An 899096-nucleotide genomic window follows, 5' to 3' on the forward strand; every position below is an offset into this window, starting at 1 on the left:
GCATCCTCAGCTATGAACGCAGCTTTTTCAGGCCTGTACTCAAATGAACGCCTACGGCTTGCAGGCCGCCCGCACGCGGCGTGCAAGCCGCGCGAATGGTGACTAACGCACGCCAGCGGCCTTCAGCAAGAACTGCGTCACCTGCTCGACCAGATAGCGCCGGTCCTCCTCGTCGCTCTGCGGCACGTTCCTGAAGTGCGCCACCTGCGCCGCGTGGTCGGCGTAGAACTGGGTCACGGCGCAGAGGTGGAACAGGAACAGCATCGGGTCGGCCTGGTCCATCAGGCCCCGGTTGATCCAGTCCTGGATCATCAGCGTGGCGCGGTGGATGCACTGCCTGCTTGTGTCCGTCATGGTCTTGAGCACCGGCGCGCCGCGCATCACCTCGGCGGCGAGAATCCGCGAGCGCAGCGGGTGCTCGAAGGAGAACAGCATCTTGCGACGGATGAGTCCGGTCAGCACCTCGCGCGGTCCGAAGTCCTCGCCGCTGAAGATGAAGACGCCGACCATGTCGTTGACGATGTCCTTGAGCACCTGGCGGTAGAGGGCTTCCTTGCTCTCGATGTAGTAGTACAGCTGCGCCTTGGACAGCCCGGCCTTGTCGGCGATCGCCTGGGTCGTCGCGCCGGCCAGGCCCTCGCTCGCGAACTCCTCGATGGCCGCCTGGTAGATGGTGTCCAGCACCTGCGCGTGCTTGCGCGAACGCCCGGGCCGGCTCGGCCCCGGGGCCGTCGCGATCTCTGACGGCGCATCGTGACACTGAGCCACTGGCCTGGTGTTTCTCACGGCGCTGAGGAAGACGACATCCTTGGTTTGGCGCATCGGGGCCTCCGGGTGGTAGCGGCGACAACGGTTTTATCGCCGCGGCGGCGGTCATGAGTTGCGCTGCGTCAAACAGGCTTCGAGCCGTGCGCTGGAACCGGGTCCCGCATGTCCAGCCTCAGTACTTCAGGCGCGCGTACCAGGTGCGCTGCGCCGCCTCGCGCGCCTGGCCCAGCGTGTGGATTCCCTTGTCCGCCAGCAAAGGGATCAGGCGAAGGAACACCTCCGCCGTCAGGATCGCATCGCCCAGGGCGGTGTGGCGGCCCAGCACCGCGATGCCGAAGCGCTCGGCAATGGCTTCCAGCTCGTGCGACGCCTGGTGCGGGCTTGCCACCGCCGACAACAGCAGCGTGTCGAGCACCGGCTGATCGAAACGCACGCCGGTAGATGCTTCCTTCAGCTGCAGGAAGCGCATGTCGAACGCGGCGTTGTGTGCAACCAGGACGGTGTCGTTGGCGAAGGCGTGGAAGATCGGCAGGATCTCGGCGATGCCCGGCTGGCCGGTGACCATCGCCGGCGTGATGCCGTGTATGGGAATGCCGGCGGCCGGGATACTTCGACCGGGGTCAATGAGCTGCTCGAAGCTCTCCTGCCGCAGCAGCTTGCCGTTGACGATGCGCGCCGCGCCGATCTGGATGATCTCGTCGCCCTGCGACGGATCGAGCCCGGTGGTCTCGGTGTCGAACACCGTGTAGGCCAGGTCCACCAGGCGACGCTCATCGAGCTCGCGCGCCTGAATGCCGGGCTGGAACAGGTCGAAGTCGTAGTACTCGGGGCGGCTTTCGCTGCGCAGCACCGCGGCCGCCTCCAGTTGTTCCTGGGGTGGAGCGAGCGGGAGCAGGAAGCGAAAGAAAGTCGTTTGCAGCGCGCGCTCGCGCTGAAACCAGAACTCGCCACCATGGCGCTCGACCACGTCACGAACCGACAGCGGGCTGGCCCGGTCGCCCACCGTCATCGGGCTCGACTCCCAGCTCGTCACCGTTTCGGTGCTGATGGCCGTGCCGGCCCAGACCAGGTCGAGATGGGCGCGTTCGCCCGCGCGGCGCAGTCGCAATTGGACGCGCTTGACCGCGAATTCGTCCACCAGCCGGGTCGCCAGCGAGGCCAGTGCCTGGAGCAAGGCGTAGCTGTCGACCCTGAGCCACAGGCCAGCGTCGACTTCCGGCGCGGAGGCGCGCGCGCCCGAGCGCGCCTCGATCAGGCGCAGGGCGGCCTGTACCAGGTCGGCGCCGAGCATGTCCTCGAGCGGCCAGCGCGTCTTCAGGCCCTGGCTGGCGCTCGCTGCGAGCGACTGGAGGCGCGCCGTCATGGCGCGAACTTCGTCGTGCACGACGCGCAGGAAGCGCTCGCGCGTCGGCGCGTCCAGGTCGGGCAGCTCGAGCATGTCCACTGCCGCCTGCAGGCTGCCCAATGACGAGCGGCTGCCTTCGGTCAGTCCGTGCAGCAGGCGGTCCTGCTCGGCATCCTCCTCGAACTCGCGGGTGATGTTCTGCAGCATCAGAACGAAGCCCGACAGCTGCGCGGCATCTCCGGGCACGGCCGAGGGATCGCGCACCGGCGCCAGCTGCACCCGCAGCAGTTGACCGGCGTGCGAACTGGTGACGAACTGCGCCGAGGGCTGGGGTGCTCCGCGCAACAGCCGCCGTTGGACGCTTTCGAGCGCGTGGGCGATGAGCTCGCGGTCGAACAGGGCGTAGATTGAGCGGCCCAGTCCGATCAACTCCGCCCCGTCGGCCAGTGCCGGCACAGACGACAGCGCGCGAGACTGCAGCCGCGCCCGATTGTTGTAGAGCAGGATGCGGCCGTCCAGGTTGCACACGACCACGCTCTGCGTGAGCTCCGACATCAGCGCAGCCAGGCGGCTGCGCTCCTGCTCGATGCCGCGCGCGGCCTCCTGCACCCGGGCGTCGATGTCGGCGCGCAGGCCGTCGCGCTGGCGCGCGAGCTCATCGACGACGCCGGCCAGCGCCCGGGCACCCGCTCCGCATGCCGCCTCCGCGGGGGGCGCGCTGCGGTGGGGCGCGCCGCCGGCCGCCGTGGCCTGCGCGGCTTCAGCCAGCCGGGCCGGCTCGGTCACCCAGATCGCATGGGCGCGACGCGCCAGCGCACCCAGCGCGATCGCCAACACCGCCCAGCCCAGCACCAGCAGGGGCACGCGCGGCGCGATCATCTCGCCCAGCACGGCGCGCTCGTCTGGCGCAAGCGTGGCAGCGAAGATGGCGCCGAGCCCCAAGCCGAGGAGCGCCAGGAGAGCTCCCGGCGCGAGCGCCACGGCGAGTTGGTGGGCATCGATCTTCATGCGGAGCTGCTGAGCAACTGCCGCACGCGCGCGGCAAGCTCCCGGGTGGAGAAGGGCTTGGTCATGTAGGCATCGGCTCCCAGGGCCATGCCCTTCGCGACGTCGGTCTCCCGGCCCTTGGCGGTGAGCAGGAGGATCTTCGTGGCGGCGATCTCCTCGTCGGCACGCACGGCCTGCAGGACCTCGAGGCCGGACTTGAAAGGCATCATGACGTCCAGCAGCACCAGGTCAGGCTGTAGGCTGCGGATCAGTTCGAGCGCCTGCTGGCCGTCGCGCGCGATGCTCACCGCGTGCCCTTCGCGCTTCATGAGGAACTCGAGCGAAATCACGATGTTGGGCTCATCGTCTGCAATCAGCACCTTGTAGGCCATGGTCATGTCTCCAGTTCTTGCGTCTCGGGGTGCAGCGGCAGTTCGAAGCCGAAGCATGCGCCGTGACCCGGCCTGGAGTCGAGCCACATCCGGCCGCCGAAGTGTTCGACGATGCGACGGCTGATGGGCAGGCCCAGGCCGGTACCCTGCGGACGATGCGCGGCATCGCCACCCTGGCGAAACTTTTCGAACACCAGCTCCTTCTGCTCCGGCGGCACACCGGGGCCGTTGTCCTGCACAGTGATGGTGACGCGATCGACATCGCAGTGCAGGCTGACCTCGACCCGGCCCTGCCCCTGCGGCACGAACTTGGCCGCGTTCGACAGCAGATTGATCAGCACCTGCGTGAGGCGGTCGGGGTCGAGCTGCAGCGGCGGCACCGCATCGGGGAGCCTCAGCGCCACGACCGCGCCACGCTCACGGAACAGCTCCTGCGTAGTCTGGACGGCCTGCTGAACCAGCGCGCGCAGGTCGACCTCGGTGCTGCGCCATTCGGCGACGCCCGATTCGATCTTCGCCATGTCCAGCACCTGGTTGACCAGGCGCGTCAGGCGCTCGGTCTCGGTCACCACCAGGCCGAGAAAATGCTGGCGCTGTCCGGTGTCCATCGCCGGGTCGTCAAGCATCAGTTCGGCCAGCGCACGGATCGAGGTCAGCGGCGTGCGCAGCTCGTGCGTCACCGAGGACATGAAGTCGTCCTTCAGCCGATCGAGACTCTTGAGCTGTTCGTTGGCCTTGCTGAGATCTGCGGTGGCGCGCTCCAGGGAGAGCGATTTCTCCTCCAGCGCCTGCGAATGGGCGCGCAGCGCCGCCGTCTCGCGCGAGGCTTCGTCCAGGATGCGCATGACGTCATCCAGCTCCAGCGCTTCTTCTTCGACGACCGAGGCCACCACCAGCCGGGCCGAGGCGCTGCCGATGGCGCCCGCGAGCTGCGTTTCGATGAACTGCACCAGCCGCGCGTCGGCGGCGAGCTGCTCCGGCCCGGCCAGGCCGTTGCGTCGTGCGTAGTCGTTCAGCAGCCGGTCGGCAGCCGCGGCGCCCAGGAATCGCGTGGCCAGTTGGCGCAGATCGGCCAGCCTGGCGCGGCCGCGCCAGAACACCGGCCCAGCCTCGGCGGCCCCGCGTTCCGTACGCTGGAAGACGTCGACGAACATCAAGGCCTGGCTCGCTTCGCGTGCGGAAGGGCGGCTCAGCAGCGACACGCCGAAGTACAAGGCGGTGTTGACCAGCAGGCTCCAGAACAGCGCATGGGTCAGGTTGTCCAGGCCCGCGAGGCCCAGCAGCTGCTCGGGCCGCAGCCAGGCGACGCCGAACGGCCCCTGGTCGATGTATCCGGCGGGGATCCAACCCGACTTGGCGATCGACGGCAGCATCAGCGTCCAGGCCCACAGCACGAAGCCGGCGCCCAGGCCGGCGAGCGCGCCGTGCCGCGTGCCACCCTTCCAGTACATGCCCGCCAGCATCGGCGGCGCGAATTGGGCGACGGCGGCGAAACTGATGAGCCCGATGCTGACCAGCGCATAGTCCTCGCCGGCGACGCGGTAGTAGAGATAGCCCAGCAGCAGGATCGCCACGATCACCGTCCGGCGGATGCCCAGCAGCACGCCGCTCAGGTCGTGCGCTGTGCGCAGGCCGGCGCGCAGCAGCAGCGGCATCACGAGGTCGTTGCAGACCATGGTCGAGACCGCGATGGCCTCGACGATGACCATGCCCGTGGCGGCCGAGAGGCCGCCGATGAATGCCGCCAGCGCCAGCCCCGGCTGGCCGTCGGCCAGCGGCAGCGAAAGCACAAAGGCCTCGGGATTCTGCCGGCCGACACCGAAGTACAGCAGGCCGCCCAGTGCGATCGGCAGCACGAAGAGATTGATCAGCAGCAGGTACAGCGGAAACGCCCAGGTGGCGCGCCGCAGATGGCGCTCATCGACGTTTTCGACCACCATCATCTGGAACTGCCGTGGCAGGAAGATCACCGAGAGCATGGCAAGCAGCGTCAGCGCGAACCACTGGCCGCCCGCAAAGCCAGTGGCCGCTGTGGCGCCGCCGGTGTTCCCAAGGCTCAGCAGGCGGCCCAGTTCGGGCCGCGCCGCGGCGCGGCCGAACAGGTCGGCCGGTCCGTCGAACAGGTGCCAGGTGACGAAAACGCCGACGGCCAGGAAGGCCAGCAGCTTCACCACCGACTCGACGGCGATCGCCGCCACCATGCCCTCGTGCCGCTCGGTGGTATCGAGGTGGCGCGTGCCGAAGGCGATCGTGAAGCCGGCCAGCGCCAGCGCGATGTACAGCGTGCTGTCGCGCCACCAGGCCAAGGGCTGCTGCAGCGCAGCGCCGGGCGCGGCGGTGAGCAGCGCATAGCCGCTGGCGATGGCCTTGAGCTGCAGCGCCACGTAGGGCAGGATGCCCACCACCGCGATCAGTGTGACCAGCATGGCCAGCAGCGTGCTCTTGCCGTGGCGGCTGGCGATGAAATCGGCGATGGAGGTGATGCGGTAGCTGCGCGCGATGCGGATCATCTTGCGCAGCACCATCCAGGCCATCAGCATCGCGAGCGTCGGGCCGAGGTAGATCGGCAGGAACCACAGGCCCGACGACGCGGCCCGGCCCACGCTGCCGAAGTAGGTCCAGGCCGTGCAGTACACGCCCAGCGACAGCGTGTAGACCCACGCGTTGCCGATCAGCGAACGGCCTTCGCGTGCGCGCTTGTCGCCCACGTGCGCCACCAGGAACAGCAACGCCAGGTAGGCGAAGGAGGCGATGATGACCGTGGAAGCGGGCAGCATGTCAGTGCTCCCCCGGTGCCTCGGCCACCCACGCCGCCAGCGCGATGAGGATGCCCCAGCCGCCGAAGAGCGCGAGCGGCATCAGCGGCAGCCCCCAGAGCATGACCGGGCGGTCCCACAGCGTGAGCAGCGGCACGTTCAGCAGCAGCCAACCCAGTGCGAAGAGGCCGAGCAGGCGTTGCGATCTCAAGCCTTGGAACATGGTGGCCCGCCTGGACTACAAGGCGCTGAGGTGGAAGCGTTGCCGCAGCACGCCGCGAAAGCGGCGCACGATGCCCAGCGCATCACGCAGCGCATCACGTTCCAGCGCACCCAGCTCGGACAGCCGAACATCATTGCCTGGCACTTGTCCGGCCTGCTTCTGACGCAGCTGATGCGTCAGCCTGAGCGCCATCAAGTAGTGCAGCGCGTCCAGCACGTCGCGCGCCAGGCCGGATTCGATCTGCTGTTGCTCTACAAGCAAGCGCAGCCGCGCGGCCGTGCCGTTGACGCGCAGGCGCCGCTGCAGCGCCAGCGCCCGCACGCCGTGAACGATCGGGAAGGTGCCGAGCTTTTTCAGATCCATTGTCTCGTCGTCGTGACGTGCGGTGAGCCTGCGCCACCATCCCGTCGGGTGGTCGAACAGGTCGATTGCGCTGGCAAAGCGCGCGAGGAAGACGTCTGCGCTGTCGAGGACGCGCTCCAGATGCCGGCGTGCCTCCTGCAGAAGCCCCGCGTCGCCGGCCACTGACTTGCTGTCCATGAAGATGGCGAGTCGCATTGGGCCCTCGGGGTCGGATCCGTATACCCAGTCGTGCAGCGACTCCTTGAAGCCGGCCAGCGGCTGCCGCCAGAGCGGGTTGGTCAGCATGATCTGCCCGGGGCAGGGGGGATAGCCCAGCTCGGCCAGCGCGGCATTGAACTGCGTGGCGATGGCCTCGAGATCGGGACACGCGAAGCCGTCGCGCAGCAGCAGCGCGTTGTCCTGGTCGGTCTTGATGATCTGCTCGTCGCGGCCCTCGCTGCCCATGACCACCAGGCAGCTGTTGGCCACCAGATCGGGTGGCGCCAGCAAGGACCACAAGCGCGCGAAGAGGCGCGCGTTGAGCTCCCCCACGAGCCGCGCGATGCGCTCGATCTTGATGCCGCCCTCGTGCAGCAGCGAGACCATGGTGTCGATGCGCGCGGCTGCGGCCGCCAGTTCGGCCACATTGGCGGCTTCGTCGATCTGCAGCGCAGCGATCTGCGAATGGTTGGCGACGAAGCTCACCAGATCGAGCTGGTCCAGCAGCCCGAGCACGGTGTCGCCGTCGCGCACCAGCAGGCGGTGCACCCGGTGGCGCGCCATCAGCCACAGCGCCTCGAAGAGGTCCGCGTCGGGGTGGATCTCGACCAGGCCGAAGCGGGCCACCTCGCGGACCGCCAGCTCGGCCGGGGCCTCGGGACGCAGCAGCGCATCGCGCAGGTCGGCGGTGGTGAAGATGCCCAGGCGATGGCCGTCCCGCACCAGCGCGTCGCGCAGCCCCTGCTGCGACAGCACCCGGCACACCGACACCAGGTCGAGCCCGCCATCGACGTAGCAGGCCTTGCGCACATGGGCGTCGCGCACGCGCGCAGTGAGGAGCGAGAGCATCTCGCGCTGGGTTTCGACTGCGCGCAGTTCCGTCATGGTGCGGGGCACAAAAAATGAACGGGCCGGTAGACAGTGTGCCTGCCTACCGGCCCGTCCACTACCCGCTCAATGCCCGCTGGCGCCGGACGCCCCTATGCCGGTTTCCGAGCGCACCTGCTGGGCCAGGAAGCCGCGCTTGTCAACGTCGCCGCGCGCGCTGGAATCCAGCAGCGAGAAGATCCAGATGCCGAGGAAGCCGATCGTCATCGAGAACAGGCACGGCGAGGCGTACGGGAAGAACGCGGAGCCCTTCGGATAGCCCAGCGTCGCCTCCCACACGGAGGGCGAGACGATCGTCAGCGCAACCGACGAGACCAGCCCGAGGAAGCCGCCGATCACCGCGCCGCGCGTGGTGCAGCCCTTCCACAGCACCGACATGAACAGCACCGGGAAATTGGCCGACGCGGCGATGGCGAACGCCAGCGACACCATGAAGGCGATGTTCTGCTTCTCGAACACGATGCCGAGCAGCACCGCCAGCACGCCGAGCGCGACGGTGGTGATGCGCGAGACGCGCAATTCCGAGGCGCTGTCGGCCTTGCCGCTCTTGACTACCGTCGCATACAGGTCGTGCGACACCGCCGAGGCGCCCGACAGCGTCAGGCCGGCAACGACCGCGAGGATGGTCGCGAAGGCCACCGCCGAGATGAAGCCGAGGAACACGTTGCCGCCCACCGCATTGGCGAGATGAATCGCCGCCATGTTGCCGCCGCCGATCAGCACGCCCTGGGCGTCGACGAACTGGGGGTTGGTGAGCACGAAGGTGATGGCACCGAAGCCGATGATGAAGGTCAGCAGGTAGAAGTAGCCGATCCAGCCGGTGGCCCACATGACCGACTTGCGCGCTTCCTTGGCGCTGGGCACGGTGAAGAAGCGCATCAGGATGTGCGGCAGACCGGCGGTGCCGAACATCAGCGCCATGCCGAAGGAGATGGCCGAGATCGGGTCCTTGACGAAGTTTCCGGGACCCATGATCGACTGGCCGATGGCCGCGGCCGCCTCCGCAGTCTTGCCGTCCTTGAGCGCCAGGTCGGTCTTGACCTTCACGGCGCCGGCGAACATCGCTTCGGGGCTGAAGCCGAAGTGCCACAGCACCGACAGCGCCATGAAGCTGGCGCCGCCCAGCAGCAGGCAGGCCTTGATGATCTGGACCCAGGTCGTGGCGGTCATGCCGCCGAAGAGCACGTAGACCATCATCAGCGAGCCGACGATGGCAACGGCGATCCAGTATTCGAGGCCGAACAGCAGTTTGATCAGTTGGCCCGCACCGACCATCTGGGCGATCAGGTAGAAGGCCACGACGACCAGCGTGCCCGAGGCGGCGAAGATGCGCACCGGTGCCTGCTTGAAGCGGAACGCCGCCACGTCGGCAAAGGTGAACTTGCCCAGGTTGCGCAGCCGCTCGGCCATCAGGAAGGTGATCACTGGCCAGCCGACGAGAAAGCCAATCGAGTAGATCAGGCCGTCGTAGCCGGCCGCCATCACGGCCGCCGAGATGCCGAGGAACGATGCCGCCGACATGTAGTCGCCGGCGATCGCCAGGCCGTTCTGGAAGCCGGTGATGCCACCGCCGGCGGTGTAGAAGTCCGCCGCCGACTTGGTCTTGGACGCGGCCCACTTGGTGATGAACAGCGTGCCGAGGACGAACAGCCCGAACATGCCGATGGCCGTCCAGTTCGTCGCCTGCTTTTGCGCCTGGCCGAGATCGGCGCCGGCCGCATAGACGGTCGCGGACGCGGCAACCAGGGCGGCGAGCGCCAGTGCCCGGCGTGCGACCAGGGAGAAGGCCTTCATTTGAGCACCGCCTTCGCGACGGCGTCCGACAGGGTGTCGAACTCGGCATTGGCGCGCCTGACGTAATAGGCGGTGATCGCAATGGTGAACACGATGACGCCGAAGCCGATCGGGATGCCCAAGGTCATGACGCCTTCGCCCAGGCGCTGGGCGAGGAAAGGCTTGTTGAAAGCCACGAGCAGCACGAAGCCGTAATACGCGATCAGCATCAGTGCCGTCAGTGTCCAGCCGAAGCGCGTGCGCTTGGCCCTCAACTCCTGATATTGGGGATGGCCGGCGATGCGTGCAACTAGGTCGTCTTCCATGGAGGTCTCCTCGAAGGGTGGATTGGCTTCGGCGATTGGACGCGGTGCGACGGCGCACGCAGTTGCGCTAGCGCAAGGTTTGCAACCGCCATGTCGTCGACGATGCGGAACCCGCCCGAACCCAACAGGAGCTACGCATGAGCACGCAGGACAACGCCCCGCATTCCAAGCATTATCCGCCGCCAGAGGCCCTGGCGCGCTCGGCCCACGTCGCGGGCCGCGCGGCCTATGACGCGCTCGCGGCCGAGGCGCAATCCGACTATGAAGGCTACTGGGCGCGCCTGGCGCGCGAGTTTGTGGAGTGGAAGACGCCCTTCACGACGGTGCTCGACAGCGCGAAGGCGCCGCATTACGAATGGTTCGGTGACGGCACCTTGAACGTCTCGTACAACTGCCTGGACCGGCAGGTCGCCGCCGGCCTCGGCGAGAAGACCGCGATCATCTTTGAAGCCGACGACGGCAAGGTCACGCGCACGAGCTACGCCGAAATGCTGGCGCGGACCTGCCGCATGGCCAATGCGCTGAAGAGCCTGGGCGTGAAGAAGGGTGACCGCGTGGTCATTTACATGCCGATGTCGGTCGAAGCCGTGGTGGCCATGCAGGCCTGCGCGCGCCTGGGGGCGGTGCATTCCGTGGTCTTCGGCGGCTTCTCGGCGCATTCACTGCGCGACCGCATTGCCGATACCGGCGCGGTGGTCCTCGTCACTGCCGATGAGCAGATGCGCGGCGGCAAGGCACTGCCGTTGAAGGCGCTGGCCGATGAAGCCCTGGCGCTCGGCGGCTGCGAAACGGTGCGCGAGGTGATCGTCTACCGCCGCACCGGCGGCGCGATCGCCTGGCAGGCGCGCGACCTGTGGATGCACGAGATCATGGATGCGCAGTCCGACACCTGCGAACCCGAATGGGTGGGTGCCGAGCATCCGCTGTTCCTGCTCTACACCTCGGGCTCCACCGGCAAGCCCAAGGGCGTGCAGCACAGCAGCGGCGGCTACCTGGTGCAGGCCGCGGCGACGATGAAGTGGACCTTCGACATGCACGACGACGATGTGTTCTGGTGCACGGCCGACATCGGCTGGGTCACCGGCCACACCTACATCACTTATGGGCCGCTGGCCATCGGCGCGACCGAGGTGGTGTTCGAAGGCGTGCCGACTTATCCCGATGCCGCCCGCTTCTGGAAGATGATCGAAAGGCACAAGGTGACGGTGTTCTATACCGCGCCGACCGCCATCCGTTCGCTGATCAAGGCGGCGGAGGCAAACGCCGCCGTGCACCCGGACAGGCACGACCTGACGAGCCTGCGCATCCTCGGCTCGGTCGGCGAGCCGATCAACCCGGCGGCCTGGGAGTGGTATCACAAGCACGTGGGGGGCGGCCGCTGTCCGATCGTCGACACCTGGTGGCAGACCGAAACCGGCGGCCAGATGATCACCCCGCTGCCGGGCGCCACGGCGCTGGTGCCGGGCTCCTGCACGCTGCCGTTCCCCGGCATCATGGCCGCGATCGTCGACGAGACCGGCGGCGACCTGCCCAACGGGCAGAGCGGCCTCCTGGTCATCCAGAAGCCCTGGCCCGGCATGATCCGCACGATCTGGGGCGACGATGCCCGCTACCAATCGAGCTACTACCCGCCCGAACTGCGCGGCTACTATCTCGCGGGCGACGGCGCGGCGCGCGATCCGAAAACGGGCTACTTCACGATCGGAGGTCGCATCGACGACGTGCTGAACGTCAGCGGCCATCGCATGGGCACGATGGAAATCGAGTCGGCGCTGGTGTCGTGCACCGATCTCGTTGCCGAGGCGGCGGTGGTTGGCCGGCCGGACGACACGAGCGGCGAGGCCATCTGCGCTTTCATCGTGCTCAAGCGCCCGAGGCCGACGGGCGAAGAGGCGAGGAAGCTGGCGATCGAATTGCGCAACTGGGTCGGCAAGGAGATCGGGCCGATCGCCAAGCCCAAGGACATTCGCTTCGCCGACAACCTGCCGAAGACGCGCAGCGGCAAGATCATGCGCCGCCTGCTGCGTTCGGTGGCGAAGGGCGAGGCCATCACCCAGGACATCTCCACGCTGGAGAACCCGGCCATCCTGGACCAATTGTCGGAGGCGCATTGAGCGGCATGCCGTGACGGGAATGGGAAGCCCCGCATCGGCGCTGCTGGCAGCATGCGTGCTGGCCGGCGCGCTGGCGTGCGCGCCCACGGCAAGCGCTCAATCGCGCGGCGAGCTGCTCTACGCGACCCACTGCATTGCCTGCCACACCACGCAGGTGCACTGGCGCGACAGGAAGCTGGCCACCGACTGGAATAGCCTCAAGCTGCAGGTGCGGCGCTGGCAGGCGGTGGCGGCGCTCGATTGGAGCAAACAGGATGTGCTTGAGGTCACGCGGCACCTGAACGACAGCTTCTATGGATTCAAGCCGCCATCCAATACGGTGGGCGTGCTGGTGCCGGCGGCACACAGGAGCCGCAACAGGCCGGCCTCGAACTGAGCCGGCCGCGTCAGGCGTTGCACATGGCGAAGCGCATCCTCATCATTCAGGGCCATCCCGATGGCTCCACCCCCCATCTATGCCATGCCCTGAGCGAGGCGTATGCGCAAGGGGCTCGCAGCGCGGGGCATGTGGTCGAGACGATCGATGTCGGCCAGCTCGACTTTCCGCTGTTGCGCAGCAAGAGCGACTGGGACAAGGGCACGCTGCCGCAGAGCCTGATGGCCTCCCAGCTGGCCATCAAGAGTGCCGAGCATCTGGTCTTCTTCTTCCCGCTCTGGCTCGGAGGCATGCCGGCGTTGCTGAAGGGATTCTTGGAGCAGGTCATGCGGCCGGCTGTCGGCTTGTTCGCCGACGGGGGGACCAGGCCCGGCAGGCCGCTGAGCGGCCGCAGCGCGCGAATCGTGATCACGATGGGGATGCCAGCCAGCCTTTATCGCTGGTACTTCCGTGCCCACAGCCTCAAGGCGCTGAAGCGCAGCATCCTCGGCTTCGTCGGGGTCGCGCCGGTGCGCGACACTCTGATCGGTGCAGTCGACGCGATGGACGGGAGCCGCTGCGCGCAATGGATCGAGCGGCTGCACGATCTGGGGCGCCGGGCCGCCTGAGGTCTCTCAACGCAACGGCTGGCTGCGCTGGCGCTGCGCGGGGAGCTGGACCGGCACGTAGGCCAGCCTTCTGTCGCGCATCACCAGCAGCGCGATCGTCTGGCCGGGCGGCATCTGCGCCAGCGTGCGGGCGAAATCGTCGACGCGCTCGAGCCGGGTGTCGTTGATGGCGACGATGAGGTCGCCTGAGCGGATGCCTTCGCTGCGTGCAGCGCCGGTAGCTTCGCGGACCAGCAGGCCGCCGTCAATGCGCAGCTGGAGGCGCAGCGCTGCCGGGACTTCGCTCAGGCTCAGCCCCAGGCCGCCGCTGCGTTCACGCTCAACTTCGTTGCGCGCGAAAGTCCTGATCGGGGGCTGGTGGCCGAGGATGGCCCAGAGCGTGCGCTTTGTCCCATGGCGCCACACATCCAGCCTGGTTTGGGCGCCGGCCGGGCGGTTCGATACTTGCTGCAGCAACTCAGAAAAGTGCAAGATCCGGACACCGTCGAACGCCCTGACGATGTCGCCTCGGAGCAGGCCGGCCGCCTGGGCGGGGCTGTCTGCATCCACCCGCACTACCAGGGCGCCGGCCACGTCGGGCAGCGCGAAAGACTGCGCCAGCGCGGGCGTCATCTCCTGGAACTCGGCGCCGAGTTGCGCGCGCTGAACCACGCCGACCGTGCGCAGCTGGGTGACGATCCTCATCGCCAGGTTGATCGGTACGGCAAAGGACAGGCCCATGTAGCCGCCGCTGCCGCTGTAGATCATCGAGTTGATGGCGACGACCTCACCGCGGCCGTTGAACAAGGGACTGCCTGAACTGCCGGGATTGATGGCGACGTCGGTCTGGATGAAGGGAATCTCGCCGCCGCCGCCAATGAAGCGGTTCGTGGCGCTGACCACGCCCGTCGTCACGCTGCTATGGAATCCGAACGGCGCACCGATGGCGGCCACCCAGTCGCCCGGCGCCAGGTGCGAGGAGTCGCCGATGACGGCGACGGGCAGGCCGGCTGCGTCGATCTTCAGCAGCCCGACGTCGGTGCGTCTGTCGACACCGACCACGCGGGCCGAGAAGCGGCGGCCGTCGTCGAGGCGGACCTGCGCCTCGTCGACGTTGGCGATCACGTGCGCGCTGGTGAGGATCAGCCCGTCGCTCGTGAGAATCACGCCCGAGGCGAGGTCGCGGACCTCGCTGAGCCGCACGCTCGCTGGCAGCGGCCAGGCCAGCCGGTCGGCGAAATCGTTCTCGGGAGCGAATTCCAGCTCGATATCTTCGCGACCTTCGTCGCGCCCGATGCGCAGGGTACTGATGTCCACCACGGTGGCGCTGCGGCTCGCCGCGAGCGACGAGAAGACAGGCACGGCCGGTGCGGCGACTTCGCCCCCGGCGCTTGCCGCAGGCGTTGGCCCAAGGCTCGCGGCACACGCGCCGAGAAGACACGCGAGTCCGATGGCGGGAAGAAGGGCGGTGATCCGAAGCACGGGGCCGCCGGCTCAGGCGTCGGCCGGCTCGTTGCGCACCAGCAGGACCGGCACGGGGCTGCCGCGTACCACCAGGTCGGCGTCGCTGCCCAGCGCCAGGCGGCTGAAGCCGCGGCGGCCGTGCGTGCCCATGACGATCAGGTCGCAACCGGATTTCCCGGCCTCGTCCACCACGACATCTGCGACGCGGCCCTGCATGACTTCGCGCAAGACGGTCTCGGTCTCCACGCCTGCCTCGGTGGCAGTCTTCCGGCTCTTGGCCAGCAGCGCCTCGCCATATGCACGAACTTCGCGCATCGTCGTCTCGAAGCTGGAGGCTGCCGCCATGTCCATCAGCATCGGAAGGTTGTCGATGACATGCAGCAGACGCAGTTTCCCCTTCTGCTCGGCGGCGAGCCGCATCGCTTCGCGCAAGCCACGCTCTGCAGTTGCACTGCCGTCCAGGGGGACCAGAATGTGTTGGTACATGGGTGTTCCTTGCCGGCCGCATCAGGAGGGTGCTCGCCACCGGCCATGCGGGCGGGCAAACCATTCTTGGCCTGTAGCTCGCGTGGACCTTTGCGCCAGATCAATTTTCTAGGCGCACAGGCGTGCGCCTGCGCGACGCAGGCGCTGCTCCGCATCGTCGGCGATCGCCTGGATCTCCTTGGCGCTCGTCAGCCCGACCATGGTCTGCGGATTCAGGAAACCGACGATCACGCGTTCAGGCCCCTCTTCGCGCACCACCACATTGCACGGCAGCAGCAGACCGATGTCGGGTTCGGCTTGCAAGGCCCGGTGCGCGAGCCGCGGGTGGCAGGCGCCAAGGATGCGATACGGACGCGTGTTGATGTCGAGCTTGTCCTTCATCGTGCGCTGCATGTCGATGTCGCTGAGAACGCCGAAGCCTTCACCCCTGAGCGCATCAATGACCTTGGCCACGACCTCGTCGAAGGGAGTGTGGCTCAGCGTGATGGTGAAGCCGTACATGGAATATCTCGAGGAGTTGCAGATGCTTGGCTAGGTTGGACCGCGCGCATCGGAGCGCCTGAGGTGACATGTTGATCGTCCGCATGACCGGCTGTGCGTCCTCTGCGTTGCACACTGGCGTGCCATACCGCCGTGCCGAACCTCTGCAGGTGATCCGCGCAGCTGCCGTCGTTGACCTCTTGCATGGTGAGCGCGGTGCTCAGGATGGGAGCGCGACCGATGATGCGGCCGATCTCGGCAACGGCGTTGGGCGCACCGCTGCCGCCCATGACCGACACCACGGCCACATCGGGCAGGTGATCGCGCCGCCTCGTGACGAAGCTGCGCATGGGTCCGGCAAGTTGCTGTCCCCAGATGGGGGACACCAGCACCACCGTGTCGAAATGCCTGGGCGGCGGGCCGCCATACCGAATCTCCGGACAGCGTCGGAACAGGGAATCGAGTAGACAGCGCAAGTTCCCGAAGGCGCCGCTGCGCGGCCGGACCTCCGCGATCTCGGCCACCTCCCAGCCTTGCTGATCGCGCAGAAGTTGCGCCACCCGGCGGGAAGTGCCCGTATAGGAATAGCTGACGACGAGAACTTTGGTCATGCTGTCTCCGCTGCTTGATGCGTAGTTAGTATCGATCTCGAGTGCTGGAAGCGCTTTGCGCTCGATCAAGGGACAAGCGCGATGCAACCGCCGGCCATTGCCTCTTTCTCTGCTCAAGTGCCGGATCGAAGTCTCCTGCCGCCGTGCCACCAAGCTAGATGGGCGCCGCGCGAAGGCTCCCCCTGCGGCAGCATCTGTGCCGGCCGCTGCACCTGCGCGGCCTCTAGGCTCTGCTCGTCGCTCAACGCCTTTCGACCGCGTGGCGTCACCTCTAGGGCGATGGCGGGTTCCTGACGCGCGCAGTTGTCGCAATCGACGTGGACGGCTGGAATGAATGCCTTGACGTATCCCATGGCGTCAAGCACCCGCAACCGGTCAATGAGGGCCTTGTCGGCAATGGTGAGGGGGAGCTTCGCGTCAGCGAGCATTCCCAAGAGATTCGTGCACATCGCCGGGTCTCCTTCAGTCTTGAAGCCAAGGAGCGAACAACGGAAGTGCTCGGTTGCCATGTCGGCTGCGCGACCTGGGCGCCTTTCCTGTTTCGCCCCGAACGCTTGACATATTCCATCGTTGTGGCGTGCAGGTTGTTGCGCTGGATCAAGCTTCCAGTGTTCGAGCCGTCGACTCGGGCGTGCTGCGCTTTGATCGCCGTCAAGGTGGGTGCGCGAGAAGTGATCGAGGATGCGAACATCTTCGAAAGGATGACCCATGGACTTCAAGACCATCCTGGTTCACCTGGACCACACGGACAGGTGTTCCGCCCGCGTCGCGTTCGCGGCCGGGCTCGCCAGGGCGCACGGCAGCCACCTGATCGGCCTCGTGCCGACTGGTTTGTATGACGGCGTCATTCCCGCGGATGCGATCCCAACGGGTGTCACCGACTTCATTGCCGAATCGGCGGACCATTTGCGCCGGCGCGCGGAGGCGATCAGCGAAAGTTTCAAGGTCCGGGTGTCCGGGCCGATTCCCGTGTCGCACGAGATTCGACTGAGCGATGGGACGGCGGTCGATGCCATCGTGCAGCATGGTCGCTCGAGCGACCTGATCGTGCTAGGCCAGGAAGATCGCTCGGCGAGCTCGGACGCGCCGGCGCACGGCCTCGTGCCGCGCGTGATGCTGCAGGCCGGTCGTCCTGTGCTGGCCGTGCCCTACGCGGGAAGCGCCGAGCCGAAAGTGAAGAACGTGTTCGTCGCGTGGGATGGATCCCGCGCGTCGGCGGTGGCGATGCGCGCTGCGTTGCCGCTGCTGGCCAAGGCGCGCCAGGTGAAGCTCGTTTTCTGTCGCAGGCTCGGCGAGCCTCATGAGCCGGCGCGACTGCTTGTTGCCGAAACGCTCCAGTGGCTCCAGAGGCACGGCATCAAGGCGACGGCTGAGGAGGACGTGATCGAGATCGACATCGCCGCCGCGCTGCTTTCGCGGGCCTGCGATCTCGGCGCCGACCTGATGGTGATGGGCGGCTATGGCCACTCGCGCCTGCGCGAGATGGTGCTCGGCGGCGTCACGCAGCAGATCCTCGCGCATATGACCTTTCCGGTCTTGATGGCGCATTGAGCGGGCGCGTGCGACAGCGCGGCCGTGAGTTGACGTGCATCAAGGTCGAGGGGCCGCCTGGCGCTGAAACTGATAGCGAACTCTTACCGCCCCACTCGAGGGATAGTCATGTACCAACGCATTCTGGTTCCCATCGATGGCAGCCCGACCTCCCTGCGTGGCCTGGATGAGGCCCTTCGTCTGGCCAAGCTCACGGGCGCGACGCTGAGGCTCGTCCACGTCGTGGACGAGCTGAAGTATGTGACCGGCTTCGAGACCTTCGCCGCCTACAGTTCGGACGTGGTCCCGCTGATGGAAGCAGCGGGCGAGCAGATTCTCCGGCAGGGGAGGGAGCGTGCGCAGCGCGCCGGAATCAAGGCGGAAACAGTGCTCTTTACCTCGCTTGCGGGTCGCGTATCGGAACTCGTCGCCGAGCAGGCGAGGGCCTGGAACGCCGAACTCATCGTGATCGGCACGCACGGCCGCCACGGCGTCGGGCGTGTGCTGCTGGGCAGCGATGCGGAACAGGTACTGCGCATCTCACCGATCCCGGTGCTGCTGGTCAATGCCCACCAGGCAGACGGCGAAGCAAGCCGCGCAGCGGCGCCGCACGAAACGGCCGAGGTGTGAGACGGGATGCGCCAGCCAGTGGCATTGGGGGCGGGCCCCAGGTCTCGCGATTGTCAACGCGCGCCTGCATTCTGCGGAAACCCCGCCTTGCACCCGGAGGTGGATCCGCAGATTGGCCTGCCGGCTGGACGGGCGGCGCGGCGGCAGGGCCATTCCGGCAAGAATCGGCTGTCCGAGGTGACCCGCACAGCCCGATGCGGCGTGTCCGCGATCGGTTTCGCGATTTTGGGGTACTGGTGTTGATCTCGGCTGCGCTGGCGGCTGCGTCGGCGATCGGCACACGGTCGCGGCTTGCGGGAACGTGGCAGCCGCACCGGGACGCGGCTGCTTCGTGATCGATGTCGCCCTTGATGCGCGTCAAGGCTGCCATCCGGTCCTGCGAAGAAACTGGGCGATGAGACTTTCGCGCGTCGACGTTGAGCCAACAGCTTGCCATCGGGGCGACCGCCTCCTTCTTGTTCCTTCAAGCTGTCCAGGAGCCTGAGCATGCCCACAAAGATCGTCGATTTCTCTGCCCGGTCCAAAATCATTCGGGCTGAACCTTTCAATGCCCATTTCTGGGAGTGCACGCCCCTGGAATTCAAGGCCTATCTCGGGAAGCCGCGGGAGTTTCTCAGGAGGATGGGCATCGGGTTGCCGGCAGATTGCCGCATCGAAACCACCATAGAGAACCACGACTGGCTCGGCCAAGAGGCCCCCGATTTCGACGGCGAGAATGACACGGTCATCTGCAACGTGGGAAGCGGCAACGTCGCCCGCCATGCCTACCGTGTCATCAGCTACGCGCATGACAGGTCGGCGATCGGGGAGTTCGAGAAACAGTTGTTGCACAAGGCCGATCAGCAACAGGTCAAGGAGAAGGTCAGACGCGGCAAGAAGCGCAAGGCGAAGTAGTCTCGGCCGATCCCACGTCGGAACGAGTGGAGCCAGGCCATGGAGACACTGTTGGCATGAAGTCGCCGGATTCCCCAGCCGTCGCAGCAGACCGTACGCTGGTGACGGCGCTGCGCGAGCGCCTGCAGTCGGACACCGGCCAAGCGGTCTCGCTGGTGGAAACCCATATCTCCTGGGTGCTGCTGACCGCGCAGATGGCCTACAAGCTGAAGAAGCCCGTCTCCCTGGGTTTCGTCGACTTCAGCACGCTCGTGGCACGCAAGCACTTCTGCGAGGAGGAAGTGCGCCTCAACCGGCGGCTTGCGCCTTCGCTGTACCTCGGCGTGGTGCCGGTGACCGGCACCACGCAGGCTCCGCGCCTGGGTGCCGGCGATCCCATCGACTTCGTCGTCTGCATGCGGCGTTTTCCCGAGGATGCATTGCTGCAACGCCTGCTGCCGGCCGGACGGCTGGAGGATGGCTGTCTTGAACAGTTCGCGCAGCGGCTGGCTGCTTTCCACGCGCAGGCACAGGTTGCCGCGCCGGCGTCCGAGTTCGGTGCTCCGGCCCAGGTGGGTCGCCCGGCAGTCGATGCATTGGCACGTCTGCGCGCTGATGCTGGCGCGAAGCGCACAAGAGATCTGCAGGCTTGGGTTTTCGAGCAAAGGAGGGCACTGCGCACGGCCTGGTTTGCGCGGCAGCGCAGCGGTGCGGTGCGTGAATGCCATGGCGACCTTCATCTGGCCAACGTGGTGCTGATCGATGGCCATCTGACCGCCTTCGACTGCATCGAATTCGATCCTGCTCTGCGCTGGATCGACGTGATGAGCGACGTCGCCTTTCTCACGATGGACCTGAAGGTGCATGGTCGCAAGGATCTCGCATTCCGCTTTCTCGACGCGTACCTGCAGTACAGCGGCGACTACGCCGGCGTGCCGGTGTTGCGCTTCTACGAGATGTACCGGGCCCTGGTGCGCGCACTGGTCTGCCGACTGCGCGCGCGCGCAGGCGCTGATGTTGCGCCGCCCCCCGAGCCGGACTACCTGGCCTGTGCGGGACAGCTTGCGCAGACCCCGGGCGACGCGCCGCGCCTGATGATCACGCACGGGTTGTCCGGCTCGGGGAAGTCGACCATGGCCGCGGCGCTGCTCGCGGCTGCGGGCGCGATCCGCATCCGGTCAGACGTCGAGCGCAAACGCCTCTTCGGACTGGGGGCGCAGCAACGTTCAGCCGATCAGCATGCCGGGATATACACGCAGGACGCGACGCAGCGCACTTTGGCCCGGTTGGCCGAGTGCGCGCGCACGGCGCTGCAGGCCGGCTACCCGGTGATCGTCGACGCGGCCTTCCTGCGCCGCGACGAGCGGCTGGCATTCCGGGCCCTGGCGGCCGAGCTGCGTGTGCCGTTCTCGATTCTTCGTTGCCGCGCGGCCGAAACGCAGTTGCGTCGGCGAGTGGTGGCGCGCGACGCCGAGGGACGCGATGCGTCCGAGGCGACCTTGGCCGTGCTGGAGCGGCAGCTTGCCACCCACGAGCCCCTGGATCCGGACGAGTGCGCCCTCGCGCTTGAAGTCGTCACGGACGAGCCGGTGGATACGGCTGCGCTGAGCGCGCGTTGGCTTGCGCTGTCCCCGTGACTCGAGCTGGCGGCGCACCGGAGTCGGGCGCACCGGATCCTCATTCAACGTGGAGGATGGGTCGCCAGCGGCCGCCGGCGGCGACGCTCAATGTGGAAGGCTCGGAGTCACGTCCGGCCACGAAAGCTCGCGTCCCATCATGGCGCGCGCATAGAGATAGTTGTTGAGCGCACGTTCACCGAGCGAATCCATGTCGACATGGCCTGCCGCGTCGCACGGGAAGGCGTAGGCGCGTCGGTCGGCGAAGAGCGGGCGGAAGCGCAGTTCGTAGCCGCTGGATGCATGCGAGGCGTTCATCACAGTCTCCTTGGCGCGCCTCGCTTCTGGAAGAGGGTAGGAAAGCGGTGAGGCACGGCCTCAATCTAGATCGACCGCTTAGCCGTACCGTCAATGCGGCGCATCCGTAGGAAACATTGCGTGAACCGTCTGTCTCATCATTCGAACGCCAAGGCGGGCGCGAGGCTCGCGGATCTCCGAGACGGGACCCGCCGCGCCTCCGATTCGATCTCCTGAGCACGGACCCAGCAGTGCGGGCGCCGGCGAGTACGCAGAATGCGCTCCGCTCCTGATCCCAATAAGGTTCGTCGACAAGAATATAGACCACCGCGCGAATCAATGAAGATCGCCTCTCACTACTGTCCGGTTAAATGACCCGCGCCGAACCTGAGATCAAGCACTGGCGCGGGCCGCAGGCCGATTTTGTTTGGTGCCGACTTGAACGTCGATCGCGAGGAACCGCGTACTTTCCGGGGTCTGACAGCCCTGGGAAGCACGCGTGTACGTCGGCAAGACCTTGTTCGCTCAACTCATGGAGTTCGTTCCATGGACCAGCTTCGCCCGAATCGTGAATCGCTATGGTGGCAACTCGGGCGTTCGCACACTGACCTGTGGCGAGCAGTTCCGCGCCATGGCGTTCGCCCAGTTGACGTGGCGAGAGAGCCTGCGCGATATCGAGGTCAGCCTGTCCGCCAATGCCAGCAAGCTCTATGCGATGGGTTTTCGCGCGGCGGTCAAGCGATCGACCCTGGCCGATGCGAACGAGTCGCGCGATTGGCGCATCTGGTCCGACCTGGCGGCGGTGCTGATCCGTCGCGCGCGCAAGCTCTACGTGGGCGATGCGGTGCTCGGCGTGGAATTGGACAACACGGTCTACGCCCTGGACTCCAGCACCATCGACCTGTGCTTGAGCCTGTTCTCCTGGGCGCCGTTTCGCTCCACCAAAGCGGCGATCAAGCTGCACACCCTGCTGGACCTGCGCGGGGCCATCCCCGCGTTCATCCACATCAGCGACGGCAAGTTGCACGACGTGAACGTGCTGGACATGCTGGTCATCGAGGCCGGCGCGTTCTATGTGATGGATCGCGGCTACGTCGACTTCGCGAGGCTGCATGCACTGCAGCAGGCCGGCGCCTTCTTCGTCACGCGCGCCAAGTCGCCGATGGACGCCCGGCGCGTCTACTCGGCTGCCACCGATCGCAGCACCGGCATCATCAGCGATCAGCAAGTGATGCTCAATGGGCACTACTCGGCGAAGAAGTATCCGCAGCACCTGCGACGCATCCGGTTCAAGGACCCGGAGTCGGGCAAGACTCTCGTCTTCCTGACCAATCACATGGCTTTGCCGGCGCTGACGATCGCTGCGCTCTACAAGAGCCGCTGGCAGGTCGAGTTGTTCTTCAAGTGGATCAAGCAGCACCTGCGCATCAAACACTTCATGGGCAACAGCGAGAACGCGGTAAAGACGCAGGTCTGGTGCGCCGTCGCCACTTACGTGCTCATCGCCATTGTCAGGAAGGAGCTTCAACTCGATGCCTCTCTCTACACTTGTCTACAGATCTTGTCGGTCTCGGTATTCGAGAAAACCCAGCTTTCATGCGCCTTGCAGGCCGATCTGTCCCATTCGGAACCGCCTGACCTCGCTAACCAGTTGAATCTGTTCAACTTTTAACCGGACAGCAGTGATCGCCTCTCTGCATGCGCGCACTCAGACCCCGTCGAACCTGAGCCTTTCCTTGAGAAAGGAGATGAATGCCTGCACCTTCGGAGAGGGCATCCGCTCCCGTGAGGAAAGCGCATTGAGTTCCTGCGGCGGGCCGATCCACTGTGGCAGAACGCGCACCAAGCGGCGCGCCTTGACATCCATCGCCATGCTCTGTTCCATAGCCAGTGAGATGCCTTCCCCTTGGCACAAAGCGTCATAGAGCAGAGCCGGATCGCTCGCCACAACGACCGGGTCGATCAGGTAGCCGCGGGGTTTGCCGCTGCCCTTTCGCAGCGGCCACACATAGCCGACGTCGCGACGCGCCTGATGCAGCGCCAGTGTCGGATGATCGCGCAGGGCTTCGGGCGTCTGGGGTGCTCCCGCGCGCCGAAGGTATGCAGGGCTTGCGAAGGTGCCGGAAGGAAAGCTCGCGAGTCGCCGTGCCACGAGGCTGGAGTCCGGCAACTCGCCGAGGCGCAATGCAATGTCGATCTCATCCTCGACCAGGTCGAGTGTTGCGTGCGAGGCCAGGATCTCCAGCCTCACGTCGGGGTAGCTCGCGCGGAAACCGGGGAGCAGCGGGGCGAACCAGCTCACGCCGAACGAGTAGGGCATGGTCACGCGCAGCCACCCGCGCGGGCCGTCGCGCAGTTGGTGTACGGCACCCTCGGCGGCCTCGAGTGTGCTGGCGATGGATCGACATTGCTCGAAATAGATCGCCCCCGCTTCGGTCAGGCTCAGCTTGCGCGTTGTGCGCCGTAGCAACTGCGCGCCCATGTACTTCTCCAGTTCGTAGACGCGTCGACTGACCGTGGTCTTGGGGATCTGCAGTGCGCGCGCCGCGGCAGTGAAGCTGCCTTCCTGTACGACGCGGACGAACACGAGCGTGTCGTTCATATCTCTTGCCATGATCAACGTCCCCTCGACGGTTCGCACGTCCGGCATTGTCCCATCTATGGTCCAGCTCTTGCCGTCCGAGTGGGCTAATCAAAACGGCTCGCTTTCCCTATCTTCGGTGCTCCACCTTCTGGAGAAACACCATGAACCTGAGCGAATACACGACCTATGACGCCGTCAGCCTGGGACAGCTCGTCGCTGCCGGCGAAATCCATCCGGCAGAACTTGCTGCGCTCGCAAGGGCCGCGGCGGATGCCGTGAACCCCCGAATCAATGCCGTGGTCGAGCACTGGGCGCCTGAAGAATCGGATCTGGCTACGCCGGCGACCGGCAGCCCGCTCGCGGGCGTGCCGTTTCTGATCAAGGATCTCGCCATCCAGATGGCAGGCAGGAAGAACGAACTCGGCAGCCGGCTGGCCAAGGGTGTGGTCGCATCTGGCGACTCGAGTCTCATGCGCCATTTCAGGAAGGCCGGCTTGGTCACCATCGGCCGCACGACGACGCCCGAAATGGCCTTCAGCACGGAAACAGAGTCCGCGTTGCAAGGGGCGACCGGCAACCCTTGGGACACACGCCTCAGCGCGGGCGGCTCCAGCGGTGGCTCCGGCGCAGCCGTCGCGGCGGGCGTGGTACCGATGGCGCATGCAACGGATGCAGCAGGCTCGATCCGCGTGCCCGCTGCCTACAACGGCTTGTTCGGCCTCAAGCCCACGAGGGGCCGCACGTCCAACGGCCCGGCCCTCGATGAAGTGTTCGCGGGCCTCGGCGTGCAACTTGGCGTCAGTCGCACGGTTCGCGACAGCGCCGCCCTGATGGACGCGGTGCAGGGATACTCGGCCGGCGACCCCTACTACACCGCACCGCCCGCGGGCAGCTTCCTGTCAGAGGTGGGGCGCGACCCTGGCAGGCTGCGCATCGGGCTGATGGTCCACTCGTGGAACGGCGTGCCCACGTCGGAGCCTATTGCGCAGGCCACGCGCGACGCGGCGCGCCACCTCCAGTCGCTCGGCCATCATGTCGAAGAGGCCACGCCGGAACTTGGCGTGTCGTGGGAGGCCTTCGTCCATGCCAACGCGCAGATCTGGTGCGCCACGCTGGTGCGCTGGATCGACGGACTTGCCGCCGCAACCGGCCGCCCCATCGATGCGACGACTCTCGAGCCTTCCACGCTCGCGAACTATCGCTATGGCCGCAGCGCGAGCGCCGTCGACTTCGCCGCTGCGCTCGAAGTGCGCAATACCGTCGCGCGCGCCGTCGGTGAATGGTTCGTGAGGATGGACGTGTTGATGACGCCTACGCTCCCGCAGATGCCGGGGCTGCTTGCGACCTACAGCGAGGGCGCCGATCGCATGAGCGGCCTGGAGTGGACGGCACGCGTCTTCCGGCATGCCTCCTTCACGCCGCCGGCCAACGTGGCGGGAACACCGGCGATGTCCGTGCCGCTGGCGATCGCGCCGGGCAGCGGCTTGCCCATCGGCATCCAATTCGCCGCCGGCTTTGCGCGTGAAGACCTGCTGCTACGGCTGGCCGGACAGCTCGAGCAGTCGATGCCCTGGGCCGCCCGACGTCCGGCGGTTTGGGCAGGCCGGCCGTAGGCCGAAGGGTCTCTGGAGGTCAAGGCCAAGTCTTCGCGGAAATGAATCGAGGGGGCGCCTCAATCCGTCGTGCGGACAACGATGCCGCGGCTGCAGGAGGCCCGGCGCATCATGGTGGCCGAAGTCCGTCCACGGGTCAGCTTGGCGACGCGGTTGGCCTCTTCGAGTCCGCGATTCGATGTCGGGCTGCCATCGACGCGAACAGAATGCGCTGATACGCGACCCATCCTTCGTGTGTTGGTGAGGCGACGACGCGCAGCCAATCACTCGAAGGCCAGCGCGCCGGTCGGCAAGCTGACACTCGTCGGCGCCTGGACCGGTTCGCCCTTCGATTCGCCCTCCGGCGCACGAACCAGCAGAACCGGCACCGAGGCATAGCGCAGGATGTGCTCCGCGCTGCTGCCCATGACGACGCGGCCGACCCCGCGGCGGCCGTGGGTGCCGAGGACGATCAAGTCTGCGGGCCACTTGGCGGCTTCGGCATTGACCACCTGATGGACCGAGCCCGCAAAACTGTCGCACAACACCTTGTCGGCTTCGATGCCGGCGGCCCGGGCGGTGGCCGCGGCCTCATCGAGAAGGCGCCTGCCGTTCTCGCGCAGCACGTTCAGCCAGTCACCGGCGTATCCCGCGTAGGCGTCCATGGCGAGGGCGAAGGACAGTTCGTCGATCACATGGAGCAGCCGCAGCCTTCCTTGCGTGAGTTTGGCGACGCGGATGGCCTCGTCCAGGCCGTGCCGCGATGTCGGACTGCCGTCGATGGGAACAAGGATCTGCTGGTACATGACGCGCTCCTTCGGTGCAGGTTGAGACGGTCAGTATCGGAATGATGGCGCGCTGCATCTTGATTTGGCGCAAAGGATATCGATGAGCGCGCGACGAACATCAGGCCATCCGGGACTTCGATCGAAGGAACATCATGAAAATTCTTCTCGCAGTGGATGGCAGCGACTACACGAAGCGCATGCTCTCCTACCTGACAGCGCACAAGGACGGGCTGGGCGCGGGTCACACCTATACGGTTTTCCATGCGGTTCTCCCGGTACCACACCGGGCTGCTGCCTTCGCGGGGCCCGAACTCGTTCATGGCTACTACGAAGATGACGCGCGGCTGGTGCTTGAGCCGATTCGAGCGTTCCTTTCGGAGCACGGTATCGAGGCGGCCTTGGTTCACAAAGTGGGCCATCCGGCCGACGAGATCGCTGCGTACGCGGAAGCGGGAAAGTTCGATCTGCTGGTCATGGGATCGCACGGTGCCGGCGCGTTGAAGAATCTCGTGCTGGGCTCCGTCGCCACGAAGGTGTTGGCGCAATGCACGGTGCCGGTCTTGATGGTGCGCTGAGATGCTGAGCAAGCCGTTCGCGCGCGGCGTCCTGGCGGCGACGCTCGGCGCACTGGCGTTCCTGGGCACCACGCATGCATGGTCTCGCGACGGGCCCTGTCCTGACCCGTCCGACGCGCCGAGGCAGGGCGTCGACTTCGTGGCAGCGGTGGCACGCCAGGCACCGGCTGTGGTGAGCGTGCTGGCGATCGGGCCAGGCACAGAGTGGGGCGACAACGATGAAAGCGGGATGCTGGCCCGATCCCGACCGGGATCGGAGCGCGCCTCTGCGTCGGGCATTGTCGTCAGCACCGACGGGTACGTGCTGACCAGCGCGCACGTGGTGCTCGGGGCCCAGGAGACAGCGGTCCTCGTAGGCGGGCAGCGTCGTTGGCCGGCCGATGTCGTCGGGCTCGACCGACGCACCGATGTAGCGCTCCTGAAGATCGCCGCGACAAACCTGCCGGTCGCTGCCATCGGCAGCAGCGCGCGCCTCTGCGCCGGAGAATGGGTGGCAGCGCTGGGCGCGCCATTCGGATTCGAGCAAAGCGTGACCGCCGGCTTGGTGAGCGCCAATCCGCGCTTCCTGCCCGGCGGCACCGGCGAGCCCCTGATCCAGACCGACGTCGCGCTCAATCCCGGCAATTCGGGGGGGCCTCTTTTTAACAAGCGCGGCGAAGTCGTCGCGATGAACTCGATGATCTATTCCGCGAGCGGCGGGTATCTAGGGGTGTCGTTCAGCCTGCCGATTGACACGGCCATGCGGATCGCCGCCGAGCTCCGGTCGACGGGGCGCGTGACGCGCGGGCAGATTGGTGCCCGGACTCAGGCGCTCACCTCGGATCTTGCGCTCGCGTTCGGGCTCGACGCTGCGTTGGGGGCGCTGATCGTGCGTGTCGATGCCGGCGGACCGGCGGCGAATGCGGGCCTTCGCAGCGGTGACGTCGTGCTGGGCGTCGACACCAACACGGCGACGGCCTACCCGGAAATCCAGCAGCGCGTTGCGGCTGCCCGCCCCGGCGCTTCGATCACGCTGAGCATCTGGCGTCGCAAGGCGCCGCTAACGGTAAAGCTCACCGTTGCGCAAAGCGCACCCGATCTTCCGCAGCGCGTCGCCTCCCGGGACGGACGCGAGCCGCGCCTGGGACTCGACCTGGTCGAGCGCACAGCCAAGCAGACGGGCGGGCTGCTCGAGCCAGGACTCTATGTGAGATCCACTTCGGGATCCGCCCAGCGGGCAGGTCTTCGCTTCGGCGACGTGATCCTGGCTGTCAACGATGTCGGCGTCTCCGGGATCAGCGATCTGGACAGAGCGCTCGAATCGGTCCCGCAGGGCGAGACCGTGGCTCTGCTGATCCGGCGCGGTTCGATCACCACCTTCGTGCCGATGACGCCGCCCATCGGGCTCACGCGCTGAGCGCTTCGAGCCGGTCGATGAAAACGACCAGCCCCGAAAGGATGCTTTTGCGTGCTGCAGCCATCGTGAACCAAGCAGCCCGGTCTGCTTCCGCGAAGTTCTTGAAGTTGCCTGATCGCGGCGGCCATTCGAGCTCGAAGGTGTTGGATTCGAGCGCCTGCGGATCGCAATCGCCTTCGAAGGCCCAGGCCGATACCAGCTTGCCGCTGCGCTGGCGAGCCTCTCCCAGGCTCGCGTGGCGCGTGCCGGGCGTAAAGCCGGTCTCCTCGGTGAATTCCCGTTTGGCGGCGTCAAGGGCAGTCTCGACGCCACTGTCGTATTCGCCCTTCGGAAAGGACCAGGCACCCTCGTTGCGCCGCGCCCAGAATGGCCCACCGGGATGCACCAGCAGGACCTCGAGCACACCGTCATTGCGACGGTACATGAGCAATCCAGCACTTCGCTTCGCCAACTGCGCGCATTGGACCATGCGCTGGGACCTTGCGCAGGTCGAGGCGACCTTCATTTGATCTGCAGCAAGGCCGCGTCCCGAACTCTATGGGAGTCTAGAGCCTTCCAAGGATTTGTATGACTCACACCACCACCAGAATCATCCGCGACGAGCACTCGGCCCTGTCGGCCATGCTGCGTTCCGTCCTGTTGCTCTTGGCGCAGCATCGACGGCAAGGCACGCTGCCTGACTTCGGCGCGCTGCGGGCGATGCTGTTCTACGTCGACGAGTTTCCCGAGAAGCGGCACCACCGCAAGGAGTCGGAGTTGCTGTTTCCGAAGCTGCGTGCGCGGACACCGCTTTCGCGCGAACTGCTCGATCGCCTGGACGATGACCATGCGCGTGGCGAGCGAAGAATCCGCGAGGTCGAACACGCCTTGCTCGGCTTCGAGATGATCGGCGAGCCGCGCCGGCAGGCTTTCGAGGAGGCGGCAGAGCGCTATGTTGATTTCTATCTTGCTCACATGGCGATGGAAGAAAGGGAGATCCTGCCGTTGGCCGAACGGGTGCTCACTGACGACGATTGGGCAGACCTCGACGAGGCGTTCAGCATCAACCGCGATCCATTGACCGGATGCGAACCTGAAGCGGACTACCGCGCGCTCTTCACGCGCATTGTCAATGCAGTGCCTGCGCCGATCGGGTTGGGCGCAGCCAGCTGACGTCGTCCCTCGGCCAATGCGCCCGGAAGACGTCCGTCGCCGGGTGCGATGCGGGCTGGACCGCTTCGGGCGGAGAGCGCATTTCGATCGCGGACGTTGTGTCGGCGGTAGGCGATCGTGCCCCTGATTGCCCTAGCCCTCAGGTGGCCTTGCCGAACGTGGTGCTGGTGCAGTAGGGAGGTCGATGCGACCCAGGACGTCTTGCACGAGTCACCGGCTCTCGCGAGAGGAGGGCGTCAATTGCTCTTTCGCGAGTGCCTGGCCGCGCGGCCCCAGCGACGCGCAAGAGTCGTCAGATCGTCGGCCGCCGGAACTATCGCAAGCCCCAGCAGTACCAGGGCGAGAGGCACGGTCGAGACGTAGCCGACGTGCTTGAAGCCGACAGCGCCAAGCACACCGCCAACAAAGAAGAAAACAACGAGAAGCGTGAGAACGCGCAGGCGGTCTCGGTTGGCCAATACGCGCAGATGCGAAGGCGGGCCGGCGGCATTTCGATAGAACAACTTCCCAAGCTCGATGCCGATGTCGGTCACGATGCCGGTGAGGTGGGTGGTTCGAATTTCGGCGTGCGACAGCTTGGTGATCACCGCGTTCTGCAGTCCCATGATGAAACAGAGAAGCATCACCGTCACTGGAACAAAAAGGCCTCGCATATCGGACAGTCGGGCACCAAGGACGCCGAAGCAGATCAACAAAGAGGCCTCCGTCAACAGCGGCAGCGCGTACTCGCTGTGCATTCGGCGGCGCCGTGCGTAGTTGACCAGGACCGCTGAACTCGCAGCGCCTGCGAGGAACGACAACAGCCCGCCCGCCCCGCTGAGCACCACGTCGTATACGCCCAGGACAAGGTTGTCGGCCATCGAAGAGACGATGCCCGTCATGTGAGAGGTGTACTGCTGGACGGCCAGGAACCCACCGGCATTGATGGCCCCGGCCACGAATGCCAATGCGAATCCCAGGTGGCGATTCGCATTCGCGGTTCGTTTTCGGCCTGTAAGGCGCCTGGCGTAGTTGATGGGCATTTCGATGGCGAAATCCAGATGTTACGCGTCCGGCAATAGATCCCGGTGGTAGCGAACGGAAGGTCCGCACAGATGTTGCATCAGGCCGCGCGATTGATATTCGTCAAGGAAGCCAGCAACTGCAGCGAGCATGCTCTTGGCGATTGCCACCGATTTTGCATTCGCATCGAAAGGAACTGAAATGAAGAAGATGATCCTCATCACCGCAGCGCTGATGTCGCTTGCCGGTTGTTCATCGTTCCCAGGGGCGGGAGCCAAAAAGGCGGATGAACACGCCGCACATCACCCCGCGAGCACCGCAGCGAAGGCCGACACCGCCAAGGTTGACGAGCAAATGAAGCTGATGCAGGACATGCATCAGAAGATGAAGGCCGCCAAGACGCCGGCAGAGCGTGCGGCGCTGATGAAGGACCACATGAGCGCGATGCAGGGCGGCATGACCATGATGAGCCAGATGAGGAGCGGCATGCCGAGGCAAGACGGTGGCAAGTCCTCGATGCCGGCGGAGCCGCCCATGCAGAAAGACATGATGGAGCGCCGCATGGACATGATGGAAATGATGATGCAGATGATGATGGACCGGGAAGCGGCGAAGCCGCCGGCAGCCAGGTAGCGTCCTCGGTCATGGAGGCGTGGAGATGGATACGCGAAACAACGAATCGCCGACATTCTGGCGCTCGCCCGGCGGAATCGCCCTGCTTGTCGTCGCGCTCGTCGGCGGCTTCTTCCTGTACGCCGAGCACCGGGCACATTTGCTCGGAGTGCTCCCATTGATTCTCGTGCTTGCCTGTCCGTTGATGCACGTCTTCATGCATCACGGGCACCGTCATGGCGGGCATTCTCGAGGCCGCAGCCCACGGGAGCCGGACAATGAACAGCGCCAACAATGACTACGGCCTCTGGGGCCTGGTATTGCTGAACTCCTTCATCTTCGTGGGGTTCGCCTACAGCTTCTTCAAGCCGACCACGCTTCGGGACTGGAGGAGCTTCGGTGCGTACTCGGCCTTCATCGTGGCGCTCTTTGCGGAGATGTACGGCTTCCCGCTGACGATTTTCCTGTTGTCCGGCTGGCTCGGCGCCAAGTTCCCCAATGTCAACCTGTTCGGGCACGAGGCAGGACACCTCTGGTGGCTGTTCACTGGCCAGCACGGCAATCCGCACAGCGGCGTGTTGCATATCCTGAGCTTCGTTGCCATCTTCGCCGGCTTCGCGCTGTTGTCCAAGGCGTGGCAGGTGTTGTATTACGCGCAGCGGCGACACGAACTCGCGACAGCCGGCCCATATTGCTTCATCCGGCATCCGCAGTACGTTGCGTTCGTTCTCATCATGTTCGGCTTTCTGCTTCAGTGGCCGACGGTGCTGACGCTCGCTATGTTCCCGGTCCTGGTCGTGATGTACGTTCGGCTGGCGATGTCCGAAGAGCGCGATTCGGAGCGCGAGTTCGGAGACCCATGGCGGGCATACGCGGCGGTGACACCGCGCTTTCTTCCCTCATGGGGGCGTGCTCGCCATCGGCATGCCTAGCGTTTCGCCTCGCATCAAGAGCGCCGAGCTGCTGTCTGGCATCGGCGCCACCGTCCTCGGACTGGGTCTGGGGTTGCTCGCGCCGATGCCGATGCAGCGATTCGCGCTGCCCTTGCTCGGCGCCGGCGTGCTGCTGCATGGCGCGGGTATGACGCTCAAGCATCGGCTGGAGATCGGCGAGCGCGAACCGCAGTGGTGGGAGCTCGCCGTGTTCTGGGCATGCTGGGCCGGCTTGCTGGCAACTCTCGGATCGGTGGCTTACCTGCTCGTTGCCCCGTCTTCGGGCTGAAGCAAGCACCGAGGGGCGGCTTGACCTTCCCCCCGTGGGAAGGCACAGACTGCATCAATTTCGCGGGAAAGAACATGCCATCGACCTCCGACACCTCAGCCGACCTTCACGCGCACCACCACGCGACGCATCAGGGCCATCGCGACCACGGGGTGCAGCCAGGCCGAGCGTCTTCTCCGTCGACGATGACGCCAAAGGCGAACGCCAAGGACGTCGAGTACACGTGTCCCATGCATCCGCAGGTGCGCCAGATGGGGCCGGGGAACTGTCCCATCTGCGGCATGGCGCTCGAGCCGGTGATGGCCACGTCCCAGACGGGCGATAGCCCCGAGTTGAGGGACATGACGCGTCGCTTCTGGGGTGGCCTGGTGCTCACCCTTCCGGTGTTTGTGCTGGAGATGGGCGCGCACTTGGTCGATATCCATCACCTGATCGGACAGCAGGCCTCGAACTGGGCGCAGCTTGTGTTCGGAACGCCCGTGGTGCTATGGGCCGGTTGGCCGTTCTTCGTGCGAGCGTGGCTCTCCGTCAAGAACCAGAGTCTGAACATGTTCACCCTGATCGCGCTCGGGACCGGCGTGGCCTGGGTCTACAGCATCGCAGGCACGCTCGCGCCCCAGCTGTATCCTTCGCAGTTCCGCCTGCCAGATGGTGCGGTGGCCATCTACTTCGAGGCCGCGGCGGTGATTACAGTGCTGGTGTTGCTGGGGCAGGTCCTGGAGCTGCGCGCTCGCGAGAAGACCTCGGGCGCCATTCGCGCCCTGCTCGAACTCGCACCCAAGACGGCCATTCGGGTGAAGCCGGATGGGTCCGACGAGACGGTTCAGCTCGACATCGTCCAGGTCGGTGAGCTGCTGCGCGTTCACCCGGGCGAGAAGGTGCCGGTCGACGGCGAGTTGACGCAGGGCCGGGGCACGGTCGACGAGTCGATGATCACCGGAGAGCCGATGCCGGTCGCAAAAGCGCCTGGCTCCAAGGTCACCGCGGGAACGCTCAACCAGACCGGCGGCTTCGTCATGCGCGCGCAGAAGGTGGGCGTCGATACGTTGCTCTCGCAGATCGTCCAAATGGTGGCTGCCGCGCAAAGAAGCCGCGCGCCGATCCAGCGCATGGCCGACCAGGTGGCAGGGGCGTTCGTGCCGGCGGTGATGGCGGTCGCTGTGCTGACGTTTGTCGCCTGGCTCGTCTGGGGTCCTAGCCCAGCCTTCTCCTACGCGCTCATCGCGGCGGTTGCGGTGCTCATCATTGCCTGTCCGTGTGCGCTGGGGCTGGCGACGCCAATGTCCATCATGGTGGGCGTGGGCCGCGGCGCGCAACAGGGCGTGCTCATCCGCGATGCCGAGGCGCTGGAGCGCATGGAGAAGGTCGACACGCTGGTGGTCGACAAGACCGGTACCTTGACCGAAGGTAGTCCGAAGGTAGTCCAGGTCGCGCCGGCCGCCGGGTTCGATGCGGCTGCGGTGATGCAGAAGCTCGCCAGCGTCGAGCGTGCGAGCGAACATCCGCTGGCCGCCGCCATCGTGGCCGAGGCGCGGGACCGCAAGCTGACGCTGTCGTCCGTCAGCGACTTCGACTCGCCCGTCGGCAAGGGCGTGGTCGGTGTCGTTGACGGTTCACGCGTGGTTTGCGGGAGCGCCAAGTTCCTCGCGGAGCAGGGCATCGATGTGGCCGCGCTGGCCGCGCAGGCAGAGTCCCAGCGTTCGAGGTCGGCGACGGTCATCTTCGTGGGACTCGATGGTCGTCTTGCCGGTTTCGTCGCCATCGCCGACCCCATCAAGGCCACAACCCCGCAGGCTCTCAAGGCCCTGCGCGATGCCGGCGTCCGTATCGTCATGCTGACCGGCGATGGCAAGACGACGGCGGAGGCTGTGGGGCGGGAGTTGGGTATCGACGAGGTCATCTCGGAGGTGTTCCCCGAGGACAAGGCATCCGTTGTCCAGCGGCTGAAGGCGCAGGGCAGGGTGGTCGCGATGGCGGGGGACGGGGTCAACGACGCGCCCGCCCTGGCCGCAGCGGACGTAGGCATCGCGATGGGGACCGGCACCGACGTGGCAATGGAAAGTGCCGGCGTCACGCTGCTGAAAGGCGACTTGATGGGCATCGTTCGGGCTCGCCTGCTTTCGAAGGCGACGATGAGAAACATCCGCCAGAACCTCTTCTTGTCATTCGCCTACAACGTCGCCGGCATCCCGATCGCCGCCGGTGTTCTGTATCCGTTCTTCGGCCTGCTGTTGTCGCCGGTCGTGGCGGCGGCGGCGATGGCACTGTCATCGGTCAGCGTCATCGCCAACTCGCTGAGACTGCGAGCCGGAAAGGGCGACCGATGACGAAGTGAGCGAACTGGGCCAACCTTGCTCATGAACCGTGCCGCCTCATGGCACGCCGCAAGGGGACGGCGAGAGGCCGAATCTCCCAAGTGTCAAGCAGTTTGCCTGACGCAGATCATGGAGTTCGGCGCCGGGCTGGCTAGACTGCCCCTGGGTTCCACCGGATTTCGGAGGTTCAGTATGGCCAACCGGCTCGCGCTATGGCATGCCGAGCATGTCAACTTCTCCCGGCTCCTCGATGTGTTTGAAGAGCAGGTCACCAGGTTTCACGAAGGCGAAGATCCGGATGTCGACCTCATGCTCGAGATCGTCTCGTATCTGCGGGAGTTTGGGGACCGCTTTCACCATCCGCGCGAGGACGCCGCATTCGCGAGCCTGGTCATGCGCGATCCGTCGTTGCGCCTCCCAATCAATCGCCTGCTGCAGGAGCATCGCGCAATCGCCGCTGCCGGCGAAGAGCTTGTGACGCGACTGCAGGAGGTCGTCGCCGATGCTCTGATCCTGCGCGAGACCGTAGAAGCGGCGGCAGCACTCTACTTGGTTTACTACCGGCACCACCTTGCCACCGAAGAAAGGGACATCTTGCCGCGCGCGGCGCTTTTGCTCACAGCGCAGGACTGGGAGATCGTCGCCGGGGCGGTTCCATCCGGTTCGGATCCATTGTTCGGAGAAGCGCCGAGTCCGACCTATGGGAGGCTGCGCGAGTTGCTGGCGGCAAGATAACCGGCGCCTCGATCCGGCGGCAAAGCTCCCTCGGGCACCCGAACAGCGTCGCTCGCAAAGCCCGAAGCCTCTGTCTTCGAGCACAGGGGGCGATCGGCGGCGACGCCCGGAACGGCCGCAGCAGCGCAAGACCTTGTCCTGGCGCAAGGTCAGTATTCACCGCACGGGGGACACTGCTTCATGGATCAAAGCACGCGAGTCCACGTCGCAAGGCCACACCCGCTGCTGAACGACGCGCAGGGTTTCGCGACCGCGATACTGTTGGTCGCCCTGGGGCTGGCCATGCTTCGCAGCGCCCAACTGTTGACCGGCGGCATTCCTGGTCTGGCCTTCCTGATGAGCTATGCGACAAGCTGGCCTCTCGGCTGGACCTTGCTCATCGTGAACCTGCCGTTCATCGCATTCGCCTGGCGCGTATTCGGAGCGCGATTCACCTGGAAAACCATCATCGTCGTCGCCGGTTTGTCGCTCGGCGTCGAAGGAATGGGCAGGGCTCTCAGCGTGCACTCGGCGCACCCGCTGTTCGCAGCGATCGTCGGTGGTTTGCTGATCGGTGTCGGTTTGCTGGTGCTGTTCCGTCATGGTGCCAGCCTGGGTGGATTTGGCGTGCTGGCACTGTTTCTGCAGCGGCGGCGTGGATGGCGCGCGGGCACGGTGCAAATGGTGTGTGATGCCGCGATCGTTGCGGCGGCATTCGCTCTCGTTGAACCGAGCCGTGTCGTCTATTCCATCGTGTCGGCAGTGATGGTGAATCTGGTTTTGGTGTGGAATCATCGACCGGGCGAACAAGGTCTGCCGCCACGGAGCTCACCCGCGCCACGCGAAGCGCCGTTCGGCCAGGCTCATGCGGACAAGGCTCACGCCGTCGGTGATGCGTCCGGGACCGGCATACGCCATCACTTGGCGCAGGACTCGCGGCCCGGCTCGGGCAACCGGCCCTACCAAGGCGCCAGCCCACGAGTACGGAGGTCGCTGAGAGGTGCTGCAGGTGATGTGGGCGAATCGATTGATCAGTCGTTGAGCCACATCAAGGGGCCACTCGCCAGGCGCCGGTAGCCTTGTGTCTTCAGTATCAAAGGAGATCACATGGCTGCCCTGGATCGATCCGACGCACTCTCGCTCGACTTGCCCTTCATGGACCAGGCGTGCAAGGAGTTCTTCGGGCTCTTGGCGCTGGTTGACAAGGCTGACAACGCGCAGCTGCCATCGGCCTGGCGCGACCTGGTGGAGTGCGCCGCCGAGAATTTTGCGCGCGAAGACATCTGGATGCGAACGACCGGTTACGCATCGCGCAAGGAGCACGCGATCCAGCACCGCGTGGTGCTGGGGGTCATGCGCGAAGGTGCGTTGCAGGCCGAGGAAGGAAGGCTGCTGCAGGTGCGGGAGATGGCGCATCAGTTGAGAGACTGGTATGTCAAGCATGTGCAGACAATGGACGCCGCGCTGGCCCTCCACTTGCGCAGCGCACGATTCGAACCCGCGCCCGCCGACGTGCCGGCGCAGGCCTCGCTTCCCGTGTGGTCCGCGCTGCGTGCCGCCGTGGAGCACGGTGCGACGCATTGAGCGCTAGGGAGCCGCTCCGGGCAACTGCAGGCCGCCCTGGCCTGTGAGGCGCGCAGTGATCGCCGCCTTCAGCGGTGGCAGATGCTGGGCCGCGCGAAGGATCAGCTGACGTGCGAAGCGCTGCGGTGCGCCGGTGCTGGCATAGAGCTTCGCCACGGCATTCGTGCCGTGGTAGATCAGGGCCGAATCGCGACGATGCCTGCGTTCGTAGCCCGCCAGAACCGCGGCGGCGCCGATGTCCTGGTTGGCGGCGCGGGCTGCGCAGAGTGCGTGTGTGAGAGAGGTGATGCTTTGCAAGCCTAGGTTGTAGCCGTGGGCCGTGACCGGATGCATGCCGACGGCCGCGTCGCCGACCAGCGCGCTGCGCAGGGCCGCAAAGCGGCGGGCATACGCGGCAACGAGCGGGTAGGCGAAGCGCCGCCCGAGCAGTTGCATGCGGCCCAGCCGGCCGCGGAACTGGCGCTCCACCAGGGTCGCGAACGCACGTTCGGGCAATGCCAACAGCTGCGCCGCCGCGGCGGCGTCGGTGGTCACCACGACCGACGAGACATGGCCCGCAGCGGGCAGCACCGCGAGCGTGCGTTCGTAGCCGAAGCACTCATACGCGACGTCGTCATGTGGCAGGTCGTGCTGCATCCGGCACACGATCATGGTGCGGCCGAAGTCATGCATGTCGGCCGCGATGCCGAGCTGCCGGCGGGACCAGGAGAATCGGCTGTCCGCCGCGACGAGCAGGCGGCCGCGCAGATGGTGCGGCGCGCACGGTGAGGTGCCGAACTCAAGTTCCGCGTGCGTGGACAAGGTGCCGATGCGCAGCGCCTGCGCGCTATCCATCAGACGCAGTCCCGGGCGCTGTGCCGCAGCTGCAAAACTGACGCGGCGCAGTGCATGGTTCGGCACGATCCAGCCCAGAGCGTCGGCGCCGTGGCCGTGCGCGTTGAAGGACAGCGCCGAGCGCTGCCGATCGCCATCCATGACGCGCGCTTCCCGGATGCGCCCGATTTCTTCGGGCAAGAGGCGCTGCCAAAGTCCCAGTGCGCGCAACGTGGCCACGCTGGCGTGGGTCAGCGCGATGTCGCGTCCGTCCTCGGCCGGGGCGGCCAGGGCCTCGCGCGGCTGGGCGTCCAGCACGGTAGCGGTGAAGCCGGCGTCGGCCAGGGCAATGGCCAAAGCCAGCCCGGTCGGACCGGCGCCGACGATGAGGACGTCACGATCCTGCTGCATTCAGTTTCCTCCGTGGATGAGGAGCCGGATTGTGGGCGGCGCAGCAGCGCTCACCTTGACGGAGGTCAAGGGTTGGCGAAACGGGCCTTGGCGCCCGAAAGTTCAACACGCGGCGCTTCAGGTCGAGCGCCGTGGGCGAGGGCGAGTTTGGCTGCAATGCTCCAGCGTTCAGCGGGCCAGCCTGAACTGACAGGCGTGGCACCGGATGGCCGCCGGTTCGATCAGCATGCGTTCGCGCGCGATGACACGCTCGCAATCGAGGCAAAGCGCGTAGAGGCCCAGGGAGATGCGTTGGAGTGCCTGTTCGATATCCTGCAGCGTCGGCCGACGAACCTTGACGGCAGCGAAGGCCGTGACATTGCCGACTTCCCCAGCCGACGAAGGGCAGGGCTCGGAAGCCTGCGCGTCGGGCGCATGCTCGGCGCGGCCGTCGTGCAGCTGGGCGCGTTCGCTGAGCGCCCACCGCTTCAGGATGTCCAGACGCTCGATGAAGGACTGCAGATCTTCCGGCTTCATGTGGTTCATGCTGGCGGCTCGGGATGAGGTTGACTGGCCGCCAGTATCCGGATGTCCATTCGCCCGGGATTTGATCCGCGTCAAATTCCGCGTCGCCCCAAAACTCCGCGCAGCTGCCAGCGGGCGACCTTGTCCGTATCTGGCCTGACGGCGTGTGACAGCCGTTGGCCCAGGAGCAGCCCTCGGATTCTCACCTCCCAAGCTTTCCGAAAATCCGGCGGATAACCGCGTCTGCATCCGCGTCGAAGCAGCGCCCATGACTGAGCAAGATGCGGCGAGGCCGCCATGCGTGAAGTTTCGCGATGGCCGCAGCTGCCTTTTTCCGCTGCAACAACAGCGGCAGGCGCATCCCGAAGAACACCTGCCCGCGTGGGTAGTACATCCCGCTCATCCTCGTCAACGTTCGCCAAGGCTCGTCCATCTTGTCCAACTCGATGTTGATGATGGCGTCCGTCACGATGAGAGATTCTGATTCCCGGTGGAAGAAGATGAATTCCTTGAAGTAGCCACCCGGAAACAGCGTTTGGTCCAGTTCGTTCCGCCATTCGCCCGGCGGGTCCAGATCGAGGTCTCTCCCGAAACGGATCTCCACGCGCCGCGCTCTGCTCCTTCTGCGTACGCCCGGCGACGCCCATGCGACGGCATCCGGAAAGGCGTTCAACCACTCCCCAATGTTGGCATAGTGGAACTGGTTGGGGGAGATCAGATACCGGACAGTCCCGAGGTGCTCAAGCTCGTCTGCAAGCTTGCGATCGAACTTCGTCGGCGAGTGAAGGAAAAGATCGCCGTTCGAGAGGCGCACCACCGTCATGCGGGTGGTGAACGGTAGCGGCAGCCTGACGCCAGCCACGGTCAGGTATTCAAAGGGCCCGTCGACAACTCCGATGTTTGCCGCCACAGGCTTGTACACATTGATCGGCTCGTAAAGTGCTGCGCCCATGTTGCCGTCTCGGATACATCCTGCACGATTCTGGCAGCGCTTGACCCTGCCGACCTTCTTTGGGGCCCTAAGCCGCCGTACATGGCCGTTGGACGGCCCGCATACACGAAGGTCCGCAGGCGCGACACGGGAATGTTCGAATGTTCGGTGGCGCGCCGCGTGAAGATCCCGTGGCGCGCGGGCCCAAGCACCACACCGGATCAAGCACTTTCAGGACGGCTGAGCGAGTGCAAAGGGCCATGAGCGGACCCTCGTCTCGGGCTCCAACCTCCGCCCCTCGACGACGCTCTGCTGTCGAAGAATTACCCTTCGGAGCCGAATGAGCTACGCACTGCGAATATGGGAAGACCCGCAGCCGGCGCATCGTCGCCCGACATAAAGAGCACGCGACGTCCGCCGCTCGTGCGGGTCGGCGGCCATCATCTCCACCAAGTCGCGAAAGCTCAGCTTGAACCGCAGGTACCAGGGCTGGCCTTTGAACAGTTCGTCCATGCTCTGCAACCGCTGCGCCATCGACTCGCCACCGCAGGGGCGATTTGCACCGGGTGGTCGCGGGCCTGGCCTCGGCCGGCAGTGGGGTGATGCAGACCAGCAGCGCGGCGGCCTGCTCCTTGCGGGGTCGAGCTGCCTGACTACAATTTATAAGCCTACAGCCAAAACGCACGCACCGTTCCCGGCACAGCGCCCGGCCGAGAGCACGTGGCGGCGGGAGAACCGCGCAGGAAGGCCGTAGGGGTGTTTTTCAGGGGGCGGCCGGCCTGACTGGGAGAGCATCATGACGACAACGATTTCGAAACAGGTCTGCTTCCAGCTCGACAGCCGATTGACCGCGGCTGAAGCCGCGCTGGCGGCTGACGGCATAGCATGCCCAGTTCTCGTGGCGGTCGTTGCGGAGTTTCGGCGGAAGTTCGCGAAAACGCGGCCCGCGGTGGAAGGCGCCCCTGCCCCCGGCCAACGCGAGGCCGTATTCGAGCTTGAGCAGGCGGCCGATAGCGCCAAGTGGGCGGCTTTGGCCGACCCGGGTGCGTCCGAGCAGATTAAGCTGGCGGTCGTCGCCGCGCACGACTCGATCTGCTGGTTCAAGGCGACCGGCTGCCTGCTCGACCGGGAGTACGCCGAACAAGACCCGCTCGCCTGCTAACCTGAAGCGTCGTGGGTCGCTGTCGATCGGCGCCGAGGACGCAACCCCGAGGCGTGCGCATCAAGGACTTGGAGCAGATCTACCAGGTCACTTTGAACCCGCTGCGCTCCGACGGTCAGGCCGCAAACAGCCGGTTAGGCCCGCCGGCGCCGTCGAGGATGCGGCAGGATGCGGCCCAGCGGACCTCCGCCGGCAACCTTCACCATGAGCTTGCAATGAAGAATATCCAGGTCATCGACGGCGCCGTGAATTGCGTCTATGACATCCTTGCCGCGACTGACGAGGAGTTCTCGCTCATTTTCCCGGCTGGACAGGACGTCGCGTTCATCGATGAGGTCTACGAACGCAGGCTTGATGAAGCAACGCTCAACAGCGCGTTCAAAGCGCTATGGACACGGCGTGTAGTCAAAGCACAAGCCATGGAAATTCATGGCTTGCTGTTCTACCAATTGGACGAGAAGAAGCCGTATTACCCAAGTAGGCGAGATGAGGAAGCAGTAAACCCGGGCGGCTCCAGACTTCGATAGATGCACATGCCGGCAGCGCGCATGGCTGGCTGGCTGGCAGAAAGCTCTTCGGCAGAATGCGGCCATCACCTGGCCATCACCAGCCATTCAATGTTGATGCCAAAAAGCAGTCGCTCAACGCCGCTCTCGACCCATTGCTGCTGTTAGCAAATTTCGAGTCGAACGCCCGCTTGACATTTTCGAGACCGGCCATTGCCACCCGGTTTCCGCAGGGGGCACGCCGTTGGCTCCACGCGCGCCCACGCAGCACGATGCCTTGACATGGCTTTCGAGGCGAGCGCACGATGTGGCCTCCTTCGATACAGCAGGAGGAAGGCATGTCACAGCTTCCACGGCTTACGCGCGGATCGGCGTTCCTCGGCGCGGCGGTGCTGGGCCTAGTGCTCGCTGGCGCGCCCGATGCGGCGCGCGCGCAGGTGCTGATCAGCGGTTTGAGCCTCAACCCCGACGGCGGAAACCCGAACGACCCGCTCGCCGTCACCGCGTGCAACGGCGCGCCGCAGCTCGGCGTCGTCTATCGCAACAGCGAGACTGAACCCCACCTCGCGGTCAACCCGACCAATCCGAGCAACATGATCGCCGGCTGGCACCAGGACCGCTGGAGCACGGGCGGCGCACAAAGCCTCGGCGCCGCGTATACGTTCAATGGCGGGGCGACCTGGCAGCAGGTGGTCATTCCGTTCACGCGCTGCTCCGGCGCGATGCCCGGCTCGGCCGGCGATTATGAACGCGGCAGCGATCCGTGGATCAGCTTCAGCCCGAACGGCACCGCGCACTACATGGCGCTGGTCGAGAAGACGTCGGTCAACGAGAACGCGATGGTCGTCGCCCGTTCGACCGACGGCGGCGCGACGTGGTCGCCGCCCGTCGTCATCGCGCGCAACCCGGCGCAGGATCGCGGGCGCTCATTGTTCAACGACAAGAACACGCTCACCGCCGATCCGTTCGATTCGCGACTCGTATACGCGACGTGGACGCTGTTCCGCACCGGGGTCGTGTCGCTCGTGTTCGCGCGCTCGACCGACGGCGGGCAGACGTGGTCGCCGGCGATCCCGATCGCCACGATGGGCAACGCGGCGCCTGCTGAGCAGGCCGTGTTTCGCCAAGGCGCGCAGATCGTCGTGCTGCCGAACCGCACGCTGGTCAACGCGTTCTTCCGCATCCTCTTCGACCGGGCTGCGGGTCGCGTCACGTTCGAGCAGTCGATCCTTCGCTCGGTCGACCAGGGGAAGCATTGGACGCGCGTCGACGCGCGCGTCGCCTCGTTTGCGAGCGTCACCGCGGTCGACCCGGAACTCGGCATCCCGATTCGCGATGCGCAGGAGTTGCCGATCATCGCGGTCAACCGCGCGACCGGTCAGATCTACATGACGTGGCAGGATGGCAACGCCAACACCCAAGGCGGCGCCGGCATCGTAGTCGCGCGCTCGAGCGACGGCGGCGCCACGTGGTCGACGCCGGTGCGCGTCAACCAGGGGACGGCCGCCGGCGTGCAGGCGTTCCTGCCGATCGTTGCGGTCAATGCGCAAGGCCGGGTCGGCGTGCTCTTCTACGACTGGCGCAACGACGTGCTCGGCGACCCGGGGTTGAGCACAGACGTGTGGTTGTCGCTGTTCGACGCCGACCTGAACTACCTCGGCGAGCGGCGGCTCACGCCGCAATCGTTCGACATGCGGCAGATGGTGATCACCGGTCAGCGCGGCTTCTTCCCCGGCGACTACGTCGGGCTTTCGACCGTCGGCACCGATTTCGTCGCCGCCTTCACCGTTGCCAACAACCTAGGTCTGCCGGTCGTCTTCCCGCAGAACAACAATGGCGTGTTCGTCGACAGCCACGACCGCCAGAGCATCGTTTTCATCCGGCAGCCCTGACGATGGCCGTGTGCGAGCGGTTCCGGCGGTGCTTGCGATTGGGCGTCGCGGCGGCGGACCCGAGTCGTGGATCGGGCGCAAGCATCGCGGCGCGCTCGAGATGGACGATCTGCGCGCACAGACCCTTCGCGGCGCTGAACAGGCCGAGCTGGGTGTCGATGAGGGCCTCTGCGTTGAGCGCGCGGATGGCATCCGTTGCAGGGCTGCAGAGCTGACGATCGACCAGCTTTCGTGTTGTCGCCCACGGCCCACGATGCAGGTCCGCCCTGGAGAAATTCCCACGCCCTACGTCGACGTATGTCTGCTGCACTCGGGCAGCGGTCGTTGCCTGCGGCGCCTTCGGAGCACACGGATGTCTCTTGATGGCCGGGATGGTGAGTTCGAGGCGCGGCGGCGAACGGCAGCCGTCGCTGCGAAGCGGTAGTTCAAGGCGGCAGCTCGTAAGACGGCAGAGGGCCCCAACCGGCTGTTCGCGCCCGGCCGCCGTCAGTTCGTGACCGGCTCGCGCGACACGGAAAATTCAAAGATGGGTGAAAAACCCGCCCGAAGATTCAAGCTGTGTTGCGCAGCGGGTTCAAAGTAGCTTGGCAGATCTGCGCCTAAGTCCTTGATGCGCAACGCCTCGGGGTTTGCGTCCTCGGCGCCGATCGACAGGTGCGGAACGACACTGGCGAGGCCAGATCGACGATCGCCAGGTCCCAGCCGTGCGGGTGCTCGACCAGCCAGGTCAGAGCGCCGAGCTCGGTGTCGGCGCATCCCACGATGGCGAGGTCAGCGCAGTGGCTGAGGTCTTCCGTGAGGCGGACACGGGCCGCTGCGCTGTCCTCGGCCATGAATATGCGAAGCTTTGACATGATGCAGGCGTTGGGTGGCGCGAATGCGTATGGAGGTCGGCGAGCTCAGCCAGGCTTGCCGTCCAGGCGGGGGCGGGTCAGCACGGCCCAGTAGCGCACGGCATACAAGCCGAAGCCCAATGTCCAGAAGGCGCCGGAAACAAGCACGGCGGCGAGGGTTTGGGACGGTGCGACGAGCGGCACGAAAATCCGCACGAGCGCGGCGAGCAGCACCAGCACGAAGCAGGCGGTATCGACCTGGTCGGCGCGCAGGATTCGAGCGGTGTGACCTCGCGCCGTGCGGACCATCATCCCGATGATGAGCCCCCCGGCCGCGCCGACGGTCAGCGCGTGGGTAGCCAGCGACGGCGACACCCAGCCATGCAATGCCAACACCCGCAACGCGAGGTGCACGGGAATCCACGCGTAGGCCAGGTGCAGCACGAGAACGAGTGTGTTGTTCAGCGTTTTCCAGGGCCGCCAGAGCAGCCAACGCACGAGATGCACGAGCGCCGCCGGCACGGCGATGGCTGCCACGACAAGCGACGGCAGGCCCATTGCGTCGCTGATCGGCAGCGCGATCAGAGAGCCCAGCGCCACCTTCTCGATCAGGGGGTGTCGCGTCGCATTGGCGCCGGAAATGCCGTTGTTGGTGAACATCGGGATCACCCGGCCGCCCATGACCGCCATGATGAACAGCAGGACATCCAGGGCCAACTGGATGCCGATCCATGTCGGCGTCTGGATCACGCCGAGGGCCGAGAGATGGAAGGCGAATGCAGCGCCCGACAGCACCAGCAGCAATCCAATGAAGAAGTAGTTGCGGCGGTTGCGTGCAGTCACGAGAGGGATGGCCAGCGCCACCGCGCACGCCAGCGGAAACGCCGCGTTGACGACGGCGGCCGTCCAGGCGAAGGGCGTGAGAACGAGGACGCGCCCTGCCACCCACAGCGCCGCCAGGGCGGCCAGCGGCGGTCCCACGGGCGTCGGCTGGCCCGACCAGTTGCGCCCCGCGGTGAAGAGGAAGCCGACGATCACGGCGAGGGCGAAGCCGAACAGCATTTCGTGTGCATGCCACAGCGGGCCCTGGAGGTAGGCCCCCGGCAGCCAGCCGGCGAACTGCATCGCCCACAGGCCGACGGACAGCGCGGCGAAGGCGCTCGCGAGCAGATAGAACGGTCGGAAGCCGAGTTGCCACAGGGCAAAGCCGGGCCCTTCTTGGGCCGCGGGTGGTTGCGCGCGTTTGACGGCGGTGAAGGGCGCCATTACTGGGTCTTTCTGGCGCCGGCGGCGCCGTGTTGGAGTCGCCACGCCACGGCCGCGCCGGCCACGGTGGCGGCAAAGAAGCCGATCGTCGCTGCGTTGAATGAGGCGCCGGCAGCGCGCAGCGGTTCGCTGAAGGTCCCCAGGACGAGCCGCATCAGGAGCGACAGGTGCAGGGCAGCCAGCGGCAGATAGAAGAAGGCGCCGAACTGCAGCTTGACCCGTGCGATCGCCGGCAGCACGACCGGCGCGTGCCCCATCATCATGCTGACGACGAAGCCGAGTCCCAACGCGTGCAGCGCTGCGTCGCGGGTGGCCCATCCGAGCGCCGTCGTGGCCCACGCCACGCCGGCGACCCCGAGCCAGGCGTAGCCGCCCAGGAGACAGACCGCCATGTAGCGGCTAATGCCGTGCGCGAACACCGTGCGTCGCGCGACATCGAAGGTCACCAGCCACGCGGCGAGCAGCACGAGCGCCGTGCCGTAGACCAGCCCACCGGCGCGCGGCGCCACGCCCGACCATGCGGCGCCCGCCAGCAGCAGCGACAGCACGACATGCAGCGTGACGCTGGCGCTCGGGCGTCGGCGCATGAGCCGCGTCATCTCCAGGCGTTCGGCGGCGATCGTCATGACGAGAAAGGCAAACCACCAGGGAAAAACTGTATTGCCGCCATGTCCCAGCGCGAACAGAACGTTGCCTGTCACCCATGCGGCCGCGCCGACCAGCAACAGAAGGGTGTGGGCCGCGTGTTGGCGCCGCACGACGACCGCGTTGACCGCAAGGAAGGACACCGCCGCCGCCACGCCGAGCCACGCGCCGGCGGCCTGCTGCCCAAGGACCAGGCACAGCGCGCCGGAGCCCGACGCGAGCGGCGCGAGGAAAGCCGCACGATGCTTGACGGCCACTGCGCGTTCGATGCCGATGACCGTGCCCAGAAAGCCGCAGATCATGAGGGCCGCATGCACCAGCAGCACCTGGCCGGTCCAGGCGAAGGAAAGCGGATCCGGCACCGCGACGCCGAGCCGCCAAAGTCCGCCCGCGACACCTGCCACCAAGGAGACGGTCACCAGCGCACCGAACACCACGCGCGCGAAGATCCATGTGCGGGATGCCGGTGCCCAGCGGCGGGCTCGGACGGCAGGACGTTCGGCGTTCACCATCCCATGAACCGTCTGGCGTTGGCGCTCATGCGGTCTGGGGTCCAAGGCGGCTCCCACACCAGTTCGATGCAGATCCTGAGATCGGCCGGGAGGACCTTGTCCAGCTCGAGCTCTGCATCCTCGATGATGAGGTCGATCACCGGGCAGGCGGCTGAAGTCATCGTGATCAGCACGTGCGCGGTTGTGCTGTCTACGGTGACGCCGTAGATGAGGCCGACATCGACGATGTTCATCGAGACTTCCGGATCGACGACGCGTGACAGCGCGTCGGCGATCGGCTGGCGCAAGGCCTCCGGCCCGTCGTAGGGAATGGAAGCCGCCTCGAGAGTTGCCTGCTCTGGTGTACGAGCGCGACGAGAGGAGGAGGTCATGCCGCCCCCTTGGCAGCGCGACGCACTGGGGCTTGATCGACAAAGAATATTGCGGAAAGCGCCTCCCGGTTGTGAACCAGGTCCGCCAGCGTGTATCGATGCAGCACCGCATGAAACGCCGCCACGGCCTCATCCAGCACGCCGCGCAGACGGCACAGGCCGGTGATCCGACATTCGCCACCGCCTTCCCCGAAACATTCCACGATCGCGTTGCCTTCGGTGTGACGCACAACGTCGCCGATATTGATCGAGTCGGGCGCCTTCGCGAGCGACAGACCGCCTCCCTTGCCGCGGACGTTGGCGAGCCACCCGTGCTTGCCCAGGAAATGGACCACCTTGGTCAAGTGATGCTCCGACACCGCGAAAGAGGAGGCGATCTCGGCGATGGTGGCGCGTCGCTCCGGCTGCGCGGCCAGGTAGATCAGCACCCGCAGGCTGTAGTCGGTGAAGGCGGTGAGCTTCATGATCTCTCACGGGCAAGCCGCCTCACCGTTCGGCCACGTGGCCCGCCTGGACGGCCAGACCTTTGCGGCCCTTCAAGCGCGGCGATGTTTGCGGCGCAGATTGCGACGCTGGGCGGCGCAGCAGACGCAGCGCGTACCCGGCGAGCAGCACCGCGCCCAGGGCGAAGACGATGTCGCCCGGAACACGCATCCAGACCAGGATCTCCATCACGCGGGAATGCACGATCTCGGCAGAGCGGGCGTACCACAAGCCTTGCGTGACGCTGGCCCAGGCCTGGTAGATGCCGGCGGGCAGCAGCGACAGGAACACCATCATGGCAAGACCGATGTTGAGGCCCCAGAACGCGGGCTTGAGCAAGCCGTCGGCGTGCAGCTCGCGCTCGTACAGACCGCGCAGGCAGAACAGCATCAGCCCGATGCCCAGCATCCCGTAGACGCCGAAGAGCGCGGCGTGGCCGTGGGCGGCGGTCATGTTGAGCCCTTGCACGTAGTAGAGCGAGGCGGGCGGGTTGATCGCGAAGCCGAGCACGCCGGCACCGATGGTGTTCCAGAAGCCGACGGCCACGAAGCACATGATGGTCCACTTGTAGGCGGCGAGCCAGGGCATGGCCTGCGACCGCCGGTAGGTCTGCAGCGCCTCGAGGCCGATCAGGGTCAGCGGCACGACCTCGAGCGCGGAGAACACGGCGCCCACGGCGATCACCGACGTCGGCGTGCCGGTGAAGTAGAGGTGGTGCAGCGTTCCGAGGATGCCGCCGAACAGGAACACGATGGTCTCGGCGATGATCGCTCGGTTGGCGCTTTCGGTGCGCACCAGGCCCAGACGCGTGAAGATGAGCGCGACGACGGCGGTGGCGAACACCTCGAAGAAGCCTTCCACCCACAGGTGCACCAGCCACCAGCGCCAGTACTCGATCATCGAGTAGTGGGTGTGCTGTCCCCAAACCAGCGAGGTGGAATAGAAGCCGCCGATGCAGGTTGCCGACAGGAACACCATCGCGATCAGGCCTCGCGATGCCGAGGGCTTGGTCAATGCCGGCCACAGCGCGCGACCCAGCAGGAAGACCCAGAAGAGCAGGCCGACGAACAGCAGCACTTGCCAGACGCGGCCCATACTCGTGTATTCCAGGCCCTGGTTGCCCAGCCAGAAGCTGAAGTCAACGCCACGGTGCTGCAAGGTGCCGAGCCAGCCGGTCAGCGTGGAGCCGACGACGATGGCGATCAGGGCCCAGAAGAGCACATCCACGCCGAGCTTCTGCAGCTTGGGCTCGCGGCCGGACAGCAGCGGGGCGATGTACAGGCCGGTGGCCAGCCACGCGGTCGCGATCCAGAAGATGCCGATCTGCGTGTGCACCGTACGGCTGACCACGTAGGGAAGCAGCTCGGCCAACGGAAGCCCGAAGAACGACTGCCCCTCGACCGCATAGTGGGCCGTGATGACCCCCATCGCGATCTGCAGCAGCATCAGCCCGATCACCGCGAAGAAGTACTTGCGCGTGGCCTTCATGGAGGGCGTCGCGGTGGCACCGAGCAGCGGGTCCGTCTTGGGCGGCTGCGCCTCGGCTTCGTGCCTCTGGCTGCCGTGCAGCCACAGCATGGCGGCGATGGCTGCCAGCAGCAGGACGATGCTGACCATCGACCAGACAGCCGCGGAACTGGTCATGGTGTTACCGACCAGCGGCTCGTGCGGCCAGTTGCTGGTGTAGCTCAGTCCCGTCTCCCCAGGTCGGTCGGTGGCCGCAGCCCACGCTGTCCAGAAGAAGAAGGCGGTCAGTGCCTGGCGGTCGGCGCGATCGGGCAGCGTGTCCAGCGTCATGGCATATTGCTCGCGCAGCGTGGCGACCGAGCCGTCGTGGCCAAACAGGGCCTCATAGTGCGCGGCCGTTTCTCGGATCGCCTGCGCGCGTTCCAACGAAACGCTGACCACACCGCTCGTGCTGTCGTAGGTGTTGCGCCGCATCTCGTCGATCACCGTGGCGTCGAGCGCACCGCGTTCCGATGCGCTCAGCGCGGAGGGCTCCTTGCGGTAGGGCTGCGCGTGGCGATTCTTGAGCGCAACGGCCTCACGGTGCAGCCAGTCCGCGGACCAGTCGGGCGCGACGTAGCCGCCATGGCCCCACACGGAGCCCAGCTGCTGTCCGCCGGCCGACAGCCAGACCTGTTGGCCCCGCTGGACCTGCTCGCCGGTGAAGATCACCTCGCCGTTGGAGGCGGTGACGGATGCGGGAATCGGTGGGGCCGTCAGGTAGATCTGCACGCCCAGGTAGCCGAGTGCACCGAACGACAGTACGAAGATGAAGGCGAGCCAGCGCCACAGCCTGTTGTTGTTTCTCATGACATTTCCTTGGGTCATCGAAGAGGGGCCCGGCGTTCAGGCGCCGCCGCATCCACCGCAGCAACCCCCGCTCGCATTGGCGGTGAAGGCCGGGATCTTGGTGATGGCAACGCGCCACACCGAGGGACCTTCCTCGAGGTAGTTCCATGCGAAGCGGTTGGGCCACTGCGCCTGCAACTGCGCGCAAAGCGGCCTGGGATCGTGGTCGTTCACGAGTTCGATGGCGTGGCCGTCATCGAGGGCGGCGAAGGTCGAGAAGATGTGCGAATGACGAAAGCGTGGTTCCAGAACTCGGACATCGACGGTGGAGGAGAAGACTGCAGATTTCACGGGGATTCCTTGTGGATAGCGAAGGGGCTAGAAGGTGTATTCAAGATGCATCTATGCTAGGAAAGGGCCCGGCGCGAGGTGTTGATCTGCATCAAGGTCCGCATCGAAATCGAGGTCGCCTGCGAGCGCCATCGGAGCGCTGCGCCGCGTCACCGGCTTGAGCGCAGATGCAGGACATCGCGGCGATGTCTCGACGGTCCAGTTGCAGTGCAGCGTGGTTCGCCAGCTGCGCGGCGCTGGAGCAGCCGGAGCACGACCAGACCAAGGGGCTTGCGGCGGGATCGTCAAGCGGCCTATCCATCATGGTCAGGCCACGTAACGCAGCACCGTGTAGAAGTGGCAGCCGCTTCCGGCCAGCACGAACAGATGCCACAGCCCGTGGCCGTGACGGACCTTATGGTCGGTGGCGTAGAAGAGCAGGCCGACCGTGTAGCAGGCGCCGCCGCCCAGCAGCCAGCCGAAGCCCGCCGGCGTGAGTGCCCGCCAGAGTGGCCACGCCGCTACCAACGCGAGCCACCCCATGAGCATGTAGATTGCCAGCGACACGGCGCGCGCGCCTCGGGCGAGCCAGATTTCCTGGACGATGCCGGCCAGCGCCAGCCCCCACACGACACCCAGCAGCGACCAGCCCCATGCGCCACGCAGCGACACCAGCGCGAACGGCGTGTAGCTGCCGGCGATCAGCAGGTAGATGGTGCAGTGATCGAATTTGCGCAGGACATCTTTCGCGCGTCCCTTGAAGCTGTGGTACAGGGTCGAGAACAGGTAGAGCGCGACCAGCATCGCGCCGTAGATGCTGAAGCCTGTGATCTTCCAAGGGTCGCCCGCGCGACTGGCCTGCGTGATCAACCAGGCGGTGCCCGCCGATGCGAACCCGGCGCCGGCGAGATGGCTGATGCTGTTGAAACGTTCGCCGCGGTACATGCCTTGCACTGCTTATTCGCGAGCGCTGCGGCGCTCGCCCAGCAAGCGCTGGATCAGGCGGTCCTTCTCTGCCCATTGGGCCTCGACCCATTCGCGAATCCGCTGGCGGTGCGCCCTGTCGCCCGATGAATCCCCGCCCAGCAGGCTGGGCGGAATGGCACATCGACGGACGTCGACGGTGACGGCCTTCACCTTGCCGCACAGCAGCGCCCAGAAGCTGGGCGTCCCCTCGGGGTAGACGATGGTCACGTCGAGCATGGCCTCGAAGCGCTCGCCCATCGTGGCCAGCGCCACGCCGAGGCCACCCGTCCTGGGTTCGAGCAGATGGCGGTAGCTGCTGTTCTGCGCGGCATGCTTGGCCGCCGTGAAGCGGGTGCCCTCGGCGAAATTGATGACTGCCGTCGGAACGCGCTTGAACTTCTCGCAGGATCGTCGGGTCGCTGCCAGATCCCCTCGATGCGCATTCCGGCCTCGGCCGCGTTTCATGAACGGAAAGTCGAGCGCCCACCAGGCCAGCCCGATCACCGGCACCCAGATGAGCTCGCGCTTCAGAAAGAATTTGAGAAACGGGATGCGTCCATGGAAGGCACGCTGCAGCACCAGGATGTCGACCCAGCTCTGGTGATTGCTCGACACCAGATACCAGCCGCGGCGATTCAGGCCCTCGAGGCCCCGGATCCTCCATGGCGCCGGGCACGCGGGCGCGATCCACGCGTTGTTGACGGCCACCCATCCGGTGGCCAGGGTGTTCAGGATCCGGTCACAGCCGGTGCGCACGCTGCCGGCGGGCACGATCAACTTGACCAGCGCCGGTGGCACCATCAGGGTGAACGCGACCAGCGTGTTCAAGCCGAGCAGTGCAGCGCTGAGGGCACCGCGCAGCAGGGCGAGCATCGGTTGGAGGGCAGACAAGGAATGGCGTGCAGAAGGAGGAGCAGGGCGCCTGCGTTTGCGCAGACCTTCAGCCATTCTGCGTGGGCTGCACCTTTGACTTGTTGATCCCGCTCAACCTTCCATGGCTTGCCGGGCATCGATGGCTGCCTCGCGCAGCGTGGCGATCGAGCCCGTCGGTGCCGTCAGGAGGCCGCACCGCGGCGACGCCGCATCTCCGCGCCCATCGCGTCGCGCGCGCCATCGTCGAGCAGCGCGGCCGCAGCCGGATAGGCGAGCTGCTCTTCGGCTTCGATGTGAGCTCCATACAGGCGCGTGAATGCATCGATCTCCGCTGCACTGGCCGTCGAGATTGCTTGCATCTCTGCGCGCTCGAGCCGTTCGAGGATCGCGCGCACCGTGCGCCAGCGCGCATCCATCTGAAGATGTTCCTGCTGCAGGCGAGCGACCAGCGCGAGCATGGAAGGATCGCCGCGCACGACCAGCGTCGGGAACACATGCATCTCCTCGTCGAGATGGTGCTGCGGCGCGGCCATATCGAAGTAGCGCATGACGTCGCGGGCGGCCTGCCGCGCCTGTTGATCGGCGCCGTGACGCGCGACATGGGCGCGCAGCCGCTCGAGCAGCCCGAGGGTGCGCTCCAGGCGCTCATGGCAGGCTTCCATCATCTCGAAGGGTTGTTCGAATCCGGCCGCTGGCGATGCGATGAGAGAGGCCAGGCGCGAAGAGCGGTTCATGGCGCGGGGACCAGTTCGGAGACATAGCGCTCGAGGTCCGGCCGCGCCGGACCGGCCGCGTGGGCCAGCACGGTGCCCACGCTGATGAAGCAGAGCGGTTCCTCTTGTGGGTCCAGAGCGAACAGTGCGCGCAGTCCGGTGGATTGCAGCGCCTTGCCGGAGGTCAGTGCCGAACCGTAGCCCAGGACTGTCGCGGTCAGAAGCATGTTCTGGATGGCGCATCCGGCCGACACGATCCTCTCGGCGGCCGGAATCTCCTCGTTGTCGGGGCCCAGCCGCACGATCGCCAGCATCAGGACCGGAGCGCGAAAGGCCTTCTCGCGCGCCTTGCCCCGTTCGTCAGGCGTGGCTTGCTGCAGGGCCTGCGCGAATACATCAGCGAGGCGCCCGCGTTGCGGCGGCGGCACGATGACAAAGCGCCACGGGACCAGGCCGCCGTGATCGGGGGCCGCGGCCGCGGCGCCGAGGATCTGCTCGAGTTCGGACCGCTCAGGTCCGGGCGTGCCGAGCCGCTTGGGCAGTACCGTGCGGCGCGTGTGCAGGAGTGCTGCCAGTTGCCGTTCAGTGACAGGCGGATCAGCCAGGATGGCCGTCGAAGCGCAGGCGTCCGTATCAGGAGGCATGTCGAATTCCCCGGATGAGCATGAGAGCGGCTCGCGAGAGGGCAACGAGCGTCAGCATGGTCCGGCCGAGCCGGAAGGTCAAGGTGGCGGAAACACGCAGCAGCGTCGCGGCCGCCCGGGCCGCGTTCATCCGCAACTTCCGAGGTGCCCGCACTGCGTGCAGTAGTCGCAGCCGTCCTTTCGGATCATGGCGTGGGCGCCGCATTCCGGGCACTTGGCGCCCATCAAGGGCGAGGGTGCAGCAGCCGTCGGCGTCGAAACGTCCGGCGCCGTTGGCGCCGAGCCGCTTCGCTTCGCGATCAGCTGCTGAATCGCGTACGCGATGGCGCCGACTTCGGAGTCGTGCCACATGGGCACCTGGCTGCCATCGGCCTTCACGTGATGGCCCAGACGCACGGGACCGCGGTCCCATGCCACCTTGCGCATGTCAGCGAGCGCGCGTTCGAGGAAGCCCCCGCGTGCGGCCAGCGACAGCAGCCGCATGCTCGCGGTGATCCACTGCTGCGATTCGCCGCTCTGGCCCACGGGCATGAAGAACTCGATGGCCCGTTCCCGCCCGTCGGCCAGGGGCAGGAAGGACACCACCAGATAGAGCGTCTGCCGGCCCTGCTGCGTCCAGTACTCGATCTTCTCGGCGCTGGCATTCAAGGCACCCGTCGGACGGCTCTCGATCATCGCGCGCATCGGGTCGGCCGCGGCGTTGTCAGCGCGCGAGGGCGCGCCCTCTTGCGCCGTCGGCGCGACCTCCAGCACCGACCCCAGGATGCTGTTGGGCCGGTAGGTGGCCAGTCCCTTCAGGTTGGCGGTCCAGGCGTGCAGGTAGAGTCCCTTGAAGTCCTCATAGGGGTAGTCGGCGGGCACGTTGACCGTCTTCGAGATGGCAGTGTCGACGAAGGGCTGCACCGCTTCCATCATCGCCAGATGGCCGGCCGCGGGCATCGACAGTGCCGAGACGAAGTAGGCGGGTAACGCGTCGGTGTCCCCACCCAGGGAGCGGTACAGGCGCCAGGCGTAATCTTCAACCTCGTACTCGGAGATGCTGCCGTCGGCTTCGCGCTTCTTGCGCCGATAGGTCCAGGAGAACGCCGGCTCGATGCCGTTCGAGGCGTTGTCGGCGAACGCCAGGCTCACGGTGCCGGTGGGTGCGATCGACACCAGATGGCTGTTGCGGATGCCATGCATGCGGATCTGCTCCTGCAATGCCTGGTCCAGGCGGCTGGCGAAGGTGCCGCGCGCGAGGTAGCGCTGCGCATCGAATAGTGGGAACGGACCCTTCTCGCGCGCCAGCGCCACCGACGCCGCGTAGGCGGCGTCGCGCAGGCTGCGTGCAATGCGCATGGCCATGGCCCGGCCCTCGGGCTGGTCATAGCGCTGGCACAGCATGGCCAACGTGTCGCCCAGCCCCGTGAAGCCCACGCCGATGCGGCGCTTGGCCATGGCTTCGGCGCGCTGCTGCGGCAGCGGCCAGAAAGTGAGGTCCAGCACGTTGTCGAGCGCCCGAACCTGCAGTGCGACGGCTTCGTTGAAGCGCTGGAAATCGAACTGCGCCGTCCCGCCGATCCCGAACGGATGGTCGACGAAGCGCGGCAGGATGATCGGCCCGAGGTCGCAGCAGCCGTAAGGCGGCAAGGGCTGCTCGCCGCAGGGATTGGTCGCCTCGATGTGCTCGCAGTAGCGCAGGTTGTTGTCGTTGTTGATGGCGTCCGTGAACAGGATCCCCGGTTCGGCGAAGTCGTAGGCCGAACGCATGATCGTGTCCCAGAGTTCTCGCGCCGGCAGGCGCCGGTAGATCCAGTGGCCGTCCAGGGCCTGCGTGGCGCCTCGCGCGATCAGTTCGGACCCCGGCTTGGCGCTGTGCACGAGCGCCCATTCCTCGTCGGCCGCCAGCGCGCGCATGAACTGGTCGCTGACCGCGACGGACACGTTGAAGTTGTTCCAGCGCCCCGGCGTCCGCTTGGCGGTGATGAACTCCTGCACGTCGGGGTGGTCGATGCGCAGCACGCCCATCTGCGCGCCGCGGCGCGCCCCTGCGCTCTCGACGGTCGCACAGGACCGGTCGAACACGTCGATGTAGCTGCACGGGCCCGAGGCCAGCGAAGCGGTGGCGCGCACCTGGGCGCCGCGCGGTCGGATACGGGAAAAGTCATAGCCCACGCCGCCGCCACGGCGCATGGTCTCCGCGGCCTCGCGCAGTGCCTCGTAGATGCCGGCATAGCCGGCCTCGTCCTGGCCTTGAATGCAGTCACCTACCGGCTGCACGAAACAATTGATCAACGTGGCATCGAGCTCGGTGCCGGCGGCACTCATGATGCGCCCGGCCCCAATGGCTCCTGCGCGCAGGTTGGCGAGGAAGCGCGCCTGCCACTGCGCGCGTTCGCCTTCGGCCTCCACCGACGCCAGCGCGCGCGCGACGCGCGCAAACAGGTCCTCGGCCTCCTGCTCGCCGGGCTTGAGGTACTTTTCCAGCAGCACGTCGCGGCTGATGGGCTGCACCGGCAGCAACGAGCCCAAACCAAGGTCGTCACGCTTCATACGACGGTCTTCTTGGTCGCGGCGCCCGAACGGCACGAGCCGGCGCCCGGGTAGAACAAGCGGTGCTCTTCGCGAGCGCTTGAGCGGGCATCGCCGCGCGCGGCGGGCTGCTGCGAAAGGGTTGGGCTGGATATGACTGTGTGCTGATGCACGATGGGTCTCCTGAAGGGTGCTTGAGCTCGGGGATCAGACGCTCGAGCCGCCCGTGACCCGCGTCCGGCAAGAGCCAGTTGGGCCGTCGACGATTGGCGAGCTGCAGGCGAGGTGCATTTGGCAGGGCAGGGTGCGACGCAGTGGCTAGATGATTCGGGAGAAGCGAGCGCGCTTGCGATCCGTTTGCAGATAGCGGTCGAAGACCATCGCCACGGCCCGTACGAAGAACCAGCCTTTGTCGGTGACAGTGAGATCGCGGTCCGTGAGGCAAACGAGGCCGTCCGCCTCCAGCTGGCCGAGAGCGGCCAGTTCGGACGCGAAGTAGTCACGAAAGGTGATCAGGTGGGCGATGTCGATCGACTCGAAGTCGACATGGCCCTGGCACATGATGGCCATGATCACCGCGCGACGCAGCACGTCGTCGCGCGACAGCGCGAGCCCGCGCACCACCGGCAGCCGTCCCTGGTTGAGATGGTCGTAGTAGTCCTCCAGGGTCTTTGCGTTCTGGCTGTAGGTGCCACCAACCCTTCCGATCGCCGATACGCCAAGCGCGACAAGGTCGCAGTCCGGCTGCGTGCTGTAGCCCTGGAAATTGCGGTGCAGCCGACCTTGGCGTTTGGCGACAGCCAGGCTGTCGTCCGGCAACGCGAAGTGGTCCATGCCGATGTAGACATAGCCAGCGCAGGTGAGGGCGGTGATGGAGCGCGACAGCATCTCGATCTTCGTGGCCGCGTAGGGCAATTCGTCGGCGGCGATCCGGCGCTGCGGCTTGAACCTCTCGGGCAAGTGCGCGTAGGCATAGAGGGCGATGCGGTCCGGACGCAGCTCGCAGATCTGCGCCAACGTGCGGTCGAACGAGGCAGCGCTTTGACGCGGCAGTCCATAGATCAGGTCGACGTTGATGGACTGGAATTTCAGCTCGCGCGCCGAGGCGACCAGATCGAATACTTGTTGTGCCGGCTGGATGCGATGTACCGCTTGCTGGACGTCGGGGTCGAAGTCCTGGACGCCGAAACTCAGCCGATTGAAGCCCAGCCGGGCCAGGTGGGCAAGACGGCCGGCGTCGACCGTGCGTGGATCGACCTCGATGGAACATTCGGCGCCCGGCGCGAATGAAAAAGCTTCGCGCAGCATCCGCATCAGGTCGCTCAGCCCGTCATCGCTCAGGAAGGTCGGCGTCCCGCCGCCAAGGTGAAGCTGGCTCACCGGCGTCCGTGCGCTCAATTGCGCCGCGTGCAGGGCGATCTCCTTCTCCAGGTATCCCAGGTACTCACGCGCACGGGAGGCATGCCGCGTGATGATCTTGTTGCACGCGCAGTAGTAGCACAGCGACGCACAGAACGGAATGTGGACGTAGAGGGAGATGGGGGTCATGACTGCGCTGATGCCCAGCCTTCGCTGCCGCGCCGCGGCACCGTAGTCGTCGGGGCCGAAGGCCTCGACAAAGCGGTCCGCCGTCGGATAGGACGTGTAGCGAGGCCCGGCCACATCGAAGCGGGCCAGCACGTCGGCCGAGACCGAAGACGGTGAGGTTTCGTGGGGCGGAGCCAGGACAGTGGACATCATTGCGTTCAACCAAGGAAAGGCAGGTCTTCACTGTGCCTTCGTCGCGCCGGTCGTTGGTTGATGCTTGTCAACATAAGCAGCCGGACCGCTCGGCAGGAGGCATCTGAACAACGATCTGCACGAGCGCCGATGACGACGATGACGACGATGACGACGATGGCGACGATGGCGACGATGGCGACGATGGCGACGATGGCGACGATGACGCCGAGCGACTCGGCGCCCGGCGAGACGCTGGCGGGAGAGCGGTCGGATGCGGCGTCGAGGCCATGACTGCCGCGACGGTCAGGGGGCGACGTTGCGTTGTGCGCGGAGCTTGCACGCTGAAGCGCCCGCGCTGCGTGCTGCCTACGAGCAGCAGGTGGTCCAGATCAATACGGTCTCGGAGATCTCAACTTCAGCGCTCGTTCGCAAGGGCATCCACCTGGGGTTCGAGCCGGGCTCGGCAGCAAATGGATCAGCGCGCAGCGCGCCTTGGCGCTTATCAGGAAAGCGCGCGGGCCAAGGTATCAGCGCAGTACCAGCACGGGCACGGCGGAGTTCGCAAGCACATGCGCGGTTTCGCTGCCCAGGAAAGCGCGTGCCAGCCCTTTTCGTCCGTGCGAGGCCATCACGATGAGATCGCTGCCGTGCTTGATGGCGGCACCAATGATTGAATCGGCCACTCGATTCGATTTGACAGACGCCGTGCTGACCCGTACGCCGCATGCTTCGGCGCGCTTCTCGAGCGCCTCGAGCATGGTCTTCGCCTGCTCAGCGCGCCGGCACCCGATGCGGTCGATCTCCTCGGCTTCGAATTCGATGGTGCCGTCCATGTAGCTCTTGGCTTGCCGTCGTACCACGGTCACGGCCCTGAGCTCGGCCTTGTGCTCCGCAGCCAGGTCGATGGCTTTCGAGACGGCCTTTTCCGCCAGCACGGAGCCGTCAGTGGCAACAAGAATGCGCTTGAACATGAACTGTCTCCTCGGAGGTTGAGTTTCTGCAGCGTAGCCCCGCGGGGGCTTTGGAGCTTGATCCAGATCAAGCATGCACCCGGTTTCAAACGCAGAATGCGGCAAGCGAACGAGTACATGGACCTGCCGACGCACCCGAGAAGGCGACGACTGCGGGGAATGGTGAGCGCGCGTCGAGCGCGCGCAACATAGGAATGCAGCTGTATCCGAACGAGGAGCCGATCCCGATGACTGACCGAACTCGTGAGCCCGCCTGGGCCCATGGATCCCAGCAACAAGGCCGGGATCGGTGCGTCAGCAATGGGGCGCATGCGATGTGCAGCATGTCCCACTTGAGCCTCGCTGTCTCGAACGCCTACGCGCGTCGACTCGTCGGCCGGCCGGATCTGCTGCATCGAACACGCTCCACTTGTGCGGCCGCTGCCGCAACGCTGACATGCGCTCGATGAACAGATCTCGGCAATGGACGCTGGGCGCCAAGCTGGCGCTGGTCGCCATGCCGTTCCTGTTGGCAGCCCTTGGCGCCATCGCGACCTTGGTCTACATGTCATGGCAGATCGAGGGGGGCGCCGCTGCGGTCAACGAAGCCGGGCGCATGCGCATGCAAACCTATCGGATGGTGCTGTCGGCTGGCGCGGGCGATGTACGGGCGCTGTCTCAGCAGGTGGCAGAGTTCGAGCGCAGCCTCCAGGGACTGCGCCGCGGCGACACCGAACGGCCGTTGTTCGTGCCCTGGGACGACACCGTGCGTCAACGCTTCTCCGTCGTCGAACGCGACTGGGCCGCCTTTCGCCGGCGCCTGAACGATTCGATGCCGCCGGGCGTCGCGACCCGCCTCGGCGAAGACGCCGTCGCGTTCACGTCGAGCATCGATGCATTCGTCGCCGGCATCGAGGCCCATTTGTCGCGATGGACTGCGCTGATGCATTTGCTGCAGGTCGCGATGATGGGCGTGGCGCTCATCGGCGCGGCGGTGCTGGTCCATACCGGTTACCGCTTCGTCCTGGAGCCGCTGGGATTGCTCAAGCGAGCGATTCACCGCCTACAGGATGGCGATCTCGGCGCCCGCGTCGAGCGCACCAGCACGGACGAGTTCGGCACCCTGGCGGAGGGATTCAACAACATGGCCGAGCAGCTGCAGGCCATGTACCGGAATCTGGAAGGCCGGGTCCAGGAGAAGACGGCGCAGTTGGAGAAAGAGCGCGGCCGGCTGGAATGCCTCTATGAGGTGACGACGTTGGTCGCCAAGGCCTCGACACTCGACAAACTGGCGCAGGGGTTCACGCAGAGCATCGCACAGATCGCACATGCCGACGGCGTCGCCTTGCGCTGGTCGGACGAGGCGAACCGCCGGTACCTGATGCTCGCCTCACAGGGCTTGCCGCAGGCGATGACCGATGCCGAGCATTGCCTGGCGGCAGGCGATTGCCATTGCGGCTCGCCACTGGCATCGCCGGGCGCGCGTGTCATTCCGATCCGTACCATGCACCCCCTGCGGATGCGACATTGCGCCCAGGCCGGCTTCGAGACCGTGGTGTCCATACCGGTCCGGCTGCATGAGCGGCTGATGGGTGAGGTGGACCTCTTCTTCCACGCCCAGATCACGATCTCCGAAGCCGAGCGCTCCCTGCTCGAATCGCTCACGGTCCACCTCGCGGGCGCGATGGAGAACCTGCGCCTAAACTCGCTCGGGCTGGAGGCCGCCATCTCGCAGGAGCGCGGCTTCCTCGCGCGCGAGCTGCACGACTCGATTGCCCAGTCGCTCGCGTTCCTGAAGATCCAGGTCCAGCTCATGCGCGACGCGATCGCTGCCGGCGATCCGCTGAAGGTCCAGCACGTATTGGGCGAGATCGACGTCGGCGTGCGTGAGAGCTACGGGGACGTGCGGGAGCTGCTGATGCACTTCCGCACCCGGGCCAACAGCGAAGACATCGAACCCGCACTTCTCACGACGCTGCGAAAGTTCGAGCACCAGAGCGGCCTGAAGGCAAGCCTGCAGATGCTCGGCCAGGGCATGCCCTTGCTCCCGGACACTCAGATCCAGGTGCTGCACATCGTGCAGGAGGCGCTGTCGAATGTTCGCAAGCACGCCCGTGCCAGCCAGGTGTGGCTGGACGTGCAGCAGGCGCCGCAGTGGCGGCTCGAGGTGCGCGACGATGGCCTCGGGTTTCCCGACGGCCACGGCGCGCCCGACGAGACTCACGTGGGCCTGCGCATCATGGCGGAGCGCGCCGAACGCCTGGGTGCGCAGCTCGACGTGATGTCCTCGCCCGGCCGCGGCACCTCGGTCGTCCTGACCCTGCCAATGATGTCCCGCACCGGTGGCGCGGTGGCGCCACCGCAACGCCAAATCGCCTGAATCCCCATGACCGAGCTGCCCCCGAAGATCCGCATCCTGGTTGTCGACGACCACACGTTGTTCCGGCGTGGCCTGACGGCACTGCTGCATCGCGATCCGCAATTCGAGGTCGTCGGCGACGCCGGCGATGCGGGCGAGGCGCAGCGCCGCGCCCAGGAGTTGAAGCCCGACGTGATCCTGCTGGACAACCACCTGCCGGGCGTCACGGGCGTCGATGCCCTGCCAGCCCTGCGCGAAGCCGTGCCCGCGGCACGGGTGCTGATGCTGACGGTGAGCGAAGACGAACGCGACCTCGCGGGCGCGCTGCGCGCCGGCGCGAGCGGCTACCTGCTCAAGACCATCGAGGGCGATGCGCTGGCCGCGGCGATCCGTCGCGCCATGCGCGGCGAGAGCATCGTGGCCGAGGAGATGACCGGCAAGCTGGTGGCGGCCTACCGTGATGCCGCCGCGCCGCAGCCTGCCCAGGTTGTGGAGCCCGCGGCGCCGGCGTCGCCGCTGCACGCGCTGTCGCCGCGCGAGCAGGACATCCTGCGCGGTATCGCGAACGGCCAGGGCAACAAGGAGATCGCGCGCTCGCTGGGCATCGCCGAAACCACGGTGAAGATCCATGTGCAGCACATCCTGCGCAAGCTCGACGTGAGCTCGCGCGTGCAGGCTGCCGTTATCGCAGTCGAGCACGGCCTGGCTTGATCCAGCGCAAGCGCGCGGCGTTTTCCCACAGCGCTAGTTCTTCATGAGGATGCCGGCGAACGGCCGCATCGTTCTTGTGCCGCCCCGCGGCCCTCCCACCGAAGGATGTCGCAAAGCGCCGATGCTTCCTAAAGTCGGTTCATGAGCAACGAGCGGACTTCGTCATGAGCAAGAAGAGCCAGGCACTGGCGGTGCTGATGGTCAGCACGCTGGCATTCACGGTGTGCTTCATGGTTTGGATGATGTTCGGCGTGATCGGTATCCCGATCAAGAAGACGCTGGGTCTCAACGCCACCGAGTTCGGCCTGCTGACCGCCACGCCGGTGCTCACCGGTTCCCTGATCCGCGTGCCCCTGGGCATCTGGACCGACAAGTACGGCGGGCGCATCGTGATGGCGCTGCTGATGGCGCTCACCGTGCCCGCCATCTGGCTGATGAGCTACGCCACGGCGTACTGGCACTTCCTGGTCATCGGCCTGTTCGTCGGCCTGGCCGGCGGCTCGTTCTCGGTGGGCACGCCGTATGTGGCGCGTTGGTTCCCGAACAACCGCCAGGGCTTCGCGATGGGCGTCTACGGCGCCGGCAACTCGGGCGCGGCGGTCAACAAGTTCATCGCGCCGGCGCTGGTCGTCGCCTTCGGCTGGGCCATGGTGCCGCAGGTCTATGCCGCGGTCATGCTCGGAACCTTGCTGGTGTTCTGGATCTTCAGCGCGAGCGACCCGGCGCACTGCGTGCCCAGCCACACCCGCTTTTCGGACCAGATGCGCGCGCTGAAGGACCCGAAGGTCATCAAGTACTGCCAGTACTACAGCATCGTGTTCGGCGGCTACGTGGCGCTGAGCCTGTGGATGGTGCAGTACTACATTGGTGAGTTCGGCCTCGACATCCGCGCCGCGGCGCTGCTGGCCGCGTGCTTCTCGCTGCCGGGTGGCGTGCTGCGCGCGGTGGGCGGCTGGCTGAGCGACAAGTACGGCGCGCATTCGGTCACCTGGTGGGTCATGTGGGTCAGCTGGATCTGCCTGTTCCTGCTGAGCTACCCGCAGACCGACTTCACCATCGTCACCATCACCGGCCCCAAGACCTTTCATCTCGGCCTGAACGTCTACGCCTTCACCGCCCTGATGTTCCTGCTCGGCATCGCCTTCGCCTTCGGCAAGGCCTCGGTGTTCAAGTACATCGCCGACGACTACCCCGAGAACATTGGAACCATCAGCGGCATCGTCGGCCTGGCCGGCGGGCTGGGCGGCTTCGTGCTGCCGATCATGTTCGGCGCGCTGGTGGACTTCACCGGCATCCGCTCCAGCGCCTTCATGCTGATGTACGGCGTGGTCTGGGTGTCGCTGATCTGGATGTACTGGACCGAGGTGCGCGGCACCGAGGTCATGGGCCGGCACGCCCACGCCTTCAGCCTCGACGGCCGCAGCGCTTCCCCCTCCTTGCAGGAACCCGCATGAACACCACCATCGAAACCAAGGCTCCGGTGCGGCCCACGAACGGCGCCGACATCGCCGACTGGCGCCCCGAGGACGAGGCCTTCTGGGCGTCCACCGGCCGGCGCATCGCCTACCGCAACCTGTGGATCTCCGTGCCCAGCCTGTTGTGCGGCTTCGCGATCTGGGGCATGTGGGGAATCATCACGGTCCAGATGCTGAACCTGGGCTTTCCGTTCAGCCAGGCCGAGCTGTTCTCGCTCACCGCGATCTCGGGGCTGGCCGGCGCGACGATGCGCATTCCGGCCTCGTTCCTGATTCGCCTCGCGGGTGGCCGCAACACCATCTTCCTGACCACCGCCATGCTGCTGGCGCCGGCCATCGGCACCGGCATCGTGCTGCAGCACAAGGACTGGCCTCTGTGGTCCTTCCAGCTGATGGCGCTGTGGTCGGGCGTGGGCGGCGGCAACTTCGCAAGCTCGATGTCCAACATCAGCACTTTCTTTCCCAAGCGCCTGCAGGGAACGGCATTGGGGCTGAACGCCGGCCTGGGCAACTTCGGCGTGACGAGCATGCAAATCGTCATTCCGCTGGTCATGACCGTCGGACTGTTCGGCGCGCTGGGTGGCGAACCGATGACGCTCGTCAAGGACAGCGGCTGGATCTTCGGAAAGATCGCGGCCGGCACGCCCACCTGGATCCAGAACGCAGGCTTCGCCTGGCTGCTGTCGCTGGTGCCGCTGGCGGCTTTGTGCTGGTTCGGCATGAACAACCTGAAGACCGTCTCGCCGAACACGGGCGGCGCAATCGTCGCCTTCCTGAAGATCATCTGGCTCTACACGCTGTCGTTCGTTCCGGCCGGCCTCGGTCTGTACCTGTACCTGCCGCCGCCCACCGGCCTTGGGGTGCTGAATATGTGGGTCGCGATGCCGCTGATCATCGTCAGCACGCTGCTGGTGCTCAAGCTCACCGCGTTCGGCCCGATGAAGGAGAGCATTGCCAAGCAGTTCGAGATCTTCCGCAACCGGCACACCTGGGCGTTGACGCTGCTGTACATCGTGACCTTCGGCTCGTTCATCGGGTTCTCGATGGCGCTGCCGCTGGCCATCACGGTGATCTTCGGTGTCAGCCATGTACCCGACGCGACCGGCGTGATGCAGCACGTGCTGAAGAACCCGAATGCGCCTTCGGCCCTCACCTACGCCTGGATCGGGCCCTTCGTCGGCGCGGCAATGCGGCCGCTGGGCGGTTGGATCTCGGACAAGATCGGCGGCTCGATCGTCACCCAGATCATCTCGGCGGTGATGGTGCTCGCCTCGACGGCGGTGGGCTACGTGATGCTGCTGGCCTACCGCTCGGCCGCGCCCGAGCAGTACTTCCTGATCTTCATGGTGCTGTTCGTGGTGCTGTTCACCGCCAGCGGGATCGGCAACGGCTCGACCTTCCGCACCATCGGCGTGATCTTCGACCGCCAGCAGGCCGGCCCCGTGCTCGGTTGGACCTCGGCCGTGGCGGCCTACGGGGCCTTCATCGCACCGGTAGTGATCGGCGCCCAGATCAAGGCCGCCACGCCCGAGCTCGCCATGTACGGCTTCGCGGCGTTCTACGCCCTGTGCCTCATTCTCAACTGGTGGTTCTACCTGCGCGCCAACGCGTACGTGAAGAACCCCTGAGCCATTGAATTTTCCGGAGACCCTCCAATGAGCCATTTCCTAGACCGTCTCAGCTATTTCAGCCAGCCCAGGGAGTCCTTCTCCGGCGACCACGGCGTCACCACCGGCGAAGATCGCACGTGGGAAGATGCCTACCGCAATCGCTGGGCGCACGACAAGATCGTGCGCTCGACCCACGGCGTGAACTGCACCGGCTCGTGCTCGTGGAAGATCTACGTCAAGGGCGGCATCGTCACCTGGGAAACCCAGCAGACCGACTACCCGCGCACGCGCTGGGACATGCCCAACCACGAGCCGCGCGGCTGCGCGCGCGGCGCCAGCTACAGCTGGTACCTGTACAGCGCCAACCGCGTCAAGTATCCGATGGTGCGCAGCAGGCTCTTGAAGAGCTGGCGCGAGGCGCGCGTCGCACACGACCCGGTCGACGCATGGGCGTCGATCGTCGAGGACGATGCCAAGCGCCGCGACTACCAGCAGGTGCGGGGCCTCGGCGGCTTCGTGCGCTCGTCGTGGGACGAGGTCAACGAGATCGTCGCCGCGGCCAACGTCTACACGATCAAGAAACACGGCCCCGACCGGATCATCGGCTTCTCGCCGATCCCGGCCATGTCGATGATCAGCTACGCCGCGGGCAGCCGCTACCTCAGCCTGATCGGCGGTGTGTGCATGAGCTTCTACGACTGGTACTGCGACCTGCCGCCGGCAAGCCCGCAGGTCTGGGGCGAGCAGACCGACGTGCCCGAATCGGCCGACTGGTACAACTCGAGCTTCATCATCGCCTGGGGGTCCAACGTGCCGCAGACGCGCACGCCGGACGCGCACTTCTTCACCGAGGTGCGCTACAAGGGAGCGAAGACAGTGGCGGTGACGCCGGACTATTCCGAGGTCGCCAAGCTGGCGGACATCTGGATGCACCCGAAGCAGGGCACCGACGCGGCGGTGGCAATGGCGATGGGCCATGTGATCCTGAAGGAGTTCTACTTTCCCGATGGCGGCCGCGAGCGCAGTGCCTACTTCGACGACTACGTGCGCCGCTACACCGACATGCCGATGCTGGTGATGCTCAAGGAACACCAGCTGCCCGGCGGCGAAGTCGTCATGGTGCCCGACCGCTATGTGCGCGCCTCGGACTTCAACGGCAAGCTCGGCCAGGCCAACAATCCGGAATGGAAGACCGTCGCCTTCGACGACGAGGGCAAGGTGGTGCTGCCGCACGGCGCGATCGGCTTCCGCTGGGGGCCTGACGGACGCGCGGACGAAGGGCAGTGGAACCTCGAGGCCAAGGAGGCGCGCCACGGCCACGAGGTGAAGCTTCGGCTGTCGATGCTGGAGGGCGAGCAGCCGAGCACCGAGACCGCTCGGGTCGGCTTCCCCTATTTCGGCGGCATTGTCAGCGAGCATTTCCCCGGCAACGAGCAGGCCGAGGTGCTGGTGCGCACCGTGCCGGTCAGGCGCATCGCGCTCGGCAAGGCAGGCGAGCAGCGAGACGCGCTGGTGGCGACCGTGTTCGACCTGCAGGTGGCGAACTACGGCGTGGCGCGCGGGCTGAGCGGCGAGCTGGCGGCCAGCAGCTTCGACGACGACACCCCCTACACGCCGGCCTGGCAGGAGCGCATCACCGGCACCCCGCGCGCGCAGCTGATCACGGTGGCACGCCAGTTCGCCGAGAACGCGCACAGGACGCAGGGCAAGTCGATGGTGATCATCGGCGCGGCGATGAACCACTGGTATCACAGCGACATGAACTACCGCGGCGTGATCAACATGCTCATGATGTGCGGCTGCATCGGGAAAAGCGGTGGTGGCTGGTCGCACTACGTGGGCCAGGAAAAGCTGCGCCCGCAGACCGGCTGGACCGCGCTGGCCTTCGCGCTCGACTGGATCCGCCCGCCGCGCCAGATGAACAGCACCAGCTTCTTCTACGCGCACACCGACCAGTGGCGCTACGAGAAGCTGGGCATGGAAGAAGTGCTCTCGCCGCTGGCCGACAAGAAGGCGTACGCGGGCAGCATGATCGACTACAACGTGCGTGCCGAGCGCATGGGCTGGCTGCCCAGCGCGCCGCAGCTGCAGACCAATCCGCTGCAGGTGGTGCGCGACGCGCAGGCTGCCGGCATCGATCCGAAGGACTACGCGGTCCGTTCGCTGAAGGATGGCTCGCTGAAGATGAGCTGCACGGACCCCGACCACCCGGACAACTGGCCGCGCAACATGTTCGTGTGGCGCTCCAACATCCTGGGCTCCAGCGGCAAGGGCCATGAATACTTCCTCAAGCACCTGCTCGGCACCAGCAACGGCGTGCAGGGCAAGGACCTCGGCGCAGAGGAGGCGAAGCCCGAAGAGGTCGTGTGGCACGACAAGGCGCCCGAAGGCAAGCTCGATCTGCTGGTGACGCTCGACTTCCGCATGAGCACCACCTGCCTCTACAGCGACATCGTGCTGCCGACGGCCACCTGGTACGAGAAGAACGACCTCAACACCAGCGACATGCACCCTTTCATCCACCCGCTGTCCACGGCGGTGGACCCGGCCTGGCAGTCGCGCAGCGACTGGGACATCTACAAGGGCTTTGCCAGGAAGTTCAGCGAGGTCTGCGTCGGCCATCTCGGTGTCGAGCGTGAGCTGGTGCTGACGCCCCTGATGCATGACAGCCCCTCGGAACTGGCCCAGCCTTTCGAGGTCCGCGACTGGAAGCGCGGGGAGTGCGAGCTGGTGCCGGGCAAGACCGCACCCAACCTGCAGGTGGTCGAGCGCGACTACCCCAATGTCTACAAGCGCTTCACGGCGCTGGGACCGCTGATGGGAAAGGCCGGCAACGGCGGCAAGGGGATCGGCTGGAACACGCAAACCGAAGTGCGGCAGCTCGGCGAACTCGCCGGCTTCGTCACCGATCCCGGTGTCACCTGCGGGATGCCGAAGATCGAGAGCGACATCGACGCCGCAGAGGTGGTGCTGATGCTGGCGCCCGAGACCAACGGTCACGTGGCAGTGAAGGCCTGGCAGGCGTTGGGCAAGCAGACCGGGCGCGATCACACGCACCTGGCGATCCACCGGGAGGACGAGAAGATCCGCTTTCGCGACATCCAGGCGCAGCCGCGCAAGATCATCAGTTCGCCGACCTGGAGCGGCATCGAGAGCGAGACCGTCTCGTACAACGCCGGCTACACCAACGTGCACGAGCTGATTCCGTGGCGCACGCTGACCGGACGGCAGCAGTTCTACATGGACCATCCGTGGATGATCGCGTTCGGCGAGGGCTTTGCCAGCTACCGCCCGCCGGTGGACCTGAAGACCACCGCAGGGATCCAGGGCGTCAAGCCGAACGGCAACCCCGAGATCGCGCTGAACTTCATCACGCCGCACCAGAAGTGGGGCATCCACTCGACCTACACCGACAACCTGCTGATGCTGACCCTCAGCCGCGGCGGGCCCTGTGTGTGGATCAGCGAGGACGACGCGAAGCGCGTGGGCATCGTCGACAACGACTGGATCGAGCTGTTCAACCTCAACGGCGCCATCGCGGCGCGCGCGGTGGTGAGCCAGCGCGTCAAGCCGGGCATGGTGATGATGTACCACGCGCAGGAAAAGATCGTGAACACGCCGGGCTCCGAGATCACCGGCGCGCGCGGCGGGATCCACAACTCGGTGACCCGGATCGTGCTCAAGCCCACCCACATGATCGGCGGCTACGCGCAGTTCAGCTACGGCTTCAACTACTACGGAACCATCGGCACCAACCGCGACGAGTTCGTCGTGGTGCGCAAGATGAACAGGATCGACTGGCTCGACACGCCGGTCGCCGATGAACTGATCCGCCCCGTGCAGGCCCAAGGAGAAGTCGCATGAAGATCCGCGCACAGATCGGCATGGTGCTCAACCTGGACAAGTGCATCGGCTGCCACACCTGTTCCGTCACCTGCAAGAACGTCTGGACCAGCCGCCCCGGCATGGAGTACGCCTGGTTCAACAATGTCGAGACCAAGCCCGGGATCGGCTACCCGAAGGAGTGGGAGAACCAGGACAAGTGGAACGGTGGCTGGGTGCGCAAGGCCAACGGCGCGATCGAGCCGCGGCAGGGGGCGAAGTGGAAGCTGCTGATGCGCATCTTCGCCAACCCGAACCTGCCCGAGATCGACGACTACTACGAGCCCTTCACCTTCGATTACGGCCACCTGCAGTCGGCGCCGGAGATGAAGGCGACGCCCACGGCCCGTCCGCGCAGCCTGATCACCGGCAAGCAGATGGACAAGATCGTGTGGGGTCCGAACTGGGAGGAGATTCTCGGTGGCGAGTTTTCCGGGCGCAGCAAGGACAAGAATCTGGATGGATTCGAGCAGATGCAGAAGGACATGCTCGGCCAGTTCGAGAACACCTTCATGATGTACCTGCCGCGGCTGTGCGAGCACTGCCTGAACCCGGCGTGCGTCGCGTCGTGCCCGTCGGGCTCGATCTACAAGCGCGAGGAAGACGGCATCGTGCTGATCGACCAGGACAAGTGCCGCGGCTGGCGCATGTGCGTGAGCGGCTGCCCGTACAAGAAGATCTACTACAACTGGAAGAGCGGCAAGGCCGAGAAGTGCATCTTCTGCTACCCGCGCATCGAGGCCGGCCAGCCGACCGTGTGCAGCGAGACCTGTGTCGGCCGCATCCGCTACCTGGGCGTGCTGCTGTATGACGCGGACCGGATCCAGGAGGCCGCCAGCGTCGAGCACGACCGCGACCTGTACCAGGCGCAGCTCGACATCTTCCTCGACCCGAACGACCCGAAGGTGATCGCGCAGGCGCGCCTCGACGGCATCCCCGACAAGTGGATGGAGGCCGCGCGCAATAGCCCGGTCTACAAGATGGCGGTGGAATGGAAGGTGGCATTGCCGCTGCATCCCGAATACCGCACTTTGCCGATGGTCTGGTACGTGCCGCCGCTGTCGCCGATCAGCGCCGCGGCCAACGCGGGGCATGTGGGCAGCAACGGCGAGATCCCCGACGTCAACCAGCTTCGCATTCCGGTCAAGTACCTGGCCAATCTGCTGACCGCCGGCGACACCGTGCCCGTCGTGAAGGCGCTCGAACGCATGCTGGCCATGCGCGCCTACCAGCGCGAGAAGCATGTCGACGGGCGCATCAACCAGGCCGTGCTGGCGCAGGTCGGCATCAGCCAGGCGGAGGTCGAGGAGATGTACCAGGTGATGGCGATCGCCAACTACGAGGACCGGTTTGTGATCCCCACGACCCACCGCGAATACGCGGAGAACACCTTCAATGTGCGCGGCGGCTGTGGCTTCACGTTCGGCAACGGATGCTCGGAAGGAACCAGCGAAGTCAGCCTGTTTGGCAGCGAGAAGAAGCGCACGATTCCCATCCGGGCGGAGGTTTGACCATGTTCGCACTGAACTCCCCGCGCCCGATGACGAAGAGCCTGCGCGTGCTCGCGGCGCTGCTCGGCTACCCCGATGGGCGGCTGCGCAGCGATCTGCCGGAGATGCGCGAGCTGCTGCAGGACGAGCGTGCGCTGTCGCCTTCGCGCCTTGCCGAGCTCGATGCGCTGATGGACATGCTGTGGCGTGCCGACGCCCTGGAGGCTGAATCCGACTATGTCGAGCTGTTCGACCGGGGTCGTGGCACCTCCTTGCACCTGTTCGAGCATGTGCACGGCGATTCGCGCGAGCGCGGCCCGGCAATGATCGATCTGGGACAGACCTACGAAAAGGCCGGCCTGATCCTGGCCGAGGGCGAGCTGCCCGACTACTTGCCGGCCGTGCTGGAGTTTGTCTCCACGCAACCGGTGCGCGAGGCACGAGCCTTTCTCGGTGAGATGGCGCACATCCTGAATGCCATCTTCGGCGCACTGCAGCACCGCAACAGTCCCTACGCGAGCGTGCTCGGCGCGCTGCTCGAACTGGCCGGCGAGAAGGCACAACCGGTCAAGCCGCCGGCCGAGGAGGCGCTCGACGAGAGCTGGGCCGAACCGGTCGTGTTCGACGGCTGCTCGTCGAAGGGCCAGGCCAAGCCAGGCCAGGCGCAACCCATTCACATCGTGCGCAAGAGCCACGTGACACAAGGAGCATCGTCATGACAGGCGTGTATGGTTTTCTCTTCCAGGTCTATCCGTATGTCTGCTTCATGGTGTTCGTGATAGGCAGCCTGATCCGCTTCGACCAGAGCCAGTACAGCTGGAAGAGCGACTCTTCCCAGATGCTGCGGGCCGGCAGCCTGCGCTGGGGCAGCAACCTGTTCCACTTCGGCGTCCTGTTCCTGTTCTTCGGTCACATGGTCGGGCTGTTCACGCCGCACAGCGTCTACGGCATCTTCATGAGTGCGGCGACCAAGCAGATGCTGGCCGTCGTGGCAGGCGGCATCGCGGGCGCGCTGTGCTTCGTCGGCCTGACGCTGCTGCTGCACCGGCGCGTGTTCGATCCGCGCATCCGCCTCACCAGCCATCCCACGGACATCGCGGTGCTGGTGGTGCTGTGGGTGCAGCTCGTGGTCGGGCTGATCACGCTGCCGTTCTCGTGGCAGCATGCCGACGGCAGCGTGATGCTGATCCTGGCGGACTGGGCGCAGCGCATCGTCACGCTGCGGCCGGTGGATGCCACCGCGCTGGCCGCCCTGCCGTGGCCCTACCAGTTCCACATCGTGTTCGGCATGACGATCTTCCTGCTGTTCCCGTTCAGCCGCCTGGTGCATGTGTGGAGTGGCTTCGGGACGGTCCGATTCCTGTTCCGCTCACACCAGGTCGTGCGCAGCCGCCGGCTGAACGTGCCGGCTGGCCACAACCAGCCGCGTGAGCCCCGCGCCGGCGCATGAGCTCCAGGAGACATACCTTCATGAATGTCGATACTGTCAATCTCGGCGCCGCGCCCCACGCCATCGCGCCCCGGGTGGCGCGCATCAATGGCGTGGCCCTCCACGGCGCGGCCGAAGCCCTGTCGATCGAGGAACTGCGCCAGCGCGCGTGTTCCGAGTTGCTGCGTCAGGCAGCCATCCACGGCGGACTGCTGCCATCCACGGACGCGGCGCCCGGCGACGGCGTGCTCAGCGAAGCCGCCTCGCAGGCCATCGACGCCTGGCTGGAACGCGAACTGCAGTTGCCCGAGCCGTCCGAGGAAGCCTGCCGGCGCCACCATGCGGCGCACCCGGCGCGCTACCGCACGGGACAGCGCGTGCGGATGCGGCATGTCCTGTTCGCAGTGACGCTGGGCATGGACGTGGTGGCATTGCGCAACCGCGCAGAGGCCTGCCTGCTCGATGTCCGCTGCCACGACGGCAAGGCGAGTGGCGGCGCCAGCGCCGGCTTCGAGCGGGCCGCCCGCGCGCTGTCCAACTGTCCGAGCGGTGAGCACGGGGGTGAGCTGGGGTGGTTGACACCGGACGACTGCGCCCCCGAGTTCGCTCGGGAGATCTTCGGTCATGTCGAGGTCGGCGTTCTGCCGCGCCTGGTGCACAGTCGCTTCGGCCTGCACGTGGTGGAGGTGCTGGAGCGCGAGGGCGGCGAGCCGCAGCCCTTCGAGTCGGTGCGCGGCGCGGTCGCGATGGCGCTGCGCCAGCAGACCTATGTGACGGCGCTGCGCCAGTGCCTTCAGCTGCTGGCCGGCCAGGCCACGGTCGAGGGCGTGGACCTCGATGCGGCCGAGACGCCGCTGGTCCAGTAGCGCCGCAGGCGGGTGCGCGATGCCCGACGACCTGCTGCAGCGGCTACGGCGCTTCCACGACGACTATTTTCCCGGTGTGCAGGACCGGTTCCAAAGCCTGGTGCGCGACGGCCAGCATCCGAACATCCTGTTCATCGGCTGCTCCGATTCGCGCCTCGTGCCCTACCTGCTGACCGGCACCGGGCCCGGCGAGCTGTTCATCGTCCGCAACGTCGGCGCGCTGGTGCCGCCGCACGATGGCTCCGCCGGCTACCACGGAACGGCTGCCGCGATCGAGTTCGCCGTGCTCCGGCTCGGCGTCGAGCGCATCGTCGTCTGTGGCCATAGCCATTGCGGCGGCATCCGGGCGCTGTACGAGGAGAACGTGCCGCAGGCGACCAACCTCGCGGCCTGGCTCGACCTCGCGCGCGAGGCCGTACTGCCGGTGCGGGTGACGCCCGAGGCGCTGCGTCGCACCGAGCAGCGCTGCGTCGTGTTGCAGCTGGAACGACTGATGGGCTACCCGATGGTGCGCGAGCGCGTCGAGTCCGGCCGGCTCGCGCTGCACGGCTGGCACTATGTGATCGAGGAGGGCGAGGTCCATGTCTTCGACCTGCGCAGCGGAAGCTTCGTGCCGGCGTCCGACGCCGACCACAGCGGCACCGGCCCGTTCGACCACGCGCCGGTCGACGATGGCAGCGGCACCAGCATCTTCAACGAGATCGACGAAGCACTGGCGCCGGCGCGGCGCAGCGCGGCGCAAGGTTGACCTTCGTCAACACCACGTTCGCAGCGAAGCACTACCGTGCAGGGGTTTCAACACACACGCGGCGCGCACGCGCTTTGCCGCGGCCGCAATGACCACTGCCACCCACCTCGACCCCATCCCTGACACCGGCGACACCGCCGACACCGCCGCTCAACTGATGGCGTTGCTGCGCGAATGCGGCCTGAGACCGCTGCGTCTGGGTGAGCGAACCCTCCTGCCGATCGTCCAGGGCGGCATGGGCGTCGGCGTGTCGGCGCATCGCCTCGCCGGCAGCGTCGCCGCGCTCGGCGCGATGGGCACGATCTCGTCCGTCGACCTGCGGCGCCATCATCCGGACCTGATGGAGCGCACCCGCGACCTGCAGCCGGGAGAGGCCGCCACGCGCCATGCCAAGGAAGCCATCAACGCGGCCAATCTCGAAGCGCTGGCGCGCGAGATCCGTGCCGCGCGCGAGCGCTCGGGCGGGCGCGGCCTGCTCGCCATCAACGTGATGCGCGCGGTGGGCGAGTACAGCCCGTCGGTGACGCGCGCGCTCGAATGCGGGATCGATGCGGTGGTGGTCGGCGCCGGCTTGCCGCTCGACCTGCCCGAGCTCGCGCAGGACCACCCCCGCGCACTGCTCGTGCCCATCCTTTCGGATGCGCGCGGCGTGCAGCTGCTGGTTCGCAAGTGGGAGCGCAGAAAGCGCCTGCCCGATGCGATCGTGATCGAACACCCGCGGCTGGCTGGCGGCCACCTCGGCGCCGCGAAGATCGCCGATCTGGCCGACCCGCGCTTCGACTTCGAGAACGTCATCCCGCAAACGCTCACATTCCTGCGCGCGGCGGGAATCGAGAAGGAGATCCCGCTGATCGCGGCCGGTGGCATCCGCCGCTTCGAAGATGTCGCGCGCGTGCAGGCGCTGGGCGCCGCCGCCGTGCAGCTCGGCACGCCCTTTGCCGTCACGCAGGAGTGCGACGCGCACCCCGAATTCAAGCGCGTGCTGGCTCAGGCGCGCGAGGAGGACATGGTCGAGTTCACGAGCGTGGCCGGCCTGCCCGCGCGCGCCGTGGCAACCCGGTGGCTGAAAGGCTACCTGAAGGCCGAGGCGAAGCTGCAGAGCGTGGCGCACGTCAAGCCGCGCTGCACGCTCGCCTTCGACTGCCTGGCGCAATGCGGGTTGCGCGACGGGCTGGCCGGCTGGGGCCAGTTCTGCATCGACACCCAGTTGGCTGCCGCCCTGCGCGGCGACGTGAAGAAGGGCTTGTTCTTCCGCGGCGTGGGCGCGCTTCCGTTCGGCGACCAGATCCGCAGCGTGCGCGAGCTGCTGGCTCGGCTGTTGACGCCGCACGAGGCCGCGCCCTCGCTCGGCGTCAACGCGTCCTGAGCGGACGGAGCGACAGCGCTCTCTCATTCGAGCTGCACGGGCTGGCCTGCGCCGTCAAAGGCGATGAAGCCGGCGATACCGCCGGACTTGATCGACTCGACCATGCGCTGCAGCGGCACTTCGGCCTGGGCGCTGGTCGGCCCGTGGCCCGCGCTGCCCGACATCGCGGCGGCGAACACGAGGTCCCAGGCCTGGCCGAACTGCTGCGACTCTTCGCGCAGCGCCTCGAAAGAGCCCAGTTCGTCGGGCGCCTTGTCCACGCACATCAGCGGCGTCAGCGTGCCGCCTTGACCGGACTGGAAACGCTCGCGCTGCTCGGGCGTCGCGTGGTCCGGCAGGCCTGCGGCTGCGAAGACGAACAGCAGACGCTGCGGCTGTGCCTGTGCGCGCGCAAAACGCAGCAGGTCGTCGAAGCTTGAAATCATGGCGGGCTTTCGGTGTCGGGGAAATGGGTGAGGCGCTGGCCTGGGACGGCCGGTTGCCCCGTGTGCAGGAGGATCGTGACCAGCAGCGAAGCGTCCGTCAACGCGTGCACCGCGTGCGGTTCGCCTCCCTCGAGCGCCACCAGGCGGCCGGCGGCGAGATGGCAAGCGCGCGAGGGCGTCCTGACTGTCGCTTCGCCTTCCAGGCACTGCACGGTGATCGCGCCGGACACACTGTGCTGCGGTACGTCCGCGCCGGCGCGCAAGACCATGCGCATGAGCTGCAAGGCGGGCGTCTTGATCAGGCTGGTCGTGACGGCCCTGGGCAATTGGTCGCCCAGCGGGCTGATGTCGATCACGTCGAGGGCTCGGGCATGGGGAAGGGCCATGGAATCTCCTCAAGGGCGCGCGGTGTATTGTCAATGGCGCGGCGAGAACGTCGGCAGCGCGGCGCCTGCGAAGGCTTCGAGCACCGAGCCGACGCCGCCCGAATTCTGCAGCGCGCCGACGATCTTCTTGAAAAGCGGCCGGTAGGCCTCATCGGCCTCGTAGCCTGCGAGCGGATCGCGGTTCATTAGGAACGCCGCGTCGAGTTCGGCCCATTCGTCGGCACTGAGCACGGTCTCGGCCAGCGGCAAGATCTCGGCCTCCTCGACGTGCATGTGATCGAGGTAGAAGTCGGCGTACTGCTTCATCAAGGTCTCGAAGTTGTCCCGGCGGGCTTCACCCTGATCGGTCCCACTCATCATCCGAAATCCGAGCAGCGCGTGTTCGAGTTCACGGATCGCCTGCTCGCCACGCGCATGGTCGCGGTCAAGGCGGTCGAGCACGGCGTCGGTCTGCGCGTTGCGCCCGCGCAGCTTGGGAAAGAGCAGGCGGCTCTCCTTGGGGTGGTGCAGCTTCTCCGGGAACTCGTCGACGTAGAACAGCATGGCCTGCAGCGCATCGAAGTCGGGCAGCGTGCCCCGTCGCCGATGTTCACCGAGGAGCAGGGTGATCGAGCGCAGCATCGCCGACAGCGCCCGGTGTTCGTGGCGGATGATGGTCAGGCTGGGGTGCGTCATGGCGCGGTCTCCCTTGTGTTTCGACTGTGGCGTTCTGCCGCGAGCTCGCAACCCACTGCCGGGTGGTCGGCGCCATGCCGCGCCTGATATCCATACCAGAGGCTCCCGGCGATGCGGTGTGCAAGGTCGTCGGCCCGTTCCTGGAGATCTGCGTTGCCCAATGCCTGCGTGGTATCGCGAAACAGTGCGAGCCAGCGGTGGAACAGCTGCGCCGTGAGCCCCGGCAATGCAACATGCTTGGGCATTGGCGCGCCCCTGTAGCGGGCGGTGCCTCTCAGGGCAGACGACCAGAAGTCCACCATCTTCGCCAAGTGCCGGTCCCAGTCGACGATTCGCGATTCGAAGATCGGAGCGAGCATCGCGTCGTCGCGCAGCTTTGAATAGAAGGTATGGACCAGGCGGACGACGTCCTCTTCGGTACAAAGGTCAGGATCCGGCATGATGGAACTCGCCGCGTTCGAATGGGAGATCGTGCGCGATGGAACCCTGGTTCAGCGCTTGCCGGCCGCGGGCGGTGACCTCGAAGACCTTGGCCGGGTCCTGCCTTGTGCAGTCGTCAGGGTCGATGTGCACTGGCGCAATGAAAGCATTGACGTAGCCCGCCGCTTCCAGCAGTCGGACCTTGTCGATCTGGGACGGGCTGGCTGTCGTGAATGGAAGCTGCGCGTTCGCAAGCCTCAGCAATATTTCCATGCACATCCCACACCTCCTTGAATCCTGGCGGGCTGTTCAGCACCGGCACTCCAGCCTAGCGCGGCCAAGCCGTTGCGTCTTTGATTTGAAGCAAGCTTTCTGCCGGGCATCCGCTGTGCGGATCGAATCGGCCACGGGTGGATCGCGCCATCTCAGATCGGTGAGCGCCGCCGCAGATCACACTCAGCTGCACGCCGAGGCGGGCAAGCAGCCAATGTCGAGGGGCGATTGACCTACCATTCGCAGGTGCCTCCTTCGCAGTTCCCGGCAGATCGCTCCAGAGGGCTCGCTCGTTGAAGCGGCTCGAGGGTGCCATCGCAAGGCTGCTTTGGCGGGTGTTGGCCTTGGTACTTGTCGCTCTGGGCCTGCTCGGCGTCTTTCTACCCGTTCTGCCGACGGTGCCATTTCTGCTTGCGGCCGCCTGGGCGGGCGGACGCGGCTGGCCGGCGCTGGAGCATTGGCTACTCGACCACCCGCGCTACGGCGAGTCCATCCGGCGCTGGCGACAGGGGGGTGCGGTGTCACGCCGCGCGAAGTGGGCCGCGAGTTGGATGATGTTCTTCAGCACAGCCGTGCTGCTCGTCACCGACGCGCCGATCGTCGTGAAGGTCGCAGCGCCGCTCCTCATGGCGGTGATTGCGATCTGGCTGTGGAAACGACCCGAGCCGTGAACGCGTTGGCCGCAGCGGCGGCGCGGTCTGCCGACGGCAACGATTGATGTACGTCAAATGCGGGCTTGGGGAACGGCATGTACCTGTCCATGGGCAACGTGTTGGTCAATCCAAAGGTCGGGATCCTGTTCATAGACTTCGAGAAGCCCAACCGCCTGCGGATCAGCACAGAGACGTCCGTGATGAAGGATGACCCGTTGATCTCCGAGTACCCGGAAGCCCGGTTCGTGGTCCGGGTTGCCATCGGCCTTGGGCCTGCAGCCGAAGGTCAGAAGGTTCCGAGCGGTCGCAACGCGCGGTGTCGCCCCGACCGGAAGTGCAACCAGACGGCAGTGAAGGTGAAACGGTACGCCGGGGGCTGAGACAGTCGAGCCAGCCATCGGTCTCGTCACTCGAATGCAAGCGCTGGCGCGAGAGCTGCCTGTTGCCTGGTCGAGGAGCGCTTGTCGACAGCTTCTTCGACCGGCTCGGGAACCAGCATCACGGGAACTGTTGACGTTCGCAGGAAGCGCTCTGCATCGCTGCCCATCGCCCACCGCCCGCAACGCCCAGGCGTGCTCAGAACAATGAGGTCTGCCGGCCACATTCTTGCTTCGTATGCGACAGCGTCGGCGAGGGGAGTGGCAAAGTCGCTGTACAGCATCACATCCGCATGCACACCGCGAGCCTCGGCAGCTTTTTTCGCTGCTTCAAGGATCTCCCGCCCCCAATTGTGCAGCGTACCCAGCCAGGTGTCCGTATCGGTGGATCTGCGCGCGAGCGAGAGATCGTCCACCACGTGAACCAGCCGCAGCAGGCCCCTGGTGGTCCTTGCGATATCGATGGCCTCGTCCAAGCTTCTTTTGGAAGCCGGACTCCCGTCGATGAGAACCAGAATCCGTTTGTGCATGGCGAGTTCCTCTTGAGCGAGGTGAAGGAGCCATCAGTATCGAAGGAGCGAGGATTCGTGCCTTGATATGGCGCAAGAACCGGCGCGGGAGGACCCCTGAGTCCGGGCCGCCGCGAGCGCGCCCGAATTGACTTTGACGATCGTCTCGAGCAGTTCGGTTTGCATCATGCAGCGATGGTTTTCCGAACACCGAAGCACGTCCAGCGGGCCGGCCGGCCCGCATAGCGACCAGTGGGGACCATGGGTCGCATCGACCACGAAGGTCGCGTCCTCCGATCCCGCTTGCGGGCGTTCTTCGGTGCGCATCTCGAAGCCCATCGCCCGCGCAGCCGGCAGGAAGGCGCGTGCCCGCGCCGTCGTCGGGTCGCCGAGGAGCCGGATCGATGCGCCTGGCGCCGGCCGATGCTCGCAGAGCGTCATGAGATCCGCCAGCGCCCTTGCCGGATGATGGTCCAGGCCCAGTCCCTCGTAGACCGGGACGCCCGCCTCCTGCTCGATCTGGCGCACGGAGGCCGGAGCCAGCGTTCCGCAGTCGATGGCGTCGTACATGCGCCCCAGCATCCGGGCCAGGCCGCGAAGATCGTCCTTTGCCGACGCCGAGCCGGCCGGATCGGTGAACCGGACTTCGGAAACCCGCGCGCCCAGTTCCTGCGCGGCGCGATGGAGGGCCGACGTCTCCTCGCCGGGCGGGGTGTCGAGCAGCAGCGCCAGGTTCTTGCCGTGCAGCGGCTTGCCGATCGTGCCAGCTCGGGCGTCCTCGCGCAGGCGCCGGGCGGCCGCAAAGATCGCCAGGATGTCTTCCGCGGCCGGCGGCTCGCCGGCGCACCCGCGGTGAGAAGGAATGGAGAGAACGGATTCCACATCAGCGAAGGTATTGCCTGCTGCGATCGAGGCCTTGATCGCCGTCAACAATCCGTCATCCTGCAGCCGTCGATACCGGCCAGATACCAAGCATTCACCCACTGTTACCGAGGGGGCGACCGCATTGGCGCTGCTGTTGCAGTGGCCTTCTAAGCTTCAAGCCATCGATCTGCGAGGAACAAGTGATGACCGAAGCGACAAGCGCTCTCCAAGACAACCGGCGTGCCGTCCGGCGCATCGCCGACATGCTGCAACTGCTGCAGGACAGCCTGCCGATCCAGCGGCGCATCGTCCGCGCAGGCGACACGGTCTACCAGGTGGGACAGAAGTTCGGCTGCCTCTACGTCGTGAACTCGGGCTTCTTCAAGATGGTCAACCTCTCCGGAGAGGGGCGTGAACAGGTGGTCGGCCTGCACTTCAAGGGCGACTGGCTGGGCCTCGACGGCATCGCGGCCGGCCAGTACGGCTGTGACGCGGTCGCGATGGACACCGGCGAGGTCTGGGCCATCCGCTACGACGCGCTGTTGCAGGCAGCCCTTCGCACGCCCGCGCTGCTGACCGCGCTGCATGAGGCCATGAGCCGCGAACTCACGCGCGATCACGATTCGATGCTGTCCTTGTGCACGCTGCCCGCCGACGCCCGCGTGGCCGGTTTCCTGCGCTACTGGGCCGACGCGCTCGCACAGCGCGGCCTGCGCACCGACCAGATCACGCTGCGCATGACGCGCGCCGAGATCGGCAACTACCTCGGCATGACGCTGGAGAGCGTGAGCCGTGCGCTGTCGCGACTGGCGCGTGGCGACGTGATCCGCTTCACCGAGAAGGGTCGGCGCGACATCCATATCCCGCAGGTCGAGGCGCTGACGGGCTTCATGCGCGCCGTCGCGCCGCCGAGCGTCGTGGCGCTTCACTGAGCAGCGCTCAGGACCCGCGCACGCTCGAGTTCGCTGCGCGTGTAGGGCTTGCGCGGCAGGTCCCAGCCCAGCGGCTCGTCGAGCAGTCCGCTCGAATAGCCGAACATCAGCAGCATCGGCAGGCTGGGCAGCCGCGTGCGCACAGAACGTGTCTACAAGCTCGAGATCGGAAAATGGCGCTCTACCGCGGTGAAGGTCCGTATTGCGAGCGCATCCATGAGGCGGCGCTTGTCAATTTCGGTTTCCCGTGGAGGCGCGACCGCGCCATTCCTTCACAACCCGGATCGTCGTCCGGAGACAGCGTGACTGGCGAATGCGGCAAACGTTTTTGAACGGAAGGGACTTGCCCGTCAAGACGTTCCCTTGCGCCCCTCGAAATAAGCGGCCAGGCGCATCCGTTCCTGCTCGAACGCCGACATGCCGGCGAGGACCGCCTTCCAATCGCCGATGCGGCTGGCGCGCTCGATGTTCTCGCATGCGGCCGCGAACGCGAGCGCCCCGACCATCTTGCTGGCGCCCGCCATGCGGTGGGCGAACTGGGTGACCTGGGCAACGTCGTCGACGGCCACCGCCTGCCTGAGTCCGGCCGAGTCGTCCTCGCAGGTTCGCCGGAAGGCCGCAAGAACCTCGCCCACCATCGACGCGTCGCCACCGCATGTCGCCGTGAGGAGCGCCTCGTCGATCGGGCTGACGCAGGGGGCGGCCTCCGGGCTTGAGCCGGCGGGAGCGGCGGGCGGCGAGGGGGCCTGGGGAAGCGGCAGCCATCGATCGAGCTTTTCGATCAGCTGCGCCAGTTCCACCGGCTTGACCAGGAAGGCATCCATGCCGGCGGCGAAGCAGGCCTCGGCCTCCCCCTGCAGCGCGTTGGCGGTGCAGGCGACGATCGGCACGCGCTCGCGCCCCGCGTCGGATTCCAGAGCGCGGATGCTGCGCGCCAGTTCGTAGCCGTCCATGTGGGGCATGTGGCAGTCGGTGATGACCAGTCCGAAGCGACCCGACTTCCACATCTCCAGGGCCTGGACGCCGTCATCGGCGGTCTGGGCGGCATAGCCCAGCGTTCGCACCTGGCGCAGCAGCAACATGCGGTTGACGGGGTGGTCATCCACCAGCAGCACCAACGTTCCTTCCGTCTCGGCCTGCGCGGTGCCGGGCGCCATGCGGCGCATGGCCGTGGCCGCCGGAAGAGGGCGTGCGCTGTCGGCGTCGCTGCCTGGCGGGGGCTCGGCGACCGGCAGCGACAGTTCCAGGGTGATCGTCGTGCCCTTGCCCGGCGCGCTTTCCAGGCTGATCGAGCCGCCCATCATCTGCGCCAGCTGCCGGGAGATGACCAGCCCCAGGCCGGTGCCACCCGGCCGCCGCCGCGCCTCGTCACCGTCCGCCTGGCTGAACGGCTGAAACAGGCGCTGCTGGTCTTCGAGCGAGATGCCGATGCCGGTGTCCTTCACCTCGAAGCGCAGGTTGTCCTGTCCGTCTGAGCGCCCCAGCCATTGCACGTTGATGTCGATCCAGCCCTCGGAGGTGAACTTGATCGCGTTGCTGACGAAGTTGTTGAGGATCTGGCGCAGGCGCACCGGATCGACCCGCAGCGCCGCACTGATGCGCGGGTCGACCATCCGCCGGACGACCAGGCCCTTGCTGCTGGCATTGCCCAGATAGATGCTCTGCACCTCCTCGATCAAGCGCTTGATCGAGACGACTTCGGGGCGGACCTCCAGCTTGCCGGCCTCGATCTTCGAGAAATCGAGGATGTCGTCGATGATGCGCAGCAGCGACCGGCTCGATTCCCGCACCAGCCCGAGCGTCTCGCGCTGCTCGGCGTCCAACTCGGTCAGGCTCAGGAGTTCCAGCATGCCCAGCATGCCGTTCATGGGCGTCCTGATCTCGTGGCTCATAGTGGCCAGGAAGGTGCCCTTGGCGCGGTTGGCGGCTTCCACCTCCGAGCTGCGCTGCGCCAGGGCCGCGTTCAGCCGCTCGATTTCACGCTCCTTCTTCTTCCTCTCCGTCACGTCTTCCGTCATGGTCAGCACGTAGCGCGGCTGGCCGGCCTCGTCGAGGATCGGGATCTTCTTCGCGTGGAGGACGTGCACGCTGCCATCGCGCGTATGCAGGGTGCCCTCGGGGATGTCCACTTCCCGGCCGAGCGCCAGCGCTTCCTTGTCCTTGGCCGTGAAGAAGTCGGCCTCCTCTTTGGAACTGACGAACTCGTAAGCCGTCTTGCCCAGCAACTCCTGCTGGCTGCGCCCCGTCATCTCCTCCATGCTGCGGTTGACGCGGACGACCTTCAAGTCGGTGGCGTCCTTGACCATGACCTGATAGGGAATGTGATGGATCACCGAGTTCAGGAACGCGTTGGCTGTTTCCAGTTCGGCGGTGCGCAGGCGCACGCGCGCCTCCAGGTCGGCGTTCAGGGCACGCAGGTCATCTTCCACCCGGCGCAGCGCCGCTCTCTGCCTTTGTTCGGCGAGCGCGCGCCGAATCGAGAAACCCAGGCGCCGCAAGCGCTGCTTGAGCACGTAGTCCGTGGCGCCGGCCTTCATGCAATCCACCGCCTCGTCCTCGGTCAACGCAGTGGCAATCACGATCAGCGGAAGCTCCGGCTGCTGCTGCACCTGGCGCAGCAGCTCCAGGCCGCCGACTTCGTAGTCGGACAGCACCAGGTCGAAAGTTTGCCGCTGCAGGGCGGAGACGACGTCCTCCCTGGTTTGCACCCACACGATGTCACAGCCAAGGTTCTCGTCCTGCAGCCTGCCCCGGATGCGCTCCGCATCGGCCGGGTCGTCCTCGAGATGCAGCACGCGGATGGCAGCGGTCATCTCGGCCCGTCCTGTTCGCCACGCAGCGACTCGACGACGTCCTTGAACTCCTCGCGGTTGCGTTCGCTCAGTGCGGAGAGGGCCTCGTGCGCCTGCAGGATCCGCTTCTGCACCACGGCCTGGTCGCCCCCCGTACCCAGCGCGTAGAGCTCGGGCGCGGCGGGAATGTCCTCGCGCATCGCGGCCACCACCTGCTGCATGCTCAGTTCCTCGAACAGGGCGTGCACGGCCGGTGTCACCCCCGCGAGCACCACGCCGCCCCGGGCGACCAGCTCGTGCACCGTGCCGAGGCAGGTGCTGTCCATGTACTGGCAGCCGGAGAAGTCCAGCACCAGGGGGCGTCCCCCGTCCAGCACGGCCAGGGCCGTTTCATGGAAGGCATCGCAATGCATCCAGCTGGCCCGGCCGCGCAGCGCAAGGTAGGCGGCATCGACTGTTTCGCCGTAGAACACCGCCTCGCCCTCGGGCCGCGGGGCGCCGGAAGCGGCAGCCGCGGGGAGCTCGGCGCCATTGTCGAACGAGGAGGCGCCCGCGTGCGCGTCGATGAGCAGGATGGTCACGTCATCCCGGTCCGCTCCCGCCGGCGCGTCACCGTGAAGCTGCGCCATCGCCTCCTGCGCACTGGAGAGCGGCTTGGCAAGCACCTGCTGCAGCAGTTCCAGCTCGCGCTCCGACCCGGAGGGCAGGAGTCCGTCGGTGTAGAGGAGGATCCGGTCGCCCGCCAGGAGCTGGAGACGCTCCTGCGCGAAGTGCGCGTCCGGCGCCAGCCCGAGCGCGGGCCCCGTGCGGCGGATCAGGCGCGTTTCCCGGCCCTCGCGTGCGTGCAGCACGGGCGGATGGCCCGCGGATGCCAGCGTGAGGCTCGCATCCGACGTATCCAGCAGGCCGAGGACGGCCGTCAGGAACAGTCCCGGCGCGGCGTGCGTCTCGCAGATCGAGCGGTTCACCGCGGCCAATACCTCCGCCGGCGGCAGCGCGAGGCCCGTCGCCGGGTCCACCAGGACCAGCCGCTGCTTGAACAGCACCGAGAGCATTGCCGAGGTGACCCCGTGGCCGGTGGCGTCGGCCAGGTAGAAGGCGAGGTGCCGCTCGCCCAGCCGGACCACGTCGTAGAGGTCGCCGCCCACATGCTGCCCCGGGCGGTAGACCGCCTGGATGCAATAGCCCTCCATGGGGGGCGGGCTGCGCGGCAGCAAGGCGCGCTGGATCACCTCCGCCCGCTCGAGGTCGCGGCGCAGCACTGCGGAGGTCTCCTGAAGTTCGCAGACCTTGCGCTGTAGCTCCCGGTGCAACCGCTCGCGTTCAGCCAGCAGTTGCCGCCGCTCCAGCGCGTTGCGCACCGCAACCCCCATCTCTTCCGAGCGCGGCGACTTCGGCAGGAAGTCGAACGCTCCCAGCCGGATCGCGGCCACCGCCGAGTCAAAGGTCTCCAGCCCCGAAAGGACGATCCACATGGTGTCCGGCACGGCCTCGCGTCCCCAGCGCAGCAATTCCAGGCCGTCCATCCGGGGCATCATGATGTCCGTCAGCACCAGGGCGACGTCCGGGTGCTCCCGCAGGACCTCCTGCGCCGCGATTCCGTCGGCAGCCTCCAGGACCGGAGCGCAGCCGAAGCTTTCCAAAGCCAGCTTCACCATCAGTCGGGCCACCGGCTCGTCGTCTACCACCAGCGCGACGGGAGGGACAGGGTCGAGGTTCATCACATCCCCTAGCGGCGAGTGTGCCGTGCAAGAAAGAATTCTCCGAGCCGGCGGGCGCGATGGCAAGCCACTGACGCACAGGCAGCGGCGCCGCGATCGCGTTCGGATGTGGCAGCCGGCTCAGCGCGGGGCTGCCTCGAGAAGGACGGCAGAAGGGGACGCGCCAACGATCGTCATCAGCCGCTTGACATCAGATCGTCGGGTGCGCGCCGCCAGCGAGCCGCTACGAAGACTTTGTGCTTGAGGGCAGGAGCATCCGAATGGATGTGCATGATTGGCTGGCGAGGCGGCTGCCGAAGGGGTCTCTGCTCAATTGAGTTGGGTTCATGAGCGGTGCCGGGAAGTTCGCCTCAAAAGGGCGTCTCGATCGAGACGCCATTTTTCTTGGACCTCAGCTTGCGAAAATCTGCTCGGCGCTCGTTCGCGGCCTCGGCAAGTCTGGGCTCCACCTACAATTTCCATCCGCATGGCAAAGCTTCGCAAACACACATCTCCCACCCCTTGTGTCAGGGTGGCGCCCAGTGGCGTCCACGGCCTGGGCGCCTTTGCAACGCGCGCGTTGCCCGCTTTCGCATTGCTGGGCCTTTACGAAGGCCGGCGCTACTCACCGCAGGAAGTCGCCGCCAGAACCTGGGATGATCAGCTCACTTACCTGTTCACCTTGTCCAATCAGGAAACCATCGATGGTGCCAAAGGCGGCAATGGCACTCGTCACCTGAACCACGCCTGCGACCCGAACTGCGAGGCGGTCGAGGAGTACGACGACGCAGGCCAGCTGCTGCTGAAGTTCCAGACAATCGTCCCTGTAGAGGCAGGGGACGAGTTGTTCATCGACTATTGCCTGACAGCGGATGACGGCTCGCCGCCCTCAGACTATCCCTGCCGTTGCGGCTCTTCGAATTGCCGTGGCACGATGCTCGCCCCTGTCGAAACCAGCTGAATCCGGCGATCTGTCTGCCGACGCGCAGGTCATTGCCCGCGAGACCGCGCGACCAAAAAGCTTCCGAACCCCGTTCCAGCGCACGCTGAGCGGCGAGCAAGTGCACTGCCACGCAGCCTCGCATCCGCTCTTCGTCCTCGTCGAAGTGCGTGAACGAAGGCCGGTCCTCAAGGTGTCATGGCATGCCGCCGACCATGGGCGCAGCCATTCGAGTCATCACGCCCGAGCCGGTTGCGCTACCGCACATGATGGGGGGTCAAGCTTCCTCCCCTTGGCGCGTCCCGGGGGGTCACCTGCGGCGAGCAGCAAAACCGCCTTGGCTGAATGACGGCAGCGAGCTCGCCCCGTGGCGGGCACTTCGCAAAGTCTGAGGACCCTAGATTTCCTTCAAGACCTCTGCGACCGGTGGCGTCATGCTGGGATTGAACTCGGTCACATCCTTCCGAGCACCTGCGTACTGCACGAAAGGGTCAGCCTCGAGCTCCTTGCGGTCGCCCGAACGCGCGAGGATCACGCCGCCCTTGCGGGGCACTCGGGCGCAGCGTGATGATGGCGCCCGGCCGCCAGGCGCAGCGTCCGCGCATCTTGAACCTGGTGGCGGTCGACACAGCAATAGGCATGAGTCCTTTCAGGGCGCGTCGGTGATGCCTCATGGAAGTCATCAGCCGGCGCGCCAGTGCGCACTGGATGCGCCATACCCACGCGACGCGCGCCTTCGCGCGCGGGGTCGAACTGACAATCGTGCGCGACAATCTGCGCCGCGACTCGCTGGTAACTTTGACCCATGGACCTCACGCTACAGTTCGTATCTCTGGACAGCTTCACCCGGGCTGATTGCCCAACCGAGGATGACGCGTCGCTTGTGTTTCCCCACGTGGCGATCACAGAGCGAAAGATCGCCGGCGTCCACACCGCGATGCTGCAGGCCTCCGATCACCAGAGTTGGGGAGGGCAGTTCGTCCGGTACATCCGCACTGTCTACCAAGCGCAGGGAAGCTCGCCTGCCGCAGCTGGACGCTGCACCGTGTACGGATTTCCTACCGAGGGCGATCGCGACGCATTCTGCGATCTGACCAGAGCAACCCCTGGCAAGTTCTTGCGAGCCATTGCTCAGAGGCATTCGGCCTGAGCATCCGCTGCTCCAGTCAGGTCACAAGTGCGTGAATTCATTGCATTGGGAATGACCGCTTCAAAGCGACGCGAAGGCCCAAGCGTCGCGTCGAATAGACGAACCACAAGAGAAAGCCGCAACGAGAAAGCGCGCTTGAAGCCATGCGCCGATCGACAGGCTGAGTTCCGGCCCGCCGGCTGCAGCCGTGACTCCAAGAGAAGGGCATGGACTTTGTCGTAGATGTGCCGAGCGCCTTGAACGGCATCGATCTGCTGCTCCTGCTCATTGTGTCGCTCGGCGTCTGGCCAGGCTGGCGCAGAGGGTTCTTGCGCTGCGCGGCAGAGCTTGCCGCCTTCGTGGCGGCTGTTCTCATCGCTCTGTGGTGCAGCCTGCCGGCAGCGAGTTACCTTGATCGCTGGGGCCTCGTCGAAGACCCGTGGGCCGCTCCGGCGGGATTCTTGATCTTGCTGGTGCTGGGCCGCGTGCTGCTGGATGCCCTCGTTTGGCGCTGGGTGGCGTTCTCCGCTCGGGTCGCCGGTTCGAACGTGCTCGACCGAAGCATGGGCGTGCTGCCCGGAGCGGTGACAGGTCTCGTCAACGCAGCCGTCGTGGCGATGGTCCTGCTTGCCGCGCCATTTGGGAACGGTGTAAACAAGAGCGCGCAGAAGCACCCGGGCAGTCAGGCTGGCTGCGCCCGCCGACTGGATCGAAGCAAAGCTCGGTCCGATCTTCGAGCCCGCCATCAGCCGGGCCATCAGCAAATTCACGGTTCAGCCGCAGGAAAATGCTGCCATCGAGCTGCCGTTCGTGGTTACGGATCCAAGGCCTCGGCCCGACTTCGAGGCAGCGATGCTGGTGCTGCTCAACGAAGAGCGGCGCAAGCACGGACTGCGGCCGCTCAAGGCAGACCCGCAAGCGCTTGAAACTGCACGAGCCCACTCGAGCGACATGTTCGCGCGCAGCTACTTCTCCCACATCACGCCTGATGGCCGCACACCTTTCGATCGCATGAGGCGGGCAGGTGTCGATCGGCGCCAAGGACTCAACTGCGAGACGTTGCGCATCAACGACTTAGGGCAGATCTGCCAGATCACCTTGAACCCGCTGTGCAACACAGTTTGAATTTTCGGGCGGCTTTTTCACCCATCTTTGAATTTTCCGGACCTCGGAAGCAGGTCACGAGCGGCCGCGGCCTGGCCGCCAACAGCCGGCAAGGGGCTGAGCCGACCTCCGGAGTCGCCGAAAGCAGACGCACATGACAGAGAAAACTGACATTCCCAAACCATGCCTCGGGAGTGTCCGTGGATTCAATGCAGCCCTACTTTGCGTTTGCCCCAGATTCACGGACTCCCGGCTCAACAGGACGCTCAGACCCGCCTGCATGGGGTTATCGGCTGATGACCGACGATGCCGGCCTCGGAGTCGTGATCGGGTCAGCGTGCCGATGAACGAGCTTCCACGCACCCTGCTCCAACCGAAATAAGCTGGTAACGCGTACTGCGACCGCGACGAGTTCCTCGGCACCTCCAACCTTGGTTCGGCCGCGCTCTACCTCGACAACGCACGCGAGTCCGTCCGAAACATATTTCGCTACGAGTTCGACGCCGGTGCCCTCTCCGTCGCGGTAGTGCGACGCGGCGCCCTCCAGGGTTGCCTCAACCTGCTTCCGACCGCGCGCGTACGGCCCGAAAGGATTGCCCAGAGTCACGTCTTCCGTATGGGAATACAGCGCCTTGTAAAGGCTAGGGTCGCCTTTTAGGATTGCGCTCAGAGCAGCGTGGCTCTGTTCAATTGCACTGTCGAGGTCATCCGACTTCATTTCACGACCCCTGTGTGAAGGCTTGCCTCGGTTGTTCGGCTACCGCCCGAAGCATTTTACCAAACGGATCGCGTTTCGACGACCGCTCTTGTGCAAATCGCGCGTCCAGGTCGATAGACCGATTTTGGCCCGGTTCCGGCCGCTGGCGATGCCGATGCTCGAGGACTGATGACATTCGGTACGCACCTGCCCCGCGTCGCAAAGTTCTTTTCTCTTGGTGCATTCGATTGCGGGACTCCAACGCTGGGTCAGGGTTGCATGGAAATCATCAGCGCATCCCAAGGCACTACCTGGTGATGTCGCGTCAAGGTTTTCCTTTGGGCCTTCCCACTCTCTGGCTGATTTCCTGGGCGGCCGATTGAAGGATCATGTTGCGCGGATACTGGGCTGCGTACTGGTTGGAGGCCGAGACCAATCCCGCGGACGGCGAACCCAGGCGCGCGGAGGACAGAATCGAGGACGCCTCGGGCATCAACAGATAGGCCGTGATCTTGCGAGGATCGGTTCCGGGCAGGCTCAGTCTCGCAACGATCACCGCATCCACGTCGGTCCCCTGGGCGAGGCTTTCGATTTGGGCGCTGGCGCGCAGCCAGTGGGCGTATCTCACGGCATCGGTGAGGCCGAAGTCTCCAGTGGCGCTGGCAAATCGGGGCTCGCTCTTGGCGAGCAATTGCCCGATCTCATTCACCGAGTGGGTGGAGTAGCCCTTCAGGATTTTCGGATCGTCATGGATCGAGCCGGCCAGAATGTCGGCCGCATAGGAATTCGCCGAACTGCGGATCGCCGACAAAAGTTCATCCTGCACGCCCACAGGGGCCAGCCGTGCCATGTGGGCCAGTTCGCCGTAGTAGTCGTCCGCACTCAGGACGTGGGTTTCGAACGCGCTCTTCAGCATCGCATCCGATCCCGGCAGATAGCCGATGCGCGAGAAGCTCAAAGCGGCCGATCGCGCGACCTCCTTGTTGTTGTCGCCGATCAGGCTGCGCAGATCCAGCAGGATGTCGGCGTTGTAGCCGGTCGCATTGTCCGACGAGTACAGGCGGCCCAGGATGCGGGCCAGCGCAATCTTCTCGTCGTCGCTGATCCCCGCCTTCAGCAGCGCGCGCGCAGCCAGAGCCGATCGAGAGGTGAGCGGCACGCCCTGCGCGAAGATTCGATCGAGCTCATTGCGTCCCTCGATGCCGGGCTTCGGGACATACGAGGCCAGGGAATTTTGCGAATCCTCTTTGCCCCTGGCGGCCCCGATCGCCGCCGCGTACCTTGCGGCGGCTGTGGACGGGCCGCCTCGATCGTCCCCGTGGAGTGCGGGCGCGGATGTACTTGGATACGACGCCGTCGACGCAACAGGTGGCGTCTTGAACCACCCCCAGATGATCCCGGCCAAGGCGATACCCGCGACGGCAAGGAGACCGGCCTTTTTCATGCCTGCCGCGCCTCAAAACCAGCCCTTCATGGTGTTGAAGAGCCTCGACGGCAGCATGATGCCGCTCTTGAGATCGCGATTGCGGTCCAGCCAGATTTGCGGAACCGGGTAGATCGACGGAATGCCTTCGTCATCGGCCGTCTTTTCATACAGATTCACGATGAATGTGTCGCAGCGGTACAGGCCCCGTTCGGCCGGACGGCCCCACATCAGCGGCTTGGCGCTCGTGTAGTGTTGACCGTAGGTGTAGTCGGCGCCGATGAGGTACGCCTGAAAGGCACGCTTGACCAATGCCATCCTGGCCCGCACATCCTCGAAGTCACCCGCTTGCAGGCACGCCGTCCTGAAGCATTTGTTCAGCAGGTGGTTGGGATTGTTGGGAGAGGCCGTGCCCCAATATGCCGAACGCGCCTTGAAGCTGGCCAGGGATTCGTACTGGATGGCATTGCTGCCCTCATTCAGCACCTCGACGACGACACTGCCGTCGAACATGCCGGTGTGTCCCAGCGAACCCAGGCCGGAGATCGACAGGTCGCGTCCAACAACGTCGCCGGCCCATTGGGGATCGCCGGCGACGAGGTCAGCGCCGATGTGCCAGAGCGCTCTGCCGTTGCCATAGATGACCAGGTTGCCGTCATCCTGTGCTGCCAGGTACGCACCCGGGTTGCCGCTCGTTTGCGAGTTCCAGATTGGGACGCCGTTGCTGGCATACACCACCAGGTTGCCATCGCCCTGCATTGGGGCGAACGCGCCGGGACTCTGCGTCTGGCTGTTCCAGCGCGGGGTCCAGTCAGATGTCCGATAGTAGACAAGGTTTCCATCGCCCTGCATCACAAGGACATAGCGGCCGTTGTCGGAACTGATGGATTGTCCAGGTGAAAGCGCTGTGTTGGGCGCCAGAATGCCGGCGCTGGTGAGACATGCGATGAGGGCCAGCGCGAGGGCACCCAGTGCCCGAAATAACGTCGCCATCACAACCCCCCCCCCGGGCATGGCTGCCCGCGCCGCGTTGCAATGCGCCAGCGCGGATCGTCAAGGCGCTGGCCCCGGTCCCGCTTGTGAAGTGCGCCCAAGTGGGGCAGGCATTGTTCCGCGAAAAGCTGGCGTCCGCAAGCGCGACCGAGGGCAGATCAAATGGGCGGGCTGATCAAGGAGGCGGGAATCACTCCATGACCGTTCGCGCGAACATATTTTCTAGAGTGGACCCCGAAGGCATCCTCCGACACATCTGTTGGAACGTCTGCTACCCACTGACCCGGCCAAGCCCGATCAGGCTGCCCACGCTCAACTTTGACCGTCAAACCGCTGCTTGATCGGCCGCTGAAGCGCTATCTGCTATCGAAGGGCCGCACCGTCGCGACAATCACGTCGCGCCCAGCCACGAAATCCGGCTGCGTCGCCGGCCACATCGATGTCGCCTGGGTCAACGCGAACGTCGGATGCCGTGCGCGGAAATCAGCCCACACGCGGCGCGCCTCCTCCGACTGCCCGTCACGCTCCAGCGACGCGGCCAGCAGCAGCCAGTAAAACGGCAGGTGAGGCAGGCCACCGACGGTCAGGCGCGCCCGCTCGGCCGCCTCGGCGTAGCGCCCCTGCATGAAGCGGTTCATGCCGATCAAGCCGTGCCAGATCGGCACGCGCGAGTCGCGCGGGCTGATCCGCAAGGCGCGCTCGCAGGACGGCACCGATTCCTCGAAGCGTCCCAGGCGCAGCAGTGCCGAACAGCGGTGGTGGTGCGAGGTATGGTCGCTCGGAAAATGGGCGATCATCACCTCCGACAACTTGAGCAGGCCCGGCCAATCGCCGCGCCAGTTGGTCAGCGTGGCGCGGCCGTCGAGCGCGGCAAAGCTGGTCGGGTCGAGGGTCTCCAAGCGCGTCTGAGCTTGCTCGGCGCGCCGCACGGCCGCTTCGGGATCGTCGGTCCAGCGGAAGATCGCCCTCATGGCCTGGACGTTGACCACACCCCCCAACCCGCGCACCGAATCCGGGTCCTTGGCCAGCGCCTGCTCGAACAGGCGCAGCGCCTCGGCGAAGTTGTCGGGCCCGACGGCGCGAAGCATCACGGACGTGCCCTGCATCGCCAGGTCGTCCGCCTCCACCGCCTCCGGCTTCATGCGGGCAGCGCGCTGGCCAACCGACCTGCCGATCTCGACCAGCAGGGTGCGCGAGATGCCGCCGCGGATGTCGTCCACCGACTGCGCCAGCTGGGCGCGCTCGATCTGGTATTGCTCGGCCCATTGCGCAACGCCGGTGTCGCCGTCGATCAGGTTCATCTCGAGCCGGACCTGCTCACCGTCGCGCCGCACGCGGCCGTGCACCACGTAGCGCACACCCAGTTCGCGCGCCACGGCACGCGGATCGTCAGACCGGCCCTTGTAGCGCGCCGCAGTGCCACGGCCGATCACGCTGACTGTGCGCCACACTGTCAGCGCTCGCGTCAGGTCGCCGGTCAACGCATCGGCGAACCAGGCCTGCTCGGCGGCGTCGGCTTCGCTGTCCAGCGGCAGGACCACCAACGAGCGCAGCGGCACTGCAGGCGGTGCCGTGCCGCGCCATGGGCCCAGCGCAACAAAGCCGGCGATGGCCGCCGCCAGCATCAGCAGGGCGGCCGCGAAGACGATGCGCTGGCGCGCGGGTGGCGAGGCAGAAGCCGAGGCTGAAGCTGGAGATGGCGCTGCGGCGCTGTCCACTGGGTCTGGCGCTGGGCCTGGCGCTGCCTCGTCGGGTATCAACAGGTAGCCACGCCGCGCCACGGTGCGCACGCGCCGGTGTTCGCTGTCCCCCAGCACGCGGCGGATCTCGGCGATGGCCTGCGCCAGCGAATCGTCGCCCACAACCACACCGGACCAGACGCGGCGCATCAGTTCGTCCTTGCCGACCACGCGGCCGGCCTGCGACCCCAGCACCAGCAGCACCGCCAGCGCCTGGCGACGCAAGCCGGCAAGCTGGCCGTCGGCGCGGCGCAACTCGCCATCAGCCAGGTCCAGCACGAAGCCGCCCAGATGAAGGCGGGTTTGCGCGGTGTCGTCGAGCGTCTCGGCCTGTTCCATTGAGCGGAAGCCCCCCGGCATGAAGTTTCATCGTACTTCTTTCGTCCTGATTTCAGGCGTCTTTCAAGACCTGCGGCAAGGCGCCCGGCAGACTGGCCCGCCATTTGTCGCTGGAGCAAGGCCATGAACAAGTTCCTGATCACCCTCGCATTGGCGGCCGTCACCTGGAGCGGCCAGACGCCGGCCGCGTCAGCTGGCACTGAGGCCGCCCAGGCGCGCGCCGCGGCCGGCGCCGCGGCGTTTCGCCAAGGCCATCACGAGAGCGCGCTGGCGCACTTTCGACAGGCGGCAGGAGCCGGGCATGCCGTAGCGCAGTTCAATCTGGCGGTGATGCTGATGGAGGGGCAGGGCACTGCGCCGCGGCCTGCGGAAGCGATCGGCTGGCTGCGCAAGGCGGCCGAGAACGGCTTCGTCCAGGCCCAGAATGCGCTGGCCGCCCTGTTGGAGCGCGGCGAGCACGTCCCGCGGTCGCTGCCCGAAGCGACCCACTGGTGGCGCCGCGCGGCCGAGCAGGGCTCGCGCGACGCGCGCGTCAACCTTGCCACCCAGTACTTGCTGGGACGAGGCGTGGCGCAAGACGACGCGCAGGCAGCGCTCTGGTATCAGCGCGCCGCCGGGCAGGGTGACGCAGGCGCCTGCTATATCATTGCCAGCATGTATGACAAGGGCTACGGCGTACAGCAGGCCCCCGAACGCGCCGCCTTCTGGTACGGCCAGGCGGCGCTGCGCGGCGAGCCCGGCGCTGCTGACATGGCACGCGCGGCGCGCCGCAAGGCTGAGAGCCTGTAAAACGGGGACTTTTCTGGTGCTACCGATTCGATAGCCGACGGGCAAGCGGGGCGAGTTCGACTCAAGTGAGGCGCGAGATCGCAACCGGCGTCAGCGATGCCCATGTCGCGCGCTGGCACGAACTGGTCGGGACGTCCCGGATCGTGCGGAAGAACTCTGTCTGCTCCGCTGCAAAGCTCGCGTTGGCGCAAGCGATCATCGTCGAGAAATCCGCTGGGCCGGCAAATGCCCGAAAGCTCACGCTCTGCCTCCTGAGGGCTTTGAAGCGCGTACCGGGCTGGCCCAGGTTGGGCGCTACGCGCGCGCGCAGCTGCTCACCGATGCCGCCGGCATGAACCAGTCGGTGACCCCACGAACTGCTGAGCCATCTGCAGGCAACACGTGCCGCGCCATCGCTGATCGATGCTTGGGAGAATGCTTGGCACGGCGCCATGGACGGCCCCGGCGAGCCGTTACCTTGTCCTGAGTGCTTTTCTTGGGCACATGGTGTCCAAGCTTCAGCCACGACCCAGTTACAGGGATGTCGGCCAGGCCCGGTGTTCATGTTTCCAGGCGGATGACTTCACGACGGTGGCATTCCGTTGCAGACGCGGCCAACGAGGCCGGTAGCCTTCTTGCCGACGCGTCCATTCGATCTTGCTGGCCGCGCCGGAGCAAATGACTCAATGTGGCAAGACCTTCGCTTGCCCGTCCTGTTCGTCCGCGGTTTGTGGCTTTTGACAGTTCGAATGGGAGTCGCCGACCGGTGCGGCTTTCGTTTGGGCGTTCCGGCGGCCGAGCTCGGATCCTGGGGGCACTGGTTCGGTACTGGCAGCCGTCTGGTGGGCGTCATCGGTCTACTCCAACGCGGCGTTCCGGTACTCAGCCAACGTCGTGCGGCGGAATTCGATCACTGGTACCAGCTTGTCACCCGAATCCGGAAAGCGGGCGCGAATGTTGGCTTCTTCGCGGACCCAACATCCGCGGGAAGTCGTGCCATCCCACGACGTCAGGTAGCAAAGTCGATAGGGCGTGATGCATTCTTCCTCGGCATCGGTCAACTGCAGCATGTGGAACACGCTTCCGTGCGCCACGAATAAGACGCTGGGCTGCGTCTCGCAGCCGAGAACGAATGTGCAAGTGGCGACGCATGCCACGACTGAAGATGCCTTCATACCTGGCTCCAGTCGATGTCGGGGAAAGATCGATTGAGCGCTTTGGTATTAGGGTAGTCAACCCTCGATATGAGGAGCCACGCTGCCGTCGATAGTCGGGAGCTTTCGGTAACCTGGCCGCGACACCGAATAAGGCAAGGTTGCCGCATCTCGCAACGGCAACCGATCGATCTGTCACTTGCGTCCGATGCCGAGGTTCAGAGCCGAGTTCGGCGCGGTATCCGACTCCGGCGGTCCGATCGCCGCGGAAAACGCGGATGATGGTTGGATGACCTCGATCGATTCAGCAGCGGCGCTCCTGCACGCCGCCTCGCGCATCTCGGTACTCTCGGGTGCCGGTCTTTCGAAGGCGTCAGGGATCCCGACGTACCGCGATGCCGACGGCCTCTGGAGGGACGAGAACGCGGTCAAGTTTTCCCACATCGACGATCTGAAACGCGATCCCGAAGGCTTCCACAACTTCTGGGCGGCGCGGATGGCGGTGTTGTCGGAGGCCAGGCCCAACCCGGAGCACCGCGCGCTCGTCGAGCTGCAGATGCGCAGACCGGGCACGGCGCTCATCACGCAAAACGTCGACGGGCTGCTTGCCGAGGCCGGGGCTCAGGAGGTCTTCGAGCTGCACGGCAACCTGCGGCGCTGGCGATGCGACAGCTGCGGAAACCGGGAAGGGCCCTGGTTGTCGCAACGCTGCCCGCGCTGCGGCTCGCAAGCGAGACCCGACGTCGTGATGTTCGGGGAAATGCTCAACGAGGAACTCCTCACCCGGACGCAAGAGGTCGCGGCGCACAGCGACCTGTTCCTGGTCGTGGGAACCTCTGCGGCAGTTTACCCGGCGGCGGACCTGCCGACGATCGCGGCGACGAACGGTGCCAAGATCATCACGCTCAACATGGAGACGATTGATGTTGATGACGTGGCGGCCGTGGTGCTGCGGGGCCCCGCAGAGGAGCTCCTGCCCGACCTCATTCAGGCCGCCCGGCTCAGGCCGTAGGCAGTCAAACTTCGGCTTCACGAACCCGGCTGCGTTCTCGTCCGCGCCGGCTTCCCTTCGTCCGAGTGAGAGTTGGCGCTGCGAGCCAATGCCGCGATCGGCGGATTTGAGCTGGCGAGAGGACTGAAGGAAGGCCGCGGCGCCGCTAGGGCGCCAGCATCAACACCTTGAATTGGCTGGGCACGATGCGCATGCCCATGGCGTTGCTGCGGTTCTGAACCGAAAGACTCGTCATTCGAGTGGCCGTACTGCCTTTGAGCAGCGCGGCGAACGAGCCTGTCAGATGCCGCGACGGCCCCCCAGGGTGAAGTAGTGTGAATGCGTGATCACCCGGCCCCGCTGGCTGCGATCAGGATGATCGAACATCTGCACCTGCTCAACGCAACCTACGGCTTGAGCCACCCGATTGCCCGCTTCGGCTGGAGCCGGTTGATCTGAAGACTTTGGACTTCATGCCGGCATGCAGCGCTCCCAGCATGCGCGCTGACCATGGCCGGCTTCGCCAGAAACGCACGTTTTCGCTGTAGGACCGAACCCCAAAATACAGACGCGCCGCCCATCACAGCCGTACGATAAGACCCAAGTTCGAACGAGAACGCGGAGGGATTGAAGCATGAGCAAACGCAGGGAAGAACTGGAGACGGTGCCCCACGACTTGGTGCCTACTCCTTGGGGCCTAGAGTCCAAACGGACGCGAGGACGTTCGCGAACACCGTGGCCAAGTTCTGCCGCAGGAACGGCGGCGCGGACACTCCCGAGTCGATGGGCGCCACGGTCCTGCCTGCACCGGAGGTCATTCCTTGACGGGTAGGAACTCATGGCCACATCCTCGAGCTCTCTCAATTTGTTGGAAAAGGCGGTCAATGCTATTGAGCAGGCGGCCCACGAAATGCTGGACAGCGAGCCCGATGTACCGTTCACTGCATCGACCGATCTGCTTTCTCTTAGCCCGAATGAAGTAGAGCGCATCCGCAGCAAGGAGGAGGCAAGCTATCGGACACGGCCCACGCTGTCGGCCATCCATTTCTGCCTGACATCATCCATGGCAATGCTTGCCATTTGCCAGTCACTGATTGAGCAACCACCGACCCAGTCGCCGCGCGAACGCGAACGGCGGTGGAAGAAGCTGGCCTCTGACGCCAAGATAGCAGGCCGCACCGCCTACCGCGCGGCGCTCGTTCTTTCAGATCCTGGTGCGAATGAGGGCCCCGGAGGTCAAGGCGGTGCGTCCCCTAGCGGCACATAGTCTATGCCGACCTGAAGACGGGAAAGCCCACGGAAACAAGTGCCCGCAGAAGATCGTTCTGTCGCTGTCGGACGTGGGTAGTCCCTTCGTATTCGCCTGTGCCAGCTACAACGTCTGTACGAGGCCATGAAAGATGGAAGAATCAGCTTTAATGAGGGTTGCCCCGAAATCCGAAGCTCCGCGCCGCTCTTCGTCGCCGCGCCAGGAGTCCGATGCCCGGTGACATCCGAAAGCATCAACGACGTTGCCGTTGACGGCGTCGGACCGGCGTTCACGATCGCATTCCAGCCGATCGTGGACGTTGAGCGGCGGGAAGTATTCGCGCATGAGGCGCTCGTGCGAGGTGTTCACGGCGAAGGAGCGCTCCAGGTGCTCGGCAGAGTAGAAGCGCGTCATCGGTTTGCCTTCCACGAGGCATGCCGCGTGAAATCGATCGAAATGGCGTCGATGCTCGGCATGCAATCCAGGCTGAGCCTCAACGTTTCTCCCAACGACGTTGCGGGGCCCACGGAGTGTTTTCAGACCGCCATTCGCACGGCCGATCGGGTCCGCTTTCCCATCGATCGCCTGATACTCGAACTCACTGAGGGCGAACCCGTCGCCGATCTGCCCGCGCTGGCCGCGACTTTCCGAGCTTTCCAAAGCTTCGGATTCGCCTCTGCCATCGATGACTTCGGTGCTGCTTATGCAAGCTTTGAACTGCTGGCCGCTTTTCAACCGGACATCGTCAAGCTTGATAGGAGCTTCGTTCGAGACATCCATCTCAGCGCCGTGCGGTTCACCCTCGTGAAGGGGCTCGTTGCGATATGCGACGAGCTTCGGATCAAGGTGCTCGCAGAAGGCGTGGAAACTCCTGAAGAGGTCCAGGTGCTTCGTGGGCTCGGCGTGAGGCTGTTTCAAGGCTTCTTATTTGCCCGCCCCGGCATTGGCATGCTGCCGAATGTTGCCTGGAATGCGGCCTGACCCTCGCACGTTGGTGCAGCAACTGCGCATGCGCATCGCCGATGCGCGCCGCGAAAGCGATGCGGCGCCGCCCGTAGCCGAAGCCGAGAAGGCGTTTGCATGACCGCCGCCGAAACGTGGCGCACATCATCAAGCCCGTCGTTACGTGATCGGCACACGCGCATGTGCATCCCGATGGCCTGAACACTGCAACCTGCAGATCCGCCAAAACGGTATGGCGGCAGGTATGGGCATGTACCTACGACTGCTCCACGGGGCGTCCTACCTTCGCAGGATTCGGCCGATTTCTACATTGACGATGACGCCGAAGTTCAAGCAGGAACAGCGGGCTCCTTACACCCTGTCGGCGTCGAGGAAACCATCATGAAAAAGCTATTGTTGATGTTCACCATTGCGTCATCGTGCCTGGTTGCCGTCCAGACCAGCGCGCAGGTCAGCGCACCTCCAACTCCGGCAACGCTCGGTCCGGCCGACGCCGAATACAAGGCCGCCCGCGACAGGATCGCGGCCGACTCCAAGGCTGCCAAGGCTCAGTGCGACGCCATGAAAGACAATGCCAAGGACGTCTGCATCGAGGAAGCCAAGGGCAAGGACAAGATGGCCAAGGCCGAGCTCGACCAGCAGCGCAAGCCGAGCGACAGCAATGCGCGCAAGGTCGCCGAGGCCAGGGTGGAGGCTGCCTACAACGTCGCCAAGGAGAAATGCGATGCTCACAAGGGCGATGCCAAGGCCGCTTGTGTGAAGCAGGCCAAGGCCGAAGAGGCGAAGGAAAAGGCCGAGATCAAGGCCGTGAAGAAGTGAGCGGCAGGCCGCTGCGGTCCCCTCTCGCGCCACACCACACGTTTGTCACGGTCATGGCGCGTGGCAAGGACAGGCCGAGTTCCTCGGTCGAGACAGCCGCCGGCATCGAGGAACTGCCCGGACTGGGCGGTTGCCGAAGCCACCTCTACCAGCGCCGGACGACTGTCTGCCTGAAGTATGGTTCGCCAGTCTCAGAAGTCCACAAGCGCAGGCGCGCGCTGGGTACCAGAGCAGCAAGGTTTGTCCATCCGCATCATCGGGGTCACGCTCCAGTTTCATGCGGCCTTTGCCAACCACATCGACACGCTGCGCAAGCTGGCTTGTCAGCGAACCGCTGATGAAGGCCTGACAGGCCTCGCGAATTGCATCGAGTCTTTTGCGTTGCTGCTTGCCGCTGAGGCCATCAAGCTCTGCGGCATCGATGGCTTGGCCGATGTCTTCGCGGAACACCGTGATGTCGATGTCCTCAGAGAAGCGGGGGATGAGGTTGAAGGCCTTCGAGAGCGATGTCCCGCCTTTGAAGAGCAGGCGGGGACTACCGGCCTCAAGACCGTTGAACAACGCGTCGAGCGTCCAGCACACCCAAAAGTCCTTCTCGACGTTCTGCACGGCGGTGCCGAGGCGCGCGGCGGTTTCTACGAAGAGCGCCCCTCTGTCGGCATCGCTCGATGCAATCACATCGTCATAGGCTGTGTTCATCGCGGCACCGCCGGGTTGCGAGCGGATGAGGGCTTGCGCCGTGAGGCGGCCGTTGCCGGATCAGGTGGATCAGCGGGCATCGGGTCGAAGCCCGGAATGGTCCTCAGGAAGCTTTGCATCCACGCGGGCAAAACGCCGAAGCCTTGCTTCAAGTCGTTCCGGATGCTGTCACCGTGTTTCGGATCGCCGAGAAGGCGCGCCAGCGTCTTTCTGATGCGGTCGCCATCGGTCGGCAGCATGTCCTTGAGCCAGTGCAAGGCCTGGACGACCCGCATCGCCGGTCTGCCCGCCCAATAGAGGCGGCTTGGCGCTGTCGGCTTGAATTCAATGGTGAGCTTGTCGAGGTGGATGGAGCGAGGCTGCGTGTCTGTGTAGATCGTGACGCGCGCCGGAACCGCATCGGTCAGGCCGAGGTCGTTGGCTGCTGTCATTCCATCGACGAGGATGCGGGCTTGGTCGCGCCGCGCGAGCGCGTCAACGACTGCACGGTAGTCTGGTGAAGTGGGGCGCTTGGTGAGACTGTTAAGGACGGGGCGGTCATACAAGCCGCGGTCGATCCGGCGTAACGCGCCACGTGCGACCATGCGTTGCAGCGTCTTGTCGATGGCGGCGCGCGTTCCTAACGCGGCGAAGTCAGCGGGGACCCAGACATAGCCAGGCGCAGCGGCGTCGATCATGGCGGTGATGCGGTCTACGGTGTCGGACATTTGAACCCCTTGTCCGAAGTTTATATATAAATTTCGGACACTCTGGACTTCTCGTCCTGGGACAGCCACTACATCTAGCGCCTTCGTCGTCGTTCCGCCACTTATCTAGCGCTAGACTGGACGATCCGGGGCGAAGCCCCTTGCGCAAGGGCTCGGTTTGCTGACAGTTGGGGTCACCGGCGGAGCAGCGCCGCCGGCCAGCCGTTGCCCAGCGACGCAAACCAGGCACCCACAGGCCCTGTGCACCGAGCGCCGCCGGAAAGGCCAGCGCCGCCGCATTGCCGCCGCCGATTGCTGGCTGGATCGCGGTGGCGGAATCGGCCAGGCGCCAGCCAAGTTGAGAGTTCTGCTGCATCGGCGCACCCAGCCACGTGGTCACGATCCGGGGCAACAGCTGCCGGCTCGAATCGAAGGTCGCGCTGGCCTGATCAGCCCGACCAGTCCGAGTCGGTAAAGACAGATTGATCGACAACCCGGAGGTCAGTTTCCTGATGTCGCCAGGGGGGGTCAACTCCAGATGTCGTGACAAAGAGCGAAGCCGCTGGGCTGGATGCTCACCGGTTCCTGACCCAGATGACCTGTTTTTAGGTCGATGGCTCAACCACGCGGCTTTCAAGACGAAATCGCCCGTTCACTGCACTGTTATCCAATGGCCTATCCACAGCCTTATCCAATGACGTCAGGGCTGAGGCCACGTGCATACAAATGGTTTCTGGCAACGTCCACTGAGGGAGGCAACCGGGTGTGCTGCTCCACCAAATGGCGGAAGCGAAGACGCATGATCCTCGGCATGAATGGCCGATGGAAACGGAAGACTTAACGACGAACAACTGGCGGCCTCTGCGCACGTCTGGCGCCGAAAAGCATTTCACGGTGAGAAGCACGCGAGTTCCGTGGCACTGCATTTGCGCCGCGGTGGGCGATATACCAGCGACGCTCAGGTGGTGTATGGCGTCGTCGAAGCCACGCTTCCGACGATTGTCGTTAGCGCCGTAGCAGCCTTGACTTAAAGGCCGTGACAGCATGCGAAGGAATGGCTCGCCGCAGTTTGCGATTGGGCCTCGCTGTGCGTGCCTTGTCTCGATATCTTCTTGTTCCGCCTCAGCTAAAGATGGCCGCCGGAGGCTCGAAGGCGCGGATCGGCGGCAGCGCGCCGTCGTAGCGTTCGATTTGCACTGTGCTGAGCTGTCCCGCGCAGCCTTGCGCCAGCGACGAGGTGCCGATGTCGCGCGTCAGCACGTTGGGGTTGCCATGCACGCACATCGGGCGGCCCTGGTCGTCCATCGCAGGGTCGTACCAGGCGCCGGTGGGCAGTTGCACCACGTCTTCGCGCATGTCGGCACACAGGTGGGCGCTGGCCAGGCAGGCGCCGATCTCGTTGAAGAGCCGCACGATGTCGCCCTCCCTGACGCCGCGCGCCGCAGCGGCCGTCGGGTGCAGCGTGCAGACCTCGCGTCCGCGGCGCTTGCTGGCCTGGCTGTGCGCACCGAAGTCGAGCTGGCTGTGCAGCCTGGTGTGCGGTTGGTTGGCGACCAGCCACAGCGGATGCTCGGCGGTCGGCGCGAACTTCGGCGCAAGCCACGCCGGATGGCCCGGGCAGTCGGCGTAGCCGAAGGCGGCAACGGCCGGCGAGCTGACTTGCATCTTGCCGCTCGGTGTGGGCAGCGGCGCGCCGACGGGGTCGTTCCGGAAGGCGCGCAGCATGCCACCGTCGTCGTCCCGCTGCGGCAGCATGAGTTCGCCGCGCTGCCAGAAGGTCTCGAAATCCGGCGCTTCCAGGCCCAGATCCTCGAGCCCGGTGCGGGTGCGTTCGTACAGGTGGGCCAGCCATTCGCGCTTCGTGCGGCCCTCGCTGAAGGCCTCGAGCGCGCCGAGGCGCCCGGCCAGCTCACAGAAGATGTCGTAGTCGTCGCGCGCCAGGCCGCATGGCTCGGCGATGCGGTGCATCGCCACCACCATCGGATCGGTGGGCGTAGCGCCGATGTCCTCGCGCTCCAGCGTCATGGTGCTGGGCAGCACGATGTCGGCATGGCGCGCGGTCGCGGTCCAGGCGATCTCGTGCACGACGAAGGTGTCGAGGGTGCGGAAAGCCTCGGCCAGGCGCGCTAGGTTCTGGTGGTGGTGAAACGGGTTGCCGCCCGCCCAATAGGCGAGGCGGATGTGCGGGTAGGTTCGGCGCTGGCCGTTGTAGTCGAAAGGCTGGCCCGGATTGAGCAGCATGTCGCTGATGCGCGCGACCGGAATGAACGCTTTCACGCCGTTGGTGCCCTGGGGCAGCGCGGCCGCCGGCACGGCGTTGTTGCGCTTGCCGTAGTGCGCCAGCGTGCCCAGCGCGTAGTTGTAGCCGCCACCGGGCAGGCCCAGCTGGCCCAGCGCCGCGGCCAGCACCGCGCCCATCCAGACCGGCTGCTCGCCGTGCTCGGCGCGCTGCAGGGAGTGCGACACGACCACCAGCGTGCGCTTGCCGACGAGCGAGCGGGCCAGGTCGACGAGCTGCTGCGCAGGCAGGTCGCAGATCGATGCGGCCCAGGCGCAGCTCTTGGCCACGCCGTCGCTGCGGCCCATCAGGTAGTCCTCGAACGTGGCCCAGCCGGCGCAGCAGCGGGCAATAAAGTCGCGATCATGCGCGCCGTCGCTGACGATCTGGTGCACCAGGGCCAGCATCAGCGCCGTATCGGTGTTGGGCCTCGCGGGCAGCCATTCGAACTGCGCCTCCTCGGGCAGGTCGCTCCTGAGCGGGCTGATGGAGACGAAGCGGCAGACACGCGCCGCCGCTTCGCGCATGGAACCGCGCTCGATGTGGCGGCTGATGCCGCCCGAGGCCACGCGCGAATTCTTCAGCGCCATGCCGCCGAAGGCCAGTACCACCTCGGTGTGCTCGACGATCTGCTCCCACGTCACGTTGCGGCGCGCCACCTCTTCCATCGAGCCGAGGATGTGCGGCAGCATCGGGCCCGAGGCGCCGGCACTGTAGCTGTTGACCGAGCGCACGTAGCCGCCGAGCGTCGTGTTGAGGAAGCGGTGGACCTGGCTCTGCGCATGATGGAAGCGCCCCGCGCTCGACCAGCCGTAGGAGCCGCCGAAGACCGCGCCGGCGCCGTGCTGTTCCTTCACGCGCCGCAGTTCCCCGGCCAGCAGGTCCAGCACCTCGCTCCATGGCATGGCCACATACGCGTCCTGGCCGCGCATCGGATCGGGTCCCGGGCCGCGCTCCAGCCAGCCCTTGCGCACCATCGGGGTGGTTACGCGCGCCCTGTGGCGCAGCGCATCGGGAAAATTGTCGATCAACGGGTTCGGGTCCGGATCGTCCGGATGCGGCTTCACCGCGAGCGTATGGCCGTCCCAGGCGGCGGAAAAAACGCCCCAGTGGGCACTGTGCGGATGGAAGACGGGCGTGTCGGTCGGCATGGTGCGGATGCTTGCTACTCGGCCTTCAATCCACCGCGCTCGACGGCGCGCCTGTAGTTCGCAACGTCCTTGACGATGAAATCGCGGAACTGGTCGCCGGTCAGCGTGGCTTCCCGCGCACCATCGGCGCGGTAGACCTTGAGCACTTCCGGATCCTTCATGGCTTCCTTGACGGCGCGGCCGATGGTGTCGACTACCTCCCTGGGCGTGCCGGCCGGAGCGGCCAGGCCATACCACTGCGTCATCACGACGTCGATGCCCGACTCCTTGAGCGTGGGCACGTCCGGCAGCGAGGGCACGCGGCGCGGGCTGCTCACGGCCAGCAGCCTGAGCTTGCCGCCGGTGATCTGCCCCATCAGCGGCGTGTAGGGCGCGAAGAAGCTCGCCACCTGGCCGCCGAACAGGTCGTTGAGCGCGGGACCCGAGCCCTTGTAGGGGATGTGCAGGATGTCCAGGCTGGCCTGCTGCTTGACCATCTCCATCACGATCTGCGCCGCGCCGCCGGTGCCGGTCGAAGCGTAGGTGAGCTTGCCCGCCTTGGCCTCGGCCACGTAGTCCTTCATGGTCTCGATCTTCGAGTTGCCGCTCACCATCAGGCCGAAGGGCGTCTCGACCAGCTGGGCAATGGGCACGAAGTCTTGAGGCACCTTGTAGGGCAGGTTGCCGCGAATCGCGGGCGCGCTGCCCAGATTGCCGCTCATGGCGAGGATCAGCGTGTAGCCGTCGGGCCGGGCGCGCGCCACGGTCTCGGCCGCGATGTTCCCGCCGGCGCCCGCCCTGTTGTCCACGATCACCGCCTGGCCGATGTGTTTGCCGAGCGCATTGGCGATGACGCGGCCGTAGAGGTCGCCGCCGCCGCCGGGCGGAAACCCCACGACCAGCTTGATCGGCTGCTCGGGGTAGGCAGCGTGGGCGATGCCCGTCAGGGCCGTGAAGCCCGCCACGGCGAGCAGGGCCGCCGAGCGGCGCAGGAAATGGCGTCTTGGTGTTGGCACGAGGGTGTCTCCGAATGGGCGATCAGGGGATGCAGCCGGCCTCGTCAGGCTGCCGGTCCTGTTGCGATCGGCGCGCCGGGCTGTGCGCTCCATTCGCTCCACGATCCGGGGTACAGCGCCGCGCCCTTCAGGCCCGCCACTTCCATGGCCAGCAGGTTGTGGCAGGCGGTGACACCCGAGCCGCACTGGTTTACCAGGTCTGTGGCGGGCCTGCCGCCGGTGATGGCGTCGAACTCGGCGCGCAGCTGGTGGGCGGGCTTGAAGCGGCCGTCGGCGTCCAGGTTGTCCTTGAACAGGCGGTTCTTCGCGCCGGGAATGTGGCCACCGACCGGATCGATCGTTTCGTTCTCGCCTCGGAAGCGGTCGGGTGCGCGGGCGTCGAGCACAAGCTTGCGCCGACTGTCGATGTTGGCTTTCACCTGGTCGTAGGAAAAGGTCGTGACCAGCGGTTCGCGCAACGCGAAGTTGCCGGGCGCCCGCGCGGATGTCGCCTCGGTTGACACCGCATGGCCCGCGGCCTTCCAGGCCGCGATGCCTCCGTCGAGCACGACCACGGCGCGGTGCCCGGCCCAGCGCAGCATCCACCAGAGGCGCGCTGCATACATGCCGCCCGCGTTGTCGTACGCCACGACCTGGGTGTCGCCGGCCACGCCGATCGCGGCCATGGTGCGGGCGAAGGCTTCGCGGGTGGGCAGCGGATGGCGGCCGTTGCGGCCGGTCTTCTCGGCCGAGAGGGCATGTTCCAGATGGAGGTAGACCGCTCCGGGGATGTGCCCCGCGTCGTAGGCCTGCTGGCCGGCGTCGAGCTTGGTCAGTTCGAAGCTGCAGTCCAGCACCAGTGGGGGATGCGCACTGCGTTGCGCGTCGGCCAGTTGCTCGGCGGAGATGAGGGTGTCGTAGGTCATGTGGTTCATTTCCTGGAATCGGGGAGGGCGTCCATGGCGCGCAGCGAACAGGGGGTGCGGCTGGCGATGGTTCATTGGGAGACTTCCTTCATCAGCGCAGGCGTGATCGCCGCCTTGTAGCGCGTGATGTCCTCCACGATGAAGTTTCGAAAGCCATCCATCGGCAGGTCGCGCTCGATGGCGGCGTCCTTGCGAATGGCATCGCGCACCTCCGGCGTCGCCAGTGCGCGGCCGAGGTGATCGGACAGCAGCTTCACCACCGCCTGCGGCGTGCCGGCGGGCGCCACCAGGCCGTACCACTGCGTCACCGGCACGTTCACCCCAAGCTCCCTGAAGGTCGGCACCTCGGGGATCGCCGGGTTGCGCTTTTCTCCGGTGATCGCCAGCAGCCGCAGCTGGCCCTGGCGCACCTGGCCGACCAGCGGGGATGCGGTGGCGAAGAAGCTGTCGACCTGGCCGCCCATCATGTCGGTGATGGCCGGGCCCGACCCCTTGTAGGGCACGTGCAGCATCTCCACGCCGGCCTTCTGCTTGACCATTTCCATGCCGATGTGTGCGGCGCCGCCAGTGCCGGTGGAGGCGAAGCTCAGCTTCTGCGTCTTCGCGGCATCGAGCAGGTCGCGCGCCGTCTTGAAGCGCGAACCTTGGCTGACGAACAGGCCGTGCGGCGCCTCCAGGATCAGCCCGATCGCCGTGAAGTCGTCGGGCACCTTGTAGGGAATGCTCTGCGCCTTCATGGCGGGCGAGACCGCCAGGTTGCCGCTCATGGCCAGCAAGAGGGTGTAGCCATCGGGCCTGGCCTTGGCAACGATGTCGGCGGCAATGTTGCCGCCGGCGCCGGCGCGGTTGTCGACGACCACGGCCTGCCCGAGCGTCTTGCCCATGGCGTTGGCGATCAACCGGCCGTACAGGTCGCCGCCGCCGCCGGGCGGAAAACCCACCACGAGCTTGAGGGGCTGCTCGGGGTAGGCCGCCTGGGCGGCGGGCGCGGCCAGGGCCAGCATGCCGGCGCCGGCCAACGCGAGGACGCACAGACGGCGGCGGCTCGGGACGAGGGTGTGCATGTCATGTCTCCTTTGTTTGTTCGTGAGCGGGGAGGCGCTGTGCGCACCCGTGGGGATGCAATTCAGCGGAGCCAGGCCGCCTGCGCGGCCACGACACGGTCGACCGAGGCGCCGCACTGGCCCAGATAGGCCGCGGGATCCGTCATGTCGCGGATCTCGTCGTCGGTCAGCAGCTTGCCGAGGCCCGCGTGCTCGCGCATCGCGTCGGCGAACGTCAGCTTCTGCGTGATGCCGTGCATCGAGGCCTCGTAGATCCATTCGTGCGCGGTCTGCTTGCCGACGCGCTCCGACAGTTCCAGCATCACGCGTTCCGACAGCAGGTAGCCGCGCATCCTGTCGAGGTTGATGGCCATCACGTCGGCATTCACCTTCAGGCCCGCCAGCAGGTTCCTGGCCTGGAACAGCATGGCGCCGGCGATCATGCAGCACTCGGGCAAGGCCTTCCATTCCATCTTCCAGGCGATGCCGTCGCGCTCGCCCTCCTGCACCATGCCCTCGACCATCATTGCGGCGTTGTAGCGCAGCGGCCTGGACAGGCCCGCCAGGTTCTCGGCGGAGGTCGGGTTGCGCTTGTGCGGCATGGTGGACGAGCCGAGCTTCCCTTCAGAGAAACCTTCCTCGACTTCGCCGAACTCGTTGCGCTGCATGTTGAAGAGCTCGTTGCCGATCTTCGACAGCGTGCTGCCCACCATGGCGAGCAGGCTCGTGTATTCGGTGAAGCGGTCGCGCGCCGGTGCCCAGCTGATCGTGGGCACGCCCAGGCCGAGCTTCTGCAGCAGCAGGGCCTCGAGCTCGATCGCCTTCGGGCCCAGCGAAGCCTGGCTGCCCACCGCACCGGCGAGCATGCCGACCAGGACGCGCGGTGCGGCCTGCACCAGGCGCTCGTGGTGGCGGCCGAGCTCGTCGAGCCACAGCGCACACTTGTGGCCAAAGGTGATCGGCAGCGCCTGCACGCCGTGCGTGCGGCCCGCCATGGGCGTGTCGCGGTGGGCCACGGCCAGGCGGCTGAGTTCCTTGCCCACGGCCTGCAGGTCGCGCATCGCCACGGCGTGGAATTCCTTGAGCTGCAGTGCCACGCCGGTATCGACCACGTCCTGTGTGGTGGCGCCGTAGTGCACCCATTCGCCGTTCTCCCTGGAGCAGGCGGCCTGCAATTGCTTGAGTGCTGGTACCAGTGAATGCTTGATGCGGCGGATCTCGGCCGACATCGCGGCGATGTCGATGTTCTCGACCTTGGCCTTGCTCGCGATCTCCTTCGCGGCGGCTGCCGGGATGATGCCCAGCTCGGCCTGTGCGGACGCCAGCGCGGCTTCGAAGTCGAGCCACTTCTGGATGCGGTTCTCCTCGCCGAAGATGGTGCGCAGTTCATCGGTGCCCCAAAGGTGCTGAAGCGATTGCATGTCGAAGACGGAAACGGGCATGGAAGTCCTGTGGGTATTAGCGAGAGGTGAGGGAGTCCAGCAACGCGCGCGGCAGCATGCGGCCTGGGTTGAAGGTGTTGGCCGGGTCCAGCGCACGTTTGATTTGCGCCATCGCGGCCAGCGCGACCGGGCTCTTGTAGTGCATGAAGGCCGCTTGCTTTTGCCGCCCGATGCCGTGCTCCGCGGAGATGGAGCCGCCCAGCCGCGCAGCGGTGGCATGCACGACGCCGTGCACCGCCTCCTCGTGCGAACGGAAATCGGCATCGGCCATGCCGGCAGGCTTGCTCTGGTTGTAGTGCAGGTTGCCGTCGCCCACGTGGCCGAAGCAGACGATGCGAATGCCGGGCATCAGCTGCTGCAGCGCCGCGCCGGCCTCGGCGATGAAATCGGGAATGCGCGAGATGGCCACGGAGATGTCGTGCTTGATCGACGGGCCTTCCAGCCGCTGGGCCTCGGGGACGTGCTCGCGCAGCGCCCAGAAGGCATGGGCCTGGCTGTCGGAGGCGGCGAGCGCGGCATCCAGCACCAGCCCGTCATGCATTACGGCACCCAGCACGTCCTCCACCGCTGGCTGCAGGTCCAGGCTCGCGGAGACTTCGGACACGTCGAGCAGGACCGACCACGGCGTCACGCCGCCAAGCGGTGCGCGCATGCCTGCCGTGGCGTGCCGGAGCACCAGGCCCAGCGGGCCTTCGCCGATCAGCTCGAACGCGGTCACGCGCTCGCCCACCGCATCGGTCAGTCGCGACAGCAGCACCACCGCGGCCTGCGGGTCGCGCACCGCGACCCAGGCCGTGACCACCTGGCGCGGCCGCGAAAAGAGCTTGAAGGTGACGGCGGTCACGATGCCCAGCGTGCCTTCGCCGCCGATGAAGAGCTGCTTCAGGTCGTAGCCCGTGTTGTCCTTGCGCAGCGCACCCAGCAGATCGAGCACGCGGGCATCGGCCAGCACCACTTCCAGGCCCAGCACCAGCTCGCGCGTGTTGCCGTAGCGCAGGACCTGCTCGCCGCCCGCGTTGGTGGAGACCACGCCGCCCACCGTGGCACTGCCTTCGGATGCCAGAGAGAGCGGGAACAGGCGGCCCGCCGCCTCGGCCGCCGCCTGCGCCTCGAGCACGGTGCAGCCGGCCTCGACCGTGAGCGTGTTGTCCAGCGGATCCGCGCGGCGAACGGCGCGCATGCGCTCGAGGCTCAGCACCACCTCGGTCCTCGAATCGTCGGGCGTAGAGCCACCGACGAGGCCGGTGTTGCCGCCCTGCGGCACGATGGACACGCCCGCGGCCGCGCAGGCCGCGACCACGCGCGACACCTCGTCGGTGCTGGCCGGCCGCACCACGGCGCGTGCGGCGCCGGGGTAGGTGCGGCGCCACTCGGCCTCGTAGCGGGCCATGTCGGTGGCGGCCGTCAACACGTGGGCGGCGCCCACGATATCGGACAGCGTCTCGGCCAGCGTGTCGGTGACAGGGGCGGCGGGAATGGCGATGGTCGCGGTCATGCAGAAGGCGGGTGCCTCTACGCGCCGATCGTCCTGGCGCGAGAAAAACACCCGATGTCTCCGTCTCTAAAAACGCTTCTCGGCAACCCTGCACGATGGAGCAGGGCGGCCCTGCTCCATCGTGCAGGGATGGCTCATCTATGATTTGAAGTATTTCATTGATTGAAATATAGTTCAATAAACAAAATTCTAGTGAGCGTGCCCGGCACTGTCAACCGTGCCCGCACCGATGCGACGATCGAACACAATCTGCACCCATGAGATCCACCCCACCTTCGAAAAAGACATCGGACCTGAGCCCGGCTCGCAAGACGGCACGGCGTGCATCGAACGTCGCCTCGCTCGCGAAAGCGCCGGCATCCGAGGTGGAGGCCAGTGCGCCGCAGCCGCCCTCCGGCGTGCTCGAGCGCGGCCTGTCGATCCTCGAATGCTTCACCGAGGACCGGTTGCGCCTGAAACTGCGCGAGCTGGCCGAATGCACGGGCCTGGACAAGGCCACGCTGCTGCGGCTGCTCGGTGTGCTGGTGCGAGCCCGCATGGTCCACCGCTTCGACGACGGCGCCTACGCGCCCGGCCCGGCGCTGCTGCACATGGGCATGCTTTACCGGCGCACCTTCGATATCGGGACACGGCTGCAGCCGGTCCTGCAGGAGGTGATGCGGCAGACAGGCGAGACGGTGGCCTTCTACGTGCGCGATGGCGATGAACGCGTCTGCCTCTACCGCGAGAACAGCAGCAACGAGGTGCGCCACCATGTGGAAGTGGGCGCGCGGCTCAAGCTTTCGGCTGGCGGCTCGTCGTCGCATGTGCTGCGCTATTTCACGGGTGGCAGCACGCCCCAGGCGGCGGCCATAGCGCGCGACGGCTTTGCCATCACTCGCGAGGAACGCGTGCCGCAGATCGCGTCGGTGGCCGTGCCGGTGTTCGACAGCGATGGAGTCTTCCAGGGCGCGCTGGTCGTGATCGGTATCGCGCAACGGCAGAGCGCGGCGGCCCAGCGCAAGGCCGTGCAGATCGCGCAACAAGCCTTGGTGCAGCAGGGCTTCAGCAGCCGTCCGCCCCGGGACTGGCACCGCTAGCCGCAGCGGGCGGGGCGCGCATGCCCCGACGGGTCAGCCGTTGTGCCGGTTTCGCCTTCCAGGCATGAAGCGGCAGACGCTAGGTTGCGCCGAACAGCGCGCTGGCCGGCGCGAAGGGCGCTGCGTCCTGCGCTGCATCCGTGAACCTCTCGCACCAAGCCCCCAGCGCGGCGGCCTGCGCATCGTTCATCGCGGGCACGAAGATGCGCATGCGTTGCTGCAGGCCGGCCCACGTGTAGGGGTCTTCGGGATCGCCGCGGCGCAGTTCACGGTAGGCCGCGAGCTGCCTTCCATCGTGCAGCGTGATGGTCACCCGGCTTGGGCGGCGCTGTGGAAAGGCCTCTTGGAACTCGTCCTTCGGCAGCACCCACATGCGCGCGGCTAGCGCACGCAGCGTCGGGTTGTCGATGTCGGGCGCCTCGGTGTCGGCGATGCCGAGCGCGCCTTTTTGCAGCAGCACCGCCAGCACGTAGCGCAGGCAGAAGCTAGCCTCGGCCGGCTTGACGGGCCACTGCACACCAGCGATCTTGAGCGCGTGCGGGAAGATCTCGATCTTCATCGACTGCACGTCGGCGGCGCTGATGGCGTGCTCCTCGATGAGCGCGCGCGTGGCGTCGAGCGGCGTGAAAAGCATCGCGCATGCCGGCCAGGCCTTGATGCTGGCTGTATGCAGCCGCTCGGGCGCGTCCAGCCCCCCATCCACTGAGGCCAATGGCCCTTCGCCCGCGAGCGCGGCGTACATGCCGCGCCGCCCGGTAAAGAAGGCTCGCGCGCCCGGCAGGCCGACCTGAGCGGCGTATGCTGCCGTCATGCCGTTACGCACGGCGAACGCGGGGTGCAGCGACTTGGATTCGTGCGCATCGTCGTCCACCAGTTGCCAGAGGCCGGCCGCCTGCGTGGCGGCGATGCCCAGCGCATGGTGCAGCCGTGGAGCATCCAGTCCCATCGCCATGCCGGCCGCAGCGGCTGCGCCGACGGTGCCGGCCGTGGCGGTCGCGTGAAACAGGCCTGCGTGGCGCGCGCCCAAGGCCTCGCCCAAACGCAGTGCGACTTCGTAACCGGCCACGATGGCCCGTGCGGCGCGTTCGCGCGTCAGCCTGAGGGAAGACGCCAGCGCCAGCACAGGCGTGATGGCGACCACGCCCGGATGCAGCATCGCCGCACGGTGGGCGTCGTCGATTTCGCGAAGGTGCGTGATGCCGGCGTTGACGAAGCCAGCGGCCAGCGGTGTCGCGCACGCGGCGTTGGTTCCGAACAGCGCCGCTTGGCCCGCGCCGGGCATCAGCGTCTGTCCCAGGCCGCGCAGCGTCGCGGCGGCCGGCAAGTCCCGAGCCGACCAGCCGGCGGTGAACCAGTCCAGCAGTGCCTGCGCCAGTCGCGCGCGCGCAACTGCCCGCAACGGCTGCGCCGCCTGATCGAACAGGTGCGCCACCAGAGTGGATTCGGGCAGGGCCGCGTTGGCGGAAGCTGTGGTCACGGCGATCACCATATTTTATTGAATGAAATAGATATCATTATATAAAATACTGCTTCTTGCTGAGACTTCCATGAGCCTCTCCATTCAATCCTTCTTCGATACGTCCACCGCCACGTTTTCCCATGTGGTCGACGACGGCGCTGGCGTCTGTGCCGTCGTCGACCCGGTGCTGGGCTTCGACCAGAATTCCGGTCGCACCCATTCGCGTCCGGTCGAGACCGTTGCCGCGCACATCGATGCGCACGGCCTGCGGGTGCAGTGGCTCCTTGAGACGCATGCCCATGCGGATCACCTGTCCGGCGCGCCCTGGCTGCAGCGGCGCTTCGGCGGCGCGCTGGCGATCGGCGCGGGCATCACCGAGGTGCAACGTGAATTCCGCGGTGTCTTCAACGCCGACGACATGGCTGTGGACGGCTCGCAGTTCAACCGGCTGTTCGCCGATGGCGAGGTCTTCTCCATCGGCCGACTGCAGGCTCAGGCGATGCATGTGCCTGGTCATACGCCAGCTGACGTGGCGTATCGCATCTCGGATCCCGGGGGCGGCCCGGATGCCGTCTTTGTGGGCGACACCTTGTTCATGCCCGACGTGGGCACGGCCCGCTGCGATTTCCCAGGCGGCGACGCGCCCACCTTGTTCCGTTCGATCCGCCGCCTATTGACGCTGCCGCTGAAGACAGTGCTCTACCTTTGCCACGACTACCCGCCCGCGCACCGCGAGGCAACCTGCATCACCTCTGTCGCACAACAGCGCGCTGACAACATCCATGTGCGCGACGGCGTACTCGAGGCGGTATTCGTTGCGCGCCGCCAAGCTCGCGACGCCACGCTGGCTTTGCCGACGCTGATGCTGCCGTCGGTGCAGGTCAACATGCGCGGCGGCCGCATGCCGCCTTCGGATGCCAACGGCACCGCCTATCTGAAGATTCCCGTGGACCGGTTGTGAACACGCGTTGGCGGCAGAAGGACTTGGGGGGGCGGTATTCGATTGCGTCTTCGCCCCGATCTCGCGTACGCCCTTGGCCGAAACGAATGCTATTGACGTAGCTATGCTGCAACGGCTCGGCCCCCCCGCGCATTGAGTCTGAAAACGCTCACTGCGCACCAGGCTGTCGGACACGCAGCGACTGCGCCGCGGCCGAGTGGGCTTCACGCTGCCAGGTATACCCGTGGTGGCGTCGCTGCGGCCCAATTGCCGCGGCTCCGCGGCTCCTGTCTAAGGCAACGCTGAAAAAGCCGCCGATTTGATTGGTTCATCGGCGAGGGGTTTGCGCATTGCGGGATTGAGGGCCGGAGAGGAGCGATTTCGAGGCGATTGGGCGCCATGGGTGCCCGCGCAGGGGCGCTGGGCGCCCATTGTGGACGCACTCATATTCCAACCACTTGGGACATTGATAGCTGTCATGCACCAGCTTGCGATGGCTCAACCCGCCGCCCGGCACTTCGCGCGGACCGTCAAACACGGTCCCACCGCCGGCGGTGAGCCAAGCGGCCCACCGCGAGATCGACGACTTCATGACCGTCCCGCGCTCGCGCTCAAGGTGACGAGAAGCTCGTCCAATTGCTCGAACTGCTCGGGCATCCCGCCCTCCATCCCGACGATGGCACCGTCGAGAGCATCCTTCGAGGGATAGAGTTCATGCAAGACCAGCAGCGTCTTGCCACCTTTTTCCTCGAAGGTCACCGTGGTGACGGCACCATCGTCACTTTCGTCATTGGTCCAGACGAGGCGCGAGTGCGGTGTCACTTCGATATACCTACCGAAGAACGCCATAGGCTTTGAGGCTTCGTGGCCGAACTCGAAACGGTACCTGCCCCCGACACGAACATCCGCCTCGCAGGAAAGCAGGGACACGCCTGTCGACTTCGGTGCCCACCACCGCTTGAGCAGCTCGGGCTTGGTCCACGCCTCGAACACGATGCGCGCCGGGCCGTTGAAGGTTCGCGTAACGACTAGCTCACGCTCGGATTTCCGTTCCACTGTCGTGCGGTTCTTCATGAGGGTAGGCTCACTCTCTCTTCTTGCGTCCATCGACCTTCTCCTTCCGTTTCAGTTCCTCGACAACCTTGTCCAGCTCGTCGAAGCGGGCGTCCCAGAGCTGGTGGTACCTCTCGATCCATGCCGCCTCTTCCTCAAGTCGGCGCAGGCCGAGCTTGCAGGTCCGCACGCGCCCGACCTTCTCCGTGGTGACGAGCCCCGCCTGCTCCAAGACGCCGACATGCTTCTTCACGCCCGTGAGGGTCATGTGGAACTTCTCGGCAAGGTCCGTGATTGAAGCGTCCGCACCGCCGAGCTGCTCCAGAACGCCGCGTCGGGTGGCGTCCGAGAGCGCGGCGAACGAGGCATCGAAGCGGGCCCGCCTATACTGAACCACACAGTTCAGTATACACACGGATTGGCGGCATGCAAGGGGAGGCCGAGCGCGCGCTGCGCTGCCGGCCGCCTTCCCCAAATCGACCCCATCTTGATGCAGATTCAATCGACTCGGCGATCCCCAGGCCCGTAGCTTCGGAATTAAAAAAAGTCCACCACCCTTGCGTCGTTGCGTTGTAGCTGGATGAAGCAACAAACCCTTGCCGCAGCAGCCGGTCAAGGTGCCGGATTCGAACAGTACCGCCGAGCAACCAAGCGCGATGTGTTCCTTGCGACGATGAACGAGATCGTTCCCTGGCACGCACTGTGCGAGGTGATCGAACCGCACTACCCGAAGGCCGGCAACGGCCGCCCACCAATGGGCCTGGAGCGCATGCTGCGGATGTACTTCGTGCAGCACTGGTTCAACCTGGCCAATGAGGCTTGTGAAGAGGCGCTGCTGGACAGCACGGCACTACGCGACTTCGTGGGCATTGATCTGGGCCGAGAGCGCGTGCCCGACGGCACGACGTTGCTGAAGTTTCGTCGTCTGCTGGAGAAGCATCAACTGGGCGAGCGGCTGTTTGCCACGGTCGGCCAGGTGCTGCAGGCCCGGGGCCTGAAGGTGGGCACGGGCACCATCGTGGACGCCACCATCATCGGTGCGCCCAGCTCGACGAAGAACGCCGACAAGGCGCGCGATCCCGAGATGCAACAGACGCGCAAGGGCCAGCAATGGTTCTTCGGCATGAAGATGCACATCGGCGTGGACAGCGCTAACCAAGTCGCTGCCATGCCTCACGCTTTTCTTCGGCGTAGTCATGATGCAGATAGTGCCTGCGCACTTTGCTGCCTGGCAACACGTGGTTCTGGCAGCGATCAATCACGTCCGGGCTGACGCGCAGCGCCTGCCTCATCGTGAAGGCGGCTCGGCGCAGGTCATGCGGCGTCCATTCGCCGTTCTTGCCATCAGCCAGCACCAGCGAGTCATTGTTCCTGCGGTGTCGGAGAAAAATTCGCAACCTTCTCAAAGTGCCGCACTGCCGATCAACCCCAAGTTCGCCTTGAGCATGTCAAACACCTTGCGGGTACGCGGACTGATGACGTTCTTGCGGATGAACAAGTGGTAGGCCAAGTCGGGAAGGCGGGGTAGACCGTCATTTTCGCCCAGCACGCGCAGGTCCGCACCCACCAGCTCGACACCGCGCGCAGTCACGCCCAAGCCGGCACGCAGAGCAGCCTTGATACCTATCAAGCTCGAGGCGGTGTAGCTGGCCGTCCAGCGGATCCCGGCGGCGTCCAGCGCCTCACGTGCCATCTTGTGGAACACGCTGGGTCCTTCCACCAGGATCAGCGGCAGCGGCTTGACGCGGTCATGCACATAGTTGGCCGAACACAGCCACACGGTTGGCGATGTGCGCAACACCACGCCCTCCAGCGTGGCGTCGTGGCGGTTGGAGATCGTCATGTCGATCTCTCCGCGCTTGAGCGACTCCATGAGGAAGGGGCTTCGGCCCACTTGGATGTCCAACTGCAGCAGCGGTGAAGCGCGCGCCACCTGTGCCAGTAGCGGTGGCAGCATGGTGTCGGCCACGTCGTGCGGTGCACCTATGCGCAGCACGCCTTCGAGGTGGCCCTGCTGCAAGCTGCGCAGAGCCTCGTCATTGATGGTCAATAGGTGCCGCGCATATTCCAGCAGCTTTTGTCCATGTGGCGTCAGGCGTTTGTGGCGTCCGCGCTTTTCAAACAGCGGGCGGCCGATCTGGTCCTCCAGCCGCTGCATTTGCTGCGTCACCGCGGATTGCGTTTTGGACAGGCGCACAGCGGCGGCGGCGAAGCTATCTTGCTCGTCAATGGCCACCAAGGCCCTGAGCAATTCCAGATCCAGGGTGTCCATATATTAATAAGTCTAATGCATTTGCTTTGGCTTCTCGCTTGTTGGGCGTAACTGGTTTGCCTAAAGTAAGTCCAGTCAGGCCTTATTTCACTTAGGAAACCTTCATGAGCGTAGCAGAGCAGCGCAAACAAGCGGTTGCGGACAGCATTCGAAACATTAAAGATTCTGTTGGCAATGGCGAACCCACGCGCGAGTCTCTGGCCGCGGTGCTGGTTGCCCTCAACCAGCTCGCGGCGCGCAAAGAGTTGTGGAGCGCCAGTGAGTTCGCCGCGCCCCAAGGCGGCGAACTGCAGGCTCGCTACCTGATTGCCGAAGACGCTGATCAGAGCTTCGCGCTCTACCTGAATGTCATGCGCCCAGGCAAGCGGATCGTGCCCCACAACCACACCACCTGGGCCTGTATCAGCGCGGTGGAAGGGACCGAGGTCAACCGCCTCTATGAGCGCCAGGACGATGGCTCGGCGCCGGGCAAGGCTCAACTCATGCAGACCGGCTCCATGACGGTAGAACCCGGCACCGGCATCGCGTTGATGCCCGATGACATCCACTCCGTGGAGATCCCGGTCGGCCAGGTCATCCGCCACCTGCACATGTATGGCCGCGCGCTGGAGACGCTGAACGCGCGGACCGCCTACGACATGGAAAAAGGCACCTGCGAGACCATGTCCATCGGCGTGCCGACCCGACGCTCATGAACGCGCCCGACCACGCGCCAACCCTCGCAGTTGCAATGACATCCTGGGTAGAAGCGGCCACGCTCAAGGCCTGGCTGCACGACGGGCGCGAGATAGCGCTGTTCGATGTGCGCGAGCACGGCCAGTATGGCCAAGCTCACCTGTTTTACGGCATCTCCCTGCCTTATAGCCGGCTGGAGATCGAGGCTCCTCGCCTGGCGCCGCGCAAAAGTGTGCGCCTTGTCGTTCACGATGGCGGAGATGGCGGAGATGGCGGAGATGGCGGAGATGGCGGAGATGGCGTTGCGTTGACAGCTGCGCAGCGCCTGGTAGCGCTGGGTTACACCGATGTCCATGTGCTCCGTGGCGGCACGGCGGGCTGGCAGGCTGCGGGCTTTCCGCTGTTTGCCGGCGTCAATGTTCCATCCAAGACCTTTGGTGAATTGGCCGAGCAGGTCTATCGCACGCCACATGTCGGCGCGAATGATCTGGCGGCGATGCTGGAGCGCAAGGAAGACGTCGTGGTGCTCGACGGACGGCCGTTCACCGAGTTCCAGAAGATGAACATCCCGACGGCCATCAATTGCCCCAACGGCGAGCTGGCCCTGCGCATCCGCAGCCTCGTTCCGAGCGAGAAGACCCGCATCGTGATCAACTGCGCAGGGCGCACGCGCAGCATCATCGGCGCGCAGACGCTGATCAATCTGGGTTTGCCCAACCCGGTGTTCGCGCTGGAGAACGGCACGCAAGGTTGGCACTTGGCCGACCTGGCGTTGGAGCATGGGGGAAGCCGCCGCTACGGCAATGCGGACGAACCCGCCGCAAAAAGCGCCATGCAGGCAGCGGCCAGTGCATTGGCCCGGCGCTTCGAAGTGCCTACAGTCACCGCGGACACCGTGCGCACATGGGCGGTCGATCCGCAGCGCACCTTGTTTTTGTGCGACGTGCGCACGCCCGAAGAATTCGCCAAGGGCAGCCTGCCCGGCGCCCAGCACACGCCGGGCGGCCAACTGATGCAGGCCAACGACCAGTACCTGGGTGTGCGCCATGCCCGGCTGGTGGTGTTCGATTCGGACGGTATTCGTGCCCGTACGGTGGCGAGCTGGTTGCGCCAGATGGGTCATGACGCCAGCGTGCTGGACCAGGGCCTGGATAGCGGACTCGCGCTCCCTCCGGCCGAGATTGCGCCGTTGCCGCCGCTGCCGTCTATCGGCCCGAAGGCTTTGGCTGCGGGTCTGGCCGGGCGCGGCGTGGCCGCCATCGACTTGCGGCCCAGCATGCAGTTTCGCAAGGGGCACATTGCAGGCACGCGTTGGTCGATCCGTCCGCGCCTGACCGCCGCCTTGGCTGGCGAGCAGCGGCCGGTGGTGCTGATTGCGGACGATCCCGCGGTAGCGGGCTGCGCGGCCATTGACCTTGCGGAGCTCGGCCTGCACGCCAGCCTGCTCGAAGGCGGCACGGCGAGTTGGCAAGCAGCGGGGCTGCCACTGCGAGCCGGTGACGGCGCGCTTCCCGACAGCGATTGCATCGATTTCTTGTTCTTCGTCCACGACCGGCACAACGGCAACAAGGAGGCGGCGCGCCAGTACCTCGCCTGGGAGGTCAACCTGGTGGGCCAACTGGACGCGCTGGAACTGAGCGCGTTCCGTTTGCCGCCCGCTCTGCCGCCGCACCCGTCCTCACCTTCCGCTTGATCGCCTGAGTCAACTGCCCTTCACTTCACGGGAGACCGCCATGCTTGCCAAGATCAAACTCACCGCCGCCTCGCTCTGCTGGAGCCTGTGTGCCCTGCAGGGCGCATCAGCCCAGCCCATGCCGCAGGTGGGCGAGTTTCCGAACCAGCCGATCAAGTTCGTGTCCCCGTTTCCGCCTGGTGGCGGCAATGACGCCAGCACGCGTTTCGTGACCAGTCGCCTCCCGGAGATCATTGGCCAGTCCGCTGTGGTGGACAACCGCGCGGGCGCCGGCGGCAACATCGGCGCGAAGGCTGTGGCCGAGGCCAAACCCGACGGCTACACGGTTCTTACGGGACAGGTGTCGCTGATGGCCGTGAATCCCTCGCTCTATGCCGCGCCGGGCTTCGATCCGTTGAAGAACTTTGTGCCCATCACCCAGATCAATGCCGCGCCGTTGGTGCTGGTCGTGGCCAGCAACTCACCGCTCAAAACCATTGCCGATCTGGTCGAAAAAATAAAGGCGCAACCCGGTCGCGTCACCTATGCCACGCCTGGCAATGGCACGCTCTCGCACCTGGTGGGCGTGGTGCTGGAAAAGGACAGCGGGATGACCATGACCCATGTTCCGTACAAGGGCGCAGCCCCGGCGATGACCGACCTGTTGGGTGGCCAGGTGGACCTGCTCATTACCTCCACCGCATCGGTGGCCGGCTCCATCCAAAGCGGCAAGATGCGCGCCTTGGCGGTGACCAGTCCGCGCCGCATCGGTGTGTTCGAGAAGGTGCCCACGCTGGAAGAGCTGGGCTACCGCAACACGACCTTTGAAGACTGGTACGGCTTCTTTGCTCCGGCCGGCACGCCGCCCGATCGCGTTGCCTATCTGAACAGGAGCATCGTTCGAGCACTCAACACGCCCGAAGTCACCAAGCTGATCACCGACGGCGGCAGCGCCGTGGTTGCCAGCAGTTCCGCCGCCTTTGCCGCACAGCTGAAGGATGACATTGCCCGCTGGTCGCGCGTCGTGAAGCTCTCGGGCGCCCGTCTGGACTAGCACCTGCATGAGCAAGCCATTTCTTTCAAACCCAGGGAGCGCAAGCTCTACGTTGACCCGGCTGGTCCACGCCGGCAAGCAGCCGCAGTACGACGGTGGGCGTCCTGTGAACCCACCGCTGGTGCGGGCCAGCACCGTGCTGTTTGAAAGCGTGGCGCAGCAACAGGAGTTGCGCATCAGGCGCGACGGCGAGCGCTTGTTCACCTATGGGGCCCGCGGCACGCCTACGGTGTTCGCGCTCGAAGACCTGGTCTGCGAGTTGGAAGGCGGCTGGCGCGCGCGCCTGTTCCCTACCGGTCTGGCGGCCATCGCCATGGCGCTGCTGTCCTACCTCAAGCCCGGTGATCATGTCCTCATGTCGGACAGCGTCTACGAGCCGGCTCGCAATCTGGCCGACTCCTTTCTCGCGCGGTACAACATCCGCTGCACTTTTTTCGCGGCCGACGGCAGCGATGTCGAAGAGAAGTTCGAGGCTGGTACGCGAATGATCTACGTCGAATGCCCGGGATCGCTGGTCTACGAAATGTGTGACCTGCCTCGCCTGGCCGCGCTGGCGAAGGCACGCGGCGCGTTGCTGGTGGCAGACAACACCTGGGGCTCGGGCTGCCAGTACCGGCCGCTGGCCTTGGGCGCGGACGTGTCCATCATGGCTGCCACAAAATACCTGTCGGGCCACTCTGACGTGATGATGGGCACAGTGGCTACCACGCGCCAGGCCTGGCAGCCAGTGGCGGAATGCTGTGATGCGTTTGGAATGACCGTGAGTCCTGACGATGCCTGGCTGGTGCTGCGAGGCGCGCGTAGTCTGGCCGCCCGCCTGGCCATGCATGAAAACCACGGTCTGCAGGTGGCGCACTGGCTGCAATCGCGTAGCGAAGTTGGCAGGGTGTTCTGCCCGGCCCTTGCCGGCGATCCGGGCCACGCACTGTGGCAGCGGGATTGCAAGGGAAGCAACGGCCTGGTTTCTTTCGAACTTCAGCCGGACTACCGTCGTGATGCGGCCGAACGACTTATCGACAGTCTCGTGTTGTTCGGCATTGGCGCGTCCTGGGGCGGCTATGAAAGCCTGGTCGCGCTCGCAGACATGAATCGCGCCCGCAGTGTGGCTGACTGGTCTGGCTGCGGACAGGTGATCCGGCTCCATGTCGGGCTGGAAGATCCGGCTGACCTGATTGCCGACCTGGCGCAGGGATTTGCCACACTGGCCTCCTGAAGCTTCGACAGCGGTGATCAGCATGTCTGGCGTCCGCGCCCTCACGCACCCCTGGATTGCCGGGACCCGAAGCCTGTGGCCCGGCGTAGCCGCGCCGCTGCTAATCATGCTGGGCGCCACCTTCCTCTCCGAGCATTACGGTGGGCCGCAACTGCTCTACGCGTTGCTGCTCGGACTGGCCTTCCACTTCCTGCATGAGGACGAACGCTGCCGCCCCGGCATCGAGTTCTGCGCCAAATCGCTGCTGCGCATCGGCGTGGCCCTGCTGGGCGCGCGCATCACGCTGTCGCAGATCGGACAACTGGGCGCCGGACCGCTGGCGCTGGCCGTTTTAAGCATTGCCAGCACGATCGTGCTGGGCGCCTGGCTGGCGAGACGGCTGGGCTTGCGGACAGACTTCGGCCTGCTGTGTGGCGCGGCCGTGTCCATCTGCGGCGCGTCGGCCGCGCTTGCCGTGTCGGCGGTGATGCCAAAGTCGCAAGATGGCGAGCGCCACACCTTGGTGGCCGTGGTGGGCGTCACAGGGCTGTCCACCCTCGCCATGGTTGTCTATCCGCTGCTGGCCCAGCAGCTCGGGTTCAGCGACACCAGCGCTGGCATTTTTCTGGGCGGCACCATCCATGACGTTGCACAAGTGGTGGGCGCGGGGCTGATGCTGTCGCATCCCACCGGAGACGTCGCATTGATCGTCAAGCTGGTCCGCGTCACGCTGCTGGTGCCAGTCGTGGCCGCACTGGCCTTCTACTGGCGGCGCAGCAGTGGGTACACAGCAGCAGGCGCGGGCCGGCGGGCGCCGCTACTGCCATTTTTTTTAGTGGGCTTCGTCGCCCTGGTGCTGGTCAACAGTACAGGCTTCGTTACGCCAGAGGTCACTGACGTGTTAGGTCAGGTCTCGCGCACCTGTCTGGTGGTCGCCATTTCGGCACTGGGCATCAAAACCTCATTGGGGGAACTGGTGAAGCTGGGCTGGCGTCCCATGGCGCTGATGATCGTCGCCACTTTGTGGCTTGCTGCCGTCGTGTTGGCCTATCTGTGGGTATTTAGGCCGTGAGTGCCGAACGCAGCCACGGCTCTCCGAATCGGATGAGCGCGCCCCTCAGGCCACCACCATCGGACCTGCACGGGATCAATCTAGAGACCGTCCAAGTCTCGATTGCGAGCCTCTATCGCATCTCGAATATGACTCGGGCGCAGGAGCCTTCGTAGTGCAGTTCGCTCGGTGACAGTGACGCGGTGGATCTTGGACTTGAGCAGGGTGCGAAACATCGCAATAAGACGAGACAGGTGGGGAAGAGGGCAGCAGGCCCCGCTGGCAACATTCAGTTCCGGACCAATGCGCAACAGCGCCGAATGCTGGTGGCGAACCATCAGAAAGAAAATCCCGGGCCAGGTACATTGCGCTGCCGGTCTGGCTAGGGTGAGCGAGATCGACTTGCACGCGGGCGAGGCACTGACCTTGCGCGACGGGATACCCGAACCAGGGCGGCAGGTCAACGCCGGCTCCCCTGTCCGCATGGCGCGAGGGTTGGATCGTCTTCGACGCCACGCCGCTCGGCGTGGCTGCCCCCGCGTTGTTCGTGCAGGCCTGCGAACTGATGACGCAACCCGCCTCGTGCGCATGTTGAAGGCAGGCGCGAGGAAAAGCCGGGGCCCTTCACCAAGCCCAGGTTGCTGGTCCACAACGAACCGGACGCAGGCGTGAATCACCCGCTTCTCGCCATCCCTTGCAGCAGCCGACTCAGATCCCTCTTCCCTCTCGCATTGGCGCCGCGCCACGCCTGCCTCGCCGCCGCGACGAATCGCTCTTCCGCGGGGTCGGGTATGTCGGCGGCCAGATCCGCCCTGTCAAGCCATCCGATCTCGACCTCGCAGTGCCGCTCGATCTGCCTGGCGAGCGTGTCGCCGATGGGGCGTGAACTCTTGATCTGGCTCCACATGCTGGGCGACACCTCGATCTTCTGTGCGAAGGCTTGATCAAGTCCCTTGGCCGGAAGGCCTGTGGCGATGGCCTCTTCAAGAAAGCGCCGATGAAGCATGAGCGCATTGCGGCGACGTGTGACTGTGAGATTGGGCACTGTTCAAAAACAACGACAGAAAAAAAGATTGTCCGAGGTGTTGACGCAGCAGTAAAGACTATTTACAGTTCACTTCATTCGCGGTCTTGGCCGCAAGAATCTACTTACTACTTCTTCGATCACACCACGCAAGCAGGAACCATCGTGAAAGCCAGACTGACCCTCACCAACATTCGACCCGCATCGGGCCGGGCGTTCGTGCGCGTCTCGTTTTGCGGCGACCTCGGCATGCTGCCGTCGAAGCTCCATCAGCGCCCGAACCCCATGCACGCCACGCAAGCGAACTTGTGGGCTGGAGCATATGAGGATCAGGTGCCACCGGGCGGAGGTAGCGCGTAAGCGCGCATCTCCCAAGCGCTCTCAAAGAAGAGGCCCGGACACCGCAAGGTTCCGGGCCTTTTTGTTTTTCAACTTGAGCGGCACGCCGCTCGCAACCTCGCAGCGCCATGCATCGCCATGGACTGCCCTTGTAGTGATCGCGCTGCATGGCACCGCGGCTCAACCCGGTGGGTGCTCCTTAACAATTTGCTGCGAGGCACGGCCGACCACTGGAACGGACCGAAGCCTCGCATCGTGCGGACATGGCTCAGTCGGTAGAGCGCGACCCTCCCAAGGTCGAAGTCCCGGGTTCGAACCCCGGTGTCCGCTCCATTTCGGGTGTGTCTTCACCACACCACCAGGGATCAGCCGCGTGGACGGTCTGGTGGGATGTGCAGGGACGTGGACCACCCCTGTGCAGCGATGTCGACGGGGCAGCGCGCTCGAAGCGCGGCCCATCGCGTGAGGTCACAACCGAAATGGACGCCTTCAGGCCCCGATGACGGAACTGGCATACGTGTCCGCCTTAGAAGCGGAATTCTGGGAGTTCAAATCTCCCCTGGGGCACCAACTTTTTCTCTGGGTGTAGTGTCAATCTGGTAGACGGCCTGCCTTGGAAGCAGGAGGCTGCAGGTTCAAATCCTGCCACTCAGACCATTCATGCTTGTTCATGCGTGTGTAGCTCAACGGCAGAGCACTGGTCTCCAAAACCAGCGGTTGAGGGTTCGACTCCTTCCGCGCGCGCCAACCTTTCGTCTCGTTCGTCTAGTGGCCAAGGACATCGGGCTTTCATCCCGAAGATCGCGGGTTCGCCCCCCGCACGAGACGCCATCTTCAGGCCCTTCAAATCCTTGAGGGTCGGCCAGTCAGCTTTTTTCCGTGTGTGGCGCAGTTGGTAGCGCGCGTGCTTTGGGAGCATGAGGTCGCAGGTTCGAGACCTGCTACACGGACCATACCCGAGCGGGACCGGGCCATGCAGATGGCCCTCCCGCGGAAACCGGCCGCAACGATTGGGCGGCGCCGGAACCCGTCACCGGAAGCTATTTGTTGGGGAGTGGTGCGAGCGGTCCAAGCCGCCTGGTTCTGAGCCAGGATTTCGCCGGTTCGAATCCGGCCTCCCTTGCCAGTTTGTTCCGCTAACTCAGTGGCCAGAGTGCCTCCCTGTCCAGGAGGAAGCCAGGGGTTCGACTCCCCTGCGGAACGCCATCTCATGCCGCCGCGATAGCTCAGTCGGTAGAGCGTCGGATTGAAAGTCCGGGCGTCGAAGGTTCGATCCCTTCTTGCGGCACCACCCCTTTTTCTCTCCTTCCCGCGTTAGCTCAATGGACCAGAGCGCCTGCCTACGAAGCAGGGGGTTGCACGTTCGAGTCGTGCACGTGGGACCACCTTTCACGGATCGTGAGCAGCACCGGCGACTGCAGCGGACTGTAAATCCGCCTCCTCCGGAATACTTCGTTCGACTCGAAGACGATCCACCCGTCGGTCCGTGCGGGCCTGGCCGAACCACATTTTTCTCGGCGCGGTAGCAAAGCGGCCGTGCAACGGATTGCAAATCCGTCCAGCCCGGTTCGACTCCGGGCCGCGCCTCCACCATCGACACCCCGTTAGCTCAGCGAACAGAGCAGCGAGCTCCTACCTCGTGGGTCGGGAGTTTGAATCTCTCACGGGGCACCAGCACCACGTATCACCATCAACCACAGGAGCCACCATGCGCAGACGTACCACCCCGATCCGCACGATCGTCGTGCGGCCAGCCAAGCCGCGCAACCCGGTGATGCTCGCCGTGGTGCAGCGCCTTGCCACCTTCGCCGGCCGCCGGCACGCGGCGGATCTGCGCGCACGCGAGCGTCTCCAACGCATGGACCTCGATCAGCGTGTGCGAGAACTCGGCGAGTGGTGACGGCGATCGACCGCGCAACTTCAGTCCTTCCCGGTAGGTCATTGGGCAGAGCGGCGCACTGTTCATGCACCTGTCAACGTTCGATCCGTGTCCGGGGAGCCAATCCAGCCCTTTAGCTCAGAGGCAGAGCAGTCGGTCGATAACCGACAGGTCGACGTTTCGAAATCGTCAGGGGCTACCAGTCTCATGGTGCGCGTAGCTCAATGGCAGAGCTGCGGGTTGTGGTCCCGCTGACGACGGTTCGATTCCGTTCGTGCACCCCATACCCTCTCCATGGCGGAATCGGCAGACGCGCCAGCCTCAAACCCTGGAGCCTTCGGGCACTGTCCGTTCGAATCGGACTGGAGAGACCAACACCGTCGCGTAGCTCAGTCGGGCCGAGCGCTCGCCTCATAAGCGAGAGGACGGCGGTTCGAGTCCGCCCACGACGACCATTCCACGCGGGCATAGCTCAGCGGCAGAGCAGCCGGCTTTTAACCGGCAGGTCGAGATTTCGAAACTCTCTGCCCGCACCACTCGCCCCAGCGTGCCCTTAGCTCAGCGGACAGAGCGCTGCCCTCCGAAGGCAGAGGTCGGAGATTCGACTTCTCCCGGGCGCACCACCACGAATCAACACAACAGGGAGACCATCATGGAACTCATGAGGAACGTCCAGACCTGGACCGATGGCCTGGAGATCGAATACGAAGCGATCAACCAGATCCGCAACCTCTCGCGGCTGCCGATTTTGGCCGGCCACGTGGCGGTAATGCCCGACGTGCACTTCGGCAAGGGCGCGACGGTGGGATCCGTGATTCCAACGATCGGCGCCATCATTCCGGCGGCTGTCGGTGTGGACATCGGCTGCGGCATGTGTGCGGTGCGCACCGACCTCGTCGCCGGCGACCTGCCGGACAACCTGGCGCCGATTCGTGGCGCGATCGAGTCCATGGTCCCGGTGGGCTTCGCGATCCACGGTCGCGAGCTGAATCCCACGCACGAGGGGCCGCACGGCCGTGTGCTGCGCGATCGTATGGAGGTGCTTTTCAAGCGCTTCGAAGCGTTGGGCATTCTGCCGGTGCTGGGCCAGGTCGATGCGCGCCGGATCTGGAAACAGCTCGGAACGCTGGGCGGCGGAAACCACTTCATCGAGCTTTGCCTCGATGAAGTGGGTGTCGTCTGGGTGATGCTGCACTCCGGGTCGCGCTTCATCGGCAAGACCATCGGCGAAGCGGCGATCGGCATGGCGCGGGAAAGCGCGCATCGTGCCGGCGTGCCGCTTCCGGACCGTGACCTCGCTTGGTTGAGCGAGGGCACGACCGAGTTCGACCGATATGTCGAGGCATTGCGCTGGGCGCAGGACTATGCGGCGCTCAACCGCGACTTGATGCTGTTCCGTGTCATGAACGTGTTGCGGGAGGCATTCGGCCGTCCCATCGGATCGACCAAGGAGGCGATCAACTGCCATCACAACTATGCGAGCGTCGAGGAACACTTTGGCCGGCAAGTGTGGGTGACCCGCAAAGGCGCCGTGAGCGCCCGCGAGGGACAGCTGGGCATCATCCCCGGCTCGATGGGGGCGAAGAGCTTCATCGTGCGCGGCAAGGGCAACCCGGCTTCGTATTGCTCATGCAGTCACGGCGCCGGCCGGCGCATGTCGCGCGGCGCCGCGAAGCGCTTCTTCGACCTCGCGGCGCTGGCCGCCCAGACCGAAGGGGTCGAATGCCGGAAGGACGAAGGAGTGATCGACGAGATCCCCGGTGCCTACAAGGACATCGATGTCGTGATGGCGGCGCAGGCCGATCTCGTCGGCATCGAGCACGCCCTGAAGCAGGTGCTCTGCGTCAAGGGCTGACCGCCGTACTCTGCGGCGGTTTCGACTCAACGGAACCATCGCCGCGAAAGGAGGCGACATGAATGCACACGTTTTGCAACTCGACATCCAGGGAACGCCGCAGGCTTGGATCTCGCTGGAGCAGGCCGCGCTGCATTACGCCAGTGCGTCTGTGGCATGGGAGGACGGTGGGCCGCCGCTGGCGACGCTGCGCGGCGGCTTCAACGTTGCGCGCGGCGTTCAGTCGCGGATCGAGGTGGCGCCGATCATCGCGCTGCGCGGCGCGTCGAAGATCAACCTGTTCGACGTCGTACCGGGCCTGAGCAAGAGCAAGCTGCTGCGCCGCGACCGGCACACCTGCGCCTATTGCGCCGGCGTTTTCCGGGAGCGGGATCTGCAGTGCGAGCATGTCATGCCGCAATCGCGCGGCGGGCTCTGGTCATGGACCAACCTGGTGGCCGCCTGCGGAGTGTGCAACAACCGCAAGGCTGCGCGCACGCCGGAGGAGGCGGATATGCCGCTGGTCTATCTGCCCTACGTGCCGAGCCGCTTCGAAGACTTTCTGCTCGAGGGCAGGAACATTCGGGCGGATGTGCACGAGTGGCTGGCGAGGCGGCTGCCGAAGGGGTCGCGGCTCCATTGAGTTCGGGCCTTCTCAGGTACGGCCAGATCAGAAGGGCGCCTCGAGGGTCGTAACACGCTTTACACGCTGCTCGTGTTCATCGATGACGCCACCAGCCGATTGATGCAGCTGCACTTCGTGCCTACCGAATCATCCTTCGCGTACTTCGAAGCCACGCGCGCCCATCTCGAGCAGCACGGCAAGCCGGTGGCGTTCCACAGCGACAAGGCCAGCATCTTCCGCTCGACGCAAGTCTCTACCGACTTCGGCCGCGGCACCACGCAATACGGCCGCGCGCTGTTCGAGCTGAATCGACATCTGGTGCGCCAACTCGAGCCAGGCCGAGGGCCGTGTGGAGCGCGCCAACCTGACCTTGCAGGATCGCCTGGTGAAGGAGCTGCGCCTGCGCGAGATCAACGCGCGCGAGGCGACCAACGCCTTTGCGCCGCATTTCATCGCCGACTTCAACACCTTTGCGAAGCCACCTAAGCGGGACTTTGATGCCCATCGAGCGGTGCGCGCTGATGAAGATCTGGATCTGATCTTCACCTGGCGGCTGCAGCGCAAGGTGTCACTGTCGCTCACGCTGCAGCGCAAGCGGGCAATCCGAAGTCGCATCCCTCTCGTCCCTTCTCCCCTCGGATTTGCTTCGAGATCGCCCCTCGATTTGCGTAGATCGTTCGCGCTAGACCGTCTTGAGAATGGTCGGCGGGTAGTGCCCTTCCTAGACTTCGTCGACTGGGGATGAGGCACGTCCCCAGGTTAGGCCATTTCGGTGTGACCGGCCACCTCCTTATGCAGAGGGCTCGACGCGGTGCAGAACTAACATGAAAGTTCGCAACTCTTCCGATGGTGTCGACGATGCGCCGCACAGCCTGTCGCTGCGGCCGCTGGCTGTGGCACTGCTGTACCTGGGTCTCACGCCGACCGTGGCGCAGACGCTGCCAACCGGCTTCAGCGCCATCGCGGGCAGCTTGAGCGTCGCCCAGCCGAACGCTGCCACGATGAACATTCACCAAAGCACTACCCGAGGCATCGCGCAATGGAGCACCTTTTCCATCGGCGCCGGCGCGACGGTCAACGTCGTGCAGCCGGGGGTGAGCAGCGTCCTGCTCAATCGCGTGGTGGGCAACGAGCTGTCGACCATCGCGGGCAGCCTGCGGGCCAACGGGCAGGTGTTCCTCGTCAATCCGAACGGCGTGCTTTTCAGCAAGGGATCGTCGGTCACCGTCGGCGGCCTGGTGGCGTCGACGCTGGACATCTCGAACGCCAACTTCATGGCGGGCAAACAGCTCGTGTTCGAGCGCATGGACGCCAACCAGGCCACGGTCGTGAATGCGGGCAGCATCACCGCGAGCGAGGGGGGCACCGTGGCGCTGGTCGGCGCGCAGGTTCGCAACGAGGGCTCGATCGATGTCGCGCGCGGCTCGATCGGCCTGCTGTCGGGCCGCAAGGTCACGATGGATTTCGATGGCGACGGGCTGACCACCTTCCGCGTCGCGGCAGATGCGCTCGGCAGCGCGGCCTCGGTCGAGAACGCGGCGACGGGCCAACTCACCGCCGACGGCGGGCGCGTGGTGATGGTGGCCGATGCGGCGTCGATCGGCGTGCGCGTGGTCAATCAGCAGGGCACGGTGCGCGCGCGTTCGCTGTCGCAGCGCAACGGCGAGATCGTGCTGGGGGGCGGATCGGCCAACGACGTGCATGTCACGGGTGTGCTCGACGTCACCGGCCCGTCGGCCGGGCAGCGTGGTGGCGGCATCGACATTGCCGCGCAGCGCGTGCTGCTTGATGGCGCCACGCTCGACGCCAGCGGCGCCGCGGGCGGCGGCGACATCAAGATCCACGCGACCGACATGGGCGCCGTCGTCGGCGCTTCGGTGCTGCGCAGCGATGCGACGCAGGAAGGCGATGGAGGACGCATCGTCGCGTTCGGCGACGTCGGCCTGCGGGCATGGGGCCAGTTCTCGGCGCGCGGCGCGGGCGCTTCGGGCGCGGGTGGATTCATCGAAACCTCGGGTGGAGCGTTGGACCTGGCCAACGTGAGCATCGACGCCGGCGCAGCCTCGGGAATCGCGGGCCGGTGGCTGATCGACCCGTTCGACATCGTGGTCCTCCACACGCCCGATGGCGGGCCACCGGCATCGCAGCTGGAGTTTCCCTTCTCGGCCCCCGGGCCCCTGCAATCGGCCGTCTACGACTCGACCATCAACACCGCCCTCCAGGGCGCCAGCGTGACCATCGACACCGGCAAGCAGGCCGCCGGCACGGCCACGGACGGCCAGATCAGCTTCTTCGACAACGTCGCCATCAATTACACGGGCACCGAAGCGCGCACGCTCACCTTCAACGCAGCGCGCGACATCACCTCATCGCCCGCGGCCCCGCCGCAGATCCAGGCGCTCAACGGGCCGCTCAGCGTCAACCTGAACGCCGGCGTGGGCTCGGGCCTGGGCGGCTCGATCCTGTTCTACGGCAGCATCGACACCAAGGGCGGCAATGTTTCCATCAACGCGCCGGCTGCCACCGCTGCCTTCAACAGCAAGGTGGCCACCACGACCACCGGTGCCAACCTGACGGGCGGAAACATCGCGACCCATGGCGGCAACGTCAGCATCGTCGGCCAGGCCCGGGCGCGGGAGTTTGACCCGGGCGTGGTGGTCGGGGTCGCTGCATTCGTCGTCGACCCCAATCCCCCCGCCAGCACGCGTTTCGGCGTCGAGCTCAATAACTACAGCATCGATGCCGGCAGCGGGAACATCTCGGTGCGCGGACAGGGCTTGGCGGCCGAGGGTGCCTTTCCCACCGGCGAACCGACAACCGGCGGCGTGATCCTGCGCAATGGCGCGCAGCTCGTCACCACCAGCGGCAACATCGAGGTGTCGGGCTCGACCAATGCCGTCAACGCGCAGAGCGGCCTGATCATCACGGTCGCCGCCGTGGAGGGGCCCGAGTCCGGCATCAGCACCGGGTCCGGCAACGTGACGCTGCGCGCGCTTGCGCCGGCAACGGTCGATGCCATCGACATCGGCGGGTCCGTCAGCAGCAAGAGCGGAATGATCAATTTGCGTGCGGGTTCGGTCACCACGGGCGGCGGCACCTCGGACGCCAACGCGCAAGCGATCACACTGGGCGGCGCGGGCAACGGCTTCGTCGTCGATGCAATCGAGTTCGATCTTCTGTCTGCTCCGGTGGTGAGTGTCGGCGCTGGCGCCTTCAGCGGCTTCACCGGCAACATCGCGCTGGCCGGGCAGGTCAATTTGCCGGACCGCGTCACGCTCGAGACCCAAGGCGGGTCGATCTTCCTCGGCGCACCTGTCGTGGCGGGCTCGCTCGCGCTGCTCGCGGGCGGCAGCATCACGCAGACGGCGGCCATCACCGCCGACAGCGTCATGGCCAGCAGCGCCAACGGCAGCGTGCGGCTACTGAATGCGAACAACCAGGTCGGCACGCTGGCCGGTTTCGCGAGTAAGGGTGCCTTTGAATTCCTCAACACCGGCGCGCTGACCGTCGGAACGGTCCCTTTCCAGTCTGCCGCGGGGACGCCGGCCTTCGGCATCGGGGTCCAGGCCGTCGACGTCGGCCTGGCGTCCTCGGGCAATCTCACGATTGCGAACAACGTGTTCGCGGCCGAAAGCCTCGGCCTGCTGAGCGCCGGCAGCATTGCGATCGGTGCGGACATCGGCGGCGCCGACGTGCGGCTGGCCGGCGTCAACGGAATCGCGCAGAGTTCCGGCGGCATCGGCGCGACGAGTCTGGTCGCGATCGCACCGGGAGGCGATGTGAGCCTCACTTCGGCCGAGAACAAGGTCGGCACGCTCGCAGGGCGAGCCGCGGGGCGTTTCGACTTCCTCGACGCCGACGGCCTGATCGTCGGCAACATTCCTGTCGTTCCGCCGCCGCCGCAGGACGAACTTCCCGTCTTCGGCACCTTCCCACCTGCTCCCACGCTCGCTTCTGCCCTGCAACAGGTGATCGGCGCGAACGGCGTCACGGCCAACGCAGCGCGCGTGCGGACCGTGAACGGCGACCTGACCATCGCGTCCGGCATCGCCGCCGGCCAGGGCGCCCTGCTGCAAGCCGGCGGGGCCGGCAGCCTGGTCCTGCACGCCGGCGTGCAGGCCAAGGACATGGCACTGCTGGCCGGGGGCAGCGTGCTGCAGTCGGGGCCGGGCGCGGTCGCGGCGACCCAGCTGTTCGCGAGCGGACAAGGTGGCGACGTGACGCTGCTCAACGCGGGGAACTTCGTGGACACCATCGCGGGACGCGCCGGCAACGGCTTCGACTACGCGCAGGCCGGCGCGCTGAAGATCGGCAACTTCGCCGGCACCGATGCCTTGCAGCCGGTGACCGGCAGCGGCATCAGCGGCACCAACGTTCGCATCGAGACTCAGGGCGCCGACCTCACGGTCGAAGGGCCGGTCGCGGCGACCGGCAACGCGGCATTGCAGACAACGGGCACCGGCAATCTGCAACTGGCAGGCGCGGTGAACGCGAACAACCTCGTGCTCGGTGCCGCTGGCAACATCACGCAGATCGTCGGGGTCGGCGGCGCGCCCAAGCCCGGCACTGCGCAGCTCCAGGCGCCGGGCGACACGACGCCGCTGACCGCCTCCAGTCTGCTGGCGGTCTCGAGCACGGGCGACGTGTCGCTGGTCAATCCGAACAACCGCGTCGGCACCATCGCGGGCAGCGCACCCGGCCGCTTCGACTATGCCGACGCCGATGCGCTGACCGTGGGTACCGTCACGGTCTCGGACCGGCAGCAGACGCTGTCCGCCACCGGCATCACGGCGAACACAGTGCGCGTGCGCACCTTCACCGAGGACCTCACGCTGGCGGCCGGAGTGACGTCCACCGAGGCCGACCTGATCGCCGGTGCGCGGTTCCAGAATCCAGCGGGTGCGGGTGCTCCGGGCACCGGCACCTGGCGCATCTGGGCCGACACCTGGGTGGGCGAGAACCGCGGCGGCTTGGTCGGCTCCGGCATCTTCCCCAACTACTACAACTGCAGCTTTGGCGGTCCGTGCGGGGTCACCGTGCTGCCTGGCAGCAACCATTTCATCTATGCGCAGCAGCCAACGCTCACGGTGGAGATCGGCAGCGGGATCCGTCGCGCGGCCTTTCCAAATCCGCCGGTCGGATTCAGGATCGCCGACGGCCTGATCCTTGGCGACAGGGGCGTCGGCGTTACCGGGGTGGTCGACGCGCTCCCGGACGCGTCGCGTCCGCCCGGCACCTACGCCATCGGCGGCCGCTTCGCTTCAGCCGAAGGCTATGCCATCAACGTGGTGCCCGGCCGCTTCGTGATCGAGGACTTCCCGTTGTTCAAGCTGCCGGACGTGGTGCGCGACATGCCCACCACTTGGCTATATGACCGCAACATCGGTCAGCAGGCGCCGATATGCCTCGCGACTGGGCCGCTAGAGGGCGACCGCGCGCAGCAGGGCGCCGACGTGCTCGCGCGCGAATGGTCGCGCGTGCGCTCACGGCCGAACCTAGTGAGCTGCGTCGATACCGAGAAGCGCAACGGCTGCGCGGATTTCTGACGCCACAGCCATGGCTGACCTCCAGTTCCTCATCAAGAGCGATTCGCCGGCCAGCGCCGATTTGATGTTCTGGCGCGTCATCGGGCATGAGGCGCTGGCCCGGCCTTCGATGTACGAACTCACGGTTCTCTCCAAGAACAGGGCGATCGCCGCGGGGGACATCCTAGGCCGGGCGTTCGACGTCACCATGGAGTTCGAGGATGCGGACGGCGGCAAGCACGAACGGCATTGCCACGGGCATGCGGTGCGCTTCACGCGCGCGACGCAGGTCGGTCGCTTCTTCGAGTACCGCATCGTTCTGCGGTCGTGGTTCTGGCTGCTGACCAAGCGCAGCAACTCCCGCATCCTGCAGGAAATGCCTGTGCTCGAGGTCCTTGATGCGGTGTTCGAGGACAGTCCGATCAAGCGCTTCAAGAAGACCAAATCGGACAACGTGATCGGGACGCATGCGCCACACCGCTACTGCGTGCAGTACCAGGAGAGCGACTACTGCTTCCTCTCGCGCCTGATGGAGGAGGAGGGCATCTACTACTGGTTCGACGCCCACGAGAGCCCCGGCACCATGCACCTGTCGGACACGAGCGACATGGCACATGAAAAGCTGCCGGTGACCGACACTTTGACCTTCGCTGCCGAGTCCGGGGGCGAGGCGCGCTTCAACGAGATCGCGCGCTGGGTCAGCATGCATCAGTTCGATACCGGCAAGTTCGCCTCGCGCGACAGCGATTTCAAGGCCATCACCAAGCAACTCAGCGCCGACAAGGGCGATCCCGACACGCATGAGCTCGCAGACCTCGAGACCTTCGAATTTCCGGGCGGCTACTACGACGGCGACGACACCGACAACATCGCACAGGTGCGGCTGGACGAACTGGTCGGCCGTCGCCATCGTCACTGGGCCCTGACCGGCTGGCCTGACGTCGCGGCCGGACGAAGCTTCAAATTCGAAGGCGACCCCGACGGAACGCGCGACGGCGACTACATCATCGCGGCTTGCACATTCGTGGTCAGCCACCCCGGCTACGAGAGCCTGGACATGGTCGAGCCCGAGCGCTCGGTGGGCAGCGTGCTGCAGGAAGCATTGAATGATGATCCCGTCAATGCCGATACGCGCACGGTGCTGGAGGATCTGATCGCCGGCACCCCGACGCTGCGCCTTGGGCCGCGCGGGACAAGCGCGTTTCTGCTGACCGTCATGCCGTCGGAGATGCCGTGGCGGCCGCCACGGCTGACGGCGCGCAGGACCATGCCCGGACCGCAGACGGCGATCGTGGTCGGAAAGCAGGGCGAGGAAATCTGGACCGAGAAGTACGGCCGCGTGAAGGTTCAGTTTCACTGGGACCGGTATGGCAAGCGCGACGAGAACAGCTCCTGCTGGATCCGGGTGTCCCAGCCGTGGGCAGGCAAAGGCTGGGGCTCGGTCAGCATCCCGCGCATCGGGCAAGAGGTCATTGTCGATTTTCTGGAAGGCGATCCGGACCGGCCGATCATTGTCGGCAGGGTCTACAACGACGACAGCATGCCGCCATACTCGTTGCCGGCGGATGGTGTCGTAAGTGGGTTGAAGACCAACACGCACAAAGGCAAGGGATACAACGAGATGTCGATGAACGACACGGCGGGGAAGGAAAAGATCACGATCCACGGGCAGTACGACATGGCGACGACCATCGAGCACGACGACACCCAGCACATCGTCTCTGGCAACCGCAAGATCGACATCGACACCGGCACGCATACCGAGAAAATAAAGGGCGACACGGCAATCACCATCGTCTCGGGCAGTTACAAGCTGGACGTGCAGGGCAACACGCACACGCATCATGTCGCCGGCGCGGTCACGGAGAAGTACGACAGCACCCAGACCACCACCGTGGCCAAGCTGATCAAGATCGAGTCGGCAACCGCTATCCACATGATTGCGGCCGACGAAATCAAGCTGACCAGCGGCGCCAGCACCGTGTTGCTGAAGAAGAATGGATCGATCGAGATCAACGGCGTCAACGTTGCCATCGATGGCTCCGAATCGGTCACGGTGCACGGTGCCTCGGTCACCTCCACCGCCGACAAGGACAACAACACCAACGGCGACATCGTGATGTCGACCGGCACGTCGACCAACACCGTCAAGGGTGGCATGGTCATGCTCAATCCCTGAGATCGCTCAACCCGCACCGGTGCCACATGGCCAGCTTCAAGATCGTTCCCAGCCGCAACGAGCGCGGCGCGTCGATCTTCGCGGTGCTCGTCAAGCAGTCGTACCGCATTGTCGAGAGGCTGCCGCTGCAGCCGATCGAGCCGGCGCGGCCGTTCCTCGAAGTCGACCAGTACTGGGACGACGGAGATCCGACCTGGTCGACAGTCAAGCTCGAGAACGAGCTGGCGCCCTACAAGCTGGCGACCGACGTGGTGGTGATTGGCAAAGCCTACACACCTGGCGGAACGCCGGTCGAACAGATGGATGCGACGGTGCGGGTCGGGCGCTGGGGCAAGACGATCCGGGTGTTTGGCGACCGCCGCTGCATCCACCGCAGGAACCAGGCGCCGCTGTACACCGAGCCGGAGCGCTTCACCGAAATGGAAATCCGGTATGACCGCGCCTACGGCGGCCTCGATGCCAGAAGCCTTGCGGGCATCGAGCTGCACTATCCGCGCAACCCGATGGGCGCCGGCTTCGCGATAAGCAACACGAAGGAAGTGGTCGACGGCCTGCGACTGCCGAATGTCGAGGACCCGAGCGACCTGCTGGTGCCAGAGCGCCTGCTGCTCGGCGATCCCGACCGCTGGAACCGGCAGCCCTTGCCGCAGGGCTTCGGCTATCTGCACAAGACCTGGTATCCGCGTTGCTCTTTCGTCGGCGCGATCCCCGGGTACGTCGACGTGGACGAGGTGATGCGGGAAGAGGAGCTCCACTGGGTGCCCAAGCGGCAGATCGCGCTTTCGCGGGCTTTCAGGCTGCCGAGTTTCGACGTCCGCTTCAACAATGCCGCGTCCTGGGGCCTGATCCTGCCGCGGCTGGCCGGCGACGAGCCGGTGATTGTGGAGGGAATGAGCGAATCCGGCATCTGCAGCTTTCAGCTTCCCGACGACAAGCCGGCCGTTGCGCTCGACATTGGCGGCGGCCCGCAGCAGCTCGAGACGGTGCTGCACACCGTGTGCGTGCGTCTCGAGGAGGGGGAAGTCGACATGATCTGGCGCGGCGCGCAGGAGTATCCCGGCATCGACTGGCTCCCGCACATGAAGGCGCTGCGCGCCGAGGTGTTCTAGATGATGACGAGGACCGCGCCTGCACCCCCCGTGCCTTCGACCCGGGGCAGCGGCCCTGGCCAGGCGGTGCTGCTCCCGGGCCAGACGCCGGATGGACTGCCCGTACTATCGGTGCTGGTCAAGCGCAGCTTCCGCTTCGCGGACCGGCAGCGATGCGTGCGCGCCGACGTCGACCGCAAGCTGGTGTCCGGCGACCAGCATTACATCGATCCGATGAATTCCTCGGTACGCTTCGAAAGCGATTTCGTGCCCTGGAAGCTCGGCACCGATGTCGTGCTGAACGCTCGCGCCTATGCGCCGCAGGGGCGGGCCGTTCAGGAGCTGGTGGCCAGCGTGGCAGTCGGCGACGTGCGCAAGGACGTCTGCGTGGTGGGCGACCGCGTCGCGCACTTCCGTGCGGACGCCGACCCGGTGTTCAGCGAACCCGAGCCCTTCGAGGTGATGGACATCCGCTACGAGCGCGCCTATGGCGGCGTGGACATCTACTCGGACCGCAAGGTCCATTGCATCTACGGACGCAACCATCTGGGCCGCGGCTTCGTGGTGGCCAATTGCAAGGAAGCCGTCGAAGGCCTGCCGCTGCCCAACATCGAGGATCCACTCGACCGCGTCAGCCCGGAGCGGCTGTGCACCGGGCACTTCATGTACTGGGAGCGCCAGCCCATGCCCGAGGGCTTCGGTTGGTTCTCCAAGCATTGGCGGCCGCGCTGCCTGCTGGCCGGTGTATTGCCGGCGGACAAGCCGTATGAAGAGCAGCTGCGCGCCGCCTACAGGCGGCTGATTCCCGATCCGCAGCGTGAGATGTACGACCAGACGCGCCTGCCCGACATGGATTTCCGCTTCTACAGTGGCGCGTCGCGCGGCCTGACGACGCCCTACCTGCACGGCGACGAGGTGATCCGCACCCGGCACCTGTCGCTCGGCGGCGCCCTGGCCTTCCAGCTGCCGGGCGACCGGCCGTCCGTGGCGCTCGACATCGGTTTCGGCCTGACCGAGCCGGAGGTCGTGCTGCAGACCGTGATGATCCGCATGGACGAGCGCGAGGCCGACCTGGTATGGCGCGCCGCAGTGCACTACCCAGGCCCGGACTGGCTGCCGCAAATGCGCAACCTGCGCATGCTGGTCGAGTGAGGGTGCGCGGGCGCGATTTTTCTAAGGAGCTCCAGCATGCCTCTGTGGCCAGCAGCCAAGTTCATGGACAACGTGATCGGCGTGGATGTGCACGCGGTAGCCCCCATTCCGGGCATTCCGGTGCATCCGTACTTCGGCCCGATCTACCTGTGGTCCGATCCGACGTTTCCGCGCGCCAACGTCTTCATCAACGGCATGCCGGCGTGCTCCGTGGGTGCAATGGGCTACTTCGCCCACATTCCGCAGGGCGTTCCGCTCAACCCGCCCAACACGCCCTACTGGAAGCGCTACCTGATGAACATTCCGATGGCACTGTGCCTGATGACGTTGACCATCTTGGCAAACATCACGATCGCTGCAATCGCCGCGAAGATCCCCAAGCCCAAGAGCGCGGAGGCATTCATCAAGGACGTCACCGGCGTCGACACCAGCAGCTCGGCCACGACCTGGGAGTCGATCAAGGGCAGCTTCTCCGCCTTCACGCAATGGCCGACCTGGGTCAAGCTGCTGATGCCACCGCTGCCTTACTGCGGTGCCCAGGGGTCGACCGCGGTCGGCAGCCCCAATGTCACGGTCAACGGCGGTCCGCTGGCCTTCGTCGCGCCCCTGATGGCGACCTCGTGCAGCGATATCCCGATCGTCCCGAACGCCATGGTGCTGGGCATGAGCAATGTGCTCGTCGGGGTCAGCGTCGCCGCCATGGTGCGCGGCGCGGCAGTCAATGCGGCGCAGGGCGCGGTGGGACTGGGCGTCGGTGCTGCGGCCAATCGCGCCGGCCTCGGCAAGCTGTTTTGCGCCTGCAAGCTGTGAGCTGAACGCCGAAGATCATGCCGGTCGATATTGCCACGGGCGCGGTCCGCCTGGAATGCGAAGATGTCGTGATCGAAGGCAAGCTCGACCTGATCTGGGACCGGCTCTACAACACGCGCTATCTCACGCAGGCGGCCGCTCCGATGGGGCGGGGCTGGCAGTCGCGCTACTTCGCCTCGCTGACCATCGGTGCCGATGGCTACACCTTCGTCACGCCGGAGGGCGACACCGAGGACTTTCCCGATCCGGACGCGCTGGTGGCGAACGGCGGCGTGCTGCAGCGGCCTGGGACTTTCGAGGAGATCTTCACGCTCGGCCGCCGCTACATCGTGCAGCGTTGGGACGTCGAGACCGGCGAAGTTTGGCGTTACTGCTTCATGCCCGAGCCTGGCCGGCCGCGCTGCAGGCTGCAGGCCATCGAGGACGTCACGGGCAGGGGCCTCGACCTGGTGTGGGACGCCCAGGAGCGACTGGTCGGCGTGCGCCAGCGGCTGGAGCGCCGGCTGCTGGCGCTCGACTACAGCGATGCCGGCTTCATCACGCAGCTGACGTTGGTGGCCGCGAGCGGCAACCGGCACGTCTTGGCACGCTACGTGTACGACGCCGACGGCATGCTGGCGGCGGCCCACGATGCGGCCGACCTGGTGGACCGCTACGAGTACGGTGCCGATGGCCGGATCGCTCGTGAAATCGCAAAGGACGGCGGCGTCTTCACCTACCGCTACGATGCCAAGGGGCGCTGCGTGAAGACCGGCGGCCTCGACCGCTTCGCCGAGCGGCGGCTGCGCTTCTTCGAGGCGATCAACTTCACCGAGGTCGTCGACAGCCACGACAACGTCACGCGCTACCACTACCTCGCCTCCGGCCAGATGGCGCTCGAGATTGATCCGCTCGGAAACCGCAAGTCGACCGCGTACGACGCCTTCGGACGCATCGTGTCGACCACCGATGCCACCGGCGCGGCCACGGTCTACAGCTACGACGCCGCGGGCAACCGCGCCAGCGTGACCGACGCGCTTGGCAACACGACCTCGCTGCTGTACACCGCGCAGCACCTTCCGGTGGCGATGCGCAACGCCGAAGGACGGGTGTGGCGCCGCGAGTTCGACGACGCCAACCAACTCGTCGCCAGCATCGATGCGCTTGGCCATCGCTGGACCCTGGAATACGACGCGCAAGGCAACATCGCTGGCCTCCAGAACCCGCTGGGCGCGTGGAAGCGCCAGCGCTACGTTGACGGCGTGCTGGTCGGCGTGACCGACTGGCTCGGCCAGGTCACCCGCTTCGCGCACGACGATTTCGGGCGCGTGGTTGAGTTCGTGGGGCCGGTCGACGACGTCGCGCGTCTGCGCTACGACGTGCTGGGCAACCCGGTCGAGGTCGCGCTGCCCGATGGCGCGGTTCAGCGCGCGACCTACGACGGCGCCGGCAACATGATGTCGCTGACCGACGGCAATGGCGCGACCACCTATTTCCTTTTCGGTCCGTGCCGGCGCCTGCTGGAGCGCATCGATCCGCTGGGCGGCACTACGCGGTACGGGTGGGGCAGCGAGGTCGGGTGGCTGGACAGCGTGACCAATGAGAATGGCGAGATCTACCGCTTCGAGCGGGATGCGCTCGGCCACGTTGTTCGCAGCCAGGGGTTCGATGGCGCGGTGCGCCAGTTCCGGCACGACGCGGCCGGGCGTGTGTTGGCCTACACCAACGCCAATGGAGAATCCATCGACATCCGCAGGGATGCGATCGGGCGCGTGGCGGGGCTGGCGCTGCCGGACGGCGAGACGGCGAGCTTCGAATTCAGCGGCGCCGGCTACCTGGTGGCCGCTGCCAATGCCGACATCGCGATCCGCTTCGAGCGCGACGCCATCGGCAGGGTGGTGCGCGAGGTCCAGGGCGAGGACTGGATCGACAACACGCTCGACCCGCTCGGCAACCTCGTGCGCACCGCCACCAGCCGAGGCCACACCGTCGACTGCGACTTCGACGCCAACGGCTTCGTCAGCAGGGTCAGCGCGCTGGAGGGCGAGGGCTTCGCCATCGAGCGCAACGGCTACAGCCAGGAGACGACCCGGCGCGCGCCGGGCGGCCTGACCCTGCGGCAGCGCTACGACCGGCTCGGGCGGCTGCTCGAGCAGTCCATCGGCATCGTGCCGACCGCACCGGTTGGAACCGCGCCTTCGCGCCCGGGTGCGATCGTTCGCCGCGCGTTCTCGCACGACCGCGGCGGCAACCTTCTGTCGGTCCTCGATGGGCGCTGGGGACGCAACGATTTCGAGTACGACCCAGCTCAGCGGTTAATACAGGCGCTGCGCGAGAAAGGCCTGAACGAACTCTTCGATTACGATCCCGCGGGCAACATCACGCGGGCGCGCCGCAGTGACGATGACGGCAGCAGCGAGTCCGCGTGGCGCTATGCCGCCGGGAACCGGCTCGTGACCCGCGGCGACACGTTGTACGAGTACGACGCCGAGGGCAGGCTGGTGCGCAAGATCGAGGCCTTCCAGAGCCCCTCTCCCGCGGAGTGGTCCTACGAGTGGGATGCGATCGATCGCCTCCGGTCGGTGATGCGGCCCGACGGCGCGGTGTGGCGCTACCGGTATGACCCGCTTGGCCGGCGCGTCGAAAAGGCCGGACCTGGCGCCAGGCGCCGATTCCTCTGGCAGGAGGACGTCGCCATCCAGGAAATCGACGACGACAAGCCGGTCGCCGCCTGGATCTACGACAGGTATTCGCATGCACCGCTGGCGACCGTGCAGAACGATCGGCTGCTATGGATGGTCAACGATGCGATCGGCACGCCGCGCGAGGTGGTCGACCGGGACGGCGCGATCGTCTGGTCGGCCGCGTACACCGCCTGGGGCGAAGCCCTCGCGCCGCCGCCGGGCGAGGCGCTCCCATCGGCCGGCAGGCTCGTACAGAACATTCGTTTCCCCGGGCACTATTTCGACGCCGAAACCGGCTTGCACTACAACCGCCACCGCTACTACGAGCCGGCGTCCGGGCGCTACCTCTGCGACGATCCCATCGGCCTGAGGGGAGGGCTCAGCGGCTATCTCTACTGCACCAACCCCATCGGCTTCATCGACCCCTGGGGATTGACCGGCGACCCGGCCAAGGCGACGCACATCACCTACGAGGGCGTCAAGGATGGCAAGCCGTACATCGGCTACGCCAGCAAACCAGGTCTCGGACACTCCGCGGAGGATGTGCTGAAGTACCGCTATCCGGACACCGATCACTTTGATGTGCCGCCCAAGCCGTTCTATGTCGGCGACGGGCTCGAAGGCAAGCAGACGGCGCGCGGCCTGGAGCAACGCGTGTTCGAAGACCGCGGTGGTTGCGTGCCTTGTCCGCCGGGAAAGACAAACAAGACCTCCAACAAGCAGAATCCCGTAGGCGAGAACAATGCGAACCGCGACGACTATCTCGCCGCAGCCGACAAGCACCGTGCGAAGGAGGCTGCGGAGAAGGAAGAGAAGCCGCCCAAGAAAGGAAAGAAGGCATGCTGAAGAGACTTTCGTGGCAGGAAGACCTGGTGCTCAGCGTCAAGCTCGCCGATGACCTTTTCACGCTCGCGCAGATGCGCGTCGGATCGTGCATGCAGTTCTACGACATCCGCAGCGCGGACGGGCAATGGCTGGGGGTCGATCTGTCCAGGGTGCCTTCGCTCTTTTGCGCCAAGGTGGCGGAGAACCGGCTCAAGCCGCTGTTTGTCGAGAAGGTCGACGCGAGTCGCGTGCAGCCTGATCGGCGGCCGATGCCCACGCAGATGATCGACTATCAGCTGTCGGGCGATGGCGATCCGCGCGCCGACCTGATCGAACTGGACGCGAAGCATCGCTATTCCAGTGTCGGGGCTCGGATCATCAAGTCGGGCCTGACGATCGAGCAGGACCTGAACGTCATCCGCACGCATGAGCTGGTCGGCATGCTGGGCGATCCCGAGAAGCTGCGCAAGCGCCTGCTGCGGTACTTCGAGACGGGCGTCAACTGGGACGACGCCAAGGCCTTCATCTTCAAGGGCATCAGCCCGCCGCCGCCGGCACCGCGGCGTACCTGAGCGACGGGAGTAGAGCACGTGGCGACGAATCCCTTTGACCGCACTGCTGCACTCGAAACGCTCTCGGCGTCCGACCTGCTCAAAGAGGGCGACGCAGTCCTGCTGCGCAACATCCGCCCACTGCTGTCCGATCTGATCGGCGAGCTGCGCGCGCTGCCGCAGGACGCCACGCAAGAGCGCAGGCTGCAGACTTTCGAGCAGGCGCTGCGGCGCATCAACCGCTACGAGGACCAGATCGAGACGGTCGAGCGCGAAGCGATCCTCGAGGCCATTTACCGGATCGGCGCGGCTGTCGGCCTGGATCCCGATTCGCAGTTCGCCGAACGTTGGCGCGGCGACTGGTGAGATGGAGCCGTTCCGATGTATGCTGACTACAACGCGACCACACCGACCGATCCGCGTGTGGTGAACGCGATGCAGCCCTGGCTGACGCAGCGCTTCGGCAATGCGTCGAGCCGCGAGTACCGGCTGGCATGGGATGCAGCAGAAGCGGTGGAAGACGCGCGCGCGCGCGTTGCGACATCCATCAACGCCCATTCGAGGGAGATCGTGTTCACGGCGAGCGCCACCGAGGCGCTCAACCTCGCAATCAAGGGCTTCGTCGGCTACGCAGGTTGGGACCGCAAGAAGCTCGTGGTCTGTGCCACCGAGCATGCGGCGGTCCTGGCGTGCTGCAGCCATCTACATCACGCCACGGGCATCGAGGTCGACATGCCGGGGGTGGATCGCGACGGCCGGATCGATGCCGACGCGCTCGGCGCCGCGTTGTGCTCGTCCAAGAAGGTGCTGCTGGCAGTGATGGCCGTCAACAACGAACTGGGCACCATCCAGCCTCTGGCGCCGGTAGCCGCGGCGGCAGGCGCTGCCAGCGCCATCTTCCTGTGCGACCTGACGCAGGCGGTCGGCAAGATCCCTGTCGACGTCCACTCTGCGGACATCGACATGGCCGCCTTTTCCGCGCACAAGATCTACGGGCCCAAGGGACAGGGTGCGCTGTTCATCCGGCACATGGCGCCCGCGCTCGAACTGGAGCCGCTGATCGCCGGCGGCGGCCAGGAGCGCGGCCTGCGCGGCGGTACCCACAATGTCGCAGGCATCGTCGGCTTCGGCGAGGCCTGTGCCATCGCCATGCAGGAGTCGTCGACCGAGGCCGTGCGACTCGCTGCGCTGCGCGACCGCTTCGAGCGGTCGCTGCGGGCCGCGCTGCCGCAGATCTGGGTCAACGGCGCCGGCAGCGACCGCGTGGCCAATACCACCAGTATCGGTTTCGGGAACATCGATGCGCGGCGCCTGTTGCGAGACGTGGACGAAATCGATGCCGCCACGCGGTCGGCCTGCGCGAGTGGCCGCGATGAGCCGAGCCATGTTCTGAAGGCAATCGGCCTGGGCGATCAACGGTCGCGGGCCTGTATCCGCTTCAGCTTCGGCCGTTTCACGACCGACGCCGAGATCGAGTTCGCGATCGAGAAGATCATCCGATCGGTGCGACGCCTCGGGCACTCCGGGCGCGCGAGCGGATGATGGCGCGCAACGCGGCAGTGGACTCATGCCGGCCAGCCGATGGGCTGCCGTGATGGCCAGTAGCAACGCCACCGAAGGGACGATCGAACTCATTGGCGTGCGCGCTCGCTGCTTTCGCCGCTTCGCCTGGGGCTGTTTGGTGTTGCTGGTGCTGCTGCTGATCTCAGCGTTGTCCGGGCACATGCTGCTGTCGCTGACGGGGCTAGGCCTGCTGGTGCCAGTGGTCGGCTGCTTCATCCTGGCCGATGGCTGGCTGACCCAGCGCTGGCGCCGCGCAGTGCTCGAGCGCTGGTCGGCACGAGCGCTCAGCCTTCATACCTTGCGCGAAACGCTCGGCGCGATCCACACCTTGCCCGAGGGAACGCTGGCAGCGATGCTGGCGACCTTGCCGGTACCGCCCACACCGACCGCCGAAGACCGAATGGTTGGCGCGACCCGGGGAGCCATAGCACGAGTGATGCGGGTGCTTGACCGATGCCGCCTGACGGCGGCCGCGCTGTTGGTTGCCGGCCAAGCCGCCGCTGCATTGATGGTAGTGGCCTGCGCCGCGCTGCGCAGCTGCGAGCCTCTCTGGGTTGGGCTAAGCTTTCTGCTGCTGCCGCCGCTTGGAGCGCTGGCGCGGCGCGCTGACGTGGCGCGCGCCAGGCGTGACCTGGTGGCGCTGGCGCGACATGCAGATTTCGATGGCGATGTTTATCGCGCCACCCTGGTACTGCTGGACTGGCGGCCCTTATCGGCCGCACAACGAGACGATTTGGTGCATCCGCTGGCACGGGACCTGATTGCCAAGAATCGACGTGCTAGAACTTGAATGGCGCGAAGCGGCTCGCGCCGATCTGCTGTCCATCGTTGAGTACATCGCGCAGGACAACCTCGATGCGGCGCTGGCACTCGTCACGGAGATCGAGGGCCGAACGGTTGCGGGAGCAGCCCAAGCTGTATCGGCCGGGGTGCGTCAGCGGCACGCGCGAGATGGTGGTACGCCAAACTACGTGGTCGTGTATTCGGAATCAACGATTGCCGTGACGATTCTGCGCGTCTTGCACGCCGCACAGATGTGGCCGCCCGCACGTCCCTGATGGAATGTTGTAGCTCGGATTGATGCTCGACTCGAGCTCCAGCACGATGTCCATCAGGCTGGGGCCTTCGGACGAATTTGCCCGCCAGACTGCCGCACTCTCGCACTCGAAGGCCTCGAAGTCGTATCTGGCCGCGCGCCAAAGCTGCAAGCGGGCTCGGCGCCCTGACTTCCGCTGCTATCGAAGAAGATTTCAGCAATGCGTAAAGCCACAGAAAATGTGAGCATGGTGGCACGCGGCTTGCATAGCCTGTGCATTCGGCGCGATCGCTTTGCAGACGCACCAAGCTGAACCGGTTGTCTCCTCCACCCCTCTTGGTGGATTTACTCCCGGGGCGCGAGCCCCGGGAGCTTTCTCGCATCGATCCGCTGCGTGGGTGTTGCAAGCTACGCTTCGCCTGCGCCGGGGGAGGGCTTGCGTACCCCTCTTGGCTTGCGCACTGCCGCCAGCGCACCGGCGAGCAGCGCACGGGTTCCGTCATGCGATCTCTTCTCTTCATCGAACTGCCCTTGGAGGTTGTCCAGGCGCTGCTGCAGCGCCGAACCTTGCGACTGGGCCTGCGCCAGTGCGATGCCCTGGGCGGCGAGTTGATCACGCAGGGCGCGTTCGGTCTGCTGGGCAGACTGCTGTGCATCGCGCAGCGCCTGACGCTCGGCGTCGAGCAGTTCGGCCGCGGCTTCCTCGCCGCGCACGCGGCGCTGCTGCTCCTTTGAAAGGTCGCCCTCGAGCTGCTTCGTCGCCTGGCGCGCGCGGTCGACATCGGCGAGCATGCGTGTCTCATGCGCGGGGCGGCCGTTCTGGAGGTTCTGGTAGCTGCGCCTCCGAACTTGCGGACCGTCTGGAGCGCGACCTTTGGCGGATTCCCATTCGCTTGAATGCAGCCGAGACTTCGGCTGCACTTGACCCCAAAGAACGTACATGACCCCAACCCATCCCTCCCCAACCAAGGTGGCGCTACCCAGACTTCGTTTCCGCAGGGAGGGTGAGCGGCGGCCATTTCGACGTGGCGACCTGGCCATGGGCCGAAACGCGCCCCACGAATGCGCGATCGTCGTGTTGTGTGCCGGGGAGTCCGACGCACTGGATGGAAAGCTCCCTGTGAGGACGATTCGTGGGGACGACATGGATCTGGCACCTGGTGATCTGGTCCTCCTTGCGGGAGTCGACACGCAGGAGTTCGGGCCGGGGCTCCATGATCTGCTGAGGTTCATCGACACCGCCGCTGCGGGCTCCTGAGCCCTATTGGCGAGCGGTATCCAGTCGCAACGCGGTATTCGACGCCTTGCCCTCTAGCCCACACAGCTCGTGCAGGGGGATGGCGTCGCGGAAGCGGGAGCGGCCGGACGCCGCGGAATCCGCGCTCAGGCCGCGAACGCTTCGCCGTCGGCGGCCTGCACCGGGATGTGGGCGCGCTCTTCCTTGATGAAATTGGCTTCGTCCACGAACACCAGCTTGGGCCGGTGGCCACGCACCTGCTCCTCGGGCACCAGGCCGAAGGCGGCGATGATGACCAGGTCGCCCAGCGAGGCGCGGCGCGCGGCCGAGCCGTTGAGCGAGATGATGCCGCTGCCGCGCTGGCCGCGGATCGCGTAAGTCACGAAGCGCTCGCCGTTGTTGATGTTCCAGACATGGATCTGCTCGTTCTCCGCCAGGTTGGCGGCCTCCAGCAGGTCTTCGTCGATGGCGCAGGAGCCCTCGTAGTGAAGCTCGCAATCGGTGACGGTGGCGCGGTGGAGATGGTCAGATGAGGCCCCATAGTGGGGGCACGTGTGCCCCTCGCCTCTGGCAGGCCAAGTAGACCCTGTCCGGGACGTTCAGCATCAGCCGAGGCGCAGCGCCAACGCTTCCTCGCCGTGCACGAACTCAACGCGGGGTTCACCTCCGCGCAGAAAAACTTCTGCCGCGCGGACTCCTAGGTGCAGGAAGGAATTCTCCGAGCCGGCGGACGCGATGGCAAGCGACTCGAGTAGCGCCGCAATCGACGTCGGGCTACCCCCTCTGATGTAGTACTTCAGTTCGAAAAAATACGAACGCAGCGCGGGGGGACTTGGGTAACATGGTGCTGTCACATTGGTTGACAACCAGATTCAATGATGCCAGGGGAGTTACGTCTTGCGGCTCACCAAGATATCGTTCGGGTCTTTCCTGCTGTGCATCGCGAGCCTGCTCGCGTCGTCGCTGACCTGGGCGCAATCCACCAGCGTCGTCGGCATCGTCGAAGGCGGCGCCACGCTGATCCGCCAGACCACGCGCTATACGCTGGCCGAGGGCGTGGCGTTGAATGAGCAGGACATCATCGAGACAGCGCCCGGCGCTTTCGCCCAGATCGAACTTCCCGGGGGCGTCCTTGTCGGTATCGGTGAATCGACGCGGCTGATGATGCGGCCTCGCGTTGGCAAGGGGCTCGCGGCGCCGCCGCTGTATCTGCTCCAGGGCTGGCTCAAGACCAGCAGCAGCGGGACCTTCGGCTACGCAAGCCCCACCTTCGAGATCGCGACGCAAGCCGCCAACACCGTTGTCTACACGACCGGCGCGCAGTACGAGGTGTTCGTCGAAAGCGGCGCCGCCAAGCTGACGCTGCGCGATGGCGCCCAGACGATCTCCCAACTGGCCGGCGGCGACTTCGCACAACGGCGTGAAGGTGCCACACCGACGGTCGCGCGGCGTGCCGCGCCCGAGTTCCTGGCCAAGGTGCCGCGCCAGTTCCGCGACCGGCTGCCGGCGCGCGGCGAGCAGTTCGCCAAGCGCAATGTCGCGCCCAAGGCGCTCGGCGAGATCGCCTACACCGATGTGGCCGCCTGGCTGCGCACCGAACCGGCGCTGCGTCTGCCGCTGCTGCCGCTGTGGCGCTCGCGTGCAGCCGCCGACCTGAGCTTCCGCGCGGCGGCCAAGGCCGAGCTGGCGCGGCATCCCGAATGGGAACCCTATGCAGACCCCGAGGGTTATGCGCGCCGCCTGGCCGAAGAGGCCGAGCGTCGGCGCGCGCGGGAGGCCGCGCGCCAGGCCGCCCGCGCAGCCGCCGCCGCTGCGGCCGCAGCGGCAGGCACCGGCGCCGGCTCGGGTAAACCATAGTGAACCGCCGCGTGTCCAGCCGCAACTCAGCGACTACGGACAGCCAGGACTGGAGAACCACATGCGCCTCTTATTCAAGTTCAACCTGATCTTCCTGGTCGTCTTCGTCGCCGGCGTGGTCGGCGCAGGCAAGGTTTCCTACGACCTGCTGCAAAGCAACGCCAAGGAGGAAGTGCTCAACCACGCGCGCCTGACGATGGAAAAGGCGGTGGCGATACGCACCTACACCAACGACCAGATCCGCCCGCTGCTCGAAACGCAGATGAAGTACACCTTCCTGCCCCAGACGGTGCCGGCCTACTCCGCCACCGAAGTGCTGGCGACGCTGGCCAAGAGCTTCCCCGACTACACCTACAAGGAAGCGACCCTGAATCCGACCAACCCGCGCGATCGGGCGGCCGACTGGGAAGCCGACATCGTGAATCGTTTTCGCACCCAGGCCGACAAGAAGGAGTTCGTTGGCGAGCGCGAGTCGGGTACCGGGCGCTCGCTCTACATCGCGCGCCCGTTGCGCATCACGAACGCCGCCTGCCTGGTATGCCACAGCACGGTCGAGGCAGCGCCGCGCACGCTGATCGACAAGTACGGTCAGGCCAACGGGTTCGGCTGGCAGTTGAATGAAGTGATCGGCGCACAGGTGGTGTCGGTGCCCATGGCGGTGCCGCTGGCGCGCGCCGAGCAGGCCTTCAAGGTCTTCATGGCTTCGCTCATCGGCATTTTCGTGGCCATCGGCATCGTGTTGAACCTGATGCTCTACCTGCTCGTGATCCGACCGGTGACGGCGCTGTCGAAGCTGGCCAACCGCGTCAGCCTGGGCGAGCTCGATGTCCCGGAATTCGCGACGCATGGGCGTGACGAAATCGGGACGCTGGCGCAATCGTTCGCGCGCATGCGTCACAGCCTCGATCACGCCATCAAGATGCTCGACGCCTGAGGTTCACCGCGCGTATGTCCGCACCCATCCCATCCCATGTCGGTCCGTACCCGATCCGCGGCGTGGTCGGCTCCGGTGCGATGGGCATGGTGTACCTGGCGCATGACCCGGCCATCGACCGTCCGGTGGCGATCAAGACGATCCACCGTCGCCTGCTCGACTCGAGCGACGACGACCCGAGCGTGGCGGCGCGCTTTCGCGTGGAAGCCAAGGCGGCAGGGCGGCTGACGCACCGCAACATCGTCTCGGTCTACCAGTTCGGCGAAGACAACGACTGCGCCTACATCGTCATGGAGTACGTCGCCGGGCGAAACCTGCGCGATTACATCCAGGCTCCGCGCAAGCTCGAGGTGTCGCAGGTGCTGTGCCTGATGCTGCAACTGCTCGACGGCTTGCACTACGCCCACGAGCGCGGCATCGTGCACCGCGATATCAAGCCGGCGAATCTGCTGATTGCCGATGACGGGCGCTTGAAGATCACCGATTTTGGTATCGCGCGAACCGAATCGTCGAATCTGACTCGCGGCACTTCCGTCATCGGGTCGCCCGGCTACATCGCGCCCGAGCAGTACACCAACAGCGACGTCGACCGGCGCGTCGATGTGTTCTCGGCGGGCGTGCTGCTCTACCAGATGCTCAGCGGGACGACGCCATTCGTCGGCACGGACGACGCGATCATGTACAAGATCGTCTACGAGCCGCACAAGCCGCTGAGCGAGGTGACGAAGGACGCCGCGCTCGAGCCCTTCGACGCGGTGCTCGACCGCGCGCTGGCGAAGGATCCGGCGCAGCGCTACGCGACCGCCATGGAAATGCGAACCGCGCTGCTGGCGCTCGCGACGGAGGCGGTGCCGGATGTGCTCCCGGCCGACATCCTGCTCGCTCCTCGGCTCAAAGGCCCCGAGGCGAAGCCGGCCGTTGGGAAGGTGCGCGACCCGTCCGCGCCCTCCAGGCCGAGCTCGACATCGGTGCCGTCGGTACCCGACCCGGCGACGACTCCCCTGACGCCCTCGAAGCCGCTGCCCGTCACCGGCCCGCCTTCGGTCCCGGTGCCCACCGGATGGGACACCGCGGCGCTGGCCGAGGTCGAACGCGAACTGGCCCAGCATGTTGGACCGGTGGCTCGCGTGCTGGTGCGCCGCGCAGCGCGCGGGTTGACCTCGCTGGCGGCAGTGCGCCATGCCGTCGCCAGTGCGATCGTCGATTTTGAAGCGCGCGAGCGCTTCCTGGCCAAGGCCGGTGCGCCGCGCAGCGATACCGCGGTCTCGGCAGCGGCCACCAGTTTCCAGTCCACGCAGGTCGGGGGCGAAGCGCCGAGCGGCGTGCCGATGCGTGAGGGGGATGTCGAGAAGGCGGCCGCCGCACTCCTTTCCTCACTGGGACCGATTGCGCGGGTCGTCGCCAAGCGCTGCGCTGCGAAGTCGCATACCCGCGAGCAGTTCGTCGCCAGCGTGGTCGAACAGCTCATGCCGAACGTCGATGCCCGCCGTGTGCAGGCCGACTTGTGGCGTGCCCTCGGCTGAACTCGAGCGCGCCGTGATCGAGCTGCGTGTCACGCGCCGACCCGGCGCCACCGAACCCGATGCGACGGCGCTTCCGCTGCCGCCCGAGGGCCTCACGATCGGGCGCGCCGTCGATTGCGGCCTGGTGCTGGCTGACCCGCTGCGCCTTGTGTCGCGCCAGCATGCACAAGTGATCGTGGCCGACCAGGCCGCGCGCGTGCGCTGCATCAGCAGCACCGCACCCTTGTGGGTGAACGGCATGCAGCTCGACCCGGGCGGCGAACGGGCCCTCTTGGTGGGCGACCGCTTGCGCATCGGCGGGTTCGAGCTCGCCGTCGAGCCCGTGGCGGCGACGGCTGCGCAGCGCTCGCGCCTGGATCGCTGGTTCGATCTGGACGCAGCGCTCGATCCACTCGCTGCCGAATCTCCGCTGCCGGCCCTTGCACCTTCGGCCGAAGCTGCGGCAATCAGCGCGGTGGTGTCGTGGCAGACGAGCCGGCATGTCGTGCGCACCATCACATCGATAACGCCGAGTGCGCCCTCGATGCCACCGGCACCGCCGCCCCTGCAGGCCTCTCTGCCGGCAGTGACACCACGGCCCGCGCCCGCCGCGGCAGCCCATTCGCGTTCGGCAGACATGTCGCCGGAACTGCGTGAGCTCGCGGCGGCTTTCGGTCGCGGCGCCGGCCTTGGCGCCGAGGTAGCGCCGCTCACGCCGGACTGGATGGAACACCTCGGCGCGCTGCTGCGGGCCACGGCCGAAGGCACGCTTGCGCTGCTGCAAAGCCGCGCGGTCGCGAAACGCCAGATGCGCGCCGAGGGTACGCACATCACCCCGCGCCAGAACAACCCGCTGAAGTTCTCGCCGGACGCGACCGAAGCGTTGACTCGAATGCTGCAGCGTGACGCGAGCCCCGGCTTCCTCGACCCGGTGGCGGCGTTGCACGACGCGCATCACGACCTGCTGGTGCACCAGGTGGCGATGGTGGCCGGCATGCGCGCGGCCGTGTTCGAGCTCTTCTCCCGGCTGGGTCCCGAGGCCGCCGAGAACGGGGAGGGGCCGGCGCACGGTATTTCACGCCTGCCCTTGCTCCGCGCCGCGGCCCTCTGGCATCGCCACCGCATGCAGCACGCCCAGTTGCTCGAGCACCTGGATGACGACTTCGAGACCATCTTCGGACGCGAATTCCTGCGCGCCTATGAAGCCCAGTCGCGCGTCAATGCCGACGTCGATCCCGCGCCGCCGGAGGATCCATGGCCGAGCGCGCGTTGACCGTCTCGCTCGCTGCGCTGTCGCAAACCGGGCGGCGCGAGTGCAACGAAGATGCCTTCGGCTATTGGGAAGGCGCCGGTTCGCTTGTCGCCGTTCTGTGCGACGGCGCTGGTGGGCATGGCGGCGGCCAGACGGCATCGCGCGCCGCCGTGACGCATGTGCTGGAAGCCTTCGCGCTCCGTCCCGAGTTCAGCTTGAACGCGCTGCAGTGGCTTGTCCAGGGGGCCAACGGCGCAGTCGTCGCGCAACAGGTTGCCGGTACCCTGACTGCCGACATGCGCACCACCATCGTGGTGCTACTGCTCGATCTTCACAGCGGCGCGGCGCTCTGGGCCCATGCCGGCGACTCGCGCCTGTACCGCTGGCATGACGCCCGATTGCTCGGGCGCACGCGTGATCAAAGCCTCGAACAGCGCTTGCGCGACGCCGGCCTGAGTGCGACCGCCGACGCCTCGGGGCAGCTGACTTCGGCGCTCGGCTCACCGGAAGGCTTCGACTTCGAGGTCCTGGAAACGCCGCAGGTGCTCGCTTCCGGCGATGCGCTGCTGCTGTGCAGCGACGGCCTGTGGTCGGCCTTCGACGATGTGGCGATGGCGCGCAGCGTGGTCGGCTGCAGTGGCGCCCAGGCCTGGCTCGATCGCCTCGAAGCGGGCGTGCAGCAAGCCGACCGCAGCGACCAGGACAACTATTCGGCGCTCGCGATCTGGTGCGCGGCGGGTTGAATTTCGAGCAGTTCGAGCAGTAGCGCCGGCTCCGGTGGCCAGGCCGCAGCCCGGGGAATGACATCGTGCGCAGCGGCGAGCGGCCACCAGAGGCTGGCCGGCTGCGACGGCCAGGCCTCGGCTGGCTTGAATTCCTGCTCGGAGTGCGGCGGCAACGCGGCTATAGCCGCCTCGAGCGCTTCGGGTCCTTCTGCTGCCGCGCCAAGCAGCGACGCGAGCCGTGCAGCGCTTTGGTCGGGTGAGGCCGGCGCGGCAAAGCGTTCGGCCAGCGTCAACGGAAAAGCGCGTCCGACACGATCGTGCGAAGCCACGATGATGCCGCACCAGATCTCGCCGGGCGCCGGCAGCGCCAGATAGCGCCACGGCGCGAAGGCGCGAAGGCGTTCGCGCAGCGCGGCGCCGTCCACCATCGTCGCGGCGAGGGCGAGGCCGCGCTGTAGCCAACCGTCCCAGTCGCCGCGCCAGCGTGGCGGCAGGCCACGGCCGACGAAGTCTCCGCGCGCGGGCAGCTTGCCGTACCAGGACACGCGACGCGACGGCAACTTCACCATGTCGCTTGCGGGCAGCGAAAACGTGCCAGCTCCCGGAGGGTCCAGATATCGGCCTCGGGCGCGCCGGATGCGCTCGCCTCGACGTCGAGGGTGCGTGTGTCGACGACAAAGGCCAGCCGCGCTGGCGCGCCCCGCTCGCCCTTCCAGTCGCCGCGCAACAGCACCCGAAGCCAGGCGAACGGACCTTCATGAACTTCGGCGCCGACCCCGGCGGGGCCGGGCGGCAAGATGCGAATCAGCACTTTCTGCGTCGACGCCGGTCCCGGCCAGACCAGTTCCTTGGAGCGTGTCGGGCCGTTTTCGAAGCGCAGCAGCTGACCATCGACATCGATGCTGAACTGCAGCAGCTCGGCATCCATGCGCTGCGGCGTGAGGCGCAGCTTGAGCTCGGGCAGCGGAGCACCCCCGGGGAAGAACAGGGTGCCGATCGCCGCCGCCTGCTCGAATGCACCCGGCATGCTCGCATCGACGGGTGAGCTGCGCGCCTTCCAAGGCCGGCTCGACGTGTCGACGCGTTCGCTCAGCTGGTTGCGCCGGAACTCGTCGAACAGGCCGCCGGGTCCGAACAGGCGCGCGAAATCGGACGGTGCCATGTCGCGCGACGCGGCGGCGCCAAACGGGAAGCGCTCGTGCGTCAACGCGCTGCAGGTCTGCGCGAGTTCGGCCAGCGCGGCGTCGAAACTTGCCTTGGCGCCGCCGCGCGAGCGAATCAAGGTCCCGAGGCCGATGTAGACCTTGCGCAGCGCGACCGGCGCGCGGGCGGCCTCGGCGCGCAAGGTCGCGTCGAGCTCGGCATGGGCAGCCTCGTCGCGCTTGGCCGTAGCCAGGGCGTGAAGGCGGTCGAGCGCTTGCGGCCCGGCACCTGCCGCGTAGTCGCCGAGCGCGCCGAAGCGGGCCCGAAGCAGGCCATCGAAGGCGGCCTCGGCCGTGCTGCCGCCCTGGGAGGTCGCGCTGAACTCGTCGGCCAGGCGTGTCAAGAGGCGGCGCAGCGGCGAATCGGGCGCCGTGAGTTCTGTGGCCTGGCGCGCGGCGCCATCCGCATCGGTGCCGGGCGCCAACGCAAGGGCATCGAGTTGGCGCGACCAGGCGGCGATCACGCGCTGGGCCTGGCGCTTGCCGACCTGCGCGGCGATTTCGTCGCGCCAGACGCGGTCCTTCTGCAGACGCCGTACTTCGCTGCCGGTGTCGCCGAGCACCCAGTCTGCCTCGTTCGCGAGCTCATCGAAGGTCGCCTCGAGCGCCGGCACGAGCTTGCGCCGCCAGTCGCCGGCACTTGAATGCTCGGGCATCGGCCCGGCGCTCGACGCTGCGAACATGAGGGCGCCGGCCGCGCCGAGGCGCGTCGGCAGATCCTGCGCCGGTTCGGGGTCGGAAACGCGTCGCAGCAAGCGCTCGTGCACGCGCTGCGCCAGCGGCAGCGCCGCGAGGGCGCTGCGCGCCGCGCGCACCCCGGCATCGTCGGAGCGCATCGCCTCGGGCAGCCCGCTGCGCTCGAGCAGGGTCTCGACATGGCGCGCCCATTCGACGCGTTCGCCGGCGCCGCTCGCCTGAACCAGCGCCTGCTCGACCCAGGGTCGCAACTCGCCGCGGACCAGCCGCGCCGGGCTGGCGAGCATCAATGAAGCGCGCAGCGCCTCGTAACGCGTCGCGCTGTCCTCGGCCTCGCGCAGGTCGCGGCGCAAGCGCTCGATGAGCAGCGGCGCCAGACTGCGATCGAGCATCTCGCGGTAGGCCTGCTCCGCCGAGCGCGCCAGCCGCGGCCCCTGGAACAGCCCGAAGCCGAAGCCGGCGGGCGGTTCGTTCGGATCGATGCCATCGTTCGCGGCCAGGCGCTCGAGCAGCGAATAGAGCGGCAACACCTGCTCGAGGCTTGCCGACTCCAGCGAGCCGATGCGCTCGGTCAATTGCTCGACGCGCGTGCGCACCGTGTCGACATAGTCGAGGTTGCGCCGGTAGCTCTGCCACCACAGGGCAGATGCGGCGAGCAGAGCGGCGCCGGCAAAGCCGGCGCCCAACACGGCGGCTCGCCGACGCAAACGCAGCCGCTCCAGCCGCTGACCTGCCAGCGGCGCTTCGGCGATCACCAGGCGCTTCAGCAGCGAGTTCAGGAAGAACGATTTGCCGCCGGCGTCGGGTCGCGGCAGCGGCTTCAGCGCCAGGCCGTGGCTGCGTGCGAGTTCGCCGATCACCCGGTCGATCGGATTACCCTCCTGGGTGCCGCTCGTCAGCGCGATCGAGCGCAGGCGCTGCGCCGGTTCGGCGGCAATGCCGGCGAAGGCCTTGCGCACAAATCCTTCGAGAGGTGCGAGCAGGGCTTCGAACTGTGCCGCGAAGGCGTAGATCGGCAGGCGGCGCTGCGGCGTGCGTTCATGCTGCAGCGCCTCGGGGCCGCGCCGTGCCAGGCGCTGCGCGAGGTCGGCCAGGCGCGGCGCGAGATCGACCGGGATGCCGGCGACATCGGCGTCGAACACCAGGCCCCAGAGGTGCTCGCGTTGCGCGGCGTCGAGATCGCCGAAGGTTTCGACAAAGCCGGCGAGCAGGTCGGCCTTGGTCACCAGCAGATAGAGCGGAAAGGCGAGATCGAGCTCGCGGCGCAGTTCGTCCAGGCGCGCCGCGACCGCAGCCGCCTGGCGCGCGAGTTCCGCGCCGCCGTGCAGCAGGTCGGGCACGCTGACGCTGATGATCACGCCATTGATCGGCTGCACCGGCCGGTGCCGGCGCAGCAGCGCGAGGAATTGCTGCCATTCCCGGGCGTCGGCCGCGGCGTCACTGTCCTGTGTCGTGTAGCGTCCCGCAGTATCGATGAACACGGCGTCCTGGCTGAACCACCAGTCGCATTGACGCGTGCCGCCGGTACCCGCGAGCGGGTCGCGCCCGAGCCGTTCGGCGAGCGGAAAGCGCAGACCCGAATGCAACAGCGCCGTGGTCTTGCCGCCCCCGGGCGCACCGATGATCAGGTACCAGGGCAGCTGCTGCACCTGTCGCCGGCTCTGCCACCAGCGTTGGGTACCCTTCGCCTCGATGCCCTGCCGCAGCATCGCGAGCGCCTGGCGGAAGCGCTGGCTCAGTTCGGGGCTGGCATCGCCGGATTCGAGGCCCTTCAGCAGCCGCTCGTTGCGCCGCCGGGCCAGCAGCACCCGCAGCCCGCCCAGACCGAGCAGCAGGAGCGCGACCAGCGCCAGCAAGGCGACGCGTGTGCGCATGTCGTCGAAGGGATGCCAGTTGCCGAAGGCGAGCAGCGGTGCCGCGAACCACAGCAAGGCGCCTGCCGCGCCGAGGTTCACGGCGCTTTGCACGAAGCGGGTCGACGCCTTCATTCCGGGAACAGGACGATCTCGACCCGGCGCAGCGGCTTGCCGGCCGTGGCGTCGACGCGGGCCTCGACCGCGAGCCGCGCATCGCCGAGTTGCGGCCGCAAGACGTCGGCGGCGCCGCGCGCCCATTCCATCGCCTGATGCCAGGCCGAGGGCGTGCGGGCCGTCGGAGGATCGCTGCCATCGGTGTAGCCGACGACAAGTACCTTGCCCGGCAGCTTCGCGAGCGCTGCGCCGAGGCGCGTCAACGGGCCGGTGGCGTCGCCCAGCGCGTCGGCACTGACCACGACCACGCTGCGCAGCGCCTCGTCGCGGACCGACAACCGGCCGGCGTCGATGTCGTCACGCAGGTTCGGGGCCAGCCGCGGCGGCGCCGTCGGCGTGCCCGCCACTGGCACCGCCGTGGCGGTGCTTGCCGGCACGAGTTGCTGCAATGACGCCAGCACGCCGTCGACGCGCGCCGCAAGCTGCAGCTGGCCGGCGCTGTAGACGCCCAAGGCCAGCACGCCGAGCAGCAGGACCGCCGGCAACGCGACGCGTGGCGCCCGCGGCGGGCTGGCGGCCGCTGCCGCGCAGTGCCAGGGGGCGACCAACGCCGGAACCGGCGCCACCTGCTGCAGCGCGAGGTGCACGCGTGTGCGCAGGGATTCGTGTTCGCGGTTGTCGAGGACCATGCGCGCGCGCAGCCCGAGACTCAGGCAGGTGTGGAAGAGTTCGAGCAGCGCGCGGTACTCGCGCGGCTTTTCGGCGAGCCGCGTCAGCAGGCGCAACAGCTTGTCGCCGCCGTCGGCTTCGCCGTGAAAGCGCTGCAGCAGTCCGGCGCCTTGCGCCCCCCATGGCGCCGAGCCGAACTGCTCGTCGCCCCAGGCACAGAGCACGTAGCTCGCGGCCGCGATGCCGGCCTCGTCGACGCCTGCCGCGCGTGCATCCGCTTCGAAACGGTTGACCGCTGCAGCCAGCGTGCTGCGCAGCGCGGCCGGGTCGGCGGGCGTCGCGTCTCGCAAGCCGGCCATCAATGCCACGAGGGGGAGCGCCTGGGCGCGCAACGCACGCGCAGCGGCCGGCTCGTCGACGCCGTCCGGCCCGCCGAAAGCCGGCGATGCGGGCGCGGCGCCGGGCCGCTTCACTTCGCCCACCCCATGAGCAGTTGGCGCGCCTGCGCGTCGACGCGCGCGCGCGGCGCCAGCGTCCCGACGGGCAAGGGCAGGATGGCACGCCACTGCGAGTGCTCGATTTCCCGGAACGCACCGAACACCGCGACGGCACGCGCGTCGCCGCTCAGCTCGAGGGCCAGCTCGCGCGCTTCGCCAGGGCGCAGGTGCAGACTCTGGCGCACGAGCACATTCGACCCGAGGGTCGCCTCGTCATCGTCGTAGAGGCTGTCGAAACTCGCCTTCTCGAATCCGCTCGCATCGCGCAATACATAAACCCGCAGCGCCAGCGAGGCCGACGCGTTGCGTGCATCGGTGTTCAAGCTGCGCTGCGCCTGCACGAGCAACTGCAGGTTGCGTTTGGGCCCGGCCAGTACCGGTGCCGCACCGGGATTGAACATGAAATTCACGACCATCGAGGTGTTCACCCAGGGGATCTGGCGCTGAGCGGTGTCGCGCAGCACCTTGATGCGTACCGCCTTCATCATTTCCTCGACCTCGACGCCCGTGGAGCGCAGCTCGGTGGCGAGGTGGCGCGTATAGATGCTGTTGCCCCCGATCGGGCCGTCCTCGGCGACCCCGCCGGGGGCTGCAGAGAAAGCAATGAGGGCACCCGGCGCCGCCATCTCGGCCAGGCCGTTGGCGTTGCGCGATCGCCTGCGCGCCGCGAAGGGGTCGTTGCGGCAGGCGTCGATGATGAAGATGCGCGCGCGTGGACGCACCCGGTCGACATGCGCGAGCAGCGCTTCGTGCATGTCGATGGCCTCGTCGCGCACTTCGGCCTCGTCGCGCAGCGCGATATCGACCGGCAGCAGGTAGTTGCGTCCGCCGATCTGTACGCCGTGGCCGGCGTAGTAGAAAACCGATGCGACCTGATCGTCGTCCATGCGGCGCGCGAATTCCCGCAGCACGCGCTTGAAGTCGCGGGCATTGAGATTGAGATATTCGCCCACTTCGAAGTCGAGGGAACGCAAGGTCTGCGCAACCAGGCGAGCGTCGTGCTCGGGATTGTTCAGCGGAATTTCAGGGTATCGACCGTTGCCGATCACGAGTGCGACTCGGCGTTGCCTGGGGGCTTCCACCTTGGCCTGCGACTGAGCGTGGCAGACCCCGCTCCACAGCACAGGGACGAGGCCGAGGCAGGCAAGAAGGCGCCGGCGACGCATTGGAGTACCTTCGCCTTCGGCTGCGGTGCTATTCGACTTGGGAGCGGCCTGGCGTCTCATGTGTGAAGCCCTCCACTGGCGATCGCATCCCATTCTCGGCGCTGCGCAGCGGCGGCACAAGGGGAGCGCGCGGCCGCCGCGACGCGGCCGTGGTGCGGGCCCTGGGTACGCGCGATCGTCCGTTCAGGAGCCGTGGAACTGCACGCGACGGTTCACGGCGGCGTACGGATCGGAGTCTGCGATCGGCCGGTCTTCGCCATAACCAACCGTCTTCAGGCGTGCGGCGTCGATGCCGTGGCGCTGCACCAGATAGTCACGCACTGCGCGGGCGCGGCCTCGCGACAGCTCGAGGTTGTAGGCATCGCTGCCGACGGCGTCGGTGTGGCCTTCGACCGTGACAATGCTCTTCGGCACAAGCAGCTTGATGCCTTCGGCCAGCGCGTCGAGCTGGGCCCGTGCGGCCGGAAGGATGTCAGCGGAGTCGAAGGCGAAGCGTACCGGCAGGGACAGCGCCGAGGCGTCCGCGTTCGAGTCATCACGCGCAATGGGCGCAGAGGCCGAGGTACGCGCCGAGGTCTTCGCCAGTGCGACCGCCGCCGCCGCGACGAACTTCGTCGGGGCGGCAGGTGCATCATCGAGCAGGCGGATCGAACGGGTCTTGCCGAGCACCGCCGCCACGTCCAGCGGGTTCACGAGCTGGCCCTCACGATAGACGATCACCTTCTCGGCCTTCACCTGGGGGGTGATCAGGGCGGCGGCGAGGGCGAGGGCGAGGGTGCTGAAGTAGCAGGTCATTTCGGGCTCCTTGGGCGTTGGATTCGTCGATGCCCATGGGTTGCGCGCGCCGCCTGGTCGGTTCAATCTTTCTCGATCGACCCGATGCCGCGGATCGAACGTGTCACCACCGGGTCGCCGTGATAGCGCACGTGGCCGACACCCCCGATGCGCACCGCCAGCGTGGTGCTGGCAGCAAGTCGCACTTCGCCATTGCCATCGATCGTGACTTCGGCGCGCTCGCTGGCGAGCTTGGGTGCCAAATAGCTGCCCATGCCGGTGATGGCAAGTTGCTGCGCCATCACCTTGCCGCCCCCGACAGCGACTTCGCCGGCGCCGGTGATCCGCACGTCGAGGCTGCGCGCGTTTTCCAGGCGATCGAGGCGGATCGAGCCGCCGCCCGCCAGCACCAGCGCGAGCGCGTCGCTGCGCAGCGGTCCGATGCTGATCGCACCGGCCGTGCGCGACTCGAACACGCGCAGCGTCCGGACGCCGAGCTTCATCCGGATCGGCTGCTGTGTCTCGATCCGGCCGGGCGCCAGGCCGATGAGCAGGCGCCGGCCCTGAACCTCGGTCGTGATCTTGCGCAGCACCGCCGGCTCGGCTTCCAGGGTCAGCGTCTCGCGCGGGCCCTGCTCGATGCTGACCTCGCCGGCGACGGCGAACACGACCTGGTCGAAGTCGGCGACGCTGCGGGTCTCGGTGGCCGCCTGTGCCGGCTCGGCAAGAATCGCGGCAAGAACCGCGGCCGAAGCCGCGGCCCGAAGCGTCCCCCGCACGGGGAACACACGGGTGAACCAGTTCATGGTGCGGCTCCTGGGTTGCGATGAGCTGGCCTCAGCGCGGCAGCGCGAGGTTGGGTGGCGCGGGGTAGGGGCGCGCCTGACAGGTGGTCCAGCCGGCATCGGTGACGATCACCGCCCCGCCGTCGCGGTCGATCGCCACCAGCTTCGCACCCTGCCGTGCGTCGGGGCCCAGGGTGACCGGCCCCTCGTCGAACAGCAGGCGGCCGTACTGCCAGCAGCGCAGCCGATAGGTGCCCTGCGCCTTCTGTCTCGGCACCGGCGTCGAGGCCGGGGGGGCGGGCGGGAGCCCGGACCCGACGCGATCGTCGGTGGGGGCGGCCGCGGTGGCGACGCCTGCCGTCGCGCCGAGGGGCAGTTGCAGGACGCCGACGGCGGCGACCAGGGCGACCGCGCTCACAGCGGCCAGGCGGATGCCGAGCTGCTTCGCACGGCCAGGACGGGACTCATTTGGCTTGGACACGGAAGTTCTCCTGGGCGAGCGTGCCGCCGCTGGCTTTGACGAAGGCGCTGCGGATCAGTTCGAGCGTGGCGCCGGGGAGGGGTTCGAAGTCGGCGCCGACCAGCGCCTGCGGCAGCGAAGCCATCACGTCACGCTGCGTCGCGAAGCAGGAAATGGTCTCGGGCACGCCCTTCGTGTTCATCGTGAGTTGGAAGCGCATCGCGCCGGGCAGCGCGAGCGGTTGGGCCGCGGCGACGCGCGAGTCGCGGGCGAAGCGGTTGGGGAAGAAGCGGATGACCTTGGCCTCCTCGTCCTGCAGGTAGCAGTAGACATGCGCATCCTGCGAGGGCGCGAGGGCCAGGTTGATCGCCTCCCCGCGGGCGAAGCGGGTCTGCTGCTTCGGGGTCGTCAGCGAGAGCTTGAGCGCCGCCGCCTGTGCGTGGGCCGCCTCGGCTGCCGGGGTGGCTGCGGCCCTTGCGGCTGTTGCGGTCGTTGCGGCTGCGGCCACCGGGATCGATGCGGGGGCTCCGGCCACCGAGGCCGGCGCGACGTAGCGTGCAGGCTGGTCCGGCCGCTTGATCTTGGTGTGGTCGGCGGCGAGGAAGGCGTAGAAGAACTCCTCGTTGAGCACCGCCTCGCGGCTGAGGCCCAGCGCAGCGCGGTAGCTCGCGATCGCCTCGTCGATGGCCGGGTTGAATTCGCCGTCGATCGGGCCGTCGTAGAACGCGCGCCGGCGCAGCTGGTTCTGGAAGTAGGCGATCAGCTCGATACGCGTCGACGCCATCGCGTGATACCAGTCGAACATCTCGAGGCGCGTTTCGTCGTTCTTCTTCGGATCGGTCACGCCCAGGCAGGTCCAGTACGGAGTCTTGGTGAGCTTGCCGATGAGTTCGACCGCCGCGAGCTCGACCAGCCCGCGCAGCGCCTGCGTCTGGCCTTCGGCCTTCGCCAGGTTCATGCTGTAGTTGATGCCGAACTTGTGATACGCAGCATCGCCGTCGATGCCGCTGCCCTGCTTCAGGATCATCACCGAGTTGCGCGAAGTGACGCCCGCGAGCACCGCCATGTCGCTGGTCGTCAGCACGCTCAGGTCGAGCGCCAGCATGCTGGAGCCCGCATCCTTTGCCGCGCCGAGGTTGATGAAGGGCGCGAAGCCGATGCCGATGTCCTTCTGGTTCTTGACCAGGTTCTCGTCGAACTGCGACACCGAGCCCTTGATGTCGTACAGCGGGATGGCCTGGTAGGCCGACGCGCTTTGCGCCGAGGCGAGGTAGCTGATCACGTTCGCCGTGTCCTTGCCGAACGCGACCAGGCGCACCGCCCGGCTGCGCCGCGACATGTCCGACACCGACGAGATCAGCATGTCGCGCGTGCCGGCGTTCAGCTTCTTCGTTTCGTCGGCGATTTCCTCGGTCAGCATCGTGATGTCACGCACGCCGTAGTCGAGCAAGAGCGTGTCCATGCAGCGCAGCGCATGCGAGAAGCCGGTGATCGAGCGCTGGGGCCGGTCCTCGGGCCCCTTGCGGATCTCGTTGGTCTGCTCGATGGTGGGCTGCTTGACCTCGAGCGTCTGGCAGCCGGCGAGTGCGGCGAGGGCGGCGGCAAGCGCGAGGAGGCGCGCGACTTTGGGCGGTTTCATGTGAGATCTCCCTTCTGCGGGACGTCCGCTCAGCGGCACCCGCCGCGGCCGACGATGTTGATCGCGTTGGGTGCGAACACGAAAACCTCGCGCGGCGCGGCGCCGATGCGCCCGCCGGTGTCGATGTTGCCGATGCTCTGACTCCCGCAGCTGGTGGAGCCCAGGGAGTTTCCCTGTGACTTGCCTTGTTCGTCGGCCTTGCGCTCCTGGGCGGCGATGCGGATCTTTTCCTTCGCGATCTTCGCGCGGAAGCGCGTATCGACGCCCATCAGCTCCTGCCCCGCCATTGCGTGGGCGCCGGCGCCCAGCGTGACGGCGGCGAGGACGATGCGGGCGGTGAGGGCGAGGCTTGCATTCATGGTGGTCTCCTGGGTGGGGAAGCGCCGGCGGGGGAGACGCCGGCGCAGGGAAAGAAGAAGGACGAGGTCTTACTTCGCGACGCCGACGCTCTGGTCGGCGGTGGACAGGAAGCCCGCGGCGGTGTTGACTTGGGCGGTGGCGAGCACCGTCGAGTTCGTCAGCTTGCCGCTGCCTTGCGCGCCGCCGATCTGCTGGTGCGCCGAGGCCAGGAAGCCGCCGGCCACGTTGCTCACGCCGGTGGCGCCGACGAAGCTGCCCTGGACCTTGCCGTCGTTCTTGGCGAAGCCCACTTCCTGGTTTGCGGTGCTCAGGAAGCCGGCGGCGGTGTTGTTCACGCCTTGCGCGACCACGGCGGTCTGGCTGATCTGGCCGTTCTGGGTAGCGCGGGCGATGCTCTGGTTGGCCGTCGACAGGAAGCCCGCCGAGGTGTTGACCGCGCCGTTGACGATCACGGCCGTGTTGCGGATCTTGCCGTTCTGCTCGGCCACGCCGACGTTCTGCCGCGCGGTGGACAGGAAGCCGGCCGAGGTGTTGACAGCACCGGTCGAGAACACGCCGGAGTCGGTGATCTCGCCGCCCATGGCGGCACCGAAGACGAGGCCGAGCGCGGCGAGGATGGAAAGTTTGGGAGCGGATTTCATGGTGGATCTCCTGAAGGGTTGGCGGGTTGGGGATGGAGGCATGCGCTTGCTTGCCTTCCGCTCCATGGGTTGCGGCGGGTCCGCAAACGGTTCAAGCGAATTGGCATTCGCGGCGGACAAGGCGAGCTGCAGGAATGAAAAAACCCGCCGGCGCGGGTGCGCGGGCGGGCCGGGCGGCGACAGGCCGCGGGAGTAGCGGCAGCGGCTTACTTGGCGACGCCGATGCTCTGGTCGGCGGTCGACAGGAAGCCGGCGGCGGTGTTGACCGAGCCGGTGGCGATGACCGTCGAGTTCGACAGCTTGCCGTTGCCTTGGGCGCCGCCGATCTGCTGGCGGGCGGTGGACAGGAAGCCGGCGGCCGTGTTGCTGGCGCCGTTGGCGATGACCGTCGAGTTCTCGACCACGCCGCTGTCCTTGGCGAAGCCCACCTCCTGCGTGGCGGTGCTGAGGAAGCCGGCTGCCACGTTGTTCAGGCCGTTGCCGATGATCGTGCTGTTGGTGATCTTGCCGTCCTGCGTCGCGCGGCCGACGTTCTGCGTCGCCGTCGACAGGAAGCCCGCGGCCGTGTTGTTGGCGCCGTTGACGATCACGGTGCTGTTGGTGATCTTGCCGTTCTGTTCGGCCACGCCGATGTTCTGGCGCGCCGTGGCCAGGAAGCCGGCCGAGGTGTTGACGGCGCCGGTGGACAGCACCGTGGAGCCGGTGATCTCGCCGGCGATCGCGCCACCGAAGGCGAGACCGAGAACGACGAGGGCGGAAGCTTTGCGAACGAGTTGCATGATGATCTCCTGAGAGTGGTGACGAGGTTGATGGTGGGGCTTGCCGATTTGCCTGCCTTCCCGCTCCATGGGTTGCGGCCGGTTCGGGAACGGTTCAAACGATTTGTTCAGGCCTTGGCCGAGGATCTGAGAAGGGTTCAAGCGGATGTCGGGCGGGCTGCGCGCCAGCGTAGGATTGCCCGCCATGCTCGACAGGGCTCCGCCTGAACCGCCTCCGCACCCGCCACGCCTGACGGGCCTGCGCGGCGCCTTGAACGCGCTGCGCAATTTCGGGCTGGTGGGCCTCGGCACGCCTGGTGCCGGCGAGTACGACAGCTTCACGGCCAGCGATGGTCAGGTGGTTCCCGTTTACGTTCTCGGCAAAGGCCCGCCGCTGGTGCTGGTGCACGGGGTCGGGTGCTCGCATCGCGACTGGATGCCGGTGGCGCGACGGCTGGCGCGGCGTCATTGCGTGCTCGCCTGGGACGCGCGCGGCCATGGCAGCTGCCGGCCGGTGCGCGGCAGCATCACGCTGGCGCGACTGGCTTGCGACTTGGCCGAGATGCTCGATCACTTCGGGCTGCAGCGTTCGGCGTTGGTCGGGCACTCCATGGGCGCGCTGACGCTGATGCAGTATCTGCATTTGTATGGCACGCAGCGCGTCGCGGCGGTGGCGCTGGTCGACCAGTCGCCGCGCATCGTGACGGACGACAGCTGGCGTCTCGGGCTGTTCGGCGGCTGCAGCGCGACGATGCTGTCGGGGCTGATCGCGGGTGCGCGCCAGGATCTGGCCGAGACGCTGTTGAACGAGGTCGGCACGTTCGGCGGCGCTTGGCTGAAGCGCCAGCTGGGTGTCGAAGCATCGCTCGGACGGATGCTGCGCCGGCGCCTGGGACGCATCGATGTCCGGCCATTGCTCGACCTCGCCGAGTCGATGGCGCATGCCGACTTCCGCGCGTCGCTGTCGCGCCTCGATGCCCCGCTGCTCGTCGTGCTCGGGGCGCGCAGCCCGCACTACGCCGGTCTGCCGCTCGATGCCTGGTATCGCGACACGGTGAAGCACGCGCAGATCTCGGTTTACCCGCGTGCCGGCCATTCGCCGCATGTCAGTGAGCCGCTGCGCTTCGCGCGCGAACTCGAGCGCTTCTTGGACGACCACGCGTGAGCGCGGTTTGCCTACCCGCAGCGCCCCTTGTCGTCCGATTTGAAGCAGAAGTCGGTTGTCAGGCTCGACGACTCCCAGGGCACCTGCGCGCGGCCGGTATCTTCGGCCACACCGATGCGCACCCGCTTGAAGAGCTGCTCGATCTGCAGCCCCGGCGTCGGCAGGTTGGCCAGCAGGTGACGCGCATAGACGCTGTGCTTGCCGCTGGCGCCGTCGAGCGCCACGCCGTTCGGCGCGGTCGAGAAGGCCACCAGGGTGCCCACGGGCGCATCGAGCGTGGCCAGGCCACCCGGCGTCGCGCCGCGGAATCGCAGTCGCCGTCCATCGGGGCCGACAATGACGCCGCCGGCGAACGGGTTCACACGGCAGGCGTCGAGCACCACGATGTTGACGCCGGTGGGAATCGCGCTGAGTCGGTCGACGAACTCGCCGACGTCCGCACTTTGACGCTGGATGTCCGCTTCCGATTGCGGGTCGGCGTCGATCGGCACCAGGTAGTTGCGGCCCTTCACCTGAACGCCGTGGCCGGCATAGAACAGCATGCGAACCGAGGCCTTCGGAGCGCGCACCGAAAACTCGCGCAGCGACTCGATCAGTTCCGGCAGCCGCGTGTTCTGACGCAGGGTCACGTCATAGCCAAGGCCGCGCAGCGCCGCCGCGACAGCGCTGGCGTCGCCGGGCGGGTTCTTCAACGGTGCAGTGCGATACGCGCCGTTGCCGATCACCAGGGCGATGCGCGACTCGGCGACGTTGGCGTCGGCAGGGCCGCTCATGGCGGGACCGAAGGGCAGCGCTGCGGCGCCCAATGTGCAGCGCAGCAACATACGGCGGGTCAGCAGCGTGGCCATGGCGGCTACTCCCGAGGCGGCACGCCGGGCGCCATCGAGGCGGCCTGAACGATCGGGGCAGCCTGCACCCGGGCGAGCGCTGCCGCTTCGCTGCCGGCCGGCACGCGCAGGTAGTAGTCGCCCAGCTGGCCCGGACCGCCGGCCAGCTCGCCGTGAACCTGGACCACCAGCATGCGGATGTCGGCCTCCTTGGCGTCGGGTGCGAAGCTGATCTTCAGCATCGGAGCCTCTTCGACGCGAACCGCGTGCAGTGCGCGGATTTCGTTCTCGTTCTCGCGTACGTCACCGAGCAGGTTCAGGATCACGCCGCCTTGCACTGCCACGAGCGCCAGCCCGGCCATCGCATAGCTCGGGCGCATGCCGAAGTTGCCGAAGAAGGCGCCGATGCGCTCGGCCAAGGTCGGACGGTCGCCCTGGATCAGGCGCATGGCGCGCGCCAGGCCGATCGTTGCCGGCACGGCCGGGGCGTTTTCCTGTACGCGCTGCTGCAGCGAGCGATACCAGTCCAACTCGCTCCGGGCCTCGGGATTCTGTTCCAGGTAGGCGTCGACCCAGGCGCGCTCTTCGGCTCCCAGCGTGCCGTTGGCGTACCAGGGGAGCAGTTCTTCGAAGCGTTTGTTCATGATGCCTGTGCTCCCGTGGCAACGGTCGCACCCTTGCGGTGCGGCAGCGATGAAAGGATCTCGACCATGGTGACCACCCAGAATTCTTCGGCTCGTACGAGCCCGTAACTGACCCGATCGTTGTCCATGCAAGCGGCGACTGTGGTGAGATCACGCAATATAGCGCGCGCGACCGACCGCACCGAGACCCCGATCTACCTGCACGGGACATGCCCGTGTCGCCTCTGGGTTGCGCGAGGTCGGCCGAAGGTTCAGTTTATTTTTGCGCGCTTGTCACGTACACCGCAAGCTTCAGGATGCGAGCGCGCCTTTGGCGTCGGGGGCGCCGCCCTCGCTGCGCAGCAGAGACTCCAGGCATTTCTTGATCTTCTGGCGGGCGTGGAACAGGCGCGTCTTGACGGTGCCCTCGGGACAATTCTGTACCTCTGCCACTTCAGCCAGACCCATGCCCTCGTAAAACACCAGGTGCAGGCATTCGCGGTGCTCGTCCGACAGCTTGCCCATGCAGTGCTGTACGCCTTCGCGCCGTTGCTTGCCCGCCAACTCCGCGTAGCCGTCAGGCGTGTCCGAGGCGGTGATCTCGGCGATGTCCTCAAGATCTCCATGCACCTCGTCGGGCCGGCGCGCCCGATAGACCATCAGCGCCTTTCTGCGTGCGATCCCGATGAGCCACGTGGAAAACTGCGAATCGCCGCGAAAGCGCTGGGGGTGGCGCCAGACCTCATAAAGCGTGTCCACCAGGACCTCCTCGGCCCGCGCGTGGTCGTTCAGCATGTTGAGCACGTAGGCGTATACCTTTCGGCTGAACGCCTTGTACAGCTGACGAAACGCTGCCTGGTCTTCGCGGCCGATGCGTACGAGCAGCTGATTGACCTCGTCGTTGTCCATGCGGGCGGTGGCGGTGCGGCGGGGGTGACGGTGACGCAATATAACGTCATCACCCATCGGAATGAATGGGGCTGCGTGCGCCACTGGCGGCATCAGCCAGAATCGACCCGTGAAGGACACGCCAACCACACCGCCTTCCCCGCAAGCGCCGAAGGTCTCATTTGCCTCGCGATTTTTCGGTTACGACGTATTCATCTCCTTCGCGCTAGGCGGCCCGCCGCGTGGATCGCAGAGCTACGCGTCGGACCTTGCCAGAAGGCTGCGCGAGCGAGACCTGAGCGTGTTCTTCAGTGAGGACGAGGCGCGCCCCGCTGTCCGACACCCTGAGACGTGCCCTGCTGCGGTCGAAGTTGCTGGTGGTGATCATCAACCGCGACACGCTAGAGGTGCCGAATTGGCTGCGTACCGAGGTCGAAGCGTGTCGATCGAAGTGCCCGGGCCGGCGCCAGCAGCACGGGGTCGCTCATCGAAGCAAGGCCCCGCATGCGCGGCGTTTCGAACATCGACCAGAGATCGACCCGCGCGCCGCGATTGCAGTGGACGAGCGCATCGCCACGCAAGTGCTGTTGCTGTTGCTGTTGCAGTTTCCAGAGGGCGGGCGTCCAGGGCGCATCGAAGGGACGCGCGAGCTGATCGTTCGCCGCACGCCGTACATCGTGGCCTACCGGGGTCGGAAAGGATTGCGTTCGCATCCTGCGAATTCTTCACAGCGCGCAGTTGTGGCCTGGCGAACTGACAGACCTGCTGCGAAGAGGGGGTGAATGTTGTTCGCCATCCGGAGTTTGCGTGGCGAGAACGTGCGTGAGCAGAGCATGCGAGCCCTTGGATCTGCTGGCAGCTCTCGCCCATAGCATCGCGTTCGTCATAACTCACAGCGCTTCTCCTGCTCGAGGCGTAAGGCGTGTACGGACCCTACGCCTGTTGCAAGCTCTTTTCGGTGACGTCAAACAGTCTGCATGCATGTATACCGCTTGCCGGTGGGCGCGTCGATCCCGCAGCCTCGATGAGATCCGCACGCCCTGACCTCAGCGCCTCAGCGACTACTCCAAGAAATGTCTCCCTAGGACAGCGACAGAACTGTTCCAGGTCATTCAGCCGGCTGAGCGCTACGGCGCCGGCGCCGAGCGCATTCGTTCCTGCGTGACGGCGCCCTTGAGTCGTTGGAAGTCGAGCCAGGAGCGCTTGATCTCCGGGTTGAAAGACTTAGCCAGGGCGCCGCGAGATTTCGCCTCCTGGGCGCCGTAGAGCGAGCGGCCCGCGCTCGTCGTTGCGGCCTCGGCCAACCATGCCGGGTCGGGGAGCACAAGGCGCTGCAGCCTGTCAGGGGGCAGCGCATTGGCGATGACCAGCCCTGCCGGATCGAAGTCCACGAAAGCCCAGAGGGGCTCGGTGCGCGCCAGGATGCATTCGCGTGGGGCTGAAGGGGAGAGGTGGACGTCGCCGCGATAGATCGCCAGGACCGACAGGCCTTGGTAGTCGATCCATCGGTAGGTCTCCAATTCTCGGAACGTCTCCAGGTTCTCGACGAGCATGAGCCGCTGGCAGGCGATGCGCGCCGCTACGGCCCCCTTCACTACAAGGTAAGTGCCGTCGGGCGTGTGGGAACGTGCTGGTTGGAACCGGCATTGATCAGCACCATACGGTGGAGTTGGTAGTTGGACATGTTCCGTGATCCGCAACGTGGGCCGGTTGGCACTCTTCTGTAGAGATGCAGCCTCACTGGGTTGATTTCGGCGCTGCCTCCGCGATGCACTCAACCAGGTTCAGCGCCGCCAGCATAAGCATCTTTTCCGTCTCGGATTCGATGCCCAGAAGGCCGTGCTCCCCGAATTTTCCGCGGACGTATGCGAGCAACTGCTGCTCGGGATGGTCCGCGATAGCGTCCGAAATGGCTTGCGCTTGCTGCTGCGGCGTCAGGCCCTCGATGAAGCGCACGCGTGCGGAGATGCGCTTCAGGCAACGTTCCTGAACGACTTCGGAGATGACCGGCCAGGCTTTGCCGCTGCTTTTCATCGCCTCATAGAAGACGAGTAGCAGATTCAGAACCATCTCGATTTGCTCAAGGGTGGCGCCATGCAGCCGAAGGGCGAGCACCGAGAAGAACAGGTTGGGCTGTCGGGCGTGGACTTCGTCGGCAAGTTGCTCGCGTTCCTTGAAGGTCATGCGCTCGACGCTGAGCACGGCGTCGACGAGAAGCCGATTGGAGATCGATGTCATGGGGCGATTGTCCAACGCCGCCTCTCTGTTACGTGGTGGTGGCCTCTTGCCCACGAAATGAGCTCGTGCAAACCGACCGAAGTCGCTCGGCAGAGAAGTGCCTGACGGTGCCGCCCGCCAGCTCAAGACGAAGCGAGAGCCATTTTGTCAATCAAACAGAACTCAATCTGAGGTTGCTGCAACTCAGTGTCAGACAAGGAGAACGACATGGAAGACGATCGCCGCCCCGTCACCGTCATTCGTGCTGATCTGGTTCGCGCCAAAGATCAGCTTGCCGCCTTGGGCCCCAACCTCGAGGGCACCGTCCATAGCTTTGCCCGCCACCGCGTCATGAGCCTGGCCGAGGAGCTCCGCGCTGCGGAGGACGCAGCCGAGAGCCTCGCAGAGACGGTTGCATTGAAGTGGATCTATCGCTATGCCGTCGGCAAGCGCCTGCTGATCAACGAGGGCAACAGTCTACAGGGCACTTGACACGCCAGGGCAACGTCGGGGAGCGTGAGGACGCGTCACGACGAGCCTCTGGTTCAGGCAATCGCTTCCTTGGAGAGCATCCAGAAGCTGGCTCCTTGAAGGGCGCGGCTGCTCGGCCCCGTTACGACGCCGACTGCGGAATCGTGAACACCATGTTTGCCGCGCCGCGGAACTCGCCCTTCGTCACAAGGAACCACAGCGTCGCGTGGTCGCCGAACAGCTCGCCGACGTTGCCGCTCGCGGCGGCGCGGCGCGCGACCATCATGCCGTAGGTGTTGGTGCGCGTTTCGGCGGCGGTGAAGTGGTTGCCGGTGACGCTCATGAAGATGCCGGCACAAACCACCATGTCGGCCGTGAAGGTGTTGCCCGTCAGCACCACGGTCTGGAACAGGCCCCGTGCCTGTCTGACGGTCAGCAGCTTGATGGTTTCCGCGCCTAGCGCCAGCCGCGTCACCAGGTTGTGCGCGAAGACCAGTTGGCCGGTGCCGGGTTGGACCTCAAAATCACCGGGCTGCAGTGCGCGCAGCAGCGCTTCGCGCGGCACCTCGGGGTCGGGGATGCCGTAGAACGCCACGTCGCCCGCGAACTGGCAGTGCGTGATTTCGCAGACGCTGGTGATCTCCTGGAACACGGCCGCGGCCCGTATCGCCGCCGGCAGCGTGCAGCCGCGCATGCGCAGCACGCGCGCGTTGCCCACGGCCAGCCAGGGCAGCTGGCTGTCGTTCCTGCCGGCCACGTGCACGCCGTCGAGTTCGACCTGGGCGTTGTTGTTCAGCGCGATCAGCGCGCGGCCGCTCAGCGTCAGCTGCAGGTCGCGCAGTTCCAGCGCGGCCAAGCCGGCCAGGGCGATCGGGCCGGCAGCCGCGATCACCGCCGTAGGCCCGCAGCCGTGCAGCGATAGGCGCCGCGCGGGTCGCGTGTTCGCGGCGTCCAGCTGCAGGCCGGCCTCCAGGCGGTGCTGGCCTGGCAGGAAGCAGATGCACAGCGAGGGGCGCGCAGCCAGAAGCTTCTCCAGCAGTTCGCTACTCAATTCAGGGAAGTTGCCCCCCTCGCCGATGGTGATCTCGCAGCCGCCACCCCCATCGCTGGTGGCCGGTGTCGTGGCCGTGGCCGCGAACACCAGCACCTGCTCGGACACGGGGCTGCCGCCGCTGGTCAGCAGATGCGCGCGCACGCGCTGGTGCTGCGGCGTGCCCAACTGCCATGGGCATTCGGCCAGCCCCTGGGCGTTGCAGCTAGCGTCGAAGGCGTCGGCCGGCGGACTGCCCACGCTGCCGGCGCCGACCTCCACCGTGAAGCGCACGCGCGCGCCGGGCACCGGCAGTGCGCCGCGCATCACGCGCACGCGCAGCGGCTCGGGCAACGCGCCGCCGGGCGTGGTGTCCTGGCCGTCGCCACCCACATAGAGCAGTTGCATCATCCTGGTGAGCGGCGGGAACAGGTCGCGGCAGTCGGTGATGGCCGTGACCAGGCCGTTGGCATCCACCGTCACCAGGCCCAGGCGGGCCCAGCCGTCGCGCACGCCGGCCGGCGGCTCGGCGACGGGTTCGCCGTCGCCGTCGCGCGGCCATTCCACGTCGGCCGTGACGGTGCGCGCCGGGATCTGCCAGTAGTCGCCCGGCCGGTAGCTGCCGCCGGGCGCAAAACGGATCTGCACCCCGTCCTCCAGCGTGATCCAGTCGCCTTCCTCCACCGCCAGCGCGTTCTCGCCGACCGTGGCCGACGTGTGGTCCCAGCGCCGCAGTACCGGATGGCGCGCCGGGTCCTGGCCCAGCGTGCCGGAGGGCACGCCGGCCAGCACCAGTTCCAGCGCATCGTTGCCATCGTGCAGGTACTCGAAGAGCTGGCCGGCGCGGCCCTGCAACTCGGCCTCGTCGTCGACCAGTTCCACGCGGTCGTGCAGGGCCAGGTCCAGGTTGGCGTCGCGGCCGCGCGCGGCCAGACGCACCGTGGTGCGGTTGGCGGCGGTGTCGATGCTGACTTCCTGCACCGCGTAGGCGACCGAACCGTTCTCGCGCGACCACTTGAAGCTGGCTGCGCCGGTCGTGTCCACGGCGTGGATTTCCACGCGGTAGAGCTGGTTCTCCAGCCGGCGGTAGCCTGCGCTGGCGGCGATCTCGCAGACGCCGGTCGCGGCCAGCTCGGGCTCGGCGCGGGCGGCCATGCGGGCGGCGGGCGGCGCGGTCAGAGCGGTCCAGGCGGCCATGTCGGCGCCGCAGTGCCAGCCGGCGTTGTCGGGCGCGGCCGGCAGGGCGAGTGCGCGCACCTGTACCACCTGCTGTGCGCGCGTGGCCGTGTCGGGCCCGCCCAGCGCCACCTCGCGGATGCCGGGGGCCTCCAGCGCGCTCACATGGCGTTGCCAGGCGCGCAGGTAGACGAGGTGCGTGCCAGCCGCGAGCCGAAACGGCAAGCCGCCGTCGGGCTGGTTGGCCAGCGAGGCGGCCTGCTCCCATTCGCACAGCTGGCCCTGCGCGTAGTAGCGGCCCGCGCCGATGCGCAGGCTGGCCGCCGGTAGCGCCGCGGGCGCGCCGGCGCCGGTGGCGGCCACGCGCCAGGCCTGGCCGCCGCCGACCAGCCAGGGCGCCTCGGTGCCGGCCACTGCAAGCCCGGCCAGCGCCGGGCTTCCGGCCACGGGCTGCGCGCTCCAGGTGTTGCCGCCGTTGGTCGTGGCCAGCAGCGTGCCGCCGTCACCGGCGATCCAGCCGTTGTTGGCGTCGCGAAAACGCACGGCGCGCAGCCTGGCGGTGCTGCCGCTGGTGGTGGCCGTCCAGGTGGCACCGCCGTCGTTGCTGCGCAGCACGGTGCCGCCATCGCCTACCGCCCAGGCCTGGCCGCCTGTCAGCGACACTGCGCGCAGCGTTGCGGTGCTGCCGCCATCCACGCGGCTCCAGGCCGCGCCGCCATCGGTCGTACGCACGATGGCGCCGCCCGGCCCCACGGCCAGGCCGTCCTGCGCGCTGGCGAAGGCTACGGCGTACAGCCGGTCCACGCCGCCGGCGTGACGCGTCCAGTTGGCGCCGCCGTCCACGGTGCGCAGCACCAGGCCGCCGTCGCCCACGGCCCAGGCGTGCTGTGCATCGAACACCGCCGCGCCGCGCAGCGTCTGCAGGCTGCCGGCGTTCTGCACGGTCCAACTGCTGCCCGCGTTGTTGGTGCGCAGCACGGTGCCGCCGTCGCCCACGGCCCAGCCGGTGTTGGCGGCGCGTCCGATGGCGCGCAGGTGCCGCGTGCTGCCGGTGCTGGCGAGGGTCCAGGCCGCACCACCGTTGGTGCTGACCAGCAGCGCGCCATCCTCGCCGGCGATCCATACGCTGTTGGCGTCGGCCGCGTGCACCGCCAGCGCGCCCATGCCGGCCGACAGCGCGAAGCCGGCGTTCTCGGCCGGCGCGCCGCTGGCGCCGATCACATCCACGGCCAGCCGCTCGGCGCGGTGGCGCGTGATGTCGCCCTGCTCGTTGAAATCGGCATCGGTGATCACGCGGCCTTGCTGCATGCGCACGGCGGTGTAGTGCGCGCCGGGCTCGAAGGTCTCGCGCGAGAGATCGGCTTTCATGGTGTCCTCCTCAATTGGCGAAATGCACGCTGGCGGCCAGGCCCAGGCGCAGGTATTCGGTCAGCGCGTCGCGCAGGTTGGCCTCGCGCTGCGGTTGCTGCAGGTGTTCGTAGGCGCCCATCTCGGCGCCGCTGGCCGCACCGGCGCGGATCTGCCCGGCGCAGCGCAGCTCCAGCTGGCCCAGTGCCGGGTCGCCATAGCGGCGCGTGACAAACAGCGGCCGCACCGTGGCCTCGACCTCGGCGCGCACGGCGTCCTTGTCGGCCGCCGTGGCGGTGGCGGGCAGGGCGGCGAGGCGGACTTCGGTCTCGAGTTGCGGCTGGCAGCGGTAGCGCCGCGGCACCTGCGAGGCCGGCGGCACATAGCAAAAGCGCACGCAGCCGATCTGGCGCCGCTCGGCCAGCACCGGCGCGTCGAAGATGCAGTCGCTGGCATTGAGCGACAGCGCGTTGACGGCGCCGAAGAAGCTGGCGCGTTGCAGGTCCAGCGCGGCCTCGGGCGCGTCCAGCGCGGCCGTTGCCGCGCCGTCGGCGAGGCCGAGGCCGACGATGCTGTCGGTCACCTCCACGCCGCGCACCGGGCCGGCCACGGCGACCGGCGCGCAAAGGCTTTGCAGCAGCCGCAATTGCAGGCGCGGGCTGTCGGCGCCGACCGTCAGGTGTTGCGCGCCCAGCACCGTCTCGGGCAGCAGCGTGCAATGCGCCAGTTCCAGTTGCCCCAGGTGGCCGGAGGCCTGCAGCGGCCCCTGCAGCAGCAGGCCATGCAGGAACAGCGCGCCGGGGTTCGCTGCATCGGTATCGGCTGTGCCGCGCACCTGCAGCCGGCCTTCCCAATGCGCGCGCACCTGCCGGGCCTCGAAGCGGCCGGGCACGCGCTCCACGCCGCCGGGCGGTGCGCCGGGGATGGGCTGCAGTGGCCACTGGCCGGCCATCACCAGCAGTTGCGAGGCTTCGGGGATCTCGATCTCCAGCGCGGCCGCGGTGTCGATCTCCGACAGGCTGTCCATCACCACGATGACGCCGGTGCGACCGGCCGGCTGCGTGTTCCAGGCGTCGACGGCCTCGCGCAGCGTGGGGAACAAGAGGCCGCTTCCGTCGTCGGGCAGCAGGTGCGACACGCCCACCTGCCAGACCTGGGGGTCGAAGAAGCCGCCAACGTCCTCGTCGGCCGTGCTGCCATCGGCCGCGCGGTTCGTCGCGCGAAGGGCCGCGCTGCGCTCGTAGGGGCCACCGCCGATGTCGGCGACGCTGCCGTGGGCCGCATGCAGCCAGACGCGCTCCACCTCGAGCGCGGGGGGAAAGCCGATGCGGCCGCGCCGCAGGTCCAGTGCCAGCACGCGTGGCGTGGGAATCGCCAGTTCAACGGTGTCGGGGATCTCGCAGATGCAGATGTCCTCTCGCGGCACCTCCACCGGCAGGGTCTCGCCGGCCAGTTGCACGAAGCAGCGCAGCACCGGATCGCGTTCGGTCATGAAGCGCGCCGCCGGTTCGGCCTGTCCTGCCCGCAACCGTTCCAGTTCGGCATGCAGTGCCAGTTCGCGCAGCGGCGCGCTGGCGTGTTCCTCGCGCGCGGCCTGGGTGATGGCACTGCCGCCGGTCTCGGTGCGCGGGCGGTTGAAGAGCGGCGCGTCCACGCCGGCCGGATGCATGTGCCAAAAGCCCTCGGCGTGGAGGCGCGCGCTGATGAAGTCGGCGCTCGTCATGTCGGCAGGGGCGCCAGGCGCGCCGAGGCCCAGGTGCTGTGAGCGCAGGCGCCACAGGTACAGGCCGACGTTGGGGATGTTGAAGCGCCCGCCGCGCGTGTCTGCGTTGCGCACCTCCAGCGTGTGGGCGAAGGGATCGAAGGCGCCGACCGAGGCTTGGGCCAGCTCGGCCGCCGCGGCGTCGCGCACGCAGGCCGTGGCGGTGGGACGTATGCGCACATGGTTCATGTGCTGGGTGGTGCCCAGGCGCTGGAAGAATTCCACGGCCGCAGCGGGCCAGCCAGTGACGTCGCGCGCCAGTTGCTCCAGCACCAGCGCCGTGCCCTTGCGCCGGCGGTAGGCGATGGTGTTGGCGACCCAGGCGCGGGTGCTGACGCCTGCCGAGGGCACCGGCCGGATCGGCCGCGCGCCCAGCAGGTCGCCGATGTAGGGCACGGTCCATTCGTCGCAGGTCTCTATGAACCAGTTGTCGTACAGGCGCGCGGAGTCGGCCTCCACCGCTTCGAGTTCGCTTTCGATCACGGCCAGCAGCGCGCGCAGCGGCGCGCCCTGCTCGCCATCGCGCAGGCGGTGGATGACCGGCAGCAGCTGGTAGAGCCGTTCGGGGGTGAGCAGACTCATAGCGTGGCCTCCACCAGTTCGAGTGCCGCGGGGTTCAGCAGCATCAGCTCGGCTGGCTTCATCGCCTTGGCCGCGCTGTCCCAGCGCCCGCCAAACGCCGGCACGACCTGCATGTCGCTGGCGGCCGCCGCCGGTTCGCCATACGGTTGCAGCACGTCAAGATCCACCGCTACCACGCCCGGCACCTGGTGCAGCAGTGCGAGCAGTTCGGCCGCCGTGACCGACTGCGCCAGGTCGCGCGCATCAAAGCTGAAGGCCCATTGCAGCTTCGTCCTGCAAGCCGCGAGCACGGTGTCGGCTTCATAGCGCGGATCGATCGCGACACGCGCCGTGCAGCGGAAGTAGCGCAGCACCGAGGCGCCCAGCACGAAGGGCTGCGACGGATCGGACAGGTCGGCGATGGCCTGGCACAGGTTGTCCATGACCTCGGCGCCCGGCGCGCCGCCGGTGGCGCCGGCCACCGACAGCAGCACGCGCGAGCTGCCGTCGACCCAGGCCAGGTCGGCGCGCGCCTTGCCGATGCCGGGAAAGGCGCGTGCGAAGTCCTGGTAGTCCGACAGCGAGACCACGCGCTCGAAGGCCAGCAAGGTCAGCGGCGCGTTGCGGCGCGCATCATGAAGGTGCTCGGGCCCCTGGGCGCCGCTGGCCGGCAGCGGGTTGCTCACGCCGCGCAGGCCCAGCGGCATGGCGCGCAGCATGGTCAGCGTACGCGCCGCGACTTCGCCGTCCGGGCCGATGCCGCTGCGGTAGCGCGCCTGCACGTTCATCTGGCCGCTGGGCAGGCGCGCGCCGCTGCGGCCGTCGCCGAACAGGATCTCCATGCGCGCCTCGTTGTCGATGCGCGTGGCATATGCATGCTCGTCAGGCGCGGCGCCGTAGAGCGAAGGCTGCTCGGTCCACAGCAGGCCGTTGACGCGCAGTTCCAGCGTGCTCTTCACGCCGGTGGCCGAGGCCGCCGTCAAGTGCGTGGTCGGCGGCTTGCGAAGCGTGAAGCGCTGGAACGGTTCTTTCGCGTCGCCGTTGCCCAGCACCTCCTGCACGCTCTCGCCATGCGTGGCACGAACCACGTTGGCGTGGATCTGGAGGCCCTCGCGCCGGTAGCTGTACGTCAGCGGCTGCTGCAGCACCAGCATGCTGCGGCCACCGCCATGTTCCACCTCGTCGAGCAACGCGATTTCGGCCGCATCCACGCCGGGCAGGTCGTGCCGCGGGCCGACGAAGGCGAGCGGCTGGCCGTGCGCCAGGCCCAGCACCATGGTCGACAGCTCGATGCGCTTGCTGCCCGCTTCCACCGGCGACTCGATCGGCAGCTCGGCCATCGGTTGGCGCCGGCTGGCGACATGGGCCGTGGTGTCACGGAACAGGAAGGCCTCCGAAGGCGCAGTGCTTCGGGGCTGGCCGCTGCCATCGGCCAGGCGAAGCGCCGTCGCGCGCGCCGACAGGCCATAGTCGGCGCGCGAGACTTCGCGGGCGTCGAACAGGGCATAGGCGGTGGCCTTCTCGCTGGGCGCGTCGAAGACCATCCAGCTGCCGGGCGCGAGCTTGGGTACCGGGCGCTCCAGCAGCGCATGGCAGGGCGGCAGCACCGTGCTGGCCAGGTTGCTGTTGCCCTGCGAGTCGGTCCAGATGTTGCGGCTTGCGCCCAGCGAGCCGCCGCCGGAGAGCGGGTCGCCGTCGTCCCAGCCGCTCGTGTAGACCGGCTCCTTGGTGTTGGTGGCGGGCAGCGAGCCCCACTTGGGCGCGTTGTGGCCGAAGAAGCCCAGCCGCTGCGAGAAGCTGAAGGTGCCGGCCTCGGGCGCCACCGGCTTGGACGGGGGCTTGACGCTGGCCGTGATCGCCTGCACCAGCTGCAGGCTGCTCCAGCCCTGGATCGCGATCATGGCCTGCAGCTCGTTCTCCTTCCAGCTCTGGCTGGCAATGGTGCTGCCGAGCGCGCTGCTGGTGAAAGGCACGCTCTCGATCTGCGCCTGCGCGTAGCCGCCGAAGGAGAAGGACAGGATCGGCACCGCCCAGTGCAGCAGCGGCGGCGCTGCCGGCGTCACCGGGTCGGGCAGCGGCTCCAGTTCGATGCGCACGCGGCGCAGCGCGGGCTCGTCCTCCACCTCCAGCGCGCGCAGCACCAGGTGGCGCAACTGGCTGCCGTTCTTGCCGACGAAGAGCAGCAGCTCGCCGGCCTGGATGCCGCTGGCCTGGTCGGAGAGGTAGACGCGCGCGACGTCGAGTGCATCGACCGTGGGCTCCACGGCCAGGCCGGGGTCCAGCCGGTACAGGCTGCCGCTGCTCAGGGCCGGGTGCAGGCCGGCGGTCTCGCTGGCCAGGCTGCCTTCGGGATAGAGCATGACCAGTCGCCGCGTGCCCGCCACGTCGAGCAAGGCCAGGTCCGCCGGGCGCGTCTGGCGCGGACGCAGCGCATTCCATTCGGCGCGCGCGACGATGGGCTCGCTGGTCTCGAAGACCTGCGGCAGCTTGCCCTGCGGCGGCACGCTTTGCACCGGCGCGCCGGCGGCGATGGCGCAGACGCCCGGGGCGCCGGCGGCGTCCTCCACGGTGAAGACCAGGTGCACGCTGGCGGCCACACCGGGCCGCAGTTCGTAGCCGACGGCGCGCGCCAGTTCCAGCACGGAGCGGCGTTCGGTGGCGGTGCGCAGGAAGCCCTCGTTGGCGATGCGCTCCTGGTAGAAGGTCAGCACATCGGCCACGCAGGCGGACGCGTCCACCAGCGCGACGGCCGCGTCGTCGGGCTCGCGGGTGCGCAGCGCGCCCAGCGGCCGCGGCGCACTTGCAGGCACGCCGGGCACATGCCACAGCGGCAGCCGAGCCAGCATGCGCTGGTAGAAGCCGGGCTGGGTGTCGATGCGCCAAGACAGCGCGGACAGGCCGGGCGCGTTGTAGATCACGCCGGGCTCGGCCTGGCCCTCGCAGCAGTGGCAGCCGTCCAGCGGGGTGTCGTCGCTGCTCATTTCATTTCCTCCGCCGCATGCACCTCGAACTGGATGCGGCCGTGCTCGGGCGCGTTCGGGTCGTTGTCCAGCCGCGCGATCTCCAGCCGCGCCATCGCAATGCGGCCGGCGTCGATCTCACCGTCCGGTTGCCGGCCCAGGCGCTGGAAGCGCAGCGGCTCCACATGCGAGACCCCTTGCACCGCCATCGCCGCGGCGACCACGGCGCTCAGGTAGACCGGCTCGCCGAAGCTGAAGCGGTCCGGGTGGAAGAAGCCGCCCGGGGTGGTGGCGAACACGCGCAGCAGCCGGCGCTGCACGTCGGCCCCGAAATAGCCCGGCCGGGTGCAGACGTGCAGCGCAATGTCCAGCGCCACGTAGGCCGGCGCGTCGATCTCGACGTCGTGCCCGGCCAGCCGGTAGCGGTCGATGAAGGCCGCCAGGCTGTCCTCGAAGGCCGGGTCCATGCCCTCGGCGCCGCGCCGGTCCACCGTGATGAACATGGTGTGCCAGCTGCCGGTCCAGCGCCGCGTGGCCACGGCGCGCTGCACGCGGCCGTCGCGCATCGCGACCTCGGCATAGTCCTGCGCCGTCACCGCGCGCTCCTGGCGCCGGAAGGCCTGCGGCGCGTCCATGCGCGCGCGCGCCAGCGTGACAGGGTCCACGCCGCCGGCGGCCGGCAGCGGGTTGCGCACCCGCGTGATGCCATCGAAGTTGCACAGCACATGGGAGATCGCGTCGGCACCCACGTTGCCGGCGCTGCCGTTGCCCACGCGCACGCGCGCCGACAAGGCCTCGGCCGCGCCGGGGCGCAGGCCGTTCACGCCGTCGCCGAAGCGCAGCAGCACCTGGCCGTCGCCTTCGGTCTCGGCCACGAACTCGGCGGCAGCGCCGCCGCTTTGCAGCAGGTCGCGCCGGGCACTCCAGCGGCGGCGATCGCCGTCGCTGGTCACCAGCACCGCTTCGCGCGTGTCGGCCAGGTCGCGCCGCAACGCGGCGGTGGCACTGGCGGCCGGATCCACCAGCAGCGGCTGGCCGGCCGCATCGCGCGCCAGGGCCTGGCGCGTCCACGGCAGCAGCGTGGGCTGGGCCAGGCGAAAGCGCGGCACGCGGCCGCCGGGCACCGGCACCAGGGACTCGAAGCGCGGCGCGCTGAAGCCGTGGTCGGCCAGCGCGATGTTGGCGCAGGCGCCGGCCATGTCCTGCACCAGCACGCCGGCGATGACCTTGGACAGGCACAGGTCGAAGGGCAGCGCGTCCTCGGCCTGCCATTGCACTTCGACCAGCGGCTGCTCGGTGACCGGGTCGCGCCGCGGTACGGGCGAAGGCGCGCGGCCGGGGCTGGCCTCGGGGTCCACGTGCATGAGGCGGACCACGTGGCGCTGCTGCGCGTCGGCATCCTGCGCGAGGCCGTTGGTGGTGCCGGCGCGCGCCTCCAGCAGCAGCAGGTCGCCCACGCGCAGGCGCAGGCGGTTCGCCTCATCGTCGCGCAAGAAGGCGCGCGTGGCGCCGCGCGGCAGGCAGCAGGCCTCGTCGCTCCAGGTGTAGAAGCGCAGGTCGTTGTGCGCGCTGTAGAGCTGCAGGGGCATCAGCAGTTCGAAGGGCTGCGCGCCGGCCGCGACCAGGGCCTGCGCGCTGTCGGGCGAGCCGAGCCGCGTGGGCGAGCCGTGTGCGCGCGTCAGCAGCAGCGTGCCGTCCAGGCCGGTCGCGCCGTCGCAGGCGGCGAGCATTTGGCCGTCGGCCGCGGCATCGATCTCGAAGGCCACCCAGGTGCGCGCGTTGCAGCCCTCGTGCACCGCGTAGTCCAGCAGCCGCGCATGCCGGCGCACCGACACGCGCTGGCGCGCCGTGCCCAGGTAGGCCTCGGTCGCGACTGCGTCCTGGAAGTAGGCGATCTCGTCGGCGCGGAAGGCCAGCGCCTCGGACAGCGTGACCATCAGGTCGGCCGGGCTGCGTTCCTTCCAGTTCGGCATCAGCACCGACAGCCGGTCCAGCACCAGCCGGCGGAAGCTCTGGTAGTCGCGCGCCAGGTAGTCGATGTCGGGCGCGCGTTGCGGCAGCGGCGCGCAGTCGTCCTCCACGCGGCAGTCGAAGTCGCTGGGGCAGTCGACCTTGAAGCCGAATGCGATCTGCGCCAGCGCCGGGTCGATGCCGTCGGGCGGCGCGTCGGAGCCGGCCGAGGCCACCAGCCGCAGCTCGTAGCGCGAGAAGTCACCGATGCTGTCGAGCTCCACCGTCAGCACGTCGCCGCTGGCCGCCACGCCGATGGCCCGCGGGTCGCGCACGCGCACGCCGCCGCGGATCTCGATGTTGGATGCAGCGAGCGGCGCGGCCGGCGCGAAGGACAGGTCCTGCACGAAATGCAGCATCAGCCGCGGCTGGCCATGCACCACCTCCAGGTATTCGATGCCGTTGAAGGCCCGCGGTGGATCGGCCTGCGCGGCCTGGCGCACGGCGGCGACGCGTCCCGGGTTGCTGCAGAGGTATTGACCGTTCATGTGATCTCCCGCCTGAACTGCGCCTGCCCGGTCTGCTGCGTTTCCAGCACCGTGTAGCGCACCGTCACCGATAGGGTCGCGTCCTCGCTCTCGGCGCTGACCTCGTCGATGCGCATCAGGTGGCCAAGCCACTGCTGCAGCGAGCCGTGCACCAACGCCTGCACCGTGGCCGCCAGCTCGGGGCTGTTGGGCGCGAACACCAGTTGCATCAGGCCGCAGCCAAAATCGGGCCGGTTCACGCGTTCGCCCGGCACGGTGAACAGCAGCTGCTCGATCAGGTCGCGCAAGTGCGCCTCGCGCGACACCGTCGCGCTGCGGCCGCGGCCGTCGATGCGGAAGGGGAATCCGATGTCGGTGTCCATGGTGTTCACATCCCTATGACGCGGGTCTGCGCGGCCACCGCCACCAGCGGGGTGCCGGTGGGCGCGCAGATGGCCTGGCTGCTCATCAGCAGCACCGGCTGGCCGGCGGCGAACACGCGCGTGGCCGCCACGATCCATTGCGCCGTCACGCAGGGCCCGTTGCCCTGCGGCGGCGAAAAGGCGCAGCCGGCCACCAGGTAGGGCGCCGCCTGCGTCGTCACCGGCTGGCCCGAGACCAGCACGCGCGGCACGGGGGCGCTGGGCGTGGCCTGGCCGCCGTGCGCGCACAGCACGGTGGCGCCGAGGTGGAGGAGGGGGCCGGACATGCTGTTGCCTCTAGACGATGGTGAGGGCGCCGGCGTTGATGGTGACCGTGGGACCGGTCATCACGATGGACGCGCCCTTGCCGTTCTGGATGTAGATGCCGGTGTCGTTGACGATCAAGGTGGCGCCGGTCGCGCTCTTGAGCATGATCCCGCCGCTGGGCCCGGGCAGGTCGCTGATGGTCAGGCCGTTCTGCAGCGGTGTCTGCAGGGTGATGGCCTGCACCGCCGGCGGCGTCAGCCGCGCCAGCGCCGGCACCTCGGCCGCGCTGCCCCAGAAGCAGCCGACCCAGATCGGGTGGTCGATGTCGCCCTGCTCGTACTCGATCCAGACGCCCGAGCCGATCATCGGCAGCGCGAACATGCCGTTCTGGATCCCGGCCACCGGCACGCAGGGCATGGCCCAGGTCGAGGGCATCACGCCACCGACGTCGGGCACCTGCACCATCAGCCGGCCCATCTGCATCGGATCGATGTTGTTGAGCACCATGCCGCGGTACTTGCCGTAGAACTTCTCGGGCACTGGATGGGCTCCTTCAGACGGGGACCTTGGGCGTGATCGACACCAGCCCGTTGCGCGTGAGTTCGAAGCTCTGCTTGAACTCGCCGCGCTTGAGGTTGCTGGTCACGCTGCTGACGTAGTACAGCCCGTCGTAGGCAATGCCCACGCCGCGCACGCCGACCAACCCGCGCGCCTTGAGCGGCCGGCCGTAGCGCAGCACGTCCAGCGTGCCGCTGCCGCTCACCGCGTCCTGCGACTTGGCCGCTTCCGCGAGCCCGGCCGAGATGGCACGCATTGGGCTCATCTTGGCGGTGTCCTTCATGAACTTGATGTTGGACAGCGGCGTGGGCAGCGCGCCCAGCGGCGGCTGCAGCGGGTTCAGGTTGGGAATCGGAATCGGGATCGGGACGCGCGTGAGCTGGTTCTGGATGAACACGACGGGCAGCACGCCCTTCTCGGGATCGAAGGTGAAGCTGAGCGACTCGACGTTGGTCAGCGCGTCCATGTCCACGTTCAGCGCCGGCTGCGGCACGCCGATCTTGAGTTCGGGGCCGAAGTAGGCGATGTTGGTGCCTGGCGTCGGCCCCGGCTCGACGTAGAACACATAGCCCACCTGGCGCGCCAGCTCCTGGATGTAGGCCAGGTCGGTGCCCTGCTGCGCCGGGATCTTGTCGATCGGGATCTGCACATCGGGGAAGAGCACCGGGATGATCATGGGGATGAGGCCGAAGGGCGCGTACTTGGCGCACAGCAGCGCCACGCGCCCCTCCACCGGCACGGCCGGGAAGGGCAGGCCGCTCCAGTCCTGCTTGTCCATGGCCTTGGTCACGTCCTCGCCGGTCACGACCAGGCTGCCGGGTTGCCCCTGGCTGCCGGGCTGAACCTGCACATTGGTCATCACGCCGTCGAACAGCGGCTGCGCCTGGCCGTTGAGCGTCATCACCAGCAGCACGCGCAGCGCCGGCGTGAAGGGCGTCGAGTTGACGCCGGCCAAAAGGAAGATGGTGTTGAGTTCCGAGCGCGCGGTGATCGAGAACTTGAGCTGGAAGCCGCTCGCGCTGCCGGTGGCGGTGCGCACCTCGACGCTCTCGAGTGCGTCCGTCACCACCCGCGGCACCGGGATCGGCACGATGGGGCCGATCATCAGGCTGAGCTGGATGCCCTTAGCGAACATCTCCGGCTCCAGGTGCGGGCACGCCCTCGGGCAGCGTGATGGCCAGTTGGCGGCCGACTTCGGCCACCAGCGCCTCGGGCAGCATCGCGCCGTTGGCGTCGGCCAGGCGCCAGTTCTGCTCGGCTGCACCCAGGTGCTGCGCGGAAAGGTTGTCGAGCCGGTCGCCGGCCACGACGGTGGCGGTGGCAATCCGCGCGAAGTTCTCCGGCGGCGGCAGGAAGCGCCGCGTGACGAACACCATCTGTCGGCCGTCCGGCAAGGTGGCCTGCGCGATCGGCAGGCCGTGGTAGCGGCTGTCCGGAGCGAAGGCCGGCTGCGCCAGGCCGTTGGCCTGCATGAAGGCCTGGATCGGATCGACCATCACGAAATCCCCCCGATGCCGAGCGTGGAGAAGGACACCGGCTGCACCTTTGCGGCCAGCCTCTCCTTGCCCTGCAGATAGGTCATGAACAAGGACCCGCCCTTGGACGAGAAGCCCAGGTCGTCCACCGACAGCACGCGCAGGCTGAACGAGACCTTGGCGCGGATCGGGTTCAGCGCCGGGTCGAAAGCCTCCTCGGTGATCGAGAAGTCGGCCAGCTTCACCGGGACGATGCGGCTCTTGCCCCAGACGAAGAGGAGCAGCGGCGCCAGCATGGGCGCGATCTCCAGCGTGCCCGAACTCGCCTGGCTGTCCACCCGCTGCAACTGCGCCGCGCTGGGATGCGACAGCGACTCCAGCACCGCCAGTTGCGGCGCGATCCCGTGGGCCGTGGCGCTGGCGTTCTGGTCCGGGAACTCGAGCTGGTCCGTGGCGTCGATGTCGGCCTCGAAGCTGATGGTCTCCACGGCAGGCCCCTTGAAGCGCGTGGGCTCGGTGCGGTCGGTGCCTTCGCCGCCAACCGACTGGGCCTGGAGCTTGCGCGTCAGCGAGTCGGCGTTGTATTGCAGCGAGATCACGCGCTGCACCTGGGCCGATTCCGGGTCGACCAGGACCAGGCCGCCCTTGATCAGCTTGGGGGAGTTCGGGGTCGTGCTCATGGCGTGGGCGCCTCCGGCGGCGTGAAGCTCGACTTCGCGTGGAAGGCGGGATCGGACTCGGGCCGCGTGAAGTGGTTGTGCGGCGACGCGTCCAGGCTTGCGTGGTGCAGGTAGGCGATCACGCGCGTGGCGGTGACCCGTAGCTTGGTGTTGCCGGCGGCGTCGTGCTGGCGCTCCTGCGTCCACTCGTATTTGGCCGGGTTGTTGAGCGAGCCACGTGCCTTTGTGGCCAGCTCGGCCAGGGTCGGCAGCACCTTGGAGTCGATGTCGTAGGTCATGGTGCCCCCGTCGGGCATGCTGCCCTTCAGCTTGTACAGGCGCTTGCGCGCACCCTTGCCCGTGGGCTCGACGATGGTCGACGTGAACTCGCCGGCCTTGAAGCCGGGCGCGACCCCGCCGGGCATCGCGCGCTGCGCGGCCAGGAATTCGCTGGCGTCGGCCGGTTCGAAGCCTTCCTCCGTGAAGTCGTGGCGGTACAGGCGCTGCCCCTGCTGGCCATAGGTGGTGTTGAGCCTGGCCTCGGCCTCGGGACGTGGGTCGTCCTTGACCAGCCGCGCCGCCAGCGCGTTGCGCTGGTCGTCGGACAGGTGGCCATACAGGCGCTTCATGTCAGGCAGCAACTCGGCCGCGGTGAACTTCGCCTCCCCGGGGTGCTGGAACAGCGGCCCCGAGAAGCCTTCGAAGCTGCGCCCCTTGGCGACGGCAGCGCTGCGGTCCGCCTCGTGTTGCTTCTGCGCGGCTGCGATGTCGGACTTGCGCTTGGCCAATGCCTTGGCGCGGGCCTGCTGGGCCGCCAGGAGATCCTTGCCCTTGAGGTTCTTGTCGATGGCGGGGGGCTCGGGGAACTGGGCCTCGAGCTTCGCCTTGAAGGCGGCATCGCCGCGCGCGAACTCGGCGCCGGCGCGATCGGCGAGCTCGGGATCGGTGCCGTAGGTCTGCTCGTGCGTGGGCGCGATCACCGTTCCGCGCCCGCCGAAGGCCTCGTCCAGCAGGTCCAGCATCTCGCCATTGCGCCCAAGGTCGCAGCCCTTGATGCGCACCACCGTGTAGGCGTCCACCTGCGGGCCGACTTTCGCCAGTGCCGAGTTGCCCTCTGTCGGGTGCAGGGCCTTGCGCAGTTCGGTGGCGTTGAGCTTGCGGTCCGGATCGCTCGGGTTCAGGCCGAACATCAGCGTGCCGTCCTCGTTGGCATGCGAGACCAGGTACAGGTTGCCGATGGGTGCCTTGATTTTGTTGGCGACGTGAAGCAGCACGTCGGCCAAGCTGCGCTTGTCGATCACGATGATCGCCTTCGGTCGGTGCGCCTTGAAGAAGCCCAGTGCGTCGCGGTAGAAGGTGTCGCCCTGCGTGTCGCCCATGATGAACACGTAGTCCTGGCGCGGCGGGCCGGGGGCCTGCTGTGGTTCGAACGCCGGGGGCGCCTTCACCTCCGGCTCGTCGGCCTTGGCCCGGCGCAGGCTGCGCTGGCCGGCCAGCGCCGACTTGCGCCCGCCGACGAACTTCTGGTCGAAGAAGTCGCGCAGCGTGTCCTCTTCGTCGCCCTGGAAGTCGCTGTCGAGCTCGTTCGGGTTGATCGCCGCGAAGATCGCGGTGAGGTCGGCCGGCGGCGCGTCCAGCAGCAGCGCCAGGATGCCGCGCTCGTCGTCGTTGCCTGTGTAGCCGGACTGCATCTCCTGGATGAGCAGGATCTTCTGTTGCGCGCTGAGCTGCGTGAAGGGCGCCTGCTTGTTCTTCCACAGCCGCACGATGCGGCGGGCCTTGTCGTCGCTGTCGTTGTTGTCCTCGATCTTGCCCGGCCCGTGGGTCGCGAGGTAGCTCTCCAGCGTAGGCACGGCGAAGTCGTCGGTCTCGAAATCGTCGAGATCCTTCGCGCTGAGGAGCTCGCGCTGCATGAGTTCGTTGCCGTCGCCCTGCTGCACCACGTGGGCCAGCTCGTGCGCCAGCAGGTGGCGGCCGGCCGGCGTGGCCGGCTCGTACTGGCCGAGATTGAACACCAGGTCCTCGCCCACGGTGTAGGCGCGCGCGCCCACGGATTGCGCCGAGGCGGCGGCTTGCGCGTCGGCGTGGATGCGCACGCTGCCGAAGTCGTGGCCGAAGCGCGACTCCATGAATTGCCGCGTCGCCGGCTCCAGCGGCGCGCCGCCTTCGGCCAGAGTGGATTGCACCGCGGCGGCCGCGGCCGGGCTGCTCTCGCGCGCGCCGGGCGCTTGCGCGGGTTGCTGCGCTTCGCGCGCGACGTCGATCTGCGGGCCCAGCGGGTTGGGCTTGCCTGGGTTGAAGTGCTGGTAGAGCCGCACCAGGTCGAGGTTCAGCGTGAAGCGCACGTCCTGCCTGCCCGCCTGCAGGTCGGGCATGGCGGGGGTCTGCGCCATCACGCTGCCGCCCGGCTCGATCAGCGGGTAGGGCGAGATGCCGTTCCTGAAGCCACCTGACAGGTTGATGCCGTCGCTGAAGAGGCCCAGCTGGACCTGCATCGCCGACAAGGAAGGCAGCGCCGAACCCTTGGTATCGATCCGGCCGCTGCTGTCGAACTTGAGGCTGGAGAGATGCGTGTTCAGCACGCCGTCGTTGAAGGCCTCCAGCAGCGAGGTGGCGTCCAGGCCGAAGTCGAATTCGAAGCGCGTCTGCGCGCTGTCCAGGATGCGGTAGGTGAAGGTCTTGACCGGGAACTGCGGCACGAGGCCGGGCAGCATCGCGAGGTTGAAGTCGTCGAAGTTGCGGCGCATGGCCGGGTTCACCATCGCCATGCTCCAGAGGAAGGCGTAGTTGGCGCCCAAGAACACCGGCACGCCCACGCTCAGTTCCGCCGGCTGACGCATGAAGTCGGCCGCCAGCTTCTCGGTGAAGACGCCGAAGGCCGGGTTGTTCTCGCCCAGATTGGCAGCAACCACGCCCAGGCCTTCGCCGGCCGGGTCGGGCGCTTCCTTCTTGCGCTCCTCGTCCTCGCGCTGCACCGTCGGCGCGCGCAGCGGCGTCAGCGCGGGCTGGGTGCCGCCCTGCATCACGCGGTCGGCGGCCTGGTCGGCTTCCTGCTCGTGGCGGTCGCCCGGTGCGCCGATGGACAGCTTGGGTTGCAGCCAGGCAGAGGCCGGCGCGGTCGTCGACGCGACAGGTGCGGGGCCGCGGGGGGCGCGTGAACGGGTCATGGGCAAGCCCTGTTCAGCACGTCGATCATCCAGTTGGCCACGGCGATGTCGGTGCGGCGCGAGTTGATCTCGTCGACCACCCAGTCGCCGGCCTCGTTGAAGGCAGTGCGAAACGCCCGCGTGCCACGGCCGTGCTGCTGCTGCAGTTCGCGCGTGTGGACCGAGTGGATCTGCTCGTGCGCCAGCGTCAGCCTCTCTTCCAGCGGACCGCAGGGCCCGGCCACCGGCGCCACCCGCACCGTCCCGCTCGAGTCCGTGGTGCCCGCCGTCACGAGGCTGCTGCCGGCGGCGGCGGCGCGGGCCTCGATGCAGGCTTCGACCTGCGCGCCGGTGGTGTTGCCCGGGTCGGCACCGCAGGCGGTGTACTCGCCGATGAAGAAGTTGGCGTCCTGGATCTCGGACTGCAGCCGCGGGATGCAGCTGCAGAAGGCGGTGGTGATGTCCAGCAGGGCGCGGTCGGGGAAGTCGGCGATCAGCAGCGCCGCGTCGCCTGGGTTGCCCTCGGCCTGCAGTTCTTCCACCACGTAGGTCACGGTGACGGCGCCGAGCCGGCCGTCCTGCGCCAGGCCGTGCGAGGCCTGCCAGCGTGCCACGCCGAGCGCGAGGTCGCGGTCCGACACGGCCGGAAAGCGCGATACGCCGATCACGTCGCGGATCACCGCCAGCGAGTACGGGTCGCTGAACTGGCGTTGGTTGAAGCGGATCGCGTCCTCGATGTCGCGCTCGCTCATCGGGCGCTCCGTCGGTGCGGCCACCTGCGGCCCGATCGCCAGGTCGCACTGCACCAGCGGTGTGGTGGCCGACTGCTGCACCACGTGGGTCAGCTCGTGCGCCAGCAGTTGCCGGCCGCCGCGGCTCTGGGGCGCGAAGCGACCCGGCGCGAAGGCGATGTGCTCGCCCACGGTCCAGGCGTTGGCGCCCAGCGCCTGGGCCGAGCGCGCGGCTGCTTCGTCGGCATGGATGCGCACGCGCGAGAAATCGTGGCCGAAGCGTTGCTCGAAGTCCTGCCGCAGTGGCGCGTCGAGCGCACGGCCGCTGCTTGCCAGTACCTGGTCCACGCTGTCCGGCGCGGTATCCGATTGCTGCGCGCTCGCGGCGGGCGCGCTGGCGCGCTGCACGCGGGGTGGGCTGGCGAGCTGCGGGCGCGTGAGCTGGTCGGCCACACGGTCGGCCTCTTCCTCCAGCGGATCGTGGGCCGCGCCCACGGCCAGCTTCGCTTGCAGGCCCAGCGCCTTCTTGCGCTCGCACTCGCTGCAGTGGCCGGTGAGGCCCGCCGAGCCGCCGCAGGCGCACTTGCGCTGCAGCCAGCGATGCTTGCCACCGACTTGCGTGCGTTCGGCGCCGGATGTGCGTGCGGCGAGGGCGGCGGTCATGGCGCACCTGCCTTGCTGCCAGCCGGGCTCGCGGGGCCGCCCGCGATGCGCATGGCCACGGCGCGGCCTAGGGCCGCGGCGCCGGCGTCGTGGGGCAGCCGGACCTTCTCGGCCTGCAGCCCATGGGCGTTGCCTTGCGTGACCAGCGGGCTGCCGCCGACGGCCAGCAGCGTGCGCAGCTCGGCCTGCAGCGCGTCGGAGACGGCCGCGGCATCGGCGCGCTCCACCCCGCGCGTGGGCCGCGATTTGGCGCAGCACGGCCTGCTGGGCCTCGGGCAGCACCAGGTCGGACCAGCGCGCGCGCCTGTCGATGCGCTGGGCCAGGCCAGGCATGCCATGGGCGGGGCCGCGGCTGGCCTCGTGCAGCGAAGCGGCGTTGGCGGCTGCGTCGTCGCCGCTTGCCTGCGCGGCGATCTGCGCGATGCGGCGCGCGCCCAAGCGGTACTGCGTGGCCAGCGTGTCGACCACCGGCCCCAGTGCCGCGGCCTTGTCGGCCAGCGCGGCCTGCCAGAGCTGCAGCCGTTCGGGCGCCTCGGGTCGCGCGATGTTCTGGCGCAGTTGCGGCGTGTCGCCCAGCGCCAATTCGTGGCCGCTGACGAAGACCAGGCCGCTCAGGCGTTCCAGCAGGCGCGCCACGGTTGCTTGCGCCTCGCGCTCCTCGCAGTGGATCAACAGCCCGCAGCCCAGCAGCGCAGCCTCGCGCAACCACAGCGCTGCGAAAGCGGCCTGCTCGACGGCGGCCGTCGGTACGTCGGTCGCACGCAATCGATACAGGCCGGCGCCCAGTCCGCCCGCGACCGCCGCGGCCACGTCGTGCTGGCCGGGGGCATCGTCACCGTCGAGCACGATGGCGGGCAGGCGACTGGTGGCGCCGCGCAGCCGGGCCAGCAGTTGCGCGACCGCGGCCTGCTGGTCCCGGCCCATGGCGCCGGCCGGCGGGTGCGGCTGCAGCAGCGGCTGCAGGCGGTGGTCCAGCGCGTTCAGCCCGGCGATGAAGTGCAGCACGCGCTCTTCCAGGCGCAGCCTGGCGCCGGCGATGCCGGTGCTCTCGTCGACCTCCAGCAGGCGCCAGCGGCGCAGCGGCTCGTTCGGCGCGATGGCGCTCCAGTGTGGCTGCGGCAGTACCGCCAGCGCGAGGCCGAAGCTGGCCCACGGCCGATGCGGCGGGCCGCCGCCCTGGGCGCACAGGGTGGCGATGCGCGCGTCCATCTCGACGCCGGCCACCAAAAGCAGGAGGTCGCGCTCGAAGGCGCTGAGCGCGAACAGCGCCGCCAGCGTGTCGATGGCGGCCGGTGCCGGCATGGCGGCGCGCAGCGCGGCGGCCTCGGTTTCCGCCGCGGCTGCGTCGCGCGCACCGTCGCCCAAAAGGGCCGCCAGCCGCGCGAACTCCGCCACCAGCAGGCGCTGGTTGGCGTCGCTCCAGGCGAGCAGGCGGTCGGGCGCGTTCACGTGATCTCCACCGTCCGGTCCAGGAAGCGCGGCAGTTCCGGCGGCTCGAAGTCCATGTCGATGATCGGGCTGTCGATGTCGTCGATGCGCAGGCGCGCCAGATGCACGCCGACCGGCGCGTCGGGGATCACGAAGACCAGCGAATTCGGCGTGGCGCCTGCCGTCTGCGGCAGCACCTCCGCCGCGCCCAGCACCAGCACCGCGCGCTGGCCTTCGTGCAGGTCGGGCGTGAACTGGATCGAGACGCTGGCCGAGCCGTTGCCCGCGCGCGCCACGGTCTGCGGCAGGTTGGTGATGCGCGGCGCCAGCGTCAGCAGCAGCGCGTTGGACTCGTGCAGCCGGTCCTCGCCCTGCGCATCGGGCCGCGTCAGGCGCACGCTCACGCGGTACACGCCGGCCGGTAGCGCGGCCTGCTGGCCGGCCAGCGAGAAGGCGGCCACGGTGGCGGCGGGGCGGTCCGGCGCGGGGGCGAGCACCGGCAGCATCTGCGCGATGTCGAAGCGGTCGTTCCGCAGCCAGGCTTCGCGGTCGTCGCCGTCGAGCAGGCTGCCCTGCAGGGCCACGGTGTCACCGATGGCTGCCGCCGGCTGGCGCAGCGGCGGCACGGCGCGCACCAGCACCGGCACGCTGGGCAGCAGGCTGGGCTGCACGGCGATGCCGGTCTCGCGGCCCGTGTCTTCGTCGATGCGGCCGCGCGTGAGCACCGGCAGCGGCGTGCGGGCCGGGCGCAGGGCCTGGATCAGCACCACCGAGGCGCTGTAGGCCATGCTGGGGCGCAAGTGGCTTTGCGTGGCGGTCCAGAGCTTGGACATCTCCTCGTTGTTCAGGTGCTGTGGCGTGATCTTGATCAGCTCCACCTGCTCGGCCAGGCCCGATTCGGACAGCGCGCGCAGTGCCGGCGGCAAGGTGGCGCCGGTGGCGGGCGAGGGGTTGAGCGCCGTGCGGATGGCCTCGCGCGTGAGCACCGGCATCTCGTGCAGCAACTGCATGGCGTAGCCCAGGAGGATTTCGGCATGCAGGTCCCCGGCGCTGTAGGCCGACAGCAGGTAGTGCAGGTCGAGCGCCAGCGGCGGGTTCGTGAGCCGCGCACGGCCGGCGCCGTCGCGCGAGGGCAGGGCCTCGTTGCGCCAGCCGGCGTTGGGCGTCACACCGTACAGGAACAGGTTGAGCTGCGAGGCCTCGGTGCCGCCGGTGGGCACCACACGGTCGGGCGCCAGCAGGCTGACCGTCACGCTGGAGCCCAGCACGCCGCTGACGTTGCCGTTGACCAGCCCGTCGTTGAGCAGGTCGCGCAGCACGGCACTGACGCCGGCGATGGCCAGGGCTGTGCTCATGTCTTGCTCCTCGCGGCGAGGTAGGCGTCCAGCGATACGGGTTGCGTGCGCTCGCGCGGGCGGGCCTTGGGGCGGGGCGCTTCGTGCAAGGCCGTCACGTCGATGCGGCCGATGTGGATGTGGACCTCGGTCTCTTGGCTGGCGGCGGCCTGCGGCGCCGGCCGGAGGGCGAACTCTGCCGGGCCCCGCACCGTTGGGGCCAGGGGCGCGGCGTGGCCTGCGGTGCTTGGCTGCGGCGGCAGCAACGGCGCGGGTTCCTCGCGGCGTGGCGGGGGCGTTGACTGCGGCCGGGCGGGTGTGAGCAAGGACGCCATGATGGGCATGGCAGCGGCCGGAACAGCGGGCGCGCCGGGTGGCTGCGCGGGCGTCGTCGTGGCCACCGGCGTGCGCGTCGCCGCTGACTGGCGGGTTATGGGCATCGGCGCCTTCGGCGCCGCAGCCTCGGCCTCCACGGGCTGCGCGCGCCCGGCCTGAGCGGCGACGGCGGGCGATTGCACGAGTGGTGGCACGGCTTGCTCTGACCCGGCCGTGGCGAGCGAAGCTGGCTCGGGCGGCCGGGGCCGCGCGGGCACGCGGGTCTTGGACACAGCCGCTTCCATCAGCGGCGGCGCCGTGTCGTCCTGCGGCCGGTCGAGGCCATTTGCGCCGAACGGCAAGCGCACGTCCGAGCGCACTGTCCAAGCGTTGCCGGCGGCGCGCTGGGCCAGGCGGTGCAGCAGGCCCGTCATGCCGCCCCCACCATGGCCAGGTAGCTAGCCCGCCGCGTCGGCGTCAGCGCCAGGATCTGCGCCTCGCTCCAACCGTAGGCGCTGGCCAGATGGTGCACCTCGCGCAGCAGCACCAGCGCGCGTGCCTCGATCTCTTCCCACAGCAGCTGCCCGGCGTCCAACTGCACCAGGTCCGCATGGCCGCAGGCCACGCACTGCAAGGCCAGCGCCAGGTCGGCTTGCGGGTCCAGCGCGTCCAGCCCTTCTTCGACGGCCCGCAGCGCCGCCTCATCCAACCGCGCGGCATCGCCGGCCAGGGTGCAGCGTGCGAGTACCTGGCGCGCGGCGCGTTCGGCATCCGCGTCGGCCGCCACGGCCGCCAAGTCGCGCAGGCTGGGCGCGCGCACGCGCAGGCCGGCGACCTCGGCCTCGCGCGGGGCCAGGTCGTCGTCCTGGGCAGGGGCGAGCAACTCCCGCGCGTCCAGCGCAAAGGCCAGGCGCTGGCCGCATCGCGGGCAGTCGGCATGGCCGTCGATGCGCGGGCCGAAGCAGGCCGCGCGCAGTTGCAGCAAGCTGGCGTTGACCGCACCCAGCGGCAGGTCGGCGATGGCCTCGGCCGGCCAGTCCGGGCGGGCCGCGGCGGCCAGCAGCGCGCTGCGGTCGAGCGCGTGGCGGCTGGCGCCACGCTCCCACAGCGACAGCAGTTCAGAGCCGGCCAGCGCGCGCATCGCCACCTTCCGCACCGGGTCGTCGTTCAGGCAGGTTCGTTGAAGGTGGGCTCGGCCGGTTCGACCACGTCGTAGTCGCGCTCCCAGCCCTCGTTCTCGAGCTTCAGGGTCTGGATCGCGACGGCGTTGGCGTTGGCGTCCAGGTCCGGCAGCGCCTGGTACTCCGACACCCAACAGCGGAACACCTTGTAGGCGATGGCGAGCTGGCCGGCCTCGTTGTAGACCTCGATGATCAGGTCCTTGCGAAAGTTCGCCAGCGAAACCTCGGCGCCCAGCCCGGAGCCGAAGTTCCAGACCTTGTTGGCCCAGCGCTCGAACTCGACGTCGTGCGTGACGCCGCGCTCCAGCGTGATGGCCTCGAACTTGGTGCGGCCCGGGGACTTGCGCGTGGAAGACGGATCGCCCCCCTCGCGATGCTCCACCGGCTCGGTGCTGCGCTTGAGCGCGCCGACCTTGGAGATCCCGGCCACGTAACGGCCGTCCCACTTGACGCGGAATTTGAAGTTCTTGTAAGGGTCGAAGCGGGTGGCGTTGACGCTGAACTGTGCCATGTCGTTCTTCCTCGATCAGGTTGGGATCTGGCCGGCCATCTGCTGGATCTTGATGACCACGAACTCGGCCGGTTTCAGCGGCGCAAAGCCAACGACCACGTTCAGCACGCCCAGGTTGATGTCGGCCTGCGTGGTGGTCTGGCTGTCGCACTTGACGAAGTAGGCGTCGCGCGCCGAGGCGCCCTGGAACGCACCCTGGCGGAACAGCCCCTGCATGAAAGCGCCGAGGTTCAGGCGCACCTGCGCCCACAGCGGCTCGTCGTTGGGCTCGAACACCACCCATTGCGTGCCGCGGTACAGGCTTTCTTCGAGGAACAGCGCGAGTCGGCGCACCGGCACGTACTTGTATTCGTCGGCGCTGACGTCGGCGCCGCGCAGGGTGCGCGCGCCCCAGACCACGCGGCCGTTCACACCCATCGAGCGCAGGCAGTTGATGCCCAGCGGATTGAGTTGGCCGTTCTGCAGGTCGTTCAGATTGATCTGCAGGTCCTGCACGCCGTTGAGCGCCGCGTCGAGCCCGGCCGGCGCCTTCCAGACGCCGCGCGCCACGTCGGTGCGCGCCATGATGCCGGCCACCGCGCCGCCGGGCATGAAGGTGTCGACACGGCTGTCGCGCAGCGGGTCGACCATGCGCAGGCACGGGAAGTACAGCGCGGCATTGCGCGCACCGGGGCCGCTGAGGTTGAGCCCGGTGCGGCCGGTCTGCGCATTGGTGACGGCGCTCGCCGCCGGCACGGCCCAGCCTGGATCGGGGTCGACGACCAGCATGGCGCGGCGCTCCACGCACAGCGCCAGCGCTGCCTGCCAGACGTTGGCCGGCACCGGGGTGTAGGTGGACGGCAGGGTGGTGGTGTTGCGCGCCAGCGGCGGGATCACAAGCAGGTTGAACAGGTCGGCATGGGCCAGTGCATGGATGCCGGTGCGGCCGGCGGCATTGCCCAGCAGGTCCTCGGCGCGCAGCGGGGGGCCGTCGTTGCCGCCGGCGGCGTCGATCCATGTGATGGTGGTGGGCGTGACGGTGGAGGTGGGCCGCGCCGCCGGCACCGCGCCCAGCGCCCGCACCAGCGTGGATTCGCGCTCCAGCACCAGCGGCAGGTAGCGCGGGTCGCCGGCGGTGGTGGACACCGCGCCGATGGTCTCGAACACGAAGTCGTCGCGGCCCGGCCGCACGCGGTAGCGCAGGCGCAGGTTGAAGCGCGTGGTGTCGGCGGCTGGCAGGCCGCTGTCGGTGCCATGGTCCACTGCGGCCGACAGCCGGCCACCCCAGGCGCCCAGGCTTGCCGCCGTCAGCACCAGGTTGTCGCCGCCAGCCGGCAGCGTGAGGGTGGCGGCCGAGGCCGGGGCTGGGGCCGGGGCTGGGGCTGGGGCCGGGGCTGGGGCCGTGCCGACGAGTCGCACCACCAGCGCCAGCGCGCCGCCGTTCAGGTAGAAGTCGCGCACCGAATAGGACATGGGACAGTCCGCGACCAGGCCGCCGAACCGGCGCTCGTAGTCAGCGAAGCTCGTCAGCATCACGGGTTCGTCGGTGGGGCCGGAGGCGGCCCGCCCGACGAAGGCCGTGATCGAGGTGGCCACACCGGTCAGGGTGCGCACGCCACTGGGCACTTCTTCCACGTAAACGCCTGGGTAACTCAGGGCACTGGGCATACATTCCCCTCCATCAATTGATGATCAAGAGCCTGGCGGCTCCGCTTGCGATCCCTCATGGCCTGCGGGCCGGGCGGCGCGGTACACCGTCTGGCCGTCCGGGCCGAATGCGCACTCCATCTCGCCGTTGGCCACCAGCGCGGCCAGCGCCGCACCGACAACTTCTGGCGAACTCCTCGCCGTCCGCGGCTGCAGCCACCAGGCGGCGATGCCCGCGATGGTGTCGCAGGCCTGCGGATTCGCGCGCACGTAGCGGCCCAGGGCCGCTACCACTTCCGTCACCGCAATCACGTCGTCGCGCCGGGCATTCAAGTCCACCCCACGAAGTCACGAACGCATCAGCTTGCAGCAAGCGTGCCATCTGCTTCTCAATTGCAAGTGCTTGATTTGATTGAATTTTTTGACAGATCCCTGGGGTTGTTGTGCGTTCGGATGCACAGCCCCTCCATGGCCATCCGCAGACGCTGCGTTGGCGGTTTCCGCAGAGCCGCTGTGGCGAATGGGGTGCGTGTCGCGGCGGACACGGGTGTGCTTGCGTCGACATGGGGCCGCGCGAGCGGCGCGAGAATCCCATCCACCAAACAGTGGAGAAGTGCGGGGGGCGGGGAAAGGGAGGCGGCGCTAAACGCTACCGAGCGCGCGTGCCTTGACGCCGTATTTCTTGACAAGTCGACTCAGCGAGGCCCGTTCGATGCCGGTCAGCCGTGCGGCTTCGCTGATGTTGCCGGCCGTGCGCGACAGCCAGTCCTCGATGAAGCGTCGCTCGGCTTGGTCGGCGGCTGCACGCTTGGCCGCGCGCAGCGAATGCGGAGGCGTGGCGGCTGGCACAGCGGGGACGCCAACCTGGGCCAGCTCGGGCGTGCATCGGCGCAGATCGTCGACGCCGACCTCGGATCCCTGGCAGACCACGTGGGCCTTGAGCAGCACGTGCTCCAGCTGGCGCACGTTGCCGGGCCAGTCGTAGGCACGAAGCAGCGCCAGCCCGGGCTCGCCGATGCGGCGCGCAAAGCCGTCGGTCTGTCGCGCCGCCTTGGCCAGCAGGTGCGGCACCAGCAGGGTCAGGTCGTCAAGACGCTCGCGAAGCGGCGGCAGGCTGACGCGGAAGGCGTCCAGCCGGTAGAGCAGGTCGTCACGGAACATGCGCGCCGCCGCCTTCTCGTGCAGGTCAACGTTGGAGGCCGCGACGATGCGCACGTCCGCATGGTGCAACGTGTTGCCCCCCAGCGCCCGATAGCTGGAGTCCTGCAGAAAGCGCAGCAGCACGCCTTGGCCACGCGGCGACAGCGCTTCCACTTCGTCCAGGAACAGCGTCCCGCCCTCGGCCAGGCGCACCAGGCCCTGGCGCGCTTGGCTGGCGTCGGTGAAAGCGCCGCGGGTGTGGCCGAACAACTCGCTCTCGACCAGTGTGTCGGGCAGCGTCGCGCAGTTGACCGGGATGAACGGGCAGTGCCGGCGCTGGCTCTGGTAGTGCACCGCACGCGCGACCAACTCCTTGCCGGTGCCGGTTTCGCCGGCGATCAGCAGCGGCGCGGACCACGCGGCGTAGAGCTTCACTAGCTCCATGGCTTCGCGAAAGGGCGGGCTGTGGCCGACAAGATTCTGCGCCAGCGCCGTACAGGCGTGGCCGTCACCATCGGCCTCTGGACAGACTGCGGTCTGCGTGTATGAAGAGCTGTTTGTGCGCATTCTTCGTCCGTCCTCAACCCGCCGATGTGGGCAATCCCCGGATTCGCTCACTCTTACTGCCTGGCGAAAAGCTTCGCGGACCAAGTCGCGCCTGCGTTACGTTCGCGTCGTCACAGAAGAGAGCGGTCGACTTCCATCGCATGACTTTGGAGAACACACGCCCTTGTTCTTTTGAAATGGCAATAGCCCACGTCGCGCGAGATCCAGCTCCCGCGCGGCGACCCGCCTCCCCGAGTTTTTTAGTTCAGCCGAGCCAGCCGTGAACACGCCTAACGCCCGGTGACCGAATACCGCAGCGTGGATCACCCCGGCGCTGCCTGGCAACGCGCAGCAACGTGTTCGCTCCGATCGAATTGCAGCGCTGCTTCGGTGGACCAGAAAGTGCGCCGCATTGCGGCTCGAGACCTACGACACGACTCGCCGCGAACCCAACGAAGCGCGCCCATCATCCGTCCACAGGGCAGAACGCGCATCTACCAAACGAACTAGTGACGTGAGTCAGAAGTTTGACGTCTCCCGCCGAACCCGGGGCGTTTCAAAACCAGAGGTACGGCTGCTCTCCGGCAGCCCCGGAGGGGCGCGAGGAGAAGCAAAGCAAGGAGGAGCAATGAAAAGGTCGAACTTCAGCGAAGAGCAGATCGCCTGCGCGTTACGGTTGGTCGATGCAGGAGAGCATGAGCTCGCAGCTCGTGACAGACGAATTGATGATAGACGTGTGGCGCCGCGGTAAGCCCGTGACGTTGCCGCATCACTCGGACCAAGGCAGCCCATACACCAGAGAGCACTTCCATCAGCTGCTCAAAGAGTAAGGCACTACCTGCAGCATGCGCCACGCAGGAGAAGTCTGCGACAACTCGGCCATGGAGAGCTTTCCAGGTCGAACCACTCACAGCAGCGGTGGGCCAGCGCTACGGCCAGATTCGCGGCACCCTCGAGCGCAAAGGTCAGCCCGCCGGCAACAACGACCTCTGGGTCGCCGCTCACGCCCGTGCTGAAGGTCGCCAACAACGAGCGTGAGTTCTGCCGCGTCGGCGATCTGGCGATTGAGAACTGAGCTTCATGAATCCGGCGACGCCAGCCGAAGATTTTGTCAATCCCACTCTCAAATGTCGCATTCCTGGCTAAGTAGAGATGTCGCATCTCTAAGGTTTGCCCAGGGCGCATTGACTGCCTTGCCTCAGCATGCGCACAGGCTTGTCAGCCGGAGGCAGGACGCATGCCTGAAACCACCACCTTGCCTTGCAACTTCTGGTTCGTGAGGGGTAGGCGCGAGAGCCGCCGCTGTGCGGATCGTGGCCTCGGTCTGCGCCTGTGACTGTGAACTGGCGCGAACGTTTGGTGCCGGGCAGGGTCTTCTTGGCGTACGGTGCCTGGCCAGAGTTCGTTCGATGTGGCATGTTTGACGCGTGACGATCATCCCGCCTGGATCACGTCTGCAGCACATGGCTCAGGCGCTTGTTCTCCACGATCGCCCCCATGTCGACTTGCGGCAGCCGGTTGCAGCGTTTCGTACGCCAGGGGTCTGAGGATGACCCCCGTGGCATTCACAAAGCTTCTCTGCCGCAAGAGCGTCGGGCCGAAGTCTGCATAGCGTTCGCAAATCATCGAGATCGCACGCTCGGCAATGCCTGGCGCCAGCTGATTGTTGCTGGCACGCCCGCGCTTGCGTGAGACCCGCCTACCCCGGCTTGGGTGGCGGCGGATGGGTGTATGCGTAGCTGGGCATCACCCGCTGGCGCAGGAATGCCGACACTTCCGCATTGAGTTTGCGTTCGCTGTCCAAGTCGTTCGGCAGCGCCAAGTGAAGCGCCGGGTACAGGCTGAAACGGTACAGGTCGAACGCCACCTCCACCACGTTTCCGTACGCGATCGCTGCCTGCACACCGGCACGGTACGACAGCCGCGCCAGCACGAGCGAGATCAACGCCAGCCCCAGCCATGGCGGGTGGCGCCACAACAGCGCGCCGCACACCAGCGCGGCCAGAAAGAACACTGCGGCGAAGCGCAGCGTCACGTCCATCTGGTTGCGCGCATCGCCCAAAAGGCTGCGCATTGACTCGGGCAACAGCGGGAACAGTCGCGGCCAGATCACCACGCCGTCCAGTCCGTAGGCACGCTGCGGTCGGTCCTCGGCGGCGCGCAATACATTTCCGAGCGCAGTGGGCATCAACCGGTCGGCCGACGGATAGCGTTGCATCAGTGCCGCTGCGCTTGCCTGCATGCGCTGGCGGGTCGGCGCATCGGGCTGGCCGGCACCTTCGTAGCCCAGTGCCTTCACCAGTGCATCGCGTCGGCGCGCCTGGCGCGCGGTGGCGAGGCGCGCCAGATCGCGTGCTCCCGGTGCATTGCCCCAGTAACCCTCCAGCAGGCGCACCAGCGAAAGCTGCAGGGGGTGCAGCACGAGCGCCAGCGCGAGTAGCGCGGCCACCAGCAGCAGTGCCTCGCCGCCGTCCGGGTTCTTGGCAGAGGCCCACAGTTTGCCCAAGTCAGGTGCGGCCTGCGGCGCGCCGCTCGCGAGCAGCGAGGCGATCAATCCGAACAGCGCCAGGTTCGGCAGCAGGCCGATAAGCGACAAGCGCGGGCCGACCTCCTTCAAGCCGCTGTCGATCAGGCCGTCGAGTTTCATCGGTGCGACCTTCAGCCTTGCAGGACAAGCGTTTGGTCGGGGTGGCGAGCACAGTTCGGCGCATCGTCAAATACGATGGTCACGAGCGAGTAGCCGCAGTCGCGCCGCGGGCACACCCAGTTCGTGGTGCTGTAGTTCCCCACGCCCGGCAGCAGCATGGCGTCGGATGCGCCGACACCCTTCAGGCCGTCGCCGACGAACGCGATCGTCGCTTCGCGGTTCACGGTGCCGAGCAGAACTCCACCGCGCCGCACCTGAATCTCGGTGCACGAATCGTCGCCGCCGAAGGTGCTGACCAGTGTGCCGAGCACCTGCGCATCGCTGGCGCCGCTCACGTCCACGGCCACGGCCGCGCCGGCGTCGTGCGCCGCCACTTTCGCCACGATGAGCTTATCGAGTAGTCCCATGGTGTCTTCCTTTCGCGAAACGGATTTGCGGCTTGCCGACCGCGAAAAAGGCGGCCCAGTGCACCGGGTGAGCGTAAGGGCGCTCGGGCCCGCCTTGCAAGCGGGTCGCGGCCGCCTCGAGCATGAAGCGCGCTGCCGGCTGCAGGCGCTGTTCGTGCATTGCCAAGAACCGCGCGCGTGCCTCGTCGCGCGGCATCTCGCGCAAAGTGCCGGCGCTCTCGCGCAATGCGGTCACGACGTCGAACGCGTCGCCCGACGCCGCGAGCCGGCGGTAGAACAGGTCGGCGGCGAGCAGCGTGAGCGACTCGGGCACCGGCCACAAACTGCACACCACCGCGCCCACGCCGGCCAGCAAAAGGGCCGCGGGCAAGCCGCCGTATTCGTCGATCACCGGCTCGAAGCCACCGGAGGCGGTTTCACAGGCGGAGAGAAAGGCCACGCCGAGCCGGTTCAAGCGCGCGCCGACGCCGATGTCGCCCGCCGACCAGAGCTCGGCACTGCGCAGCGGCGCGCCGTCGCGGTACGACGTCCACAACGTGCCGGTAACGCTGAATTCGAGCCTGCGCTCGAGCGGCGTGCCATCGTCGCGCCGGATCTCATGCAGGCGGCCGCGCCCGTCGATGTTGGTGTGACGCCGGCCGTCCCCTTGCTCCTCCCATGCCTCGGCAGCCGCGGCCAGCACGCCGAGCGGGTCGGCGCCGGGCAAGCCCAGCGCGCCGGCGCCCGCGTGCATCAGCAAAGCCGATGCACGGTCGCGGTCGGGTTCCGATCGCCCGTGACCACAGAAGTGCAACACACCCGCACGACGCAATGCGGGTGCCACGAGCGCTTCGGTGGCGCGCTCGTGCGCGAAGCGTTCGACGGCGAAGCCGGCGCCGCCCAAGGCGCTCTGCACCGCTGCGCTTTCGGCGGCGGCGAGCGGCAGATCGCCGGTCGGGTTCTCGACGATCACCGCGCGGCGTGAGCTCGGTGGACGCGGCGCACGTGAGGCCAGCAGGTGCGCGAGGCTGGGCGCACTCGCGATCTCGATCTCGGACAGCGAGGGGAGCGCCCAGAACGGCAGCAGGTGCAGATAGCGGTGCGCGACGATCGTCAGCCGGCGCACGCCGAACTCGCGTGCTGCCTTCGCAATCCAGCGCCCGAGGTCGGCGTCGACCGCGGCGAGCAGGCCATCAAGCACCGCGGCGTGTTCGAGGCCGAGCTCCGGCGCGCCAATCGCGAAGAGCCAACCCGGGCGCGCCTCGTCGCCTGCCATCACACGCATCCAATAGCCGTGGGTCCATTCGCTGATCCATTGCGCGCGGCTCGGCTGCTCGCGGTCGCCGTGGCGCACCAGCACCGCAAGCGTGCCGCATAAACTGCTGCCGATCGAAAGCACTGCCTCGTGTTCAACGAGCACCGCTGCCACTTCAGCGAGGCCGGGCGACACCAGCGCCGACGCATCGAACTGAGGCCGCAGCCTTCGGTAGCGCTCGTACACCCGTGCATGGCGCGACACCTGACCGTGCATGCGGTCACCGGCGTCAGCGCGGTCGGGGGTGGCGGCCGTCGCCGTCGAACCAAGCGGTGCGCCGCGCTCGTGCGCATGCAGCTCGCGCTCGAGGCGCAACAGCGTTCGCCCGCGCGGGATCGTGCGCAACCATGCGCGCTGGCGCAGGCGCAGGCTGCGCGCGGCATCCAGCGCACGCAGGGCCTCGTCCCAGCGCCCAAGCGCACCGAGCGCGAAGGCGTGATGCGTGGCCAGGTTGCTGAAATGCTCGCCTCGGTCCTGAACATCGGCGTCGCGCAGCGCATCGAGGTAGTCGTCGCGCGCCGCATCGATCAGCGGTGCGAAGAGCTGCGCCGCCGTCTCGTGCTCGCCGAGTTCGAGGCGCCGGCGTCCTTCGTGGTACGCGACGATGCGGTCAATGTCGTCCGGCACCGACTCGCCGCTGCGCGCGGCAGCCCAGGCCGTCGCCGCGACTGCGGCGTTGCTCTCATCGACGTCAATCAGCATCGCGAGCAGCATACGGCTCTGGCGCAGCTCACGGTCGCTCGAACGCTCGACACCGATCGCGTCGGCGCGTTGACGCGCGAGAGCGGACTGTTCCTTGAGACGCGAAGCTTCGCCGGCGTCGCGCGCCTCGATCGCCAGCTTGGCGTGAAACTTGAGCGACGCAACGTCCAGGCGGCGCGGCAGCTGCGGCTCGCCTTCGATGGGCAGCCGCTGCCGGGCCTGCTCATAGAGCGACACGGCTTCATCCTCGGCAGCAAGGCCATGATCGAGCAAGTCGATCACCGACGAGACGAACGATGAGGGATCGTCGTCGTTCAGCGCTGCGCCAAGCCGTTGGCGCACGAGAGTCTCGGCTCGTTGCAGGTCGCGCTGAGGGTGCGACTCGGGCAGCGACAGGATCGCTCGCGCAACGATGCCGCCGATGCGTACATGGCCCTGCGCCATCAGGAGCATCTCCTCGCCCACCGCGACACGGCGCTCGTCGTCGTCGGCGCGCTTGGTGAGGCGAGCGCCGCCGATCCAGCGCAGCAAGAAAGCCCCGGATTCTTCGCTCAGCGCCGTGTAGGGCCCGGGCGTGTTCTCGAGCCTGGCGAGTTCGCCCAGGGAGTAGGCGAAGCCCATGCCGAAGCGCGCGAAGCCTTCGCCAAGCGCCGCGTCGCGTTGTGCGTCGTCCGCTGCGGCGAGCGCACGCTGCACCAAAGCGAAATGATGTTTCGCATCCGCCTTGCTCACTTTTCGTGCTTCTTCGCGAGCCATTGGTGGACCATACGCCGCATGCAGTAACGCGGCAATGCTTGTACTGTGGGTCGGCGCATCACGAGCCGTGGACTAAGGGCAACCTCGACACTGAAACAGCCCGAAGAGCAGCTCCGTTTGGTACGAGGCAGCCCATTGACAAGATCAGGCAGTGAGAGCGCCACGATGATGGACAACCTGTTCGACCAGCATGGCCTGTCCCCGTCCACCGGGCAAGAACGGGCAGCCTATGGCGAAGCCCTGATCGAACGCTGTCTGCGGACCTCTCGGCCCGGTTTGGCCGAGGATTCAGTCGGCAGAACCTGTGGCAGATGCGGCTCTTCTATACGGCCTGGCCTACAGCCCGCATTCACCAACCGCTGTCTGGTCAATCGCGCGCACGCCGAATTCCCCAGACATCGTCTGGAGAATCAGCCCTGCCCGAGAAACGCCAGACGGTGTCTGGAGCATTTCCCGACCTGCCTGCGATCGCCCAGCTGAAGAGGTCCATCCAATCTGGACGCCCACTATGTGGAGAGCGCGATCCTCCAGTGCGACCCCAGAGCACGTCGGCGCAGAACTGGAAGCAGGCCCGACGGATTGACCAGTCAGCAGGCGCACTGCCACCGATGGCCTCGCCAGCCGCAGCTGTCGTCCGTCTCGTTCGGGCAGTTCACCCGATCTTCGCGCCCGGCTCTCGGATGCCTTGACTTTGCGGCTGATCGCCAGCCCGCTGGCCCCGCACCGTGTTGGGTGTCCCCTTGAACCACGACTTCGGTCTGGCATCGCGGCCGCGGTGCCAATCGGCGAGCACGTCCACCGCAACGGAATGGCGGATATAGCGGTGCCAAATGAACGCGAGATCGAAGATCAGGATGCCCAGCCACCAAAGGTAGAGGAAGGCAACGCCCGCCAGCACCGCGGGCCAGACCGGTTCCGCGAGGCTGGGATCGAACAACCGTCCCATGATGATGAAGAGAATCATCACTGCGCCGGATGCCAGCAGTATCCGGCGTCCGAACGTCGGTCGCCGCGGCGCCAACCAGCCGCTTGCAGCCACGATCACGGAACCGACCGCAAGCGCCCACAGCCCTAGCTGCTGCGGCGACAGCTTGGCGGGCGCAGACAGACTGAACGCCTCGCCGACAAAGCCGGCTACGTCATCCGGAAGGTAGATTGCGCACGCCGCGATTCCCACGGTCAGCGCCCCAAGGGCCAGCGCAAGCCATCTGAGGTCACCTTTGCGCACGAGGCGCGGCAAGCGCGCCGCGATGGTGACACTCAGCAGGAGCAGGCCCAGCAGGAACACTTGGCGCGCGAAGTCGGGCTGAAGGACGGAAGTGTTCCCCTCGTTCGAACCCAGGAAGGCCGTCAGCGCCTTGAGCAGCACGAACACGGCCGTGACGTGCAGCAGCGCGGTTAGCGCGTAGGGCAGGGCCGTGCTGACGATCCCTCTGCCCACCAGGCTCCTGGGCACTTGCGCCGGCGCCTTACGCTTCGGCGGTGGCAAGACGACGTCGTCAATGAAATGACTGAAGACTTCAGTGTCGTTCCAGTAGTCGTTGTGGGCCTTGCCGGGCAGCCAATACCGGCTGAAGCCAAAGTCGTGCTTGAGCGTATCGAACTCGAACGCCTGACACCCCTGAAGCTGCAGGAACTCGATCGCGGTATCGAGTTTGAAGCCGATCGGATCGCCAAAGTCGTAGTAGTTCCGCCACTTGATTTTTCCCTGAAGCACGGGACGCGCCGTTCCGCCGCCGGGCGGAAGGACGATGCGCCCCGCGTCGTCCATCTGCGCGCGAATGTCAAGCTTCTCCCAAAGCTTCGGCCACAGTGCGAGATGTTTGTCGATCGGCGAGCCGATGGTCATGAATCCCCGTACGTACTGAATCCAGTCGGTTGACTTCTCAGAGCTGGGATTCATCGGGTCTGCTACCGTCGGCTTGGCGAGCGCCTGCAGCAAACCCAGAAAGCTCACCACCGTGCCCTCGCTGTGGGCGACGACGTAAATCTCCGGCGAACCTGGAAACTCCTGTTTGAAGCGCTCCACGATCTGCGCCATCGCGTCGTGGAAGCGGTAGACGATCCTGTCGCGGTAGAACTTGAAATCGGTGACAAGCTGCACATCACCGACGTAGTCGCGCAGCAGCGGCGCCAAGTCGAATTTGAAGACCCCCGCCTTTTCCGCCACGGTCAACAGGTTCTCCATCACGGCTACCGTTTCAATGATTTCCTCGACGACACCGGCGCCGAGCATGAAGTCCTCGGGCAGCAGCTGACGCTCCTGAACGTTACGCAGGTAGAGCGCATGCGCGCGGCTGACCACCGAGCTGGCCCATGCCTTGGTCTCTTCAAGTGTGTCCTCCTCCTTGACGACAGCCCGGGGGATATCTGCCCAGAAGACCTCGGCAAATCCAATGCTCGCCAGCGGGTCGGTCGGCTCCGCATCCAGCCGGCTCACATGAACCTGACCGGCCTTGCCGATGTAGAAGAACCCCAGCGGCATGACGGGCAAGGGCGGACAGCTGCGATCGCCGAAGCGCCGCGCGACAGCGCGGATCGTGCTGCTGCGCCGCTGGCTGCCTATGCCGTGGATGGCGACGATCACCTTGGTGATCGGAGGCAGGACGGTTCCGGCGGGCGAGAGCGCCCCTGCGCTCCCGGGGATACCCATCGTCGCATGGGATTCGGTGGTCGACGCATCGGACATGGAGGCCTCCTGAGATCGAGTAACGCTGCTGTGGCGATGAAGAGATTAGGCGTCCCGCTGCGGCCTCGCCTCCCCAGGAACGATGAGATCCGCACTGCGCAGCATCGATGCCATGAGGTCGTCTTCGCTGGCCGCCGCGCCAGCACGCATCCAGCCCAGCCGCACGGGTTCTTGCACGGCAGCGGACAGCAAGGCTTGCGCTTCCTTCCGGCAGCGCTCTTCGACGGGATCGCGTGCCGTCTCGCATCCCGCGCGAAAGTGATCCGACGCGCCAAGCAGCCGCGTGGCCAATTCGAAGCGTCCACGCCGCGCCATCAACCAGGCCAGTACGTCCGCGCGCGCGACCAGGATGCCGCAGCGTGCAAGCACCGGTACGGCTTCGCCAGCGACGAGTTCGGCCTCGTCGAGTTGGTCCTCAGCCGTCAGAGCCGCGATCAGGCCAGCCAGCGCATTCGAAAGCGTCAGGCCTGCGTTCGCATGGCGCGAGCGCTCGGCCAGCGCGCGGTAGCGCGCTGCAGCTTCGTGGGCATTGCCGGCCTCCAGATGGATGCGGGCGATGTCGTCGAGCAACACAAGTTGATAGCGATCAATACCCGCTTCCTGAGCTTTCTCGTAGGCCAGCGACGAGCAGCGCAGGGCTTCGTCGGATCGGCCCGCCTTGGCCAGCCAGAGACCTTCGACGCGCAGCCGCCGCATGCAGTCGGCAAGTGGCCACATCTCGTCTTCCATGGACTTCGCGCGCTCCAGCGCCTGCGCGGCACCGAGCAGATCCCCCGCATCGAGCAGCGCCTCCGCCATGTGGCGCCGGCATGCATGCACATGGCGGTCATTGCCGAGCTCGATGAACAGGCGTTCGGCGCGCCTGAACGCCTCCGAGCAGCGGGACGAGGGCAGGCGGCCGTCGAGGCCGATGCGGCCGTACCATTGCCAGTACTGGGCGACCAGACTGCGTGGGAGCGATTCACTCACGAGCGGTTCGACTTCCAGCAACCGCCTGCGCGCCTCCTGCACTGCCCCCTCCACTGCAATAACCATCGACGGCAGCGTGGCCAGCGCGACCGCGACGAGGGGATTGCGCCCGCCGCCATAGGCCCATTCATAGGCGCTTCGTACATTGCCCATCTCTGCCAGAAGCGCATCAGGGCGCCGCTGCTTGATGGCACGCTCCAGGGCGTGGCGGGTCACATCCGCATGGCGCGCGATCCATTCATCGGTCTCGCCGGTGAGCGCCAGCTGCTCGAGCGCATGTTCACGCGTCGACTCGAGCATGCGATAGCGCGGGCGAGGCTCACCTTCGGCGATGACGAGGGATTTCTCCACCAAGCTGCTGAGGTGCTCGAGCGCGGACCAGGCATCGATGGAGCCGGCGGCCGCGAGTTCCTGGGCACCTTCGAGTGAAAAGCTGCCAACGAAGACACCCAGACGGCGATAGACGGCACGTTCGTCCTCATCCAGGAGGGCATGACTCCAGTCCAGCGCCGCGCGCAGCGTTTGGTGGCGCTTGGGGGCGAAGCGCGAGCCACCGGTCAACATGCGAAAGCGTTCGCCGATGCGCTCCTCCACCCCGACTACGCCAAGCACCGGAACACGCGCCGCCGCAAGTTCGATGGCCAGGGGTAGCCCGTCCAGGCGGTGGCAGATGTCGATGGAGGCCGCGATATTGCTCGCGTCAAGCTTGAACGAGGGCTGTAGCGCGCGGACCCGTTCGACGAACAGCCGGACAGCGCCGTAAGCTGCAGGATCGGTGACCTGTGCGTTCGCGGGGACCGACAGCGGCGCCAAGCGAAAAACCTGTTCAATGGCGAGCTTGAGGGGTTCCTGTGTGGTGGCCAGGACGCGCAGCGCCACCGCATCGCAAAGCACGCGTGCGATCACGGCTGCGATCTCGTCGGTCAGGTGTTCGCAGTTGTCCATGACGAGCAGCGCGCGCCGCTCGCGCAAGACCATGCACAGCTCGTCCAGTGGCTCGCGCAATCCCGGCAACGTCAACCGCATGGCCTGCGCGATTGTCTGCACGAGCAGCTGGCCATCGTTCACCGACGCAAACTCGATGACCCAGACGCCGTCCGGGCAACTTGGCGCCAGCGCAGCCGCGACCGCCACGCCCAGCCTTGTCTTGCCAATGCCGGCGGCACCCACGATCGACACCAGGGGGTGCTGCTCCACGAGCAGTTGCAGGGTATCGGACTCGCTGCTGCGACCGTAGAGCTCCGGCAGACGAGCCGGCACATTCCCAGCCTCGGCGCGCTGCGCGGAAATGCCCACTGGCGGTCCTTGCGCGATCTGGGGCACTTCCGCCGCCTCGTCGAAGCCGCCATCGACCGGCAGCATGAAACGGTAGCCTCGCCCCGGTATCGTTGCGATGGCATTCGGCCCCAGCATCCGGCGCAGCGTGGAGATCTGTACCTGGAGGTTGTTCTCCTCGACGATCACGCCTTTCCAAACGATGTCGAGCAGTTCGTGCTTGGAGACCGCGCCGCGCCGGCGTTCGACCAGCATCCGAAGCAACCCGATGCCGCGCGCGCCCAACGGCGCGCGCTTGCCCTCGATGCGAAGCTCGTGGGCGGCGAGATCCAGCTCAGCGTGTCCAAAGCGGTAGACGGGACCTTCGTCGTCGGGGACGGGCGTGCCTGACACCATGGAGGCGCCTCATGCGAGCGCGATCTTCACTTCTGTGAGGGAGCGGAAATAGGGGTCCGGCCACCAGCCTGTTGCTTCGGCAAGGCTTGCCTTCGGGAATTCATCCAGGAATGCCGCGACCGCCGCCTTCGTCACCTCCCATGCCAACGTTGCACCGATGCAATTGTGGATGCCGTGTCCGAATCCATAGATGCGGTCGCGGTGCTCTTTACGGCGAATGTCGAACAGGTCTGGGTTCTCGAAGTATTTGGAGTCGCGATTCGCCGATCCATAGACCACGGTGACCTTGTCCTTTGCGCTGAGCGGGTAACCGCCCAGCGAACAGTCTTCTTCACAGTCCTCGGCGACCCAGCGGTCCGCCATCTGGAACGGGGCCTCGTAGCGAAGCATCTCCCAGACCGCGTTCTCGAGCAACTCTGGATTCTCTTTGAGGAGTTTCCACTGTTCGGGGTGGCGAAGCAGGTTGTAGATCCCGGTCGTGATGAGGAACTCGGTCGAGAGAAAGCCACCCAGCGCGAAATGCGATGCAGTGTTGGTGATCTCGTCCATGCTCATGGGCTTTGCTTTCATGCTCTCGTCCACGTTCCCTGTCTCTCTTGACATCGGACAGCGGCCTTGGCTTCGCATGCCCGACATGAGGGTGCAGGGTTGATCGCTGGCGCCTTGAACACTTGCCACCCCTGCGAAATATGCGTGCATTGCGAGGCTGGCGGTCCCCGCGGCGGACCGCATCTGGGGCAGTGCGTCGGGATCGTGCCCTTTCAGCATGGCACGTGCCCAGTGCTCGACGTGCAGGCGCTCAGAATCGGAGGGGATGCCCATGACCTCCATGAAAACATCCGTCGGCAATCTGGACGCAAATTGCTCGACCAGGTTCATCGTCGGCGCGCCGTGCAGTCGTGCGAGCAGATCCTTGCTCCGGTCCAGGAGAGCTGGATTGAGCCTCCCCTTCTCCGGCTCGTGCCCCAGCACGCGCTTGACCGAGTCCCCGAGCAGGCCCTCCATCACCGGCCTGACCTCGCCATGCCGCGGTGGATCCATGAAGAACAGGCCATCGGCGCTTTCGCCATTGATGCCGAAAGGCATGCGCTGTGGGGCGCGATTTTTTCCCGGCTTGAGGAACAGTTCCTTCTTCTCGCAAACCTCTCTCACCAAGTCGTTACTGAACACCCAGAGACTGTTGTGCCCGCCTGCAACCTTGTAGACGGGCTGGTGTTCCCTGAAATCCGCAAAGAACCTGTATGGGTCGTTTCTGAACGCGACCCCGCCGGGGACGAAGGCCGGAAGCGCCGCGCGCGTCCTCCCTGCCGCCGCACTGGGAGGTGCTGGGATGGCCTGGGCTTGGCTTTTCAGCCACGCACCTTGGCCAATCCATCGAAGGCCACCCAACCCGGGCATGAACAGGTAGAGGCTACCCTTGGTCCTTGTCAGCGCAGGCACTTCGACGGGGATCGCATCCCGAGGGCCTTCGACGCTGAAGCTGAAGGGTGTCGGCCTGGTGGCGATGAAGGGGTCCTGCGTCCCCCGCAATCCAGGACTGGACAGATCCTGACGTCCCCACACGGAGAGCAGGAACTCGAACTGGGACTCCAGGTCGCCGCACATGAACATGCCCACCAGCCCGCGCGGCACCGCGCGCGCGCTGTCGTCCGCCGTCGAGTCGTATGCCGGTCCATACGGCATGCCACGGCGAAGAACGAGCCGTCCCCACGGCACGCCCAGCACCATGCCGCCGCGAGGGTTGACGCGCCTCGTGTGCGCGCCGATCGGACAGCGCAGGCCGGTCTGGTCGTCATCCGTGCCTTCCGGGGTGACGTAGTCAAAATCGTCCAGTTTCTCTGCCTTGATGGCCTTCATGGCATCCTCACCACCCAAAGGCGAGGCATGGTTTGTCAATGGGGTGCCGTCCCTCCAGCGCCCGACCAATTTGGCAGCGAGCAACTCCGGATCCAGATCGCGATCCTTGGCCGTATCGCGAAGCCAGTTCTCAAAGCCGGCAACGTCCTGCTCGATGACGCGATATGCCGCATACGTTGCGTTCAGCGCCAGTTCGGCCGGCAGCTTGCCGATGTAGCGGCCCCCGCGCGAGTTCACATAGTCGGGACCGAGCAGGAAATCGCCGGGGACTGCGTTCGGCATAGGCCCACCCGGTGTCAGTTCATACGTGCCTGCGATGCGCGGCTGCGCGATTCCGTCCCGGTAGCCGAAATGAACCCTGTGGTCACCGAGGGACCTGGCTGATCGACTGTAGAGCTCCTTGTCCGCGCCATGCAATGCCTTGAGCTCGTGCTCGGTGATCAGCCGCTCCAGTTCCGCACGAGCCCTGCCGGGATTCGCGTCAGCCCGGCAGTGCAGCGAGACGACCGCATGGACTTCTTCGCCCTTTGCCTGCAGGCCGATCGACCAGTTCCGCGGCGCGCTGTCACTGTCCTCTTCGTCCAGTCGCGCAGCCCGCTTGGCGGGGCCTTCTTGAAATGCCCTGGGAAAAGCGTCCAGCACAGTCTCTGGCAACTGGAGCGCTTGAAGGCCAGCGTAGGTAAAGGCAATGTTGCGACACGATTCGTTCAGCGCCGGCTTGTATCCGCCCGGCGTGGCCTTGAATTCGGCAACAAACCGGCGGCCCTGTTCCGAGTCCGGAAAGTTCAGGTAGTAGTAAAACGCCTCGGTCGCGCCAAAGCTCCGAAGCACGTTCGCCTGCACATCCTCCTGATTCACGGTCACCGGCGGAATCTGGGGCCGCGGGGGCAGCTTCTTGCGCTTTTCCGGACCGACGATGTCGAGAACGGTCTTGTCGGGATAGGCGGAGAACAACGAGGTATTTGGCTCGATGTGTTTCTCGACATAGTCCCAGAACTCGTTCGGATACTCACTCACCGGAAGCGGCGGCCGCTCTTTCATGTAGCCCAGAATCATCGAGAACTCGCGGTCCAGCACGGCCGCGAAGTCCAATACGTAGTCGCGCATCACGCCGTCGAACTCCGTGACGATCATTAGCAAACCAAGCTCCGGCAGCGGCAGGAAGCGCGCGAAGTGGACGTAGTCGAGGGACTCCAGTGCGGCGTCGATGCGGCCTTTCGTCGACGGATTCACCAGCCGAGTCATGAGCTCTCGCATCATGCGAGGATCTTCGAGCGTCATGATCAGGCTGAAGCCGCCTCCAACCACGGGGCTGTCGGAGATTCCGTTCTCCGAAGCGTTGCGGCCTGACGCTGGCTGTCGCGGCGCGGGCGGCTGCGCGACCGCCCCATCCTCGACAATGGCCCGCACCGTCTTCTTCGGATAGGCGGAGAAGAGCGACATGTCGCCCTGGAGCCTGCCCTGCACATAGGTCCAGAACTCGTCCTGATGCGTGCCCACCGGGAGCAGTGGCCTGTCCTTCATATAGCCGAGGATCAGGGTGAGCTCGCGATCCAGCGCCGCGGCGAGCGCCCTCACAAGTGGCTCGGTTTCCCCGTCAAACTCCGCGATGACCAGAAGCGTGCCTTGGCTCCTCAGGGAGAGGAAGCGCGCATAGTGGATGGTCTTCATCTCACGAAAGGCGGCGTCGATGCGCTCCTTCGTCGGAGAACCCTCCAGGCGGGTCATCAACTCTTCGAGCTTGCCGGGATCTTCCAGCGCCATCGCCAAGCTCAAGCCGCTACCACTTTTTTCCTGAACAGCGTCGTCCGGCATGATGAACCTCCATCCGTTCTTCGTTCGTGGGGGCGGTCATCCTGCCATGCAGACTTTCTGGTTACAACACCTCTTCCGACCAAATCTCCATCTTTCAGGGTAGGCCCAAAGACCTGAAAGGTGTTTCAGCGCGACATTGCCCTGACCCGGGAACGCCCCGGCCTTGGAGGGCAACATGGAGCCGAAAGCCTGCACATCTGACTCTCAGAGCGGCCGCCACCCTGCCTTTGTTTCGCCCGCCGCGCTGAAAGGCCAGCCGCTCGCCGCCGGAACAGCGGGAAGAGGTGAGTCCTCTGGCTTGCACAGGAGCGAGCCGAGGCATGGAACCGGTGTCATACCTCGGATCAGCGCCTCGACTTCCGATGGAGGCATCGTCCTGATACGCAAGCCTATCCCTGCTCTCGTTGGCAGACGCCCCGCGCGTCACAACCTGCACCTTGGCGCCGACGCGTCAGTCCCCTGGACGGTCCTGCCCCGGAGGGGAGGCTCCAACCGATTGAGCGCCGGGCTTCAGGCACGCGAGCCTGCCGAAGGGCTCGACTTCGGCAGTTCCATGCGCTACGTCACCGTCCTGTTCACTGACCTTTGCAGCTCGGTCGGACTGGCCGCGCAGATGGACTGCCTGGATTTCGTAGCTCTTCTTCGCGATCTGAGGATCCTCTGCAGATCCACTGTTGCGCGCCACCGGGGCATCGTCGCACGACTTCAAGGTGACGGCATGCTGGCGATCTTCGGGCTGGAGGGCTCGCCGGACGATGGCAGCCAGGGGGCCATCTGCTGTGCATTGGAACTTCGCCGTGCCGTGAGTGCAATCGCCCTGAATTCAGGAGGATCCTGCGCGGCGTTGCATTCGGGTATCCATGCGGGATGGACCTATCTGGAATGCGGCGACCTGGAGCGGGGCCGCTTCGACGTGGTTGGCAATGTCCCCAACCTGGCCGCGCGACTGTCCAGCCTTGCGGAGCGCAATGACATTCTCGCGACTGAAGACGTGATCGGGCCTCGCCTGAGCCAGTTTTCCGTCGGCGAGCGGTTGTCGCTGGGGGTCAGGGGCTGGCCTGATCCGATCCAGGTGTATCCGGTCCTCGGCCATTCCTGGTCACGGCGCGCATCGCACAGCGCACTTGTGCTGGCACCGACGGCCATTCGAACACGCGACGAGAGCGTCAGCATGATCTCGCCGAGGTCCGCGCAAGCCGTTGATGGCACAAGGCCTGAAGATAGTGGACCCAGGGCAGTTCGATAGGTGGCCGTTTGGACCGACTGTCTACCTGGCCGGCCGACCGAGCCGGGCGCGGGACACGCTGCCGGGGGCGACAAGCGGCAGGGGAGTTCGATTCATGCGCATCGAGCGACCACGGCCGGGACGCCCCCAGGCGCAGGCGTTGACGAGGCGGCTCCAAAAATCAGGTCCGTCCTTGCCTCAAACCCGCACCTGGCCTCACATGCGCTGTGGATCTCCTCATCCTCGATGAGGTCCTCATCTTCGACGCTGCGCAGCACCATGAACCCAGCGAGGCGCGCGTCGTGCTCGGGCGGCGCGGGTCAGATCTGACACGCTGCAGCCTTTCCTCTCGATTAAGGATGACTGCTTCACTCTGATGGCTCCAAATCGCCAATTTCCGGACTGTGAGCGCGAAGAGAGGTGCCGATGGATGCTAGCGAAGTCGCCAGAAACTGGGAGGCCAACGCCGACGCCTGGACACAGCAGGCGCGCCGTGGCGTCGACGTTTTCCGGGATGCCTTGAACAGTCCCGCCTTCTTCAGCATGCTGCCGCCAGTTTCCGGATTGCGCGGATTGGATGTCGGATGTGGTGAGGGCTCGAACACCCGAAACCTCGCCAGGCTGGGCGCCAGGATGTCCGCGGTTGATATCGCTCCCACCTTCATCCGCCACGCGCGGGAATTCGAGAAGGCTGAACTGCTCGACATCGACTACCGGGTCGCCGACGCCATGGCGCTTCCCTTCGATTCGGGCTCCTTCGACTTCGTCACGGCATTCATGTCGTTCATGGACATGCCGGACCCAGTCCGCGCTCTTCAAGAGGCCAGTCGGGTCCTTCGACCCGGGGGATTTCTACAGTTTTCGATTCTCCATCCGTGCTTCGTGCCTCCCTATCGCAAGGTACTTCGCAACCGAAACGGCAGGGCGCGAGCTATCGAGATAGGCGGCTACTTCGAGTCAACGGATGGTCGGGTCGACAACTGGTGGTTTTCGACTCTGACGGAACAGGAACGCAGCACGGTGCACCCGTTCAGCACACCCATCTTCCACCTGACATTGAGTCAATGGTTCGATGCCATCATCGGGGCGGGCTTGGTCGTCGACAGACTGGGCGAGCCGACCGCGGGAGCGGATGTCGCCCATGCCGCCGCCGTGCTGGATGAGACACGGATTGCGCCACTATCGCTCCACGTGCTTGCATCGAGTCCGCGCCTCAAGGGACAGTCGAGCTGCCGACAATAAGCGCCGAACCGGCGCATCACGCAGGTCGACGCCGCTCCTTCCGCGGTGCTTCAGCTGTTCAGAAAGTAAACGTCCGGCGTGTCGACCGCCCCGGCCTCCTGCATCTTCTGACGCAGGTCAGTCGACTCGGAAAAAAGCCCGGGCCCGGTCGAGATCGGTCCGCACGTCCATCACGCGACCTCCGGCGTCCTCATTCAAGGGAGGGACGCCGCCAGGGGAGCTCCCCAATTCGAACGATGTGTGGGGAGAGGCGATGAACTACCGTGTTTGCATCAACCTTCGATTGATGCGAGGCACGCCATGTCCCTACCCTTCGCCGGCCAGACCTTCCAATTCACGCAACCCGACGGCAGCGCCATCACCGTGCGCGGTTGGGGAAACCAGCACCACGCCCGCTTCGAGACACCCGAGGGCTACACCGTGGTGCAGAACGCGGCCACCCGCTGGTGGGAGGTGGCCCAGCCCTCGCCCGATGGCATGAACCTGGAGCCCATGCCTGGCTTGCGCTCCAGCGCGGACGCCGCCGGCGCCGGGGTGCCGCTGTCGGTGCGGCTGCGCGCCGAGCGCACCCGGATACTTGCACGGGAATCAGCGCTGGCCATGAGCGGGCGTCGCTGCGAAGAGCGCCGGCGCGAACGCCAGATCGAAGCCCGCGCGCTGCGCCACTTGGCCGCGCGCGGCGCCGGCGTGCTGGCGGCGCCGCCGCGCCGCGGCACGGTGGGCGACTTCGTCGGCCTGTGCCTGCTGGTGGAGTTTCCCGACGTGCCGGGCACCATCACCCGCGACGAGGTGGAGCGGTTTTGCAACCAGTCGGGCTACAGCGGATTCGGCAACAGCGGCTCGGTGCACGACTACTTCCTGGACAACTCCCTGGGTCGCTGCCGCTACACGAACGTGATCGCGCCGTACTACCGTGCCAAGAGGGAGCGCAGCTATTACACCGACGAGTCGGTGGAGCAGCCCATTCGTGCACGCGAGCTCATTAACGAGGCGCTGGCGCACTGGAAGGCGCAGGGCTTCGACTTTTCCGCGCTCACGGTGGACGGCAGCAACTACGTCTACGCCATGAACGTGTACTACGCCGGCCCCACGGTCAACAACTGGAGCAAGGGCCTGTGGCCGCACGCCTTCCACATTGGCACGCCGGTGCCGCTGGCCGGCGCGAAGCGGGCCATGGACTACCAGTTCACCAGCATGGGCGACGAGCTCACGCTGGGCACCTTCTGCCACGAGAACGGCCACATGCTGTGCGACTACCCGGACCTGTACGACTACGGCGACGAGTCCGGCGGCGTGGGTGCCTGGTGCCTGATGTGCAGTGGCGCGAACATGAACCCCAAGAACCCCACGCAGATCGGCGCCTACCTCAAGCGCTTGTCGGGGTGGGCGACCCACGTGTTCACCGTTGAACACGACCGTCAGTTCAGTCTGAAGGCCGGCGCCAACGAGTTCGCGCTACTGGCCAAGGACGACAAGGAGTACTTCCTTTTCGAGGCCCGCCACAAGACCGGCCGCGACACTGCGCTACCCGGCCAGGGCCTGGCCATCTGGCACATCGACGAAGAAGGCAGCAACAACTTCGAGCAGATGAGCCCTGCGCGGCACTACGAGTGCTCGCTGGAGCAGGCCGACGGCCAGTTCCAGTTCGAGCGTGGCGGCGACAGCTGGGGCGACGCGGGCGACCTGTTCGCCGGTGCCGCGGCGCGCTTTGGCGACGACACCACGCCGGCCAGCCGCTGGTGGGACGGCACGTCCTCCCAACTGGTGGTGGACGGCATCTCGCCGGCCGGGCTGCAGATGCAGTTCCGCTGCCAGCTGGGCGGCAGCACTCCGCCAGCGGCGGCGCAGCGTTTCGAGGCGACACCGGACCGCAGTATTCCGGACAACCAGGCCAGCGGCATCACTGAAACGCTGGACCTGCCAGTTGGCCTGATGGTGGACTCGCTGAAGGTAGAGGTGGACATCACCCACAGCTGGCCGGGCGACCTGGTCGTGACGCTGGTGCCGCCGGTGGGGGCCGCCATAGTGCTGCACAACCGTCAGCAGGGCAACGTGCCTCAGGGGATGAAGCTGGTGCTGGACGCGGCCGCGCTGCCGGCACTGGCCACATTGCGCGGCCAGGCGGCGCAGGGCCCCTGGCGGCTCAAGGTGCAGGATCTGGCAGCCATGGATCAGGGCCAGCTGCAGCGCTGGGCCCTGGTGGTCACACCCGCAGCCGGCGTGGTGGATACGACCAGCCCGCAGGTGCTGGAAGACAGCGCCGGCGTCACCGTGCCGGACAACCAAAGCGCGGGCATCACTCGCAATCTGCAGGCTACGGGCAACACCACACTGGCGCAGGTCGAGGTGGAAGTGGACATCAGCCACCCCTTCATTGGCGACCTGCGCGTGAGCCTGGCTTCACCCGCGGGGACCGAGGTGGTGCTGCACGCCGGCACCGGCGGCAATGCCGATGACATCGTCGCCACGTACACCCCTGCCACCACGCCGGCCCTGGCACAGTTGGCCGGTCAGCCGCTGGCCGGCAACTGGACCTTGAAGATTGCCGATCTGGCGGCCGAGGACGTGGGCAAGCTCAATAAGTGGAGGCTGACGCTGCACCCCGCCGCAGTCTGACGGCGGCTGTTATCCAGGCGACTGAGGCGCGATTGACTGAGGATCGCCCCCTGGCAGCGGGTCTCGCCGAAGGTTCTGGGCGAACAGGGTCGATGAATATCAGGCATTGATTTGCATGGAGTTGCTGGCCCCGCGCGGCCAAGCTCGACGAGACGCCGAACGTCTCTAGCGCTGCTCGGCCCACCACTTCAGGTGAAGCCGCCTTGTCCGCTAGAGGTCAAAAAATAGACCTCCATAGCACGAGGAGTGGATATGAGACTGATCAACTTGATGTTAGTCGGCGCCGTCGTTTTCTTGGTCGGATGCGCGTCGGAAAAGCGCCGATTCGCTGCCGCTGAGGAGAAGCTCGGAACGGACGGCCCGATCACCAGTCTCTACCATGCTGCGGTCTACTATCCGTCCGAAGTCAGCCCGAAGTTCGATGGCTATCTCGTCGGCGTGGAGAAGGTCGCGAGAAGCGTACTGGGGACAGGCGACGCCGAAAAGGTCGAGAAGAATCAGGCCAGGCTTCGCGACAGCGAGTTGAAGCCGGCATCGAAACTCGATGACGGAAAGCTCATGATGGTTACCCATGTCGTCAAGACTCATCGGGATGTCTCTGCCCACCGGAACTGCTTCGTCTTCAACGCTTACAACATCGACGAGAGCGCTCGCAAAACGCAGATCGCGCCCGAATGTCCTTCGACGCCGCGAGTATGGGACCCTGCCCAGGCGTACTCGAACAGTTGGGAAGGCATGAACCTGCTCGAAGCGTCGCTTGCGGAAGCCTTGAAGGAGCCGCTGTCTCCTGGGTACCCGATGGGAGAAAAGAAATATACGCATCTGCTGGTGGTCGTGCTGGGATGGAACACCGTCCAAGAGGAGGCAGTTCGGAACATGAATTCGATCGCCTTGAACCTGATTGCTGCACGCAGAGAGCAACCGCGGGCGCAGCGGACGACTAGCGGCCGATCCGTCGACCGGTTCAGGCCGCTGGTCATCGGCATGACTTGGCCGAGCCAATGGAACAGCAAATGGGCCGACCCGGCTATCAAGCTGCTGAGCTTCGGCACGAAGGCGGACGATGCGGACGAAGTCGGAATCACCTGGCTAGGTACCCTGCTGCATCGAACGATCCCGAATGCGAGAACCAAGGCTAGCTCGGCAGCAAAACTCGTCGTGGTGGGACACAGTTTCGGGAGCAGGGCCGTCACCGTCGCGGCTTGCGCGGGGCCAGGCATCCTTCCTCATAAGGAAGACGCGCCGATCTCGCTTGCGAAGGTGGACGTCGTGGTCAATTTGCAAGGCGCTTTCATGGCCAAGCGAATCTTCGGAGCCAAAGAGGACGGGCTGCGTTTCCAGAACCGTTGCAGTCATGTCGAAAGGTTCGTGCTCACCGCTTCCTCCCATGATGGCGCGGTCAGAGGCGCGATTTGGGGCCGAATTTATGGTGAGTACGTGGGCGACTCGAGAAGCTACTCGGAGTACTGCGGGCGCAAAAACCCCGAGATCAATTGCGGCACAGCTTCGGCCGACGGCCGCGTCGCAGTGCAACGCTCCGAAGGCAGCAAGATTTATTACATCAGTGCCGACGACCTAATCTCCGAGAACGCGTTTGAGACGGGCGGCCGCGGCCACAGCGACATCTATCGCGTCGAACACGGGCGACTCATCGGCAGCGCGATCGACGGCTTTGTGAGTGAGACGAGGCCTTGACTAGCAAATCGGTGAAGCGAGTGCGCCGGATTTGAGGCGCGCGCTCACGGGTCCGGACTGTCGGCACTCCGCCTGAGCCCGTCAGCGATCGGCCCCGTCCCCGGACGGCCAATAGTCAGTCTTCATCGTCAAGGAACTCGTGCTGAGATACTTCACGAGGTTGCCGTAGATCACATCGCTGCCGACGATAGATCGGAACGAATCCAACAAGGTCATCGGTCCTGAAGCCTGCGGCTTCAAGGAACTCGTCAACGGCTTATCGGTACTCCGATATCTTGCCCATCAGCCACGCAACCCGTCAATGTCGTCCGGGTACTCCTAGCACTGCCGGGAGCGCCGCGGTAGACCTCGCCTCCCTGGACGTCGATGCATTTGTACGCGAGCGGAAGCGGAAACCCGAGTATTGTCGAACAGCTCGACGTCCGCCGAGCTCATGCCAGCGTTCCATCTGAGGTCAGCTTGAACTATTTAGCCGTAGACATTTCAATGGATGGGACGGGCGACCCACGATCGTTCCGTCCGAGCTCTGAACTTCCCAATCCATAGAGTTGCGTAGCCTGTTGCACGCCTGCGGAGAAGGTGTTGGCCGCGGTGCGTGTGTTCGCGCGCGAAAACTTCGCGCTGCAGTACCGCTATGCCCTGGTGCTCCACACCGACCAGCCGCACCCGCACGCGCATCTGGGTCAAGAGCGAGCACGAGTTCGAACCGGGCAAGCGCTCCCTACATCCGCAAGGACACGCTGCGGAAATGGCGGTAGCGCTACGCCGCCGGATGTGCATGCGCTCACGCCCGTGCCTTCAGTCCGACGGCAGGCCGAGCGCTGCGCGTGTCTGGCTGCCCACCTCGCCGTCGGAAACCAGCCCGCTTCGCATTTGGAAGATGCCCACTGCATGCGCCGTTTGGGGGCCGAAAATGCCGTCGGCTTCGCCGACCATGAGGCCGAGCTCGCGGAGGCGCTGCTGAAGGTGGCGAACCCTGTCGCCCTCCATCAAGGGAGTGGTCAGCCGGAGGGTTCCCTCCATAACGGGCTTGAGATCGACAGGCTCATCGGAGCGCGTGTAGCGGATGCCCGGCACCAGAATTCCACAGTCCCAGCGCCGATCGCTCAAGGTGCCAGCAATAACGCCGCGCAGCCTACTGTGGGCCTCTATGGTTCCACCGCGCCCGTCGGACAGCACGATGTGACCGATCTGTCCGCTCATCGGCCGGCGCAGCACCGCGGCACCGGGAATGCCGGCGGCGTCGCGCAGGTCGATGAGGCTTCCCTCTGTGCTGCGCGCCTGCTGGAGCCAGAACCCCGTGTAAGCATCGGCCAGCATCGGATCCGTGCGCGGCTCCGTGCCGAAAAGAATCTTGCCCTTCTGGTAGACGCACCACGAGACGAATTCGGCGCAGTCCCACGGACCCGTCCAGTCTGCGTTGCTCATCGGCGCCCTCGCACCAAGCACATATTTCTCGCCGATATGGAGGCGCGCGAGAGACAGCACATCCGCTCCAGTGACGCCGGAGAAGGGCAGGGGAGACGTGGCCATGCTGGCCGTGCGGCGCAGCGCTGTGGCGCCGGCGAAGCGGCTGAAAGCACGCAATTCCTCGCCTTCGTCCAACTCATCGCCTTCGTCGAGTTCTTCGCCTTCGCGCAATTCGCTGCCCTCGAGAAGAGCGGGCTTGCGCGCCTCAGGTGCGTTTTTTCTTCTGGCCATGGCATGTCTCGCTTTATTGGTTCAGGTGGCTACTTGACCGTCTCGGCTAGTGCGACCGGCGCTGCACCGCTGCGAACCGCCGCGACCGCCCCGCCCGGCGCGGGCGCATCGGCCGGGGGCACCTTGGCGATTGCTGCGCCAACGCTCTGACCGAGGTTGCGTGCGGCGACGCCGGTCGCGAAGTAGCGGTCAAGCCCGAAGCCGAGCCGCGTGGTCTGCGTGTTCGTCTTGAACTGGCCCATCACGGAGAGGACGTCGAGCGACGGCTCGCCGTCGTCGGCTTCGGTGCGGCCAGTGATTCGCACGACCTTTTTGCCGGCACCTTGCGCATAGACGGGAATCAGGGCGAGATTGCGGTTGTTGTAGCCGAGGCTGAACTGAAGACCTTGCTGCGCCAGCGAGCCACCGATGTCGATGCCGACGACGTCGGTGCGAAGAAAGAGCAGGGGCGACTGGTAGGGTCGATCGCTCGCCGGGACCGCACTTTCCACCTCGCGCTTTGCCGACTCGACGACCCGTATCGGCCGATCGGCGAGAGCCGACGCGACCTTGGCCGCCGCGCTGTTTGCCGCCCGGGCCGCGCTGGTCGCCGAAGCGGCCGCAGCATCGGCGGAGGCGGCCGACTGCAGCGCTGTGGTGGCGGCAGTCCGCGTGCATCCGGGGTCGGCATTCTCGCGGCAAACATAGCCCATCGTCAGGGACTGCGCCGCCAGACCTGTGGAGAACACCTGGCCCAGACGCACGGTCGATTCCTGTGGAGTGCCGGATGCCGGCGCGGCGCTTTCGAACGACGCAAAGACCGACATTGCGTCGACCTTGTCGCCGTTTTCGGCCTGGCCTTGCGCGTGTCCCTTGAGCAATCTGGGCGTGCCCGTTTCATCCAGGACCGAAACCGGCACGACAGCGATGCTCTGTGCCTTGTAGCCGAGAGACACAGATGCTCCGCCGGTGGCCGTATCGTTGCCTAGCCGCACGCCGAACGTCGTGGTATCGCCAAACATCAATGGCGGATTGGTCGCGCTGCAGCCTGCCAACGACGACAGCGCTAGCGCGCTCAAGTACCCGGGGATGAACGTGTTCATAGCTTCGTCTCCATTGATGCTTCCGTTCGCGCCACGCCCTCATCCTCGAGTAGGCAAACGCCTGCAGCGCGCACAAGATCGCTTCTCATCTTTTCGTCAATCTGGCCGGGCGCCAACCACACCACGGCGCGGCAGCCATTGCCGATCAACGCCCAGCGCTGACGGGTGTAGCCAACGCTCCAACCGAGCGGCGCGGCGACCACGCCGACACCTGAAAGGGATCCGGCAATTGCCTGTTCGGGATTCACCAGTTGGACATGCAGGATCCCCATCTGTCGACTGGTACGAACGCCTCCTCCCTTTTCTTCGATGTGCACCGTGACGCAGCCAGCTGTACCAACGACAAGTGCTGCGCAGAAGGCACGTGATGCAAACGAGATGAGCAACCTGACATTGGCAGCAGAGGACCTCAGTCCGATCGCAGCGCAATCCGAACTTTCGAGACTCGTCGACGAGCCTCCTTCGTTCGTGTGGCCTATGTTCACTTGGATTGCTTCGCGTAAAAAGTTTCAACAATGGTCTACCGCTTGTCCGCGTTCGGCATCACACAAAATGAGTAGGCCGTGCCGGGACGTCAGCGTTGGCGTCGCGGCCGACGACTTCGATCTGCAGAGCGCTACGACCGCGTCGACGAGTTCCTGTAGGTGCTCTACAAGCTCCGGGAAGGAAGCTGGGACGACTACGCGCGGTGCGCGCCGGCAAGGCCGTGCGCGTGTTTGCCGAGCCGGCGCGGGTCCGTAAGGTGCGGCCACGAGGGCCCGCTACTGCAACGTGGACGGCTATCACTCCAGCGAGCCTTCGCCGCAGCGCACGCCGGCGGTGTTCCAGGCCGGCAGCTCCGACATCGACTTCGCGGTCTACGGCCTCGATATACCGATCGCCTACGGCAACACGAAGCGAACGAATCCGCCGCGCACACAGCCGAGCAGCAAGGCTGGACGCGGGTCGGCTGCTGGAGCGCTTCAAGTTCGGGGGGCCCTATCCGGCCATCGTGGGCGACCCTTCGGATGTGGCGGACGCTGCAGTCGTGGATCGACGAGACCGGCGTCGACGGATTCAACCTGAGCGGCACGGTGGTTACCCGGCTTCCGGGGCTCGCCCTTGTCCGTGTCCACTGTTGGTAGCGCACCCGGCGACGAACTGGGAAGAATGCGCCTGAATTCCCGGTTGCCTACAGTTGACGGACATAGAGCGATACACTGCGGCCAGTTGCCCGTCTGTCGAGGAGAGTCCATGCTGGTCAAGACACTCTACATCGTATCGTTCGAGCGTGGTGGCGGACATTTGGGGCCCCCACTCAAGAGCGCGAAGGGCTTGTTCCAGAAGTACTCGGACAGGCCGGGCACAGATGCAGTTGTCTGGTACCACGTCAAATCCAAAGGTGTCTTTGAGGAAAAGGCGCGTTGGGAGCGTAGCGCTGCACCGCATACTCACGAAAGGCTTCGGGCAGAAGGTCTGTTGCGACCGGCACCTGTTGCCGTTCCCGCCGCAGCCGGAAACGTCCCCGCGGCGGCAGGGGTCAGCGCTGCCGCTCCGGGAGGCCTCCCCAAAGCCGTTCAACGGAAGCCGGAGGTCGGGGCGGATGATGCCGGTGCTTATGTTGTTGCACACGCATCGGATTACCAAGTGGCGCAGATGGGTGCGTATGCCATCGCGGGAATCCTTGCGGCGGATCTCAAACTGCCGATGCTGCGCAAGATTGTCTTCATTGCCTGTCATGCTGCTGAGCACGATGAGACGGCGGCCAACGACGTGCGACAACGGGATGTGAAGATCAAGGGCGACGATACGAAGCCGGGCCAATGGGTGCATGGCCTTGACCAGGCCGAACTGTCGTTCATCACTATGTTCGCGTGCTGTTACGGCGAAACGCTCAAGGACCCCAAGAAGGTGTTCGTAGCGGGTTGGGATTGCGCGGTGTCAATCGCCGAGGGGACGAAAGACGTGGCCACCGAACTCCCGGAGGACTTCAAGGCGAACGCTGCCATGGACGGAAAGAAAATCATCAATCAAGGAGGGGGATGGAAGTTCCCGACGGCGGGTCGCCATAGGAAGGCCAAGAAGATGTTCTGCTGGTCCGTCCAAGGTGGACAGACATCGACCGTATCGAAAGTGGAGCGCGCGCAGTGGTCCGACAAGGCCTAGCCAGGGCGGGAGCAGGGCCGGGCGCCATCTGTGTAGGATCATGATTCAAAGCGCTTGGGTTCTCCCTGAGTGAAATCCTGTCAGGCGCTTTCGCAGCGACGTCCCCGGCGTGATGGACCGTCGAGCACGGGCCAGCCCAGCGGCAACAACGACCTCTGGATCGAAGTTCACGCCCGTGCCGAAGGCTGGGTGCTCGTCACCAACAATGGGCATGAGTTCAGCCGCGTCGAGGATCTGGTGGTTGAGAACTGGGTTCGACGAGCCATCGAAGTCCGTCGAATATTTCGACGACACAACCGCTGAACGATGCGCTCAACCTGTCGTCGGCTCATGCCAAGCCGCTGCGCGGCCTGGCCAATCCGAAGCATCCGGTCGACCACCGCTTGAACAGTCTTGAGTCGATCGGCCTCGCGTATCGTCATTGTGATCGTCGCTGCAGCTGTCGCCATGGCCATGCCTCGGAGCTCGTGGCGGCCCAATATGCGACATCTCAACTTTGCTGGAAGGCGACATTACAACTTTGCTCCCACATCCGTCCTTTGGGCAAGCCTTGTTATGTCAAAAGCTCGATCGGCGCCACCACGCGCTTTGTTGCTGAGAAGCCAACCCCGGCTTCACCTTTGCCTTCACTCAGCCCGCGGCCCAAGGTGACGGCAAGGGCGAGCGACGCGAAGCGGCGCGCAATGTGGAAGAGCTCGTCGAAGGTGGTCGAGGCCGTCGCGATCAGACCGTAGCGCTCCGTGTGCTGGGCCAGCGCAGACAGCAGCGTGAACGGCTCGAAGGAGCTCACCGTGTGGCTGGTTGCAGCGCCTCGATCGGCATGTTGAGCACCGCGAGGTGATCGGCCATGAACAAGGCATCCGAATCGACCGCGCTCCCGCGTCTGGATCAGACGCCATGCGCGGGTGTGGATGCTGACCGGGTATGGAGGCCGAGCCGAAGCTGCTTTTGCGCGTGCTCACGTGTCCTCGTGCGTCAAGTCTATGGCCGCTGACGCGCCTGTTGAACGAAGAAGAAGCAATAACCATCCTTGCGCTCGGAGCGCCGTTAGATGGTTTGCTCATTCGGATATCGCGATTGATTCGTTGGCGCCCACGTCCTGCACTCTTAGAGTGCGGGCTCGATCTCATCATCATCGACAGCAACTGGAGGGTTCATGCTTGTTCCGACGAAGTGGTGGCGCTGCGCCGCCGTCGCCACGCTCGCTTTCATCGCCGCCGCGCCGGGCGCCTTCGCGCAGGCTTCGGCCGATGGCAGCGGCGCATTGGTCTCGACTGAATGGCTCGAAAAGAACCTCAAGAATCCGAAGCTGCGCGTGATCGAGGTCAGCGTGAACCCGGGTCTCTATGAGAAGGGCCACATCCCCGGCGCCGTCAACTTCTCGTGGCACAACGACCTCAACGACCGCGTGCGGCGCGACATCGTGAGCCAGGGCAATTTCGAGAAGCTGCTGTCGACCGGGGGCGTCGCGAGCGACAGCACGGTGGTGCTCTACGGCGACAACAACAATTGGTTCGCCGCCTGGGGCGCCTGGGTGTTCGACCAGTACGGCGTGCAGAACGTGAAGCTGCTCGATGGTGGCCGCAAGAAATGGGAGGCCGAGAACCGCACGCTCGAAGCGCGCACGCCCGAGCACGTCGCGACCAACTTCAAGGTGGCGAAGCCCAATCCGCAACTGCGCGCGCGCCTCTCGGATGTGCTCGCGGTGGCCGAGGGCAAATCGGATGCGAAGCTGGTCGACATCCGCTCGGCGGACGAATACACCGGCAAGATCTTCGCGCCGCCCGGCGCGGCCGAGCTCGCCGTGCGCGCCGGTCACATCCCGGGCGCGGCGAACGTGCCCTGGGTACGCGCGGTCAACGAGGACGGAACGTTCAAGTCCGCGGCCGAGCTGAAGGCGCTCTACGCGAGCGCCGGCATCGACGGCACGCGGCCGGTCATTACCTACTGCCGCATCGGCGAGCGGTCGAGCCACACCTGGTTCGCGCTCACCAAGCTGCTGGGCTACAACGTGCGCAACTACGACGGCTCGTGGACCGAGTACGGCAATGCAGTCGGCGTGCCGGTCAACAACCCTGCCGGGACCATCTGGGCTTCGAAGTAAGAGTGTCTCCTCGTCGAATCGAAGCGACGTTTCGCGGGCCTTCGTGGCCCGTTTTTTTCGCCTTGCTCGTCGCTGCGGCTCTTCTGTGGGCCATCGCAGTCGTGGGTGCGCAGACGGGTGGCCGCGCATTGGCCTTCGCGCTGGGGCTCGGTGCCGTGCTGGGCGCCGTGCTGCAGCGCTCGCGCTTCTGCTTCTATTGCCACGCGCGCGACTACTTCGAGCATCGGGACGCGCGCGGCCTGCTCGCGATCGTCGTCGCGCTCGCGGTGGGAACCGTGGGCATGCACATCGTGATGGGCTCCTGGCTTCCAGTGCCACAGCCGGGCCGCTTGCCGCCCGATGCGCACATCGGTCCGGTGAGCTGGGCGCTGGTGCTGGCGGGCCTCGCCTTCGGCATCGGGATGGTGATCTCCGGCTCGTGCATCAGCGCGCACTGGTATCGCCTCGGTGAAGGCTCGCCCACGGCACCGTTCGCGCTTGCAGGCAGTGCAATGGGCTTCGTGCTGGGCTTCAACAGCTGGAACTGGCTGTACACGGCGACCATCGCGACCGCGCCCGTCGTCTGGCTCCCGCACTACCTGGGTTATGCCGGGTCGGCGCTGCTTCAGCTCCTGCTGCTGGCCGTCGCTGCCGCGCTGCTGTGGCGCCGCTTGCCTGCGGCGTCCCCGGCCGCCGAACGGCCTTCGAGCTTCGGGGCCGCATTGCAGCGGCTCATTCGGGGTCGGTGGGACTACTGGCTCGGCGGGCTCGCGGTCGGTGTCATTGCGACTGTGGTGGTGCTGCGCCTGCGGCCGCTCGGCGTCACGGCCGCCCTCGGCAGCGCGGCGCGCGAATTCGGCGGCGTGCGCGGATGGGTGCCCGATCGTCTCGAGGGGCTCGACGGTTTCGGCGGCTGTGTCACGGCCTTGGTCGAAAGCCTCTGGCGCACGCCCAACTCGCTTCTGATTGCCGGCCTGGTGGCGGGCGCCTTCGCAGCTGCGCTCGCGAGCGGCCAGTTCGCGCCGCGCTGGCCGCGCGGGCGCGAGGTGGTTCGCGGCCTGGGCGGCGGCCTGTTGCTGGGATGGGGCGCGATGACGGCGCTGGGTTGCACCGTCGGGAACCTGCTCTCTGGGACGATGGCCGGTGCACTCTCGGGCTGGGTGTTCGGAGCCAGCGTGCTCTTCGCGGTGTGGGCGGGCCTGCGACTGCGCTGGGGTGGCTGAGGACGCCAGTGCGACGAACCGGCATGGGTTGGACTCTGGCCGCGACGAGTTTCGGCTTCGTCGTGGTGCAGCTTGATGTGACCATCGTGAATGTGGCGTTGCCGGAGATCGGTGCGAGCCTCGGTGCCGGCGTGACGGGCCTGCAGTGGATCGTGAATGCCTACACGCTGGCATTCGCGGCACTGCTGATGATGGGGGGCTCCTTCGGTGACCGTTTCGGGAGCCGGCGCGTCTTCATCGTCGGGATCTTGCTGTTCGGGCTGGCATCCCTCGCCTGCTCGGTCGCGCCGTCCATCGAGATTCTGATCGCGGCACGCGGTGCGCAGGGCATTGGCGCCGCATTGATCCTTCCTACCTCGCTGTCGCTGCTGTCGCATGCCAGTGCCGGCGATTCGGTGGCAAGGGCGCACGCCATCGGCTGGTGGAGCGCCATCGGCGGCGTCGTGAGCGCTGCAGGCCCGGTAGTCGGGGGCGCATTGACGAGCAGCCTTGGCTGGCGCTCGATCTTCTTCGTGAACCTGCCGATCTGCGCGTTGGGCCTGTGGGCCGCGCGCCGCCACGTTGGCGAAACCGTGCGTGTGATCACCGGGCGTCTGGACATCGGCGGGCAACTTCTGGCCATGCTGGCACTCTTCGTCTTCACGCATTCGGTCATCGAAGCCGGCGCGCGTGGCTGGACCCACTGGACGGTGCTGGCGGGTCTTGCCTTGACCATGGGGGCCGTCGCGGCATTCGTGCGCAATGAATCGCGCGTGCCCGCGCCGATGATCCCGCTCGGGCTGTTTCGAAGCAAGGCCTTCTCCGCATCGGTCGTCCTGGGAGTGATCATGAACATCACTTTCTATGGATCGATCTTCGTGCTGAGCCTGTATTTCCAGCATGCGAAAGGCTATACGCCGACCGAGACAGGTTTCGCCTTGCTGCCCTTCATCGTGATCATGGTTGCCAACCTTGCGAGTGCGCGGCTGGCAAAGCGCTTCTCCCCTCGGACGCCGGTGATCGCGGGCTTCCTGATCTCGGCCCTTGGTTTCGCGCTACTGCACGGTATAGACGACGCCACGCCCTATCTGCGCATCCTGCCGAGCCTGCTGCTGCTGGCCATCGGCGCTGGCATCGGCACGCCGGCCTTGACGTCGTCGATCCTCGGCAGCGTGGAGCCATCGCGCTCGGCCACGGCATCGGCGATCTTCAGCGCGGCCCGCCAGGTCGGCAGTGCCATCGGCGTTGCCCTGTTCGGCGCGCTTGTGGTGGGCCTGCCAGCGCAGGTCGCTGCGGGTGCGGGGTTTTCGTTCGACCTGTCGGCGTTTCTCAGGCTCGCGGGTGTGTTGCTCGCCGTGCTGTGCCTGTGAGCTGGGGCGCTTGAGCGTCTCTCGCGCCGCAGCGTCAGATCGCATGCGCCGCCTGCAGCGCGTGACGAACCTCGGCGATCGCCGCCGCCACCCGAGGGTCATCGCGGCTGCGTGCGCGCGGCAGTTCGATCGGAACCTGCGCCGCCGTGCGACCCGGCTCGGCCTCGAGCACGATGACACGGTCGCTCAGGTACACCGCTTCGTCGATGTCGTGCGTGACCAGCAGGACCGTGATGTGGTGCGCCCGTGCGACGTTCAGCAGCAGGTCCTGCAGCTTCAGACGCGTGAAGGCGTCGACCGCCGAGAACGGCTCGTCGAGCAGCAGCAGCCGCGGCTGCAAGAACAGGCCGCGCGCGATCGCGACGCGCTGCGCCTGCCCGCCGGATAACTGCTTGGGCAGCCGCGCGCCGAGTCCGGCGAGCCCGACCTCCTGCAGCAGCGCATCGACCCTGGCCGAGTCGATGGCGTGCCCGCCGAGGTCGAAAGCCACATTGCGCGCCACGCTCAGCCAGGGGAAGAGGCGCGGCTCCTGGAACACGAAACGGATGTCGCGCGTCGGCCCGGTCACGGCGCGGCCGTCCAGCTGGACCTCGCCTTCATAGTCGCGGTCCAGGCCCGCGACGAGGCGCAGCAGTGTGCTCTTGCCGCAGCCGCTGGCGCCGACCAGCGACACCACTTCGCCGGGGCGCAGCCGCAGATGGATGTCGCGCAGCACCTCGCGCGTGCCGAAGCGTTTGCGGGCGATCCGGACGTCGAGCAGCGCGCTCATGCACGCGTGTCCAGCGTGTCCCGCCAGGACAGCCATCGCGCTTCCAGGCGCTGCATGCCCGTGTCGGTGAGCTTGCCCATCACGGCCAGCAGCACGATCGCGGCAAGCACGATGTCGGCGCGGCCGGTCTCGCGACCATCGGTCAGCAGGTAGCCCAGTCCTCGCGTGGCGGCGATCAGTTCGGCCGCCACCATGAACATCCACGCCAGCGACAGCCCGTTGCGCAGGCCGGTGAGCAGCGCGGGCAGCGCGGCCGGCAGCAGCACGCGACGCGCCATCGCGAGCGGAGAGAGGCCCGCCATCTCGGCCACCTCCACCAGCTTGCGGTCGACATCGCGAAACCCCGAAGCGACCCCCATGTAGACCGGGAAGAAGGCGCCGATCGCGATCAGCACGATCTTGGAGCCTTCGTCGATGCCGAGCCACAGCAGCAGCAGCGGGACCCAGGCGAGCGAAGGAATCGCGCGCAGCGCCTGGAAGCTCGGGTCGAGCAAGGCTTCGGCGCGCCGATCGAGCCCCACCAGCACACCCAGGCCGATGGCCAGCAGTGCGCCGGTCGCGAAGCCGGCGAAGACGCGGACCGTGCTGGCGAGCACGTGCGCGCCCAGGCCGTTGGCGGACAGCTCGACCAGCGTGCGAGTGATCTCGCTCGGCGGCGGCAGCAGGTGCGCCGGCACGGCTCCGAGGCGAACGGCCAGTTCGAGCAGCAGCAGCGAGCCGGCCGGCAGCAGGGCGCCCCACCAGCGCGAAGGGCGACGCGGCGCCGCAGGTGCAGGCGGCTGCGACGCCTGCGCGACGGGCGCGCTCGGCACTGCAGGCACCAGCCCGGGAGGGTAGTGCGCGCTCATCCGCTAGCCTTCAAGCGGCGCTGCCCGCCAGCCCGCGGGCGAACTGGGTATCGACAAGATCCGCGATCGCCCTGTTGAGGTCGGTGCCGGGCTTGACGAGTTGCTCTTCCAGCAGGATGGGAGCGGCCGCCTGCAGCGCCTTCACGTGCTCGCTGGAGGGTTGGGGATTGCTGAAGTCGGTGCGCAGCTTGAGCTGCAGCAGCGCGACCTCCAGGCTGACCTTGGCCTCCTCGGCCAGGATCTTCGCCGCCTCGGCGGTGTTGGCCAGGATCCAGCGGCGTGCGCGCTCGTAGGCCGCGATCACGCGCTTCACCTCGGCCGGATGCCGGGCGAGGAATTCTTCCCGCACATTGAGGAAGCCATACGTGTTGAAGGCCACGTTGCGGTAGATCAGCCGCGAACCGGCATCGAGCTCGCTGGCCGCCATCAGCGGATCCAGCCCTGCCCACGCATCGACGCGGCCTTGCTCGAGCGCCGTTCGGCCGTCGGCATGCTGCAGCGCGACGTGTTCGATATCGCTGCGCTTGAGCTTGACGGTCTGCAGTGCGCGCAGCAGGAAGAGATATGGATCGGTGCCCTTGGTCGCTGCGACCTTCCTGCCCTTGAGGTCGGCGAGCGAGCGGATCGGCGAATCGCGCCGCACGAGCAGCGCGGTCCATTCGGGGCGCGAGAAGATGTAGGGCGCCCGGATCGGGTTGCCGTTTGCCTTGGCCAGCAGCGCGGCGAGCCCGGCGCTCGAGCCGATGTCGATGCTGTTGCCGTTGAGATATTCGAGGGCGCGGTTGCTGCCGGCGCTCAGCACCCACTTGACGCCAATTCCGTCCTGCTTGAGCGCCTGCTCGAGCCAGCCGAAGCGCCGCAGCACCAGGCTCGACGGCGAGTAGTAGGCGTAGTCGAGCCGGATTTCCCTGGGAGCATCGGCGGCTCGCACCATGGCGGGCAGCGCGAGGCCGGCGGCGCCGGCCGCCGCGCCTTGGAGGATCGATCGACGTTTCATGATTCAGCTTTCTTCGAGGGTTGTCGCGGTGGGAGCAGGCTTCCACAGCGCGGCGGCATGCAGGTCTTCGCCGAAGTCGGGCGCAACCTCGGCGCAGATGCGCTGCTCGTGCAGTTCCAGGTCAGCCAGCGCCACGCGCGCGAAGCGGTCGGGGTCGACGGGCCTGGCGTGAAGCGGGGCGGGGAGAGCGTCATGCCTCAGCGCAGCGCGATGCCGGCCGTCCTGATGGCCTGTGCGTATTTGGGACGCTCGGTCTGCAGGCTGGCTGCCAATTCGGCCGGCGTGCCGCCCGCGATCTTGAAGCCGAGGTCTTCGAGCTTCGTACGCACCTCGGCCGACTGGAGCACGGTCCGGATGTCCCGGTTGATTTTCGCCACCACCGCAGGCGGGGTGCCGGCCGGCGCGAAGTAGCCCTGCCAGCTTTCCACCGAGAAACCGGGCAGGCCGGCTTCGGCCATGGTGGGCACGTCAGGCAGCGCGGGGGAACGGTAGGGCGTGGTGACGGCCAGCGCGTGCAGGCGGCCGGCGCGCACGTATTCGGTCACCGCCGCCAGCGTGATCAGCGTCGCGTTCGTGTGCCCGGCCAGCACGTCCACGGTGGCCGGTCCGCCGCCGGGATAGGGGATGTAATTCACCTTCGCGCCGGTTTCCTGCGTGATGATCTCGTGCGCCACATGGGCGATGCCGCCGTTGCCGGGCAGGCCGAGGCTGATGCTTTCCGGCTGGGCCTTGGCGCGCGCCAGGTAGTCGGCGAAGGTCTTGAGTCCGGTGCCCGGGTTCACCACGAGGATCTGCGGATTCACCACCGCCTTGATGATGGGCGTGAAGGCCTTCTGCGCGTCGTAAGGCAGCTCGCGGTAGAGGATGGCGTTGAGCGTCAGGCCTTCGCCCTGCTGCAGCAGGGTGTAGCCGTCGGGCGCCGCCTTCGCCACCTTGGCCGCACCGATGGTGCCGCTGGCGCCGGTCACGTTCTCGACCACCACCGACTGGCCCCATAGCGCGGCGAGCCGGTCGGCCAGCGTGCGCGTGAGCTTGTCGGCGCTGCCCCCGGGCGCCACCGGGACGACGATGCGCACGGGCTTGCTCGGGAAGCTGCCCGCGTCGGGAGCGCCGAAGCTCGTGGGCGCGTGCAGTGCGACCAGCGCCAGAGCGGCTGCCGCAGCCAGGGCGCGAAGAAGGGAGCGTGTGCTCGTCATGGGGTTCGTGGAGTCAGCAAGGATGCGGCCGACTCTAGGCAGCAGCAGCGTGCGCGCGAACGAATTTCCGCGGATATGGTTAGTCGATTTGCTTCGTTGGTGCGCACGCTCGCGCGGCGTAGGGTCGCCAGCCTCCACACATTCCGAATCCCCAGCACTCACGATGACTTCGACCGCCCGCGCCTCCCACCCGTTCATCACGTCCCATGGGCTGAAGGCCGCGTTGGCCGACGGCGAGGAGATCGCCGTGCTCGACGTGCGCGAGACCGGCGTCTACACGCACCGCCACATCCTCTTCGCCGCATCAGCGCCGCTGTGGCGCCTCGAACTGCTGATCGACCGGCTGGTGCCGCGCCGCGGCACTCGCATCGTGCTGGTGGATGCCGACGAGACGCTGGCCCACCAGGCCGCCGCCAAGCTCGTGCGCTTGGGCTGGAACCAGGTGTCGGTGCTGGCTGGCGGCACGGATGCCTGGGCCGCCGAGGGTTTCGAGATCTTCAGCGGCACCAACGTGCCGAGCAAGGCCTTCGGCGAGATCATCGAGCACCGCAAGCACACGCCCTGGATCGATGCCGACGAGTTGCAAGAGCGCATCGCGCGCGGCGACAAGCTGGTCGTGGTGGACAGCCGCACGCCCGAGGAGTTCGCGCAGTTCAGCCTGCCTTTCGCGCACAGCCTGCCCGGCGCCGAGCTGGTCTACCGTATCCAGGAAATCGCGCCGGACCCCGAGACCCTGGTGGTGGTCAACTGCGCAGGGCGCACGCGCAGCATCGTCGGCGCGCAGACGCTCATCGACGCGGGAATTCCGAACCGCGTGGTCTCTCTGAAGGACGGCACCATGGCCTGGCTGCTGACGGGCCGTGCGCTGGCGCACGGCCGCAATGCCGCGCTGCCCGAGCCCGGACCGGCCGCGCTGGCCGCCGCGCGCGATCGGGCCGAGGTCGTGGCGCGGCGTGCCGGCGTGCGCCGCATCGATGCAGACGAGCTGGCGCGCTTCGAGGCCGAAGCCGCCGAGCGCTCCCTCTACCGCTTTGACGTTCGCACCGAGCAGGAATATGTGGCCGGCCATCTCGAAGGCTGGCGTTGGGCGCCCGGAGGCCAGCTCGTGCAGGCCACCGACGAATACGTGGCCACACGCCGTTCGCGCATCGTGCTGGCCGACTGGGACGGCGTGCGCGCCCTCACCACCGCCGCCTGGCTCGCGCAGCTGGGCGGCCACGAGGTGTTGGTCCACGCGCCGCCTGCGCTCGCCCCGCGGGTCACCGGTGCGGAGCCGGTGCGCGTGCTGCCGTCGCGTGCGGCCGCGCCCCTGGTGTCGCCGCAGCAGGCCGCTGCCTTGCTGGACGCGGGCCAGGCGGTCGCCTTCGACGTCGATCGGCGCGCGGCCTATGAACGGCGCCACGTGGCCCGCGCGCGTTTTGCCGTGCCCGATCGCCTGCAGTCCTTCACCGCCGAGCTGCCGCCCACGCAGACGGTGCTGCTGGTCTCGCCCGACGGCGTGCTGGCCGGCATCGTCGCGGCCGAACTGGCCGCACGCACACACCGCGACGTGCGTGCCATCGCAGGCGGCACCGGGGCCTGGGTCGCCGCGGGACTGCCCACGGCCAGCGGCGCCGAGGGCGTGCTCACCGGCGACGACGACCATTGGTACAGCCCCTATGCGCATGCGGACCCCGGCGCGCGCGATGCGGGCTTCCGCGCCTACCTGGCCTGGGAACTCGGCCTGGTGGCGCAACTGGAACGCGAAGGCGAAGTCGGCATCAGGCTCATACCGGCCGCCTGAAAACATGCACTGGCCCGTGGCTTCCCAACCTTCCTGCTCTTCATCTTCGTGAAACTCTGCAAGCTCCTGACCAGCGTCGTGCTGGCGTCCGTCCTCCTGCCCTCGGCGGCGCTTCATGCCGAGACCGTGCGCTGGGCCCGCTCCTCCGATCCGGCCACGCTCGACCCGCACGCGGTCAACCTCAACACCAACGTCACCTTCCTGCACCAGGTCTACGAACCGCTGGTGCTGCGCACCGCCGACGGCAAGCTCCAGCCGGCGCTGGCGACCGCATGGCAGGTCACGCGCGACCCCACGGTCTGGGAATTCAAGCTGCGCCCCGGCGTGAAGTTCCATGACGGCGCGCCCTTCGGCGCCGACGACGTGGTCTTCTCGATCCAGCGTGCCAAGGCGCCCACCTCGGCCTGGAAAACGCTGCTGGCGCCGGTGGTCGAGGTGCGCAAGGTCGATGCGCTGACGGTGCAGCTGAAGACCTCGGGCCCCAACCTCGTGCTGCCGCACACGCTGACCAATCTCTTCATCGTCAACGCGGCATGGTCGAGGTCCCACCAGGCCGAGCAGCCACAGGACGTTTCGGGCAAGGACGAGAACTTCGCCACCCGCAACGAGAACGGCACCGGTCCCTACCAGCTGGCGTCGCGCGAGCAGGACACGCGCACCGTCCTCAGGCAGTTCCCCGGCTACTGGGGAAAGGGCCAGTTTCCGTTGGAGGTGACGCAGATCGTGTTCCAGCCGATCAAGACGGCGGCAACGCGCGTGGCCGCACTGCTGTCGGGCGAGGTGGACTTCGTGCAGGATGTGCCGGCGCAGGACGTCGCGCGCCTGAAGGCCGATGCGCGGCTGCGCGTCACGGAGGGCCTGGAGAACCGCACCATCTACCTGGGCCTGAACGTCGGCGCCGGCGAGCTGAAGTATTCGGACGTGAAGGGCCGCAACCCGCTGGCCGACGCGCGCGTGCGCGAGGCCTTCCGCCTGGCGATCGACCGCGACACCCTCAGGACCGCGGTGATGCGCGGGCTCTCGGTGCCGGCCGGCATCATCGCGCCGCAATTCGTGCACGGCTACGAGAAGGCCTTCGACACCTGGCCCAAGCCCGATGCCGCGCGTGCAAGACAGCTGCTGGCCGAGGCGGGGTATCCGGGCGGTTTCGGCATCACGCTGCACTGCCCGAACAATCGCTATGTCAACGACGAAACGATCTGCACCGCGGTCGCCGGCTTCCTGGCGCGCATCGGCGTCAGGGTCTCGGTCGCCGCGCGGCCGATCGCGCAGCATGCGACCGCCATCAACCAGGCCGACACCGACTTCTATCTCTACGGCTGGGCCGCGCCGACCTTCGACTCGGCCTACATCTTCGACTACCTGGTGCACACCCGCGGCAAGGATGGACGCGGCTCCGCCAATGCCATCGGCTACAGCAACCCCGACATCGATGCGAAGATCGCCTCGCTCGCCGTTGAGCGCGATCCGGCCAAGCGCGACGCGACCATCCACGCGATCTGGCAGACGGTCCAGCAGGAAGGCTTCTACATCGCGCTGCACCACCAGGTGCTCGACTACGCGATGCAGCGCAAGCTCGACATTCCGGTCAATCCCGAGGACGCGATCTTCTTCAAGAACGTGAAGGTTGGCGACCCCGCGGCGGCGCGCTGAGATCTGTAGACCGGGCCGTAAATGCCCGGGCCAGGTCCGCAATGAGGTCTTGCGGATCTTCGAGTCCGACGTGCAGCCGTACCACCGGCCGGGTGCTGGTCCAGTGGCTGTGTTCGCGCAACCGCTCGGGCGCGGCGACCAGCGCAAGGCTTTCGTAGCCGCCCCACGACGCGCCGATGCCGAACAGCTGCAGCGCATCGACGAAGGCATTCGCCGCCGCCACGTCGGCATCGCGGAATTCGAAGGACACCAGCCCGCTCGCGCCGCTGAAGTCGCGCTTCCACAGCGCATGGCCCGGATCCTCGGGCAATGCCGGGTAGAACACGCGCGTCACCCGCGGATGGCGCTGGAGATACTGCGCCACTTCAGTGGCATGGCGCTGGTGCTGGGCCAGGCGCACGGGCAGCGTGCGCAGGCCGCGCAGCGACAGGTAGGCGTCGTCGGCACCAATGGCCAGGCCCAGCGCCTCGTGCGCGGTGGCGATCTTCGTGGCGAGCGCCGGGCTGTCCACCACCACGATGCCCTGCATCAGGTCGGAGTGGCCGGCGATGTACTTGGTCGCGGCCTGGATCGAGATGTTGGCGCCCAGCGCCAGCGGCTGGTGGAACCAGCCGCCGCTCCAGGTGTTGTCGGTGGCGACCGTGACGCCGCAGTCGCGGGCGATCGCGGCGAGGCGGGGCAGGTCCAGCACCTCGTAGAGCAGCGAACTCGGCGATTCGAGGTACACGAGCCGCGTGGTGGGGCGGATCTTCGCGGCCAGGTCGTCGTGCGTGGGCGAAAAATATTCAAGCGTGATGCCCAGGCGCTGCAGCAGGGTGCTGTCGACGCGGCGCACGGGTGCATAGACGCTGTCGGCCACCAGCGCATGGTCGCCGGGCGACAGCAGCGCAACGAACACCAGAGCGATGGCCGACAGTCCGGAAGGCGCGAGAAAGGCCCGGTAACCGAGCTCCAGGGTGGTGACGGCATCCTCCAGCGCACGGTGCGTGTCCAGGCCGTGTCGGCCGTAAGCCGCGACGCGTTCGCCGGCGGCGCGGCGGTGGTGGTAGTCGGCATGGGTGCCGGTGTCCTCGAAGCGCACGGTGCTGGTCCGCACCACCGGCACGTTGACCGGGCCGCTGCCGTCGCGCAGCGCGGGCGCACCAGCGTGCAGCAGCCGGGTGCTCGCGGAGAGCAGCGTGTCGGAACCCGCCGCGATTCCCGTTGCGTTCAAGCGGCCACCTCACTGGGCTTGAACTGCGTGGCGTTGTAGTTCACCACCACGCCGGTCTCCAGGTTCACCCCGATGCGGCCCGTGAGCGTCTCCAGCGGCTGGCCGTAGAGATGGAAATGCAGCGTAGGTTGGTTGCCCACCACGTGGATGCTGTGGATGTCGTCGGGCAGGAAGGCGACCGACGTGCCGGGCTGCACGGTGAGCTCGCGCACCAGTGCGAGCTGCGCCACGGCCGGATCGCTGCCGTCGTCGGTGCGGCGGTAGATGCGATTTTCCTCCTCGCCGTCGATCGCCACGATGACGGCCCAGGTCGTGTGGTTGTGCGGGATCGTGGTCTTGCCGGGATTGATCGAATTCAGATAGAGCGCGATGCCGTCGTCGCCGTCTTCGAAGTTGAGGCGATAGCGCGTGGAGGCGCCCACGCCCGCCGATTCGGCGGGCGGCGGAAAGTCGGCGCGCGTGAAGAGCGCGGTCTGCGTCGCCAGTTGTTCGAGGCGCGCGGTGATCACGGCCAGCGTCGCGCGGTCCGGTGCGTTGCCGGCGGCAATGCGCCTGATCTCGTCCAGCGCCTCGGCGATGGCGGCGCGGCGTTGCGCCGCGATGGAGGTGATGTCAGTCGTCATAGGTGTTCTCCAGTGAGGGGTGGGTTCAGAGCGCGAAACGCAGCCGCTCGAAGGGCAGCGGCACGAACGCGGGAGCGGGCTGCAGGGGCGCGGGGCGGGCGCGAGCGCCTTCGCCGAGCGCGCGGTGCAGGAAGGCGCGCGTGCGCTCGCTGGCCGGGTCGTTGAAGATGCGCGCGGCCGTGCCATGCTCGACGATCACGCCCGCCTCGGTGAAGTACACCTCGTCGCTGATCTCCTCGGCAAAGCGCATCTCATGCGTGACCAGCACGCAGGTCAGGCCGTCCTGCACCAGGTCGCGGATCACGGTCAGCACCTCGCCCACGGTTTCGGGGTCGAGTGCGGAGGTCACCTCGTCGAACAGCATCAGCTCGGGCCGCATCGCCAGCGCGCGCGCAATGGCCACGCGCTGCTGCTGGCCGCCCGACAGCTCGCCCGGGTAGGCCGCTTCCTTGTGCGACAGGCGCACCTTCTCCAGCAGCTCGCGCGCTTCGCGCTCGGCCGTAGCCCGCTCGCGGCCGGCCACGCGGGTCGGCGCGATCACCAGGTTCTGCAGTACCGTGAGGTGCGGGAACAAGTTGTACTGCTGGAACACGAAGCCCACGCGCTTGCGCAGCGCGATCAGCTCGGCCTCGGTGCGCAAGCTCTCCACGGCGGTGTCGCCCACGCGGATCTCGCCGCGCTGCGGGCGCAGCAGGCCGGTGATGCAGCGCAGGATGGTGGACTTGCCCGAGCCCGAGGGGCCGACGATCGACACCGCCTGGCCGCGCCGCACCTCGAGATCGATGCCGCGCAACACCGTGGTGGCGCCGAAGGCCAGGTGCACGTCGCGCAGCGCGACCAGCGGTGCTTCGCGTGCAGCGGCGGCGGTGGGGGAAAGAAAGACATCAGTGGCGGTCATGGCGGCGCTCCAGCGCGCGCGTGGCGCGTGCAATCGGGTAGCAGTAGGCGAAGAACAGGCCCAGCAGTGTGAAGTAGACGAGGATGGTGAAGTCGGTGCGCGCCACTGTGTTGCTCGCGATCTGCGCCGTGTCGACCACGTCGTGCACGCCGACCAGCGAGGCCAGTGCCGTGCTCATGGTGATGCTGGCATACAGGTTCATCCACGGCGGCAGCATGCGGCGCACGCACTGCGGCAGCACGATGAGGCGGAAGATCTCGCGCCGCCGGAAGGCCAGCGACTGCGCCGCCTCCCACTGCGCACTCGAGATGGACTGGATGGCGCCGCGGAAGATCTCCGCCACGTTGGCGCTGGCCGGCAGCGCCAGGCCCAGCACCACCTTGATCCAGTCGGGAAACGGAAAGCGCCACGAGGCGAGGTGCAGTTCGAAGGGGAAGACGTAGGTCGTGAAGTAGATCAGCACCAGCACCGGCGCGTTGCGAAACACCTGCACGTACCAGCGCGTCGCGATGCGCAGCATGCGCAAGGGCGAGAGAGACAGCGCCCCCACCACCAGCCCGGCCAGCGTACCCAGCGCCATGGCGAGTACGCTGATCTCGATGTTGGCCAGCAGGCCGCGCAGCAGAGCCGGCAGCCATCTCCACAGGTGCACGAAAGCCGTGGGCGTGCTGCCCGTGGCGCCCCAGAAGGCGAGCACGATCAGCGCGGCGCCGACGCCGACGAACCAGGGGTTGCGCCAGGGGCTGGCCCACGGGCCGGCGGGAACGGCCTGCGGCGCGCCATGCGCGATCATGATTTCACTGGCCATAGCCGGGCATCCTCAGGCGTTCTTCGAGCCAGCGGCCGGCCAGGCTCACGAGCCAGGTCAGAAGGCCGAAGTACAACAGGATCAGGAGCAGCAATTCCAGCACGTTGTCGCGCTGTGTCCAGATCATGATGGACTCGTAGGTCACGTCGCCTACCGCGATGGCCGAGGCCACGGCGGTCATCTTGACCAGGTCGACCAGGTTGTTGACCAGCGAGGGCAGCGCGAAGCGCAGTGCCAGCGGCAGCTCCACACACCACAGCAGCTGGCGCTGCGAGAAGCCCAGCGAGCGGGCGGCCTCGAGCGTGACGCGCGGCACGGCCTCGATGGCCGCGCGCAGCGCCTCGGCATGGAACACGCCCTTGTGCAGCGACACCACGACCACCACCCAGACGAAGGGCGTGAGCGGGTTGCCGCCGTGCGTCTGCAGCTGCTGGGTGATGAGCATGTTGAGCACCAGGAACGCGCAGTAGAGCTGCACCAGCGTCGGCGTGTTGCGCGTGACTTCGACGAAGGCGCGCGCGGGCTGCACCAGCCAGGCGCGCCCGGAGGTCAGCGCGGCGGCGATCGCCACGCCGGCGGCGAGGCTGCAGGGGATGGTCAGCAGGCACAGCTGCAGCGTCACGCCCAGGCCACGCAGGAAGGCGCCTCGCTCGGCCGGGTTGAGCACGAAGGCGTAGTTGAGGCCCAGCGGCTTGAGCGCCGCGACCGCCTGGGCCCACAGCGCGTCGCTCATCCCGAGGTCTCCAGTTCGATCGCAGCGTCGGCGCTGCCGCGATCGGCGGGGCGCATGACGACGGCCGACAGCGTCAGTGCGAGCGAGCGGAGTTTCATGGCGAAGGCCTTCAGGGGCCGCCGGATCGCAGCTCCAGGTGGATCAAGGAAAAGCGCAGGCAGGTCGTCGAGCGGACTCAGGGCGCGGCCTTGAGCTTGGCCTGCAACTCGGGCAGCAGCGGCTGCGGCGGCACGATGCCAAGGCGCTTCTCGGTCTCGATCAGCCAGCCGCTGCGATGCCATTGCTGCACCGCCTTGTCCACCGCGGCGATGGTGTCGGCCTCGCCCTTGCGGGCCCACACCACCGAGGGTGCGGGCAGGATTTCGTCGCGGATCGGCGCCGCGTACGCGCCCCATTCCGGATTGCCGCGCAGGAGCGGCTGGATCAGGATCGCGTCGTGCACCGCGGCCACGCAGTTGCCGCCGCGCAGTGCCAGCAGCGATTCGGCCGAGGTCTTGAAGCCGCGCACCTCGGCCCCGTACTGCTCCTGCAGCGGCTTCACGTAGCTGCTGCCCTGCGAGGCGCAAACGGTCTTGCCGCGCAGGTCGTCCCACTTGGTGATGCCGCTGGTCTTGAGGACCGCGGCCGTGCCGCCCACGCGGTAGAAGGGCGTGGGCGCATGGCCCAGGATCTCGCCGCGGTCGGCGTTGTATTCCATGGAGGCGATCAGCAGGTCGACTTTGCCGGACTGCAGGAACTGCATGCGGTTGGAGGGGTTCACCTGGACCAGCTCGGCCTCCGCACCGAGCCGCTTGGCCAGGTCGCGGGCGAGCTCGGGGTTCCAGCCGACGAGCTGCTGCGTGGCCGGGTCGATGGCGCCGAAGGGGCCGCCGCTGATGGCGACGCCGATCACCACCTTCCCGCGCTGGCGGATCTTGTCCAGTGTCGCGTCGGCATGGGCCAGACCGGCGGCGAGGCAGAGCACGGCGCCGAGCAGGGCGGCGATACGGTAGGAACGAGGAAGGCGGAACGTTGGATGCATGGAATCGTGACGGCAAGGCAAAGGCAAAGGCAAAGGCAAAGGCAAAGGCAAGCGGGCATCTTGCGGGCCCGCGGACACCGTCGCAAGGAAGACTTTCAGATATCGATATGCGTCGCCTCGGGCAGGCGGAAGGCCGCGAGATCTTCCGGCGCGCATTGCGCGATCAGCCCGGTCTCCCAGGCGAGGTAGCGGCGTGCGGCATCGAGGTTGCCCTCGTGCCGGTCGTGCACGAAGAACAGGTAGTCGATGGCCTCGGCATCGGTCGGCGACCCTGGGCTCGCGTCCTGCGGCCAGCCGGCGGCCTTGGCCGCAAGGGCCGGGGCCCAACTCAGGTGGTGCCAGCCGGCCTCCCAAAGGTCCTGCGCCGCCAGCCGCGCCACGATCTCCTCGGCCGCCAGCAGCAGCACGGGGCGCTGCCGGTCCCCGCGCGTCGCGGCCTGCACGTCGGCCATCAGGCGCGGGCGGATCGACCACGTGGCGCCGCGTGCATGGCGCTGTCGGTATGCCATCGAAGGCCGCAGGTCGAATACCACCGGCGGCAGGTTGCCGTTCCGCAGCGCCGTCAGGGCTTCGGGCGTCCGTTCCGGCACAGCCTGCGGCAGGGGCAGGCGAGACGGTGCAGGGATGCGCAGCGCTGCGGCGACGCCGCCCTCGACCACCGCTGCATCGAGGCCCAGGCGGCGCAGCCAGAGCGCCGCCACCGGCGCGCGGATGCCTTCGTCGTCCAGCAGCAGCACGCGGCTGCCGCGCACGCCGATCTGCAGGTCGGCAGCCTGCAGCAGCTGGCCGCCCGGCGCATGCCGCGCGCCTTGAATGCTGCCCGCGGCGAATTCGTCGGCGGTGCGCACGTCGAAGACGAAGGTGGTGCGTGCGTCGTCGTCGAGCCAGGCCTGCGCGGCGGCGGCGTCGAGCAGCGGCACCCCGGCGCGCCGGGCGGCGGCAGCGGCGTCGGCCTGCGCAGCATGCCGCTGGGAGGGAAGCGGCGCGGCCGGCAGCGTGCGTGGGCTGCCGCGTTCCAGCTCGAGCCCGGCCAGCGCCCAGCCCTGCGTGCCGTTCTCCAGCGCCAGCACCGGATTCGGCACGCCCAGGTCGCGCAGGATCTGGGCGCCGACGATGCTGCGCGTGCGGCCCGCGCAGTGCACGACGATCGGCGTCTGGTCATCGGTCACCAGCGTTCGCCAGCGCAGCGCCAGTTCGCCGTTGGGCACGGGCAGCGCACCGGGGATGGTCATCTTGCGGTGCTCTTCGAGAGTGCGGCCGTCGAGCAGCACGAGCGGCTCGCCCGACTGAAGCCGCGCGGCCAGCGCCTGCGCGTCGATGTGTGGGACGTCGAAGGCGTGTTCGACCCGCTCGCCGAAGGTCTTCGAAGGCAGGTTCACGCCCTGGAAGAGGGTGTGCCCGGCGCGTGCCCAGGCCGGTGCGCCGCCGGTGAGCAGCCATACATTTTCGTAGCCCAGGGTCGCCAGCCGCGCCGCCGCGCGCGTGGCCACAGCGGAGCCTGCGGCGCCGTCGTCCAGCAGCACGGTGCGCGTGCCCCGGCGCGGCACCAGGCGCGCGATCTCCGGCTCGAGCCGGCTGTAGGGCACGTGGACGGCGAAGAAGGGGTGGCCTTCGCCGTACTGTCCATGCTCGCGCACGTCGAGCAGCGCGATCTCGCCACCGTCGTGCAGCCAGTGCTGCAGGGTGGCGGCGTCGACGGTCGGGACCGAAGGCGCTGGGGTTGCGGATTGCGCAGGGTTCACGGCGGGAAGAGACATAGGGTGAAGAGCGGAATCGGAAACGACACAGGCGCAGCACCTTAGCCACCGCGCGCAAGGTGGGCTACGAAGCTTTGTGCATAAGCTTCTGCGCACGAGCGGACGCAAGCACCCGCGACTTGGCAGAGCCCGAGGCCCCATCTCTTAGTTGAGTTGGTTCTTAAGAACCCACTTTTCGGTTGTTTGAGATTCGATCTTCCCTTCCTACATTGATGGCCATCGCCACCAAGAGGCGAACACCAGGAGTCACCAGCAATGTCATTAGAAGTCGAAGAAGTCGCGCTGCCGGAAGCGCTCGTCGAAGCCCGGGCCCAGGCCGAAGCGCAAGGCTGGCGCTATCCCGGCGGCGTGAACCCGCGGACTGCATGGGCGCTGGTCCAGGCAGGACAGGCGGTGCTCGTCGACGTGCGTTCGGGCGAGGAGCGCAAGTTCGTCGGGCATGTGCCGCAGAGCCTGCACGTGCCGTGGGCCACCGGTACCGCGCTCACACGCAACCCGCGCTTCGAGCGCGAGTTGGAGGCCAAGCTGGCGAAAGAGGGTGGCAAGCAGGCTGTCGCGCTGCTGCTGTGCCGCAGCGGCAAGCGCTCCGCGCTGGCGGCCGAGGCGGCCGCCAAGGCCGGCTTCACGCAGATCTACAACGTGCTCGAAGGCTTCGAGGGCGAGATCGATGCCGGCCAGCATCGGGGCACGAAGGACGGCTGGCGCTACCACGGGTTGCCCTGGGTCCAGGACTGATACCTCGGTCTCTCGCAACAAAAAAAGAACGCTTCAGGAGGGAACGCGATGGCTCATTTCGAGGTGGGCGAGGTGGTGCGCGCGCTGCGCGGCGTGCGCGACGAGTGGCGAGATCTGCAGAAGCGCTCACGCGAGCTCGGCGCACGCGAATTTCCGTCGCGTGAGGCGCTGGCCGGCATCGTGGCGTCGCTGAAGGGCGCATTGTTTCCGATGCGACTCGGACCGCCGGAGCTTCGTCACGAGAGCGAGGATTTCTATGTCGGCCACACGCTCGACGCGGCGCTTCAGAGCCTGTTGGGGCAGGCAGGACTGGAGCTGAACTTCAGCACTCGCCATCGATCCGTTGCCGCGCACGAGATGGAGGAGAGGGCAGCGCAGGCGGTCCGCGAGTTCGCGAATGCGCTGCCCGGCCTGCGCCGGCTGCTCGACACCGACGTGCTCGCGGCCTTCCAGGGCGACCCGGCGGCGCGCAGCGTCGACGAGGTGCTGCTGTGTTATCCGGGCGTGCTGGCGATGATCCACCACCGGCTCGCGCACAAACTTTACCAGCTGGAGCTGCCCCTTTTGGCCCGCATCCTGGCCGAGCTCGCACACGCCGAGACTGGCATTGACATCCATCCGGGCGCGCAGATCGGCGCCGGCTTCTTCATCGATCACGGCACCGGTGTCGTCATCGGGGAGACGGCGGTGATCGGGCAGCGCGTGCGTCTCTACCAAGCCGTGACGCTGGGCGCCAAGCGTTTTTCGACCGATGTCGAAGGCAACCTGCATAAGGGCCTGCCGCGCCATCCGATCGTGGAGGACGATGTGGTGATCTATGCCGGCGCCACCATCCTCGGACGGGTGAGGCTGGGCAAGGGTGCGACCATCGGCGGCAACGTCTGGGTGACCGACGACGTCGCGCCGGGCGCCAGCGTCACGCAGGCCAGCCTGCAGAGGGCACCGAAGGGGGCGACATGAAGGTGTTCGTGCAGGACTTTGGCGTGGTCGTACGGCAGCTTCGGGAGGCACAGGGCTGGTCGCAGGAGCGGTTGGCCGAGCGCTCGAATCTGAATCGCTCCTACGTGGGCGAGATTGAGCGGGGCAGCGTGATCGCCTCGATCGTGACCGCGCAGAAGCTCGCCCACTCGCTTGGCATTCACAGCGCGGCCCTGTTCGCGCATTGCGAGGAGCTGGAGCGCCGGCGGCTGGCGCAACGCATCAATTTGGCGGCTATAGCCTGTTGAACGACCGGCCCCGTGCGGCCGACACTCGCCGTCCTCGTTTCTTTCTTCAATGTTCACGGAGCCCTCATGAGTGCAACAGTCGGTGGTACCACCGCTCTCGGCGACAACGCCGCCCGCCAGTTGGCGAATGCCACCAAGACCGTCCCTCAACTCGAAACCATCAGCCCGCGCTGGCTCACGCACCTCTTGCAATGGGTGCCGGTCGAAGCAGGCATCTACCGGCTCAACAAGGTCAAGAACCCCGAATCGATCAAGGTCACCTGCACCGCGCGTGAAGAAGAAAACCAGCTGCCGCGCACCTTCGTCGACTACGAGGAGCAGCCGCGCGAATACTTCCTCAATGCCGTGAGCACCGTGCTCGACGTGCACACCCGCATCTCCGACCTCTACAGCAGCCCGCACGACCAGATCAAGGAGCAGCTGCGCCTCACGATCGAGACGATCAAGGAGAACCAGGAGAGCGAGCTCATCAACAACCCCGACTACGGCCTCTTGTCGCAGGTGAGCGAGGAGCAGCGCATCTTCCCGCTGACCGGCGCGCCCACGCCGGACGACCTCGACGAGCTCTTGACCAAGGTCTGGAAGGAGCCGGCCTTCTTCCTCACGCATCCGCTGGCCATCGCCGCCTTCGGCCGCGAAGCCACGCGCCGCGGCACGCCGCCGCCGACCGTGAGCCTGTTCGGCTCGCAGTTCATCACCTGGCGCGGCATCCCGCTGATCCCCTCGAACAAGGTGCCCGTGGCCGACGGCAAGAGCAAGATCCTGCTCTTGCGCGTGGGCGACAAGCGCCAGGGGGTGGTGGGCCTGTTCCAGCCCGGCCTGGCCGGCGAACAGAGCCCGGGCCTGTCGGTGCGCTTCATGGGCATCAACAACCATGCGATCGCCTCCTACCTGATCTCGCTGTACTGCTCGCTCGCGGTGCTGACCACCGACGCGCTGGCCGTTCTCGACGACGTCGAAGTCGGCAAGTACCACGACTACGCCGACATCTACAAGTGAGCACATCGCTTCCTTCATCGGACACCGGCTTCGAAGCGCCCTTCGATCCGGCCGTGCTCGCACAGATGGCCTCGGCCATGTTCGCGGCGCTGCCCGGCGGCGCTGCACCGGGCGTACAGGCGCCGGTCAACATCGCGCCGCCGGGTTCGCCGCTCGCGAGTCCGGCCGGCTTCGGCCCCGGTGTGCCGGGCACGCCCATTCCGCAAGGCCTGGTGCCGGGTGCCAACCTGCTGCCCGCATCGCCCACGCCGCTGGCTTCGCTGGCGCATCGCGCCCCGGCGCTGCAGCCGCACGCGGCCGCGGCCAACGGCCTGCCGGACAGCGTCGTCAGCACCGTGCCGGCCTACGAGCCGCGCTTCGGCGGCGGGCTGCTGGGCGTGCCAGAGGCGAAGGTGGCCGCGGCCTCCCAGGCCACAGCGCATCCGGCCGTCGAGGCCTCGCCCTTCTACTTCGTCGGCGATCGCCATGGCCATCCCGCGGCGGGCGGACACGGCAGCGAAGCCGCAGCCGATCCGCTCGACGCGCTGGCTGCTCAGCCTTTTGCGCAGGCCGCACTGCCGCGCGCGACGGTGCCCCCCGGCCCGGGCATCCCGCAGACCGCGCCCTCGGTCGAGCCGAAGTTCTATTTCGTCGATTCGGTGGTGCTGGCCAGCGGCTACGTCACGCCGGCCAAGCCGGCGCTCCACGGCGGCGCCGTGCCGCCGGCGGAGCAGGGGCGGCATCCGGCCTTCGACGTGCACGCGGTGCGGCGCGATTTCCCGGTGCTTCAGGAACGCGTCAACGGTCGCCAGCTGGTGTGGTTCGACAACGCCGCAACCACGCACAAGCCGCGCGCGGTGATCGATCGCATCTCGTACTTCTACGAGCACGAGAACTCCAACATCCACCGTGCCGCGCACGAACTGGCGGCACGCGCCACCGATGCCTACGAAGGCGCGCGCGAGCGGGTGCGGGCCTTCATCAATGCCCCCGAGGTGGAAGAGGTGATCTTCGTGCGCGGCACCACCGAGGCCATCAACCTGGTGGCCAAGAGTTGGGGTGCGCAGCACGTGGGCGAGGGCGACGAGATCGTCGTCAGCCATCTGGAGCACCACGCCAACATCGTGCCGTGGCAGCAGCTCGCTTCCGCCAAGGGCGCCAAGCTGCGCGTGATCCCGGTGGACGATTCAGGTCAGGTGCTGCTCGACGAGTACCAGAAGCTGCTCAACGACCGCACGAAGATCGTGGCCGTTACCCAGGTCTCGAACGCGCTCGGCACCGTGGTGCCGGTCAAGCAGATCGTGGAGCTCGCGCACCGCGCCGGTGCCCGAGCGCTGGTCGACGGCGCGCAGTCGGTCTCGCACATGCGCGTGGACGTGCAGGACATCGGCGCCGACTTCTTCGTCTTCTCCGGCCACAAGGTGTTCGGCCCGACCGGCATCGGCGTGGTCTGGGGCAGGCGGGAGCTGCTCGAGGACATGCCGCCGTGGCAGGGCGGCGGCAACATGATCGCTGACGTCACCTTCGAAAAGACCGTGTTCCAGCCGATCCCGAACAAGTTCGAGGCCGGCACCGGCAACATCGCCGATGCAGTGGGCCTGGGCGCGGCGATCGACTACGTGAACAGGATCGGCATCGAGAACATCGCGCGCTACGAGCACGCGCTGCTGTGCCACGGCATGCAGGCGCTGGGCGCGATCCCCGGCGTGCGCCTGATCGGCACCGCGGCCGACAAGGCCAGCGTGATGTCATTCGTCCTGGCGGGCTACAGCACAGAGGAGGTGGGCAGAGCGCTCAACGAGGAGGGCATCGCGGTGCGCACCGGCCACCATTGCGCGCAGCCCATCCTGCGGCGCTTCGGCGTCGAGACTACGGTGCGGCCCTCGCTGGCCTTCTACAACACCTTCGACGAGATCGACCGCCTCGTGGCGGTGGTGCGCCGGCTGGCCGGGCAGCGGCGGGCCGGCCTGCCTTCCTAGGCCCAAGCGAAACGCGACATTCGGCGGGCCCTCGAGGCCCGCTTTTTTTACCACCGCGGATGCACCGGCTCGAACACCGGTCGGAACAGAAAGCGGCGCGCGATCTCGCCATAGCCCCGGTAGTAGAAGTGACCATTGGCCGCCAGCACCGCGGCCTTGTGACGCCGGAAGTGGATCGGGATCTCGTACCACGGCATCGTGGGCGCGCGATGGTGCACGTGGTGCACGTGGTGCAGGTTGTTGTAGAGGTAGAGCAGGCCGAACACCAGGTTCGATTCGACGATCGCGACGCGCGCGTGCGGCGTGTCGCTCCATCGGTGCTCGGCGAACGAGCGCAGGGCCCCCAGCATCATGCTCGGGTAGACGAAGCACAGCACGTAGGTGCCCAGATGCATGCCGCAGACCTGGGTCACGTAGAAGAGCACCGGTGCCACGCTGAGGGCGTGCACGAGCCAGATCCGGACGTGCGACAGGTCGTGCGCCCGCAGTCGCGCGGCCTCGCTTCGCACCAGCTTGAGCAGGCGCAGCCAGGGGCCGACCACCACCCGGAAGGCGAGCGTCTGGTTGGCGCCGAAGACCCAGCGCCGCAGTGACCCGTACGCCTCCCAGGCGTGCGCGGCATGGTAGACGCTCTCGGTGTCCTTCTGCGGATGCGTCAGGTGGAAGTTGACGTGGTGCGCGCTGTGACTGCGGTTGTAGAGCGGGTAGGGCAACCAGAGATTGATCGGCGGCCAGACCACGGCGTGGCGCAGCCAGCGCGGCAGGTGGCGCATGGCATGAATGCTCTCGTGCTGCAGCGAGAAATGGAGCTGCCCGAGGTAGCCGCCGAGCAGGAACAGCAGCCACGCCGGCAGCGCGCGGTGCCACCACAGCAGCGCGGCCCAGGCGGCGTAGAGCGCCACGGCGAGCACCAGCGTGGGGATTTCAAAGTGCCGCCACCAGGTGGCGCGCGGCGGGCGCGGAAGGGAGGGGCGGGCGGTGGTGGTCATGGCAGGGACCGCACCGATCTTAGGAAGGGCCGCGTCCTTCGCATGCGCCCATTGCGCATGTGGACATGCGCAAAGCTTCGTTGGCGCGGACGCGAAGGCGCCCTAGATTGGCGGGCTTCCAGACTTTGGCGCTCGCTGTTCCATGACTCACTTCCATCGCCGGCGCCTGCTGCTTTCGCTTCCGGCCCTCTGGCTTGCAGCGAGCCTGGCCGCAGCCGCCGAGGACTATCCCGCCCGGACCGTGCGCGTCGTCGTGCCATACCCTGCCGGCGGCATCGCCGACAAGATCGCGCGCGAGGTCTCCGAACAGTTGCAGCAGCGCCTGAAGCAGCCCGTGGTGGTCGAGAACCGCAGCGGCGCAGCCGGCAACATCGGCTTCGACCATGTCGCGCGGCAGCCGGCCGACGGCTACACGCTGCTCTTGGCGCCGGCGTCGAACCTCACGGTGCAGCCGGCCCTGTTCAAGCAGCTGAGCTACGACCCGGCACGCGACTTCACGCCCGTCTCGCTGCTGGTGCAGACGCCGCAGGTACTGCTCGTGCACCCCTCGCTGCCTGTGGACAGCGTGCAGGAACTGGTCGCCTATTCGAAGAAGAGCCCGGGCAAGCTCAACTATGGCGTCAGCGTCGGCGCCTATTCCCATCTCGCCGGCGAGCTGCTGCGCAGCCGCACCGGCGCCGACTTCACCGCCATTCCCTACCAGGGCAGCGCGCCGGCGCTCAACGACCTGCTCGCGGGCCAGACGCAGTTCATCTTCAACGAGGTGGTCACGGCGATCCCGCATATCCAGGCCGGCAAGCTCAAGCCGCTCGCCGTGGCCTACCGCACGCGTGCTCCCTGGCTGCCCCAGGTGCCGACCACGGCCGAGGCCGGCTTCGCGGATTTCGAGGTGACCTCCTGGTACGGCATCGTCGCGCGCAGCGGCACGCCGAAGCCGGTGGTGGACCGGCTCGCACGCGAGCTCCATGCGATCGTGCAGGCGCCCGACTTCAGGAAGCGCTACGACGACATCGGTGCCTTCACTGTCGGCAGCTCACCGGAAGAGTTCGGCCGCTTCATCGCGAGCGAGACGGTCCGTTGGACGGCGGTGGTCAGGCAGGCAGGGATCGAGCCGCATTGAGTAACGAAACCCTCTCCCCCGGCGAACTGCAGGCGCTGCTGCTCGGAAGCGCGGAGCTTGCGCTGCTCGACGTGCGCGAGGCGCGCTGGTTCTGCGACGCGCATCTCAACCTCGCGCGGCTGGCGCCGCTCTCCACGCTGGAATTGCAGATCGGCGCACTGGTCCCGCGCCGCACGACCGAGCTCGTGGTGTACGACGAGGCCGATGCACAGGAGGGCCCGGCCGCACGCGCGGCTGCGCTGCTCGGGCGGCTCGGCTACACGCATGTGCGGCGTCTTGCGGGCGGCTTGAACGCATGGCGTGCGGAAGGCCTGCCGGTCATCGACGGCTACGCCACGCTGGTCAAGGCTTTTGGCGATCTCGCTCGCCTGCACTACGGCACGCCCACGTTGTCGCTGGCCGAGTTCGAAGAACGCCGGCGCACGGGGCAGGCCATCACGCTCATCGACGCGCGGCCGCGCGAGGAGTACGCCTTTCTCTCGATCGAAGGCGCCCGCAACTATCCGGGCACCGAGCTGGCGCTACGGGCCTTGCACGCGAACGAGCCCGGTCACGTGTGGGTGGTCAACTGCTTCAGCCGCACGCGCGGCATCATCGGCGCCACCACGCTGCGGCTGCTGGCGGGCGGTGACAAGGTCGTCTTCCTGGAGGACGGCGTGATGGCCTGGGGGCTACGCGGGGGCGTGGTGCTCGAGAACGCGCAGCCCCTCGACGACATCCCGGCCGAGCCGCCGGAGCTGCTGCGCGCGCTGGCCGACCGGCTGATCGCGCGCCACGGCCTGTCCGTCATCGATGCCGAGGGGCTCGCGCGGCTGCAGGCCGATCGGGACCGGACCCTCTACCTGTTCGACCTCCGGCCGTCCTCGCCGCCCGCGAATGGCGTGCACCATGTTCCCGGTGGACAGCTGCTCATGCACTTCGAGAATCTCGTGGGCACGCGCAACGCGCGCATCGTGCTGATCGACGAGCCGCATCGGCTGCGCGCGGCCGTGACCGCGTTCTGGCTGGCGCAGCTGAACCAGGCCGAGGTCCATGTGCTCGCGGGCGAGCTGCCGGCGCAGCCTCCCTCGACGGCGGACCATGTGGATCCGGCGAACGACGGCCTCGCGCCCGATGCACTCGCACGGCTGATCGCGTGCGGCGAGGCCGAGCTGTTGGACGTCGGTCCCAGCCTCGACTACGAGAAGCGGCACCTGCCGGGCGCACGCTTCCTGCTGCCCGTCTCGCTCGCGCCGCTCGAACCCTTGCTCGCGCCGGGCCGCACCGTGGTCTTCAGCTCGCCCGACGGCGCCGCCGCCCGCCTCGCCGCGCGCGATGCCGGAGCACGCTGGCCGGCATCGGCCTTCGCCTGGCTGGCCGGCGGCACCGAGGGCTGGGCTGCCGAGGGCCGGCCCGTCGAGGCGTCCTATGTGCCGCAGCAACTGCTGACGCCTTTCGACGACGACTGGGGCTCGGTGATGCGCGTCTTCGGCCCGCGGCGCGACGAGGTCTGGGCTGACTACCTCACGTGGGAGCGCGGGCTGGCGCAACGCGTGGTTGCCGATCCCGCGGTGCGCTTTCGCTTCTTCAGGTGAGCCTCAAGGCGACGGCCTCACCGTCGCCTCGACCGCACTCATGCGGCCTGCGCTGCCGGCCAGAACAGCAGCGCGCGCAGCTCGATGCTGCGGCGCGGCGGCGCATCGGGCGCGTCGTTCGGATTCTCGAAGGCGGTGTGCGCGGTCAGGCGCGCGGTCCCGTCGGCGAGCGAGTCGTAGATCTTCAAGAGCAGCACTTCATCGGGCCGTAGCTTGGGAAACCAATACCAGCGATGCGCTGGGTTGTAGGTGAAGGAGTACGTCTCGCCGACCTTGTCGCGATAGACCAGGTCGCTCGGCACCAGGTCCTCGGGGACGATCGAGCGCGCATCGCACAGCGCCAGCGGCAGGCGCTCCACGGTCGCGAGCGGCCGCCATAGATTGACGATGGCGAAGCGGTGCTTGAGCCGCTCGGCCGCCTCTTCGGGCGGCAGGTGATCGCGCACGCGGCGCGGGCCGGAGAGGAAGGTCTGGTCGTTGTGCACGCGGCGCACCGGCTCGCGCAGCGACGCGGTGCCGCGCGAGCCGCGCGCGCTGTCGCGCAACGTGTGATCGAAGACCACCACCTTCTCGGCGCCGGTGGCCGTGCGCAGCAGCTGTTCCGATTCGAGATAGTAGACCGAGCGGATCGCTGCTTCGTCCGAGAAGTCGGCGAGGGCGCTGCGGTGCGCGAGGTGATGAAAGCCGCTGCGATCGAGCGACAGCTCGCCCAGCGCGGCAAGCGGGCGGCCGTCGCGGATGGTCACGCGCTGCGGCGCCAGCGCGCCGGTCGTCCATGGCAGACCGTCCGGCGGCTCGAAGGTATAGCTGACGGGGCGGCCTTCGCCGGCCTTCAAGTAGTTGAGTTCGGCCTTCACGGACGGCAGCGTGTCCGCCGACGGCCAGTCATTCAATACGGCGCTCATGGGAATTCCCTGCACGTTTGCTTGAAGGGGTGGAGGCTATCCCGGCTGGCGTCTGCGACGAACGAAGGAAAAACGATATCGATATCCGCTTCGTGTACGTGATCCGGTCGCGGGATGGCTGCCCTGCACCGATGCAAAGTGCATCAGCTAACTCGCGATCCTTCGTTGGCAAGCGTCTCGCCTTTTTTGCAGAATGCGACGGGTGAAGCAGATCGTTTATGTCTCGCCGGCCGAACAGGTCCGTTGCGTTCTTGCCATCACGGCAGTCCTGTGGCGGGTGAGGGGACGATCTGTGCGCGATGCGGCTGCCCGCGTCACGCTGCTGCACAACGAGCGTGGCGCAGCGGCGGGAAAGAGTCCGCTGCCGGATGACCCGCGACCGCCTGGAGGACGCGCTTGCGCAGAGCTGGCGCTGGGCGATCTGAGCGCCGCCAAGCCATCGCTCGGGCGCCCTCTGCCTAGCGCTGCTGCCCCCAGCGCCGCACCGTCAGCCGCTCCAGCGTCGCGAAACCCAGGTTCTCGACCGCGAGGCCGATCAGCACCACCATCGCGAGGCCCGCAAACACACGGTCGGTGTAGAGCTCGTTGCGGTTCTGGAAGATGTACCAGCCCAGGCCCCCCTGCCCCGAGGAGGCGCCGAACACCAGCTCGGCCGCGATCAGCGTGCGCCACGCAAAGGCCCAGCCAATCTTGAGCCCCGAAAGAATCGACGGCAGCGCGGCCGGCACCAGGATCTGCAGCACATAGCGCAAGCCCTTCAGGCCGTAGTTGCGCCCGGCCATGCGCAGCGTCTCGGGCACGCCCTGGAAGCCGGCATAGGTGTTGAGCGCCAGCGGCCACAGCACCGAATGGATCAGCACGAAGACCAGGCTGCCGCGGCCGAGGCCGAACCATAGAAGCGCCAGCGGCAGCAGCGCGATGGCCGGCAGCGGGTTGAACATGGAGGTCAGCGTGTCCAGCAGGTCGCGCCCGAGCCGGGTCGACACCGCGAGCGTGGTCAGCACGAAGGCCAGCAGCACGCCGGCCAGGTAGCCCTGCAGCAGCACGGCCAGCGAGATGCGGACCTTGGCCAGCAGTTCGCCGCTGGCCAGGCCCTGCGCCAGCGCCCGCACCGTGGCGCCGAAGGTGGGCAACAGCAGGTCGTTGTCCTGCCAGCGCGCCGCCAGTTCCCACAGGAGCGCGAGCGCGCAGAGGATCAACCCTTTGCGCAGCCAGCCCTGGGCCCAGAGTCGGGTGGCAGCCGGCAGCGGACGTTCGACGGCCCCGGCCGTGAAGGGTTCGAGCGGGCGTTCGTATTCGGGCCGGATGGGCGGATTGGCCGTCGTCATGCTGCAACGGCCTCTTCTTCGAACAGCAGGCCATGGATGCGCTGCGCCGCGGCCTGGAATTCGCTGCCGCCCAGGCTCGCCTGCGTGAAGCCGTGGCTGTTGATCTCGGCGCGCATGCGGCCCGGATGCGGCGACAGCAGCGCGACGCGGTTGCCGACCACCAGCGCCTCTTCGATCGAATGGGTGACGAAGAGCAGCGTGAAGCGCACCTCCTCCCACAGCGCGAGCAGCTCTTCCTGCATCTTGCGGCGCGTGAGGGCGTCGAGCGCAGCGAAGGGCTCATCCATCAGCAGCACGCGCGGCTGCATGGCCAGCGCACGCGCGATCGCCACGCGCTGCTTCATGCCGCCCGAGAGCTGGTGCGGATGCACGTCGGCGAAGCGGGCGAGGCCGACCTTGGCCAGGTAGTGCAGCGCGCGTTCTTCGGCTTCCTTGCGGCCCAGCGTGCCGGAAGCGCGCAGCGGGAACATCACGTTCTGCTTGACCGTCTTCCACGGCGGCAGCTGGTCGAACTCCTGGAACACCACGATGCGGTCCGGCCCCGGCTGCGCAACACGCCGGCCGTCGAGCCGGATCTCGCCCTCGACCGGATGCACGAAGCCGCCCACCGCCTTCAGCAGCGTCGACTTGCCGCAGCCCGAGGGGCCGAGCAGCACGAAGCGGTCGGACGCGAAGACGTCGAAGCTCACGCGGTGCGTGGCGCGGACCACGCGTTCCGGCGTGCGGTATTCGAGGCTCACGCCGTCGACCTGCAGCAGCGGATCGAGCCCGGTGCGCTCTGCAGCTCCCGACGCAGCAGCCGGCGCCGGTCCGCGCAAGGGCGCTTGCGACAAGCCATGGCGCAAGACGAGACCTGCCGTCGAAGACATCGGCTCAGTTCCCTGCCGCGTTCTGGGCGTCGTCGAAGAAGTAGTCCTTCACCGAAGCCGGCTTGTTCTTGATGGCGCCCACGCGGTGCATGAACTCGGCCAGCACGTAGGTGTTCTGCGGCGTGGTCTTGAACTGGACCTCGGGGTTCTTGATGATTTTCAGCAGCAGCTCGCGATCGATCTTCGCGTTGCCGACCTTGAGATAGATGTCGGCCGCCTTCTCGGGGTTGGCGCTGACGAATTGCGCGGCTTCGTTGAGCGCATCGATGAAGGCGCGGTAGCTCTTGGGGTTCTCGCTGCGGAACTTCTCGGTGGCGTAGAGCACGGTGGCCGAGGCCGGTCCGCCGAGCACCTGGTAGGAGTTCAGCACGATGCGCGCGTTCGGGTTGCCTGCGAGCTCCTGCTCCTGGAAGGGCGGGTTGCCGAAGTGGCCGGTGATCTCGGTGCCGCCCTTGATGATGGCCGCGGCCGCATTCGGATGCGGCACGGCCACGCTGATCCTGTCGAGCTTGTTGAACTCCTTGTCGCCCCAGAGCTTGGCCGAGGCCAGCTGCAGCACGCGCGACTGCACCGAGACGCCCACCGCGGGCAGCGCGATGCGGTCCTTGTCGGTGAAGTCGGCGATGGACTTCACGTTCGGGTTGTTCGTGACCAGGTAGTAGGGGAAGTTGCCCAGCGAGGCGACGCCGCGCACGTTCTGCTTGCCCAGGGTGCGGTCCCACAGCGTGAGCAGCGGGCCAACGCCGGCGCCGGCGATCTCGATGTTGCCGGACAGCAGCGCGTCGTTGACTGCCGAGCCGCCCGAGAGCTTGACCCATTCGACCTTGGCGTCGATGCCGGCCGCCTTGGCGTGCTTCTCGATCAGCTTCTGCTCCTGCGCCACGTTGAGCAGCAGGTAGACGATGCCGAACTGCTCGGCGATGCGGATGCGGCCTTCGGCGTGGGCGGCGAGGCTGCCCAGGGCCAGGCCGAGGCCCGCAATCAGCGCGGCGGTGGTGCGTGTGAAACGGTTCATTTTTCTTGAGGGTCAGAAAGGCGTGTCGCCCTGGATGGTCGTTCGGTAGAGCTTGCGTCGCAGTTCGTCGGGCGTGCCCGCGGCCAGGTGCATCAGCGAGCGGTTGTCCCAGAACACCAGGTCGTGCGGCGCCCAGCGGTGGCGGTACACGTACTCGGGCTTCACGCTGTGCGCGAACAGCTCGGCCAGCAACGCATCGCTTTCCTCCTGCGGCAAGCCGACGATGCGGGTCGTGAAATGTTCGCTGACGAACAGCGCCTTGCGGCCGGTTTCGGGATGGGTGCGCACCACGGGCTGAACCGCGGGCGCGACCTTGTCGATCTGGGCCTGCGAGAGCTTGGGGCGCCACGGATTCTTGGCGCGCAGTTCCTCGTACTTGGCGAGGTAGCTGTGCTCGGCCTTCAACGGCAGGATGCGTTGCTGCATCCCGAGGCTCAGGCCCTCCCAGGCGAGATGCTGGTCGGCGAAGAGCGTGTCGCCGCCTTCGCTCGGCAGTTCCTGCGCGTGCAGCAGCGAGCCGAGGCTGGGATGGGGCTTGTAGGAAATGTCGGAATGCCAATAGGCGCCTGCGTCGCCGAGGCCGAGCGGCTCGCCGTCTGCCTTCTTGATGTTGGAGACGATCAGGATCTCGGGATGGCCCTCGAGATGAAACTGGTGCAGCACATGGATCTCGAGCGGGCCGAAGCGGCGGCTGAAGGCGATGTGCTGGTCCGGCGTGATCTGCTGGTCGCGGAACACGAGCACGTGGTGGTCCAGGTGCGCGCGGTGGATGCGCCTGAAATCGGCTTCGTTGATTGGCCTTCCGATGTCGAGGCCGACGATCTCGGCGCCGACCGGCGTATCGAAAGGACGAATATCGAAACGCTGGACAGTTGTGGAACGCGACAGGACAGCCGGCATGAAGAAGACATCTGGAGCAAAAAGCGAACTGGCGACTCTAGGTGCCCGGTCCGCTATCGACAACGAACGATTCTTCGCTTGCTTATGAGCAATCTGTCTGAGGCGACTGCGCGGCGAAGGAGTGCCGTCGACTTGGAGCGGAGATCCTGGAAGCGCCAGTCGAAGCGTCCTACTGCAGGAAGCTGGGCTTGGCATAGCCCTGGAACTTGCTGTCGACCACCGCCTTGTATTCCTTCGAGCGGTAGGCCTCGCTCAAATCCTTGGCCCAGGGCGTGTCCTTGTCCGCACGCTTGACGGCCACCACGTTCAGGTAGTGGTCGGGCGTCTTCTCCAGAACCACAGCCTCGTCCAGCTTGAGGCCCGAGGAGATCGCGAAGTTGCCGTTCACGATGGCGTACTCGGTGTCGCCCAGCGAGCGCGGCAGCTGCGCGGCCTCGAGCGGGATGAACCTGAGCTTGCGCGGGTTCTCGGCAATGTCCTTCTCCGAGGCGCGGATCGGATCGATGCCGCTCTTGAGCGCAATCAGCTTGTTCTGCTCGAGCAGCACCAGCGCACGCGCCAGGTTGCTCGGGTCGTTGGGCAGGGTCACGCGGTCGCCGTCCTTCACCTCGGCCAGCGACTTGCGCTTGGTCGAGTACACGCCGAGCGGCGCGATCGGGCCCTGCACCAGCTCGACGATGTCGAGCTTCTGGTCGGCGGAGAATTTCTTCAGATAGACCGTGTGCTGGAAGAAGTTGGCGTCGAGCGAACCCTGGGCGAGCGCGAGGTTGGGCTGCACGTAGTCGTTGAACTCGACCAGCTTCACCTTGTAGCCCTTCTTCTCGAGGATCGGCACGATGCCGAGCTTGAGCTGGTCGATGTTGGAGCCGGCGGTGCCGCCGATCACGAGATTCTTCTTGGCCTCGACCTGGGCCTGCACACCGAGCGCGAGTGCGGTCAGGGACAGGGCGAGAACGGTGCGGCGCAGCAGGAATGCTTTTTTCATGAGAGTGCGAGAATGGAGAAAGAAGAAGGGAATCAGCGCTTGTCGAGACGGCGCGCCGCCGTGTTGCCGACGAACTGGAGGATCTGCACCAGCACCACGAGCAGGGCCACGGTGAGCACCATCACGTCGGTCTGGAAACGGTAGTAGCCGTAGCGGATGGCCAGGTCGCCGATGCCGCCACCGCCCACCACGCCGGCGATCGCCGAGTAGGAGAGAAAGCTCACCGCCAGCACCGTGAGCGCGAGCACCAGGCCGGAGCGCGCCTCGACCACCAGCACGCGCCAGACGATCTGCAGCTCGCTCGCACCCATCGCGTGCGCGGCCTCGATCACGCCGCGCGGCACCTCGCGCAGGCACTGGTCGACCAGGCGCGCGAAGTACGGAATGGCGGCAAACGAAAGCGGCACCGCGGCCGCGAGCGGCCCGATCGAGGTGCCGGCGATGATGCGCGTGAAGGGTACCAGCGCCACCAGCAGGATGATGAAGGGGAAGGAACGCACGGTGTTGACGAGCCAGTTCAGCACCAGGAAGGCCGGCTTGTTGTCCAGCGACTGGCCGGGTCCGAGCAGGAACAGCAGCACGCCCAGCGGGCCGCCGATGAGCACCGCAGCCGAGAGGCCGATGCCCAGCATCAGGAAGGTCTGGCCGGTGGCGACCCACAGCTCGGGCAGGATGGCGGCGATGTTCTCAGGCATAAGCCAACCCTCCAGTCGGATGATGACGCTGCGCGGGTTGCGGCAACGTTTCGCGCTCGCGCCGTCGCACCAGCGCATCGATCTCGCGCCCCAGCGCGGTCCGGCGCTCGACGCTTGGCGCATCCACAGCGAACTGCTCGATCAGCCGGCCCTGCTCGAGGATGGCGACCTGGCGGCACAGCACCTCGACCACCGAGAGCTCGTGCGTGACGATCACGATCGTGACGCCGATCTTCTGGTTGATGTCGCGCAGCGTTTCCAGCAAGTCGCGCGTGGTCTCGCTGTCGAGCGCGGAGGTGGGCTCGTCGCACAGCAGCACCTGCGGCCGCGGCGCCAGCGCACGTGCGATGGCAACACGCTGCTTCTGGCCGCCCGAGAGCTGCGCCGGATAGCTGTCAATCTTCTCGGCCAGGCCCACCAGTTCCAGGCATTCGCGCACGCGCGCATCGATCTCTGCTCGCGAGTGGCGGCCGTGGATCCTGAGTGGAAACGCCACGTTGTCGAACACGGTCGCGTTCTGCAGCAGGTTGAACTGCTGGAAGATCATTCCGATGCTCTGCCGCGTGTCGCGCAGCTCGCGCCGCGAGAGCGTGGTGAGGTCGCGGCCGCCGACGAACACCTTGCCCGCGTCGGGCCGTTCCAGCAGGTTGATGAGGCGCAGCAGCGTGGACTTGCCGGCGCCGCTCTTGCCGATCAGGCCGAACACCTCGCCTTCGGGTATGTCGAGGGAGAGCGAATGCACGGCATCGAAGACCTCGCCATTGGGCAGCGGAAAGGATTTCTGGACGGATTCAAGACGGATCACGGGCGGCTTCTTGTTCGCCGCGTCGGAGGGAGGGCTGGTCATTGCGCTTCAAAAAGCTGCCGAGTATGCGAAGAGGCGAGCTCGAAGGGAACGAACAAATAGTGGGTTGCTTATGCACACCGGTCCGTCGAAGAACGGATATCGACATGCGGCTTTCTTCGTTCCGTCGCGCGCCATGCAATGGCACATTCGCGCTCCCTTGTATTTCGCACACATCGACATGCTTTCTTCGCTCCGCCGCCGCACTGCCCTCGCTGCCCTCGCTGCCATCGCAACGCTCACCGTCCTCACCACTCCTCCTGTCCAGGCGCAGGACAAGAACACGATCAAGGTCGGCGTCTCGGTCGGCAATGCCGAGCAGGTCTTCGAAGTGGTCAAGAAGGTCGCCGCACGCGACGGACTCAAGATCGAGGTGGTGGTGTTCAACGACTACCAACTGCCCAATGCGGCGCTGACGGCCGGCGATCTCGACGCCAATGCCTTCCAGCATCAGCCCTTCCTCGACAACCAAAACAAGGCGCGCGGCTTCGACATCGTGCCGGTGGGCCTCACGATCACCGCGCCGCTGGGCTTCTACTCGCGCAAGCTCAAGTCCATCGATGCGCTGCCCGACAGCGCCTCGGTCGGCATCCAGAACGATCCTTCGAACGGCAACCGCGCGCTCCTGCTGCTGCAGTCGGCCAAGCTGATCACGCTCAAGCCCGAAGCGGTGAAGAACAACAACGCGACGCCGCTCGACGTGGTGTCGAACCCGAAGAAGCTCAAGCTGGTGCCTCTCGACGCCGCGCAGCTGCCGCGCTCGCTGGACGATCTCGCGATCGCCGCCATCAACAACGACTATGCCGAGAAGGCGGGCCTCTCGCTTGCCAAGGATGCGGTCATCAAGGAATCGCCGCAGGGCCCCTACGCCAACCTGATCGCGGTGCGCCGCGCCGACAAGGACAAGCCCTGGGCCAAACGGCTGGTCGCGGCCTACCAGTCGCCCGAGGTCAAGGCCTTCATCGAGACCCAGTTCAAGGGCTCGCTGGTGCCAGCGTTCTAGACGCCACCCGAGCAATCCAGGGCAGTGCCGCCGCCGCGGACCCGAGCGAACTGGCCAGTGCATGGACCTGGCGGCGAGAGCGCCAAGCCTGGAATCTGCATATCGATAGCTGAAATGCTTCTAGCAGCCGCGGGTGTAAAGGCCCGCCCAGGCGACACATTCGTGGTCTGGCATTTTTTCCAAACGCGAGGCGATTTCGTGAAGCTCTTCTGGTTCTTGCCGACCCACGGCGACAGCCGCTACCTCGGCACCGCGCATGGCGCGCGCAGCGTGGACCACAAATATCTGAAGCAAGTGGCGCAGGCAGCCGATCAGCTGGGCTACGAGGGCGTGCTGATCCCGACGGGCCGCTCCTGCGAGGACTCCTGGGTGGTTGCCTCCTCGCTCGTTCCATTCACCGAGCAGCTCAAGTTCCTGGTGGCCATCCGGCCGGGCGTCATCTCGCCGACCGTCTCGGCGCGCCAGGCCGCCACGCTCGACCGCTTCTCCAACGGGCGCGTCCTGATCAACGTGGTGACCGGCGGCGACCCCGACGAGCAGCGCGGCGACGGCAGCTTTCTGTCGCACGCCGAACGCTACGAGGTCACGACCGAGTTCCTGCGCATCTGGCGCGGCGTCGCTGCAGGCGAGACCGTGAACTTCGCCGGCAAGCACCTGCGCGTGGAGAACGCGAAGACGCTGTACCCGTCGGTGCAGAAGCCCTATCCGCCCCTGTGGTTCGGCGGCTCCTCCGATGCCGCGATCGAACTCGCGGGCGAGCAGGTCGATGTTTACCTCACGTGGGGCGAGCCGCCGCGGGCCGTCGCCGAGAAGATCGCCAAGGCGCGCGCCGCCGCGGCCTTGCATGGCCGCACGCTGCGCTTCGGCATCCGGCTGCACGTGATCGTGCGCGAGAGCTCGGAGGCCGCCTGGCGCGCCGCCGACAGGCTGATCTCGCACCTGAGCGATGACACCATCGCGGCCGCGCAGAAGGCCTTCGCACGCTTCGATTCGATCGGCCAGCAGCGCATGGCCGCGCTGCACCAGGGGCGGCGTGATCGGCTTGAGGTGTCGCCCAACCTGTGGGCCGGCGTCGGCCTGGTGCGAGGCGGTGCCGGCACGGCACTCGTGGGCAGCCCGGAGGAGGTCGCGGCGCGCATCGAGGAATACGCGGCGCTCGGCATCGACACCTTCATCTTCTCCGGCTATCCGCACCTTGAAGAGGCCTACCGTTTCGCCGAGCTCGTGTTCCCGTTGCTGCCGCTGGCGCGCATGCACCCGCCAGGGCAGGCCAACCTGACCGGTCCGTTCGGAGAGGTGATCGCCAATGACATCGTCCCGTCCGCGCGCGCCGCCGCCTGAGGCATCGCTTCTCCAGTTCTTCTTCTCTTCTTCTCATCTCGCCATGGCTCACAAACTCAAGATCGTCGCCGTCTCCGGCGGCCTGCAACGTCCGTCGCGCACGCTCGCGCTCGTCGAAGAACTGCTGGACGGACTGACCGATGCCTGGCCCGCCGAGACCCGGCTGATCGAGCTCAGCCAGTTGGTGCCGAAGTTCGGCAACGTGCTGCAGCGCGGCCAACTGCCGGCCGAGGTCGAGCAGGCGCTCAAGGATGTGGAGTCCGCCGACCTGCTGCTGGTGGCGAGCCCGATCTACCGCGGGTCGTACACCGGACTCTTCAAGCACTTCTTCGACTTCGCCCACCACGAATCGCTGATCGACGTCCCGGTGCTGCTCGCAGCCACCGGGGGCAGCGACCGCCACGCGCTGGCGATCGACCACCAGCTGCGCCCGCTGTTCAGCTTCTTCCAGGCGCATACCCTGCCGATCGGCGTCTATGCGACCGACAAGGAGTTCGAGAACTACCGCGTCAGCAGCGAGGCGCTGCGTGCGCGCATCGCGCTGGCGGTCGAACGTGCGTTGCCGGTGCTGCGGCAACGTGCCCACACGCCGGTCGCGGTGCCTTCCCTCGCTCTGGCCTGATCGTTCCGTGGCCGAGCACGGGATTACGGGCCTGCCTGATCCGCCGCTGCTGGAACTGGGCGGCCTGTCCGTGGCCTTTCCCGGTGGCCGAGCGGCGGTGGACGCGCTCGACCTGCGCATCGCCGCCGGCGAGACGCTGGCGCTGGTGGGCGAGTCGGGCTGCGGCAAGTCGACCACCGCGCTGGCCGTGCTGCGTCTGCTGCCGCGGCAGGCGCAGCTCTCGGGCGCCGTGCGCTATGCCGGCCGCGACCTGCTGGCGCTGAAGGAGCGGGAGCTCTTCGCTCTGCGCGGGCGCGAGATCTCGATGATCTTCCAGGAGCCGATGAGCTCGCTCAATCCGCTGCACACGATCGGGCAGCAGGTGGTGGAGGCGCTGACGCTGCACCAGCCGCTCTCGAGGGCCGCCGCGCGCGCGCGTGCGATCGAGCTGCTCGAGCGGGTCCGGCTGCCGGAGCCGCGGCGCCGCTTCGACGACCATCCGCACCAGCTCTCCGGCGGGCAGCGCCAGCGCGTCATGATCGCGATGGCGGTCGCATGCCATCCGCGCCTCCTGATCGCCGACGAGCCGACCACGGCGCTCGACGTCACCATCCAGGCGCAGATCCTCGGCCTCATCGACGAGCTGCGCCGCGAGCTCGACATGGCGGTGCTGCTCATCACGCACGACCTCGGCGTGGTCGCGCAGTGGGCCGATCGCGTGGCCGTGATGCATGGCGGGCGCAAGCTCGAGGAGGGGCCGACCTCGGAGGTCTTCTCGGCGCCGCGCCACGCCTACACGCGCGGCCTGCTGGGCGCCTCGCTGCACCTCGATCCTTCGCTGCACTACCGCGGCGCGCGGCTGGCTGAAGTTCGCGCGGACGGGCAGGGCGGTTTCGCGCTCAAGCGTTCGCCGGTACGCGCGCAAGGCAGCGCTGCCGCCGATGCGGCAGGCGCGAAGCCATTGCTCGCGGTGGAGGGACTGCATGTCGGCTACCCGGGCGGCCACGGCACGGTGCAGGCGGTGCGGGATGTCTCGCTGTCGATCGGCCGTGGCGAGACCGTCGGCCTGGTGGGCGAATCGGGTTGCGGCAAGTCCAGCCTCTCGCGCGCCATCGTCCGGCTGGTGCCGGCGCAGGCCGGCCGTGTGGTGCTCGACGGGCGCGACCTGCTCGCGCTGCCGCCGCGCGAACTGCTGCCTGAGCGCCGCCGGGTGCAGATGATCTTCCAGGACCCCTACGGCTCGCTCAATCCGCGCCATCGCGTCGACGACATCCTGCATCACGCGCTCGCCATCCATGGGCTGCGCGATCGCGGCGAACGCGAGCGCCGCATCGTCGCCGTGCTGGACGACGTGGGGCTCGGCGGCAGCGCGCGGCGCCGCTACCCGCACGAGTTCTCGGGCGGACAGCGCCAGCGCATCGGCATCGCCCGTGCGCTGGTGCTGCGGCCCGAGCTCGTGATCTGCGACGAGCCGGTGTCCGCGCTCGATGTCTCGATCCAGGCGCAGATTCTCAATCTGCTGGTCGACCTCAAGGCCGAATACGGCCTGGCCTACCTGTTCATCTCGCACGACCTGTCGGTGGTGCGCTACATCGCCGACCGCGTCCTGGTGATGAACGGCGGGCGCATCGTCGAATCGGGCGATCACGAAAGCATCTGGAAACGCCCTCGACATCCTTACACGCGCAGCCTGCTCGCGGCCGTGCCGGGTCGGCGCCGCGAAGAAGCGTCGGCCCGGATCGACGAGCCGGTGCTGCAGGCCGCGTGAGCGCCTCTTTTTCTGTTGCCCGAAGGACTCTCTCATGACGGCACCTTTCAACGACGATGCCGTGCGCCACGAGCTGCGCCGCCGCCAGCTCTTCAGCCTGACCGGCGCACTGCTGTCCAGCGGCCTGCTGGGCAGCCTCTATGCGGGGGATGCGGCAGCGATCACGCAGGCCCTGCCCAACACCGAGCAGGGCGCCCAGCGCGGCGGCACGCTGGAGGCCACCGTGCATCCCGAGCCGCCCACGCTGGCCTTCTTCATCAATACCTCCACGCCCGGGCGCACCGTGGTCAGCAAGATCTTCGACGGCCTACTCGACTACGGGCCGGACCTCAAGCCCAGGCCGCAGCTGGCCGAGAGCGTGGACGTTTCGGCCGACGGCCTCACGGTGCGGCTCAAGCTGCGCAAGAACGTGCTGTGGCACGACGGTAAGCCCTTCACCGCGGCCGACGTGAAGTTCTCGGCCGAGGAGGTCTGGCGCAAGCACGCGCCGACGGCACGCCGTGTGTTCCAGCACCTGAGCAAGGTCGAGGCGCCGGACAGCCACACGGTCGTGCTCACGCTCGCCAAGCCGACGCCGGTGATCCTCAATGCGCTCGACGTGGTGGCCGCGCCGGTGCTGCCGAAGCACCTGTACGAGGGCACCGACATTCCCAGCAACCCCTATAACAACAAGCCGGTGGGCACCGGCCCCTTCGTCTTCAAGGAGTGGGCGCGCGGCAGCCACATCGCGCTGGAGCGCAACGACCGCTACTGGGCGCCGGGCCTGCCCTACCTGGACAAGCTCACCTTCAAGATCATTCCCGACGTGGCCGGCCGTGCCACCGCGCTGGAAACCGGCGCCATCCAGTACGGCGAGCGCAACCCGGTAACCTTCGCCGATGCCGACCGCCTGGCCAAGTCGCCGAACCTGGTCGTGAGCACCGAGGGCTACAACGGCTTCGCCGGCTGGCTCTGGCTGATCCCGAACCTGCGCGATCCGGTCATCGGCAACATCAAGGTGCGCCAGGCCATCCTGCACGCGATCAACCGCGACGCGCTGGTCAAGACCGTGTGGGGCGGCTACGCGTCGCCGGCGACCGGGCCGGTGTCCTCGCTGCTCAAGACCTTCTACACCCAGGACACGCAGCAGTACCCCTTCGACCGCAAGAAGGCCGAGGCCCTGCTCGACGAAGCCGGCTATCCGAAGAAGGCCGACGGCTTCCGCTTCAAGCTCGACCACGACTTCATTCCCTTCGGCGACGACTACCGCCGCACCGGCGAATTCGTGCGCCAGGCGCTGCGGGCCGTTGGCATCGACGTCAATCTGCGCGCGCAGGATCTCGCGAGCTGGACCAAGAACGTCTTTGCCGACTACAACTTCCAGCTCGTGAGTTCCTGGGGCATCAACTGGCAGGACCCGCAGATCGGCGTCGAGCAGCACTACTGGTCGAAGGCCGAGTCGAAGGGTACGCCGTGGCAGAACGCCTCGGGCTATGCGAGCGCCGAGGCCGACCGGCTGCTGGAAGCCGCGCAGGTCGAACGCGATGCGGCCAAGCGCGTGCAGCTTTACCAGTCATTCCAGAAGCTCGCACAGAAGGACCTGGCGCTCCTGAACCTGTTCGAGTTCCGCTGGTTCGGCGTCTGGGACAAGCGGCTGCGCAACGTCACCGACACCTTCGATCACAGCCAGAACAACTTCGCGCGCGTCTGGTTCGAGTCGAAGGCATAGCACGCGGATGACGAAGCGGATCCTGCGGCGGCTGCTGCAACTGCTGGGCGTCGTGCTCGGCACCGCGGTGCTGAACTTCGCCCTGCTCAAGGCGATGCCCGGCGACCTGGTGGACGTGATCGCGAGCGAGAGCGGCAGCGTCTCGGCCGAGTACGTGGCGCAGCTGCGCCAGATGTACGGCCTGGATCGCCATGCGTTCGATCAGTTGTTGAGCTACCTGGGCCGCATTGCGCAGGGCGACCTGGGCTTTTCATTCCGCTTCGGCGAGCCGGTGCTGGGCCTGGTGCTGCACCGGCTCGGGCCCACGCTGGCGCTGGTAGGGGTGGCGTTGATGGCGTCCGTGATCGCCGGCGTTCTGCTGGGCGTGGCCTCGGCGCGTCGCCCGCATGGCGTGACGGACACCGTGCTGTCCGCGCTGGCCACGCTGGGCTATTCGGCGCCCATGTTCTGGACCGCACTGATGCTCATCGTTCTGTTCGGCGTTCATCTCGAATGGCTGCCCATCGGCGGCTTGAGCGACGTGAGCGCCGGTCACCGCGGCCCGCGCCTGTGGCTCGACTATCTGCACCACCTGGTGCTGCCGGCACTCACGCTGTCGATCTACTACGTGGCCGTGTATGCGCGGCTTGCACGCGCCTCGATGATCGAGACGCTGGCCGAGGACTACATCCGTACCGCCCGCGCCAAGGGCGCGCCGGAAGGCCGCGTGATCTTCGGCCATGCGCTGCGCAACGCCGTGCTGCCCGTGCTCACCATGCTGGGCCTGCAAAGCAGCGCGCTGCTGGGCGGCTCGATCGTGGTGGAAACGGTGTTCGGCTGGCCCGGGCTGGGCCAGCTGTCCTACGAGGCCATCAAGAGTCGCGATATCCCGGTGCTCTTGGCCGTGCTGCTGTTCAGCGGCATCCTGGTGGTGCTGGCCAACCTGCTGGTGGACGTGATGCAGGCCCGGCTGGACCCGCGCGTGCGCTTGCATGCGTCGGCGGGAAGCGCCGCATGAAGCGTTGGTACCTGCAGCCCTCGATCCTGATCGGCGGCTCGATCCTGCTCGTGGTGTTCGCTGCCGCGCTGCTGGCGGGCACGCTGTATCCCGGCGATCCGCTCGACATGGTGGGCGCGCCCTTCGTCTGGCCCGGCACCGATGCGCAGACGCCGTTGGGCACCGACCTGATGGGCCGCGACCTGGCGGCAGGCTTGCTGCACGGGGCGCGCGTCTCGCTGCTGGTGGGCGTCTCGTCGGCCGTCATTGCGCTGGCGATCGGCATTGCGGTGGGAGCGGCCGCGGGCTTCTATCGCGGGCGCGTCGATGCGGTGTTGACGCGCATCACCGAGTTCTTCCAGACCATCCCGGCCTTTCTGCTAGCCATCATCCTCGTGGCAGTGCTCAAGCCCACGCTGGGCACCATCGTGTTCGCGTTGGGCGTGACCTCTTGGACCTCCATCGCACGGCTGGTGCGCGCCGAATTCCTGTCGCTGCGCGAGCGCGAGTTCGTGCGCGCCAGCGTTGCGCTCGGTGCGAGCGATGCGCACCTGATCTTCCGCGAGATCCTGCCCAACGCCTGGACGCCGGTCATCGTCTCCACCGCGCTGCTGGTGGCCAACGCCATCCTGTCGGAGGCGGCCCTGTCTTTCCTGAGCCTGGGCGATCCCAACGCGGTGAGCTGGGGTTCGATGATCGGCCTCGGGCGCGACGCATTGCGCACCGCCTGGTACATGACCGCGATCCCGGGCCTGGCCATCGTGCTCACGGTGCTGGGCCTGAACCTGCTGAGCGACGCGCTGCATGCCGCGCTCAACCCGCGCCTGCGCCGCGCGCGCCAGGCAACGCCGCTGGTCTAGTGGCCTTTTTTCTTCCCCGATACGGCACCTCCATGTCCCATTCGCTTTTTCCAGACTCATCCGCCGCGCGCTTGCCACGCACCCTCGACCCCGCGCGCGTGCAGCGCATCGAAAGCGATGCCGAAGCGCTGGCTGCCGCGCACTGCCTCGCGGCCGAGTTCGCGCCAGGCGCTTCGCAGCGCGACAGCGAGCGCCGCCTGCCCTGGGACGAGCTCGATCGCTGGTCCGAAAGCGGCCTGGGCGGCATCACCGTGCCGCGCGCGTACGGAGGCGCCGGCGTGTCCTACGCCACGCTGGCCGAAGTGTTCGTGATCCTCTGCGCGGCCGATCCCGCGCTGGGGCAGATTCCTCAGAACCACTTCGGCGTGCTGGGCGTGCTGCGCGAGGTCGGCAGCGAGGAACAGAAGCGCCGCTTCTACGGCGAGGTGCTGAGCGGCCGCCGGCTGGGCAACGCCGGGCCGGAGCGTGGCTCCAAAACCATCCTGCACGGTGCCACCCGGCTCACGCGCACGCCCGAAGGTCTGCGCCTCACCGGCCGGCGCTTCTATTCGACCGGCGCACTGTTTGCGCACCGCATTCCAGCGCGCGCGCAGGACGACGAGGGCCGCGCCGTGCAAGTGTGGGTGCCGCGCGATGCGCCCGGCGTCGCCGTGATCGACGACTGGTCGTCCTTCGGCCAGCGCATCACGGCAAGCGGCAGCGTGGTGTTCGACGCGGTGCCCATCGACGAAGATGACATCCTGCCGATCTGGCAACTGGCCGATCGGCCCGGCCTGTTCGGCCCCGGCTCCCAGATCATCCAGGCCGCGATCGACCAGGGCATCGCCCAGGCCGCCGTCGCCGACGCGCTCGCCTTCGTGCGCGAGCGTGCGCGGCCCTGGGTCGACTCGGGACTCGAACACGCCGCCGACGATCCTTACATCATCCAGGACGTCGGCCGCCTGCAGATCGACCTGCACGCCGCGCACGCGGTGCTGTTGGAAACCGGGCGCGCGTTCGACGAGATGGCCACACAGCCGCTGACCGCCGAATCCAGCGCCCGCGCCTCGGTGGCCGTGGCCGAGGCCAAGGTGCTGACCACGCAGATCGCGCTGGAGGCGAGCGAGAAGCTGTTCGAGCTGGCCGGCTCGTCTGCCACGCGTGCGCAGCACAACCTCGGCCGGCACTGGCGCAATGCGCGCACCCACACGCTGCACGACCCGGTGCGCTGGAAGGCGCACCTGATCGGCAACTACCACCTCAACGGCATCCTGCCCCCGCGGCATTCCTGGAACTGAAGCATGGCCCTGATCCTTTCTCCTGCGCCGTTGGAGGCCGCGACCCCAACCCGCACACCCGAGCTGATCCACGACGACGCCCACGCCATCGCCGTCGCGCGCCGCCTGGCGGCCGACTTCGCCCGCGGGGCCGCCCTGCGCGACCGCGAGCGCCGCCTGCCCTGGGACGAGCTCGAGGCCTTCACGGCCAGCGGCCTGTGGGGCATCACCGTGCCGCGCGAACACGGCGGCGCGGGTGTGTCGAACGAAACGCTGGCCGAGGTGGTGGCGACTATCTCGGCGGCCGACGGATCGCTCGGCCAGATCCCGCAGAACCACTACTACGCGCTCGAGGTGCTGCGCGTGGGCGGCAGCGCGGCGCAGCGGCGCTTCTTCTACGGCCGCGTGCTGGCCGGCGAGCGCTTCGGCAACGCGCTCGCTGAGATCGGGCACAAGGACTTCCAGCGCCGCACGCGGCTCACGCGCGACGGCGAGGCCTGGCGCGTCGACGGCCGCAAGTTCTATTGCACCGGCGCGCTCTACGCGCATTGGATTCCCACGCTGGTGATGGCCGCGGAGGGCGGCCGGCACGTGAGCTACCTGGCCTTCGTGCCGCGCGATGCCGAAGGTGTCGCCATCACGGACGACTGGGACGGTTTCGGCCAGCGCGTCACCGGCAGCGGGTCGGTCTCGTTCGACGGCGTGCGCGTCGAAGCGCAATGGGTGGTTCCTTTTCTCGCCTCCTTCGAGCGGCCCACGACCATCGGGCCGTTCGCGCAGCTGCTCCACGCAGCGATCGATCTGGGCATCGGCCGCGGCGCCTTCGAGGCCACCCTGCCTTTCGTGCGCGAGCGTTCGCGGCCGTGGATCGACGCCAAGGTCGAGCGTGCCAGCGAGGACCCGCTCGCCATCCAGCAGGTCGGCGAAGTGGCGGTGCACCTGCGCGCGGCCGAGGCGCTGGTGCGGCGCGCCGGGCGCATCGTCGACGCGGCACAGCGCGCGCCCGACGAGCGCAGCGTGGCCGAGGCCTCCATCGCGGTGGCCGAGGCACGCGTGCGCACCACCACCGCTTCGCTCGACGCCAGCACGCGCCTCTTCGAGCTCGCGGGCACGGCCGCCACGCTCGACGACCTGGGCCTGGATCGCTTCTGGCGCAACGCGCGCACGCACACGCTGCACGATCCGGTGCGCTGGAAATACCACGCCGTCGGCAACTACTACCTCAACGACCGCCTGCCGCCGCGGCACGGGGCGCTGTGACTCGCCGGCATTTCATCTTCAAGGAGTCCTGATGACCATTTCCAACCTGGCGCGATCGGCATCCGCTTCGCGCCGCCGCATCCTGCAGATCGGTTCGGCCGGCGCGCTCGCCGCCGCGGGCCTGCCGTTGCACGCCGCACTCAAGGAGCAGCCCGGCACGACGAAGCTGCTGAAGGTCGGCGTCACCACCGGCCCGCACGAGCAGACCTTCGAGGTCGTGAAGAAGGTGGCAGAGCGCGACTACGGCCTCAAGATCCAGATCGTGCCCTTCACCGACTACAGCCGGCCCAATGCCGCGCTCGATGCCGGCGACCTGGACGCCAACAGCTTCCAGCACCGGCCCTTTCTCGCGGCACAGGTGCGCTCGCGCGGCTACAAGATCGTCGGTTTCGGCCGCACCTGGATCGGGCCGATTGCGATTTACTCCCGGAAGTACAAGAGTTTCAAGGACCTGCCCGAAGGCGCGAGCATTGCGATCCCCAACGATCCGTCCAACGAGAGCCGGGTGCTGTTGCTGCTGCAGAAGGCCGGCGCCATCAAGCTCAAGAGCGGCATCGACCCGATCGCGGGCATCAACGCCACGCCGCGCGACATCACAGAGAACCCGCGGAAGTTCCGCTTCGTCGAGATCGAGGCCGCGCAGCTGCCGCGCACGCTCGACGACACCGACGCCTCGGCTGTCAACGCCGACTATGCCAACAAGGCCGGCCTCAACCCCGTGCGCGACGGCATCCTGGTCGAGGACAAGGACGGCCCCTATGCCTGCCTGATTGCGGTGCGCGAACAGGACAAGGACCAGCCCTGGGTGCAGCAGCTGGTCAAGGCCTACCAGACCGAGGAGGTGCGCGATTTCATCGTCAAGACTTTCGCGGGCGGCGTGGTGCCGGCCTTCTGATCGCAGCCCATGACCCGGAAGAAAGAGATCCTGCTCAACGCGTTCAACATGAACTGCGTGGGCCACATCAACCACGGCCTGTGGACCCATCCGCGCGACCGCTCCACAGAGTACAACACGCTCGAGCACTGGACCGGCATCGCGCGCACGCTGGAGCGCGGCCTGTTCGACGGCCTGTTCATCGCCGACATCGTGGGCGTCTACGACATCTACCAGCACAACGTCGACGTGACGCTGCGCGAATCGATCCAGCTTCCGGTGAACGATCCGCTGCTGCTGGTGTCGGCGATGGCCGCAGTCACGCAGCATCTCGGCTTCGGCGTGACGGTCAACCTCAGTTACGAGCAGCCCTACCTGCTGGCGCGGCGCTTCTCGACACTGGACCATCTCACGCGCGGGCGCATCGGCTGGAACATCGTCACCGGCTACCTCGACAGCGCCGCGCGCGCGATGGGCCTTTCGCAGCAGATCGCGCACGACGAGCGCTACGACCGTGCCGACGAGTACCTGGAGCTGCTCTACAAGCTGTGGGAAGGCAGCTGGGAGGAGGGCGCGGTGCGGCGCGACAAGGCCGCGCGCGTCTACGCGGACCCGGCGAAGGTGCACAAGGTGCATCACCAGGGCCGCTATTACCAGGTGGACGGCTACCACCTGGCCGAACCGTCGCCGCAGCGCACGCCGGTGCTGTTCCAGGCCGGCAGCTCGGGCCGCGGCCAGCGCTTCGCCGGGCGGCATGCCGAGTGCGTCTTCATCTCGCCGCCGAACAAGGCGTCCGCGCGCAAGAGCGTGGATTCGCTGCGCGAACAACTGGTGCGTTCCGGCCGGCGGGCGGACGACGTGAAGGTGTTCGTCGGCACCGCGGTGGTGACGGGCCGCACCGAGAAGGAAGCACGCGAGAAGTACGAAGACTACAAGCGCTACGCCAGCCGCGAAGCAGGCCTCGCACATTTCGCGGCCAGCACCGGCGTGGACTACGCGCGCTACGACCTCGACGAGCCGATCGCCTACGGCCAGACAAACGCGATCGAGTCGGCGGCGCGCACCGCCGAGCAGCACGGCTGGACCCGCCGACAGTTGCTGGAACTCTTCGAGCTCGGCGGGCGCTACCCGGCGATCGTGGGCGATGCCGCGCACGTGGCCGACGAACTGCAATCGTGGATCGACGAAACCGGGGTGGACGGCTTCAACCTGAGCCGCACGGTCGTGCCGGAGAGCTACGAGGACTTCGTCGACCTGATCGTGCCGGAGCTTCAGCAACGCGGCGTCTACAAGACCTCGTACGCGGAGGGCAGTCTGCGCAGGAAGCTCTTCGGCGCGTCCGACCACCTGCCCGAGCGCCACGCCGGCGCGCAGTTCAGGCGCTAGCCGCGCGCTGCGGATCTCTCGTCGGAGAAAAGCTTCTTCGCCTCAGTTGAGGCGCTCGCCGCCTGCTGCATCGAACAGGTGCGCCTCGGCCGCCACCGGCCACAGCGCCAACCGGTCGCCGGGCCGTGCACCGACGCGGTCGCGAAACGCGGCCATGACCGATTGGCCGCCCAGGCGCAGTGCGACTTGCGTTTCGGCGCCCGTGGGCTCGACCACGATCACGTCGGCCGAAAGCCCTCGGCTCGGATCGATCGTGAAATGTTCCGGGCGCGCGCCGTAGAGCACGCGGTCGCCGTGCGATCCGCGCGATGCGGAAGCCAGCGGCAGGCGCAGGCCGTCGTCGGTCAGCACGTAGGGTGTGCCGTCGAGCTGCAGGCGCCCGCGGATGAAGTTCATCGCGGGCGAGCCGATGAAGCCCGCCACGAAGGCGTTGCGCGGCCGGTCGTAGAGCTCGAGCGGCGCGCCGACCTGTTCGACGCGTCCGTCCTTCAGCACGACGATGCGGTCGGCCATGGTCATCGCCTCGACCTGGTCGTGCGTGACGTAGACCGTGGTGGTGCCCAGGCGCTGGTGCAGGGCCTTGATCTCGGTGCGCATCTGCACGCGCAGCTTGGCGTCGAGGTTCGACAAGGGTTCGTCGAACAGGAAGGCCTGCGGCTGGCGCACGATGGCGCGTCCCATCGCGACGCGCTGGCGCTGGCCGCCCGAGAGCTGACGCGGGCGGCGGCGCAGCAGCTGGTTCAGGCCCAGCGTCTCGGCCGCCTGCTCGACGCGGCGCGCGATGTCGGGGGCGCGCAGTCCCTGGATCTTCAGGCCGAAGCCGAGGTTCTCTTCGACCGTCATGTGCGGATAGAGCGCGTAGTTCTGGAACACCATCGCGACATCGCGCTCGCGTGGCGCCACGTCGTTGATGCGCCGATCGCCGAGCAGGATCTCCCCCGCGTCGACGGTTTCCAGGCCGGCAATCATGCGCAGCAGCGTCGATTTGCCGCAGCCCGACGGACCGACCAGCGCGACGAACTCGCCGTCGCCGATGTCGATGTCGATGCCGCGGATGACGGGCGTGCTGCCGAAATCCTTGGCGAGGTCGCGGATGGTGATGGAAGCCATGGAGGTCCTGGATGAAGAGAAGCGGTCAGTCCTTGATGCTGCCGGCCGTGAGGCCGCGCACCAGGTACTTGCGAACGAGCACCGTGAACACCACGACCGGAAACATCACGAGGGTTCCGCTGGCGGCGATCTTGGTCCACTCCCAGCCTTCGTACTGCAGGAAGTTGACGATCGCCACCGGCGCGGTGATGGCGTTGGTGCGGGTCAGGATGAGCGCGTAGAAGAAGTCGTTCCACGAGAAGATGAAGCACAGCACCGCGGTGGCCGCGAGGCCCGGCGCGGTGAGCGGGAGCGACACGCGCCAGAAGGCCTGCCAGATGCCGCAGCCGTCCATCCAGGCCGCTTCTTCGAGCGACGCGGGCACCGCCTCGAAGAAGGTCTGCATGAGCCAGATGACGATGGCCAGGTTGAAGGTCAGGTAGACGATGGCCAGGCCGATCACCGTGTCCTGCAGGCCGAGGTACTGGTAGGCCAGGAAGAACGGAATCGTGAACGCGATGGGCGGCGCCATGCGCGTCACCAGGATCCACAGCGCGATGCGGTCGCGGCCCTTGAACTGCCAGCGCGTGAGCGCATAGGCCGCGGGCACGCCGATCAGCAGCGAGAAGCCGGCGGACAGCGTGCTCACGAGCAGGCTGTTGCCGAAGGACTTGAGGAAGTTGCCTTGTAGCAGGCTGATGAATCCGTCGAAGGTCGGCGTGAACAGCAGGCTGTCCTCGAAGATGTCGGCCGCCGGGCGGAAGGCCAGCTGCACGAGCCACAGGAAGGGCGAGAGCACGACCAGCAGCAGCACGGCTACGGTGAGCGTTCGGCCGTGGCGCGAGAGCCAGGAGCGGCGCGGGCTCGCGGCGCGCACGACGTCTGGAACGACGCCCTCGTCGTGCGCGACTTCGAGGGACTCCATGCCCCATGCGGGGCTAGCGCTTGTCATGGTCGCTCCATCCCAGTCTGCCGACCAGCCAGCTCAACACGAACACACCCGCCAGCATCACGGTCGCGATCGCGCTCGCGTAACCCCAGTAGGAGAAATTGAAGGCCTGGATGAAGCCGTAGTAGTTGGTGACCTCGGTCACGCTGCCCGGCCCGCCGTTGGTCAGCACGTAGATCAGCGGAAAGGCCTTGAAGCTGTCGATGAGCCGGAACAGCGCGCACACGACGAGCACGGGCCGGATGTAGGGGAACACGATGTAGCGGAACAGCTGCCAGCGGCTCGCGCCTTCCAGCGTCGCGGCCTCGAGCGGATCGTCGGGGATCATCTGCAGCGTCGCGAGCACCATCAGCATCGTGAAGGGGAACCACTGCCAGGTGTCGGCCAGCGAGATCGCCCACAGGGCGGTGTCGGGGTCGGCGATCAGCGAGCGCACCGGCAAGCCGATCGCTTCGAGCGTGCGGTGGATCGGACTCACGTCGGGCGTGTACATGATCTTCCAGATCAACGCGACCACAATCGGCGGCAGCACCATCGGGATCAGGAACACCGTGCGCGCGCCTTCGAGCACGCGCGACTTGCCGTTCAGCAACAGCGCGAGGCCGAGGCCGACACCGAGCTGCAGCGCGACGCTGGAAGCCGAGAGCTTCAGCTGCACCGCGATCGACGCGAGGAAGCGGTCGTCGTGCAGCAGCTGCCGGTAGTTCACCAGCGGATCGTCGAAGCGGAAGGTGCCGGACGGGTCCGTGAGTTGCAGCGGCGTGAAGCTCGCCACCAGCAGCGCGGCCGCCGGCACCAGCGTGATCAGCAGCAGGACGACGAGCGAGGGCGTGAGGCCAAGCAGAAAGGCGCGACGCCGCTCGTTCTGCCAGCCCGTTCGCTGCCAGCCGTCGGCAGTCATCGCATGCGCCACGCCTGCGCCCTCAGAGCTTCGCGCCCGCGCGCTTGAGCTCCGCGATCGAGTTGGCCTGCGCCTGCTGGAAGGCCTGCTTCGCCGACAACTGCCCGCTCGCGATCAGCTCGATCGCCTTGTTCAGCTGCTGGTCGATCTGCGGGTAGACCGACACCGTGCGGTACTTCATGTGCCCGCTCTTGGCGGCGAGTTCGATCGAGTCGAGCGAGAGCTTGGCCAGGTCGCTGCCGTTGATCACCTGCTTGCTGCGGAAGGTCGCGGAGTCGATGTCCGAGCGCCGCGCCGGCGAGCCGTAGCCGGCCGCGACCGCCTTGCCGGTGGTCTGCTTGCTCAGCGCCCACTGGATGAAGGCCCAGGCGGCTTCCTTTTGCTTCGAGCCGACCGGAATGCCGAGCCCGTGCACGGCGGTGCCCGGGAAGCGGCCGGCCGGGCCCTTCGGCACCAGGCCGAACTTGACGGTCTTGATCGTCTTGCTGGTCGCGGGGTCGCCGAGCTGGGCCAGGTGGAGCTGGCCCGCATCGGTGAAGTTGACGCGGCCGAGCTTGAGCGCCTGTGTCACCTGATCGGGCTGGTAGGTGATCGCGCCGTCGGGGCCGAACTCCTTCAGCAGGTTGGCGTAGTACTCGCCCGCGGCAATGGCTTCGGGCGTGTCGAGCGTCGGGAACAGGTCGTCGGGCGCCTTGCGGAACACGTCGCCGCCGAAGGCGTGCAGGTAGGGCACGAAGGTCCATCCGTAGTGGTTGTCGGCGACGAAGCCGGCCACGCGCTCCTTCTTGTTGACCGCGCGCAGCACCTTGACGAGGTCGTCGGTGGTGTCGGGGAAGGCGAGCCCGGCCTTCTCGACCAGGTCGAAGCGCGAGGACGCGGTCAGCAGTGCCTCCGCGGTCCAGGGAATGCCGTAGAGCTTGCCGTCGCGGCCGGTCTCCGGCGCGCGGGCGCCGGGCAGGAAATCGTTGACGTTCCAATCGGCCGGTGTGAGGTTGGGGTTCTTGATGTAGTCGTCGAGCGGCGTGAGCCAGCCCGAATTGATCCAGCGGCTCGAATAGATGAAGGTGACGTTGACCACGTCGTAGGCGGAGCCCTTGGTCGAGAGCTCGAGGTCGGCGCGCTGGTTGTAGACCGGAAAGGAGGGCGCGTCGAAGTTCACCTTGGCGCCGGTGAGCGCCTCGAACTCGGGCAGCCACTGCTGCAGCAGCTTCGGATAGGCGGCGCTGAAGGTCGAGACGTTGAGCGTCACGCCGGCGAACTTCTTGGCGCCGGCTTGCGCTGCCGCAAGGCCGGGGAGCAAGGCGGTCGCGCCGAGTGCGGCACCGGCCTGGAGCAGGCCGCGGCGTCGACGGTCGTGGGCGGAGAGTTCGTGTGTCATGGGAGGAATGAGGTTCAGGCGGTGGCGGAAATGACTTCGTCGATGCGCGCGTCGTTGGTCGCCTCGGGCCGGCTGCGGGTGCGGCTGCGCTGGCCGTCCAGCGCCACCGCAGGTTCGCCGCGCACGGTGACGCGGCGCACCAGGCGCGATTGCTTGCCGTAGTCGTTGATCGCGAAATGCTGCGTGGCGCGGTTGTCCCAGATCGCGACATCGTCCTGCTGCCAGCTCCAGCGCACGGTGTTCTCCAGCCGCGTCACGCGGTTCTGCAGCAGCTCGAAAATGCGCGCCGACTCGGTGCTCGACAGGCCGACCAGCTTCTTGACGAAATGGCCCAGCAGCAGCGCCCGCTCGCCCGAAATCGGATGAACGTGCACCACCGGATGCTCGGCCTCGTAGACGGCCGAGACGAAGACGTTGCGATGGTGGCGCAGGCGTTCTTCCTCGACCTGCACGCGGTCGGCGCCGTAGTCGTAGTCGTTGCTGTGCACGGCCCACAGGTTGTCGGCCAGTTGTTTGAGATGGGTCGGCAGGCGCTCGTAGGCCACCGCCGTATTGGCCCAGACGGTGTCGCCGCCGTAGGCTGGAATGGTCACGCCGCGCAGGATCGAGATCTTCGGGAACGCATCGACGAAGGTCACGTCCGTATGCCACGAATCGGCCCGGCCGCCGCCCTTGGACGCATCGAGCTCGAACAGCTTCGTGCCCTGCGGCGAGGGGACCGTCGGATGCGCCACCGTGCGGCCGAAGCGCGCACCGAAGGCCTGGTGCTCGCGGTCGTCCAGGTGCCTCTGGCCGCGGAAGAACAGCACCTTGTGCTTGACCAGGGCCGCGTCGAGTTGCTCGATCACCTCGGCTGGCAGATCGCCGCCGAGCCGGATGTTCTGCACCTCGCCGCCAATGTGGCCGGCCACGCGCCGGATGCGCAGCTCGCCGATGCTGGTGTCGATGGAGGAAGGGGTGTCGTCGCTCATCGGGGGATCTCCTTGGGATGTGAATGTCGTGAATCGCAGGCGTCGAACCGCCGTCGGGGCGGTCGACTCAATGCTGGGCCGACGGCGCGCCGCCGGCGCCCGGCGCATGCGCGAGCAGCTGGGCCAGCGCCGCCTCGCTCAGGGGTTCGCTCTCCTCCTCGGCCGCGCCGCTGCCGAGGGCTTCCTCGACCACGGGACGCGTGAGGGTCGGCGCGAAGGCTTCGATGAAGGCGTAGACGAAGGCGCGCAGATAGACGCCGCGCCGTACCGCGAGCTTCGTCAGGTTGATGCCGAAGAGATGACCCGCATCGACCGCGCGCAAGCGCGTGTCGCGCTCGGCCTCGAACGCCACGCCGGCGACGATGCCCACGCCCATGCCGAGTTCGACATAGGTCTTGATCACGTCGGCGTCCATCGCGGTGATGGCGAAGTCGGGCTTGAGGCCGGCCTCGACGAACGCCTGGTCGATGCGCGTGCGGCCGGTGAAGGCGCTGTCGTAGGTGACGAGCGGGTAGGCGGCCAGGCGCTCGATCGTCAGCGGGCCGTCGAGCAGCGGGTGGCCGGGCAGCGTGATCAGCGAGTGGGTCCAGCGGAAGCAGGGCAGCGCGACGAGCTGAGGGTAGTCGCCGAGCGCCTCCGTCGCGATGCCGACATCGGCCTCGCCGTCGAGCAGCATCTGCGCGATCTGCTTGGGCGAGCCCTGACGCAGATGCAGCTGCACGTTGGGGAAGCGGCCGCGAAACTCCTGCACCGCCATCGGCAACGCGTAGCGTGCCTGCGAGTGCGTCGCGGCAATGGAGAGCAGACCCTGCTCTCGCGTGAGGAACTCCTGTCCGGCCTGCCGCAGGTTCTGGCTCTCGAGCAAAACGCGTTCGATGATCGGCAGCAGGTGATCGCCCGGCGCCGTCAGACCGGTGAGCCGTTTGCCGGCGCGCGCGAACAGCGCGATGCCGAGTTCGTCTTCCAGTTCACGGATCTGGCGGCTGACGCCCGGCTGCGAGGTATGCAGCGCATGGGCTGCCTCGGTGAGATTGAAGCCGCATCGCACGGCTTCGCGCACGGAGCGCAACTGTTGGAAATTCATGGAGCCCAGACGAAATAGAGCGGTGCCGACCAGCACTCGGCGGCCGATTCTGGGGGCGTGTCTTCAGATCGCGAACTACCGATTCGTTGCTTTCAAATAAGGGAATGATCTGAGTCTCGCGCGGCTCGCATATTCGTTTTTCAGATATCGATGCGACCGAATCGTGGGTTCACCGCGTCGGGAAGAACCGGTTGACCGGGCGCGGCAGGCCGAGGTTCTCGCGCAGCGTCGTGCCTTCGTACTCGCGCCGGAAGATGCCGCGCCGCTGCAGCTCCGGCACGACCTTGTCGACGAAGGCGTCGAGCCCGCCGGGCAGCCACGGGAACATGATGTTGAAGCCGTCCGAGCCTTCCTCGTCGAGCCACTGCTGCATCTGGTCGGCGATGGTCTGCGCGGTGCCGACGAAGGCCAGTCCGCCGTAGCCGCCCAGGCGCTGCGCGAGCTGGCGCACCGTGAAGCCTTCGCGCTCGGCCAGGGCGATGACGCGCTGCTGGCCGCTCTTGCTCGCGTTCGTTTCCGGCACCGCGGGCAGCGGCGCATCGGGGTCGAATTTCGAGGCATCGACGCCGAGCGCGATGGAGAGCGAGGCGATGGCGCTTTCGTAGTGCACGAGGCTGTCGAGCCTGGCGCGGATCGCGCGCGCCTCCTCCACCGTATCGCCCACCACCACGAAGGCGGCCGGCAGGATCTTGAGGTGATCGCGCTCGCGGCCCAGCGCGGCGAGGCGGCCCTTCACGTCGGCATAGAAGCTGCGGCCTTCGGCCAGCGTGCCGTGCGCGGCGAAGATCACTTCGGCCGTTTCGGCCGCGAGCTGCCGCCCCGGCTCCGACGCGCCGGCCTGCACGATCACCGGCCAGCCCTGCACCGGCCGCGCGATGTGCAGCGGGCCGCGCACCGCCAGATAGGTCCCCTTGTGGTCGAGCGTGTGCAGCTTCGCCGGATCGAAGTAGAGGCCGCTCGCGGCGTCGCGCACGAAGGCATCGTCGGCCCAGCTGTCCCACAGGCCGGTCACCACGTCGTAGAACTCCCGTGCCCGGGCGTAGCGCTCGTCGTGCGGCATGTGGTCGTCGCGCCCGAAGTTCAGCGCGGCGTCCGGATTGGAGGTGGTGACGACGTTCCAGCCCGCGCGCCCCTGGCTCAGGTGGTCGAGCGACGCGAAGCGACGCGCGATGTGGAAGGGCTCGTCGAAGGTCGTCGATGCCGTGGCCACGAGGCCGATGTGCGACGTCGCCTGGCTCAGCGCCGAAAGCAGCGTGAACGGCTCGAACGAGGTCACGGTGTGGCTGCGCTTGAGCGCCTCGATCGGCATGTTGAGCACGGCCAGGTGATCGGCCATGAAGAAGGCGTCGAAGCGCGCGCGCTCCAGCGTCTGCGCGAAGCGCTTGAGGTGCGCGAAGTTGAAGTTGGCGTCGGCGAAGGCGCCGGGGTAGCGCCAGGCACCCGTGTGGATGCTGACGGGGCGCATGAAGGCGCCCAGCTTGAGTTGGCGGGTCGTCGGCATGGACCACCTTGTACGCGAGCGCCGATCACCTTGCCAAAGACCGATTGTTTCGATGCTTATGACCCGGCCGTCCGAGCGGTGCGCGACGCTGCGGACCCAACGGAAACCGCATCTGCAAACTCGCATTCATTCGTAGGGAAGCGCATGCCGTATCCGCAGAATCCGCCCAGGTCGTCGCTGCGAGTTTCGCGGCCCTTTCCCTTCACACCACTTCGTCGATAGGCTCTTCATGGCATTCCGCAATCCCGAACTCCTGGCGCCGCGCACGCTCTCCGTGCTGCGCATCATCTCCGCCTTCCTGCTGATCCAGCACGGGTCGGCCAAGCTGCTGCGCTTTCCTCACGTGGCCTATTTCGACAACCTTCAGCTCCTGTCCTTGCTCGGCGTTGCCGGTGTGCTGGAGCTGGTCGGGGGTGCGCTGCTGTTGGTCGGCCTCTTCACACGCCCGACGGCATTCGTTCTCTCGGGCCTGCTGGCCTTCGCCTATTTTCTCGGCCACGCGACCAAGGGTTATGTGCTCGCGCCTTCCCTGAACCAGGGCGAGGCGGCGGTGCTCTTCTCGTTCGTGTTCCTCTACATCGCCGCTGCCGGCGCCGGTCCGTGGAGCGTCGATGCGCGCCGCGCGAAGGCCGCCACGGCGACACCGCGGCCCGCTGCGGCTGCCTGAAGCACCACCGAAGTCCGCACGCTCCATGACCCTCACCGATCTTCCCCGCCGGCGACTGCTCAAGACCGCCGCAGCCGCTGCCATCGCCGCGGCTGCGGCCGCGGCCGCGGCCGCGGCCGGCATCGCATGACCCTGGCGCTCGCGCCCCCCCGCACGGCCGGACCCACGCCTGCGGAGAACGCCCGCCGCGTGCTCGCACGGACGGCGTCCGTCTGGCGCATCGCGCCGGCCTCGCCGCGCGAGGTGGCGCGCCGCGCACCGCACGGCTACGTACCGGTCCGCGTCCTGCGGCGCAATCGCGCTGCGGCCGTGGCCTCCCTCGCGCATTCCTGGTGACACCTCTTCGGACACAACGACCATGTCGAACAACTGGAAATTCGAAACCCTGTCGGTGCATGCCGGCTACTCGCCCGAGCAGACGACCCGCGCCGTCGCGCCGCCGATCTACCAGACCGTGGCCTACGCCTTCGACAGCGCGCAGCACGGCGCCGACCTGTTCGACCTCAAGGTGCCCGGCAACATCTACAGCCGCATCAACAACCCGACGCAGGACGTGCTCGAGCAGCGCGTGGCGGCGCTCGAAGGCGGCATCGCCGCGCTCGCCGTGGCCTCGGGGCAGGCGGCGGTCACCTACGCGATCCAGACCATCGCCGAGGCCGGCGACAACATCGTCTCGAGCACCGCGCTCTACGGCGGCACCTACAATCTGTTCGCGCACACGCTGCCGCAGTTCGGGATCACGACGCGCTTTGCCGATCACCGCGATCCGCTGAGCTTCGAGAAGCTGATCGACGACCTGACCAAGGCCGTGTTCGTCGAGTCGCTCGGCAACCCGGCCGGCAACGTCACCGACATCGCAGCCATCGCCGAGATCGCGCACCGCCACGGCGTGCCGCTGATCGTCGACAACACCGTGCCTTCGCCGTACCTGAGCCGCCCGATCGAGCACGGCGCCGACATCGTCGTGCACTCGCTCACCAAGTACCTCGGCGGCCACGGCACCAGTATCGGCGGCGCGATCGTCGACTCGGGCAAGTTCCCCTGGGCCGAGCACAAGCAGCGCTTCCGGCGCCTGAACGAACCCGACGTGAGCTACCACGGCGTGGTCTATACCGAGGCGCTGGGCCCGGCGGCCTACATCGGCCGTGCGCGCGTGGTGCCGCTGCGCAACACGGGCGCGGCGATCTCGCCCTTCAACGCCTTCCTGATCCTGCAGGGCATCGAGACGCTGGCGCTGCGCGTCGATCGCATCAGCGACAACGCTCTGGCTGTCGCCCGGCACCTGCAGACGAGCAAGGCGGTGAGGTGGGTCAACTACGCCGGCCTCGAAGAGCACCCGGACCACGCGCTGGCGAAGAAGTACCTGGGCGGCAAGGCCAGCGGCGTGCTGACCTTCGGCCTCGACAGCAAGGGAGGCGACGCGCGCGCCGCAGGTGCGCGCTTCCTCGATGCGCTGAAGCTCTTCACGCGGCTCGTGAACATCGGCGACGTGCGCTCGCTCGCCACGCATCCCGCGTCGACCACGCACCGGCAGCTGTCGCCCGAGGAACTGGCGCGGGCCGGCGTTTCGGAAGACACGGTGCGCCTGTCGGTCGGGATCGAGCACATCGACGATCTACGCGCCGATCTGGACCAGGCGCTGGGCGCGGTCTGAGCACGCGCGCTGCCGCCACTCAGGCGGCCAGCAGTTCGCTGGCGCGCGGCACGCCGCATTCGCGGGCGCGCCGCGCCTCGTAGCTCCTCAGGTTCGCGTACGCCACCGGCAGCAGCACGGTGTCGGCGGTCGACCAGCGCCCGCGGCGCAGCAGGTCGCCGAGGATGTGGTCGGCCTCGGTCGGCGCGCCGCGCGCGATGTCCTTGGCCATCGACGCGGTGATCGGCGAGCCTGCCGCGGTGAGCGTCGCGCGGCCGCGCTGGATCGCCGCGGGACTCGGCGCGAAGCCGTTGTGCGCGGCGATGCGCGCGCATTCGGCGAAGAGGTCGAGCGCGAGCTGCTGCGCGCCGGCCTCCACGATGTCGCCGACGCTCGCGCGCATGAGCGTGGTGATGCCGGCGAGCGCGGCGATGAGCGCCCATTTCTCCCACATCGCCTGCAGGATGGATTCGCTCGGGCGGCCGTCGAAATTGGCGCGTGCGAAGGCTTGCGCGATGGCGTCGACGCGCGCCGAGCGCCCGCCGTCGAGCTCGCCGAAGACCAGCGTGTGGTCCTGCCCCAGGTGCCGCACGGTGCCATCGGCGGCCAGCGTCGCGGAGATCATGCCGAGGCCGCCGAGCACGCGCCGGCGGCCGAAGCGCTCGCTCAGGCGGTCGATGTGGCGCAGGCCGTTCAGGAGCGGCAGCACGACGGTGTCGGGGCCGACGGCCGGCGCGAACGCGGCGAGGGTCTCGTCCAGGTCATAGGCCTTGCAGCCGACGATCACGACATCGAAGGGCGCCTTGATTCGGTGAGCGAGCACGCTCGCGGGCGAGGGCAGGTGCAGGTCACCCACGGGGCTGCGGATCGACAGCCCGGTGGCGGCGAGCTGCACGGCCCGCGCGGGCCGCAGCAGGAAGGTCACGTCCTCGCCGGCCGCGAGCAAGCGGCCGCCGAAGTAGCCGCCCAGGGCGCCGGCGCCCACCACGAGAAATCTCATGCCCAGTCCCTTCGGTTCGGTTTGCCGTGTCGATGCTGCCGCAGACGCGGTGGCGAGGGAAGGAACGAAAACGTGCATCGATATGCGCGAGGGTGAGTCGAATCGTGCCGGCCGCACCGGCGTGGCGATATTCGGAATGCGAGCAAGCGTGTGCCTTTTTCTTCGTTTCCAAGCCGCGCGCACGCCTCAAGAATCGTGGGCTTCCCGTCTCGCTGGAGCGCACGCACATGCTGCATCGTCAAACTTTCCTTCGCCTCGCCGCTGCTGCCCTGCTGCTGGCGCCTGCACTTTCCATCGCCGCGCCGGCCGCGGGCGAGCCCGTCTGGTTCGGCGTGAGCGGCCCGCTCACCGGCCAGAATGCCCAGTACGGCGCGCAGTGGAAGGCCGGCTTCGACCTCGCGCTCGACGACGTCAACGCCAACGGCGGCATCGGGGGCCGGCCGCTCGCCTACGTCTTCGAGGACAGCCAGAGCGACCCGCGCCAGGCTGTCGGCCTGGCGCAGAAGTTCGTCAACGACAAGCGCATCAAGATCGAGCTCGGCGACTTCTCAAGCCCGGCATCGATGGCGGCGTCTCCGATCTACCAGCGCGCCGGTCTGGTGCAACTCGGCTTCACGAATTCGCACCCTGACTTCACCAAGGGCGGCGACTTCATCTGGAGCCCGTCGATCAGTCAGGCCGATGCGCAGCCGCTCCTGGCCGACCTCGCGGTCAAGACGCTCGGCTTCAAGCGCGTTGCCGTGCTCTACCTCAACACCGACTGGGGCCGTACCAGCCGCGACGTGTTCGTGAGGGCGGCCGAGGCGCGCGGCGCGCAGGTCGCGATCACCGAGGGCTACCAGCCGGACGAGAAGGATTTCCGCTCGACCCTGGTGCGCGTGCGCGACGCGAATCCCGACGGCGTGGTGCTGATTTCCTACTATCCCGACGGTGCGCTGATCGCGAGCCAGGTGCGCAACGTCGGCCTCAGGCAGCCGATTGCCGCGAGCGGCTCGGTCTACTCGCCGAAGTTCATCGAGCTCGGGGGCGCCGCGGTGAACGGCATCTACACCAACACGTCCTTCTTTCCCGACGAGCCACGGGCGGAAGTGCAGGACTTCGTCAAGCGCTTCCGCGCCAAGTACGGCAAGGAGCCGGACGCCTTCAACGCCTATGCCTACGACGCGGTCGTCTATGCCGCTGCCGCGCTGCGCCACGCGGGACCCAACGGCGACCGCAAGGCCGTGCGCGATGCGTTCTACAAGATCAAGGACATCCCGAGCGTGGTCTTCGGCAAGGCCAACTTCGATGCCGACGCGCGGCGCATGATCGGCGTGAAGAGCGTCGACCTGGTGGTGAAGGACGGCAAGTGGGCGCTCGGCGACGGGAAGCCTGCCGTGGTCTCGGCGCGCTGAGCGCACGGCCCTCGGCTGCGGCATGAACTTCTCGTTCACCTCCTTCTTCGACTACACGGTCAACGGCCTGATCATCGGCAACATCTATGCGTTGCTGGCGGTCGGGCTGGCGCTGATCTTCGGCGTCTCGCACCTCATCAATTTTGCGCACGGCTCGGTCTACACGGTCGGGGCCTACATCGGCTGGGCCTCCATCACCTGGCTGCGCACGCCGCTGCCGATCACCATCCTGCTCGTGGTGCTCGGCGCCGGGGCGCTGGGCATGCTGATCGAGCGCGTGGGCCTGCGTCCGCTGCAGGGCGCGGCACGCATCGCGCCGCTCCTGGCGACCATCGGCATCAGCTTCGTGCTCGACATCCTGGTGCAGCTCGTCTTCAGTCCCGACCCGCGCGCACTGCCGACGCAGCTGCCCGACTGGCGGCTCGCGATCGGCAGCGGCACCATCGGCGCGCTCGACCTGCTGATCGCCGGCATCGGTCTCGCGACCGCGGCGGTGCTCTTCGGCTTCCTGCGCTTCACCAAGCTCGGGTGGGCGGTGCGCGCCACGGCGCAGGACCGCGACGCCGCGCAGCAGATGGGCGTCGACGTGAACCGCGTGAACCAGGCGGTGTTCGCGATCGCGTCGGCCCTCGGCGGTCTCTCGGGCCTGTTGGTGGGCATGTACTACAACAACATCAGCCCGGCGATGAGCTTCCAGGCCACGCTCAAGGGCGTGGTCGCGACCGTGGTGGGCGGCGTCGGCAACGTGCCGGGGGCGATCGTCGGCAGCCTGCTGCTCGGCCTGATCGAGAGCTACGGCGTCGCGCTGCTGGGCACGCCCTACCGCAATCTCTTCGCCTTCGCGCTGCTGCTGGTCATCCTGGTGTGGAGGCCCAACGGCCTCTTCGGCCGCAAGCGCGCGCTGCCGCCCGAGCCGCTCACCGGCACCTTCATCGCGCCGAGCAAGCCGTGGCAGGTGCCGCGCCGCGTGCTGCTCGCGCTCTTCGTGGCCGCGGCGGCGCTGCCGCTTTTCGACCCCTCGCCCTACGTGCTGCAGACGCTCACCAACTCCTGGCTCTATGCCGCGCTGGCGCTGAGCCTCACGCTGGTGGCCGGCACCATCGGGCAGATCTCGCTCGGCCACGCCGGGCTGCTCGCGATCGGTGCCTACGCATCGTCGCTGCTCGTGCTCGACCTGCACCTGCCTGTGGATACCGGCATCGTGCTCGCGGGCCTGCTGACCTCGGTGATCGGCACCGCGCTGATCTTCCCGGCGTTCCGGCTGCGCGGGCACTACGTGTCGATTGCGACGCTGGGCATCGGCGAGATCGTGGGGCTCACCATCCTCAACTGGGAGAGCCTCACGCGCGGTCCGATCGGCGTGTCCGGCATTCCGCCGCTGTCGCTCTTCGGGCGCGACGCGTCGTCGAACAATGTCTTCTACTGGGCCTCGTTCGGCGCGATGGTGCTGCTGGCCCTGCTGCAGTGGCGCCTGTTGCGCTCGCACCTGGGGCGCACCTTCCGCGCGGTGCGCGAGGACGAAGTCGCCGCGCGGGCGTACGGCGTGAGCCCCGACCGCTACAAGGCCCTGGCCTTCGGCTTCGGCGGCTTCGCGGCCGGCGTGAGCGGCTCCTTCACCGCGCACCTCTATTCGTACATCAACCACGAGACCTTCACCTCGCAGATCTCCATCCTCGCGCTGACGATGGTGATCCTCGGCGGGCTCGGGAACGTCAGCGGTGCGCTGCTCGGCGCGGTCGCGCTGGTGAGCCTGCCCGAGCTGTTCCGCGTGACGGCGGAGTACCGGATGCTGATCTACGGCGTCGCGCTGTTGTTGCTGATCCGCTTCCGCCCGCAAGGTTTGCTGGGCACCGTTTGAACGACTCCACAAGGACACACACCATGAGCCACCTCAACGACTACCTCGCCGAGAAGCGTGCCGCCGTGCTCGGGCGCAACGCCGCCATCGACGCCGGCACGGCGCAGCCGCTGCAGCTGAAGGCGCACGTGCGCGCCGAGGGCCGCAGCGGCGTGCGGCGGCTGCGCATCCGCGACCACCAGGTGATCAGCGACAGCCCACCGGACTTCGCGGGCTACAACCTGGGCCCCAGCTCGCCCGAGCTGCAGCTCGGCGTGCTGGGCACCTGCGTCACGCACATCTTCCTGATCCAGGCGGCCGAGCGGCAGGTGCCGCTGGACAGCCTCGAAGTCGAGGTGACCGGGCTCATCGATCCGCGCGGCGGCCGGCCCGGCCACGAGGCGACGCCGATCTGGCCGCACGAGATCGGCTACACGGTGCACATCGACTCGCCGGCCTCGCAGGAGGACATCGACGCGCTCTTCGAGGCGGTCGAGCGCAACTGCCCGATCCTCAACCTGCTGCGCAATCCGCAGACCATCCGCGCCGAGGTGAAGCGGGTCGGCAAGAAGGCCGCGCCCGCGAAGGAAGCCGATGCCGTCGCTGCTTGAAGTCGGCGGCCTCACGCGGCGCTTCGGCGGACTCACCGCGGTGGATGCGGTCGACCTGCGCGTGGAGGAGGGCGAGCTGGTCAGCGTGATCGGCCCCAACGGCGCGGGCAAGACCACGCTCTTCAACCTCGTCACCGGGCTCGACCAGCCGGACGCGGGCCGGGTGCTTTTCGAGGGCGAGGACGTCACGGGCTGGCCCGCGCCGAAGCTCGCGCAGCGCGGCCTCGCGCGCACCTTCCAGCACGGCCGCGTGTTTGCCAACCTCACGGTGCTCGACAACGTGCTGGTCGGCGCGCACACACGGCTGCGCGCGGTCAAGCCGCGCATGGGCGGCGTGCCGGGCCTGCCGGCGCTGGCCGAGCTCGCGCTCGCGCTGTTGCAGCCGCCTTCGGTGCGGCGTGAAGAGGAGCGCCTGCGCGCCGAGGCGCTCGCGATCATCGCGCTCTTCGGCGAGCGCCTGCAGCCGCGCATCGACCACCCGGCCCACAGCCTCTCGTACGCGAACCGGCGCCGCGTCGAGATCGCCCGCGCGCTGGCGCTGAAGCCGCGGCTCCTGCTGCTCGACGAGCCGACCGCAGGCATGAACGAAAGCGAGACCGCCGAGATGCTGCAGATCATCCGCACGCTCAAGGTGCGGGGCCAGAGCATCCTATTGATCGAGCACAAGCTCGACCTCGTGATGCAGCTTTCCGACCGCGTGGTGGTGCTCGACGACGGTCGCAAGATCGCCGAAGGCCTGCCGGACGCGGTGCGCAACGACCCGGCCGTGATCGAGGCCTACCTGGGCCATCGCCAGGTGGGCGAGCGGGCCGCGGTGGCGGCATGATCGCCACGGTCGCACGAACGGGGCTTCCGCCCGCGCCGCTCTGGCATGAGGGCGGGGACGATGCGCAGCCCGAACGTTCCGTCGCGCCTGTTCAGCGGGCGGGCGAGCAACCCTTGCTCGAGCTCCGGAAGATCAACAGCTTCTACGGCCCGGTCCAGGCGCACTTCGATCTGGACCTCGAGGTGCGCCGCGGCCAGATCGTGAGCCTGCTCGGCGGCAACGCGAGCGGCAAGTCGACCACGATGAAGGTGGTGCTGAGCCTGCTCAAGCCGCGCTCGGGCGAAGTGCGCTTCGACGGCGAATCCCTGCTCGGCCTCGGCACGCCGCAGGTGATCCGGCGCGGGATCGGCTCGGTGCCCGAGGCGCGGCGGCTCTTTCCCGCGATGACGGTGCGCGAGAACTTGCTGATGGGCGCGTACGCGCGCAATGACCGCAAGGCGGTCGCCGAAGACCTCGCACGCATGCTTGATCTGTTCCCGCGCGTGGCCGAACGCATCGAGTTCCAGGCCGGCACGCTTTCGGGCGGCGAGCAGCAGATGGTGGCGATGGCGCGCGCGCTGATGGGCCGGCCGAAGCTGCTGTGCATGGACGAGCCAACCATGGGCCTGTCGCCGCTCTACGTCGACCGCGTGCTGGAACTCATCGCGCAGATCAACCGGCAGGGCGTCTCGGTCTTCATGGTCGAGCAGAACGCCAGCCTCGCGCTGCAGATCGCGCACCACGGCTACGTGCTGCAGACCGGCCGCATCGTGCTGAGCGGCCCGGCCGAACGGCTCTTGGCCGATGCGCGCATCCGCGATGCCTACCTCGGCGGCGGCGATGCCGCGCGCACCACATCCTGAAAAAAAGACCGAACCAACACCATGCCGCTTTCGCTCGACCACATCGTCATCGCCGTCCACGACCTGGAGGCCACCATCGCCGACTACACCGCGCTCGGCTTCAACGTCCAGCGCGGCGGCGACCATCCGGGGCGCAGCACGCACAACGCGCTGGTCGTGTTCGCCGACGGCAGTTACTTCGAACTGATCGCCTGGAAGACGCCCGCGCCGGAGGAGCGCTGGTGGCAGCTGCTGCAGCGCAGCGGCGAAGGCATCGTCGACTTCGCGCTGCTGCCCGCAAGCACCGCGCAGACGGTGGCCGAAGCCGCGGGGCGCGGCCTGGCGCTCGATGGTCCGCTCGACGGCGGGCGCGTGCGCCCCGACGGCGAGCACCTGCGCTGGCAGACCGCGCGGCCGCCGTCGCCGGACCTGCCCTTTCTCTGCGGAGATCTCACGCCGCGCGCACTGCGCGTGCCCGAGGGCGAAGCGCGCGTGCATCCCAACGGCACCACCGGCGTCGCCAGTCTCGCGCTGGCGGTGCGCGACCTCGACGCCACGCTGGCACGCTACCGCGCCTTGCTCGGCGCACCGGAAGGCGAGGGCGCGACGCAGGTGGGCGGCGTGGTGAGCCTGCCCGGCGGCCGCACGCGGCTCGCACTGGTCACGCTGGGCGGCAGCACGCTGGTGCTGTCGTCGTCGCGCGCAGGTCGCGGCGCCGAAGAGGGGGACGCGCTTGCCCAGCGGCTCGCGCTGCGCGGCGACGGGCCGTACGCGCTCGTGCTGCGTGCGGATGCCTCGGAAGATCGCGCGGCGCCCGACCTCGCGCTCACCCACGGCGCCAGCATCGAGTTCGACGGCTTCCCCGCACCCTCACGCCAGCCCGCGCGCACATCGCGATGACGGCGATCCGGCGCCTCGGCTTCTTCAGCCGCCTGCTCGACGACGCTCCCGCCGCCGAACGCTATCGACTGGTGGCCGAGCAGATCGCGCACGCCGAGGCCAACGGCTTCGATTCGGCGTGGGTGGCGCAGCACCACTTCCACGAAGCGGAAGGCGGCCTGCCGTCGCCTTTCGTCTTCCTCGCGCACGTGGCGGCACGGACGCGGCGCATCCGGCTCGGCACCGGCGTCGTGACGCTGCCGCTCGAGAACGCGGTGCGCGTGGCCGAGGATGCCGTCGTGTTGGACCTGCTCTCGTGCGGCAGGCTGGAGTTCGGCGTGGGCACCGGCGGCACGCCCTCGTCCTTCGCGGCCTTCGGCCTGGCCAGCGAGGATCGCGCCGAGGTGTTTGCGCGCCACCTGGCGCAGGTGCGGGAAGCGTGGGCGGGCCGTGCGCTCGCTGGCGGCGATCGGCTCTACCCGGCCTCGCCGCAACTGCTCGACAGGATCTGGCAGGCGACCTTCTCCGTCGCGGGCGGGGCGCGCGCCGGTCTGGCGGGCGATGGACTGATGCTGTCGCGCACGCAGCCGCGGCCGGCCGATGCGCCGCACGCCTCGCTCTCCGAACTTCAGCGCCCGATCGTCGAGGCGTACCTCGAGAAGCTGCCCGCGGGGCGCGCGCCGCGCATCATGGGCTCGCGCTCGGTGTTCGTGGCCGACGACCGGCAGCAGGCATTGCGCCTCGCCGAGCAGGGCCTGCGTCGCAGCGTCGCGCGGCTGGGCGATCCGAGCCGGCCGGGACCCGACGCGACGCTGCGCGAGCTCATCGACGGCTACGACGTGCACGTCGGCACCCCGAGCGACGTCATCGCATCGCTGCAGGCCGACAGCACGCTCGCGCAGGTGACCGACATGGTGTTCCAGGTGCATTCGGTCGATCCGCCGCACCCGCTCATCCTGCGCTCCATCGAGCTGGTCGCCACAAAAGTGGCGCCGGCGCTCGGCTGGCGCCCCGCCGCCGCCCCCCTTCGCGACCCCACACCGGAGACCATCGCATGACCGCATCCCACGCACCGGACGTGATCGACAAGCTCGCGGGCCTCGCGCCCGGACACCCGCTCCAGGGCGTTCGCGCGCAGCGCGCTCAGGCGCGCGACCAGAGCCAGGAAAGCTACCGGGCGCTGTTCGAACCGGCCTCGCCGCCCGCCGGCGATTTCACGCTGGCGGAGCGCTTCGCTGTCGCCACCTTCGTGGCGGCGCTGCACGGGCCGGGGCCGGCGGTCGATTTCTATGCCGGCGGCCTCGCGGGCCACGGCGCCGCGCAGGCGCTGGTCGATGCGCTTGTGGGCGAGGCGGCCTTGGGCGCTGCATCCGGCCCCTACGGCCGCTTTCCGGCGGGGCCGTTGAGTGCGGAAGACGCGCCGGGGCCGATCTACCGCGTCAGTGATGCCGCCCGCGCGGTGCTAGGCGACCGGCTCGCTGCCGCGCTGGTGCATGCGCACCTGCTGCTCTTCCATCCGCGCGATGCGAGCGCGCCGGACCTGGCGGCGCTGCTGGACGCCGGATGGTCGCCGACGGACATCGTCACGCTGTCGCAGCTCGTCGCCTTCCTCGGCTACCAGATCCGTGCCGCGGCCGGGCTGCAGGCGCTCGCGTCGTCGCCGAGGGCCGTCCAGTCATGAGCCATTCCACCTTGAGCCATCCCGGCAACGTGCCGCCCGCCGCCTTCACGCAGGAGGAGCTCGAATGGCTGCCATGGCTGCCGCCGTTGCCCGAAGCCGAGCTGACCGACCGACATCGCGCGGGCCTCGTCGACGCCTCGCGCGCGAAGTCGCCTTACTTCATGCTGCTCGCGCGCGACCCGGACATCCTCGGCGCGCGCACGTGCACCGACAAGGACATCTTCCACAACCCCGAAGGCGGCCTGCCGCGCCCGGAACGCGAGCTCGCGGCCGCGGCGACTTCGCGGTACAACGGCTGCATCTACTGCGCGTCGGTCCATGCGCGATTCGCCTCGCACTTCTCGCACCGCACCGACGACGTGCAGCGCCTGCTCGACGAAGGCGTCGGCGCACGAATCGACGAACGATGGGACGCCATCGTGGCGGCATCGGTGGCGCTGACGTCGACACCGATCGCGTTCGGACCCGAGCACGTCGAGCGCTTGCGCACGGCGGGGCTGGACGATCTGGCGATCGTGGACGTCGTCCAGAGTGCGGCCTTCTTCAACTGGGCCAACCGCCTGATGCTGTCGCTTGGCGAGCCGTCGCGCGGTCGTCTCAGTTGAGCCGCTGGCCGCCGGCTGCGTCGAAGAGGTGGGCTTCCGCGGCTGCGGTTCAACGCCGCTGCCGTCGAAACCCTGGAGCTAGCCGGGCGCGTGCTCTGCTGCCCAGAAGACTGCTGAAACCTACGGCGCTTCCTGCTGCAGATGGCGCTCGAAACGCTCAAGGAGCGTGTGCATGTCCTGCCGGGCACGCGTGAATTCTTCGGAGGCGCCGCGCGCAGCCAAGTCGCGGTCGTAGTCCGCACGGGAATCGAACACGCACTCCCACCGCACGTCGGGGCCGCCACCTTCCAACTTCTTGAAGATGCGGCCCGCCGGCAATCCGAGTTGCGCCCGGAGTTCGCTGGCGCGCCGACGCTGCGCCAAGACAGCCTCAGCACGGCCGGGCAGCGCGTAGTAGTTGGTGATCTCGATGACCATGAAGAGGGCCTCCTTGCCCCACGCTAGCCGATCTGCAACGCACGCGTGAATCGCGCTATTGACAATCACATTATTTGATCACACACTGTGATCACAGTAAAGGTTTCGCAGATGGGCTGCGCGGACCCGATCTCCAAAGTGAGGAATTCATCGATGCCGACGATCCAGTCCATAGACACCCTGCTGGTCCAGCTCCCCACGCGGCGAGAGCACAAGTGGACCGGCCTGACCGAGTCCATTGGTCGCTACCTGCTGACCCGCATTGTCGACAGCGATGGCCGCGTCGGCTGGGGAGAGGCCCCGGCCTTGAAGGACTGGGGCGGCGAGTTCGGCCGCTACTTCGGCGAGTCCACGTCGATCGCCAAGACCGTGATCGAGAAGTACCTCGCGCCCTGCCTGATCGGCGTCGAGCTCGGCAACTTCGCCGAGATGCATGCGCGCATGGACGCGGTCATCCGCGGCTATCCCTATGCCAAGGCCGCGGTCGAGTTCGCCGCTTATGACGTCACAGGCCGCTGGCTCGGCCTGCCGGTGCACATGCTGCTCGGCGGCAAGGCACGCTCGCGCATCATGGTGACCCATTCGATCGGACTGATCCCGATTGCCGAGGCCGAGAAGGAAGTGGCGCAGGTTGCGTCTGAAGGCATCAAGACGATCAAGATCAAGATCGGCGTCGATGCGAAACGCGACATCGACATGGTGCGCACCGTCCGCGCGGCCGTGGGTGACGACGTCGAGCTTTGCGTGGACGCCAACGAAGGCTATCGCACGCCTGGCGAGGCCATCACCACGGTGCGCGCGATGGGGCCATACAGGCTCAAGTACGTCGAGCAGCCAGTGATGGGTATTGAGCGCATCGCCGAGGTCGCGCGTGCCATCGACCAGCCGGTGATGGCCGACGAGTCGGCCTGGAATGCGCACGACGTGATCCAGATCAGCGAGCATCGGGCGGCGCAGATCGTGTCCATCTACAGCACCAAACCGGGCGGCCTCTACAAGGCGATGGAGGTCGCGGCCGTGTGCCGCGCAGCCGGAATCATCTGCAACGTCAACGGCTCGGTGGAGACCGGCGTCGGCAACCTCGCCAACATCCACCTGGCCGCCGCGGCGCCGGCCGCCACGCTGTCCTGCGTGGTCCCGGTGTCGACGCCGGCCGAGTGGCAGAACGGCCAGGTCGGCGGCATCTACTACCGCGACGACCTCATCGTCGCGCCGATGAAGCTCGTCGACGGCGGCATCGAAGTGCCGACCGCGCCCGGCATGGGCATCGAAGTCGACCTCGCCAAGGTCGAGAAGTACACCGTCCGCGACTGAGCGTCGCCCTCAACATAAATCCAAGGAAGGTTCCAGATGCGCAAAGCAATCATCGAGCGGCAGGTCAAGGCGATCGCCGAACACAAGCTCGACGCCATAGTGTCATGCTCCCCCGAAAACTACGCGTACGCAACGGGCTTCGTCGTGCCGTCGCAGCCGTTGATCAGGCACCGTCATGCGATGGCGATCGTCACGGCAGACGGCCGCACGGAGCTGTTCTCCGTCGACATGGAGGCCAGCACGGTGAAGCGCCGTGCACCGGACGTGCCGACGCGCATCTGGGCCGAATTCACCGACGACGCGATGGTCGTGCTGGCCGACCAGCTGAGCAGGCTCGGGCTTGCGCGCGGCCGCATCGGCATCGAGATGGACTACTTGCCGGCAGGCGACCTGGCACGCCTGCAGAAGGCACTCCCCGAGGCGCGCTTCGAGCACTGCGAACAGATCCTCGCGCGGCTGCGCCAGATCAAGACACAGGATGAGATCGCCTTGCTGCGCCGGCTGTCGCGCATCGCCGACCAGGCGATCACCGATGCGCTCGCGTCGGTCAAGGCCGGCGACTCGGAGATGGACATCGCCGGGCACCTGACGCGCAACGTCTACGCGCTGGGGGCCGAGCACTTCAAGCTGATGATCATCGCGACCGGCGAGCGCAGCGTGCTGCCCAACGTCGGCCCCAGCGAGCGCAGGCTCAAGCCGCGCGACGTCTGCCGGGTCGAGATCTTCGCCGTGATCGACGGCTATCAGGCGGGCGTGTGCCGCACCGCGGTCGTGCACGAGACGCCGCCGAAGGCCGAAGCCATCTGGCAGCACCTGGTGGACTGCAAATACCGCATCATGGAAATGGTCAAGCCGGGCGCCAGCTGCCGTGCCATCTACGACGCCTTCATCGCCAAGCTGTCCGAGATGGACCTGCCGCCGATCTCGTTCGTCGGCCACGGCATCGGCCTGCACCTGCACGAAGATCCCTACCTGGGCAAGACACCCGTGCTCGGCCGGCCCGGGAGCGACGCGCTCATCGAGGAAGGCATGGTGCTCGGCTTCGAGCCGCTGTGCTATGAAACGGGTCACGGCTTCGGTATGCAGAACAAGGACATGCTGCTGGTGACGGCCAATGGCTGCGAACTGCTGTCCGACTACGCCAACACCGACAAGCTCCTGGTGGTCAGGGGCTGAGCGGCGACCCACAATCCAACCTGGAAGATTCCATGCGCACGCTCATCGAGCACCTTGAATTCGCATTCCTCGTCGATGCCGGCGACACAGTGGTGCGCGACGCCAGCATCCTGGTCGACAACGATCGCATCACCGACATCGGGCCCGCGGCGGAGATTGCGGCCCGACATCGCGGAGAGCGCTTCGACCACGTGATGGACGGGCGCATGCTCGGCATCTGCCCAGGCTTCGTCGACAGCCACGTCCACCTGTCCGAGACCCTGTCACGCGCCGTCTTCCCCGACAACCTGAACACGCGGGCCTGGGTCTTTCACTGGGCCAAGCCCTTCTACGCGCACATCACCGAGGAAGACGAGTACTGGGGTGCGCTGCTCGGCATCACCGAGATGCTGCGCAACGGCACCACCTGCTTCATCGACATGGGCTCGCAGTACGACCCCGGCATCACGGTACGGGCGATGGAGAAGACGGGCATCCGCGGCGTGACTGGCCGCCATGCAGCGGACAATCCGCCGCCCGAGTTGCCGCGGGGTTGGACCGAGGAGATGGCGCGGCACCACTTCTTCCCGAATGCGGAAGCGGCGCTCGCGGAGCTGGAGGCTTGCGTGCGCAAGTACGACGGCGCGCTCGATGGCCGCGTGCGCTGCTGGGTCAACATCGAAGGCAAGGAGCCCTGCACGCTAGAGCTGCATGTCGGCGCGCAGAAGCTCGCCGAGCGGCTCGGCGTCGGCACCACCTACCACCTGGCGACCTCGATCGAGGAGGCGAAGGTCTGCGAGGACAAGTACGGTTGCTGGCCGATCACCCGCATCGACCGCGCGGGCGGCATCGGCTCCAACCTGGTCATCGCCCATGGGGCTGCCGTCAGCGACGAGGAAGTGCAGTTGCTTGCGAGCCGGGGCGCCAAGGTCGCGTTCTGCCCGTGCTCGTCCTTCAAGCTCGGCAAAGGCGCGACGGCGATCGGCAAGTATCCCGAGATGGTCGCCGCCGGTGTCACCGTCGGGCTCGGCACCGATGGCGTGTCGGCCGCCGGCAACATGAACCTGATGCGCCAGATGCTGATCGTCGCCGGCATGTTCAAGGATGCGCGCATGAAGCCCGACGTGTTCACGGCCCGCCAAGCCCTGCGGGCGGCGACCATCGACGGCGCGAAGGCAGCGATGTGGGACCACGAGATCGGTTCGCTCGAGATCGGGAAGAAGGCCGACTTCATCCTGTTCGACCTCGATCACATCGAATGGACCCCGTTCCACGACCCGCTGCAGGCGCTGGTCTTCTCGGCGTCGACCGCGTCTATCTCGCAAACCTGGGTCGACGGCAAGACGCTCTACAGCGAGGGCAAGGTGCATGGGGTCGACGAGCCGGCGCTGCGCCGTAAGGCCAGGGAACTGGCAGCCGCCGCGGTGCAGCGCGCCGGCCTGCACGACGAAAACGTCGAAACAACGACCACGCTGTACGACAACGGCAACTGATGCGGGTCATCCGGTCCGTCGCGCTCATCGATCGAGCGGGCAGTTTCGACCTGGCGCTGGGGGGCGATCGCGTGCGCGCCATCTCGGCCGCCGCCGATGCGACACCTCCGCGCTGGCTGGCCATGCCGTCGCTGGTCAACCTGCATGCGCATGCCAATCGCGCCTACGCGGCGCCGGCGCAGCGCCCGCTGTCGCTCGGCGATGCGGTGGCTTCGGCGAAGCGCGAGCGCGCCAGCGCCACTGTCGAGGACATCCAATCGCGCGCCACGCGGCTGATGCGCCGGTCGATCGCGCATGGCGTCTCCTCGGTGCGCACGCACACCGACATCGACGCCATCACCGGCATGCGCGCGATCGAAGGGGTGCTGGCGGCCGCATCCGAGGTGGCGTCATCGCTCGACGTTGAGGTCGTGGCCTTCGCGAGCGCGGCGGCCGACCCCTGCCACCCCGGGACACAGGCACTTTTCGCCGAGGCGGTCGGACGTGGCGCTTCGCTCATCGGCGCCGTGCCGGCGCTGTGCGCCAATCCGGCGGCGGCCCTGGAGGCGCTGCTGGACGCGGCGCTTGCGCTGGGCGTGCCGCTCGACGTTCACCTTGACGAACACCTCGACGCGCCGAAGGCGCTGATCCACCAACTGGTGGACGGAACCGTGGCGCGCGGGCTGCAGGGCCGCGTCACGGTCAGCCATGCCTGCGTGCTTTCGGCCATGTCTCGCGACGACGTCCGCCGGTTGCTCGACCGAATGGCCGAAGCCTGCATCGTGCTGGTGGTGCTACCTGAGCTGAATCTCTATCTGCAGGCGCGCGGCAACGGCGCACCACGCGTTCGCGGGCTGGCACCCGTCGTCGAGGCGCTGAAGGCAGGCGTGGCGGTGCGCTTCGGCACCGACAACGTCAGGGACTGGTTCTTTCCGTTCGGCGATGGCGACATGCTCGAGACCGGCTTCGTGGGTGCGATGGCCGCGCACGTCGATGCCCCCGAGGAGCTCAGCTCACTGATCTGCGGCGGGCGTCGGCGCATCGAGGTCGGCGACGTGGCGGATCTGCTGCTGATACCGGCCTCGTCCCTCGACGATGCGCTCGCGAGGCGCCCGGGCGGGCGCGTGCTGCTGCGCAGAGGATGCGTGGTCGGCGCCGCCGGCGGTGCGGGTGCCGCGATCTCAGGCCAGGCTGGCCTCGTAGACGCTGCGGATTGAGTTTTCGATCGCCCGCTGCGTCAGGTCACTTGCGATGAAGACGATCCAGCCGGGCGCTGCCGCGGCGGGCGGCCATGCCGGCAGGCGCTCGATCGGGTAGAGCACGTGCTGCACACCTTGGATGACCACGGGGCGCGCATCGTCGCTCACTGCCAGCAGGCCCTTCACGCGCAGGATGAAATCGCCTCGGCTGGCGAGCAGCAACTCGAGCCACTCGACGAAGGCAGGCCATTCGACCGGTTGCTGCAGCGCGACCGTGAAAGTCTTGATGGCGTCGTCGTGCCCTTGCGCATGAGGCAGCGCCGGCGCCCCGGCTGCGGAGTGAAGAATGGGTCCGAGCTGGGCAGCCACGGGGGCTCGCCATTGCGCGTCGGCCTCCTTCAGGATCTCGCCGGCGGGCAGTTGCGCCTTGCGCGAGACGAGAAGCCCCGCAGACGGATTCATCGCCCGAAGCTTGTCACCCAGCGCATCGCCCTCGAATTCGCCGACCAGATCAGTCTTGGTCAGGATCAGCCGATCGGCCGTTGCCAGCTGCTGCCTGGCTTCTCGATGGCGAGCCAGCGTCTGCTCGCCGTTGACGGCGTCCACCGTCGTGATCACCTGGCCCAGGCGGAACCACGGTAAGAGCGTGGTCTCGCTCAAAATGGCTTGCATGATCGGTGCCGGGTCCGCCAGTCCGGTTGTCTCGACGACGACCCGGGCAAAGGCAGGAATCTCGCCGGCCCGCATCAGTCCATTCAGTTCGGCGAGCGTCGACACCAGGTCATCGCGCACCGAGCAGCACAGGCAGCCCGAGCTCAGCAGCACGACGTCTTCGGCGACCTCGCGCACCAGCAGGTGGTCCAGCCCGACCTCGCCGAATTCGTTGATGACCACAGCCGTGTCCGCCAGGCCGGGATCGGCCAGCAGATGGCGCAGCAGCGTGGTCTTGCCGCTACCGAGGAAGCCGGTCAGCACATGGATCGGTACACGGCCGTCAACCATGGGCGCGGCGTGGTCCATTGTCAGGCCAGCTCGAAGATGGCATCGACCTCGACCGCGACATTGCGGGGCAGCGAATTGCAGCCGACTGCGGCGCGCGCATGCCGACCCGCTTCGCCGAACACCTCGACCATCAGGTCGGAGGCGCCGTTGATCACCTTCGGATGGTCGCCGAACTCGGGGGTGGAATTAACGAAGCCGCCGAGGCGCACGCAGCCCGCGACGCCATCGAGGCTGCCGCCCAGGGCCGAGCGCAGCTGGGCAAGGATGTTGATCGCGCACAGTCGCGCCGCCTTCTGGGCGTTCTCGATCGAGACGTCCTGGCCGACCTTGCCCACGTACTGGTCCTTGCCGCCGGCGGTCGGCACCTGCCCCGCGATGTAGATCAGCGAGCCGCTCTTTCGGGCCGGCACATAGTTCGCTGCGGGGGCGACCGCCTTCGGCAGTTCGATGCCGAGTTGGGCCAAGCGTGCTTCGAATCCTTGCGTTGTCATTCTCTGGTGTCCTTGGGAAAGGTCAGTTGCCGAAATAGAGGTCGTCCAGCGGGGCAGAGAGCAGGTCGTCGGCGTTCGGCTCGCTGAGGGCGGGCGCAAGCGTGCCGCCCGTGGTGCGAATGTCGCGCAGCACGCCTTGCCTGGCCATGGCGGGCTTCTTGCTGCGCAGGCCTTCAAGGATCTCGACGTGCGCTGAAGCGTCCCAAGGGGTACTCGGGGACAGCAGGGACAAGTACATGGTCGGACCGAACTGGAGCCACAGCGATTCGATCAGCGGCATGACCACTTCGGTGCCTGACGCTTCGTACAGCGTGAAATGGAAGCGCTGGTTCGAGGACAGGCAGCCGAGCAGATTGCGCTTTGCGATCGCCTCGAGCAACTCGTCGTTGATGGTGCTCAGCGTGCTCAGCAAAGCCGGCGTGCAATTGCGGCACGCCATCTCCGCTGCCATGCCTTCGATCAGCTCCCGCACCGCGAAAAGCTCCTTCAGCTTCTTGGGCGTCAGTCTGGGTACGCGAACAGATCCGGAGGGAGTGGCCTCCAGCGCATTGATGACGACCAGCCGCGCCAACGCGTCCCGGACCGGCATCGGACTGGTGCCGAAGCTGCTGGCGAGCTTGCGCAGGCTCATCACCTGGCCGGGCACGAAAGCACCGACCATCAGGCCGCGGCGAATGCGCTGGAAGACTTCCTCGGGGACGCTGCCACGCGCGCGTTTGCTCGGTGCCTCCGAGGCGCGCTGTTCAAGCCGTTCGGCGATCTGTTCCATGTGACTCTCTCTTGCTTGCCGTGATGCGGGTTAACCCGATTGTGTGTGATTATAGCTGTGATCACACTCTGTGATCAAGACGAGTTTACATCTACCCCAGTCGAACCCTAAGCCCCCGGGGCTGCGAGGGCAAGGGCTGATTCTTCAAACCTCAACGTCACGGGCGGTATTCCATGCGACTCCTGCAATCCGGCATTTCCTTGAGCTGCCACCTCAGAACGGCTGCGCTGGCAGCCCTCATGGTCTCGACTTCCACCGCGTGGGCGACAGACCCGGTCAACGTTCGCTTCAGCTGGAAGCTCAAGGGTGAGTACGCTCACCTCTATCTGGCGCAGGAGCAGGGCGTTTACGCATCGAAGAACCTGGCCGTTCGCATGGGCGAGGGAGCGGGGGCGCCGGCGGCGCTGGGGGCCTTGCTGCAAGGACAGGAAGACGTGGTGGTGATGCCCGCAATCTTCGCGGTCTCTGCCATCCAGAAGGGCATGCCTGTCAAGATCGTCGCGCTCTACCATCCTCGCACGCCGGTCGTGCTGGTCTCGCAGCCCGACAAGCCGGTCGCGCAACCGAAGGATTTGGAAGGCAAGACGGTCGCACACTCGGTGGGCGAAACGGGAACCTCCTACTTGGCGGTCTTCTGCGCGGTCAACGGCATCGATTGCGCGAAGGTCAAGAAAGTCCAGATGGATGCGCAGTCGCGGGTGCCGCAGTTCCTGCAAAAGCAGGTCGACGCGGTGAGCCTCTATCGCACCAGCGATTTGCCGGTGCTCGAAGCCAAGGTCGGCACCAAGTTCACGATCCTGGACCTGGCGCAGAACGGTCTTGCGATCCCTGGTCTCGCCGCGGTCTCGAGCAATGCGGCGATCGCCAAGCGGCCCGACGTTCTGCGGCGCTACCTGGCAGCGGTCAACGAAGGCATCGCCGTAACGCGCAAGGAACCTAAGACCGCCGCGGCAGCATTGATGAAGGCCTGGCAGGGCAGCCCGCCGCAGGATGTCGTGGAGGCGCAGGTACGAGCGACGATGGACGCGGTCCCGTCCGTGCCCGGAAAGCCGGTCGGATGGATCGATGCCAAGGCCATCTCGCAGGCGCTGGATCTTCTCAAGACGGACGAAGCGATCGGGGCGCCCAAGCCCGTCGAAACCTTCTTCACCAACGACCTGCTGCCTGCCCAGTGAACCAAGCAAAGGTCCATGCATGACTCAACTCAAACATTCCCAGGCCGTTCCGATGCCCGCTGTGCGCAAGCCCAAGAAGAGAGCCGCCAGCGGCAGCTTCACGGAGCGCTACGCGTCCGTGCTGCTCGCCGCGGCCATCCTGCTCGTCTGGCAGTTCGCAGTCCCGCTGCTGGGCCTGTCGGAATTCGTGCTTCCGACGCCGCTGGCGATCGGCAAGCGGATGGTGACGGATTTCGATCTCCTGGCCGCCCATTCGTACATCACGCTGCTCGAAGTGCTCGCGGGCTTCCTGGCCGGCGTGTTCATCGGCATACCGCTGGCGCTGGCAATCTTCTATTCGAAGGCCTTCGAACGCGCGGTCTATCCGCTGCTCGTGGCGCTACAGACGGTGCCGAAGATCGCGCTGGCGCCTCTCCTGGTGCTCTACCTCGGCTATGGCTGGTGGCCCAAGATCAGCCTGGCGTTCCTGATCTCCTTCTTTCCCATCGTGATCTCGACCGTGGTCGGCCTGCAGTCCCTCGACAAGGGCCTGGTCAACATGGTGCGCTCGATGGGCTCCACCGAATGGCAGACCTTCTTCAAGGTCAGGTTGCCCGCAGCCTTGCCGAGCATCTTCGGGGGCCTGAAGGTGGCAATCTCCCTGGCCGTGATCGGCGCCATCATCGGCGAGTACATCGCGGCGGAACGCGGGCTGGGCTATCTGCAGCTGCAAGCCAACTCACAGTTCGACACGACGCTGAACTTCGCCACTGTCGTCACCATCTCCCTGCTCGGTGTGCTGCTCTATTTCGTTCTGGCGCTGATCGAGTCCAAGGTTTCCTATCAACGCGAAAGTGCCAAATGATGAAACGCGACGCCGTGCCATCCATGCAGGCCATATCCCTCGGTCAACCGGAGGGCCGCCATGAGTAATGCAGCCAATGTACGGATCGAGGGCGTGTCCAAGACCTATGAAGTGCGCGCCGGCGACGACGTGAAGGCGCTCGACCGGGTCGACCTTGACATCGCACCCGGCAGCTTCGTGGCCATCGTCGGGCCCAGCGGTTGCGGCAAGAGCACGCTGCTGTCGCTGCTGGCCGGGCTGACCCCCGTGTCCTCAGGCCGACTGCGCATCGATGGCGACGAGGTCGTCAAGCCGCATCCGAAGGCCGGCGTGGTCTTCCAGTCCGACCTGCTGCTGCCTTGGAGGAGCATCATCGACAACGTGCTGCTGCCGGTCGAGATCAAGGGGCTGGACCGGGCGGCCAGCGCCAGCCGCGCGCGCGAGCTGCTTGCCCAGGTCGGCCTGCAGGGATTCGACAACAAGTTCCCGTTCGAGCTCTCGGGCGGCATGCGCCAGCGTGTGGCCATCTGCCGCGCCCTGATCCAGGAGCCGGGGCTGCTGCTGATGGACGAGCCCTTCGGCGCGCTCGACGCGCTCACGCGCGAGCAGATGATCATGGATCTGCAGACCATGTGGCTGCGGCTGCGCAACACCGTTCTGTTCATCACGCATGGCATCGACGAGGCGGTATTCCTTGCGGACCGTGTCATCGTCATGTCCCCGCGGCCCGGCCGCGTGGATCTCGACCTGACCATCGATATCCCGCGCCCGCGCCGCTGGAGCGGCATCCACGAGAACCCGGCCTTCCAGCACCACGTGCGCCAGGTGCGGGAGATGTTCGAATCCAAGGGCGTCCTGGTCGCTCACTGAGGCACAGCATGAAAGTTTCAATTCTGGGCGCCGGCGCCGGCGGCGCCGCGGCCGTCGCCGAGCTCACGCAGGCCGGCCATGACGTGGTTCTGTGGAACCGATCCTCCGAAACGCTCGCGCCCTTTCAGGCACTCCAGGGCGTTCGCCACGACGGCGTGCTCGGCACGGGAATCGCACGTCCGCGCCTGATCACCGCCGACCTCAAGGCCGCGATCGAAGGCGCCGATGTTGCGGTCGTGACGCTTCCGACCTTCTCCCACGCGCCGGTCGCTCGTGCGCTGGCCGCTGCAGGCTGGCCCGTGAACCGGCCGGTCGTGCTGAACCCGGGCCACACCGGCGGTGCGCTGGAGTTCGCCCATGCCTGGCGCGAAGTGCGGGCCGACCTGCCGCCGATCGCCGAGTTCTCCACCCTGACCTACGTGGCGCGCAAGTACCAGGCGGACAGCGTGACCGTCACCGGACGTGCACGCCAGGTGCGTGCGGCCGCATTGCCGGGCGGGGATGCGGCATTGGCCGCCGCCTGCGCGCTGTTCCCGGGGGCCTCGCCCGTCGGTGACGTGCTCGCCTCCGCGCTCGCCAACGCCAATCTGGTTCTTCATCCGCCAGGCGCGGTGCTCGCGGCCGCGTGGGTCGAGGCGACGCAAGGCGATTTCACCTTCTACGTCCAGGCCATGACGCCCGGCGTGTCGCGCACGATGCGCGCTCTCGACGACGAACGGCTCGCGGTCGCCGCCGCCTTTGGCCATCAGCTGCCCAACCTGATCGAGGAAATGAAGCTGATCGGAACGGTCGAGTCCTCGGTCGACAACACGCAGGACTTCATGGCCGCGATCGCGGGCGGCGAGGCGAACAAGCGCATCAAGGGCCCCGACTCGCTCCAGCACCGGTATTACCGCGAGGACTTCGGGCATGGCCTGCTGCCGTTCCTGGAAATAGCGGCCATCGCCGGCGTCGCCACGCCGGTAGCGCGATCGCTCTTCACGCTGGCGCAAGCGCTGGTCGGCATCGACTACGTCAAGGGCGGGCGCACCGCTGAGGCGATGGGGATCGAAGGAATGTCCAGAAACGAACTTCTACAACATGTGAGGCAGCCATGAACTGGGATCAAGTCGTCATCGCGATCGTCGGCGGCGATCGCCGAGAACAGGAGATCGCTCGCTGCGCGGTGGCCGCGGGGGCGCAGGTGCGTGCCTACGGCTTCCCGTGGCCCGAACAGGGCATCGCAGGGGTTCGGCATACGGCCAATGCGCGCGAAGCTCTGGAAGGTGCCGATATCGCGCTCTTCCCGATTCCCGGCATCGCGCCCGACGGCGCGCTGTTCGCGCCCCAGTGCGCGCAACGCATCATTCCCGACAGCGCGATGCTCGGCGGCATGCGCCGCCCCGGCCACATCGTCCTGGGCTGGGCCGACGCCAAGCTCAAGGCGCACTGCGAGGCCATCGGCATCACGCTGCACGAGTACGAGTGGGACGAGGATCTGATGCTGCTGCGCGGGCCGGCGATCGTCGAAGGAATGCTCAAGGTGCTGATCGAGAACACCGACATCACGATACACAAGGCCAAGGTGTGCCTGGTGGGGCAGGGCACCATCGGGTCATTGGTCACGCACACCTTGCTGGCGCTCGGCGCGCGCGTCCACGTCGCGGCGCGCAATGCCGTGCAGCGCGCCGCGGCGCATGCCGCCGGCGCCGAGTCGCACGAGCTGCCAGCGCTGGCGGACGTGCTGCCCGACACGGACATCGTGATTGCGAGCGTGCCGGCGCGCGTGCTCGGGCGCGAGCTGCTCGAGAAGCTGCCCCCGCACGCCCTGCTGGTCGATCTGGCCGCGCCTCCAGGGGGCATCGACCGCGATGCAGCGCAGGAACTGGGCCTCAAGTTCGTCTGGGCGCGCGGTCTCGGCGCGCGAGCACCCATCACCGTGGGCCGCAGCCAATGGAGTGGCGTGCGACGCCGCATCGACGACATCCTGAAGGGAATCCAATGAGCCAAGCCGACCTGGTGATTCGCAACGCACGCGTGGTGCGGCACGACGGAGAGTTTCACGGCGGTGTGGCCGTGAAGGACGGAAAGATCATCCTGACGGGCGCCGACAGCGCCCTGCCCAGGGGCCATCGCGAGATCGACGCCGGTGGCCGCGTGCTGATGCCGGGCCTCATCGACCCGCACTGCCACCTCGGGGTCAAGTACCCCTATGCCGAAGACATGCGCACGGAGATGGCCGCCGCGGCTTCGGGCGGCGTGACCACGGCGCTGCTGTATATCCGCAACCTGAAGCCTTCCTATCTGCCGTTCTACGAGGAGCGCAAGGCGGTCGGCGAAGAGAACTCGATCATCGACTTCGGGTTCCACTTCGGCATTCAGCGCGAGGAGCACATCGCGGAGATCCCCGAAATCGTCGCCAAGACCGGGGTGCGCTCGTTCAAGTGCTACTTCGGCTACGAGCCCGACAACCCGATCGGCATCGTTCCCGCGACCGACGGCTGGGTGTACGCAGCGATGCGCATCCTGGCGAAGATTCCCGGCGGCGTGATCAACGTCCACTGCGAGAACACGCAGATCGCTTCGTGGCTCAAGAACGAGATCAAGGCGACGGGTCGGCAGGACCTGGGCGCCTACACCGAATCACGCCCCGCCTTCTGCGAGGTCGAGACGATCCGCCGCATGATCTTCCTGGCCGAGCGCACGGGTTGCTCGCTGCACCTGGTCCACACGTCGGTCGGCATGGGGCCGGTGCTCGCCGCCGAGGCGCAGGCCCGCGGCGTGCACGTCACGGTCGAGACCTGCCAGCACTACCTCACGCGCACGGCCTACGACAGCGACCTCGACATGCGCGCGAAGATCTCACCACCGCTGCGCGACAAGGAGGAGCAGGAGGGCCTCTGGCGTGGCGTCCTGAACGGCTCCGTCTACAGCCTCGGCACCGATCACGTCCCCTTCCTGCCGAAGAAGCTGGAAGACCTCTGGAGCGAACTGCCGGGCGTGGTCTCCTTCCCCTGGGAACTTTCGCTGATGCTGCACTTTGGCGTTCACCAGCGTGGCCTGCCGCTTTCACGGCTGGTGCAGCTCAATTCCGCCAATCCTGCGCGCCGCTTCGGCCTCTGGCCGCGCAAGGGCAACATCGAGGTCGGCTTCGATGCCGACATGGTGCTGGTCGACCTCGACGAGGAGCGCACGGTCAAGCACACCGGAAAGGGCACCTGCATCTACGAGGGCTGGAAGCTCAAGGGCTGGCCCGTGCTCACCGTGGCCCGAGGCGCGGTCCTCTACGAGAACGGGGCGATCGACGAGAGCCACTTCGGGCGAGGACGCTGCCTCTCCGTTCCCGCCTCGTGACCGCAGAACATGGAAACCGGACTTGACACGCCGATGAGGGGCAGCGCTGCGCCGGCCGCGCGCAGCCTGGGCGAGCGCATCGACGCGCTGCACGCCGCGGCGCGCGACCTCGCGCAGCGCCCGCAGCGCCTGCGACGGGAGCGCCTGTCCGGCATGCACAACCCCTGGGGCCACGGGTCCGCGCTGGTCGATCCCTGGCTGCTGCTGGACCTCTGCGAAGACCCCGAGATCCTGGACGGCGTGGAAGCCCTCATCGGTCCCGACATCGTCCTGTGGGACACCGAGCTGTACCTGGAGGCCGCGGCCTACCAGCGCTTTGTCGGTGAAGGTCGGGAGGGCCGCTACTGGCCGGCGATGCCGCTGCAGGGCGCGGTGGTGCTGGTGCCGGCGGCCAGTGCCGCGCGGCCCCCGACCTGCATGGACCTTGCACAGATGGCACGCGAGGGCTTGCCGGCGCTGGATCCGCTGTCGCCGCTCTATGTGCTGCGCTACATGCCGGCGACGAGCCACTTCGTGCGCGACGGCCGCGCGCTCGCCAACTGGGTGGCGATGGAGGAGCAGCCACTCATCAACTACACAACCCGTCCGCTCTGGCTGATGCGTGGCGAGGATCGGGCCGGCAGTGATTTCGTCACGGGCTTTTCGCCGCCGGTGCCTCGCTGGGCCGGCAACCAACCTAAGGAGAAATGACATGCCATTCGTGATCGTCGAAATGTGGCAGGGCCGCACCGTCGAGCAGAAGCGCAACCTGGTCAAGGCCATCACGCAGGCCATGGTCGACCATGCGGGCTGCAAGCCCGACCACCTGCACGTGGTGATCCACGACACGCCCAAGGACAGTTGGGGACGCGACGGCGTGCTCGGCATCGACATGAAGGAAAACTGATGACACTCGACACTCTCGATCCGCGCAGCTCGGCCCTGTTAGTCATCGACCTGCAGAACGCATTCATCCATGACAAGGGCACCCTCGGCATCTCGGGCGTTGACACGAAGCGCCTCTCGGCGATCGTGCCGACGCTCGCCGAGCTGATCCCGCGCTGCCAGGCCGCGGGCATCCCGGTGATCTGGACCGTGCAGGAACACTTCGCGGTCGATGCGAGCCGCGCCCGCAAGAAGCTGGCCGGCCACACTTCACGGCGCAAGCAGGTCTCCGCGCTCGCGGGGACCTGGGACGAGGAGATCGTCGAGGAGCTCAAGCCGCTCGCCGCCGTCAATCCGGCCTACGTGATCCGCAAGCACCGCTTCGGCGCCTTCTACGAGACGCGCCTGGAGATGATGCTGAAGATGCTTGGAACCCGGACCCTGTTCGTGGCCGGCACCACCACGAACGCCTGCGTGGAGACCAGCATCCGCGAGGCCTACCTGCGCGACTACGACGTGGTGGCGCTCGACGATTGCATCTCCGGCGTCAAAGGCGAATGGGAAGCGACCGCCAAGCAGGTCTGGAAGCAGTACTTCTGCGAGATCTCCGATTCGAAGGAGATGCGCGCATGGATCGATGCGCAGTCGGCCCCCCGCACGCTCGGTTTCGGCCACATGCTGCTGATGGTGCAGGATGTACCGCGTTCGGTGGGCTTCTATGTCGACCAGCTCGGCTTCTCGGTTCGACCGGCGAAGCCGCTCGCGGACGGCAGGCCGTTCACCGCCTTCCATCAAGGCGTGGCCGTCGTGGGCGGGCGTGCGCCGTCGCACCGGCAGATCGACCACATCGCCTTCGAAGTCAACGACGTGCGCGCGCTGCGCGACAAGCTGAAGAAATCCGATGTCGAGTTCCAGCAGGACCTGCATGACGGACCCTACGGGCTCACGATCTACGTGACCGATCCCGACGGCACGCGCGTCGAGCTGTACCAGGTGGGCGCGACCGCCTGAGCGGTCGCCAGCATACGCCCGCAGGCGCGGGCTCCTTCCGCCAGGCGATGCACGGCCATGAGGGCCGTGCATCGCCGTGTCTGATTACAACTCCAGGGGAACATCCCATGCTGATAGGCGTGCCGGCCGAAACTGCGCCAGGCGAAACCCGTGTGGCCGTCACTGCGGAGACGGCCAAGAAACTCGTTGCACAGGGCCACACCGTGCGCATCCAGTCCGGCGCCGGCGTGGTGGCCAGCGTCACCGATGCGGCCTACCAGGCCGCCGGCGCCGAGATCACGGACGCGGCGGGCGCCTTCGGCGCCGACATCGTGCTCAAGGTGCGCGCGCCGAGCGATGCCGAGGCGGCGCTCATGAAGCCCGGCACCGTCGTCATCGGCATGCTCAATCCCTTCGATGCCGCCGGCCTGCCAAGGCTCGCGACGGCCGGCCTCACCGGCTTCGTACTCGAGGCCGCGCCGCGCACCACGCGCGCGCAGAGCATGGACGTGCTGTCGAGCCAGGCCAACATCGCCGGCTACAAGGCCGTGCTGATAGCGGCGACTGGCAGGCCTGTACGAGCGTGCGCCGAAAAATGGCCGGAAGGGCCGCGTTTGGACTTTAAGCTGACCTACCCGGCACGAACGATAGGGGTAAGGACGAGTTGAGCCTCCACAAAATCCCGGGCGATTCAGGACCAAACTCACGCGCTCACTCACGTGAAATGTCGACGTCTTTCGTCTCTGGCAAAAAGAAAATGCCAACAGCCAAAGCCACCGATGCGATTACAACGGGGTACCAGAGTCCGGCGAACATTGACCTTGCCCCCGAAAAACGTATCCCTTGCTGAGTGTTTCAATACAAGCAAGGAGAGTCGAAATGACGAAGACGGCAAGAGCGCGCTACACGCTCGAATTCAAGCAGGAAGCGGTGCGCCTGGTCGAGGGCGGCCAGAGCATCGCGGCGGCAGCGCGCACCTTGGGCGTGGTCGAGCAGACGTTGTTCAACTGGGTCAAGGCCCAGCGCCAGGGCAAGCTCACCGGCGCTGACAGCAAGGCGGTGAGCGCCGAACAGATGGAGATCAGCCGGCTGCGTGCCGAGCTGGCGCGCGTGAAGATGGAGCGCGATATCCTGGAAAACGGCCCACGCGGCTCGCCGCGCCCCAGATGGATAGAAACACGCAACGGTCCTAGACTGCGATTGCGTTGGACAGAGGCCGCTCGCTTTTTGGAGACATTCATCCCGTCGGAAAACATGGCCCAGGGGAAGCTGCGGACCCAGCTGTGGTGGCACCTTGCGTGACCCCGTTTAGGAAATTGATCTGATCCGAGTCCCCGTCCGGCGTGCTCAACCGATAGGAGGTGATCATGGCAAGACGATCCATCAAGCCGGCGGGCCTTCCCGTTATTCATGACCGCGCTGCGGGCATCGACATCGGCTCGCGATTCCATGTGGTCGGTGTCGCGCCCGAGTTGTGTGAGGAGGCCGTGCAGACGTTCCAGGCTTTTACCGGTGACATCGAGCGAATGGCAGATTGGCTGATGTCGATTGGCATCGAGACCGTGGCCATGGAATCCACCGGCGTGTATTGGGTGCCCGTGTACGAGATATTGCAGAGTCGGGGCATCGAAGTCATCGTCGCCAATGCCCGTGAGGCTCGTGCGGTACCTGGCCGCAAAAGTGACGTCAACGATGCGCAGTGGCTGCAGCGGCTGCATGCCTGTGGCCTGCTTCGCCCGAGCTTCCGGCCCGAACGCGACATCGCTGCGTTGAGGGCTTACCTGCGGCTGCGCGAGAGTCATCTTGACTACGCCGCCGCTCACATCCAGCACATGCAGAAGGCGCTGACCCTGATGAATCTGCAGCTGCACCATGTGGTCTGCGACGTGACTGGCGTAACAGGAATGAAGATCGTCCGTGCCATCGTCAATGGCCAACGCAATCCAGACGTGCTCGCGACGATGCGAGACGTGCGCTGCAAGGCCAGCATGGCGACTGTGCGCGCCGCGCTGGTTGGGAACTACCAACCCGAGCACGTCTTCGCGTTGACGCAGGCGTTGACCCTGTACGACTTCTACCAACTGCGCCTTAGCGAATGCGATGCGCAGATCGAACGCACGCTGGTCGTGTTGAACGCCGACAAGCAGGACCCCGTCGAGCCGCTGCCCAAACCACGGCACAAGACAGTCCAGCCCAATGCCGTGAGCTTCGATACCCGAGGACCGCTGTATCAGCTCACAGGCGTGGACTTGACTCAGATTCACGGTATCGGGCCCTACTTGGCACTGCGCTTGATCGCTGAGTGCGGGACTGACCTGAGCAGGTGGCCGACGGCCAAGCACTTCACGTCGTGGTTGACCTTGGCGCCAGGCTGCAAAATCAGCGGTGGCAAGGTGCTGTCCGCGCACACGCGCAAGACGACCAACCGGGTGAGTGCGCACCTGCGACTCGCCGCCGTCACCGTCGGTCGAACCAACACCGCGCTGGGCGCGTTCTATCGACGTCTGGCGGCGCGCGTTGGCAAGGCCAAGGCCGTAACCGCGACCGCGCGCAAGATCGCGGTGCTCTTTTACAACGCCATGCGGTTCGGCATCCGTTACCAGGACCCCGGTGCAGACCACTACGAGCGCCGATACCGGGAACGGGTCGTCAAGCAGCTGCATCGCCGCGCCGCAGAATTCGGCTTCACCCTCCAAGAGGCAGCAACGCAGAGTGTTTCTTAGGAAAGCCACGGCGTACTTCGCGAAAGCGCAGCGGTGAAGTACGCCTTCGTCCAACGCCACCGACGAGTGTGGCCGATCTCGGTGCAATGCCGAGTGCTGCGAATCAGTTTGACGGGATATCACGAGCACTTCGTGCGCAAGGCCAGCGGCGCGCAGCGCCGTCATCTGAGCGACGATGCCTTGCTGGTGCACATCAAGGCCATCCATGCCGAGACACGTGGCGGCTACGGGTGGCCGCGCATGTGGAAAGAGCTTCTCGCACGTGGCATCCGCGTGGGCAAGGACCGGATTCAAAAGCTGATGCAACGCCACGGCATCCGCGCCAAGGGCAAGCGGCGCTTCAAGGTCACCACCGACAGTCGCCACGACCTGCCGATCTCGCCCAACCTGCTGAACCGCGGGTTCACCGTGAGTGAGCCCGACAAGGTCTGGGCGGGCGACATCACCTACATCGCCACCGACGAGGGCTGGCTGTTCCTGGCGGTGGTCATCGATCTGTTCAGCCGCCAGGTGGTGGGTTGGTCGCTGCGAGATGACATGACGCGCGAGCTCGTGATCGATGCGCTGCGCATGGCGTGGTTCAAGCGTCATCCTGGCAAGCAGGCAGGATTGATCTTCCACAGCGACCGTGGCAGCCAGTACGCCAGCCACGACTTCAGGGATGTGCTCAAGGAGTACGGCATCACCAGCTCGATGAGTCGCAAAGGAAACTGCTGGGACAACGCCTGCAGCGAAACTCTGTTCGGGTCATTGAAGGTGGAGCGGCTGCACGGACAACGCTTCGAAACCAAGCGCGAGGCCAAGGATGAAACCGTTGCGTGGCTGCTCTGGTACAACCGCAATCGACTTCACTCGACGCTGGCTTACATCAGCCCGATGCAGTTCGAGCAGGATTGGTTTGCAAATCAACCAAAGCAAGCCAACTTATGAGCTCAGCTATGGGATACGGATTCCAGGGGCAAGGTCACATGTCTCCAAAACGATCGCGAGGGCGCTTGCGGGAAGCAGTCCACCGAACCAACCATTCCCCACGTGATACGGCACGCTCATCGACGTGTAGCGGATGCGTGTAGGGAACAGTTCGATGAGAGTTGCTGCCATGGGGCCTAGATCATGGCGGCATAGATCACCAGGGGGGCGAGGATCGCTACGATGACCGGCTTGTTCATCTTGTTCGGATCCGCCTTGAGAGGATATCCGCTGCGCGACAGGGCAGTCGCTACATCTTTCTTGAAAGCGATCTAGCGGCCTTTGAGGTCCTCCGGCCAAACGCTAGCGGGACTGTACGACTCGATAATTTGATCTCCAACTGTTATCTTGGCTACCCCCGTCGACGCCACCGTGTCATAGCTCACAGAGTTGGCCGAGAGAAGCTGCTTGGCGATGTCGCATGACTTGGTGAATTTCGAAATACCCGTCATGTTGAATTGCACGGAGCAATCAGCTGGATCCGCAGTGACTGTCACACGGGATGCTGCTTGAGCTGCAGCGAGGTCAGGGTTTGCCGCTGCCGTCAGAGCCTTGAACAGCGGGAATATGGTGAGTACAGCCAGCAGAAAGCCGGCCATGATGATGGGCTTGCGACCGATCTTGTCGGACAGGGCGCCGAAGAAAATGAAGAACGGCGTACCGATTGCCAGGGCAATAGCCACCAGAATGCTTGCCGTCGTGCCATCAACCTTCAGCGGACCAAGCAAAAAGAAGAGCGCGTAAAACTGACCGGTGTACCAAATCACCGATTGCCCCATCACCAGCCCGAACAGCGCGATCAACACGAGCTTCAGATTGCCCCACTGGCCAAACGCTTCAGACAGAGGTGCCTTGGACGTGCGGCCTTCGGCTTTCATTTTCTGAAAGGTCGGAGACTCCCTCAGGCTGAGCCGAATCCAGACCGACACGGCAAGGAGCAAGATAGACGCAAGGAACGGAATGCGCCATCCGTAGCGCAGATGGGGGTGGCGTTGCACCACGCCAATGTCGATTCCATCGAGCAGCCAGTGCAGCTGTTCCACTGTCAGCGTGGGAACCACCTCGGCCGAGGGCCAGATGAACTTGTCCTCCTCGAGACGCTTCATCAGAAGCCAGAAGCCGTTGCGCTCCCACCCCAGGATCTTCACCCGATTGCGCCGGCGGTTGCTGAACACGTATGCGCACGAGGCGAAGGGGTCCAGGCCAAGGGCTTGCTCCACCAGCACTGCCAGGCCGTTGATGCTCAGGCGGAAGTCCACCGGCTCGCGGTGCAGGTACACCTTCAGCCCCTCGTCGAGGCGGAACATGGCAGTCGGCTCGACATCTGCACCAGAGTCGGTAGCTGTTGCCTGTGTCATCACCATGCCAATACCACCGATTAGGCGCGCACATAGTGAGCCGACGCTCCGATATCAAGAAGCTGACCGACAGCGCAATCATCGACTTAAGGTCCGACGCGCGTTAGAACTTTCTCTTGAATCACGGATCATCAAGCGCGTCCGATGGGCGGACACGACCCATGCGCTTCGAAAAGAAGGTCGTAGGCGAAACGCTATACCTGTTGTCAGTCCCGACGCCGAGACAGAGCCAATGCGAGCTTGCCTGAGGCAGTTGCAATACGGCCTCTGCAAAAAAATGCACGCGGGCCCTGCAAGAAAGACTGGTCGCAGGTGCTCGAATTGCACCATCATTTCGCCATGGCCTTACGCAACTGCACACTCCACCGACGATGCACGCTTTTGGTTTACTTCGGCGCGCTGGTGCTGAGCCTCACGTCTGCGAGCGCTGCCGCGCAAGCTGCATCTGCGCAGCGGCTTCGCGTCGTCGGCGGACTCGCCAGCGTGAGTCAATACACGCGGCACGAGGAGCCCTTCTGGAACCAGGAGCTGGCCCGCCTGAGCGGCGGCAAGTACAGCGCAAGCATCGTTCCGTTCAACCAGGCCGGGGTTCCCGGGCCGGAAATGCTCAACCTCATGAAGCTGGGGGTGGTTCCGTTCGGCACGGCGCTGCTGAGCCAGATCTCCAACGACCATGCCGAGCTGGGGGCGCCGGACCTGGCGGGCCTGAATGCGGACATGCCATCGCTGCGGCGTGTCGTCAGTGTATTCCGACCGTATCTGGAGAGCACCTTGCGCGAACGTCACGACGTGGAGCTGCTCGCGATCTACGTCTATCCAGCGCAGGTCGTCTTCTGCAAGCAGCAGATGAAGCATCTGACTGACCTGGCGGGCCGGCGCATCCGCGTCTCGGGTGCCGCGCAAGCCGATTTCGTCCGGGCGCTGAACGGCACGCCGGTCTTCACCGAGTTCTCAGAGCTAATGTCCAACATGAACTCGGGCAACACGGACTGCGCGATCACCGGCGCGATGTCGGGCAACACCCTGGGGCTGCATCGCGTCACGAGCTCTATCTACACGATGCCCATCAACTGGGGGCTTGCGATTTTCGGCGCGAACAAGGATGCCTGGAATGCGCTGCCGACGGAACTGAAGACGCTGTTGCGACGCGAGCTTCCGAAGCTCGAAGCCGCTGTGTGGACCGAGTCGGCGCGCGAGACCAGTGAGGGCGTGGCGTGCAACACCGGTGCCGCCGCATGCACACCCGACAGGAGAGGCGCGATGGTCGAGGCGCGCCCCTCCGCAGAAGATCAACAGCGCGGGAGGGAGATCTTCGCGACGAAGGTATTGGCCAAGTGGCTGCAGCGCTGTGGCTCCCTCTGCGCGCAGGTATGGACCCAGACCGTCGGACCGGCGACGGGAATCAAGGCGCCGGCACAGTGAACAGGCGCCTGCCTCGCCGCACCACCGCATTCATCTACGGTGTGGCGACGCTGTTTCTCCTCGGGATCCTTGCGAGCGCCACCATCATGACATGGGAAATGCGCAAGAAGGCGATGTCCGACAGCGAGCGCCTGGCGATGCGATTCGTGAGCGGATCGGAAGCCGCGCTCAATCGCGGCCTGCTCAGCATCGACATGCTCCTCGCCGTCCAGGGACAGTTTCTGCAGTCGTCCACTGCAGCAACAGTGGCAACGAACGCGCTGAGACCCGACGCCTTGCAGCTGCTGGATGCGGTCGTGCGCCAGAACCTGCTGGTGCGGCACATTGCTCTTCTGCGGCCGGACGGCGCCGTGCTGTCGTCATCCGATCGACGGCGAGACAAGCTGACGGTGCAAGTGCCCCCTGAGTTCCTGGAGCGCGTTGCGGCACAGTCCGTCTCGACGCTGGACATCAGCACGCCGACGATCAGTCAGTTCAGCTCGCAGCAGGTGCTTTACTTTGCCCGCAGCATGCGGCTGTCCGACGGGAGCACGATCGTGGCCGTGGCCGAAGTGCCGACTTCCCTGCTGACCACGATCCTTACGCAGGGTGCTGACATCAAGGGGCTGCAGGTCACGCTGGAGCGCAATGCCGGGCCGTTGCTGGCCAGCGTGCCTGCGCACGACGATCGCTCGGGTCGCGCCATCCTGCCGGCACTGAGCGAGCAGACCAGCGACGGACGCGCCATGCGAATGGCCGCGCGCCTCAGCGGCGAGCAGGCCATTGTTGTTGCACGTCCCACGCTGCACCGGAACCTGCTGATCGTCGCGAGCATCCCCCTCAGTTTTGTGCTGGAAGACTGGCGCGCGCAGCGCTCGTTCATCCTGGGAACGGCGCTGAGCTTTGCGCTGATGATCCTGCTGGTCAGCTGCTTCGCCCACATCCAACTGCGGCGCCTGTGGCGCTCCAGCGCTCAGCTTGTGCGCTCGAAATCAACATTGGACCAGGCGCTGGAGTCCATGGTGGATGGCTTCGTGCTGCTCGATGCGCAGGATCACATCGTGACCTGGAACCGGCGCTTCCTGAAAATCTTTCCCTGGGCCGAGGCGACGATCGCTTCGGGCCTGCCATTTCAGTGCGTCATCGACCAGACGGCCGCGCGCCTGGGCCGTGGGGGTCCCGAGAGCCAGCGCCACGCAGAGGGCCGCGCGGAGTCGGCTCTGGCCGGCGGGACGCAGGACGAAGAGGAGATCGTCCTGCCCGGCGGCCAGATCATCGTCTGCATCAGAAGCCGCACACCCGACGGCGGGCTCGTGTGCGTGTATCGCGACGTCACCGAGAAAAGGCGGCATACCGCCGCCATCGTGGAAAGCAAGGCGCAGTTGCAGGCGACGCTGGACGCGTTGCCAGATCTGCTGCTGGAGGCCGGGCTGGATGGGCGTTGCCATCTGTTCCATGCGCCGCGCGCCGCGCCCTCCGTCGTCGACGCCCAGGACCCCGTCGGCAGGCTGCTGAGCGAGTTCCTGCCCGCGCAGGGCGCGGCGGAGGTGATGGCAGCGCTTCACGAAGCCCATACGGTGGGCTTTTCTCGAGGCCGCCAGTTCGAGCGTCCCGCCGCGCAGGGAGCGACATGGTTCGAGATTTCGGTGTCGCGCAAGTACCTTGACGAGGAGGAGGAACCGCGCTTCATCGTCATCCTGCGCAACATCACCGATACCAAGCTGGCAGCCCGGGAGATCGAGCACCTGGCGTTCTATGACGTTCTCACGGGCCTGCCCAATCGTCGGCTCTTGCTGAATCGGCTGGAGGGGGCCATCGACGCCAATGCACGACATGGCCGGCACGGCGCCCTGCTGTTCCTGGATCTGGACAACTTCAAGCTGGTCAACGACGCCCATGGCCACGAGACGGGCAACGTCCTGCTCAAGCATGTGGCGACGCGGCTCAACGCCAATACGCGCAATGGCGACACGCTTGCGCGGCTCGGCGGCGACGAGTTCGTGATGATGCTGCAAAGCCTCGGCGAGGACCCGGACGTGGCGTTGCGGCAGACCGCGGGTGTCGGCGAGGCGATGCTCGCCGAACTCAGTCAACCCTATCTCCTTGGCGCCCACCAGTACCACGGCACCTGCAGCATGGGGGTCACGCTCTTCGATGGCCAGCAGCAGTCGCTCGAAGCACTGCTGAAGCAGGCCGACATTGCCATGTACTACGCCAAGACTGCCGGCGGAAACGCCATGCGCTTCTTCGAGGCACCGATGCAGGCCACGATCACGGCTCGCGCGACGCTCGAGCGCGAGTTGCGCTCCGCGCTCGCGGGTGATCAGTTCCTGCTGCACTACCAGTCCCAGGTGACCTCGAGCGGTCAGATCACGAGCGCGGAGGTCCTGCTGCGCTGGCAGCACCCGACGCGAGGCATGGTGCCGCCCTTCAATTTCATCGACCTGGCCGAAGAGACCGGGTTGATCGTGCCTTTGGGTTTGTGGGTCCTGGAGGCAGCATGCGAGCAGCTGGAACGCTGGAGTCATCATCCCAGTCGGCGAGACTTGGGGCTGGCCGTCAACGTCAGTGCGCGGCAGTTTCGGGAAAGCGATTTCGTGCAGAAGGTCCGGGAGGTGCTCAGCCGGACGGGCGCCGACCCGACACGACTCAAGCTCGAACTGACCGAAAGCCTCGTACACGACAACGTGACGGACACCATCGAGAAGATGAAGTCGCTCGCTGCGATGGGCATCCGCTTCTCGCTGGACGATTTCGGCACGGGCTATTCGTCACTTTCCTACATGACGCAGCTTCCGCTGAACCAGATCAAGATCGACAAGTCCTTCGTCCAGAACATCGGCATCGATCCCAAGGTCGAATCGATCATCCAGACCATCATCGGCATGGCGCGCAACCTAGAGCTGGAGGTCGTGGCGGAAGGCGTTGAAACGCGACAGCAACTCGGCTTTCTCGAGAAGCATCGCTGCACGCTATTCCAGGGCTATCTGTTCAGCAAGCCGGTGCCACTGCCGGAATTCGAAGCCCAGCTCGACCTCGAGATGGTGGGATGAACTCAGACCGCCGCGGGCCGATTTGCAACAGGAGCCGCTTCGGCCGCTGGGGCGGTCGAAGCCGGTCAACCAGGAGCGCCGGAGTGCAGGAGCTCGGACCTTGATGCTACTTTGCGTATGGATCCGGAACCATCGTAGGGCACTCGACGGGACCCATGCCTGGGTGTCATGGCCTTTGTGGTCGCAGGAGCCCCTGCAAGCCGCGCAGATCGAGGAAGGTCTCGCGCGGGACGCGATGGCGCGATGGCGCGCTGGCCGCCGTGCCGCAACGCGCGCATCACCATGAAACTTCCCCGTGTAAGAACATGCGCATCAGCCTGAACACGCGCCTCAGCCTCGGCGTCGCTGCGGTGGTACTCGCAGCCACGCTGGCGGTTGCCACGGTCGCATTGCACCTGGTCAAGTTCAGCAGGCAGTCGTCGATTGCGAACGAGCAGTTCGCCCGCGTCACTGCGATCGCCGACGCGGTGGACCAGAAGTTCGTCAGCCGCCGAACGCTGCTGAAGACCCTCGCCGATAGCACGAGGTCGCATGCCTTCGCCGATCCCGAGGCCTTGCAGGCTTTTCTCGGAGAGCACGCATCGCTGCGGGAAGCCTTCGCCAATGTCGCGTTCTTCGACACCGACGGCCGGCTGGTCGCAAGCCTCAACGCCTCGCCTCATATGGGACAGGTGAGCATCGCGGATCGGACGTACTTCAAGGAAACCGTCGCATCCAAGGCGGGCAGGATTTCGCAGCCGTACAGCAACCGCCTCAACGGCCAAGCTCAGGTTGCAATCACGCAGCCGGTGCTCGACCGCGCCGGGCAATTGCAGTTCGTGATATCCGGCGCAATCAACCTGGGAGAGCGCAACTTCCTGGGCGAGCTTGCAGACATCAAGTTCGGCGCCGCCGGCTACCTTTTCATCATCACCACCGACGGCATCGTGATCGACCATCCTCGCAAGTCGCTCATCCTGACGCAGTTCAACGCCGATGGCGGCGAGGACAGCGAGACCGACCAGGCGCTCGCCGGCTTCGAGGGCACGGCCGAAGGGTCCAACCGGGCAGGCCTGCGGGGCCTCTATTCGTTCAAGCGCATCCAGCAGACCCCCTGGATCGTCGGCGCCATGTATCCGCGCAGCGAAGCCTTCGCGCCGATCGAAGCCGTCGCGCGGGTCGCATGGGCCGGCGCGCTCACCCTCTCCTTGCTCGCAGGGGCACTCGGACTGGCCTTCGTGCGGCAGCACCTCAGGCCCCTGGCCGAACTGCACCTGCACATGCGCGTGGCGCAAGACGATCACGTGTCGGCCTCGCGTGCGCCGCCCACCTATGCCCATGACGAGATCGGCGATCTGGCCCGCACCTTCGACCAGCTGATGCAGCAGCAGCGCGCCGGCGAGGCACGGCTGTGCACCATCACGGACAACATTCCGGCGCTGGTCTCGCATGTGGACGCTTCCCTGCACTACACCTTCGTCAACGCGCAGATCAGGGCACTGCACGGCAACGAAGGGCTGATCGGAAGATCGGTGGCCGAGGTGCGGGGCGCGGAGGAATTTGCCGTCGTCGAGCCTCACTACCGCCGCGCACTCGCGGGGGAGACGGTCGTCTTCGAAAAGAACGGGGACCCGGCACGCGGCCTCGGCGATCGGACCCACAAAACGCACTTCATCCCCGACCGGGACACGGGGGGGACGGTCCAGGGCATCTTCGCGATGACCTTCGACATCACGGATGAAGTCAACGCCCAGAAGGCGCTAGGTCTGCAGGAGAAGCGGCTGCGAGACATCACCGACAGCATCCCTGCGCTGGTCGGGTACTTCGATCGCGGGGAGAATTTCCTCTACGGCAACAGCCGGGCGCGGCAGATGGCGGATCTTGGCGATGGAACGCCCGGCGGCGTGACCCTGCGTTCTTCCGTGGGCGATGCGGTATACGCGCAACACGAGCCACACCTCCCCAGCGTTCTTGCTGGAAAGCCCGTGCGTTTCCCGGTGCATGCCCCGCTGCGCGGCAAGGACGGCTACTTCCAGGTCAACCTGATCCCGGACAAGGACCCGGAGGGAAGGGTGTTGGGCTTCTACCTGATGACCTTCAACATCACGGCACTGAAGGAGGCGGAACTGCGGGTGATTGAAAGCGAGAAGCGCCTGCGCACGATCACGGACAACATGCCGGCGCTGATCACCTACATCGACCGCGACCAGAAGATCACCTTCGCCAATGGCACCTACCGGGAATGGCTCGGTGTGGAACCCTCCACCCTGGTGGGCAAGCACATCCAAGACATCGCCGGCCCCGATCTCTATCTCGTGCGCAAGGCGACGATCGAGCGGGCCTTGGCGGGCGAGCGGGTCGAGTTCGAGGCCGAGACCAAGCGCGGGGATTTCGATCGCATCACGCACGTCATCTACGTGCCGGACATCGGCGCAGACGGGAAAACCCACGGCATCTTCTCGCTCAGCCTCGACATCACGGCGCTCAAACAGGTGGAGCGCAAGCTGATCGAGCTTGCCCGCGTGGACACGCTCACCGGCCTTCCGAACCGGCTTGCTTTCAACGAATACCTGTCCAACACGATCGCGCGCGCCAGGCGTACCGGCAGCGCGCTCGCCCTGATGTTCCTCGACGTGGACCGCTTCAAGTCCATCAACGACACGCTCGGGCACGCGAGCGGCGACGAGGTGCTAACGGAATTTGCAAGACGCCTGCATGAGAGCGTGCGAAGCTCGGACATGGTGGCGCGCCTGGCGGGCGACGAATTCGTGATCGTGCTCGAGGACATCAACTCGGAGGATGCTGCGGCGCTGATAGCAGGCAAGATCGTCGAGGGAATTCGCGAGCCGGCGTTCCAGGTCGACGGCCAGCTGCTGGAGGTCACAAGCAGCATCGGGGTTGCCTTCAGCCGCCCTGGCGAGGGCCCGATCACGGCGGCAGAGTTGCTGGCACAAGCCGACGCCGCGCTCTACAACGCCAAGGCGGCGGGGCGCGATCGCTTCGCAATGGCTCGCAGTGCCGCGCATGCGACTTAGACCGGCAAGGCACGAGATGCTGGGACTTTTCGCTCTTGCCGCATGGAGCATACGCTGATGATCGCTCGGTTCCCTCCACGGACGGTGCGGCAATTGGGCTTTGATCTCCAGGAGCGTCGAAGCAGCGAGGGCGATGCGAATCCCGGGAACGTACCTGGCAGCGGGGCTACCAGAGTGGCAGGCGAGCGTTGGCCATGGCGGGAGCCTGTCCGGGGTGATCTCGGTTTTCATGCACTTTGTGGCGCCCCGGTTCCGCAGCCCTGCCGGGAAGCGCAGAATTCCGGTGCTTCGTCGCTGGCTACCCTGGCCCGGAGCCAGAACCGCAAGAGACCCCCGTGTCCAGCTACCACCTGCGTTTCGTCGGCGCCGACCGGCTTCCTCGGACCCTGTCCGAGTTCGATGTCGCCCGGTTCTTCAGCCTGCTGCCCGACGAAGCAAAGGAGATCAGGGAGCGATTCAGGGCGGACCGGGGCGCCACAAAGTGCATGAAAACCGAGATCACCCCTCATAGACCTGCGCGAGCGCCGAGACATTCGCAAGAGGAGCGAAACGTGACCTTGCCGTTCAACATGCCGGATGAGTTCGTGCAGGGCTTCCTGAAGCTCGGGCAAAGCCTGCTGCCATCAGGCCAGCAGGCCTGGGGCTCGCCCAGCGAGAGCAACCTTGCACGGCTGGTCGGGCTGCAACTGAACCACTTCCAGCAGCAGGTCATGCTGTGGTCGCAGATGATGAGCGGCGCCGGCGCACTTGCCGAGCCGCTCGTTGCGCCCGATCGTGGCGACCGGCGCTTTCACGGCAGCGACTGGCGCGAGAAGCCGGTGTACAGCCTGATCAAGCAGAGCTACCTCCTCAACTCTCGGCTGATCCACGATGTCGTCGAGACCTCCGGCCTCGATGATGCGGCCAAGTGCAAGCTGCGCTTCTACGCCAACCAGCTCATCGACGCCATGAGTCCGGCGAACTTCACGGCCACCAACCCCGACGTGCTCAAGCTGGCCATCGAGACCCTTGGCGAGAGCCTGCGCGCCGGACTCGCCAACCTGCTGGCCGATCTGCGCAACGGACGCCTGACGATCACCGACGAGAACTCCTTTGAAGTCGGCCGCAACGTCGCCGTCTCCGAAGGGTCGGTGGTCTTCGAGAACGACTTGTTCCAGTTGATCCAGTACGCCCCGCTGACCAAGCAGGTGGCGGCACGCCCGCTGCTGATCGTGCCGCCTTGTATCAACAAGTTCTACATCCTCGACCTGCAGCCCGAGAACTCGTTCGTGCGCTATGCCGCCGAGCAGGGGCAGACCGTTTTCCTGGTGTCCTGGCGCAACACCGATGCCAGCTGGGGCCACCTCACCTGGGACGACTACATCGAGCGCGGCGCCATGAAGGCGATCGCTGTGACGCATCAAGTCAGCGGTGCAGACAAGGTCAACGCCGTCGGCTGGTGCGTCGGCGGCACGATCCTGTCGTCTGCGCTGGCCGTACTGCGCGCTCGCGGCGACGTGTCCGTGGCCAGCTTGACCCTGCTGACGACACTGCTCGACTTCCGTGAGCCCGGCGACCTGGGCGTGTTCATCGACGAGCAGGGGGTTCGGCAGCGCGAGCAAGCCATCGGCAAGGGTGGCATCTACCCCGGCGCCGAGCTCGGCTTCGTCTTCCAGACACTGCGCGCCAACGACCTGATCTGGCCCAACGTCATCGACAACTATTTGAAGGGCAAACAGCCCGAGGCCTTCGACCTTTTGTACTGGAACGCCGACGCCACCAACCTGCCTGGTCCTATGTACTCCTGGTACCTGCGCAACATGTACCTCGAGAACAATCTGCGCGTGCCGAACAAGCTGACGGTGTGCGGCACGCCGGTGGACCTCGGGCGCATCGACGTGCCGAGCTTCGTGCTGGCGACCAAGGAAGACCATATCGTGCCGTGGCGCTCGGCCTACGCGACGACGCAGTTGGTCCGGCTGCGCGTCGCAATCGTGCTCGGCGCCAGCGGCCACATCGCCGGCGTCATCAATCCTGCGAGCAAGTACAAGCGCAGCTACTGGAGCGGTGGCCAGCAGCACACCGACCCCGAAACGAAGTGGTCTACTCCCGAACACCAAACACATCGCCATTCCCAAGCGTTTTGGTCGACAGCAGCGCATGCTTTCGCAACGCGCTTGCAAACAGATCCGCACGATCACGCTCGCCCAGCGCAAGTGCCAGGAGGTCTTCGTGGCTCGCAACGAATTGGGCGCTCCAGCCCGGTGCTGCAGCCGGAAGGCGGCGGAAGTATCGGCTCTGCTGTTGTTCCAGCCATGCCTGCACGACCAGCAGGCGCTTCAATTGGCTGCCTGCAACCATCGCCGCGTGGAACTGATGATGGGCATCAAAGAGCGCAGCGTGATTTTCCGGTATTGCCAAGTCGGCGGTTGCCCTGCGACGCAGGCGCTCCATCGCGGAAATGAGATTGATCTCCCACTCTTCGTCCTTGTGCAGCATCGCATCCATGGCAGCTTCGCTCTCGACGATTCCGCGACTGACTGCAATGTCGATCAAGTCTTCCAACGTGAGCGGCGGGACACGGAAGCCGCGGTTGTTGGAAAGCTCGACCAACCCTTCGGTCTTTAGCCGCGACAGCGCCTCGCGCACCGGGGTCGCGCCCATCGTGTAACGCCGGCTCAACTCTTCAACGCGCAGCTTTGCTCCCGCCTCAAACACGCTGTTGACGATGTCGTGCCGCAAGCGTTGCTCGGCGACGTCCACTAAGCTGTCGTTCATCGCTCTGGTCTCCATCAGGGCTGCGGAATTTGCCTGGCTGTCAATGCAACGCGGGTGTCCGTCGGGCACTGGGCAAAGTTCAGGCGGAATTTATTTTTATCGACAAAACAGCATTGTAACGACAGCATGGCCTGATCGCCCAGGGCATAGGGCAGACATGCTGAGTCGGCGCGGACCGAGATCAGGCCCTGTTCAATGTGGGCCTTCCATCCCGAAATGTTTGAGCACCGCGTAGGCAAGTTTGTGAATCGGCGTCGGAACGCCATGTTCCTTGCCAAGACGGACCAACTCGCCGCTTATGCCGTCCAGTTCCAGTCTCTTGCCTGCGTCGAGGTCAATTCGCATCGATGCCACGGCATCCGGTGGGAAGGACTTCAGGAAGGCGAGGGTGTTCTCTGCGGTGCCTGCTGGAAGTTTGATCCCCACAGCGCTGCCCACGTCGATCACCTCTGCAATCGACTGCTGCACGATCTCTACCAGATCGGGGTCGTGATAAATCACGCCCGCAGGCAATCTGGAAAGACAATTCATGGCGGCGCCCGTCGCCAAACCCACAAATTTCGTCCAGAGAACTTCATTGATGTCGGCTGCGATCCTTGCTTCGACGCCAACTGCCTTCCAATGTTCGACCATCTCTTCGACGACCGGCGGGAGTGCGCATTCCGGGTTGCCCAGGATGGCGCGCTCCGCTCCGCCGTAAGTCACTTCGGTGGCGGACAGCAGCTTGGTCACGGAATAGACAGACCCGATCGCAACGCGCCGGGCTGGCAACAAGGGCTTGAGCGTTCGATAGACGTTGATGCCATTCTGGATTGCGACCAGGGCACCGTTGGGCTTCAACGCCGCAAGCGCCACCTTGGCGCTTGCTTCGACGTCGTAGAGTTTGACCGCAAGCAGCACGACATCCGCAGGCTTGGCGTGTGCCGGATCCTCGACGACCTCGATCTTGTCCAATCCAAACCGAAGGCGGCCCGTGGCGACGATAGGCCCCGCGCCGCAGGGCCTCCAAACGCGCTCCGCGCGCGATGAAGCAAACATCGGCGCCGGCCTTCTGCAGCCACCCGCCGTATAGCAATCCGATGGCGCCTGCGCCCATCACGACAACCCGCATGTTCACTCTCCGGGAAATTGATGTAACGTTGTCGGCCCGCGTAATGCAGCCTGCGTTAGGCCGCCTGTTGATCCGCGATCATGTGCGCATCCCGCTTGTTCCAAGAAAGAAACACAGGCTGCCCCTTTACCCTGGGCTCAGCCGCCTCACTGGTCGCCTCGCGCACCGTCCACGTGACACCTGGGCTGCCCGCGAGTGCCACGCGATAGGTCGTGAATCCGCCCTCATAAACCCATGAGCTGATCGTCGCGGTGACTGGTTGCCCGTTGGCGGGTGCTTCGTCATGCAGGCGCACGCGTTCCGGGCGCACGTTGAGCAGATATCGGCCTGCTGCGCGCGTTTGATGGACTTCGGCGTCGCAAGGCTCGAGGGCGATACCGTCCAAGGTCGTCAAGTTCGTACCCAGCTTGACGGGCAGAAGGTTGGGCGACCCCACGAATTCCGCCACGAACTGTGTTTTCGGCCGCTCGTAGATGTCGCGTGGCGATCCGATCTGGATGATTTTTCCGCCTTGCATGACCGCAATCCGATCACTCAATCGAATGGCTTCCTCCTGATCGTGCGTGACGAACAGGGCGGTGATGCCAACAGACCGAATGACATCGCGCACTTCCTGTTGCATCTCATCGCGCAACTTGCGGTCCAGCGCACTGAAGGGCTCATCCAGCAGCAACAGTTTCGGGTCGGTGACAATGGCGCGGGCCAAAGCAACGCGTTGGCGCTGCCCGCCAGATAACTGACCGGGCATGCGTTCTTCAAAGCCGCCCAAGCGCACGCGTTCGAGTGCAGCGTTGACTTTTGGGGTTCGATCGCGCGGACTCAAACTCTTGCATTTCAAGCCGAATCCGACGTTTTCTGCAACGGTCATGTGTGGAAACAAGGCGAGCGATTGGAACACCATGCCGATCTCCCGCTCGGCCGCCGCCTTGTTGGTCACGTCATGGCCACCGATCAAGATTTTTCCCTCATCCGCGCTCGCCAGTCCGGCAACCATGCGCAGCGTCGTGCTTTTTCCGCAGCCACTGGGGCCCAGCAAGGAAAGGATCTCACCGGAAGGTACCGTGATGGAAATGCCGTCAACCACCGGATAACCATCGTAGATTTTTCCGACCTTCATCAACTCAAGCGCGGCCATGCTCTGCTCCGTACAGGTTTTTAAGTCCGAACATCCGCTCGAGAAGCAGCGCGGCAGCGACGGTCAAGATGACTTGTGCCGCCGATATCGCCGATATCGCCGGGTCAAAGTTGTATTGGAGATATGACAGAACGGCCAGCGGCAAGGTATTGGACCGGGCGTCCGCGAGGAATAAGGAAACGGGAACTTCGTCGAGCGAAATAATGAAGGCGAATACCATGCCCGCGATGATGCCGGGACGCGCAAGGGGCAGCGTCACTTCCAGCAGGATGCGCAGCTCTTTCGCCCCCAGCGTGCGCGCGGCTTCTTCAAGCGTATTGCCTTGCGTCATCAGGCATGAGTAGGTGGTGCGGATGACATAGGGCATGATGACCAATGCATGCCCAGCAATCAGCCGGCCGTGGCCAAGGTCGAAACCGGCAAGCGCGGTCGCTTCCAGAAGGCCGATGCCGGTCACAAGACCGGGCACAAGGACAGGTAAAAGCAGGACCATATCGACCGTGCTTTTCCAGCTTGAAGTCCAGCGGTTCAATCCGATGGCTGCAGATACGCCGACGACAGTTGCGACAAGGGTCGCACAGCACGCCACTAAGGCACTGGTCAAGATGCCCGAGCGGAATGACGCGACCTCCCAAGCCGCTGTGTACCATTTGAAAGTCAGGGCTTGGGTCGAACTCAGCGCGGCGTCAAATCCAAAGGACACCGCCACGATCGCCACCAGCGGCAAGAGTATCCACACCAGCAAGATGACGACGACGGCGTTGAAGGAAATCCGAAGGAAGGAAGCATTCATCTCAAGTGAGAATCTCAAGTGTTCAAGCGCAGGGCCGCCAGACGCTTCCGGTATGGGGTCGTGAGCGCAGCTGTGATGGCGACAGTGCCGACAAGTGCTGCAATGAGGAAGATCATCGCCAGCCCGGCTCCGAAGCCCCAGTCGTAGGAAACGATGTACTTCTGGTAGATGAGCGGCGCCAGGGCGCTGCGTTCGCCGCCCATCAATGCCGGCGTAACGAAGGCCGACATCGCAAGCGTGAACGAGAAGGTGGCGCCAACGGCCACGCCCGGAATCGTCATCGGCAGCAGAATGTCGGCAAAGATTCGCCAAGCGCTGGCTCCGGCCATCTGCGCAGCTTCCAGAATTTCGTCGGTCACGCGGTCCAGGGAAGCGTGTATGGACAGGGCGGGGAAGGCGACGAGCAGATGGGTCAGTCCGAATATCACCGCACCCTCGTTGAACAGGAATTTGACAGGGTGATCGACCATGCCTACCTTCAAAAGGAGCACGTTCAGCGCGCCCTTTTCACCCAGGACCAGCAACCAGCCGTAAGTTCGCGCAACCACGCTGATAAGCAGCGGGGCGACAACGATCATCATGAGCAGCATGCGCGCGCGTGGCCTGGATTTCCACAATTTCAATGCCAGCAGAAATCCGAGCACGAGCGTCAGCGCCGTGATCGCCAGAGACGACATCAGCGTGCGCGCCAGTACGCGGGGATAGAAATCATCGCGAAAAATGTCGAGGTAGTTCTCAATCGATAAATTCAGCGAGAGCTCGCCCGGCGAAGTTGCGTGATTGAAGCTGTTGACCGCAATCATCAGCAGTGGCAGCCCGAGCAGGACCACCACCATCAATAATGCGGGCGCGAGCAGGTAAAGCGCGCCACTGGAATGCCGGTTCATTTTGTCAGCGCGCGATGGTACGGTTCCACGTCTCGACGTACCTGCGCGTGTTCGGCAGAACCTTGCGCCAGTCAAAAATTATCAAACTTTCAAACGGCGTGACACGCTGAGCAGCTGTCGGTTTGAGCGCGATGTCCGGCCGTGCCGTGCCGCAAACGAGCTCATTGCAAAACGCGGTCTGGCCTTGCACAGAGAGTGCGAAGTCTATGAATTTCTCGCACTTCTCTGTGTGGGCCGTATTCTTTGCGATATGGAATGAGACCAGGGACGGGATCGCCCCCTCGGCAGGGCGTACGAAGCCTATCGGCTTGCCGGCGTCCTGCATGGCATACGCGCGAAAATCGGAAATCACGCCGACGATAGGTGCCTCCCCCGTGTCCAGGAGATTGGCGGCTTCGGTCTGATTCTTGTAGAAGCGCTTCACCCCGCCCCGAATCTTCTCCACTGCGGCGAGTCCGGGGTCGAGGTTGCTTTCGCTGCCGCCGTTCAGTTTGGCGCCCATCATCAACAATTCCCATCCACCGGGCGAGACGATGTCAGGCAGGGCAATTTGATTGGCGAAGCTTGGTGAGAACAGATCCGCCCAGGACTTGGGCGGCGCCTTGACGAGATCAGTTCGGTAAGCGATGCCGAAACTGACAAACTCGTGACCCACGCCTTTTCCGTCGTAGAGGTCTTTCAGACGGGGACGAACACTCTTCATGTTCGGGATTCTTTCCTCCGACAGGGGCTGCACGACATCTTCGGCGACAGCACGTACGGATTCCGGAAATCCAAGCCAAAGAATGTCGATCTCCGGCTTGCGCTTGTTAACGATGGCGCTGGTCAGCCACTCGCTCGGCGAGCCCAGCTTGGGTATCACCTTGATCCCCGTGGCCTTTTCAAACGGCTCAAGCAAGGCGGCACGGAAGGCACGTTCCGACGCTCCTCCATACATGGTCAAGACAATTGGATCGTCGGAGGCAGCCAGGCTGGCTCTCCCGCCCAATGCGAAGGCGCCCATTCCTAACAGCGCTGTGCGCCTCGTCTTCGAAACAATTTCTTTGCCTGTCATAAGGACTCCTGAGCGGTTGTTGAAGGAATGAGGAGGAAGTGACGATCAATGCCACCCAACAGTGCCACTTTGGTGCGGCGGGACGATCTTCATGAGGGGGCAAAGTCGGCCCGGGTACATCTCGACGGCAGTCGCTGGTCGGTGGCTCTCGAGTTCGCCCTGTTTTGGGTCATCGCGCGCGCTCAAGGTGCGCGCATCCCCGCCGCTTGCATTGCCCCGTGGGGCGCTTCTTCGCCAACACGAGGAGGGCCGGCATCGAGCGACAGGACCCTGCCCACGATGTCGCGCATCGGCCGGCCGTCGCAGCGAGCGTCTTGCACCGCTTCTGCAGGCGGACCGAACGCTGGCAAATCGCAGCGGGTGGGTCGGTCCAAGTCGGATTGTCATGGCGCTCGCCGCACGCAGGATTCGGGCCAGCTTACTCGACAAAATTCATAGTTATCGACAAAACTAGAAATCCACGATAACATGCTTGGGCGCCATAGGTAGAGCGACCCCGTCGGTCGCCCAGGTGCCGTTCAGCACAAAGGACTCGGCGATGTCGAACCGCAAGGCATTGATTGCAGGAGCAGGGATAGGGGCGCTTGCCACGGGGCTCGCCCTGCTGAAACGCGGTTGGAAGGTGCAGCTGTTCGAGCAGAGTGACGAGATCCGGATCCTGGGCGCGGGCATCTACATCTGGGAGAACGGCCTGCGTGTTCTGGAGTCGCTGGGTGTCTATGCCAAAGTCATCGAAGGCGCCATTCCGGTTCAGCGGCGTGAGCGTCGCGGCGACCGCGGCGAGTTGATGGGCTTCGAGAGCATTTCGCAGAGCGGACGCTGCTACATCCCGCTTCGCCATTCCTTGCTGACGGCCCTGCGCGATGGGTTCATCGAGGCTGGTGGCGAGATCTCATTCGGCATACCAGTCATCGGTGCCGATCCCGAGGGTGAATTGAAATTCGCCAACGGCACGTCGCTGCGGGGCGATCTGATCATTGGTGCCGACGGCATCAATTCGCGCGTTCGCGACAGTCTGGGCCTCTTGCGCTGGCGCCGTTCAGTCGGTCAGTTCGGCTATCGCATCATGATCGATCGCGAGCGTTGGGAGGCCGACGATCCGGTGCGCAGCGTCGTCAGCGAACACTGGAATCGCGGGCGACGGCTGCTCTACGCGCCGTGCACGCGGGAAAAGGCCTATGTGCAACTGACGACGCTGCGGAGCGATCCGCTCTCCGATGCACCGTATGACTGTGGCGCATGGCTGGCAACCTTCCCTCATCTCGCCTGGCTAATAGAGCGCATTCCGTCGAACGGCAAGAGCGACTGGTTCGAGGTCATCCGTTTGAAAGCGTGGTCATCCGGTCGGGTGGCCTTGATCGGGGACGCAGCCAGTGCGCAACCGCCTTTCCTGGGCCAGGGCGGCGGTGTGGCCATGACCTCGGGGCTGGCCCTCGCACACGCACTGACGCGGCACGACGATGTGGCGGCAGGTATCGCCGAATGGGAGCGCGGCGAACGACCATTCGTCGAATGGGTCCAGTCCGTTTCAAGCTGGTATGGCGAACTGGCGCGCCTGCCGCCGAAGCTTCGCCGCATGGCGATCGGCGTCATCGTGGGCAACGAATGGGTGCGTCAGCGCACGATCCGCTGCGCCGCCATTCGTCCACCGGTTGGTGCCTCGTGATGCCTGCGCATGCCGTCGTCACCTACTTGGAGTGGGCCGCGTGAAACCCAGAGCTTTTCAGTACGAATCGGTGACGACGCTTGATGAGGCCTATGCGCTTCTTGCGAAGCACGGGGATAGCGCGGAGGTATTGGCCGGCGGCCAGAGCCTCGTTCCCATGATGAATTTTCGGGTGAGCTCGCCTGCTGTACTCATCGACATCAACCGGATTGACGCCTTGCGGCTCATCTCCGAGGACAACGGTGAATTGCGCATCGGTGCGCTCACGCGCCATCACCAGATGCAGACGAGCCTCTTGGTTGCGCGCCATGCACCCTTGCTGCGACTGGCGGTCGAGCATGTTGCGCACCTGGCCATTCGCAACCGAGGCACCTTTGGCGGCAGCCTGTGCCAAGCGGACCCGGCCGCGGAGTTTCCGTCTTGCGCTGTGTTGCTGGACGCCACGATGGAGATCGGATCGGCACGCGGCACGCGACTCGTCAAGGCGCGAGAATTCTTTCACGGGCCCTTCACGACGGCCGTTGAGGCCGACGAAATCTTGCTCGCCGTGCGCATCCCGAAGGCGTTGCCAGGCGCACGTTTCGCCATCGATGAAATCTCGCGTCGCCACGGCGATTTCGCAATCGCTGGTCTGGCTGTCAGCGTTTGTCCGCGCGCGGGAGAGGACGTTTTTGAATGGGTGGCGTTCGGTATTGCTGACCGGCCGCTATTGCTCAGCGCATTGCCAGCGCTCTGGGCGAGCCGCCGAGGCACACCCGATCGCCGCGCGCTTGCGCAAGCCATCGCCACCGATTTCGCGCCCCACGTTGACGATGGCGAAGAAGGCCAGTTCAAGCAACGCCTCGCAGCCGAGTTGGTCAGTCGTTGCCTGCAGTCCCTGTCCCAGCCCATACCGCACGGAGCCCCCTGATGGACGAATTTCATGCCGTCACCTTGACGGTCAACGGCCAGGTCCGGCGTTGTTCGGTCGCCGCGCGCACGAGCGCGGCGGACTTCATCCGCCATGATCTTGGCCTGACGGGCACCCACATCGGCTGCGAACACGGTGTCTGTGGCACCTGCACGGTGGTCGTTGACGGAGAGGTCGTGCGCAGCTGCCTGATGTTCGCCGTGCAACTGGAAGGCTGCGTTGTGGAAACCATAGAAGGTGCAACGCAAAGCGGACGCGTCCGAGGGCTACAAAACGCGTTCGTCGAGTGCAACGCGCTCCAATGTGGTTTCTGTACGCCCGGAATGCTGCTGACGGCGGCCGAATTCACTGCCAAGACGCCAACGCCGACGCGCCAGCAGATCCGTGACGCCCTGTCCGGCAACCTCTGCCGCTGCACAGGCTACGAAGCAATCGTGAACGCCGTCGAGCTTGATCTGCAGCGCAGGCCATGAATCCACATCAAACCAAGAAGTCTGGCATCGGGGCTTCCCGTCCGCGTGCCGACGCCCGAGTGCTGGTCGAAGGGCGCGGTCAATATATCGACGACGTTGCGGTTCAGGGAGTTCTTCACGTCGCCTTTCTGCGTTCCCCGTACGCCAAGGCCGAGATCCGATCGATCCGTGTTGACGAGGCAGCGCAATTGGCGGGCGTCGTGCGCGTCGTCGTTGCTTCCGATGTGGCACCGCATTGCAAGTCCTGGGTCACGTCCCAGACCTATCCCGGTCTGACCACGCGCGAGCAGACCTGCCTCGCCACCGACCGAGTCGTGTTCGTCGGTCAGCCTGTGGTTGCGGTTGTCGCGGAAAGCCGCGCCATCGCGGAAGACGCGGTCGAGTTGATCGAGGTTGAATGGGAACCCGAGGACGCCGCCTGCGAACTCGAATTGGCACTCGTTGACGGCGCGGCACGCGCGCACCGTGACCTGGACAGCAACCTTGCGTACCAGGCGCACCTGGGCGACTCCATAGACGATCAGACCTTTCGCCATGCCGCGCTGGTCGTCGAAGACAACTTCCGTTTCCACCGCCTCACGGGATGCTCGATGGAGACACGGGGCGTGGTCGCAAGCTATTTGCCAGGCGACGACAGCATCACCATCCATCAAAGCCACACGGCACCGCACCAATTGCGCTCGCTCTATGCGATGCACCTTGGCATTCCGGAAGGGCGCATCCGTGTCGTTTGTCCTCACATCGGCGGATCGTTTGGCGTCAAGATTCATCTCTATGCAGACGAGATCGCGACCGCCGCGATCTCGCGCTTGCTGGGTCGGCCGGTCAAATTCGTGGCCGATCGCATGGAGTCTTTCATCAGCGATATTCACGCGCGCGAACAGAACCTCTGGGCGCGCTTGGCCTTGGACCACGAGGGCAAGTTCCTCGCCTGGGAGGCGCGCTGCCTGCTGGCCATAGGGCCGTACTCGACGCACCCGGGTTCCAGCGTTCAGGAAGGCGACGAGGCGCTGCGCATTGCCATGGCGCCGTACATGGTTCCGCGTGTCAGCGGCGACCTCGACGTCGTCTTCCAGAACAAGACCATGGTGGGTCAGTACCGGGGCGTCGGCCATCCGATGGGTGCAGCCATTACCGAACACCTGATCGACAAGGCTGCAGCGCTGCTGAAGCTGGCGCCCGAGGAATTACGCCGTCGCAACTTGGCGCCTGACGACGCCTACCCGCTGGTGACACGCACGGGCGTGCCGCTTGAAGCGTTGTCGCATCAAAAATGTTTGAGCCGGCTGTGTGAGTTGATCGATCTTCCGGCGCTGCGCGCCGAGCATGCGGCGCTTCGCGTTCGCGGCATATACCGCGGCATCGGCTTCGCATGTTTCGTTGAACGCACGGCGACCAATGCGCCCACATCGGCGCACATACGCAAGGCCACTGCGCAGGACGGCATCACGCTGAATATCGACCCGTCTGGTGCTGTCCGATGCGCCATCACGGTCACGGACCAAGGTCAAGGCACGCACGAAGTCGTCGCGCAGATCGTCGCCCAAGGGCTGGGCGTGCCTGCCGAAACCATACGCGTGGTTTCGGGTGACAGCCAGGCCACGCCTTACGGTTCGGGGGTGCGTGCCTCGCGCGGCACGGCGGTCGGTGGCGAATTGGCGCTGAAGGCTGCGCGCGAACTTCGCCAAGTGGTGCTCAGCGCGGCGGCGGGTTACCTGAGGGCTTCAGTGGACGCACTCGATCTTCAGGGCGGTGTGTTTTCAGTCGCTGGCTCGCCCGACCTGCGCCTGACGCTCGCTGAATTGGCGGAGGTCATTTACTTCAAGCCGCAGTTGCTGCCGCCGGGTCCGCAGATTAATTTCTCCTTGTCGATGCATTTGGGGCACGACTGGCCGTCGGTTGTTCCGACCAACGGCATCCAGGCCAGCCACGTTGAAGTGGACATCAACACCGGCTTCGTGCGGCTGTTGAAGCACTGGGCGGTCGATGACTTCGGCGTCGTCGTGAACCCTTTGCTCCTGTCTGAGCAAGTGCGCGGCGGCATCGCCCAAGGCATAGGTCAATCGCTCTATGAGGAATTGATTTATGCGGGGGCAGGGCAGTTGACGAACGGCACCTTGGCCGACTACCTCGTGCCGGTTGCCGGCGACCTGCCCGACATCGTCGTTGAGCACATCGAAACACCTTGGCCGCACACCAGCCTGGGCGCCAAGGGCGCTGGCGAAGCGGGTGCATCGGGTTCGGTGGGCGCGGTGATGAATGCCGTGAATGACGCGCTGCGCCCGCTGGGCGCCAGCGTGACCGACGTGCCGATGACCCCGGTGCGGATACTGAAGGCGCTGGGGCGTCTCCAGGCGCTTTGAGCTTCAATGAACAACACCTTGAACAATCTGCAATGGCCAGACGCCGGGCGCGTCCAACTGGCGAATGTGAATGTGCCGCGAGGCCTTCTCGATCCTTCAATTGAGCCGGCTGGCTGCAGCGGCCTGACGCGGGTCGATCTGGTCTTGGACCAAGGAACGATTGCCCAAATTCTGCCGGCCGGATCTCCGACCGACGGCGCCCTGGTCGATGCCGATGGCGGCCAATGTTGGCCCACCTTCGCTGACTTGCATACCCACTTGGACAAGGGCCACATCTGGCCGCGTGCACACAACCCAGACGGCACCATCGACAGCGCACGCACCCACGTGCGTGCCGACACGACCCATTACTGGCGCACCGAGGACGTCGAAGCGCGGTTCGAATTCGCGCTCATGTCGGCCTACGCGCACGGCACATCGGCGATACGCACGCACCTCGACTGCTACGTGCCGAGCCAGGAACGCATCAGCTTCGACGTCTTCCGGCGTCTGCGTGATCGCTGGGCGGGCCGGGTGGAATTGCAGGCCGTCGCCCTCGTCAGCACCGACCTCTACGACGACGGGCGCAACGCCGCACTCGTCGGCCTGGTTCAAGAGTCGGGCGGCCTCCTCGGCGGCGTCACGTTTCGCCTGAGTGACGGGGACGACACCCAGCCGCTCGACGGTCGGCTGGACCGGCTGTTCGGCCTGGCCCGGGCGCGGCGCATGAACGTCGATCTGCACGTTGACGAGAACGGTGCGGCAGCTTCGACGACGCTGGCGCAAATCGCACAGGCGGTGATGCGCGCCGATTTCCAGGGCCGAGTGGTGTGCGGTCATTGCTGCAGTCTTTCGGTGCAGGAAGACGCCGTGGCGGCGCGCACCATAGGGCTCGTCAAGGACGCCGGCATCACGCTCGTCAGCCTGCCCCTGGTGAACCAGTATCTGCAAGGCCGCCGGCCCGGGGCGACACCGCGCTGGCGCGGCATTCCGCTTCTGCGCGAGCTGCAGGCCGCCGGCGTGCCGGTGGTATTGGCCAGCGACAACTGCCGCGATCCTTATCACGCATTCGGGGACCTCGATTTGCTGGAGGTTCTGGGCGGTGGCATTCGGCTTGGGCATCTCGACACCGATCTCGCTGAGTGGCCCGGCGCGATCACTCGCCGGCCTTTCGAGGCGATGGGTGTTCAAGGTGGCGTTCTGCGCGTCGGGTCGCCTGCCGATCTGGTGCTGTTCCGCGAGCGCAGCCACAGCGAGCTGTTTGCACGGCGCGGCGCAGGCCGCGTCGTGATCCGCCACGGCAAGCGTATCGATGCGGCACCGCCCGACTACAGAACGCTGGACCACTTGTTCCGGGCGGATATCGAGAAACGTACGGCGCCCTGAAATCCCTATTGAGGAGCAATCAAAATGTCCAGTCAGAGTCTTCAGTCGGCATGGCATCACCTGATGTTGCTGAGCAAGGTCAGTCCCGAAGAGAAAGTGGTGGTCCTGGGCTCGCTCAGTGGCCGCAATCGCTACAAGGATGTAGCGCTGCGGGTGCTCGATGACATGGGTGCTGCGGTCAGCTATGTCGAAGTCGGCAATCCGCACCGTGTCTCGGCATCGGCGCTGCCGGCGCTGCGCGCCGCCGGGCTCATTGTTGACCTGACGCACAGCCACGATCCAGTGTTTCGCCAACTCGGGCGAGACGGCGTGCGCACTTTGACGGCTGTCGAGCCGCCTGAAATTCTGTTGCGCATGTTGCCCCAAGCGTCTGACAAGACGCGCGTCCAGCATGCGCAAAGTTGCATACGCGCGGCGAAAACGATGCGTGTAACCTCGCCCGCGGGTACCGACTTTGAAGTCGCTTTAGGCGAACTCAATGGCAATTGCCAATACGGCTTTGCCGACGACCCCGGTCATTGGGATCAATGCCCAGGCGCCTTTGTCGTCACTTACAGCAACGACGGCTCGGCGCAGGGCACGGTCGTGATTGACGCCGGCGACATGATCTTCCCGCAGAAGGAGTACGTGCATGCACCCATCACGCTGCACCTGGAGAACGGCTACATCACCGCCATCGAAGGCGGCATGGATGCGAAGTTGCTGAAGGCCACGCTGGATGCCTATCGCAATCCCGAGGTGTTCGCCGTGTCGCATCTCGGCTGGGGGCTCAGCCGCAATTCGCGCTGGGACGCTTTGAAATACTTTGACAAGGCAGAGATCGAGGGTCAGGACGGCCGTGGTCATCTTGGCAACTTCCTGTTTTCGACCGGTCCCAATCTCTCTGGCGGCGGTACCCGGCGCGCGCCCATGCATCTGGACATTCCTCTTGCGGGCTGTTCGGTCTATCTGGACGGCAAACCGATGGTGCTCGATGGTGACGTGGTCTCGCCTGAACAGCGCCCGAGTTGAAGTGACGACGCGATGGAACTCACCGGACAACAACTCATACCCGCTACGCTACAACGCACCTGGCAGGCGCTGAACGATCCGCACACGCTCAAGGCCTGCATCAACGGCTGCGAGGCCATCGAGGAAACAGCGCCCAATGAATATGCCGTGACGATGACGGTGAAGGTGGGCCCTGTAAGCGCCCGCTTCAAAGGCCGCCTGCGTCTGTCAGACCTGAAGCCGCCGACCTCATACACGATATTTTTTGAAGGTCAGGGCGGTGTCGCAGGGTTCGCCAAGGGGACTGCCAGCGTCGAGCTCACGCCCGAAGGCGCGGCGACGCGCCTTGCGTATCGCGCCAACGCACAGGTCGGCGGAAAGCTCGCGCAGATTGGTTCCCGATTGATTGATGCATCAGCACGCAAGATCGCAGACGAGTTTTTCGTGGCCTTCAATACGCGGCTTGGTGGCGAGCAAGCTGCGCTGGCCGGCGTGCCGGACGCAAAGTCAGACGCCGCGTCGCATCCGAACGAGACCGAGGCTGTCCAGCGGGGATGGTTCCCATCGCTGCTGGCTTTTTGCAGCCGCGTGTGGTCCCGGGTGTGGCAAGGCCGGTCACATCGCGAACCGCACCAGGAGAGCAAATGAAGGTGAACGTGAATCAACCTGCAAGCACGCAATCTGCTGGCGACGCATTTGTCGCAAAGTGCCATGAGGTTCGCGTCATCGAAGACCTGACATACGCCATGGCGGGTATTCAATACACGGTTGAAGGCGGGGCCGCGAGCTACCGGGCACTGCAACTCGACGTTTACGAACCGGTGGACGATGGCCGCGCTCTGGGCCCAGCGCTGGTGATGGCGTGCGGCGGGGCCTTTACGCGCGGCGACCGCAAGAGCGATGTGGTGCCCACGGGCGAGGTGCGAAATACGTCGGCTTCTGAATATTGCCGCGAATTTGCGCGGCGCGGCTATGTCTGCTTCGCTATCGACTATCGGTTGATGCAGGAAGCGCCAGACCCGGGCTGGACGCCGACATTGCCGCCGGGCACGCTGATCAACAGCGACCGCGTGAACTTCGTGCGCGCGCAGGAAGGCTTGATGCCCTGCACGCCGCAAATGATGAACAATACCTACGAAGCAGCGGCCGACGACATCAGCCAAGCGGTTGCGTTCGTGCGAGCCAGCGCGCTTCGTTTTCGCATCGACGCGAGCCGCATTGCATTGGCCGGATTTTCAGCCGGCGCAACCGCCGCGATGAATGCTGCCTATGCCCAAGGCGCTGGCGTCGCGGCCGTCGTCGCGCTGTCTGGCCGCATCATGCTGAGCATGGCCGAGTCGTGCATCCTCGGTGCACCGGGCGAGCCACCGCTCTTGCTCTTCGTCGGCGAGAACGATCTGCCTTCCCAACTGCAGAGCATGGTGGCCCCGGTTGAGCACATCCAGCGGGTCGGGCTTGTTCATCAACTGGTGCGTATCCCGGGAGCTAACCATTTCTATCCGCGCACAGTGGATGTCCATGCCGAAAGCGATGAGCGAACGACGCTCGAATCTTTGATGGCACTCTTTCTTCATCAACATCTGCGACTGAGTGCGATGCGCTGAAGGCTGCCGATGACGCCAGCAGGACAACAGACGAGTAGCAGCCGCACCGGCTGGCAAAGCTGGTAACCCAACTCAATAAAATTCAAGAGAATCGAGGCAGAAATGCGCATTGCAGTGATGGGTGCCGGGGCGGTAGGGCTGCTTTACGGTGGTTGGCTTCAGATGGCTGGCGCTGAGGTCACATTCATTGCCCGCGGCAGCAGGCTGCTTGCACTCAGGAATCAGCCGCTGACGGCTGTGGGTCGCGTTCCGTTTCGATTGGACAGTGTCGACGTTGTCGAAAGCGTCGCCAAACTGGCGCCAGTCGATGTCTTGCTACTGGCCACCAAACTCTACGATCTCCAGGCTGCGGCCGTCTCGGCACTGCCTGCTCTTTCCCGAACAGGTGTCGTCGTTGCAGTTCAAAACGGCATCAGTGCATACCGAGTGCTCAGTGCCTTGGTGCCTTCGACGCAGATCGCTGTCGGCCCCGTCTACGCCCTGACAAAAATGACTGGCCCGGCGTCAGTAGCGTATGGCGGCATTGAGCGTGCCATTCTCGGAAATCCAGATCACGAGGTCAAAGCGCCTGTTGCTGAGCTGGTACGGCTGTGGCGCGACGTTGGCATTGATGCCAGCTTGGCTGACGACATCAACAATGTCTTGTGGACAAAGTTCATTGGTTTAGCGACCAGCGCCGCCCTGAACTGCATCTCAAAGCTACCCGCCGGCATTGTTTATCACGAGGCCAGGCTGGTGGAGCTTGTCAAGCAGTCAATACATGAAGTGATAGCAGTAGGCACTGCGGAAGGCGTCAAATTTGCGCCTTCCGTGGCCCATGACGTTCTTGGCTATCTTCAATCCCTGCCGCCAGAGACCGTCGCATCGATGCGAAGAGACCTGGACGCTGGCCATCGGCTTGAGCTGGAGGGACTGAGCGGAGAGGTGATGCGACTCGGTCAGATGCATGGCATCGCGACGCCACTGCACACAACAACCTACGCCTTGCTGAAGCCGTTCTGTGATGGTCCGCCAGCTGCCCAAAAAGTCGATGGTCGGCCTAAGCCAGAAAGTTCAGGGCAAGACTTTTTTCCCCCCATCGTCTCAACCCTCTGAAGGAATCTACCATGAGCACCCGCAGGCAGGCCCTGAAGTCATTTGGCGCCACCGGTATCGCAGCCGGCCTGGGCTTCCCCCTGGCCGCCCATGCTCAGGCCCCGGCCGTGGAGACATTGCGCATCGTCGTGGGCTTTCCGCCCGGAGGCACCACGGACGCGTTTGCGCGGCGCCTGGCCGAAAAACTGCGCGGCAGCTACGCCGCCAACGTGCAGGTGGACAACAGGTCTGGTGCGGGCGGACAAATCGCTGTCACGACACTGCGAGACAGCGTCGCAGACGGCTCGGTCATGCTGCTCACGCCAGCGGGGATGCTGATCATCTACCCGCACACTTACCCTCGGCTGCCCTACAAGATAGACGATGTCACACCCATCAGCGCCGTGCTGTACAACTCGCATGGCTTCGGTGTCGGCCCGCAGGTGCCCACTTCGGTCAAGACGCTGCGCGAATTCCTGGACTGGGCCAAGGCCAACCCAAACCTGGCCAACTATGGCTCGCCGGGCGCCGGGTCCATGCCCCACTTGGTTGCCGCCCTGCTAGAAAAGGCTTCCGGCGTCCCTATGAGGCAAATTCCCTACCGCGGCTCCGGGCCTGGCATTCTGGAACTGCTAAGCGGTCAGATCGCTTCTTTCTCGTCCCCGCTGGGTGACTACTTGCCCTACCTCGCTAGCGGCCGGTTGCGTCTGCTCGCCCTCACCGGCTCAACACGCTCGCGCTTCGCACCAGACGTACCAACCTATGCCGAACAGGGTTTCCCAGAGCTCAACATGCGCGAGTGGAGTGGGGTGTTCATGCCGCCTCATACGCCTCCGACCGTGGTAAATCGTGCTCATGCTGCCGTGCGCGCCGCACTGGCACAGAAGGACATGATCGACTCTGGCATACCGCTTGGTATGGACGTCATCGGCTCGCCCAGTCCAGAGGACTTCGGCCGTACCCTCAAGGCAGACGCCGACCTGTGGGGCCCGTTTGTGCGCCGCGTCGGCTTCACGGCCGAATCCTGACTGGAGCGGCGACTTCATGAGCGAAAGAGCCTATCGAATCGAAGCTATCGCGGATGACGGCTCGGGTGCTGCAATACCGAGACGAAATCACCTACCTGCTGAAGGGCAGTGAGTAGTCCGTGTCAAATAAGCCCTTGTGCTGCCATTGCCGTATTGGTCTCTACACAGCAAGACTAATTTTTTTGGGAGTGTTTCCAATGTCAAACGTCACCATTCATGAAGCTGGTAGCTTCCAATTCATCCCTGGTGGCTTGTTCTCTCTGGGTGTGGCTGCACTCCCAGGATATGAACTGCACCGCGTACGATTTCGGCAACCGCAAGCTCTGGGCGCTGGCTTTCGCGTCATCGCAGACTACCTGCAGAAGCAGGGTCGACCGTTAACTGCGCTGGCGGCCTGCGAATTGCGCTCACCTGCCGCTTTGACGCGCGCAGATTTCAATAAATTTAACAATTACTATGTAGATCTTCTAACCTCACTCGGTTTTTCTGGTCAGATCCCATACCCAATTGGGCGCAGCAATCTTGCCCCGCTTTTTAATCCCCCAACGGAGTGTGCGCTGTTTGCTTTCTCGTTCACGACACCAATCCAACAAGAAAGTATTGCAAAGCCCGTTGATTTCGTCATTTCTGGCAAACCGGAAATTATTGAAGAACCGCCAGGTGGTGTCTTTGGTGGCACCGATGTTTCTGCCGAAGGCCTTATAGGAAAGGCCGCTTTCATCATGCAGGCACTGCGCCAGCGGGTTACTAGTCTGGGCGCGGAGTGGTCATCTGTGAACGGTGCGCAAATCTATACCGTGCATCCGCTTGAAGCTGTGATTTCATCCGTGTTTGCAGGCAGCGGACTAACAAATGTAGGCCTCACGCTGTTTCCGAGCTATCCACCCGTCTTGGGTATGGAGTTCGAAGTGGATGTACGCGCTGTTAGCCGAGAACTCGTTCTCTAACGGCACTCCGTGTTGATTGATCTTTCCAAAAGTAGCGACGCGGCAATCAGGTCAGAAAATGTCCTCGCGCGATCAATGCGCGGCATGGTCACCAGCCCGCATGAACTGGCCACGCAAGCCGGCCTTGATGTCTTGAAGTCCGGCGGCAACGCGGTCGAAGCCGCCATTGCCATCGGCGCCAGTATCAATGTGACCTACCCGCATTTCTCCGGCTTTGGCGGCGATGCATTCATGATCATCCGTGACCGCAACGGCAAGGTGCGAACCTTGTCCGGCATCGGCCAGGCGCCGATGGAACTGCCGCAGTACGTCGGCGCGATCCCGGTGCGCGGTGCGCCCTCGATGCTCACCAGTGCCGGCAACGTCGATACGCTGGGCAAGGCGTTTGAAATCAGCCGCAGCGAATTGGGCGGCAAGAAGAGCTGGTCCGAGCTCTTGACGCCCGCCATCACATTGGCCCGCGAGGGCTTTCCGGTGACGCCGTCGGAACGCTTCTGGATGGATTTTCGCCAACAGGAGTTGGCGAGTCTGCCTGCCATTGCGGGCCATTTCATGGTGGCGGGGAAAGCGCCGGAAGTGGGGCAGTCGTTCCGGCAGCTGCAACTGGCCGACACGATGGAGACGTTGGCGGTGAAGGGCCATCGCGACTTCTATGAAGGGGGCCTGGCGGCTCGCATCGCAAAAGGCCTGAAAGACGCCGGCTCGCCGCTGACCGCGGCCGACCTTGCGAAGACCCACGCGCGCGAGGAGGCGCCGCTGCGTGTCGCCTATCGCGACGGCGTCTTGCTCTCGCACCAGCCGCCGACGCAGGGCATCACCACGCTGCAAATCATGGGCGTGCTGGACCGCTTCGACCTCAGCAAGATCGCCGAGGGCAGTGCCGACCATTACCATTTGCTGGCGGAAGCCGTGAAGCAAGCGTTCATCGACCGCAACCGCTACGTCGCCGATCCGGAATTCGCTGACGTGCCGACTGTGAGGCTGCTGTCAAAGGCCAACCTCGACATGCTCGCCGGGCGGATCCAGATGCAAAAGGCCTTGGCCTGGCCGGACACCTTCAAGACCGGGGACACGGTCTTCATTGCCGCCACGGATGCCGAACGCAATTCGGTGGCCATGCTGCAAACGTTGTACTTCGACTGGGGCAGCGGCGTGATCGTCGGGGATACCGGCATCCTGTGGCACAACCGCGGCGCGGCGTTCACCCTGCAGGCGGGGCATCCGAACCGGCTGCAGCCCGGCAAGCGGCCGTTCCATACGCTCAACCCTGGCATGTACCTGAGGAACGGCGACCAGCCGCACATCCTCTACGGCACGCAGGGTGCCGACGGCCAGCCGCAAACGCTGGCCACGATCCTGACGCGGCTGATCGACTACCGCATGGATCCGCTGACCGCGCTGTCGCGACCACGCTTCCTGCTCGGCAAGACCTTCTCCGACAGCCGCGATTCGCTGAAGCTGGAGAGTGATGCTGGCGAGCCGGTATTCCAGGAACTGGCACGACGCGGGCACGAAGTGAGCCCGCTTCCTGCGCAAAGCCCTCTCGCTGGCCACTCCGGCGCGATCGTGATCGATCCGGTCACCGGTGCCTTCTCGGGCGCGCACGATCCGCGCAGCGACGGCAAGGCCCTGGGCGTCTGACAGCGCAGAGGCGAGCACTCTGCGTCGCAGCACCATCGTCAGCTCACCGCGCCGCAGAGCCCGGCATGAACTTTCCCGCACCCGAACAGGGTTTCCTTCCGCACGGAACGGCGACACCAGTCAGGCCGATGCCGCCATCGTTCCCCGGCATTCGACAGATGAGCAGGCGCACGGATAGGCCTCCGGTGCATGGGTCGTGTCGATGGCCAAAGCGTAGTCGATGCACAGTTCTTCGCCGGCGAGAACGTCGCACAAGGTGACGATGTCCAAGCGCAGCGTGCCGTCGGGCGCCCATGTCTCCACTGCTTCGCAGTTCGGGCTGCAGCTATGGTTGAGATGACGCAATTCATTGCCGCCCTGGGCACCATCGATGACGGTGCCATCGGACAGCCCGAACAGGTACGTGAGATGGCTTTCCCAGTCCGTCGCCTCCACTTCGGCCGGTGACATGCGCCGCCCCTCATACGTGCCCAGCCTGGTGTTCGCCGGCAGCGGCAGCATTGCAAAGAGCCCCACGCCATGGATATCGCTGGTTCGAACGTGGAAGAGGGGAGTAGGGCACGGCATCGGGGTTGGAGGTGGAAGTGGCAGTAACGCCGCCCGATTATCAAGCGATCGGGAAGGAGCGTTGGCGGCAATGACGAGCCTGACGAAGGGCAATCCCCTGGCCTTGGCGTCCGGCAGCAGAGCAAACCCACGGCAGCGCCAAAGTAGCGCAAGCTGCCTCGGCTTCGGCTTGTAGCGTCCCTTGTCGTGCACATCCCATCAATGGGCTTAAGGAGGTGCGCGTAGCTCCCGGCGTCAAACGGGCGCACCGGCCGGTCAGCGCTCTCGGTCAGCGCCTCTCGTGCGACCAATTTGAACTCGGGCGCGCTTTGCATCTCGCAGGCGGCGAACGCATTGAAGGAAGCTGCGGCCCCACGGCGCGGCCGCCCTTCCAGGGCCAACGACCCGGTCATCCATCCCGACTTCCAGCGCCCGGGTGAAGAGCGCGTGCTGGAAGTCCACTACCGACGTCGCGCACGCTCGGAGTGATTCGGCTTCCACACCGAATGCCAATGCCCCAGACGAGCTCGTGGGGGCTTGGCCATCTCCTCGGCCTCCAATGCTTGATGGCAAAGAGGTCGTCGTAGGGCGCTATGGTCTTGCGGCGGGCTTCTCGCTGGCAGCCCAGGCTGTCCACAGGTCATCGCTGGCCGCCTTGTTGTCGCATCGATGCTTCCACGCGGCCATTCGGTAGCAGGCCAACTGCGAGAGTTTGCCGGCCGGATACCTCGTCTTGCTGTCCGCAGCGCCATGCTGCTCGACGGACTCGTCTGCGTGGTCGGAGTGGTGCTTTTCGCCGTCCTGACCCTCGTCCTCTGACCCCCGCGAAGCAAGTAGTCGTGCGTCCTTGAGGTCCCATTGCTAGCTCTGCCACACGCCGGCCGAACGTCGCCACTGGTTTCTCCGATGATGCTCCAGAGGGAGGTTGACACGCCCACCGGCGTTCCGCAGTATGGGCCGTTTCCGTGTGGTTCGACGGACGTCCGCGTACAGATAAACGTAAGGAGGTGCCATGGGAGCCACCGTCGTGCAGAAGGACGGCCTGATCAACAGCCGGGTGCGGCTATTTGTGTTCGGCGGCCACGACTGACATGGGCACCGTCACGCAGGAACACCTCGGGCCGGACACGCCCATGGGCGCCACCCTGGTGGCGGAGGGGGCAACATTCCGCGTATGGGCGCCGAACGCACACGAAGTGCACGTGCTGAGCGACTTCACAGGGTGGAACCCCGCGCCCGGTACTCGCCTGCAGCACACCGGCGGCTATTGGTGGGGCTTCGTACGGGGCGCGCGCGATCGCCAGGCTTACAAGTTCTGGGTGGTCGGTGACGCCGGCGGCGGCTGGAAGCGCGACCCCTATGCGCGCGAGCTCGAATGGGGCTCCGGCGAATGCATTCTGCGGCGGCCGGATTTCTCCTGGCACGACACTGGCTTCGTCACGCCCCATTTCGAGAACTTCGTCATCTACCAGGTGCACGTCGGCGCGTACTCGACGCCGCGCTGGCCGCATGGGGTCGGCACCTTTCTCGACGTCGCGGCTCGGCTACCGTATCTTGCCGACCTCGGCGTCACCGCCCTGCAGCTCCTGCCGATCCAGGAGTTCCCCTCCACCTTCAGCCTCGGCTACAACGGGTTGGACTACTTCTCGCCGGAATCGAACTTTGCGGTGCCGGACGCCGAACTGCCTGCCTATGTCGCATCGATCGATGCAATGCTCGCGTCGAAGGGCTTGTCGCCGTATGCAGAAGCGGACCTGAAGGGCGAGATGAACCAGCTGAAGGCGCTGGTGGATCTGGCGCACGTGCAAGGGATCGCAGTGATCTTCGACGTGGTCTACAACCATGCCGGCGGCGACTTCGGCGATCAGAGCTTGTACTTCTTCGACCGGCAGCACGGGCAGCTACTACCCGTGCGGTTCGAGAATTCCCTCTACTTCGGGCTGCGCGAGCACGCCGGCGGGCGCGTGTTCGATTTCGCAAAGCCCGAAGTGCGCGATTTCCTGATCCGCAATGCCTGCTTCCTGATGCAGGAGTACCGCATCGATGGCCTGCGCTACGACCAGGTCAGCGTGATCGACCGCGACGGCCAGCCGCACGGCTGGCGCTTCTGCCAGGACCTGACCTCGACCGTGCGCTACTTTCGTCCCGGCGCGCTGCAGCTTGCCGAATACTGGGACCTGAACCCCTGGGTCGTCCGTCCCGTCAGCGACGGCGGGGCAGGCTTCGACACGACGCTGAGCAACACGCTGCGCATCGCCGTGCGCGACGTGTTGCGGGCGGCAAGCTCCCCCGGCACCGAGCCGCTGCCGATGCAGCGGCTCGCCGACAGCCTCTGGCCCGCAGGGTTCGACGAGGCTTGGCGCTTTGTCCAGGGTCCCGAGAACCACGACGTGGTGCTGCGCGATCCGGATGCGTCCAAAGGGCGTGAGCCGCGCATCCCGAGGCTGGCGGATCCGTCCAATCCCCGCTCGTGGTTTGCGCGCTCGCGCAGCCGCGTCGCAATGGGGCTGACGCTGACCTCACCCGGCATCCCGATGATGTTCATGGGCCAGGAATTCCTCGAGGACAAGCAGTGGTCCGATGATCTGGAGAACCGCCCCGAGCTGCGCCTGTTCTGGCCCGGGCTCGAGGCGCCAGACCCGGCGATGCGGGACTTTCTGCGCTGCACCCGCGAGCTGATCCGGCTACGCTGGCGCCTGTCGGCGCTGCGCGCCAACGGCTTTCGCGTGATTGATGCCCACGACGGCAACCGTTTCCTTGCCTTTCACCGTTGGGTACCTGGGGTGGGAGAGGATGTCGTCGTGGTCGTCAGCCTGGCCGACCAGCCCCGGTATAACTACCGCGTGGGCTTCCCGTCCGGTGGGCGCTGGCTGGAAGCCTTCAACAGCGACGTGTACGACAACTGGGTCAATCCGCAGGTCGTCGGCAATGCCGGCGCCGTCGAGGCGAGCCCGGTACCGATGCACGAGTTCGACCACTCGGCCGAGCTCACACTGCCGCCGAACTCCATCCTGGTCTTTTGTCGGACCTTCGCGTGAGAAGCCACTGCTGCGGAGGCTCGGAATGGCCAACGTTGTACACCGCGGCAAGTTCTGGCGGACCGCCGATGCCGGCCGGACTTGAGCGGCGGCTTCGGCCCTTCATCCTCCAGGTCTGATGCAATGCGGTCTCAATCGAGGTTCTGCAACCGGTCTAGCTAGTCACCGGGCGACTCAACGCACCCTCTTTGATCCGTTGTAAGCGTCGCAAGCGGCCGCGTCGCCGGGCAGGTGTCGGAAACCCTAAACCGCAGCCCATGGCCCGCGACCGGCTACAGTCGGCCAGGAGCGGTCCGTCGTTCTTGCGGCGTATGGCTGTCGCTCGACCTGGGCGACGGGCCTATGGCATACCGTCGGCCCTCCAACTGTGAGGTCCGAAAGCGGACTCTCGGTGGCGGCGGACAAGTGAACGTGATCTTGGCCAACGTGCATTCCTATGGCGGCGCCTCGACGGCCCGTTTGCGCTTGGATACTCAGGAGCGCATGATGCTTTGGCGCCCACGACGCAGTCTTTCTGTACCGTGACGGTAGGCTCCAACCGAGGAACACAATGGCGAGCGCCCCGATCCTGCCAAAGCTTTCAGCAGTTCTGCTCGCGGCATGCATGGCCGACGCCGCGCAAACTCAGACTGTGCAAGAGATCTCAGGTGCCGCTCTGGTTGAACTGGTCAGCGGGCGAACCTGGGGACTCTCTATCTATGGGACCCCGGAACGCCCTTCGCACACCAACCTCTTTGACTTTCGCAAGGACCGGTCGGTATGCGCGAGAGCGGTTGGGAGCAAGCATACGGACAAGTGCGCGGACCAGGGCAAATGGGAAGTTAAGAACAACGTGCTCTGCTGGGAACTGACATGGATGGGTGCTGAGTCAGGCTTGAAGGCTTCCTGCGTGTCCGTGAGGCAGGTCGCCGGCAACCGGTTTGAGCTGAGAAGCGAGAAGACGCCGGACCTGGTGTTCGCCGTAATGCAGGTCATGTGAGACTCGACGCGACAGCTCCATTCTCGGCTCCCCGCAGCGACGCTGGTACGGTAGATGAGTCAAAGCCGTGGAGGTTGAGCGCTCCACCGCGCTCTGCATTGAACGTCAACGCCTTCAAGCGGAGTCCCGGCATCCCTCGAACCTCTTGCGGATGCGACGGTTCACGATCGCGAACTGGAACTGTCGGCCAACTCCTGACGTTCGTGAATGGCGGGTTTGCGGAGGTGCGTGAGCGGCGTCATCATCGACGTCAACGGCCGACTGCGAGCGCCAAGGCACGACCCACGCTATTTGCCGCACTGAGCAGGCTGGACGGCACCGTGATCTCCAAGTGCCAGCCTCGCCTCCGGCACGAGGAGTGGCTGACGTCCTGTGGTGACGCCGTCGATCCCGCCCATTACATGCCGCAACCCGTCCACCGAGAAATGGGCGGACACGAGCGTTGCTCATTCATTGCCAACCTGGACGCTTGCATTGCAGCTACGGGCGACCCTGATCCGGTCTGCTGTAGTCGCATACGCCCTGCGGGAAGATCTGCTTGAGCTTCGCGATGGATGCGGGGTCGGGAACCCACGGTTCATAGATGCCGTCGTGTAGCGCCGTGTCCACACTCTTCAGCGCGCATTTGAAGATGCCTCCTTCGAACGGCGCGCCGGCGACGATACGCGAGGTGCTGAACAGCGGGAACGCGCGCGTGCAGGCGCCACTCGGCTTGCTGTCGAGAATCCCGTCCCAGACGTTTGGCCCAGAAGCGATCAGATTGCCGTTGACGTCGAAGCAGCTATCTACCGCAGCGGCCGGCCGGCTCTCGCCGACGCTCAAGTTCGGGTTAGCGCGGATGTTGGCCATCCACTGGTCCATAACGTCGACCACGACGAAGTTCTTATCGACCTTCGGCACTCCGGGCATCGTGTCAGTGAACCAGATCACCAGGTGATCGCTGGTCCCCATCTTCTGCAGCACGCGCTTGCGCACCGCGAACGACTGGTGTGCGTTATGCATGTCGGCCTCGCGCTCGAGGTACTGACGACTGTCGATGGTGGGGAGCGGAATGTTGCCGCCGAACACGAGGCCGGAGGTGTAGGCCGCTCGCATTGCCTCGAGGTTGCCCTCGGTACGCGGTGCTGGCACGTCTGCGGCTGGGGAGAGTGTCATATTGCGCCGGCTCCAGGGGTCGAACAGCGTTGGGTCCGCGAGAACCATCGCCAGCGTAATGCCAGGAAACAACGGATAGACCTCCTGAACCATGTCCTTGGGCCTCTTCCAGCCGCCCACCTTGAAGTTTAAGTCGAGGAACTCCGTCGGCGTGATCTTGCCTTCCTTCATCGACTTCAGGCCGTACTGGACGCCGATGTTGTCCCACGTATGGCGCGCGTAGCCGTCAGCGTCGAGGCCGTAGATGTTGCGCGCGTCGCTGTAGTGCGTCCACTGGATGGTGGCGATGTCGCTCTGCGGTACGTGGTTCGCCGAATTGGCTGCACGGCCGTACAACGGGTTCATCACCAGCGGGTGGACGCCGCGCCAACCTTTCACGCATTCGGTCGAGCCGGTGCTCATGCTCGGACCATCCAGGCCGAGGTATGGCTTCACCAGTGACATGGTGTCAACCACCGCCGGTTCGCCATTCATGCCCACCAGCAGCACGCGATTCTTGACATTCTTCCACCGCTCGTTGTTTCGGTCGGTCACGTCCATGTAGTGCTCGAGCAGCTCACAATCGCCGACATGGGTCACCTGCGAAATCATGTCGGGGTAGGACTGAATTGGCAGCGCGGCGTCCAGAACGCCGGGGTTGTTCTGCGCCAGGATGTACTGCGCGATTGCACCGCCCGAGCCGCCCAGGCCCACGGTGTACAACGGCACGCCGTAGCGTTCAATGAAGCGCTCCTTGGTCATCATCGCGGTCTCGCCGGCCAACTGGAGGTTGTAGTGGGTGCTCGTGACATTTCCGCTCGAGTGCGCAATAGCGTAGCCTCGCTTCAGCACTTCAGGCTCGAGCGAACGGCCATGAACGGCTCCTTGCGAATGGCCGACTCCGACGCCGCCCTGGAAGTAGTAGTTGAGGCGGCCGTTCCACAGACTCGTGTCCGGGTGAGCTGGATCTTCTCCGCGCGGCGCCAGCATCGCGAGGCTATAGAGGAAGCGATTGATGGTGCCGACTTCACGGCGCACGATGAAGTCCACCGTGCGTCCGTCCGCCAGCGTCACCTGAGTCATGTCGGCCGGCACCGAGCCATCGGGGGGCAGCGCCTTCCAGCTGTTATCGGCCGCCCAGTACAAATAGGCAACGACTGTATCGATGGAGCAATTGCGGCTGTAGCCGGCGATGGTGACCCCTTCGCCGCGCACAGCGTAGCCAGGCGGGGTGTCCACGTCGATCTTCGGCTGCAGTCCAAACTGGTTCGTGGTGCAGACGAAGGGATGCTGGTGAGGCCCCGAAGACATCGGACCCTCGATCGGGTGATTGGTGAGGCGGAGCGACGCTGACACGCCTAGGCCTTGTCCGTGCGCGTGACGGACCTCGAGCGTGTTGTCGCCGACATCAAAGCCGCTGACGACGCCCTCCAGCCGGTCTCCGCGGGAGACCAGCGTCTGCGAAGTCTTCCGGCCATTGATCCAAATCTCCAGCTCAGCCTGCAGGTCGGGAGCCGCCCGCACCTCGATGCGAGCGTCGCCACCAGATACCCACTGTGGCGCACTCGATAGAAGCCGAATGGACACCGTCATCGGGGTCGCTTTGGCAGGGGTGGTCTGGCCAGCTACGGTCGGCTTGTCCACGGCACTCACAGGTGAACCACCACCACTACCGCCACCACCACATGCGATCAGCGAAACGAAGCCTACACAGGCAATTAACGATTGCATCGCCCTAAGCGAGCCAAAAGTACCGGACGCGTAGCATTCGTGGTCGGCGGGGACAGACGGTTCGAACATGGCAACTCCTCATTGTTGTTGAGGTAGCCGTGCTGACCTTAGTCAGTAGCTGTGGGCCTGTAAATACAACTTCGAGCGTATTGCGCTCAGGTCCTGATCACGGGATTCTCTGATGACGCAATGAAACGCGCCGGCGAAATTGCATCAACGACTGTCGATCCTGAAGCAGGCGGCCTCGCGATCATCGAGCAGATGCCAACTTGCGGGGCGCCTCCAGCAGCCGGGGGATGACCACCAAAGTCCCTTCACCTACTCTTGGCGACAAATCAGCTTGACAGGAGTTCACAATGGCATCGCCTCGGTGGACGTCCTGATTTCATCCAATCCGCCAACATTCCGAAGTGCGCTTGCGGAAATGAAATGACTTTCTACGCACAACTCGACTCCATCAATGATGAGGTCGTGCTCGCCGACTGCGGAATGATCTACGTGTTCGTCTGCTTCGACTGCTTCGAAACAAAGTCGATACTGCAGTCTTGCTGAGGTCGGGCAGATGCGAGGCGGCGTCAGTTCACCTTGCACCACGGTCGCTTCTGGAGTAGAGATCCATTCCGGAACCGTCGTCCTGATCCAAGCGGTAGTGCCTTGACGCAGGGCTGCGGGTCCGCTTTGCGGATGAACGTGATGGTGTGGGCTTGGATTGGGTGACCATGGTGGATACGATCTTGTCGATCTAGTTAGCTCAGAAAACCCATCTCGCGACTCATCGATGCAACGGAGACAACAATGAGACACGTAGTCTGGCTCTTCTTCGTCTTGCTGGCTGTTGCCATCATCGGTATCGGATCAGCAATCAAGTTGAGTGCCATCGGGCCCGAAGTTATGAAGTATGAGAAGGAGTGGGTGACGGCTCTCCTGCAAGCCGGCCTTATCGCGGTTCTAGGAGCTGTAACCACTGCGGTCCTAGAACTGTTCAAGTCGGGGCTTCAGCAGAGTAAGGACCGTAGCAAGCTACAACTTGACGCTCACTCGGAACTCCGCAGCCACTACCAGAAAGTGAAGCTCATTCGACGCAGCTATCAGGCCACACAAACTCTAACCGCCCGTGACGTCCAGGCGCTCAACGAGGTTCAACTAGCGCTGGAAGGCCTTAGGGATGACAGTGGCTTGTTTGGGCGGAGTTCTGCGCAAGTCCGTGATGCCCTCTCACGTATGGAACGATACCTCAATCACCTCGCAAATGACGCCGCGTCTGATGAACGCACTAATTTCCAAAATAACAAGCCACCGGATCAGTCGTTCAAGGTGTTCTCGCATGCGTACTCAATGGCCTCAACAGCTATGCGCCTGGAGATCGCGCCCCCTTCACTCTGGGCTCGTATTCGTTTCAAACCTTAGTCTTTTCGCGTATGTCCAAAACTCACGCCACTTCGTGCCGGGTCTGACTGTGCGGGTCTTGTTTGAGCGCCGCGCGATTTCACTTGGGCAAGCCGTTGTGTCTTTCCGCACGCCAATGAAGATCAGTGCACTCAACGTGGCGCAAGAATGCGGGAGGAGTCCATCCCATCATTCAAGCCGACGGCCCTCGGCAAGCCTCGGTCTGCGGCTCAACTCGGCTGTTGGGTGGCTGCTTTTTGCCCTTCCAATCGAGCCCTTGGTAGACCGCTTGGGGCTCCAGAGCCGACTCAGCGGACGTCACCATCGCCGGGAAGCAGCCATTGGGAGACCGGCCCCGCCATCGCCCGTGTACCGTTGAACGAGTCGCTCAAGCTGTCGTCGGCTCAGGCCCAGCCGCTGCCCGGCTTGACTGACGCGTACCATGCGATCCATCACGGCCTGGATCGTCTTGAGGCGGTCTGCTTCGCGCATCGTCATCGTGATCGTCGCCGCAGGTGTCGCCATGGCCGTACCCTAAGCCCAGAACCTGGGTCGGGCGACTTTGCGACATTTGAAATCGGCTAGAACACGACATTACTAAATCGCTCCCACAGTCAGCTGTCAACGCTAAGTTCAGATGTCGCATTCCTGGCCAAATAGAAATGTCGCATTTCCTCTTTCTTGATGGAGCCCGGCGAACTCGGTGACCGCCTTGCCTTTGAACTCGCACAGGCCTATCAGCCGAAGGCCGGCGCGTTCGTCGTGCACGCTGTTGAATTGATTGGGCTATCGCGCCTTTGAAGGACGCGTTGCCGTGGTCGAAGCAGTCGACAAGGGCGTCATCGATTTGCACGCCTTGCGCAGGGCCTGCTCGAAGTCCTGGACGTTGAACTGCCTCGGGTTACGCGTGCCGGGTACTGCCGCCCTGGGCCGTGGAGGCTGCCCCTGATTCGTTCGCGATGGCGTGCAGCGCCGGTCATCTCGCTGCGCCTGGATCGCCTGCGCCGCGCGCAGCGCATGACCCAGGCGCTTGTTCTCCACGACGGCAGCGGTGTCGATCTGCGGCAGCTTGTCATAGCGCACGTAGGGCAGGGCGCCGCCGCCCGCGCGCACCTCGATGCGCCCATCGGGATACTCGTACACATCGATGTACCGTTGGATCAGCCTCCGGTTGCCTGCCGTGTCCGCCAGCATGTAGATCTCGCGCGCATAGTTCAACGTCAGCGACAGCGACACCTTGCGCAGCTCCCGCCAGGTGAAGGTGAGGTCCAAGTCCTCATCCGCGCGCAGCGGCCGGTGTGCGTTGAAGTCGCGCCGCGGTGACTTGGCGAACCGGCCGTTGAAGTCGGCCATGAAGTGGCCCGCGAACGCGTTGCCCGCCTCGAGCGTGCTGATGCCACGCAGCCTCAGCTCCTTGACCAGCCTGTCCTGCAACGTCTGGTTGGCACGTTCGACCCTGCCCTTGGCCTGGCTGGAGTTGGCGCACATGATGTCAATGTTCAACTCGTACAAGGCCCGGCCGAACTGCGTGACACCACGCTCGCCGAACTCCGGCTTGGTCACCGGCCGGAAGATGCTCGCCTTGTCGCTGTAGAACGCCACCGGCTTGCCGTGGGCCTCCAGGTAGCCACGGGTCGCCTCGAAGTAGGCAAAGCTCGATTCGGTGGGCACGAAGCGCAGCTGCATCAACCGGCTGGTGGCGTCGTCGATGAACACCAGCAGGGTGCACGCTGGCGATCGCTCCTCGAACCAGGCGTGATCACTGCCATCGATCTGGATGAGCTCGCCCAGGCAGTCGCGGCGGTTGCGCGGCTGGTGGATCTTGGGGGCGCGCTGCCTGCGCGGCGTCCACAGGCCCGCCGCCATCATCAGCACCCGCACGGTCTCCTTGGCCAGGATCAATCCATGGCACTCACGAAGCTTCTCGCACGCAAGCGTCGGACCAAAGTCGGGGTAGCGTTCGCGGATCAGTGCCGTGGCTCGTTCGGCGGTACCTGGGTCCAGTTGATGATTGCTCGGCCGCCCACGCTTGCGCGATACGAGCCCGGCTACACCATCGGCCGTGTATCGCTCAACGAGCCGCTCCATCTGTCGCCGGCTCAGGCCCAGGCGCAGCGCGGCCTGACCAACGCGCAGCATCCGGTCCACCACGGCTTGGACCGTCTTGAGTCGATCGGCTTCGCGCATGGTCATCGTGATGGTTGTCGCCGTCGTCGCCATCGCCGTACCCCAGCCCCAGAAACTGGGACGGCAGACTTTGCGACATTTCTACTTGGCCAAAACGCGACATTACTATTCAGCCGCTACAGTCAGCTGTCAACGCTAAGTTCAGATGTCGCATTCCTGGCCAAATAGAAATGTCGCATTTCCTCTTTCTTGATGGAGCCCGGCGAACTCGGTGACCGCCTTGCCTTTGAACTCGCACAGGCCTATCAGCCGAAGGCCGGCGCGTTCGTCGTGCACGCTGTTGAATTGATTGGGCTATCGCGCCTTTGAAGGACGCGTTGCCGTGGTCGAAGCAGTCGACAAGGGCGTCATCGATTTGCACGCCTTGCGCAGGGCCTGCTCGAAGTCCTGGACGTTGAACTGCCTCGGGTTACGCGTGCCGGGTACTGCCGCCCTGGGCCGTGGAGGCTGCCCCTGATTCGTTCGCGATGGCGTGCAGCGCCGGTCATCTCGCTGCGCCTGGATCGCCTGCGCCGCGCGCAGCGCATGACCCAGGCGCTTGTTCTCCACGACGGCAGCGGTGTCGATCTGCGGCAGCTTGTCATAGCGCACGTAGGGCAGGGCGCCGCCGCCCGCGCGCACCTCGATGCGCCCATCGGGATACTCGTACACATCGATGTACCGTTGGATCAGCCTCCGGTTGCCTGCCGTGTCCGCCAGCATGTAGATCTCGCGCGCATAGTTCAACGTCAGCGACAGCGACACCTTGCGCAGCTCCCGCCAGGTGAAGGTGAGGTCCAAGTCCTCATCCGCGCGCAGCGGCCGGTGTGCGTTGAAGTCGCGCCGCGGTGACTTGGCGAACCGGCCGTTGAAGTCGGCCATGAAGTGGCCCGCGAACGCGTTGCCCGCCTCGAGCGTGCTGATGCCACGCAGCCTCAGCTCCTTGACCAGCCTGTCCTGCAACGTCTGGTTGGCACGTTCGACCCTGCCCTTGGCCTGGCTGGAGTTGGCGCACATGATGTCAATGTTCAACTCGTACAAGGCCCGGCCGAACTGCGTGACACCACGCTCGCCGAACTCCGGCTTGGTCACCGGCCGGAAGATGCTCGCCTTGTCGCTGTAGAACGCCACCGGCTTGCCGTGGGCCTCCAGGTAGCCACGGGTCGCCTCGAAGTAGGCAAAGCTCGATTCGGTGGGCACGAAGCGCAGCTGCATCAACCGGCTGGTGGCGTCGTCGATGAACACCAGCAGGGTGCACGCTGGCGATCGCTCCTCGAACCAGGCGTGATCACTGCCATCGATCTGGATGAGCTCGCCCAGGCAGTCGCGGCGGTTGCGCGGCTGGTGGATCTTGGGGGCGCGCTGCCTGCGCGGCGTCCACAGGCCCGCCGCCATCATCAGCACCCGCACGGTCTCCTTGGCCAGGATCAATCCATGGCACTCACGAAGCTTCTCGCACGCAAGCGTCGGACCAAAGTCGGGGTAGCGTTCGCGGATCAGTGCCGTGGCTCGTTCGGCGGTACCTGGGTCCAGTTGATGATTGCTCGGCCGCCCACGCTTGCGCGATACGAGCCCGGCTACACCATCGGCCGTGTATCGCTCAACGAGCCGCTCCATCTGTCGCCGGCTCAGGCCCAGGCGCAGCGCGGCCTGACCAACGCGCAGCATCCGGTCCACCACGGCTTGGACCGTCTTGAGTCGATCGGCTTCGCGCATGGTCATCGTGATGGTTGTCGCCGTCGTCGCCATCGCCGTACCCCAGCCCCAGAAACTGGGACGGCAGACTTTGCGACATTTCTACTTGGCCAAAACGCGACATTACTATTCAGCCGCTACAGTCAGCTGTCAACGCTAAGTTCAGATGTCGCATTCCTGGCCAAATAGAAATGTCGCATTTCCTCTTTCTTGATGGAGCCCGGCGAACTCGGTGACCGCCTTGCCTTTGAACTCGCACAGGCCTATCAGCCGAAGGCCGGCGCGTTCGTCGTGCACGCTGTTGAATTGATTGGGCTATCGCGCCTTTGAAGGACGCGTTGCCGTGGTCGAAGCAGTCGACAAGGGCGTCATCGATTTGCACGCCTTGCGCAGGGCCTGCTCGAAGTCCTGGACGTTGAACTGCCTCGGGTTACGCGTGCCGGGTACTGCCGCCCTGGGCCGTGGAGGCTGCCCCTGATTCGTTCGCGATGGCGTGCAGCGCCGGTCATCTCGCTGCGCCTGGATCGCCTGCGCCGCGCGCAGCGCATGACCCAGGCGCTTGTTCTCCACGACGGCAGCGGTGTCGATCTGCGGCAGCTTGTCATAGCGCACGTAGGGCAGGGCGCCGCCGCCCGCGCGCACCTCGATGCGCCCATCGGGATACTCGTACACATCGATGTACCGTTGGATCAGCCTCCGGTTGCCTGCCGTGTCCGCCAGCATGTAGATCTCGCGCGCATAGTTCAACGTCAGCGACAGCGACACCTTGCGCAGCTCCCGCCAGGTGAAGGTGAGGTCCAAGTCCTCATCCGCGCGCAGCGGCCGGTGTGCGTTGAAGTCGCGCCGCGGTGACTTGGCGAACCGGCCGTTGAAGTCGGCCATGAAGTGGCCCGCGAACGCGTTGCCCGCCTCGAGCGTGCTGATGCCACGCAGCCTCAGCTCCTTGACCAGCCTGTCCTGCAACGTCTGGTTGGCACGTTCGACCCTGCCCTTGGCCTGGCTGGAGTTGGCGCACATGATGTCAATGTTCAACTCGTACAAGGCCCGGCCGAACTGCGTGACACCACGCTCGCCGAACTCCGGCTTGGTCACCGGCCGGAAGATGCTCGCCTTGTCGCTGTAGAACGCCACCGGCTTGCCGTGGGCCTCCAGGTAGCCACGGGTCGCCTCGAAGTAGGCAAAGCTCGATTCGGTGGGCACGAAGCGCAGCTGCATCAACCGGCTGGTGGCGTCGTCGATGAACACCAGCAGGGTGCACGCTGGCGATCGCTCCTCGAACCAGGCGTGATCACTGCCATCGATCTGGATGAGCTCGCCCAGGCAGTCGCGGCGGTTGCGCGGCTGGTGGATCTTGGGGGCGCGCTGCCTGCGCGGCGTCCACAGGCCCGCCGCCATCATCAGCACCCGCACGGTCTCCTTGGCCAGGATCAATCCATGGCACTCACGAAGCTTCTCGCACGCAAGCGTCGGACCAAAGTCGGGGTAGCGTTCGCGGATCAGTGCCGTGGCTCGTTCGGCGGTACCTGGGTCCAGTTGATGATTGCTCGGCCGCCCACGCTTGCGCGATACGAGCCCGGCTACACCATCGGCCGTGTATCGCTCAACGAGCCGCTCCATCTGTCGCCGGCTCAGGCCCAGGCGCAGCGCGGCCTGACCAACGCGCAGCATCCGGTCCACCACGGCTTGGACCGTCTTGAGTCGATCGGCTTCGCGCATGGTCATCGTGATGGTTGTCGCCGTCGTCGCCATCGCCGTACCCCAGCCCCAGAAACTGGGACGGCAGACTTTGCGACATTTCTACTTGGCCAAAACGCGACATTACTATTCAGCCGCTACATCAGCTGTCAACGCTAAGTTCAGATGTCGCATTCCTGGCCAAATAGAAATGTCGCATTTCCTCTTTCTTGATGGAGCCCGGCGAACTCGGTGACCGCCTTGCCTTTGAACTCGCACAGGCCTATCAGCCGAAGGCCGGCGCGTTCGTCGTGCACGCTGTTGAATTGATTGGGCTATCGCGCCTTTGAAGGACGCGTTGCCGTGGTCGAAGCAGTCGACAAGGGCGTCATCGATTTGCACGCCTTGCGCAGGGCCTGCTCGAAGTCCTGGACGTTGAACTGCCTCGGGTTACGCGTGCCGGGTACTGCCGCCCTGGGCCGTGGAGGCTGCCCCTGATTCGTTCGCGATGGCGTGCAGCGCCGGTCATCTCGCTGCGCCTGGATCGCCTGCGCCGCGCGCAGCGCATGACCCAGGCGCTTGTTCTCCACGACGGCAGCGGTGTCGATCTGCGGCAGCTTGTCATAGCGCACGTAGGGCAGGGCGCCGCCGCCCGCGCGCACCTCGATGCGCCCATCGGGATACTCGTACACATCGATGTACCGTTGGATCAGCCTCCGGTTGCCTGCCGTGTCCGCCAGCATGTAGATCTCGCGCGCATAGTTCAACGTCAGCGACAGCGACACCTTGCGCAGCTCCCGCCAGGTGAAGGTGAGGTCCAAGTCCTCATCCGCGCGCAGCGGCCGGTGTGCGTTGAAGTCGCGCCGCGGTGACTTGGCGAACCGGCCGTTGAAGTCGGCCATGAAGTGGCCCGCGAACGCGTTGCCCGCCTCGAGCGTGCTGATGCCACGCAGCCTCAGCTCCTTGACCAGCCTGTCCTGCAACGTCTGGTTGGCACGTTCGACCCTGCCCTTGGCCTGGCTGGAGTTGGCGCACATGATGTCAATGTTCAACTCGTACAAGGCCCGGCCGAACTGCGTGACACCACGCTCGCCGAACTCCGGCTTGGTCACCGGCCGGAAGATGCTCGCCTTGTCGCTGTAGAACGCCACCGGCTTGCCGTGGGCCTCCAGGTAGCCACGGGTCGCCTCGAAGTAGGCAAAGCTCGATTCGGTGGGCACGAAGCGCAGCTGCATCAACCGGCTGGTGGCGTCGTCGATGAACACCAGCAGGGTGCACGCTGGCGATCGCTCCTCGAACCAGGCGTGATCACTGCCATCGATCTGGATGAGCTCGCCCAGGCAGTCGCGGCGGTTGCGCGGCTGGTGGATCTTGGGGGCGCGCTGCCTGCGCGGCGTCCACAGGCCCGCCGCCATCATCAGCACCCGCACGGTCTCCTTGGCCAGGATCAATCCATGGCACTCACGAAGCTTCTCGCACGCAAGCGTCGGACCAAAGTCGGGGTAGCGTTCGCGGATCAGTGCCGTGGCTCGTTCGGCGGTACCTGGGTCCAGTTGATGATTGCTCGGCCGCCCACGCTTGCGCGATACGAGCCCGGCTACACCATCGGCCGTGTATCGCTCAACGAGCCGCTCCATCTGTCGCCGGCTCAGGCCCAGGCGCAGCGCGGCCTGACCAACGCGCAGCATCCGGTCCACCACGGCTTGGACCGTCTTGAGTCGATCGGCTTCGCGCATGGTCATCGTGATGGTTGTCGCCGTCGTCGCCATCGCCGTACCCCAGCCCCAGAAACTGGGACGGCAGACTTTGCGACATTTCTACTTGGCCAAAACGCGACATTACTATTCAGCCGCTACATCAGCACAGCAACAAGCCCTTGTTATGTTTATTTCATTCTCTCGCGCCCTGAAAGGCCGCCCGCGCAGGGCAGAAGAGGGCGCCACCGCATCGCGACAAACTGACACTGCCTGCCGGGACGGCACCACCGCCGTCTCGCCTTTCGCAGGAGCTTTGCCCATGCCATTCCTCGCGCCCACATTTGCACGGTTGCCGCCCCTGGCCTTTCTGCTCGCCGACCAGATGGAATCGCGCAAGAAGATCGCCCGCCATCTGGGCGTGAGCCTGCGTACCCTGCAGCGCTACCAGGCCAGCGGCAACGCACCCCGCGCCATCTATCTGGCGCTGTGGTTCGAGAGCCGCTGGGGCATGGCCGCCCTGCACGCGCAGGCTTTCAATGAAGCGCAGCACGCCCGCGCCTGGGTCGGCTCGCTCGAGCGCGAGTGCGAGCGCCTGCGCGGCGTGATCCGCGCCCTCGAAAACGCTCAGGGGCAGGCTGCGGCCAACTCGGCGGTGTTTAACGCGTTCTAAGTCTAAGCAGGGCAGGGCGTTGGGGCAGGGGCGCGGGAGCTCGGCTGGGAGGTGGGGGTGCAGGCCGCGCTGCCACCGCCACCACCGCCCGCGGTCATCGTGAGCATGCCCGCCCAATACGAGATGACCGGTGGTGCGGGTCTGCGGCGCACCAGCGTGATGAGCTGGCAATGCAGTATGGGGGGGAGGGCAGTTGCCCGTGAAAATGATGGCGCGCGACAGCCTGCTTCGCAGCGGAAGCCGCCCTTAGCATTCGCACCGCCTACGACTCAGGACGGCCATCTGGAGTCGTTCGCGACGGTCAGCTATGCAGCGCCGAGAGACGATTCGGGACAAGAAGATGCGCCGCCCGTCACCGCACCCAGTGCATCAGCGCCAAAGTCAAAACGACCAGGAAGACCGTCTCGCCGACCATCAGCAGCACCGGCTTGAGGCCGACGGTGATCAGTTCCTTGAGTTGCGTCTTCATGCCGATGCCCGCAATGGAGGCCACCAGGAACCAGCGCGAGAAGTCGCTGCCGGTCTTGGCGACAAGGTCCGGCAGCCAGCCGGTGCTGTTGACGGCCACCAGGACCGCGAAGCCGACCGCGAAGCCCGGCAGCAGCGGCGGCCGCGGCCCACTGGCCTCGCCGGCTTGCCGGCGCGACAGCACGACGGCGAACAGGATCACCGGCACCAGCATCGCCACGCGCATCAGCTTGACGACGGTCGCGATGTCGCCGGTTTGCTGCGACATGCTGTAGCCGGCGCCGACGACCTGTGCGACATCGTGGATGGTCGCGCCGAGGAACACGCCAGCCGCGCGCGGATCGAGCCCGACCATCTGGGCGAGCGTCGGGTAGACGATCATCGCTAGCGTCGACAGAGCCGACACGCCGACCACAGTGAACAGCGTCGCGCGCTCCTTCAACGGATGGTTCGGCAATGCCGCGGCCAGGGCCATGGCGGCCGAGGCGCCGCAGATCGCCGTTGCGCCGCCGCTGAGCAGCCCGAACAGGGTCTGGAATCCGAGCAGCTTCGCCGCCAGCATGGACACCCCGATCGTCAGCGCGACCGTCAACAGGACGATCACGATGGGTTGCCATCCGAGTTCGGTGATCTGGCCGATGGTGATACGCAATCCGAGCAGCGCGACGCCGATGCGCAGAAGCCTGCGCGCGGTGAATTCGATGCCCGCCTGGCAGGCGCCCTCGCCGGAGAGGAAGTTCATCGCCAGGCCGAGCAGCAGAGCAAACAGCATCACCGGCGCGCCGTAGTGCTCCGACAGGAACGTCGCGGCCGCGGCAACCACGCCGCAGGCCAGCACGCCGGGGAAGAGGGCGCGGGCCTGCCCGGGGATGACGCTGATCGAAAGTGCGGTCATGGCGAGGCTCGGTCGCTCAGGCCGTGGGCACCCTGTAGTGGGGCTTCTTCATCACCACCAGCAGGGGCCGCTCGTCCCACTTGAGATGCCGGACGCCGATGCATGCGGCCATCGCCACGGCGGGGCGCGCCATCGCGACGTTCTCAAGGTCGATCGAGCCGATCCATTCGCCGCCGGACTTGATCACGTTCTTGTTGCGGGTCGGCTCGGCATGGGTCAGCAGGGTCGAGATCAGCAGCGGCTGCTGCATCATGTTTCCGTTCATGGGAATTCCTTTGCAATGAGAGTGGATGGGGCGCTCGGCGAAGGGTCGTCCTGAACAACGCCAGGTCGAGCCCGGCCTTGCAGACCCGCCGGCCCTGCCCTCGGGCAGCTCGCTCAGCTCCAACCACGCCAAACGCGGCCTTCCACCCCCAGTGCGCCGCGATCAAGCCGCCTCATGCGTGTTTCCAATGCGGGTTCAATCCGGTTTGAAATTGATCGATTTCAGGAGCGCGCCTTGGCGCTCGTGAGCGACGCGCAGCGACTTCGCCAGCTCGTCAGGAGTCGCGGGCTGACCGGGCTCCATGCCCAAGCCGCTCAGGCGTCCGCGCACCGCGGGCTGCTGCAGGGCCTTGAGCGCTGCCTCGCGCAGTCGGTCCTGCACAGCGGCCGGCACGCCGTTCGCGACCCACAGGCCGACCCAGACATCCTGCGTCATGGTGGGGAAGCCCTGCTCGGCGAAGGTCGGCACGTCGGGCAGCGCCGGCATGCGCTGCGACGAGGTGACCGCGAAGGCCTTGACTTTGCCGGCCTTGACCATCGGCACTGATGTTCCGGGGCCGTCGAACATCAGCGGCACATGTCCGGCCATGACGTCCTGCAGCGCCGGGGCAGCGCCCTTGTAGCCCACGTGCTGCATGTCGAGCCCGGCCAGCGCGTTGAGCTCGACGCCCAGCGTGTGCGACACCGTGCCGGTGCTGTACGACGCGATGCTGACCTTGCCGGGGTTGGCCTTCACGTGGGCGATCACCTCCTTGAGCGTGTTGGCCGGCACCTGCGGCCCGCCAACGAACAAAAGCCCGCTGCGCGCGAGTTCCGCGATCGGCTTGATGTCCTTGAACGGGTCGAACCGCGACTTGGTCAGGTGCGGAATCTCGGACACGGCGCCGTTCAGGTGCATCATCACGGTGTAGCCGTCGCGCGGCGCTCCCAGCAGCTCGTTGACGCCGAGCATCCCCAGGCCGCCGGGCTTGTTGTCGACGATGATCGGCTGGCCGAGACCGGGCTGCATCGCATCGGCCATGATGCGCGCGATCACATCAATGCTGCCGCCCGGCGGTGCAGGCACCACGATGCGGATCGGCCTATCGGGCCAGGTTTGGGCGGCCGCGAGGGTGGCCACGGCGCACAGGCATGCGGCCAAGCCGGTCCGCAGGGATTTGATGATCATGAATGTCTCCTTCTATGTATGGCAGTGACGCCAAAAAAATGAACTGAGCCGTTCGGCTTTGAGCCGGTGGCGCCTAGTTCGGCAGCCGGTAGTCGCGGAACGTCTCGCGCAGTTGGTTCTTCAGCATCTTCCCCGTGGCGCCCAGCGGAATGCTGTCGACGAATGCCACGTCGTCCGGCGTCCACCACTTGGCGATCCTGCCGTTGTAGAAGGCGAGAAGTTCCTCGCGCGTCACCTCGGCGCCCGGCTTCTTTGCCACCACCAGCAGCGGGCGCTCGTCCCACCTCGGGTGCGCGACACCGATGCACGCGGCCATCGCCACCGCCGGGTGGGCCATCGCGATGTTTTCGAGGTCGATCGAGCCGATCCACTCGCCGCCGGACTTGATGACATCCTTGCTGCGGTCGGTGATCTGCATGAACCCGTCGGCATCGATCGTCGCGACGTCGCCGGTCGGGAACCAGCCCTCATCTCCGAAATACGCCAGTGGATCACCGCCCTCGCCCTTGAAGTAGGCGGCAATGACCCAGGGACCGCGCACCATCAGCTCGCCCGAAGTCAGGCCGTCGCGCGGGAGTTCGCCGCCGTGCTCGTCCACGATCTTCATGTCGACGCCGTACGGCGACCGTCCCTGCTTCGCTTGCAGCGCCCGGCGTTGCACCGCGTCCAGGCCCGCATGCTTGCCCTTGAGCTTGCCCAACGCGCCCATCGGGCTCAGTTCGGTCATGCCCCAGGCGTGGATGACCTGAACGCCGTACGTGTCCTCGAAGGCGTCCATCATGGCCGGCGGGCAGGTCGATCCGCCGATCACGGTGCGCTTCATGGTGCTGAATTTCAGATCGTTGGCCTCGACATGCGCCAGCAAGCCCTGCCAGACAGTCGGCACGCCGGCCGACATGGTCACGCCTTCGGTTTCGAACAGCTCGTGCAGCGACTTGCCATCCAGCCAGGGGCCGGGGAACACGAGCTTGGCGCCCACCATGCAAGCCAGATAAGGCAGGCCCCAGGCGTTGACGTGGAACATCGGCACCACCGGCAGGATCGTGTCGCGCGAAGAGCAGTCGAACGAGTCCGGCAGTGCGGTGGCGTAGGTGTGCAACACCGTGGATCGGTGGCTGTACAGCGCGCCCTTGGGGTTGCCCGTGGTGCCCGACGTGTAGCACAGCGAGGAGGCCGTGTTTTCGTCGAACACCGGCCAGGTGAATTCCGGGGAATGCGCGTCGATCAGGTCCTCGTAGCACAAGAGGTTCGGGATCGTCGACGACGCCGGCATGTGGTCCCGGCTGGTCATTGCAACGAATGCCTTGATGGTTTTCACGCGCGAGGCGATCGCCTCGACCAGCGGCAGGAAGGTCAGGTCGAAGAACAGCACCTGGTCTTCGGCGTGGTCGGCAATCCACACCACCTGGTCCGGATGCAACCTGGGGTTCAGCGTGTGCAGCACGGCGCCGGAACCCGACACGGCGTAGTACAGCTCCATGTGGCGGTGGCCGTTCCATGCGAGTGTCGCGACACGGTCGCCGAAGCGGATGCCGTTCGCGACCAGCGCGTTGGCCATGCGGCGCGCGCGCTGGGCGAGGTCGCCGTAGGTCTGGCGATGCAGGTCGCCTTCGACGCGACGCGAGACGATTTCCTGGTCGCCATGGTGACGCTCGGCATGATTGAGGAGCGTCGAGATCAGCAGTGGCTGCTGCATCATGTTTGCGTTCATGGTGGGTGCCGTGGGCGTGGCTTGTGGAGCAGTGTCTTGGGTTAGGGCGGTGGCTGTCATTGGTGTCTTCAATCTGTGCTTATGCGGCGGCGAAGGCGACGTTGCCGAGCAGCATGTTGCGGTCGGTCGGCTGCGCCCAAGCGCATGGCGCAGCCCGCCGCCGTGGGCCCGCGGCTGCGCACGGACCCGCGGGGCCGGCGCACTCAGACGCTGAAGCTGCTCACGTCGACCGGCTTGACGCCGTTGGCGCGGCAGAAGTTCAAGTAGCGCTCGACCATCGACTTCCAGTTCTCGATGGCGAGCACCGCACCCTCGGGGCTCATGAGGTCCCAGTCGCCCTGGACGATGTTGAGCGTGATGACCTCGTCGTCGCCCACGCTGATGGGCGTGTGACGCGAGCCGGCGGTCTCGAAGACGTAGCTGCCGGGGCTGGCGACCCAGTCGTGCTCGATGTACTTCCAGCGGCCGGCGATCGTCCAGACCATCACCGTGCCCGAGTGGTGGTGCATCGGCAGCGCGATGTTGGGGGGCGCCTTCAGCAGCGCGGTCCACTCGCCGCGGATCGGGTCGACCTTGATGAGCTTCAGGAAGACATTGTCGGCGTAGGGCACGAAGGGCATCCAGGGCAGCGACTCGACGTCAATCAGGGCGGTATCGATGGTTTCGTAGAACATGGTCATGTGGTCTCTCTTGGTGGGTATGGAGGAGGTGGTGAGGGGACGGGCAGCGTTGCGGCGGCGATCGACTTCGCCGAAGAATTCGAGCAGGCGCTCGACGACCCAGGCGGGCCGTTCCTCGGGGATCCAGTGGCCGCAGCCTTCGGCCACGCCGCCGCGCACGTCGCAAGCGACGCGCTGCCACGAGTCCATCGCGTACAGGCCGCGGCCGACGTTGGGCGCGCCGCCGCCGTACACGAGGATCGGCATCGCGAGCTTGCCCTGCTTGATGAAGGCCAGGTTGTCCTTGGCGTCCTGCGCCCACTCCCGGTAGTAGTTGAAGCCGGCGCGCATCCCGCCGGGCTGGGCGTAGGTGCGTAGGTACTCGCGCTGCGCCTCCTCGGAGATGGCGTCGGGCCGCGCGCCGCCCTTGCGGTACATGTAGCGCAGGTAGAGCTCTTCGCGGCCGGCCACCAGCGCCTCGGGCAGGTCGGCCTCGGCGTGGAAGCCGAAGTGCCAGCGGCCGAGCGCGGTGAGCACCGAGCCGTCGCCCGGCACCGGGGCGTCGAAGATCGCCATCGACGTCACCGCGACGCGGTGCTGGGCGGCCAGCGCATAGGCCACCGGGCCGCCCCAGTCGTGGCCGACGACGTGGAAGGTTCGCTCGCCCAGCACGTCGTGCATCAGGCGCCAGACGTCCTGCGCCACGGTCTTGGTGTCGTAGCCGGCCGCCGGTCGCGACGACTCGCCGAGGCCCCGCAGGTCCACCGCGACGACACGGTAGCGCTGCATCAGCCCGGGCAGCACGTCGCGCCACATGTACCAGGTCTGCGGCCAGCCGTGCAGGAACACGATGGCCGGGCCCTGCCCGCCGCTGACGTAGTGCAGTCGCACGTCGCCGAGGTCGGCCCAGTCGTGCCGGAGGTTCAGTTCGAGAGCGCGGTCCATTGCTGCCTCCTTCAGAACGGCCGGTCGCCCACGATGGTGGCGCGGTTCATCTTGCGATGGCACGGCGCGTAATCCATCACCGCGTAGTGCTGTGTGCAGCGGTTGTCCCAGATCGCCACGTCGTTGGCCTGCCAGCGCCAGCGCAACTGGTACTCGGGAATGAAGGCCTGGCTGATCAGGTACTGCAGCAACTGGGACGCACCGGGGTGCCAGTCCTGGCCGACGCGGACGTTCCTGGCGGTGTGGAAGTTGGTCAGGTGCGTGACGAAGCCGCCGACGAACAGGCTTTTCCTGCCGGTCACCGGATGCGTGCGAACGATCGGATGCTCGGGGTCGGGGAAGCGCGCCTTCATCGCCAGGCGCTCCTCGATGGGCTTGGCAGCCATGAACAGCGCTTCCATGCTGTGGCGCGCACGCAGGTCGGCGATGGTCTCCTTGATGTGCTCGGGCAGCCGCTCGTAGGCCAGTTCCATGTTGGCCCACATCGTGTCGCCGCCCACCGGCGGGCATTCGACGCAACGCAGCACCGCGCCCATCGGCGGGCACTCGCGAAAGGTGGAATCGTTGTGCCAGACGTTCTCGTAGCGCTCGGGCGGGCTCTCGGGCGTCTTCCAGATCTGGATGATGCCGGGCTCGCCCTCGGCGCTGTCGACCAGCGGATGGTCTTGGAGCTCGCCGAAGTGGCGCGCGAAGGCGGCGTGTTCGGCGTCGGTGATCTGCTGATTGCGCAGGAACAGCACCTTGTGCTCGAGCAGCAGCGCCTTGATCTCCTGGGCCAGGGGCGAATTGCGCGAGGCCTCGGCCAGGCTGACGCCCTGGATCTCGGCGCCAAGGGCGCAGGTAAGCGGAATGACGTTCATCGTGTGTCTCCAATCGGGGTCGGTGGGCGCCGGCCCTTGCCGGACCGGACAGTCGCCGGAGTCTCATCGCGGCGTGAGTGGAATTGTGTGCTCCGCCGACCCGCGTGACTTGACGTTTCGGGAATTTCGCTTGACATTTCGGGAAAGGAAGCCGAGCCCATGACGATCCTGGTACGCGCCGCGACGATGACGAACTTCGAGCAGGTGGCGTCGGCCTGCGGGCTTGATGCGCGGGGGCTGCTGGGCGAGGCCGGGCTGCCCGTGCAAAGCCTGGCCGACCCCGACTTGATGGTGCCGGCGGCCGCCGTGGGCGCGCTGCTCGAACTGGCGGCGGAGCGCGCGGGCGAGCCCGCCTTCGGCCTGCGCATGGCCGCCTCGCGGCGCCTGTCCAACCTCGGGCCGCTGGGCCTGCTGTTGCGGGACCAGCCGACGCTGCGGCAGGCCCTCGAGGCGCTGATCGCGCGTATCCACCTGCACAACGAGGCGATGTCGGTCTCGGTCGTGCCGGAGGGTCCGATCGTCGCCATTCGTGAGGAGATGGTGTACGAAGGCGGGCAGTCGGTGCGCCAGCCGATCGAACTTGCAATGGGCACCACCTTCCGCCTGCTCGGCATCTTCCTCGGCGAGGGCTGGCGTCCGCGCCTGGTGACCTTCCGCCACCCCGCGCCGTCGAGCAGGGCCTGGCACCGGCACGTGTTCGGCGATTCGGTCGCGTTCGGCGAGGAGTTCAACGAGATCGTCTGCAACGCGGCCGATCTGGAGGCACCGAACCCGGGCGCGGATCCGGTGATGGCGCGCTATTCGAAGCGGCTGTTGGAGCGCGATCCGGGCAAGATCGCGTCAATGTCGGACCGAGTCCGTCGCCTGATCGTGCTGCTGATGCCGCGCGGCCATTGCCGGGTGGAGAGCGTCGCCCAGCACCTGGGCGTCGACCGCAGGACCGTCGCCAACCACCTGGCTGCGGAGAAGACCACCTTCAGCATCCTGGTCGACACGATGCGGCGCGAACTGCTGGCCCACTACCTGCGGGACGCCTCGCGGCCGCTGTCGGACGTGGCGACGCTCCTCGGGTTCTCGGAACTCAGCGCGTTCTCGCGCTGGCATCGGCGGCAGTTCGGCGTGGCGCCGCGAACCCGTCGCGCGGGCGTTGCGCCGGGTCCTTGAAATTCCCCGGCGCCCCGTCTTCTGATAAGCGCTTGCGATCACGCGAACGCGGACCCTGGTCGAAGGATTCCGGCGTGTCATGCGCACCGCCGTTCGACCGGCGCAAGGCCGATCGAGAAGTAACTGAACGTCGGCTTTGCGGTGCGCCGCCAATATGAGTCTCGAATGACTCATGTGGGCCCATAGCCGCTGTACGCAGTGGCTCGCACGCGAATCTCCGCTGGCGTACCCTGGGAATTTGCGAAGGTTCTGTGGCGCGCCGGGCGAAGCTTGGATGGCGCTGAGCGGGACACAGTGGCGCTCAGCAAGAACGCGAGCAATTTTTAGCCGCTAAAGATTCGTGGCGTTCCGCAGCTAGAGACGCCAGGAGGGAAACGACGGCGGGTCGTCCACCAGCAGCCCCAAGCGTGGGTTAGCCGAGGTCTAGTCATCACGCCGATTGCGTTCGCGATCGACCTGAGCGCGCCATTCCTTGACCAGTTGCCGGCGGTTTCGCGTGTAGCGCTCTTGCAGGAACTCCAGCTTCACGATGCGGTCACCACGGAACAGACGGAAGTCCTGGCGAAGTTCGCACCATCCCGCGATGAACCGCCGCGACTCCACGAAGCCCAGCATGATTGGCCAGATGGTTCGCTCCGAAGCCGCCCCGGCCTGATCGGTGTAGCCGATGCGCATCTTGCACTGTTCGCGCATCGCCTGACGGACGCGTGCCAGGTCAAGCCCTGAGGTGTCTTCTTTCTTTCGGGCGATGTAGAGCGCGTCGTCGTCCAGCATCCTCCGCATGTCGGAGGGAAGTACACCGCCAATCTTGGCGAGCGCATTCTGAGCGGCGAAGGCGAGCGCATCATCCGTCTGGCGGCTGACCCACTGTGCGCCCGCGACCAGAGCCTGGAGCTCTTCCTCGGTGAATGACAGTGGGGGTAGAAGGAAGCCGGGCCTCAGGATGTAGCCGACGCCAGGGGCACCATCGATCTCCGCTCCCAGCGACTGCAGGGTGGCGATGTCACGCCGTATCGTGCGCAGCGACACGCCCGACTCACTGGCGAGCACTTCGCCGGACACCGTTCCACGGTGTCGGCGTAGCACCTGCATGAGGTCGAACAATCGCTGGCTGCGGGACACGTCAATCCATCACAACGAGGCCTTTCCCGGCCAGCTTGTGTCCCTGTTCAAGCTCGGTGAGAAGTCGGATGGCTTCGCTCAGCGGCACGGGCTTGGCAACCGGGAGCCGGAGTTTCCCTTCTGCGGCAGCACGTGCCAGGCCGTCGAGGATGTCCGATCTCGCCTTGCAGATGATTGGTTTCAGCCTGTGATCGACCATGGAACGCATGAACTTGCCCAGCGTCGGATTGATGTCGAGGAACACACCTCCGTCGCGAAGCATTCCGAGGCCCACGGCGGTCGTCATCGTGGCCGCGGTATCGTAAACAACATCGAAGCGCTCGCTGATTGTTGTGAGATCGGTTGTCCGATAGTCGTAGACGCGCACGACACCCAGCGCATGGGCGCGTGGCATTGCTTCAGCGCTGCAGCTGCCCGAGACCCTGGCCCCTGTCATTCGTGCAAGCTGAACGGCTGTTTCGCCAACGGCCCCGGTGCAGCCGTTGATGAACACATGTGCGCCAGGCTTCAGTCCAGCCTTGTCGAAGAGGCCATTCCAGGCGGTGACGCCAGGAGTGCCGAGGCAGGCGGCGTCCTCGAAGGAAACGTTGTCCGGTTTCTTTGCCAGGAAATTCGCGTCGGTGAGCAAGGCATGGCCGCACGCGCCGCTTTCCTTGAGTCGTGCAAGGCCGAACACGGCATCTCCAGGCTCGAAGCGAGTGACGCCCGGGCCGACGGCCATCACGGTGCCGGAGAAGTCAGACCCCATTGCGCGTGGGAAGGACTTTCCCGTGACCATCTTGAGATCGCCGTTACGCACTTTCCAATCGATTGGATTGAGGGCAGCAAACTTGATCCTGACGGCCACCTCGCCCTCGCCAGGGGTTCCCAGGTCGAACTCTGTCAGGCGCATCACCTCGGGGCCGCCATAGCTGTCGAATTGAACTCGCTTCATTACGGGCCCGGTCGTTCAGTGAGGCTGAACCGTCTTCATGAAGGCAGCGAAGGGCGTGGCGTCATAGATCACATCGGTCGATGCAAGTTTGCCCTCCTTGACCTTGACGAGCTCCGCCACGAGCGAGCGCGGCACCGGGTGTGTCTCGGCGAGGTAGACCACAACGGCCTGTTTGTCGTCCCCGTAAACGGCGAGGACGGTCAGCTTCGTGAGCATCTTGGTAAAGCCTTCCTGGAAGGCGCGGAAGTGCTCGAGGCCGGTGGTCTGACCGATGGGCGAGGTACAGACGACGTCCTCGGCCGAGATGGAGACGATGGTCTCGACGTCCTTGTTCGCGAGCGCTTTGGCATAGACCTGAGCAATCTCAAGTGCCTTGCTAGTGTTCATGGTGCTTTCCTTCAGTTAGTTGGAAGCCCAATGTAGGTCGGCATAGTGACAGATTTTGTCACCATTCTTCTAAGACGTCATCGCTCGCGAGGTCGAGCTTGGCCTAGCCACATAATCGGCCGCACTCGCAGCCACAACCAGACGTTCGCGCCTCCCTCAGAATTGCCCGCACGGACAGGTCAGATTCGATGCTTTGATGGGAACACGATGCAGTCATCCACGTTGCAGTTCACTGCCGGCCAGCTGGCGACGACCCGCGCGCTGCGCAAGTTCTGTGAGGTTCACGGCCATGCGGAGGGTTGGCTTCAGCGGCTGGACGCGGTTCTTCATGCCATGGAGGCGCAGGATGCGCCCGGCTTGGCGGGCGTGCTAGCGCCATTCACTGGGGGTGGCATGGGCTCCATTGAATGGTTTCCCCAGTCATCGTCGACAACAGAGGACGACGGGTACGTCGAAGTTCTGTGGAACGCCCTCTACGGGCATTGGCGGGAACAGATGAGGCCGCACTGGCCAGCGAAAAGGGCCTGATGAAGCCCAACGCCGGTTCCGGCCAGCAGCGGACATTGCCGACGGGCTTTCAATCGCTTGCCGCCAGATTGCTTTGCTGTCTAGGATGAGGATGAGGAGAGGATGAGCATGAACATTCCCCCAAGCATCGCCCCGTTCTGGGACGCCTTCTGCGCCCAGGTTGAAGCGGATTGCTCCGACCGGTTCTTCGAAGCGTTCCACTTCGATGACAACGAAACCGATGCCAACGCACTTGCGGACCTAGTACTCGCAGGCATCAAGCGGGCAACTGCCGGTCTTGTCTGGGCCCTTGAGAACGCAGGCGGCGCGCCACCAAAGCCGGGAGCTCTCAGTGTCGTCACCTATTGGGACGGAACGCCTGTTTGTGTCATCGAGACGCTGGAAGTCGACGTGTTGCCGTTCGAGCAAGTCAGCGCCGAGTTCGCCGCCACCGAGGGTGAAGGCGACGGGTCTCTGGAGTACTGGCGCCGCGTTCACTGGGCTTACTTTGGCCGAGAGTGCGCGCGCGTGGGTCGACAACCAAGTCAGGTCATGCCTGTCGCGTGTGAGCGGTTCAGTGTCGTCTACAGAGCCAGCACTTGAAGGTACGGCCTCAGAATGTCCGCCGAGGGCCGCGACCGGCAAAAATCGGCCACTACCGGACCTTCATCATCGCCGTTCAGTTCGAGACCGGACCGCATAGCTCAGACGCATCGCGCCGACTGAAGCGCTCGGCTTTGTCCAGCAGCAAAGCGCTACAGAACGCGACTTCCCGCTTGGACAGCGGAGAGCGCATCGCTTACCGACCTGGCCGAGCTGAGCGCCGCAATTGCAGCAGCCTTCTCTGCGCTTTGATCTTGGCACTCGCCCCAGCTGGAGAAACACAGGTGCTGGCCGCAAGGCGTGCCGGTTCGATCCCGGCCCCGGACATTCAGCACGTCTCAGTACCGATAGTCCCGGTCGCCGCGGTCGTCCCAGTCGCGATGGTGATGGCGATGGTGATGGCGCCAACGTTCACCCCGCCAGTAGCCCGGGGCTGGCTGCACGTCGTACACGGGCGCCGGACGGTAGTAGACCGGCGGCGGCGGGCGGTAGTACGCGCGCGGTGCCGGCTCGTAATACACGGGCGCCGGCGCCGAATAGACCGGTGCGGGTTGGTAGTAGTGCACCGGGCCCGGTTCGGCAACGCCGATTGCAACGCCCGGCAGGTCGATGCCGACAGACCAACTCGTGCCGGCATTGGCCGAGGCTGCGGCGAAGAGCGCACTGGCTGCCACAGCACCAACTGCGGCCAGTTTGAGAAAGAGAGAACGATTGAGGCTCACTGTGGGGACTCCTTGTCGGGGCGAACACCGCCCTTGCCAACCTACAACGCACTGCGCCCATCGAATGTCGCGTCGCTAGCATGAAGAATGTTGCGAAACGTAACTAGATGCCCAGTCGCCCCAGCGAAAATGCACTCCGCTTCCACTTTGCAAGCCCCAGCCGCATCCCAGGTGTCCCACGATCCGACCAGCCGATGTCGGCCAAAACCGGAAGTACGCTTTCACCTTCCAATTCAACTATTCCATGAACGTTCGCCAGGTCAAGTAATCTGGCTCGCGCCTATTTTCATTGCTTGCTGTCCTTGATCACGAACCGAGGAGCGGCGCGAAGGAGTTCGGCGGCTTCGCCGATGATCCGATCAACCAGTTGGCCGACCGGTGGCAGATCGTGGATAAGTCCCACGGCCTCTCCAGCAATCACTGCGGCCGTCTCGAAGTCGCCAGAGGCCCTGGCGGCGGCGTATCGCTCGCCCTCTGTCCCCAATGCACGCATCAGCTCGAGTTCTCGCCCTGCCCAGCGCCGGAGATGCTCGTTCTGAAGGCATCGGCCTGTGAATGGAGCAGGCCACACGTTCCTGCGCGAGATGTCGAAGACAATACTGCGCAGGCTGCCGTCGCCGCTGGCCTCGACAATGCGTTTCTTGGCCGCCTCGAATCCGGCAGCCTCGACGGAGGCATAGAAGCGCGTGCCGAGCGCCACACCGCCGGCGCCAAGCATCAGCGCAGCGGCCAGGCCGCGTCCGTCGGCGATGCCACCTGCCGCAGCCACCGGCACGCGAGGTCCTGCGAGATCCACGATCGCCGGTACCAATGCCAGCGTTCCGCGGCTGACACCATGACCACCGGCTTCAGCGCCTTGCGCCACCAGGATGTCAGCGCCCGCGTCGAGGGCCTCCCGAGCCATCGCCTCCGTCTGCACCTGGCAGACCAGCTTTGCGCCGGACGACTTGATTCGTTGCGCAAACGGACTGGGATCTCCAAACGACAGCCATACTGCGCTCGGCCCCTGTTCGAGCGCGACATCCAGTAGATGCGGCTGGCGCGCCAGGCTCCAGGTGATGAAGCCGACGCCGAACGAACGGCCACGCTCGCGAACCGCCGGCGCGAGTATCGCGAGCTCTCGCGTCAGCCACCCTTCGTCACCGTAACCAGCTCCCAGGAATCCATAGCCGCCCGCCTCGATGACGGACATCGTCAGGCGTGCGTCGGCCACCAGATCCATCGCAGCCAGCAGGATCGGATGCTCAAGGTCCAGGGATTGCGTGAGGGCTGTCTGGAGTTGCATGGCAGGCTTTCGTTGGATGCCTTTACCTTAGCTCCGCGGTGGCAATTTTTAAAACGAATAACTAAGATACCTGCATTCACGAACTCAGATGGCAGCGTCATGGATACGACCGCTCTCGCGACGTTCCTGGCAGTGGCGCGGCACGGCTCCGTCACCGCCGCGGCAGTGGACTTGCACACTGTGCAATCCAACGTCACTGCGCGGCTGAAGCAACTGGAGACGGATCTCGACGCGACGCTCTTCCTGAGGCACAGCCGAGGCGTCACGCTCACCGCCGCGGGGCAACGGCTCGTGACCTATGCGCAGCGGTTCACAGCGCTCGCGGCAGAGGCGAAGGCTGCGGTTCGTGACGACGGCGTCGTTCGGGGCAGTCTGCGCGTGGGTTCGATGGAGACCACGGCGGCGGTGCGCCTGCCCGACGTGCTGGGACGATTCCATCGAGCCTATCCCGATGTGCAACTCGAAATCCGCACGGGGCCGACAGCAGAACTGCTAGAGCATCTATTGGCGGATCGGCTGGACGGTGCATTCGTGGCTGGCCCGCTCAATCACCCGGAACTGGTCGCGCGGCCCATCTTTCATGAGGAGCTTGTCCTGGTCGCTGCACGAGAGAGCGGCAGCTTGAGCCAGCGATTGGATCGGGGCGGGCTGACCGCGATCGTATTTCGTCAGGGTTGCTCGTATCGGCAGCGTCTGGAAGCCCAGTTCTCCGCGCGAGGGTGGCTGCCGTTTCGTCGACTCGAGTTCGGCACGGTCGAAGGCATATTGGGCTGCGTCGGCGCCAATGTCGGCGTAACAGTGTTGCCGCGCAGCGTAGTCGAGGGTTATCGTGGACAGGAAATGCTTCGGATCGAGTCCTTCGCTCCGGAGCCGCTGTGGGTCGACACGCTGTTTGTGCGCCGCCGGGATGCCTACGTAGGCGCTACGTCACGCGCCTTCGACATCGTGCTCAACGGCATTGCCGAACGTAGCAGCGGCACGCCGTCAGCGGTCGTCGAGAGCGTCACTCAATAAGTTTGCCAGGGGACATGGCACCGAACCTCATGGAGTCACTCATGTCGCCGACCAGGAGCCTCGTCTACGCCGCGCTGCTCGCCACTGCAACGCTCTTGTCGGCCTGTGCCACGGTGGAGAACCGCGGCTACGTGCTGGTCCACGCACCATGAGCGCCGAGGTTTGCCATGACCGACGATGGAACCGATGACGATCGAGAGGCGCTAGATCTTCTCCTCCGAGGATTCCAGGTCTCGCGGATGCTCCGATTGGTGGCTGATCTCCGTCTCGCGGACAAGCTTCCGAAAGACGGCAGCCGTAATGTGAGCGACCTGGCCACGGACTGTTCAGTGCTTGCCGTGCCGTTGCTCCGCGTGTTGCGCGCGCTTGCCGCTTTCGGCGTCTTTCGAGTGGGCGCGGACGGAAGCGTCGCCCACTCTCCGCGCTCCGTGCTCCTGAGGACCGATGAGCCGAATAGTCTTTACTATGGAGCCAAGTTCTGGACTGCGCCCGGCTCATGGAACGCCTGGTGCTTTCTGGATGCGGCACTTGCTGGCGGGAATCCGCATCAAGCCGCTTGGAAGACGGGCCGATTCCAGTACCTTCGTGAGCACCCTGACGAGGCTCGAAGTTTTGATGCCTTCATGGCGAACTTCCCCGATCGCCGGCACCAGGCCCTCGCCGCCAGCTTTGATTTTTCCGGTGCGAAGCTGATCGCCGACATCGGTGGTGGCAACGGAGAGGCGTTGCGTCAAATACTCGCGCGGTTCCCCGGCCCACGCGGATTGGTTTTTGACCGCGAGGACGTCGTGGCAGCCATACCGCCAGAAGCGCGATCGGACGGAAGAATCGACATCGAGGGCGGGAGCTTCTTTGATCACATTCCTCCAGGCGCGGACATCTACCTCCTGATGCGGGTGTTGCATGACTGGCCTGACGACGATTGCATTCGAATCCTGCGCAACTGCCGTGCCGCAATGACTCGCAGCGCGCGCTTGCTGATCGTGGAGCAGATCCTCGAGCCCGACCCGGCGGTCGGACGACCGTCGAGCTATTTGGTCGATATGCAGATGATGGCCATGTTCGGTAGCGCGCGCGAGCGTACCGAAGCTGAATTCCGCGCGCTGCTCCACCCCGCAGGTTTTGCGCTTGACCGCACAATTGAAACCGCATCGCCGGTGTGGGTCATGGAGGCTATCCCGGTGTGAGCGGGTGCAGCGTCTTTGCACGGTCCGCTTCGGAGAAAAACGGAAGCCCGGTTTGGGCCCATTGCAGCCGCTCAGTGGACCTCAAAATCGCTTGAAAGCAACCATCGGCTGAGGCGCTCATGGGGAATGAAGATCGCCACGCCCCCACGCCGCCAACGCGGTTCGCTTTCGCCACCAACCCACCTCTGGCCACTCCTATATCGCGACGTTGATGCATGCCAGGAGCCCCCGGCTACCAGATGAGTTGTCTTCGGTACTCATCGAACGACCCGCACACGCGGGCACGCCAGCTGTCCGAGCGCTGCCGCATGTAAACGGACCTGCAGACGTTCGTCGGGCTCCCAGGAGCCACCTTGAGCGATGAAGCGCCTGGCTGCGTCGACCACCACGCCTGCCGGCGGCGGTGCCGGGCTCTGCGGCATCTGTGCCACAAAGTCCTCCACCCGCGCGAACTGCTGGAGGTTGAGCCGCTCCACATCGAGTAGACCTTCAGTGTCGAAATCGAGGATGCAAAATGTTCGGTGCACCACTTGGGCGGGCTTCCGGTCCACCACCTCGACGATCAGGTCCGCTTGGCGAACGCGCTGGCCGGCGAAGTCCGGGATCCGACAGTTGTCTTCCTTGCGCAGCATGCGCATGAAGGCGCTGCCGGCCAACGCGTGCAACGTGTCGTCATCCGAAAGCAGGAATATTCTGGAAGACAGGCCCATCTTCTTCAGCGACGCCTCGGTCGGTCGCGCAGATCCCAAAGGGTACCCTGCCAGTTCGAAGTTCGGCCTTCGACGCCGCAGTTCGGACAGATCCAGACAATGGCATTGTCACGGGCGACGATGGCTTCGACCTCGTCTTTCTTGCACTTGAAGCATTTCGGCGCGGCCGGGGCTTCTCCCGCCGCGCTCGACGCATGGGCGACCAGGTCGGTGTGAAATTGCGCCATCGCGCGCGCGGCCCCCTTCGTTGGGCCGATAGCCCCGCGTGGATCGAGGAAGTGCCTGAGGTCGGTGATGTACATGCGTTTCGGTTGTCAGTCTGGGCGGAACGCCTTGGGGGTCCGCGTCCGAGGCGCAGACCACCGAGGGAGGGCCAAACGCTCACCGCGTCTTCATATAGGCCGCATACAGCGACGGATGGGCGTCGCGCAGCGCCTTGCGGCGCGCAACCACGTCATGGTGCCGGCCCTGCCGCTCCAGGCCGAGCATCTCCAGCAGCAGTCTCATCGCCTTTTCGGGCTCTGTGTGAAGCGATCGCTGCGCCTGACTCAACTGGCGTGACAACGCGGGCTTTTCCGTGAGGATCCAGGCGGGAAACCAGGCCAGGTCGCGCACGTCACCATGTCCCTCGAACGTCGCATCGAAGCGCTTGCGAAGTCTCTCCAGCAACGGGTCGGCGAGCCGCTTCGTCAGCTGGTCAAATCGATCACATGACAGCCATGCGAGTTCGGCGAGCAGGCCCCACGCATCGTCGAGATCGTGCACGCGGTAGCGCGTCTCCGCCATCCATGCCAAAGATGCCGGAATTCGGCGCCACGATTCGATTCGCGCCACGGCGTCGCTCGCCGCGGCCCAATCTCCGGCGCGCAGCCATAGCGCGGCGGCGTGGTCATCGCTGCGCTCAGGGCGAAATGGAAGGGACGAGGCCCGCTGCGCCAACGCGCGCCACAGCGTGACCAACCATGCCGAACCTGAGCGCGCCCCAAAAATACGCAGTGCTGCCGGTTCTATCACCTCGCCCAACGCACGACGCGCACGGTGCGCGGATTCGTGATCCTGGAATGGCGTCGCCGTGCGTTGCTCGAGCGCATCCACCAGCACGCGAAGCGGTGCCAGGGAGTCGTGGTCAGGAAATTCTTCGGCGAACTTGTCCCACGCTGATCTGGCGCTGACGGCTTCGCGACGCTCAAGGGCGGCCGCGACGTCGTTGCACAGCACGGTGTCGCGACTGTGATCGAAGATGTCGAGTTGCTGCGGGTGCATGGTCCCGTCCGATATGGCTGTTCCTCCCTGGAACTGTAAATCAGCCCGACGACGCCACGATCACGGCAAATTGAGAACTCCTGCCTTCAGGCACTCGACTCCCTCGCCGTGATCACCCTCCGCATCTGAGGTGACGCGGCTGCGTCTTGCGCCACCCGCGCCCAGATGAAGGTCTCGAACAGTGCTGGGCGCCAGTGCTAGGCCGGCTGCGAAGCTGCGAATCCTTGGGGACCAGTTCACGTGCCACCTCTAGACCGAAGTTCCCCGCCCTCTGTAGTCACTCCAACGGCGGCAAGTACTTGTCGCCGCTGATGAATCCTCCTCCGTGGAGGATTTTTTTGGGCGATACATGTAGTCACTAAAGTGACTTGCAAATTTCACATTCGTCGACTAGATTTCTCTACATGGCAGCCCGCACCGGTACCGCTCACGTCGTCACTACGACGCGCACCTACAAGGACCAGGTCTATCGCACCCACCTGCTGCGTCGCAGCTATCGCGAGGACGGCAAGGTCAAGAACGAGACCCTGGGCAATCTGTCGCACCTGCCCGATGAACTCATCGAGATCATTCGGCGCTCGCTGCAGGGCGAGACCTTCGTGCCCGTGGCTTGCGCGTTCGAGATCACGCACTCGCGTCCCCATGGCCATGTGCAGGCGGCAGGCGCCGCGATGGCCAGCCTGGAGATGGCCTCGCTGCTTGCCTCCAAGCCCTGCCGCGAATGCGAGCTGGTACTGGCGATGGTGGCCGCGCGCATCGCAGCGCCCCACACCAAGCTGGCCACCACGCGCTGGTGGCACACCACCACGCTGGCCGAGGACTTCGGCGTGGCAGAAGCCGACGAGGACGATCTGTATGCGGCGATGGACTGGCTGCTCGAACGCCAGGATCGCATCCAGAAGAAGCTGGCCTCGCGCCATCTGAGCGCTGGCGCCCTGGTGCTGTACGACCTGTCCTCGAGCTACTTCGAGGGTAGCTGTTGTCCCCTGGCCAAGCTCGGCTACAGCCGCGACGGCAAGAAGGGGTTGCTGCAGGTCAACTACGGCTTGCTCACCGATGCGCGCGGCTGCCCGGTGGCCGTGTCGGTGCATGAGGGCAATGTCGCTGACAGCCTGACCTTGCTGCCCGAGCTCAAGCGACTGCGCGAAGACTTCGGCGTCGAGCAGCTGGTGATGGTGGGCGACCGCGGCATGATCTCCAACAAGGCGATCCAGGAGATGCGCGAGTGCGAGGGCGTGGGGTGGATCAGCGCATTGAAGAGCGTGTCGATCCGCGCGCTCGTGGAGCAGGGGCAACTGCAACTCGACCTGTTCGACGAGCGCAATCTGCTCGAACTGAGCTCGCCGGACTACCCGGGCGAGCGCCTGGTGGCGTGCCGCAATCTGGAACTGGCCAAGCTGCGCACGCACAAGCGCGAGGAACTGCTCGCGGCCACCGAGGCCAACCTGCAGAAGATCAAGGCCCGCGTGGACGCGGGCAAGCTCGCTGGGAAGGATGAGATCGGCTTGCGCGTGGGCAAGGTCGTCAACCAGTACAAGGTCGCCAAGCACTTCGAGCTGGCGATCGGCGACACCACCTTCACCTTCGCGCGCAAGCGCGACGCCATCGCTGCCGAGGCGGCGCTGGACGGCATTTACATCATCCGCACGTCGGTGCCGCCCACACAGATGGACTCGGCCGACTGCGTGCGCAACTACAAGTCACTGGCCAACGTTGAGCGCGCGTTCCGCTCGCTCAAGACGATCGACCTGAAGGTGCGCCCGATCCACCACCGCACCGCCGATCGGGTGCGCGCACACATCTTCCTGTGCATGCTCGCCTACTACGTCGAGTGGCACATGCGCGAGGCCTGGCGCGAGTTGATGTTTGCCGACACCGAGCAGCAAGCCAAGGCTACGCGCGATCCCGTGGCGCCGGCCACGCGCTCCAAGGCGGCGCTGGACAAGGCGGCCCGTCACACACTGGACGACGGCACCCCCGTGCACAGCTTCTCCACCCTCATGGCCGAGCTCGCCACCATCGTGCGCAACACCTGCCGAACCCCACAGGCCGGGCCCGAGGCGCCCACCTTCGAGCTCCTCACCAACGCGCAGCCGCTGCACCTGCGCGCCCTCGCGCTCGTGCAAAACATCAAACCGTAGACAGAAAACTTCCTCGCCAACTCAAGCAAGTGCTTGAGTCACAAGGGAATCTCGTTCGTCGCTTCGGGGAACTTCGGTCTAGAGCGAGGGACCGGCATCGCGCCAAAGAAAAAGCCCCATGCATTGCTGCGCGGGGCTTGAAGCGGATCCTTACGGGGATCCGAGGAGACAGGGTCGATTATAGGGTAAACCCTAGAAACCTATGTGGGGTGGCCTCGGAATACCCCACACGAGCCTTGTCCGCGCGCGGCGCGGCTGGACGGGAGGGGCCCTATGGCGAACCTTGAACATCGAAATGAACTTTGCCGTTGACACTGAAAACAACCCCACAATGGTGGTGCCCACGCGCATGCGCCGGCCCTGGACGATCTTGTGCTCCTGAGCGATGCCACCACGCGCCGATGGATCTGCTCGACCACGACCGGCCCCAGCGCCATGCCCAGCTTGCCCAAGGTCTTCGCCGCCCGCGCTCGCAGAAAGTCGCGCGAGTGCGGATGAGTGGATGCAAACCAAACGCGCCAAGCAGAGCTCATCTTCATTGCTCACGCTGTGGCCCAGCGAGATTCCTCTCGGGCCAAGCTCATCAGGATCGGCGCGGTCCGTTGCGCGGCGGCGTCCCGATGCCGAGCGTACTGCGCATCCATTGCGCCATCGGCCGCTCGGGTGCAAGCACTCGCCCGATGATGGCCTCGGCATCGGCAACCCGTTCTGAAAGCCGCGCCGCATCGGTCGCCAGACGACACGCCTCGATCACGTCCCCCCCGGTGACTTCGTACCCGTGGCCCGTCGAGATCCAGTGCAGCGCCGCCAGGGCCGCTTCCATGGCAAACGCCGGGCGACTGTCCAGGTGATCACGCGCTGCACGCGTCAGCGTCTTCGGATCGCAGGGCGAGGCCCAGGCAAGCGACGTGGCTTGGTCGAAGAGCTTCAGGGTCTTGGCGGTCGCAAACCATTTGCCCGGCTCCCCGGGTGTGGAAGCGATGAGGTGGCCCAACAGCTTGTCCGGAGCCAGCTCCGGGTACCTCCTGGCGATCGCCCTGAACGTGGACAGGTTCGAGTTGGCCTGGTTTGCCAACAGTGCATAGCGATCGAACGCTTCGGCGCGACGGCCTGCTTTGAGCAATGCGTCTTGCGCAAACCGTGCGACTGTCTCCTCGCTGGTCGAACTCCCGGCGCGGTCCTGGACGAAGGCGATGGCTTCATCGACCTGGCCTCGTGCCACAAGCACGTGACCGCCCCAGACCAGGTACGGCCAGATCGGGTGCGGGTCCATGGCGACCAGTTCGAGCAACTCGTCGTGGCGGCCGGCCGTGAACAAGGCGCTGTAGCACACGCTGGTGCCAGAGAAGGAGGCGTAGGTGCCGGTCCTGCGATCGTCTTGGACGCGCCGCAGCGTCGGCAGCAACGTGTCGGCCCAACTCGATGCCAGCTCGGGCGTCACGCAGAGATCGCCCCACCGATCGCCGAGGGATTCGATGTACGACGGGTCGTCCTCCTGGATGGCGTCGAATAGCCGCTCGAGCCACTTCCCGCGAACGGCAATGCCCACCGTGGCGCCGGCAATGAGGGGCACCAGCGCCTGGACTGCCGAGTACGTCGCGCTGCCCAGCGAGCCGGACGAACTGTCCACGTGGGCCAAGGCCGGCGAGAGCTTTTCCAGCAGCACGACGGCGCCTTCGCCCGCAGCCGCCGGATCGTGCCGCGCGACCGCCCGAATCTCGGACAGCGCCTCGTTGATGCGGGAAATCGCGAGCTGGGAGCCGCGCCAACCGAAGACGCCACGGCGAAAGCGGGCGCGAAACGCCCAAGTCGTTGCTGGTGTCGCCTCGCGTTTCATCCAATGATGGCTCGACCGGGGTCGACAGCCCGTGCTGATTCCCCGGAGACGGGGGGCGCCTTTGACTTCGTGATGCGAAACGGTGGCAGTCCCGCCAGGATGTCCCGGCCGTAGCGCATCGTGACCAGCCGTGTGTCGCACACCGTGATCACCGCCCGGTCCGTCACGGTGCGTATCCCGCGGCCGGCCCACTGGGCCAGCTTCATCCCGGCGCGCGGAACGGCGATCTCGGCAAACGCGTCGCGCCCCTGGGCGCTCAGCCACTCCGCCAGCGCCTCCTCAACGGGCGAGTTCGGCGGGGTGAACGGCAGCTTGTCGATCACCACGTGCTCGCACAGCTTGCCCGGCAGGTCGATGCCTTCTCCGAGGGACTGGAGGCCGAAGATGATGCTGCGCTCGCCGCGCGCCACGCGGCGGCCGTGTTCCGCGAGCAGGTCCGTGCGCGAGCGCTCGCCCTGCACCAGGACCCGCTCGTGCAGGTCTGGCGGCAGGGCAGTATGACAGGCCAGCAACTGGCGCCTCGAGGTGAACAGCACCAGTTTCCCATGCCGGTGCTCGCGCAACAGCATCGGCAGCGTTCGGCAAAGTTCGTCCGAGAACTCCGGACCTTTGGGCGAACTGGCCATCGGCGCAATGTGCAGTTCGCCCTGCCTTGCATAGTCGAAGGGCGAGGCCACCGCCAGGGCGCGTCGGTCGGCAAAGCGGTTCATTCCGCTCATGCGGTCGAAGAAGTCGAAGCTGCCGCAGGCGGTGAGGGTGGCCGACGTGCAGACTGCCGCGCTGACGTTTTTCCAGAGAGTGCGTGCGAGGTGCTGCGCCGCCGTCATCGGACTGGCGCACAGCATCACATCGGCGCCGGCCGCACCCGTCGCGCCCGTCGTTCCTGTCACGCCTGCCGAGCCCGCTGTGGCAGGCATGTTGGTGATCGCGGTGTTGGCGCAATGCTGCAGCCACTTCGCCCAGGGCACCGTGTCGTGGGTAGCCCAGGCGCCGAACAGTCGCTCCAATGCTTCCAGCCGGGCGAGGTACACACCCAGCTCCACCCCGGCGCGCGCGTGCTCTTCCCGTTCGGCAGGCGACCGGGACTCGTCAGGCTCGGTCAGCGCGGCCGCGATGCCCGCCACCACGGCAGAGATCGAACGCAGGAGGGTGCCCAGTTGCTCGCATTCGGGGATCAAGGCCTCGGGCACCTGGCCCCGGACGAAGCGGTGGACGGGCTTGTCGGCGCTGACCAGTCGGCCCTCGGTCCACCAGTCTTCCAGGATGGCCAGCTTGTTCGTGCATTCGGTGATCGCCTCTCCCAGAGTCACGAGGTCTGGGCGGCTGGAGGCAGGCAGGTCGCGGCTGTGGCGATGGGCGACCGTGCGCAGGCCGGTGAGGAGGTTGGCGCTGGTGCCCAAGCGTGCCCGATATGAGAACTGCTCCGCGGCGATGCCCGGAAGATGGTGCGCCTCGTCGAACACGAACAGCGTGTTGCCCGGCTCGATCAGGGCGCTGTCGCTCTGCAGCGTGGCCAGGATCAGCGCGTGGTTGGCGACCTGGATCGTGGCGCTGGCGGCGCGGCGGCGGGCCCTGAAGAAGCCGCAACTCTTGAAATGCTCGCACTGGCCGCCGTTGCAGGCGCTGGCGTTGGCCTGCACCCTGCGCCAGTCCTCGGGGTCAGGGGGTTTGGCGAGGCTGTCGATGTCGCCGTCCCATTGGCCGCCGCGCAGTTTCTTGGCGACGCTCTTGTACCAGCGCATGGCCTTGCCAGTGTCACGTTCCGCGCCCTTGGCTTGCCAGCTCGTGCCAGCGAAGCCGTCCTGGAAGCCATCGCCCGGCAGGCTCTCCTGGGCCTCGTCCTTGAGGGCGCCTTCCAGACGGCTTTCGCAAAGGTAGCGCCCGCGGCCCTTCAAAAGGTCGAAGCACAGATCCGGAACGACCTTCGCCAGGCGAGGCAGGTCCTTGTGAAAAAGCTGTTCCTGCAGCGCGACCGTGGCCGTGGAGACGATGACGGTCTTCTTCAACAGTTCCGACGCTACGATGGCCGCAAGGCAGTAGGCCACCGTCTTGCCCGTGCCGGTGCCGGCCTCCAGCTGCGCCAGGTTGTTGCCTGGGCGTCGCTCGTCGTCGGGCGATCTGGCGCTGAGGAAAGTCAGCAGCGCCGCGTGCATCATCTGGTGCTGGCCGGGGCGGGCGATGAAGCCGGGCCAGGTGCGAGCGACCTCGCTGTAGAGGAACTCCAGGCGCTTGCGAGCCTTCTTGAGCAGTTCGGGCGCAATGCCCTCGGTGCTGGCGTGGGCGGGCGTTTTCACGAAGGCATCCCGCTCCTGGGCAATCATACGGGTGCGCTGCGGCGCGGAAGAGGCCATGGGATCGATTATCGACATGCCGGCGACTGATTCTCGCGCTGACCGAGGGCGGCCGGTTCACCATGCGCCGGGCATAGCGCCGCACCAGGACGTCGTTGAGATCGCCCAGGTGTAGATCGATGCCCAGGTCGGTCAGGAATGCGACGCGCGTAGCCCCAAATGTAGGTTCTCTTGGCCTTGCCCGCACCGGAATCGAGCAGCGCCATCGGGCTGATCAGCACACCGTTTCACGACCCTCGCGCAAGGACAAGCCAACAGCAGATCAGGCCGTGGTCACCGTCGTTCCCCGGCATCCCACAGATGCGCAAGCGCACGGAGAGGGCTCCTGCGCATGCGACGCGTCGATGGACAACGCGTAATCGCGCGTATGGGCCGTCTCGCCTCGGCGACGAGGAGAGGAGGCGTCGCTCGGATAAACTTCCTCAATCCACTTTGATAGTCGCGGGACGTGTACCGCTTGGCGTTGCGCGGGTTTCGGCGTACAGCCCAGATCACCCCTTAGACTCGCTCGGCATGAGTCAAGGCAGCAGTAACAGGTCTAGCAAGGCCCGCGTGAAAGTCCGCGGCCAGGCGCAAGTGCCAGCCGATCCGGGCTTCGCCGAGATCGTTACCTTGATCCAGGCCGCCAGGGATCGGGCGTACCACGCGGTCAACACGGCGCTGATCGACCTCTATTGGCAAGTTGGGGAATACATCAGCCGCAAGCTTGCAGCTGCGGAGTGGGGCGACGGAGTTGTCACGCAGCTGGCGGCCCACCTGGCCAATACGCAGCCGGGACTGCGAGGCTTCACGCGCGCCAACCTCTTTCGCATGCGGCAGTTCTACGAAACCTATCGCGATGACGAGAAAGTCGCACCGCTGGTGAGACAACTGCCGTGGACCCACAACCTCATCATCCTGAGCCAGAGCAAGCGACCTGACGAGCGCGAGTTCTATCTGCGCGCCGCCGCCCGTGAGCAATGGAGCAAGCGCGAGCTGGAGCGGCAGTTCGCGATCGCGCTTTTCGAGCGTGCAGTGTTGACCCCGGCAAAAGTCTCACCGGTGGTGAGACAAAGTCACCCCCAGGCTCTCAGCGTCTTCAAGGATGCCTACCTGCTCGAGTTTCTCGGCCTGCCGGAAGGGCATAGCGAGGCCGACCTGCATCAAGGGCTGCTCGCCCGCCTCAAGACCTTCCTGATCGAACTCGGGCGCGACTTCTGCTTTGTCGGCTCGGAGTTTCCGGTCCAGGTAGGCAAGCAGGACTTTGCGCTTGACTTGCTGTTTTTTCACCGCGGGCTGAACTGCCTGGTTGCCATTGAACTGAAGGTCGGGCGCTTTGAGCCCGAGTATCTAGGCAAACTGAGCTTCTACCTCGAGGCACTGGATCGCAATGTCCGCAAGCCGCACGAGAATCCAGCCCTGGGTGTGCTTCTTTGCGCCAGCAAGGACGACGAAGTGGTCGAGTACGCTCTGAGCCGCACCGCTTCACCCGCGCTAATTGCGCAATACCAGACCCAGTTACCTGACAAGGCAATGTTGCAGGCCAAGCTGCACGAGTTTTACTTGCAGGACTTGGCCGCACGTGGCAGCAATCGCGAGGAAGGCCGCGGGGGCCCACCATGAGCGCAGCAGCGTCGGGCTGAGACTCGCTCGCTCGTTTTTTTCCTACAAGTGTGTGTGTGTCAACGCTAAGTTCAGATGTCGCATTCCTGGCCAAATAGAAATGTCGCATTTCCTCTTTCTTGATGGAGCCCGGCGAACTCGGTGACCGCCTTGCCTTTGAACTCGCACAGGCCTATCAGCCGAAGGCCGGCGCGTTCGTCGTGCACGCTGTTGAATTGATTGGGCTATCGCGCCTTTGAAGGACGCGTTGCCGTGGTCGAAGCAGTCGACAAGGGCGTCATCGATTTGCACGCCTTGCGCAGGGCCTGCTCGAAGTCCTGGACGTTGAACTGCCTCGGGTTACGCGTGCCGGGTACTGCCGCCCTGGGCCGTGGAGGCTGCCCCTGATTCGTTCGCGATGGCGTGCAGCGCCGGTCATCTCGCTGCGCCTGGATCGCCTGCGCCGCGCGCAGCGCATGACCCAGGCGCTTGTTCTCCACGACGGCAGCGGTGTCGATCTGCGGCAGCTTGTCATAGCGCACGTAGGGCAGGGCGCCGCCGCCCGCGCGCACCTCGATGCGCCCATCGGGATACTCGTACACATCGATGTACCGTTGGATCAGCCTCCGGTTGCCTGCCGTGTCCGCCAGCATGTAGATCTCGCGCGCATAGTTCAACGTCAGCGACAGCGACACCTTGCGCAGCTCCCGCCAGGTGAAGGTGAGGTCCAAGTCCTCATCCGCGCGCAGCGGCCGGTGTGCGTTGAAGTCGCGCCGCGGTGACTTGGCGAACCGGCCGTTGAAGTCGGCCATGAAGTGGCCCGCGAACGCGTTGCCCGCCTCGAGCGTGCTGATGCCACGCAGCCTCAGCTCCTTGACCAGCCTGTCCTGCAACGTCTGGTTGGCACGTTCGACCCTGCCCTTGGCCTGGCTGGAGTTGGCGCACATGATGTCAATGTTCAACTCGTACAAGGCCCGGCCGAACTGCGTGACACCACGCTCGCCGAACTCCGGCTTGGTCACCGGCCGGAAGATGCTCGCCTTGTCGCTGTAGAACGCCACCGGCTTGCCGTGGGCCTCCAGGTAGCCACGGGTCGCCTCGAAGTAGGCAAAGCTCGATTCGGTGGGCACGAAGCGCAGCTGCATCAACCGGCTGGTGGCGTCGTCGATGAACACCAGCAGGGTGCACGCTGGCGATCGCTCCTCGAACCAGGCGTGATCACTGCCATCGATCTGGATGAGCTCGCCCAGGCAGTCGCGGCGGTTGCGCGGCTGGTGGATCTTGGGGGCGCGCTGCCTGCGCGGCGTCCACAGGCCCGCCGCCATCATCAGCACCCGCACGGTCTCCTTGGCCAGGATCAATCCATGGCACTCACGAAGCTTCTCGCACGCAAGCGTCGGACCAAAGTCGGGGTAGCGTTCGCGGATCAGTGCCGTGGCTCGTTCGGCGGTACCTGGGTCCAGTTGATGATTGCTCGGCCGCCCACGCTTGCGCGATACGAGCCCGGCTACACCATCGGCCGTGTATCGCTCAACGAGCCGCTCCATCTGTCGCCGGCTCAGGCCCAGGCGCAGCGCGGCCTGACCAACGCGCAGCATCCGGTCCACCACGGCTTGGACCGTCTTGAGTCGATCGGCTTCGCGCATGGTCATCGTGATGGTTGTCGCCGTCGTCGCCATCGCCGTACCCCAGCCCCAGAAACTGGGACGGCAGACTTTGCGACATTTCTACTTGGCCAAAACGCGACATTACTATTCAGCCGCTACAAGTGTGTGTCAACGCTAAGTTCAGATGTCGCATTCCTGGCCAAATAGAAATGTCGCATTTCCTCTTTCTTGATGGAGCCCGGCGAACTCGGTGACCGCCTTGCCTTTGAACTCGCACAGGCCTATCAGCCGAAGGCCGGCGCGTTCGTCGTGCACGCTGTTGAATTGATTGGGCTATCGCGCCTTTGAAGGACGCGTTGCCGTGGTCGAAGCAGTCGACAAGGGCGTCATCGATTTGCACGCCTTGCGCAGGGCCTGCTCGAAGTCCTGGACGTTGAACTGCCTCGGGTTACGCGTGCCGGGTACTGCCGCCCTGGGCCGTGGAGGCTGCCCCTGATTCGTTCGCGATGGCGTGCAGCGCCGGTCATCTCGCTGCGCCTGGATCGCCTGCGCCGCGCGCAGCGCATGACCCAGGCGCTTGTTCTCCACGACGGCAGCGGTGTCGATCTGCGGCAGCTTGTCATAGCGCACGTAGGGCAGGGCGCCGCCGCCCGCGCGCACCTCGATGCGCCCATCGGGATACTCGTACACATCGATGTACCGTTGGATCAGCCTCCGGTTGCCTGCCGTGTCCGCCAGCATGTAGATCTCGCGCGCATAGTTCAACGTCAGCGACAGCGACACCTTGCGCAGCTCCCGCCAGGTGAAGGTGAGGTCCAAGTCCTCATCCGCGCGCAGCGGCCGGTGTGCGTTGAAGTCGCGCCGCGGTGACTTGGCGAACCGGCCGTTGAAGTCGGCCATGAAGTGGCCCGCGAACGCGTTGCCCGCCTCGAGCGTGCTGATGCCACGCAGCCTCAGCTCCTTGACCAGCCTGTCCTGCAACGTCTGGTTGGCACGTTCGACCCTGCCCTTGGCCTGGCTGGAGTTGGCGCACATGATGTCAATGTTCAACTCGTACAAGGCCCGGCCGAACTGCGTGACACCACGCTCGCCGAACTCCGGCTTGGTCACCGGCCGGAAGATGCTCGCCTTGTCGCTGTAGAACGCCACCGGCTTGCCGTGGGCCTCCAGGTAGCCACGGGTCGCCTCGAAGTAGGCAAAGCTCGATTCGGTGGGCACGAAGCGCAGCTGCATCAACCGGCTGGTGGCGTCGTCGATGAACACCAGCAGGGTGCACGCTGGCGATCGCTCCTCGAACCAGGCGTGATCACTGCCATCGATCTGGATGAGCTCGCCCAGGCAGTCGCGGCGGTTGCGCGGCTGGTGGATCTTGGGGGCGCGCTGCCTGCGCGGCGTCCACAGGCCCGCCGCCATCATCAGCACCCGCACGGTCTCCTTGGCCAGGATCAATCCATGGCACTCACGAAGCTTCTCGCACGCAAGCGTCGGACCAAAGTCGGGGTAGCGTTCGCGGATCAGTGCCGTGGCTCGTTCGGCGGTACCTGGGTCCAGTTGATGATTGCTCGGCCGCCCACGCTTGCGCGATACGAGCCCGGCTACACCATCGGCCGTGTATCGCTCAACGAGCCGCTCCATCTGTCGCCGGCTCAGGCCCAGGCGCAGCGCGGCCTGACCAACGCGCAGCATCCGGTCCACCACGGCTTGGACCGTCTTGAGTCGATCGGCTTCGCGCATGGTCATCGTGATGGTTGTCGCCGTCGTCGCCATCGCCGTACCCCAGCCCCAGAAACTGGGACGGCAGACTTTGCGACATTTCTACTTGGCCAAAACGCGACATTACTATTCAGCCGCTACAGTGTGTTTGGGAGCATGCCTTGTTATGTTAAGTGCTCCGAGCGGAGCGATGGACGGGCCTTGCGGCGTATCGGCCTTCAGCAGCGAGCAGGTCCGTCCGTTTTGGTCAAACGAGCATCTGCGCTGCTGATCGCTACCTGATCCGACGAACCTTGCTTATGGTTCATACACTTTACGCATTCCACATTGATCGTTCACCTCCGATGTCACTTTCCGACGTTCTCACCTCAGCATACGGCGCCACATTCGTACTACTCGTCGCGTTCGTCAAGGCGGTCAAGACGCTGTACGAATTTCATGACGAGTACCTTATCAAGCGTCGCTTCAAACACCTCAACTTTCTGAAATCTGAAGCGATGGGCAATGAAGACCTCATTCGGTTTGTTGATCTGGCGAAACAAGAACTGGTGTTCGCCAGCGCCTTGGGCCGCTCAGCTTCCCCCCGGCTGTCGTTGGCGATCATGGAGCTTTACAAGACCAGGCTCTTTTCAGTTTGGGAGCTCCGGACCAGTCGTTACTACATACATCTCGACGATCGAGGTCTCATCGAGGTTCGGCCTGGTAGGGTCGGAATTTTGCTGGCAGCATTTGCCTTTCTCTTTTTGGTTGGAATCGCTGCCTATGTCGCGCCCATAGTGCTCAAACTTGTCGCGACGAAACAATTGACGGCGATCGCGACGGCCGCAGCGATGTTGCTCGGATTCTTCCTGATGGGCCTCTATCTATTGCGGGACGCAATTGAAGTTGCCATCGCGTGGAGAGTCGGGAGGCAGCTTAAAAAGCATCAACGCCATACATCCGCTGCCGCCTCGGCCGCGCCCGCCATCGAAGCTGCATCATTGCGCGATTAACGCTGGGTCCCTGAGTCCGAGCAATGCGCTCCGCGTGGGGCAGGTCTTTCACGGAGCCGCTGAAATTGAAGCAGAGACTTCTTGAGCGCGCCTCGCCGCCGCGGCTCACGGAGTCCCATGCACGGCGAAGTAGTTCCGGCGCATCGTAGAGCGGTCCCGCAAGGTTGGGCAATCCACCAAACGGTGGAGATCGGTGCTGGTCAGTACCCCCGTCGGCGTCCCAACACGTGGTCCGTACTATCCGAGGCGGCCGCCGCCGCAGGCGATACAGCGCGCCAGATTTTCGACAGTTGCCGCCCACGCGCAGACCGTACCCGCCTCAGGGTCGGCCCTCCGTGCGTGCGCGCGGCCTTGTCTTACAGCAATCAGTGATTCACCGCACAAGGCCGCCTCAAAAATGCAACGCCCACAACCGCCGGACTGTCAAGCCCCTAAGTGCGGATGCTGCGCTGGAACGGCTGGTCCTAAATTCCGAGCGGGAGCACCACGATCCGCAGACCAACGAGCCGGCGGACAGACCGAGAGGAGACAGTGATGGCTGAATACTGCGTCAATCGTCAGCAGCAAACGAACGGTGACCATGAGGTCCATGAGCGGGGCTGTCAGTTTTGGCCGAGCCCGGCGAACGCTCTATCGCTCGGCTATTTCTCCAGCTGCGCCAGTGCGGTCCAAGCGGCTCGCCAGCACTATCACCAAGTGAACGGCTGCCGAACGTGCAGCCGACCTTGCCATACTCAGTGAAAGAAGGGGTGTCCTGCGATCCGCGGACACCCTCTTTCCGTCAGGCGCTGCGCCGGGAGGGGCCGAACACTGAGGTCGACCTGTCGGGCACTCTGCGCCTGTGTCCGCTGACCGATCCTTCGATGGATGGAGATGTTGACGATCGGCCGCAAGCCGCCATCAGCCGACTTTGAGGTAGTCGTACTTTGTTGGCAGATCGGTGCGCATCGGCTTGTAGAGATAGGGCAGGGCAGGCTCACTTCTGTACTTTTATTAACCGTCTTCTCGAAGCCTTCAGCCAGCCTTCCAAGTCGCAGGCTTGCTGGTCGGCGTAGACGTTTTTGGTTACACCGAGGGCCAGCCGCCACGTAGCACCTAATTCGCGCCACTACTTTCTCCAAAGAAAATCACGCGCTGAAGAAAAACCTGCAGTCCAAATCTGCAAACCGAGTGCATGCTCTGTCCCCTAGACGGAGAGAGGAAGAAATGAAAAGAATTCTGATGGCCATGGTCGCCTGTGCCACAAGCTTCGGAGCGATCGCGCACTCTGGCGGCCTGGACAGGAACGGCTGTCACCACGACCGTTCGAGCGGAACGTACCACTGCCATCGATAGCGCTGACGATGCCGAATTGAGCAGCACGTCATGGCGCTTCGCTTTCGCAAGTCGATCAAGCTTGCCCCTGGCGTGCGCTGGAATCTCAGCGGTTCCGGCTCAAGTTGGACTTTTGGGCCGCGCGGTGCGTCAGTCAACGTGGGCAGTCGCGGAACCTTCCTGAACGCCGGCATTCCGGGCAGCGGCCTTTCATCGAGGACACGGCTTTCTGCTGAACGGCCTGCCCACCACCAGGCGGCACCTGCCGCGCCACAGGTCGCTTCGGCCGTCACGTCCCTGACCTGTTCAGTGCAGGACGATGGGCAGCTGGTCTTCACAAACGCCGCGGGGCAACAAGCAACTGAAGCGCACATCGCGCTCGCGAAAACGCAGGCCAAGGATGTGCTGCGAGGTCTAATCGCCGATGCCTGCGAAAAGGTGAACGGGCAGATTGAAGCGCTCGCACGCCTGCATCTGGAAACGCCAGACCCGCGGGAAAAGCCGCGTTTCCACGCCCCGCCGTTTCCGGAGCCCCAACCTGCCATGGCTGCGACGCGCCTTCCGAAGTGGTGGGAACGCTGGGTTCCGGGTCGGCTGGCGCAGATCGCTGACGGGAATCACCACGCTCGTGAGTTGCACGACGAGGAAATGAACGGGTGGACGGCCGCGAAGCTGGCGTACGACCGCGAGTGCGCCAGGCGCAGAGTGCTCGTCGAGATAGACATCTACCGCGATCCGTCAGCAATGGAGGCATTTCTGGAAGCCCGCCTCCAGGAGGTAGTCTGGCCACGGGAAACGCAGGTCGCGCTGGAGGTGAAGGCATTGGGCGAGCTGGTGATGCTGGACGTCGACTTGCCGGAGATCGAAGAGATGCCGACGCAATTGGCTGCGGTGCCGGCTCGAGGACTTCGGCTATCGGTGAAGGAACTCTCGCGCACCAAAGTTCAGAAGATGTACATGTCGCATGTCCATGGCATCGCGTTCCGGTTGATCGGGGAGGCGTTTGCGGCGCTGCCTCTGGCGGGGGAGGTCGTACTGTCGGCCTTCACGCAGCGGCGCAATGCGGCCACGGCCCAGCTTGGCGACGAGTACCTCATCTCGGTGCGCGTGCAACGCAGCGAATGGAACGCCATCGACTTCCAGCAGTTGCAGGCTCTGGACGTGGTGGAAGCGCTGGCGAGGTTCGAGCTGCGCCGGGATATGAGCAAGACGGGCGTCTTCAAGGCGATCGCGCCGCTCGACGGATCGAGGGCATTGCCCGATTTCACAACGGAGCGCTGAACAGGCATGGCACGACGGAAAAAGAACGGCACTGCGGACGACGTGATCGAACTGGTGGCAATGCTGCCGTGGTGGGCTGGCGTGGGAACGGCGCTGGTGAGCTATGTCGTGCTGCACGCACTCGCTGCGCCGGCTGCCGTCGTGGCAGCGCGTCCTGATCAGCTCGCGCAGATGGTGACGAGTAGCATGTGGAAGGCTTTGGCCTATGTCGGCCAGTTTCTGGTGCCACTGCTCTGCCTGATCGGCGCGCTCGTCTCTGCATTGCGCAGACACAAGCGCAGGACGTTGGTCGATGGCGTCGTGGCGGGTGGTGCCGCGGACATCCTGGAGGGGATCAGCTGGCGTGAATTCGAGATGCTGGTAGGGGAGGGCTTTCGGCTGCAGGGCTACCAGGTCCTCGAAACCGGCGGCAAGGGGGCCGACGGAGGCGTGGATCTCCGGCTGCGAAAAAATGGCGAGAAGTTTCTGGTGCAATGCAAGCAGTGGAAGGCCTTCAAGGTCGGGGTTCAGGTGGTGCGGGAGCTGTATGGCGTGATGGCGGCCGAAGACGCCGTAGGCGGGATGGCGGTGACCTCCGGCCGATTTACCAGAGAGGCAGAAGCATTTGCGAAGGGGCGCAACATCCAATTGATTGACGGGCCGGCTCTACTCGGTCTGATCCGTTGCACTCAAGAAACGAAGTCAGCTGGCACATCGCAGATGCCGCATGGTGGCAATCCAGCGCGGACGAAGCCATTGGTTGGAGTGCCCACGTGTCCAGTTTGCGCCGGAGCAATGATACGCCGCACTGCGAAGCGAGGAGCGAATGCCGGGGGTGAGTTCTGGGGTTGCGTGAGCTACCCGGCTTGCAAAGGCACGCGGTCATAATCTCGAAGGGATCTGGTTTGTCTTCATGCTCACGGATCCAAAAACTTCAACAACTCCGAATGACTCGGAGACAAAAGCCTATGACAGACTAAAAGTGTCCACAACCCCAGATCATTAATACTCCGCCCTGCGGCAGATTATCAAGCAACGGCGCAAGTGCCTGGGGTTCCTTACCGCGCAGGAACTCCACAGCAACGCGCCCGCGTCACAACCAATCATCGATTCATTGAAGGAACGCATGAACAAGGAACGATACGAGATCCTGAATCGCCTCTACGAAGCCGAAGGCGGACTGAACTATTCACTTGCTGTCTTCGGTGACTTCATTGCCAAGCGAGAGAAGTACAAAGATCCTGCGCTAAATGGAATTGACGCGGTTCGTTACTACCTCATTCACAAGTTCGGCTGGCTCCCACGCGATGCACGCTCAATGACATTTGAGGATATTCGGCTTGTTCTCTCAGAAGAACTGCACGGATGGACTCTGCCGGAGGATGCTCGGTCGCCGAGGTAAATGCAACGCTTTGAGCAGCTCACCGATCGGTCCGGCTTTGCCGTCGAACAACAGGCGCAAACCGTCACCACGTGTCCGGAAGAGGAGCGATGAAGGCGTTTTGGCGAAGCCGGGAACTTTCGACTGTGTTCGGCGCCTCGGGCATCGACGAGAACAGCGCGACGGCCGCCTTGGGCTGGACGCTCGCGCAGTCGCCGACCTTTGCGCGAGCTCTGCTGGAAGACTTGTTCGGCGAGAAGGTCGACGCGTCCGAGCTGCGGGTGGACATGCAGCGGCACGAGCCGGGGGCGGGCGGATTCACCGACATCGAGCTGCGCACTGGGTCCGAATGCCATGCAATCATTGAAGCCAAGGTTGGCTGGGTCATTCCGACTGAAGCGCAGTTCAGGCTGTATGCCGAACGCATAGACCCGAAGGCTTCGCGGCTCACCAAGTTGGTGAGCCTCACGGCCATGAACCGCAAGTTCGTGAAGTTGCCCTCCAAACTCGCGGGCGTGCCAACAACGCATCGTTCGTGGGAGGACATCGTCAGGTTGGCGGCACGGTGCCGCGTGAAAACGCGCCAGGTCGTCGAACGCCTTTGGCTGGAGCAACTGGGCAACCACTTGGAGCGCTATATGCAAATGCAGGACATCCTCAGCAGCATCGTCTACCTCGTCCCGCTTGGAACCAAGGAGATCATCGAGGGGCGCGGCTACACATGGATCGACGTCGCCACGGGCGATCCACCGCAGTATTTCCACCCCGTGGGCGGCCCCGCGTATCCGCGCTTCCCGAAGGTTCCTCAGAACTACATCGGCTTCCGATATCACGGCAAGGTGCAGAGCGTGCATTTCGTGGAGAAGGTCGACGTGGTGGTGAACCTCAATCGCCTCAACAAGAATTGGCCGGTTGGGCAGGACCCGGTCTTTCTCTACACTCTGGGGCCCGCGATGACCCCATCCAAAGAGGTCCGGTCGGGGCGCAACATCTGGCCGACGGATTCGCATTACTGCGCGCTCGACACGTTACTGTCCGGCCGCTATGAGACCGTCGCCGACGCCATCGCCGAGACCAATCGTCGCCGAAGGCTCATGAGGCTCGACGAAGCGGAACCGCTTGAACTGCAGTAGTCGCATGCCTTCCGTTGTTCAATGCGCTGTCAAGTCGCCTCAGGCGTGCTCGCAAGGGAGCATTGTGCAGCGGAATCGGTCATCGAGGTTAGCGTGAACGACGGCTAGTGCAATGTCCCGCTCAATTGCCGACGGCGGCCAGCTAATGCAGATTGAAGTATGAAACGGACAGTCGTTCGCCGGCATGCAGGCGCGCTGGCGAATTGAAGTAGGAGTCGATCTCCGTTACGCGATCGGCCGCATCAACAGGCGCTAGCTCAGAAACCTCTGAGACCCGAGTAAGTCCAATTGAATTGATTGAACTTCCGAGTCTCAGCCCTGAACTAGTAGAAACGACCCAACGATCATGAATAGGATGCGTGCCGCCCGTACCAAAGCCCACTACCCCAATCTGCGTAGTTGGCGGTTCGATATCAAAACGGTCCTGCCACGCGTCAAGAAAACTATCTTCCGGGGCCTCAATCTTGCTGTTCTTCATATGCCCTTTACTTGTCAGAATGCGAAACTGGGCGTTCGGCGCAGCCTGGTGTAGGACGCGCAGGAATTCGAGGTCACTTGGTGCGAAGTACGGATCGGAGATCCAGATGGTCTGGCCGTCGTGCCCGGCGGCCCACTCTGCCACCCGAGCAATAAACGCGTCGCGGTCTCCCGCCCGAAAGATGGTAGACCCGGCGTCCTTCGACAGCGTGTCAGGCAATCGGCCAGCCAGTTGCCCAACAAGCCCTTGGGCGATCTCTGCAATTCGGCAGGTCGCCTCAAACAGCTTGATGCTGGATACATCCGCGCCGCGAGCACCCGGATTCTGTATGCGCACTGAGTTCTCGACAATCCATTCCCATATCGGCATGGACTCCTCGATGGTCATGGTTCGAGCACGTCCGCTAAGCTCGCGAAACTCCTCCATTGGCCGAGCGTTAATCCTCCCTGCCATGAGAGATCCAAGGTTGCCGCGACATATCTCGACGAGTTGCTCGTCATCGAGTTCGGCGACTTCCAAAGCATCCGGCTTGGAGGCAAGGGCCTTGCGCTTCGTGCTGGTCTCTAGTTGCTTTCGCAACGACACCTTTCTAGCCTCGTCGGCATCGAATGTCTCTACGAGGTCATTCGCAAGACGCGGATCGATAACATGAGCGAAATCGAGGAGGCGCTGCTGCTGCTTGACCACATCGTCCTCCGGACGCTGATAGCTACTTAGCTTTATCGCGTCTGATATAAGCGTACGCGCCGCGACCTTGTCTCGTTGCTGCACAATTTTAGCAATCCACTCAAAGCGGTCGAGCTTGTCGTGCGCTGCAGGAATTTCACTCAGATCTTTTCGAACGTCCTGAAGCCAACTCTTCACGGCGCTTTGCGGAACCACATGAGCGTTGACACCTACTATCGCCGTTACGACTGCACGGTCCGCCACATTTGGAACCGCTCGAGCGCGCGAGTAGAGTGACTCCCAGTTCTTAGTAACTGCACTGGCGGAGTCACGCTGCACTTTGGAGCGAGCGAACTGAATCAATGCACTCGATACGACTACGTACCCGTCATGCTTGATGTTGCGCGAATCCGGTAGTGTCGCCGACACGGTTTCTTCGAGCGCACGCAACGACTCTAAAACCATGTTTCGTTGCAGCCTAGTTCGATTCTGGTCGGCAGCCAAGCTTCGGCAGAGATCCCCCAGCATTCCAAAGAATGTGCTATCCGTCTTGATTTGACGAATGATCGCAAGCAGATCTGACACTGTATTTTGGTCTAGAGAGTACTCGATCTCTCGATCAATCGGGTAGGGCTCCCAATGAGGGCATTTTTTCAAGAGGGTGACGAAGACATTCCTGCGCGCTTCGTCCTTCGCGAACTCCGAACGCATTGAGTCCACTCGAAACACTGCGCTGGACTGGTGCACTAGATAGAGTGCGGGCGCCGCTTCGGAGACCAGAAGATCTTGCAGACTTTTGTTGTTCTCATAATCTCGGTTTAGGATCGGTGCAAGTTGGCGATCAACAACGTCTTTCGCGAGAGGCAGATGCCCAGCAAAATGCAGTCTGATAGCCAATCCAGTCCAAATGGACACCTGCAGCTCCGGCACCGGGATTGATGATATGAGCATCTCTAGTCGCCTGATTGCCTCATAGCTTTGCTCTTTGCCTTGTACGACGACGGTCATAGGTAGCATCCGCGTGGCGAGACGCACCGAGTAATACAACGCGTTGATCGCGGCCTCAGAACCGACGCGAGCCGTACTAACTAGACTTTCGGTCTTCTCGATCCATTGTGTGGCTGTCACCCTATCGGCATTCGCAAGTACTCGAGCAGCCATATAGCCAAGCTCGACCTTGGCGGAGCCATCTGGGATAGCAGACCATATCGCATCAGCGGCCCTCCGAAGTTCAAAAGCGCGGTCATGACGTCCCGCCTCTACCTGATAAGCCATCGTGATCACGGCCGCATGGAAGCGAAACAGGTCTACGTCAATATTTCTCCAGATCTCCAGCAACTCGGGGTCAATCGGATCCTCGGACCCTTCCTCTTCCTTGAGCCACCGGATGGCGCTGAGCGCGTTCACCGTGGTGCGATGCCGTTTAAGATCTTCCTCAATGAGGCTCAAAGCCCGCACGATTAACTTGCCGTTCTTACTGTGGCGGGGAACCAGATCTCGAACGAACGCTTCGTAGGCGGCATCTCGTGAGCGCACAGTATTAAGCTGCGAGATGAATTCAAGCGCAAGCTCTGGGTTGAAACGATTCAAAGCGTGCAATGCGTCGTTGGAAACCTTGAAGTGGTCAGCCGCTGACGCTAGAAGCTCCTCCATTGTGCGTTGTAACTCGCGGGAAGTGAGTGTCGGGAGTTCCGTAGTCGACTCAAGCTGCTCCACGTTCTTAAACGCCGAAAGGTGTACTAGCATCCAAGCCCAGCAAGTCGCCCGTGTACTAAGCTCGCCTAAGGATTGAACCTCAACAAAGAGATCAATCAGATCGAGTTCAGTGGTCTGTGGACGGCTTGCATAGCGAGCGCGGTGCAGCTGCATTCGCAGGCGCACCGAATCCACACTCGTACCGTGGTGACCAAGTACTCGATACTGCGTTTCAAGTCGACCACAGAGGTTCTCCGACTCACTGGCATCGTTAAGGCTTGGCAAGATTCGCCCGATCTCAACTAGATCCTGAATGCGCGGCGTTCTTGATGTATCAGCAAGCATGCTGTCCAGTGCGGCGTCCGCTACTTTCGCGCAATCCTTACTACCCTTGTTGCCATGTAGCCACATCGTGCAGAGCGACATCGCAAATGCGGGAGGCTCGTCTTTCAGACTTCTGAGGAGCTGTTCGGCCTTGATGCGCCGAAAACGGCGTCTTGATTGACGCCAGAACTGGGACTGCTTGTGAGGGGGGATCTCAAGGGAGTCTCGCTTTGCACTTTTAGATGTGTCTTTCTGGCTGGCGTCCGTGCCGTGTAGCCCATGAGGAGCGGCTTCGAGCGATGCCCCTTCTGAGACGAGGCGCACAGAGCCGTCGACAACGCGGCGCAGAAATGATTCAGCCAGCTTCACATCCACAGAGAGTAGATCGCACGCAATGTCGATTCCCAACTCACCCAACGCCTCTCCGCCAACTTCTTCCGCCAGCTGCTTCAATTGCGCGCGTATACCTTCAGAGATCGGATAGTCCTTTGCATCAAGGCCATTAGCAGCGCGCGCGAGTTGGTGCAGCTTTTCCTCGGCGGTCGGTGCTGTCGCCGCGATCTCTAACGCAATCTCATGCAGACCTAGTCCAGTCAATGCTTCGATCTGCTGAACTCGCCCTACCGCGAGGGTCAGTCCTGTAACTAACGAGGACATAAGAGAGAAGGCCACCTCAGTATGTAGTTGGCCGAGCTGCCTGGCAGCCTCCCTGCCGAAGTCTGCATGTCTTCTTAGTGAACGGAGTGTCTGCTCGATCTCAAGGAGTCGAAGAAAGTGTTTTGGATCCAGTCTCTCTAGCAGCTCCGCGTGACGCCCGGCCTTCACCAGCTGCGCGGGAAGGTATCTCACAGTCTCCTTGGCATCGGCGGCCGAGAGAAGCCTCTCGATGCTTGCCCGCCGAACACCTTCCTCAAGGCTCGCAAGTTTTGTGGCCGCAAATCGTCGATGGGCTCTGGATGACATCGACACAACAGCGCCTTGTGTCGTAGCTGCGGTCGAAAGAATTCGCGACGCCGCGATCTGGCTCTGAACAATGCCTTCTTCTAATTGCAGCTGTAGTGCGATCTCTCCAACAGTGATCGGTCGATCTGAGAATAGCACGATCGCAATGGTGCCGTGGACCTCTGGCGTGCTCGGTATCTTTCCCCATTCGAGCTCAAAAAGCGACTCCAAGGAGCCATTCCGCCTATCCAAAAGCGTTTCGAGCGACGAACCATCAAGCAAGAATGAACGAACCATGGAGATTCGGCCAACGCTACTCCGACATAGTGTGCGCACCTCTTGGATGTCCTTGTCATCACTTAGCAGATCCGACAGATAGTTGCGAGCTTCATCAGGGCTGACGAGCATCATGTCCATGACTTTCGGTGGCCGATGGCATGCCTTCATCTGGTCTGCAATATCGGATTCCGCGGATAAGACGAAGTTGAACTCGCGCGCTCCCAATGGCAGGAGTGCCAAGAGATCACGAATGCCGTGAGAGTCCGAGGACTGAGCCGAGGAGAGACCATCGACGAGCCATGTAATCTTGTTGCGACGAGAATGCTTTTGTAGTCTGTAGAGCAAGCGCCTATACAGATCCTCGCTAACGGCGTCCTCGACTAGTGGTTTGCGATCTACGATCCAAGAAATTTGCTCTGCAACTACGAGTCGAACGTACTCCTTGGATCTAAAAAAGGTGTCCGCACCGAGAAAAATTCCGATTGAGTCGTCGGGTTCTCTTCTGTATAAGTCGGCAAGCACTTCACTCTTTCCTGTGAGCGCTTCACCAACAATCAGGACAGCAGTCGATGCTCCATCTAGTGCTCGCTTGATCTCCTCGATGAGGTGGTCTCTAGGAATTGAACGGTCCGGTCTAACGGGAAGATTCCGACAGTAATCAAGCGCCGTTGCAAGGCCACTGCTGTCCTTTTTATCGTGAAGCATCTGCGTCATCGGGGTTGTGATGTCTCTTGAGCAGTTGGTAGACGTGCGCAAGGCGGAGAAGATCTGCGCTGATGGGCCGACCTCCAGCGTTCGATTGCCGTTTTGGATCGGGGCTTCGAGAAGCATGCCGCATTCCGAAAGTCGTGCCAGCCGACTTTCCTCGCATCTGTGACAAATTTGGGAAAATGGGTAGCTTAAGTCGGTCTCTCGCATGCATTTCACATGAACCGGTAGTTCGTTGCGTGGTTGGCTCGGCGCAACCACTGTGATGCCGATGGCGAGTGACCCCACTTGTGGAGGCCGGCAGTACGGCAATGGATGCAAAGCAAGGCCGGCCCATCATCGGACAACGGAAGGCAGGCAATGGCTGTTGGCACGCCGAAGGATTGCAAAGGGCCCGAATCAGCCGACCGCGACCTCGCCATGGGCAGCTCCCGACCAGCTAGTGTCCTGTCCCATTAATTCGTAGGCACGCATCGTGCGTGGTTTGAGGCATTCTTCAAGGAGTGCCCACCATGGCGAATGCCACCATGAAGAGCGCAATTGCGCTGAGCGAATCCGAGCGCGCTGAGCTCGTATCCATAGCGCGTTCGCGCTCGCTGCCGGCAGCGTTGGCATTGCGGGCTCGAATCGTTCTGGCCTGCACAACAAGCGACGCGCCCGTACTTGGCGTAGCGCGGGAGCTTGGCATCCATCGCGGTACGGTGACGAAGTGGCGCGATCGCTATGCCCAGTACCGTCTCGCCGGGCTGTACGACGAGCTGCGCTCAGGGCGTCCTCGCACGGTGGACGACGAGCGCGTTGCTCAACTGATTGCCACCACGCTGCACAGCAAGCCCACCGACGGCGGCACGCACTGGAGCACGCGCGCCCTGGAGGCCAGCACGGGCATCAGCAAGAGCACGGTGCAGCGGTACTTGCGAGCCTTCAACCTCAAGCCGCACCGGGTGGAGACCTTCAAGCTGTCGACCGACCCGTTCTTCATCGAGAAGCTCAGGGATGTGGTCGGTCTGTACCTGAACCCGCCGGACAATGCGCTGGTGCTGTGTGTTGACGAGAAGAGCCAATGCCAAGCCCTGCAGCGCACGCAGCCGATGCTGCCGCTGGGGCTGGGCTACGTGGAAGGCGTCACGCACGACTACGTGCGCCACGGCACGACCACCCTGTTCGCAGCGCTGAACGTGATGAGCGGCCAGGTGCTGGCGCAGTGCCGCCCGCGGCACCGTCATCAGGAGTTCCTGGCCTTCTTGCGTTCTATCGACAAGGCCGTCCCGGCTGAACTGGATGTCCACTGCATCGTGGACAACTATGCCAGCCACAAACACCCGAAGGTGCGCGCATGGTTGGCCGAGCGGCCGCGCTGGCACATGCACTTCGTGCCCACCTACTCAAGCTGGCTGAACCAGGTCGAGCGCTTCTTCTCTGTCATCACCACGCGAGCGATCCGCAGAGGCTCGTTCAACAGCGTGAAAGATCTGACCGAGAAGATCGACCGCTTCGTACAAACCTACAACCAGTCGAGCAAGCCCTTCGTCTGGACCGCTACCGCCGACTCGATCCTAGAAAAGCTCGCTCGCCTGTGCGGGCGTATTAACGGGACAGGACACTAGCGCGCCCCGAACTCGAAACTTCTGCGCAACTGCGCCAGGAGCTGGGCAATCAGCGCGCTTCCGGCCCGCCTTTGGGCTTCGCTGCCGCCAAAGCAGCGATTGCCGCTGCTTCCATGGCCATGCGCTTCTGAAAGATCCCGTAATTTGAGAAGTGCAGGTGCTGGTACACGGTGGTGGCACCCACCTTATGCAGCACAGGAAGGACCTGGTTCGCGATCGGCTTGCGAAGCCACCGGAACCGACCACTGCGACGCATGAGCCTAACCACCTTGTCTGAGAGGAAGACATTCCGCCTGCTGCCGCCCAGAATGAGCGCGTTCAGTTCGTCGAGGTGCCGCGGGTCAAGATCCTTCACAGCCAAGTCGCTGCCGCCGATCGTCGGAACGTTTAGCAGCTCGACGAACGATACCCGGCCCGCGTCTTCGGACCTGAGCCCTACTTTCGCAAAGTTCTGGTGATAGGGCTGACCGTCGCCGCTATAGCCGGGCAGCAGGAACGGGTGGTGCACTCCGTGGCGCCGCCAGAATGCCACTCCGTCAGCGTGATATTCGAGGACACTATCGAACGCCCGGCCGCGCTCAATGTCCGCGTCGCAATTCGCATCGAGCCCCATGAAGACAAACTCCGCGTCCCGAGGCCGTGTGCCCTGGTAGGGCTTAGCTCGGAAGAGATCAGTGAGCCGCTGGCTGGGGTGTGGCTGATACATGCCCGCAGATTAGCAGTGCGGCCGGTCCCCGCCAACGTCTGGGCCATGTCAGGCGGACCGGAAAATTCAAAGATGGGTGAATTACAGCCTTCTGAGGTGAGACGGCCACTTTACGCTGGCGGCCGTGTTCGGCTGACAAGCGCAGCTTGAGCGGGATGTCGCGAACCGCTACTACTCAGTGCTGAGTGTCGGCGCCGGCTGAACTTTGGTTCACTCCGGCCAACATCCTACGTGTTTTTCTTGTCCGTCTTATAGAACTGGTGTTCGCCATCCAGGAATACCACGTAGAAGACGCTGCCAACCAAATGGCCTGCAACGACCGGTTCGCCTTTAACGTGGAAACGCGCCCATACCGCATCTTCAGGAACGTGCTTTGGGTGCTTGAAAGCAGTCTTCTTCGGAAACTCGGCGTATATCGAGAACGCGCTGTCCTTAGTGGACCTGAGCTCGTTGATCGTCCGCGAGCTAAGGTCTTTCATGCGCGTAAGCATCTCGCACAAGAGGTCCCGCTCACGCCAGCCGTCAAAGTTGTGACCTTGCTCGAAATCAAGTTGCTTGAAATTGAACGACAAGAGATCGGACGCCTTGCCCTGCTCCGCAGTTGCCTGGCCCTGAAGTGGCTTGCGTTCCTTCCCGTGGCCTTCTTGAAGCCGCTTCGCGTACTTACTCACCGGCTGGAAATGCGCGACGCATAGTAACGGCGCGTCGTCTCCTTGGATATCCGAGCGTTTGAGGCCTCGTAGGGCGGCGTTCCGCCGCGCGCCTCAATCCAAGGCGCTTCGGAGTGCGTCAAGTTCTCCAGGTGATATGCCGTGTGACCACCATACTCCTCGAGCAGATCGCCAAGGAACTCAAGCTGGTCCGCGGTGATGGACCCCTTGGTGCGTTCCGCAAGCTTGCGGTCAATTCGTTCCGCGGGGATGTCGTTGTTCAGGACGCTAACGTCCCGAAATTCGCTCCACACCGAGCGAAGGACTGGACCATGCACCCACGCTTCAAACGGCTCCTCGACCAATGGTACGTCGAAGAAGACGGAGTGCCATGCGTCGACGTAGAACAGCAGCTTTTGAAGCTTCAGATGCGGCATAGGCCCACAAGTACTCAGCACTAGGTGGGCGAGGTCATGCCCCGTCATCCGCGGTATGTCAGCAATGTGTTGTTCGCTTGCCATTTTGTTCTTCCTTGTCACCGATAGCCACGAGCTCGGTAAGCAACTGGCCGCTCAGTGAAGTTCGTGAAATGCGCCGGCGGACTTTCGATTTGGTTCCATCATCAAAACAGAGTCGACAACCTGCAGTTGTTGTAACCGTATCGCCATGGCTTGCTCGCTCACAGCAAACATCGATGCGAGCGCCGAAACATCGAGTTCGTCCCAAAGATCGCGTTCCTTCGCCGCTTGCTTGAGCAATGGCGCCGGCATCAGAAGAGCCGAAGCAAACTGATTGGCTTCCCGCTCCTCTTGAGGAGTGGTTGCCGAGCCAGGTTCAGTGTAGACCTTTGAGCTTGGTGCGCCGACGCGCTGGTACAGCTTGATGTGCGTATCCACGAAGAGGCGGTCGCCGTCCTTGTGGTGTAGTACCAAATGGCCAAGTTCGTGCGCGATAGAAAAGCGCTGACGATTCGGGTGATGCGCTTGATTGACCAAGATATGCCTCTCCGGACCTTTGATGAGCAGGACGCCGGAGACCTCGTCTTCCAGCGTCTCATGATGAACTGATACTTCGAGCAGCCGCGCCACCTTGACTAGGTCTATGGGGACGGAGAGGGCATCAGCTCTGCGTAGAAATCCGAGGGCATCGTTCTCGATGCTTTCAGTTCGATGTCGTGACATGTCACTTCCCCGTGTTCAACAAAGCAGTAACCGCCTGCTTCACAAGCGGCGTCACTTTAACCGTTTCGCTCGAAAGTGAAACGTCTTCGAGAGCAGCCTGTTGCTTGACGATCTGAATATCCGCAACGCTTGGCAACGCATCGCTCACGGATGCTCTAAGTACTTCGCAAATTCGGAACAGGACGTGCAGGGGAACCTTCTGGTTGCCGCGCTCAATGTTTGTGATCGAAGTCCTCTCCAATCCAACCAAGTCGGCTAGCTCCGACTGAGTCATCCGTCCACGAGTGCCCGCTTGCGACTCGCGAAGCTTTTTTACCTTGTCACCAAGCGCCTGATAGAGGCGCCTTTCATCAATCATCGAGCTAGCTCCTCGTGTTCCACCTTTGAATGTTAGCTGATGCTCGCAAAATGTCAACAATACTGACATCGTGGCCGCATGAGAACGTTTGCATCATTGACATCGTTTACCGAGTTGACATTCGGCGCAGCACACGGTAACCTTCCTCCATCGTCAGGTAGCCCGTTCGGGAAGGAATTTCAAAATGACGCAAGAAAACCACCATCCGCGCAAAACGTACTTTTACTTTGTCGGCAATGACCGATACGAGTCGGAGAGCGAGAGCATCACCGGCGCTCAGATCAAGGCGAAGATCCCCAATCTTCCGCCGGGTTCCGGCCTGTCCCTCGAGGGCCACGGCAACGATCCCGACCAAATGATTGCGGATGACGAGTCCGTCTTGCTCGAGATCGGCCACGGCGAAGGCGGTCCGCGCCACTTTACGCTGGTACCGCCTGCTACCTTTGGTTGAACCGCCATGGGACCGCTCGAATTGCATGTCCAGGGCCTGCTGCGGCGCATCACCGATGCTGCCGTACGCGAGGTGCCCGGCACGGGTACTTTGGTGACGCTGCCGTCGATGGCTCTGCCGGGTGGTTGGAACAAGCAGGCGACCGCCGTCCACTTCATCGCCCCGCAAGGTTATCCCTTCGCGCAACCCGATTGTTTCTGGGCCGACGAAGACCTGCGCCTCGCGTCGGGGTCTTTGCCGCAGAACGCAAACTGCGGCAATCCTATGCCGGGGCTGAACAAGTCGGCGCTATGGTTCTCATGGCATCTTCAGCAGTGGAATGCCAACCGAGACAACTTGCTGACATGGGTGGCGTCGATCAAAGACCGCCTGGCGAGGGCGTGTTGAGAACGCTCACCTTCACCCAACCTGACGTTGAGGCCTTGCATGCGGCAGCGCGAGAGCGGTCGGTTGAGACAGCCGCAGTCGGGTTCGTCTGGCCGGCCGGCGGCCGGGTCGATCAAGAACGCTTCCTCGTGCGCGATTTGCATGAAGTGCCCGCGGCTGCATATACGCAGCGCACCGCAGCGTCGGCCGTGCTTGCGCCGCAGTTCTGCCTCGAAATAGCAAACGCCGCTCGCAGTCAAGGCTGCGGCCTGCTGCTTGCCCATACCCATCCGGGTGAGTCAGGCCTGCAAGGTTTCTCGATAGTTGACGATGACGGCGAGAGTCAGCTTGCGCCTTACTTCGCTCGGCGAGCTCCGCACGGCGCTCATTTCGCCGCTGTCTTCACCCATGACAAGCTTTTTGCTCGCCCGCTCGCTGGCCCCCCGGTCATCGAGGCAGCTGTTGTCGGTCGTTCGCGCGTTGCCACGACCGCGTCGGCACATACAGCGTTATCGCAATACGACCGGCAAGTTCGTGCCTTCGGCATCGATGGCCAACGCGTGCTGCAATCGCTTCGGGTGGCCATTGTTGGACTTGGCGGAACGGGCTCGCTTGTCGCCCAGCAGCTCGCCCACCTGGGGGTTCGCGATTTTCTGCTCGTCGACCCGGACGTGGTGGAGCCGACGAACCTGAACCGAGTCGTCGGCGCGACGCAAGATGACGTTGGTATGTGCAAGATCGCCGTGGCGGCCAGACACATTCGAGCCATCAACCCGAAAGCCCACTGCGAGCAGCTTGCTCGTGACGTCGTCAAGGCAGAGGTGGCGCGCCAACTGACGGGCGTCGACTTCATCTTTGGATGCACGGACTCGATGGCAAGCCGCGCGGTCATGAACCAGCTTGCCTATCAATACTTGATCCCATGCGTCGACGTTGGTGTCGCGATTGGCGTCGAGGGTGATGAGGTCCGCTACATTGCCGGCCGGGCACAGATGCTGGGCCCGGGACTGCCGTGCCTCGTGTGCACGGACCTCTTGAATGGCGAGCAAGTGCGCCGAGAGATGATGACCGAAGAACAGCGCCAGCAAGATGCCTACATCGTGGGTGCGGCCGTTGCGCAGCCGGCAGTGATTTCGCTGAACTCAACGGTTTCGTCGGCGGCGGTGACGATGTTCCTTTCGGCAGTTACCGGGCTTCCGGCGAGCGCCCGCATGCTTATCTACGACGGCATGCGAGGCAGCGTGCGGCCGACCTCCATGGCGCCGCGGGCACACTGCATCGTCTGCTCGACCGACGGCGCGCTAGCGCGAGGCGAAGCGTGGAAGTTGCCCACACGCGAAGAGGTGGCAGGTGAATAGCCGGCCGCAAATTCTATGGTTCGGCCGCTCGCCGACAGAAGACGATCGCCGTGAGGCTAAGAACCGGCAACTGTCGATCCATGCGGTCGCACCTGGCGAGGCCGTGGTCTTCCGACATGCTACGGCAGCTGTGTTCTGGGGCACATCTCTTGATTTCCGTACAACGCTCGCAGCGCTTGAACGGCATCTGACAGCGGCCTTGGACGAAGGTCTCTTCGTGCACGTCGTCGTCTCGAACAACGCGGCGCACGAGGAAGTGCAGCGTGTCATCGACAAAGAAGTGCGCAAGGATAGTCCGACGCGCAGCCACTTGCTCGTGCGCATCGGCTCGGACGGCGCGTACGAAGCGCCCGAGCTGGCCGCTCGGCATCCTGGAGGCCCGTTTGCGAATGATGCCCTGGAGATCATCATTCCCGTGGCAGTCAAACTGACACCGGAGCAGGTCTTCATACTTCGCCGGGCGTTCAGCGACTGCAAGGCGATCGTGCTGCGTGAGATCTCTGGTGGCAAGTCGGGCGCGATGACTTTCATTGTGGAAGCTACGTTGTCGGCATCCTACGCAGGTCCGAACCCGACACCCTTCTTCGCGAAGCTCGCACGTCCACACAAGCTCGTCGAGGAACTGCAGCGCTACGCCCGCTTCGCCGAGCACCACATTCCATGGTATTTAAGACCGAACTTCCTACCCGAGCGGTGCCTCTACGGCGTCCGCCAGGGCATCTTGGTGGGCAACTTCGTAGAACCGTCAGAGTCGCTGTGGAATGTGGCACGTACGCAGGCGGGCCCTGACGCCATTCGATCGTTGTTCGAGATGACCATGGCCGGTTGGCGTCGCGAAGAGCACACCAACAGGCTCGATCCCTCAGAATCGGTTGTCTCCGAGTTGCGGCACTTCTGTGACCACACGACGGTGCCCCCCAAGCGGGTGGAAGCCGCAAGGGCCTTCGGTGACGTGATGCAGCCGCGGGACCTGTGGCATGCGCTGCTTGATCTCCCGCCAGAGCAATGGCGAAAATCCGTTGTGCACGGTGACATGCACGGGGAGAACGTTCGCATTCGCAACGCGGACGCCATCGTCATCGATTTTGCCCATGCCACGACGGGACCCATGAGCGCGGATCTCGCGAGTCTCGACGTCTGGCTCGCCTTCCAGGTCCCTCCTTCGGAAGTCCCTGCACGTGACGTCTGGCGTAAGCAAGTGGACGCACTGTACAGCGCCTCGACACTTGATGTGAAGAGGACGGCCCAAGCTCCATCTACTTCAGCTGGCTGGCTGGAACATTGTCTGATCGCGATTCGCTCCATTGCGGGCAAGGTCTGTCACGGAAATGAAGAGTACAAACGCGTGATCGCGGTCTATCTGCTTCGCCACGCCTCGTTCCCCGCCGAGCCAAAGTTCCCGGAAGAAGATGAGTACCGTCGGACGATCGCCTATTGGCTGGCCAGCCGGCTAGTCGCGTCGTTAAGTGCGGCAGATGTAGAGCAACTCGAGGCAGCATGACGGCAAGAGCAAAGCAGGTCAAGTTCAAGGGACAGGTCTCCCACCGCCATGAGGCCAACCCTGCATTGACAGAGCCAGGTGCCGCAGTACTTGTCTTCAGGGGGGTTGCCCGCTCGTTGGCGATGGCCTGTCCAGACGGGTGCGGTGAGCAGCTCACCATCAATCTGGACCCGCGCAGCGGGCCGGCATGGCGATTCTATGAAGCAGACGAGCAGGGCATTTCGGTCTTCCCGTCAGTCTGGCGTGACACTGGCTGCGGCAGTCACTTTATTGTCTGGCGCTCCAAAATATTCTGGTGTGACTGGCATGAGCCGCTTGATGAGTCGCGCGAAGACGTGAAGCAGCGCACGCTTTCCGCGTTGTCGCATGAGTTCGTGCCGTACCTGGAAATTGCCGATGCCCTCGACATCGTTCCTTGGGCCGTGCTGTCGGCATGCGCAAGCCTGACGCGGTCGGGCTTGGCGGAGAATGGACGGGGCAAGCAGCAGGGACACTACCGGCGCATTTCGCCATGAATCCTTGGTTCGAGTCCTTGCCGTCCGGGCACCGCTGGAGCAGTCTTTGGTACGGACTCGTACTATGCGGGTGTGGTGCTATTAGGAAGCCAGAGGTTTGCAAGGTCTGCAACGGCAAAATATCATCTGAGCCGGTCGTCATTGAAGTTGCGCCTGGACGGTTTGAGCGGATCCTTCCAGCAATGATGGGCGCTGAAGGTCGCTACGAGGACTACTTGTATCTTGAACTCATTGAGCGCGAGTGGAAGCGGCCCGTTGCTTCGTCCGCTGCAGGGCTGCTTCAAAATACATCGATATCCGAGCGGGCGAGTGTGGTCATGTTGTTCTGGACCTACTTCGAAGGACGCATCGAACGACTGGTTCGGCTGGGCCTCGCCACTGTGCCCGAAGCGCTGCGAGAAGACGTATTGGCAAAGTACGCTTCCGTCGGGTCGCGCATGGATCGGCTATACAAGCTCATCTTTGGCACTACATATTTCAATGACCTAAGGGCAGTGGGTTGCGCCAATATGGTGGACTTTCTCGGGGAAGTGCAAGCTCGGCGCAATGAGTTCACTCATGGCAAGCCGTCCGCCATCAATGACTTGCTTGCGGCGCAGGTCGTGCGCCAACTTAGAGATGAGCACTTCGCCTGGATTGAAGTTTTTAACCACCGTGTGAAAGCGCTGGGATAGTGCCGCGAAGCAGCGACACTTGCACCAAAGCCTGAAGCGTCGCCCGCTTTCAAACCGCAAGATGCACCGCCCATCGAACCGATTTAAGCAGCGGCGGTGGTCTCTCGATGACGGAACGAGATCGAAAGTTCGAACTGTTCAGGCCCGCTCGGCAGTCCGGGTCCGCCCCAATCGAGCACTGGCAGCGGACGTGTAAGCGGCTCGCCGTCCCACCTTGACGGCAGTTGGCGAAGCCCGGTATGCGCTGTGCTGATCAGCCTGCGGGCTGCCAGTTGTGTGGGAGCAGTTCATCGATGCGGCTGTTCAGATGTGTCGGCAGCCGCGTGAGCACGTCCTTGAGGTAGGTCCACGGATCGTGGCCATGCAACTTGGCCGACTGCACCAGACTCATCACGACCGCAGCACGTTGACCAGCCAGTTCGCTGCCGGCGAACAACCATGCTCGCCTGCCAAGAGCCCATGGACGGATTTGATTCTCGCAATGGTTATTGTCGACGTTCACGTCGCCATCCAGCAGGTTTTGCGTCAGCGCCGTCCAGGCGTTCAGGCTGTAGTTCAGCGCCTTGGCCGTCGAGCTGCCGTCAGGCACGCGGCTTCGCTCAAGGCGCAACCAGGCTTGCAACTTCTCCCACAGCGGCCTGGCGTCCGTTTGCCTTCTGGCCAGTCGCTCTTCGGCCGTCAAGGCGGCCAGCTCACGCTCGAGCCGGTAGATCTGCGCGATGCGTCGCAACGCCTCATCCGCGACCGCGCTCCTGCCCCCGTCGCGCAGCAGCTCGTCGAACTTGCGTCTGGCGTGCGCGAGACATCCTGCAGGAATGCGTCCGGGCTGGGCGATCATCACCTTGTCATAGGCAGTGTATTCATCACGCACCAGCGTGCCGCGCCACGCCGGTGCGCCTCGCCCGTCATCCTCCGGACCGAGGAAGGCCACGGGGTACTGCGCACCCCGCCCGACACAGAAGTCGTAGATCACCCCCGGCACCGCATCGAAGGCGCCGCGCGCATAGGTCCAGACATAGGCCCGTTTGGTCTTGCCCCGGCCCGGATCGAGCATGGCCACCGGGGTCTCGTCGGCATGCAGCACCTGTGCCGACAGCACGAAGCGCTTGTGCGCGTCGTACAACGGCATGAGCGCCGCACCGCCTTGCCCGGACCAACTCGCCAGCGTGGAGCGCGGCGTGTGCACGTTCGAGCGTGCGTTGATGGACTCCATCCGGTAGTACGGCAGATGGTCCACGAAGTGGCTGACCATCGTGTGCGCGATCAGGCCGGCCGCCGGCATGCCGCCGTCGATGATCTGCGGTGCAACTGCCTCCTGCACCAGACATTGGCAGCAGCGGCAGGCCCACTTGCCGTAGATGTGCCGGTGCACGAAGAACTCCGCTGGCACGATGTCCAGGCGCTCGCTGATGTCCTCGCCCACGCGCACCATCGGCTTGCCGCACCCCGGGCTCGGGCAAATCGTGTTCTCGGGCTCGTGGTGGTGCTCCTCTCGGCGCAAGTGATCGGGCAGCCGTCGACGATGTGGCTTGCGTTGGTTGTCGCCCGCCGCTGGCGGTGTCGCCGGCGCGCCCCTGGCTCGCGCCAGCTGCGCTTGCAAGCTGGCCTCGTCCTCGGCCAGCGTCTCCTCGAAGAGCCGGCGCTGCTCGGCGCTCATCGCCTCGGTCTTCGCGCCGAACTTCCAGGCCTTCAGCCGTGCGAGCTGGAAGGTGATCTTCTCGATCTTGGCGTCCTTGAACTTGATCTCGCTGTCCTGGCGGCGCAGGCGCTGAAGCATCTGCTGCGCGAGTGCGGCGATGGCCTCGGGAGCCAGACCTTGCAGGTCTTCGTCCTTGAGGTCGTGCAACTCTTGCATGCGTGAATCATGCAGATTCCAGCGGCCCGCCGCCACTCGGGGATGCGCTGTCAACGCACCTCTCGCGAGCTAATCGTCAGAGTCGCGTGATCGCGCTCATCTCGGGCAAACGCTGCCAGGGCAGCCCGACCACGAGTGCGTCGAACTGGGCTTGCGTCAGCGCGATCGGCTTGGTCGCATCGATCTCGCGTGGCCACACGAAGCGCCCAACGTTCAACCTTCTCGCAGCGCACCACACGCCGAATCCGTCGTGCACGAGCATCTTGATGCGCGTGGCCCGCGTATTGGCAAACATGTAGCCGTGGTGGGCGTTCGCGCTGCCGAGTGCATGGACCACGTGCGCGAGCAGGCGCTCGGCGCCAGCGCGCATGTCTACTGGCTTCGTGCACAGCCACAGCGCGTCAATGCGGATCATCGCAACACCTCGCGCAGCCACGCTGCGCAGTCGGCGGCGGCCGAGACCGGCCATGTCACGCTCACACCGAGCGCACCACGCTTGAACTCAAGAAGGATCGCCTCGACAGCGACAGCAGCAATCGCTGGCGCTGGCGCCGGAGCTGAGGTCGGTGGTGACAAGGGCAATGACAGCGCGATGAACTGGGGGGCCGACTCGGCAACCGTTGTCGATGTTGACGATGGCACTGGACTCGCCCCGCGTCCGCGGCGCCATTGATGCACCAGGTTGTCGTTCAACTTGTACGACAGCGCGACTGCTGCGACAGATGCCCCCGGCTCTGCGCAGGCAGCGAGGACCTGCGCCTTGAACTCTGCGCTGTGACGGCGCCGCTGCTTCGGGTTGACGTGCATCGATGATGTCCAGCTAACTTAGATGGACAGCATCGTCTCCGGCTCAAGGGACAGTCTCAAGGTGGGCCGACTGGCCGCTTACGCGGACGTCGCCGGTACCGCAAGATGACGTGCCACGACCTGACTTCAATCCATGGGAACCCGGCCGCCTGGAACGCCGCCTTCTTGCGACCGGAGACGGAATGAGTGTGCCAAAACTCGATTACCAGTAGGATCCGGCCTGTCCGCGGGCACCGCACGACCAGATCCGGAGCGAACCGGCTGTGACCGATTTTGATCGACTTCTCGTGCTCGACGACCACTGAGTTGCTCAGATTAACGGGGCCAGCTCTTCTAGCCTGCCGGCCAAGTGCGGCCTCCTTTGGCTCATGGCCCGGGCGTACCTTCTGCTTACCCGCGCACAGCCATGAAAACAGCCACCCGGGCCGGGGTGGGCTAAGTGGCCGGCGATGAAAACCTCCCTCGCTCTTCCCGCCTCAAGGCTTCCGCCGTCGACGAACGGAGGTATCGGTCTTCGCAGCTGACTTGCTGATCAGGGCCTCGGCCAACATCCGCCGCGTCTGCTCGTGCGAAGCCTTCTCATCGTCGATCCGGCCCTGGAGCGCTTCGACGCTCGCTCCGAGCGCTTCGGCCTGCGTTCGCGCCTGCGCCAGTTCGATGCCTTGGGCGGCCAGTTGCTCGCGCAGTCCAGCCTCGGCGTGCCGCGCCGCTTCCCGGACCTGGTGCAGCTTCTCTAGCTCTCCCTCCAGCCGCTTGGCGGCCGCTTCCTCGCCTTTGACTCGCCGCTGCTGCTCCCTGGCCAGCTCGGATTCCAGCGCCTTGGCCGTTTGCCTGGCCCGATCCACTTCGGCCAGCATGCGTTTCTCCTGTCCTGCGTGGCGTTCCTCGGCCTGGCGCAGATCCTGGTCCCGCACCACCATCGCCTCGGTGTGTTCCCGACGCGTCCTTTCCTGGGGTAATCGTATTTTTCCGGCAAATTGACACGGTCTCCCCGAAAAACGTCAATCACGACAAGCACTTGCAAATTTCCGATCGGAGGAGGGGAGTGCGACTGGTGCAAATTGACACGGTCGATGAGCCGGCGCCCGTGGGACGAGAGATCCATGACTTGCTCGGTAGGGCGGTTGTGCTTCCGCGCCAAACTTGGCGTGCGTGTGGTCTCGCACTGCTCGGGCTCAGGTGATGGCTCAGAGCGCCGCCTTGCCCGAGCGACGCTCGACCAGCAGATGCCCATACTTCTCGAGGTTGAACCGGTACGTCCCGTGGAAGTTGATGTGCGAGAAGTGTGCGGGTCCGATCCGGCGAAGCCAATCGTCCTCCATCGGCAAGCCGGAGGCCCTGAGACGGGAAACGACGCCGTCCATGCGGCTGGTGTTCCAGGCGAGCACGATGTTCGTGAGCAGGGCGTGCGCCCCGGAGATGGCGACCATCTCCTGCCTGCGCCGTCCTCGGTCCTGCGCGATCTGCCCGCCGTGGATCGCACGCTGGAGTTGATGCACCGATTCGCCCCGGCTAAGCAGCGTCAGGATCTCGCGGCCGGAAGTCGGCAATCGTCAGGTAGTCGCACAGGAACAGCGTTCGCAGCAGACCTCCCAGGTGATCAGCCGCACTATGCAATGGATCGCCGATAGCGGCCGAACCCAGCCGATGAATGGCGTGTACCGCGGACACCTTGCCAGCGCGAATGGACGCCGCAAGCCGCACGAGATCATCCCAGCCGCGCTCGATGGCCTTGAGAGACACCCGGCGCAACGTGGAGACCATCCATCCCCAAGAAATGGATGGTCTCCGTGACCGGACGACTTTGACAGGCCGATCCTCACCGCCTTCGGCGCCGCGTCGCCCACCCCGGGGATGCTCGGCGGCATAGACAACGCTCAGCGCTACACCGCGCGCGACCCAAGCGTGACGAACCTGCTGCCCGTTGAAACGGTAGGCATCGGCTCGCGTCAGTGCAAAGGACGGGCGCACCGGGCCTGCCGCTTCCGTGCCGCCGCCCCCCGTGATGTGCGCCGGCAACATCACTGCCAAGAATCAACATTTTTGTTTATACTCGTAGCAGGTTTCAAGGGCTCCCCCTCGAAACCTGCGGCCACGGGGCACCCCCCGACCGCGTGCGACTTGCACATGCAACTGAAAGGAAACCCTATGAGCCATCTAACTAGTACTTGGAGCTTCTTACATGAAGACATCAGAATTCAGACGCTACTTGGCCTCCCTGGGGGCGCAGTTCGTTGAAGGCAAGAAACACACGAAGGTTTACTTGAACGGCAAGCAGACAACACTGCCACGGCATGCCACCCAAGATTTGGGAGACGGCCTGCGCCGGGCGATCCTGCGCCAGCTTGGCGTGAAGCAGAAAGGAGATTGAATGTTTAGCTATCCCGCAAGAGTCGCGCGGGACGGTGACGGTTATGTGGTGTCCTTCCCCGACATACCTGAGGCGCTGACTGGTGCCAAGAATCGGGAGGAAGCCATCGAGCTCGCAGCGGATGCACTGACCACCGCGATGGACTTCTATTTCGAGGATCGGCGCCAAGTACCGATGCCCTCTGCGCCAAAACGTGGACAGGTCACCATTGATCTGCCCGCCAGTGTTTCAGCAAAAGTGCTTCTGCTGAACGAGATGATTGCGCAGGGAAAGCGCCCTGCAGAACTTGCGCGGCTGATGCACGCACGCCCGCAGGAGGTTAGTCGCCTGATCGATCTGCATCATCCAACGAAGATCGACACTGTGGCTGCAGCGCTGCTCGCGATGGGGCGGCGTCTGGATATTCGTCTCGCTTGAAGCCGGCCTGCATTGCTGCGATGCGTTGTCGGACCGCTATTCAGGCCGCGACGGCTACAACCAGCAATCCCACGGCGCAAAGTAGTCGAACTTCGATGCCGCCTCGCGCGACAACGCCTCGACTTCGAGCACCACCGAACGCATGGTGTCCCAATCTCTTTTCATATCTATGTCCTTACGAAAAAGACGCCGAGGGGCCAGAGCCATCGGCGTCGATCAAGCCGATCAAATCAGCGGAGTTACTTCTTATTCGAAGGAACGCGCTGGGTCAGGGCCGATGCAGCCGCAGTCTTTGCCGCGGGCGTGCTCTTCGGGTTGGACAGCACCTTGCTGGCCGCAGTCGCGGCACGAGCGGAGGTGGTTTCATTGCGAGGTTTGGATGCCATGATGGCTCCTATGAAAAAAGTGCGAACTTGATGGACTGGCGGTATCGGGCTGCGCCCGTGCCACGACTCAGCACCACCAATGTGTGGTACCGACAGCACTGACCCAAAGGTCATCCGAGGGAAGGTGGACAGGCCTCAGCCTGTCCGCATTAAAATCCGCACACCTGATCCCAATGTCAGGTGCTTGCGGTCGCGTGTGATGACATGGTTCTTTTCAGCATCGTTCCCTCCGCATGATCAAAGCTCACATGCTGAGCGTCCTGCACGGACATAGTTGGAAAAGAAGGGCTGGACGGTGGAACGTCCGGCCCTTCGCCTATCTGATCCATCAGTTCACCACCGGCTGGTCATGCCCGAGCGCGGCAATGAACGTACACAGCCGGGCGGCTTCATCCTTGGTCATATCACGCGGCACGATGATCTGAACCAGGAAGTTCGGCCGCAGCGGGAACGGCATCATCAAGCTCGATTCGGTCACCGCACTCAATTTGTGTTGTGGCGGTTCGGCTGGAGGTAGCTCCGGTAGTGGCGGCAGCAGCGGCGGAAGTTTCCCGTTGTTTTTCTTGAGCGCCTCCAGCGCCTTCGGCAGCGCCGGCCGGCCGATCACTCCCTTGTATTTGGTCGGATCGGACTGGTACTTTGCGAACTCCGCAATGGCATTTGCTACCCGGTTCTGATACTGCCGGAGGGAGTCGGGCGAAAGCGCGCCCGGGTGGCGATTGTTGAACCGCAGCACTTCGGACGGAACATCGATCGCGATCAGATCGTCCTCCGGACCGACGTCCTCAAGGATCTTGTTGATCGCAGCCTTCCAACTTCCACCGGTGTTCGAGTTGACGAGACCCTTCTCGATCGCGTACCCGATGAACCACAGCAAATTCGTCTTGTTCAGTTCTTGCATGGCAACTCCTGTTCGTCCGCATGATACATGCAATTCCATCTGACGTGTCGTACTCGCATATTTATCTCGTACTTCTGGATGAGATGGACTTTGGATGCACGGCGGCCGAACAGGAGGGGTGAGGGTGAGGTGGACCAGTCTACATTATCACTGCGCCATGAGTCCGCGTAATGTTGATAAGCCTGTTGATAAACTGTGTTTTTCCGGTGCAGCGTGTGGGACAAATTGACCGGTAGACCGCATGCTGTCGCGATTCCTTTAAAAATGGCAAAGCATATGCCAACCAAAGAAGCAAATGCGTGCTAAAGCGCCTCCGATCAGGCGCCATCCAGATGAGACCTCCGTAGAGGAAAGCAAATCTGGGTCTTCCGCACTTTGTATGACGCCCGGGCTTGTGATTGCACCCTGAGGCGACCTCATCTGCCAACAACAGGCCAGTACTGTCGGAGTGGTCGATCGCGTTCTCGCCCGGGTGGGCAAGCAGGTCGTCAGCTGCCTCGAGCGGAGCGGCGCGGTGCACGTGCAAGCTCGCAATACGATGCGTGCTGCACCGTGTCCAACCTGCCGCCGCTGGAGCAGCCGGCTGCACGGAAGCTATATGCGTCGCCTGGCAGAGCGCCCCATGCTGGAAAAGCGTGTCGTGCTCTCTGTCGAGATGCGTCGCTTCAAATGCCCCAGCGCAGCACGAAGAGGCGGGGATGGCGCGCGGCGAAGTCGGCGAGCGAGGTGGAGGCGTCCATGGCAACCGAGCATACGGCGGCCGGCGTCGCCGCGCAGGCGGCGGGGCTCTCCGCGATATTCAGCGGAACTGCTTGCGCAGTAAGGGCTTGTGCCTAGCGATGTGCGCGAGCTGAGCCTCGGCAATGAGGCCGCCCAGATCCACGCCGTCGCCGTTCAGCACCTCGTTGGCGTGCACCAGCGCACGGGCCACCACCTCGTCCTCGCTCACGCCGAACTGCGCAGCGAGGTCGAGCGCCACACGCTTCATCGCGCGCTGCGACAGCATCCACATGGCGCCGAAGGCGTCCCACGCAGCGGCCGATTCCTTGAAGCGTTCGCGGTCCGCCAAAATCTCGTTGAGCGGCTTGGCCAGCAACTCGTTGACCGCGTCGAGTTGCTCGGCCAGCACCGCGTGCTGCGCCTGCGCGTCGCGCAGCGCGTCGGCCGCGCTATCCGCCGGCGGCGGCACCGGCGCGGCAAAGCTGCCGCCCGCGTTCGCCGTAGGGATCTGGAGCTTGTCGGTCAGGGACATGGCGTTGCCTTTCGTCGGGCAGCGTGTTGGAGTTCAAACGCCAGGGGCGCGCGGCAGGCATTGCGTGCTTGACGAGACCGAAGAGTGTAGTGACCGCGCCGCACGGAACCGCGCCGCGCTCGTCGTTGTGCCTAACTTCGGCAACAGCATCTTGTCGCCCACGTGGAGTATGCCGTCCGACTGGGTCACGGTGGCCCTGCCACCCCTCGTTTGTGATTGCCGACCGCCGCCGCTGGCCTTGGGCGAGCGTACAGCCGTCCCCTCTTGGGCGCTGAGGGATGAGCTCCGGCGAAGGCGAGGCACTCCATTGGCGAGCACAAGAAGATAGATGTGGGAATGCAGGCGGTGCCGGCGATCACTTCTTTTTTGTTTCAGCTTACGCTCGATGCTCCGTATTCATGAACGACCATCCCCGACGCTTCGCATTTCAGCGATCGTGGAGGTGACTGACACTCTCAATTGGAGTTCGTATGTCCTTCTGGAAATGGCTTTTGAGCATCGGCGGCCGCCAGGTCCGCAATGGTCGGCGCGGCTCGTTCCCGGTCCGCTACTTCGCCCGTAAGGGCAGTCGCAGCCGCTGGGGTTAGCGTGCGCGCGGCTACGCTGGCCGCGTGTTGTCGTATGCCTCCCGGGCTCAAGGCTTCCGCCGTCGACGTGCGGGGCTATCGCCCTTCGCAGCTGACTTGCTGGTCAGGGCCTCGGCCAACATCCGCCGCGTTTTCTCGTGCGAGGCTTTTTCATCGTCGATCCGGCCCTGGAGCGCTTCGACGCTCGCCGCGAGCGCTTCTGCCTGGGTCCGCGTCTGCGCGAGCTCGATGCCTTGGACGGCCAGCTGCTCGCGCAGGTCAATCTCGGCTTGCCGCGCCGCTTCCCGGACTTGGTGGAGCTTCTCGAGCTCTCCCTCCAGCCGCTTGGCCGCCGCTTCCTCGCTTTTGGTCCGCCGCTGCTGCTCCCTGGCCAGCTCGGATTCCAGCGCCTTGGCCGTTTGCCTGGCCCGATCCACTTCCGCCAGCATCCGCCGCTCCTGACCGGCGTGCCGCTCCTCGGCCTGGCGCAGGTCCTGGTCGCGCGCCGCCATCGCCTCGGCGTGCTCCCGACGCATCCGCTCCTGGGTTTCGCCCGCCTGAGAGAGCAGGGCGGTCAGCCGCTTGATGTCGTCATCCAGGCCCGTGCGCACCCGGTGCGCCTCAATGGCGTGTTCGTTAAGCTGCAACTCCAAGGTCTCACGAGCCCGCTGCGAGGATGCCAGCGCCGAGTCCAAACTCACCCGCGCTTGGGCGAAGGCTTCCTCGCGCTGCGCGAGGGCCGCCTGCGCCTCGGCCAGCGCGTTCCCGCGTTCTTGGAGCTCCGCGCGCACCGATTCCATCTCGACACGCTGAACTTCCTCGGCCTCGCGGCGCGCCGTCTCCCAAAGCAATCGCGCGGCATTGCGCACGCCCATCGGCATGCCGTCCGGATCGTTGCCGGCCGGACGAGCCGAAGCAGAGCCTGCCGTCGAGCCCACCAGCCGTTCGCCGAGCGAAGCAAACCAGCGCTCGAGCATCGGGCTGACGGTATTGGGCGAGCCGCGGCCGATCTTCTGGCGCACGCGCTCGATCGTGGGCCGCTTTCCTTCGGCCAGCAGCACATCCGCGGCCGCAAACACGTCGTCTTCCTGAATCCCGCGGGAGAGTGTTTGTCGAATTCCAGCCATTTGACCCTCGTACTTTCAAGAAACGACCGCCCTGCCCCGTTCCATATTTACCATCGATAAAGGAAGGTTATCGTGACTTATCGGTGTATGATGTAGCAAATCATAGGTCGTATGTAAGATCAACGCCATGAAAACAGCCGAAACGCACCCGCTGGCCAACCTGCCCGAGCACCGCCTGGCGCTGGATCCGGCGCGCTTGACGCAAACCGCCGAAGACGCAGCGCGCGCGCTGCTGCGCGAAGGCGAATCGGCCAACACGCGGGCCTCCTACGCCTCGGCCATGCGCTACTGGTGCGCCTGGTACGCCGCGCGCTATGGCCAGGCGCTGCGCATGCCGGTTCCAGTGCCGGTCGCCATCCAGTTCATCGTCGACCACGCCGCGCGCAAGGCGGATGCGCAAGACCCCGACCGCGGGGCCGGCCTGTTGACGGGACTCAAAACGGGCTTGGTCAGCGAGCTGCCGCCCGACGTCGACCAGGCGCTGGTGGCCAACGGCTACAAGACGCGGCTCGGCGCGCCGGCGCTCAACACGCTCGTGCACCGCATCGCGGTGCTGTCCAAGGCGCATCAGCTGGCTCAGGCGCCGAACCCTTGCGCCGACCCGCTCGTGCGCGAGCTCCTGGCCCAGACGCGCCGCGCCTACGCCAAGCGCGGCGCGCGGCCGCGCAAGCAGCGCGCGCTCACCAAGGATCCGCTGCAAGCGGTGCTGGCGACCTGCGACGACACCCTGCGCGGAAAACGCGATCGCGCCCTCCTCCTGTTCGCCTGGGCCACCGGCGGGCGACGGCGCTCGGAGGTCGCCTCGGCCACGCTCGAGAACCTGCAACGTGTCGATGCCAGCTCCTATCTCTACACGCTCGCGCATTCCAAGACCAACCAGGCCGGCGCCGAGCGCCCGGAGGATGTGAAACCCCTGGTGGGCAGCGCGGCGCAGGCCATGCAGGCGTGGCTCGCCGTGCTGAAAGAAAAAGGGATCACGGAAGGCGCCCTCTTCCGCCGCATCCGCAAGGGCGGGCATCTCGGGGAGCCACTCGCGCCAGCGGCCGTGCGCGACATCGTGAAGGAACGGTGTGCGTTGGCGGGGGTGGAGGGAAGTTTTAGCGCGCACTCGCTCAGGGCCGGGTTCGTGACCGAAGCCGGCCGGCAGAACATGTCGCTGCCCGAGACGATGGCCATGACCGGACATCACAGCGTCGCGACCGTGATGGGCTACTTCAGGGCAGAGAGTGCGCTCGGGAGCAAAGTCAGCCGGATGCTCGACGAGGACTAGCTGCATCGAGCAAATTCGGGAGGGACGGCGATTGTGCGACGAGCCGACCGAGGTCGCAGACGCGTGCATGCAGATGCTGTAGTAGTATGTGTACATTCGAACATTACCTCGGGCCATGTCTACTACCATGACCGTTCGCCTCGACGACGAAGTCAAGGATCGCCTCGACCATCTGGCCGAAGCGACGCAGCGCAGCAAATCGTTCTTGGCCGCCGAAGCAATCCGTGCCTATGTTGAAAACAACGAGTGGCAGATCGGCGAAGTCCAGGAGGCGTTGAAGGAAGCTGACGCCGGCGATTTCGCCAGCGACAAGGAGGTCGCGGCGCTCGCAAGGAAATGGAAGGTGAATGCGGGTTAGGTGGCTGCGCAAGGCGTTGCACAACTTGGACGAAGAAGCCGCATACATCGCCACCGACGATTTGGCTGCCGCGCGGCTGGTCGTCGAGCGCATTCTCGAATCTGTGGCTCTGCTTGCTCATCAACCTGGCCTTGGCCGTCCTGGGCGCGTGGCTGGAACTCGCGAATTGATCGTGCCAAAGACGCGTTACATCGTCCCCTACCGCGTGCGTGGAGACGTGGTCGAGATCCTGCGGGTGTTTCACACATCTCGTCGCCTGCCGCAGCGCTGGTAAGGTTGACTGCGCGTGCGCGACGAACGCGTCGATGTCGTGCCGCACCTGGCCGACCTTATCGGCCACTCGTCGTTCATGTGCCAGGTCTACGCGGCCTATTTGCAGCGCCGCCGCAACAGCGCCGCGACGCGCGATGCTCGATTTCCTCGAACAGTTGACGGCTGCTGCCGGCGGCCTGCCTCGGTAAACCCGCTCGGCGGCTTCAACGCCTGCAGCCGCGTTTGCCGGAGACCTTCGCGCTCACTTCTCGTGCACGTCATTCCTGAATCGCTAAGCCCTCCCCGCCTCCGGATCCGACGCATTCTCCTGCATCCACTCCACGAAGCTGGCCACTTCGTTGCGCTGCAGGTGACGATGCGGACACACCAGGAAATGGGCCTGCACCTTCACACACCAGCGCGGATCGAAGACCTTCGCCAGGCGGCCCTGATGAAGATGGCCGGCGGCGATCGACGAACTGTCCAGGGCCACGCCGAGACCCTGCACCGCGGCGTCCAGCGCCATCGACGTCCGGTCGAAGCGGTAGGCGAACTGCCCCGCCGGAAACTCGATCTTGCGGCTGCGGAACCAGTCTCCCCACTGCACGACGTTGACCATCGACTGGATGAGCGGGACATGTAGCAAATCCTCGGGCGTTCGGAGTTGGTGCCGCTCGATGAAATCGGGGCTCGCCATCGGCTGGATGCTTTCCTCGAACACCGGCTCCACATGGAGATGCGGCCAGTTCGGAATGCCATAGCGGATGTCGATGTCGACCTGCCCGCTCGAGAAATCCGAATGCGTCACGGACGCCGACAGCGATAGCGCGATCCCCGGATGGGCTTGCGCGAAGTCCGCGAGCCTGGGCATCAGCCACAGGCTCGCGAAGCTTGGCGCGGCATGCACGTACAGCGCATTGCGCACTCCCTTGCGCACGTTGTCCGTCGCGGCGCTGATCGCATCCAGCGCGACCGAGACGCGCGCCATGTATTCGCGGCCCGTGTCCGTCAGCGTGATGCTGCGCACCGAGCGCTCGAAGAGCCGCACGTCCAGCAGCTGCTCGAGCTTGGCGATCTGGTGGCTCACGGCCGAGGGCGTGAGGTGCAGCTCAACGGCGGCCGCACTGAAGCTCAAGCGACGCGCCGCGGCCTCGAACGCAAGCAGGCAGCTCAAAGGGGGAAAGGACGACCTCATCGGGTTAACCCTGTATGACGGCAATTCACTCATCGCTGAAGAAGTGTCGTTTGTCTTCATGCGTGCGGATGTTCATAGTTACCCCCATTCCACTCACCCGCATCAAGGAGACAAACAGTGCTGCTCACCGATCGTGTCGCCCTCATCACCGGAGGCGCCGGCCTCAACGGCCTGGGATTCGCCACCGCGCGCCTGCTGGCGTCGCAAGGCGCCCGCGTCGTCATCACCGACCTGGAGGGTGCAGCGCCGGCGCAGGCCGCCGCCGCCCTGGGCGACGACCATCTGGGCCTGGTCGCCAACGTGGTCGTCAAGTCCGACGTCGACGCCGCCATTGCGCGCGTGCTTGAGCGCTTCGGGCGCATCGACATCCTCGTCAACAACGCCGGCATCACCCAGCCGCGCAAGACGGTGGACATCAGCGCCGCCGACTACGACGCCGTGCTCGACGTCAGCCTGCGCGGCACGCTGCTGTGCTCGCAGGCGGTGATCCCCGCCATGCAGCGCCAGCGCAGCGGCTCGATCATCTGCATCTCCTCGGTCTCGGCGCAGCGCGGCGGCGGCATCCTCGGCGGCCCGCACTACTCGGCCGCCAAGGCCGGCGTGCTCGGCCTGGCGCGCGCGATGGCGCGCGAGCTCGGCGCCGATGGCATCCGCGTCAACTCGATCACCCCCGGGCTGATCGGCACCGACATCAGCAAGGGCAAGCTGAGCGAGGAGCGCAAGGCGCAAATCGCCGGCGAGATCCCGCTGGGCCGCATCGGCGTGGCCGCCGACGTCGCGGGCGCCTGCCTGTTCCTCGCGAGCGAGCTGTCGAGCTACTGCACCGGCATCACGCTGGACGTGAACGGCGGCATGCTGATTCACTGATCCATCCCATCACGACAACCGGAGACAAACCATGAAGCGCAGGAACATCGCCGTCCTCGTCGGCGCACTGATCACCACCGGAAGCCTTGCCTTCGCACAGGCGCCCGTCAAGCTGACTCTCGGCCACGGCGCGGCGCCGGGCAATCCGCGGCACGAAGCGGCCGTGAAGTTCGCCGAGACCGTCAAGGCCAAGACCAACGGACGCATCGACATCCAGGTGGCGCACTCCGCCCAGCTCGGCGACGACGCCGCGATGATCACTGCGCTGCGCTCGGGCACGCTGGACATCTCCGCCAACAGCCAGGGCGCGATGGCCAACGTGGTCCCCGAGTACGCGGCACTGGGTCTGCCTTTCCTGTTCACCGATATTCAGAAGGCCTGGCAACTGCTCGACGGGCCGATCGGCGAGGAACTGGCCAAGCGCACTGCCGCCAAGGGCATGGTCGTGCTGGGCTACTGGGACAACGGCATCCGCCACGTCACCAACAACAAGCGGCCGATCAAGACACCGGCAGACATCAAGGGCCTGAAGATCCGCACCCCGCCCGACACGATGACCATGGACATCATGCAGGCGCTCGGCGCGGACGCACAGCAGATCAAGTTCTCGGAGTTGTACGTGGCGCTCCAGCAGGGCGTGGTCGACGGACAGGAGAACCCGCTGACCAACATCGCCTCGGCCAAGCTCTATGAGGTGCAGAAGTACCTCTCGCTGACCGGCCACAAGTACGAAGCCAACCCCTTCGTGATGAGCAAGCGCTCATGGGAGCGGCTGAGTACCGCCGACCAGAAGGTCTTCATGGAAGCGGCTGCCGAAGCGACGCAGATGCAGCGAAAGCTCTCCAAGGAAGCCGACGAGAAGCTCACCACCGAACTGAAGACCAAGGGCGTGCAGATCGACACCGTCGACCGCAAGGCCTTCGTTGAAGCGACGAAGTCCGTCTATACCAAATGGACCGCAGGCCCGGCCGGCGATTTCGTCAAGCGGGTCGTCCAACAAGCGCAGTAGCGCACCCCCAGGCAGGCTGTCACGCAGCGCTTCCACGCCCTGCGGTGGCGTCTGTCGTCCCGAGTCCGTGATGTCGCCCTGGCGCGCGTCCTTTTCCGAGGGTTTTGATATGTCCTTCCTTCATTCAATTGACCGGTGCATCGGCGCAGCGTGTCGCGGTGTGCTCTATGTCACGCTGACCGTCGTGTTCCTGATTCTGAGCATCAACGTGGGCCTGCGCTACGTCGCGGGCACCAGCCTCGCCTCGGCCTCCGAGCTGCCCGAGCTGATGTTCCCGTGGATGATCATGGCTGGCGTCGTGCTGGCGGCCCAGCACGGCTCGCACATCGCGGTCGTCATGTTCACGCAGAAGCTGCGCGCGACGCGCCGGTGGGTTCTGGCTGGCGGGTCCCTGACCGTCGCAGCGCTCTATGGATCGCTGGCGGTGGCGGCCTGGCCCCTGATGGAGATCGCTGCCGACGAACGCAGCCCCATGCTGCAGGTTCCCGGCTCGGTCAGCGTCGGGGCGCTGATGCTGGGCTTTGCGCTGCTGAGCGTGGTGACCTTGTGCAAGGTGCCCGCACTGTGGAGCAGCGCCGGCGCCCAGGAGCCTGACGCCGAAGCCCTTGCTCATGGAGCATAGCCATGACCGCACTCATCATTGGACTCTTCATCGTCACTGCGTTGCTGTCGATTCCGATCGCGCACGCGCTGGTCCTTGCCTCCGTCGGCGGGCTTCTCATCATCGACAAGGTGCCCGTGCACCTGGCGGTCGAGCAGATGATCGCCCAGACCCAGAGCTTTCCGCTGATCGCCATTCCCTTCTTCATGATGACGGGCGCGCTGATGGTCAGCGGCCGGCTCGGCCAGAGCCTGGTCAGCCTGCTGTCGATGATGATCGGGCGCGTCCACGGCGGCCCGGCCCAGGTCGGCGTGTTGTCGTCGACCATCTTCGGCGGCGTCTCGGGCTCGGCCGTCGCCGACGCCTCGGCGATCGGCTCGATGCTGATCCCCTGGCTCAAGAAGCTGGGCTATCCGGCACCCTTCGCGGCCGGCACGCTGGCTGCGGCAGCGACCATCGACATCCTCATTCCGCCGTCCATCCCGATGATCGTCTATGCGCTGGTCTCGGGGGCGTCGATCGGGGCGCTGTTCGTGGCGGGCATCCTGCCCGGGCTGCTGATGTGCGCGGGCTTCATGGCGGTGTGCTACGTGCAGGGCCGCCGCCGCAACTTCCCGCGCGACACGACGCCCTTCCAGTGGCCGGCGTTCTGGCGCCTGCTCGCCCACGCGGCGCCCGCGCTGGCAATGCCGGTCCTGATCATCGTTTTCCTGCGCTTCGGCATCGCGACGCCGACGGAGGTGAGCGTGATGTCCACGCTGTACGCCCTGGTCGTCTCGGGCCTGGTCTATCGGGATCTTACGCTGGCCAAGATCAAGACCGCTGCGATCGAAGCGGGAATCTCCACCGGCGTGGTGCTGCTGATCATCATGGCCTCGAGCGTCGTGGGCTGGATCGTGACCTACGAGCAGCTGCCGGCCGAGTTCACCCGCTTTGCGAAGGAGACGCTGCAGTCGCCCTGGCTGATCATCCTGGCGATGAACCTGATCATGCTGGCCACCGGCATGTTCATCGACCTGCCCGCGGCCGTGCTGCTGCTCACGCCGATGTTCGTTCCGCTGGCCGCCGCAGTCGGCATGGACACGGTGCAGCTGGGAATCATGATGATCGTCAACCTGTCGATCGGCCTCTACCACCCGCCCATCGGGACCACGCTGTTCATCACCAGCACCATCGCGAAAGTGCGCATCGGCGACGTGGTGAAGGAGCTGATCCCCTTCTATGCCGTCGCGATCGCCCTGCTGCTCGGCTTCGCCTATCTGCCCTGGCTCACGATTCGCTGACGTCCCCTGTCGCTCCCACCCTGACCTCAAAGGACCATTCATGTCTGATCCATCGACTCTTTCCGAACGCGCCTACCGCATTCGGCGCTACGCCCTGCGGATGGGCGAAGTGCAAGGCCAAGGCTACATCGGCCAGGCTCTGGGCTATGCCGACGTGCTGGCCGTGGCCTATGGCCACGCCATGAAGTACCGGCCGGAAGATCCGCAGTGGGAATCGCGGGACCGCTTCCTGCTCTCGCACGGCCACTACGCCATCGCCTTCTACGCGGCGCTGATCGAGGCCGGGATCATCCCCGAGGACGAACTTGAGACCTACGGCAGCGACGACAGCCGCCTTCCCATGTCGGGCATGGCGACCTACACGCCCGGCATGGAGATGTCCGGTGGCTCGCTCGGCCAGGGGCTGCCGATCGCTGTCGGCATGGCGCTCGGCCTGCGGCAGAAGCGCAATCCGGCCTTCGTCTACAACTCGATGTCCGACGGTGAGCTCGACGAAGGCTCAACCTGGGAGGCCGCGATGTCGGCCGCCCATCACCAGCTCTCCAACCTCGTCTGCCTGGTCGACATCAACAACCAGCAGGCCGACGGCCCCTCGGGCAAGGTGCTGGGCTTCGAGCCGCTGGCCGACAAGTGGGCCGCCTTCGGCTGGCATGTGCAGCGGGTCGACGGCAACGACCTGCCCGCGGTGGTCGCCGCCTTCGACACCGCGCGCACGCTGGCCGACGCCAGGCCGCGCGTCATCCTCGTCGACACGCTGATGGGCAAGGGTGTGCCCTTCCTCGAGCAGCGCGAGAAGAATCATTTCATTCGCGTCGATCCGCCGGAATGGCAGCAGGCGATCGACCACCTGGACCAGACGCAACGCGAAGGAGCCCTGTGATGAACACCACGACCGACAAGAAGCCGCGCCTCACCACCTCGGCCATGATCGCCTCCATCGCCGGCGAGGGCCAGCGCGTCAAGGCGGCCCCCTTCGGCAAGGCCTTGGTGGAGCTGGCGCGCGAGCGCCCGGAGATCGTTGGCATGACGGCAGACCTCGCCAAGTACACCGACCTGCACCTGTTTGCGCAGGCGTATCCGGAACGCTTCTTCCAGATGGGCATGGCCGAGCAGTTGCTGATGGGGGCCGCCGGCGGCCTGGCCAAGGAAGGCTTCGTTCCCTTTGCGACGACCTATGCCGTGTTCGGCACGCGCCGCGCGTATGACTTCGTGCACCAGGTGATTGCCGAGGAGAACCTCAACGTCAAGATGTGCTGCGCGCTGCCGGGCCTCACCACCGGCTATGGGCCCAGTCACCAGGCGACGGAGGACTTGGCGATGATGCGAGGCATTCCGGGCCTGACCATCATCGACCCCTGCGATGCGCTGGACATCGAGCAGGCCGTGCCGCAGATCGCGGCCCATCCCGGGCCGGTGTACATGCGCCTGCTGCGCGGCAACGTGCCGCTCGTTCTCGACGAATACGACTACAGGTTCGAGCTCGGCAAGGCCAAGCTGCTGCGCGACGGCAAGGATGTGCTGGTCATCGCCAGCGGGTTCATGACGATGCGTGCGCTTGAAGTTGCCGAGCAGCTGCGTGCCGACAATGTGGATGTGGCGGTGCTCCATGTGCCCACGATCAAGCCCCTGGACGAGGCGACGATCCTGTCCGAGGTCCGGCGGCTCGATCGCGTGGTGGTCGCCGCGGAGAACCATTCGGTCATCGGCGGCCTCGGCGAGGCGCTGGCGAGCCTGCTGCTTCGCTCCGGCGTCGCGCCGACGTTCCGGCAGGTCGCCTTGCCCGACGCGTTCCTGGATGCCGGCGCCCTGCCCACCCTGCACGACCGCTATGGCATCTCGGCGGCGGCCATGGTCGATCGCATCCGGGGCTGGATGTAGCGACGGAACGCGGGCTGCGCACATCAGCAGCAAGAAGCCCGCGAGTTGGCAAGCCGGCCCCACCCAGCGCAACGCGCCGATGCCGATCGCATCGATCGCCAGGCCGCCAAGCTCGGAGCCGGAAGCGATGCCGAGGTAGGTGGCCGAGGCATTGAACGAGAGCGTCATCGGCGCCTGCGCGGACGCCAAGCGGATCAGCCGCATCGACTGCGCCGGGCCGAAACCCCAGCCGGCAAAAGCCCAGAGCGCGGCCAGCAGGACGGGCGAGACCCGGGCGCACCGAGCGCCGCGAGCACGGTCACCAGCAGCTGGTCCACGCGCCAGCCGCCCCAGCTCGCAGTCCACGCGCCAAGCGGCACGCCGAGCGCGACTGCGACGCTGCCACCGCCGGTCGCACCGCCAGGGCGCGGCCTCGCAGGCTCGGCGCACTCAGCGAGGCCGCAACCGCGCTCGGCACGAAAAAGAGAGCCCCGTGCGTTCGATCAGATCGCTCGCGCCGCCCCTCAGGGTCCAACAACTGTCACAACGAGAACGAATATTGTCATCCTGATGTCGAGCTGACTGCCTTGTGCGCGTGAATCTCGATCACTTCCGACAAAGTGCGCTCACATCGGGGAGACGAGATCGAATCGCAACTCCGGCACGCAGCGTGCGTATCGGTGTTGCTCACGGTTCGGACAATTCGTCGTTCATGCCGGGGCATCAGCACGAAAACAACCTCCTGAGAAAAATGAAGCAAACAAACCTGAAACTGCACCGTTCGCGCGCTGCGGGTGCTCTGTTGACATCGCTCTTGCTGGTGGCATGCGGCGGCGGCGAGTCGGGCTCGCCATCGGTGGCCCAGGCACCTGCGCCTGCACCCGCACCCGCACCCGCACCCGCACCTGCACCGGCACCGGCACCGGCCACGACCAGCGATAGCGGCGGCTTCGCCGGCCAGGTCACAGGCGGCGGCAACGTCGCGGCGGTGACGGTCTCGACCGCGGCGCAGATGCAGGCCGCCATTAACGCCTACACCGGCAACGGCGGGCTCGTGATCCGCTACAACGGAACGTTCGACTTCGCCAGCATCACCGACGCCTGCACGCAGTGGAAGTTGCCCGCTGGCGCCATCGTCGAGATCAAGGACAAGAGCAACGTCACCATCGAGGGCGTCGATGGCTCATCGGCCAACTTCGGGCTGGCCATCAAGGCGGACGCCACGAACATCGTCATCCGCAACATGACAATCGGCCTGCTGCCAGGTTCGATCGATGCGATCGGCATCGAGGGCCAGGGGGGCAAGTTCCGGGCTACATCTGGATCGACCACAACACGCTGTTCAGCAGCCTGAAGGAGTGCTCGGGCGCGGGCGACCTGGAGTTCGACGGCCTGCTCGACAACAAGGCCGGCGCCCACCACCTCACCTACTCCTACAACTACATCCACGATCACCACAAAGTCGGCCTCATCGGCTCGAGCGACAGCGATTCCAGCGATCGCTTCATCACCTTCCACCACAACGTCTACGAGAACCTCGGCTCGCGCCTACCGCTGCAGCGCGGCGGCTACACCCACCTCTACAACAACCTGTACAGCGGCGTGATCACGACGGGCGCCAACATCCGCATGGGCGGCTTCTCGCTGATCGAAGGCAACTACTTCGAGAATTCGCAGAACCCCGTGACCTCACGCGACAGCTCGGCCATCGGCTACTGGGAGCTGCGCAACAACAACATCAGGACCCCGGCCGACTTCAGCGGCTTCGGCATCACGTGGGTGGCCAGCGGGTCCTCGCCGTCGCGCGACGCCACCGACTGGATAACGACTGGCGCCTTCCCGGTTGGCATTCCCTACGTGTACACGGCGCAGGATCCCGCCTGCGTGAAGCAGAAGCTGCCCGCGGTGGCTGGCGCGGGCAGGGCGCTCGCCAGTCTCACCTGCAACTGACGGCTCTGGTGCAAATCGCGCCTCCACTGCGGAACGTCAGTGGACTTGCCTTTCGCTTCACTGGACTTTGCCTTGGGTCGTCGACTCCCGCTGACGCTCGTTTTCGACCCCCCGCTGATGAAGCCTCATGCGAGCGACGCCCAGCTGAGATCCCAGCTGGGCAGGGCAGAATCGGCCAACCGCCGGATTCGGCTGCGGATTCAACCGGTCGATGCAACGATCTGGCTGAACATCTCAGCCGGTGTTTGGAAGTCAAGAGTCTTCCTGGGACGCGCGTTCAACCTCCGCGCCAACGCATTGAGTTTGGCCTGTGAGTAGGTCGAGACATCGATGCCCTTAGGGGGGTACTGCCTCAGCAGGCCGTTCGTATTCTCATTCGTTCCACGTTGCCACGGGTTCTGAGGGTCGCAGAAATAGACCTTGATGTCGGTTGCCAGTGTGAACTGCTGGTGGCCCGCCATTTCTTTGCCTCGAGCGCCCCGAGGATGTGAAACCCCTGGTGGGCAGCGCGGCGCAGGCCATGCAGGAGTGGCTCGCCGCCAGCGGCATCCAGGAAGGCGCCCTCTTCCGCCGCATTCGCAAGGGCGGGCATCTCGGGGAGCCACTCGCGCCAGCGGCCGTGCGCGACATCGTGAAGGAGCGATGCGCGATGGCGGGGGTGGAGGGGAAGTTCTCTGCGCACTCGCTCAGGGCCGGCTTCGTGACGGAAGCCGGCCGGCAGAACATGTCGCTGCCCGAGACGATGGCCATGACTGGTCATCACAGCGTTGCGACCGTGATGGGGTACTTCCGCGCCGAAAGCTCGCTGAACAGCAAGGCCGGCAGGATGCTCGATGAGGAGTGAGCCGTCGCCGGCGTCCTACCCGGGGTAAACGTACTTCTTGTGTAAATCAGTGCGCTTTTCAATTTCTTGCGGCATAGCAAGATAGCTTCGCGACCGCTGCTACGCTGCCAGTCGTGTGAACTGCGCTCTCGATAGCAACCGTTTGAAGTCGCCGTCGAGCGTGGCCAAATGCTCGCCTTGATGGATGACCGCAGCAGCCAGCCAGGCGTCAGGTATGTCGTTGGCAGAAAGTGCCTTGTCAGCGCACAGCTTGCCGAGCACGGTCCACTCGGTGCCCAGTGTGGGTTGCTCCACACCCGGTGCGGCCAACAGCACATCCACGAAGCGCAAGGCTTCGATGATCGGCGTCGGGTTGACGAATATCTTCGGATGCGTCACAAGCCGCAGGAAGCTTGCGATCACCATGGGTTGCAGCTTCAGCGGCTTCCCTTGGGTTGCGCCGGCTATGGCTTCTTCCAGCCAGCTGCGGGCCACTGTATGGTGCGGATGATCGCTACGCGATGCAGCGACCAGCACGTTAACGTCAGGCGTCACGGTCGGCGGCGTCCAACATTGCCTTGTTGCTCAATCCGTCGAGCCCTGAGGCCAGGCCGCCCTTGCCTCGGTAGACGGGAAGGCGCACGAATTTCTTTTGAGGCGGGCGTGAGCGCAGGCGCAGTTGGAGCCCTTCTTCAATCAGGCGCGTCAGACTCGTTCGCTGCTGCACCGCCAGCGCCTTGGCTTCGGTCAGCAATGTGTCGTTGAGGTTGAGCGTGGTCTTCATGGGCTGCCGAGTCTGGGGACGCGGGTACAGATTTCTGTATTGTAGTGCCGCCCCTGGACGATGCCAAGGTACTTGCCCAAACGGGCCATGAGCAAGGTTGATTGTGCTAAATCAACTCGGCGAATCGATCGAGCTGCACCGACTCTGCCGATCGACCCAGGAAACCGCGCTCCATCACGAGCCGGATCGCAGCTCCCTGGACAACGACCACGGCAGCACAGGCAAGCAGAACGAACAGGAAGAGCTTGGCTGTGCTGCCGACTTTCATGGTGGATGCACCTTTCGGCTACGAGGCCTTGTCGCTCCCGGGTGCATAGCCGCCGAGAAAAACCTGCACAGCGCGGCGTGTGGCCTCCCGCAGATCCTTTCGGGACGGCGGCCCTTCGATGCCGAGCAGGAGCGGCATGGTCACCTCCGAATCCAGCAACGCAGTCAGGTGGCGCGCTGCCACCTGCGGATCGGCCTTGCGCAAGCGTCCTTTCTGCATCTGCTGCTCCAGAAACCCTGCCAGTTCGAGCATGCCTTTCTTGGGCCCGCCTTCGAAGAATTGCCGTCCGATGTCGCTTCGCCCGGACTCCGCGATCACCGCCCTCATCGCCTCGATGATTTCCTTCGTGGACACCACGGCCATGATCTTTTCGCCATAGCGCTGCAACACGCGCTCCAGGTCGTCGCTATCCTTCCCCAGGGCCGCGAAGATCGGGTCGAAGTGCGTCCCGGCAGCTCCGAGGATGACCGCGACGAAGAGCTCTTCCTTGGAGCTGAAGTATCCGTACAGCGTCGCCTTCGAACCGCCCGCCCGCGCGGCGATCTCCGACATGGAGGCGCCCTCGAATCCCATTTCCCCGAAAACTTCCGACGCCGCCCGGACGATCGCATCGCGCTTGGCTTCCGTCTTGACCCGCATCTCGTTGCCTCCTTATATCCGAACCAATGTGTTCATTATTGATTGACATCCGCAGGAAGTCAATCTACATTTCCGTACCGTACGGTTCGTTTAATAAGACGAATCCATCCCTCGTCATCCAGGAGATTCGCCATGCGTCCACCCCTCACCTTCGGCCTGACCTTCGCGGCCGCCCTCGCGTCCGCCTGCCTGCTCGCCGCGTGCGGCAAGCCGCCCGGCGGTCCGCCGCCGGCAGAAGGCACGCCCGTCGTCGGCGTGGTCACGGTGCAGCCGCAGCGCGTGGCCATCACCGCCGAGCTGCCCGGGCGCACCACGCCCTTCCTCATCGCCGACGTCCGCCCGCAGGTCGGCGGCATCGTGAAGACGCGCAAGTTCCGCGAAGGCAGCGACGTGAAGGCCGGCGAGACGCTCTACCAGATCGATCCCGCCACCTACAAGGCCACCTACGACAGCAATGTCGCCGCGCTCGCCAAGGCGCAGGCCAGCCTGAAGACCACGCGGCTGAAGGCCGAGCGCTACAAGGAACTGGTGGCGATCAAGGCGGTCAGCCAGCAGGACTACGACGACGCCGCCGCCTCGCTGGCGCAAGGCGAGGCCGACGTCGCCGCGGCGAAGGCCAATGTCGAGACGAGCCGCATCAACCTCGCCTACGCGCGCATCGACGCGCCGATCTCGGGACGCATCGGCAAGTCGACGGTGACGCCGGGCGCGCTGGTCACCGCCAGCCAGGCGACCGCGCTGGCCACCATCCAGCAGCTCGACCCGATCTACGTCGACGTGACGCAACCCAGCGCCGCGATGCTCCAGCTCAAGCAGGCCATGGCGCGCGGCGATCTCCAGAAGAGCGGCGCCAATGCCGCCCGGGTGCGCCTGCTGCTGGAAGACGGCAGCGCCTATCCGCCCGAGGGCAAGCTCGAGTTCTCGGACGTCACGGTGGACCAGACGACCGGCGCCATCACACTGCGCGCCGTGTTCCCCAACCCGAACGCCGACCTGCTGCCCGGCATGTACGTGCGCGCCGTGCTGCAGGAAGGCGTGAAGGAGCAGGCGCTCCTGGTGCCGCAGCAGGCGGTGTCGCGCGACAGCACCGGCAAGCCGACGGCCTTCGTCGTGGATGCCCAGCACAAGCTGCAGCGGCGCATGCTCGAGACGGAACGCGCCATCGGCGATCAATGGCTGGTGAAGAGCGGCCTGCAGGCGGGCGACCAGCTCGTGGTGGACGGCCAGCAGCGCGCAGCGTCGGGCGTCGAGGTGAAGACCGTGCAATGGAGCCCCAGCGTCAAGCCCGCCGCCCAAACGGCCAAGGCGGCCCTCCCCGCTTCCGGCAGCACGGCGAACTGATCGCGAGAGACCGTCATGGCACGCTTCTTCATCGACCGCCCCATCTTCGCCTGGGTCCTGGCCATCATCGTGATGCTGGCAGGAGCTCTCGCCATCTTCACGCTGCCGATCGCGCAGTACCCGAGCATCGCGCCGCCCGCCGTCGCGATCACCGCCAACTACCCGGGCGCTTCCGCCAAGACGCTGGAGGACACCGTCACCCAGGTCATCGAGCAGAAGATGAAGGGGCTGGACCGGCTGAGCTACATGGCCGCGACCAGCGAGTCGTCAGGCCAGGTCACCATCACGCTGACCTTCGAGAACGGCACCGACCCCGACACCGCCCAGGTGCAGGTGCAGAACAAGCTCTCGCTGGCGACGCCGCTGCTGCCGCAGGAGGTGCAGCAGCAAGGCGTCACCGTCACGAAGTCGGCCACCAACTTCCTGAACGTGCTGGCCTTCACCTCCGAGGACGGCAGCATGAGCGCGTCCGACCTGTCGGACTATGTGGCCGCGAACGTGCAGGAGGCGATCAGCCGCGTCGAGGGCGTGGGCGACACCACCCTCTTCGGCTCGCAGTACGCCATGCGCGTGTGGCTCGACCCGAACAAGCTCGCCAACTTCAGCCTCACGCCGCTGGACATGAAGACCGCCATCCAGGCGCAGAACGCGCAGGTCTCGGCCGGCCAGCTGGGCGGCCTGCCGGCGGCGGGCAGCCAGCAGCTCAACGCAACGATCACCTCGCAGACCCGCCTGAAGACCGCGCAGGAGTTCGAAGACATCCTGCTGCGCACGCAGACCAACGGCGCCCAGGTCCGCCTGCGCGACGTCGCCCGCATCGAGCTCGGCAGCGAGTCCTACAACACGGTCGCGCGCTACAACGGCAAGCCGGCCGCTGGCCTGGCGATCAAGCTGGCCACCGGGGCCAACGCGCTCGACACGGTCAAGGGCATCGACGCCCGCGTGGCCGAGCTCGAGAAGTTCTTCCCACCCGGCATGAAGGTCCAGAAGCCCTACGACACCACGCCCTTCGTGCGGATCTCGATCGAGGAGGTCGTCAAAACGCTGGTCGAGGCGATTGTGCTGGTGTTCCTGGTGATGTATCTCTTCCTGCAGAACTTCCGCGCCACGCTGATCCCGACCATCGCGGTGCCGGTGGTGCTGCTCGGCACCTTCGGCGTGCTCGCGGCCTTCGGCTTCACCATCAACACGCTGACCATGTTCGCCATGGTGCTGGCGATCGGCCTGCTGGTGGACGATGCCATCGTGGTGGTCGAGAACGTCGAGCGCGTGATGACGGAAGAAGGCCTCTCACCGAAGGAGGCGACGCGCAAGTCGATGGGCCAGATCACCGGCGCCCTGGTCGGCGTCGCGCTGGTGCTGGCGGCGGTGTTCGTGCCGATGGCCTTCTTCAGCGGCTCCACCGGCGTGATCTACCGTCAGTTCTCGATCACGATCGTCTCGGCCATGACGCTGTCGGTGCTCGTGGCGCTGGTGCTCACGCCCGCCTTGTGTGCGACGCTGCTCAAGCCCGTCGCCAAGGGCCATGCGATGGCGACCACCGGCTTCTTCGGCTGGTTCAACCGCACTTTCGACCGGGGCAACCACCGCTACCAGGGCGTGGTGCGCCACATGCTGGGCAAAGGATGGCGCTACATGGTCGTCTATGCGGTGCTGCTGGCCGCGGTGGTCTTCGGCTTCATGAAGCTGCCCGTCGGCTTCCTGCCCGATGAGGACCAGGGCAGCATGTTCGTGCTGGTCCAGCTGCCGCCCGGCGCCACCAGCGCACGCACCGACCAAGTGATCCGCCAGGTCGAGCATCACCTGCTGGAAGACCAGAAGGAGGCCGTGGCCGGCGTGTTCGCGGTGGCAGGATTCAGCTTCGCGGGCAGCGGGCAGAACACCGGCTTCGCCTTCGTCAAGCTCAAGCCCTGGGACGAGCGCAAGGGCGAGACGCTCGCCGTGACGGGCGTGGCCGCGAAGGCCGGCGCCTTCTTCGCGACGATCCGCGACGCGAAGGTGTTTGCCTTCGCACCGCCGGCCGTGTCGGAACTCGGCAACGCGACCGGCTTCGACCTGATGCTGCAGGACCGTGCCAATCTCGGCCATGGGGCCCTGATGCAGGCGCGCAACCAGCTGCTGGGCGAACTGTCGAACGACAGGCGGCTGGTGGCCGTTCGGCCCAACGGCCAGGAGGACACGCCCGAGTTCAGGCTCGAGATCGATCCGCACAAGGCACAGGCGCAGGGCCTCTCGATGGCCGACATCAACGACACCTTCTCGGCCGCCTGGGGCAGCAGCTATGTCAACGACTTCATCGACCAGGGTCGGGTGAAGAAGGTGATGCTGCAGGCCGATGCGCAGTACCGCATGCTGCCGGAGGACATCGACCGCTGGTATGTGCGCAACAACGCCGGCGCCATGGTGCCCTTCACCTCCTTCGCCAAGGCGAGCTGGAGCTCCGGCTCACCGCGGCTGGAGCGCTACAACGGCGTGCCCTCGGTGGAAATCCTGGGCATGGCGATGCCGGGCAGCGCCTCCAGCGGGGAGGCGCTGGCCATCGTCGAGCAGGCGGTGGCGAAGCTGCCCGCAGGCATCGGCTATGAATGGACCGGCCTGTCGCGCCAGGAGAAGGCATCGAGCGGCCAGACCGGCCTGCTCTACGCGCTGTCGATTCTGATCGTGTTCCTCTGCCTCGCGGCCTTGTACGAGAGCTGGGCGATTCCGTTCTCCGTCATTCTCGTGGTACCCCTCGGCGTGCTGGGCGCGCTGGTCGGCGCGATCCTGACGTGGAAGATGAACGACGTGTACTTTCAGGTCGGCCTGCTGACGACCATCGGCCTGGCGTCGAAGAATGCCATCCTGATCGTCGAGTTCGCCAAGGAACTGTACGAAGGAGGCATGGGCCTTGTGGAGTCTGCACTGGAGGCGGCCCGCCTGCGGCTGCGCCCGATCCTAATGACCTCGCTGGCCTTCATCCTGGGCGTGCTGCCCCTGGTGCTGGGCAGCGGCGCCGGGGCCGGCGCGCAGCATGCATTGGGCACCGCGGTGATCGGAGGAATGCTATCGGGCACGGTGCTCGCCATTTTCTTCGTACCCCTTTTCTTCGTGCTGGTGCGCGGCCTCTTCAAGGGCCAGTCCGCCGCGCCGGCATCGCATGCACAACCGGCCGTGGCCGCTTCCTGAGGTGTCTGCCATGAACCCATTCCGCTTTGCTCCGCTCGCGCTCGCCGCCCTGATGGCCGGCTGCAGCCTGATGCCCGCGTACCAGCAACCCGCAGCGCCCGTCCCCGAAGAATTTGCAGGTGACACAGGCGCCACCGCATCCACGCCGGTGGCCGACATCGGTTGGCGCGATGTCTTCAACGACCCGTCGCTGCAGCGCGTGATCGAGATGAGCCTCGCCAACAATCGCGACCTGCGGCTCGCGGTGCTGAACATCGAGAAGGCCCGCGCCCAGTACCGGGTGCAGGATGCGGCGCTCTTCCCGACCGTCAATGCCAGTGCCGGCGGCAGCGGCAGCCGCACGCCCGCCGACCTGTCGTCCACGGGCGAGGCCCTCACGGCGCACCAGTACAGCGCGACGCTCGGTTTCAGCGCCTACGAGCTCGACCTGTTCGGCCGCGTCCGAAGCCTGAGCGCACAGGCGCAGGAGCAATTCCTCTCCACCGCCGAGGCGCGTCGCAGCACCCAGATCAGCCTGGTGGCGGAAGTCGCGACCAGCTACCTCACGCTTGCCGCCGACCTGGACCAGCTGAAACTCGCGCGCGACACCTTGCGCAGCCAGAGTGACTCCTACCGCCTCAACCAGCGCAGCTTCGAGCTGGGTGCGGCCTCGGCGCTCACGCTGAGCCAGGCGCAGACGAGCGTCGACACCGCCCGCGTCGACGTCGAGCGCTACACCGCCCAGGTGGCGCGGGACCGCAATGCGCTGACGCTGCTCGTGGGCGCCGAAGTGCCGGACGAGCTGCTGCCGAAGGCCCTGCCCGACGGCGCCGCGGCGGCCACGAGCCCACTGGCCAGCATTCCGCCGGGGCTGCCCTCCGGGTTGCTGCAGCGCCGCCCCGACATCCTGCAGGCCGAGCGCGATCTCAAGGCCGCCAATGCCTACATCGGCGCGGCGCGCGCGGCCTTCTATCCGCGCATCAGCCTCACGGCCTCGGCGGGCACGTCCAGCAGCGAGCTCTCGGGCCTCTTCAAGGGCGGCTCGGGCAGCTGGAGCTTCGCGCCGCAGATCACGCTGCCGATCTTCGACGGCGGCGCCAACCGCGCCAACCTCCAGATCGCCACCGTCAGCCGCGACATCTCGGTGGCGCAGTATGAGAAGGCGATCCAGACAGCCTTCCGCGAGGTCTCGGATGCGTTGGCACAACGCAGCACGCTCGGCCGCCAGCTCGAGGCGCAACAGTCGCTGGTGAACGCCACAGCTGAGAGCTACAGGCTGTCGGACGCGCGCTTCCGGCGTGGCGTCGACAGCTACCTGAGCGTGCTGGATTCGCAGCGCTCGCTCTACACGGCACAGCAGAACCTCATCGCCACGCGCCTTTCGCGCCTGACCAATCTCGTGACCTTCTACAAGACGCTCGGTGGCGGCTGGGTGGAGAGTACCGGCACGCCGATTGCGAGCTTGACCCGCGACGCGCGACACTGACGAGCTGGAGCAATGTGCCCAGGTCTCCATGGACGGATTCGATCTCATCAAGACTTTTCGTGAAGTGGCGCTCAGGCGCAGCTTCTCCCGCGCCGCCCTGTCGCTCGGCGTGTCGAAGGGAACCGTCAGCCGCTACGTGACCGAACTCGAGAAGCGCAGCGGCGTGCGCCTGCTCAACCGGTCCACCCGCTCGCTGAGCCTGACTGACGCCGGAGAGTTGCTGCTGGAGCGCAGCGCGCAACTGGTGGCCATGGCCGAAACCACGCTCCACGACCTCCAGGCGCACGGCGCGCTCCCCCGTGGGCGGTTGCGCATCAGCGCGCCGCATGGCCTGATCGCGGGATGGCTTTCGAACGTGATCGCCGAATTCATCAAGCGCTACCCCGACGTATACGTCAGCCTGGTCCTCACCAACGATGCCGTCGATCTGATCGCGGAAGGTATCGATATCCACCTGACCGGCGGACGCATCGATGACATGAACCTCATCGTTCGGCGCCTCGCGCAGTTCGACATGGTGGTCTGCGCCTCGCCCGCTTACTGGGCCAAGCGCGGCATTCCGCAGACGCCGAATGATCTGAGCCGGTACGAGGTGCTGAGCTTCGCGGCCATGCCCACCACGCACCTGCCCTTCGAGACCGCGGGACGGCAGCATGAGGTGGCGGTGCACAGCCGCATGGAAGCCAACGATCCGATCGCGCTGATCGAGCTGGCGCTGCGCGGTGCTGGCGTGGCCTACGTGCCGGAGCCGCTGGCGCAGTCGCATCTGGAGCGCGGCGCGCTGGTTCCGGCGCTGCGTGAGCACATGCGCAGCGACCACTGGGTCTACGCGGCCTATTCGCAGCGCCGCCACAACAGCGCCGCGATGCGCGCGATGCTCGATTTTCTCGAACAGTCGACCGGTTCGGCCGGCGGCTTGCCGCAGTAAACCTGCTCGGCTGCCTCAACGCCTGCAACAACGTTTGCGGAGGAGGCCTCCCGCTCACTTCTCATACCGCTTCATCGACATGGTCGACGCTTCGATCTTCGACACGAAGTTCGCCGCGGCCGGGGCGTCTCGAAGCTCGCCATCGACACGTCGGAATCCTTCCTCGAGCGCCAGTGCCCGACCACGAGCCACTCGCCGTTTCGCCCGCGACGCTCTCGCGCGACACCTCAGGACACAAGCTCAGCATTCCCAGTGCCACCATCCTGCAGCGGCCGACGCACAGGCCGAGCAGCGTGCTGCGGCCGAACGTGCGGCGGTCGCGGCTGGCCCGGCGCAGGACGATGAAGCCCGTGTGGCCGTGCTCGCGGGCTTCGCACCGGTGTTCGGCAACGACCTGGGACGCGACCTGCGCTTCGTCTCCTTCCATGCGCGCGGGCAGCACGTCCAGGAGCGCAGCCAGGACACGCAGCACCGAATGACCGTGTCAAACAGTCAGTTCCAGCAGCCGCCCCGACAGCGGCGCATTCGCCAGCGTGTCGAGCGGAACGCTGTGCCGCGCCGTCGTGATAGCCAGCTTTTCGGTCTCCGCACCTTCTGACATCGGTGCAAAGGCCAGATCGGTGGCGCAAGGCACCGGCAACCCGATCACGCGATCGAGCTGCCCGTCGGCCGTGAAGCGCACCACCGACCAGCCGTCGCTCAGCGCGGTCCAGATGCCACCGTGCGCATCGAAAGCCAGGCCACTCAGGCGGCCCGAACCCTTGGGAACGGTCGCAAGTCGGCGCACGGCCCCCTGCCCTGGCTGCAGCAGCAGGATCGTTCCCGAGCCCGGCACGGCGGCATAGAGCGCCTGCCCTTGAGCATGCCAGCCGAGCGCCTGCACCAATTCACCCATGCGCCATTGCACTTCCAGCGCGCCGTCAGAGCGCACGCGGCCGATCGCGGTACCAGCCTCAGGCAGTGCTACGGCGGCCCACACCGTATCGGCTTCGCCGTTGCACGCCGCGAGCACCTGCCCCGAGAGCCATGGTGCGAAAGGCGACGACTGCCCTCCAGCCGAGATGCGCTGTGCACCGCGCTCATGCACAGCGATCACGTCGTCGCCATGGCGCAGCAGCGCGACCACCGGCGCCTCGATGGTGGCGACTTCGCGATCCTGACCGCTTGCATAGAGATGCACCGAAGGCGCGAGCGCATCGGCCCACCAGAGCCGGCTGCCGTCCGCCGACCAGAGCGGATGCGCGCCATGGAAGGCCCAGTGGCCCGGCAATGCGGTCACCGCCGCCTCGGTGCTTGGCGTCGGGTCGGTGCCGGCCGGCTGCAATTGCGCGCCCACCCGGCGTGCGGCCTCGGCCACCTCGGGTCCAAGCAACTCGAGGCGCGCGCGCGTCAGGCGGTAGGCCGGACCGGCCACGCTGATGGCGCCGCGCACCTGGCCCGCCGCGTCGACCACCGGCGCGCCCACGCAGCGCACCCCAAGCACAATCTCCTCGTCGTCGATCGCATAGCCGCGCGCCCTGGTGATGCGCAGTTCGGCCTGGAGCCGGCGCCGGTCGGTGATGGTGAGCGGCGTGAGCGGCTTCAGCACCGCGTCTCGCACGATGGCGTCGCGCGCCTCGTCGGGCATGGCCGAGAGGATCGCCTTGCCCTGGCTGGTGCAATGCACGGGCTTGCGCTGACCGAGCGCGGCGGCCGAGCGCTGGCTATGCGCCCCGTCGCAACGCTCCAACGAAATGACTTCGCGGCCATCCAGCGTGGCGAGATAACTTGTCTCACCCGTGAGGTCGCGCAACGCGCGCAGTTCGAGCGCGGCAGCGGCCACGAGGTCGGGCATGGCATAGGCTTGCCGCGCCATCTCGAAGCAGCGAAAGCCAAGGCAGTACACCTTGCGCAGCGGATCGCGCCGCACCAGCCCGCGCGCGACCAGGGTCGCGAGCAGGCGGTAAACCGTGGTGCGCGGCAGGTCGAGCAGTTCGGCCAACTCGCTCTGCGCCAGGCCTTCGGGCGCCGCGCCTATGGCATCGAGCACATCGAGCGCTTTCTCGAGGGTGCCGGTGCCCTCACCGGTGGAGTTGACCATTCGCTTTGCCTTGCTTGCCTGTTTGTCTCAGATGGTGGTACTTGACGCACCGGCAGGGGCCGGAACGCTGCTGCGGTGCATTCTATTTTTGTGACCGTCTCTCTACGATCAGGATTCCGCTGGCGAAATGCCCCGTTTCTCCATCCGTTCCCACCATTTGAGACAAGGCCATGACCATGATCCCGCCCAAGCCGCTGGCGGCCATTCCCCAGCGCGCACCCGCGCCCTTCGTTCCCGATGCGGTGCTCGACCGCCTTGCCAGGGCCACGAGCGGTTCGCTGACCACGCAGCTCTACATCAAGGGCTTTCGCCAGCCGGTGCTGCATGGCCTGACGCCGCTCAACCGGAGGATCAAGCCTTTCGCGGGCCGCGCCTACACGATGCGCTTCATCCCGGCGCGCGAGGACGTCGACGTCTACGGCAACCTCAAGACCGAACCGAGCGCCGACAACCTGCAGTGGGTGGGCGTCGAGCAGCTCGAGCCGGGCCACGTGCTGGTGATCGACAGCAACAAGGACGGCCGCGCCGCCTCGATGGGCAACATGCTCATCACGCGGATGATGATGCGCGGCGCGCGCGGCGTGGTCACCGACGGCAGCTTCCGCGACGGCACCGAGCTCAGGCAGATGGATTTCCCGATCTGGTGCACCGGCGTGACCGCGACCACCCGGCTGGCCTTCCACCACGTGGCAGACCTGCAGGTGCCGATCGGCTGCGCGGGCGTGGCGGTGTACCCGGGCGACGTGATCCACGGCGACGGCGACAACATCACCGTGATCCCGGCGCACCTGGCCGAGGAGATGGCCGATCTGTGCGAGCAGCGCGACGACATCGAGGCCTATCTCGCGCTGCGCGTGCGCGCCGGCGAGGCGCTGTGGGGCCTCTATCCGCCGAGCGACGCCACGCGCGAGCAGCACAAACAGTGGGTGGCCGATGGCCGCCCGTCCATCGCACCTGCGCAAGCCGCGCGCTGATTCTTCGAAAGCCGTTCCATGACCTCCAGGTTCACCCCCGAAGACCACGCGGCGCTCATTCGCCGCTATTTCGACGCCTGCAACGCCGCCGACTACGACGCGCTCGTCGACTGCTTCACGCCCGATGCGGTGCACTACTTCCCCGCCGGCCTGCCCGAGATCCCCTGGCGCACGGCCGACACCATCGCGAAGAAGTGGCAATGGTGCGTCGAGACGCTCGGCTCGCAATGGACCATCGACAAGCTCATCGTGAGCCACAACACGCCCGAGGCGATGATCGAGTGGACCCACTGGAAGAACAAGAGCGGCACCGCGCTGCGCGGCGCCGAGTGGTACGACTTCGACACCGAGACCGGCAAGATCAAGGAGATTCGCGCCTACTACGCGGCGCCGGCCGACAAGGACGCGAGGATCAACGAGCTCGTCGCCTTCGACTACGCGGGCCGCGGCTATCCCCTGAAGAGCAAGTAGGAACACCATGCTGCAATCCATCGAAGCGCGCACCGGCGCCACCATTGGCGAGCACTGGGCCGAATCCACGGGCGCCGAGATCGACGCCGCGGTGCAGACGAGCGCCGCCACGGCCGATGCGTTCGCGGCCACGCCTGCCGCACAACGCGCCGAGCTGCTGCGCGCACTTGCGGCGGCGCTCGAAGCCGATCGCGAAGCGCTCGTCGCGCTGGCCGACCGCGAAAGCGGCCTCGGCCTGCCGCGCCTGAACGGCGAACTCGATCGCACGACCTTCCAGCTGCGCGGCTTTGCCGATGTGCTCGAACGCGGCGATGCACATGCCTTCACCAACGACGCGGCCGTGGCAGGCCCGCCGCCTGCGGGCCGGCCGCATCTAATGCGCGTTCGCGTGCCGGTCGGCCCGGTCGCGATGTTCTCGGCCAGCAACTTTCCGTTCGCGTTCTCCGTGCTCGGCGGCGACACCGCGTCGGCGCTGGCCGCGGGCTGTCCCGTCGTGGTCAAGGGTCATCCCGCGCATCCCGGCTTGTCGCGCCGCACCGCTGCGCTGGCGCAGAAAGTCGTTACCGCACAAGGCTTGGACTCTGGCGTGTTCCAGTTCGTCGAAGGCGCCTCGGTCGAGGTGGGCGTGGCGTTGGTCAAGGCGCCGGCCATCGCGGCGGTGGCGTTCACCGGGTCGTTCAAGGGCGGCACCGCACTTGCGAGGATCGCCGGCGAGCGGTCCCGCCCCATTCCGTTCTATGGCGAACTCGGTTCGGTCAATCCGCTGGTCGTGCTGCCCGCGGTCCTCGCGAAGAACGGCAGCGAGCTGGCCGGCACGCTGGCCGCATCCATCTGCCTCGGCGCGGGCCAGTTCTGCACCAGCCCCGGAGTGATCGTGGTGCCGAAGGACACGGCTGGCGACGGCTTCGTCGACGCGCTTGCCAAGGCGCTGAAGACCCTGCAACCGCACCCGATGCTGTCGACCGGCATTCGCGCGACCTTCGATCTCGGCGTGGCGCAATGGCGCGCCGCGCCACAGCTCAGGCCTCTGGTGGACGATGCGGTGGACGCTCCAGGCCTTGCGCCGCGCCCGTTCCTCGCCGAGGTGTCGGCCGCCGACTTCATCGCCGCCCATGCCCTGCACGAAGAAGTGTTCGGTGCGGCCGCGTTGGTCGTGCGCGTGGCGTCGACCGACGAAGCCGTCGACGTGCTCAAGACGATCGGCGGCTCGCTCACGGTCACGCTGTGGGGCGCCGAGGTCGAGAACGACGAAACGCGGCGCCTGGCGCGCGCCGCGACGCAAGTCGCAGGCCGCGTGCTCTTCGCGGGCGTTCCGACCGGCGTTGCCGTGACCGCCGCCCAGCACCACGGCGGCCCGTTTCCCGCATCGACGCAACCCTTCACCACGTCGGTCGGCTACGCCGCGCTCGACCGCTTCCTGCGGCCTGTGGCATTGCAGGACGCGCCCGCCTGGTTGCTCGAACGAAAGGGCATGCCATGCTGAGACACGTCGTGCTGTTCCGGCGCAAGCCGGAGGTGGCCAAGGACGAAGCGCTGGAGAAGTCGCTCGCCGACCGCATGGCCGCGCTGGGCGCACGCATCCCTGCGATCGCCGGTTGGAAGTTTGCCCCCAACGAGCTGGCGCGCCCGCCCGTCACCTGGGACTACGTGCTCGAAGCCGAGGTGGGCGATGCGGGGGCGCTCGACGCCTATCTGTCCCATCCGCAGCACCGGGCGCTGGTCGCCGACCTCAAGCCATACTTCGAGTGGGCGGCGGTGGACTACACGGCGTGAGCGACGTCAGGCCGCTGACGTCGCCGATCCAGCTGAGCGCCGGGAATGCGTGGGTGCGCATCGCACCGCAATTCGGTGGCCGCATCACGGATGCCTGGCTTGAGGAGGCTGACGGGTCGGTGCGAGCGGTGCTGCACCCCTGCCCGGAATCATCAGCGCCGCGACTGCCGTGGCCCAAGGGCGGCTTGTACGCGCTCATTCCCTACAGCGGCCGCATCGGCCATTCGCGCCTGCAGCACGAAGGACAGCTCGTGCACCTCGCCGCGCACCCGGGCGGCGAGCCGCACACATTGCATGGCATCGCGCAGCAGCGCCGCTGGATGCCGGTGCGGATCAGCCAGGACCACGCCGTCCTGCGCTACCGCCATCGGCCGGACGTGCATTGGCCATGGCATTTCGAAGCGTTGCTCGAGTTCGCGTTGAGCGCACGGCGTTTGCGCATCGGCATGCGGCTGCGCAATCTCGACACGCGCACGATGCCGGCCGGGATCGGACTGCACCCATATCTTCCGCACGCGCCGGGCACCTCGCTGCAGTTCGATGCCGGGGCGCCCTGGCCCTTCGACGCGGATTACCTTGCACAAGCGCTACCAGGCGCGCCGGAGGGGCCACGCCGCATCGCAGTGCCGGCGGCCCAGTTCGAGTCCGGCGAGGTCACCTTGTTTCACGGCGATTGGACGGGCACCCTCACGCTGACGCGCGACGACGGGACGACGCTGCGTGTGCGCGCCGATGGCGCGCTGACGCATCTGGTGGTCCACCGGCCTGCCGACGCGCCCTATGTCTGCATCGAGCCCGTCAGTCACGTGGCCGACGGCTTCAACCTGCACGCGCGCGGCGTGCCCGGCACGGGCACACGCATCCTCGCTCCAGGCGAAACGCTGCAGGGCAGCGTGGAGATCGGTTGCGGTCAGGAAGTCGCGTAGCGCTGCAGTACCTCTGGATCGGGCTCGAAGCCGATGCCGGGACGTTGTGCGATGCCCATGCGGCCGCGCTCGGGCAGCTGCGGCTCGCCACCGACCCAGGCTTGCGGCTCGACGTAGAGGTGCTCGAACATGCCGAACTCGTCGAGCGCCGCGGCCATCTGCAGCGTGGCACAGTGGCCCGGCCCGAAGTACGGCGAATGCGGCATCAGCATTTGTCCGTTGGCACGCGCGACGGCGGCCACACGCAGGAACTCGCTGACGCCGCCGACTTTGGTGATGCTGGGCTGCGGATAGCGCACGGCCTGCGCCAGATGCCCGAACTCCTGGGCGGTGCAGGCGTTCTCGCCCGCGGCAATGGCCAGCCCAAGCGCGCCCAGGCGCCGCAACGCGTCCCAGTCCTCGGGTGGAAAGACCGGTTCCTCGAGCCAAAGCGTGTCGAGCGCCACGAGCTCGGGGATCACGCTGGCTGCACGGTCCTCGGTCCAGCTGCAGTTGACGTCCACCGTGAAGCTGATCGCGCGATCGATGGCGCCGCGGCCGGCGCGGATCTCGGGCATCGTCACCTCGTGCAGCTTGATCGAGCGATAGCCTTCCCGCGCGGCCTTCTCGCAGTAGCGCGCCACGAGCTCGGTCGAGCCGTAGCGCACCAAGCTGGCATAGGCATCCACGTGCTCGCGCTTGCGCCTGCCCGCGATCAGGGTCGCGAGATCGACACCCTCCGCCTTGGCCTTGAGATCCCACAGCGCGATGTCGATGCCCGACAGCGCGAAGATGGTCAGGCCGTAGCGGCCGAAGAGCGCAAGGCGGCGCTGCAGCTCGAGATTGAGCGCCGCCGGGTCGTCGACGGTGCGCCCCACGAGCGGCGGTGCCACCAGGTCACGGATGTGCGCGGCCACCGCGCGGCTGCAGAAGTAGCCGAAGGCCTCGCCCCATCCGACCAGGCCGGTGTCAGTGGTGATGCGTACCAGCACCATGTCGAGCGTGTGCCAGCGCTGCGGCGTGATGCCGACGCCGGCGCCGCCGTCCTCGAAGGGGATGGAAAGCGTGATGGGGTCGATGGCGGTGATCTTCATGGTTCTACCATTCATGGATGCGTTCAACGGCGCCGACGTATCCGTTGTTGGCGGCCCAGCCGCCCATGGCGTGGGTGCCGACGAGGGCCGGGTCTTCGGCCGGCACAGTGGACAGCACCTCGGCGGCGTGGACCTCCGCATCGTCCATCGGCCGGTAGCCGAGCCGGAAGGCAGCCTCGTTGTCGAAGAAGCCGCGCGTGTTGTTGGACACGCCGTACACCACCGCATAGCGCAGCTGCGGATGCGAAAGCCCGATGCGCACCAGCTGCGCCAGGTCGCGCCAGCTCACCCAGATCGAGAGGCGCCGGCGATCCGCGGGCTTGTCGTCCGCATAGCCGATGCGGACGCACAGCACGCGCAAGCCATGCTTGTCGGCGTACATCGCGCCGGCCTGCTCGCCGAAGGCCTTGGTCAGGCCGTAGCGGCTGTCGGGCCGAAGCAGCACGCCGGTTCCGATGCGGCGGGTGCGCGGGTAGTAGCCCACTACGTGGTGCGAACTCGCGAACACCACGCGCTCGACGCCGGCCTCGCGCGCGGCGTCGAAGACATTGAAGGCGCCGCGCACGTTGCCGTCGATCTGGGCCTCCATGTCGGCGTCGGTGGTGCAGCCGGCCAGGTGCACCACGGCGCGCACGCCCTGCATGGCGCGGCGCAGCGCGGCTCGGTCGGCGATGTCGCCGACCACGGATTCCTCGTTGTCGGAGAGGCTGGAGATGGGCTGGCGGTCCAGCAGGCGCAGCTTCAGCCGGTCGGGCGCGAGCTCACGTCGCAGCCCGGTCCCGACAATGCCGGCGGCACCGGTGATGAGAATGGTCATTTCAGTTCCCCATGAACATGTGCGGCAGCGTGAGCGAGAACGCGGGCACGTAGGTGACCAGCATCAAGCACACCAGCAGCGCGCCGTAGAAGGGCCAGATCGATTTCATCACCTCGCCCACGGTGACGCCGCCGATAGCGCAGCCGACGAACTGCGTGGTACCTACCGGCGGCGTGTTCAGGCCGAGCGCGCAGTTGATGAGCATGACCATGCCGAACTGCGTCGGGTCCATGCCGAACTTCTGCGCGATGGGCAGGAAGATCGGCGTGCAGATCAGGATGGTGCTGCCCATGTCCATGAAGGTGCCGAGCAGGAACAGGATCACGTTGATGGTCAGGAAGATCACCCACGGCTTGTCGGAAATACCTTCCATAAATTCGCCCGCGAGGTCCGGCACCGAGTACAGACCCATGAGGTACTGGAACATCGTCGAGGCGCCGATCAGCAGCAGGATGACGCCGGTGGTCTTCGAGGCCCTGGCGGCCGCCTTCATGAAGGCGCTCCATGTCATGGTGCGGTAGAGGAAGAAGGTCAGGACGATCGAGTAGATCACCGCGATCGAGGCCGACTCGGTGGCCGTGAATACGCCGCTGATGATGCCGGCAAGGATGATGAGCACCACCAGCAGGCCCGGCGCGGCCGCGGCGAGTGAGCGCAGCACCACGTCCACTGCCGCGCGCTTCATCGCCGGGTAGCCGCGCTTGACGGCCACGAAATACGCCGCCGCGAGATTGCACAGCGTGAGCAGCAGCGCAGGCACGATGCCGGCCAGGATCAGCGATCCGATCGAGGCCGCGCCGCCGGCGGCCAGCGCGAAGATGATCATGTTGTGGCTCGTGGGCATGAGCGCGCCGACCAGCGCCGCGTGCGTTGTCACGTTGACCGCGTAGTCGGCGTGGTAGCCCTCGCGCTTCATCATCGGGATCATGACCGAGCCCATGGCCGACACGTCGGCCACCGGAGAGCCCGCGACACCGCCGAACAGCGTGCATGAAACCACGTTCGACAGGCCCAGCCCGCCGCGAATGTGGCCGACCAGGTTCTTGGCTGCGGCCACGATCTTGTCGGCGATGCCGCCATGCAGCATCAGCTCGCCGTTGAACACGAAGAACGGGATGGCGAGGAACGAGAACACGTTCATGCCCGACATCATTTGCTGGAACAGGACGGCCAGCGGCAACCCCTCGTAGAGGATGGTGCAGACCGCCGACAGCGCGATGGCGAAGGCCACCGGCACGCCCATGGCGAGAAAGCCGAAGAAGGCCACGGCGAGAATGGTCAGTGCCATGCGGGCTCCACTTCCTGCCCGCGCAGCGCGGCGATGACGTGCTCGATGGAGAAGAGCACGATCAGAGCGCCCGAAACGACCAACGGCACGTAGCGCAGCCCTTCGGACACGCCCAGCCCCGAGATCTTGTAGTTCATGACCGAGACGCCCAGCAGCCAGCCGTTGTAGACCATGGCCGTGCCGAACAGGGCGACCAGCACATGGATCACGAGCTCGACGCCTTCACGCACCCGGTCGGGCGCGAGCACCAGCAGGGACTCCATGCCGATGTGGCCCGCATCGCGCACGCCCACGGCGGCGGCGATCAGGGTGACATAGAGCACCAGCAGCAGGGCCAGGCTTTCCGCCCAGGCCGGTGGATTGTTCAGGACGTAGCGGCCGAACACCTGCCAGGCCACGGTGACCACGATCAGCAGCAGGCCGGCGACCGCGAGGTACATGCCGTAGCGCGCCAGCGTGGCGTTGAAGGAGGTGAGCGGACTGCGCGCAGGCTGCACGCGAGCTGCAAGATCGACGGACATGGAATGGCTCCGCGGACGGGGGTGCGCCCGCGCGCCTACCGGGTGTCCTCGATCCGCTTGACGAGGCTCTTGAGCTCCGGCGCGGCGGCGTACTTGTCGTAGACGGGTCGCACGGCCTTGATGAAGGCGGCGCGGTCCGTGATCGGCACGATCTGCGAGCCGCGGGCGACGACGGCTTCGCGCGCTTTCTTCACGCGTTCGTCCAGCAGCCCGCGCATGTAGGGCACCGAGTCCTTGGCTGCCTGGCGGACGAGATCGCGGTCGGCCTGTGGCAGGCGGTCCCAGACGGCCTTCGAGAACACGACCACGCAGGGCAGCAGCGTGTGCTCGGTCAGGTTGTAGTACTTGGCGTTCTCGAAGTGGCGCGAGGTCTGGTAGGAGAGGACGCTGTTCTCGGCGGCATCGATGATCCCGGTGGACAGCGCTGTGTACACCTCGCCGTACGGCAGCGGCGTGGCGCTTGCGCCCAACGCCTCGGTCATGGCGACGAACATGTCGGATTGCTGCACGCGCAGCTTCAGCCCCTTCATGTCTGCCAGCGAGCGGATGGGCTTCTTCGAGTAGACCGAGCGCGCGCCGTCGTCGTACCACGCGAGGCCCACGAGGCCCTGCTTCTCCATGGCCTTGAGAATCTCGTCGCCGATGGGACCATCGAGCACCGCATGCATGTGCGCCTCGTCGCGAAACACGAAGGGCAGCGAAGGCGCAATGCTCTCAGGCACCATGTTGTTGAGCGGCGCCAGGCTCAGACGCGCCATGTCCAGGCCGCCGATCTTCAACTGCTCGATGGTGTCGCGCTCAGTGCCCAGCGCGCTGTTGGCATAGACCTTGAGCTTCAGTCGGCCCTTGCTGCGCTCCTCGAGCAGCTTGCCCATCTGCTTGACGCCCTCGACGGTTGGGTAGTCGGGCACCTGGGTCTCCGCCACACGGAAGTCCCGGGCCTGGACGGAAAGCGCAAGCGCGGCCGCGGCGATCGCCGCCGCTGCCCGCAGGCGCAGGAAAGTACGCTGGACGTGCATGTTGTCTCCTTTGTTGGAATCAATGACCGGCTCCCGGAACACACCAGCCGGTACTGCTGGCGAGCCCCTGCCCGACCTCCCAATCGCCGTCTGCGGTCCAGTGGAAGAGTCGATGGGCGATTATTGGAGGCAGGCGTGCGCCTTCGCACAACGCTCCGAATGCCGATGCGGCGATTCGTCCCACTGGACGGGACAGAGCCGCCGCGCACGGGCACCAGGCGCATGCAACAACATCAGCGGCAAGACCGGCTGGACAGCGGCACAGAGATTTCGCGCGAGGCGTGCCTTCCGCCGAAACGCGGGTACGCGCCATGGGCCCCGCTCGGGTTTTCCCTCCGAATCGGCACAACGTCTCAACCGTTGGGATCGGCCCTGCGGATCTTCAGGCAGCCCGTCGCCATCGGACAAGTTCGCTTCTATCGTGCGTCTCCCTGACCACGGAGATAGCGATGAACGAACGAAAAGAACCGGCCCGTCGGCGCGACCTTCTCAAGACCGGCCTGGCACTCGCCGCGAGCGCTGCAGCCGGCACAGCGGGTGCGCAGCACGGCTGGGTACCCTCGTCGCGATACCCCGATCCGGCCGTCGAGATCCTCGACCCTTCGTTCGCAAGGTACCGCTTGTTCAGCGCCAGCGTCGAGCGCAGCGCCTTGTCCAGGAGCCAACCCCTCAGATCTACTCGTGCGCGCGTTGTTCGGCCGGACGCGCGGCGCGCGGCCGCACAAGCGCGCTTTTTGCGTTGGGCGACCGGCGGAAGGCCTTGCTCTGACGTGGCCTCAGCCACGCTGGAAACCTGCGGCGCGTCGACGCAAGTCCTACCTCTACACGCTCGCCCACTCCAAGGTCCAACCAGGCTGACGCCGAACGCCCGGAGGATGTGTTTGACTCCTGGTGGGGAGCGCGGCCGCGGCGATGCAGAAGTGGCTCGCCGCCAGCGACATCAAGGAAGACGCCCTCTTCCGCCGCATCCACAAAGGGAGGCCAACTCGGTGAGCCGCTGGCGCCAACTGCAATGCGCGACATCGTCAAGGAGCGATGTGTGATGGCGGACCTTGAAAGGAAATTTTTGCGCACTCACTAAGAGCCGGCTTCGTGTGGAGGTCGGCCGGCGGAACGTGTCGCTCCCCGCGGAAATCGCGCTTGGCAGCCTTACTCATTGAGATCATACGGTCGGTGCTTTGCAGGCGCTGGGAGATAGCTTCGGCGCGGCGCATCGAGGTCATGACATTCCAAAAAATGAGCGCTGCCCTGGTCAATTTTGAGTCGGCAGACTCCGCTTTGGGTGATCAGATTTCGGTCGGCGCCCACAGGTCAGTGCTTCAGAACGACCTTGCCCGGACTGCCGGCGGCGACAGCCGCCTGGGCCGCACCGATATGCTCCAGCCGGAACGTCTTGGCGATGGGAATGATCAACACGCCGCGCGAAGCGGCGCTGGCCACGGCCGCCAGCGTGCCCGCGTCGGCGTGGTGGTAGAGCTCATGAATGCGCACGCGGTTGCCGGTGTTGGCCCCCTCGGGCACCGGAACGATGCTGGCGACCTGGCCACCGTCGCGCACGTGCCGTATGAGATTGAGCGCCACCGGGGCCGCAGCGCTGATCGCATAGTCGAAGGTGGCGCCCGCCGGCGCCGCGGTGATGTCGAGCGCTTCGCCAGCCAGTTGGCGCGCCTCTTCTATCCGATCGGGTCGAACGCCGGCCACTGGCTTCGCACCGATTTCCTGCAGGTACTGGATCGCGGCACGACCGACCGCACCGAGACTACCCGCAATCAGCACACGGGCACCCGCGCCCACACCAAGCGCATCGACCGACTGGCGCCCCGTCAGACCGGCTTTCGGCAACGTAGCGCCTTGCTCGAAGCTGAGATTGGCCGGAAGCTTGGCGACGGCCGTGGCAGGCACCACCCCATACTCCGCATGGGCGCCCCTGCCATTGAGCGCAAAGTCGGCGATCACCCGATCGCCGATTGAGAACCCGCTCACGCCACTCCCAACGCCCGCCACGACACCGGCAGCGTCGCCGCCCAGCACCGCCGGGAGTTCCAACGGGATGAACTGGGCCATGTCGCCCTTGCGGACCATCAAGTCGAAAGGGTTGACCGCGGAAGCTTCGATCTTGATCAGAATCTCGCCGGCTGCCGGCTGCCGGCTCGGGAATGGGGATGTCATCGATCGCGAATCGATCGATGTCGCCGTACGAATGTAGACGGGCAGCTTTCATGGATCGGCACCTCGGCAGTTGGTGGTTGATGTGCGATTGGGTTCAATATCCGTCCGGCCGGATCACTTCAACCGAAGACGGGTGCGAGACCGTCCCAACACAAGTACTTGAGTTCCAGGAATTCTTCGATGCCATGGTGTGAGCCCTCGCGACCCAGCCCACTCTGCTTCACCCCTCCGAAGGGTGCCACTTCGTTGGAAATCAGGCCGCAGTTGATTCCGATCATCCCGGCCTCAATGGCCGCGGACGCACGCCAGATGCGGGCGGCGTCGCGGCTGTACAGATAGGCGGCAAGTCCGAATTCAGTCGCATTGGCGATTGCGAACGCTTCCTCGTCCTGCTCGAAACGAAAGAGCGGCGCGAGCGGTCCGAACGTTTCTTCCCGCGCGAGGGCCATCTGCGACGTAGCGCCAGCAACGACCGTCGGCTCGAAGAAGCGACCACCGAGCGCATGGCGGCGCCCGCCGTGCAACACCGTCGCTCCCTGCTCGACGGCGTCTGCAATGTGTTCCTCCACCTTTGCGACAGCGGCGTCATCGATCAACGGGCCGAGCTGCACGTCAGCTTCCAGGCCATTGCCCACCCGCAAACTCCGAACACGCTCGACCAACTTGACGGAGAACGCCTCGTACACGCCGGCCTGAACGAGCACCCGGTTGGCGCTGATGCACGCCTGGCCGGTGTTGCGGAACTTCGCCGCGACCACGCCATCCGCGGCAGCGTCCAGGTCCGCGTCATCGAAGATGATGAAAGGTGCGTTGCCCCCCAGCTCCATCGAGCATTTTTTGATGGTTCCGGCCGCTTGCGCCAGCAACACGCGGCCTACTTCGGTCGAACCGGTGAAGGTGATCTTGCGCACGAGAGGATGCGATGTGAGCTGGTTCCCAATGTCGCGCGTGTCGTTTCCGGTCAGGACATTGAACACCCCCGCCGGGACGCCGGCGCGCCGTCCCAGTTCGGCCAGCGCCAAGGCGGTGAGCGGCGTCTGACTCGCGGGCTTGACCACCATGCTGCAGCCGGCGGCCAGCGCCGGACCCGCCTTGCGCGTGATCATCGCCGCGGGAAAATTCCAGGGCGTGATGGCTGCGCAGACCCCGATCGGCTCCTTCAGCACCACGATGCGCTGGGTGTCCTTCGGCGCCGGGATCACATCCCCGCGGACGCGCTTTGCTTCCTCGGAGAACCACTGCAGGAACGACGCCGCGTATTGAATCTCTGTTTTCGCCTCCGCCAGCGGCTTTCCTTCCTCGAGCGTGATCAGGGTCGCCAGATCGTCGCCGTGAAGCATCATCAGGTCATACCAGCGGCGCAGGATCTCGGATCGGTGCTTGGCCGTTGTCCGGCGCCACGCAAGGAAGGCGCGGTGCGCAACTTCGATGGCATGTGCCGTCTCATCCTGCCTAAGGCGAGGCAGGTCCGCGAGCGGCTCGTCGGTGGCAGGATTGCGCAGGGTGTACTTGCCGTGCGGCGTGTCAGTGATCCACTCGCCTCCAACAAAAGCGGCGTTGCGAAGCAGCTCGGGATCATTCAGCAGGTTGTTCATAGTGGGTCGCTTTGCGAGCTGCATCAGCCGATGCGCTTCGGTTCGAACTGGATGGGCAAGGGCGTCGCCAGGCCAGCAGAGCGGGCGAGGTCGAGAATCATTCCCGCGACCACCACATCCTGCAGGCCGGAGCCGACCGACTTGTACATCGCGACCCCGCCCTCGCCGTTGGTTCGCTTCACCTTGCCGCACATCAGATCGTTGAGGCTGAAGCACTTTCTATCGGGTTCAATGCCCGCCTGCCGGGCGGCCAGCATGTCTCCCGACTCCTCGAGCACCTCTTCGACGTTGTCGCACACGATCAGCTCGGCGCGCGCCACCACGCTGCTGTCGACCTCCCGCTGGTCGGGAAGCGTCGACCCGATGGACACGACGGTTGCGTGGGGTTCCAACCAGGCGCCCTGCAGGATGGGCTTCTCTCCGTAGGAGCGGGCCGCGGCCAGCACGATGTCGGCGCCACCCACCGCTTCGGCAGCCGAATCGAATACGCGCACATGGACGCCCAACTCTGCGCCAATGCCGTCGGCGAACGCAGCCCGCTTCGCGGGCGTCGGGCTGTAGACCCGAATCTCCTGGAGCTCGCGCACTGCGGCGATGGCCAGCGTGTGCATGCGTGCTTCCAGACCGCTCCCCAGGACGGCAAGGCGGGCACCTCCTTGCGGCGCCAGATGATCCAGGGCGGCCGCGGACGTTGCCGCCGTTCGATACGCGGTCACCAGGTTTCCGTCGAGGATCGCAGCGAGCGAGCCTGTTGTCGCGTCGAACAGAACCACGACGTACTCGAGCTGCCGACCTTCTTGCCCGAAGGCCATGCCCATCAGCTTGGCGCCGTAGTAGCGGGATCCCGGCGGCACCGCCGTCATGGTTCGCAGCGAAGCGCGCTCTGCCGCTCCTGCAGCAATCGTACGTCGGGGGACGGCATGGGGTCCAAAGGCTCGTGCATACGTTTCCTGCAGGACCCGCACTGCGGGCAGCCACTGAAAAACGGCAGCGGCAGTCTCGGAAGATACGAACAAGGGTGCGCCGGCCGCGGCGCTTGAGGAGGGATTCACGTTAGAGGTCTTCATTCGAACTTGAGGTTGGCGTCGCGGATAACGCGTTGGTAGAGGTCTCTGTCGTAACGCACCTGCTCGATCAGCTCGCGCGGAGACCCGGAACGGGGGATCATCCCGAGTTCGCGGAAGCGCGCTTTCAGCCCCTGGTTCTGCAAGGCGACGTTCAGCGCGTCGTTCAAGCGATCGATGACGGGTTGGGGAGTGCCCAGCGGCGCGAACATGCCGAGCCACGAGTTCGTCTCCAGTCCTTTCAGGCCCGCCTCGGCGACCGTAGGGACGTCCGACATGCGGGGATCCCGCTGGTTGCCGGAAACCGCAAGGATCCTCACCTTCCCTGTGCTCGCCAGCTGGGTGGCTGTGGCGTCGAAGGTGAGGTCGATGCGGCCTGCTGCCACTTCGGTCAGCGCGCCGGATGTCGATCGATAGGGAATGTGGACGAGGTGGGTACGCGTCAAGGACTTGAGAAGCTCACCACCCAGGTGCGCTCCGCTGCCAGGGCCGGCACTGCCGTAGGTCAGCTTGCCGGGGTTCTTGCGGGCGTATTCGATGAACTCCTGCAGGGTCTTCACGGGCAGCGCCGCATTGACGACCACCGCGACCGGGTACACCGATGCGATGCCCACCGGCGCAGCCGCCGTCAGGGCGTCGTACTTCACCGAAGGGTCGACCAGCGGGAGGATGCTGTAGGCGATGTTCGTGAGCAGCACGGTGTTCCCATCAGGCTTCGCCGCGAAAACTGCGGAAGTTCCGATGCGCGTCCCACCGCCTGGCCGGTTCTCGACCACGACCGGCTGCCCTAATACCAGTCCCAACTGCTCGCAGATGACCCGCGCGCCGATGTCGGTGATCCCGCCCGCCGCATAGGGCACGATCACGCGAAGCACCTCGGCGGCCCCGGCCGATGAAATCAGCAAGCAGCCGAGTGCGCTGAGAACCGCGCGGCGCGCAAGGGACTTCATGGTCTTGTCTCCCTGACCGCTTCAGCAGGGATGCCGTCCGACCATGAACGCGCTGTCCGGGTCGGATGTGACCGGAAGACCGGATGCGGCCAATCCCTGTCGGAACATTTTCATGAACCGGTCGGGAACGCGCATGGCCGGTGCTCGCAGCGGACCGCCGTTGAAGCCCGCCAGCCAGTCCTGGTACTTCCACATCGTGCGGTTGAGGACCGACGTCCCGCCGATATAGGCCTGGGTCGCCGCCCCGTTCGCGCCCCGCGCCGGGTTGACCTTCCAGTACATCTCCATGGCCTGTTCCCACTCGCCCTTGCGGGCGAGTTCGAAGGCGCGGGGATAGTAGTCGCTCATCCACTGCGTGTTGCTGGTGCCGGAGAACTGCATCTTCATCACGCTCATGAGCGGGATGGCGTCACCCTCGATCGGACAGCTGATGACCACCTCGTTGCGGAAGTGATGGTACATCTCGCAGATGCCGGCGGGCAGTGGAAAGCCCTGCTCGGACTTGATTGCCACGATGTTCGGACACGCTTGCAGAAGTCGTCGAACCAGCGCAACCGACATGCCTGCAGGATGAATGCGTTCGAATCCCCAGGCAGGCAAGGGAAACAGCATCACAGCCAGCTTTGTAGCCTCGCAGAATTCCTTGGTGTAGTCGTAGACCTCCTGCTCCGTTGTCGGCCAGAACTGCGCGGGATACGAGAGCAGCACCATGGTGGCCCCGGCGGCTTCCGCCAGCTTGACCGCCTCGATGTTCTCCGCCAGCGTGTTGAAGGCCGCATGGAAGAACAGTCCGAAGCCGGGACCCGCAGTTTCCGCCGCCCACGCGGTGAACGTGGCGTTCTCCTCCGGCGTGATGGCGACCTCGGAGCACAACAGCGTGTGCTTGAATCCGAGCTCCTTGGCAAGCGCGACGTCATGGCGAATGCCGCGCTCATTCAATTGCTTGAGATCGGTCGAGTAGCTGGGGATGGTCACGGCCGAACAGCCGACCAGGTTCTCCCGGGCCCAGGCCCGGGCGTCTGCGCGCTTGTAAGGAAGCATGGTGGGTATTGACTCGCTTGTGAGGGATGGCCGCCGTGCTCGCGGGAGTCGCGGCACGGAACGCGATAAGACTGTAGGTTCGTAGCGCGCAAAGGGCGAGGGGGCGCACGCGATAGCAGCTATCCGCTCGGGCGAAAGCTCAGGCAGCGTCGCCTCCGGCAAGAACTTCCGGCGCCATTGAAAGCAGCAGCCCATGGATCTCCCGAGTCGCCAGCGTGTGCGGCCGGTGGCGTGCGACCGCGAGTACCACTGCACGCGCAAGCACTGGCTCCACAATCTTCAATGCGACGAGACGATTCCGCTCGTGCGGAGCTATTGACAGGGAGGTGATCGCATAGCCCGCGGCGGATGCTGCGACCTCATGCTGCAAACGGATGGAGTTCGCCTCGGCCGCAATCCGCAGCGTGAGCCCCATCTTGCGCGCGAGCAAAGCCAGCCTCTCTCGCAGTGGGTGGGGGTCACCAGGAAGCACCAGCGGCAGCTTGGCGACCTCTTCGAAGCGGATTTCCTGCCGGCCCGCAAGCGGATCGCTGCTGGCAACGACGAGGCAAAGAGCACCCTCCATCAGAACTGGCTCGTCAGCACTGATCTCGCCACCGTCGCGCAGCAGCAAGGAGAGGTCCAATCGACCCTGGTCCAACATTTCCTGCAGCTGCGAACTCGAGCCTTCCGTCAGGTGCAAGCGCACCTGCGGAAACTGCTTCAGGACTCGCTGGTATAGCGGGCCGGCAAGCTCCGGCACCGTCGAAGGCAACAGCCCAAGGCGCACGTCTCCGACAGGCACTCCCCGGCTCGCGCGAACCTCATCGGCAAAGCTTTCCGACTCGGCGATCAGCCCCTTGATCCGGGGATACAGCTGCTGCCCGAGTTCCGTCAGAACCACCCCGCGGCCGGTCCGGCGGAACAGGCGCGAGCCTGCGTCACCCTCAAGTTGAGCGATATGCCGGCTGACGACGGATTGCGGAACATCTGCCGCCAGGGCCGCGCGCGAGACCGACCCCAGCTCCGCGACTTTGACGAAGTGGTGCCAACCGGCGTCGATGACGGACTTCATGCCTCCAATTCTCCCCCCTCCCCATCGGCGGCGCGGCGGGCTCGCTTACATGGGCGTGCCGAGGTATTGATACGTCTGCAGCAGGAGAGCGGCCGATCTCTGCGGGTTCGGTACCGGCTCCTGCTCATACTTGCACAGCTGCAGCGATGCGTCCCAAACGGTCTTCACTCGCTCGAACCGTCGCTTCGTATAGGCCGCCAGTGCCTCCTGGACGTCCGGCTGAGCCTTCAAGCATTGTGCGAGGACCACGGCATCCTCGATAGCCATGCCGCCGCCGGAAGTCATCTGCGGGGTCGGCGAGTGCGCCGCATCGCCCAGGAGCGCGACCCGGCCGCGATGCCACGGGGCGGGCAGGAGGGTGATGTCGAAAGGACGGACCAAGACCTGCTGGGGCGTGGTGACGAGCGCCAGCGCATCCTGGATTACAGGGGCAGAAAAGCCGTCCAGCCGCTCGCGCACGAGAACATGCAGCTGGTCGTCCGGCCAGTGAAGGTGCTGGGCACTGTTCTCCAGAAAGAACAGATAGCACGTCTCCTTGGACGTCGGCAGCGCGCCCACGGTGCGCTTGCCATCCGGCGAGCGGTAAAGGCAGAAGCCGTCGACCTCGGGCGGCCGTGGCGCGTTGAAACGCCAGGCACTCTGGCCTGCGAACCGCACCCGATGCTCGGGACCGAAGAGTTGTTCCCGCAGCTTCGAGTACGCGCCGTCTGCGGCAACCACGAGGTCGTATGCAGCCTCGCGCCGGTCGGAGAACACGACTTCCACCCGGTCGCCACGATCGATCACGTTCTCGGCTGTGAGGCCGCGCTCCATGGTCGCTCCAGCCTCACTGGCCGCGGTCTCGAGGATTCGGGCGAGCTCCGGACGGCGAATGCCGATGCCGGGCGGTGTCGGATTCGACATGAGCAAGTGCCCGGCGGCGTCGTGCTGCTTAAACAGCTCGAAACGCAGGCCGCTTTCGAGGCAAGGCTCGGCCAGCCAGATCTCCGACAGCGCCCGCATCGTGTTGTGAAGCAGGCAAATGCCGGAGCCGACAGTAGATCTGACCGGTTGGATGTCGATGCAATGTGTCTCCACGCCTGCCTTGGCCAGCGCGTAGGCCGCCGTGGCACCGCCGATGCCGCTTCCAACCACAAGCGCGCGTTTGGCTCTACTCATGTTTTTGTCTCCTGTTACTGGTTCTAGTGAGGCGGTCCATCGCCTTCGAGAGTTGATTCAAAGAAAGATCACTTCGCGGCCAACTCGTTCCGCTTGGATTCAGGCGCTTCGCGGATGGAGGTGCGCGCTGCGGCCGCGCAACTGCAGGAAGAAGCAGAAGGCGACGGCGCCGATGGCGACGGCGGCCCACCCAATGGCCGCGTAGCCATAGAACTTGACCAAGGTCCCGCCCAGGATTGGACCGATGGCCGAACCGATCATCATCATCGCGGGCGTGGCGGAAACAGCCCGCCCCATCGGGTCCAGCTTGGCCAGCATTCCGAACGTGAAGATGTGCGTGAAGATCACGGTGGAGACGAAGAAGGCTCCTGCGGCTGCATACGCAGGAAATGCTGTACTCGATACCAGGCTCAACACCAATGCCGCCTGCGCCACCACCCCGGCAAGCACGACTTTCCGGGCATCCAGCCTGTGCTGCAGCATGGCGGCGATCGCACCGGGCGCGAGGTTGACCACCCCGACGACGATCAATAGCGCATGCAGATCGGAAGCGGTGTACCCGCGGTCGGCGCCCATTCGCTCCATGAAGCTGAACACCATGGCTTGCGTCACGTTCATCAGGCTGATGCCGGCCATCGCGCACCATGCCGCCTTCGGCAGCGGGTGCGCACTCGGAGCGCGCGCCGCTGCTGCGGCGGGGACGGGCCGGGCGCTCGGAAACGCCAAGGCCGTGATGCCGCACGCGGCGAGCATGATCCCGCCGAAGACGGCAAAGAGTCCCGGCCCCCCGACCGCGGCGATGATCTGGGGCGCGGACACCATGTAGGCGATACCGAAGAACCCCACCGCCACCTGCATGAAGCCGAAGAGCCGATGCGGGTTGCTCGTGAGGGCGACGGTGCCGTGCGTGACACTCAATCCAAGCCCGGTGGCAAGACCACCCACTACATGCAGGACGGCAAGCGTTTCGAACTGGCTGGTGCGCATGCAGGCCAGGAAAGCGGCACCTGCGACGGCGTAGGCAACGGGAACGATCCAGCGCCCGCGCACGCGGTGAAAGCGGGGCGCCAAGATCATGCTCGCCATGACGCCACTAGCCAGGAACAAGGTTGCCAGCGCACCCGCCTGCTGGGGGTCGAAGCCGAAACGCGCAATCAAGGTACCGACCCACACTGGCAGCGCGACGATGTCCACCATACCCGCACAGTGCGCCGCCATCAACGCGATTCGCGCGCGCAGGTTGTCCGTCGAAGTCATTGCAAGCCCCTTGGAAAGGTTGTCACTCATTAATGGCGGGTTCACTGATAAATAGCGCACCTGCCGCATCGCGCTCCACCATGACAGGCGTGAGCGATTGCCCGACACACGGGCCGTTCGTGCAGAACCCGGTGTCGATGTCGAACACCGCGCCGTGCCCGTAGCAGACGATCGATTGCCCGTCGGCGCTCAGATACGCGTCCTTTCGCCAGGCCAGCGGCGCCCCGTTGACATGCGGGCAGGCATCCAGCCATCCCCTCACGTCGCCGCCGCGCCGGACCACGAACATCGTGTCCCGGGACGCGCCTCTCGGGTCGAATCCGCGCGCTGCCCCGTCGGGAAGCTCGTCGACCCTGCACAGGTACGTTCGCATGGCGGCTCTTCATCTCGCCTAGCCGGCCGGCGGCGCGCCACCGGGCGCCCACTTCTCACGGTGCTGGAACAGGAAGATCTGCGATTCATCCACCTGCATCGGTGCTTCGCGGGCGACCCATGCGTCGTCGTGCAGGTCCATGTCCGCGTCGTACTCCACATGACAGCCGACGGGGCTATTGAAGTACCAGAACCAGTTGGATCCGAACTTGTGCCGCCCAGGACCCCAGAAGGTCTGATAACCCTTCGCGGCAAAGCGATAGCCGCATTGCAGCACTGCGGTGGGGCCGGAGAGGTGGAAGGTGAAGTGCTCCACGCCCTTCATGAAGGCCGGCGTCTGGATCAGGAACAGCGTGTGGTGATCCAGCGTTCCAGCGGGGCGCAGGAAGCTGCCGGCGTTCGTGAAACGGTCGGTGCAGCGGAAGCCGAGCCGCTCCGTATAGAACTTCGAGGCCTCGGCCAAGTCGGGCACAAAGTACACGACGTGCGAGAGGGTCAGCGGCCGGAACTCCGCATTGGCGCTCGCCCCGATGGTGTTGGGTCCGCGGCCTGGCTGGCTACCGGGCGAGTTGACGGCTTCGCCCGGGATGTCGATCTTGCGCCGCACCGAAAGCTGGAAGCCGAGAACAAAGCCCATGTCGTCGCAGGCTTCGATCGATCCATCGGGCAAGCGCTTGACCTCGCGGTCGCGACCGAGCTCGGTCGCGATGGCGTCCAACGTCTCTCGGTCTGCGACGCCGTAGATCGTTTTGCGCAGCATCGTCCCGGTTTCCATTGGCTCGGGCAGTGAGGGGTCGTCGCGGCGTGCGATGACGACGGACGTACCGTCGACAGCCTCGAAGCGTCCGCCAGATTCGCTCACGCCTATCGGGGTCAGGCCGTAGTCGCTGAAGTATTGGACGCAAGCGGCGACATCATCGACGCCAAAGACCAAGGAATCAGGTCCAAGGATGTTCATCCGATTTTTCCTCTTTTTGCAGTGAAAGGGCCGCGCGGCCCGCATTGGGTTCAAACTCAATGCTATACGCTACGTCTCGTTATGCTTTCAGTAAAAACCCTCAATGAACAGTTGCGGCCGGCGTAACGCAGCCGACAGCATGAGCGCCGGAAATCCGAGTTGGTCAACGAAGGGCGTCTACGGGGTTTCTCCGGGTATATTTCAATACGGGTCGTCTTGTATTATGTGCCTGTCAACCTCTGGACGCCGCCTCCGAGCCGGCGTCCGATCTACGGAGTCAATTCATGATGATCTCGAGACGGCAGGCACTGGGCGCCGCGGCCGGAATGCTGATGACCGGTGTTGGTGGCAAATCACTGGCGCAGGACTACCCCAACAAGCCCGTGCGCATCATCGTCGCCAACCCGCCTGGATCCGGCCTCGACGCCGATTCGCGCTTCTGGGCCGCAGGGCTCACAGCTGCCCTGGGGCAGCCGGTGTTCGTCGAGAACCGCCCGGGTGGAGCGACGACGATCGGCACCTCGCTGGCAGCCAAGGCGCCTGCGGATGGCTACACGTTGCTCATGGGGATTCCGAGCTCCCTGTGTTACATGTCCGAGCTGTACACGAAGCTGCCGTACAAGCCCTCGGACTTCGACGCCGTCAGCCAGCTCACGACCTTGCGCAGCGTGATCGTTGCCCACCCGAGCCTGCCTGCGTCCACGGCGTCCGAACTCATCGCGTTGGCCAAGGAAAAACCCGGCAGCATCAACGCAGGAACCGTCGGTGTAGGCAGCTTCCAGCATCTCCTGGGCGAGTGGTTCGGTGCGATCACAGGGACAACCTACAGGTTCGTCCCGTACAACACCACCAGTCCGTACACGGCGCTGCTTTCGGGCGAGACGCAGTTGATGTTCGATGCGCTCGCAGCCTCCATGAGCAATGTGCGCGCCGGCAAGCTGAAGGCGCTGGCCGTGACAGGCAAGAGCCGCCACGCGCTTCTCCCCAATGTGCCGACCTTCGAGGAGCTGGGCCTCAGGGACTATGACGCCTCGACATGGTTCGGACTTCTTGCCCCGGCAGGAACGCCCCAGCCCGTGATGGACAAGCTGGCTGCCGCATGCGCCGCGGTGGCGCGCAAACCGGAGGTCGCGCAGCGGTACCACGAGTATGGTGGCGAGCCGGTCGGGAGCACGCCGGCGGAGTTCTCGGCCCACATTCGCGCCGAACGCGACAAATGGATCCCGGTCGTTAAGCGCTCAGGCATCAAGCTCGAACTGGGCTGAAGCAAGCGGAGACAAGCATGTTCATCAAGAACGCCTGGTACGTCGCCGCATGGGACAAGGAAGTCACGGCCGACGGCCTCTTCTCTCGCACGATCATCGGCGTGCCGATCCTCATGTACCGCACGGCCGACGGCAAGCTGGTCGCCATGCAGGATCGCTGCTGCCACCGTGGTGCGCCGCTTTCGGTCGGCAAGCGCGAGGGCGACTGCGTACGGTGCATGTACCACGGGCTCAAGTACGACGCGAGCGGCCAATGCATCGAGGCTCCGGCGCAGCCCCGCATTCCGCTCAAGGCGAAGGTTCGCACCTTCCCCGTCTTGCAGCAGCATCGCTGGATCTGGATCTGGATGGGAGACCCCGAGAGAGCAGACCCAACCGTGATCCCGGAGACGCCATGGCTGGACCATCCGGATTGGCGCAGCCTGGACGGCTACATCCACTATGACGTCAACTACCTCCTGATCTGCGACAACCTGCTGGACTTCTCACACCTGCCGTTCGTGCACCCGACCACACTCGGGGGCGGCGCTGATTATGCCGAGCACCCTCCGAAGGTCGAGCGTCTGGACAAGGGCGTGCGCATCACGCGCTGGGTCCTGAACACGGAGCCGCCTCCATTCGTGAAGGCGGTGAAGGACTGGACCGGCAAGGTGGACCGCTGGAACATCTACACCTTCACTATTCCCTCCGTCCTCATCATGGACTCGGGCAATGCGCCTGCCGGCACGGGCGCGCCGGAGGGCCAACGTGTCGATGCCGTGGAATTCAGGGGATGCCAGGCGATCACGCCGGAGACGGAGAACTCCACGCACTACTTCTTCGCGCATCCGCACAACTTCTCCATCGACAAGCCGGAGGTGACGAAGTCCATCCACCAGAACATCGTCATGGCCTTCGAAGAGGATCGGGCGATCATCACGGCCCAGCAGAAGAACCTCGAGTTGGATGCCGAATTCAAGATGGTCCCGTTTGCAATGGATGCTGCGCTATCGCAGTTCCGCTGGGTGGTGGCCCGGTGCCTGGAGCAGGAGGCAGCCGAGGCTGCCGCCGCGGCCGGCGCGGCCGGCGCTGCCCAGCCCGTTACCCTGCACCGCCAGCCGGTCTGAGCATGCTGACTTGGTCGTCCCCAGCCCCACGCATGAGGTGGACAGCTTGGTCGGATCGAGCTGCGCGTTGCCGACGGCAGCCGCCTTCTCGCGTTCACAAGGGTCGCCGGCGCGGACATAGTTCTCCCCGGTGGCTTGTGCACGCATTACCCTCTCACCAGTGGTCCCGCGCAGACGGGCTGCTACTGCCACTGATGCCTCAAACTTGAAAATGCACACACTGCGAGTTCTCTGGTTCGTTCCTTCCCCATTGGCCGTGGTGGCCGACGCGTTGAAGCTGACAGCAGATGTGACCCTGCACGCGGAGCGCAACCCGTCTTCCGACGCCCAGTTCGAGGCACTCGCCACCGGCCGAGTGGATGCCGTGGTCACGGCAATGGACAACGTGATGGACTGGAACCTGCGCCCGGGACCACACGATCTCCGCGTCGTCGCACAGCTGGAGCGCACCACCCCGTTGACCCTCGTCGGACAGAAGGTCCGAGGGAAGCTCCAGGATCTGTGCGGCGCCACCCTCCTCGTCGACGCACCCCGCAACGGCTTCATCGTGGCGCTGCGCGCAATGCTGGCCGAGGAGGGGGTCAGTCCCGATGCATATGCGCTGGAACCGGTTGGCGGCGTGACGGAACGCTACGACGCGATCATGGCCGGGCGCGGCGATGCCACTCTCCTCGGCCCTCCGTTCGACGCGATGGCACTTCAGGCAGGCCTCAGCCGCATCGCGAGCGTGCAGGAGCGTTACCCCACTTTCCCTGGACAAGGCCTCGTGGTGAGCGCGGGTGCGCTGGAGCGGCTGCGCCCCACCCTTTCCGCATGGCTGCGCGGCCTGGAGAGCGCGCGCAAGCGCATGGGCAGCGACCCCGACGCGGCACGCCAAGCCTTGGCCTTTGCAGGCTTCCCCGCTACGGCCGTGGAAGCCATGGTCCGCTCCGCGCCGGTCTCGCTGCGCCCGGATCGCGCCGGGGTCGAGCTGCTCATCGAGCAGCGCCGCCTTGTCGGCCTGCCAGGCGCCGATACGGTCTACGAGGAACTGGTGAATCCCTCGGTTCTGCCCGAGGACTGAAGCCGCCTCGCCCCGGAGCTGGCCAGAAGCCTAGGAGCGTGGGCGGCAGAAGCCGAGACTTGAAGGAAGAGCTGGCATGAAGCTTGATTGTTGAAGGCCATGGCCATCAGCTACCGCCCCTACGAACCGCAGCAAGAGATGCTGCTGCCCGCGTCGCTGCAGGACTGGCTGCCCCGGGGGCATCTGGCCTACTTCATCAGCGACACGGTCGATGCGCTGGACTTGAGTGCCTTCTACGCCCGCTACGCAGGTGGCGGCGCGCGCAATCAGCCGTTCCACCCGGCCATGATGGTCAAGCTGCTGGTTTACGGCTACGCCACAGGCGTATTCAGCTCGCGCAAGATCGAACGCCGCCTGCACGAGGACCTGGCGTTTCGGATGCTGGGTGCAGGCAACTTCCCCAGGCACCGTACGATCCGCGACTTCCGCGCCCTGCACTTGAAGGAGCTGTCGCAGCTGTTCGTGCAGGTGGTCAAGCTGGCGCGCGAGATGGGTCTGGTCAAGCTCGGCACGGTGGCCATCGACGGCACCAAGATCAAGGCCAACGCCAGCCGCCACAAGGCGATGAGCTACGAGCGCATGCAGCAGGCCGAGGCCGAACTGAAGGCGCAGATCGATGCGCTACTGGAGCGCGCTCGGAGCACCGATGCGAGCGAGACCGACGAGGCCGAGTTGGACATCCCGGGCGAGATCGAGCGGCGCGAAGTGCGCCTGAAGGCCATCGCCGAGGCACGCCAGCGCCTGGAGCAGCGCCAGCGCGACGCCGACATCGAGCGCGGCCGCAGTGACGACGACGACCGACGTCCGCGTGACGAAGACGGCAACGCCAAGGGTGGCCGCTACAAGCGTGAGTTCGGCGTGCCCGAGGCGAAGGCCCAAGACAACTTCACCGACCCCGACAGCCGCATCATGAAGCGCACCGGTGGCGGCTTCGACGCCAGCTACAACGCGCAGACGGCGGTGGACAGCACCGCGCACATCATCGTGGCCGCGCAGCTGAGCAACAACGCAGCCGACACGCAGCAGTTGGTGCCCATGCTGCAAGCGGTGAAGACCAACACCGGCGAGTTCCCCCGGCAAGGTCTGGCCGATGCGGGCTACCGCAGCGAGGACAACTTCGAGCAGCTCGCGGGCCTGCCCATCGAGCTGGTGGTGGCATTGGGCCGCGAAGGCAAGCAGCAAGTGCAGATCAATGCGCACACCCATCCGCACACGTCGGCGATGGCCCTCAAGCTGCAAACCGATGAAGGCAAGACGGCCTATCGACGCCGCAAGTGGATTGCCGAGCCACCCAACGGCTGGATCAAGAGTGTGCTCGGGTTCCGTCAGTTCAGCCTTCGAGGACTGCACCGCGTGCAAGCCGAGTTCAAGCTCGTGTGCCTGGCGCTGAACCTACGGCGCATGGGTGCCATGCAGGCGGCATGAGGGCCACAAAATGAGTCAATCCGATCCCATTGCAGAGCCTCAGGGGCGCGTCGAGGTGCCCCTGAGGCTCGACATCAGAGCGCCGTTCGGCGCCACCGCGCAATTCGCCGCACCGCGGCGCAAACCGTTCAACCTCGTGGGCTCGGCAGATTACTGCCGCCCACGCTCCTAGGCGGCCTTGCGCCGCCTGGCCGGCGCCGCAGCGGGCTCCTGCTGCGAAGGAGCCAGCACCTGCATGATCGCGGCGCAGTGCGCATCCGCGAACTTCTTGTCCAGCGGCAGGTGCCCCATGAGCAGTCGGAAGTAGATCGGGGCATACATGACATCCATCTGCAGTTCCGTGTCGATGTCACTGCGGAACTCGCCGCGCAGGCGCGCTTGTTCCACCACTTCGCGAACGACGGCGCGCCGCCCGTACCAGAAGCGCTCGCGGAATTCGCGCAGCACGTCCGGGTCGCCCTGCCCCTCCGCCATGATCTGCGAAACGATCCGACCCGACCAGCCGCTGTACTCTTCCACCAGCAGATGGATATGGCGTATGAGTGCCTCGCGAGGGCTTATGCCCTTCGGCATGGGCGTGTGGCTCACGTGGGCATGCAGGAACGCCTCGATGACCACCGCAGCCTTCGAGTTCCACCACCGGTAGATGGTGGCTTTGCCTACTCCCGCCTCGCGCGCGATCGACTCGATCGAGATCTGCTGCAGGGGTGTCGTCTCCAGCAGCTTCAGCGCCGCATCGAGGATGGCCACGCGCGATGCGTCGCTGCGCACCCGCCCCGGCGAGCGCGGGCGCAGCGCGCCTGGGCCCGTGCCCACAGCAAGTCTTGCCGTGGTCGATGCAGAAGAACGGGCGCGAGCCTTGGCTGCGGCCCCCTTGGAAGAACTTTTGGTAGGCAAGGAAATCCCGATGCTAGTAAGACGGCTCCATTATCCGGGCCCCCATGCGCACAGCTGCACCGCGCAGAGGAGGCAGCCGGCCGGGCATTGCAGCGACGATGCGGCGTACCGTTCGCGGACGCGCCGGGCTCTTTCGCGTTCTGCTTGCATAGTTGCCTCAGTATCCACGCCAGGCACCTTCCTGGTTGGAATGTATCGAGTCGTCCCGTATTCTATTACGCGAGATCAGCCTCGCCGCTACCGCACACGCGTATTGCGCTACTTGCCCGAACCTTCGATGTCCCAGTCGACAATGGCACCCGTATTCGGCGTTGCCGTCGCAAGGGTGCATCGAGCTGACGGAAGAACGCCGAACCGATGGCGACGTCTGATGCCCCTAGGAAGTCCTTCCAGCAGAGACACCACACGCAGTTCCAGTCAACGAACACCTCGTTCATATCCGACACACCGAAGCAGATGGGGCCGAAGCCGGTCGTGTGCGGCGACGGCCGAGTGCATCGCCGCGCTGGAAAGTGGACCGTGTCGTGCTTCAGCCGGGAAAGTGACCTGGCAGGCGGCTCATACCTGGATGTCGCCGACGCAGAAGTCGAACTTGTTGCGAGAAAAGACCCTCAACTTCTCGAAGTTCTTGACTCGCCACACGATGTGGCCGATCAAAGGACTCGCACTACGCCGGCGATGTCTCCGGCGTTTCAGCACGATACGAACCCTCTTCCAAGCGGAAGCGGGTTTGCGCGTCCGTGCATCCGACAATGTCGAGACCGAAGTCCCGGTGGAAATGGGGTGGACGACTCCAGATCGTCCATACCGTAGATGGAACTGCAAGGTACTCAGCGCACGCTGTCGCCAGCCAGTGCGTCGGGCGAGAAATGCTTCTCGGGCAAAGGCTTCGGCAGGAGTCGATATTGCTCCTTGGAAGAATTCATCAGCTCGGCAACGAAATAGGTCCCCGAGAGCAGGTCATAGGTGCCCCATGCGGTGCCGACGACCGCGGGAATATCGGGCATCGCAACCGGAATGGAAAAAGGCATGCGCCAAAGTTGTCCATTGGCGTCCCAGCGGTCCGCAACAACCGGCCACCAGCTGTCCTCATCGACGTAGTAGCGACTCTTCGTGGAAGTGTGGCGCTGCCCAGGCTTCAGCTCGGCTTCTACCACCCAGACGCGGTGCAGTTCCCAGCGGACATGCTCAGGATGAAGATGGTGCGGACCCAACACATCCGTGTCCTTGGTGGGCACGAGCAGCCGGTTCGAGTTGTATGGGATGTACATCTCCTTCTTGCCCACCAGCTTCCAGTCGAATCGCTCCAGGCGGGTGGCAAAAGTCTCGATCTCGTCGAACGTCACGATACCCGCGGACGTGGGATGCGGCGTGTCGCAACAGGAATTGGGCAGCTTGCGGACACGCCGCTGTCCCGTCAGGTAGACCCAGGTCGCGGTCTTGCTCTCATCGACGAACAGGTGCCCCAGGATCGCTTCGCCAGCCCGCAGAGCTGGAGCCGAAGTGGCAACTCGCACCATCCAGTAGGCGCCATCGAAGTTCTCCGCCGAACCCTCGCGGTAATAGTAGGGGGCGATGTTGTCGACGTTCACCGTATGCACCAGAACCGGACGGCCATCGGCGGTCACCTGGTAGCCGCTGCTTTGCTGGTTCCATGCGGCGCCGCGCCAGCGCACCTGGGTGTTCAGCATGACTTCGGCTCCGTTCTTCGGGATGGGGAACGGAATGCCGCCAAACGCGCCCTTGGTGACGGGACCGGCGGACGTGTCCTGCGCTGTGGCCCGTGTCGCATTCTGGAAGGTGTTGTCATACACCCACTGCGGTGCCGCAGCAGTGCGGTGCGTGGGATACACATCGACCCGGAAACTGTCCGGGTACTTCCGAAGCATGGCCTTGGTGCCCTCGGTCAGCTTGTCCGCAAACTGATCCATGTTCTTCGCGGAAATCTGCAGCGTTGGCTTCTCTGACGCAAACGGGTCCGGCCTGCGGTCGCCATTGCGAAATCCCTGCGTCGCCGCCGTCAGGCCGCCATTCCAAGCCGGGATGGTGCCGTCACGGTTGCCGGCCCGCTCGGCGCCCAAGGGCGTCAGTTCGCCCTTGAGCTTGGCCGCCTCGGCGGCGCTCACGCCGGCGTGGGCGGCCCCGGCGGTGAAGAGTGCGGCAAGGATAGCGGCGCTGCACTTGATCGTGGTGGATGTCATGGAAATGTCCTCACTGGCGAATGTCACAGGGTGCGGCTTACCGACAGCGCGACGAAATCGCGGTCGCGCAGAAACTGGCGGTAGGAGAAATTGTTATTAGTGTCCAACAGCGTCCCCTTGGAGCCGAAGAACCGCGTGTAGGCAAGACTGAACTTCCACACGCCAAGGTAAGTGCCGTTCAGACCCACGGTGAGGTCTCCGCCGTTCTCCGGAGGCATGGCGATGCCCAGCGCACGCGAACGCGAGCCCTTGGGGCTGTAACCAATGCCGATGGGAACACCGAGATCCAGCCCGGACACGACCTGGCGATACAGCGGTTCAAACTGCATGCGCAGCGCGACAGCATCGCGAGTGGAGTTGGCGTCCACCGCGCCGGGGTTCTTGCTGATCGACAGGACACGGTTCCAGGCGATCTCGCCCAGGAAGGTCGCTTCATTGAAGAGCGGTGTGCGCGGAACGGTCCACAGCGCGTTCAAGTTGAGGTGCGCCGTCTTGCCGACTGCATAGGCGGGGTTGCCACTGTTGTTGCTGGGCAGTCCACCGAAAAAGGATGCATCCACGGCACGGCTGCTGCTGGCGAGATCCTGGTTATGGCGAATCGAACCTTCGGCAGCGACGTTGACGTCGCCGAACGTGCGCGAAGCGCTGGCGCCGAATGCCGTGATGTTCTGGGGGTACACCAGCCGGTAGCTGACCGGCCCGGGAATGACACCACCAAAGGCCGCAGGCGCCAATCCAACGGAGATGATCTGCTGATGGGTCTTTTCATGAAAGCGGATCAGGTACAGGCCATAGTCGGTCTCGTCCGAGCGCAGCCGCAGTTGAACGCCGCCCTGGCCGCTGTCGCGGGCGCGCTGGTCATCAAGGCGCGGCGCGTTGGCTGCGAAAGGGCTGCCCGGGCCTGCGAGGAGGAGCCGCTCGGCACCTTCAGGATTGGCATCGACCCCCGAAAAGTAGCTGCCTACCGCCGGCAGGCGATTGGGTCGCCACTTGAACTGGTAGTACGCGCCGATCGAGAACGTGGGAGTGATCTGAAACTGAGCCGAGACCTGGGGAACCGGGCGAATCGCCTCCTTGAACTGCGTATTCGGCACGGACACGAGCTTGGTTACGTCGACCGGGTTCATGCCGCCCGCAATGGCGTTGTTTCCGAAGAATAGGCTTTCACCCCAGACCAAACTGTGCTGCCCGAGCCTCACAGTGCCCCGCGTGGACCCCATGTCGAAGCCGCCGAACACAAATGCGTCCAGCGCCTCGAGCTTGCGCCCATGCAACCGGCGTGTCGCATCCGTGAACGCATTGAAAGGAACCGAGACCTGATTGGGAAAGGCTCCGCCGGCGAAACCAGGGTTGTCGTTGGTTTGGTTGTAGACGTTGTCGTACCAGCCGGCGGCGCTGAAGCGCAGGCCGTGACGCTTGGCGTAGACGGCGTCGAGCTCAGTAAGAAGATCCAGGCGGTTGGAGATCAGGCCCTTGTTGAAGTTGCGGTCTCCGTCATCGTTGTTCGGTCGGCGCAGCAAGGCTGAATCCTGCCCTCGCAGCCGCGCGGCCGCGCTGTACTTGATCGTGTTGTCCCAGCGCACACTGAGATCGGGGTTGCCCGTGTCGAACTCGATGGCGAACGCATTGGCTCCGGCCACACATGCCGTTGCCCCCAGCGCAAGCCGCCGCAGTCTGGCGGACCCCGGTAGACGGTTTCTTTTCACCTTGTTCTCCTCGTTGATGTAATCGTTGGTGGTAGTGCGCCGGGTCTCGCTCGTCGGCACTAAGGCAGCACGGCCCGATGCTCCGCAGCTGCGAGGTGCTGAAGAGGATGGGCTGACGCGCCTGGATGCGTCGAGCGCTGCACTCGAGAGCATTCCCGGTTCCCTATCGGGCGGTCGTCACGTGGGATGACCCAGGCGTTGGTAGGTCTGCAGCAGCAACGCCGCCGAACGCTGCGGGTTTGGAACAGAAGCAGGCTTCACTGTGACTCCGACAAGATCGAACCGAATGCGAAACTGTACGTCTCGATTTACTACAAGTTATTCGGTGTTTACCCCGATCTCCCAGTCACGCAAGACGCCGGTTTTCCCCATTGACGTCACAGCCACCCGCACCTAGCATTCGACGACGATACGGTCCGTATCAGTTCGCTTGGCGCGTGGGGCGTCGATGGTCGCCCTTCGAAAGCCGCTCAGCAAAACAATGGAGAAGTTGAAATTGAGCCCCCGACTAGGCACCGCGCTGCAAATGGCGTGCGAGCAAGGCGATCCCCTGCCGGAAAAACGCTCGCGCATGAACGAGGTTGCGACATGAAGCGACGTACGCTTCTTTTGTCGCTGGCAACATGCGGAAGTGCCTGGTCGGCCCCTGTGAGTCCGGCCCTGGATCGACGAGCGGTGACGGTGCGGGCCCCCTCTCGCGCGGTGTTGCTGGGGGCAGCGCTCGCGGGCGAGCGCTTTGTGGCAGTGGGCGAGAGGGGCCTTGCCGTGGTTTCGGACGACGGCTGCCGCACGTGGCGCCAGGCGCAGGTGCCGGTCAGCGTGTCGCTGACTGCCGTCGCTTTCGCCGATGAACGACATGGCTACGCAACGGGCCATGGTGGCACCGTCCTCCGCACAACTGACGGTGGTCTGACCTGGGCGCGCCAGCTGGACGGACGTGCGATCGCCGCGATGATGCAGGAAGCCGCCATGCGCGGAGGAGACGCGGCCCAGCGCAAGGCGGCGGACCGAATGGTGGCCGACGGCCCCGACAAGCCATTGCTGGATCTCGTCGTGTCCAGCCCGTCGGAGGTGTTCGTCGTGGGCGCTTTCGGCATGGCACTGGCCACCGCTGACGGCGGCAACACATGGGCGGTGCGCTCAGGCCTGTTGGACAATCCGAAAGACTTGCATCTCTACGCTGTACGACGCCGCGCCCAGGTCATCGCGATCGCCGGTGAGCAGGGCCTCTTCCTGCGCTCCGACGACGGAGGTCATAGCTTCCGCAAGCTAACCCTGCCCTACCAAGGCAGCTTCTTCACCCTCGAACTGCCCTCCGAAAGGGACATCATCACGGCAGGCATGCGCGGGAATGTTTGGCGCTCCGCCGACGCGGGCAGCAGCTGGCAGCAGCTTTCATCGCCTTCCCCGGCCGCCATCATTGCCTCCACCTTGCGCCAGGACGGCAGCTTCGTCCTAGCGAGTCAGGCGGGCCAGTTGCTCTCCAGCACGGGCGCATCTCTCGAGGTGCTGAAGACTCCCTCACTGCCGCCGCTCACGGGCGTGCTGCCCCTTCCCGGCAAAGCACTTCTCGCGCTGAGCGTCGAGGGAGTGCATCTTCTGCCTCCCGTGGTCGCCCTCAAAAACACCAACTGATCCCTCCATGCATCCTTCGGCAGACAGCGCACCCGATTCGGGGTCGCAATTGAACCCGGCTTCCGGCTCATTTCTCGAGCGCGCGATCTTCAATCACCGCGGCATCATCGTGCTCCTGTGCGCGCTCGTCACCCTCGTGCTCGGCTGGCAGGCCACGCGGCTGCAACTCAATGCGAGTTTCGAAAAGACGATCCCGGTCCATCATCCGTACGTCCAGAACTATCTCAAGCACCAGGCGGACCTGAGCGGCCTCGGCAATGCCGTGCGGATCGCGGTGGCGAACCCCAAGGGCACGATCTACGAGGCCACGTACCTCGACGCGCTGCGCCGCTTAAGCGACGAAGTGTTCCTCGTCCCCGGCGTGGCACGCAACCAGATGAAGTCGCTGTGGACGCCCACAACACGATGGATTGGTGTCACGGAGGAAGGGCTGGAAGGCGGACCGGTGATTCCCGACGGCTACGACGGCTCGGCGAAAAGCTTCGCGCAGCTGCAGGCCAATATCGCACGGTCCGGCGAGATCGGCCAGTTGGTGGCCTTGGACGCTCGCTCCAGCGTCATCTACGTTCCCTTGCTGGCGAAAGACCCCGAGGGGCGTCCTACCGACTACGCCCGACTAGCCAACAGGCTCGAGGAGCTGCGCGAGAAGTACGAGGCGCAGGGTGTCACCATCCATGTGACCGGCTTCGCCAAGATTGTCGGCGATCTGATCGAGGGCGTGCGCTCCGTGCTGCTGTTCTTCGGCTTCGCCGTTGTGATCGCGGCAGGCATGGTGTTCTGGTTTACGCGATGCGTCCGTTCGACCGCGCTCGTGCTGGTCGCATCCCTGACTGCCGTAGTGTGGGAGATTGGACTCCTGCCAACGCTCGGGTTCGCGCTCGACCCATACTCGATCCTCGTGCCCTTCCTCGTCTTCGCGATCGGCATGAGCCATGGCGCGCAGAAGATGAACGGCATCATGCAGGATGTCGGCCGGGGCATGGACAAGCTCGTCGCCGCACGGCTCACTTTCCGACGCCTCTTCCTCGCGGGGTTGACGGCGCTGCTGGCCGACGTCGTCGGCTTCGCCGTGCTGCTGGTGATTGACATTCAGGCCATCCGCGAACTGGCCATCGCAGCCAGCCTGGGGGTCGGCGCCCTGATCTTCACGAACCTGATCTTGCTGCCGGTGCTTCTGAGCTACACCGGCGTCAGCGCAAAGGCGGCACAACGCAGCCTGAAGTCGCAGCAAGTCGGTACGGCCAAACACCCCGTCTGGACCGCACTCGACCTGTTTACGCAGAAGCGGTACGCCACTCTGGCGCTGATTGCGGCCATGATCATGGCCGCGGCAGGGTTTCTTGCAAGTACGCAGCTGAAGATCGGCGATCTCGACCCGGGCGCCCCGGAGCTGCGCCCGGACAGCCGCTACAACCGGGATGTCGCCTTCATGAATGCTGCCTATGGCGCATCGAGCGACGTCCTCGCCGTCATGGTAAGGACGCCGGACGGCCAGTGTTCCGCGTATGAGACCCTTAACAAGATCGACGCGCTGGAATGGGAGTTGCGCCAGCTGGAAAGCGTCGAAAGCACTAACACGCTCTCACTGCTGAATAGGCGCGTACTCACCGGTTTGAATGAGGGGAATCCGAAGTGGTTCGAATTCCTTCCGAACCAGGACATGCTGAACACGGTGACGGCGGGCGCCCCGCGGGGACTCTACAACGACGCGTGCAACCTGCTGACGATATACGTGTTCCTCAAGGACCACCGTGCCGACACGCTGACGCGCGTGCGGGAGCACGTGGAAGCTTTCGCCCGGGAGAACGACACGCCCGACGTGCGCTTCCTGCTGGCCGCAGGCAATGCCGGCATCGAGGCCACTACCAACATCGTGGTCAAGGATGCGTGGCGACAGATGCTCTTGCTCGTCTACGGCGCTGTCATCATCCTGTGCTTCGTCACTTTCCGCTCCTGGCGAGCGGTGGTGGTTGCTGTTCTGCCCCTGGCGCTCACCTCCATCCTGGCAGAAGCCTTGATGGTGGCGCTGGGCATGGGCATCAAGGTGGCCACCCTGCCCGTCATCGCCCTGGGCGTCGGCATCGGCGTCGACTACGCGCTGTACATCCTCTCCGTGACGCTCGCGCAGCTGCGCGAAGGCAAGTCGTTGTCAGAGGCTTACTACAAGGCTCTGCTCTTCACCGGCAAAGTCGTGATGCTCACCGGGTTGACCCTCGCACTGGGAGTCGTGACGTGGATGGCGAGTCCGATCAAGTTCCAAGCCGATATGGGCGTGCTCCTCGCGTTCATGTTTCTTTGGAACATGCTCGGCGCCTTGGTGCTTCTGCCGGCTCTCGCGTGCTTCCTCCTGCCTGCGGCCGTTGCTCGCAATGGCACTGACGCCGCGCGAAAGCATTACGCAGGGCCGACCGCCGTGACGCGCGACCTGCTGAAGGTATGACGCGATGTCGTTTCCGTCCCCTCCTTCGTTTAAGGCCGCTTAGCGCTGCTGCCGCAGCCGCGGCAGCAACTCACGGGTTCAGGCAGGGCCGACTCCCGAATCGCGCCATCGGCGCCCGGTTCGTGAGGCCCTCTACGCCGGACGGCTACACACTGCTCATGGCGCCCATGACGTCCAACGCCATGTCAGAGAAGACGTTTGGCGCCGAAGCTGCTGGATACGAGGTCGCAAAGGATGTTTAAGCCGGCGGCCGCCGTCGGCAAACTCCCGCTGGTCATGCTCGTTTCAAAGCAAAGCGGCATTGGCGCCTATGCGGACCTGGACGCGCGGGCCAAACAACATGATCCACCGAGCACATCGTCGCCGAATGGTTCGGGCAGCAGGCGGGGATTGATCTTCTACGTGTTCCCTACAAGGGGTCCGCGCCCGCGATTGACCGATCTGTGCTCCGGCGAGATCCAGATCATGGTGACCACGTCGCCGACTGCCCTGATCGACCCCGGCACAGGCTGCATCGCTGCGATCTGAGTGTCCAGCCCGCAGCGGTTGGCCATCCCGCCTGACGTGCCGACCCTTGCAGAGGAAGGTCTGCCGCAGTTCGTTGCGGCATCGGTGTATGCCGTGTTGGCCGAAGGGAACGCCTGACGATGCGATCGCGGCCTTGAACTCAGCGCTCAATGAAGCTTCGAGTTCCACCACCGGTAGATGGTGGCTTTGCCTACTCCCGCCTCGCGCGCGATCGACTCGATCGAGATCTGCTGCAGGGGTGTCGTCTCCAGCAGCTTCAGCGCCGCATCGAGGATGGCCACGCGCGCGATGCGTCGCTGCGCACCCGCCCGGGCGAGCGCGGGCGCAGCGCGCCTGGGCCCGTGCCCACAGCAAGTCTTGCCGTGGTCGATGCAGAAGAACGGGCGCGAGCCTTGGCTGCGGCCCCCTTGGAAGAACTGTCGGTAGGCAAGGAAATCCCGATGCTAGCAAGACGGATCCAGTATCCGAGCCCCCATGCGCACACCTGTTCCACCCGCGCCGGGGCGAGCTCAGGTCTTGGCGCCAGGCTCCAGGTCCAGCAGCACAAAGGCCATGCGGCAAGGCTTGCCGGAGCGGTTCGACCAGCTGTGGTTGGTCGCCCGCTGGATCAGGATGTCGCCGGGGCGCATGAGCGTCTCGCCCTCATCCATCAGCGCATAGATCTCGCCCTCCAGCACGATCGCGTAGTCCAGGGACTGTGTCTTGTGGAACCAGAAATGCCGGGCTTCGCCCTTGTCGCGCACCCCGTGCTCGTCCAGGAACCGCGCCAGGTGCGACACGTCGTAGTTCTCGTCGGGCGGAAAGTCGACCACGCGCAGCAGCGAGCCATCCTTCGAGTGGAAGCCGAACGCATGACCTGCAGGAGCGGGATCGGCACCGGACGCAGCTGCCTCGCCCGTCGCCCAGAGCACCTGGGCCAACGGTGTGGCCGGATCGGTGGTGTGGTTCGGGGCCGGTCCGTCCGACACGAACACGGACTTGCCGTGCTCGTTCTCGCCAGTGACGATGCGGCGCACCGATCGCGGACGCACCAGGGTCTTTCCACGTTGTTCTTGGATAGTTGCTTCAGTATTCACGCCGGGGACCTTCCTGGTTGGTATATTTCGAGTCGTTCCGTATTCCATTGTGCGCGATCAGCCTCGCCGCTACTGCACACACGCATTGCGCTGCTTGCCCAGGCCCTCGATTTCCGAGTCGATGACATCGCCTTCCCGAAGGAAGCGGTTGTAGTGCGTGCCATTCCCCGCGGGCGATCCGGTCGCAATGAGATCGCCAGGCCAGAGCTGCACATGCGCCGTGATGTATTCGATCTGCCGTGCCACGTCGAACAGCATATCGGCCGTGGATTCGTCTTGCATCGTCTGGCCGTTCAGCTTCAAGGTGATCTGCAGCTTTTGCGGATCCGGCACAAAGCACGCGGGCACCAGGGTGGGACCGAAAGGCATGAAGCTCGGCGGAGACTTCGATCTCAGCCAGTCGGTGCCCAGCATCTTGTAGTCCGTGCGAGCGATAAGATCCCGCGCCGACACATCGTTCACGATCGAGTACCCGGCGACGTAGTCAAGCGCCTCTTCGCGGCGCACCTTACGGGCCGGCCGACCCATGATGACGGCGAGTTCCAGTTCCCAATCCGGCTTCTGCGTGGTGGCAGGGAGCACGAGGGGATCGAAGGCGCCCGTGATGGCCGAAGGCAGCTTCGGGAAGACGTAGGGCTCTCCCTGTGCCGCCCGCTCGTCCATCATGTCTTCGGCCCACTTCCGCAGGGCCGCGCCCTTCAGGCCCTCCGGCCCGACACCCATGTCGAGTGTGAGGTCGACGACGTGTTTGCGATAGTTGGCCCCCGTGCAAAGCACCTGTCGCGGCAGGTCCACGGGGGCATGGACCTGCAGGCTGGACATGGGCACGCTCGATTCGTGCCGGGCAGAAAGTTGCTCCGCCATGGCGCGCAGCACAGCCAGGTTTCGGTCCCAGTCCTGCAGGAGGTCGAAGACGGATGCGCCTTCCGACCACCGCGCGCCGAAGCGCGCCGCCTGTGCATGCAGCGAACGCAGAGGAAGCACATGTTCGCCGAAGCACAAGGCAGCGAATCGTTCGCCGCCGTCCTGCGAGAAGGTTCCCAGAGAGAATTTCACGTCTGTCTTCCTACATGAAAGGCTTGCGCGGGGTCGGCCACCATGTGCCCTCCTCACGCTGGCCCATGCGGTTGCGCAGCACGCCGACGCCCGCCACCTCCAGCTCCACGACATCGCCAGGGTTGAGGCTGCGCCCCAGCTCCAAGGCCGATCCATTGCCCATGGTGCCTGAGCCGATCACGTCGCCCGGCTGCACGTGGTCGCCCAAAGACACGTAGGCGATCAGCTCCTCGACGCTCCAGAGCATCTCCGAGGTGTCGCCCTCGCCCCAGGTCTCGCCGTTCACCCGCACGGCCATGCGGATCTGATCCAGCCGCGGGAACTCGTCGATCGTCGTGATCCACGGCCCGATGCCATAGGCGAAGTCCTTGCTCTTCGTCGGCCCCATGCCGATCGCAAATTCATTGGCCTGCAGGTCACGGGCCGAGAAATCATTGAAGATCGTTACACCGAAGAGATGGGAGCGGGCGGTGTCGGGAGTGATGTTGTGGGCGACTCGCCCGATCACCCAGCCGATCTCCAACTCATAGTCCATCTTCTCGGCGCGCGCCGGCCACGGCACCTCGGCGTCGTGACCGATCACCGTCCAAGGCGAACCCTTGAAGTAACCCGGGACCTGCAGCAACGCAGGCGCGGGCGTCAACTTCATTCGCTCGTGGAATTGCCGGATGTGCTTCACGAAAGTGAGACCGTCGCGCACGACGGACGGATCGCAAGCCGGTGCCCAATGCAGCCCTTCGAAGGGCAGCGACGCATCGTCTCCGTGGCGGGTTGCCGCCTCGTTCGCAGTCTCGAGGAACTCCTCTCCGAGCGCGATGGCCGCCGACATGCTTTCGGGGAAAACGACCGAGGCGTATCGCAGCGCAGCCTCGCGGCTCGCCCCGCGCGACTGTTGTCGCACAACCTCTGCCGCACGCAGATCGATGACGCGGGATTGCTCGGGCAGCACCATGCAGATGCGCTGAACCGGACCGTCAAGACCCTGAACCACAAACCTTCCGAGCTTCATTGATACTCCAATACAAAGATAGTTGCGATACTGTACGTCTCGGTTCTATTTCAATCAAATAAGTGTTTACCCCTAATCCTTAGAGGCAGAAGAAGCGTCGCTTTCGATTGACGCAGCCCCCGGCAGTCACCTAGTATACGCGGCGAGACGAGTCGTATTGTAATTAATGGGGGCTTTGCTGCATTGCGCGATACCGCTCCAACTGGTCCTTGTCACCTTATTCCAACCCCTACCATGAGCAAGCGCCTTCCCGTCATCATTTCCTGCGCCCTGACCGGAGCGGGGGACACCCGAGCGAAGAATCCCGCCGTCCCTGCCTCGCCTCGTGAGATCGCGGACCAGGCCATCGCCGCCGCACGTGCCGGCGCATCCATCGTCCACATCCATGTGCGAGATCCCGAGACCGGCAAGTCCTCGACGAAGTTCGCATACTATGAGGAGGTCGTGCAGCACATCCGCGCCTCCCGCTGCGACGTCCTGATCAATCTCACGACCGGTCCGGGCGCCATGCTGACGGTGCCTACCGATGCGCCGTTCCGGGTCGTCTCCATCCCGGATGCCGAGCTCATGACGCCGCACGAACGGGTTGCGCATGTGGTGAAGCTGAAGCCCGACATCTGCAGCCTTGACGTCGCGACCATGAACTTCGGCGAAGCCGCCTTCGTGAATCCGGCGAACCACCTGCGCGAGATGGCCGCGGAGATTGCCGCCTGCGGCGTCACAATGGAGCTCGAGGTCTTTGACTTCGGTCATGTACGACTGGCGAGTCACCTCATCGCCACCGGTGCCATCCCGAAGAGCGCCTATTTCCAGCTGTGCATGTCGGTGCCCTGGGGCGCGCCAGCCACGCCTGCAGTGGTGGACGAGATGCAGCGCCTGTTGCCAACAGGCGCGCGCTGGAGCGCGTTCGGCATTGGCCCCGACCAGTTCCCGATGGTCGCCATCGCGGCGGTGCTCGGCGGGCACGTGCGGGTGGGTCTCGAGGACAACCTGTATCTCTCGCCAGGCCAGCTCGCGCGCGACAACGCTGAGCTCGTCACCAAGGCGGCCAGGATCATCGAAGACCTCGGCTACGAGGTCGCCACCCCCGAACACGCCCGGGCCACGCTGCTGGCCTGAGTCTCAGAGCGACAGCAGATGTCGGAACGTTTGCTGGAAGGGGACAACCCGACCCGGGCTTACGTGGCAGAGGCGGTGTCTTCCGGCCGCCGTAACGTCCCCCTCGAGGTCAATCCTGCACTGGCGAGCCTGTCGGCCCTGCTTGTTGAGAGCCGCGACGGCGAACTTGTCATCCGCTTCACCGCGCCGCGAACTGCGACGCAGGGAAACGGCGTCGTGGGCGGGGGAACCTTGGCAAGCATGCTGGACATCGGCATGGCGATGGCGGTCCTGTCACGGCTGAAACCAGGCTACACATGCTCCACCATCAGCTTGACGGTGAACATGCAGAGCGCTGGGCAGGAAGGCCATTACATTGCCGTAGCGGGGGTGGATAGAGTCGGTCGGCAGGTCGCCTTCGCGCACGCGAAACTTTATGACGCGAAGCGCTCCCGCCTGATAGCGAACGCGACCTCTTCGCTCGCCGTCATTCCCGTGCGACCGTGAGGTCGTGCATCACGGGGTTGAGCCGACACCGAAGCTGCATGCTGGAGCAAGGCCGACTGGGGGATGCCCGGCTCTCGAGCATGCGGTTGTGCTGGCGCATGACCCGGCGCCGCTCTCCCTCGCATGACGATAGGCCAGCCGGTCCGGATCGGCATAGAGCGCGGCGCGCCGCCGATCGCGGTCGGCCGTGCTCTCGTCGCGCCGCAGGCGCACGAATTGGTTCAAACGCGCGGGTCGGTGGTGTCACGATGCTGGACATCGCCGGGGGCCTCTCTCTCATTCGGGCTTGAAGCCCTCTTTCATGACGATCCGACCCTACCTTGCGAAGTCGGGCTCGGGAAAACCATGCATTTGGTTGATCGCCCTGTTGGTTGACATACCAACTATCTGCTCGGAGACTCCGTCTGGTCGTCACGTCGCTTCGAAGGTCAGTGACGGTCCATTCCACAAGACAGGAGACAAGGCATGAGCAAGACCACACGGCGTTGCGCGGCGGCATGGTGCGCGGCGTTGGCACTCGGCGGGACAGCGCTGCCGGCGCTGGCGCAATCCGCCATCAAGGTGGGCATCGTTGGCCCGTTCTCCGGGCCCTTCGCCCACTACGGCACGCTGTTCAAGACGGGCGCTCAGGCCTATGTGGATGCCCAAGGCGGCAAGTTGGACGGCCGGTCCATCGAGTTCATCTACCGTGATACGGGCGGCCCCAACCCGGGCCTGACCAAGAGCCTGGTTCAGGAGCTCATCGTCAAGGACAAGGTGGACTACCTCGGCGGCTTCGTGTTCACGCCGAACGCGATGGCAGTGGCGCCGCTGATCCAGCAGTCGCAAACGCCCACGGTCATCTTCAACGCCGCCACTTCGGCCATAACGGAGAAGTCCGACTACTTCATCCGTACCTCCTACACGCTCTGGCAGGTGACGGTGCCCCTGGCCAGATGGGCGGCTGGGCAGGGACTCAAGAAGGTGGTCACCGCCGTGACCGACTTCGCCCCCGGACTGGACGGAGAAGCAGCCTTCAAGGCCGAGTTCACCCGCCAGGGCGGAACGGTGGTGGAGAGCATTCGCATGCCGATCGCCACCACCGACTTCGCACCCTTTGTTCAGCGGATCAAGGCCAGCGGCGCGCAGGCGGTCTACACCTTCCTGCCGGGTGGGCCACCGAACCTGGGCTTCGTGAAGGCCTACAACGAGAACGGGCTTGCGAAGGCCGGCATTCAGTTCCTCGGGACAGCGGAGACAGACGAGTTCGATCTGCAGAAGTTCGGCGATGCTGCGCTGGGCCTGACCACCGCCTTCCACTACTCTGGCACGCACGATTCGCCGGCCAACCAGAAGTTCGTCGCCGCACTCAAGGCCGCCGATGCGCAGGCAGTCCCCAACTACGCCTCGGTGGGTGCATGGGACGGCATGCACGTGATACACAAGATGATCGAAGCCACGGGCGGCCGCAGGGATGGCCCCAAGGCGCTTGCCGCCGCCAAGACACTTCAATGGGACAGTCCGCGCGGTCCGGTGAGCATCGATCCAAAGACACGCCATATCGTGCAGAACGTGTATCTGCGCAAGGTTGAAAAAGCAGGCGGCATGCTGGTCAACCGCGAACTGCAGAGCTTTGGCCCGCAGCCCGACCTCGGCCTCGAGACCAAGTAGCGAAGCAACCCGGAGGCTTCGAGTGAGCACGATCCTGAACGTCGGCATTGACGGTGTGGCCTACGGCATGGTGCTGTTCGTCATCGCCGTGGGCATGTCCGTCACGCTGGGGCTGATGCGTTTTGTCAATCTCGCGCACGGCGCCTTCGCGATGGTGGGTGGCTATGCGGCGGCATGGCTCACGCGCGACGTGGGCTGGAGCTTTTGGCTGGCTCTGCCGCTGGCCGTGCTGGCCGCCGGCGCCTTGGGAGCGCTGCTGGAGATGCTGGTGCTGCGCCACCTGTATCGCCGCAAGGAATTGGACCAGGTACTGTTCACCATCGGACTGACCTTCTTCCTGATCGCCGCCACCAATGCCATCGCCGGCCCGCAGGTACAGCTCATCGCGCTGCCGCCACTGCTTGCGCAACCGGTGGATCTGGGCTTTCGCACCCTGCCAGCACAGCGGCTGTTGGTCATCGCTGCGGGCTTGGCCGTCGCCGGCGGGGCCACCTACACCGTGCTGCGCACTCGCTTTGGGGTGTGGCTGCGCGCAGCGGTGGACCATGCGGAGACCTCCGCAACGTTGGGGATCCCGATTCGCCGCGTGCAGTGCCTGAGTTTCGCCGCCGGCGCGGCGCTGGCGGGCCTGGGAGGAATTCTCGGCGCGGAGTTGATGCCTTTGGAGCCCTACTACGCGCTCAAGTACCTGGTGCTTGTGCTGGTGGTAGTCGCCGTGGGAGGCATGGGCAGCATCGCCGGCACGTTGGCTGCAGCCCTGGTTCTGGGAACAGTGGAGACGGCCAGCAAGTACTGGGCTTCCGACTGGGGCAGCCTGTTCTTCTTCCTTGCCATGGCGCTACTGCTTGCCTGGCGTCCCAGTGGGCTGCTGAAGCGATGACCCCGAACACCTTGCGCACCGCGCCCGCCTGGCGTGCTCCCCTGGTCGTGCTGATCCTGGGCGTGGGAGTCGGGCTGCTGCTGCCCGAGCAGTTGGGCCTGATCGTGCGCATCGCCGTCATGGCGCTGCTGGTTGTCTCCCTTGACCTGGTCGTGGGCGTGGCCGGCCTCGCTACGCTGGGTCATGCGGCTCTGTATGGCGTTGGCGGATACGCGGCCGCGCTGTTTGCGCTCCACGTGCAGGCCGATCCTCTGCTGGGACTGCTGGTGGGCGTCGCGGCCGGAGCAGCGGTAGCGCTGGTATCAGGCGCCTTGCTGCTGCGCTACCAAGGCTTCACTTTCCTGATGCTCACCGTGGCCTTCGCCCAGATCCTGCTGGCGCTGGCGCAGAAATGGCGCGACTGGACGGGTGGCGACGACGGGCTGTCGGGCTTCTCGATGGCGCCGTTGCTCGGCTTGTTCGCCTTCGACCTGGAAGGACGTACCGCGGCTTTCTACGCCATCGCGGTGCTCGCGCTGGGGCTGTACCTCGCGCAGCGGCTGGTCGCCTCGCCCTTTGGCCTGTCGGTGCGCGGCATCCATGAGAGTCGGGCCCGCATGGCAGCTCTGGGCACGCCGGTTCGCACGCGGCTGCTCGCCATCTACACCGCGGCCGGCGCCCTGGCCGGCGCCGCGGGCGCCCTGGCAGCACAGACCAACGCCATCATCGGGCTGGACAGCCTCGGCTTCGGCCTCTCCGCCGAGATCCTGGTCATGCTCGTGCTGGGCGGCGCGGGGCGATTGCACGGCGCACTGGTCGGCGCGCTCATCTTCACACTGCTGCATCACACGGCCGCTTCCATCAACCCCTACCACTGGCTGTTCGCGGTGGGACTGGCCCTGATGGCAGTGGTGCTGGTGCCGCCTCGCGTGCTGTGGCTGCGGCTGCGCGCGCGCCTGGGCGCTGCCGGACGTCGTGCTCCGCTCGCCTCATCGAAAGAGGTTCGGCCATGACGCCGCTGCTGCAGGTCGAATCACTGGAAAAGCATTTCGGCGGGCTGCACGTCACGCGCGGCGTCTCGCTGACCATCGCGCCGGGAGAACGCATCGCGCTGATTGGACCCAACGGCGCGGGCAAGACCACGCTGGTCAACCTGATCAGCGGCGTCATTGCACCTTCCGCCGGGCGCGTGCGCCTCGCCGGGGAGGATGTCACGTCGCAAAGTCAGGCGCGACGCGTGCGCTCCGGGCTCGTCCGTACGTTCCAGATCACCACATTGGCGCCGCACCTTCCGGTGCAGCGGCAGGTGGAGCTCGCGCTGTTCGAGCGCGAGGGCCTGGCCCACCGTGCATGGCGCCCGGTCGAAGCCTATCCAGCGCTGGCCGGCGAGGCGCGCGCCATATTGGCCACCTTCGGCTTGGCGAACCATGCAACCGTGCCGACCGGCCAGCTGGCATACGGCGAGCAGCGGTTGGTGGAGATGGCACTCGCGCTGGCCCTGCGCCCCCGTGTGCTCTTGCTGGACGAGCCCATGGCCGGCGTGCCACGAGACGACGGCCACCGGCTGCTGGCAGCACTGGATGCGCTGCCGCCAGAGCTGGGCGTACTCATCATCGAGCACGACATGGACCTCGTCTTCCGATTCGCACACCGCATCGTGGTGCTGGCCGAAGGGGCTGTGCTGGCCGCAGGGACACCCGAACAAATCCGAGGCGACGCCCGAGTGCGCGCCGCCTACCTGGGGCAGGGACTGCCATGATCACTCCCCTGCTGCAGTTCGACCAAGTGGTCGCGGGCTACGGGCCGACCACCATCCTCGACCGGCTGAGCTTCACCGTCCAGCCCGGCGAGCGATTGGCCATGATCGGCCGCAACGGTGTAGGCAAGAGCACCACTCTGCGGGCCATCATGGGCCTGGCGCGGCTGTCTTCCGGTCGTATCGTGTTCGATGGTGAGGACACGAGCGGCCTGGCGCCACACCAGCGCGCGCAGCGCGGGCTAGGCTACGTGCCGCAAACGCGCGACATCTTTCCCTCGCTGAGCGTGGAGGAAAACCTGCTGGCGGGCCTGAAGCAACGACCGCGCGCCGCGCTGGCCGAAGCCTACGCGCTCTTCCCGCGCCTGGCCGAGCGCCGTCACAACGGCGGGGCGCAGCTCTCGGGTGGCGAGCAGCAGATGCTCTCCGTCGCCCGCACCCTGCTCGGGCGGCCCCGCTTGCTCCTGCTGGATGAACCCTTGGAAGGCCTGGCGCCCATCATCCGCCAGGAATTGCTCGCGGCCTTTGGCCGGCTGGCAGGCGAATCCAGCGTCACCGTGCTCATCGTGGAGCAGCAGGTGAGCGAGGTGCTGGCCTATGCCGACCGCGCCCTCATCCTGGACCACGGCCACGTGGTGCACGAAGCACCCGCCGCGGACTTGCGCGCGGACCAAGCCACCTTGGAGCGCCATGTGGGCATGGCAGTCCATTGAACGTGAAGGAGCCCCCGACATGACGACCCTCAGTTCCGAACTCGACATCCCGGTCCTCGACATCGACCCCTATGCGTCGGCGAACCTGATCGACCCGTATCCGATGCACGAACGCCTGCGCGAGGCCGGGCCGGTCGTGCGCCTGGCACCGTATCCCTCGGTGGTGGCGTGTGCGCGCCACGACGAAGTGCGAGCCGTGCTCAATGACCACGCCACCTTCATCTCGGGCGCCGGCGTCGGCTTGACCAACTTCAACAAGGAGACGCCCTTCCGGCCTCGCAGCCTGATCCTGGAGGCCGACCCGCCGCTGCATACACAGACGCGCACCGTGCTCTCGCGCATCCTGAGTCCCAAGACGGTGATGCAGATCCGCGATCGCTTCGCCCAGGAGGCCGAGGCCCTGGTCGAGCGATGCGTCGCCAAGGGCGAGATCGATGGCATCCACGATCTGGCGCAGGTCTATCCGCTCAAGGTGTTCCCCGACGCGGTGGGCGTGGAGGAAGCCGGGCGCGAGAACCTCCTGCTTTATGGCGACATGATCTTCAATTCGATGGGACCACGCAACGAACTGCTGGCCAAGAGCGCCGAGCGCGTCGTCGCGGTAACCGACTGGATCATGGCCCACTGCCAGCGCGATCACCTTCGTCCGGGCGGCTTTGGCGACCAGATCTATCAGGCAGCCGACGCTGGCGAGATCTCTCACGAACAGGCGCCGATGCTGGTGCGCTCCTTCCTCTCGGCGGGGGTGGACACGACCATCAACGGCATCGGCAACGCCGTGTTCGCGCTGGCACACCATCCGGCCGAATACGCGAAACTGCATGCCGATCGGCAGCTTGCCCGCCCCGCCTTCGAAGAGGCGCTGCGGTGGGAATCCACTGCGCAAACTTTCTTCCGTACGGCCTCGCGCGACTGCGAGATGGCCGGTGTTGCGTTGGCGGCCGACACCAAGGTGCTGTGCATGCTCGCCTCGGCCAACCGGGACCCGCGCAAGTGGCCTGAGCCGGATCGGTACGACGTCGGTCGCCGACCGACCGGCCACATGGCCTTCGGCTCGGGCATCCACGGCTGCGTGGGGCAAGTCATCGCACGGCTGGAAGGCGAGGTGGTGCTGCAGGCACTCGCGCGCCGCGTCAAGGCGATCGAGATCACCGGCGCGCACACCCGCCGGCTCAACAACACGTTGCGCGCGCTGGACACGCTGCCGCTGCGGCTTATCCCTGTCTGAGAGCGTACTGACGCAGGAATTCGAAGGAGACACCATGCCCACGATCCGATTCATCATGGCCGATGGCAGCGAGCGCGATGTTCAGGCGCCAGTCGGCCACACCGCGATGCAGGTTGCCACGGGTGCCGGCCTGTCCGGCATCATCGCCGAGTGCGGCGGCTCGGCCATGTGCGCCACCTGCCATGTGTATGTCGACGACGCCTGGACGGCCCGGCTGCCCGAGGCGCTTTCCAACGAGCGGGAGATGCTCGAATGCACCGCCGCCGAGCGTCGGGCGAACAGTCGATTGTCCTGTCAGATCCGGCTGGACGACGCACTGGACGGGCTCGTGCTGCATCTGCCCGAGGCGCAGCAATGACCCCCGCTGCGCTCGGCGCGACATGGGCCACACTGACGCGCATGCCTTCTACTCGCACGAGCTCCACCCGGTACGTTTCCATCGACCTGGAACGCTACGTTCCGGCCTTCTTCACCTGGATCGCCAACAAGCTCTCGCGCGGCGCCTCGCAGCATTACCTGCGCAGCTTCGGCGTCGGCATCGAGACCTGGCGCTGCCTGGTGCTGCTGGCGATCGAACCCACGATCTCTGCCAACAAGGTGTGTCGCATCATCGGGATGGACAAGGCCTCCGTGAGCCGCTGTTTTTCCGGCATGGAGGCGCGGGGCCTGATTCGCATCGCACCGGATCCCGCGGACGGCCGTGCGCGCGTGGCCACCCTCACCGAGGAAGGCCGGGCGCTGCATGACCAGATCATCGGCGTGGCGCTGGAACGTGAACGCGCCTTGCTCTCCGTACTCAGCAGTGAGGAACGCGAAGTGCTGATCGCCCTGCTGCGCCGACTGCACGAGAACTTGCCTGAGGTCGAAGCTGCCACCGACCGCTATGTGGCGCGCATGCAAGCGCCGGTCAAGCGCAGGGTGCGACCTCAGGCCGGCAGGGCCTGAGCGTTCTCGCGAGGCACTCCATCGTCTTTTTTTCATTCCCAGGAGCCATCCCATGAGATCCCGAGCCGCCGTTGCCTTTGAAGCCGGCAAGCCCCTGCAGATCGTCGAGATCGACGTCGCGCCGCCGAAGAAGGGCGAAGTGCTGGTGAAGATCACCCACACCGGCGTGTGCCACACCGATGCCTTCACGCTCTCGGGCGACGACCCGGAAGGCCTGTTCCCCGCCGTGCTGGGCCACGAAGGCGCCGGCATCGTGGTCGAGGTCGGCGAAGGCGTCACCAGCGTCAAGCCGGGCGATCACGTCATCCCGCTCTACACCGCCGAATGCGGTGAATGCCTGTTCTGCAAATCGGGCAAGACGAACCTGTGCGTCGCGGTGCGCGCCACCCAGGGCAAGGGCGTGATGCCCGACGGCACCACGCGCTTCAGTTACAACGGGCAGCCGGTCTATCACTACATGGGCTGCTCCACCTTCAGCGAGTACACGGTGGTGGCCGAGGTCTCGCTCGCGAAGATCAGCCCCGACGCCAATCCCGAACAGGTCTGCCTGCTGGGCTGCGGCGTGACCACCGGCCTGGGCGCGGTGAAGAACACTGCCAAGGTGCAGGAGGGCGACACGGTCGCGGTCTTCGGCCTCGGCGGCATCGGCCTGGCCGTGCTCCAGGGCGCCAAGCTGGCCAAGGCCGGCCGCATCATCGCGATCGACACCAACCCGTCGAAGTTCGAGCTTGCCAGGACCTTCGGCGCCAGCGACTGCGTGAACCCCAAGGACCACGACAAGCCCATCCAGCAGGTGATCGTCGAGATGACTGGCTGGGGCGTGGATCACAGCTTCGAGTGCATCGGCAATGTGCAGGTGATGCGCGCGGCGCTGGAGTGCGCGCACCGCGGCTGGGGCCAATCGGTCGTCATCGGCGTTGCCGGCGCGGGACAGGAGATCTCCACCCGCCCCTTCCAGCTCGTGACCGGCCGCCGGTGGCTGGGGACTGCCTTCGGCGGTGTGAAGGGCCGCAGCCAGTTGCCTGGCATGGTGGAGGACGCGATGGCCGGACGAATCCAGCTCGCACCCTTCGTCACGCACACGATGCCGCTCACCGGCATCAACGATGCCTTCGATCTGATGCACCAGGGCAAGTCGATTCGCGCGGTCGTCCACTACTGAATCCTGAACTAACATGGAACGCGACATCGTGGTCATTGGCGGCGGCCATGCGGCGGCGCAGTTCTGCGCCGGCATGGCCGAGGCCGGACAGGGCGCGCGGGTGCATCTGGTGTGCGAGGAGCCGGACCTGCCCTACCAGCGCCCGCCGCTATCCAAGAGCTTCCTCAAGCGACCAGACGAGGCAGCCCAGTCCATTCGCGGCGAAGCCTGGTACCCCGAAGCGGGCATTGAGCTCCACCTCGGTACGGCCGCTGAAGCGATCGATCGGGAGGCGCGTGTTGTGCGCCTGGCCGGCGGCCGCAGCCTGCCTTACGGCGTGGTCGTTCTGGCCACCGGCACGCGTGCGCGCGTGCTGCCGGGCCTGCCCAGCGGGCTCAGCAACGTAGTGCTGTTGCGCACCGCCGCTGATGCCCGCGCGCTGCGCACGCATTTGGGCGAGGCCCGGCAGGTGGTGGTGCTGGGGGGCGGATTCATCGGTCTGGAGATCGCCGCCACCGCGCAGGCCCTGGGCCGCCAGGTGACCGTGCTGGAGGCCGCGCCGCGCCTGCTCTCGCGCTCGCTGTCGCCGGAGATGGCCGAGCATGTGCTGCTCAGCCATCGCGCCGCGGGCGTGGACATCCGCCTGGGCGAGAAGGTGAGCGACTTCGAGGTTGCTCAGGCGAGATTGCGGGCGATCCATCTGGGCGCGCAGCGGGTGCCGCTGGACCTGCTGATCATCGGCATTGGCGCCAGGCCCGAAACCACGCTGGCGCAGGCGGCAGGCCTGGACTGCCGAGATGGCGTCGTGGTCGATGCGTTCATGCGCAGCAGCGACGCGCGCATCCTGGCGATAGGAGATTGCGCGCGCTTCCCGCTGTCGGGACAAGGGAGCGATCGCCGACTGGAGTCGGTACAGAATGCGCACGACCAGGCACGCACCGCGGTGGCCACGGTGCTTGATCGGCCAGCGCCGTATGCAGCGCTTCCTTGGTTCTGGTCTGAACAGGGCAGCATGCGCCTGCAGATGGCGGGCTGCATGCCCGCGCAGTCGGTGCGGCACCTGCGTCCTGGCGCGCGGGGGGACGCATTCTCCATCCTGCACTACACACCGCAGGGGCGACTGGCCTGTGTGGAGAGCGTGAACGCGCCCCAGGACCACATGGCGGCGCGCAAGTTGCTCGAGGCAGGACATTCACCGGCACCGGCGGCCGCCTGCAACCCGGCGACGGCACTCAAGACATTCACATAGGTCGGAGCCGCCACATGGCAAAGCACTGGGCGCGAGTCGGTATCGACGAAGACAGCACGGTGCCGTCCGCGGCGATGATTGCCCTCCTCGACCAACTTCGCGCCGGGCCGCCCGCGCTTGCTGCATTGCGATTCATCGCGCATCTGGTGCCGGTGGAGTACATCTCGCTGGTGGAGTACGCGGGCGGCGGCGCGCCAAGGCAGCTCGAAGGGCATGCGCGGAGTTCACAAGTCCAGGACACCACGGCGCGTTGCTTTTCGCTGTACCGGTTCGCCTTCTTCCGTGAAGACGAGGTCACCGCGTTGGCCGGCGAACTGGCTTCTATGAGCGAGAAAGCGCCTAGAGTGGACATGTTCCACTACCGCCAGCGCGACATTCCCAACCGGGACTGGCGCAACGAGATCTTCGTGCGCGAACGATTGGCCGGACGGGTGAGCCTGGTCTTCGCAGGGGCTGACCATCGAGCCTACGCGCTCAACCTGTACAGGCACACAGCGGCCGGCGAATTCGAATCCGATGAACTCGCTCGCCTGCGCACGGTGGCGCCGATCGTGAGGGCTGTGCTGCAGCCGCGGCTGGATTCGAAGTCCCGGACTTCGGATGCGAATCGCGTGGCGATGGCGTCCATCCGCCTGGGGCAGCAGTCGGACAGACTTTCGAAACGCGAACTGGAAGTCGCGGCGCGCATTGCGGCGGGCCTCAGCACGGACGGCATCGCCCAGGATCTGGGCATTGCCACCTCGACGGTGCTCACGCTGAGAAAGCGCGCCTATGCCAAGCTGAACGTCCACAGTCGGATGACTTTGGCGTGGGGGCTTGATATAGGGGATTCCCCGTCCCAATCGCTGGGTACAGACGCGCGCAGTGACGACGCCTAGAGTTCCGGGACGCCGCCCTCCGACGGCAAGAGGAGACATCCCCATGGACCGCCGCACGATGAACCAGATGCTCGCCGCCGCCGCCCTGGCGCCACTGGCCGCAAGCGCCCAGCCGAGCTTTCCTACACGCCCTATACGCATCGTCGTGGCCTATCCTGCAGGTGGGGCCTCGGACTTCATCGCCCGCATGGTGGGTGACCGCCTGTCCAAGACACTCGGCCAGCCCGTCGTGGTGGACAACCGCACCGGCGCATCGGGTGCGCTGGGTGTGTCCGAAGTGGCGAAGGCACCGCCCGACGGCTACACGCTCGGCGTGACCCTCGGCGATTCGCTGATCAACAACGTGGCGTTGTTCAAGGCGCTTCCATACGACCCCCAGCGCGACTTGGCTCTGATGACGCAGGCGGTGTTCAGTCCCGCACTCATCAGCGCCAACACGGATCTGCCGGTCAAGAACATCGCCGAACTGCGCCAATACGCTGCGCAGCACAAGGGGCAGCTGAGCTACGGTTCGTGGGGGATAGGCAGCCTCGGTCACATTGCCGGCGAGGCCTTGAGTCAGCGCCTGGGTGCGAGCATGGTTCATATTCCCCAGCGCGGCGAAGGCCCCGTGCTGCAGGATCTGTTGTCCAAGACGATCAGCCTCGGCCTGAGCTCGGCCGGTCTGGCCAAGCAGCACGTACTCGCGGGAAAGATCACGCCCCTAGCCATTCTGGGACGGGAGCGTTCGAAGGCACTTCCCGGCGTCCCTACCTTGCGGGAACAGGGAATCGACGATCCGATCTTCGATGCAGCGGTATGGATCTGCTTCATCGCCCCAGGCAAGACGCCGCAGCCGGTGCTGCAAAAGCTCATTCAAGAGATCCGGACCATCCTGGCCTTGCCGGATGTGGATGCCGCCGTCGTCGATCGCGGCCTGGAAGTGATGGCCACCACGCCGGTGCAATTCCGCACCAGCTATCGCGGCGAGTTCGACATCATCACGCGCCGCATCCGAGAGATCGGCATCGAGCCGCAATAAGACCCAAAGGAGAAGCGAGCGTGTTTATCCGCAACCTCTGGTATGTCATCGCTTGGTCCCACGAAGTAGGCGCCGACGCGCTGTTCACGCGCACGGTGCTGAGCGAGCCCATTCTTCTGATGCGCAAGCAGGATGGCAGCCTCAGCGCTCTTCAGGACCGTTGCTGCCATCGCCTGCTGCCATTGTCGCGCGGTGCCCGCGAGGGCGACGCGGTGCGCTGCGGCTACCACGGGCTGAAGTTCGATTGCGGCGGCCAGTGCGTCGAGGTCCCCGGGATGGAGCGGGTGCCCTCGTACCTGAAAATCAAGAGCTACCCGGTGGTCGAGAAGAACCGTTGGATCTTCGTTTGGATGGGTGACCCGGAGCGCGCAGACGAGGCGCTGTTGCCGGACAACTTCGCCAACGACGATCCGCAATGGTGCAACAAGCCGGGCTACATGCACTACGAGGTCCCCTACCTGCTGATATGCGACAACCTGCTGGATTTCTCGCATCTGAGCTACGTGCACGCCAACACCCTCGGGGGCTCTCCGGAGATCGCGCGATCGCGGCAGAAGATCGATCGGGTCTTCGTTCCAGACGGCCGCCAGGTCGGGTTGAAGGTGACGCGCCGGGTCAGCGATGTGCCGCCCTCACCCTACTGGAAGAGTTTTCGCGATGGCCTGCGAGACGAAATGTACGAGCGGTGGTTCGACTATGACTTCGTGTTGCCCGGAACGCTGTTGATGGACTCGGGTGGACGTCCCATCGCGGCACCCGACGACGAAGCCCGCACCGTCCGGCTGCTGAGTTGCCAGACCCTCACGCCGGAGACCGAGACCAGCACCCACTACTTCTTCCAACAGTCCTGCCAGAGCGCAGACTTTGAACGCGCGCCAGAGACAGTCGACCGCATGTATGCCACCCTTGTTCGGGCCTTCCATGAGGATCAGGACACCATCACGGCGCAATATCGGGCGTTGCAGGCAACACCGGGAATGAAGATGCATGCCGTGCCGCCGTTCGATGGCGCGCTTGGGCATTTTCGTGGGCTGGTGGAGCAATGGGTAGCGGCAGAATCTTCGGCAAGTCTCAGCCAAGGCCAGTGATCGTGCGCTGGCTGCGGACGACGTCTACGTTCGCCTTCTGGAGTCACTGGGCGCGGACGTCGTTCTGACGCGGCCCGACTTCGTGGTGTATGGGCACGCCGATCGCGCAGGTCTCGCGCCTCTGGCCAAACGCTCCTGCAACAGCTGCAGTATTCCTCGACGAGGACGCATCACCGTGCCATCAGCGTCCTTTGTCCTTGAAGAGGCCGACGAAGAGATTCCGCATCCACTGGTGTGCCGGATCCGACTCGAAGCGGCGGCTCCAGTGGATCGAGACGGTCGTAGCAAAAACCAACTGTGTCACTCTTGCGCAGGCAAATGTGTCACTCGTCTTTTTGACACAGACCCGATGGGGGGCAAAGTCGCGTGCAGTAAGGGTTTGCGCGATTCCGCAGGAAATGTGTCAATCGCTCCTCACCGCCAGACCTGCAAAGACAATGTCGAGGCTCTTTTCCAGCGCAGGCGCCGTGTACAGCCGACCTTCTGCTTCGGCGACCATGGCCACCTCGTTCTTGTCGTCTTTCATCTTGTGCTCCGTTGCCCGTGCAATGTTCGCACTTTCGCTTCAATCGAAAACCCTCCTGCGTCAGATGCTCGCACAAAACCAAAACGACTCTTGAGATCGAAAGCCTAGGCTCGGGGGCCGTTCAGACCGGCGTGATCCTTGGATCTTCGGAAGCCCCCTGTGCATTTTTCATTCGCCCACCGCGTTGGACGCCGGCAGAACTCAACGTGCTCCACCACCGGCGGCTGCGCAAAAAAGGCCTCACGATGGCGCGCCATTTCCCATAGGCTGGCGAGTTCCGGAAGCCGACCGTGTGGTCTTCCTGGCTGGCCCAGTGGATCAGCAGCACGTAGCGTTCAGCCGACTCGATGCTGCGCCGCACTTCGTAGTTGCGAAATTCCGGTGCCTTGGAAAGCACGGTGTCCAAGCCGCGTCGCGCGGCCTATTCGTCCTGCCGGCCGGGATGGATGCGTATATCTGCAAGTTCCAAGATCATTGTTTCGTCCTCGTGTTCAAAGGGGCATTTCCTTCTGGATCCAAGCAACCGCCGATTCGTGGCGCGGCGACCATCCCAGTTCGCGCCGCGCACGCGTAGCGCGGACCCGACTGTTGCTTCCGTAGGAGTAGTAGGCACGAGCCTGACCCCACATCGCCGCGGCCTCGTCCGCGGGCAGCGACTCGACACGGCCCAGTCCGAGGCGCTGGGCAATGGCTTCGCCGATTTCGACGAACGACGCTTCGCCGTTCTCGGCAAAGTAGAAGGCACCCGCTGGTGCCTTGTCGAGCGCCAGCAGGTACAGATCCGCCAAGTCGTCGATGTAGACGGTCGACCAGCGGTTGATGCCCTTGCCGACAACGCGTACCACACCATTTGCGCGTGCCTGCTCCACAAGAAACGGGATCTGGATGCTGCGCGTGTTCAAACCCGCGCCCACGCCATAGGTCAGCGTGGGACAGACGACGACCGAGCGCACGCCGCGCGCCGCGGCAGCGAGGACCGTGCCGTTCAGCGCGTGCCGCGCCTGCTTGGCGGGCGCGACGACGAAGGGCGTGTCTTCGTCGAAGACGCGCTCCGAGAGCCGGTCGCCATGGGCGTCGTCGCCGACAACGCTCGATCCGCTGGTGTGAATCAACGGCTTTCCGGAGCCCTCCAGCGCCGCGATCATGGCTTGCAGCGACGGGAGATGATCCGCGTTGGCCGTATTGACCACGCCGTCGGCCTCGCGCGCCTCGCGGGCAAGCACCTGCGCATCGTCCAGGCTGCCGATCACGGGTTCGATGCCGCATGCGAGAAGCGCGGAGGCCTTCGAATCGTTCCGCAGCAAGCCGCGCACGGTGTGGCCCCGGGCGACGAGGCATGCGGCGATGCTGCCTCCGGTGTAGCCGGCGGCGCCGGTCATGAAGAGTTTCACTACGATATTTCCTAGAGGGCGACGGTCGAAAGCCACGGCACGGTCGCGATCACGACCACGCTCACCAGCAGCGCGGCCATGTAGGGCCAGATAGCCCGCATCACTTCTTCCGGCTTGCCCTCCCCGATCCGGCACGCCACGGCGCGGCCGTCCCACCAGGGCATGCTGATCGCGATGCCGTTGCTCTTGTGGCCACCGTCAGGTGCTTTCTCCTGCGCGCCTGGGCGAGTTCGTAAGCGTACCTCAGCACGCGGTCGGTGCCGTGGCGCGAGAAGACCGATTCCTGGATCACGATCTCGCGCTCGGTGCCTTCGTACATCACGCCGCCGAGCGAGGTAATTGGTGTTTGTTGGGTCGACCGTGTCAATCTGTCGAAAAAATACTACTACCCCGAGGGCGAGTCGGCCAACACGCGCGCGTCCTATGCCTCGGCCATGCGCTACGGGTGCGCTTGGTACGCCGCGCGCTATGGCCGCGCGCTGCGCCTGCCGGTGCCCGTGGTGATCCAGTTCATCGTCGACCACGCGGCGCGCAAAGCGGACGAGGATTCCGAAGCCGGCCTGGTCAGCGAACTGCCACCCGACGTTGACCAGGCGCTCGTGGCCAACGACTACAAGACGCGGCTCGGCGCGCCCGCGCTCAACACGCTCGTGCGCCGCATCTCCGTGCTGCCCCAGCAATTCGTCAGCCTCGTCGATTCGCTGCGCTGACTGCCACGATGAATTGAGTCCGGCGCCCAATGTTCCCCCAAAGAGTCTGTGGAGTCGGCGTGTGGGCCCAGCAGAGCCGCCACATCCCTCACCTGAACAGCGTCAATGACCGAAGAGGGCTTGCTCGCGCTTCCACTCAGCCGCCCGCTGGCGCGTAGACAAATCTGGGCCCAAGCTGGGTGCACAACCAGTTTCGGCCTCGTAGACAGACATCATGTCGGTAGGCAAATAGATACTGGAAACACAACTCAATTGCTGATGCGAGTCGTAGTCGCCTTGCCGGGCTCGGAGCTCAAGGAGGCATCTGCGGAGTAAAGCCATAATTTTCTCCTTCAACGGGGTATCGCTCGGCACACAGGCAGCACTCAACCAGCTCTCGACTGGAGGGAGCAGGCGGTCCGGCGCTCTATCCGATCCACAGTCCGCCACCGTGACCACACTGCGACACCCGAGTCATGTCGCAGCCTCGCCTCACTCGATCCTTACAAACACCCTGCCGTCTTCAATCTTGACCGGATAAGTCCGCACCGGCGTTGCCAGCGGAGGGCCCTTTACGCACGTCGCCCTTCGCCGCGCATGATGGACTGGGCGAATGAGACAAGTACAGCCGCGGCCTCCGAAACCTTCTCCGGGAGAAGTGCGTGGCCAGAACCATGAATGATTTCCATCGTCGTCAGGTGGCCTACACGATCTCGCAAGTAATCTTCTTCAGGTACGGGTGCAATCTTGTCAAATTCAGGCGCAACATAAAGCACCGGCAAATTTTTGCCTACTTCGGTCCAACTACTGTCGGCCGTTGCATTCGTCGCCGCGAGCTGGAATTTAGAGACCTCTGTATGCCACCCGCTCAACCAAACGGAAGCATCGTGCCCCGGAGCGAAGAAGTCACGCTCCAAATAAAATAGGCGGTCTGCATCCGGCTTGGAATTGTCAGATACGACATTCACGGAAATCAAGAGCTCGGGCGATATTGTGCTGCCAATAATCGCCGCGAGAAGTGCGACAGATTTTGTCATCGAAGGCCAATGATGGGCGAGAACCCGCGCGACCCAGTTGCCGAACGCGTGGCCCACCACACACAATGCTTCAGGCTTCTCCGGCGCACAATCGGCTTCGATCGCAGCAACGACATCGGCGGCAAGATCGATCAATGTGATGCCTTCGGTCGGCCCCGAACTCGCGCCTATGCCGCGTGGCTGCGGTCGCAACACGCGGAATCCAGCCGCAGCAATTAATGGTGCAATTTCATCGAAATCAGTAGCGCCTCTCGCCAGCGAGGGGAGCAGGACAATGCGTGGGCCCTTGCCTTCGACTAGAAGTTCGACCTGACCTTCAGGCGTGGGGATCAGTTTGCGCTCGAGTTTTGACATTTAGTATCCTAATTTGGTCCGTTTAGATAGAATTCCTTGGCTATTAATATTGATCGATGCTCGCATGTGACTAGGCGTAGCTCGAACTCGCCGCTTCACTCCAAACCGCAGGTTATCGGGTCGACCATCAACAGCATTTTCGCCCGAGTGTGTTGGAATTGATAGAATTGCGAAGCCGTGAGAATATGAAAGCTCCGCCGCCGTATCCGATGACGTCGCAATCATCCAAATTCAGGCGCGCATTCGTCCTATTCCGCCGGGCTGGGAGCGCGATATCGTTCCAAGCAGTCAGTTACTTGGGATTATCTTCATGCGTTTCCTAGCAAAGTGCATCGTCTCCACGCTCATGGGTCTACCCCCCAATGAGGCTGGCCTCCCTCGGGAAGCCCTGCAGGAGGCCGCATGACGCGCGACGCCGCACTGGCCCAGGCTGCCGGCCACTTCGACAGCGGCGACTTCGTGCGCGACCTGTCGCGCCGTGTCGCCTTCCGCACCGCCAGCCAGGAGCCGGACTCCGGGCCGGCGCTGGCCGCCTACCTGCAGGACGAGATCGGCCCTTCATTGGCCAAGCTGGGCTTCAGCTTCAGCATCCACCCCAACCCCGAGCCCGCCTACGGACCGTTCCTGGTGGCCAGCCGCCATGAAGGCGATGATCTGCCCACGGTGCTGATGTACGGCCACGGCGACGTCATCCGCGGCCAGGACAAGAGCTGGACCTGCGGCGAGGGACCGTGGACGCTGGCGGTGGACGGTGAGCGCCTTTATGGACGGGGCACGGCCGACAACAAGGGCCAGCACAGCATCAACATCGCCGCGCTGGCCACCGTGCTGGCGCTGCGCGGCCAGCTGGGCTTCAACGTCAAGTGGCTGCTGGAAACCGGCGAAGAGACCGGCTCGCCGGGCCTGGCAGCGTTCTGCTCTGCGCACCAGGAACTGCTGGCCGCCGATGTGCTGATCGCCAGCGACGGCCCGCGCGTGGGCCGCGACCAGCCCACCGTCTTCCTGGGCTCGCGCGGTGTGGCGAACTTCAGCCTGACGCTGAACCTGCGCGGCGGCGGCCACCACAGCGGCAACTGGGGCGGCCTGCTGCGCAACCCCGGCACGGTGCTGGCCAACGCAATTGCCAGCATGGTGGACGCCCACGGCGTGATCCGTGTCCAGGGCCTGCGCCCGCCGCCCATCCCGGCCAACGTGCGCACCGCGCTGCAGGGCCTGCGCTTTGGTGGTGACGCCGGCGACCCGGAAGTTGACCCCGGCTGGGGCGAGCCCGGCCTGACTCAGGCCGAACGGGTGATCGCCTGGAACACGCTGGAAGTGCTGGCCTACAAGACCGGCAACCCGGACTTCCCGGTCAACGCCATCCCGCCCGCAGCACAGGCCTTCATGCACATGCGCTTTGTCGTCGGCACCGACGTGAGCCGGCTGCGTGACGTCGTGCAGCAGCACCTTTCGACGCACGGCTTCGAAGGCGTCGAGGTCAGCGAACCCGAGGTCATGCACGCCACCCGGCTGGACCCGGACAACGCCTGGGTGCGCTTCACGCTGGCCAGCATCGAGCAGAGCACCGGCAAGAAGCCCGTGCTGCTGCCCAACCTGGGCGGCAGCCTGCCCAACGATGTGTTTGCCGACATCCTGGGCCTGCCCACCGTGTGGGTGCCGCACAGCTACGCGGCCTGCCAGCAGCACGCACCCGACGAGCACCTGCTGGCACCGGTGGCGCGCGAGGCGCTGCAGCTGATGACGGGCCTGTTCTGGGACCTGGCAGCGGCCGCGCCGGCGCTACCGCGACGCTGAGCGCGCCGTCTTCGGCGGCTCGCCCAGCGTGCCGCGGAATCCAGCCGCGATGAAGGCGCAGCATGGACCCTGATCCTGCGCGCGTTTGCCGAGCGGGCCGGCGCCACCCGCATCGGCCTGGGCGAGTGCCGCGGCACGGCGCTGCCGGCGCACACGCGCTGAGGACAGGCGCAGCACCGACATCAGGCCGGCAGGTGCAAGGTGCTGCCCCGCCCCGGTCACCGCCACGCGTCCGCCGTGCAATTCGGCAATGCGCTTGACGATCGCCAGGCCCAGGCCCTTGCCTTCCTCGCTGGTGGCCGGGCTACGCTGTCGCGGGCCTCGTAGTGGCGGTCGAACAGGTGCGGCAGGTGCTCGCCAGCGATGCCGGCGCCTTCGTCGGCCACGCTCACCTGGACCTCGCGGCGCCCACACGTGCGGCGCGCACAAGCACTGCGCGGCCAGCCGGCGTGTCCTTCAGCGCGTTCCTAAGAAACACTCTGCGTTGCTGCCTCTTGGAGGGTGAAGCCGAATTCTGCGGCGCGGCGATGCAGCTGCTTGACGACCCGTTCCCGGTATCGGCGCTCGTAGTGGTCTGCACCGGGGTCCTGGTAACGGATGCCGAACCGCATGGCGTTGTAAAAGAGCACCGCGATCTTGCGCGCGGTCGCGGTTACGGCCTTGGCCTTGCCAACGCGCGCCGCCAGACGTCGATAGAACGCGCCCAGCGCGGTGTTGGTTCGACCGACGGTGACGGCGGCGAGTCGCAGGTGCGCACTCACCCGGTTGGTCGTCTTGCGCGTGTGCGCGGACAGCACCTTGCCACCGCTGATTTTGCAGCCTGGCGCCAAGGTCAACCACGACGTGAAGTGCTTGGCCGTCGGCCACCTGCTCAGGTCAGTCCCGCACTCAGCGATCAAGCGCAGTGCCAAGTAGGGCCCGATACCGTGAATCTGAGTCAAGTCCACGCCTGTGAGCTGATACAGCGGTCCTCGGGTATCGAAGCTCACGGCATTGGGCTGGACTGTCTTGTGCCGTGGTTTGGGCAGCGGCTCGACGGGGTCCTGCTTGTCGGCGTTCAACACGACCAGCGTGCGTTCGATCTGCGCATCGCATTCGCTAAGGCGCAGTTGGTAGAAGTCGTACAGGGTCAACGCCTGCGTCAACGCGAAGACGTGCTCGGGTTGGTAGTTCCCAACCAGCGCGGCGCGCACAGTCGCCATGCTGGCCTTGCAGCGCACGTCTCGCATCGTCGCGAGCACGTCTGGATTGCGTTGGCCATTGACGATGGCACGGACGATCTTCATTCCTGTTACGCCAGTCACGTCGCAGACCACATGGTGCAGCTGCAGATTCATCAGGGTCAGCGCCTTCTGCATGTGCTGGATGTGAGCGGCGGCGTAGTCAAGATGACTCTCGCGCAGCCGCAGGTAAGCCCTCAACGCAGCGATGTCGCGTTCGGGCCGGAAGCTCGGGCGAAGCAGGCCACAGGCATGCAGCCGCTGCAGCCACTGCGCATCGTTGACGTCACTTTTGCGGCCAGGTACCGCACGAGCCTCACGGGCATTGGCGACGATGACTTCGATGCCCCGACTCTGCAATATCTCGTACACGGGCACCCAATACACGCCGGTGGATTCCATGGCCACGGTCTCGATGCCAATCGACATCAGCCAATCTGCCATTCGCTCGATGTCACCGGTAAAAGCCTGGAACGTCTGCACGGCCTCCTCACACAACTCGGGCGCGACACCGACCACATGGAATCGCGAGCCGATGTCGATGCCCGCAGCGCGGTCATGAATAACGGGAAGGCCCGCCGGCTTGATGGATCGTCTTGCCATGATCACCTCCTATCGGTTGAGCACGCCGGACGGGGACTCGGATCAGATCAATTTCCTAAACGGGGTCACGCAAGGTGCCACCACAGCTGGGTCCGCAGCTTCCCCTGGGCCATGTTTTCCGACGGGATGAATGTCTCCAAAAAGCGAGCGGCCTCTGTCCAACGCAATCGCAGTCTAGGACCGTTGCGTGTTTCTATCCATCTGGGGCGCGGCGAGCCGCGTGGGCCGTTTTCCAGCAGGTTGGCCACCGCGCGTTCGAACAGCTCCACGTCGACTACGGCACCGGCGCGTCATCGCCCTGCTGCTCGAAGTCAGGGCCATGCCCTGGCGGCGCGCGCGTTCGGCAAAACGCAGCGTGATGTCGTCCAGCACTCGCCCAGGTCCAGCTTCATGGGGCGCAGTTGTAAGTCCGGCTCGTCCAGCTGCGCCAGGTGGCCCAGCGTGCGCACCATGCCGGGGGCGTTGCGGGTGTTGCGCAGCGCGGTCTCCAGCAGTTGGCTGTCGGCCGCGCGGGCGGCGTCACCCTGCCAGCGCGTCTGCAGCGTCTCCAGGCAGGCCATGGTGGCGGTCAGCGGGCTGCGCAGGTCGCGTGAGAGGTTGCTGACGCTTTCGCGGCGAAAGCTGTCGAGCCGGCGCAGATCGTCCCACTGCTCGTGCGAGGCGGCCAGCAGGGGGTGGAAGCCACCACGCAGGCGGCTGAACTCGTCGTCGGCGCTGCCCTGGGCTGCCGCGACCACGGCCACGGCGCCGCTGAATCCTTCGCGCGCGGCGCTGGCCACTCGTCGCTCAGCACGCGCAGGGGCCGCATCACGGTGACGATGATCCCGCCGTCAGCAGGATCACCAGACTCGTTCGCGATGGCGTACAGCGCCGGTCATCTCGCTGCGCCTGGATCGCCTGCGCCGCGCGCAGCGCATGATCCAGGCGCTTGTTCTCCACGACGGCAGCGGTGTCGATCTGCGGCAGATTGTCATAGAGCACGTAGGGCGGGCTCGGCCGCCCGCGCGCACCTCGATGCGCCCATCGGGAAACTCGTACACGTCGATGTGTCGATGGATCAGCCTCCGGTTGCCTGGAAGCTGAGTGGCGACAGCTTGCGCCAGGCCGGCGTGATTCCGCAGTGCGCGTGCAGACGGAATCGGTGGACGCATAGCTGTGCGTATGCCGCGTGGGTGATCTGGCCATCATCGTACCCAAACGTGCTGCGCGCCAGGCGCCAGGGACTTGCACGCCATCGTTCGGACCGCGCTGCAGATGGCGCTTCAAGCGGAAATTTTCTGGCGTTGCGGTGCTTTTCGCAGCGCAACGGCTAGAGAATCTGCAACCCGGCTGCGCGTGAAGCCCTTCAACCGAATGCAGACTGAAGGCGGACCGTTGCGGCTTCCTCGGCAGGCAGTCCTGCCCAGAAATCGGTGAGCAGGCGCGCGAAGGCACCGGGCTGCTCCACTGCACTCAGATGCGCCGCGTCAAGAAAACGCAGCTGCGCGCCCGGGATGCGCCGGGCAATTCCCTCCGACATCACCGGCGGCGTCGCCTCGTCGCTACTGCCGGCGATCACCAGCGTGGGGCACGCGATGCTGGCGTTGCTGGTGTCGAGGTCGATATTGGAGACCGCCCCGCACGCGGCTGCGTAGAGCTCGGGTGAAGTGGCCTCCAGAACGGCACGTAAAGCGTTCACCTGAGCCTCATCATGTTGATGAAATCCCGGCGTAAACCAGCGCTGCATGGCGCCTGCGGCAATCGACGGCACACCCTGCGTCAACACCGTTGTGATACGGGTCTGCCACATAGCGCGTGCGGCATCGTCGTAGCTGCTGGCCGAGTTGGCAATCACCAAGCTGCGTACCAGTCGTGGGTGGCGAGCGCCCAGCGATTGGGCCGTCATGCCGCCCATCGAAAGACCGACGAAATGCACCGGCCCCACCGCTTGGCTGCGGATCAACTCGGCCGCGTCATCGGCCAAGTCTTCCATGGTGTAGGTACCGGCGCTGGCCGGGCTACGACCATGGCCCCGGTGGTCGTATCGCAGCACGGTGTAGCGGTCTTCCAACGCGACGGCTACGTCGTCCCACATGGTCAGATCACAACCCAGGGCATGGCTCAGCACCACCAGCGGGCCTTGCCCTTGTTGCACAAAATTCAGGTGGGGCATAACGCTTTCCAGCAAAGGGCGGTCAGTCGAGTTTGGCGCCGGATACTTTCACCCGTTCAGCCTGCACTTTGAAGTCTCGCGCCAAGTAGTTTTTGTACTCCTCGGGCGTGGAGCCAACGGCCACATAAGAATAGGCGTCGATTTGAGTGCTGCGGAAATCGGGGGCCATCAGAATCTTGCGAACGTCGCTGGCGATTTTCTCCACCACGGCCGAGGGCGTTCCCACGGGTGCCACGAGCCCGATGTTGAAAGCACCGTTGATGTCTTTCACGCCCGCTTCCTTGAACGTTGGCACTTCTGGCAAGGCGACACTGCGGTTGTCGCCGGAAATAGCCAGCGCCTTCATCTTGCCCGTTTTGACATGTTGCTCGATGACTGATACACCGAGGATCGCCGAGTCCACCTGACCCGAAATGATCTCGGGAATCAGGGGCGCTGCGCCTTTGTAGGGCACGTGCACCATCTCCAGATTCTCCTGTTTAGCAAACATTGCCAGGGGCAAATGGACAATGCCGCCGGCGCCGGAAGAGCCGTAGCTCATCGGCTTGTCTTTGGCGCTACGTGCCAATTGCACAAACTCTTTAAGGGTATTGGCCTTCGAGTTTTGCGGCACGATAAAGACCATCGGAACGGTGATCAGCCACGAGATGGGCGCAAAGTCCTTTTCAGCGTTATAGGGCAATTTCTTGTACAGGTGCGGATTCATGGTCAGGGCCGCCTCCGTCGCCGCAAACAAGGTGTAGCCATCGGCCGGGCTCTTGGCGACGAACTCGGCACCAATAATCTCATTAGCGCCTGTTTTGTTGAGAACGAGTACTGGCTGGCCCCACTCCTTGCTCAGCCTGACGCTCAAGGCCCGAGTCAGGTTGTCCACAGGGCCACCCGGGGAGTAAGGAACCACAATGGTCACCGGCTTGGCGGGGAACGTCTCGGCAACCACGCCGTGCGAAACAGCAACAACGACAAGGGATAGTGCAATTTTAAAAAGATTTTTCATAGAAGTTGTGTGAAACGGGATCGGGTTACAGAAGCAAGACGACAGGTTGATCTTTTGTTAGAACGCTCGAAATATGGCCGTTAGAGATGATGCACTTTGCTAGGAAGCGCATCAAGAATGCTCCCATGCAAACTGACTGCTTAGAACGATATCGCGCTCCCAACCAGGCGCGATAGAACAAATGCGCGCTTGAACTTGGATTATTGCGACATCATCGGATGGGGCGGCGGAGCTTTCATATCCGCACGGCTTCGCAATTCTATCGATCCCGTCACACTCGGACGAAAATTCCGTTATTGGTCGACCTGATGACCTGCGGTTTGGACTGATGGCGGCGAGTTGTCGCTAAGGGAAGCGCGCTTGGTCACAGGCGAGCATCGATCAATGTCCCGGATTAATAGCCTAGGAATTCTTCTTCATGAAACTATATTGGTCATCAACATCTCCATTCGCAAGAAAAGTTACCGCAAGCGCCCACGAGCTAGGGCTAAGCGACAGGTTAGAAACGATTCCAACTCGCGTCGCACCGAACAAGCCTGACTTAGCTTTATTGCCATATAACCCGCTTGGGCAACTTCCAACACTCGTTCTAGACGACGGGACCGCGCTCTACGATAGTCTCGTAATCATCGAGCACCTCATTCATATGGCAGGTGGCGCCAAGCTTATTCCGTTGTCGCCGGAAGCGCGAATTGAAGAGCTTCGGCTGCATGCGTTGTGCAATGGTTTTCTCGACTTGTTGGTGCAATGGCGCATCGAATCAATGAAGGATACGAAGCAGATCGCGCTTATTAATGCGTTCAACTTGAAGTCGAGCATGGTATGGACAAGACTGGAGGCGACAGTCGAGCGAGTCGCGCAACGGCCTTTCGGGTTGGCCTCCATTACGCTGGCTATCGTTGCTGAATACGCTGACTTTCGGTTTCCAAGGCTCGGTTGGCGAGAAAAATACCCGGCGCTCTCTAGCTGGCATCAATCTATACAGTCACGGCCCTCTTTGGCCTCTACCAGATTTTTCGATAGCTCGAAGCCACAATAGGAAGGAAAGTATGGACCGCTGGTAATAACCTGCGATGTAATGAATCTTGATCATTGACGCAAGATTTTGCCGCGCGGCAATTGCAACGGTCCATATTGATGCTTCTTACAAGGTGACTACGGCTTACGGTCTCAACAGCTACCACCAAATTAGGATACTAAATGTCAAAACTCGAGCGCAAACTGATCCCCACGCCTGAAGGTCAGGTCGAACTTCTAGTCGAAGGCAAGGGCCCACGCATTGTCCTGCTCCCCTCGCTGGCGAGAGGCGCTACTGATTTCGATGAAATTGCACCATTAATTGCTGCGGCTGGATTCCGCGTGTTGCGACCGCAGCCACGCGGCATAGGCGCGAGTTCGGGGCCGACCGAAGGCATCACATTGATCGATCTTGCCGCCGATGTCGTTGCTGCGATCGAAGCCGATTGTGCGCCGGAGAAGCCTGAAGCATTGTGTGTGGTGGGCCACGCGTTCGGCAACTGGGTCGCGCGGGTTCTCGCCCATCATTGGCCTTCGATGACAAAATCTGTCGCACTTCTCGCGGCGATTATTGGCAGCACAATATCGCCCGAGCTCTTGATTTCCGTGAATGTCGTATCTGACAATTCCAAGCCGGATGCAGACCGCCTATTTTATTTGGAGCGTGACTTCTTCGCTCCGGGGCACGATGCTTCCGTTTGGTTGAGCGGGTGGCATACAGAGGTCTCTAAATTCCAGCTCGCGGCGACGAATGCAACGGCCGACAGTAGTTGGACCGAAGTAGGCAAAAATTTGCCGGTGCTTTATGTTGCGCCTGAATTTGACAAGATTGCACCCGTACCTGAAGAAGATTACTTGCGAGATCGTGTAGGCCACCTGACGACGATGGAAATCATTCATGGTTCTGGCCACGCACTTCTCCCGGAGAAGGTTTCGGAGGCCGCGGCTGTACTTGTCTCATTCGCCCAGTCCATCATGCGCGGCGAAGGGCGACCTACCTAAATCTACCTAGTCGCACGTGTGCTTCAAAGAGCCAGCATCTTTGCGGCTAAAGATTTTCCCGGCCCCGCTTTTCGCGCGGGGCCTTTTCCCACAGCTCAATTTTTCCAGGAGAACTCCATGAGCATTCAGCGCATCGAACCGGGCGCCCGCATGAGCAACGCCGTCGTCCACGGTAACATCGTCTATCTCGCCGGCCGGGTCGGCGAAGGCGAGAGCGTCACTGACCAGTGCAAGAGCGCACTTGCCGACGTTGACCGCCTGCTCGCTGCCGCCGGCAGTGACAAGTCGAAGATCCTGCAGACGATCATCTATCTCTCGGATATCGCCACTTTCGGCGAAATGAACGCCGTCTGGGAAGCCTGGATCGATCCAGTCAACCCGCCGGCCCGCGCCACCAGCGAAGCCAAGCTCACCACACCGAAATTCAAGGTGGAGTTCATCGTCACGGCGGCGATCTGATCGCTCCGATATAGGGAACCGGAAAGCCGGCCTATCGCTCTGATAGGCCGGCAATCGGGATTCGAGGAGTATCGTTTAAGGGTACGGGAGAGATCGGTCACCTGCCCCCTCCCAACCGTACCAGCGTAGTGGCAGGGAAGTCCGTCAACTTGGAATGACGGATTGATGAAGCGAGCCAGGCTTACCGGATGTGCAGATCATTGAAGTTTCGAGCAGGCGGCGGGTGCGAAGCCCGTCGATCTCGGCCGCGAGCACGGCGACTCGGAAATGACGCTGTATAGCTGGAAGGACCGTCACGGCGGCATGGACGCTTCCGAAGCGAAGCGCCTGAAGCAGCTCGAGGACGAGAACGCCAAACTCAACAAGCTGCTTGCCGAGGAGTTGTTAGAGGTGGCTCGGTTGTTTGAACAGTTTTCGGGCTGTCGCTAAGTGCATTTCTGGCTCGGTCAAGCCGCCATCGTGATTGATCCTGCTTGAAGAACCAACTACTGAGTGAGCCAGATTTGTGTAAACTGACTTCCTCGATCGCGATAAGTCTAAATCCTGATCACTCTTTACAATGCTTTCGTAGAGAGAAGCCCATTGCGGCGATATAACGTCATCCACGCTTACCTTTGATTGTCGTGCTTGTGATGGGGTCGTTGCAAATTGAGCCCGGAAACATCGATTGAAGTGAGAGCTATCGGAGAAACCGGTGATTGTCGCGATTTCCGTTATTGACTTGGGGCTATTTAAAAGAAGCCAATATCCATAAGCAAGTCGAAACTGACGGCAATATTGCTGGACCGGCTGCTTCATTTCCTGCTGGAAAAGCCGTTCTATCTGCCGCTTAGAAACCCCCAAGGTTGACGCAAGAGATTCAACCTTCAATGGCTGCTGTCCAAGATTTCTTTCGATGATCTTGAGCGCCCGAAGTACTCTCGCATCGAGTGGATTTTCTCTTGTTCCAGAATTCTGCTCAGTTTCGGTGGGGGAGGCCGAAAGCTCTTGCGGCGCGGGAATCTCGGCGCCGATAGCGGAATAATGACGTTCTAAAAGCCATGATCCGAGTTCCAGTGCCGCTAGCCCTCCCGCACAGCTAACTCGCCTGCCGCTCACGACCAAGTTAAGGCCTGAGATTTGCTGCACCTCCGCAAAACGGGTATCTCGGTCGGCGCCGCGATACCAATCTGTTGCGCAGGGCAATCTATCGAAAAATCCGGCTTCGATTAGCACAAATAGTCCGGAACCTATTCCCGCAAGAGTTGCGCCCTTCATATCGGCGCTTGTGAGTGCTTCCAGAATCGATCTGCGGTCCTCGACAGGAGCAGCTGTCTTCCCGCCTATCACGAAAACGTAGTTGCAATCGCGAGCAGCGTGCAGGGGCGCTGTCGGAGGTACTTGGACCCCGCAGGTCGTTTGCGCTGGCTTTTGTCCTAGAACGACATATTCAAAGTCGACTCCGACCGCGGCTGCCGGGTCGGTGCAATGCTTCAAGATATAAACCAGGGCAGAGTACGAAAACATCGTGAAGCCTGGAAGGAGGATGAAGCCGACCTTCACTCGCCGCCGCGCCAGCTTGGCGGATTCGGCCTTCACACCAGAAACCGGCATCATCGTGGACTCTCCTGCCATAAGGTCGGCAATCGTAGCAGTTGCAGTATGTCCGCGCGCAATCGGATGCTCATGGCACTTGTCGCATAGAAGGTAAGCGGATGGCCGTCCGATCCTTGACGACTGCGACCGGCGGCACGCGGCAATTGGCCGCTCACGGCGGTCTCGCCGGGAGGGCGCTTCATCGATTGCCAGCGGTGCGGCAGGAGATTGTCGATGCGGCTGGCCATGTGCGTGGGCAGGCGCTGCAGGACGTCTTTAGGTACGCGTGCGGATCGGGGCCGCAGAGCTTGCCGCCTGCACCAGGCTCATCACGACGGCCGCGCGCTGGCCGGCCAGTTCTGATTTTTTCAACTCCCCTGCCTCACGTTCCAGGCTTGGCGCTCGAACAACGAGAGGCTGGTTGGCTCCCGACCCCTTGCGGCACTATCGACTTCCAGCAACGATCCGAATAGACTTCGATATAGCAGGAGAGCGGGCCGCGCGAAGCGGCTCCACCGAAGGCGCAAACTCCCATAAACGCTCAGGTCGGCTCACGTGATGAGCCTGTACTGCATCAGCTGTCAAAGCCGTCTGGAGAGCCATCACGTCATGTGATGCACCGAAGGAGCAAACTCGCTGCGGGCGCAGCGGGTGAATCTCTCAGGTACCGAGGACAGGGGGAGCGGCAACTTGGACGCATGGTCCGGTTGCTTTCTTTTCGAGCTTCCGTTTCTCCGCGTTCAAGCGCTGCAACCTCATAGGTTCACGAAATGCGCGTGATCGTTCTCGGCGCCGGCATGCTCGGCGTGACCTCGGCTTACTACCTCCAGCAACTCGGCCACGAAGTGACCGTGATCGACCGGCAGGCCACACTGGCTGCCGAGCCGAATGCCGACGATCTGCTCTCCGCACCACTCGACGACCTCTATTTCGGCAATTGACCACTTACTTCCAAGGACACCAGAGAATGACAACGCAAGGACCCGACGTACGCCTGACCCAACTCGGCATCGAATTGCCGAAGGCGGTCGCCCCCGTCGCCAACTATGTGCCGGCCCGAAAGAGCGGCTCGCTGATCTACATCGCGGGCCAGGTGCCGACCGCCGGCGGCAAGGACCAGTACGTGGGCAAGGTCGGCCAGGACGTCTCGATCGAGAACGCCCAGAAGGCGGCGCGACTGTGCGCGATCAACATCCTTGCCCAGCTGCGCACGGCCCTGGGCGGCAGCCTCGATGGCGTCGCGGGCTGCGTGCGCCTCGGCGGCTTCGTTAATTCCACCCCCGAGTTCGGCGACCATCCGAAGGTGATCAACGGCGCCTCCGACCTGATGGTCGAGGTGTTCGGCGAAGCGGGTCGGCATGCGCGCGCCGCAGTCGGCTGCAATTCGCTACCGCGCAACGTCGCTGTCCAGGTCGATGCCATCTTCGAGTTGGCCTGACGATGAACCACGCCGCGGCCTGGGCTGACGGCTGTGTGCCGATAAATGCGCTGACCGGCTTCCTCGGCAGCGGCACCCACGCTGCTACGCCATTTGCTGGCCGATGCCGGCGTGGCGGACACGGTGGTGGTCATCAACGAGTTCGGTGAGGTCGGGCACGACCACCTGTTGGTGCGCGCGAGCTCGCTGAAGACGTCGTCCTGCTGAGCTTGGGCACTCTACGAGTTCGGCCGGGCTCTATTGGCTAGACTGCGTTTCAGCGCGGGCGCAATACACGACGCGACGCGGACCAACCGTGAAGACCGCCTTTTTAGATGAAGGACTCGGTAAATCTAGAACACTGCTAGGGAAATGCTTATATGGCGCCTCCCGGATTACAAGCAACTTGTGTGTAAAGGATCAGGAGGCAGGGCTGCAGTCTCATATTCGGCCTGTTGTGCAGGCGTGATGCCTGCTGGCCCTGATGGTATTCGCTGACGAGGCTCCCTGATCATCGAGATTGGTGCTCTTGATCCCTATCGGAGTGTCCCCATCCCGGTCCGACCTGTCTGGCGCATCACACGCGTGGTCGCTTGCTCTCCTTCGAAGCGGTAGTTTCTAGGTTCCTGCCAGTGCACTTGCTGCCACGCCGCAGGTCTCCACGCCTGTCCGCGTGCCAACACCACCATATCGTTCGCGCCAGCTTGTTGGCCACCGCCGACGACTACGCTGTATGGCCGGCGCTGGGCTTCAAATTTGACCCGCGTGTTCAGCCTACCCCGATGCTTTTTTAAGCGGTGCCACCGCAAGAACAAGGCGGTGCGCGAGATCGTGAGGGCCACAAGCCTGTCGCGCAAGACGGTGCACAAGTACTTGCGCACGCCGGTGGCGCAGCTCCGAAGTACCGGCGCAATTCGGCGTCCCAGAAGCTGCATCGTCAGGTCCACAGCCCGCCATAGCTTTTCGGCATCGTGCCCTCCGCGAATGCTATTTGCCGCGCGGATGACGCTGCCCTAACCTTTTGGTCATTCGAAACGGAGGTCCTACGTGACTGTTTGCATGATTGCAATATGACATGGCACTTGACATAGCTGGTGAGTACGTCGTCCCTGCCTCCCTGGCGACTGTGTATTCCGCTGAACGACCCCGCGATCCTGAAGCAGTGCATCCCCGGCTGCGAAGAGATCGAGGAGAGGTCCAACGGCGAGTTCGCCGCGATCATGCGCTTCGAGTTCGGACAGCTAAAGGCGCGATTCAGGGGCAAAGTCCGCCTCTTCGATCGGGATCCGCCGAACGGCTATCGGCTGGTCGGCGAGGGCGAGGGAAGCGTTGCGGGTTTTGCCAAGAGCTCAGCCGTAGTGGCCCTGGCGGACACACCGGAAGGGACAAGGTTGACCTACCAACTGGAAGCGAATGTCGGCGGCAAGATCGCTCAGCTTGGCCAACGCTTGCTCATGTCAACGACCAAGAAGATGCAGGAAGGAGGAGGCCTAGTCGATCTCGCCGCGAATGAGGTGCTCGAGGCGCCATGATGCTTCGCGAACTCAGCGCGCCGCGATGCACTCCACTTCGACACGAGCGTTAAAGGCCAGTCCGCTCGATCCGAACGCGCTGCGTGCGGGAAATTTCCCCGCCGAGAAATAGGTCTTGTAGACGTCATTGAAGGCGTTCCATTCATTCATGTCGGCCAACATCGCGGTGCACTTCACTACGTCGGCAAACGTGTATCCATGCACCTCCAGTGATGTCTTGATGTTCTCCATCACTTGTTTGGCCTCCGGCTGAATGCCGCCAGGTGGCAGCTTGAGGCTGCCGGGGATGTTCCCAATTTGGCCTGACAGGTAGAGTGTCGAGCCCACTTGCACTGCTTCGGAAAATGGAAGTGTTGTGGGAAGAACCTTTCCGGAGTTCAAGTGCTTCGGAGCCGCACAGCCGCTGATTAAAACGATCGCCAGGCCAGCGAGCGCTACGGGAGGTATCAAGTGGCCGGCGGCGCCAAAGACGCAAGACAGTGGATTTGCTTGAAAGTGTTTGGAACTCATGGGGTACCGATCGCTGCAAGAAGTCTATCGATGTCGCTCATGTCGTTGAAGACGGACGGCGAGATGCGTGCATGATTTGCGCGCAAGGTAATCTCGATCTTCGCGGGTGCAAGGCGAGGCGCCAGTTGGGATGCGTTGAGATAGGCGAATGTCACGATGGCGGAGTTGGAATCGGTCGGCGTCACCACTTGAAAGCCTCTGGCCCTCAGGCCGTTCTGCAAAGCGTCGGTCATAGGCTTTCGATAGGCTTGGATCTTGTCGGGGCCCACGCTCTGAATCCAGTCGATCGATGCCGCGCAGGCAGCCTCGACCGCACTTGCCGGGAAGGATCCCATGAAATACCCAGCGACCGAGTTGATCTGAACGCTCTCGTATGGGACGCTGCCCGGCGGATCAAGCGGATACACATGAAGAATCGGAGCCGCAAAGTTGCGAGTCTGGCGATAGCCATACCATGGGCGCTGGAGTTGGGGCAGAAGGCTCTTGCGCACGTACAGAAACGCGAAGCCGAAGTCGCCCATGAGCCACTTGTACGTTCCGCATGCGGCAAAGTCCACACCTGCCGCCTTGACGTCAATCGGCATGTTGCCGGCGGACTGAATCAGGTCGACGTACACGAGCGCCCCACGCGAATGCGCCAGGTCGCATACGGCCTTGAGGTCATGGGTAAATCCGTTGTACAGCGACACATGCGAAATCGCAACGAGCTTGGTTCCGGGTGAGATTGCCGCATCCAGAGCGGAAAGTGAGATGCGGTAGTCCGCGTCCATTGGAACGGTGATGACGTTCACCCCCCGGAGCCGATACTGCTCGTACATGTAGAAAGACCCGACGAAGTGAAGCGCGTCGGTCACTACCCGCCCGCCAGACTCGGGCAAGCCGAGGGCCTTCGTGACGAGGTACTCACCCATCGATGTACTCGGAACGTACGTGACCTCATCCGCATCGGCATTGATCAGGGCCGCGAACTTTGCCGTGGCCGTTGCGCTTCCGCCCGCAAGCGTTGTTTTCGATTGCGCATAGGACGCTAGGGCATCCTTGGCATAGGTGTTCCATGGGTGATCAGCGGCTCCGTTGAGGAAGATGCGGTCAGCCACGCCAGGGAAAAGCGCCTTCGCTGGCAGCGTCGGCGTGGACGCGGGGGGCTCGGCCGCTGTTGCTGTGCCGATCGGCAGGATTCCACCCGAACCGCCACCTCCACCTCCGCAAGCGGCGAGTTGTCCGCCCAGGACGCCCGCTACCGACGCGCTGCCCACAGTCTTCAGCCAGCGACGCCGAGAAGTAGCAGGCGCTGTCGTGTTTTCCGAATCGCTCATAATTCAAACTCCATGTTGAGAAGTCAACAAATTGTTGAATCTTGGTGCGTAGATGCCCTACAGCGGGGCGACTCGTCCAAGGCCAAGCTTGCGTTGCGCAAGACGCATGGCCAGAATTCAACACCGAGTTTATTGTTCTACGTTTTGTTGAAGCGTCGACTAGGGATTCCACTCACTATGCCCCGTTCCCCATCCAACACAAAGACTCTGCCCCGGCCCACGGCTACCGCGAAGCCCCGCCGTATCAAGCGACAAACATCCAACAGCGCCGAAGACGCATCTGTTCCCGCAGCCCTCAAGGAAGAGCGTCGGCGAATCATGGAAGTTCTCAAGCCCGTGGTACACATGATGGGTTCAATGCTGGGACCGAACACCGAGCTGGTCCTCCACGACCTCACCAACCCCGAGGCGTCGGTCATTGCGATTGCAAATGGCCATGTTTCGGGTCGCGATGTCGGCAGCCCCATCCTGACCGGACCGAAGGACGACCGTGCGTTCTCTGCTGCATTGACTTCCGCCACTCACGCAGCGCAGAGCGGTCATTCGGTCGTCGACGCTTATCCAACCATCAGTCCGAAGGGCACGCCCCTGCGATCTGCGACCGTCGTCTACAGGGACGCGGAAGGAATCCCCTTTGCTGCGCTGTGCATGAACGCCGACCTTACGGTGCTGAAGCTTGCCCATGCCTGGCTTGAGCAATCCATTCATGGCCGGCCACCCTCTGCCGCGGCGAATGAGGTGCAAAGCGATCCGCCCGACATGGACGCATTGATGGACGAGATCATTCAGTCGGCCGTGCAGAAATTTGGCAAGCCCGTGCAGTTCATGTCAAAGGACGAGAAAGTGCACGCCGTCGAAGAAATGCTCAAACGGGGCCTCTTCATTGTCAAGGGCGCAGTGGGCCGGGCGGCAGCGGCGCTTCATATGTCACGCTTCACGATCTACAACTATCTGGATGAGATTCGAGAGCGAGATGCGAAATAGACCCCACCCTTCAAAGCACAGCACCCACATCTCGCTACTTCCACTTATCTATGCACACCGACGAGGGGTTGTAGAACTGCCAAGCCTGTGACATCGGGTTGGTCCGGCCGCCGACTACAACGATTTTGATCGAATCCTTCGGGTAGACCTGAATCTCCAGGTCGTCCGGCGCAGTCAGGTAGGACTCTGGCCAACGCTTCGTTTGGTACGAAGCGCCCTGTCCTTTGATACCTTGCTCCATGAACGCGGTGTAGAAGTAGTCGCTTCTAAAGTCTCGCGCTGTTCGGGTTGCGCGCCTCCATAGATAGTCGGATACTTCATCCTTTGTATAGCCGGCGTTCGCGAGCTTGTCGGCCACGATGGGATCGAGAAGTAGCAACGCTCCACGCGGCATCTCAAACTGGGCCAGCCCCCGCGCCATCGAGTCCAGTCCCAACTTCACGTCCGACATGAAGCGTGCGAAGGGCGACAGGAAGTTCCAACCGCCGTACATAACGGTCACCACATCTTCATCGGCCGAATAGCCATGGGACTCATGCCATGACGGCCAAGGACTTTCCTTTACGTTTTCGCTGAAAGCCAAGCTGTACTTCGTGGGATTTCCGATGCTGCTCAAATCGCTAACGCCCGTTTTGGAGCCCCCCAAACAGATCAAGGCCAGGCGCAGGAAGCGGCCCATGCATGCATTGACGGCGTTGCCTGTTCCGGCACCCAAAGCATTGGCACCGACGTTCATCCCAAGCTTTGCCGCGATCGGCCCGCCGACGAGAGTTGCCAGCGAGAACGAGGTCGTCGATCGTACGCACGACGCAAAGGCCGGAGCGCTGACCGCTTCAACGATCGAAAGAAGAACCGGCATCTGCTGTGGGCTGCAGTTCGCCATCGCGCCAACAACTGCCACTTTCTCCACGGTGACCCGATAGCCCTCGGGGTGGAATCGTTCGACCACTATCTCCTCCGGCGACTTCGACGTGCCCTTGAGCATTCGACTGACCGCGGCTTCAGTAGGCGGAATGATCGGCAGGCCGTCAGTCCAGTCACGACGCGTGAAGAACCGATTCACATCGTCCAAAGTGCCGCGAAACGCAATGCGTCCTGCCCGGTGCTCGGTTCGCGAACCCGCTGCGATTTCCGAGGGCGAAAGCGGTCTGGTGAGGCCAGCCACCAATTCCGAAGCGATTTTCCTCATGACAGGCTCATCGATCATGTCGCATGGATGCGGCACATGCACCCGCCTCAACGCCGGCATGCCCTCCTTCGCACACGTAAGTTCAACGTCCGACCGGAACGGCTCGTCAACTACGTACACGCAGGGGATGCCGCGTCTCTCCAGTTCCACGGACCAGTGTGTTCCCCACATCGAACAAGATCCGCAGGCGCCGCAACCGTAGATCACCGCATCGGCTTCGGACTCAACACGCGCCCAGAGCTCGGGCTCGTCTGACATATAGGTACTTTGGCGGCGGACGAACACGGCAGTCACACCAGGAGCCACCGCAGGGAGATACTCGGCCATCCATTTCATGAACGAATCGGCTCCTCCGATGACCTGACTGATGCAGAAGACGACTTTGCCGTTCAAGTCGCTCAACCTTGTTTGCGGCGCGGCGACGGTACGGTGATTGGGCTCTCCTGCAGGACTGAGAACTTCGTAGTTCATTGAACGATCAACAACGACTTGCTCCATACGGATCCTTTGGTGATGCTGGGTCTCATTCGATGCGGATTCCCGCATCCTTGATGACCTTGCCCCAGACGGCGTAGTCTTGTTGAATGACCGCCGCGAATTCCTGGGGACTGGTGCCCGTGATTTCCACCCCGAGCGGCACGAACTGCCTTTGAACTTCCGGCGACCTGACAGCAGCCACCAGCGCCTTATTGAGCGCAGCGACGGTCGACCGATCCATGCCGGCAGGCCCGAAGACGCCAAACCAACCTGAGATATTGAGCGCGCCGAGGCCGAGCTCGACGCAATGAGGTACCTCAGGCAGCGCTTCAATTCGCGTCGATCCCGTAATCGCCAGCGCTTTCACGCGCCCTGCCTTGACGTGTGGAATCGCCGAAGACACCGAATCGAAATAGACCTGAACGATGCCGCCTTGAAGATCGCGCTGACCTTCTGAGGCGCCCTTGTACGGAATGTGATTCAGCCGAGCGCCGTATAACCGGTTCAGCATCTCGATGTAGAGATGCCCGCTCGTTCCGATGCCAGCGGATGCCGCTGAAATCTGCCCTTCCGACTTGGAAAGTTCGACAAGTTCCCTCAGATCCTTCGCCTTGAGCGACGGCTGAGCGCATACGACTACACCACTACGAAAGAGCTGCGTGATCGGCGTGAAGTCCTTGAGCGGGTCGTAGGGCAACTTGGCCAGTAGGTGCGGAACCTGAGTGTGCGTGCTGCTGATCGTCAAGAGCAGCGTGTGGCCGTCTGGTGGGGCCTTGGCCACTATGCCGGCTCCAAGGACGGTCGCCCCCCCGGGCTTGCTCTCGACCACAACAGGCGCCCCGCCTAGATGTGAGGTCAGCGTTGGACTCAGGGCCCGCGCCATAAGGTCCGCCGGCCCACCGGGGGCCGCAGGCACTATGATTCGAAGCGGACGGCCCGCAATTGGAAAATCAGAAGCCCAACCGCGTGTAGCGACAAGCGCCGCACCGGCACCCAGCAGTGTTCGACGGGTAAGTTTCAAGCTTGTCTCCTCAGGCGTTATCGACGTTCTCGGCTCTTGAGCAATCTATGCGTCGGTCAAATGGGACGCTCGAATCGCATTGGCGACTGTTCTGGCATCGGCAACCGCGTTTGATACCGTGAATCGGGCCCCGCATCGCGCGTCGCCTATCGCGAATACGTTCGGCACATCTGTCTGCATGCGTTCGTCTACCTCGATGTAGCCGCGCGCATCAAGGCCAACCGTATTGATCAGGAAATCCGTCGCTGGAGTGCGGCCGACCTGAACCACCAGTCCCTGGGCTGCCAATGACCTCGCCGAGCCAGATGAATCCCGCAGCTGTATGAGTTCGAGGCCGCTCGACCCCGATGCGCCGGTAAGCAGGGTGGCCCTGAGCACGCGAATGTTGGGCGAGGACTTCAATAGCGCTTCCAGATCCGCGCCACAGTTCAGTTGCGCTCCCTGCTCAACCAAAGTGACGGCGGCGGCGAAACGCGCCAGATGCAATGCGTCCACAACTGCACCTTGCCCTCCGCCACAAACGACCACCGACTGACCCCTGTAGAAGACCGCCTCGCAGGCTGCGCAGTCGATCAGGCCTCTTCCCTTGAATTGGTCCAGCGACATGGCTTCGATCTGTCGCCTCTTTCGCCCCGGAGCGAGCACCATGAAGGTGGCGGTGAGCGCGCGACCATTGGTGAGAACCGCAGCATGGGAGCTCGAATAGCTTTCGAGTTCCTGAACCCTCCCCTCGATGAATCGAACCCCTGCAGCCTGGGCATCATCGATCAAGCGCGCAGCGAACTCAGAACCCTGCACCCTGTGTCCATCGCGTGGGAAGTCATTCAGCCACTCCAAGTTTGGAAGATCGCCGGCAAGCGACCCCTCAGACACCAAGGCTACCCGCAGGCTCTCGCCGGCCAGCATCTGGGCTGCAGTCAGCCCGGAGGCACCGCCTCCGATGATCACCACATCGTGTTCCAAGAATCGTCTCCTTATCTGCGTGATATCTGCACTTTGCAGCTACTATGCCGATAAGTCAAGTTTTGAGGCCTACAATGACGGGCATGGCGACAACCCCTCTTGACAGGCGAATCAACTACAGGCTGAACCGGATCTCTGATCGTTGGAGCGCGCTGGTCGTTTCCATGGCGCGCTCGAAATATCGGCTGAACCCGGCGGCGATGAAAGTGCTATCTGTCATCGCTTGTTACCAGCCTCTTTCCCCGGGGGAGTTAATCGAACGCACGTCCTCGGACTCACCAAAGGTTGCACGAAACATCGGCTATCTGACAGAGCAAGGACTGATCGAGCGCATTCCCGACCAGATGGACGGGCGCCGTGCCCTGGTGCGTGTCACTGCGAAGGGGGCGAAAGTCAATGCTGATATCGAGAAACTGTCCAACCTTGTCGAGAAGAGAATCACTGCAGCTCTGACCGAATCAGAGTTGAAGACCTTCTACCGAATCCTGGACACCATCGAAGTCGCCGTCCATCAGCAGCTCGGGAACTCCAGTTGGATGTCCCTTGTGAACGGTGTCGAAACCGGCGACGAGTAGCTCTCAGATGAAAGCAAGGACGACTCGGTCTGGCGACAGCTCGTAAGGCCACCCTCCACGCCGGAGCAGGCAGCGGGGGGACAGGATCGTCGGTACGCGCGGTGATCCCGTCTTGAGTTGCGGGCTTGTGTCCATGACGATGGTGTCCAAAACGATTTAGGTGAACACCATGGAAGACTCCAAGCGCGTGAGCCGGCGGCGCCACGCGCGGCCGATTTGGCGGCAAGTGCTGGCCGCGTGCGCGGAACCTGGAGCGTCGGTGGCTCAGGTGGCGCTGGGCTCGACCGATCTTGCGCGCATGGTCGAAGCTGTAAAGTAAGCGTCGGCTCGACACCCCCTTGACTGCCTTCTGATCGAGGGTCGCTCATCAGGGGCGTCAAGTTTGAATCAGCATCAATCGCGACGAGCCTGCAACGCGGCAGAGCGCAGTTAGTCGCACTGGTGTCCCAACCCTCGGACGTGCTTGACGAGGACTGCAACGAAGGCCGATGCCGCTGGACCCAACGGGCGCCTTGGATGCGTCACACAGACGATCTGGCGCGCGAGCCGCGGAGCAGTCAACGCATGGCCACGCAATGACGCATGCTCAAGTGGCTTCCGAACGGCCACGCGCGGGAGCACCGTGCAGAAATCGCTCTGGTGCACCAGGTTGAGGATGGCGCTGATCGAGTCGATCTCGACGCTCGGGGCCAACACCACATCTTCGGCTTGACCAATGCTTTCGATGATGCCGCGCAGGCCATGCTGACGAGTGGGCAACACGAGTTTGAGATGCGCCAGTTGACTGAAGACGACGGTGTCAGGCAAGGCCGCGTGCTGTGGCCCGGTAATGAGCAGCAGATCTTCTTCGGCGATCAGCTCGGAGTTGAGCGCCAGCGATCGCCGCGGCTTGTTGATGATCGCGGCGTCGAGTTGACCGACCGACACCGCATCGGTCAACGTGCCGCTGAAGCCGTCGGTCAGTGAAAGCTCCACTTTGGGATGCAGTGCCGAGAACTCGAGCAGGGCATCGACCAGCACACCCTGCGCGATGGTCGCGATCATGCCCACGCGCACTTGGCCGCTCAACTCAGCGCTGGTCTGCATGACCTGCTCGCGCGCCCGTGAAAAATCCCCCAGCACGGGCAGGAACAGGCGGTACATGCGCCGCCCGTCACCGGTCGGCTGCATGCCCTGCGGCGTTCGCACGAACAGCTGCTGCCCGATCTCTTCCTCGAGCTTGGCGATCTGCATGCTGAGCGCTGGTTGGACGATGTTGAGCCGCCGCGCCGCGCGCGTCACCGAGCCTTCTTCGTAGAGGCAGACGAAATACTGGATCTGACGAAATTCCACTGGACATCCCGTGAGGATGCATCAGTCTAAGTGATTGACCACATCATTTAATATTAATTGACCTGATGCAAGGCGATTTCTAGACTTTCTCCCAGACGGCCACCACTGCGCCGCTTGCCGGAGACAAGTCACATATGCCCTCATCGTCCGTGCCGAACGCGGCGGCTGCTGCAACGCCTGCCGCGAGCGGCTGCGCCATCGCCGACATCCAAGCCTGGGCCACGTCCTTTCCAGTTCCGACCGAGCACAGCGTGCGCCTGGGTGTAGGCCGCACGCTCAAGCGCGACGCGGTGATCGTCAAGGTGACGACCGAGGGTGGGCTGGTGGGATGGGGCGAGTCGCACCACGGCCGCGCGCATTCGAGCATCGCGCACTTCGTCACCCATGCGCTGCGGCCAATGGTCCTCGGCATGGACGCGACCGACGTCCACGGCGTGTGGCAGCGCATCTATTCGCGCCAGCTGGCGAGCCACGGCATCGGCGCCGGCTGCGCCATCGCCATGAGCGGCATCGACATGGCGTTGTGGGACATCCGAGCCAAGGCCGCAGGCTGGCCGCTCTACAAGCTGCTGGGCGGTGCATCGAAGCCGATCCCCGCCTATGCGGGCGGCGTGGCGCTGGGCTGGCAGGACCCGTCGGCACTGGTTGACGAAGCTTCGGCCCACGTGCAAGCCGGCTACAAGGCGGTGAAGCTGCGGCTGGGCGATACGGTGGATCGCGACGTGGCGCGCGTGGCCGCGGTGCGCAAGGCCTTCGGCGAAGGCATCGAGATCCTGACGGACGTGAACGCCGCCTACACCCTGGCCGATGCCCGGCGCGCCATGCCGCAGCTGGACGCGCTGAACGTGGGCTGGCTCGAAGAACCCTTTCCCGCACACGACTACCGCAGCTACGAGCTGGCGCGCGCCTATGGCCGCGTGCCCTTCGCCGCCGGCGAGAACCACTACACGCGCTTCGAGTTCAACCGCCTGGTCGATGACCGCGTGGTGTCGATCCTGCAGCCCGACCTGTCGAAGACCGGCGGCATCAGCGAGACGATGCGCATCGCGGCGCTGGCCTCGGCGCACAAGCTGCCGATCCATCCGCACTCGTCGATGACGGGCATCAACATGGCCGCGACGCTGCACGTGCTCGCGGCCATCGAGGGCAACGGCTACTTCGAGGCCGACGTATCACGCGGCAACCTGTTTCGCGACGCGCTGGTCGCCACGCCCTTCGCGATCGGCGCCGACGGCTGCGTGCGTCCATCCGATGCGCCCGGCATCGGCGTCGAAGTCGACGAAGCCTTTCTCGACGCGCACCCCGCCATCGAAGGCCCGGCATACGTCTGACACATCCCGCATTCGCATCGCCCCACAACAACTTCCGGAGACAAGACCCATGCAGACATTCCAGCGCCGCCGAGCGCTCCTGGCGGCCGCCGCCGGCACCGCTGTCGCGCTCGCCTTCGTCGCCGGTCCGGCACGGGCGCAGGATAGCTACCCGTCCAAGCCGATCCGCATCGTCGTGCCCTACCCGACAGGCGGCTTCAACGACACGCTCGGCAGGCTGGTCGCGACCAAGCTGTCGATCGCCTGGAAGCAGCCCGTGATCGTCGACAACAAGCCCGGCGGCGGCACGGTGATCGGAACGCAGGCCGCGGCCACCGCACCGGCCGACGGCTACACGCTGCTGGTGGTGCAGTTCCCGTTCGCGGCCAACCCGTGGCTCTACAAGTCGCTGCCCTACGACAGCGCCAAGGCCTTCGCGCCGGTGGTGCTGGCAGGCCGCTCGCCGATGCTCATCGTGTCGCATGCCGCCGGGCCGTTGCGAACGCTCGGCGACGTGCTCGCCGCGGCCAAGGCGAAGCCGGGCGCGCTCAATTACGGCTCCTCCGGCGCCGGCTCTTCCAACCATCTCGCGATGGCATTGTTCGAGAGCGTCTCCGGCACGCGCATGACGCAGGTTCCCTACAAGGGCAGCACGCCGCTGCTGACCGATCTGGCCGGTGGGCAGGTCGACCTGGCCGTCGACCTCTTGCCGCACGCGCTCCCCTTCATCCAATCCGGCAAGGTGCGTCCGTTGGCCATCGCAAGCACCAAGCGATCGCCGCTGATGCCAGAGCTGCCCACGGCAGCCGAAGCGGGCCTGCCGGGCTACGAAGTGACCTCGTGGCATGGCTTCGTGGTGCCGGCCGGCACGCCGCAGCCGGTGATCGACAAGCTCAACCGCGAGCTGAACACGATCTTCGCGATGGAGGACGTCAAGAAGGTCTTCGCACAGCAAGGCGTGGTGCCCGACGGTGGCACGCCCGCGGCGTTCAAGAGCTTCATCGACGCGCAGATGGCGCTGTGGAAGAAGGTCGTGCAGGACGGCCGCATCACCGCCGAATGACGCAACGACCCCATCCCTCATCCATGAACGACCTCCAAGCCCTCAACCTCATCCACGGCGAGTGGCAACCCGCGCAATCCGGCGCCTGGGGCACGCGTCGCAACCCGGCAGACGGCGCCGAGCTCGGCCGCTACGCCGCCTCCGGACGAGCGGATGCAGACGCCGCCATCGCTGCGGCGCGCCGCGCCTTCGACCAGCCGGGCTGGGCACAGAACCCGCGCCTGCGCCAGATGGTCATGCTGCGCTGGGCCGACCGGCTCGAAGCCCGCGCGGAAGAACTGGCACGCCTGCTCACGCTGGAGAACGGCAAGGTCATTGCGCAGTCGCGCGGCGAAATCGGTGCAGCCGTTTCCGAGATCCGCTACTACGCCGGCCTCGCGCGCTATATGCCGGGTCACGTTTTCGAGGTGGAGCCCGGTGCCTTCTCCACGCTGCTGAAAGAGCCCGCCGGGGTGGCCGGCATCATCGTGCCGTGGAACGCGCCGGCCGTGCTGCTGATCCGCTCGCTCACGCCCGCGCTCGCCGCCGGCTGCACCACGGTCATCAAGCCGGCGCCGCAGACTGCGCTCGTCACGGCCGCGCTCGTTGCCGAGCTGCATGCCGTCGAAGCACTGCCCCCCGGTGTCGTCAACCTCGTGAGCGAGGACGGCCACGAGGGCGCCGCGCGCCTGGTCGAGTCGGCCGAAGTCGACGTCATCAGCTTCACCGGCTCCAACGCGACCGGCCAGCGCATCATGGCCGCGGCCGCGCCGACGATGAAGAAGCTGTCGCTCGAACTCGGGGGCAAGTCGGCCTGCCTGGTGTTCGATGATGCCGACGTCCAGGCCGTGGCGCCGGCGCTCGCGGCCGCCGCCACCATCATCAGCGGCCAGCAGTGCACCGCCGCACGCCGGGTGCTGGTGCATGCGAGGCACTACGACGCGATGAAGCTCGCGCTGACGGCCGCGCTGCAGTCGCTCAAGGTCGCTCCCGGCATGACCGAGGGCGCGCACATCGGCCCGATGATCGACGACGCCTCCGCCCGCAGCGTCGGCCAGCGCATCGACGAGGCCATGGCGGCAGCCGACGAGGTGCTGCTGCGCGGCGGCCGCGGCACCGGCGCGCTGGCGGGCGGCGCCTTCCTCACGCCCACGCTGGTCGCGCACCGCGACACCGGCGCCTTCTTCGTGCAGGAGGAGATCTTCGGCCCGCTGCTGGTGCTCGAGCGCTTCGAGGACGAGGCCGAGGCCGTGGCGCGCGCCAATCATTCGGAATTCGGGCTGTCGGCCAGCGTGTGGACGCGCGACGGCGCACGGGCCTTGCGCGTGGCCCGCGCGCTACGCAACGGTACGGTCTGGATCAACGACCACAACAAGCTCTTCGCCGAGGCGGAGACCGGCGGCTACCGCCGCAGCGGCCTGGGTCGCCTGCACGGCTACGACGCGCTGATCGACTTCCAGGAAATCAAGCACATCTACCAACAGGTCGGCACGGTCTGAGCCGGAACGCCACGCACCCGATCCACAGGAACGCAGACACCATGCACAAGAAGACCTTCCTCCATGGCCTCGCGGCCATCGCCATGGCGCTCGCGCTGCCCGCCGTCCATGCCCAGCCAGGCAACTACCCGGACAAGCCGATCCGCATCATCGTGCCGTACACGCCGGGCGGCTTCAACGACACGATGGCGCGCGTCTTCGCACGCAAGCTCCAGGACGGCCTGGGCCAGCCGGCAGTGGTCGAGAACAAGCCGGGCGCGGGCACCGTGCTCGGCACCGACGCCGGCGCCAAGGCTGCGCCCGATGGCTACACCCTGGTGGTGGTCGGCTTCCCGCTGGTGGTCAACCAGTACGTCTACCCCAGGCTGCCCTACGACACCAAGAAGGACTTCGTGCCGGTCATCCTCGGCGGGCAGACGCCCAACCTGCTGCTGGTGCGCGCCGATTCGCCCGTCAAGTCGATGGCCGACCTGATCGCCAACGCCAAGGCCAACCCCGGCAAGCTGAACTATGCCTCGGCCGGCAACGGCACCTCGCTGCATCTCGCGATGGAGTACTTCAAGAGCGTGACGGGCACGGACATGAACCAGATTCCGTACAAGGGCAGCGCGCCGATGGTGACCGACCTGCTCGGCGGCCAGGTCGACGTGATGTTCGACAACCTGCCCAATGCCCTGCCCCACGTGAAGGCCGGCAAGATGCGCGCGCTGGCCGTGACGACCCCCAAGCGCCTGGCGGCGGTGCCCGATGTCCCCACGGTGGCCGAGCAGGGCTATCCCGGTTTCGAGGTCGCGGTGTGGTACGGCCTGGCTGCGCCCAAGGGCACGCCGAAGCCGGTCCTCGAAAAGCTCAACGCGGAACTGCAGAAGGCGCTGAAGTCGGACGACGTGAAGGCCATCTTCGCGGCGCAGGGCGTCGAGGTGCTGGGCGGCTCGGTGGGCGACTTCGAGAAGTTCTTCCAGGCGCAGGACGCGAAGTGGGCGCCGGTGATCCAGAAGGCCGGCATCAAGGCGGAGTGAACCCTGTGCTGATGAGCGTACCTGCCCTCGCCGACGCGCCCGCGCGTCCCCATCTCGGCCGCCCGGCCGAGCGCGTGGAAGACCGCGCGCTTCTCACCGGCCGCGGCCGCTATGGCGACGACGCGCCGGTGCGCAGCGACACGCTGCACGCGGCCGTGCTGCGTTCGCCGCATGGACACGCGCGCCTGCTGGCCGTGCGCACTGCGCGAGCCGAAGCCATGCCCGGCGTGCGCGCGGTGCTCACGGGCGCGGACGTGCAGCGCTGGTCCAAGCCCTTCATCGTCGGCGTCAAGCAGCCGATGGAACTGTGGGCGCTGGCCGTGGACAAGGTGCGCTATGCCGGCGAGCCGGTCGCGGTGGTGGTGGCCGAGAGCCGCTACCTCGCCGAGGACGCGCTGGAGTTGCTGGAGGCCGACTACGAACAGCTTCCGGCCGTCGTCGACATCGAGTCGGCCGCCGCCGCTGGCGCACCGGTGCTGCACGAGCGCGTGGGCAGCAACGTGGTGAGCGACCGTTCTTTCTGCTACGGCGACCCGGACGCGGCCTTTGCCGCCGCGCCGCACCGCGTGGCGCTCAGCGTGCACTACCCGCGCAACTCCTGCACGCCGATAGAGACCGCGGTGGTCATCGCCGAGTTCATGTCGGAGCAGGACGGCTACGACATCCAGTCCAACTTCATGGGCCCCTTCTCGCTGCATACCGTGATGGCGATGGCCCTCAAGGTGCCCGGCAACCGACTGCGGCACCGTACCTTCGCCGACTCCGGCGGCAGCTTCGGCGTCAAGCAGGCGGTGATGGCACCGGCCGTGCTGATGTGCCTGGCCGCTCGCAAGGCCGGCGCCCCGGTGAAATGGGTCGAGGACCGGCTCGAGCACCTGAGCGCGGCCACCTCCGCCACGGGCCGGCTGTGCCATGCCGAGGCCGCGGTGGAAGCCGACGGGCGCATCACGGCGCTGTCGCTCGACCAGTTCGACGACTGCGGCGGCTACCTGCGCGCGCCGGAGCCGGCGACCTTCTATCGCATGCACGGCTGCCTCACCGGCGCCTACGCCATCGAGAACCTGCGCGTGCGCAACCGGGTGGTGCTCACCAACAAGACACCCACCGGCCTGGTGCGCGGCTTCGGCGGACCGCAGGTGTACTTCGCGCTCGAACGCCTGGTGCAGCGCATTGCGGTCGAGCTGGGCATCGACCCGCTCGACGTGTATCGCCGCAACTTCATCTCGCGCGACGCCTTCCCCTACCGCGCAGCAGCCGGCGCGCTCATCGACTCCGGCGACTACCAGACTGCGCTCGAGCTGGCAGTGCGCGACGGGGGGCTGGCCGAACTGCGCCGGCGGCAGGAAGCGGCACGCGCGCAAGGCAGGCTCTACGGCATCGGCTTCGCGGCCATCGTCGAGCCTTCGGTGTCGAATATGGGCTACATCACGACCGTGATGCCGCGCGAGCAGCGCGCCAGGGCCGGCCCGAAGAACGGCGCCATCGCTGCCGCGACCGTGGGCATCGATCCGCTGGGCGGGCTCACCGCAGTGATCGCCTCGTCGCCCGCGGGCCAAGGCCATCGCACGGTGTGCGCCCAGGTGGTGGCCGATGTGTTCGGCGTCGAGCCGGCCGATGTGTCGGTCAATGTCGAGTTCGACACGCAGAAGGATGCCTGGTCGGTGGCAGCGGGCAACTACTCGAGCCGGTTCGCTGGCGCCGTGGCCGGCACCCTGCACCTCGCATGCGTGCGGCTGCGCGACAAGCTGGCGCGCATTGCCGCCGCACTGCTCGACTGCGAGCCGGGCGATGTGGTGTTCGCCGGCGGCAAGGTCTTTCCGAGGGGCGCTCAGGAACGCGGCTTGGCCTTCTCGCGTTTCGCCGCCAGTCCTCACTGGGCGCCGGGCCTGCTGCCGGCGGGTACCGACCCCGGCCTGCGCGAGACGGCGTTCTGGACGCCGCCGCAGCTCACGGCGCCCGACGACGAGGACCGCGTCAACACCTCGGCCGCCTACGGGTTCGCCTTCGACATCTGCGCAGTGGAGGTCGACCGCGACACCGGCCGCGTGCGCATCGACCGTTACGTCACCACGCACGACGCCGGTACCCTGCTCAACCCGGCGCTGGCCGATGGCCAGATCCGCGGCGCCTTCGCGCAGGGGCTGGGCGCGGCGCTGATGGAGGAGTTCCGCTACGGTGCCGACGGCAGCTTCCAGTCGGGCACCTTCGCCGACTACCTGGTGCCCACCACCTGCGAGGTGCCGGACCCCGTCATCCTGCACCTGGAAACGCCCAGCCCTTTCACGCCGCTGGGCGCCAAGGGCCTGGGCGAAGGCAACAACATGAGCACGCCGCCCTGCATCGCCAACGCGGTGGCCGATGCGCTCGGCCGCGCCGACATCGTGCTGCCGCTCACGCCCTCGCGCGTGATGCACCTGCTGGGCATGGACGACCCTGCACCCTCGGCGGGCAGCGTTGCCGCAGCCATGCCGGTTTCGGAATCCCCTGCGAACCTGAAAGGAGGCAAGGGGAAGGCGCTGTCGGCGCGGGGCGAGATCCTGCTGCCTGCCACGCCCGAAGCGGTGTTCGCCGTGCTGCTCGACCCGGTCGCGCTGGCCCGGGTCATCCCCGGCTGCAACGCGCTGGAGCCGGTCGGGCCGAACCGCTATCGCGCCGACGTGACCGTAGGCGTCGGCATGATCAAGGCGCGCTACGCGGCAGAGATCGCGCTCAGCGAGATCGAGGCGCCTCGGCGCCTGCGGCTCGCCGGCTCCGGCCTGTCGAGCATGGGCACGGCTAAGGGCAGCGGCCTGGTATCACTCGCGCCCAACGAGGACGGCACGCTGCTGCGCTACGACTACGAGGCCGAGGTCTCGGGCAAGGTCGCGGCGGTCGGCGGGCGCATGCTCGAGGGTGCGGCCAAGATCGTGCTCAAGCAGCTGTTCGAGCAGCTCGGCCGGCAGGCCGGCGGCCAGGGCGCGGCGGCGGTGCCCGATCCGTGGTGGCGTCGCCTGCTGCGCATGCTCGGAGGCACGAAGTGAAGCCCGCGGCCTTCGACTACGTGCGCGCCGAATCGGCCGACGAGGCCGTGCAGCAGCTGCGTGCGCTGGGTGCCGATGCGCGCATCCTCGCCGGCGGCCAGTCGCTGATGGCCGTGCTCAACATGCGCCTGGCTCAGCCCAGCGCGCTGATCGACATCTCGCGCACCGCCGACCTCGACTACGTGCGCGTGGACGGCGGCATGCTCGCTGTCGGCGCGGCGGCTACGCAGGGCAGCGTCGAGTGGCGCCAGTCGCTCGTGCAGGAGGTCCCGCTGCTGGCGCAGGCCCTCCCCTTCATCTCGCACTTCCAGATCCGCAACCGTGGAACCATCTGCGGCTCGGTCGCGCATGCCGACCCGAGCGCGGAGATTCCGCTGGTGCTGCTGGCGCTCGGCGGCGAAGTCGTGCTGCGCAGCGCCTCGAAGCGCCGCACGCTGGCGGCCGCGGATTTCTTCCAGGGCATGCTGATGACGGCGCGCGCGCCGGACGAGCTCCTGGCCGAGGTGCGCTTTCCGCTGGCCGCTGCGGGCCAGCGCAGCGCCTTTACCGAATTCTCGGCGCGGCACGGCGATTTCGCCATCGTGTCGGCTGCGGCCACGGCCGATTCGCGCGGGCTGCGCCTGGCCGTGGGCGGCGTGGCCGACCGGCCGCGCCTCGCGCAATGGCCCGCCGGCCTGCGCGGCGCCGAGCTCGACAGCGCCGTCAACGACTTCGCCTGGGAACTGGAGGCGCAGGACGACGCGCACGCCAGCGCCACCTTCCGGCGTCACCTGGTGCGCAGGCTCGGCGCGCAGGTGCTCGCTCGCGTCACGGAGAACCGCTCATGAAACAGATCGGCCGCGACAGCCTGCACACGGTGCGGCTGCAACTCAACGGCACCGCGCGCAGCGCGCCCTGCACGCCACGCATGCTGCTGTCGGACTTCCTGCGCGAGCGCCTGGGCGCCACCGGCACGCATGTTGGTTGCGAGCACGGCGTGTGCGGCGCCTGCACGGTGCAGATCGACGGCGTCGCCGGCCGCTCATGCATGACGCTCGCGGTGCAGGCCGAAGGCCGCCACGTCGCCACGGTCGAAGGCCTGTGCGATGCCGACGGCCCGCTCTCGGACCTGCAGGAGGCCTTCAAGCGCCACCATGCGCTGCAGTGCGGCTTCTGCACCGCCGGCATCCTGATGTCCTGCGACGACTACCTGCGCCGCCGTTCCGATCCCAGCGAGGCCGAGGTGCGCGACATGCTCTCCGGCCACCTCTGTCGCTGCACCGGCTACACGCCCATCGTCCAGGCGGTGCTCGAGACCGCCGCCCTGCGCCGCACCGCCGCCGGCGCCCAACCCCTCCCCATGGAAAACTGAGATGCTCGACCTCGCAACCACATTCCTTCAAAGCGCCGAACGCAGTCCCCATGCGCTCGCGCTGGTGGACGACGGCGTGCGCCTGACCTATGCACAGTGGCGAGTCCAGGTGGCGCGCGCCGCCGCCGGCCTGCGCAAGCTCGGCCTCGCGCGCGGCAACCGGCTGCTCTCGGTGCTGCAGAACCGCAACGAGGCGGCGACCCTCCACTGGGCCTGCCAGTTCGTCGGCGTGGTGATCGTGCCGCTCAACTGGCGCGCCAAGCCGGAGGAGATCGACTACTGCCTGGCCGACGCTGGCGCCAAGGCCCTCGTCTTCGAGGCCGCGAGCGAAGCGGCCACGCAGTACAGCACCGGCGCGCGCGCCGTGCCGCGCATCGGCGTGGGCGCGCTGGAAGGCGACGACGCGACGCTGACCTGGAGCGCCCTGCTGGAGGGCGAGGCCGCCATGCTGGAATCCGCCGCCGAGGCCGACGACGTGTCCTTGATGCTCTACACCTCCGGCACCACCGGCAAGCCCAAGGGCGTGCCGAGGCGCCATCGCCAGGAGCGCGCCGCCGCGCTGGCGCACGTGGCGCAGAACCTCTACCGCCGCGGCGAACGCACGCTCGGCGTGATGCCGCTCTATCACACGATGGGCGTGCGCTCCCTGCTCGCAATGGCGCTGGTGGACGGCACTTTCGTCTGCCTGCCGCGCTTCGACACGCAGGCCGCGCTGGCGCTGATCGCACGCGAGCGCATCACCTGCCTCTACCTGGTGCCGACGCTCTATCACGACATGCTGACGCAACGGCAGCGCGACGGCGGCGGCGATGGGCCGGGCGAGGACATCGCGTCAGTCACCAAGCTGGGCTTTGCCGGTGCGCCGATGCACGACGCACTGCTGCAGCGCCTGACGCGCGCCTTCCGGCCCGAGCTCTTCGTCAACCACTACGGCTCGTCGGAGATCTACACCGTCTCGATCGACCAGGACGCGGTGAAGAAGCCCGGCAGCGCGGGCCGCGCCGGCCTCAACACGCGGCTGCGCATCGTGCGGCTCGACGCGACCGGCGCGCACGACCGCGTCGGCCCCAACGAGGAAGGCGAGATCATCGCGGACCTGCGCGGCGACGAGGCCTTCGAGGGCTACTGGAACCGGCCCGACGCCAACGCCAAGGCACTCCGCAACGGGTGGTACCACACCGGCGACATCGGCTACTTCGACGACGACGGCGACCTCTATGTCACCGGCCGCGTCGACGACATGATCATCAGTGGCGGCGAGAACATCTCTCCGGTCGACATCGAGTCGGTCATTTCGCTCTGCCCCGGCGTGGGCGAAGTCGCCGTGGCCGGCCTTTCGGACGAGCGCTGGGGCCAGCGCGTCGTGGCCTTCGTGACCCGCAGCGGCGAAGAGGCCGGGCTCGACGCGCAGACGCTCGACGCACACTGCCGCAGCTCCGACCTGCCCAACTTCAAGCGTCCGCGCGAATACGTCTTCGTCGCGGAGATCCCCAAGTCGCCGGTCGGAAAGATCCTGCGGCGCAAGCTCGTCGCCGGCGAATACGAAGCGCTCGGCAGCCATCCCGATACCCCAGCGGCCTGAGCGCCGCCGCCTCGCCACACCTTCCCCAGGCCGGAGAATATCCATGACTACCTCCTCGACGTCGACATCACAGGGCGCGCCCTTCACCGATCTGCGCCGCTGGCTCGCTCACCTGAGCGACAGCGGCCGCGTCGCAGTCATGCGCGAAGACACGCCGTTGGAGCACACGCTGGCCGCGATCGCCAAGCGCCTCGACGGCCGGCAGGCCGCCTACTTCCCCAAGCCGGGCGGCCACGCGGTGCCGGTGGTGTCCGGCTTCATGTCGCGTCGCGCCTGGATCGCCGAGGCCATGGGCGTGCCGGAGTCCGAACTGCTGCAGCGCTTCCGCGACGCGGCGGAGCGTCCCCTGCGCTGGCAGGAAGTGACCAAGGGTGAGGCCCCCTGCCAGCAGGTGGTGCACCGCGACCGCGACGTGCGCGAGGTGCTGCCAGTGCCCACGCACAGCGAGCACGACAACGGCCCCTACATCACGGCCGGCCTGGTGATCGCCCGCAACCCGGCGACCGGCGTGCAGAACGTGTCGATCAACCGCATCCAGGTGCATTCCAAGGAGCGCATGGCAATCCTGATGCTGCCGCGCCACCTGTGGGCCTTCTACAAGGCGGCCGAGGCGCGCAACGAAGCGCTGGAAGTCGCGGTCGTGATCGGCATCGACCCGCTCACCCTGCTGGCCTCCCAGGCCATCGCGCCGATCGACTGCGACGAACTGGAGATCGCGGGCGCGCTGCACGGCGCGCCGCTGCGCGTGACGAAGTGCCTGACCAACGAGGTGCGCGTGCCGGCCGACAGTGAGATCGTGATCGAGGGCCGCATCCTGCCAGGCGTAAAGGAGCCCGAAGGCCCCTTCGGCGAATTCCCCAAGTACTACAGCGCGCGCGAACACCGCGAGGTGATCCAGGTCGATGCCATCACGCACCGGCGCGACCCGATCTACCACACCATCGTGCCGGCCGAGATGGAGCACCTGCTGCTCGGATCGATCCCGCGCGAAGCCACGCTGCTGTCGCACCTGCAGCGCAGCTTCCCGAACGTGCTCGACGTGCACCTGGCGATCGGCGGCGTCGGCCGCTACCACCTCTACGTCAAGATCAAGAAGACGCACGAGGGCCAGCCGAAGAACGTGATCTGCGCCGCCTTCGGTGCGCACTACGACATCAAGCAGGTGATCGTGGTCGACGACGACGTGCAGGTGCACGAACCGCAGCAGGTCGAGTGGGCCGTCGCCACGCGCTTCCAGGCCGACCGAGACCTGGTCGTGATTCACGGTGCGCAAGGTTCGGTGCTCGACCCCTCGACCACCATCGGCCAGGACTTCGGCGACGGTGTCGCACCGCCGCCGCACCTGCAGGGCCTGAGCGCCAAGATGGGACTGGACGCCACCAGGCCGGTGGTCTACCACGAGCATGTCTTCACCAAGGTGCGCGTGCCGGGCGAGGACGAGGTCGACCTCGCGGCGGTGATCGACACGGCCGCGCGCGTGGACTTCGCCGCCGGAGCGGTACGATGAGCCAGCAGAAGCGCCTCATAGTCGCCATCACCGGCGCGAGCGGCACCATCTACGGCGTGCGCCTGCTGCAGTTGCTGCGCGCCATGCCCGATTGGGAGACGCACCTGGTGATGTCCTCGTCGGGCGCGCTGACCGCCTCGCAGGAAATCGACATGAAGCGCGCCGACATCGAGGCCTTGGCCGACGTGGTGCACAACGTGAAGGACATCGGCGCGGCCGTCTCCAGCGGCTCGTTCCGCACCGCCGGCATGGTGATCGCGCCCTGCTCCATGAAGACGCTGGCCAGCGTGGCGCACGGCCTGGCCGACAACCTGATCAGCCGCGCCGCCGACGTGATCCTGAAGGAGCGCCGCCGCCTCGTGCTGATGGCGCGCGAGACGCCCTTCAACCTCGCGCACCTGCGCAACATGACGGCCGTCACCGAGATGGGCGGCATCGTGTTTCCCCCCGTGCCCGCCTTCTACGCGCGGCCGGACTCCATCGAAGCCATGGTCGACCACACGGTCGGCCGCGTGCTCGACCTGTTCGACATCGAGCACCACGACCTCGTGCGCCGCTGGGAAGGGCTGAAGCGCCCGACCTTCGGCACCTGAGCCAACGCTCTTTTCAGCTACCTTCATCCAACTTCGTCCCCGAGGAAACGACATGACCCAGCTCGCCCACCCTGCCCATACCCTGCTCGAGAAGCTCGACGGCTTCCGCGTCGAGATCGACCCCGCCCGCGAACGTGCCGACATCGTGCTTGAGCGCCCGCCCTTCAACATCATCTCGATGCCGCAGCGCGACCAGCTGCGCCTGGTGATCGAGTCGCTCGACGAGAACCCCGCAGTGCGCGTGATCGTGCTGCGCGCCGAAGGCGAACACTTCTCCAGCGGTGGCGACATCAAGGGCTTCCTGGAGGCTTCGCCCGAGCACGTATCGAAGCTGGCCTGGAACATCGCCACGCCGGCGCGCTGCAGCAAGCCGGTGATCGCGGCCAACCGCGGCTACTGCTTCGGCGTCGGCTTCGAGATCTCGCTGGCCTGCGACTTCCGCATCGTGACCGAGACCACCCTCTACGCCCTGCCCGAGCAGAAGCTCGGCCAGATCCCGGGCTCCGGCGGCTCCGCGCGGCTGCAGAAGATGGTCGGCATCACCCGCACCAAGGACATCGTGATGCGCTCGCGCCGCATCCCCGGCAAGCAGGCCTACGAATGGGGCGTGGCCACCGAGTGCGTGCCCGACGCGGAGCTCGAAGCCGCGACCGACCGCCTGGTCGACGAGCTGCGCACCTTCTCGCCGCTCGCGCAGCGCACGGCCAAGAAGCTGTTGAACGACACGGAGGATGCGACGCTCAGCGTGTCGATCGAACTCGAAGGCCACAGCTACAGCCGCCTGCGCAGCTCCGACGACTTCCGCGAGGGCGTCGAGGCCTTCCACGGCAAGCGCAAGCCGAACTTCAAGGGCAGCTGAGCGGCCGATGCGGGCTGAACGCGCTCTTTCCATCGCCGACCTGGCCGACGCTGCGCGTCGCCGTCTGCCGCCCAGCATCCATGGCTATGTCAGCGGCGGATCGGAAGACCATGCTTCGCTCGACGCGAACCGCGCCGCCTTCGGTCGCTGGCGCTTCCTCACACGGCCGCTGGTGGACGTGTCGAAGCGCACGCAATCGGTCGATCTCTTTGGCACCACTCACGCATCGCCGGTCGGCATCGCGCCCATGGGCGTGTCGGGGCTGTGCTGCTTCGACGGCGACGTGGCACTGGCGCGGGCCGCGGCGAAGGCCGGCGTGCCCTCGGTGCTCAGCGCCGCGTCCACCGTGCCGCTGGAGCGCGTGATGCGGGAGGCGCCCGGCACCTGGTACCAGGCCTACCTGCCGGCGCAGCATGCGGTGATCGATCCGCTGCTCGCGCGGCTGAAGGCCGCCGGGGTTGGCACGCTCGTCCTCACCGTCGACGTGCAGATCGCGTCGGTGCGCGAGAACGAACTGCGCAACGGTTTCAGCATTCCGTTGCACTTCACGCCAAGGCTGATGGCCGGCGGGCTGATGCGTCCGCGCTGGATGGTCGAGACCTTCGCGCGCACGCTGTGGAAGCAGGGCATCCCGCGCTTCGAGAACTTCACCGCGACGCGGGGCGGCCGCATCATCACCGCCGCCAAGGGCGACCACCGCGCGGGCCGCGCCGCCATGACCTGGGACGAGGTCGCGCGCATCCGCGAGCGCTGGCCGGGCCGGCTGCTGGTCAAGGGCGTGCTGCGGCCCGAGGACGCGCGCGCTGCGCAGCGGATCGGCGCCGACGGCATCTTCGTGTCGAATCATGGCGGCCGCCAGCTCGACGGCGCAGTCGCGCCGCTCGACGTGCTGCCGGCCATCGTCGCCGCCGCGCCGCAGCTGACGGTCTTGCTCGATGGCGGCGTGCGCCGCGGCACCGACGTGCTCAAGGCGCTGGCGCTGGGTGCCCGTGCCGTCTTCGTCGGACGGCCCGCGATGTATGGCCTTGCGGCCGGCGGCGAGGCCGGTGCGGCGCACGCGCTGGCACTGCTGCGGCGCGAGATCGACACCGACCAAGCCCTGCTCGGCTGCGCAGATGTGCGGCAGCTCGGCCCCGACTGGCTGGTGCGCGACGACCGGCTGCCGCTGCAGGATGGCGAGCGCGCGGCTTTCATCCACCCTGCCCCATTGCTGAAGGCTTCATGACAACCCCCACACTCCCTGAACGCACCGGCGGCCAGATCCTGGTCGATGCGTTGCGCATCCACGGCACCGACACCGCCTACTGCGTGCCCGGCGAGAGCTTCCTGGCCGTGATCGACGCGCTGTACCACGCGCGCGATGCCATCCGGCTCATCGTCTGTCGCCAGGAAGGAGGCGCTGCGCACATGGCCGAGGCGCACGGCAAGCTCACCGGCGAGCCGGGCATCTGCTTCGTGACGCGCGGGCCGGGCTCCACCAACGCGAGCATCGCCGTCCACACCGCACGGCAGGACTCGACGCCGCTGATCGTCTTCATCGGCCAGGTGGGCCGCGACGCGTTGGGACGCGAAGCCTGGCAGGAGATCGACTACCGCCACATGTTTGGCCACATCGCCAAGTGGGTCGACCAGGTCGACGACGCGCGGCGGCTGCCCGAGTACATCAGCCGCGCCTTCCACGTCGCGACCTCCGGCCGCCCGGGCCCGGTGGTGCTGGCGCTGCCCGAGGACATGCTGACCGACCTCGTCACGGTGCCGGACGCGCCGCGCTACCGCCGCAGCGGCGCCGCGCCGACACAGGAAGCCATGGACGGCCTGGCCGCCGAGCTGCAGCGCGCCGACCGGCCGCTGGTGGTGCTCGGCGGCGGGGGCTGGACGCGCGAGGCCAGCGCCGACATCACCGCCTTCGCGGCCCACTTCGACCTGCCGGTGGCCTGTGCGTTTCGCCGGCAGGACCTGATCGACAACCTCGATGACCGCTATATCGGCGAGGCCGGCCTGGGCATGGACCCGCGCATCGCGCAGCGCGTGCGCGATGCAGATCTCGTCATCGCCGTCGGCGCGCGGCTGGGCGAGACCACGACACAAGGCTATGCGCTGCTCGACGTGCCGCACCCTAAGCAGCGGCTCGTGCACGTTCACGCCGATCCCGGCGAACTCGGCCACGTCTACCACGCCGACGTGCCGGTGAACGCGTCGATGCCGGCCTTTGCGCGGGCCGCGCGGCTGCTGAAGCCGGCGGGCCCCGCGCGCTGGAGCGACTGGACCCGCGCCGCGCGCGCCGACCAGCTCGACCACATCGAGCCTCCGCCGGGCATGCCCGGCGACGTCGACCTGGGGCGCGTCATGGTCCACCTTCGCGACACGCTGCCGGCCGACACCATCGTCAGCAACGGCGCGGGCAACTACACCTTGTGGGTGCAGCGCTTCTGGCGCTACCGCGGCATGCGCAGCCAGCTCGCGCCGACCAGCGGCACCATGGGCTACGGCCTGCCCGCGGCCATCGCCGCGAAGCTGGTGCACCCCGGGCGCACCGCGCTCTGCTTCGCGGGCGACGGCTGCTTCCTGATGAACGGCCAGGAACTCGCAACGGCCGTGCAGTACGAGCTGAACGTGATCGTCATCGTCGTCAACAACGCCATGTACGGCAGCATCCGCATGCACCAGGAGCGACACCATCCGGGCAACGTGTGGGGCACCGCGCTGAGAAACCCCGACTTCGCCGCGCTGGCGCGCTCGTACGGCGCGCACGGCGAGACCGTGACGCGCACCGACGACTTCCCGGCGGCGCTGGAGCGCGCCCGAGCGGCCGGCAAGCCGGCCCTGATCGAGCTGCAGGTGAGCCCGGAGGCGTTGTCGCCGAAGCTGACGGTGTCGATGCTGCGGGGCTAGGGTCTGTTAACACAAACGCAGTCCATCGGCGATCAACGCGAAGCTGATGAAGCCGACGAACATCACGTCGAGTTTCTCGAAGCGGGAGAAGATGCGGCGATAGCCCTTCAGGCGCCGGAACAGGCGCTCCACCTCGTTGCGGCGTTTGTACATCTCACGGTCGTACTCCCAAGGCTCGACGCGCGTCTTCAGAGGTGGCACGACCGGGATTAAGCCCAGATCAAGTGCGAGCTGCCAGGTCTCATTGCCTTCGTAGGCGCGGTCCATGAGCAGGTGCACCGGTCGATCGGGTGCCCCAAGGCGACTGAGCAACGCACGCCCTGCGGGCGCGTCGTGCGCCCACTGCGGCTGCTCGAAAGCGCAGCGCGCGGCGGCCACGGCGGCTTCGGCGTCGCTGCGGTCCGAGGCGGCGTGGCGCCCGAGCGGGGTACCATCGGACGGGTCGTTGCGCTCGCCCCATGCGCCGCAAGCCGCTGGCTGCCAGCGACCGTCGATGAGGCATCGGATCCAGGGACCGCGACGCGTTCGCACGCCCGCACCTGTGAATGATTGTCATCCTCGTGATTCCACAAGATGGCTCGAACAAAGCGCTTCGTCTCCGTACGATTTGTAGTGTCGCCACCGCATTGCCATCCACCGGCCTGCATGGCGGCAATCCACAAGAAAACGGAGACAAGTTCGCATGACCCTCTTTCTCGCCCGCGTCCGATCGTGGCGCCTCGCCTTCTCGGCCTTCGTGCTGGCCATCGCAGCCACCAGCGCCTACGCGGAATGGCCCGAGCACGACATCAGCTTCATGGTGCAGTTCGGCCCCGGCGGAACCACCGACCTGGTGGCTCGCGCGCTGACCACCGAGCTTTCCCAAAGCCTGGGCCAGCCGATGGTCGTGCTCAACCGCCCTGGCGCGCAGGGCACGGTGATGGGCATGCTGCTCGCGCGCGCCCAGCCCGACGGCTACACGCTGGGCATGCTCTCCAGCGGCTTGGCGCTGTGGCAGCTGGTCTCCGACAAGCCGCACACGTCGAAGGACTTCACCAGCATCGCGAGCGTGGGCCGCTACGTGTTCGCCGTGGTGGTGAATGCCAATTCCCCGTACAAGACCATCGATGACCTGATCGCGGCCTCGAAGAAGGCCAAGGGCGGCATCAATTTCGGCGGGCCGAGCTCGGTCAACACGCTGGGTATGCTCCTGCTGGCCGAGAAGACCGGCATGCAGTTCGAGACGGTCAACTATCGCTCGGGCTCCGACTCGGTGGTGGCCCTGCTGGGCAATCAGATCGACGTGGTGGTACAGAACCCGACGGACTTCATGCCCTACGTCAAGTCAGGCAAGCTGCGCGTGCTGGCCGCGGCCAGCTCCACGCGCATGCGCGAGCTGCCCGATGTGCCCACACTGCGTGAGCTCGGCTACGACGTGGTCACCGACGCCTACTTCGGTGTGGGTGCGCCACTCGGCCTGCCCGAGCCGATCCGCCGCAAGCTCGAGGACGCCACCCTCAAGGTGGCGCGCGATCCGGTGTTCCAGAAGAAGCTGCTCGACACCTACGGCATCGAGCCCGCGCCGATGACTGGCAAGGCGTACCGCGCCGAGATCGAGCAGGCCGAGATCACCGTGGCCAAGCTCAAGAGCCGTTTCCCTTCCTCCTCCCCAAAAAAGTAATCCCTCCCCATGTCAACTCCAGCAACAAGCGGTGGCACCGTGGCCGACCGCGTGGCGGCGGCTTGCCGTCGTCACGGCGTGCAGGTCGTGTTCGGCCAGTGCAACCCGGTTCGTTTTCATCTCGCGGTGCCGCAGCACGGCATGCGCAACATCGGCTATCGCACTGAGAACGCCGGCGGCGCCATGGCCGACGGCTACGCCCGCATCAGCCGTCAGACCGCGATGGTCACCGCGCAGAACGGGCCGGCGGCCACGCTGCTGGTCGCGCCGCTGGCCGAGGCACTCAAGTCCTCGGTGCCGATCGTCGCGCTGGTGCAGGACGTGCCCGTGGGCTCGCGCGAGCGCAATGCCTTCCAGGAGTACGACCACCTCAAGCTCTTCGCGGGCTGCAGCAAATGGGTCGGCCGCATCGACAGCGCCGAGCGCGTCGACGAATGGGTCGACATGGCGTTCCGCATCGCCACCAGCGGCCGCTGCGGACCCGCGGTGCTGTTGCTGCCGGTGAATATCGCCGACAGCCAGGCCACCGGCGCCACGACGCGCCGTGCCGTGAACGGCCGCTTTCCGCTCGACCCCGTGGTGGCGGCGCCGGAGCGCGTGCGCGAGGCCGCGCGCCTGTTGATGCAGGCCGAGCGGCCGCTGGTGATTGCCGGCGGCGGCGTGCACCTCTCGGGCGCGGCGCCTGCGCTGGCCGATCTGCAGCAGCGCTTTGCGCTACCGGTGGCGACCACGATGATGGGCAAAGGGGCCGTCTCGGAGTTGCATCCGCTGTCGCTGGGCGTCATCGGCAACGTGCTGGACGTGGGCGCGCCCGCCTATGAGGCGCGTGCGCTAGTCACGAAGGCCGACGTGGTGCTGCTGCTGGGCACGCGCACCGCGGCCAACGGCACCGACACCTGGAGCCAGTACCCGCGCAATGCGCGCTTCATCCACATCGACATCGATCCGGTCGAGATCGACCGCAACTACGAATCGCTGCGCCTCGTCGGCGATGCCAGGCTCACGCTCGAGGCGCTGGCCGATGCGATGTCGCAGCTCGATGCGCAGCCGCGCCAATCCGCCCGGGGCGCGGTGGAGGACGCCATCGCCACCTCGCATGCGGCCGCGCAGCGCCTGCAGCACGGCGTGCGCACCGAAGACCGCCTGCCCATCCGGCCCGAGCGGCTCATGCACGAACTGGGGCAGCTGCTGCCCGCCGACGCCATTGTCACGGCCGACGCGAGCTATGCCTCGGTGTGGATCTCGCTCTACCTCACGGCACGCCGTGCCGGCGAACGCTTCCTGCTGCCGCGCGGGCTCGCAGGGCTCGGCTGGGGGCTGCCGCTGGCCATGGGCGCGCACCTTGCGCGCCCCGAGGCCACGGTGGTGTCGGTGGTGGGCGACGGCGGCTTCGGCCATGTGTGGGGCGAGCTCGAAGCCATTCGCCGCCACGGCATCAAGCTGGTGCTGATCGTGCTGAACAACGGCGTGCTCAGCATGCAGGAAGACATGGAGGTGTTCCGCTACGGCGGGCGCACGGACACCCGCTTCGAGCCGGTCGACCATGCGGCCATTGCACGCGCCTGCGGCCTGCACGGCGTTCGCGTCTCGGAGCCCGGCGCCCTGCGCGCCGCGTTGCAGGAGGCCATGTCGGCCGACCGCGCCACCTTGCTCGACGTGATCGTCGACCCCGCCGCCTGCCCGCCGCTCACGGCCTACAGTTCGCGGCCGAGCCAGCTGGGTTGATGGCGATGAACACTCCCTCCAAGGCCCCCGTGGCGCTGGTGACGGGCGGGCGGCAAGGCATCGGCCGCGCCGCCGCGCTGGCCCTTGCCCGCCAGGGCTTTCACCTCGTGATTGCCGACCTGCACGACGACGAACGCACGCAAGCCACGCTCGCGGACATCCGCGCGCTGGGCGTGTGCGCCGACTTCGTGCTCACCGACATTGCCGACCTCGCCACGCACGCCCGGCTGGTCGAGGAGGTGTGGTCGCTGCACGGCCACGTCGACTGCCTGGTCGACAACGCCGGCGTTGCGGCGCGGCCGCTGCGCGACGTGCTGGACATCACGCCCGAGGACTTCGACGGCAACTTCGACGTCAACATCCGCGGCACCTTCTTCCTCACGCAGGCCGTTGCGCGCCGGATGCTCGAGGACCGCGCGCCGCAGCCCTACCGCAGCGTAATCGTGATCTCGTCGATGGCGGCGCACTACGCGCGGCTCAACCGCTCGCAGTACTGCATGTCGAAGGCGGCGGTGGCCATGATGGCCAAGATCCTGGCGCTGCGCCTGGCGCCGCACGGCATTCACGTGCACGACATCCGGCCGGGCTTCATCCGCACCGAGATGACCGGCTCGCTGGACACCAGCGCGCAGGACGCCCGCATTGCCAGCGGCGAGGTGCCGCTTCGCCGCTGGGGCGAGGCCGCCGACGTGGGCCAATTGGTCGCCACGCTCGCTGCCGGCCTCGTTCCCTACGTGACCGGTGAGCCCTTCGTGATCGACGGCGGCCTGCGCGCCAACAGCGCCTGAGAGCGCATGGAATCAAGGAGCTTGAAATGCTTGCACTGAGAAAAATCTCCCCCGACTTCGGCGTCTCGCTGATGGACGTCGCGCCGCCCGAAAAACCCGCGCCCGGCGAGGTGCTGGTCGAGGTCGAGGCCGCCGGCATCTGCGGCAGCGACCTGCACATCTACGACGCCAAGGGCTCGGCCTATGCGAACGTGTGGCCCCGCCTGCCGCTCACGCTGGGCCACGAGTTCTGCGGCCGTGTGGTGCAGCTGGGCGACGGCGCTGCAGCGGACCTGCTGGGTCGGCGCGTGGTGGCGCTGCCCGTGGGCATCGGCATCCAGCGCAACGGCTGTTTCGCGCCGATGGTCGCGGTCGCGGCCGTCAACTGCCTGCCGGTGCCCGATACGCTGGACAGCGAACTGGGTGCGCTGATCGAGCCGCTCACCGTGTCGGAAAACGCCCTCGCGCTGTCGGAAACCGGGCCGGGCAAGCGCCTGCTGATCATGGGCGCCGGCACGCTGGCGCAGGGCGCGGCGCTGTTCGCGCGGCTCGCGGGTGCCAGCCAGATCGTGGTCACCGGTTTTGCCGACGCGCACCGCTTCGAGGTGCTGCGCCAGATGGGCTTCGACCTGCTGATCGACCGCGCGGAGCCCGGCTCCGCCGAGCGCCTGGCCGCGCTGGCCGGCGACGGCTTCGACGCCGTGATCGAGATGACTGGCGTCATGTCGACCATCGATGAAGGCCTGCACGCGCTGCGCCGCAAGGGCATCTTCGTGGCGACCGGCATCCACCCCGAAAAGGCCACGGTCGACATCACGCGCATGGTGCGCCAGCAGCTGCAACTGCGTGGCAGCTACGGCAACACGCGCGAGGGCTGGCACAAGGTGATCGCGCAGGTGACCGCGAACCCCGAGACGTTCCGCCCGCTCATCACGCACCGCTATCCGCTGCACCAGGCCGTGCAGGCGTTCGAAACGGCCTATGCGCGCATCGCGTCCAAGGCCATCCTCCATCCGCAGCAGAAGAACTGAGACTTGGCATGAACGAATTCTTGTTTGGCGGCCGCGCCGAGACTGTGATCCAGGCCGGCCACGTGGTCGAAGACCTCGACGCGGCCATGGCGACCTTCACGCGCGTGCTGGGCGCAGGCCCCTGGTATCGCTTTCGCGTCTCGCAGCCGCGGGCGGGCTCGCTCTACCGCGGCTGCGAGGTCAACCACGACCTGTCGATTGCCCTGGCCTTTCACGGCACGATGATGCTGGAGCTGATCCAGCAGCACGACGAACAGCCCTCGGTGTTCCGCGACGGCGTGGCGCAGCGCGGCCACGGGCTCCACCACTGGGGCATCGGCACGCGCCGCTTCGACGCGCGGCTGGCGGCCGAACTCGCGCAGGGCAAGGAGGTGCTCTACACCGCGCGCACCGGCCGTGGTGCGCGCATCGCCTATTTCGAGGGGCCGACGCCGCTGCACGCGATGGTGGAGCTCATTGAGATCACCGAGACCAGCGAGCGCTTCTACGCGGGCATCGCAGCCGCCGCGCGCGACTGGGACGGCAAGACGCTGGAATGGGCGGGCCCAGACGGGGTCTGAGCCTCAGGCCGCCGGCAGGAAGCACGTCGAGCCGGCGATGCGCTCGCGCAGGAATTCGATGAACGCTGTGGTGCGCGGACTCGGGTTCTGGTTGTGCGGGTAAATGGCCCAGATCGGGTCGTACTCGGTCTTGGCCGCGCTGTCGAGCAGCGTCACCAGCGCGCCGGCAGCGAGCTCCTTCTGCACCACATAGAAAGGCAGCTCCACGATTCCCACGCCGGCCACGCACAGCCGGTGCAGCATCTCGGCCTGGTTGGAAGAGATGTCGCCCTCCACGGAGGCCGGCCTGAGTGGCGACTCCGCGCGCAGGCCCCAGTGGATGTGGTGCGTGCGGATCGAGAAGTTCAGGCAGTTGTGGTCCTTGAGCGCCGCGGGCGATACCGGCAGCCCGCGCCGCTCGATGTACGAGGGTGCGGCGCAGATCACGTGCGTGGTCATGCCGATCTTGCGCGCGAAGTACGCGCTGTCCTGCAGGACGCCCAGGCGGATGGCCACGTCAATGTTGCGTTCGACCAGGTCGACCCGCTCAGCGCCGAGCTGGATGTCGATCTTCACGCGCGGAAAGCGCTGCACGAACTCCGCGATGAAGGGCACCAGCGTGTAGCCGAAGCTCGGCAGCGTGTAGATGCGCAGCTTGCCGCTCAGGTCGGCCGAGAGCGCGGCCAGGCTGCGCTGCGCATCGTCCATCGCCTCCATCACGCGCCGCGCGCCGACGATAAACACTTCGCCCTCGTAGGTCAGCTGCAGCGCGCGCGAGGTGCGGTTCAGCAGGCGCACGCCCAGGCGCTCTTCCATGCGCGAGATCGACTTGCTGACCGCCGAGGCGCTGAGGTCCAGCTGCCGCCCGGCGGCCGAGAAGCTGCCGCTCTCAACCGCGCGGATGAAGACGTTGAGCTCGGAAAAGCGGTCGTAGGACATTGGCTGGAGCCTAGCGCACGCGCTCCCGCGCCGCAGGATGCACGGGCGCCAAGTCGCTGCCTTCAATCACGGCCGAGCGACACATAGCGCGCCAGGTGATGGTCCTCGTCGCCGAGCATGTGATTGGTCAGCACCAGGCCCTTGGCCAAGTGAGACAGCGGCAGCTCCCAGGTCATGCCGATGCCGCCATGCATCTGGATGCACTCCTCGGCCACGCGCGTTCCGACGCGGCCGGTGGTTGCCTTGGCTGCCGACAGCGCGCGCTCGCGCGTGACACGGTCAGCCGATTGCAGCGCGTTGGCCGCGTTGATGACGGCGGAGCGCGCCTGCTCGATACCCAGCCACAGGTCCACCATGCGGTGTTGCAGCGCCTGGTTGCTGCCGATGGACTGGCCGAACTGCTCTCGGGTGCGCAGGTAGTCGAGCGTGAGTTGCTTGGCGGACTCCATCGCGCCCAATGCCTGTGCGCTCAGCGCCAGCACGCCGGCGCCCACGGCGCCTTCGATGGTCGGAAAGGCCTGGCCTTCGGTGCCGACCAGCGCATCGGCCGGCAGGTGCACGCCTTCGAACGCGATGTCCGCGCCCCGGCCACCATCGGCCAGCGGGTAGCCGCGCAGCACGATGCCTGGGGTTGCGGCGGGCAGCACGAACAGGCTGATGCCCGCGGAGTCACTGTCGCGACCTGACGTGCGGGCCGAGACGATGAAAAAGTCGGCCTGCTCCGCATGGCGCACCACGCATTTCAGGCCGTCGAGCAGCCAGCCACCATCGCTCGGCCGCGCACACGTCGTCACGTGCGAAGCCTCGTAGCGGGCCTCTGGCTCAGCGTGCGCAAGAACGGCCAGCGTGCTGCCGGCCACGATGTCGCGCCGCAGCGCGCGCTGCACATCCGTTTTCGCTTCGGCCAGCACCGCAGCGGCCATCAGCGCTGCGAGCAAGGGCTCCAGCACCATCGCGCCGCCCAGCGCCTCGAACACCAGTGCGATGTCGAAGCCGCTGCCGCCCAGGCCGCCGTCGGCTTCCGCGAAGAGCGCGCCGAGCGCCCCCAGATCAACGAGGTGCCGCCACATCGCCTCGCTGTGCCCCTCGCCCGATTGGGCAATGTGCTGGCGCTGGGCGAAGCCGTAGTGCTGCGCCAGCAGACGCCGCAGCGCATCGTCCAGCATGCGCCGTTCGTCGGTCGGTTCGAAGTTCATGCGGCGTCCCTCACAGCCCAAGCACCGTCTTGGCGATGATGTTGCGCTGGATCTCGTTGGAGCCCCCGAAGATCGAGAGCTTGCGGTTGTTCAGGTACTGCGCGGCCGCGCTCACCGATTCGGCGGGCGCGCCGGCCAGGGCCTCAGCGTCGCCGAGGTGCGGCAGTGCATGCAGGCCGACCGCGCGGCGCACGAGCGAGGCGAGTTCCTGGCGGATTTCGCTGCCAAGCAGCTTCAGCGCCGAGCTTTCCACGCCCGGGCTGCCGCCGTTGGCCACAGCGGCCGTCACGCGCAGGTTGGTCGTCTTGAGGTTTTCCAGGTCGATCTCCACGCGCGCCACGCGCGCCGCGAAGGCCGGGTCGCGGTCCAACGGCTGGCCGCCGCTCATGACCTTGGCCGCCACGGTCTTGAGGCGCTGCAGCGCCGCCACCGCGAAGCCCACGCCCGCGTTGCGTTCGTGCGTAAGCAGGTATTTGGCGCAGGTCCAGCCATCGTTCTCTTCGCCGACGAGGTTGTGCGCCGGCACCCGCACGTCGGTGAAGAAGACCTCGTTCACCTCGTGCTCGCCGTCCAGCGTGACGATGGGCCGCACCTCGACGCCCGGCGAGCGCATGTCGATCAGCAGGAAGCTGATGCCCTGCTGACGGCGCGCGTCCTTGGAGGTCCGCACGAGGCAGAAGATCATGTCGGCGTGCTGCGCGAGCGTGGTCCAGGTTTTCTGGCCGTTGACGATGTAGTGCGCGCCCGCGGCATCGTGCCCGCGCACCGCCGAGGTCTTCAGCGCCGCCAGGTCCGAGCCCGCGCCGGGCTCCGAGTAGCCCTGGCACCACCAGTCGGAGCCGTCGAGGATGCGCGGCAGCCAATGGCGCTGTTGCGCCTCGGTGCCGTAGCGAATCAGCACCGGCCCCAGCATGATCAGGCCGAACGGCAAGTTTCTCGGCGCATCGGCCAGCGCGCATTCGTACTCGAAGATGAAGCGCTCGACCGCGGTCCAGCCCGGCCCGCCGTGTTCACGCGGCCAGTGGCTCGCGAGCCAGCCGCGCGACTGCAGGATCGCGTGCCACTGCACCATCTCGGCCTTGTTCAGCGTGCGTCCCTCGGCCACGCGCGTGCGCAGCGCGGCCGGCAGCTGCGTCGCGAGGAAGCTGCGCACCTCGGCGCGGAAGGCCTCTTCGGCCGCTGTGAAATTGAGGTCCATGTCAGAAGACCTCGAACAGCCCGGCCGCGCCCATGCCGCCGGAAATGCACATGGTGACGACCGCGTACCGGATGCCGCGCCGCCGCCCCTCGATCAGCACATGCCCGGCCAGGCGCGCGCCGGTCACGCCGTAGGGATGGCCGATCGAGATCGCGCCGCCGTCGACGTTGAGCCGCTCGTCGGGGATGCCGAGCCGCTGCTGGCAATGGATCGCCTGCGAGGCAAAGGCCTCGTTGAGTTCCCACAAGCCGATGTCGTCGACGCGCAGGCCGTGGCGCGCCAGCAGCTTCGGCACCGCGAACACCGGCCCGATGCCCATTTCGTCGGGCGCGCAGCCGGCGATGGCCAGGCCGCGGAAGGCGCCCAGCGGCGCGAGGCCGGCACGCTCGGCGTCCCGCGCGTCCATCAGCACACAGGCGGCGGCACCGTCGGACATCTGGGAGGCGTTGCCGGCGGTAACGAAGCGGTCGGGTCCGTTAACGGCCAGCAGTTGCGCCAGTGCCTCGTAGCTGCTGCCGTGGCGGTTGCAGGTGTCGCCGTCGACCATGGCCCGGCGCTGCGAGACTGCGCCCGTGACCTTGTCCTTCACTGCCATGCTGGTGGTCACCGGCACGATCTCCTCGCGGTAGCGGCCGGCAAGTTGCGCGGCCTCGGTCTTGCGCTGGCTCTCGAGCGCGAAGCGGTCCTGCGCCTCGCGCGTGATGCCGTAACGCGCGGCCACGATGTCGGCTGTCTCGATCATCGACAGGAACAGGCCGGGCTGGTGTTCGCGCAGCCAGGGGTCGGCATCGTCGGGCGCGGCCGCGTCGCGCACGGGAATGCGCGAGATGCTCTCGACGCCGCCGGCCACCACCACCGACATGCCGTCGCTGACGATCTGGCCAGCCGCCATCGCGATGGCCTGCAGCCCCGAGGCGCAATAGCGGTTGACAGTGGTGCCCCCGACCGACAGCGGCAACCCCGCGCGCAGCGCCGCCTGCCGCGCCACATTGCGGCCGGTGGTGCCTTCGGGAAAGCCGCAGCCCAACACCAGATCCTCGATCCGCTCGGGATCGACGCCCGAGCGGTCGACCGCGGCGCGCAGCGCGAAGGCGGCCAGCTCGGGGCCCGGCGTGAGGTTGAACTCGCCACGAAACGACTTGGTGAGCGGCGTGCGGGCTGTGGAGACGATGACGGCTTCGCGCATGGTGTGGGCGCTCCTCATTCCACCGCGATGCCGCCGATGCTCTGGATCAGCTTGCCCCAGAGTACCGTGTCGTCGCGCACCGTGCGGGTGAAACGCGCCCGGTCAGGGTCACCGATGTCGTAGCCGATCTGCGCCAGTGCAGTGCGCATGTCATCGGTCTTCATCGCGTTGGCGAAGTCGGCCGTCAGCGCATCGACCAGCGGCTTGGGCATGTGGGCCGGCCCGAAGATGCCGAGCCAGCCGACCAGCGGGCCGAGAGTGGGGTAGCCGGCCTCGGGAAAGTTCGGTATCGCCGGGAAGGCGGCGACGCGGCCGGTACCGGTGATCGCCAGCCCTCGCAACCGGCTGCCCGGCTGCAGGAACGCGGCCGACGAGCCGATGTCGCACACCACCGCGCTCACCTGCCCGCCGATCAAGTCGTTGATGGCGGCCGCGCAGCCCTTGTACGGCACGTGCACCAGGTCGACACCGGCCGCGTGCTTGAAGGCTTCGCCGATCAGGTGGCCCAGCGTGCCGTTGCCGTAGGACCCGTAGCTCATGGTGCCGGGCCTGGCCTTGGCCGCGGCGACGAACTCGCCGACAGTCTTCGAGGGGTTGTCGGCGTTGACCAGCATCACCAGCGGCGTGACGCCGATCTGCGCGATCGGCGTGAGGTCGTTCGTCGCGTCGTAGGGCAGCTTCTTCATCAGGTGCGGCAGCACGGTGATGGTGGAGCCGGCCGCGAGGATCAGCGAACTGCCGTCGGGCGCGGAGCGCACGATGTTGTCGACGCCCAGCACGCCCGATGCGCCGGGCCGGTTCTCCACGATCACCGGCTGGCCCATGGCGGCTGCCACCTTGGTCGCCAGCCGGCGTGCGATGGTGTCGATGCCGCCGCCCGGCGGCACAGTGACCACGATGCGGCCGGGCTTGTTCAGCGTGGCCGAAGCGGGCGTGGCCTGCGCCCAGGCCGCCGCCTGCAGCGACATCGCACCGGCCGCGCAAATGGCAGCCCGAATCCAAAGATGCTTCGTCATGCTTGTCTCCTTCTGATGTTTGTCTGAAAGGCTGATCTTGCTCAGGCCGCGGTGCGCGCTCGGCCCAGCCCATGACCGAGCGCGGCGTCGTACTCGGCGGCCAGGCGATCGATCAGCGCACCGGCGGGCAGCACGCGATCGATCGCACCAATCCCCTGGCCGCAGCCCCAAATCTCCTTCCAGGCCTTGGGCTTGACGCGGTCGGTGCCGAAGTTCATGGCGCTCGCATCGCTCTCGGGCAGGTGGTCGGGGTCGAGCCCGGCCGCGACGATCGAGGGGCGCAGGTAGTTGCCGTGCACGCCGGTGAATAGGTTGGTGTGCACCACGTCGCGGGCCGAGGCGTCGACGATCATCTGCTTGTAGGCCGCGGCGGCATTGGCCTCTTCAGTGGCGATGAAGGCAGAGCCCATGTAGGCCAGGTCGGCGCCCATGGCGCGCGCCGCCAAGATCGAACGGCCACTGGCAATGGCGCCCGACAGCACCAGCGGGCCGTCGAACCACTGGCGGATCTCCTGCACCAGCGCAAAGGGCGACTGCGTGCCCGCGTGGCCGCCCGCACCGGCCGCCACCGCGATCAGGCCGTCGGCGCCCTTTTCGATCGCCTTGCGTGCGAAGGCATTGTCGATCACGTCGTGCAGCACAATGCCGCCGTAGGCGTGGATCGCGTCGTTCACTTCCGGCCGCGCGCCCAGCGAGGTGATGACGATCGGCACCTTGAAGCGCGCACACACCTCGAGGTCGTGCTGCAGCCGGTCGTTCGAGCGGTGCACGATCTGGTTGACGGCGAAGGGCGCGGCGGGCCGCTCAGGATGCGCGCGGTCGTGCGCGGCGAGCGCGTCGGTGATGTGCTGCAGCCAGCGCGCGAGCTCTTCCTGCGGCCGCGCATTGAGCGCCGGGAAGGAGCCGACGATGCCCGCCTTGCACTGGGCGATAACCAGTTCGGGGTTGGAGATGATGAACAGCGGCGAGGCGATCACCGGCAGCCGCAGCCGCTCTGAAAGAACCTGGGGAAGCGTCATGTGCAGACTCCTTGATTGGACGGACGGGGATATCGAGGGCGCGTCTCCCAAGACTCGCCGCTCTGTAGGATTCAGATGCGGCGCGTCTGGTCGCGCCAGTAGGGCTCGCGCAGCAGGCGCTTGAAGATCTTCCCGGTATCCTCGCGCGGCAGCTCGGCGTGGAAGTCGATGGTGCGCGGCACCTTGAAGTTGGCGATGTGTTCGCGCAGGAAGGCCTGGATGCGGGCTGCGTCAAGTTCGGCGCCGGGCCGCAGCTGCACCGCCGCGGCGACGCCCTCGCCGAACTCCTCGTCGGGAATGCCGAACACCGCGCAGTCGGCCACGCCCGGCATGCCCTGCAGCACCGACTCGACCTCGGCCGGGTAGATGTTCACGCCGCCCGAGATGATCATGTCGGTGCGCCGGTCGCAGATGTAGAGGAAGCCGCGCTCGTCGAGGTAGCCTACGTCGCCGAGCGCCACAAGGCCGTCCTGTTCCATCGCGTCGCGTGCCGCCTGGTTGTTGACGTAGGTGAAGTCGGGCATGGCCGGCTGGCGCACGTAGATCGCGCCGATCTCCCCCGCGGGCAGCGTGCGGCCCGCGTCGTCGACAATGCGCAGCAGGGCCGGCCCAAGCGGCTGACCGACCGAGCCCGGGTTCTCCAGCCAGGTCGGCGAATCGATGAAGGTGACGTAGCCAGTCTCGCTGGCGCCGTAAGCCTCGGTGATGACCGGGCCGAACCAGTCGATCATGCGGCGCTTGACCTCGGGCGCGCAGGGCGAGCCGGTAGAGGCTACGTGGCGCAGCGTGGCGACGCTGAAACGGGCGCGCTCGGCCGCGTCGAGCGCGAGCAGCCGGCGGTACATCGTGGGCACCAGGTAGGCGTGCGTAACCGCATGGCGCTCGATCAGCTGCAGCGTGCGCAATGCATCGAAGGCGGGCTCGAGGATCAGGGTGGCACCGGCGTCGCAGGCCTGCACGAGGTACATGGTAGAGGCGCTGTGATAGATCGGCGCGCACAGCATGGCGGTCACCCCCGGCGCAATGCCCGACGCGATGCGTCCGATGCGGCGCGACTCCAGTTCCAGCGCGTCGCGCAACTCAGGCGCCAGGGCCAGCCGGCGCACGCCCTTGGGCTTGCCGGTGGTGCCCGAGGTGTATTGCACTGAGCCGAAATGCAGGCGCGGGCGCGGGGCCATCGGCGGGGCGCCAACACCGAAGTCGCCCCAGCGCGTGGCACGGCCCACCGCGTCCGGCAGCGGGTGCGCCGGATCGGCCGGCACGGCCACGAGGGCGACGCCCGCCGGCACGCCGGCGAGCACCTGCGCGAGCAGGTCCTCGTGCACGAACAGCATCGCGGCGCCGCTGTCTTCGAGCATGAAGGCGGCCTCGGGCGGCTTGCAGTGCCAATTGAGCGAGACGAAGTAGATGCCGGCCCGGCGGCAGGCCAGGATCAGCGCCGCATAGGCCGGACAGTTGCGCATCATCACGGCCACGGTCTGGCCGTGCGCCACACCGGCGGCCTCGAAGCCGGCGCACAGGCGCTCGACCTCGGCCTGCATCCATTCGGGCGTGAACGTCCGGCCTGAAAAAACGATCGTCGGGTAGCTCACTTCGGTTGTCTCCTGTTGTTCGTCTCGTTCGTTCTCAGCGGCGTTGCAGCGCCGCCAGCGCCTCGCCCGCGTGGCGCGCGCCCACGGTCATGGCGCGGCGCAGGTAGAGGCCCGCATCGTGCTCGTCGGCAAAACCGATCGCACCGTGGAACTGCACCACCTCCTTGGTGACGCGCAGCGAGGCGGCCGCGGCCCGCTGCGCCGCGGCCGCCGCGGCCCAAGCCTCGCGCGCAGTGCCGACGGCGCGTGCCGCCTCGTGCACCAGCGCCCGCGTGGCGGTGACGTCAACATGACAGTCGGTGGCACGATGCTGCAACGCCTGGAAGCTGCCGATCGGCACGCCGAACTGGCGGCGCAGCCGCAGATAGTCGAGCGCGAGGCGCAGGGCCGCATCCATCAGGCCGCAAAGGTAGGCCGCATCGCCCAGCCAGGTGAGCTGCCGGCCGCGCGCCCAGACCGCCTCGCCGGCGACGCCTGACAGCAGCGGCGACGCCTTTTCCCAGGCCGCGGGCTCGATAGTCAGGCTGGCCAGGCGGCTGCCGTCCACCGCATGGCGCACGTGCAGCGCAAGGCCGACGGCGGCCGGCTCCAGCAGGCGCACGACGAAGCCCGCACCCTGCCCGCTTGCGACCAGCCACCGCGTCGCTGCATCGCCCTCGGGCACCAGCGACGCCGAGAGCGTGCCATCGGCCGCGACCGTGGCGTGTGCGAGCGCGACATGAGCCATGCCCTCGATCAACGCCCGCAGCGTGGGCGCAGCGGCCGCGCCGCCTTCGGCCAGCACCGCGGCGGCCGCCATCCCCAGCGTGAGCGGTGGCGTGAGCAGGGTGCGCCCGGCTTCCTCCGCCACCACGCAGAGCGCAGATGCGCCGAGTTCGAGGCCACCCGCCGCCTCGGGCACCACGATCCCGAGCCAGCCGAGTTCGGCGATGGCCTGCCACGTTGCGGCCTCCCACGCAAGGCCGCCCTCGTGCACGCGGCGCGCGAGGGCCGGTCCGCCGTGCGAGGCCGCGAAGGCGGCAGCGCTCTCGGCAATCATGCGCAGGGGTGCGCTTTGTTCGGCGTTCATGGTTTGGCTCCGACCGGCAGACCTAGCACCCGCGTCGCGATGATGTTGCGCTGCACTTCGCTGCTGCCGCCGTAGATCCCGAGGCGGCGCGCCTGCAGGAACATCTCGGTGGCGTCGAGCAGATCCTCGCCGTGGCGGACGGCGTCGCGCAGGGCGGCGGCTGGACCCGCGACGCGCTGCACCAAGTCGAGCAGTTGGTGCACGGTCTCGGTGGCGAGAAGCTTGAGGTAGGAGCTGTCGGCCGCGATGCCCTGCTCCGCCGCCTCGGCGGCTTCGAGGTAGGCCGCCACGAGCGTCTCGACCTCCACTTCGGCCAGCGCCACGGCCTCATGCCCGCCGGGCGGCACGCGCTCGGCCGGTGTGGCCCGCAGCATCATGCGCAGCCGCTCCAGCGCACGCAGCGCCTGCGCGGGTGCACCGATGCGCAGTCGCTCCTCGCTGAGCACTGCGGTGGCCACCTGCCAGCCCTTGTCGATCTCGCCGACCACGTTCTCGAGCGGCACCACCACCTCGTCGAAGAAGACCTCGGCGAACTCCTCGTCACCCGCGATGGTGCGGATCGGCCGGCACCGGATGCCCGCCGTCTTCATGTCGATCAGCACAAAGGTGATGCCGTGCTGCGGCTTGCCGGTGCTTGAGGTGCGCACCAGCGCGAACATCCAGTCGGCATGGTGGCCCCAGGTGGTCCAGATCTTGTGGCCGTTGACGATCAGCGTGCCGCCGCGCACCTCGGCGCGGGTGCGCAGGCTGGCCAGGTCGGAACCCGAACCCGGCTCGGAGTAGCCCTGGCACCAGACCGCGTCGCCCGAGAGGATCGACGGCAGGTGGCGCTGCTGCTGCGCCGGCGTGCCGCGCGCGATCAGCATCGGGCCGATGTGGTTGAGGCCCTGCGTCGGGAAGTCGGGCGTGCCGGCGCGCGCCATCTCCTCCATCAGGATCACCTGCTGCACCGGGCTCGCCCCCATGCCGCCGTGCGTGCGCGGCCAGTGCGGCGCGATCCAGCCGCGCTGCGACAGCGCGCGATACCAGGGCATGCCATCGGCCGGCAGCGGGCGGAAGGTTTTGTGGCGCAGCGCGTCGGGCACGTGGGCCGCGAGCCAGTCGCGCACCTCGCTGCGAAAGGCTGCGTCGGCAGCGGATTCGGGTCTGAGCATGATGGCAATGGCGGCCGCCTCAAAGGCTGCCTATCTCCTGGTAGACGTGTTTGATCTCGAGGAAGTCGTGCATGCCCTCGGCCCCATGGAGCCGGCCGAAGCCGCTCTCCTTGTAGCCGCCGACCTCGGCTTCCGCGAATAGCTTGTTGTGCGCGTTGATCCAGACGGTGCCGCAGCGGATCTCGCGCGCAATGCGCTGGGCGCGCCCGCTGTCACGCGTCCACACACTCGCGCCCAGACCGAAACGGGTGGCGTTGGCCAGAGCGACCGCGCCGCGGTCGCAGTCGAAGACCTCCAGCGTCATCAGCGGCGCGAAGTGCTCGTCCTGCACCGCCGCAGACTGTGGGTCGTCCACCTCCACCAGCGTGGGCGACACGAAGGCGCCGTGCGCGGGCAGGCCCGCCACCGGACCACCGCGCACCACCATGCGGTGGCCTTCGCTCGGGTCTTCGACCAGGCGCAGGATGCGGTCGCGGTTGGCGACGTCGATCACCGCGCCCATGCGGCTGTCGGGCAGGTGGCCCGGGCCGACGCGAAAGTCGTGCATCGCCGCCGCCATCGCCTCGCGGAAGTCGCCCAGCAGCTTGCGGTGCACCAGGATCCGGCTGGCGGCGGTGCACTGCTGGCCCGACAGGATGGTGCCGGCCGCGAGGATCTCGCGCACCGCGAGCCCCAGATCGGCATCGTCGCAGACCACGCAGGGCGCTTTGCCGCCGAGTTCGAGCGACAGCCGTTTCAGTTGCGGCGCCGCCGCCGCCATGATGGCCTTGCCGACAGCGGTGCTGCCGGTGTAGCTCAACACGTCGACTCCGGGCGCCGCGACGAAGGCCTGCGCCACGTCGCTACCGGCCTCGTGCACGATGTTGATCGTGCCAGGCGGCAGGCCCTCGGTCTCGGCCAGGCGATGCGCCACGCGGTGCATGAAGAGCGCGGCCTGAGGCGCCGCCTTGACCACCACCGTGCAGCCGGCCGCCAGTGCCGGGGCGAGCGAGCGCACGAACAGGATCAGCGGCGCGTTCCAGGGCACGATGATCGCCACCACGCCTGCAGCCTCGTGCGTGATCAGCGAGCGCACTCCCGGCGCGGGCTCGACCACGCGGCCGGCCGCGCTGCGCGCCATGCCTGCGTAGTAGCGCAGCTCCGAGGCCGCGCCCTCGACCTCGCCGGCCGACTCGCGCAGCACCTTGCCGTTCTCCAACGTGAGCAACAGCGCGAGTGATGCGGCATCGGCCGCCAGCCGGTTCGCCATGTCGAGCAGCACCTGCGCCCGCAGGCGCGGGCTGTGGCGCCAGGGGGTGGTGTCGAAGGCATGGCGCGCGGCGTTGATCGCGGCCTGCGCCTCGGCGGTGCCGCCGGCCGGCGCATGGCCGATCAGCGAAGCGTCGGCCGGGTTGGTCGATGCGAAAGCGGGGCCCGAAGGCAGCCACGCGCCGCCGATCCAGTGCGCGGCTTGCGTGTCCCAGCGCGTTGCGTCGGCACTCATGACACGGGCTGCGCCAGGCGCGCCAGCGCCCTTTCGCGCAGTTCGGCCTTCAGCACCTTGCCCACGCCGTTGCGCGGCAGCGCATCGACGAAGAACACGTGCTTGGGCTTCTTGTAGCTCGCGATGCGCGAGCGCGTGTGCTCCTGGATCGCCTCCGCGCTCACCGAGCTGCCCGCATGGCGTTCAATGAAGGCCACCACGGCCTCGCCGAAGATCTCGTCTGGCACGCCCACCACGGCGGCATCGGCCACGTCGTCGTGCTCGACCAGCACTTGCTCAACTTCCTTGGTATAGATGTTGAAGCCGCCGCTGAGCACCATGTCCTTCTTGCGGTCGACGATGTAGAGGTAGCCGTCGGCGTCGAAGCGGCCCATGTCGCCGGTGTGGATCCAGCCGTCGACGATGGTCGCGGCAGTGGCGTCGGGCCGCCCGAAGTAGCCCTTCATCGTGGTAAAGCGGCCGGCCTCTCCGGAGCGCACCAGGATCTCGCCGACATCGTCCACCGACACCCGCTGGCCCTTGTCGTCGACCAGCTTGACCTGCACGCCCGGCGTGACGCGGCCGACCGACGCAGGATGGGTGAACTGCTCCTCGTGGCCGAGCACCGTGACCGATCCGACCTCGGTCATCGCGAAGAAGGAATGCAGCCGCGCCTGCGGCAGGTAGCCGATCATGCGCCGCTTGAGCTCGACCGGGAAGGCCTCGCCGGTGACGATGATGTGACGCAGGCTGGCGCAGCGCGCAGCCTGCTGCTCGAGCACCGGCATCAGCATGCGCGCCACCGTGGGCACCATGCCGGCGGCGCTGACCTGCTCGCGCTCGATGGTCTCGACCGCGGCCTGCGCATCGAAGCGCTCCATCACCACCAGCTTGGAGCCCAGGCACATCGAATTCATGAGCCGCGCCAGCCCCGTGCGGTGCGCGAGCGGCGTGGTGACGAGGAAGACGTCGTCGGCCGTCACGCCCCACTCCACCGCGTTGATGAAGGCGTTGCCGATCACGAAGTTGGCGTGCGTGAGGATCGCACCCTTGGGCTTGCCGGTGGTGCCTGACGTGTAGAGGATCATCGCGTCGTCGGGCGACAGCGCCAGTTCGGGCAGGCGCTCGTCGGAGCGCGTGCGCAGCGTCTCGAAGGACTCGGCGCCGGCCACCTCGCCGCCGACGGCCACGCGGCGGATGCCCTGGAGCTCGGTCGACAACGCGCCGATCGCCTCGGCGCTTTCGGCATGGAACACCAGCACGCGCGCCTGGCTGTCCTGCGCGAAATACACCAGCTCGCGCGGCGTGTTGCGGGTGTTGACCGGAATCACGATCGCACCCACCGAGAAGGCCGCGTACATGATCTGCACGAACTCGATGCAGTTGGGCAGGTACACGACGATGCGATCGCCCTGCACCACGCCGGCACGCCGCAGCCCGGCGGCCAGCGAGCGCGAGCTCGACAGCAGGTCGCCGTAGCTCAGCCGCTGCGTGCCGACAACGACGGCCGACTTGGCGGGCGTGCGCAGCGCATGCGCCGCCATGAAGTGTTCGAGACGCATGACGCTCCTAGGCGAGTTCGAAGGCCGGGTAGGACTGCTCGGGCGTCAGGTGGTCGATCGCCAGCTTGACCCGCTTGCCGATCGCGAGATCGCTCGGCGCGCAGCGCAGCACGTTGGCGATGATGCGCACGCCCTCGTCGAGTTCGACGGTGGCCACGCACAGCGGGATGCGGCCTTCGACGCCCGGACCGGGGATGCGCACCACGGTGCAGGCGTAGATGGTGCCGGTGCCGGCGACCTCGCGCCACTCGAGCGTGCGGCGCCCGGTGAAGCCGCTGACCGGCTTCGGGTAGTGCTGGAAGCGCTTGGCGACGGTGCAGTACTGCAGCACCAGCTTGCCTTGCGCGATGCCGTCCCAAAAAGGCTTGCTGTCGACGTAGACGCCCTGCTTCGGCACGGGTCGGACCGGCGCGGCCGGGGCGGTGGTGGGGGTGGTATCGCTCATGTTTTTCATGCCTCCAGGACCAAGGCCGAACTGGTGCCCCAGTTGCGACCGTAAGGGATCACGCCGATGCCGGTGACCAGCGCGTTGCGCGGGTCGGGCACCTGGCGGCTGCCGCCTTCGCCGAACATCTGCCGCACGGCTTCGGCCAGGTTGAGTCCGCCGCTGGCCAGGCCGGGCTGCCCGGCCGAGATCTGGCCGCCGCCGGTGTTGAGCGGCAGGTCGCCGTTGAAGGACAGGTTGGTGCGCAGCGTGTAGGCCGATCCTTCGCCACGCTCGCAGAAGCCGAAGGCCTCGAACTGCATCATCACGGCGATGGTGAAGTCGTCGTAGGGCTGGAACATGCGCACGTCCTTGGGCGCGAGCTCGGCCCGGCGCAGCACCTCGGGGCCGATTTTTGTGAAGCCCGACAGCGTGATGTCGGCCAGCGGATCGGCGCCGTTGAAGTTGGTGACCTCGCCGTAGGCCACGGGGTAGACCATCTTCTTCAGGCCGAGGCGCTTGGCGTTCTCCTCGGTGGTGACGATGAAGGCGTTGGCGCCGTCGCAGAACATCACGCTGTCGAGCACACGCAGCGGGTCGGAGATGACGCGCGACTTCAGGTACTCCTCCATCGTGAGTTCCTTCTGGAACTTCTTGTAGCCGTTCGGGTTGTGCAGCGCGTGGGCGCGCTGGGTGATGGCGATCTTGCCCAGCGCCTCGGGGTCGAGCCCGTACTGGTGGATGTAGCGGCTCATCAGCAGGCCGAAAGTCGCGGGCGGACCCTGCACGCCGGGCGGGTCCTGGAACTCGCTGCGGTAGGCGCCGTAGTTGGAGCGCCAGTCGGAGCTGGGCGCGTCGGACGACATCACGACCGCCAGCTTGCACATGCCGTCGCGGATGGCCGACATGGCGCGCGCCACGCCGCCGGTGGCCGAGCAGCCGCCGATGCCGCCGTAGTTGAGCCAGGTCGGCGTGATGCCCAGCGCCTCGGTCATGTAGACCGCGAAGAAGGGGTTCTGCGCCTCCGACAGCGCGGTGGTCACCGACAGGCCGTCGATCTCGCTCTTGTCGATGCCGGTGCGCTCCAGCAGCTGGTCGAGCGCTTCGCCCGCCAGGTCGTAGGCACTGCGGCCGGTCTTGAAATCGATGGCGGTCTCAGCGTAGCCGCCGATCACGATGTCTCTCTTCTTCATCTCTTACTCTCCTCGGAAACCAGGGCTGCGCTTTTCGCGGAAGGCGCTGAGGCCTTCCTGGCGGTCCTTGGTGAAATACAACATGAAGGACGCGTCGCCTTCGGCGGCCATGCCCTCGGCCAGCGGCAGGTCCATGCCGCGGTCGATCACGGACTTGGTGAACATCACCGACAGCGGTGCGTTGCCGGCGATGGTGCGGGCCAGCTCGCGCGCCTTCTCGATCGCCCGGCCGGCCTCGGTCACGTGGTTGACCAGCCGGTACTCGCGCGCCTCGGCCGCGGTGATGCGCCGGCCGGTCCACATGAGTTCCTTGGCCAGCGCGGGGCCGATCAGGCGCGGCAGCGTCTGCGTGCCGCCGCCGCCGGGCATCAGGCCCAGGCGGATCTCGGGCAGACCGAACTTGGCGTTGGCGCCCGCGACGATCATGTCGCCCACCAGGGCCAACTCGAGCCCGCCGCCGAGCGCGAAGCCCTCGATGGCGCTGATGATGGGCTTGCTGTAGCCGGGCAGCGAACGGAACAGCTCGTTGACCTTGCGCGAGCGCCGGCGCTTGCGATAGAAGTCGAAGTACTCGTTGTCGCCGATGCTGAATTCGCTGGTGTCGATGCCGGTGCAAAAAGCCTTGTCGCTGCCGCGCAGGATCACGGCGGCGATCTCGCGGTTCGACTCCGCCTCGCCCAGCACGTCGAGGATCTCCTCGGCGGTGGTCTCGCGCAGCGAGTTCATTTTCTCGGGCCGGTGGATGGTGACCTCCAGCCAGCCCTCCACCTGCTCGACGATGATGTCCTGGTAGCTCATGGGTTGTTTCGCTTTCTCTTAGTGCTCTGTTGTCGTGAAGGAAGAAGTGGGGTGCCCGGCCTCGGCCGATGCATCGGTTTCGCCGCCGATGGCGTGCTCGATCTGCTGGTGCATGCGGGCCATGCAGGCCGCGTCCTGGCGCTGCGCGACGCCCACCGACAGCTCCAGGCAGACGCGGGCCGGCGCGGCCAGCACCAGGATCCGGTCGGCGATCTCGAGCGCGTCCTCGATGCGATGGGTGACGAAGACGCAGGTCTTTCGCTGCTCGCGCACGATCTCGGCGAAGTCGCGGCGCAGGGTCTGCGAGGTCACATGGTCGAGCTGGCTGAAGGATTCGTCGAGCAGGACCAGCGCCGGATCGACTGCCAGGGCCCGCGCCAGCGACACGCGCTGTCGCATGCCGCCCGAGAGCTCCGAGGGGTACTTGTGGCCGGCATCGCCCAGCTTCACGCGGCGCAGCCATTGCGCCGCGCGCTCGCGCGCCTCGGCGCGGGGCCGGTTGAGCAGCAGCAGGCCGAGCTCGACGTTTTCCTGGGCGGTGCGCCAGGGCAGCAGCCGGTCGGTCTGGAAACTCACGGCCAGTTTGCCGCGCAGCGCCACGAAGTCGCGCGCCGGGTCGGCGCCGGCGACGCGCACCGTGCCCTCGTCGGCCGAGGAGGTGCCCATGAGCAGCGACATCACGGTGCTTTTGCCGGCACCCGTTTGACCCAGCAGCGCCACGGTTTCGCCCTCGCGGACTTCCATCGACAGGTGGTCGATCGCCGTGTGGTCGCCGAAGCGCTTGCTGACGTCGCGCAGCTCGATCAGGGATGTGGAGGTCGTCGTCATGTCAGCGCACCTTTGCTTCCTTGCGCCAGCCAAGGAAGCGCGCCTCGGCCAGGGTCGCGAGCCATTGGATCAGCAGGTTGAGCACGACCAGCAGGACCGTCCATGCCAGCACCTGGTCGATGCGGAAGGTCGACTGCGCGAAGCTCATGCGCGAGCCGATGCCGAAGGCCGAGGCCACCAGCTCCGCGAAGATCACCATGCGGATCGCGTAGCCGATCACCGACTTCGTGGTGAGAAAGATGTACGGCACGATGTGCGGCGCGACCAGGTAGCGCAGCATCTTCCAGCGGCTCGGGCGAAAGCTCTCCAGCATGTCCACCCAGTCGGTCGACAGTGCCCGCACGCCTTCGTACATGTTGAGCGCATAGAAGGGCAGCAGGATCACCGTGAGGATGAAGAAGATGCGCGCCTCCGGATCCTTGAACCAGAACACGGCCAGTAGCATCCACGACAGCGCAGGGATGCCGGTATCCACCACCACCAGCGCCTTCAGATAGGGTCCCACCTTCTTGGAGGTGCCCATCAGCAGTCCGATGGCCACGCCGGCCACTGCCGAGAAGACGATGGCCACGCACAGCCGGCCGAGCGTGATGGCCACGTGCAGCAGGTCGGTGGTGAGCAGCTGGGCCAACGCCTTCGCGATCACCGTCGGCGACGGCATCACGTACTCGGGCACATACCAGCTGCCGACCTCCATCGCGCCGAAGATCAGCACGACAACGACCAACAGCGCCTTCAGCTCGCTGCGATCGCGCACCTTGGGCACAGTGATGGCCGCGGTGGTCGGCGACTTCCGGCCCGCCGCAGCGGAGGAGGAAGAGGCAGGCTTGGCCATGTCGACGGCCCGGAGTTCAGCCTGCTTCATGCTGCGAAGAACCCGTTGTCGACGATTTTGGTGAGCGCACCGTTGCGCACCAGGAATTCGCTGGCGGTCACGATGCTGCGGCGGCCCTCCGCGGTCTGCATGGAGACATGCTTGAACTCCAACCGCTTCGAGGCGATCGCCGTCTTCAGCACGTCCGGCGGAATGCCGGAGTTGGCGCCGGCGATCTTCACCGCCTCTTCAGTCTTGCTGTTGATGCCCTCGATGCACTCGCCGAAGGCCTTGTTCAAGCGGGCCACCAAGCCAGGGTCGCGGGCAACGGCCTCCTTGCGCACCGCCACGCCGAAGTACGGCAGGTCGAGGTTGACGCGGCGCCGGTATTCCTCGCCGGCGTTGTAGAGCACCCGCATGTCGGGTACGCGAGCCAGCCCGACCGACACGTTGGGTTCCCAGGTCAGGCCGGCGTCCGCGCGATTGGCCATCACCAGCGTGACCGAAGCGGCCGGGTTGTCGACGTTCTGAACCACGGCGTGGGTCTCGAGGTCGATCCCGGCGAGGTCCTTGACCACGGCGCGCATCATCCGGTAGGTGCCCGTGGACTGCGGGGCCGCCAGCGTCTTGCCCTTGAGTGCCTGGATCGTCTCCGGCCCCTTGACCTGGGTGATGATGTTGATCATGTTGCCGGTGGTGACCGAGCACACGTACTGCAGCGGCACGCCGGAGAGGTGGCGCGAGGCGAAGGTGTCCCAGCTGCCGATGCACACGTCGTAGTTGCCGGCGACGAAGTCGTTGTAGTAGGTGGTCACCGCGGTGTACGCGGTCGGCTTGCCAAGCTGGAGCCCGTTGGCCTTGTCGAGCTCCTTGGCGACCATGTAGTCGGTCAGCAGCGTCGTGAAGCCGGGCGTCAGGTTGGCCCACTTCAGCGCGGGCTGTGCCCTCGCCGTGCCGCCGGCGAGCGTGCCGAGCCCGAGGAGCGTGGCAGGTGCAAAGGCCGAGGCTGCCTTGAGCAGCGTCCGGCGCGAGAGTGCGTGTCTCTTCATTGGCTTGTCTCCTTGTTTTGGTGAATCGCGGAGTGCGGTCCCGTCGGTGGCCCGCGCTCGCGATCTGTGTCGCGGGGATCATCGTAGGAACAGGGCTGCGTTCCGAATAGCTGCAGGGATGGACCGGGAGTTCCATTTATGGAACGCACGAATACCGCTTTGCCCCTGATGTCGACTACGCTCGGGACCGCCCAGCTCCCCGAACACACCGATCTGCATGACCGACAAACTCGATCTGAATTCGCTGCGCCTGTTCTACGACGTCGTCAACGCGCAGAGCATCACGCGGGCCGCGACCGAGCTGAACATGCCCAAGTCGACCATCAGCCGCAAGCTCACGCAGCTCGAGCAGCAGGTCGGCACCGTCCTGCTGAAGAAGGGCCAGCGACGGCTCACGACGACCGAGATCGGCACACGCTTCTACGAGCACTGCCGGCGCGTGGTGGACCAGGTCGAGCAGGCCGGGCTGGACACCCTGCAACTGCAAACCGCCATGCGCGGCGCGCTGCGCGTGAGCATTCCCATTGACTTCGGTGTGTCGTGGATCGGCAAGGCGATCGCCGAGTTCGTGCTGGCCTATCCGGAGCTCGAACTGGAGGTCGACGTGAACAGCCGCCAGGTCAATCCAAGGGAAGACCCCTACGACTTGACAATCCAGCTCGGGCCGCTGAAGGACACGGATCTCACCTACCGACGCATCGCAACCATCACGCGTGGCGTCTACGCCAGCCCCGAATACCTTGCGCGCCGCGGCGTGCCGCTCTCGGTGGACGATCTGCACCGCCACGACTGCATCATCACCGCGCAGCAGCGCATGGATGGCATCTGGACCCTGCGCAACCAGGCAACGCACCGCTTCGCCAACATCGAGGGGAAGGTGGTGGTGAACAACATCTCCATTGCGCGCGAGATGGCCATCGGCCACGTCGGCATGAGCATGCTGCCCAACGTCATGTGCGCCAACGACCTGCGCAGCGGGCGCCTGCAGCGCGTGCTAAAGGATTGGGAAAGCCCGTCGATGCATGCCACCGCGCTGGTGCTCAGCCGAAAGGGCATGCCCAGCAAGATTCGCGCTTTCCTGGACTTTCTCGCCGACAGGCTCAGCCTGGACCAGCAGGAGTCGCGTGGCACGTAAATGCGGCCGGACCTGTGCGCCTCCGCAAACGCCACGTATCCCTGCCCCTTCCCCCGACCCATGACCGATACCGCATCCGATGCCTTCTCCATCGAGTTGAACCATGTCCTGCGCGTCTACGCGCAGCCGGGAGTGGCCGAGGCCTGCCTCCTTCTGCAGGATCGCGCGGGCGTCGACGTGGTGGTGCTGCTGCACGCCATGTACCTCTTTGCCGCCAAGGGCATCGCCCTCGATGAACAGGCGCTTGCCAGCGCTGAGGCGCGTGTCGGATCGTGGCGGCGCGAGGTCATCGCACCACTGCGGGCGCTGCGCGCAGCCCTCAAGCCCGGTTTCGCCGGGTTGCCGCCTACCTCCGTGGAGCAGACCCGTCAGAAGATCATGGCAGCGGAACGCGATGCAGAGTTCGCCGCGGTTGCCGCGTTGTGCGGGAATGCCGAAACGCATCGGCACGGATCGATTCCGGCGACCGATAGTGCAGGCCCACTGCTGGCTCGCGTGCTGCGTCTGTATGCAGCCAACGCCCCTCCAGCATCGCAGCACGATGTGGCGGTGGAGGCGGCGGTTCGACGCCTGCAAAGCCTACTCGATAAGGAAAGCTAGGCTCCGCAAAGCAGCCTGCGACCAGGGTGTCACAATTGCGCGGAGGCGTCGGGGCCGATCCTCCTTGCGACGTTGTTCACCACGCCCAGGCGCCTGGTTGCGAGATTCGTTGGGGCACGCGTCTTGAACTGCGCAAAGTGCTCAAACGGCTGCACTATCCTTTGGAAGTGATGTTGGTCTGCGCCCGCTGGTATGCACCTGCCCTTTAAGTTTTTCCCATTCGGAGGAAATGATGAAGGGGCGCGGCGTCTTTGTAGATCACTCCACGGGTGCACCGCTGGGCTTTGAGAATCTGTCTATGCAGCCAACGCCTCGGACAACGCTTGTGCCAAATCTTCTCGCAGATCGTCAGCGCTCTCCAGGCCGATCGAGAACCGCAGCAGATGTCCGGCATAACTGTGCTTGCCGCTACGCAGGCTTCCCATGTCATAGGGCATGACCAAGCTCATGGGACCGCCCCAGGACAGACCAACCCCGAACAATCGAAGACGATCGCAGAAGGAATCAACTTGTGCGGAGGTATGGGACTCGTCGATGAGCACCGAGAAGAGGCCGGCGGCTGCACTGCAGTGCGTCGCCCAGTATTCGTGCCCTGGACAAGATTCCAGCGCTGGATGCAGGACCCGGAGAACGCCCTTTTGCTTGGCCAACCAAGAGGCGAGCGCTCGAGCCGTAGCGTCGTGCAGGTCATAGCGAGCCTTGATGGATGCCAGTCCCCGCAGGACCAGTTCCGCATCATTGGCACCCACGCCCATGCCGAGATCCAGGTAAGCGACGCGGAGTTTGTCATGCAACTTGTCGTCGTTCGTGATGATTGAGCCCATCAAGATATCGGCACCGCCAGAAGGGTACTTTGTCAGCGCGTGGACGCTGATGTCCACTCCCATCTCGAAGGGAGCGAAAGCGATGCCCGCACCCCAGGTGTTGTCGAGACCGACTATCGCGCCAGCGTTCTTGATGGTCGCCACCAACGAGCGAAGGTCCGGAAATTCCATGGTGATCGAGCCGGGCGCCTCGACCCAGACGAGCTTGGTACGCACGCTGAGCTTGGCCTCCAGATCAGCGAGGTCCATCGGGTCGTAACACTGATGGGTGATGCCCAACTGCGAGAGGGTCGTGCGTGCATGGCGCAGCGAAGGCCCATAGACGTTGGTCGGCAAAAGCACCTCATCACCGGCCGACAGCAAGCCGAGGTTGACCGTGGCAATGGCAGCCTGCCCGCTCGGGCAGAGCAGGCAGTGCCGGCCGCTTTCCAGCGTACACAGACGCTGTTCAAGGGTGTACGTTGTAGGCGTGCCGTAGAGGCCGTAGCTGTACCCGTCGCGGTGACCGAATGCCTTGGCACGTTCGCGCACCGTCGCCGCGTTCGGGAACAAGACCGTAGACCCCTTGAACACGCCGGGCGGAACCGCCGCATATCCGGCAGGCGGGACATAGCCGTGGTGAATCAATTTGGTGCTGATGTCTTGAGACATGGCGAGAGCTCTTCTACTGGTGAGGAGCCTCAATGTATCGGAACACGCGGCTGCCACCGATGCGGGCGTCCCCAGGCAAAATCGCACATCGGGTTGCGCCTATGTGGCAAGGCGGCCTTGGGCAACTTCTGCACGCTCCATTGCGCAGATTCGCCTTGCGTAGGCTTCGGCATGATCAACATACTGCGATTCCCGCCGGAATTTCGCTGCGCAGGGGATGGGCCTCACCTTGGCGGCATCCGGCAAAAGAAGCTATGACTGCAAAGCTGATCGAGAACGCGCCCGCGGAAGCCTATGGCCCGTCAGAGCGAGGGTTTCCGTTGCGCAAGCGCGAGGACTTCGTTCCTCAAGTGCAGCGCTGGTCTTTCCAATTGCCGCCCGACTGCATGCAGATGCGCGTGGGCTTTTGGGCAGTGCAGGGCACGGACGACGGAGCGCTCGCGCGGAGTGCGTTCTTCCGCTGGGCACAGGATGCGCTGTCGCATGCCGCCGGTCCCACGACCTTCGATATCGCGCGCTTCACCGATAGACAGGGATTGCGCAACCATGTCATCGCCGCCTATTGGGTTGACGAGGGCCGGTTTGAACGTTGGCGATCCGACGACGTACTGCAATCGTGGTGGGCCTCGAAAGAGCGCCTGCACGACCAGACGGGCGTGTGGCGCGAGGTTCTGCGTGTGCCGCGAGAGCGCCAAGAGAGCATCTACTGGCAGGACTACCCCGCAGGCTTGATGTCGAGCGATGAGGTTGCGATCTACCCTACTCCCTACTGTGGCTACTACGGTGCGATGCGCGACCGGATTCCCCTGGCTGCGCGCGATCCTCTGGATGCACCGGAAGGCGCCATGCTGGTCGCGCAGTCCGGGCGTGCCGGGTACGGCGAGCGCTGGCGGATCACGCCGCCTCACAATCTCGCCGTGATCCGGTCCGCCAATACGTGGGGGCGCATGGACGAAGAGCAACTGGCCGACTACGAGAGGAATCTCCAGCAGCCGCTGCAAGACGGCATGGCGTATCTGCGCGAATCACCGTTGCCCACAGGCTGTGCTTCGCTGAGGATGCAGCGCAAGTTCGACGCACAGGGGCGCCCACTGCCCGAGGAGCATGCGCTCGGGCATTTTTTATCGCTGCGGCACATGGAGGCGTGGGCGGAGAACCACGCGACGCACGCGGCAATCTTCAAGGCTGCGACCTCTCGCTACAAGCGCTATGGCGAGGACAACCAGCTGCGTACCTGGCATGAAGTTTATGTGCTTCCGGCCGGCGATCAGCTCTTCGAGTACATCCATTGCGGTCCTGAGACCGGTCTGCTGCGATGGTTCGACGGCGAGCGTGTGGGCTGAGGGGCCTCAAGCGTTATGCAACCCGCTTGAAATACGGCGGGCCCGCCTTCTTGGTATTCGCCGAGAACCATAAGGGGCGCGCAGCGCTGCGCATCAAGAGGCGGCATCGAACCACGTGGCGTCGCCACCGAAAAGATCGGTCAGCTTGCGTGCCCCGGCGAAAAGCGCCTGAAGCATCGGCGCCTGATCGACGTTCTCGAAGCGATAGCGCGGTCCGGAAATCGTCAGCGCGCCTACCAACTGTCGATTCACGCTCAGCACCGGAACCGACAAGGCCGCGATCTCCGCGTCGTACTCGCCGAACGAGGCGCAAGACATCTCGGCGCGGATGCGGTCATATTTCTTTCCGGTCTTCTTCTCTCCGAAGGCCAAAAGCACCTGTGGGGCGGCGCCCTTGTCGATTGGCAAGCGGTCGCCTTCGCGGATGGCATCCCGGATCATGCGGGCCGAGTCGACCCGATGAAGGCACACCGCATGTTCACCGTCGCGGATATAGAACGATGCGCACTCGTAGGTTGCCTCGACCACTTCGCGCAGCACCTCGGGGACGTGTTCCGAGGTGCGGCATTGCCGCTGGTAGATCGCACCGAGCCGCAGTGGCGCGGCACCCAACTGAAAAGAGCCGTCGGCCAGGCGCTTGAGGTAACCCATGCGTTGCAGTGACTCGGCCAGCCGCAGGATCGTGCTCTTGTAGAGTCCCGTGCGCCGCGCAAGATCGGCGAGCGTCAATGCATAGTCCAGTTCGTTGAAAGCGTCGAGCAGGCTCAACGCTCGTTCCACCGCGCTTACCCCGGAATCATCGGCCATCGAATGCCACCCTGAAGAAGATCGATCGAGTTTAGCGCGCCCTCCCGGACACCACGCCCCCGTTGGCTACTCTCAATGCGCGTCCACGTCCAGGCCCAGGAAACGCTCGAGCACCGAGGCGTCGGCATCGAGATCTTCCGTTCGGCCTTCGTAGACAACAACACCTTCCTCGAGGATGTAGTGCCGCCGGGCGAGCGTGCGGCAGACCGCAAAGCTCTGCTCCACCAGCACGATCGGAATGCCCGATGCTCCCACGCCGCGAATGAGTTCCGTGAGCTCGTCCACGATTACCGGCGCGAGGCCTTCCGTCGGTTCGTCGAGCAACAGCAGCCTGGGGCCCTGCACCAGCGCGCGCGCGATGGCGAGCATCTGCTGCTCGCCGCCGGAGAGCGCACCGCCGAGGTTGCGACGGCGCTCGCGCAGACGCGGAAATTCATCGTAGACGCGATCGAGTGTCCACACCGCGTGTTTGCGCTGCGCGATCTGCAGGTTCTCCTGCACCGACAGCAATGTGAAGATGCCGCGGTGTGCGGGCACCAGCGAGATGCCGCGGCGCGCAATGTCGTCGACCGCCATGCCGGCGATGTCGACGCCTTCGAAGCGCACCGAGCCGGCATGCGCACGCAGCAGTCCGACGATCGTGCGCATCGTCGTGGTCTTGCCCATGCCGTTGCGACCGAGCACGCTCACGATTTCGCCCGCATTCACGTGCATTGAAACGCCATGCAGGACGTGGCTCTTGCCGTAGGACGCATTCACGTCTTCCAGCACCAGGATGGCGTCGCTCATGACTGACTCCCCAGATAGACCCGCCGCACCTGGGCGTTCTCGCGGATTGCCGCCGGTGGGCCTTCGGCGATCACATTGCCCTGGAACATGACTGTGATGCGATCACTGATGCCCATGACCACGCGCATGTTGTGCTCGACCAGCAGCACCGAGTAGCGGGCCTTGAGTCGCTGCAACAGTTCGGTGATGCGAGGCACCTCCGCAAGGCCGAGTCCGGCCAGCGGCTCGTCCAGCAGCAGCAGGCGCGGTCGGGCAGCGAGGCACATGCCGATCTCCACCACGCGCTGCACGCCATGCGCGAGTGCGGCGACCGGTGTCGCAGCATGGCGCGTCAGTTCCAGCTCGCGCAGCACGTCCATGGCAACGTCGAGCCTTTGCGTCTCGCGCGTCCAGTTGCTCCAGAACCTGAAGGACCTCGACGGCTCAACGCCCATCGCCGCCATCTGCAGGTTGTGCAGCACGCTGCTTTCACCGAACAGGCTCGTCACCTGAAAGCTGCGCGCCATGCCGAGCCGGGCTCGCCGATGCGCCCCGCAGCGCGTGATGTCCTGCCCCTCGAAGATTAAGCTGCCGCGGCTGGCCGGCAGGCGGCCGCTCACGATGTTGAAGAAAGACGTCTTGCCCGCGCCGTTCGGGCCGATCAGCGAGTGCAGGCCGGTCGTGCCCAGTTCGAGGTCGATCTTGCCGACCGCGGTGAAGCGACCGTAGTCGAGCCCGAGCCCGCGCGCGCAGAGAAAGGGGTTGCCCGTGGTCATGCGTGATCTCCCGCGCGCACGCTGCGTCGAGCTCGCCAATTCGCCAGGGCGCCGCCGAGCCCGCTGGGCGCGAACAGCACCACGGCGATCAGCACAAAGCCGACGATCATCTGCCAGCGCGGCCACAACTGAGACAGCTGCTCGGCCATCAAGGTCATGGCGAGCGCGCCGAAGGCCGCGCCAAGAAGCGACCTGCGTCCGCCGAGGATCGCCATGATGAGGATGGTCTCGGACGTCATGAGGTCAATGTTGGACAGCGGCGCCGAACGCAGCTGCAGCGCATAGAGCGCGCCGGCCAGCGCGGTGATGCCACCGGAAAGGCAGAAAGCCAGCAGCTTGAGCTTCCGAACGTCGTAGCCAGCGGTCTGCGCGCGCACCTCGTTTTCGCGCACCGCATCGAGCGCGCGGCCGAAGGGCGAACGCACCACGAGGCGCAAAAAAGCGATTGCAAGCACGAAAACCGTGGCGATCAACGCGTACTGTCCAGCGCCGTCGCCGACGATGCCCTCGAGGCCCGTGACGGGGCGTGGAATGTCGAGCAATCCGTTTTCGCCGCCCGTCAGTTGGGGGAACGACAGCGCGGCGAAGTAGGCGAGCTGCGCCATCGCGAGCGTGATCATCACGAAATAGATGCCACGCTGGCGAATGCTCAGCATGCCAATCGCCAGGGCCACGATCATGCCGGCCATGATGCACACGAGCAGTGCCGCCATGCCCGCGCCCGGTGCCGCCTTCAGCACCATGCCGACGGCATAGGAGCCCACGCCGAAGAAGCTGCCCTGCGCGAAGCTCAACAGACCGGCGTAGCCCAGCAACAGGTTGCAGGCGGCCGCCGCAATCGCGAACACCAGCACCACGCCGGCCGTGGCCGTCGAGCCCATCACCAGCGGCATGGCCAGCGCAAAGGCAGCCAGCGCCAGGCAGAACAGGCCGGAAGAATGTTTGATCTTTTCAAGCACGGCCGAACAACCCTTTGGGCATGACGAGAAGGATCGCCGCCATGACGATGAAGATGGCGAGGCGTGCGCCCTCGGGCCAGATCGCGCTCATCATGCTTTGCGTGACGCCGATGATCAGTCCGCCCACCAACGGCCCGCTGAAGCTGCCGATGCCCCCGAGGACAACGACGACGAACGCGATCACGATCGCCTCTGCGCCCATCGAGGGATCGGCGCCGCGCAGCGGTGCGGCGAGGCCGCCCGCCAGCCCCGCCAGGCCGGTTCCCAATGCGAAGGTCAGGGCATAGACCCTGCTGACCCTGATGCCGAGCAGGTTGAGCATCTCGGACGATTCGTTGCCTGCACGCACCCGCGCGCCGAACAGCGTGCGTTCGAAGAGAAACCACAGGCCCAGCCCCACCACCGCACAGACCCCGAAGATGAAGATGCGGTAGACCGGCACCGGATAGGCGCCGAGCATCAACACGCCGGCAAGCATGTCGGGCATGGGCACCTGCTGCGACTCGGGCCCGAAGATCATCACCACGCCTTCGGTGAGGATGAACGTCAGGCCGACGGTGATGAGGATCTGCGACTCGTGCGGCATGCGATAGGTGCGCCGCAGCAGCCAGCGCTCCGCCGCCACCCCGATGACGGCCACGGCCGCGAACGACGCGGCAAGGCCGAGCAGAAAGCTGCCGGTCTGCGCGGTGACGAACATCGCGGTGTAGGCCCCGATGAGGAACAGTGCACCATGCGCGAAGTTCACGAATCCGAGCAGCCCGAAAATGATGCTCAGGCCCACGGACAGCAGGAAATAAACCATGCCGACCCCCAGCCCATTGAGCGCCTGGAACAGGTAGATGTTCATGGCGTGCTCACACCAGCTTGCAATCCGACTCGGCCTGGGGAACCAGTGCACGCGACGAGGAGAGGATGTCGGCGTAATCGTCCGCGTCTTTCATCGCCGCTTTCTTCTTGCCGCGCACCAGCAGGTAATTCTTGGAAACCTGGTGATCGAAGGGGCGGATCTGCTCGTCGCCGGTGAGGCCCTGGTAGCTGTGGCCCTCCAGCGCCTTCACGATCGCGGCCGGCTCGTCGCTGCCGGCGCGCTTGGCGGCGTCGAACATGAGCGTGGCGACCTGGTAGTCGGCGGCCGAGTAGAAGCGCGGATTCTCCTTGAACTCGCCCTTGTAGACGCGCACGAAATCCTTGTTCGCGGGGGTATCCAGCGTGTGCCAGTACTGCAATCCGAAGTACATGCCGTCGGTCACGTCGGCGCCGAGCGCCTGGAAAGTGTCGAGTCCGGAGAACCACACGACCACCACAGCCATGCGCTGCTTCAGGCCGAAGGTGGCGGCCTGGCGCAGCAGGTCGAGCGTGTTGGCGCCGAAGTTCAGTACCACCAGCACATCGGCCCCGGACCCCATGGCGTTGCCAAGGTAGCCCGAGAACTCCTTCTCGGCCAGTGAGTGGTAGCTGTTGCCCACGTGTTCCAGCTTCGTTTCCTGCATCACCGCCTTCGCGTTGCGCAGCAGCGCTTCGCCGAACACGTACTGGCCGGTGATGGTGTAGACCTTCTTCCACTTGGGGTTCTGCTGGATCAGGGGCCGCATCACGGTGTTGACCGCTCCGTAGGTCGGCAGGCCCCAGCGGAACGTGGAGCGGTTGCAGTCCTTGCCGGTGACTTCGTCGGCACCGACATAGGTGATGTAGACGCCCTTGTTCTTGTCGATCTCCTTCATGATCGCCAGGGCCTCGTTCGACAGCGCGGCGCTGCCGAAGTGCCGCGCCTTGTCCTGGTCGATGGCCTGCTGCACCTTGCGCACGGCGATGGCGGGGTTGCCTTCGCTGTCGATCTTGCGGTAGTCGATGGGCCGGCCCAGCCCGTTGCCGAAGGCCGTGACTGCCGCGCGCACGCCAAGGTCGCTGTACTTGCCGCTGGTGGCAAAGTTACCCGAGAAGGCGTTGACGCTGTAGTAGCTGAAAGGCTTGGCCTGCGCGATAGCGAAGCGCGGCAGCATCAACGAGCCGGTCGCGACGCTGCCCGCGACGGTGAGAAAGGAACGACGGTCCATGGTGTGTCTCCGTTGGTTTTTTGAAGTGGATGCGCGCGCGGTTGCGGGACTCAGGCCGGCTGCGTGGCCGCGGCATGCCGGCCCGCGCGGCGGCCGAAGACCAGGCCGCGCAGCACCGAGGTCGAGCCTGTGTAGACCTGGTGATAGATGCCCATGGTTTCCCCGGCGGCATACAGCCCTGCGATGACACGGCCGTCCTGATCGAGCACCTGCGCGTCGCTGTTGACCTTGAGGCCACCGAAGGTGAAGCAGTTGGTGGAAATGATCGGATAGGCCTGGAACGGGCCCTTGTCGATCGGCCGCGACCAGTGGCTCTTGCGGACTGCAAGGCCGGTGGTGGCGCGGTGATCGACGTGCAGCGGATCGAAGTCGCCCTCGTCTTTCGGGCAGGCCGCGTTGAACTCGCTCACGGTGCGCGCGAGGCTGTCTGCGGGAACGCCGATCTGGGCGGCCAGTGCCTCCAGCGTGGGCGCGGTGATGGAGGGCTGGTCGGAGCGGATGCTGGTTCGCCAGCGCGGGATGTCCTCGACCTTCGCGTCGAAGATCACGTAGCTGATGCCGTCGGGTTGATCGGCAATGCAGCGTGAGATGTTGTCGTAGTGCGCGTCCACCGTGCCAGGGGCCTCGTCGGTGAAGCGGTGCCCGTGCTTGTCGACCAGGATGCCGTAGGGATAGATGAAGACCACCGCTTCGGCCATCTTCGAGCGTGGGTCCACCGGCTCCGCGTGGTACGAACCGTACTCGCCGGCGGGTGCCGCGCCGGCAGCCAGCGCCATGCGAATGCCTTCGCCCTTGTTGTAGTAGCCCCCGATGGCCACCGGACGGATATGCTTGCTGCGAAGGCCGATGTAGCGGGTCATCATTTCGGGATTGCCCTGGAAACCACCGCTGGCGAGCAGCACCTTCCTCGCGCGCAGCACCTCGCGCACGCCGTCGGGACGGGTTGTGACGACGCCATTCACTGCGCCCTCCTCCCCACGCACCAGGTCGATCGCAGTGGTCTGATAGCGAATCTCGCCACCAAGCGCGAGTGCTTTCGCGCGCAGGGTTTCTATCAGTGCCAAACCGCCGCCCATTGCCGCTATCCGCGTGGTGTTCTGGGTCAAGAGGTATATCGGCTGGGGGCCGAACTTCAATCCCAGTTCCTTGAGCCATGCAAGCGTGGACGGCACCGACTGCGCAAAGGCTGATATCACTTCTGGATCGGGCAGCGAATGCGCCTTTGCGAAAGCCGGCTGAAGCGCCGCGTCGTCCGTCAGTGCGTTGAGCACGTTGGGATCGATGTTCCAGCCAGCGTTGTGAGCGAAATGCTCTTCGAAGTCGTCCGAGACTTCCGAGTCGTTCTTCATGCGCATGTAGGCTTCGGTCCAGCGCGAGTTGCCGCCGAAGTGCTCTTCCTCCGAGCGCTCGAGGTTGACGACTTTGAGCCCCGCTTCCAGCGCAGTGACCGCGGCCGAGAGGCCGGCGACGCCGCAGCCGACGATCAGCAGGTCGGTTTCCATCTTTGAATTCATGTTGTCTCCGGAGGTGGCGCGCGGGCGCCGGGGTTGGGGGTCAGCCGAGCACGAATGCGTTGGTGCGTGACGGTTGCGTGGTGATCCAGACGCTCTTGCTTTGCAGGTATTCCTTGATCGCGTCGACGCCGCCCTCACGCCCGATGCCGCTGCGCTTGTAGCCTCCGAAGGGCGTGGTGAAACTGGTGGCGCGGTAGTTGTTGACCCACACCGTGCCTGCCTTCAACCGATCCGACATGTGGAACGCGCGATGCAGGCTCTGCGTCCATACGCCGGCGGCGAGACCAAACTGCGTGTCGTTGGCGATGCGCAGCGCATCGACCTCGTCGTCGAAAGGAATCACCGAGAGCACGGGGCCGAAGACTTCTTCCTGCGCAATGCGCATGTCGTTGGTGACGTCGGTAAAGATGGTGGGCGCCACGAATTGGCCTTGTCCGTAGCCTTCGCCGGTGAGCGCATGGCCGCCGAGCATGCACTTGGCACCGCCAGCCTTTGCGATCTCGATGTAGCCCAGGATCTTCTGGAATTGGGCTGCTGTAGCGATGGGCCCGACCTGGGTTTCCATCTTCGCCGGGTCGCCCACGATGGCTTTGCTTGCGACGTCGATGAGCATCGCGACGAAGCGGTCGTGGATGCCGCGCTGTACCAGCAGCCGCGAGCCGGCCATGCAGGTCTGCCCGGCCGCACCGAAGATGCCAGCCACCGCGCCCATCACGGCCTGATCAAGGTCCGCGTCGTCAAACACGATGTTGGCGGACTTGCCTCCGAGTTCGAGCGTGACTTTCTTGAATTCCCGGGCGGCAATCTCGTTGATCTTCTGGCCGGCAACGTCGCCGCCAGTGAAGGCCACCTTGGCCACCAGAGGGTGGCTCACGAGCGGCTCCCCAACTTCAGCGCCGAAGCCGGTAATGACGTTGAAGACCCCCGGCGGGAAGCCCGCCAACTTCACCAAGGCAGCCAGTTCCAACAACGAACTCGACGTGTACTCCGAAGGCTTGATCACCATGGTGTTGCCTGCTGCAAGCGCCGGGGCGATCTTCCATACCGTCAGGGCGAGCGGAGAGTTCCACGGTGTGATCGCCGCGACCACACCCAGGGGTTCGTGCTTGACGTAGTTGAAGACGCCGGTCTTGTTGATCGGCACCACCGCGCCATGGACCTTGTCTGCCAAGCCTGCGTAATAGTGAAACCATTGCGCAACGTTCTGGACTTGCCCGCTGACCTCGGCGATGAGCTTGCCGTTGTCGCGCTGCTCGGTCTCTGCCAGAACCTCGACGTTCTGGCTCACCAGGTCAGCAAGCTCGCGCAGCAAGGCGCCACGCTGCGTTGCCGTCAGATCGCGCCAAGCAGGTGCTTCAAGCGCGTCATGCGCGGCGCGCACCGCGAGGTCGACATCTGCCACCCCTCCCCTCGGAACCTCGGCCCATGCTTTGCCAGAGTAGGGCTCGGTCGATTCGAACCAGACACCGGAGGCCGGGTCGATCCATTCGTTGTTGATGAACAGCTGGTATCGCTTCATGCGCCTGTCTCTCGTGTGTCGATGGCCGAAAGTCTAGGACAATTCTAAAATACATGCAATCATTCTGTGCGGTAGAACGCCAGAACCGTGACAGCCGTGGCTGCGCGCAACCTAGGCGTTGTCATTGATCGTCTTGTTCTCGAAGGAAAACGCTGGGCTCACGCTGGCGCAACTTGCCAGGCACGAGGATCAGCCTGACGCTGCCGCCGGAGCCGTCGTCGGGGATCTGCCTTGGCGCCACCGCAGCGTTGGTTGATGACATCCACGCAAGCGAAGAACGGTCTTGCTAGCGAGCCTCGAACTCACCCCACTAGCCGCGCGGATCAACGTCCGGGGGGCCGTTGAGCCATTCTTGCTTCGACTCGAACAGCCGCCGAAGATACTCGGTGACGGCTCGGATCCGGGCCGAGTATTGGAGGTCATGGTGCACGCTCACCCAGAGCGTTCGCATCACCCTCGCCGTGTCGGCAAGCACCGGCACGAGCGTGTCCTCTTTCACGACGGAGAACTTGGGAAGCAGCACCAGTCCCAGCCCAGACGCCGCGGCGGTCATCTGCGCCAGCATGCTGTTGGACTGAAAGCTCATGTGAGGTCTTGTGATCAGTTCATCGAGCCAGCGTACAGCGTCGAGTTGGATCAGGTCGTCCAGATATCCCACGAACCGATGCTTTGGGAGGTCGGCCAGACTCGCGGGTGTTCGGTAGTTCTCGAGATAACTCCGCGAGGCATACAGATACAGCGCGAACGAGCCCGCTGTCTCGCATGCCAATCCCTGGCCGATCGGTTTGAAAAAGCTGACGAAGATATCGGCTTCCCTGCGGCTCACATTGACGATCGAAGAGGAAGTCACCAGTTCCACCCGCAGCTTGGGGTACTTGCACAGCAGCGATTCGAGGTGGCGAGCGACGAAGGTGGTGCCGATCCCCTCCATCATGGCCACACGCACGCTGCCCGAAGGCTCCCTGTCGGTTCCGCCGAGCTCCTCCTGAAGCGACAAGACCGCCCGCTCCATGTTCTCGGCCTGGAGCGCGAGGAGATGCGCCAGCTCGGTAGGCTTGAGTCCGGCGCGGTGACGTTCGAAGAGCGGGCCGCCCAGGCACAGCTCCAACTGCGACAGCCGTCGGCTGACCGTGGAATGATCGATATGAAGCTGCCTGGCCGCCTGGGACAGGCTGCCGGTGCGGTTGATATGCAGAAACAGGCGCACATCGTCCCAATCGAGGTTGGCGAGGGGTACCTTTTTGGTCGTCATGCGCCCTTCTCGTGCATCGTCGTGTGCAATCTTGCTCCTTTGGCCGGTCGGCCAGTGGTTACTAGATAGCATTTCACATGGAGATGCGCAATACAAGGGAACGCGCGGCCACGCGTGGCGGCTTCTTAGTCCGAGCGCAGCAACTCGGAATGAAAGATCCCGGGGTGAACTCAGCCTGTAGGCTGCTCGACGTGCGCCTGGCGTCGGTACAGGAAGTCCATCAGTGCGCGCCTGCACTCCGCATAGGTGGGGTCGGTTGCCAGGCTGACGCGGTCGCGCGGGCGTTCGATCGGGACGTCCAGGATCTCCCCGATGCGTGCCGCCGGACCGTTGGTCATCATGACGATGCGGTCCGCAAGGAGCACTGCTTCGTCCACGTCGTGCGTGACCATGACGACGGTGCTTTCGGTTTTCTCGACGATGCCGAGCAGCTCGTCCTGCAACTTGGCGCGCGTGAGCGCGTCGAGCGCGCCGAAAGGCTCGTCCATCAGCAGGACCTGAGGTTCCATGGACAGCGCTCTGGCGATGCCGACGCGCTGCTTCATGCCGCCGGAGATTTCACTAGGCTTCTTGTGCGCGGCATGAGCCAGGCCGACCATCGCAAGCGCCGCTTCGGTGCGGTGATCGACCGCGGAAGCGGACTCGGCACGAAACACGCTGCACACGGCCATGCGCACGTTGTCGAAGCAGCTGAGCCACGGCAAGAGAGAATGGTTCTGGAATACCATCGCCCGCCGAGGTCCCGGCCCACGGATGACCTCCCCGTCGCACGAGACGGTTCCTGCGGTCGGGGATGCCAGGCCGGCGAGAAGATTGAGCAGCGTGGATTTGCCGCAACCGGAATGGCCGATCAGGGCAACGAACTCGCCTCTGTGGATCTCGAGGTTGATCTCGCTGAGCGCGGAAAATTCGCCTTTGGGGGTGCTGAAGGTCTGCCGCACATTGCAAACGCGCAGAAACCCGGGCGTGGTGGTCGAGACAGTCGAGACAGTTGAGAAAGTTGGCCGCAACATCGTCTGACCTCTCATTCACGGAAGCTCAACTGCTTCATCAATGCGCCGAGCGCCTGGTCGAGCACCAGACCGACAATGCCAATCATGACGATGGCGACGATGATGCTGGAGATCTGCAAGTTGTTCCATTCGTTCCAGACGAAGAAGCCGATGCCGCTCTGGCCCACCACCATTTCCGCCGCCACGATCACCAGCCAGGCGATACCGATCGAGATGCGCATTCCCGTCAAAATCATGGGAACTGCTGCCGGAAAGACGATCTTGCGCGCGCGCTCCAGTGGTGTGAGTCCGATGACGCGACCGACATTGGTCCAGTCCTGACGCACGCTCGCGGTGCTGTAGAGGGTGTTGAGCAGGATGGGCCAGATCGAGCAGATAAAGATGATGAAGATCGCCGAGGCGCCGCTGTCCTTCAGCGTGTAGAGCGCGAGTGGCATCCAGGCCATGGGCGAGACAGGCCGCAGCAGCTGGATAAAAGGATTCAGCGCCTGGCCCAGCCATGGAACCAACCCCAGCAAGAATCCCAAGGGAACGCCGACCAGCACGGCCAGCGCGTAGCCGCTGAACACGCGCCTGAGCGAATCGAGCAAGTGCCAGGCAATGCCCAAGTCGTTCTCGCCGTTGCGGCGGAATGGGTCCGCGAACAGTTCGCCAGCGCGCTTGAACACGTCTATCGGCGTCGGAATGGCCGAGCGCTCCACGGATGCACCGGGGCTCTTGCCCATCAGCCTGTCGTAGTCCGAAATCTCCGCCGGCGCACTGCCGCCCCCGCTGGAGGCGAGAACATGCCAGACCGCCAGAAGCAGCAAGCCGATCGCCAGGGTAGTCAGCCAGGAGCGTGAGGTCGAGATCGAGCTCTGCATGATCACGCCCTGCCCAGCGACTTCAGATATTCGACGGGGCGGTCGGAGTCGAAGCTCTTGCCCAGAATGGTTTCCTTGCGGAATCCGATCTCGGGTGCCCTGCCGCCGCGCTCCTCGATGAGGCGCTTTGCATCGGTGGCCAGCATCACCTGGCGGGCGAGACCCTTGTAGTCCAGGTCTTCCTTGATCATGTTCCATCTGCGCATCTGCGTCAGAAGCCAGACCGCGCTGGAATAGTGGGGGAAAGGCTGAAAGTCGATGCGGCGCGGCAGGGTCTTCACGTTGCCGAGTCCATCGGCATACCTGCCGGTGAGGACCTGGTCCACGACCGTTTCCGGTTGGTTGAGATACTGGGGCTGGGCAAGGATCTTGGCCATCCCCGTGCGATTGGCAGGCTCGGACACATGCAGGCTCGCTGCGATGAGCGCGCGGTAGGCGGCCATGAAGCTGTTCGGATGTGCCTTGATCCAGGCCTCGGTTGCTGTGACCGAGCAGCAAGGATGCTCCGGCCAAATCTCGCTCGAGACCAAGTGAATGAAGCCCGCACCTTCGTACACGGCCCGTTGGCCGCCCGGCTCGCCGCCGAAAAAGCCGTCGATGTTGCCCACCCGAAGATTGGAAACATACTCGGACGGAGGAACGACGCGGTAGGACACGTCCCGCTCCGGGTCCAGCCCTGCCGATGCGAGGTAGTGGCGGAGTTGGAGCATCTGATGGGATTGCTCGAACGGCACGGCGAACCTGAAACCCTTCCAGTTCTTCGGGTCACGGTTGTCCTTGTGCTTCATCGCAAGGACCAGCGAATTGCCGTTCTGGTTGAGCACCGTCATCACACGGACGGGGATGGGAGCCCCGCCAATGCCGGCCGACATGGCCAGCGCAACGGGCATCACCTGCTGGGAGATGTCCAATTCGCCGTTGACCATCTTGTCGCGAATCAGCGCGATTCCGGCGATTTTCTGGAGGCTGAGTTCCAGGCCCTCGCGCGGGAAAAGTCCGAGTTGCTCCGCATAGATCAGCGGCGTCGCGCAGGTGATGGGCAGGAAGCCGACAGCGAGCCGCTTTTTCTCCGGCACGCCCTTGCTGCGCTCCTGCGCGACGGCGGCAAGCTGGGTCAGGGGCGTGAGTGCTGTGAGCGCGGCCAGCGCCCCTGCCCTCCCCAGCGTCTTGACGAAGGCTCGCCGCAGGCCGCGCTCGGGAAAGAGGCCGTGCAGCATGCCCTGGGCCATCGCGCCGGCCAACGCATCGCCGGCATTCGCGGGCTTCTCCGCGAGGCACTCCTCATCGTCACCATGGGTGCTGCCGCATGCGCAGGGGCCGGTGCGGGAAAGCCGAACGTACTCGTGTGATGGGTCCATAGTCCCTCCAGGCTGGGTTGAACGGAGCAGGTCCGTGACATGGTGATGGTGAGCATGTTTTGTGCAAATGGCCGCCGGGAAATTCGCAAGCCTCTGTGCGCAGATCCTGCATCGACAGTGGAGCCTGCAAAAATGCACCTCTCGTTGCGCTTTTGTGAGTATCTGCCCAGCCACACTGGCAACTATCCTGTGCGCCTCTGCAACGCATAGCGAGACCTGACATGAGTTCATTGCCCCGGGTGAAAGTTGCCGCCGCCCACGCAGCGCCGGTGCTGCTCGACAAGACCGCCACGACCGAGAAGGCGGTTTCGATCATCAAGGAGGCAGCCCTCAATGGCGCACAGGTGATTGCGTTCCCAGAAACCTATATTCCGGCATTCCCCGTGTGGGCGGCACTGTGGGCGCCGATCTACAACCACGATCTGTTCGAGGCAATGGTCGAGAACAGCGTCTACCTGCCGGGGCCCGAGGTGGCCTTGATTGCTGCGGCCGCCAAGCGCTTCGGGGTGTGCGTGTCGATGGGCATCAGCGAACGCAGCACCGCCAGCGCCGGCTGCATCTGGAACTCGAACATCCTGATCGGCGAGACGGGCGAGTTGCTCAACCACCATCGCAAGCTGGTGCCGACCTTCTACGAGAAGCTGGTCTGGGCGGCCGGAGACGGACAGGGGCTTCGCGTCGCCGAGACCCGCTTCGGGCGCATCGGCGGCTTGATCTGCGGCGAGAACACCAACCCGCTCGCGCGCTTTTCGCTCATGGCGCAGGCAGAGCAGATTCATATCTCCAGCTGGCCGCCGATGTGGCCCACGCGCAAGCCGTCGGGCGGTGGAAACTTCGACAACGTTGCGGCAAACCGCATTCGGGCGTCCGCTCATTCATTCGAAGCCAAGGCGTTCGGTATCATCTGCGCGAGCTTCATGGACAAGGCCATGCGCGACTTCCTGGTGGATCGCGATCCGGCCGTGGCAGAAGTGGTCGACGGCACTCCGCGCGGCGCGTCGATGTTCGTGGACCCGACCGGCACGCAAGTCGGCGACACGCTCCAGAATGAGGAGGGGATCGCCTATGCCGAGTTCGATTTGAACAAGTGCATCGAGCCGAAGCAGTTCCATGACGTGGTGGGCTACTACAACCGATTTGACGTTTTCTCGCTGGGTGTCGAACGCCGCCGCCACGAGCCGGTCGTTTGGTCGGGGCAGTCCGATCCGCAGTTTCCGCGGCTGCTCGACGATGAGATGACCGTTGGGATTCCGGATGAATAGCTCCATGTTTCTGCCACCACTTCCCGAGGGGGAGGAGCGTCGATCAGTCGTCCTTAGCCGGTCTCCCGGATTCCATCTGAAGCCGCCACCCATCCCTGCGGGGCTGCGCGACTTCATCACATCCGATGCGCAGCTCTTCGAGACCATCCACATGGGTTCCGTCGAAGTCGACGCCAAGCGCTGGCGACTGCAAGTGGACGGGCTCGTTCGCAGGCCTTTCTCGATCGATCTGGACGGTCTGAGGCGACTGCCTTCAGTCTCCGTCACCGCCTTCCACGAGTGCTTTGGCAGCCCCCTGGTACCGGCCAGCGCCAATCTCTGGCGCGTGGGCAACGTCCGATGGACGGGTGTGCCGCTGGCTGTGCTGCTCGAGCACGCGCAGCTCGAGACCGGCGCCACCCATGTCTGGTCGGACGGCCTCGACAGCGGGGAGTTCGGCGGCCGCAGGATGAATCGGTATCGCAAGGATTTGCCGATCTCGAAGGCTCTTTCGCACGAGGTGCTCGTCGCTTACGAGTTGAATGGCGCACCCCTGACGCGCGAGCGGGGCGGGCCGGTCCGGCTCATCGTGCCTGGTTGGTTTGGCACCAACATGACCAAGTGGCTGTGCCGGCTGTCGGTTCGGGGCCGGCGTGCGAACGCCCCCTTCACTACCGTCTGGTACAACCGCGACAAGGAGCACGGGGGCGAAGTCGTTCAAGAGCCGGTGTGGGCAGTCGAGCCCAATTCGCTGATCACCCATCCCGCGCCCGACGACACCATCTCCACGGATGAGGTGGAAGTCAAGGGCTGGGCCTGGAGCGACAACGGCATCAGTGGCGTGGCTCTCAGCACCGATGGCGCGGCAACGTGGCAATCGGCCGAGGTCCGGCCCCGTCACGAATTCGAATGGCAGCAGTTCGCAGCGACGCTTCCGCTGCCGCGAAGGCCCGGCCCAGTGAGCATCATCGCGAAGGCCCGTGACACCGATGGATCTATTCAGCCATTGAGCGGGGCACGAAACGCGGCCCATTCGGTCCAGATTCAGCGGCTTCTATCGGGCTCTAAATCAGAGTGACGATGGCTTCCTTCGCCGGGGCTGCGATCGTGAACGTATAAGGTCCTCATGTTCTGCCGCGACCCGATGGGGCCTAAGGTAGAACTGTTTGCAGCAAACCCGGCTCAAAGCCAGCGGACACTAGAACCTAGGCGGCAGATCGGCATTTGCGCGTTGCGGCTACGTCGGCGCCATCGTCTCCGAGATCCCACCAAATTCCGGCCATCACGGCCAGGGCCTCACGCGCCACCGAGCCCAAGAGGTGTTCGTTCGGCGCGTGCTGCGAGCACGCCGCATGGGAATGGGGAACCCATACCGTGGGCAGGCCAAGGGTTTCAGCGAAGATCGCATTGGGAACGGTGCCGCCGATATTCGGCAGCAGTGCAGGCTTCTTCCCCGTACTCGCTTCGATCGAGCGAAGTGTCCATTCGACCCAGGGATCCTTCAGATCCAGGCGAGTTGCGGTTCCGGCGGGCTGCACCGTGACTTTCACGGATGCAATCCCCTTGGCGGCAAGGTGCTCTTCGAGGTGCCGGTGCGCGTCTTCCCAGTCCGTGCCGACGACGTACCTCAATTGGCAGTGCGCCCGTGCCGTTGGTGGGATCGCACCGACGGGTGCGTCAGGGTTGCCCGCCTTGAACGCGATCACCTCCAACGCGTTCCATGCCCAGACCCTTTCGGCAGGGGTCAACCCGGGCTCGCCCCAAGATGGATCTACCGCGGGGGCATGCTCGTCGCTTCCGAGCGCGAGATCCGAAATTGCGGCGCGTACTGCGGGAGAGAGGGGCGGAGGAAGGAGCCCTTTCACAAGAATGCGGCCATCCTTGTCGATGAGCGTCGCAATCGCATGCGACAGAACGACGGCGGGGTTGCGTAGCGCGCCTCCCCAATTGCCGGAGTGATGAGCGCCGTCCCGAAGATCGACCTCGAGCTGGAAGTTGAGCTCACCGCGCGAGCCGAGAAAAATGGTCGGCCTGTCCGCGGCAACGCGGGGCCCGTCGGATGCAAGGAAGAGATCCCCCGCCAGAAAGTCCTTCTCGGCTGCGCAAAGGGCACCGAGCCCGGGTGAGTCGATCTCCTCGCCGGTTTCGAATATCAGCTTGATGTTGTAGCCGATCCGTCCGTTTCGGGCCGCGACCACCGATTCAAGCGCGGCGATGTTGATCGAATGCTGCCCCTTGTTGTCGGCGGTGCCGCGTCCATACCAGCGATCTCCTTCGACGACCACGTTCCAAGGCTCGAGACCCTTTCGCCATTGGTCGTCATAGCCACGGACAACGTCTCCGTGCGCATATGTGACGATTGTCGGCAGGCCCTCCCCCTCAATCCGTTCTGCCAGAAGCACTGGAGCGTCTACGCCCGCCGGGTTGATGACGATGCGGGATGTGAAGCCAAGGCGACCGAGAGTCGGTGCGATCTCGTCCCGCAGGTACGCATGAAGTTGCGGAGCGCTGCTTTCGATCTGGCTTTCGGTGCGGTACGAGACACGGCGAGTCAAGTCGGCCAGGAATCGGCCCGAGTCGAACGCTTCTAGCGCCGCTGAAATCGCCGATTCTCGAGTGGAGTGGTTGGAATGGTGCATATCAGGTCAGCCCCTATTCGATCGGATAGACCATCGCGTGCGTCGTGTCGAGATCGACTTCAACGCGCTGTCCCGCATGAAACAACCGCCTGTCAGGTGTCATCTGCGAGCGAGAGAGAAGCCGAGCGTCGCCGACCTCGACGAGCACCACCTGGGTCGTCCCGGCGTACGCGGATTCAATAACGCGAGCAGGACCATCCTCCGACAGTCGCAGTTGCACGTTCTCCGGGCGAACTGCAAGGCGGCCAGAGGTTGAACGAGTGAGGACCCGTTCAACGGGTATCGACCTGCGAATTCGAAGCGAGGCGATTTCTGCGTTGATTTCCTTTCCAGCCGGCGACAACACTACGGGCAGGAAGCTGGTTTCCCCAATGAAATCCGCCACGAACGCGCTCGCGGGGCTCTCATAGAGGTCGCGAGGTGATCCAAATTGCTGTAAGCGGCCGCCTTCCAGAACCGCGACTCGGTCTGCCATCGACAGCGCTTCTTCCTGGTCGTGGGTCACGAAGATGATCGTGCTCCCGATCTGCCTGTGGATTTGCTTGATCTCCAGTTGCAACTGCTGGCGCAGCTTGCGATCCAGCGCTCCCAAGGGCTCGTCCATGAGCAAGAGCGGTGGCTTGAATACAAGAGCACGCGCGAGAGCGACCCGCTGCTGCTGACCGCCGGACAGTTGGGCTGGCAGCCTGTTCCTCATCCCTCCGAGCGCGACCAGGTCCAGTGCCTTGGCCACCTCTGCCTGGACCTCCGTGCCCTTGACTCCACGACGAAAGAGCGGGTACGCCACATTCTCAGCAACCGTCATGTGTGGAAACAGGGCATAGCGCTGGAAGACCACCCCGAAGCCGCGCTTGTATGCAGGCTGGTCGTTGACGCGTACACCTTCCACCAGGAGGTCGCCCGAGCTCGGTGTTTCGAAGCCCGCGATCATCATGAGCAGAGTCGACTTGCCGGAACCACTGGGCCCCAAAAGCGCGACGAACTCTCCCGGTTCGACAGCGAGTGAGACGTTGTCGAGCGCCTTGAACGCTCCATAGGACTTCGAGACATTCGAAACGCTGACTCCAGCCTTTCGTCTCCCCACGGGGGTCTCGGACACGTCGCGAACCGATTCCATGCGGCTGATCATCATGCTTTCACCCCAGTTTCGAAAATCTTGCGAGGCGTGCGAGTCAATCGCTCGGCGCCGGATTCTGTCACCAGGACCGTGTCGCTGATGGCCAGGCCGCGGGCGGAGGTGTACATGTGGAACACCATGCCCTCCTCGAGACGCCAAGTGGCAGTCGGTACGAAAGATCTGTATAGGTCGCTGACGCGCTGGGACGACGGTGCCGAAAAGCCCAAGGTGTAGCCCGTGATGTTTTCATAGTCGGGCCTCAGGCCCGCCGACAGCACGCCCTGACGCACGATGGCGTCAACGTCCGCGGCCACCGCGCCAGGGCGCATTGCCTTGAACTGCTCATCTTGAAGTGCGCAGAGAGTCGCGAACGTTGCCTTCTGGTCTTCAGTAGCCCGCCCCACGGCCACGGAGCGCATGATCCGCACCGAATAGCCCTTGAGTTTCGGCAGAAGCTCGATGTGAACCAGCGCACCATCTCCCATTGGCTCGTCATTCATCGAGCTGTGCAGGCAATCCCAGTCGGAACCAGCCGTCACGTAGCCAACGAAACCATCGTCGAAACCAAGCCGGTAGTACTCGGCAGCGGCAACGGCTGCAACGTCTCGCTGCGAGGCGCCTGGTCGAATGGCGTCGGTCACTTTCAAGACTGCTCGGTCCAGCAAGCTCGCAGCCACCCGAAGGTGTTCAACTTCCTCCTTCGACTTGCATCGGCGCGCGTCCCAGACCGCCCGTTCCAGGTCGCAGAAACTCGATTCAGGAAGGGCGCGCTCGAGAAGGTCTTGTCGTTGACGGGTGAAGGAGTGGGACTGGAAGTCGACACCGATTCGCCCGTGTGCCCCCCGTGCCCTCAGCGCCGCGGCTAGAACCGAAACCGGCTCCTCCCAGTCCGAAAAGGCAACAATGTCTTTCAGCCAGCTCTTCGCACGTGCAGGCACCATGTCGAGTTTTCGGATCAGGAGAAAAGGGTCACCGACCACCGGGACGAGGCACGCGCGCCACAGATTTTCTTGTACGGCGTAGCCGGAGACCCAGCCCATGGTCTCGGGCTCGTCAAGGATCGCCCAGTCAAGATGACGAGCGCGCATCACGTCTTGCACCATGCAGAGGCGACGCCGGTACTCCTCGACGGAGAAGGCAAAGGGTCCAATGCTGCTCATGTTCAGATATCCTTCAAGTGCGAGCGATGTTGAAGAGCCGCTGACGCAAACATCCGGACCGCGACAAGCGCCGCCAGACTCGCCAGAAAGAGTACAGCTACAACGGCAATCTGCGGGCTGATTTCCAGGCGGATGTCGTCCCACATGCGGATCGGCAAGGGCGTTGAGGATGGACCGCTCACAAACAGACCGTAGACAACGTCGTCGAATCCCGTGATGAACGCGAACACGAGCGCGCTGGCCAGCGAAGGAAGCAGCAGCGGGAGCGTCACGGTACGCAACGCTGTGAGCGGATGTCCGCCGAGGCTGATCGCTGCCTGTTCCAGGCTCCGATCGAACTTCTTGAGGCCTGCGATCAGGATGACAACCACGTACGGTGTTGCGATGATGGTGTATGCAAGCACAAATGCGGTCGCTGTGCCAATGAGTGGGGTCTTTGCGAAGCTGAAGAAGAAGGCCACCGCCATGACCACATGGGGAACGATCATCGGAGAAATCAGAAGAAGATAGAGGGGAACCCGACCAACGAACCGGAAGCGTACGAGCGCAAACGCGATGGGTACACCGATCGTGATGGCCAGAATGGAGGCTAGAAGCGCCGTACGGGCGCTGAACGAAAGCGCGCTCAACCATTGCGAGTTGCTGAAGAACTTGGTGAACCAGCGCAGCGAGTAACCGGGCGGGGGAAAGCTCAAGTAGGCGGCGTCGCTGAACGCAAGCGGGATCACCACCACAAACGGAAGGACAAGCAGGGCGAGCGTGAATGCGGACAGCAGTACGAGAAGCGGTGAACGAACCGAGGAAATCACCTCAAGCGCGCGTTGAAGCGCCTTTCTAATAGGTTCAGGAATACGCGGAGTCGCGGAAAGATCTCGAACCTTCTTCTCAGATTGGCTCGACTGGGATTCGTCCTCCAGCTCTGTCGCAACTTTGGTGCGGAAGATCACGAAGACCGTTGCAACCATGGCGAGCAAGACTGTCGCCTGAGCGGCAGCAGCTTCGAACTCACCAAGGGTAAGGACTCGGATGGTGATGCCCTGAGCAATCATGTAGTCGTTCGGACCACCAAGAAGTGCGGGCGTGATGTAAAAGCCGAGGCAGGAGAGAAACACGAGGGTGCAGCCGCTGACAATACCGGGCGTGGAACTGGGGAGCGTGATCCGCAGGAAGGCATCTGCGGGCGAACTTCCCAAGCTTTGCGCAGCGACGCTTAGTTTTCGGTCGAAACGAGCGAGTGCGGCATACAGCGGAAACACCATCAGTGGCAGTTGCACTTGAATCATTCCGATATACACGCCGATCTTGTTGAAGACCAGGCGCAGCGGTTCCGAAACGATCCCCAGGTACAGCAGCAGCTGGTTGATCAGGCCCGCCGGACTTAGCAGGACGGTCCAGGCGTATGTCCGGATCAAGATGCTGGTCAGGTACGGGAGAGTGACCAGCACCAACAGGAGGCTTGCCAGCCACGGGGGGCATCGAGAGATCGAGTACGCGAGCGGATAGGCCAAGATCAGGCAGGCCAGCGTCACGACGACCGCAAGCAGTAGAGTCTGGAATAGGACCCAGGCAAAAACTCCTGAGCTGGCAATTTCCTGGTAGTGCAGCAGCGACCAAGTGCTCTCGTTGCGGAAGCTCTTGAGTACCAGTTGGGCTACCGGGAAGAGATATCCCGCCGCGAATATCGCCAATGCCGGCACGACCAAGAGCAAAATCAATGGCACTCGGCTCCTGCGTGCGCTCTTCCAACCAAGCTTCATGAGATGTTCCGATGACTTCCAAGGCGTGCCTAACCAACGATCGGGTATGACGGGGCACGCGCCTGCATGTGCCGTGCGGCGTCAAGATCCGACGAAGGAACGATTCAATTCGCTAGATGCGCCTTTCAGCGCGCACCGACCAGCCACCGCTCCCATTCCGCCACCGCGGTGAGATTGTTGGGGCGACCGTTCTTGCCCAGCGCGTTCCAGAAGGCGTAGTCCTGAACAATCTGCTGCTTTTTGAATTCGGCATACGTCGGCAGCATCTTTGCGCGTTCCGCAGGAATGAAGTCGTAGGCGCGTGAATTCGGCGGCGCGTACAGAATGTGCTTGGAGAAGTTCGCCTGCACTTCTGCGCGCGACATGAAAGCGAGCAACTTGTTAGCGTTGTCAACGTTCTTGGAGCCCTTGAGAACCACCCAGCTGTCGTATTGCAGGACGCCTTGGTTCCAGGTGAAGCCGATTTTCTGGCTCTTTTCGTTTGCAGCGTAGATCCGCCCATTCCATCCGCTGCCGGCGGTCACCTGTTTGTCGATCAACAGCTGGGGGCCCTCGGCACCGCTGTTCCACCATTTGACAATCTCAGGCTTGATGCGGGAAAGGCTCTTGAATGCGCGATCCCAATCAATCGGATAGATCTTTGCGGGGTCCACGCCGTCCGCCAGAAGAGCCGCCTCGAAGACAGCGCCGTCCGGCCCGCGTGTACCCGTGCACAGTGTGCGACCACCCGGGAACTTTTTCGTGTCCCACACATCGGCCCAGGAAGAGATCGAGTTGCTACCGAACTTCGCGGGATCGTAGGCGATCAGCAGTGAATAGATGATGTGCGGGACGGTGAACTTCCCTGTCGGAACAGGGTTGAAAGCGTCCAGATCGGCCTTGCTGAAGTATCCGTAGTCGATCGGAACCAGCAGGTTCTCGCGCTCGAAGGCCGTGGTATTTCCGCCCGTCAAGATGGTTACGTCGTATCGCGGGGAGCCAGCCAACGCGCTTGCGCGAACAGCACCCAGATCAGTACGCGGCTGCGCAATGACCTTGATCCCAGTCTCCTTCTCGAAGGGATCGAAAAGCGCCACTCGCTTGGCCTCTCCCCACGACCCGCCGCCGTCGTACACGACGACCTCGCCGGTGCCCTTGAGACTCTGGGCCAGTGCCGGTACTGCGAGGAATGACGGCGCAATGACTGCGCCGCCGACTCCTGCGACACCTTTCAGAACTTGGCGGCGATTGATGCTCATGAGCTTGCTCCTTTAAATGGTCAGTCTGCTGAACTGTGTAGGCCCGGTGTGATGAAGTAGGTTTCACGCCCATCGCCGCCATCGGTGAGGAGAATTCTGGCGCGCGCAGAGCGAGGAAAACACCGATCCCCCCTGTGGTTCCGCAGAGTTGACGCGTTGTGGGACGTTTTTTTGCACGTATGGTGCTTTGGCACCGTCCTGGAGCGGCATGCCCGCTTTAGAAGCGGCTCAGTGCCCTATTCCAGTCACTTCTCAGCAAGTGGAACGCTCAGTGTGACCTTGACACGCTGCATGGCGACATAGGTCTTGAACCCCTTGACATTCCCCGAGCTGAAAAAGAGGTCGCGGGTGAGTTGCTCGTACTCCGTCATGTCCTTGACGACCATCACGAGCACGAAGTCGAAGTCCCCCGTAACGTAATAGACCTGCTGTACCTGCGGACAGGCGGCAAAGCGTGTCTTCACCTCGTCGAGCAGATCAAGTCTCTCGCTCTCGAGCTTTACCTCAACGAGGATCGTGATGGGGTGACCCACGGACGACGGGTCGACTACGCACACGGTACCGGCGATCACCCCCGAGGATTCGAGAGCTGTGATCCGACGATTGACCGCGGACGGAGACAGATTGACAGCCTCCGACAGTTCGCGCTGCGAAATCTTGCTGTCCCTCTGGAGCAGACCCAAGATCTTCACGTCGTAGTTATCGAGTTGCATGCCGTCCATTATCCGCCCTTGGTGGTCAAGGCGAGGAGCGCTCGCGTACGCAACAGCCTTTCATTCTTTCCCATGGATCTGGTTCGTTCTCCTGTTTTTGCAGTCGAGATCGCGCCAAGCGACACAAGAAGCGGTCCTAGGATTCATGGACTCCAGGCGTTTGAGCCAGCGGAGCGCAAACAACCAACGGAATCGAAGCATGCTGATTGCCAATGAACGCGCCACGCGCAGCGCGTATCCCAGTGAACTCCAGTCGGTGATGTCCATCGTCAAGGCCGAGGAGAGCCGCGACTGGATATCGTCCTGGGATAGTTTGAATCCTGGCCCTACTCCGCTGTACGAGCTCAGTGACCTGGCTCGCAGCCTGGGAATCGGGAAGCTTTATCTGAAGGATGAGTCTTGCCGGTCCGATCTCGGGAGTTTTAAGGCGCTTGGAGCGCCGATTGCTCTGGCTCGGCTGATTCTTCGCTTGTGGCCTGATCGCAACCTGGATCCCAAAGTGCTTTTCAAAGGCGGCTACAGGTCGTTGTTGGAAGCCTTTACAGTGATCAGCGCGACAGATGGCAATCACGGAAAAGGCCTTGCGGCGGCAGCAAAGAGCATGGGCTGCCGTTGTGTGATCGTTCTCCATGCGAATGTGAGCGAAGAGCGAGAGCAGGCGATCGCCAAATTTGGCGCCACGGTGTTACGTGTCCAGGGGAACTACGACGCTTCTGTCGAGGAAGCCGCTCACCTCGCCAGGGCCAACGATTGGCATGTCGTTTCAGACACTTCATACGACGGCTACGAGGAGGTCCCGCGGGATGTCATGCAAGGGTACGGAACTGTCGCTGCTGAAATTGTGGAAGCGTTCGGTAGCGACGAAGCAGTGCCGTTCACCCATGTCTTTCTGCAAGGCGGCGTTGGCGGCCTCGCGGCAGGAATCCTGAGCTACTTTTGGGAATGCTATGGGGAGCGTCGCCCCACGGTGGTGATCGTCGAACCGGCACAGGCGGACTGTCTTTTTCAAAGTGCATTGCGCGGCGTTGCGTCCAAGGCAACGGGCTCGGTCGACTCCGTGATGGCGGGCTTGGCCTGCGGCGAAACATCTCCACTTGCATGGAGGTTTCTTGTGTCCGGAGCTGACTACTTCATGACCATCAGTGATGACGACGCGATTTCTGCGATGCGGGTCCTGGCGACCGGCAATGAATTGGATCTCCCTGTCGTCTCTGGCGAATCAGGTGCGGCTGGCCTCGCAGGCCTCCTCAAACTAGGAAAGCACGCGGAACAAGCCGCCAGGGTCGGCCTGGGGCCCGATGCGCGCGTGCTGCTGATCAGTACCGAAGGTGCCACTGCCCCTGCCGCCTATCAGACGCTGGTTGGACAGTCTGAAGCGCAAGTGCTGGCACGCCAAAGAAGTAGCGTGAGACTCAGCCAGAGCACCTGATCAAGTACCGCATCCAGTTCGGCGGAGGCGCACTTCAGCGCTCGGCTTCGCTCACCGCTCGGCGAGCACCGCAGCCAACACGCGCATCCCCTGATCGATCTCCTCGACCGTCAGGCTGGCATATCCCAGGATCAGTCCGGCCGGCCGGGGTTGCATGCGTGACGGCGGCTTGGCGAACAGGGGCGACACCGGATAGACACCCACGCCCTTGCTGCGGGCAGCAGCCGAAAGCGCGGGCTCGTCCTGCGGGCGCAGGAACGGCAGCCAGAGCACCACATGCAGCCCGGCCGCCGCGCCAATGACCGTGGCGCTCGCAGGCAGGTGGCGCGCAATGGCGTCGAGCAGTGCCGCCCGACGGCGCTCGTGCGCGCGGCGCGTGCGCCGCACGTGGCGCTCGTAGGCGCCGCTGTCGATCAGCGACGCCAGCACACGCTGCTCCAGCACGGGCGCATGGCGGTCAGCCAGCCGCTTGGCCTGTCGGAATACTGGCACCAGGTCAGAAGGCAGCACCAGGTAGCCCAGCCGAAGCTGCGGCGACAGCGCCTTGGAGAAGGTGCCGATGTAGATCACGCGGCCGTCGGTATCGATCGACTGCAGCGCGTCGATCGGTCGCTGGCCGTAGCGAAACTCTCCGTCGTAGTCGTCCTCGACGACCCAAGCGCGGTGCGTTCGCGCCCAACGGAGCAGTTCCAGGCGCCGGCCGATGGGCAGCACACCCCCCAGCGGAAACTGATGCGACGGTGTCACGTAGGCCAGGCGGGTGCGGTCATCCTTTGGCAGCCTGGCCGTGTCCAGGCCCAGGGCGTCTACAGGGACCGCCAAGGCCTCGGCGCCCGCGGCCTCAAAACACCGGCGCGCCATCAGGTACCCAGGTTCCTCGAAGACGAAGGCGTCGCCGGGATTCAACAGCAGCCGCGCGCACAGGTCGATGGCCTGCTGTGAGCCGTGCACCATGAGGATCTGCTCGGCATCGCAGGCCAGGCCCCGCGCGCGCCGGAGGTACCCCTGCAGGGAACGGCGGAGCGACGCGTCACCTTCGGGCGCGACGTAGTAGAGCCGGCGTTGATGACGCAGCAGTTCGGCCTGGTAGGCACGCCGCCAGGCCAGCGCCGGAAAGTCGCGAGAAGCCACCGCTCCGTAGAGGAAGTCGATGCGACAAGGTTCCGCAGGAGCAAGCCCGGGCATGTCGATCGCGGCCACGCGACAGCCGAAGGCCGAGAGAGTCGGTGCAGTCCTGCCGCGCTGCTTCGGCTTCGTATCGGGACGTTCGGGCGCAGCCAGCGGACTTGCGACACGGGCAACCCGCCCGGCCGACGTGACAAGGAAGCCCTCGGCCGCGAGCTGCTCGTAGGCGGCGGTGACGGTGGTACGCGACACCCCCAGATCAGCCGCCAGGGCACGCGTTGACGGTACCTGCGCGCCCGCGGCGAGCGTCCCGTCGGCGATCTGGGAACGCAGCAGGTCGTAGATGGAGCGCCCGGCCCTGTCGGCACCAGAACTTGGGCTTAGCGGCGTATGAAACTGGTCCATGCCAAAGGAGTAAAACTGGACCTTCCCATTGTGCCGGTTCCGCGCGACAGTAACAGCTGCCCACACCAGTCCCCACCCTCCCCCGATGTACATCCCCACGCACTTCGCCGAAACAAGACCCGAGGAACTGAACCGTATCATCCGCGAGCATCCGCTGGGCGCTCTGGTCACCCAAGGGACCGCGGGCCTGGACGCCGATCACCTCCCTTTCGAGTTCGATCCTGAAATCGGAACGCATGGCTTGCTGTCGGCGCATCTCGCTCGCGCCAACCCGCTGTGGCAGCGCTGCCCCACCGGGACTCCGGTGATGGTCATCTTCGGCGGTGCCCAGGCCTACATCTCGCCCAGCTGGTACCCGTCCAAGCACGAGGCGCACCGCCAGGTGCCGACCTGGAACTACGAGGTGGTGCACGCGCACGGCGTGCTCACCGTGCATGACGACGAGCGCTTTGCGCGCCGCATCATCGCGCGCCTGACGCGGCGCCACGAGGCGGCCGAGCCGAAGCCCTGGAAGATGGGCGACTCCGCACCCGAGTACATCGACAGCATGGTGCGCAACATCGTGGGCATCGAGATTGCCGTCACCTCGCTGGTGGGCAAGTCCAAGCTCAGCCAGAACAAGGAAGCGCGTGACCGCCTCAATGCCGCAGAAATGTTGAAGGCGCGCGGACGCGAGGAACTGGCGGGATTGATGCGCCATGCCAGCGGAACGAGTTAAGGCCGACACAAACCCATGTACACATCCACCTTCACTTTCGCAAAGGGCGAGTTCGACGACGAGTTCCATGCCTTGGACAACGTCATTGCACAGCTTGCCAAGTCCATCCCAGGCTACCTTGGCGAGGAGAGCTGGGAGAACCCTGCAACAGGGCTCGTCTCCAACGTGTACTACTGGAAGACGATGGAGGCGCTCCAGGACCTCATCGGGCACCCCGCACACATCGCTGCAAAGAAGCGCCAGGCGCTTTGGCTCAAGGGCTACCAGGTGGTCATTGCACAGGTTGTCCGCTGCTATGGTGATGGCGGCATTCCGCACCCGCTCGCTGGCGAAACGCGATCAGTACCTTGTGTCCGCTGAAATTCGGCGGTCTTATGAACAACGATAGAGTCGATCGGATGCGGCGTCTGGATCGCCGAACGGAGAATCGTATGGCCTGGATGCTTCTGCTTGTCGCCGGTCTTCTTGAAGTAGGCTGGGCCATCGGCTTGAAGTACACAGATGGATTCACCAAGTTGTGGCCAAGCAGCAGCGGCCCATTGTTCGACGACTCGACTCTGCCTTCTATCCGGCCTGCCCGTGGCCATTAGTATCACGAGTGGCATGAACGCGATTGCGCACGCGGCGGAGGGTCTGTACGCGCGCGACGGCAACCCGGTGATGAGCCTGATGGCCGAGGAAGGCATCCGCGCAATGGTCAGCGCACGCCGGTCATCCGCCAGCGCAGCGGCGATCTCGATGCGCGCGGGGATGCGCTGTATGGCGCGTGGCTTTGCGGAACGGTGCTGGGCGACGTGGGCATGGCGCTGCACCACAAGCTGTGCCACACCCTGAGCGGCAGCTTCAACCTGCCGCATGCCGAGGTGCACACGGTGGTGCTGCCTCACGCCCTCGCCTTCAACGCGCCAGCGGCGCCCGCGGCCACGTCCCGCATCGAGCGCGCGGTGGGAATCGGCACCGGGGTGCGAGGCAGCGCCGCGGCGGCCCTGTTCGACCTGGCGCGAGACAACGGGGCACCGGTGGCGCTCCGGGACATCGGCATGAAGAAGAATGACCTTGACCGTGCCACAGATCTCGTTGTGAGCAACCCGTACTGGAACCCGCGAGAGGCCGGCGTAGCTCAGCGAGGCGAGATCAGGGGACTCCTGCAAAAGGCCTTCGAGGGCACCCGGCCTGAGGAGGCCGGTTATCTGCGACCGAGATCAACTGGTATCGGTACACCGGCCACGGCATTGAAGAAAAACAGTGTTGATCAAACCGGGCAGGTCACTAATTGGAGTCGGCTGTTTTCTTTCCTTGGCGGAAGGGAGTTAGAAGGATCCGAAATGCCGCACCGAACGAGTCGCACCCGGCATTGGTACGCCTTGGCAAGGCAGCTAACTTATTGATAGTAGACGATCTGGCGCAAACTTCTCGACCGTCTTTAATCAAGAGTTCGCCGGAACATTGTTCGGTTTTTCACTGGCAATGGCGCGAACTAGCCGAAGTAATGAGGGCTGCAGAATACGTGTTTCGAAATCGCGACGCGGTATCGCGAGCTGCGCCATGATGAGTCCGTTAACACAATTCAACACAAAGGCATAATCCAAATCTGGATCACTGGACCCAAGTTTCAGAAAGCTATCCCGCATCAGACTGGCATGTATCTTTCCCCATTTCACCAGCACGCTACCCAACTCTAAGTCGCGCGACCCCGCGAGCGTAAGTTCGGTGATCGCCATGCCCATCGCATGATCATTGACCATGTACTTGATGTTGTGCTCCGCAAGAACGGTGGCGAACCGATCGGCGTCGTCCGCGCACTTCCCAAGCTTAGGCGTGACGAGGGTGATGTTGTTTGCAATTCGACGGCAAACATCTTCAGCGAGTGCGCACATTAGGGCGCTTCGGGAGCCGAAGTAATAGTTGATCGCTCCATGACTTGCATTGGCTTCGACTGAAACCGCTCGCAAGGTTACAGCATGATGCCCGTCGCGAACTAGTACGCGAAGCGCCGCTGCGATCAAGTTTTTGTGACGCTGACTTCCACGCGCGCTTAGTGGCAAATCTGGTTCAGCAAAGGCGCTCACGGAAGGCTCTTAAAAGTCATTTGGACATCAGCTTAGCAGAAGAGGACGTTCGATCATCGGGCCTCAAGTGGGAGATTTAGGTTCAAGCAGACCGTCTCTAAGAGATTGAAATGCGTCCGGTTTTGTCGAGGCTCAACACTCTCAAAGGATAGGGGCCATGAGGGGATCGAACAAGTGACTCCCGTGGTCCTGAACGCGCGATGAGGATGGTCCAGCGGGTGCCCGTTGTTGTGGGATCAGATGGAATCGCTTGCACCGCAGCGGCGTGCAGGCTCATCCGCCGAGTGTGACGCTCTACTGTGAACAAATCTGGCATGCATTCGAGCTTCTCGCCCACGTCTCCGGATGCGCTTGAGTTCGGAGCCGCACTTGCATCAGCATCTCGCTGTCGGCTTGCGTAAGCTGGGCTCGCCTGAGCACGATTTCGTGCCGCGCTAGGTGATCTGGGTCAGCAATCCCTGCGCCAGTCGGCGCAGTTCGGCCTCGCCGAGTCCCTGGAGTTGTTCGCTGCTGAGCATGGGCGCCAGCTTGCCGAACTCCGCGGCACGCGGCCTATTGGCAAACGTCCCAATTGCTGCTTGGCCACTTGACGCTCACGCCATGTTGATGTGACCCTGCCTCCATCGCCCAAGCGCTGCCGCAGTGCCCGAGCACAAATGCATTGAGCTGTTCACGCGACAGGCCATCTGTGTCGCAGGGCCATGTTCGCCCAGCGGAAGCAGCCTTGACTCCGCTGGCGCCTGCATAGCCAGACCATCTTGCACAAGGACCATGCGGTTGCCTAGCCAGTTGGCGAAGAGCCAGGCGCGATGGGGCCCTCGCCGTGTCAGTGACAGCGTGCAGGTTCGGCCTCGCGAGCCACACAGCACCAAAAGATCAACGCTGCACGATGAGATGGAGAGTTCAGGCACCGGGCTCTCACCAGCCTTGCGCGCTGACGGCGTCGCGGCACTCCAGCCCCCAGTGCACTAGGCCGTCAGTTGGCCTTGAGCCACCGTGATTCCGGCCACTGAAGCTTCGGATTCGCGCCCAGAACTGTTGGCCTTCAGGGTTGCATCAGGGGTCGCGTCGTGAATCACTTGGAGCTCTCCCTTAGATCACCTGCGCGACTGCTCTCGGGTAAGTACTAGTTCCGCCCGACCCCGCGGCAGTTAGATTACCCAGACTGCAACTTATCCACTTGGAGTACTTTTCTGATGGCACCAACAACCTTCACGCGGAGGCACTTCGCCCGCATCGCGACTTGGGCAGTGGCTGGGTTAGGTCTTTCAAGACAAGCGCTCGCGCAAAACCAGAAGCCTGTGCTGAAAGGCCAGGTGGTGAAAATTGCAGTGATCGAACCCTTGTCCGGGATGATGGGTTCCGTAGGCACAAACCTGCTGAGGACCTATCAGTTCCTAGCAGAACAATTCAGCAAATCTAACGCAGCCGGCCTGCAATTTGAAATCGTTGCGTTCGATAACAAGCTGAGTCTGTCTGAAACTGTCTCAGCACTTCAGAGCGCACTAGATCAGGGTATTCGGTTTGTTGCGCAAGGCACTGGTTCAGCGCCGGCGCTGGCGCTTATCGACGCGATCGAAAAGCACAACCAGCGCAACCCAGGACGGGAAGTCCTTTACCTAAACCACGCTGCCACCGATCCGGAGCTGACTGGCAGCCGATGCAGCTACTGGCACTTCCGCTTTGAGGCTGACACAGCGATGAAGATGGAGGCATTGACAAGCTTTATAAAAGACCAGCCTATGGTCAAGAAAGTATATTTAGTCAATCAGAATTATTCCTCGGGCATCCAAATCGCAGAAGCCGCGAAACTCCGCCTGCGGGAGAAGAGGCCGGATATCGCAATTGTTGGCGACGATCGCCATCCACTCGCACAGACACGTGATTTCGCACCTTACATGGCAAAAGTCCGCGCTTCTGGAGCGGATACGATCGTTACAGGGAACTGGGGGACAGACCTTTCGCTGCTTGTGAAGGCCGCAGAAGAAAGCGGTTGGAAAGGCGCTATCTACACCTACTACGCGGCGGTTGCCGGCACCCCCACAGCACTCCGCGGGATTGCCGACAATCGAGTGTTTCAAGTCGCCTTCAGTCATTACAACATGGGCGGTCAAATGAACGTCTGGATGAATGAATTTCGTAAGCGGTTCAACGACGATTTCTATACGCACAGTATTGCCTTAGTCTTCGAACTGTTAAGTAGGTCAATTCAACAGGTGCAATCTGTAGATGTGGTCCGGGTGGCAGCGCAGATGGAAGGAGCGAAATTTCGCGGCTTTAATGGCGTGGTCGAAATGAGAAAATCGGATCACCAACTTCAGCAGCCGTTTTTTGTAACTGTATGGACGAGCGTGAGCGCTCAATTCCCATACAGTGCCGAAGGAACTGGTAAAACATTCGCGCCTGTGCGCGAGTTCGCTGCTGAAGAAATTGCAAGACCCTCAACCTGTCGAATGGCACGCCCCTGAACAGAGTTTCCCTCGGAAAAAAATTTCTCCGCAACTTCTCCACTTGGAGCATTGTATAAATCCATGAACCACTATTCCAATACGCTTTTCGACCTTGAAGGTTCCACCGCTCTTATCACGGGCGGGTCGCGAGGCATCGGGCTCCAAATTGCGGAGGCGCTCGGTAGTGCTGGTGCGCGGCTCATGCTGACGGCAAGAAAGGAGGCCGAGCTCGAGGCCGCAGCCGCTCACCTGGGAAGTCTTGGAATCGAGGCGTCCTGGGTTGCGGCCGACTCCAGCGACTCGTCCGAGGTCCAACGTGTTTGCAGCAGAACTCTCGACACGCTCGGCCATTTGGACATATTGATCAACAACGCGGGAACTTCCTGGGGCGCCTCGGCTGAAACCCACACGCTTCAAGCCTGGGACCGCGTCATGAATCTGAATATCAGAAGTCTTTTTCTTTTTAGCCAACAAGCTGCCGTGGGAAGCATGATCCCGCGCAAGCGCGGTCGCATCATCAACATCGCCTCAATTGCCGGGCTCGGCGGGAATCCAGCGCCAATGGAATGCGTCGCTTACAACACCAGTAAAGGAGCAGTTATCACGTTTACCCGTGCACTTGCTGCCGAATGGGGTAAGCACGGAATTACCGTAAATGCGATCTCCCCGGGGCTGTTCCCAAGCAAGATGGCAGACGGGGTGATTGCAGCGTTTGGTGAGGAAAGAATCATCAGCACGACGCCTCTTGGGCGGCTGGGCGATCCAGACGACCTGAAAGGCGCTGCTCTGTTGCTCGCTTCTGCAGCCGGGAAACACATGACCGGTCATGCAATTGTTGTCGATGGTGGCACCAGCGCGGTGATCGGCGCGTGAATGCACGAATATCAATTCGCCAATGAACGAAAGCTTACCCTATGACGTTTGAGTACGAACCATCAGAGTTGACGCAGCGTGATGAACTGCTTTACGCATGCCAAGAGTTGAGCCCAATCTTGCAAGCGGCAAACGACACGGTAGAAAAAGAAAGACATTTGCCAAACGAACTTGCCGAAACACTGGCTCAGGCCGGCCTTTATCGCATGTTCGTTCCGCGTGCACTCGGTGGCTTGGAGGCGGATGTGCATACATTCGTGGCCGTCGTAGAAAAACTGGCACAAGCTAATGCTGCGGCGGCATGGTGCACGTTTATCTCGAACACATCGACCATCATTGGGGGTTATCTTCCTGGTCCCGAAGCAAAAGTAATATTTAAGAATCCAAACATCAAAATGGCCGGAGTATTCGCGCCGCGCGGGACTGCGGTCCGCACGGCAGTCGACGGGGTACCGGGTTTCCTGGTAAATGGAAGTTGGATGTGGGGATCAGCATCGTACAACGCTGATTTCATCACCGGCGGATGTGTGATTTTGGGAGAGGATGGAAAACCAGAAAAATTGGCGGATGGAACACTTGAAAATCGTTCCATGATCTTCAGAGCGGAGCAAGTATCGATCGCTGATACCTGGCACACGCTCGGTTTGCGCGGAACAGGCAGCAATGAATACAGCGTAAAAGATGTATTCGTCCCTGCCGGCTTGTCCGCATCAATACTTACCGACGTGCCGATCGCAGGTGCATTGTTTAAGTTTCCGGTGTTTTGCATCCTGGGTGTGGGCATCGCGGCAGTAGCGCTCGGCATCGCACGTCTTGCCATCGATAGTTTGATAGAGCTTGCAACAAAAAAGACACCTCAAGGCAGCGCTCGTCTTTTGGCAGAGCGCGCCTCAACTCAGCAGCACGTAGCAAGGGCGGAAGCCCAGCTTCGCTCCGCTCGGGCTTTCTTGATTGACGCGGTTGACCGGGCATGGTCCGCGTCGAACAACGCGGGAGAGATCTCTGTGGCGCTACGCCGCGACCTTCGACTGGCGACGACCCACGCAAGCGAACAGGCGGTCGAAGTCGTCACTCGGGTGTATTCCTGTGCGGGTGGCAGCGCGATCTTCAACGACTCTCGACTACAGCGCTGCCTGCGCGATGTCTTAACTGCGTCCCAACACATGATGGTCAGTGAGTCCACATATGAACTCACTGGCCGGCTGTATCTCGGCCTTCCGACGAACTCCGCAATGCTTTGAAGGACGCAAATGACAATGCCTGAAGACTGGCTCAGACGGTTGAAATTGCCGCTCCTTATCGCACCGATGTTTCTGGTGTCTACCGTCGAGCTGGTAGTGGCTGCGTGCCGTAAGGGTGCCATTGGAACCGTTCCGGCAGCGAATGCCAGGACTGTTGAAATCTTGGATGAGTGGTTTCATCGGATTTCAACTCAGCTAGGGCCGACTGATGCGCCCTGGGGTGTGAATCTGCTCGTTCACAAAAGCTATCAGCGGCTCAGCCAAGACCTTGATGTAGTGGCGCGCTATCGGCCACCGCTAATTATCACGGCTCTTGGAAGTCCGAAAGAGGTAATTGAATGCGTGCACTCGTATGGCGGACGAGTGTTTGCTGACGTGAACTCTGTACAGCATGTCCGAAAAGCCGTATCGCTCGGGGTCGACGGGCTTGTCCTAGTAGCTGCCGGCGCGGGGGGGCATACAGGGATGATGAGCGCCTTTGCAATGGTCCCCGCCATTCGAGAGTTTTTCGGCGGGACGATAGTCTTAGGCGGGGGAATCATCAATGGGTCGGGCATTCGGGCTGCGGAAACGCTCGGCGCGGACCTTGCCTCCATGGGCACAGCATTTATCGCTTGCCCCGAGTCAATGGCCAGCGACTCTTACCGTCAAATGTTGCTGGATTCGGATATCGACGATCTGATCCTGACCAAAGCTGTTTCTGGAGTACCGGCGTATTGGTTGCGCAAAAGTCTGGCCGCGGTCGGCATCAATGCTGACGAACTCGAGTCTGCTGAGCCGGTGCGCAACGGAGACATTGAGCGCTGGACGAAGGTGTGGTCAGCCGGCCATGGAGTGGGATCGCTCAATGCGATTGAGCCAACAGCCGCTTTGATGGACAGGCTAATCCGCGAGTACTGGTCCGCCGTTGAAAGTGGACCCCAACTGCAGTATTTCGAGGCCGCATGATGACTAATTCCCCACCACGCATCCTTGGCATTGGGGGTGGGACAAGACCCGGCTCAAGTGCCGAGCGCTATCTGCAGCTTGCACTGAGCGCCGCTCAAAAGGCAGGGGCAACAACAACCTTCCTCGGTGCCAATTCGCTTCGTTTACCGCTCTATGAACCCAGCGCAGCCGCAGACGTTGCAGCACAGCTACTTGTTCAGGAATTGCGCAAAGCCGACGGAATCATCATCGCATCGCCTGGCTATCACGGCACCGTGTCGGGGTTCATGAAGAACGCGCTTGATTATGCCGAGGAAACCAGAAGCGATAAGCGCCCCTATTTCAGCGAACGTGCGGTCGGCTGCATGGCCGTAGCTGGGGGATGGCAAGCGGCTGTCGGAACGATGGCTTCCTTGAGGGAGATAGTGCATGCGCTCAGAGGGTGGCCCACCCCGATGGGTGTCGCCATCAACATATCTGAAGCTCCGCTCGATTCCGCAGGCACATGCCAATCAATTTCCGTGGTACAGCAGATTCAGCTGATGGCAAGCCAGGTCGTTGAATTCGCAAATCTTTCAACCAACCGGCAACTTTAACCAATTCCAACTCTGGAGATATCCCATGACCGACCTTTCGCAACTTTCCAACAAGCAGTTCGTTCTCAGGCAGCGTCCCAGCGGGCTGCCAAAAGAAAGCGACTGGCAGCAGTTAAAAACGGCAGTAAAGGCGCCTGAGAAAGGAAAGGTGCTGGTGCAAGTCACCTTCATTTCTGTGGATCCGGCCATGCGATCGTGGATGAATGAAGGCAAATCCTACATGGAGGCCATCGCTATCGGTGATGTCATGCGGGCTGCCGGGGCAGGTCTGGTCTTGTGGTCCGAGGATGCAAGATTCAGTGTCGGCGACGCTGTGCTGGGGGCTTTTGGTGTCCAGGAGTTCGCGACCATGGACGCCAATGATCTTACGAAAATTGATATTTCAAAAGTGCCAGCAACGGCTTATATGGGCGCCCTTGGCACTCCTGGTTTTACGGCGTACTTTGGTCTTCTTGAAATAGGAAAACTCAAATTCGGCGACACGGTCCTGGTATCTGGTGCCGCAGGAGCCGTGGGGTCAGTGGTCGGCCAAATCGCCAAGATCAAGGGATGTCGCGTCGTTGGTATTGCAGGGGGAGCAGAGAAATGCGCTCACCTTGTAAACAATCTGGGGTTTGATGCTGCCGTCGACTACAAACAGTCTGACGCGCGTGCTCAGTTGTCAAAAGTATGCCCGGATGGTGTAGACGTTTACTTCGACAATGTCGGCGGCGAAATACTTGATCTCGCTCTCGGTCGCATTCGACGCGGTGCGCGTATTGTGGTTTGCGGGGCCGTCTCCCAATACAACAATGTAGCCCGTGGCAGCGGGCCAAAAAACTACATGTCTTTGCTCATGAACAGAGCCACGATGGAGGGGTTTGTCATTTTCGATTATGAAAAGCGTTATCCCGAGGCACTGCATGCATTGCGAGGTTGGCTAGCCGCCGGCTGGATCAAATCTTACGAAGATGTGCTCGAGGGTATTGACACTTTCCCCACTGCACTACAGCGCATGTTCGAGGGTGGAAACACCGGGAAAATGCTTATCAGGCTCCCGGTACCGGCTGGCCTTGCTGCTTTGTGAGGTAGCTTATGAACAATCGCCCGTGGCTGAAGTGGTACCCGCCTCAAGTTCCACACACTATCGAGCCTTTGAAGGAGTACCGGACTCTTGTCGAGTTCTTCAATGCTTCGTTTTATCGTTTGGGCGATCGTATTGCCATTCGTCACGAAAAAAGTGAGTTCAGCTATTCGAATCTAGACTCATTGAGTCTAGCAATTGCAGCGTATCTACAGACGCTGGGGCTCGAGGTGGGGGCAAAAGTAGCCGTCGCTCTTCCCAACTCACCACAGTACGTTATAGCGGCAATCGGTGTGATTCGAGCGGGCATGGTATTGGTCAACGTCAATCCCGCCTACACCGCTCGGGAGTTCCTGCTGCAAGTCTCGGATGCTGAAGCTGAGGTGGCCATATTGCTCGAAGGTCAGTTCGATGCAGTGAAGGATGGCCTGTCCCAGACGCAGGTTGGCCATTCAATCCTGTGCAATCTGCGCGGTGACTTGGAACCGATACGAGAAAGCCGTCGCACAAACCTTGCCGCCAAATCAGTGATTGATATGCCTGAAGCGCTCTCGCTCGGGATGTCGGCAACCTATTCAATGCCTACACTGGCCAAAAGCGACACCGTGGTTCTGCAATACACCGGCGGAACCACAGGGGTTTCCAAGGGAGCAATGCTCTCTCATGAAAGCCTACTGGCCAACACGGCTCAAAACTCCGCCTGGTTCCAGCCCGCATTGGCAGACATACCAGCCCCCGTGTTCGCATGTGCGTTGCCTCTATATCACATAGTTTCTTTCATAACACTCTTGGCGAGCATTAAATTGGGGGGAATTATGCTCCTGATTACCGACCCTCGTGATTCGGCAAAGATGTTGGCGAAATTACGTGAAGCCCCTTTTCACATGCTACCCGGCATCAATACGCTGTTCAGCAACTTGATGAATGATCCTGAGTTCGACACAGTCGATTGGCGACACCTCAAGGTAACCACAGCTGGCGGAATGGCCACGCAGCGTCCAATCGCCGCTCGGTGGCTGGCAAGAACGGGTTGCGCCATTAGCGAGGGATACGGACTTTCCGAGACGTCCGGAACAGTAAGCTGCAACCCACCTCACGGCAATATTCGCCAAGGGACAGTCGGCCCGCCAGCACCGTCAACGGAAGTACTGATCCTTGACGAAAAATTTGAAGCGCTGCCATTGGGAGAGGTTGGACAAATTGCAGTTCGCGGCCCCCAGTTGTTCAAGGGTTATTGGCAGCGCGATGCAGAAACTGCTCGATTCATGACGAAAGATGGTTTTTTTTTGACAGGTGATCTCGGCTGCATTGATGAACACGGCTATCTGTGCATTTCTGGTCGGGAGAAAGAAATGATGCTGGTGAGCGGGTTTAACGTTTATCCCAGCGAGATTGAAGCTGTGGCTATCGAAATGGACCAAGTGCTTGAGTGCGCGGCTGTCGGCGTTCCTGACGAGCTCACTGGAGAAGCCGTGAAATTGGTTGTGGTGCCTCGGAGTGACGCGCTAACTGAAGAATCAATAAGACAACACATGAAGGCAAACCTAACTGCGTATAAGCGCCCGAAGATCATTGAATTCCGGACAAAGCTCCCCCGGTCAGCGGTCGGGAAATTGCTGCGCTCGTCGCTTGGTGCCGCGCTGTGACGTTGAAGATAGGTGTGCCTGCCGAGACAATGGCCGGCGAAACCCGTGTGGCCGTTACACCCGAAACGGTGAAGAAACTTGTCACTGCGGGGCACACCATTCGCGTGCAGTCGGGAGCCGGCGTTGCAGCCAGCGTCACCGATGCCGCCTACATTGCAGCCGGCGCTGAAATCACCGACGTGGCGGGTGCCTTCGGGGCCGACATGGTGCTCAAGGTGCGCTCGCCGAACGACGCCGAAGCCGCGCTGATGAAGCCGGGCACCGTCGTCATCGGCATGCTGAACCCCTTCGACGCGGCCGGCCTGCAGCGGCTGGCCACGGCCGGGCTCACGGCCTTTGCGCTCGAAGCCGCGCCGCGCACCACCCGGGCCCAGAGCATGGACGTGCTCAGCTCGCAGGCCAACATTGCGGGCTACAAGGCCGTGATCATGGCGGCCGACAAATACCAACGCTTCTTCCCCATGCTGATGACCGCCGCCGGCACCGTGAAGGCGGCGCGCGTGGTCATCCTGGGCGTCGGCGTGGCGGGCCTGCAGGCCATTGCCACCGCCAAGCGCCTGGGCGCCGTCATCGAAGCTTCCGACGTGCGCCCGAGCGTGAAGGAACAGATCGAATCGCTCGGCGGCAAGTTCATCGAAGTGTCCTACGACACCGACGAAGAGAAAGAAGCCGCTGTCGGCGTCGGCGGCTACGCCAAGCCAATGCCCGCGAGCTGGCTCGCGCGCCAGCAGGTCGAGGTGGCCAAGCGCGTGGCGCTGGCCGACATCGTCATCAGCACCGCGCTCATTCCGGGCCGCGCGGCACCCACGCTCATCACCGAAGACATGGTCAAGTCCATGAAGCCCGGCTCGGTGATTGTCGACATTGCCGCCGGCAAGGGGCCCGATGGCGTGGGCGGCAACTGCCCGCTGTCGGAAGCCGACCGCACGGTGGTGAAGCACGGCGTGACCATCGTGGGCGAAACCAATCTGTCCGCGCTGGTGGCGGCCGATGCGTCGGCGCTCTATGCGCGCAACGTGCTGGACTTCCTCAAGCTCATCGTCACGAAGGAGGGCGCGCTCAAGATCGACCTCGAGGACGACATCGTCGCCGCCTGCCGCGTTGCGCAGGACGGCCAGGTCACGAAGAAGTAAGCGGCCCACCAGCGTTCGAACGAGGAGAAGAACCCATGGACATCGTTTCCCACACAGTCATCAATCTGATCATCTTCGTGCTGGCCATCTACGTGGGCTACCACGTAGTGTGGACGGTGACGCCCGCGCTGCACACGCCGCTCATGGCCGTGACCAACGCGATCTCGGCCATCGTGATCGTGGGCGCCATGCTCGCAGCGGCGCTCACCGAAACCGGTTTGGGCAAGACCATGGGCGTGCTCGCGGTGGCGCTGGCCGCGGTGAACGTTTTCGGCGGTTTCCTCGTCACGCGGCGCATGCTCGAGATGTTCAAGAAGAAAGAGAAGAAGGCCGCGCCCAAGGCTGAAGAGGGAGTCGCCAAGTGAGCATGAATCTCGTCACGCTGCTGTACCTCGTTGCCAGCATCTGCTTCATCCAGGCCCTGAAGGGCCTCTCGCATCCCACCACCTCCATCCGCGGCAACATCTTCGGCATGACCGGCATGGCCATTGCCGTGCTGACGACGGGTGCGCTCATCTACAAGCTGGCGGGCGGCAATCTCACCGGCCTGGGCTACGTGCTGGTTGCGCTGGTGCTCGGCGGCGGCCTGGGCGCCTACATGGCCAACAAGGTCGAGATGACCAAGATGCCTGAGCTGGTCGCCTTCATGCACAGCATGATCGGCCTGGCGGCGGTGTTCATCGCGGTTGCGGCCGTGGCCGAGCCGTACGCCTTCAACATCACGCCCAAGGGCGAGATGATTCCCGCGGGCAACAGGCTCGAGTTGTTCCTGGGCGCGGCCATTGGCGCCATCACCTTCAGCGGCTCGGTCATTGCCTTCGGCAAGCTCTCGGGCAAGTACAAGTTCCGCCTGTTCCAGGGCGCGCCGGTGCAGTTTGCCGGCCAGCACATGCTGAACCTCGTGCTCGGCGTGGCCACCATCGGTCTCGGCCTGGTGTTCATGTTCACCGAAAGCTGGCCTGCCTTCTTCGCGATGCTGGCGCTGGCCTTCGTGATGGGCGTGCTCATCATCATCCCGATCGGCGGCGCCGACATGCCGGTGGTGGTGTCGATGCTCAACAGCTACTCGGGCTGGGCGGCGGCGGGCATCGGCTTCAGCCTGAACAACGCGATGCTGATCGTGGCCGGTTCGCTGGTGGGCTCTTCGGGCGCGATCCTGAGCTACATCATGTGCAAGGCCATGAACCGGTCGTTCTTCAACGTGATCCTGGGCGGCTTCGGCGGCGACGCAGCCGCAGCGACGGGCGGCGCGAAGGAGCAGCGGCCGGTGAAGAGCGGCAGCGCCGACGACGCGGCCTTCGTGCTGGGCAATGCCGAAACTGTGGTCATCGTGCCGGGCTACGGCCTGGCGGTGGCACGCGCGCAGCATGCCGTGAAAGAGCTGGCGCAGAAGCTCACCGAAAAGGGCATCACCGTCAAGTATGCGATCCATCCGGTGGCGGGCCGCATGCCGGGCCACATGAACGTGCTGCTGGCCGAGGCCGAGGTGCCCTACGACCAGGTGTTCGAGATGGAGGACATCAACGGCGAGTTCGGCCAAGCCGACGTCGCGATCATCCTGGGCGCCAACGACGTGGTGAACCCCGCCGCGCACACCAAGGGCAGCCCGATCTACGGCATGCCCATCCTGGAGGCCTACAAGGCCAAGACGGTGATCGTGAACAAGCGCTCGATGGCCGCGGGCTATGCGGGCCTGGACAACGATCTCTTCTACATGGACAAGACCATGATGGTCTTTGGGGATGCCAAGAAGGTGGTTGAGGACATGGGCAAGGCTGTTGAGTAAAGGCTTTGCTGATGAACGCAACAACACAGAGCGATGGCGACACGTTGAAGGCTCGCCCGATAGCGGCTTCAGTACCTGGCCTCGCTCTTCATTCATCCCGTCCGGCGCACCCCATGCCGGACTATTCCAAAGGTCCCAAATGACCCCCTCGCTCCAAGGCAAGATCGCTGTCGTGACTGGCGCAAGCACCGGCATCGGTTTGGCCATTGCCAAACGGTTTGCAGCCGAAGGCGCAAGCGTCGTTATCACCGGTCGGCGCCAGAAAGAGCTTGACGCCGCGGTCGCCGAAATTGGGGATCAAGCCTCCGGCGTCCGCGCCGACGCCTCCAGCCTGCAGGATCTCGACACCCTCTTCGATACCGTCAAGCAACACCATGGACGAATCGACGTCTTGGTCGCCAACGCGGGAGGCGGCAGCATGGCTCCGCTTGGCGCGATCACGGAAGACCTGTTCGACCAGACGTTCAGCACCAATGTGAAGGGGGTGCTCTTCACAGTTCAGAAGGCACTTCCCCTGTTGGCGGATGGCGCGGCAGTCATCCTGATTGGTTCGACCAGTTCGATACATGGCCTACCGGCATTCAGCGTTTACAGCGCCTCGAAGGCGGCAATCCGGAACTTCGCTCGTAGCTGGATTCTGGACCTCAAAGGTCGCAACATTCGCATCAATGTCCTCAGTCCCGGACCGACGAAAACGCCTGGGCTGCTAGGGCTGGTGCCGGTCGAGCACCAGCAGGGGCTGCTCGATGGTTTTGCAGGTCAGATCCCGATGGGCCGGGTCGGTGAACCCGATGAAATCGGCAAGGTCGCAGTCTTCCTGGCCTCGAACGCATCGAGCTTCGTCACCGGCATCGAGTTGTTCGTCGACGGCGGCATTGCACAGATCTAGAGCGATGAAGCTGTTCCACCTGCTCAGTGCGCAGGCCTTGGCCGCAGCTCCCCGGCCTGGCCAGACTGCATCTTCGGTCGTAGCGGCCGAGCGCGTCAGCCTCGTCGACCAATTGAAGTTCACTGAACCTCCTGGCGGGAGGAGCCCTGCGTGCAGCTTCGCACCTTCCTTCGACCGCGAAGAATGACGAATAGCGTATCCATGCGGCGCTCTACCGCTGCACCGCAGCCTCTTCAACTTCCTGCAAGGACCCGACCATGAAACTCGACAACGCCACCGTCCTCGTCACCGGCGCCAACCGCGGCATCGGTCTCGCTTTCGCCCGCGCCGCTCTGGCCCGCGGCGCCCGCAAGGTCTACGCGGCAGCGCGCGACCCGGCCAGCGTCACGTTGGCCGGCGTCGAAGCCATCCGCCTCGACGTCACCCGGCCCGATGAGATTGCCGCAGCGGCACGCCATTGCGGCGACGTCACGCTGCTGATCAACAACGCCGGTATCGCGACGCTCGGTGGATTCCTTGCCGAAGGCAGTGTCGAGGCCGCCCGCGCCCAGTTCGAGACCAATTTTTTCGGGCCGCTGCGCATGGCGCTCGCCTTCGCGCCGGTGCTCGCCGGCCACGGTGGCGGTGCGATCCTGAACGTCCTGTCGCTCGCGAGTTGGATCAGAGCACCCCGTCTCGCGACCTATGCCGCCACCAAATCGGCCGCCTGGTCACTGACCAATAGTCTGCGCCACGAGTTACGCGCCCAGGGCACCCAGGTACTGGGCTTGCACATGGGGTTCGTCGACACCGACATGGCGCGCGGCAACGATCAGCCCAAGTCCAGCCCGGACGAGGTGGTGCGCCGCAGCCTCGACACCCTCGAAGCCGGGGCCGAGGAGGCGCTGGCCGACGAGATCACGCGGCAAGTCAAGCAGGGCTTGTCGGCCGAGCCGGGCGTCTACCTTCGGACGACCTAAGGCTGAACTGCGTTCCGGCAAGCTACTGCCCCGCACCGACCTGATTGAACGGTGATCACGAGACCATAGACATGACAGAAGCTCAAACCGGCACCAAGCCCATCCCCGAGACTCATGCGTTCGACGTGGCCGCGCTACGGGCCTTTCTTGAGCCGCGGGTCGACGGCTTCCAGGGCCCACTCACGGTCGAGCAGTTCAAGGGCGGGCAATCGAACCCAACCTACAAGATCAACACGCCGGAGCGCTCTTACGTGATGCGCTGCAAGCCCGGCCCGGCGGCGAAGCTGCTGGCCTCGGCGCATGCGATTGATCGTGAATTCACCGTGATGCGGGCGCTGCGCGCGACCGACGTTCCGGTCCCGGAAATGTACCTGCTGTGCGAAGATGAATCCGTGATCGGCTGCGCCTTCTACGTGATGGAGTACATGTCCGGCCGCGTGATGTGGGACCAATCGATCCCCGATGCCGACGACACGCGGCGGAGTCGAATCTACGACGAGATGAACCGCGTGATCGCCGCGCTGCACAACGTAGACGTCAAGGCAGCGGGTCTCGAGAACTACGGCAAGCCTGGCAACTATTTCGAGCGCCAGATCGGTCGCTGGACGAAGCAGTACCAGGCTTCGATCACGCAGCCGATCCCCGAGATGGATCAGTTGATGGACTGGCTCCCTGCCCACATACCAGCCAGCGCGCGCGACGAGAGCCAAGTGTCGGTCGTGCACGGCGACTACCGGCTCGACAATCTGATGTTCCACGCCACCGAGCCACGGGCGATCGCAGTGCTCGACTGGGAGCTCTCGACGATCGGCCATCCGCTGGCCGACTTGAGCTACCACTGCATGTCGTGGCACATCCAGCCGGGCCCAACCCTCGGCATTTGCGGGCTCGACCTCGCCGCTCTCGGCATACCCGACGAGAAGAGCTATGTGCGCCGCTACTGCGAGCGGACCGGCCGCGCCGACCCCGACGCAGTGATGGCCGATTGGAACTTCTACCTCGCCTACAACATGTTCCGGCTCGCCGGCATTCTGCAAGGAATTGCCAAACGTGTGGAGACGGGGACAGCGTCGAGCGCGCAGGCAAAGCAAGCGAGCGCCGGTGCGCGGCCGCTTGCGCAGATGGGTTGGGCACTTGCGCAATGCGCTTGAACGAGCGTGCGTCCACTTCAGCGACGCCCTCGGGTCATCGACGCATGAAGAAGCAATGCAGCCGATGCAGAGGCGATCCGCGAGGCAGTGGGTCGGCAAACATGCACCACGTTCCGGTGAAGCAATCGAGCAGCAGGCAGTGCTCGCGCTGCATCGCGTGCGGCAAGGATTTGTGCGAGCGCGCACCGCACAAGCAAACCAGATACGCTGCCTCCTCGCTGAGCTTGGCCTCATCATTCCCCAAGGGATCGGCCACATCGCCACGTCCCGGAGTTGCCAACGAACTACCAGGCGCGTCGCTGGGCTTTTCCGCGTGACGTAGAGCCAGCCACGAGCCCGAACAACAGTATTTTCGGTTGGCTTGACGGCTCCGGCCGCGCGGCTCAGAACTTCTCAGCGACTTGCTTGCCGAGGTCGAGTTCGACTCCCTTAGGCTGCTGCAAGCCGCGTTCGAAGAGGCTGCGCACGTGATCTGCGTTCTCCGGACGACCCGCCGTGCGCCTGAAGGCGGCCATAGCGGCTGCGTAGTCCCCCTCCGGGATTGCGGTGGCCGCGTCGACGAACGCCTTCGTGCCGGAGACCCCGGCCTTGCTAAAGCCGGCGATGCGGCGGGCGAAGGTGTCGACGAAGTCGTCCAGCTCGCCCTCGGGAAGAACGCGGTTGACGTAGCCGTATTCGGCGGCGAGCTGGGCCGGGAAGTCGTCTCCTCCCACCACGATCTCCATCGCGCGACCTCGGCCCACCAGCTCGGCCAGTCGCCCCATCGGGTTGCCGCCGGGTACGGCGCCGAAGCCCACCTCGGGCTGCCCCAGGATGGCGTTGGGCCCGGCGAAGCGGACGTCCGTGTTCAGGACGAACTCACTTCCCGCTCCTCGGACGCGGCCGTTGATGGCCGAGATAGTGAGGGCCGGGACCCTGCTGAGGCGCAGCAGGGCGTCCGGGTAGGGGAGGAGCCCGGTGGGGCCCGGCGCCGTAGTGTAGACGCGCTGGATGTCGGACTTGAGGTCGAAGTGTGCCATGAAGAAGTCGGGGTTGGCACTCTGGAACACGACGACGGTCAGATCGGGGTCCTGCTCGATGCGGGTCACCAGATCGCCAAGCTGATCGATGGTGTCCGGATCGCGATGAGGTTGATCGGGCCGTTCTCGAAGGTCACCTTCCAGTAGGACGGCGACACCGCGCGTACTTCAAATTGGGTTCGGTTGCTCATGGACATGATTCCTTAGTTTTAGATCGACACCAGATGTCGCAAAATGCTGACTCGGTCAGCCCCGATCCTTGTTCGGATTGACGAGGTACTTCTCGCCGGTCGACGCCTTGCTGTAGGCCGCGATGGCGTCGAGCTGCAGCGCCTCGCCCATCGACACCTCGCACGTGTAGTGGCTTGCAAAGGTTGTCTTGAGTTCGGATGCCACGCGCTGCTTCAGCCGCTCGGCCTCGGCCGCGCCGACCTTCTGCAGAAACGGGAATAGCAACCAGCCGCCCATGCCCCACGACATGCCGAAGCCGCGGGTGAATTCCGTCGCCCCCCGATCGAGGCTGCCGTAGATGTAGACCTGCTTGTGCACGGTCGAGCCGTAGCGGTTGTATTCCTTCGCATTGCGGTTCACGGCCGCTTCCATCGCCATGAGGATCTGGCCGGCCAGCTTGCCGCCCCCGATCGCGTCGAAGGCCAGCGTCGCGCCGGTTGCGGCCAGCGCGTTCGTCAGGTCTTCCATGAAGGTCGGCGACGTGCTATTGCAGACGTACTTCGCGCCGAGTTCGCGCAGCAGCGTCTCGTGCTCGGGCTTGCGTACGATGTTGACGAGGCCGATCCTGTCTTTCAGGCAGACCTTGTTGAGCATCTGCCCCAGGTTTGACGCCGCCGCGGTGTGGACCAGCGCGGTGTGGCCTTCTCGCTTCATCGTCTCGGTCATGCCTAGGGAGGTGAGCGGATTGACGAACCACGAGGCGCCCTCCGCGGCCGATGTTCCTTCGGGCAGCGGCAGGCACTGCGCGACGTTGACCGCGCAGTACTGCGAGTACATCGCGCCGCCGATCACGCCCACAGTCTTGCCGAGCAACGCCTGCGCGGCCGGTGAACTCCCGGCGCCGACCACGACGCCGGCGCCTTCGTAGCCGACCGGCACCGACTCGTCCAGACGGCCCGCCACGGCCGGCAGCATGCGCGGCGGCACGGTGGCGGTGACGACCGGGCGGTCGGCCGTGCCGGAGGCCCTCGCGGTCGACATGTCGGCCATGCCAAATAGCACCATCAGGTCCGACGGGTTCAACGGGGCCGCGTCGATGCGCACGAGCACCTCGTCGGCTTTCGGTTCGGGCATCGGCACCTCGGCGAGCGAGAGTTCAAGCTCGCCGCCGGCGCGGACGATGGAGCGGAGTTGCAGCGGCATGGGGGTGTCTCGTAAGTTGGACGAAGGCGGTTTCATTGAAGCTGAACGCCTCTGATCACCAGGACTCGCGGAAGGGCCGCACTTCCGTCAGGAACGACCAGGCCGAACGCGGCTGGTGGGTGACGTGCCAGACCTCTTCGGCGATGTCGGATGGCTTGATGAAAAAGTCATCCGGCTTGTCCGCCCACCGCGCGCGGGTCCAAGACACGTCGATGATCGCGTCGATCATCATGAAAGACACGTGCACGCCCCGGGGCCCCATCTCGCGGGCGATGGACTCGGCCAGAATGCGCTGCGCCGCCTTGCTTGGCGCAAAGCCGGCAAAACCGGCCTTGCCACGGACGGCCGAGGTGTTGCCTGTTACCAGCAAGGCGCCGCCCCCTGCTGCCTCCATCCGCGGCGCCGCCCACCGCGCCAGGTGCAGCAAGGCCATGACATTGATCTGGAAATTCTGCAGGAGAACTTGCGGCTCGATGTCGAGGAAGTTGCCGAAGGCACCACCCACGGCGTTGTGGATCACCACCTTTGGGACGCCTGCACGTTGCTCGATGGCATCGAGGGCGGCCGCTAGCGCAGCAGGGTCGGCCACATCGCAGGGGACCGCAAAAGCGTTTGGAAGTTCGCTTTCGAGATCGGTCAAGCGCTCGACCGTGCGCGCGAGCATGGCCACCTGGTAGCCGCCATCGTGGAACCGCCTGACCATTGCCGAGCCGGTGCCCGGCCCTACGCCGGTGATGATGACAAGTGGCCTCATGCGACCTGCTCCAGGCGAGCTTGCACGAAGTGCAGGCGGTCGTTGCCGAAGAACATATCGTCCCCCACGAACAGGGTCGGCGCGCCGAACACGCCACGCGACGCCGCCCCGGCGGTTGCCTCGTCCAGGAGGGCCTGCGCGGCCGGCGAGTCCATCCGCCCTTCAAGCGCCTCAGCGTCGAGCCCCGCGGTGCCCAGCAGGGCCGCGACCTCGGCCGCCGTCCCCAGTGGCGCGGGAGTTGACCAAAACGCGTTGAAGATCGCGTCCACCGCCGCGGGCATCGCGCCCATTTGCCCGGCCACCAGCGTGGCGCGCAACAGGCGGCTGGCGTCGATCTCCGAGCCCTGGGGATGCCGGTTGAGTGGAACCCCATAGTGGGCAGCCCATCGGCCCATGTCCGTCATCACGTAGCGTCCTTTGGGTGCGCAGGTGATGCTCGTCGGCACGTTACCCACCGCTTTCATAAGTGCCCCAATTTCGAATGGATGGAAGGCGATCTCGACATCCATCTTCCGGACCTGAGACAGTGCAAGGAAGCTGTAGGGGCTGCGATAGTCAAAGTAGAAGTCAATCGTTTTCATTTGGGGTTCCTTTGGTGCAATCCGTAGTTGTGAATGATGTTCATAGTCCGCGGCCGGCTCCGCGCTCGGTTGCGAACTTGGCGAGATAGGGGCCGAACTCCGGCGCGAAGGCCGGATCAGTCGCGAGGCGGTCGAAATGCGCCATGGCGCGGGGAAACCGCTCTCGGGCGTTGCCCAGGAACGGCGCCTTGCCGAGCGCTTTCAGGGCCTCGCTACGGCCCAGTTCATTGTGGAAAACGGCTAGTTCACAGGCGAAGCAGATGTCGGCCAAGCTCACCCTCTCGCCGACAAGGGTCTGGCGGGCCGGCTCCAAGGCCCTGTCGATGCCGGCCATGTAGGTCGTGAACGCCTCGTCGGCGCGAGCATGGACGTCCGCTGAAAGTTTGGAGCCTTGCATGGCGAGGAGGTAGATTTGCGCATCGCGACCGAACACCAGACTGACATCCAGAAAGCTGTCTATCCGCGACGCCTCGAATGGATCGTTGCCATATAGCCCGCTCCGCTCCGCCTGGCGGGCGACTGCGCGCATGATGCTGTTGGACTCGAAGATGCCGACCTGCCCGTCCCCGCTGAAAGCCGCGGGGACTGTCCCAAACGGCTGAGCTACAAGAAAGGCGTCGGTCTTGTAGAGCTTGCGGCCCTTGAACCCGATGCGGCCTATACGCTCAGCGGCGGCGCGTGCTTCGGCGGACACTTCGCTTAACGGGCGCGCGTCGAAATCCCAGAGCCAGTCCACGAGTTCGGCGCCCGCGGCGCCCCGCACCTCCAACTCGACGCCGCCGATGCGCGCGGCGATGACTGCCTTCCACACACGAGGATTGGGCAAGTAGGAAAAGATCCGCACCTCGGCCATCGCGCTGTCTCCATGGTGCGCCGACAAGCGGTGGCGCAGTTGTTCGTCCAGCGGGCTGTGGGGCCGGCGACTGCCGACACCATCCGCTGTTCATGCCCCATTCTGCATGACGATCATCATCCTGTCTACCGCATTGCTTCGCCAAAAGATGTTTCACCTGCACTGGTTTACCCGGAGACGGGATGCATCAATCAGAACGCGACGGCATGGCCCTGGCTGGTCCATTACTGGAGCGGCGACCGTGCAGCGTGGCTGTTGCAGCCGCCGGGAACAAATGGCTCGAACGGTCTGGGCGGTACTTGGCCCTGGACGACGGGCATGCCCGCCAAAGCGGGGCACGCGCGCATTGCTCGCGCGGCGGGATTACGCTTTGAAGGAGCGCAAGCGACCGCGCGCGAAGTGGGCCAGACAGGTCGGGCCCGAATGAGATCACTCCGATAAACAACCTGAGCCACAAAGGTCGGCCCACAGATGGGAGCTACTTGTAGCCGGGGTGGGAGCTCACATAAGCTGAATAGGCGTGTCGGTCAGCACCCCGCGCTCAGGCACTGCGCTCAGCACTCATGCAATTTGAGTTCCACCACTCGCGACGAAAACCTGCGAGCGCTCACCGTCGGGCGCAAGGACCTGACATGTTCCGCAGTTGCTGAGCACGCGCCGAGGGGAACGCGTACCGCCCGTGCCGCGACTCAGGTTTGGTCCTGGTTGCCTGAGCGCGTCCGCTCATTGGGCTCGTTGAACGCCACCAACTGCTCGCGCACGCTGCGGAGCAAGTCGTCCGAACGGGCCGGGTCTGCCATCACCCGCGACAGGGCCAGAGCGCCAACCATGGCGCTGACGGCCAACATCGCTCTGGAATCGTCGTTGTCGTCAAGGTGGCGCCGAGCGGCGGCAATATAGTCCTCGATAGAGCCTGACATGACCGCCCTGGACTGGGCGTCGGCGCGTCCGACATCGGAGATCAACGCCGACACTGCGCATCCAGTGCTGCGCGAGTCCCGATGGCTGGGGCTCAGATAGTCGCTGACGAAGCCGGCGAAGCCGGTCGGACGCGCTGATTTCTCCCTCGCCGCCGATCGACGTACGCCATCAACCAGGGCGCGCCTGAGGGCCTGGGCGAGCAAGTCCGCGCGAGATGCAAAATGGCCGTAGAAGCCGCCATGCGTGAGATTCACGCTCTTCATGAGCTTGCCCACGCTCACCGACTCAAGTCCGCCTTCTCGAATCTGGTCGGCGGCCTCCCTCAGGATCCGCTCTCGACTTTGCGCCTTTTCGGCCTGCGAATGTCCCAAGGCAAACGCTCCTATGCAATCTGACGATCTGGATGACGGTCAACATCTCATTGTAGGCATTGATGACCCCATGATGCATTTGCGCCTCCTCTTCAAGCCAGCGAGAGCAGAGCTCGAACCAACTGCTGCGGCATGGACAGGAATGGGCTGTGATCCGAGTCCAGTTGCAGCACCTGCGTCTTGTTGGCAGGTGTCGCGGTGTCTGCCTGCGCCACCATCAGGTCCTGGAGCGCCGGCGGGATGGTGTTGTCCGCGCTGGTCCGGATATAAGTACGTGGGATGGCTCCCCAGCGCTGCACCGACGTCGCAATTGGCGTGACCATCGCACCTATCGGAATATCCGGCGACAGCAGATTGAGAGCGGCGCGCGCTGTTGCAGCGTCCACTTTCCCGTAAAACAGATTGATAAGCCCCGCGCGATAACTATCGTTCGTGGATGCGGGGTCGAGTCGCAGGGCGCCGGTAATTCCAGGATCGCTGCGCAGCAGCGGTGTCAAAAGCGATGGCGGTGCTTGTTCATCAGGGGGGAATGCCACCATCGGCTGGCCGTCCTTGGGCATGAATGCCGCGAGGTAGACCAGGCGCGCAATCTTGCCGGGGCCCAGCAGTTCAGCGGCAGCATGGATTGCACCGCCGCCCATGCTGTGACCCACGACGATCGGCGCCGGGAAGCCGGCGGCGAGTAGGGAGTCGACGGCATTGGCCACGGCCCGAGCGTAGTCGGCCAACGTGATACCCGCGATCGGTGAGACTTCAGTCGCCAGTGCCGCCGTCCGGGGCTGAACGTCGAACGCCGCCGGGAATGCCGCATTGAGGCCATGCCCCGGCAAGTCGATCGCCAGCACCGGGTGGCCGGCGGCAGCCAGCAATGGGCTGATCTTGCCCCAGCACCAGGTGCCGTGCCAGGCCCCGTGAACCAGCAAGTATGGGCTTTTTGGCGAGAGCGCTGGCGCCGGTTCTGCCTGCGTTCCCGAGCAGCCGGCCAAGGCCGCGCCGGAGGCTGCAAGGGCAGATGAGATGATGGCGCGTCGAGAAAGAAGCATCGCGATGTCTCCGTGGAATAGGTTCCGGAGCATCGGTGGTGTGCGGCATTCGCCCTAACGCCTCAGTGCAATTCAGCGGATTGCGTGCAAATCGTCGACTCGGGATTTCCCTCTTGCGAGTCGACTACTGCCGGACCATCGTCGTTTCCAGTGAGCTCCATAATGCCGTTCCCTCCCATTGAGTTCGATCATGGAGGCACAAGCCTGCGCGGCCTCCGTGTGGCGGACAGCCATGATGTTGACGAATCGCCCCTGCAAACCGCGCCTTTTTTTGGCGAATGCCGGCTTCAGCGGCTGCGGCGTGACGATGTGTTCCATGGCACGCTCGACTGCGTTCCGATGGGGCCTGTGTCATTCAACCGCACACGCTGGGGAGCGCGTGTTTCACTCGAACCTCTGTCACAGGCCTTGCAGGGCTACTACCTGATCAGCCTGCCGACTCGAGGAGCAGCGCAAGTACGCCAAGGCGGTGAATTGCACCAACTGGTTGCGCAGAGTCCAGGCGTTTTCAGTCCAGTTCGCACCTTCTCAATGGAAGTGCACGAGGGATATGACCAACTGCTGATCCGCGTTGATAGCTCATTGATTGCAGATGCCTGGCAGGGCCTGACCGGCCGGCCGCTGATGGCGCCCTTAATTTTCGAAACGCCCCTGCCCACGCGACCGCAGCTGACCCAGGCGTGGCACGGCATTGTCGCCCTCGCCGGTATGGCGTCGGCGCTCCCGCCAGCCGGCAAGGCGCGGCAATTCACGCAAGCATCACTGGCGGACGCTCTGGCATCGCTTCTGCTCACCCAGCATGCCCACAATCAGCAGTCCACGCTCGACGCACGCGCGACCTGCACGGCTTCGCCGCGGATTGTCAGGCAGGCGGAGGAGCTGATGCTGCGTCGGCTGCGAGCCCACGTTTCGGTGGACGATCTTTGCGTCGAATGCGGCGTGTCGCGCCGCGCGCTGTTCGCCGCCTTTCAGTCTTGCCACGGCGTGGGGCCGATGACTTGGCTGCGGGAAAGGCGGATGGAAGCGGCGCGGGGCGCGCTGCAAAAGCCAAGCCGTGGCGGAATTCGCGTTGCCGACATCGCCCTCGAGTACGGCTTCGCCCATGTCGGCGACTTTGCCGGGGCGTATCGACGGCGATTTGGCGAGGCGCCATCACAGACATTGAGGCGTGGCTGGGCGTACGCCTGAGACGTCCGCCACGCTGGAGATCCTGAAGAGAGCTCGCTAGATCGGGATAGAAGTACGGGGCATCGATTTTTCTCCCAGCATCGCGATCGTCGACTTGACATTGCCCTTGGAATCCGTACCCCTAGCCGAGCTCATGAGTTGGCTTGCTTTGGTTGATTGGCAGGCCCGTCCTGCTCAAACTGCATCGGGATGACATAGGGCAGCGTTGTTGGTTGGAGTGGCCCCGCGGCTGGACCACTGGGCAAAGCAGAACTGATCCGCTTTACCCGGAGGCATCGCGCCTCGCATATGCAGATCGATTTCCGAATGTGCACCCTCGAACTGCATCAGCTCGAAGCCGTGTCTCCTCTTTAACGAGCGATTCCATTGCGTCGTCCGCTTTCCGCCTCGGGCGACAGAGCGCGCCATCCAATTACGCACGACGTGACACACAGCGCGATGCCGAGAAAGGAGAAGAGCAGCACCAGCGCTTCGCGCAACCATGGCCGTTCGCGCAGCGGCTCGAAATCAAGACTGTGCAATCCCTGGTACAGCACCCGCTGCCACCGCCCCGATGGGTCGGCCCGCAAAAGCAGCTTGCCCGAAGTGGCATCGGCATAAAGGTCAACGCCGTCTGGCCAATGAGCGCGCCAGACAGGCAATGGCCGGGTGTCCAGCGCTTCCGCCGAGGCCGGATTCTTCGCATAGTAGACATCGTCGTAGCGATCCATCCGCGTCACATTCGAAGGGAGGTGATCGACACCGCGCAGGCGCCGCAGAGCGCCCGCCATCAACCCGTCTGGCAGCGCCAATTCCACCGCCGGCGCGACGCCGGCAACGTCCGCCCGCACCCACCACCGCCGTTGCATGCCTTCGAGGCGGTACCAGACTTGCCCGTCGACACGAATCCGTTCAAATTCCAGCGGCTGCGCACCGGCTTCCCGCGACCGTACTGCCGCCAAAGCAGCCTGCGGACTGACAAGGGCCTTCCCGTCGGCGCCGAGCCAGTGTTCCCGCTCAGAGGCCGAGGCTCCCCGTGACGAGAACACCCCGTATGGATTCATCGACATCAAACCCGAGAAAATCCAGGTGAGCGTGAACACCGCGGCGACGAGGCCGGCAATGTGGTGCCAACGCATCCACAACTTGCGATAGGGAATCCAGCGGGTTCTGTTGAGGAACAGCTGCCAGACTCCCAACACCAGTCCGGTTCCGGCCAGCAGCACGCCCGGGATCGACAGCCAGACAACCACCTGGTTCCACGCCTTCGGGAACTGCCGCAGTACGGTCGGATAGATCCAGTGCGGCACGGCGCCGACCCAGTTCCAGAACCGTTCGGCACGACGTGTGTCACGCACCACTTCGGCGGCGGTGCTCGACACATACAGTTCGAGACCGTCGTCGCCATCGAGCCTGACTTTGAAAAGTGGACGGTAGGGGTTCAAGCCTTGCGGAACGGTCCATTGGTCACGCTCCAGCCCCTCGGCCAGCACCGCTCGCCGCCCGCTGAAGGACTCGGCAACCTTCATGGCCTCTACGGATGTCAGCGGCGCGTTCATTGCACCGGTACGGGCGTCGAGGGCTTGCCACTGCGGGGTGTGCTGCTCGCCGGCATCGACCAGCAGGCGCCAAACCGGCACCTCCTGGTCGGCCATGCCGAGGCGCGCTTCGGTGAACGCGACGCCGGCTCGCCTTGCGGCTTCCTCGGCGGTCAGGCAACAGCCGACAGCCTGTTTCAGGGGCTGCAGTCCCGCGCGGCGCTCTGCCTGCGTCAGGTTCGGGAACGGCACGTAGTACAACACGAGGCCGCTGAGGAACCACATCAGAAGCAGTAGCGCCAGCGAGATGCCGAGCCATTTGTGGATGAAGATCAAGACCCGCTTCATGCCTTCATCAGAAGGCGGCCCGATAGCTGACTTCGAAGCTGCGCGGTGCACCGACCATGACCTGGTTGTTCGCGTTCGCGCCACTCCAGTAGGCGTAGAGCTTGTCCGTCAGGTTGCGCACACGAAACGTGAGCTCGCCCTTCGGCAACGTCCAGGTCGCATAAGCCGTCGCGGTGGTGAACCCGTTCATGCGCAGCGTGTTGGCGTTGTTGGCGTAGGAGTAGCCGGTTCGGTTGACGCCCGCACCAACTCGCACCGGCCATCCGGGCACCTTGTAGTCGGCCCAGAGGTTGGCCACCGTCTTCGGCACGTTCGGTGGCGTATTGCCGGCCCGCGAAACGTTGCCGGCCTCGATGAGCTGGTCGAACTGCGCATCGACCCATGCCAGATTGCCACTCAGCGTCAGGTCACGCGTGGCCTTCCAGGCCGCAGCGAACTCGATCCCGTGCGCGGACTGCTTGCCGCTGTTGACGGTGAGCGTCGAGTTGCTGAAATCGCGCGACAGCACGTTGTCGAGTTCGATCTTGTAAGCCGCCACCGTGTAGTCGAGCCGCCGATCGAAAGCCGACTGCTTGAGGCCGACCTCGAGCTGCCTGCCCTTCGAAAGGCTGAAGGCACCGTTGGCGGCCGAGAGCAGCAGCAAGTTGCCCGTGCCGACGGGCGCGCTCGCGTTGGTGTACTGCGCATAGACCGAAGTGTCGGGGTCGATGGCGAAAACGACGCCCAGGCGTCCTGATGTCGGCTTGTACTTCTGGGTGAACGACGTGAGGGCGCGGGTGTTCAGATCCAGGTTCTGGCGATCAAGCTTGACGTAGTCCTGCCGCAAGCCGCCCACGATGGTCCATCGGTCGCTGACGGACAGGGCGTCTTCCAGGAAGAGCGAGCTGGTCGGGATCTGTGCGTTGAAGATGCTGCGGTTGCCGGCACCGGCGTAGAGTGCAGGGTTGGCGGCGAAGGCGGCGTAGCTGCCCGGAAAGGTGGCAAATTCGCCGACCGACAATGCATTGTTGGCCGCGGTGGAGCCGTTCGAGAAATCACGATTGGAAGAGAAGTCGGTCTTTGTGTACTCGAGGCCCGCGACAAACCTGTTCTTCATTCCGGCAATGGACGACGTATTGGTGAGATCGAGCCGGTCGGTCAGGATCTGGTGGTCGTGCGTGATGCCGACCAGGTCGCGCACGATGCGCTGGGGCGCGGCAAAGGCGTAGGACTCCGAGTTGCGCCAGGCCCGATCCGCTGTGTAGTAGGACAGTTCGTTGCGCAGCTTCCATTCCGGCGCGATCTGCCAGGTCAGCTTGGTGCGCGTCCAGAGGCTGTGCGCGCTCATCTGCGCATCGTCGACGTTGTAGTTGCGAAATGCGATGCTGCGATCGACCACCCGGCCGGTCGAGTCGCTGACGATGTCGGTCGGCTGCAACGCATAGGTGCGCGGCACCAGTGGGGTTCCCTGGTACGACCGTGCGCTGTCGTTGGCATAGTCCATCGTCAGGTCGAACGTCAGGTCGCGGGTCAATGCTGTGGTGAAACCCATCGTGAGGTTGTCGTAGCGCTGCTTGTTGCGATCGACGTGGCCGTCGGTCTGCTGGTGGCTGTAGTCCAGGCGAAAAGCGCTCGACTCGCCGACGTTCACGCCCAGCCCGACACCGGTACGGGCAGTGCCGAAGCTGCCATAGGACTGCATGGCCTCGGCACCCGGATTGTTGCGGTCGGGCCGTTTGGTCACGAAGTTGACGGCGGCGCCGATCGCGCCTTCGCCATACAGCACCGAGGCCGGGCCTTTCAGCAGTTCGATGCGCTCGTAATTCCAGGTGTCCTGTGGCCGACTCACCATCGAAGCCACTGCGACCCGATCGCCGTCGAACAGGTAGGTGATGAAACTACCGGTGAACCCGCGGGTGGAGGCTGCCGATGGCGAGCCGGGCGCACCGCCTGCGGTCATGCCCACGCTGCCGCGCAGCGCCTCCTCGAAAGTCCGCGCACCGCGCCTTTCCATCATTTCCTGCGTGATCACCTCGGCCGAGGCCGGCGTCTCGCGCACGGTCAGCCCGAGCCTGCTGCCCACCGCAGGCGTTGCCTGCAACGATGGAGACTGATCCTGCTGCGTGGCTGTCACCTCAACGGCTTGCAGGCTCACCTGCGCCAGCGTCGAGGTGCTGACCACCAGAACGACGACGCCCGGGAATGCAATGTGTTTGACCATGGGAGAACCGGAGAAGAAGAAAATGGAAGCGCTGGGCAGAGAGGCACTCGTGGCCACCCGACCGCAGCCGCGCCGCGTGCCGGCAGCTGTCGGTTCACCGACGTACGCTGCGGGGCGACATCAGGAGGTCCGCGAAGGAAGGGGTGTTGGGGGCGCGTCTTCCCGAAGGCCGGGCATGACGGCCGCTTGCGCACTGCGTGCGCGCCTGGCACTCCACGCCCAGATGCCCAGCATGACAACAACCAGCGCAGCGCCGGCGAATGAAAACGCCATGTCGTCGAGTTCGACTTCCGGCAACAACACCTTGGCCACGTTGTAGACGGCTACGCCGAATGAGATGGCAACGATGAGCCAGCCCAGTGTCCGGCGCACGCGGCGCCCTGCCTCCGGATTTTCGATGCCTCGGCCGATTCGGCAGATGATGCGGCCGTCCAGCGTATCGGTCACCATCATCCCTGCCGTAAAGGTCATCCCTGCGAGCAAGGCAGCCCATGCACCGCCGTTCTTGTTGCTGGCGACGTAGCCCCAGGCTGCCGCCTGTGTGGCGGTGTCGAAGACGGTGGCGAACAGCACGCCAATGACCACCACCGACCAGGCACTCGTCTGTTGCCGCAAGCGCGCAGGGATCAGGCTCATTTTCCAGCCGGTCGGCACGTAGGCCTTGTCACTGCGCAGCAGCAGGCGCAGATTGAGGCAACCGACCACGATCAGCAGCAAGGTTGGAATCCATCCGAAAACGGTCACCACAAGGCCCGGGGGATCGAAGTGCAGCGCCAGCTTGCTGACGACCACCGCGATCAGCGTGACCAGCAGGCCGTGACCGAGCGCGAACAAGGTCCCGATGCAACCTGCATGGGCATGCGAATGATTGAGTGCGCGCCAGGTCAGGCCATCGATGCAGGCGATGTGGTCGGGGTCCAACCCGTGCCGCAGGCCCAGCACGAACATCAGGACCAGCCCCGAAAAGGACAGCCACTCGGCGCTCATTCACTGCTCCGCACCGGCCGATCGGCCAAGACCCGGGCCAGTTCGCTTTCGGTGACCACCTGCTGCCGCTCCAGAACCTGCAGCAGCGCGCCGAAGAACCGCTCGTAGTAGTCCCAGGGCGGCTGCGCTGCGCAGTCGAGCCGTTCCCAATCGCCGATCGATTCAATCAGATGCTGGCGGAAGTCCTCCCAGTCGAAGTGGCCCTGCTTGGCCACGGCCAGCGTCAACCCGAAGAGCTGGCGCTGCCAGGCCTCTGCAAAGAACAACTTGCCCTGGCTGCGCGGCGGCGAGTCGGCATGACCCAACATCTGAGAAGCCGCATATTCCTCGAAGCGAGTGAACATGGCCCCCGCCTCAGGTCGCTGCAGGCGGCGCTACCAGCGCGACGCCCATCATCGCCTCCGGCGTGACCAGCGCAGCCAGTTGCTCTTCGCTGAAGCCGTCGGTGTTGGCCGGCCGCTCGGGCACGACGAACCAGCGGATCTGCGCGCTGCTGTCCCATACCTTGACTTGGGTGTGTTCGCTCACCGGTACGCCGAACTCGCGCAAGACCGCGCGCGGCTCGCGCACGCCGCGGGCGCGGAACACCGGATCCTTGTACCAGTACGGCGGCAGCCCAAGCACCGGCCACGGATAGCAAGAACACAGCGTGCAGATGATCAGGTTGTGCACACCCGGACTGTTGGCCACCGCGGCCATGTGCTCACCCTCGGCGCCTTCCATGCCCAATGGCAGCTGAAGTTCGGCAATGGCCTGGGGCGTGTCGGCGAGCAGGCGCTGCTTGTAGGCGGGATCGACCCATGCCCGCGCAACGATGCGCGCGCCGTTGAACGGTCCCGCGATCTTCTCGAAATGATCGAGCACTGCGTCGACCGAGTCGCTGCCGATCACGCCTTTCTCGATCAGCAGGGCCTCCAGCGCGCGCACCTTCGCTGCACTCACCGCTTCGCGCTCGTCGTTGTACTTGAACAGATCGCTGCTCATGGCGTTTTCTCTTCCTCGGGCGTTGGGGATTGCAGGTAGACCTCGAAGAGGTCGGCGTAGATCGTCGTGTTCGGCTCGCACAGGTCGGGGCCCCAGATGTCGCGGGCGTCGAACGCGATGCGGTATACCGGCATCGGTCCTTCCAGCCCGTCCGGCCCGGTCGAACAGAAATACTCGAACGCACCCGGGTACACCTCCCAGACAGTGCCCTTCTTGTTGCGCAGATAGCCGGGTAGCCGCGTGTGGTCGGCCGCCGCGGGGTCAGCCACGCGCACCATCTGGCCGGCCGTGAACCGCGGTGCATGCGGCAGCGGCCGCAGGCTGGAGTCGCCATGCAGCAGGTAGTCGACCACCTGCCGCTTGATCGGTTCGCTCGGACGCTCGGGCAGCGGCGCGTCAGGCTGGGTGCGGTAGTGCGCAGTCAGCCGGGCCAGCTCATCGGCGGTGATGTAACCCTTGTCGACGAAGAACTGGCTGATGCCCATCAGCCATTTCTCGTAGTAGCGGAACTTGAAGTACTCGAAGGGCTGCATGCCCTCGGCACCGGTGCGCAGCGAGGCCCAGGTCCAGGTGTCCTTGAACGTGGACGGCAAGGTGGCCATGGCGTACTTCGGCAATGCATCGGCGAGGTGGGCGCTCTCGGCCATCATCACGGTGTGGATGCCGAAGATGCGCTTCTCCCAGTCCTGCACGAAGACGCGGGGTTCGAGGTTGACAGGCCCGAGGTTCTCGAGGCCGCCCAGCGCATGCTGGAGTTTCATGGGTGCTCCGTTTCAGATTCGGCGGCAGGGGCCGGCATCCATTTAGGTTGAATCGCCAAGCATCCGAGGAAGCCCTCGCGCAAGGCGTCGACTGCCAGTTCCCGCCCGATGAAGACCAGCTTGCTGCGGCGCGGCTCGTCGGGGCCCCACCGCCGCCCAGGGCGCGCATCGAGCAGCATGTGCACGCTGTGACAGTGGAATTGGCGCGCCTCGCCGTTGAAGTGAAGCACGCCCTTCGTGCGCATCAGCCGTGCGCCTTCGCTCTGGACCAGCCGGTTCATCCAGCGGCTGAACCGCTCCGGGTCGATCGCGCCGTCGGTTTCCATGCAGCACGAGCTGATCGAGGTGTCGTGCTCGTGGTCATGCGCCTCGCCGTCCAGCAAATCGGGCTCGATCGACAGCACGTGTGGCAGCGAGAAACGCTTCGCGCCCAGCAGCTCCGCCGCCGGAACCTGTGCGCGTTCCGTGCGGATGAGATACGCGACCGGATTCAGCCGGCGCAGCTCGCGCTCGAGCCGTTCCAGCTCTTGCGGGCTGGCAGCCTCGACCTTGTTGAGCACGACGACGTCGGCGAAGGCGATCTGCTCGCGCACGATGTCATCGTCGACGTGGAGCAGGATATGGTGCGCATCGGCTACGGTAACCACCGACTCGAGCTCCACCCGCTGCAAGAGGGCCGCATCGGCGAGAAAGCTCTGCAGCACCGGTGCTGGATCGGCCAGGCCGGAGGTTTCGATGATCAGCCGCTCGACCGGGCGTTCAGCCCGTTGCAGCAGTTCGTTCACCGCCTCCGTCAGGTCCTTGCGCACCGTGCAGCAGACGCAGCCGTTGGTGATCTCGATCAGCGGCTGGTCATCTGCGACTATCAGCTGCCCGTCGATGCCGACCTCGCCGAATTCGTTGACGATGATGCCGATGTAGGTGCCGCTGCGCTGCGCCAGCAGGCGGTTCACGAGCGTGGTCTTGCCCGCCCCGAGAAATCCTGTGACGACCGTGACGGGGATCTTGGCGGGAGCCATGCCCGTCCGCACTACCGTTCCGACGCGGCGAGTGCCGCGGCGGGGGGCAGCGTCTCCGTCGCTGCAATCGGCTCGCGCATGTCGAGGCCCCGGCGGTCACGGATGCAGATCGCCCCTACAACCAGCGTGAGCAGCGATACGGCAATCGTGTAGACGAGGCCTCGGAAGATGTCGCCACTGCTCACGACCATCGCGGTGGCGATGAAAGGCGCGAAGCCTCCGATCCAGCCATTGCCGAACTGCAGAGCTACAGAAACACCGCTGTAGCGCACCTGCGTCGGAAACTGCTCGACGAGGAACGCGCCCATCGGCCCGTACACCATGGTCGCGAGCAGAACCAGCACGAACAGCATCAGCACGACCATGGGTGCATCGACACGCGCCGGATCGGCTGTGAGCGGCATGCCGCGCTCGACCAGCACGCGGCGCAGTGCCGCTTCATCGAAACCGGTCAGCGTCGTTTCGCCCACCACGAACCGCAACTCGCCCACCTGCGGCAGCAGCGTGTACGGCACGCCTTGCGCCGCGAGAAACGAGCGGGCGCGCGTGCAAGGCTTGGTCGCCTTCGGCTGGAACAGCTGGCCTACGAAGGACTGGTCCTCGCGGCAGTCACCGCCTTCGATGACGACCTGGGTGCTGGCGCGGAACTCCTGCTGGGCGGGGTTGCCGTACTTGGCCATGCCCTGGAAGAGCGGCATGAACAAGATTGCGGAGAGCAGGCAACCGGTCAACATGATCCACTTGCGCCCGATGAGGTCGGACAGCCAGCCGAAGAGCACGAAGAATGGCGTGGCTAGCACCAGGGCGATCGTGAGGTAGGCGTAGGCGGATTGCGGCGGCAGCTTGAGCGTGGCGGTAAGGAACTGCAGGCTGTAGAAGTGCGCGGTGTACCAGATCACCGCCTGGCCGGCCACTGCGCCGAAGATCGTCACCAACACGATGCGCAGGGTCCGCGGGTCGCCGAAGGTGTCCTTGACCGGGTTTCGCGAGCCCCTGCCGTGCGCCTTCATCTCGAGGAACACAGGCGACTCCTCCAGCCGCATGCGAACATAGAGCGAATACGCCAGCAGCCCGATCGACAACAGGAACGGTACGCGCCATCCCCACATCGCGAAGGACTCGACGGACATCGACGAGCGCAGCAACATGATCACGCCCAGGGAGACGAGCAGCCCGATGGTGCCGGTGATCTGCAGCCAGCTGGTCATGAAGCCCCGGCGCCGCGGATCGGAATGCTCAGCGATGTAGGTGACCGCGCCGCCGAACTCGCCACCGATCGCCAAGCCCTGCACAAGACGCAGCAGCACCAGGATTGCGGGTGCAGCCCAGCCGATGGTCTCAAACGTGGGGAGGAACCCAATGGTGGCGGTGGCGACGCCCATGATCATCATCGTCACCAGGAAGGTTTTCTTGCGCCCGACCAGATCGCCCAGTCGCCCGAAGACGATCGCACCGAAGGGCCTCAGCACGAAGCCTGCGCCAAAGGTCGCGAGCGACGCGAGGATGGCCGCCGACTCATTGCCCTTGGGAAAGAACAGCCCGCCGAAGAACACGGCGAGGCTGCCGTAGATGAAGAAGTCATACCACTCGAACACGGTGCCAAGTGCCGCGGCGAAGACCACACGGCGCGTTTCACGCGAACGCTCGGGCGTTGCGGGGGATGTCTCGACTGTTGTCGTCATGTCCATACTCCTTGATGTATGGCGGGCGGGCGTCAAGCGCCGCTCCGGTTGTCGATGCGAGCGATGAAGTCGCGCAGGATCGCATTGAAGCGCTCGGGCTGCTCGAGCATCGGGAAGTGCGCGGCGCTGGGCACCAGCTGCAGTATCGCGCCGGGAATGCCGGCGGCAAGCGCATGCGACTCCGCCGGCGGCGTGATGGCATCCTCCTCGCCGCAGACGACGAGCGTCGGCAATGCCAGGCGCGCGAGCTGCGCGCGGCTGTCGGCTTCATTGAGCGAGACGATGGCCTCGCGAGCGACGAATTCCGGCGTCTGCGCTACCTGTTCGCGCGCAAACGCCAGCAGCTCGGCCGAGGCGGCGGAGCCGAACGAGCGGTCGATCACCGCCTGGCTCGCCGCGGCAACGCCGAGGCCATCGATGGCCTTGAGGACATTCTTCACGCTGACGTCGGGGCCGAGTCCGTGCGGCGTGGCGCCCACCAGCACCAGCGCGCGCAAACGGCTTGGGTGCGCGAGCGCGAAACGCTGGGCGATCGTGCCGCCCATCGACAGCCCCACGAGGATGGCATCATCGAGACGCAGCTTGTCGAACAGCAGCACGAGGTCGTCCACGAACGCGTCGATCGTGTAGCGGCGTGAGCGCGGTGATGCCGAGCGGCCATGGCCAGGCAGATCGGGCACCACCAATCGGTGGTCACGCGAGAACGCGCCCACCTGCTGGCGCCAGAACTCGCCGGTCGTGGTGTAGCCGTGGCAAAAGACGAGTGCCGGGCCGTGGCCCGCCACGCGCACGTGCATGTCTCCGATTGAAATAATGTCGTTCATGTGCATTTCCAGGTGAAAGGGTGGAAGCCGCTGCGCCGCTTCGAATGCGAGGCGGAGGGCACAGAGCAAATCCGGGGCCAGCTCGGCGGACGGTCTTCGCGATTGCGCCAAGTGCTTGATTTGCTTGGATAAATGCTCACCACGGCTTCCATTGACGGCCTGGAGCACATGCCTTAGTCTCAGTATTGAGTCCTAACGTCGCAATCACGAGACGAGAAATGCCCTTTCCCGAATGGTTCGGCTCCGGCCAGAACGAGGCCGAGTTCCTGCGCCGCGTGCTCGACCACGTGTCCGATTGCCTGGTGGCGGTCGACACCAACGGCCGCGTCGTGCTCATCAATGCGCCCTACTGCCGCCTGCTGGGCGGCCCGCCGGAAGACTTCATCGGCCGGCACATTACCGACGTCGTCTCTCCGCAGACGCGCCTGCACCATGTGGCGCGCGGCGACATCACCGTGACCATGATGCCGCTCGAAGTGCGGGGCCACCAGTTGCTCGCGCGGCAGGTGCCCGTCTATCAGGACGAGCGAATCATCGGCGCGGTCGGCCTGGCGCTGTTCTCCAACATGGCGGCGCTGAAGAAGGCGGTCGCCGTCGTCGGCGACCAGGGGCGCGCCATCCAGAGCCCGCTCACGCCATGGACCGCGCGCTACGGGCTCGACGACATCCTGGGCCAGGGCGCCGGGATGGATTCGGTGCGTGCGGCCATCGAGCAGGCCGCGCCGCTGTCGCTGCCGGTGCTGGTCCAGGGCGAGACCGGCAGCGGAAAGGAACTGGCGGCCAATGCGATCCACGCGCTGTCGCCGCGCGCCAGGCGGCCGTTCGTGTGGGTCAACTGCGCTTCCATTCCGGAATCGCTGATCGACGCGGAGCTCTTCGGCTACGAAGGCGGCGCCTTCACCGGGGCGCGGACGCGCGGCAAGCCGGGCAAGTTCGAGTTGGCGAGCGGTGGCACGCTGTTCCTCGACGAGATCGGGGACATGCCGCTCAACTTGCAGGCCAGTCTGCTGCGCGCGGTGCAGAACCAGGAGATCGTGCGGGTGGGCGGCGTCTCGCCGATCCCGATCGACACGCGTGTCGTCTGCGCCACCCACCGCGACCTTCAGGAGCGGGTTGATGCCGGCCAGTTCAGGGCCGACCTGTACTACCGGCTCAATGTGCTCGGCGTGCACATGCCCGCGCTGCGCGAACGCGACGACCTGGAGTGGTTGGCCGAACAGCTGCTCGAGCGCATGGCGCTGCGCGAAGGCCTGCCGCGGCGCCGTGTGCCCCCATCTGTTCGCGCGCGATGGCTGGCCTTCGATTGGCCGGGCAACGTGCGGCAATTGGAAGCCGCGCTGCTGCGCTTCCTGCTCTCTGGCGAAGCAGGGCTGCCGGATCAGCCTGCCGCAAAGCGCCCCCAGGCCATTGCCGGCCGGCACGGAACGCCGCCAGCGACCACCTTGCAGTCACATCTCGATCGCGAGCGCGATGCCTGCATACGAAAGACGCTCGCGGAGACTGACGGCGACAAGGACGAGGCCGCGCGCCGGCTGGGCATTAGCCGTGCAACGCTATACCGGGAGCTTCGGCGCTCACCTGCCTTGTTTTAGCGACCCCACGCTGGGCTTGAAGAGTTCAAGGCCGAGGCGATCAAGCAGAACACCGGGCGTGGTCATAAGGCGGTCAATGTTTCGGCGGCAGGGTCGCCGAGTTGCCGATGTCATATTCCGCTGAACCAGTTGTATCCCTGGTCTTCCCAATAGCCCCCTGGATTCGTGTTGGTCACGAAGATCGCGGTGACGTGTTTCGCGCTCTTGAATCCGAGCTTGGTCGGCACACTCAGCCGCAGTGGGAAGCCGTGCGCCGTCGGCAGCGCTTCGTTGCCAAAGTCGAGCGCCAGCAACGTCTGGGAGTGCAGCGCGCTGGCCATGTCGAGACTCGAGTAGTAACGGTCGGCACATTTGAAGCCGACGTAACGCGCCGTCATGTCGGCGCCGATGCGCTGCAGGAAGGTCTTGAGCGAGACGCCGCGCCAATCACCGATCGCGCTCCAACCCTCGATGCAGATATGGCGCGTGATCTGCCCGGCTTGCGGCAGCGTGCGCAGGCGCCCGGCGGTCCAGGCCGTCTTGTCGGCGACGAGTCCCGAGACTTCAAGCCGCCAGCTCGACAAGTCGACTTGGGGCGCGTCGAACTCTGGGTAGAACGCGTTGAACGGGAACGGCTTCGTGACCTGGCTTGCCGCATAGGTCGGCGCGAGGCGGCTGCCGCTGAAGAGGCGGGCCTGCACGCGGTCGTTCCAGCGCGACAGCGCCCACAGGACCTTGTCGACCTGGTCGTTGTCCTGCAGGTTGCAGCCGGACAGCATCGAGAGCGCGCCAATCGACAGCGACGAACGCAGCAGCAGCCGTCGCTCGAGGTTCACGAGTTGCGTCTTGTGATCGGAGAGCTTGATCATGATGCGGTACGGTGAGAGGCCCGCGCACGTCCGATGACCATCGGCAGCAGCGTGCGCGGCACGAGGAGGACGAGCAGCAGATGGATCGCGATGAAGCCGACGATGCCGGCCATTGCCGCGAAGTGCACCTTGCGCGCGAGATCGAAGCCACCAAAAAGGCCGACCAGCCATGCCAGCTGCACAGGCTTCCAGATCGCCAGCCCCGATGCGACGACGAGCACGCCAAACAGCAGCACGATGACATAGGCGAAGCGCTGCACCGCGTTGTAGCGGCCGACTTCATGCGATAGCCGTAACGTCAGCGCACGTCCGGTGTCACGCAGCAACTCGCTGGCGCGAATCGGGAAAAACTCGCGACGGAAGTGACCGCTGGCGATGCCGTAAAGCGAGTACAGCAGACCGTTCGCGACGAGCAGCCACATCGCCGCAAGGTGCCACGCAATGGCGCCACCGAGCCAACCGCCGAGCGTCGCCCAGGCGGGGAATTGGAATGGCAGGATCGGCGACGCGTTGTAGATCGTCCAACCGCTCATCAGCATGCAGGTCATCGCGAACGCATTGACCCAGTGGGCGGTGCGCACCGCCAGCGGATGAATCATCGTGCTCTTCATCTTCACATCGGCGGCGTCACGCCGTCCTTGCCTGCGGAGATGAAACTTGCGGACAGGCTTGAATCGGCTTCCTTCTTCGCGAACAACACGACCTTGGTGCCCACCGCGAGCAGCGAGCGGTCGCCGGGCTCGAGGTTGACGATCGGCACGTCATCCGGCACGACGATCTTCTTCTCGCCGCCCTTGTACTTGAGAGTCAGGGTACGGCCGTTGGTCGCGACCAGGTCGCCGACCGTGCCGTTGGTCATGGTGCTTTTGGGCGCCAAATCCCACGCACGGTGACCATCCCCGGTGCCCGCCATCGCGGGCGGGAAAACATGCACTTCAAGCGCTTTCAACGAACCGTCGGGCAGCGGAGTCGCCGCCGTTCCGATGTAGCTGCCGGGCTTGATGTCGCTCAGTTTGGCGAGCGTGACCGCGCGAACCTGCGTGTTGCTGTTGATCTTGACCGTCAGATCTTCGCCGCGATTGGTGTGGACTTTGATCGCATCGTCGCTGACGGCGGTGATCGCGCCGCGCACGCCCACCGGCGGCGGCGTCTGGGCGTGCACGGAGTAGCTGGCGCCGAGCAGGCCAGCGCTCATCAAGGTCGGGAGGGCGAGGGTCCGAAGGAGTTTTCCGAATCTGGTGTTCATGGATGAGCCATAGAGAATGAAGACAGGCCACTCTAGGGATCACCCATGCTCATGGGCATGACATTCGGATGACAAAAAAGTCATGAAGCGGCGCCGCACCGCGAGAGAGAATGGCAAACGCACTCCTATGAGCATCCTTGTTATCGAAGACGACCCGAAGACGGGCGACTACCTGAAAAAGGGCCTGAAGGAAAGCGGCTACGCCGTGGACCTTGCACGCACCGGAACGGATGGGCTGCACATGGCGCTTGAACACGCCTACGACCTCGTCGTGCTTGACGTGATGCTGCCCGGCATCGACGGCTGGCAGATCATGCAGGCCTTGCGCGACAAGCGGGATCTGCCTGTGCTCTTCCTCACCGCGCGCGACCGCCTGGACGACCGCATCCGCGGCCTTGAACTCGGCGCCGACGACTATCTCGTCAAGCCCTTCTCGTTCATAGAACTGGTACTGCGCATCCGCACGCTGCTGCGCCGGGGTATCGTGCGCGAAGCCGAGTTCTACGAGTTCGCCGATCTGAAGGTTGACGTCCTGCGCCGCAAGGTCACTCGCGAAGGCAAGGAGATCGCGCTGACAAACAAGGAGTTCCTTCTGCTCCAACTGCTGATCAAGCGGCAAGGCGAGGCGCTCTCGCGCACGCTGATCGCCTCCGAAGTGTGGGACATGAACTTCGACAGCGACACCAATGTCGTCGACGTCGCGATCAAGCGTCTTCGCACGAAGATCGATCAGCCGTTCGAGAAAAAGCTGATCCATACGGTGCGCAGCATCGGCTATTCGTTCGGCGACACGCCATGAGGTGGCTGCCGCGATCGCTGGCAGTGCGAGCCACCTTGCTGCTTGCCCTGATCACGTGCACGGTCACCGGCATGCTCGGCGCCTACTTTTTTTACTCCGCGCGGTCGGCGATCACCGAGCAGCTTGACACGCGGCTGATCGGTCGCGTCGAGCACTTCCGCCGCCTGGTGGGCAACGTGCAGACGATCGCTGACCTGCACGAGCGGCCGTCGCTGTTCACGGCCATGCTCGGTGCCGAGAGCGACGTGCTGCTGCTGCGCCGCCCCGGCGAGGCGCCTTTCATCGACGTCAACCCCCGCCGTTTTCCGGTGCCCGGCGCGCTCGCCGCAGTAGCGGCCGATCGCGATCTGGCGATCGGGAACGTACTGGACATCCCGATGGCGGATGGCGTGCCGATGCATTGGGTCGCGGCGCTCGCGCGCTCGGGCCGCAATGGCGAAATGGTGGAGGTGGTGGCCGGCCACCCGCTGACCAACGAGGTGAGGATGATTCACGCCAACCGAGATCGCGTAGTTCTCAGCGCCCTCGTCGCGATGCTCGCTTCGACCATTCTTGCGTATCTGGTGCTGCGGCACGGCTTAAGGCCGCTGCACCGGGTTGCCGGCAAGGCGGCCTTGATCAACCCGATCAATCTCGCCGTGCGGCTGCCGGAGCATGACGCGCCGCTCGAAGTGCAGCATATGGTCGTCGCGTTCAATGCCATGCTTGACCGCATTGCCACGGGTTACGAACGTCTTTCGCAGTTCTCGGCCGATCTGGCGCACGAGATCCGGACTCCCATTGGCGCGCTGATCGGGCAGACGCAAGTTGCGCTGCAAAGGGCCCGCAGCGACACCGAGTACCAGTACTTGCTCGAATCGAACCTCGAAGAGCTGAACCGGTTGCGCCAGATTGCGGAGAACATTCTGTTCCTCGCGCAAGCCGACCATGCATCGCTGACGATCGAGCGAGCTCCGATTGCGCTGCACGGCGAGCTTGAGAAGATTGCCGAATACTTCGAAGGCCCGGCCGATGAGAGCGGGCTTCGGTTCGACGTGCGAGCCAGCGGTGTGGCCTTCGTCAATGCCGCGCTGTGCCGGCGTGCGGTCAACAACCTTGTCGTGAATGCAGTACGCCACGGCACACGGGGGACGACCGTGCGGCTGATCGGTGCGCAAGACGGCGACGTGGCAACGATAGCTGTCGAGAACGAAGGGGTGCCGGTCCCGCCCGAACAGCTCGGGCGCCTGTTCGACCGTTTCTACCGAGGCGACGCAGCACGCAGCTACACCGAATCCAACGGCCTCGGGCTCGCGATCGTCAAGGCGATCGTGGCATTGCACGGCGGCGAAGTGCGCGCCTCATGCCCTATGCCCGGCTTGATTCGCTTCGAGTTGCGTTTTCCCGCGATGAGGGGTTGAGTGCCGCAGGTCCCCTGGCGTTGACTCCGTCGGTGCCCAGCAACGGCTGGCAATCACGCAGGCTAAAAAGGCAAGAGGAACAGTGATCAAGGCAGGCGGATCTATCGGGAACACAGGGCTCGCGTGTCCAAGCACCTTGACCCAGATCGCCGGACCAAGCACCGTCAGCAGCAGCGAAGACAATAGCCCCACGCTTCCCCCTACCACCGCACCGGTGGCTGTTAGGCGATTCCAGTAAATCGCAAGAACCAGCACCGGAAATGTCGACGAGCAGGCGATCGAGAACGCCAAGCTGATCATGTAGGCGACGTTCTGCCCCTTGAACGCAATGCCGAGCGCAATCGCAAAAAGGCCCAATGCGATCGTGGCAACACGCACGATTCTGATTTCCTCCCGAGCATCGGCCGTCTTGTGTCGAAACAGTGCGCCGTAGATGTCGTGGCTGATCGCCGAAGCGCCAGATAGAGTCAGGCCAGCAACAACCGCCAGGATGGTGGCGAACGCGACGGCAGAAACAAGTCCGAACATGATCTCGCCGCCAAGGATGTGGGACAGATGCAGTGCAGCCGTATTGCTGCCGCCGATCAACAAGCCTTTCGCGTCCATATATTCCGGATGCGTGCGAAGCAATGCAAGTGCGCCGAAGCCGATGATGAAAATCATGGCATAGAAGCAGTTCATGAAGATGGTTGCCCAGAGAACCGAAGTGCGTGCAGCCTTGGCATCGGGCACAGTAAAGAAGCGCATGAGCACATGAGGTAGCCCGGCGGTACCAAGCATCAGCGCAATACCGAGCGAAAGCCCCGACAGCGGATCCTTGGCAAAAGACGTCGGCGAGAGGATTGCGTCCTTTCCTGGGTGCACTTCGACCGCCTTGCGAAGCAAGGCGCCCATGCTGAAGCCAAACTGCTTCCATACCAGGAACGTGATTGCCCCTCCAACGCACAGCATCAACACGGCCTTGATGATCTGAACCCACGTCGTGGCCATCATCCCACCAAAGACGACGTAGAGCACCATCAACACACCGACGAGCACGATGGCGAGGGTGTAGTCGATGCCGAAGAGCAATTGAATCAACTGCCCGGCGCCGACCATCTGGGCGATGAGGTAGAACGCGACAATGATCAGCGAGGCGCACGCGGAAAATACCCGTATGGCACTGCCGTCGAGTCTTGAACAAACGACGTCGGTGAAGGTGAATTTCCCCAACTGTCGCAGCTTTCCCGCCATCAGAAACACAACGATCGGCAAGCCCGTCGTGTAGCCAATGGCGTAGATCAGGCCGTCGAACCCGCTCGAGAAGACCAGCGCGGTCAAACCGAGAAATGCGCCAGCAGACAAGGCATCGCCGGTGATCGCCAGTCCGTTCTGGAATCCCGAGATGCGTCCTCCCGCCGCGTAGAAGTCGCTGGTCGACGACGTTCGCCGCGCCGCCCACCATGTGATGGCGAGCGTGATCGAAATCACTGCGAGGAAAAGCAATACAGAGGTTGCGGAGGGAGAGCCAATGGCCCCTCCCGCCGCCAACGCGTGGGTCGCCGAAGCCGAAGCTGCGAACGCAGCGACCAATTTCTTCATATCAGGCATCCATCCGATTGGTTCGAACAACGTAGATGACGGTCAACACGATCCCGCACAGGATCACGAGGAGACCGAAAGCGAATGCGAAAGGGATGTCGAGCACAGGCACCGTGAACGCCATTCCTCTCGCGTTGAAGCAGCACATCAACACAAACGTAAAGTAGACAAGAACCTGCACGGCGGTGAGCGCCAGGCCGAAGCCCAGCGATTCGCCGCCTCCATCGTTGAGGTCGCGACGCATGAAAATCTCCGTCAAGTTGATTCGATCCGGGCGCAACCATATCGATGCGGCCGAGGTGGAAGAAACGATTAATTTCGATGAGACCAATCCGTTGTCCAGATGCCTGATGAAGGTGCATTGCTTGCACCAACGCGGACGGCCTCGTGTGCTCTGAGCTAGAGCGCCCCCGTCAGGAACTGAGCCTCCCCAAGGCCGAAGGACCAGTCCGCGTCCTTGTTCTCCACGAGGCTGACCACCACGTCCTCCGCGCGCAGGCCACAATCCCTGCGCAGGTTGGTGACAAGCAGCCGGTAGAAGTCTGTCTTCTGCATGTCGGATCGGGGCCGGGTGACAACGGTCAGCAGCACCACATTGTTCGAACGCGGAAGATTCAGCCCTGTGTCGTGGATCACGAGTTCATTCGGTCGATGCTGCGTGACACATTGATAGCGGTCGGAGAGCGGCACCTCGAACGCCTCCACCATCGCCATGTGGGCGCTGTCGAGGAGCGCTCGAAGCTGCTCGTCGTCTCGTCCTTGAATGACGTCGAACTTCAAGAGTGGCATGTGCGGACCTCTCAGCCGCAGCGGCGCACGTTGTTGATGATGTCCTGCGCTTGCCGGGCGGTCCGGCGCACGACATCGGCGGCCGACGGGATGTCGGCGATCAGGCCAATGGCCTGCCCCACGGTGACATTCGCGCAGTCGTAGTCGCCGGACTCATGCGCCGCCTCGACGGCGCGCAGTTCCGATTCACGCAGGCTCCGAAGCGCCTCTTCGTTCCCGTGCCAGCGATGAATGAAGTCGTTGCGCATGAGGCGGCCGGTATATTCCTTTGGCCAGGCCTTTCCGCGCACGATGTCATACACGGAAGTGCGAATCGTCTGCGATCCGCGCGCCTGCGTCACGCGAGCCTTGGCGTTCGGGTGGATGAGGGCCTCTTGGGTTGCCCAGAAGCGGCTTCCCATCAAGACTCCGTCGGCACCAAGCATCAATGCAGCCGCCAGACCGCGTCCGTCTGCGATGCCTCCAGCGGCGAGCAAAATTGTCTCCGGCCCCTTCACTGCCAGGTAGTCGGCGACTTCGGGGATGAAGGTCATCGTGGTTTGCCGGTCGAAGCCGTGTCCCCCCGCCTCTGTCCCCTGCGCCACGACGACAGCCGCGCCGACGTCGAGTGCGCGCTGCACGTGCTCAAGCGTCTGCACCTGGCAGATCAGCGGAATTTTCGCCGCATGCACTCTTGCGGCGAAGGGCTCGGGATCGGAGAACGAGAGCATCAGGCATCGCGGCCGGCGCGCCAGCGCCCTGTCGAGCAGCGATACATCCCGCGCCATCGACCAGGTGATGAAGCCGCAGCCAATGGACGCATCGCCAGCCAGGTCGAATTCGCGCTCCAGGACTTCGTGACTTCCGTATCCGCCGCCCAGGAGGCCGAGTGCGCCGGCATTCGACACCGCCGCGGCGAGCACGCCGCCAGAGGCAGGGTCCATGGGCGCAAGAGCGATCGGATGTTGCAGGCCGAACTTTTCGGTGAAGCGATTGGTGAGCATGGGTCTCCTCGACATGGGGTGGTGGAAGGCCCGGATGCTAGGAAGCCGATCAAATCCTGGGAAACGATTTGTTTTGATGCCGACAATCTGAGAAATAGATTGCTCGCCAGACATCTTGGCGGTGCCGACGGGGCGTCCCGCTGCCGCATGCACCTAGGGCTAACCATGGGCGAGATCCCATAAAAACTGCCTACGATGCCCCTCGGTGGGGCGCGTTCGCACCATCTGCTCGCTAAGCCCGTTTTTTTGCAGGTACAGATCTTGCGCAAGCAACCTGCTGACTGAAGTCGGTGGCTTTTTTGATCTGATTTGGAGATGCATATGGAAGTTGGCGATCTCACAACGTTCGCTGCGGTGGCTCGCTGCGCAGGCATCACCAAGGCAGCCAAGGAGCTTCACACGGTCCAGTCCAACGTCACCAGCCGCATCAAGGCGCTCGAGGACGAGGTCGGCGTGCCGCTGTTCGAACGTCACAGCCGCGGCGTCGCCCTCACCAGCGCAGGGATGCGCCTGTTGCCTTACGCATCTCGTGCAGTGGCACTGTTGCAGGAAGCGGCTGCCAACGCGCGCGACGACGGCCAGGCCAGAGGGCCGCTAGTGATCGGCTCCATGGAAACAACCATCGCGGTGCGTCTGCCGGAAGTCCTGGGTCAGTTCAACGCCCGCCATCCGGCCGTCGAGCTGGTCGTGCGCACCGGGCCCACGGCCGAGCTGATCCAGAGCGTCATAGACAACGAGGTGGACGGCGCATTTGTTGCGGGACCGATCGATCACCCCCGGCTGAAGGCCGAGAAGATCTTCGATGAGGAGCTGGTCCTGGTCACGTCGCGGCGCTGGCCTCACCTCGCGGCTCTGCGCAATGAGACAGCGCCGCTGACCGCACTCATGTTCCGAGCCGGCTGCTCATACCGTCAGCGCCTCGAGCAGTTGCTCGTCCAGCTCGGCCGCCCGTCCTATCGGCGGCTCGAGTTCGGAACGCTGGAAGGCATTCTGGGCTGCGTCGGCGCCGACGTCGGCGTCACCCTGCTGCCTCGGTATGTGGTCGCAAGGTCGTTTGCACACGAGCGCTTGGTCGTGCACGAAATCGATGCCTCGATCTCCCGCGCGCCAACGCTGCTCGTCACACGTCGAGACGCCTTCGAGTCAACCGCGATGCGGATGTTTCGCGAGTGCCTGGCGCGTCCGACACTGCGCCAGCTTGGCGATTTTCCGGTGAGCGACATGTTTGAGCCAGTGGCTGCTCAGTGAGCGAGTTGGTTTGGCTCGTTCTACACTCGTGAACTCGCAGGCCTCCTCGTCATCGAGGAAAGGCTTATCGACTGTTGAATGCCACAGAAAATTGACCCTCTAAACGCAGTAATTTCCGTCTAAGACTGACCCACGTAAAACCCTACCCTGCTCATTTTTTAAGCAGGGGATCCTAGGAGTGATAGACGTGGCGACATTGAGTGTCATCAGACGCTGGGCCCTACGCGAGCAGATGTCCATCCGCGAGATCGCAAGGCGTACAGGCCTGTCTCGCAACACCGTAAAGAAGTACCTGCGGGCCGGCGAAGAAGAGCCGCGCTACGCCAAGCGGGCGAGCTCGAGAAGGCTCGATCCCTATGCCGACAAGCTCTCGACCTGGCGCGCGGAAGGCGCACTTCAGCGCTCGGCTTCGCTCACCGCTCGGCGAGCACCGCTGCCAGAACACGCATACCCTGATCGATCTCCTCCACCTTCAGGCTGGCATATCCCAGGATCAGTCCAGCCGGCCGGGGTTGCATGCGCGACGGCGGCTTGGCGAACAGCGGCGACACCGGGTAGACACCCACGCCCTTGCTGCGGGCAGCAGCCGCCAGCGCGGGCTCGTCCTGCGGCCGCAGGAATGGCAGCCAGAGCACCACATGCAGCCCGGCCGCCGCGCCGATGACCGTGGCGCTCGCAGGGAGGTGGCGCGCAATGGCCTCGAGCAACGCCGCCCGGCGACGCTCGTGCTCGCGGCGCGTGCGCCGCACGTGACGCTCGTAGGCGCCGCTGTCGATCAGCGACGCCAGCACACGCTGCTCCAGCACAGGCGCATGGCGGTCGGCCAGTCGCTTGGCCTGCCGGAACACCGGCACCAGTTCAGGCGGCAGCACCAGGTAGCCGAGCCGAAGCTGCGGCGACAGCGCCTTGGAAAAAGTGCCTATGTAGATCACGCGGCCATCGCTGTCCACCGACTGCAGTGCGTCGATCGGGCGCTGGCCGTAGCGAAACTCGCCGTCGTAGTCGTCCTCCACGACCCAGGCGTGGTGCGTTCGTGCCCAACGGAGCAGCTCGAGGCGCCGGCCGATCGGCAGCACACCTCCCAGTGGAAATTGGTGCGAAGGCGTCACATAGGCCAGGCGGGTGCGATCGTCGTTTGGCAGCATGGCGGTGTCCAGGCCTTGGGCGTCCACCGGTATTGCCAAGGCCTCCGCGCCGGTGGCCTCGAAGCACCGACGCGCCATCAGGTAGCCGGGCTCCTCGAAGACGAAGGCGTCGCCGGGATTCAACAGGAGCCGCGCGCACAGGTCGATGGCCTGCTGTGAGCCGTGCACCATGAGGATCTGCTCGGCATCGCAGGCCAGGCCCCGCGCGCGCCGGAGGTATCCCTGCAGGGATCGGCGCAGCGACGCATCGCCTTCGGGCGCGACGTAGTAGAGCCGGCGTTGATGGCGCAGCAGTTCGGCCTGGTAGGCACGCCGCCAGGCCAGCGCCGGAAAGTCGCGAGAGGCCACAGCGCCGTACAGGAAGTCGATGCGGCAAGGTTCCGCAGGAGCAAGCCCGGGCATGTCGATCGCCGCCAAGCGACAACCGAAGGCCGAGAGAGTCGGTGCAGTCCTGCCGCGCTGCTTCGGCTTCGTATCGGGACGCTCGGGCGCAGCCAGCGGACTTGCGACACGGGCAACCCGCCCGGCCGACGTGGCAAGAAAGCCCTCGGCCGCAAGCTGCTCGTAGGCGGCGGTGACGATGGTGCGCGACACCCCCAAATCTGCCGCCAGGGCACGCGTGGACGGCACCTGCGCGCCTGCGGCGAGCGTCCCGTCGGCGATCTGGGAACGCAGCAGGTCGTAGATGCGGCGTCCGGCCCTGTCGGCACCAGAACTTGGGCTTAGCGGCGTATGAAACTGGTCCATGCAAAAGGAATGGAACTGGACCTTCCCATTGTGCCGGTTCCGCGCGACAGTACCAGCTGCCCACACCATTCCCACCTTCCCCCGATGTACATCCCCACGCACTTCGCCGAAACAAGACCCGAGGAACTGACCCGCATCATCCGCGAGCATCCGCTGGGTGCGCTGGTCACGCAAGGGACCGCGGGCCTGGACGCCGATCACCTCCCCTTCGAGTTCGATCCCGATGTTGGAGCACATGGCTTGCTCTCGGCGCACGTCGCTCGCGCCAACCCGCTGTGGCAGCGCTGCCCCACGGGAACTCCGGTGATGGTCATCTTCGGCGGTGCCCAGGCCTACATCTCGCCCAGCTGGTACCCGTCCAAGCAGGAGGCGCACCGCCAGGTGCCGACCTGGAACTACGAGGTGGTGCACGCGCACGGCGTGCTCACCGTGCATGACGACGAGCGCTTTGCGCGCCGCATCATCGCGCGCCTGACGCGGCGCCACGAGGCGGCCGAGCCGAAGCCCTGGAAGATGGGCGACTCCGCACCCGAGTACATCGACAGCATGGTGCGCAACATCGTGGGCATCGAGATTGCCGTCACCTCGCTGGTGGGCAAGTCCAAGCTCAGCCAGAACAAGGAAGCGCGTGACCGCCTCAATGCCGCAGAAATGTTGAAGGCGCGCGGACGCGAGGAACTGGCGGGATTGATGCGCCATGCCAGCGGAACGAGTTAAGGCCGACACAAACCCATGTACACATCCACCTTCACTTTCGCAAAGGGCCAGTTCGACGACGAGTTCCACGCTTTGGACAATGTCATTGCCCAGATTGCCAGATCCATCCCCGGCTACCTGGGCGAAGAGAGCTGGGAGAACCATGCAACAGGACTCATCTCGAACGTGTACTACTGGAAAACCATGGACGCACTTCAGGAACTCATGAAGCACCCGGCACACATCGCTGCGAAGCAGCGGCAAGCGCACTGGCTCAAAGGCTATCAGGTCGTCATTGCGCAGGTCGTCCGTTCCTATGGCGATGGCGGCATTGCGCACCCGCTCGCTGACGCAACGCAGTCAGCACCTCATGTCCGCTGAATTTCGGCAGTCTTATGAACAGCGACGGAGTCGATCGAATGCGGCGTCTGGATCGCGGAGTGGAGAATCATATGGCCTGGATGCTTCTGCTTGTCGCCGGTCTTCTTGAAGTGGGTTGGGCCATTGGCCTGAAGTACACGGATGGATTCACCAGGTTGTGGCCAAGCATCTTCACGGTCGCTGCCATGGTCATCAGCGTCGTGCTGCTGGGAATCGCCATGAAGTCCCTACCCGTTGGCACCTCCTACGCCGTCTGGGTAGGAGTCGGGGCCGTCGGCACAGCAATCCTCGGCATCATCCTGTTCGGCGAACCCGCAGCGCCCGGTCGGCTGCTCAGCCTGGGGCTCATCGTCGCCGGTATCGTCGGCCTCAAGCTGGCAAGCTCGGCGTAGTCTGCTTGGGTGCAGGTGCAAGCCTCCGAGTACGCGTGGCTTGCCTGCATCATCAACGCCGTGCATCGCAAGCACGTTCGTGGCCAGATCGATACCAACATGAGCAATGGCCATGGGATCCAACGGAACTCGCATCAATAGTTCCGCCCCACAAACCTTCTGGAGATACTGAGAATGGAAAAGCACCCGTCTGCAATCAAGCCGGAATCGTGGCTCGTCACGGCAGGCCGCTCCCCCGAGCCCGGCGCTCCGTTGAGCGTACCGCCAATCCCAGCTTCGAACTTCATCATCGGCAGCGGGCGCGAGTATTCGCGTGATGATGGCACCCCGACCTGGGAAGCACTCGAGGAAGTTGTCGGCGGGCTTGAGTCCGGCAAGGCCGTCGCGTTCGCCTCCGGCATGGCCGCCATTGCCTCAGTGTTTGATCAGCTTGCGGCTGGTGCCGTTGTCGTGCTGCCAGATGATTGCTATCAAGGTGTTGCGGGCCTGGCGGCAGCGGGCGCTGAAAGAAGGCGTTGGTCGGTGCAGCGCGTTGCAGTGGACGATACAGCCGGTTGGATTCACGCCTGCGGCGTCGCTGACCTGATTTGGCTTGAGTCGCCCTCGAACCCCCTGCTGACCGTAGCGGACCTGGAGGCGATCTGCGCAGCTCCACGCAAGGCCGGAGCGATCGTGGCAGTGGACAACACCTTCGCCACTCCTTTGAATCAGCGCCCGCTTGACTTCGGTGCCACGGTGTCTCTGCAATCGGCAACCAAGTTCATTGGCGGCCACTCCGATCTACTGGCAGGGGTCGCCACGACAACAGACGACGCGCTGTGGCACGCCCTCAGGAAATCCCGCGAGCTGACTGGCGCGACACCAGGAACGCTCGAAGCTTTCCTTGCCGTCCGCGGCGCGAGAACTCTCGCGCTTCGCTTACAGCAGGCCCAACAAACAGCCATGGTGCTTTCAGAGCGGCTTGAGGGGCATCCGCTGATCACCCGTGTCCGGTATCCAGGCTTGCCCTCACATCCGACGCATAGTACTGCCAAGCGTGTGCTCAAGGGCTTCGGAACCATCATTTCGTTCGATATGCGTGGAGGAGCTGGTCTTGCTGACAGCATCTGCAAAAACGTCAGGCTCATCCGTCATGCCACCAGTCTCGGTGCCGTGGAATCAACGATGGAAAGAAGAGCTGCGATCCCGGGACAGGGCCACCTTCCACCTTCGCTCCTGCGGCTCAGTGTCGGCATCGAGGATGCGGACGATCTCTGGGACGACCTCGACTCGGCTATACGTTCTGCTTCACCATGACTCTGTCGATAATGGTGCAGCGCGGCGATCGTAGCCCGGACGGCTGATCGGCCCCATGGGAGGTCGGCTGCCAACTCGATCACGCACACAACTACTAACCACAGAACACCATGGCGATCGAAACACTTGACCGGCCGCTGCGGTATTTTCTGTGCATAGCGGAGCTCGGCTCGCTATCAAAAGCTGCCGACAAGCTTGACCAAACACAGTCCGGATTGAGCAAGCAATTGGCTGCGCTCGAATCGAACCTTGGTCAATCACTGTTCGTTCGAACGGGACGCGGGGTTGAACTCACCGAGGCCGGCACGAGACTCTATGACGCCCTGGCGCCAGCCTTCAGAGAAATCGATCGGGCTGTCGACAGCGTACGCCGGCAAGGAGTCACTCACGGCACCGTCCGGCTGGCGACGGTCCATACGCTCAGCTACTACTTCGTCGCCGAAGTGGTTTCGCTGTTCGTCAGCACGCACCCGGATGTGAATCTCTCGCTTCTGAGCCGCAGTTCGCCCGAAGTCGTAGCTTTGGTCGACCAAGGCAAGGCGGATCTGGGGTTCGTCTATGACTCTGCAGTGGACTGCGGTACCTTGACATCGAAGTCGCTGTTCGAGGACGAAATGGCATTGATCGTCCTCGATGACAGTCCTCTGAACACACCCCAGGACCTGTCTATCCTCAATCTGCGCCTGGTCGGCTTTCCGGCTCACTACGCGCTCAGACGGATGATTCATAGCGCTGGGTTGCAAGCTACCTATGTTGCCGAAGCAGAAACCATAGACGCCATGCTCAAGCTTGTTTCCTCCGGCGTTGGCAATTGCATACTGCCGTCACGGATCCCCGAAAAGCTACTCGCCGACTACGGGCTTCGCAAGGTTCACATCGAGCGACCTGCGTTACGTCGCCGGGTGGTAGCGATCTCCAAGACGGCCAAGGCGATGACGCCCCTGACCTCTGATCTCCTCGTTTGCGTCTTGCAGGTCGCTGAACAACTGCAGCGTGAGCAGCCGGAATAGCTGATATGAGACCGCCTTCATTGGCGCTCACGACTTTGCACAAACAGAATCGCACCAGCTTCTGAAGCTGTCCTGCTGCGAAAGTTCCTGCTCCTCTAGGAGGATTTCACCGCAGACGTCGTGCTCCTGAGCCGCGAATGCAGCGATGCCATCGCGTTTGCATCTGTCCGCTCGATGCAGGGCCCGAGCGACTTGCTGGACTCGAAGTTGAAAGGAACTTGTGATGACCTCCGCAGCCAATCAGGCAACCCGCTCAAGGCGGCAGTACGTGACCGCTGGCCTGGCGAGCATGATGGGCACAACCATTGAGTGGTACGACTTCTTTCTCTATGGCACCGCAGCGGCGCTGATCTTCAACAAGATCTTTTTCCCGTCGATCGACCCATTGACTGGAACCTTGGCTGCGTTTGCGACCTACTCGGTCGGATTCTTCGCGAGACCCCTCGGCGGCATCATCTTTGGCCATTTCGGCGACCGAGTTGGTCGCAAATCGATGCTGCTCATCACACTGTTCCTGATGGGCATACCAACCATCCTCATTGGCCTGATCCCTTCGTATCACAGCATCGGCTACTGGGCAGCAGTGCTGCTTGTTCTGATGCGCTTCCTTCAAGGCCTCGCGGTCGGTGGCGAGTGGGGAGGCGCGGTGCTTATGGCCGTCGAACATGCTCCAGAAGGGAAGAAGGGGTTCTTCGGAAGTTTGCCGCAAACAGGTGTCGCACCGGGTCTGATTCTGTCGTCGCTTGCAATGGGTGCGGTCACTCAGCTCCCGGAGTCAGACATGTTGAGCTGGGGCTGGCGCATCCCATTCCTTGCCAGCGTCTTCCTCTTGCTTGTGGGCTGGTTTATTCGGGTCAAGGTGGCCGAATCGCCGGACTTCGAGCATATGGAAACCAAAGGAGACAAGGTGGAGGTGCCCGCTCTTGTGGTTCTGCGCCAATACCCAAAGGAGGTTCTCGTGGTGGTGGGCGGCCGCTTGGCGGAGGTCACCTGGTTCTACACTGTCGTCACATTTTCTTTGGCCTACGCATCTGGAACGCTAGGCATTCCACGAGCATTGATGCTTGACGCAACCGTATGGGGCGCCCTGCTTGCATTGTTCACCATGCCGATCTTCGGGGTCCTCGGCGATCGGGTGGGCTTCAAATGGATCTTCCTGGCCGGATCCGTGGGTATCCTCGTCTTTGCACCCGTGTTCTTCTCGCTCCTGCAGACCCTCGATGCGCGGTCAATCACCATGGCCGTCGTCATCGCTATCGGAGTGGTCTACGCATCTTTGTACGGTCCCGAAGGCGGCCTGTTCTCCGCCCAGTTCCCCCCTGAGGTTCGCTACAGCGGCATTTCCATTGCAGTCCAGGTGTCGGGTGCCATCGGCGGCGGACTGGCCCCCATAGTCGCGACTTCATTGCTCGCCTATGGAGGCGGTAGCCCCCGATACATCGTGTGGTACCTCAGCGCGCTTGGCGTCGTTGCGATCGTCAGCTCGCTCTTCATGCACGGCCCCTCTAAGTTCTCGGTCTTGACAAGAGCATCTCAACCGGCCCGGTCGTGAGCGATTCACAGGTCGGCGCGCGAGGTGGTCGTCGATACTTTCGATTGTTCGTCTGGCCACTATCGGCTGCAACCGCACCCATTGCTTCACATCTCATCGTGGCTGTGGCAAAACAGTCCTGTATCGAACCTGCTTCAGGGCAGAGTTCGATCGGATCTTCTCGATCCACGAGATGGGTGTGAGTTGGTTCAGAATAAATCTCTCCAACGCTGCTATATCCGCCACCGCAACGCGGATCAGATAGTCACCATCTCCGGGTCATCAGATAGCACTCCATGACCTCGTCATGCTCGGCGATTCGGCGCTCAAACTCGGCGAGTGACTCCTTGCTCAGTGTCGTCAGGCTGATGGAGACGAAGTCGTTCAACCCCGAGACCAAGCGACGGAGCGTTGCACAAGGCAGCATACAGATCGATCACGGCATCAGACTCCAGTGCTTTCACGCGTACCAGGCCGGGCGATGGAGATGACGACGCGCTGGAGTGCGCCTCCTGGAGAGCTCTACAGGAACCCGGCTTGATGATCGGGTGATGCCCATGAAGCTGATCATGATTCAGCGGGGTGAACCAGAAGCGCATCGTTGCGTCGATCATGCGAACGGAACAGCCCGAACGCCCCTGCCCTTGCGAAGGCGGGAGACGGCAAGGATATGCCGGCTCCGCTCAATTCCGCTGCTCATTCCAGACGCCGACCAGTGAGTGAGCGTCTAGGGAGACGCTGATTAATTGATCGATCCCGGCACGGCGTATGCATGCGTGAGAGGACCACGTTTGAGGGCATGACGGACATGAGCCAACGCAGTTTTGCCAGCGCCGAATACGCATTGAAGAAGAAGCGCACTCGTCGCGAGAAGTTCTTGGCCGACATGGAGCGCGTCGTGCCTTGGGCGCGCTTGGTCGGCGTGATCGAGCCGCTGTATCCCACGAGCGGTCGTGTCGGCCGCCAGCCGATCGGCGTCCCCAGGATGCTGCGCATGTACTGCTTGCAGCAGTGGTACGGCCTGGCCGACGAGGCGTTGGAAGACGCGCTGTACGACAGCCAGGCGCTGCGCGACTTCGTGGGCATCGATCTGTCGCGCGAGTCGGTGCCCGATGCCACCACGCTGCTGAAGTTCAGGCGACTGCTGCTGGACAACGACCTCACCAAGGCCCTGTTCGAGGAGATCAACGCCCATCTTGCCGAGCAAGGGCTTCTGATGCGCGCGGGCACCATCGTGGACGCGACCATCATCGCGGCGCCGAGTTCGACCAAGAACGCGGGCAACACACGCGACCCCGAAATGCACCAGACCAAGAAGGGAAACCAATGGCACTTCGGCATGAGATGTGGTCGACCACATTTCAGCCCTAATGTGGCGTTGGTCCATATGTGGCGCCAAGCGGCGTCGCCCTCGGGAGGCCGTTTGCTGAGCGCCACATAAATTTCCAATCACAACGGTCGCCGGAACTACATGATGTGCGGCCGGGTATGCCACGGCTTGCTTGACGGGTGGAACCGAATCGCTGGTGGCACCCGACGCAGCGAAGTGCGCGACAAAGCGGCCTCGCTCCTTGGCCGCCGGTCCAACGAGATGCCGGGCCACGACGGGCGGATACCGATACAGAGTCTCGAACATGATCGGATCTCCCTTGTGAACTGAGGGAATCCGAGACTACGTCGCCGTGAAACTTATGTGGCGCTCATCGACCAATCTCCAGACGGCGGACTCGCTGGGCGCCACGTATGGACCAACGCCACATTAGGGATGAAGGCCCATGTGGGTGTGGATGCCGGATCGGGTCTCGTGCATTCGGTGGTCGCCACGGCGGCCAACGTCAACGACGTGACGCAAGCCGGCGCGCTGCTGCACGGCGAGGAGTCCGTGGCCTTCGGAGATGCGGGTTACCGGGGTGTCGACAAACGCGCAGAGGCGCGGGGCCCGAAGTGGCATGTCGCGATGCAGCCGGGCAAGCGTCGGCAACTGGACCCGACGCGCAAGTGGGCGCGCCTGCTTGAGAAGGCCGAGCAGCTGAAGGCGAGCGTGCGGGCCAAGGTCGAGCACCCGTTCCACGTGATCAAGAATCTGTTTCGTCACAAGAAGACGCGCTACAAGGGCCTGGCCAAGAACGAAGCGCAGCTGTTCAGCCTGTTCGGGCTGGCCAACCTGGTCATCGCCAGGAGGTCGCTCCTGCAAGTCGCAGCCCGAGGTGCGTCTTGAACAACGAAAGTAGCCTCGAACGAGGCGCAAAACCTAAGCGGCGAAGGCCGCGCACCGCGAAGTCGACGGATTCCTCGGCTGCATTCCTTCGTCATGTCTTCAACTCTGGCTGCGACGCTCATAGTTCAGCGTCTCCCTAGGTGTTCACTCCCGCGTCCCTATGGTTACTTCAATGAGTCAAGTGCCTGTCGAAGGTCAGCGATGATGTCCTCCGCATCTTCCAGTCCGACGGACAACCGGATGAGGTCCATCGTCACACCTGCGCTGAGACGTGCGGCAGGCTCGACCTTTTGACGCGCAAGAATCAAGGTGCCTGGATGCGTGATCAAAGTTTCCGTGTCGCCCAAGCTGATTGCCCTGGATACGAGCTTCAACCGGTCGATCATCGCGATCGCACCGCCGACACCGGAGTGCAACTCAAAGGACATCATCCCTCCACCCGCACTCATCTGCGAGAGGCCGAGTTGACGATCGGGGCTGCCTTCGAGGTAGGCATACCTCACGAGCTTCACCGCCGGATGGGCGTCCAGCATGCGAGCAACCTTCAACGCGCTCTCACTGTGCTGCCGCATCCGCAACGTCAACGTCTTCAGCCCACGCATGACCAGGAAGCACAACATTGGCGAGAGCGTCGCGCCCGTCATGTACTTCAAGCCCGCCGACCTGATCCGCTTGATCGTCGCCAGATCTCCAAGCACGACTCCCGCGAGCAGATCGCCGTGTCCGTTGATGTACTTCGTCATGGAGTGCACGACGAGGTCGGCACCGTGCTCGATAGGCCGCTGCAGGGCGGGCGAGCCGAACGTCGAATCGACAAGCACCCGAACGCCGGGACGGCTGTGCGCCACTTTTGCAAGCTCGCGAATGTTCAACAGCTGAGCCGTCGGGTTCACGGGCGTTTCGAAGTACACGAGCCGCGTGCGATCGGACAACGCCTCTTTCAGGCTCTCGGGCTTGGTGAGGTCAACCTTCGTGACTTTCACACCGAAGCGCGGCAGCCCCTCGTCGACCAACGAAGCCGCCGTCGAATACATGGTGTGATGCACGATCAACTCATCTCCGGCGGAGAGGAGCGTGAGCAAGGTGGAGCAGATTGCGCCCATCCCTGACCCGGTGGCCAGAGCGGCCTCGGCCCCCTCAAGCTCTGCAAGCCTGGTCTCCAGGAGATGCTGTGTCGGATTGTGCTGCCGGCCGTAGACGTACCGCTCGCTTTCTCCGGAGAAGACCGCTGCTGCTTCTGCCGTGTTCTCGAAGGCGAAGGTTGAGGTCATGTAGATCGGTGGCGAAACGGCCCCGTAGGGATCCGATCTATCGTGACCATGATGCAGCGCGCGTGTCTGGAAACCCAGGCCCTGCGATTCCTCTTTCATGCTTGACTCTTTCATTGTGAAATGTGCCGGTGAGGCCTATCTGGCTCAGCAACCGCTGCGCCTAGTGGACTATCTGATTCAAGAACTGGCGAGCGCGATCTGTTTGCGGGTTTCCAAAGAAAAGCTCGGGGACGTTCTGTTCGACGATCTCCCCTCGGTCCATGAAGATCACCCGGTCCGCAACCTTGCGGGCGAAGCCCATCTCGTGCGTCACGCAGAGCATGGTCATCTTCGTCTCCTCGGCCAGGCTGACCATCACGTCGAGCACTTCCTTGACCATTTCGGGATCCAGTGCCGAAGTAGGCTCGTCGAACAACATCACCTTTGGCGACATGCACAGCGATCTGGCGATCGCAACGCGCTGCTGCTGCCCCCCAGACAACTGGCCCGGGTATTTGTGTGCCTGATCGGGGATGCGAACTCGCTCCAGGTACTTCATTGCGATCGCCTGCGCTTCGGCCAACGGCTTCTTCAGAACCCAGGTCGGGCCCAGCGTGAGGTTCTCCAAGACGGTCAGGTGAGGAAACAGGTTGAAGTGCTGGAAGACCATTCCGACTTCTTTCCTGATGGCCTCGATGCGCTTCAGGTCATGGATCAATTCGACGCCGTCGACCGTGATGACCCCCGACTGGTGCTCCTCGAGCCGGTTGATGCACCGAATCATCGTGGACTTGCCCGAGCCAGATGGGCCGCAGATCACGATCCGCTCTCCTTTGCGAACGCTCAGGTCTATGTCCTGCAGGACATGGAAGTCTCCATACCACTTGTTGACCTTCTGCAGACTGACGATCACTTCGTTCATTGATGTTCCCTTTGTGGGTTCGAGATGCCTCGGTGCCTGTCGCGCGTGCGTTGCGACGAAACGCTAACGCTTCTGATCCCGCTCAAGAGATCGGCTGTACTTGGATATCGAATAGCAGAAGACAAAATAGATCATGCCGATGAACAGGTACGCCTCTACGCCGAAGCCTGCCCACGCTGGATCAGAAAGAGCCGCCTTTGCTGCTTGCGTCAGGTCGAAGATTCCAATGATGACGACCAACGACGTGTCCTTGAACAGCGCGATGAAGGTGCTCACCAAAGGCGGAACTACAACCTTGAGGGCCTGCGGCAGGACGATCTTGCGCGTCTGCTGCCAATAGCTCAGTCCGATGGATTCGGCGCCCTCATACTGGCCCTTGGGAATCGACTGGAGTCCGCCACGGACAATTTCCGCAACGTAGGCCGCCGCAAAGAAGATGATCGCGAGCTGTGCCCTCAATAGCTTGTCGATGTTGAAGCCCTCTGGCAGGAACAGAGGCAGCATCACCGACGACATGAACAGCAGGCTGATCAAAGGCACGCCGCGTATCAGCTCAATATACGCAATGCACATAGCTTTGATCGCCGGCATTTGGGAACGACGTCCCAGGGCGAGCAAGATACCTATGGGAAAGGCGAACGCGATTCCGAACGTCGACAGGATCAACGTCAAGGGCAGGCCGCCCCAGCGCGTGTTTTCGACGAACTCCAGACCCAGGAATCCGCCCCACATCAAGGTCGCCACTGCCAGGATGGTGAGCACCCATAGCCCGGCAATCTGAAGTCCGCTCAGTCGGCGCGTGGCGGTCCAGACGATCGACGCCATCAGCATCCCCGTCGCGAGCAATGGTCTCCATTGCTCCGCGTGTGGGTAGGTACCGAAGAGGATCAGCCGGTACTTCTCGCGGATGAAGGCCCAGCAGGCTCCGCCCGCTTCTCTACAGGCCTGTGCGTCAGGGGCCCGGAAGCTCGCCTTGACCAGCAACCACTGCACCAATGGAGGCGCCAGCATCAGCACAAGCCAGATCGTCAGGACTGTCAAGACCGCGCTCGTCGGGGACTGGAAGAGGCTTTGGCGAAGCCTGGTCAAGGGCTTGACATGGACTTTGGGTGGAGCCTGCACGGTGGGCCGATTCGTGTGAGTCGTCGTACTCATGCTTATCTTTCCACCAAGGCGATGCGCTTGTTGTACCAGTTCATCAGCAGCGAGACCGTCAGGCTCACAGTCATGAACGCAGCCATGATGATCAAGATGCCCTCGATAGCCTGGCCGGTCTGGTTCAGGACGGTATTGACGACGGAAACCAGATCGGGATAGCCGATCGCGACGGCGAGCGAACTGTTCTTGACCAAGTTCAAGTACTGGCTTGTTGTAGGAGGAACGATCACGCGGAGCGCCTGAGGCAGAATGACAAGCCGAAGCACCCGTGCTCGCGTCAGTCCGAGCGTCTGTGCCGCCTCCCATTGACCATGGCTCACCGATTGAATGCCAGCGCGAACGATCTCTGCAATGAATCCGGCTGTGTAGGTGATCAGGCCAACCAGCAATGCGAACAGCTCGGGAGATAGCGCCCAGCCTCCTTCGAAGTTGAAGCCGCTCCGGTGAGGGATGCTGAAGTGAAATTCGCGCCCACCAACGAGCCAGCCAACTGCCGGCATGACCAGGAAGAGGATCAGGCCGAACGGCCATAGTCTTGACTGGACCCCGGTCCGGCACCGGTTGGAGCGCTGGTAGCGGCCAACGGCCACCGTGGCAATTGCAGCGAGCACCAATCCTGAAAGGATCCCCGCAACGGCCGGCCCGTCAACCGACGGCATCAGCATGCCGCGGTTCGACATGTAGATGCCCGGAAGCGGATGGAAGGCTGATCTCGGACCAGGTAGAAGTTCACCAACAACGGCGTACCAGATCAACAGTTGCAGCAGAAGCGGCACGTTGCGGATCAGTTCGACGTACGCACTTGCCAGCCGCACGATGAGCCAGTTGTTCGACAGCCTGGCAATCCCGACAATGACGCCGAGAATCGTGGCCAATACCAATGCGACGGCGGAGACCCGCAACGTGTTGACGAGGCCGACAAGGATCGCCCGAGCGTAGGTGTCCGAGGGTGAATACTCGATCAGCGACTCGCCGATCGCAAATCCCGCTTCTCTTTCCAAGAATGCAAAACCAGTCGCGATGTTGCGCGTTGCGAGGTTGTGCAACGTGTTGGAGATGAGGTAGTACGCCAAGAGGGCGGCCAGGCCCACAACGACGAACTGATAGGCAATTGCCCTAAACTCTGGATTGTTCCAGTTGAATCTAAGCGGAGCGCGTTGGGGTGAGCTCATGGGGAGGTTGAGTGCGGATCTGGCGCGATCGCGACGATGCGCGCGCCACTCGCGCGTCGCATCTGTCGCATGGGCGTGGAGCTATCGAATGGGCCACCCGTACATCAAACCGCCCTTCGTGTACAAGGCATTCAAGCCGCGCTCGAGCTTCATCGGACTCCCAGCCCCCAGGCTCCGATCGAACATTTCGCCATAGTTTCCGACTTGCTTGATGATGTTGTATGCCCACTTGTCATCAAGTCCGAGTCCTTTTCCCATCCCCGGGGTGGTGCCGAGGATCCGCTGGATGTTGGGCGGGGCGCTGCCCTTCGCAACCTCGTCGACATTCTTGGACGTCAGGTTGTATTCCTCCGCCTCCAGAAGCGCATTGAGAGACCAACGAACGACGTTGAACCACGCTTCGTCGCCTTGACGGACCATCGGTCCGAGTGGCTCCTTGGAAAGCGGTTCCGGCAAGATCACGTATTTGTCCGTGTTTCCAAAAGCGATACGCGCCAGCGCCAGTTGCGACTTGTCCATCGTGATGCCATCACAGCGGCCAGACGCGAACGCGCGCTTGATCTCGTCGACGGTGTCCAGCAGCACCGGCTTGAACGTTTGCTTGAGACCGCGGAACCAGTCGGTGAGGTTCAGTTCGGTAGTGGTTCCCGGCAGGACGCAGATGGTGGCGCCCGCAAGGTTCTTGGCACTGCTGACGTTGGCATCCTTGGTCACCATGATGCCCTGGCTGTCATAGAAGTTCACGCCAACGCCAATGAGGCCCAGGGTGGTATCGCGCGACATGGTTTGGGTCGTATTGCGCGTCAGCACGTCGACTTCACCGGACTGAAGTGCAGTGAAGCGTGCCTGGGTCGTCAGTGGGATCACCTTGAACTTGGTCGCGTTTCCGAACATCGCGGCTGCAATGGCGCGGCACGTGTCGACGTCGATGCCCTGCCACTCCCCCTTGCTGTCGGTGAACGCGAATCCCGGAAGATTCGTAGAGACGCCACATTGCACAAAACCACGCTTCTTCACCGTGTCGAATGTTTGGCCGGCATGGCCCAGGCCTGAGAGACAAAGGCCCATCAGGGCGGCGGTCGCGAGGTGGACAAGTTTCATGGCTATCTTCCTTGTGGACTGAGGTTTTTTCAGCGCAGGCGCTGGGCGTGGAGAAGTGGGCGGGCGAGCGAATGGAGGACGAACATGCCTGGCGCATGCTCATCGGAACCAACGCCGGAAGGCGGCGCGGTTGGGCAAGTGCTCTATTGGCGCAGTTGGTCGGCGAGCGGCGTCGCCGAGCCTGCTTCGGTCTGCCTGCACCAGTAGTCGAAGGTGCTGTTCACGATCGACGGCTTCAGGAGATAGTCGTGAGCCTCGCGCGCCAAAGCGTCGTCTACGGGCGTCAAGGGACCAAATGCGGCTTGCGCCCGCATCTGCATCCTCGCAGCGCGCTCGAGGTATACCGACAAGTAGGTGGCTTCCTGTGTGGTCTTTCCCGCTGTGAGGTAGCCGTGGTGCGCCAGGACGATCGCTCGCTTCGATCCCAGTGCCCTGGAGATGATGACCCCTTCGTCATCGGCAATGGGAACCCCTGGCCAGTCCGGCAGGAACGCGCAATCGTCATGGAGGGGGGTCATGTCCATCTGGGCGATGACCAATGGCTGCCTGGCTGCAGCGAGTGCGGACGCCCATGGCGAATGCGTGTGGATGATGGACTGAACGTCGGGACGCGCCTTATAGACCCACAGATGAAAACGCGTCGCCGGATTCGGCATGCCGATACCTGTCAGCGTGTTCAGGTCGCCATCGACTTCGATAAAGTCGTCCGGAGTGGCCTCGTCGAAGCCGAGCCCAAACCTGAGCGTCCAGTACGCGCCTTCGCGGCCGGATCGAGCACTGATCTGGCCTGCAAGCCCCGCCTCCTGCCCAGTCATGGCGAGAATCCGGCAAGCGCAGGCCAGCGTCTCCTTCATGGTCCGGCGAGGCGACGCCAGGTGCTTGGCCATATCCTTCGTGGCACGTTCGTCAAAGTAGTCCTTGGATCGCAAGTCCTCAGCCATGTGGTGTGCCTCCTGATCAGTCTTTCTGTCGCAGGATCGCCAGGAAAATATTACCTGGCGATGACACAAAGTATCCTGGGCGACCGCACAAGAAGCCATGCACTGCAGTGCATAGCAGCTATGAGCTGACTAGGCCCGTTTGAGGGCCTGGTCTATCAATGACTCGTCAACACCAAATTGCCGGCACACGGCAACGGAGTCTTGTCCGATCTTCGGCGAATGGCATCGATTCGGTCGTGGCGCATTGATGCCCGGCAAGCTTACGAGCGGCAGCTGACCAAGGGCGCCGGCATTCGTCCAGCGATATGCCCCAGTCGCGAGGACCTGTTCGTTGTTCAGCCACTCACCGTAAGACTGCACACGCTCGACGAGCACTCCCACGTCCTGAAGTGCCTTGAGAAGAGCCGCGGTTGTCCAGGGTTGCGTCAACCGCGCCAGTACTTGCATGAGCACGGCCTCGTTTAGGACTCGGTCCTCGCCGGACTTGAAGCGCGTGTCGTCCGTCAGCGCCGGACGCCCGAGCACCTGGCAGAGCAGGACATAGTGTTCTTCCTTCCGGCAGGAGACAGAAACACCTCCGTCGCAGGTTGGAAGGTATCCGACGGGCCCATAGAAGGACTTGGGTTCGCCTCCGCTGGCATGAAACTCCGCGATCTTCGCACCCTGAAACGCAGCGGCAGACTGCATGAGGCTGAGGTCCAGGTATCCCCCTTTGCCGGTCTGTTGCCGCGAAGCAAGCGCAGCTGTCAAAGAGGAGAACACATACAGACCCGTAACAACATCGGCAGCGACCATGCCTTGGCGCTGGGGCACGCCTTCGGCAGTGCGGTTCATCACCATCATCCCCGAGAAACCCTGGATCAAGGAATCCACTGTCCCGCGCTGACTGTATGGGCCCGTCTGTCCGAACCCAGAAACCGAAACATAGATCACGTCGGGCCGGATCGCCTTCACAGCTTCATGGGAGAAGCCGAGGCGCGATATCACCCCGGGCCTGAAGCTCTCGATGAAGATGTCGCATTGGCTCGCAATCTTCGTCAGGATCTCTCGGCCAGCCGCTGTTTTCAGATCCAGCGCAATCGACTTCTTTCCAAGGTTGTAGTGCCACGAATGCGCGCAGTGGTCCTCGCTTCGGGGGCCCAGCAGTCGCCCCCAGTCCCCTTCGGGAGGTTCCACCTTGACGACCTCCGCGCCATACTGTGCCAGCAACATTGTCGCGTGCGGTCCCGCGATTCCCTGGCTGAGATCACAGACGCGGATCCCCTCGAACGACTGACCCAGGTCCATCGCAGGTCCCTTTCATGGATATCGCCGAACCAGGTGGCTGCCGATCCGTTCATTCAAGATTTCGGTAGTTCCATCCGCATAGCTCGCCATCTTGACCTCTGCCAGCTGCCGGTGCAGTCCATGCTCGCGCGATAGCGCATTTGCCCCCATGCTTTGCATGCAGCGCTCGATGCCTGAGACCGCGCTCGACGTTGCGAATTTCTTTGCGTGCGCGGCCGGGAGCTCAGCGCTCTCGCCGGCGCATATCAGCCGCGCCGCGCGCAGCACGAGCGCATTGGTTGCCTCCAGTTCGTTCGCCACATCGGCCAGCTGCCAGCGCAATCCTTGATGCTCTAGGAGAGGTTTGCCGAACACGGTCCTGCGCTGCCCATAGCTGACTGCCACTTCAAGTGCACGCTCAAGACAAGCCGTCGCCATGGCGGCGACATGCACCCTTGCCCCGTTGATGGCTGCCATCGAACGCTTGAATCCCTCCCCTGGCTGCTCCAGAAGATGATCTTCCGGAACGAAGGCGTCATTGAACCTCAGCCCACCGACACCACTCGCCGTGCCCGCGTCCAGCGGATGAGCGCCCAACCTCTCTGCGCCTCGCTCCCGCAAGGGCACCAGGAACCGTCCAATGCCCTTTGTCCCGGTGCCGGTCTGCGCACCAACCACGGCGAGATCAGAGATCGTCGCGTTGGTGATCCAAGCCTTCTCGCCGTTGAGGATCCAGCCACCCGAGACCTTCTTCGCAGTAGTTTTCATCGCGGCCAGGTCGCTGCCGCCGCCGCGCTCAGTCAGGGCAATACAGGCGACCAGCTTCCCGGACAGAAGATCGCCCAGATAGCGTTCTCTCAACTGCACCGAAGCCTGAGTCGCCATCATTTGGACCATGCTGTGCGAATTGTTCAGGCTGAACGCCGCCGCAAAGGCTGAGCGTGACAAGACCTGCACGACCCGAATCTTCGCCAAGTAGGAGGCCCCTTGGCCACCAAGTTCGCGTGGGGTCTGCAGTCCCTGAAGGCCGAGCGCTGCCCAGCATTGAACGAGCTCTTTAGGAAGTGCGCTCCCAGTCCGATGGGCGTGCTCGGCGAATGGAATCAACTCGGAATCACAGAAGGCCTGCGCCTTTCGGACGAGATCTACTTCCTCTGGTGTCAGGAGGGCATCCCATTCGTCATAGATGCTCGACGCGAGGTTTGCCTCCGATATGGGTCTCATGATCCAAGGGCCTTGGATATGGTCCTCTCTAGCATGTCGAGTCGATCCTGACCCCAGAAGGCTTCGCCGCGAAAAAAGTAGAAAGGAGCTCCGAAGACGCCGCGCTCTATCGCTTCATTCGTGTACTTCATGTAGGTCAGTTCGGTACGAGGATCCTGAGCCGCTTTCAGAATCTTCGTCCCGTCGAACCCCATCTCGTCGCCAATCGACACCAGCGTGGCCGGGTCCTCGGCATTGCGCTCTTCGACCCAGATCGCCCGCATGATGGCTTGGCTCAGGTCCGCGACGTCATGCCCCAACTCTTCCGCCGCTATCACGAACCATGACGGTAGATGCCCCGTGACGCAAAAATACTTTGGTTCGAGGTTGATCGGCATGCCGAGAATCTCGCGAAATCGCTTCATCTCCAGAAGGCGATAGTTCTTCCGTTCCGCCGAGCGGTACGGAAGCTTTATGCCGCCCGTGCGTGCATAGACAGTCGTGAGATCCACCGGACGGTGGTTGACCTTCAGGCCATGACGCTCACCCATGGCCTTCAGGCGTGGGCCTCCGAAGTAGGCCCAGTCAGAATGAATCCAATAGAAGGCGTCGATCGAATCGGTCATCTACCATTCTCCTAGTCGATTGTTTGTTGCTTTCAATCGCGGGCCGACAAAGGCTTCTGCGGATCACCAGACCGGCTTACCACGACACCGTGCCATTGCTGCCGCCAGCGGCCGCTCGAGACGACCAGCCGATCGCATTTCCTTTACTCATCGGGCTTCAAGATGCCTTTCTGAACCAGATGTTCGGCGTCGCGGTAGTCTGCCCGCGCGCGATCCGTGAAGCCCTTCTGGTCGGTCGCCAACACAACGAACGTCGATGCTTCGAGTTGCTTCCTGACTGCGTCACTCATCATCACCTTGTGCACTGCGGTCTGAAGACGGCCGAATACCTCGCTGGACGAACCCTTCGGTGCCACGATGCCGACCCAAGCGGTCGACTCGAAACCGGGCACAGCGCTGTTCATGGTTGGAACACCGGGCAGCGCGGCCAGGGGCTTAGTCGCACCGACCGCCACCGCATTGATCTTCTTCGATTGAATCAGCGGCAGGGCCGCCGTGACCGACACCAGAGCCATGTCAATTTGCCCACCCACCAGCGCCTGCAGGGCGGGGGCCACTCCCGGGAACGGAACGTAAGTCACCTTGGTGCCCATTGCCTGGTGAAGCAGCTCAGGCTTCAGGACGCTGGCTGCGCCGGGCCCAGTAATGGCCTGGTTGAGTGCACCAGGCCTTTCTTTCAACGCCGTGATCAGCTTGGGCAGCGTATCCAGGCCAGATTGCGTGGACGTCGTCAGAACGAGGGGGGAGTAGCCCAGCAACGAGATGTAGTCGAACGATTTGAAGGCATCCCACTTGAAGTTCTTATAGAAGAGATTCGTCGTCGCATGCGTTTCGTAGACTAGCGACAACGTGTATCCGTCAGCCTTGGCACGAGACACCTCGTTGGCGGCTACGTTGCCACCGGCTCCCGCCTTGTTCTCGACGACGATCGGCTGGCCAAGCTCCTGGCCCAATGGAACGCTGATGACGCGCCCCACGAAATCGACCGGGCCACCCGGTGGATAGGGTACGACGAGCCGGATGGGTGCGCTCGGAAAGTCACTTGCCTGCGCGGCCCCCAAAGCGAAGAGCATGAAAAGACCGGCGGCAGCACTCGATTTTATTGACATCCACTTCTCCTAGAGGCTTGCGTTACAAGATGACATGCGGGCGTCGAAACCGTCGCTGCTGACTCCGGCCGAAACGGGGCATTCTGGGCGGGTCGCTCAATCCCACTTGAGGGAGCGTTCAACCGACATGTCTGGATCACTGCATACCTCGATCAGTACCGGTCCCTTGATGCCCATGGCTTGCTCGACGATGGCTGCGGCATCCCTGGCGTGCTCAATCCTGAATCCACGAGCTCCAAATGCCTCGGCAAGCTTCGCGAAGCCGGGATTTGCCAGATCAGTGCCGCTGATGCGATTGGGGAAGTGCCGCTGTTGGTGGGTACGGATCGTTCCGTACGACCCATTGTTGGACACCACCACGCGCAGGTTCAGCTTCCTATCGACTGCGGTAATGAGTTCGTTGCCATTCATGAGGAATCCTCCATCGCCGACAAAGGCGAGAACTTCTCGACCCGGATAGCGCAAGCCAGCCGCTACCCCAGCGGGGACGCCCGTCCCCATGGCTCCGCAAGCCGAGCCGAGCAGCCGATTTGCCGGCGTCATCTTGAAGATGCGGTGAACCCAGGATGCAAAGTTTCCAGAATCGGTCGTCAAGACCGCGTCGCTCTGGGCCAGCCGTGCAAGCGCCATGATCGTGTGGCCCATGACGTCATTCGCCACCACGTTCTCCGGCTGCCACCCGTGTGCACGCTCAGCAGTCTCGCGCACCCGCTTTAGCCATTGGCCGGACACCGATGCCGAGCCACCATGGCGCAGTGCAGCACGCACGAATCCATGCGCCGTTGAGACCATTGGCAATTCTGTCGGAAAGTGACGCCCGATCATGGACGGATCGGGATACACATGAACGAGCTTCTGCGGATTGGCACCTTGTCGCGGGAAGGCGAATCCCAGAGACGACACATCACCCATGCGGCTGCCGATCGCGACAAGCAGGTCAGCTTCGCTGAAGAGGGCCGTATGGGCGGGCGAGGTGAAGAAGCTCAGCTGACCAATCCAGTGAGGATCTGTGTTCGAGAACTGGTCCTGGTTCTTGTTGGTGAGGGCGATGGGAATACCCCACCGGCTGACGAGCTCCTGGAGGTCGCTGCGGAATTCCTGGGTCCGGCATTCCCCGCCCACGATCAGGATCGGGCGGCTGGCCTTGGAAAGCAGCTCGTGCACGCGCGCCGCGTCCTCCAGCCTCGCCTCCGACAGCGCCAAGCCATGGACCCGCGCGGGCTGCCGGTCGACCAGCTCGTTCAAGATGTCCTCGGGCAACTCCACCGCGACCGGACCAGGGGTTCCCGACGCAGCTGCAGAAAAGGCTCGAGCCATTACTTCGCCGGCGCCGGCCGCCCTGTCGATACGTCCCGACCATTTCAGCAAACCAGAGAACGCTTTTGAGGAGTCGATTTCTTGAACGGCACCCCTGCCCAGGTTTGGCGTTTCGACCTGGCCGATCAAAAGGATCAGTGGAGCCGCTTCTTCGGCCGCGACGTGTACTCCGATCGCGGCATTGAACGCCCCGGGCCCCCTGCTTGCCATGACGATGCCGGCGCGGCCGCTCAGCTTGGCGTCTGCGATCGCCGCCAAGGCAGCAGACCCTTCGTGGCGGCATGTCACCAAATCGAAGTCGTGCCGCGCGTGAAGCGCGTCAAGGAGCGCCAGAAAACTTTCACCGGGAACGCTGAACGCACGGTCCACACCATGCGCGACCATGCTGTCAACGATTGCCTCGGCAACTCGATACGTCATGACTGTCCTTTTACGGCGCGTTCACGTTGACAACCAGACGGCCTCGGATCTCGCCCTGCATGAGTCTTGCGGCGGCGTCAATCGCCTGTGCCAGTGGGATCTCGCCCGCAATGTCTTCCAGGATCGGGCCATGCAGGTCCCGGGCCAGCCGTTCCCAGGCTGCGACGCGATCTGCCTTTGGACGCATCACGCTATCGACACCGATGAGGCTTACGCCACGAAGGATGAAGGGCGCGACCGAGCCAGGCAGATCGAGCCCCTGAGCCATGCCGCACGCAGCGACCACGCCGTTGTATCGAAGCTGCGCGCATACGTTGGCCAGCGTGTGGCTGCCAACCGAATCCACGGCGGCGATCCAGCGCTCCTTCTGCAGCGGCTTGCCCGGTTCGCTCAACTCGCTGCGATCGATCAGGTCACTTGCACCAAGGCGCCGCAGATAGTCAGACTCATTGAGCCGCCCCGTGGACGCGGTGACTTTGTATCCAAGGTTCGCCAGGAGGGCGACCGCAACGCTTCCTACGCCACCATTCGCACCTGTCACGAGCACCGGCCCATCCGCCGCCTTCAGCCCATGCCACTCCAGGGCCATCACGCACAGCATCGCGGTATACCCCGCAGTACCGATCGCCATGGCGTCTCTGGCGCTGAAACGCTTCGGGAGAGGAATCAACCAATCGCCCTTCACGCGCGCCCGCTGTGCGAGTCCGCCCCAGTGCGTTTCGCCAACTCCCCAGCCGTTGAGTACCACCGGGTCGCCAGGCTTGAATTCGGGATGGTCGCTCTGCTCTACCACCCCGGCGAAGTCGATGCCCGGCACCATGGGAAAGCTCCGGACAACTGGGCCCTTTCCGGTGATAGCCAGCCCGTCTTTGTAGTTCAGCGTGCTGTATTCGATCCGGACTGTGACGTCTCCCGCAGGCAGGCGGCTCTCATCAATCTCACCCAGCGAGGCGCGGTAGCCTTCCGCGTCCTTTTCCACAACGATGCCTTTGAACATGTTTTCGTTCCAACAAGAGATTAGTGATCCGCTGCGCTGCGGGGCGAGGCCTGGGCGCGCACACCCAGGCTGGACAGAAATGCCTCGATGAAGGTCACCAGGGGACGGTCCGTCTGAACAAGCCTGGCTCGAAGCACGGCCCCTTCCCAAGCGATCCAGAAGAATTCGGCGAGCTGCTCGACGTTCAATGTTGCGGGGATAGTTCCTGCGGCTTGAGCCTCCTTGAGGCAGCGCGCCACCCGCTCCTGCCAACCGACAAGAATTGCGTCAAGCCGTTCGCGAAACCCTGAAGGAAGCGCACCCAACTCCTGGCTCAGATTGCCGACCAGACATCCCCGTGTGAAGCGGTGCTTGCGCATGCCTCTGGATGCATCGGCGATGAAGTCGGCAAGCCGATCAAGCGGTGCGCGTTCCTGGTTCAACAACCATCGATCGAGCTTTCGCTTGAAGTAGTCGTCGTAGGCGTCCATCACTGCCGCTCCGAACGCATCCTTGTTCTCGAAGTAGTGATAGAACGAGCCCTTGGGCACAGTCGCCCGCTTCAGCACGGCATCCAAGCCGGTCGAACTGAAACCCTGCTCGGTGAGCAGTTCCATCCCGCACCGAATCAGCACATCGCGCGTCGCCGCATACGCCGGTGACGGTCGCCGTCCGCGCGCCACGGCCATCCTGGGTTTTTCATTCATTCGTCAATTCTAGACCGATCGACTAGGAAGTACCTACAGTTTTTTCCGGGCAGACGCGCATCCTCAAGAACTGCACCAACATGCGCCCATACACGCCCTGACACTGTGCAAGTGGCGGTTTCATCGCAGAGAAATGGGCGTGAGATCCACGATCTCGCCGGTTTCATCGTGGGCCCGACTCTTGCTCGCAAACCCTAGGACGAGTCCTAATTGACACAATGTGTCCTTGACCGCAATACTTTCATCACCTCCTCACCTTTTGCAGAAGGAAGCCCAATGAAGCTCAACTCAATCAGAAAATGGCTTGTCGCCGCCGGCGTCGCCTGCCTGGCTATCGCGCCGGCGCTGGCGGACGAGCCGTATCCGTCGAAGCCGATCAAGCTCGTTGCGGCTTTCCCGCCCGGTGGGCCCACGGACATCATTGCCCGCGTCATCGCACAAGCACTGGGCAAGGAACTCAATGGCACGATCATCATTGACAACCGCGCCGGCGCCGGCGGTGTCATCGGCGCCGACGCTGTAGCCAAGTCGAAGCCGGACGGCTATACCCTGCTCGTTGCGGTCGAATCCTCGCAGACGCGCGGTCAAGCCCTGAATCCGACCCTGTCCTATGACCAGCTCAAGGACTTCGCCTATATCAGGAACGTCGCCAAGCAGCGCAATCTGGTCGTTGTGAATCCCGACGCCTCGGTCAACAGCATCAAGGAACTGATTGCCTTCGCCAAGGCGAACCCCGGCAAACTGAACTTCGGAGGCACTTTCGGCGCTACGTCGCATATCGGCGGCACGCTCTTCGACGCGCGCAACGGCACGCAGCTGACCTTCGTGAACTACAAGGGCGGGGCGCAGCCCATCACGGACCTCATGGCCGGCGTGGTGCAGGTGGGCTTCTTCACCGAGGCGACAGTCGCCCAGCACATCCGCGCCGGAAAAATCAAGGCCCTTGCGGTCGCCGCGCCGGAGCGCTCGCCCGCATTCCCGGATCTTCCGACTATCCAGGAAGCCGGCAGCAAGCCGATCGACCTTTCCCCTTGGTTCGGCATTGCGGCTCCTGCGGGCACTCCGGGCCCAGTCATCCAGAAGCTGGCGGCGGCGCTCGACAAGGTTGTGAGGAATCCAGAGTTTCTTGGGCAGCTGGAGACGCTCGGTGCCGTTCCGGTGAAGGAGTCGACACCCGATCTCTACACCAGGCAGGTGGCCAAGGAGATCGTGTTCTGGAACGATTGGGCGAAAACGCTGACGACTCCCTTGGCCCGCTGAGCGACTGCCGAGTATTCGAAACCGATGAACTTCTACGACCTCTACGACGAGAGACTGTCCGCGGCGGAGCGAGCGCTCGTCCAGGCTGCCAGCGACTTCTGCCGCGGCGAATTCAGTGCCCACCTCCTGGAGTCGCACACGCAGGGTCGCGCCTACGACGCTTCATGGATCGACAGGTGGGCAAAGGAAGGCTTCCTGGGGCTTCAAACGCCAAGGGAATTCGGTGGCCACGATGCCTCGTTCATCTGCAAGATCCGCGTGGCGCAGACGATGGCGGAACATGGCTTTGCCGCCGCCTTTGCCATCAACAATCTGCAGGGCTCCGTGACCCGCGTGGCGCGCTTCGGTTCCGAGAAGCAACGTGCCGAGCTCCTCGACGGCATGCTGAGCGGGCGAACGCTGTGCGCCCCCGCCATGTCGGAGCCCGATGGCGGCAGCGACCTGGCCGCACTGAAGACGAAGGCGCGGCGCGTGGACGGCGGATGGCTGATCAGCGGCACGAAGTCGTGGATCACCAACGGTTCGATCATCCAGTGCGCAAACCTGCTCGCAAGAGTTGACCCTCTCGGCGCGGAAGCCGGCGACATCGCGTCTTTTCTGGTGCCGCTGACCGATGGACCGACGCTTCGCAGGGAAGAGCTTGTCATGCCGGGCGCCCTGTCCTTCCGGCTGGCATCCCTGGTTTTTCAGGATCATTTCGTTCCCGACTGGTGCCTCTTCGACCCGCCGGGGCAGGCGTTCAAGTCGTCGATGGCATCGGTCAATGCCGCACGCGTCCATGTCGCGGCGATGTGCGTCGCCTCTGCCAGGGCGGCCTTGGCAGAGACGGTCGGCTACGCGGAATCAAGGCAAGCCTTTGGCAAGCCGCTGCTCAAGCACCAGGGATTCGGATGGGAGCTCGCGGAGGTCTCCTTGCGCCTGGAAGCGGCCAATGCACTCGTCCTGCGCGCAGCGATTGCCGTGCAAACAGGAAAGGCGGCACTGACGCTGGCCGCTCAAGCAAAAAAGTTCGCCGTCGACGTGGCCGTCTGGGCACTCGACCAGTGCCAGCGCGCAATGGGGGCCACCGGCGCCAGCGCCGATCACCGCCTTGCCATGCTGTCGAGCGAAACGCGGCTGGCGGCATTTGGCGATGGCACCAGCCAGATGCTGCTCGACCGCATCGCCAAGGGCCTGGCCAAAGACTATGGGCCTTCGCCCGCGCAAAAGGAATCTGATCGATGAGAAATGTGGTCGTCAAGGATGCGAACGCCGCAGTCAGCGGTTTGCGCGACGGAGATACGGTGATGGTCGGAGGCTTCGGCGGCGCAGGCGTTCCGCGCGGAATGATCGAGGCGGTGCTGGACCTGGGCGTGCGCGAACTGACCGTCATCTCCAACAATGCAGGCTCCGGCGGCCAGGATCTTTCGCTGTGGTTCGGTGCACGCATCGTCCGGAAGATCGTCTGCTCCTACCCGCGAAGTGCGGACGTGTTCGCCGATCAATACCGGGCCGGCGAGGTCGAACTCGAGCTGGTTCCGCAGGGCACGCTGGTCGAGCGCATCCGCGCCGGGGGCGCAGGCCTCGGCGGATTCCTCACCCCCACGGGTGTGGGCACCGTGTTCGAAAAGGGCAAGCAGAAAGTCGTGGTCGATGGCCGCGAGTTCCTTCTGGAGAAGCCCTTGCGCGCTCAGTTCTCGCTGCTCAAGGGCCGGCAGGCCGATGTGCTCGGCAACCTCAACTACAGCAAGACGGCACGGAATCACTCGGTCGTGATGGCCACCGCCGGCGAGGTGGTTGCAGTGGAAGTCGACGAACTCCTGGAACCCGGCGAGCTCGACCCGGAGGGCATCATCACGCCCTGCATCTTTGTCGACCGCGTATTTCTCTCGAGGCACGCATGAACTCGCTATCCAGACTGGAACTCGCACGCCTGGTCGCCAACCAGCTTCCGAAACAAGGATTCGTCAACCTCGGCATCGGAGCGCCGACGAGCGTGGCGGACTATCTTCCCTCCGATACCTCGGTCATGCTTCACAGCGAAAACGGCATTCTCAACGTCGGGCCCAAGCCAGCCGAGGGAGAGGAAGACCCGGACCTCATCAATGCCGGGAAGATGCCCGTCACGCTCGCCCGTGGCGGATCTTTCTTCGACTCGAGCTTGTCGTTTTCAATGATGCGCGGAGGGCATCTCGACATCGCCATCCTGGGTGCTTTCCAGGTGTCCCAGCACGGCGACCTGGCCAACTGGAGCACCGGCGATCTGAACGGTGCGCCTCCGGCTATCGGCGGAGCCATCGATCTCGCCGTGGGAGCAAAGCAGATATGGGTGATGATGGAGCACACCACGCGCGACGCCCAGCCGCGCCTGATCGAGCGTTGCACCTTACCGCTCACGGCGGTGGGGGTCGTGGCCAAGGTGTTCACGAACCTGGCGATCATCGACATTACCGGCAATGGATTCGTCGTGCAGGCGCTTTTCGAGGGCGCATCGCTTGAATCCGTGCAGCAACTCACCGGGGCGCCGCTGAAGCCGGCGCCGACGCTGCGGCGATTCTCTTCGGACGGGGTTCTGACGCCGCCCCGCTGAGGCGGGAGCCAGCGTGCCGGGCGCGAACCGCGCCTCTTTCGGACCTATGCGGTGGCGGCAATCACGACGAGGGCCGAAGCCGGTTCATCGGTGAGCGCCGTCAGCTTGTGCGGAATCGTGGAGTCGAACTGCACACAGTCGCCGGGCTCCAGGCGCTCCTTGCGTGCCCCGATTTGCATCTCGATGTGGCCGGTCAGCACAAAGAGGATTTCTTCGCCCTCATGGTGGCTCATGATCCGGCCGCGCTTCTGCGTTTTTCCCGGCCGCACGATGAATGCCCGCATCACGCGATCGTTGCGCAGCCCTGCGACCAGCGAGAGATGCGTCGTAGGATCTCCCGCGATAGATCCATTGCCCCGGACGATGGAAACGACGTCTTCCTCCGACTGTTGCCCGAAGAGCCGGTCCACCGTCACACCCAGGGCCTTGGCAATATTGAGCGCCGACTCGATCGAGGGCGTGGATACGCCGCGCTCGATCTTTGACAAATAGCTGCGCGTCAGCCCTGAATCTCGAGCGAGATTCTCTAGCGTCAGCCCGCTTTGGACGCGCAGGTACTTCAGGTGTAGTGCCAAGGCTTTGAACGGGTTCAGGTCAGGCTGCTCTGCTGCCCGGAACCCACTGGAAATTGCTGCGGGGCCCGATTCTGGCACGAGTATCTCGACCGTCGTCTCGACCGGGCGCGGCGCGGCATGCCTGCTGCGTTCCAGAGCCACGGCCTACAGATCGAGCACCAGGCGCGGCCCTGCGCACCCCGCAACGCATACGATCACTTCATGTGCGCGCTCCTGAGGACTCAGCACACGATCGTGATGGATCGGCGGCCCTTCGATCCAGCGCGTGCGGCAAGCGCCGCAGATGCCACCAGCGCACGACACCGAGAGATCGGTATCCGCCGCTTCCAAGGTGGCCAGAAGGCCGACCTCGGGCCGGACCACCAATTCGCGTCCGCTCCTGGCCAGCACCACGCTGTAGGGTCGTGCCTTCAGGGCAGGAACCAACTTCGGTGCGGTGAATCGCTCCACATGCTTGCGGCTTTCGGGCCATTCAGCGACGGCAGACTCGAATGCATCGAGCATCCCCGCGGGTCCGCAGCAAAATGCCTTCGCGTCCTGGCCAAAGGCCTCCAGGAGGGATGGGATGTTTGGCGGACCGACCTCGAGCGTGTTGTAGAGATGGACACGTCCGCCCTTGACCGCTGGCCCCAGCATGTCGATCAGGCTCGGATGGCCCATGCTGGCCCAGTGCAGCTCGTAGTTCGTCTTCCCCTCGCGCTCCAGCGCCAGAATCGCAGAGACGAACGGCGTCACGCCTATTCCGCCAGCAACAAAGATGTTCATCCCGGTGGGCGAGAGCTCCAGCCCGCTTCGAGGCACCGAAACACCGATCACTTCGCCGGCACGGACCTCGTCGTGTATGTGACGGGACCCGCCGCGCCCCTCCTCTTCGCGCTTGACTGCAACAACGTATCTCCTGCAGTCGGCGGGATCGTTGCACAACGAATAGGTGCGTACGAGCCCATTGGCCAAATGGAGGTCGATGTGCGCTCCGGGCCTGAACGCAGGCAAGCGCCAACCGTCCTGATCTGTCAATACCAGCCGCTTGACGCCCGGCAGGGGCTCATCGATTTCCCGAACGACAGCTTGGAGATGCTTGATCGCCTTCGGCATGTCACACCTCTCGGACGGCGTCGCCCACGCGGATGACGCCGCCTTTCAGAATCCGGCAGTTGAGCCCTGACCTGTTGATCAATGGATCGAACACGGCCTTGCCGAGGATCTCCTCGATGTGGCGGCACGGCGTGGACAGCCGGGTTGCCTTGAGAAGCGTTTCCCCCACCCAGAACTGGCGGCCGACGAGATGATTGAGCGGCACACCTTGTACGGTCACGTTTCTTCGATGCTCCTCAGGCAGCATCTGGATTTTTGCATCGCGTGCCAGGGCTTCGAGCGTCTCGATCTCGAACAGCGTGATCTGTCGTCCCTCCTCTGGCTTGTGGGAGTAGAAGCCGGACTCCCGGCCGATCATGTACCGGTCCCCCTCGATGCCCTTGCCGGCCACGAGCATCAGCTCGTCGAACGCCTCCATGGGAAGGAAGGCTCGGGGCGTGACGTGCAGATTTCGAACGACCCCCGTCCAGGCAGGAACGACTTGCCGTTCTTCGAGCTGCGGTGGGTGGTCTGCGGCAGTAGGCATGTAGACGCTCCTTGCTCCTTGATAGCTGTGATCCAGCCGGTCTGATGAACGAACGTCATTATAGGACACTTTGTGTCCTATGAAACTCACCAAAGCGTCTCAGGGTCGATACGACCGAATCCGGCATCGGTACACGAAAACTGGTCTCGCTGTGTCCGGGGTCAAGCGCGCCGCTGCCAAGAACGTCCTTGTCGACCTGATCGAGCATGACGCGCGCCGTCTCAGCCATCGTCACGGCCCGCGGTGCTGCGCCCTCGTGGAGGTGTACTGCAGCAGCTGCAGGAGGCTTTCGGTCAGATGCGAGAGACCTGCGCGATCGGCGTGCCCGTACACCACGAAGTCAGGCCGCATCAGAACAACATCGGCATCCAGCGACTTCAGAAAGGGAGCATATACGCCGTCGACATCCAGCACATGATTGCCCTGGCTCGCGCCCGACGGCGGCGCCAGCTCGACGAGCCGGACGCCGACTGCCCGAAGCGCGGCCCTGAGGGCGACCGGCATTTTCGTCTGTGACCTCGGCGCTTGCGACTAGGGCGAAATTGAACCCCATCAGCGTCCTTTGTCCTTGAAGAGGCCGACAAAGAGATTTCGGATCCAGTAGTGCGCCGGATCCAATTCGAAGCGGCGGCTCCAGTGGATCGACACCGTGAAGGTGCTGCGGGGAAGCTCCGCCGGAAGCACCGCGTAACGCTTCGGCTCGATGAACCTGCGCGCGATCGCCTGCGGCATCACCACGGCGAAATCCGTGCGCGCAATGATGGCCGGCAGCGCAAGGAAGTGCGCCGAGTTCAAGACCAGCCTGCCATCAAGGCCGAGCTGCTGCAGGATGCGGAAGGTCTCCGAGTGCGAGCGGACGGCCACGTATTCCAGGCGCCGCAAGTCCTGGATCGTCATGCGCACATCCGACGCGTTCGAGGCCTTCGCCATCGGATGTCCGGCCCGCACCACCACCGCATAGCGGTCGCGCAGCAACTCGACGCGCTCCGTTCCGCTGACCGAAGGCAGAAAGCCGAGCGCGAAATGAATGGCCCCGGTCTCGAGGGCATCGGCGATCTCCCCGTGCGGCAGCGGGGTCGTATGCACCCGCATGCCCGGTGCCTGGCGGTGCAAGGCCGCCATCAGTTCCGGCAGCAACCGGGCCTCGCCGATGTCGTTCATGTGCAGCCGAACGGTCATGCGCGAGCGCGACGGATCGAACGTGTCTTCGTCTCGCAGCACATCCTCGATGGCGGCCACGGCCGGCTGCACGACGCTTGCCAGCCGCTCCGCCCGCAGCGTCGGCCGCATGCGCCCGTTGGCGCGCACGAACAGCGCATCGCCCAGGGCGAGCCGCAGTCGCGTCAACCCTTGGCTGGCTGCCGGCTGGGACAGTCCCAGCGCATCGGCAGCGCGGCTGACGCTACCCAGGCGGTACACCGCTTCGAACAGGCGAAGCAGGTTCATGTCCAGTTTTTCACTATGCATACTGCTTATTTTCTTCTAGACATTTCATTGTATTGATGGATATGGCGGCAGCCGCAAAACTGCGGGATTCACCAAGGAGCATTCATGGATCAACGCGTCAAGCCGCTCGCGCAAGTAAACCTCGCGGCGGGCAGTCCCCTGACCGTGCGGGATGCCGTTTTCAGGCTGCTGCGCGCGTTTGGCATGACCAGCGTGTTCGGCAACCCCGGTTCGACGGAACTGCCGTTGTTCATCGATTTCCCGGAAGATTTCCACTACGTGCTCGGGCTGCAGGAGTCCGTGGTCGTGGGCATGGCGGATGGGTACGCGCAGGCCACGCACAACGCGGCGTTCGTCAATCTGCACTCCGCCGCCGGCGTCGGCCATGCGATGGGCAACATCTTCACGGCCTTTCGCAACCGCACGCCGCTGGTGATCACGGCCGGTCAGCAAGCGCGGTCGATCCTGCCTTTCGAGCCCTTCCTCGGCTCCACGCAGGCGCCCGAGTTGCCGAGGCCCTACGTGAAGTGGAGCGTCGAGCCGGCGCGAGCCGAAGACGTCCCGCTGGCGATTGCGCGCGCCTACTACATCGCGATGACGCCGCCGCGCGGCCCCGTGCTGGTGTCGATCCCGTCGGACGACTGGGACGTCCAGACCCTGCCGGTCGATGCGCGAGAAGTCAGCCGCCACCTGCGCCCGGATCCGGACCTGCTCGCGCGCATCGCTGAGGCGATCGATGGCGCCCGCTCCCCAGCCTTCGTGGTCGGTGCTGCGGTTGATCGCGATGAGGCCTGGAACGAGGCGGTCCAATTGGCCGAGCGGCACAACGCGCGTGTGTATGTCGCGCCCATGTCGGGCCGATGCAGTTTCCCGGAAGATCATCCGCTGTGGGGAGGCTTCCTGCCGCCGATGCGCGAGCGCATCGTCGAGCGCCTCGCCGGCCACGACCTGGTATTCGCGCTCGGCGCGCCAGCGTTCACCTACCATGTCCCAGGCCACGGGCCGCACCTGCCTGAAGGAACCGAGTTGGTGCAGCTGACAGACGATCACCAGGTCGCAGCCTGGGCGCCGACCGGAACCTCCGTGGTCGGCAGCATCCGCCTGGGATTGCTCGATCTGCTCGAGTGCAGCACGCCGCTCGATCGTCCGGCACCACCCGCCCATGTGCGGCCGCCGCGCGTCGCAGAGCCCGAGCCCGGCGAACGCCTGCCGGTTGCGTGGGTTCTGCAGACGCTGGCCGACGTGCGCGCGCGCGACAGCATCCTGGTCGAGGAAGCACCCAGCGCGCGCCCGGTCATGCACGGCCATCTGCCGATCTTCGAGTCGGGAACCTTCTACACCATGTGCAGCGGTGGCCTGGGCTTTGGTCTTCCGGCCGCGGTCGGGGTGGCGCTGGGCAAGCCGGGCGCACGGGTCATTGCGCTGGTGGGCGATGGCTCGGCGATGTACGCCATCCAGGCGCTGTGGAGTGCAGCGCAATTGGCCTTGCCGGTGACGATCGTGATCCTGAAGAACCGCCGCTACGCGGCGCTGTATGAGTTCGCCCGCATCTTCGGCTACCGGCCCGACGAGCATGTTCCGGGCACCGACCTGCCCGATCTCGATTTTGTTGCGCTGGCTGGCGCGCAAGGCATGAAAGGGCTGCGCGTCGAAACGGCTGAGCAGCTGCGTCCGGCATTGCGCCAGGCCTTGGACTCGACTGCACCGATGCTGGTCGAGGTCGAAGTGGCCTGACGGTTTTTCGCTTTTCCCCAACTACTAAGGAGACCAGACCATGGGCACGATATCGATGTTGATCAACGGCGAGTCCCGGCAGGCCGAGAACAATGCCACATTCGAACGCCGCAACCCGCTCGACGGTACGGTGGCCACCATCGCACCCGCCGCCACGACAGCTGACGCTGTGGCCGCGGTCGAGGCAGCCGCTGCCGCATTTCCGGCCTGGTCCCGCACCGGCCCGGGCGAACGCAGGGCGCTGCTGTTGAAGGCGGCACACGCCATCGAAGCCAAGGCGCAGGCCCTGACGGATGCAATGGCGGCGGAGACCGGCGCCGCCGCTCCGTGGGCGGGCTTCAACGTGCATCTGGCGGCCGGCATGCTGCAGGAAGCTGCCGGCATGACGACCCAGATCGGCGGCGAGGTCATCCCCTCCGACGTGCCTGGCAGCCTGGCGCTGGGCCTTCGCCGCCCGGCCGGTGTGGTACTTGGCATCGCCCCATGGAATGCACCGGTGATCCTCGGCGTGCGTGCGATCGCCACACCACTGGCGTGCGGCAACACGGTGGTCTTCAAGGGCTCGGAGCTCAGCCCGGCCACGCACGGCCTGATCGTCGAGGCGTTCAAGGATGCGGGCTTACCGCCCGGGGTCGTCAACTTCGTGACCAATGCACCGGCGGATGCAGCCGATGTGGTCGAAGCGATCGTGGCGCACCCGGCACTGCGCCGGGTGAACTTCACGGGCTCCACCCGCGTCGGCAGGCTGATCGCGCTGACTTGCGCCAAATACCTGAAGCCGGCTGTGCTGGAGCTGGGCGGCAAGGCCCCGCTCGTCGTGCTGGACGATGCCGACCTCGATGCCGCAGTCAACGGTGCGACCTTCGGCGCCTTCGCCAACAGCGGCCAGATCTGCATGAGCACCGAGCGCATCGTCGTGGACCGCCGCATCGCGGACGCCTTCGTCGACAGGCTCGCCGCCAAGGCCACGCAGCTGCCGCTGGGCGATCCGCGCAAGGGGCCGGTGGTGCTGGGTTCGGTGGTCGATGCGAGCACCGTCGAGCGCTGCAACGCGCTGATCGACGATGCGCTCGCCAAGGGGGCGAAACTCGTGTGTGGCGGCAAGGCCGAGAACACGCTGATGCCGGCGACGCTGCTCGACCATGTGACGCCGCAGATGCGCATCTACCATGAAGAGAGCTTTGGGCCCGTGAAGCCGGTGGTGCGTGTCGACGGCGTCGATGAGGCGGTGCGCGTGGCCAACGACAACCCCTACGGCCTGTCTGCTGCCGTGTTCGGGCGCGACATCGCCCGTGCCTGGGAGGTGGCCAATCGCATCGACTCGGGCATCTGCCACGTGAACGGCCCGACCGTGCACGACGAGGCGCAAATGCCCTTCGGGGGGGTCAAGGACTCGGGCTACGGCCGGTTCGGCGGCAAGGCCGGCATCGACGCCTTCACCGAGCTGCGGTGGCTCACGGTGCAGACCACCGACCGCCACTATCCGTTCTGATGAAGCGCAGGAGACAGCTCATGAAATCCCTGCTCGCAACCGCGGCGCTGGCCCTCGGCCTCGGACCGTGCGCCATCGCCCAGGCCCAGGACTGGCCGAAGCAGCCGATCAAGATCATCGCCAACTTCGCCCCCGGCGGCGCGGCCGACCAGCTGGCCCGCGCGATCGGCGCGCCGCTGCAGGAAGCGCTCGGGCAACCGGTGCTAGTCGAGAACAAGGGCGGCGCCGGGGGCAACCTCGGTGGCGAGTTCGTCGCCAAGTCACCCCACGATGGCTACACGCTTCTGATGAGTTCCGGCGGCATGGTGTCGATCAATCCGCACCTCTACGCGAAGATGCCCTTCGATCCGGCGAAGGATCTGGTCCCGGTCGCGTCCGTTGCACGCGTGCCGTTCTACCTGGTGGTTCGTGCCGACAGCGCGATCAAGGACTTCAAGGGCTTGATCGCCGACCTGAAGGCGAACCCCGACAAGCGATCGTTCGGTTCGCCCGGCAACGGGAGTTCGCCCCATCTCGCGGCCGAAATGATGAAGGCACGGACAGGGACCACGGCGGTGCACGTGCCGTACCGTGGCGCAGCACCCGCGCTGACGGACCTGCTGGGCGGCCAGATCGACTTCCTCTTCGATCCGGGAATCAGCATCCAGCACGTCAACACCGGCAAGCTGCGCATGCTGGCGGTGGCAAGCCTCAAGCGCGCGCCCCAGATGCCCGACGTGCCCACGCTCGATGAACTCGGCCTCAAGGGTTTCGACGCCGATGCTGTGTTCGGCCTCTACGCGCCCGCCGGCACGCGGCCGGCCGTGATCCAGCGGATCAATGCCGAAGTCAACCGCGCGCTGGGATTGCCGGCCGTCAGGACAACCATCGAAACCCTCGGCAACGTGCCGGAGCCGCTGACGCCCGCAGCCTTCGGCGACAAGGGCGCGGCCGACTTCAAGCGGCTGGGCGCCGTGATCCGGGAGCGCGGGATCCGCGCCGACTGATGCATGAAGAAGAAAGACAGCCGATGACCGCCACGCCCCGGCCTGCAGCCGGCCACCCTCCCCTCATCGCCACGGATGTCCTGATCGCCGGCGGCGGCCCTTGTGGCCTGATGCTCGCCAACGAACTCGGCCGACGCGGCATCCGCTGCCTGCTGGTCGACGCCAAGCCGGGCACGGCCTTCAACCCGCAGGCCAATGCGACCCAGGCCCGAACGATGGAGCATTTCCGCCGGCTCGGCTTCGCGCACGAGATCCGCGCGTTGGGCCTGCCTGCCGATCACCCGACGGACATTGCGTACTTCACGCGCTTCGCCGGCCATGAGCTGGCGCGCATCAGCCTGCCCACGGCCGCCGAGGCCGCCGTCAAGGTCAAGACGATGACTGGGTCCTGGAGCGCCGCCGAGCTGCCGCATCGCGTGTCGCAGAAGTTCGTCGAGGAAGCCCTGCGCCGCCATGCGCAGGCCTGGCCATCCACCGATGTGCGCTATGGCTGGCGGCTGGAACGGTTCAGCGATGACGGTGGTTCGGTGAGCGCCACGGTGCAGCCCAGCGACGGAGGTCCGGCGCAGGACGTACTCGCGAAATTCCTGATCGGTGCCGACGGCGCGCGCAGCTTGGTCCGGCAACAGCTGGGCATCGAGTGGGGCGGCGTCACCGGCATCCAGCGCGAGTTCATGGGGGGCAAGATGTTTGCCATCTACCTGCGCGCGCCCCATTTCCTCTCCGTACTGCACCATCCCAAGGCCTGGATGTACGTAGCGGTCAACCATGAACGGCGCGCCTTCATGGCCTCGGTGGACGGGGTGTCCGAGTACGCCTTCCATGCGGCGCTGCGCCCCGGCGAAGATGCCGAGGGCTGGACCGAGGCCGATGCACGCCGCGTCTTCGCCGAGGCGGTAGGCGTCGATGTACCGATCGAGATTCTTTCGATGGGCACCTGGCTCGCCGGACATGCGCTGGTGGCCCAGCGCTTCCAACGGGGCCGGGTCTTCATCGCGGGCGACGCGGCCCACCTGTTCACGCCCACCGGCGGGCTGGGCTACAACACGGCCGTCGAAGACGCGGTCAACCTGGGCTGGAAGCTCGCAAGCGTGATCCGCGGCCAGGCACCGCTGGCGCTGCTCGACAGCTACGAGGCCGAGCGCAGGCCCCTGGCCGAACGCAACACCGGCTATGCGCGCAAGTTCGCCGACTCGGTGGGGCTCTTCGCGGCAAAGCCCGAACTGGAAGAGACCTCCGCGCGGGGCGATGCCGAGCGCAAGCTCGCGGGACTGCACTTCGATGCGCATGCGCGGCTCGAATTCAATATCCCGGGCGTGACCTTCGGCGGCCGGTACGACGGCTCGCCGATCATCCTCCGCGATGGGGCCGCGCTGCCGCCGGACGAGCCGAATGCCTACACACCCACCGCCAGTCCGGGCGGCCGGCCACCGCACGCGTGGCTCGATGACGGGCGCTCGCTGTTCGACCTGTTCCACGCCGAATGGACCCTGCTCGCGCTGGGGCCCGATGCCCCCGCTACCGAGGCCTTCGAAGCGGCGGCCCGGCATCTGGAAATGGAACTGCGCGTCGTGCGGCTGGCGCAGCCGCTCCTGCGCGAACTCTATGAAGCGCCGCTGGCGCTGATCCGTCCAGACCAGATCGTGGCGTGGCGCGGTACGGCCGCAGACGATGCAGCAAGCGTGCTGTCTCGCGTCACGGCCCGGTCGTGCCGCGCAGCGCCGCATGCCGCTTCAACACATTCAACAATTTCCGTCGATGCGACGAGAGGAGATCCGTCATGAAAGCCACCACCCTGCCTCTTCGGCTTTCGGCCCTTGCAATGGTCCTGGCAATCGCTCCCTCGGCCTTCGCGCAAGCCTGGCCCACCAAATCGGTTCGCCTGGTGGCGGCATTTCCGCCGGGCACGCCGGGCGACGTGATCGCCAGGTTGATACAGCCGGCGCTGCAGACCGCATGGAATCAGCCGGTCGTCATCGAGAACAAGACGGGCGCAGGAGGCAACCTGGCCGCCGGAGAAGTGGCGCAGGCCAAGGACGAGCACACCCTGCTCGTCGGGCCCGACACGATCCTCACCATCAATCCCCACCTGTACAAGAAGCTGAGCTTCAATTTGCGGACTTCGCTCAAGCCCGTGACCTACTTCGCCAGCTTCAACCAGACGCTGGCGTGCAACCCGTCCGCCGGAATCACATCGCTCGCCAAGTTCGTCCAGCTCCCCCCGACGCGGCTGTACGCCTCCGGCGGCGCCGGGACACCAAGCCACATGGCAATGGAGATGTTGCTGGCGACGACCGGAACCAAGCTCACCCATGTTCCCTACAAGGGTCCCGGCCCGGCCGCGCAGGACGTGATGGGGGGCCATGTGGACTGCGGCTTCATCGTCTCCTCCATCGTCCTGCCGCATGTCCAGAGCGGGCGGCTGCGCGCGATTGCCGTTTCCGGCAAGGAACGATCGGGCCTGCTGTCCGAGGTTCCGACGATCGCCGAGAGCGGACATCCCGGCTTCGATGCCACCTTCTTCGAGACTCTGATGGCACCGTCGAGCCTGCCGGTCGCCACGGTCGAGAAGATCCAGCGCGACGTGCGTGCCGCGCTCCAGGCCCCCGCCGTGAAGTCACGGCTGGCGGAGATGGACCTGCGTGTAGAGGGCTATAGCACGCAGGAGGCGCAACGGCGCAGCCAGGAGGATTTTGCCAAGTGGGGTGCGGTCGCGCAGCGGACCCAACTGCAGCTGGACTGAAGGAGAGCCATCATGCGCAATCTGAACCATCACACCATCACCGAAGCCGTGCTTGCGCGGCAGGCGCAGACGGCAGACCCACGGCTCAAGCGCATCATGGACAGTCTTGTGCAGCACCTGCACGCCTTTGCGCGCGAAGTGGAGTTGACCGAGGAGGAGTGGTTCATGGGCATCGAGTTCCTGACCCGTTGCGGCCACATCACCGATGACAAGCGCCAGGAGTTCATCCTGCTGTCGGACGTGTTGGGCCTGTCGATGTTGACGGTGGCACAGAACAACGACAAGCCGGCAGGCTGCACCGAGGCGACCGTCTTCGGCCCCTTCCACGTGGAGGGGGCGCCGCACTACGAGCTCGGTGCGGACATTTCCAACGGCGCTCGCGGCCTCCCATGCCTTGTGCGCGGCACCGTGCGCGGCATCGACGGCAAACCGGTCGCCGACGCGCACATGGACGTTTGGCAATCGGACGAGGACGGCCTGTACGACGTGCAGCACCCGGAGATCGGCCATGCACAGGCGCGCGGCATCGTGCACTCCGACAGTGAGGGTCGCTATCACTTCCGTTCGATCCTCGCAGTCCCCTATGCCATTCCGCATGATGGCCCGGTGGGCGACCTGCTCCAGGCCACCGGCCGACATCCCTGGCGTCCGCGCACCTGCACTTCCTGATCAAGGCGCAAGGCTACGAGAAGCTGATCACGCATGTGTTCCGCAGCGACGATCAGTACCTGGATTCGGATGCCGTGTTCGGTGTGCGTCAATCGCTGATCGCCGACTGGAAGCAGCAATCCGACGGCTCCTACATCGTAGATTACGACTTCGTGCTGAACCCCGCCAGAAACGGCGCTGCGGATGCCTGACACCTCGCCCTCGCTAAACCGAAGTTCCCCGCCCTCTGTAGTCACTCCAACGGCGGCAAGTACTTGTCGCCGCTGATGAATCCTCCTCCGTGGAGGATTTTTTTGGGCGATACATGTAGTCACTAAAGTGACTTGCAAATTTCACATTCGTCGACTAGATTTCTCTACATGGCAGCCCGCACCGGTACCGCTCACGTCGTCACTACGACGCGCACCTACAAGGACCAGGTCTATCGCACCCACCTGCTGCGTCGCAGCTATCGCGAGGACGGCAAGGTCAAGAACGAGACCCTGGGCAATCTGTCGCACCTGCCCGATGAACTCATCGAGATCATTCGGCGCTCGCTGCAGGGCGAGACCTTCGTGCCCGTGGCTTGCGCGTTCGAGATCACGCACTCGCGTCCCCATGGCCATGTGCAGGCGGCAGGCGCCGCGATGGCCAGCCTGGAGATGGCCTCGCTGCTTGCCTCCAAGCCCTGCCGCGAACGCGAGCTGGTACTGGCGATGGTGGCCGCGCGCATCGCAGCGCCCCACACCAAGCTGGCCACCACGCGCTGGTGGCACACCACCACGCTGGCCGAGGACTTCGGCGTGGCAGAAGCCGACGAGGACGATCTGTATGCGGCGATGGACTGGCTGCTCGAACGCCAGGATCGCATCCAGAAGAAGCTGGCCTCGCGCCATCTGAGCGCTGGCGCCCTGGTGCTGTACGACCTGTCCTCGAGCTACTTCGAGGGTAGCTGTTGTCCCCTGGCCAAGCTCGGCTACAGCCGCGACGGCAAGAAGGGGTTGCTGCAGGTCAACTACGGCTTGCTCACCGATGCGCGCGGCTGCCCGGTGGCCGTGTCGGTGCATGAGGGCAATGTCGCTGACAGCCTGACCTTGCTGCCCGAGCTCAAGCGACTGCGCGAAGACTTCGGCGTCGAGCAGCTGGTGATGGTGGGCGACCGCGGCATGATCTCCAACAAGGCGATCCAGGAGATGCGCGAGTGCGAGGGCGTGGGGTGGATCAGCGCATTGAAGAGCGTGTCGATCCGCGCGCTCGTGGAGCAGGGGCAACTGCAACTGGACCTGTTCGACGAGCGCAATCTGCTCGAACTGAGCTCGCCGGACTATCCGGGCGAGCGCCTGGTGGCATGCCGCAATCCGGAACTCGCCAAGCTGCGCACGCACAAGCGCGAGGAGTTACTGGCGGCCACCGAGGCCAACCTCGAGAAGATCAAGGCCCGCGTGGACGCGGGCAAGCTCGCCGGCAAGGATGAGATCGGCTTGCGCGTGGGCAAGGTCGTCAACCAGTACAAGATGGCCAAGCACTTCGAGCTGGCCATCGGCGACACCACCTTCACCTTCGCGCGCAAGACAGACGCCATTGCCGCCGAGGCGGCGCTGGACGGCATTTACATCATCCGTACGTCGGTGCCGCCCACACAGATGGACTCGGCCGACTGCGTGCGCAACTACAAGGCGCTCGCCAACGTCGAGCGCGCGTTCCGCTCGCTCAAGACGATCGACCTGAAGGTGCGCCCGATCCACCACCGCACCGCCGATCGGGTGCGCGCACACATCTTCCTGTGCATGCTCGCCTACTACGTCGAGTGGCACATGCGCGAGGCCTGGCGCGAGTTGATGTTTGCCGACACCGAGCAGCAAGCCAAGGCTACGCGCGATCCCGTGGCGCCGGCCACGCGCTCCAAGGCGGCGCTGGACAAGGCGGCCCGTCACACACTGGACGACGGCACCCCCGTGCACAGCTTCTCCACCCTCATGGCCGAGCTCGCCACCATCGTGCGCAACACCTGCCGAACCCCACAGGCCGGGCCCGAGGCGCCCACCTTCGAGCTCCTCACCAACGCGCAGCCGCTGCACCTGCGCGCCCTCGCGCTCGTGCAAAACATCAAACCGTAGACAGAAAACTTCCTCGCCAACTCAAGCAAGTGCTTGAGTCACAAGGGAATCTCGTTCGTCGCTTCGGGGAACTTCGGGCTAAAACGCGTAAAGGGAGCACCATGATCCGGCACATCGTGATGTGGAACGTGAGCGGCCCCACGGCCGAGGAGAAGCAGGGAAACATCGAGCGTCTGCGAAGTTGCTTCCATGGCCTGCGTGGCCGTGTTCCCGGGCTGCTTCACCTGGAAGTCGGCAAGGATGCAAGCAGCGTGGACTATGCCTGCGACGTCGTCTTGTACAGCGAGTTCGAATCCTGGGAAGCGCTGGCCGCGTATGCCGTGCATCCGGAACATCTGCGGGTGCGCGACGAGCTGGCTGGCGTTCGCATCGCCCGGCATCAGGTGGATTACGAAGTCCAGGTCGATTGAGCCTGGACTGAGCACGACGCATTGGGGATCGTATGAAGGAATTCGTCTACAACGGCCAGCCGTCGCGGGTGGTGTTCGGCGCCGGCTCGTTGGCGCATCTGGAGCGCGAGATCGAGCTGCTCGGGGCGCGCCGCGCGCTCGTGCTGTCCACGCCCGAGCAGCAGGGTCAGGCGCAGCGCGTGGCCGAGCGTCTTGGCGGCCGCGCGGCGGGCGTTTTCGCGCGCGCTGTCATGCATGTGCCCATCGAGACCGCACGCGAGGCCCGTGAGGAGGCTCGCCGCCTGGGCGCGGACTGCGCCGTTGCCATCGGCGGCGGCTCGACCACCGGACTGGGCAAGGCCATCGCGCTGGATTCCGGCTTGCCCATCGTGGCCATCCCGACGACCTATGCGGGAAGCGAGATGACGCCGATCTACGGCATCACTGAGGGCGGCTTGAAGAAGACCGGCAAGGACGCGCGTGTGCTGCCTCGCACCGTGATCTACGACCCGGAGTTGACGCTGACGCTGCCTGTGGCGATGAGCGTGACGAGCGGGATGAACGCGATCGCGCATGCGGCCGAAGGCCTGTACGCGCGCGACGGCAATCCGGTGATGGACCTGATGGCCGAGGAAGGCATCCGTGCACTGGCCAGGGCACTGCCGGCCATCCTTCGGCGCAGCGACGATATCGATGCGCGCGGGGAGGCGCTGTACGGTGCCTGGCTGTGCGGGACGGTGCTGGGCAACGTGGGCATGGCGCTGCACCACAAGCTGTGCCACACCCTGGGTGGCAGCTTCAATCTGCCTCATGCCGAGGTGCACACGGTAGTGCTATCTCATGCCATCGCCTTTAACGCGCCGGCGGTGCCTGAAGCCATGGCGCGCATCCGGCGTGCACTTGGAGCGCAAGGACACGGCAGTGCCGCCGCAGCTCTGTTCGACTTAGGGCTATGCAACGGTGCGCCGGTGGCGCTGCGCGACATCGGCATGAAAGAGGATGATCTGGACCGCGCGGCGGAGATCGTTGTGGGCAACCCGTATTGGAACCCGCGAGAGGTCGGTGCAACACAGCGAGGCGAGATCAGGGAACTCTTGCAAAAGGCCTTTGAGGGCATCCGACCTGAGTAGGCCACTTGCCTGGGCGCCCGTTGATCCGACGATAGAGATGCCTTGCCGTACTCCCACAGAGTATGCAGTGAGAGATCTGCGTTCCGATTAGCCACATTGACTGGGAGATAGACCTGCTTCCGTTCGCCGCACTGTTGTTCTAGCCGACACGTTTGACATAGGCAGTGATGGTCGCCTGCTGCCAGACACCGGCCGTGAAGAACGGGTCGTCGTTATGGTAGGACTCTGCGGCCGCGCGGTCGGCCACGTCGACAACGAACAGCGATCCCTTCATGGTCTGCCCGTCGTCCTCCACCAACGGCCCGGACATCAAGGTCTTTACGCCCTCGCCCTCAATGGCGGTGAGATAGGCCTTGTGGGCGTCGTAGTTCGCCAGCCGCACCGGCAGCGCACCTGGCCGGTCGAGCGCATGAATCACGAACAGCATATGCGCTCCTTTTCTTCTTCGTCAAACATAGTGATCCTCGATCCGGGACCACGTGGGCAGGCCGACCAGGTTCTTGTACTCCTCGAAGCTCACGCCGGAACCGGACAGCCGCGGCTCGCCGCTTGCGATGTCGGCCAGCGTCTCGCGCGTGGTGCGTCATCCGGGCGGCGCCAGGATGCCCTCCCGCACTGGACCGTAGCGCTCCAGCCCGTCGATCAGGTGTCGGCGGTGCTCGACCAGCGGGACACCCACGATCCCGGCGAAGTGAATCAGCAGCGAAGGATGGGCGCCCAGCACGTAGAGCAGGCCCAGGTCGGCGCGCGCGAAGGCATCGCGTTCCTCCTCGGTCAGCGCGCGATCCTGCAGCACCGCCTGCCTGTCGGCTCTGAACCGCTCCTGCAGGGAAGCAGTCCTATTCAGGTCATACAGGAGCTTCTGGATCTGGTACAGCGACATGGCCCCCCTCCCGAGAAAATGCACGCGCGGGCCCGGTGGGCAGCACCGGCATCACCGCCGCGCAGGAGCCGATCGAGAACGCCGGGGTGCCGTGATAGAAGAGAAGTTCACCAGGACTGCCGCCACCCGCAGCAGCCGCGATGGCCACGAGTGTCCTGATCTCGATGCCGCCATGGCCAGCTTCGCGCAGCACTTCCTCGTCCGCATAGGCGAGGAGCGCATCGCGGTCGTTGCAGGTCCAGCGCCGCAGAAACTCCCGGTCGAAGTCCTCGTTGATGCGCCCCATTTGCGTGGAACCAGGCCAGTGCGAGATGCCGCCCGTCCCCAGCAAGGCCACGCGCTGCGGCAGCGCGTCGCAGGCGCGCCGCAGAGCCTGCCCGAAAGCCCAGGCGCGCGCCAGCGGCGTGAACGGCGGCTGCTGGCAGTTGATGTTGACCGGCACGATCGGGACGTCGTAGTCAGGCGTGAGGTAGTGCAGGGGCACCATGATTCCGTGGTCGAACTTCCACTCCTCGCAATACGCCAGGTCCACCTCGTGGATCAGGTGCTGGATGATTGCGCGGGATGCGGCCGCGTTGCCGGGTACCACGGTACGCGGTATGCGCAGCCACTGCTCGTCCTCGATCGGTCCTTCATAGCGATCGGCCATGCCCAATGCATAGGCGGGCATGTTGTCCATGAAGAAATTGGCGAAGTGCTCGGCGGCGACCACCACCAGCAGATCGGGGCGGGCGACTTCCAACCGGGCACGCATTTGCGCGAATCCTTCGAAGACCGCCTCGCGGTCCGCTGCGGGCGCTTGCCCGATGCGCCCGGTCAGCCCGGGTGCATGGCTCATGATGCCGAGGAAGACGACGCCCATCGATCAAGCACCAGCCGTCCGCGCGGCCAAGACCTGAGCGACGTTGCTGCGGTTCACGCGGGTGGTGACGTCGAGTTCGGTCACTTCGACGGACAGCGCGATCGGCGTGTTGGCAAGATGAGGAGCGAAAAGCGCGGAGAGTTCGTTCGCGAGCGCCGCGGCCGAGGCGCGACGCGCCTCGGTGGAGAAGCCCGTGCCAATACGGATATTGACGTGCACGAAGCCCGCGTCGGGGCTGCCGTCCGCGAGGCGGAAGTGCTCCAGCACGTGCAAGCGGGTGCGCACGCCGGGTTTCGGATAGCCGTCGATCCCACAGGCGGCTTCGTGCAAGGTACGGGTCAGCGTCTGCGGATCGACGAGGGAAGTGGCCGACGCCGTGGCCTCAATGATGATGTGCGGCATGGAAGTGCGGTCAGGTTGCAATCCGGGAAAATCCGGCCAACCAGGGATGGATCGCCGCGGCGCATGCTTGCGGCTGCTCGAAGGTCATCAGGTGCCCCGAATCTTCGACAACGGCCAGATGCGCGGCGGGAATGGCCGCAGCCATTTCCTCGTGCGGCGGCAGAGGCATCGCCGCATCGCCCCTGGCCGCCAGCACCAGCGTGGGACAGGCGATGCCCGGCAACAGCGACGAAAAGTCGGGCCGGGACAGGCCCATGCGCACCTGCGCGCGCACGGCTTCGAGTGATTGGCGGGCAACCATGGCGGTCAGCGGCTGCAGCTTGCCGGCCTCGGCCGCCCAGCGCGGGTGCACCATGCGGGCCACCCACTGTGGGGCGAAGGCGACCAGCCCCTCGGCTTCGGCGCGCGCGACCATCGCTTCCCGCGTTGCAATCTCAGACTGCCCTGCTTCGCCCGGCGCGCGTGCCTTGTAGGCAGTGCCGAACAGGCCGAGCAGGCGCACGCGCTGCGGCGCGCGGCGAACCACTTCCAATGCCACACGTCCCCCGAGCGAATGCCCCGCGAGGGCGAACTGCGCAGGCGCCGTGGCCAGCACCTTGTCGGCCATCGCTCCAACGGAATCGATGCTGCCCAAAGTCATGACACGAATGTCTGCCGCGTCGTGCAGCAGCGCCGCGGTCGGCTCCCAGACGGTCGCGTCGCACAGCATTCCGGAAACCAGGATCAAAGGTGTCTTCATGCCTCAGTCCAGCTTGAGTTGCAGGTCGCGGACCACGGCGCCCCAGCGCTCGCGCTCGGCCTTGACGAAACGGTCCATCTCGGCCGGCGTGCCGGGCAAGGGCTCCACGCCCAAGGCCTGCAGGCGCGCCTCGACCAGGGTGTTGTTGAAAGCCTCCAGCAGCGCGCTGCTCACGCGGGCCACGTGGGACTTGGGGGCGGCCATGGGCACGGCCAGCCCCTGCCACGCGAACCCTTCGAAGCCCTTGAGGCCTTGTTCCTGCAGCGTGGGCACGTCCGGCAAGGTCTTCATCCGCGCGGCGGTTGAGACGGCCAGCGCGCGCAGCTTGCCGCCGCTGATCATCGGCATGCCGCTGGCCGAATCCACCAGCATGAAAGGCACTAGGCCGCCGACGACATCTTGCACCGCCGGCGCCGCGCCGCGGTACGGCACATGCGTCGCCTGCACGCCCAGGCTGCGCAGCAGCTGCTCGGTGACGAGATGGTGGGGCGTGCCGGCACCGGGGGAGGCGAAGGCCACGGGCCCGCCCTGCGACCGGATCCACGACAGCAGGTCCGGGAAGGTGCGGGCCGGGTGCTGCGTGGACACGACGACGACCAGCGGAAAGCGCACCAGCATGCCGACGTTCGCCAGGTCCTTCTGGGCGTTGTATGGCAGCTTGCTGTACAGCCACGGGTTCACCGCGAGGGCGGCGAAATCGGCCGTCAGCAGCACGTGTTCCACGTCGCGCGCCTTGGCGACGTAGTCGGCCGCCAAATTGGTGCCCGCGCCCGGTTTGTTGACCACCACGATCTGCCGGCCGAGGCTCTTGGCCATCGGCTCGGCAAAAGTGCGGGCCACCACGTCCGAGCCACCGCCCGGCGCGGCGCCGACCACCCATTCGATCAGCTTGTTGTCCTGTGCCAGGACGGGCGCGGTTTCGGCGGCGACGGCGCAGGCTGTCCAAGCCAGGAGGTCGCGGCGGCTCAAACGGGTACGGTTCATGGGGTGTCTCCTTCGGGGCGCCCAGTGTCCTCGGCGGCAGCTGCCGTGTCTGTCCCCTTCCGCTGGGGACATGTAGCCCTCTATCATGGGAGGACGAAGGGACGAGCCCATGATCCTCAGCAGCAATGCACATGCCGATGACGGCGCCCAGCTTGCCGGCCTGCTTGTCAGGCCGATCCTCGCGCTGGGCCGGCCGGCGTTCGCGGATGCCCTGCTCGAAGTCGTCGGTGCCGTCGTCGGTGCCGACTTGGTGTCGGCCTTCTCCATCGACGGGGATTGCAGGCCGCATTACCGGCTCTCGTCGGCGGTCGCCGAACTCGGCGGCAGCTTCGCGCAGCGCGCCGGTGTCCGCTATGCCACGGATTACTGGCAGAGCGATCCGGGCTTGAACCAGCTGGTGCAGGCCCATCGCGCAGGCTCGGGCACGGTGGCGTGCCAGCAAGCCTGGAACCAGATCCCGCACGCCTGGTACCGTGCCGTGTGCTACGAGCAGCCGCAACTGGTCGACCGGATCTCGGTCCTCGGTGCCGTCGGCGGGCGGCTGTTCCTCTTCAGTGCGTACCGCCGCGCGGTGCACGGATGCTTCGGACCCGGCGAACTCCGGCGTTTCACTTCGAGTGCCGACGTGCTCATGGCGCTCGTCGGCCGACACGTCGATCTTGCGGCCGCGCAGCCGCAGGCTCACGGCTGCGCGCCGGCAGCGCTGGAAGAACGACTGGCCGAGCGTTTCCCGACACTCAGCCTGCGCGAACGGCAAGTCTGCGCTGGCATCGTCGGGGGCCTTGCCGCCAAGGACATCGCCAGAGCCTGCGACATTGAGCCGAGCAGCGTGATCACCTACAAGAAGCGCGCGCTGGCCAAGCTCGGGCTGCCCAACCAGCGCGCGCTGGTCGCGCAGTGGCACGAGGCATAGAGCGATTTCGCCCCAAGCACGGCATCAGCCATGCCGCGCACAGGCAGGCTGAGACTGCCTGACGACTTGATCGGCGGCGCTGTCCCCATTGCAAGGGGGCAGACGCACGCGCAGAGGACGCCGACACTTCTGCGCCAGCGACACACCAGTTCGCACAGGACCCTCCGCACATGAGCCACTGCCCAGCCATCCATGGACTGCACCATTACGCCGCGCGCTGCCGCGACGCCGAAGAGACCCGACACTTCTACGAAGACCTGCTCGGGCTGCCGCTGGCCCACGTCATCCGATCGGACACCGTGCCGAGCACGGGCGAACTGTGCCCCTACGTGCACTTGTTCTTCCGGTTCACGGACGGCTCTTGCTTCGCCTTCTTCGATCTGGGCGATGGCACGGCGGCGCAGCCCTCGCCCAATACGCCTGCCTGGGTCCAGCACATCGCATTGCGCCTCGATTCGCTGCAAGCCCTGCAGGCGATGAAGGCGCGCCTGCAGGCCCACGGCATCGAGGTGCTGGGCCCTACGGACCACGGCTTCGTGCAGTCGATCTACTTCTTCGATCCGAACGGGCTGCGGCTGGAACTGACGGCCGTGACGGCAACACCGGCCCAGCTTGCGCGATACGAACGGGAGGCCCACGCCCAGCTGGAGGATTGGACGCGGGAGAAGCAGGCATGAAGCAGATCGACCGCACGCACGATCCGCTGCGCCGCAGTTGGGTCGAATCGGCCAACGCGCCGGACAACGACTTTCCACTGCAGAACCTGCCTTTCGGCAGCTTCGCCACTTCCGGCGGCGTGCCCCGCGTGGGGGTCGCCATTGGTGACAGCGTTCTCGACCTGTGCGAGGTGCAGGCACGCGGGTTGCTGACGGGTCTGGCCGCCGACGCCGCGCAGGCGGCAACCAGCAGGGGATTGCCGGCGCTAATGGCCGGGCCTGCGTCTGCGATGTCCGCGCTGCGTGCCGCATTGTCGGACCTGCTGTGCGACGAGGGGGTGCCGGGCACGCAGGCAAGACGCCATGCCGATGCCATCCTGCGGCCGGCGGCGCAGGTCACCATGCACTTGCCCTGCCCCATTCGCGGCTACACCGACTTCCTGGCCTCGGAACATCACACGGAACGTAACGGGCGACTCAAGGGCCTGGCCGTTCCAGTGCCGGAAGCGTACCGCTGGGTGCCGGTGGCCTACCATGGCCGCGCGTCGACCATCGTGACGAGCGGCACACCGGTGCAGCGGCCCCATGGCCAATGGAAAGGCGGCGACGGCCGCGTTGTGTTCGGGCCGGTGCAGGCGCTGGATTTCGAGCTCGAGATGGGTCTGTTCGTAGGCAGGGGCAACGACCGCGGCGTCCCGATCCGCCTGGACGAGGCCCGCGAGCACATCTTCGGTACCTGCCTGCTCAACGACTGGTCCTCCAAGAGCGTGCAGTGGTGGGAGCAGATGCTCGGGCCCTTCCTCGGCAAGAATTTCATCACCTCGATTTCGCCGTGGATCGTGACACGCGAAGCGCTCGAGCCGTTCCGGGTGGCAGCGCCCTTGCGCGCGCCGGCGCATCCGCCGCTCCTGCCCTACCTCGACTCGGCGCTCGATCACGAACTGGGCAGCTGGAGCATCGCGCTGCAAGCCAGCCTGTCCACGCGCCGCATGCGCGAATCCGGCATGGGCCCCGCAGTCGTCACCCGAACGCACCTGCACCACCTGTACTGGACGCCCGGCCAACTGATCGCCCATCACAGCAGCAACGGCTGCCAGCTCGAGACCGGCGATCTCGTCGGCACCGGGACCATCTCGGGCCCGGACGACAACAGCCGGGCCTGCATGACGGAGCTGACGAGCGCCGGCGCCCTGCCCTTGACCCTGCCGGACGGCCAGCAGCGCGGCTGGCTGGAGGATGGCGACGAGATCGTGTTCACGGCGCGCGCTTGCGCGCCCGGCTTCGTGCCCATTGGCTTCGGCGAGTGCCGGGGCATGGTCACACCGGCACTCCCCTACTGAACCACCTGAAATCCATCCACCCAACCCCATTCGCAAGAACCATTGCCATGAGCACACCCTTCGCTTCTACCGCCGATACCGCCGAGCAACGCCCGCAAGTCGTGGAACTCGGCTCCGATGTCTACGGCTACATCAGCAACTCGGACCCGAACTGCGGATTCGTTGTCGGCCGCGACTGCGTGCTGGCTGTCGACACGACCGCCACGCCGACCCTGGCCCGGCGCTGGCTCGCCGAGCTGCGCAAGATCACCGACAAGCCGGTGCGCTATGTGTTCCTCACGCACTACCACGCGGTGCGCGTGATGGGCGCGTCCGCCTTCGAAGGCGCGACCATCATCACCAGCCAAGGAACGCGCGACCTGATAGCCGAGCGCGGGCTCGCCGACTACGAATCCGAGCGCGCGCGCATGCCGAGGCTGTTTCCCGACGTGTCGGACATCCCTGGCCTGACCAGGCCGCACATCGGCTTCAAGGAAGAGCTAGTAATGGACCTGGGCAACCACGAGGTGCGGCTCATGCATCTGGGCAAGGGGCACTCCGCCGGCGACGCAGTCTGCTGGGTGCCGGGCGCTGGCGTCATGTTCGGCGGCGACCTCATCGAGAACCGCTGCGGCATCTATTGCGGCGACGCCTATTTGACCGAATGGCTGCAGACCCTGGAGCGTCTGCGGGCCTTCCGTCCCAAGGTGCTCGTTCCGGGGCGCGGCAGCCCGATGCGCACGCTCAAGGAGATCAGCGACGCGATCGACACTCACAAGGACTTCCTCGTCACGCTACTGACCATCGTGCGCCAGGGACTCGCTCAAGGGCTGGACCTCAAGGGCTGCTACCTCCTGGCCGACCAGCAGCTCACGCCGCGTTTCGGCCACTGGCCGGTGTATCGCCACGTAATGCCCTTCGACGTCGCGCGCGCCTGGGACGAACTGCGCGGCATCGAGCATCCGCAGATCTGGACTAACGAAAAGGACAGGGAGCTCTGGAATGCCCTGACCTGACGAGCGATCACATCACATCATGAATCCGACAGGCACACCCTACGCGCCGTGCGCGTACACCAACGGCTATGAATTCACGGAGGGCAGCGGCTACACGCTGCCGGAATATCCGTTCGCTCCGCCACCCGAGCTGACCGGCGCAGGCAGCCCGCGGCATGACATCGCCATCGTCGGCGGTGGACTGGCCGGCCTGACGCTGGCCTGCTGCCTCGCACGGCTAGGCATTGCGGCGGTACTGCTTGACGAGGACAACACCGTCGGCGTCAAAGGCGCGTCCTCGCGCGGCATCTGCTACACGCAGAAATCCCTGGAGATCTACCAGCGCCTGGGCATCTACGAGCGCATCGCGCACAAGGGCGTGGAGTGGAGCGTAGGCCGCACCTACTGCGGCGACGACGAGGTATACGCCTTCGACCTGCAGCGCCAGAGCGGCTTCGAGATCTCCAACCAGCCGCCTTTCATCAACATCCAGCAGTTCTACATCGAAGGCTACCTGGTCGAGCGCCTGCACGAACTGGGCAGGGTCGATCTTCGCTGGCGCAACCGGGTTACGGCTTTCGAGCAGGGGCCGGAGGGCGCGCGCCTGACGGTCGAGACGCCGGCGGGCAACTACCAGCTGGAGGCCAGCTACGTCATCGACGCCACCGGCTCGCGCAGCCTGTTTCGCGACTGGGCCGGGGCCTCCGTCACGAGCAAGAAAGGGGACGATCGCTGGTGCATCGCCGACGTGCGCTTCACTGATCCGCCGCCCCTAGAGCGCCATACCTGGGTGGAGGCCCCCTTCAACGATGGGCGCGCGGTCTGGCAGCACCTGATGGCCGATGGCGTCTGGCGCATCGACTACCAGATGGCGCCCGATGCGGATCCCCGGGCCGTCGGCCGGGAAGACGCTGTGCGTGAGCGGCTGGCGCAGCACTTCGGCCCCGAGCGCGCGGTGGAGGTGATCTGGGTTGGCCCCTATGCCTACCGCAGCGAGTGTGTGGACGCGATGCGCCACGGCAGGCTGTTCTTTATCGGCGACGCGGCCAAGGTGGTCAGCCCCTTCGGCGCGCGCGGCGGCAACAGCGGCATCGCTGACGCCGACAACCTGGCCTGGAAGCTGGCCGCGGTGCTCAAGGGGGATGCGCGGCCGGCGCTGCTCGACAGCTACCACGCAGAACGCCACGAGGCGGCACGCGAGAACATCCGCGTTACCGACCGCACGGCGCGCTTCATGCGTCCGCGCGACGGCATCGAGCGGCTGTTGCGCACCGCTGTACTGGAACTGGCACGCCAGCATCCGTTCGCGCGCCCGTTCGTCAACACCGGGCGCATGGCGGTGGCCAACGCGTACACGCGCTCCAGTGCGTGCGGCGCCGGTGGTGGCCGTTCTGTCCAGAACGTGGCGGTGACGCTGGGCGACGGCAGCCACGGCCTGCTCAACGATCTGCTGCGAGCCGACGCGAGGCTTGTTCTGCTGATGTTTGGTGGACCGCGGGACCGTGCCCGGCTGCGCGATCGGCTGGCAGGGCGGCCGGTACGATGTGTGGACGTGCCGGGCACGACCGGACCGGTCCCGGCGCAGGATCCCGTGCACCAAGTCGAAGATCAGCTGCGCCTCGCGTGCGGCGTTCCGGCAGCCTGCCCCTGGGCCTTGCTGCGCCCGGACGCATACCTGGCCGCCGTGGCACAGTGCATGGAGGACGATCCGGTGCCGGCGGTGGAGCGCGCCCTGGGCTTGCATGAAGAGCTTGTCGCATGAATACCCAACCGAGCATCCTGGACCCGGATGGCTTCTACGAACTCTTGCTCGACGCCCATGCCGGGTTGTCGGACCATGAGTCACAGCTCGTCAATGCCAAGCTCGTACTCTTGCTGGCCAACCAACTCGGCGACAGCAAGGTGCTGAGGACATGCATCGAGGCCGCGCGGCCCGACGGCAGCCCTCGCCGTCAAGGGGCATATCAACTGAAGGAGACAGACAAATGATGACATTCACCTCTATGTCCAAACACACGCTGTTCGCCTACGTTGATGGCGCCTACCTCCACGAAATCGCCGATTCTTTGGAAAACCGCTTGGACGCCTATGCTAGGGAAGGCGACTGGCGGGTCGCTGCTCCACTCGTAGTCAACCGGCGAGGCACAGACGATGGCCTTCGTGCCGGGGACCTGCCGTCGCGGGACCTCGGCCTAACCTCGCGCTTCCTGACGTCGGGCAAGAGCCCGATAGATGGTTTGCCGACGTCGAGCGTATTACTGTTTTCCTAGGCACGCTGCACGCTGCTTTCGGCCGCGACTTCGTCATCGGCATTGCCGACAACGTCACGGGCATCGCGGAGGACCTCTTCTTCGTGGAATCGGCGGTGCCGAGTCTAGACAAACCTGCGCCGCGCGGTCGGCGTTGGGGAAGGCGGCTAGCATCAGCGGCTTGCGGCCAACAGCCGACGTTCGGCCCGACCTTCCGATTCGATGGTCGAACTCTTCATTTGGCTTCACTGGCCTTACCGGTGGCACCCCGCGCAGACCGCCGCTGCGCGCAGCTTGCCTCACGCAACGGGAACTGTTCCACCGTCGATAACGTACTCGACCCCCGTGATGGAGGCTGCGCGCTGTGACACCAGAAATCCGACCAGCTCTGCGACTTCCTGTGGCCTTGCAGGACGCCCAAGCGGTATGCCGCCGAGGGAGTTCATTAGGGAGCGGCGTGCACCGTCGTAGTCCGTTCCATTCTCTTCGGCGATTCTCTCGACAAGGCTCACCGCAGCTTCGGTCTCCACCCAACCGGGTGCCACGCGCACCACACGCACGCCCTTTGGACTGACCTCCTTGGACAGGCTCTTGCTGTACGTCGACAGGGCGGCCTTGGCGGCAGCGTAGGCGGTGGTCGCCTCCGGCAACGGCATCTGCCGTTGGATGGAGGTGATGTGCACGATGACGCCCGCGCCGCGGGCAAGCATGCCCGGCAGCAGGGCTCGGTCAATGCGAACGGCAGCGTAGAGGTTCATGGCGAAAGCCTTCTGCCATTCGTCGTCATCAAGCACGGCGAAGCCGCCGGCCGGTGCCGATGAGCCGCCCGCCACGTGGACCACGATGTCCACGCCATCGAGCTGTTCTTCGACGGCGCGCGCAACCTCGGCACAGCCGGCTGCAGTGGACAGGTCTGCGGCCACAAAGGCGGCCTTCCCAAGGTCCGCAGGCGCGGAGCGGGCTGCGGTCAACACCGTGGCTCCAGCCTGAATCAGTTGCGCGACCACGGCGGCTCCAATCCCCTTGGTGCCGCCCGTGACAAGGGCCGTGCGGCCCTCGAGTTCGACAGCTCTACGGATTTCGAGAGAGTCGATGAGGCCGTCCTTGAGGCTAAAGACGTGCATCAAATCGACCTGGTTGCCCGGGAAATTACCTTCAAGGTGCGCCAACAGCTTGAACGTGCCGCCTTCCCGCGAGAGGCCGAGTGGCGTCAGCCGGTACTGGTATTTGGCTTCGGCTGCTGCCTTCCAGGCCATGATGGCATTCAAGCCACGGAACGTCTGGCCCTCGTCTCGAACAACAGCAGCCGCGTGGAAGCACCCGCTCAACGAGACCGCGTTGTCGGCTCCGCGCGATTCAAGGTATCGCGCAATGGCGTCAGGGAGAGGAACGGACATGGCATCGGCGAGCAAGTTGCAATGCCCGGATGCTCGGCTTACGCTCCCCTGATGACAAGTACGCACCAAAAAGTTAGTGCTCGGCCCGCCGTGGAGCGTAAGGCTTACACGCCGCTCACTGCCGCCATCGACGTCGAGGCGTGCTTCAGCCTTCTGGAGGGGCGCTGGAAGCTCGTCATCTTGTTCCACCTCTTCGGTGGACAGGTGCTGCGGTTCTCGGACCTGGAGAAGCGCATCACCGGCATCTCCCAGAAGATGCTCGCCCAGCAATTGCGACGCCTTGAGGCTGATGGCATCGTCGAACGTACCGTGCACTCGCAAGTGCCACCAAAGGTCGACTACCGGATGACGGCTTGGGGGCAGCAGCTGTGCCCAGCGTTGGACAGCTTGCTGAAATGGGCTGAGCTACGGGAACAGTACAGCCTTGAGTAAGCTGGCGAACTCGCGCCGGAGCTGCCGCGGCTCAGTACAGTGAGAGCGGTTTGTGACTCCAATTTCGGCATCCGGCCATCAGCTGTCGCTGGCGACCGGCGGCTTCCGGGCATCTCGCCCGAGCATGCTTGCCGCGGCGGTGATGAGCGCGACGGCGCGTCAAGCCGTAGGCCGCTTCAGCACGGCGGCGCCCTTGGCGGCCTCGAGCACGGCGCCGCTCATACGCTTGTACGTTGCGCGGGCCGACCGGGTGCGGTCCGGGCCGTTGCGTAACGCCGCCGGCAACAGCGACGCACGGCGAAGCTCGGCGTTGAGCTCTGCCCAGACCGCATCACAGGCTTGGCCCCAAGCATGCACAGTGGGCCACCAGCGCCTCAGCGGCATGGGCTTGGCGCCCCCGGCCACATCCATCGTGCGCAGGGCAAAGCCGACATCGTGGGCCACGCTGTCGAAGCGCAGCGCCTCCGCTACGCAGAACACCACCAAACTGCGCAGGCCGAACGCCTCGTCGCCATGCACAGTGCCCGCAGCCAGACTGCGCACCGCATGCTCGAACTTCGCAGAGCTAACCAAAAGCTCGCTGGTGAGACTGCCGTAACGACCCATCTCGGTGGCCAAACCCACCTGCGTGACGTACAGGTCGCTCGGGCGCAGTTGCAGTGGCAGCGCCATGCTCCTGTCGGGCGCGGCCACGCGCAGAGCGACTGGTGCCCCGTTGCGGCAGCAGCGGTAGAAGCTGTTGCCCCAGCGGATGATGTTCGTGTCCTCGGTCAGGCGCTCGCGCAGCTGGCCGATTTGCTGAGCCCAGTCGGGGCGAATGACAAGTTCGTGCAACGTGCGCTCTCGTCGGTGTGGAAGCCTTAGTCTGCCAGACCTGCGGCGCAGCCCCCATTCGCGGCTAGCACCAGCGGCGGGCAGCGGCTACAGCCGGCCAGAAGCCGACGCTCCAGGCGCACGTCCATTGACCAACTCAGCCGGCCAACATGAAGACTCCCCACATCATCAATGAATGGCTCGTTGAAAAGGTCGAGCAGCATCCATGGGCGAGCGTGCACAAAGGGCGCACCGTCGCTCACGAATGGCGAAGGCAGCTCGGCGGACGGAGCATGAGCGCTGCGTTAACAGCTGCCATCACACCTGCTGATGCCTTCTCCATCTCCGTCAGCGCGGATGGAATCCTTGATGAGTACGTGGCAGCCGCGAAGAACGGCGTACTGACGACCCTGCTTGCGCAGAGCTACATGTCGGTTCTGGGATGCAGCATCGAGCTCTCTGGCTTTCGCGACGACGGCCAGGATTCTTCGTATGCTGCGTTCTTCATGGTTGCCAAGGAGGCGACCGAACGGCTGCTTGGGGTTGTCCCGGGCTTTGAACACAATATCGCTTGGGGTGGCCGACAGCCGTAGACGGCCAACAGCAGACCTTCGCGAGCGTCGCCCAATAGAGGACCCGAGAACAAGATGAAAGCATCGAGGCAAAAGGCACTGGCATTCGCCGCATCCCTGGGCATACCGGTGGGGCGACACTTGCCGGCAGTCGGCGGCCGTCTTCGGGAACCTTCCGCCCTTGTCGAACGAGCGCTGTGTCTCACTGCCGTCGCAGCCGTCTCATTCGGACTGCCGGCGCAGACTGGTCGCAAATGGATTGAGCGCGAGGGACTTTGGTTCGCGATGACCCCTGCCGAGCGGGCGCTACTCGCCGCGCCCGCGTCGACCGCCCCAACCTTCAGGACGTCCGTCCATTCCCTTTGTGCATTCGCATGGCTCCTAGGCCTGGAGCCGGCGTTGTCGCCAATTTCGCCGTTACCCGGAAACTTGGTCAAGCTGTTGCCAAACCTGAAATCGGATGAGCCGAGCGAGCGCTTTCGCTCAAACGTCCAATGCGTGACGGAGGCTGATGCGCTGGGCATGCTGGACATGTTTTACTGCGTGCACTGGGGAGCCCGAGAAGCCCGTGCTGCGGTTCGCTTTGATGGGCTGGAGGAGCGACGCCGTGCACTCGAATGGTCACTGAGCACGCAAAGATGGGACGAGGTCTCGCTTGATACCTGAGCAAGAGAGCAACTCGCGGCTGATATGGCTTGATCCTGTCAAGAGCGCAAGCCCATCTCTCCGGGTTCCGGATTGCAGAATTCGTTCGCGAATGCCGGATGGGGAACGCGACGGAGCCGGGTGCGTGAGCGACGGTTGATCATGCTGATATGCGTGGATTGGCTACCGACAGTTCATGTATTCGTCGCGGGGCTGCCTGCTTTCTAGGGTCTGCGGTTGGTCACTTGCGTGGCTGCGCAATAGCCGCGCCGAGGATTCCCCTGTGGCCGTGGCTGCGCCGCGTTCCCGATCCGGCCTCAAAGAGGTTGTTCGATAGGCGCCTCCTTCGCGTTGCTTGCCATGTCATCGCGGGTTCACGTCGAGGCAGGCGGCGTCACCTCGCGCGCAATGGCCCACACGAAGCCCGAGAGTTCGCGCGCGATGGCCACCACGATCTTGTTGTGCGGCATGCGCCGCGCGGCCAGCCGCTTGAAGCGCGCGCACAGCCGCAACTGCGCCGTCCAGGCGATGTCGGTCACGGCCTTGGGCAACTCCGACTGGCGCCTGGCGATGACCGCACTGACCCGCGCCGGGTAGCGGTACTGGTGCGCCACTTCCACCAGCATGCGCCGCGCCGCCGAGTTGCCGGCCTTGGTGATGGCACCCTGTCGGCGGCGCTGGCCGCTGGAACTCTCGCTGGGCACCAGGCCCAGGTAGGCCATCAACAGGCGCGGGTTGGCGAAGCGGTGGAAGTCCTGGATCTCGGCCACCAGCGTGATCGCGGCGATGAGCTGCACACCGCGCAGCGCCTGCAGCGCGGCCACCACCGGCGCCAGCGACCAGCCCGCCAGCGCATCGCGCAGCGACTGCTCCAGGCGTGCGATGCGCGCCCCCGACTCGCTCACCGCGTGCAGGTACTCCTGGAAGGCGATCTGCTGCGCGGCGTGCGGCAGCGCCATGCTGGCCAGCCAGCGCAGATGCGCCGCCGTCCAGGCGCTCTTGCCCGCGTACACCACGCCGCTGCGCAACAGCAGCGCCTTCAGGCGGTGGCGCGCGTTGCGCTGTTCCCGCACCGCGTCCTCGCGGGCGCGCACCAGATCGCGCAGCGCCTCGTCCACGGCGTCTGGCACGCGCACGGCACTGAGTTCACCTGCGCGTGCCAGGCGCGCCAGCATCAAGGCGTCGCGGCGGTCGGTCTTCACCCGATCACCCGAGCGCTTGGGGATGGACGAGGGCGCCACCACCTCGCAGTGGTAGCCCAGTGCGGCGAGGTGGCGCTGCAGCACGAAGCCGCAGGGGCCCGCTTCGTAGACGACATGTAGGCAATGGCCCCGGCTGACCAGGCGGCGCAGGGCCTTGGTGACGGCACCGACGCCGCCGGCGACCGCGCCCAAATGGCGCACTTCGCCGTCACGGCCGGCCTCGGCCAGGGCGATGTCGATACTGTCCTTGTGGACGTCTAGGCCAACGTAAACGGTGGCCGCAGTGGTGGTAGATTGACTCATGGCCCGTCTCCTTGCTCGTTGACACGCTGTCCGCCCCTCGGGGTGCAGCGTTGTGGCTCGGCGCACCCACGGTGCGCAACCCACGGTAGTCCTGGAGACGGGCCACCTCAACGGCTCAAGCCATTCTGTCTAGGTCAGAATGCGGCCATGAGGAGACCTTCGCGACGGTCTGCTTTCTGGTTGCCGGCCGATGGACCAGGGCACGCTGAACTCGGCGACACACGGTCCGGCCCGCCCGCCGCTACTTCCGAACTGGCGACACAGACGACGTGCCGCTCGACATGCAAGCGGCAGCGTCGCCAGCTATCGCGTGTGGCAGGCGATCACCGCCTTAGCGGCGGGTCGCTCCCGTCACCGCCCAGGCGAGCCCCGCCATCACGACTGCTAGGCCCAGTGCTTCCACGGCGCTTGGAAAGTGGTCGAGCACCGGCCACGCCATCAGTGCTGCCAAGCCGGGTGCCAGCGCCGGGAAGATGGAGGCACGGGCAGGTCCGAGCAAGGAGACCATGCGTGCATAGGTGAACAGCGTGCCGGCGCCGGCGATGAGCCCCTGGACCAGCACCTCCGTGCAGAACACCTCGGAACTGGCCGCGAGCAGTCGCGTCGGACCGACGGCGAGGAAATAGAAGGGCACATAGGTGACCAGGGACGAGAAGGAGATCACCGCGGTAGCCAGCAGCGGGTCCAGCCGATGCTTGCGCAGCACGATGCCGAACCCGGCCCACAGCGTGCCGGCCGCGATGAACATCGCATCACCGACGAGCGTGCGGGCGGTGAAGCTGGAGACATCAAGCCCCGAGACGAGCAGCAGCCCGACGAGGACAGCCGCGATGCCAGTGGCGCGCCGCGGCGTGATCCGCTCCTTGAGCACCAGTGCACCGAGCACCATGCCCATCAGGCTCATGGCCGAGAACGGGAACACGGCCGCATGGCTCGCCGGTGCAAACTGCAGCGCGCCAAACATCAGCAGGCCGAAGGGCGTGCCCGCCAGCAGCGAGATCAGAGCCCACAGTTTCCAGTGGCCGCTCAGTTCCTGCCGGTTCCGGCGCCAGGCCAGCACCAGGATCGGCAGCGTGACGAGGCCGGCCACGCCGAAGCGCAGGGCGGTCAGGTCCTGCGAGTGCAGGCCCCGCGCGATGCCCCATCGGGCGTAGACCGTATAGAGCGCACCGATGCTCGCGGCCAGCAGGCCTACGGCGATGCCCTGGACGAGCCGTCTGAAGTCGTCCGTCGACGCGGTGGCGGGCACGGCCGGATTGCAGGCGTTCATGGTGCGCACCCTCTGTCCTGGCTCAGAGCTGCGGCGCAGCCGGGAAGTCCACCGGTACGCGCGTCGTGCCGTGCAGGAAGTTTGTGACCGTCTTGTCGCCGATCGCGACGATCGTGTCGACGAGGTGACCCTTGTCCCAGCCCGCGGCGAGGAAGGCATCCACCAACGCGGGGTCGGCGTGGCCACGCTCGAGCGCAATGTTCTTCGCGAGCCGGACCAGAGCGTCGAGCTTGGGGTCGAAGCCCGCCGTGCCACCGCGGATCTCGAGAATCTGCTCGTCGTTGAAACCATGCATCCTGCCGATCACCGTGTGCGCGGCCAGGCAGTATTCGCAGGCGTTGACCTCGCTGACGACGAGGTTCACCACCTCGCGCGCCTTGCCGGTGATGCTGCTCTTGGCGTTCTGCAACGCGAGGTAGGCGCCCAGCGCGTGCTCGGAGTGCGCGAAGGTCGCATAGAGGTTGGGCACCTTGCCGAGGTTCTTCTTGAGCTGGTCGAAGATCGCCTGGTTGGCGGGGGACACGTCGTTGCGGGTCGGGACGTTGATGGCGGTGGTCATGAGGGTTCTCCTTCAGGTTTCAAACAATGGTGGGGTGGGGAAGGGCATCACTGCGCCGTGTAGCCGCCGTCGACGGCCAGGCTTTGCCCCGTGAGGTAGCGCGCCTTGTCGCTGCCGAGGAACACGATGGTCTGGGCGATCTCGTCCACGCTCGCGGCGCGGCGCGCCGGCATCGTGGCGAGGAAGCCCTCCTTGGCCTGCTGGTCGCCGCCAACGAAGCGCTCGAGCATCTCGGTAGCCACGGGGCCGGGCGCCACCGCGTTGACGCGCACGCCCGCCGCCGCGCCCTCGAGCGCCGCGCTCTTGGTCAGTCCCTCGACCGCATGCTTGCTGGCCGCGTAGATGGAGGCACCGGCGATGCCCACCTGCCCCGCGATCGAGGAGAGGTTGACGATCGCGCCCGCGCCCTGCGCCAGCATCACTCGCATCTCGTGCTTGAGCGAGAGCAGCGTGCCCAGCACGTTGGTCGAGAAGATGCTGTCGTAGTTGTCGGTTGACTGCTCGGTGATTGGGCCGAGCTGGCCCTCGGTGCCGGCGTTGTTCACTGCTACGTCCAGACGGCCGAAACGCTCGACGACCTGCTCGACCAGGCTGCGCACCTCGCCTTCGAAACGCACGTCGGCGCGGATGAACTCGGCTTCGGCGCCGAGTGCGCGCAGCTCGGCGGCGAGCGCCTGGCCGGCTTCGTCGCGCCGGCCGCTGACGGCGATGCGATGGCCTTCGCGGGCGAAGGCAAGAGCGGTGGCGCGGCCGATGCCGGTGAGGGCGCCGGTAATGAGGACGACGGGCAGGTTCATGGTGAAGCTCCTTTCAAGGGGTACCGGGTTGCGATGGCCCCACTGTGATTGATTCCGATCGTTTGATTCAGTGGGGTTCCGCTCATATGATTGATTCCCATTAGGCATAAATAAGGCGTCAGGATGGACAAGCTGCAGGCGATGAGGACCTTCGTGCGCGTGGTGGAGGCGGGCAGCTTTTCCGCCGTCGCGCACGAGCAGGACAGCAGCCAGAGCGCGGTGAGCAAGCAGGTGGCGGCGCTCGAGCGGGCGCTTGGCGCCAGGCTGTTGACGCGCACCACGCGCTCGCTGGCCTTGACGGAGGAAGGCGAGCGCTACTTCGAGCAGGCGCGGCGCCTGGTGGACGAGATCGCCGAGGCCGAAGCGGGGCTGCGCCGCGGCGAGCGGCAGCTCGGCGGCTGGCTGCGCGTCGCTGCCTCGGTGGGCTTTGGCCGACTCAAGCTGATGCCGGTGGTGCAGTCCTTTCTCGAGAAACATCCGGAGGTGAGGATCGACCTGCGCTTGAGCGATGGCTTCATCGACTTGGTGGAGCAGGGCATCGACGTGGCCGTGCGCATCGGCGAGCTGCAGGACAGCAGCCTCATCGCGCGGCGCGCCGGCACCACGCATCGCATGCTGGTCGCGCACCGCCGCTATATGCGCGCGCTACCCAAGGCGAGGCAGCGCCTCGTCGCGCCGGAGGACCTGGCGGACCACAATTGCATCGTCTACACAGAGATCGCGATGCGCAACGACTGGCCCTTCACGGCCGGCCCCGGAGCACCCCACACGGTAGGCACGACGCGCACCGTGCGCGTGGAGGGCAACCTGCAGACCAACAGCAGCGAGGTGATCCGCGCCGCGGTAATGTCGGGCATGGGCATCGGCTACTCGCCCGCCTGGCTCTTCGATGCAGAGCTCGCCAGCGGCGAGGTGTTGCGCCTGCTGCCGGACTGGCCGGCGCTCGAGATCCCGATTCACCTCGTGAGCCCGCGCGAACGGCGGCATTCGGCCAAGGTGCGGGCCTTTGCGGAGCACGTTGCCCAGGCCCTGCTGCAGGAGTAAGGCCTTCACCCCAGACAGGAGGGGAAGCCTTCAACAGCCGAGCCTCAGACGCTTTGTCGATCCACGGCGGCGGAGCGACGCCACTGCCCAGGCGTCATGCCGATGCGCTGCGTGAACGCCCTACGGAAGGCGGCCACCGACTGATAGCCGACGTCTGCCGCCACGGCCTCCGTGGACGCGAGTGGCTTCTTCAATGCGTTCGCCGCGACGCTCATCCGCACGTCGAGCAACAGGTCGTGGGCCGTGCGCCCCAGGCTGTCCTGAAACTGACGTATGAACGTCGCGCGGGACATGTTGCAGCGACGCGCAAGGTCCGGCAGCGTCCACGCTCTTTCCGGCTCGTTGAAGATGGCCGAGACCGCCGGTGCCAGCCGCGGATGGCCCGCAAGCGCCAGCAGGCCCGTTGGCGCATCGCTCGCCCCGCTCGCAAGACGCAAGGTCAAGGTGAACAGGGTCGCCGACAATGCGTTGAGCATCGCATGACCGCCCAAGCGGTCTCCGAACGACTCGATGCGCATCAGTTGCACGAGGTGAGCCAATTGGGCGCGCGTCTCGTCTGGTGCGGCGGCGTCATGCCGTGTGGCGCTGACAACCAACGCCGGCGGCAAGTAATCCCGCATCAACTGGTTGTGCGGCGGCGTGATGATGAAGCGACCGCACAGCATGTCGAGGCGCTCCCCAGCACCGGTGTTCTCGCTGATGGTCAGGTTGAGTCCCTCACGCTCGCGCGCGGGCCTCGGACGCTTGCCGCTGCCATCGTGCAGCACATGCGCAGAGCCATGCGGCAGCCACACGATGTCGCCTGCACCGAGCAGTGTCGGCGCGTCGCCGGCCGGATCTTCCAGCACCGCGGAACCACCAAGCACGACGTGGTAGGGGATTTCTCCCAACGGCGAGGGCTCATACACGATCCGCCACGGCGAACCGTAGGCGCATCGGATCTCGACTCGACCTGCCACGGCAATGATTTCGAGGAGATGGCTGAGCCAGTCCGTTGGCAACGACATGCTAGTGACTTGATACTTTTGAGCATCGTACTGAGACTATTTGGACTCGGCAAGATCACATCGGCTCCCTACAGTCTGGGCTTCATCCACTTCATTCCGGAGCTTCACCATGAGCCGCATCACCATCCCCCCGGTTGCCTCCGCCACCGGCGCCACTGTCGAGGTCTATGCCCAGATTAGGAAGATCGCAGGAGGCAGCATCCCGAACATGTTCGCAGCGCTGGGCCACCTTGCGCCCCAGTCGCTCAAGGCCGTGCTGAACGCTGAAGGCGCACTTGCGGCCGGCAGTCTCAGCAAGCAGGACCTCGAGACGATCAAGCTGCTCGTGAGCGAACTGACCGGCTGCGACTACTGCGTCGCTGCGCACACGATGCTGGGCAGGATGGCGGGCCTCACGCCGGACACGCTACGGCAGATCCGCATCGGCCAGGTCACCGGCGATGCCAAGCGCGACGCGCTGGCCAGGTTCGTGCGCACGCTGCAGCAAACGAGCGGCACGATCGGCGACGACGAGGTTGCGGCCATCCGTGCTGCGGGCTACACCGACACGCAACTGGCGGACATCGCGCTGGCAGTCGCGCTGACGGTGTTCACGAACACCTTCAATCGCATCAACGACACCGACGTGGACTTCCCACCGGTTCAATGACGCCGGGTGTCGGGAGGACGAATTCGGTTCGTCCTCCCGAGAAGTTCGGCGGCGACTGATTCACAAGCTCTTGCCGGCTTTCTGTCGGAGGAAGGAAACACAGCATGTCCACGCTACAACCAAGCGTCCCAACCGAACGCCTTGTCTGCGAGATCTGCCTGGGCGAGGTGCCGCAGTCTGCGGTCCTTGTCCCCGAGGTGGCGGACTACGTTGCTCATTTCTGCGGATTGCCATGCTATGAGCTATTGAAGAAGTTGCCTGAGCTTCGCCAAATTGCAGCCTATGGCCGACCATAGGCTGGAAAGCCGGTGCTACTTTGCCTTAACGTACTTCGCCGCTAGCTTTGCGCTGTTCCAAGGGCTCCTGCACAAGACGCTTGCTAACGCCTGTGACGGCACGGGCATGCTCGTCAATCCCAGCCCAGCTAGGTGTTCCATGCGCAGGCGATCCTCGCATGTGCTCAGCGCGCGGTCGACCGTTCGCAAGCGAAGGTCGCGGATTGCGAGAGGTGCACCCACGCGCAGGGCCCTTTCGAGTCGAAGGCTGAGGGTCTGTTTTGCGGCAGTGAGTTTGAAACTCCCAGTGCCCGCTTGGGGCCCATTCCAGCCCGCCAGCGGACATCATGATTGCCGGAAAGCGGTCGTCGGCAGCGCCAGCCAACCCGCGACCAGGTCATGCGGCCTGGCAACCGGAAAATTCAATCAATGGTGAAAAACCCGCCCGAAAATTCAAAGTAATCATGGCGTCAAGATCGACTACGTGCTCGAGATCGACGTGCCTTTCGCCGACATCATCGAACGCATGAGCGGCCGTCGCTCGCACCCGGCATCGGGACGCATCTACCACGTCAAGTTCAATCCGCCGAAGACCGAAGGCAAGGACGACCTCACCGGCGAAGACCTGACCGAGGAGCAAGCGTCGCACTTCGGTCGAGCCCGTGAGCGTGATCTTGCGCACGAGCGGGGTGCGAAGTCAGCGTGCCGTCGAGGGCGGGGGCTATTGCCAGTCACGACGTTGAACACCCCCCGCCGGCACGCGCGCGCTGGGCGAGCTCGGCCAGCGCTAGACGGTGAGCGGCGTCTGGCTCGCAGGCATGCCGTGCACGCTTATAGGGGATAGGCGTGCAGGCGCTGTTCATTTCAGTGCTTCAGCACGACCTTGCCACGGCTACCGGCGGCCACCGCCGCGTGGGCAGCGCCGACTTGCTCCAGCCGGAACGTCTTGGCGATGGGGATCATCAATGCGCCACGCGCAGCGGCGTTGGCCACGGCTTCGAGCGTGGCCGCATCGGCGCGGTGGTAGAGCTCCTGAATGCGCACGCGATTGCCCGCGTTCGCGCCCTCTGGCACCGGAACGATGCTGGCCACTTGACCTCCGTCCCGCACGTGCTGGATGAGGTGCGTCGCCATCGGGGCCGCCGCGCTGATAGCGTAGTCGAACGTGGCGCCGGCTGGCGGCGCGGTGATGTCGAGCGCGTCACCCGCCAGCTGGCGCGCTTCTTCGATCCGTTCGGGCCGGACGCCGGCCACCGGCTTGGCGCCGATCTCCTGAAGATACTGGATCGCGGCGCGACCGACCGCACCGAGGCCCCCGGAAATCAGCACACGGGCACCCGCGCGCACGCCCAACGCATCGACCGTCTGACGTCCGGTCAGTCCGGCTTTAGGCAGGGTGGCGCCCTGCTCGAAGCTGAGATTGGCCGGAAGCTTGGCAACGGCCGTGATGGGTACGACCCCGAGTTCGGCATAGGCCCCCTTGCCGTTGGTGGCGAAGTCGGCGATCACCCGATCACCGACCGAGAAGCCGCTCACGTCACTTCCCTTGTCCATCACGACACCGGCAGCGTCGCCACCCAGCACGGCCGGAAGGTCCAGGGGAATGAACTGGGCCATGAAGCCCTGGCGGACCATCAGGTCGAAGGGGTTGACCGCAGAGGCTTCGATCTTGATCAGAACCTCGCCGGCACCCGGCTTGGGAATGGGCACTTCATCGATTACGAATTGATCGACATCGCCGTACGAGTGGAGACGAGCAGCTTTCATGGATTGGTACCTCGAGAAGTTGGGAGTGTTGTCAGACGCCGCTGGCGTCGCCCTGCAACGCCATCCTGACCAGGTCGGCCAGACTCGCATCGCGCTCGAAGCCGGCGGCCAGCGCGGCGTCGGTGCGCAGCTCGCCGAACGACCCGAACAAGGCCTCGATGTGCGGCTCAGGCTGGTAGGTGACCAACGGGTGCACAGCCGCTCCGCGGACCTCGCCGATCGCCGTGACGAGCTGGCGCATCGAGAACCGCGACGTCGGCAGCGTGAACGTGCGCCGGCTCTCCAGCCCCGGCAGCGACGGCGCCGCAGCGTGAAGCAGGTTCGACACCACGTTGGGCAGCGACGAAGCCCAGGTCGTGGCTTCGGCCGACATCGGGCATGTGAAGGGCCGGCCGGCAGCAAGCTCGCGGATGATGTCGCTGAGAAAGGCCGAGAGCTGGCCGGTCCGTGCCGGCGGCCGCGCGAGCACGCCGGGGATGCGCAACGAGCGCCCATCGATCCAGCCGCGGCGGCTGAAGTCGTCGATCAGGATCTCGCCCACCAGCTTCTGTGCGCCGTAGGTCATTGCCGGCCGCGGCAGGGCGTCGTCAGTCACCAGGGGCGGCATGGCGCCGAACACCGCGATCGTGCTCGCGAACACGAACACCGGCGCCGGGCCACCGGCCGCCGCTTGCGCCTGCCCGCGTTCCAGCAGGTCGATCGTCGCATTCAGATTCACGCGGCGGGCCAGCGCGTAGTTGGCCTCGGCGCTGCCGCCCGGGATGCTGGCGAGGTGGAACACCACGTCCACTGGCCAGGCTGCCAGCACGGACGTCAGCCACGCCGGATCGGCCAGGTCGCCGGCATGGCGGCGCAGGACGCCTTGCGCAGACGGCGCGTCACCGAAATCGAGATCGAGCGCGCTCAGGCGCTCGATGCGGCGCCCCTGCAGCGTGCCGTCGGCGAGCAGGCGCGCGCCGAGGGCTCGGCCGACAAAGCCGTTCGCACCGGTGATCAGCACGTGCATAGTCATTGCTCCTGCGCGCGCACGACACGCTGGTCAATGACGCCGAACGGCCCCTCGCGCCCATCGGCGAAGCGCGCCTGCATGCGCAGGCGGTCGCCGAACTTCATGAAGCCGGTGCGGATCTCGCCCACGTCCAGCTTCTCGATCACGCGACGTTCCGCGATGCACGCCGATCCGGCCGTGCGCGCGACGTTGGAAACCGTGCCCGAGCCCAGGATCGTGCCGGCGGTGAGCTTGCGCGTGCGCGCGGCATGCGCGACGAGCTGGCCGAAGTCGAAGTTCATCTCGCCGCCCGAAGGTTCGCCGAAGCGTTCACCGTTCCACTGCACGTGCAGCGGCATGCACACGCGCCCGCCGTTCCAGGCGTCGCCCAGTTCGTCGGGCGTGATCGCGATGGGGGCGAAAGCGGTCGATGGCTTGGCCTGCAGGAAGCCGAAACCCGTCTTCATCTCGCGCGGGCCCAGCACACGCAGGCTCCAGTCGTTGGCCTGCACGATGAGGCGGATGCATTGCAGGGCCGCCTCGGGCGTGACGCCCATCGGCACCGGGCCGCAGACCACGCCGAACTCGCCTTCGAAGTCGATGCCGTGCGCTTCGTCAGGCAGCGGCACGTCGTCCATGGGGCCGAGGAAGTCGTCGCTCGCGCCCTGATACATCACCGGCACGTTCTCGAAGTCGGGGATGGGCGGCGTGTTGAAGGCGCGCTCCATCAGCCGGCCATGGTTGAGGAAGGCCGAGCCGTCCAGCCATTGCGGGCTGCGCGGCAGCGGCGCAGCGCACGCGGCGGGGTCGAAAGGAAACACGCCGTCGCCGACGCCCGCGTTCAGCGCATCGGAAAGATCCTGCAATGCCCGGCGCACGGCGTCCCAGCGCTGCAGTGCGTCGAGCAGGCTGGGCGCGACCCTCGGCGCGGCGACGGCATGCTTCAGGTCCTGCGAGACGACGACCAGGCGCCCATCGAGCGAGCCGTCTTTCAGTGTGGCGAACTTCATCGTGATTGCTCTTTCGCAGCGGCTCAGCGCCCGGCCAGCGCAGTCGCAATCGACGGCTCGTAGGCACCGTCGATCAGCACGAAAAGCATCCGGCAGGGCCGGCCCGAGCGGTTGGCCCACGCGTGGTTGGTGCCGCGCTGAATCACGACGCTTCCCGCCTTGAGCGACACCTCGGAATCGTCGAGCACCAGCGTCATCTCGCCTTCGATCACCACGCCGTAGTCGATCGACTCGGTGCGATGCATCAGGGGGTGCGGCGAGTCGCGCTTGACGGTGGAGGCGGCCACGTCACCCGCCTGCGTGAAGGCATCCTTCATCTGCGCGGCGCCTTGCGCCAGGAACTCTTTGGTGTCCGGCGGGATGTCAACGAAGCGAATGCGCGTGCCGAGCTTGGGCGGCGGCAGCTTCAACGGACCGGTGGTGGGGTCCGCCGCGTTGGTCAAAGGCGCCGGCGTGGCGTGCGTCTCCCACACCTCATGGAAGACGGTGCCGGGGATGGCCTGAAGCTCGATCACGGTGGGCAGCGGGCCATTGCTGGTGACGATCGCCTTGCCTTCGGCATCGTGGCCGGTGACGACGCGGTGGATCGGGGGAAAGCTCATGGTGGACTCCTGGAGAGATGTGAGATGGGAGACGCTTCGTGAACGCAGGTCAGCCCTGGTCACTCTTCGAAGATGGCGACCGCGCGAGTCCATCCGGCGCTCGCGCCGCGGATCTTGTGCGGGAAGCAGCTGATCGTGAAGCCGTGAGGCGGCAGCGCCTCGAGGTTGTGCAGCTTTTCGAGGTGGCAGTAGCCGATGTCGCGGCCCGCCTTGTGCCCTTCCCAGATCAGCGCCTTGTTGCCGGTCTCGGCGACCTTCTTCGCGGTGTAGGGGAACGGCGCATCCCAACTCCACGCGTCAGTGCCGGTGAGCCGCACGCCGCGCTCGAGCAGGAACATCGTCGCCTCGTAGCCCATGCCGCAGCCCGAGGACACGTAGTCCTTGTGGCCGTAGCGCGAGCCGGCGCGGGTGTTGACGACGACGATGTCCAGCGGCTCCAGCACGTGGCCGACGCGCTTCAGCTCGGCCTCGACGTCGGCCGCGGTCGCGACGTAGCCGTTGGGGAAGTCGCGGAAGTCGAGCTTCACGCCGCGCTGGAAACACCACTCGAGTGGCACCTGATCGATCGTGATCGATGGCCGACTGCCGCCGAGCTTCGCATCCTGCGTCGAATGAAAGTGGTACGGCGCATCGAGGTGGGTGCCGTTGTGCGTGGCCAGCGTCACCCACTCGGCGGCCGCGGCCTCGCCGTCCGGATAGTCCTCAGGCTTCGTGCCGGGCAGCATCGCGATGAACTCGGGCAGTGTGTCATGCTTCTGGTAGGTGATCTTCGGCGCCAGCGGCGGCGGATCCGACAGCACGTCGTTCTCGAGGTAGATCGACAGGTCGACGAAACGGCGCCGAATCTTCATGGCGAGGGGACCTGAATGAAGGAAGAGTTCAGGCCTGCGCCGGCGCAGGCGTGGGCCTCGGCGCGGCAGCGCTCTGGCGTGGCAGGCGCGAGTAGCACAGCACCGCGCCGCAGCACAGCACGATCGCGGCGATGCCGAGACTGTCGTAGCCGAAGAACTTGATCAGCGTGCCTCCGAGCACCGGCCCGATCGCCGCGCCTGTCATCAGCATGGCTGGCGTGGCCGACAGCGCGCGGCCCGTGGGCTCCAGCCGCGCGAGCAGGCCGAATGCGAAGGTGTGCGAAAAGATCGCGACCGCGACGATGACCGACGCCGCGGCGCCATAGGCGAAGAAGGCGGTGGTGTTCATCACCGTCACGGCCAGCGCCGCCTGCACGACCGGCGCGCTCACCAGCACGAGGCGCGCCGGCAGCCGCCGCTCCAGCAGCGCGGCGAGCGGGGCTGGCAGCAGGTTGACGAAGCCCAGCGCGATCAGCACACCGGCGACCGCCTCGGCACCGAAGCCGCGCGCGTTGCCGACGCGCTCGACGAAGCTGAAGACCATCGCCTGCGTGACCGTCACCAGCGCGATGCCCGCGATGCCGAACCACACCGCGCGCCCGAAGCGCGCCGGCGCCTGCATCGTCGGCGCGCCGGCGACAGCGGCAGCCGCCGGTGCGGTCTCGGCGGACGGGAATGCAAAGAGGCTGACCAGTGCGGCCAGCGCCATCACGGCGCCGAACACGAGGAACAGCGCCGGGCCGCCCGCCTTCGCGACAATCTGGGGCGTGATGCCGAGATAGAAGACGGCGGCGATACCGAGCGCGGTGTTGACGATCGCGAACAGCCGGTGCGGTCGCGCGCTCAGCGCAATCGTGCCGTGCGTGACGCTCAGCGCCGCGCCGGTCGCCGCGCCGCACAGCGCGTGAACGAGCGCGAGCATCACGAAGTCGGTCGTCAACGACGCCGCGCCGAAACCGAGCGCGCACGCGAGGAAGCCCAACGTCGAAACCGCACGGCCCGACAGGCGGTTGAAGCGCGGCGCGAGCAGCACGCTGGCCACCACGACGCCGCCGAGAAAGAGCGTGACCAGCAGGCCCGCCTGCTGCGGGTCGAAGTGGTACGCCGCCACCAGCGTGCCCACCCAGACGGGCAATGCCACGGTGTCCAGCATGCCGGCGCAGTGCGCCACCATCAGCCCAATGCGGCCGCGGGTCGAATCGGTCTTGATCATCGTCTTCTCCTGCGGCACAGGGGCCGTGGTTTTCATATCGGCTGCGCCAGCGCCATCAGCGAGTTGCGCATGATCCCGGTGTGCTCCTCTTTGTCGCCGCCGTCGATCTCGATCTCGCCGAGGCGGGCCGAGTTCTCGACGACCATTCGGCAACGCTCCCAGCGCCGTGCCTCGAACGCCGACAGCGCGGCTTCGACACGGTCGTGCCGTCCGACCTCCTCGGCCAGCACGAGTGCGTCCTCGATGCCGATGCAGGCACCCGACGCCAGGTGCGGCGTGGTCGCATGCACGGTGTCACCGATCAGTACGATGCGGCCCTTGGACCATGGTCGCGGCATCAGCAGCGCTTCGAGCGGGCGGAACACGACCTGAGATGTCGGCCCGAGTCCTGCGCGAATCGCCTGCAGCTCCGGCGCGGGAAAGTCGGCGAGCAGGCCGCGCAACTGATCGACAAAGGTCGCCGGATCGACATGCTCGTTGACCGGCCGCGGCTCGAGAAGGAAGAGGTACATCTCGGTCTTCGACACCGGGTTGACGCCCGGCTTGACCTGCGGACCGATCCACATGGTCGCGTTGCGGATTTCCGGCGGACGCGGCACCACGGCGCGCCAACAGGCCTGGCCGGTGTAGCGCGGCTTGGGCGCGTCGGGGAAGAGGGTCTCGCGCAACTTCGAATACAGGCCGTCGGCTCCGATGACGAGGTCATAGCGGCGGCGCTGTCCGTCGGTGAAGCTCAGCTCCACGCCTTCGGCATCCTGCTCGATGGAAGTGAAGGTACAGCCCAGGCGCACCGTGGTGCCGGCGGCACGTGTCGCGTCGGCCAGCAGCCGGCCGAGCACCGGTCGCATGATAGCGCCGCCTCCTGGCACGTCGGGGCCTGCGATGCGCGGCGTCGGCAGCTCGGCGACCTGCGCCCCATTGGGCAGCCGCAGCGAGACGCCGTCGTGCGCGGCGCCGTGCTCGAGGAAGGCGTCGAGGATGCCGAGCTGGCGGAACGCGCGCAGCGTCGCGCCGCCCAGGCTGATACCGGCGCCGTAGTTGCGCCAGCCTGGGTCGATCTCGACGAGGTCAACCTCGGCGCCGAGCTTGCGCAGCTCGATCGCGGCCGACATGCCGGAAAAGCCTCCGCCGACGATGAGGATGTGTTGGGCTGCAAGGGTCATGCCGAGTCTCCTGAAGTGGTGATGTTGCTTTGCATGGCGGCTGCGACCAGCAGCAGCTCGCCCTGATCGGTGAGCGCGAACGGTATCGGCCACAGCCGATCGCCGAGGCACGGGCCGTGGACGCACAGGCCGCTGTCGATCTCGAACAGCGCGCCATGCGCGGCGCAGACAATACGGTCGCCGGCCGCGTTGAGGTAGGCATCCTTGCGCCACGGCAGCGGCGTGCCGTGGTGCGGGCAGCGGTCGGCCCATACGCGCACCGTGTCGCCGCGTCGCACGGCGAACACGGTGTGGCGCCCGCGATCCAGCGGATCGAAGCCGCGCGCGCCGCCGTCGGGCAACTCGGCGAGATGGCACAGCCGCCGTGGCGGCGGCGTACGGTCACCGGCCTCAGGCATAGTCGCCGTCCTCCGTCGTGCCCGGCCCCGGCGACCACTTCTTGCGGTAGCCGAGCAGGAAGGCCTGCGAGTTGTCGGCACCCATCGCCATCTCGCGCGGCGTCCAGGTCGCATCGTGCAGGTCCATGTCGGCGTCCATCTCCATGTGGCAACCGAATGGGCTGTTGAAGTACCAGAACCAGTTCGAGCCCAGCTGGTGCCGCCCCGGGCCCCAGAACGGCTGGTAGCCCTTGGCGACGAATCGCCAGCCGTTCTGCAGCATCTCGCCCGGGCCGGCGAAGTGGAAGGTGAAGTGCTCGCAGCCCTTCATGAACGCAGGCGCCTCGATGAAGAAGTGGGTGTGGTGATCGAGCGTGCCGGCAGGCTGCAGGAACGGGCCGACGCCGGTGAAGCGATCAGTGCAGCGGAAGCCGAGGCGTTCGACGTAGAAGGCTTCGGCCTTTGCCGCGTCGACGACGAAATAGACGACGTGAGAGAGCGTGCGCGGCTTGATCTGCGGCGCATCGGCGTCGACGCCGAGCTGGTTGGCCGGCCGCCTGAACGGCGAACCCGGCGCGTTTGCGATCTCGCCGGCTCTCTCGAACGAACGGCGCATGCTGACCTGGAAGGCGATCGCGAATCCTTCGTCATCAATCGACTCGATCGAGCCGTCGGGCCGCTCGCGCACCTCGCGGTCGCGCTTCAGTTCGGCGGCGATCGCGTCGAGGTCGGCGCGACTGGCAACGCCCATCACGGTGCGGCGCAGGCGGCAGCCAGGTGCCGGCGGCGCCGGCAGCGTCGGGTCCTTCTCGTCGATGATGACGATCGCGGTGCCGTCCATCGCCTCGAAGCGGCCGCCACCGGCGTCGGCCAGGCCATAGTCGCGGAGGTACTGCGCGCCATTCGCCAGATCGTCGACGGCGAAGACGAGTGTTTCCAGTCCGATGATGTTCATGAGAGTCCTTGCTTGCTGGTTGAGGGATCAGCCGGCCGTGGCTGCGATGCGGCCGCCGAGGGTCTCGGCCACCCAGTCGGCGATGTAGTGGCCGGCGTTGATGCTGTTGTCGAAGCTCGCGTGCTGCGCGCCGCCTTCTCGATCAGTGAAGACCTTGAGTTCACGCTTCGGGCTGTTGACGAGCTGGTCGTAGGTGCGCTGCGCCCACTTCAGCGGGATCTGCGTGTCCTTCTCGCCGTGCGTGACCAGGAAGGGAACGCGGATCTTCTCGACGACTCCGTCCAGGTGCACGTTCTCGGCAATGCGCATGAAGTCATGGACGTCCTTCGCGCCCCAGACCCAGCACACGTGTGCCCAGTAGTGCGGCACCGGAAAGTCGCCTTCCTTCTGCAGGCGCTTCTTCTGCACGCCGCGCCAATCGTGGTTGGCGCCCCAGCAGACGCCGGCGGCGAAACGCGGCTCCATCGCCACTGCGCGTGGGCAGTAGTAGCCGCCCAGGGACACGCCTTCGCAGCCGATGCGCTTCGGATCGACGTCGTCGCGCGTCCACAGCCAGTCGACGATGCGACTGGCCCAGTGCTCGCTGTCGTAGCGCGCCGTCATCCCGTGCAGACGCAACGCCTCGCCAGTGCCGGGCTGGTCCACCACGAGCGAGGACACGCCGCGCCGGGCCAGCCACCCCGGCAGGCCGACGCGGTATTTCATCTCCTTGGTCGAGTCCAGGCCGTTGAGCTGCACCAGGATCGGCGCCCTGCCCTGCACGCCCTCGGCGCGCACGTACAACGCCGCGAGGTGCTTGCCTTCGTAGGGGATCTCGACGCGCTCGCAGTTCTCGCCGACCAGCCGCACGCCCGCGTCGAAGAGGTCGAGCTGGCGGCGATACAGCGCCAACCGGCCCGGCGCGTCGTGCGCCTGAAGCCGCTCGGCCGTGATGAGGTAGCTGGAGGCGCGCGCAAACTTCTCGCCCGCGGAGAGCAGCCGGCCGCGCACCCGGTCCTCCTCGGCCAGCATGCACAGCTTGTCGGCCATGCGTACCCAGGTCTCGCGGAAGGCCTGCGTGCCCGCTGCGTCCGGTGCCTTGGCCGCTTCGTGCAGCGGGGCGCACATTTCCTCGATCTCGCCAATGCGCGCGCCCATCTCGATGGCGAGATCGACCGAAAGGTTCCAGACGTAGTTTGTGGGGAAGTAGCGAAACATGGTCATTTCAGTGCAGCGCCGGCATCTGCCGGACGTACCAGACGAGCAGCGCGAAACCGGCCAGCGCGGCGGCCGCCAACGCGGCGCAACAAAAGCGATCACCCCAACCGCACCATCGAGGTCGATCGCCGCCCTGCGTCGCCGGGCCGTTGTTCGGGTAGTGAGCAGCCATCGTCATCTCTCTCTCGCCCGGATCTACAGATCCAGCACCAGCCGCGGCGACTTCGAGCGTGAGCAGCAGGGCGTGAACTGGTCGCCGCGGGCGCGCTCCTCTTCGGTGAGGAACATGTCGCGGTGATCGGGCGTGCCGCCGATCACGCGCGTCAGGCAGGTGCCGCAGACGCCCTGCTCGCAGGAGACCGGCACCTGCACGCCGGCCGCGGCCAGCGCGGCGACCACGGCTTGATCGGACGCCACGCGGATCACCGCACCAGACGACGCAATCTGCACCTCGAAGGCGTCATCGGCGTCGCACTTCGTTGCGCCGCCGGCGAAGTACTCGCGATGCAGCGCCGCATCGGGCCAGCCCGCGGCTCGCGCGGCCAAAAGCACCGCCTCCATGAAGCCCGCGGGTCCGCACACGTACAAATGCGTGCCCGCCTGCGGGTTCGCTACGACGCGGGCGATGTCGATCCTCTGCGCGGCCGGCCCCTCGTCGTGGTGCAGCTGCACGCGTTGCGCGAACGCCGATGCGTGGATGCGCTGCACGAAAGCCGTCCGGTCGGCCGAGCGGGTGCAATAGTGCAGATCGAACGCGGCGCCCTCTCCCCCCAGATGCTCGGCCATGCACAGGATCGGTGTGATCCCGATGCCACCGGCAAGCAGCAGGTGGCGGTTTGCACCGGGCGCCAGCGCAAAGTGGTTCCGCGGCGCGGAGATGTCCAGCTCTTTCCCCGGCTCCAACGCATGCATCGCCCGCGATCCGCCGCGCGAAGCCGGTTCGCGCAGCACCGCGATCTGATAGCGCTGCGTCTCGCGCGAATCGTTGCACAGCGAGTACTGGCGCACCAGACCGCCTTCAAGACGCACGTCGATGTGCGCGCCGGCGGTGAACGGCGGCAGCGCGCCACCATCGGCTGCGACCAGCTCGAAGCTGCAAATGTCCTGCGCCTCGAGCGTCTTGCGCGCAACGCGCACGCGGCGCGTCGTCATGCGGCACGCTCCTTGTCGATCACCGAGCCGCGGATGGCGCCTTTCAGAGCGCGTCGTGCGCGCGGCCCCATGAGCGCTAGGTCGCAGCTGGCATGGATCGCGGCGTCGAGGATCACCTCGTACGGCCGACCCCCTGTCTCCACCATCGAGGCACCGTCGACGTTCGCGGCGCGCGCCGACGCCTCGGCCTTGGCCACCGCCGCGCGCGCGTTGCCCGCGGCGGCCTCCGTGAACATCTCGGGCGACATCGCGTGCAGCAGGGCACCGTTGCAGCTGGCAGCCGCTTCGGCACGCACGTGCAGAAAGGTCTGCCGCGCCCCGGTAGACTTCGCGTATGCCACCGCGTGATCGAGGGTGACGGTGGCCAGCGGTGTGCCGTCGATGAGAACGAGAAGATGCTTGTACATGCATGCACTCCGGTCACGTGGCCGCGGCCTGCCCGGCGAAGACTTCGGCCGTCAGGTCTCCTGCCGCTTTGGGCCGCTCGAGGAGGAAGTGCGCAAGTGCCGGCAGCAGCACCATCGCGCCGAGCATGTTCCACAGGAACATGAAGGCCAGCAGCAGTCCCATGTCGGCCTGGAACTTGATGGGGCTGGCCACCCAGGTGACCACGCCCACGGCCAGCGTCACGCCGGTGAGCAGCACCACCCTTCCGGTGAACAGCAGCGCACGGTAGTAGCTCTGCGACAAGCTCTTGCCTTCGCGCAGCTGCGCAAGCGTGATCGACAGGATGTAGAGCGCATAGTCCACGCCGATGCCAACGCCGAGCGCGATCACCGGCAGCGTGGCCACCTTGACGCCCATGCCAAGGCTGACCATCAGCGCCTCGGCCAGCACCGAGGTCAGCATCAGCGGCAGCACCGCCACCAGCACCGCCCGCCACGACCGGAAAGTGATGAAGCTCAGCAGCACCACTGCGCCGTAGACCAGCAACAGCATGGTGCGCCAGGCATTCTTGACGACGATGTTCGTCGCCGCCTCGATGCCGGCGCTGCCTGCTGCCAGCAGGAACTTCACATCAGCGGTGTCGCTCGCATTCGCGAACGACTCGATGCGATTGACGACGCGCGTCAGCGTCTCGGCCTTGTGGTCACGCAGGTAGACGTAGACCGTCAACAGCGAGCAGGCGTCGTTGTAGAGACCGCGCGGCGCGCCCGCGGTGATCGTGTTGAGCATGTCCTGGTTGGGCAGGAACTCGTACCACTTGGGATTGCCTTCGTTCAGCCCGGTGAGCACGCGTCTGTTCAACAGCGCCAGTGAGTTCGTGGTTTCGACACCTTCGAGCTGACGCAGCTGCCACTCGAGGGCGTCGATCTTGTTCAGCGTCGCGTACTGCGAGCATTGGCCATCGGGCGTCTTCACCATCACCGCCAGCACGTCACTCGACGCGCCATAGGCGGTGTTGATGAATGCGACATCGCGGTTATAGCGGCTGTCGGCCCGCAATTCGGGCGCTCCGGGATCGAGGTCGCCGATGGCCAGTTGACTCGAGACAGCCAATCCGCCTGTCGCGAGAACGGCGCTCGCGGCCACCGCAACCGTCGCCCAGCGGCGCTGGGTGAACCGGTCCAGCCAGCGCCACAGCGGCTGCTTCTGGACAGCCGCCTCGGCGCGCAGGCTGCGCTGCGCGGCGGCCGCGCTGACGCCGGTGTAGCTCAGCAGGATCGGAAGCAGGATCAGGTTGGTGAAGATCAGCACGCCCACGCCGATCGACGCGGCAATGGCCAATTCGCGGATCGCGTGGATGTCGATCACCAGCAGTACCGCGAAACCCACAGCATCGGCCAGCAGCGCCGTCAGGCCCGCCAGGAACAGCCGCCGGAAGGTGTGGCGCGCGGCCACCAGCTTGGGCTGGCCCCGCCCGATATCCTGCATGATGCCGTTCATCTTCTGGGCGCCGTGGCTCATGCCGATCGCGAACACGAGGAACGGCACGAGGATCGAGTACGGATCGAGCGCAAAGCCCAGCGTCGGCAGCAGGCCGACCTGCCAGACCACCGCCACCAGGGACACGGTGACAACCAGCAGCGTGGAGCGCACGCAGCGCGTGAACCAGAAGACCATCGCCGCGGCAATCGCCACTGCGAGGGCGAAGAACACCAGCACGGCACGCACACCGTCGATCAGCTCGCCGACGATCTTGGCGAAGCCGGTGATGTGCACTTCGACGCCCTGTTGCTCGTACTTGGCGCGTAGCTCGTCGAGACGATGAGCGAGGGCGCCGTAATCCAGCGGCTGGCCCTGCGGGTCCTTGGCCAGGAGCGGCACAAAGATCACGCTGGACTTCGCGTCCAGCGCGACGATCTGCCCGACTTCTCCCGAGCGCGCGACATTGGCGCGCATCTGCTCCAAGCTCTTCGGTGAGCCGTCGTATCCATCGGGGACGACCGGCCCGCCTTCCAGGCCCTCCTCGGTCACGCCGACCCAGCGCGTCGTCGGCGTCCACAGCGACTTCATCTGGTTGCGCGCCACACCAGGCACGAGGAACACCTCGTCGCTCATGCGGCGCAGCGTATCGAGGTACTCCGCGTCGAAGATCGTTCCCTTCGGGTTCGCGACCGCGATGCGTACCGCGTTGCCCAGCCCAGTCAGCTCGTTCTGATATTGCAGAAAGTTGCGGATGTACGAATGCTTCTCAGGAATGGTCTTCTCGAAACTTGCATTGAGCTTCAGGTGGGTGGCCTGCCAGCCGAGCAACAAAGTGATCACCGTGCACAGCGCGACCACGAGCAGCCGATTGTTGAAAAGCGCCCGCTCGACGAGCGAGCCGGAGCGTGGGTCGAAATCCTGAGGCGTCATGGCTTGGAGGAAATGGGCATCGCGCCCTGGACAGACAGGGCCAGCAACGCGCCGTTGCGGCCGGCGGCAAGACCGGTGAGCGAAGGCAGCGGATCACGATTGACCGGCGCGAAGGCGTCGCCCCGTCGGGCGAACACGAAGCCGGCCTGGTTGGCCAACAGCAGCGTGCCGTCGGCCGCGAGCTGGCTCGCGACCACGGACACCGGCATCGGGAGCTGCAGCGCCTGCCACTCGCGCCCGCCGTCGAGCGTGCGCCAGACGTTGCCGCGCAGGCCGGCCAGCACGACCTCCTGCTCTCCGGTGAGCTCCAGTGTGAAGAAGCTGCCCTTGTACGGCGTGTCGATGCGCTGGAAGCTCTGGCCAGCATCGTCGGACTTCAGGACCAGACCCTGCTCGCCGGCGATCACGATGCGACTACCGCGCTGACGCACTGCGTACAGATGCAAACCCTTCGGGTTGTCCAGCCGCCCGGCCCACGAGGTCCATGTCTTACCACCGTCCTGGGTGGCCAACGCCAGGCCGTAGGCTCCGACGACCAGTGCACGATCCCGTCCGAGCGGCAGGACGTCGAGAAGCGGCTTGTCGGGCCCGTCGGCGAGCAGCTGCTCGGCCGCCTTCTGCCCGGCCGCGTCCTGACGCGCCTTCGCGTCGGCCAGCATCAGCTCAGCGATGCGCCTCCCGTCGAGGCGGCGCTCCCAACGATGCCCGCCATCCGTCGTGACCAGCACAGTGCCACCGTGCCCGACCGCGATGCCGTTGCGCTCGTCGGCAAAGCGCACGGCGGTCAGCGTCACGCTGGTAGGAACGGGAACCTGCTGCCAACCGCTGCCGCCATCGTCCGAACGCAGCACGAGACCACGCTCGCCGACCGCGACCCACTGCGCGCCGACTTGCGTGGCGCCGAGCAGCACGGCGCGCTCCGGCGCGCGCACCGCCAGCGCAGGACGGTCGAGCGCGGCGCCGACCGGCTCGGCCGCGCCCGTCACAGAGAAGACTGCAAGCGAGGCGATGCCCGCGAGAAGCCGCTTCATCCCGCCTGCTCCTGCGCGATGAGCTGCTCCAGCTTGCGCCGCACGCGCATCGAACCCGGATCGCCCGGGAGCAGCACCGGGTTCAGCGACACGAACTCGGCATCGCCGATGACGCGCTGCTGCGCCTCCAGCATCGGTTTGTCCTGCATCGAGAACGCGTGCTCGACGAGCTTGCGGATGTGCCCGTTGGCTTCCGGGTCGACCGCGAAGTCGCGCGTGGTCCAGAACCAGTAGTGGCAGCTCCTGGACGTTTCCGGTGTCACCAGGTGCAGGTTCAATGAGTCCACGCCACACTCGCGTGGCTCGCCCAGCAGCGTCGATCCGACATTGAGCTGCATGCAACCGGGTGCCGTCCAGATGACTTCGGTCCACTGGTCGGTTGGACGCCCCTGCTCGCGAAGGTGCATGTCGAATGCCGGTGGCGTGAGGTCCCCGCTGGAGATCCACGCGATGCCCACGCTGCGCTCACCGAGGTCACTGACTTGCGGCTTGCATCGGGTGAGCGCACCACTGCCCAGCGTGCCGGCATGCAGGTAGTCGGCGTGCGTCAGGTCAAGAATATTGTCGACGAGGAGCTGGTAGTCGCACGCGGTCGGCATGTAGCCGCGCACGGTGGCATCCTCTGACGCCGAGGTCACGTGCGAGTAGTCGGGGATCAGCGACTCGTCGGCACGCGTCGGGTCGCCGGCCCACAGCCACACCAATCGGTCGCGCTCGCGCGCCACGCGCGCCGGCACAGTGGCCGCCTTCGGGATGCGACCGTCTCCCTGGGGGTTGTGTACGCATGCACCATCGGCCCCGAAGCGCAGACCGTGGTAGGCGCACTCCACCGATCGGCCGCCGTCGCACACCTTCCCGGCCGAGAGAGGTGCGAATCGGTGCGGGCAGCGGTCGGCCAACGCGGCGATCCCTCCTTCGGACGTACGGAATAGCACCAGTTTCTCGTCCAGCAGCGTGCGCGCCACCAACTTGCCGGGCGCAAACTCGTCGGCGAAGCCCGCGACGTACCAGGCGTTGCGCTGATAGGTTTTCATGGATTCAGTCCCAACTCAGTCGTCGAGACGCTCGTAGATCGACACTTCGGTGGCGTAGACGAAGAACGACTGCGCCGGCACGTAGAACGCCGCACCAAGCTCCGCATTGATTGCGAGCAGCGCGCGCTCGTAGTCTCGGTACGCGCCTACCGACGCGGTGTCGGTGAACCAGAGACTTGCGACGCCCTCGTAGATCGGCACGTCCTTGGCACCGAAGTACGCGAGCATTGGGTTGAACTCGCTGACTTGGTGGTTATGCACGCAGCGGCGCATGGCCGCCGCAGCCATGGGAGCGGCCACCAGCGCGCGCTCGTGGGCCCGCGCCCAGCGCCCAAAGAATTCAGTCAGCGTCAGTCCGTCGGCCATGCGCAGGTAGTGCAGCACCTTGGCGCCGGCGGCCCGCCCAGGGTTCGGCACCGGCTGCTCGGCCTCCACGGTCACCACGCTGAGCGTGCGGTTCGTATCGGCGAAGTTCGCACCGTCAGGACCGGTCTTGGTGCGCACATGCTCGTGCGCAAAGGTCGCCTGCATGTCCCCGGGGCTGTCCCACCACAGTTCGGTCACCGAATCGCGCGCTACCGTCATCGCATGGATGGCCTCGGCGCTGCTGCCGAACGCCGCGTCGAAGACGTGGTTCTGCACGTAGCGCCGCAGGGTCACAGGGTTCTCATTGGAGATTGCGCCATGCACATGCTGCACGTAAGCCAGGTACTCCGCGTGTGTCATGCCGGGACGCCGGCAGATTGCGGCCATCATCTTGATCATCTGTAGTCCTCCTTCGGGTTCGCGTTCAACGGGCGCCGGCAGCGACCGCGTCTGGCGTGAACGCGCTCTCCGGGTATGGGGGCATGACCAGGTATTGCTTGCTCTTGGCGTTAAAGAGATTGCCAATGAAGGCCGTGCCCGAGAGCAGGTCGTAGAAGCCCATCGAACCTCCCATCAGGCCGGGGACGTCTGGCGCGACGAAGGTCTGGTTCCAGAGCGTCTTCCAGAGCTGGCCGTTGGCATCCCAGCGGTCGCCCAGCACACAGATCCAACTGTCCTCGTCGCAGTAGTAGCGGCTCTTCGGAGCCTGGTGCCGCTTGCCCTCGCGCAAGGTGGCTTCAACGACCCAGACGCGGTGCAGTTCCCAACGCACGCTGTCAGGGCTCAGGTGGTGTGCGCTCATGACCTCGGCGTCGGTCTTGGGCTGCAGCAGCCGGTTGGAGTTGTACGGGACGATCATCTCCTTCTTGCCCAGGAGCTTCCAGTCGAAGCGATCAAGCCGCCCAGTGAAGACCTCGATCTCGTCGAAGGACATGACGCCCGCTGCAGCCGGCGTCGGCGTGTCGCAGCAAGGGTTGGGCAACTTGCGCACGCGGCGCTGGCCGGTGAGGTAGACCCAGGCCGTGCTCTTATCGGGATCGACGTTCTGGCCGCCGACGATGGCCTCGCCGGCGCGGATCGGCGGACCGTCGTTAAACAGGCGCACCTCCCAGAAGTTGCCCTTGGCCGCAAACTGCTCCGGGGTTCCCTTGGGCAGGTAGTAGGCCATCTGCTGGTCACCCACGCCGTCGGTCGTCAGCACGGCCTTCCCGTCCGTGGTGAGCTGGTACATGTTGACGTGGAACTGCCACGCGGTGCCACGCCAACGCAGCAGATGATTCCACATCACCTCGGCGCCGGTCTTCGGGATGGGAAACGGAATGCCGCCATACGCGCCGTCAACCAGGTCGCCACTGAGCTTGGCGCGGGTCGCGTTCTTGAACGTGTTGTCGTAGACCCATTGCGGCGCCGCCGCGGTGCGATGCGTCTTGTAGACGTCGACGCGATAGGTGTCCGGGTACTTCTTCAACAGCGCCTTTGTGCCGTCGGTCAGCTTCTCGGCGTACTCGTCGACGTTCTTTGCGGTGATGGAAAGGAGAGGCTTCTCGTCCCTGAACGGATCGCCTCGCCTTCCACCCGGGTTGTCACCTGGGATCGGGATCGTGTAGCCGCCCGTCCAGCCGGGAATGCTGCCGTCCTTGTTGCCGGCCTTCTCGCCACCCAGGGGCGTCAGGTCGGTCTTCAGGCGCGCAGCCTCTTCGGCGTTGACGCCGGCTGAGGCTGCAACAGGCCAACCCAGTGCGGCCACACAGGCAGCTGTGGCGACGAAGTATGGTTTCATTCGAGTGTCTCCTTGTTCAGAACGTACGGCGCAACGTGAGCGAGACGAAGTCGCGATCGGCCAGTGCGTTGCCATGGCCAAAGATCGGGCTGCCGCCATTCAAGGACGGCGAGAAATCGACGAACGGCACGGCCTTGCCGATGAAATGCGTGTAGTTCAGTGCGAACTGCCACACGCCGAGGTAGTTGCCCTCCAGGCCCACGTTGACGCTGCCGTTGCCGCGGGCATCCCAGGCGGTGACCGACGAGCGTCCGTCCAACGTGTACCGCAGGCCGATGGGTATGCTCAGATCGAGTCCGGGCAGCGCCTGGCGGTACGTGGGCGTGAAAATCAGCTGCAGCGCGGTGGCGTCACGCGTGCGACCGGCGTCGAGTTCGCCATCTGGATCGGTCTTGTGCAGCACCCGGTTCCACGCGATCTCCGCGACCAGGCTCGACTCGCGCGAGATGAAGCTCGGGCCGAAGCTGGCCAGGGTCGACAGGTTCAGGTGCGCCGTGCGACCGGTGGCGTATCGCGGCTGCGGCTGGCCGGGGAAAAAGCCGTACAACATGTTGGTGCTGCGCAGCGGCATGTTGTCGCGAACCGAGGCTTCGCCGGCGAAGTTGAAGTCGCCGACCGAGCGCGAGGCGCTCACGCCATAGACCTTCACCGCCTCGGGAAACACGAAGTACCAGTCGCCAGGCAGCGTGCCGCCCGGCCCCGGAGTGCCCGCCGGGTTGAGTCGGCCGTAAAGCTGACCGCCCTTGTCGTGGTAGCGCGCAGCGTAGAAGCCGAGATCGGTGTCGTCTAGGCGCCACTTCAGCTGCAGGCCAAACTGGCCGGAGTTCTTGGGCTTGCGATCGCCGCCGGGCAGCAGACCGAAATTGCCGACGTTGGGGATGCCGACGAATTCGGGCTGCTCGGATCCCCAGGGGATGTTGGTGGTCGAGAAGTAGCTTCCCGAAGGAGGCAGGCGATCGGCCTCCCAGCGGAACTGCGCGTAGCCGCCAACCGAGACCTCGGGCGTGACCTGAAACTGCGCCGACAGCTGCGGTACTGGGCGGATGATCTCTTTGAACTGCGCGTTCGGCGAACCGAGCAGCTTGAGGATGTCGATCGGTCCTTGGGCGCGCGCGATGCCGTTGTCGCCGAAGAACAGGCTTTCGCCGTACTGCAGCGCATGACGGCCCAGGCGGGTGGTCAGTCGGCGGCTGTCCCCGAGGTCAAAGCTGCCGAAGACGAAGGCATCGAGGACCTCGGCCTTGCGACCGGCGAGCCTGCGCGTGTGCTCCGGGAACTCGTTGATCGGCGTCTGGCCGTTAACCGGATCGGCCGCATCGGTGGTGCCTCGGTAGGCTGCGTCGTACCACGTAGCTGCGCTGAGTCGCAGACCGTAGTCCTTTCGGTACACCGCATCGAACTCGCTGAGCAAGTCGACTCGCTGGGACACGAGGCCGCGCTTGCGGAAGTTGTCATCGCCGGCGTTGAAGTTCAGCGCCTGCGGGAAGGCCGAAGCCGACACTCCAGGCACGAGCAGGCGGAACGAGTTGACCAGCGCTGGATCGGCGTTCTGGGTGCGCGCCATCAGGCCCGCCTTGACCGTGTTGTCGAAGCGCAGCGACCAGTCCGACTCGCCGAGATCGATGCCAACTGCTTGCGCTGCGCCGGCCGCGAACGCGGCGGCCAGCGCTGTGGCAGTGCGGCCGGGCCGCGGTGAAGCTTGTCTCATTTGGAGATTCCTCTCTCTCTGTGGTTAGTGGGGTCGAAAAGGCAGCTAGGCTGGCGTCGCCACAAGCCTGTCAATCTCGCCGGCGAGCTGCAGCAAGTCGGTTGCAGGCTCGGGCTGCGTCGTCCAGAGGGCTGCGCGTTCGGTCAGCTCATGCAGACACCGCACGCGCTCGCTGCGCCGCTCGGTGAATTGCCGCAGCAGGCGCGGGCGGTCGAGCCCCGCGGCCGCCAGCTCGCCCAACACGACGGCGTCTTCCAGGTCCTGCGCTGCAGACTGCCCGAACGGCGGCGCGATGACATGCGCGGACGCGCCGACACACAACACCGCACCACGATGCCAAGGTGGGTCGCGCAACCAACTGGTAACGCGGTGCAGCACGACCGGCGCCGACGGGTCAATCGCCGCGGCGATGCGCCGCGGAAAGGAACCCCACGACTTCAGCTGTCGTGTCAGGGCGTATCCGTCAGTGGGCCCACTCGCCTCCTCAGTGCTAACGACGGCCACGCCCGCTCTCGACATGCTGATTGGCACGAGCAACAACCTGCGACCCACCGATCCGGCCATCCATGTCGAACGGTCCAGCCAAGGTGGACGTGGAAGCAGTGCGTGCCACCAGGCGTGGCGCAGCACGCCCGGTCGCGCCGGGCCGAGCAGCGCACTGGCCAGCGGCGATCCGGCGCCTGCAGCAATCAGGACAAGATCTGCTTCCCATACGCGCCCGTCCTCGGCGATGACGCGCCCGCTCTCGGAATCGACCCTGCTCACCGTGCAGCCGCGGTGCACGTCCACGCTGGATCGCACCGCGGCACCTTCGAGCAGATCCAACAGGTCTGCGAGCGCAATGCCGACGGCGGACGGGAGCTGCGGCCCCGCGAGCGACGGCGTCGGCAGTCGAAAGCCCTCGTCACCGCGCTCATCGACGACCGACAGACCGCTGTACGCAAAGCCGCGCTGCACACAGGCTTGCGCGACGCCGAGTCGCGCCAGATCGCGAAGCAGATTTGGAACCACATCAATGTGCGCAGGCAGCCGAGTTGCCGATGCATGCGCCTCGATCACTTCCACATGCGCGCCGGCGCGCACGCAGGCCAGCGCGCAGGTCAATCCGGTGATACCGCCGCCGACAACGACGATACGACGGACCAGAGCACCCGCCGCGGACCGCCCTCCTGAAATTCCGAGCGAAAGCTCGCCCGAAGCATGGTCGACGACCATTCGTTGTCTCCGCTTATTAGTGTGAGCCCTGTACCGGACTCGGTGCACGGCAGACTAAACTCCGGGCGGATTCAAGAGAAATCCTTTCGATCGAAGCGTCAGTTCGATGGCATGGAATGATCGAGGGCAAACCCGCATCACCCCGTCTCGTTCGGATGACTGGGCGCAGTTGCGCGACCGCGCGTGAGGATTTCTACGCCGCCCAACACCCGGATCGAAAAACGAGGCACCCGTGCGATTCCACAATTTCGATCTGAACTTGCTCGTGGCTCTTGACGTGCTGCTGAAGGAGCGCAGCGTGACGCGTGCCGCCGAGGCCCTCAGTCTCAGCCCGTCGGCCATAAGCAATTCGCTGTCGCGGTTACGCGAGTATTTCGACGACGATTTGCTCGTTCAAATCGGCCGCAAGATGGAACTGACCCCGCGCGCCGAGGGCCTGCGAGAGGCTGTGCGCGACCTGCTGCTGCGCTTCGACAGCACGATCGCTGCGCCTCCGGTGTTCGAGCCGCATGCCAGTGATCGGGTGTTCCGCATCTTCTCGTCGGACTACGCGCAACTGGTGCTGGGGCCTGCGCTGATGACGCTGGCAGCACAGCAGAAGGCCAGGGTTCGCTTCGAGTTTGCGCAGCAGGTCGCACAGCCGCACCGCGACCTCGAGCGCGGCGAGGCAGACCTGCTGATCATTCCCACTGGATTCATGTCCCCCGACCACCCGCGCGAGGTGCTCTACAAGGAGGACTTCGTCTGCATGGTCTGGCGCGATGCCGAACTGGCCCGCGGCGAGTTGACATTCGAGCGCTATGTCTCCGCCGAACATGTCGTGATGCAGCCCAGCAACGGACGTGTGGACGCCTTCGAAGGCTGGTTCCTGAAGCGCTACGGCGTCACGCGGCGCGTCGAGGTCCTGACCTACAGCTTCATCACGCTGCTCGCCTTGCTGGTCGGCACCAACCGCGTTGCCACGGTGCACGAGCGCGTTGCCCGTCGCCTCGTCGGCGTCTGGCCACTCGAGATCCGCCCTACGCCGATAAAGATCGATGCCATGGAGCAGGCCATGCAGTGGCACAAGTTCCGTACCAATGATCCGGGGCTGAGTTGGCTGCGCAGCCTGGTTGCAGAAGCAGCAAGTCGCATCGACGAGTACTGATGGCGGCTCATCTCGGCTTCTCCGGCCGGCCGCACGCCAGCCGCATGGCGCGCTGAGCGCGATCCCGGCAGCGCGACCCATCCGCATTCTGCAAGACTGCTATTCATCGACGGCAGTGCCCGAGCCGCGTCTTTTTACGTAACGTTCGCCACCCTGCGGTCCGCCCCCTTCTGCGCGTGGCCGCTCCGATATCGATTTCAAGAGGTGGCACATGCGCGCGAACCGCCGAGATTGGTTGCAAACAGTGGTGGCAATCGCCACCGCACTGCCGATCGCCCAGGCAATCGGGGCCCATCGGGCGTCGCAGTCCGGGCCTTCAGTGCCCACGGAGCTGCTCTTGAATGAGCAGGCACTGGTGGAGAGCCGTCTGTTTGCTGCCGCTTGGCGGGGAGGCATCCAGCAAATCAATCTCGGCCCCAGCGTCGACGAGGCGCTGTTCGGTCCCCATGCCGTGAACTGGCGCCGCCTGCGCGGCCCCGTGATCGGCCTCACGACGCCAGCGACGCTGTTTTGCCTGGAGCAAGTCGCAGCGGCAGACGGTGTACGCACCGTCGCGCGTGTCGCAGCGCCGGAAGCCGGCGCGGTTGCCATTGCCGTCGAGCGGCTGCGCGCGCGACTCGGCGCTCCGTCGTCGTGGCGACCACTGGAACCCACCTTCGACGCCGCGCCATATCGATGGGTCGCGTGGCTGATGGCGCCACGCTTGGCGCTGAACTTGGATTCTTGAAAGAAGACGCATGGCCCGACGTTTGCCCCCAGGTGTCAGTGATCGCGACTTTGCGGCCGCGCTGACTCAGTTCGCTGCCGCGGTCGGCAGCGACTGGGTGTTTACCAGCGAGGCTGACCTCAATCTCTATCGCGACGCCTACTCCCCGCTCTGGGGCACACGCGAAGAGCGCCTGGCGAGCGCTGCTGTCGCGCCCAGGTCGGTCGAACAAGTTCAGCAAGTCGTACGTATCGCCAACCGCTACAAGATTCCCCTCTATCCCATCTCGACAGGGAAGAACCTCGGCTACGGTGGCTCCGCGCCGGGCTACAGCGGTTCGATCGTCGTAGACCTCAAGCGCATGAACCGCATCGTCGAAGTCGACGACCGGCGCCACTTTGCGATCGTCGAGCCAGGTGTTTCGTATTTCGACCTCTATAACTACATCCAGGAGCGCAAGCTGCGCGTCTGGATCGACTGCCCGGAGCCCGGCTGGGGCAGCGTGCTGGGCAATGCGCTGGACCGTGGTGTCGGCTGGACCACGGGGCACTTCCGCGACCACTTCGGCTCGCATTGCGGTTTGGAAGTGGTGCTGCCCAGCGGCGAGTTGATGCGCACCGGCATGGGTGCGATGCCCAACGCCGACACCTTCGCGCAGTTTCCCTACGGCTTCGGCCCGACCGTCGATGGCCTGTTCGGGCAGGGCAACTTCGGCATCGTGACGCGCATGGGCATCTGGCTCATGCCCGAGCCCGAGGCCTACGCCACCGGCAAGGTCCGGGTGCTCCGCCGGCGCGACCTGATCCCCTTGATCGACGTCACCAACCGGCTCGAGCATGGCGGGCTGATCGGCCTGCCGATCTACGACAGCCCGCTCGCCAGCCTCATCGACCCCGAGCTCACGGCACTGACCAGCCGCGTGGATGTACCGGACAAAGAGCTGGATCAGTTCGCGGCGCGGCGCGGCCTGCCCATATGGGACTTGACGCTGCAGTTCTACGGCCCGGCGGAGACGGTGGCGGCGAACTGGTCGTATGCGAAGCGCCTGGTGCGCGAAGCGATCCCCGATGCCCGCTTCGAAGACGGCCCGACATTCAGGTTTCCGATGTCCGCACAGGACCAGAAACAAGTGCCATTCCGGGTGTCGATCGGCGCACCGAGCCTGGAGGGCTTTTCCCAGGGGCCGGTACGTTCGCGCTTCAACCCCTATCCGATGGACGGACACGTCTTCTTCTCGCCGATCATTCCCAAGACGGGCGAGGCGGCCCTGGAAGCCACCCGTGTTCTTGCCGATGTGATGGCGGCAATGCGAATACCCGGCTTGAACCCCCTGTTCCGGCCGCCCCAGGCGTCAATCTTCCGATCGCTGCTGCTGGTGGTCGGCCTGCCAATCTCCCGGACCGACCCCAAGATCAACGAAGCCTCGATGAAGATCTTCCGTCATGCGGTGAAGCTCAGTGCCGAACGCGGTTGGGCCGAGTACCGCACGTCGCCGATCTTCAGCGATCTCATCTCGAGCGTGTATTCGTTCAACGACCATGCCCTGCGCCGGTTCACCGAGGCGCTCAAGGACGCGGCAGACCCGAACGGCATCATCGCGCCGGGAAGGGGAGGCATCTGGCCCAAGCACCTGAGAAAGGGGCGGCAGAAGTGAAGACGTCGTTCATGCTGCGCATGCTGTCGATCCCTGGCCTGGCATTGGCGCTGCTGTGCGCCGGCACCGCCCGGGCCGACGAAGACACGCTGTCGCCGCGCCAGGCCATCGGCAAGCGGGTCTACGAGACCTGGTGCGTGGCCTGCCACGGACCGGGTCCCGGCTACTACGGTCGAGGGCTCACCGGCACAGAAGCACTGGAGGCCAAGTACGAAGGCAAAGTACCGCCGGTGCTCGACCAGCGCACCGACCTCACGCCCGAGTTCGTCACGGTCTTCGTGCGACACGGCGTCTCGGTGATGCCGTTCTACCGGCGCACCGAGATCAGCGAAGCGGACCTGGCAGCGCTCGGCGCCTACCTGTCGCGCCGCAATCCGGCGCTTTCCCCCGCCGAGGCAAGCCGCCCCTGATGAACCCGCCCACGATGCGCGCAGTACGCTTTCACGCGACCGGCGGCCCCGAGGTGCTGCGCTGCGAGGAGGTGCCGACACCTAGTGCGGGCCCCGGCCAGGTGCTGGTGCGCGTACTGTCGGCCGGGGTGAACTACGCCGACGTGTTGCGTCGCGCCGGTGAACCCTATCCGGTGCCGACGCCGCTGCCTTTCAATGCAGGGTCCGAGGTGGCCGGCGTCGTGTGTGCGCTCGGCGACGGTGTCGATACCGGCTGGATGGGCCGGCAGGTGCTCGGCGCCAGCATCATGGGCGGTGGCTATGCGCAGTACATCGCGCTGCCGTGTGCCGAGTTGCTGCCCTGGCCCGCAGGGCTGGATGCGCGGCTGGCCGGCACCTTGCTGATCCAGGGGACAACGGCCGCGCTGGCGCTGCACGACTCCGGTGAACTGCGTGCAGGCGAGCGCGTGCTGGTGCTCGGGGCCGCCGGCGGCGTCGGCTCGTGGCTGCTGCAACTGGCGCGTGCGAAGGGCGCCTCACTCGTGATCGGCGGCGCGCGCGGGGCGTCCCGATGCGATCAGGCGACAGCGCTCGGCGCGCACGCCAGCGTCGACTACAGCCACTCGGACTGGCCCGAACGTGTGCTCGAACTGACCCAGGGTCAGGGTGTGGACCTGTTGCTCGATGCCACTGCCGGCGAGTTGCTGCGCCAGGGCAGCGAATGCCTCGCCGCTTGGGGACGCATGGTCGTCTACGGCACAGCGGCGCCCACGCCCAGGGCCCTGGATTTCTTGCGCATCACCAGCCGCAACCAGCGCCTGACCGGCTTCTTCCTGGGCGGCTACTTTCAGCACCGACCGGCTCGTGTCGCCGAAGCGCTGTCCGAATTGGGTGCGCTGGTCCGCAGCGGTGCCGTCGCCCCCGCCGTGCACGGCGTGCTGCCGCTCGAGCAGGCCGCCGAAGCGCACATCCTGATGCAGGGGCGTGACGCCCTCGGCAAGCTCCTGCTCGACCCCTGGCCGGACAGCCACGACATGGACAGTGTCGCGCCGTGAGCGGTCGGCCCAACGCGATCACACCGGCCCTCTGAGGTTCATCGATGCCCAAACTCAACATCTGCGCGGCCCGCCGGCCGGGCATGACCCATGCACAGTACAGCCGCTATTTGCGTGACGACCATGCGCGCCTGGTGCTTGGCACCGAGGCTGTGGCGCGCTATCTGCAGGCCTACGTGCAGCAGCATGTCTACGACGGCTGCTACGGGCCCGAGGCGCCCGCGTGGCGGTATGACTCGGTCAGCCACATCCATGCGGCCACGCTCGCCGACCAGCAGGCCGCCAGCTCGACGCGCGAGTACAAGGAAATCATCGCCCCGGACGAGGGGCACTTTGCCGACCAGCGCTCGCCGCTGTTCCTGATGTTCGACGAGTCGCCGCTGCCGCTGCCCTGCAGCGGCGCGTCGACCCTGCGCCTGCTGCATTACCTTCGTGCGCGCAGCGCCGAGGCCGCCGCGGGCCTGCGCGCCGCCTGGGCCGCAGCGCACCAGGCACTGCTGGACGAAGAACCGGTGCTCTTCGAAGGCGTGCGCCGCGCCACGCTGAACATTTCCCTGTCACCCCCCGACGCCGAGCCGCCGCCTTATGCGGGAATGTGCGAGCTGGGGTTTCTGCAGCCGAAGGACGAGCCGGCCATGGCCGAGTACGTCGCCCGCATCGAACGTCGCCTCGGCCCGCTGATCCAGCGAGATGCAGGCTTCTACCTGCTGGCCGAGACCGTGCCAGTGCGCGGCACCTTGTATTGAAGCGGCCGCGCACGCGGCCCGAAACCCCTGCTCAGGAGACCCAAATGTCTACAGAAAGATCAACGAACTCGCCCGCGGCGCATCCGTGGAAGGGCCGCGTGGCGTTCGTCAGCGGTGCCGCCAGCGGGATCGGGTTCGGCCTCGCCCGCGTACTGGCGTCGCGCGGCGTGCGCGTCGCGATGAGCGACGTGCGCCGTGAAGCGCTCGATAGCGCCTGCGCCCGGCTGGCGGCCGAAGGCGCCGACGTGGCGCCCTTCGTGCTCGACGTCGCCGACCGGGCGGCCTTCTACGCCACTGCCGACGCCGTCGAACAGCGCTTCGGCAAGGTGCACTACGTCTTCAACAACGCCGGCGTGGGCGAAGTCGGCACCCCGCTCGACCAGGTGCCGGATCGCGTGTTCGACTGGGTCATCGACGTGAACCTTCGCGGGGTGTTCAACGGCATCAAGGCATTCGTGCCCAAGCTGCGGCGGCACGGCGAAGGCGGCCACGTCGTCAACGTCTCGTCGATGGCTGCGTTGGTGCCCGACCCCGGCTGGCACCAGGGTGTCTACGCGGCCACCAAGATGGCCGTCACCGCTTTGTCGCTGGACCTGCGGCGCGCGTTGGCCGGCACAGGCATCGAGGTGTCGATCCTCTATCCCGGGCTGGTTCGCACCGACATCGCAGCCAACGTCGGTGCGCTGCGACCCGTGGCCTACGACATGCCGCCCGAGACCCCGGCCTTGCTGGCCGCGGCCGACATGCCGCCCGAAACGGCGGCCGAGATCGTGCTGCGCGGCATGGAGCGCCGGGCTCCGTTGATCGTCACGCACCCGCTGATGTGGCCTGTCGTGGCCCAGTTCCACGACCAGGTCCGCGCGGCGTTCGAGGCTGCTCCGTAGTTCGCGGCTTCGCTACCCATTCCCGCCCATGCACCTGGTGCATCTGGCCATTGATCTGTCAACCCTTGAAAGACCCGTCCATGATCGTCGTCACCGGGGCCAACGGCCAACTCGGCCGCCTTGTCATCGAAGAACTGTTGAAGAGCGTGCCCGCCTCGGGCGTGGTGGCGGCCGTACGGTCACCCGCGAAGGCCCAGGACCTGGCCGCCCGCGGCGTGCAGGTCCGCCAGGCAGACTACGACCGGCCGCAGACGCTGGCGACGGCTTTTCGCGGGGCGGACAAGGTGCTGCTGATCTCCTCCAGCGAGATCGGGCGCCGCGTGCCGCAGCACCGCGCGGTGGTCGATGCCGCGCGCGCCGCCGGCGTCGGGCTGCTGGCCTACACGAGCGTGCTGCGCGCCGACGTCTCTGCTCTGCCGGTGGCCGGCGAGCACCGCGAGACCGAAGTCCTGCTGAAAGCCTGTGGTCTCCCGCACGTCCTGTTGCGCCACGGCTGGTACACCGAGAACTGCCTGATGAGCCTGCCTGCCGTGCTGCAACACGGCGCGCTGATCGGCGCCGCCGAAGACGGCCGCATTGCGGCGGCGTCACGCGACGACTTCGCTGCCGCAGCCGCCGCCGTACTGGTGGCCAACGGTCAGGCCGACGAGGTCTACGAACTTGCGGGCGACAGCAGTTTCACACTCGCTGAACTGGCCGCCGAGATCGGGCGCCAGGTCGGCCGGCCGATCCCGTATCACAACCTGCCCGAAGACGACTATCGCGGGGCCCTGATGGGCGCGGGCTTGCCCGAACCGGTGGCCACCATGGTCGCTCAGTCCGACACGGCGGCGGTAGAGGGTGCGATGTTCGACGACGGTCGGCAACTCAGCCGCCTGATCGGGCGGCCGACAACGCCCATGGCCACCACGCTCGCGGCAGCGCTTGCCGCGGCGCACTGACCCTCACCGCGCTTCTAAGGTAGCAATGTCCATCGCAAAGCTGCTCCCGCCGGCTTGGCCGGCACCATGACCCTGGCTCATGCGGACGCCAACAGCGTGGCAAATGAAGAGCTCGCGTTTCATCGCAACTGCGCTGCATGCCACTCGCTCGAGAAAGGGCAGAACCGGATCGGCCCGTCCCTGACTTCCATCCACGGGCGGAAGTCGGCCATGGCCGAAGGCTACAGCTACTCCGCAACCTTGCGGCAGCTCAACCTGGCGTGGTCGAATGCCACGCTGGAGCCCTTCCTGAGCGACGCGCAGCGGTTCGCGCCAGGCAGCAAGATGTGGGTCGAGTTGGACGACGAGAAGACGCGCAAGCACATCATCGAGTTTCTTCAGTTGCAATCCCCGGCCCGACTGCTAGTCGCGCCGCTTGTCGCGAACCTCAACGAAATAGGGACCTCATGAAGCCAGGCATCTCTCACTGCGCCGCGGGCTTGGTGCTGGGCGCGCTCGCCGCCTTCGCGGCGCTGGGCGGGCGGATCTCGAACGCCTTCGCGGCGGTCAAGGCCGCGGATGCCAAGGCGCTCGAGGCGCTGCTCGGCTGCCCGGTGATCACGCCCGAAGGCGCCAACAAGTACCGCATCGCCCGAGACATCGCCAACACGCCGTCGCCCAAGGCCATGGTGCTGTGGGAGCCTCAGCATGACGCCCCTGCGCGACCGCAGCCCCACCGACACAGCGTTCTTCCACCGCGAGAGTCGGTACAACGGATTCATCCTGACGCGCTGGTCCGACCCCAAGGACGGCCGCAAGAACATCGAATGGGTGCGCAGGCTGTGGGGGGGCACCTGAAGCCCTTCGCCACCGGGCAGATCTTCATGAACTTCACGAGCGAAACTGATCCCGAGTGGGCCGGCATCAGCTACGGGGACAACCTCGCCAGGCTGGCCAAGATCAAGCACCGCTACGACCCGGACAACGGGTCCAACTCGACCGTCAACATTCGGCCGCAGGCTTGAACGGCGATCTACTACCAATCAGACGACCATGCTGGACACCAATGACCTCCCGCCCCTGCGCTATCGGCCGGCGGCCGGGACGGCGCGCACCGGCTACCCTGGCCTGCGACCCGCATCCAAGGTACTCAAACGCGGGCACGTGCACCGCGAAGGCGTCTTGCCGCTGCAGTGCGACGTGCTGTTCGAGCAAGACGCGGAAGTGCAGCTGCGCGACGGAACGCGCATCTACGTGGACGTGTTCCGCCCCGTCGAAGCACACGACTGCCCGGTGCTGATCGGCTGGAGCCCCTACGGCAAGCAGTTCGGCCCGCTGAACCTGGACACGTTCCAGCACCCTGCAAGGATGGACGTGCCGCGGCAACTCGAGGACGGCCTCAACATGTTCGAGGCACCGAACCCGTCGTACTGGGTTTCGCACGGCTATGCCGTCATTTCGCCCGACCCTCGCGGCATCTTCTCGTCCGAAGGCGACATCCACCTGTGGGGGGAGCGCGAGGCGCGCGACGAGTACGACCTCATCGAGTGGGCGGGCACCCGTGCCTGGTCGAACGGCAAGGTGGGCCTGGCGGGCAACTCCTATCTGGCGATGACCCAATGGTTCGTCGCAGCGCAGCGCCCACCACACCTGGCCGCCATTGCGCCGTGGGAGGGCGCCTCCGACCTGTACCGCGACTCGTCCTGCCGGGGCGGCATTCCGGAAACAGTCTTCTCACCGGCGATTCTGGGCACGCTGCCCGGCGAGCGCAGGATCGAGGACGCGCAGGTTATGCAGGCGGAGCACCCGCTGTACGACTCGTACTGGCGGGACAAGGCCGCGGCGCTGTCGCGCATCGAGGTGCCAGCGTACGTCACCGCGTCGTGGACCAATCTGGTCCATACCGCGGGCACGCTGCGCGGTTGGTCACAGCTCGGCAGCACCCGGAAGTGGCTGCGGGTGCATAACACGCACGAGTGGAACGATCTTTACAACCCCGCCAACGTCGAAGACCTGCGCCGCTTCTTCGACCACGTCCTCAAAGGGCTGGACAACGGCTGGCAGGCCACCCCGCCGGTGCGGCTGACGGTGCTCGACCCCGGGCATGCCGATGTGGTGTACCGCGCGGAGGACACGTTCCCGCTGGCTCGCCAGGAACTGCTTCCGTTCTATCTCACTGCCGAGGGCAGCCTGGAGCGCGCAACGCCGAAACAGGAGGCAGCGCTGTCGTACGACAGCGCCGACGCCACAGGCATCAAATTCCGCGTCACCTTCGATCGCCTAACCGAGATCACCGGCCACGTGAAGGCCAAACTGTGGGTAGAGGCGCCGGACCATGACGACATGGACCTGTTCGTGACGGTGCGAAAGCTGGACGCCCATGGACAGGTGCAATCGGCGCACGTAGTCACCGGCGCCAGCCACGAAGGACCGAACGGCCGATTGCGGGTGTCGATGCGCCGGCTCGATCCCGAACGATCGCGGCCGGAACTGCCGGTACACGCCTTCGACACGGTGCAGAAGCTCTCGCCGGGGGAGACCGTGCCGGTCGAAATCGATGTATGGCCCATGTCGATGCGCTGGCATGCGGGCGAGACGCTCGAGCTGACGGTCAACGGCGTGGACACGCTGGTGCGACCCGAGTTGCCGCAGCTGCCGGCGCTGCCGACCTTGAACAAGGGCGCGCACGTGCTGCACGTCGGCGGGCGATACGACGCCCACCTGCTGCTGCCGTTCGTCTCGCCCGCCTGACATCAACCGGCCACCGGCGTCACTGCAGTTCCCGCAGGAACTCCAGCACCAGCGTGTTGAAGGCCTACAGATTGTCTCGATGAACGCCGTGGCCGCACCCCGGGACGGTGTGCGTGCGAGGCATCAGTTCTGTCAGAGCCGCGAACGTGGCCCGGTGCACGGGCATGGTTCGCTCTCCCCGAAGCAGCAGCGTCGGCACGCGCAGCGCGGCGAGCGCATCCGCATCGACGATCGGATAGGGGTTCGAGGAGAGCGCCAGCGCGTGCATCGCCTCGGCTTGCACAACCGGCGGGCGAGACCCGACGGCGTCGTCGCCTCGCTCGGCCCCTGCCGTTGATGCCCGTCGTCAGGAGTTCCACGGCACGCCCGGGACGGCCGGCCCGGAAGTCCTCGCCGGACGGTGCAAACACCTCGCGTTCGAACTGCAGTCGGGCTTCCCGGCCCCCGGGCACCCGATCAGCTGAAGGCAAGACCGGCGGCTCGGTCAAGGCCAGCGCTCGCACCTTCTCGGGGTGCGCGATCGCCGCCCACAGTGCCGTGTACGGGCGAGCCCGGCCCTGGGGGCGCTCTCAATGGCCGGCGGCAGCCTCCCGTTCAGCTCTGATCAATCCCTCGATCGTTCGGCGCATGCGCACGGGTCCGGCATCGATGGCCAGCAACGCGGGCTTCATGGCCCATAGATCCTGGTCGCCGACGACCTGCTGCTGGGCGTCGACGATGGGTTTGTCCTGCTCGGCGAATGCGATGCGGCGCAGGCGCGCCAGCTCCTCGTCGGTGGCTGCATCGAACGCCGTGCCGGGCGGCCTCGCGGAGGCAAAGTGATAGTGCGTAGTCGATGAGGTTTCGGGCGTCACCAGGTGGATGCCGTAGTACCAACCACGAACCTCACGCTCGCCGCCCGGCGCCTTCACGCCGGCGTCGAGCAGATAGCAGCCCGGCGCCGTCCAGCGCATGTTCTGCCAAGCGTCCACCGGCTTGCCGTCCTGGCGAAACAGCATGTTGAAGACCGCTGGCACGTCCACGTTGGGCATGTCGCGGTCCACGTGCAGCGCACCGTTTTCCTCGCGGACGACGGGGAGGGTCTGCAACATCTGGGCGCTGCCGAGCAGGCCCTTGTGCAGGTATGCCACATGGCTGAGGTCGAGCAGATTCTCGCCCATCAATATGTAGTTGGCGGCGATGTTGATCGCGCCCTTGGTGGTGTGGAAGCCCGAGCCGGCGTCCAGCATGCTGTAGTCGGGAATGAGTGCGGCATCGGCCTCGCGATCGCCCATCCAGATCCACACGATGCCGTGCCGCTCCACCACCGGGTAGCTTCGCACATTGGCGGCGGCCGGTATCCTGCCGTCGCCGTGCGGATTCTTGATGCAGCGGCCCGTGCAGTCGAACTGCAGGCCGTGATAGCAGCATTCGATCGTGTCACCCTTCAGATGCCCAAGGTGCAAAGGGATGAATCGGTGCGGGCAGCGGTTGAACAGAGCCACCGGATCGCCATCGGCCTTGCGATAGAAGACCACGTCCTCTTCGAGCAGCTTGCGACGGAACAGCTCCCCCGCTTGGACGTCTTCGCTCCAGCAGGCCACATACCAGGCATTGCGCAGAAATCCCATGCTTCTCTCCTGTTCCGGTATTCGATTCAACGGGGCGCGATGAAGACGTGCCCCTGCTCGATCCACACCAGGGTAGGCGTCGATCGGTACGCCGCGGGCGCACAAGTGGGTTGGCCGTTCCGCACATCGAACCTTGATGCAGCGGACATTCACGGGCGCGGCTGCCCGCCGGGCCGCAGCACGGCCGTCTCGCGCGCGATCTGCTGCGACAGCATGCGGCGCACGCGAATGCCCGCAGCATCCTGCAGCCCGGATTGCTCTTGCGCCGTGGTTGCGCGTGCCGCGGCCGGCTCGATGGCCTCCAGTGCGTCGATGTCCTCCTGCCGAATACCGCGGTCGATCTGCGCAAACTGCTGCGAGAACGCCTCATCATCGAGCCGGTAGTCACGCGAGAACGCGGAGAAGTAGTGCGTCGAGGAGCGGGTCTCCGGGGTGACGCCATGAAAGACTCGCAGCGCTCCGCCGCGCTGGCCGTCAGGATGCATGATGGCCAGCGACCCGGCCTTCTCGTCGTGCAACCGGTGAACCGTGCCGGTCACAATCAGTGCCGGCCCATGGTAGTCGGACGGCGAGTCGAGATCCATCGTGCCCTGCCCAGGGCCAAACTGCAGCGTGGCGTAGTCGTCATACGGCACGCCGCGCAGCGGCCGGGCGGCGAAAAGGTGGTCGCCCTCCACGCGCAGTGACAACGGCGCGTCGAAGCCCGGGGGGTCCTCGCCTTCGGGGAAGTTGAACACCGAGGCATGCACGTAGGCTACGTGAGTCAAGTCGAACAGGTTGTCCAGAAGCAGCGTGTAGCGCGCCTTGATGTGCGTGGTGATGCCATGCCAGAACAGCCAGCTGGGCCCGGCGCAAGCCGGACGAGGAAGCAGCGCCGGATCGGCCAGCGTGGGATCGCCCATCCAGACCCATACCCAGCCCATGTGCTCGGCCACCGGGTACTGGCGCACCCGCATCGACGTGGGCACTTTGTCCTGTGTGGGGATGTGCACGCAGCGGCCGTCACCGCCGAAGACGAAGCCGTGGTAGCCGCAGGCGACGTCGTCGCCCATCAGCTTGCCATTGACGAGGGGAAATAGCCGATGTGGGCAGCGACCGGCCAGTGCCACCGGCTCGCCATTGGCCTTGCGGTAGAACACCAGCTCTTCCTCGAGCAGGGTGCGCGCCAGCAAGGTGCGGCCCACCTCGCCGCTTTGCGCCGCCACCCACCACTGGTTGCGCGGAAAGAGTTGGCCATCTTCGAGCGGATACATCGGGATTTCCTGACAGAAGCGATGCAGCACATTATGAAAATCCGGACCGGCGGCGTCATCGCACTTTCGGCACGGTGCGCGCCAAGCAGCTCAGCGTTTACCCGCTCTCGCCGTCGTGCCCCGGGGCAACGCCGAAGCACTGGCGATAGGCACGATGGAAACTGGCCGGATGGCGATAGCCGGCAAGGGCCCCCGCCTCGGCCGCGCTGACCCCCGTGCGAGCCAGGTGGCGCCGCGCCATGTCGAGCCTGATTTCCAGCAGCAGCGCGCGGAACGACACGCCGCGGGCCGCCAGCCGTTGCCGCAGCGTGCGCGACGCGATGCCGATGCGCCGCGCCACCTCTTCCAGCGACGGGAAGCCGTCGTCGCATTGCGCCATCAACAGTTGCCGAACCCGCCCCTCGATCTCGACCGGATGCTGCTGTCGCTGCCAGGCGCCGAGGGCGCGCAGGGGCGCGGCCGACACGACCGAGCACGGGTCACGCGGCTGTTCCAACCATGCGGCCGGCTGCCGCACCTCATGCCAAGCATGGCCGAATTGCACGCGACACCCGAGCCGCCGGCGGTATTCGGAAGCGTCGGGCGGGGTCCGGAAACCGTAGCGCACTTCAAAGCGATCCGGCTCGACGCCTGGCACCAGTTCGCGCGTGACCGCGGCGCTCATCGCCGTCATCGCCTGGGCCAGCGGCACCGGATGACATACCGCAGAGGGTTGTGGGAGATAGCGGCAGACCACCATGTCGCGTTCGCGGAACACCTCCAGACGCACATGCCGCCACGCGGAGCCGTAGAAGCGCTGCGCGAGATTCAGCGCCTCCCCAGACCTCCCGGCGCCCAGCAGGGCTTGGCCGAAGATGCCGAAGTCGCGCAGGCTCAGTCGCAAGCCCAGCTGCAGGCCGGGCACCGGCAGGGCATGCGACGCATGCAGCCAGCTGAGCAAGGCATAGAAGGCGTCGAAGCTCAGGCGTTCCGACGCGGTAGCGACGTCGTCGCGCGTGAGGCGAACACGGCACAGCGCTTCCTCGGCCAGCCCCACACCTTGGCGTCGCAGCAGGTACAGCAGGTTTTCGAAGTAGGTACGCAGGATCTCCCGCTCGGGCGCCTCCCCGTCGCTCGGAGGGTCGTGCCTGCACGAATTCGGCAACATACCGAGGAACCCCGCTACTCAAATCGCAGCCGGGCCCGTTCCGCTATCTGCCGGTGCAGCCGCACATCCTCACGGATCTGGCGCAGCATGCGCTGGGCATCACCGCCCTCAGGCGTCAACCCCATGTCCTGCAGCCGCTGGCGCAGTGCCGGTGCTGCCAGTGCTTCGTTCAGCGCGGTGTTCAGGCGCGTCACGGTGGCAGCCGGCGTGCCCGCCGGCGCCAGCAGACCGACCCAGCTCACGACCGCGAAGTCCTTGAGCCCCGCCTCCACCGCCGTGGGCACGCCCGGCATGCGAGGATCGCGGTGCACGCCTGTGACGGCCAGCATGCGCACCTTGCCTGCCTCGGCATATGCCTTCGCGGTGGCATCGAAAGCCATGTCCAGCGTACCGCCGGCCACGTCGTTGAGTGCGCCAGCGGTGGACCGATAAGGAACGTGAACGATGAACGTGCCCGTCAGCGACTTGAAGTACTCGCCGAGGAAGTGCGTGCCGCTGCCCGGGCCCGAGCTGCCATAGCTCAGCTTGCCGGGATGGCTGCGCGCATAGGCCACCAGCTCGGGCAGCGACTTCACGGGCAGCGCATTGGCCACCACCAGCGACAGGCCATAGCTGGCCAGGATGCCCACCGGCAAGAGGCTCTTGTCGGCCTCGTACTTCACGGCCGGATCGACGATCGGCAGGATGGTGTAGCTGGTGTTGGTAAACAGCAGAGTCTGCCCGTCCGGCGCAGCCTTCATCACCACGTCAGTGCCGATGCGCGAACCACCGCCAGGCCTGTTCTCAACGATCACGGTCTGCCCGAGCGCCGGGCCCAGCCGTTCGGCCAGCCCGCGCGCCGCCAGGTCTGTCACGCCACCAGCCGGGAACGGAACGACCAGCCGAAGCGTGGCCGGAACCGTCTGCGCGGCGCACGACAGCGAGACCACCGCTGTGGCCAGTCCCATGAGGAATCGATGTTGTCTCATGCCCCAGGTTCTCACGCGCGACCTCATACTGCGTCCAGCCCGTCCCAGCAGAGGTACTTCACCTCCACGTACTCGTCGATCCCCAGGTGCGAGCCCTCGCGGCCCAGGCCGCTTTGCTTGATGCCGCCGAAGGGCGCCACCTCATTAGAGATCAGCCCGCAGTTGATGCCGACCATGCCCGCCTCGATGCGCGCGGCATTGCGCCAGATGCGTGCCGCATCGCGGCTGTACAGGTAGGCGGCCAGGCCGAACTCGGTGTCGTTGGCCATCGCGATGGCCTCCTCTTCGGTCTCGAAGCGGAAAAGCGGCATCACCGGGCCGAAGGTCTCCTCGTGCGCGATGCGCATCGCGCTCGTCACGTCGGCCAGCACGGTCGGCTCGAAGAAATTGCCCCCCAGTGCGTGGCGGCGCCCGCCATGCAGCAACCGCGCGCCCTTGGCAAGCGCATCAGCCACGTGCTCCTCGACCTTCTCGACGCCGGCGGCGTCGATCAGCGGGCCGAGGTTCACGTCTGGTTCCAGGCCGTTGCCGACCCGCAGCTTCGCCACGCGCTCGACGATGCGTTCGGCCAGCGCGTCGTAGACGCCGGACTGCACCAACACGCGGTTGGCGCCGATGCACGACTCGCCGGTGTTGCGGAACTTGGCCGACATCACGCCGTCGGCGGCGGCATCGAGGTCGGCGTCGTCGAAGACGATGAAGGGCGCATTGCCACCCAGTTCCATCGAGCACTTCTTGATGGTCTGCGCGGCCTGCGTCAGCAATACGCGGCCGACTTCGGTGGAGCCGGTGAACGTGATCTTGCGCACTGCGGGGTTGGAAGTGAGCTCGCCGCCGATGGCACGCGTGTCGTTGCCGGTGAGTACGCTGAACACGCCCGCTGGCACGCCGGCGCGGTGGGCCAACTCGGCCAGCGCGAGCGCCGTCATCGGCGTCTGGCTGGCGGGCTTGACCACCATCGTGCAGCCGGCGGCCAGCGCCGGGCCGGCCTTGCGCGTGATCATCGCGGCAGGGAAATTCCACGGCGTGATCGCGGCGCATACGCCGACGGGCTCGCGCAGCGCGACGATGCGTTGCGTCTCCTTGACGCCCGGAATCATGTCGCCGCGCACGCGTGTGGCCTCTTCCGAGAACCAGCGCACGAATCCGGCGGCGTAGTCGATCTCCCCGCGCGCCTCGGCCAACGGCTTGCCCTCCTCGAGCGTGATCAGCGTGGCCAGGTCTTCCTTGTGCTGAACGATCAGCTCGTACCAGCGACGCAGCACCTCGCCGCGCGCCTTGGCGGTGGTGCGCCGCCAGGGGCCGAAGGCGGCCTGCGCGGCATCGATGGCGCGACGCGTCTCGTCCTCCCGGCAGCGCGGAAGCTCGACCAGGCGCGAGCCGTCGGCCGGGTTGTGCAGCGCATAGCGGCCATGCGGCGTCGCGGCCACCCATTCGCCGCTGATGAAGGCGGCTTCGCGCCAGAGCGTGGCGTCTTTGAGCAGGTGTTTCATCGTGGACTCTCGCTCAGCACGGGTAACGGCCGACGATGAAGGCCGAATCGGGGTCGGGCGTGACTTCGCAGCCCGAGGCCACCAGCCCCTGGCGCAGCGACTTCATCCAGCGGTCGGGGATGCGCAGCGACGGCGCGCGCAGCGGCCCGCCGTTGAAGCCGGCCAGCCAGTCCTGATACTTCCACTGCGTGCGGTTGAGCGCGCCAATGGCGGGCGCCGAGGCCGCCGACGCGGCTGTGTTGGCCTGGCGGGCGGGGTTGACCTTCCAGTAGAGCTTCATCGCCTCTTCGAAACGGCCGGTACGGGCCAGTTCGAAGGCGCGCGGATAGTAGTCCCCCATCCACTGCGTGTTGCTGGTGCCGGAGAACTGCAGCTTCATCAGGCTCATCAGCGGGATCGCGTCGGCCTCGATCGGACAGCTGATCACCACCTCGTCGCGGAAGTGGTGGTACATCTCGCAGATACCGGCAGGCAATGGGAAGCCCTGCTCGGACTTGATCGCAACGACGTTGGGGCAGTCCTTCAGCAGTCGGCGCATCAACTCCAGCGACATGCCGGCCGGGTGCACGCGCTCGAAGCCCCAGGTCGGGATCGGGAACAGCATCACGCCCAAGTCGGTCGCGTCGCAGAAGGCCTTGGTGTAGTCGTAGATCTCCTGCTCGCTGGTGGGCCAGAAGTTCGACGGGTACGACAGCAGCACCAGGTCTGCACCGGCCTTCTCGGCCAGCTTGACGGCCTCGATGTTGTCGGCCAGCGTGCCGAATGCGGCGTGGAAGAACAGGCCAAGCTTGCTGCCCGCGGTGTCGCGGGCCCAGTCGGTGAACTGGGCGTTCTCCTCGGCGGTGATCGCCACCTCGGAACACAGCAGTGTGTAGGTGAAGCCCAGCTTCACGACGCGCTCGATGTCGTGGCGGATCCCGAGCTCGTTCAAGCGCTTGAGGTCGGCGCTGTAGCTGGGGATGGTGACTGCCGAGCAGCCGACGAGGTGCTGGCGCGCCCATGCGCGGACGTCGGTCTTCTTGTAGTTGGGCATTCGATTCTCCTTGAACTTCACTTGGCAATGGGCACGATGCTGGCGGGCATGTCTACACCGCGGCCGAACTGGCGCGCACGGGCAAACAGAATCTCGGCCACGACGATGTCCTGCAGCGCCGAGCCGACCGACTTGTAGAGCACGATGTCGGCGGCGCTGCGCCGTGGCGCAATGCGGCCGGCCACCAGATCGGAAAGCGGCACCAGCTTGCCAGACAGATCGACGCCCGCATTTGTGGCAGCAATGCCGTCACCCGTGTCGTGCATCACTTCCTCGGGCATGTCGGCGACGATGCAGGCGGCGCGCGCCATCGTCTCTTCGTCGACCTCGCGCTGCTCGGGCAGAGTCGAGCCAAGCGAAACTACGGTGGTGCCGGCAGGCAGCCAGGCGCCGCGAAGCACCGGCGATTCGTCGCGGCTGCGCGCCGCGCACAGCACGACATCGGCCGCGCGGACCGCGGCCTCGGGGGAGTCGACGGCCGTGATGTCCAGCGCGGGGCGGAAGCCCTGCGCGAAGCGTTCGCGGCTGGTCGGCGTTGGGCTGAAGACTCGCACCGACTTCAGTGTGCGCACGGCCGCTAGGCATTCGAGCGCACCGCGCGCCTCAAAACCCGAGCCAACGACGCCCACGGTCAGCGGCCGCTGCGGTGCCAGCCGGTCGACAGCCAACGCTGCGGTGGCTGCGGTGCGCAGGCCGGTGACGCGGTTGCCGTCGATCAGCGCCGTGAGCGCCATGGTCTGCTGGTCGAACAGCGAGATGAGGTAGCTGGCGCGGCGCGCGCGCGGTGAGGCCGCGATGAGCTTGCAGCCCATGGTCGCGCCGCTGGGAGAGATGGCCGTCAGGCTGCGCAGCCAGAAGCCTTCGCCGCGCGCCATCGAGCGCGGCGGCACCATGGCAGCCGAGACCGGCAGGCCGTAGGCGCGGGCCAGGGCGTTGACGGTCGAAGGCCAGTCGGCGAGCGCAGCGACGTCGGCGTCACCGAGGAACAGGGTGGGCGCGGGCGGCGCCAGGGTAGCGGTGTCGGACACAGGACGGCGGCAGTGTTGGGATGGATCGGAACATTAACGACTTAGCCGCGGTCCGGGCACTGCTGCCAGCGCAAGGCAGACTTGCGAAAAACGGATGGAGCGTAGCGCCCTCGTCAGCGGGCGGTGATCTTGTCCGCGAGCGCGCAGACTAGCCGATGCACCTCTCGTGAGGCGCGCGTGTGAGGCCGGCGCGGCGATTCGGCGAGCACGACGAAGCGCTCGAGCTGGGGCTGCACGATGCACGCGGAAGCGAGCCGCGCGTCGCCCGCACCGTCAGGGAACGCCGCAATCGCATAGCCACCTCCCGCCGCCGCGACCTCGTACTGCAGGTGCACCGAGTCGGCCTCGATCACGACGTGCAGGCGCAGTCCGTGTTCAGCCGCCAATCGATCCAGGCGCGTGCGCAATAGGTGCGGTCGGGCAGGCAGGATTAGCGGCAACTCGGAGATCCTGATCAGTGGCACCTCCCCTCCCGCCAGCACCGCGTCACCGAGACGGCCGATCAAGTGCAATGGCACCCGCGCAAGGATGCGCTCGTCGCCAACGCTTGTTGCGTCCTCACGCAGCACCACTGCCATGTCGAGCCGGCCTTCGCGCAACTGTTCCTCGAGCTGCGCGCTTGCCCCTTCGACCAGGTGCAGCCGCACACCGGGCATGCACTCACGCACCGTCGACGCCAGCGGCCCCGCGTAGCGCGGCACCGCTGATGGCAGCAGCCCGATCAGCACGTCGCCCATCGGCTGACCCCGCGCAGCCCGGATGTCTTCGACTAGCGTGTCGGCGTCCGCCGCCAACCGAACCACGCGCGGCAATAACTGTGCGCCGAACTCGGTGAGCACAACGCCGCGGCCCGTGCGCACGAATAGCCGCTCACCGCATTGCCGCTCCAGGTGCGCGATCGCTCGGCTGATCGCCGACTGCGGCATTGCCAACGCGGCGGCCGCCTTGTTCAGACTGCCGGCCTCGACGACGCGCAGAAACACCCGCCAGCGAGAGTCGATCACTGCCCAGGCGGGTGCCGCGTCACCGTCTTGGGTGTGCGGAAGCGGCGCGGCCAGATCGGGCCTGTCGGCGCTCACCGCAGCACCTCCGCATCGCCACGCAGCACGTCGCGTACCGGGCCTCCAACATGCTGCATGAACACGCCGACGCAGTGCGTTCGACCCAGGTGAGGATGGACCAGGGAATCGGTCGTGGTGAACCTGATCGTGCCAGTCAACTCAGTGGCCCTCACGTCGATGGACCGCCGCGCGCTCGCGACAACGATCTCGATCGAAGCCCGGCATCAGCCGGTTGCCGGCCCCCTCAGTGAGCTCGTGGTGCAAGCGGTAGAACAATGGTGCGCCGATGGCCTGCTCCAGTGCCTGGATGCGCAGGGCCGTGGGATCAGAGACACCCAGCATGCGTGCCGCCGCCGGTGATCGCCACCACATATCGAAGGTCGCTCCAGTCATTGCTTGTCCATTTCCGCATGGCCGGTTGACAGGCTTGTGCACACTCGGAACCCGGACGCACCGAACACTCCGTCGTATCCTTCCGCGGTTCTGAACCTGGGGTCGCTCTCCAAGCCAGCATCTGGGTGGCCCGGCTCCTAGCCTTCGCCTCCGGCCTGACGGGCGTAATCAAACTCACCAAACCAATTGCCGAACTTGCGGCGATGTTGCCCTGGACCGGCGAGGTCTGCGCCCCCATTGTGCACACGATGGGTCAGTCAGTGGCCCGGTGATCGATTCCATGCCCATCTCGGCCATGCGCCGCATGTATCCGCGCCGTCCCTCGATGCTGCGATCGTGCGTGGGGTCGTGTCCGGCAGGAATTCCGATCACCCCCTCGGCGCCCCTTCTTCAGCGCTGACGCGCGCAGACGCGCGCCGGGCAGGAACCGAGCGCCCATCATGTCGCGCAGCGCAACCTCGAAACGCTCGCCGAGTGCGCCGGCGGAATAGGCGCTGCGAACCCATGGTCCAGCGTGATGCGCGCGTTCTGCGCGGTGATGAGCAAGTGCTTTTCGGGCGGCAGCTTCATCGTGTGCATCACCCGCTCCACTGAAGAGGGCCAGGTCAGATGCGCCGCGGGGCACCCGTTGCACCCTACGGTGCCGGTGCGCCGTGTGGCGAACGTTGTCTGGCGCGGTGTGCGTTTGTCCGAAGTGCTGAAGCAGGCGTGCGTATCGCCTGCCGCGCGTTTCGTCTGGTCCTACGGCGCAGATGGAGGCGACTACCACGGCATCGATATTCCCGCCTATATCAAAAACATGCCAGTTTCGGAGCTGCATGGCGGCGAGGCGATGCTCTGCGGACGCCATCATCGCCAAGGCCTCAGCCAGTGCGCCGATGCTTTCCGGCGGCAGCTCCCATGATTCTGACGGGAATGCGCATCTCGATCGGTATCGCCTGGCTGGTGATCGTGGCGGCGGAGATGGTGGTGGGCCAGAGCGGCATCGGCTTCTTCGTCTGGAACGAATGGAACAACTTGCAGATCTCCAGCATCATCGTCGCCATCGTCATGATCGGCATTGTCGGTCTGGTGCTCGACCAGGCGCTCGGCGCATTGATGAAGCAGTTGAGCTTCCGTGAATGAGAGGTCAGACGATGTTGCGGCCAACTTTCTCAACTGTCTCGACCACCACGCCCGGGTTTCTGCGCGTTTGCAATGTGCGGCAGACCTTCAGCACGCCCAAAGGCGAATTTTCCGCGCAGCGAGATCAACCTCGAGATCCGCAGAGGCGAGTTCGTTGCCCTGATCGGCCATTCCGGTTGCGGCAAATCCACGCTGCTCAATCTTCTCGCCGGCCTGGCATCCCCGACCGCTGGAACCGTCTCGTGCGATGGGGAGGTCATCCGTGGGCCGGGACCTCGGCGGGCGATGGTATTCCAGAACCATTCTCTCTTGCCGTGGCTTAGCTGCTTCGACAACGTGCGCATGGCCGTGTGCAGCGTGTTTCGTGCCGAGTCCGCTTCCGCGGTCGATCACCGCACCGAAGCGGCGCTTGCGATGGTCGGCCTGGCTCATGCCGCGCACAAGAAGCCTAGCGAAATCTCCGGCGGCATGAAGCAGCGCGTCGGCATCGCCAGAGCGCTGTCCATGGAACCTCAGGTCCTGCTGATGGACGAGCCATTCGGCGCGCTCGACGCGCTCACGCGCGCCAAGTTGCAAGACGAACTGCTCGGCATCGTCGAGAAAACCGAAAGCACCGTCGTCATGGTCACGCATGACGTGGACGAAGCGGTGCTCCTTGCGGACCGCATCGTCATGATGACCAACGGTCCGGCGGCACGCATCGGGGAGATCCTGGACGTCCCGATCGAACGCCCGCGCGACCGCGTCATCCTGGCAACCGACCCCACCTATGCAGAGTGCAGGCGCGCACTGATGGACTTCCTGTACAGACGCCAGGCGCACGTCGAGCAGCCCACCGGCTGAGTTCTTCCGGCCCCGTTCTCCAGCCCGAACCTTCAACTTCGGGTCGAGAGCCCTCTTCGCCGGAAAACGGCCGCTTGCCCCGCAGGCGCCAGCCCATGCGTCAAACGCCACGGCCTAGCGACGGGCATGGCACACCGCCGCCGGCGACGGAACGCAAATTGCTTTCCCGCTCCCATCGTTGTCGTTCAAGCGCAGTGTTCTTCTGTATTGCGCATCACCATACAAACTGATATCTAAGCCACGAGGAGCAACATTGCACACGACCACGCACAAGAAGGCCGCATGACGACCAAGAAGGTACCTCTCACCAATCTCAATTGGGACGATGTGCGCCTGTTCCTGCATATCAACCGCACCGGCAGCCTGTCCCAGGCGGCCAGGCAGCTCCACATCGATCACTCCACGGTCAGCCGCCGGCTGTCACAGTTGGAGCTGTGTTTGGGCGGTCCCCTGTTCGAACGTCGCCGCGCCGGACTCAAGCCCACCGAGCTGGCGCATCTTCTCGCCCTCCAGGCTGAGAACATGGAGCGCGCGATCCTGTCGCTGCAGGAGGAACTCGGCGGAACCGACAGAGAGCCGTCGGGCAGCGTGCGCATCGCGATGATGGAGGGGATCGGTACCACATTCGTGGCTCGCCACCTCGCCTCACTGCTGCGCAAGTACGCCAAGCTGCGGGTGGAACTCGTAACTTCCCCATCCATCGTCAATGTCAGCCGCAGAGAAGCCGACGTCTTCGTCAGCTTTTTCAAACCGATCGGACAAGGATTGGCATGCGAGACAGCGGGCTCGTTCGCGCTGTACCTGTATGCCTCGCCGAGCTATCTCGAGAACCACGGAAAACCCGCGGATCTGTCCGACCTTCCGAAACATCAGTTCGTGGGATATCTGGACGACCTGATCCAGCTCGACGCCGTACGCTGGCTCGATGAGCTGATCACAAGACCGAACATGAGCTTCCAATCCAACAGCATGCTGGCGCAGATGGCCGCCGCAGCCTCTGGGCTGGGCCTGGTGTTGCTTCCCAAGTTCTCCGTAGTGAAAGAGGACACGCTGGTGCCGGTGCTCGCCGATACGGCAAGGGTGATGCGAACGCTCTGGGTGAGCGTGCACCATGACCTCCAATACTCGTCCCGGATCCGAGCCGTCACTGAATACCTGCAGCGGCTCTTCGAGTCTAAGCAAGAATGGCTCAACGGCCCCCCAGACGTGGAGCCGCGCGGCTAGCCGACGCGCCCGCATCGTGGCCTCGTCTGCGGGCATGCAGAATGAGCACCGGCAACGGGATCCTCAGGACCGCGCCCGGTTCGTTGCCCGCGGACTTTCCCTCACGTGCATGGACTTAGCCAGTGCGGCCTAGCCCCCTCGCGTGGCGGAAGCCCCGGCGCCGCGAAACAGGCTTTCTCAGCCCACACGCTCGCCGTCGAACCATCGCAGCAGACCGGTTTTCGGGCCGCAATGGATGTACTCGAAGAGCTGATCGCCGGCCGGAAGCACATAGACCTCATGCCAGGTACGCAGCTGATTGTCAGTCCCGTAGCGCTTGTAGCGAGATATCGCGGCATTGAAGATTGCCGCATGCGTCGCGTGGTTCTCCGCCCAAGCCTCCATGTGGCGTAGCGAAAGAAAATGCCCGAGCGCATGCTCCTCGGGCAGTGGGCGCCCCTGCGCGTCGAACTTGCGCTGCATGCGCAACGAGGCGCAGCCGGTAGGCAACGGTGATTCGCGCAAGTAGGCCATGCCGTTCTCCAGCGGCTGCCTGAGATTCTTCTCGTAGTCGGCCAGTTGCTCCTCGTCCATGCGTCCCCACGTATTGGCTGAGCGGATCACGGCCAGATTGTGAGGCGGGGTGATACGCCAGCGCTCGCCGTATCCAGCACGCCCGGTCGGCTCAACAAGCCCGGAGTCTTCCGGCGCATCCAGGGGATCACGCGCGGCCAGCGGAATGCGGTCGCGCATCGCACCGTAGTAGCCACAGTAAGGGGTCGGATAGATCGCCACCTCGTCGCTCGACATCAGCCCTGCCGGATAGTCCCGCCAGTAGATGCTCTCCTGGCGTTCACGCGGCACGCGCAGTATCTCGCGCCACACGCCCGTCTTGTCGTGCAGACGCTCATTCGAGGCCCACCACGACTGCAGCACGTCGTCGGAGCGCCAGCGTTCGAACCGACGCTCGTCAACCCAGTAGGCCGCGATCACGTGATTGCGCAATCCCTGCGCGTCGGTGAATCGAGCGTGATCGAAGGTCGTCGGACCGGCAGCATGCGACAGCGCACTCTGTGCCCATCGAAAGAAGGCGCTTTGCTCGAGCGCTGCATCATCCATACCTTGCACCGCCAGGAAGCCCACGCGCATCTGCATGCAGTCGGGCGGCAGCTGGAAGGACCAGCGCTGCACTTGGGGGACGAATCCCTCGCGCTTGCGCAAGGGAATTCGGCGATCTGAGGGACCGTAGGCTTCTGCCGGCGCTTTCTCGGTGATCCTTGCTGTCATATGGTTTTCTTTGGTAGTGTGAATCAGTGCCCTACGCCAAGCAGCCTCTTCTGCAATGCAGCATCGCTCGAGAATGCGGAGGTTGTTCCGCTGTAGCGCACGTGTCCTTTCTCAAGCACCACGACCCGGTCAGACACTGCCAGGCAGAATGCGAGGCTCTGCTCGGCCAGCACCAGGGTCAGCCCAGACCGCTTGAGTTCCCGGATCTGGTCGCGCAGCCGCTGCACGACGATCGGGGCGATTCCTTCCGACGGCTCGTCGAGCAGCAGGAGGCGGGGGGATGTCATTAGCGAACGTGCAATGGTCAGCATCTGCTGCTGTCCACCCGACAGCAGCCCACCCTTGCGAGTCGCGAACTCCTGAAGCTCGGGAAAGAGCGCATATACGCGTGACAGCGTCCATTCTCCGCGCGCGTCCGCAACTCGCAGATTCTCCTCGACGGTCAGATCAGCAAAGATGCGTCGGTCCTCTGGGACGAGGCTGATGCCCAGCCTGGCAACCTCGAAGCCCGATGCTCGGCCAAGGTCGCGACCGCGGAAGCGCACGCTGCCACCGAGGCGGCGTGTCAGGCCGAGCACGCTGCGCATCGTGGTCGTCTTGCCCATCCCGTTACGGCCGAGCAGGCAGACGCATTCACCGTCATAGACATTGAATGCAATGTCAAAGAGAATTTGGCTAGAGCCATAGCCGGCCTTCAGCGCAAGAACTTCGAGGATTGGTTCCATGGTCGGATAAGTTCGGAGAAGGCCTGTTGGTCACTGCGGTGCCGACGCCTCGAGCGCATCGCTCTGGCCGAGATAGACAGCCTGCACCCTCGAATCGGTACGGATCTGCGCCGCTGGCCCACTGGCGATCAAGCGCCCCTTGTCCAGTACCACGATCACGTCGGCAATCTCGAACACCACATCGATGTCATGCTCAGTGAACAGGAGCGTGATGCCGCGCTGGCGAACCTCGTCGACGATGGCTGCGACGGCTGTTCGTGTCTCCACCGGCGACATTCCTGCCAAAGGCTCGTCCAGCAACAGCACCTTGGGCGTCTGGGCGACGGCCATGGCCAGCTCGAGCTGCTTCTGATCGCCGTGCGACATGGTCTTGGCCTGCAGATCCAACGCGTCGCCGAGCTCGAAGCGCGACGCGAGCGCCTGGACGTCCGACTCGAAGAAAGCAGTTGCCGCGCGCCAGAACGACCAGACGTGACGGCCCTGGCACAACAGCGCGGTCCGAAGGTTCTCCCGCACGCTCATTTCACCGAACACACTGGTGCGCTGGAAAGTCCTGCCGAACCCGCTCCGTACCCGCGCCTCCGGTGACAGCGTGGTGATATCGCAGCCCCGAAGTCGGATTGCCCCGCTGCTTGGCACAAGCTTGCCCGTGATGAGGTTGAACAAGGTCGACTTCCCAGCACCGTTCGGGCCAATGACCGCCGTGATCTTGCCTTCGGGGATGGCAAAACCCACCTCGCTCAGTGCCTTGAATCCGCTGAAGGTCTTGCTCAGGCCCTCGATCTCGATCAGCACGCTCATTGAGGCCTCCGGAGATCGGCTTCAAGATCGGTCACGGATTGGCCGGCTTTGCGTGCACCCTTGCGCTTGGTTAGCTCGAACAATCGCTGCAGACCGCCCGCAAGACCGCCGGGCGCGAAGAGGATCAGCGCACCAAGCATCACACCGGTCACTGCGGACCAGTACTCGGTGACGGCGGTAGCCTCCTGATTGATGAACAGCAGCGCGGCGGCTCCGAGCACAGGTCCGAGCAACTGATTCATGCCGCCCAGAACGACCATGTTCAGCGCCTCGGCACCCTTTGTCCAGAACAGATAGTCGGGAAACAGTCCCCGGGTATGGAAAGCGAACAGCGCGCCAGCGAGTCCCGCCAGCGCACCGGCGATCACGAAGGCCACCAGCTGCACCCTCGGCACCGAGGTACCCAGGAACTGCACCCGCTCCGGGTTGAGCTTCGCCGCATTGAGCAGGGTGCCAAATGGAGAGCGCGCCAGGCGATACAACAAGTACAGGACGGCGCACAGCAGCACGAGGCAGATCCAGTAGAACCAGCGCTGATTGGTCCACCCCAGCAGGTTCTCGAACTGCGGCATCGGCAAGCCATTGATCCCCTGATCACCGCCAGTGAGGTCGTTCCATCGGAAGGCCACCGCCCACACCAGCTGACTGAATGCGAGTGTCAACATCGCAAAATAGACCTTCGATCGCCGCACGCACAGCATGCCGAACAGCAACGCGAAGAGTGCCGCCAAGCCCATGCCGATCAATGTGGCCGGAACGAGCCCGATGCCCCAGCGCATGGCGGCGAGCCCCGCGCCATAGGCGCCGAGGCCGAAGTAGGCGGCATGGCCGAACGACACCATGCCGCCAAAGCCGACCAGGAGATTCAGACTGACGGCGAACAATGCCCAGATCGCCACCTCGGCACCAAAGTTCAACCAGAGGCGGGAGCCGAAGATGCCGATGCCGAGCGCCAAAGGAAACAGGATCAGCGCGAGCGTGGCTTCAGTATGACTCTTCATGATGCACCTATCTGCGGGAGCACTAGCCAATCCGCCGACCGAGCAGGCCCTGCGGGCGCAAGGTGAGGGTGATCACCATGAGGGCTGCGACAACGAACAGAGCAAGCTGAGGGAAGAAGTACACGGTGAATGAGTAGACGACGCCGTAGACGAGCGAACCCACAAGCGTGCCGGCCAGTGAGCCAAGCCCGCCGATCACCACGATGATGAACAGTACGATGATGATCTCGGAGTCCATGCCTGGAACCACCGACACCAGCGGCGCCATCAGCGCACCCGACAAGCCGGCGAGGAAGGCCCCCAGCGCGAAGACGCCGGTCTGAATCCAGCGCACGTTCTTGCCGAGCATCAGCAGCATTTCTCGATCCTGCGACGCAGCGCGGATCAGCTCCCCGATGCGGGTGCGGTGCAGCAGGAACCACAGACCGAGCACAATGGCGAATCCCACGCCAATGAGCAGCAGGTTGTAGTGGGAAAGCGTCGCACCAGCGAGTTCGAAGGATCCGGACAGCATCGCCGGTCGCATCACGGATTGCTGGTTGACTCCCCACACCATCCGGACGCAGTCGGCCAGCACCAGGACCAGCGAATAGGTGAAGAGCAGCTGAAACAGCTCCTCCTTGCCGTACAGACGTGAGATGAGCCAGCGTTCTAGAGCTGCACCGATCACCCCCACCGCGACTGATGCGATGAACAGCGCGGCCACGAAGCCGACGCCCGACGCGCCAAGCAGCCGCGCCAGCGAGGCGAGCAGGAAAGCGCCCAGCATGAACAGACTGCCATGAGCGAAGTTGAGAATCCCCATCACACCGAAGATGAGCGACAGGCCTGAGGCCGTGACGAACAGCGTCATGGCCGTCGTCAGTCCACTGACGAGCTGTGCCGGAACAAAAGAGAGGTCCATGGCCGCGCTCCCGAATCCGACTGACTAGTCCATCAGGCCGCCGACGGCGATGCTGTGGATGTTGGTGAGAACCGGGGTCTCCGAGCCGGCGACCTTGGCCGCCTGGCCCCATAGATGCGCCCGATCGGCCTGCTGATCCTTGGCGCGCATCGTGATCGGCCCTTGCGGCGAAGCGATGGTCAATCCCTTCATCGCCGCTGAAACCTTCACGGCATCGATCGAGTTGGCCTTCTTGATCGCCTCGACCAAGAACTGCATGGAGATATAGCCCTGGATGACCCATGAAGAAGGAACGGCCTGCTTGGTGACTTCGCGCACGCGCGAGAGGTATGCCTTGTGCGCCGGCGATGACTCCCAGTTGTCGGCGTCGTAGGTGTTACCCCAGATCCCCAGCGGATATTCGTCGCGCAGCGCTTTCAACATCTCCACGGAGCCCGCCTCACCGACGGCTACCAGACGCGGCCCGAGCTGCTTGAAGTAGCCAAGCGCGCTGGCCTGCTTGACGAAAGCGTCGAAGTTGCCGCAACAGATTACCGAGAACACTGCCTCCGGCTTCGCCGCAAGCTGTGCGGTGACGAAGGCCGTGTAGTCGGACTCATTGAGCTTGGGCCATTGTTGGTCCACGATTTGCACATCGGGCACCAGCTTGCGCAGATGCGTGGCAAAGGCCGTCACCGCGTCACGGCCATAGGCAAAGTCCGGCGCGATTGTCGCGATTCGCTTGACCTTCATCGAGGCGACGATCTCCGCCGCCACCCGGCCCTCGGTGGTCGTGTTTCCGGAAGTGCGGAAGATGTAGGGATGCAGTTGATCTGGCGCGGTCAGGCGGTCGGTCTTGGGCCCCGGAACGATCGTGACGATCTCGTTCTCTTTTGCGACCTGCGAGATCGCCGTTCCCTCGGCCGAAGTGAAGGTGCCGACGAGAAAATCCACCTTGTCGCGCAGGATCAGCTCACGGGCCACCCGCACGGCTTCTTCCGGGCGGGACTTCGTGTCGCGCGGCACCAGTTCAATCTTGCGGCCAAGCACGCCGCCATTGGCGTTCACCTGATCTGCATACAGGCGCGCGCCATCCAGAATCGGGGCGCCAAACTGGGCGCCCGCCCCGGAAAGGATCATTGGGACGCCGATCTTGATGGGTTGGGCCGAGACTTGCGCTGTAGCAGCGAACAGCACGCCTGCTACCAAAAACAGAAACCTCACAGATTTCGCGAGCATGTCTTCTCCAGCGTCTTCGCCGAATGCCACAATGGAGAGGCCCATCCTCTCCGCATCAGCAATCGAGCGCGGCGTCGCAGTATGTTGGCCCGCACAGGCTGCACGCAATGTGAATCTGCGCAATGACACTTGCAGCAAACGGCCAAGCGATACAGCGCCAGCTCAGAGCGCGAGTGCGCCTACTTGGACCTTGCGCTTCGGTCCGGGCCCGATCTGATGACGCCCGACGACTTCATCGAGGTCAATCAGGACCTCGACACACTCACGGGCGAGTCCCGCCACCCGCTCACCTCCGGTTGTTTCGCGCCCCGGCAAGACGTCAGATCGATCATTCGCAAGCGCTCCCCAAGGGCAGCGAGGCGGACTACCTACTCGGACCCGAGGGTGGCCGGCAGATCGAAGATGCGGCGGAGTCCTTGTCAATTGCTCGTCTCGTGCCCGGGGGATTGATAGGCGCGCCCTCGCCGCAGCACTTGCGGCGCTCTGGAGGCAAGTTCCTCAGCGGGGGTATCTGAACGTGACGTTCAAGAATTCGACGTCAGCCAAGCTGCGGTCGACCGACCACCTGCATGTTCGTCGCAGGCAGCATCATGCCAGCCACCGCGGCGATCGCCGACACTCCGGCCATGATCGCGGTCGAATGCCAGCTACCTTTCGTGCCTAGAAGATAGGTCCCGATGATGGGCGCCGTAGCACTAAGGCGCACGACGGATCGCCGCATCGCCGGGTGACCTCAGACAGGGAGCCCTGCACCATGGAACGTCCGGCCTGCTCAAGCTCTTCGATGGTGTGCAGCATCTGAAGCCCCCTCCCCGCAACGGTGGGGACTGGTAAGCGCAAGGCGACGCCCCGTGGCCCTGCAACCAGTGCCGATCACTGGCTTGTTGCATTGGAGGCAAGTGCAGCGAGGTTGCGCGATACAACATTCGTGGCAGGCGCGCCGGCAAGCCAGGTGCTCTTAAGCAGCACGTTGTTGTCGGCAGGTCCGAAAAAGCCGTTTCCTCCACCACGCAGCACAGCCTGCATTCTTCGAAATGGGACCGCTGCAGCCGCGGTGAGGGTTCCGCCGCGGTTCTTGTCAGGCGGGCTGAGGGAAGTTCGTGAACTTTGGAAGGTTGGCCCGATTACAGGGGCGGAGCCTGCCTATCGGCCTATACCGCCGCTGTATAGCTCTGCCATGAAACGCCATTGGCGCTACGGGGCGTCGGCTCCTAGACTCGCAGCGACAGCACATCCCCACTTCCCTTCGCGCATGACCACCATCTTCAACCCGCCTTCCTGCCGGCGTGTCGGCAGCGACGACCAGCACTACTTCTTCGGGTACTACAACAAGTCCAACTGGGACCGCGAGAACCGACTGGTGCTCGCGCTTCAAGTGCCCTGGGCCGATCGCGAGCTCACGCCCGATCTGGTGGCCGGCGTTGGCTACTTCGACACGCAAGACGGGGACCGTTTCGTGCGCGTCACCGAAACAGGCGCTTGGAACTGGCAGATGGGCGCGCAGCTCCAGTGGCTCGACAACGCTCCGGGGCAAAAGATCATCTACAACGTGCGCACCGCCGCGATAAGGACTCGCTACCCCGGTTTCGGCAGCGAAATCTGCGACATCCTGACCGGTGAAAAACGAAGCCTACCCATGCCTGTGTACGTCACGGCGCCCAACAGCAAGTGGGCCCTGTGCGTCAACTATCGGCGCCTTTGGGTGACTCACCAGACCATCGGCTATGGCGCAAATCAAGCCACCCCTCCCGAGGGCGATCTGGCGAAACATCCGGCTGACGACGGCATCTACCGCATGGACTTGGCCACCGGCACCGCCGAACTCGTTTTGAGCTATCAGGCCCTTCGCGACTTTCACGCACGCCAGTCAATGGAGAAAGCACTGCACTGGGTAAGCCACATCGAGATCAATCCAGCGTCAAGCCGCATCCTTTTTTTGCATCGATGGACCGAACGCGTGGCCGATGAAACCTGCTTCCTGCACCGGCTCATCACCATGAATCCGGACGGCTCCGACCTGCGGCTGCTCGAGTGTTCGGACCATCCGCTGCCCCAACTGGCAGACGATTTCGACCCGAGCGCCGTCGGCACCTTCGACTATGAAAAATCGGAGTACCAGATCTCGCATCCGCTTTGGCAAGACAACACGCACATCGTCGTGTGGGGTCCGCACCTGGGCGAAATTCACTACCACCTATACACCGACGCGACAGACGGCGACGTGCAGGTGATCGGCAAGGACGTGCTGACCGAGAATGGCCACATGAGCTTCTCGCCGGTGAGCACGCGATGGCTGCTGAGCGACACATACCCAGACGCCCGCACCCACCAGCGCGATCTATTTGTCTACGATATGCAGACCGGCCAGCGGGTCGATATTGGGCGCTTCTACACCAACCCCGATCTGAGCAAGGAGAATCGCTGCGATTTGCATCCGCGCTGGAGCCGGGACGGCCGTCAGGTGTGCATCGACTCGATACACGATGGCGAACGCCGGATCTACATCCTCGACCCCGGACTGCCACGCTGAATCAAGCACGAGACGGTGTTTCCACCGTCCTGCTGAGACAAGACCTCCGGCGCGCGACGGCGAGCCGGAGGTCTCGTTTCTTACGCCGCCAAGGCAATCACTTCGACTGCAATTCTTGCACCCGGCACGGGCAGTGGCGATGCCTTGACTACCGAGCGCGCCGGCGCCGTTTGGAAGTGCGCGCGCCACACGTCATCGAAGATGGCAAAGTCGTTGAGGTCCGTCAGGAAGACCTGCGCCTTGGCAACGTGTGCGAGGTCGCTGCCGACCTTGCGCAGCGCGGCGTCCAGACGGGCCAGCACCCATTCGGTCTGCAGCTGGATGGACGATGCATAGTGCGGGTATGCGGCATGCACCACGCACTCCGGTGGCATCTCGCCGGTGTCGAAACCCGGGAAGATGCCGGCGGAGAACACCAACTCGCCGCAGCCGATGGCCTCGGGGCCTCGCGAGCCAATCTCCGGCGGCAGTCGCAGTGCATCGCCGGTATACGCGGTGAGGTCGATCTCAATGATCGTCCCTGTCACAAGCAGTGAGCCGATCCCCGTCACCGCGAGCGCTGGTTTGCGCGGGAAGGTCTCGCGCCAGGCGCGAAGGAAGTCGTGTTCGTTGCTGGTGTCGAGCAAGAGCGCCTGCCCCTTGACGACTTCCGTGGGCTTGGCGCCGGCGGCGGCCAGCGAGCGCGCCATGTTCTGCAGGGTATAGATGGTCTGTTTGGCGAGGTCGACCTGCCCATCCGGTCCGGCGGCCTCGGGCGGCACACCGGCCACGGCATTGTGTGCCAGTTGACCCGAGGTGAACACAAAGTCGCCCGCTCGCATCGCTTCGACTTTCTTGGTCAGCGGACGGGGCGCATCGGAGACTGCGGGCCGCATCGGAATGTCGGCATCAGATGCGACGGCGATCAGCGCGATCTCCAGTCGCGCGCCGGGAATCAGCAGCCCAGCGGCGCCGACGGTGGTGCGTGTCGGCGGATTGGGAAAATAGCGCTTCCACACGCGATCGAAACCGGGAAAGTCCGTGCTGTCGAGCAGGAACACATGGGCCTTGATCACACGGTCCAGCGAGCTGCCGGCTTGCTCTAACGTTTTCGAGAGCGTGCGCAAGATGTAGTCGGTCTGGAGTTCGGCCGCCGAATCGAAATACGGAAACTGCGCATCGATGACGGCTTCGGGTGCGATCGCATGAACCCAGTCGGTGGCCAGCACGGCCGAGGTGAAAACGAAAGCGCCGGCCCGCACGGCTTCGGTTTGCCAGATGGGGGCCGGAGATTCGTGGCTGCGGGTGTGCGCAAAGTTGCGGCCTTGAGGGAAGTTCATTCAGGATTCCTTGAGTTGAGGGAGAGAGGCAATTCGTTCGATCCAGTGCGCGGCTTCAAGCAGCTGCCGGTCGCCATGCCGCGCACCCACGAGTTGGACGGACAGGGGCAGTCCCAGTGGCCCCCGGGCTACGGGAAGCGAAAGACAAGGTAGCCCGAGCAACGACCAACTCAGATTGAAAGTCGCGTCGCCGGTCGATGCGAGTCCGGCTGGCGCCTCACCTGGAGTGGCGAGCGTCAGCAGCACATCGTGATCGGCCATCAAGGCCTCGATCGTGACGGCCAAGTCGAGGCTGGCGGCCTTAGCACGGACGTAGCTTTCGTCGTCAACATGCCGACCGCGCTCGATCTCCGACAGCAGCGTCGGGCCGAGTTCGCCGCCTTGGGCGCTGCATTGCTCGGGCAGCAGCGATCGGCCCATTTCGTAGCGGGAAACAGTGCGATGCCAGTCGAGGGACAGCTCGAATCCACCCGGCCATCCGGGGCTGCGGACCATGGCCCCAGCGCGGCTGCATCGAGCGGCCACCTGGTCCAGCACCGCCATCGCAGCGGGGTCGGCCCGGTCCGCGAACGGACCGGGGAAAAAGCCGATGCGGGGCGCGGGCCCCGCAGATGACAGCGGTGTCGATTCGTCACGTCCTCGCAGCACGTCGAAGAACAGTGCGACATCAGACACGCAGGTCGCGAAGGCGCCGACGGTGTCGAGCGACCACGAATAGCCTTTGGTGCCCGCGGGAGAGAGGGCACCAAATGTCGGCTTGAAGCCGACCGCGCCACAGAATGCGGCCGGACGAATGATCGACCCGCCGGTCTGCGTGCCTGTGGCCAGCAGAATCTGGCCGTCAGCAACAGCGGCAGCCGAACCGGCTGAAGACCCTCCGGGTGTGTGCAGCTTGTTGTGCGGATTCGTCGTCGCACAGGGGCGCGTCGCACCGAACTCCACGGTGGCCGTCTTGCCCAATATCACTGCGCCCGCCGCACGCGCCAGGGCCACGCACGCGGCGTCCATGAACGGACGATGACCCGCATAGGCGGGCGACCCATACGCCGTTGGCAGTGCCTGTGTGTCCGACAGATCCTTGATGCCGATCGGAAGACCATGCAACAGCCCGCGGCGCGTCTGGCGATCACGCTGGCGCGCTTCCTTCATTGCTTCCTCCACACCGAGGCAGGCCCATGCATGGAGGTCCTCTTCTCGCGCTATCGCTCTTTCAAGGCTGGCACGCACCATCTGCTCGGAAGTCCATCGGCCGGACGTGATGCCGCGCACGCAGTCCGTGGCAGTGGAGGCAAAAGCGTCGGCGGCTGAGGCGTTGGGCATGCGGACAAGTCTAGAAATTCAGACATATATCCACAAATGATTTATTGCCACACCTCTATTCAGCTTTCACATACATTCGGCCATTACCCATCCCACCGGAGTTGCCATGGGCCGCCCCTTGAATTCCCGCCAGATCGAAGCGTTTCGCGCCGTCATGCTCAGCGGCACCACCACGGCCGCCGCGCAGATCTTGCACACCACACAGCCGGCGATCAGCCGCACGCTGGCCCAACTGCAGTCGGCCAGTGGCATCCGGCTGTTCGAGATCCAGCGCGGCCGGCTGTTGCCGACGCCAGAAGCGAAGGAGCTGTTCGACGCAGTGCAGCGGCACTTTCTCGGTCTCGAAAAGGTAGAGCAAACAATCGCGTCGTTGAAGCACACGGGCGTCGGACTGCTGCGTATCGCATGCACGCCAGTTCTGGGCCTCGCCGTACTGCCTTCCGTGGTGCACGGCTTCAAGCTCGACTACCCCGGCACGCACATCACGCTGCACACCATCGGCACGCACCTCATGCGCGACGGCCTGCTCAGCGGCATGTACGACATTGCGCTGTCGACCAGCGACATCAGCACGATCGGCCTGGATCCCGTGCTGATGCACCAGGACCGGTCGGTGTGCGTCATGCACAGGAAGCATCCGCTGGCAGGCAAGCCCACCGTGCACGTGCGCGATCTGCAGCACTACCCTTTGCTAGCCCACCATGCGGACGACGCGCAACACCAGATGCTCCAGCAGGCCATGACAAAGCACGGGGTCGTACCCCCGTCGATCGTCGAGACCAATTATTCAGCCACGATCTGCAGGCTCGCGGCCGAAGGCGTGGGCATCGGCCTTGTGAGCACCTATGCGGCATCGGTCTTCGCGGACCTGGTGCGTGCCGTCCCCTTCACGCCGGGAATCGTGGTCCAGACGCACATGGCGTATGCACCCAACGTAGCGCCGTCGAAGCTCACGACGGAATTCGTGGCGCGCCTGGAGGCCTATTTCAAGACCCTGAAGAGCTGAGGCGCACGAGGCGGAGCGGCTTGATTTGGCTCATACCAAATTTACATAGACACCCCGCGATAGATCATTTGTGCGCATTCGTTTCCACTCCTACACTTTCGCCGAAATAGGAGCCCGACGCATGGTTGTTGATCTTTCGCACGTGTTTCACGACCGAATGCCCGGCGTTCGCTTCAAGAACGACGCTGGCGAGCCGATGGAGCTGACCGCCCGAATGCAGCCTTTCATGACCCATTCGCAGTCGTGCGCGCACTACGAAGGAAAGGCGTCCTTCGAGATTACCGACGTTGCGTTCCAGACCTCAGTGGGAACCAAGATGGACGCGCCGCGCCATCGCTTCGAGGGCGCCGCCGACATCGCCTCCATCGCACTCGACCGATTGATCCTCGACGGCGTCGTCATCGACGCCCGCCATGCAGGACCGGAACAGGAGCTAGGCCTGGGCGACCTTCGGATTCCCAGCGATATCGCGGGCAAGGCGGTGCTGTTCAACTTCGGCTGGGACCGTCATTGGGGGAGCGAAACATACCGCGCGCACCCGTTCGTCTCACGCGAGGTGCTGACACGACTTTGCGACGCAAACATCGCATTGTTCGGGGTGGACTGCTCGAACGCCGACTCGACCAAGGATCCGGAGCGCCCGGCGCACACTTGGTTCCTCAAAAAAGAGATCCTTATCGTGGAGAACCTGACCCGCCTCGAAAGCCTGCACGGCAGGTCGTTTGACTTCTTCTCCATTCCGCTGAAGGCGCGCGATGCGGCCGCCTTCCCGGTCCGGGCTTTCGCGCAGCTGCATCCGCCGATGGAGCTCGCGTCCGATCCTCGATACAAGGAATAGTCGCATGTCCAAGTTATTTGTATTGCTTTGTCTGTGGGCCGGATCTCTCGGAAGTGTCCACGCGCAGGAGATCAAACCGCCGGCGCAGCTCGTCACGCCGGGCCGGCTGACTTATGCGGTGGCCGGCACTTTCGCGCCCTTCGCGTTCATGAAAGACGGGGCGCTCACCGGCTTTGACATCGACATGGGCGCCGAGATCGCGAAGCGCATGGGTCTTGCCGTCCAACCCCTGAGCATCGAGTTCAAGGGCGTCATTCCCGCACTGCAAGGCGGCCGCGTGGACTTCATCAACGCCGCGATGTACATGAACGAGGCGCGCGCCAAAGAGGTGGATTTCATTCCCTACCTGCGCATAGGCACCGAGGTCGTCGTTGCGAAAGAGAACGTGAAGAAGATCACCGGCCGCGACGACTCGTTGTGCGGCAAGCGGGTGGCAGTCACGCTCGGCGGCATCCAGGAGACGTATGCGCGCGGCGATGACGCTCGCTGCAGGGCCGCGGGCAAGGACGGCGTCATCGTCATGACCTTTCCCACGGCGCAGGACTCGCTCTTGACGGTGCGGCAAGGCCGGGCAGACGCACTGTTCGACTCGACCCCCGGTGCGATCAAGGCCATGAGCGAACTGCCCGACGTGTACGTTCGCGTCGGCAGCACCTTCGAAGCGAACACGCGCCTTGGGTACGCCGTGCGCAAGGGTGATCAGGCCATGCGGCAGGCGGTGGAGGATGCACTCAAAGCCGTAGTGCGAGACGGCACCTACAAGCGCCTTGTGGTGAAGTGGGGCTTCCCCGCAACGATGTCTATCTTCGAATAGGCAACGCGATGACGCTGTCGCCTGAGCTTGTCCTCCAGTATGTCTTCTCGATTCCATTCGCCAAGGGCGCCGGGGTGACACTGTTACTCACCGTGGCGTCGCTCATCTGCGGTTTGGCCATCGGGATGATGCTGGCGCTGGCGCAGGACTCACGCCTTCGACTCTTCCGCGGCAGCACCATCGCTTACTTATGGCTGTTTCGCGGTACACCGGTGCTGTTCCAGATCATTTTTATCTTCAACGTGCTGCCGACCTTAGGCGTCACGCTGACCGGCTTTGCCAGCGCTGTGCTAGCACTCTCGCTCAATGAGGGTGCCTATATGGCCGAGGTGGTGCGCTCCGGCCTTCTCGCAGTGAAGAATGGCCAGCGCACTGCGGGACTTTCGCTCGGCATGCGGGATTGGGAAGTGATGCGTCATGTCGTGATTCCGCAGGCCCTGAAGGTGATCCTGCCGCCGCTGGGCAATCAGATGATCGGCATGCTGAAGCTCAGTGCATTAGTGTCGGTGATTGCTGTCGAAGAGCTGCTGTTGATTGCCAATCAAACCGCAAGCGCCAACTTCAAGTACTTCGAGGCGCTGACCGCCGCAGGCATCTATTACCTCGCGATGACAACCGTCTTTATGGGCATACAGGCCCTGACCGAACGTGCCGTCAATCCTCGTGCGCGACGCACCGCAGCCTCCTCTTCGCTGACGCAACGCCTGCTCGGTATCACCGCGACCCGCACCCCCATCCGGTAAGAGCATCATGTCTTCATCCCTCAGTCGCGACGATCTACTCTGCATGACGGGCATCCAGAAATACTATGGTGAACACCATGCGGTGCGGAACTGCTCCTTGACAGTCGCCCCTGGCAAGACGGTCGTGATCGTCGGCCCCTCCGGCTCCGGAAAATCCACGCTCCTGCGTTGCATCAACCTGCTGGAAACCATCAATGAAGGCTCAATCATCTTCAACGGCCAGGAGGTCGGCCGTGATCGCTCAAAGGCGTACCTGACCCGCAGACAGATGGGCATGGTGTTCCAGAACTTCGAGTTGTTCCCACACCTGAGCGTACTGGAAAACATCATGCTCGCGCCGGTGCGCATCCTTCGCGCGGATGCAAGCCGGACACGCCGCGAAGCGTTCGAGCTGCTGGAGAAGGTCCGCATTCCTGACAAGGCGCATGCGTACCCCGACGATTTGTCCGGCGGCCAGCAACAGCGCGTGGCCATTGCTCGTGCGCTGGCCATGAAACCCCGCCTCATGCTGTACGACGAGCCGACATCCGCGCTTGATCCAGAGATGATCAAGGAAGTGCTCGATGTCATGGCGGACCTCAGCGAAGGCGGCATGACGAGCGTCGTTGTCACGCACGAGATGGGATTCGCAAAACGAGTCGCAGATCAGATCATCTTCATGGACGCCGGAGAGATCGTCGAGAACACCGCGGTGGACGCTTTCTTTTCGGGCAATATCACGCCGCGAGCCCAACGCTTTCTGCAGCAGATCGTTCATTGACGAGGTCCGCGGTCCTCAGGAGCACGCGTTCAGGGAACGCCCGATGGGCGCCTTAGGTCGTTTGACCTTCGACTATCGGGCTGCCATCTTCCAGCTACCGAAAAAAGGAACACTCCAGCGGGCTCTGCCACGACAGCGCCCCACTGCTCGCGCTGGAGGCGTTGGCAACCGAGGTCGTCCGCCTCATTCATTGCGGCGGCTTGAATCAGACGATGTTCGCCGAGCTGCTGTTAGCGGTAGCTTCTGCTGGCCGGAGAACCTGTACCCGAAGCCGGCAAGGCAGGGCACATCACCGGGCTGCTCCGGCGGTGTGATCGAGCGGTTCGCCCTGCCGATCATCTTAGATGAGCAGAGCTTTTGCGCCCCATTTTCTTCGCGAGCGCCTGCGCTGGTTCAGCGTCGGGACATGATGCTCGAGGGACCTCATCGCTCGACACCACCAGCTGAACGCCAGCCCCCAACCTGCCAGAGTTCTTCCAATGGATATCGCTGCCGCTGGAAATCTACATGCCCGGTCCTGCCGCCCTGACAGAGGACTGGCTCGACGAAGCACGCTGTCGACATGCCTGGTAGCTGGGCTATCGGGATGAGCGGGCATCGCGCCAGCCGACCTATATCAATACGGGATAGAGATGTGCCGACGTTCTATTGTTGTTCACAACCTAGAGAACATAGACTTTGCAGATGCTCCAGCGTCGTCAGCCTCCAGACACAACCCTTCCGCAGCCGTCACGCGACTACGCCGCGATTGCCAGTGCGATGTTGTCATGAGCGCCTACTGGTCCACCGGCGTCGACCTGCCGAACCTACAGCAACCTGCCCTTGCCCGGTTGACCGACTTTGTCACGCCGCTAGAGCACGTCTTCTTCTTACGCCACATGGCTATGCCGGAGATCGACAGGGCGACCTGGCGACTTGCCGTCGGCGGGCTGGTCCAGTATGAGTTGTCGCTCTCGCTTGCCGATCTCGAAGCCATGCCGCAGACCGAGGTCTGTGCAGTTCATGAGTGCGCGGGGCACCCGTTGCACCCTACGGTGCCGGTGCGCCGTGTGGCGAACGTTGTCTGGCGCGGTGTGCGTTTGTCCGAAGTGCTGAAGCAGGCGTGCGTATCGCCTGCCGCGCGTTTCGTCTGGTCCTACGGCGCAGATGGAGGCGACTACCACGGCATCGATATTCCCGCCTATGTCAAAGACATGCCAGTTTCGGAGCTGCATGGCGGCGAGGCGATGCTCGCCACGCACATGAACTCAGAGCCACTCAGTGACAAACATGGTGGACCGGTGCGCCTGGTCGTGCCTGGCTTCTACGGAACGAACTCAACCAAATGGCTGGTACGACTCGCGTTAAGCGACACGAGATCTCCGGGTTATTTCACGACAGTCATGTACAACGACCGCGTCGTCAAAGACGGCATTGAGCAGCTTTCTCCCGTCTGGAGGGTGGCACCTCACGCGGTGATGGTTCAGCCATCTGAGCACGCACGACTAACCTCCGGCAGTCAGAAGATCGTCGGTTGGGCATGGGGCGCTGATGCAATCACGCGCGTCGAGGTCAGCACCGACGAAGGCACAAGGTGGGCAGACGCACAACTTGACGCGCGCAATGACCATGCATGGCAGCGATTCGAGTTCGAGTGGTCGCCGCCATCTTCGGGTACCTACCAGCTGCGTTGCCGTGCGTTTGACAGTACCGGCCTCGGTCAGCCCGAACATGGTGTGCGCAATGCAGTTTTCTCGATCTCCGTCACCGTCGAGTAGTCGACATTCACCGCGTTCCATCCCCTAGGATTTAAGAATGAAGAAACAACTATTGGCCGTCGCACTCGCCGCGATGACAACGGCCTGCGTGTTCGCACAGACAGACAACACAGTCGCCAAAGTCAAATCTTCAGGCACCATCACCATGGGCGTGCGCGAGTCGTCGGGCGCCCTTTCGTACATGATTGGCGACGGCAAGTACGCAGGCTTTCATGTGGACGTTTGCCAGCGCGTCATCTCGAACCTGGAGCGCACGCTAGGCACGAAGGTCGAGGTTCGTTATCAGCCAGTGACCTCGCAGAATCGCATCCCGCTCGTGCTGAACGGCACAGTAGACATTGAGTGCGGCTCGACCACCAACAATCTCGCCCGCCAGAAGGACGTCGCCTTTGCGCTCACCACCTACGTCGAAGAAGTGCGCGTTGCAGTCAAGGCCGACTCCGGCATTGACTCGCTCACGCAACTGGCGGGCAAGGTGATCGTCACCACGACAGGCACGACGTCCGTTCAACTACTGCGCAAGCACAACCGCACAGCGGAACTCAAGTTCAAGGACGTGTTGTCCGGCAAAGATATGGCGGACAGCTTCCTGCTGCTGGAGTCAGGCCGTGCGGACGCCTTCGTGATGGACAGCCAAGTGCTGGCCGGCAACATTGCCACCTCAAGAAGTCCGGCCGACTACCGGATCGTCGGCGAGCCGATCAGCATCGAGCCAATCGCGATCATGCTACGCAAGGACGATCCAGCATTCAAGAAGGTGGTCGATGACTCCATTCGCGAACTGATCAAGACAGGAGAACTGGCCAAGATGTATGACCGCTGGTTCGTGCAGCCCATTCCACCGAAGAACATCAAGCTGAACGTCCCTGCCAGTGCTGCGACACGGGCCGCATGGGCCGATCCCAACGACAAGCCGCTGGAATCGTATGTGTGCAGCCCGCCTTCGTGCGTGCCGCCAGCGCCGGGTCGGTGACTCCGGCGTCTGCGCATATGCAGTGAAGCGCTAAGATTGAGAAGTCACCTTTCCGGCGAGTAGATCGCCGGCCTGCCCGCCGAGATGTCCCGGTTCCCCGATGACGAGGTGGCGATGCTGGCGCAGGAGGCCAAGCGCTATGGCAAGCGCATGGCTGCGCACGCCCTGTCCAGCGAATCGGTGACGCAGGCGTGCGCCACGACATCGAAATGGTCTACCACGCCAGTTTTGCCGTGCCGAGGCCTTGGACATACTCAAAGCTGCAAGGGACAGGCATTACGTCGCACCCGGGCATCGGTTGGTTGATCCGCACTACCTAAAATGCCGCCGAATTCGGCATCACCGAGGCCGCAGCCACGCGGATGGGCTACAAGCAAGGAAGTTGCGTGGGCTTCGCTGCGCGAAATGCACAAGCGCGGGGTCCGCATCCTCCCGCGCAGCGACCTTGGCTTTGCGTGGATGCCGCACGGCACCAACGCCAACGACCTGCAGCACTTTGTCGACTCCATCGATGACGTCCACGTTGGCTTTGCTAGCTGCAACTCAACTCGGTGACCAGATCATGCAAAGACCTGACGAACTCGGCCAATTGAAGGCGGGCTCACTGGCAGACATCGTTCTGGTGGACGTGATCCCTTTATGAATCTGGCTTTGCTCACGAATCCGGCCAAGGTTCAAAGCGCAATGAAGGAAGGGACGATCTACAAGGACTGCGCAACACCAGTGCCTCCAGGTGCGGCGCTGAACCAGGATGGCGCCCGACTCTCCGTTGCGAGAGCAGGGTATCCGGGAAGCGCTTGCCGAGATGAGCTGATTCGCACGAAAGAACGTGCGCGGCCGCCAGATCTTCTGCGGACTTGTCAAAGCGAAAAGCGCGACTTTGGTTCTCGACAAAAAGGGATCAGGTCGAGAGGTCGAGACTGTCACGCCCGCTTTGGGGCTTGAAGCCGACACAGGCGACGGCGACACAAAGGGTCTCGGCCGATTCCGGCGGTCCGCCACATTCTGCCCTGCTCGCCGCTCTTGCCAGCGCCCTGCTTTGCGGTGCCGGTGGACTGCGCCCCCGCCTATCACTCTCTCCTCCTGGCATTTGGCTCGAGGTCCCCTGCGGCACGGACGGCGGTGGAGGAGGCTTTGGGTCAGGCTCGCCGTCGTAAGGCTCGCGGCTGGCTCCGCCCTGCCAAGACGAGTTCAAACTAACTGCAAAAAAGCAAGGTAAGTTGAGAACCGAGCTCAGAGTTACGATTGGCTTCCATCCGTAAGCCGCCCATGCTCCTCCGCGTCGACGAAGAGATCACTTTCCGCAAACTCGAGATCCTCCTGGCCTTCATGGAGACCGGCAATCTCGCCCGCGCGGCCGAAAAGCTTGAGATCAGCGCCGTCAGCGTGCACCGCGCCCTGCATTCGCTGGAAACCGGGCTGCGCTGCGCGCTGTTCCGGCACGAAGGCCGCAACCTGCACCCGACTGAAGCCGCTCATGCGCTGGCGGAGGTGGCACGCGAGGTGCTTCGCACGATGTCCGCGGGCATCCGCGCTACGCGAGAAGTCGCCGGCTACTCGGCCGATCGGATCCGCATCGGCTCTCTCTATTCTCTGACGAGTCGCACGGTGCCGCAGCTGATCATGGGAATGAAACTGCGCAAGCCGGAATTGCACACCGAGCTCGTCCTCGGGTCCAATGCCGACCTGCTGCAGAAGCTTCGGGAAGGCGCGATCGATGCCGCCCTCATGGCGATCCCCGAAGATGCTTCCGACGTCGAATCGGAGCCGCTGTTCCAGGACGATATCCAGTTCGCCGCACCAGTGGACTCTCCTTATTCAGCGCAGAAGGAGGTCGACCTGAGCGCCTGCGCCGGCGAGCGCTTCGTGAGCCTGAGCGAAGGCTTCGTCACCTACAGCGGCTTTATGGAGTCGTTTCGCGTTGCCGGCTTCACACCGAACGTGGTGATGAAGACGGGCGACATCTTCTCCCTGATGAACCTGGTAAGCGGGGGCGTCGGCTACACGCTGTTGCCGGGCCGTGTGCGCGGCGTCATGCCGCAGAACGTGCAATTGATCCCGCTGCAGCCCAGGTACCTGATGCGCCAGACGATTGCGCTCAATTTCCTGCGCACGCGCGAGCGCGATCCCAACCTGCTCGCGTTGCTGGCGGTGTGCCGCCTTGCAAGAGCCGAACTCGGCTGAGCACGCGACAACGGCGTGACTCGGGTTAACCCTCGATCGTTTCACTTCGCGTAAGGATCGACGCGACAGCTTCATTGATCGTCCCGGAGGGGGTGCGTACCTTACGCATCCAGATGCACAGCCCGATGCGTCGAACCCAAAAACCCGGAGACGCATTGATGACTTCTCATTGGATCTCGATTTACGCACTGGTGGGCATGTTCGTGCTCGCCACGGTGCTGCCGATCAACATGGGCGTGATCGCCTTCGTCGGTGCATTCCTGGTCGGCACGCTGGTGGCCGGCATGAACGCCAAGGCGATCATGGGCGGCTTCCCCGCCGACCTGTTCCTCACCCTGGTCGGCATCACCTACCTGTTCGCGCTGGCGCAGAACAACGGCACCATCGATTGGCTCGTCAAGCTGGCGGTGCGCGCGGTGCGCGGGCGCATCGCCGCGATTCCTTGGATCATGTTCTTCATCGCCGCGCTGCTCACTTCGGTGGGTGCGGTCAGCCCCGCGGCGGTGGCCATCATCGCGCCGATCGCGCTCGGCTTTGCCGCCAAGTACGGCATCAATCCGCTGCTCATGGGGCTCATGGTCGTGCACGGCGCGCAAGGCGGCGGCTTCTCGCCGATCAGCATCTACGGCGGCATCACCAACAAGATCGTCGCCAAGGCCGGCCTGCCGCTCAACGAGATCGCGACGATGCTGGCAAGCCTCGGCGTCAACCTGTCCGTGTCGCTGCTGCTGTTCTTCCTCATGGGCGGCATGAAGCTGCTGCGCCAGAAGGCCGACGTGACCGGCGCAGTGCCGGCAACGCGCCGCACGGCGCATGCACAGGGCGGAGCGCAGGTGTTCGGCGATGCGGAGGCCGAATCGTTCGCCGAAGAGCGCCGCGTCGCGACTGCGGCTGGCGAGTCGCTCATGGACGCGGCGCCGGCGGTCCCGGCCGACCAGGGTTCGCGCCTCTACCAGATCGTCACCGTGCTGGGCCTGCTGGCGCTGGCCGTGCTGACCCTGTTCTTCAAGCAGGACATCGGCTTCGTCTCGATCACCATCGGCCTCTTGCTGACGCTGATGGCGCCCAACCTGCAGAAGCGCGCCCTGGGCCAGGTGTCGTGGCCGGAGATCATGCTGATCGTGGGTGTCAGCACCTACGTGGGCGTGATGGACAAGATGGGCACCATCGATTTCGTCGGCCACAGCGTGGCCGGCCTCACCTCGCCCATGGTGGCCGCATTGCTCTTGTGCTTCGTCGGCGCCGTGGTCTCGGCCTTCGCCTCGTCGACTGCGGTGCTGGGCTCGCTGATCCCGCTGGCGGTGCCGTTCCTGCAGGGCGATGCTGGCGTGAGCGCGGTCGGCTTCATCGCGGCGATGGCCGTGTCCTCGACCATCGTCGACGTCAGTCCGTTCTCGACCAATGGCGCGCTGGTGCTCGCCAACGCCAAGGGCGTGGACCGCGACGTGTTCTTCCGGCAGCTGATGGTGTACGGCGCCATCGTGACCCTGACGGCCCCCGTGGTGGTATGGCTGCTCTTCGTGGTGCTGTGAGACGGCGCCTCTCATTCGGCCGACATCATTCAACCCCATCGGACTCCCATGAACTCCAGATCCTGGACCTCCAAAGCCGACGACCGCGCCGCCCGGCTGGCGCGCGCGGCCTCTGCACTCGGAACTCGGCTCGCCGGCAAGCGCGTCGAAACGCAAGCGATCGCCACCCTGCTCGAAGCGGTGCTCTCGCCCGGCGACCGCGTCTGCCTCGAAGGCAACAACCAGAAACAGGCCGACTTCCTGGCGCAGGCGCTGGTGCAGGTCGATCCGCAGCGCGTCCATGGCCTGCACATGGTGCAGTCGGTACTGGCGCTGCCCGAACACCTCGACATCTTCGAGAACGGCGTGGCAGCCCGGCTGGACTTCAGCTTCTCAGGACCGCAAGGTGCGCGCCTGGCCAAGCTGGTGTCGGCCGGGCGCATCGAGATCGGCGCGATCCACACCTACCTCGAGTTGTTCGCGCGCTACTTCGTCGACCTGACGCCCAAGGTCGCGCTGGTGGCGGCGCAGGCGGCCGACGCCGAAGGCAATCTCTACACCGGTCCGAACACCGAAGACACGCCGGCCATCGTCGAGGCCACGGCGTTCTCGGGCGGCATCGTGATCGCCCAGGTCAACGAATGGGTGGACGGCAAGACCACGACGCTGCCGCGCATCGACATCCCGGCCGACTGGGTGAGCTTCGTCGTGAAGGCGCCGCGCCCCAATTTCATCGAACCGCTGTTCACGCGCGACCCGGCGCAGATCAGCGAGGTCCAGGTGCTGATGGCGATGATGGCGATCAAGGGCATCTATGCCGAGTACGGCGTGCAGCGCCTGAACCACGGCATCGGCTTCGACACCGCGGCCATCGAGCTGCTGCTGCCGACCTATGCCGAGTCTCTCGGCCTCAAGGGCAAGATCGGCAAGCACTGGGCGTTGAACCCGCATCCGGCACTGATCCCGGCGATTGAGGCCGGTTGGGTCGAATCGGTTCACTCCTTCGGCTCCGAGCTGGGCATGGAGGACTACATCCGCGCGCGCTCCGACGTGTTCTTCACCGGCCCGGACGGCAGCCTGCGCAGCAACCGGGCGTTCTGCCAGGCGGCGGGCCACTACGCCTGCGACATGTTCATCGGCTCGACCTTGCAGATCGACCTCGACGGCAACAGCTCCACCGCGACACTGGGCCGCATCGCAGGCTTCGGCGGTGCGCCCAACATGGGCGCCGATGCGCGCGGCCGGCGCCATGCCAGCCCGGCCTGGCTCAAGGCCGGGCGCGAGGCGCGTGCCGGACGCAGCGGCGCGGCCGGCACGCCGCGCGGACAGAAGCTGGTCGTGCAGATGGTCGAGACCTTCCGCGAGCACATGCAGCCGGCCTTCGTCGACAGGCTCGACGCCTGGACGCTGCAGGAGCAGGCCGGCATGGACCTGCCGCCGATCATGATCTACGGCGACGACGTGTCGCACATCCTCACCGAGGAAGGCATCGCCAACCTCCTGCTGTGCCGCAGCGACGCGGAGCGCGAGCAGGCGATCCGCGGCGTGGCCGGCTACACCGCGGTGGGCCTGGCGCGCGACCGGCGCGCAGTGGAGAACCTGCGCGACCGCGGCGTGATCCGCCGGCCGCAGGATCTGGGCATCGACCCCCGCCAGGCCACGCGCAACCTGCTGGCCGCACGCAGCATGCGCGACCTGGTGCGCGCCTCGGGCGGGCTGTACCAACCGCCCAAGCGCTTCAGAAACTGGTAGCAGGAGATCCGACCATGAGCGATGTTCCCGCAGGGCTCGAAACCCTGGACTTTTCCTTCCCCGGCGGCCGACCGGCCGGCACCTTCCCGCCCGTGCTGGTCGGCGTCGTCGGCTCCGGCAACCTCGAGGTGATGCTCGAGGCCGCCGACGGCAACGACTGCGCCGTGCGTGTCGAGACCTCGGCGCGCGGCTTCGGGCCGATCTGGCAGGCCGTGATGAACGACTTCCACGCGCGCCATCCGCTGGCCGGCGTGCGCGTCTCGATCAACGACATGGGCGCCACGCCCGCGGTGGTGAGCCTGCGGCTCGACCAGGCCGTAGCCGAGATCACCGGAGGCAAGCCATGATCAGCTATGCCGAATGCTCGGCGCGCGAGCGGCTTGCGTTGCTGCTCGACCCGGAAAGCTTTCACGAGTGGCTGCCGCCTGCCGAGCGGGTCACCAGCCCGCACCTGGCGCAGCTCGGCGTGCCATCGGCCTTCGACGACGGCGTGGCGATCGGCCGCGCGACGCTCGACGGCCACGAGGTCTTCGTGGCCGCGCAGGAAGGCGCGTTCATGGGCGGCGGCGTCGGCGAGGTCCACGGCGCCAAACTGGTCGGCCTGCTGCAGCGCGCCCTGCGCGACCGGCCGGCCGCGGTGCTGTTGCTGGCCGAATCGGGCGGCGTGCGATTGCATGAGGCCAACGCGGGGCTTATTGCGGTGTCGGAAGTCATGCGCGCACTGCTCGACGTGCGTGCCGCCGGCATCCCGGTGATCGTGCTGATCGGCGGCGCCAACGGCTGCTTCGGCGGCATGGGCATCGTGGCGCGCTGTGCCGACCACGTCGTGATGAGCGATGCCGGGCGCCTGGCGATGTCGGGGCCCGAGGTGATCGAGGCATCCCACGGCGTGGAGGAATTCGATTCGCGCGACCGTGCGCTGGTCTGGCGCACGACCGGCGGCAAGCACCGCTGGCTGACCGGTGACTGCGACGCGCTGGTCGAGGATGACGTCGCGGAATTCCGCGCGGCGGCTGTCGCGGCGATCGATGCGTCGAAGCCATTGACCCTCGCGGCGCTGGAGGAGGAGCACGCGTTGCTCACGGCGCGCCTGCACGCACTGCCCTCTGACACGGTCGGCCGCGATGAAGCGACGCTGCTCTGGAGCGCACTCGGCATCGCCGACGCGCAGCGGGTCCCGGAGCTTCCGGTGGAAGCCGTGCGCGCGCTGCGCGCTTACTAACCGAGGCGCATCACATGCAATGGAATTCCCTTGTCACCCAGCTCTTCGGCTCCTACCACGGCATGCGCGCGGACGGCGACTTTCTACAGGGCGAGGTGATATTCGAAGGCGAACCGCTCACAGTGATCGGCACCACAAATCATGCGCCGATCGGGGTCCGTCTCGCGCTTGCGCAGGCCCGAGTGGTGCTCGACACCATCACGCAGCACGCAGGTCGGCCGATCCTGCTGCTGATCGACACCCAGGGTCAGCAACTGCGCCGACGCGATGAATTGCTCGGCATCAACCGTGCGATGGCGCACCTCGGCGCGAGCATCGACCTGGCGCGGCGCCGCGGCCACCGCGTGATCGGCCTGGTGTACGACCAAGCCCTCTCCGGCGGCTTCATCACCTCGGGGTTGATTGCCGACGCCTGCTACGCGCTGCCGGATGCCGAGATCCGGGTGATGCGTATTCCCGCCATGGCGCGCGTGACCAAGCTGCCAGAGGACAAGCTCACGGCGTTGTCGAAGTCCAACCCGGTATTCGCACCGGGCGTGCGGAACTACGTGGCGATGGGGGGCGTGCGTGCGCTGTGGGAGGGAGACTTGCAGGCCGCGCTGCACGATGCGCTGGCCCATACGCCGACGCAAGATCGGCGCGCGCAGGACGGCGCCGAGCGCGGTGGACGCCAGCTTGCCGCCGCCGTCGTGCAGCGGGTGCTGGACGCCGCCTGACCGTCGCAAGCGCCATGGTCTTCCTGCGCCGCCACCAACTCGCCCGGCTCTCGGAGGCTGGGTGGTCCGCCGTCCTCGCCCGGCCCTGGGACAGGCATGCGCGCGACTGCCTGACGCATTGGGCGACGCATCGACTGCCGCTGGTGGTGACACGTCAGTCAATCGACGCCGCCGCCAACGGATGGATCGCACTGGGTCTGCCGTCGCCTGAGCGTTGGGAAAAGCGTCGGCTGGCGCTGCAGGTGTCGCGCGCTGCGGTGCTTGGCCTTGACGAGTTCCCGCGCCTTGCCGAAATCCAAGGGCTGCTGCCGCCGTCGGCGCGACGCGCGGTGAGCGATCTTGGTGACGAGCTCGACGCGTGCCATGCGGCAGCGCGCGTCTTCGGAAGCTACGGCTGGCAAGCGATCAGCGGTCTCGATCACGTGCGGCCGGACTCCGACCTCGATCTGGCGGTCAGCGTCGGTGGGGCGGCACACGCGGATGCGGTTGCGCATGTGCTTCAGTCCGGCTCAACGCAGCCTAGGCTGGATGGTGAACTCGTCTTCAGCGATGGGGCGGCAGTCGCGTGGCGCGAATGGATCGAGTGGCGCGCTGGACGCACGCGCGCCGTGATGGTCAAGCGAATGGACGGCGTGACCCTGCAGCGCGACACCGCATGGTGCCAACGTGTCGCATTGCCGGAGTTGGACGAATGACGACCGTTGCGCTTTCATTGCAACCGGATCCGCGGCTCACGTGCGCGGCGATCGGGCGCGCGGCCACGCTTGCGCTGTATGACGAGCTGTCGCTGGCGCCCAAGCCGGGCCTGGTGACATTGACCGACCGCGGCAGCCACGACGACATGGACGCGCACACCTTCATGCGCAGCCTATTCTCGCTGCGACGCTACTTCGCGCAGATCGCCGAAGCGGGCGCTTGCGGCGCGGGTTTCGCCGTGCTGGAGCGGTGCGGCATCGCTGCGGAGGCACGCATGCTCGCCGCTACCGACGGCGTCAACACGCACCGCGGCGCGATCTTCATGCTCGGCCTGTTGTGCGCCGCGGCCGGTGCGGCCCTGCGCCAAGATGGCGTCGCACTGCAGCCGGATCAGCTGCGTGGTGCACTACGCCGGCATTGGGGCGATGCGCTGGCCAGCCGCAGCCGGCGACCGCCCACACTGCCCGGCGGCATTGCCGCGCGGCGCCATGGCCTGCGAAGCGCCTCCGAAGAGGCGGCACTCGCCTTTCCGGTGCTTTTCGATACGGCGCTGCCGGCGCTGACGGCGGCAACGGTCCGCGGCCTGACACCGCAACAGGCACGGCTCGACGCGTTGTTCCACATCATGGCCGTCCTGGACGACAGCAACCTCGCGCATCGCGGCGGCCTCGCCGGATTGCGCTACGCACAGCGCGCTGCGCGAGAGTTTCTGGATCGCGGAGGTGTCGCTCGGCCCACCGGACTTCAGGAGGCGCATGCAATTGCCGACGAATTCGTGGCGCGGCGCCTGTCGCCCGGAGGCGCGGCAGACACGCTCGCCGCAGCATGCTGGATCACGCGTGTGTGTGGAGGTCCATGAGCTTCGCGCTGCTGTTCTCCGGCCAAGGCAATCAGCACCCGGCGATGCTGCCGTGGATTGCCGACGATCCAATCGTGCGCGACATGCGAGCGCGCCTCGGTGTCAAGGACTGGCGCGCAGCGCTGGCCGATCCTGGCTGGGCCGAACGCAACGACAACGCGCAGACTCTGCTGACCGGCCTCGAACTGGCAGCGTGGAATCAACTGGCGCCCTTCGTGGCGCCACCCGCCGCGATAGCGGGCTACAGCGTAGGAGAACTGGCAGCCTTCAGCGCGGCGGGCGTGCTCGCTCCCGATTCAACCATCGAGCTTGCACAGCGGCGGGCCCAGGCCATGGATGAATGTGCGGCGAGTGCCCCCGGCGGACTGCTGGCCGTCACCAGTCTTTCCATTTCCGCAGTGGAAAGACTTCGCGCGGCAACCGGCCTCGCACTCGCCATCCGCAACGGCGAGGACAGCGTGATCCTCGGCGGACCGATGGCTGCATTGGTACAGGCGGAGCGAATGGTCTTGCTCGAAGGTGCACAGTGCACGCGGTTGCGCGTCAATGTGGCATCCCATACGCCGTGGATGCGCGAGGCGGCTGACAGCTTTGCGCGCACGCTTGAGAACGCTTCGTTCCATGCGCCACGAGTCGCCCTGTTCAGCAATGCAGCGGACCGCATCCGGGACGCAAGGTCTGCACGCGTCGCGCTGGCCGCCCAGATCGCCACGACGGTTCGTTGGGACGAATGCATGGAAAACGTCATGGCACGACACATACGCTGCGTGCTGGAGATCGGCCCGGGCCAGGCGCTTGCGCGCATGTGGAATCAGCGCTACCCGACCGTTCCGGCTCGCGCCTGCGATGACTTTCGCAGTGCTCCAGCGGTCGCTACCTGGCTGAACAGCCATGCGGACCGATGAATCAACCCCGTCCGTTGGACGTCTTAGCTCAAGGCTACACAGGAGATCTGCCGTGAACGAGAACGAAACAAAGACCCATCCGATTCCAGTCCCAGATATGAAGGACGCCCATGTGCCCGGCATAGCGGCCTACGACAAGCTGGTGGCCGAGGCCGATGCCGATCACAGCGCCTACTGGTCGCGCCTCGCGCGCGAGTTCCTGATCTGGAAGACGCCGTTCACCAAGGGGCTCGACGACAGCCGGGCGCCGTTCTTTGAATGGTTCGAGGATGGCACGCTGAACGTCTCGTACAACTGCCTCGATCGTCAGGTCGAGCGCGGCCTGGGCAACAAGACGGCGATCATCTTCGAGGCGGATGACGGGCAGGTGATGCGCGTCAGCTACCGCGAGCTGCTGGCGCGCACCTGCCGCATGGCCAATGCGCTGAAGGCGCGCGGCGTCAAGAAGGGCGACCGCGTGGTCATTTACATGTCGATGAGCATCGAGGGGGTGGTCGCGATGCAGGCCTGCGCGCGCATCGGAGCCACGCATTCGGTGGTCTTCGGCGGCTTCTCGGCGCAGAGCCTGCGCGACCGCATCCAGGATGTCGGCGCAGTGATGGTCATCACCGCCGACGAGCAGCTGCGCGGCGGCAAACAGCTGCCGCTCAAGGCCATCGTCGACGATGCCATCGCGTTGGGCGGCTGCGAGGCGGTGAAAGACGTCATCGTCTACCGTCGCACAGGCGGCAAGATCGCCTGGGATCTGTCGCGTGACCGCTGGCTGCACGAGGAGATGCAGAACCAGGCCGAGACCTGCGAGCCCGAATGGGTGAGCGCCGAGCATCCGCTGTTCGTGCTGTACACCTCAGGCTCGACCGGCAAGCCCAAGGGCGTGCAGCATTCCAGCGGCGGGTACCTGCTGCACGCGGCGTTGACCACGAAGTGGACCTTCGACCTGAAGGACGACGATGTGTTCTGGTGCACCGCCGACATCGGCTGGGTCACTGGCCACACCTACATCGCCTACGGCCCGCTCGCGCTGGGCGCAACCGAGGTCGTGTTCGAGGGCGTGCCCACCTATCCCGACGCAGGCCGCTTCTGGAAGATGATCCAGGACCACAAGGTCAGCGTGTTCTACACCGCGCCCACTGCCATCCGCTCGCTGATCAAGGCAGCTGAGGCTGACGAGGCGGTGCATCCGAAGCGCTACGACCTGTCGAGCCTGCGCATCCTGGGCTCGGTCGGTGAGCCGATCAATCCCGCTGCCTGGGAGTGGTTCCACCAGCACATCGGCGGCGGCCGCTGCCCGATCGTCGACACGTTCTGGCAGACCGAGACCGGCGGCCACATGATCACGCCGCTGCCGGGCGCGACGCCGCTGGTCCCGGGCTCCTGCACCCTGCCCTTCCCGGGCATTGCCGCGGCAATCGTCGACGAGACGGGCGCCGACGTGCCCAACGGCCAGGGAGGCATCCTGGTGGTCAAGAAGCCCTGGCCAAGCATGATCCGTACGATCTGGGGCGACCCGGAGCGCTTCAAGGCGAGCTACTACCCACCCGAGCTCAAGGGCTACTACCTCGCTGGCGATGGCGCCATCCGCGATGCAACGACGGGTTACTTCACGATCACCGGCCGCATCGACGATGTGCTCAACGTCTCGGGCCATCGGATGGGCACGATGGAGATCGAATCTGCGCTGGTGTCTTGCACCGATCTGGTGGCGGAAGCCGCGGTGGTCGGCCGGCCCGACGAAACCACGGGCGAGGCGATCTGTGCCTTCGTCGTGCTGAAGGGTCCCCGCCCGAGCGGTGAGGAGGCGAAGAAGATCGCCAATGAACTGCGCAACTGGGTGGGCAAGGAGATCGGCCCGATCGCCAAGCCCAAGGACATCCGCTTCGGTGACAACCTGCCGAAGACGCGCAGCGGCAAGATCATGCGCAGACTGCTGCGCTCGGTCGCCAAGGGCGAGACCATCACGCAGGACACGTCGACGCTGGAGAACCCGGCGATTCTGGAGCAGTTGGCCACGAGGAACTGAGGGAACTAAGACGGTCGATGTGGCCTTCGGCCCGACCGATGTACCTCTAGACAAAATGCCCGCGAGTTCACCTTGATCCTGCGTGGAAGTTCGCCAACCATCAATCAACATCCCATGCCCTTCGACAAAGTCTCCCCAGGCAAAGACGCTCCTGAAGCCTTCAACGTCATCATCGAGATCCCGATGAATGCCGACCCGATCAAGTACGAGGTCGACAAGGAATCGGGCGCGATCTTCGTCGACCGCTTCATGACGACCGCGATGCACTACCCGACCAACTACGGCTATGTGCCGCAGACGCTCTCGGGCGACGGCGATCCGGTCGACGTGCTGGTCATCACCCCCTGGGCGCTGGTGCCCGGCGTGGTGGTGCCGTGCCGGCCGATCGGCATCCTGATGATGGAAGACGAGGCCGGCGTCGACGGCAAGGTGCTGGCCGTGCCCACTGACAAGGTGCTGCCGATCTACAGCCACTGGAAGAAGGTCGAGGACGTGAACCCGATGCGCCTGAAGGCCATCACGCACTTCTTCGAGCACTACAAGGACCTCGAAGCCGGCAAGTGGGTCAAGGTGCTGGGCTGGGAAGGCATCGATGCCGCCAGGAAGGAAATCATGGACGGCATTTCCCGAAACGTCCAACGCATGCCGGAGACGCCATGAGACTGATGCTGTTGGGCGCCCCCGGGGCAGGCAAAGGCACGCAGGCAGCCTTCATTTGCCAGAAATACGGCATTCCTCAAATCTCGACCGGCGACATGCTGCGCGCCGCCGTCAAGGCCGGCACACCGCTCGGGCTCCAGGCCAAGGCCGTGATGGATGCCGGCGCCCTGGTGAGCGACGACCTGATCATCAACCTCGTCAAGGAACGCATCGCGCTGCCGGACTGCACCCAGGGCTTTCTGTTCGACGGCTTCCCGCGCACCATTCCGCAAGCCGAGGCCATGCGCTCGGCGGGCGTCAAGATCGACTACGTGCTCGAGATCGACGTGCCTTTTGCCGACATCATCGAACGCATGAGCGGGCGCCGCTCGCATCCGGCGTCGGGGCGCATCTACCACGTCAAGTTCAACCCGCCGAAGACCGAAGGCAAGGACGACCTCACGGGCGAAGACCTGATCCAGCGCGAGGACGACAAGGAAGAAACCGTGCGCAAGCGGCTCGAGGTCTACAGCCAGCAGACCCGGCCGTTGGTCGACTACTACTCGGCCTGGGCCAAGGCGGACCCGGCCGCAGCGCCGAAGTACCGCGCCATCAGCGGCGTCGGCACGGTCGACCGGACCATGTCCTTAGTTCGGGCGGCGCTCAATGACTGATTACGCAGCAGCTCTGTCCGAACTTGCACAGCGCTGCGGGCGTTACGATTCTTGGTGGCTGGCCCTTTTTTTTCGAAAGATGGTTTGGGAGCTTTGTAACAGCCACCTATCAATCCCTTTGCCAGCAACCTCCCCTTCTCTTCAAATTTAGCGACTTACGCCCCTGCCTTCAACGCCATGGGCCTTAAGTAAAGTGCCATTCGTATCTGACACCTGGAGCAACGCATGATCGTCGAGCGCATCTGGACCGGCAATGCCTATCGCAACTACAACTACCTGATCGTTTGCCCCGAGAGCGGCGAGGCTCTCGCCATCGATCCCCTGGACCACCAGAAATGCCTGGCCGCCGCCAAGGAGAAGGGTTGGCAGATCACGCAGATCCTTAACACGCACGAGCATCACGATCACACGGGCGGCAATGCAGCCGTCGTCGCTGCGACCCGCGCCAAGGTGATTGCGCACCATCGGGCAGGTTCTCGCATCGAAGGCGTGGATCGCGGCGTCAAGGCCGGCGACGTGATCAAGGTCGGCAAGACCGTCGAGCTCGAATGCATGGACACGCCCGGCCACACCATGTGCCACATCTGCCTGCGCTCCCACACCGAGCAGCCGGCGCTGTTCTCCGGCGATACGCTGTTCAACGCCGGCGCGGGCAACTGCCACAACGGAGGCAACGCGGAAGATCTCTACACCACCTTCGTCGAGCAGCTGGCGAAGCTGCCCGCCGAGACGCGCGTCTACCCGGGCCACGACTACATCGAGAACAACCTGCGCTTCACGCTCGCGCGCGAAGCCGACAACGCTGCCGCCAAGGCGCTGCTGCCCGAAGTGGCCGGCCACGATCCCGCGACCGTGCGCGTCACCACGCTGGCGGAAGAAAAGCAGATCAACACCTTCCTGCGCCTGTCGAGCCCGAGTGTCATTGCGGCGCTTCGCGAGGCCTTTCCCGACCTGCCCGAAAAGCCGGATCCGAAAACCGTGTTCGTCAAACTTCGCGAGCTGCGCAATACATGGCGCTAGCTAACTACTGCGCCTGCGTCTGCGCTTCGGCATCCACGAAGTCCGTGCGCATCGAGCTGCTGACCCGCCAGCCCACAAGGCGACGGGCGAACTCATCGATTCACGAAGGCCACGTTAGCCAGCCCTGCCACGTGACACGTACGTGAAATCGCTGACCCACAGTTGATTCGGGCGCTGCGCGCAGAACTGCCGGTTGACCGGATCCAGCGTGCATGGTTTCGGCATCGCTGATCGTGGTCTTCACCACCTTGCCGCGCATCACGCCTCGCAGCCACAGCCGCCGCCTCAGCCGCTTGACTGTGCAGCGCGCCGCCGCAGTGCCCTCACGCCAGTTGCCTCCATACCTTGTCGGCGCCATGAACCTGCATGTTGGCCTGCCAGACCTGTATATCTCTGGCGCGAGGTCATCGTCGCGTTGCGCTCTGGCGCGGCGCCTGTGCGGCTCGAGCAGCAGCGCCGCGCGGCGCCGATAGCCCGACAGGGCTATGTGCAGATCTTGCAGATCGGTTCGATCCCGAAGGTGTCGCGATGCTTGTCGATGGCGAAAAACGCGCTCGCCAGTTTAAGGATCTCGTTAGTCCGGCGCAGCTCCTTGGCCTCGCGCTCGAGTTCCTTCCTCCGCTGGGCCGCGCTGGTCGTGACCCTTCGCGCACGCCGGAATCAACCTCGTCGCGCTTGACTCATTCATGCAGGGTATGCGGCACGCAGCCGATCTCGGTGCAATCGATTCGATCGCAGCCGGGTGCTCTCCACGGTGTTCCTGCACCATCCTCACCGCGCGCTCACGGACCTCGGGTGAGAACTTGTTCGACTTCTTCGTGGCTCAAACCACTCAAAGTGTTGAGCCTTCACAGGATCCGGGTGATTCAATATCTGGATATCTTTAAACACGGTTTGCTTTCAACTAAATCTCCACACTTGGGCCCGATGGTCGTGCGTTTTCTTCTGCTAAGCTGATGGTCCAAACGACTCATTGAGGCTTCCGTGAGCGCCTTTGCTGAACTCAGTGAACCAGCTTTGCCGCTAAGCGCGCGTGGATGTCAGCGTCACAAGGACTTGATTGCAGCGGCGCTTCGCGTATTGGTTCGTGACGGGCATCATGCTGTAACTTTGCGCACTGTTTCAGTCGAAGCCAATGCAAGTCATGGGGCGATCAACTATTACTTCGGCTCCCGAAGCGCCTTGATGTGCGCGGTCGCTGAAGATGTCTGCCGTCGAATTGCAAACCACCTTGCTCTCATCACTCCTAAGCTCGAGCAATGCGCGGACGATGCCGATCAGTTCGCCACTGTTCTTGCGGAGCACAACATTAAATATATGGTTAATGACCGTGCCATGGGCATGGCCATCACAGGACTGACGCTTGCCGGGGCGCGCGACGAAGCGTTGCGTGGCGTACTCGTGAAATGGGGAAAGATAGATGCCAGTCTGACGCGGAATAGCTTTCTGAAGCTTGGATCCACTGATCCAGATTTGGACTATGCTTTCGTGTTGAATTCTCTTGGCGGGCTCATCATGGCTCAACTCGCGATACCGCGCCGCGACTTCGAGGCGCGAATTCTGCGGCCTTCCTTGCTTCGGCTTGTTCGCAGCATCGCCAGCGAAAAACCGAATAACCACTCGCGCGACATTTCGTAGTTAATAGATGGTCGAGAAGTTTTTGCGAGATCGCCGGCTGCCAATGCGGTAGTTCACTGGCCATGGCATGGCAGATCGTCATCAAAGTTGTCAGCCGGCCTTGGCCGCGGAATTCCGAGCAGCGGCGGTTGTGATCCAAGCGCAAGGCGCGTGCATCCACGTCGAAGCCGTATCGAAGGCCGGGCGCGGGCAACCGAGGCGTCGGACGTCAGCTGAGGGGCCCATTCCGCCAGCGGACATCATGATTGCCGGAAAGCGGCCGTCGGCAGCGCCAGCCAACCCGCGACCAGGTCATGCGGTCGGGCAACCGGAAAATTCAATCTATGGGTGAAAAACCCGCCGACATATTCAAAGTGTGGTGAACAGCGGAACAGCGGGTTCAAGGTAGCTTGCGGAACCGGCGCCTAACACCTTGATGCGCAAACGGTCGGCGGAGCCATCATGGGCGTCGATCGACAGCGCCCAACTTGCCGAGCAAGTGCGGAACGTCAGTGGACCTTGCCTTTCGCTTCACTGGACTTTGCCTTGGTCGTCGACTCCCGCCCGCTGACGCTCGTTCGACCCCCCGCTGATGAAGCCTCATGCGAGCGACGCCCAGCTGAGAGTCCCAGCTGGGCAGGGCAGAATCGGCCAACCGCCGGATTCAGCCAGCTGCAGACTTTCGTCGAGCCACTGACTTGGTCGGCTTAGCTCCGTGCAGCTGACATTGCGCTCCGGACTTGCGGGCCCCGGGCTTTTTCTACACAGGCTACGTTTTCGCGCCCGCCGCCTGCTGAGTGAATGACAACGCCAAGAAGTCCACGAAGGCCCGGACCCGCGCGGCCAGTTGGTGCCGCTGCGGGTACACCGCGTAGATGTCGGCATCGGGCGTGAAGTACTGCGGCAGGACCGGCACCAGCCGGCCGTTGCGAAGATAGCGTTCGATGTCCCACTCGGCCCGCATCAGGATCCCGTGGCCGTCGAGCGCCCAGTTGACCGCGATCTCGCCATCGTTGGTCGCCAGGTTCCCGCGCGTCTTGACCGCTTCGGTGTTCGCACTGCGGCCTCTCCCGCTCGCCAGCCGCCAGACGCCGTAGGCTTCCTCGCCCTGGCGGATGCCGATGCAGTTGTGCTTCGTCAGGTCGTTCGGAACCTTCGGGATGCCATGCCTGGCCAGATAGGCCGGCGCCGCGCACAGCAGGCGGCGGTTGGCCGCGATGCGCCTGGCAATGACGCGGCTGTCCGGCGGTGCGCCGAATCGCACGCAGACATCGAATAGGTCTTCGGTCGGCGCCGGAGGGTTGACCGACAACTGCAGCTGCACCTCGACCTCCGGATACTTGCGCACGAACCGCGAGATCAGCGGCGCCACGTGGCTGCGCCCGAAGCCCAGCGTGGCATTCACCCGCAGCAGGCCTTTCGGCGTCGCCCTGGACGTTCCGAGCAGTTCCTCCATGCCGTCGATGTCGCCGAGGATCCGCCGCGCGTGCTCGAGGTACACCTCGCCTTCGGGCGTTAGGCTCATGCGGCGCGTCGAGCGATTGACCAGCGACACCCCGACGCGCGACTCCATCAGCGCCAGATGCTTGCTCACCGCGGGCGTGGTGACACCGAGTTCCCGCGCCGCGGCGCTGAGACTTCCGGCACCGGCGAGGGTGGAAAAAAAGCCCAGGTCCGCCGGCAGGATTGCACTGGTCATGGTCGCTCCACTGTTGAACTCAGGTTAACAATGGATTCACTTTAGCGCCGCTCCGATGGGGTGTCGAATTCTTACAGTACCCCTACCCCTTCAACACCACCCCCTCGGAGACAACCCCATGAAGACGTACAAGATCGCAACCATTCCCGGCGACGGCATCGGCAAGGAAGTCGTGCCCGCCGGCCAGCAAGTGCTGGAAGCCCTGGCCTCTGCCGGCAGCAGCTTCAAGTTCGAGTTCGAGAACTTCGACTGGGGCGGCGACTACTTCCGCGAGCACGGCGTGATGATGCCGGACGACGGCCTGAACGCCATTCGCGACAAGGACGCGATCCTGTTCGGCTCGGCCGGCGACCCGCACATCCCCGATCACATCACCCTCTGGGGCCTGCGCCTGAAGATCTGCCAGGGCTTCGACCAGTACGCCAACGTACGCCCGACGCGCATCCTTCCCGGCATCGACGGCCCGCTCAAGCGCTGCGGCCCGGACGACCTCAACTGGGTCATCGTGCGCGAGAACTCCGAAGGCGAATACTCCGGCGTCGGCGGCCGCGTGCACCAGGGCCATCCGATCGAGGCCGCCACCGACGTGTCGATGATGACCCGCGCCGGCGTCGAGCGCATCATGCGCTTCGCCTTCAAGCTGGCGCAGTCGCGGCCCCGCAAGCTGCTGACCGTCATCACCAAGAGCAATGCCCAGCGCCATGCGATGGTCATGTGGGACGAGATCGCGCTGCAGATCTCCAAGGAGTTCCCGGACGTCAAGTGGGACAAGGAACTCGTCGATGCATCGACGGCCCGCATGATCAACAACCCGGCGTCGCTCGACACCATCGTCGCGACCAACCTGCACGCCGACATCCTGAGCGACCTCGCCGCCGCGCTGGCCGGCAGCCTGGGCATCGCACCCACCGGCAACATCGATCCGGAGCACCGCTATCCGTCGATGTTCGAGCCGATCCACGGCTCGGCCTTCGACATCATGGGCAAGGGCCTCGCCAACCCGGTCGGCACCTTCTGGTCGGTCGTGATGCTGCTGGAGCATCTCGGCGAGACCGATGCCGCGAAGCGCGTCATGCAGGCCATCGAGAAAGTCACTGCCGACAAGTCGCTGCACACGCGCGACCTGGGCGGCACGGCAACGACCGCTCAAGTCACCCAGGCCGTGTGCGACCAGGTGGCCGGCAGCGCGCAACGCAAGGCGGCCTGACGGCCCCTGACCCCGGCCGCCGGCGGCCGGCGGCCGGGCTTTCCCTTTAGCTGAACCGAGGGGCCGCGCGGTACGCGCCGCCTCTCAGCCTGAAGCGGCCGCCAAGCGCCGCAGGGACGAACTCGTGCCCACACATCCACCAGGAGACAAACCATGCGCCGCTTCTTCGGAAAGCTGTACGTCCAGGTGCTCGTCGGCGTGTTCGCCGGTGCGGCCCTCGGCTTCTTCGTCCCCCACATCGGCAGCGACTTCAAGCCGTTGGGCGACGTCTTCATCAAGCTGATCAAGATGGTGTTCGCACCGATCATCTTCGCCACCGTGGTGCTCGGCATCGCCCGGATGGAGAACATGAAGGAGCTCGGTCGCGTCGGCGTCCGGGCCCTGATCTATTTCGAGATCCTGTCGACCTTCGCGCTGGCACTCGGCCTGGTGGTGGTCAATGTCGTCGGCCCCGGCAAGGGCATGAACATCGACCCGACGCAGCTCGACACCAAGGCCATCGCCGGCTACACCGCCGCCGGCGCCAAGTCCGACGGCTTCATCGACTTCCTCATGCACCTGGTGCCGACCAGCGTCGTCGATGCGCTGGCCCGCAACGACATCCTGCAGATCCTGGTCTTCGCCACCATGTTCGGCGTCGCGCTGTCCCACATCGGGCCGCGCGCCAAGCCGGTGGTGGACTTCCTCGACTCGTTCACGCACGGCGTGTTCTCGGTGGTCGGAATGATCATGCGGCTGGCGCCGCTGGCAGCCTTCGGCGCGATGGCATTCACCGTCGGCAAGTACGGCCTGGGCTCGGTCGTCTCGCTGGGCAAGCTGATGGGGACGATGTACATCACCTGCTTCCTGTTCGTCGCCATCGTGCTCGGCATCATCGCGCGGATGTCGGGGTTCAGCCTGTGGAAGTTCCTCAAGTACATCAAGGACGAGCTCTTCACGGTGCTGGGCACCAGCTCATCCGAATCCGTGGTGCCGCAGCTGATGCGCAAGCTGGAGCACGCCGGCGTCTCGAAGCCGGTGGTCGGCCTGGTCGTTCCGGCCGGCCTCACCTTCAACCCGGATGGCCAGTGCATCTACTACACGATGGCCGCGATCTTCATCGCGCAGGCCACCAACACGCCCTTGACGATGACCGATCAGCTGGTGGTGCTGGGCGTGCTGCTGCTGACCTCCAAGGGCTCCGCGGGGGTCACCGGATCCGGCTTCATCACGCTCGCCGCCACGCTCGCCTCGATGGGCAAGATCCCGGTCGCCGGCATGGTGCTGCTGCTCGGCGTCGACCGCTTCATGTCGGAAGCACGGGCCATCACCAACACCATCGGCAACGCGGTCGGCACCATCGCGATCGCCCGCTGGGTCGGCGCGGTGGACCGCGATCGCCTGACGCAGGTGCTGGACGGCAAGAGCGATCCAGAGAACCTGGACGAGCTGTACGAAGGGGACGACGACGAGGCGAACAACGTCAAGCCGATTCGCGTCGAGCTCGGCGGCGCGCGGATCGCGGCCTGAACCCGCAGGCTGCCACCATGAATCCCGCAGACATCCGCAACGTGCTGCGCGCCATGTTCGACGCCGCGATCGCCGCTGCCCAGCCCGCGCTGTGCGTGCCGCGCCACCTGCCGGCGCCGCCCAAGGGCCGGCTGGTGGTGATCGGCGCCGGCAAGGCCTCGGCCGCGATGGCCCGGGCCGTGGAAGCGCACTGGCACGGGCCGCTCGGCGGCCTGGTGGTGACGCGCTACGGCTACGCCGTGCTCTGCGAGCGCATCGAGATCGTCGAGGCCGCGCATCCGGTGCCCGATGCGGCGGGCGAGCGCGCGGCAGCCCGCATGCTGGAGACGGTCCGGGGCCTCACGAGCGACGACCTGGTGCTGTGCCTGATCTCCGGTGGCGGCTCTTCGCTGTTGCCGCTGGCGCTGCCGGGCCTCACGCTGGAAGACAAGCAGGCGCTCAACCGGGCCCTGCTCGCCAGCGGAGCCAGCATCGGCGAGATGAACTGCGTGCGGCGCCACCTTTCGGCCATCAAGGGCGGACGGCTGGCCGCGGCATGCCATCCGGCGCGCGTGCTCAACCTGCTGCTGTCCGACGTGCCGGGCGACGACCCCATCGACATTGCCTCCGGGCCCACCGTGCCCGACCGCAGCACCTGCGCAGACGCGCTGGAAATCCTTCGTCGCTACGAGATCGAGGTGCCGTCACGGGCCCTTGCGCTGCTCGAAACCGGCGAGGGCGAGACGCCGAAGGCGGACGATCCGCGCCTGCCTTCCATCGAAACCCGCTTCATCGCGACCCCGCAGATGGCGCTGGAGGCCGCGGCGGCTGTCGCCCGCGACGCGGGTCTCGAGGCCTGCATCCTCGGCGATGCGATCGAAGGCGAGGCGCGCGAGGTGGCGCGGACGCTGGCCGGCATCGCGCTGCAGGCGGCACGGCACGGCCAGCCGGTGGCGGCGCCGTGCGTGCTGCTGTCCGGCGGGGAGACCACCGTGACGCTGCGCGGACGCGGTCGCGGCGGGCGCAACGTCGAGTTCCTGCTGGCTCTGGGCATTGCGTTGAACGGCGAGCCCGGCATCCACGCGCTCGCCGGCGATACCGACGGGGTCGATGGCCAGGAAGAGATTGCCGGCGCGCTGCTGGCGCCCGACACGCTGGCCCGCGCACGCGCGCAGGGCCTGAGGCCGCGCGAGCGCCTCGACGACAACGACGGCCACGGCTTCTTCGAGGCGCTCGGCGACTCGGTGGTCACTGGTCCGACGCTGACCAACGTGAACGACTTTCGCGCGATCGTGATCGCTGCCGGTCCCGGCAGCACCGAGCGCGTCCATAGGAGAAACTGAGATGCGAAGAGAAAAGCACGCGAAGATCGTCGCGACCCTCGGCCCCGCAAGCGACGAGCGGCAGACCATCCAGGCGTTGTTCGATGCCGGCGCCGATGTGTTCCGGCTCAACTTCAGCCACGGCACGCACGAAGACCACAAGCGGCGCCTCGATCTGATCCGCGAAGTCGAGCGCGAGAGCGGGCGCCCCATCGGCGTACTGCTCGACCTGCAAGGGCCCAAGCTGCGCATCGGCACCTTCCCCGATGGCCCTGTCGAACTGGTCGAAGGCAACACCTTCCGGCTCGACCTGGACACGAAGACGCCCGGCAGCGCGGCGCGCGTCGCACTGCCGCACCCCGAGATCTTCGCGGCGCTCGAAACGGGCACCGACCTGCTGCTGGACGACGGCCGGCTGCGACTGCGGGTGCAGAAGTACGGCCGCGATTTCGCCGAGACCCGCGTGGTGAACGGCGGCAAGCTGTCGGACCGCAAGGGCGTGAACGTCCCCGGCGTGGTGCTGCCGCTTTCCGCCATGACCGCGAAAGACCGCGCCGACCTGGACTACGGGCTCACGCTGGGCATCGACTGGGTCGCGCTGTCGTTCGTGCAGCGCGCGGAAGACATCACCGAAGCCCGCGCCATCATCGGCGCGCGCGCCGGGATCGTGGCCAAGCTCGAAAAGCCGGCCGCCATTGCGTCGCTCGATGCCATCGTGGCCGAGACGGATGCGGTGATGGTCGCCCGCGGCGACCTCGGCGTCGAGATGCCTGCCGAGCAGGTCCCCTCGATCCAGAAGCGGATCATCCGCGCCTGCCGGCGGGCCGGCAAACCGGTGATCGTCGCCACCCAGATGCTCGAGTCGATGGTCAGCGCGCCGGTGCCCACGCGGGCCGAGGCCTCGGACGTGGCGACCGCGATCTACGAAGGCGCCGACGCGGTCATGCTGTCGGCGGAATCGGCCAGCGGACGCTATCCGGTCGAGGCGGTGAAGATGATGAGCAGCATCATCGCGCACACCGAGAGCGATCCGAACTACCGCACCGCGATCGATTCCTCGCGCGCCGAGCCGCTCGCGCGCACGGCCGACGCCATCGGCTGCGCGATGCGCGACATCACGGGCCTGCTCAACGCGGCGGCCACCGTCGCCTACACCAGCTCGGGCTACTCGGCGCTGCGCATGGCCCGCGAGCGGCCGCGCGCGCCCATCATCGGCATGACGCCCCGGCTCGCCACGGCGCGGCGCCTGGCGCTCGCGTGGGGCGTCCACGCCGTGCTGTGCCACGAAGTGGTGGACGTGCCGGAGATGAGCGAGCTCGCCTGCCGCACCGCGCTGAAGGAAGGCTTCGGCGCTGCGGGGCAAACCATCGTGATCTCGGCCGGCATGCCCTTCGGCACCTCCGGCACCACCAACCTGCTGCGCATCGCGCAGATCTGAACGGGAGCAGACATGGCATCGATCCAACACATCCGCGGCTTCGAGATCCTGGACTCTCGCGGCAATCCCACCGTGGCCGCCGAGGTTGTCCTGTCCGACGGCGCAAGGGGCTTCGCCGCCTCACCCTCCGGCGCCTCGACCGGCGCCCGGGAAGCCATCGAGCTGCGCGACGGCGACCCGAAACGCTACCTCGGCAAGGGCGTCACCCAGGCGGTCGGTCACGTCAACGGCGAGCTGAGCCGGGCGCTGGTCGGGCGCGCCGCCGAAGACCAGGGCGCACTCGACCGCCTGATGATCGAGCTCGACGGAAGCTCGTCCAAGTCGCGACTGGGTGCGAACGCGATCCTCGCGGTGTCGCTCGCGGCCGCCAAGGCCGCGGCGGCCTCCAGCGGCGTGGCGCTCTATCGCCACATCGGCGGAGAACGCAAGCCGGTGCTCCCGCTGCCGATGATGAACATCATCAACGGCGGCGCCCACGCCGACAACAACGTCGACATGCAGGAATTCATGATCGTGCCGGTGGGCGCGCCCAGCTTCTGCGAAGCGATGCGCTGGGGCGTCGAGGTCTTCCACACGCTGAAGGGTCTGCTCAAGAGCAGGGGCATGTCGACCGCGGTGGGTGACGAAGGCGGCTTCGCACCCGACCTGCCATCGAACGAGGCGGCCATCGAGATCATCCTGGCTGCGATCGAACAGGCAGGGTTCAAGGCCGGAGCGGACATTGCCCTGGGCCTGGACGTTGCGAGTTCCGAGTTCCACAAGGGCGGGCAGTACGAACTGGCCTCGGAGTCCAGGCGCTTCGACTCGGCTCGCTTCGTCGACTACCTGGCGCGCTGGGTCGATGCCTATCCCATCGTGACCATCGAAGACGGCATGGCCGAAGACGATTGGGATGGGTGGGAACTGCTGACGGCGAAACTCGGCCGGCGCGTGCAACTCGTCGGCGACGACCTCTTCGTCACCAACACCGAGATCCTGCAGCAGGGCATCGCGCGCGGCGCGGCCAACTCGATCCTCATCAAGCCGAACCAGATCGGCACGCTGACCGAGACGCTCGCCGCCATCGCCATGGCCGACAAGGCCGGGTACTCCGCAGTGATCTCGCACCGCTCGGGCGAAACCGAAGACACCACCATCGCCGACCTGAGCGTGTGCACCGCCGCGACGCAGATCAAGACCGGCTCGCTGTGCCGCTCGGATCGCATGGCCAAGTACAACCGCCTGCTCCTCATCGAGGCGGAGCTCGGACGCGATGCCGTGTTCGCCGGGCGTGCGGCCATCCGATCCCTTCGCTGAGCTCGCCTGCACCGTTGAATTCAAGTTAACGCCGGATTCACTTTCGGCCCGCATTGAACACCTCGCGGCTACCTACAGTCGCTTCACACCCACAAGGAGACAACCATCATGAAGACTTCCGCATTCCGCCCCCGCACCGCCCTGACCGCCATCGCTTTCGGCTTCGCCGCATCGCTCGCCGCCGCGCAGGCCTGGCCCGCGAAGCCGATCACACTGATCGTGCCGTTTCCGCCCGGCGGCAGCTCGGACGCACTGGCCCGCGCGATCACCACGCCGCTGTCGCAAAGCCTTGGCCAGCCGGTGGTCGTCGAGAGCAAGCCGGGCGCGGGCGCGACGGTCGGCGCGGACTACGTCGCCAAGGCGAAGGCGGACGGCTACACCTTGCTCATGGGCGCCGTGCATCACACCATCGCCACCAGCGTCTACAAGAAGCTGCTGTTGTGGCTCTTAGATCCTGCCAATAGGCCCATAGTTGATGCCAATGCCGCCTCGACGGCCCTTCTCTTTCAGCATCTGCTCATGCCTGCTGACTGTTCGAATCAGTTTCAGCATGTTGGCGCTTCCTCTGACCCGTGCGGCAGGCAATACAGTCAGACGCTCCTTGTGGATCGGACAGACGGATGCCGTCGGCAAGAGCCAGTCCCGTTTCCAATAAGGCGACTCGACCTCCAGCGGATTGAGGAATACGCATCGGCGGCAGTACGAAGTGCCTCTGGCTTTGACCGGAGCTGGCTCGACCGCCAGGGCCGAGATTGCCGCGGCCGGAGAGCGTGTGAGCCAGCCAAGTCGTTCGAGTGATTCCCAAGACATCGGCTCCGGCGACAACCATGCGAGTGGTCCGCTCAGATCGAGTCCGAGTTCGTAGTCCGCGTCGAGTTGCGAAACGCCAATCCTGTAACGCGCTGCCAGTCGGCCGATCCAGCTTCCCAGCGCTTCGTCCGGGAACGCACGAGGTGCAAATGGCAGCGGCCTCACGTGCGTAGCCCTGTCGAAGTACCGGAGTGCTTTCAGGCCGCCAACTGCGCGACCTCTTCCAAATGCGCGAGGCCGATGCGCTCGCTGCCGTCGCGTATAGCGATCTCGGCGGCCAGCGTCAGAAGTTGCGCGACTGCACCGGTCAGTCCGCCGGTGGTGGCGAGCACGAACCGCACCAGATCCCGCTGCGCGAGGGACGAAGGGCGCCTCAAAGGCAATAGCTTCTCGAATGCGTGCAGGAAGCGCCGGAAGTCTTCGCTCTCGCTCCAGCGGGGCAACTCCACCGGCGAGAACCGGCTGCTCATCTGTGGATCCGTTTGCAAGGCCACGACAGCATCAGCGGTCCCGACAAGAACCACGCTCATCTGCAGGTCATTGGCGAGGTACTTGAGAAGGTTCATCGAGGCGCGTTGCTCGCGATAGTTGCCAGCGAGCAGGTGGTGCACTTCGTCTACGACCAGCATGCGCGGCTTCATGGCACGCAACAGAGCACGGGTCAAGCCCTCCAGAACGGACACGCCAGCTTTTGGGTTGTGGGGCGCGCCGATCTCGAAGAGAAGCGCGCTGTAGAAGCGGTGCTGGTCCGGAACCGGCGGCATCTGCATGCTGATGACCTGACGCTTCTCAACGCCGCGCCGATCGTCAAAGCTCGGCGGATGGTCACGGATGAACTTGCGTACGATCTGCGTCTTGCCGATGTTCGACTCGCCGTGCAAAAGCAGGCACGGCATCCGGTCGCGCTCCGGCGTGGCCAGGAGACGGCCCAGCAGATGGAGCACCGCGCTGGCGCGAGCGTAGTCGATCCAGCGATCACGCTGCATTGACTGGATGCGTGCCTCATCGTCCAGGAGCAGCATCTCCCGCACGCCAGGCGCGAGGTGGGCAGCAGTGCTGTCACCAGACTTCGACATACGACTCCTCCGGCACCTGGCTGTAGTCGACCTCCGGCTTGGGCTCACCTGTGGCTGGGGCAGTTTCGGGCCAGGGTGTGTCGCGAAGCCGAGAGCGACGGGTAGAGGCGGTGACAGCGCTCATCCGCCTGGTTTGAGAAGAGGCGCTCGCCACGATCCGGCGCTGTCGCTCGATCGTCTTGAAGATCAGCGCTTCGCTGATGTCGGGAGAGCCAGACGCCCTTAACGCTTTGCGCGCCATGCGTTGCTCCCAGAGGGAAATGCGCGGTCGCCTCAGATCGGCGAACCGAGCTTCGACATAAGACTTGCCGTCGGCGCTGACGAATAGTCGAGACAGATCCTCGGGGTGGTAGCGCACGCTCACCTTGCTGCGTGTCTCGCGCCAAGCCGCAAAGATCGGATGCCAGTAGCGCAGATAGAAGATCGTCAAACCGTCATGCTGGATGGTGCGCGTCGCCATCGGCAGGAACTGGACGAGAAAGCGCAGCTGCTTGGACGGATCGCTGGGTAGTGCCCGAAGAGCGTGCGCGGCGGCCAGGGCCTGCCATGCGCTCGCGGGCGTCGCGCCCATCAGTCCCCGATGCTCACTGTGGTGATACCGCTGGGCGATCTCGAGTGCGAGCCATTGCTCGAACTCGCGCAGCGTCAGCTGCGCCGTTTGCTCGGGCGGACGCACCCTCTTCGTCCGCCTTGCCTCGATTGAAACAGTAGCCCCTGGCAGGCCACGCAACCGGTCCATCAATGTGCGGTTCAATCGCTCGATATGTCCCCCGAACTGCGGACGGCGCACAGGGCGGTAAGTCAACTCGATGCCGTACTCACGACAGCCGCTTCGCAGAGCGCGGCTCTTGAACTCCGCGGCGTTGTCCAGGTGCAGCGTCTGTGGCACACCGCTCATCGGCCACTCCACGTCAGCCAAGCCGAGCGACGCCAGCCAAGCCGCCTTGGGAAGCGCGACCCGGGTCAGCAACAAAGCCACGGTGGCGGCGTTGGGCCGTTCCATCGCGAGATAGATGCCGACCACGGCTCGGCTGGCCACATCGATGGCCACCGATAGCCATGGGCGTCCGATGGCACGGCGGGTCGCCTCGTCGACGACGAAAAGATCTGCCTGGGTATGGTCGATCTGAACGAGCTCCAGCGGCTTGGTGGCGATCAGGTGGCCTGGTGGTATGGCAGCGCCGGGTTCGTTGGCCAGAGCGAGCGCTTGCTGTGCGCGCAGCGCCTCCCAGCGGCGCGCAACTGTGGCGCGCGAGACCGGTTTGATTCCGGCTCGCTTGCAGTTCCTGCGCACCTCCATGGTCACGTCTCGCATCGGATGGGCAAGCTGGCGCTGTCGCGGCAGCCATTGGGTCAACACGGCGTCAACAATGCGCTCGGCACTGGGCGCCAGCGTCCGAGCGCCCGTTGAAGGCCCTGGCGCCTGCGGCCGCAGGGACGATGCGACCGGGTCGGCCAGGAAGCGCTTGCGCAGGCGATAAACCGTCGACCAGGAAACACCTAGCAGCTTCGCAGCCGCCTTCGCCTGGCTCAGGCTGAGCGGACCGTCGCCGAGCGCGCGAAACACCTTGGCAATTTGAACTTCGCGCTGCGCTGGTTCTGGATGTGCTGCCATCCGACGCATTCACTCACAGGAGAGATTGCACATTGGCGTGATCTTTGAGCCAAACACGGACATTTGCAACAACCGGGAGCCGCTGGGGCAATGCCTGTTGGCTGACGGCAACAAGTCAGAACGCCTCGCATAAGCAAGAAATCACTTCAAATTCAATAACTTACGGCGTCTAGTCATTCGCACGATCCTTGAGCGCCATTCGTAGGATCTTAGATCCACAACAATTGCAGGCAGATCTGGTTCTGACGCATCCGATGATCGTTGCAGAGCTAGCATGCGGGACCCCGCCGGAACCGCGACTGCGAACGTTGGGCGATCTGGACCTTATGGAGAAAGTTCAGCAGGCGACTCTCACCGAGGTCAGGGATTTGATCGAACGAGAACGTCTCTATGGGCTCGGTTGTGGTCTGGTGGATCTCTCATTGCTCGCATCCACGATGCTCATGCGGCCCGCCAAACTCTGGACGCTCGACAAAAGCCTTGGCGCCCTTGCCATGCGTTTTGGCGTCATGCATCGGCCAGCACTGCACTGAGCGCTTGCGCGATCGGCCGTCTTCGCCATGAGGACGCCGGGTGCGGAGTGATCCACAATTCAATTGGCTTCGACGATGCAGCGAGCCTGCCCAATCCCAGTTGGCGCAAGCGCTCCTCTCCCGGTGCGGGGGCATCGGTCCAGTCCGCCACGGTGATGGGTTACTTCCGGGCCGAAAGCGCGCTGGGCAGCAAAGTCAGCCGATTGGTCGGCGAAGGCAAACCGATGTTGAAACACGCGCGAGGTCCGCACTACCTGGTAGGTGCAATACATGGCGCGACAATCTCAGCTCTTCCGCTTGACCCCTTCTTCGCGCTGGCTTCGCCGTGCAAGAACGAAGACCGTGTCGACATCGGCAACATGCCGATAGAGAACGACATAGGCATGGCATAGGCATAGGCACGTGAGCCCCGCCGATCACCACACGGGCGGCGGCAGCGAACGACGGCAGCTCACCGAGGTCTATGAAATCACCGGCCCGCTGCAAACGGAGTTCGGCCTCCGTCCGCCACGGCATCCTGACCTGCGAGCCATGCTCGCGCGGCTGATCGCCTGAGGCGGGCGGGGAGCAACGATCTCGTCGGGCCAGATCCGGTGTGCTCGGCGATCCCGCTCGCCACCGGGCGGGCGGCCGCTCATGAACCCCTTGTTGTGCGCCGGCGCCTCCAAGATTGCCCTCGCGACCGCGCCGCACGGCGACGAGGTCCTGCACACCTTCTGGCCATGCTCGACGCAAATCGCACTTCCCGCTGCACGCAAGCGGTGCGGGGGCGCTGGCCATCGCCGGCATCGCTTCTCGACTCCGGTGCGCCGAGGCGCTCCCGTACCTTCACGGCGCCCCGGGCACGCCGGCGGCAGCTTTGCTCCGCGGTTGTCCCTTTCTCATCGCATTCGCGCGTGGCGCAGCGAATCCGCGGCATCCGGGAGGCCCGCGCGTTCGCAGGTGTGTTCGAGTTCCTCGATCAACAAGTCGATCTGGCCCAGAAACGCAGCCTTGTCCAGCGGCGGGCGCTGTATGCACAAGGCCCACGACAGCTCTGCCAGGCGCCGCTCGTCCGCACAACGAGCCCATGGACGCATTTCGCAATAGCACAGCGTCGCAAGCTGCGCCAGATCGAGGTCGCGGCGCGCATGCAACACCTCCGCCGCGAGATCCTCGAGGGCGAAAAGAAGGCTGCCAGACAAGGTCGAAGCGGTCATGTTGCAATGCAGCATTCTGAGCGCCTGCGGCCCGACGTCAAGCGTGAAATTAGGGTGCCCGCTCCATCCCGGGATAATCGTATCTTTGATAAAAATTGATACGGTCGCCCCAAGAAAACTCCAAATGCGACAAGTACTTACGGACCGCGTCCGGACGTCGCCGGGCGCTCCGCGTAACGTATTGAATTCAAAGGGAAGATCTCCCGCCACCGTGTCAATTTCGCAAAAGATGCGGTTACCCCGACGCATGGTCCTCGCACGCCATCTGCTGGCAAGCCTGCACGAGAGGGATCAGGAAGCAGCCGGTAAAGCCCTCCAGGCCTCCAGGACCAGACCGCGCACACCTACCGCCCGGTGAAGGACAACAACCGCGCAAACGGCATCTACCGCAGCTCAGTTCAGCTCGCCAGTGGCCGCTTCGCAATGCTGGATGACGGAATAGGCTTAGCTTGGTGGCCGTGGAGGCCTGTCGTGGAACAGCGTTTGGGGCAGCAGGTGTCTGCGATTGTGCGTGGGTCATCAGCTACTTGGCAACTGAAGAAAGAGCGGGACATCTCCATTTGAGTCCGCCGTGTGTTGTCTGCTTGCGTCGCTTCGACGCGAACAGATGCGCCGCGCGCAGTTAAATAGTAAGCGCGGGCTCAAGACCCTCTTGACGGCGGCAGCCGTGTAGGGGACCTGGCGCTCAGATGTCGAGCACGTGGCGCAGCATGTGGAACGGCACGCGCCACGATTGGCCGTTGCCGGTGTCGACGGTGGCCGTTCGCTGGTTGATGCGAACCACGGTGCCCACTTGGGGTTGGAGGTACTTGTCGTCGAACGAGACCTTCTCGCCACCGCGGAAGTCATTGCGTGAAGCTTTGAGCGGTGGTGGTGGCGACGGTGCTGCTGCCGCCGCCGGCTGCGCGGTCGCAAGCGGAGGCTCGACGGCCGCATAAGGCAGCTTCCACTCGCGCCGCGTGCCTTCCTCGTGCAACGTGACCTGCGTGTCCTTCATCGCCACGACCTTGCCGTTGCGCATCTGGCCGTCGCGCCAGTCGAGGAAGCGCACGGTTTGCCCCAGGTTCATGTTCGTGCGCACGGCGATGATCCGTCGCGGATCGGCCAGCAGGCGTTCGATGATGGTGCTCAGCTGGAACAGCTCCAGGCTACTCGCGCGGTTGAGCGCATCGATCAGCTTCGGGTCGGTGCCTTGCAGGTTCACTGCGTCTTCCTTCGTTGCGCAGCCTGGTCGAGTGTGGGTCAGGCTGCCAGTCGTTGCCCAACGTGGTGGCCGCCGATGTTCCACGGCAGCAACTCGTCGATGCGGTTGATCGGATGGTCGGCAATGCGTGCGAGCACATCGCGCAGGTACGCCTGCGGATCGAGCCCGTTCAGCTTGGCCGTCTCCACCAGACTGTAGATCGCCGCGGCGCGCTCGCCTCCGGCGTCCGAACCCATGAAGAGATAGTTGGATCTTCCAAGGGCAATGACCTGCTCATAGTGCCCCTCTTCGTTAAGTGCTTGAAAACATTGAAATCTGCTTCTCGCCGTCGGCGTGACACGGGCGATCTGTTCGCCCCACGGCATCGGTCACCTTAGGATCGAGCAGGTCGCTGGCCCGAATCTGGTACGGCGCGCGGGGCACGACCTGCTCGGCTGGTAGCAGCCCATCCTTGATCAGGCGTCGAATGCGATGGTTGTTGACGCCGAGCGTGGCTGCCGCCTCCGACATGGTCAACCAATCGCTGTCCTTGTGTGCCGAACGATAGGCCCGAATATCGTGCACCCTGCGCGTTGAGGAGACTCGGTGCGCAGTCCAAGTCTTGCCCTGTCCGGTAGGCAGGCCCATGCGGTTGAGCGATGCGGCGATGTGCTCATCGGACCACTTGCCAGCCATGCTGCGTATGACGGCCAAGGCGTCTTCAGGTGTGCGGCAGCCATGCTCGCCGGTGCGCGGCTTGATCACGCGGATTTGAGAGTGCTGCCCGCCGCGCCAGTGAACCGTGAGCACCACTTCGCGCGTTGCGTCGTCGACGTCGGCAATGATGTCCTTGACGAGCGTGCGCAGCAATTTCTGGCGCGACCGCATCGTCACTCCCGGGGCATTCCATGCCGCCTGGAGATCCTCGGCAAGACCGTCCAGGTTTGGGGCCGGCGCGGCATCCTGCTCCTGATCGAAGGCTGCAACGCGCTGTTCGCAGCGGCGCACGCGCTCCAATGCAGCTTCCCAGCCCTTCTCGAGCTGAGAGGCGATCAAGCGATGGTCGGGATCGCACGCCGCGTAGCGCCGCTCAGCGAGAGACGCTTCATATCGCGCCTGCTGCAGATCCAATTCCACGATGCGCCGCTGTTCGGCCTGAACTTCCATGTGCCTCCGTTGGGCCTGCATTGCCGCTTCGATCGCCAGTGGCTCGACGGCGCGCAGCAATTCGCGTGTGATCGCCTCATCGGGCCGCCGGCCTCCAAAGGTGAAGCATCGTGGCTGCCCCAGATAGTTATTGGGGCGATCGCACCGGTACACCGCCTGACGAATACCGCCGCCCACATAGTTCACCGTGAGGCGTCGACCGCATCGTCCACAACACAGCATCCCGGACAGCAACGCCCGACCACCGCGACCCGACTTCACGCCGTCCACTCTACCGTATGCGTTGATCGCCAACAGCTTCTGATTGCGCTCGAACTCTGCCCAGCCAATGTAGGCCTCGTGGTGATCCTTGATCACCACATCCCACGTATCCGCCGGCTTGCCATGGCCATAGCTCTTGCGCAGACGCCCCTCGACGAGGGTCGTCCGCTTCTCGCTCTTGCCATAGACGTAGACGCCGGCATAGAAGGGATTCTTGAGCACCGAGATCACGTTGCGGTAGCGGATCGGCGTCCAGTCGAAGCTCACCATCTTCTTGCCATCCGATGGTCGTGGGAAATGAACGCCGTCGGCGGCCAGCGAGAGCAGCACCTGCCTGGCGCTGCCCAGCTTGCGAAAGCGCTCGAAGATCAAGTGGACCGCCTCCTGCAGACGGGCATCGGGATCGAAGCCCAGACCGACTTCACGATGCCAGATGTACCCCACCGGAACGCTGATGCGCAGTTCACCGCGATGGGCCTTGGCGCGAGCTGCCTCGAACATGCGCGCCCGCAGGACGCCGAGTTCGAACTCGCTGATGCTGCCCTTCATCCCCAGCAGCAGGCGATCGTTGGGCCGACACGGGTCGTACACGCCATCCAGGTCGATGACCCGCGCCTCCACCAGGCCGCACAGTTCAAGCAGGTGATGCCAGTCGCGGCCGTTGCGGGCCAGCCGTGACGCGTCGAAGCACAACACGGCGCCGACTTCGCCGGCACACAGCCAAGCGACGAGACGGTCGAACCCCGGGCGAGCAACCATACCGCTGGCGGAGCGTCCGAGGTCGTCATCGATGACTTCGATCTGCGCGAAGCCGCGACGGCGCGCCTCCTGCACGAGATCGTATTGCCGGCGTTGACTCTCCAGGTTCGTCTGGACCTGCGTCTGGGTGGACTGGCGTACGTAGACGACGGCCTTGCGCCGCAGCACGGTGGCAGGCAACAGTTCAGAGTTCGTCATCGTCATCCTCCGTGGGCCGGCCGGCGGCTTGCAGAAGCAGGGTGGCCAACTGCGCGACCACGCTGGCCCGCTCGTTCGCGGTCAGGTCCTGGGTTACTGCTGACTCGAACGCCATGTTCATCTGGCGCGGCGTCGCAGGGCGCGACGCACTTGAGATCGTCGACTTCGTGTGCGGTGACAGAGTCATGTGGCTTCTCGCTGGTGGTGGTGTAAACACCGCAGCTTCGTCGAACTCCGCGCTGACACAACAGCAGATGCAACTCGCCCAGTGCCTCCAGCGACGCTCTTGGTGGCCCCAATTCCATCGCGGCGCAGGACGCCGCGTTGAGCATCCACGCTGCGACAACGATGACGATCCCCGGCGAGGCCTCGACGTGAACTACTTCACCGTTGGCCCGTTGCTCGCTGTATTGCCGTCGCACTCGGCGCCCGTACAGCGGATGCCAGCGGTAGAAGACCTCGACTTCTTGCCCGACATGGGCAGAATGACCCCGTGATTGCCACACCACGCAATGCGCGCTCGGCAGCGTTGTTGTCGATCTCGATGCGGCCATCGTCACGGTAACGGGTGAGCGATTTCCAGCGTGTCAGCGAGTAGCCGATCGCCTTGGCCAGTTCCGACTTCGTCGACACCTTGCTAAGCATGCTGGTGAGCCAGGCACGCAAGTCTTCCAGCAACGGTCCGGCGCGGGCTTGCCGCACCTGGCGTCTCACATCGGGCGGCTGACCCCGGATCTGGGCTTCGATCGCGTACAGCGCCGCAATGCGCTGCAGCGCCTGCTCGGCAATCGAGCCGGGCACGAAGCCCTGGCTCTCGTGCAGATCCCAGAACGGTCGACGCGCGTGCGCCCAACAAGATGCTTCGACGACGTGCCCGCTCGCGTAGACCTTGCCGTACCCAGAGTAGGCATCCGCCTGCAGGATGCCGCTGTAGTTCGCCAGGTGTGCCTGCGGATGCTCGCCCTTGCGGTTCGGCGAGTAGCGATACCAGGCCGCAGGAGGTTCGGTGTTTCCGGCCGGCCGGTCGTCGCGCACGTAGACCCACAGCCTGCCGGTCTTGGTGCGGCCGCGGCCCGGATCGAGCACGGCCACCGGCGTGTCATCGGCATGCACCTTCTCGCCGGCCAGCACGTAGCGTCCGAGCGCGGCCAGCAGCGGGTCAAACAGCTTCTCGCTCTGGCCCACCCAGCCCGCCATGGTCGAGCGGTCGATGACGACGCCGTCGCGCCCGTAGATGCGGCTCAGGCGGTGAAGTGGGATGTGATCGCAGAACTTGGACACCAGCACATTGGCGAGCAGCCCAGGGCCGGCCACGCCGCGGGCGATCGGTCGGCTCGGGGCGGGCGCCTGGAAGATTGCTTCGCACGCCACGCAGGCGAGCTTCGGGCGCACATGGCGGATCACCTTGAAGCGCGAGGGCACGTACTCCAGTTGCTCGGAGACGTCATGCCCGATCAGGCGAAGACGACCACCACAGGCGGTACAGCCGCAAGCCTGGCCGTTTGCGTCATGGTGATCGGTGCTCGTTTCTGGCCGGTACACCTGGCTCTCGCGCGGCAGGTGGGCGGGGAGTTTGCGATCGATCTGCGGTGCGTTCGCAGCATCGGGCGCAGCCACAGCTATCGGCGCCGGACGTTCATACAGTGGTTCGCCTTCCAGAAGAGCGATTTGAGGGTCATCGAGCTGCTCGCTGGACGATCCGAACCGCGCCCGAAGGCTGCGCAGCAACTGCAGCTTGAGCTTGTCGACCATCAGCTTGAGAAGCACCACTTCGGCATCTCGCTCCTCGACCACTCGCAGCAAACCTTCAACGGTGTGGGGTGTGGTGGAGTCGTTGATCGGCGGCGTCACGTCCTCTACTGTGCCTGGCCCGCGGGACGACGAACATCAGTGCTACACCGGAGGATTCTTCATACAGTGGTGGTGCAGTTGATCACGCTGCCAGCAATGGCTCATGCGTACGCACCGGCATGCGCCAGTCGATGCCTTCGAGCAGCATCGAGAGTTGCGCCGGCGTGAGCGAGACGCTACCGGACGTGGCCTGGGGCCAGACGAATCGGCCTCGCTCGAGCCGCTTGGCCAGCAGCATCAGGCCCTGGCCGTCGAACCACAGCACCTTCAGGATGTCGCCGCGCTTGCCGCGGAAGACGAAGACGTGGCCGCAGAACGGATTCGCCGCGAGTGCCGTCTGCACCATGGCGGCCAAGCCGTCGAAGCCCTTCCTCATGTCGGTGTGGCCGGCCACGATCCACACGCGCGTGTTCGAAGGAAGGCCGATCACGCAATGGCACCCAGCAGGCGCAGCACGCAGCGCACGCTAGCTTCATCGACTGCACCTCGCAGTCGCACGCGTGTGGCACCAACGTCGATCTCGATCACGCCGCTTGATGGGCGCGGCGTGATGGGCTTGTTGGTCTTGGCCGCGGGGTCCATCTGCACCGTCACCGGCAATAGCGTTGGAGGCGCTGCACCTTCAACCGCTGGAGCTTCGGCGCGCAGGCGCAGCCGGCGCCAGTTGAACAGGAGGTTCGCGTTGATGCCATGCTCCTGCGCGATGGCGGCGACCGATGCGCCAGGTTCCAGGCTGCGCTCGACCAATTCCTGCTTGAGCTCTTCGCTATGCCTGCGCCGGGTGTCCTTGCCCGAAGTGACTCGCTTGTCCATGTGTGCACGTACCGGTTAAATGCACACATCCAAGTGTGAGCACGATCAGGCGATCCTGCTCACGCCCGCGTGATCTCGCCAGAGGGCCTTGAGGCCTCGCTTACGTTAAATATTCGGGTCGGTGAGAGAGAAGCACCGATACATCAGGATCGCTCGGAAAGCCGGATCTCTTCCCGGAGGTCGTTCGCAAAGGCGTTTGCGAGTGACAAGCGCGCCCCCGCCTCCGGAAAGATGATTCCGAGTCGCGAAGCGAACGCCTCCTTGATTGGCCGAACCACGACCTGCGGTCCTGCGAAGGGTTTGGCCGTGTGTTCCCCGAGCGCGGTGTGTGCCATGCAAGGGGCCGGCCGACAGAACATGCGCTGCCCGAGACCAAGAGTTCGGCATCCATGCTCGAGGCTGAAAGCGTTCTCCCCGGCTACGAGCTGAAGCATAGTTCGCCTTTATGGCATCCGCTATGCAAAGGGCAATTCTTCTTGACTAGGACGCGCGCGCGTCATGCAGGAGACAGCCTGGCGGGCCCGGGCCGGGCAACATGGAGCGCTCTTCCATTCGACTGCACACCACGCCCGTGCTGAACCGAGACGACTTACAACAATACGTCGGCCAATCGATCGGCACCTCGTCGTGGTGTGAGCTGACGCAATCGCGCATCGACGCCATTGACGAAGGCACGGGAACGCAAGCCTCAACCGGCGCTGATGGCTATCACCCTCGGCCTTCTCTCCTGACCCACCACCCCTAACCCGAAAGACATCCGCATGGAGTTCGCCTACACGCCCAAGGTCCAGGATCTGCGCACCCGCCTGCTCGCCTTCATGGACGCGCACATCTACCCGAACGAGCAGCGCCATGCCGAGGAAGCGCATCAGTCCTACCTGAACGCACAGAAGAGCAGAGGCTTCTACACCGGGCTGCCGCTGCTGGAAGAACTCAAGGCAAAGGCCCGGGCAGCCGGCCTGTGGAACCTGTTCCTGCCCGAAACCGCGCACGGCGCCGGGCTGACGAATTTGGAATACGCGCCGCTATGCGAGATCATGGGCCGGCGCTACTGGAGCGCTGAGGCGTTCAACTGCGGCGCGCCGGATACGGGCAACACCGAGGTGATCGAGCGCTACGGCTCGGCCGAGCAGAAGGCTCGCTGGCTGCAGCCGCTGCTTGATGGCCAGATCCGCTCTGCCTTCGCGATGACCGAACCCGCAGTGGCATCTTCCGACGCCACCAACATCGCCTGCAGCATCCGGCGCGAGGGCGATGAATACGTCATCAACGGGCGCAAGTGGTACATCACGGGCGCCATGAACGAGCGCTGCAAGCTGTTCATCCTGATGGGCAAGACCAACCCTGACAACGCCGATCGCCATCGCCAGCAGTCGATGATCATCGTGCCCGCCGACACGCCCGGCATCACGGTGCTGCGCGACATGGCCCTGGTCAATCACTATGACGCGCCCTTCGGCCACCCGGAGGTGCTGTTCGAGAACGTGTGCGTGCCGATGGGCAACATCCTGCTGGGTGAGGGCCGCGGATTCGAGATCGCGCAGGGCCGCCTCGGCCCGGGGCGCATACACCACTGCATGCGCATGATCGGCATGGCCGAGTCGGCGCTGCAGATGATGTGCGAGCGCGTGGTGTCGCGCGTGGCCTTCGGCAAGCCCCTGGCCGAACAGGGCGTGTGGCGCGAACGCATCGCGAAGAGTCGGATGCTGATCGACCAGACCCGTTGGATGGTGCTGCATGCGGCCTGGCGCATGGACACGGTGGGCAACAAGGTGGCAGCCCAGGAGATCGCGATGATCAAGGTGATCGCGCCCAACAACTGCATCCAGGTGATTGACGACGCGATGCAGGCCTTCGGCGCCATGGGTCTGAGCCAGGACACGCTGCTGGTGAACTTCTGGGCCTACGCCCGCCATCTGCGCATGGCCGACGGTCCAGACGAAGTGCACCGCAACGCGATCGCCAAGCACGAGCTCGCGAGCTATCGATAGCCAGGCTCACGCTCGCGCGACCTCGCCAGAGGGCCTTGAGGCCACGCTTACGACGATCGGATAGTCGACATCGTCGCAGAAGGCTTCGACTTGGCCCTCCGGCTCGACCGGCTGAGCGACTCAGCGTTGATTGCTAGAAGGATCGCGCCGCACAGATTCATCACTTGCGCAGCGTCCAAGTTTGGGTCTACAGCAGCGACCATCTGGCGGCCGCTGTCGACAGCCGCCCCATCGGTCGCCGGCAACTCGTAAGACATCCTCTCTCCCGGCAGCGCGCTGATCGTGGCAGCTGCTCTAACGGCAACTCCTTCGCTTCTACCAGCGCTGCTGCCGTTGGATCGGTCGCGCAGCCGCAGACAAGCGGTCCCAGCAACTCCCTGAGCTATGTGTCTTGGATTCAGTTGTAGTCGTCCTCGCGCTGATGCCTGACCGCAGCGATCGCGATCGAATCGCTGGACTCGATTTCGAACAGCGCAACGTAGCCGCTTTCCCCAAACGGAATTACGAGCTCACGAATGAACGGATCCGCTCCTGCTTTGCGGCAAGTGAAGGGCGAAAAGCTCAGTGTAGCGATGCCATTCTCAATTGCCTCCAGTGCTCGTTCGGCGAGCGCCAGGTCCCCGCCCCGGCTGAGCTCCCGCTCGAGCACAAAGTCGTACAGGCGCTCGAGGTCGTCTAGCGCCTCCCGCGTAAATCGAACGCCGTAGGTCACCGAGCACGCGAATCTTGCCGAGATCTTGCAGAATCCAGCTTCGCCCGAAGGCGACGCATCACTTCGCCTGCGTCGAAGTATTCGCCACTCCTTCTTGCACTTGTGAGCGAACTCACTCCGCGCGCTACGAACTCGGCTTGATCCTTTCGCTGACGCACCGAAGCGCGCACAGCCGCTTCGACAAACTGCGACAACGACTCGTCCTTACCGAGCACGCGTTCGACTTCATCGCGAAACTCAGGTTCCACGCGTACGGATGGGATCGTTGCGGTCTTCATGCCAAGATTGTATCGCGTTTGCGATACACCAGACAAGATGTATTGTCCGCTACCCTTCCGAGGTCGACCGTGCCGATCTCATGTTCCCGGGCGATTGGAACGCCCCACCTCCCACGTGCCCCGTGCGGAGCCTCTCCGCTGAGACTCGTGACGTCTTACAGCTATCTCCTCGAACGCGCGATCTGCCTGATGGCCTCGATCAGGTCCGTGGCTGAGAATTACTGCTTGAGCAGGTAACTGAGCAGCGTGTGGCCGCTTTGTTCGAGAGTCGGCAGGCACCCGGCCGGTGTGAGGCGATACCTGTTGCCCAAACCCTGCGCCATGAACTTCGTTCTCGATGAGGTTCTGCACGGCGGAGCCACTTTTTATCGTAAGTGATAAAAATCGCGTAAACTCACAGATCATTTATTACAACGGATAAAAATGAACCTGACGGAGATTGGCCAAGCGCTCCGCGCCGCTCGAAAGCAACGGGGCCTCACCCTGCAGAAAGTGGCGGATGACCTGGGGATGAGCATCGCCACGATCTCTCGCCTGGAACGTGGTGACCTCGATGACATCGGAGTTCGTCGCCTGCTCCGGGTCGCTGAGTATGTTGGCATGCAGGTCCTCGTGCGGTCCGCCGGGTTCGGCATGACCCTTGATGAAGCCATGAAAGAGGCCGATAGGGACTTCCAGAGCGAAGGAAGGGGCCCGCGGCCATGAACGACCTCCTCTCGAAGATCGAAGCGAACGCGAAACGGCTTGACGTCCATGTGGCACCCCACAGAGCAGGCACCCTGGAGCGCGAAGGGGCCCAAGGTAGCGTGTTCGCCTACCTTCCCGAGACCGGCGAAGCCGACTTCGTCTCGTTGCTGATGCCCGTCAGGTTGCAGAGCTATGCGGCGGCGTCCACGCTGATTCCGGTGTTCCAGCAGAACCTACCAGAGGGGTTCTTGCGTCGAACGATCACGCAGCGTTTCGGAAAAGTCCTGGCCACCGATGATTTCGTACTGCTGGCGCTTACGGGCGCCAACACGATCGGCCGCCAGCAGATCGTCCCTTCGGGCTTCGCACGCGACTGGAACAAGCCACTTCGAGTAGACGTCAGGGCGATGATGGCCGACAGCCAGGCAGGGGTCCTCTTTGCGGAGCTATTGGACGAGTTCATTGGCTTTGGTGTCTCCGGTGCGCTTCCGAAGGTGCTGGTGCAGGAGCGCGCAACGATTCACGATACCCAGTGGATCCTGAAGGTCGGAGACAACTCACTTCCTTCGCTCGCCGTCAACGAGTACTTCACGATGCGCGCGGCTTCACTCGCCGGCCTCCATACACCGGAGTTCACGCTCTCCGAGGAGGGCACTGTGTTCGGCGTCAAGCGCTTCGACTATGACACCAGCGGCAACTCACTCGGGTTCGAGGACTTTTGTGCACTGCTCGCACTTCCGCCAGAGAGAAAGTACAGCGGCACGATGGAGCGGGTCTTCAAGGCCATTGACGCCTTCACGGTTGGACCCGAGCGCTTGAAGGCGAAGGAGGGAATGATCGCCGCGCAGCTATTCTCGATGGCGGCGCGAAACACCGACGCGCACCTGAAGAACTTCGGACTCCTGTATTCCAGCATCGCGGATGTCCGCTTGGCGCCGATGTTTGATATGGTGACGACGAAGGTCTATCCGCAGTACAGGAACGACATCCCCTCGATCTCGATCGCCGGCAAGAAGCTCGATGTGGCCGACAAGACCTTCGTGCGGTTCGCCCAGGAACGAGGTGGCATGACCACGCCCGGCCTTCGCGATATCGCCATCCGGATCGCCAGCGGCCTGGAAGAGGCGGCAGCTGAGCTGACCGTCTACGGCCGAGCCTATCCGGCCCATCAGGCGGTCTGCGACGGCATTGTCGAGCAATGGAAGTCCGGCGTGCAGATGCTCGACCAGTTGGTTCAAGGCATGGGCGCTCGCCGAAGGAGCGAGTCGGAAGACTTCGAGCTGGCTCCGCAACCAAAGGGTTGAGTAACCGGTCCCGCTTATCCGTCGTCACATCAAGTGCGGAAGATCCACATTTGCTTTTTTCTACGTATGGCCAGGCGCTGCGAATGCCAGTTGCGGGTGCCGGTCGCCATCCAGTTCATCGTCGATCACGCCGCGCGCAAGGCGGATGCGGCTTCCAAGGCCGGCCTGGTGAGCGAGCTGCCGCCGGACATCGACCAGGCGCTGGTGGCCAACGGCTACAAGGCGCGGCTCGGCGCGCCCGCGCTCAACACGCTCGTGCACCGCATCGCGGTGCTGTCCAAGGCGCACCAGCTGGCCAAGGCGGCGAATCCTTGCGCCGACCCGCTCGTGCGCGAGCTCCTGGCCCAGACGCGCCGCGCCTACGCCAAGCGCGGCGCGCGCCCGCGCAAGCAGCGCGCGCTCACCAAGGATCCGCTGCAAGCGGTGCTGGCAACCTGCGACGACACCCTGCACGGAAGACGCGATCGCGCCCTCCTCCTGTTCGCATGGGCCACCGGCGGGCGACGGCGCTCCGAGGTCGCCTCGGCCACGCTCGAGAACCTTCAGCGCGTTGGCGGGGATGGCGCCCGCTCCTATCTCCACACGCTCGCGCACTCCAAGACCAACCAGGCCGGCGCCGAGCGCCCGGAGGATGTCAAGCCCCTGGGGGGCAGTGCAGCGCAGGCCATGCAGGAGTGGCTCGCCGTGCTAACGGAAAGAGGCATCCAGCAAGGCCCCCTCTTTCGCCGCATTCGCAAGGGGGGCATCTAGGCGAGCCACTCGCGCCGGCGGCGGTGCGCGACATCGTCAAGGAGCGATGTGCGATGGCGGGGGTTGAAGGGAAGTTCTCTGCGCACTCGCTCAGGGCCGGGTTCGTGACGGAAGCCGGCCGGCAGAACATGTCGCTGCCCGAGACGATGGCCATGACCGGTCATCACAGCGTCGCGACCGTGATGGGCTACTTCCGCGCCGAAAGCGCGCTCGGCAGCAAGGTCAGCCGGATGCTGGATGAACCGTGAAGACGTTCTACCGCATTCTGTAGCCGAGAAGCTCCGGTAGCCTACCCACTCGCATCCAGATTGATGCACAATTGCATCATTTCAGGCGGCTGACATGCGAACGACTGTGACAATCGACGATGCGCTGTACGCAAAAGCCCTGGATGTGGCAGATCCCGGGATGGATAAAGCCGAGCTGTTTCGCGAGGCCATAGAAACCTTTGTTCGCGTCCGGGCTGCTAAGCGCCTCGCCGCGCTGGGTTCGGCTGCACCTGACATGCGAAGTGTTCCTCGCCGGCGCCCTCGCCGCCCAGCAACGCACTCCTGATGGGGCCCGTTCTTGTCGACACCTCCGTGTGGGTGAGTCACTTTCGCCACCGGAACAACGCTCTGATCGCGCTATTGCAGGCAGATCTGGTTCTGACGCATCCGATGATCGTTGCAGAGCTAGCATGCGGGACCCCGCCGGAACCGCGACTGCGAACGTTGGGCGATCTGGACCTTATGGAGAAAGTTCAGCAGGCGACTCTCACCGAGGTCAGGGATTTGATCGAACGAGAACGTCTCTATGGGCTCGGTTGTGGTCTGGTGGATCTCTCATTGCTCGCATCCACGATGCTCATGCGGCCCGCCAAACTCTGGACGCTCGACAAAAGCCTTGGCGCCCTTGCCATGCGTTTTGGCGTCATGCATCGGCCAGCACTGCACTGAGCTCGCGCGATCCGCCGTAGTTTCGACTAGGTACGACTGGCGGCCACGGGTTCGAAGCCCAGGACTGCCTTCGTCTCGAAATGCGCCGCCAGTGTCATAGTGCTCGACGAGCGGCGCAGCGCGGGCGGCCAGATCTACCCCTCCGTCACCGACGCGTTGTCACGCTGGTCGACGAGCGCGGGCCGGACTACGCCGACGGCCGCCAGCTCGCCGAGGCCTTCGCCGCGAGCGGCGGTAGCCGATGAACTGCGGTGAGACGCGCGCGATGACATTGCTCGCTAACCGTCGACGCAGTGATTGCCATGTGGCTCCCAGTGCAAGCACACCCTTCTCGCCGTCGCCCTGTGGGAGCAGGTCTTGCGCCGAGCACCGGCGCGCCCGACGATCTCACCCCGCACTCGCGAGGTCGCTGCGTGAACATGCCGTCGTCACGACGGGGAATGCTGAGCTACGTCTCGCCGAGAGCGGCATCAAGGAAGGCGCCCTCCTCCGCCGCATTCGCAAGGGGGCGCATCTAGGGGAGCTACTCGCGCCAGCGGCCCTGCGCGACATCGTGAAGGAGCGATATGCCATGGCCGGGTGGCCGGGTGGCGGGGTGGCGGGAAGTTTTAGCGCGCACTCGCTGAGGGCCGGGTTCGTGACGGAAGCCGGCCCACAGAACATGTCGCTGCCGAGACGATGGCCATGACCGGGCATCACAGCGTCGCGACCGTGATGGGCTATTTCCGCTCTGAAAGCTCACTCAACAGCAGGACCAGCCGGATGCTCGATGAGGAGTGAGGCGTTCCTGGTATCCGCGCTCGGCTTCATCGACGCCGCAAGCCATGGCCGTGCCGATCGACGGAGTTCACGTGCCGCCGCGGTCGCTCAGGGCGTCGCAGGCCGACAAGCCTCAGACTCTGGGAATCCCGTCGCTGCCGCTGCCGCACAGCACAAGTGGTGATCTTCGGCTGCGTCTGCGCCAGCAAGAGCCGCAGATGTCCGCTCGCGCGGGTCTTGCCGATGCGCGACAGTGCGCCAGAGCTTCGCGATCGAGCCTCTGCGCAAGACGCGCATGACCACCGAGGACAGCGGAGGCACAGGACAAGGCGTTACCACAAAATAATAACAACCCGCTTGACGGGTAGCGATGCACGGAATAACATTGTTGTCACTGGAGTAAGCCATTGCAAGTCACCATTCGACCATTCGGAAACAGCAAGGGCGTTGTCCTTCCCAAGCCACTTCTGGCGCAGGCGGGACTGGGCGATGAGGAAGCTGCTGAGATGACCGTCGAGAAGGGGGCCATCGTCTTGCGCAAAGCGGCGCGTCCGGCGCGAGCCGGCTGGGCCGAGGCCGCTATGGCGCTGGCCGCCAACGGCGGCGACGAGTTGGTCATGGGTGAATTCAGCAACGAAGCCGATGCGGAGTTGGCTTGGTGAGGCGTGGGGAGATCTGGCTTGTGAACCTGGACCCCACGGTCGGTAGCGAGATCAAGAAATCCCGCCCTTGCGTGGTAGTGTCCCCGGCTGAGCTGAACGACCATCTGCGCACCGTGATTGTGGCGCCGATGACCTCCAAGGGGTTCGCAGCGCCGTTTCGGGTAGCGCTGACGCACGGCGGCACCAAGGGTTTGATCCTGCTGGATCAGGTGCGCACGGTCGACAAAGCTCGCTTGGCCAAAAAACTTGGCGCGGTATCAGCGAAGACACTGGCGGCGACATTGGCGACGCTGCAAGAAGTCTTTGCAGCCTGAACAAGGGCCGCGGGGACCATCGACACGGGCGAGGGAGTGGCCAAATTCAGGGGGCGCTTCCAGTAACTGACCTCAACAGCTGGATCCGGCGCGCCTGACGGCGGGGGTGGAGGGAAAGTTTTCCGCGCACTCGCTCAGGGCGGGGTTCGTGACGGAAGCGGGCCGGCTACCTCGGCGGCTACGCCACCTGGATGGACGCGAGCGGCCTGTACGCCGATGCCGTGCTGCAGGCCGGTCGCCACCGCACCACCGTGCGCCCCGACGGCAACCCGAACGCCTCGGGCAAGGCCGAGAGCCTCACGGCCTCGATCGAAGCCGGCAAGTCCTTCCCCTTGGCCGCAACTGGCGCATCGAACCGCAGGCGCAGCTGATCTACCAGCGCAGCCGCTTCGACGATGTGCTGATCAGCGGCGCGAACGTGCGGCAGGACGCCGACGGCGGCTGGATCGGCCACCTGGGCGTGCGCATCCAGGGCGACATCGCCACCGGCGCCGGGCGGCTGCAGCCCTATGCGCGCGCGAACCTGTACCGCGCGAGCGGCGGCGCGGACGTGGCCGAGTTCATCGGCCCGGCGGCCACGACGCGCATCGCCAGCGGCGTCGGCTACAGCTCGGGCGAAGTGGCGGGCGGCTTCACGCTGGCCGTGACACCGGCCAGCAGCCTCTACGGCGAGGTGGGGCGCGTCTTCGCCATCGGCGGCGAGGCCCGGGTGAAGTCCTCGGTGCAAGGCTCGGTGGGCATGAAGGTGCACTGGTAGTCCAGACTCGGCGCCAACTTGCAGCACTGAACGAAGGTCACATACAGGCATCGCACCACGCTCTCGACAGTTGCCGAAAGTCATGTCTTGCCCACACCTTTGTTGCTCGGAAACCAACTGAGTGGTCTGTCGCGCCAGACGCTTGTCGGGCTGGAGAATGGGACGTTGAGCGACCTGGGCTTCCAGCGAGTCGCCCAAGTGCTTTCGGTATTGGGCTGGACGTATCCGGGCCGACAACAGCTGCGAGTGAGAAGAAGCGCGGCCTTTGGATGGCGGCCGAAACGGCCAGCGTCAGCTATTCCAGCGAACTGGCGCCTGAAACTCTAGGGAGATGCTGATCAATGAACGACGCCGTCGGATCTGTGGGCATCACGAAGCGATGCGGTCGATTTCACGCCGTGAGGGTCGACCCGCGGTGCGTTTCGCGCCTCTTGCGAGGCCACTTTCGGCGTTCAAGACGCACCTCGGGCATGAGCGGCCAACAGCGACCTCTTGGCGATGACCAGATTGGCCAGCCCGAACAGGCTGAACAGCTGCGCCTCGTTCTTCGCGAGGCCCTTGTAGCGGGTCTTCTTGTGACGAAACAGGTTCTTGATCACATGGAACGGATGCTCGACCTTGGCCCGCACGCTCGCCTTCAGCTGCTCGGCCTTGTCCAGCAGGCGCGCCCACTTGCGCGTCAGGTCCAGCTGCCGGCGCTTGCCCGGCTGCATCGCCACGTGCCACTGCGGGCCTTGCGCTTCTTCGCGCTTGTGCACGCCTCGGTAGCCGGCATCGCCGAAGGCCACCGACTCCTGGCCGTGCAGCAGCGCACCGGCTTGTGTCACGTCGTTGACGTTGGCCGCCGTGGCGACCACCGTGTGCACGAGGCCCGATTGGGCATCCACACCGATGTGCGCTTTCATGCCGAAGTGCCAGGCCTTTCCCTTCTTCGTCTGGTGCATCTCGGGATCGCGCGTATTGCCCTCGTTCTTAGTCGAGCTGGGCGCGGCGATGATGGTCGCGTCCACGATGGTGCCCGCGCGCATCAGAAGGCCCTGTTCGGCAAGATGAGCGTTGATCTCCTCGAACAGGGCCTTGGTGAGGTCGTTGTCCAGCAGCAGTCGCCTGAACTTCAGCAGCGTGGTGGCGTCGGGCACCGACTCGCGCGACAAGTCAATGCCCACGAAGTCGCGCAGCGCCTGGCTGTCGTACAGCGCATCTTCCAGCGCTTCGTCGGCCAGCCCGTACCACTGCTGGAGGCAGTACATGCGCAGCATCCGGGGAACACCGATCGGCTGGCGACCGACGCGCCCGCTCGTGGGGTACAGCGGCTCGATCACGGCGATCAAACGAGACCACGGCACGACGCGCTCCATGTCGGCCAGAAACTTCTCGCGGCGCGTGCGCTTCTTCTTCATCGCGTACTCGGCGCTGGCAAAACTGCGTTGGTTCATCTCGGTGGTGCTGTGAGTTGCTCTGTCTTCACGCATGCACGGGCCGTGCCCGCCGCGACCTATTGATCAGCGTTTCCCTAGGCACGCACTGGCGAGCGGCGATGTTGCCGAACCCTTCATGGCACACCTGACTCACCTGTTGGATGAAGCGCCATTGCCGATCATCGTGATGGCAGTCGAAGAAGCGTGAGCGTCTGGCGATCCCATCTTGCTGCTCGGTGACGGGGCCGTGAGGATGGTGCCCACCTATTGATTTGGTGGGCACCTTATGAATCCCAATTCACGGAAGCTTCGGCGCCGGCATGACCCGGAGTTCAAGGCGACGGTCATGGCCGAGTGCCAGCAGCCCGGTGCCTCGGTCGCGGCGGTGTCGCTCGCGCACGGGCTCAACGTCAACCTGGTTCGCAAGTGGCTCGTCGGCAAGGGGCTGAAGCGCACGGGCTTGTCGGCGCCACGCACGGTCACGCCGCGACCGCATGTCGAGCCGACGACACCCGCCACTTCGACATCGCCGCCAGCGCTGCACTTCGTGCCGGTGGAGCTGGCCTCAGCCGGCGCAGAGGTCGCTCATGCGGTTGATCGCTCTGACGCCGACCGCGCGCCCGTCGAGGCCGACATCCACATAGAACTGCAATGCGGCGAGACTCGCTTGACGGTGCAATGGCCCGGCTCGCAGGCGGCGCACTGCGCGGCCTGGCTGGGCGAGGTGGCTGCGGCGGCGCTGAAGTGATCCGCATCGACAAGGTATGGCTGTGCGCGCAGCCGTTGGACATGCGCGCGGGCGCCGAGCGGCTGCTGGCCGCGGTCGTCTCGACACTTGGTGCCGCGCATGCCCATCACGGCTACCTCTTCGCCAACGCGCGCGCCACGCGCATCAAGCTCATCGTGCACGACGGCTTCGGCGTGTGGTGCGCTGCGCGGCGATTGAACGCCGGGCGCTTCGTATGGCTGTCGGCGACCGCGGCTGCGCCAGTGTCGCTGGAACTCACAAGGGCGCAGTTCGACGCCCTGGTGCTGGGCCTGCCATGGCAACGATTGCCCGAGATGAACGTCATAACCCGTATGTGACTGGCTCGGCGGCGCGCTCGCGCCGGTTGACAGCGCTTGCGCCAATGGTGCGAGGCAGAACGCTCTGGCACCATGCTGCGCATGCTTGGCACGCAAGGTCCTCTCCCCATAGACCCGACTACAGCCTCAACCACTGGGCACAGCTCACCCGTCATCTCGACGACGGCAACGTCCCGCTGGACAACAACTTCCTGGAGCGGCAGATCAAGCCTTGGCAGATGGGCCGCAAAAACTGGCTGTTTGCCGGAAGCGCACTCGCCGGCCAGCGCGCGGCCGTGGTGATGAGCCTGGTTCAGTCGGCCAAGCTCCACGGGCACGACCCTTGGCAATACTTGCGCGACGTCCTCGCGAGGCTGCCGACCCACCTGAACAGCCGGATCGAGGAGTTGCTGCCGCACCGCTGGCGCGTCCGCGCACTCAGCGAGCCGACGTCCACATGAAGAACCTCGAGGAACTGATCAACGATGGCGGCGAGATCACGGTCGGTGCGATCGGATCGATCGAGTGCGCCGCCACTGCCGCCGATGGCCACAACGCGCTGGCCATGCTCGTGAGGCGCAAAGGTGAGACTCTCAACGCGCTGCTCAAGCGGCTGGACAAGGCCATCGCCAAGTTCTACGAAGATGGCGTGGTCATCGACGAGATCAACGGTCCCGAAGATTGACCCGCGCTGCCGTCAAGGTGGGACGGCAAGACGCTCACGAAGAAGCGGCTTCTCATGAACACGTACTGCCGCGACAAGTCTGGCGCAACGTGGCGAAGCTCGCGAAGTCGCTGGCGGTGCACCGCAAAGGGCTGCCGGGGTGATGATGAAGAGCCTTCCTCGAGGTCCATGGAAAGCACTGTTCCCATGGGGTTGGCGCTCATTGAAAACATTCAAAAGCATTAGTCCAAATGTTCCGATACGAGCATCGTCTCAGCAAGGACATCAACATTTTCGTTCCCGCGCCCAGAATCGCCGACAGCCTGCATGTTCGTCTGCGGGAGCAAGAGCGAATGGCCGCAGCGTTGGGCTCGCTGGCTGCAGGCAGCGTGCTGCGGCCGGCCGGAGGCTGAATGAGCGTCAGCTCTCCAACCGAAAAGGCTCAGCGAAGGTAACGCCCGTCAGCCTTGAGCATCGACAGTTCGGAGAATGTCAGGCCGCGGTGCTCGCCCGGCCGGTACGACACCGCAATGCCGCCGATGTCGAGCGTCTTGAACGACTCGAGGCCCTTTTGCAGCGACTCCGCCGTTGGTTTCGGTCCGGCCCGCTTCAGCCCCTCGACCATGACCTTGGCCGCTACATAGCCCTCGAGGCTGGCATAGCTGAACTCGATCGCGCCGATCTTCTTCATGGCCGCCTGGTACTCGGCAATCACCGGCATCGCGCTGTTCCATGGGGAAGGCACGACCTGGGAGATGACCACGCCGGCCACGTCCTTCTGGATGTCCTGATACAGCTTCTGCCCGTTCAGGAACGAGAACGAATAGAAGGCCGTCTGGCCGCCAGCCGCGCGGTAGGCCGTGATGAACTTCGCCGCCACTTCGTTGGTCGCCGCCAGCACCACCGCCTTGGGCTTGAGCTTGGCCAACTCCACCGCGCGCTCGGCGGCGTCGGAGCCATCGTTCTTGATTGCCACGCTGCCGGCCATTTTCTCGCCACGCTCGGCAATGAACTTTTCCGTACTGTCCCGCGCCGAGCGGGCGCCCGGGTTGTCGTTGTGCGCGAAGGCGATGCTTGAGATGCCGATCGTGAACAGGTGGTTCACGATGCGGCTGTATTCCTCGTCGAAGCTGATGCGCACCGGGAAACCGTATTCGGAGAACTTCGCGACCGGGCCCGCGCCGGTGTAAGGGCCGATGACGGGAACCCTAAGTTCGTTGGCCGCCTTCAGGGCGCCGACCGTCGACGATGTGCCAATGGGCATGAGGATGCCGACGGCGCCATCTTTGACCAAGGTCTTGACGTTCTGGGAGCCCTTGGCGGGGTCGTAGGCGTCGTCGAGCTGGCGCAGCTCGACCGGCCGGCCGTTGATGCCGCCATTCGCATTCAGCGTCGTGAACATGGCACGGATGCCGACCAGGGGCTCGGTCGACAAAGACGCCAGGGGGCCGGTCTGCACGTAGGTTTGCCCGATCACGAGCGGCTGGGTCTGTGCCTGTGCCTGTGCCTGTGCCTGTGCCGCCGGCGAAAATCCCACTACGAAGGCGGCCAGGCCCAAAGCCAGCAGATGAATCTTTTTGTGTCTCATGGTAACAAACTGTTTGTCACTTCATCTTAAAGCGCGAGCCCTCCAGGTAAGGGGAGCAACTGTGAAGAAATGCACGTATCCTGCATTTGGCTTCTTTCCTCGGCGCCTTCCGCGCTGTAGGCCGTTTCGTCTGACACCCCCGTGAACTCCGCTGAGCCGACGCACAGAGCGTCGTCATGACGGAACTGCTGCAAAGTGCGAAAGCCGCCAAGCTGACCGGTGCCCTGGACCGTACGGCGATGGTGCGCGAAGGGTTGAAGGCCCTCATCGAACGTGAGAGTGCCAGGCGTCTTGCGCGGCTGGGCGGAACGCAGCCCAACTTGAAGGCGGCACCGCGTAGGCGCGACGAGACCGCAGCTTGATACTGGTTGACACCTCCGTTTGGGTCGACCACTTTCGCAAGCCGGGGCGCCGCCGCTCGGAGGTGGCCGATGCGATCGCCTTGCGCTGAATCAGGCGCGACGGCAGTCGCCGCTCAAAAGGCCAGCGAGTGGAACTGGCGGGCCGCAGACGTGGTTCGTCCAACATCGCGCCCGACAAGGGCGCGGTCTTCCGCGAAGCCACACGCCTGCTGAGGCCGGGCGGCCGGCTGACGCTGCGAACTAGGCAGAATGGCTTGAGCCGTTGAGGTGGCCGTCTCCGGGACTACCGTGGGTTGCGCACCGGGGGTTCGCCGAGCCACAACGCTGCACCCCGAGGGGCGGACAGCGTGCAACGAGCAAGGCGCCGGAATCGAACCGGCGCACCTTTCGGTGGGGATTTTGAATCCGCTGGCTGATCCAGTGTGACCTCAACCTTCGGCGGTCACTCTTGCGCCCGTTGCGGCGCGAAGCCGAGCACTCATGGCAAGTGCGGGGTTGGCGCGGCCAAAATTGCTGGTGCCTTAGTCATCTTGGACTGCGTTGCGAAACTCGCCCCTCGCGACCTCCGCAGGGTCGCGCTCGTTCTGTACAGGCCACAGCCCTAAACCCCAGTCCAACATGTCGTTGTACATTGCGCGCCCTTCCGTAAGACGCAGCATCTCAGCAGCAAATTTCTCAGCCCACTCAACCATCGCTCCCTCCCCAATTCAGCGAAATGATGCCCGAGCGCGCCTTGCGCTGCGCGCGCGAGGTTATTCAGGTTATTGGGGTTATTCACGCCCTGCCGTCTTTGCAAGTGGGCGTCGCTGGTGTCTCTATGGCCGCCATCAAGAGGATGAGGAGCAGGCCAACAACCCACACTGCGGGATTGCATCGCCATCCGACGGCGCAGAACATCCGACCGGCGTGGACACAGACTTCAGCGCCGGCGTTTGAAACCCCGCTCGCGCTGGCAACGTATGGCCAGAATGAAGACGATGTCGAGATCTGCCAGAAAGCGGTATAGCGCGACGTACCCGCGCGATCCGTGCCCGATGACCAATTCGCGCTTGCCACCTTTCACAGGCCGGCCAATAAGAGGGCTGAGAGTCAAGATTTGCAGGGACTGAACGATCTGCTCAATCCGCCCTGGCCCATCGGTTCCCTCGAACTTGGCCATGTGATCAAAGAACCGATCAAAGTCGTCAAAGACCTCCGGCGCAAGCTCAAGCCGAACTCCTCGACCGCTCACCGAACGAGCCTGCGGGCTGCCGGCCTCCTCGGCCGCTCTCCCTTCAAGCGAGCCTCAAGGTATGCCTTGGCATCATCCCAGGGAACGGTCTTGCCAGTCGAAAGCACTTTGGCCCAGCGCGCGTCGGCGACGCGATGAAGCTCCTCCTCTATCTCGACTTGTTCGACAGTCTGAGCGATCGCGTCGACGATGAAGGCGTGAGCAGTTTTCCCGGCTCGCTCCGCAGCTGCGGCGACCCGCGCCTTCAAGTCATCCTCAATGCGAATGGTGGTCGTGGACATCGGTGATTCCTGTCCCACCTATTGTAGCACACTAGTGCTACTTTACCGCCATTGGAGCCACCTACCCGCGGTAGAGGAGAATCTTTGAAGGGTCACAAGCCACAGAAAGCTAGCTTTAGCAGCCCTCCTGAAGCGCTCACGATGGCTTGTTCCAGCAAAGGCCGGGCACCGCATGGGGTGGACGGTCACTACGCGATGCGCGTCCAACACGTCAGACGTCTCTGTCGGTGGGTTCCAACATGGCCTTGTTGCTCAAACCACCTTGTGCGTTCGAAAGTGAATTCCTGCGGCTCCTGCTGCAGCGGCGAGCGTTCGCGCACGCGAAGTGAGTCTAGCGCCGTTGCCTGCCTATGCCCATGAGGAGTTCGTGGTTTGCGCGCGGGTTTACGCGTTTAAAGCCACCACCTCGTAGCATCGAAAGAACCTCTGATCACGCCTTCACGACAGAACATCGCAGCGTCACGAAAGCGTTCGATCACGGCGACGGTTGCGGCCATTGGCACGGCCCTGACTGACAGCTCTGTGCGAGTACCTACCAAGTCGAGGTCGCCATGCGTGAAAAACCGGTCTCGTACGAGGTTGCCAGACGTCACCTCCTCGATGCGTTGAGTGGGGCGCCCAGAAAGCCCGCCAAGCGCGCCACACGGTCTTCGACGAGTGTGGCTAAGCCCTCAGGCGCAGCGAAATCAATCATCAAGCGCGCAGCCACAGCGCCGACACGCAGGGTTGCGAGATAGCCGTGAGTTCGAGTTCGCCCGCCGAACGTCGCAGTCGCGAACGTTGAGTCCATAGAGAGGTCGGCCAAGTTGGTCCAAGCCGATGGGCGCCACCGCCCTCTCCTTTCAGTTGGCGGTTTCAAGTCTGAAGTGCAACAGGGTTGAGTCAGTGGATTGACGCTGGCGGTTGATGGGACGATGCGAGTGTTCGTGCGAACACCTCCAGAGGCGTGTGCCACGCGTGCGTGGCGCGAGGCCGGTTGTTCATGCTGTCGGCGATCCCATCGAGCTCGTCCTGGCTGAACAAGCTCAGGTCCGTACCCTTGGGCATGTACTGACGAAGCAGGCCGTTTGTGTTCTCGCAAGTGCCGCGCTGCCAAGGGCTGTGCGGGTCGCAGAAGTACACCTTCACGCCGGTCTGTGCCGTCAGATCAAGCCCGAGTGAGAGTGAACTTCGGCGCGGGCGAGCACAGTGGCCGACGGGGCCGCCCGCGTCGACCGGCTGGCCGGGTGCGGCTCGCGAGAGCGGCTTCGGCAGGCACCAGATGGACGAGGTGGGGATGTGCTGGCCGTACAGCACGGTCTTCGCCACCAGATGTTTCTTGTTCGTCCAACCCTGCCGAAAACAGCGAAAACATTCGGCGACAGCTGCCGGACGATTCACGACTCCCGTTCCACCGAGCTACGGGGGCCTTCAGGTTTCGAGCGGCGTCGCGCTTGCCGCCGAGGCACTGCCGGCACGCATCCAGGGCAGCGTCGCCAAGCTCATCATGCCCGGCCGGCGCGCGACAGCAGAGCCAGCCCTTGGAGTTGGCCGCCTGAAGAAAACAATGCGCGAATCTCAGAAAAGGAAATACTAAGGCTGGCCGATGAGCGCGATTGCCTTTGCCCTGACTTCGGCCAACTCTGCAGAAGAAGCCCTGCCCTTGCGGCTCGCTTTGCGGACCACCCAATCAAGGCTCTTCACTTGATCGGCCAGGGCCGTGCCTGCTCGGGCTCCAGCAATCTCGACCTCGAACGGATAGCCCTTTACTTGCGTCGTCAAAGGGCAGCAAAGCATCAAGCCGGTCTTTCCGTTGTACGCCGACGGGCTGAGCACCAACGCGGGCCTATGCCCGGCCTGCTCGTGCCCGGCTTGCGGGTCAAAATGCAGCCACACAATGTCCCCGGCCTCGGGCACATAGCGGCGAACCATCAGAACGCCTCTTTGCCCACAGCCGGACCGAAGCTGACTTCGCCGTGCAAATTTTCGGGGGTGATCCGGGCCAGCAACCTTGTGAGTTCGAATTCGCCCGGCCGTACAGGTTCGATCACGATACGCCCTTCCTCCTCACGCACGTCTACGGTTTCGTCCAAATGCAGCCGAGCTGCCTCCATCACCGCCGCAGGAATGCGCACCGACGCGCTGTTGCCCCATTTCTTCACCATTACATGCATGTGGCCTCCGTTGTATCGTCAATGTCGATACCTTACCGCATTTTTGCGAACGTAGCAACATTGTCGATACAGGCTGGTTTTGCCGGCGTTGGGTGCGCGAAGTTGGCGAGGCGCATGGGCTAGTCGCATCAAGCAACCTTGCTGCGTGGACCTTCGATGCGGAACATGCCGCCGGCTGCGCGCAGGTGAACACGCGCCTTATGGAGCCTGGTCGTCCCTCGCCGTCAAATGGGGTGAAGTTCACAGGTGGCTCGCTTGGGTTGGCAGGCCTTGGCATATAGGTCACCTTGAATGTTGTCCACCGAATCGGTACATGATAGGTGGCGAAAGAGCGCATGGAACTGGCGCGCCTTGCTTTACGTCGGTGCGAGGCTCGCAAGTCGTTGCCGCGCAAAGTGTTTTTGCCCCAAAGCGCACCAATTTCCGTGAAAGGTACGATCACCCCTAAAGAGGCTTGAGCACGAAGGAGCTTCACATGAAACGGTTTCGTCGTTGGTCGGCAGTCGCTCTTCTGACACTGACATGTCTCCAGAGTGCGTGGGCCGACGAAGAGGCGGTGCGGACGTTGGCGATCTCTGCGCAGAAGACGCTCAACAACCTCTCAACCCAGGTCACAGATCTTCAAGCAATGGGCGATCGCAAAACCTTCGACGCTGTCAAGACAACGCTCGATCGTCAGGCGGCGCGGTGGCCCGAGGAGACGGATTCCACGGAAAAGTATCGCCCATGCAAGAACGCATTGGAGCGGGCGAGCTATGTGGCGTTTCTTACGCGCATGAAGGCGACAAGTTCTTTGGACGACAAGGTCTGGATACTCGAGCGTGGAAAGATGACGGATCGTCGTGCAGCGTGCGAGCGTGCAATGCGCCGCCCCTTCACCAAGACGTCCTGATCATGCTGGAATTTGGTTCGGCGCAAGTTCACATATCCATGCGGGCGCCGTTATCGCTGCCAATCATCGCGCAGCACCTACTACTACCGTTCGACCGTGCAGCCTGAGCAGATTGCCGATGGACGTCTGGTCGAACTCATCGGTGACATCCAGGACGAGCTGCCTGGCTACGGCTATCGCGTGACGCGTGAGCTGCACGCGGGCACCCGGTGAACCAATAAACGGGTTGCTCGCGTGATGAGGGCCAACGGACAGGGAATCGGAGTGATCGTACTTTTTGCGCAAACTGATACGGCCAGCGGCGATATTCCGTTGGAGATCAAGGCTTTACGGCGACCGACGGTCACGACATGACCCGAGCTCGCAAGTCGTTGCCGCGCAAGGTGTTTTTGCCCCAAAGCGCCCCAGTTTCCGTGAAAAGTACGAGCATCCCAAGTGGGGCTCCGGTGCAAACTTTTTAGCGTGGCCGAGTAACTTGCCAAAGCGCCGCGCGGGTCGGGCCGAAAGCACGGCGTTCCAGATCGTGGGCGCAGCTTGGCCTCGAACGCGCAGCCGGGCGAGATCGAACTGGCCCTTGCGGATGCGATGCAGCAACTCCACGCCAGCGATCGTCACCGCCGCGTGATTGAGGACCTTGAAGTCGAGCATGGGGTTGATGCGCGACTTCACGCCCTGATGGCTTTCTTGCCGGGGCGTCGAGAACGGCGCAGGATGGTTTCGCCTATGGAAAGAACCTTGATGGCACCTCAACCCAAGGCCCCCCAATGCAGGAGCGGTAATCAGCCAATGAACGTAGACTCGCCTTCTCGCGCAGTGTCGGACGAGGCTGTACTGCAGATCGTGCGGGAGGTCTTGACCGAACTTCACCCAGGTCGCGCGGACATGGGCCCGGTTACGCTGGACAGCGCGCTCGAGGAAGACCTTGGCTTGGACAGCCTGGCGCGCGTGGAGCTGTTGATGCGCCTCGAGCGCGCGTTTGGCGTCCGCCCGCCGGAGCATATGCTGAGCACGGCCGAAGCGCCTCGGGACCTGCTGTGTGCGCTGCTGGCCGCACGTGGTCCACGCCAGACGCAAGTGCTGCAGGCACAGCGGCTTCCGGTGCCCGAACGCGTCTCGCAAGCGCCGCACGCGGCGGCGACTCTGCAGCAGGTGCTCGACTGGCATGTGCGGGCTCATCCGCAGCGCGAGCACGTCGTGATCGACAACGGCGGCGACGACGGACTGACGCGCCTGTGCTATGCCGATTTGCAGCAGGGCGCCGCTTGTGTCGCTGCGGGGCTGCTGGATCGGGGCTTTCAGCCGGGTCAGCCCGTGGCGCTCATGCTGCCGACCAGCCGTGAGTACTTCTTCAGCTTCGCCGGCGTTCTGCTCGCCGGAGGCATCCCGGTACCGATCTACCCGCCGGCGCGGGCGGCGCAGATCGAAGAGCACCTGCGGCGTCACGTCGGCATCCTCACCAATGCGCTGGCCACGGTGCTGATCACCGTACCGCAGGCCAAGGCGCTGGCGACGCTGCTCAAGTCGCAGGTGCCGTCGCTGCGCGTTGTCTGCACCGTTGAAGAACTGTCCTCGTGCACTGCCTCCTTGGAACGCGTCACTGCCCATGCAAGCGATATCGCCTTGCTGCAGTACACCTCCGGCAGTACCAGCAGTCCCAAGGGAGTGGTCCTGACGCACGCCAACCTGCTCGCCAACCTGCGGGCCATGGGGCAGGTCCTGCAAGTCAGTTCCGAAGACGTCTTCGTCTCTTGGCTGCCGCTGTACCACGACATGGGGCTGATCGGGGCGTGGCTGGGCAGCCTGTACTACGCGTATCCGCTGGTGGCGATGTCGCCGCTGAGGTTTCTCGCGCGACCGGAACGCTGGCTGTGGGCCGTGCACCGGCACTCCGGCACGCTTTCGGGTGGGCCCAACTTCGGCTACGAGTTGTGCCTGCGCAGGCTGGACGAGGCCACGCTGGACGGGCTCGACCTTTCCAGTTGGCGATTTGCGTTCAACGGCGCCGAACCGGTCAGCGCGACGACCATGCTGGAATTTCAGCAACGCTTTGCCCGCTACGGGCTGCGGCCGCAAGCGCTGGCACCAGTGTACGGATTGGCGGAGACTTCGCTGGGCCTGACCTTCCCGCCGCCAGGGCGGGGTCTGATAGTGGACCGCATCGACCGCCAAGCGTTCTCGCGCTCGGGCCGCGCGCTGTCCGCGGCGACCGGCGCGTCTGACGTGCAGCTGGTCGTGGCATGCGGCCAGCCGCTGCCGGGCCATGAGGTCCGCCTGGTCGACTCGACGGGACGTGAGGTGGCGGAACGCCAGGAAGGGCGTCTGCTGTTCAAGGGACCGTCGGCCACCAGCGGCTACTTCCGCAACTCGAAGGAGACGCGCCGACTGTTCGATGGCGAGTGGCTGGACTCGGGCGACTACGCCTACATGGCACAAGGCGACGTCTACATCACCGGGCGGGCGAAGGACGTGATCATTCGGGGCGGCCGTCAGGTGTACCCGTATGACCTGGAGGAGGTCATCGGCGCGATTCCCTCTATCCGCAAGGGCTGCGTCGCCGTGTTCGGCAGCCCGGACCCTCGGACCCGCAGCGAACGGATCGTCGTCATGGCGGAAACCCGCAGTATGCCCCCCGAGGCGCAAGCGCAACTGCGCCGCCAGATCAACACCGCCGCGGTCAGCGTCCTCGGTGCGCCGCCGGACGACGTGGTCCTGGTGCCGCCGTACACGGTCTTGAAGACATCAAGCGGCAAGCTTCGTCGCGCGGCCAGCCGCGAACTGTACGAGAACGGTGGCGCTTCGGCCGAGCAGCCGGCGCCGTGGCGGCAGATCGCGCGGTTTGCATGGCAGGCAATACTGCCGCAACTACGGCGTGCCTGGCGCGTCGGTGCGGAGGTGGCCTACGCTGGATATGTCTGGCTGGTGTTCTGGATGCTCGCGCCCATCACGTGGGCGCTGGCCGCAGTGCTGCCCAAGTCGTCCTGGAGCTGGGCGCTAAGCCACCATGCGGCCCGGCTCTTCTTACGTCTGTCCGGGCTCCCGTTGGCAGTCGAGGGACTCGAGAATTTGCCGCGAGAGGCGACCTGTGTGGTCGTGGCGAACCACGCGAGCTATCTGGATGGAATCATTCTGGTCGCCGCACTGCCGCGCCATGTCCGCTTTGTCGCCAAGCGAGCGCTCCAGGAACAGTTCATCCCACGGTTGTACTTGCGAGGTCTCGGCGCCATTTTTGTAGACCGCGACGACGCGCAGCGCGGGGCGGAGGACGTCGCGCGGGTGACGCGCAGCGTTTGCGCCGGCACAGCCATGCTGTTCTTTCCGGAAGGCACGTTCCGGCGCGTGCCAGGCTTGCTGCCGTTCCATGCGGGCGCGTTCTCCGCGGCAGCGCAGGCCGGAGTGCCCGTAGTGCCGGTGACGATCCGCGGCACGCGCTCCGTGCTGCGCGACGGCCAGTGGTTCCCACGCCGCGTGCCGATCAGCGTGATGGTCAGTGCCCCGGTCCGACCGGATGGTGACGATTGGTCAGCGTCGATCCGGCTGCGCGACGCCGTGCGCGCGGAGATCCTGAACCGGTGCGCAGAGCCGGACGCCGACGACGGAGGCTGCCTGCATTCGTAAAGTCGCGTGGTCCTGGGAGAAACTGAAGAAACTGGGGTCAGATTTTCATTGCCGCAGATGCTGTACTTGGAACCTATCATCCCGTTCTTTCCTCTGGGGATCAATCGAACCGTTCGATGGCAGACGAATGGGACCGAGCTTGGTCTACACGTTGCGAACGCATACCCGCATCCGCAGTGCATCGCATCCGCAAGGGCCGGTTCAATCTCGGCCGTCTGCGCCAGAGCGGCCAAGCTGCGACCGCGATCTGGAACGCAGTGCTGTCGATCTGACCGGCGCAACGCATTCGCGAGCGTCGTTCGCCGGGGCAGGCTTCCTCGATCTCGGCAATGGAAAGCGGCAGCCTGCGCCTCAGCGCTGCGATCACGGCCGGCGCACCCATACAATGCTGCGCCGCAGCATGTGTCCATGGCGACACCGGTTCCCGGCCCTGTCCTCGCCAGCAGGTCCGGGCCTTGACAACCGGCGCGCGCGGCTGCGCCCGCGCGGCTGGCCGACCTGGAGCAATCAATGAACCACCCGCAAGCCCCCTCTTGCGACGACAACATCAAGCCCTCGCTGCTGCGCCGCATTCCACTGGCGCTCGGCGCCTTGCACCATCGGCAGCATGCCAAGGCCGGGATGACTCGCGCGATGGGTGCAGGCATCGCGAGTCCGATGACGGACCTCGATGCGAAGGCGCGCCAGGAGCGGATGGACCAGGCTTACGCGTTTGGGTTCGCCCGCCCATAGGTCCTTGCACCTTACCGAGCACATGAGATAGCAATTTGGAATCGTGGTTTTAAACAGAGTAACGCCAGACTTAAACAAGCTGCAGGTTGGTCTAAATGTTGGTCCGGAAGTTGCAAAACGCATGATTGACAAATTGAGATGGCGTTTTTATGGAACGACATCCGTAGGTGTCTGGGCAATGCCCAGGGCCAGCTCATCTCCCGAATGGGCGTTTCGCGATTACTTCATCAAGGAGCCGACCTTAGATTGGCCAAGCGGGTACACGACGATTACGTATCTTGCACCTGTCCTAGTGAGGAAAATCGAGCTCCTTAACATGGAGACCAAGGAAGTCTTTGGCGAAATTCCGCTTATGTCACCTTGAGACGTCGCCAGCACGTTTTTTGAATCTCTCTGTGCGCCTTGTCTGGAACCACTTGCGGGCCCTTGCAGCGGGGCGCCCCATTGCGCCACGGCCTGGTTCGAATGCTCTCGCCCGCTTGCACCCGATGGGAGCTGCCAATCTCGAACGCGCACTCAGAACTCGGCGCACCTTGCCGCGCGCGAGGTCCTTCCGACAGGGTCCGTGTGGCGCTCAGCCGCGCGGGCGTTGGGGATCGTCTTCGTCAATGTTGGCGTCTGAGGCGCCATCGTTGCGGCGCGTGTTGGCCTGCGCCTCCCTCGCTGCGGCCAGGCTCTGGGCGACGAACGTCGCAAACGGCCTGATGTCGCTCTGGCCGCTTGCCGCGTTGAACGCCGCCATGTACCGGTCGCGTTCTTCAAGACGCAGCACCGTCCATGGGAACCCGCCGGAGGCCAGCATCGCGTTCATGACGAATCGCCCAAGACGACCGTTGCCGTCCATGTACGGATGAATGAAGACGAACATGAAGTGGCCCAAGACCGCGCGCACTCCTGCCGATGGCTCGTCGCGTAGCAGCTCGAAAAGCACGGGCATCATGACCCGCACCGCTTCACGCGGCGGTGGTACGTGCTGGGCGTTGCGAATGTAGACCTGATGGCCTCGGTAGCCCGCGAGGTCGCTTGGCGCGAGGAGTCCGGCTGTGACGCTCGGCGAGAACATTGCTCGGAACCAAGCGCCATGATCGCTTTTGAGGACGTCGCCAGCGTTCGCACCCGCGAAGATCTTTTGAATGGAGGCCTTGACTTCGTTGTGCGCTAGCCAGTAGCCGTGTGCCGCCATCCCATCTCTCGACTGCCGGTCCTGCTCATGGATGTCCTCGTTCCAGTCTCCGGCTGCCACGCGACGGATCAGTTCAGGCGTGACTCGATAGCCCTCGATGGACAGAGAGTGGTAGGCATCGGTGACGTAGACGTCTTCGATCGCCTTCATGAACGCGGGAACGTCCCTCGGAAGGTCCTGCTCCTCGCGCGGGAAGGTGTTGGCCACGTCGTCGCGCATGGACGCCCACATGAGCCGCAATCTGGAGACGTAGGGGGACTCGATGCGGTCGCCTGGCACGATTCGCGGCGGGGTCTCGAACGGGTTGGATTCGGTGACCTGGTTGCCCAAGGTGCGCATGAATCCGACGATATCGTCCGCAATCGCGTCTCGGCCCACAGCGCGGAAGGCGCCCGCGAGGCGGCCGGCAATTGTGCGGTGGTTTCCTTCTGCGAGCAGACGGCTGAGCTCCGACGCGTCGCTGATTGACAGCAATGCAACTTGCGCGTCCTGGGCGGAGGCTCTAAAGAAGTTCTCTGGCGCCTTCAGGAGTGCCTGTGCCAGCGTCATCGTGCGAATATTGCCGACGCTGTCGCGCCGGTCCGAGCCCGGAAAGTCTTTGGCCTGGTAGTCCATGAGGGAGAACCCGTTCGGCAAGGCAACCACGCTGTTCTTGCCCAGTGGCGCGTGAACGACGACCTGATTGGGCAGCAGGGTCGTGCCGGCGTGAAGTTTCAGCGAATAGTCCGCGGCAACGCACCAGTCCGCGCCGAACCTGGCGTTGCAATAGGCGGCGATAAAGTCCTTCATGCCCGCAATCCATGGCGTGGTGTCGCCGGCCTTCGCCGAAGGGTTGGCGGACATGTACCAGCCCTGGATCACTGGTTGGATATACCCGGCATGGAGCAACGCCTCACGGTCCGCGCGCGAGAATTGATTCGTGCTGAAGACGCTTAAGCCCTGTTGCTGCAAGGCGTGCAACGCCTCGAGGCCGGCGGCGAGTCGCCTCTGAGCAGGGGTGGCTGTTCGGCTGGCGGTCGCCTGATTCGTTGCCATGCTTCGCCCTCGTTACTTGGGTCCAGATCCAAAAGTCACCGGTGGCTAGGTTTCTCCGACAACCGGCAGCTAGGGTTTATTGTAACCAATAGCTAGGTTTCATTGTCTTCCGAGCGCTAGGTTTTTATGTAGCCGACAGCTAGGTTTTGTTGTTCACTCCATGCGATTCCGGCTCGACGGCTCTCGGCTGGCTGATCGATGCAGAGATCTCGGTTGAACGGTACGAGGCACCGTTTGCGCGGCGAGCAGGCGCAGAAGAATCATCCCGACGGCTTCTTCTTGCTTTGTCGGAAGGCTTACTTCGTAGAGTCGGCGGGGAATGCTTACACGACGATCTTGCAGCTCCCCGGCCGGGAGCTGTACCTGGCATCGCTGTGGTACGGCGCCACCCCTGACCGATTGGTACAGCAATGCACCGACGGCGTCCAATTCGGCGACCCAGAGTTTGGCGAGGACAATTGCATGATCTCCATCGCAGTGAACGCGTTGGATGAGGGATTGATTGTTTCGGAGGACGCCAGTCCGCACATGCGCTATGTCGAAGTTGGATCGGGTTTGCGGATGCCTTTCGTGAAGGAAGAGAACCTGTTCGACCTTGGAATCGTCCTGGCTTGAAGTTGAAGAGCATGCGACTGGCTCAACTCCGCTAAGCGACGCGCGTGATAGTGACGTTTATCTCGCCGCGATTGTTCCAGTACGCAAACCAGGCATCGTTGGCGAATAGGTGCAGCTCTTCATCGCGGCTGCCGCCCTGCCCTTCATAGGTCCACTGAAGGTGCTTCCCAACTGGGAAAAGGTGTTCACCGGATCGTCCCACCGAACCGATCAGCTGGAACCACCTTCCCGACTCACAGCGCAAGGCCCAACTCACCATTGACTGCACGAAAGTGGGTCTATCCCGCCCATCGGCATCAGAGTCGAGCTTCCAGTCCTGCCAGTGGCTCTTGTCAGCGACGATCACGTATTTCGCACCACGCTTGAGGACCACGCCGGTCGGAACGTAGCGGGAGGCGCTCGGCACGCACACGCTAGTGGACTGACCGATGGCTAGCTGCGCAGCGTGGTGCTTGCGTGCGCTCAACGCGTGCCCCCCATGCCTTGCACGCCGGTGGTGCGTTGAGCATCCAAACAAGCCAAGTCCACGGCGCTCATTGATCCGGTGCGTTGAAGTAGCAAGTCAGACCGTCCTCGTCACCCTTGATTCCGTAGATCTTCCGGTCAATCTGTCCGGCCTCCAGATCGCGTCGAGAGCGAAGGGTGCGACCGAACACGTTCAACATCTTCTTGGGCATCTTGTCTTGGACAAAGTACCCATGGCCACCGCCACCATCCCTTGTATTGGTGCAGCTGATGTAGCGCATGTACGGAACTCGAAGCCGATCGGGTGTAGGGTCTGTCCCGAGCTTCAACTGTGTGTCACCCGTCAGACCGTTGTCTGCGATGCTCGCTCCGGCCAAGACCGAGTCGCCGTCGTTGAATGTCACGAAGAGCTGGCTGTTGGGCCGGATCTTGGCGAGCCATTCGCGATGACCGACCGCCCGAACACACGGCGCCAGGAGTGCGACGTTCTGTGCTGTAGCGATCGACTCGGCCGCCCCCGATTCGTGAAGATCAACATAGTCCCCTCCGGTCGTTGGACGCAGATTCTCGGCGTCGTCTCCACCCCGGAGACCGCGGAGAACGTGGATTGACGAGATGGCCGACTGGGCTTAGGTCCACGGCATCTCCAGCGCGGTGGCCGAGCAACGCAAAGCGAGGCGTCAACCAGCAGATCCCATCAGATGGCCAAAAGCCACGACCAAAGTCCGGATGTACGGGAGCAATCTTTACCCGAGCACGCTGGAGCGATGACCGGCGAGTTGCTGGCGCGCATCGGACGCGGTCCGTCGGGACCCTCGCCCTAGGCGCCTGCTTCAGGGCCGCTCGCCTGCTGGCTGCTCTCGGTGCTCGGCGTGTCGGCGAGTAACTCTCGTGGTGTAAGGAGCGCACCTGCGGCGAAGATAGGCTGGATGTCTGCGCCTCTCACCGCTTCTTGGTTGTTCCTCCTCGCTTCCTTATCTGCTCCCTCGTGGTCGCAAGCCGTGAATCGAGGCCAGCTTGAAGCATCCGCGTCGATCCTGCTGCGTGACGTCGCTGCCGAGCTGTGCGGCAAGAGCGCCCGGCCCGCGGATGCTGACCTGGCTCAGCCGTCGCCGACGTCTCGAAGCCGCTTGAACGACGCAGAGTTGGTGTTCAAAAGCCTTGGCTATGGGCAGGCATCGATCAACGGGTTCGACACGCGCCTGCAAGGTCTGCCGGCCGGTCCGGAATGCCGCGCGCACGCGATCTCGGCGCTATGGCAACACTTCACCGCGTTGGGCCGCCCGAAGGCTGCTTCGGGCAGCGAGAGTGCTGGAGGTCCCGAGATGGTCGACTTGCCTGCAGTCGCCGAGCTTCCGCAGCTCCCCACAGCCACGGAACGGCAGAGGGCGTCTTCCACGCCGAGCAGGCCTCGGCGGCAAGGCTCCCAGCAACTGCCGAGCCTGAGCGTCGCGCCCCTTGTTGGACCCGAGGTAAGCAGGCCATCGGATGCTGCGCCGCCGCCGCCGCCGGCGCCGGCGCCGGCGCCCATGGCGGAGAGCGCGCCCGCCAGCGGACCAGTTGCCGCAGAAGGCGCGAGCGGCGGTGGAACTACGTCTGCACAGGTCCTAGCGGCGACCTCGGGCGCCCGGTTGCCGTTCGCTACGAGGCACCTGGGATGGGTCGCCGTGGGTCTGATGATGGTAATCGCCGCGCTCGGAGGCTGGTGGCTCCGGCGGGGGAGGAAGGTCACGAGTGCCGAGCTGGCGCGCCGGCGTCTGCGACCCACCTGAGCATCCAGGTACGACCTCAGGCGGAATGCGCGAGTGCGCGGCCACGCCGGTCACTTCTTCGGACGCGGCTTGATCGCCTTTGGCCTATCGCCTCCAAAGTCCTGGGCCTCCATCGGCAGGCCGGCGCGCGCGATTCGCATCGGCTCGGGCTCGCCAGAGATCGTGACGACAACCCTGGTCCAGCCGTCGGTCGCTCTCCCGAAGACTGCCGTCCCCTCGACGCCAGGGGTGCGCACCGCGCGCAGGATCCGCGCGTCGTTGACTTCGAAGTCCTCGGGGGCGTAGACGAAGGGGATGGTTTCGGTAGCGCTCATGGGGACCCTACAACCAGCCGGTGTTGAGACCATCTGTACGATTTTCCGGGCTCCATGTGACGCATGCTATGCGAAGTTCCCGGGCGCGGAATGTGGACGAATTCCGCCTCTAGCGCCGACGGGAAAAACATGGCAAGTTGGGGTGATCGTACTTTTCGTGATTGGTACGGTTTCACCGTTTTGATGAGGAGTGCCGGCCCCTTGCGATTGCGCGCGACGGGGCCTTGCTTCGCTGCTTCTTGCTCGGGTCTCAGCTCCTTGATCTCTCGTTCGATGCCGTACAACTGCCCGCTGAAGTCGATGGCCGTGGCGGCGATCGTGCTCTTGTTAGCGGCGTGCAGCTCCATGAATTCGCGGCGCGCGTGCGCCTTATGCGGAGCACAACACGCCCGCCGCAAGTTCATCCAGTCCTGCAGCGTGTGCAGATCCGTACTGGACATCTTCTTGTCGGCCGCCTCGAAGGGGTAGCAAAAAAGCTGCCCGAGGCCGGAACTGCTTGGACCCATTTCGGCTTCGCCGAGTCGACCAATGAAAGCAGCCCATGGATCGTCGTCGCGGTTCAAGTCGCCAAGGTGAGGACGGTGCCAAGATGACGATCATGAAGCAGAACCCCTTTTCCGGTTCTTGGCGCATCGTCTGGATGTCCGGCTGGGACCAGAACTACGTGGACATAGAAGTGCCCGGCCACATCATCTTCAGCGCAGACCGGTCCGGCAGCTTCCAGTTCGGACTGGTACAAGCACAGATGGACTGCAAGATCGACAAGCGGCAGGGCCAACGCATCGAGTTCACCTGGCACGGCTTCGACGAGGGCGATGAACTGACTGGGCGCGGGCATGCTGAGATCGTTGACGGCGAGTTGCACGGTCACCTCTACATCCACCTCGGCGACGATTCCGCGTTCCGCGCGGTCGGGGAAACGATGGCCAAGCGCAAGTCCGCCCGCAAGCGAACGGGCTGAGCCTACGCTGATGCAATCACATGAGCGAGTACCAATACTACGAATTCGCGGCCATCGACCGGCCGCTGACCCGCACCGAGATGGCCGAACTGCGCGCCGTCTCCACACGCGCGGAGATCACGCCTTCGGGCTTCGTCAACCACTACGAGTGGGGAGACCTGAAGGCCGATCCAGCCGAATGGATGCGTCGCTACTTCGATGCCTTCGTCTACACCGCCAACTGGTGCAGTTGCCGGCTGGCCTTGCGCGTGCCGCTGGCCACGTTCCGCAAAGCCGAACTGGCGCCCTTCTCTTCCCGGCATGCGCTGACAATCGAGACCAGCGACACGCACTGGATCATCGACTGGTCGCTCGACGAGAGCGAAAACTACGATCGCTTCGGCATGGAAGACGGAAGCGGCTGGATGCGGCGCCTGGCGCCGCTGCGCGATGAACTATTGCGCGGCGACCTGCGGCCGCTCTACCTCGGGTGGCTGGCCGGAGCCGCTGGCGGCGAACTCGCGGACGGCGCGCTGGAACCGGAAGTGCCGCCCAGCCTGTCGGCGTTGTCACCTCCTCAGCAGGCCTTGGTCGAATTCCTGGAAGTCGATCCCGACATGCTCGCGGCGGCGATGGCAGGCAGTGGATGCGCTTCTGAGGCTGATTCAGCGCAAGGCGATCGCATCGATGCGTGGCTGAGTGAATGGTCGCATGACGAGATGGCAAACATGTTGAAGCTGATCGCACAGGGCCGTGGGCACGAAGCGGAGCGCCAGGTCAGATCCCGCCACGCAGCTTGGCTGAAGGCACGACGCCCTTCGTCCGCATCTTCCGCATCGCGGCGCAGCGTGGGCCAACTGCGTGCACTCGCCCAATCGGCCTCTGGCGCTCGCTTGGAGCGCGAGACAAAGGAACGCGCGAAGCAGGAGACGAAGCACCGGCAGCAACGCGAAGCGGCCCTTCAGTTGTTGATGACCGATGTGGACAAGCGCTGGGCTGCCATCGACGCACAGGCACGGCGTGGTTCGGCATCGGGTTACGAGCATGCGGTGCGGACATTGGTCGACTTGGCGGAGGGCTATGCACTCACGTCTAGCCGCAAGGAGTTCGACCGCGCGCTGCGGCGCTTTCTGGTTCGTCATGCAACGCGTGGCGCATTGTTGCGCCGTCTGACCGAAGCAGGTCTGTGGTCAGGATGAATTCGTCATGACTGCACACAGCGGCGACGAACTCGCGCGGTTGCGCGCCGAGAACGCTCGGCTGGCCGGGCTGCTCGAGGCCCATGGCATAGCCTGGCGCGTGCCCGAAGCCGCGGCCGCGCCGGCTGCGATGATGCCGCTGACGATAGACGAGAAAGTCGCGCTCTTTCGCCGGCTGTTCCGAGGACGCACCGATGTCTATCCCGTGCGCTGGGAGAGCAAGGCGGGTAAGACAGGCTACTCGCCAGCGTGCGTCGATGAATGGCGTGTGGGCGTATGCGAGAAGCCCCGCATCAAATGCTCGGATTGCGGCCATCGACTGCTGATGCCTTTGGTCGACCAGACCATCTACGACCACCTCGCCGGTCGTCATACCGTCGGCGTTTATCCGCTACTGGCAGACGACGACTGCCACTTCCTTGCCGTGGACTTCGACGATGCCGATTGGCGCAGCGATGCCCAGGCCTTCATTCAATCCTGCCGTGAATTGGGCGTGCCGGCCGCGCTGGAAATCTCGCGCTCCGGCAACGGCGCCCATGCGTGGGTGTTCTTCTCATCGAAGGTCGCGGCGCGGGATGCACGACGGCTTGGAACCTCCCTCATCAGCCATACCTGTGCCCGCACCCGGCAACTGAAGCTCTCGTCCTATGACCGCCTGTTCCCGAACCAGGACACGATGCCGAAGGGTGGATTCGGCAACCTGATTGCCCTGCCTTTGCAGAAGGCATCTCGCGAGCGCGGTGGCAGCGTGTTCGTGGACGATACGCTGCAGCCCCACGTGGACCAATGGGCCTTCCTCGCATCGGTGCAGCCGATGGCACCGCACGACATCGAGCCAACGATCCTGCGCGCCACCGGAGGCTCGCATCCGCTCGACGTCACCTTCATCACCGAGGAAGAACAACACGAGCCGTGGACGCGCAAAGGACCTGCCAAGCAGCGCCTGCCCGGCGCCATGCCTGCATCTCTGACCGTGACTCTGGCCAACCTGCTGTATTTCGGCAAGGCATCCCTGCCTCAAGCGCTTGCGAACCGCCTGATCCGCTTGGCCGCGTTCCAGAACCCAGAGTTCTACAAGGCGCAGGCGATGCGCCTGTCGGTATGGAATGAGCCGCGCGTGATCGGCTGCGCCGAGAATTTCCCGAACCACATCGCCCTGCCGCGAGGCTGCCTGGATGCCGTCCGGGGGCTTTTGCGCGAGAACGGCATTCGCTGCGAGTTGCAGGATGAGCGATTCAGCGGTGAACCGCTGGAGGTGAGCTTCGCCGGCACGCTACGGTCGGACCAAGAGGAAGCAGTCGCGGCGATGCTTCGTCACGACACCGGCATCCTGTGCGCGCCAACAGCGTTTGGCAAGACGGTCACAGCGGCGGCGTTGATCGCACGGCGGGGCGTGAACACGCTGGTGCTGGTGCACCGTACCGAACTCCTCAAGCAATGGCAGGAGCGGCTTCAGGCTTTCCTGGGCGTTGGCAAAGGCGTGATCGGCACCATCGGAGGCGGTAAGGCCAAGCCTACGGGCCGGATCGACATCGCGTTGATGCAGTCATTGTCTCGGCAGGGGGAAACCAACGAGATTGTCGAGAACTACGGCCAGGTCATTGCCGACGAATGCCACCACCTGTCGGCGTTTTCGTTCGAAGCCATCATGAAGCGAACGCGGGCGAGGTACGTGCTCGGGCTCACCGCTACGCCGATCCGACGCGACGGGCGACAGCCGATCATCTTCATGCAGTGTGGCCCCACGCGACACACAGCTGCACGCCCGACGGGAGCCCCGCAAACCCTGGAGGCAATCCCCCGCTATTTGTCAGCGCACATCGAACTTGCCGCCGACGCCGGCATACAGGACGTGTTCCGGCACGTTGCCAACGACGCCAGCCGTACCGAAGCCATCGCAGATGAGATCGCGAGCGCTTTCGAGCAGGGGCACAAGGTGCTGGTACTGACCGAACGGACCGACCACCTCGACGCCATCGGCACTACCTTGGCAGGCCGCGTGCCAACGCTGTTCACGCTGCACGGCCGCATGTCAAAGAAACAGCGCGTTGCACTGATCGGTGCACTGGATGCTCTGCCGCCTGATGCGCCGCGCGTGCTGCTGTCCACCGGCAAACTGGTCGGCGAAGGCTTTGACCATCCACCGTTGGACACGCTGGTGCTGGCCATGCCCATCTCGTGGAAAGGTACGTTGCAGCAGTACGCCGGACGCCTACACCGCGAACATGCTGAGAAGTCCCGCGTGCGCATCATCGACTTCATCGATGCCGGACACCCGGCCTTGCTGCGCATGTGGGACAAGCGCCAGCGCGGCTACCAAACCATGGGTTATCGGATCCCCTCAGCAGGCGTCGACGCCCAACTGGCCTTTGACGAGCAGCAGCGGGATGGTGTTCAAGACTCTCCCCACGCCAGTGCGGTGTCATCGCTTGCAGGCAAGACAATATCGGCATGAAGCAGCAGGAGCTTGGCCTCAATCTGAGCACGCGGCGCACACGCAGGCTCCGTCGCAACAAGCCGCCGAAGGCGTGGGAAGGCGCGACGGCAGTCGCCGCTCAAAAGGCCAGCGAGTGGAACTGCTGGCCGCAGACGTGGTTGGTCCCCAACCTCGCGCCCGACAAGGGCGCGGTCTTCCGCGAAGCCGCACGCCTGCTGAGGGCCGGGCGCCGGCTGACGCTGGCCGACATCGTGACCGATGTGCATATCCCTGAGGGAATCCCCTGCACCCCGTTGACGCGGTCAGCGTGAATGTATATACTGTTTGTATATACGCAGGAGACCCGATGACTTACGCCCGTGTTTTCCAGTCCGGCAACAGCCAGGCTGTGCGCTTGCCGAAGGAGTTTCGATTCACAGCCGAGCAGGTGGAGATCTTCCGCCAAGGCAACGACATCGTTTTGCGTGAGCGGCCCGCCAGTGCAGCCGCCATCTTTGACGCCCTCGTCGGCATGCCTGCCGACTTCATGACCGATGGCCGCAGCGACAGCCCTCCCCAGGAGCGGGAGTTGTTCTGAATGGCCATTGGCTATCTTCTCGACACCAACATCTGCATCTACATCGCGAAGCACAATCCGGCCACCGTTCGAGCGCGCTTTGAGCAACTGAGCGCCGACGTCCTGGCCATGTCGGTCATTACGCTGGGCGAACTGCAACACGGCGCGGAAAAAAGCCAAGCCCGTTCCAAGGCCCTGGCTGCGCTGCAGCAGCTGCAGAGCGCCATCCAGGTCGAACCACTCACACAGGCGGTGGGCCAGCACTACGGCCAGATCCGCAGCGTCCTTGAGCGCAAAGGCCAGTCCATCGGCAACAACGACCTTTGGATCGCCGCCCACGCCCGTGCCGAAGGCTGGGTGCTGGTCACCAACAACGAGCGTGAGTTCAGCCGAGTCGACGACCTGGCTGTTGAGAACTGGGTTTGATGAGCCATCGAAATCAGCCGAAGATTTCGACAATCTTATGTCCAATATTTTGGACATTACAGGCGCTACGAGAGACGGAAACCGAACTGATGTGTCAAAGATGGAAGGGTGCGAACCCATGATCTGTAAAATGTCCAAAATAACAGACACTTGTCGCGCTTATGAATCTCACTCAGATAGGCCATGCCGTGCGAGCTCGCCGCGAGGCGTTGGGGCTCACGCAGGCGCAGCTCGCGCAACTGAGCGGACTGTCGCGCCAGACGCTGGTCGGGCTGGAGAATGGGACGTTGAGCGACTTAGGCTTTCAGCGAGTCGCCCAAGTGCTTTCGGTACTGGGCTTGGACGTATCCGGGCCGACAACAGCGGCGCGCGAGAAGAAACGCGGCCTTTGGATGGCTGCCAAAACGGCCAGCGTCAGCTATTCCAGCGAACTGGCGCCTGAAACCTTGGGCCACGCACTGGCTAGCGGCGATGTTCCCGAACCCTACGTGGCACACCTGACTCACCTGTTGGATGAAGCGCCATTGCCGATCATCGTGATGGCAGTCGAAGAAGCGGCTTCTCGTGAACACGTACTGCCGCGACAAGTCTGGCGCAACGTGGCGAAGCTCGCGAAGTCGCTGGCGGTGCACCGCCAGGGGCTGCCGGCGTGATGACGAAGAGCCTTCCTCGAGGTCCGTGGGAGGTACCCACGGGCGTTGGCGCTCATCGACGACATTCAAAAGCATGGTGGGCTCGCTGACCCGTTTTGGACGCTTGGCGGTGGCACGGTCCTGATGTTCCGATACGAGCATCGTCTCAGCAAGGACATCGACATTTTTGTTCCCGACCCGCAGTACCTCGGTTTCGTGACGCCTCGCCTGAGCGACACGGCCGCTGAACTAACGAACGACTACACGGAGCTGCCTGGCTCGTTTGTGAAGCTCCAGTTCGAGGAGGGCGAAATCGACTTCGTCGCCGCACCGAATCTTCTCGACCAGGCCTGGGAAATCTGGGAGATTGCAGGACGCAGCATAAGGGTTGAAACGGCAGCAGAAATCATCGCAAAGAAGATATATCACCGGGGTAATCGTGCCACTGCGCGCGACCTTTTCGATCTTTCGTTGGTGATCGAACGAGAGCCGCAACAGTTGAGGCGAGCGGCCACGTTCCTTCTGCGCCACCGGCAAACCTTCCTTGACCAACTTGAGCAGCCCCGGCCCGGCTTGATTGCAGGTTTCGAGGCAATTGCCGCGCTCTCATACCGCCCGACATTTGACCACTGCGTCTCGGTGGCGCGTGAGTTTTTGACGAGCCTTCGGGATTGAGACCCTCACCGGCAAAGTCATGGGAAGAACAGACAGCCGACAGGCCGAGCTCATGCCAGCCGCAGCCTCGATCGCGTGAAGTTGGGCGGCCATCGAGCGGTCATAGAAGAACATACAAAAACAATATGCCTTATGTGAAATGACGGCGGATGGCTGAAGGCGGGCCGCTTCATGGCAAATTACCCAACGCCTTGTGCCTCAACTCTGCAACGACCTCGCGCGTCATGACGCGCCCCTGGCCCGAGCTCAACCCCTCTTCGATTCGCTCGCGAAAGCGCCTCTTTGCCTGCTCCTCCTGATCCCTGCGGATCAACTCACGGCGGTACTGATTTGTTTGCATAGTGACCCAGGAGAACACGCTGAGCACCGCTCGTTCGTGACTTACACGAGCACCCTGACGCGTGAGGCGCTTGAGGATCTGCTGCGTCCCGAAGACTTTCTCGTCGAGTCCGCTCTGCAGCGTGCTCTGAGGCAGCTATGGTAGGCGCATGCATGCGATATTGTAGTAGGATGTGTACATCCGACCACTCTTCTCGTGCCACCGCTCCAGATCTCCCATGTCTACCACCATGACTGTTCGACTTGACGACGAAGTCAAGGATCGTCTCGACCATCTGGCCGAAGCGACGCAGCGCAGCAAATCGTTCTTGGCAGCCGAAGCGATTCGTGCCTATGTTGAAAACAACGAATGGCAGATCGGCGAAGTCCAGGCTGCGCTGAAGGAAGCTGACGCTGGCGATTTCGCCAGCGACAAGGAGGTCGCGGCCTTCGCAAGAAAATGGAAGGTGAATGCGGGTTAGGTGGCTGCGTAAGGCGCTGCTCAATTTGGACGAAGAGGCCGCGTACATCGCCACCGACGATGCGGCTGCGGCGCGACTGGTCGTCGGGCGCATTCTCGACTCTGTGGCCCAGCTCGCTCATCAGCCTGGCCTTGGCCGCCCTGGGCGTATGCCCGGGACCCGTGAATTGATCGTGCCAAAAACGCGTTACATCGTGCCCTATCGCGTGGGCGGAGACGCGGTCGAGATTCTGCGCGTCTTTCATACATCTCGCCGTCTGCCACAGCGTTGGTAGATAGCGCGGCACGGAGTCTGATCTCTGGCACGCCGTAAAAAAACGGAATCGAGCGCTCGCGCCGTACCCCAGACCCAGGAACTGGGACGGCAGACTTTGCGACATTTCTAGTTAGCCAAAACGCGACATTACTATTCAGCCGCTACATTCGGAGCCTTGGCAAGATTGATTGTGTTAAATGACGCCATCTGCTCGCAGCAGAGGCCGGTGTCAAGGTGAACTGCAGCGCCCCCTTCGCCTTCAGGTGATCCACCAACGCGTCGTGCATGCCTGCAAGCGCCATGCCCACCTCCATCAATAGAAGCCACGAGTATGAGCATTCGCCAGCACATTGAGCGTCCGCTTCGAGCTGCGGACTACCGCTACTAGGCCGCCAGTGGCACCACGCTGTTGCCCTAAAGTCTTGGATCAGTGCTTTAAACAAACTTGTGGAGTTCATCCTGGATCTGCGCGATCTCCAGTACTTTGAAGTTATTGCCGAGCTCGAGCACATGGGGCGCGCGGCCGAACGGCTGCACCGGACGCAACCCGCGTTGACAAGCTGCGTACGGCGGCTGGAAGAGGCGTGCGGCGCCCTGCTCTTCGAGAAAACAGGCCGCGGCATCCGCCTGACCAGTGCGGGGAAGGCGCTTCTCAAGTGGGCCCAGCGCACACGCTTCGACGTGGAAAGCGCGCGCCGCGAGATCGGCGACATCGGCAGAGGCCTGACTGGAAACATCAAGATCGGCATCGTGCCGACGGCCGCGCAGTTCCTTTTGCCGCCAGCCGCGCGCGACCTGATGCGCGAGGCACCCGAAGTCACTTTGCGGACCACCGTGGCGCTGGTTGACATCCTGAAGCCGCTGCTGCGCGCCGGTGATATCGATCTGATGGTCGGCACCGAGGGCTCTACTGAACCGGGGTTCGCTTCGCAGAACCTGGCCGAGGACGTGATCGTGGTCGCCGCCGCCGACACGCACGCGATCTTCGACAAGCCGAAGCCGGCCCTGAAGGACCTGGCGGGCTATCGATGGGTGCTTCAGCCCCCTGGGGCACCGACGCGGGACTGGCTCGACCAGACCTTCGATCGCCATCGAGTTCCCCGGCCCGTGGTGCAGGTCGAAAGCACGATGCTGCTGATGCTGCCGACGCTGATCGGTGAGACCGGCCTGCTGAGCTTCATCTCGCGTCTTCACCTGCAGGCCGGGCGTTCCGGCGCGGCGTTGCGCGAAGTGAAGCTGCCGGCCACGACCATGCGCCGGCGCATGGTCGTGACCTATCGCGACAGCGGCTACATCTCCCCGGCAGCACAACGGCTGATCCTTCTGTTGGCGAAATATGCCGATTCGCCACCGAGGTAATACCCAAAGTCAAATCTATCGATCTTCAAAAAGTATCGATTGGACTGAATAAGCCCCACGCCGAATACTTGCCTCCACTGAACGCACCGCCCGCAATCGAGCAGGGTGGGCTAAACAGGAGACAAGTTCATGCAACATCGTGCCCTCGCCGCCGCGGCTTCGCGCCGCCTCATCGGCGTCGCCGCCACCACGCTCGTTGCCGGTGCGACGCTCATGGCCCACGCAACGGCGTCCGCACAGGCCTATCCATCGCGCCCGATCAAGCTGATCGTTCCCTTTCCGGCCGGCGGCGGCACCGACCTGATTGCGCGTGAAGTTGCCAACAAGGTGGCCGTCGCCAACGGATGGTCGATCGTCATCGACAACAAGCCCGGCTCCGGCGGCAACTTGGGAGTGGATGCCACGGCCAAGGCTCCGGCCGACGGCTACACACTGGTGCTGGGCCAGACCAGCAACCTGGCCATCAACCCCACGCTTTACGCCAAGCTGCCTTACAACCCGGAGAAGGACCTGACTCCGATTGTCGAGGTTGCAAGTGCGCCGCTCGTCCTCGTGGTGGCGGCGGACTCGCCGTACAAGACGCTCGCCGATGTCGTGACCGCTGCCAAGGCCAAGCCCGACTCGCTGAATTACGCCAGTTCCGGCAGCGGCACGGTGGCGCATCTCGCGACCGAGTTGTTCCAGAAGACGGCAGCAGTCAAGTTCACGCACGTTCCGTACAAGGGCGCTGCGCAAGGTTCGACCGACCTGATTGGCGGCCAGATCCAGATGTATATGTCGTCGGTGCCTACGCTGATCGGTTACGTCAAAAACGGGAAGATGCGCGCCATCGCCGTGACCTCGCCCAAGCGCACTGCCGACCTGCCGTCGGTGCCCACCATTGCGGAATCCGGCTTCAAGGGTTTTGAAGCCGTCACCTGGTTCGGCGTTGCCGGGCCGGCGGGCTTGTCGAAGGACGTGGTCGCCAAGCTGAACGGCGCATTCAACAAGGCGCTACAGGATCCGGAAGTCAAGAAGAAGCTAGCCAGCCATGGCGCCGATGCGCTCGGTGGAACTCCTGAGCAGTTCGCCAAGCTGATCCACGACGACATCGGCCGCTGGGGCAAGATCGTCAAAGAGTCCGGAGCCAAGGTCGACTGACGCATTCAGCAGCAGAGCGAGCGAGCGATGCAGACGTTGGACAAGGAGAAGGCGGTCGCGCCTTTCTCTTCGGGGCAGGGCCGCACGAACGTCGAGGTGCCGGCGGGCGCCTGCGATTGCCATGTGCATGTGTACGACGCCCGCTTTGCGCCCGTGCCGGGCGCGCGCCTCCTGCCGCCTGATGCGAGCGTCGACGATTACCGGCAACTGCAGCAGCGCACCGGGACCGACCGCGTGGTGTTCGTCACGCCATCGACCTACGGCACCGACAACCGGCCGATGTGCGAGGCGCTTGTTGCCTACGGCGAGGGCGCGCGGGGAATCGCCGTTGTCGACGAGCAGATACGCGATGCCGAGCTTGAAGCGTTGCATGCCAAAGGCGTACGTGGCGTCCGCCTCAATCTCTCGCTGGGTGTCACGAACTCAGCGCAGCAGATCGACGTGTTGGCCGCGCGTGTCGCGCCCTACGGATGGCATCTGCAATTGCTGGCAGCTCCGGACACGCTCGCTGCCCTCGAGGCCCGCCTTCTGCAACTCCCGGTTCCTGTGGTCTTCGATCACATGGGCCGCATCGCACCATCGCTGGCGCAACGACATGCAGCCCACCGATTGATTCTTCGCCTGATCGACTCAGGTCGCGCCTGGGTCAAGTTGTCGGGCGGCTACATCGTGAGCGAAGAAGGCCCGCCGGCCTACACCGACATCGCGCTGCTGGCGCGGGGCTACCTGCTGGCCGCACCCGAACGCGTGGTGTGGGGAAGTGACTGGCCCCATGCGTCTGCCACTGCGGGTCACCAGCCCCTGCCCGACGACGCGCAGCAAATGGACCTGCTCGCGCAATGGGCTGGCGATTCGACCGCCCTGCGGCGCGTGCTGGTCGACAACCCGGCCGCGCTCTACGACTACCAAACCTGATTCTTGACAAGGACAGCCATGACCAAGCTTGACCGGCGCACCGCCCTGACGATAGCCATTTCGCTTCTTGGGCTTGCTGCCATGCCCTCCACGGCGCAGGTCACCTGGCCGACCGGGAAACCCATCACCTGGGTCGTGCCCTACCCCCCGGGTGGCACCACCGACATTCTGGGCCGCGCCATTGCACTGCGGTTGGGCAACTCGCTCGGCGCCACGGTGATCGTCGACAACAAGGCTGGTGCCACCGGCACGATCGGCTCAGCGTCCGTCGCCAAGGCGGCACCGGACGGCTACACCTTGCTAGGCACATCGATTGGCCCTCTGGCCATCGTGCCGAGCCTCATGCCGAAGATGCAGTACGACCCGGTCAAAGCATTCGAGCCAGTTGTTCTGATCGGCACGATCCCCCATGTCCTCATCGTCGGCGCGGCCCAGCCCTTTCGCACGGTGGCCGAACTCGCCGCGGAGGCGAAGGCCCATCCGGAAGCGGTTTCGTTCGCCTCCGGTGGCAAAGGCACGATCCTCCAGATGCAGGGCGAACTGCTGCGCTTGCAAACCGGCACCCGAATGACTCATGTGCCCTACAAGGGCGATACCCCGGCCATCCAGGACGTGCTGGCCGGCCATGCGACCTTCATGTTTGCGCCGGTGGCTGCGGCGCTGCCGCACATCCAGAGCGGCCGGCTGCACGCGCTGGCCGTGACCTCTGCGGTCCGGCTGAAATCCATGCCCGAGGTGCCCACGATGGGTCAGGCCGGCTTCAAGGATTTCGTGGTGGAGCAGTGGCAGGCAGCCTACGCGCCGGCCGGCACGCCTTCGGCCGTGGTGCAGCGGCTGAACCAGGAGATCGTGCGCATCCTCAAGGACGCCGAGGTCGTCGCCATGGCGGACAAGCTCGGCGTCACGCTTGTGGGCAGCACGCCGCAGCAACTGGCAGAAACCCAGAAAGCAGACCTTGCCAAGTGGGCCAAGGTCATCAAGGACGCTGACCTCAGGGCCGACTGACCCACTTCCATTCCTCCTCTTACATCCGAAAGAATCCCATGCCTTCCAATCTTCCCGACATCATTCGCGACTTCGAACGCGTGCCTGCGCACATCGTGGCGCAGGCCGCTGAATTGCAGCCGGCCATCCTGGCCGATGTGGCCGGCCGCCGCGGCGCCGTGGATGGCCGCATCAAGGCTCTTCGTCCGCGCATGAAGCTCGCCGGCACCGCTTTGACCGTCGAAGTGCGGCCGGGTGACAACCTGATGATTCACGCCGCCATTGCAATGGCCAAGCCAGGCGACGTTCTCGTCATCGACGGCAAGGGTGACCAGACCTCGGCGCTGATGGGCACCATCATGATGACGGCCTGCAAGCAACTGGGCATCGCCGGCGTGGTGATGGATGGCGCCTGTCGCGACAGCATCGAGATCGACGAAATGGACTACCCGGTGTTCAGCGTCGGCACCAACCCGAACGGTCCTACCAAGAACATCGGCGGCCGCATTGGCCATCCGATTTCCATCGGCGGTGTGACCGTGCACGCCGGCGACTTCGTGATCGCCGATGGCGATGGCGTCGTGGTGGTCGAGCGCGAGAAGATCGAAGGGCTGTTGCCGCTCGCGGCCAAAAAGGTGAAGGATGAAGCCGCACGCATCTGCGCCATCAAAACTGGCGATACCGCTGCGAAATGGCTGAACGCTGCTCTCCGAACAGCCGGTGTGCTCAAGGAAGGGGAGGCGCTGTGAGCACGATCCTCGTCACGGGTGCTGACCTCGCGCCGCAGGCGCTCGCGCTGCTAGTGGGTCACGATGTCATCTATGCCGGCAAGACGCCGACCGAAGACGACCTGGTGGCACTTTGCCGTGCGCATGATCCGGTGGCCATCATCGTGCGCTACGGCAAGGTCGGCAGCGTCGTGATGGACGCAGCGCCGTCGCTGCGCGTGATCTCCAAGCACGGCAGCGGCACCGATACCATCGACAAGGTGGCGGCGCAGGCCCGCGGCATCGACGTGGTCGCGGCAGCCGGTGCCAATGCCGCTGCAGTGGCCGAGCAGGCACTGGCCCTCTTGCTGGCGTGCGCCAAGTCGGTGGTGGCCCTGGATGCACGCATGCACGCCGGTCATTGGGACAAAGCCACGCACAAGAGCCTCGAGCTCGGTGGCCGCACCATCGGTCTGGTCGGCTTGGGCGCGATCGGACTGCGCTTTGCGCGCATGGCCGATGCCCTCGGGATGCGCGTGATCGGGTTCGATCCATTTGCGAAAGACTTGCCAGCGTACGTGGAATGCGTCGACTTGCCGACGATCTGGCGCGAGTCCGATGCGATCTCGCTGCACTGCCCTCTGACAGAAGACAACCGCGGCCTGCTCAATGCCACCACGCTGGCCCAGTGCAAGCGCGGCGTCGTCCTGGTCAACACGGCGCGCGGCGGGTTGATCGACGAGGCCGCGCTGCTGAGCGCAGTACGTTCCGGTCAGGTTGCAATGGCCGGTCTCGACAGCTTCGCGGTAGAGCCGATGACTGCCGGCCATCCGTTCCAGGGTGAAAAGAACTTCGTACTGAGTCCCCACATTGGTGGCGTGACCAGCGATGCCTACGTGAACATGGGCGTCGGCGCCGCCAGGAATGTGTTGCAGGTGCTGACACGCCAGCCAGCCACGACCTGATGGCCCAGTGATGCAGAACAAGAAGGAGACATCCGTGAAACGATACTTCGCCATCGCATGGCTGATGGGAACGACTGGTCTGTTCGTCACGCTGTCCGCCCAGGCGCAGTCGACCTGGCCAGCCAAGCCAGTGCACGTCCTCGTCGGTTTCTCGGCGGGTGGGCCGACCGATGTCGTCGCGCGTGTATTCGCCGACTATGCCTCTCGCACGCTGGGCCAGCCTTTCGTGGTGGACAACAAGCCCGGCGCCAATACCATCCTGGCGGCCGAGGCGGTGGCGTCTGCGCCAGCGGACGGCTACACGCTCCTGCTCGGTGCAACCAACCACACGATGATTCCCGCGCTTTACAGCCAGCGGGTGAAGTTCGACGCTGTGCGCTCTTTTGCGCCGGTGTGCTCGCTGGCCGTCAGCCCGATGGTGCTGGTCGTCGGCCCATCGATGCCGGTCAAGACGCTTGGAGACTTCCTGAAGGAGGTCAAGGCCGCCCCCGGCAAGCGCACCTACGGCACGCCGGGCAGCGGCAGTTCCGGCCATTTTGCAAGTGAGCAGTTCACGCGGCTGACCGGAACCTCGATGAATCACATCCCCTACAAGGGCGCGGCCCAAGCCACGACCGACATGATCGGCGGGCAGGTGGACAGCTCTTTTGCCACGCTGGGGTCGGTGCTGCCTCAGGTGCAGGCAGGCAAGCTGAACGCGCTGGCCGTCGCCGCGCCCAAACGTTCTGCGCTGCTGCCGAACGTGCCGACTTTCGAGGAGGCCGGCGTGAAAGGGTATTCCGCCGATGCGTGGTATGGCCTGCTCGCGCCCGCGAACACGCCGGCAGCGACCTTGGCGGTGCTGCGTCGGGTTGCGACCGAGTTCGCCCAGTCACCTGCCACGGCAGAGAAGTTCAGGCTCCTGGGTATGGAAGCGCAGAGTACCTGCGCTGAAGCCTTCGGCACGCAACTGACGCGCGAGGTGAAGGCTTACGGTGAGCTGGCCCGTGCGCTTGACCTCAAACCTGAATGAGCGCTCGCCGTACGCCAGATTCCCGTCCGACATTCTTCGAGAACCAACCCATGAAAACCTTGATCCGTCGCGTGCTCGCTGCATGCCTCTTTGTCGCCGCTTCCGCACAGGCGGCGTTTCCGGACCGACCAATCACGCTAGTCGTGCCCTACGCACCCGGAGGCTCGGCTGATGCGCTGGCGCGCGTGCTCGCGGTGCGCATGGGCGCGAAGCTCGGCACCAGCGTGATTGTTGACAACCGCCCCGGGGCGAGTGGCACCATCGGCGCAAGCTATGCCGCCAAGGCGCCGGCCGATGGGTACACCATGCTCTACGACGCCACGCCCTATTCGATCAATCCGCACCTGTTTCCGCGCATGCCCTTCCCGAGCAACGCTCTGCAGCCGCTGTCGCTCGTCTCGCTGGCGCCGAACATCATCATCGTCAAGGCCGAGTCGCCGATCAAGGATGTGAAGGACCTGGTGGCCAAGGCCAAGGCGACACCCGGCAAGCTGAACTACGCCTCCGGCGGTAGCGGCACGGTGCAACGTCTGGCGGCAGAACTGCTGCGCCAGAAGCTCGATCTCGACATGGTGCATGTTGGCTACAAGAGCGGGGGTCCTGCCATCGTCGACGTGACCGGCGGTCAGGTCGACTTCATGTTCAGCACCATCGCGGCGTCATACCCGCTGGTCTCATCGGGCAAGCTGCGCGCGCTGGCCGTGTCGTCGCCCGAGCGTTCGAAGCGCCTGCCCGACGTGCCGACGGTGGCCGAATCGCTGGTGCCTGGCTATGAGGCATTCGAGTGGAATGGTTTGCTGCTGCCGGCCGGCACGCCCGAGCCCGTCGCTGCGAAGTTGCACAAGGCCCTGGTCGACGTGCTGAAGGAAGACGAGGTGAAGCAGCGTTTCACCGACGTCGGCGTGCAAGCCGTCGGGTCCACGCCAGCCGAGTTCGCCACTTTCCTGAAGAAGGAAGACGCGAAGTGGGCCGAAGTGATCCGCAAGGGCAACATCAAGCTCGACTGAATTGCCGATGGCTGCCCTCCCGCCCACGCGTCCCGTCCCGCATTCGGTTGGTCTTGAACGACCGTCGCGCGCGCTGCCCGCCGGTGCGTGCGACAGCCACATGCATATCTTCGATCCGCGGTTCACGCCGTCGCCGCACTGGAAGCGCCAGCCGCCCTGCGCAGAGGTGGCCGCCTACCGCCAGCTCCAGCAACGGCTCGGGACGTCGCGAACGGTGGTCGTCAACCCGTCGACCTACGGCACCGACAACGCCTGCATGCTCGACGCACTTGAGCAGCTTGGTGATGAAGCGCGTGGTGTTGCGGTGGTAGGCGTCGACGTGGATGACGCCGAACTCGAGCGACTCAACGCGCGCCGCGTATGTGGACTGCGCGTCAACTTCGTGACGGCGCAATCGTGGGGCACCACCACGGCGGAAATGCTGCGGACGCTTGCGCGCAGGGTCGCCCGCCTTGGCTGGCACATCCAGGTCTTCGTGCACCCCGAACAACTGGTTGAACTCACGCCGGTGCTCGAGGCGTTGCCAACCCCACTCGTGGTTGACCACATGGCCCGCATCGATCCCGCCGAAGGTCTGGACAGCGTCGCCTTCACCACGTTGCGTCGGCTGCTCGACCGGGGCAACACATGGGTGAAGCTGTCCGCTGTCTACATGCGCTCGCGCGAAGGCGCTCCCGCATACCGCGACGCCCAAGCGCTCGGGTGTGCATTGGTGCAGGCCGCACCGCAGCGCATGGTGTGGGGCAGCGACTGGCCGCATACCACCGAGGCATCAGGCTCCGTTGACGACGCAGACCTGGTCAATGTGCTGCGCGGCTGGTGTGGCGACGACGGGGTGATGGACCGTATCCTCATCGACAACCCGGCACGACTCTACGGCTTCGGCGGCGCCTGACCACACGCGGTCAAGCCTGCCTTCACTACTGCGCGGCATCGAAGCCGCGACGGAGATCCACGGTGTTCTTTCTGCAAGCTCCCCAAGTTCACGAGCTCGAGGTGTTCTCGCGAATGCCCGAAATCTTCCGGCGGCGCAAGACAAGCGCGTGGGCCGACGCCAACCGTGGCGGCCAGGTCACGGACTCGTTTCTCGAAGGACCGGTTTTCGATGACGCCGGAAACCTTTACGTAGCCGATATTCCCTTTGGGCGCATCTTCCGCATCGACCCCGCTGGTGCATGGACACAGGTGACCGAGTACGACGGCGAGCCCAACGGGATGAAGTTTCTGGATGCGCACTCCCTGCTCGTCACCGACTACAAGAACGGTCTTATGCGCATCGACGTGCGGGATGGCGCCGTCACACCGTATCTGCAGCGGCGCAATAGCGAAGGCTTCAAGGGCGTCAACGACTTGGTGCTCGACGAACAGGGGAACATCTACTTCACTGACCAGGGCCAGACCGGGTTGCACGACCCGACCGGGCGTCTTTACCGGTTGCGACCGGACGGCCAACTCGACCTGTTGCTGGCCAACGTGCCCAGCCCGAACGGCGTGGCACTGTCACCGGATGGCAAGCTGCTCTACCTCGCCGTAACACGCGGCAACTGTGTGTGGCGCGTGCCGCTTCTGACCGACGGGAGTGTGGCGAAGGTAAGTCAGTTCTTCACGTCGTACGGTCCGAGCGGCCCGGACGGCCTTGCCGTGGACGCACAGGGGCGCCTGCTGGTTGCGAACCCTGGACTTGGCTATGTCTGGGTGCTCAATGCGCGTGGCGAACCCGTGATCGTGTTGCGCGGCCCGACAGGTGCTTCGACGACGAATCTGGCCTTTGGCGGCAGTGGAAGGTCGACTGTTTTCATCACCGATTCGACGCATGGTCAGGTGCTTATGGCCGCGCTCGATTCCACAGGGCTTGTATTGCATCGCGGTCGCAACACCGATGGCTTTGCTTGATTCCTGGGCGATTTGATCAAGGCGCAGAGCCTGAGACGCGTTAGCTTCGCCCTGGCGCAGCACATCTTCAGGAGATAAGTTCTCCACCGTGCCGGTGGACAAGGCTGTGGAAAACGACGTGCACATCGCGGCAGACTGTTGTCACGCGGGCGTCACCATGCTCTGCCTGCAAAAGCGGCATCGCGCCCCCTGAAACTGAGACGGCCGCCGGCATCGAGGTGCCGCCCAATCTGGGCGGGTGCCGAAGCGACGTCTACCAGCGCCGGCCGACTGTCAGTCTGAAGCATGACGCATTCGTATGACGCCGGGATTAAGTGACGGTTCCAATGCGCAACGGCAGCGCACTGCCGTGCTCGATCAGCGGCGAGGCTGCAATGGAGCCGCTGGTGCTGCTCGCCGAGATCGTGCCGGCGGCGCAGTCCCTGACGCTCGGCTTGGTCCAAGAGGTCGTGGACGACGCCGGCCTGGGCGCGCGGGTGGCAGCGATCGGCGCGCATGCGTCGCAGTGGTCGCCGACCTCTGTAGCGATCACCAAGCGTGGTGGAAGGAGATGGGCGACGAGCTGTTCGCCAGGGCCGCCACTGCCGGCGCCTACCTGGGCGCCGTACCCTGATGGCGCACGCGGACGGCGTGCAGCCATCCTGGCTGCGGCTACGATTCGATTTTGATCCACAGGCTGCCATGCTTCCCCGCATTGACGAAGAAGTCACATTCCGCAAGCTGGAGATTCTTCTGGCCTTCATGGAGACCGGCAATCTCGCCCGCGCGGCCGAAAAGCTCGAGATCAGCGCCGTCAGCGTGCACCGCGCCTTGCATTCGCTGGAAACTGGGCTGCGCTGCGCGCTGTTCCGGCACGAAGGCCGCAACCTGCACCCGACTGAAGCCGCTCATGCGCTGGCGGAGGTGGCACGCGAGGTGCTTCGCACGATGTCCGCGGGCATCCGCGCTACGCGAGAAGTCGCCGGCTACTCGGCCGATCGGATCCGCATCGGCTCTCTTTATTCTCTGACGAGTCGCACGGTGCCGCAGCTGATCATGGGAATGAAACTGCGCAAGCCGGAATTGCACACCGAGCTCGTCCTCGGGTCCAATGCCGACCTGCTGCAGAAGCTTCGGGAAGGCGCGATCGATGCCGCCCTCATGGCGATCCCCGAAGATGCTTCCGACGTCGAATCGGAGCCGCTGTTCCAGGATGACATCCAGTTCGCCGCACCAGTGGACTCTCCTTATTCAGCGCAGAAGGAGATCGACCTGAGCGCCTGCGCCGGCGAGCGCTTCGTGAGCCTGAGTGAAGGCTTCGTCACCTACAGCGGTTTTATGGAGTCGTTTCGTGTGGCCGGCTTCACACCGAACGTGGTGATGAAGACGGGCGACATCTTCTCCCTGATGAACCTGGTAAGCGGGGGCGTCGGCTACACGCTGTTGCCGGGCCGTGTGCGCGGCGCCATGCCTCAGAAGGTGCAGTTGATCCCGTTGCAGACCAAGTACCTGATGCGCCAGACCATCGCGCTCAACTTTCTGCGCACTCGCGAACGCGATCCCAACCTGCTCGCGTTGCTGTCAGTGTGCCGCCTGGCGAAAGCGGAACTCGGCTGAACGGGAGCCATCGACTGGGCTCGGGTTAACCCTCGATCGTTTCAATTCGCGTAAGGATCGACGCGACAGCTTCATTGATCGTCCTGGAGGGGGTGCGTACCTTACGCACCCAGATGCACAGCCCGATGCGTCGAACCCCAAAACCCCCGGAGACGCGTTGATGAGTTCTCATTGGATTTCGATTTACGCACTGGTCGGCATGTTCGTGCTCGCCACCGTGCTGCCGATCAACATGGGCGTGATCGCCTTCGTCGGCGCCTTCCTGGTCGGCACGCTGGTAGCCGGCATGAACGCCAAGGCGATCATGGGCGGCTTCCCGGCCGACCTGTTTCTCACCCTGGTCGGCATCACCTACCTGTTTGCGCTGGCGCAGAACAACGGCACCATCGACTGGCTCGTCAAGCTGGCGGTGCGCGCGGTGCGCGGGCGCATCGCCGCCATTCCGTGGATCATGTTCTTCATCGCCGCGCTGCTCACGGCGGTGGGAGCGGTCAGCCCCGCGGCGGTGGCCATCATCGCGCCGATCGCGCTGGGTTTTGCCGCCAAGTACGGCATCAATCCACTGCTCATGGGGCTGATGGTCGTGCACGGCGCGCAAGGCGGCGGCTTCTCGCCGATCAGCATCTACGGCGGCATCACCAACAAGATCGTCGCCAAGGCCGGCTTGCCGCTCAACGAGATCGCGACGATGCTGGCGAGCCTCGGCGTCAACCTGTCCGTGTCGCTGCTGTTGTTCTTCCTCATGGGCGGCATGAAACTGCTGCGCCAGAAGGCCGACGTGACCGGCGCAGTGCCGGCAACGCGCCGCACGGCGCATGCGCAGGGCGGGGCGCAGGTGTTCGGCGATGCGGAGGCCGAATCGTTCGCCGAAGAGCGCCGCGTCGCGACTGCGGCTGGCGAGTCGCTCATGGACGCGGCGCCGGCGGTCCCGGCCGACCAGGGTTCGCGCCTCTACCAGATCGTCACCGTGCTGGGCCTGCTGGCGCTGGCCGTGCTGACCCTGTTCTTCAAGCAGGACATCGGCTTCGTCTCGATCACCATCGGCCTCTTGCTGACGCTGATGGCGCCCAACCTGCAGAAGCGCGCCCTGGGCCAGGTGTCGTGGCCGGAGATCATGCTGATCGTGGGTGTCAGCACCTACGTGGGCGTGATGGACAAGATGGGCACCATCGATTTCGTCGGCCACAGCGTGGCCGGCCTCACCTCGCCCATGGTGGCCGCATTGCTCTTGTGCTTCGTCGGCGCCGTGGTCTCGGCCTTCGCCTCGTCGACTGCGGTGCTGGGCTCGCTGATCCCGCTGGCGGTGCCGTTCCTGCAGGGCGATGCTGGCGTGAGCGCGGTCGGCTTCATCGCGGCGATGGCCGTGTCCTCGACCATCGTCGACGTCAGTCCGTTCTCGACCAATGGCGCGCTGGTGCTCGCCAACGCCAAGGGCGTGGACCGCGACGTGTTCTTCCGGCAGCTGATGGTGTACGGCGCCATCGTGACCCTGACGGCCCCCGTGGTGGTATGGCTGCTCTTCGTGGTGCTGTGAGACGGCGCCTCTCATTCGGCCGACATCATTCAACCCCATCGGACTCCCATGAACTCCAGATCCTGGACCTCCAAAGCCGACGACCGCGCCGCCCGGCTGGCGCGCGCGGCCTCTGCACTCGGAACTCGGCTCGCCGGCAAGCGCGTCGAAACGCAAGCGATCGCCACCCTGCTCGAAGCGGTGCTCTCGCCCGGCGACCGCGTCTGCCTCGAAGGCAACAACCAGAAACAGGCCGACTTCCTGGCGCAGGCGCTGGTGCAGGTCGATCCGCAGCGCGTCCATGGCCTGCACATGGTGCAGTCGGTACTGGCGCTGCCCGAACACCTCGACATCTTCGAGAACGGCGTGGCAGCCCGGCTGGACTTCAGCTTCTCAGGACCGCAAGGTGCGCGCCTGGCCAAGCTGGTGTCGGCCGGGCGCATCGAGATCGGCGCGATCCACACCTACCTCGAGTTGTTCGCGCGCTACTTCGTCGACCTGACGCCCAAGGTCGCGCTGGTGGCGGCGCAGGCGGCCGACGCCGAAGGCAATCTCTACACCGGTCCGAACACCGAAGACACGCCGGCCATCGTCGAGGCCACGGCGTTCTCGGGCGGCATCGTGATCGCCCAGGTCAACGAATGGGTGGACGGCAAGACCACGACGCTGCCGCGCATCGACATCCCGGCCGACTGGGTGAGCTTCGTCGTGAAGGCGCCGCGCCCCAATTTCATCGAACCGCTGTTCACGCGCGACCCGGCGCAGATCAGCGAGGTCCAGGTGCTGATGGCGATGATGGCGATCAAGGGCATCTATGCCGAGTACGGCGTGCAGCGCCTGAACCACGGCATCGGCTTCGACACCGCGGCCATCGAGCTGCTGCTGCCGACCTATGCCGAGTCTCTCGGCCTCAAGGGCAAGATCGGCAAGCACTGGGCGTTGAACCCGCATCCGGCACTGATCCCGGCGATTGAGGCCGGTTGGGTCGAATCGGTTCACTCCTTCGGCTCCGAGCTGGGCATGGAGGACTACATCCGCGCGCGCTCCGACGTGTTCTTCACCGGCCCGGACGGCAGCCTGCGCAGCAACCGGGCGTTCTGCCAGGCGGCGGGCCACTACGCCTGCGACATGTTCATCGGCTCGACCTTGCAGATCGACCTCGACGGCAACAGCTCCACCGCGACACTGGGCCGCATCGCAGGCTTCGGCGGTGCGCCCAACATGGGCGCCGATGCGCGCGGCCGGCGCCATGCCAGCCCGGCCTGGCTCAAGGCCGGGCGCGAGGCGCGTGCCGGACGCAGCGGCGCGGCCGGCACGCCGCGCGGACAGAAGCTGGTCGTGCAGATGGTCGAGACCTTCCGCGAGCACATGCAGCCGGCCTTCGTCGACAGGCTCGACGCCTGGACGCTGCAGGAGCAGGCCGGCATGGACCTGCCGCCGATCATGATCTACGGCGACGACGTGTCGCACATCCTCACCGAGGAAGGCATCGCCAACCTCCTGCTGTGCCGCAGCGACGCGGAGCGCGAGCAGGCGATCCGCGGCGTGGCCGGCTACACCGCGGTGGGCCTGGCGCGCGACCGGCGCGCAGTGGAGAACCTGCGCGACCGCGGCGTGATCCGCCGGCCGCAGGATCTGGGCATCGACCCCCGCCAGGCCACGCGCAACCTGCTGGCCGCACGCAGCATGCGCGACCTGGTGCGCGCCTCGGGCGGGCTGTACCAACCGCCCAAGCGCTTCAGAAACTGGTAGCAGGAGATCCGACCATGAGCGATGTTCCCGCAGGGCTCGAAACCCTGGACTTTTCCTTCCCCGGCGGCCGACCGGCCGGCACCTTCCCGCCCGTGCTGGTCGGCGTCGTCGGCTCCGGCAACCTCGAGGTGATGCTCGAGGCCGCCGACGGCAACGACTGCGCCGTGCGTGTCGAGACCTCGGCGCGCGGCTTCGGGCCGATCTGGCAGGCCGTGATGAACGACTTCCACGCGCGCCATCCGCTGGCCGGCGTGCGCGTCTCGATCAACGACATGGGCGCCACGCCCGCGGTGGTGAGCCTGCGGCTCGACCAGGCCGTAGCCGAGATCACCGGAGGCAAGCCATGATCAGCTATGCCGAATGCTCGGCGCGCGAGCGGCTTGCGTTGCTGCTCGACCCGGAAAGCTTTCACGAGTGGCTGCCGCCTGCCGAGCGGGTCACCAGCCCGCACCTGGCGCAGCTCGGCGTGCCATCGGCCTTCGACGACGGCGTGGCGATCGGCCGCGCGACGCTCGACGGCCACGAGGTCTTCGTGGCCGCGCAGGAAGGCGCGTTCATGGGCGGCGGCGTCGGCGAGGTCCACGGCGCCAAACTGGTCGGCCTGCTGCAGCGCGCCCTGCGCGACCGGCCGGCCGCGGTGCTGTTGCTGGCCGAATCGGGCGGCGTGCGATTGCATGAGGCCAACGCGGGGCTTATTGCGGTGTCGGAAGTCATGCGCGCACTGCTCGACGTGCGTGCCGCCGGCATCCCGGTGATCGTGCTGATCGGCGGCGCCAACGGCTGCTTCGGCGGCATGGGCATCGTGGCGCGCTGTGCCGACCACGTCGTGATGAGCGATGCCGGGCGCCTGGCGATGTCGGGGCCCGAGGTGATCGAGGCATCCCACGGCGTGGAGGAATTCGATTCGCGCGACCGTGCGCTGGTCTGGCGCACGACCGGCGGCAAGCACCGCTGGCTGACCGGTGACTGCGACGCGCTGGTCGAGGATGACGTCGCGGAATTCCGCGCGGCGGCTGTCGCGGCGATCGATGCGTCGAAGCCATTGACCCTCGCGGCGCTGGAGGAGGAGCACGCGTTGCTCACGGCGCGCCTGCACGCACTGCCCTCTGACACGGTCGGCCGCGATGAAGCGACGCTGCTCTGGAGCGCACTCGGCATCGCCGACGCGCAGCGGGTCCCGGAGCTTCCGGTGGAAGCCGTGCGCGCGCTGCGCGCTTACTAACCGAGGCGCATCACATGCAATGGAATTCCCTTGTCACCCAGCTCTTCGGCTCCTACCACGGCATGCGCGCGGACGGCGACTTTCTACAGGGCGAGGTGATATTCGAAGGCGAACCGCTCACAGTGATCGGCACCACAAATCATGCGCCGATCGGGGTCCGTCTCGCGCTTGCGCAGGCCCGAGTGGTGCTCGACACCATCACGCAGCACGCAGGTCGGCCGATCCTGCTGCTGATCGACACCCAGGGTCAGCAACTGCGCCGACGCGATGAATTGCTCGGCATCAACCGTGCGATGGCGCACCTCGGCGCGAGCATCGACCTGGCGCGGCGCCGCGGCCACCGCGTGATCGGCCTGGTGTACGACCAAGCCCTCTCCGGCGGCTTCATCACCTCGGGGTTGATTGCCGACGCCTGCTACGCGCTGCCGGATGCCGAGATCCGGGTGATGCGTATTCCCGCCATGGCGCGCGTGACCAAGCTGCCAGAGGACAAGCTCACGGCGTTGTCGAAGTCCAACCCGGTATTCGCACCGGGCGTGCGGAACTACGTGGCGATGGGGGGCGTGCGTGCGCTGTGGGAGGGAGACTTGCAGGCCGCGCTGCACGATGCGCTGGCCCATACGCCGACGCAAGATCGGCGCGCGCAGGACGGCGCCGAGCGCGGTGGACGCCAGCTTGCCGCCGCCGTCGTGCAGCGGGTGCTGGACGCCGCCTGACCGTCGCAAGCGCCATGGTCTTCCTGCGCCGCCACCAACTCGCCCGGCTCTCGGAGGCTGGGTGGTCCGCCGTCCTCGCCCGGCCCTGGGACAGGCATGCGCGCGACTGCCTGACGCATTGGGCGACGCATCGACTGCCGCTGGTGGTGACACGTCAGTCAATCGACGCCGCCGCCAACGGATGGATCGCACTGGGTCTGCCGTCGCCTGAGCGTTGGGAAAAGCGTCGGCTGGCGCTGCAGGTGTCGCGCGCTGCGGTGCTTGGCCTTGACGAGTTCCCGCGCCTTGCCGAAATCCAAGGGCTGCTGCCGCCGTCGGCGCGACGCGCGGTGAGCGATCTTGGTGACGAGCTCGACGCGTGCCATGCGGCAGCGCGCGTCTTCGGAAGCTACGGCTGGCAAGCGATCAGCGGTCTCGATCACGTGCGGCCGGACTCCGATCTCGACATGTGTTTGGCGGTCGACGGAGCGGCGCACGGGGATGCTGTGACGCGTGCGCTCCAGTCCTTCAGCACCACACGGCCCCGGCTGGACGGCGAGCTCGTGTTCGGCGACGGCGCGGCAGTGGCGTGGCGCGAATGGGCCGCATGGCGCGCCGGACGCACGCGGGCGGTGATGGTCAAGCGAATGGACGGCGTGACCCTGCAGCGCGACACCGCATGGTGCCAACGTGTCGCATTGCCGGAGTTGGACGAATGACGACCGTTGCGCTTTCATTGCAACCGGATCCGCGGCTCACGCCCGCGGCGATCGGGCGCGCGGCCACGCTTGCGCTGTATGACGAGCTGTCGCTGACACCCAAGCCCGGACTGGTGACATTGATCGACTGCGGCAGCCACGAAGACATGGACGCGCACACCTTCATGCGCAGCCTGTTCGCGCTGCGCCGCTACTTCGCCCAGATCGCCGAAGGCGGCTTCGGCGGCGCAGATTTCGCCCTGCTGGAGCGGTACGGTATTGCCGCGGAAGCACGCATGCTCGCCGCCACCGGTGGCATCAACACGCATCGCGGCGCGATCTTCATGCTCGGCCTGCTGTGCGCCGCGGCGGGCGCCGCCCTGCGTGAGCACGGCGGCGCATTGCATCCACTTCAACTGCGTGATGCGTTGCGCCGGGACTGGGGCGATGCCCTGGCCACGCGCAGCCGACGCCCACCCACCCTGCCCGGGGGCATCGCCGCACGCCGTCACGGCCTGCGCAGCGCGTCCGAAGAGGCGGCGCTGGCGTTCCCGGTGCTGTTCGAGACGGCGCTACCCGCGCTGAGGGCCGCGCTGGCCCGCGGCCTGACGTCGCAACAGGCTCGGCTCGACACCTTGTTCCACATCATGGCGGTCCTGGACGACAGCAATCTCGCGCACCGCGGCGGCCTCGACGGCCTGCGCCACGCCCAGCGTGCTGCGCGCGGCTTTCTGGATCGAGGGGGCATTGCGCGGCCGGACGGCATTCAGGAGGCGAGAGCCATTGCAAAAGCCTTTGTCGCGAGGCGACTGTCGCCCGGTGGCGCGGCAGACACGCTCGCCGCGGCCTGCTGGATCACTCGCGTGTGTTCAAGCCAATGAGCTTTGCTCTGGTTTTTTCCGGCCAGGGAACCCAGCATCCTGCGATGCTGCCCTGGTTGGCGGACGATGAACACGTGCGCGACACGTGCGCGCGCCTCGGCGTCGACGACTGGCGGCGCGCCCTCGCGGAACCTGTCTGGGCAGAGCGCAACGACAACGCGCAGACGCTGCTGACGGGCCTCGCCTTGGCGGCCTGGGGTCAATTGGCGCCACTCATTTCGTCGCCGGCGGCAGTGGCCGGTTACAGCGTCGGCGAGTTGGCGGCCTTCAGTGCGGCCGGCGTGATCGAGCCCGCCACGGCTGCGGCCCTGGCGCCCCTGCGGGCCGAGGCCATGGATCGGTGCGCTGCTTGCGTGCCCGGCGGGCTCCTCGCCGTCAGCGGTATTTCCGAGCCGGAGCTCGAGCGGCTGCGCGTCGAGGCCGGCCTTGAGCTCGCCATCCGCAATGGCGGCCCGAACGTGATCCTCGGCGGCCCGCTGGTCGCGTTGGAAAACGCCGAACGCATGGCCCTGGCCGCCGGCGCGCAGTGCACGCGCTTGCGGGTCAATGTGGCATCGCACACGTCCTGGATGCGCGACGCGGCAGAGAGTTTCTCGCGCACGCTGGCGGATGTGCCCTTCCGCGCGCCGCAAGTCGCGTTGTTCAGCAACGCGGCGGACCGCATCCGGGATGCAAGTTCGGCCAGGGCTGCGCTGGCCGCCCAGATCGCTCGAACGGTTCGTTGGGACGAATGCATGGAGAACGTTATGGCCAGGCAGGTGCGTTGCGTGCTGGAAATAGGTGCGGGCCAGGCGCTGTCGCGCATGTGGAATCAGCGCTGGCCCACCGTCCCGGCTCGCGCCTGCGACGACTTTCGCAGTGCTGCAGCGGTTGCAGCCTGGCTGAACAGCCATGCGGACCGATGAATCGACCCCGTCCGTTGGACGTCTTAGCTCAAGGTTACACAGGAGATCTACCGTGAACGAGAAAGAAACAAGGACCCATCCGATTCCAGTCCCAGATATGAAGGACGCCCATGTGCCCGGCATAGCGGCCTACGACAAGCTGGTGGCCGAGGCCGATGCCGATCACAGCGCCTACTGGTCGCGCCTCGCGCGCGAGTTCCTGATCTGGAAGACGCCGTTCACGAAGGGGCTCGACGACAGCCGGGCGCCGTTCTTTGAATGGTTCGAGGATGGCACGCTGAACGTCTCGTACAACTGCCTCGATCGTCAGGTCGAGCGCGGCCTGGGCGACAAGACGGCGATCATCTTCGAGGCCGACGACGGGCAGGTGACGCGCGTCAGCTACCGCGAGCTGCTGGCGCGCACCTGCCGCATGGCCAATGCGCTGAAGGCGCGCGGCGTCAAGAAGGGCGACCGCGTGGTCATTTACATGTCGATGAGCATCGAGGGGGTGGTCGCGATGCAGGCCTGCGCGCGCATCGGGGCCACGCATTCGGTGGTCTTCGGCGGCTTCTCGGCGCAGAGCCTGCGCGACCGCATCCAGGATGTCGGCGCAGTGATGGTCATCACCGCCGACGAGCAGCTGCGCGGCGGCAAACAACTGCCGCTCAAGGCGATCGTCGACGACGCCATCGCCCTGGGTGGCTGCGAGAGCGTGAAGGATGTCCTCGTCTACCAGCGCACCGGCGGCCCGATCGGCTGGAACCCCGCGCGCGACCGCTGGCTGCACGAGGAAATGAAAGACCGGGCCGAGACCTGCGAACCCGAATGGGTGGGTGCCGAGCATCCCCTGTTCGTGCTGTACACCTCAGGCTCGACCGGCAAGCCCAAGGGCGTGCAGCATTCCAGCGGCGGGTACCTGCTGCACGCGGCGTTGACCACGAAGTGGACCTTCGACCTGAAGGACGACAATGTGTTCTGGTGCACCGCCGACATCGGCTGGGTCACTGGCCACACCTACATCGCCTACGGCCCGCTCGCGCTGGGCGCAACCGAGGTCGTGTTCGAGGGCGTGCCCACCTATCCCGACGCAGGCCGCTTCTGGAAGATGATCCAGGACCACAAGGTCAGCGTGTTCTACACCGCGCCCACTGCCATCCGCTCGCTGATCAAGGCAGCTGAGGCTGACGAGGCGGTGCATCCGAAGCGCTACGACCTGTCGAGCCTGCGCATCCTGGGCTCGGTCGGTGAGCCGATCAATCCCGCTGCCTGGGAGTGGTTCCACCAGCACATCGGCGGCGGCCGCTGCCCGATCGTCGACACGTTCTGGCAGACCGAGACCGGCGGCCACATGATCACGCCGCTGCCGGGCGCGACGCCGCTGGTCCCGGGCTCCTGCACCCTGCCCTTCCCGGGCATTGCCGCGGCAATCGTCGACGAGACGAGCACCGACGTGCCCAACGGCCAGGGAGGCATCCTGGTGGTCAAGAAGCCCTGGCCAAGCATGATCCGCACGATCTGGGGCGACCCGGAGCGCTTCAAGGCGAGCTACTACCCGCCGGAGCTCAAGGGCTACTACCTCGCTGGCGATGGCGCCATCCGCGATGCAACGACGGGTTACTTCACGATCACCGGCCGCATCGACGATGTGCTCAACGTCTCGGGGCATCGGATGGGCACGATGGAGATCGAATCTGCGCTGGTGTCTTGCACCGATCTGGTGGCGGAAGCCGCGGTGGTCGGCCGCCCCGACGAAACCACGGGCGAGGCGATCTGTGCCTTTGTCGTGCTGAAGGGTCCCCGCCCGAGCGGCGAGGAGGCGAAGAAAATCGCCAATGAACTGCGCAACTGGGTCGCCAGGGAGATCGGCCCAATCGCCAAGCCCAAGGACATCCGCTTCGGCGACAACCTGCCGAAGACGCGCAGCGGCAAGATCATGCGCAGGCTGCTGCGCTCCGTCGCCAAGGGCGAAACCATCACGCAGGACACGTCGACGCTAGAGAACCCGGCGATTCTGGAGCAGTTGGCCCAGAGGAACTGAGACGGTCGACCAGGCCTTCGGCCCGACCGATGAACCTCTCGACAAAATGCCCGCGAGTTCACCTCGATCCTGCGTGGAAGTTCGCCGACCCATCAATCAACAACCCATGCCCTTCGACAAAGTCTCCCCTGGCAAAGACGCTCCTGAAGCCTTCAACGTCATCATTGAAATCTTCCGCATCGCCAAGCGGCGCTCCTCGATTTGCGCACGCGTCACACCCGTGTTGTTGGAAACAGAGGCCTCGCGCTCCAGGATCAACGCGTCCGGCAGCGAGCGCTCGTCCTCCTGCTCCAGCAGGCGCTTGTAAAGCTTGAGAGTCTCAGGCACGCCGCTGAGCATCAGGGTGGCCAGCGTCACCGCGGTCGGCAGCAACTGCGCGGCCGGTACAACCTGGTTCACCATTCCCCAGCTGTATGCTTCGTTCGCATCGAAGAAGCGCCCCGAGAAGGCGAGCTCCTTCGCCCGGTGCAGTCCCACGCGGCGCGCGAGCCGGACCGAGCCTCCCCAGCCCGGCAGCAGTCCGACCTGCACGTGCGTATCGGCGAAGCACGCTTCGCTCGAGGCGATCAAAACATCGCATGCGAGTGCGATCTCCAGCCCGCCGGTGATCGCGAAGCCGTTGACCGCACCAATGACCGGGCCGCTGAAGCGCGCCAGCGCAGTCACCGCATCGGCTTCATACGCGCCCGCCGCCGCGGGCAGACCGTCGGCACCCCATTCATCGAGGTCGAGTCCGCAGCTGAACGCGCGACCAGTCCCCGTGAGCACCAGCACCCGGACATCGGCGTCGGCCTCCAGCATATCGACTGCCTCCAGCAATTCAGCCCGCAGCGCGAGCGACAAGGCATTGAGCTTGTCAGGCCGATTGAAGCGCAGGATCGCGACGCCGGCGATCGGATGTTCCACGAGCAGGTTCTGATGCATGTCAGCGTCCCCGAAAGGACGCCTTGCGCCGCTCGAACATCGCCGCCACGCCCTCCTGGGCATCCTCCGTGGCCGAGATACGCGCCAGCGTCAGCGCCTCGTCCTCCAGCTGTGCCTCCAGCTGCGCATGACCCGCACGCAGGAAGAGCCGCTTGATTTCGCCATAGGCCAGGGTCGGCCCAGTGGCCAGGCGCACAGCGATCTCACGGGCCGAATCCGTGAGCTGCGCATCGGGCACGACCTGGTCGGCCAAGCCCGCAGCCAACGCTTCAGCGCTGGACAGGACCTCTCCCATGAGCACGAAGCGTCGTGCGCGCGCCGCTCCCATACGAAACGTCAGCGTGACGCTGGAGCCGGAGTCACAGCTGAAGCCGAGGTGGGAGAACGCCGAGCCGAAGCGCGCCGACTCGGCCGCCACCACCACGTCGCACCCGGCCAGCAAACCCACCGCGCCGCCCATGGCCCAGCCCTGCACCTCGGCCACGATCGGCACCGGCAGCTGCCAGGCGCGCGAGAGTCCCACATGAAAATCGCTGGTCAGCCGCCGCACCATTGCAGGCAGCGCATGGCGAACCGGATGAAAGGTCTTGAGATCGCCGCCGAAGCTGAAATTCGAGCCCTCCGCGCGCAACAGCACAGCGCGCAGGCCCTGCGTGTCCCAGAGTTCGAGAAAGACTTCCTTGAAGTCTCGCGTGAAATCGCCGTCGATCGGGTTGCCGCGCGCGGGCTGGGTTAGCGTCACCGTCGCGAGGCCGTTTTCGATGTCGAGTCGCAGCGAAGAGAGATTCGTTGTCATTCGGGTTCTCCAGGTTCGGAATCGCTCATGGCTTTGCCTGCACCTCTACGCCGCTGGACATCTCCGCAAACATCGGCCTCGGCGAATACTTGAGCTCGAGATCGAGTTCGGTGCGCATGCAAGCGCGGGCTAGTTGCTCGACGTCGGCCACGAGCGTCGGTTCCAGGCTCTCACGCTCGGCGGCGAGCCATGCCAGCAGTTCCACGATTGCGCGATTCCCGCCATCGCGAAGGGATGCGAGCTCGGTGGGTGTGATCGGTTGCGGGACTTCGTCGATCGGCAACGTCGGCGCGGTCACCGTGCCGCTCTCTTGCAGCAACGCGCCGATCCGGGCGAAGGTGTGACGCTGCGCATCGACCTGAGCCCACAGGAAGTTCGTCGACCAGTCCGCGCGAACCTTGAAGGTGTTGAGCAGGTTGATGACGCCGAAGACCTGCCCGCGCGCGAAGTCGTCATCCAGCCGGGTCAGCACTTCGCCGCGCAAGGTCGCGCACATGCCATCGATCAGGCGTACGAAGGAGTTGTTCATGAAGCGGCCTCGATCGTCTTTTCCATCTGGCGCAAGCAGGTAGCGATCTGGCTGCCCATCGCCGGCATGCGCATGTCGTTGAAGCGCCCTTCCTCGAAGCAGCGCGCAGCCGCCATGTGCGTGGCGGCGAGCTTGAGCAGCGACAGCGCCTGGTAGTAGCGCACCGACGCCATCGAGACATCGAAGCCGGCCTTCTCGCCGTAGCGCGCATAGAACCAGTCGGGCTCGGCCAGCCGGCTGATCAGCTTGCTGCCGCCCATGTACATCGGCAGGCTGGCCCAGCCCAGGTCTTCATGTGGGTCGCCCAGATGCACGAGTTCCCAGTCGAGGATCGAGGTGATGCGCCCGTTCTGTTCGAGAAAGTTTCCGGTCCGGTAGTCGCCGTGCACGATCGCCACATGCGGCGCCACCGGGCAGTGCGCCTTCAGCCAGCGGATGCCCCAATCGACCAGCGGATAAGGGCGCATCGCCCAGCGGTCGATCTGTGTTTCCCAGTACTCGACGTTCACCCGGGCAGCAGTTGCGGGCGTGATGCCCCGCGCCGTCGCAGCGATCGGCTTGTCCTGCCATGGCACGCGGTGCAGGGCGGCCAGCACATCGATGAACTGCTCTGCCAATTGCCTGCGATAGCCCTCCTCCAGTCCGGGTTGACCGGCGGAAACCCACGGCACCACGGTCTCCCCCGCCACCTTCTCGCAGAACAGGAACGGCGCCCCGAGAATGGCCGGATCGTCGCTGCTCCAGTAGGCGCGCGGCAACGGCACGGCGCTGCCCTCCAGCGAGCGCATGGCCTGCACCTGCGGCCCAGCGCTGTAGGGGGCGAAGAGGCCGTAGTCCGGTCCGAGCCGCAGGATCAGCTCTTGCGTGTCTTCATGGTCGGGAAGACCGGTCACGGGAACCGAGAAAGTCAGCCACGAGAAGCCGACCGGAAATCGCCGGACCGTCCCCACTTGAACGGCAGATCCCACCTGCTGCGCGAGGTAGTGCGCGATCCGTTCTGCGAGCGCGGATTCGTCGCCGATCGTGCTCATGGTTCCGTCTCTTTCTGCGCTTGCAGCATTTCCGGCATCCGGGCCCGGTGGAAGCCTTCGAAGGGCTGGCTGTTCTGGTGCGCCTGCAGCTTCCAGGTCCCGCGTGCGTTGGGTGTTCCGCCGTCCACACGGACGCAGGAGCCTGTGATGTATGCCGCCGCGGGCGAAAGAAGAAAGACGATGGCGGCCGACAGCTCGGCTTCGGTGCCGTAGCGCTGCAGCGGCACGGTGGGCGGGTACTCGCGGATCTTCGCCTTGGCTTCGGGCGTGTAGGTGTCGAAGCCGCTGGATGCGATGCCGCCAGGCGCCACCGTGTTCACGCGCACGCCCGACGCGGCCCACTCGCAGGCCGCCGTTTCGCTGAGCGTGAGCATGCCGCCGCGCGCCGCGCCCGAGTGCGCGTAGTCGGGCCAACCGTGCCAGATGTCGGCGATGATGTTGACGATCGCGCCGCCGTGCGCCTTCATCCAGCGCAGGTAGGCCTCGCGCATCACGATGAAACCGCCGGTCAGGTTGTTTCGCACCACAGCTTCGAAGCCTTTGGTCGAAAGGGTCTCCATCGGCGCCCGGTACTGCCCGCCTGCGTTGTTCACCAGGCCATCGATGCGGCCATGCTGCGCCAGCACGGCGTCGATGGAAGCTATGACCTGGGTTTCATCCCGGATGTCGCAGACGTGCGTACTGCACCGGCCCCCGTCCGCCTCGATTTCCCCTCGCACGGCCTCGAGCTTCTCCGCCGTGCGGCCCCAGATGGCAACCGTTGCACCCAGCGATGCGAGCTCGTGCGCGGTGCAGCGGCCAATACCGCTGCCGCCGCCGGTCACGATGACGATCCGGCCGGCAAACAAGCCGGCGCGAAACACGGACTGATAGGGCATGTCGATCCTCCGCTTCAATATTGGACGGCCGCGCGCCCGATGCGCTCGCGGGCAATGATGAGCTTCATGATGCCGGCGGTGCCGTCGCCGATCTCCAGGCCCATCACGTCGCGCATGCGCTGCTGATGCGGCAGGTCCTTGCTCCAGCCATAGTGACCGAAGGTCAGCAGGCATTGGTGGATGACGTCGAAGGCATTGCGCGGCCCCATCCATTTGCACATCGCCGCCTCCGAGGTGTGCGGCTGGCCCGCGTCGCGCAGCGCCAGCGCGTGGTAGCACAGCTGGCGCACCGCAGCGATCTGCGACTCGCCTTCCGCGAGCGGGAAACTGACCCCCTGGAACTGGCCGATCGGCCGGCCGAAGGCCTCGCGTTCCTTCGCATAGGCCCAAGCCTCGTCGAGCGAGGCCTGCGCGGCGCCACAGCACTGCAATCCGATCAGCGCCCGGCTGTAGTCGAAGCCTTGCATCACCTGCGTGAAGCCCTTCCCCTCGTCGCCGAGCATGTGACTTGCAGGCACGCGCACATCGTCGAAGAACACGGATCCGCGGCCGATGATGATGCTGCCGACGTCATCGAAGCGGGTGCGCGAGATGCCTTTCGCGCTGGCAGGAACGAAGAAGGCCGTGACCCCCTTGGCGCCCTCTTCCGGCCGACCGGTGCGGGCGAAGATCAGATAGGCATCGGCGCAGTCGGCAAAGGTGATCGAGGTCTTCTCGCCGTTGAGGACATAGTGGTCGCCGTCGCGCCGCGCCTTCAGTTGCAGGTTGCTGGCGTCGGAACCGCCGCGCGGCTCGGTTAGGCAGATCGCCACCACCGCCTCGCCGCGCGTCATGCGCGGCACCCACTCCTGAACGAGCTCGGGCTGCGCATGGCGCATCAGGATCGCAGCATTGAGCGAAATGCCCACGGGCACGGCACTGACATTGAAGTCGCCATACGCCAGTTCTTCGGCGATCAGGCCGGTGGTGACCGCGTCGGCGCCAAGCCCACCGAGCTCTTCAGGCAGATCGGCGCCGAGAAGGCCCAGGCGGCCCATTTCGGCGATCAGGTCGCGATCGAGCACGCCGATCTTCTCGCGCTTCTGATAATCCGGAAGCAGACGCTGGCGCGCGAAGCGCCGGGCAGTCTCCTGCAAGGCCTTTTGATCGTCGGTCAGGACCATGGGAAGTGTCTCCTCGGGTTCAATGAACCGCCGCAACGCCATCGACGGAAGCCGCCAGCTCGCGCAGCTTGAACTTCTGCACCTTGCCGGTGGCGGTCCTGGGCAACTCTCCGCACAGCACCACCTTCTCCGGCCAGTACTGCTTGGCCGTCTGCGACGACGCCATGTAGCGGGTCAATTCGTTCATGTCGAAAACCTGGCCCGGCTTGGTCACGACGAACGCGCACGCCCGTTCCCCGAGGCGCTCGTCCGGGTAGCCGACGATGGCTGCAGCCGCAATGGCCGGATGGCGAAGCAGGAGGCCTTCGATCTCGACCACGGGGACGTTCTCGCCGCCGCGGATGATGATGTCCTTGCTGCGGCCGTTGATCCGGATGTAGCCCTCGTCGTTCAGCAGGTAGGCCAGGTCACCCGTGTCGAACCAGCCTTCGGCGTCGAGCGCGTTCAGATCCGGCCGTTTGAGATGGCCCACGAACAGTGAACTGCCCCGGAAGAGCAGGCGGCCGGTCACGCCAATTGCTGCAGGCGCGCCACTCTCGTCGACCACCTTGGTCTCGTTGCCGCGCACTGCCCGGCCATCGGCTAGCGCCGACAGTTCGCGCGAGCGCTCGACCTCGGTCAAGGTACCGGCCACGACTTCCGTCATGCCCCAGATCGAGCACACCGTCAGGTTCATGGCCTTGGCGGCGCGCTCGATCAGCACCGGCGGTACCGGCGCACCGGCGCAGCCGAAAAGGCGAAAGCTGGTCGCACCCGGATCGCCGGCCTCCACGGCAACCACGAGATCGTTCAGGAACGGCGTCGCGGCAGAGCTGTAGCTCACCTGCTCGCTGCGCGTCAACTCCAGCGCCGCGAGCGGCTCCCACACGTCCATCAGCACGATGGTGGCGCCCAGCATGAGCGGCATCATCGTGAGGTAGGCATAGCCCATCAGGTGGCCGACCGGCGATGCAGCCAGCACCACGTCGTTCGGCGTCAGATGCAGATCCTCGATGGAAGTCAGCAAGGTGGAGAGCAAGGTGTTGGAGGTGTGCATCACGCCTTTGGGCGCGCCGGTCGTCCCCGAACTGAACATGAGCAGCGTCACATCGTCGGGTTGCAAGGGGCTGGCCTCCGGAGCCGGCGTACCGCTGCCTAGCAATACCGTGTCGAACCCATCGGCGCCGCTCTCTCCCACCACCACCAGTCGCTTCAGATGGGAAAGCTGCGGCACAAGGCCGCGTGCCATGGCCGCATGGTCATGCCCTCGATAGCGTGCCGGCACGATCAGGACCTTCGCTTCGCAGAAGTCGAGCATGTAGCCCAGCTCGCGCTCCCGCAGGATCGGCATCAGGGGGTTCACCACCGAGCCAATGCGCGACGCGGCAAGCGCAACGACAACGAACTCCCAGACATTCGGGAGCTGCATAGAGACGACGTCCCCCGGCCCGATTCCGATCGAACGCAACGAACCCGCCGCCCTCGCCGCGAGATCGTCCAGCTCGCGATAGCTGATGCGACGCGCAGCTCCGGCGCCCTGAACGTGGGCCACAAGCGCAACCTTGTCCGGAAAAGCCTGGACCGCGTCCCTGAAACAGTCGTTGATGGTCTTGTCCGTCCACCAACCATGCGCCCGCATGGCGGCGGCTCGAGAAGGTGTGAGCGTTGTCTCGAATCGCATGATCTAGTCCCCCGGAATAACTAGTACAGTAGCGTACGATCTATATGAGTACCTACTGGGATTACCCTGATTTCGCGCCGCACACAGCTCAGACGGGGTCCCAGGTGAATACATCCCCTGAGCGGTCCAGTGGAAAGAAGCCCGCGCGCAGCATCGGCAACGCCGTTTCGATCACGCTTTCCGGCGTCCAGCCCTCTGAGCGATGCGCATTGCGCACCGGCCGCGGCTGGCTGAAAAGATAGATCTCGTTATTGCGCACGCCGAAGATCTGGCCCGTGACATCGCTCGCCGCATCGGCACACAGGCCCACCACGAAAGGCGCGACGCGTTCGGGGACCAGTTTCTTGAGTGAATCGACCCGCTTCTTCTGCTCGGGCGTCTCGTCGGGAATCGAATCGATCATGCGTGTCCACGCGAAGGGCGCCACCGCGTTCGAACGCACGCCGAACTTCTGCATGTCCATGGCGATCGATTTCGACAGCGCTGCGATGCCCAGCTTGGCGGCGCTGTAGTTGGCCTGACCGAAGTTGCCGATCAGGCCCGAAGTGGAGGTCATGTGCACGAAGCTGCCGCTGCCCTGCGCTTTGAAATGAGTCGCTGCTGCACGGCTCACGTTGAAGCAGCCCTTCAGGTGCACGGCGATCACGTCGTCGAACTCCTGCTCGCTCATGCGGTGGAAGATCGCGTCGCGCAGGATGCCGGCGTTGTTGATCACGATGTCGATACGGCCGAAAGTATCGACCGCCGCCTTCACCATGTTGTGGGCGGCATTCCAATCGGCGACGGAGCCCCCGTCCGCGATGGCCTTCCCGCCCACCGCCTGGATGGCGGACACAACCTCCAGCGCCGGCTGTTCCGCCTCCGGCCTGCCGTCGAGCCCCGCGCCGAGATCGTTCACCACCACGCTCGCACCCGCCTCGGCCAATGCCAGCGCAATGCCGCGTCCCACGCCACGGCCACCGCCTGTCACCAATGCCACCTTGCCCTCGAGCAACCTGGTCATTCGCTTGCTCCCGAATTGAATCGCATCATCTGTCTCCTCTTGGAAAACGCCACCTGCGCGCCCCGGGGAAAACCCGGATCACCTACGCCAGAATTGGCTTGCCCGAATATCGTTCGCTAGCGTATCATCAATCACATCACGATATTTCGCAAGACCAGCCAGGCAACGTTTTCATGGTCCCTCCGACGAACGAATTCGGCGTGCTCGCCACTACCCGCTACCTGCCGCGGCTGCGGCTCGATCGGGCCGAGCTTTTCGCCCAGCACCGCTGGATGGCCGCCGGTCTGAAGGCGCATGCGCGGGGGCATCGCGCCATGGCCTCGTGGGATGAGGACAGCATCACCATGAGCGTCGAGGCGGCGCGCCAGTTGCTGGCCTCGCTGCCTTCGCAGCCACCGTCCCAACTGACGCTGGTCTCCACCACCCTGCCTTTTGCCGACCGCCTGAACGCCGGCGTGGTAGCGACCGCACTCGGGCTGCCGAGCGACGTGGTCCTGCGCGACCTGGCCTCCAGCCCGCGCGCGGCGACGACCGAACTGGCCTCGGCATTGGCCGAAGGGCTTCCCGCCACGCGCTTGCTGCTGGCCGCCGAGCGCCGCACACCGCGGCCCGCGAGCGCGCAGGAGATGATCTTCGGCGACGGCGCCGCCGGCGTGCTGGTTGGCCATGGACCCGCGATCGCGACCTTCGTCGCCCACCATGGCGCGCATGCCGATCTGGTCGATCACTTCCGGGAGGCCGGCAACGACCACGACTACGGATGGGAAGAGCGGTGGGTGCGTGACGAGGGCTACATGAAGATCGCCGTCGACGCGATCCGCCAGTGCCTGACGAAGGCCGGCACCACGGCCGCCGAGATCGCACGCTTCGTGCTCCCCGCACCCCTGCCCCGCATCAACGAAGCCGTCGCCAAGCGCGTCGGCATCCGGCCCGAGGCGCTGGTGACGACCCATGCCGAATCCGCCGGCGACCTCGGCGGCGCGCAGCCGCTCGCGATGCTCGACACCGCGCTGCGCGCGGCCGCGCCAGGCGAGCTGATCCTGGCCGTCGCCTTCGGCAGCGGCTGCGATGCGCTGCTGCTGCGACGCACGGCCTTGCCCTGCCCCGGCGCTGAGCCCGACGAGGGCCGGTCCGAGACCAGCTACATGAAGTACCTCTCGTTCACCGGCCAGATCGCGCTCGAATGGGGCATGCGCGCGGAGATGGACAACAAATCGGTTCTGACCGCGGCCTGGCGCGAAGGCGCACACATCGCCCACTTCGAGGGCGGCAAGTGTTCGGCCTGCGGCACCGTGCAGTTCCCGTTCTCGCGCCTGTGCGTCAACCCGGCTTGCCGTGCGCAGGACACGCAAGAAGCCACGAGCCTGGCCGACACCGTCGCCCGCGTGCTCTCGCACACCAGCGACTGGCTGGCCTATACGCCGGCGCCGCCATTCCAGTTCGGCCACGTCGACTTCGATGGCGGTGGCCGCGTGCTGATGGAGTTCGCGGACACCGACGCCGACGAACTGAGCGTCGGCCTCCCGCTGCGCATGGTGTTCCGCGTGAAGGATTTCGACGCCAAGCGCGGTTTCCGGCGCTACTTCTGGAAGGCGACGCCGGTTCGCCAAGCCGCACAAGGAGCACCCCATGGCTGAAGGCATCCGCGACAAGGTCGCCATCCTGGGCATGGGCTGCTCGCGCTTCGGCGAGCGCTGGGACAGCGGCCCCGAAGACCTGATGCTCGAAGCCTTCAACGAGGCGATGGCCGATGCGGGCATCGAGGTCGCTCAGATCGAAGCCGCATGGCTCGGCGTGTGTCTCGAGGAGAACAACGTCGGCAAGACCGCCGGCCCGCTGGCCCAGGCGCTTCGCCTGCCGCGCATCGCCGCCACCCGCGTCGAGAATGCCTGCGCCACCGGCACCGAAGCGCTGCGCGGCGCGGCCTATGCGGTGGCCGCCGGCGCCTATGACATCGTGCTCGCGCTCGGCGTCGAGAAACTCAAGGACACCGGCTACGGCGGCCTGCCGGTACGCACGCGCGGCGTCAGCAACGACCTGTGGCTGCCCAACGCCACCGCGCCGGGTGCCTTCGCCCAGCTGGCGGCGGCTTATGCGGCCAAGCACGGCGTCAACAAGCGCGAGCTCAAGCGCGCGATGGCGCACATCTCGGTCAAGAGCCACGCCAACGGCGCGCTCAATCCGAAGGCGCACCTGCGCAATCGCATCACCGAGGACGACGTGCTCAAGGCGCCGATGATCGCCGAGCCGCTCGGCCTCTTCGACTGCTGCGGCGTCAGCGACGGCGCGGCCTGCGCCATCCTCACCACGCCGGAGATCGCGCGGCGCCTCAGGCCCGATGCGGAAGTCGTGAGCATCAAGGCGGTGGAGATCTCGGTCAGCAACGGCGAGGAGTCGGCATTCAACAACTGGGACGGCGCGCACATCGCGACCGCACGCACGGCCGGCGAGCGCGCCTACCGCAGCGCCGGCATCACCGCGCCGCGCGAGCAGATCCACCTGGCGGAGGTGCACGACTGCTTCTCCATCACCGAGGCGGTGCTGATGGAAGACCTGGGCTTCAGCGCACCGGGCCGCGTGATCCACGACGTGCTGGACGGCGTGTTCGACTTGAACGGAAAACTGCCGGTGCAGGCCGATGGCGGGCTCAAGTGCTTCGGTCATCCGGTCGGGGCGTCGGGGCTGCGGATGGTCTATGAGATCTACCAGCAGATCCACGGACGGGCGGGCGAACGCCAGCTGAAACGCGTCGACCTGGGACTCACGCAGAACCTCGGCGGCCATCCCCACCAGAACGTGAGCGCCGTGGCCATCGTGGGGCGCTGCGGCGCCTGAGGCAGCTCACTCCAACTTCACCATCCACATCTCTAGGAGACAACGCGCATGAGAGGACTCAAGGGAAAGACCGCCATCGTGACCGGCGCCGGCAGCGGCATCGGCCGCGCCATCGCACTGCGGCTGGCGGCCGAGGGCGTCACGGTCGGCGTGTTTGACGTCAGCGAGAAGGGCGCGGGCGAAACCGTCGCCGCGATCGAGGCCGCCGGCGGCAAGGCCGTCGTCGCCGTGGCCGACATCACCGACTACGCGGCCGTGGTCGCCGCGGTCCAGGCCTTCGAGGCATCGACGGGCGCGGGCACCGACATCCTGGTGAACAACGCCGGCTGGGACACGCCGATGCCCTTCCTCAAGACCGACGAGGCTTTCTGGAAGAAGGTGGTCGCGATCAACTGGTTCGGCCCGCTGCACGTGACGCATGCGGTGGCGCAGGGCATGGCAGCACGAAAGTCCGGCCGTATCGTCAACATCGCCTCCGACGCGGGCCGCGTCGGCTCCAGCGGCGAGGTCGTCTATTCCGGCTGCAAGGGCGCAACCATCGCCTTCGCCAAGGCGCTGGCGCGCGAGCTGGCGCGCAGCAACGTCACCATCAACAACGTCTGCCCCGGCCCGACCGACACCCCGGCCATGGAAGCATTCGTCGGCACCGGCGAGCAGGGTCAGAAGATCCGCGACGCCATGGTGCGCGGCGTTCCGCTGGGCCGCATCGGCGTGCCCGAGGACTACCCCGGCCTCGTCGCCTTCCTCGCGAGCGACGATGCGGCTTTCATGACCGGCCAGACCATCAGCGTCTCGGGCGGTCTCACCATGCACGGCTAAGGAGACCAGGCGATGAACAAGGAATACAAGGACATCCTCTACGAGCTTCGCGACGGCGTGGTGCGCATCACCATCAACCGACCCGAGGTCTATAACGCTTTCCGGCTGCAGACGCTGGAAGAGCTGATCGACGCCTTCCAGCGCGGCGGTGAAGAGAAAACTGCAAATGTGATCGTCTTCGCCGGCGCAGGCGACAAGGCCTTTTGCACCGGTGGCGACCAGAAGGTTCACCTGAGCGAGGACGGCCTCTACGGGCCGCGCGGCACCGTGGGCATGCCGATCGAGGAATTTCAGACCGCGCTGCGCGACGTGCGCAAGGTCACCGTCGCCAAGGTGCAGGGCTTCGCCATCGGCGGCGGCAACGTCTTCGCCACCATGTGCGATCTGACCATCGCTTCCGAGAAGGCCACATTCGGCCAAGTCGGCCCCAAGGTCGGTTCGGTCGACCCGGGCTGGGGCACCGCTTACCTCTCGCGCATCGTCGGAGAGAAGAAGGCGCGCGAGATCTGGTTCCTGTGCCGCCGCTACACGGCGCAGGAGGCCTGCGACATGGGCCTGGTCAACAAGGTCGTGCCGCATGAGCAGCTCGACGCCGAGGTCGACCAGTGGTGCAGGGAGATCAACGAGATGAGCCCGACGGCGCTGACCATCGCCAAGCGCTCCTTCAACGCCGACAGCGAGAACATCCGCGGCATCGGCTTCCTCGGCATCCAGGCTGTCAAACACTACTACCAGAGCGAGGAATCCAGGGAGGGCGTGCGCGCATTCAACGAGAAGCGCAAGCCCGACTTCAAGAAGTACGCCGGCTGACCGGCCGCGGAGGTTGCCGATGCTGATTCGCAGCGAGTTGGGCGACGACGGGGTTCTGCTGGCCACGATCGACATGCCCGAGCGGACGATGAACGTGTTTTCGTTCGCGTTGATGGATGCGCTCGAGGCGCTCATCGACGACGTGAACGCGACGCCCAACGTGCGCAGCGTCGTGATCACCTCGGGCAAGTCGTCCTTTCTGGCTGGGGCCGACCTCGTGATGGTGCGCGGCTTCACCGAGCCCGGGCCGGACGACACGCCGGACGTGATGTTCGAGCGCTGCGGACGGCTCGGGCGCCTGTTCCTTCGGGTCGAGGAATCGGCCAAGCCGTGGGTGGCGGCCGTCAACGGCACGGCGCTCGGCGGCGGCCTCGAACTGGCCATGGCCTGCCGGGCGCGGCTCGTGGCCGACGACCCGCGCGCCCTCATCGGCCTGCCCGAGGTGCGCTGGGGCTTGCTGCCGGGCGCGGGCGGGACGCAACGGCTGCCGCGCTTCGTCGGCTTCGAGGAAGGCATGTCGATGCTGCTGACCGGCCGCGCCGTCTCGCCGAGGCGTGCGGCCGAAATGAAGATCTTCGACGGCGTGGTGGCACCGCAAGACCTGCTGGCCGAGGCGCGCTTGCTCGCGCTCGGCCTGCTGGGTCGGGCGCCCGACAACGCGTCCAAGTTCCCCGATCACGCCCAGACCGACGTGCCTGCGCATTCACAGGAAGAGACGCGTCGTGTCGCCCGCGCGCACGGCGTGTCGGATGCCGATTTCGACCGCTACCCAGCCCACGGCGCGATCATCGACAGCGTCCTGCTCGGCGCGCGCAAGCCACTTGCCGAGGCCACCAACATCGAGATGCGGCAGTTCCTGCGGCTGATGTTCGATCCGGTCGCCGGCAACATGGTGCGCACGCTGTTCCTGAACCGCCAGCGAGCGGACCGCGAAATGGCTGCGCCACGCGAGCTTCGCATCGAGCGCATTCTGCTCGGGCCGCTGTCCGCCACACGCCGGGCGTGGCAAGAGGCAGTCGGCGCGTCGAAGCTCGTGCAAGCGAGCGATGCGACGCTGCCCCCCGACACCGCGTCCATCACCGACACCCAGGGTTGCAACCACCGCGTCGCCTTGCGCACGCTCGACGACGCCAAGGCCGCACAGCCCTTTGACGAAGCCGCCGCAGTGCTCTCGCCAACCGGCCCTTACGGTCGCGTGCTCGAGATCGTGGCGAAAGACGATGCCACGGCGCAAGCGCTCGCCGCCGTCGCCGCGCGCCTGGGCGCCCTTCCCTGCCGCAGCCGTGGCAACAAGAGCGCCCTGCTCCAACTCGCGGCGGCGGGCGATGCACGCACCGGCGGCCCTGCGCTGGATGCGCAGTCGCTGGCTGCGATGCAACTCTTCGCCGACGGCGATGTGACAGATCCCGAGCTCTTGGATGTTGCGGCCTGCACCGCCGGCATCGCACCCGCATTCAGCGGCGGCCCGTTCACGCACCTCTGGCAGCAGCGGAGCCGCCTGACGGCGTGCCTGAGCGGCCCGGCTGCAGACGCGTGGCCGGCCCTTGAACAGAAGCTCGCAAAGGCCTATCCGTGATAGACCGCAAGCACATCGGCTTCAGCACCCCGCCGAGCTCGGTCACCATCGATGTCTGGCGCGTCAGGCTCTTTTGCCAGGCCATCGGCGAACGAGACGCCGTGTACTGGGATGCGGAAGTCGCAGCCAAGGCCGGATACAAGGCCTGCCCGGTGCCGCCCACCTTTCTCAAGGCGATCGAGACAGAGCACTTCAGCAGCGCCATCCTGATGGAGCGGCTCGGCGTGCCGCTGCGCACCGTGCTGCATGCGGCGCAAAGCTTCGACTACCATCTGCCGCTGCATGTGGGCGAGCGGATCGAGATCAGCCGCCGGATCCGCGACACCTACGACAAGCGCGACGGTGCGCTGAGCTTCATCGTGATCGACACGCAGTACCGGCGCGACGGCATCACGGTCGCCAGCAGTTGCCAGACGATCGTGACGCGCAACGGGCTCGCGTCGACGGAGCAGGCAGCATGAACGGTTCCGCAGCCCAGCCACCCGAACAGATCCGCCTCGAATGCGGGCCGATCACCGCAGTGGACCTGGCGCTGTATGCCGCGGCATCGTCGGACCACAACCCGCTGCACCTGGACGAGGACACGGCACGCGCCGCGGGCTTCGATCGCCCGGTGGTTCATGGCATGCTGACCATGGCGATGGCCGCCCGCCTGATGACGAGCCATTTCGGGCCGAACGCGCTTCGTTCGCTCGAAAGCCGCTTCCTCAACATCGCGCTGCGCGGCCAGCGCATCGTGCTGACCGGCACCCTCCAGGGCGCGAAAGACGGCGTCGCCAGCTATGCGCTCGATGCGCGCAACGACGAGGGCCGCCAGTTGATCACGGGAAGCGCATCGGTGCGCGTCGCCCCATGAAGCGCCTCGCCGACCACCTGCAGCCCGGTGCCCGGGTCTTCGTCCCGGGGCTGTGCGGCGAGCCCACGCTGCTGCTGCGCGAACTGGCACAAGATCCCGAGCGCGCGCGCGGCGTCCGATTTGTCGGCGTGCAGTTTCCCGGCATCGGCAGCGCGGACTACCTGGGCCTCCACCCCGAGGCGCAGCAGACGGCCTTCTTCATGTCGCCCTCCGTTCGGCAAGGGTTGCGTGAACGCCGCGCAGAGCTGCTGAGCCTGGACTACCCCGGCATCGCACGGCACCTGCAGCAGTGCCCGCCCTTCGATCTCGCCATCGGCCACTTCAGCCCGCCCGACGCGGAGGGCTGGTGCAGCGCCGGCGTGTGCAGCGATTTCCTGCCCATCGCCTGGGCGCGCGCGAAGCGGCGCGTGGCTCAGCTCAATTCCTCGATGCCTCGCACCGGCAGCGCATTCCGCGTTCATCTGTCTGAACTCGATGCCGCGATCGAGGCCGACATCCCGTTGACCACCTTCTCGGAGGCCGCGGGCGGCAGCGAGACAGAGCTGCGGATCGGCCGCCTGGCCGCCGAGCTGGTGCGCGACGGCGACACATTGCAGTTCGGCATCGGCTCCGTCCCCCTGGCGCTGGCCGGCTCGCTCACCTCGCACCGCAGGCTCGGGCTGCATACGGGCATGGTGTCGCAGGCGGCGCGCGCGCTCGACGAAGCGGGGGCGCTCGATCCCGATGCGCCGATCACGACCGGCGTTGCGCTCGGCAACGCCTCACTCTACGAATGGGCCGGCCGCCATCCGAACATCCGCTTCGCCGACGTGCGAAGCACGCACGATCCGACAGGCCTCGCGGCGCTTCCGCGCTTCGTCGCCATCAACTCGGCGGTGGAGGTCGACCTGTTCGGCCAGGTCAACGCCGAGCGCAACGATGGTGCGCTCCAGGCCGGATCCGGCGGCCTTCCCGTGTTCGCCCATGGCGCGTTGCGCTCGCCCGGCGGCCGCCTGCTGATCTGCATGGCGGCCACCGCGAAGCGCGGCACGCTGTCGCGCATCGTGCCCTCGCTCGGCGCGCAGGGCCTGTGCACCCTGCCGCGCCACATGGCCGATGTCTTCGTCACCGAGCATGGCGTGGCGCAGGTGCGCGAGCTCGGGCTGGACGACCGCGCCGAAGCCCTGATCGCCATCGCGGCACCGGAACATCGTGCCGGGCTGGAAGAAGCCTGGCGCGCGATTCGCAACCGACTTTGAAGAAGAACATGGACGAGCTCCCCGAAGGCTTCGAACCCGTGAGCATCGGCGGCCACTTCGCCAGCCGAAACGGCCCCCTGCACGCGCGCTGGCACGGCGGCCATCTGCTCGTCGGCTTTCGCGTCGGCCCACCCCACGTCAATCCGATGAATGCCTGTCACGGCGGCATGTTGGCGACAGTGGCCGACATCCTGCTGTCGACCGCCGCCCAGTACCAGACCCCGCTCGGCCGCCGCTTCCTGCCGACCATCAGCCTGCAGATCGACTATCTGGCGGGCGCGAAGCTCGGCGACTGGGTCGAGGGACGCGCCGACATCCTGCGCACCACGCGCAACCTGCTGTTCTCCCAAGGCCTGCTCACGGTCGACGGCACGCCGGTACTGCGCGCCAGCGGCGTGTTCAAGATCGGGCCGCCCACACCGCTCGACAAGGACGATGCCGGGCTCCAGCTGCCGGGAATGCCGCTCAGCGTGCAGGCGGAGTAGAAAGCCCGTCGCGCAGCACCCGTCGCAAAAGCTTGCCGGTGGGCGAGCGCGGCAGCTGCTCGACGATGCGGATTTCGGACGGCTGCTTGAACTTGCCCAGGCATTCGCGGTTGTGCGCCTCGACCTCCGCCACCAGCCCTTTCGGGTCAGCCAAACGGCTGCGGTCGGGAACGACAAAGGCGATCGGACGCTCGCCGAAGCGCTCGTCGCTCATCCCGATCACCGCGCACTCCCACACGCCAGGGACCTCGAGGATGGCTTGCTCGATCTCCTGCGGGTAGATGTTCACGCCGCCCGAAATGATCATGTCGTCCTGGCGGTCGGTGAGATAGAGGTAGCCATCGGCATCGACATGGCCGACGTCGCCGAAGGTCTGCCAACCCTGCGGGCTGGTTCGCGCCGCAGTCTTCGCAGCTTCATTGAAGTACGCGAAGGGCGTGGTCCCGGAGAAATGGATGACGCCGGTCTCGCCGGCCGGGAGTTCGCGCCCATCGGTGCCGAGCACATGGATCTCGCCCTTGTGGCATCGCCCCACCGAACCCGGCTTGCGCAACGACTCCTGCGAATCGATCAGCGTGAGCCCCACGCCTTCGCTGCCCGAGTAGTACTCAAGCAGGATCGGCCCCCACCAAGCGATCATCCGGCGTTTGAGCGCCGCGCTGCAAGGCGCCGCGCCATGCACGGCCACACGATGCGAAGGGCTCGAGAACGCCCGGCGCCGCGAGTCGGGCAACGCCAGCATGCGCTGGAACATGGCGGGCACCCACTGGCTGTGCGTGATGGCCTCGCGCTCGAGCATGTCGAGGGCAAGTGCGGCATCGAAGCGCTCCATCACGTGCACCGTGCCGCCCGCGGCCGTCACCGCCAGCGCGAAGCGCAGCGGCGCAGCGTGGTAGAGCGGCGCGGTCGAGAGGTAGCGCACGCCCGGCTCGCCCAGGCCGAACAGCTTCAGCAGGTCGGCGGCGAAGGCCGGTGTGCCCTGGAAGTCCTCCGGCGGCAGCGGCCGCCACACCCCCTTGGGCGCGCCCGTGGTGCCGGAGGTGTAGACCATCAATGCGCCGGGCGGCTCGTGGTCTCGCGCTGTGGGCGGCTGCGCCTCGGCCAACGATTCGAGGGATTGGCAATTCGCGATCGCGCCGCCGATCGAAAGCCATTCGACATCGCCCGCCACCGTATCGGCCAGCCGTGCGGCCGGTTCGCCGAGGCTCGCATCCAAGACCACGAGCCGGGCTTCGGCATTCCGGACCATGTACGCCGCCTCGCCCACGGCCAGCGTTGTCGGCATCGGTGTGAGATAAAGACCGCAGCGGTACGCGCCCCAGGCCAGGGCCAGCGCCTCCAGCCGGTTGCCAATCAGGCTGGCGACGTGATCGCCGCGACGCAGACCCTTATCCGCAAGCACACGTGCATACCGGTTCGCCATCGCCTCCAGCTCGGCATAGGAAAGCCGTGCATCACCGCACACCACGGCCGGGTGATCGGGCGCACGCGCCGCGCATCGACGCAAGTCCGTCGGACCCATGGCCGCTCAGTCCTTGCGCAGCAGGCCGAGGCGTCCGAGCATCTCGCGCTCGGTCGTGACGGTGCGCCGCGCAAAGGCCTCATAGTCCTGCGAGTTCATGTAGATCACCGGCAGCATGTAGCGGTCGAAGGCGGCCAGCACTTTCGGATCTTCCAGCGCGGCCTTGAAGGCATCGTGCAGGATTTTGACCACTGCCGGGTCGGTGCCGCGCGGCACGCCGATGCCGAAGGGCGACTCGTTGACAATGTCCACGCCGGCCTCGCGCAGCGTCGGCACGTCGGGAAAGGCCTTGGCGCGCTGGGCGCCCATCGTGGCCAGCACGCGCAGTTTTCCGGCCTCCACATGCGGTGCGAACTCCGTGGTGCCAGCCATCATCGATACCTGCTTGCCGAGCAGTGCGCCCAAGGCCTCGATCGACCCTTTGTAGGCGACCGCCGTGAGCGGAACGCCGGACTTCGCAGCGAGCTCCTCCATCGCCAGATGAGGCGTGGTGCCGATGCCGGAATGGCCGTAGCTCAACGCGCCCGGGTGGCTCTTGCCGTAGGCCAGCAAGTCGCTAAGCGTCCGGTACGGCGCGTCAGCCGGCACCGCCACGCCGAAAACGAAGCCACCCAGCCCGACGACGTACGCGATGTCGCGCAAGGGGTCGAAGCTGGTCTTCTGCATGAAGGCGATGCGAAAGACCGCCAGCGGCATCAACACCGCGGTGTAGCCGTCGGGCTTGGCGGAAGCCAGGGAAACGGTGGCCAACGCGCCGCCGGCGCCGGGCCGGTTCTCCACCACCACCGGCGTTCCGAGCTGGCGCGAGACGGCATCAGCCAGCGCGCGACACACCGCATCGGTGGATCCGCCCGGCGCGGCGGGCGCGAGCAGCGTGATCGGCCGGGAGGGAAACTTCTGCGCAGCAGCCTGCGTGGACAGCGCGAGCCCGATGGCCAACAGGCCGGCCCACCGGAGGATCGCAAAGCTCATGATGCTGCGCCGCCGGTGCTTCGCTGGGCCTTCTCGGCCTCGGCCCGGCCGCGCACCAGCGCCTTGGCCTCGGCCCAGTCTTCCGGCGTGAGCTTGCCAAGCTCCGCAAAGGTGCTGGGCGCGGCCAGGTGATGGCCGCCGTCGATGGCGATGTTCTGCCCGGTGAGGTATTCGCAGCCGTCGGCCTGCAGGAAGGTCAGCAGGTGCTGCAGCTCGCTCATCCTGCCGAAGCGCCCCATCGGCACCTGCTCGGACGATGCGGCGCCCACATTCGCCTTCGGGATCGGCGCCAGCTTCTCCCACGCACTTTCGGTCGGGAACGGCCCCGGCGCCACAGCGTTCACGCGGATGCGGTGGCGCCCCCACTCGACCGCGAGCGACATCGTCATCGCATGCACGGCGGTCTTGGCCATCACCGAAGGGAGCACGTAGGCCGAGCCGGTCCATACCCAGGTCACGAGCATGCTGACCACCGAGCCGGGCAGGCCCTGCGCGATCCAGCGCCGGCCGCAGGCCAGGGTGGAATGGAGCGCGCCGTCCATCACGGTCGAGCGAACGGCCTCGAAGCCGCGCGGACTGATCTCGGTGGACGGCGCAATGAAGTTCGCCGCGGCGTTGTTGACCAGGCCGGTCAGCGCACCGCCCTGCCAGATCCTCTCGACCATGGCGTCGATCTGCGAAGCGTCGCGCACATCGCAGACATGCGATGCGATCGAGCCGCCATGCGCTGCGAAACCGGCGAGCTCGGCCACGGCCTCGTCGAGCACGCCTTGCCGCCTGCCGCACACGTGCACGGCCGCACCGTGTGCGACGAAGGCGCGCGCCAGCTCCTTGCCCAGACCCGTGCCGCCGCCGGTGATGAGGATGCGCTTGCCGCTCAGCACGTCGGGCCGGAAGGGGTCGTTCGAAATGGCGTCCGTCACTTGCATGTCTCCTGTCAGGTCGGATTCACGCCGACCACGCCTTCGCGTTCGCCGTGGCGCGGCCGGAAGCCGGCAAAGAGGTTGCGCCCAATGATGTGTTTCATGATCTCGATCGAGCCGCCGGCAATCTTGACGATACGGGCATCGGCGTAGGCGCGGGCAATCGGGTATTCCCACATATAGCCCCAGCCGCCGAAGAGCTGCAGGCACTCGTCGACCACGCGGCAGTGCAGGTTGCTCAGGAACATCTTGGCCATCGCGGCATCGATGGGGTCGAGCCTGCCTTCCATGAAAAGCTGGATGCACTTGTCGGTGAACTGGCGGCCCACGGCCGTGTCGGTGGCGAGCTCCGCCAGCTTGAACTGGGTGTTCTGGAAGTCGCCGATGGTCCTGCCGAAGGCCTTGCGCTCGCCGGTGTACTGGACCGTGTACTCGATCACCCGCTCGGCCACCGCCGCCGAACGGATCGCCTGGGCAAGCCGTTCCTGCGCGAGCTTGGTCATCATCAGTTCGAAGCCCTTGCCCTCCTCGCCCAGCATCGCGGAGGCCGGCACGCGCAGGTCGTCGAAGAACAGTTCGGAGGTGTCCTGTGCCTTCATGCCCAGCTTGTCGAGGTTCTTGCCGCGGCGGAAGCCCGGCAGGCTGGTGTCGACCAGGAACAGCGTAATGCCCTTGGCGCCGGCCGCCGAATCGGTCTTGGTGGCGAGCACGAGCACATCGCACATCTGGCCGTTGGAAATGAAGACCTTTTGCCCGTTGATCAGGTAGTCGTCGCCGTCGCGAACGGCCTTGGTGCGGATGGCCTTGAGGTCGGAGCCGGCGTGTGGCTCGGTCATGCCCAGTGAGCCGATGGCCTCTCCCGCCACCATCTTCGGCAACCAGTGCTTCTTCTGCGCCTCGGTGCCGAAGGACTTGATGTAGGTGGCGACCAGGTCGCAATGGATCAGGAAGCCTGGGCCGGTGTAACCGGCAGCGCCGATCTCCTCGAACACCACCACGTCGAACAGGTAGTCGGCACCAAGGCCGCCGTACTCCTCGGGAATCGTGCAGCACAAGAGGCCCGCCTCGCCCGCCTTGCGCCACAGCTCGCGCGGCACGACGCCATCTCTTTCCCAGTCGGCGTGGTGCGGTGCGATCTCCTTGTCGATGAAGCGCCGCACGGTGTCGCGGAAGGCCTCGTGTTCCTGCTGGAATAGTTCTCTCTTGATCACGATGAGCTCCGTTTTCAGTGCGTCAATACGACTTGGGCAGGTCCAGCACCTTCTCGGCGATGAAGGACAGGATCAGCTGCTCGGTGATGGGCGCAATGCGTGTCACCACCACCTCGCGCAGCAATCGCTCGACGTGGTACTCCTTGGCGTAGCCGAAGCCGCCGTGCGTGAGCACGGATTGCATCGCCGCCTCGTAGCCTGCACGCGCGCCGAGAAACTTGGCACTGTTGGCCTCGGCGCCGCAGGGAAGGTGCTGGTCGTAGAGCCAGGCGCCTTTCATCACCATGCACCATGCAGCCTCCAGTGCCATCCAGCGCTCGGCCAGCGGATGCTGAATGCCCTGGTTCTGGCCGATGGGACGTCCGAACACCACGCGCTCGCGCGCATAGCGCGTCGCGCGGCGCAGGGCATCCTGGCCGATCGCGATGGCCTCGGCCGCGACCAGCAGCCGCTCGGGATTCAGGCTGTGCAGGATGTAGCCGAAACCCTTGCCCTCCTCCCCGATGCGATCGGAATCGGGGATGAACAGGCCGTCGATGAAGATCGCGTTGGAATCGACGGCCTTGCGTCCCATCTTCGGAATGCGGCGCACCTCGATCTTGCTGCGATCGAGCTCGGTGTAGAAGATGGTGATGCCATCGGTCGGCCGCGCGCAGTCCTCGAGCCTGGTGGTGCGCGTGAGCAGCATGATCTTGTTGGCGACCTGCGCGGTCGAGGTCCACACTTTCTGGCCGTGGACGAGGTAGCCGCCCTCCACCTTTTGTGCAAAGGTCTTGATCGCGGTGGTGTTGAGCCCCGCGTCGGGCTCGGTGAAACCGAAGCAGCACTGGTCGCGTCCCTCGACCAGCGCCGGCAGCCAGCGCGCGCGCTGCTCGGGCGTGCCGAACACCACGATTGGATGCGGCCCGAACAGGTTGATATGCACCGTCGAGGCCGCCGCCATGCCGCCGCCGTGGCTCGCCACCTCGTGCAGCATGATGACGGCCTCGGTGACGCCCAGTCCGGCGCCGCCGTACTCGGGCGGCATGGTGATGCCGAGCCACCCGGCCTTGGCCATCGCCTGATGGAACTCGCGCGGGAACTCGCCGTCGTCGTCGCGCGCGAGCCAGTATTCGTCGTCGAACGAACGCACGACCGCGCCGACGCCGTCGCGGATCGCGCGATGATCCTCGGTGATCGAAAAATCCATGCCGGTTCTCCGTTTCTCGTCTAGTCGCCGAGGCCCAGCGTGCGCCGGGCCTGCTTCAGGTGGGGCATGTCGACCATCACCCCGTCGATGCTGAGCGTTCCAGCATCGGGTTGCGCCGCGAAGGCATCCACCACCCTCTGCGCGGCAGCCAGCTCGGCCTCGGACGGCGTGAAGGCCGCATTGATGATGTCGACCTGGTCGGGATGGATCGCGATCTTTCCGCGAAAGCCGCGGCGACGCGCGGTGGCGCACGAAGCCGCGAGACCCGCCGCGTCGCGGAAGTCGGCGTGCAGCGTGTCGATGGCGGCGACGCCCGCAGCAGCGGCCGCGCAAAGACACAGCGAATTGGCCATCACGTAGAGCGGCGACAGGCTGCCGTCGACCTCGCGGTTCGAGACGGCGCCGATCGCGGCCGACAGGTCTTCGGCACCCCAGGTGATGCCGGCCAGGCGCGGGATGCCGGGCACGAAGGAAGCCATGGTCAGCATCGCCTGCGCGGTCTCCGTTGCCACCGGCACGATGCGCACCTCGCCGCCCGGCATGCCGCAGCGCGCCTCCAGCGCATCGAGGTAGTGGCCCAGGCGCAGCACGTCGGCCGCGCTGAAGGTCTTCGGAAGCATGATGCCGGCCAGGCCCGGCATCACAACGGCCGCGAGATCCTCCAGCGCCAGCCCCGAATCCAGCGGGTTGATGCGGACAAAGAGACGTGACGACAGGCGCCCGGCCTCCTTGGCAATGAAGCTCGACGCCGCGGCGCGCGCCGCCGGCTTCTGCGCCGCGGCGACCGCGTCCTCCAGGTCGAGGATCAGCACGTCGGCCGCGCTGCCCGTCGCCTTGGCGAGCTTTCGCTCGCTGTCGGCCGGCACGAAGAGCATCGAACGCAGCCTCATGCAGGGACCTTTCGCAGCATCAGGGCCTGGCGCTTGCAGGTCGAGACCTCCTGCCCCTTCTGGTTGAAGCCCTGGTGCAGGAAGGTGACGATGCCCGCGTTGGGCCGCGATTTGCTGTCGCGCACTTCCAGCACCGTCGTGGTCGAGCGGATCGTGTCGCCTGCAAACACGGGAGAAGGAAAACGCACGTCGGTCATGCCGAGGTTGGCGACCGTGGTGCCCAGTGTCGTGTCCTGCACCGACAGGCCGATGACCAGCCCGAGCGTGAAGATGCTGTTCATCAGCGGGCGGCCGAACTCGGTGTTCTTGCAGTACTCGGCATCGATGTGGATCGCTGCCGGGTTGTAGGTCGCGCCACAGAACCACACGTTGTCGGCTTCGGTGACGGTGCGGCGTATTTCGTGCGCGAACACCTGCTCGACGCGGAACTCCTCGAACCAAAGACCTGCCATCGGTATTTCCCCTCACAATATGCAGTGGCGTAGCATGCGCATGTACATGGTACGCATGTGTACTATAACAAATCCCTTTGCGTTGCAACTCGGTAGGAACCTTGATCGGAGACAGAAAATGCCCCTCGCTATAAACCGCCAGGTGCGGCTGAAATCAAGACCCCAGGGCGTGCCGCAGGCCGAACACTTCGAGATCGTCGAAGCCGATCTGCCGCCGGTGCACGACGGCCAGGTGCTGGTGCGCAACATCTACCTGTCGGTCGAGCCCGCGATGCGCGGCTGGGTCAATGCCGTCGGCAACTATTCGGAGCCGGTGGCCGTCGGCGCGGTGATGCGTTCTTTCGCCACGGGGCGCGTGGAGGCCTCCCGGCATCCCGGCTTCCAGCCCGGCGAATACGTCACCGGCATGTTCGGCTGGCAGGACTATGCGGCGATCGACGGCGCGGCGATCCAGCGCAAGGTGGAGGACGACGGCCTGCCCTTGTCCACCTCGCTCGGGGTGCTGGGCATCAACGGGGTCACGGCGCACTACGGATTGCTCGAGATCGGCCGGCCAAAGCCCGGCGAGACGGTGGTCGTGTCGACCGCGGCGGGCGCCGTCGGCTCCTGCGTGGGGCAGATCGCGAAGATCAAGGGTTGCCGCAGCGTCGGAATCGCTGGCGGCGCGCAGAAGAGCGCCTTGTGCACCGGGCTGTTCGGCTACGACGCGGCCGTCGACTACAAGGCCGGCGCGCTCGCCCCGCAGCTTGCGGCCGCCTGCCCCGACGGCGTCGACGTCTACTATGACAACACGGCCGGCGCGATCAGCGACGCCGTGATGGAGCGCCTGAACGTCGACGCCCGGGTCGTGATCTGCGGCACCGCCTCGGTGGCGAGCTGGGATCCGCCGCCGCTAGGACCGCGCGTGGAGCGGCACCTGCTCGTCAAACGCGCGTCCATGCGGGGCTTCGTCATCTTCGATCATCCCGAACACGGCGACATCGCGCGCCGCGAGCTGGCGCAATGGCTGCGCGAAGGCCGGCTCCAGTACCAGGAGGAAATCCTGGAAGGCATCGAGCAGGCGCCCGATGCGATCGCGGGGCTCTACCGCGGCGAGAACCTGGGCAAGCGGCTGATCCGGATCGAGGCGCCCGGTTGAGGGCACGCGAGGCGCGGTCATAAAATGTTCGCATGCGTATAGTAATGAATCGTCCAAGGAGAGCACATGGCCGCTGAACCGACAACAAGCACCGACTGGGAGCTCAGGCTCGGGTTTCTGATCCACGACGCGTCGCGCCTGCGGCGCAGCGCTTTCGACCGCTGCCTGAAGCCGCTGAACGTCACCCGATCCCAGTGGTGGGTCCTGGCCTATCTGTCGCGGCAAGACGGCATGACGCAGTCGCAGCTCGCCGAAGAACTCGACCTGGGCAAGGTCGCCATCGGCGGCCTGATCGATCGCCTCCAGAAGTCGGGGCTGGTACGCCGCGACGCCGATGCCAGCGACCGCCGTGTCAACCGCGTCTTTCTCGAGCCCAAGAGCAAGCAGCTCATCAATCGCATGCGCAAGGTCAGCCACCAGCTCAACCAGCAGATCCTGGCGGGCCTTCCCGAAACCCAGCTCGAGACCACGGCCAAGACGCTCGACACGATGAAGCGCAACCTGCTGTCCTATCTGCAGGAGCCGATCGAAGCCTGAGTCCCGGCTCGCCGGCACCGGCACACAGGGAAATTCCTTATGTGCGTATCCTTATTGTGCAGTAGTGTACGAATATTCGCGACACTGCAGCAAGGACACGCACGCCATGAGCTCCGAGCCCCCCGAAGGCCAGCGCCCCTCTGATTGGGGCGGCCTCTCTCTTTCGGTCGAACAGGTCGAACTGCGTTTCGGCGGCATCCGTGCGCTGCGCGGCGTTTCCTTCGCGGCCCGGGCGGGAGAGATCACGGCCGTGATCGGGCCCAACGGCGCCGGCAAGACCAGCGTCTTCAACACCATCTCGGGCTTCTACCGCCCCGCCTCCGGCCGCGTGCTGCTGGGCAGCGACGACATCACCGACACGCCGGTCTACGGCCGCGCCGGCCTCGGGCTGGCGCGCACCTTCCAGAACATCGCGCTGTTCCACGGCCTCAGCGTGCTCGAGAACATCAAGCTGGGCGGCCACCACCTGATGCGCTCGGGCCTGATGTCGAGCCTGCTCTATGCGAGAAGCGCGCAGCAGGAAGAGCTGGCGCTGCGCGCGGAGATTGAACGCCGGGTGATCGACTTCCTCGAGATCGACCACATCCGCCACAAGCCGGTCGACGCTCTCTCCTACGGCCTGCAGAAGCGCGTCGAGCTGGCGCGCGCGCTGGCGATGCGGCCGCGCGTGCTGCTGCTCGACGAGCCCGTCGCGGGCATGAACCGCGAGGAGACGGAAGACATGGCGCGCTTCATCCTCGACGTGCAGGAGGACTGGGGCGTGACAGTGCTGCTGGTGGAACACGACATGGGCATGGTGATGGACATCTCCAGCCACGTGGTGGTACTGAACTTCGGCGAGGTCATCGCCAGCGGGTCGCCCGCCGAGGTGCGCCGGCACCCCGAGGTGATCCGGGCCTACCTCGGCGCCGAAGCCGAAGAGGCCGAAGAGGCGATCGCATGAACGCACCCGCCCTCTACGAGCTGCTGGAATACAGCCTGATCGGCCTGCTGTCGGGCGGCGTGCTGGCGCTGATCGCGCTGAGCTTCGTGCTGGTCTACAAGGGCACCGGTGTCGTCAACTTCGCGGTCGGCGAGGTCATGATGCTGGGGGCCTACCTCTACTACACGGGCAACGTGATCTTCGGCCTCTCGCCGGTGCCGGCCTTCGTGCTGTCGCTGCTCCTGATCGCGCTGCTCGCGGTGCTGATCGAGCGGCTGGTGCTGCGGCCGCTGGCCGGCCAGTCGGCGGTGTCGGTGCTGATGGCCACGATCGGCATGGCCAGCATCATCCACGGCGTGGTCGAGTCCTTCTGGGGCAGCGACACCTACTCCGTGCCGCCGCTGCTTCCGCGCCGCCCGCTGAACTTCAGCGAGGTGATGATCCCGGGCACCGCGATCGGCAACTTCGCGGTCGCCGCGGCGCTGATCATCGCCTTCATCCTCTTCTTCCGCTATTCGAAGACCGGCATCGCGATGCGCGCGACGGCGAGCGACCCCGTCACGGCCTGCACGCTGGGCATCAACATCCGCTTCGCGCAGCGTTTGACCTGGGTGCTGTCGGGCGTGGTCGGCACGGTGGCCGGCGTTCTCATCGCCTCCTCGGCCAATCTCTCGCCCCTGCTGGCCGCAACGGCCCTGAGCGCCTTCGCGGTGATCATCCTCGGCGGGCTGGACAGCATCCTCGGCGCCATCGTCGCCAGCCTGATCATCGGCTGGATCGATGCGGTGACCGCCGGCTACCTCGGCGGCAAGGCGCTCGACGTCGTGCCCTACGTCGTGGTGCTGGCCATCCTGGTCGTGCGTCCCTACGGCATCTTCGGCACCCGCACGATCGAAAGGCTCTGACCATGCGCACCGGCGTCTTTCACGAGAACTTTGCCGCCGAGGAGCAGCTGTGGGACTCCTCCACCGCGCGCCGCTGGATGCTGGCCTTCACGGTGGCGCTGTTCGCGCTGCCTCTCTACGGCAGCGACTACGTGCTGGCGATGAGCTGCATCATCGGCATCCACGTCATCGCCACGCTGGGCCTGAACATCACGACCGGCAGCACGGGCCAGATCTCGCTCGCGCATGCCGCCTTCATGGGCGTGGGCTGCTACACCGTGGCCTGGCTCGCGAAGCACGGCATTCCCTTCTTCGTCGCACTGCCGGCGGCCGGGCTGCTGGCGGCGCTCATCGGCGTGCTCGTGGGGCTGCCGAGCCTGCGCGTCAAGGGGCTCTACCTGGCCATCGCCACGCTGGCCGCACACTTCATCCTGACCTTCATCTTCCGCGAATGGGAGCCGGTGACCGGCGGCGTGCCGGGCACGTCGATCCCGCGCGCGCGCCTCTTCGGCTTCGAATTGGTCGGCGATCGCGCCAACTTCTACCTGATCTTCGGCTGCGCCTTCCTGATGGCGCTGGCGGTGCGCAACCTCTCGCGCACGCACATCGGCCGCGCCTTCATCGCGGTGCGCGACCGCGACATCTCGGCCGAGATCCTCGGCGTGAGCCTGCTGCGCACCAAGCTCCTGGCCTTCGCGCTCGGCGCCTTCTACGCGGGCGTCGCGGGCGGCTTGCTGGGCTACTTCTACGGCTCCATCACGCCCGAGTACTTCGTGCTCACGCTGTCGATCTTCTATCTCGCCGCCATCATCGTCGGCGGCAGCACCGTGCTGGGCAGCATCCTGGGCGCGATGTTCATGACCTTCGTGCCCGAGCTGCTGCGCCTGACATCCCATGTGAGCTCGCAATGGTTCCCGGGCATTGCCGCCCTGCTGCTGCCGATGGGCCAGATCGTCTTCGGCGTGCTGATCATCGTCTTCCTGATCTTCGAGCCGCGTGGGCTCTCGGCCGTGTGGGCGCGGGTGCGCCGCACTTTCCACGTGTGGCCTTTCAAGACCTGAACCATCCGCCGACCCGGCACGTCACAAAAGGAGACCGACATGACAGACATTCGCAGGCGCCAAGTCATCCAATCGCTGGGCGCCGCCACGGCGCTTGGCGCGCTGGGTTTGTCCCCCGCCTGGGCGCAGGCGGCGAAGGGCGATATCGTGATCGGCGCTTCCCAGCCGATCACCGGCATCTTCTCGTTCGCGGGCACCGACATGCACTACGGGCTGAACGACTTCATCGCCTGGAAGAACAGCACCGGTGGTGTCGCCGGCCGCAAGCTGCGCTACGTGTACGAGGACAGCGGCTTCAAGCTCGACCAGGGGGTCGCCATCTTCAAGAAGATCATGGCCGCGGAGAAGCCCTCGTTCTTCTACGGCGACAGCACCCAGTGGGCCAAGGCGGTGGCGCAGGACGCCATCGCCTCCAATTCGATCCTGACCTCCTCCACCTCGCTCGCGAGTTCGATGGCCGATCCGGTGAACATGCCGCAGCACTTCGTGCCGGGCCCGATCTACGGCGCGATGCACGAGATTCTCATGGAGTACATCGCGCGCACGTCGCAGGGCGCCGCCAACAAGCCGAAGATCGCCTACGTCTATGCCGACACCGAGTTCGGACGCGACGGCATTCCTGCCGGCAAGGCACGGGCCGAGAAGCTCGGTCTTCCGATCGTCACCGAGATCGTGACCAAGCAGGCCGGTATCGACGTCGGCCCGGAGGTGGCGAAGCTGCGCCGCGCCCGGCCCGACATCGTGATCTTCCAGGGCTACATCCTGGCGCCGATACCCGAGTTCGTTCGCCAGATGCGCGAAGCGGGTCTGAACAGCCAGGTGATGGGAACTGCATGGGGCTTGAACAAGCCGGCGTACGACGCGCTGGGCGCGATGGGCGAAAGCCTCACCGGCGTTGCACCCTACCGCTATGGCCACGAGACCGATTCGCCGACGATCAACACGATCCGCGAGTTCACCGCCAAGAACCGGCCCGACATGAAGCACATTTCGATGTTCTACGTGAGCGCATGGCTATCGGGCATGGTGTTCGCGGAAGTGGCAGAGCGCTGCATCAAGGCCAACAAGCCGCTGACGCTGCCCAACATGAAGGCCGCATTGGAATCGATGAAAGACTGGGACTCGGGCGGCGTGACGGGGCTTCTTGTCGACCTCAGCAAGCATCAGATTCCCTCGGGCCGCATGTATCGGTACGACCCGGTGAAAAAGACGATGGAGCCTGCGAGCGGATGGATCAGGGCGTGAACTGCGCCGGCAGCGCCGCCTTGACGGTATCCAACGTCGAGGTGGTCTATCACCACAGCATCCAGGCGCTGCGCGGCCTGTCGATCGACGTGCCCGACCGGCAGATCGTCGCCCTGCTCGGCTCCAACGGCGCCGGCAAGACGACGACACTGAAGGCGGCATCCGGCATCCTGCCGCTCGAGAACGGACGCGTCGCGAGCGGCAGCATCCACTTCTTCGGCGAGGACATCGCGCGCTGGGCGCCTCATCAGTTGCCGCGGCGCGGGCTCGCACACGTGCGCGAGGGCCGGCATGTCTTCGGCGAACTCACCGTCGACGAGAACCTGGTCGCCGCGGCCAACGCGCTGACCGGCCGGTCCAACGCGAAGCCCGACACCGAGATGGTGTACGACTACTTCCCGCGCCTGAAGGAGCGCCGCAAGCAGTTGGCGGGCTACCTGTCGGGCGGCGAGCAGCAGATGCTCGCCATCGGCCGCGCGCTGGTCGGCCAGCCAAGGCTGATCCTGCTCGACGAGCCCTCTCTCGGGCTGGCGCCGCTGGTGGTGCAGGACATCTTCGGCATCATCGCGCGCATCAACCGCGAGCAAGGCGTCGCGATGCTGCTGGTGGAGCAGAACGCGCGCGTCGCGCTCGGCGTGGCCGACTACGGCTACATCATGGAAAACGGCCGCATCGTCATCAACGGTGCAAAGGAGGTGCTGCTTGGCGATCCCGATGTACAACGCTTCTACCTGGGAAGCAGCGACGATGGCCAGGAGCGCGTCAGCTTCCGCGAGACCAAACACTACAAGCGGCGAAAACGCTGGCTCTCATGAGGGAGGCGCGATGAGCACGGTCACCGCAGGCATGGAGCAGCTCACCCTGCCCGCTCAGCTGATGCAGTGGGCGCAGCAAAAGCCCGATGCGGTCGCGCTGCGCCAGAAGGAAGGCGGCGTGTGGCAGCCGGTGAGCTGGGCGGCCTTCGCCGACACCGCCAGCCATTTCGGGCTCGGACTGCTCGCGCTCGGATTGCAGCGCGGCGAGAACGTGGCGATCCTCGGCGAGAACTGCCGCGAATGGGTGTTCGCGCAGCTCGGCGTCGCGCTGGTCGGCTGCATCGCGGCCGGCGTCTATCCCACCTCGCCGGCCCCGGAGGTCGAGTACCTGCTGGCACTCTCCGAAGCGCCGGTCATCGTCTGCGAGGACCAGGAGCAGCTCGACAAGGTTCTCTCCATCCGGCACAACCTGCCCTTCCTGCGAGCCATCGTCGTGATGGACCCGCGCGGCCTGAGGCACTACGACCGCAACGGCATCCATGATTTCGAGCACGTGCTGGCGCTGGGCCAGCGGCTCCAGAAGGAACAACCTGGGCTGATCGCCGACAGTCTTGCCAAGCTAAAGCTCGACGACATCGGCCTGATCGTCTTCACCTCCGGGTCGACCGGCCGGCCCAAGGCCGCGATGATGAGCTGGCGCGGCCTCGGCTGCGCCGCGCGCGGACTCAACACTGCGCTGCGCTGCCGGCCCGAGGACGCGCTGGTCTCCTACCTTCCGCTGTGCCACGTGGCCGAGCAGATGTTCTCGATCCATGTGCCGATGGCGACCGGCGCCGTGGTGAACTTCGCCGAGAGCCTGCGCACGGTGCAGGAAGACCTGCGCGAGCTGTCCCCGCAGGTGTTTTTCGGCGTGCCGCGCATCTGGGAGAAGTTCCACGCCTCCATCCAGTTCAAGCTTCGGGAGGCCGGCGGCCTGCGGCTCGCGCTCTACGAGCGGGCCATGCGCTCGTTGGCCGGCTTCGGGTCGGCGCCGCGTTCGACGTGGCGCTTCGGCCAGCGCGTGCTCTGGGCGTTCTGGTATGTCGTGATCCTGCGCGCGCTGCTCAACTTCGTCGGGCTGCGCCGTTGCCGCATTGCCATCTCGTCGGGCGCCCCTATCGCGCCGGACATCCTTCAGTTCTTCCGGACGCTGGGCGTGCCGATCCGCGAGGCCTACGGATTGACCGAGGCTTCGGGTGCCACGACGATGCAGACCACCGACGCATCGCCGGTCGGCACGGTCGGCGTGCCCTATCCGGGCGTCGAGGTGAAGCTCGCCGACGACGGCGAGATCCTGATCCGTGGCGACGTCGTCTTTCGCGGCTACTTCCGAAACGACGCCGCCACGCTGGAGGCCGTCGACGCCGAAGGCTGGCTGCATTCGGGCGACGTGGCCCGCTGGGTCGACGGTCCGGCGGGCCAGGAGCTGCGCATCGTCGATCGCAAGAAGGACATCATGATCACCGCCGGCGGCAAGAACATCACACCGTCGGAGATCGAGAACGCGCTGCGCTTCTCGCCCTACATCCGCGAAGCGATCGTGGTGGCGGACCGTCGGCGCTTCGTGTCGGCCCTGATCCAGATCGACTTCGAAGGCGTGGGCAAGTGGGCGGAGGAGAACGGCCTGGCCTACACCACCTTCAGGCATCTGGTCGAACAGGCGCAGGTCCAGGCCCTGATCCAGAAGGAGGTCGACGCCGTCAATGCGCGCATGCCGCAGGTGCAGCAGGTGCGCAAGTTCCATCTGCTGACCAAGGAGCTGGACCACGACGATGGCGAAGTCACCGCCACGATGAAGGTGAGGCGCAAGAGCGTTGGCGAGAAGTATGCGGACGTGATCGAGGCGATCTATGCCTGATGTTCGGCTCGAGACGCTGGCCGACGGCGTCAGCCTTCTGCGGCTCCACCGGCCCGCAAAACTCAATGCGCTCAGCGATGCGATGGTGGCCGACGCAGGCCGGCTGCTCGACTCGGTCGGCGCGGACACCCGCTGCAGGGTGCTCGTGATTAGCGGTTCGGGACGCGGCTTCTGTGCCGGCTTCGATCTGGCGTCGGCCGGCGATGCGCCGGGCAACGGGCCTGAGGAGACCGCGCTCTGGATGCGGCGCCAGGAGGCGTTCGCGGGATTGATCCAGCGCCTGCGCGCCCTGCCCCAACCGGTCATCGCCGCCGTCAACGGCGCTGCCAGCGGCGCCGGTCTGGGCATTGCCCTGGCCTGCGACATCCGGATCGCCGGCTCGTCGGCCCGGTTCAATTCGGCTTTCGTGCGCGTCGGCATGTCGAGTTGCGACATGGGTGTGAGCTGGCTGCTGCCGCGATGCATCGGCCTGTCGCGCGCGTTCGAGATGATGCTGACCGGCCGCATGGTGAAGGCCGAAGAGGCGGACCGCATCGGCTTGGTGAGCGAGGTCGCGGATGACGGGCAGCTGATGGCGCGCGTCTGCGAGATCGCATCGCTCATCGTCGCCAACAGCGCCTTCGGCGTCTGGATGACCAAGCGCGGGATGTGGGCCAACGCCGAGGCGTCGAGCCTGCAGGCCGCGATGGAGCTGGAGAACCGGACGCAGATCCTGTGCCGCAGTACCGGGGAGCTCCAGGCGGCCGCTGGCGCGATGCTGAGCAAGCACCGCGATGCTGCTACCTAGATCGGCGGATGCTTCTGCACAGCCTTGTAGAGCGCGTAGTCCTTGCCGACGCCGTATTCCATGATGCCCCAGCCGACCTCGTCGCCGTCGCGCACCTCGATCACCTGGTCGCCCAGCGTGCGTACCAACTGGCGCGTGGCGGGGTCGCTCAGATCCCACTGATCGGCTTCGGCGTAGGCCTTGCCGCGGTCATCGCCCTGGAACCAGCCGTTGAGCCCGCCGTAGAGTCCGCCCTTGAGGAAGTAGCGCGTGGGCAGGGTACGGATCGTGATCGGCCGCTCTCGACCATCTGCAAAACGCAGATGGAACACGGCGGACTCGACGCTCTGGCCGTGCGGATCGTCGAACCACCGGACCTCGTGACGCACGTCCACCAGCTGGTTGCGCGACGACACCTTGCCGCCCAGCGTGAACACCTCTTCACCGGACAAATAGATCTTCTCGCCGGGCGCGCGCTCCTTGAAGAAGACATGCAGGCCACGGTCCTTGAACTGCGCGGTGGTCCAGGCGTAGAAGAACGGCGGATAGAAGGTCAGCGGAGGATGGCTTTCGTCCGTGCGCATCTCGGCGCGCACCCCCCATGAATGGTCACGCTGCCCGAGCCACTGTGCACCGTCCAGTTCGACGCGCCGCCCGTCGAATTCGATCCAGCCTTCATAGCGCCCGAGCTGCTGCGCACGCGCCATGTTCTCGGTGATGCGTCCGTCGCGGCGGCGCAGGTGCGCCTTCTCCTCGTGCGGGTTCATCGTCCCGATGAACTCCAGCTCGAAGCGAATCCCCGACGCGTTGCTGCCCAGGGTCAGGCGATGCCTGCGCAGGCCTTCGACCACCTGGATCTCCAGCGGACCGACGCGCGTGGTCAGCGGATCGGGTCGCAGGTGGCGCGATGCACGGAAGTTCCATTGCCGCCCCGGCAGGGCGACGCCGGCGAACGCATCCATCACGTTCCGGTTGGGGTGATAGCCGAGGCCGATGTCGAAGATGAGGTCTCCCGCCGGCGAGGGGTGGCCGGTGTACCAGAGCCGCTCCATCCACGCCGGATCGCTGTTGTCGATCTGGTCGAAGGTGGTCGGGAGCTGGTGCCCGATGAGGTCATCTTGCGGTGTCAGCATGCGCTTGTCTCCGAGTTCTCCGGCATTGTCGCCATATCGTACTCTAGCGTATAGTACTTTACAGCAACACAAAGGAGCAATGCATGCACCAGCAAAAGGTCGTCATCATCAGTTGCGCTGTGACGGGCGCGATCCACACGCCTTCGATGTCGCCGCACCTGCCGGTGACGCCGGAGGAGATCGCAGAGTCTTCGATCGCGGCGGCAAAGGCGGGCGCAGCCATCATCCATTTGCACGCGCGCGACCCGGTGACCGGCAAGCCGGACCAGCGCCCCGAGGCCTTCACGCCCTTTCTGGGGCGCATCAAGAGCGAGTGCGACGCGGTGATCAACCTCACCACCGGCGGATCGCCCTACATGCCCGTGCAGGAACGCATTCGCCCCGCCGTCGAACTGCGCCCGGAGGTGGCCTCGATGAACATGGGTTCGATGAACTTCGGCCTGTTCCCGATGCTGGAGCGATTCAAGGAGTTCAAGCACGACTGGGAGCGCCCCTATCTCGAGGGCAGCAAGGACCTGATCTTCCGCAATACCTACGGCGACATCCAGACCGCGCTCTCGGAGCTTTCCGCCAGCGGCACGCGCTACGAGTTCGAGTGCTACGACACCTCGCACCTCTACAACCTCGCTCACTTCATCGATCGCGGGCTCGTCAAGCCGCCCTTCTTCGTCCAGACGGTCTTCGGCATCCTCGGCGGCATCGGTGCGCACCCGGACGACGTCATGCACATGAAGCGCACGGCGGACCGCCTGTTCGGCGACGACTACCGATGGTCGGTGCTTGGAGCGGGCCGCAATCAGATGAAGGTGGCGGCCATGGCTGCGTCCATGGGCGGGAATGTTCGCGTCGGGCTGGAGGACAGCCTGTGGATCGGGCCGGGAAAACTGGCCGAGTCGAATGCCCAACAGGTACACAAGGTGCGGGAGATTCTGGAAGGGCTTGGCCTCCAGATCGCCACACCAGGGCAGGCGCGCGAGATCCTTTCGCTCAAAGGTGCCGAGAACGTCGCATTCTGAGGCGGTTCCCGCGAGCGATAGCTACCGCTAAATGACGACTCCGCTCAGGAGGACTACTCGACCGCATAGAGCGCTGCAATGCGCTTGAGCGCCTGTTCGGCCACAGTGCCTGGCGCGCGCCCCAGGCTCAGGTGGAGATCCCACCACGGCCACCTCCCATGAGCCCAGCATGCAGCTGCGACGATGCACCCCGGTGGTCCAGCTTCAGGGGTTCACTCCAATCTTGGTCAGAGACGGTCGGAATTCAGCATCGAGCCTCTCTTTGATCGGTTCACGCAGTCGCTTCTTTGCTTGATCCTTCTGATCCTTTCGCTGCCACTTTCACGGCTGCAGCATATTCATGGCTACCGCCACTTACTATGGCGGCGCGTGCGCGCGTTGCCACACCGACATTCGCCCGTCAGAGCAACGCTTCAAGCTTGGCCTCTCGAAGTCGGGCTCTCGACCTTCGACCGCGATGGCAAGGAAACGTCCGACATTGTAGACAAAATAGGCCATTTTGGCTAAAATGCACGACATGCCTGCTCAGTCAACTCTTGAAAGTTCGCTTCAAAACCAGCTGCTGCGCCAGCTCGGTGAGCGCCTGCGCCTGATGCGAAAGGCCAAGTGCATATCGGCAGTTGAGCTCGCTCAAGCCGCAGGAATCTCGCGCTCGACGCTCCACGCAGTCGAGTCTGGGGCCGCATCCCCAACGATGGGCACCTATTTGAGAGTGCTCGCTGCCCTGGGGGCGGCTGCTGATTTGGCGTTGGTTGCAACCGCTGAGCCGGACCGCGGGCCCGCATCGCCCGCCAGCAATCACATCGCACAGGACTATCAGAGCTGGCTCATGCACCAAGAAGCGGTACGGCGCATCACCAACGACCCTTCGCTCGCGGGGCGCGCTGAAGCCACGCTCGAAAAGTGGATGGCCAAGGGCGATGCGCGGACCATGCCGCTGTGGACGAAGTGGCGCGAAATTCTTGCCGGACGTCGATGGGACCTGGCGTTGGCGACTTCAGAAGAAGCCCGTGAGCTGCGTCAAGCCTCACCGCTGTCGACGGTGCTTCCGCAGGATGTCCGCCTTGACATCATCGCCAAGGTTCGAGGCCTCAAAGAGCTGAGCAGTGCAGAAGGCTGACTTGGAGCACATCATCCGCGCGGCGGCTGATGTCACCAACGAGTACGAGATCATCATCGTCGGAAGCCAGTCCATTCTGGGCTCGATTGCGCACCCGCCTGAGGTCTGCACGATGTCGGCCGAGGCAGACGTGCTGCCGATGAACGATGAGAAGCGGCTATCGGACCTTGTCGATGGCAATCTCGGAGAGGGCTCCCTGTTCCATGAAACGTACGGCTACTACGCCCAGGGTGTCGATTCGAGCACCTCGAAGCTGCCTATCGGGTGGCGCGAGCGCCTCGTGCGCGTTCAGAATCAGAATACGAACGGCAAGGTCGGACTCTGCTTGGACCCCCTTGACCTCTTCTTGGCCAAATGCGTTGCGAACCGAGAGAAAGACCGGAATTTCAATCGTGCGCTGCTTGCGTCGGGCATCGTGAAGTTCGATGAAGCGGTCCAACGGGCTTCGTTGTTGCCGGTCAGCAAGGATGCCCAGGAAAGGGTCGTGGCGCTCATCCATCGGCTCGCAGCGGAGGCCGGTGTCAAGGCGCCCTAGGACTTCAACGGCGCAAAATCATCGTACGCCCGTCGCGGTTACGTCAGGGGCATTGCTCACCTTGGATGGAGGCGACAGATCGGGTATGACGCATGGAACTGCTTGATCGCGACCGGTAAGAAGTATCGGTGCAACGACTTCCGATCCACGCAACGCAAAGGAGACACCATGACAATCCGTATTGGACGATGGCTCGGCCGCAACGGAGGCGGACTCGAGATTCTTTCCATCGGGCCAGATGCCCACTTCACCGGCCGCTACCAGACCAAGGTGGGGAAGCCTAGCCCTGAAGCGTGGTTCGACGCGCACGGAATGACAGACGGCGCTCTCATCGGATTCACGGTGCTCTGGAAGAATCAATCGGAGCAGCATGCCTCGCTGGCAAGCTTTGCCGGTCGCTACCTGGCCCAGGGTGAGCAGGATGGCTTCGGCGACTCATCGAGAGAGCGGATCGAGGCCCAATGGCATCTTGCCCGCCTCTACGACGACGATGATCCCAGCAAGCCGCACGCGATGTGGGAGACCTTTCTCACCAACTCTGCGGTCTGGTATTGGACGCCTTGAACGGTCAGCGCAGCCTGAGCCCGGCGTGAACAAGCAGCTGCCGGAAAACCTCCAATCGCGCCTTTCCGGTCTCTGCAAGCTTGTGGCACACGTGCATGTGTGCAGCCATGTCGCAGTGTCCACACAGTGCGTCCTTGCACTCCCGCTCCGACATCTCCAAGTGGACACCCGTCAGGATCGCGCTCCCGTTGCCCACACGTGAGCTCACGATGGCGGGCGGAGCGCCCTCGATGCCCGTGTACACGGCCAGGATCTGCGCTACATCGCTCGTCGCGTCGCCGAGATCGAAGCGGCAGCCGCCGTGGTAGTGCGCGTAAAGGGTCACTGGGGCGGCAGTCAGTCGATCTGTCGTCCGAATTTCAGCCGCTGCAGCGCTCCTCGGCGTTGCGTCGTAGGAGACACCCCCGGTGAGTTGGGGCAGCGAGCCCACTGCGACGGCATCCACGAACCTCAGTTCGCGTGCGCCGCAGATCGCACCATCGGTTCCGGCATGGAACGCGAGTTCCCTGCAGGCGTAGTACGCGCCTGCGCAGATGCCGAGGTAGACGCCACCTTCCTCGACGAACCGCCGAATGCGCTGGTTGGGGGCACCGTTCAACGCTTCGCAAAAAGGAAGGTCAGCACCGCCCGGCATGACAAACAGAACGGTGTCCTCGAAGAGCGCCGTGTCATGCTTGAGGTCGTCCGCGATGACTGCTCGGATCTCGTATGCGGCGGGAGGAAGCTGCTGTGCGATCGTCCTCATCACACGTGACGTTCCGTCGAAAGTTCCGGCGTCGATATAGGTCAGGATCTTCGGTTTCGGCATGCTGGTTCTCCAGATCGTTTCGATTGCGTGCTGGCAGATCGAGTTCACCTTTGGGCTCGCGACCAGAGATCCTGGGTGCCGCACAAGATTCTGCTCTGGCGGAATGCGATTTGCGAGAGGAACAAATCCGCGGTCGACCGCGATGGCAACACGATCGACTTTCTGCTCTGGGCCAAACTCGATACCCACAGCCGGCCCCAGTGTTCGCGCTGGCGCGACCACTGGGCGTGATCCCCCGAAGCGTCGTCAGCTCGGCGACACCGACACGCGGTCGCGGTACATCTCGCGCATGCGTGTTTTCAGGAATTTGCCCGTCGCGGTCTTGGGAATTGCATCGACCCACTCAAAGTCATCCGGCAGCTGGAAGCGCGCGAGTTTTGGCCTCAGAAAATCGCGCAACGCCGCCGCATCGACCTCCGCTCCCGGGCGCTTCACGACCACCACCAGTGGACGCTCGCCCCACTTCGGATGCTGAATCGCCACCACCGCAGCTTCTGCCACGCCAGGATGGCCCATCACAAGATTTTCGAGGTCGACCGAACTGATCCATTCACCGCCCGACTTGATGAGGTCCTTCCTGCGGTCAACCAGGTGCATGTAGCCATGTGCGTCGATGGTGCCCACGTCGCCGGTGCGCAGCCAGCCGTCGGCGGTGAACTTGCCAGGGTCATTGGGCGTCGCGTGGTAGCTGCCCGTGATCCATGGCCCACGCACTTGCACCTCGCCGGCGGCCTTGCCGTCCCATGGCTGCACACCATCGACTTCATCGACGATGCGCATCTCGACCATGGGCGCAGCCACACCCTGCATCGCGCGGATGGCGTGTTGCTTCTCCTCCGACAGCAAGGCATGCTCCGGCTTCATGATCGGGAAGCTGCCCATCGGCGAGGTCTCGGTCATGCCCCAACCTTGCACGATGTGCATGTCGTATCGCCCAAAGTTGGCGATCATCGACTGCGGCACCGCCGCGCCGCCGATCAGCATGCGCATGCCCTTGACCAGGTTGCGCTGACGGGTTGGCTGCTCGAGCGCCTGGTAAATCATCATCCAGATGGTCGGCACGCCAAGGGCCATGGTGGCCTGCCCTTCTTCCATCAGGTCGAGCAGGTCTTCACCGCCAAGGTGTGGGCCGGGCAGGATCTGGTTCGCACCGACCATCATGGCCGAGAAGGGCACGGCCCATGCGTTGGCATGGAACATGGGCGTGACCATCATCACCCGGTCGCGCGCCGACAGCGAGAACAGGTCGGGAATGCAGCCGGTGATGGCGTGGAGCACCATCGAGCGGTGCGAATACACCACACCCTTGGGCCGCCCGGTGGTGCCCGAGGTGTAGCACATGCCTACGGCTTCGTTCTCGTCCTGCTCCGGGTACTGGTAGCCGGCGGCGTCGCCGGCGATGAAGTCTTCGTAGCTTTCCATGCCCTCGGCCAGCGGCGTACCGCTAAAGGGCACGACGATGGCGCGCGGCGGATCCTTCAGCAAAGGTCGGACACGCTCCCAGATCGGCAGCAACACGTCGTCGATGACGAGCACGCGATCGCCAGCGTCGTCCATGATGTAGGCGATGTCCTCGGGGGACAGCCGCAGGTTGAGCGTGTGCAGCACGGCGCCGGCTGCCGGGATGCCGAAGTAGCACTCCAGGTGCCAGGCATGGTTCCAGCTCATCGTGGCGACAGCCTCGCCCCTCGCGATCCCGGCCTTGTCCCGCAAGGCCTGTGCGAGCTGACGGGCACGCCGGTAGATCTCCGCATAGCTGCGTCGGTAGGTGGACTTGTCGGGCAAGCGGCCGAGCGCACTCTGGTCGCCGAAATAAGTGCCCGCGCGCTCGAGGATCAGATTGGTGCTGAGCTGCACCGGCATCATGGTCGATTTCATGCTGCTCTTGCCCCTTCTTGACTCGATTTCTGACTTGATTTGAGCTACTCTCAATTATCGATTCCAAAGCGCACTAACAATCATAGGGAAAACGACATGGCATAAACTTGAGCTTCACTCAAAATATCAAGCTCGATCCAAGCATGGGGTGTTGATGCGCATCGATCTTCAGTTCAAAGGACGTCATGTCATTGTCTTCGGGGGTACCACCGGGATCAACTTCGGCATTGCCGACGCCTTCGCCCGGCAGGGCGCGGACGTGAGCGTTGTGAGCCGCCGGCGCGAGAACGTCGACCATGCCGTCGCCGCACTGACCGGGCACGGGCATCGCGTGGCGGGCTTTTGCGCTGATGTGCGCGATTTCGAGGCGGTCGGACAAGCCATGGCCGAAGCGGCCGCGAAGTTCGGCGCTGTCGATGTGATGGTGTCGGGTGCCGCAGGCAATTTCTTCGCTCAGGCGCGACATATGTCGGCCAACGGGTTCAAGGCCGTCGTCGACATCGATCTGCTCGGCACGTTTCACGTCATGCGCCAGGCTTACGGGCACCTACGCAAGCCCGGCGCCTCGGTCATCAACATCACGGCGCCCCAATCGACGATCCCGATGCGCTATCAGTCCCACGCTTGTGCCGCGAAGGCCGGGGTCGATCAGCTCACCCGCGTGCTCGCGCTCGAGTGGGGCCTGGACGGCATTCGGATCAACGCCATCTCGCCGGGCCCGATCGATGGCACCGAAGGCGTCAGGCGCCTCATGGCGCAAAGCGACGAGGAACTCGCGCAGGCCACGAGCATGGTTCCGCTGAAGCGGCTCGGAACGCTGGACGACATCGCCAACTTGGCGCTGTTCCTCGCTTCACCCTACGCCAGCTACATCTCGGGCGCCGTGATCCCCTGCGACGGCGGCGGCGCGCTGGAAAGCGTCAAGCCCGTTCTCGAAGCCACGGGTCGGCTGGCCGAGGCCCAGGCAAGGAAGATGTGATGGAGCGCGCGAGCGACTACACGCTGGGCGACATACTGCGCCGCAACGCCACGGTCCATGGCGACGGCATCGCGTTTCGCGAGCAGGACGGCGCGGTCACGCACCGCGCGCATTGGCGGCGCGTCCAGCAATTGGCCGCAGGTTTGCACCGGCTCGGCGTCGCGCAAGGCGATCGCGTCGCCATCCTGTCGAAGAACCGCATCGAGTACGTGGAGTTGCTCGGCGCAGCGGCGCAACTGGGCGCCATCGTGTCCGCGATCAACTGGCGCCTGTCCGCTGCCGAAGTGCTGGCTGTGCTGGAGAACGACACGCCGAAGACGGTTCTGGCCGAGGATGAGTTCTGGCCCTTGCTCGATCTCTCCCTTGCGCGCACCGGCCCGGATCTGGAACCGATCACCATCGGAATTCGCCGCGAGGGCTTCCAATGCCTCGACGACCTGTACATCGACGACGGCCCTCTCCCATCGACGCCCCTGTCTGCCGACGCCCCGCTGCTGCTGATCCATACCGCCTGGACCGACGGCCGCCCCAAAGCGGCCACGATCTCGCACGCCAACCTGATTTCGAACGCCATCCAACTGCAAGGCGCATGGAAGCTGGGAACCGATGACGTCCATCTGTGCTGCCTGCCCCTGTTCCATTCGACGGCCATCTCGCTGGTGCTCGCCGTCCAGTTGGCCGGTGGCGGCAGCGTGCTGACGCGCCAGTACGAACCGCAGGAAGCGGCCTCGCTCGTGGAGCGCCACCGAGCCACCGTGCTCGGCGAATTCGCGCCCATGCTCGACGGCCTGCTCTCCGCGTGCGATGGCGTGCCTTCGCGGCTGCGCAGCCTCCGGCATGTGTGCGGCCTCGACTCGCCCGAGACGATTCGCCGCTTCGAAGCCGCCTGCCCTGACGCCACCTTCTGGGCCGGCTACGGGCAAACCGAGGTGTCGGGGCTGGCGACACTCGGGCGTTTCCGCGATGCGCCCGGTGCCGCCGGATTTCCGTTGGCACTGTGCGCGATTGGCATCGAAGGCGACGACGGCCGGCTTGTGCCGGACGGCGAGGCTGGCGAAATCGTCGTGCGCGGGCCGTCGGCCTGCCTGGGCTACTGGCAGCGCCCAGAGGACAACGCGCGTCTGCTGCGCGGCGGCTGGCTGCACACGGGCGACAGCGGTCGCATCGACGCGAACGGCCGCCTCTGGTATACGGGCCGGCTGGCCGCCAAGGAACTAATCAAGACGGGGGGCGAGAACGTCTACCCCTCCGAAGTCGAGGCCGTGATCCGCCAGCACGCCGGCATTGCAGAGGTCGCTGTGATCGGCGTGCCGGATGCCCAGTGGGGCGAGTCGATCAAGGCGATCTGCGTGCCGGCGCGCACACCGCCACCCGCGCAAGAAGAAGTCGCCGATTTCGTCGCCAGCCGCATCGCGCGCTACAAGCGGCCCCGCTTCGTGGTGTTCGCGGATTCGCTGCCGAAAAAGCCGGACGGATCGGCGGATCGCGAACAAATTCGGAAGCTTCACGGGTAGTGCCGCGGGGCCGCGCGCGCCGCGCCGGCCCGATGATCGGCTCAACGCCCGTTGAACCGGGGCCGCTGCTTCTTCAGGAAGGCCGCGACCGCGCCAGTGAAGTCTTCCGTCCGCGCATTGGCGACGAATTCCTCTTGCTCCAGGTCGAGTTGCGTCGGTAGGTCGTTCTCCAGCGAAGTGCGGATGAGCCGCTTCATGCGACCGATGGCCAGCGTGGGGCCGGCCGCCAGGCGCTGCGCCACCGCGTCCACGCTGGCGTCGAGCTCCGCCAGCGGCACCACCTTGTTGACAAGGCCATAGCGCCAGGCCTCGGCCGCATCGAAGCTTTCGCCGAGCAGCGCGATCGCCATCGCATTGCGCATCCCGGCGACGCGCGGCAGCGACCACGAGGCCGACCCGTCGCAGGTGGCGCCGATGTTCACGTAGGCCAGGTTGAATTTCGTGCCCTCGGCGGCGATCGCCAGGTCGCACGCCATGGCCAGGCTCAGGCTGCCGCCGGCGACCACGCCATGCAGGCGGGCAATGAAGGGCACGTCGAGCATGGCCATCAGCTTGACCGCCTCGTGCACCGGCCCGATGAGCCCCGGCACCGCCGAGGCCGCATCGTCGCCGGCGAGTTCGTTGAGGTCGCCACCGACGCCGAAGACATCGCCCTCCCCACTGAGCACGACGGCGCGGATGTCCGGGGACGCCGCGATCACCTGGCAGCACGCGAGGAAGGCGCGGGCCGTCGGCACGTCCACCGCATTAAGTTGCGCGGGGCGGTTGAAGCGCAGGCGGGCGACGGCGCCCTCGCGCTGCAGGATGACGGGTTCGCTCATGAAAGATCCCTTGAAAGAAGGCCAATGCGCATCAGCCGAGCCAACGCTTGCGGCGCCGGTAGTGTTTGGTCGCGCGATAGTTCTTGCGCTCGCCCGCGACGCTGACCCCGAGATAGAACTCCCGGATGTCCTCGTTCGCGCGCAACTGTTCGGCCGGCGCTTCGAGCACCACGCGACCGCCTTCCATGACGTAGCCATGGTCGGCCAGTCCCAAGGCGGCCTGCGCGTTCTGCTCGACGATGAGCAGCGACAGCCCCTGGGTCTTGAGCTTGGCGAGCAGCGCGAAGATCTCCTCGATCATCTTCGGCGCCAGACCCAGCGATGGCTCGTCGATCAGCATCAGCCGCGGCTTGCCCATCATCGCGCGCCCGATCAAGAGCTGCTGCTGCTCGCCGCCCGAAAGGTAGCCGGAGGTGCGGTCGCGAAGTTCGGCGAGCCGGGGAATCGTCGCGTAGACGAATTCCAGTCGCTCGCGCACGCTCGCCATGCCGGGCAGCAGATGGCCGCCGATGACCAGGTTCTGCTCGACGTTCAAGTGGCGCAGCACCTTGCGCCCCTCGACCACGTGGATCAGCCCGCGCGCCACCGTGTCCAGCGCGGCCAGGCCGGTGATCGCCTGTCCGCCGAAGCGGATGCTGCCGGCCGACACCGCGCCGTCGTCGATCGACAGGATGCCCGAGATGGCCTTGAGCGTCGTGCTCTTGCCGGCGCCGTTCGGCCCCAGCAGGACCGTGCAGCGGCCCTCCTCCACGCGCAGGTTCACGCCCTTGAGCGCGAGAATCACCTTGGCGTAGAGCACCTCGAGGTTCTCGATCGCCA

The 899096-nt window shown here is 65.3% G+C and carries 838 protein-coding genes, 16 tRNA genes, 45 pseudogenes and 2 riboswitches (1 of these 901 running past the window's edge); of the genes and pseudogenes, 464 read left to right on the forward strand and 435 right to left on the reverse strand.

Annotated features, from left to right (window positions below):
• Positions 1–102 precede the first annotated feature (102 nt).
• The 8 genes from ACSQ9A_RS28850 to ACSQ9A_RS28885 form a co-directional block, all read right to left on the reverse strand.
• Positions 103–822 (reverse strand): TetR family transcriptional regulator C-terminal domain-containing protein, encoded by a 720-nt coding sequence (locus ACSQ9A_RS28850; RefSeq protein WP_436306386.1) that lies wholly within the window; start codon positions 820–822, stop codon positions 103–105.
• A gap of 118 nt (positions 823–940) precedes the next feature.
• Positions 941–3121, reverse strand: coding sequence for an exonuclease domain-containing protein (locus tag ACSQ9A_RS28855; protein WP_436306387.1), 2181 nt, complete (start codon positions 3119–3121; stop codon positions 941–943).
• Positions 3118–3492, reverse strand: coding sequence for a response regulator transcription factor (locus ACSQ9A_RS28860; RefSeq protein WP_093110175.1), 375 nt, complete (start codon positions 3490–3492; stop codon positions 3118–3120). Before ACSQ9A_RS28860 ends, ACSQ9A_RS28855 begins: the two co-directional genes overlap by 4 nt.
• Positions 3493–3494: 2 nt before the next feature.
• Positions 3495–6269: an ATP-binding protein gene (locus ACSQ9A_RS28865; RefSeq protein WP_436306388.1), complete on the reverse strand. Its 2775-nt coding sequence runs from the start codon at positions 6267–6269 to the stop codon at positions 3495–3497.
• A gap of 1 nt (position 6270) precedes the next feature.
• Positions 6271–6471: a hypothetical protein gene (locus ACSQ9A_RS28870; protein WP_093110173.1), complete on the reverse strand. Its 201-nt coding sequence runs from the start codon at positions 6469–6471 to the stop codon at positions 6271–6273.
• Positions 6472–6486: 15 nt separating this feature from the next.
• On the reverse strand, positions 6487–7917 hold the full coding sequence (locus ACSQ9A_RS28875) for a putative nucleotidyltransferase substrate binding domain-containing protein (protein ID WP_436306389.1): 1431 nt from the start codon (positions 7915–7917) through the stop codon (positions 6487–6489).
• 69 nt (positions 7918–7986) lie between these two features.
• Positions 7987–9714: a cation acetate symporter gene (locus ACSQ9A_RS28880; RefSeq protein WP_436294600.1), complete on the reverse strand. Its 1728-nt coding sequence runs from the start codon at positions 9712–9714 to the stop codon at positions 7987–7989.
• Entirely contained in the window at positions 9711–10019 is a 309-nt protein-coding gene (locus ACSQ9A_RS28885) for a DUF485 domain-containing protein (protein WP_093110171.1), read from the reverse strand. Before ACSQ9A_RS28885 ends, ACSQ9A_RS28880 begins: the two co-directional genes overlap by 4 nt.
• Before the next feature lie 137 nt (positions 10020–10156).
• Here ACSQ9A_RS28885 and acs (ACSQ9A_RS28890) point away from each other — a divergent pair, with 137 nt between their 5' ends.
• The 3 genes from acs (ACSQ9A_RS28890) to ACSQ9A_RS28900 are packed head-to-tail and all read left to right on the forward strand — an operon-like array spanning position 10157 to position 13117.
• Positions 10157–12133 (forward strand): acetate--CoA ligase, encoded by a 1977-nt coding sequence (acs, locus tag ACSQ9A_RS28890; RefSeq protein WP_436306390.1) that lies wholly within the window; start codon positions 10157–10159, stop codon positions 12131–12133.
• A 19-nt stretch (positions 12134–12152) separates the two neighbouring features.
• Entirely contained in the window at positions 12153–12509 is a 357-nt protein-coding gene (locus ACSQ9A_RS28895) for a c-type cytochrome (protein WP_436306391.1), read from the forward strand.
• A gap of 23 nt (positions 12510–12532) precedes the next feature.
• On the forward strand, positions 12533–13117 hold the full coding sequence (locus tag ACSQ9A_RS28900) for an NAD(P)H-dependent oxidoreductase (RefSeq protein WP_436306392.1): 585 nt from the start codon (positions 12533–12535) through the stop codon (positions 13115–13117).
• A gap of 6 nt (positions 13118–13123) precedes the next feature.
• On the opposite strand, the gene ACSQ9A_RS28905 is transcribed toward ACSQ9A_RS28900, so the two are convergent.
• The 5 genes from ACSQ9A_RS28905 to ACSQ9A_RS28925 all read right to left on the reverse strand — a co-directional run bounded on the left by ACSQ9A_RS28905 (position 13124) and on the right by ACSQ9A_RS28925 (position 16847).
• Positions 13124–14578 carry a trypsin-like peptidase domain-containing protein gene (locus ACSQ9A_RS28905; RefSeq protein ID WP_436306393.1) on the reverse strand — a complete coding sequence of 485 codons (1455 nt, stop codon included), beginning with the start codon at positions 14576–14578 and terminating at the stop codon, positions 13124–13126.
• 12 nt (positions 14579–14590) lie between these two features.
• Positions 14591–15046, reverse strand: a complete 456-nt coding sequence (locus ACSQ9A_RS28910; protein ID WP_436306394.1) for a universal stress protein — start codon at positions 15044–15046, stop codon at positions 14591–14593.
• A 108-nt stretch (positions 15047–15154) separates the two neighbouring features.
• Positions 15155–15547, reverse strand: a complete 393-nt coding sequence (locus ACSQ9A_RS28915; RefSeq protein ID WP_436306395.1) for a DUF302 domain-containing protein — start codon at positions 15545–15547, stop codon at positions 15155–15157.
• Positions 15523–16137: a flavodoxin family protein gene (locus ACSQ9A_RS28920; protein WP_436306396.1), complete on the reverse strand. Its 615-nt coding sequence runs from the start codon at positions 16135–16137 to the stop codon at positions 15523–15525. Before ACSQ9A_RS28920 ends, ACSQ9A_RS28915 begins: the two co-directional genes overlap by 25 nt.
• A gap of 113 nt (positions 16138–16250) precedes the next feature.
• Positions 16251–16847: a hypothetical protein gene (locus tag ACSQ9A_RS28925; protein ID WP_436306397.1), complete on the reverse strand. Its 597-nt coding sequence runs from the start codon at positions 16845–16847 to the stop codon at positions 16251–16253.
• On the opposite strand from ACSQ9A_RS28925, the gene ACSQ9A_RS28930 reads away from it, so the two are divergent.
• The 4 genes from ACSQ9A_RS28930 to ACSQ9A_RS28945 all read left to right on the forward strand — a co-directional run bounded on the left by ACSQ9A_RS28930 (position 16846) and on the right by ACSQ9A_RS28945 (position 20807).
• Positions 16846–17688 (forward strand): universal stress protein, encoded by an 843-nt coding sequence (locus ACSQ9A_RS28930; RefSeq protein WP_436306398.1) that lies wholly within the window; start codon positions 16846–16848, stop codon positions 17686–17688. The two genes, ACSQ9A_RS28925 and ACSQ9A_RS28930, sit on opposite strands and share 2 nt — an antisense overlap.
• Before the next feature lie 108 nt (positions 17689–17796).
• The gene (locus ACSQ9A_RS28935) at positions 17797–18297 is read left to right on the forward strand and encodes a universal stress protein (RefSeq protein WP_436306399.1); all 501 of its coding nucleotides are present in this window, start codon (positions 17797–17799) and stop codon (positions 18295–18297) included.
• Positions 18298–18783: 486 nt separating this feature from the next.
• Positions 18784–19191: a hypothetical protein gene (locus tag ACSQ9A_RS28940; RefSeq protein WP_436306400.1), complete on the forward strand. Its 408-nt coding sequence runs from the start codon at positions 18784–18786 to the stop codon at positions 19189–19191.
• 56 nt (positions 19192–19247) lie between these two features.
• Positions 19248–20807, forward strand: coding sequence for an AAA family ATPase (locus ACSQ9A_RS28945; protein ID WP_436306401.1), 1560 nt, complete (start codon positions 19248–19250; stop codon positions 20805–20807).
• Positions 20808–20894: 87 nt separating this feature from the next.
• Here the strand turns inward: ACSQ9A_RS28945 and ACSQ9A_RS28950 are convergent, their stop codons facing one another.
• A complete protein-coding gene (locus ACSQ9A_RS28950) occupies positions 20895–21104 on the reverse strand; it encodes a hypothetical protein (protein ID WP_436306402.1) in 210 nt (69 codons plus the stop codon).
• A gap of 478 nt (positions 21105–21582) precedes the next feature.
• On the opposite strand from ACSQ9A_RS28950, the gene ACSQ9A_RS28955 reads away from it, so the two are divergent.
• Entirely contained in the window at positions 21583–22755 is a 1173-nt protein-coding gene (locus ACSQ9A_RS28955) for an IS4 family transposase (RefSeq protein WP_436297185.1), read from the forward strand.
• Between the two features lie 36 nt (positions 22756–22791).
• Here ACSQ9A_RS28955 and ACSQ9A_RS28960 read toward each other — a convergent pair whose 3' ends face one another.
• Positions 22792–23685 (reverse strand): LysR substrate-binding domain-containing protein, encoded by an 894-nt coding sequence (locus ACSQ9A_RS28960; protein WP_436306403.1) that lies wholly within the window; start codon positions 23683–23685, stop codon positions 22792–22794.
• A gap of 143 nt (positions 23686–23828) precedes the next feature.
• Here ACSQ9A_RS28960 and ACSQ9A_RS28965 point away from each other — a divergent pair, with 143 nt between their 5' ends.
• Entirely contained in the window at positions 23829–25280 is a 1452-nt protein-coding gene (locus tag ACSQ9A_RS28965) for an amidase (protein WP_436306404.1), read from the forward strand.
• Positions 25281–25543: 263 nt separating this feature from the next.
• Here the strand turns inward: ACSQ9A_RS28965 and ACSQ9A_RS28970 are convergent, their stop codons facing one another.
• Positions 25544–26065, reverse strand: coding sequence for a universal stress protein (locus ACSQ9A_RS28970; RefSeq protein ID WP_436306405.1), 522 nt, complete (start codon positions 26063–26065; stop codon positions 25544–25546).
• 134 nt (positions 26066–26199) lie between these two features.
• Here ACSQ9A_RS28970 and ACSQ9A_RS28975 point away from each other — a divergent pair, with 134 nt between their 5' ends.
• Positions 26200–26622: a universal stress protein gene (locus ACSQ9A_RS28975; protein ID WP_436306406.1), complete on the forward strand. Its 423-nt coding sequence runs from the start codon at positions 26200–26202 to the stop codon at positions 26620–26622.
• A 1-nt stretch (position 26623) separates the two neighbouring features.
• Positions 26624–28018: a trypsin-like peptidase domain-containing protein gene (locus ACSQ9A_RS28980; protein ID WP_436306407.1), complete on the forward strand. Its 1395-nt coding sequence runs from the start codon at positions 26624–26626 to the stop codon at positions 28016–28018.
• On the opposite strand, the gene ACSQ9A_RS28985 is transcribed toward ACSQ9A_RS28980, so the two are convergent.
• On the reverse strand, positions 28008–28487 hold the full coding sequence (locus ACSQ9A_RS28985) for an NUDIX domain-containing protein (protein WP_436307721.1): 480 nt from the start codon (positions 28485–28487) through the stop codon (positions 28008–28010). The genes ACSQ9A_RS28980 and ACSQ9A_RS28985 overlap by 11 nt on opposite strands.
• 98 nt (positions 28488–28585) lie before the next feature.
• Here ACSQ9A_RS28985 and ACSQ9A_RS28990 point away from each other — a divergent pair, with 98 nt between their 5' ends.
• On the forward strand, positions 28586–29170 hold the full coding sequence (locus ACSQ9A_RS28990) for a hemerythrin domain-containing protein (protein WP_436306408.1): 585 nt from the start codon (positions 28586–28588) through the stop codon (positions 29168–29170).
• A 236-nt stretch (positions 29171–29406) separates the two neighbouring features.
• Here ACSQ9A_RS28990 and ACSQ9A_RS28995 read toward each other — a convergent pair whose 3' ends face one another.
• Entirely contained in the window at positions 29407–30192 is a 786-nt protein-coding gene (locus ACSQ9A_RS28995; protein WP_436306409.1) for a YoaK family protein, read from the reverse strand.
• Positions 30193–30213: 21 nt separating this feature from the next.
• Positions 30214–30393 carry a hypothetical protein gene (locus ACSQ9A_RS29000; RefSeq protein WP_436306410.1) on the reverse strand — a complete coding sequence of 60 codons (180 nt, stop codon included), beginning with the start codon at positions 30391–30393 and terminating at the stop codon, positions 30214–30216.
• On the opposite strand from ACSQ9A_RS29000, the gene ACSQ9A_RS29005 reads away from it, so the two are divergent.
• The 8 genes from ACSQ9A_RS29005 to ACSQ9A_RS29040 all read left to right on the forward strand — a co-directional run bounded on the left by ACSQ9A_RS29005 (position 30374) and on the right by ACSQ9A_RS29040 (position 36618).
• Complete coding sequence (locus tag ACSQ9A_RS29005) at positions 30374–30805, forward strand: hypothetical protein (protein WP_436306411.1); 432 nt, start codon at positions 30374–30376, stop codon at positions 30803–30805. The genes ACSQ9A_RS29000 and ACSQ9A_RS29005 overlap by 20 nt on opposite strands.
• 25 nt (positions 30806–30830) lie before the next feature.
• The gene (locus ACSQ9A_RS29010) at positions 30831–31082 is read left to right on the forward strand and encodes a DUF2933 domain-containing protein (RefSeq protein ID WP_436306412.1); all 252 of its coding nucleotides are present in this window, start codon (positions 30831–30833) and stop codon (positions 31080–31082) included.
• Complete coding sequence (locus tag ACSQ9A_RS29015) at positions 31063–31716, forward strand: methyltransferase family protein (protein WP_436294623.1); 654 nt, start codon at positions 31063–31065, stop codon at positions 31714–31716. Before ACSQ9A_RS29010 ends, ACSQ9A_RS29015 begins: the two co-directional genes overlap by 20 nt.
• Complete coding sequence (locus ACSQ9A_RS29020) at positions 31709–32005, forward strand: hypothetical protein (protein WP_436306413.1); 297 nt, start codon at positions 31709–31711, stop codon at positions 32003–32005. The genes ACSQ9A_RS29015 and ACSQ9A_RS29020 overlap by 8 nt, the downstream gene beginning before the upstream one ends.
• A gap of 185 nt (positions 32006–32190) precedes the next feature.
• Positions 32191–34332, forward strand: coding sequence for a copper-transporting P-type ATPase (locus ACSQ9A_RS29025; RefSeq protein ID WP_436307722.1), 2142 nt, complete (start codon positions 32191–32193; stop codon positions 34330–34332).
• A gap of 180 nt (positions 34333–34512) precedes the next feature.
• Entirely contained in the window at positions 34513–35055 is a 543-nt protein-coding gene (locus tag ACSQ9A_RS29030) for a hemerythrin domain-containing protein (protein ID WP_436306414.1), read from the forward strand.
• A 180-nt stretch (positions 35056–35235) separates the two neighbouring features.
• The gene (locus ACSQ9A_RS29035; protein WP_436306415.1) at positions 35236–36111 is read left to right on the forward strand and encodes a YitT family protein; all 876 of its coding nucleotides are present in this window, start codon (positions 35236–35238) and stop codon (positions 36109–36111) included.
• Positions 36112–36141: 30 nt separating this feature from the next.
• Positions 36142–36618, forward strand: a complete 477-nt coding sequence (locus ACSQ9A_RS29040; protein ID WP_436306416.1) for a bacteriohemerythrin — start codon at positions 36142–36144, stop codon at positions 36616–36618.
• A 3-nt stretch (positions 36619–36621) separates the two neighbouring features.
• Here the strand turns inward: ACSQ9A_RS29040 and ubiM are convergent, their stop codons facing one another.
• From ubiM to ACSQ9A_RS29060, 4 genes and pseudogenes are all read right to left on the reverse strand, one after another.
• Positions 36622–37842, reverse strand: a complete 1221-nt coding sequence (ubiM, locus tag ACSQ9A_RS29045) for a 5-demethoxyubiquinol-8 5-hydroxylase UbiM (protein ID WP_436306417.1) — start codon at positions 37840–37842, stop codon at positions 36622–36624.
• 168 nt (positions 37843–38010) lie between these two features.
• Positions 38011–38367 (reverse strand): TraR/DksA family transcriptional regulator, encoded by a 357-nt coding sequence (locus tag ACSQ9A_RS29050; RefSeq protein WP_139191759.1) that lies wholly within the window; start codon positions 38365–38367, stop codon positions 38011–38013.
• A gap of 181 nt (positions 38368–38548) precedes the next feature.
• Complete coding sequence (locus ACSQ9A_RS29055; RefSeq protein WP_436306418.1) at positions 38549–39298, reverse strand: hypothetical protein; 750 nt, start codon at positions 39296–39298, stop codon at positions 38549–38551.
• A 414-nt stretch (positions 39299–39712) separates the two neighbouring features.
• Positions 39713–39811 (reverse strand): annotated as a pseudogene (locus ACSQ9A_RS29060) (IS6 family transposase); the annotation flags it as partial.
• A 262-nt stretch (positions 39812–40073) separates the two neighbouring features.
• Here ACSQ9A_RS29060 and ACSQ9A_RS29065 point away from each other — a divergent pair.
• The 3 genes from ACSQ9A_RS29065 (at position 40074) to ACSQ9A_RS29075 (ending at position 42837) form a co-directional block, all read left to right on the forward strand.
• Positions 40074–40439: a hypothetical protein gene (locus tag ACSQ9A_RS29065; RefSeq protein ID WP_093110364.1), complete on the forward strand. Its 366-nt coding sequence runs from the start codon at positions 40074–40076 to the stop codon at positions 40437–40439.
• Between the two features lie 53 nt (positions 40440–40492).
• A complete protein-coding gene (locus ACSQ9A_RS29070; RefSeq protein WP_436306419.1) occupies positions 40493–40966 on the forward strand; it encodes a hypothetical protein in 474 nt (157 codons plus the stop codon).
• 368 nt (positions 40967–41334) lie between these two features.
• Positions 41335–42837, forward strand: coding sequence for a sialidase family protein (locus ACSQ9A_RS29075; protein WP_436306420.1), 1503 nt, complete (start codon positions 41335–41337; stop codon positions 42835–42837).
• Here the strand turns inward: ACSQ9A_RS29075 and ACSQ9A_RS29080 are convergent.
• The 15 genes from ACSQ9A_RS29080 to hemN all read right to left on the reverse strand — a co-directional run bounded on the left by ACSQ9A_RS29080 (position 42821) and on the right by hemN (position 57016).
• Positions 42821–43147, reverse strand: a complete 327-nt coding sequence (locus tag ACSQ9A_RS29080) for a hypothetical protein (protein WP_436306421.1) — start codon at positions 43145–43147, stop codon at positions 42821–42823. The two genes, ACSQ9A_RS29075 and ACSQ9A_RS29080, sit on opposite strands and share 17 nt — an antisense overlap.
• Positions 43148–43436: 289 nt before the next feature.
• Positions 43437–43691, reverse strand: a complete 255-nt coding sequence (locus ACSQ9A_RS29085; RefSeq protein ID WP_436306422.1) for a hypothetical protein — start codon at positions 43689–43691, stop codon at positions 43437–43439.
• A gap of 45 nt (positions 43692–43736) precedes the next feature.
• Positions 43737–44936, reverse strand: coding sequence for an NnrS family protein (locus tag ACSQ9A_RS29090; protein WP_436306423.1), 1200 nt, complete (start codon positions 44934–44936; stop codon positions 43737–43739).
• Positions 44936–46093, reverse strand: a complete 1158-nt coding sequence (locus ACSQ9A_RS29095) for a hypothetical protein (RefSeq protein ID WP_436306424.1) — start codon at positions 46091–46093, stop codon at positions 44936–44938. The genes ACSQ9A_RS29090 and ACSQ9A_RS29095 overlap by 1 nt, the downstream gene beginning before the upstream one ends.
• On the reverse strand, positions 46087–46464 hold the full coding sequence (locus ACSQ9A_RS29100; RefSeq protein WP_436306425.1) for a metal-sulfur cluster assembly factor: 378 nt from the start codon (positions 46462–46464) through the stop codon (positions 46087–46089). Before ACSQ9A_RS29100 ends, ACSQ9A_RS29095 begins: the two co-directional genes overlap by 7 nt.
• Positions 46461–46928: an RrF2 family transcriptional regulator gene (locus tag ACSQ9A_RS29105; RefSeq protein ID WP_093110357.1), complete on the reverse strand. Its 468-nt coding sequence runs from the start codon at positions 46926–46928 to the stop codon at positions 46461–46463. Before ACSQ9A_RS29105 ends, ACSQ9A_RS29100 begins: the two co-directional genes overlap by 4 nt.
• A gap of 22 nt (positions 46929–46950) precedes the next feature.
• The gene (locus tag ACSQ9A_RS29110; RefSeq protein WP_436306426.1) at positions 46951–49263 is read right to left on the reverse strand and encodes a nitric-oxide reductase large subunit; all 2313 of its coding nucleotides are present in this window, start codon (positions 49261–49263) and stop codon (positions 46951–46953) included.
• A gap of 36 nt (positions 49264–49299) precedes the next feature.
• On the reverse strand, positions 49300–49593 hold the full coding sequence (locus tag ACSQ9A_RS29115; protein ID WP_436306427.1) for a DUF2249 domain-containing protein: 294 nt from the start codon (positions 49591–49593) through the stop codon (positions 49300–49302).
• 91 nt (positions 49594–49684) lie between these two features.
• A complete protein-coding gene (locus ACSQ9A_RS29120) occupies positions 49685–49894 on the reverse strand; it encodes a putative zinc-binding protein (RefSeq protein ID WP_436307723.1) in 210 nt (69 codons plus the stop codon).
• Between the two features lie 5 nt (positions 49895–49899).
• Entirely contained in the window at positions 49900–50517 is a 618-nt protein-coding gene (gene trhA, locus ACSQ9A_RS29125) for a PAQR family membrane homeostasis protein TrhA (RefSeq protein WP_436306428.1), read from the reverse strand.
• Between the two features lie 12 nt (positions 50518–50529).
• The gene (locus ACSQ9A_RS29130) at positions 50530–51429 is read right to left on the reverse strand and encodes an acyltransferase (RefSeq protein WP_436306429.1); all 900 of its coding nucleotides are present in this window, start codon (positions 51427–51429) and stop codon (positions 50530–50532) included.
• A 164-nt stretch (positions 51430–51593) separates the two neighbouring features.
• Positions 51594–52145, reverse strand: a complete 552-nt coding sequence (locus ACSQ9A_RS29135; RefSeq protein WP_436306430.1) for a hemerythrin domain-containing protein — start codon at positions 52143–52145, stop codon at positions 51594–51596.
• Positions 52142–52768, reverse strand: coding sequence for a nitroreductase family protein (locus ACSQ9A_RS29140; RefSeq protein WP_436306431.1), 627 nt, complete (start codon positions 52766–52768; stop codon positions 52142–52144). The genes ACSQ9A_RS29135 and ACSQ9A_RS29140 overlap by 4 nt, the downstream gene beginning before the upstream one ends.
• Before the next feature lie 126 nt (positions 52769–52894).
• Positions 52895–55300 (reverse strand): adenosylcobalamin-dependent ribonucleoside-diphosphate reductase, encoded by a 2406-nt coding sequence (locus tag ACSQ9A_RS29145; RefSeq protein WP_436306432.1) that lies wholly within the window; start codon positions 55298–55300, stop codon positions 52895–52897.
• A gap of 297 nt (positions 55301–55597) precedes the next feature.
• Positions 55598–57016, reverse strand: coding sequence for an oxygen-independent coproporphyrinogen III oxidase (hemN, locus tag ACSQ9A_RS29150; RefSeq protein WP_436307724.1), 1419 nt, complete (start codon positions 57014–57016; stop codon positions 55598–55600).
• Positions 57017–57148: 132 nt separating this feature from the next.
• On the opposite strand from hemN, the gene ACSQ9A_RS29155 reads away from it, so the two are divergent.
• Positions 57149–57292 carry a hypothetical protein gene (locus ACSQ9A_RS29155; protein ID WP_436306433.1) on the forward strand — a complete coding sequence of 48 codons (144 nt, stop codon included), beginning with the start codon at positions 57149–57151 and terminating at the stop codon, positions 57290–57292.
• Positions 57293–57528: 236 nt separating this feature from the next.
• Here ACSQ9A_RS29155 and ACSQ9A_RS29160 read toward each other — a convergent pair whose 3' ends face one another.
• Positions 57529–58047 carry a universal stress protein gene (locus tag ACSQ9A_RS29160; RefSeq protein ID WP_436306434.1) on the reverse strand — a complete coding sequence of 173 codons (519 nt, stop codon included), beginning with the start codon at positions 58045–58047 and terminating at the stop codon, positions 57529–57531.
• A 370-nt stretch (positions 58048–58417) separates the two neighbouring features.
• Here ACSQ9A_RS29160 and ACSQ9A_RS29165 point away from each other — a divergent pair, with 370 nt between their 5' ends.
• From ACSQ9A_RS29165 to ACSQ9A_RS29215, 11 genes are all read left to right on the forward strand, one after another.
• Positions 58418–60331, forward strand: a complete 1914-nt coding sequence (locus tag ACSQ9A_RS29165; protein ID WP_436306435.1) for a type IV pili methyl-accepting chemotaxis transducer N-terminal domain-containing protein — start codon at positions 58418–58420, stop codon at positions 60329–60331.
• Between the two features lie 6 nt (positions 60332–60337).
• The gene (locus tag ACSQ9A_RS29170) at positions 60338–61021 is read left to right on the forward strand and encodes a response regulator (RefSeq protein WP_436306436.1); all 684 of its coding nucleotides are present in this window, start codon (positions 60338–60340) and stop codon (positions 61019–61021) included.
• A 164-nt stretch (positions 61022–61185) separates the two neighbouring features.
• The gene (locus ACSQ9A_RS29175) at positions 61186–62475 is read left to right on the forward strand and encodes an MFS transporter (protein WP_436306437.1); all 1290 of its coding nucleotides are present in this window, start codon (positions 61186–61188) and stop codon (positions 62473–62475) included.
• Positions 62472–64124: an MFS transporter gene (locus ACSQ9A_RS29180; RefSeq protein WP_436306438.1), complete on the forward strand. Its 1653-nt coding sequence runs from the start codon at positions 62472–62474 to the stop codon at positions 64122–64124. The genes ACSQ9A_RS29175 and ACSQ9A_RS29180 overlap by 4 nt, the downstream gene beginning before the upstream one ends.
• 27 nt (positions 64125–64151) lie before the next feature.
• Entirely contained in the window at positions 64152–67970 is a 3819-nt protein-coding gene (locus ACSQ9A_RS29185; RefSeq protein WP_436306439.1) for a nitrate reductase subunit alpha, read from the forward strand.
• Positions 67967–69499, forward strand: a complete 1533-nt coding sequence (gene narH, locus ACSQ9A_RS29190; RefSeq protein WP_436306440.1) for a nitrate reductase subunit beta — start codon at positions 67967–67969, stop codon at positions 69497–69499. The genes ACSQ9A_RS29185 and narH overlap by 4 nt, the downstream gene beginning before the upstream one ends.
• A 2-nt stretch (positions 69500–69501) precedes the next feature.
• Positions 69502–70197, forward strand: a complete 696-nt coding sequence (gene narJ / locus ACSQ9A_RS29195) for a nitrate reductase molybdenum cofactor assembly chaperone (protein WP_436306441.1) — start codon at positions 69502–69504, stop codon at positions 70195–70197.
• Positions 70194–70928 carry a respiratory nitrate reductase subunit gamma gene (gene narI / locus ACSQ9A_RS29200; RefSeq protein ID WP_093110344.1) on the forward strand — a complete coding sequence of 245 codons (735 nt, stop codon included), beginning with the start codon at positions 70194–70196 and terminating at the stop codon, positions 70926–70928. Before narJ ends, narI begins: the two co-directional genes overlap by 4 nt.
• 20 nt (positions 70929–70948) lie before the next feature.
• On the forward strand, positions 70949–71773 hold the full coding sequence (locus tag ACSQ9A_RS29205) for a peptidylprolyl isomerase (protein ID WP_436306442.1): 825 nt from the start codon (positions 70949–70951) through the stop codon (positions 71771–71773).
• Positions 71774–71792: 19 nt separating this feature from the next.
• Positions 71793–72521: a carbonic anhydrase gene (locus tag ACSQ9A_RS29210; RefSeq protein ID WP_436306443.1), complete on the forward strand. Its 729-nt coding sequence runs from the start codon at positions 71793–71795 to the stop codon at positions 72519–72521.
• Between the two features lie 157 nt (positions 72522–72678).
• Positions 72679–73887: an NAD(P)H-dependent flavin oxidoreductase gene (locus tag ACSQ9A_RS29215; protein ID WP_436307725.1), complete on the forward strand. Its 1209-nt coding sequence runs from the start codon at positions 72679–72681 to the stop codon at positions 73885–73887.
• A gap of 23 nt (positions 73888–73910) precedes the next feature.
• Here the strand turns inward: ACSQ9A_RS29215 and ACSQ9A_RS29220 are convergent, their stop codons facing one another.
• From ACSQ9A_RS29220 to ACSQ9A_RS29235, 4 genes are read right to left on the reverse strand one after another with little or no spacing between them, the layout of a single operon-like run.
• Complete coding sequence (locus ACSQ9A_RS29220; protein WP_436306444.1) at positions 73911–74312, reverse strand: ribonucleotide reductase subunit alpha; 402 nt, start codon at positions 74310–74312, stop codon at positions 73911–73913.
• Positions 74309–74698: a cupin gene (locus ACSQ9A_RS29225; RefSeq protein WP_436306445.1), complete on the reverse strand. Its 390-nt coding sequence runs from the start codon at positions 74696–74698 to the stop codon at positions 74309–74311. Before ACSQ9A_RS29225 ends, ACSQ9A_RS29220 begins: the two co-directional genes overlap by 4 nt.
• A gap of 30 nt (positions 74699–74728) precedes the next feature.
• A complete protein-coding gene (locus ACSQ9A_RS29230) occupies positions 74729–75373 on the reverse strand; it encodes a hemerythrin domain-containing protein (RefSeq protein ID WP_436306446.1) in 645 nt (214 codons plus the stop codon).
• On the reverse strand, positions 75370–75813 hold the full coding sequence (locus tag ACSQ9A_RS29235; RefSeq protein ID WP_436306447.1) for a group III truncated hemoglobin: 444 nt from the start codon (positions 75811–75813) through the stop codon (positions 75370–75372). Before ACSQ9A_RS29235 ends, ACSQ9A_RS29230 begins: the two co-directional genes overlap by 4 nt.
• Here ACSQ9A_RS29235 and ACSQ9A_RS29240 point away from each other — a divergent pair.
• The 3 genes from ACSQ9A_RS29240 to ACSQ9A_RS29250 all read left to right on the forward strand — a co-directional run bounded on the left by ACSQ9A_RS29240 (position 75812) and on the right by ACSQ9A_RS29250 (position 77099).
• Positions 75812–76087 carry a hypothetical protein gene (locus ACSQ9A_RS29240; protein WP_436306448.1) on the forward strand — a complete coding sequence of 92 codons (276 nt, stop codon included), beginning with the start codon at positions 75812–75814 and terminating at the stop codon, positions 76085–76087. The genes ACSQ9A_RS29235 and ACSQ9A_RS29240 overlap by 2 nt on opposite strands.
• Positions 76088–76359: 272 nt before the next feature.
• Positions 76360–76737 carry a YbaN family protein gene (locus ACSQ9A_RS29245; RefSeq protein WP_436306449.1) on the forward strand — a complete coding sequence of 126 codons (378 nt, stop codon included), beginning with the start codon at positions 76360–76362 and terminating at the stop codon, positions 76735–76737.
• 77 nt (positions 76738–76814) lie between these two features.
• Positions 76815–77099: a hypothetical protein gene (locus tag ACSQ9A_RS29250; protein WP_436306450.1), complete on the forward strand. Its 285-nt coding sequence runs from the start codon at positions 76815–76817 to the stop codon at positions 77097–77099.
• A 26-nt stretch (positions 77100–77125) separates the two neighbouring features.
• On the opposite strand, the gene ACSQ9A_RS29255 is transcribed toward ACSQ9A_RS29250, so the two are convergent.
• Positions 77126–77626 carry a universal stress protein gene (locus tag ACSQ9A_RS29255; protein ID WP_436306451.1) on the reverse strand — a complete coding sequence of 167 codons (501 nt, stop codon included), beginning with the start codon at positions 77624–77626 and terminating at the stop codon, positions 77126–77128.
• Between the two features lie 33 nt (positions 77627–77659).
• Entirely contained in the window at positions 77660–78535 is an 876-nt protein-coding gene (locus tag ACSQ9A_RS29260; RefSeq protein ID WP_436306452.1) for a hypothetical protein, read from the reverse strand.
• A gap of 137 nt (positions 78536–78672) precedes the next feature.
• Between ACSQ9A_RS29260 and ACSQ9A_RS29265 the strand changes: the two genes are divergently transcribed.
• Positions 78673–79401, forward strand: coding sequence for a Crp/Fnr family transcriptional regulator (locus tag ACSQ9A_RS29265; protein WP_436306453.1), 729 nt, complete (start codon positions 78673–78675; stop codon positions 79399–79401).
• Here ACSQ9A_RS29265 and ACSQ9A_RS29270 read toward each other — a convergent pair.
• Positions 79395–79544, reverse strand: coding sequence for a hypothetical protein (locus ACSQ9A_RS29270; RefSeq protein WP_170855734.1), 150 nt, complete (start codon positions 79542–79544; stop codon positions 79395–79397). The genes ACSQ9A_RS29265 and ACSQ9A_RS29270 overlap by 7 nt on opposite strands.
• 30 nt (positions 79545–79574) lie before the next feature.
• Between ACSQ9A_RS29270 and ACSQ9A_RS29275 the strand changes: the two genes are divergently transcribed.
• Complete coding sequence (locus tag ACSQ9A_RS29275) at positions 79575–79733, forward strand: hypothetical protein (protein WP_170855733.1); 159 nt, start codon at positions 79575–79577, stop codon at positions 79731–79733.
• 18 nt (positions 79734–79751) lie between these two features.
• Here ACSQ9A_RS29275 and ACSQ9A_RS29280 read toward each other — a convergent pair whose 3' ends face one another.
• Positions 79752–82214: a response regulator gene (locus tag ACSQ9A_RS29280; RefSeq protein WP_436306454.1), complete on the reverse strand. Its 2463-nt coding sequence runs from the start codon at positions 82212–82214 to the stop codon at positions 79752–79754.
• A complete protein-coding gene (locus tag ACSQ9A_RS29285; protein ID WP_436306455.1) occupies positions 82211–83914 on the reverse strand; it encodes a SpoIIE family protein phosphatase in 1704 nt (567 codons plus the stop codon). The genes ACSQ9A_RS29280 and ACSQ9A_RS29285 overlap by 4 nt, the downstream gene beginning before the upstream one ends.
• A gap of 466 nt (positions 83915–84380) precedes the next feature.
• Here ACSQ9A_RS29285 and ACSQ9A_RS29290 point away from each other — a divergent pair, with 466 nt between their 5' ends.
• On the forward strand, positions 84381–84854 hold the full coding sequence (locus tag ACSQ9A_RS29290; RefSeq protein WP_436294679.1) for an SET domain-containing protein: 474 nt from the start codon (positions 84381–84383) through the stop codon (positions 84852–84854).
• A gap of 376 nt (positions 84855–85230) precedes the next feature.
• Here ACSQ9A_RS29290 and ACSQ9A_RS29295 read toward each other — a convergent pair whose 3' ends face one another.
• A complete protein-coding gene (locus tag ACSQ9A_RS29295) occupies positions 85231–85386 on the reverse strand; it encodes a hypothetical protein (protein ID WP_436306456.1) in 156 nt (51 codons plus the stop codon).
• Positions 85387–85520: 134 nt separating this feature from the next.
• Here ACSQ9A_RS29295 and ACSQ9A_RS29300 point away from each other — a divergent pair.
• The 3 genes and pseudogenes from ACSQ9A_RS29300 to ACSQ9A_RS29310 form a co-directional block, all read left to right on the forward strand.
• A pseudogene (locus ACSQ9A_RS29300) lies at positions 85521–85631 on the forward strand (tyrosine-type recombinase/integrase); the annotation flags it as partial.
• 558 nt (positions 85632–86189) lie between these two features.
• Positions 86190–86888, forward strand: a complete 699-nt coding sequence (locus ACSQ9A_RS29305) for a CvpA family protein (protein WP_436306457.1) — start codon at positions 86190–86192, stop codon at positions 86886–86888.
• Positions 86815–87087, forward strand: a complete 273-nt coding sequence (locus tag ACSQ9A_RS29310) for a CAP domain-containing protein (RefSeq protein WP_436306458.1) — start codon at positions 86815–86817, stop codon at positions 87085–87087. Before ACSQ9A_RS29305 ends, ACSQ9A_RS29310 begins: the two co-directional genes overlap by 74 nt.
• A 265-nt stretch (positions 87088–87352) precedes the next feature.
• Here the strand turns inward: ACSQ9A_RS29310 and ACSQ9A_RS29315 are convergent, their stop codons facing one another.
• From ACSQ9A_RS29315 to ACSQ9A_RS29330, 4 genes are all read right to left on the reverse strand, one after another.
• Positions 87353–87784, reverse strand: a complete 432-nt coding sequence (locus ACSQ9A_RS29315) for a YybH family protein (protein ID WP_093110329.1) — start codon at positions 87782–87784, stop codon at positions 87353–87355.
• A 304-nt stretch (positions 87785–88088) separates the two neighbouring features.
• Entirely contained in the window at positions 88089–89207 is a 1119-nt protein-coding gene (locus ACSQ9A_RS29320) for a hypothetical protein (RefSeq protein WP_436306459.1), read from the reverse strand.
• Between the two features lie 12 nt (positions 89208–89219).
• A complete protein-coding gene (locus tag ACSQ9A_RS29325) occupies positions 89220–90179 on the reverse strand; it encodes a hypothetical protein (RefSeq protein ID WP_436306460.1) in 960 nt (319 codons plus the stop codon).
• 356 nt (positions 90180–90535) lie between these two features.
• Positions 90536–92257 carry a winged helix-turn-helix domain-containing tetratricopeptide repeat protein gene (locus ACSQ9A_RS29330; RefSeq protein WP_436306461.1) on the reverse strand — a complete coding sequence of 574 codons (1722 nt, stop codon included), beginning with the start codon at positions 92255–92257 and terminating at the stop codon, positions 90536–90538.
• 123 nt (positions 92258–92380) lie between these two features.
• On the opposite strand from ACSQ9A_RS29330, the gene ACSQ9A_RS29335 reads away from it, so the two are divergent.
• Positions 92381–93046, forward strand: coding sequence for a tetratricopeptide repeat protein (locus ACSQ9A_RS29335; RefSeq protein WP_436306462.1), 666 nt, complete (start codon positions 92381–92383; stop codon positions 93044–93046).
• Positions 93047–93882: 836 nt separating this feature from the next.
• On the opposite strand, the gene ACSQ9A_RS29340 is transcribed toward ACSQ9A_RS29335, so the two are convergent.
• Positions 93883–94095, reverse strand: a complete 213-nt coding sequence (locus ACSQ9A_RS29340) for a hypothetical protein (protein WP_436306463.1) — start codon at positions 94093–94095, stop codon at positions 93883–93885.
• Positions 94096–94468: 373 nt separating this feature from the next.
• On the opposite strand from ACSQ9A_RS29340, the gene ACSQ9A_RS29345 reads away from it, so the two are divergent.
• Positions 94469–95191 (forward strand): SIR2 family NAD-dependent protein deacylase, encoded by a 723-nt coding sequence (locus ACSQ9A_RS29345; RefSeq protein ID WP_436306464.1) that lies wholly within the window; start codon positions 94469–94471, stop codon positions 95189–95191.
• 145 nt (positions 95192–95336) lie between these two features.
• Here ACSQ9A_RS29345 and ACSQ9A_RS29350 read toward each other — a convergent pair.
• Positions 95337–95489, reverse strand: a pseudogene (locus ACSQ9A_RS29350) (type VI secretion protein); the annotation flags it as partial.
• Between the two features lie 519 nt (positions 95490–96008).
• Here ACSQ9A_RS29350 and ACSQ9A_RS29355 point away from each other — a divergent pair.
• Positions 96009–96437, forward strand: a complete 429-nt coding sequence (locus tag ACSQ9A_RS29355; protein WP_436306465.1) for a hypothetical protein — start codon at positions 96009–96011, stop codon at positions 96435–96437.
• A 105-nt stretch (positions 96438–96542) separates the two neighbouring features.
• Here ACSQ9A_RS29355 and ACSQ9A_RS29360 read toward each other — a convergent pair whose 3' ends face one another.
• Positions 96543–96833 carry a hypothetical protein gene (locus ACSQ9A_RS29360; protein ID WP_436307781.1) on the reverse strand — a complete coding sequence of 97 codons (291 nt, stop codon included), beginning with the start codon at positions 96831–96833 and terminating at the stop codon, positions 96543–96545.
• Between ACSQ9A_RS29360 and ACSQ9A_RS29365 the strand changes: the two genes are divergently transcribed.
• Together ACSQ9A_RS29365 and ACSQ9A_RS29370 are read left to right on the forward strand one after the other, a co-directional pair.
• Complete coding sequence (locus ACSQ9A_RS29365; RefSeq protein WP_436307726.1) at positions 96732–97400, forward strand: EAL domain-containing protein; 669 nt, start codon at positions 96732–96734, stop codon at positions 97398–97400. The two genes, ACSQ9A_RS29360 and ACSQ9A_RS29365, sit on opposite strands and share 102 nt — an antisense overlap.
• A gap of 363 nt (positions 97401–97763) precedes the next feature.
• Positions 97764–98201 carry a hypothetical protein gene (locus ACSQ9A_RS29370; protein ID WP_093110321.1) on the forward strand — a complete coding sequence of 146 codons (438 nt, stop codon included), beginning with the start codon at positions 97764–97766 and terminating at the stop codon, positions 98199–98201.
• Between the two features lie 51 nt (positions 98202–98252).
• Here ACSQ9A_RS29370 and ACSQ9A_RS29375 read toward each other — a convergent pair whose 3' ends face one another.
• From ACSQ9A_RS29375 to ACSQ9A_RS29410, 8 genes are all read right to left on the reverse strand, one after another.
• Positions 98253–98900, reverse strand: coding sequence for a nucleotidyl transferase AbiEii/AbiGii toxin family protein (locus tag ACSQ9A_RS29375; protein ID WP_436306466.1), 648 nt, complete (start codon positions 98898–98900; stop codon positions 98253–98255).
• Entirely contained in the window at positions 98897–99607 is a 711-nt protein-coding gene (locus tag ACSQ9A_RS29380; RefSeq protein ID WP_436306467.1) for a DUF6088 family protein, read from the reverse strand. The genes ACSQ9A_RS29375 and ACSQ9A_RS29380 overlap by 4 nt, the downstream gene beginning before the upstream one ends.
• A gap of 1101 nt (positions 99608–100708) precedes the next feature.
• The gene (locus tag ACSQ9A_RS29385; protein ID WP_436306468.1) at positions 100709–103015 is read right to left on the reverse strand and encodes a molybdopterin-dependent oxidoreductase; all 2307 of its coding nucleotides are present in this window, start codon (positions 103013–103015) and stop codon (positions 100709–100711) included.
• Between the two features lie 14 nt (positions 103016–103029).
• On the reverse strand, positions 103030–104010 hold the full coding sequence (locus tag ACSQ9A_RS29390; RefSeq protein ID WP_436306469.1) for a Bug family tripartite tricarboxylate transporter substrate binding protein: 981 nt from the start codon (positions 104008–104010) through the stop codon (positions 103030–103032).
• A gap of 44 nt (positions 104011–104054) precedes the next feature.
• Positions 104055–104924: a sulfurtransferase gene (locus ACSQ9A_RS29395; RefSeq protein WP_436307727.1), complete on the reverse strand. Its 870-nt coding sequence runs from the start codon at positions 104922–104924 to the stop codon at positions 104055–104057.
• Between the two features lie 62 nt (positions 104925–104986).
• A complete protein-coding gene (locus ACSQ9A_RS29400) occupies positions 104987–105979 on the reverse strand; it encodes a tripartite tricarboxylate transporter substrate binding protein (protein ID WP_436306470.1) in 993 nt (330 codons plus the stop codon).
• Positions 105980–106041: 62 nt separating this feature from the next.
• Positions 106042–107400 carry an adenylosuccinate lyase gene (purB, locus tag ACSQ9A_RS29405; RefSeq protein WP_436306471.1) on the reverse strand — a complete coding sequence of 453 codons (1359 nt, stop codon included), beginning with the start codon at positions 107398–107400 and terminating at the stop codon, positions 106042–106044.
• A 16-nt stretch (positions 107401–107416) separates the two neighbouring features.
• Positions 107417–108895: an FAD-binding oxidoreductase gene (locus ACSQ9A_RS29410; protein ID WP_436306472.1), complete on the reverse strand. Its 1479-nt coding sequence runs from the start codon at positions 108893–108895 to the stop codon at positions 107417–107419.
• A gap of 257 nt (positions 108896–109152) precedes the next feature.
• Between ACSQ9A_RS29410 and ACSQ9A_RS29415 the strand changes: the two genes are divergently transcribed.
• Entirely contained in the window at positions 109153–109974 is an 822-nt protein-coding gene (locus tag ACSQ9A_RS29415; protein WP_436306473.1) for an IclR family transcriptional regulator, read from the forward strand.
• Between the two features lie 79 nt (positions 109975–110053).
• Here the strand turns inward: ACSQ9A_RS29415 and ACSQ9A_RS29420 are convergent, their stop codons facing one another.
• Entirely contained in the window at positions 110054–111451 is a 1398-nt protein-coding gene (locus tag ACSQ9A_RS29420) for an MmgE/PrpD family protein (protein ID WP_436306474.1), read from the reverse strand.
• 70 nt (positions 111452–111521) lie between these two features.
• Between ACSQ9A_RS29420 and ACSQ9A_RS29425 the strand changes: the two genes are divergently transcribed.
• On the forward strand, positions 111522–112394 hold the full coding sequence (locus tag ACSQ9A_RS29425; protein ID WP_436306475.1) for an MBL fold metallo-hydrolase: 873 nt from the start codon (positions 111522–111524) through the stop codon (positions 112392–112394).
• A gap of 567 nt (positions 112395–112961) precedes the next feature.
• Here the strand turns inward: ACSQ9A_RS29425 and ACSQ9A_RS29430 are convergent.
• Complete coding sequence (locus tag ACSQ9A_RS29430; RefSeq protein ID WP_436306476.1) at positions 112962–113447, reverse strand: SRPBCC family protein; 486 nt, start codon at positions 113445–113447, stop codon at positions 112962–112964.
• Between the two features lie 10 nt (positions 113448–113457).
• Positions 113458–113841 carry an ArsR/SmtB family transcription factor gene (locus ACSQ9A_RS29435; protein WP_436306477.1) on the reverse strand — a complete coding sequence of 128 codons (384 nt, stop codon included), beginning with the start codon at positions 113839–113841 and terminating at the stop codon, positions 113458–113460.
• 165 nt (positions 113842–114006) lie between these two features.
• Here ACSQ9A_RS29435 and ACSQ9A_RS29440 point away from each other — a divergent pair.
• Positions 114007–114588, forward strand: a pseudogene (locus ACSQ9A_RS29440) (IS5 family transposase); the annotation flags it as partial.
• Positions 114589–114828: 240 nt separating this feature from the next.
• Here ACSQ9A_RS29440 and ACSQ9A_RS29445 read toward each other — a convergent pair.
• Positions 114829–115698, reverse strand: coding sequence for a LysR substrate-binding domain-containing protein (locus ACSQ9A_RS29445; RefSeq protein ID WP_436306478.1), 870 nt, complete (start codon positions 115696–115698; stop codon positions 114829–114831).
• A gap of 104 nt (positions 115699–115802) precedes the next feature.
• On the opposite strand from ACSQ9A_RS29445, the gene ACSQ9A_RS29450 reads away from it, so the two are divergent.
• The 5 genes from ACSQ9A_RS29450 to ACSQ9A_RS29470 are packed head-to-tail and all read left to right on the forward strand — an operon-like array spanning position 115803 to position 121363.
• The gene (locus ACSQ9A_RS29450) at positions 115803–116393 is read left to right on the forward strand and encodes a hypothetical protein (RefSeq protein ID WP_436306479.1); all 591 of its coding nucleotides are present in this window, start codon (positions 115803–115805) and stop codon (positions 116391–116393) included.
• A gap of 35 nt (positions 116394–116428) precedes the next feature.
• Complete coding sequence (locus ACSQ9A_RS29455) at positions 116429–118066, forward strand: rhodanese-like domain-containing protein (protein WP_436307729.1); 1638 nt, start codon at positions 116429–116431, stop codon at positions 118064–118066.
• 40 nt (positions 118067–118106) lie between these two features.
• On the forward strand, positions 118107–119099 hold the full coding sequence (locus ACSQ9A_RS29460; protein WP_436306480.1) for a Bug family tripartite tricarboxylate transporter substrate binding protein: 993 nt from the start codon (positions 118107–118109) through the stop codon (positions 119097–119099).
• Between the two features lie 7 nt (positions 119100–119106).
• Positions 119107–120312 carry a cystathionine beta-lyase gene (gene metC / locus ACSQ9A_RS29465; protein WP_436306481.1) on the forward strand — a complete coding sequence of 402 codons (1206 nt, stop codon included), beginning with the start codon at positions 119107–119109 and terminating at the stop codon, positions 120310–120312.
• 22 nt (positions 120313–120334) lie between these two features.
• Complete coding sequence (locus ACSQ9A_RS29470) at positions 120335–121363, forward strand: YeiH family protein (protein ID WP_436307730.1); 1029 nt, start codon at positions 120335–120337, stop codon at positions 121361–121363.
• A gap of 652 nt (positions 121364–122015) precedes the next feature.
• Here the strand turns inward: ACSQ9A_RS29470 and ACSQ9A_RS29475 are convergent.
• On the reverse strand, positions 122016–122348 hold the full coding sequence (locus ACSQ9A_RS29475) for a hypothetical protein (protein ID WP_436306482.1): 333 nt from the start codon (positions 122346–122348) through the stop codon (positions 122016–122018).
• Between ACSQ9A_RS29475 and ACSQ9A_RS29480 the strand changes: the two genes are divergently transcribed.
• The 32 genes and pseudogenes from ACSQ9A_RS29480 to ACSQ9A_RS29635 all read left to right on the forward strand — a co-directional run bounded on the left by ACSQ9A_RS29480 (position 122340) and on the right by ACSQ9A_RS29635 (position 144457).
• Positions 122340–122726 (forward strand): hypothetical protein, encoded by a 387-nt coding sequence (locus tag ACSQ9A_RS29480; RefSeq protein WP_436306483.1) that lies wholly within the window; start codon positions 122340–122342, stop codon positions 122724–122726. The two genes, ACSQ9A_RS29475 and ACSQ9A_RS29480, sit on opposite strands and share 9 nt — an antisense overlap.
• Before the next feature lie 236 nt (positions 122727–122962).
• Positions 122963–123038, forward strand: a tRNA-Gly gene (locus ACSQ9A_RS29485).
• Positions 123039–123198: 160 nt separating this feature from the next.
• Positions 123199–123275 (forward strand) — tRNA-Leu (locus ACSQ9A_RS29490).
• 9 nt (positions 123276–123284) lie between these two features.
• Positions 123285–123362 (forward strand) — tRNA-Pro (locus tag ACSQ9A_RS29495).
• Between the two features lie 15 nt (positions 123363–123377).
• Positions 123378–123452 (forward strand) — tRNA-Trp (locus ACSQ9A_RS29500).
• Between the two features lie 7 nt (positions 123453–123459).
• Positions 123460–123536, forward strand: a tRNA-Glu gene (locus ACSQ9A_RS29505).
• Positions 123537–123582: 46 nt separating this feature from the next.
• A tRNA-Pro gene (locus ACSQ9A_RS29510) sits at positions 123583–123658 on the forward strand.
• Positions 123659–123835: 177 nt separating this feature from the next.
• Positions 123836–123911, forward strand: a tRNA-Asp gene (locus ACSQ9A_RS29515).
• A 9-nt stretch (positions 123912–123920) separates the two neighbouring features.
• Positions 123921–123996, forward strand: a tRNA-Phe gene (locus ACSQ9A_RS29520).
• 17 nt (positions 123997–124013) lie between these two features.
• Positions 124014–124090 (forward strand) — tRNA-Arg (locus ACSQ9A_RS29525).
• A gap of 131 nt (positions 124091–124221) precedes the next feature.
• Positions 124222–124295: transfer RNA gene (locus ACSQ9A_RS29530), tRNA-Cys, on the forward strand.
• Between the two features lie 118 nt (positions 124296–124413).
• On the forward strand, positions 124414–124605 hold the full coding sequence (locus ACSQ9A_RS29535; protein ID WP_436306484.1) for a short-chain dehydrogenase: 192 nt from the start codon (positions 124414–124416) through the stop codon (positions 124603–124605).
• 106 nt (positions 124606–124711) lie between these two features.
• A tRNA-Ile gene (locus ACSQ9A_RS29540) sits at positions 124712–124786 on the forward strand.
• A gap of 8 nt (positions 124787–124794) precedes the next feature.
• Positions 124795–124868 (forward strand) — tRNA-His (locus ACSQ9A_RS29545).
• 4 nt (positions 124869–124872) lie between these two features.
• A tRNA-Leu gene (locus ACSQ9A_RS29550) sits at positions 124873–124958 on the forward strand.
• A gap of 4 nt (positions 124959–124962) precedes the next feature.
• Positions 124963–125039: transfer RNA gene (locus ACSQ9A_RS29555), tRNA-Met, on the forward strand.
• Positions 125040–125045: 6 nt separating this feature from the next.
• Positions 125046–125120 (forward strand) — tRNA-Lys (locus tag ACSQ9A_RS29560).
• 11 nt (positions 125121–125131) lie between these two features.
• Positions 125132–125207: transfer RNA gene (locus ACSQ9A_RS29565), tRNA-Arg, on the forward strand.
• A gap of 29 nt (positions 125208–125236) precedes the next feature.
• Positions 125237–126439, forward strand: a complete 1203-nt coding sequence (locus ACSQ9A_RS29570) for an RtcB family protein (RefSeq protein ID WP_436306485.1) — start codon at positions 125237–125239, stop codon at positions 126437–126439.
• A gap of 58 nt (positions 126440–126497) precedes the next feature.
• A complete protein-coding gene (locus tag ACSQ9A_RS29575) occupies positions 126498–127061 on the forward strand; it encodes an HNH endonuclease (protein WP_436306486.1) in 564 nt (187 codons plus the stop codon).
• A 42-nt stretch (positions 127062–127103) separates the two neighbouring features.
• Positions 127104–127647 (forward strand): annotated as a pseudogene (locus ACSQ9A_RS29580) (ISNCY family transposase); the annotation flags it as partial.
• A 220-nt stretch (positions 127648–127867) separates the two neighbouring features.
• Positions 127868–132589: a beta strand repeat-containing protein gene (locus ACSQ9A_RS29585; RefSeq protein ID WP_436306487.1), complete on the forward strand. Its 4722-nt coding sequence runs from the start codon at positions 127868–127870 to the stop codon at positions 132587–132589.
• Between the two features lie 10 nt (positions 132590–132599).
• Positions 132600–134747, forward strand: a complete 2148-nt coding sequence (locus tag ACSQ9A_RS29590) for a type VI secretion system Vgr family protein (protein WP_436306488.1) — start codon at positions 132600–132602, stop codon at positions 134745–134747.
• A gap of 26 nt (positions 134748–134773) precedes the next feature.
• The gene (locus ACSQ9A_RS29595) at positions 134774–135856 is read left to right on the forward strand and encodes a DUF2169 family type VI secretion system accessory protein (protein ID WP_436306489.1); all 1083 of its coding nucleotides are present in this window, start codon (positions 134774–134776) and stop codon (positions 135854–135856) included.
• Complete coding sequence (locus tag ACSQ9A_RS29600) at positions 135857–136987, forward strand: DUF2169 family type VI secretion system accessory protein (protein ID WP_436306490.1); 1131 nt, start codon at positions 135857–135859, stop codon at positions 136985–136987.
• A 36-nt stretch (positions 136988–137023) separates the two neighbouring features.
• Entirely contained in the window at positions 137024–137797 is a 774-nt protein-coding gene (locus ACSQ9A_RS29605) for a hypothetical protein (RefSeq protein ID WP_436306491.1), read from the forward strand.
• A gap of 17 nt (positions 137798–137814) precedes the next feature.
• Complete coding sequence (locus ACSQ9A_RS29610; RefSeq protein WP_436306492.1) at positions 137815–141306, forward strand: RHS repeat-associated core domain-containing protein; 3492 nt, start codon at positions 137815–137817, stop codon at positions 141304–141306.
• Positions 141300–141857 (forward strand): hypothetical protein, encoded by a 558-nt coding sequence (locus ACSQ9A_RS29615; RefSeq protein ID WP_436306493.1) that lies wholly within the window; start codon positions 141300–141302, stop codon positions 141855–141857. The genes ACSQ9A_RS29610 and ACSQ9A_RS29615 overlap by 7 nt, the downstream gene beginning before the upstream one ends.
• 18 nt (positions 141858–141875) lie before the next feature.
• Positions 141876–142202 carry a hypothetical protein gene (locus tag ACSQ9A_RS29620; protein WP_436306494.1) on the forward strand — a complete coding sequence of 109 codons (327 nt, stop codon included), beginning with the start codon at positions 141876–141878 and terminating at the stop codon, positions 142200–142202.
• A 15-nt stretch (positions 142203–142217) separates the two neighbouring features.
• Positions 142218–143378 (forward strand): cysteine desulfurase family protein, encoded by a 1161-nt coding sequence (locus ACSQ9A_RS29625; RefSeq protein WP_436306495.1) that lies wholly within the window; start codon positions 142218–142220, stop codon positions 143376–143378.
• 52 nt (positions 143379–143430) lie between these two features.
• A complete protein-coding gene (locus ACSQ9A_RS29630) occupies positions 143431–144189 on the forward strand; it encodes a hypothetical protein (protein WP_436306496.1) in 759 nt (252 codons plus the stop codon).
• Complete coding sequence (locus ACSQ9A_RS29635) at positions 144176–144457, forward strand: type II toxin-antitoxin system RelE/ParE family toxin (protein WP_436306497.1); 282 nt, start codon at positions 144176–144178, stop codon at positions 144455–144457. Before ACSQ9A_RS29630 ends, ACSQ9A_RS29635 begins: the two co-directional genes overlap by 14 nt.
• A 386-nt stretch (positions 144458–144843) precedes the next feature.
• Here the strand turns inward: ACSQ9A_RS29635 and ACSQ9A_RS29640 are convergent, their stop codons facing one another.
• Entirely contained in the window at positions 144844–145227 is a 384-nt protein-coding gene (locus tag ACSQ9A_RS29640) for a hypothetical protein (RefSeq protein ID WP_436306498.1), read from the reverse strand.
• 591 nt (positions 145228–145818) lie between these two features.
• A pseudogene (panD, locus tag ACSQ9A_RS29645) lies at positions 145819–146193 on the reverse strand (aspartate 1-decarboxylase); the annotation flags it as partial.
• 376 nt (positions 146194–146569) lie between these two features.
• Between panD and ACSQ9A_RS29650 the strand changes: the two are divergent.
• The 5 genes from ACSQ9A_RS29650 to ACSQ9A_RS29670 all read left to right on the forward strand — a co-directional run bounded on the left by ACSQ9A_RS29650 (position 146570) and on the right by ACSQ9A_RS29670 (position 151960).
• Positions 146570–147529, forward strand: coding sequence for a hypothetical protein (locus tag ACSQ9A_RS29650; protein ID WP_436306499.1), 960 nt, complete (start codon positions 146570–146572; stop codon positions 147527–147529).
• Between the two features lie 61 nt (positions 147530–147590).
• On the forward strand, positions 147591–148463 hold the full coding sequence (locus tag ACSQ9A_RS29655; RefSeq protein ID WP_436306500.1) for a c-type heme family protein: 873 nt from the start codon (positions 147591–147593) through the stop codon (positions 148461–148463).
• Between the two features lie 14 nt (positions 148464–148477).
• Entirely contained in the window at positions 148478–149986 is a 1509-nt protein-coding gene (locus ACSQ9A_RS29660; RefSeq protein WP_436306501.1) for a protein kinase domain-containing protein, read from the forward strand.
• A 13-nt stretch (positions 149987–149999) separates the two neighbouring features.
• Complete coding sequence (tagH, locus tag ACSQ9A_RS29665; protein ID WP_436306502.1) at positions 150000–151238, forward strand: type VI secretion system-associated FHA domain protein TagH; 1239 nt, start codon at positions 150000–150002, stop codon at positions 151236–151238.
• Positions 151220–151960, forward strand: a complete 741-nt coding sequence (locus ACSQ9A_RS29670) for a PP2C family protein-serine/threonine phosphatase (protein WP_436306503.1) — start codon at positions 151220–151222, stop codon at positions 151958–151960. The genes tagH and ACSQ9A_RS29670 overlap by 19 nt, the downstream gene beginning before the upstream one ends.
• Here the strand turns inward: ACSQ9A_RS29670 and tagF are convergent.
• The 11 genes from tagF to ACSQ9A_RS29725 all read right to left on the reverse strand — a co-directional run bounded on the left by tagF (position 151924) and on the right by ACSQ9A_RS29725 (position 163580).
• Complete coding sequence (gene tagF / locus ACSQ9A_RS29675) at positions 151924–152511, reverse strand: type VI secretion system-associated protein TagF (RefSeq protein WP_436306504.1); 588 nt, start codon at positions 152509–152511, stop codon at positions 151924–151926. The genes ACSQ9A_RS29670 and tagF overlap by 37 nt on opposite strands.
• Positions 152505–155828, reverse strand: coding sequence for a type VI secretion system membrane subunit TssM (gene tssM / locus ACSQ9A_RS29680; RefSeq protein ID WP_436306505.1), 3324 nt, complete (start codon positions 155826–155828; stop codon positions 152505–152507). The genes tagF and tssM overlap by 7 nt, the downstream gene beginning before the upstream one ends.
• Positions 155825–156952, reverse strand: a complete 1128-nt coding sequence (locus tag ACSQ9A_RS29685) for a DotU/TssL family secretion system protein (RefSeq protein WP_436306506.1) — start codon at positions 156950–156952, stop codon at positions 155825–155827. Before ACSQ9A_RS29685 ends, tssM begins: the two co-directional genes overlap by 4 nt.
• Positions 156949–158142: a type VI secretion system lipoprotein TssJ gene (tssJ, locus tag ACSQ9A_RS29690; RefSeq protein ID WP_436306507.1), complete on the reverse strand. Its 1194-nt coding sequence runs from the start codon at positions 158140–158142 to the stop codon at positions 156949–156951. The genes ACSQ9A_RS29685 and tssJ overlap by 4 nt, the downstream gene beginning before the upstream one ends.
• Before the next feature lie 183 nt (positions 158143–158325).
• Positions 158326–158937, reverse strand: a complete 612-nt coding sequence (locus tag ACSQ9A_RS29695) for an OmpA family protein (RefSeq protein WP_436306508.1) — start codon at positions 158935–158937, stop codon at positions 158326–158328.
• Between the two features lie 62 nt (positions 158938–158999).
• Positions 159000–159722: a GIN domain-containing protein gene (locus tag ACSQ9A_RS29700; protein ID WP_436292863.1), complete on the reverse strand. Its 723-nt coding sequence runs from the start codon at positions 159720–159722 to the stop codon at positions 159000–159002.
• A gap of 31 nt (positions 159723–159753) precedes the next feature.
• The gene (locus tag ACSQ9A_RS29705; RefSeq protein ID WP_139191642.1) at positions 159754–160182 is read right to left on the reverse strand and encodes a hypothetical protein; all 429 of its coding nucleotides are present in this window, start codon (positions 160180–160182) and stop codon (positions 159754–159756) included.
• Entirely contained in the window at positions 160166–161800 is a 1635-nt protein-coding gene (locus ACSQ9A_RS29710; protein ID WP_436306509.1) for a DUF4384 domain-containing protein, read from the reverse strand. Before ACSQ9A_RS29710 ends, ACSQ9A_RS29705 begins: the two co-directional genes overlap by 17 nt.
• Positions 161801–161829: 29 nt before the next feature.
• Positions 161830–162159, reverse strand: a complete 330-nt coding sequence (locus ACSQ9A_RS29715) for a hypothetical protein (RefSeq protein ID WP_436306510.1) — start codon at positions 162157–162159, stop codon at positions 161830–161832.
• Positions 162160–162228: 69 nt separating this feature from the next.
• A complete protein-coding gene (locus ACSQ9A_RS29720; protein WP_436306511.1) occupies positions 162229–162801 on the reverse strand; it encodes a hypothetical protein in 573 nt (190 codons plus the stop codon).
• A 206-nt stretch (positions 162802–163007) separates the two neighbouring features.
• Positions 163008–163580, reverse strand: a complete 573-nt coding sequence (locus tag ACSQ9A_RS29725; RefSeq protein ID WP_436306512.1) for a hypothetical protein — start codon at positions 163578–163580, stop codon at positions 163008–163010.
• A 250-nt stretch (positions 163581–163830) separates the two neighbouring features.
• Here ACSQ9A_RS29725 and ACSQ9A_RS29730 point away from each other — a divergent pair, with 250 nt between their 5' ends.
• Complete coding sequence (locus ACSQ9A_RS29730) at positions 163831–164724, forward strand: alpha/beta fold hydrolase (RefSeq protein WP_436306513.1); 894 nt, start codon at positions 163831–163833, stop codon at positions 164722–164724.
• Between the two features lie 11 nt (positions 164725–164735).
• Here the strand turns inward: ACSQ9A_RS29730 and ACSQ9A_RS29735 are convergent, their stop codons facing one another.
• From ACSQ9A_RS29735 to ACSQ9A_RS29745, 3 genes are all read right to left on the reverse strand, one after another.
• Positions 164736–165572, reverse strand: a complete 837-nt coding sequence (locus ACSQ9A_RS29735) for a caspase family protein (RefSeq protein WP_093103664.1) — start codon at positions 165570–165572, stop codon at positions 164736–164738.
• 5 nt (positions 165573–165577) lie between these two features.
• A complete protein-coding gene (locus ACSQ9A_RS29740; protein ID WP_436306514.1) occupies positions 165578–166195 on the reverse strand; it encodes an anti-sigma factor family protein in 618 nt (205 codons plus the stop codon).
• A gap of 291 nt (positions 166196–166486) precedes the next feature.
• Positions 166487–167083: an RNA polymerase sigma factor gene (locus ACSQ9A_RS29745; protein WP_170855510.1), complete on the reverse strand. Its 597-nt coding sequence runs from the start codon at positions 167081–167083 to the stop codon at positions 166487–166489.
• Between the two features lie 356 nt (positions 167084–167439).
• Between ACSQ9A_RS29745 and ACSQ9A_RS29750 the strand changes: the two genes are divergently transcribed.
• The gene (locus ACSQ9A_RS29750; protein ID WP_436306515.1) at positions 167440–167844 is read left to right on the forward strand and encodes a hypothetical protein; all 405 of its coding nucleotides are present in this window, start codon (positions 167440–167442) and stop codon (positions 167842–167844) included.
• A gap of 345 nt (positions 167845–168189) precedes the next feature.
• On the opposite strand, the gene ACSQ9A_RS29755 is transcribed toward ACSQ9A_RS29750, so the two are convergent.
• On the reverse strand, positions 168190–168840 hold the full coding sequence (locus ACSQ9A_RS29755; protein ID WP_436306516.1) for a DUF7281 domain-containing protein: 651 nt from the start codon (positions 168838–168840) through the stop codon (positions 168190–168192).
• Entirely contained in the window at positions 168800–169300 is a 501-nt protein-coding gene (locus tag ACSQ9A_RS29760; protein ID WP_436306517.1) for a hypothetical protein, read from the reverse strand. The genes ACSQ9A_RS29755 and ACSQ9A_RS29760 overlap by 41 nt, the downstream gene beginning before the upstream one ends.
• A 207-nt stretch (positions 169301–169507) precedes the next feature.
• On the opposite strand from ACSQ9A_RS29760, the gene ACSQ9A_RS29765 reads away from it, so the two are divergent.
• On the forward strand, positions 169508–169771 hold the full coding sequence (locus ACSQ9A_RS29765; protein WP_436306518.1) for a hypothetical protein: 264 nt from the start codon (positions 169508–169510) through the stop codon (positions 169769–169771).
• Between the two features lie 121 nt (positions 169772–169892).
• Here the strand turns inward: ACSQ9A_RS29765 and ACSQ9A_RS29770 are convergent, their stop codons facing one another.
• The 19 genes from ACSQ9A_RS29770 to ACSQ9A_RS29860 all read right to left on the reverse strand — a co-directional run bounded on the left by ACSQ9A_RS29770 (position 169893) and on the right by ACSQ9A_RS29860 (position 197086).
• Positions 169893–173324: a DUF6519 domain-containing protein gene (locus ACSQ9A_RS29770; RefSeq protein ID WP_436306519.1), complete on the reverse strand. Its 3432-nt coding sequence runs from the start codon at positions 173322–173324 to the stop codon at positions 169893–169895.
• A 10-nt stretch (positions 173325–173334) separates the two neighbouring features.
• Entirely contained in the window at positions 173335–175647 is a 2313-nt protein-coding gene (locus ACSQ9A_RS29775; protein WP_436306520.1) for a hypothetical protein, read from the reverse strand.
• The gene (locus ACSQ9A_RS29780; RefSeq protein WP_436306521.1) at positions 175644–178607 is read right to left on the reverse strand and encodes a putative baseplate assembly protein; all 2964 of its coding nucleotides are present in this window, start codon (positions 178605–178607) and stop codon (positions 175644–175646) included. Before ACSQ9A_RS29780 ends, ACSQ9A_RS29775 begins: the two co-directional genes overlap by 4 nt.
• Positions 178604–181084 carry a putative baseplate assembly protein gene (locus ACSQ9A_RS29785; RefSeq protein WP_436306522.1) on the reverse strand — a complete coding sequence of 827 codons (2481 nt, stop codon included), beginning with the start codon at positions 181082–181084 and terminating at the stop codon, positions 178604–178606. Before ACSQ9A_RS29785 ends, ACSQ9A_RS29780 begins: the two co-directional genes overlap by 4 nt.
• Positions 181081–181446, reverse strand: coding sequence for a GPW/gp25 family protein (locus tag ACSQ9A_RS29790; RefSeq protein WP_436296884.1), 366 nt, complete (start codon positions 181444–181446; stop codon positions 181081–181083). The genes ACSQ9A_RS29785 and ACSQ9A_RS29790 overlap by 4 nt, the downstream gene beginning before the upstream one ends.
• 5 nt (positions 181447–181451) lie before the next feature.
• Positions 181452–181772: a hypothetical protein gene (locus ACSQ9A_RS29795; protein WP_436306523.1), complete on the reverse strand. Its 321-nt coding sequence runs from the start codon at positions 181770–181772 to the stop codon at positions 181452–181454.
• A 10-nt stretch (positions 181773–181782) separates the two neighbouring features.
• Positions 181783–182292 (reverse strand): phage baseplate assembly protein V, encoded by a 510-nt coding sequence (locus ACSQ9A_RS29800; protein WP_436306524.1) that lies wholly within the window; start codon positions 182290–182292, stop codon positions 181783–181785.
• A gap of 13 nt (positions 182293–182305) precedes the next feature.
• Positions 182306–183445: a hypothetical protein gene (locus ACSQ9A_RS29805; RefSeq protein ID WP_436306525.1), complete on the reverse strand. Its 1140-nt coding sequence runs from the start codon at positions 183443–183445 to the stop codon at positions 182306–182308.
• Entirely contained in the window at positions 183435–183806 is a 372-nt protein-coding gene (locus ACSQ9A_RS29810; RefSeq protein ID WP_436306526.1) for a LysM domain-containing protein, read from the reverse strand. Before ACSQ9A_RS29810 ends, ACSQ9A_RS29805 begins: the two co-directional genes overlap by 11 nt.
• Positions 183806–184465 carry a CIS tube protein gene (locus tag ACSQ9A_RS29815; RefSeq protein WP_436306527.1) on the reverse strand — a complete coding sequence of 220 codons (660 nt, stop codon included), beginning with the start codon at positions 184463–184465 and terminating at the stop codon, positions 183806–183808. Before ACSQ9A_RS29815 ends, ACSQ9A_RS29810 begins: the two co-directional genes overlap by 1 nt.
• Positions 184462–187611 carry an eCIS core domain-containing protein gene (locus ACSQ9A_RS29820; protein WP_436306528.1) on the reverse strand — a complete coding sequence of 1050 codons (3150 nt, stop codon included), beginning with the start codon at positions 187609–187611 and terminating at the stop codon, positions 184462–184464. The genes ACSQ9A_RS29815 and ACSQ9A_RS29820 overlap by 4 nt, the downstream gene beginning before the upstream one ends.
• On the reverse strand, positions 187608–190433 hold the full coding sequence (locus ACSQ9A_RS29825) for an eCIS core domain-containing protein (RefSeq protein WP_436306529.1): 2826 nt from the start codon (positions 190431–190433) through the stop codon (positions 187608–187610). The genes ACSQ9A_RS29820 and ACSQ9A_RS29825 overlap by 4 nt, the downstream gene beginning before the upstream one ends.
• Positions 190430–191767 carry a Pvc16 family protein gene (locus tag ACSQ9A_RS29830; protein ID WP_436306530.1) on the reverse strand — a complete coding sequence of 446 codons (1338 nt, stop codon included), beginning with the start codon at positions 191765–191767 and terminating at the stop codon, positions 190430–190432. The genes ACSQ9A_RS29825 and ACSQ9A_RS29830 overlap by 4 nt, the downstream gene beginning before the upstream one ends.
• Positions 191764–192495, reverse strand: coding sequence for a hypothetical protein (locus tag ACSQ9A_RS29835; RefSeq protein ID WP_436306531.1), 732 nt, complete (start codon positions 192493–192495; stop codon positions 191764–191766). The genes ACSQ9A_RS29830 and ACSQ9A_RS29835 overlap by 4 nt, the downstream gene beginning before the upstream one ends.
• Positions 192492–193202: a hypothetical protein gene (locus tag ACSQ9A_RS29840; RefSeq protein WP_436306532.1), complete on the reverse strand. Its 711-nt coding sequence runs from the start codon at positions 193200–193202 to the stop codon at positions 192492–192494. The genes ACSQ9A_RS29835 and ACSQ9A_RS29840 overlap by 4 nt, the downstream gene beginning before the upstream one ends.
• Positions 193203–193228: 26 nt before the next feature.
• Complete coding sequence (locus tag ACSQ9A_RS29845; RefSeq protein WP_093103603.1) at positions 193229–193753, reverse strand: phage tail protein; 525 nt, start codon at positions 193751–193753, stop codon at positions 193229–193231.
• Positions 193754–193768: 15 nt separating this feature from the next.
• The gene (locus ACSQ9A_RS29850; RefSeq protein ID WP_436306533.1) at positions 193769–195400 is read right to left on the reverse strand and encodes a phage tail sheath family protein; all 1632 of its coding nucleotides are present in this window, start codon (positions 195398–195400) and stop codon (positions 193769–193771) included.
• 24 nt (positions 195401–195424) lie between these two features.
• Entirely contained in the window at positions 195425–195682 is a 258-nt protein-coding gene (locus tag ACSQ9A_RS29855) for a hypothetical protein (RefSeq protein ID WP_436306534.1), read from the reverse strand.
• A gap of 339 nt (positions 195683–196021) precedes the next feature.
• The gene (locus ACSQ9A_RS29860; RefSeq protein ID WP_436306535.1) at positions 196022–197086 is read right to left on the reverse strand and encodes a sigma 54-interacting transcriptional regulator; all 1065 of its coding nucleotides are present in this window, start codon (positions 197084–197086) and stop codon (positions 196022–196024) included.
• 653 nt (positions 197087–197739) lie between these two features.
• Between ACSQ9A_RS29860 and ACSQ9A_RS29865 the strand changes: the two are divergent.
• Positions 197740–197958: pseudogene (locus tag ACSQ9A_RS29865) on the forward strand (DDE-type integrase/transposase/recombinase); the annotation flags it as partial.
• Positions 197959–198764: 806 nt separating this feature from the next.
• Here the strand turns inward: ACSQ9A_RS29865 and ACSQ9A_RS29870 are convergent.
• The 3 genes from ACSQ9A_RS29870 to ACSQ9A_RS29880 are packed head-to-tail and all read right to left on the reverse strand — an operon-like array spanning position 198765 to position 202847.
• Positions 198765–199712 carry a hypothetical protein gene (locus ACSQ9A_RS29870; protein WP_436306536.1) on the reverse strand — a complete coding sequence of 316 codons (948 nt, stop codon included), beginning with the start codon at positions 199710–199712 and terminating at the stop codon, positions 198765–198767.
• Between the two features lie 11 nt (positions 199713–199723).
• Entirely contained in the window at positions 199724–200119 is a 396-nt protein-coding gene (locus ACSQ9A_RS29875) for a hypothetical protein (RefSeq protein ID WP_436306537.1), read from the reverse strand.
• Positions 200103–202847, reverse strand: coding sequence for a CHAT domain-containing protein (locus tag ACSQ9A_RS29880; protein WP_436306538.1), 2745 nt, complete (start codon positions 202845–202847; stop codon positions 200103–200105). Before ACSQ9A_RS29880 ends, ACSQ9A_RS29875 begins: the two co-directional genes overlap by 17 nt.
• A 326-nt stretch (positions 202848–203173) precedes the next feature.
• On the opposite strand from ACSQ9A_RS29880, the gene ACSQ9A_RS29885 reads away from it, so the two are divergent.
• Positions 203174–203560 carry a hypothetical protein gene (locus ACSQ9A_RS29885; protein WP_436307731.1) on the forward strand — a complete coding sequence of 129 codons (387 nt, stop codon included), beginning with the start codon at positions 203174–203176 and terminating at the stop codon, positions 203558–203560.
• Here the strand turns inward: ACSQ9A_RS29885 and ACSQ9A_RS29890 are convergent.
• From ACSQ9A_RS29890 to ACSQ9A_RS29900, 3 genes are read right to left on the reverse strand one after another with little or no spacing between them, the layout of a single operon-like run.
• Positions 203524–205560 (reverse strand): MFS transporter, encoded by a 2037-nt coding sequence (locus tag ACSQ9A_RS29890; protein ID WP_436306539.1) that lies wholly within the window; start codon positions 205558–205560, stop codon positions 203524–203526. The two genes, ACSQ9A_RS29885 and ACSQ9A_RS29890, sit on opposite strands and share 37 nt — an antisense overlap.
• Positions 205561–205605: 45 nt before the next feature.
• On the reverse strand, positions 205606–208200 hold the full coding sequence (locus ACSQ9A_RS29895) for an ATP-binding protein (RefSeq protein WP_436306540.1): 2595 nt from the start codon (positions 208198–208200) through the stop codon (positions 205606–205608).
• 9 nt (positions 208201–208209) lie between these two features.
• On the reverse strand, positions 208210–211872 hold the full coding sequence (locus ACSQ9A_RS29900; protein WP_436306541.1) for a cytochrome P450: 3663 nt from the start codon (positions 211870–211872) through the stop codon (positions 208210–208212).
• A gap of 496 nt (positions 211873–212368) precedes the next feature.
• Here ACSQ9A_RS29900 and ACSQ9A_RS29905 point away from each other — a divergent pair, with 496 nt between their 5' ends.
• The 5 genes and pseudogenes from ACSQ9A_RS29905 to ACSQ9A_RS29925 all read left to right on the forward strand — a co-directional run.
• Entirely contained in the window at positions 212369–213118 is a 750-nt protein-coding gene (locus ACSQ9A_RS29905) for an adenylate/guanylate cyclase domain-containing protein (RefSeq protein WP_436306542.1), read from the forward strand.
• Between the two features lie 405 nt (positions 213119–213523).
• Complete coding sequence (locus ACSQ9A_RS29910) at positions 213524–214339, forward strand: class I SAM-dependent methyltransferase (protein WP_436306543.1); 816 nt, start codon at positions 213524–213526, stop codon at positions 214337–214339.
• Positions 214340–214639: 300 nt separating this feature from the next.
• Complete coding sequence (locus ACSQ9A_RS29915) at positions 214640–216955, forward strand: M6 family metalloprotease domain-containing protein (protein ID WP_436306544.1); 2316 nt, start codon at positions 214640–214642, stop codon at positions 216953–216955.
• 252 nt (positions 216956–217207) lie between these two features.
• On the forward strand, positions 217208–218650 hold the full coding sequence (locus tag ACSQ9A_RS29920; RefSeq protein ID WP_436306545.1) for a hypothetical protein: 1443 nt from the start codon (positions 217208–217210) through the stop codon (positions 218648–218650).
• Between the two features lie 564 nt (positions 218651–219214).
• A pseudogene (locus ACSQ9A_RS29925) lies at positions 219215–219405 on the forward strand (relaxase/mobilization nuclease domain-containing protein); the annotation flags it as partial.
• Between the two features lie 43 nt (positions 219406–219448).
• On the opposite strand, the gene ACSQ9A_RS29930 reads toward ACSQ9A_RS29925, so the two are convergent.
• From ACSQ9A_RS29930 to ACSQ9A_RS29940, 3 genes are read right to left on the reverse strand one after another with little or no spacing between them, the layout of a single operon-like run.
• Positions 219449–220351 carry a peptidoglycan-binding domain-containing protein gene (locus ACSQ9A_RS29930; RefSeq protein ID WP_436306546.1) on the reverse strand — a complete coding sequence of 301 codons (903 nt, stop codon included), beginning with the start codon at positions 220349–220351 and terminating at the stop codon, positions 219449–219451.
• A gap of 29 nt (positions 220352–220380) precedes the next feature.
• Complete coding sequence (locus ACSQ9A_RS29935; RefSeq protein WP_436306547.1) at positions 220381–221433, reverse strand: hypothetical protein; 1053 nt, start codon at positions 221431–221433, stop codon at positions 220381–220383.
• Positions 221430–221750, reverse strand: a complete 321-nt coding sequence (locus tag ACSQ9A_RS29940) for a hypothetical protein (protein ID WP_436306548.1) — start codon at positions 221748–221750, stop codon at positions 221430–221432. Before ACSQ9A_RS29940 ends, ACSQ9A_RS29935 begins: the two co-directional genes overlap by 4 nt.
• Positions 221751–222044: 294 nt before the next feature.
• Between ACSQ9A_RS29940 and ACSQ9A_RS29945 the strand changes: the two are divergent.
• Positions 222045–222512, forward strand: a pseudogene (locus ACSQ9A_RS29945) (N5,N10-methylene tetrahydromethanopterin reductase); the annotation flags it as partial.
• 154 nt (positions 222513–222666) lie between these two features.
• The gene (locus ACSQ9A_RS29950; RefSeq protein ID WP_436306549.1) at positions 222667–223578 is read left to right on the forward strand and encodes a hypothetical protein; all 912 of its coding nucleotides are present in this window, start codon (positions 222667–222669) and stop codon (positions 223576–223578) included.
• 661 nt (positions 223579–224239) lie between these two features.
• Here the strand turns inward: ACSQ9A_RS29950 and ACSQ9A_RS29955 are convergent.
• Positions 224240–224491, reverse strand: a pseudogene (locus ACSQ9A_RS29955) (LLM class flavin-dependent oxidoreductase); the annotation flags it as partial.
• Positions 224492–224734: 243 nt separating this feature from the next.
• On the opposite strand from ACSQ9A_RS29955, the gene ACSQ9A_RS29960 reads away from it, so the two are divergent.
• The 3 genes from ACSQ9A_RS29960 to ACSQ9A_RS29970 all read left to right on the forward strand — a co-directional run bounded on the left by ACSQ9A_RS29960 (position 224735) and on the right by ACSQ9A_RS29970 (position 228233).
• The gene (locus ACSQ9A_RS29960) at positions 224735–225682 is read left to right on the forward strand and encodes a sulfurtransferase (protein WP_436306550.1); all 948 of its coding nucleotides are present in this window, start codon (positions 224735–224737) and stop codon (positions 225680–225682) included.
• 62 nt (positions 225683–225744) lie between these two features.
• The gene (locus ACSQ9A_RS29965) at positions 225745–226884 is read left to right on the forward strand and encodes a YeeE/YedE family protein (protein WP_436306551.1); all 1140 of its coding nucleotides are present in this window, start codon (positions 225745–225747) and stop codon (positions 226882–226884) included.
• Between the two features lie 23 nt (positions 226885–226907).
• The gene (locus ACSQ9A_RS29970; protein WP_436307732.1) at positions 226908–228233 is read left to right on the forward strand and encodes an MFS transporter; all 1326 of its coding nucleotides are present in this window, start codon (positions 226908–226910) and stop codon (positions 228231–228233) included.
• Between the two features lie 34 nt (positions 228234–228267).
• Here the strand turns inward: ACSQ9A_RS29970 and ACSQ9A_RS29975 are convergent, their stop codons facing one another.
• The 5 genes from ACSQ9A_RS29975 to ACSQ9A_RS29995 form a co-directional block, all read right to left on the reverse strand.
• Complete coding sequence (locus ACSQ9A_RS29975; RefSeq protein ID WP_436306552.1) at positions 228268–229002, reverse strand: ABC transporter ATP-binding protein; 735 nt, start codon at positions 229000–229002, stop codon at positions 228268–228270.
• A complete protein-coding gene (locus ACSQ9A_RS29980) occupies positions 228999–229850 on the reverse strand; it encodes an ABC transporter permease (protein ID WP_436306553.1) in 852 nt (283 codons plus the stop codon). Before ACSQ9A_RS29980 ends, ACSQ9A_RS29975 begins: the two co-directional genes overlap by 4 nt.
• A 10-nt stretch (positions 229851–229860) precedes the next feature.
• Positions 229861–230847 carry an aliphatic sulfonate ABC transporter substrate-binding protein gene (locus ACSQ9A_RS29985; RefSeq protein WP_436306554.1) on the reverse strand — a complete coding sequence of 329 codons (987 nt, stop codon included), beginning with the start codon at positions 230845–230847 and terminating at the stop codon, positions 229861–229863.
• A 3-nt stretch (positions 230848–230850) separates the two neighbouring features.
• Complete coding sequence (locus tag ACSQ9A_RS29990) at positions 230851–230982, reverse strand: hypothetical protein (protein WP_436306555.1); 132 nt, start codon at positions 230980–230982, stop codon at positions 230851–230853.
• A 62-nt stretch (positions 230983–231044) separates the two neighbouring features.
• The gene (locus ACSQ9A_RS29995) at positions 231045–232043 is read right to left on the reverse strand and encodes a tripartite tricarboxylate transporter substrate binding protein (protein ID WP_436306556.1); all 999 of its coding nucleotides are present in this window, start codon (positions 232041–232043) and stop codon (positions 231045–231047) included.
• A 196-nt stretch (positions 232044–232239) separates the two neighbouring features.
• On the opposite strand from ACSQ9A_RS29995, the pseudogene ACSQ9A_RS30000 reads away from it, so the two are divergent.
• Positions 232240–233826 (forward strand): annotated as a pseudogene (locus ACSQ9A_RS30000) (rhodanese-like domain-containing protein); the annotation flags it as partial.
• 48 nt (positions 233827–233874) lie between these two features.
• A complete protein-coding gene (locus ACSQ9A_RS30005; protein ID WP_436306557.1) occupies positions 233875–235479 on the forward strand; it encodes an ABC transporter substrate-binding protein in 1605 nt (534 codons plus the stop codon).
• Here the strand turns inward: ACSQ9A_RS30005 and metC (ACSQ9A_RS30010) are convergent.
• The 7 genes from metC (ACSQ9A_RS30010) to ACSQ9A_RS30040 form a co-directional block, all read right to left on the reverse strand.
• Positions 235439–236692 (reverse strand): cystathionine beta-lyase, encoded by a 1254-nt coding sequence (metC, locus tag ACSQ9A_RS30010; RefSeq protein WP_436306558.1) that lies wholly within the window; start codon positions 236690–236692, stop codon positions 235439–235441. The two genes, ACSQ9A_RS30005 and metC (ACSQ9A_RS30010), sit on opposite strands and share 41 nt — an antisense overlap.
• On the reverse strand, positions 236689–237315 hold the full coding sequence (locus tag ACSQ9A_RS30015) for a cysteine dioxygenase (protein ID WP_436306559.1): 627 nt from the start codon (positions 237313–237315) through the stop codon (positions 236689–236691). Before ACSQ9A_RS30015 ends, metC (ACSQ9A_RS30010) begins: the two co-directional genes overlap by 4 nt.
• Positions 237316–237340: 25 nt before the next feature.
• On the reverse strand, positions 237341–238213 hold the full coding sequence (locus ACSQ9A_RS30020) for an amino acid ABC transporter ATP-binding protein (RefSeq protein WP_436306560.1): 873 nt from the start codon (positions 238211–238213) through the stop codon (positions 237341–237343).
• Positions 238200–239021 carry an amino acid ABC transporter permease gene (locus ACSQ9A_RS30025; protein WP_436306561.1) on the reverse strand — a complete coding sequence of 274 codons (822 nt, stop codon included), beginning with the start codon at positions 239019–239021 and terminating at the stop codon, positions 238200–238202. The genes ACSQ9A_RS30020 and ACSQ9A_RS30025 overlap by 14 nt, the downstream gene beginning before the upstream one ends.
• Positions 239011–239754 carry an amino acid ABC transporter permease gene (locus ACSQ9A_RS30030; protein WP_436306562.1) on the reverse strand — a complete coding sequence of 248 codons (744 nt, stop codon included), beginning with the start codon at positions 239752–239754 and terminating at the stop codon, positions 239011–239013. The genes ACSQ9A_RS30025 and ACSQ9A_RS30030 overlap by 11 nt, the downstream gene beginning before the upstream one ends.
• A 175-nt stretch (positions 239755–239929) precedes the next feature.
• Positions 239930–240775, reverse strand: coding sequence for a transporter substrate-binding domain-containing protein (locus ACSQ9A_RS30035; protein ID WP_436306563.1), 846 nt, complete (start codon positions 240773–240775; stop codon positions 239930–239932).
• Positions 240776–240870: 95 nt separating this feature from the next.
• Positions 240871–242532: a rhodanese-like domain-containing protein gene (locus ACSQ9A_RS30040; protein WP_436306564.1), complete on the reverse strand. Its 1662-nt coding sequence runs from the start codon at positions 242530–242532 to the stop codon at positions 240871–240873.
• 255 nt (positions 242533–242787) lie between these two features.
• Between ACSQ9A_RS30040 and ACSQ9A_RS30045 the strand changes: the two genes are divergently transcribed.
• From ACSQ9A_RS30045 to ACSQ9A_RS30065, 5 genes are all read left to right on the forward strand, one after another.
• Positions 242788–243267: a rhodanese-like domain-containing protein gene (locus ACSQ9A_RS30045; RefSeq protein WP_436306565.1), complete on the forward strand. Its 480-nt coding sequence runs from the start codon at positions 242788–242790 to the stop codon at positions 243265–243267.
• A 48-nt stretch (positions 243268–243315) separates the two neighbouring features.
• Positions 243316–244227, forward strand: a complete 912-nt coding sequence (gene epsC, locus ACSQ9A_RS30050) for a serine O-acetyltransferase EpsC (protein WP_436306566.1) — start codon at positions 243316–243318, stop codon at positions 244225–244227.
• The gene (locus ACSQ9A_RS30055) at positions 244224–244493 is read left to right on the forward strand and encodes a helix-turn-helix domain-containing protein (RefSeq protein WP_436291185.1); all 270 of its coding nucleotides are present in this window, start codon (positions 244224–244226) and stop codon (positions 244491–244493) included. Before epsC ends, ACSQ9A_RS30055 begins: the two co-directional genes overlap by 4 nt.
• Before the next feature lie 66 nt (positions 244494–244559).
• On the forward strand, positions 244560–245492 hold the full coding sequence (locus ACSQ9A_RS30060) for a family 2A encapsulin nanocompartment shell protein (protein WP_436306567.1): 933 nt from the start codon (positions 244560–244562) through the stop codon (positions 245490–245492).
• Between the two features lie 65 nt (positions 245493–245557).
• A complete protein-coding gene (locus ACSQ9A_RS30065; protein WP_436307733.1) occupies positions 245558–247450 on the forward strand; it encodes a family 2A encapsulin nanocompartment cargo protein cysteine desulfurase in 1893 nt (630 codons plus the stop codon).
• Between the two features lie 47 nt (positions 247451–247497).
• Here ACSQ9A_RS30065 and ACSQ9A_RS30070 read toward each other — a convergent pair whose 3' ends face one another.
• Entirely contained in the window at positions 247498–248439 is a 942-nt protein-coding gene (locus ACSQ9A_RS30070; RefSeq protein WP_436306568.1) for a fatty acid desaturase, read from the reverse strand.
• Positions 248440–248581: 142 nt separating this feature from the next.
• Here ACSQ9A_RS30070 and ACSQ9A_RS30075 point away from each other — a divergent pair, with 142 nt between their 5' ends.
• Together ACSQ9A_RS30075 and ACSQ9A_RS30080 are read left to right on the forward strand one after the other, a co-directional pair.
• Positions 248582–249559 carry a Bug family tripartite tricarboxylate transporter substrate binding protein gene (locus ACSQ9A_RS30075; protein WP_436306569.1) on the forward strand — a complete coding sequence of 326 codons (978 nt, stop codon included), beginning with the start codon at positions 248582–248584 and terminating at the stop codon, positions 249557–249559.
• Positions 249556–251133: a rhodanese-like domain-containing protein gene (locus ACSQ9A_RS30080; protein ID WP_436306570.1), complete on the forward strand. Its 1578-nt coding sequence runs from the start codon at positions 249556–249558 to the stop codon at positions 251131–251133. Before ACSQ9A_RS30075 ends, ACSQ9A_RS30080 begins: the two co-directional genes overlap by 4 nt.
• A 38-nt stretch (positions 251134–251171) precedes the next feature.
• Here the strand turns inward: ACSQ9A_RS30080 and ACSQ9A_RS30085 are convergent, their stop codons facing one another.
• The 8 genes from ACSQ9A_RS30085 to ACSQ9A_RS30120 all read right to left on the reverse strand — a co-directional run bounded on the left by ACSQ9A_RS30085 (position 251172) and on the right by ACSQ9A_RS30120 (position 258677).
• Positions 251172–252038 (reverse strand): CmcJ/NvfI family oxidoreductase, encoded by an 867-nt coding sequence (locus tag ACSQ9A_RS30085; RefSeq protein ID WP_436306571.1) that lies wholly within the window; start codon positions 252036–252038, stop codon positions 251172–251174.
• Positions 252039–252496: 458 nt separating this feature from the next.
• Entirely contained in the window at positions 252497–253366 is an 870-nt protein-coding gene (locus ACSQ9A_RS30090) for an ABC transporter permease (protein WP_436306572.1), read from the reverse strand.
• Entirely contained in the window at positions 253363–254235 is an 873-nt protein-coding gene (locus ACSQ9A_RS30095) for an ABC transporter ATP-binding protein (protein WP_436306573.1), read from the reverse strand. Before ACSQ9A_RS30095 ends, ACSQ9A_RS30090 begins: the two co-directional genes overlap by 4 nt.
• Before the next feature lie 4 nt (positions 254236–254239).
• Positions 254240–255250 (reverse strand): ABC transporter substrate-binding protein, encoded by a 1011-nt coding sequence (locus ACSQ9A_RS30100; protein WP_436306574.1) that lies wholly within the window; start codon positions 255248–255250, stop codon positions 254240–254242.
• Positions 255251–255262: 12 nt separating this feature from the next.
• Positions 255263–256150 (reverse strand): TauD/TfdA dioxygenase family protein, encoded by an 888-nt coding sequence (locus tag ACSQ9A_RS30105; RefSeq protein WP_436306575.1) that lies wholly within the window; start codon positions 256148–256150, stop codon positions 255263–255265.
• A gap of 169 nt (positions 256151–256319) precedes the next feature.
• Positions 256320–257135, reverse strand: coding sequence for a MetQ/NlpA family ABC transporter substrate-binding protein (locus ACSQ9A_RS30110; RefSeq protein WP_436306576.1), 816 nt, complete (start codon positions 257133–257135; stop codon positions 256320–256322).
• A gap of 32 nt (positions 257136–257167) precedes the next feature.
• Entirely contained in the window at positions 257168–257830 is a 663-nt protein-coding gene (locus tag ACSQ9A_RS30115) for a methionine ABC transporter permease (RefSeq protein WP_436306577.1), read from the reverse strand.
• Complete coding sequence (locus ACSQ9A_RS30120) at positions 257823–258677, reverse strand: methionine ABC transporter ATP-binding protein (protein ID WP_436306578.1); 855 nt, start codon at positions 258675–258677, stop codon at positions 257823–257825. The genes ACSQ9A_RS30115 and ACSQ9A_RS30120 overlap by 8 nt, the downstream gene beginning before the upstream one ends.
• A gap of 178 nt (positions 258678–258855) precedes the next feature.
• Here ACSQ9A_RS30120 and ACSQ9A_RS30125 point away from each other — a divergent pair, with 178 nt between their 5' ends.
• The 11 genes from ACSQ9A_RS30125 (at position 258856) to ACSQ9A_RS30175 (ending at position 271707) form a co-directional block, all read left to right on the forward strand.
• Positions 258856–259677, forward strand: a complete 822-nt coding sequence (locus ACSQ9A_RS30125) for a MetQ/NlpA family ABC transporter substrate-binding protein (protein ID WP_436306579.1) — start codon at positions 258856–258858, stop codon at positions 259675–259677.
• 198 nt (positions 259678–259875) lie between these two features.
• Positions 259876–261018, forward strand: a complete 1143-nt coding sequence (gene ssuD / locus ACSQ9A_RS30130; RefSeq protein ID WP_436306580.1) for an FMNH2-dependent alkanesulfonate monooxygenase — start codon at positions 259876–259878, stop codon at positions 261016–261018.
• Between the two features lie 43 nt (positions 261019–261061).
• Positions 261062–261640 (forward strand): FMN reductase, encoded by a 579-nt coding sequence (gene msuE / locus ACSQ9A_RS30135; protein WP_436306581.1) that lies wholly within the window; start codon positions 261062–261064, stop codon positions 261638–261640.
• Between the two features lie 7 nt (positions 261641–261647).
• Positions 261648–263387 carry an ABC transporter ATP-binding protein gene (locus tag ACSQ9A_RS30140; RefSeq protein WP_436306582.1) on the forward strand — a complete coding sequence of 580 codons (1740 nt, stop codon included), beginning with the start codon at positions 261648–261650 and terminating at the stop codon, positions 263385–263387.
• A 34-nt stretch (positions 263388–263421) separates the two neighbouring features.
• On the forward strand, positions 263422–265095 hold the full coding sequence (locus ACSQ9A_RS30145; RefSeq protein ID WP_436306583.1) for an ABC transporter substrate-binding protein: 1674 nt from the start codon (positions 263422–263424) through the stop codon (positions 265093–265095).
• Positions 265096–265102: 7 nt separating this feature from the next.
• Positions 265103–266092 carry an ABC transporter permease gene (locus ACSQ9A_RS30150; protein WP_436306584.1) on the forward strand — a complete coding sequence of 330 codons (990 nt, stop codon included), beginning with the start codon at positions 265103–265105 and terminating at the stop codon, positions 266090–266092.
• On the forward strand, positions 266089–266931 hold the full coding sequence (locus ACSQ9A_RS30155; RefSeq protein ID WP_436306585.1) for an ABC transporter permease: 843 nt from the start codon (positions 266089–266091) through the stop codon (positions 266929–266931). The genes ACSQ9A_RS30150 and ACSQ9A_RS30155 overlap by 4 nt, the downstream gene beginning before the upstream one ends.
• Positions 266932–266963: 32 nt before the next feature.
• Positions 266964–268208: an SfnB family sulfur acquisition oxidoreductase gene (locus ACSQ9A_RS30160; RefSeq protein WP_436306586.1), complete on the forward strand. Its 1245-nt coding sequence runs from the start codon at positions 266964–266966 to the stop codon at positions 268206–268208.
• A gap of 3 nt (positions 268209–268211) precedes the next feature.
• Positions 268212–269447 (forward strand): SfnB family sulfur acquisition oxidoreductase, encoded by a 1236-nt coding sequence (locus tag ACSQ9A_RS30165; protein WP_436306587.1) that lies wholly within the window; start codon positions 268212–268214, stop codon positions 269445–269447.
• 31 nt (positions 269448–269478) lie between these two features.
• Positions 269479–270342, forward strand: coding sequence for a MetQ/NlpA family ABC transporter substrate-binding protein (locus tag ACSQ9A_RS30170; RefSeq protein ID WP_436306588.1), 864 nt, complete (start codon positions 269479–269481; stop codon positions 270340–270342).
• Positions 270343–270351: 9 nt separating this feature from the next.
• Positions 270352–271707: an LLM class flavin-dependent oxidoreductase gene (locus tag ACSQ9A_RS30175; RefSeq protein ID WP_436306589.1), complete on the forward strand. Its 1356-nt coding sequence runs from the start codon at positions 270352–270354 to the stop codon at positions 271705–271707.
• 42 nt (positions 271708–271749) lie between these two features.
• On the opposite strand, the gene ACSQ9A_RS30180 is transcribed toward ACSQ9A_RS30175, so the two are convergent.
• The 7 genes from ACSQ9A_RS30180 to ACSQ9A_RS30210 form a co-directional block, all read right to left on the reverse strand.
• Complete coding sequence (locus tag ACSQ9A_RS30180) at positions 271750–272817, reverse strand: ABC transporter ATP-binding protein (RefSeq protein WP_436306590.1); 1068 nt, start codon at positions 272815–272817, stop codon at positions 271750–271752.
• A 25-nt stretch (positions 272818–272842) separates the two neighbouring features.
• Positions 272843–273748: a carbohydrate ABC transporter permease gene (locus tag ACSQ9A_RS30185; RefSeq protein ID WP_436306591.1), complete on the reverse strand. Its 906-nt coding sequence runs from the start codon at positions 273746–273748 to the stop codon at positions 272843–272845.
• Positions 273735–274646 carry a carbohydrate ABC transporter permease gene (locus tag ACSQ9A_RS30190; protein WP_436306592.1) on the reverse strand — a complete coding sequence of 304 codons (912 nt, stop codon included), beginning with the start codon at positions 274644–274646 and terminating at the stop codon, positions 273735–273737. The genes ACSQ9A_RS30185 and ACSQ9A_RS30190 overlap by 14 nt, the downstream gene beginning before the upstream one ends.
• Positions 274647–274668: 22 nt before the next feature.
• On the reverse strand, positions 274669–276024 hold the full coding sequence (locus tag ACSQ9A_RS30195) for an ABC transporter substrate-binding protein (RefSeq protein WP_436306593.1): 1356 nt from the start codon (positions 276022–276024) through the stop codon (positions 274669–274671).
• Between the two features lie 14 nt (positions 276025–276038).
• Positions 276039–276995: a TauD/TfdA dioxygenase family protein gene (locus ACSQ9A_RS30200; RefSeq protein WP_436306594.1), complete on the reverse strand. Its 957-nt coding sequence runs from the start codon at positions 276993–276995 to the stop codon at positions 276039–276041.
• A gap of 67 nt (positions 276996–277062) precedes the next feature.
• A complete protein-coding gene (locus ACSQ9A_RS30205; RefSeq protein WP_436306595.1) occupies positions 277063–278079 on the reverse strand; it encodes a CysB family HTH-type transcriptional regulator in 1017 nt (338 codons plus the stop codon).
• A 169-nt stretch (positions 278080–278248) separates the two neighbouring features.
• Positions 278249–279580, reverse strand: a complete 1332-nt coding sequence (locus ACSQ9A_RS30210; RefSeq protein ID WP_436306596.1) for an LLM class flavin-dependent oxidoreductase — start codon at positions 279578–279580, stop codon at positions 278249–278251.
• Positions 279581–279809: 229 nt separating this feature from the next.
• On the opposite strand from ACSQ9A_RS30210, the gene ACSQ9A_RS30215 reads away from it, so the two are divergent.
• From ACSQ9A_RS30215 to ACSQ9A_RS30225, 3 genes are all read left to right on the forward strand, one after another.
• Positions 279810–280247 carry a DoxX family protein gene (locus ACSQ9A_RS30215; RefSeq protein ID WP_436306597.1) on the forward strand — a complete coding sequence of 146 codons (438 nt, stop codon included), beginning with the start codon at positions 279810–279812 and terminating at the stop codon, positions 280245–280247.
• A gap of 189 nt (positions 280248–280436) precedes the next feature.
• On the forward strand, positions 280437–280583 hold the full coding sequence (locus ACSQ9A_RS30220) for a hypothetical protein (protein ID WP_436306598.1): 147 nt from the start codon (positions 280437–280439) through the stop codon (positions 280581–280583).
• A gap of 22 nt (positions 280584–280605) precedes the next feature.
• Positions 280606–281901 carry an O-acetylhomoserine aminocarboxypropyltransferase/cysteine synthase family protein gene (locus tag ACSQ9A_RS30225; protein WP_436306599.1) on the forward strand — a complete coding sequence of 432 codons (1296 nt, stop codon included), beginning with the start codon at positions 280606–280608 and terminating at the stop codon, positions 281899–281901.
• A 19-nt stretch (positions 281902–281920) separates the two neighbouring features.
• Here ACSQ9A_RS30225 and panE read toward each other — a convergent pair whose 3' ends face one another.
• The gene (panE, locus tag ACSQ9A_RS30230) at positions 281921–282880 is read right to left on the reverse strand and encodes a 2-dehydropantoate 2-reductase (protein ID WP_436306600.1); all 960 of its coding nucleotides are present in this window, start codon (positions 282878–282880) and stop codon (positions 281921–281923) included.
• 227 nt (positions 282881–283107) lie between these two features.
• Between panE and ACSQ9A_RS30235 the strand changes: the two genes are divergently transcribed.
• From ACSQ9A_RS30235 to ACSQ9A_RS30275, 9 genes are read left to right on the forward strand one after another with little or no spacing between them, the layout of a single operon-like run.
• Positions 283108–284274 (forward strand): ABC transporter substrate-binding protein, encoded by a 1167-nt coding sequence (locus tag ACSQ9A_RS30235; protein ID WP_436306601.1) that lies wholly within the window; start codon positions 283108–283110, stop codon positions 284272–284274.
• A gap of 22 nt (positions 284275–284296) precedes the next feature.
• Entirely contained in the window at positions 284297–286132 is a 1836-nt protein-coding gene (locus ACSQ9A_RS30240) for an ABC transporter permease (RefSeq protein WP_436306602.1), read from the forward strand.
• A gap of 23 nt (positions 286133–286155) precedes the next feature.
• Entirely contained in the window at positions 286156–286722 is a 567-nt protein-coding gene (locus ACSQ9A_RS30245; RefSeq protein WP_436306603.1) for an OsmC family protein, read from the forward strand.
• Positions 286706–287548 (forward strand): ABC transporter ATP-binding protein, encoded by an 843-nt coding sequence (locus ACSQ9A_RS30250; protein ID WP_436306604.1) that lies wholly within the window; start codon positions 286706–286708, stop codon positions 287546–287548. The genes ACSQ9A_RS30245 and ACSQ9A_RS30250 overlap by 17 nt, the downstream gene beginning before the upstream one ends.
• A complete protein-coding gene (locus ACSQ9A_RS30255; RefSeq protein ID WP_436306605.1) occupies positions 287545–288390 on the forward strand; it encodes an ABC transporter ATP-binding protein in 846 nt (281 codons plus the stop codon). The genes ACSQ9A_RS30250 and ACSQ9A_RS30255 overlap by 4 nt, the downstream gene beginning before the upstream one ends.
• A gap of 21 nt (positions 288391–288411) precedes the next feature.
• The gene (locus tag ACSQ9A_RS30260; protein WP_436306606.1) at positions 288412–289269 is read left to right on the forward strand and encodes a VOC family protein; all 858 of its coding nucleotides are present in this window, start codon (positions 288412–288414) and stop codon (positions 289267–289269) included.
• Positions 289266–290306 (forward strand): putative FMN-dependent luciferase-like monooxygenase, encoded by a 1041-nt coding sequence (locus ACSQ9A_RS30265; RefSeq protein ID WP_436306607.1) that lies wholly within the window; start codon positions 289266–289268, stop codon positions 290304–290306. Before ACSQ9A_RS30260 ends, ACSQ9A_RS30265 begins: the two co-directional genes overlap by 4 nt.
• A complete protein-coding gene (locus ACSQ9A_RS30270; RefSeq protein ID WP_436306608.1) occupies positions 290303–290929 on the forward strand; it encodes a CMD domain protein in 627 nt (208 codons plus the stop codon). Before ACSQ9A_RS30265 ends, ACSQ9A_RS30270 begins: the two co-directional genes overlap by 4 nt.
• Positions 290926–291534: an alkylhydroperoxidase domain protein gene (locus tag ACSQ9A_RS30275; RefSeq protein WP_436306609.1), complete on the forward strand. Its 609-nt coding sequence runs from the start codon at positions 290926–290928 to the stop codon at positions 291532–291534. The genes ACSQ9A_RS30270 and ACSQ9A_RS30275 overlap by 4 nt, the downstream gene beginning before the upstream one ends.
• Before the next feature lie 120 nt (positions 291535–291654).
• On the opposite strand, the gene ACSQ9A_RS30280 is transcribed toward ACSQ9A_RS30275, so the two are convergent.
• Positions 291655–291951, reverse strand: coding sequence for a hypothetical protein (locus ACSQ9A_RS30280; RefSeq protein ID WP_436306610.1), 297 nt, complete (start codon positions 291949–291951; stop codon positions 291655–291657).
• A 153-nt stretch (positions 291952–292104) separates the two neighbouring features.
• On the opposite strand from ACSQ9A_RS30280, the gene ACSQ9A_RS30285 reads away from it, so the two are divergent.
• Genes ACSQ9A_RS30285 through ACSQ9A_RS30300 form a run of 4 tightly spaced genes read left to right on the forward strand, consistent with a single transcriptional unit; the run spans position 292105 to position 297109 of the window.
• Positions 292105–293265, forward strand: a complete 1161-nt coding sequence (locus tag ACSQ9A_RS30285) for a mandelate racemase/muconate lactonizing enzyme family protein (protein ID WP_436306611.1) — start codon at positions 292105–292107, stop codon at positions 293263–293265.
• Positions 293266–293301: 36 nt separating this feature from the next.
• Complete coding sequence (locus ACSQ9A_RS30290) at positions 293302–294441, forward strand: M24 family metallopeptidase (protein WP_436306612.1); 1140 nt, start codon at positions 293302–293304, stop codon at positions 294439–294441.
• Positions 294442–294473: 32 nt separating this feature from the next.
• Complete coding sequence (locus ACSQ9A_RS30295; RefSeq protein ID WP_436306613.1) at positions 294474–295913, forward strand: amidohydrolase family protein; 1440 nt, start codon at positions 294474–294476, stop codon at positions 295911–295913.
• On the forward strand, positions 295913–297109 hold the full coding sequence (locus ACSQ9A_RS30300; RefSeq protein ID WP_436306614.1) for an amidohydrolase family protein: 1197 nt from the start codon (positions 295913–295915) through the stop codon (positions 297107–297109). The genes ACSQ9A_RS30295 and ACSQ9A_RS30300 overlap by 1 nt, the downstream gene beginning before the upstream one ends.
• Here ACSQ9A_RS30300 and ACSQ9A_RS30305 read toward each other — a convergent pair.
• The 3 genes from ACSQ9A_RS30305 to ACSQ9A_RS30315 are packed head-to-tail and all read right to left on the reverse strand — an operon-like array spanning position 297074 to position 299353.
• Complete coding sequence (locus ACSQ9A_RS30305; RefSeq protein WP_436306615.1) at positions 297074–298093, reverse strand: CobW family GTP-binding protein; 1020 nt, start codon at positions 298091–298093, stop codon at positions 297074–297076. The two genes, ACSQ9A_RS30300 and ACSQ9A_RS30305, sit on opposite strands and share 36 nt — an antisense overlap.
• A 20-nt stretch (positions 298094–298113) precedes the next feature.
• A complete protein-coding gene (locus ACSQ9A_RS30310; protein WP_436306616.1) occupies positions 298114–298584 on the reverse strand; it encodes a RidA family protein in 471 nt (156 codons plus the stop codon).
• Positions 298585–298606: 22 nt separating this feature from the next.
• Positions 298607–299353 (reverse strand): GntR family transcriptional regulator, encoded by a 747-nt coding sequence (locus ACSQ9A_RS30315; protein ID WP_436306617.1) that lies wholly within the window; start codon positions 299351–299353, stop codon positions 298607–298609.
• Between the two features lie 239 nt (positions 299354–299592).
• Between ACSQ9A_RS30315 and ACSQ9A_RS30320 the strand changes: the two genes are divergently transcribed.
• From ACSQ9A_RS30320 to ACSQ9A_RS30380, 13 genes and pseudogenes are all read left to right on the forward strand, one after another.
• Positions 299593–300528 carry an ABC transporter substrate-binding protein gene (locus tag ACSQ9A_RS30320; protein WP_436306618.1) on the forward strand — a complete coding sequence of 312 codons (936 nt, stop codon included), beginning with the start codon at positions 299593–299595 and terminating at the stop codon, positions 300526–300528.
• Positions 300529–300547: 19 nt separating this feature from the next.
• The gene (locus ACSQ9A_RS30325; RefSeq protein WP_436306619.1) at positions 300548–301372 is read left to right on the forward strand and encodes an ABC transporter permease; all 825 of its coding nucleotides are present in this window, start codon (positions 300548–300550) and stop codon (positions 301370–301372) included.
• A gap of 60 nt (positions 301373–301432) precedes the next feature.
• Positions 301433–302221, forward strand: coding sequence for an ABC transporter ATP-binding protein (locus ACSQ9A_RS30330; protein ID WP_436306620.1), 789 nt, complete (start codon positions 301433–301435; stop codon positions 302219–302221).
• 8 nt (positions 302222–302229) lie between these two features.
• Entirely contained in the window at positions 302230–303318 is a 1089-nt protein-coding gene (locus tag ACSQ9A_RS30335) for an NAD/NADP octopine/nopaline dehydrogenase family protein (RefSeq protein ID WP_436306621.1), read from the forward strand.
• On the forward strand, positions 303315–304205 hold the full coding sequence (locus ACSQ9A_RS30340; protein ID WP_436306622.1) for a dipicolinate synthase subunit DpsA: 891 nt from the start codon (positions 303315–303317) through the stop codon (positions 304203–304205). Before ACSQ9A_RS30335 ends, ACSQ9A_RS30340 begins: the two co-directional genes overlap by 4 nt.
• Positions 304202–305554, forward strand: coding sequence for a dihydroorotase (locus ACSQ9A_RS30345; protein ID WP_436306623.1), 1353 nt, complete (start codon positions 304202–304204; stop codon positions 305552–305554). Before ACSQ9A_RS30340 ends, ACSQ9A_RS30345 begins: the two co-directional genes overlap by 4 nt.
• A 9-nt stretch (positions 305555–305563) precedes the next feature.
• Complete coding sequence (locus ACSQ9A_RS30350) at positions 305564–306244, forward strand: hypothetical protein (protein ID WP_436306624.1); 681 nt, start codon at positions 305564–305566, stop codon at positions 306242–306244.
• Position 306245: 1 nt separating this feature from the next.
• Complete coding sequence (locus tag ACSQ9A_RS30355) at positions 306246–306440, forward strand: 2-hydroxymuconate tautomerase (RefSeq protein WP_309974565.1); 195 nt, start codon at positions 306246–306248, stop codon at positions 306438–306440.
• Positions 306440–307429 carry an isochorismatase family protein gene (locus ACSQ9A_RS30360; protein ID WP_436306625.1) on the forward strand — a complete coding sequence of 330 codons (990 nt, stop codon included), beginning with the start codon at positions 306440–306442 and terminating at the stop codon, positions 307427–307429. Before ACSQ9A_RS30355 ends, ACSQ9A_RS30360 begins: the two co-directional genes overlap by 1 nt.
• Before the next feature lie 107 nt (positions 307430–307536).
• Positions 307537–307971 (forward strand): annotated as a pseudogene (locus tag ACSQ9A_RS30365) (NAD(P)(+) transhydrogenase (Re/Si-specific) subunit alpha); the annotation flags it as partial.
• Positions 307972–308287: 316 nt separating this feature from the next.
• Positions 308288–308545: pseudogene (locus tag ACSQ9A_RS30370) on the forward strand (transposase); the annotation flags it as partial.
• A 230-nt stretch (positions 308546–308775) separates the two neighbouring features.
• Positions 308776–310131 (forward strand): IS110 family transposase, encoded by a 1356-nt coding sequence (locus ACSQ9A_RS30375; RefSeq protein ID WP_436306626.1) that lies wholly within the window; start codon positions 308776–308778, stop codon positions 310129–310131.
• A pseudogene (locus tag ACSQ9A_RS30380) lies at positions 310132–311061 on the forward strand (IS3 family transposase); the annotation flags it as partial.
• Positions 311062–311070: 9 nt separating this feature from the next.
• On the opposite strand, the pseudogene ACSQ9A_RS30385 reads toward ACSQ9A_RS30380, so the two are convergent.
• Together ACSQ9A_RS30385 and tnpB (ACSQ9A_RS30390) are read right to left on the reverse strand one after the other, a co-directional pair.
• Positions 311071–312074: pseudogene (locus ACSQ9A_RS30385) on the reverse strand (MFS transporter); the annotation flags it as partial.
• A gap of 33 nt (positions 312075–312107) precedes the next feature.
• Positions 312108–312464, reverse strand: a pseudogene (gene tnpB, locus ACSQ9A_RS30390) (IS66 family insertion sequence element accessory protein TnpB); the annotation flags it as partial.
• Between the two features lie 306 nt (positions 312465–312770).
• On the opposite strand from tnpB (ACSQ9A_RS30390), the gene ACSQ9A_RS30395 reads away from it, so the two are divergent.
• From ACSQ9A_RS30395 to ACSQ9A_RS30410, 4 genes and pseudogenes are all read left to right on the forward strand, one after another.
• On the forward strand, positions 312771–313880 hold the full coding sequence (locus tag ACSQ9A_RS30395) for a TRAP transporter substrate-binding protein (RefSeq protein WP_436306627.1): 1110 nt from the start codon (positions 312771–312773) through the stop codon (positions 313878–313880).
• Positions 313877–316912, forward strand: coding sequence for a bifunctional diguanylate cyclase/phosphodiesterase (locus ACSQ9A_RS30400; RefSeq protein ID WP_436306628.1), 3036 nt, complete (start codon positions 313877–313879; stop codon positions 316910–316912). The genes ACSQ9A_RS30395 and ACSQ9A_RS30400 overlap by 4 nt, the downstream gene beginning before the upstream one ends.
• 305 nt (positions 316913–317217) lie before the next feature.
• Entirely contained in the window at positions 317218–319926 is a 2709-nt protein-coding gene (locus ACSQ9A_RS30405) for a diguanylate cyclase domain-containing protein (RefSeq protein WP_436306629.1), read from the forward strand.
• A gap of 551 nt (positions 319927–320477) precedes the next feature.
• Positions 320478–322025: pseudogene (locus ACSQ9A_RS30410) on the forward strand (PHA/PHB synthase family protein); the annotation flags it as partial.
• Here ACSQ9A_RS30410 and ACSQ9A_RS30415 read toward each other — a convergent pair.
• The 7 genes and pseudogenes from ACSQ9A_RS30415 to ACSQ9A_RS30445 all read right to left on the reverse strand — a co-directional run bounded on the left by ACSQ9A_RS30415 (position 322009) and on the right by ACSQ9A_RS30445 (position 327663).
• Entirely contained in the window at positions 322009–322698 is a 690-nt protein-coding gene (locus tag ACSQ9A_RS30415; RefSeq protein WP_436307734.1) for a GntR family transcriptional regulator, read from the reverse strand. The pseudogene ACSQ9A_RS30410 and the gene ACSQ9A_RS30415 overlap by 17 nt on opposite strands.
• Before the next feature lie 177 nt (positions 322699–322875).
• The gene (locus ACSQ9A_RS30420; RefSeq protein ID WP_436306630.1) at positions 322876–323637 is read right to left on the reverse strand and encodes a ketopantoate reductase family protein; all 762 of its coding nucleotides are present in this window, start codon (positions 323635–323637) and stop codon (positions 322876–322878) included.
• Between the two features lie 28 nt (positions 323638–323665).
• Positions 323666–323794, reverse strand: a pseudogene (locus ACSQ9A_RS30425) (ketopantoate reductase family protein); the annotation flags it as partial.
• A gap of 55 nt (positions 323795–323849) precedes the next feature.
• Positions 323850–324929 (reverse strand): ABC transporter ATP-binding protein, encoded by a 1080-nt coding sequence (locus tag ACSQ9A_RS30430; protein ID WP_436297394.1) that lies wholly within the window; start codon positions 324927–324929, stop codon positions 323850–323852.
• On the reverse strand, positions 324916–325722 hold the full coding sequence (locus ACSQ9A_RS30435; protein WP_436297393.1) for an ABC transporter permease: 807 nt from the start codon (positions 325720–325722) through the stop codon (positions 324916–324918). The genes ACSQ9A_RS30430 and ACSQ9A_RS30435 overlap by 14 nt, the downstream gene beginning before the upstream one ends.
• Before the next feature lie 14 nt (positions 325723–325736).
• Positions 325737–326609, reverse strand: coding sequence for an ABC transporter permease (locus tag ACSQ9A_RS30440; protein ID WP_436306631.1), 873 nt, complete (start codon positions 326607–326609; stop codon positions 325737–325739).
• 4 nt (positions 326610–326613) lie between these two features.
• A complete protein-coding gene (locus tag ACSQ9A_RS30445; RefSeq protein WP_436297391.1) occupies positions 326614–327663 on the reverse strand; it encodes an ABC transporter substrate-binding protein in 1050 nt (349 codons plus the stop codon).
• A gap of 538 nt (positions 327664–328201) precedes the next feature.
• Here ACSQ9A_RS30445 and ACSQ9A_RS30450 point away from each other — a divergent pair.
• From ACSQ9A_RS30450 to ACSQ9A_RS30505, 12 genes are all read left to right on the forward strand, one after another.
• Entirely contained in the window at positions 328202–329329 is a 1128-nt protein-coding gene (locus ACSQ9A_RS30450) for an FAD-dependent oxidoreductase (RefSeq protein WP_436297390.1), read from the forward strand.
• A gap of 40 nt (positions 329330–329369) precedes the next feature.
• Positions 329370–330239, forward strand: coding sequence for an FAD binding domain-containing protein (locus ACSQ9A_RS30455; RefSeq protein WP_436306632.1), 870 nt, complete (start codon positions 329370–329372; stop codon positions 330237–330239).
• Entirely contained in the window at positions 330239–330712 is a 474-nt protein-coding gene (locus tag ACSQ9A_RS30460) for a (2Fe-2S)-binding protein (protein WP_436297388.1), read from the forward strand. The genes ACSQ9A_RS30455 and ACSQ9A_RS30460 overlap by 1 nt, the downstream gene beginning before the upstream one ends.
• Positions 330709–333075 (forward strand): xanthine dehydrogenase family protein molybdopterin-binding subunit, encoded by a 2367-nt coding sequence (locus tag ACSQ9A_RS30465; protein WP_436306633.1) that lies wholly within the window; start codon positions 330709–330711, stop codon positions 333073–333075. The genes ACSQ9A_RS30460 and ACSQ9A_RS30465 overlap by 4 nt, the downstream gene beginning before the upstream one ends.
• A gap of 18 nt (positions 333076–333093) precedes the next feature.
• Positions 333094–334440, forward strand: a complete 1347-nt coding sequence (locus ACSQ9A_RS30470; protein ID WP_436306634.1) for a cytosine deaminase — start codon at positions 333094–333096, stop codon at positions 334438–334440.
• A gap of 24 nt (positions 334441–334464) precedes the next feature.
• Positions 334465–335451 carry a 2,5-dihydroxypyridine 5,6-dioxygenase gene (locus ACSQ9A_RS30475; protein WP_436306635.1) on the forward strand — a complete coding sequence of 329 codons (987 nt, stop codon included), beginning with the start codon at positions 334465–334467 and terminating at the stop codon, positions 335449–335451.
• Positions 335452–335463: 12 nt separating this feature from the next.
• Entirely contained in the window at positions 335464–336078 is a 615-nt protein-coding gene (locus ACSQ9A_RS30480; RefSeq protein ID WP_436306636.1) for an SRPBCC family protein, read from the forward strand.
• A complete protein-coding gene (locus ACSQ9A_RS30485; RefSeq protein ID WP_436306637.1) occupies positions 336075–337034 on the forward strand; it encodes an alpha/beta hydrolase in 960 nt (319 codons plus the stop codon). Before ACSQ9A_RS30480 ends, ACSQ9A_RS30485 begins: the two co-directional genes overlap by 4 nt.
• Positions 337035–337136: 102 nt before the next feature.
• Positions 337137–338129 carry a ketopantoate reductase family protein gene (locus ACSQ9A_RS30490; RefSeq protein ID WP_436297382.1) on the forward strand — a complete coding sequence of 331 codons (993 nt, stop codon included), beginning with the start codon at positions 337137–337139 and terminating at the stop codon, positions 338127–338129.
• Positions 338130–338140: 11 nt separating this feature from the next.
• Positions 338141–339136 (forward strand): tripartite tricarboxylate transporter substrate-binding protein, encoded by a 996-nt coding sequence (locus tag ACSQ9A_RS30495; protein ID WP_436297381.1) that lies wholly within the window; start codon positions 338141–338143, stop codon positions 339134–339136.
• Positions 339137–339333: 197 nt separating this feature from the next.
• Positions 339334–340083: a 2-amino-5-chloromuconate deaminase CnbZ gene (gene cnbZ, locus ACSQ9A_RS30500; protein ID WP_436297380.1), complete on the forward strand. Its 750-nt coding sequence runs from the start codon at positions 339334–339336 to the stop codon at positions 340081–340083.
• Between the two features lie 84 nt (positions 340084–340167).
• Positions 340168–341724, forward strand: coding sequence for a gamma-glutamyltransferase family protein (locus ACSQ9A_RS30505; RefSeq protein ID WP_436297844.1), 1557 nt, complete (start codon positions 340168–340170; stop codon positions 341722–341724).
• A gap of 120 nt (positions 341725–341844) precedes the next feature.
• Here the strand turns inward: ACSQ9A_RS30505 and ACSQ9A_RS30510 are convergent, their stop codons facing one another.
• Positions 341845–342291, reverse strand: coding sequence for an SET domain-containing protein (locus tag ACSQ9A_RS30510; protein WP_436297843.1), 447 nt, complete (start codon positions 342289–342291; stop codon positions 341845–341847).
• A 1070-nt stretch (positions 342292–343361) separates the two neighbouring features.
• Between ACSQ9A_RS30510 and ACSQ9A_RS30515 the strand changes: the two genes are divergently transcribed.
• The gene (locus ACSQ9A_RS30515; protein WP_436306638.1) at positions 343362–345308 is read left to right on the forward strand and encodes an alpha amylase C-terminal domain-containing protein; all 1947 of its coding nucleotides are present in this window, start codon (positions 343362–343364) and stop codon (positions 345306–345308) included.
• A gap of 550 nt (positions 345309–345858) precedes the next feature.
• Positions 345859–346287: a hypothetical protein gene (locus ACSQ9A_RS30520; protein ID WP_436295984.1), complete on the forward strand. Its 429-nt coding sequence runs from the start codon at positions 345859–345861 to the stop codon at positions 346285–346287.
• A gap of 480 nt (positions 346288–346767) precedes the next feature.
• On the opposite strand, the gene ACSQ9A_RS30525 is transcribed toward ACSQ9A_RS30520, so the two are convergent.
• A complete protein-coding gene (locus ACSQ9A_RS30525) occupies positions 346768–349221 on the reverse strand; it encodes a DUF6351 family protein (protein ID WP_436306639.1) in 2454 nt (817 codons plus the stop codon).
• A 360-nt stretch (positions 349222–349581) separates the two neighbouring features.
• Between ACSQ9A_RS30525 and ACSQ9A_RS30530 the strand changes: the two genes are divergently transcribed.
• Complete coding sequence (locus tag ACSQ9A_RS30530; protein ID WP_436306640.1) at positions 349582–349704, forward strand: hypothetical protein; 123 nt, start codon at positions 349582–349584, stop codon at positions 349702–349704.
• Between the two features lie 243 nt (positions 349705–349947).
• Positions 349948–350559 (forward strand): hypothetical protein, encoded by a 612-nt coding sequence (locus ACSQ9A_RS30535; protein ID WP_436306641.1) that lies wholly within the window; start codon positions 349948–349950, stop codon positions 350557–350559.
• Positions 350560–350856: 297 nt separating this feature from the next.
• On the opposite strand, the gene ACSQ9A_RS30540 is transcribed toward ACSQ9A_RS30535, so the two are convergent.
• The 9 genes from ACSQ9A_RS30540 to ACSQ9A_RS30580 all read right to left on the reverse strand — a co-directional run bounded on the left by ACSQ9A_RS30540 (position 350857) and on the right by ACSQ9A_RS30580 (position 357842).
• Positions 350857–351063 (reverse strand): helix-turn-helix domain-containing protein, encoded by a 207-nt coding sequence (locus ACSQ9A_RS30540; RefSeq protein WP_436306642.1) that lies wholly within the window; start codon positions 351061–351063, stop codon positions 350857–350859.
• A 108-nt stretch (positions 351064–351171) separates the two neighbouring features.
• The gene (locus ACSQ9A_RS30545) at positions 351172–351306 is read right to left on the reverse strand and encodes a hypothetical protein (protein WP_436306643.1); all 135 of its coding nucleotides are present in this window, start codon (positions 351304–351306) and stop codon (positions 351172–351174) included.
• Positions 351307–351324: 18 nt separating this feature from the next.
• Positions 351325–352758 carry an ISNCY family transposase gene (locus tag ACSQ9A_RS30550; protein ID WP_436306644.1) on the reverse strand — a complete coding sequence of 478 codons (1434 nt, stop codon included), beginning with the start codon at positions 352756–352758 and terminating at the stop codon, positions 351325–351327.
• Positions 352759–352866: 108 nt separating this feature from the next.
• Positions 352867–353001: a hypothetical protein gene (locus tag ACSQ9A_RS30555; RefSeq protein WP_436306643.1), complete on the reverse strand. Its 135-nt coding sequence runs from the start codon at positions 352999–353001 to the stop codon at positions 352867–352869.
• 18 nt (positions 353002–353019) lie between these two features.
• A complete protein-coding gene (locus tag ACSQ9A_RS30560; protein WP_436306644.1) occupies positions 353020–354453 on the reverse strand; it encodes an ISNCY family transposase in 1434 nt (477 codons plus the stop codon).
• A 108-nt stretch (positions 354454–354561) separates the two neighbouring features.
• Complete coding sequence (locus ACSQ9A_RS30565) at positions 354562–354696, reverse strand: hypothetical protein (RefSeq protein WP_436306643.1); 135 nt, start codon at positions 354694–354696, stop codon at positions 354562–354564.
• Between the two features lie 18 nt (positions 354697–354714).
• The gene (locus ACSQ9A_RS30570) at positions 354715–356148 is read right to left on the reverse strand and encodes an ISNCY family transposase (protein WP_436306644.1); all 1434 of its coding nucleotides are present in this window, start codon (positions 356146–356148) and stop codon (positions 354715–354717) included.
• A gap of 107 nt (positions 356149–356255) precedes the next feature.
• Positions 356256–356390 carry a hypothetical protein gene (locus ACSQ9A_RS30575; protein ID WP_436306643.1) on the reverse strand — a complete coding sequence of 45 codons (135 nt, stop codon included), beginning with the start codon at positions 356388–356390 and terminating at the stop codon, positions 356256–356258.
• An 18-nt stretch (positions 356391–356408) separates the two neighbouring features.
• Complete coding sequence (locus ACSQ9A_RS30580; RefSeq protein WP_436306644.1) at positions 356409–357842, reverse strand: ISNCY family transposase; 1434 nt, start codon at positions 357840–357842, stop codon at positions 356409–356411.
• On the opposite strand from ACSQ9A_RS30580, the gene ACSQ9A_RS30585 reads away from it, so the two are divergent.
• Positions 357808–358440, forward strand: a complete 633-nt coding sequence (locus ACSQ9A_RS30585) for a hypothetical protein (RefSeq protein ID WP_436306645.1) — start codon at positions 357808–357810, stop codon at positions 358438–358440. The two genes, ACSQ9A_RS30580 and ACSQ9A_RS30585, sit on opposite strands and share 35 nt — an antisense overlap.
• 352 nt (positions 358441–358792) lie before the next feature.
• On the opposite strand, the gene ACSQ9A_RS30590 is transcribed toward ACSQ9A_RS30585, so the two are convergent.
• The 6 genes from ACSQ9A_RS30590 to ACSQ9A_RS30615 form a co-directional block, all read right to left on the reverse strand.
• The gene (locus tag ACSQ9A_RS30590; protein ID WP_436306646.1) at positions 358793–359803 is read right to left on the reverse strand and encodes a YeiH family protein; all 1011 of its coding nucleotides are present in this window, start codon (positions 359801–359803) and stop codon (positions 358793–358795) included.
• 16 nt (positions 359804–359819) lie between these two features.
• Positions 359820–360068: a hypothetical protein gene (locus ACSQ9A_RS30595; protein WP_436307782.1), complete on the reverse strand. Its 249-nt coding sequence runs from the start codon at positions 360066–360068 to the stop codon at positions 359820–359822.
• Positions 360069–360263: 195 nt separating this feature from the next.
• On the reverse strand, positions 360264–361235 hold the full coding sequence (locus ACSQ9A_RS30600) for a Bug family tripartite tricarboxylate transporter substrate binding protein (protein WP_436306647.1): 972 nt from the start codon (positions 361233–361235) through the stop codon (positions 360264–360266).
• 73 nt (positions 361236–361308) lie between these two features.
• The gene (locus tag ACSQ9A_RS30605; protein WP_436306648.1) at positions 361309–362946 is read right to left on the reverse strand and encodes a 3-(methylthio)propionyl-CoA ligase; all 1638 of its coding nucleotides are present in this window, start codon (positions 362944–362946) and stop codon (positions 361309–361311) included.
• A gap of 203 nt (positions 362947–363149) precedes the next feature.
• Entirely contained in the window at positions 363150–364550 is a 1401-nt protein-coding gene (locus tag ACSQ9A_RS30610) for an alpha/beta fold hydrolase (RefSeq protein WP_436306649.1), read from the reverse strand.
• Between the two features lie 11 nt (positions 364551–364561).
• The gene (locus ACSQ9A_RS30615; protein WP_436306650.1) at positions 364562–365410 is read right to left on the reverse strand and encodes a TauD/TfdA dioxygenase family protein; all 849 of its coding nucleotides are present in this window, start codon (positions 365408–365410) and stop codon (positions 364562–364564) included.
• 159 nt (positions 365411–365569) lie between these two features.
• Between ACSQ9A_RS30615 and ACSQ9A_RS30620 the strand changes: the two genes are divergently transcribed.
• The gene (locus ACSQ9A_RS30620) at positions 365570–366574 is read left to right on the forward strand and encodes an AraC family transcriptional regulator ligand-binding domain-containing protein (RefSeq protein ID WP_436306651.1); all 1005 of its coding nucleotides are present in this window, start codon (positions 365570–365572) and stop codon (positions 366572–366574) included.
• Positions 366575–366997: 423 nt separating this feature from the next.
• Here the strand turns inward: ACSQ9A_RS30620 and ACSQ9A_RS30625 are convergent, their stop codons facing one another.
• From ACSQ9A_RS30625 to ACSQ9A_RS30635, 3 genes are read right to left on the reverse strand one after another with little or no spacing between them, the layout of a single operon-like run.
• On the reverse strand, positions 366998–367696 hold the full coding sequence (locus tag ACSQ9A_RS30625) for a helix-turn-helix transcriptional regulator (RefSeq protein WP_436306652.1): 699 nt from the start codon (positions 367694–367696) through the stop codon (positions 366998–367000).
• Between the two features lies 1 nt (position 367697).
• Positions 367698–368630, reverse strand: a complete 933-nt coding sequence (locus ACSQ9A_RS30630; protein ID WP_436306653.1) for an NAD(P)-dependent alcohol dehydrogenase — start codon at positions 368628–368630, stop codon at positions 367698–367700.
• Positions 368631–368645: 15 nt separating this feature from the next.
• Complete coding sequence (locus ACSQ9A_RS30635; protein WP_436306654.1) at positions 368646–369017, reverse strand: nuclear transport factor 2 family protein; 372 nt, start codon at positions 369015–369017, stop codon at positions 368646–368648.
• 207 nt (positions 369018–369224) lie between these two features.
• On the opposite strand from ACSQ9A_RS30635, the gene ACSQ9A_RS30640 reads away from it, so the two are divergent.
• Together ACSQ9A_RS30640 and ACSQ9A_RS30645 are read left to right on the forward strand one after the other, a co-directional pair.
• Positions 369225–369545, forward strand: a complete 321-nt coding sequence (locus ACSQ9A_RS30640) for a hypothetical protein (protein WP_436306655.1) — start codon at positions 369225–369227, stop codon at positions 369543–369545.
• Positions 369546–369653: 108 nt separating this feature from the next.
• Positions 369654–370127, forward strand: coding sequence for an ASCH domain-containing protein (locus tag ACSQ9A_RS30645; protein WP_436306656.1), 474 nt, complete (start codon positions 369654–369656; stop codon positions 370125–370127).
• Positions 370128–370465: 338 nt separating this feature from the next.
• Here ACSQ9A_RS30645 and ACSQ9A_RS30650 read toward each other — a convergent pair whose 3' ends face one another.
• Together ACSQ9A_RS30650 and ACSQ9A_RS30655 are read right to left on the reverse strand one after the other, a co-directional pair.
• Positions 370466–370849: a hypothetical protein gene (locus ACSQ9A_RS30650; protein ID WP_436306657.1), complete on the reverse strand. Its 384-nt coding sequence runs from the start codon at positions 370847–370849 to the stop codon at positions 370466–370468.
• 286 nt (positions 370850–371135) lie between these two features.
• Positions 371136–372134, reverse strand: a complete 999-nt coding sequence (locus tag ACSQ9A_RS30655; RefSeq protein ID WP_436306658.1) for an NAD(P)H-dependent flavin oxidoreductase — start codon at positions 372132–372134, stop codon at positions 371136–371138.
• Between the two features lie 99 nt (positions 372135–372233).
• Between ACSQ9A_RS30655 and ACSQ9A_RS30660 the strand changes: the two genes are divergently transcribed.
• Both ACSQ9A_RS30660 and ACSQ9A_RS30665 read left to right on the forward strand, forming a co-directional pair.
• A complete protein-coding gene (locus ACSQ9A_RS30660; RefSeq protein WP_436306659.1) occupies positions 372234–373148 on the forward strand; it encodes a LysR family transcriptional regulator in 915 nt (304 codons plus the stop codon).
• A gap of 167 nt (positions 373149–373315) precedes the next feature.
• Positions 373316–374335: a methyltransferase gene (locus ACSQ9A_RS30665; protein ID WP_436306660.1), complete on the forward strand. Its 1020-nt coding sequence runs from the start codon at positions 373316–373318 to the stop codon at positions 374333–374335.
• 257 nt (positions 374336–374592) lie between these two features.
• On the opposite strand, the gene ACSQ9A_RS30670 is transcribed toward ACSQ9A_RS30665, so the two are convergent.
• From ACSQ9A_RS30670 to ACSQ9A_RS30680, 3 genes are all read right to left on the reverse strand, one after another.
• Positions 374593–375045 (reverse strand): hypothetical protein, encoded by a 453-nt coding sequence (locus ACSQ9A_RS30670; RefSeq protein WP_436306661.1) that lies wholly within the window; start codon positions 375043–375045, stop codon positions 374593–374595.
• 5 nt (positions 375046–375050) lie between these two features.
• Positions 375051–375347, reverse strand: coding sequence for a hypothetical protein (locus tag ACSQ9A_RS30675; RefSeq protein ID WP_436294688.1), 297 nt, complete (start codon positions 375345–375347; stop codon positions 375051–375053).
• 79 nt (positions 375348–375426) lie between these two features.
• A complete protein-coding gene (locus tag ACSQ9A_RS30680; RefSeq protein WP_436306662.1) occupies positions 375427–376308 on the reverse strand; it encodes a hypothetical protein in 882 nt (293 codons plus the stop codon).
• Positions 376309–376712: 404 nt separating this feature from the next.
• On the opposite strand from ACSQ9A_RS30680, the gene ACSQ9A_RS30685 reads away from it, so the two are divergent.
• Entirely contained in the window at positions 376713–378449 is a 1737-nt protein-coding gene (locus tag ACSQ9A_RS30685) for an IS1634 family transposase (protein WP_436306663.1), read from the forward strand.
• A 583-nt stretch (positions 378450–379032) separates the two neighbouring features.
• Here ACSQ9A_RS30685 and ACSQ9A_RS30690 read toward each other — a convergent pair.
• Together ACSQ9A_RS30690 and ACSQ9A_RS30695 are read right to left on the reverse strand one after the other, a co-directional pair.
• Positions 379033–380286, reverse strand: a complete 1254-nt coding sequence (locus tag ACSQ9A_RS30690; protein ID WP_436306664.1) for a hypothetical protein — start codon at positions 380284–380286, stop codon at positions 379033–379035.
• Positions 380283–382580: a helicase C-terminal domain-containing protein gene (locus tag ACSQ9A_RS30695; protein WP_436306665.1), complete on the reverse strand. Its 2298-nt coding sequence runs from the start codon at positions 382578–382580 to the stop codon at positions 380283–380285. The genes ACSQ9A_RS30690 and ACSQ9A_RS30695 overlap by 4 nt, the downstream gene beginning before the upstream one ends.
• Positions 382581–383189: 609 nt before the next feature.
• Here ACSQ9A_RS30695 and ACSQ9A_RS30700 point away from each other — a divergent pair.
• Positions 383190–384239, forward strand: a complete 1050-nt coding sequence (locus ACSQ9A_RS30700) for a PDDEXK nuclease domain-containing protein (RefSeq protein ID WP_436306666.1) — start codon at positions 383190–383192, stop codon at positions 384237–384239.
• A gap of 71 nt (positions 384240–384310) precedes the next feature.
• Here ACSQ9A_RS30700 and ACSQ9A_RS30705 read toward each other — a convergent pair whose 3' ends face one another.
• From ACSQ9A_RS30705 to ACSQ9A_RS30720, 4 genes are all read right to left on the reverse strand, one after another.
• Entirely contained in the window at positions 384311–384445 is a 135-nt protein-coding gene (locus ACSQ9A_RS30705; RefSeq protein ID WP_436306643.1) for a hypothetical protein, read from the reverse strand.
• 18 nt (positions 384446–384463) lie between these two features.
• Entirely contained in the window at positions 384464–385897 is a 1434-nt protein-coding gene (locus tag ACSQ9A_RS30710) for an ISNCY family transposase (RefSeq protein ID WP_436306644.1), read from the reverse strand.
• Between the two features lie 108 nt (positions 385898–386005).
• Positions 386006–386140, reverse strand: coding sequence for a hypothetical protein (locus tag ACSQ9A_RS30715; RefSeq protein WP_436306643.1), 135 nt, complete (start codon positions 386138–386140; stop codon positions 386006–386008).
• 18 nt (positions 386141–386158) lie between these two features.
• Entirely contained in the window at positions 386159–387592 is a 1434-nt protein-coding gene (locus ACSQ9A_RS30720) for an ISNCY family transposase (RefSeq protein WP_436306644.1), read from the reverse strand.
• 290 nt (positions 387593–387882) lie between these two features.
• Here ACSQ9A_RS30720 and ACSQ9A_RS30725 point away from each other — a divergent pair, with 290 nt between their 5' ends.
• From ACSQ9A_RS30725 to ACSQ9A_RS30750, 6 genes are all read left to right on the forward strand, one after another.
• Positions 387883–388530, forward strand: coding sequence for a hypothetical protein (locus ACSQ9A_RS30725; protein ID WP_436306667.1), 648 nt, complete (start codon positions 387883–387885; stop codon positions 388528–388530).
• Between the two features lie 1227 nt (positions 388531–389757).
• Positions 389758–389865, forward strand: a complete 108-nt coding sequence (locus ACSQ9A_RS30730; protein ID WP_436307735.1) for a YHYH domain-containing protein — start codon at positions 389758–389760, stop codon at positions 389863–389865.
• A 30-nt stretch (positions 389866–389895) separates the two neighbouring features.
• Positions 389896–391125, forward strand: coding sequence for a DUF4236 domain-containing protein (locus tag ACSQ9A_RS30735; protein ID WP_436306668.1), 1230 nt, complete (start codon positions 389896–389898; stop codon positions 391123–391125).
• 6 nt (positions 391126–391131) lie between these two features.
• Positions 391132–391992 (forward strand): restriction endonuclease, encoded by an 861-nt coding sequence (locus ACSQ9A_RS30740; RefSeq protein WP_436306669.1) that lies wholly within the window; start codon positions 391132–391134, stop codon positions 391990–391992.
• Between the two features lie 238 nt (positions 391993–392230).
• Positions 392231–392506 carry a hypothetical protein gene (locus ACSQ9A_RS30745; RefSeq protein ID WP_436306670.1) on the forward strand — a complete coding sequence of 92 codons (276 nt, stop codon included), beginning with the start codon at positions 392231–392233 and terminating at the stop codon, positions 392504–392506.
• Between the two features lie 89 nt (positions 392507–392595).
• On the forward strand, positions 392596–393618 hold the full coding sequence (locus ACSQ9A_RS30750; RefSeq protein ID WP_436306671.1) for a hypothetical protein: 1023 nt from the start codon (positions 392596–392598) through the stop codon (positions 393616–393618).
• A 142-nt stretch (positions 393619–393760) separates the two neighbouring features.
• Here the strand turns inward: ACSQ9A_RS30750 and ACSQ9A_RS30755 are convergent, their stop codons facing one another.
• Positions 393761–398716 carry a hypothetical protein gene (locus ACSQ9A_RS30755; protein ID WP_436306672.1) on the reverse strand — a complete coding sequence of 1652 codons (4956 nt, stop codon included), beginning with the start codon at positions 398714–398716 and terminating at the stop codon, positions 393761–393763.
• Between the two features lie 506 nt (positions 398717–399222).
• Here ACSQ9A_RS30755 and ACSQ9A_RS30760 point away from each other — a divergent pair.
• On the forward strand, positions 399223–400317 hold the full coding sequence (locus tag ACSQ9A_RS30760) for an IS630 family transposase (RefSeq protein ID WP_436306673.1): 1095 nt from the start codon (positions 399223–399225) through the stop codon (positions 400315–400317).
• Positions 400318–400366: 49 nt separating this feature from the next.
• Here ACSQ9A_RS30760 and ACSQ9A_RS30765 read toward each other — a convergent pair whose 3' ends face one another.
• From ACSQ9A_RS30765 to ACSQ9A_RS30785, 5 genes are all read right to left on the reverse strand, one after another.
• Positions 400367–400930, reverse strand: a complete 564-nt coding sequence (locus ACSQ9A_RS30765) for a hypothetical protein (protein WP_436306674.1) — start codon at positions 400928–400930, stop codon at positions 400367–400369.
• 320 nt (positions 400931–401250) lie between these two features.
• Complete coding sequence (locus ACSQ9A_RS30770) at positions 401251–401694, reverse strand: hypothetical protein (RefSeq protein ID WP_436306675.1); 444 nt, start codon at positions 401692–401694, stop codon at positions 401251–401253.
• Positions 401691–402194 (reverse strand): Panacea domain-containing protein, encoded by a 504-nt coding sequence (locus ACSQ9A_RS30775; protein WP_436306676.1) that lies wholly within the window; start codon positions 402192–402194, stop codon positions 401691–401693. Before ACSQ9A_RS30775 ends, ACSQ9A_RS30770 begins: the two co-directional genes overlap by 4 nt.
• 51 nt (positions 402195–402245) lie before the next feature.
• Positions 402246–402854: an ImmA/IrrE family metallo-endopeptidase gene (locus ACSQ9A_RS30780; RefSeq protein ID WP_436306677.1), complete on the reverse strand. Its 609-nt coding sequence runs from the start codon at positions 402852–402854 to the stop codon at positions 402246–402248.
• A 1-nt stretch (position 402855) separates the two neighbouring features.
• Positions 402856–403212, reverse strand: a complete 357-nt coding sequence (locus ACSQ9A_RS30785) for a helix-turn-helix domain-containing protein (RefSeq protein ID WP_436306678.1) — start codon at positions 403210–403212, stop codon at positions 402856–402858.
• Positions 403213–403396: 184 nt separating this feature from the next.
• Here ACSQ9A_RS30785 and ACSQ9A_RS30790 point away from each other — a divergent pair, with 184 nt between their 5' ends.
• From ACSQ9A_RS30790 to ACSQ9A_RS30815, 6 genes are read left to right on the forward strand one after another with little or no spacing between them, the layout of a single operon-like run.
• On the forward strand, positions 403397–403663 hold the full coding sequence (locus ACSQ9A_RS30790; protein ID WP_436306679.1) for a hypothetical protein: 267 nt from the start codon (positions 403397–403399) through the stop codon (positions 403661–403663).
• A gap of 6 nt (positions 403664–403669) precedes the next feature.
• Entirely contained in the window at positions 403670–404050 is a 381-nt protein-coding gene (locus ACSQ9A_RS30795) for an E2/UBC family protein (protein ID WP_436306680.1), read from the forward strand.
• Positions 404047–405387: a HesA/MoeB/ThiF family protein gene (locus ACSQ9A_RS30800; protein WP_436306681.1), complete on the forward strand. Its 1341-nt coding sequence runs from the start codon at positions 404047–404049 to the stop codon at positions 405385–405387. The genes ACSQ9A_RS30795 and ACSQ9A_RS30800 overlap by 4 nt, the downstream gene beginning before the upstream one ends.
• A complete protein-coding gene (locus ACSQ9A_RS30805) occupies positions 405380–406888 on the forward strand; it encodes a phosphotransferase (RefSeq protein ID WP_436306682.1) in 1509 nt (502 codons plus the stop codon). The genes ACSQ9A_RS30800 and ACSQ9A_RS30805 overlap by 8 nt, the downstream gene beginning before the upstream one ends.
• A complete protein-coding gene (locus tag ACSQ9A_RS30810; protein ID WP_436306683.1) occupies positions 406885–407403 on the forward strand; it encodes a DUF6527 family protein in 519 nt (172 codons plus the stop codon). Before ACSQ9A_RS30805 ends, ACSQ9A_RS30810 begins: the two co-directional genes overlap by 4 nt.
• Positions 407400–408077, forward strand: coding sequence for a hypothetical protein (locus ACSQ9A_RS30815; RefSeq protein ID WP_436306684.1), 678 nt, complete (start codon positions 407400–407402; stop codon positions 408075–408077). The genes ACSQ9A_RS30810 and ACSQ9A_RS30815 overlap by 4 nt, the downstream gene beginning before the upstream one ends.
• A 253-nt stretch (positions 408078–408330) precedes the next feature.
• Here ACSQ9A_RS30815 and tnpC (ACSQ9A_RS30820) read toward each other — a convergent pair whose 3' ends face one another.
• The 5 genes and pseudogenes from tnpC (ACSQ9A_RS30820) to ACSQ9A_RS30840 form a co-directional block, all read right to left on the reverse strand.
• Positions 408331–409932, reverse strand: a complete 1602-nt coding sequence (gene tnpC / locus ACSQ9A_RS30820) for an IS66 family transposase (RefSeq protein ID WP_436306685.1) — start codon at positions 409930–409932, stop codon at positions 408331–408333.
• A gap of 76 nt (positions 409933–410008) precedes the next feature.
• Entirely contained in the window at positions 410009–410347 is a 339-nt protein-coding gene (gene tnpB / locus ACSQ9A_RS30825; protein WP_436306686.1) for an IS66 family insertion sequence element accessory protein TnpB, read from the reverse strand.
• The gene (gene tnpA, locus ACSQ9A_RS30830; RefSeq protein WP_436306687.1) at positions 410344–410739 is read right to left on the reverse strand and encodes an IS66-like element accessory protein TnpA; all 396 of its coding nucleotides are present in this window, start codon (positions 410737–410739) and stop codon (positions 410344–410346) included. The genes tnpB (ACSQ9A_RS30825) and tnpA (ACSQ9A_RS30830) overlap by 4 nt, the downstream gene beginning before the upstream one ends.
• A gap of 476 nt (positions 410740–411215) precedes the next feature.
• A complete protein-coding gene (locus tag ACSQ9A_RS30835) occupies positions 411216–411596 on the reverse strand; it encodes a hypothetical protein (RefSeq protein WP_436306688.1) in 381 nt (126 codons plus the stop codon).
• Between the two features lie 330 nt (positions 411597–411926).
• Positions 411927–412494 (reverse strand): annotated as a pseudogene (locus ACSQ9A_RS30840) (Tn3 family transposase); the annotation flags it as partial.
• A gap of 427 nt (positions 412495–412921) precedes the next feature.
• Between ACSQ9A_RS30840 and ACSQ9A_RS30845 the strand changes: the two are divergent.
• Positions 412922–413110: a type II toxin-antitoxin system HicA family toxin gene (locus tag ACSQ9A_RS30845; RefSeq protein ID WP_436306689.1), complete on the forward strand. Its 189-nt coding sequence runs from the start codon at positions 412922–412924 to the stop codon at positions 413108–413110.
• A complete protein-coding gene (locus tag ACSQ9A_RS30850) occupies positions 413111–413527 on the forward strand; it encodes a type II toxin-antitoxin system HicB family antitoxin (protein ID WP_436306690.1) in 417 nt (138 codons plus the stop codon).
• Positions 413528–413766: 239 nt separating this feature from the next.
• Here the strand turns inward: ACSQ9A_RS30850 and ACSQ9A_RS30855 are convergent, their stop codons facing one another.
• Together ACSQ9A_RS30855 and ACSQ9A_RS30860 are read right to left on the reverse strand one after the other, a co-directional pair.
• Positions 413767–413913, reverse strand: a complete 147-nt coding sequence (locus ACSQ9A_RS30855; protein WP_436306691.1) for a hypothetical protein — start codon at positions 413911–413913, stop codon at positions 413767–413769.
• A gap of 328 nt (positions 413914–414241) precedes the next feature.
• The gene (locus tag ACSQ9A_RS30860) at positions 414242–414814 is read right to left on the reverse strand and encodes a hypothetical protein (protein ID WP_436306692.1); all 573 of its coding nucleotides are present in this window, start codon (positions 414812–414814) and stop codon (positions 414242–414244) included.
• Positions 414815–415352: 538 nt separating this feature from the next.
• On the opposite strand from ACSQ9A_RS30860, the gene ACSQ9A_RS30865 reads away from it, so the two are divergent.
• Positions 415353–415637, forward strand: a complete 285-nt coding sequence (locus ACSQ9A_RS30865) for a transposase family protein (RefSeq protein ID WP_436307736.1) — start codon at positions 415353–415355, stop codon at positions 415635–415637.
• On the opposite strand, the gene ACSQ9A_RS30870 is transcribed toward ACSQ9A_RS30865, so the two are convergent.
• On the reverse strand, positions 415614–416066 hold the full coding sequence (locus ACSQ9A_RS30870; RefSeq protein ID WP_436306693.1) for a hypothetical protein: 453 nt from the start codon (positions 416064–416066) through the stop codon (positions 415614–415616). The genes ACSQ9A_RS30865 and ACSQ9A_RS30870 overlap by 24 nt on opposite strands.
• A gap of 634 nt (positions 416067–416700) precedes the next feature.
• Positions 416701–417759 (reverse strand): DNA-binding protein, encoded by a 1059-nt coding sequence (locus ACSQ9A_RS30875; protein ID WP_436306694.1) that lies wholly within the window; start codon positions 417757–417759, stop codon positions 416701–416703.
• A 127-nt stretch (positions 417760–417886) separates the two neighbouring features.
• Here ACSQ9A_RS30875 and ACSQ9A_RS30880 point away from each other — a divergent pair, with 127 nt between their 5' ends.
• From ACSQ9A_RS30880 to ACSQ9A_RS30890, 3 genes are all read left to right on the forward strand, one after another.
• Entirely contained in the window at positions 417887–419029 is a 1143-nt protein-coding gene (locus ACSQ9A_RS30880) for a site-specific integrase (RefSeq protein WP_436306695.1), read from the forward strand.
• Between the two features lie 127 nt (positions 419030–419156).
• Positions 419157–419387, forward strand: coding sequence for a CopG family ribbon-helix-helix protein (locus tag ACSQ9A_RS30885; RefSeq protein ID WP_436306696.1), 231 nt, complete (start codon positions 419157–419159; stop codon positions 419385–419387).
• Positions 419388–419412: 25 nt separating this feature from the next.
• Positions 419413–419661: a type II toxin-antitoxin system RelE/ParE family toxin gene (locus ACSQ9A_RS30890; protein WP_436306697.1), complete on the forward strand. Its 249-nt coding sequence runs from the start codon at positions 419413–419415 to the stop codon at positions 419659–419661.
• A 270-nt stretch (positions 419662–419931) separates the two neighbouring features.
• On the opposite strand, the gene gcvA is transcribed toward ACSQ9A_RS30890, so the two are convergent.
• A complete protein-coding gene (gene gcvA, locus ACSQ9A_RS30895; RefSeq protein ID WP_436306698.1) occupies positions 419932–420834 on the reverse strand; it encodes a transcriptional regulator GcvA in 903 nt (300 codons plus the stop codon).
• A gap of 117 nt (positions 420835–420951) precedes the next feature.
• Here gcvA and ACSQ9A_RS30900 point away from each other — a divergent pair, with 117 nt between their 5' ends.
• The 8 genes from ACSQ9A_RS30900 (at position 420952) to ACSQ9A_RS30935 (ending at position 428401) form a co-directional block, all read left to right on the forward strand.
• Positions 420952–421701: an SDR family NAD(P)-dependent oxidoreductase gene (locus ACSQ9A_RS30900; RefSeq protein WP_436306699.1), complete on the forward strand. Its 750-nt coding sequence runs from the start codon at positions 420952–420954 to the stop codon at positions 421699–421701.
• Positions 421702–421732: 31 nt separating this feature from the next.
• A complete protein-coding gene (locus tag ACSQ9A_RS30905; RefSeq protein WP_436306700.1) occupies positions 421733–422710 on the forward strand; it encodes a TRAP transporter substrate-binding protein in 978 nt (325 codons plus the stop codon).
• A gap of 109 nt (positions 422711–422819) precedes the next feature.
• Complete coding sequence (locus tag ACSQ9A_RS30910) at positions 422820–423332, forward strand: TRAP transporter small permease (protein ID WP_436306701.1); 513 nt, start codon at positions 422820–422822, stop codon at positions 423330–423332.
• A 2-nt stretch (positions 423333–423334) separates the two neighbouring features.
• On the forward strand, positions 423335–424594 hold the full coding sequence (locus tag ACSQ9A_RS30915) for a TRAP transporter large permease (protein ID WP_436306702.1): 1260 nt from the start codon (positions 423335–423337) through the stop codon (positions 424592–424594).
• Positions 424595–424634: 40 nt separating this feature from the next.
• Positions 424635–425474 carry a transketolase gene (locus tag ACSQ9A_RS30920; protein ID WP_436306703.1) on the forward strand — a complete coding sequence of 280 codons (840 nt, stop codon included), beginning with the start codon at positions 424635–424637 and terminating at the stop codon, positions 425472–425474.
• On the forward strand, positions 425474–426472 hold the full coding sequence (locus ACSQ9A_RS30925) for a transketolase family protein (protein WP_436306704.1): 999 nt from the start codon (positions 425474–425476) through the stop codon (positions 426470–426472). Before ACSQ9A_RS30920 ends, ACSQ9A_RS30925 begins: the two co-directional genes overlap by 1 nt.
• A 574-nt stretch (positions 426473–427046) precedes the next feature.
• Positions 427047–427805, forward strand: a complete 759-nt coding sequence (locus ACSQ9A_RS30930) for a hypothetical protein (RefSeq protein WP_436306705.1) — start codon at positions 427047–427049, stop codon at positions 427803–427805.
• Positions 427802–428401: a hypothetical protein gene (locus tag ACSQ9A_RS30935; protein WP_436307737.1), complete on the forward strand. Its 600-nt coding sequence runs from the start codon at positions 427802–427804 to the stop codon at positions 428399–428401. Before ACSQ9A_RS30930 ends, ACSQ9A_RS30935 begins: the two co-directional genes overlap by 4 nt.
• A 200-nt stretch (positions 428402–428601) precedes the next feature.
• On the opposite strand, the pseudogene ACSQ9A_RS30940 reads toward ACSQ9A_RS30935, so the two are convergent.
• A pseudogene (locus tag ACSQ9A_RS30940) lies at positions 428602–428874 on the reverse strand (IS30 family transposase); the annotation flags it as partial.
• On the opposite strand from ACSQ9A_RS30940, the pseudogene ACSQ9A_RS30945 reads away from it, so the two are divergent.
• A pseudogene (locus ACSQ9A_RS30945) lies at positions 428874–429245 on the forward strand (tyrosine-type recombinase/integrase); the annotation flags it as partial. The pseudogenes ACSQ9A_RS30940 and ACSQ9A_RS30945 overlap by 1 nt on opposite strands.
• A gap of 99 nt (positions 429246–429344) precedes the next feature.
• On the opposite strand, the gene ACSQ9A_RS30950 reads toward ACSQ9A_RS30945, so the two are convergent.
• The 4 genes from ACSQ9A_RS30950 to ACSQ9A_RS30965 all read right to left on the reverse strand — a co-directional run bounded on the left by ACSQ9A_RS30950 (position 429345) and on the right by ACSQ9A_RS30965 (position 430915).
• Positions 429345–429779, reverse strand: coding sequence for a TA system VapC family ribonuclease toxin (locus ACSQ9A_RS30950; RefSeq protein WP_436306706.1), 435 nt, complete (start codon positions 429777–429779; stop codon positions 429345–429347).
• Positions 429769–430008: a DUF6364 family protein gene (locus tag ACSQ9A_RS30955; RefSeq protein WP_436306707.1), complete on the reverse strand. Its 240-nt coding sequence runs from the start codon at positions 430006–430008 to the stop codon at positions 429769–429771. The genes ACSQ9A_RS30950 and ACSQ9A_RS30955 overlap by 11 nt, the downstream gene beginning before the upstream one ends.
• Positions 430009–430114: 106 nt before the next feature.
• Positions 430115–430276, reverse strand: coding sequence for a hypothetical protein (locus ACSQ9A_RS30960; protein WP_436306708.1), 162 nt, complete (start codon positions 430274–430276; stop codon positions 430115–430117).
• Between the two features lie 18 nt (positions 430277–430294).
• The gene (locus tag ACSQ9A_RS30965; RefSeq protein ID WP_436306709.1) at positions 430295–430915 is read right to left on the reverse strand and encodes a TetR/AcrR family transcriptional regulator C-terminal domain-containing protein; all 621 of its coding nucleotides are present in this window, start codon (positions 430913–430915) and stop codon (positions 430295–430297) included.
• Positions 430916–431047: 132 nt separating this feature from the next.
• Here ACSQ9A_RS30965 and ACSQ9A_RS30970 point away from each other — a divergent pair, with 132 nt between their 5' ends.
• The 4 genes from ACSQ9A_RS30970 to ACSQ9A_RS30985 are packed head-to-tail and all read left to right on the forward strand — an operon-like array spanning position 431048 to position 437814.
• Entirely contained in the window at positions 431048–432256 is a 1209-nt protein-coding gene (locus tag ACSQ9A_RS30970; RefSeq protein ID WP_436306710.1) for an efflux RND transporter periplasmic adaptor subunit, read from the forward strand.
• Between the two features lie 15 nt (positions 432257–432271).
• Positions 432272–435421, forward strand: a complete 3150-nt coding sequence (locus ACSQ9A_RS30975) for an efflux RND transporter permease subunit (protein WP_436306711.1) — start codon at positions 432272–432274, stop codon at positions 435419–435421.
• Positions 435422–435431: 10 nt separating this feature from the next.
• Positions 435432–436886, forward strand: a complete 1455-nt coding sequence (adeC, locus tag ACSQ9A_RS30980) for an AdeC/AdeK/OprM family multidrug efflux complex outer membrane factor (RefSeq protein ID WP_436306712.1) — start codon at positions 435432–435434, stop codon at positions 436884–436886.
• A 28-nt stretch (positions 436887–436914) separates the two neighbouring features.
• Entirely contained in the window at positions 436915–437814 is a 900-nt protein-coding gene (locus ACSQ9A_RS30985) for a LysR family transcriptional regulator (protein ID WP_436306713.1), read from the forward strand.
• Between the two features lie 61 nt (positions 437815–437875).
• Here the strand turns inward: ACSQ9A_RS30985 and ACSQ9A_RS30990 are convergent, their stop codons facing one another.
• Positions 437876–438286, reverse strand: a complete 411-nt coding sequence (locus ACSQ9A_RS30990; protein WP_436306714.1) for a hypothetical protein — start codon at positions 438284–438286, stop codon at positions 437876–437878.
• A 12-nt stretch (positions 438287–438298) separates the two neighbouring features.
• Positions 438299–439894 carry an IclR family transcriptional regulator domain-containing protein gene (locus ACSQ9A_RS30995; RefSeq protein WP_436306715.1) on the reverse strand — a complete coding sequence of 532 codons (1596 nt, stop codon included), beginning with the start codon at positions 439892–439894 and terminating at the stop codon, positions 438299–438301.
• Between the two features lie 170 nt (positions 439895–440064).
• On the opposite strand from ACSQ9A_RS30995, the gene ACSQ9A_RS31000 reads away from it, so the two are divergent.
• The 5 genes from ACSQ9A_RS31000 to ACSQ9A_RS31020 are packed head-to-tail and all read left to right on the forward strand — an operon-like array spanning position 440065 to position 444038.
• Entirely contained in the window at positions 440065–440868 is an 804-nt protein-coding gene (locus tag ACSQ9A_RS31000; RefSeq protein ID WP_436306716.1) for a ribonuclease activity regulator RraA, read from the forward strand.
• Between the two features lie 18 nt (positions 440869–440886).
• A complete protein-coding gene (locus tag ACSQ9A_RS31005) occupies positions 440887–441339 on the forward strand; it encodes a nuclear transport factor 2 family protein (RefSeq protein WP_436306717.1) in 453 nt (150 codons plus the stop codon).
• A 7-nt stretch (positions 441340–441346) separates the two neighbouring features.
• The gene (locus tag ACSQ9A_RS31010; RefSeq protein WP_436306718.1) at positions 441347–442822 is read left to right on the forward strand and encodes an aldehyde dehydrogenase (NADP(+)); all 1476 of its coding nucleotides are present in this window, start codon (positions 441347–441349) and stop codon (positions 442820–442822) included.
• On the forward strand, positions 442816–443112 hold the full coding sequence (locus ACSQ9A_RS31015) for a Dabb family protein (protein WP_436306719.1): 297 nt from the start codon (positions 442816–442818) through the stop codon (positions 443110–443112). Before ACSQ9A_RS31010 ends, ACSQ9A_RS31015 begins: the two co-directional genes overlap by 7 nt.
• Complete coding sequence (locus ACSQ9A_RS31020) at positions 443109–444038, forward strand: aldose 1-epimerase (protein WP_436306720.1); 930 nt, start codon at positions 443109–443111, stop codon at positions 444036–444038. The genes ACSQ9A_RS31015 and ACSQ9A_RS31020 overlap by 4 nt, the downstream gene beginning before the upstream one ends.
• Here the strand turns inward: ACSQ9A_RS31020 and ACSQ9A_RS31025 are convergent.
• The 15 genes from ACSQ9A_RS31025 to ACSQ9A_RS31095 form a co-directional block, all read right to left on the reverse strand.
• Positions 444023–445111 carry a mandelate racemase/muconate lactonizing enzyme family protein gene (locus ACSQ9A_RS31025; protein ID WP_436306721.1) on the reverse strand — a complete coding sequence of 363 codons (1089 nt, stop codon included), beginning with the start codon at positions 445109–445111 and terminating at the stop codon, positions 444023–444025. The two genes, ACSQ9A_RS31020 and ACSQ9A_RS31025, sit on opposite strands and share 16 nt — an antisense overlap.
• Before the next feature lie 4 nt (positions 445112–445115).
• Entirely contained in the window at positions 445116–445928 is an 813-nt protein-coding gene (locus ACSQ9A_RS31030) for an NAD-dependent epimerase/dehydratase family protein (protein WP_436306722.1), read from the reverse strand.
• A gap of 1 nt (position 445929) precedes the next feature.
• Positions 445930–447216, reverse strand: a complete 1287-nt coding sequence (locus ACSQ9A_RS31035) for a TRAP transporter large permease (protein WP_436306723.1) — start codon at positions 447214–447216, stop codon at positions 445930–445932.
• On the reverse strand, positions 447207–447737 hold the full coding sequence (locus ACSQ9A_RS31040) for a TRAP transporter small permease (RefSeq protein WP_436306724.1): 531 nt from the start codon (positions 447735–447737) through the stop codon (positions 447207–447209). The genes ACSQ9A_RS31035 and ACSQ9A_RS31040 overlap by 10 nt, the downstream gene beginning before the upstream one ends.
• Positions 447738–447772: 35 nt before the next feature.
• Complete coding sequence (locus tag ACSQ9A_RS31045; protein ID WP_436291333.1) at positions 447773–448756, reverse strand: TRAP transporter substrate-binding protein; 984 nt, start codon at positions 448754–448756, stop codon at positions 447773–447775.
• 1311 nt (positions 448757–450067) lie between these two features.
• The gene (locus tag ACSQ9A_RS31050) at positions 450068–450925 is read right to left on the reverse strand and encodes an alcohol dehydrogenase catalytic domain-containing protein (protein ID WP_436306725.1); all 858 of its coding nucleotides are present in this window, start codon (positions 450923–450925) and stop codon (positions 450068–450070) included.
• A gap of 119 nt (positions 450926–451044) precedes the next feature.
• Entirely contained in the window at positions 451045–452520 is a 1476-nt protein-coding gene (locus ACSQ9A_RS31055) for an NAD-dependent succinate-semialdehyde dehydrogenase (RefSeq protein WP_436306726.1), read from the reverse strand.
• A 23-nt stretch (positions 452521–452543) separates the two neighbouring features.
• Positions 452544–453587 carry an ornithine cyclodeaminase family protein gene (locus ACSQ9A_RS31060; protein WP_436306727.1) on the reverse strand — a complete coding sequence of 348 codons (1044 nt, stop codon included), beginning with the start codon at positions 453585–453587 and terminating at the stop codon, positions 452544–452546.
• The gene (locus tag ACSQ9A_RS31065) at positions 453584–454534 is read right to left on the reverse strand and encodes a Bug family tripartite tricarboxylate transporter substrate binding protein (protein ID WP_436306728.1); all 951 of its coding nucleotides are present in this window, start codon (positions 454532–454534) and stop codon (positions 453584–453586) included. Before ACSQ9A_RS31065 ends, ACSQ9A_RS31060 begins: the two co-directional genes overlap by 4 nt.
• Before the next feature lie 21 nt (positions 454535–454555).
• Positions 454556–455509, reverse strand: coding sequence for a dihydrodipicolinate synthase family protein (locus ACSQ9A_RS31070; protein ID WP_436306729.1), 954 nt, complete (start codon positions 455507–455509; stop codon positions 454556–454558).
• 205 nt (positions 455510–455714) lie between these two features.
• Positions 455715–456629 (reverse strand): LysR family transcriptional regulator, encoded by a 915-nt coding sequence (locus tag ACSQ9A_RS31075; protein ID WP_436306730.1) that lies wholly within the window; start codon positions 456627–456629, stop codon positions 455715–455717.
• A 45-nt stretch (positions 456630–456674) separates the two neighbouring features.
• Positions 456675–457787: an FAD-dependent monooxygenase gene (locus ACSQ9A_RS31080; protein ID WP_436306731.1), complete on the reverse strand. Its 1113-nt coding sequence runs from the start codon at positions 457785–457787 to the stop codon at positions 456675–456677.
• Between the two features lie 99 nt (positions 457788–457886).
• On the reverse strand, positions 457887–459044 hold the full coding sequence (locus tag ACSQ9A_RS31085) for an MFS transporter (protein ID WP_436306732.1): 1158 nt from the start codon (positions 459042–459044) through the stop codon (positions 457887–457889).
• Between the two features lie 22 nt (positions 459045–459066).
• Positions 459067–459417 (reverse strand): Rieske (2Fe-2S) protein, encoded by a 351-nt coding sequence (locus ACSQ9A_RS31090; protein WP_436306733.1) that lies wholly within the window; start codon positions 459415–459417, stop codon positions 459067–459069.
• Positions 459418–459435: 18 nt separating this feature from the next.
• Positions 459436–460374, reverse strand: coding sequence for a VOC family protein (locus ACSQ9A_RS31095; RefSeq protein ID WP_436306734.1), 939 nt, complete (start codon positions 460372–460374; stop codon positions 459436–459438).
• A gap of 284 nt (positions 460375–460658) precedes the next feature.
• Here ACSQ9A_RS31095 and ACSQ9A_RS31100 point away from each other — a divergent pair, with 284 nt between their 5' ends.
• The 4 genes from ACSQ9A_RS31100 to ACSQ9A_RS31115 all read left to right on the forward strand — a co-directional run bounded on the left by ACSQ9A_RS31100 (position 460659) and on the right by ACSQ9A_RS31115 (position 465233).
• Positions 460659–461639, forward strand: coding sequence for a Bug family tripartite tricarboxylate transporter substrate binding protein (locus tag ACSQ9A_RS31100; protein WP_436306735.1), 981 nt, complete (start codon positions 460659–460661; stop codon positions 461637–461639).
• Positions 461640–461656: 17 nt separating this feature from the next.
• Entirely contained in the window at positions 461657–462745 is a 1089-nt protein-coding gene (locus ACSQ9A_RS31105; RefSeq protein WP_436306736.1) for an aromatic ring-hydroxylating dioxygenase subunit alpha, read from the forward strand.
• 211 nt (positions 462746–462956) lie between these two features.
• Positions 462957–463808, forward strand: a complete 852-nt coding sequence (locus ACSQ9A_RS31110) for an ABC transporter substrate-binding protein (RefSeq protein WP_436306737.1) — start codon at positions 462957–462959, stop codon at positions 463806–463808.
• 99 nt (positions 463809–463907) lie between these two features.
• Positions 463908–465233: an IS1182 family transposase gene (locus ACSQ9A_RS31115; protein WP_436306738.1), complete on the forward strand. Its 1326-nt coding sequence runs from the start codon at positions 463908–463910 to the stop codon at positions 465231–465233.
• Between the two features lie 168 nt (positions 465234–465401).
• On the opposite strand, the gene ACSQ9A_RS31120 is transcribed toward ACSQ9A_RS31115, so the two are convergent.
• The 3 genes from ACSQ9A_RS31120 to ACSQ9A_RS31130 all read right to left on the reverse strand — a co-directional run bounded on the left by ACSQ9A_RS31120 (position 465402) and on the right by ACSQ9A_RS31130 (position 470037).
• The gene (locus tag ACSQ9A_RS31120) at positions 465402–466049 is read right to left on the reverse strand and encodes a TetR/AcrR family transcriptional regulator (RefSeq protein ID WP_436297318.1); all 648 of its coding nucleotides are present in this window, start codon (positions 466047–466049) and stop codon (positions 465402–465404) included.
• A 911-nt stretch (positions 466050–466960) separates the two neighbouring features.
• Positions 466961–468331, reverse strand: a complete 1371-nt coding sequence (locus tag ACSQ9A_RS31125; RefSeq protein WP_436306739.1) for a DUF1329 domain-containing protein — start codon at positions 468329–468331, stop codon at positions 466961–466963.
• A gap of 23 nt (positions 468332–468354) precedes the next feature.
• Entirely contained in the window at positions 468355–470037 is a 1683-nt protein-coding gene (locus tag ACSQ9A_RS31130) for a DUF1302 domain-containing protein (protein ID WP_436291418.1), read from the reverse strand.
• Positions 470038–470625: 588 nt separating this feature from the next.
• Here ACSQ9A_RS31130 and ACSQ9A_RS31135 point away from each other — a divergent pair.
• The 3 genes from ACSQ9A_RS31135 (at position 470626) to ACSQ9A_RS31145 (ending at position 474640) form a co-directional block, all read left to right on the forward strand.
• On the forward strand, positions 470626–471672 hold the full coding sequence (locus ACSQ9A_RS31135; protein ID WP_436306740.1) for a WD40/YVTN/BNR-like repeat-containing protein: 1047 nt from the start codon (positions 470626–470628) through the stop codon (positions 471670–471672).
• 7 nt (positions 471673–471679) lie between these two features.
• Positions 471680–474112 (forward strand): efflux RND transporter permease subunit, encoded by a 2433-nt coding sequence (locus ACSQ9A_RS31140; protein ID WP_436306741.1) that lies wholly within the window; start codon positions 471680–471682, stop codon positions 474110–474112.
• A 198-nt stretch (positions 474113–474310) separates the two neighbouring features.
• Positions 474311–474640 carry a hypothetical protein gene (locus tag ACSQ9A_RS31145; RefSeq protein ID WP_436306742.1) on the forward strand — a complete coding sequence of 110 codons (330 nt, stop codon included), beginning with the start codon at positions 474311–474313 and terminating at the stop codon, positions 474638–474640.
• 146 nt (positions 474641–474786) lie between these two features.
• Here the strand turns inward: ACSQ9A_RS31145 and ACSQ9A_RS31150 are convergent, their stop codons facing one another.
• From ACSQ9A_RS31150 to ACSQ9A_RS31165, 4 genes are all read right to left on the reverse strand, one after another.
• A complete protein-coding gene (locus tag ACSQ9A_RS31150; protein ID WP_436306743.1) occupies positions 474787–474921 on the reverse strand; it encodes a TetR/AcrR family transcriptional regulator in 135 nt (44 codons plus the stop codon).
• A 228-nt stretch (positions 474922–475149) separates the two neighbouring features.
• Positions 475150–475671: a cupin domain-containing protein gene (locus ACSQ9A_RS31155; protein ID WP_436306744.1), complete on the reverse strand. Its 522-nt coding sequence runs from the start codon at positions 475669–475671 to the stop codon at positions 475150–475152.
• Between the two features lie 114 nt (positions 475672–475785).
• The gene (locus ACSQ9A_RS31160; RefSeq protein WP_436306745.1) at positions 475786–476772 is read right to left on the reverse strand and encodes a fumarylacetoacetate hydrolase family protein; all 987 of its coding nucleotides are present in this window, start codon (positions 476770–476772) and stop codon (positions 475786–475788) included.
• 10 nt (positions 476773–476782) lie between these two features.
• The gene (locus ACSQ9A_RS31165) at positions 476783–477781 is read right to left on the reverse strand and encodes a fumarylacetoacetate hydrolase family protein (RefSeq protein ID WP_436306746.1); all 999 of its coding nucleotides are present in this window, start codon (positions 477779–477781) and stop codon (positions 476783–476785) included.
• A 234-nt stretch (positions 477782–478015) separates the two neighbouring features.
• On the opposite strand from ACSQ9A_RS31165, the gene ACSQ9A_RS31170 reads away from it, so the two are divergent.
• The 15 genes from ACSQ9A_RS31170 (at position 478016) to ACSQ9A_RS31240 (ending at position 491914) form a co-directional block, all read left to right on the forward strand.
• Positions 478016–478900, forward strand: coding sequence for a 3-keto-5-aminohexanoate cleavage protein (locus ACSQ9A_RS31170; protein ID WP_436297309.1), 885 nt, complete (start codon positions 478016–478018; stop codon positions 478898–478900).
• A gap of 18 nt (positions 478901–478918) precedes the next feature.
• Positions 478919–479386 (forward strand): PaaI family thioesterase, encoded by a 468-nt coding sequence (locus tag ACSQ9A_RS31175; RefSeq protein ID WP_436306747.1) that lies wholly within the window; start codon positions 478919–478921, stop codon positions 479384–479386.
• A gap of 465 nt (positions 479387–479851) precedes the next feature.
• A complete protein-coding gene (locus tag ACSQ9A_RS31180) occupies positions 479852–481036 on the forward strand; it encodes an ABC transporter substrate-binding protein (protein WP_436306748.1) in 1185 nt (394 codons plus the stop codon).
• Between the two features lie 22 nt (positions 481037–481058).
• Positions 481059–481916 (forward strand): branched-chain amino acid ABC transporter permease, encoded by an 858-nt coding sequence (locus ACSQ9A_RS31185; RefSeq protein WP_436297306.1) that lies wholly within the window; start codon positions 481059–481061, stop codon positions 481914–481916.
• Positions 481913–482908 carry a branched-chain amino acid ABC transporter permease gene (locus ACSQ9A_RS31190; RefSeq protein WP_436306749.1) on the forward strand — a complete coding sequence of 332 codons (996 nt, stop codon included), beginning with the start codon at positions 481913–481915 and terminating at the stop codon, positions 482906–482908. Before ACSQ9A_RS31185 ends, ACSQ9A_RS31190 begins: the two co-directional genes overlap by 4 nt.
• Entirely contained in the window at positions 482905–483654 is a 750-nt protein-coding gene (locus ACSQ9A_RS31195; RefSeq protein ID WP_436306750.1) for an ABC transporter ATP-binding protein, read from the forward strand. Before ACSQ9A_RS31190 ends, ACSQ9A_RS31195 begins: the two co-directional genes overlap by 4 nt.
• The gene (locus tag ACSQ9A_RS31200) at positions 483654–484364 is read left to right on the forward strand and encodes an ABC transporter ATP-binding protein (protein ID WP_436307738.1); all 711 of its coding nucleotides are present in this window, start codon (positions 483654–483656) and stop codon (positions 484362–484364) included. The genes ACSQ9A_RS31195 and ACSQ9A_RS31200 overlap by 1 nt, the downstream gene beginning before the upstream one ends.
• A 19-nt stretch (positions 484365–484383) precedes the next feature.
• Positions 484384–485592, forward strand: coding sequence for a cytochrome P450 (locus tag ACSQ9A_RS31205; RefSeq protein WP_436306751.1), 1209 nt, complete (start codon positions 484384–484386; stop codon positions 485590–485592).
• A 34-nt stretch (positions 485593–485626) separates the two neighbouring features.
• Complete coding sequence (locus ACSQ9A_RS31210; RefSeq protein WP_436306752.1) at positions 485627–485950, forward strand: 2Fe-2S iron-sulfur cluster-binding protein; 324 nt, start codon at positions 485627–485629, stop codon at positions 485948–485950.
• On the forward strand, positions 485947–486537 hold the full coding sequence (locus ACSQ9A_RS31215; protein ID WP_436306753.1) for a MarR family winged helix-turn-helix transcriptional regulator: 591 nt from the start codon (positions 485947–485949) through the stop codon (positions 486535–486537). The genes ACSQ9A_RS31210 and ACSQ9A_RS31215 overlap by 4 nt, the downstream gene beginning before the upstream one ends.
• Positions 486538–486589: 52 nt before the next feature.
• The gene (locus ACSQ9A_RS31220) at positions 486590–487699 is read left to right on the forward strand and encodes an S-(hydroxymethyl)glutathione dehydrogenase/class III alcohol dehydrogenase (RefSeq protein ID WP_436306754.1); all 1110 of its coding nucleotides are present in this window, start codon (positions 486590–486592) and stop codon (positions 487697–487699) included.
• Between the two features lie 13 nt (positions 487700–487712).
• On the forward strand, positions 487713–488927 hold the full coding sequence (locus tag ACSQ9A_RS31225) for an NAD(P)/FAD-dependent oxidoreductase (RefSeq protein ID WP_436297299.1): 1215 nt from the start codon (positions 487713–487715) through the stop codon (positions 488925–488927).
• A 14-nt stretch (positions 488928–488941) separates the two neighbouring features.
• Positions 488942–489805 carry a helix-turn-helix transcriptional regulator gene (locus ACSQ9A_RS31230; protein WP_436306755.1) on the forward strand — a complete coding sequence of 288 codons (864 nt, stop codon included), beginning with the start codon at positions 488942–488944 and terminating at the stop codon, positions 489803–489805.
• 43 nt (positions 489806–489848) lie between these two features.
• Positions 489849–490826 (forward strand): Bug family tripartite tricarboxylate transporter substrate binding protein, encoded by a 978-nt coding sequence (locus ACSQ9A_RS31235; RefSeq protein ID WP_436306756.1) that lies wholly within the window; start codon positions 489849–489851, stop codon positions 490824–490826.
• Between the two features lie 20 nt (positions 490827–490846).
• Positions 490847–491914 carry a Rieske 2Fe-2S domain-containing protein gene (locus ACSQ9A_RS31240; protein WP_436297296.1) on the forward strand — a complete coding sequence of 356 codons (1068 nt, stop codon included), beginning with the start codon at positions 490847–490849 and terminating at the stop codon, positions 491912–491914.
• A 403-nt stretch (positions 491915–492317) separates the two neighbouring features.
• On the opposite strand, the gene ACSQ9A_RS31245 is transcribed toward ACSQ9A_RS31240, so the two are convergent.
• From ACSQ9A_RS31245 to ACSQ9A_RS31260, 4 genes and pseudogenes are all read right to left on the reverse strand, one after another.
• Entirely contained in the window at positions 492318–492440 is a 123-nt protein-coding gene (locus tag ACSQ9A_RS31245; RefSeq protein ID WP_436297295.1) for a hypothetical protein, read from the reverse strand.
• Between the two features lie 121 nt (positions 492441–492561).
• The gene (locus ACSQ9A_RS31250) at positions 492562–492837 is read right to left on the reverse strand and encodes an antibiotic biosynthesis monooxygenase family protein (RefSeq protein WP_436307739.1); all 276 of its coding nucleotides are present in this window, start codon (positions 492835–492837) and stop codon (positions 492562–492564) included.
• 94 nt (positions 492838–492931) lie between these two features.
• Entirely contained in the window at positions 492932–493831 is a 900-nt protein-coding gene (locus ACSQ9A_RS31255; RefSeq protein WP_436306757.1) for an NAD-dependent epimerase/dehydratase family protein, read from the reverse strand.
• Between the two features lie 134 nt (positions 493832–493965).
• Positions 493966–494171, reverse strand: a pseudogene (locus ACSQ9A_RS31260) (tartrate dehydrogenase); the annotation flags it as partial.
• On the opposite strand from ACSQ9A_RS31260, the gene ACSQ9A_RS31265 reads away from it, so the two are divergent.
• Entirely contained in the window at positions 494089–494541 is a 453-nt protein-coding gene (locus ACSQ9A_RS31265) for a hypothetical protein (RefSeq protein ID WP_436307783.1), read from the forward strand. The pseudogene ACSQ9A_RS31260 and the gene ACSQ9A_RS31265 overlap by 83 nt on opposite strands.
• A 551-nt stretch (positions 494542–495092) precedes the next feature.
• Here the strand turns inward: ACSQ9A_RS31265 and ACSQ9A_RS31270 are convergent.
• Positions 495093–495911, reverse strand: coding sequence for an alpha/beta fold hydrolase (locus ACSQ9A_RS31270; RefSeq protein WP_436306758.1), 819 nt, complete (start codon positions 495909–495911; stop codon positions 495093–495095).
• Positions 495912–496313: 402 nt separating this feature from the next.
• Between ACSQ9A_RS31270 and ACSQ9A_RS31275 the strand changes: the two genes are divergently transcribed.
• A complete protein-coding gene (locus ACSQ9A_RS31275) occupies positions 496314–497705 on the forward strand; it encodes a M20 family metallopeptidase (protein ID WP_436306759.1) in 1392 nt (463 codons plus the stop codon).
• Here the strand turns inward: ACSQ9A_RS31275 and ACSQ9A_RS31280 are convergent.
• The 6 genes from ACSQ9A_RS31280 to ACSQ9A_RS31305 form a co-directional block, all read right to left on the reverse strand.
• On the reverse strand, positions 497691–497933 hold the full coding sequence (locus tag ACSQ9A_RS31280; protein WP_436306760.1) for a hypothetical protein: 243 nt from the start codon (positions 497931–497933) through the stop codon (positions 497691–497693). The two genes, ACSQ9A_RS31275 and ACSQ9A_RS31280, sit on opposite strands and share 15 nt — an antisense overlap.
• Before the next feature lie 239 nt (positions 497934–498172).
• On the reverse strand, positions 498173–499528 hold the full coding sequence (locus ACSQ9A_RS31285) for an IS110 family transposase (protein ID WP_436306626.1): 1356 nt from the start codon (positions 499526–499528) through the stop codon (positions 498173–498175).
• Positions 499529–499839: 311 nt separating this feature from the next.
• Positions 499840–500307 (reverse strand): histidine kinase dimerization/phospho-acceptor domain-containing protein, encoded by a 468-nt coding sequence (locus tag ACSQ9A_RS31290; RefSeq protein WP_436306761.1) that lies wholly within the window; start codon positions 500305–500307, stop codon positions 499840–499842.
• A gap of 28 nt (positions 500308–500335) precedes the next feature.
• On the reverse strand, positions 500336–500509 hold the full coding sequence (locus ACSQ9A_RS31295; protein WP_436306762.1) for a hypothetical protein: 174 nt from the start codon (positions 500507–500509) through the stop codon (positions 500336–500338).
• Positions 500510–500873: 364 nt separating this feature from the next.
• Positions 500874–501680 carry a 3-oxoadipate enol-lactonase gene (pcaD, locus tag ACSQ9A_RS31300; protein ID WP_436306763.1) on the reverse strand — a complete coding sequence of 269 codons (807 nt, stop codon included), beginning with the start codon at positions 501678–501680 and terminating at the stop codon, positions 500874–500876.
• A gap of 22 nt (positions 501681–501702) precedes the next feature.
• Positions 501703–502677, reverse strand: a complete 975-nt coding sequence (locus tag ACSQ9A_RS31305; RefSeq protein ID WP_436306764.1) for a Bug family tripartite tricarboxylate transporter substrate binding protein — start codon at positions 502675–502677, stop codon at positions 501703–501705.
• A gap of 418 nt (positions 502678–503095) precedes the next feature.
• Here ACSQ9A_RS31305 and ACSQ9A_RS31310 point away from each other — a divergent pair, with 418 nt between their 5' ends.
• From ACSQ9A_RS31310 to ACSQ9A_RS31325, 4 genes and pseudogenes are all read left to right on the forward strand, one after another.
• Positions 503096–503716, forward strand: a complete 621-nt coding sequence (locus ACSQ9A_RS31310; protein WP_436306765.1) for a glutathione S-transferase family protein — start codon at positions 503096–503098, stop codon at positions 503714–503716.
• A gap of 161 nt (positions 503717–503877) precedes the next feature.
• The gene (locus tag ACSQ9A_RS31315) at positions 503878–504696 is read left to right on the forward strand and encodes an alpha/beta fold hydrolase (protein ID WP_436306766.1); all 819 of its coding nucleotides are present in this window, start codon (positions 503878–503880) and stop codon (positions 504694–504696) included.
• A 117-nt stretch (positions 504697–504813) separates the two neighbouring features.
• Positions 504814–505155: a RidA family protein gene (locus ACSQ9A_RS31320; protein WP_436306767.1), complete on the forward strand. Its 342-nt coding sequence runs from the start codon at positions 504814–504816 to the stop codon at positions 505153–505155.
• 210 nt (positions 505156–505365) lie between these two features.
• Positions 505366–505563 (forward strand): annotated as a pseudogene (locus ACSQ9A_RS31325) (transposase); the annotation flags it as partial.
• On the opposite strand, the gene ACSQ9A_RS31330 reads toward ACSQ9A_RS31325, so the two are convergent.
• On the reverse strand, positions 505540–506769 hold the full coding sequence (locus ACSQ9A_RS31330; protein WP_436306768.1) for a GlxA family transcriptional regulator: 1230 nt from the start codon (positions 506767–506769) through the stop codon (positions 505540–505542). The pseudogene ACSQ9A_RS31325 and the gene ACSQ9A_RS31330 sit on opposite strands and share 24 nt — an antisense overlap.
• Positions 506770–506936: 167 nt before the next feature.
• Positions 506937–507093, reverse strand: a pseudogene (locus ACSQ9A_RS31335) (transposase domain-containing protein); the annotation flags it as partial.
• A 112-nt stretch (positions 507094–507205) separates the two neighbouring features.
• A riboswitch (glycine riboswitch) is annotated at positions 507206–507296 on the forward strand.
• A gap of 15 nt (positions 507297–507311) precedes the next feature.
• Positions 507312–507417: riboswitch (glycine riboswitch) on the forward strand.
• A gap of 83 nt (positions 507418–507500) precedes the next feature.
• Between ACSQ9A_RS31335 and ACSQ9A_RS31340 the strand changes: the two are divergent.
• The 3 genes from ACSQ9A_RS31340 to ACSQ9A_RS31350 all read left to right on the forward strand — a co-directional run bounded on the left by ACSQ9A_RS31340 (position 507501) and on the right by ACSQ9A_RS31350 (position 509679).
• Complete coding sequence (locus tag ACSQ9A_RS31340; RefSeq protein ID WP_436306769.1) at positions 507501–507671, forward strand: FAD-dependent oxidoreductase; 171 nt, start codon at positions 507501–507503, stop codon at positions 507669–507671.
• Positions 507672–507697: 26 nt separating this feature from the next.
• Entirely contained in the window at positions 507698–508168 is a 471-nt protein-coding gene (locus ACSQ9A_RS31345; RefSeq protein ID WP_436306770.1) for a RidA family protein, read from the forward strand.
• A gap of 1073 nt (positions 508169–509241) precedes the next feature.
• Positions 509242–509679: an SRPBCC family protein gene (locus ACSQ9A_RS31350; RefSeq protein ID WP_436306771.1), complete on the forward strand. Its 438-nt coding sequence runs from the start codon at positions 509242–509244 to the stop codon at positions 509677–509679.
• A gap of 12 nt (positions 509680–509691) precedes the next feature.
• On the opposite strand, the gene ACSQ9A_RS31355 is transcribed toward ACSQ9A_RS31350, so the two are convergent.
• A complete protein-coding gene (locus tag ACSQ9A_RS31355; RefSeq protein ID WP_436306772.1) occupies positions 509692–510189 on the reverse strand; it encodes a RidA family protein in 498 nt (165 codons plus the stop codon).
• A complete protein-coding gene (locus ACSQ9A_RS31360) occupies positions 510186–511505 on the reverse strand; it encodes an aminotransferase class V-fold PLP-dependent enzyme (RefSeq protein ID WP_436306773.1) in 1320 nt (439 codons plus the stop codon). The genes ACSQ9A_RS31355 and ACSQ9A_RS31360 overlap by 4 nt, the downstream gene beginning before the upstream one ends.
• A gap of 318 nt (positions 511506–511823) precedes the next feature.
• On the opposite strand from ACSQ9A_RS31360, the gene ACSQ9A_RS31365 reads away from it, so the two are divergent.
• On the forward strand, positions 511824–512489 hold the full coding sequence (locus ACSQ9A_RS31365) for a helix-turn-helix transcriptional regulator (protein WP_436306774.1): 666 nt from the start codon (positions 511824–511826) through the stop codon (positions 512487–512489).
• 34 nt (positions 512490–512523) lie between these two features.
• On the opposite strand, the gene ACSQ9A_RS31370 is transcribed toward ACSQ9A_RS31365, so the two are convergent.
• From ACSQ9A_RS31370 to ACSQ9A_RS31380, 3 genes are all read right to left on the reverse strand, one after another.
• Positions 512524–514176, reverse strand: coding sequence for a UGSC family (seleno)protein (locus tag ACSQ9A_RS31370; protein ID WP_436306775.1), 1653 nt, complete (start codon positions 514174–514176; stop codon positions 512524–512526).
• Between the two features lie 25 nt (positions 514177–514201).
• Positions 514202–515038 (reverse strand): Bug family tripartite tricarboxylate transporter substrate binding protein, encoded by an 837-nt coding sequence (locus ACSQ9A_RS31375; RefSeq protein ID WP_436307740.1) that lies wholly within the window; start codon positions 515036–515038, stop codon positions 514202–514204.
• Positions 515039–515221: 183 nt separating this feature from the next.
• Positions 515222–516139, reverse strand: coding sequence for an NAD(P)/FAD-dependent oxidoreductase (locus ACSQ9A_RS31380; RefSeq protein WP_436306776.1), 918 nt, complete (start codon positions 516137–516139; stop codon positions 515222–515224).
• Between the two features lie 83 nt (positions 516140–516222).
• Here ACSQ9A_RS31380 and ACSQ9A_RS31385 point away from each other — a divergent pair, with 83 nt between their 5' ends.
• Both ACSQ9A_RS31385 and ACSQ9A_RS31390 read left to right on the forward strand, forming a co-directional pair.
• Entirely contained in the window at positions 516223–516714 is a 492-nt protein-coding gene (locus ACSQ9A_RS31385) for a MarR family winged helix-turn-helix transcriptional regulator (protein ID WP_436306777.1), read from the forward strand.
• A 169-nt stretch (positions 516715–516883) separates the two neighbouring features.
• Positions 516884–517033 (forward strand): hypothetical protein, encoded by a 150-nt coding sequence (locus tag ACSQ9A_RS31390; RefSeq protein ID WP_436306778.1) that lies wholly within the window; start codon positions 516884–516886, stop codon positions 517031–517033.
• Positions 517034–517143: 110 nt separating this feature from the next.
• Here the strand turns inward: ACSQ9A_RS31390 and ACSQ9A_RS31395 are convergent, their stop codons facing one another.
• Complete coding sequence (locus ACSQ9A_RS31395) at positions 517144–518046, reverse strand: LysR family transcriptional regulator (RefSeq protein WP_436306779.1); 903 nt, start codon at positions 518044–518046, stop codon at positions 517144–517146.
• A 134-nt stretch (positions 518047–518180) separates the two neighbouring features.
• Between ACSQ9A_RS31395 and ACSQ9A_RS31400 the strand changes: the two genes are divergently transcribed.
• From ACSQ9A_RS31400 to ACSQ9A_RS31460, 13 genes are read left to right on the forward strand one after another with little or no spacing between them, the layout of a single operon-like run.
• On the forward strand, positions 518181–519377 hold the full coding sequence (locus ACSQ9A_RS31400) for a mandelate racemase/muconate lactonizing enzyme family protein (RefSeq protein WP_436306780.1): 1197 nt from the start codon (positions 518181–518183) through the stop codon (positions 519375–519377).
• Positions 519378–519426: 49 nt separating this feature from the next.
• The gene (locus ACSQ9A_RS31405; protein WP_436306781.1) at positions 519427–520419 is read left to right on the forward strand and encodes a tripartite tricarboxylate transporter substrate binding protein; all 993 of its coding nucleotides are present in this window, start codon (positions 519427–519429) and stop codon (positions 520417–520419) included.
• A 23-nt stretch (positions 520420–520442) separates the two neighbouring features.
• Positions 520443–521897, forward strand: a complete 1455-nt coding sequence (locus ACSQ9A_RS31410; RefSeq protein WP_436306782.1) for an aldehyde dehydrogenase family protein — start codon at positions 520443–520445, stop codon at positions 521895–521897.
• A gap of 41 nt (positions 521898–521938) precedes the next feature.
• Positions 521939–522916, forward strand: coding sequence for a Bug family tripartite tricarboxylate transporter substrate binding protein (locus ACSQ9A_RS31415; protein ID WP_436306783.1), 978 nt, complete (start codon positions 521939–521941; stop codon positions 522914–522916).
• A gap of 11 nt (positions 522917–522927) precedes the next feature.
• Complete coding sequence (locus ACSQ9A_RS31420; protein WP_436306784.1) at positions 522928–525936, forward strand: xanthine dehydrogenase family protein molybdopterin-binding subunit; 3009 nt, start codon at positions 522928–522930, stop codon at positions 525934–525936.
• Positions 525933–526763, forward strand: a complete 831-nt coding sequence (locus ACSQ9A_RS31425; RefSeq protein WP_436306785.1) for an FAD binding domain-containing protein — start codon at positions 525933–525935, stop codon at positions 526761–526763. The genes ACSQ9A_RS31420 and ACSQ9A_RS31425 overlap by 4 nt, the downstream gene beginning before the upstream one ends.
• On the forward strand, positions 526760–527287 hold the full coding sequence (locus tag ACSQ9A_RS31430) for a (2Fe-2S)-binding protein (RefSeq protein WP_436306786.1): 528 nt from the start codon (positions 526760–526762) through the stop codon (positions 527285–527287). The genes ACSQ9A_RS31425 and ACSQ9A_RS31430 overlap by 4 nt, the downstream gene beginning before the upstream one ends.
• Before the next feature lies 1 nt (position 527288).
• Positions 527289–528869 (forward strand): AMP-binding protein, encoded by a 1581-nt coding sequence (locus tag ACSQ9A_RS31435; protein WP_436306787.1) that lies wholly within the window; start codon positions 527289–527291, stop codon positions 528867–528869.
• Between the two features lie 43 nt (positions 528870–528912).
• Positions 528913–530376: a UbiD family decarboxylase gene (locus tag ACSQ9A_RS31440; RefSeq protein ID WP_436306788.1), complete on the forward strand. Its 1464-nt coding sequence runs from the start codon at positions 528913–528915 to the stop codon at positions 530374–530376.
• Positions 530373–530969, forward strand: coding sequence for a UbiX family flavin prenyltransferase (locus ACSQ9A_RS31445; protein ID WP_436306789.1), 597 nt, complete (start codon positions 530373–530375; stop codon positions 530967–530969). Before ACSQ9A_RS31440 ends, ACSQ9A_RS31445 begins: the two co-directional genes overlap by 4 nt.
• A 52-nt stretch (positions 530970–531021) precedes the next feature.
• Positions 531022–531828: an enoyl-CoA hydratase/isomerase family protein gene (locus tag ACSQ9A_RS31450; RefSeq protein ID WP_436306790.1), complete on the forward strand. Its 807-nt coding sequence runs from the start codon at positions 531022–531024 to the stop codon at positions 531826–531828.
• Between the two features lie 7 nt (positions 531829–531835).
• The gene (locus ACSQ9A_RS31455; protein ID WP_436306791.1) at positions 531836–533053 is read left to right on the forward strand and encodes an alpha-hydroxy acid oxidase; all 1218 of its coding nucleotides are present in this window, start codon (positions 531836–531838) and stop codon (positions 533051–533053) included.
• Entirely contained in the window at positions 533050–534720 is a 1671-nt protein-coding gene (locus ACSQ9A_RS31460) for a thiamine pyrophosphate-binding protein (protein ID WP_436306792.1), read from the forward strand. The genes ACSQ9A_RS31455 and ACSQ9A_RS31460 overlap by 4 nt, the downstream gene beginning before the upstream one ends.
• Before the next feature lie 6 nt (positions 534721–534726).
• Here the strand turns inward: ACSQ9A_RS31460 and ACSQ9A_RS31465 are convergent.
• A pseudogene (locus ACSQ9A_RS31465) lies at positions 534727–535116 on the reverse strand (transposase); the annotation flags it as partial.
• 149 nt (positions 535117–535265) lie between these two features.
• On the opposite strand from ACSQ9A_RS31465, the gene ACSQ9A_RS31470 reads away from it, so the two are divergent.
• The 6 genes from ACSQ9A_RS31470 to ACSQ9A_RS31495 are packed head-to-tail and all read left to right on the forward strand — an operon-like array spanning position 535266 to position 540463.
• Positions 535266–535406, forward strand: a complete 141-nt coding sequence (locus ACSQ9A_RS31470) for a hypothetical protein (RefSeq protein WP_436297803.1) — start codon at positions 535266–535268, stop codon at positions 535404–535406.
• Complete coding sequence (locus ACSQ9A_RS31475; RefSeq protein WP_436306793.1) at positions 535403–536380, forward strand: tripartite tricarboxylate transporter substrate binding protein; 978 nt, start codon at positions 535403–535405, stop codon at positions 536378–536380. Before ACSQ9A_RS31470 ends, ACSQ9A_RS31475 begins: the two co-directional genes overlap by 4 nt.
• Before the next feature lie 9 nt (positions 536381–536389).
• On the forward strand, positions 536390–538105 hold the full coding sequence (locus ACSQ9A_RS31480; RefSeq protein WP_436306794.1) for an acetolactate synthase catalytic subunit: 1716 nt from the start codon (positions 536390–536392) through the stop codon (positions 538103–538105).
• Between the two features lie 5 nt (positions 538106–538110).
• The gene (locus ACSQ9A_RS31485; protein WP_436306795.1) at positions 538111–538893 is read left to right on the forward strand and encodes a 3-ketoacyl-ACP reductase; all 783 of its coding nucleotides are present in this window, start codon (positions 538111–538113) and stop codon (positions 538891–538893) included.
• A gap of 26 nt (positions 538894–538919) precedes the next feature.
• Positions 538920–539903: a zinc-dependent alcohol dehydrogenase gene (locus ACSQ9A_RS31490; protein ID WP_436297799.1), complete on the forward strand. Its 984-nt coding sequence runs from the start codon at positions 538920–538922 to the stop codon at positions 539901–539903.
• An 8-nt stretch (positions 539904–539911) separates the two neighbouring features.
• Complete coding sequence (locus ACSQ9A_RS31495) at positions 539912–540463, forward strand: VOC family protein (RefSeq protein ID WP_436297798.1); 552 nt, start codon at positions 539912–539914, stop codon at positions 540461–540463.
• A gap of 3 nt (positions 540464–540466) precedes the next feature.
• On the opposite strand, the gene ACSQ9A_RS31500 is transcribed toward ACSQ9A_RS31495, so the two are convergent.
• The 17 genes from ACSQ9A_RS31500 to ACSQ9A_RS31580 all read right to left on the reverse strand — a co-directional run bounded on the left by ACSQ9A_RS31500 (position 540467) and on the right by ACSQ9A_RS31580 (position 558941).
• Positions 540467–541381: a LysR substrate-binding domain-containing protein gene (locus ACSQ9A_RS31500; RefSeq protein ID WP_436297797.1), complete on the reverse strand. Its 915-nt coding sequence runs from the start codon at positions 541379–541381 to the stop codon at positions 540467–540469.
• Between the two features lie 62 nt (positions 541382–541443).
• Complete coding sequence (locus ACSQ9A_RS31505) at positions 541444–542577, reverse strand: acyl-CoA dehydrogenase family protein (protein WP_436306796.1); 1134 nt, start codon at positions 542575–542577, stop codon at positions 541444–541446.
• Between the two features lie 10 nt (positions 542578–542587).
• The gene (locus ACSQ9A_RS31510) at positions 542588–543775 is read right to left on the reverse strand and encodes an acyl-CoA dehydrogenase family protein (protein ID WP_436297795.1); all 1188 of its coding nucleotides are present in this window, start codon (positions 543773–543775) and stop codon (positions 542588–542590) included.
• A 1-nt stretch (position 543776) separates the two neighbouring features.
• Positions 543777–544961, reverse strand: coding sequence for an acetyl-CoA C-acyltransferase (locus tag ACSQ9A_RS31515; protein WP_436306797.1), 1185 nt, complete (start codon positions 544959–544961; stop codon positions 543777–543779).
• A 14-nt stretch (positions 544962–544975) separates the two neighbouring features.
• Entirely contained in the window at positions 544976–545977 is a 1002-nt protein-coding gene (locus ACSQ9A_RS31520; RefSeq protein WP_436306798.1) for a Bug family tripartite tricarboxylate transporter substrate binding protein, read from the reverse strand.
• Positions 545978–546018: 41 nt separating this feature from the next.
• Entirely contained in the window at positions 546019–546996 is a 978-nt protein-coding gene (locus ACSQ9A_RS31525; RefSeq protein ID WP_436297792.1) for an NAD(P)H-dependent flavin oxidoreductase, read from the reverse strand.
• A 71-nt stretch (positions 546997–547067) separates the two neighbouring features.
• Entirely contained in the window at positions 547068–548588 is a 1521-nt protein-coding gene (locus ACSQ9A_RS31530; RefSeq protein ID WP_436306799.1) for an AMP-binding protein, read from the reverse strand.
• A gap of 34 nt (positions 548589–548622) precedes the next feature.
• Positions 548623–549657, reverse strand: coding sequence for an acyl-CoA dehydrogenase family protein (locus tag ACSQ9A_RS31535; protein WP_436297790.1), 1035 nt, complete (start codon positions 549655–549657; stop codon positions 548623–548625).
• Positions 549654–550811, reverse strand: a complete 1158-nt coding sequence (locus tag ACSQ9A_RS31540) for an acyl-CoA dehydrogenase family protein (protein WP_436306800.1) — start codon at positions 550809–550811, stop codon at positions 549654–549656. Before ACSQ9A_RS31540 ends, ACSQ9A_RS31535 begins: the two co-directional genes overlap by 4 nt.
• 19 nt (positions 550812–550830) lie before the next feature.
• A complete protein-coding gene (locus ACSQ9A_RS31545; RefSeq protein ID WP_436306801.1) occupies positions 550831–552294 on the reverse strand; it encodes an aldehyde dehydrogenase family protein in 1464 nt (487 codons plus the stop codon).
• Positions 552291–553835, reverse strand: a complete 1545-nt coding sequence (locus tag ACSQ9A_RS31550; protein WP_436306802.1) for a class I adenylate-forming enzyme family protein — start codon at positions 553833–553835, stop codon at positions 552291–552293. The genes ACSQ9A_RS31545 and ACSQ9A_RS31550 overlap by 4 nt, the downstream gene beginning before the upstream one ends.
• A 7-nt stretch (positions 553836–553842) precedes the next feature.
• On the reverse strand, positions 553843–554280 hold the full coding sequence (locus tag ACSQ9A_RS31555; protein ID WP_436297786.1) for a Zn-ribbon domain-containing OB-fold protein: 438 nt from the start codon (positions 554278–554280) through the stop codon (positions 553843–553845).
• 5 nt (positions 554281–554285) lie between these two features.
• The gene (locus tag ACSQ9A_RS31560) at positions 554286–555452 is read right to left on the reverse strand and encodes a thiolase family protein (protein WP_436297785.1); all 1167 of its coding nucleotides are present in this window, start codon (positions 555450–555452) and stop codon (positions 554286–554288) included.
• Positions 555453–555455: 3 nt separating this feature from the next.
• Positions 555456–556250 (reverse strand): enoyl-CoA hydratase/isomerase family protein, encoded by a 795-nt coding sequence (locus ACSQ9A_RS31565; protein ID WP_436306803.1) that lies wholly within the window; start codon positions 556248–556250, stop codon positions 555456–555458.
• A gap of 18 nt (positions 556251–556268) precedes the next feature.
• Entirely contained in the window at positions 556269–557078 is an 810-nt protein-coding gene (locus ACSQ9A_RS31570; RefSeq protein WP_436306804.1) for an ABC transporter ATP-binding protein, read from the reverse strand.
• 1 nt (position 557079) lies between these two features.
• Positions 557080–557943 carry an ABC transporter permease gene (locus ACSQ9A_RS31575; protein WP_436306805.1) on the reverse strand — a complete coding sequence of 288 codons (864 nt, stop codon included), beginning with the start codon at positions 557941–557943 and terminating at the stop codon, positions 557080–557082.
• On the reverse strand, positions 557940–558941 hold the full coding sequence (locus ACSQ9A_RS31580; protein ID WP_436306806.1) for an ABC transporter substrate-binding protein: 1002 nt from the start codon (positions 558939–558941) through the stop codon (positions 557940–557942). The genes ACSQ9A_RS31575 and ACSQ9A_RS31580 overlap by 4 nt, the downstream gene beginning before the upstream one ends.
• A 217-nt stretch (positions 558942–559158) precedes the next feature.
• Here ACSQ9A_RS31580 and ACSQ9A_RS31585 point away from each other — a divergent pair, with 217 nt between their 5' ends.
• The 3 genes and pseudogenes from ACSQ9A_RS31585 to ACSQ9A_RS31595 all read left to right on the forward strand — a co-directional run.
• Complete coding sequence (locus ACSQ9A_RS31585; RefSeq protein WP_436306807.1) at positions 559159–560076, forward strand: LysR family transcriptional regulator; 918 nt, start codon at positions 559159–559161, stop codon at positions 560074–560076.
• 60 nt (positions 560077–560136) lie between these two features.
• The gene (locus tag ACSQ9A_RS31590; protein ID WP_436306808.1) at positions 560137–560676 is read left to right on the forward strand and encodes a TIGR02444 family protein; all 540 of its coding nucleotides are present in this window, start codon (positions 560137–560139) and stop codon (positions 560674–560676) included.
• A 104-nt stretch (positions 560677–560780) separates the two neighbouring features.
• Positions 560781–560969 (forward strand): annotated as a pseudogene (locus ACSQ9A_RS31595) (hypothetical protein); the annotation flags it as partial.
• A 3-nt stretch (positions 560970–560972) separates the two neighbouring features.
• On the opposite strand, the gene ACSQ9A_RS31600 reads toward ACSQ9A_RS31595, so the two are convergent.
• The gene (locus ACSQ9A_RS31600; protein WP_436297778.1) at positions 560973–562151 is read right to left on the reverse strand and encodes a PLP-dependent transferase; all 1179 of its coding nucleotides are present in this window, start codon (positions 562149–562151) and stop codon (positions 560973–560975) included.
• A gap of 254 nt (positions 562152–562405) precedes the next feature.
• Here ACSQ9A_RS31600 and ACSQ9A_RS31605 point away from each other — a divergent pair, with 254 nt between their 5' ends.
• The gene (locus ACSQ9A_RS31605; protein ID WP_436306809.1) at positions 562406–563494 is read left to right on the forward strand and encodes a phenylacetaldoxime dehydratase family protein; all 1089 of its coding nucleotides are present in this window, start codon (positions 562406–562408) and stop codon (positions 563492–563494) included.
• A 93-nt stretch (positions 563495–563587) separates the two neighbouring features.
• On the opposite strand, the gene ACSQ9A_RS31610 is transcribed toward ACSQ9A_RS31605, so the two are convergent.
• From ACSQ9A_RS31610 to ACSQ9A_RS31665, 12 genes are all read right to left on the reverse strand, one after another.
• Positions 563588–564301, reverse strand: a complete 714-nt coding sequence (locus tag ACSQ9A_RS31610) for an IclR family transcriptional regulator (protein ID WP_436297775.1) — start codon at positions 564299–564301, stop codon at positions 563588–563590.
• Between the two features lie 72 nt (positions 564302–564373).
• On the reverse strand, positions 564374–565090 hold the full coding sequence (locus ACSQ9A_RS31615; RefSeq protein ID WP_436297774.1) for an ABC transporter ATP-binding protein: 717 nt from the start codon (positions 565088–565090) through the stop codon (positions 564374–564376).
• Positions 565087–565845 carry an ABC transporter ATP-binding protein gene (locus ACSQ9A_RS31620; protein ID WP_436297773.1) on the reverse strand — a complete coding sequence of 253 codons (759 nt, stop codon included), beginning with the start codon at positions 565843–565845 and terminating at the stop codon, positions 565087–565089. The genes ACSQ9A_RS31615 and ACSQ9A_RS31620 overlap by 4 nt, the downstream gene beginning before the upstream one ends.
• Entirely contained in the window at positions 565842–566804 is a 963-nt protein-coding gene (locus ACSQ9A_RS31625; protein ID WP_436297772.1) for a branched-chain amino acid ABC transporter permease, read from the reverse strand. Before ACSQ9A_RS31625 ends, ACSQ9A_RS31620 begins: the two co-directional genes overlap by 4 nt.
• Positions 566797–567654, reverse strand: a complete 858-nt coding sequence (locus tag ACSQ9A_RS31630) for a branched-chain amino acid ABC transporter permease (RefSeq protein ID WP_436306810.1) — start codon at positions 567652–567654, stop codon at positions 566797–566799. The genes ACSQ9A_RS31625 and ACSQ9A_RS31630 overlap by 8 nt, the downstream gene beginning before the upstream one ends.
• A 7-nt stretch (positions 567655–567661) precedes the next feature.
• A complete protein-coding gene (locus tag ACSQ9A_RS31635) occupies positions 567662–568861 on the reverse strand; it encodes an ABC transporter substrate-binding protein (protein ID WP_436306811.1) in 1200 nt (399 codons plus the stop codon).
• A 50-nt stretch (positions 568862–568911) separates the two neighbouring features.
• Positions 568912–570375: an FAD-dependent oxidoreductase gene (locus ACSQ9A_RS31640; RefSeq protein WP_436306812.1), complete on the reverse strand. Its 1464-nt coding sequence runs from the start codon at positions 570373–570375 to the stop codon at positions 568912–568914.
• Between the two features lie 40 nt (positions 570376–570415).
• The gene (locus ACSQ9A_RS31645) at positions 570416–571894 is read right to left on the reverse strand and encodes an aldehyde dehydrogenase (RefSeq protein WP_436306813.1); all 1479 of its coding nucleotides are present in this window, start codon (positions 571892–571894) and stop codon (positions 570416–570418) included.
• Between the two features lie 310 nt (positions 571895–572204).
• The gene (locus ACSQ9A_RS31650; RefSeq protein WP_436306814.1) at positions 572205–573146 is read right to left on the reverse strand and encodes a LysR family transcriptional regulator; all 942 of its coding nucleotides are present in this window, start codon (positions 573144–573146) and stop codon (positions 572205–572207) included.
• Between the two features lie 170 nt (positions 573147–573316).
• Complete coding sequence (locus ACSQ9A_RS31655; protein ID WP_436306815.1) at positions 573317–574159, reverse strand: ABC transporter ATP-binding protein; 843 nt, start codon at positions 574157–574159, stop codon at positions 573317–573319.
• A gap of 11 nt (positions 574160–574170) precedes the next feature.
• The gene (ntrB, locus tag ACSQ9A_RS31660) at positions 574171–575022 is read right to left on the reverse strand and encodes a nitrate ABC transporter permease (protein ID WP_436306816.1); all 852 of its coding nucleotides are present in this window, start codon (positions 575020–575022) and stop codon (positions 574171–574173) included.
• 2 nt (positions 575023–575024) lie between these two features.
• Positions 575025–576380 carry a CmpA/NrtA family ABC transporter substrate-binding protein gene (locus ACSQ9A_RS31665; RefSeq protein ID WP_436306817.1) on the reverse strand — a complete coding sequence of 452 codons (1356 nt, stop codon included), beginning with the start codon at positions 576378–576380 and terminating at the stop codon, positions 575025–575027.
• Positions 576381–576601: 221 nt separating this feature from the next.
• On the opposite strand from ACSQ9A_RS31665, the gene ACSQ9A_RS31670 reads away from it, so the two are divergent.
• On the forward strand, positions 576602–577642 hold the full coding sequence (locus ACSQ9A_RS31670) for a carbon-nitrogen hydrolase family protein (protein WP_436306818.1): 1041 nt from the start codon (positions 576602–576604) through the stop codon (positions 577640–577642).
• Between the two features lie 4 nt (positions 577643–577646).
• Complete coding sequence (locus ACSQ9A_RS31675) at positions 577647–578699, forward strand: molybdopterin-dependent oxidoreductase (RefSeq protein WP_436306819.1); 1053 nt, start codon at positions 577647–577649, stop codon at positions 578697–578699.
• Positions 578700–578826: 127 nt separating this feature from the next.
• Here ACSQ9A_RS31675 and ACSQ9A_RS31680 read toward each other — a convergent pair whose 3' ends face one another.
• From ACSQ9A_RS31680 to ACSQ9A_RS31705, 6 genes are all read right to left on the reverse strand, one after another.
• Positions 578827–580260 (reverse strand): M20 family metallopeptidase, encoded by a 1434-nt coding sequence (locus ACSQ9A_RS31680; RefSeq protein WP_436306820.1) that lies wholly within the window; start codon positions 580258–580260, stop codon positions 578827–578829.
• A gap of 13 nt (positions 580261–580273) precedes the next feature.
• The gene (locus ACSQ9A_RS31685) at positions 580274–581392 is read right to left on the reverse strand and encodes an ABC transporter ATP-binding protein (protein ID WP_436306821.1); all 1119 of its coding nucleotides are present in this window, start codon (positions 581390–581392) and stop codon (positions 580274–580276) included.
• Positions 581389–582537, reverse strand: a complete 1149-nt coding sequence (locus ACSQ9A_RS31690; RefSeq protein ID WP_436306822.1) for a M24 family metallopeptidase — start codon at positions 582535–582537, stop codon at positions 581389–581391. The genes ACSQ9A_RS31685 and ACSQ9A_RS31690 overlap by 4 nt, the downstream gene beginning before the upstream one ends.
• A 2-nt stretch (positions 582538–582539) precedes the next feature.
• Positions 582540–584294, reverse strand: a complete 1755-nt coding sequence (locus ACSQ9A_RS31695) for an ABC transporter permease subunit (RefSeq protein WP_436306823.1) — start codon at positions 584292–584294, stop codon at positions 582540–582542.
• A gap of 125 nt (positions 584295–584419) precedes the next feature.
• Positions 584420–585532 carry an ABC transporter substrate-binding protein gene (locus ACSQ9A_RS31700; protein WP_436306824.1) on the reverse strand — a complete coding sequence of 371 codons (1113 nt, stop codon included), beginning with the start codon at positions 585530–585532 and terminating at the stop codon, positions 584420–584422.
• Positions 585533–585777: 245 nt separating this feature from the next.
• Positions 585778–586245: an Lrp/AsnC family transcriptional regulator gene (locus ACSQ9A_RS31705; RefSeq protein ID WP_436306825.1), complete on the reverse strand. Its 468-nt coding sequence runs from the start codon at positions 586243–586245 to the stop codon at positions 585778–585780.
• A gap of 199 nt (positions 586246–586444) precedes the next feature.
• On the opposite strand from ACSQ9A_RS31705, the gene ACSQ9A_RS31710 reads away from it, so the two are divergent.
• Complete coding sequence (locus tag ACSQ9A_RS31710; protein WP_436306826.1) at positions 586445–587674, forward strand: diaminopropionate ammonia-lyase; 1230 nt, start codon at positions 586445–586447, stop codon at positions 587672–587674.
• Between the two features lie 51 nt (positions 587675–587725).
• Here ACSQ9A_RS31710 and ACSQ9A_RS31715 read toward each other — a convergent pair whose 3' ends face one another.
• Entirely contained in the window at positions 587726–589204 is a 1479-nt protein-coding gene (locus tag ACSQ9A_RS31715; RefSeq protein WP_436306827.1) for a PLP-dependent aminotransferase family protein, read from the reverse strand.
• Positions 589205–589289: 85 nt separating this feature from the next.
• Here ACSQ9A_RS31715 and ACSQ9A_RS31720 point away from each other — a divergent pair, with 85 nt between their 5' ends.
• The 4 genes and pseudogenes from ACSQ9A_RS31720 to ACSQ9A_RS31735 all read left to right on the forward strand — a co-directional run.
• On the forward strand, positions 589290–589922 hold the full coding sequence (locus ACSQ9A_RS31720; RefSeq protein ID WP_436306828.1) for an FMN-binding negative transcriptional regulator: 633 nt from the start codon (positions 589290–589292) through the stop codon (positions 589920–589922).
• Positions 589923–589937: 15 nt separating this feature from the next.
• On the forward strand, positions 589938–590282 hold the full coding sequence (locus ACSQ9A_RS31725; RefSeq protein WP_436306829.1) for an antibiotic biosynthesis monooxygenase family protein: 345 nt from the start codon (positions 589938–589940) through the stop codon (positions 590280–590282).
• 71 nt (positions 590283–590353) lie between these two features.
• A pseudogene (locus tag ACSQ9A_RS31730) lies at positions 590354–590449 on the forward strand (SMR family transporter); the annotation flags it as partial.
• Between the two features lie 46 nt (positions 590450–590495).
• Positions 590496–591097: pseudogene (locus ACSQ9A_RS31735) on the forward strand (maleylacetate reductase); the annotation flags it as partial.
• Positions 591098–591349: 252 nt separating this feature from the next.
• On the opposite strand, the gene ACSQ9A_RS31740 reads toward ACSQ9A_RS31735, so the two are convergent.
• Positions 591350–591991 carry a TetR/AcrR family transcriptional regulator gene (locus ACSQ9A_RS31740; RefSeq protein WP_436306830.1) on the reverse strand — a complete coding sequence of 214 codons (642 nt, stop codon included), beginning with the start codon at positions 591989–591991 and terminating at the stop codon, positions 591350–591352.
• A 1196-nt stretch (positions 591992–593187) separates the two neighbouring features.
• On the opposite strand from ACSQ9A_RS31740, the gene ACSQ9A_RS31745 reads away from it, so the two are divergent.
• The 14 genes and pseudogenes from ACSQ9A_RS31745 to ACSQ9A_RS31810 all read left to right on the forward strand — a co-directional run.
• The gene (locus ACSQ9A_RS31745) at positions 593188–594459 is read left to right on the forward strand and encodes a branched-chain amino acid ABC transporter substrate-binding protein (RefSeq protein WP_436306831.1); all 1272 of its coding nucleotides are present in this window, start codon (positions 593188–593190) and stop codon (positions 594457–594459) included.
• A gap of 63 nt (positions 594460–594522) precedes the next feature.
• Positions 594523–595314, forward strand: a complete 792-nt coding sequence (locus tag ACSQ9A_RS31750) for a glucose 1-dehydrogenase (RefSeq protein WP_436306832.1) — start codon at positions 594523–594525, stop codon at positions 595312–595314.
• 41 nt (positions 595315–595355) lie between these two features.
• Positions 595356–596555 carry an acyl-CoA dehydrogenase family protein gene (locus ACSQ9A_RS31755; RefSeq protein ID WP_436306833.1) on the forward strand — a complete coding sequence of 400 codons (1200 nt, stop codon included), beginning with the start codon at positions 595356–595358 and terminating at the stop codon, positions 596553–596555.
• Between the two features lie 15 nt (positions 596556–596570).
• Positions 596571–597503, forward strand: coding sequence for an NAD(P)H-dependent flavin oxidoreductase (locus ACSQ9A_RS31760; protein ID WP_436306834.1), 933 nt, complete (start codon positions 596571–596573; stop codon positions 597501–597503).
• Positions 597500–598078: an NADPH-dependent FMN reductase gene (locus tag ACSQ9A_RS31765; RefSeq protein WP_436306835.1), complete on the forward strand. Its 579-nt coding sequence runs from the start codon at positions 597500–597502 to the stop codon at positions 598076–598078. Before ACSQ9A_RS31760 ends, ACSQ9A_RS31765 begins: the two co-directional genes overlap by 4 nt.
• Before the next feature lie 25 nt (positions 598079–598103).
• Positions 598104–599144, forward strand: a complete 1041-nt coding sequence (locus ACSQ9A_RS31770) for an NADP-dependent oxidoreductase (protein ID WP_436306836.1) — start codon at positions 598104–598106, stop codon at positions 599142–599144.
• A gap of 8 nt (positions 599145–599152) precedes the next feature.
• Positions 599153–600787, forward strand: coding sequence for an AMP-binding protein (locus tag ACSQ9A_RS31775; RefSeq protein ID WP_436306837.1), 1635 nt, complete (start codon positions 599153–599155; stop codon positions 600785–600787).
• 2 nt (positions 600788–600789) lie between these two features.
• On the forward strand, positions 600790–601920 hold the full coding sequence (locus ACSQ9A_RS31780; RefSeq protein ID WP_436307741.1) for a Re/Si-specific NAD(P)(+) transhydrogenase subunit alpha: 1131 nt from the start codon (positions 600790–600792) through the stop codon (positions 601918–601920).
• A gap of 35 nt (positions 601921–601955) precedes the next feature.
• On the forward strand, positions 601956–602285 hold the full coding sequence (locus tag ACSQ9A_RS31785; protein WP_126748827.1) for an NAD(P) transhydrogenase subunit alpha: 330 nt from the start codon (positions 601956–601958) through the stop codon (positions 602283–602285).
• Positions 602282–603706 carry an NAD(P)(+) transhydrogenase (Re/Si-specific) subunit beta gene (locus ACSQ9A_RS31790; protein WP_436306838.1) on the forward strand — a complete coding sequence of 475 codons (1425 nt, stop codon included), beginning with the start codon at positions 602282–602284 and terminating at the stop codon, positions 603704–603706. The genes ACSQ9A_RS31785 and ACSQ9A_RS31790 overlap by 4 nt, the downstream gene beginning before the upstream one ends.
• A 139-nt stretch (positions 603707–603845) precedes the next feature.
• On the forward strand, positions 603846–604595 hold the full coding sequence (locus ACSQ9A_RS31795) for an SDR family NAD(P)-dependent oxidoreductase (RefSeq protein ID WP_436306839.1): 750 nt from the start codon (positions 603846–603848) through the stop codon (positions 604593–604595).
• A gap of 257 nt (positions 604596–604852) precedes the next feature.
• A complete protein-coding gene (locus ACSQ9A_RS31800) occupies positions 604853–605554 on the forward strand; it encodes an SDR family oxidoreductase (RefSeq protein ID WP_436306840.1) in 702 nt (233 codons plus the stop codon).
• Positions 605555–605625: 71 nt separating this feature from the next.
• Complete coding sequence (locus ACSQ9A_RS31805; protein ID WP_436306841.1) at positions 605626–606705, forward strand: phosphotransferase; 1080 nt, start codon at positions 605626–605628, stop codon at positions 606703–606705.
• A gap of 48 nt (positions 606706–606753) precedes the next feature.
• Positions 606754–606964 (forward strand): annotated as a pseudogene (locus ACSQ9A_RS31810) (IS110 family transposase); the annotation flags it as partial.
• 124 nt (positions 606965–607088) lie between these two features.
• Here the strand turns inward: ACSQ9A_RS31810 and ACSQ9A_RS31815 are convergent.
• The 9 genes from ACSQ9A_RS31815 to ACSQ9A_RS31855 form a co-directional block, all read right to left on the reverse strand.
• Positions 607089–607793, reverse strand: a complete 705-nt coding sequence (locus tag ACSQ9A_RS31815) for an enoyl-CoA hydratase/isomerase family protein (RefSeq protein WP_436306842.1) — start codon at positions 607791–607793, stop codon at positions 607089–607091.
• Positions 607790–607915: a hypothetical protein gene (locus ACSQ9A_RS31820; protein WP_436306843.1), complete on the reverse strand. Its 126-nt coding sequence runs from the start codon at positions 607913–607915 to the stop codon at positions 607790–607792. The genes ACSQ9A_RS31815 and ACSQ9A_RS31820 overlap by 4 nt, the downstream gene beginning before the upstream one ends.
• Positions 607916–607970: 55 nt before the next feature.
• Entirely contained in the window at positions 607971–609098 is a 1128-nt protein-coding gene (locus tag ACSQ9A_RS31825; RefSeq protein ID WP_436306844.1) for a zinc-binding dehydrogenase, read from the reverse strand.
• Positions 609099–609153: 55 nt separating this feature from the next.
• A complete protein-coding gene (locus tag ACSQ9A_RS31830; protein WP_436306845.1) occupies positions 609154–609852 on the reverse strand; it encodes an SDR family NAD(P)-dependent oxidoreductase in 699 nt (232 codons plus the stop codon).
• Complete coding sequence (locus ACSQ9A_RS31835; protein ID WP_436306846.1) at positions 609849–610433, reverse strand: 2-hydroxychromene-2-carboxylate isomerase; 585 nt, start codon at positions 610431–610433, stop codon at positions 609849–609851. The genes ACSQ9A_RS31830 and ACSQ9A_RS31835 overlap by 4 nt, the downstream gene beginning before the upstream one ends.
• A gap of 40 nt (positions 610434–610473) precedes the next feature.
• The gene (locus ACSQ9A_RS31840; protein ID WP_436306847.1) at positions 610474–611286 is read right to left on the reverse strand and encodes a glutathione S-transferase family protein; all 813 of its coding nucleotides are present in this window, start codon (positions 611284–611286) and stop codon (positions 610474–610476) included.
• 689 nt (positions 611287–611975) lie between these two features.
• The gene (locus tag ACSQ9A_RS31845) at positions 611976–612578 is read right to left on the reverse strand and encodes a TetR/AcrR family transcriptional regulator (RefSeq protein ID WP_436306848.1); all 603 of its coding nucleotides are present in this window, start codon (positions 612576–612578) and stop codon (positions 611976–611978) included.
• Positions 612579–612670: 92 nt separating this feature from the next.
• Positions 612671–613621, reverse strand: coding sequence for an alpha/beta fold hydrolase (locus ACSQ9A_RS31850; RefSeq protein ID WP_436306849.1), 951 nt, complete (start codon positions 613619–613621; stop codon positions 612671–612673).
• Between the two features lie 72 nt (positions 613622–613693).
• A complete protein-coding gene (locus ACSQ9A_RS31855; protein ID WP_436307784.1) occupies positions 613694–613939 on the reverse strand; it encodes a hypothetical protein in 246 nt (81 codons plus the stop codon).
• Between ACSQ9A_RS31855 and ACSQ9A_RS31860 the strand changes: the two genes are divergently transcribed.
• Positions 613931–614809, forward strand: coding sequence for an AraC family transcriptional regulator (locus ACSQ9A_RS31860; protein ID WP_436307742.1), 879 nt, complete (start codon positions 613931–613933; stop codon positions 614807–614809). The genes ACSQ9A_RS31855 and ACSQ9A_RS31860 overlap by 9 nt on opposite strands.
• Positions 614810–615159: 350 nt before the next feature.
• On the opposite strand, the gene ACSQ9A_RS31865 is transcribed toward ACSQ9A_RS31860, so the two are convergent.
• From ACSQ9A_RS31865 to ACSQ9A_RS31905, 9 genes are all read right to left on the reverse strand, one after another.
• A complete protein-coding gene (locus ACSQ9A_RS31865; RefSeq protein WP_436306850.1) occupies positions 615160–616662 on the reverse strand; it encodes a PepSY domain-containing protein in 1503 nt (500 codons plus the stop codon).
• 19 nt (positions 616663–616681) lie between these two features.
• Positions 616682–618874: a TonB-dependent receptor gene (locus tag ACSQ9A_RS31870; protein WP_436306851.1), complete on the reverse strand. Its 2193-nt coding sequence runs from the start codon at positions 618872–618874 to the stop codon at positions 616682–616684.
• Positions 618875–618994: 120 nt separating this feature from the next.
• Positions 618995–619822, reverse strand: a complete 828-nt coding sequence (locus ACSQ9A_RS31875; protein ID WP_436306852.1) for a hypothetical protein — start codon at positions 619820–619822, stop codon at positions 618995–618997.
• A 35-nt stretch (positions 619823–619857) separates the two neighbouring features.
• Positions 619858–620205: a nitrile hydratase accessory protein gene (locus ACSQ9A_RS31880; protein ID WP_436297719.1), complete on the reverse strand. Its 348-nt coding sequence runs from the start codon at positions 620203–620205 to the stop codon at positions 619858–619860.
• 10 nt (positions 620206–620215) lie between these two features.
• Positions 620216–620845 (reverse strand): nitrile hydratase subunit alpha, encoded by a 630-nt coding sequence (gene nthA, locus ACSQ9A_RS31885; RefSeq protein ID WP_436306853.1) that lies wholly within the window; start codon positions 620843–620845, stop codon positions 620216–620218.
• Complete coding sequence (gene nthB, locus ACSQ9A_RS31890; protein ID WP_436306854.1) at positions 620842–621606, reverse strand: nitrile hydratase subunit beta; 765 nt, start codon at positions 621604–621606, stop codon at positions 620842–620844. The genes nthA and nthB overlap by 4 nt, the downstream gene beginning before the upstream one ends.
• Positions 621603–622625: a CobW family GTP-binding protein gene (locus ACSQ9A_RS31895; protein ID WP_436306855.1), complete on the reverse strand. Its 1023-nt coding sequence runs from the start codon at positions 622623–622625 to the stop codon at positions 621603–621605. The genes nthB and ACSQ9A_RS31895 overlap by 4 nt, the downstream gene beginning before the upstream one ends.
• Positions 622626–622636: 11 nt before the next feature.
• Positions 622637–624307 (reverse strand): MFS transporter, encoded by a 1671-nt coding sequence (locus ACSQ9A_RS31900; RefSeq protein ID WP_436306856.1) that lies wholly within the window; start codon positions 624305–624307, stop codon positions 622637–622639.
• Positions 624308–624339: 32 nt separating this feature from the next.
• Entirely contained in the window at positions 624340–625299 is a 960-nt protein-coding gene (locus ACSQ9A_RS31905) for an alpha/beta fold hydrolase (RefSeq protein WP_436306857.1), read from the reverse strand.
• 50 nt (positions 625300–625349) lie between these two features.
• Between ACSQ9A_RS31905 and ACSQ9A_RS31910 the strand changes: the two genes are divergently transcribed.
• Complete coding sequence (locus ACSQ9A_RS31910) at positions 625350–626723, forward strand: sigma-54 interaction domain-containing protein (RefSeq protein ID WP_436306858.1); 1374 nt, start codon at positions 625350–625352, stop codon at positions 626721–626723.
• A 110-nt stretch (positions 626724–626833) separates the two neighbouring features.
• Here ACSQ9A_RS31910 and ACSQ9A_RS31915 read toward each other — a convergent pair whose 3' ends face one another.
• From ACSQ9A_RS31915 to ACSQ9A_RS31925, 3 genes are read right to left on the reverse strand one after another with little or no spacing between them, the layout of a single operon-like run.
• Positions 626834–627571, reverse strand: a complete 738-nt coding sequence (locus ACSQ9A_RS31915) for a molybdopterin-dependent oxidoreductase (RefSeq protein ID WP_436306859.1) — start codon at positions 627569–627571, stop codon at positions 626834–626836.
• Positions 627568–628182, reverse strand: coding sequence for a cytochrome b/b6 domain-containing protein (locus ACSQ9A_RS31920; RefSeq protein ID WP_436306860.1), 615 nt, complete (start codon positions 628180–628182; stop codon positions 627568–627570). The genes ACSQ9A_RS31915 and ACSQ9A_RS31920 overlap by 4 nt, the downstream gene beginning before the upstream one ends.
• 2 nt (positions 628183–628184) lie before the next feature.
• Positions 628185–628817: a DUF5666 domain-containing protein gene (locus tag ACSQ9A_RS31925; RefSeq protein ID WP_436306861.1), complete on the reverse strand. Its 633-nt coding sequence runs from the start codon at positions 628815–628817 to the stop codon at positions 628185–628187.
• Positions 628818–628944: 127 nt separating this feature from the next.
• On the opposite strand from ACSQ9A_RS31925, the gene ACSQ9A_RS31930 reads away from it, so the two are divergent.
• Positions 628945–629616, forward strand: a complete 672-nt coding sequence (locus ACSQ9A_RS31930) for a heavy metal response regulator transcription factor (RefSeq protein ID WP_436307743.1) — start codon at positions 628945–628947, stop codon at positions 629614–629616.
• Positions 629613–631016: a heavy metal sensor histidine kinase gene (locus tag ACSQ9A_RS31935; RefSeq protein WP_436306862.1), complete on the forward strand. Its 1404-nt coding sequence runs from the start codon at positions 629613–629615 to the stop codon at positions 631014–631016. The genes ACSQ9A_RS31930 and ACSQ9A_RS31935 overlap by 4 nt, the downstream gene beginning before the upstream one ends.
• Here the strand turns inward: ACSQ9A_RS31935 and ACSQ9A_RS31940 are convergent.
• Together ACSQ9A_RS31940 and ACSQ9A_RS31945 are read right to left on the reverse strand one after the other, a co-directional pair.
• Positions 630957–632597, reverse strand: coding sequence for a sodium:solute symporter family transporter (locus ACSQ9A_RS31940; RefSeq protein WP_436306863.1), 1641 nt, complete (start codon positions 632595–632597; stop codon positions 630957–630959). The two genes, ACSQ9A_RS31935 and ACSQ9A_RS31940, sit on opposite strands and share 60 nt — an antisense overlap.
• A 1-nt stretch (position 632598) precedes the next feature.
• Positions 632599–632841 carry a DUF485 domain-containing protein gene (locus tag ACSQ9A_RS31945; protein WP_436306864.1) on the reverse strand — a complete coding sequence of 81 codons (243 nt, stop codon included), beginning with the start codon at positions 632839–632841 and terminating at the stop codon, positions 632599–632601.
• On the opposite strand from ACSQ9A_RS31945, the gene ACSQ9A_RS31950 reads away from it, so the two are divergent.
• The gene (locus tag ACSQ9A_RS31950) at positions 632840–632995 is read left to right on the forward strand and encodes a hypothetical protein (protein WP_436306865.1); all 156 of its coding nucleotides are present in this window, start codon (positions 632840–632842) and stop codon (positions 632993–632995) included. The genes ACSQ9A_RS31945 and ACSQ9A_RS31950 overlap by 2 nt on opposite strands.
• A 1-nt stretch (position 632996) precedes the next feature.
• Here the strand turns inward: ACSQ9A_RS31950 and ACSQ9A_RS31955 are convergent, their stop codons facing one another.
• Positions 632997–633386, reverse strand: coding sequence for a tautomerase family protein (locus tag ACSQ9A_RS31955; protein ID WP_436306866.1), 390 nt, complete (start codon positions 633384–633386; stop codon positions 632997–632999).
• A gap of 11 nt (positions 633387–633397) precedes the next feature.
• Positions 633398–634369, reverse strand: a complete 972-nt coding sequence (locus ACSQ9A_RS31960; RefSeq protein ID WP_436306867.1) for an NAD(P)H-dependent flavin oxidoreductase — start codon at positions 634367–634369, stop codon at positions 633398–633400.
• A 321-nt stretch (positions 634370–634690) separates the two neighbouring features.
• Between ACSQ9A_RS31960 and ACSQ9A_RS31965 the strand changes: the two genes are divergently transcribed.
• A complete protein-coding gene (locus ACSQ9A_RS31965; protein WP_436306868.1) occupies positions 634691–635617 on the forward strand; it encodes a LysR family transcriptional regulator in 927 nt (308 codons plus the stop codon).
• A 178-nt stretch (positions 635618–635795) separates the two neighbouring features.
• Positions 635796–636044: pseudogene (locus tag ACSQ9A_RS31970) on the forward strand (helix-turn-helix domain-containing protein); the annotation flags it as partial.
• Here ACSQ9A_RS31970 and ACSQ9A_RS31975 read toward each other — a convergent pair.
• Positions 636031–637509 carry a PLP-dependent aminotransferase family protein gene (locus tag ACSQ9A_RS31975; RefSeq protein WP_436306869.1) on the reverse strand — a complete coding sequence of 493 codons (1479 nt, stop codon included), beginning with the start codon at positions 637507–637509 and terminating at the stop codon, positions 636031–636033. The pseudogene ACSQ9A_RS31970 and the gene ACSQ9A_RS31975 overlap by 14 nt on opposite strands.
• Positions 637510–637593: 84 nt before the next feature.
• Here ACSQ9A_RS31975 and ACSQ9A_RS31980 point away from each other — a divergent pair, with 84 nt between their 5' ends.
• The 6 genes from ACSQ9A_RS31980 to ACSQ9A_RS32005 all read left to right on the forward strand — a co-directional run bounded on the left by ACSQ9A_RS31980 (position 637594) and on the right by ACSQ9A_RS32005 (position 642836).
• Positions 637594–638226 (forward strand): FMN-binding negative transcriptional regulator, encoded by a 633-nt coding sequence (locus tag ACSQ9A_RS31980; RefSeq protein WP_436306870.1) that lies wholly within the window; start codon positions 637594–637596, stop codon positions 638224–638226.
• A 15-nt stretch (positions 638227–638241) separates the two neighbouring features.
• The gene (locus tag ACSQ9A_RS31985) at positions 638242–638586 is read left to right on the forward strand and encodes an antibiotic biosynthesis monooxygenase family protein (protein ID WP_436306871.1); all 345 of its coding nucleotides are present in this window, start codon (positions 638242–638244) and stop codon (positions 638584–638586) included.
• Positions 638587–638657: 71 nt separating this feature from the next.
• Positions 638658–638978, forward strand: a complete 321-nt coding sequence (sugE, locus tag ACSQ9A_RS31990) for a quaternary ammonium compound efflux SMR transporter SugE (RefSeq protein ID WP_436306872.1) — start codon at positions 638658–638660, stop codon at positions 638976–638978.
• A 174-nt stretch (positions 638979–639152) separates the two neighbouring features.
• Positions 639153–640274 carry a trans-sulfuration enzyme family protein gene (locus ACSQ9A_RS31995; RefSeq protein WP_436297708.1) on the forward strand — a complete coding sequence of 374 codons (1122 nt, stop codon included), beginning with the start codon at positions 639153–639155 and terminating at the stop codon, positions 640272–640274.
• A gap of 116 nt (positions 640275–640390) precedes the next feature.
• Positions 640391–641284 (forward strand): LysR family transcriptional regulator, encoded by an 894-nt coding sequence (locus ACSQ9A_RS32000; RefSeq protein ID WP_436297850.1) that lies wholly within the window; start codon positions 640391–640393, stop codon positions 641282–641284.
• A gap of 223 nt (positions 641285–641507) precedes the next feature.
• On the forward strand, positions 641508–642836 hold the full coding sequence (locus ACSQ9A_RS32005) for an MFS transporter (RefSeq protein WP_436306873.1): 1329 nt from the start codon (positions 641508–641510) through the stop codon (positions 642834–642836).
• Positions 642837–642929: 93 nt separating this feature from the next.
• On the opposite strand, the pseudogene ACSQ9A_RS32010 reads toward ACSQ9A_RS32005, so the two are convergent.
• Positions 642930–643303, reverse strand: a pseudogene (locus ACSQ9A_RS32010) (Lrp/AsnC family transcriptional regulator); the annotation flags it as partial.
• Between the two features lie 320 nt (positions 643304–643623).
• Here ACSQ9A_RS32010 and ACSQ9A_RS32015 point away from each other — a divergent pair.
• Both ACSQ9A_RS32015 and ACSQ9A_RS32020 read left to right on the forward strand, forming a co-directional pair.
• Positions 643624–644160: pseudogene (locus tag ACSQ9A_RS32015) on the forward strand (IS5 family transposase); the annotation flags it as partial.
• A 417-nt stretch (positions 644161–644577) separates the two neighbouring features.
• Positions 644578–645033 (forward strand): annotated as a pseudogene (locus tag ACSQ9A_RS32020) (transposase); the annotation flags it as partial.
• Between the two features lie 164 nt (positions 645034–645197).
• On the opposite strand, the gene ACSQ9A_RS32025 reads toward ACSQ9A_RS32020, so the two are convergent.
• The 13 genes from ACSQ9A_RS32025 to acuR form a co-directional block, all read right to left on the reverse strand.
• Entirely contained in the window at positions 645198–646403 is a 1206-nt protein-coding gene (locus ACSQ9A_RS32025) for a trans-sulfuration enzyme family protein (protein ID WP_436306874.1), read from the reverse strand.
• A 61-nt stretch (positions 646404–646464) separates the two neighbouring features.
• A complete protein-coding gene (locus ACSQ9A_RS32030) occupies positions 646465–647205 on the reverse strand; it encodes an amino acid ABC transporter ATP-binding protein (RefSeq protein WP_436297705.1) in 741 nt (246 codons plus the stop codon).
• Positions 647206–647268: 63 nt separating this feature from the next.
• On the reverse strand, positions 647269–648360 hold the full coding sequence (locus ACSQ9A_RS32035) for an amino acid ABC transporter permease (protein WP_436306875.1): 1092 nt from the start codon (positions 648358–648360) through the stop codon (positions 647269–647271).
• A gap of 2 nt (positions 648361–648362) precedes the next feature.
• Positions 648363–649535 (reverse strand): amino acid ABC transporter permease, encoded by a 1173-nt coding sequence (locus ACSQ9A_RS32040; protein WP_436297703.1) that lies wholly within the window; start codon positions 649533–649535, stop codon positions 648363–648365.
• A gap of 81 nt (positions 649536–649616) precedes the next feature.
• Entirely contained in the window at positions 649617–650636 is a 1020-nt protein-coding gene (locus tag ACSQ9A_RS32045; protein WP_436297702.1) for an amino acid ABC transporter substrate-binding protein, read from the reverse strand.
• Positions 650637–650779: 143 nt separating this feature from the next.
• The gene (locus ACSQ9A_RS32050; protein WP_436297701.1) at positions 650780–651577 is read right to left on the reverse strand and encodes an aldolase; all 798 of its coding nucleotides are present in this window, start codon (positions 651575–651577) and stop codon (positions 650780–650782) included.
• A gap of 129 nt (positions 651578–651706) precedes the next feature.
• On the reverse strand, positions 651707–652864 hold the full coding sequence (locus tag ACSQ9A_RS32055) for a CaiB/BaiF CoA transferase family protein (RefSeq protein WP_436297700.1): 1158 nt from the start codon (positions 652862–652864) through the stop codon (positions 651707–651709).
• 12 nt (positions 652865–652876) lie between these two features.
• Positions 652877–654067, reverse strand: a complete 1191-nt coding sequence (locus tag ACSQ9A_RS32060) for an acyl-CoA dehydrogenase family protein (protein ID WP_436306876.1) — start codon at positions 654065–654067, stop codon at positions 652877–652879.
• Positions 654064–654672, reverse strand: coding sequence for a 2-hydroxychromene-2-carboxylate isomerase (locus tag ACSQ9A_RS32065; protein ID WP_436297698.1), 609 nt, complete (start codon positions 654670–654672; stop codon positions 654064–654066). The genes ACSQ9A_RS32060 and ACSQ9A_RS32065 overlap by 4 nt, the downstream gene beginning before the upstream one ends.
• A gap of 143 nt (positions 654673–654815) precedes the next feature.
• Positions 654816–655781 (reverse strand): Bug family tripartite tricarboxylate transporter substrate binding protein, encoded by a 966-nt coding sequence (locus tag ACSQ9A_RS32070; protein WP_436297697.1) that lies wholly within the window; start codon positions 655779–655781, stop codon positions 654816–654818.
• 96 nt (positions 655782–655877) lie between these two features.
• Positions 655878–657518: a thiamine pyrophosphate-dependent enzyme gene (locus tag ACSQ9A_RS32075; RefSeq protein ID WP_436297696.1), complete on the reverse strand. Its 1641-nt coding sequence runs from the start codon at positions 657516–657518 to the stop codon at positions 655878–655880.
• Between the two features lie 10 nt (positions 657519–657528).
• Positions 657529–658515, reverse strand: a complete 987-nt coding sequence (acuI, locus tag ACSQ9A_RS32080) for an acrylyl-CoA reductase (NADPH) (protein ID WP_436306877.1) — start codon at positions 658513–658515, stop codon at positions 657529–657531.
• 20 nt (positions 658516–658535) lie between these two features.
• Positions 658536–659201, reverse strand: coding sequence for an acrylate utilization transcriptional regulator AcuR (acuR, locus tag ACSQ9A_RS32085; RefSeq protein WP_436297694.1), 666 nt, complete (start codon positions 659199–659201; stop codon positions 658536–658538).
• A gap of 276 nt (positions 659202–659477) precedes the next feature.
• Here acuR and ACSQ9A_RS32090 point away from each other — a divergent pair, with 276 nt between their 5' ends.
• Genes ACSQ9A_RS32090 through ACSQ9A_RS32105 form a run of 4 tightly spaced genes read left to right on the forward strand, consistent with a single transcriptional unit; the run spans position 659478 to position 663030 of the window.
• Positions 659478–660461, forward strand: coding sequence for a Bug family tripartite tricarboxylate transporter substrate binding protein (locus ACSQ9A_RS32090; protein WP_436306878.1), 984 nt, complete (start codon positions 659478–659480; stop codon positions 660459–660461).
• A gap of 24 nt (positions 660462–660485) precedes the next feature.
• Positions 660486–661685 carry an acyl-CoA dehydrogenase family protein gene (locus ACSQ9A_RS32095; protein WP_436306879.1) on the forward strand — a complete coding sequence of 400 codons (1200 nt, stop codon included), beginning with the start codon at positions 660486–660488 and terminating at the stop codon, positions 661683–661685.
• On the forward strand, positions 661682–662344 hold the full coding sequence (locus tag ACSQ9A_RS32100) for a CoA transferase subunit A (protein ID WP_436306880.1): 663 nt from the start codon (positions 661682–661684) through the stop codon (positions 662342–662344). The genes ACSQ9A_RS32095 and ACSQ9A_RS32100 overlap by 4 nt, the downstream gene beginning before the upstream one ends.
• On the forward strand, positions 662341–663030 hold the full coding sequence (locus ACSQ9A_RS32105; protein WP_436306881.1) for a 3-oxoacid CoA-transferase subunit B: 690 nt from the start codon (positions 662341–662343) through the stop codon (positions 663028–663030). The genes ACSQ9A_RS32100 and ACSQ9A_RS32105 overlap by 4 nt, the downstream gene beginning before the upstream one ends.
• Positions 663031–663074: 44 nt before the next feature.
• Here ACSQ9A_RS32105 and ACSQ9A_RS32110 read toward each other — a convergent pair whose 3' ends face one another.
• From ACSQ9A_RS32110 to ACSQ9A_RS32130, 5 genes are all read right to left on the reverse strand, one after another.
• On the reverse strand, positions 663075–663746 hold the full coding sequence (locus ACSQ9A_RS32110; RefSeq protein ID WP_436297689.1) for a helix-turn-helix domain-containing protein: 672 nt from the start codon (positions 663744–663746) through the stop codon (positions 663075–663077).
• A 3-nt stretch (positions 663747–663749) separates the two neighbouring features.
• On the reverse strand, positions 663750–664700 hold the full coding sequence (locus ACSQ9A_RS32115; protein ID WP_436306882.1) for a PDR/VanB family oxidoreductase: 951 nt from the start codon (positions 664698–664700) through the stop codon (positions 663750–663752).
• A gap of 1 nt (position 664701) precedes the next feature.
• Positions 664702–665226 (reverse strand): MOSC domain-containing protein, encoded by a 525-nt coding sequence (locus tag ACSQ9A_RS32120; protein WP_436306883.1) that lies wholly within the window; start codon positions 665224–665226, stop codon positions 664702–664704.
• Between the two features lie 231 nt (positions 665227–665457).
• Complete coding sequence (locus ACSQ9A_RS32125; protein WP_436306884.1) at positions 665458–665730, reverse strand: hypothetical protein; 273 nt, start codon at positions 665728–665730, stop codon at positions 665458–665460.
• 48 nt (positions 665731–665778) lie between these two features.
• Positions 665779–666693, reverse strand: coding sequence for a LysR family transcriptional regulator (locus ACSQ9A_RS32130; protein WP_436306885.1), 915 nt, complete (start codon positions 666691–666693; stop codon positions 665779–665781).
• Between the two features lie 84 nt (positions 666694–666777).
• Here ACSQ9A_RS32130 and mdlC point away from each other — a divergent pair, with 84 nt between their 5' ends.
• From mdlC to ACSQ9A_RS32175, 9 genes and pseudogenes are all read left to right on the forward strand, one after another.
• Positions 666778–668406 carry a benzoylformate decarboxylase gene (gene mdlC, locus ACSQ9A_RS32135; RefSeq protein WP_436306886.1) on the forward strand — a complete coding sequence of 543 codons (1629 nt, stop codon included), beginning with the start codon at positions 666778–666780 and terminating at the stop codon, positions 668404–668406.
• 40 nt (positions 668407–668446) lie between these two features.
• The gene (locus tag ACSQ9A_RS32140) at positions 668447–669898 is read left to right on the forward strand and encodes an aldehyde dehydrogenase (RefSeq protein ID WP_436306887.1); all 1452 of its coding nucleotides are present in this window, start codon (positions 668447–668449) and stop codon (positions 669896–669898) included.
• Between the two features lie 20 nt (positions 669899–669918).
• A complete protein-coding gene (locus ACSQ9A_RS32145) occupies positions 669919–670884 on the forward strand; it encodes a Bug family tripartite tricarboxylate transporter substrate binding protein (RefSeq protein WP_436306888.1) in 966 nt (321 codons plus the stop codon).
• Positions 670885–670907: 23 nt separating this feature from the next.
• Positions 670908–672668 (forward strand): FAD-dependent oxidoreductase, encoded by a 1761-nt coding sequence (locus ACSQ9A_RS32150; protein WP_436306889.1) that lies wholly within the window; start codon positions 670908–670910, stop codon positions 672666–672668.
• Positions 672665–673627 (forward strand): Bug family tripartite tricarboxylate transporter substrate binding protein, encoded by a 963-nt coding sequence (locus tag ACSQ9A_RS32155; protein WP_436306890.1) that lies wholly within the window; start codon positions 672665–672667, stop codon positions 673625–673627. Before ACSQ9A_RS32150 ends, ACSQ9A_RS32155 begins: the two co-directional genes overlap by 4 nt.
• 12 nt (positions 673628–673639) lie before the next feature.
• A pseudogene (locus ACSQ9A_RS32160) lies at positions 673640–674487 on the forward strand (intradiol ring-cleavage dioxygenase).
• Positions 674488–674655: 168 nt separating this feature from the next.
• On the forward strand, positions 674656–676392 hold the full coding sequence (locus ACSQ9A_RS32165; RefSeq protein WP_436306891.1) for an IS1634 family transposase: 1737 nt from the start codon (positions 674656–674658) through the stop codon (positions 676390–676392).
• A 101-nt stretch (positions 676393–676493) separates the two neighbouring features.
• Positions 676494–676802 (forward strand): Dabb family protein, encoded by a 309-nt coding sequence (locus ACSQ9A_RS32170; protein WP_436306892.1) that lies wholly within the window; start codon positions 676494–676496, stop codon positions 676800–676802.
• Positions 676803–676834: 32 nt separating this feature from the next.
• Positions 676835–677911, forward strand: coding sequence for a maleylacetate reductase (locus ACSQ9A_RS32175; RefSeq protein WP_436306893.1), 1077 nt, complete (start codon positions 676835–676837; stop codon positions 677909–677911).
• Between the two features lie 139 nt (positions 677912–678050).
• Here the strand turns inward: ACSQ9A_RS32175 and ACSQ9A_RS32180 are convergent, their stop codons facing one another.
• The 6 genes from ACSQ9A_RS32180 to ACSQ9A_RS32205 form a co-directional block, all read right to left on the reverse strand.
• Entirely contained in the window at positions 678051–678338 is a 288-nt protein-coding gene (locus tag ACSQ9A_RS32180) for a YciI family protein (RefSeq protein ID WP_436297676.1), read from the reverse strand.
• Positions 678339–678494: 156 nt separating this feature from the next.
• Complete coding sequence (locus ACSQ9A_RS32185; protein WP_436297674.1) at positions 678495–678794, reverse strand: aromatic ring-opening dioxygenase subunit LigA; 300 nt, start codon at positions 678792–678794, stop codon at positions 678495–678497.
• On the reverse strand, positions 678760–679656 hold the full coding sequence (locus tag ACSQ9A_RS32190) for an extradiol ring-cleavage dioxygenase (protein ID WP_436306894.1): 897 nt from the start codon (positions 679654–679656) through the stop codon (positions 678760–678762). The genes ACSQ9A_RS32185 and ACSQ9A_RS32190 overlap by 35 nt, the downstream gene beginning before the upstream one ends.
• Positions 679657–679659: 3 nt before the next feature.
• Positions 679660–680058, reverse strand: a complete 399-nt coding sequence (locus ACSQ9A_RS32195) for a 5-carboxymethyl-2-hydroxymuconate Delta-isomerase (protein WP_436297672.1) — start codon at positions 680056–680058, stop codon at positions 679660–679662.
• Positions 680059–680068: 10 nt separating this feature from the next.
• Positions 680069–680797 (reverse strand): alpha/beta fold hydrolase, encoded by a 729-nt coding sequence (locus ACSQ9A_RS32200; RefSeq protein ID WP_436306895.1) that lies wholly within the window; start codon positions 680795–680797, stop codon positions 680069–680071.
• A gap of 3 nt (positions 680798–680800) precedes the next feature.
• Positions 680801–681781, reverse strand: a complete 981-nt coding sequence (locus ACSQ9A_RS32205) for a Bug family tripartite tricarboxylate transporter substrate binding protein (RefSeq protein WP_436306896.1) — start codon at positions 681779–681781, stop codon at positions 680801–680803.
• A 109-nt stretch (positions 681782–681890) separates the two neighbouring features.
• Here ACSQ9A_RS32205 and ACSQ9A_RS32210 point away from each other — a divergent pair, with 109 nt between their 5' ends.
• The 7 genes from ACSQ9A_RS32210 (at position 681891) to ACSQ9A_RS32240 (ending at position 687934) form a co-directional block, all read left to right on the forward strand.
• Entirely contained in the window at positions 681891–682694 is an 804-nt protein-coding gene (locus tag ACSQ9A_RS32210) for a helix-turn-helix transcriptional regulator (RefSeq protein WP_436297669.1), read from the forward strand.
• Between the two features lie 170 nt (positions 682695–682864).
• On the forward strand, positions 682865–683371 hold the full coding sequence (locus tag ACSQ9A_RS32215) for a VOC family protein (protein ID WP_436297668.1): 507 nt from the start codon (positions 682865–682867) through the stop codon (positions 683369–683371).
• Complete coding sequence (gene fahA, locus ACSQ9A_RS32220; RefSeq protein ID WP_436297667.1) at positions 683368–684690, forward strand: fumarylacetoacetase; 1323 nt, start codon at positions 683368–683370, stop codon at positions 684688–684690. The genes ACSQ9A_RS32215 and fahA overlap by 4 nt, the downstream gene beginning before the upstream one ends.
• Before the next feature lie 47 nt (positions 684691–684737).
• Complete coding sequence (locus ACSQ9A_RS32225; protein ID WP_436306897.1) at positions 684738–685685, forward strand: MBL fold metallo-hydrolase; 948 nt, start codon at positions 684738–684740, stop codon at positions 685683–685685.
• A gap of 19 nt (positions 685686–685704) precedes the next feature.
• Positions 685705–687426 carry an FAD-dependent monooxygenase gene (locus ACSQ9A_RS32230; RefSeq protein WP_436306898.1) on the forward strand — a complete coding sequence of 574 codons (1722 nt, stop codon included), beginning with the start codon at positions 685705–685707 and terminating at the stop codon, positions 687424–687426.
• On the forward strand, positions 687423–687653 hold the full coding sequence (locus ACSQ9A_RS32235; protein ID WP_436297664.1) for a DUF2783 domain-containing protein: 231 nt from the start codon (positions 687423–687425) through the stop codon (positions 687651–687653). Before ACSQ9A_RS32230 ends, ACSQ9A_RS32235 begins: the two co-directional genes overlap by 4 nt.
• Positions 687650–687934, forward strand: coding sequence for a hypothetical protein (locus ACSQ9A_RS32240; protein ID WP_436306899.1), 285 nt, complete (start codon positions 687650–687652; stop codon positions 687932–687934). Before ACSQ9A_RS32235 ends, ACSQ9A_RS32240 begins: the two co-directional genes overlap by 4 nt.
• A gap of 278 nt (positions 687935–688212) precedes the next feature.
• Here ACSQ9A_RS32240 and ACSQ9A_RS32245 read toward each other — a convergent pair whose 3' ends face one another.
• Positions 688213–689037 (reverse strand): SDR family oxidoreductase, encoded by an 825-nt coding sequence (locus ACSQ9A_RS32245; protein WP_436297848.1) that lies wholly within the window; start codon positions 689035–689037, stop codon positions 688213–688215.
• A 324-nt stretch (positions 689038–689361) separates the two neighbouring features.
• Between ACSQ9A_RS32245 and ACSQ9A_RS32250 the strand changes: the two genes are divergently transcribed.
• Positions 689362–689742: a winged helix-turn-helix transcriptional regulator gene (locus ACSQ9A_RS32250; RefSeq protein WP_436306900.1), complete on the forward strand. Its 381-nt coding sequence runs from the start codon at positions 689362–689364 to the stop codon at positions 689740–689742.
• A 159-nt stretch (positions 689743–689901) separates the two neighbouring features.
• On the opposite strand, the gene ACSQ9A_RS32255 is transcribed toward ACSQ9A_RS32250, so the two are convergent.
• Entirely contained in the window at positions 689902–690576 is a 675-nt protein-coding gene (locus ACSQ9A_RS32255) for a hypothetical protein (RefSeq protein ID WP_436306901.1), read from the reverse strand.
• 149 nt (positions 690577–690725) lie between these two features.
• Between ACSQ9A_RS32255 and ACSQ9A_RS32260 the strand changes: the two genes are divergently transcribed.
• On the forward strand, positions 690726–691148 hold the full coding sequence (locus tag ACSQ9A_RS32260; protein ID WP_436306902.1) for a hypothetical protein: 423 nt from the start codon (positions 690726–690728) through the stop codon (positions 691146–691148).
• Between the two features lie 54 nt (positions 691149–691202).
• Entirely contained in the window at positions 691203–691793 is a 591-nt protein-coding gene (locus ACSQ9A_RS32265) for a DUF4272 domain-containing protein (protein WP_436306903.1), read from the forward strand.
• A gap of 353 nt (positions 691794–692146) precedes the next feature.
• On the opposite strand, the gene ACSQ9A_RS32270 is transcribed toward ACSQ9A_RS32265, so the two are convergent.
• The 4 genes from ACSQ9A_RS32270 to ACSQ9A_RS32285 form a co-directional block, all read right to left on the reverse strand.
• Positions 692147–693277 carry an IS110 family transposase gene (locus ACSQ9A_RS32270; RefSeq protein WP_436305038.1) on the reverse strand — a complete coding sequence of 377 codons (1131 nt, stop codon included), beginning with the start codon at positions 693275–693277 and terminating at the stop codon, positions 692147–692149.
• Between the two features lie 331 nt (positions 693278–693608).
• Positions 693609–694547, reverse strand: a complete 939-nt coding sequence (locus tag ACSQ9A_RS32275) for a DMT family transporter (RefSeq protein ID WP_436306904.1) — start codon at positions 694545–694547, stop codon at positions 693609–693611.
• 22 nt (positions 694548–694569) lie between these two features.
• Complete coding sequence (locus tag ACSQ9A_RS32280) at positions 694570–695106, reverse strand: carboxymuconolactone decarboxylase family protein (protein WP_436306905.1); 537 nt, start codon at positions 695104–695106, stop codon at positions 694570–694572.
• A 47-nt stretch (positions 695107–695153) separates the two neighbouring features.
• Positions 695154–695903, reverse strand: a complete 750-nt coding sequence (locus tag ACSQ9A_RS32285) for a glucose 1-dehydrogenase (RefSeq protein ID WP_436306906.1) — start codon at positions 695901–695903, stop codon at positions 695154–695156.
• A gap of 123 nt (positions 695904–696026) precedes the next feature.
• Here ACSQ9A_RS32285 and ACSQ9A_RS32290 point away from each other — a divergent pair, with 123 nt between their 5' ends.
• Positions 696027–696947, forward strand: a complete 921-nt coding sequence (locus ACSQ9A_RS32290; RefSeq protein WP_436306907.1) for a LysR family transcriptional regulator — start codon at positions 696027–696029, stop codon at positions 696945–696947.
• A gap of 44 nt (positions 696948–696991) precedes the next feature.
• Here the strand turns inward: ACSQ9A_RS32290 and ACSQ9A_RS32295 are convergent, their stop codons facing one another.
• On the reverse strand, positions 696992–697954 hold the full coding sequence (locus ACSQ9A_RS32295; protein ID WP_436306909.1) for a cupin domain-containing protein: 963 nt from the start codon (positions 697952–697954) through the stop codon (positions 696992–696994).
• 109 nt (positions 697955–698063) lie between these two features.
• Here ACSQ9A_RS32295 and ACSQ9A_RS32300 point away from each other — a divergent pair, with 109 nt between their 5' ends.
• The 3 genes and pseudogenes from ACSQ9A_RS32300 to ACSQ9A_RS32310 form a co-directional block, all read left to right on the forward strand.
• On the forward strand, positions 698064–698603 hold the full coding sequence (locus ACSQ9A_RS32300) for a carboxymuconolactone decarboxylase family protein (RefSeq protein ID WP_436306910.1): 540 nt from the start codon (positions 698064–698066) through the stop codon (positions 698601–698603).
• Positions 698604–698707: 104 nt separating this feature from the next.
• The gene (locus ACSQ9A_RS32305; RefSeq protein ID WP_436306911.1) at positions 698708–698899 is read left to right on the forward strand and encodes a DUF3330 domain-containing protein; all 192 of its coding nucleotides are present in this window, start codon (positions 698708–698710) and stop codon (positions 698897–698899) included.
• A gap of 445 nt (positions 698900–699344) precedes the next feature.
• A pseudogene (locus ACSQ9A_RS32310) lies at positions 699345–699507 on the forward strand (adenylate kinase); the annotation flags it as partial.
• A gap of 235 nt (positions 699508–699742) precedes the next feature.
• Here ACSQ9A_RS32310 and ACSQ9A_RS32315 read toward each other — a convergent pair.
• From ACSQ9A_RS32315 to ACSQ9A_RS32410, 20 genes are read right to left on the reverse strand one after another with little or no spacing between them, the layout of a single operon-like run.
• Positions 699743–700645: an NADP-dependent oxidoreductase gene (locus tag ACSQ9A_RS32315; RefSeq protein ID WP_436306912.1), complete on the reverse strand. Its 903-nt coding sequence runs from the start codon at positions 700643–700645 to the stop codon at positions 699743–699745.
• Between the two features lie 31 nt (positions 700646–700676).
• Positions 700677–701651 carry an NAD-dependent epimerase/dehydratase family protein gene (locus tag ACSQ9A_RS32320; protein WP_436306913.1) on the reverse strand — a complete coding sequence of 325 codons (975 nt, stop codon included), beginning with the start codon at positions 701649–701651 and terminating at the stop codon, positions 700677–700679.
• Positions 701652–701653: 2 nt separating this feature from the next.
• A complete protein-coding gene (locus ACSQ9A_RS32325; protein WP_436306914.1) occupies positions 701654–702643 on the reverse strand; it encodes a fumarylacetoacetate hydrolase family protein in 990 nt (329 codons plus the stop codon).
• Between the two features lie 23 nt (positions 702644–702666).
• Positions 702667–703245: a cupin domain-containing protein gene (locus ACSQ9A_RS32330; protein ID WP_436297656.1), complete on the reverse strand. Its 579-nt coding sequence runs from the start codon at positions 703243–703245 to the stop codon at positions 702667–702669.
• A gap of 59 nt (positions 703246–703304) precedes the next feature.
• Complete coding sequence (locus ACSQ9A_RS32335) at positions 703305–704096, reverse strand: cyclase family protein (protein ID WP_436306915.1); 792 nt, start codon at positions 704094–704096, stop codon at positions 703305–703307.
• Positions 704097–704124: 28 nt separating this feature from the next.
• The gene (locus tag ACSQ9A_RS32340) at positions 704125–705345 is read right to left on the reverse strand and encodes an MFS transporter (RefSeq protein WP_436306916.1); all 1221 of its coding nucleotides are present in this window, start codon (positions 705343–705345) and stop codon (positions 704125–704127) included.
• Positions 705342–706472: an FAD-dependent oxidoreductase gene (locus ACSQ9A_RS32345; RefSeq protein ID WP_436306917.1), complete on the reverse strand. Its 1131-nt coding sequence runs from the start codon at positions 706470–706472 to the stop codon at positions 705342–705344. The genes ACSQ9A_RS32340 and ACSQ9A_RS32345 overlap by 4 nt, the downstream gene beginning before the upstream one ends.
• The gene (locus ACSQ9A_RS32350; protein ID WP_436306918.1) at positions 706469–706870 is read right to left on the reverse strand and encodes a Rieske (2Fe-2S) protein; all 402 of its coding nucleotides are present in this window, start codon (positions 706868–706870) and stop codon (positions 706469–706471) included. Before ACSQ9A_RS32350 ends, ACSQ9A_RS32345 begins: the two co-directional genes overlap by 4 nt.
• Positions 706863–707804 carry a VOC family protein gene (locus tag ACSQ9A_RS32355; protein ID WP_436306919.1) on the reverse strand — a complete coding sequence of 314 codons (942 nt, stop codon included), beginning with the start codon at positions 707802–707804 and terminating at the stop codon, positions 706863–706865. The genes ACSQ9A_RS32350 and ACSQ9A_RS32355 overlap by 8 nt, the downstream gene beginning before the upstream one ends.
• A gap of 27 nt (positions 707805–707831) precedes the next feature.
• Positions 707832–709001 (reverse strand): alpha/beta hydrolase family protein, encoded by a 1170-nt coding sequence (locus tag ACSQ9A_RS32360; RefSeq protein ID WP_436306920.1) that lies wholly within the window; start codon positions 708999–709001, stop codon positions 707832–707834.
• A 7-nt stretch (positions 709002–709008) separates the two neighbouring features.
• Complete coding sequence (locus ACSQ9A_RS32365) at positions 709009–709173, reverse strand: hypothetical protein (RefSeq protein ID WP_436297649.1); 165 nt, start codon at positions 709171–709173, stop codon at positions 709009–709011.
• 23 nt (positions 709174–709196) lie between these two features.
• On the reverse strand, positions 709197–710153 hold the full coding sequence (locus ACSQ9A_RS32370) for a PDR/VanB family oxidoreductase (RefSeq protein ID WP_436306921.1): 957 nt from the start codon (positions 710151–710153) through the stop codon (positions 709197–709199).
• The gene (locus ACSQ9A_RS32375) at positions 710150–710560 is read right to left on the reverse strand and encodes a universal stress protein (protein WP_436306922.1); all 411 of its coding nucleotides are present in this window, start codon (positions 710558–710560) and stop codon (positions 710150–710152) included. Before ACSQ9A_RS32375 ends, ACSQ9A_RS32370 begins: the two co-directional genes overlap by 4 nt.
• Positions 710561–710573: 13 nt before the next feature.
• Entirely contained in the window at positions 710574–712952 is a 2379-nt protein-coding gene (locus ACSQ9A_RS32380) for an efflux RND transporter permease subunit (RefSeq protein ID WP_436306923.1), read from the reverse strand.
• A complete protein-coding gene (locus ACSQ9A_RS32385; protein ID WP_436306924.1) occupies positions 712949–713983 on the reverse strand; it encodes a WD40/YVTN/BNR-like repeat-containing protein in 1035 nt (344 codons plus the stop codon). The genes ACSQ9A_RS32380 and ACSQ9A_RS32385 overlap by 4 nt, the downstream gene beginning before the upstream one ends.
• Positions 713980–715017: a Rieske 2Fe-2S domain-containing protein gene (locus ACSQ9A_RS32390; protein ID WP_436306925.1), complete on the reverse strand. Its 1038-nt coding sequence runs from the start codon at positions 715015–715017 to the stop codon at positions 713980–713982. The genes ACSQ9A_RS32385 and ACSQ9A_RS32390 overlap by 4 nt, the downstream gene beginning before the upstream one ends.
• 15 nt (positions 715018–715032) lie before the next feature.
• The gene (locus tag ACSQ9A_RS32395) at positions 715033–715782 is read right to left on the reverse strand and encodes an EthD domain-containing protein (RefSeq protein ID WP_436297643.1); all 750 of its coding nucleotides are present in this window, start codon (positions 715780–715782) and stop codon (positions 715033–715035) included.
• A 25-nt stretch (positions 715783–715807) separates the two neighbouring features.
• Positions 715808–717163 carry a DUF1329 domain-containing protein gene (locus ACSQ9A_RS32400; protein WP_436306926.1) on the reverse strand — a complete coding sequence of 452 codons (1356 nt, stop codon included), beginning with the start codon at positions 717161–717163 and terminating at the stop codon, positions 715808–715810.
• A gap of 16 nt (positions 717164–717179) precedes the next feature.
• The gene (locus ACSQ9A_RS32405) at positions 717180–718871 is read right to left on the reverse strand and encodes a DUF1302 domain-containing protein (RefSeq protein WP_436306927.1); all 1692 of its coding nucleotides are present in this window, start codon (positions 718869–718871) and stop codon (positions 717180–717182) included.
• Positions 718872–718916: 45 nt separating this feature from the next.
• Positions 718917–720086, reverse strand: coding sequence for an FAD-dependent monooxygenase (locus ACSQ9A_RS32410; protein WP_436306928.1), 1170 nt, complete (start codon positions 720084–720086; stop codon positions 718917–718919).
• A gap of 232 nt (positions 720087–720318) precedes the next feature.
• On the opposite strand from ACSQ9A_RS32410, the gene ACSQ9A_RS32415 reads away from it, so the two are divergent.
• The 11 genes from ACSQ9A_RS32415 (at position 720319) to ACSQ9A_RS32465 (ending at position 730338) form a co-directional block, all read left to right on the forward strand.
• Complete coding sequence (locus tag ACSQ9A_RS32415) at positions 720319–721233, forward strand: LysR substrate-binding domain-containing protein (RefSeq protein WP_436306929.1); 915 nt, start codon at positions 720319–720321, stop codon at positions 721231–721233.
• A 211-nt stretch (positions 721234–721444) separates the two neighbouring features.
• Entirely contained in the window at positions 721445–721960 is a 516-nt protein-coding gene (locus ACSQ9A_RS32420; protein WP_436297638.1) for a hypothetical protein, read from the forward strand.
• Between the two features lie 10 nt (positions 721961–721970).
• Positions 721971–723593, forward strand: coding sequence for an FAD-binding oxidoreductase (locus tag ACSQ9A_RS32425; RefSeq protein WP_436306930.1), 1623 nt, complete (start codon positions 721971–721973; stop codon positions 723591–723593).
• On the forward strand, positions 723590–724003 hold the full coding sequence (locus ACSQ9A_RS32430; protein ID WP_436306931.1) for a c-type cytochrome: 414 nt from the start codon (positions 723590–723592) through the stop codon (positions 724001–724003). Before ACSQ9A_RS32425 ends, ACSQ9A_RS32430 begins: the two co-directional genes overlap by 4 nt.
• Positions 724003–725037 (forward strand): quinone oxidoreductase family protein, encoded by a 1035-nt coding sequence (locus tag ACSQ9A_RS32435; RefSeq protein ID WP_436306932.1) that lies wholly within the window; start codon positions 724003–724005, stop codon positions 725035–725037. Before ACSQ9A_RS32430 ends, ACSQ9A_RS32435 begins: the two co-directional genes overlap by 1 nt.
• Before the next feature lie 44 nt (positions 725038–725081).
• Positions 725082–725783 carry an EthD domain-containing protein gene (locus tag ACSQ9A_RS32440; protein ID WP_436297634.1) on the forward strand — a complete coding sequence of 234 codons (702 nt, stop codon included), beginning with the start codon at positions 725082–725084 and terminating at the stop codon, positions 725781–725783.
• A 44-nt stretch (positions 725784–725827) separates the two neighbouring features.
• Positions 725828–726667 (forward strand): SDR family NAD(P)-dependent oxidoreductase, encoded by an 840-nt coding sequence (locus ACSQ9A_RS32445; RefSeq protein WP_436297633.1) that lies wholly within the window; start codon positions 725828–725830, stop codon positions 726665–726667.
• Positions 726668–726747: 80 nt separating this feature from the next.
• Complete coding sequence (locus tag ACSQ9A_RS32450) at positions 726748–727608, forward strand: NAD(P)H-binding protein (protein ID WP_436297632.1); 861 nt, start codon at positions 726748–726750, stop codon at positions 727606–727608.
• 54 nt (positions 727609–727662) lie between these two features.
• On the forward strand, positions 727663–728058 hold the full coding sequence (locus ACSQ9A_RS32455; protein ID WP_436297631.1) for a c-type cytochrome: 396 nt from the start codon (positions 727663–727665) through the stop codon (positions 728056–728058).
• Entirely contained in the window at positions 728055–728612 is a 558-nt protein-coding gene (locus tag ACSQ9A_RS32460; RefSeq protein ID WP_436306933.1) for a BBE domain-containing protein, read from the forward strand. The genes ACSQ9A_RS32455 and ACSQ9A_RS32460 overlap by 4 nt, the downstream gene beginning before the upstream one ends.
• Positions 728613–728640: 28 nt before the next feature.
• Entirely contained in the window at positions 728641–730338 is a 1698-nt protein-coding gene (locus ACSQ9A_RS32465) for a CocE/NonD family hydrolase (protein WP_436306934.1), read from the forward strand.
• Between the two features lie 64 nt (positions 730339–730402).
• Here ACSQ9A_RS32465 and ACSQ9A_RS32470 read toward each other — a convergent pair whose 3' ends face one another.
• The 9 genes from ACSQ9A_RS32470 to ACSQ9A_RS32510 form a co-directional block, all read right to left on the reverse strand.
• Entirely contained in the window at positions 730403–730606 is a 204-nt protein-coding gene (locus tag ACSQ9A_RS32470; RefSeq protein ID WP_436297627.1) for an alpha/beta fold hydrolase, read from the reverse strand.
• Positions 730607–730907: 301 nt separating this feature from the next.
• Complete coding sequence (locus tag ACSQ9A_RS32475; RefSeq protein WP_436306935.1) at positions 730908–732053, reverse strand: Rieske 2Fe-2S domain-containing protein; 1146 nt, start codon at positions 732051–732053, stop codon at positions 730908–730910.
• Positions 732054–732097: 44 nt separating this feature from the next.
• Positions 732098–733201 (reverse strand): Rieske 2Fe-2S domain-containing protein, encoded by a 1104-nt coding sequence (locus ACSQ9A_RS32480; protein ID WP_436306936.1) that lies wholly within the window; start codon positions 733199–733201, stop codon positions 732098–732100.
• Between the two features lie 97 nt (positions 733202–733298).
• Positions 733299–734345 carry an AraC family transcriptional regulator ligand-binding domain-containing protein gene (locus ACSQ9A_RS32485; RefSeq protein WP_436306937.1) on the reverse strand — a complete coding sequence of 349 codons (1047 nt, stop codon included), beginning with the start codon at positions 734343–734345 and terminating at the stop codon, positions 733299–733301.
• A gap of 17 nt (positions 734346–734362) precedes the next feature.
• Positions 734363–735295 carry a Bug family tripartite tricarboxylate transporter substrate binding protein gene (locus tag ACSQ9A_RS32490; RefSeq protein WP_436306938.1) on the reverse strand — a complete coding sequence of 311 codons (933 nt, stop codon included), beginning with the start codon at positions 735293–735295 and terminating at the stop codon, positions 734363–734365.
• A 44-nt stretch (positions 735296–735339) separates the two neighbouring features.
• Positions 735340–736809, reverse strand: coding sequence for an NAD-dependent succinate-semialdehyde dehydrogenase (locus ACSQ9A_RS32495; RefSeq protein ID WP_436297622.1), 1470 nt, complete (start codon positions 736807–736809; stop codon positions 735340–735342).
• A 13-nt stretch (positions 736810–736822) separates the two neighbouring features.
• Positions 736823–737842: a dihydrodipicolinate synthase family protein gene (locus ACSQ9A_RS32500; protein ID WP_436306939.1), complete on the reverse strand. Its 1020-nt coding sequence runs from the start codon at positions 737840–737842 to the stop codon at positions 736823–736825.
• 17 nt (positions 737843–737859) lie between these two features.
• Positions 737860–738870: an ornithine cyclodeaminase family protein gene (locus ACSQ9A_RS32505; RefSeq protein WP_436306940.1), complete on the reverse strand. Its 1011-nt coding sequence runs from the start codon at positions 738868–738870 to the stop codon at positions 737860–737862.
• A 113-nt stretch (positions 738871–738983) separates the two neighbouring features.
• Positions 738984–739949: a LysR family transcriptional regulator gene (locus ACSQ9A_RS32510; RefSeq protein ID WP_436306941.1), complete on the reverse strand. Its 966-nt coding sequence runs from the start codon at positions 739947–739949 to the stop codon at positions 738984–738986.
• A gap of 117 nt (positions 739950–740066) precedes the next feature.
• Between ACSQ9A_RS32510 and ACSQ9A_RS32515 the strand changes: the two genes are divergently transcribed.
• The 5 genes and pseudogenes from ACSQ9A_RS32515 to ACSQ9A_RS32535 all read left to right on the forward strand — a co-directional run bounded on the left by ACSQ9A_RS32515 (position 740067) and on the right by ACSQ9A_RS32535 (position 743516).
• The gene (locus tag ACSQ9A_RS32515) at positions 740067–740291 is read left to right on the forward strand and encodes a hypothetical protein (RefSeq protein ID WP_436297618.1); all 225 of its coding nucleotides are present in this window, start codon (positions 740067–740069) and stop codon (positions 740289–740291) included.
• Between the two features lie 550 nt (positions 740292–740841).
• Positions 740842–741228 (forward strand): molybdopterin-dependent oxidoreductase, encoded by a 387-nt coding sequence (locus ACSQ9A_RS32520; RefSeq protein WP_436307744.1) that lies wholly within the window; start codon positions 740842–740844, stop codon positions 741226–741228.
• On the forward strand, positions 741225–741449 hold the full coding sequence (locus tag ACSQ9A_RS32525) for an ABC transporter permease (RefSeq protein WP_436306942.1): 225 nt from the start codon (positions 741225–741227) through the stop codon (positions 741447–741449). The genes ACSQ9A_RS32520 and ACSQ9A_RS32525 overlap by 4 nt, the downstream gene beginning before the upstream one ends.
• Positions 741450–741460: 11 nt before the next feature.
• Positions 741461–742292, forward strand: a pseudogene (locus ACSQ9A_RS32530) (ABC transporter ATP-binding protein).
• 282 nt (positions 742293–742574) lie between these two features.
• Entirely contained in the window at positions 742575–743516 is a 942-nt protein-coding gene (locus ACSQ9A_RS32535; RefSeq protein WP_436306943.1) for a LysR family transcriptional regulator, read from the forward strand.
• Between the two features lie 177 nt (positions 743517–743693).
• On the opposite strand, the gene ACSQ9A_RS32540 is transcribed toward ACSQ9A_RS32535, so the two are convergent.
• From ACSQ9A_RS32540 to ACSQ9A_RS32565, 6 genes are read right to left on the reverse strand one after another with little or no spacing between them, the layout of a single operon-like run.
• The gene (locus tag ACSQ9A_RS32540; protein ID WP_436306944.1) at positions 743694–744782 is read right to left on the reverse strand and encodes a phenylacetaldoxime dehydratase family protein; all 1089 of its coding nucleotides are present in this window, start codon (positions 744780–744782) and stop codon (positions 743694–743696) included.
• A 23-nt stretch (positions 744783–744805) separates the two neighbouring features.
• The gene (locus ACSQ9A_RS32545) at positions 744806–745507 is read right to left on the reverse strand and encodes an ABC transporter ATP-binding protein (protein ID WP_436306945.1); all 702 of its coding nucleotides are present in this window, start codon (positions 745505–745507) and stop codon (positions 744806–744808) included.
• Between the two features lie 30 nt (positions 745508–745537).
• Entirely contained in the window at positions 745538–746308 is a 771-nt protein-coding gene (locus ACSQ9A_RS32550) for an ABC transporter ATP-binding protein (RefSeq protein WP_436306946.1), read from the reverse strand.
• Positions 746305–747309, reverse strand: a complete 1005-nt coding sequence (locus ACSQ9A_RS32555; RefSeq protein WP_436306947.1) for a branched-chain amino acid ABC transporter permease — start codon at positions 747307–747309, stop codon at positions 746305–746307. The genes ACSQ9A_RS32550 and ACSQ9A_RS32555 overlap by 4 nt, the downstream gene beginning before the upstream one ends.
• Before the next feature lie 22 nt (positions 747310–747331).
• A complete protein-coding gene (locus ACSQ9A_RS32560; protein ID WP_436297611.1) occupies positions 747332–748213 on the reverse strand; it encodes a branched-chain amino acid ABC transporter permease in 882 nt (293 codons plus the stop codon).
• Between the two features lie 24 nt (positions 748214–748237).
• Positions 748238–749431, reverse strand: coding sequence for an ABC transporter substrate-binding protein (locus tag ACSQ9A_RS32565; RefSeq protein WP_436306948.1), 1194 nt, complete (start codon positions 749429–749431; stop codon positions 748238–748240).
• A gap of 1252 nt (positions 749432–750683) precedes the next feature.
• On the opposite strand from ACSQ9A_RS32565, the gene ACSQ9A_RS32570 reads away from it, so the two are divergent.
• Positions 750684–751961 (forward strand): hypothetical protein, encoded by a 1278-nt coding sequence (locus ACSQ9A_RS32570; RefSeq protein WP_436306949.1) that lies wholly within the window; start codon positions 750684–750686, stop codon positions 751959–751961.
• 80 nt (positions 751962–752041) lie between these two features.
• Here the strand turns inward: ACSQ9A_RS32570 and ACSQ9A_RS32575 are convergent, their stop codons facing one another.
• Together ACSQ9A_RS32575 and ACSQ9A_RS32580 are read right to left on the reverse strand one after the other, a co-directional pair.
• Positions 752042–753280, reverse strand: a complete 1239-nt coding sequence (locus ACSQ9A_RS32575; RefSeq protein ID WP_436306950.1) for a RidA family protein — start codon at positions 753278–753280, stop codon at positions 752042–752044.
• Positions 753281–754600: an amidase gene (locus ACSQ9A_RS32580; RefSeq protein ID WP_436306951.1), complete on the reverse strand. Its 1320-nt coding sequence runs from the start codon at positions 754598–754600 to the stop codon at positions 753281–753283.
• A 106-nt stretch (positions 754601–754706) separates the two neighbouring features.
• Between ACSQ9A_RS32580 and ACSQ9A_RS32585 the strand changes: the two genes are divergently transcribed.
• The 20 genes from ACSQ9A_RS32585 (at position 754707) to ACSQ9A_RS32680 (ending at position 775689) form a co-directional block, all read left to right on the forward strand.
• Complete coding sequence (locus ACSQ9A_RS32585; protein WP_436306952.1) at positions 754707–755606, forward strand: LysR family transcriptional regulator; 900 nt, start codon at positions 754707–754709, stop codon at positions 755604–755606.
• A gap of 121 nt (positions 755607–755727) precedes the next feature.
• On the forward strand, positions 755728–756444 hold the full coding sequence (locus tag ACSQ9A_RS32590; RefSeq protein WP_436306953.1) for a cyclase family protein: 717 nt from the start codon (positions 755728–755730) through the stop codon (positions 756442–756444).
• A 4-nt stretch (positions 756445–756448) separates the two neighbouring features.
• On the forward strand, positions 756449–757258 hold the full coding sequence (locus ACSQ9A_RS32595; protein ID WP_436306954.1) for an ABC transporter substrate-binding protein: 810 nt from the start codon (positions 756449–756451) through the stop codon (positions 757256–757258).
• An 8-nt stretch (positions 757259–757266) separates the two neighbouring features.
• The gene (locus ACSQ9A_RS32600; protein WP_436306955.1) at positions 757267–758001 is read left to right on the forward strand and encodes an amino acid ABC transporter permease; all 735 of its coding nucleotides are present in this window, start codon (positions 757267–757269) and stop codon (positions 757999–758001) included.
• Between the two features lie 7 nt (positions 758002–758008).
• Positions 758009–758761: an amino acid ABC transporter ATP-binding protein gene (locus ACSQ9A_RS32605; protein WP_436306956.1), complete on the forward strand. Its 753-nt coding sequence runs from the start codon at positions 758009–758011 to the stop codon at positions 758759–758761.
• A gap of 767 nt (positions 758762–759528) precedes the next feature.
• Complete coding sequence (locus tag ACSQ9A_RS32610; protein ID WP_436306957.1) at positions 759529–760518, forward strand: molybdopterin-dependent oxidoreductase; 990 nt, start codon at positions 759529–759531, stop codon at positions 760516–760518.
• A gap of 37 nt (positions 760519–760555) precedes the next feature.
• Complete coding sequence (locus ACSQ9A_RS32615) at positions 760556–761491, forward strand: transporter substrate-binding domain-containing protein (RefSeq protein WP_436306958.1); 936 nt, start codon at positions 760556–760558, stop codon at positions 761489–761491.
• Between the two features lie 1269 nt (positions 761492–762760).
• Entirely contained in the window at positions 762761–763675 is a 915-nt protein-coding gene (locus tag ACSQ9A_RS32620; protein ID WP_436306959.1) for a LysR family transcriptional regulator, read from the forward strand.
• Between the two features lie 158 nt (positions 763676–763833).
• Positions 763834–765207 (forward strand): SLC13 family permease, encoded by a 1374-nt coding sequence (locus ACSQ9A_RS32625; protein ID WP_436306960.1) that lies wholly within the window; start codon positions 763834–763836, stop codon positions 765205–765207.
• Positions 765208–765255: 48 nt separating this feature from the next.
• On the forward strand, positions 765256–766938 hold the full coding sequence (gene mdcA, locus ACSQ9A_RS32630; protein WP_436306961.1) for a malonate decarboxylase subunit alpha: 1683 nt from the start codon (positions 765256–765258) through the stop codon (positions 766936–766938).
• Between the two features lie 14 nt (positions 766939–766952).
• Complete coding sequence (gene mdcC, locus ACSQ9A_RS32635) at positions 766953–767285, forward strand: malonate decarboxylase acyl carrier protein (RefSeq protein WP_436306962.1); 333 nt, start codon at positions 766953–766955, stop codon at positions 767283–767285.
• Positions 767282–768160, forward strand: a complete 879-nt coding sequence (locus ACSQ9A_RS32640) for a biotin-independent malonate decarboxylase subunit beta (RefSeq protein ID WP_436306963.1) — start codon at positions 767282–767284, stop codon at positions 768158–768160. The genes mdcC (ACSQ9A_RS32635) and ACSQ9A_RS32640 overlap by 4 nt, the downstream gene beginning before the upstream one ends.
• 14 nt (positions 768161–768174) lie before the next feature.
• Positions 768175–768876, forward strand: a complete 702-nt coding sequence (mdcE, locus tag ACSQ9A_RS32645) for a biotin-independent malonate decarboxylase subunit gamma (RefSeq protein WP_436294891.1) — start codon at positions 768175–768177, stop codon at positions 768874–768876.
• Between the two features lie 14 nt (positions 768877–768890).
• The gene (gene mdcG, locus ACSQ9A_RS32650; protein ID WP_436306964.1) at positions 768891–769571 is read left to right on the forward strand and encodes a malonate decarboxylase holo-[acyl-carrier-protein] synthase; all 681 of its coding nucleotides are present in this window, start codon (positions 768891–768893) and stop codon (positions 769569–769571) included.
• Positions 769568–770431 carry a triphosphoribosyl-dephospho-CoA synthase MdcB gene (mdcB, locus tag ACSQ9A_RS32655; RefSeq protein ID WP_436306965.1) on the forward strand — a complete coding sequence of 288 codons (864 nt, stop codon included), beginning with the start codon at positions 769568–769570 and terminating at the stop codon, positions 770429–770431. The genes mdcG (ACSQ9A_RS32650) and mdcB (ACSQ9A_RS32655) overlap by 4 nt, the downstream gene beginning before the upstream one ends.
• Positions 770428–771336 (forward strand): ACP S-malonyltransferase, encoded by a 909-nt coding sequence (locus ACSQ9A_RS32660; RefSeq protein ID WP_436306966.1) that lies wholly within the window; start codon positions 770428–770430, stop codon positions 771334–771336. Before mdcB (ACSQ9A_RS32655) ends, ACSQ9A_RS32660 begins: the two co-directional genes overlap by 4 nt.
• Positions 771337–771433: 97 nt before the next feature.
• Positions 771434–773356: an acetate--CoA ligase gene (acs, locus tag ACSQ9A_RS32665; RefSeq protein WP_436307745.1), complete on the forward strand. Its 1923-nt coding sequence runs from the start codon at positions 771434–771436 to the stop codon at positions 773354–773356.
• A gap of 114 nt (positions 773357–773470) precedes the next feature.
• On the forward strand, positions 773471–774016 hold the full coding sequence (gene ppa / locus ACSQ9A_RS32670; protein ID WP_436306967.1) for an inorganic diphosphatase: 546 nt from the start codon (positions 773471–773473) through the stop codon (positions 774014–774016).
• The gene (gene adk, locus ACSQ9A_RS32675) at positions 774013–774669 is read left to right on the forward strand and encodes an adenylate kinase (RefSeq protein ID WP_436306968.1); all 657 of its coding nucleotides are present in this window, start codon (positions 774013–774015) and stop codon (positions 774667–774669) included. Before ppa ends, adk begins: the two co-directional genes overlap by 4 nt.
• A 225-nt stretch (positions 774670–774894) precedes the next feature.
• Positions 774895–775689 (forward strand): hydroxyacylglutathione hydrolase, encoded by a 795-nt coding sequence (locus tag ACSQ9A_RS32680; protein ID WP_436306969.1) that lies wholly within the window; start codon positions 774895–774897, stop codon positions 775687–775689.
• 34 nt (positions 775690–775723) lie between these two features.
• Here the strand turns inward: ACSQ9A_RS32680 and ACSQ9A_RS32685 are convergent.
• Positions 775724–776458, reverse strand: a pseudogene (locus ACSQ9A_RS32685) (IS3 family transposase); the annotation flags it as partial.
• Between the two features lie 215 nt (positions 776459–776673).
• Here ACSQ9A_RS32685 and ACSQ9A_RS32690 point away from each other — a divergent pair.
• On the forward strand, positions 776674–777327 hold the full coding sequence (locus tag ACSQ9A_RS32690; protein ID WP_436306970.1) for a TetR/AcrR family transcriptional regulator: 654 nt from the start codon (positions 776674–776676) through the stop codon (positions 777325–777327).
• 748 nt (positions 777328–778075) lie between these two features.
• Here ACSQ9A_RS32690 and ACSQ9A_RS32695 read toward each other — a convergent pair.
• Entirely contained in the window at positions 778076–779005 is a 930-nt protein-coding gene (locus ACSQ9A_RS32695; protein ID WP_436306971.1) for a LysR substrate-binding domain-containing protein, read from the reverse strand.
• A 118-nt stretch (positions 779006–779123) separates the two neighbouring features.
• Between ACSQ9A_RS32695 and ACSQ9A_RS32700 the strand changes: the two genes are divergently transcribed.
• The 6 genes and pseudogenes from ACSQ9A_RS32700 to ACSQ9A_RS32725 form a co-directional block, all read left to right on the forward strand.
• Complete coding sequence (locus ACSQ9A_RS32700) at positions 779124–780212, forward strand: tartrate dehydrogenase (RefSeq protein ID WP_436306972.1); 1089 nt, start codon at positions 779124–779126, stop codon at positions 780210–780212.
• Between the two features lie 153 nt (positions 780213–780365).
• On the forward strand, positions 780366–781721 hold the full coding sequence (locus ACSQ9A_RS32705; protein ID WP_436306973.1) for a dicarboxylate/amino acid:cation symporter: 1356 nt from the start codon (positions 780366–780368) through the stop codon (positions 781719–781721).
• A gap of 17 nt (positions 781722–781738) precedes the next feature.
• Positions 781739–783043 (forward strand): glycerate kinase type-2 family protein, encoded by a 1305-nt coding sequence (locus tag ACSQ9A_RS32710; protein ID WP_436306974.1) that lies wholly within the window; start codon positions 781739–781741, stop codon positions 783041–783043.
• Between the two features lies 1 nt (position 783044).
• Complete coding sequence (gene pyk / locus ACSQ9A_RS32715; protein ID WP_436306975.1) at positions 783045–784460, forward strand: pyruvate kinase; 1416 nt, start codon at positions 783045–783047, stop codon at positions 784458–784460.
• 12 nt (positions 784461–784472) lie between these two features.
• Complete coding sequence (eno, locus tag ACSQ9A_RS32720) at positions 784473–785756, forward strand: phosphopyruvate hydratase (RefSeq protein WP_436306976.1); 1284 nt, start codon at positions 784473–784475, stop codon at positions 785754–785756.
• 108 nt (positions 785757–785864) lie between these two features.
• A pseudogene (locus ACSQ9A_RS32725) lies at positions 785865–786248 on the forward strand (tripartite tricarboxylate transporter substrate-binding protein); the annotation flags it as partial.
• On the opposite strand, the gene ACSQ9A_RS32730 reads toward ACSQ9A_RS32725, so the two are convergent.
• The 3 genes from ACSQ9A_RS32730 to ACSQ9A_RS32740 are packed head-to-tail and all read right to left on the reverse strand — an operon-like array spanning position 786204 to position 789257.
• Positions 786204–786731, reverse strand: coding sequence for a TniQ family protein (locus tag ACSQ9A_RS32730; RefSeq protein WP_436307746.1), 528 nt, complete (start codon positions 786729–786731; stop codon positions 786204–786206). The pseudogene ACSQ9A_RS32725 and the gene ACSQ9A_RS32730 overlap by 45 nt on opposite strands.
• Before the next feature lie 32 nt (positions 786732–786763).
• A complete protein-coding gene (locus ACSQ9A_RS32735) occupies positions 786764–787642 on the reverse strand; it encodes a TniB family NTP-binding protein (RefSeq protein ID WP_436306977.1) in 879 nt (292 codons plus the stop codon).
• Positions 787626–789257, reverse strand: coding sequence for a Mu transposase C-terminal domain-containing protein (locus ACSQ9A_RS32740; RefSeq protein WP_436306978.1), 1632 nt, complete (start codon positions 789255–789257; stop codon positions 787626–787628). Before ACSQ9A_RS32740 ends, ACSQ9A_RS32735 begins: the two co-directional genes overlap by 17 nt.
• Before the next feature lie 188 nt (positions 789258–789445).
• On the opposite strand from ACSQ9A_RS32740, the gene ACSQ9A_RS32745 reads away from it, so the two are divergent.
• From ACSQ9A_RS32745 to ACSQ9A_RS32755, 3 genes are read left to right on the forward strand one after another with little or no spacing between them, the layout of a single operon-like run.
• A complete protein-coding gene (locus ACSQ9A_RS32745) occupies positions 789446–789790 on the forward strand; it encodes a VapC toxin family PIN domain ribonuclease (RefSeq protein ID WP_436306979.1) in 345 nt (114 codons plus the stop codon).
• 47 nt (positions 789791–789837) lie between these two features.
• Positions 789838–790182 (forward strand): hypothetical protein, encoded by a 345-nt coding sequence (locus ACSQ9A_RS32750; protein ID WP_436306980.1) that lies wholly within the window; start codon positions 789838–789840, stop codon positions 790180–790182.
• A gap of 10 nt (positions 790183–790192) precedes the next feature.
• Positions 790193–790345, forward strand: a complete 153-nt coding sequence (locus tag ACSQ9A_RS32755) for a hypothetical protein (RefSeq protein WP_436306981.1) — start codon at positions 790193–790195, stop codon at positions 790343–790345.
• Between the two features lie 326 nt (positions 790346–790671).
• On the opposite strand, the gene ACSQ9A_RS32760 is transcribed toward ACSQ9A_RS32755, so the two are convergent.
• Positions 790672–790989, reverse strand: a complete 318-nt coding sequence (locus ACSQ9A_RS32760) for a hypothetical protein (protein ID WP_436306982.1) — start codon at positions 790987–790989, stop codon at positions 790672–790674.
• Between the two features lie 333 nt (positions 790990–791322).
• On the opposite strand from ACSQ9A_RS32760, the pseudogene ACSQ9A_RS32765 reads away from it, so the two are divergent.
• Positions 791323–791553, forward strand: a pseudogene (locus ACSQ9A_RS32765) (DUF3363 domain-containing protein); the annotation flags it as partial.
• A 121-nt stretch (positions 791554–791674) separates the two neighbouring features.
• Here the strand turns inward: ACSQ9A_RS32765 and ACSQ9A_RS32770 are convergent.
• The 7 genes and pseudogenes from ACSQ9A_RS32770 to tnpA (ACSQ9A_RS32800) all read right to left on the reverse strand — a co-directional run bounded on the left by ACSQ9A_RS32770 (position 791675) and on the right by tnpA (ACSQ9A_RS32800) (position 797221).
• Positions 791675–792193 (reverse strand): hypothetical protein, encoded by a 519-nt coding sequence (locus ACSQ9A_RS32770; RefSeq protein ID WP_436306983.1) that lies wholly within the window; start codon positions 792191–792193, stop codon positions 791675–791677.
• Positions 792194–792231: 38 nt separating this feature from the next.
• Positions 792232–792459: pseudogene (locus tag ACSQ9A_RS32775) on the reverse strand (transposase domain-containing protein); the annotation flags it as partial.
• Positions 792460–792484: 25 nt separating this feature from the next.
• Entirely contained in the window at positions 792485–794557 is a 2073-nt protein-coding gene (locus ACSQ9A_RS32780; RefSeq protein ID WP_436306984.1) for a recombinase family protein, read from the reverse strand.
• The gene (locus ACSQ9A_RS32785) at positions 794544–794744 is read right to left on the reverse strand and encodes a hypothetical protein (RefSeq protein WP_436306985.1); all 201 of its coding nucleotides are present in this window, start codon (positions 794742–794744) and stop codon (positions 794544–794546) included. The genes ACSQ9A_RS32780 and ACSQ9A_RS32785 overlap by 14 nt, the downstream gene beginning before the upstream one ends.
• 308 nt (positions 794745–795052) lie before the next feature.
• Positions 795053–796408, reverse strand: a pseudogene (gene tnpC, locus ACSQ9A_RS32790) (IS66 family transposase); the annotation flags it as partial.
• Between the two features lie 82 nt (positions 796409–796490).
• Positions 796491–796838 (reverse strand): IS66 family insertion sequence element accessory protein TnpB, encoded by a 348-nt coding sequence (tnpB, locus tag ACSQ9A_RS32795; RefSeq protein WP_012745822.1) that lies wholly within the window; start codon positions 796836–796838, stop codon positions 796491–796493.
• Positions 796835–797221: an IS66-like element accessory protein TnpA gene (tnpA, locus tag ACSQ9A_RS32800; protein ID WP_436306986.1), complete on the reverse strand. Its 387-nt coding sequence runs from the start codon at positions 797219–797221 to the stop codon at positions 796835–796837. Before tnpA (ACSQ9A_RS32800) ends, tnpB (ACSQ9A_RS32795) begins: the two co-directional genes overlap by 4 nt.
• A 761-nt stretch (positions 797222–797982) precedes the next feature.
• Here tnpA (ACSQ9A_RS32800) and ACSQ9A_RS32805 point away from each other — a divergent pair.
• Entirely contained in the window at positions 797983–799212 is a 1230-nt protein-coding gene (locus ACSQ9A_RS32805) for an acyl-CoA dehydrogenase family protein (RefSeq protein WP_436306987.1), read from the forward strand.
• A 397-nt stretch (positions 799213–799609) separates the two neighbouring features.
• Here ACSQ9A_RS32805 and ACSQ9A_RS32810 read toward each other — a convergent pair whose 3' ends face one another.
• Together ACSQ9A_RS32810 and ACSQ9A_RS32815 are read right to left on the reverse strand one after the other, a co-directional pair.
• Entirely contained in the window at positions 799610–799924 is a 315-nt protein-coding gene (locus ACSQ9A_RS32810) for a type II toxin-antitoxin system RelE/ParE family toxin (protein WP_436306988.1), read from the reverse strand.
• A complete protein-coding gene (locus ACSQ9A_RS32815; protein ID WP_436306989.1) occupies positions 799921–800202 on the reverse strand; it encodes a YlcI/YnfO family protein in 282 nt (93 codons plus the stop codon). The genes ACSQ9A_RS32810 and ACSQ9A_RS32815 overlap by 4 nt, the downstream gene beginning before the upstream one ends.
• Positions 800203–800625: 423 nt before the next feature.
• Between ACSQ9A_RS32815 and ACSQ9A_RS32820 the strand changes: the two genes are divergently transcribed.
• The 9 genes and pseudogenes from ACSQ9A_RS32820 (at position 800626) to ACSQ9A_RS32860 (ending at position 806373) form a co-directional block, all read left to right on the forward strand.
• The gene (locus ACSQ9A_RS32820; RefSeq protein ID WP_436306990.1) at positions 800626–800907 is read left to right on the forward strand and encodes a helix-turn-helix domain-containing protein; all 282 of its coding nucleotides are present in this window, start codon (positions 800626–800628) and stop codon (positions 800905–800907) included.
• Positions 800904–802193, forward strand: coding sequence for a type II toxin-antitoxin system HipA family toxin (locus ACSQ9A_RS32825; RefSeq protein ID WP_436306991.1), 1290 nt, complete (start codon positions 800904–800906; stop codon positions 802191–802193). Before ACSQ9A_RS32820 ends, ACSQ9A_RS32825 begins: the two co-directional genes overlap by 4 nt.
• 66 nt (positions 802194–802259) lie before the next feature.
• Positions 802260–803191: pseudogene (locus ACSQ9A_RS32830) on the forward strand (site-specific integrase).
• A 94-nt stretch (positions 803192–803285) separates the two neighbouring features.
• Entirely contained in the window at positions 803286–803498 is a 213-nt protein-coding gene (locus ACSQ9A_RS32835; RefSeq protein WP_436306992.1) for a type II toxin-antitoxin system VapB family antitoxin, read from the forward strand.
• Positions 803498–803881 (forward strand): type II toxin-antitoxin system VapC family toxin, encoded by a 384-nt coding sequence (locus ACSQ9A_RS32840; RefSeq protein WP_436306993.1) that lies wholly within the window; start codon positions 803498–803500, stop codon positions 803879–803881. The genes ACSQ9A_RS32835 and ACSQ9A_RS32840 overlap by 1 nt, the downstream gene beginning before the upstream one ends.
• Before the next feature lie 433 nt (positions 803882–804314).
• Positions 804315–804661, forward strand: a pseudogene (locus ACSQ9A_RS32845) (integrase); the annotation flags it as partial.
• A gap of 386 nt (positions 804662–805047) precedes the next feature.
• Positions 805048–805302 (forward strand): AbrB/MazE/SpoVT family DNA-binding domain-containing protein, encoded by a 255-nt coding sequence (locus tag ACSQ9A_RS32850; protein ID WP_093110424.1) that lies wholly within the window; start codon positions 805048–805050, stop codon positions 805300–805302.
• On the forward strand, positions 805296–805616 hold the full coding sequence (locus ACSQ9A_RS32855; protein ID WP_093110425.1) for a type II toxin-antitoxin system PemK/MazF family toxin: 321 nt from the start codon (positions 805296–805298) through the stop codon (positions 805614–805616). Before ACSQ9A_RS32850 ends, ACSQ9A_RS32855 begins: the two co-directional genes overlap by 7 nt.
• A gap of 191 nt (positions 805617–805807) precedes the next feature.
• Positions 805808–806373: pseudogene (locus tag ACSQ9A_RS32860) on the forward strand (autotransporter domain-containing protein).
• A 452-nt stretch (positions 806374–806825) separates the two neighbouring features.
• Here the strand turns inward: ACSQ9A_RS32860 and ACSQ9A_RS32865 are convergent.
• Positions 806826–807809, reverse strand: coding sequence for an IS5 family transposase (locus ACSQ9A_RS32865; RefSeq protein ID WP_436306994.1), 984 nt, complete (start codon positions 807807–807809; stop codon positions 806826–806828).
• A 268-nt stretch (positions 807810–808077) separates the two neighbouring features.
• On the opposite strand from ACSQ9A_RS32865, the gene tnpA (ACSQ9A_RS32870) reads away from it, so the two are divergent.
• From tnpA (ACSQ9A_RS32870) to ACSQ9A_RS32885, 4 genes are read left to right on the forward strand one after another with little or no spacing between them, the layout of a single operon-like run.
• On the forward strand, positions 808078–808539 hold the full coding sequence (gene tnpA / locus ACSQ9A_RS32870) for an IS66-like element accessory protein TnpA (RefSeq protein WP_436306995.1): 462 nt from the start codon (positions 808078–808080) through the stop codon (positions 808537–808539).
• Positions 808536–808877 carry an IS66 family insertion sequence element accessory protein TnpB gene (gene tnpB, locus ACSQ9A_RS32875; protein WP_436306996.1) on the forward strand — a complete coding sequence of 114 codons (342 nt, stop codon included), beginning with the start codon at positions 808536–808538 and terminating at the stop codon, positions 808875–808877. The genes tnpA (ACSQ9A_RS32870) and tnpB (ACSQ9A_RS32875) overlap by 4 nt, the downstream gene beginning before the upstream one ends.
• Positions 808835–809317: an IS66 family transposase gene (locus ACSQ9A_RS32880; protein ID WP_436306997.1), complete on the forward strand. Its 483-nt coding sequence runs from the start codon at positions 808835–808837 to the stop codon at positions 809315–809317. The genes tnpB (ACSQ9A_RS32875) and ACSQ9A_RS32880 overlap by 43 nt, the downstream gene beginning before the upstream one ends.
• A complete protein-coding gene (locus tag ACSQ9A_RS32885; RefSeq protein ID WP_436306998.1) occupies positions 809314–809541 on the forward strand; it encodes a hypothetical protein in 228 nt (75 codons plus the stop codon). Before ACSQ9A_RS32880 ends, ACSQ9A_RS32885 begins: the two co-directional genes overlap by 4 nt.
• Before the next feature lie 421 nt (positions 809542–809962).
• Here ACSQ9A_RS32885 and ACSQ9A_RS32890 read toward each other — a convergent pair whose 3' ends face one another.
• A complete protein-coding gene (locus ACSQ9A_RS32890; protein ID WP_436306999.1) occupies positions 809963–811108 on the reverse strand; it encodes an ABC transporter substrate-binding protein in 1146 nt (381 codons plus the stop codon).
• Between the two features lie 176 nt (positions 811109–811284).
• Here ACSQ9A_RS32890 and ACSQ9A_RS32895 point away from each other — a divergent pair, with 176 nt between their 5' ends.
• Positions 811285–811470 (forward strand): type II toxin-antitoxin system VapB family antitoxin, encoded by a 186-nt coding sequence (locus ACSQ9A_RS32895; protein WP_436307000.1) that lies wholly within the window; start codon positions 811285–811287, stop codon positions 811468–811470.
• Between the two features lie 919 nt (positions 811471–812389).
• Here ACSQ9A_RS32895 and ACSQ9A_RS32900 read toward each other — a convergent pair.
• The 5 genes and pseudogenes from ACSQ9A_RS32900 to ACSQ9A_RS32920 all read right to left on the reverse strand — a co-directional run bounded on the left by ACSQ9A_RS32900 (position 812390) and on the right by ACSQ9A_RS32920 (position 815135).
• On the reverse strand, positions 812390–812701 hold the full coding sequence (locus ACSQ9A_RS32900; protein ID WP_436307001.1) for a type II toxin-antitoxin system RelE/ParE family toxin: 312 nt from the start codon (positions 812699–812701) through the stop codon (positions 812390–812392).
• Positions 812698–812982 carry a CopG family ribbon-helix-helix protein gene (locus tag ACSQ9A_RS32905; RefSeq protein WP_436307002.1) on the reverse strand — a complete coding sequence of 95 codons (285 nt, stop codon included), beginning with the start codon at positions 812980–812982 and terminating at the stop codon, positions 812698–812700. The genes ACSQ9A_RS32900 and ACSQ9A_RS32905 overlap by 4 nt, the downstream gene beginning before the upstream one ends.
• Positions 812983–813864: 882 nt before the next feature.
• Positions 813865–814131 (reverse strand): annotated as a pseudogene (locus ACSQ9A_RS32910) (IS30 family transposase); the annotation flags it as partial.
• Positions 814132–814554: 423 nt separating this feature from the next.
• Complete coding sequence (mazF, locus tag ACSQ9A_RS32915) at positions 814555–814893, reverse strand: endoribonuclease MazF (protein ID WP_436307003.1); 339 nt, start codon at positions 814891–814893, stop codon at positions 814555–814557.
• Complete coding sequence (locus ACSQ9A_RS32920; RefSeq protein WP_436307004.1) at positions 814893–815135, reverse strand: AbrB/MazE/SpoVT family DNA-binding domain-containing protein; 243 nt, start codon at positions 815133–815135, stop codon at positions 814893–814895. The genes mazF and ACSQ9A_RS32920 overlap by 1 nt, the downstream gene beginning before the upstream one ends.
• Before the next feature lie 475 nt (positions 815136–815610).
• On the opposite strand from ACSQ9A_RS32920, the gene ACSQ9A_RS32925 reads away from it, so the two are divergent.
• Positions 815611–816027, forward strand: coding sequence for a hypothetical protein (locus tag ACSQ9A_RS32925; RefSeq protein WP_436307005.1), 417 nt, complete (start codon positions 815611–815613; stop codon positions 816025–816027).
• Between the two features lie 327 nt (positions 816028–816354).
• Here the strand turns inward: ACSQ9A_RS32925 and ACSQ9A_RS32930 are convergent, their stop codons facing one another.
• Positions 816355–816696 (reverse strand): hypothetical protein, encoded by a 342-nt coding sequence (locus ACSQ9A_RS32930; protein ID WP_436307006.1) that lies wholly within the window; start codon positions 816694–816696, stop codon positions 816355–816357.
• A 117-nt stretch (positions 816697–816813) separates the two neighbouring features.
• On the opposite strand from ACSQ9A_RS32930, the gene ACSQ9A_RS32935 reads away from it, so the two are divergent.
• Both ACSQ9A_RS32935 and ACSQ9A_RS32940 read left to right on the forward strand, forming a co-directional pair.
• Positions 816814–819642, forward strand: a complete 2829-nt coding sequence (locus ACSQ9A_RS32935; RefSeq protein WP_436307007.1) for an AMP-binding protein — start codon at positions 816814–816816, stop codon at positions 819640–819642.
• A 510-nt stretch (positions 819643–820152) separates the two neighbouring features.
• Complete coding sequence (locus ACSQ9A_RS32940) at positions 820153–820374, forward strand: hypothetical protein (protein WP_436307008.1); 222 nt, start codon at positions 820153–820155, stop codon at positions 820372–820374.
• A 574-nt stretch (positions 820375–820948) separates the two neighbouring features.
• Here the strand turns inward: ACSQ9A_RS32940 and ACSQ9A_RS32945 are convergent.
• Entirely contained in the window at positions 820949–822592 is a 1644-nt protein-coding gene (locus tag ACSQ9A_RS32945) for a Fic family protein (RefSeq protein WP_436307009.1), read from the reverse strand.
• Positions 822593–822826: 234 nt separating this feature from the next.
• Here ACSQ9A_RS32945 and ACSQ9A_RS32950 point away from each other — a divergent pair, with 234 nt between their 5' ends.
• Entirely contained in the window at positions 822827–823207 is a 381-nt protein-coding gene (locus tag ACSQ9A_RS32950; RefSeq protein WP_436307010.1) for a hypothetical protein, read from the forward strand.
• Between the two features lie 31 nt (positions 823208–823238).
• On the opposite strand, the gene ACSQ9A_RS32955 is transcribed toward ACSQ9A_RS32950, so the two are convergent.
• The 4 genes from ACSQ9A_RS32955 to ACSQ9A_RS32970 form a co-directional block, all read right to left on the reverse strand.
• Entirely contained in the window at positions 823239–823673 is a 435-nt protein-coding gene (locus tag ACSQ9A_RS32955) for a hypothetical protein (protein ID WP_436307011.1), read from the reverse strand.
• Between the two features lie 67 nt (positions 823674–823740).
• On the reverse strand, positions 823741–824076 hold the full coding sequence (locus tag ACSQ9A_RS32960; protein ID WP_436307012.1) for a hypothetical protein: 336 nt from the start codon (positions 824074–824076) through the stop codon (positions 823741–823743).
• Between the two features lie 1418 nt (positions 824077–825494).
• Positions 825495–825758 (reverse strand): hypothetical protein, encoded by a 264-nt coding sequence (locus ACSQ9A_RS32965; RefSeq protein WP_436307013.1) that lies wholly within the window; start codon positions 825756–825758, stop codon positions 825495–825497.
• Positions 825755–826321: an IS66 family transposase gene (locus ACSQ9A_RS32970; RefSeq protein ID WP_436307014.1), complete on the reverse strand. Its 567-nt coding sequence runs from the start codon at positions 826319–826321 to the stop codon at positions 825755–825757. The genes ACSQ9A_RS32965 and ACSQ9A_RS32970 overlap by 4 nt, the downstream gene beginning before the upstream one ends.
• 26 nt (positions 826322–826347) lie before the next feature.
• Between ACSQ9A_RS32970 and ACSQ9A_RS32975 the strand changes: the two genes are divergently transcribed.
• The 30 genes from ACSQ9A_RS32975 to acs (ACSQ9A_RS33120) all read left to right on the forward strand — a co-directional run bounded on the left by ACSQ9A_RS32975 (position 826348) and on the right by acs (ACSQ9A_RS33120) (position 854942).
• Positions 826348–826719, forward strand: a complete 372-nt coding sequence (locus ACSQ9A_RS32975) for a hypothetical protein (RefSeq protein ID WP_436307015.1) — start codon at positions 826348–826350, stop codon at positions 826717–826719.
• 20 nt (positions 826720–826739) lie between these two features.
• Positions 826740–827897 carry a hypothetical protein gene (locus ACSQ9A_RS32980; RefSeq protein ID WP_436307016.1) on the forward strand — a complete coding sequence of 386 codons (1158 nt, stop codon included), beginning with the start codon at positions 826740–826742 and terminating at the stop codon, positions 827895–827897.
• A 7-nt stretch (positions 827898–827904) separates the two neighbouring features.
• Positions 827905–830352 carry a TOTE conflict system archaeo-eukaryotic primase domain-containing protein gene (locus ACSQ9A_RS32985; RefSeq protein ID WP_436307017.1) on the forward strand — a complete coding sequence of 816 codons (2448 nt, stop codon included), beginning with the start codon at positions 827905–827907 and terminating at the stop codon, positions 830350–830352.
• Complete coding sequence (locus ACSQ9A_RS32990) at positions 830349–830645, forward strand: hypothetical protein (RefSeq protein ID WP_436307018.1); 297 nt, start codon at positions 830349–830351, stop codon at positions 830643–830645. The genes ACSQ9A_RS32985 and ACSQ9A_RS32990 overlap by 4 nt, the downstream gene beginning before the upstream one ends.
• Positions 830646–830680: 35 nt before the next feature.
• Positions 830681–830911, forward strand: a complete 231-nt coding sequence (locus ACSQ9A_RS32995; RefSeq protein WP_436307019.1) for an antitoxin — start codon at positions 830681–830683, stop codon at positions 830909–830911.
• The gene (gene vapC, locus ACSQ9A_RS33000; RefSeq protein ID WP_436307020.1) at positions 830912–831316 is read left to right on the forward strand and encodes a type II toxin-antitoxin system tRNA(fMet)-specific endonuclease VapC; all 405 of its coding nucleotides are present in this window, start codon (positions 830912–830914) and stop codon (positions 831314–831316) included.
• Between the two features lie 161 nt (positions 831317–831477).
• Positions 831478–831969 (forward strand): helix-turn-helix domain-containing protein, encoded by a 492-nt coding sequence (locus ACSQ9A_RS33005; protein WP_436307021.1) that lies wholly within the window; start codon positions 831478–831480, stop codon positions 831967–831969.
• Positions 831970–832014: 45 nt separating this feature from the next.
• Positions 832015–832623, forward strand: coding sequence for a nucleotidyl transferase AbiEii/AbiGii toxin family protein (locus ACSQ9A_RS33010; protein ID WP_436307022.1), 609 nt, complete (start codon positions 832015–832017; stop codon positions 832621–832623).
• A gap of 557 nt (positions 832624–833180) precedes the next feature.
• Positions 833181–833423, forward strand: coding sequence for a CopG family ribbon-helix-helix protein (locus ACSQ9A_RS33015; RefSeq protein WP_436307023.1), 243 nt, complete (start codon positions 833181–833183; stop codon positions 833421–833423).
• Positions 833413–833697, forward strand: coding sequence for a type II toxin-antitoxin system RelE/ParE family toxin (locus tag ACSQ9A_RS33020; protein ID WP_436307024.1), 285 nt, complete (start codon positions 833413–833415; stop codon positions 833695–833697). The genes ACSQ9A_RS33015 and ACSQ9A_RS33020 overlap by 11 nt, the downstream gene beginning before the upstream one ends.
• A 428-nt stretch (positions 833698–834125) precedes the next feature.
• Entirely contained in the window at positions 834126–835037 is a 912-nt protein-coding gene (locus ACSQ9A_RS33025) for a LysR family transcriptional regulator (RefSeq protein WP_436307025.1), read from the forward strand.
• A gap of 129 nt (positions 835038–835166) precedes the next feature.
• Complete coding sequence (locus ACSQ9A_RS33030) at positions 835167–836177, forward strand: Bug family tripartite tricarboxylate transporter substrate binding protein (RefSeq protein WP_436307026.1); 1011 nt, start codon at positions 835167–835169, stop codon at positions 836175–836177.
• Positions 836178–836204: 27 nt separating this feature from the next.
• Positions 836205–837092: an amidohydrolase family protein gene (locus ACSQ9A_RS33035; RefSeq protein ID WP_436307027.1), complete on the forward strand. Its 888-nt coding sequence runs from the start codon at positions 836205–836207 to the stop codon at positions 837090–837092.
• An 18-nt stretch (positions 837093–837110) separates the two neighbouring features.
• Positions 837111–838097, forward strand: a complete 987-nt coding sequence (locus ACSQ9A_RS33040; protein WP_436307028.1) for a Bug family tripartite tricarboxylate transporter substrate binding protein — start codon at positions 837111–837113, stop codon at positions 838095–838097.
• A 38-nt stretch (positions 838098–838135) separates the two neighbouring features.
• Positions 838136–838825, forward strand: coding sequence for an RraA family protein (locus ACSQ9A_RS33045; RefSeq protein WP_436307029.1), 690 nt, complete (start codon positions 838136–838138; stop codon positions 838823–838825).
• Positions 838822–839748 (forward strand): NAD(P)-dependent oxidoreductase, encoded by a 927-nt coding sequence (locus tag ACSQ9A_RS33050; protein WP_436307030.1) that lies wholly within the window; start codon positions 838822–838824, stop codon positions 839746–839748. The genes ACSQ9A_RS33045 and ACSQ9A_RS33050 overlap by 4 nt, the downstream gene beginning before the upstream one ends.
• Positions 839749–839812: 64 nt before the next feature.
• Entirely contained in the window at positions 839813–840760 is a 948-nt protein-coding gene (locus ACSQ9A_RS33055) for a Bug family tripartite tricarboxylate transporter substrate binding protein (RefSeq protein ID WP_436307747.1), read from the forward strand.
• Positions 840761–840810: 50 nt separating this feature from the next.
• Positions 840811–841767, forward strand: a complete 957-nt coding sequence (locus ACSQ9A_RS33060; protein WP_436307031.1) for a Bug family tripartite tricarboxylate transporter substrate binding protein — start codon at positions 840811–840813, stop codon at positions 841765–841767.
• 7 nt (positions 841768–841774) lie between these two features.
• Positions 841775–842662 (forward strand): amidohydrolase family protein, encoded by an 888-nt coding sequence (locus ACSQ9A_RS33065; RefSeq protein ID WP_436307032.1) that lies wholly within the window; start codon positions 841775–841777, stop codon positions 842660–842662.
• Positions 842663–842724: 62 nt separating this feature from the next.
• A complete protein-coding gene (locus tag ACSQ9A_RS33070) occupies positions 842725–843660 on the forward strand; it encodes an SMP-30/gluconolactonase/LRE family protein (RefSeq protein ID WP_436307033.1) in 936 nt (311 codons plus the stop codon).
• A 681-nt stretch (positions 843661–844341) separates the two neighbouring features.
• Entirely contained in the window at positions 844342–845256 is a 915-nt protein-coding gene (locus ACSQ9A_RS33075) for a LysR family transcriptional regulator (RefSeq protein ID WP_436307748.1), read from the forward strand.
• Positions 845257–845416: 160 nt separating this feature from the next.
• A complete protein-coding gene (locus tag ACSQ9A_RS33080; RefSeq protein WP_436307034.1) occupies positions 845417–846790 on the forward strand; it encodes an SLC13 family permease in 1374 nt (457 codons plus the stop codon).
• A 48-nt stretch (positions 846791–846838) separates the two neighbouring features.
• Positions 846839–848521, forward strand: a complete 1683-nt coding sequence (gene mdcA, locus ACSQ9A_RS33085) for a malonate decarboxylase subunit alpha (protein ID WP_436306961.1) — start codon at positions 846839–846841, stop codon at positions 848519–848521.
• Between the two features lie 14 nt (positions 848522–848535).
• Positions 848536–848868 (forward strand): malonate decarboxylase acyl carrier protein, encoded by a 333-nt coding sequence (gene mdcC, locus ACSQ9A_RS33090; RefSeq protein ID WP_436306962.1) that lies wholly within the window; start codon positions 848536–848538, stop codon positions 848866–848868.
• Positions 848865–849743 (forward strand): biotin-independent malonate decarboxylase subunit beta, encoded by an 879-nt coding sequence (locus ACSQ9A_RS33095; protein ID WP_436306963.1) that lies wholly within the window; start codon positions 848865–848867, stop codon positions 849741–849743. The genes mdcC (ACSQ9A_RS33090) and ACSQ9A_RS33095 overlap by 4 nt, the downstream gene beginning before the upstream one ends.
• Before the next feature lie 14 nt (positions 849744–849757).
• Positions 849758–850459, forward strand: a complete 702-nt coding sequence (gene mdcE / locus ACSQ9A_RS33100) for a biotin-independent malonate decarboxylase subunit gamma (protein WP_436294891.1) — start codon at positions 849758–849760, stop codon at positions 850457–850459.
• Positions 850460–850473: 14 nt separating this feature from the next.
• Complete coding sequence (mdcG, locus tag ACSQ9A_RS33105; protein WP_436307035.1) at positions 850474–851157, forward strand: malonate decarboxylase holo-[acyl-carrier-protein] synthase; 684 nt, start codon at positions 850474–850476, stop codon at positions 851155–851157.
• Positions 851154–852017 carry a triphosphoribosyl-dephospho-CoA synthase MdcB gene (mdcB, locus tag ACSQ9A_RS33110; protein ID WP_436307036.1) on the forward strand — a complete coding sequence of 288 codons (864 nt, stop codon included), beginning with the start codon at positions 851154–851156 and terminating at the stop codon, positions 852015–852017. The genes mdcG (ACSQ9A_RS33105) and mdcB (ACSQ9A_RS33110) overlap by 4 nt, the downstream gene beginning before the upstream one ends.
• Positions 852014–852922, forward strand: coding sequence for an acyltransferase domain-containing protein (locus ACSQ9A_RS33115; protein WP_436307037.1), 909 nt, complete (start codon positions 852014–852016; stop codon positions 852920–852922). The genes mdcB (ACSQ9A_RS33110) and ACSQ9A_RS33115 overlap by 4 nt, the downstream gene beginning before the upstream one ends.
• Positions 852923–853019: 97 nt before the next feature.
• On the forward strand, positions 853020–854942 hold the full coding sequence (gene acs / locus ACSQ9A_RS33120) for an acetate--CoA ligase (RefSeq protein ID WP_436307749.1): 1923 nt from the start codon (positions 853020–853022) through the stop codon (positions 854940–854942).
• Positions 854943–855038: 96 nt separating this feature from the next.
• Here acs (ACSQ9A_RS33120) and ACSQ9A_RS33125 read toward each other — a convergent pair whose 3' ends face one another.
• The 8 genes from ACSQ9A_RS33125 to ACSQ9A_RS33160 form a co-directional block, all read right to left on the reverse strand.
• Positions 855039–855866, reverse strand: coding sequence for an enoyl-CoA hydratase (locus tag ACSQ9A_RS33125; RefSeq protein WP_436307038.1), 828 nt, complete (start codon positions 855864–855866; stop codon positions 855039–855041).
• Between the two features lies 1 nt (position 855867).
• Positions 855868–856662 carry an enoyl-CoA hydratase/isomerase family protein gene (locus ACSQ9A_RS33130; protein WP_436307039.1) on the reverse strand — a complete coding sequence of 265 codons (795 nt, stop codon included), beginning with the start codon at positions 856660–856662 and terminating at the stop codon, positions 855868–855870.
• Between the two features lie 25 nt (positions 856663–856687).
• Positions 856688–857191 carry a hypothetical protein gene (locus ACSQ9A_RS33135; protein ID WP_436307040.1) on the reverse strand — a complete coding sequence of 168 codons (504 nt, stop codon included), beginning with the start codon at positions 857189–857191 and terminating at the stop codon, positions 856688–856690.
• On the reverse strand, positions 857188–858222 hold the full coding sequence (locus ACSQ9A_RS33140) for a phosphotransferase family protein (RefSeq protein WP_436307041.1): 1035 nt from the start codon (positions 858220–858222) through the stop codon (positions 857188–857190). Before ACSQ9A_RS33140 ends, ACSQ9A_RS33135 begins: the two co-directional genes overlap by 4 nt.
• Positions 858219–859100: an SDR family oxidoreductase gene (locus tag ACSQ9A_RS33145; RefSeq protein WP_436307042.1), complete on the reverse strand. Its 882-nt coding sequence runs from the start codon at positions 859098–859100 to the stop codon at positions 858219–858221. Before ACSQ9A_RS33145 ends, ACSQ9A_RS33140 begins: the two co-directional genes overlap by 4 nt.
• A gap of 14 nt (positions 859101–859114) precedes the next feature.
• Positions 859115–860263, reverse strand: coding sequence for an acyl-CoA dehydrogenase family protein (locus tag ACSQ9A_RS33150; protein WP_436307043.1), 1149 nt, complete (start codon positions 860261–860263; stop codon positions 859115–859117).
• Positions 860264–860282: 19 nt separating this feature from the next.
• Positions 860283–861881, reverse strand: a complete 1599-nt coding sequence (locus ACSQ9A_RS33155; RefSeq protein WP_436307044.1) for an AMP-binding protein — start codon at positions 861879–861881, stop codon at positions 860283–860285.
• A 130-nt stretch (positions 861882–862011) separates the two neighbouring features.
• Positions 862012–862917, reverse strand: coding sequence for an SDR family NAD(P)-dependent oxidoreductase (locus ACSQ9A_RS33160; RefSeq protein WP_436307750.1), 906 nt, complete (start codon positions 862915–862917; stop codon positions 862012–862014).
• A gap of 182 nt (positions 862918–863099) precedes the next feature.
• On the opposite strand from ACSQ9A_RS33160, the gene ACSQ9A_RS33165 reads away from it, so the two are divergent.
• Genes ACSQ9A_RS33165 through ACSQ9A_RS33205 form a run of 9 tightly spaced genes read left to right on the forward strand, consistent with a single transcriptional unit; the run spans position 863100 to position 871545 of the window.
• On the forward strand, positions 863100–864563 hold the full coding sequence (locus tag ACSQ9A_RS33165; protein ID WP_436307045.1) for a 3-oxoacyl-[acyl-carrier-protein] synthase III C-terminal domain-containing protein: 1464 nt from the start codon (positions 863100–863102) through the stop codon (positions 864561–864563).
• A complete protein-coding gene (locus ACSQ9A_RS33170; RefSeq protein ID WP_436307046.1) occupies positions 864556–865761 on the forward strand; it encodes an acetyl-CoA acetyltransferase in 1206 nt (401 codons plus the stop codon). Before ACSQ9A_RS33165 ends, ACSQ9A_RS33170 begins: the two co-directional genes overlap by 8 nt.
• Before the next feature lie 48 nt (positions 865762–865809).
• Positions 865810–866580: an SDR family oxidoreductase gene (locus ACSQ9A_RS33175; RefSeq protein ID WP_436307047.1), complete on the forward strand. Its 771-nt coding sequence runs from the start codon at positions 865810–865812 to the stop codon at positions 866578–866580.
• A 12-nt stretch (positions 866581–866592) separates the two neighbouring features.
• Positions 866593–867390, forward strand: a complete 798-nt coding sequence (locus ACSQ9A_RS33180; RefSeq protein WP_436307048.1) for an enoyl-CoA hydratase-related protein — start codon at positions 866593–866595, stop codon at positions 867388–867390.
• 19 nt (positions 867391–867409) lie between these two features.
• Positions 867410–868966, forward strand: a complete 1557-nt coding sequence (locus tag ACSQ9A_RS33185) for an enoyl-CoA hydratase/isomerase family protein (RefSeq protein WP_436307049.1) — start codon at positions 867410–867412, stop codon at positions 868964–868966.
• Positions 868963–869427 (forward strand): FAS1-like dehydratase domain-containing protein, encoded by a 465-nt coding sequence (locus ACSQ9A_RS33190; RefSeq protein WP_436307050.1) that lies wholly within the window; start codon positions 868963–868965, stop codon positions 869425–869427. The genes ACSQ9A_RS33185 and ACSQ9A_RS33190 overlap by 4 nt, the downstream gene beginning before the upstream one ends.
• Positions 869424–869822 carry a MaoC family dehydratase gene (locus tag ACSQ9A_RS33195; protein WP_436307051.1) on the forward strand — a complete coding sequence of 133 codons (399 nt, stop codon included), beginning with the start codon at positions 869424–869426 and terminating at the stop codon, positions 869820–869822. The genes ACSQ9A_RS33190 and ACSQ9A_RS33195 overlap by 4 nt, the downstream gene beginning before the upstream one ends.
• The gene (locus ACSQ9A_RS33200; RefSeq protein WP_436307052.1) at positions 869819–871060 is read left to right on the forward strand and encodes an acetyl-CoA hydrolase/transferase family protein; all 1242 of its coding nucleotides are present in this window, start codon (positions 869819–869821) and stop codon (positions 871058–871060) included. The genes ACSQ9A_RS33195 and ACSQ9A_RS33200 overlap by 4 nt, the downstream gene beginning before the upstream one ends.
• A gap of 8 nt (positions 871061–871068) precedes the next feature.
• A complete protein-coding gene (locus ACSQ9A_RS33205) occupies positions 871069–871545 on the forward strand; it encodes a PaaI family thioesterase (RefSeq protein ID WP_436307053.1) in 477 nt (158 codons plus the stop codon).
• Here ACSQ9A_RS33205 and ACSQ9A_RS33210 read toward each other — a convergent pair.
• From ACSQ9A_RS33210 to ACSQ9A_RS33240, 7 genes are read right to left on the reverse strand one after another with little or no spacing between them, the layout of a single operon-like run.
• On the reverse strand, positions 871526–873067 hold the full coding sequence (locus ACSQ9A_RS33210; protein WP_436307054.1) for an AMP-binding protein: 1542 nt from the start codon (positions 873065–873067) through the stop codon (positions 871526–871528). The genes ACSQ9A_RS33205 and ACSQ9A_RS33210 overlap by 20 nt on opposite strands.
• A 6-nt stretch (positions 873068–873073) precedes the next feature.
• Complete coding sequence (locus ACSQ9A_RS33215) at positions 873074–874039, reverse strand: Bug family tripartite tricarboxylate transporter substrate binding protein (RefSeq protein ID WP_436307055.1); 966 nt, start codon at positions 874037–874039, stop codon at positions 873074–873076.
• Complete coding sequence (locus ACSQ9A_RS33220) at positions 874036–874968, reverse strand: SDR family oxidoreductase (protein WP_436307056.1); 933 nt, start codon at positions 874966–874968, stop codon at positions 874036–874038. Before ACSQ9A_RS33220 ends, ACSQ9A_RS33215 begins: the two co-directional genes overlap by 4 nt.
• Before the next feature lie 8 nt (positions 874969–874976).
• Entirely contained in the window at positions 874977–876173 is a 1197-nt protein-coding gene (locus tag ACSQ9A_RS33225) for an acyl-CoA dehydrogenase family protein (protein ID WP_436307057.1), read from the reverse strand.
• Between the two features lie 22 nt (positions 876174–876195).
• On the reverse strand, positions 876196–877362 hold the full coding sequence (locus ACSQ9A_RS33230; RefSeq protein WP_436307058.1) for an acyl-CoA dehydrogenase family protein: 1167 nt from the start codon (positions 877360–877362) through the stop codon (positions 876196–876198).
• A gap of 20 nt (positions 877363–877382) precedes the next feature.
• The gene (locus ACSQ9A_RS33235) at positions 877383–878252 is read right to left on the reverse strand and encodes an HpcH/HpaI aldolase/citrate lyase family protein (protein WP_436307059.1); all 870 of its coding nucleotides are present in this window, start codon (positions 878250–878252) and stop codon (positions 877383–877385) included.
• On the reverse strand, positions 878249–878704 hold the full coding sequence (locus ACSQ9A_RS33240) for a MaoC family dehydratase (protein WP_436307060.1): 456 nt from the start codon (positions 878702–878704) through the stop codon (positions 878249–878251). Before ACSQ9A_RS33240 ends, ACSQ9A_RS33235 begins: the two co-directional genes overlap by 4 nt.
• Positions 878705–878822: 118 nt before the next feature.
• On the opposite strand from ACSQ9A_RS33240, the gene ACSQ9A_RS33245 reads away from it, so the two are divergent.
• From ACSQ9A_RS33245 to ACSQ9A_RS33285, 9 genes are all read left to right on the forward strand, one after another.
• Complete coding sequence (locus ACSQ9A_RS33245) at positions 878823–879842, forward strand: NADP-dependent oxidoreductase (RefSeq protein WP_436307061.1); 1020 nt, start codon at positions 878823–878825, stop codon at positions 879840–879842.
• Positions 879843–879908: 66 nt separating this feature from the next.
• Positions 879909–880379 carry a MarR family winged helix-turn-helix transcriptional regulator gene (locus tag ACSQ9A_RS33250; protein ID WP_436307062.1) on the forward strand — a complete coding sequence of 157 codons (471 nt, stop codon included), beginning with the start codon at positions 879909–879911 and terminating at the stop codon, positions 880377–880379.
• Positions 880380–880485: 106 nt separating this feature from the next.
• Positions 880486–881322, forward strand: coding sequence for an ABC transporter ATP-binding protein (locus ACSQ9A_RS33255; RefSeq protein ID WP_436307063.1), 837 nt, complete (start codon positions 880486–880488; stop codon positions 881320–881322).
• Entirely contained in the window at positions 881319–882206 is an 888-nt protein-coding gene (locus tag ACSQ9A_RS33260; RefSeq protein ID WP_436307064.1) for a branched-chain amino acid ABC transporter permease, read from the forward strand. Before ACSQ9A_RS33255 ends, ACSQ9A_RS33260 begins: the two co-directional genes overlap by 4 nt.
• A 2-nt stretch (positions 882207–882208) precedes the next feature.
• The gene (locus ACSQ9A_RS33265; protein WP_436307065.1) at positions 882209–883246 is read left to right on the forward strand and encodes a branched-chain amino acid ABC transporter permease; all 1038 of its coding nucleotides are present in this window, start codon (positions 882209–882211) and stop codon (positions 883244–883246) included.
• Between the two features lie 39 nt (positions 883247–883285).
• Positions 883286–884491: an ABC transporter substrate-binding protein gene (locus ACSQ9A_RS33270; RefSeq protein ID WP_436307066.1), complete on the forward strand. Its 1206-nt coding sequence runs from the start codon at positions 883286–883288 to the stop codon at positions 884489–884491.
• Positions 884476–885306, forward strand: a complete 831-nt coding sequence (locus ACSQ9A_RS33275) for an ABC transporter ATP-binding protein (RefSeq protein ID WP_436307067.1) — start codon at positions 884476–884478, stop codon at positions 885304–885306. Before ACSQ9A_RS33270 ends, ACSQ9A_RS33275 begins: the two co-directional genes overlap by 16 nt.
• 10 nt (positions 885307–885316) lie before the next feature.
• Entirely contained in the window at positions 885317–887143 is a 1827-nt protein-coding gene (locus ACSQ9A_RS33280; protein ID WP_436307068.1) for an AMP-dependent synthetase/ligase, read from the forward strand.
• Entirely contained in the window at positions 887136–887930 is a 795-nt protein-coding gene (locus ACSQ9A_RS33285; protein ID WP_436307069.1) for an enoyl-CoA hydratase/isomerase family protein, read from the forward strand. Before ACSQ9A_RS33280 ends, ACSQ9A_RS33285 begins: the two co-directional genes overlap by 8 nt.
• On the opposite strand, the gene ACSQ9A_RS33290 is transcribed toward ACSQ9A_RS33285, so the two are convergent.
• Positions 887927–889042: a hypothetical protein gene (locus ACSQ9A_RS33290; protein WP_436307070.1), complete on the reverse strand. Its 1116-nt coding sequence runs from the start codon at positions 889040–889042 to the stop codon at positions 887927–887929. The genes ACSQ9A_RS33285 and ACSQ9A_RS33290 overlap by 4 nt on opposite strands.
• A gap of 83 nt (positions 889043–889125) precedes the next feature.
• On the opposite strand from ACSQ9A_RS33290, the gene ACSQ9A_RS33295 reads away from it, so the two are divergent.
• From ACSQ9A_RS33295 to ACSQ9A_RS33310, 4 genes are all read left to right on the forward strand, one after another.
• Positions 889126–890058 (forward strand): 3-keto-5-aminohexanoate cleavage protein, encoded by a 933-nt coding sequence (locus ACSQ9A_RS33295; protein ID WP_436307071.1) that lies wholly within the window; start codon positions 889126–889128, stop codon positions 890056–890058.
• A gap of 517 nt (positions 890059–890575) precedes the next feature.
• A complete protein-coding gene (locus ACSQ9A_RS33300) occupies positions 890576–891178 on the forward strand; it encodes a helix-turn-helix domain-containing protein (RefSeq protein ID WP_436307072.1) in 603 nt (200 codons plus the stop codon).
• 1 nt (position 891179) lies between these two features.
• Positions 891180–891713 carry a DUF6036 family nucleotidyltransferase gene (locus ACSQ9A_RS33305; RefSeq protein WP_436307073.1) on the forward strand — a complete coding sequence of 178 codons (534 nt, stop codon included), beginning with the start codon at positions 891180–891182 and terminating at the stop codon, positions 891711–891713.
• A 168-nt stretch (positions 891714–891881) separates the two neighbouring features.
• Positions 891882–892277 carry an avidin/streptavidin family protein gene (locus tag ACSQ9A_RS33310; protein ID WP_436307074.1) on the forward strand — a complete coding sequence of 132 codons (396 nt, stop codon included), beginning with the start codon at positions 891882–891884 and terminating at the stop codon, positions 892275–892277.
• 4 nt (positions 892278–892281) lie between these two features.
• Here ACSQ9A_RS33310 and ACSQ9A_RS33315 read toward each other — a convergent pair whose 3' ends face one another.
• Together ACSQ9A_RS33315 and ACSQ9A_RS33320 are read right to left on the reverse strand one after the other, a co-directional pair.
• Complete coding sequence (locus ACSQ9A_RS33315) at positions 892282–893085, reverse strand: BPL-N domain-containing protein (RefSeq protein ID WP_436307075.1); 804 nt, start codon at positions 893083–893085, stop codon at positions 892282–892284.
• 246 nt (positions 893086–893331) lie between these two features.
• Positions 893332–894963, reverse strand: coding sequence for a long-chain fatty acid--CoA ligase (locus ACSQ9A_RS33320; protein WP_436307076.1), 1632 nt, complete (start codon positions 894961–894963; stop codon positions 893332–893334).
• 154 nt (positions 894964–895117) lie between these two features.
• Between ACSQ9A_RS33320 and ACSQ9A_RS33325 the strand changes: the two genes are divergently transcribed.
• Together ACSQ9A_RS33325 and ACSQ9A_RS33330 are read left to right on the forward strand one after the other, a co-directional pair.
• Positions 895118–895942, forward strand: coding sequence for an SDR family oxidoreductase (locus ACSQ9A_RS33325; RefSeq protein WP_436307077.1), 825 nt, complete (start codon positions 895118–895120; stop codon positions 895940–895942).
• Positions 895942–897456: an AMP-binding protein gene (locus tag ACSQ9A_RS33330; RefSeq protein WP_436307078.1), complete on the forward strand. Its 1515-nt coding sequence runs from the start codon at positions 895942–895944 to the stop codon at positions 897454–897456. Before ACSQ9A_RS33325 ends, ACSQ9A_RS33330 begins: the two co-directional genes overlap by 1 nt.
• A gap of 41 nt (positions 897457–897497) precedes the next feature.
• On the opposite strand, the gene ACSQ9A_RS33335 is transcribed toward ACSQ9A_RS33330, so the two are convergent.
• Both ACSQ9A_RS33335 and ACSQ9A_RS33340 read right to left on the reverse strand, forming a co-directional pair.
• Positions 897498–898277, reverse strand: a complete 780-nt coding sequence (locus ACSQ9A_RS33335) for an enoyl-CoA hydratase/isomerase family protein (protein WP_436307079.1) — start codon at positions 898275–898277, stop codon at positions 897498–897500.
• A gap of 31 nt (positions 898278–898308) precedes the next feature.
• Positions 898309–899096: the 3' portion of an ABC transporter ATP-binding protein gene (locus ACSQ9A_RS33340; RefSeq protein WP_436307751.1), read on the reverse strand. It continues 67 nt past the right edge of the window; 788 of the gene's 855 nt are visible here — the last part of the coding sequence; the start codon falls outside the window, past its right edge — the gene reads right to left on this strand; its stop codon occupies positions 898309–898311.

This window comes from Variovorax sp. LjRoot290 (assembly GCF_964253985.1).
Taxonomy (GTDB): domain Bacteria; phylum Pseudomonadota; class Gammaproteobacteria; order Burkholderiales; family Burkholderiaceae_C; genus Variovorax.

Excerpts from the sequence above, each read along its gene's own strand:
- ACSQ9A_RS28850 (WP_436306386.1), bottom strand. The coding sequence starts at position 822 with ATGCGCCAAACCAAGGATGTCGTCTTCCTCAGCGCCGTGAGAAACACC.
- ACSQ9A_RS28855 (WP_436306387.1), bottom strand. The coding sequence starts at position 3,121 with ATGAAGATCGATGCCCACCAACTCGCCGTGGCGCTCGCGCCGGGAGCT.
- ACSQ9A_RS28860 (WP_093110175.1), bottom strand. The coding sequence starts at position 3,492 with ATGGCCTACAAGGTGCTGATTGCAGACGATGAGCCCAACATCGTGATT.
- ACSQ9A_RS28865 (WP_436306388.1), bottom strand. The coding sequence starts at position 6,269 with ATGCTGCCCGCTTCCACGGTCATCATCGCCTCCTTCGCCTACCTGGCG.
- ACSQ9A_RS28870 (WP_093110173.1), bottom strand. The coding sequence starts at position 6,471 with ATGTTCCAAGGCTTGAGATCGCAACGCCTGCTCGGCCTCTTCGCACTG.
- ACSQ9A_RS28875 (WP_436306389.1), bottom strand. The coding sequence starts at position 7,917 with ATGACGGAACTGCGCGCAGTCGAAACCCAGCGCGAGATGCTCTCGCTC.
- ACSQ9A_RS28880 (WP_436294600.1), bottom strand. The coding sequence starts at position 9,714 with ATGAAGGCCTTCTCCCTGGTCGCACGCCGGGCACTGGCGCTCGCCGCC.
- ACSQ9A_RS28885 (WP_093110171.1), bottom strand. The coding sequence starts at position 10,019 with ATGGAAGACGACCTAGTTGCACGCATCGCCGGCCATCCCCAATATCAG.
- acs (WP_436306390.1), top strand. The coding sequence starts at position 10,157 with ATGAGCACGCAGGACAACGCCCCGCATTCCAAGCATTATCCGCCGCCA.
- ACSQ9A_RS28895 (WP_436306391.1), top strand. The coding sequence starts at position 12,153 with ATGGGAAGCCCCGCATCGGCGCTGCTGGCAGCATGCGTGCTGGCCGGC.
- ACSQ9A_RS28900 (WP_436306392.1), top strand. The coding sequence starts at position 12,533 with ATGGCGAAGCGCATCCTCATCATTCAGGGCCATCCCGATGGCTCCACC.
- ACSQ9A_RS28910 (WP_436306394.1), bottom strand. The coding sequence starts at position 15,046 with ATGTACCAACACATTCTGGTCCCCCTGGACGGCAGTGCAACTGCAGAG.
- ACSQ9A_RS28915 (WP_436306395.1), bottom strand. The coding sequence starts at position 15,547 with ATGTACGGCTTCACCATCACGCTGAGCCACACTCCCTTCGACGAGGTC.
- ACSQ9A_RS28920 (WP_436306396.1), bottom strand. The coding sequence starts at position 16,137 with ATGACCAAAGTTCTCGTCGTCAGCTATTCCTATACGGGCACTTCCCGC.
- ACSQ9A_RS28930 (WP_436306398.1), top strand. The coding sequence starts at position 16,846 with ATGGACTTCAAGACCATCCTGGTTCACCTGGACCACACGGACAGGTGT.
- ACSQ9A_RS28925 (WP_436306397.1), bottom strand. The coding sequence starts at position 16,847 with ATGGGTCATCCTTTCGAAGATGTTCGCATCCTCGATCACTTCTCGCGC.
- ACSQ9A_RS28935 (WP_436306399.1), top strand. The coding sequence starts at position 17,797 with ATGTACCAACGCATTCTGGTTCCCATCGATGGCAGCCCGACCTCCCTG.
- ACSQ9A_RS28940 (WP_436306400.1), top strand. The coding sequence starts at position 18,784 with ATGCCCACAAAGATCGTCGATTTCTCTGCCCGGTCCAAAATCATTCGG.
- ACSQ9A_RS28945 (WP_436306401.1), top strand. The coding sequence starts at position 19,248 with ATGAAGTCGCCGGATTCCCCAGCCGTCGCAGCAGACCGTACGCTGGTG.
- ACSQ9A_RS28950 (WP_436306402.1), bottom strand. The coding sequence starts at position 21,104 with ATGAACGCCTCGCATGCATCCAGCGGCTACGAACTGCGCTTCCGCCCG.
- ACSQ9A_RS28960 (WP_436306403.1), bottom strand. The coding sequence starts at position 23,685 with ATGAACGACACGCTCGTGTTCGTCCGCGTCGTACAGGAAGGCAGCTTC.
- ACSQ9A_RS28965 (WP_436306404.1), top strand. The coding sequence starts at position 23,829 with ATGAACCTGAGCGAATACACGACCTATGACGCCGTCAGCCTGGGACAG.
- ACSQ9A_RS28970 (WP_436306405.1), bottom strand. The coding sequence starts at position 26,065 with ATGTACCAGCAGATCCTTGTTCCCATCGACGGCAGTCCGACATCGCGG.
- ACSQ9A_RS28975 (WP_436306406.1), top strand. The coding sequence starts at position 26,200 with ATGAAAATTCTTCTCGCAGTGGATGGCAGCGACTACACGAAGCGCATG.
- ACSQ9A_RS28980 (WP_436306407.1), top strand. The coding sequence starts at position 26,624 with ATGCTGAGCAAGCCGTTCGCGCGCGGCGTCCTGGCGGCGACGCTCGGC.
- ACSQ9A_RS28985 (WP_436307721.1), bottom strand. The coding sequence starts at position 28,487 with ATGGTCCAATGCGCGCAGTTGGCGAAGCGAAGTGCTGGATTGCTCATG.
- ACSQ9A_RS28990 (WP_436306408.1), top strand. The coding sequence starts at position 28,586 with ATGACTCACACCACCACCAGAATCATCCGCGACGAGCACTCGGCCCTG.
- ACSQ9A_RS28995 (WP_436306409.1), bottom strand. The coding sequence starts at position 30,192 with ATGCCCATCAACTACGCCAGGCGCCTTACAGGCCGAAAACGAACCGCG.
- ACSQ9A_RS29005 (WP_436306411.1), top strand. The coding sequence starts at position 30,374 with ATGAAGAAGATGATCCTCATCACCGCAGCGCTGATGTCGCTTGCCGGT.
- ACSQ9A_RS29000 (WP_436306410.1), bottom strand. The coding sequence starts at position 30,393 with ATGAGGATCATCTTCTTCATTTCAGTTCCTTTCGATGCGAATGCAAAA.
- ACSQ9A_RS29010 (WP_436306412.1), top strand. The coding sequence starts at position 30,831 with ATGGATACGCGAAACAACGAATCGCCGACATTCTGGCGCTCGCCCGGC.
- ACSQ9A_RS29015 (WP_436294623.1), top strand. The coding sequence starts at position 31,063 with ATGAACAGCGCCAACAATGACTACGGCCTCTGGGGCCTGGTATTGCTG.
- ACSQ9A_RS29020 (WP_436306413.1), top strand. The coding sequence starts at position 31,709 with ATGCCTAGCGTTTCGCCTCGCATCAAGAGCGCCGAGCTGCTGTCTGGC.
- ACSQ9A_RS29025 (WP_436307722.1), top strand. The coding sequence starts at position 32,191 with ATGACGCCAAAGGCGAACGCCAAGGACGTCGAGTACACGTGTCCCATG.
- ACSQ9A_RS29030 (WP_436306414.1), top strand. The coding sequence starts at position 34,513 with ATGGCCAACCGGCTCGCGCTATGGCATGCCGAGCATGTCAACTTCTCC.
- ACSQ9A_RS29035 (WP_436306415.1), top strand. The coding sequence starts at position 35,236 with ATGGATCAAAGCACGCGAGTCCACGTCGCAAGGCCACACCCGCTGCTG.
- ACSQ9A_RS29040 (WP_436306416.1), top strand. The coding sequence starts at position 36,142 with ATGGCTGCCCTGGATCGATCCGACGCACTCTCGCTCGACTTGCCCTTC.
- ubiM (WP_436306417.1), bottom strand. The coding sequence starts at position 37,842 with ATGCAGCAGGATCGTGACGTCCTCATCGTCGGCGCCGGTCCGACCGGG.
- ACSQ9A_RS29050 (WP_139191759.1), bottom strand. The coding sequence starts at position 38,367 with ATGAACCACATGAAGCCGGAAGATCTGCAGTCCTTCATCGAGCGTCTG.
- ACSQ9A_RS29055 (WP_436306418.1), bottom strand. The coding sequence starts at position 39,298 with ATGGGCGCAGCACTTTACGAGCCGATCAATGTGTACAAGCCTGTGGCG.
- ACSQ9A_RS29065 (WP_093110364.1), top strand. The coding sequence starts at position 40,074 with ATGACGACAACGATTTCGAAACAGGTCTGCTTCCAGCTCGACAGCCGA.
- ACSQ9A_RS29085 (WP_436306422.1), bottom strand. The coding sequence starts at position 43,691 with ATGTCAAAGCTTCGCATATTCATGGCCGAGGACAGCGCAGCGGCCCGT.
- ACSQ9A_RS29090 (WP_436306423.1), bottom strand. The coding sequence starts at position 44,936 with ATGGCGCCCTTCACCGCCGTCAAACGCGCGCAACCACCCGCGGCCCAA.
- ACSQ9A_RS29095 (WP_436306424.1), bottom strand. The coding sequence starts at position 46,093 with ATGGTGAACGCCGAACGTCCTGCCGTCCGAGCCCGCCGCTGGGCACCG.
- ACSQ9A_RS29100 (WP_436306425.1), bottom strand. The coding sequence starts at position 46,464 with ATGACCTCCTCCTCTCGTCGCGCTCGTACACCAGAGCAGGCAACTCTC.
- ACSQ9A_RS29105 (WP_093110357.1), bottom strand. The coding sequence starts at position 46,928 with ATGAAGCTCACCGCCTTCACCGACTACAGCCTGCGGGTGCTGATCTAC.
- ACSQ9A_RS29110 (WP_436306426.1), bottom strand. The coding sequence starts at position 49,263 with ATGAGAAACAACAACAGGCTGTGGCGCTGGCTCGCCTTCATCTTCGTA.
- ACSQ9A_RS29120 (WP_436307723.1), bottom strand. The coding sequence starts at position 49,894 with ATGGATAGGCCGCTTGACGATCCCGCCGCAAGCCCCTTGGTCTGGTCG.
- trhA (WP_436306428.1), bottom strand. The coding sequence starts at position 50,517 with ATGTACCGCGGCGAACGTTTCAACAGCATCAGCCATCTCGCCGGCGCC.
- ACSQ9A_RS29135 (WP_436306430.1), bottom strand. The coding sequence starts at position 52,145 with ATGAACCGCTCTTCGCGCCTGGCCTCTCTCATCGCATCGCCAGCGGCC.
- ACSQ9A_RS29140 (WP_436306431.1), bottom strand. The coding sequence starts at position 52,768 with ATGCCTCCTGATACGGACGCCTGCGCTTCGACGGCCATCCTGGCTGAT.
- ACSQ9A_RS29145 (WP_436306432.1), bottom strand. The coding sequence starts at position 55,300 with ATGAAGCGTGACGACCTTGGTTTGGGCTCGTTGCTGCCGGTGCAGCCC.
- hemN (WP_436307724.1), bottom strand. The coding sequence starts at position 57,016 with ATGTCCACTGTCCTGGCTCCGCCCCACGAAACCTCACCGTCTTCGGTC.
- ACSQ9A_RS29155 (WP_436306433.1), top strand. The coding sequence starts at position 57,149 with ATGACGACGATGACGACGATGACGACGATGGCGACGATGGCGACGATG.
- ACSQ9A_RS29160 (WP_436306434.1), bottom strand. The coding sequence starts at position 58,047 with ATGCTTGATCTGGATCAAGCTCCAAAGCCCCCGCGGGGCTACGCTGCA.
- ACSQ9A_RS29165 (WP_436306435.1), top strand. The coding sequence starts at position 58,418 with ATGAACAGATCTCGGCAATGGACGCTGGGCGCCAAGCTGGCGCTGGTC.
- ACSQ9A_RS29170 (WP_436306436.1), top strand. The coding sequence starts at position 60,338 with ATGACCGAGCTGCCCCCGAAGATCCGCATCCTGGTTGTCGACGACCAC.
- ACSQ9A_RS29175 (WP_436306437.1), top strand. The coding sequence starts at position 61,186 with ATGAGCAAGAAGAGCCAGGCACTGGCGGTGCTGATGGTCAGCACGCTG.
- ACSQ9A_RS29180 (WP_436306438.1), top strand. The coding sequence starts at position 62,472 with ATGAACACCACCATCGAAACCAAGGCTCCGGTGCGGCCCACGAACGGC.
- ACSQ9A_RS29185 (WP_436306439.1), top strand. The coding sequence starts at position 64,152 with ATGAGCCATTTCCTAGACCGTCTCAGCTATTTCAGCCAGCCCAGGGAG.
- narH (WP_436306440.1), top strand. The coding sequence starts at position 67,967 with ATGAAGATCCGCGCACAGATCGGCATGGTGCTCAACCTGGACAAGTGC.
- narJ (WP_436306441.1), top strand. The coding sequence starts at position 69,502 with ATGTTCGCACTGAACTCCCCGCGCCCGATGACGAAGAGCCTGCGCGTG.
- narI (WP_093110344.1), top strand. The coding sequence starts at position 70,194 with ATGACAGGCGTGTATGGTTTTCTCTTCCAGGTCTATCCGTATGTCTGC.
- ACSQ9A_RS29205 (WP_436306442.1), top strand. The coding sequence starts at position 70,949 with ATGAATGTCGATACTGTCAATCTCGGCGCCGCGCCCCACGCCATCGCG.
- ACSQ9A_RS29210 (WP_436306443.1), top strand. The coding sequence starts at position 71,793 with ATGCCCGACGACCTGCTGCAGCGGCTACGGCGCTTCCACGACGACTAT.
- ACSQ9A_RS29215 (WP_436307725.1), top strand. The coding sequence starts at position 72,679 with ATGGCGTTGCTGCGCGAATGCGGCCTGAGACCGCTGCGTCTGGGTGAG.
- ACSQ9A_RS29220 (WP_436306444.1), bottom strand. The coding sequence starts at position 74,312 with ATGATTTCAAGCTTCGACGACCTGCTGCGTTTTGCGCGCGCACAGGCA.
- ACSQ9A_RS29225 (WP_436306445.1), bottom strand. The coding sequence starts at position 74,698 with ATGGCCCTTCCCCATGCCCGAGCCCTCGACGTGATCGACATCAGCCCG.
- ACSQ9A_RS29230 (WP_436306446.1), bottom strand. The coding sequence starts at position 75,373 with ATGACGCACCCCAGCCTGACCATCATCCGCCACGAACACCGGGCGCTG.
- ACSQ9A_RS29240 (WP_436306448.1), top strand. The coding sequence starts at position 75,812 with ATGATGGAACTCGCCGCGTTCGAATGGGAGATCGTGCGCGATGGAACC.
- ACSQ9A_RS29235 (WP_436306447.1), bottom strand. The coding sequence starts at position 75,813 with ATGCCGGATCCTGACCTTTGTACCGAAGAGGACGTCGTCCGCCTGGTC.
- ACSQ9A_RS29250 (WP_436306450.1), top strand. The coding sequence starts at position 76,815 with ATGTACCTGTCCATGGGCAACGTGTTGGTCAATCCAAAGGTCGGGATC.
- ACSQ9A_RS29255 (WP_436306451.1), bottom strand. The coding sequence starts at position 77,626 with ATGCACAAACGGATTCTGGTTCTCATCGACGGGAGTCCGGCTTCCAAA.
- ACSQ9A_RS29265 (WP_436306453.1), top strand. The coding sequence starts at position 78,673 with ATGACCGAAGCGACAAGCGCTCTCCAAGACAACCGGCGTGCCGTCCGG.
- ACSQ9A_RS29275 (WP_170855733.1), top strand. The coding sequence starts at position 79,575 with ATGGCGCTCTACCGCGGTGAAGGTCCGTATTGCGAGCGCATCCATGAG.
- ACSQ9A_RS29280 (WP_436306454.1), bottom strand. The coding sequence starts at position 82,214 with ATGACCGCTGCCATCCGCGTGCTGCATCTCGAGGACGACCCGGCCGAT.
- ACSQ9A_RS29285 (WP_436306455.1), bottom strand. The coding sequence starts at position 83,914 with ATGAACCTCGACCCTGTCCCTCCCGTCGCGCTGGTGGTAGACGACGAG.
- ACSQ9A_RS29290 (WP_436294679.1), top strand. The coding sequence starts at position 84,381 with ATGGCAAAGCTTCGCAAACACACATCTCCCACCCCTTGTGTCAGGGTG.
- ACSQ9A_RS29305 (WP_436306457.1), top strand. The coding sequence starts at position 86,190 with ATGGACTTTGTCGTAGATGTGCCGAGCGCCTTGAACGGCATCGATCTG.
- ACSQ9A_RS29310 (WP_436306458.1), top strand. The coding sequence starts at position 86,815 with ATGCTGGTGCTGCTCAACGAAGAGCGGCGCAAGCACGGACTGCGGCCG.
- ACSQ9A_RS29315 (WP_093110329.1), bottom strand. The coding sequence starts at position 87,784 with ATGAAGTCGGATGACCTCGACAGTGCAATTGAACAGAGCCACGCTGCT.
- ACSQ9A_RS29320 (WP_436306459.1), bottom strand. The coding sequence starts at position 89,207 with ATGAAAAAGGCCGGTCTCCTTGCCGTCGCGGGTATCGCCTTGGCCGGG.
- ACSQ9A_RS29325 (WP_436306460.1), bottom strand. The coding sequence starts at position 90,179 with ATGGCGACGTTATTTCGGGCACTGGGTGCCCTCGCGCTGGCCCTCATC.
- ACSQ9A_RS29330 (WP_436306461.1), bottom strand. The coding sequence starts at position 92,257 with ATGGAACAGGCCGAGACGCTCGACGACACCGCGCAAACCCGCCTTCAT.
- ACSQ9A_RS29335 (WP_436306462.1), top strand. The coding sequence starts at position 92,381 with ATGAACAAGTTCCTGATCACCCTCGCATTGGCGGCCGTCACCTGGAGC.
- ACSQ9A_RS29340 (WP_436306463.1), bottom strand. The coding sequence starts at position 94,095 with ATGCTGCAGTTGACCGATGCCGAGGAAGAATGCATCACGCCCTATCGA.
- ACSQ9A_RS29345 (WP_436306464.1), top strand. The coding sequence starts at position 94,469 with ATGACCTCGATCGATTCAGCAGCGGCGCTCCTGCACGCCGCCTCGCGC.
- ACSQ9A_RS29355 (WP_436306465.1), top strand. The coding sequence starts at position 96,009 with ATGGCCACATCCTCGAGCTCTCTCAATTTGTTGGAAAAGGCGGTCAAT.
- ACSQ9A_RS29360 (WP_436307781.1), bottom strand. The coding sequence starts at position 96,833 with ATGACGCGCTTCTACTCTGCCGAGCACCTGGAGCGCTCCTTCGCCGTG.
- ACSQ9A_RS29370 (WP_093110321.1), top strand. The coding sequence starts at position 97,764 with ATGAAAAAGCTATTGTTGATGTTCACCATTGCGTCATCGTGCCTGGTT.
- ACSQ9A_RS29375 (WP_436306466.1), bottom strand. The coding sequence starts at position 98,900 with ATGAACACAGCCTATGACGATGTGATTGCATCGAGCGATGCCGACAGA.
- ACSQ9A_RS29380 (WP_436306467.1), bottom strand. The coding sequence starts at position 99,607 with ATGTCCGACACCGTAGACCGCATCACCGCCATGATCGACGCCGCTGCG.
- ACSQ9A_RS29385 (WP_436306468.1), bottom strand. The coding sequence starts at position 103,015 with ATGCCGACCGACACGCCCGTCTTCCATCCGCACAGTGCCCACTGGGGC.
- ACSQ9A_RS29395 (WP_436307727.1), bottom strand. The coding sequence starts at position 104,924 with ATGAACCACATGACCTACGACACCCTCATCTCCGCCGAGCAACTGGCC.
- ACSQ9A_RS29400 (WP_436306470.1), bottom strand. The coding sequence starts at position 105,979 with ATGCACACCCTCGTCCCGAGCCGCCGCCGTCTGTGCGTCCTCGCGTTG.
- purB (WP_436306471.1), bottom strand. The coding sequence starts at position 107,400 with ATGCCCGTTTCCGTCTTCGACATGCAATCGCTTCAGCACCTTTGGGGC.
- ACSQ9A_RS29410 (WP_436306472.1), bottom strand. The coding sequence starts at position 108,895 with ATGACCGCGACCATCGCCATTCCCGCCGCCCCTGTCACCGACACGCTG.
- ACSQ9A_RS29415 (WP_436306473.1), top strand. The coding sequence starts at position 109,153 with ATGAGATCCACCCCACCTTCGAAAAAGACATCGGACCTGAGCCCGGCT.
- ACSQ9A_RS29425 (WP_436306475.1), top strand. The coding sequence starts at position 111,522 with ATGAGCCTCTCCATTCAATCCTTCTTCGATACGTCCACCGCCACGTTT.
- ACSQ9A_RS29430 (WP_436306476.1), bottom strand. The coding sequence starts at position 113,447 with ATGAAGAACCGCACGACAGTGGAACGGAAATCCGAGCGTGAGCTAGTC.
- ACSQ9A_RS29445 (WP_436306478.1), bottom strand. The coding sequence starts at position 115,698 with ATGGACACCCTGGATCTGGAATTGCTCAGGGCCTTGGTGGCCATTGAC.
- ACSQ9A_RS29450 (WP_436306479.1), top strand. The coding sequence starts at position 115,803 with ATGAGCGTAGCAGAGCAGCGCAAACAAGCGGTTGCGGACAGCATTCGA.
- ACSQ9A_RS29455 (WP_436307729.1), top strand. The coding sequence starts at position 116,429 with ATGACATCCTGGGTAGAAGCGGCCACGCTCAAGGCCTGGCTGCACGAC.
- ACSQ9A_RS29460 (WP_436306480.1), top strand. The coding sequence starts at position 118,107 with ATGCTTGCCAAGATCAAACTCACCGCCGCCTCGCTCTGCTGGAGCCTG.
- metC (WP_436306481.1), top strand. The coding sequence starts at position 119,107 with ATGAGCAAGCCATTTCTTTCAAACCCAGGGAGCGCAAGCTCTACGTTG.
- ACSQ9A_RS29470 (WP_436307730.1), top strand. The coding sequence starts at position 120,335 with ATGTCTGGCGTCCGCGCCCTCACGCACCCCTGGATTGCCGGGACCCGA.
- ACSQ9A_RS29480 (WP_436306483.1), top strand. The coding sequence starts at position 122,340 with ATGAAGCATGAGCGCATTGCGGCGACGTGTGACTGTGAGATTGGGCAC.
- ACSQ9A_RS29475 (WP_436306482.1), bottom strand. The coding sequence starts at position 122,348 with ATGCTTCATCGGCGCTTTCTTGAAGAGGCCATCGCCACAGGCCTTCCG.
- ACSQ9A_RS29535 (WP_436306484.1), top strand. The coding sequence starts at position 124,414 with ATGCGCAGACGTACCACCCCGATCCGCACGATCGTCGTGCGGCCAGCC.
- ACSQ9A_RS29570 (WP_436306485.1), top strand. The coding sequence starts at position 125,237 with ATGGAACTCATGAGGAACGTCCAGACCTGGACCGATGGCCTGGAGATC.
- ACSQ9A_RS29575 (WP_436306486.1), top strand. The coding sequence starts at position 126,498 with ATGAATGCACACGTTTTGCAACTCGACATCCAGGGAACGCCGCAGGCT.
- ACSQ9A_RS29585 (WP_436306487.1), top strand. The coding sequence starts at position 127,868 with ATGAAAGTTCGCAACTCTTCCGATGGTGTCGACGATGCGCCGCACAGC.
- ACSQ9A_RS29590 (WP_436306488.1), top strand. The coding sequence starts at position 132,600 with ATGGCTGACCTCCAGTTCCTCATCAAGAGCGATTCGCCGGCCAGCGCC.
- ACSQ9A_RS29595 (WP_436306489.1), top strand. The coding sequence starts at position 134,774 with ATGGCCAGCTTCAAGATCGTTCCCAGCCGCAACGAGCGCGGCGCGTCG.
- ACSQ9A_RS29600 (WP_436306490.1), top strand. The coding sequence starts at position 135,857 with ATGATGACGAGGACCGCGCCTGCACCCCCCGTGCCTTCGACCCGGGGC.
- ACSQ9A_RS29605 (WP_436306491.1), top strand. The coding sequence starts at position 137,024 with ATGCCTCTGTGGCCAGCAGCCAAGTTCATGGACAACGTGATCGGCGTG.
- ACSQ9A_RS29610 (WP_436306492.1), top strand. The coding sequence starts at position 137,815 with ATGCCGGTCGATATTGCCACGGGCGCGGTCCGCCTGGAATGCGAAGAT.
- ACSQ9A_RS29615 (WP_436306493.1), top strand. The coding sequence starts at position 141,300 with ATGCTGAAGAGACTTTCGTGGCAGGAAGACCTGGTGCTCAGCGTCAAG.
- ACSQ9A_RS29625 (WP_436306495.1), top strand. The coding sequence starts at position 142,218 with ATGTATGCTGACTACAACGCGACCACACCGACCGATCCGCGTGTGGTG.
- ACSQ9A_RS29630 (WP_436306496.1), top strand. The coding sequence starts at position 143,431 with ATGGCCAGTAGCAACGCCACCGAAGGGACGATCGAACTCATTGGCGTG.
- ACSQ9A_RS29640 (WP_436306498.1), bottom strand. The coding sequence starts at position 145,227 with ATGCTCGCCGATGTCGACCGCGCGCGCCAGGCGACGAAGCAGCTCGAG.
- ACSQ9A_RS29655 (WP_436306500.1), top strand. The coding sequence starts at position 147,591 with ATGCGCCTCTTATTCAAGTTCAACCTGATCTTCCTGGTCGTCTTCGTC.
- ACSQ9A_RS29660 (WP_436306501.1), top strand. The coding sequence starts at position 148,478 with ATGTCCGCACCCATCCCATCCCATGTCGGTCCGTACCCGATCCGCGGC.
- ACSQ9A_RS29670 (WP_436306503.1), top strand. The coding sequence starts at position 151,220 with ATGGCCGAGCGCGCGTTGACCGTCTCGCTCGCTGCGCTGTCGCAAACC.
- tagF (WP_436306504.1), bottom strand. The coding sequence starts at position 152,511 with ATGGTGAAGTTGCCGTCGCGTCGCGTGTCCTGGTACGGCAAGCTGCCC.
- tssM (WP_436306505.1), bottom strand. The coding sequence starts at position 155,828 with ATGAAGGCGTCGACCCGCTTCGTGCAAAGCGCCGTGAACCTCGGCGCG.
- tssJ (WP_436306507.1), bottom strand. The coding sequence starts at position 158,142 with ATGCGTCGCCGGCGCCTTCTTGCCTGCCTCGGCCTCGTCCCTGTGCTG.
- ACSQ9A_RS29695 (WP_436306508.1), bottom strand. The coding sequence starts at position 158,937 with ATGACCTGCTACTTCAGCACCCTCGCCCTCGCCCTCGCCGCCGCCCTG.
- ACSQ9A_RS29700 (WP_436292863.1), bottom strand. The coding sequence starts at position 159,722 with ATGAACTGGTTCACCCGTGTGTTCCCCGTGCGGGGGACGCTTCGGGCC.
- ACSQ9A_RS29710 (WP_436306509.1), bottom strand. The coding sequence starts at position 161,800 with ATGAAACCGCCCAAAGTCGCGCGCCTCCTCGCGCTTGCCGCCGCCCTC.
- ACSQ9A_RS29715 (WP_436306510.1), bottom strand. The coding sequence starts at position 162,159 with ATGAATGCAAGCCTCGCCCTCACCGCCCGCATCGTCCTCGCCGCCGTC.
- ACSQ9A_RS29720 (WP_436306511.1), bottom strand. The coding sequence starts at position 162,801 with ATGAAATCCGCTCCCAAACTTTCCATCCTCGCCGCGCTCGGCCTCGTC.
- ACSQ9A_RS29725 (WP_436306512.1), bottom strand. The coding sequence starts at position 163,580 with ATGCAACTCGTTCGCAAAGCTTCCGCCCTCGTCGTTCTCGGTCTCGCC.
- ACSQ9A_RS29735 (WP_093103664.1), bottom strand. The coding sequence starts at position 165,572 with ATGGCCACGCTGCTGACCCGCCGTATGTTGCTGCGCTGCACATTGGGC.
- ACSQ9A_RS29740 (WP_436306514.1), bottom strand. The coding sequence starts at position 166,195 with ATGAACAAACGCTTCGAAGAACTGCTCCCCTGGTACGCCAACGGCACG.
- ACSQ9A_RS29745 (WP_170855510.1), bottom strand. The coding sequence starts at position 167,083 with ATGGACAACGACGAGGTCAATCAGCTGCTCGTACGCATCGGCCGCGAA.
- ACSQ9A_RS29760 (WP_436306517.1), bottom strand. The coding sequence starts at position 169,300 with ATGACATCGATCTCCAATCGGCTTCTCGTCGACGCCGTGCTCAGCGTC.
- ACSQ9A_RS29765 (WP_436306518.1), top strand. The coding sequence starts at position 169,508 with ATGGAAGACGATCGCCGCCCCGTCACCGTCATTCGTGCTGATCTGGTT.
- ACSQ9A_RS29770 (WP_436306519.1), bottom strand. The coding sequence starts at position 173,324 with ATGAAAGCCGATCTCTCGCGCGAGACCTTCGAGCCCGGCGCGCACTAC.
- ACSQ9A_RS29775 (WP_436306520.1), bottom strand. The coding sequence starts at position 175,647 with ATGAGTCTGCTCACCCCCGAACGGCTCTACCAGCTGCTGCCGGTCATC.
- ACSQ9A_RS29780 (WP_436306521.1), bottom strand. The coding sequence starts at position 178,607 with ATGAGCAGCGACGACACCCCGCTGGACGGCTGCCACTGCTGCGAGGGC.
- ACSQ9A_RS29785 (WP_436306522.1), bottom strand. The coding sequence starts at position 181,084 with ATGAACGGTCAATACCTCTGCAGCAACCCGGGACGCGTCGCCGCCGTG.
- ACSQ9A_RS29790 (WP_436296884.1), bottom strand. The coding sequence starts at position 181,446 with ATGGACACCGACATCGGATTCCCCTTCCGCATCGACGGCCGCGGCCGC.
- ACSQ9A_RS29795 (WP_436306523.1), bottom strand. The coding sequence starts at position 181,772 with ATGTCCGGCCCCCTCCTCCACCTCGGCGCCACCGTGCTGTGCGCGCAC.
- ACSQ9A_RS29805 (WP_436306525.1), bottom strand. The coding sequence starts at position 183,445 with ATGTTCGCTAAGGGCATCCAGCTCAGCCTGATGATCGGCCCCATCGTG.
- ACSQ9A_RS29810 (WP_436306526.1), bottom strand. The coding sequence starts at position 183,806 with ATGGTCGATCCGATCCAGGCCTTCATGCAGGCCAACGGCCTGGCGCAG.
- ACSQ9A_RS29815 (WP_436306527.1), bottom strand. The coding sequence starts at position 184,465 with ATGAGCACGACCCCGAACTCCCCCAAGCTGATCAAGGGCGGCCTGGTC.
- ACSQ9A_RS29820 (WP_436306528.1), bottom strand. The coding sequence starts at position 187,611 with ATGACCCGTTCACGCGCCCCCCGCGGCCCCGCACCTGTCGCGTCGACG.
- ACSQ9A_RS29830 (WP_436306530.1), bottom strand. The coding sequence starts at position 191,767 with ATGAGCACAGCCCTGGCCATCGCCGGCGTCAGTGCCGTGCTGCGCGAC.
- ACSQ9A_RS29835 (WP_436306531.1), bottom strand. The coding sequence starts at position 192,495 with ATGACGGGCCTGCTGCACCGCCTGGCCCAGCGCGCCGCCGGCAACGCT.
- ACSQ9A_RS29840 (WP_436306532.1), bottom strand. The coding sequence starts at position 193,202 with ATGCGCGCGCTGGCCGGCTCTGAACTGCTGTCGCTGTGGGAGCGTGGC.
- ACSQ9A_RS29845 (WP_093103603.1), bottom strand. The coding sequence starts at position 193,753 with ATGGCACAGTTCAGCGTCAACGCCACCCGCTTCGACCCTTACAAGAAC.
- ACSQ9A_RS29850 (WP_436306533.1), bottom strand. The coding sequence starts at position 195,400 with ATGCCCAGTGCCCTGAGTTACCCAGGCGTTTACGTGGAAGAAGTGCCC.
- ACSQ9A_RS29860 (WP_436306535.1), bottom strand. The coding sequence starts at position 197,086 with ATGCGCACAAACAGCTCTTCATACACGCAGACCGCAGTCTGTCCAGAG.
- ACSQ9A_RS29870 (WP_436306536.1), bottom strand. The coding sequence starts at position 199,712 with ATGAAACTCGACGGCCTGATCGACAGCGGCTTGAAGGAGGTCGGCCCG.
- ACSQ9A_RS29875 (WP_436306537.1), bottom strand. The coding sequence starts at position 200,119 with ATGGGACTACTCGATAAGCTCATCGTGGCGAAAGTGGCGGCGCACGAC.
- ACSQ9A_RS29890 (WP_436306539.1), bottom strand. The coding sequence starts at position 205,560 with ATGTCCGATGCGTCGACCACCGAATCCCATGCGACGATGGGTATCCCC.
- ACSQ9A_RS29895 (WP_436306540.1), bottom strand. The coding sequence starts at position 208,200 with ATGGTGTCAGGCACGCCCGTCCCCGACGACGAAGGTCCCGTCTACCGC.
- ACSQ9A_RS29900 (WP_436306541.1), bottom strand. The coding sequence starts at position 211,872 with ATGCCGGACGACGCTGTTCAGGAAAAAAGTGGTAGCGGCTTGAGCTTG.
- ACSQ9A_RS29910 (WP_436306543.1), top strand. The coding sequence starts at position 213,524 with ATGGATGCTAGCGAAGTCGCCAGAAACTGGGAGGCCAACGCCGACGCC.
- ACSQ9A_RS29915 (WP_436306544.1), top strand. The coding sequence starts at position 214,640 with ATGTCCCTACCCTTCGCCGGCCAGACCTTCCAATTCACGCAACCCGAC.
- ACSQ9A_RS29920 (WP_436306545.1), top strand. The coding sequence starts at position 217,208 with ATGAGACTGATCAACTTGATGTTAGTCGGCGCCGTCGTTTTCTTGGTC.
- ACSQ9A_RS29930 (WP_436306546.1), bottom strand. The coding sequence starts at position 220,351 with ATGGCCAGAAGAAAAAACGCACCTGAGGCGCGCAAGCCCGCTCTTCTC.
- ACSQ9A_RS29935 (WP_436306547.1), bottom strand. The coding sequence starts at position 221,433 with ATGAACACGTTCATCCCCGGGTACTTGAGCGCGCTAGCGCTGTCGTCG.
- ACSQ9A_RS29950 (WP_436306549.1), top strand. The coding sequence starts at position 222,667 with ATGCTGGTCAAGACACTCTACATCGTATCGTTCGAGCGTGGTGGCGGA.
- ACSQ9A_RS29960 (WP_436306550.1), top strand. The coding sequence starts at position 224,735 with ATGCTTGTTCCGACGAAGTGGTGGCGCTGCGCCGCCGTCGCCACGCTC.
- ACSQ9A_RS29970 (WP_436307732.1), top strand. The coding sequence starts at position 226,908 with ATGGGTTGGACTCTGGCCGCGACGAGTTTCGGCTTCGTCGTGGTGCAG.
- ACSQ9A_RS29975 (WP_436306552.1), bottom strand. The coding sequence starts at position 229,002 with ATGAGCGCGCTGCTCGACGTCCGGATCGCCCGCAAACGCTTCGGCACG.
- ACSQ9A_RS29980 (WP_436306553.1), bottom strand. The coding sequence starts at position 229,850 with ATGAGCGCGCACTACCCTCCCGGGCTGGTGCCTGCAGTGCCGAGCGCG.
- ACSQ9A_RS29985 (WP_436306554.1), bottom strand. The coding sequence starts at position 230,847 with ATGAAACGTCGATCGATCCTCCAAGGCGCGGCGGCCGGCGCCGCCGGC.
- ACSQ9A_RS29995 (WP_436306556.1), bottom strand. The coding sequence starts at position 232,043 with ATGACGAGCACACGCTCCCTTCTTCGCGCCCTGGCTGCGGCAGCCGCT.
- ACSQ9A_RS30015 (WP_436306559.1), bottom strand. The coding sequence starts at position 237,315 with ATGACGACTGACATCACCTCCATCGCGGCGCAACGCCGCGCCGCCATC.
- ACSQ9A_RS30020 (WP_436306560.1), bottom strand. The coding sequence starts at position 238,213 with ATGACCGCCACTGATGTCTTTCTTTCCCCCACCGCCGCCGCTGCACGC.
- ACSQ9A_RS30025 (WP_436306561.1), bottom strand. The coding sequence starts at position 239,021 with ATGGCCAGTGAAATCATGATCGCGCATGGCGCGCCGCAGGCCGTTCCC.
- ACSQ9A_RS30030 (WP_436306562.1), bottom strand. The coding sequence starts at position 239,754 with ATGAGCGACGCGCTGTGGGCCCAGGCGGTCGCGGCGCTCAAGCCGCTG.
- ACSQ9A_RS30035 (WP_436306563.1), bottom strand. The coding sequence starts at position 240,775 with ATGCATCCAACGTTCCGCCTTCCTCGTTCCTACCGTATCGCCGCCCTG.
- ACSQ9A_RS30040 (WP_436306564.1), bottom strand. The coding sequence starts at position 242,532 with ATGTCTCTTCCCGCCGTGAACCCTGCGCAATCCGCAACCCCAGCGCCT.
- ACSQ9A_RS30045 (WP_436306565.1), top strand. The coding sequence starts at position 242,788 with ATGTCATTAGAAGTCGAAGAAGTCGCGCTGCCGGAAGCGCTCGTCGAA.
- epsC (WP_436306566.1), top strand. The coding sequence starts at position 243,316 with ATGGCTCATTTCGAGGTGGGCGAGGTGGTGCGCGCGCTGCGCGGCGTG.
- ACSQ9A_RS30055 (WP_436291185.1), top strand. The coding sequence starts at position 244,224 with ATGAAGGTGTTCGTGCAGGACTTTGGCGTGGTCGTACGGCAGCTTCGG.
- ACSQ9A_RS30060 (WP_436306567.1), top strand. The coding sequence starts at position 244,560 with ATGAGTGCAACAGTCGGTGGTACCACCGCTCTCGGCGACAACGCCGCC.
- ACSQ9A_RS30065 (WP_436307733.1), top strand. The coding sequence starts at position 245,558 with ATGGCCTCGGCCATGTTCGCGGCGCTGCCCGGCGGCGCTGCACCGGGC.
- ACSQ9A_RS30070 (WP_436306568.1), bottom strand. The coding sequence starts at position 248,439 with ATGACCACCACCGCCCGCCCCTCCCTTCCGCGCCCGCCGCGCGCCACC.
- ACSQ9A_RS30075 (WP_436306569.1), top strand. The coding sequence starts at position 248,582 with ATGACTCACTTCCATCGCCGGCGCCTGCTGCTTTCGCTTCCGGCCCTC.
- ACSQ9A_RS30085 (WP_436306571.1), bottom strand. The coding sequence starts at position 252,038 with ATGAGCGCCGTATTGAATGACTGGCCGTCGGCGGACACGCTGCCGTCC.
- ACSQ9A_RS30090 (WP_436306572.1), bottom strand. The coding sequence starts at position 253,366 with ATGACGACGGCCAATCCGCCCATCCGGCCCGAATACGAACGCCCGCTC.
- ACSQ9A_RS30095 (WP_436306573.1), bottom strand. The coding sequence starts at position 254,235 with ATGTCTTCGACGGCAGGTCTCGTCTTGCGCCATGGCTTGTCGCAAGCG.
- ACSQ9A_RS30100 (WP_436306574.1), bottom strand. The coding sequence starts at position 255,250 with ATGAACCGTTTCACACGCACCACCGCCGCGCTGATTGCGGGCCTCGGC.
- ACSQ9A_RS30105 (WP_436306575.1), bottom strand. The coding sequence starts at position 256,150 with ATGCCGGCTGTCCTGTCGCGTTCCACAACTGTCCAGCGTTTCGATATT.
- ACSQ9A_RS30110 (WP_436306576.1), bottom strand. The coding sequence starts at position 257,135 with ATGAAAAAAGCATTCCTGCTGCGCCGCACCGTTCTCGCCCTGTCCCTG.
- ACSQ9A_RS30115 (WP_436306577.1), bottom strand. The coding sequence starts at position 257,830 with ATGCCTGAGAACATCGCCGCCATCCTGCCCGAGCTGTGGGTCGCCACC.
- ACSQ9A_RS30120 (WP_436306578.1), bottom strand. The coding sequence starts at position 258,677 with ATGACCAGCCCTCCCTCCGACGCGGCGAACAAGAAGCCGCCCGTGATC.
- ACSQ9A_RS30125 (WP_436306579.1), top strand. The coding sequence starts at position 258,856 with ATGCTTTCTTCGCTCCGCCGCCGCACTGCCCTCGCTGCCCTCGCTGCC.
- msuE (WP_436306581.1), top strand. The coding sequence starts at position 261,062 with ATGGCTCACAAACTCAAGATCGTCGCCGTCTCCGGCGGCCTGCAACGT.
- ACSQ9A_RS30145 (WP_436306583.1), top strand. The coding sequence starts at position 263,422 with ATGACGGCACCTTTCAACGACGATGCCGTGCGCCACGAGCTGCGCCGC.
- ACSQ9A_RS30150 (WP_436306584.1), top strand. The coding sequence starts at position 265,103 with ATGACGAAGCGGATCCTGCGGCGGCTGCTGCAACTGCTGGGCGTCGTG.
- ACSQ9A_RS30155 (WP_436306585.1), top strand. The coding sequence starts at position 266,089 with ATGAAGCGTTGGTACCTGCAGCCCTCGATCCTGATCGGCGGCTCGATC.
- ACSQ9A_RS30160 (WP_436306586.1), top strand. The coding sequence starts at position 266,964 with ATGTCCCATTCGCTTTTTCCAGACTCATCCGCCGCGCGCTTGCCACGC.
- ACSQ9A_RS30165 (WP_436306587.1), top strand. The coding sequence starts at position 268,212 with ATGGCCCTGATCCTTTCTCCTGCGCCGTTGGAGGCCGCGACCCCAACC.
- ACSQ9A_RS30170 (WP_436306588.1), top strand. The coding sequence starts at position 269,479 with ATGACCATTTCCAACCTGGCGCGATCGGCATCCGCTTCGCGCCGCCGC.
- ACSQ9A_RS30175 (WP_436306589.1), top strand. The coding sequence starts at position 270,352 with ATGACCCGGAAGAAAGAGATCCTGCTCAACGCGTTCAACATGAACTGC.
- ACSQ9A_RS30180 (WP_436306590.1), bottom strand. The coding sequence starts at position 272,817 with ATGGCTTCCATCACCATCCGCGACCTCGCCAAGGATTTCGGCAGCACG.
- ACSQ9A_RS30185 (WP_436306591.1), bottom strand. The coding sequence starts at position 273,748 with ATGACAAGCGCTAGCCCCGCATGGGGCATGGAGTCCCTCGAAGTCGCG.
- ACSQ9A_RS30190 (WP_436306592.1), bottom strand. The coding sequence starts at position 274,646 with ATGACTGCCGACGGCTGGCAGCGAACGGGCTGGCAGAACGAGCGGCGT.
- ACSQ9A_RS30195 (WP_436306593.1), bottom strand. The coding sequence starts at position 276,024 with ATGACACACGAACTCTCCGCCCACGACCGTCGACGCCGCGGCCTGCTC.
- ACSQ9A_RS30200 (WP_436306594.1), bottom strand. The coding sequence starts at position 276,995 with ATGAGCGACGACACCCCTTCCTCCATCGACACCAGCATCGGCGAGCTG.
- ACSQ9A_RS30205 (WP_436306595.1), bottom strand. The coding sequence starts at position 278,079 with ATGAATTTCCAACAGTTGCGCTCCGTGCGCGAAGCCGTGCGATGCGGC.
- ACSQ9A_RS30210 (WP_436306596.1), bottom strand. The coding sequence starts at position 279,580 with ATGCCGACGACCCGCCAACTCAAGCTGGGCGCCTTCATGCGCCCCGTC.
- ACSQ9A_RS30215 (WP_436306597.1), top strand. The coding sequence starts at position 279,810 with ATGGCATTCCGCAATCCCGAACTCCTGGCGCCGCGCACGCTCTCCGTG.
- ACSQ9A_RS30225 (WP_436306599.1), top strand. The coding sequence starts at position 280,606 with ATGTCGAACAACTGGAAATTCGAAACCCTGTCGGTGCATGCCGGCTAC.
- panE (WP_436306600.1), bottom strand. The coding sequence starts at position 282,880 with ATGAGATTTCTCGTGGTGGGCGCCGGCGCCCTGGGCGGCTACTTCGGC.
- ACSQ9A_RS30235 (WP_436306601.1), top strand. The coding sequence starts at position 283,108 with ATGCTGCATCGTCAAACTTTCCTTCGCCTCGCCGCTGCTGCCCTGCTG.
- ACSQ9A_RS30240 (WP_436306602.1), top strand. The coding sequence starts at position 284,297 with ATGAACTTCTCGTTCACCTCCTTCTTCGACTACACGGTCAACGGCCTG.
- ACSQ9A_RS30245 (WP_436306603.1), top strand. The coding sequence starts at position 286,156 with ATGAGCCACCTCAACGACTACCTCGCCGAGAAGCGTGCCGCCGTGCTC.
- ACSQ9A_RS30250 (WP_436306604.1), top strand. The coding sequence starts at position 286,706 with ATGCCGTCGCTGCTTGAAGTCGGCGGCCTCACGCGGCGCTTCGGCGGA.
- ACSQ9A_RS30255 (WP_436306605.1), top strand. The coding sequence starts at position 287,545 with ATGATCGCCACGGTCGCACGAACGGGGCTTCCGCCCGCGCCGCTCTGG.
- ACSQ9A_RS30260 (WP_436306606.1), top strand. The coding sequence starts at position 288,412 with ATGCCGCTTTCGCTCGACCACATCGTCATCGCCGTCCACGACCTGGAG.
- ACSQ9A_RS30265 (WP_436306607.1), top strand. The coding sequence starts at position 289,266 with ATGACGGCGATCCGGCGCCTCGGCTTCTTCAGCCGCCTGCTCGACGAC.
- ACSQ9A_RS30270 (WP_436306608.1), top strand. The coding sequence starts at position 290,303 with ATGACCGCATCCCACGCACCGGACGTGATCGACAAGCTCGCGGGCCTC.
- ACSQ9A_RS30275 (WP_436306609.1), top strand. The coding sequence starts at position 290,926 with ATGAGCCATTCCACCTTGAGCCATCCCGGCAACGTGCCGCCCGCCGCC.
- ACSQ9A_RS30280 (WP_436306610.1), bottom strand. The coding sequence starts at position 291,951 with ATGGTCATCGAGATCACCAACTACTACGCGCTGCCCGGCCGTGCTGAG.
- ACSQ9A_RS30285 (WP_436306611.1), top strand. The coding sequence starts at position 292,105 with ATGCCGACGATCCAGTCCATAGACACCCTGCTGGTCCAGCTCCCCACG.
- ACSQ9A_RS30290 (WP_436306612.1), top strand. The coding sequence starts at position 293,302 with ATGCGCAAAGCAATCATCGAGCGGCAGGTCAAGGCGATCGCCGAACAC.
- ACSQ9A_RS30295 (WP_436306613.1), top strand. The coding sequence starts at position 294,474 with ATGCGCACGCTCATCGAGCACCTTGAATTCGCATTCCTCGTCGATGCC.
- ACSQ9A_RS30300 (WP_436306614.1), top strand. The coding sequence starts at position 295,913 with ATGCGGGTCATCCGGTCCGTCGCGCTCATCGATCGAGCGGGCAGTTTC.
- ACSQ9A_RS30305 (WP_436306615.1), bottom strand. The coding sequence starts at position 298,093 with ATGGTTGACGGCCGTGTACCGATCCATGTGCTGACCGGCTTCCTCGGT.
- ACSQ9A_RS30310 (WP_436306616.1), bottom strand. The coding sequence starts at position 298,584 with ATGACAACGCAAGGATTCGAAGCACGCTTGGCCCAACTCGGCATCGAA.
- ACSQ9A_RS30315 (WP_436306617.1), bottom strand. The coding sequence starts at position 299,353 with ATGGAACAGATCGCCGAACGGCTTGAACAGCGCGCCTCGGAGGCACCG.
- ACSQ9A_RS30320 (WP_436306618.1), top strand. The coding sequence starts at position 299,593 with ATGGTCTCGACTTCCACCGCGTGGGCGACAGACCCGGTCAACGTTCGC.
- ACSQ9A_RS30325 (WP_436306619.1), top strand. The coding sequence starts at position 300,548 with ATGACTCAACTCAAACATTCCCAGGCCGTTCCGATGCCCGCTGTGCGC.
- ACSQ9A_RS30330 (WP_436306620.1), top strand. The coding sequence starts at position 301,433 with ATGAGTAATGCAGCCAATGTACGGATCGAGGGCGTGTCCAAGACCTAT.
- ACSQ9A_RS30335 (WP_436306621.1), top strand. The coding sequence starts at position 302,230 with ATGAAAGTTTCAATTCTGGGCGCCGGCGCCGGCGGCGCCGCGGCCGTC.
- ACSQ9A_RS30340 (WP_436306622.1), top strand. The coding sequence starts at position 303,315 with ATGAACTGGGATCAAGTCGTCATCGCGATCGTCGGCGGCGATCGCCGA.
- ACSQ9A_RS30345 (WP_436306623.1), top strand. The coding sequence starts at position 304,202 with ATGAGCCAAGCCGACCTGGTGATTCGCAACGCACGCGTGGTGCGGCAC.
- ACSQ9A_RS30350 (WP_436306624.1), top strand. The coding sequence starts at position 305,564 with ATGGAAACCGGACTTGACACGCCGATGAGGGGCAGCGCTGCGCCGGCC.
- ACSQ9A_RS30355 (WP_309974565.1), top strand. The coding sequence starts at position 306,246 with ATGCCATTCGTGATCGTCGAAATGTGGCAGGGCCGCACCGTCGAGCAG.
- ACSQ9A_RS30360 (WP_436306625.1), top strand. The coding sequence starts at position 306,440 with ATGACACTCGACACTCTCGATCCGCGCAGCTCGGCCCTGTTAGTCATC.
- ACSQ9A_RS30375 (WP_436306626.1), top strand. The coding sequence starts at position 308,776 with ATGGCAAGACGATCCATCAAGCCGGCGGGCCTTCCCGTTATTCATGAC.
- ACSQ9A_RS30405 (WP_436306629.1), top strand. The coding sequence starts at position 317,218 with ATGCGCATCAGCCTGAACACGCGCCTCAGCCTCGGCGTCGCTGCGGTG.
- ACSQ9A_RS30415 (WP_436307734.1), bottom strand. The coding sequence starts at position 322,698 with ATGGAGACCAGAGCGATGAACGACAGCTTAGTGGACGTCGCCGAGCAA.
- ACSQ9A_RS30430 (WP_436297394.1), bottom strand. The coding sequence starts at position 324,929 with ATGGCCGCGCTTGAGTTGATGAAGGTCGGAAAAATCTACGATGGTTAT.
- ACSQ9A_RS30435 (WP_436297393.1), bottom strand. The coding sequence starts at position 325,722 with ATGAATGCTTCCTTCCTTCGGATTTCCTTCAACGCCGTCGTCGTCATC.
- ACSQ9A_RS30440 (WP_436306631.1), bottom strand. The coding sequence starts at position 326,609 with ATGAACCGGCATTCCAGTGGCGCGCTTTACCTGCTCGCGCCCGCATTA.
- ACSQ9A_RS30445 (WP_436297391.1), bottom strand. The coding sequence starts at position 327,663 with ATGACAGGCAAAGAAATTGTTTCGAAGACGAGGCGCACAGCGCTGTTA.
- ACSQ9A_RS30450 (WP_436297390.1), top strand. The coding sequence starts at position 328,202 with ATGTCGAACCGCAAGGCATTGATTGCAGGAGCAGGGATAGGGGCGCTT.
- ACSQ9A_RS30460 (WP_436297388.1), top strand. The coding sequence starts at position 330,239 with ATGGACGAATTTCATGCCGTCACCTTGACGGTCAACGGCCAGGTCCGG.
- ACSQ9A_RS30465 (WP_436306633.1), top strand. The coding sequence starts at position 330,709 with ATGAATCCACATCAAACCAAGAAGTCTGGCATCGGGGCTTCCCGTCCG.
- ACSQ9A_RS30475 (WP_436306635.1), top strand. The coding sequence starts at position 334,465 with ATGTCCAGTCAGAGTCTTCAGTCGGCATGGCATCACCTGATGTTGCTG.
- ACSQ9A_RS30480 (WP_436306636.1), top strand. The coding sequence starts at position 335,464 with ATGGAACTCACCGGACAACAACTCATACCCGCTACGCTACAACGCACC.
- ACSQ9A_RS30485 (WP_436306637.1), top strand. The coding sequence starts at position 336,075 with ATGAAGGTGAACGTGAATCAACCTGCAAGCACGCAATCTGCTGGCGAC.
- ACSQ9A_RS30490 (WP_436297382.1), top strand. The coding sequence starts at position 337,137 with ATGCGCATTGCAGTGATGGGTGCCGGGGCGGTAGGGCTGCTTTACGGT.
- ACSQ9A_RS30495 (WP_436297381.1), top strand. The coding sequence starts at position 338,141 with ATGAGCACCCGCAGGCAGGCCCTGAAGTCATTTGGCGCCACCGGTATC.
- cnbZ (WP_436297380.1), top strand. The coding sequence starts at position 339,334 with ATGTCAAACGTCACCATTCATGAAGCTGGTAGCTTCCAATTCATCCCT.
- ACSQ9A_RS30505 (WP_436297844.1), top strand. The coding sequence starts at position 340,168 with ATGGTCACCAGCCCGCATGAACTGGCCACGCAAGCCGGCCTTGATGTC.
- ACSQ9A_RS30510 (WP_436297843.1), bottom strand. The coding sequence starts at position 342,291 with ATGCCGTGCCCTACTCCCCTCTTCCACGTTCGAACCAGCGATATCCAT.
- ACSQ9A_RS30515 (WP_436306638.1), top strand. The coding sequence starts at position 343,362 with ATGGGCACCGTCACGCAGGAACACCTCGGGCCGGACACGCCCATGGGC.
- ACSQ9A_RS30520 (WP_436295984.1), top strand. The coding sequence starts at position 345,859 with ATGGCGAGCGCCCCGATCCTGCCAAAGCTTTCAGCAGTTCTGCTCGCG.
- ACSQ9A_RS30525 (WP_436306639.1), bottom strand. The coding sequence starts at position 349,221 with ATGTTCGAACCGTCTGTCCCCGCCGACCACGAATGCTACGCGTCCGGT.
- ACSQ9A_RS30530 (WP_436306640.1), top strand. The coding sequence starts at position 349,582 with ATGACTTTCTACGCACAACTCGACTCCATCAATGATGAGGTCGTGCTC.
- ACSQ9A_RS30535 (WP_436306641.1), top strand. The coding sequence starts at position 349,948 with ATGAGACACGTAGTCTGGCTCTTCTTCGTCTTGCTGGCTGTTGCCATC.
- ACSQ9A_RS30540 (WP_436306642.1), bottom strand. The coding sequence starts at position 351,063 with ATGGCGACACCTGCGGCGACGATCACGATGACGATGCGCGAAGCAGAC.
- ACSQ9A_RS30550 (WP_436306644.1), bottom strand. The coding sequence starts at position 352,758 with ATGGCGACGACGGCGACAACCATCACGATGACCATGCGCGAAGCCGAT.
- ACSQ9A_RS30560 (WP_436306644.1), bottom strand. The coding sequence starts at position 354,453 with ATGGCGACGACGGCGACAACCATCACGATGACCATGCGCGAAGCCGAT.
- ACSQ9A_RS30570 (WP_436306644.1), bottom strand. The coding sequence starts at position 356,148 with ATGGCGACGACGGCGACAACCATCACGATGACCATGCGCGAAGCCGAT.
- ACSQ9A_RS30585 (WP_436306645.1), top strand. The coding sequence starts at position 357,808 with ATGGTCATCGTGATGGTTGTCGCCGTCGTCGCCATCGCCGTACCCCAG.
- ACSQ9A_RS30580 (WP_436306644.1), bottom strand. The coding sequence starts at position 357,842 with ATGGCGACGACGGCGACAACCATCACGATGACCATGCGCGAAGCCGAT.
- ACSQ9A_RS30590 (WP_436306646.1), bottom strand. The coding sequence starts at position 359,803 with ATGACCGCACTTTCGATCAGCGTCATCCCCGGGCAGGCCCGCGCCCTC.
- ACSQ9A_RS30595 (WP_436307782.1), bottom strand. The coding sequence starts at position 360,068 with ATGAACGGAAACATGATGCAGCAGCCGCTGCTGATCTCGACCCTGCTG.
- ACSQ9A_RS30600 (WP_436306647.1), bottom strand. The coding sequence starts at position 361,235 with ATGATCATCAAATCCCTGCGGACCGGCTTGGCCGCATGCCTGTGCGCC.
- ACSQ9A_RS30605 (WP_436306648.1), bottom strand. The coding sequence starts at position 362,946 with ATGAACGCAAACATGATGCAGCAGCCACTGCTGATCTCGACGCTCCTC.
- ACSQ9A_RS30610 (WP_436306649.1), bottom strand. The coding sequence starts at position 364,550 with ATGGACCGCGCTCTCGAACTGAACCTCCGGCACGACTGGGCCGACCTC.
- ACSQ9A_RS30615 (WP_436306650.1), bottom strand. The coding sequence starts at position 365,410 with ATGAACGTCATTCCGCTTACCTGCGCCCTTGGCGCCGAGATCCAGGGC.
- ACSQ9A_RS30620 (WP_436306651.1), top strand. The coding sequence starts at position 365,570 with ATGACGATCCTGGTACGCGCCGCGACGATGACGAACTTCGAGCAGGTG.
- ACSQ9A_RS30630 (WP_436306653.1), bottom strand. The coding sequence starts at position 368,630 with ATGAAGCGAGTTCAATTCGACAGCTATGGCGGCCCCGAGGTGATGCGC.
- ACSQ9A_RS30635 (WP_436306654.1), bottom strand. The coding sequence starts at position 369,017 with ATGAACACTAGCAAGGCACTTGAGATTGCTCAGGTCTATGCCAAAGCG.
- ACSQ9A_RS30640 (WP_436306655.1), top strand. The coding sequence starts at position 369,225 with ATGCAGTCATCCACGTTGCAGTTCACTGCCGGCCAGCTGGCGACGACC.
- ACSQ9A_RS30645 (WP_436306656.1), top strand. The coding sequence starts at position 369,654 with ATGAACATTCCCCCAAGCATCGCCCCGTTCTGGGACGCCTTCTGCGCC.
- ACSQ9A_RS30655 (WP_436306658.1), bottom strand. The coding sequence starts at position 372,134 with ATGCAACTCCAGACAGCCCTCACGCAATCCCTGGACCTTGAGCATCCG.
- ACSQ9A_RS30660 (WP_436306659.1), top strand. The coding sequence starts at position 372,234 with ATGGATACGACCGCTCTCGCGACGTTCCTGGCAGTGGCGCGGCACGGC.
- ACSQ9A_RS30665 (WP_436306660.1), top strand. The coding sequence starts at position 373,316 with ATGACCGACGATGGAACCGATGACGATCGAGAGGCGCTAGATCTTCTC.
- ACSQ9A_RS30670 (WP_436306661.1), bottom strand. The coding sequence starts at position 375,045 with ATGGGCCTGTCTTCCAGAATATTCCTGCTTTCGGATGACGACACGTTG.
- ACSQ9A_RS30675 (WP_436294688.1), bottom strand. The coding sequence starts at position 375,347 with ATGTACATCACCGACCTCAGGCACTTCCTCGATCCACGCGGGGCTATC.
- ACSQ9A_RS30680 (WP_436306662.1), bottom strand. The coding sequence starts at position 376,308 with ATGCACCCGCAGCAACTCGACATCTTCGATCACAGTCGCGACACCGTG.
- ACSQ9A_RS30685 (WP_436306663.1), top strand. The coding sequence starts at position 376,713 with ATGGCAGCCCGCACCGGTACCGCTCACGTCGTCACTACGACGCGCACC.
- ACSQ9A_RS30690 (WP_436306664.1), bottom strand. The coding sequence starts at position 380,286 with ATGAAACGCGAGGCGACACCAGCAACGACTTGGGCGTTTCGCGCCCGC.
- ACSQ9A_RS30710 (WP_436306644.1), bottom strand. The coding sequence starts at position 385,897 with ATGGCGACGACGGCGACAACCATCACGATGACCATGCGCGAAGCCGAT.
- ACSQ9A_RS30720 (WP_436306644.1), bottom strand. The coding sequence starts at position 387,592 with ATGGCGACGACGGCGACAACCATCACGATGACCATGCGCGAAGCCGAT.
- ACSQ9A_RS30725 (WP_436306667.1), top strand. The coding sequence starts at position 387,883 with ATGTCACTTTCCGACGTTCTCACCTCAGCATACGGCGCCACATTCGTA.
- ACSQ9A_RS30730 (WP_436307735.1), top strand. The coding sequence starts at position 389,758 with ATGGTCGCCTGTGCCACAAGCTTCGGAGCGATCGCGCACTCTGGCGGC.
- ACSQ9A_RS30735 (WP_436306668.1), top strand. The coding sequence starts at position 389,896 with ATGGCGCTTCGCTTTCGCAAGTCGATCAAGCTTGCCCCTGGCGTGCGC.
- ACSQ9A_RS30740 (WP_436306669.1), top strand. The coding sequence starts at position 391,132 with ATGGCACGACGGAAAAAGAACGGCACTGCGGACGACGTGATCGAACTG.
- ACSQ9A_RS30745 (WP_436306670.1), top strand. The coding sequence starts at position 392,231 with ATGAACAAGGAACGATACGAGATCCTGAATCGCCTCTACGAAGCCGAA.
- ACSQ9A_RS30750 (WP_436306671.1), top strand. The coding sequence starts at position 392,596 with ATGAAGGCGTTTTGGCGAAGCCGGGAACTTTCGACTGTGTTCGGCGCC.
- ACSQ9A_RS30755 (WP_436306672.1), bottom strand. The coding sequence starts at position 398,716 with ATGACGCAGATGCTTCACGATAAAAAGGACAGCAGTGGCCTTGCAACG.
- ACSQ9A_RS30760 (WP_436306673.1), top strand. The coding sequence starts at position 399,223 with ATGGCGAATGCCACCATGAAGAGCGCAATTGCGCTGAGCGAATCCGAG.
- ACSQ9A_RS30765 (WP_436306674.1), bottom strand. The coding sequence starts at position 400,930 with ATGGGGCTCGATGCGAATTGCGACGCGGACATTGAGCGCGGCCGGGCG.
- ACSQ9A_RS30775 (WP_436306676.1), bottom strand. The coding sequence starts at position 402,194 with ATGGCAAGCGAACAACACATTGCTGACATACCGCGGATGACGGGGCAT.
- ACSQ9A_RS30780 (WP_436306677.1), bottom strand. The coding sequence starts at position 402,854 with ATGTCACGACATCGAACTGAAAGCATCGAGAACGATGCCCTCGGATTT.
- ACSQ9A_RS30785 (WP_436306678.1), bottom strand. The coding sequence starts at position 403,212 with ATGATTGATGAAAGGCGCCTCTATCAGGCGCTTGGTGACAAGGTAAAA.
- ACSQ9A_RS30790 (WP_436306679.1), top strand. The coding sequence starts at position 403,397 with ATGACGCAAGAAAACCACCATCCGCGCAAAACGTACTTTTACTTTGTC.
- ACSQ9A_RS30795 (WP_436306680.1), top strand. The coding sequence starts at position 403,670 with ATGGGACCGCTCGAATTGCATGTCCAGGGCCTGCTGCGGCGCATCACC.
- ACSQ9A_RS30810 (WP_436306683.1), top strand. The coding sequence starts at position 406,885 with ATGACGGCAAGAGCAAAGCAGGTCAAGTTCAAGGGACAGGTCTCCCAC.
- ACSQ9A_RS30815 (WP_436306684.1), top strand. The coding sequence starts at position 407,400 with ATGAATCCTTGGTTCGAGTCCTTGCCGTCCGGGCACCGCTGGAGCAGT.
- tnpC (WP_436306685.1), bottom strand. The coding sequence starts at position 409,932 with ATGCAAGAGTTGCACGACCTCAAGGACGAAGACCTGCAAGGTCTGGCT.
- tnpB (WP_436306686.1), bottom strand. The coding sequence starts at position 410,347 with ATGATCCGCATTGACGCGCTGTGGCTGTGCACGAAGCCAGTAGACATG.
- tnpA (WP_436306687.1), bottom strand. The coding sequence starts at position 410,739 with ATGCACGTCAACCCGAAGCAGCGGCGCCGTCACAGCGCAGAGTTCAAG.
- ACSQ9A_RS30835 (WP_436306688.1), bottom strand. The coding sequence starts at position 411,596 with ATGCTGGCCGAAGTGGATCGGGCCAGGCAAACGGCCAAGGCGCTGGAA.
- ACSQ9A_RS30845 (WP_436306689.1), top strand. The coding sequence starts at position 412,922 with ATGAAGACATCAGAATTCAGACGCTACTTGGCCTCCCTGGGGGCGCAG.
- ACSQ9A_RS30850 (WP_436306690.1), top strand. The coding sequence starts at position 413,111 with ATGTTTAGCTATCCCGCAAGAGTCGCGCGGGACGGTGACGGTTATGTG.
- ACSQ9A_RS30855 (WP_436306691.1), bottom strand. The coding sequence starts at position 413,913 with ATGGCATCCAAACCTCGCAATGAAACCACCTCCGCTCGTGCCGCGACT.
- ACSQ9A_RS30860 (WP_436306692.1), bottom strand. The coding sequence starts at position 414,814 with ATGCAAGAACTGAACAAGACGAATTTGCTGTGGTTCATCGGGTACGCG.
- ACSQ9A_RS30865 (WP_436307736.1), top strand. The coding sequence starts at position 415,353 with ATGCGTGCTGCACCGTGTCCAACCTGCCGCCGCTGGAGCAGCCGGCTG.
- ACSQ9A_RS30870 (WP_436306693.1), bottom strand. The coding sequence starts at position 416,066 with ATGTCCCTGACCGACAAGCTCCAGATCCCTACGGCGAACGCGGGCGGC.
- ACSQ9A_RS30875 (WP_436306694.1), bottom strand. The coding sequence starts at position 417,759 with ATGGCTGGAATTCGACAAACACTCTCCCGCGGGATTCAGGAAGACGAC.
- ACSQ9A_RS30880 (WP_436306695.1), top strand. The coding sequence starts at position 417,887 with ATGAAAACAGCCGAAACGCACCCGCTGGCCAACCTGCCCGAGCACCGC.
- ACSQ9A_RS30885 (WP_436306696.1), top strand. The coding sequence starts at position 419,157 with ATGACCGTTCGCCTCGACGACGAAGTCAAGGATCGCCTCGACCATCTG.
- gcvA (WP_436306698.1), bottom strand. The coding sequence starts at position 420,834 with ATGAGGTCGTCCTTTCCCCCTTTGAGCTGCCTGCTTGCGTTCGAGGCC.
- ACSQ9A_RS30905 (WP_436306700.1), top strand. The coding sequence starts at position 421,733 with ATGAAGCGCAGGAACATCGCCGTCCTCGTCGGCGCACTGATCACCACC.
- ACSQ9A_RS30910 (WP_436306701.1), top strand. The coding sequence starts at position 422,820 with ATGTCCTTCCTTCATTCAATTGACCGGTGCATCGGCGCAGCGTGTCGC.
- ACSQ9A_RS30915 (WP_436306702.1), top strand. The coding sequence starts at position 423,335 with ATGACCGCACTCATCATTGGACTCTTCATCGTCACTGCGTTGCTGTCG.
- ACSQ9A_RS30920 (WP_436306703.1), top strand. The coding sequence starts at position 424,635 with ATGTCTGATCCATCGACTCTTTCCGAACGCGCCTACCGCATTCGGCGC.
- ACSQ9A_RS30925 (WP_436306704.1), top strand. The coding sequence starts at position 425,474 with ATGAACACCACGACCGACAAGAAGCCGCGCCTCACCACCTCGGCCATG.
- ACSQ9A_RS30955 (WP_436306707.1), bottom strand. The coding sequence starts at position 430,008 with ATGAAGACCACGCTCAACCTCAACGACACATTGCTGACCGAAGCCAAG.
- ACSQ9A_RS30960 (WP_436306708.1), bottom strand. The coding sequence starts at position 430,276 with ATGAAAGTCGGCAGCACAGCCAAGCTCTTCCTGTTCGTTCTGCTTGCC.
- ACSQ9A_RS30965 (WP_436306709.1), bottom strand. The coding sequence starts at position 430,915 with ATGCGGGTCAAGACGGAAGCCAAGCGCGATGCGATCGTCCGGGCGGCG.
- ACSQ9A_RS30970 (WP_436306710.1), top strand. The coding sequence starts at position 431,048 with ATGCGTCCACCCCTCACCTTCGGCCTGACCTTCGCGGCCGCCCTCGCG.
- ACSQ9A_RS30975 (WP_436306711.1), top strand. The coding sequence starts at position 432,272 with ATGGCACGCTTCTTCATCGACCGCCCCATCTTCGCCTGGGTCCTGGCC.
- adeC (WP_436306712.1), top strand. The coding sequence starts at position 435,432 with ATGAACCCATTCCGCTTTGCTCCGCTCGCGCTCGCCGCCCTGATGGCC.
- ACSQ9A_RS30985 (WP_436306713.1), top strand. The coding sequence starts at position 436,915 with ATGGACGGATTCGATCTCATCAAGACTTTTCGTGAAGTGGCGCTCAGG.
- ACSQ9A_RS30995 (WP_436306715.1), bottom strand. The coding sequence starts at position 439,894 with ATGGTCAACTCCACCGGTGAGGGCACCGGCACCCTCGAGAAAGCGCTC.
- ACSQ9A_RS31000 (WP_436306716.1), top strand. The coding sequence starts at position 440,065 with ATGACCATGATCCCGCCCAAGCCGCTGGCGGCCATTCCCCAGCGCGCA.
- ACSQ9A_RS31005 (WP_436306717.1), top strand. The coding sequence starts at position 440,887 with ATGACCTCCAGGTTCACCCCCGAAGACCACGCGGCGCTCATTCGCCGC.
- ACSQ9A_RS31010 (WP_436306718.1), top strand. The coding sequence starts at position 441,347 with ATGCTGCAATCCATCGAAGCGCGCACCGGCGCCACCATTGGCGAGCAC.
- ACSQ9A_RS31015 (WP_436306719.1), top strand. The coding sequence starts at position 442,816 with ATGCTGAGACACGTCGTGCTGTTCCGGCGCAAGCCGGAGGTGGCCAAG.
- ACSQ9A_RS31025 (WP_436306721.1), bottom strand. The coding sequence starts at position 445,111 with ATGAAGATCACCGCCATCGACCCCATCACGCTTTCCATCCCCTTCGAG.
- ACSQ9A_RS31030 (WP_436306722.1), bottom strand. The coding sequence starts at position 445,928 with ATGACCATTCTCATCACCGGTGCCGCCGGCATTGTCGGGACCGGGCTG.
- ACSQ9A_RS31035 (WP_436306723.1), bottom strand. The coding sequence starts at position 447,216 with ATGGCACTGACCATTCTCGCCGTGGCCTTCTTCGGCTTTCTCGCCATG.
- ACSQ9A_RS31040 (WP_436306724.1), bottom strand. The coding sequence starts at position 447,737 with ATGTCCGTCGATCTTGCAGCTCGCGTGCAGCCTGCGCGCAGTCCGCTC.
- ACSQ9A_RS31045 (WP_436291333.1), bottom strand. The coding sequence starts at position 448,756 with ATGCACGTCCAGCGTACTTTCCTGCGCCTGCGGGCAGCGGCGGCGATC.
- ACSQ9A_RS31050 (WP_436306725.1), bottom strand. The coding sequence starts at position 450,925 with ATGACATCCCCATTCCCGAGCCGGCAGCCGGCAGCCGGCGAGATTCTG.
- ACSQ9A_RS31055 (WP_436306726.1), bottom strand. The coding sequence starts at position 452,520 with ATGAACAACCTGCTGAATGATCCCGAGCTGCTTCGCAACGCCGCTTTT.
- ACSQ9A_RS31060 (WP_436306727.1), bottom strand. The coding sequence starts at position 453,587 with ATGAAGACCTCTAACGTGAATCCCTCCTCAAGCGCCGCGGCCGGCGCA.
- ACSQ9A_RS31065 (WP_436306728.1), bottom strand. The coding sequence starts at position 454,534 with ATGAAGTCCCTTGCGCGCCGCGCGGTTCTCAGCGCACTCGGCTGCTTG.
- ACSQ9A_RS31075 (WP_436306730.1), bottom strand. The coding sequence starts at position 456,629 with ATGAAGTCCGTCATCGACGCCGGTTGGCACCACTTCGTCAAAGTCGCG.
- ACSQ9A_RS31080 (WP_436306731.1), bottom strand. The coding sequence starts at position 457,787 with ATGAGTAGAGCCAAACGCGCGCTTGTGGTTGGAAGCGGCATCGGCGGT.
- ACSQ9A_RS31085 (WP_436306732.1), bottom strand. The coding sequence starts at position 459,044 with ATGACTTCGACGGACAACCTGCGCGCGCGAATCGCGTTGATGGCGGCG.
- ACSQ9A_RS31090 (WP_436306733.1), bottom strand. The coding sequence starts at position 459,417 with ATGCGAACGTACCTGTGCAGGGTCGACGAGCTTCCCGACGGGGCAGCG.
- ACSQ9A_RS31095 (WP_436306734.1), bottom strand. The coding sequence starts at position 460,374 with ATGAACATCCTTGGACCTGATTCCTTGGTCTTTGGCGTCGATGATGTC.
- ACSQ9A_RS31100 (WP_436306735.1), top strand. The coding sequence starts at position 460,659 with ATGATGATCTCGAGACGGCAGGCACTGGGCGCCGCGGCCGGAATGCTG.
- ACSQ9A_RS31105 (WP_436306736.1), top strand. The coding sequence starts at position 461,657 with ATGTTCATCAAGAACGCCTGGTACGTCGCCGCATGGGACAAGGAAGTC.
- ACSQ9A_RS31110 (WP_436306737.1), top strand. The coding sequence starts at position 462,957 with ATGCACACACTGCGAGTTCTCTGGTTCGTTCCTTCCCCATTGGCCGTG.
- ACSQ9A_RS31115 (WP_436306738.1), top strand. The coding sequence starts at position 463,908 with ATGGCCATCAGCTACCGCCCCTACGAACCGCAGCAAGAGATGCTGCTG.
- ACSQ9A_RS31125 (WP_436306739.1), bottom strand. The coding sequence starts at position 468,331 with ATGACATCCACCACGATCAAGTGCAGCGCCGCTATCCTTGCCGCACTC.
- ACSQ9A_RS31135 (WP_436306740.1), top strand. The coding sequence starts at position 470,626 with ATGAAGCGACGTACGCTTCTTTTGTCGCTGGCAACATGCGGAAGTGCC.
- ACSQ9A_RS31140 (WP_436306741.1), top strand. The coding sequence starts at position 471,680 with ATGCATCCTTCGGCAGACAGCGCACCCGATTCGGGGTCGCAATTGAAC.
- ACSQ9A_RS31165 (WP_436306746.1), bottom strand. The coding sequence starts at position 477,781 with ATGAAGCTCGGAAGGTTTGTGGTTCAGGGTCTTGACGGTCCGGTTCAG.
- ACSQ9A_RS31170 (WP_436297309.1), top strand. The coding sequence starts at position 478,016 with ATGAGCAAGCGCCTTCCCGTCATCATTTCCTGCGCCCTGACCGGAGCG.
- ACSQ9A_RS31175 (WP_436306747.1), top strand. The coding sequence starts at position 478,919 with ATGTCGGAACGTTTGCTGGAAGGGGACAACCCGACCCGGGCTTACGTG.
- ACSQ9A_RS31180 (WP_436306748.1), top strand. The coding sequence starts at position 479,852 with ATGAGCAAGACCACACGGCGTTGCGCGGCGGCATGGTGCGCGGCGTTG.
- ACSQ9A_RS31190 (WP_436306749.1), top strand. The coding sequence starts at position 481,913 with ATGACCCCGAACACCTTGCGCACCGCGCCCGCCTGGCGTGCTCCCCTG.
- ACSQ9A_RS31195 (WP_436306750.1), top strand. The coding sequence starts at position 482,905 with ATGACGCCGCTGCTGCAGGTCGAATCACTGGAAAAGCATTTCGGCGGG.
- ACSQ9A_RS31205 (WP_436306751.1), top strand. The coding sequence starts at position 484,384 with ATGACGACCCTCAGTTCCGAACTCGACATCCCGGTCCTCGACATCGAC.
- ACSQ9A_RS31210 (WP_436306752.1), top strand. The coding sequence starts at position 485,627 with ATGCCCACGATCCGATTCATCATGGCCGATGGCAGCGAGCGCGATGTT.
- ACSQ9A_RS31215 (WP_436306753.1), top strand. The coding sequence starts at position 485,947 with ATGACCCCCGCTGCGCTCGGCGCGACATGGGCCACACTGACGCGCATG.
- ACSQ9A_RS31220 (WP_436306754.1), top strand. The coding sequence starts at position 486,590 with ATGAGATCCCGAGCCGCCGTTGCCTTTGAAGCCGGCAAGCCCCTGCAG.
- ACSQ9A_RS31225 (WP_436297299.1), top strand. The coding sequence starts at position 487,713 with ATGGAACGCGACATCGTGGTCATTGGCGGCGGCCATGCGGCGGCGCAG.
- ACSQ9A_RS31230 (WP_436306755.1), top strand. The coding sequence starts at position 488,942 with ATGGCAAAGCACTGGGCGCGAGTCGGTATCGACGAAGACAGCACGGTG.
- ACSQ9A_RS31235 (WP_436306756.1), top strand. The coding sequence starts at position 489,849 with ATGGACCGCCGCACGATGAACCAGATGCTCGCCGCCGCCGCCCTGGCG.
- ACSQ9A_RS31245 (WP_436297295.1), bottom strand. The coding sequence starts at position 492,440 with ATGAAAGACGACAAGAACGAGGTGGCCATGGTCGCCGAAGCAGAAGGT.
- ACSQ9A_RS31270 (WP_436306758.1), bottom strand. The coding sequence starts at position 495,911 with ATGTCAAAACTCGAGCGCAAACTGATCCCCACGCCTGAAGGTCAGGTC.
- ACSQ9A_RS31275 (WP_436306759.1), top strand. The coding sequence starts at position 496,314 with ATGACGCGCGACGCCGCACTGGCCCAGGCTGCCGGCCACTTCGACAGC.
- ACSQ9A_RS31285 (WP_436306626.1), bottom strand. The coding sequence starts at position 499,528 with ATGGCAAGACGATCCATCAAGCCGGCGGGCCTTCCCGTTATTCATGAC.
- pcaD (WP_436306763.1), bottom strand. The coding sequence starts at position 501,680 with ATGCCCCACCTGAATTTTGTGCAACAAGGGCAAGGCCCGCTGGTGGTG.
- ACSQ9A_RS31305 (WP_436306764.1), bottom strand. The coding sequence starts at position 502,677 with ATGAAAAATCTTTTTAAAATTGCACTATCCCTTGTCGTTGTTGCTGTT.
- ACSQ9A_RS31310 (WP_436306765.1), top strand. The coding sequence starts at position 503,096 with ATGAAACTATATTGGTCATCAACATCTCCATTCGCAAGAAAAGTTACC.
- ACSQ9A_RS31315 (WP_436306766.1), top strand. The coding sequence starts at position 503,878 with ATGTCAAAACTCGAGCGCAAACTGATCCCCACGCCTGAAGGTCAGGTC.
- ACSQ9A_RS31320 (WP_436306767.1), top strand. The coding sequence starts at position 504,814 with ATGAGCATTCAGCGCATCGAACCGGGCGCCCGCATGAGCAACGCCGTC.
- ACSQ9A_RS31330 (WP_436306768.1), bottom strand. The coding sequence starts at position 506,769 with ATGGCAGGAGAGTCCACGATGATGCCGGTTTCTGGTGTGAAGGCCGAA.
- ACSQ9A_RS31340 (WP_436306769.1), top strand. The coding sequence starts at position 507,501 with ATGCGCGTGATCGTTCTCGGCGCCGGCATGCTCGGCGTGACCTCGGCT.
- ACSQ9A_RS31345 (WP_436306770.1), top strand. The coding sequence starts at position 507,698 with ATGACAACGCAAGGACCCGACGTACGCCTGACCCAACTCGGCATCGAA.
- ACSQ9A_RS31355 (WP_436306772.1), bottom strand. The coding sequence starts at position 510,189 with ATGAGTTCCAAACACTTTCAAGCAAATCCACTGTCTTGCGTCTTTGGC.
- ACSQ9A_RS31360 (WP_436306773.1), bottom strand. The coding sequence starts at position 511,505 with ATGAGCGATTCGGAAAACACGACAGCGCCTGCTACTTCTCGGCGTCGC.
- ACSQ9A_RS31365 (WP_436306774.1), top strand. The coding sequence starts at position 511,824 with ATGGAAGTTCTCAAGCCCGTGGTACACATGATGGGTTCAATGCTGGGA.
- ACSQ9A_RS31370 (WP_436306775.1), bottom strand. The coding sequence starts at position 514,176 with ATGGAGCAAGTCGTTGTTGATCGTTCAATGAACTACGAAGTTCTCAGT.
- ACSQ9A_RS31375 (WP_436307740.1), bottom strand. The coding sequence starts at position 515,038 with ATGGCGCGGGCCCTGAGTCCAACGCTGACCTCACATCTAGGCGGGGCG.
- ACSQ9A_RS31385 (WP_436306777.1), top strand. The coding sequence starts at position 516,223 with ATGGCGACAACCCCTCTTGACAGGCGAATCAACTACAGGCTGAACCGG.
- ACSQ9A_RS31390 (WP_436306778.1), top strand. The coding sequence starts at position 516,884 with ATGGAAGACTCCAAGCGCGTGAGCCGGCGGCGCCACGCGCGGCCGATT.
- ACSQ9A_RS31400 (WP_436306780.1), top strand. The coding sequence starts at position 518,181 with ATGCCCTCATCGTCCGTGCCGAACGCGGCGGCTGCTGCAACGCCTGCC.
- ACSQ9A_RS31405 (WP_436306781.1), top strand. The coding sequence starts at position 519,427 with ATGCAGACATTCCAGCGCCGCCGAGCGCTCCTGGCGGCCGCCGCCGGC.
- ACSQ9A_RS31410 (WP_436306782.1), top strand. The coding sequence starts at position 520,443 with ATGAACGACCTCCAAGCCCTCAACCTCATCCACGGCGAGTGGCAACCC.
- ACSQ9A_RS31415 (WP_436306783.1), top strand. The coding sequence starts at position 521,939 with ATGCACAAGAAGACCTTCCTCCATGGCCTCGCGGCCATCGCCATGGCG.
- ACSQ9A_RS31420 (WP_436306784.1), top strand. The coding sequence starts at position 522,928 with ATGAGCGTACCTGCCCTCGCCGACGCGCCCGCGCGTCCCCATCTCGGC.
- ACSQ9A_RS31430 (WP_436306786.1), top strand. The coding sequence starts at position 526,760 with ATGAAACAGATCGGCCGCGACAGCCTGCACACGGTGCGGCTGCAACTC.
- ACSQ9A_RS31435 (WP_436306787.1), top strand. The coding sequence starts at position 527,289 with ATGCTCGACCTCGCAACCACATTCCTTCAAAGCGCCGAACGCAGTCCC.
- ACSQ9A_RS31440 (WP_436306788.1), top strand. The coding sequence starts at position 528,913 with ATGACTACCTCCTCGACGTCGACATCACAGGGCGCGCCCTTCACCGAT.
- ACSQ9A_RS31445 (WP_436306789.1), top strand. The coding sequence starts at position 530,373 with ATGAGCCAGCAGAAGCGCCTCATAGTCGCCATCACCGGCGCGAGCGGC.
- ACSQ9A_RS31450 (WP_436306790.1), top strand. The coding sequence starts at position 531,022 with ATGACCCAGCTCGCCCACCCTGCCCATACCCTGCTCGAGAAGCTCGAC.
- ACSQ9A_RS31455 (WP_436306791.1), top strand. The coding sequence starts at position 531,836 with ATGCGGGCTGAACGCGCTCTTTCCATCGCCGACCTGGCCGACGCTGCG.
- ACSQ9A_RS31460 (WP_436306792.1), top strand. The coding sequence starts at position 533,050 with ATGACAACCCCCACACTCCCTGAACGCACCGGCGGCCAGATCCTGGTC.
- ACSQ9A_RS31470 (WP_436297803.1), top strand. The coding sequence starts at position 535,266 with ATGATTGTCATCCTCGTGATTCCACAAGATGGCTCGAACAAAGCGCTT.
- ACSQ9A_RS31475 (WP_436306793.1), top strand. The coding sequence starts at position 535,403 with ATGACCCTCTTTCTCGCCCGCGTCCGATCGTGGCGCCTCGCCTTCTCG.
- ACSQ9A_RS31480 (WP_436306794.1), top strand. The coding sequence starts at position 536,390 with ATGTCAACTCCAGCAACAAGCGGTGGCACCGTGGCCGACCGCGTGGCG.
- ACSQ9A_RS31485 (WP_436306795.1), top strand. The coding sequence starts at position 538,111 with ATGAACACTCCCTCCAAGGCCCCCGTGGCGCTGGTGACGGGCGGGCGG.
- ACSQ9A_RS31490 (WP_436297799.1), top strand. The coding sequence starts at position 538,920 with ATGCTTGCACTGAGAAAAATCTCCCCCGACTTCGGCGTCTCGCTGATG.
- ACSQ9A_RS31495 (WP_436297798.1), top strand. The coding sequence starts at position 539,912 with ATGAACGAATTCTTGTTTGGCGGCCGCGCCGAGACTGTGATCCAGGCC.
- ACSQ9A_RS31500 (WP_436297797.1), bottom strand. The coding sequence starts at position 541,381 with ATGTCCTACGACCGCTTTTCCGAGCTCAACGTCTTCATCCGCGCGGTT.
- ACSQ9A_RS31505 (WP_436306796.1), bottom strand. The coding sequence starts at position 542,577 with ATGAACTTCGAACCGACCGACGAACGGCGCATGCTGGACGATGCGCTG.
- ACSQ9A_RS31510 (WP_436297795.1), bottom strand. The coding sequence starts at position 543,775 with ATGGACCTCAATTTCACAGCGGCCGAAGAGGCCTTCCGCGCCGAGGTG.
- ACSQ9A_RS31515 (WP_436306797.1), bottom strand. The coding sequence starts at position 544,961 with ATGCGCGAAGCCGTCATCGTCTCCACAGCCCGCACGCCGCTCACCAAG.
- ACSQ9A_RS31520 (WP_436306798.1), bottom strand. The coding sequence starts at position 545,977 with ATGACGAAGCATCTTTGGATTCGGGCTGCCATTTGCGCGGCCGGTGCG.
- ACSQ9A_RS31525 (WP_436297792.1), bottom strand. The coding sequence starts at position 546,996 with ATGACGCTTCCCCAGGTTCTTTCAGAGCGGCTGCGGCTGCCGGTGATC.
- ACSQ9A_RS31535 (WP_436297790.1), bottom strand. The coding sequence starts at position 549,657 with ATGAACGCCGAACAAAGCGCACCCCTGCGCATGATTGCCGAGAGCGCT.
- ACSQ9A_RS31540 (WP_436306800.1), bottom strand. The coding sequence starts at position 550,811 with ATGCTCAGACCCGAATCCGCTGCCGACGCAGCCTTTCGCAGCGAGGTG.
- ACSQ9A_RS31545 (WP_436306801.1), bottom strand. The coding sequence starts at position 552,294 with ATGAGTGCCGACGCAACGCGCTGGGACACGCAAGCCGCGCACTGGATC.
- ACSQ9A_RS31550 (WP_436306802.1), bottom strand. The coding sequence starts at position 553,835 with ATGCGTCTCGAACACTTCATGGCGGCGCATGCGCTGCGCACGCCCGCC.
- ACSQ9A_RS31555 (WP_436297786.1), bottom strand. The coding sequence starts at position 554,280 with ATGAGCGATACCACCCCCACCACCGCCCCGGCCGCGCCGGTCCGACCC.
- ACSQ9A_RS31560 (WP_436297785.1), bottom strand. The coding sequence starts at position 555,452 with ATGAAGAAGAGAGACATCGTGATCGGCGGCTACGCTGAGACCGCCATC.
- ACSQ9A_RS31565 (WP_436306803.1), bottom strand. The coding sequence starts at position 556,250 with ATGAGCTACCAGGACATCATCGTCGAGCAGGTGGAGGGCTGGCTGGAG.
- ACSQ9A_RS31570 (WP_436306804.1), bottom strand. The coding sequence starts at position 557,078 with ATGACGACGACCTCCACATCCCTGATCGAGCTGCGCGACGTCAGCAAG.
- ACSQ9A_RS31575 (WP_436306805.1), bottom strand. The coding sequence starts at position 557,943 with ATGAAGCAGGCTGAACTCCGGGCCGTCGACATGGCCAAGCCTGCCTCT.
- ACSQ9A_RS31580 (WP_436306806.1), bottom strand. The coding sequence starts at position 558,941 with ATGAAGAGACACGCACTCTCGCGCCGGACGCTGCTCAAGGCAGCCTCG.
- ACSQ9A_RS31585 (WP_436306807.1), top strand. The coding sequence starts at position 559,159 with ATGACCGACAAACTCGATCTGAATTCGCTGCGCCTGTTCTACGACGTC.
- ACSQ9A_RS31590 (WP_436306808.1), top strand. The coding sequence starts at position 560,137 with ATGACCGATACCGCATCCGATGCCTTCTCCATCGAGTTGAACCATGTC.
- ACSQ9A_RS31600 (WP_436297778.1), bottom strand. The coding sequence starts at position 562,151 with ATGTCTCAAGACATCAGCACCAAATTGATTCACCACGGCTATGTCCCG.
- ACSQ9A_RS31605 (WP_436306809.1), top strand. The coding sequence starts at position 562,406 with ATGACTGCAAAGCTGATCGAGAACGCGCCCGCGGAAGCCTATGGCCCG.
- ACSQ9A_RS31610 (WP_436297775.1), bottom strand. The coding sequence starts at position 564,301 with ATGGCCGATGATTCCGGGGTAAGCGCGGTGGAACGAGCGTTGAGCCTG.
- ACSQ9A_RS31615 (WP_436297774.1), bottom strand. The coding sequence starts at position 565,090 with ATGAGCGACGCCATCCTGGTGCTGGAAGACGTGAATGCGTCCTACGGC.
- ACSQ9A_RS31620 (WP_436297773.1), bottom strand. The coding sequence starts at position 565,845 with ATGACCACGGGCAACCCCTTTCTCTGCGCGCGCGGGCTCGGGCTCGAC.
- ACSQ9A_RS31630 (WP_436306810.1), bottom strand. The coding sequence starts at position 567,654 with ATGAACATCTACCTGTTCCAGGCGCTCAATGGGCTGGGGGTCGGCATG.
- ACSQ9A_RS31635 (WP_436306811.1), bottom strand. The coding sequence starts at position 568,861 with ATGGACCGTCGTTCCTTTCTCACCGTCGCGGGCAGCGTCGCGACCGGC.
- ACSQ9A_RS31640 (WP_436306812.1), bottom strand. The coding sequence starts at position 570,375 with ATGAATTCAAAGATGGAAACCGACCTGCTGATCGTCGGCTGCGGCGTC.
- ACSQ9A_RS31645 (WP_436306813.1), bottom strand. The coding sequence starts at position 571,894 with ATGAAGCGATACCAGCTGTTCATCAACAACGAATGGATCGACCCGGCC.
- ACSQ9A_RS31650 (WP_436306814.1), bottom strand. The coding sequence starts at position 573,146 with ATGACGACCAAAAAGGTACCCCTCGCCAACCTCGATTGGGACGATGTG.
- ACSQ9A_RS31655 (WP_436306815.1), bottom strand. The coding sequence starts at position 574,159 with ATGTTGCGGCCAACTTTCTCAACTGTCTCGACTGTCTCGACCACCACG.
- ntrB (WP_436306816.1), bottom strand. The coding sequence starts at position 575,022 with ATGCAGAGCTCGATCTCGACCTCACGCTCCTGGCTGACTACCCTGGCG.
- ACSQ9A_RS31665 (WP_436306817.1), bottom strand. The coding sequence starts at position 576,380 with ATGGACCCATCACACGAGTACGTTCGGCTTTCCCGCACCGGCCCCTGC.
- ACSQ9A_RS31670 (WP_436306818.1), top strand. The coding sequence starts at position 576,602 with ATGAGTTCATTGCCCCGGGTGAAAGTTGCCGCCGCCCACGCAGCGCCG.
- ACSQ9A_RS31675 (WP_436306819.1), top strand. The coding sequence starts at position 577,647 with ATGTTTCTGCCACCACTTCCCGAGGGGGAGGAGCGTCGATCAGTCGTC.
- ACSQ9A_RS31680 (WP_436306820.1), bottom strand. The coding sequence starts at position 580,260 with ATGCACCATTCCAACCACTCCACTCGAGAATCGGCGATTTCAGCGGCG.
- ACSQ9A_RS31685 (WP_436306821.1), bottom strand. The coding sequence starts at position 581,392 with ATGATGATCAGCCGCATGGAATCGGTTCGCGACGTGTCCGAGACCCCC.
- ACSQ9A_RS31690 (WP_436306822.1), bottom strand. The coding sequence starts at position 582,537 with ATGAGCAGCATTGGACCCTTTGCCTTCTCCGTCGAGGAGTACCGGCGT.
- ACSQ9A_RS31695 (WP_436306823.1), bottom strand. The coding sequence starts at position 584,294 with ATGAAGCTTGGTTGGAAGAGCGCACGCAGGAGCCGAGTGCCATTGATT.
- ACSQ9A_RS31700 (WP_436306824.1), bottom strand. The coding sequence starts at position 585,532 with ATGAGCATCAATCGCCGCCAAGTTCTGAAAGGTGTCGCAGGAGTCGGC.
- ACSQ9A_RS31705 (WP_436306825.1), bottom strand. The coding sequence starts at position 586,245 with ATGCAACTCGATAACTACGACGTGAAGATCTTGGGTCTGCTCCAGAGG.
- ACSQ9A_RS31710 (WP_436306826.1), top strand. The coding sequence starts at position 586,445 with ATGCTGATTGCCAATGAACGCGCCACGCGCAGCGCGTATCCCAGTGAA.
- ACSQ9A_RS31715 (WP_436306827.1), bottom strand. The coding sequence starts at position 589,204 with ATGGACCAGTTTCATACGCCGCTAAGCCCAAGTTCTGGTGCCGACAGG.
- ACSQ9A_RS31720 (WP_436306828.1), top strand. The coding sequence starts at position 589,290 with ATGTACATCCCCACGCACTTCGCCGAAACAAGACCCGAGGAACTGAAC.
- ACSQ9A_RS31725 (WP_436306829.1), top strand. The coding sequence starts at position 589,938 with ATGTACACATCCACCTTCACTTTCGCAAAGGGCGAGTTCGACGACGAG.
- ACSQ9A_RS31745 (WP_436306831.1), top strand. The coding sequence starts at position 593,188 with ATGGCACCAACAACCTTCACGCGGAGGCACTTCGCCCGCATCGCGACT.
- ACSQ9A_RS31750 (WP_436306832.1), top strand. The coding sequence starts at position 594,523 with ATGAACCACTATTCCAATACGCTTTTCGACCTTGAAGGTTCCACCGCT.
- ACSQ9A_RS31755 (WP_436306833.1), top strand. The coding sequence starts at position 595,356 with ATGACGTTTGAGTACGAACCATCAGAGTTGACGCAGCGTGATGAACTG.
- ACSQ9A_RS31760 (WP_436306834.1), top strand. The coding sequence starts at position 596,571 with ATGCCTGAAGACTGGCTCAGACGGTTGAAATTGCCGCTCCTTATCGCA.
- ACSQ9A_RS31765 (WP_436306835.1), top strand. The coding sequence starts at position 597,500 with ATGATGACTAATTCCCCACCACGCATCCTTGGCATTGGGGGTGGGACA.
- ACSQ9A_RS31770 (WP_436306836.1), top strand. The coding sequence starts at position 598,104 with ATGACCGACCTTTCGCAACTTTCCAACAAGCAGTTCGTTCTCAGGCAG.
- ACSQ9A_RS31775 (WP_436306837.1), top strand. The coding sequence starts at position 599,153 with ATGAACAATCGCCCGTGGCTGAAGTGGTACCCGCCTCAAGTTCCACAC.
- ACSQ9A_RS31785 (WP_126748827.1), top strand. The coding sequence starts at position 601,956 with ATGGACATCGTTTCCCACACAGTCATCAATCTGATCATCTTCGTGCTG.
- ACSQ9A_RS31795 (WP_436306839.1), top strand. The coding sequence starts at position 603,846 with ATGACCCCCTCGCTCCAAGGCAAGATCGCTGTCGTGACTGGCGCAAGC.
- ACSQ9A_RS31800 (WP_436306840.1), top strand. The coding sequence starts at position 604,853 with ATGAAACTCGACAACGCCACCGTCCTCGTCACCGGCGCCAACCGCGGC.
- ACSQ9A_RS31805 (WP_436306841.1), top strand. The coding sequence starts at position 605,626 with ATGACAGAAGCTCAAACCGGCACCAAGCCCATCCCCGAGACTCATGCG.
- ACSQ9A_RS31820 (WP_436306843.1), bottom strand. The coding sequence starts at position 607,915 with ATGAGCAACCGAACCCAATTTGAAGTACGCGCGGTGTCGCCGTCCTAC.
- ACSQ9A_RS31825 (WP_436306844.1), bottom strand. The coding sequence starts at position 609,098 with ATGCCGCTGCAACTCCGCTCCATCGTCCGCGCCGGCGGCGAGCTTGAA.
- ACSQ9A_RS31830 (WP_436306845.1), bottom strand. The coding sequence starts at position 609,852 with ATGAGGCCACTTGTCATCATCACCGGCGTAGGGCCGGGCACCGGCTCG.
- ACSQ9A_RS31835 (WP_436306846.1), bottom strand. The coding sequence starts at position 610,433 with ATGAAAACGATTGACTTCTACTTTGACTATCGCAGCCCCTACAGCTTC.
- ACSQ9A_RS31840 (WP_436306847.1), bottom strand. The coding sequence starts at position 611,286 with ATGGCCGAGGTGCGGATCTTTTCCTACTTGCCCAATCCTCGTGTGTGG.
- ACSQ9A_RS31850 (WP_436306849.1), bottom strand. The coding sequence starts at position 613,621 with ATGCTTCTTTCTCGACGCGCCATCATCTCATCTGCCCTTGCAGCCTCC.
- ACSQ9A_RS31855 (WP_436307784.1), bottom strand. The coding sequence starts at position 613,939 with ATGGAACACATCGTCACGCCGCAGCCGCTGAAGCCGGCATTCGCCAAA.
- ACSQ9A_RS31870 (WP_436306851.1), bottom strand. The coding sequence starts at position 618,874 with ATGGTCAAACACATTGCATTCCCGGGCGTCGTCGTTCTGGTGGTCAGC.
- ACSQ9A_RS31875 (WP_436306852.1), bottom strand. The coding sequence starts at position 619,822 with ATGTTCGTGCTGGGCCTGCGGCACGGGTTGGACCCCGACCACATCGCC.
- ACSQ9A_RS31880 (WP_436297719.1), bottom strand. The coding sequence starts at position 620,205 with ATGTTCACTCGCTTCGAGGAATATGCGGCTTCTCAGATGTTGGGTCAT.
- nthA (WP_436306853.1), bottom strand. The coding sequence starts at position 620,845 with ATGAGCAGCGATCTGTTCAAGTACAACGACGAGCGCGAAGCGGTGAGT.
- nthB (WP_436306854.1), bottom strand. The coding sequence starts at position 621,606 with ATGAAACTCCAGCATGCGCTGGGCGGCCTCGAGAACCTCGGGCCTGTC.
- ACSQ9A_RS31895 (WP_436306855.1), bottom strand. The coding sequence starts at position 622,625 with ATGGCTCCCGCCAAGATCCCCGTCACGGTCGTCACAGGATTTCTCGGG.
- ACSQ9A_RS31900 (WP_436306856.1), bottom strand. The coding sequence starts at position 624,307 with ATGACGACAACAGTCGAGACATCCCCCGCAACGCCCGAGCGTTCGCGT.
- ACSQ9A_RS31910 (WP_436306858.1), top strand. The coding sequence starts at position 625,350 with ATGCCCTTTCCCGAATGGTTCGGCTCCGGCCAGAACGAGGCCGAGTTC.
- ACSQ9A_RS31915 (WP_436306859.1), bottom strand. The coding sequence starts at position 627,571 with ATGATCAAGCTCTCCGATCACAAGACGCAACTCGTGAACCTCGAGCGA.
- ACSQ9A_RS31920 (WP_436306860.1), bottom strand. The coding sequence starts at position 628,182 with ATGAAGAGCACGATGATTCATCCGCTGGCGGTGCGCACCGCCCACTGG.
- ACSQ9A_RS31925 (WP_436306861.1), bottom strand. The coding sequence starts at position 628,817 with ATGAACACCAGATTCGGAAAACTCCTTCGGACCCTCGCCCTCCCGACC.
- ACSQ9A_RS31930 (WP_436307743.1), top strand. The coding sequence starts at position 628,945 with ATGAGCATCCTTGTTATCGAAGACGACCCGAAGACGGGCGACTACCTG.
- ACSQ9A_RS31935 (WP_436306862.1), top strand. The coding sequence starts at position 629,613 with ATGAGGTGGCTGCCGCGATCGCTGGCAGTGCGAGCCACCTTGCTGCTT.
- ACSQ9A_RS31940 (WP_436306863.1), bottom strand. The coding sequence starts at position 632,597 with ATGAAGAAATTGGTCGCTGCGTTCGCAGCTTCGGCTTCGGCGACCCAC.
- ACSQ9A_RS31950 (WP_436306865.1), top strand. The coding sequence starts at position 632,840 with ATGAAAATCTCCGTCAAGTTGATTCGATCCGGGCGCAACCATATCGAT.
- ACSQ9A_RS31945 (WP_436306864.1), bottom strand. The coding sequence starts at position 632,841 with ATGCGTCGCGACCTCAACGATGGAGGCGGCGAATCGCTGGGCTTCGGC.
- ACSQ9A_RS31955 (WP_436306866.1), bottom strand. The coding sequence starts at position 633,386 with ATGCCACTCTTGAAGTTCGACGTCATTCAAGGACGAGACGACGAGCAG.
- ACSQ9A_RS31960 (WP_436306867.1), bottom strand. The coding sequence starts at position 634,369 with ATGCTCACCAATCGCTTCACCGAAAAGTTCGGCCTGCAACATCCGATC.
- ACSQ9A_RS31965 (WP_436306868.1), top strand. The coding sequence starts at position 634,691 with ATGGAAGTTGGCGATCTCACAACGTTCGCTGCGGTGGCTCGCTGCGCA.
- ACSQ9A_RS31975 (WP_436306869.1), bottom strand. The coding sequence starts at position 637,509 with ATGGACCAGTTTCATACGCCGCTAAGCCCAAGTTCTGGTGCCGACAGG.
- ACSQ9A_RS31980 (WP_436306870.1), top strand. The coding sequence starts at position 637,594 with ATGTACATCCCCACGCACTTCGCCGAAACAAGACCCGAGGAACTGACC.
- ACSQ9A_RS31985 (WP_436306871.1), top strand. The coding sequence starts at position 638,242 with ATGTACACATCCACCTTCACTTTCGCAAAGGGCCAGTTCGACGACGAG.
- sugE (WP_436306872.1), top strand. The coding sequence starts at position 638,658 with ATGGCCTGGATGCTTCTGCTTGTCGCCGGTCTTCTTGAAGTGGGTTGG.
- ACSQ9A_RS31995 (WP_436297708.1), top strand. The coding sequence starts at position 639,153 with ATGGAAAAGCACCCGTCTGCAATCAAGCCGGAATCGTGGCTCGTCACG.
- ACSQ9A_RS32005 (WP_436306873.1), top strand. The coding sequence starts at position 641,508 with ATGACCTCCGCAGCCAATCAGGCAACCCGCTCAAGGCGGCAGTACGTG.
- ACSQ9A_RS32025 (WP_436306874.1), bottom strand. The coding sequence starts at position 646,403 with ATGAAAGAGGAATCGCAGGGCCTGGGTTTCCAGACACGCGCGCTGCAT.
- ACSQ9A_RS32030 (WP_436297705.1), bottom strand. The coding sequence starts at position 647,205 with ATGAACGAAGTGATCGTCAGTCTGCAGAAGGTCAACAAGTGGTATGGA.
- ACSQ9A_RS32035 (WP_436306875.1), bottom strand. The coding sequence starts at position 648,360 with ATGAGTACGACGACTCACACGAATCGGCCCACCGTGCAGGCTCCACCC.
- ACSQ9A_RS32040 (WP_436297703.1), bottom strand. The coding sequence starts at position 649,535 with ATGAGCTCACCCCAACGCGCTCCGCTTAGATTCAACTGGAACAATCCA.
- ACSQ9A_RS32045 (WP_436297702.1), bottom strand. The coding sequence starts at position 650,636 with ATGAAACTTGTCCACCTCGCGACCGCCGCCCTGATGGGCCTTTGTCTC.
- ACSQ9A_RS32050 (WP_436297701.1), bottom strand. The coding sequence starts at position 651,577 with ATGGCTGAGGACTTGCGATCCAAGGACTACTTTGACGAACGTGCCACG.
- ACSQ9A_RS32055 (WP_436297700.1), bottom strand. The coding sequence starts at position 652,864 with ATGGACCTGGGTCAGTCGTTCGAGGGGATCCGCGTCTGTGATCTCAGC.
- ACSQ9A_RS32060 (WP_436306876.1), bottom strand. The coding sequence starts at position 654,067 with ATGAGACCCATATCGGAGGCAAACCTCGCGTCGAGCATCTATGACGAA.
- ACSQ9A_RS32065 (WP_436297698.1), bottom strand. The coding sequence starts at position 654,672 with ATGACCGATTCGATCGACGCCTTCTATTGGATTCATTCTGACTGGGCC.
- ACSQ9A_RS32070 (WP_436297697.1), bottom strand. The coding sequence starts at position 655,781 with ATGTCAATAAAATCGAGTGCTGCCGCCGGTCTTTTCATGCTCTTCGCT.
- ACSQ9A_RS32075 (WP_436297696.1), bottom strand. The coding sequence starts at position 657,518 with ATGACGTATCGAGTTGCCGAGGCAATCGTTGACAGCATGGTCGCGCAT.
- acuI (WP_436306877.1), bottom strand. The coding sequence starts at position 658,515 with ATGTTCAAAGGCATCGTTGTGGAAAAGGACGCGGAAGGCTACCGCGCC.
- acuR (WP_436297694.1), bottom strand. The coding sequence starts at position 659,201 with ATGAATGAAAAACCCAGGATGGCCGTGGCGCGCGGACGGCGACCGTCA.
- ACSQ9A_RS32090 (WP_436306878.1), top strand. The coding sequence starts at position 659,478 with ATGAAGCTCAACTCAATCAGAAAATGGCTTGTCGCCGCCGGCGTCGCC.
- ACSQ9A_RS32095 (WP_436306879.1), top strand. The coding sequence starts at position 660,486 with ATGAACTTCTACGACCTCTACGACGAGAGACTGTCCGCGGCGGAGCGA.
- ACSQ9A_RS32100 (WP_436306880.1), top strand. The coding sequence starts at position 661,682 with ATGAGAAATGTGGTCGTCAAGGATGCGAACGCCGCAGTCAGCGGTTTG.
- ACSQ9A_RS32105 (WP_436306881.1), top strand. The coding sequence starts at position 662,341 with ATGAACTCGCTATCCAGACTGGAACTCGCACGCCTGGTCGCCAACCAG.
- ACSQ9A_RS32115 (WP_436306882.1), bottom strand. The coding sequence starts at position 664,700 with ATGCCGAAGGCGATCAAGCATCTCCAAGCTGTCGTTCGGGAAATCGAT.
- ACSQ9A_RS32120 (WP_436306883.1), bottom strand. The coding sequence starts at position 665,226 with ATGCCTACTGCCGCAGACCACCCACCGCAGCTCGAAGAACGGCAAGTC.
- ACSQ9A_RS32125 (WP_436306884.1), bottom strand. The coding sequence starts at position 665,730 with ATGCCGGTCGCCCTCAGGGCCGCGCTTCGGGCAGTCGGCGTCCGGCTC.
- ACSQ9A_RS32130 (WP_436306885.1), bottom strand. The coding sequence starts at position 666,693 with ATGCATAGTGAAAAACTGGACATGAACCTGCTTCGCCTGTTCGAAGCG.
- mdlC (WP_436306886.1), top strand. The coding sequence starts at position 666,778 with ATGGATCAACGCGTCAAGCCGCTCGCGCAAGTAAACCTCGCGGCGGGC.
- ACSQ9A_RS32140 (WP_436306887.1), top strand. The coding sequence starts at position 668,447 with ATGGGCACGATATCGATGTTGATCAACGGCGAGTCCCGGCAGGCCGAG.
- ACSQ9A_RS32145 (WP_436306888.1), top strand. The coding sequence starts at position 669,919 with ATGAAATCCCTGCTCGCAACCGCGGCGCTGGCCCTCGGCCTCGGACCG.
- ACSQ9A_RS32150 (WP_436306889.1), top strand. The coding sequence starts at position 670,908 with ATGACCGCCACGCCCCGGCCTGCAGCCGGCCACCCTCCCCTCATCGCC.
- ACSQ9A_RS32155 (WP_436306890.1), top strand. The coding sequence starts at position 672,665 with ATGAAAGCCACCACCCTGCCTCTTCGGCTTTCGGCCCTTGCAATGGTC.
- ACSQ9A_RS32165 (WP_436306891.1), top strand. The coding sequence starts at position 674,656 with ATGGCAGCCCGCACCGGTACCGCTCACGTCGTCACTACGACGCGCACC.
- ACSQ9A_RS32170 (WP_436306892.1), top strand. The coding sequence starts at position 676,494 with ATGATCCGGCACATCGTGATGTGGAACGTGAGCGGCCCCACGGCCGAG.
- ACSQ9A_RS32175 (WP_436306893.1), top strand. The coding sequence starts at position 676,835 with ATGAAGGAATTCGTCTACAACGGCCAGCCGTCGCGGGTGGTGTTCGGC.
- ACSQ9A_RS32180 (WP_436297676.1), bottom strand. The coding sequence starts at position 678,338 with ATGCTGTTCGTGATTCATGCGCTCGACCGGCCAGGTGCGCTGCCGGTG.
- ACSQ9A_RS32185 (WP_436297674.1), bottom strand. The coding sequence starts at position 678,794 with ATGTCGCTGTACCAGATCCAGAAGCTCCTGTATGACCTGAATAGGACT.
- ACSQ9A_RS32190 (WP_436306894.1), bottom strand. The coding sequence starts at position 679,656 with ATGGGCGTCGTCTTCCTCGGCATCATGAGCCATGCACCCGGGCTGACC.
- ACSQ9A_RS32195 (WP_436297672.1), bottom strand. The coding sequence starts at position 680,058 with ATGCCGCACATCATCATTGAGGCCACGGCGTCGGCCACTTCCCTCGTC.
- ACSQ9A_RS32200 (WP_436306895.1), bottom strand. The coding sequence starts at position 680,797 with ATGAAGACACCTTTGATCCTGGTTTCCGGAATGCTGTGCGACGCGACC.
- ACSQ9A_RS32205 (WP_436306896.1), bottom strand. The coding sequence starts at position 681,781 with ATGAACCGTACCCGTTTGAGCCGCCGCGACCTCCTGGCTTGGACAGCC.
- ACSQ9A_RS32210 (WP_436297669.1), top strand. The coding sequence starts at position 681,891 with ATGATCCTCAGCAGCAATGCACATGCCGATGACGGCGCCCAGCTTGCC.
- ACSQ9A_RS32215 (WP_436297668.1), top strand. The coding sequence starts at position 682,865 with ATGAGCCACTGCCCAGCCATCCATGGACTGCACCATTACGCCGCGCGC.
- fahA (WP_436297667.1), top strand. The coding sequence starts at position 683,368 with ATGAAGCAGATCGACCGCACGCACGATCCGCTGCGCCGCAGTTGGGTC.
- ACSQ9A_RS32225 (WP_436306897.1), top strand. The coding sequence starts at position 684,738 with ATGAGCACACCCTTCGCTTCTACCGCCGATACCGCCGAGCAACGCCCG.
- ACSQ9A_RS32230 (WP_436306898.1), top strand. The coding sequence starts at position 685,705 with ATGAATCCGACAGGCACACCCTACGCGCCGTGCGCGTACACCAACGGC.
- ACSQ9A_RS32235 (WP_436297664.1), top strand. The coding sequence starts at position 687,423 with ATGAATACCCAACCGAGCATCCTGGACCCGGATGGCTTCTACGAACTC.
- ACSQ9A_RS32240 (WP_436306899.1), top strand. The coding sequence starts at position 687,650 with ATGATGACATTCACCTCTATGTCCAAACACACGCTGTTCGCCTACGTT.
- ACSQ9A_RS32245 (WP_436297848.1), bottom strand. The coding sequence starts at position 689,037 with ATGCACGTCTTTAGCCTCAAGGACGGCCTCATCGACTCTCTCGAAATC.
- ACSQ9A_RS32250 (WP_436306900.1), top strand. The coding sequence starts at position 689,362 with ATGACAAGTACGCACCAAAAAGTTAGTGCTCGGCCCGCCGTGGAGCGT.
- ACSQ9A_RS32260 (WP_436306902.1), top strand. The coding sequence starts at position 690,726 with ATGAAGACTCCCCACATCATCAATGAATGGCTCGTTGAAAAGGTCGAG.
- ACSQ9A_RS32265 (WP_436306903.1), top strand. The coding sequence starts at position 691,203 with ATGAAAGCATCGAGGCAAAAGGCACTGGCATTCGCCGCATCCCTGGGC.
- ACSQ9A_RS32270 (WP_436305038.1), bottom strand. The coding sequence starts at position 693,277 with ATGAGTCAATCTACCACCACTGCGGCCACCGTTTACGTTGGCCTAGAC.
- ACSQ9A_RS32275 (WP_436306904.1), bottom strand. The coding sequence starts at position 694,547 with ATGAACGCCTGCAATCCGGCCGTGCCCGCCACCGCGTCGACGGACGAC.
- ACSQ9A_RS32280 (WP_436306905.1), bottom strand. The coding sequence starts at position 695,106 with ATGACCACCGCCATCAACGTCCCGACCCGCAACGACGTGTCCCCCGCC.
- ACSQ9A_RS32285 (WP_436306906.1), bottom strand. The coding sequence starts at position 695,903 with ATGAACCTGCCCGTCGTCCTCATTACCGGCGCCCTCACCGGCATCGGC.
- ACSQ9A_RS32290 (WP_436306907.1), top strand. The coding sequence starts at position 696,027 with ATGGACAAGCTGCAGGCGATGAGGACCTTCGTGCGCGTGGTGGAGGCG.
- ACSQ9A_RS32295 (WP_436306909.1), bottom strand. The coding sequence starts at position 697,954 with ATGTCGTTGCCAACGGACTGGCTCAGCCATCTCCTCGAAATCATTGCC.
- ACSQ9A_RS32300 (WP_436306910.1), top strand. The coding sequence starts at position 698,064 with ATGAGCCGCATCACCATCCCCCCGGTTGCCTCCGCCACCGGCGCCACT.
- ACSQ9A_RS32305 (WP_436306911.1), top strand. The coding sequence starts at position 698,708 with ATGTCCACGCTACAACCAAGCGTCCCAACCGAACGCCTTGTCTGCGAG.
- ACSQ9A_RS32315 (WP_436306912.1), bottom strand. The coding sequence starts at position 700,645 with ATGAAAGCTGCTCGTCTCCACTCGTACGGCGATGTCGATCAATTCGTA.
- ACSQ9A_RS32320 (WP_436306913.1), bottom strand. The coding sequence starts at position 701,651 with ATGCACGTGCTGATCACCGGTGCGAACGGCTTTGTCGGCCGAGCCCTC.
- ACSQ9A_RS32325 (WP_436306914.1), bottom strand. The coding sequence starts at position 702,643 with ATGAAGTTCGCCACACTGAAAGACGGCTCGCTCGATGGGCGCCTGGTC.
- ACSQ9A_RS32330 (WP_436297656.1), bottom strand. The coding sequence starts at position 703,245 with ATGAGCTTTCCCCCGATCCACCGCGTCGTCACCGGCCACGATGCCGAA.
- ACSQ9A_RS32335 (WP_436306915.1), bottom strand. The coding sequence starts at position 704,096 with ATGAAGATTCGGCGCCGTTTCGTCGACCTGTCGATCTACCTCGAGAAC.
- ACSQ9A_RS32340 (WP_436306916.1), bottom strand. The coding sequence starts at position 705,345 with ATGAAAACCACGGCCCCTGTGCCGCAGGAGAAGACGATGATCAAGACC.
- ACSQ9A_RS32345 (WP_436306917.1), bottom strand. The coding sequence starts at position 706,472 with ATGACCCTTGCAGCCCAACACATCCTCATCGTCGGCGGAGGCTTTTCC.
- ACSQ9A_RS32350 (WP_436306918.1), bottom strand. The coding sequence starts at position 706,870 with ATGCCTGAGGCCGGTGACCGTACGCCGCCGCCACGGCGGCTGTGCCAT.
- ACSQ9A_RS32355 (WP_436306919.1), bottom strand. The coding sequence starts at position 707,804 with ATGAACATCATCGGACTGGAAACACTCGTCTTCGCCGTCGACGATCTG.
- ACSQ9A_RS32360 (WP_436306920.1), bottom strand. The coding sequence starts at position 709,001 with ATGTTTCGCTACTTCCCCACAAACTACGTCTGGAACCTTTCGGTCGAT.
- ACSQ9A_RS32365 (WP_436297649.1), bottom strand. The coding sequence starts at position 709,173 with ATGGCTGCTCACTACCCGAACAACGGCCCGGCGACGCAGGGCGGCGAT.
- ACSQ9A_RS32370 (WP_436306921.1), bottom strand. The coding sequence starts at position 710,153 with ATGACGACGCGCCGCGTGCGCGTTGCGCGCAAGACGCTCGAGGCGCAG.
- ACSQ9A_RS32375 (WP_436306922.1), bottom strand. The coding sequence starts at position 710,560 with ATGTACAAGCATCTTCTCGTTCTCATCGACGGCACACCGCTGGCCACC.
- ACSQ9A_RS32380 (WP_436306923.1), bottom strand. The coding sequence starts at position 712,952 with ATGACGCCTCAGGATTTCGACCCACGCTCCGGCTCGCTCGTCGAGCGG.
- ACSQ9A_RS32385 (WP_436306924.1), bottom strand. The coding sequence starts at position 713,983 with ATGAAGCGGCTTCTCGCGGGCATCGCCTCGCTTGCAGTCTTCTCTGTG.
- ACSQ9A_RS32390 (WP_436306925.1), bottom strand. The coding sequence starts at position 715,017 with ATGAAAACCTATCAGCGCAACGCCTGGTACGTCGCGGGCTTCGCCGAC.
- ACSQ9A_RS32395 (WP_436297643.1), bottom strand. The coding sequence starts at position 715,782 with ATGATCAAGATGATGGCCGCAATCTGCCGGCGTCCCGGCATGACACAC.
- ACSQ9A_RS32400 (WP_436306926.1), bottom strand. The coding sequence starts at position 717,163 with ATGAAACCATACTTCGTCGCCACAGCTGCCTGTGTGGCCGCACTGGGT.
- ACSQ9A_RS32405 (WP_436306927.1), bottom strand. The coding sequence starts at position 718,871 with ATGAGACAAGCTTCACCGCGGCCCGGCCGCACTGCCACAGCGCTGGCC.
- ACSQ9A_RS32410 (WP_436306928.1), bottom strand. The coding sequence starts at position 720,086 with ATGGTCGTCGACCATGCTTCGGGCGAGCTTTCGCTCGGAATTTCAGGA.
- ACSQ9A_RS32420 (WP_436297638.1), top strand. The coding sequence starts at position 721,445 with ATGCGCGCGAACCGCCGAGATTGGTTGCAAACAGTGGTGGCAATCGCC.
- ACSQ9A_RS32425 (WP_436306930.1), top strand. The coding sequence starts at position 721,971 with ATGGCCCGACGTTTGCCCCCAGGTGTCAGTGATCGCGACTTTGCGGCC.
- ACSQ9A_RS32435 (WP_436306932.1), top strand. The coding sequence starts at position 724,003 with ATGAACCCGCCCACGATGCGCGCAGTACGCTTTCACGCGACCGGCGGC.
- ACSQ9A_RS32440 (WP_436297634.1), top strand. The coding sequence starts at position 725,082 with ATGCCCAAACTCAACATCTGCGCGGCCCGCCGGCCGGGCATGACCCAT.
- ACSQ9A_RS32445 (WP_436297633.1), top strand. The coding sequence starts at position 725,828 with ATGTCTACAGAAAGATCAACGAACTCGCCCGCGGCGCATCCGTGGAAG.
- ACSQ9A_RS32450 (WP_436297632.1), top strand. The coding sequence starts at position 726,748 with ATGATCGTCGTCACCGGGGCCAACGGCCAACTCGGCCGCCTTGTCATC.
- ACSQ9A_RS32460 (WP_436306933.1), top strand. The coding sequence starts at position 728,055 with ATGAAGCCAGGCATCTCTCACTGCGCCGCGGGCTTGGTGCTGGGCGCG.
- ACSQ9A_RS32465 (WP_436306934.1), top strand. The coding sequence starts at position 728,641 with ATGCTGGACACCAATGACCTCCCGCCCCTGCGCTATCGGCCGGCGGCC.
- ACSQ9A_RS32470 (WP_436297627.1), bottom strand. The coding sequence starts at position 730,606 with ATGCACGCGCTGGCGCTCTCCTCGAACCCCTATCCGATCGTCGATGCG.
- ACSQ9A_RS32480 (WP_436306936.1), bottom strand. The coding sequence starts at position 733,201 with ATGTATCCGCTCGAAGATGGCCAACTCTTTCCGCGCAACCAGTGGTGG.
- ACSQ9A_RS32490 (WP_436306938.1), bottom strand. The coding sequence starts at position 735,295 with ATGGGACTGGCCACAGCGGTGGTCTCGCTGTCGTGCGCCGCGCAGACG.
- ACSQ9A_RS32495 (WP_436297622.1), bottom strand. The coding sequence starts at position 736,809 with ATGAAACACCTGCTCAAAGACGCCACGCTCTGGCGCGAAGCCGCCTTC.
- ACSQ9A_RS32500 (WP_436306939.1), bottom strand. The coding sequence starts at position 737,842 with ATGCCCAACTACAAGAAGACCGACGTCCGCGCATGGGCGCGCCAGCAC.
- ACSQ9A_RS32520 (WP_436307744.1), top strand. The coding sequence starts at position 740,842 with ATGCGCGCGTTCTGCGCGGTGATGAGCAAGTGCTTTTCGGGCGGCAGC.
- ACSQ9A_RS32525 (WP_436306942.1), top strand. The coding sequence starts at position 741,225 with ATGATTCTGACGGGAATGCGCATCTCGATCGGTATCGCCTGGCTGGTG.
- ACSQ9A_RS32535 (WP_436306943.1), top strand. The coding sequence starts at position 742,575 with ATGACGACCAAGAAGGTACCTCTCACCAATCTCAATTGGGACGATGTG.
- ACSQ9A_RS32540 (WP_436306944.1), bottom strand. The coding sequence starts at position 744,782 with ATGACAGCAAGGATCACCGAGAAAGCGCCGGCAGAAGCCTACGGTCCC.
- ACSQ9A_RS32545 (WP_436306945.1), bottom strand. The coding sequence starts at position 745,507 with ATGGAACCAATCCTCGAAGTTCTTGCGCTGAAGGCCGGCTATGGCTCT.
- ACSQ9A_RS32550 (WP_436306946.1), bottom strand. The coding sequence starts at position 746,308 with ATGAGCGTGCTGATCGAGATCGAGGGCCTGAGCAAGACCTTCAGCGGA.
- ACSQ9A_RS32555 (WP_436306947.1), bottom strand. The coding sequence starts at position 747,309 with ATGAAGAGTCATACTGAAGCCACGCTCGCGCTGATCCTGTTTCCTTTG.
- ACSQ9A_RS32560 (WP_436297611.1), bottom strand. The coding sequence starts at position 748,213 with ATGGACCTCTCTTTTGTTCCGGCACAGCTCGTCAGTGGACTGACGACG.
- ACSQ9A_RS32565 (WP_436306948.1), bottom strand. The coding sequence starts at position 749,431 with ATGCTCGCGAAATCTGTGAGGTTTCTGTTTTTGGTAGCAGGCGTGCTG.
- ACSQ9A_RS32570 (WP_436306949.1), top strand. The coding sequence starts at position 750,684 with ATGACCACCATCTTCAACCCGCCTTCCTGCCGGCGTGTCGGCAGCGAC.
- ACSQ9A_RS32575 (WP_436306950.1), bottom strand. The coding sequence starts at position 753,280 with ATGAACTTCCCTCAAGGCCGCAACTTTGCGCACACCCGCAGCCACGAA.
- ACSQ9A_RS32580 (WP_436306951.1), bottom strand. The coding sequence starts at position 754,600 with ATGCCCAACGCCTCAGCCGCCGACGCTTTTGCCTCCACTGCCACGGAC.
- ACSQ9A_RS32585 (WP_436306952.1), top strand. The coding sequence starts at position 754,707 with ATGGGCCGCCCCTTGAATTCCCGCCAGATCGAAGCGTTTCGCGCCGTC.
- ACSQ9A_RS32590 (WP_436306953.1), top strand. The coding sequence starts at position 755,728 with ATGGTTGTTGATCTTTCGCACGTGTTTCACGACCGAATGCCCGGCGTT.
- ACSQ9A_RS32595 (WP_436306954.1), top strand. The coding sequence starts at position 756,449 with ATGTCCAAGTTATTTGTATTGCTTTGTCTGTGGGCCGGATCTCTCGGA.
- ACSQ9A_RS32600 (WP_436306955.1), top strand. The coding sequence starts at position 757,267 with ATGACGCTGTCGCCTGAGCTTGTCCTCCAGTATGTCTTCTCGATTCCA.
- ACSQ9A_RS32605 (WP_436306956.1), top strand. The coding sequence starts at position 758,009 with ATGTCTTCATCCCTCAGTCGCGACGATCTACTCTGCATGACGGGCATC.
- ACSQ9A_RS32610 (WP_436306957.1), top strand. The coding sequence starts at position 759,529 with ATGAGCGCCTACTGGTCCACCGGCGTCGACCTGCCGAACCTACAGCAA.
- ACSQ9A_RS32615 (WP_436306958.1), top strand. The coding sequence starts at position 760,556 with ATGAAGAAACAACTATTGGCCGTCGCACTCGCCGCGATGACAACGGCC.
- ACSQ9A_RS32620 (WP_436306959.1), top strand. The coding sequence starts at position 762,761 with ATGCTCCTCCGCGTCGACGAAGAGATCACTTTCCGCAAACTCGAGATC.
- ACSQ9A_RS32625 (WP_436306960.1), top strand. The coding sequence starts at position 763,834 with ATGACTTCTCATTGGATCTCGATTTACGCACTGGTGGGCATGTTCGTG.
- mdcA (WP_436306961.1), top strand. The coding sequence starts at position 765,256 with ATGAACTCCAGATCCTGGACCTCCAAAGCCGACGACCGCGCCGCCCGG.
- mdcC (WP_436306962.1), top strand. The coding sequence starts at position 766,953 with ATGAGCGATGTTCCCGCAGGGCTCGAAACCCTGGACTTTTCCTTCCCC.
- ACSQ9A_RS32640 (WP_436306963.1), top strand. The coding sequence starts at position 767,282 with ATGATCAGCTATGCCGAATGCTCGGCGCGCGAGCGGCTTGCGTTGCTG.
- mdcE (WP_436294891.1), top strand. The coding sequence starts at position 768,175 with ATGCAATGGAATTCCCTTGTCACCCAGCTCTTCGGCTCCTACCACGGC.
- mdcG (WP_436306964.1), top strand. The coding sequence starts at position 768,891 with ATGGTCTTCCTGCGCCGCCACCAACTCGCCCGGCTCTCGGAGGCTGGG.
- mdcB (WP_436306965.1), top strand. The coding sequence starts at position 769,568 with ATGACGACCGTTGCGCTTTCATTGCAACCGGATCCGCGGCTCACGTGC.
- ACSQ9A_RS32660 (WP_436306966.1), top strand. The coding sequence starts at position 770,428 with ATGAGCTTCGCGCTGCTGTTCTCCGGCCAAGGCAATCAGCACCCGGCG.
- acs (WP_436307745.1), top strand. The coding sequence starts at position 771,434 with ATGAAGGACGCCCATGTGCCCGGCATAGCGGCCTACGACAAGCTGGTG.
- ppa (WP_436306967.1), top strand. The coding sequence starts at position 773,471 with ATGCCCTTCGACAAAGTCTCCCCAGGCAAAGACGCTCCTGAAGCCTTC.
- adk (WP_436306968.1), top strand. The coding sequence starts at position 774,013 with ATGAGACTGATGCTGTTGGGCGCCCCCGGGGCAGGCAAAGGCACGCAG.
- ACSQ9A_RS32680 (WP_436306969.1), top strand. The coding sequence starts at position 774,895 with ATGATCGTCGAGCGCATCTGGACCGGCAATGCCTATCGCAACTACAAC.
- ACSQ9A_RS32695 (WP_436306971.1), bottom strand. The coding sequence starts at position 779,005 with ATGACCAGTGCAATCCTGCCGGCGGACCTGGGCTTTTTTTCCACCCTC.
- ACSQ9A_RS32700 (WP_436306972.1), top strand. The coding sequence starts at position 779,124 with ATGAAGACGTACAAGATCGCAACCATTCCCGGCGACGGCATCGGCAAG.
- ACSQ9A_RS32705 (WP_436306973.1), top strand. The coding sequence starts at position 780,366 with ATGCGCCGCTTCTTCGGAAAGCTGTACGTCCAGGTGCTCGTCGGCGTG.
- ACSQ9A_RS32710 (WP_436306974.1), top strand. The coding sequence starts at position 781,739 with ATGAATCCCGCAGACATCCGCAACGTGCTGCGCGCCATGTTCGACGCC.
- pyk (WP_436306975.1), top strand. The coding sequence starts at position 783,045 with ATGCGAAGAGAAAAGCACGCGAAGATCGTCGCGACCCTCGGCCCCGCA.
- eno (WP_436306976.1), top strand. The coding sequence starts at position 784,473 with ATGGCATCGATCCAACACATCCGCGGCTTCGAGATCCTGGACTCTCGC.
- ACSQ9A_RS32735 (WP_436306977.1), bottom strand. The coding sequence starts at position 787,642 with ATGTCGAAGTCTGGTGACAGCACTGCTGCCCACCTCGCGCCTGGCGTG.
- ACSQ9A_RS32740 (WP_436306978.1), bottom strand. The coding sequence starts at position 789,257 with ATGGCAGCACATCCAGAACCAGCGCAGCGCGAAGTTCAAATTGCCAAG.
- ACSQ9A_RS32760 (WP_436306982.1), bottom strand. The coding sequence starts at position 790,989 with ATGACCGCTTCGACCTTGTCTGGCAGCCTTCTTTTCGCCCTCGAGGAT.
- ACSQ9A_RS32780 (WP_436306984.1), bottom strand. The coding sequence starts at position 794,557 with ATGACGAACTCTGAACTGTTGCCTGCCACCGTGCTGCGGCGCAAGGCC.
- ACSQ9A_RS32785 (WP_436306985.1), bottom strand. The coding sequence starts at position 794,744 with ATGACTCTGTCACCGCACACGAAGTCGACGATCTCAAGTGCGTCGCGC.
- tnpA (WP_436306986.1), bottom strand. The coding sequence starts at position 797,221 with ATGGACAAGCGAGTCACTTCGGGCAAGGACACCCGGCGCAGGCATAGC.
- ACSQ9A_RS32805 (WP_436306987.1), top strand. The coding sequence starts at position 797,983 with ATGGAGTTCGCCTACACGCCCAAGGTCCAGGATCTGCGCACCCGCCTG.
- ACSQ9A_RS32815 (WP_436306989.1), bottom strand. The coding sequence starts at position 800,202 with ATGAAGACCGCAACGATCCCATCCGTACGCGTGGAACCTGAGTTTCGC.
- ACSQ9A_RS32820 (WP_436306990.1), top strand. The coding sequence starts at position 800,626 with ATGAACCTGACGGAGATTGGCCAAGCGCTCCGCGCCGCTCGAAAGCAA.
- ACSQ9A_RS32825 (WP_436306991.1), top strand. The coding sequence starts at position 800,904 with ATGAACGACCTCCTCTCGAAGATCGAAGCGAACGCGAAACGGCTTGAC.
- ACSQ9A_RS32835 (WP_436306992.1), top strand. The coding sequence starts at position 803,286 with ATGCGAACGACTGTGACAATCGACGATGCGCTGTACGCAAAAGCCCTG.
- ACSQ9A_RS32840 (WP_436306993.1), top strand. The coding sequence starts at position 803,498 with ATGGGGCCCGTTCTTGTCGACACCTCCGTGTGGGTGAGTCACTTTCGC.
- ACSQ9A_RS32865 (WP_436306994.1), bottom strand. The coding sequence starts at position 807,809 with ATGAACCAACGCAGTTTTGCCAGCGCCGAGTACGCGATGAAGAAGAAG.
- tnpA (WP_436306995.1), top strand. The coding sequence starts at position 808,078 with ATGAATCCCAATTCACGGAAGCTTCGGCGCCGGCATGACCCGGAGTTC.
- ACSQ9A_RS32880 (WP_436306997.1), top strand. The coding sequence starts at position 808,835 with ATGGCAACGATTGCCCGAGATGAACGTCATAACCCGTATGTGACTGGC.
- ACSQ9A_RS32885 (WP_436306998.1), top strand. The coding sequence starts at position 809,314 with ATGAAGAACCTCGAGGAACTGATCAACGATGGCGGCGAGATCACGGTC.
- ACSQ9A_RS32890 (WP_436306999.1), bottom strand. The coding sequence starts at position 811,108 with ATGAGACACAAAAAGATTCATCTGCTGGCTTTGGGCCTGGCCGCCTTC.
- ACSQ9A_RS32895 (WP_436307000.1), top strand. The coding sequence starts at position 811,285 with ATGACGGAACTGCTGCAAAGTGCGAAAGCCGCCAAGCTGACCGGTGCC.
- ACSQ9A_RS32905 (WP_436307002.1), bottom strand. The coding sequence starts at position 812,982 with ATGTCCACGACCACCATTCGCATTGAGGATGACTTGAAGGCGCGGGTC.
- mazF (WP_436307003.1), bottom strand. The coding sequence starts at position 814,893 with ATGGTTCGCCGCTATGTGCCCGAGGCCGGGGACATTGTGTGGCTGCAT.
- ACSQ9A_RS32920 (WP_436307004.1), bottom strand. The coding sequence starts at position 815,135 with ATGCATGTAATGGTGAAGAAATGGGGCAACAGCGCGTCGGTGCGCATT.
- ACSQ9A_RS32925 (WP_436307005.1), top strand. The coding sequence starts at position 815,611 with ATGAAACGGTTTCGTCGTTGGTCGGCAGTCGCTCTTCTGACACTGACA.
- ACSQ9A_RS32935 (WP_436307007.1), top strand. The coding sequence starts at position 816,814 with ATGAACGTAGACTCGCCTTCTCGCGCAGTGTCGGACGAGGCTGTACTG.
- ACSQ9A_RS32940 (WP_436307008.1), top strand. The coding sequence starts at position 820,153 with ATGAACCACCCGCAAGCCCCCTCTTGCGACGACAACATCAAGCCCTCG.
- ACSQ9A_RS32945 (WP_436307009.1), bottom strand. The coding sequence starts at position 822,592 with ATGGCAACGAATCAGGCGACCGCCAGCCGAACAGCCACCCCTGCTCAG.
- ACSQ9A_RS32965 (WP_436307013.1), bottom strand. The coding sequence starts at position 825,758 with ATGAGCGCTACCGAAACCATCCCCTTCGTCTACGCCCCCGAGGACTTC.
- ACSQ9A_RS32975 (WP_436307015.1), top strand. The coding sequence starts at position 826,348 with ATGACGATCATGAAGCAGAACCCCTTTTCCGGTTCTTGGCGCATCGTC.
- ACSQ9A_RS32980 (WP_436307016.1), top strand. The coding sequence starts at position 826,740 with ATGAGCGAGTACCAATACTACGAATTCGCGGCCATCGACCGGCCGCTG.
- ACSQ9A_RS32985 (WP_436307017.1), top strand. The coding sequence starts at position 827,905 with ATGACTGCACACAGCGGCGACGAACTCGCGCGGTTGCGCGCCGAGAAC.
- ACSQ9A_RS32990 (WP_436307018.1), top strand. The coding sequence starts at position 830,349 with ATGAAGCAGCAGGAGCTTGGCCTCAATCTGAGCACGCGGCGCACACGC.
- ACSQ9A_RS32995 (WP_436307019.1), top strand. The coding sequence starts at position 830,681 with ATGACTTACGCCCGTGTTTTCCAGTCCGGCAACAGCCAGGCTGTGCGC.
- vapC (WP_436307020.1), top strand. The coding sequence starts at position 830,912 with ATGGCCATTGGCTATCTTCTCGACACCAACATCTGCATCTACATCGCG.
- ACSQ9A_RS33005 (WP_436307021.1), top strand. The coding sequence starts at position 831,478 with ATGAATCTCACTCAGATAGGCCATGCCGTGCGAGCTCGCCGCGAGGCG.
- ACSQ9A_RS33015 (WP_436307023.1), top strand. The coding sequence starts at position 833,181 with ATGTCTACCACCATGACTGTTCGACTTGACGACGAAGTCAAGGATCGT.
- ACSQ9A_RS33020 (WP_436307024.1), top strand. The coding sequence starts at position 833,413 with ATGCGGGTTAGGTGGCTGCGTAAGGCGCTGCTCAATTTGGACGAAGAG.
- ACSQ9A_RS33030 (WP_436307026.1), top strand. The coding sequence starts at position 835,167 with ATGCAACATCGTGCCCTCGCCGCCGCGGCTTCGCGCCGCCTCATCGGC.
- ACSQ9A_RS33035 (WP_436307027.1), top strand. The coding sequence starts at position 836,205 with ATGCAGACGTTGGACAAGGAGAAGGCGGTCGCGCCTTTCTCTTCGGGG.
- ACSQ9A_RS33040 (WP_436307028.1), top strand. The coding sequence starts at position 837,111 with ATGACCAAGCTTGACCGGCGCACCGCCCTGACGATAGCCATTTCGCTT.
- ACSQ9A_RS33045 (WP_436307029.1), top strand. The coding sequence starts at position 838,136 with ATGCCTTCCAATCTTCCCGACATCATTCGCGACTTCGAACGCGTGCCT.
- ACSQ9A_RS33055 (WP_436307747.1), top strand. The coding sequence starts at position 839,813 with ATGGGAACGACTGGTCTGTTCGTCACGCTGTCCGCCCAGGCGCAGTCG.
- ACSQ9A_RS33060 (WP_436307031.1), top strand. The coding sequence starts at position 840,811 with ATGAAAACCTTGATCCGTCGCGTGCTCGCTGCATGCCTCTTTGTCGCC.
- ACSQ9A_RS33065 (WP_436307032.1), top strand. The coding sequence starts at position 841,775 with ATGGCTGCCCTCCCGCCCACGCGTCCCGTCCCGCATTCGGTTGGTCTT.
- ACSQ9A_RS33075 (WP_436307748.1), top strand. The coding sequence starts at position 844,342 with ATGCTTCCCCGCATTGACGAAGAAGTCACATTCCGCAAGCTGGAGATT.
- ACSQ9A_RS33080 (WP_436307034.1), top strand. The coding sequence starts at position 845,417 with ATGAGTTCTCATTGGATTTCGATTTACGCACTGGTCGGCATGTTCGTG.
- mdcA (WP_436306961.1), top strand. The coding sequence starts at position 846,839 with ATGAACTCCAGATCCTGGACCTCCAAAGCCGACGACCGCGCCGCCCGG.
- mdcC (WP_436306962.1), top strand. The coding sequence starts at position 848,536 with ATGAGCGATGTTCCCGCAGGGCTCGAAACCCTGGACTTTTCCTTCCCC.
- ACSQ9A_RS33095 (WP_436306963.1), top strand. The coding sequence starts at position 848,865 with ATGATCAGCTATGCCGAATGCTCGGCGCGCGAGCGGCTTGCGTTGCTG.
- mdcE (WP_436294891.1), top strand. The coding sequence starts at position 849,758 with ATGCAATGGAATTCCCTTGTCACCCAGCTCTTCGGCTCCTACCACGGC.
- mdcG (WP_436307035.1), top strand. The coding sequence starts at position 850,474 with ATGGTCTTCCTGCGCCGCCACCAACTCGCCCGGCTCTCGGAGGCTGGG.
- mdcB (WP_436307036.1), top strand. The coding sequence starts at position 851,154 with ATGACGACCGTTGCGCTTTCATTGCAACCGGATCCGCGGCTCACGCCC.
- ACSQ9A_RS33115 (WP_436307037.1), top strand. The coding sequence starts at position 852,014 with ATGAGCTTTGCTCTGGTTTTTTCCGGCCAGGGAACCCAGCATCCTGCG.
- acs (WP_436307749.1), top strand. The coding sequence starts at position 853,020 with ATGAAGGACGCCCATGTGCCCGGCATAGCGGCCTACGACAAGCTGGTG.
- ACSQ9A_RS33125 (WP_436307038.1), bottom strand. The coding sequence starts at position 855,866 with ATGCATCAGAACCTGCTCGTGGAACATCCGATCGCCGGCGTCGCGATC.
- ACSQ9A_RS33130 (WP_436307039.1), bottom strand. The coding sequence starts at position 856,662 with ATGACAACGAATCTCTCTTCGCTGCGACTCGACATCGAAAACGGCCTC.
- ACSQ9A_RS33135 (WP_436307040.1), bottom strand. The coding sequence starts at position 857,191 with ATGAACAACTCCTTCGTACGCCTGATCGATGGCATGTGCGCGACCTTG.
- ACSQ9A_RS33140 (WP_436307041.1), bottom strand. The coding sequence starts at position 858,222 with ATGAGCACGATCGGCGACGAATCCGCGCTCGCAGAACGGATCGCGCAC.
- ACSQ9A_RS33145 (WP_436307042.1), bottom strand. The coding sequence starts at position 859,100 with ATGCCCTATCAGTCCGTGTTTCGCGCCGGCTTGTTTGCCGGCCGGATC.
- ACSQ9A_RS33150 (WP_436307043.1), bottom strand. The coding sequence starts at position 860,263 with ATGGTCCTGACCGACGATCAAAAGGCCTTGCAGGAGACTGCCCGGCGC.
- ACSQ9A_RS33155 (WP_436307044.1), bottom strand. The coding sequence starts at position 861,881 with ATGCGGGCGCATGGTTGGTGGACGGACAAGACCATCAACGACTGTTTC.
- ACSQ9A_RS33165 (WP_436307045.1), top strand. The coding sequence starts at position 863,100 with ATGGTCCCTCCGACGAACGAATTCGGCGTGCTCGCCACTACCCGCTAC.
- ACSQ9A_RS33170 (WP_436307046.1), top strand. The coding sequence starts at position 864,556 with ATGGCTGAAGGCATCCGCGACAAGGTCGCCATCCTGGGCATGGGCTGC.
- ACSQ9A_RS33175 (WP_436307047.1), top strand. The coding sequence starts at position 865,810 with ATGAGAGGACTCAAGGGAAAGACCGCCATCGTGACCGGCGCCGGCAGC.
- ACSQ9A_RS33180 (WP_436307048.1), top strand. The coding sequence starts at position 866,593 with ATGAACAAGGAATACAAGGACATCCTCTACGAGCTTCGCGACGGCGTG.
- ACSQ9A_RS33185 (WP_436307049.1), top strand. The coding sequence starts at position 867,410 with ATGCTGATTCGCAGCGAGTTGGGCGACGACGGGGTTCTGCTGGCCACG.
- ACSQ9A_RS33195 (WP_436307051.1), top strand. The coding sequence starts at position 869,424 with ATGAACGGTTCCGCAGCCCAGCCACCCGAACAGATCCGCCTCGAATGC.
- ACSQ9A_RS33200 (WP_436307052.1), top strand. The coding sequence starts at position 869,819 with ATGAAGCGCCTCGCCGACCACCTGCAGCCCGGTGCCCGGGTCTTCGTC.
- ACSQ9A_RS33205 (WP_436307053.1), top strand. The coding sequence starts at position 871,069 with ATGGACGAGCTCCCCGAAGGCTTCGAACCCGTGAGCATCGGCGGCCAC.
- ACSQ9A_RS33210 (WP_436307054.1), bottom strand. The coding sequence starts at position 873,067 with ATGGGTCCGACGGACTTGCGTCGATGCGCGGCGCGTGCGCCCGATCAC.
- ACSQ9A_RS33215 (WP_436307055.1), bottom strand. The coding sequence starts at position 874,039 with ATGAGCTTTGCGATCCTCCGGTGGGCCGGCCTGTTGGCCATCGGGCTC.
- ACSQ9A_RS33220 (WP_436307056.1), bottom strand. The coding sequence starts at position 874,968 with ATGCAAGTGACGGACGCCATTTCGAACGACCCCTTCCGGCCCGACGTG.
- ACSQ9A_RS33230 (WP_436307058.1), bottom strand. The coding sequence starts at position 877,362 with ATGGATTTTTCGATCACCGAGGATCATCGCGCGATCCGCGACGGCGTC.
- ACSQ9A_RS33235 (WP_436307059.1), bottom strand. The coding sequence starts at position 878,252 with ATGAGGCTGCGTTCGATGCTCTTCGTGCCGGCCGACAGCGAGCGAAAG.
- ACSQ9A_RS33240 (WP_436307060.1), bottom strand. The coding sequence starts at position 878,704 with ATGGCAGGTCTTTGGTTCGAGGAGTTCCGCGTCGAGCAGGTGTTCGCG.
- ACSQ9A_RS33245 (WP_436307061.1), top strand. The coding sequence starts at position 878,823 with ATGCCCCTCGCTATAAACCGCCAGGTGCGGCTGAAATCAAGACCCCAG.
- ACSQ9A_RS33250 (WP_436307062.1), top strand. The coding sequence starts at position 879,909 with ATGGCCGCTGAACCGACAACAAGCACCGACTGGGAGCTCAGGCTCGGG.
- ACSQ9A_RS33255 (WP_436307063.1), top strand. The coding sequence starts at position 880,486 with ATGAGCTCCGAGCCCCCCGAAGGCCAGCGCCCCTCTGATTGGGGCGGC.
- ACSQ9A_RS33260 (WP_436307064.1), top strand. The coding sequence starts at position 881,319 with ATGAACGCACCCGCCCTCTACGAGCTGCTGGAATACAGCCTGATCGGC.
- ACSQ9A_RS33265 (WP_436307065.1), top strand. The coding sequence starts at position 882,209 with ATGCGCACCGGCGTCTTTCACGAGAACTTTGCCGCCGAGGAGCAGCTG.
- ACSQ9A_RS33270 (WP_436307066.1), top strand. The coding sequence starts at position 883,286 with ATGACAGACATTCGCAGGCGCCAAGTCATCCAATCGCTGGGCGCCGCC.
- ACSQ9A_RS33275 (WP_436307067.1), top strand. The coding sequence starts at position 884,476 with ATGGATCAGGGCGTGAACTGCGCCGGCAGCGCCGCCTTGACGGTATCC.
- ACSQ9A_RS33280 (WP_436307068.1), top strand. The coding sequence starts at position 885,317 with ATGAGCACGGTCACCGCAGGCATGGAGCAGCTCACCCTGCCCGCTCAG.
- ACSQ9A_RS33285 (WP_436307069.1), top strand. The coding sequence starts at position 887,136 with ATGCCTGATGTTCGGCTCGAGACGCTGGCCGACGGCGTCAGCCTTCTG.
- ACSQ9A_RS33290 (WP_436307070.1), bottom strand. The coding sequence starts at position 889,042 with ATGCTGACACCGCAAGATGACCTCATCGGGCACCAGCTCCCGACCACC.
- ACSQ9A_RS33295 (WP_436307071.1), top strand. The coding sequence starts at position 889,126 with ATGCACCAGCAAAAGGTCGTCATCATCAGTTGCGCTGTGACGGGCGCG.
- ACSQ9A_RS33300 (WP_436307072.1), top strand. The coding sequence starts at position 890,576 with ATGCCTGCTCAGTCAACTCTTGAAAGTTCGCTTCAAAACCAGCTGCTG.
- ACSQ9A_RS33310 (WP_436307074.1), top strand. The coding sequence starts at position 891,882 with ATGACAATCCGTATTGGACGATGGCTCGGCCGCAACGGAGGCGGACTC.
- ACSQ9A_RS33315 (WP_436307075.1), bottom strand. The coding sequence starts at position 893,085 with ATGCCGAAACCGAAGATCCTGACCTATATCGACGCCGGAACTTTCGAC.
- ACSQ9A_RS33320 (WP_436307076.1), bottom strand. The coding sequence starts at position 894,963 with ATGAAATCGACCATGATGCCGGTGCAGCTCAGCACCAATCTGATCCTC.
- ACSQ9A_RS33325 (WP_436307077.1), top strand. The coding sequence starts at position 895,118 with ATGCGCATCGATCTTCAGTTCAAAGGACGTCATGTCATTGTCTTCGGG.
- ACSQ9A_RS33330 (WP_436307078.1), top strand. The coding sequence starts at position 895,942 with ATGGAGCGCGCGAGCGACTACACGCTGGGCGACATACTGCGCCGCAAC.
- ACSQ9A_RS33335 (WP_436307079.1), bottom strand. The coding sequence starts at position 898,277 with ATGAGCGAACCCGTCATCCTGCAGCGCGAGGGCGCCGTCGCCCGCCTG.